This is a genomic window from Tenacibaculum sp. ZH5_bin.1, from assembly GCF_042865525.1.
Taxonomy (GTDB): Bacteria; Bacteroidota; Bacteroidia; order Flavobacteriales; family Flavobacteriaceae; genus Polaribacter; species Polaribacter mesophilus.
The window spans coordinates 924,319-1,647,342 of the sequence record NZ_JBEGIO010000001.1; the positions used below are offsets into that span (position 1 = coordinate 924,319).

At 31.6% G+C, this 723,024-nt stretch carries 657 protein-coding genes, 12 tRNA genes, 1 other RNA gene, 6 pseudogenes and 3 riboswitches (1 of these 679 only partly in view); of the genes and pseudogenes, 363 read left to right on the plus strand and 313 right to left on the minus strand.

The genetic code is table 11. The annotated features are described in order from the left end of the window. Both ABHQ57_RS04260 and ABHQ57_RS04265 read left to right on the plus strand, forming a co-directional pair. Positions 1-1,490, plus strand: partial view of an aromatic amino acid hydroxylase gene (locus ABHQ57_RS04260; protein WP_073182060.1) — the 3' portion only. Its footprint begins 268 nt before the window's first position; the window shows 1,490 of its 1,758 coding nt (coding positions 269-1,758); its start codon lies off the left edge, out of view; its stop codon occupies positions 1,488-1,490. 34 nt (positions 1,491-1,524) lie between these two features. After that, positions 1,525-1,806 carry a rhodanese-like domain-containing protein gene (locus ABHQ57_RS04265; RefSeq protein ID WP_073182694.1) on the plus strand — a complete coding sequence of 94 codons (282 nt, stop codon included), beginning with the start codon at positions 1,525-1,527 and terminating at the stop codon, positions 1,804-1,806. Between the two features lie 10 nt (positions 1,807-1,816). Here the strand turns inward: ABHQ57_RS04265 and ABHQ57_RS04270 are convergent, their stop codons facing one another. Continuing rightward, complete coding sequence (locus ABHQ57_RS04270; protein WP_167712998.1) at positions 1,817-2,767, minus strand: GSCFA domain-containing protein; 951 nt, start codon at positions 2,765-2,767, stop codon at positions 1,817-1,819. A gap of 111 nt (positions 2,768-2,878) precedes the next feature. Here ABHQ57_RS04270 and ABHQ57_RS04275 point away from each other — a divergent pair, with 111 nt between their 5' ends. The 27 genes from ABHQ57_RS04275 (at position 2,879) to ABHQ57_RS04405 (ending at position 23,731) form a co-directional block, all read left to right on the plus strand. Then, positions 2,879-3,772, plus strand: coding sequence for a MerR family transcriptional regulator (locus ABHQ57_RS04275; protein WP_083574770.1), 894 nt, complete (start codon positions 2,879-2,881; stop codon positions 3,770-3,772). A gap of 198 nt (positions 3,773-3,970) precedes the next feature. Beyond that, positions 3,971-4,927, plus strand: coding sequence for a fasciclin domain-containing protein (locus tag ABHQ57_RS04280; RefSeq protein WP_167713000.1), 957 nt, complete (start codon positions 3,971-3,973; stop codon positions 4,925-4,927). Positions 4,928-5,001: 74 nt separating this feature from the next. Then, positions 5,002-6,483 (plus strand): NAD(P)/FAD-dependent oxidoreductase, encoded by a 1,482-nt coding sequence (locus ABHQ57_RS04285; protein WP_167713002.1) that lies wholly within the window; start codon positions 5,002-5,004, stop codon positions 6,481-6,483. Next, positions 6,467-7,309 carry a phytoene/squalene synthase family protein gene (locus tag ABHQ57_RS04290; protein ID WP_167713004.1) on the plus strand — a complete coding sequence of 281 codons (843 nt, stop codon included), beginning with the start codon at positions 6,467-6,469 and terminating at the stop codon, positions 7,307-7,309. Before ABHQ57_RS04285 ends, ABHQ57_RS04290 begins: the two co-directional genes overlap by 17 nt. After that, on the plus strand, positions 7,306-7,752 hold the full coding sequence (locus ABHQ57_RS04295) for a hypothetical protein (protein WP_159508953.1): 447 nt from the start codon (positions 7,306-7,308) through the stop codon (positions 7,750-7,752). The genes ABHQ57_RS04290 and ABHQ57_RS04295 overlap by 4 nt, the downstream gene beginning before the upstream one ends. Continuing rightward, positions 7,749-8,204 carry a sterol desaturase family protein gene (locus ABHQ57_RS04300; protein WP_196781604.1) on the plus strand — a complete coding sequence of 152 codons (456 nt, stop codon included), beginning with the start codon at positions 7,749-7,751 and terminating at the stop codon, positions 8,202-8,204. The genes ABHQ57_RS04295 and ABHQ57_RS04300 overlap by 4 nt, the downstream gene beginning before the upstream one ends. Beyond that, positions 8,201-8,902 (plus strand): lycopene cyclase domain-containing protein, encoded by a 702-nt coding sequence (locus tag ABHQ57_RS04305; RefSeq protein WP_167713006.1) that lies wholly within the window; start codon positions 8,201-8,203, stop codon positions 8,900-8,902. Before ABHQ57_RS04300 ends, ABHQ57_RS04305 begins: the two co-directional genes overlap by 4 nt. Next, positions 8,889-9,362, plus strand: a complete 474-nt coding sequence (locus ABHQ57_RS04310) for a TspO/MBR family protein (RefSeq protein WP_115899996.1) — start codon at positions 8,889-8,891, stop codon at positions 9,360-9,362. Before ABHQ57_RS04305 ends, ABHQ57_RS04310 begins: the two co-directional genes overlap by 14 nt. 3 nt (positions 9,363-9,365) lie before the next feature. Then, entirely contained in the window at positions 9,366-10,019 is a 654-nt protein-coding gene (locus tag ABHQ57_RS04315) for a TetR family transcriptional regulator C-terminal domain-containing protein (RefSeq protein ID WP_047790020.1), read from the plus strand. Continuing rightward, the gene (locus ABHQ57_RS04320; protein ID WP_167713008.1) at positions 10,016-11,326 is read left to right on the plus strand and encodes an AarF/ABC1/UbiB kinase family protein; all 1,311 of its coding nucleotides are present in this window, start codon (positions 10,016-10,018) and stop codon (positions 11,324-11,326) included. Before ABHQ57_RS04315 ends, ABHQ57_RS04320 begins: the two co-directional genes overlap by 4 nt. Positions 11,327-11,382: 56 nt before the next feature. Continuing rightward, the gene (locus ABHQ57_RS04325) at positions 11,383-11,937 is read left to right on the plus strand and encodes a flavin reductase family protein (RefSeq protein ID WP_231128376.1); all 555 of its coding nucleotides are present in this window, start codon (positions 11,383-11,385) and stop codon (positions 11,935-11,937) included. 2 nt (positions 11,938-11,939) lie between these two features. Then, positions 11,940-13,352 carry an SDR family oxidoreductase gene (locus ABHQ57_RS04330; RefSeq protein WP_389862459.1) on the plus strand — a complete coding sequence of 471 codons (1,413 nt, stop codon included), beginning with the start codon at positions 11,940-11,942 and terminating at the stop codon, positions 13,350-13,352. Positions 13,353-13,363: 11 nt separating this feature from the next. Beyond that, a complete protein-coding gene (locus tag ABHQ57_RS04335; RefSeq protein ID WP_073182036.1) occupies positions 13,364-13,507 on the plus strand; it encodes a DUF2256 domain-containing protein in 144 nt (47 codons plus the stop codon). Next, on the plus strand, positions 13,474-14,763 hold the full coding sequence (locus tag ABHQ57_RS04340) for a DASH family cryptochrome (protein ID WP_167713011.1): 1,290 nt from the start codon (positions 13,474-13,476) through the stop codon (positions 14,761-14,763). Before ABHQ57_RS04335 ends, ABHQ57_RS04340 begins: the two co-directional genes overlap by 34 nt. Further along, positions 14,763-16,295, plus strand: a complete 1,533-nt coding sequence (locus ABHQ57_RS04345) for a cryptochrome/photolyase family protein (RefSeq protein ID WP_167713013.1) — start codon at positions 14,763-14,765, stop codon at positions 16,293-16,295. Before ABHQ57_RS04340 ends, ABHQ57_RS04345 begins: the two co-directional genes overlap by 1 nt. A gap of 69 nt (positions 16,296-16,364) precedes the next feature. Continuing rightward, positions 16,365-17,828 carry a cryptochrome/deoxyribodipyrimidine photo-lyase family protein gene (locus ABHQ57_RS04350; protein WP_167713015.1) on the plus strand — a complete coding sequence of 488 codons (1,464 nt, stop codon included), beginning with the start codon at positions 16,365-16,367 and terminating at the stop codon, positions 17,826-17,828. Between the two features lie 4 nt (positions 17,829-17,832). After that, positions 17,833-18,252, plus strand: a complete 420-nt coding sequence (locus ABHQ57_RS04355; RefSeq protein WP_167713017.1) for a hypothetical protein — start codon at positions 17,833-17,835, stop codon at positions 18,250-18,252. Next, positions 18,249-18,515 (plus strand): TIGR03643 family protein, encoded by a 267-nt coding sequence (locus ABHQ57_RS04360; protein ID WP_159614246.1) that lies wholly within the window; start codon positions 18,249-18,251, stop codon positions 18,513-18,515. Before ABHQ57_RS04355 ends, ABHQ57_RS04360 begins: the two co-directional genes overlap by 4 nt. Then, entirely contained in the window at positions 18,516-18,932 is a 417-nt protein-coding gene (locus ABHQ57_RS04365; RefSeq protein ID WP_047790029.1) for a 6-carboxytetrahydropterin synthase, read from the plus strand. After that, entirely contained in the window at positions 18,895-19,590 is a 696-nt protein-coding gene (gene folE, locus ABHQ57_RS04370; protein ID WP_159508937.1) for a GTP cyclohydrolase I FolE, read from the plus strand. Before ABHQ57_RS04365 ends, folE begins: the two co-directional genes overlap by 38 nt. A 5-nt stretch (positions 19,591-19,595) precedes the next feature. Continuing rightward, a complete protein-coding gene (locus ABHQ57_RS04375) occupies positions 19,596-19,811 on the plus strand; it encodes a hypothetical protein (RefSeq protein ID WP_047790054.1) in 216 nt (71 codons plus the stop codon). Further along, on the plus strand, positions 19,808-20,485 hold the full coding sequence (locus ABHQ57_RS04380) for an SDR family NAD(P)-dependent oxidoreductase (RefSeq protein ID WP_167713020.1): 678 nt from the start codon (positions 19,808-19,810) through the stop codon (positions 20,483-20,485). Before ABHQ57_RS04375 ends, ABHQ57_RS04380 begins: the two co-directional genes overlap by 4 nt. A gap of 10 nt (positions 20,486-20,495) precedes the next feature. Next, positions 20,496-21,020 carry a CIA30 family protein gene (locus ABHQ57_RS04385; protein WP_167713021.1) on the plus strand — a complete coding sequence of 175 codons (525 nt, stop codon included), beginning with the start codon at positions 20,496-20,498 and terminating at the stop codon, positions 21,018-21,020. A gap of 1 nt (position 21,021) precedes the next feature. Beyond that, positions 21,022-21,564, plus strand: a complete 543-nt coding sequence (locus ABHQ57_RS04390) for a glutathione peroxidase (protein ID WP_167713023.1) — start codon at positions 21,022-21,024, stop codon at positions 21,562-21,564. A gap of 3 nt (positions 21,565-21,567) precedes the next feature. Then, the gene (locus tag ABHQ57_RS04395; RefSeq protein ID WP_047790033.1) at positions 21,568-21,966 is read left to right on the plus strand and encodes a DUF2452 domain-containing protein; all 399 of its coding nucleotides are present in this window, start codon (positions 21,568-21,570) and stop codon (positions 21,964-21,966) included. Between the two features lie 3 nt (positions 21,967-21,969). Next, on the plus strand, positions 21,970-22,455 hold the full coding sequence (locus ABHQ57_RS04400; RefSeq protein WP_047790034.1) for an SRPBCC family protein: 486 nt from the start codon (positions 21,970-21,972) through the stop codon (positions 22,453-22,455). After that, positions 22,445-23,731: a deoxyribodipyrimidine photo-lyase gene (locus ABHQ57_RS04405; protein WP_167713025.1), complete on the plus strand. Its 1,287-nt coding sequence runs from the start codon at positions 22,445-22,447 to the stop codon at positions 23,729-23,731. The genes ABHQ57_RS04400 and ABHQ57_RS04405 overlap by 11 nt, the downstream gene beginning before the upstream one ends. Positions 23,732-23,770: 39 nt before the next feature. On the opposite strand, the gene alaS is transcribed toward ABHQ57_RS04405, so the two are convergent. Further along, positions 23,771-26,386, minus strand: a complete 2,616-nt coding sequence (gene alaS / locus ABHQ57_RS04410; RefSeq protein ID WP_167713027.1) for an alanine--tRNA ligase — start codon at positions 26,384-26,386, stop codon at positions 23,771-23,773. Positions 26,387-26,539: 153 nt separating this feature from the next. Here alaS and ABHQ57_RS04415 point away from each other — a divergent pair, with 153 nt between their 5' ends. The 6 genes from ABHQ57_RS04415 to ABHQ57_RS04440 all read left to right on the plus strand — a co-directional run bounded on the left by ABHQ57_RS04415 (position 26,540) and on the right by ABHQ57_RS04440 (position 31,578). Then, a complete protein-coding gene (locus ABHQ57_RS04415; RefSeq protein WP_167713029.1) occupies positions 26,540-27,508 on the plus strand; it encodes a M23 family metallopeptidase in 969 nt (322 codons plus the stop codon). 21 nt (positions 27,509-27,529) lie between these two features. Further along, the gene (locus tag ABHQ57_RS04420) at positions 27,530-27,859 is read left to right on the plus strand and encodes a MerR family transcriptional regulator (RefSeq protein ID WP_047790038.1); all 330 of its coding nucleotides are present in this window, start codon (positions 27,530-27,532) and stop codon (positions 27,857-27,859) included. Between the two features lie 19 nt (positions 27,860-27,878). Then, entirely contained in the window at positions 27,879-28,475 is a 597-nt protein-coding gene (locus ABHQ57_RS04425) for a LemA family protein (protein WP_073182016.1), read from the plus strand. Between the two features lie 4 nt (positions 28,476-28,479). Next, positions 28,480-28,917, plus strand: a complete 438-nt coding sequence (locus ABHQ57_RS04430) for a TPM domain-containing protein (protein ID WP_073182014.1) — start codon at positions 28,480-28,482, stop codon at positions 28,915-28,917. 22 nt (positions 28,918-28,939) lie between these two features. After that, positions 28,940-29,788 carry a YgcG family protein gene (locus ABHQ57_RS04435; RefSeq protein WP_167713031.1) on the plus strand — a complete coding sequence of 283 codons (849 nt, stop codon included), beginning with the start codon at positions 28,940-28,942 and terminating at the stop codon, positions 29,786-29,788. 86 nt (positions 29,789-29,874) lie between these two features. Beyond that, on the plus strand, positions 29,875-31,578 hold the full coding sequence (locus ABHQ57_RS04440; RefSeq protein ID WP_167713033.1) for an alkaline phosphatase: 1,704 nt from the start codon (positions 29,875-29,877) through the stop codon (positions 31,576-31,578). Positions 31,579-31,853: 275 nt separating this feature from the next. Here ABHQ57_RS04440 and ABHQ57_RS04445 read toward each other — a convergent pair whose 3' ends face one another. The 5 genes from ABHQ57_RS04445 to ABHQ57_RS04465 are packed head-to-tail and all read right to left on the minus strand — an operon-like array spanning position 31,854 to position 37,522. Beyond that, a complete protein-coding gene (locus ABHQ57_RS04445) occupies positions 31,854-32,039 on the minus strand; it encodes a hypothetical protein (protein ID WP_167713035.1) in 186 nt (61 codons plus the stop codon). After that, a complete protein-coding gene (locus tag ABHQ57_RS04450; RefSeq protein ID WP_389862474.1) occupies positions 32,033-32,743 on the minus strand; it encodes a hypothetical protein in 711 nt (236 codons plus the stop codon). Before ABHQ57_RS04450 ends, ABHQ57_RS04445 begins: the two co-directional genes overlap by 7 nt. Before the next feature lie 13 nt (positions 32,744-32,756). Further along, on the minus strand, positions 32,757-33,467 hold the full coding sequence (locus tag ABHQ57_RS04455) for a hypothetical protein (RefSeq protein WP_389862477.1): 711 nt from the start codon (positions 33,465-33,467) through the stop codon (positions 32,757-32,759). A gap of 13 nt (positions 33,468-33,480) precedes the next feature. Continuing rightward, positions 33,481-34,191, minus strand: a complete 711-nt coding sequence (locus tag ABHQ57_RS04460) for a hypothetical protein (protein WP_167712333.1) — start codon at positions 34,189-34,191, stop codon at positions 33,481-33,483. Continuing rightward, the gene (locus ABHQ57_RS04465) at positions 34,184-37,522 is read right to left on the minus strand and encodes a toxin VasX (RefSeq protein WP_167713037.1); all 3,339 of its coding nucleotides are present in this window, start codon (positions 37,520-37,522) and stop codon (positions 34,184-34,186) included. The genes ABHQ57_RS04460 and ABHQ57_RS04465 overlap by 8 nt, the downstream gene beginning before the upstream one ends. Before the next feature lie 328 nt (positions 37,523-37,850). Here ABHQ57_RS04465 and ABHQ57_RS04470 point away from each other — a divergent pair, with 328 nt between their 5' ends. Beyond that, positions 37,851-38,705 carry an SdiA-regulated domain-containing protein gene (locus ABHQ57_RS04470; protein WP_167713039.1) on the plus strand — a complete coding sequence of 285 codons (855 nt, stop codon included), beginning with the start codon at positions 37,851-37,853 and terminating at the stop codon, positions 38,703-38,705. A gap of 71 nt (positions 38,706-38,776) precedes the next feature. Here the strand turns inward: ABHQ57_RS04470 and ABHQ57_RS04475 are convergent, their stop codons facing one another. Next, a complete protein-coding gene (locus tag ABHQ57_RS04475) occupies positions 38,777-39,229 on the minus strand; it encodes a hypothetical protein (RefSeq protein WP_167713041.1) in 453 nt (150 codons plus the stop codon). 163 nt (positions 39,230-39,392) lie between these two features. Here ABHQ57_RS04475 and ABHQ57_RS04480 point away from each other — a divergent pair, with 163 nt between their 5' ends. The 6 genes from ABHQ57_RS04480 to ABHQ57_RS04505 all read left to right on the plus strand — a co-directional run bounded on the left by ABHQ57_RS04480 (position 39,393) and on the right by ABHQ57_RS04505 (position 45,842). Beyond that, on the plus strand, positions 39,393-41,228 hold the full coding sequence (locus ABHQ57_RS04480) for a tetratricopeptide repeat protein (protein WP_167713042.1): 1,836 nt from the start codon (positions 39,393-39,395) through the stop codon (positions 41,226-41,228). 1 nt (position 41,229) lies between these two features. Continuing rightward, positions 41,230-41,979: a LytTR family DNA-binding domain-containing protein gene (locus ABHQ57_RS04485; protein ID WP_047790718.1), complete on the plus strand. Its 750-nt coding sequence runs from the start codon at positions 41,230-41,232 to the stop codon at positions 41,977-41,979. A gap of 92 nt (positions 41,980-42,071) precedes the next feature. After that, entirely contained in the window at positions 42,072-42,482 is a 411-nt protein-coding gene (locus tag ABHQ57_RS04490; RefSeq protein WP_073181980.1) for a hypothetical protein, read from the plus strand. 33 nt (positions 42,483-42,515) lie between these two features. After that, positions 42,516-43,157, plus strand: coding sequence for a hypothetical protein (locus ABHQ57_RS04495; RefSeq protein WP_167713044.1), 642 nt, complete (start codon positions 42,516-42,518; stop codon positions 43,155-43,157). A gap of 20 nt (positions 43,158-43,177) precedes the next feature. After that, on the plus strand, positions 43,178-44,338 hold the full coding sequence (locus ABHQ57_RS04500) for a DUF6882 domain-containing protein (RefSeq protein ID WP_389862485.1): 1,161 nt from the start codon (positions 43,178-43,180) through the stop codon (positions 44,336-44,338). A gap of 13 nt (positions 44,339-44,351) precedes the next feature. Next, entirely contained in the window at positions 44,352-45,842 is a 1,491-nt protein-coding gene (locus tag ABHQ57_RS04505; RefSeq protein ID WP_167713047.1) for a M48 family metallopeptidase, read from the plus strand. A gap of 42 nt (positions 45,843-45,884) precedes the next feature. Here ABHQ57_RS04505 and ABHQ57_RS04510 read toward each other — a convergent pair whose 3' ends face one another. From ABHQ57_RS04510 to ABHQ57_RS04525, 4 genes are read right to left on the minus strand one after another with little or no spacing between them, the layout of a single operon-like run. Then, the gene (locus tag ABHQ57_RS04510) at positions 45,885-46,268 is read right to left on the minus strand and encodes a DUF423 domain-containing protein (protein WP_167713049.1); all 384 of its coding nucleotides are present in this window, start codon (positions 46,266-46,268) and stop codon (positions 45,885-45,887) included. A 12-nt stretch (positions 46,269-46,280) separates the two neighbouring features. Further along, the gene (locus ABHQ57_RS04515) at positions 46,281-49,940 is read right to left on the minus strand and encodes a ShlB/FhaC/HecB family hemolysin secretion/activation protein (RefSeq protein WP_167713051.1); all 3,660 of its coding nucleotides are present in this window, start codon (positions 49,938-49,940) and stop codon (positions 46,281-46,283) included. 45 nt (positions 49,941-49,985) lie between these two features. Next, positions 49,986-50,570 carry an NTP transferase domain-containing protein gene (locus ABHQ57_RS04520; RefSeq protein WP_167713052.1) on the minus strand — a complete coding sequence of 195 codons (585 nt, stop codon included), beginning with the start codon at positions 50,568-50,570 and terminating at the stop codon, positions 49,986-49,988. 4 nt (positions 50,571-50,574) lie between these two features. Then, positions 50,575-51,594: an XdhC family protein gene (locus ABHQ57_RS04525; protein ID WP_389862490.1), complete on the minus strand. Its 1,020-nt coding sequence runs from the start codon at positions 51,592-51,594 to the stop codon at positions 50,575-50,577. Between the two features lie 97 nt (positions 51,595-51,691). Here ABHQ57_RS04525 and ABHQ57_RS04530 point away from each other — a divergent pair, with 97 nt between their 5' ends. Then, on the plus strand, positions 51,692-52,927 hold the full coding sequence (locus ABHQ57_RS04530; protein ID WP_047790725.1) for a Pycsar system effector family protein: 1,236 nt from the start codon (positions 51,692-51,694) through the stop codon (positions 52,925-52,927). Here ABHQ57_RS04530 and ABHQ57_RS04535 read toward each other — a convergent pair. Continuing rightward, positions 52,920-55,304, minus strand: coding sequence for a hypothetical protein (locus tag ABHQ57_RS04535; RefSeq protein ID WP_047790726.1), 2,385 nt, complete (start codon positions 55,302-55,304; stop codon positions 52,920-52,922). The two genes, ABHQ57_RS04530 and ABHQ57_RS04535, sit on opposite strands and share 8 nt — an antisense overlap. A gap of 298 nt (positions 55,305-55,602) precedes the next feature. On the opposite strand from ABHQ57_RS04535, the gene ABHQ57_RS04540 reads away from it, so the two are divergent. The 4 genes from ABHQ57_RS04540 to ABHQ57_RS04555 all read left to right on the plus strand — a co-directional run bounded on the left by ABHQ57_RS04540 (position 55,603) and on the right by ABHQ57_RS04555 (position 61,251). Further along, entirely contained in the window at positions 55,603-56,130 is a 528-nt protein-coding gene (locus ABHQ57_RS04540) for an RNA polymerase sigma-70 factor (protein ID WP_389863169.1), read from the plus strand. A gap of 67 nt (positions 56,131-56,197) precedes the next feature. After that, positions 56,198-57,106, plus strand: a complete 909-nt coding sequence (locus ABHQ57_RS04545; RefSeq protein WP_389862494.1) for a FecR family protein — start codon at positions 56,198-56,200, stop codon at positions 57,104-57,106. 120 nt (positions 57,107-57,226) lie between these two features. Then, positions 57,227-59,962, plus strand: a complete 2,736-nt coding sequence (locus tag ABHQ57_RS04550; protein WP_389862497.1) for a TonB-dependent receptor domain-containing protein — start codon at positions 57,227-57,229, stop codon at positions 59,960-59,962. Then, a complete protein-coding gene (locus tag ABHQ57_RS04555; RefSeq protein WP_389862500.1) occupies positions 59,953-61,251 on the plus strand; it encodes a PepSY-associated TM helix domain-containing protein in 1,299 nt (432 codons plus the stop codon). Before ABHQ57_RS04550 ends, ABHQ57_RS04555 begins: the two co-directional genes overlap by 10 nt. A gap of 76 nt (positions 61,252-61,327) precedes the next feature. On the opposite strand, the gene ABHQ57_RS04560 is transcribed toward ABHQ57_RS04555, so the two are convergent. The 3 genes from ABHQ57_RS04560 to der all read right to left on the minus strand — a co-directional run bounded on the left by ABHQ57_RS04560 (position 61,328) and on the right by der (position 67,070). Continuing rightward, the gene (locus ABHQ57_RS04560) at positions 61,328-62,725 is read right to left on the minus strand and encodes a hypothetical protein (RefSeq protein WP_389862502.1); all 1,398 of its coding nucleotides are present in this window, start codon (positions 62,723-62,725) and stop codon (positions 61,328-61,330) included. Positions 62,726-62,909: 184 nt separating this feature from the next. Further along, positions 62,910-65,684 (minus strand): outer membrane beta-barrel protein, encoded by a 2,775-nt coding sequence (locus ABHQ57_RS04565; protein WP_389862505.1) that lies wholly within the window; start codon positions 65,682-65,684, stop codon positions 62,910-62,912. Positions 65,685-65,762: 78 nt separating this feature from the next. Then, a complete protein-coding gene (gene der, locus ABHQ57_RS04570; protein ID WP_167713064.1) occupies positions 65,763-67,070 on the minus strand; it encodes a ribosome biogenesis GTPase Der in 1,308 nt (435 codons plus the stop codon). Positions 67,071-67,174: 104 nt separating this feature from the next. Between der and ABHQ57_RS04575 the strand changes: the two genes are divergently transcribed. After that, positions 67,175-67,687 (plus strand): ABC transporter ATP-binding protein, encoded by a 513-nt coding sequence (locus ABHQ57_RS04575; protein WP_167713066.1) that lies wholly within the window; start codon positions 67,175-67,177, stop codon positions 67,685-67,687. Here the strand turns inward: ABHQ57_RS04575 and era are convergent. Further along, positions 67,684-68,652 carry a GTPase Era gene (gene era, locus ABHQ57_RS04580; protein WP_317166144.1) on the minus strand — a complete coding sequence of 323 codons (969 nt, stop codon included), beginning with the start codon at positions 68,650-68,652 and terminating at the stop codon, positions 67,684-67,686. The genes ABHQ57_RS04575 and era overlap by 4 nt on opposite strands. Positions 68,653-68,705: 53 nt before the next feature. On the opposite strand from era, the gene ABHQ57_RS04585 reads away from it, so the two are divergent. The 11 genes from ABHQ57_RS04585 (at position 68,706) to ABHQ57_RS04635 (ending at position 78,736) form a co-directional block, all read left to right on the plus strand. Next, positions 68,706-68,778, plus strand: a tRNA-Met gene (locus tag ABHQ57_RS04585). A gap of 368 nt (positions 68,779-69,146) precedes the next feature. Further along, positions 69,147-69,219, plus strand: a tRNA-Met gene (locus ABHQ57_RS04590). 143 nt (positions 69,220-69,362) lie between these two features. Further along, a complete protein-coding gene (locus ABHQ57_RS04595; RefSeq protein ID WP_047788654.1) occupies positions 69,363-69,809 on the plus strand; it encodes a protein-disulfide reductase DsbD domain-containing protein in 447 nt (148 codons plus the stop codon). Positions 69,810-69,827: 18 nt separating this feature from the next. Further along, entirely contained in the window at positions 69,828-71,825 is a 1,998-nt protein-coding gene (locus ABHQ57_RS04600; RefSeq protein WP_167713070.1) for a protein-disulfide reductase DsbD, read from the plus strand. Between the two features lie 541 nt (positions 71,826-72,366). Continuing rightward, on the plus strand, positions 72,367-72,804 hold the full coding sequence (locus ABHQ57_RS04605) for a GNAT family N-acetyltransferase (protein WP_083574767.1): 438 nt from the start codon (positions 72,367-72,369) through the stop codon (positions 72,802-72,804). A gap of 1 nt (position 72,805) precedes the next feature. Then, positions 72,806-73,669, plus strand: a complete 864-nt coding sequence (locus ABHQ57_RS04610; protein WP_047788651.1) for an RNA polymerase sigma factor RpoD/SigA — start codon at positions 72,806-72,808, stop codon at positions 73,667-73,669. A 57-nt stretch (positions 73,670-73,726) separates the two neighbouring features. Continuing rightward, positions 73,727-73,921 (plus strand): 30S ribosomal protein S21, encoded by a 195-nt coding sequence (gene rpsU, locus ABHQ57_RS04615; protein ID WP_073181894.1) that lies wholly within the window; start codon positions 73,727-73,729, stop codon positions 73,919-73,921. Between the two features lie 3 nt (positions 73,922-73,924). Further along, entirely contained in the window at positions 73,925-75,358 is a 1,434-nt protein-coding gene (locus ABHQ57_RS04620) for a sodium:solute symporter (protein ID WP_231128377.1), read from the plus strand. Continuing rightward, the gene (locus ABHQ57_RS04625) at positions 75,346-76,482 is read left to right on the plus strand and encodes an amidohydrolase (RefSeq protein ID WP_167713072.1); all 1,137 of its coding nucleotides are present in this window, start codon (positions 75,346-75,348) and stop codon (positions 76,480-76,482) included. The genes ABHQ57_RS04620 and ABHQ57_RS04625 overlap by 13 nt, the downstream gene beginning before the upstream one ends. Beyond that, positions 76,482-77,636 (plus strand): alanine racemase, encoded by a 1,155-nt coding sequence (alr, locus tag ABHQ57_RS04630; protein WP_159493279.1) that lies wholly within the window; start codon positions 76,482-76,484, stop codon positions 77,634-77,636. The genes ABHQ57_RS04625 and alr overlap by 1 nt, the downstream gene beginning before the upstream one ends. A gap of 2 nt (positions 77,637-77,638) precedes the next feature. Continuing rightward, positions 77,639-78,736, plus strand: a complete 1,098-nt coding sequence (locus ABHQ57_RS04635) for an alanine racemase (RefSeq protein WP_047788646.1) — start codon at positions 77,639-77,641, stop codon at positions 78,734-78,736. Between the two features lie 18 nt (positions 78,737-78,754). On the opposite strand, the gene ABHQ57_RS04640 is transcribed toward ABHQ57_RS04635, so the two are convergent. Next, positions 78,755-80,095: a S28 family serine protease gene (locus tag ABHQ57_RS04640; protein ID WP_156166994.1), complete on the minus strand. Its 1,341-nt coding sequence runs from the start codon at positions 80,093-80,095 to the stop codon at positions 78,755-78,757. 97 nt (positions 80,096-80,192) lie between these two features. Between ABHQ57_RS04640 and ABHQ57_RS04645 the strand changes: the two are divergent. Both ABHQ57_RS04645 and ABHQ57_RS04650 read left to right on the plus strand, forming a co-directional pair. Beyond that, a pseudogene (locus ABHQ57_RS04645) lies at positions 80,193-81,146 on the plus strand (ornithine cyclodeaminase family protein). After that, a complete protein-coding gene (locus tag ABHQ57_RS04650) occupies positions 81,146-82,219 on the plus strand; it encodes a proline racemase family protein (RefSeq protein ID WP_047788644.1) in 1,074 nt (357 codons plus the stop codon). The pseudogene ABHQ57_RS04645 and the gene ABHQ57_RS04650 overlap by 1 nt, the downstream one beginning before the upstream one ends. 11 nt (positions 82,220-82,230) lie before the next feature. Here ABHQ57_RS04650 and ABHQ57_RS04655 read toward each other — a convergent pair whose 3' ends face one another. The 5 genes from ABHQ57_RS04655 to ABHQ57_RS04675 all read right to left on the minus strand — a co-directional run bounded on the left by ABHQ57_RS04655 (position 82,231) and on the right by ABHQ57_RS04675 (position 89,029). Next, positions 82,231-84,018 carry an aminopeptidase P family protein gene (locus ABHQ57_RS04655; RefSeq protein ID WP_073182687.1) on the minus strand — a complete coding sequence of 596 codons (1,788 nt, stop codon included), beginning with the start codon at positions 84,016-84,018 and terminating at the stop codon, positions 82,231-82,233. A 10-nt stretch (positions 84,019-84,028) separates the two neighbouring features. Beyond that, the gene (locus ABHQ57_RS04660; protein ID WP_073181889.1) at positions 84,029-85,273 is read right to left on the minus strand and encodes an FAD-binding oxidoreductase; all 1,245 of its coding nucleotides are present in this window, start codon (positions 85,271-85,273) and stop codon (positions 84,029-84,031) included. A 59-nt stretch (positions 85,274-85,332) separates the two neighbouring features. Next, positions 85,333-86,340, minus strand: a complete 1,008-nt coding sequence (locus tag ABHQ57_RS04665) for a 4-hydroxyproline epimerase (protein ID WP_167713076.1) — start codon at positions 86,338-86,340, stop codon at positions 85,333-85,335. A gap of 156 nt (positions 86,341-86,496) precedes the next feature. Next, positions 86,497-88,083, minus strand: coding sequence for an aldehyde dehydrogenase (NADP(+)) (locus tag ABHQ57_RS04670; protein WP_167713078.1), 1,587 nt, complete (start codon positions 88,081-88,083; stop codon positions 86,497-86,499). Between the two features lie 22 nt (positions 88,084-88,105). Further along, a complete protein-coding gene (locus ABHQ57_RS04675; protein WP_073181885.1) occupies positions 88,106-89,029 on the minus strand; it encodes a dihydrodipicolinate synthase family protein in 924 nt (307 codons plus the stop codon). A gap of 155 nt (positions 89,030-89,184) precedes the next feature. On the opposite strand from ABHQ57_RS04675, the gene ABHQ57_RS04680 reads away from it, so the two are divergent. Further along, positions 89,185-90,030, plus strand: a complete 846-nt coding sequence (locus ABHQ57_RS04680; protein ID WP_073181883.1) for an AraC family transcriptional regulator — start codon at positions 89,185-89,187, stop codon at positions 90,028-90,030. Between the two features lie 93 nt (positions 90,031-90,123). Beyond that, on the plus strand, positions 90,124-91,104 hold the full coding sequence (locus ABHQ57_RS04685; protein WP_073181882.1) for a type IX secretion system membrane protein PorP/SprF: 981 nt from the start codon (positions 90,124-90,126) through the stop codon (positions 91,102-91,104). Here ABHQ57_RS04685 and murI read toward each other — a convergent pair. The 8 genes from murI to ABHQ57_RS04725 form a co-directional block, all read right to left on the minus strand. Further along, positions 91,101-91,889 carry a glutamate racemase gene (gene murI / locus ABHQ57_RS04690; RefSeq protein ID WP_073181880.1) on the minus strand — a complete coding sequence of 263 codons (789 nt, stop codon included), beginning with the start codon at positions 91,887-91,889 and terminating at the stop codon, positions 91,101-91,103. The two genes, ABHQ57_RS04685 and murI, sit on opposite strands and share 4 nt — an antisense overlap. A 74-nt stretch (positions 91,890-91,963) precedes the next feature. Further along, entirely contained in the window at positions 91,964-92,473 is a 510-nt protein-coding gene (locus ABHQ57_RS04695) for an OmpH family outer membrane protein (protein ID WP_047788636.1), read from the minus strand. 37 nt (positions 92,474-92,510) lie between these two features. Beyond that, entirely contained in the window at positions 92,511-93,314 is an 804-nt protein-coding gene (locus ABHQ57_RS04700; RefSeq protein ID WP_167713080.1) for an OmpH family outer membrane protein, read from the minus strand. A gap of 63 nt (positions 93,315-93,377) precedes the next feature. Then, positions 93,378-95,921 (minus strand): outer membrane protein assembly factor BamA, encoded by a 2,544-nt coding sequence (gene bamA, locus ABHQ57_RS04705; protein ID WP_047788634.1) that lies wholly within the window; start codon positions 95,919-95,921, stop codon positions 93,378-93,380. Continuing rightward, a complete protein-coding gene (locus ABHQ57_RS04710; protein WP_159493291.1) occupies positions 95,914-96,666 on the minus strand; it encodes an isoprenyl transferase in 753 nt (250 codons plus the stop codon). Before ABHQ57_RS04710 ends, bamA begins: the two co-directional genes overlap by 8 nt. A gap of 2 nt (positions 96,667-96,668) precedes the next feature. Beyond that, entirely contained in the window at positions 96,669-97,349 is a 681-nt protein-coding gene (locus tag ABHQ57_RS04715) for a DUF6089 family protein (RefSeq protein WP_073181876.1), read from the minus strand. 104 nt (positions 97,350-97,453) lie between these two features. Beyond that, on the minus strand, positions 97,454-98,350 hold the full coding sequence (locus tag ABHQ57_RS04720; RefSeq protein WP_082118619.1) for an NAD kinase: 897 nt from the start codon (positions 98,348-98,350) through the stop codon (positions 97,454-97,456). A gap of 31 nt (positions 98,351-98,381) precedes the next feature. Beyond that, positions 98,382-99,041, minus strand: a complete 660-nt coding sequence (locus tag ABHQ57_RS04725) for a CBS domain-containing protein (protein WP_047788630.1) — start codon at positions 99,039-99,041, stop codon at positions 98,382-98,384. A 59-nt stretch (positions 99,042-99,100) separates the two neighbouring features. On the opposite strand from ABHQ57_RS04725, the gene ABHQ57_RS04730 reads away from it, so the two are divergent. After that, positions 99,101-99,814, plus strand: coding sequence for a pyridoxine 5'-phosphate synthase (locus tag ABHQ57_RS04730; protein ID WP_073181874.1), 714 nt, complete (start codon positions 99,101-99,103; stop codon positions 99,812-99,814). Between the two features lie 2 nt (positions 99,815-99,816). Next, positions 99,817-100,584, plus strand: coding sequence for an alpha/beta fold hydrolase (locus tag ABHQ57_RS04735; RefSeq protein WP_389862524.1), 768 nt, complete (start codon positions 99,817-99,819; stop codon positions 100,582-100,584). A 75-nt stretch (positions 100,585-100,659) separates the two neighbouring features. On the opposite strand, the gene ABHQ57_RS04740 is transcribed toward ABHQ57_RS04735, so the two are convergent. Then, the gene (locus tag ABHQ57_RS04740) at positions 100,660-100,917 is read right to left on the minus strand and encodes a hypothetical protein (RefSeq protein WP_167713089.1); all 258 of its coding nucleotides are present in this window, start codon (positions 100,915-100,917) and stop codon (positions 100,660-100,662) included. Positions 100,918-101,062: 145 nt separating this feature from the next. Between ABHQ57_RS04740 and ABHQ57_RS04745 the strand changes: the two genes are divergently transcribed. Beyond that, positions 101,063-101,434: a hypothetical protein gene (locus tag ABHQ57_RS04745; protein WP_047788626.1), complete on the plus strand. Its 372-nt coding sequence runs from the start codon at positions 101,063-101,065 to the stop codon at positions 101,432-101,434. Between the two features lie 9 nt (positions 101,435-101,443). Here ABHQ57_RS04745 and ABHQ57_RS04750 read toward each other — a convergent pair whose 3' ends face one another. From ABHQ57_RS04750 to ABHQ57_RS04765, 4 genes are all read right to left on the minus strand, one after another. Further along, entirely contained in the window at positions 101,444-101,932 is a 489-nt protein-coding gene (locus tag ABHQ57_RS04750) for a TlpA family protein disulfide reductase (RefSeq protein WP_389863173.1), read from the minus strand. Then, complete coding sequence (locus tag ABHQ57_RS04755) at positions 101,920-102,414, minus strand: DUF2867 domain-containing protein (RefSeq protein ID WP_053056652.1); 495 nt, start codon at positions 102,412-102,414, stop codon at positions 101,920-101,922. Before ABHQ57_RS04755 ends, ABHQ57_RS04750 begins: the two co-directional genes overlap by 13 nt. A 121-nt stretch (positions 102,415-102,535) precedes the next feature. Beyond that, on the minus strand, positions 102,536-103,114 hold the full coding sequence (locus ABHQ57_RS04760; RefSeq protein WP_047788624.1) for an NAD(P)H-dependent oxidoreductase: 579 nt from the start codon (positions 103,112-103,114) through the stop codon (positions 102,536-102,538). Between the two features lie 62 nt (positions 103,115-103,176). Next, entirely contained in the window at positions 103,177-103,743 is a 567-nt protein-coding gene (locus tag ABHQ57_RS04765) for a Crp/Fnr family transcriptional regulator (protein WP_047788623.1), read from the minus strand. A gap of 196 nt (positions 103,744-103,939) precedes the next feature. Here ABHQ57_RS04765 and ABHQ57_RS04770 point away from each other — a divergent pair, with 196 nt between their 5' ends. The 4 genes from ABHQ57_RS04770 (at position 103,940) to clpX (ending at position 107,813) form a co-directional block, all read left to right on the plus strand. Next, positions 103,940-104,287, plus strand: a complete 348-nt coding sequence (locus ABHQ57_RS04770; RefSeq protein WP_047788622.1) for a phage holin family protein — start codon at positions 103,940-103,942, stop codon at positions 104,285-104,287. Positions 104,288-104,418: 131 nt separating this feature from the next. After that, the gene (gene tig, locus ABHQ57_RS04775; RefSeq protein WP_047788621.1) at positions 104,419-105,741 is read left to right on the plus strand and encodes a trigger factor; all 1,323 of its coding nucleotides are present in this window, start codon (positions 104,419-104,421) and stop codon (positions 105,739-105,741) included. A 129-nt stretch (positions 105,742-105,870) separates the two neighbouring features. Next, positions 105,871-106,530, plus strand: a complete 660-nt coding sequence (clpP, locus tag ABHQ57_RS04780; RefSeq protein WP_047788620.1) for an ATP-dependent Clp endopeptidase proteolytic subunit ClpP — start codon at positions 105,871-105,873, stop codon at positions 106,528-106,530. A gap of 44 nt (positions 106,531-106,574) precedes the next feature. After that, a complete protein-coding gene (clpX, locus tag ABHQ57_RS04785) occupies positions 106,575-107,813 on the plus strand; it encodes an ATP-dependent Clp protease ATP-binding subunit ClpX (protein WP_047788619.1) in 1,239 nt (412 codons plus the stop codon). A gap of 73 nt (positions 107,814-107,886) precedes the next feature. Here clpX and ABHQ57_RS04790 read toward each other — a convergent pair whose 3' ends face one another. Beyond that, positions 107,887-108,804 carry a leucine-rich repeat domain-containing protein gene (locus tag ABHQ57_RS04790; protein ID WP_389862534.1) on the minus strand — a complete coding sequence of 306 codons (918 nt, stop codon included), beginning with the start codon at positions 108,802-108,804 and terminating at the stop codon, positions 107,887-107,889. A gap of 137 nt (positions 108,805-108,941) precedes the next feature. Between ABHQ57_RS04790 and dnaG the strand changes: the two genes are divergently transcribed. Further along, on the plus strand, positions 108,942-110,951 hold the full coding sequence (gene dnaG, locus ABHQ57_RS04795) for a DNA primase (RefSeq protein ID WP_389862537.1): 2,010 nt from the start codon (positions 108,942-108,944) through the stop codon (positions 110,949-110,951). Between the two features lie 47 nt (positions 110,952-110,998). On the opposite strand, the gene nadE is transcribed toward dnaG, so the two are convergent. Further along, positions 110,999-111,787 (minus strand): NAD(+) synthase, encoded by a 789-nt coding sequence (gene nadE / locus ABHQ57_RS04800; protein WP_389862540.1) that lies wholly within the window; start codon positions 111,785-111,787, stop codon positions 110,999-111,001. Positions 111,788-111,880: 93 nt separating this feature from the next. On the opposite strand from nadE, the gene gldB reads away from it, so the two are divergent. Both gldB and gldC read left to right on the plus strand, forming a co-directional pair. Continuing rightward, the gene (gene gldB / locus ABHQ57_RS04805) at positions 111,881-112,843 is read left to right on the plus strand and encodes a gliding motility lipoprotein GldB (RefSeq protein ID WP_173360536.1); all 963 of its coding nucleotides are present in this window, start codon (positions 111,881-111,883) and stop codon (positions 112,841-112,843) included. Beyond that, on the plus strand, positions 112,843-113,181 hold the full coding sequence (gene gldC / locus ABHQ57_RS04810; protein WP_389862544.1) for a gliding motility protein GldC: 339 nt from the start codon (positions 112,843-112,845) through the stop codon (positions 113,179-113,181). Before gldB ends, gldC begins: the two co-directional genes overlap by 1 nt. A 28-nt stretch (positions 113,182-113,209) precedes the next feature. Here the strand turns inward: gldC and folK are convergent, their stop codons facing one another. The 6 genes from folK to ABHQ57_RS04840 form a co-directional block, all read right to left on the minus strand. Then, complete coding sequence (folK, locus tag ABHQ57_RS04815) at positions 113,210-114,340, minus strand: 2-amino-4-hydroxy-6-hydroxymethyldihydropteridine diphosphokinase (RefSeq protein WP_159614059.1); 1,131 nt, start codon at positions 114,338-114,340, stop codon at positions 113,210-113,212. A 280-nt stretch (positions 114,341-114,620) separates the two neighbouring features. After that, positions 114,621-116,849 (minus strand): polyribonucleotide nucleotidyltransferase, encoded by a 2,229-nt coding sequence (locus tag ABHQ57_RS04820; protein WP_159614057.1) that lies wholly within the window; start codon positions 116,847-116,849, stop codon positions 114,621-114,623. Positions 116,850-117,036: 187 nt separating this feature from the next. After that, complete coding sequence (gene rpsO, locus ABHQ57_RS04825) at positions 117,037-117,306, minus strand: 30S ribosomal protein S15 (protein ID WP_047788611.1); 270 nt, start codon at positions 117,304-117,306, stop codon at positions 117,037-117,039. 129 nt (positions 117,307-117,435) lie between these two features. Next, positions 117,436-118,293 (minus strand): acetyl-CoA carboxylase, carboxyltransferase subunit beta, encoded by an 858-nt coding sequence (accD, locus tag ABHQ57_RS04830; protein ID WP_047788610.1) that lies wholly within the window; start codon positions 118,291-118,293, stop codon positions 117,436-117,438. Positions 118,294-118,344: 51 nt separating this feature from the next. After that, entirely contained in the window at positions 118,345-119,403 is a 1,059-nt protein-coding gene (fbaA, locus tag ABHQ57_RS04835) for a class II fructose-bisphosphate aldolase (protein WP_047788609.1), read from the minus strand. Positions 119,404-119,498: 95 nt separating this feature from the next. Continuing rightward, positions 119,499-121,952: a BamA/TamA family outer membrane protein gene (locus ABHQ57_RS04840; protein WP_389862550.1), complete on the minus strand. Its 2,454-nt coding sequence runs from the start codon at positions 121,950-121,952 to the stop codon at positions 119,499-119,501. A 71-nt stretch (positions 121,953-122,023) separates the two neighbouring features. Here ABHQ57_RS04840 and ABHQ57_RS04845 point away from each other — a divergent pair, with 71 nt between their 5' ends. Next, positions 122,024-122,758 (plus strand): RNA methyltransferase, encoded by a 735-nt coding sequence (locus tag ABHQ57_RS04845; protein WP_073181858.1) that lies wholly within the window; start codon positions 122,024-122,026, stop codon positions 122,756-122,758. On the opposite strand, the gene ABHQ57_RS04850 is transcribed toward ABHQ57_RS04845, so the two are convergent. The 4 genes from ABHQ57_RS04850 to ABHQ57_RS04865 all read right to left on the minus strand — a co-directional run bounded on the left by ABHQ57_RS04850 (position 122,755) and on the right by ABHQ57_RS04865 (position 129,180). Then, positions 122,755-123,999 carry a radical SAM protein gene (locus tag ABHQ57_RS04850; protein WP_167713098.1) on the minus strand — a complete coding sequence of 415 codons (1,245 nt, stop codon included), beginning with the start codon at positions 123,997-123,999 and terminating at the stop codon, positions 122,755-122,757. The two genes, ABHQ57_RS04845 and ABHQ57_RS04850, sit on opposite strands and share 4 nt — an antisense overlap. Before the next feature lie 76 nt (positions 124,000-124,075). Beyond that, positions 124,076-124,303 carry a hypothetical protein gene (locus tag ABHQ57_RS04855; RefSeq protein WP_159614053.1) on the minus strand — a complete coding sequence of 76 codons (228 nt, stop codon included), beginning with the start codon at positions 124,301-124,303 and terminating at the stop codon, positions 124,076-124,078. Positions 124,304-124,713: 410 nt separating this feature from the next. Then, positions 124,714-125,328 (minus strand): deoxynucleoside kinase, encoded by a 615-nt coding sequence (locus ABHQ57_RS04860; RefSeq protein WP_047788603.1) that lies wholly within the window; start codon positions 125,326-125,328, stop codon positions 124,714-124,716. Between the two features lie 168 nt (positions 125,329-125,496). Continuing rightward, positions 125,497-129,180 carry a reprolysin-like metallopeptidase gene (locus tag ABHQ57_RS04865; protein WP_167713099.1) on the minus strand — a complete coding sequence of 1,228 codons (3,684 nt, stop codon included), beginning with the start codon at positions 129,178-129,180 and terminating at the stop codon, positions 125,497-125,499. 86 nt (positions 129,181-129,266) lie between these two features. On the opposite strand from ABHQ57_RS04865, the gene lipB reads away from it, so the two are divergent. After that, positions 129,267-129,971, plus strand: coding sequence for a lipoyl(octanoyl) transferase LipB (gene lipB / locus ABHQ57_RS04870; protein WP_047788602.1), 705 nt, complete (start codon positions 129,267-129,269; stop codon positions 129,969-129,971). A 47-nt stretch (positions 129,972-130,018) separates the two neighbouring features. Here the strand turns inward: lipB and ABHQ57_RS04875 are convergent, their stop codons facing one another. From ABHQ57_RS04875 to ABHQ57_RS04920, 10 genes are all read right to left on the minus strand, one after another. Next, positions 130,019-130,663: a YceI family protein gene (locus tag ABHQ57_RS04875; protein WP_047788601.1), complete on the minus strand. Its 645-nt coding sequence runs from the start codon at positions 130,661-130,663 to the stop codon at positions 130,019-130,021. Between the two features lie 65 nt (positions 130,664-130,728). After that, complete coding sequence (gene dtd, locus ABHQ57_RS04880) at positions 130,729-131,181, minus strand: D-aminoacyl-tRNA deacylase (RefSeq protein WP_047788600.1); 453 nt, start codon at positions 131,179-131,181, stop codon at positions 130,729-130,731. A gap of 73 nt (positions 131,182-131,254) precedes the next feature. Further along, complete coding sequence (rsgA, locus tag ABHQ57_RS04885) at positions 131,255-132,196, minus strand: ribosome small subunit-dependent GTPase A (protein WP_047788599.1); 942 nt, start codon at positions 132,194-132,196, stop codon at positions 131,255-131,257. Positions 132,197-132,261: 65 nt separating this feature from the next. Next, positions 132,262-133,344, minus strand: coding sequence for a bifunctional 3-deoxy-7-phosphoheptulonate synthase/chorismate mutase type II (locus ABHQ57_RS04890; RefSeq protein ID WP_047788598.1), 1,083 nt, complete (start codon positions 133,342-133,344; stop codon positions 132,262-132,264). A gap of 11 nt (positions 133,345-133,355) precedes the next feature. Continuing rightward, a complete protein-coding gene (locus tag ABHQ57_RS04895) occupies positions 133,356-134,222 on the minus strand; it encodes a prephenate dehydrogenase (protein ID WP_196781606.1) in 867 nt (288 codons plus the stop codon). Continuing rightward, positions 134,222-135,364 (minus strand): pyridoxal phosphate-dependent aminotransferase, encoded by a 1,143-nt coding sequence (locus ABHQ57_RS04900; protein WP_167713101.1) that lies wholly within the window; start codon positions 135,362-135,364, stop codon positions 134,222-134,224. The genes ABHQ57_RS04895 and ABHQ57_RS04900 overlap by 1 nt, the downstream gene beginning before the upstream one ends. Continuing rightward, on the minus strand, positions 135,361-136,185 hold the full coding sequence (locus ABHQ57_RS04905) for a prephenate dehydratase (RefSeq protein WP_167713103.1): 825 nt from the start codon (positions 136,183-136,185) through the stop codon (positions 135,361-135,363). Before ABHQ57_RS04905 ends, ABHQ57_RS04900 begins: the two co-directional genes overlap by 4 nt. Positions 136,186-136,547: 362 nt before the next feature. After that, positions 136,548-136,958, minus strand: a complete 411-nt coding sequence (locus ABHQ57_RS04910) for a lipocalin family protein (protein WP_389862562.1) — start codon at positions 136,956-136,958, stop codon at positions 136,548-136,550. Positions 136,959-136,996: 38 nt separating this feature from the next. Then, on the minus strand, positions 136,997-137,221 hold the full coding sequence (locus ABHQ57_RS04915) for a hypothetical protein (protein ID WP_389862564.1): 225 nt from the start codon (positions 137,219-137,221) through the stop codon (positions 136,997-136,999). Further along, entirely contained in the window at positions 137,221-137,640 is a 420-nt protein-coding gene (locus ABHQ57_RS04920) for a hypothetical protein (RefSeq protein ID WP_389862567.1), read from the minus strand. Before ABHQ57_RS04920 ends, ABHQ57_RS04915 begins: the two co-directional genes overlap by 1 nt. Before the next feature lie 320 nt (positions 137,641-137,960). Between ABHQ57_RS04920 and ABHQ57_RS04925 the strand changes: the two genes are divergently transcribed. Further along, a complete protein-coding gene (locus ABHQ57_RS04925; RefSeq protein WP_389862570.1) occupies positions 137,961-138,215 on the plus strand; it encodes a helix-turn-helix domain-containing protein in 255 nt (84 codons plus the stop codon). A gap of 228 nt (positions 138,216-138,443) precedes the next feature. On the opposite strand, the gene ABHQ57_RS04930 is transcribed toward ABHQ57_RS04925, so the two are convergent. Together ABHQ57_RS04930 and ABHQ57_RS04935 are read right to left on the minus strand one after the other, a co-directional pair. Further along, complete coding sequence (locus ABHQ57_RS04930) at positions 138,444-138,878, minus strand: RadC family protein (protein WP_389862572.1); 435 nt, start codon at positions 138,876-138,878, stop codon at positions 138,444-138,446. Between the two features lie 74 nt (positions 138,879-138,952). After that, positions 138,953-139,336, minus strand: a complete 384-nt coding sequence (locus tag ABHQ57_RS04935; RefSeq protein ID WP_389862574.1) for a hypothetical protein — start codon at positions 139,334-139,336, stop codon at positions 138,953-138,955. Positions 139,337-139,567: 231 nt separating this feature from the next. On the opposite strand from ABHQ57_RS04935, the gene ABHQ57_RS04940 reads away from it, so the two are divergent. Then, positions 139,568-141,271, plus strand: coding sequence for a DUF262 domain-containing protein (locus tag ABHQ57_RS04940; RefSeq protein WP_389862577.1), 1,704 nt, complete (start codon positions 139,568-139,570; stop codon positions 141,269-141,271). After that, complete coding sequence (locus tag ABHQ57_RS04945) at positions 141,264-143,234, plus strand: DUF262 domain-containing protein (RefSeq protein ID WP_389862579.1); 1,971 nt, start codon at positions 141,264-141,266, stop codon at positions 143,232-143,234. Before ABHQ57_RS04940 ends, ABHQ57_RS04945 begins: the two co-directional genes overlap by 8 nt. Before the next feature lie 104 nt (positions 143,235-143,338). Here the strand turns inward: ABHQ57_RS04945 and ABHQ57_RS04950 are convergent, their stop codons facing one another. From ABHQ57_RS04950 to trxA, 7 genes are all read right to left on the minus strand, one after another. Beyond that, positions 143,339-144,178, minus strand: coding sequence for an AAA family ATPase (locus ABHQ57_RS04950; protein ID WP_389862582.1), 840 nt, complete (start codon positions 144,176-144,178; stop codon positions 143,339-143,341). Positions 144,179-144,332: 154 nt separating this feature from the next. Further along, positions 144,333-146,837: a DEAD/DEAH box helicase family protein gene (locus ABHQ57_RS04955; RefSeq protein WP_389862584.1), complete on the minus strand. Its 2,505-nt coding sequence runs from the start codon at positions 146,835-146,837 to the stop codon at positions 144,333-144,335. A 46-nt stretch (positions 146,838-146,883) separates the two neighbouring features. Continuing rightward, on the minus strand, positions 146,884-148,083 hold the full coding sequence (locus tag ABHQ57_RS04960) for a site-specific integrase (RefSeq protein WP_389862587.1): 1,200 nt from the start codon (positions 148,081-148,083) through the stop codon (positions 146,884-146,886). 238 nt (positions 148,084-148,321) lie between these two features. Next, a tRNA-Asp gene (locus ABHQ57_RS04965) sits at positions 148,322-148,395 on the minus strand. A 43-nt stretch (positions 148,396-148,438) separates the two neighbouring features. Next, positions 148,439-148,512, minus strand: a tRNA-Asp gene (locus ABHQ57_RS04970). A gap of 54 nt (positions 148,513-148,566) precedes the next feature. Beyond that, on the minus strand, positions 148,567-149,487 hold the full coding sequence (locus ABHQ57_RS04975; protein WP_167713105.1) for a DUF58 domain-containing protein: 921 nt from the start codon (positions 149,485-149,487) through the stop codon (positions 148,567-148,569). Between the two features lie 70 nt (positions 149,488-149,557). Then, the gene (gene trxA, locus ABHQ57_RS04980; RefSeq protein ID WP_167713107.1) at positions 149,558-149,875 is read right to left on the minus strand and encodes a thioredoxin; all 318 of its coding nucleotides are present in this window, start codon (positions 149,873-149,875) and stop codon (positions 149,558-149,560) included. A gap of 320 nt (positions 149,876-150,195) precedes the next feature. Here trxA and metK point away from each other — a divergent pair, with 320 nt between their 5' ends. Both metK and ABHQ57_RS04990 read left to right on the plus strand, forming a co-directional pair. Beyond that, the gene (gene metK, locus ABHQ57_RS04985) at positions 150,196-151,449 is read left to right on the plus strand and encodes a methionine adenosyltransferase (RefSeq protein WP_167713109.1); all 1,254 of its coding nucleotides are present in this window, start codon (positions 150,196-150,198) and stop codon (positions 151,447-151,449) included. A 247-nt stretch (positions 151,450-151,696) separates the two neighbouring features. Then, positions 151,697-152,461: a hypothetical protein gene (locus tag ABHQ57_RS04990; RefSeq protein ID WP_389862591.1), complete on the plus strand. Its 765-nt coding sequence runs from the start codon at positions 151,697-151,699 to the stop codon at positions 152,459-152,461. Between the two features lie 48 nt (positions 152,462-152,509). Here the strand turns inward: ABHQ57_RS04990 and sppA are convergent, their stop codons facing one another. Both sppA and ABHQ57_RS05000 read right to left on the minus strand, forming a co-directional pair. Then, positions 152,510-154,255 carry a signal peptide peptidase SppA gene (gene sppA, locus ABHQ57_RS04995; protein WP_389862593.1) on the minus strand — a complete coding sequence of 582 codons (1,746 nt, stop codon included), beginning with the start codon at positions 154,253-154,255 and terminating at the stop codon, positions 152,510-152,512. Between the two features lie 66 nt (positions 154,256-154,321). Then, a complete protein-coding gene (locus ABHQ57_RS05000) occupies positions 154,322-154,753 on the minus strand; it encodes a DUF6146 family protein (RefSeq protein WP_389862595.1) in 432 nt (143 codons plus the stop codon). 99 nt (positions 154,754-154,852) lie between these two features. Here ABHQ57_RS05000 and ABHQ57_RS05005 point away from each other — a divergent pair, with 99 nt between their 5' ends. Together ABHQ57_RS05005 and ABHQ57_RS05010 are read left to right on the plus strand one after the other, a co-directional pair. Beyond that, positions 154,853-155,413, plus strand: coding sequence for a DNA-3-methyladenine glycosylase I (locus ABHQ57_RS05005; protein ID WP_389862598.1), 561 nt, complete (start codon positions 154,853-154,855; stop codon positions 155,411-155,413). A 45-nt stretch (positions 155,414-155,458) separates the two neighbouring features. Then, the gene (locus ABHQ57_RS05010) at positions 155,459-157,492 is read left to right on the plus strand and encodes a dihydrofolate reductase (protein ID WP_389862600.1); all 2,034 of its coding nucleotides are present in this window, start codon (positions 155,459-155,461) and stop codon (positions 157,490-157,492) included. Positions 157,493-157,574: 82 nt separating this feature from the next. On the opposite strand, the gene ABHQ57_RS05015 is transcribed toward ABHQ57_RS05010, so the two are convergent. Further along, complete coding sequence (locus tag ABHQ57_RS05015) at positions 157,575-157,787, minus strand: hypothetical protein (protein ID WP_231128378.1); 213 nt, start codon at positions 157,785-157,787, stop codon at positions 157,575-157,577. Positions 157,788-157,826: 39 nt separating this feature from the next. Here ABHQ57_RS05015 and ABHQ57_RS05020 point away from each other — a divergent pair, with 39 nt between their 5' ends. Further along, positions 157,827-158,558 (plus strand): SDR family NAD(P)-dependent oxidoreductase, encoded by a 732-nt coding sequence (locus ABHQ57_RS05020; protein WP_389862602.1) that lies wholly within the window; start codon positions 157,827-157,829, stop codon positions 158,556-158,558. A 60-nt stretch (positions 158,559-158,618) separates the two neighbouring features. On the opposite strand, the gene ABHQ57_RS05025 is transcribed toward ABHQ57_RS05020, so the two are convergent. Then, the gene (locus ABHQ57_RS05025) at positions 158,619-158,786 is read right to left on the minus strand and encodes a hypothetical protein (protein ID WP_159432108.1); all 168 of its coding nucleotides are present in this window, start codon (positions 158,784-158,786) and stop codon (positions 158,619-158,621) included. Positions 158,787-158,944: 158 nt separating this feature from the next. Here ABHQ57_RS05025 and ABHQ57_RS05030 point away from each other — a divergent pair, with 158 nt between their 5' ends. Continuing rightward, a complete protein-coding gene (locus ABHQ57_RS05030; RefSeq protein ID WP_047788588.1) occupies positions 158,945-159,331 on the plus strand; it encodes a nucleoside triphosphate pyrophosphohydrolase family protein in 387 nt (128 codons plus the stop codon). A 44-nt stretch (positions 159,332-159,375) separates the two neighbouring features. On the opposite strand, the gene ABHQ57_RS05035 is transcribed toward ABHQ57_RS05030, so the two are convergent. After that, positions 159,376-160,257 (minus strand): TlpA disulfide reductase family protein, encoded by an 882-nt coding sequence (locus tag ABHQ57_RS05035; RefSeq protein WP_159614025.1) that lies wholly within the window; start codon positions 160,255-160,257, stop codon positions 159,376-159,378. A 67-nt stretch (positions 160,258-160,324) separates the two neighbouring features. Beyond that, a complete protein-coding gene (locus ABHQ57_RS05040; RefSeq protein WP_389862606.1) occupies positions 160,325-161,374 on the minus strand; it encodes a branched-chain amino acid aminotransferase in 1,050 nt (349 codons plus the stop codon). 120 nt (positions 161,375-161,494) lie between these two features. On the opposite strand from ABHQ57_RS05040, the gene ABHQ57_RS05045 reads away from it, so the two are divergent. From ABHQ57_RS05045 to ABHQ57_RS05060, 4 genes are all read left to right on the plus strand, one after another. Beyond that, on the plus strand, positions 161,495-162,007 hold the full coding sequence (locus ABHQ57_RS05045) for a DUF4920 domain-containing protein (protein ID WP_073181824.1): 513 nt from the start codon (positions 161,495-161,497) through the stop codon (positions 162,005-162,007). Continuing rightward, positions 162,007-162,426, plus strand: a complete 420-nt coding sequence (locus ABHQ57_RS05050; RefSeq protein ID WP_389862609.1) for a hypothetical protein — start codon at positions 162,007-162,009, stop codon at positions 162,424-162,426. Before ABHQ57_RS05045 ends, ABHQ57_RS05050 begins: the two co-directional genes overlap by 1 nt. Before the next feature lie 7 nt (positions 162,427-162,433). Next, positions 162,434-163,093, plus strand: a complete 660-nt coding sequence (gene mnmD / locus ABHQ57_RS05055) for a tRNA (5-methylaminomethyl-2-thiouridine)(34)-methyltransferase MnmD (protein ID WP_239179356.1) — start codon at positions 162,434-162,436, stop codon at positions 163,091-163,093. Positions 163,094-163,264: 171 nt separating this feature from the next. After that, positions 163,265-163,984 carry a tRNA1(Val) (adenine(37)-N6)-methyltransferase gene (locus ABHQ57_RS05060; protein WP_173360522.1) on the plus strand — a complete coding sequence of 240 codons (720 nt, stop codon included), beginning with the start codon at positions 163,265-163,267 and terminating at the stop codon, positions 163,982-163,984. 39 nt (positions 163,985-164,023) lie between these two features. Here ABHQ57_RS05060 and ABHQ57_RS05065 read toward each other — a convergent pair whose 3' ends face one another. From ABHQ57_RS05065 to ABHQ57_RS05090, 6 genes are all read right to left on the minus strand, one after another. Next, positions 164,024-164,449 carry an acyl-CoA thioesterase gene (locus ABHQ57_RS05065; RefSeq protein WP_159493318.1) on the minus strand — a complete coding sequence of 142 codons (426 nt, stop codon included), beginning with the start codon at positions 164,447-164,449 and terminating at the stop codon, positions 164,024-164,026. A 55-nt stretch (positions 164,450-164,504) separates the two neighbouring features. Next, a complete protein-coding gene (gene metE / locus ABHQ57_RS05070) occupies positions 164,505-166,829 on the minus strand; it encodes a 5-methyltetrahydropteroyltriglutamate--homocysteine S-methyltransferase (RefSeq protein ID WP_389862613.1) in 2,325 nt (774 codons plus the stop codon). 185 nt (positions 166,830-167,014) lie between these two features. Next, a riboswitch (cobalamin riboswitch) is annotated at positions 167,015-167,202 on the minus strand. Positions 167,203-167,314: 112 nt separating this feature from the next. Then, positions 167,315-168,070: a DJ-1/PfpI family protein gene (locus tag ABHQ57_RS05075; protein WP_047788581.1), complete on the minus strand. Its 756-nt coding sequence runs from the start codon at positions 168,068-168,070 to the stop codon at positions 167,315-167,317. A gap of 7 nt (positions 168,071-168,077) precedes the next feature. Beyond that, positions 168,078-169,352: an NAD(P)/FAD-dependent oxidoreductase gene (locus ABHQ57_RS05080; RefSeq protein WP_047788580.1), complete on the minus strand. Its 1,275-nt coding sequence runs from the start codon at positions 169,350-169,352 to the stop codon at positions 168,078-168,080. 82 nt (positions 169,353-169,434) lie between these two features. After that, positions 169,435-170,004 carry a Crp/Fnr family transcriptional regulator gene (locus ABHQ57_RS05085; protein ID WP_047788579.1) on the minus strand — a complete coding sequence of 190 codons (570 nt, stop codon included), beginning with the start codon at positions 170,002-170,004 and terminating at the stop codon, positions 169,435-169,437. Positions 170,005-170,117: 113 nt separating this feature from the next. Beyond that, positions 170,118-171,488, minus strand: a complete 1,371-nt coding sequence (locus tag ABHQ57_RS05090) for a saccharopine dehydrogenase family protein (protein WP_167713128.1) — start codon at positions 171,486-171,488, stop codon at positions 170,118-170,120. Between the two features lie 80 nt (positions 171,489-171,568). Here ABHQ57_RS05090 and ABHQ57_RS05095 point away from each other — a divergent pair, with 80 nt between their 5' ends. The 15 genes from ABHQ57_RS05095 (at position 171,569) to ABHQ57_RS05165 (ending at position 185,748) form a co-directional block, all read left to right on the plus strand. Beyond that, on the plus strand, positions 171,569-171,949 hold the full coding sequence (locus ABHQ57_RS05095; protein ID WP_047788577.1) for a DUF423 domain-containing protein: 381 nt from the start codon (positions 171,569-171,571) through the stop codon (positions 171,947-171,949). 86 nt (positions 171,950-172,035) lie between these two features. Continuing rightward, a complete protein-coding gene (pckA, locus tag ABHQ57_RS05100; protein WP_167713130.1) occupies positions 172,036-173,628 on the plus strand; it encodes a phosphoenolpyruvate carboxykinase (ATP) in 1,593 nt (530 codons plus the stop codon). Between the two features lie 90 nt (positions 173,629-173,718). Continuing rightward, on the plus strand, positions 173,719-175,341 hold the full coding sequence (gene ade, locus ABHQ57_RS05105) for an adenine deaminase (RefSeq protein ID WP_167713132.1): 1,623 nt from the start codon (positions 173,719-173,721) through the stop codon (positions 175,339-175,341). 8 nt (positions 175,342-175,349) lie between these two features. Further along, a complete protein-coding gene (gene ruvC, locus ABHQ57_RS05110; protein ID WP_159493322.1) occupies positions 175,350-175,904 on the plus strand; it encodes a crossover junction endodeoxyribonuclease RuvC in 555 nt (184 codons plus the stop codon). 48 nt (positions 175,905-175,952) lie between these two features. Continuing rightward, on the plus strand, positions 175,953-176,312 hold the full coding sequence (locus ABHQ57_RS05115) for a four helix bundle protein (RefSeq protein ID WP_047788573.1): 360 nt from the start codon (positions 175,953-175,955) through the stop codon (positions 176,310-176,312). A gap of 63 nt (positions 176,313-176,375) precedes the next feature. Then, a complete protein-coding gene (gene hemW, locus ABHQ57_RS05120; RefSeq protein ID WP_167713134.1) occupies positions 176,376-177,500 on the plus strand; it encodes a radical SAM family heme chaperone HemW in 1,125 nt (374 codons plus the stop codon). A gap of 12 nt (positions 177,501-177,512) precedes the next feature. Beyond that, the gene (locus ABHQ57_RS05125; protein WP_167713137.1) at positions 177,513-178,262 is read left to right on the plus strand and encodes a cyclase family protein; all 750 of its coding nucleotides are present in this window, start codon (positions 177,513-177,515) and stop codon (positions 178,260-178,262) included. 507 nt (positions 178,263-178,769) lie between these two features. Further along, on the plus strand, positions 178,770-179,987 hold the full coding sequence (locus ABHQ57_RS05130) for an MFS transporter (RefSeq protein ID WP_073181794.1): 1,218 nt from the start codon (positions 178,770-178,772) through the stop codon (positions 179,985-179,987). After that, complete coding sequence (locus ABHQ57_RS05135; protein WP_073181792.1) at positions 179,978-180,355, plus strand: VOC family protein; 378 nt, start codon at positions 179,978-179,980, stop codon at positions 180,353-180,355. Before ABHQ57_RS05130 ends, ABHQ57_RS05135 begins: the two co-directional genes overlap by 10 nt. Positions 180,356-180,402: 47 nt before the next feature. After that, positions 180,403-180,729 (plus strand): nucleotide pyrophosphohydrolase, encoded by a 327-nt coding sequence (locus ABHQ57_RS05140; RefSeq protein ID WP_073182681.1) that lies wholly within the window; start codon positions 180,403-180,405, stop codon positions 180,727-180,729. Further along, complete coding sequence (locus tag ABHQ57_RS05145; RefSeq protein ID WP_073181790.1) at positions 180,730-180,978, plus strand: hypothetical protein; 249 nt, start codon at positions 180,730-180,732, stop codon at positions 180,976-180,978. 6 nt (positions 180,979-180,984) lie between these two features. Further along, positions 180,985-182,214, plus strand: coding sequence for a 3-phosphoshikimate 1-carboxyvinyltransferase (locus tag ABHQ57_RS05150; protein ID WP_167713139.1), 1,230 nt, complete (start codon positions 180,985-180,987; stop codon positions 182,212-182,214). A 67-nt stretch (positions 182,215-182,281) separates the two neighbouring features. Further along, positions 182,282-183,331, plus strand: a complete 1,050-nt coding sequence (gene queA, locus ABHQ57_RS05155; RefSeq protein WP_047788566.1) for a tRNA preQ1(34) S-adenosylmethionine ribosyltransferase-isomerase QueA — start codon at positions 182,282-182,284, stop codon at positions 183,329-183,331. Positions 183,332-183,401: 70 nt separating this feature from the next. Further along, entirely contained in the window at positions 183,402-184,442 is a 1,041-nt protein-coding gene (gene rlmN, locus ABHQ57_RS05160) for a 23S rRNA (adenine(2503)-C(2))-methyltransferase RlmN (protein ID WP_196781620.1), read from the plus strand. A 328-nt stretch (positions 184,443-184,770) separates the two neighbouring features. Beyond that, complete coding sequence (locus ABHQ57_RS05165; protein ID WP_047788564.1) at positions 184,771-185,748, plus strand: polyprenyl synthetase family protein; 978 nt, start codon at positions 184,771-184,773, stop codon at positions 185,746-185,748. A gap of 48 nt (positions 185,749-185,796) precedes the next feature. On the opposite strand, the gene ABHQ57_RS05170 is transcribed toward ABHQ57_RS05165, so the two are convergent. The 9 genes from ABHQ57_RS05170 to miaB form a co-directional block, all read right to left on the minus strand. After that, positions 185,797-188,214: a hypothetical protein gene (locus tag ABHQ57_RS05170; RefSeq protein WP_389862627.1), complete on the minus strand. Its 2,418-nt coding sequence runs from the start codon at positions 188,212-188,214 to the stop codon at positions 185,797-185,799. A gap of 77 nt (positions 188,215-188,291) precedes the next feature. Continuing rightward, entirely contained in the window at positions 188,292-188,720 is a 429-nt protein-coding gene (locus ABHQ57_RS05175; protein WP_047788562.1) for a hypothetical protein, read from the minus strand. Positions 188,721-188,821: 101 nt separating this feature from the next. Beyond that, on the minus strand, positions 188,822-190,459 hold the full coding sequence (gene groL / locus ABHQ57_RS05180; protein WP_389862630.1) for a chaperonin GroEL: 1,638 nt from the start codon (positions 190,457-190,459) through the stop codon (positions 188,822-188,824). A gap of 98 nt (positions 190,460-190,557) precedes the next feature. After that, positions 190,558-190,833, minus strand: a complete 276-nt coding sequence (gene groES / locus ABHQ57_RS05185) for a co-chaperone GroES (protein ID WP_047788560.1) — start codon at positions 190,831-190,833, stop codon at positions 190,558-190,560. A 163-nt stretch (positions 190,834-190,996) separates the two neighbouring features. Then, on the minus strand, positions 190,997-191,341 hold the full coding sequence (gene secG, locus ABHQ57_RS05190; protein WP_047788559.1) for a preprotein translocase subunit SecG: 345 nt from the start codon (positions 191,339-191,341) through the stop codon (positions 190,997-190,999). After that, positions 191,342-192,112 (minus strand): hypothetical protein, encoded by a 771-nt coding sequence (locus ABHQ57_RS05195; protein WP_389862632.1) that lies wholly within the window; start codon positions 192,110-192,112, stop codon positions 191,342-191,344. Next, the gene (locus tag ABHQ57_RS05200; RefSeq protein ID WP_047788558.1) at positions 192,090-192,596 is read right to left on the minus strand and encodes an LptE family protein; all 507 of its coding nucleotides are present in this window, start codon (positions 192,594-192,596) and stop codon (positions 192,090-192,092) included. Before ABHQ57_RS05200 ends, ABHQ57_RS05195 begins: the two co-directional genes overlap by 23 nt. A 39-nt stretch (positions 192,597-192,635) precedes the next feature. Further along, positions 192,636-193,868, minus strand: a complete 1,233-nt coding sequence (locus tag ABHQ57_RS05205) for a sigma-54-dependent Fis family transcriptional regulator (protein ID WP_281979784.1) — start codon at positions 193,866-193,868, stop codon at positions 192,636-192,638. 80 nt (positions 193,869-193,948) lie between these two features. After that, positions 193,949-195,403 carry a tRNA (N6-isopentenyl adenosine(37)-C2)-methylthiotransferase MiaB gene (gene miaB, locus ABHQ57_RS05210; RefSeq protein WP_389862634.1) on the minus strand — a complete coding sequence of 485 codons (1,455 nt, stop codon included), beginning with the start codon at positions 195,401-195,403 and terminating at the stop codon, positions 193,949-193,951. 199 nt (positions 195,404-195,602) lie between these two features. On the opposite strand from miaB, the gene topA reads away from it, so the two are divergent. From topA to ABHQ57_RS05245, 7 genes are all read left to right on the plus strand, one after another. Continuing rightward, complete coding sequence (gene topA / locus ABHQ57_RS05215) at positions 195,603-198,089, plus strand: type I DNA topoisomerase (RefSeq protein WP_159613985.1); 2,487 nt, start codon at positions 195,603-195,605, stop codon at positions 198,087-198,089. Between the two features lie 59 nt (positions 198,090-198,148). Beyond that, positions 198,149-199,309: a formimidoylglutamase gene (locus ABHQ57_RS05220; RefSeq protein WP_167713151.1), complete on the plus strand. Its 1,161-nt coding sequence runs from the start codon at positions 198,149-198,151 to the stop codon at positions 199,307-199,309. 96 nt (positions 199,310-199,405) lie between these two features. Then, positions 199,406-200,785 carry a gliding motility lipoprotein GldK gene (gldK, locus tag ABHQ57_RS05225; RefSeq protein WP_073181772.1) on the plus strand — a complete coding sequence of 460 codons (1,380 nt, stop codon included), beginning with the start codon at positions 199,406-199,408 and terminating at the stop codon, positions 200,783-200,785. 51 nt (positions 200,786-200,836) lie between these two features. Then, a complete protein-coding gene (gene gldL, locus ABHQ57_RS05230) occupies positions 200,837-201,484 on the plus strand; it encodes a gliding motility protein GldL (RefSeq protein WP_073181770.1) in 648 nt (215 codons plus the stop codon). Positions 201,485-201,527: 43 nt separating this feature from the next. After that, the gene (gene gldM, locus ABHQ57_RS05235) at positions 201,528-203,063 is read left to right on the plus strand and encodes a gliding motility protein GldM (protein WP_167713153.1); all 1,536 of its coding nucleotides are present in this window, start codon (positions 201,528-201,530) and stop codon (positions 203,061-203,063) included. A gap of 20 nt (positions 203,064-203,083) precedes the next feature. Beyond that, entirely contained in the window at positions 203,084-203,944 is an 861-nt protein-coding gene (gene gldN / locus ABHQ57_RS05240) for a gliding motility protein GldN (protein WP_082118617.1), read from the plus strand. Between the two features lie 76 nt (positions 203,945-204,020). Further along, a complete protein-coding gene (locus ABHQ57_RS05245; RefSeq protein WP_073181766.1) occupies positions 204,021-205,070 on the plus strand; it encodes an FAD-binding oxidoreductase in 1,050 nt (349 codons plus the stop codon). A 55-nt stretch (positions 205,071-205,125) separates the two neighbouring features. Here the strand turns inward: ABHQ57_RS05245 and ABHQ57_RS05250 are convergent, their stop codons facing one another. Continuing rightward, positions 205,126-205,521, minus strand: coding sequence for a DUF983 domain-containing protein (locus ABHQ57_RS05250; RefSeq protein ID WP_047788549.1), 396 nt, complete (start codon positions 205,519-205,521; stop codon positions 205,126-205,128). A gap of 119 nt (positions 205,522-205,640) precedes the next feature. On the opposite strand from ABHQ57_RS05250, the gene ABHQ57_RS05255 reads away from it, so the two are divergent. Further along, entirely contained in the window at positions 205,641-207,557 is a 1,917-nt protein-coding gene (locus ABHQ57_RS05255) for an ABC-F family ATP-binding cassette domain-containing protein (protein ID WP_389862641.1), read from the plus strand. Positions 207,558-207,575: 18 nt separating this feature from the next. Next, positions 207,576-207,680: pseudogene (locus ABHQ57_RS05260) on the plus strand (IS110 family transposase); the annotation flags it as partial. A 75-nt stretch (positions 207,681-207,755) separates the two neighbouring features. Here the strand turns inward: ABHQ57_RS05260 and ABHQ57_RS05265 are convergent. From ABHQ57_RS05265 to ABHQ57_RS05275, 3 genes are all read right to left on the minus strand, one after another. Beyond that, positions 207,756-208,913 (minus strand): Atu1372/SO_1960 family protein, encoded by a 1,158-nt coding sequence (locus ABHQ57_RS05265; protein ID WP_389862644.1) that lies wholly within the window; start codon positions 208,911-208,913, stop codon positions 207,756-207,758. 330 nt (positions 208,914-209,243) lie between these two features. Beyond that, positions 209,244-210,038 carry a hypothetical protein gene (locus ABHQ57_RS05270; protein WP_047788545.1) on the minus strand — a complete coding sequence of 265 codons (795 nt, stop codon included), beginning with the start codon at positions 210,036-210,038 and terminating at the stop codon, positions 209,244-209,246. 257 nt (positions 210,039-210,295) lie between these two features. Continuing rightward, positions 210,296-210,775 (minus strand): hypothetical protein, encoded by a 480-nt coding sequence (locus ABHQ57_RS05275; RefSeq protein ID WP_389862648.1) that lies wholly within the window; start codon positions 210,773-210,775, stop codon positions 210,296-210,298. A gap of 126 nt (positions 210,776-210,901) precedes the next feature. Here ABHQ57_RS05275 and ABHQ57_RS05280 point away from each other — a divergent pair, with 126 nt between their 5' ends. Then, on the plus strand, positions 210,902-211,843 hold the full coding sequence (locus tag ABHQ57_RS05280; RefSeq protein WP_389862650.1) for a 1-aminocyclopropane-1-carboxylate deaminase/D-cysteine desulfhydrase: 942 nt from the start codon (positions 210,902-210,904) through the stop codon (positions 211,841-211,843). Next, complete coding sequence (locus ABHQ57_RS05285; RefSeq protein WP_073181756.1) at positions 211,843-212,637, plus strand: glucosaminidase domain-containing protein; 795 nt, start codon at positions 211,843-211,845, stop codon at positions 212,635-212,637. The genes ABHQ57_RS05280 and ABHQ57_RS05285 overlap by 1 nt, the downstream gene beginning before the upstream one ends. Positions 212,638-212,685: 48 nt before the next feature. Here ABHQ57_RS05285 and ABHQ57_RS05290 read toward each other — a convergent pair whose 3' ends face one another. Then, on the minus strand, positions 212,686-213,816 hold the full coding sequence (locus ABHQ57_RS05290) for a VWA domain-containing protein (protein ID WP_389862652.1): 1,131 nt from the start codon (positions 213,814-213,816) through the stop codon (positions 212,686-212,688). Between the two features lie 243 nt (positions 213,817-214,059). Here ABHQ57_RS05290 and ABHQ57_RS05295 point away from each other — a divergent pair, with 243 nt between their 5' ends. The 4 genes from ABHQ57_RS05295 to ABHQ57_RS05310 are packed head-to-tail and all read left to right on the plus strand — an operon-like array spanning position 214,060 to position 218,214. Then, entirely contained in the window at positions 214,060-214,773 is a 714-nt protein-coding gene (locus ABHQ57_RS05295; RefSeq protein WP_389862655.1) for a hypothetical protein, read from the plus strand. Then, positions 214,766-216,955 carry a tetratricopeptide repeat protein gene (locus ABHQ57_RS05300; protein ID WP_389862657.1) on the plus strand — a complete coding sequence of 730 codons (2,190 nt, stop codon included), beginning with the start codon at positions 214,766-214,768 and terminating at the stop codon, positions 216,953-216,955. The genes ABHQ57_RS05295 and ABHQ57_RS05300 overlap by 8 nt, the downstream gene beginning before the upstream one ends. A gap of 2 nt (positions 216,956-216,957) precedes the next feature. Then, on the plus strand, positions 216,958-217,692 hold the full coding sequence (locus tag ABHQ57_RS05305; protein WP_047788537.1) for a LytTR family DNA-binding domain-containing protein: 735 nt from the start codon (positions 216,958-216,960) through the stop codon (positions 217,690-217,692). Positions 217,693-217,698: 6 nt separating this feature from the next. Next, positions 217,699-218,214: a gamma carbonic anhydrase family protein gene (locus tag ABHQ57_RS05310; RefSeq protein ID WP_167713176.1), complete on the plus strand. Its 516-nt coding sequence runs from the start codon at positions 217,699-217,701 to the stop codon at positions 218,212-218,214. A gap of 98 nt (positions 218,215-218,312) precedes the next feature. Here ABHQ57_RS05310 and ABHQ57_RS05315 read toward each other — a convergent pair whose 3' ends face one another. Next, positions 218,313-218,759 carry a hypothetical protein gene (locus ABHQ57_RS05315; RefSeq protein ID WP_389862661.1) on the minus strand — a complete coding sequence of 149 codons (447 nt, stop codon included), beginning with the start codon at positions 218,757-218,759 and terminating at the stop codon, positions 218,313-218,315. Positions 218,760-218,860: 101 nt separating this feature from the next. Between ABHQ57_RS05315 and ABHQ57_RS05320 the strand changes: the two genes are divergently transcribed. Further along, the gene (locus ABHQ57_RS05320) at positions 218,861-219,841 is read left to right on the plus strand and encodes an endonuclease/exonuclease/phosphatase family protein (protein ID WP_389862665.1); all 981 of its coding nucleotides are present in this window, start codon (positions 218,861-218,863) and stop codon (positions 219,839-219,841) included. 116 nt (positions 219,842-219,957) lie between these two features. On the opposite strand, the gene ABHQ57_RS05325 is transcribed toward ABHQ57_RS05320, so the two are convergent. The 6 genes from ABHQ57_RS05325 to ABHQ57_RS05350 all read right to left on the minus strand — a co-directional run bounded on the left by ABHQ57_RS05325 (position 219,958) and on the right by ABHQ57_RS05350 (position 230,737). Beyond that, positions 219,958-221,292: a hypothetical protein gene (locus ABHQ57_RS05325; RefSeq protein ID WP_389862667.1), complete on the minus strand. Its 1,335-nt coding sequence runs from the start codon at positions 221,290-221,292 to the stop codon at positions 219,958-219,960. Next, on the minus strand, positions 221,289-227,480 hold the full coding sequence (locus ABHQ57_RS05330; RefSeq protein WP_389862670.1) for an AAA domain-containing protein: 6,192 nt from the start codon (positions 227,478-227,480) through the stop codon (positions 221,289-221,291). Before ABHQ57_RS05330 ends, ABHQ57_RS05325 begins: the two co-directional genes overlap by 4 nt. Beyond that, entirely contained in the window at positions 227,477-228,112 is a 636-nt protein-coding gene (locus tag ABHQ57_RS05335; RefSeq protein WP_389862672.1) for a 4Fe-4S single cluster domain-containing protein, read from the minus strand. The genes ABHQ57_RS05330 and ABHQ57_RS05335 overlap by 4 nt, the downstream gene beginning before the upstream one ends. 4 nt (positions 228,113-228,116) lie before the next feature. Next, positions 228,117-229,937 carry an AAA family ATPase gene (locus ABHQ57_RS05340; RefSeq protein ID WP_173359920.1) on the minus strand — a complete coding sequence of 607 codons (1,821 nt, stop codon included), beginning with the start codon at positions 229,935-229,937 and terminating at the stop codon, positions 228,117-228,119. Between the two features lie 590 nt (positions 229,938-230,527). Continuing rightward, positions 230,528-230,600 (minus strand) — tRNA-Phe (locus ABHQ57_RS05345). A gap of 64 nt (positions 230,601-230,664) precedes the next feature. Further along, a tRNA-Phe gene (locus tag ABHQ57_RS05350) sits at positions 230,665-230,737 on the minus strand. A 109-nt stretch (positions 230,738-230,846) separates the two neighbouring features. Here ABHQ57_RS05350 and ABHQ57_RS05355 point away from each other — a divergent pair. The 7 genes from ABHQ57_RS05355 (at position 230,847) to ABHQ57_RS05385 (ending at position 238,459) form a co-directional block, all read left to right on the plus strand. After that, the gene (locus ABHQ57_RS05355; protein ID WP_047788529.1) at positions 230,847-231,578 is read left to right on the plus strand and encodes a type III pantothenate kinase; all 732 of its coding nucleotides are present in this window, start codon (positions 230,847-230,849) and stop codon (positions 231,576-231,578) included. Beyond that, positions 231,571-232,839 carry a hypothetical protein gene (locus ABHQ57_RS05360; protein ID WP_073181738.1) on the plus strand — a complete coding sequence of 423 codons (1,269 nt, stop codon included), beginning with the start codon at positions 231,571-231,573 and terminating at the stop codon, positions 232,837-232,839. Before ABHQ57_RS05355 ends, ABHQ57_RS05360 begins: the two co-directional genes overlap by 8 nt. Before the next feature lie 15 nt (positions 232,840-232,854). Further along, positions 232,855-234,165, plus strand: a complete 1,311-nt coding sequence (locus ABHQ57_RS05365) for a hypothetical protein (RefSeq protein WP_047788527.1) — start codon at positions 232,855-232,857, stop codon at positions 234,163-234,165. 9 nt (positions 234,166-234,174) lie between these two features. Continuing rightward, on the plus strand, positions 234,175-234,747 hold the full coding sequence (gene lptC / locus ABHQ57_RS05370; RefSeq protein WP_047788526.1) for an LPS export ABC transporter periplasmic protein LptC: 573 nt from the start codon (positions 234,175-234,177) through the stop codon (positions 234,745-234,747). Further along, positions 234,747-234,944, plus strand: coding sequence for a hypothetical protein (locus tag ABHQ57_RS05375; protein WP_159489762.1), 198 nt, complete (start codon positions 234,747-234,749; stop codon positions 234,942-234,944). The genes lptC and ABHQ57_RS05375 overlap by 1 nt, the downstream gene beginning before the upstream one ends. After that, the gene (locus ABHQ57_RS05380; RefSeq protein ID WP_173359916.1) at positions 234,944-236,236 is read left to right on the plus strand and encodes a hemolysin family protein; all 1,293 of its coding nucleotides are present in this window, start codon (positions 234,944-234,946) and stop codon (positions 236,234-236,236) included. Before ABHQ57_RS05375 ends, ABHQ57_RS05380 begins: the two co-directional genes overlap by 1 nt. Before the next feature lie 105 nt (positions 236,237-236,341). Beyond that, positions 236,342-238,459 carry a peptidylprolyl isomerase gene (locus tag ABHQ57_RS05385; protein ID WP_349264500.1) on the plus strand — a complete coding sequence of 706 codons (2,118 nt, stop codon included), beginning with the start codon at positions 236,342-236,344 and terminating at the stop codon, positions 238,457-238,459. 52 nt (positions 238,460-238,511) lie between these two features. On the opposite strand, the gene ABHQ57_RS05390 is transcribed toward ABHQ57_RS05385, so the two are convergent. The 3 genes from ABHQ57_RS05390 to lpdA form a co-directional block, all read right to left on the minus strand. Further along, positions 238,512-240,185, minus strand: coding sequence for an alpha/beta hydrolase-fold protein (locus tag ABHQ57_RS05390; protein ID WP_389862679.1), 1,674 nt, complete (start codon positions 240,183-240,185; stop codon positions 238,512-238,514). Between the two features lie 63 nt (positions 240,186-240,248). Beyond that, positions 240,249-241,058, minus strand: a complete 810-nt coding sequence (locus ABHQ57_RS05395; protein ID WP_239179213.1) for an AraC family transcriptional regulator — start codon at positions 241,056-241,058, stop codon at positions 240,249-240,251. A 143-nt stretch (positions 241,059-241,201) separates the two neighbouring features. After that, positions 241,202-242,602 (minus strand): dihydrolipoyl dehydrogenase, encoded by a 1,401-nt coding sequence (gene lpdA / locus ABHQ57_RS05400; protein WP_159489768.1) that lies wholly within the window; start codon positions 242,600-242,602, stop codon positions 241,202-241,204. A 187-nt stretch (positions 242,603-242,789) separates the two neighbouring features. Here lpdA and ABHQ57_RS05405 point away from each other — a divergent pair, with 187 nt between their 5' ends. After that, complete coding sequence (locus ABHQ57_RS05405; protein ID WP_389862682.1) at positions 242,790-243,260, plus strand: heme-binding domain-containing protein; 471 nt, start codon at positions 242,790-242,792, stop codon at positions 243,258-243,260. Between the two features lie 4 nt (positions 243,261-243,264). Next, entirely contained in the window at positions 243,265-244,494 is a 1,230-nt protein-coding gene (locus ABHQ57_RS05410; protein WP_389862684.1) for a glycosyltransferase, read from the plus strand. Between the two features lie 3 nt (positions 244,495-244,497). On the opposite strand, the gene ABHQ57_RS05415 is transcribed toward ABHQ57_RS05410, so the two are convergent. The 8 genes from ABHQ57_RS05415 to ABHQ57_RS05450 all read right to left on the minus strand — a co-directional run bounded on the left by ABHQ57_RS05415 (position 244,498) and on the right by ABHQ57_RS05450 (position 253,170). After that, positions 244,498-244,971, minus strand: coding sequence for a DUF4625 domain-containing protein (locus ABHQ57_RS05415; RefSeq protein WP_389862687.1), 474 nt, complete (start codon positions 244,969-244,971; stop codon positions 244,498-244,500). A 61-nt stretch (positions 244,972-245,032) separates the two neighbouring features. Further along, positions 245,033-245,857 (minus strand): hypothetical protein, encoded by an 825-nt coding sequence (locus ABHQ57_RS05420; RefSeq protein WP_047788518.1) that lies wholly within the window; start codon positions 245,855-245,857, stop codon positions 245,033-245,035. A gap of 19 nt (positions 245,858-245,876) precedes the next feature. Further along, positions 245,877-248,237: a TonB-dependent receptor domain-containing protein gene (locus tag ABHQ57_RS05425; protein ID WP_389862689.1), complete on the minus strand. Its 2,361-nt coding sequence runs from the start codon at positions 248,235-248,237 to the stop codon at positions 245,877-245,879. A 193-nt stretch (positions 248,238-248,430) separates the two neighbouring features. Further along, positions 248,431-248,769 (minus strand): hypothetical protein, encoded by a 339-nt coding sequence (locus ABHQ57_RS05430; protein ID WP_047788517.1) that lies wholly within the window; start codon positions 248,767-248,769, stop codon positions 248,431-248,433. Positions 248,770-248,907: 138 nt separating this feature from the next. Beyond that, positions 248,908-250,935: a M3 family metallopeptidase gene (locus ABHQ57_RS05435; protein WP_167713207.1), complete on the minus strand. Its 2,028-nt coding sequence runs from the start codon at positions 250,933-250,935 to the stop codon at positions 248,908-248,910. 82 nt (positions 250,936-251,017) lie between these two features. Next, positions 251,018-251,497: a 5-(carboxyamino)imidazole ribonucleotide mutase gene (purE, locus tag ABHQ57_RS05440; protein WP_047788515.1), complete on the minus strand. Its 480-nt coding sequence runs from the start codon at positions 251,495-251,497 to the stop codon at positions 251,018-251,020. A gap of 38 nt (positions 251,498-251,535) precedes the next feature. Further along, positions 251,536-252,693 carry a 5-(carboxyamino)imidazole ribonucleotide synthase gene (locus ABHQ57_RS05445; protein WP_167713209.1) on the minus strand — a complete coding sequence of 386 codons (1,158 nt, stop codon included), beginning with the start codon at positions 252,691-252,693 and terminating at the stop codon, positions 251,536-251,538. 66 nt (positions 252,694-252,759) lie between these two features. Further along, on the minus strand, positions 252,760-253,170 hold the full coding sequence (locus ABHQ57_RS05450; protein ID WP_053056646.1) for a Rieske 2Fe-2S domain-containing protein: 411 nt from the start codon (positions 253,168-253,170) through the stop codon (positions 252,760-252,762). 194 nt (positions 253,171-253,364) lie between these two features. Between ABHQ57_RS05450 and greA the strand changes: the two genes are divergently transcribed. The 3 genes from greA (at position 253,365) to ABHQ57_RS05465 (ending at position 254,532) form a co-directional block, all read left to right on the plus strand. Continuing rightward, the gene (gene greA / locus ABHQ57_RS05455) at positions 253,365-253,838 is read left to right on the plus strand and encodes a transcription elongation factor GreA (RefSeq protein WP_047788513.1); all 474 of its coding nucleotides are present in this window, start codon (positions 253,365-253,367) and stop codon (positions 253,836-253,838) included. A 102-nt stretch (positions 253,839-253,940) separates the two neighbouring features. Further along, positions 253,941-254,333 (plus strand): HIT family protein, encoded by a 393-nt coding sequence (locus ABHQ57_RS05460; RefSeq protein WP_047788512.1) that lies wholly within the window; start codon positions 253,941-253,943, stop codon positions 254,331-254,333. A 13-nt stretch (positions 254,334-254,346) separates the two neighbouring features. Beyond that, complete coding sequence (locus ABHQ57_RS05465; RefSeq protein WP_047788511.1) at positions 254,347-254,532, plus strand: hypothetical protein; 186 nt, start codon at positions 254,347-254,349, stop codon at positions 254,530-254,532. Here the strand turns inward: ABHQ57_RS05465 and ABHQ57_RS05470 are convergent. After that, complete coding sequence (locus ABHQ57_RS05470) at positions 254,529-255,677, minus strand: PAS domain-containing sensor histidine kinase (RefSeq protein WP_047788510.1); 1,149 nt, start codon at positions 255,675-255,677, stop codon at positions 254,529-254,531. The genes ABHQ57_RS05465 and ABHQ57_RS05470 overlap by 4 nt on opposite strands. Positions 255,678-255,752: 75 nt before the next feature. Here ABHQ57_RS05470 and ABHQ57_RS05475 point away from each other — a divergent pair, with 75 nt between their 5' ends. Next, positions 255,753-256,613 carry a flavin reductase family protein gene (locus tag ABHQ57_RS05475; RefSeq protein ID WP_167713211.1) on the plus strand — a complete coding sequence of 287 codons (861 nt, stop codon included), beginning with the start codon at positions 255,753-255,755 and terminating at the stop codon, positions 256,611-256,613. 7 nt (positions 256,614-256,620) lie between these two features. After that, the gene (locus ABHQ57_RS05480) at positions 256,621-256,986 is read left to right on the plus strand and encodes a DUF3127 domain-containing protein (RefSeq protein ID WP_047788508.1); all 366 of its coding nucleotides are present in this window, start codon (positions 256,621-256,623) and stop codon (positions 256,984-256,986) included. A gap of 241 nt (positions 256,987-257,227) precedes the next feature. On the opposite strand, the gene ABHQ57_RS05485 is transcribed toward ABHQ57_RS05480, so the two are convergent. The 3 genes from ABHQ57_RS05485 to ABHQ57_RS05495 all read right to left on the minus strand — a co-directional run bounded on the left by ABHQ57_RS05485 (position 257,228) and on the right by ABHQ57_RS05495 (position 259,760). Beyond that, the gene (locus ABHQ57_RS05485) at positions 257,228-257,476 is read right to left on the minus strand and encodes a DUF1456 family protein (protein WP_047788507.1); all 249 of its coding nucleotides are present in this window, start codon (positions 257,474-257,476) and stop codon (positions 257,228-257,230) included. 12 nt (positions 257,477-257,488) lie between these two features. Then, positions 257,489-258,124 carry a YqaA family protein gene (locus tag ABHQ57_RS05490; protein ID WP_125068813.1) on the minus strand — a complete coding sequence of 212 codons (636 nt, stop codon included), beginning with the start codon at positions 258,122-258,124 and terminating at the stop codon, positions 257,489-257,491. Between the two features lie 76 nt (positions 258,125-258,200). Then, a complete protein-coding gene (locus ABHQ57_RS05495) occupies positions 258,201-259,760 on the minus strand; it encodes an NAD(P)/FAD-dependent oxidoreductase (protein WP_167713213.1) in 1,560 nt (519 codons plus the stop codon). Positions 259,761-259,826: 66 nt separating this feature from the next. On the opposite strand from ABHQ57_RS05495, the gene ABHQ57_RS05500 reads away from it, so the two are divergent. Together ABHQ57_RS05500 and aat are read left to right on the plus strand one after the other, a co-directional pair. Then, entirely contained in the window at positions 259,827-261,206 is a 1,380-nt protein-coding gene (locus ABHQ57_RS05500; protein ID WP_167713215.1) for a short-chain fatty acid transporter, read from the plus strand. A 257-nt stretch (positions 261,207-261,463) separates the two neighbouring features. Beyond that, on the plus strand, positions 261,464-262,087 hold the full coding sequence (gene aat / locus ABHQ57_RS05505; RefSeq protein ID WP_167713217.1) for a leucyl/phenylalanyl-tRNA--protein transferase: 624 nt from the start codon (positions 261,464-261,466) through the stop codon (positions 262,085-262,087). 149 nt (positions 262,088-262,236) lie between these two features. Here the strand turns inward: aat and ABHQ57_RS05510 are convergent, their stop codons facing one another. The 12 genes from ABHQ57_RS05510 to ABHQ57_RS05565 form a co-directional block, all read right to left on the minus strand. After that, positions 262,237-263,256 (minus strand): S9 family peptidase, encoded by a 1,020-nt coding sequence (locus ABHQ57_RS05510; RefSeq protein WP_083574762.1) that lies wholly within the window; start codon positions 263,254-263,256, stop codon positions 262,237-262,239. Between the two features lie 89 nt (positions 263,257-263,345). After that, positions 263,346-264,206, minus strand: coding sequence for an AraC family transcriptional regulator (locus ABHQ57_RS05515; protein WP_073181698.1), 861 nt, complete (start codon positions 264,204-264,206; stop codon positions 263,346-263,348). 198 nt (positions 264,207-264,404) lie between these two features. Then, complete coding sequence (locus ABHQ57_RS05520) at positions 264,405-266,423, minus strand: hypothetical protein (protein WP_167713219.1); 2,019 nt, start codon at positions 266,421-266,423, stop codon at positions 264,405-264,407. Positions 266,424-266,672: 249 nt separating this feature from the next. Then, positions 266,673-267,332 carry a VOC family protein gene (locus ABHQ57_RS05525; RefSeq protein ID WP_389862701.1) on the minus strand — a complete coding sequence of 220 codons (660 nt, stop codon included), beginning with the start codon at positions 267,330-267,332 and terminating at the stop codon, positions 266,673-266,675. 59 nt (positions 267,333-267,391) lie between these two features. Further along, entirely contained in the window at positions 267,392-268,093 is a 702-nt protein-coding gene (locus tag ABHQ57_RS05530; RefSeq protein ID WP_167713223.1) for an aspartate/glutamate racemase family protein, read from the minus strand. 18 nt (positions 268,094-268,111) lie between these two features. Further along, positions 268,112-268,579, minus strand: a complete 468-nt coding sequence (locus ABHQ57_RS05535) for a hypothetical protein (RefSeq protein WP_167713225.1) — start codon at positions 268,577-268,579, stop codon at positions 268,112-268,114. An 18-nt stretch (positions 268,580-268,597) separates the two neighbouring features. Next, positions 268,598-269,401: an META domain-containing protein gene (locus ABHQ57_RS05540; protein ID WP_073181687.1), complete on the minus strand. Its 804-nt coding sequence runs from the start codon at positions 269,399-269,401 to the stop codon at positions 268,598-268,600. A 3-nt stretch (positions 269,402-269,404) separates the two neighbouring features. Then, positions 269,405-269,830, minus strand: a complete 426-nt coding sequence (locus tag ABHQ57_RS05545; protein ID WP_073181685.1) for an META domain-containing protein — start codon at positions 269,828-269,830, stop codon at positions 269,405-269,407. 10 nt (positions 269,831-269,840) lie between these two features. Beyond that, positions 269,841-270,425: a Pr6Pr family membrane protein gene (locus ABHQ57_RS05550; RefSeq protein WP_196781607.1), complete on the minus strand. Its 585-nt coding sequence runs from the start codon at positions 270,423-270,425 to the stop codon at positions 269,841-269,843. A gap of 87 nt (positions 270,426-270,512) precedes the next feature. Further along, the gene (locus ABHQ57_RS05555; protein WP_167713227.1) at positions 270,513-271,310 is read right to left on the minus strand and encodes a hypothetical protein; all 798 of its coding nucleotides are present in this window, start codon (positions 271,308-271,310) and stop codon (positions 270,513-270,515) included. A 152-nt stretch (positions 271,311-271,462) separates the two neighbouring features. Next, positions 271,463-273,385 carry a CocE/NonD family hydrolase gene (locus ABHQ57_RS05560; RefSeq protein WP_167713229.1) on the minus strand — a complete coding sequence of 641 codons (1,923 nt, stop codon included), beginning with the start codon at positions 273,383-273,385 and terminating at the stop codon, positions 271,463-271,465. A gap of 72 nt (positions 273,386-273,457) precedes the next feature. After that, on the minus strand, positions 273,458-275,956 hold the full coding sequence (locus tag ABHQ57_RS05565) for a zinc-dependent metalloprotease (RefSeq protein WP_167713231.1): 2,499 nt from the start codon (positions 275,954-275,956) through the stop codon (positions 273,458-273,460). Between the two features lie 172 nt (positions 275,957-276,128). On the opposite strand from ABHQ57_RS05565, the gene ABHQ57_RS05570 reads away from it, so the two are divergent. Then, complete coding sequence (locus ABHQ57_RS05570) at positions 276,129-278,081, plus strand: YgiQ family radical SAM protein (RefSeq protein ID WP_167713233.1); 1,953 nt, start codon at positions 276,129-276,131, stop codon at positions 278,079-278,081. A gap of 33 nt (positions 278,082-278,114) precedes the next feature. Here ABHQ57_RS05570 and ABHQ57_RS05575 read toward each other — a convergent pair whose 3' ends face one another. The 16 genes and pseudogenes from ABHQ57_RS05575 to ABHQ57_RS05650 form a co-directional block, all read right to left on the minus strand. Beyond that, positions 278,115-278,369, minus strand: a complete 255-nt coding sequence (locus ABHQ57_RS05575) for a hypothetical protein (RefSeq protein WP_047788492.1) — start codon at positions 278,367-278,369, stop codon at positions 278,115-278,117. Between the two features lie 140 nt (positions 278,370-278,509). Beyond that, complete coding sequence (locus ABHQ57_RS05580) at positions 278,510-279,982, minus strand: nicotinate phosphoribosyltransferase (protein ID WP_167713235.1); 1,473 nt, start codon at positions 279,980-279,982, stop codon at positions 278,510-278,512. Positions 279,983-280,059: 77 nt separating this feature from the next. Next, positions 280,060-281,100: a hypothetical protein gene (locus ABHQ57_RS05585; RefSeq protein ID WP_073181669.1), complete on the minus strand. Its 1,041-nt coding sequence runs from the start codon at positions 281,098-281,100 to the stop codon at positions 280,060-280,062. Beyond that, the gene (locus ABHQ57_RS05590) at positions 281,072-281,725 is read right to left on the minus strand and encodes a hypothetical protein (RefSeq protein ID WP_167713237.1); all 654 of its coding nucleotides are present in this window, start codon (positions 281,723-281,725) and stop codon (positions 281,072-281,074) included. Before ABHQ57_RS05590 ends, ABHQ57_RS05585 begins: the two co-directional genes overlap by 29 nt. 66 nt (positions 281,726-281,791) lie before the next feature. Next, complete coding sequence (locus ABHQ57_RS05595; RefSeq protein ID WP_167713239.1) at positions 281,792-282,517, minus strand: metallophosphoesterase; 726 nt, start codon at positions 282,515-282,517, stop codon at positions 281,792-281,794. 4 nt (positions 282,518-282,521) lie between these two features. Then, positions 282,522-283,075, minus strand: a pseudogene (locus tag ABHQ57_RS05600) (RNA 2'-phosphotransferase). Between the two features lie 52 nt (positions 283,076-283,127). Further along, the gene (locus ABHQ57_RS05605) at positions 283,128-284,096 is read right to left on the minus strand and encodes an ADP-ribosylglycohydrolase family protein (protein ID WP_167713241.1); all 969 of its coding nucleotides are present in this window, start codon (positions 284,094-284,096) and stop codon (positions 283,128-283,130) included. Between the two features lie 17 nt (positions 284,097-284,113). Further along, positions 284,114-284,950 (minus strand): ribose-phosphate diphosphokinase, encoded by an 837-nt coding sequence (gene prs, locus ABHQ57_RS05610; protein WP_167713243.1) that lies wholly within the window; start codon positions 284,948-284,950, stop codon positions 284,114-284,116. A 64-nt stretch (positions 284,951-285,014) separates the two neighbouring features. Next, positions 285,015-285,704 carry an NUDIX domain-containing protein gene (locus ABHQ57_RS05615; protein ID WP_159489825.1) on the minus strand — a complete coding sequence of 230 codons (690 nt, stop codon included), beginning with the start codon at positions 285,702-285,704 and terminating at the stop codon, positions 285,015-285,017. 116 nt (positions 285,705-285,820) lie between these two features. Continuing rightward, entirely contained in the window at positions 285,821-286,360 is a 540-nt protein-coding gene (locus tag ABHQ57_RS05620) for a sigma-70 family RNA polymerase sigma factor (protein WP_047788485.1), read from the minus strand. 260 nt (positions 286,361-286,620) lie between these two features. Next, positions 286,621-286,956: a DUF3703 domain-containing protein gene (locus ABHQ57_RS05625; protein ID WP_047788484.1), complete on the minus strand. Its 336-nt coding sequence runs from the start codon at positions 286,954-286,956 to the stop codon at positions 286,621-286,623. 51 nt (positions 286,957-287,007) lie between these two features. Further along, positions 287,008-288,621 carry an amidohydrolase gene (locus ABHQ57_RS05630; protein ID WP_167713245.1) on the minus strand — a complete coding sequence of 538 codons (1,614 nt, stop codon included), beginning with the start codon at positions 288,619-288,621 and terminating at the stop codon, positions 287,008-287,010. Next, positions 288,621-288,980 (minus strand): MauE/DoxX family redox-associated membrane protein, encoded by a 360-nt coding sequence (locus ABHQ57_RS05635; protein ID WP_167713248.1) that lies wholly within the window; start codon positions 288,978-288,980, stop codon positions 288,621-288,623. Before ABHQ57_RS05635 ends, ABHQ57_RS05630 begins: the two co-directional genes overlap by 1 nt. A 3-nt stretch (positions 288,981-288,983) precedes the next feature. Beyond that, positions 288,984-290,423, minus strand: a complete 1,440-nt coding sequence (locus ABHQ57_RS05640; RefSeq protein WP_167713250.1) for a M20/M25/M40 family metallo-hydrolase — start codon at positions 290,421-290,423, stop codon at positions 288,984-288,986. A gap of 49 nt (positions 290,424-290,472) precedes the next feature. Continuing rightward, the gene (locus tag ABHQ57_RS05645; RefSeq protein WP_167713252.1) at positions 290,473-292,254 is read right to left on the minus strand and encodes a hypothetical protein; all 1,782 of its coding nucleotides are present in this window, start codon (positions 292,252-292,254) and stop codon (positions 290,473-290,475) included. A 39-nt stretch (positions 292,255-292,293) separates the two neighbouring features. Further along, complete coding sequence (locus tag ABHQ57_RS05650; protein WP_083574761.1) at positions 292,294-295,314, minus strand: tetratricopeptide repeat protein; 3,021 nt, start codon at positions 295,312-295,314, stop codon at positions 292,294-292,296. A 124-nt stretch (positions 295,315-295,438) separates the two neighbouring features. On the opposite strand from ABHQ57_RS05650, the pseudogene ABHQ57_RS05655 reads away from it, so the two are divergent. After that, a pseudogene (locus ABHQ57_RS05655) lies at positions 295,439-295,961 on the plus strand (cell division ATP-binding protein FtsE); the annotation flags it as partial. 373 nt (positions 295,962-296,334) lie between these two features. Here ABHQ57_RS05655 and mdh read toward each other — a convergent pair. The 4 genes from mdh to gyrB form a co-directional block, all read right to left on the minus strand. Continuing rightward, positions 296,335-297,261 (minus strand): malate dehydrogenase, encoded by a 927-nt coding sequence (gene mdh, locus ABHQ57_RS05660; protein ID WP_073181642.1) that lies wholly within the window; start codon positions 297,259-297,261, stop codon positions 296,335-296,337. A gap of 126 nt (positions 297,262-297,387) precedes the next feature. After that, positions 297,388-299,307 carry a PQQ-binding-like beta-propeller repeat protein gene (locus tag ABHQ57_RS05665; protein ID WP_047788476.1) on the minus strand — a complete coding sequence of 640 codons (1,920 nt, stop codon included), beginning with the start codon at positions 299,305-299,307 and terminating at the stop codon, positions 297,388-297,390. 123 nt (positions 299,308-299,430) lie between these two features. Next, entirely contained in the window at positions 299,431-300,450 is a 1,020-nt protein-coding gene (locus ABHQ57_RS05670) for a DUF6588 family protein (protein WP_073181637.1), read from the minus strand. Between the two features lie 91 nt (positions 300,451-300,541). Continuing rightward, positions 300,542-302,479 (minus strand): DNA topoisomerase (ATP-hydrolyzing) subunit B, encoded by a 1,938-nt coding sequence (gyrB, locus tag ABHQ57_RS05675; RefSeq protein ID WP_047788474.1) that lies wholly within the window; start codon positions 302,477-302,479, stop codon positions 300,542-300,544. A gap of 429 nt (positions 302,480-302,908) precedes the next feature. Here gyrB and ABHQ57_RS05680 point away from each other — a divergent pair, with 429 nt between their 5' ends. Further along, the gene (locus ABHQ57_RS05680; protein WP_073181635.1) at positions 302,909-304,087 is read left to right on the plus strand and encodes a DUF3103 family protein; all 1,179 of its coding nucleotides are present in this window, start codon (positions 302,909-302,911) and stop codon (positions 304,085-304,087) included. A gap of 88 nt (positions 304,088-304,175) precedes the next feature. Here the strand turns inward: ABHQ57_RS05680 and asnB are convergent, their stop codons facing one another. Then, on the minus strand, positions 304,176-305,837 hold the full coding sequence (gene asnB / locus ABHQ57_RS05685) for an asparagine synthase B (protein WP_389862719.1): 1,662 nt from the start codon (positions 305,835-305,837) through the stop codon (positions 304,176-304,178). A 250-nt stretch (positions 305,838-306,087) separates the two neighbouring features. Further along, positions 306,088-306,286, plus strand: a riboswitch (cobalamin riboswitch). Positions 306,287-306,380: 94 nt separating this feature from the next. Between asnB and ABHQ57_RS05690 the strand changes: the two genes are divergently transcribed. From ABHQ57_RS05690 to ABHQ57_RS05735, 10 genes are all read left to right on the plus strand, one after another. Next, positions 306,381-307,445 (plus strand): hypothetical protein, encoded by a 1,065-nt coding sequence (locus tag ABHQ57_RS05690; protein ID WP_389862722.1) that lies wholly within the window; start codon positions 306,381-306,383, stop codon positions 307,443-307,445. A 206-nt stretch (positions 307,446-307,651) separates the two neighbouring features. After that, complete coding sequence (locus ABHQ57_RS05695) at positions 307,652-309,043, plus strand: anthranilate synthase component I family protein (protein WP_389862725.1); 1,392 nt, start codon at positions 307,652-307,654, stop codon at positions 309,041-309,043. An 83-nt stretch (positions 309,044-309,126) separates the two neighbouring features. Beyond that, on the plus strand, positions 309,127-309,720 hold the full coding sequence (locus tag ABHQ57_RS05700; RefSeq protein WP_389862727.1) for an anthranilate synthase component II: 594 nt from the start codon (positions 309,127-309,129) through the stop codon (positions 309,718-309,720). A 10-nt stretch (positions 309,721-309,730) separates the two neighbouring features. After that, positions 309,731-310,720 (plus strand): anthranilate phosphoribosyltransferase, encoded by a 990-nt coding sequence (gene trpD, locus ABHQ57_RS05705; protein ID WP_167713262.1) that lies wholly within the window; start codon positions 309,731-309,733, stop codon positions 310,718-310,720. A gap of 26 nt (positions 310,721-310,746) precedes the next feature. Continuing rightward, the gene (locus ABHQ57_RS05710; RefSeq protein WP_167713264.1) at positions 310,747-311,100 is read left to right on the plus strand and encodes a four helix bundle protein; all 354 of its coding nucleotides are present in this window, start codon (positions 310,747-310,749) and stop codon (positions 311,098-311,100) included. Positions 311,101-311,126: 26 nt separating this feature from the next. Then, a complete protein-coding gene (trpC, locus tag ABHQ57_RS05715; RefSeq protein WP_047788469.1) occupies positions 311,127-311,915 on the plus strand; it encodes an indole-3-glycerol phosphate synthase TrpC in 789 nt (262 codons plus the stop codon). Positions 311,916-312,051: 136 nt separating this feature from the next. Further along, entirely contained in the window at positions 312,052-312,660 is a 609-nt protein-coding gene (locus ABHQ57_RS05720; protein WP_231128379.1) for a phosphoribosylanthranilate isomerase, read from the plus strand. Positions 312,661-312,670: 10 nt separating this feature from the next. Next, complete coding sequence (trpB, locus tag ABHQ57_RS05725) at positions 312,671-313,846, plus strand: tryptophan synthase subunit beta (RefSeq protein ID WP_167713269.1); 1,176 nt, start codon at positions 312,671-312,673, stop codon at positions 313,844-313,846. Positions 313,847-313,974: 128 nt separating this feature from the next. Beyond that, entirely contained in the window at positions 313,975-314,745 is a 771-nt protein-coding gene (gene trpA, locus ABHQ57_RS05730; protein WP_167713271.1) for a tryptophan synthase subunit alpha, read from the plus strand. 66 nt (positions 314,746-314,811) lie between these two features. Beyond that, entirely contained in the window at positions 314,812-317,979 is a 3,168-nt protein-coding gene (locus ABHQ57_RS05735) for a S41 family peptidase (protein WP_167713273.1), read from the plus strand. A gap of 70 nt (positions 317,980-318,049) precedes the next feature. On the opposite strand, the gene ABHQ57_RS05740 is transcribed toward ABHQ57_RS05735, so the two are convergent. Next, positions 318,050-318,658 carry a TonB-dependent receptor plug domain-containing protein gene (locus ABHQ57_RS05740; RefSeq protein WP_073181619.1) on the minus strand — a complete coding sequence of 203 codons (609 nt, stop codon included), beginning with the start codon at positions 318,656-318,658 and terminating at the stop codon, positions 318,050-318,052. A gap of 129 nt (positions 318,659-318,787) precedes the next feature. Here ABHQ57_RS05740 and recQ point away from each other — a divergent pair, with 129 nt between their 5' ends. Continuing rightward, complete coding sequence (gene recQ / locus ABHQ57_RS05745; protein ID WP_231128380.1) at positions 318,788-320,893, plus strand: DNA helicase RecQ; 2,106 nt, start codon at positions 318,788-318,790, stop codon at positions 320,891-320,893. Between the two features lie 12 nt (positions 320,894-320,905). Next, the gene (locus ABHQ57_RS05750; protein ID WP_167713275.1) at positions 320,906-321,619 is read left to right on the plus strand and encodes a hypothetical protein; all 714 of its coding nucleotides are present in this window, start codon (positions 320,906-320,908) and stop codon (positions 321,617-321,619) included. A gap of 38 nt (positions 321,620-321,657) precedes the next feature. On the opposite strand, the gene ABHQ57_RS05755 is transcribed toward ABHQ57_RS05750, so the two are convergent. From ABHQ57_RS05755 to ABHQ57_RS05765, 3 genes are all read right to left on the minus strand, one after another. Then, positions 321,658-322,278, minus strand: a complete 621-nt coding sequence (locus ABHQ57_RS05755) for a hypothetical protein (RefSeq protein WP_167713277.1) — start codon at positions 322,276-322,278, stop codon at positions 321,658-321,660. After that, on the minus strand, positions 322,262-322,744 hold the full coding sequence (locus ABHQ57_RS05760; protein ID WP_159613551.1) for an RNA polymerase sigma factor: 483 nt from the start codon (positions 322,742-322,744) through the stop codon (positions 322,262-322,264). The genes ABHQ57_RS05755 and ABHQ57_RS05760 overlap by 17 nt, the downstream gene beginning before the upstream one ends. 130 nt (positions 322,745-322,874) lie before the next feature. Then, the gene (locus tag ABHQ57_RS05765) at positions 322,875-323,249 is read right to left on the minus strand and encodes a hypothetical protein (RefSeq protein WP_159489871.1); all 375 of its coding nucleotides are present in this window, start codon (positions 323,247-323,249) and stop codon (positions 322,875-322,877) included. Positions 323,250-323,397: 148 nt separating this feature from the next. Between ABHQ57_RS05765 and ABHQ57_RS05770 the strand changes: the two genes are divergently transcribed. From ABHQ57_RS05770 to ABHQ57_RS05795, 6 genes and pseudogenes are all read left to right on the plus strand, one after another. Then, positions 323,398-323,904, plus strand: a complete 507-nt coding sequence (locus tag ABHQ57_RS05770) for a GbsR/MarR family transcriptional regulator (RefSeq protein WP_159613555.1) — start codon at positions 323,398-323,400, stop codon at positions 323,902-323,904. A 42-nt stretch (positions 323,905-323,946) separates the two neighbouring features. Beyond that, positions 323,947-324,333: a DoxX-like family protein gene (locus tag ABHQ57_RS05775; protein WP_389862739.1), complete on the plus strand. Its 387-nt coding sequence runs from the start codon at positions 323,947-323,949 to the stop codon at positions 324,331-324,333. Further along, complete coding sequence (locus ABHQ57_RS05780) at positions 324,330-325,067, plus strand: DUF2071 domain-containing protein (RefSeq protein WP_047788459.1); 738 nt, start codon at positions 324,330-324,332, stop codon at positions 325,065-325,067. Before ABHQ57_RS05775 ends, ABHQ57_RS05780 begins: the two co-directional genes overlap by 4 nt. After that, positions 325,058-325,816 (plus strand): methyltransferase domain-containing protein, encoded by a 759-nt coding sequence (locus tag ABHQ57_RS05785; protein ID WP_047788458.1) that lies wholly within the window; start codon positions 325,058-325,060, stop codon positions 325,814-325,816. Before ABHQ57_RS05780 ends, ABHQ57_RS05785 begins: the two co-directional genes overlap by 10 nt. Positions 325,817-325,824: 8 nt before the next feature. Next, positions 325,825-326,220 (plus strand): hypothetical protein, encoded by a 396-nt coding sequence (locus ABHQ57_RS05790; protein ID WP_167713280.1) that lies wholly within the window; start codon positions 325,825-325,827, stop codon positions 326,218-326,220. Between the two features lie 48 nt (positions 326,221-326,268). Then, positions 326,269-326,942: pseudogene (locus tag ABHQ57_RS05795) on the plus strand (YqjF family protein). Positions 326,943-327,002: 60 nt separating this feature from the next. On the opposite strand, the gene ABHQ57_RS05800 reads toward ABHQ57_RS05795, so the two are convergent. From ABHQ57_RS05800 to ABHQ57_RS05810, 3 genes are all read right to left on the minus strand, one after another. Beyond that, positions 327,003-327,929: a M43 family zinc metalloprotease gene (locus ABHQ57_RS05800; protein WP_167713282.1), complete on the minus strand. Its 927-nt coding sequence runs from the start codon at positions 327,927-327,929 to the stop codon at positions 327,003-327,005. 207 nt (positions 327,930-328,136) lie between these two features. Continuing rightward, positions 328,137-331,577 (minus strand): methylmalonyl-CoA mutase family protein, encoded by a 3,441-nt coding sequence (locus ABHQ57_RS05805; protein ID WP_167713283.1) that lies wholly within the window; start codon positions 331,575-331,577, stop codon positions 328,137-328,139. Positions 331,578-331,647: 70 nt separating this feature from the next. Next, on the minus strand, positions 331,648-331,971 hold the full coding sequence (locus ABHQ57_RS05810; RefSeq protein WP_047788453.1) for a hypothetical protein: 324 nt from the start codon (positions 331,969-331,971) through the stop codon (positions 331,648-331,650). Positions 331,972-332,268: 297 nt separating this feature from the next. Here ABHQ57_RS05810 and ABHQ57_RS05815 point away from each other — a divergent pair, with 297 nt between their 5' ends. The 5 genes from ABHQ57_RS05815 (at position 332,269) to ABHQ57_RS05835 (ending at position 336,158) form a co-directional block, all read left to right on the plus strand. Then, the gene (locus ABHQ57_RS05815; RefSeq protein ID WP_167713284.1) at positions 332,269-334,263 is read left to right on the plus strand and encodes a urocanate hydratase; all 1,995 of its coding nucleotides are present in this window, start codon (positions 332,269-332,271) and stop codon (positions 334,261-334,263) included. Between the two features lie 11 nt (positions 334,264-334,274). Then, complete coding sequence (locus ABHQ57_RS05820; RefSeq protein WP_167713286.1) at positions 334,275-334,802, plus strand: DUF4136 domain-containing protein; 528 nt, start codon at positions 334,275-334,277, stop codon at positions 334,800-334,802. Positions 334,803-334,884: 82 nt separating this feature from the next. Next, complete coding sequence (locus ABHQ57_RS05825; protein ID WP_159432107.1) at positions 334,885-335,049, plus strand: DUF5522 domain-containing protein; 165 nt, start codon at positions 334,885-334,887, stop codon at positions 335,047-335,049. Between the two features lie 53 nt (positions 335,050-335,102). After that, positions 335,103-335,810, plus strand: coding sequence for a DUF4197 domain-containing protein (locus ABHQ57_RS05830; RefSeq protein ID WP_167713288.1), 708 nt, complete (start codon positions 335,103-335,105; stop codon positions 335,808-335,810). A 150-nt stretch (positions 335,811-335,960) separates the two neighbouring features. Further along, positions 335,961-336,158, plus strand: coding sequence for a hypothetical protein (locus ABHQ57_RS05835; RefSeq protein WP_047788449.1), 198 nt, complete (start codon positions 335,961-335,963; stop codon positions 336,156-336,158). On the opposite strand, the gene ABHQ57_RS05840 is transcribed toward ABHQ57_RS05835, so the two are convergent. Both ABHQ57_RS05840 and ABHQ57_RS05845 read right to left on the minus strand, forming a co-directional pair. Beyond that, the gene (locus tag ABHQ57_RS05840) at positions 336,141-336,899 is read right to left on the minus strand and encodes an ABC transporter substrate-binding protein (protein WP_167713290.1); all 759 of its coding nucleotides are present in this window, start codon (positions 336,897-336,899) and stop codon (positions 336,141-336,143) included. The genes ABHQ57_RS05835 and ABHQ57_RS05840 overlap by 18 nt on opposite strands. A gap of 33 nt (positions 336,900-336,932) precedes the next feature. Continuing rightward, positions 336,933-337,703: a LytTR family DNA-binding domain-containing protein gene (locus ABHQ57_RS05845; protein ID WP_073182666.1), complete on the minus strand. Its 771-nt coding sequence runs from the start codon at positions 337,701-337,703 to the stop codon at positions 336,933-336,935. Positions 337,704-338,122: 419 nt separating this feature from the next. On the opposite strand from ABHQ57_RS05845, the gene ABHQ57_RS05850 reads away from it, so the two are divergent. From ABHQ57_RS05850 to ABHQ57_RS05865, 4 genes are all read left to right on the plus strand, one after another. Then, positions 338,123-341,275: a SusC/RagA family TonB-linked outer membrane protein gene (locus ABHQ57_RS05850; RefSeq protein ID WP_231128381.1), complete on the plus strand. Its 3,153-nt coding sequence runs from the start codon at positions 338,123-338,125 to the stop codon at positions 341,273-341,275. A gap of 13 nt (positions 341,276-341,288) precedes the next feature. Beyond that, positions 341,289-342,776 (plus strand): RagB/SusD family nutrient uptake outer membrane protein, encoded by a 1,488-nt coding sequence (locus ABHQ57_RS05855; RefSeq protein WP_047788445.1) that lies wholly within the window; start codon positions 341,289-341,291, stop codon positions 342,774-342,776. A gap of 480 nt (positions 342,777-343,256) precedes the next feature. Further along, positions 343,257-346,325, plus strand: coding sequence for a SusC/RagA family TonB-linked outer membrane protein (locus ABHQ57_RS05860; protein ID WP_253679757.1), 3,069 nt, complete (start codon positions 343,257-343,259; stop codon positions 346,323-346,325). A 13-nt stretch (positions 346,326-346,338) separates the two neighbouring features. Then, a complete protein-coding gene (locus tag ABHQ57_RS05865) occupies positions 346,339-348,003 on the plus strand; it encodes a RagB/SusD family nutrient uptake outer membrane protein (protein ID WP_047788443.1) in 1,665 nt (554 codons plus the stop codon). A 108-nt stretch (positions 348,004-348,111) separates the two neighbouring features. Here the strand turns inward: ABHQ57_RS05865 and pyrF are convergent, their stop codons facing one another. Then, positions 348,112-348,924: an orotidine-5'-phosphate decarboxylase gene (gene pyrF / locus ABHQ57_RS05870; RefSeq protein ID WP_167713297.1), complete on the minus strand. Its 813-nt coding sequence runs from the start codon at positions 348,922-348,924 to the stop codon at positions 348,112-348,114. A 63-nt stretch (positions 348,925-348,987) separates the two neighbouring features. Between pyrF and ABHQ57_RS05875 the strand changes: the two genes are divergently transcribed. From ABHQ57_RS05875 to ABHQ57_RS05910, 8 genes are all read left to right on the plus strand, one after another. After that, positions 348,988-350,064 (plus strand): ABC transporter permease, encoded by a 1,077-nt coding sequence (locus ABHQ57_RS05875; RefSeq protein WP_167713299.1) that lies wholly within the window; start codon positions 348,988-348,990, stop codon positions 350,062-350,064. Further along, positions 350,065-350,538 (plus strand): thioredoxin family protein, encoded by a 474-nt coding sequence (locus tag ABHQ57_RS05880; protein ID WP_073181588.1) that lies wholly within the window; start codon positions 350,065-350,067, stop codon positions 350,536-350,538. It abuts the gene before it with no gap. 59 nt (positions 350,539-350,597) lie between these two features. Continuing rightward, complete coding sequence (tpiA, locus tag ABHQ57_RS05885; RefSeq protein ID WP_167713300.1) at positions 350,598-351,356, plus strand: triose-phosphate isomerase; 759 nt, start codon at positions 350,598-350,600, stop codon at positions 351,354-351,356. Next, complete coding sequence (gene prmA, locus ABHQ57_RS05890) at positions 351,356-352,189, plus strand: 50S ribosomal protein L11 methyltransferase (RefSeq protein WP_167713302.1); 834 nt, start codon at positions 351,356-351,358, stop codon at positions 352,187-352,189. Before tpiA ends, prmA begins: the two co-directional genes overlap by 1 nt. A 5-nt stretch (positions 352,190-352,194) precedes the next feature. Continuing rightward, positions 352,195-352,470 carry an ATP-dependent Clp protease adaptor ClpS gene (locus tag ABHQ57_RS05895; RefSeq protein ID WP_047788437.1) on the plus strand — a complete coding sequence of 92 codons (276 nt, stop codon included), beginning with the start codon at positions 352,195-352,197 and terminating at the stop codon, positions 352,468-352,470. Between the two features lie 2 nt (positions 352,471-352,472). Beyond that, positions 352,473-352,745: a hypothetical protein gene (locus ABHQ57_RS05900; protein ID WP_047788436.1), complete on the plus strand. Its 273-nt coding sequence runs from the start codon at positions 352,473-352,475 to the stop codon at positions 352,743-352,745. Positions 352,746-353,205: 460 nt separating this feature from the next. Continuing rightward, positions 353,206-353,535 carry a hypothetical protein gene (locus ABHQ57_RS05905; protein ID WP_156166988.1) on the plus strand — a complete coding sequence of 110 codons (330 nt, stop codon included), beginning with the start codon at positions 353,206-353,208 and terminating at the stop codon, positions 353,533-353,535. A 2-nt stretch (positions 353,536-353,537) separates the two neighbouring features. Further along, the gene (locus ABHQ57_RS05910) at positions 353,538-353,963 is read left to right on the plus strand and encodes a hypothetical protein (RefSeq protein ID WP_047788434.1); all 426 of its coding nucleotides are present in this window, start codon (positions 353,538-353,540) and stop codon (positions 353,961-353,963) included. Positions 353,964-354,002: 39 nt separating this feature from the next. Here ABHQ57_RS05910 and ABHQ57_RS05915 read toward each other — a convergent pair whose 3' ends face one another. From ABHQ57_RS05915 to ABHQ57_RS05945, 7 genes are all read right to left on the minus strand, one after another. Next, entirely contained in the window at positions 354,003-354,263 is a 261-nt protein-coding gene (locus ABHQ57_RS05915) for a hypothetical protein (RefSeq protein ID WP_047788433.1), read from the minus strand. A 21-nt stretch (positions 354,264-354,284) separates the two neighbouring features. Further along, positions 354,285-354,566, minus strand: a complete 282-nt coding sequence (locus tag ABHQ57_RS05920; RefSeq protein WP_047788432.1) for a hypothetical protein — start codon at positions 354,564-354,566, stop codon at positions 354,285-354,287. 4 nt (positions 354,567-354,570) lie between these two features. Continuing rightward, on the minus strand, positions 354,571-355,539 hold the full coding sequence (locus ABHQ57_RS05925) for a deoxyhypusine synthase family protein (protein WP_047788431.1): 969 nt from the start codon (positions 355,537-355,539) through the stop codon (positions 354,571-354,573). A gap of 72 nt (positions 355,540-355,611) precedes the next feature. Then, the gene (locus tag ABHQ57_RS05930; protein WP_167713304.1) at positions 355,612-356,391 is read right to left on the minus strand and encodes an RMD1 family protein; all 780 of its coding nucleotides are present in this window, start codon (positions 356,389-356,391) and stop codon (positions 355,612-355,614) included. A gap of 1 nt (position 356,392) precedes the next feature. Beyond that, entirely contained in the window at positions 356,393-357,331 is a 939-nt protein-coding gene (speB, locus tag ABHQ57_RS05935) for an agmatinase (protein ID WP_167713306.1), read from the minus strand. Between the two features lie 13 nt (positions 357,332-357,344). Beyond that, on the minus strand, positions 357,345-358,736 hold the full coding sequence (locus ABHQ57_RS05940; RefSeq protein ID WP_167713308.1) for an arginine decarboxylase: 1,392 nt from the start codon (positions 358,734-358,736) through the stop codon (positions 357,345-357,347). 411 nt (positions 358,737-359,147) lie between these two features. After that, positions 359,148-359,675 (minus strand): mechanosensitive ion channel domain-containing protein, encoded by a 528-nt coding sequence (locus ABHQ57_RS05945; RefSeq protein ID WP_047788428.1) that lies wholly within the window; start codon positions 359,673-359,675, stop codon positions 359,148-359,150. Between the two features lie 94 nt (positions 359,676-359,769). Here ABHQ57_RS05945 and ABHQ57_RS05950 point away from each other — a divergent pair, with 94 nt between their 5' ends. From ABHQ57_RS05950 to ABHQ57_RS05990, 9 genes are all read left to right on the plus strand, one after another. Beyond that, a complete protein-coding gene (locus ABHQ57_RS05950) occupies positions 359,770-360,603 on the plus strand; it encodes a universal stress protein (protein WP_073181576.1) in 834 nt (277 codons plus the stop codon). A gap of 2 nt (positions 360,604-360,605) precedes the next feature. Then, the gene (locus ABHQ57_RS05955; protein WP_047788426.1) at positions 360,606-360,983 is read left to right on the plus strand and encodes a hypothetical protein; all 378 of its coding nucleotides are present in this window, start codon (positions 360,606-360,608) and stop codon (positions 360,981-360,983) included. A gap of 9 nt (positions 360,984-360,992) precedes the next feature. Next, the gene (gene corA, locus ABHQ57_RS05960; protein WP_073181574.1) at positions 360,993-362,057 is read left to right on the plus strand and encodes a magnesium/cobalt transporter CorA; all 1,065 of its coding nucleotides are present in this window, start codon (positions 360,993-360,995) and stop codon (positions 362,055-362,057) included. Positions 362,058-362,107: 50 nt separating this feature from the next. Further along, positions 362,108-362,527, plus strand: a complete 420-nt coding sequence (locus ABHQ57_RS05965) for a hypothetical protein (RefSeq protein WP_167713310.1) — start codon at positions 362,108-362,110, stop codon at positions 362,525-362,527. Positions 362,528-362,631: 104 nt separating this feature from the next. After that, positions 362,632-366,378 (plus strand): efflux RND transporter permease subunit, encoded by a 3,747-nt coding sequence (locus ABHQ57_RS05970; RefSeq protein WP_389862764.1) that lies wholly within the window; start codon positions 362,632-362,634, stop codon positions 366,376-366,378. A 1-nt stretch (position 366,379) separates the two neighbouring features. Then, complete coding sequence (locus ABHQ57_RS05975; protein WP_389862767.1) at positions 366,380-367,603, plus strand: TolC family protein; 1,224 nt, start codon at positions 366,380-366,382, stop codon at positions 367,601-367,603. Between the two features lie 4 nt (positions 367,604-367,607). Further along, positions 367,608-369,305 (plus strand): efflux RND transporter periplasmic adaptor subunit, encoded by a 1,698-nt coding sequence (locus ABHQ57_RS05980; RefSeq protein WP_389862770.1) that lies wholly within the window; start codon positions 367,608-367,610, stop codon positions 369,303-369,305. Between the two features lie 13 nt (positions 369,306-369,318). After that, complete coding sequence (locus tag ABHQ57_RS05985) at positions 369,319-369,765, plus strand: heavy-metal-associated domain-containing protein (RefSeq protein ID WP_173359860.1); 447 nt, start codon at positions 369,319-369,321, stop codon at positions 369,763-369,765. A gap of 122 nt (positions 369,766-369,887) precedes the next feature. Next, complete coding sequence (locus tag ABHQ57_RS05990) at positions 369,888-370,466, plus strand: YdeI family protein (RefSeq protein ID WP_389862774.1); 579 nt, start codon at positions 369,888-369,890, stop codon at positions 370,464-370,466. A 73-nt stretch (positions 370,467-370,539) separates the two neighbouring features. Here ABHQ57_RS05990 and ABHQ57_RS05995 read toward each other — a convergent pair whose 3' ends face one another. The 4 genes from ABHQ57_RS05995 to ABHQ57_RS06010 form a co-directional block, all read right to left on the minus strand. Then, on the minus strand, positions 370,540-370,983 hold the full coding sequence (locus ABHQ57_RS05995; RefSeq protein ID WP_073181562.1) for a carboxymuconolactone decarboxylase family protein: 444 nt from the start codon (positions 370,981-370,983) through the stop codon (positions 370,540-370,542). 186 nt (positions 370,984-371,169) lie between these two features. Continuing rightward, positions 371,170-371,243 (minus strand) — tRNA-Arg (locus tag ABHQ57_RS06000). Positions 371,244-371,318: 75 nt separating this feature from the next. Then, on the minus strand, positions 371,319-371,552 hold the full coding sequence (locus ABHQ57_RS06005; protein WP_047788418.1) for a putative signal transducing protein: 234 nt from the start codon (positions 371,550-371,552) through the stop codon (positions 371,319-371,321). Between the two features lie 11 nt (positions 371,553-371,563). After that, positions 371,564-371,716: an SsrA-binding protein gene (locus ABHQ57_RS06010; protein WP_274639318.1), complete on the minus strand. Its 153-nt coding sequence runs from the start codon at positions 371,714-371,716 to the stop codon at positions 371,564-371,566. A 590-nt stretch (positions 371,717-372,306) separates the two neighbouring features. Between ABHQ57_RS06010 and ABHQ57_RS06015 the strand changes: the two genes are divergently transcribed. The 3 genes from ABHQ57_RS06015 (at position 372,307) to ABHQ57_RS06025 (ending at position 376,882) form a co-directional block, all read left to right on the plus strand. Then, positions 372,307-374,691, plus strand: coding sequence for a TonB-dependent receptor (locus tag ABHQ57_RS06015; protein WP_167713349.1), 2,385 nt, complete (start codon positions 372,307-372,309; stop codon positions 374,689-374,691). A gap of 88 nt (positions 374,692-374,779) precedes the next feature. Next, on the plus strand, positions 374,780-375,862 hold the full coding sequence (locus ABHQ57_RS06020) for a PepSY domain-containing protein (RefSeq protein ID WP_167713352.1): 1,083 nt from the start codon (positions 374,780-374,782) through the stop codon (positions 375,860-375,862). 78 nt (positions 375,863-375,940) lie between these two features. After that, positions 375,941-376,882 (plus strand): calcium/sodium antiporter, encoded by a 942-nt coding sequence (locus ABHQ57_RS06025; protein WP_047788414.1) that lies wholly within the window; start codon positions 375,941-375,943, stop codon positions 376,880-376,882. Positions 376,883-376,956: 74 nt separating this feature from the next. Here ABHQ57_RS06025 and ABHQ57_RS06030 read toward each other — a convergent pair whose 3' ends face one another. Continuing rightward, positions 376,957-377,967: a glutamine synthetase beta-grasp domain-containing protein gene (locus ABHQ57_RS06030; protein ID WP_073181556.1), complete on the minus strand. Its 1,011-nt coding sequence runs from the start codon at positions 377,965-377,967 to the stop codon at positions 376,957-376,959. 184 nt (positions 377,968-378,151) lie between these two features. Here ABHQ57_RS06030 and ABHQ57_RS06035 point away from each other — a divergent pair, with 184 nt between their 5' ends. The 8 genes from ABHQ57_RS06035 to ABHQ57_RS06070 all read left to right on the plus strand — a co-directional run bounded on the left by ABHQ57_RS06035 (position 378,152) and on the right by ABHQ57_RS06070 (position 387,530). Further along, on the plus strand, positions 378,152-380,335 hold the full coding sequence (locus tag ABHQ57_RS06035; RefSeq protein WP_389862780.1) for a glutamine synthetase III: 2,184 nt from the start codon (positions 378,152-378,154) through the stop codon (positions 380,333-380,335). 412 nt (positions 380,336-380,747) lie between these two features. Continuing rightward, positions 380,748-381,656 carry a hypothetical protein gene (locus tag ABHQ57_RS06040; RefSeq protein WP_073181552.1) on the plus strand — a complete coding sequence of 303 codons (909 nt, stop codon included), beginning with the start codon at positions 380,748-380,750 and terminating at the stop codon, positions 381,654-381,656. 130 nt (positions 381,657-381,786) lie between these two features. Continuing rightward, on the plus strand, positions 381,787-382,185 hold the full coding sequence (locus ABHQ57_RS06045) for a hypothetical protein (protein ID WP_047788411.1): 399 nt from the start codon (positions 381,787-381,789) through the stop codon (positions 382,183-382,185). Between the two features lies 1 nt (position 382,186). Further along, positions 382,187-382,927, plus strand: coding sequence for a CsgE family curli-type amyloid fiber assembly protein (locus tag ABHQ57_RS06050; protein ID WP_167713356.1), 741 nt, complete (start codon positions 382,187-382,189; stop codon positions 382,925-382,927). Positions 382,928-382,939: 12 nt separating this feature from the next. Then, entirely contained in the window at positions 382,940-383,356 is a 417-nt protein-coding gene (locus ABHQ57_RS06055) for a curli assembly protein CsgF (protein ID WP_047788409.1), read from the plus strand. Between the two features lie 31 nt (positions 383,357-383,387). Then, entirely contained in the window at positions 383,388-384,734 is a 1,347-nt protein-coding gene (locus ABHQ57_RS06060) for a CsgG/HfaB family protein (protein ID WP_047788408.1), read from the plus strand. An 11-nt stretch (positions 384,735-384,745) separates the two neighbouring features. Continuing rightward, on the plus strand, positions 384,746-386,245 hold the full coding sequence (locus ABHQ57_RS06065; RefSeq protein ID WP_167713358.1) for a carboxypeptidase regulatory-like domain-containing protein: 1,500 nt from the start codon (positions 384,746-384,748) through the stop codon (positions 386,243-386,245). 106 nt (positions 386,246-386,351) lie between these two features. Beyond that, the gene (locus ABHQ57_RS06070; protein ID WP_167713359.1) at positions 386,352-387,530 is read left to right on the plus strand and encodes an AIR synthase related protein; all 1,179 of its coding nucleotides are present in this window, start codon (positions 386,352-386,354) and stop codon (positions 387,528-387,530) included. A gap of 46 nt (positions 387,531-387,576) precedes the next feature. On the opposite strand, the gene ABHQ57_RS06075 is transcribed toward ABHQ57_RS06070, so the two are convergent. Beyond that, positions 387,577-387,777 (minus strand): hypothetical protein, encoded by a 201-nt coding sequence (locus tag ABHQ57_RS06075; protein WP_167713361.1) that lies wholly within the window; start codon positions 387,775-387,777, stop codon positions 387,577-387,579. A gap of 310 nt (positions 387,778-388,087) precedes the next feature. Here ABHQ57_RS06075 and prfA point away from each other — a divergent pair, with 310 nt between their 5' ends. The 7 genes from prfA (at position 388,088) to ABHQ57_RS06110 (ending at position 397,568) form a co-directional block, all read left to right on the plus strand. After that, a complete protein-coding gene (gene prfA / locus ABHQ57_RS06080) occupies positions 388,088-389,164 on the plus strand; it encodes a peptide chain release factor 1 (protein WP_047788405.1) in 1,077 nt (358 codons plus the stop codon). A gap of 316 nt (positions 389,165-389,480) precedes the next feature. Further along, a complete protein-coding gene (gene rpsU, locus ABHQ57_RS06085) occupies positions 389,481-389,669 on the plus strand; it encodes a 30S ribosomal protein S21 (protein WP_047788404.1) in 189 nt (62 codons plus the stop codon). Positions 389,670-389,870: 201 nt separating this feature from the next. Beyond that, positions 389,871-390,875, plus strand: a complete 1,005-nt coding sequence (locus ABHQ57_RS06090) for an efflux RND transporter periplasmic adaptor subunit (protein WP_389862788.1) — start codon at positions 389,871-389,873, stop codon at positions 390,873-390,875. A 303-nt stretch (positions 390,876-391,178) separates the two neighbouring features. Continuing rightward, positions 391,179-394,319 (plus strand): efflux RND transporter permease subunit, encoded by a 3,141-nt coding sequence (locus ABHQ57_RS06095; protein WP_167713365.1) that lies wholly within the window; start codon positions 391,179-391,181, stop codon positions 394,317-394,319. A gap of 2 nt (positions 394,320-394,321) precedes the next feature. Then, positions 394,322-395,800: an efflux transporter outer membrane subunit gene (locus tag ABHQ57_RS06100; RefSeq protein WP_073182654.1), complete on the plus strand. Its 1,479-nt coding sequence runs from the start codon at positions 394,322-394,324 to the stop codon at positions 395,798-395,800. Between the two features lie 75 nt (positions 395,801-395,875). Then, on the plus strand, positions 395,876-396,769 hold the full coding sequence (locus tag ABHQ57_RS06105; RefSeq protein WP_073181540.1) for an AraC family transcriptional regulator: 894 nt from the start codon (positions 395,876-395,878) through the stop codon (positions 396,767-396,769). Positions 396,770-396,893: 124 nt separating this feature from the next. Further along, positions 396,894-397,568 carry an SDR family oxidoreductase gene (locus ABHQ57_RS06110; protein WP_167713366.1) on the plus strand — a complete coding sequence of 225 codons (675 nt, stop codon included), beginning with the start codon at positions 396,894-396,896 and terminating at the stop codon, positions 397,566-397,568. 129 nt (positions 397,569-397,697) lie between these two features. On the opposite strand, the gene ABHQ57_RS06115 is transcribed toward ABHQ57_RS06110, so the two are convergent. The 5 genes from ABHQ57_RS06115 to ABHQ57_RS06135 form a co-directional block, all read right to left on the minus strand. After that, complete coding sequence (locus ABHQ57_RS06115; protein WP_167713368.1) at positions 397,698-399,596, minus strand: monovalent cation:proton antiporter-2 (CPA2) family protein; 1,899 nt, start codon at positions 399,594-399,596, stop codon at positions 397,698-397,700. A 3-nt stretch (positions 399,597-399,599) separates the two neighbouring features. Next, a complete protein-coding gene (locus ABHQ57_RS06120; RefSeq protein WP_167713370.1) occupies positions 399,600-400,193 on the minus strand; it encodes an NAD(P)H-dependent oxidoreductase in 594 nt (197 codons plus the stop codon). A 245-nt stretch (positions 400,194-400,438) separates the two neighbouring features. Then, a complete protein-coding gene (locus ABHQ57_RS06125) occupies positions 400,439-401,281 on the minus strand; it encodes a DUF4437 domain-containing protein (RefSeq protein WP_167713372.1) in 843 nt (280 codons plus the stop codon). A gap of 10 nt (positions 401,282-401,291) precedes the next feature. Continuing rightward, positions 401,292-401,951 (minus strand): oxygen-insensitive NAD(P)H nitroreductase, encoded by a 660-nt coding sequence (gene nfsB / locus ABHQ57_RS06130; protein ID WP_167713373.1) that lies wholly within the window; start codon positions 401,949-401,951, stop codon positions 401,292-401,294. Positions 401,952-402,563: 612 nt separating this feature from the next. Then, entirely contained in the window at positions 402,564-402,923 is a 360-nt protein-coding gene (locus ABHQ57_RS06135; protein WP_167713375.1) for a helix-turn-helix domain-containing protein, read from the minus strand. Between the two features lie 104 nt (positions 402,924-403,027). Between ABHQ57_RS06135 and ABHQ57_RS06140 the strand changes: the two genes are divergently transcribed. The 5 genes from ABHQ57_RS06140 to ABHQ57_RS06160 are packed head-to-tail and all read left to right on the plus strand — an operon-like array spanning position 403,028 to position 406,239. Beyond that, positions 403,028-403,621, plus strand: a complete 594-nt coding sequence (locus ABHQ57_RS06140; RefSeq protein ID WP_167713377.1) for an NAD(P)H-dependent oxidoreductase — start codon at positions 403,028-403,030, stop codon at positions 403,619-403,621. A gap of 48 nt (positions 403,622-403,669) precedes the next feature. Further along, the gene (locus ABHQ57_RS06145) at positions 403,670-404,188 is read left to right on the plus strand and encodes a peroxiredoxin-like family protein (RefSeq protein ID WP_167713379.1); all 519 of its coding nucleotides are present in this window, start codon (positions 403,670-403,672) and stop codon (positions 404,186-404,188) included. 9 nt (positions 404,189-404,197) lie between these two features. Continuing rightward, complete coding sequence (locus tag ABHQ57_RS06150; RefSeq protein WP_073181530.1) at positions 404,198-404,830, plus strand: transglutaminase family protein; 633 nt, start codon at positions 404,198-404,200, stop codon at positions 404,828-404,830. A gap of 7 nt (positions 404,831-404,837) precedes the next feature. Beyond that, positions 404,838-405,416, plus strand: coding sequence for a Crp/Fnr family transcriptional regulator (locus ABHQ57_RS06155; protein WP_073182651.1), 579 nt, complete (start codon positions 404,838-404,840; stop codon positions 405,414-405,416). Positions 405,417-405,474: 58 nt separating this feature from the next. Further along, entirely contained in the window at positions 405,475-406,239 is a 765-nt protein-coding gene (locus tag ABHQ57_RS06160; protein ID WP_167713381.1) for an MBL fold metallo-hydrolase, read from the plus strand. A 159-nt stretch (positions 406,240-406,398) separates the two neighbouring features. On the opposite strand, the gene ABHQ57_RS06165 is transcribed toward ABHQ57_RS06160, so the two are convergent. Beyond that, complete coding sequence (locus ABHQ57_RS06165) at positions 406,399-408,540, minus strand: S46 family peptidase (protein WP_167713383.1); 2,142 nt, start codon at positions 408,538-408,540, stop codon at positions 406,399-406,401. Positions 408,541-408,790: 250 nt separating this feature from the next. Then, positions 408,791-409,186, minus strand: a transfer-messenger RNA (tmRNA) gene (gene ssrA, locus ABHQ57_RS06170). 230 nt (positions 409,187-409,416) lie between these two features. On the opposite strand from ssrA, the gene ABHQ57_RS06175 reads away from it, so the two are divergent. Both ABHQ57_RS06175 and ABHQ57_RS06180 read left to right on the plus strand, forming a co-directional pair. Beyond that, positions 409,417-410,625 carry an NAD(P)-dependent oxidoreductase gene (locus tag ABHQ57_RS06175; RefSeq protein WP_073181484.1) on the plus strand — a complete coding sequence of 403 codons (1,209 nt, stop codon included), beginning with the start codon at positions 409,417-409,419 and terminating at the stop codon, positions 410,623-410,625. A gap of 39 nt (positions 410,626-410,664) precedes the next feature. After that, on the plus strand, positions 410,665-410,880 hold the full coding sequence (locus ABHQ57_RS06180) for a DUF3820 family protein (RefSeq protein WP_167713385.1): 216 nt from the start codon (positions 410,665-410,667) through the stop codon (positions 410,878-410,880). On the opposite strand, the gene ABHQ57_RS06185 is transcribed toward ABHQ57_RS06180, so the two are convergent. From ABHQ57_RS06185 to ABHQ57_RS06200, 4 genes are read right to left on the minus strand one after another with little or no spacing between them, the layout of a single operon-like run. Beyond that, on the minus strand, positions 410,860-411,240 hold the full coding sequence (locus ABHQ57_RS06185; RefSeq protein ID WP_167713387.1) for a DUF2809 domain-containing protein: 381 nt from the start codon (positions 411,238-411,240) through the stop codon (positions 410,860-410,862). The two genes, ABHQ57_RS06180 and ABHQ57_RS06185, sit on opposite strands and share 21 nt — an antisense overlap. 59 nt (positions 411,241-411,299) lie before the next feature. Then, positions 411,300-412,685: a cell envelope integrity protein CreD gene (gene creD / locus ABHQ57_RS06190; RefSeq protein ID WP_389862801.1), complete on the minus strand. Its 1,386-nt coding sequence runs from the start codon at positions 412,683-412,685 to the stop codon at positions 411,300-411,302. 58 nt (positions 412,686-412,743) lie between these two features. Continuing rightward, positions 412,744-413,040 (minus strand): transcriptional regulator, encoded by a 297-nt coding sequence (locus ABHQ57_RS06195; protein WP_047789877.1) that lies wholly within the window; start codon positions 413,038-413,040, stop codon positions 412,744-412,746. Between the two features lie 32 nt (positions 413,041-413,072). After that, on the minus strand, positions 413,073-413,681 hold the full coding sequence (locus ABHQ57_RS06200; RefSeq protein WP_047789876.1) for a hypothetical protein: 609 nt from the start codon (positions 413,679-413,681) through the stop codon (positions 413,073-413,075). 78 nt (positions 413,682-413,759) lie between these two features. Here ABHQ57_RS06200 and ABHQ57_RS06205 point away from each other — a divergent pair, with 78 nt between their 5' ends. After that, positions 413,760-414,131 carry a DUF1801 domain-containing protein gene (locus ABHQ57_RS06205; protein ID WP_047789875.1) on the plus strand — a complete coding sequence of 124 codons (372 nt, stop codon included), beginning with the start codon at positions 413,760-413,762 and terminating at the stop codon, positions 414,129-414,131. 93 nt (positions 414,132-414,224) lie between these two features. Here ABHQ57_RS06205 and ABHQ57_RS06210 read toward each other — a convergent pair whose 3' ends face one another. The 3 genes from ABHQ57_RS06210 to kdsA all read right to left on the minus strand — a co-directional run bounded on the left by ABHQ57_RS06210 (position 414,225) and on the right by kdsA (position 417,020). Then, positions 414,225-415,121: a hypothetical protein gene (locus ABHQ57_RS06210; protein WP_159490006.1), complete on the minus strand. Its 897-nt coding sequence runs from the start codon at positions 415,119-415,121 to the stop codon at positions 414,225-414,227. Positions 415,122-415,211: 90 nt separating this feature from the next. Next, entirely contained in the window at positions 415,212-416,162 is a 951-nt protein-coding gene (locus ABHQ57_RS06215) for a transglutaminase domain-containing protein (protein WP_389862805.1), read from the minus strand. A gap of 39 nt (positions 416,163-416,201) precedes the next feature. Further along, positions 416,202-417,020: a 3-deoxy-8-phosphooctulonate synthase gene (gene kdsA / locus ABHQ57_RS06220; protein WP_073181470.1), complete on the minus strand. Its 819-nt coding sequence runs from the start codon at positions 417,018-417,020 to the stop codon at positions 416,202-416,204. Between the two features lie 67 nt (positions 417,021-417,087). Between kdsA and ABHQ57_RS06225 the strand changes: the two genes are divergently transcribed. The 6 genes from ABHQ57_RS06225 (at position 417,088) to ABHQ57_RS06250 (ending at position 423,510) form a co-directional block, all read left to right on the plus strand. Beyond that, the gene (locus ABHQ57_RS06225; protein WP_047789871.1) at positions 417,088-418,086 is read left to right on the plus strand and encodes a M28 family peptidase; all 999 of its coding nucleotides are present in this window, start codon (positions 417,088-417,090) and stop codon (positions 418,084-418,086) included. A 171-nt stretch (positions 418,087-418,257) separates the two neighbouring features. Further along, on the plus strand, positions 418,258-419,742 hold the full coding sequence (locus tag ABHQ57_RS06230) for a S8 family serine peptidase (protein ID WP_389862809.1): 1,485 nt from the start codon (positions 418,258-418,260) through the stop codon (positions 419,740-419,742). A gap of 100 nt (positions 419,743-419,842) precedes the next feature. Next, positions 419,843-420,358, plus strand: a complete 516-nt coding sequence (locus ABHQ57_RS06235; protein ID WP_159490014.1) for a DUF4136 domain-containing protein — start codon at positions 419,843-419,845, stop codon at positions 420,356-420,358. Positions 420,359-420,644: 286 nt separating this feature from the next. After that, positions 420,645-422,375, plus strand: coding sequence for a hypothetical protein (locus ABHQ57_RS06240; protein ID WP_389862813.1), 1,731 nt, complete (start codon positions 420,645-420,647; stop codon positions 422,373-422,375). After that, entirely contained in the window at positions 422,362-422,859 is a 498-nt protein-coding gene (locus tag ABHQ57_RS06245) for a hypothetical protein (protein WP_167713398.1), read from the plus strand. Before ABHQ57_RS06240 ends, ABHQ57_RS06245 begins: the two co-directional genes overlap by 14 nt. Positions 422,860-422,919: 60 nt before the next feature. Further along, positions 422,920-423,510 carry a hypothetical protein gene (locus ABHQ57_RS06250; protein WP_167713400.1) on the plus strand — a complete coding sequence of 197 codons (591 nt, stop codon included), beginning with the start codon at positions 422,920-422,922 and terminating at the stop codon, positions 423,508-423,510. 59 nt (positions 423,511-423,569) lie between these two features. Here ABHQ57_RS06250 and ABHQ57_RS06255 read toward each other — a convergent pair whose 3' ends face one another. The 5 genes from ABHQ57_RS06255 to ABHQ57_RS06275 all read right to left on the minus strand — a co-directional run bounded on the left by ABHQ57_RS06255 (position 423,570) and on the right by ABHQ57_RS06275 (position 434,922). Further along, positions 423,570-423,953, minus strand: a complete 384-nt coding sequence (locus tag ABHQ57_RS06255; protein ID WP_124591174.1) for a DNA-binding protein — start codon at positions 423,951-423,953, stop codon at positions 423,570-423,572. A gap of 277 nt (positions 423,954-424,230) precedes the next feature. Then, on the minus strand, positions 424,231-425,295 hold the full coding sequence (locus tag ABHQ57_RS06260; protein ID WP_389862818.1) for a phytase: 1,065 nt from the start codon (positions 425,293-425,295) through the stop codon (positions 424,231-424,233). Between the two features lie 2 nt (positions 425,296-425,297). Then, positions 425,298-428,045 carry a TonB-dependent receptor gene (locus tag ABHQ57_RS06265; protein ID WP_389862820.1) on the minus strand — a complete coding sequence of 916 codons (2,748 nt, stop codon included), beginning with the start codon at positions 428,043-428,045 and terminating at the stop codon, positions 425,298-425,300. Positions 428,046-428,310: 265 nt separating this feature from the next. Next, positions 428,311-428,808, minus strand: a complete 498-nt coding sequence (locus ABHQ57_RS06270) for a hypothetical protein (protein ID WP_047789860.1) — start codon at positions 428,806-428,808, stop codon at positions 428,311-428,313. 42 nt (positions 428,809-428,850) lie between these two features. After that, positions 428,851-434,922 (minus strand): alpha-2-macroglobulin, encoded by a 6,072-nt coding sequence (locus tag ABHQ57_RS06275; RefSeq protein WP_389862824.1) that lies wholly within the window; start codon positions 434,920-434,922, stop codon positions 428,851-428,853. A gap of 197 nt (positions 434,923-435,119) precedes the next feature. On the opposite strand from ABHQ57_RS06275, the gene murC reads away from it, so the two are divergent. Continuing rightward, a complete protein-coding gene (gene murC / locus ABHQ57_RS06280; protein ID WP_389863178.1) occupies positions 435,120-436,475 on the plus strand; it encodes a UDP-N-acetylmuramate--L-alanine ligase in 1,356 nt (451 codons plus the stop codon). Here the strand turns inward: murC and ABHQ57_RS06285 are convergent. The 7 genes from ABHQ57_RS06285 to trkA form a co-directional block, all read right to left on the minus strand. Beyond that, positions 436,456-437,523 carry a nucleotidyltransferase family protein gene (locus tag ABHQ57_RS06285; protein ID WP_073181457.1) on the minus strand — a complete coding sequence of 356 codons (1,068 nt, stop codon included), beginning with the start codon at positions 437,521-437,523 and terminating at the stop codon, positions 436,456-436,458. The two genes, murC and ABHQ57_RS06285, sit on opposite strands and share 20 nt — an antisense overlap. After that, positions 437,513-438,634, minus strand: coding sequence for a hypothetical protein (locus ABHQ57_RS06290; RefSeq protein ID WP_167713411.1), 1,122 nt, complete (start codon positions 438,632-438,634; stop codon positions 437,513-437,515). The genes ABHQ57_RS06285 and ABHQ57_RS06290 overlap by 11 nt, the downstream gene beginning before the upstream one ends. Before the next feature lie 63 nt (positions 438,635-438,697). Further along, positions 438,698-438,880: a hypothetical protein gene (locus ABHQ57_RS06295; RefSeq protein WP_167713412.1), complete on the minus strand. Its 183-nt coding sequence runs from the start codon at positions 438,878-438,880 to the stop codon at positions 438,698-438,700. A gap of 23 nt (positions 438,881-438,903) precedes the next feature. Continuing rightward, the gene (locus ABHQ57_RS06300) at positions 438,904-442,647 is read right to left on the minus strand and encodes a T9SS type A sorting domain-containing protein (RefSeq protein ID WP_167713414.1); all 3,744 of its coding nucleotides are present in this window, start codon (positions 442,645-442,647) and stop codon (positions 438,904-438,906) included. Positions 442,648-442,840: 193 nt separating this feature from the next. Then, on the minus strand, positions 442,841-443,431 hold the full coding sequence (locus ABHQ57_RS06305) for a phage tail protein (RefSeq protein ID WP_047789854.1): 591 nt from the start codon (positions 443,429-443,431) through the stop codon (positions 442,841-442,843). A 281-nt stretch (positions 443,432-443,712) separates the two neighbouring features. Beyond that, a complete protein-coding gene (locus tag ABHQ57_RS06310) occupies positions 443,713-445,212 on the minus strand; it encodes a TrkH family potassium uptake protein (RefSeq protein ID WP_159613088.1) in 1,500 nt (499 codons plus the stop codon). Beyond that, entirely contained in the window at positions 445,212-446,558 is a 1,347-nt protein-coding gene (trkA, locus tag ABHQ57_RS06315; RefSeq protein WP_047789852.1) for a Trk system potassium transporter TrkA, read from the minus strand. Before trkA ends, ABHQ57_RS06310 begins: the two co-directional genes overlap by 1 nt. A gap of 165 nt (positions 446,559-446,723) precedes the next feature. Between trkA and radC the strand changes: the two genes are divergently transcribed. From radC to ABHQ57_RS06345, 6 genes are all read left to right on the plus strand, one after another. Next, positions 446,724-447,410, plus strand: a complete 687-nt coding sequence (gene radC, locus ABHQ57_RS06320) for a DNA repair protein RadC (protein ID WP_073181449.1) — start codon at positions 446,724-446,726, stop codon at positions 447,408-447,410. A gap of 26 nt (positions 447,411-447,436) precedes the next feature. Continuing rightward, a complete protein-coding gene (locus tag ABHQ57_RS06325; protein ID WP_047789850.1) occupies positions 447,437-448,744 on the plus strand; it encodes a polysaccharide deacetylase family protein in 1,308 nt (435 codons plus the stop codon). 5 nt (positions 448,745-448,749) lie between these two features. Next, positions 448,750-449,424 carry a YjjG family noncanonical pyrimidine nucleotidase gene (locus ABHQ57_RS06330; protein WP_073181445.1) on the plus strand — a complete coding sequence of 225 codons (675 nt, stop codon included), beginning with the start codon at positions 448,750-448,752 and terminating at the stop codon, positions 449,422-449,424. Positions 449,425-449,499: 75 nt separating this feature from the next. Beyond that, positions 449,500-449,997 (plus strand): hypothetical protein, encoded by a 498-nt coding sequence (locus tag ABHQ57_RS06335; protein WP_047789848.1) that lies wholly within the window; start codon positions 449,500-449,502, stop codon positions 449,995-449,997. Then, positions 449,997-451,379, plus strand: coding sequence for a DUF5723 family protein (locus ABHQ57_RS06340; protein ID WP_389862833.1), 1,383 nt, complete (start codon positions 449,997-449,999; stop codon positions 451,377-451,379). Before ABHQ57_RS06335 ends, ABHQ57_RS06340 begins: the two co-directional genes overlap by 1 nt. Continuing rightward, the gene (locus tag ABHQ57_RS06345) at positions 451,380-452,123 is read left to right on the plus strand and encodes a hypothetical protein (protein ID WP_047789846.1); all 744 of its coding nucleotides are present in this window, start codon (positions 451,380-451,382) and stop codon (positions 452,121-452,123) included. It abuts the gene before it with no gap. Between the two features lie 20 nt (positions 452,124-452,143). Here the strand turns inward: ABHQ57_RS06345 and ABHQ57_RS06350 are convergent, their stop codons facing one another. From ABHQ57_RS06350 to ABHQ57_RS06360, 3 genes are all read right to left on the minus strand, one after another. Then, positions 452,144-453,067, minus strand: a complete 924-nt coding sequence (locus tag ABHQ57_RS06350) for a YeiH family protein (protein ID WP_389862835.1) — start codon at positions 453,065-453,067, stop codon at positions 452,144-452,146. A gap of 77 nt (positions 453,068-453,144) precedes the next feature. After that, a complete protein-coding gene (locus ABHQ57_RS06355) occupies positions 453,145-454,026 on the minus strand; it encodes a LysR family transcriptional regulator (protein ID WP_159613077.1) in 882 nt (293 codons plus the stop codon). An 18-nt stretch (positions 454,027-454,044) separates the two neighbouring features. Next, positions 454,045-455,316: a replication-associated recombination protein A gene (locus ABHQ57_RS06360; RefSeq protein ID WP_047789843.1), complete on the minus strand. Its 1,272-nt coding sequence runs from the start codon at positions 455,314-455,316 to the stop codon at positions 454,045-454,047. Positions 455,317-455,338: 22 nt separating this feature from the next. On the opposite strand from ABHQ57_RS06360, the gene ABHQ57_RS06365 reads away from it, so the two are divergent. Further along, the gene (locus ABHQ57_RS06365; RefSeq protein ID WP_231128383.1) at positions 455,339-456,100 is read left to right on the plus strand and encodes a rhomboid family intramembrane serine protease; all 762 of its coding nucleotides are present in this window, start codon (positions 455,339-455,341) and stop codon (positions 456,098-456,100) included. Positions 456,101-456,130: 30 nt separating this feature from the next. Here the strand turns inward: ABHQ57_RS06365 and rlmB are convergent, their stop codons facing one another. From rlmB to ABHQ57_RS06390, 5 genes are all read right to left on the minus strand, one after another. Next, the gene (rlmB, locus tag ABHQ57_RS06370; protein WP_167713422.1) at positions 456,131-456,868 is read right to left on the minus strand and encodes a 23S rRNA (guanosine(2251)-2'-O)-methyltransferase RlmB; all 738 of its coding nucleotides are present in this window, start codon (positions 456,866-456,868) and stop codon (positions 456,131-456,133) included. Between the two features lie 85 nt (positions 456,869-456,953). After that, complete coding sequence (locus tag ABHQ57_RS06375) at positions 456,954-458,465, minus strand: RagB/SusD family nutrient uptake outer membrane protein (RefSeq protein WP_159490046.1); 1,512 nt, start codon at positions 458,463-458,465, stop codon at positions 456,954-456,956. A gap of 20 nt (positions 458,466-458,485) precedes the next feature. Beyond that, a complete protein-coding gene (locus tag ABHQ57_RS06380; RefSeq protein ID WP_167713424.1) occupies positions 458,486-461,767 on the minus strand; it encodes a SusC/RagA family TonB-linked outer membrane protein in 3,282 nt (1,093 codons plus the stop codon). 130 nt (positions 461,768-461,897) lie between these two features. Then, positions 461,898-463,400, minus strand: a complete 1,503-nt coding sequence (locus ABHQ57_RS06385; RefSeq protein ID WP_073181433.1) for a SusD/RagB family nutrient-binding outer membrane lipoprotein — start codon at positions 463,398-463,400, stop codon at positions 461,898-461,900. A 12-nt stretch (positions 463,401-463,412) separates the two neighbouring features. Continuing rightward, entirely contained in the window at positions 463,413-466,640 is a 3,228-nt protein-coding gene (locus ABHQ57_RS06390; RefSeq protein ID WP_167713425.1) for a SusC/RagA family TonB-linked outer membrane protein, read from the minus strand. A gap of 341 nt (positions 466,641-466,981) precedes the next feature. Here ABHQ57_RS06390 and rpsL point away from each other — a divergent pair, with 341 nt between their 5' ends. The 36 genes from rpsL (at position 466,982) to ABHQ57_RS06570 (ending at position 488,451) form a co-directional block, all read left to right on the plus strand. After that, on the plus strand, positions 466,982-467,362 hold the full coding sequence (gene rpsL, locus ABHQ57_RS06395) for a 30S ribosomal protein S12 (RefSeq protein WP_028890722.1): 381 nt from the start codon (positions 466,982-466,984) through the stop codon (positions 467,360-467,362). Between the two features lie 32 nt (positions 467,363-467,394). Further along, entirely contained in the window at positions 467,395-467,871 is a 477-nt protein-coding gene (rpsG, locus tag ABHQ57_RS06400; protein WP_028890723.1) for a 30S ribosomal protein S7, read from the plus strand. Between the two features lie 6 nt (positions 467,872-467,877). Beyond that, positions 467,878-469,995 carry an elongation factor G gene (fusA, locus tag ABHQ57_RS06405; protein ID WP_047789836.1) on the plus strand — a complete coding sequence of 706 codons (2,118 nt, stop codon included), beginning with the start codon at positions 467,878-467,880 and terminating at the stop codon, positions 469,993-469,995. A 5-nt stretch (positions 469,996-470,000) separates the two neighbouring features. Then, on the plus strand, positions 470,001-470,306 hold the full coding sequence (gene rpsJ, locus ABHQ57_RS06410; RefSeq protein WP_024740605.1) for a 30S ribosomal protein S10: 306 nt from the start codon (positions 470,001-470,003) through the stop codon (positions 470,304-470,306). A 290-nt stretch (positions 470,307-470,596) separates the two neighbouring features. Then, a complete protein-coding gene (rplC, locus tag ABHQ57_RS06415) occupies positions 470,597-471,214 on the plus strand; it encodes a 50S ribosomal protein L3 (protein WP_047789835.1) in 618 nt (205 codons plus the stop codon). Further along, the gene (gene rplD / locus ABHQ57_RS06420) at positions 471,214-471,843 is read left to right on the plus strand and encodes a 50S ribosomal protein L4 (RefSeq protein ID WP_047789834.1); all 630 of its coding nucleotides are present in this window, start codon (positions 471,214-471,216) and stop codon (positions 471,841-471,843) included. The genes rplC and rplD overlap by 1 nt, the downstream gene beginning before the upstream one ends. 8 nt (positions 471,844-471,851) lie before the next feature. Further along, positions 471,852-472,142, plus strand: coding sequence for a 50S ribosomal protein L23 (gene rplW, locus ABHQ57_RS06425; RefSeq protein WP_047789833.1), 291 nt, complete (start codon positions 471,852-471,854; stop codon positions 472,140-472,142). An 11-nt stretch (positions 472,143-472,153) separates the two neighbouring features. After that, entirely contained in the window at positions 472,154-472,978 is an 825-nt protein-coding gene (gene rplB, locus ABHQ57_RS06430) for a 50S ribosomal protein L2 (RefSeq protein ID WP_047789832.1), read from the plus strand. A 6-nt stretch (positions 472,979-472,984) separates the two neighbouring features. Then, positions 472,985-473,263 carry a 30S ribosomal protein S19 gene (gene rpsS / locus ABHQ57_RS06435; RefSeq protein WP_028890729.1) on the plus strand — a complete coding sequence of 93 codons (279 nt, stop codon included), beginning with the start codon at positions 472,985-472,987 and terminating at the stop codon, positions 473,261-473,263. 9 nt (positions 473,264-473,272) lie between these two features. Beyond that, entirely contained in the window at positions 473,273-473,677 is a 405-nt protein-coding gene (gene rplV, locus ABHQ57_RS06440) for a 50S ribosomal protein L22 (protein WP_028890730.1), read from the plus strand. Positions 473,678-473,688: 11 nt separating this feature from the next. After that, positions 473,689-474,405: a 30S ribosomal protein S3 gene (gene rpsC, locus ABHQ57_RS06445; protein WP_047789831.1), complete on the plus strand. Its 717-nt coding sequence runs from the start codon at positions 473,689-473,691 to the stop codon at positions 474,403-474,405. Between the two features lie 19 nt (positions 474,406-474,424). Continuing rightward, positions 474,425-474,856 (plus strand): 50S ribosomal protein L16, encoded by a 432-nt coding sequence (gene rplP, locus ABHQ57_RS06450; RefSeq protein WP_047789830.1) that lies wholly within the window; start codon positions 474,425-474,427, stop codon positions 474,854-474,856. Between the two features lie 12 nt (positions 474,857-474,868). Further along, positions 474,869-475,060 (plus strand): 50S ribosomal protein L29, encoded by a 192-nt coding sequence (rpmC, locus tag ABHQ57_RS06455; RefSeq protein ID WP_028890733.1) that lies wholly within the window; start codon positions 474,869-474,871, stop codon positions 475,058-475,060. An 18-nt stretch (positions 475,061-475,078) separates the two neighbouring features. Further along, the gene (gene rpsQ, locus ABHQ57_RS06460; RefSeq protein ID WP_028890734.1) at positions 475,079-475,336 is read left to right on the plus strand and encodes a 30S ribosomal protein S17; all 258 of its coding nucleotides are present in this window, start codon (positions 475,079-475,081) and stop codon (positions 475,334-475,336) included. Between the two features lies 1 nt (position 475,337). After that, the gene (gene rplN / locus ABHQ57_RS06465) at positions 475,338-475,706 is read left to right on the plus strand and encodes a 50S ribosomal protein L14 (protein ID WP_047789829.1); all 369 of its coding nucleotides are present in this window, start codon (positions 475,338-475,340) and stop codon (positions 475,704-475,706) included. A gap of 14 nt (positions 475,707-475,720) precedes the next feature. Beyond that, the gene (rplX, locus tag ABHQ57_RS06470) at positions 475,721-476,035 is read left to right on the plus strand and encodes a 50S ribosomal protein L24 (protein ID WP_047789828.1); all 315 of its coding nucleotides are present in this window, start codon (positions 475,721-475,723) and stop codon (positions 476,033-476,035) included. Positions 476,036-476,037: 2 nt separating this feature from the next. Continuing rightward, positions 476,038-476,589 carry a 50S ribosomal protein L5 gene (gene rplE, locus ABHQ57_RS06475; protein WP_047789827.1) on the plus strand — a complete coding sequence of 184 codons (552 nt, stop codon included), beginning with the start codon at positions 476,038-476,040 and terminating at the stop codon, positions 476,587-476,589. 4 nt (positions 476,590-476,593) lie between these two features. Further along, on the plus strand, positions 476,594-476,863 hold the full coding sequence (gene rpsN, locus ABHQ57_RS06480; RefSeq protein WP_028890738.1) for a 30S ribosomal protein S14: 270 nt from the start codon (positions 476,594-476,596) through the stop codon (positions 476,861-476,863). A 367-nt stretch (positions 476,864-477,230) separates the two neighbouring features. Continuing rightward, a complete protein-coding gene (rpsH, locus tag ABHQ57_RS06485) occupies positions 477,231-477,629 on the plus strand; it encodes a 30S ribosomal protein S8 (protein WP_047789826.1) in 399 nt (132 codons plus the stop codon). A gap of 15 nt (positions 477,630-477,644) precedes the next feature. Continuing rightward, complete coding sequence (gene rplF, locus ABHQ57_RS06490; RefSeq protein WP_167713427.1) at positions 477,645-478,190, plus strand: 50S ribosomal protein L6; 546 nt, start codon at positions 477,645-477,647, stop codon at positions 478,188-478,190. Positions 478,191-478,208: 18 nt separating this feature from the next. Beyond that, complete coding sequence (gene rplR / locus ABHQ57_RS06495) at positions 478,209-478,559, plus strand: 50S ribosomal protein L18 (RefSeq protein WP_047789824.1); 351 nt, start codon at positions 478,209-478,211, stop codon at positions 478,557-478,559. 8 nt (positions 478,560-478,567) lie between these two features. Next, positions 478,568-479,092 (plus strand): 30S ribosomal protein S5, encoded by a 525-nt coding sequence (gene rpsE / locus ABHQ57_RS06500; RefSeq protein WP_125064354.1) that lies wholly within the window; start codon positions 478,568-478,570, stop codon positions 479,090-479,092. An 11-nt stretch (positions 479,093-479,103) separates the two neighbouring features. Beyond that, positions 479,104-479,286, plus strand: a complete 183-nt coding sequence (gene rpmD / locus ABHQ57_RS06505; protein ID WP_047789822.1) for a 50S ribosomal protein L30 — start codon at positions 479,104-479,106, stop codon at positions 479,284-479,286. A 12-nt stretch (positions 479,287-479,298) separates the two neighbouring features. Further along, a complete protein-coding gene (gene rplO, locus ABHQ57_RS06510) occupies positions 479,299-479,748 on the plus strand; it encodes a 50S ribosomal protein L15 (RefSeq protein ID WP_047789821.1) in 450 nt (149 codons plus the stop codon). A 12-nt stretch (positions 479,749-479,760) separates the two neighbouring features. Next, entirely contained in the window at positions 479,761-481,080 is a 1,320-nt protein-coding gene (secY, locus tag ABHQ57_RS06515; RefSeq protein WP_047789820.1) for a preprotein translocase subunit SecY, read from the plus strand. Position 481,081: 1 nt separating this feature from the next. Beyond that, a complete protein-coding gene (gene infA, locus ABHQ57_RS06520) occupies positions 481,082-481,297 on the plus strand; it encodes a translation initiation factor IF-1 (RefSeq protein WP_024740627.1) in 216 nt (71 codons plus the stop codon). A 12-nt stretch (positions 481,298-481,309) separates the two neighbouring features. Further along, positions 481,310-481,426: a type B 50S ribosomal protein L36 gene (gene ykgO, locus ABHQ57_RS06525; protein ID WP_010181906.1), complete on the plus strand. Its 117-nt coding sequence runs from the start codon at positions 481,310-481,312 to the stop codon at positions 481,424-481,426. A gap of 2 nt (positions 481,427-481,428) precedes the next feature. Further along, on the plus strand, positions 481,429-481,794 hold the full coding sequence (gene rpsM, locus ABHQ57_RS06530; RefSeq protein WP_047789819.1) for a 30S ribosomal protein S13: 366 nt from the start codon (positions 481,429-481,431) through the stop codon (positions 481,792-481,794). Positions 481,795-481,827: 33 nt separating this feature from the next. Next, positions 481,828-482,214 (plus strand): 30S ribosomal protein S11, encoded by a 387-nt coding sequence (gene rpsK / locus ABHQ57_RS06535; protein ID WP_047789818.1) that lies wholly within the window; start codon positions 481,828-481,830, stop codon positions 482,212-482,214. 136 nt (positions 482,215-482,350) lie between these two features. Further along, a complete protein-coding gene (rpsD, locus tag ABHQ57_RS06540; RefSeq protein ID WP_047789817.1) occupies positions 482,351-482,956 on the plus strand; it encodes a 30S ribosomal protein S4 in 606 nt (201 codons plus the stop codon). Between the two features lie 99 nt (positions 482,957-483,055). Then, a complete protein-coding gene (locus tag ABHQ57_RS06545; RefSeq protein ID WP_047789816.1) occupies positions 483,056-484,048 on the plus strand; it encodes a DNA-directed RNA polymerase subunit alpha in 993 nt (330 codons plus the stop codon). 62 nt (positions 484,049-484,110) lie between these two features. Beyond that, positions 484,111-484,587: a 50S ribosomal protein L17 gene (gene rplQ / locus ABHQ57_RS06550; protein WP_047789815.1), complete on the plus strand. Its 477-nt coding sequence runs from the start codon at positions 484,111-484,113 to the stop codon at positions 484,585-484,587. A 97-nt stretch (positions 484,588-484,684) separates the two neighbouring features. Further along, complete coding sequence (gene carA / locus ABHQ57_RS06555; RefSeq protein WP_073181428.1) at positions 484,685-485,794, plus strand: glutamine-hydrolyzing carbamoyl-phosphate synthase small subunit; 1,110 nt, start codon at positions 484,685-484,687, stop codon at positions 485,792-485,794. A gap of 72 nt (positions 485,795-485,866) precedes the next feature. Then, on the plus strand, positions 485,867-487,156 hold the full coding sequence (gene eno / locus ABHQ57_RS06560) for a phosphopyruvate hydratase (RefSeq protein WP_073181426.1): 1,290 nt from the start codon (positions 485,867-485,869) through the stop codon (positions 487,154-487,156). A 271-nt stretch (positions 487,157-487,427) separates the two neighbouring features. Beyond that, on the plus strand, positions 487,428-487,853 hold the full coding sequence (locus ABHQ57_RS06565; RefSeq protein ID WP_389862870.1) for a hypothetical protein: 426 nt from the start codon (positions 487,428-487,430) through the stop codon (positions 487,851-487,853). A gap of 4 nt (positions 487,854-487,857) precedes the next feature. Beyond that, positions 487,858-488,451, plus strand: a complete 594-nt coding sequence (locus ABHQ57_RS06570) for a hypothetical protein (RefSeq protein ID WP_167713429.1) — start codon at positions 487,858-487,860, stop codon at positions 488,449-488,451. A gap of 80 nt (positions 488,452-488,531) precedes the next feature. Here the strand turns inward: ABHQ57_RS06570 and ABHQ57_RS06575 are convergent, their stop codons facing one another. Continuing rightward, complete coding sequence (locus tag ABHQ57_RS06575; RefSeq protein WP_167713430.1) at positions 488,532-489,386, minus strand: hypothetical protein; 855 nt, start codon at positions 489,384-489,386, stop codon at positions 488,532-488,534. Between the two features lie 384 nt (positions 489,387-489,770). On the opposite strand from ABHQ57_RS06575, the gene ABHQ57_RS06580 reads away from it, so the two are divergent. The 23 genes from ABHQ57_RS06580 to ABHQ57_RS06690 all read left to right on the plus strand — a co-directional run bounded on the left by ABHQ57_RS06580 (position 489,771) and on the right by ABHQ57_RS06690 (position 524,780). Beyond that, the gene (locus ABHQ57_RS06580) at positions 489,771-491,057 is read left to right on the plus strand and encodes a citrate synthase (protein ID WP_047789810.1); all 1,287 of its coding nucleotides are present in this window, start codon (positions 489,771-489,773) and stop codon (positions 491,055-491,057) included. A gap of 62 nt (positions 491,058-491,119) precedes the next feature. After that, positions 491,120-492,073, plus strand: a complete 954-nt coding sequence (locus tag ABHQ57_RS06585) for an arginase (RefSeq protein WP_231128385.1) — start codon at positions 491,120-491,122, stop codon at positions 492,071-492,073. A gap of 97 nt (positions 492,074-492,170) precedes the next feature. After that, positions 492,171-492,265: riboswitch (TPP riboswitch) on the plus strand. A 67-nt stretch (positions 492,266-492,332) separates the two neighbouring features. Then, a complete protein-coding gene (thiS, locus tag ABHQ57_RS06590) occupies positions 492,333-492,536 on the plus strand; it encodes a sulfur carrier protein ThiS (protein ID WP_047789808.1) in 204 nt (67 codons plus the stop codon). Positions 492,537-492,581: 45 nt separating this feature from the next. After that, the gene (thiC, locus tag ABHQ57_RS06595; protein WP_159490050.1) at positions 492,582-494,441 is read left to right on the plus strand and encodes a phosphomethylpyrimidine synthase ThiC; all 1,860 of its coding nucleotides are present in this window, start codon (positions 492,582-492,584) and stop codon (positions 494,439-494,441) included. A gap of 73 nt (positions 494,442-494,514) precedes the next feature. Continuing rightward, positions 494,515-495,117, plus strand: a complete 603-nt coding sequence (locus ABHQ57_RS06600) for a thiamine phosphate synthase (protein WP_073181415.1) — start codon at positions 494,515-494,517, stop codon at positions 495,115-495,117. A gap of 33 nt (positions 495,118-495,150) precedes the next feature. Next, the gene (locus tag ABHQ57_RS06605; RefSeq protein ID WP_167713432.1) at positions 495,151-495,906 is read left to right on the plus strand and encodes a hydroxymethylpyrimidine/phosphomethylpyrimidine kinase; all 756 of its coding nucleotides are present in this window, start codon (positions 495,151-495,153) and stop codon (positions 495,904-495,906) included. Further along, on the plus strand, positions 495,903-496,550 hold the full coding sequence (thiE, locus tag ABHQ57_RS06610; protein ID WP_167713434.1) for a thiamine phosphate synthase: 648 nt from the start codon (positions 495,903-495,905) through the stop codon (positions 496,548-496,550). The genes ABHQ57_RS06605 and thiE overlap by 4 nt, the downstream gene beginning before the upstream one ends. A 10-nt stretch (positions 496,551-496,560) precedes the next feature. Then, on the plus strand, positions 496,561-497,331 hold the full coding sequence (locus ABHQ57_RS06615) for a thiazole synthase (protein WP_047789803.1): 771 nt from the start codon (positions 496,561-496,563) through the stop codon (positions 497,329-497,331). A 106-nt stretch (positions 497,332-497,437) separates the two neighbouring features. Then, entirely contained in the window at positions 497,438-498,562 is a 1,125-nt protein-coding gene (thiH, locus tag ABHQ57_RS06620; RefSeq protein WP_047789802.1) for a 2-iminoacetate synthase ThiH, read from the plus strand. A 58-nt stretch (positions 498,563-498,620) separates the two neighbouring features. Next, positions 498,621-498,974, plus strand: a complete 354-nt coding sequence (locus ABHQ57_RS06625; RefSeq protein WP_167713438.1) for a four helix bundle protein — start codon at positions 498,621-498,623, stop codon at positions 498,972-498,974. Between the two features lie 48 nt (positions 498,975-499,022). Further along, positions 499,023-500,072, plus strand: coding sequence for a molybdopterin-synthase adenylyltransferase MoeB (gene moeB, locus ABHQ57_RS06630; RefSeq protein WP_167713440.1), 1,050 nt, complete (start codon positions 499,023-499,025; stop codon positions 500,070-500,072). A gap of 299 nt (positions 500,073-500,371) precedes the next feature. Then, a complete protein-coding gene (locus tag ABHQ57_RS06635; RefSeq protein ID WP_231128386.1) occupies positions 500,372-505,174 on the plus strand; it encodes a hypothetical protein in 4,803 nt (1,600 codons plus the stop codon). A 44-nt stretch (positions 505,175-505,218) separates the two neighbouring features. After that, a complete protein-coding gene (locus ABHQ57_RS06640) occupies positions 505,219-507,324 on the plus strand; it encodes a fibronectin type III domain-containing protein (RefSeq protein WP_167713441.1) in 2,106 nt (701 codons plus the stop codon). 3 nt (positions 507,325-507,327) lie between these two features. Further along, on the plus strand, positions 507,328-512,589 hold the full coding sequence (locus ABHQ57_RS06645; RefSeq protein WP_389862883.1) for a T9SS type A sorting domain-containing protein: 5,262 nt from the start codon (positions 507,328-507,330) through the stop codon (positions 512,587-512,589). Positions 512,590-512,592: 3 nt separating this feature from the next. Then, positions 512,593-513,957 carry a PKD domain-containing protein gene (locus ABHQ57_RS06650; protein ID WP_167713444.1) on the plus strand — a complete coding sequence of 455 codons (1,365 nt, stop codon included), beginning with the start codon at positions 512,593-512,595 and terminating at the stop codon, positions 513,955-513,957. Position 513,958: 1 nt separating this feature from the next. Then, a complete protein-coding gene (locus tag ABHQ57_RS06655) occupies positions 513,959-518,929 on the plus strand; it encodes a hypothetical protein (RefSeq protein WP_167713445.1) in 4,971 nt (1,656 codons plus the stop codon). Between the two features lie 11 nt (positions 518,930-518,940). Then, complete coding sequence (locus ABHQ57_RS06660) at positions 518,941-519,504, plus strand: SMI1/KNR4 family protein (protein ID WP_047789795.1); 564 nt, start codon at positions 518,941-518,943, stop codon at positions 519,502-519,504. A gap of 156 nt (positions 519,505-519,660) precedes the next feature. Continuing rightward, positions 519,661-520,200: a hypothetical protein gene (locus ABHQ57_RS06665; RefSeq protein WP_167713446.1), complete on the plus strand. Its 540-nt coding sequence runs from the start codon at positions 519,661-519,663 to the stop codon at positions 520,198-520,200. A 25-nt stretch (positions 520,201-520,225) separates the two neighbouring features. Beyond that, positions 520,226-520,720: an SMI1/KNR4 family protein gene (locus ABHQ57_RS06670; RefSeq protein ID WP_167713447.1), complete on the plus strand. Its 495-nt coding sequence runs from the start codon at positions 520,226-520,228 to the stop codon at positions 520,718-520,720. 213 nt (positions 520,721-520,933) lie between these two features. Next, a complete protein-coding gene (locus ABHQ57_RS06675; protein ID WP_082118664.1) occupies positions 520,934-521,122 on the plus strand; it encodes a hypothetical protein in 189 nt (62 codons plus the stop codon). Beyond that, entirely contained in the window at positions 521,071-521,436 is a 366-nt protein-coding gene (locus ABHQ57_RS06680) for a hypothetical protein (protein WP_047789793.1), read from the plus strand. The genes ABHQ57_RS06675 and ABHQ57_RS06680 overlap by 52 nt, the downstream gene beginning before the upstream one ends. A gap of 11 nt (positions 521,437-521,447) precedes the next feature. Then, on the plus strand, positions 521,448-522,224 hold the full coding sequence (locus tag ABHQ57_RS06685; RefSeq protein WP_167713448.1) for an imm11 family protein: 777 nt from the start codon (positions 521,448-521,450) through the stop codon (positions 522,222-522,224). Positions 522,225-522,371: 147 nt separating this feature from the next. Further along, on the plus strand, positions 522,372-524,780 hold the full coding sequence (locus tag ABHQ57_RS06690) for a hypothetical protein (RefSeq protein ID WP_167713449.1): 2,409 nt from the start codon (positions 522,372-522,374) through the stop codon (positions 524,778-524,780). A 262-nt stretch (positions 524,781-525,042) separates the two neighbouring features. On the opposite strand, the gene ABHQ57_RS06695 is transcribed toward ABHQ57_RS06690, so the two are convergent. Both ABHQ57_RS06695 and meaB read right to left on the minus strand, forming a co-directional pair. Next, a complete protein-coding gene (locus ABHQ57_RS06695; protein ID WP_167713450.1) occupies positions 525,043-525,384 on the minus strand; it encodes a tRNA-binding protein in 342 nt (113 codons plus the stop codon). Between the two features lie 82 nt (positions 525,385-525,466). Then, a complete protein-coding gene (gene meaB / locus ABHQ57_RS06700) occupies positions 525,467-526,540 on the minus strand; it encodes a methylmalonyl Co-A mutase-associated GTPase MeaB (RefSeq protein ID WP_167713451.1) in 1,074 nt (357 codons plus the stop codon). Positions 526,541-526,640: 100 nt separating this feature from the next. On the opposite strand from meaB, the gene ABHQ57_RS06705 reads away from it, so the two are divergent. The 6 genes from ABHQ57_RS06705 (at position 526,641) to lgt (ending at position 531,958) form a co-directional block, all read left to right on the plus strand. After that, positions 526,641-527,189: an RNA polymerase sigma factor gene (locus ABHQ57_RS06705; RefSeq protein ID WP_167713452.1), complete on the plus strand. Its 549-nt coding sequence runs from the start codon at positions 526,641-526,643 to the stop codon at positions 527,187-527,189. Beyond that, on the plus strand, positions 527,182-527,748 hold the full coding sequence (locus ABHQ57_RS06710; protein WP_159490063.1) for a hypothetical protein: 567 nt from the start codon (positions 527,182-527,184) through the stop codon (positions 527,746-527,748). Before ABHQ57_RS06705 ends, ABHQ57_RS06710 begins: the two co-directional genes overlap by 8 nt. Continuing rightward, positions 527,729-529,186: a hypothetical protein gene (locus ABHQ57_RS06715; RefSeq protein ID WP_167713453.1), complete on the plus strand. Its 1,458-nt coding sequence runs from the start codon at positions 527,729-527,731 to the stop codon at positions 529,184-529,186. Before ABHQ57_RS06710 ends, ABHQ57_RS06715 begins: the two co-directional genes overlap by 20 nt. A 108-nt stretch (positions 529,187-529,294) precedes the next feature. Further along, positions 529,295-530,776, plus strand: coding sequence for a cysteine--tRNA ligase (cysS, locus tag ABHQ57_RS06720; RefSeq protein ID WP_073181391.1), 1,482 nt, complete (start codon positions 529,295-529,297; stop codon positions 530,774-530,776). Beyond that, positions 530,777-531,013: a membrane protein insertion efficiency factor YidD gene (yidD, locus tag ABHQ57_RS06725; protein WP_073181389.1), complete on the plus strand. Its 237-nt coding sequence runs from the start codon at positions 530,777-530,779 to the stop codon at positions 531,011-531,013. A gap of 84 nt (positions 531,014-531,097) precedes the next feature. Next, positions 531,098-531,958: a prolipoprotein diacylglyceryl transferase gene (lgt, locus tag ABHQ57_RS06730; protein ID WP_167713454.1), complete on the plus strand. Its 861-nt coding sequence runs from the start codon at positions 531,098-531,100 to the stop codon at positions 531,956-531,958. A 58-nt stretch (positions 531,959-532,016) separates the two neighbouring features. On the opposite strand, the gene ABHQ57_RS06735 is transcribed toward lgt, so the two are convergent. Beyond that, a complete protein-coding gene (locus ABHQ57_RS06735; protein WP_167713455.1) occupies positions 532,017-532,883 on the minus strand; it encodes a hypothetical protein in 867 nt (288 codons plus the stop codon). A 169-nt stretch (positions 532,884-533,052) separates the two neighbouring features. Further along, the gene (gene rlmH, locus ABHQ57_RS06740) at positions 533,053-533,526 is read right to left on the minus strand and encodes a 23S rRNA (pseudouridine(1915)-N(3))-methyltransferase RlmH (RefSeq protein ID WP_167713456.1); all 474 of its coding nucleotides are present in this window, start codon (positions 533,524-533,526) and stop codon (positions 533,053-533,055) included. Positions 533,527-533,577: 51 nt separating this feature from the next. Between rlmH and ABHQ57_RS06745 the strand changes: the two are divergent. Continuing rightward, a pseudogene (locus ABHQ57_RS06745) lies at positions 533,578-533,685 on the plus strand (IS110 family transposase); the annotation flags it as partial. A gap of 44 nt (positions 533,686-533,729) precedes the next feature. Here ABHQ57_RS06745 and ABHQ57_RS06750 read toward each other — a convergent pair. The 11 genes from ABHQ57_RS06750 to ABHQ57_RS06800 form a co-directional block, all read right to left on the minus strand. Then, a complete protein-coding gene (locus tag ABHQ57_RS06750; protein ID WP_167713457.1) occupies positions 533,730-534,536 on the minus strand; it encodes a toxin-antitoxin system YwqK family antitoxin in 807 nt (268 codons plus the stop codon). 671 nt (positions 534,537-535,207) lie between these two features. Further along, entirely contained in the window at positions 535,208-535,735 is a 528-nt protein-coding gene (locus ABHQ57_RS06755) for a hypothetical protein (RefSeq protein ID WP_167713458.1), read from the minus strand. A gap of 180 nt (positions 535,736-535,915) precedes the next feature. Then, positions 535,916-536,428, minus strand: a complete 513-nt coding sequence (locus tag ABHQ57_RS06760; RefSeq protein WP_159613930.1) for a hypothetical protein — start codon at positions 536,426-536,428, stop codon at positions 535,916-535,918. A 191-nt stretch (positions 536,429-536,619) separates the two neighbouring features. Next, entirely contained in the window at positions 536,620-536,991 is a 372-nt protein-coding gene (locus ABHQ57_RS06765) for a hypothetical protein (protein WP_167713459.1), read from the minus strand. A 1-nt stretch (position 536,992) separates the two neighbouring features. Then, a complete protein-coding gene (locus tag ABHQ57_RS06770; RefSeq protein WP_167713460.1) occupies positions 536,993-537,334 on the minus strand; it encodes a hypothetical protein in 342 nt (113 codons plus the stop codon). Positions 537,335-537,484: 150 nt separating this feature from the next. Further along, positions 537,485-538,201 (minus strand): HNH endonuclease, encoded by a 717-nt coding sequence (locus ABHQ57_RS06775; RefSeq protein ID WP_167713461.1) that lies wholly within the window; start codon positions 538,199-538,201, stop codon positions 537,485-537,487. Between the two features lie 133 nt (positions 538,202-538,334). Continuing rightward, on the minus strand, positions 538,335-538,913 hold the full coding sequence (locus ABHQ57_RS06780; RefSeq protein WP_167713462.1) for a hypothetical protein: 579 nt from the start codon (positions 538,911-538,913) through the stop codon (positions 538,335-538,337). A gap of 490 nt (positions 538,914-539,403) precedes the next feature. After that, positions 539,404-539,625 (minus strand): heavy-metal-associated domain-containing protein, encoded by a 222-nt coding sequence (locus ABHQ57_RS06785; RefSeq protein ID WP_047789774.1) that lies wholly within the window; start codon positions 539,623-539,625, stop codon positions 539,404-539,406. 152 nt (positions 539,626-539,777) lie between these two features. Further along, the gene (locus ABHQ57_RS06790; RefSeq protein ID WP_167713463.1) at positions 539,778-542,195 is read right to left on the minus strand and encodes a heavy metal translocating P-type ATPase; all 2,418 of its coding nucleotides are present in this window, start codon (positions 542,193-542,195) and stop codon (positions 539,778-539,780) included. Between the two features lie 86 nt (positions 542,196-542,281). Next, the gene (locus tag ABHQ57_RS06795) at positions 542,282-542,842 is read right to left on the minus strand and encodes an AraC family transcriptional regulator (RefSeq protein WP_167713464.1); all 561 of its coding nucleotides are present in this window, start codon (positions 542,840-542,842) and stop codon (positions 542,282-542,284) included. Between the two features lie 160 nt (positions 542,843-543,002). Further along, positions 543,003-545,561 carry an ATP-dependent Clp protease ATP-binding subunit gene (locus ABHQ57_RS06800; protein ID WP_167713465.1) on the minus strand — a complete coding sequence of 853 codons (2,559 nt, stop codon included), beginning with the start codon at positions 545,559-545,561 and terminating at the stop codon, positions 543,003-543,005. Between the two features lie 308 nt (positions 545,562-545,869). On the opposite strand from ABHQ57_RS06800, the gene gyrA reads away from it, so the two are divergent. Both gyrA and ABHQ57_RS06810 read left to right on the plus strand, forming a co-directional pair. Then, complete coding sequence (gene gyrA / locus ABHQ57_RS06805; protein WP_047789770.1) at positions 545,870-548,371, plus strand: DNA gyrase subunit A; 2,502 nt, start codon at positions 545,870-545,872, stop codon at positions 548,369-548,371. Between the two features lie 16 nt (positions 548,372-548,387). After that, positions 548,388-549,626 (plus strand): tetratricopeptide repeat protein, encoded by a 1,239-nt coding sequence (locus ABHQ57_RS06810; protein ID WP_389862904.1) that lies wholly within the window; start codon positions 548,388-548,390, stop codon positions 549,624-549,626. A gap of 89 nt (positions 549,627-549,715) precedes the next feature. Here ABHQ57_RS06810 and ABHQ57_RS06815 read toward each other — a convergent pair whose 3' ends face one another. Then, the gene (locus tag ABHQ57_RS06815; protein WP_073181379.1) at positions 549,716-550,489 is read right to left on the minus strand and encodes a C40 family peptidase; all 774 of its coding nucleotides are present in this window, start codon (positions 550,487-550,489) and stop codon (positions 549,716-549,718) included. A gap of 25 nt (positions 550,490-550,514) precedes the next feature. Then, positions 550,515-551,690: an acetyl-CoA C-acyltransferase gene (locus ABHQ57_RS06820; protein WP_073181378.1), complete on the minus strand. Its 1,176-nt coding sequence runs from the start codon at positions 551,688-551,690 to the stop codon at positions 550,515-550,517. Between the two features lie 207 nt (positions 551,691-551,897). On the opposite strand from ABHQ57_RS06820, the gene ABHQ57_RS06825 reads away from it, so the two are divergent. The 16 genes from ABHQ57_RS06825 (at position 551,898) to ABHQ57_RS06900 (ending at position 563,177) form a co-directional block, all read left to right on the plus strand. After that, on the plus strand, positions 551,898-553,940 hold the full coding sequence (locus ABHQ57_RS06825) for an HD family phosphohydrolase (protein ID WP_073181377.1): 2,043 nt from the start codon (positions 551,898-551,900) through the stop codon (positions 553,938-553,940). A 91-nt stretch (positions 553,941-554,031) separates the two neighbouring features. Beyond that, positions 554,032-554,113 (plus strand) — tRNA-Ser (locus ABHQ57_RS06830). A 24-nt stretch (positions 554,114-554,137) separates the two neighbouring features. Beyond that, positions 554,138-554,212: transfer RNA gene (locus ABHQ57_RS06835), tRNA-Pro, on the plus strand. 8 nt (positions 554,213-554,220) lie between these two features. Beyond that, positions 554,221-554,294: transfer RNA gene (locus ABHQ57_RS06840), tRNA-Arg, on the plus strand. Positions 554,295-554,484: 190 nt separating this feature from the next. Beyond that, on the plus strand, positions 554,485-555,675 hold the full coding sequence (locus ABHQ57_RS06845) for a tyrosine-type recombinase/integrase (RefSeq protein WP_389862909.1): 1,191 nt from the start codon (positions 554,485-554,487) through the stop codon (positions 555,673-555,675). 329 nt (positions 555,676-556,004) lie between these two features. Continuing rightward, positions 556,005-556,397: a lipocalin family protein gene (locus tag ABHQ57_RS06850; protein WP_389862911.1), complete on the plus strand. Its 393-nt coding sequence runs from the start codon at positions 556,005-556,007 to the stop codon at positions 556,395-556,397. A 4-nt stretch (positions 556,398-556,401) separates the two neighbouring features. Further along, the gene (locus ABHQ57_RS06855; protein ID WP_159295519.1) at positions 556,402-556,860 is read left to right on the plus strand and encodes a hypothetical protein; all 459 of its coding nucleotides are present in this window, start codon (positions 556,402-556,404) and stop codon (positions 556,858-556,860) included. Continuing rightward, positions 556,860-557,378 (plus strand): hypothetical protein, encoded by a 519-nt coding sequence (locus ABHQ57_RS06860; RefSeq protein ID WP_389862914.1) that lies wholly within the window; start codon positions 556,860-556,862, stop codon positions 557,376-557,378. Before ABHQ57_RS06855 ends, ABHQ57_RS06860 begins: the two co-directional genes overlap by 1 nt. Before the next feature lie 2 nt (positions 557,379-557,380). Further along, complete coding sequence (locus ABHQ57_RS06865; RefSeq protein ID WP_389862917.1) at positions 557,381-557,773, plus strand: hypothetical protein; 393 nt, start codon at positions 557,381-557,383, stop codon at positions 557,771-557,773. A gap of 12 nt (positions 557,774-557,785) precedes the next feature. Next, a complete protein-coding gene (locus ABHQ57_RS06870; RefSeq protein WP_389862920.1) occupies positions 557,786-558,406 on the plus strand; it encodes a hypothetical protein in 621 nt (206 codons plus the stop codon). A 129-nt stretch (positions 558,407-558,535) separates the two neighbouring features. Further along, positions 558,536-558,877 carry a hypothetical protein gene (locus ABHQ57_RS06875; protein ID WP_389862922.1) on the plus strand — a complete coding sequence of 114 codons (342 nt, stop codon included), beginning with the start codon at positions 558,536-558,538 and terminating at the stop codon, positions 558,875-558,877. 96 nt (positions 558,878-558,973) lie between these two features. Beyond that, positions 558,974-559,858, plus strand: coding sequence for an AAA family ATPase (locus ABHQ57_RS06880; RefSeq protein WP_389862925.1), 885 nt, complete (start codon positions 558,974-558,976; stop codon positions 559,856-559,858). Further along, positions 559,839-560,837 (plus strand): DUF3871 family protein, encoded by a 999-nt coding sequence (locus ABHQ57_RS06885; RefSeq protein WP_389862928.1) that lies wholly within the window; start codon positions 559,839-559,841, stop codon positions 560,835-560,837. Before ABHQ57_RS06880 ends, ABHQ57_RS06885 begins: the two co-directional genes overlap by 20 nt. Before the next feature lie 39 nt (positions 560,838-560,876). Then, complete coding sequence (locus ABHQ57_RS06890; RefSeq protein WP_389862932.1) at positions 560,877-561,125, plus strand: hypothetical protein; 249 nt, start codon at positions 560,877-560,879, stop codon at positions 561,123-561,125. Between the two features lie 374 nt (positions 561,126-561,499). Further along, positions 561,500-562,567 carry an AAA family ATPase gene (locus ABHQ57_RS06895; RefSeq protein WP_389862936.1) on the plus strand — a complete coding sequence of 356 codons (1,068 nt, stop codon included), beginning with the start codon at positions 561,500-561,502 and terminating at the stop codon, positions 562,565-562,567. Further along, the gene (locus ABHQ57_RS06900; protein ID WP_389862939.1) at positions 562,536-563,177 is read left to right on the plus strand and encodes an NUMOD1 domain-containing DNA-binding protein; all 642 of its coding nucleotides are present in this window, start codon (positions 562,536-562,538) and stop codon (positions 563,175-563,177) included. The genes ABHQ57_RS06895 and ABHQ57_RS06900 overlap by 32 nt, the downstream gene beginning before the upstream one ends. A 15-nt stretch (positions 563,178-563,192) precedes the next feature. Here ABHQ57_RS06900 and ABHQ57_RS06905 read toward each other — a convergent pair whose 3' ends face one another. Then, positions 563,193-564,431, minus strand: a complete 1,239-nt coding sequence (locus tag ABHQ57_RS06905; protein ID WP_389862942.1) for an AAA family ATPase — start codon at positions 564,429-564,431, stop codon at positions 563,193-563,195. 87 nt (positions 564,432-564,518) lie between these two features. Between ABHQ57_RS06905 and ABHQ57_RS06910 the strand changes: the two genes are divergently transcribed. The 5 genes from ABHQ57_RS06910 to tssD all read left to right on the plus strand — a co-directional run bounded on the left by ABHQ57_RS06910 (position 564,519) and on the right by tssD (position 572,890). Further along, entirely contained in the window at positions 564,519-567,428 is a 2,910-nt protein-coding gene (locus ABHQ57_RS06910) for an ATP-dependent helicase (RefSeq protein WP_389862945.1), read from the plus strand. Between the two features lie 20 nt (positions 567,429-567,448). Beyond that, positions 567,449-569,320 carry a DNA methyltransferase gene (locus tag ABHQ57_RS06915; RefSeq protein ID WP_389862947.1) on the plus strand — a complete coding sequence of 624 codons (1,872 nt, stop codon included), beginning with the start codon at positions 567,449-567,451 and terminating at the stop codon, positions 569,318-569,320. Between the two features lie 3 nt (positions 569,321-569,323). Beyond that, entirely contained in the window at positions 569,324-571,981 is a 2,658-nt protein-coding gene (locus ABHQ57_RS06920; protein ID WP_389862950.1) for a TnsA endonuclease N-terminal domain-containing protein, read from the plus strand. After that, positions 571,981-572,304, plus strand: coding sequence for a hypothetical protein (locus tag ABHQ57_RS06925; RefSeq protein WP_389862953.1), 324 nt, complete (start codon positions 571,981-571,983; stop codon positions 572,302-572,304). Before ABHQ57_RS06920 ends, ABHQ57_RS06925 begins: the two co-directional genes overlap by 1 nt. A gap of 355 nt (positions 572,305-572,659) precedes the next feature. Next, positions 572,660-572,890, plus strand: coding sequence for a type VI secretion system tube protein TssD (gene tssD / locus ABHQ57_RS06930; RefSeq protein ID WP_167713468.1), 231 nt, complete (start codon positions 572,660-572,662; stop codon positions 572,888-572,890). A 110-nt stretch (positions 572,891-573,000) separates the two neighbouring features. On the opposite strand, the gene ABHQ57_RS06935 is transcribed toward tssD, so the two are convergent. The 7 genes from ABHQ57_RS06935 to ABHQ57_RS06965 all read right to left on the minus strand — a co-directional run bounded on the left by ABHQ57_RS06935 (position 573,001) and on the right by ABHQ57_RS06965 (position 578,897). Next, positions 573,001-573,513 carry a hypothetical protein gene (locus ABHQ57_RS06935; RefSeq protein WP_389862957.1) on the minus strand — a complete coding sequence of 171 codons (513 nt, stop codon included), beginning with the start codon at positions 573,511-573,513 and terminating at the stop codon, positions 573,001-573,003. Between the two features lie 101 nt (positions 573,514-573,614). After that, entirely contained in the window at positions 573,615-574,505 is an 891-nt protein-coding gene (locus ABHQ57_RS06940; RefSeq protein WP_389862960.1) for a DMT family transporter, read from the minus strand. An 80-nt stretch (positions 574,506-574,585) separates the two neighbouring features. After that, positions 574,586-575,446, minus strand: a complete 861-nt coding sequence (locus ABHQ57_RS06945) for a helix-turn-helix domain-containing protein (RefSeq protein WP_047789361.1) — start codon at positions 575,444-575,446, stop codon at positions 574,586-574,588. Between the two features lie 218 nt (positions 575,447-575,664). Beyond that, positions 575,665-576,456, minus strand: a complete 792-nt coding sequence (locus ABHQ57_RS06950; protein WP_389862963.1) for a YwqG family protein — start codon at positions 576,454-576,456, stop codon at positions 575,665-575,667. 179 nt (positions 576,457-576,635) lie between these two features. Beyond that, on the minus strand, positions 576,636-577,553 hold the full coding sequence (locus ABHQ57_RS06955; protein WP_389862966.1) for a helix-turn-helix domain-containing protein: 918 nt from the start codon (positions 577,551-577,553) through the stop codon (positions 576,636-576,638). A 234-nt stretch (positions 577,554-577,787) separates the two neighbouring features. Beyond that, positions 577,788-578,147 carry a hypothetical protein gene (locus ABHQ57_RS06960; RefSeq protein WP_173360700.1) on the minus strand — a complete coding sequence of 120 codons (360 nt, stop codon included), beginning with the start codon at positions 578,145-578,147 and terminating at the stop codon, positions 577,788-577,790. A 285-nt stretch (positions 578,148-578,432) separates the two neighbouring features. Beyond that, positions 578,433-578,897: a hypothetical protein gene (locus tag ABHQ57_RS06965; RefSeq protein WP_389862969.1), complete on the minus strand. Its 465-nt coding sequence runs from the start codon at positions 578,895-578,897 to the stop codon at positions 578,433-578,435. A gap of 346 nt (positions 578,898-579,243) precedes the next feature. Between ABHQ57_RS06965 and ABHQ57_RS06970 the strand changes: the two genes are divergently transcribed. After that, on the plus strand, positions 579,244-580,875 hold the full coding sequence (locus ABHQ57_RS06970) for an ABC-F family ATP-binding cassette domain-containing protein (protein ID WP_073181369.1): 1,632 nt from the start codon (positions 579,244-579,246) through the stop codon (positions 580,873-580,875). 194 nt (positions 580,876-581,069) lie between these two features. Here the strand turns inward: ABHQ57_RS06970 and ABHQ57_RS06975 are convergent, their stop codons facing one another. Further along, complete coding sequence (locus tag ABHQ57_RS06975; protein WP_047789358.1) at positions 581,070-581,939, minus strand: zinc-dependent peptidase; 870 nt, start codon at positions 581,937-581,939, stop codon at positions 581,070-581,072. Positions 581,940-582,585: 646 nt separating this feature from the next. On the opposite strand from ABHQ57_RS06975, the gene ABHQ57_RS06980 reads away from it, so the two are divergent. Next, on the plus strand, positions 582,586-582,873 hold the full coding sequence (locus ABHQ57_RS06980) for a hypothetical protein (protein ID WP_047789357.1): 288 nt from the start codon (positions 582,586-582,588) through the stop codon (positions 582,871-582,873). 50 nt (positions 582,874-582,923) lie between these two features. Here the strand turns inward: ABHQ57_RS06980 and gcvP are convergent, their stop codons facing one another. Further along, the gene (gene gcvP / locus ABHQ57_RS06985) at positions 582,924-585,779 is read right to left on the minus strand and encodes an aminomethyl-transferring glycine dehydrogenase (RefSeq protein ID WP_073181366.1); all 2,856 of its coding nucleotides are present in this window, start codon (positions 585,777-585,779) and stop codon (positions 582,924-582,926) included. A gap of 131 nt (positions 585,780-585,910) precedes the next feature. Here gcvP and ABHQ57_RS06990 point away from each other — a divergent pair, with 131 nt between their 5' ends. Further along, positions 585,911-586,720: a hypothetical protein gene (locus tag ABHQ57_RS06990; protein ID WP_167713472.1), complete on the plus strand. Its 810-nt coding sequence runs from the start codon at positions 585,911-585,913 to the stop codon at positions 586,718-586,720. Positions 586,721-586,889: 169 nt separating this feature from the next. After that, positions 586,890-588,782, plus strand: a complete 1,893-nt coding sequence (gene serA, locus ABHQ57_RS06995; RefSeq protein ID WP_167713473.1) for a phosphoglycerate dehydrogenase — start codon at positions 586,890-586,892, stop codon at positions 588,780-588,782. A gap of 69 nt (positions 588,783-588,851) precedes the next feature. Here serA and ABHQ57_RS07000 read toward each other — a convergent pair whose 3' ends face one another. Genes ABHQ57_RS07000 through ABHQ57_RS07010 form a run of 3 tightly spaced genes read right to left on the minus strand, consistent with a single transcriptional unit; the run spans position 588,852 to position 590,711 of the window. After that, on the minus strand, positions 588,852-589,304 hold the full coding sequence (locus ABHQ57_RS07000) for a hypothetical protein (RefSeq protein ID WP_073181363.1): 453 nt from the start codon (positions 589,302-589,304) through the stop codon (positions 588,852-588,854). Between the two features lie 59 nt (positions 589,305-589,363). After that, positions 589,364-589,930, minus strand: a complete 567-nt coding sequence (locus ABHQ57_RS07005; RefSeq protein ID WP_073181362.1) for a Crp/Fnr family transcriptional regulator — start codon at positions 589,928-589,930, stop codon at positions 589,364-589,366. Positions 589,931-589,934: 4 nt separating this feature from the next. Then, a complete protein-coding gene (locus ABHQ57_RS07010; RefSeq protein ID WP_167713474.1) occupies positions 589,935-590,711 on the minus strand; it encodes an IclR family transcriptional regulator in 777 nt (258 codons plus the stop codon). A 150-nt stretch (positions 590,712-590,861) separates the two neighbouring features. Between ABHQ57_RS07010 and kynU the strand changes: the two genes are divergently transcribed. The 3 genes from kynU to ABHQ57_RS07025 are packed head-to-tail and all read left to right on the plus strand — an operon-like array spanning position 590,862 to position 594,711. Continuing rightward, on the plus strand, positions 590,862-592,121 hold the full coding sequence (kynU, locus tag ABHQ57_RS07015) for a kynureninase (RefSeq protein ID WP_167713475.1): 1,260 nt from the start codon (positions 590,862-590,864) through the stop codon (positions 592,119-592,121). Beyond that, the gene (locus tag ABHQ57_RS07020; RefSeq protein WP_167713476.1) at positions 592,122-593,321 is read left to right on the plus strand and encodes a S41 family peptidase; all 1,200 of its coding nucleotides are present in this window, start codon (positions 592,122-592,124) and stop codon (positions 593,319-593,321) included. Continuing rightward, on the plus strand, positions 593,314-594,711 hold the full coding sequence (locus ABHQ57_RS07025) for an NAD(P)/FAD-dependent oxidoreductase (RefSeq protein WP_167713477.1): 1,398 nt from the start codon (positions 593,314-593,316) through the stop codon (positions 594,709-594,711). Before ABHQ57_RS07020 ends, ABHQ57_RS07025 begins: the two co-directional genes overlap by 8 nt. 4 nt (positions 594,712-594,715) lie before the next feature. Here ABHQ57_RS07025 and ABHQ57_RS07030 read toward each other — a convergent pair whose 3' ends face one another. After that, positions 594,716-595,474 (minus strand): helix-turn-helix domain-containing protein, encoded by a 759-nt coding sequence (locus ABHQ57_RS07030; protein WP_167713478.1) that lies wholly within the window; start codon positions 595,472-595,474, stop codon positions 594,716-594,718. Positions 595,475-595,716: 242 nt separating this feature from the next. Between ABHQ57_RS07030 and ABHQ57_RS07035 the strand changes: the two genes are divergently transcribed. The 13 genes from ABHQ57_RS07035 (at position 595,717) to ABHQ57_RS07095 (ending at position 610,891) form a co-directional block, all read left to right on the plus strand. Next, the gene (locus tag ABHQ57_RS07035) at positions 595,717-596,112 is read left to right on the plus strand and encodes a molecular chaperone Tir (protein ID WP_159615684.1); all 396 of its coding nucleotides are present in this window, start codon (positions 595,717-595,719) and stop codon (positions 596,110-596,112) included. Positions 596,113-596,123: 11 nt separating this feature from the next. After that, positions 596,124-596,837 (plus strand): PspA/IM30 family protein, encoded by a 714-nt coding sequence (locus tag ABHQ57_RS07040; protein WP_073181346.1) that lies wholly within the window; start codon positions 596,124-596,126, stop codon positions 596,835-596,837. Positions 596,838-596,839: 2 nt separating this feature from the next. Next, complete coding sequence (locus tag ABHQ57_RS07045; protein ID WP_047789344.1) at positions 596,840-597,550, plus strand: hypothetical protein; 711 nt, start codon at positions 596,840-596,842, stop codon at positions 597,548-597,550. Between the two features lie 27 nt (positions 597,551-597,577). Further along, on the plus strand, positions 597,578-599,647 hold the full coding sequence (locus ABHQ57_RS07050; RefSeq protein WP_389862983.1) for a flotillin family protein: 2,070 nt from the start codon (positions 597,578-597,580) through the stop codon (positions 599,645-599,647). A gap of 87 nt (positions 599,648-599,734) precedes the next feature. Beyond that, entirely contained in the window at positions 599,735-604,573 is a 4,839-nt protein-coding gene (locus ABHQ57_RS07055) for a DNA repair ATPase (protein ID WP_389862986.1), read from the plus strand. Between the two features lies 1 nt (position 604,574). After that, positions 604,575-605,093 (plus strand): DUF1697 domain-containing protein, encoded by a 519-nt coding sequence (locus ABHQ57_RS07060; RefSeq protein WP_389862989.1) that lies wholly within the window; start codon positions 604,575-604,577, stop codon positions 605,091-605,093. Between the two features lie 64 nt (positions 605,094-605,157). After that, complete coding sequence (locus ABHQ57_RS07065; protein WP_047789340.1) at positions 605,158-605,571, plus strand: RidA family protein; 414 nt, start codon at positions 605,158-605,160, stop codon at positions 605,569-605,571. A gap of 52 nt (positions 605,572-605,623) precedes the next feature. Next, positions 605,624-607,066 (plus strand): aldehyde dehydrogenase, encoded by a 1,443-nt coding sequence (locus ABHQ57_RS07070; protein WP_389862993.1) that lies wholly within the window; start codon positions 605,624-605,626, stop codon positions 607,064-607,066. After that, positions 607,059-607,277 (plus strand): DUF6500 family protein, encoded by a 219-nt coding sequence (locus tag ABHQ57_RS07075; RefSeq protein ID WP_167713483.1) that lies wholly within the window; start codon positions 607,059-607,061, stop codon positions 607,275-607,277. Before ABHQ57_RS07070 ends, ABHQ57_RS07075 begins: the two co-directional genes overlap by 8 nt. A 2-nt stretch (positions 607,278-607,279) precedes the next feature. After that, entirely contained in the window at positions 607,280-608,056 is a 777-nt protein-coding gene (locus ABHQ57_RS07080) for an SDR family oxidoreductase (protein ID WP_167713484.1), read from the plus strand. Between the two features lie 97 nt (positions 608,057-608,153). After that, positions 608,154-608,681 (plus strand): 3-hydroxyanthranilate 3,4-dioxygenase, encoded by a 528-nt coding sequence (locus ABHQ57_RS07085; RefSeq protein WP_047789336.1) that lies wholly within the window; start codon positions 608,154-608,156, stop codon positions 608,679-608,681. Between the two features lie 20 nt (positions 608,682-608,701). Next, positions 608,702-609,787 (plus strand): amidohydrolase family protein, encoded by a 1,086-nt coding sequence (locus ABHQ57_RS07090; protein WP_047789335.1) that lies wholly within the window; start codon positions 608,702-608,704, stop codon positions 609,785-609,787. Beyond that, positions 609,788-610,891, plus strand: coding sequence for a hypothetical protein (locus ABHQ57_RS07095; RefSeq protein ID WP_047789334.1), 1,104 nt, complete (start codon positions 609,788-609,790; stop codon positions 610,889-610,891). Here ABHQ57_RS07095 and ABHQ57_RS07100 read toward each other — a convergent pair. The 4 genes from ABHQ57_RS07100 to ABHQ57_RS07115 all read right to left on the minus strand — a co-directional run bounded on the left by ABHQ57_RS07100 (position 610,886) and on the right by ABHQ57_RS07115 (position 616,058). Next, positions 610,886-612,283, minus strand: a complete 1,398-nt coding sequence (locus ABHQ57_RS07100) for a TolC family protein (RefSeq protein WP_167713485.1) — start codon at positions 612,281-612,283, stop codon at positions 610,886-610,888. The genes ABHQ57_RS07095 and ABHQ57_RS07100 overlap by 6 nt on opposite strands. A 66-nt stretch (positions 612,284-612,349) precedes the next feature. Further along, on the minus strand, positions 612,350-613,711 hold the full coding sequence (locus ABHQ57_RS07105; RefSeq protein WP_047789332.1) for an HlyD family secretion protein: 1,362 nt from the start codon (positions 613,709-613,711) through the stop codon (positions 612,350-612,352). A gap of 6 nt (positions 613,712-613,717) precedes the next feature. Then, a complete protein-coding gene (locus ABHQ57_RS07110) occupies positions 613,718-615,388 on the minus strand; it encodes a peptidase domain-containing ABC transporter (protein ID WP_047789331.1) in 1,671 nt (556 codons plus the stop codon). Further along, complete coding sequence (locus tag ABHQ57_RS07115; RefSeq protein ID WP_159492508.1) at positions 615,372-616,058, minus strand: TetR/AcrR family transcriptional regulator; 687 nt, start codon at positions 616,056-616,058, stop codon at positions 615,372-615,374. Before ABHQ57_RS07115 ends, ABHQ57_RS07110 begins: the two co-directional genes overlap by 17 nt. 187 nt (positions 616,059-616,245) lie before the next feature. On the opposite strand from ABHQ57_RS07115, the gene ABHQ57_RS07120 reads away from it, so the two are divergent. Beyond that, positions 616,246-617,784 carry a peptide MFS transporter gene (locus ABHQ57_RS07120; RefSeq protein ID WP_167713486.1) on the plus strand — a complete coding sequence of 513 codons (1,539 nt, stop codon included), beginning with the start codon at positions 616,246-616,248 and terminating at the stop codon, positions 617,782-617,784. Between the two features lie 57 nt (positions 617,785-617,841). Here ABHQ57_RS07120 and ABHQ57_RS07125 read toward each other — a convergent pair whose 3' ends face one another. Genes ABHQ57_RS07125 through rsfS form a run of 6 tightly spaced genes read right to left on the minus strand, consistent with a single transcriptional unit; the run spans position 617,842 to position 622,483 of the window. Then, positions 617,842-618,474 (minus strand): YceI family protein, encoded by a 633-nt coding sequence (locus tag ABHQ57_RS07125; protein WP_389863003.1) that lies wholly within the window; start codon positions 618,472-618,474, stop codon positions 617,842-617,844. A 5-nt stretch (positions 618,475-618,479) separates the two neighbouring features. Next, positions 618,480-618,737 (minus strand): acyl-CoA-binding protein, encoded by a 258-nt coding sequence (locus tag ABHQ57_RS07130; RefSeq protein ID WP_047789327.1) that lies wholly within the window; start codon positions 618,735-618,737, stop codon positions 618,480-618,482. Between the two features lie 26 nt (positions 618,738-618,763). Beyond that, positions 618,764-619,558: a phosphatidate cytidylyltransferase gene (locus ABHQ57_RS07135; RefSeq protein WP_047789326.1), complete on the minus strand. Its 795-nt coding sequence runs from the start codon at positions 619,556-619,558 to the stop codon at positions 618,764-618,766. 3 nt (positions 619,559-619,561) lie between these two features. Then, positions 619,562-620,152: a hypothetical protein gene (locus ABHQ57_RS07140; protein WP_047789325.1), complete on the minus strand. Its 591-nt coding sequence runs from the start codon at positions 620,150-620,152 to the stop codon at positions 619,562-619,564. An 11-nt stretch (positions 620,153-620,163) separates the two neighbouring features. Further along, the gene (gene ftsH / locus ABHQ57_RS07145) at positions 620,164-622,089 is read right to left on the minus strand and encodes an ATP-dependent zinc metalloprotease FtsH (RefSeq protein ID WP_047789324.1); all 1,926 of its coding nucleotides are present in this window, start codon (positions 622,087-622,089) and stop codon (positions 620,164-620,166) included. A 25-nt stretch (positions 622,090-622,114) separates the two neighbouring features. Beyond that, positions 622,115-622,483 (minus strand): ribosome silencing factor, encoded by a 369-nt coding sequence (gene rsfS, locus ABHQ57_RS07150; protein WP_047789323.1) that lies wholly within the window; start codon positions 622,481-622,483, stop codon positions 622,115-622,117. 86 nt (positions 622,484-622,569) lie between these two features. Between rsfS and ABHQ57_RS07155 the strand changes: the two genes are divergently transcribed. Continuing rightward, the gene (locus tag ABHQ57_RS07155) at positions 622,570-623,307 is read left to right on the plus strand and encodes a biotin--[acetyl-CoA-carboxylase] ligase (RefSeq protein WP_167713488.1); all 738 of its coding nucleotides are present in this window, start codon (positions 622,570-622,572) and stop codon (positions 623,305-623,307) included. On the opposite strand, the gene ABHQ57_RS07160 is transcribed toward ABHQ57_RS07155, so the two are convergent. Both ABHQ57_RS07160 and pyrE read right to left on the minus strand, forming a co-directional pair. After that, positions 623,302-623,691 (minus strand): orotate phosphoribosyltransferase, encoded by a 390-nt coding sequence (locus ABHQ57_RS07160; protein ID WP_047789390.1) that lies wholly within the window; start codon positions 623,689-623,691, stop codon positions 623,302-623,304. The two genes, ABHQ57_RS07155 and ABHQ57_RS07160, sit on opposite strands and share 6 nt — an antisense overlap. Positions 623,692-623,701: 10 nt before the next feature. Further along, positions 623,702-624,352 carry an orotate phosphoribosyltransferase gene (gene pyrE / locus ABHQ57_RS07165; RefSeq protein ID WP_047789321.1) on the minus strand — a complete coding sequence of 217 codons (651 nt, stop codon included), beginning with the start codon at positions 624,350-624,352 and terminating at the stop codon, positions 623,702-623,704. Positions 624,353-624,359: 7 nt separating this feature from the next. On the opposite strand from pyrE, the gene ABHQ57_RS07170 reads away from it, so the two are divergent. The 8 genes from ABHQ57_RS07170 (at position 624,360) to ABHQ57_RS07205 (ending at position 635,570) form a co-directional block, all read left to right on the plus strand. Next, positions 624,360-624,965: an NUDIX hydrolase gene (locus tag ABHQ57_RS07170; RefSeq protein WP_159492505.1), complete on the plus strand. Its 606-nt coding sequence runs from the start codon at positions 624,360-624,362 to the stop codon at positions 624,963-624,965. 136 nt (positions 624,966-625,101) lie between these two features. After that, a complete protein-coding gene (gene dnaK, locus ABHQ57_RS07175; RefSeq protein WP_047789320.1) occupies positions 625,102-627,009 on the plus strand; it encodes a molecular chaperone DnaK in 1,908 nt (635 codons plus the stop codon). 266 nt (positions 627,010-627,275) lie between these two features. Further along, entirely contained in the window at positions 627,276-629,438 is a 2,163-nt protein-coding gene (locus ABHQ57_RS07180) for a choice-of-anchor D domain-containing protein (protein WP_167713489.1), read from the plus strand. Between the two features lie 89 nt (positions 629,439-629,527). Next, a complete protein-coding gene (locus tag ABHQ57_RS07185) occupies positions 629,528-630,853 on the plus strand; it encodes a hypothetical protein (protein WP_047789318.1) in 1,326 nt (441 codons plus the stop codon). An 89-nt stretch (positions 630,854-630,942) separates the two neighbouring features. Continuing rightward, the gene (locus ABHQ57_RS07190) at positions 630,943-633,858 is read left to right on the plus strand and encodes a histidine kinase (protein WP_167713490.1); all 2,916 of its coding nucleotides are present in this window, start codon (positions 630,943-630,945) and stop codon (positions 633,856-633,858) included. A gap of 2 nt (positions 633,859-633,860) precedes the next feature. Beyond that, positions 633,861-634,610, plus strand: a complete 750-nt coding sequence (locus ABHQ57_RS07195; protein ID WP_047789316.1) for a LytTR family DNA-binding domain-containing protein — start codon at positions 633,861-633,863, stop codon at positions 634,608-634,610. Between the two features lie 9 nt (positions 634,611-634,619). Beyond that, positions 634,620-635,042: a secondary thiamine-phosphate synthase enzyme YjbQ gene (locus tag ABHQ57_RS07200; protein WP_047789315.1), complete on the plus strand. Its 423-nt coding sequence runs from the start codon at positions 634,620-634,622 to the stop codon at positions 635,040-635,042. Next, on the plus strand, positions 635,043-635,570 hold the full coding sequence (locus ABHQ57_RS07205; protein ID WP_047789314.1) for a hypothetical protein: 528 nt from the start codon (positions 635,043-635,045) through the stop codon (positions 635,568-635,570). It abuts the gene before it with no gap. Here the strand turns inward: ABHQ57_RS07205 and ABHQ57_RS07210 are convergent. After that, positions 635,565-635,999: a hypothetical protein gene (locus ABHQ57_RS07210; RefSeq protein ID WP_047789313.1), complete on the minus strand. Its 435-nt coding sequence runs from the start codon at positions 635,997-635,999 to the stop codon at positions 635,565-635,567. The two genes, ABHQ57_RS07205 and ABHQ57_RS07210, sit on opposite strands and share 6 nt — an antisense overlap. Positions 636,000-636,112: 113 nt before the next feature. On the opposite strand from ABHQ57_RS07210, the gene ABHQ57_RS07215 reads away from it, so the two are divergent. The 3 genes from ABHQ57_RS07215 to ABHQ57_RS07225 all read left to right on the plus strand — a co-directional run bounded on the left by ABHQ57_RS07215 (position 636,113) and on the right by ABHQ57_RS07225 (position 639,044). Beyond that, a complete protein-coding gene (locus tag ABHQ57_RS07215) occupies positions 636,113-637,426 on the plus strand; it encodes an NAD(P)/FAD-dependent oxidoreductase (protein ID WP_047789312.1) in 1,314 nt (437 codons plus the stop codon). Beyond that, positions 637,413-637,721 carry a hypothetical protein gene (locus tag ABHQ57_RS07220; RefSeq protein ID WP_047789311.1) on the plus strand — a complete coding sequence of 103 codons (309 nt, stop codon included), beginning with the start codon at positions 637,413-637,415 and terminating at the stop codon, positions 637,719-637,721. Before ABHQ57_RS07215 ends, ABHQ57_RS07220 begins: the two co-directional genes overlap by 14 nt. Before the next feature lie 399 nt (positions 637,722-638,120). Continuing rightward, on the plus strand, positions 638,121-639,044 hold the full coding sequence (locus ABHQ57_RS07225; protein ID WP_389863020.1) for a GyrI-like domain-containing protein: 924 nt from the start codon (positions 638,121-638,123) through the stop codon (positions 639,042-639,044). A 66-nt stretch (positions 639,045-639,110) separates the two neighbouring features. Here the strand turns inward: ABHQ57_RS07225 and ABHQ57_RS07230 are convergent, their stop codons facing one another. The 17 genes from ABHQ57_RS07230 to ABHQ57_RS07310 form a co-directional block, all read right to left on the minus strand. Further along, positions 639,111-639,386: a hypothetical protein gene (locus ABHQ57_RS07230; protein ID WP_047789310.1), complete on the minus strand. Its 276-nt coding sequence runs from the start codon at positions 639,384-639,386 to the stop codon at positions 639,111-639,113. Between the two features lie 154 nt (positions 639,387-639,540). Continuing rightward, positions 639,541-640,188, minus strand: a complete 648-nt coding sequence (locus tag ABHQ57_RS07235; RefSeq protein WP_159492498.1) for a nitroreductase — start codon at positions 640,186-640,188, stop codon at positions 639,541-639,543. 5 nt (positions 640,189-640,193) lie between these two features. Next, positions 640,194-641,285, minus strand: a complete 1,092-nt coding sequence (locus tag ABHQ57_RS07240; RefSeq protein WP_159492497.1) for an RnfABCDGE type electron transport complex subunit D — start codon at positions 641,283-641,285, stop codon at positions 640,194-640,196. Then, a complete protein-coding gene (gene rsxC, locus ABHQ57_RS07245) occupies positions 641,282-642,538 on the minus strand; it encodes an electron transport complex subunit RsxC (protein WP_389863024.1) in 1,257 nt (418 codons plus the stop codon). Before rsxC ends, ABHQ57_RS07240 begins: the two co-directional genes overlap by 4 nt. Continuing rightward, positions 642,535-643,470 carry an FAD:protein FMN transferase gene (locus ABHQ57_RS07250; protein ID WP_389863027.1) on the minus strand — a complete coding sequence of 312 codons (936 nt, stop codon included), beginning with the start codon at positions 643,468-643,470 and terminating at the stop codon, positions 642,535-642,537. The genes rsxC and ABHQ57_RS07250 overlap by 4 nt, the downstream gene beginning before the upstream one ends. Further along, entirely contained in the window at positions 643,445-643,762 is a 318-nt protein-coding gene (locus ABHQ57_RS07255; RefSeq protein WP_073181312.1) for a hypothetical protein, read from the minus strand. The genes ABHQ57_RS07250 and ABHQ57_RS07255 overlap by 26 nt, the downstream gene beginning before the upstream one ends. A 114-nt stretch (positions 643,763-643,876) precedes the next feature. Then, positions 643,877-644,410, minus strand: coding sequence for an ankyrin repeat domain-containing protein (locus tag ABHQ57_RS07260; protein WP_389863029.1), 534 nt, complete (start codon positions 644,408-644,410; stop codon positions 643,877-643,879). Between the two features lie 75 nt (positions 644,411-644,485). After that, positions 644,486-644,947, minus strand: coding sequence for an ankyrin repeat domain-containing protein (locus ABHQ57_RS07265; protein ID WP_389863032.1), 462 nt, complete (start codon positions 644,945-644,947; stop codon positions 644,486-644,488). 10 nt (positions 644,948-644,957) lie between these two features. Then, positions 644,958-645,554 carry a short chain dehydrogenase gene (locus tag ABHQ57_RS07270; protein WP_389863035.1) on the minus strand — a complete coding sequence of 199 codons (597 nt, stop codon included), beginning with the start codon at positions 645,552-645,554 and terminating at the stop codon, positions 644,958-644,960. A 2-nt stretch (positions 645,555-645,556) separates the two neighbouring features. After that, on the minus strand, positions 645,557-646,495 hold the full coding sequence (locus tag ABHQ57_RS07275; protein WP_253055907.1) for an NAD(P)H-dependent oxidoreductase: 939 nt from the start codon (positions 646,493-646,495) through the stop codon (positions 645,557-645,559). Further along, a complete protein-coding gene (locus tag ABHQ57_RS07280) occupies positions 646,492-646,971 on the minus strand; it encodes a hypothetical protein (RefSeq protein ID WP_125064357.1) in 480 nt (159 codons plus the stop codon). Before ABHQ57_RS07280 ends, ABHQ57_RS07275 begins: the two co-directional genes overlap by 4 nt. Before the next feature lie 69 nt (positions 646,972-647,040). Then, positions 647,041-647,478 (minus strand): MarR family winged helix-turn-helix transcriptional regulator, encoded by a 438-nt coding sequence (locus tag ABHQ57_RS07285; protein ID WP_389863039.1) that lies wholly within the window; start codon positions 647,476-647,478, stop codon positions 647,041-647,043. Between the two features lie 120 nt (positions 647,479-647,598). Next, a complete protein-coding gene (locus ABHQ57_RS07290) occupies positions 647,599-648,621 on the minus strand; it encodes an alpha/beta hydrolase (RefSeq protein WP_167713495.1) in 1,023 nt (340 codons plus the stop codon). Between the two features lie 2 nt (positions 648,622-648,623). Continuing rightward, complete coding sequence (locus tag ABHQ57_RS07295) at positions 648,624-649,556, minus strand: nuclear transport factor 2 family protein (RefSeq protein WP_167713496.1); 933 nt, start codon at positions 649,554-649,556, stop codon at positions 648,624-648,626. 77 nt (positions 649,557-649,633) lie between these two features. Beyond that, a complete protein-coding gene (locus tag ABHQ57_RS07300; RefSeq protein WP_167713497.1) occupies positions 649,634-650,554 on the minus strand; it encodes a helix-turn-helix domain-containing protein in 921 nt (306 codons plus the stop codon). A 433-nt stretch (positions 650,555-650,987) separates the two neighbouring features. Further along, the gene (locus tag ABHQ57_RS07305) at positions 650,988-652,073 is read right to left on the minus strand and encodes an L-dopachrome tautomerase-related protein (protein WP_167713498.1); all 1,086 of its coding nucleotides are present in this window, start codon (positions 652,071-652,073) and stop codon (positions 650,988-650,990) included. Positions 652,074-652,084: 11 nt separating this feature from the next. After that, the gene (locus ABHQ57_RS07310; protein WP_047789299.1) at positions 652,085-652,597 is read right to left on the minus strand and encodes a VOC family protein; all 513 of its coding nucleotides are present in this window, start codon (positions 652,595-652,597) and stop codon (positions 652,085-652,087) included. Between the two features lie 163 nt (positions 652,598-652,760). On the opposite strand from ABHQ57_RS07310, the gene ABHQ57_RS07315 reads away from it, so the two are divergent. From ABHQ57_RS07315 to ABHQ57_RS07335, 5 genes are all read left to right on the plus strand, one after another. Beyond that, entirely contained in the window at positions 652,761-653,333 is a 573-nt protein-coding gene (locus ABHQ57_RS07315; RefSeq protein ID WP_073181299.1) for a Crp/Fnr family transcriptional regulator, read from the plus strand. Positions 653,334-653,455: 122 nt separating this feature from the next. Next, positions 653,456-654,208 (plus strand): type 1 glutamine amidotransferase domain-containing protein, encoded by a 753-nt coding sequence (locus tag ABHQ57_RS07320; protein ID WP_159616078.1) that lies wholly within the window; start codon positions 653,456-653,458, stop codon positions 654,206-654,208. A 2-nt stretch (positions 654,209-654,210) separates the two neighbouring features. After that, positions 654,211-655,416 (plus strand): MFS transporter, encoded by a 1,206-nt coding sequence (locus ABHQ57_RS07325; RefSeq protein WP_082118644.1) that lies wholly within the window; start codon positions 654,211-654,213, stop codon positions 655,414-655,416. Positions 655,417-655,420: 4 nt separating this feature from the next. Beyond that, entirely contained in the window at positions 655,421-656,359 is a 939-nt protein-coding gene (locus ABHQ57_RS07330; protein WP_167713499.1) for an aldo/keto reductase, read from the plus strand. A gap of 74 nt (positions 656,360-656,433) precedes the next feature. After that, positions 656,434-657,396: a TIGR03571 family LLM class oxidoreductase gene (locus tag ABHQ57_RS07335; protein ID WP_159616072.1), complete on the plus strand. Its 963-nt coding sequence runs from the start codon at positions 656,434-656,436 to the stop codon at positions 657,394-657,396. On the opposite strand, the gene ribB is transcribed toward ABHQ57_RS07335, so the two are convergent. The 6 genes from ribB to tpx all read right to left on the minus strand — a co-directional run bounded on the left by ribB (position 657,393) and on the right by tpx (position 664,151). Then, positions 657,393-658,535 carry a 3,4-dihydroxy-2-butanone-4-phosphate synthase gene (ribB, locus tag ABHQ57_RS07340; RefSeq protein ID WP_159492487.1) on the minus strand — a complete coding sequence of 381 codons (1,143 nt, stop codon included), beginning with the start codon at positions 658,533-658,535 and terminating at the stop codon, positions 657,393-657,395. The two genes, ABHQ57_RS07335 and ribB, sit on opposite strands and share 4 nt — an antisense overlap. Further along, the gene (locus ABHQ57_RS07345) at positions 658,513-659,985 is read right to left on the minus strand and encodes an LptF/LptG family permease (protein WP_073181290.1); all 1,473 of its coding nucleotides are present in this window, start codon (positions 659,983-659,985) and stop codon (positions 658,513-658,515) included. The genes ribB and ABHQ57_RS07345 overlap by 23 nt, the downstream gene beginning before the upstream one ends. Before the next feature lie 92 nt (positions 659,986-660,077). Further along, the gene (locus ABHQ57_RS07350; protein ID WP_047789293.1) at positions 660,078-660,731 is read right to left on the minus strand and encodes an outer membrane lipoprotein carrier protein LolA; all 654 of its coding nucleotides are present in this window, start codon (positions 660,729-660,731) and stop codon (positions 660,078-660,080) included. 39 nt (positions 660,732-660,770) lie between these two features. Further along, positions 660,771-663,239, minus strand: coding sequence for a DNA translocase FtsK (locus tag ABHQ57_RS07355; RefSeq protein ID WP_047789292.1), 2,469 nt, complete (start codon positions 663,237-663,239; stop codon positions 660,771-660,773). Positions 663,240-663,266: 27 nt separating this feature from the next. Continuing rightward, positions 663,267-663,647 carry a diacylglycerol kinase family protein gene (locus ABHQ57_RS07360; RefSeq protein WP_047789291.1) on the minus strand — a complete coding sequence of 127 codons (381 nt, stop codon included), beginning with the start codon at positions 663,645-663,647 and terminating at the stop codon, positions 663,267-663,269. A 6-nt stretch (positions 663,648-663,653) separates the two neighbouring features. After that, positions 663,654-664,151 (minus strand): thiol peroxidase, encoded by a 498-nt coding sequence (gene tpx, locus ABHQ57_RS07365; RefSeq protein WP_047789290.1) that lies wholly within the window; start codon positions 664,149-664,151, stop codon positions 663,654-663,656. Between the two features lie 114 nt (positions 664,152-664,265). On the opposite strand from tpx, the gene ABHQ57_RS07370 reads away from it, so the two are divergent. Together ABHQ57_RS07370 and ABHQ57_RS07375 are read left to right on the plus strand one after the other, a co-directional pair. Further along, entirely contained in the window at positions 664,266-665,654 is a 1,389-nt protein-coding gene (locus ABHQ57_RS07370) for an MATE family efflux transporter (RefSeq protein WP_073181288.1), read from the plus strand. Next, a complete protein-coding gene (locus tag ABHQ57_RS07375) occupies positions 665,641-665,865 on the plus strand; it encodes a hypothetical protein (RefSeq protein WP_073181286.1) in 225 nt (74 codons plus the stop codon). The genes ABHQ57_RS07370 and ABHQ57_RS07375 overlap by 14 nt, the downstream gene beginning before the upstream one ends. Before the next feature lie 3 nt (positions 665,866-665,868). Here the strand turns inward: ABHQ57_RS07375 and ABHQ57_RS07380 are convergent, their stop codons facing one another. From ABHQ57_RS07380 to ABHQ57_RS07405, 6 genes are all read right to left on the minus strand, one after another. Continuing rightward, on the minus strand, positions 665,869-666,417 hold the full coding sequence (locus ABHQ57_RS07380; RefSeq protein WP_231128387.1) for a M23 family metallopeptidase: 549 nt from the start codon (positions 666,415-666,417) through the stop codon (positions 665,869-665,871). After that, complete coding sequence (locus ABHQ57_RS07385; RefSeq protein ID WP_167713500.1) at positions 666,384-667,646, minus strand: hypothetical protein; 1,263 nt, start codon at positions 667,644-667,646, stop codon at positions 666,384-666,386. Before ABHQ57_RS07385 ends, ABHQ57_RS07380 begins: the two co-directional genes overlap by 34 nt. A 36-nt stretch (positions 667,647-667,682) precedes the next feature. Then, on the minus strand, positions 667,683-668,126 hold the full coding sequence (locus ABHQ57_RS07390; RefSeq protein ID WP_159492484.1) for a DUF6892 domain-containing protein: 444 nt from the start codon (positions 668,124-668,126) through the stop codon (positions 667,683-667,685). A 198-nt stretch (positions 668,127-668,324) separates the two neighbouring features. After that, positions 668,325-669,341 carry a TQO small subunit DoxD gene (locus ABHQ57_RS07395; protein WP_167713501.1) on the minus strand — a complete coding sequence of 339 codons (1,017 nt, stop codon included), beginning with the start codon at positions 669,339-669,341 and terminating at the stop codon, positions 668,325-668,327. A 593-nt stretch (positions 669,342-669,934) separates the two neighbouring features. Continuing rightward, positions 669,935-670,489, minus strand: a complete 555-nt coding sequence (locus ABHQ57_RS07400; RefSeq protein WP_167713502.1) for an N-acetyltransferase — start codon at positions 670,487-670,489, stop codon at positions 669,935-669,937. Positions 670,490-670,815: 326 nt separating this feature from the next. Beyond that, positions 670,816-671,535: a DUF4272 domain-containing protein gene (locus ABHQ57_RS07405; RefSeq protein ID WP_167713503.1), complete on the minus strand. Its 720-nt coding sequence runs from the start codon at positions 671,533-671,535 to the stop codon at positions 670,816-670,818. A gap of 331 nt (positions 671,536-671,866) precedes the next feature. On the opposite strand from ABHQ57_RS07405, the gene ctlX reads away from it, so the two are divergent. Next, entirely contained in the window at positions 671,867-672,802 is a 936-nt protein-coding gene (gene ctlX, locus ABHQ57_RS07410) for a citrulline utilization hydrolase CtlX (protein ID WP_167713504.1), read from the plus strand. On the opposite strand, the gene ABHQ57_RS07415 is transcribed toward ctlX, so the two are convergent. From ABHQ57_RS07415 to ABHQ57_RS07430, 4 genes are all read right to left on the minus strand, one after another. Beyond that, entirely contained in the window at positions 672,799-673,251 is a 453-nt protein-coding gene (locus ABHQ57_RS07415) for a hypothetical protein (protein WP_047789280.1), read from the minus strand. The two genes, ctlX and ABHQ57_RS07415, sit on opposite strands and share 4 nt — an antisense overlap. A gap of 63 nt (positions 673,252-673,314) precedes the next feature. After that, the gene (locus tag ABHQ57_RS07420; RefSeq protein ID WP_167713505.1) at positions 673,315-676,212 is read right to left on the minus strand and encodes an FAD-binding and (Fe-S)-binding domain-containing protein; all 2,898 of its coding nucleotides are present in this window, start codon (positions 676,210-676,212) and stop codon (positions 673,315-673,317) included. Positions 676,213-676,248: 36 nt separating this feature from the next. Beyond that, positions 676,249-676,707 carry an Lrp/AsnC family transcriptional regulator gene (locus tag ABHQ57_RS07425; RefSeq protein WP_231128388.1) on the minus strand — a complete coding sequence of 153 codons (459 nt, stop codon included), beginning with the start codon at positions 676,705-676,707 and terminating at the stop codon, positions 676,249-676,251. Between the two features lie 124 nt (positions 676,708-676,831). Then, positions 676,832-678,262 (minus strand): VOC family protein, encoded by a 1,431-nt coding sequence (locus ABHQ57_RS07430; RefSeq protein WP_167713506.1) that lies wholly within the window; start codon positions 678,260-678,262, stop codon positions 676,832-676,834. Positions 678,263-678,647: 385 nt separating this feature from the next. On the opposite strand from ABHQ57_RS07430, the gene ABHQ57_RS07435 reads away from it, so the two are divergent. After that, the gene (locus tag ABHQ57_RS07435) at positions 678,648-679,370 is read left to right on the plus strand and encodes a hypothetical protein (RefSeq protein WP_053056684.1); all 723 of its coding nucleotides are present in this window, start codon (positions 678,648-678,650) and stop codon (positions 679,368-679,370) included. A gap of 58 nt (positions 679,371-679,428) precedes the next feature. On the opposite strand, the gene uvrB is transcribed toward ABHQ57_RS07435, so the two are convergent. The 6 genes from uvrB to ABHQ57_RS07465 all read right to left on the minus strand — a co-directional run bounded on the left by uvrB (position 679,429) and on the right by ABHQ57_RS07465 (position 691,530). Continuing rightward, the gene (gene uvrB, locus ABHQ57_RS07440; RefSeq protein ID WP_167713507.1) at positions 679,429-681,417 is read right to left on the minus strand and encodes an excinuclease ABC subunit UvrB; all 1,989 of its coding nucleotides are present in this window, start codon (positions 681,415-681,417) and stop codon (positions 679,429-679,431) included. Positions 681,418-681,454: 37 nt separating this feature from the next. Beyond that, complete coding sequence (locus tag ABHQ57_RS07445) at positions 681,455-684,181, minus strand: T9SS type B sorting domain-containing protein (protein ID WP_167713508.1); 2,727 nt, start codon at positions 684,179-684,181, stop codon at positions 681,455-681,457. 70 nt (positions 684,182-684,251) lie between these two features. After that, complete coding sequence (locus ABHQ57_RS07450; RefSeq protein ID WP_167713509.1) at positions 684,252-686,864, minus strand: T9SS type B sorting domain-containing protein; 2,613 nt, start codon at positions 686,862-686,864, stop codon at positions 684,252-684,254. A gap of 11 nt (positions 686,865-686,875) precedes the next feature. Further along, entirely contained in the window at positions 686,876-689,725 is a 2,850-nt protein-coding gene (locus ABHQ57_RS07455) for a T9SS type B sorting domain-containing protein (RefSeq protein ID WP_167713510.1), read from the minus strand. A gap of 50 nt (positions 689,726-689,775) precedes the next feature. Beyond that, the gene (locus ABHQ57_RS07460; RefSeq protein WP_167713511.1) at positions 689,776-690,624 is read right to left on the minus strand and encodes an ABC transporter permease; all 849 of its coding nucleotides are present in this window, start codon (positions 690,622-690,624) and stop codon (positions 689,776-689,778) included. Positions 690,625-690,633: 9 nt separating this feature from the next. Next, on the minus strand, positions 690,634-691,530 hold the full coding sequence (locus tag ABHQ57_RS07465; RefSeq protein WP_073181260.1) for an ABC transporter ATP-binding protein: 897 nt from the start codon (positions 691,528-691,530) through the stop codon (positions 690,634-690,636). 192 nt (positions 691,531-691,722) lie between these two features. On the opposite strand from ABHQ57_RS07465, the gene ABHQ57_RS07470 reads away from it, so the two are divergent. Next, on the plus strand, positions 691,723-692,256 hold the full coding sequence (locus ABHQ57_RS07470; RefSeq protein WP_167713512.1) for a hypothetical protein: 534 nt from the start codon (positions 691,723-691,725) through the stop codon (positions 692,254-692,256). A 67-nt stretch (positions 692,257-692,323) separates the two neighbouring features. Here the strand turns inward: ABHQ57_RS07470 and ABHQ57_RS07475 are convergent, their stop codons facing one another. The 8 genes from ABHQ57_RS07475 to ABHQ57_RS07510 all read right to left on the minus strand — a co-directional run bounded on the left by ABHQ57_RS07475 (position 692,324) and on the right by ABHQ57_RS07510 (position 699,255). Beyond that, complete coding sequence (locus tag ABHQ57_RS07475; RefSeq protein WP_047789269.1) at positions 692,324-693,022, minus strand: response regulator transcription factor; 699 nt, start codon at positions 693,020-693,022, stop codon at positions 692,324-692,326. A gap of 11 nt (positions 693,023-693,033) precedes the next feature. Continuing rightward, the gene (locus ABHQ57_RS07480; RefSeq protein ID WP_047789268.1) at positions 693,034-694,599 is read right to left on the minus strand and encodes a sensor histidine kinase KdpD; all 1,566 of its coding nucleotides are present in this window, start codon (positions 694,597-694,599) and stop codon (positions 693,034-693,036) included. A 109-nt stretch (positions 694,600-694,708) separates the two neighbouring features. Continuing rightward, entirely contained in the window at positions 694,709-695,299 is a 591-nt protein-coding gene (gene coaE / locus ABHQ57_RS07485) for a dephospho-CoA kinase (protein WP_047789267.1), read from the minus strand. A gap of 1 nt (position 695,300) precedes the next feature. Then, positions 695,301-696,230, minus strand: a complete 930-nt coding sequence (locus ABHQ57_RS07490; protein WP_047789266.1) for a hypothetical protein — start codon at positions 696,228-696,230, stop codon at positions 695,301-695,303. Positions 696,231-696,311: 81 nt separating this feature from the next. Further along, a complete protein-coding gene (gene yajC / locus ABHQ57_RS07495; RefSeq protein WP_047789265.1) occupies positions 696,312-696,632 on the minus strand; it encodes a preprotein translocase subunit YajC in 321 nt (106 codons plus the stop codon). Then, complete coding sequence (locus ABHQ57_RS07500) at positions 696,632-697,099, minus strand: DUF1573 domain-containing protein (protein WP_047789264.1); 468 nt, start codon at positions 697,097-697,099, stop codon at positions 696,632-696,634. Before ABHQ57_RS07500 ends, yajC begins: the two co-directional genes overlap by 1 nt. Before the next feature lie 39 nt (positions 697,100-697,138). Continuing rightward, positions 697,139-698,077: a transcription antitermination factor NusB gene (gene nusB, locus ABHQ57_RS07505; RefSeq protein WP_047789263.1), complete on the minus strand. Its 939-nt coding sequence runs from the start codon at positions 698,075-698,077 to the stop codon at positions 697,139-697,141. A 77-nt stretch (positions 698,078-698,154) separates the two neighbouring features. After that, complete coding sequence (locus tag ABHQ57_RS07510; protein ID WP_389863069.1) at positions 698,155-699,255, minus strand: Glu/Leu/Phe/Val dehydrogenase; 1,101 nt, start codon at positions 699,253-699,255, stop codon at positions 698,155-698,157. A 155-nt stretch (positions 699,256-699,410) separates the two neighbouring features. Between ABHQ57_RS07510 and ABHQ57_RS07515 the strand changes: the two genes are divergently transcribed. Together ABHQ57_RS07515 and ABHQ57_RS07520 are read left to right on the plus strand one after the other, a co-directional pair. Next, complete coding sequence (locus ABHQ57_RS07515; protein WP_047789261.1) at positions 699,411-701,165, plus strand: ABC transporter ATP-binding protein; 1,755 nt, start codon at positions 699,411-699,413, stop codon at positions 701,163-701,165. Between the two features lie 82 nt (positions 701,166-701,247). Continuing rightward, positions 701,248-701,610 (plus strand): PUR family DNA/RNA-binding protein, encoded by a 363-nt coding sequence (locus ABHQ57_RS07520; protein WP_047789260.1) that lies wholly within the window; start codon positions 701,248-701,250, stop codon positions 701,608-701,610. Between the two features lie 379 nt (positions 701,611-701,989). Here ABHQ57_RS07520 and ABHQ57_RS07525 read toward each other — a convergent pair whose 3' ends face one another. The 3 genes from ABHQ57_RS07525 to ABHQ57_RS07535 are packed head-to-tail and all read right to left on the minus strand — an operon-like array spanning position 701,990 to position 704,293. Further along, positions 701,990-703,027: a chorismate-binding protein gene (locus ABHQ57_RS07525; RefSeq protein WP_167713513.1), complete on the minus strand. Its 1,038-nt coding sequence runs from the start codon at positions 703,025-703,027 to the stop codon at positions 701,990-701,992. Then, positions 703,024-703,875, minus strand: a complete 852-nt coding sequence (locus ABHQ57_RS07530; protein WP_167713514.1) for an alpha/beta fold hydrolase — start codon at positions 703,873-703,875, stop codon at positions 703,024-703,026. The genes ABHQ57_RS07525 and ABHQ57_RS07530 overlap by 4 nt, the downstream gene beginning before the upstream one ends. Before the next feature lies 1 nt (position 703,876). After that, positions 703,877-704,293: a PaaI family thioesterase gene (locus ABHQ57_RS07535; RefSeq protein ID WP_073181248.1), complete on the minus strand. Its 417-nt coding sequence runs from the start codon at positions 704,291-704,293 to the stop codon at positions 703,877-703,879. A 58-nt stretch (positions 704,294-704,351) separates the two neighbouring features. On the opposite strand from ABHQ57_RS07535, the gene ABHQ57_RS07540 reads away from it, so the two are divergent. The 3 genes from ABHQ57_RS07540 (at position 704,352) to ABHQ57_RS07550 (ending at position 706,229) form a co-directional block, all read left to right on the plus strand. Further along, positions 704,352-704,852 carry a hypothetical protein gene (locus ABHQ57_RS07540; RefSeq protein ID WP_047789379.1) on the plus strand — a complete coding sequence of 167 codons (501 nt, stop codon included), beginning with the start codon at positions 704,352-704,354 and terminating at the stop codon, positions 704,850-704,852. Between the two features lie 3 nt (positions 704,853-704,855). Further along, positions 704,856-705,476, plus strand: a complete 621-nt coding sequence (locus ABHQ57_RS07545) for an L-threonylcarbamoyladenylate synthase (RefSeq protein WP_159616482.1) — start codon at positions 704,856-704,858, stop codon at positions 705,474-705,476. Positions 705,477-705,560: 84 nt separating this feature from the next. After that, on the plus strand, positions 705,561-706,229 hold the full coding sequence (locus ABHQ57_RS07550) for a ceramidase domain-containing protein (RefSeq protein ID WP_167713515.1): 669 nt from the start codon (positions 705,561-705,563) through the stop codon (positions 706,227-706,229). Here ABHQ57_RS07550 and ABHQ57_RS07555 read toward each other — a convergent pair. From ABHQ57_RS07555 to ABHQ57_RS07605, 11 genes are all read right to left on the minus strand, one after another. After that, on the minus strand, positions 706,221-707,219 hold the full coding sequence (locus tag ABHQ57_RS07555; protein WP_196781609.1) for a glycosyltransferase family 2 protein: 999 nt from the start codon (positions 707,217-707,219) through the stop codon (positions 706,221-706,223). The genes ABHQ57_RS07550 and ABHQ57_RS07555 overlap by 9 nt on opposite strands. A gap of 160 nt (positions 707,220-707,379) precedes the next feature. Continuing rightward, positions 707,380-709,221, minus strand: coding sequence for a PLP-dependent transferase (locus ABHQ57_RS07560; RefSeq protein ID WP_167713517.1), 1,842 nt, complete (start codon positions 709,219-709,221; stop codon positions 707,380-707,382). Positions 709,222-709,446: 225 nt separating this feature from the next. Beyond that, on the minus strand, positions 709,447-709,815 hold the full coding sequence (locus ABHQ57_RS07565) for a VOC family protein (RefSeq protein WP_231128389.1): 369 nt from the start codon (positions 709,813-709,815) through the stop codon (positions 709,447-709,449). A gap of 200 nt (positions 709,816-710,015) precedes the next feature. Continuing rightward, positions 710,016-710,831 (minus strand): helix-turn-helix domain-containing protein, encoded by an 816-nt coding sequence (locus tag ABHQ57_RS07570; RefSeq protein ID WP_167713519.1) that lies wholly within the window; start codon positions 710,829-710,831, stop codon positions 710,016-710,018. Between the two features lie 111 nt (positions 710,832-710,942). Continuing rightward, complete coding sequence (locus ABHQ57_RS07575; protein WP_389863080.1) at positions 710,943-713,081, minus strand: amino acid permease; 2,139 nt, start codon at positions 713,079-713,081, stop codon at positions 710,943-710,945. A gap of 326 nt (positions 713,082-713,407) precedes the next feature. Continuing rightward, positions 713,408-715,627 carry a nitric-oxide reductase large subunit gene (locus ABHQ57_RS07580; RefSeq protein ID WP_167713521.1) on the minus strand — a complete coding sequence of 740 codons (2,220 nt, stop codon included), beginning with the start codon at positions 715,625-715,627 and terminating at the stop codon, positions 713,408-713,410. A 10-nt stretch (positions 715,628-715,637) separates the two neighbouring features. After that, a complete protein-coding gene (gene ric / locus ABHQ57_RS07585) occupies positions 715,638-716,357 on the minus strand; it encodes an iron-sulfur cluster repair di-iron protein (protein ID WP_167713522.1) in 720 nt (239 codons plus the stop codon). Positions 716,358-716,423: 66 nt separating this feature from the next. Then, the gene (locus ABHQ57_RS07590) at positions 716,424-716,864 is read right to left on the minus strand and encodes an Rrf2 family transcriptional regulator (protein ID WP_047789250.1); all 441 of its coding nucleotides are present in this window, start codon (positions 716,862-716,864) and stop codon (positions 716,424-716,426) included. A 114-nt stretch (positions 716,865-716,978) separates the two neighbouring features. Continuing rightward, entirely contained in the window at positions 716,979-717,404 is a 426-nt protein-coding gene (locus tag ABHQ57_RS07595; protein ID WP_073181225.1) for a DUF2147 domain-containing protein, read from the minus strand. A gap of 50 nt (positions 717,405-717,454) precedes the next feature. After that, entirely contained in the window at positions 717,455-717,982 is a 528-nt protein-coding gene (locus tag ABHQ57_RS07600) for an HAD family hydrolase (protein ID WP_167713523.1), read from the minus strand. Beyond that, the gene (locus ABHQ57_RS07605) at positions 717,966-718,724 is read right to left on the minus strand and encodes a Rossmann-like and DUF2520 domain-containing protein (RefSeq protein ID WP_167713524.1); all 759 of its coding nucleotides are present in this window, start codon (positions 718,722-718,724) and stop codon (positions 717,966-717,968) included. Before ABHQ57_RS07605 ends, ABHQ57_RS07600 begins: the two co-directional genes overlap by 17 nt. Before the next feature lie 152 nt (positions 718,725-718,876). Between ABHQ57_RS07605 and ABHQ57_RS07610 the strand changes: the two genes are divergently transcribed. From ABHQ57_RS07610 to ABHQ57_RS07620, 3 genes are all read left to right on the plus strand, one after another. Further along, entirely contained in the window at positions 718,877-720,286 is a 1,410-nt protein-coding gene (locus ABHQ57_RS07610; RefSeq protein ID WP_167713525.1) for an MATE family efflux transporter, read from the plus strand. Positions 720,287-720,349: 63 nt separating this feature from the next. Continuing rightward, positions 720,350-721,066, plus strand: coding sequence for a bacillithiol biosynthesis deacetylase BshB1 (gene bshB1 / locus ABHQ57_RS07615; protein ID WP_167713526.1), 717 nt, complete (start codon positions 720,350-720,352; stop codon positions 721,064-721,066). Positions 721,067-721,121: 55 nt separating this feature from the next. After that, positions 721,122-721,197 (plus strand) — tRNA-His (locus tag ABHQ57_RS07620). Positions 721,198-721,278: 81 nt separating this feature from the next. Here ABHQ57_RS07620 and ABHQ57_RS07625 read toward each other — a convergent pair. Next, the gene (locus ABHQ57_RS07625) at positions 721,279-722,187 is read right to left on the minus strand and encodes a lysophospholipid acyltransferase family protein (RefSeq protein WP_167713527.1); all 909 of its coding nucleotides are present in this window, start codon (positions 722,185-722,187) and stop codon (positions 721,279-721,281) included. 87 nt (positions 722,188-722,274) lie between these two features. Here ABHQ57_RS07625 and ABHQ57_RS07630 point away from each other — a divergent pair, with 87 nt between their 5' ends. After that, a complete protein-coding gene (locus ABHQ57_RS07630; RefSeq protein ID WP_047789243.1) occupies positions 722,275-722,916 on the plus strand; it encodes a rhomboid family intramembrane serine protease in 642 nt (213 codons plus the stop codon). Between the two features lie 34 nt (positions 722,917-722,950). Here the strand turns inward: ABHQ57_RS07630 and ABHQ57_RS07635 are convergent. Continuing rightward, positions 722,951-723,023 (minus strand) — tRNA-Gly (locus ABHQ57_RS07635). Position 723,024 lies beyond the last annotated feature (1 nt).

A 723,024-nucleotide genomic window follows, 5' to 3' on the forward strand; every position in this document is an offset into this window, starting at 1 on the left:
CTGTTGATGGATTTATACCACCGAATGCTTTTATGGAATTTCAAGCGTACAATGTGTTAGTGATTGCGTCTGACATGCGTACGATAGATCATATTGAATACACGCCAGCTCCTGATATTATTCATGAAGCTGCAGGACATGCACCAATTATAGCAAATCCAGAGTATGCTGAATATTTACGCCGTTTTGGTGAAATTGGCGCAAAAGCGATTTCTTCAGCAAAAGATTACGAAATGTATGAAGCTATTCGTTTGTTGTCTATTTTAAAAGAAGATCCTAATTCTACTCAAAAAGATATTGATGAAGCACAAGAACAAGTTGAGTGGTTGCAAAATAACATGGGAGAGCTTTCAGAAATGGCTCAAATTAGAAATTTACACTGGTGGACAGTGGAGTATGGATTGATAGGGACCCTAGAAAATCCAAAAATTTATGGAGCAGGGTTATTGTCTTCTATTGGAGAGAGTAAATGGTGTATGAAAGATGAGGTCGAAAAAGTTTCATATACATTAGATGCTGCGAATGTAAGTTTTGATATTACAAAACCTCAACCTCAGTTGTTTGTTACTCCAGATTTTGCTCATTTAAGTTTAGTGTTGGAGCAGTTTGCTAATAAAATGGCAATACGAACTGGTGGGTTAAAAGGAATAGAAAAATTGATAGATTCTAAAAATTTAGGAACTATCGAGTTGAGTACAGGTATTCAAGTGTCAGGGATTTTTACCAATGTAATAACTGATGAGAATAATAAAGCCATTTATGTACAAACAACTGGTCCTACTGCGTTAGCAAATAGAGATAAAGAATTAATAGGTCACGGAACAAATTATCATGCAGAAGGTTTTGGAAGTCCAATAGGAAAGTTAAAAGGGATTAATATTCCAATAGAGAATATGAGTCCGCGAGATTTGAAAGCTTATGGTATTTATGAAGGAGAGCAGGTTACCTTAGAGTTTGAAGGTGGAGTAAAAGTAGTAGGAGAAGTAATTACAGGAACAAGGGATTTAAGAGGTAGGATTTTACTAATTTCTTTTAAAAACTGTACAGTAACTCATGGAGACACGTTGTTATTTCACCCAGATTGGGGAGTATACGATATGGCTGTGGGTGTAGAGGTGGTATCTGCTTTTGCAGGTCCTGCAGATGTGGCTTCATTTGGGGATGTAGGAAAAGTATCGGAAACCAAAACGCACAAAATTCAATATTCTGATTCAGATAGAAAGTTATATAGTTTATATGACAGAGTAAGAGAACTAAGGGAAGGTGGCACGGTTTCTGAGGAAGACATTGAGGAAATTTTTACAGAAGTAAAATCAAATTATAAAAATGATTGGTTGTTGTCGTTAGAGCTGTTAGAATTGGCAACACTAAACAATTTTTCAATAAAAGGAGCGTTACGTGAATATCTTGAAGAAATGAAAAGTAACAAGAGTTACACTACGTTAATAGAAAACGGTTTACTTTTGTTGGAAAATTACCAAGAAGTATAAAATGGGATTATTTAATTTATTTAGAAAGAAGAATATGAGTAACGAAATACAGGAATATTTAGCTAAAGGAGCAGTTGTTTTAGATGTAAGGACTTTAGCGGAATGGAATGAAGGGCATAGTGAAGGAGCTAAGCATATTGTTTTAGCTACGATTCCTACAAATGTAGAGGAAATTAAATCGTGGGATAAGCCAGTAATTGCAGTATGTAGAAGTGGTGGTAGAAGCGGGCAAGCAGCAGAGTTTTTACAAAACCATGGGATTGATGTAATTAACGGAGGGCCTTGGCAAAATGTTGATCAATATTTAGTGAAATAAAATAAGAAGATTAAAAATTCATAAAAGGAAATGCTTGTAAAAGTGTTTCCTTTTTTTGTTGTAGTTTTTTCAAAAATAACTGATGAGCTTCAGATTCTGAGTTAAAAGGTTTGTGGTTTATTCCTCTTTGAATGGTTTCGACTTGCTGCATCGTTTTGCATGAATCTTCTGTAATCCAAACCTGTTTAAATTTTTCCCATATGTAATTCACAGCAGTTTTATTTGGGTGAATCATATCCTCATTATAAAAACGATAATCACGTAATTCATCCATCATAATTTCATATGAAGGAAAGTAGTAAATAGCATTTCTCGGTTCCGCTACTTCATGAATAGCTGAAAGTAAGTGTGCTTTACTACGTTGGTTTTCTTTAAAACCATCTTTTAAATGTCGTACAGGAGATAACGTATAAATAACTGAAATGTTTTTATTTACTGACTTAACAAGAGAGTTAATAGCTTCTAAGCTTTCAGAAATTTCATGAACGCTTAATAATTCCTTTAAAAATTTTTTCTGAGGAACTTTGTGGCAATTGGCTACAAAATTATCCGAGGCAATTTCTCTATATACCCATGCTGTACCTAGTGTAATGATAAGATGTGTGGTGTTTTGTAGTTGCTCAAAAGTTTGTTGTATGGATAAATTTAAGCTGTTTAATAATCCATTTTTATTTATAGCGCTTAAACTTGAATGTGCTTCAAAAGAGTGCCATCGTTCATTGTGAAAAAAAACATCTTTGTCGGTATATTCTTCTTTGTTTAATGCTTTTGTAATTAAGTTTTCAATAGCCTTAGGGTGGAATAAAATACCAAAAGGGTTTTGTTTTGATTGAAACTTGTAGTAGTTAAGTTTGTCGCCAATATTTTCAGAAAAACAAGAACCAAGTAAAAGTAGTTTTGACTGATAATTAATTTGATTATGTTTTTGCTTCGTAAGTCGTATTCGCGTTTGAAGATTCATAAATTTAAAGAAAAATAACAATCAAAAATAAGTATAAAATCTTCATAAGAAGTGGTGTAGGTATGTAATTCGTTAAAATTCGTATCTTTGTTCAAAAGAATTAAGAATACATTGAACAATATAAAATCAGTTTTTACAATTAAAGATCTTGAAAATATTTCAGGAATAAAAGCTCATACAATTAGAATTTGGGAAAAACGCTACAATCTGTTATCGCCAGAGAGAACCGATACCAATATTCGTTATTACTCTTCAGAAAATTTACAGAAACTACTAAATGTTGTCTTGTTGAATAAAAATAGTATAAAGATTTCCAAAATAGCAGAAATGTCTGATGATACTATTGTTTTAAAAGCAAGAGAGTTAGCTTTTAAAATGGCAGTAAACGATGAAGCTGTTAATTCTTTTAAGTTAGCAATGTTTCAATTCGATAAAATATTATTTAACAATGCTTACAATAGATTGTTGAAAACAAAGACTTTTAGAGAGGTTTTTAAAGATGTTTTTATTCCTTTTTTAAATCATGTAGGGTTATTATGGCAAACAGATACCTTATTGCCAGCACATGAACACTTCATATCTAATTTAATCATACAAAAAATTCAGATTAACATAGAGAAGTTAGAGTACGTTAGTAATAACTCAGATACAAGTTATGTGTTGTTTCTTCCAGAAAATGAAATTCATGAATTAGGGCTTATGTATTTAAATTATGAGCTCATATTAAGGGGGTATAATACTATTTATCTAGGGCAAAGTTTACCCTTGGATAACTTAAATTACTTTTTTAAAAATGAAACAAAAATTTGTTTTATTACTTCCATGACTGTTCAGCCATATGAAGATAAAGTAGAAGAATATTTTTTTGAAATAGACAAAATGTTAGAAAATACTAATCATGAGCTAATAGCAATAGGAAATAAAGCGATGACGGTTAGTCATATTGATTTTAAAGCGAAAATAACTATGTATCCTTCTTTGGTGGCGTTATTAGAGCGGTTTTAATATTGTGTTTAACTTTTTTTTGTTTTTGTTAAACAAAATAAGTAACTTTGAAGTGTGTTTTAAAATTAAAGCACATTTTTTTGGCAAAAACTATTTTTTGTTTAATGTTTTTTGTTTTAAGATAAACAAAGTCTGCGGTAGCTGAAAAACAGACTTAAAAAAATAAAAGAGTATGCAATTAATCTAAAGAGTGTAATTATGAAATCAAAAAAATTAACATTGGTATTTTTTTTAGGACTTTTTTTAAGTTTTAATCTTTTGACGTCATGTAGTGATGATGATCCTGTGGTAGAAAAGCAGAAAAATATAGTTGATACAGCAGTTGCAGATGCAAATTTAAGTATTCTTGTGTCTGCTTTACAAAAAGCAGATTTAGTATCGGCTTTGGAAGTTGATGGAGCTTTTACGGTTCTAGCACCTACAAATACAGCATTTCAAAACTTATTGGATAGCAATGATTCGTGGAGTACTTTAGATGATATTCCGGTAGAAACACTAAAGTCAGTATTGTTGTTTCATGTAATAAGTGGAGAGGTAAAGGCAGCTGATTTATCCAATACCTACGTAAATACATTGTCAACAGGTCCAAACGATGAAATGTTGTCATTGCAAGTGGAAGTTGATGGAGCAGTAGAGTTTAATGGAGATTCAAAGCCAATTGCTACAGATATTATGGCTTCAAATGGAGTTATACACACAATTGATAAGGTAATGTTGCCAGCTAATGTAGTAACCTTAGCGTTGAATAATAGTAGTTTTACCTCTTTGGTTGCAGCTTTAACAGATGGCCGTCATACTACTGATTTTGTTTCTTTGTTAAGTCAAGAAGGACCTTATACAATATTCGCTCCAACAAATGATGCATTTCAAGCGTTATTAGATAGTAACGATTCTTGGAACTCGTTAGCAGATATTCCAATCGCAACATTAGAGGCAGTGTTAAAATATCATGTATTTGCTGGAGGAAATGTGCAATCAGGTGAATTAAGTGATAATCAAGAAATCACAATGTTTGATGGAAGTATAGTGACTGTTGATTTATCAAATGGAGCAAAATTAGAAACAAGTTCAGGACAATCTGTTGTAATCTCATTGACAGATGTACAAGGAACAAATGGTGTAGTTCATGTAGTAGATAGTGTTCTTTTACCATAAACTTAATTTAATGTATTGATTGCGAGCGATTTTTTTGTTCGCAATTAATTTTAATTATCTTTATAAGAAATAATTTGAAAAAAAAGGTATATATAATAGGCTCAGGTTTCTCTTCTTTATCAGCTTCTTGCTATTTAGCAAAAGCTGGATATAAAGTGGTAATCTTGGAAAAAAATGCCACAATTGGTGGTAGAGCAAGGCAGTTATTAAGAGAAGGTTTTACTTTTGATATAGGGCCTACATGGTATTGGATGCCAGATGTTTTTGAAAAGTTTTTTGCAGACTTTGAAAAGAAACCTTCAGATTACTATGAGTTAGAAAGATTAAACCCTGCTTATGAAGTATACTTTGGAGAAAAAGATTCAATAGTAATTCCAGGAACATTAGAGGAGATTTATGAGGTTTTTGAAAAAGAAGAAAAAGGAAGTTCAAAACACCTGAAGTCTTTTTTAAAATCAGCAAAATATAATTATGATGTTTCTATAAATGATTTAGTTTATAAGCCAGGAGTTTCTCCCTTAGAGTTGGTAACTCCAGTTACTATGGGAAAGATATTTCAGTTTTTTTCTACTATCAGACATGAGGTAAGAAAGAAAATTAAAAGTAAAAAACTAATTCAAATTTTAGAATTTCCAGTGTTGTTTCTGGGGGCAAAACCAAGTAACACCCCAGCGTTTTATAATTTTATGAATTATGCCGATTTTGGCTTAGGTACATGGCACCCAAAAGGAGGAATGTATAAAGTAATTGAGGCTATGACTACACTAGCATCGAGCTTAGGTGTAAAATTTCAAACCAATGTAAATGTTGAAGAAATTGTAGTAAACGATAAAGGTGAAGCAGTTGGGGTTGCGGTAGATGGAAAATTAATGAAATCTGATGTAGTGTTAAGTGGAGCAGATTATCATCATACTGAAACTTTACTGCCTAAATATTTAAGGCAATATTCAGAAAGTTATTGGGATAAAAAAACATTTGCGCCTTCATCTTTGCTTTTTTATGTAGGGTTTGACAAGAAGTTAAAAAATGTATGTCATCATACCTTGTTTTTTGATACAGATTTTGATGCGCATGCGAAAACAATATATGATGTTCCTTGTTGGCCAAAAGAACCATTATTTTATGCTAGCTTTCCCTCAATTACAGATGGTTCTTTTGCGCCTAAAGGAAAAGAGGCTGCTACTTTTTTAATTCCATTGGCGCCTGGTATAGAAGATACTCCGGAGCTAAGAGAACGTTATTTTAATATTATAATAGAGAGGTTAGAAAGACTAACAAATCAATCAGTAAAAAAACATGTGTTGTTTAAAGAAAGCTTTTGTGTAAATGATTTTATTAAGGAATATAATTCGTATAAAGGAAATGCCTACGGTTTGGCAAATATTTTAACACAAACAGCATTTTTAAGACCAAAAATAAAAAGTAAAAAAGTAGAGAATTTATTTTTTACAGGACAATTAACGGTACCAGGACCAGGAGTTCCTCCGTCTTTAATTTCAGGAAAAATAGCTTCAGATTTAATTTTAAAAACGTATAAAGATGAAACAATTATTTGATGAGGTTTCTTATGCATGTAGTAAGTTAGTAACTCAAAAATACAGCACCTCATTTTCGTTAGCTACGAAGATGTTATCACCAAAAATACGTACAGATATTTATAATATTTATGGTTTTGTACGCTTTGCGGATGAAATAGTAGATTCTTTTCATCAGTACGATAAGAAACAATTATTATTAAAGTTCGAAAGAGATTATTACGAATCTAAAAATAGAGGAATTAGTTTAAACCCTATTTTAAACTCGTTTATACATACTGTAAATAAGTACAAAATTTCTGATAAGCAGGTTCAGGCTTTTTTAAAAAGTATGAAAGCAGATTTGTATAAAACAGCATATACAACTACAGAAGAGTATAATGAATATATATATGGTTCTGCTGATGTTGTAGGGTTAATGTGTTTAAAGGTTTTTGTAAATGGGAATCAGCAAAAATATGAGGAGCTAAAAGAGCCTGCAATGCGTTTAGGGTCAGCGTTTCAAAAAGTAAATTTTTTAAGAGATTTAAAAGAAGATTTTAACGAATTGAATAGGTCTTACTTTCCAAATATCAATTTTGGAGATTTAAGTACAGAAGGAAAAAATGCAATTATTAAAGAAATAGAAGATGATTTTGATGTTGCTTATAAAAACGGGATTTTAAAGTTGCCTGTTGAAGCAAAATTTGGAGTATATATGGCATACAGGTATTACAAAAAACTATTAAAAAAGCTAAAAAATACACCTTCAACAAAAATCATGGACACAAGGATTCGAATTTCAAACCCGATGAAAATTAATCTTCTAGCAAGAAGTTATGTAAGGTATAAATTAAACTTTTTATGATAAAAAGTGGTATCTTAGGAGTACTGTTATTTATGTCGATAATAAGCTTCAATAATGCACCTAATCATGTTAAAAAATACCATGAATTAGTTACAAAAGAAGCTGAGTTAGCCTATATAGCCAATTATAAAAATAGTAAAGAAGTGAGTATTCAAGGCTATATAATTTCTCTTGAAATGAAACAGGCAAAATATAAAATAATGCCTTGGAGTAAACTAAAAGTTTTTAACACAAATAAAAACAAATTAGAAGAGTTGATTTTAAAGAATCCTAATAATGTTCACCTAAGGTATCTAAGGTTAATAATACAAGAAAATACACCAAGTGTTTTAGGATATACATCTTCTATTAAAAAAGACAAGCAGTTTTTAAAAGAAGTGCTTCAAAAAAAAGACAGTGTAAGTTATTTACATACATATATAATTAACAATACATCATTATGAATATAGTAATTTACATAGCAGTAACTACACTAACGTTTATTGTTATGGAGGGGGTTACTTGGTGCACGCATAAATATGTGATGCATGGGTTTGGTTGGTACTTACATGAAGATCATCATCAACCAGGATATCCGCATGTTTTTGAAAAAAACGATGCTTTTTTTGTTGTCTTTGCAATACCTAGTATATTATTATTTTACTTCGGAATTCGACCAGAGTTAAACTTTTTGTTTTTCATAGGTCTGGGAATATTATTTTATGGTATTGCTTATTTCTTGGTGCATGATGTGTTAATTCACAGAAGGTTCAAGTGGTTCGACAAAACAAACAATCAATACTTAAAAGGATTGCGAAAAGCACATAAAATTCATCATAAACATTTGGGGAAACACGACGGAGAATGTTTCGGTATGTTGTTTGTGCCCTTTAAATATTTTAATAAAAGACAGTGAGTCAGTATTTATATCTAATATTAAATCTAGGCAGTTTAAGTATTCCGCTATTGTATAGTGTTTTTGAAAAAAAACTACACTTTATACAATATTTCAAACAAGCAGCGCTTAGTATTTTGTTAGTCGCCTTGTTTTTTTTAATCTGGGACAGTTGGTTTACGCAAATGGGAGTATGGGGATTTAATCCAGATTATCATTTATCGCTAAAACTGCTGAATATGCCAATAGAAGAATGGATGTTTTTTTTCTGTATACCCTATGCATGTTTGTTTACACATGAAGCGTTGAAGTTTTTGTTTCCAAAATTTAAAATGTCAAAACCTGGGACAGTAATTGTAAGCTTTTTCCTCATTGTTTTAGTGAGTTTATTGTTGATTTTTAACTTCGGAAAGTGGTATACCACAGTAAATTTTGTGCTGTTTTTACTATTGTTAGGTTATGCGTTAAAGAACCACTTGAGTACATTGCAAGAATACTACCCTAGTTTCTTAGTAATATTAATTCCTTTTCTACTAGTCAATGGAATTTTAACAGGAAGCTTTATAGAAGAACCGGTAGTTTGGTACAATAACGCAGAGAATTTAGATTTTAGAATTTTTACGATACCTATAGAAGATGCTTTTTATGCATTTACAATGTTATTTTCAGTACAGTTAATTTTTAATTTCTTAAAAAACAGAAAACTTGAAAGAAAATAAATACATACGTTTTTTAATATTCTTAATAGCTAACCTTTCAGCCTTAGGTATTGGTGTTTGGTTAATGAATGAAGGGCCAAGAACAGATTGGTACTTGTCTTTAAATAAAGCTCCATGGACACCAGCAGGCTGGGTTTTTGGAGTAGCTTGGACAATCATTATGGTATTGTTTTCTGTATACATGACAAAAGTGAGTTTTCAGCATGAATTTTTAAACAAAAAGGTACTCATTTTATATGTAGATCAGTGGATTTTAAACGTAAGCTGGAACTATATTTTCTTTAATCAACATTTAACAAAATTAGGCTTGGTTGTAATCGCTTTATTATGGCTACTTATTGGTTATTTCACTTTTGAGTATGTAAAAAAAGTAAGGTGGTATACTCTATTTATACTTCCATATTTAATATGGATGACGATTGCAACTAGTCTCAACGCATATATTGTATTAAATAATTAAACTATGGCCAAAAAAAAGAACATAACACAAGAAAAAATAATAGAATGGTATATGAATACGGTACTATTATCAGGTCAACCGAATTCAATATTTTCTTTTGCGAAAGAAAATAACTTTGAAGAAGCGGAATTTTATAAACACTTTTCAAGCTTTGAAAGCTTAGAAAAAGCTGTTTTCGGAATTTTCGCTAAAGAAACCATTCATTTACTACACAAAACAGAAGCTTATAAAGACTATTTGCCAAAAGATAAACTATTGAGTTTCTATTTTACCTTTTTTGAATTATTAACAATAAATAGATCGTATGTATTGGCGCAGTTAAAAAGGATAAAAACAGATTTTTCGAAATTAAAAGTATTGCAAGAACTGCGTACAGAGTTTATTCATTTTGTAAATGAAATAAGCCTTGAAAAAATTGATTTTAAAAATGATAAAATCAACAAAATTCAAGATAAAACTATTGCAGAGGGGTATTGGATGCAGCTATTGCTTATTTTAAAGTTTTGGATAGAAGATGAGTCATCAAACTTTGAGAAAACAGATTTATTTATAGAAAAATCAGTAAAGGCAAGTTTTGATATTCAACAAATAGCACCTGTAAAAAGTGTGATTGATTTAGCGAAATTTTTGTGGAAGGAAAAATCACCAATGACATGAAAACCTTAAACAGAATACCTACGTCAAAAATAGAACGAGCTACCAAGTTGGTTTCAACAGGAGTGAAAGTTGGTGTAAATTATGCCAAGTACTACGGCAATAAAATCACTAAATCAGAAGAGGAAGCTAAAAAGCAACTTAATGAAGATAATGCTGCTGATATTTACGATGGATTAAAAGAACTAAAAGGGTCAGCATTAAAAGTAGCACAAATGCTAAGCATGGAAAAAAATATTTTGCCCAATGCTTACGTAGAAAAATTTTCATTATCACAATTTTCAGTTCCACCATTATCAGGACCTTTAGTAATCAAAACGTTTAAAAAATACTTCAGTAAAACACCAAACGAAGTTTTTGATACGTTTACAGCAGAATCAGTAAATGCAGCAAGTATAGGACAAGTTCATAAAGCCACTAAAGATGGAAAAGAACTAGCTGTAAAAATTCAATATCCAGGGGTTGCTGATAGTATTTCAACCGATTTAGCATTGGTGAAACCTATTGCGATGAAAATGTTTAACATTAAAGGAGAAGGTTCAGATGAATATTTTAAAGAAGTTGAAGAAAAGCTCTTGGAAGAAACTAATTACGAATTAGAACTTGCGCAGAGTAATGAAATTGCAGATGCCTGTAAACATATTCCAAACTTAAAATTTCCAAAATACTATTCAGATTTGTCATCAGATAGAATTTTAACGATGGATTGGATGGATGGAGTTCACCTGTCAGAGTTTACTAAAAATGAGCAACCTGAAGATGTTGCAAATAAACTAGGGCAAGCTTTGTGGGACTTTTACATGTATCAAATGCACAAGCTAAAAAAGGTACATGCAGATCCGCATCCAGGGAATTTTTTAGTGTCTAAATCAAATGAATTGATTGTTATCGATTTTGGATGTATGAAAGAAGTTCCTGAAAGTTTTTATGTGCCTTATTTCGAACTAGCAAAAAGAGAAAATATAGATAATCCAGCTTTTTTTGAAAGTAAACTCTATGAGTTAGAAATCTTGAGAAAAGATGATACACCAGAAGAAATAACCTTTTTTAAAGCATTGTTTTATGAAATGTTATCACTCTTTACACAACCTTTTCAGCAAGAAGAATTTGATTTTTCAGATGAGGAGTTCTTCGGGAAAATAGCAGATTTAGGTCAGAAATATGCCAAGAGTACCGAGCTTAAAAAGATGAACGGAAATAGAGGATCAAAACACTTCATTTACATTAATCGAACATTTTTTGGTTTATATAACCTAATGCACGATTTAAAAGCAAACAAGGTAAAAATTAATAATTTTAATACGATATAATGCATATTACACGTCAGCAAATAGACGAGTTTCCTCATCTGTATAAAATAAACTTGATGAACAGTATTTCTGGTTATAAACCAGCAAACCTTATTGCAACAAAATCAACTGATAATATAACCAATGTTGCAGTTTTTAGTTCGGTGGTGCATTATGGTTCAAGTCCAGCAATTTTAGGGTTTGTATTACGTCCCACAACCGTTGTTAGGAATACGTATAACAATATAAAAGAAACAGGGTATTATACTATTAATGCTATTAATGAAGTAATGATTGAGGAGGCACATCATACTTCTGCTAAATACCCGTCAGAGATTTCAGAATTTGATAAAACAACATTGTCAGAAGAGTTTAAGAATGGTTTTTATGCTCCTTTTGTTGCGGAATCACCCTTACAAATAGGAATGAAGTTTTTAGAAGAGCATTATATAAAAGTTAATGGAACTATTTTAGTGTTAGGAGAAGTTACTGATTTGTATTTTAAGGACTCTATGCTTTCAGAAGATGGTTTTTTAAACTTATCAAAAGAAAAAGTAGCTGCAATTAATGGGTTGGATACCTATATGGTAGCAGAGAATTATAAAAGACTGTCTTATCAAAGACCAAAATAATAATGAGGATTCTAATCACAGGAACAACGGGTTATATAGGTAAAAGATTAATACCTATGCTGTTATCAGAACAGCATGAACTTGTATGCTGTGTTAGAGATGTACGTAGAATTCCATTAGAATTTAAAGATAATACACAAATATCTTTTCTAGAAATAGATTTCTTAAAGCCTAAAAAAGAGCTGCCTAAAAATATTGATGCAGCTTATTATTTGATACACTCTATGTCTACAAGTAGTAGTGACTTCTCTAAGTTAGAATCGGATTGTGCAAATAATTTTAAGAGTCTATTAGAAAAAACTATGTGTAAGCAGGTTGTGTATTTGAGTGGTATTGTAAACGATAATTCATTGTCAAAGCATTTAAAATCGAGATATGAGGTAGAAAAAATACTACAATCAAAAACGTATGCAGTAACAACTTTTAGAGCAGGAATAATAGTAGGAAGTGGTAGTGCGTCATTTGAAATTATAAGAGACCTTGTAGAAAAACTTCCTGTAATGGTAACTCCAAAATGGTTGTATACAAAAACACAGCCTATTGCAATAAGAGATGTTTTAACATACTTAACAAAATCGTTATTAGAAGAGAGAGTGTACGATAAATCATTTGATATCTATGGTCCAGAAATTCTCACATATAAAGAAATGTTATTACAGTTTGCTGAGGTAAGAAAGTTAAATAGAATTATATTCTCAGTGCCATTTTTATCACCAAAGCTATCATCTTATTGGTTGTACTTTGTTACCTCAACTTCGTTTAATTTGGCAAAATCACTCGTAGATAGTATGACCGTTGAGGTTATAGGGAGTAAAAGCAATATTAATGAAATAATTGAAGTAACACCTATTACTTATAAACAGGCGGTAAAAAAAGCTTTTGTTAAAATAGCGCAAAATTCCGTTATATCAAGTTGGAAAGATGCTAAGGTAAGTGGTGTTTTTAGAAAAGAATATTTTCAATACATAAACCTTCCCAAGTATGGGTGCTTTATTGATGAAAGAATCAGAAAAGTTTCAGATGAAAACATAACACTTAAGAAAATATGGGAAATAGGAGGTAAGCGAGGTTGGTATAAATTTACTTTTTTATGGAAAGTAAGAGGTTTTATAGATCAAGTTTTTGGAGGTGTTGGGCTGCGTAGAGGTAGAAGAGATCCGACTGAGTTAGAGCCAGGAGATGCGCTTGACTTTTGGCGTGTGTTATTAGCGGATAAAGATAATAAACGTTTATTGCTCTTTGCAGAAATGAAACTACCAGGAGAGGCATGGTTAGAGTATGTTATTAAAGACGGCTTACTTTATCAAAAAGCAGTATTCAGACCTAAAGGAATATGGGGTAGAGTTTATTGGTTTGCTGTTTTACCGTTTCATGGACTTATATTTAAGCAACTCATTAATTTTTTGTCAAAATAATTTGTTTAAAATTGAAAAAACAGCACTTACCAACCAAAATTTGTAAAGTTTGTGGGCTTTCTTTTTCATGGAGGAAGAAATGGGAAGCTAGTTGGAGTGAAGTAAAATACTGTAGTAAAAAATGCAGGAAAAACAAAAACAAGAATGCACCTTAATTTGGTTTAGAAATGATTTAAGAGTTTTTGATAACAAACTGTTAAAAGAAGCAATAGCGACTAAACGTTATTTGGTGGCTTTTTATGCGTTTGATCCTGTGTTTTTTAAACGTCAATATTCTTTTGAGAGAACAGGAAAATTCCGTCTTTGTTTTTTAATTGAAACATTAAAAGAATTAAAGGAGAGTTTAGCTAAATATAATATACCTTTTTATGTAGGGTTAAAAAAAACAGAAACCGTTGTTAGAGAGATTCAAAACGATTTCTTAATTACTACGCTAGTTTATCAAGAAGATGAAACTAGTGATGAAAAAGATATAGAAAAGAGAGTAAGAAAAGTAGTTGGTAGTAAGGTAAAAAAGATAAGGGTAACAAATCAATATTTGTATGAGCCACATCAAATAGATACGTTATTTAACAAAAAATACCCGTTGTCTTTTTCATCTTTTAGAAATAAAGTTGAAAAAAAATTAGATATAGACACAGAGTTAAATTATCATTTACCCTATCAGGATATATATTCTCAGGCATTTTTTGAAATACCAAACTGTTCTCGTGCAGAAAAATTTTTAGGAAATTCTTTTCCTTTTAAAGGAGGAGAAAAGCAAGCATTAGTAAGGTTGAAAAGTTATTTTTTTGAAACAAAAAAAGTGATTGACTACAAGAAAACACGAAATAATTTATTAGGAATAAATTGTAGTACAAAATTTTCACCTTGGTTATCTAATGGATCTATTAGTGTAAAAACAATTTATAAAGAACTAAAGAGATTTGAAGACGAATATGAGGCAAATTCATCAACATATTGGGTGTATTTTGAGTTGTTATGGAGAGAGTTCTTTAAACATGCAGTTCGTTATCACAAAAATGACTTCTTCAAATTAGGGGGGATTCAGAAAAAAACGATACTAAGTATTCATGATAATAAGGTGATAAAAAATTGGGTTTTAGGTAATACTACATCCGATTTTGTAAACGCTAATATGATAGAGTTAAGAAAAACAGGTTGGATGAGTAATAGAGGAAGGCAAAACGTAGCATCTTATTTTGTACATAACTTACAGCAAGATTGGAGGATTGGGGCAGCCTACTTTGAATCTTTGTTAGTAGATTATGATCCGCACAGTAATTATGGTAACTGGATGTATATAGCAGGAGTAGGAAATAGTTCTGAGAGTAAAAAGTTTGATATAGAATGGCAAGCTAATACATATGATAAATATGGGGAATTTAGAGCTAAATGGATTGATAAGTAATGGACGTAATACTTAGAGTGCTTTTAGGTGATCAGTTAAACGAATCTCATAGCTGGTTTAAGCAAAAAAACAAAAAAGTAGTGTATGCTATGTTTGAAATGAAGCAAGAAACGGAGTATGTAAAACATCATATACAAAAAGTTGTAGGGTTTTTCTTAGCAATGAGGAGTTTTGCTAAAAAACTAGAAGAGAAAGGTCACGCAGTAGAGTATTTTAAAATATCAGATTCGCATAACACGCACAATCTTATAAAAAATATTAAAGTATTACAAAAAAAATACTCAATTACAAAAATTGAATATCAGTTGCCTGACGAATTTCGTTTAGATGTGCAATTTAAAAATGAACTCAAGAGCTTACAGATACCAGTTAAATCGTATGATACAGAACATTTTTACACTACAAGGAATGAGTTAAAAGAGTTTTCTGAAGGTAGAAAGAAAACAGTTATGGAAGATTTTTATCGCTATATGAGGAAAAAGCATAAGATACTTGTAGAAAATAATGAACCAGTTGGCGGTAAATGGAATTATGATGCATCTAACAGAAAAAAATGGAATCAAGATGAATTAGTTCCTTTGCCTTATGAGACTAATATTGACTGTAAAGCATTATTAAAAGAGCTTAATGAAGCAGAAGTGGTTACATTTGGAGAAGAAACATTAACTTTTACTTATCCAATAAATAGAGAACAAGCAATAAAGCAACTAGATTTTTTTTGTGACAATTTGTTAGAGTTTTTTGGAGATTATCAAGATGCAATGCATTCATCACAAGATTTTCTGTTTCATTCTCGATTATCATTTGCTCTTAATTTAAAATTAGTAACCCCGAGAGAAGTTGTAGAGAAGGTTGTTGATGTGTTTTATAAGAAACCTTCAATAGCCGTTTCTCAGGCAGAGGGCTTTATTCGTCAAGTATTAGGATGGAGAGAGTATATGAGAGGTGTTTATTGGCAATTAGGAGAAGATTTTAAAAAAAAGAATTTTTTTAATAATAAAGTTTCATTGCCAGATTTTTTTTGGACAGGAAAAACAAAAATGAATTGTGTGAAGCAATCGTTAAAAAACTCGTTAAATAATGCATACGCGCATCATATACAGCGTCTTATGATTTTAGGTAACCTAGCGTTATTGTTAGAGGTTCATCCAGATGAGGTAGATGCTTGGTATTTAGGAGTATATATAGATGCTGTAGAGTGGGTGCAATTACCAAATACAAGAGGGATGAGTCAGTACGCGGATGGTGGGATAGTGGCCACAAAACCTTATGTATCTAGCGCAAGTTATATTAATAAAATGAGTAATTATTGTAAAGAATGCTTTTATAATTACAAAACAAAAACAGAAGAAGATTCGTGCCCGTATAATACTTTGTATTGGGAGTTTCTTTACAAAAATAAAGAGAAGTTGAAAAATAACCACCGAATGCGTATGATGTATACTTTATTGCAAAAAATGGAAATATCAAAAGACTTCTCAGAAATTCTAGAAAAAGCAAAAACAATTAAACAAAAAATTAATAGCTATTAACTTTTTGTTTAATTATTTCTTTTATTAATTAAACAAAAATTGTATTTTTGATTCAAAGCGCACATTGGATTGAAAATAACAGGAGAAATATCAGTAGTTTGGTTTAAAAGAGATCTTCGGTTGCAGGATAACGAGGCTGTTTTTAATGCAATAACTTCAGGTAAGAAAATATTATTTGTTTATATTTTTGAAGAAAGCATTATACAAGACGAACATTATTCTAAAAGACATTGGGATTTTGTTAAAGAATCTATACGAGATATAAACCAAGAGTTGTTGCTGTATAATACACAGGTTTTAACAGTAAACTCAGAGGTACTTTCTTTTTTTAGGTATTTAATGTCGGTGTCAAATGTTACTAATGTCTACTCTCATATAGAAACAGGTATTCTTGCAACTTATAATAGAGATAAAACCTTTAAAAGGTTTTGTAAGAATAATGTAATAGAATGGAAAGAAAATATTCATAATGGAGTATTTAGGGGGCGAGAAAACAGAGAAGGTTGGAAAGAGGATTGGGAAAACTACATGAAATCAAGTCAGATAATATTTGATTCAACAAATGTTTCTTTTGTAACAATAACAGAAATAAAAGAAATAGCAAAAAACTTGATAATTGTAAATTTAGATACAGAAGAAGAAAAGCTATTTCAAAAAGGAGGACGAGCTACGGCTCTTAAGTATTTACATAGTTTTTTTAACAAAAGGTATGAGGGGTATGCAAAAAATATTTCAAAGCCAACAGAAGCAAGAGAGAGCTGCAGCAGGCTGTCACCTTATATTGCTTGGGGGAATATCTCAGTAAGAGAGGTATATCAGTTAGCAATAAGTATTCGTTCTGGTTCAAGAAATAAAAGAGCAATAGATGCTTTCATTTCAAGACTTAAATGGCAGGCACATTTCATCCAGAAATTCGAAATGGAATGTATAATGGAGCAAGAAAGTATCAATAAAGGGTTTCATAAGTTAAAGAAAAATATTACTAAAAAATACATATATGCATGGAGAAACGGAAAAACAGGTATTCCATTTATTGATGCGTGTATGCGTTGTTTAATTCATACAGGATATTTGAATTTTAGAATGCGAGCTATGTTAGTGTCTTTTTTTACACATAATCTTTGGCAACCATGGCAAGAAGCATCAAAATATTTATCAAAATTGTTTTTAGATTTTGAACCAGGAATTCACTTTCCTCAGTTGCAAATGCAGGCAGGAGAAACTGGAATTAATACGATTAGAATTTATAACCCAGTAAAAAATGGTTTAGAGCACGATCCTGAAGCAGTTTTTATTTCAAAATGGATACCAGAACTTAAAGGATTACCATTAGCGTTTAAGCACGAACCATACAAAATGACAGCTTTAGAACAAAAAATGTATGGGTTTACTCTTGGTAATGATTACCCAAAACCAATAGTAGATATAGGTGTAACTAGAAAAAATGCCTCAGACACTATTTGGAAAATGCGTAAAGATCCAGAGGTGATAAAAGAAAGCTATAGAATTTTAAACAAACATGTAGTTAAATAAAAAAATGTTGTTTGATATAACATACAATAATAAAGAAAGTGTATTAAAAATCAATAAATTAGTAGGAGAACCTATGTCTTTTTTACAATCTTTAAAAATTAAAGGAGTTGGTTCAAGTAGAATGATTGTTGAAGGAGTAAGTAAAAGCTTTAAAAGTATTTTAACAACAATTAGCGATTTAAATTATGGAAGTATAGAAATACGTCCTAAAGGAATTATAGTTAACATAACTAATAAATTACAACGCTTTTTCTGGGTAATACCTTTTTATAAAATAGTGGTTTTTAATCATGAATTCTTTAGTATTCATTCCGATAACCACTTTATTAGGTTTAGAAAAGATAATAAATATAATCAGAATAAAAAATTTATAAAAAAAATGATGGATTTGAAAATGACATCAACACAAAGTTATTTTTTATGACATTAAGAGAGATAGATAGAGTTATTGAAATGGCTTGGGAAGATCGAACAACTTTTGACGCTATAAAACTTCAATTTGACTTAAAAGAACAAGAAGTAATTAATTTAATGCGAAGAGAATTAAAACCATCAAGTTTTAAATTATGGAGGAAAAGAGTACAGGGTAAAAGAACAAAACATCAAGCAAAAAGAATATTTAATAAAGGAAGGTTTAAATGTACGAGACAAAGAAGTATAAGTAATAATAAAATAGCAAAACGATAAATGAAGCAAGCAAAAGTGGCTATTACGAGAAAAGAACATTTTAATGCAGCCCACAGGTTGCATAATACGAAATGGTCTGAAGCAAAAAACAAAGAAGTTTTTGGCAAATGTAATAATCCAAATTTTCATGGCCATAATTATGAGTTAGAAGTAACTATTGTAGGAGAAGTAGATGAAAACACAGGATATGTAATTGATACAAAAGTTTTATCTAACCATATACAAAAAGAAATAATAGATTGTTTAGATCATAAAAACTTAAATAAAGAAGTAGAAGAATTTAAAACACTCAATCCAACAGTAGAAAATATAGCAATTGTAATTTATAACAAACTAAGGTTAGTGATAAATAATCATTTAGAAATTAAAATAAAACTTTATGAAACACCTAGAAACTTTGTTGAATACCCCTGTTAGCGATAATATAAAGAACTTATCGATTGAAGAAATTGGAGATGATCATATTTATACAGGAATTGAAACGCCTATGGTAGAAGATGCTTTTTTAATTTCTGATGAGGAAAAAAAAGAAAAAATAGCACAATTATTTTCAGAAATAATGCAAACTATTGGGCTTGATTTAAATAATGACTCTCTTAAAGGTACTCCACAAAGAGTAGCTAAAATGTATATAGATGAAATTTTTTCAGGTTTAAATCCAGCCAATAAGCCTAAAATAGCATTGTTTGAAAATAGGTACCAATATAACCAAATGTTGGTAGAAAAAGACATACAGTTTTATTCTAATTGCGAACATCATTTTGTACCAATAATAGGAAAAGCACATGTGGCTTATGTTTCATCAGGAAAAGTTATAGGCTTATCAAAATTAAACAGAATTGTTCAGTTTTATGCTAAAAGACCCCAAGTACAAGAACGCTTAACTAATCAAATAGCCAGAGATTTACAAGAGATATTACAAACAGAAGACGTAGCTGTAATTATAGATGCAAAGCATTTATGTGTTTCTTCTAGAGGAGTTAAAGATGATTCGTCATCAACAGTTACCTGTTTTTATGGAGGCATTTTTAATACCTCAGAAAAAATTGTTGAACTTCAAAATTATTTAAAATGAGTACAATAAACTTACTTCAAGAAGCTTTAGAATTTGAGAAAAATTACAAATCTTTTAAAACAAGAAATGAAAAAATTTTAGCATCAAGGAAAGCGAAAGAAATTATTTTATCAATTAATGAAGTGTATAAAAAGAGTAAAGATAAAAAGTTGATGGATGTTATGAAACGCATAACAACTGTTAAACAAAAAGTAGAAAAACGATTAAAAGGACGATTATGAAAACAATTGTTGTAGTTGGTGGTAGTAGTGGTATTGGTAAGGCGATAATAACCAAATTAAAACACACACATAAAATAATTAACATTAGTAGAACAGCACCGTCTAATATTGAAAATATAAAACATTATGCATGCGATGTTACCAAAGACGAACTTCCAGAATTAGAAAAAGTTCATGGATTAGTTTATTGTCCCGGAAGCATTAATCTAAAATCCTTTTCAAGATTAAAATTAGAAGACTTTCAATCTGATTTAGATATTAACGTTCTTGGAGCAATTAAAACGCTAAAATCTTATGAAAGTTTGCTAACTCAAAACAATGGAAGTGTAGTGTTATTTAGTACGGTAGCGTCATTTTTAGGAATGCCTTATCATGCAAGCATAGCAACTAGTAAATCAGCAGTAGAAGGGTTAACCAAATCGTTGGCAGCAGAATACGCTACGAAAGTTAGATTCAATGCAATTGCTCCTACGGTTACTGATACACCTTTAGCAGCTCGCTTATTACGAAATGAAAAACAACAAGAGAGTATGCAGAACAGACACCCATTAAAAAAATACCTAAAAGCAGAAGAAGTAGCTAGTTTAGCTACCTATTTATTGTCTGACGAAGCATCAGCAATTACTGGACAAGTAATTCCTGTAGATGCAGGAATTGTAAGTATTAAAATTTAAAAAGTAAATAATGAAATGGCTTTTAATTTTAAGTTTTCTTATGTGTTTAAATGATGAAATTATAATTTTTGATAAAGATAATAACACCCAAAATTGGTATGTTGTTAATGATACTGTGATGGGAGGAATTTCTACATCAGCTGTAAAAATTAATGATAAGGGAAACTTAATCTTTTCGGGGAAAGTATCTACTGAAAATAATGGTGGATTTTCGATGACAAGAATGCCAATAGCCATAGGTTTAAACAAACAACATTCAAAAATTGTATTAAAAGTAAAAGGAGATGGTAAACAATATCAACTACGATTAAAATCAAATGAGTCTCAACGTTACTCATACGTACAAGTATTTAGAACAAATACACAAGAACAAGAAATTACATTACCATTAACAGGATTTTATCTTACCTTTAGGGGTAGAAAGTTAAATTTTGGTAATTTCTCTGATAATCAAATAGAAGAGGTAGCAATTTTAATAGGAAATAAAAAAGACGAAGATTTTTCGTTAGAAATCATAAAAATAGCAATTCAATAAAATGAACACAGTAAAAATATTCTTAATCATGGCACTATTTAGTTTATCAGGTAAAGCGCAAACAGTAACTCCTAAAGAATCGTTATACGACATAAATATTGAAGGTATTAATGGAAAAAACTTAGACCTTAACAAGTTTAAAGGGAAAAAAATATTATTTGTAAATGTAGCATCAAAATGTGGTTTTACCAATCAGTATGAAGGTTTGCAAGAACTGTATTCAAAACACAAAGATAAATTAGTAATCATAGGATTACCTTGTAATCAATTTGGAGGCCAAGAACCAGGAACAATAAAAGAAATTCAATCGTTTTGTAGTGTAACCTATGGAGTAGATTTTCCTATGACAGAAAAAATTGAAGTTAAAGGAGAAAATCAACACCCGTTATATCAATGGTTAACACAAAAAGATAAAAATGGAAAAATGAGTTCTTCAGTAAAATGGAATTTTCAAAAATACTTGGTAGATGAAGAAGGAAAGTTAATTAATGTTTTTTACTCAATAACCAAACCAATGAGTAAGAAAATTACCAAATTAATATAAAAAATGAAGAAAAAACCAGATAATGTAGTTTTTAATGAGGAAACAAATGAATATGATGCGTATTTAAAACCATATGCAACTAATTTTACAGCACCAGTTATTAAAGAAAGTAATTCAATAAGCTGGAAAAAACAAAACATTTACCAGGCAAACGCTCAATTTTTAGCATCTTTTGAAGAAATAAAACAACAATACAACAATCTTGTAAAAGAGTATCAATATAATGAGCTTATTTATAGTGCTAAATTTAACTTTGAGCCAATTGTAGGTAAGGTCTATCATTTGTATAGAAAAGAAAAAAACACGTTATTCTTATCAATATTAAGCCCCAATGAATGTGGTTTCAATTTTGTTGGCAGTTTTCAACTTAACTCAGACAAAGTCTGGAAAAAAGTAAAATAAACAATGGTACTATTTAAAAAGCATTCGGGTATTTATACCTTATCTACTGAACAAATATTAAACGTTCGGTTAGAAAAAGCATGGGAATTTTTCAGTGCTCCAGGAAATTTGCAAAAAATAACCCCTTCACATATGGGGTTTCAAATTACTTCAGAGGTTGATAAAAAAGCCTATGCAGGACAAATAATTACCTACAAAGTAGGAATTTTACCAGGTATTAAGTCTAGTTGGGTTACCGAAATTACACAAGTAAAAGAACAACAATTTTTTATAGATGAACAGCGATTTGGTCCTTATAGCATGTGGCATCATGAACACTGGTTTGAAGAGTTGCCAAATGGAAAAACGTTAATGAAAGACAAAATTTCATACAAGATACCTTTTGGTTTTTTAGGACATATCGCCCAATCAATCTTTATAAAAAGGCAGTTAAAAGAAATTTTTGAACATCGCTATAGTACGTTAGAAAAATTATTTAATGGAAGATAAAGCATCTATTTTTTGGTTTCGTCGAGACTTACGTTTAGAAGATAATAAAGGTTTGTATGAAGCGCTACAATCAGGTAATAAAGTAGTTCCGTTATTTATTTTTGATGAAGATATTTTAGAAAGCCTTCCTAAAAATGATGCTCGAGTAACTTTTATTTACGAAACCTTGCAAAACTTAGATGAAGAGCTGAAAAAGCATCAATCTTCTCTGGTAGTTAAAAAAGGAAAACCGTTAGCAATTTGGAAAAAACTAACTGAAGAATATACAATTGGAGAAGTTTACACAAATAAAGATTACGAACCTTACGCGACTAAAAGAGATAAGGAAGTAGAAGACTTTTTAGTATCAAAAGGAATAATATTTAATGCTTTTAAAGATCAAGTAATTTTTGAAGAAAACGAAGTTTTAAAGAATGATGGAACTCCGTATACAGTTTTCACACCTTATAAGAATAAATGGTTACAAAACTTCTCAGAAAAGAAAGATACGCAAGACTTTACGATAGACTTTGCTAATTTTTATCAGTTTTTATCTGAATTTCCATCATTAGCTTTCATAGGTTTTGAAGAAAGTACGATTAAAGTAAAACCATACAACCTATCTAATTTGGATTCGTATGATGAGGTGAGAGACTTTCCCTCGCAAGATAAAACCTCGTATTTATCACCTTATTTACGTTTTGGATTGGTTAGTACACGAAAAATGATTCGTTTTGCTTTAAAAACCAATCAAACTTTTTTAAGTGAACTGATTTGGCGTGAGTTTTTTATGCAGATTTTATATCACTTTCCAAAAGTAATTACCCAGAATTTCAAACAAAAGTACGATGCAGTTCCTTGGAGAAACAATGAAGAAGAGTTTAAAAAATGGTGTGAAGGTAAAACAGGGTATCCCATGGTAGATGCAGGAATGAGAGAGTTAAATGAAACAGGATACATGCACAACAGAGTACGAATGATTACTGCTGGGTTTTTATGCAAACATTTATTAATAGATTGGCGTTGGGGAGAAGCATATTTTGCAGAAAAGCTGTTGGATTATGACCTGTCAGCAAATAACGGAAATTGGCAATGGGCAGCAGGTACGGGTTGCGATGCAGCTCCGTATTTTAGAGTGTTTAACCCAGAATCACAGTTAAAAAAGTTTGATAAAGATTTACAATATGTTAGAAAATGGGTAAAAGACTTTGATGAATTAACTTACCCACAACCTATGGTAGAGCACAAGTTTGCGAGAGAACGAGCGATAAGTACATATAAAAACGCACTGAAATAAAAAAAAGGTTCAGAATTTTCTGAACCTTTTTAGTATGTATTAAGCGATATAGTCTTTTGCTCTTTCTAATGCCTTTGGAATTCCACCAGGGTTTTTACCACCAGCAGTTGCAAAGAAATTTTGTCCACCTCCACCACCGTGGATTAGTTTTCCTAACTCTCTAACAACCTTTCCAGCATCATAGCCTTTTTCATTAGCCAAATCTTTAGAAATATAACACGTTAACATTGCTTTTTCAGCAGAAGGAGCGGTAGCAAATACCACAAATAAATTGTTAACTTCTCCTCCTAACTCAAATAATAAGTTTTTAATGCTGTTAGGATCTAAATCTACTTTAGTTGCTAAAAACTGAACTCCATTTACCTCTTGTAATTGGTTTTTAAGTTCGCCTTTCATGTTTTTAGCTTTATCCTTTAATAGTTGCTCAACTTGCTTTTTTAAAGAAGCATTTTCATCTTGTAAACTACTTACTGATTTAGCAACGTCTTTAGGGTTTTTCAATAATTGTTTTACTGCATCGTAGTTGCGCTCAACATCTTCAAAGTAATCGCCAACAGCTACATTAGTAATTGCTTCGATTCTTCTAATTCCAGCAGCAACAGCACCTTCCGATTTTATTTTGAAATACCAAATATCACCAGTTTGTTGTACGTGCGTACCTCCACATAATTCCATAGATTGTCCAAAACGGATGGTACGAACACTATCTCCATACTTTTCTCCAAATAAAGCTACAGCACCTTCGTCAATAGCTTGTTGCATTGGTATATTTCTTTGCTCTTGTAATGGAAGATTTTCACGAATACGAGCGTTTACAAACTCTTCAACAGCTTCTAGTTGATCATTGTCTACTTTAGAAAAGTGAGAAAAGTCAAAACGTAAATAATCAGGACTCACCAATGAACCTTTTTGTTCTACATGGTCTCCTAAAATAGTACGTAACGCTTGGTGTAATAAGTGAGTAGCTGAGTGATTACTAGCAGCTAAACTTCTATGTTCTTTATTTACAACAGCTTTAAAAGTTTCGTGTAAGTTTTTAGGTAAATTCTTAGCAAAATGAATGATAACATTGTTCTCTTTTTTGGTGTCAAGCACATAAATAATATCACCATTAGGAGATTCAATATATCCTTTGTCACCAACTTGTCCACCACCTTCTGGATAAAAAGGAGTCATGTTGAATACCAGTTGATATTGGTCACCGCCTTTTTTGGTACTAACTTTTCTGTAGCGAGTTAGTTTTACATTAGTAGTTAATATGTCGTACCCGATAAACTCTTCAACATCATCATCTAATAAAGTAACCCAATCACCCGTTTCACTAGCAGAAGCTGCACGAGAACGCTCTTTTTGAGCTTTCATACCAGCATTAAATTCCTCTTCATTAATTTCATACCCCTTTTCACGAGCAATTAACTGCGTTAAATCAAGAGGGAATCCGTAAGTATCATATAATTCAAAAGCACGTTTACCAGATACAGTTTTACCATTAGTAGTTGCAATAACTTGATCTAATAATAATAGTCCTTGATCCAATGTACGTAAGAAAGAAGTTTCTTCTTCTTTAATTACATTGTGTACCAAAGTATTTTGTTTTCTAATTTCAGGGAATGCACTTCCCATTTGATGTGCTAAGGTTTCTACTAACTTATAAATAAAAGGCTCTTTTTGGTTTAAGAAAGTAAATCCGTAACGAATAGCACGACGTAAAATTCTACGTATTACATAACCTGCACCGTTATTACTAGGTAACTGACCATCTGCAATCGCAAAAGCAACAGCACGAACGTGATCAGCAACTACACGAATAGCAATATCAATTTTTTCATCTTTTCCGTACTTAGTACCAGTAATTGTTTCTATCTCACGAATTAAAGGAGTAAATACATCAGTATCGTAGTTAGATTGAACACCTTGTAATACCATACATAAACGTTCAAATCCCATACCAGTATCGATATGTTTCGCTGGAAGTTCTACTAGAGAACCATCAGCTTTACGATTGTATTGCATGAATACCAAGTTCCAGATTTCAACAACCTGAGGATGATCTTCGTTTACTAACGATTTTCCATCAACCTTAGCTTTTTCTTCAGCGGAACGAATATCAACATGAATCTCAGAACACGGACCACAAGGACCTTGTTCACCCATTTCCCAGAAGTTATCTTTTTTGTTACCCATTAAGATGCGATCTTCAGCAATGTATTGTTTCCAAATATCGTAAGCCTCTTGATCCATTTTTGTACCGTCACTCTCGTCACCTTCAAATACAGTTACGTACAAAATGTCTTTATCTACTTTGTAAACCTCAGTTAGTAATTCCCAAGCCCAAGCAATAGCTTCTTTCTTAAAATAATCACCAAAACTCCAGTTACCTAGCATCTCAAACATGGTGTGGTGGTAGGTGTCATAACCAACCTCTTCCAAATCGTTGTGCTTACCAGAAACACGTAAACATTTTTGGCTATCAGAAACTCTACCATTTTTAGGAGTTGAGTTTCCTAAGAAAAACTCTTTAAATGGCACCATACCAGCGTTGGTAAACATTAAAGTAGGATCGTTCTTTAACACCATAGGTGCTGAAGGAACTATTTCGTGTTGTTTTGATTTAAAAAAATCTAAAAATTTAGCTCTAATATCTTGAGATTTCATACAACTCTGGGTATCTGTGTTTTGTTAAAATATATTTAAAAAACCTCTTGTAAAAAGAAGTTTTAAAAGATTTTGTAAATTTGTGAGTTTTCAAATTGTACATCCCCTTAGGATGCTTCATTTAAAAAGCACAAAAATAGTACATTTAGCATTATGGCAAAAGTAAAATATTATTATGACCCAGACACTTTATCATATAGAAAGATAGAGGTTAAAAGAAGTGAAAAATATAAGAAAACTATCTTGGGACTACTTAGTTTTTTATTAATTGCTTTTTTCGGTTTTATAGGTTTTAGCCAGTTTTTAATGTCTCCAAAAGAGCGTGCTCAAAAGAGAGAATTAGAAAACTTAAAATTACATTACGAGTTGCTTTCTAAAAAAATGGAAGAAAGTGCTCAAATCTTAACCGATTTACAAGAAAGAGATAACAATATTTATAGAACATACTTTGAGGCAAGTCCAATACCAGAAGAGCAACGAAAAGCAGGTTTTGGTGGTGTAAATAGGTATAAACACTTAGATGGTTTTGATAATAGCTCAATGGTAAAAAAGGTAACAAAAGAGTTAGATATTTTATCAAAGCAAATGGTAGTACAATCTAAATCGTTAGATGAAATTGTTGAGCTAGCTAGAGAAAAAGAAAAAATGTTGGCTTCAATACCTGCTATTCAGCCAGTAAAAAATCAAGATTTAAAAAGAATGGCATCAGGTTATGGTATGCGTTTGCACCCTATATTAAAGTCGTGGCGTATGCATAATGGAATGGATTTTACAGCACCTACGGGTACACCAATTTTTGCATCAGGAAACGGTATTGTAAAAAAAGCACATAGAAGCTCTACTTTTGGTAAAGTAGTTTACATAAACCATGGATATGGTTACGAAACTGTTTATGCTCACATGAGTAAAATACTTGCCAAGAAAGGACAAAAAGTAAAACGTGGTGATTTAATAGGGTATGTAGGAAATACAGGACGTTCTGCAGCACCACATTTACACTACGAAGTACATAAAAATGGTAGACCTGTAAATCCTATTTACTATTACTACGGAGATTTAACTCCAGAAGAATTTGTAGCCATGCAAAAAGCTTCGCAACAAAAAGGTCAGTCGTATGACTAAACACGTAACAAGCTGTGAAAAATGTATGTAGACTTACCCGATAAACGGTATTATAAAATAGGAGAAGTTGCTAAAGCTTTTGGGGTGAATAGTTCACTTATACGATTTTGGGATAAAGAGTTTGAAATTATCAATCCTAAAAAAAATGCCAAAGGCGATCGATTGTTTACACAAGAAGACGTAAAAAACTTTAAAATTATTTACAACCTTGTAAAAGAAAGAGGTTTTACCTTAGATGGCGCAAAACAAAAACTAAAGAAAAACCCAGAAGGAGTCTTAAATAATCAGGAAATTATTAGTAGATTAGAAACTGTAAAAGCAGAATTAATTAAAATTAAAAATCAATTATAATTACAAAAAATCAAGAATTATGAAAAAATGGTTAGTGCCTTTAATTATTATAGGAGTTCTAGTATTTGGAATTTATTCATGGGCAAAAGGATTTTATAATACAGCAGTAACATACCAAGAAGACGCCAAAACTACATGGTCTAATGTAGAGAGTTCTTACCAACGAAGAAACGACTTAATTGGCAACTTAGTAAAAACGGTACAAGGAGCTGCCGATTTTGAAAAAAGCACGTTAACAGACGTAATTAACGCAAGAGCAAAAGCAACCTCAGTAAATATAAATGCAGGAGATTTAACGCCAGAGAAAATGGCACAATTTCAACAAGCACAAACAGGGTTAAGCGGAGCTTTATCTAAGTTATTAGTATCTGTAGAGCGTTATCCAGATATCAAAGCAAATAAAAACTTTTTAGAATTACAAAGTCAGTTAGAAGGAACAGAAAACAGAATTAACGTAGCACGTGATCGTTATAACGAAAGCGTTAATAAATATAACAAGCATATTAAAATGTTTCCTGGTAACTTGCTAGCGGGGATGTTTAACTTAACTGAAATGGCACGTTACAAGGCTGATGCAGGTTCAGAGAATGCGCCTGATGTAGATTTTAAATTCTAACAATATGTCTAACGTAGAAGATTTTCTTACTGCCAAAGAAGAAGAGGAAATCGTTCAGGCTATTCGACAAGCAGAGCGAAATACTTCTGGTGAAATTCGTGTACATATAGAGAGAACTACGGAAGGTTCTCACTACGACCGAGCACTAGAAGTATTTCAAATGCTAAAAATGTTTAATACCCAACAACGAAATGGTGTGTTATTGTACATCGCTGTTGACGATCATAAATTTGTAATTTTTGGCGATGAAGGTATTAACAACGTAGTTCCCGATAACTTTTGGGAAACAACCAAAGAAGCCATCCAAAATCAGTTTAAACAAGGAAACTTTAAACAAGGAATTATAGATGGTGTGCTAAAAGCAGGAAAAGAATTACAAGCTCACTTTCCATGGACTACAGATGATGAAGATGAGCTGAGCAACGAAATTTCAAAAGGCTAAAACCTTCATAGAAGGAAGAAATATGATAAAAAATATAACGTCATTATATAAAAGAACAAACAAGTTACAGAAGGTAAAAGTTGTTCTTTTTTTTATTGCATTTTTATGTGGACACACTCTTTTCTCACAAGGATTTGAAATCCCTGAGACACCTAAAGAGCAAACAAGTGTTTACGATTATATCAATCTTTTATCACCCAGTCAAAAAGCAAGCTTAGAAAATAAGCTAATTAAATATGCCGACACTACTTCAACACAAGTAGTAGTAGCAATTATAAAATCTACTGAAGGAGAAGAAATAGGGTATTTAGCTACCAATTGGGCGCATGAATGGGGAATAGGAGGAAGCAAAGAGCAGGATAACGGAGTGTTCATGTTACTGGCAAAAGACGATCGCAAAATAACCATCCGGACAGGTTATGGAACCGAACATTTATTAACAGATTATGTTTCTCGACAAATTATAGAGTACGACATTATTCCTTACTTTAAACAAGGTGACTATTACGCTGGGTTAAACAGTGGTGTAGATGCTGTTTTTAAAGTAATGAGTGGTGAATACAAAGGTGCTAGAAAACAATCTAAAAAAACAGACTTTAGCTTTATTATCTTTATCATCATTCTGGTAGTATTCTTTATCATTATTTCAAGCGGAAGTAGAGGAAACCGTGGAGGAGGAAGAGGTTATAGAAAATCGGATGTAGCAAGAGGTATTTTAGAAACCATTATTTTAAGCAACGCAGGTAGAGGTGGTTTTGGCGGCGGAAGCTTCGGTGGAGGATCGTCAGGAGGCTTTGGTGGCGGAGGTGGCTTCGGCGGAGGTTTCGGAGGCGGAGGCTTTGGTGGTGGTGGAGCCACAGGAGGCTGGTAGTAACTTCATTTATTTGGTAAAGGTTAGTTAACGTTAAAGCAACGTTGAAATAGTACTTATGCAGGGAAATTAAAAGACCCCTATGTATGAAGACTAACATTAAAAGAAGAAGCTTTTTAAGAAACTCATTATTAGCAACTGGAGGACTACTTTTAGTCTCTAACTTTATTAGTTGTAAAGATGATGATATTGATGAGCTACCTATTCCAGATAACTTAGCAGAGAAAAACTTTGAGCAAGGAGTTGCTAGTTTTGACCCCACAAACTCGCAAGTTATTATCTGGACTCGTTACACCACGCAAAACGCTTCAGCAGCCTTAGTTTGGCAACTCGCAAAAGACAAAAATTTTAAAGAGGTTGTTCGTCAAGCAGAAGTAACTACCGACGCTTCAAGAGATTTTACCGTAGCTGTTGAAATTAAAGACTTAGATGCAGGACAAAAACTATACTACCGTTTTGTAAGTGTTGACGATAAAGCAACATCACCGGTAGGAGAAACCCTAACATTTAGCGAATCAATTAGTGAAGTAAAACTAGCAGTAGCATCTTGTGCAAACTTTGCCTACGGTTACTTTAACGTATATGAAGAAATAAAAAAATCGGATGCAGATGTTGTCATCCACCTAGGAGATTATATATACGAATACGGAGAGAACACTTACGGTTCGTTTAGAACACCAGAACCAAAAGGAGAAATTATTTCGTTAGACGATTATCGTATCCGCTACCGCCAATACCGTTCAGACGGGCAATTAAAAGAATTGCACAGAACCAAACCTTTTATTTGTGTTTGGGATGACCATGAGGTAACTAACGATGCGTATAAAGACGGAGCGGAAAACCATCAAGAAAATGAAGGAAGCTATACTTCAAGAAAACAAAGTGCCTTAAAAGCATATAGCGAATACTTACCTAACATGACGAATTTGGTAGATAATTCAATTATTTACAGAAACTTGAAAATTGGAAGTTTGATAGATTTAATTATGTTAGATACGCGTATTGTTGGTAGAGATAAGCAACTAGAGTATTCAGCGTATTATGATGAAAAAGGAGCGTTTGATGCAGCGGCTTTTCAGCAAGCATGGTTAAACCCACAACGCACCCTTTTAGGAACTACCCAATTAGGATGGTTAGAAAGTGAATTAGCAGCAAGCAATAGTACATGGCAACTAATAGGACAGCAAGTTTTAATGGGAAAAATGTTAGTTCCTGCTGAATTATTAACACTGTTAGCAACAGTGGTGGCAGAAGCATCAGCAACAGGTGGGGCAAGTGAAGCAACTTTTAATCAATTTAAAAAAACGATAACAGAATTAGTAACGATTAAAACAAGAGTTTTACAAAACGACCCTACGTTAACAGCAGAAGAAAAAGCAAGAGTACAAACCGTATTACCATATAACTTAGATGCTTGGGATGGTTATTTTATGGAGAGAGAACGCATTTTAGCGAGCTTTAAAAGTAAAAATGTAGTAGTGCTGGCAGGAGACACTCACAATGCGTGGTATAGTGATTTAAAAGATAATTCTGGAGAAAAAGTAGCCGTAGAGGTAGCTACAAGTTCAGTATCATCACCAGGATTAGAAACTTACTTAGGAGCATCTGCAACAGAATTAGAAGGCGCTTTAGGCTTGTTAATAGACGATTTACAATACAGTAATTTCTCTCAAAGAGGCTATATGAAACTTACAGTAACAGCAGCAGGTATACAAACAGACTGGAACTTTGTTGATACTGTTACCAACAAAACCTATTCAAATAGTATAGGAAAAACAGTAACCTTATAATTACATAACCTGTTGTGCATTTTTGAAGTTTTTAGCCGAAAGAATGTCTGTTCGAGTGATTTTCGATAGAAAATCGTATAGAGAACAACAATCTAAGATGTAAAATTTTATTCTCGATACTAATTTTACGGGTTTTTACCCGCAAAATTCACTCGAATTGACAAATTTTACTCAAAATGTACAAGGTTTACATAGCATTACCAATATATTAAAAGGCTCCTGAATTATTCAGGAGCCTTTTGTATGCTATAAAAGAAATACGAAATCATCTAATGTTATACTTCTTCGGTAGTTGGAGTACTAGATTTAGACCTGTTATCTACTACCAAATTATATTGCTTAGCCAACACATCAATCTCATTAAGTAAGGTTGGGTAGGCTTCATTTTCTGAAAGTGTTGTATGCGCTTCAATATGTAATACAAGTTTTCGAGAGTATATTCTTGTAAAAAAAACTACCATCCCGCCATGCGTCTGCGCTCCGCTTGTTGTTCTTTTGTAAATTCGGGTGTTGGTATAGTACTTTTATACAATGGTCTTGGAAAGCCTAATGCTTTTCTGCGCTCAAAATCTTGCTGTCTGTATGGGTCAAAAGCAGTACCCGGTGGCAAGGGGCGGTTTTTATCCATATACCAGACATACAAGCTCCATTCTTGGTAAGGGTCATCGTAACTAATAGTACGTAAAATATCTATTTTTCGAGGTTTAAAGGTATTTACAAACTTTAGTTTTTCATCACCTGGAGCACCATCAATATCTCCACTAATAGAGATTACAGCTTTTAGTTCTGAAAACTTACCTTGTAAAGGTTTGCTATAAAAAAAATCAGGATAACTAACCGTACCATTTAACCTGTCTAATACCAACTCTTTATGTTTGCTTTTAACTGTAAGACGATAAAGAAATAAAAAGGAACCGACTAATATCATCAAAACAGAGAAAGAACCGTAATAAATATCTATATCATTACTATTCAATAACCAAATCCCACAAAATATACCAAGTAACCCAAAAAAAACATATACTTTTGGTAGTCCCATTTGATTTACTTTATAAAACTTATCAGTAGCTTCTTTAACTAACACTCCTTTGTTTGGGAAAACATCTTCTTTATTAACCAAGGTAGGTTGAGTTAAGATTTTAAAAGGTTGGTGGTGTTTACTCATTTTTTACAACTATTTACCATCCTGCAATGCGTCTGCGCTCCGCTTGTTGCTCTTTCGTAAATTCAGGTGTTGGTATAGTACTTTTATACAATGGTTTTGGAAAGCCTAATGCTTTTCTGCGCTCAAAGTCTTGTTGTCTGTATGGGTCAAAAGCAGTACCCGGTGGCAAGGGGCGGTTTTTATCCATATACCAGACATACAAGCTCCATTCTTGGTAAGGGTCATCGTAACTAATAGTACGTAAAATATCTATTTTTCGAGTTTTAAAGGTATTTACAAACTTTAGTTTTTCATCACCTGGTGCACCATCAATATCTCCACTAATAGAGATTACCGCTTTTAGTTCTGAAAACTTACCTTGTAAAGGTTTGCTATAAAAAAAATCAGGATAACTAACCGTACCATTTAACCTGTCTAATACCAGCTCTTTATGTTTGCTTTTAACTGTAAGACGATAAATAAATAAAAAGGAACCTATTAAAATTAAGGAATATGTTTGAAAATATTCCCAAAATCCAATATGTTCATATCTTAAAAGAACTAACCCAAAACCTAGTATAAGTAACCCAAAAAAACCATATACTTTTGGTAGTCCCATTTGATTTATTTTATAAAACTTATCAGTAGCTTCTTTAACTAACACTCCTTTGTTTGGGTAAACATCTTCTACATTTACCAAAGTAGCTTGAGTTAAAATTTTAAAAGGTTGGTGGTGTTTACTCATTTTTTACAACTATTTACCATCCTGCAATGCGCCTACGCTCTGCTTGTTGTTCTTTCGTAAATTCGGGTGTTGGTATGGTACTTTTATACAAAGGTCTTGGAAAGCCTAATGCTTTTCTGCGCTCAAAGTCTTGTTGTCTGTATGGGTCAAAAGCAGTACCCGGTGGCAAGGGGCGGTTTTTATCCATATACCAGACATACAAGCTCCATTCTTGGTAAGGGTCATCGTAACTAATAGTACGTAAAATATCTATTTTTCGAGGTCTAAAGGTATTTACAAACTTTAGTTTTTCATCACCTGGAGCACCATCAATATCTCCACTAATAGAGATTACAGCTTTTAGTTCTGAAAACTTACCTTGTAAAGGTTTTCCATAAAACGAATCGGGGTAACTAACAGTACCATTTAACCTGTCTAATACCAATTCTTTATGTTTGCTTTTAACTGTAAGACGATAAATAAATAAAAAGGAACCTATTAAAATTAGAGAATAATATGCAATATAGCTTCCAAAGCTAATAGTTTTAAGAGTTAAACCAAAAGAACCTATAAATATACCAAGTAACCCAAAAAAACCATATACTTTTGGTAACGTCATTTCATCTGTTCTATAAAACTTATCGTTAGCTTCTTTAATAACATATTTTCTACTAGGATATACTCTTTCTACATTTACCAAAGTAGGTTGAGTTAAAATTTTAAAAGGTTGGTGATGTTTACTCATTTTTAGGGGTGTAAGTATGTATATGATGTAAATATTCTAATTCAAAAATAGTATTTTTATGTGCAACTTGTTCGTGAGTTAGTATATTCGGTTTAACGCTTGTATTATTATTTTTATGGGGTGCAAAGTGTGTTTTATAACTTAGCCATTTATAGGTATTGACCATAATAGCCATATCTTGTTGCGCAATAGTAAAATGTATAAATTTATAACGTGCTTTGTTTTTAAGTGGTGCAGGACTATAATCATTCGTTGCTACATCGTTTATTACACGAACTGCTAATAAAATTTCTGCATTGGCATATTCATGCCCACCAAAATAAAAATAACTATTATTATTTGGGTAATAACGATATGCCTGTGGTACTTGAAATTCGATAGTACATTTGGGTATGGGTTGGTTTTTTCTAAAGTTGTAAGGGTCAGGTTTAGGAAAATCGAAGAGAAATGTATCAATTTCAACACGCTTGCCATTAGCCTTAATACCATAAGGATAATACCAAGCTTTAACATCTAAATCATCAGGGCTTTGTACAACGCTTGTTGTAAAAATATTGGCTTTAAAAGTATTGCAAAAAATACTAAAGATATCTGCTTTTGAGTTATAATGTCTGTTTATAATACGTTCTACTTCTTCATGTGATACTAATGCTTCTCGCTGAATAACCATACCAAAAAATAAATCGCTTAACTCTACAAAAGCAACTTCAAGGTCTTTAAATTGTTGGTATTTATTAGGGTCACCCGTAATAGCATTTTCAATATTACCCAATAGGCGTTGCTTGTAATCATAAGAAAGTTCATTGTATTTTGGCAACAGCGTGTAATCGCTTAACGGAAAGTTTTTAAAATAGGCCTCTAATTGTGTATCGGTAAAATATTTTTGATTTAGATACACTAATAATAAAATTCCTCCACCAATTAAAAGTGCCGGCACAAAACCTAAAGCGAAAAAACCTGAAAAGCCAAGTTCTACAACAGCCGCAGAAATATCTGCCGCTAAAAACACTCCTGAAAGCCCTACAATACCCGAGTTAACAAGCATTGCATCATAATCACGATTTACAAACGAATTATAAGTTTTTGCAGAACCTTTAAAAACACTGATAAATGAACTTACTATGGTTAAGCCACTTACGGTTACTTTAAATATTTTAGCTTCTCTTCCAATTAATACCTTTTCATATACTTTAGTATCTTTAGCAAGGCGTCCTAAAGCAGCAGATAGTTTAACACTTGACAAAATTAGTTTATTGAAATTAGCATCACTTTTATCTTGTCTCCATTTATTAATGGCTTCCATTAAAAAGAAACTTTCTACCACTAAAATAACACCTGCTAGTGCCCCTGATTCATTAAATCGTATCGCTTCTGCTTCAAAGCGTTTAGGTAAGTTTTTAAGGTTTATGGTTACTTTACCGTCTTTTATAAATTGTTCGGTAGTTTTAAGGTTCATTCGCTGTTCATACTCTAAATGCCAACTATTTTTGTGCCTTTTAAGATTAACATCTACTCCATTGAGTTTGTTTGCAAGTTCTTTACCTTCTTTTACAAGAAATTCGTCAAACTGTGCAATAGGTTTAAATACAAATGTTGGTACACCTTTGTTTCTAAAATAAGAAATTCTACCACTTATTTTTTTTGAAACATAACCAGGCTCAAAATCTCCGTGTTTAGCATAAGCTTTAAACATTTTACGCATAACACTTGATGTTTTACCTACGAGGCTTAACCTTGCCATGTTATGAATATCAATTGTTTTTTCGAGTAACTCTACAGAGCTTTTAAAAACTTCGGGTTTATCTTCTAGCGTTTTATTAATATAGTTTAACCATTTGTCTTTGTTAGGTTTAAATACTGTATTCAAATCTAAATGATTGTCATAAATATTAGGGTATTCACCTAAAACAATAAAATGGTCTAATGTTAATTCTTTACCATCTTCAATTACATCAACAATACTATTAGAATAGTTTTTTTTAGCTTTTTGATAAGAATCAGCAAGCATTACATTACCTAAATCGTTTCGATAATTATTTATTATCTCTCGTTGTTCTTTACGTTCTTTAACGGCTAATATTTTTTCTACTTTCTCTCGCTTAACACCTTCTTTATCGGTTGATATTTTTTGCAAAATTCTACCTAATGAAGGAATACCATAAAGTGGAATATCAGTAGAATCGTATGTTTCTATATTTTTTTTATCATTATATACAAAATCATATGTTGCTTGTGCTAAACGATGTAAATACACATGTTGCTTTATGTGTTTTTCTGAATGTTTGGTTAAACTCTTCTTATAATATAAGTGATTAAAAACGTTTTCTGTTGTGTTTCCTGTTTCTAATGCAGCAACAATAGATTTGAGTCTAGTTACTTCTCTTTGTACCCCAAAACAAATATCATTGACACAACCAATGGGGTCAGTTAAGGTAATAAAGAGGTCTTCAAGTAACTCGTTATCTCCACTTTTTTCTTGTTGCTTTTCATCTGCTGCAATACTGTATAAAATATCTTTGTATTTGTGAGCCATAGGATGACTATTAGGCACAACAATACTGGTTTCTTTATAATGTGTTACAGCTGCATCTTTCGATTCTTTGTTTTTGGGCAGTCCTTTGCACACAAATTTAGTGGTACATTGTTCGGCTCTTTTTTCGGCACTGGTTAAAATTTCATTAACGTATTTAACACTCCATTGTACAGGTGAATAAGCTAAACAATATGTTTGCTCGTTAGATTGGAGTATTTTATACATTAACTTTTTTCCTGTAGCTTTACGAATATCTAGATATTTTCCATCTTCTTTATTTCTTTCCCATTCAATTTCTTCAAACATCCCAAACTCATCAACTTTAAATTCTTTAAAATCATCTTTTGGGTTCTTCTCATTAATCATATATACATACCCTGAACGTAATGGGGTTCTAGCTATATAAAAATTCTCAAGTTTGGGGAGTTTAATTGTGTTTTCAAGAACTACCTCACCTAAAGGAATTGTAACTTTTTGAGTATTGTGGTTTTTTGTAGTATTGTTAGTTTCTTTTTCTTTAACTACTTTACCAATTGCCGGTTTTTTATTTTGATCTAAAAAGATACTATTATAAAACTCTTGTGTGTCAGGTGAATGATAGGTAGATGTTTTATGGTCTACATTATAGTCAAACAAGCCAAAACGTAAAAAGTGTAATCTAACACCTTGTGGTTCCGTTATAATTGAGGGTTGTTCTTTACTGCTAATTTCATTGTAATGAGCAGTAAAACTGTAGGTAGTAATTTTTTGACAGGAGTCTTTTTGTTGCGTTTTTTCTAATGCAATGTTTTCTTTCATAATTTATTATTTTCTTTTTTTTTTCATGTTTTTTGCATAGCAAAAACATGACCATAGCAATAATAGCTACAGCATAGCACAGGGGGAGAATATTTTTTTTGGATTACAATTTTTCAAAAAAGCACGCTAGCAATTTTTTAAATAAGTACTCTTTTGATGTTTCAAATGTATAGATAGAAAGTTTATTAATCAAAAAAAGTTTGTTTTTTTATAAATAATGTTGTTTTTGTTAAAGGAATTCATGTGTTATAAAGAGATGAGGTGTTTCGGACGGAAGAAAGAATTTTAACATAAATCTTTTTATTTTTACAGCTACAAAACTTATGATATGAAAAAGCTAGTTCTTTTATTATTAACCATTTTATTAATTACCAGCTGTACCAATTATGGGCAACTGAAGCTAGTATCGTACTTATCGGAAGATTTAAAAGAAGTTTCTGGAGTAGAGAAAAGTAACGACTTAAATGTACTATGGATGCATAACGACAGTGGTAATGCAGCGGAATTATTTAAAGTTAGTACGCAAGGGAAAATTTTACAAAAAAGAGCATTAGCAGTAAAAAATCACGATTGGGAAGACATAACTTCTGATACCAATGGAAACATATACATCGCCGATTTTGGTAACAATAATAACAAAAGAAAGAACTTAGTAATTCTAAAAATTAAGGAAGAAGAATTGCTAAAAGGAGACAATGTTGAGGTAGAAAAAATACAATTTTCATATCCCAATCAAACTAAGTTTCCGCCCAAAAAGAAAGACCGTTTTTTTGATGCAGAATCGTTAATTTATAAAGATGGGTTTCTGTATATTTTTACCAAAAGTAGGGTTAAAAATAAGCAAGGTAAAACAATGTTGTATAAAGTTCCGGCAACAAAAGGAGAGTATACTGCTAAATATATTTCCGAGTATACAAACTGCGATGCTTTACATTGTGCAATTACAGCAGCAGCAATATCTCCTGATAAACAAAAAGTAGTTTTGTTAACACATCAATCCGTATTAGTATATGCCAATTTTAAAGAAGATGATTTTTTTAGCGGAGATGTAAAAGAGTATTCATTTAACCATGTTTCTCAAAAAGAAGGGGTTACTTTTAAAAATAATACAACGCTTTACATAACTGATGAAGCCGCTAAAGGAGGAAACAGCAAGCTATATGAATTTGTAATAAAAGATTAAAAAAAACAGTTACCAAAGCTATGTGCAATGATAACTGAAAAAGGGGAGGGGAATTGTATTTTTTTAAATACTTACACGTAATCTATTTGCCTAGAATAACCCGCATTTATAGCCAATAAAATGGAATCTTCTCGGCTAAAACTAAACGGAATAACAGAGCTTAAAGGTTCTTCAAGCTTCTCTTCTATTGTTTGTTTAGATAACATTAAAGCCTGCTCTACCAATTTATGATATTCGGTTATAAAGTATTTTTTAGGTAAGTTTTCAAACTTAGCAACATCAAAATCATAAAATTTAGTTCTTGTAATAGCTTTGTATTCTTGGTTGTTATGTATAAACAAATAAGTAAGATCAACGTGAATAGTAGTATTAGCACCACTAGGATCATCTGGCCAATTATAAATTAATAAGTAGGCTCCATCAATACTAACTTTAGGTTTAGAAATCTCTTCAATCTTTTCAAAACTTGTTAAATCACAAGATCCTGTTTTAATAACTTCTTCTATAGTTTCAACTGTACTCATTTTTATCATTTTATTTTAGTCAAATATCTTAGAAAATAGATTTTTGTTTTATAAATGTTTTGTATGCGTAGATGTTAATTTTATAAGTGCTTTGTTAAAGTGAATGAGATGAAGGCAGAATAAAAATATATAACTACTTTAGTTGCTTAATTTTTTACAGAAAATGTTTTTGGTAACCAGAACCAACTTTTTATACGCTATTAGTATTTGTGTTTTTTTTGCAGCTTGTACGAAAAATAAAGTAGATAAAAAACTACAAGAATATTTATATACTATTGATAGCATTTCTCAGCAAAAACCCAATGAAGGGTTAAGAAAAATTGATAGTTTATTAGAAAAGAAACAAAATTCTAAAAACGAAGCGCTATTATTATTTAGTAAAGGAGAATTATTTTACTTAAACGATAAATTAGTAGAGGCTAAAAATATTCATTTAGAAACGTATAGGTTATTTACAAAACTAAAAGACGATTATAATAAAGGTAGGAGCTTAATAACATTAAGTGCTACTTGTATGAAATTAAATGAGCTAGAGGAGGCTCAGAAGTACGCATTAGAAGCTTTAGAAATAGGAAAAAAAATAAAAAATACAAGGTTACAAGCCAAGGCAAATAATCAGCTATTCAATCTTCATTTTATATTAAAAGACTACGAACAGGCATTGTTTTACATAAAAAGGTCTGAAGAATTATTTACCGATCCAAATGATCCTAATTCAATTATAGCAATTAAAAGTAATATTGCAGGTGTCTATTTAATGTTAAAGCAATATAACAAAGCCCTAGAACAATTTTCAGAGGCATTGGCTTTGGGTGAGTCTGCAAAAGACCCTAAGACGATTGTAAGTGTTCTTAATAATATTGGATATACGTATTTGGAAGCAAAACGTTTTGAAGAATCGGAGAAGTTCTTACGAGGAGCAGTAAAACTTAACCAAAAAATTAAAACAATTAACGGAGCTCCGTATAAAGGATTAGGAACCCTTTTTTTGGTAACGAATAGGTTAGATTCGGCAGCAGTGAATTATAATAAGGCAATGTCAATCTACAAAAGTAAAAACAACCTTTCAGAAGAAGTAGAAATACGAGATAAATTAATATCAATAGCCATACTTAAAAAACAGTATGAAGTAGCACTTAACCATCAAATTATACGAGATAGTATTGAGGTGGTAAAAAATAAAAAACAAAATAAAAAACTACTTCATTTTGCCAATGTAAACTATAAAATAAAAGAAAAAGAAATAGCGTTAACACATCAAAAAGAAATAAATAAACAAAATTGGTGGTTAGGAATTAGTGTAATTGTTTCGTTGGTACTTATTTTAATTATAGCATTGTTTATTGGATATAATAATAAATTAAGAGCAGCCAATAAAGCATCTAAATTAGAACAGCGATTGCTTAGAGCCCAAATGAATCCACACTTTATATTCAACACCTTAGCGGCGATACAAAACATAACGTTAGAAGGAAACCCAGTAAAATCTTCAAACTATATAGCTAAGTTTTCAAAACTCATTCGACAAAATTTTGATTATGTTCGAAAAGAAGAAATTAGTTTAGAAGAAGAACTAGCTATGATTTCTAACTATATAGATACACAGCAATTACGCTTTAACAATAGTTTTAGTTATCACATACATATTTCTGAAAACTGTGATACAAAACAAGTAAAAGTACCTCCAATGCTATTACAACCTTTTGTAGAAAATGCTATTGAATATGGTTTGAAAGAAAAGAAATCAGGAGGAATATTGAGTCTCAATATTCGAAAAACAGCACAAGAGCTGTTTTTTGAAATAGAAGATAACGGAGTAGGAAGAGAACAAAAAAAGAGTCAAGAAAAAATAGCAAAAGATTTACACGCTACCGATATTTTTATTGAAAGACTACAGATAAGAAATAAAGGGGAAGAAAAATCTTTTACAATAGAAGATTTACACGATAATGATGGAAACCCATCAGGAACAAAAGTTGTATTTAAATTAAAGTTATAAAATGATAAAGGCTGCTATAATAGAAGATGAGTTTAATGCGCTAAACACTTTAACAAAGCTGTTGCAATACACGCAAAAAGATATAGAAATTGTCGCTAAAATTGATAATGTAGATGAAGCTATAGATTTTTTAAGTAACAACAATCTAGACTTGGTTTTTATAGATATTGAGTTGATTGGTGGAAATGCTTTTCAAATATTAGAAGCTTTAGAAACCATAAACTTTAAAATGATTTTTACCACAGCTTACGATGAGTTTGCGATAAAAGCAATTAAGTTTGATACGGTAGATTATTTATTAAAGCCTATAGATTCTGATGAGTTAAATGCTTGTATAGGTCGTTTTAGAACTGAATTTGAAAAAGATAAAAAATATACACAAGCACTACATAAAATAAGTGAATTAGATAAAAAAGAAGCTCAAAAAACATTGCTTATTAAAACTACTGAAGAGCAACATTTTTTGCATGTAGATGATATTGTACGTTGCCAATCTGATGGAAGTTATACCGTTTTTTATACTACAGATAAAAAAATAATGAGTGCTAGAAACTTAAAGTATTATGAAAATATTTTAAGCACGCACGCCTTTGCTAGGGTACACCAATCTCACTTAATCAATATAAAATATTTAGCTTCGGTAAGTGCCAATACAGTTAAATTATCAAGTGGTGAAAACGTTCCTTTATCATCAAGAAAGAAGACGTATTTAAAGCAGTTTTTAGAGAACTTTAATACGAATACAAAATAGAAAGTAACACATATAAAACTCATTAAAAGAGTACTAAAGTTCCCTGTAATTTTGAGGTAAATAATAGAAAGTAACCTTAAAAAAACAATCATATGGGACTTAAAGAAAAAAGATTTACAAAAGCTTTTCAAGAAGAAAAATATCCTGCATTAAAAGAACAAATAAACAATGCAGCAGGTTTTGATGTAACAATAGATGTAGAGTGGGACACTATGTTTGAAGATAAGTTTTTACACTTATATGATGATAGTTACCCTAAAATTTACTTCCAACCACTTATTGATGCTTTTTCAGCCATAGCAACTGATGATATGGGAAAAGAAGCATTAGCAGAATCGTTAAAGAAAGTGGTTATTACCAACAAAGACGATCACCACAACCCAACGCATGCTTATACTTTTGAAGAAGGAGTTTTACAAGTAAACCATAGCCCAATTTTAAACGCAGATAAAGTTCAAGACAGAACAGATGCACTTGTTGATTTATTAGAAAACAACTTATAGTCTAATAAGATATAACAAAAAATAAAAATTGCTATGGAAACAGATTATATCAATCAATTTAAAGCGCAATCGCCAGCGGCTATAATTCAAGATATGTTTAATGAAAAGAAACAACTAAAAGTTGCTTTGTCATTAAAAAATGGAGTTTATATAGAAGGTTTTGTGGTTGATGTTGCTAAGGAAGAATACCAAACATTTGTGTGTATGAAAACCGAAGAACAAGAAGTATTGTTTTTCGACCTCCAAGAAGTATCCGTTTTACGAATTAAACACCCTAAAAAAATAGCTGTTTCTTTATCTAAAGGAAGTATCAGTCGCCCGTTAGGAGAGGAGCCCATAAGTACTTTACAATTAAAAAGATGGATTGTAGAGCAAGAATCGTTGCTAGATGCAACAATCAACTTATCGTTAGAAAAATCAGTATTGCAAGAAGCAAACGCTCGATTAAATAGTAAAGATGTTATTGCAAGTTTGTTAAAAGCAAAACAATTAATAATAGAGGATGAAATGGGATTAGCTGCATGGAAAGAAATAAAAACTGTAGCTATTACTAATACAGAAAAATTGCAGGTAAGTAAAGAAGGAAATGTATTAAAAATTGATATTGAAATTACCAAAGCTCTACCAAAAGAGTTAGAGCATCTTTTTGTTGAAAAGATAGAAGAAATATTGTAGAATACTAAAATTATTAAAAAATGGGTCTTAAAGAAAAAAGAGCAGTTCAAACATTTAAAAACGAATCATTTCCAGCATTAGAAGCGGAAATAAACAATAAAGCAGGATTTAATGTATCATTAAACATAGCATGGGATACGTTGGTAGAGGATAAGTTTTCTCACCTTTACAATGATACGTTTCCAAAAATATATTTTCAACCGTTAATTGAAGCAATCAAAGCTGTAAACATTGATGAAATTGGGAGAGAATTGCTAAAAAATGGATTAAAAGAAGTAAAAATTGTTAATGAAAATAACGAGCACAATTTAGAAAGAGCAATCACTTTTGTAGATGGGGTGTTAACTATTAATCACAGCCCAATTATGAATGCAGATAAGGTGGAAGAAAAAACAGAAAGAATTGTACACCTTTTAGAAACTCATTTAGAAGAATTTGCAGGAAGTGAAGCTAGTGTTGAAAGTACAGAAAACCCAAATAATATTGTAGGAGGGAAGGTAGATAACACTATAAAGTTGAGCTTACCTCAGTTGCACAACCAATATGTAGCTTTAGCTTTTGAAAAGCAAGATAACTTAGCAGATATTGTTGAGGATTTACCTTGGACTTGTGATATGCTTCAAGGAACGGTAACCTACGGTGATTTAACTTTTAAAATGCAGGTATTAGGAACCTACTCTCACAATGAAAAATCATGGTTATGGGCTTGGGCAAATAAACAAAGCGGTATTCCAGAACAATTTTTAGAAGCTTCATTACAAATGAAAGCTCTAGGAGAACGCCATGGAATAGAAGACTTACTTTCCTCAAAAATAGAAACAGAACACGATCCAGGACATTATTTCTCATTCGTAGCAACAGGAGTAAATCAGGCAAGTTGTTATGCACCATTACCTTTTAAAGGGCTTACTGTGTATGTATTATTATATACGGATATAGTTGATGAAAAAGAGATAAACATTCCTGCTTTAATTTGTTCACACTTCTCAAAAACAACTACTCGTATGGATTTTGAACATAAGCATGCATTGTTTTGCTATTTAGTTCAAAAAGGATATGAAGTTGAGGTATCAGGAAATAATATCGTTGCTAAAAAAGGAGAAGATCAAATTTTAGGAATTTTTGACCTAAAAGGAAGATTATTAAAGTTGTCTAACTCAACAGTTCCTGTAGGAGCTTAAAAAAAGAAAAAGTATGTATCAATCTACCACACTATCAGAATTAGAAAAAGAGCATCAAGACGCATTAACTCAGGCGCAAAATAAGATGATGGAAGATTTGAATCTTGCACAACAGAACGGTGATAACGATTTAATTCACCAAGCAAGTGTTCATTTTCAAAACGTAGCTAAAGAATTAGCAGAACAATACACTAAACGTATTGAAGAAATTAACGAGTTAAACCTTAAAAATGTAACAGAAAACATTCAAGAGGTGTATGATAATTCTAGAGCAGATATTGACTTAAACGCATTGGTATATGACGGTGATCGTGATTACGTTTTAGAGTTTCAAGAAGATGAGTTAATTCAAAAAACCTTAGAAAGAATAAAAGAAAACAATCCAGTTTTTAAATCGAGAAGACATTTGTTGAAATCAAGTTTACGATTAACAAAAATGTTAGCTCCAGTGCTTCACGAAATTGGAGAACATTGTAAAGAGGTTTTAAAATTGAAAGCTGATATTGAGTTTTTTGTGTATCAGAACGATAAATTCAATGCGTCATGTTATCCGCCAGATGAAGATAAACTGTATATTATTTTAACTTCAGGAATTTTAGAACGTTTTACAAAAGACGAGTTAGCTTTTGTCATTGGTCATGAAATAGGGCATGTATTGTTTGAACACTTTAATTATCCAGTAAAACATATTTTAGACGAAGGTGCAAACGATTTAGCGCCAATTCATGCGATGAAGTTATATGCATGGAATCGTAACGCTGAAATTAGTGCAGATAGAGCTGGCTTATTATGCTGTAAGAGTTTTGAGGCAGCAGCGAGAACATTCTTTAAGCTATCGTCTGGAGTAACTTCTGATTCTTTAGATTTTAAACTAAACGAGTATATCAATCAGTTTTCAGATTTAGAAGAAGTTTTAAATGATGACACACACGATCCGTCAGATTGGTATAGCAGTCACCCGTTTAGTCCACTTCGTATTAAAGCTTTAGAGTTATTCAATAAGAGTAAAACGTATGAGTTATTCAACCCTGAAGTTAAAGGAGAAATAACAGAGGAAGCGATGGAGCTAGAAATACAACGAATTATGTCGTTAATGGAACCAGAAGACTTAGGAAATGAAACTGAGCATTCAGAAAAAATTCAACGTTTTATGTTCTTAGGTGGTTATATGATTTCAAAGGCAGATGGCGTTGTGGATGATTCTGAAATACAGGCGTTGAGTAGTGTGGTGTCTCCATCGGTTTTTGCTCAGTGTATGTTAACTATTAAAGGATTAACAGAGCAAGATATTATTGATGAAATTATAGCTTTGGCTAAAGAATTAGATATCGTAATTTCTGTGATGCAAAAATTAAATATTCTAAGAGATTTATCTATTATTTCTTATGCGGATGGAAGCATAGATGCTTCAGAAGTTGAGGTGCTATATAACTTAGCAAAGCAACTATATATAAAAACTGAATTTATTGATAGAATTATCAGTGACGCACAAGGCGTTGATTAATAACATAATTTTTGTTTACCATGCTAGCCAAACTATACATATTTAACTGTGTATGGTTTGGCTTATGTTATATATTAAAAGAACCCATCCAACAATAAGTAGTAGACCTCCTAAAGGAGTAATAGGACCTAAAAAGGTCATTTTTTTACCTTTAGCGCCAGATAATACTAAACCATAAATGCTAAAGGAAAACAGTATAATTCCAATTAGAAAAGCGTAATATACTGCTGAGCTAGGTGCGTCAAAATAACTTCCAACGAATAATAAAACGAGTGCATGATACATTTGATATTTTACACCCGTTTCAAATGATTTTAGTTGTTCCTCGGTTAAAATTTTCTTTAAGGCATGTGCTCCAAAAGCTCCAAATATTACAGCAAGCATACCAAATAAAGTTCCTGTAATTAATACAATTTGTTGTGTCATGTTTTTTAAGAATTAAAAAGAAAAACCAATACTAAAAGCGACCCTGTCTTCTTGAGAAGTTCCTCTAAAGTATGAAATATTAGCTGTGAATAAGTCGATTCCGCTTAGCCAAAAAGAACCACCATAACTAGTATGCCATTTCGTTGAATTAGGTGAATACGGAGACCATATTCGACCGTAATCAAAACCACCAGTAATACCAACTTTTATAGGAATAACTCCTGTATGAATACGTCCAAAACGTAAACGTAAATCGTTACTATGATAAAAACTTTCGGTTCCAGAAAAACGTTCTCTGTTAAAACCACGTAAATTACGGTCACCGCCTAAAGTAGCCGCTTGGTAAATTTCAAAACGATTCCCTACATTAATTTGAGTTCCAACTTCAGAAGCAAAAACTAATGAGCGGTTGAATACTAGGTTTTGATACATAGCCAAAGAACTTTTAATGTAACCAAAGCGTCTGTCGAAATCGTCTAAGTTGGCTTTAGCCCCAACAGCTAAATCGAAGTTCATACCTTTGGTAGGAAAACTACTATTGTCTACTCGGTTGTGATTAAAGTTTAATTCACCTCCCCAAAAATAATTAGTATCAAAAATAGCTGTAGGTTGATTGTCAAAATTATTAATAAATCTACCAGGTGTATCTTCAATCTCAATAGCCTCAAAAAGACCTGAAATTTTAAAGATACTTCCACCTCGTAAGCGCTTTAATAAAGAAGGAGAAAAACTAATTTCTTCTTTTTTAACACGATAATGATCCAAATTGAAACTTTGGTCGTAAATACTTTCATTTCCCCATCCAAAGAAATTAAAGGAATAGTTATCGCTAGTAGCTTTGGCACGTAAGTGTAAGCTCCAATTGCCAATTAACTCTGTAAATTCACCATTGTATTCTAAATCGTAGCCACTAGTTGAAGAATAGTAGTTTGCCGCTAGTGTGTGTTGGCTAGCGAAGGGTTGTTTTTTAAAGCCTTGTTGTGTATGTGTAACCGAAGCACCAAAAAAGAAACCGTCATCTGGATTGCTACCTAAGCTCGGATAAACAACAGTAGTGTTGTTGTTAATGTCATGCGCATCATAGGTGTTTTTGAAGTAACTATTTGAACGTAAATCCGCAGTTTCAGAACTAGGGTTTATTGTATTTTTCTTTGATTTAAAATCGTAGATTTTAGTCTTCTTTCCCCAACCTGCAACAGATGATTTATCAGTGTATACATCGTGATTCTGTCCCCCTATAATTCGTAGTAAAATACCATCATGTACATCACCAGAAATTAAAAACTCATCATCTCCATTTAAACCATAAAGTTGTATTTCTTTGGTTTCTTTTGTTTTGAAAACACGGTTATAAATTTCATTATCTTTTCTTAAAACAACAACGCTAGTTTCTTCATCATTTAAACGTTTAATAATGAATTTATCGTCTTTATCTGTACCAACTACATGTACAACTTTGTTTAGTTTGGTATAATAACGTTTAGCAATTTTTTTTAATTTATCTCTTCGAGCTTTAATTTTAGCAATGGTTTCTTTTCCATCAATATCATAAATAACCTTTGGTAATTGTTGGATTGATTTTTCAATTACTTCATCAGTTAAATGTTGTTGAATGTACTCAGCTTGTTTATTCCATTCATCGAGTGTTAATTCATTTAAAAAAGCAGTATCAAAAAAGCGAGCATAATTGTTGTACCATTTCATGTTTTTGATATCGTTGTCAAAAGTTTGCATATTTCTTACTAAGGGTGCAAACTGTTGAAAAAGCGGAATCATAACTCCATCAAACTTAGAAAAAGGTTGGTCTCTATCTCTTGGAATTGGGCGATAATATTTTTTACCATCTTTGGTTTTAAAAGAAGCCCATCGCCATTGATCTTCATGTCTATCCCAGTCACCAATAACCATATCAAATAAGCGAGAGCGAATTACCCATTCTTGGTCGATAGAGTGCTTACCGTTTTTTCTAATTTTTTCTAACACATCAAATGTGCTAATAATATCGTCTGAATTTCCAAAGTTGTCTAATTCACTACGGTCATCAGCAGGTCGTTCTTCTAACAAGTATAACTGTCCGCCAAAGATGTCGTTATGCTTACCTAAAGCGGGTTGCTTAGGCATGTAGTATAATTTGGGGTTGGTATGGTAAATATTTACGGATTCTGCCATATCAGGAAGAACAAAAGCAGCATATGGGTGCGACATGGTAAAAATATCTTGAACTACATCAACTAAAAATGTTCCTTTTAGAATACCACCCATAATACGACTTCCATCTTTAACCATTGAGCGTAACACGTATTGTTTACCATCAGGGTTTTCTAATCGTAACGAATTGGTTTGGTTACCACCACCTCTTCTGATAGGAGTTAAGCCTCCATAGACATTCTCTAACTCCAAAACAGGAACTCTTACTGTTTTTCCGTACTTATCTCTGTTTAAATCTCCCCACATAAATTTATGAAAACCACTAACCTCTGTGGATTCTGGAGGATAAATTGAGGTTTCTACAAATTTCTTATGCTCTTCGTATTCAGGAAAGCTAGTATATTTTTTTGTTTGTTTTGGTTTTACAATTTCTTTACTGAATAAAAGTTTGTGACCATCTGTGGTATTGGCAGCATAGTATTCAATAACAGCTGAACCATCTTTGTAGTAATTTAATTTAGCATATCCATGATTACCATAGGTAAATTGAGCTCCATAACCAACCAAAGCAGCTGATTGCTTTGAACCCGAGCCACTAATTACTTGTTTAAACCCGTCTTGTTCTATATATTGTAAGTTGTGATCGTGACCAGAAACAAATACAACATTGTCTGTGAAATCATTAGATACTGTTTGTATTTGAGTAACAAAGTCACTATAACTTTTATTAAAAATATCGGTTTGTATACCTACGTGTGAACGTAACGCATTTTTTAAAGTACCTAGAACAGGTAGTGGACTCATGTGATCTTTTACAGAAAAACTTCCTCCATGTGGACCATTACTATATAAAGGATGGTGTACAGCTACTACAACATTTTTATATCTATTTTTTTTAAATAAACTAGAAAGCTCTTGAATAAAGTGTTCACGAGTTTTAATGTCGCAGTTATCGTTCATTTTTGGCTCTTTGTCCCAGTTCATAATAAACCAACGACTATCAATAAGAATTAAAGTAAGGTCATCGTTAATTTTTACTTTGTCTAGTCCACAACCACCTTCAGGTAAAAAGGAGTTTTTACCTAAAGCTTTTTCAACCAATCGCTCCTGCTCTTTTAAGCCATCAACACCATTATACCAGTCGTGATTTCCAGGAATAAAAATTGTATTTCCTTTAAAGTCTTTCAGAGCGTCAATTTGTGTTTGTAAACGATGCTCTGCCAAGGCTCTATCTTTGTGTTCTTTACTTGGTATTCCGTAAGGGTAAATGTTATCTCCTAAAAATAACGTAGTTGATTTTTTAGGAGCTTTGGTTAATTCTTTTTGAAAATAAGTTAAGGTAGGAGTTGTTTGTCCCATTTCGGCATTACCAGCGTCTCCAATTAAATAAAAGGAGTGTAACAATTCTTTATTTATTTGAATTGTTTTTGGTGAAGTCTTATCTGCGTACTTAGCTTTATAGGATGCACAAGCACTAACTACAACAATTATAGTTAGATACATGCAAAACTTGGTAAAGTTCATGTCTTATTTTTTAGTTATGTAAAAATAAGGCTTTTTAGAGTAAAATTACTGTTTTAATAAATACTGATAATCTTCAGGAGTATCAATATCTAGTAAGTTTAAAGAGGAGTTCACTTTGAAAATATTATCGTCATGTTGTAATAGAAAATTTTTAGCTCCTTTATCACCTTTTAAGTTTAGTAACTTATTAAAATATTCTTTTGGAAATACGGCAGGAACTCCAACACTTCCTTGATAATTGGAAGTAATTATTTTAGAAGGATTTCTTTTTGAAACTTTAATTAAGGAGTTTAAATACTCTGAAGTAACATGAGGCTGATCGGCTAGCATTATTAGAGCATTATCAAAGTTATGTTCTTGTAAAAACTCAATACCCTTTATAATGCTAGTACTTAAACCATCTTGGTGTTTTGGATTATATATTGTTATAATAGCATTTGTTGTAAGTTTCTTTTCAATGGCGTCTTTATTAGCCCCCAATACGCAAAACACATTTTTTATGGTCGATTTTTGAGCTTGTTCAATAGTCCATTCCAGTAACGTAGTGTTTTTATAAGGAAGCAGTTGCTTTATTTTTCCCATTCGAGAAGCACTTCCAGCAGCTAATATGAGAATTGCTGTTTTTTGCATCTATTTATTCATGGATTCGTCCAGTAATCTTTTTTAGAGAAAAAACTTCTTTGTTACGAATTACGGATAGTATTTCTGCTAAGATTGATAAAGCAATTTCTTCTGGAGTTTCTGCTCCAATATTTAATCCAGCGGGAGTATGAATTTTATCTAAAAATTCATCAGTAATACCGGGTGAAAATTCAAACAGTTCGTTAAATAGTTTTTCTCGTCGTTTAGCAGCACCTAAAATACCTATATAAATAGGATTTTGTTCTTGTAATTTAATAAGCCAACGTAAATCGTAAGTGAAATTATGATTCATAATAACAATAGCAGTATTGTTATTTACTTGAGAAAGTTGAATTAATTCTGGAGTTTGTGCAACTACCGATTTAGCTCCGGGAAAATCGATTAATTCTTTTGGATCTTTTATAGAGGTAATTACATCGACTTCCCAGCCTAACTGAGTGGCTAGTGTACATAGTTTTACAGCATCGTGCTCTCCGCCAATAATAAGCAAACGAAATAGTGGTTGTAAAGTTTGTTTAAAATTAGCTAACTGACCTGTTTTTTCAGTATTAAACTCTTTGCTGAAAGTAAATATTTGTTGATTGTTAAACTGAATTATGGAACCGAAATCTCCGTGTGCTTCATCTTCTTTTTGAAAAAAAGATATAATATCATATGGTCTTCTTTCTTTACTATTTTTAGAAAAAGCATCAATAAATTCAGTTGAAAGATAAAAGGGTTCTAAAAGAACATACAATATTCCCTCACAACCTAAACGGTAACGACCATCATAGGTCACTATTTTTGGTTTGTTGTTTTCAAAAACAGATTGTGCTCTACGTTGTATTTCTTTTTCAACACAACCACCGCTAATAGCACCGATTATTTTTCCATTAGAAGATAGTAACATTCTAACTCCTGGTTTTCTGTAAGAAGAGCCATCTAAATCTACAACCGTTGCTAAAATATTTTGTATGCCTTGTTGTTGATTTATAGAGGCTTGTTGTATTATTTCTTTAAATTCGTGTGTCATTTCGTGTAAAAATACTCTTTTAAAAGTACGCTTTTTTATCACTTTATTAAAAATTAATACTGGTTAATAATTTATTATTTTAGCAAAAACCTTTTTCATGAACAGTTTGATACAAGAAACAGAGCAATTTGTAATTGATTTATTAAATGAAAATTTAGATAAAAACTTTGTATATCACAATATTGCCCATACTCAACGAGTGGTTGAGAAGTCACTCGAATTAATTGAAGGAGAAAATTTCTCAGAAGAGCAGCAACAAATTTTAACATTAGCAGCATGGTTTCATGATGTTGGATATACAGTTAATCCTGAAAATCATGAAGAGGAAGGTATAAAAATAGCAACAGAGTTTTTAAAGAGTAAAAAAGTATTAGGAAGTGTTATAGATGAAGTATCTAAATTAATAGCTTCAACTAAAATGGGAGCAAAACCTAAAAGACAATTAGAGAAGGTTTTAAGAGATGCGGATTGTTCTCATGTTGGAAGTAAAAATTATACAGACTTTAATGAATTATTACGAAAGGAAAGAGAACTAGTATGTAAGAGAAAAATTAAAACTGTTGAATGGGATGACGCTAATCTTGAGTTTTTAACAAAACATCGTTTTTATACAAGCAAAGCTTCTAAGCTTTGGGAAAAACAAAAAAGTAAAAATATAGCTCAACTTTTAAAGAGAAAACAAAAAGAGTTGCAAGAAGCCGCTAAACTTAAACAGAAAAAAGAAGAGTTAGCATATAAAAAAAATAAGATTGAATTACCAGAGAGGGGTATTGAAACTATGTTTCGTGTAGCACTCCGTAATCATATTACGTTAAGTGATATTGCAGATACAAAGGCAAATATTTTACTATCCGTAAATGCAATTATTATTTCGATGACATTGTCAACGTTAATCCCTAAACTAGATAATCCATCTAATTACTACCTAATAATACCTACGTTAATTTTTTCAATTTTTACGGTAATATCTATTGTGTTATCGGTTTTAGCAACAAGACCCAATGTTACTGAAGGGAAATTCACAAAAGAAGATGTAGCTAATAAAAAAGTAAATCTTTTGTTTTTTGGGAATTTTCATCAAATGCAATTGCCTGATTTTGATTGGGCAATGAGCGAAATGATGAAGGATCGTGATTATTTATATGGATCACTTACTAAAGACTTATACTTCTTAGGATTAGTGTTAAATAGAAAGTATAAGTTGTTGCGTATTACATACACAGTTTTTATGATTGGTATTTTGGTAAGTGTTGTTGCTTTTGTATTTGCTTTTTATCAACAAGAACAAGCAACAAAGTTAGGAGAAACTGTTTCTGTAATGTGTGCTATTTAAACTCCTGAATAAGTTCGTCAATAGTCATTGTTTTTTGAGTATCAAAGTCTTTGTTGTAAATAACCTCTACACGTAAGGCTTTTAATCCAGAAACACCTTGCAAATCTTCAATATCTAATTTTTCTATATTACCTAATAGTTTCTTAGATTGTAAGTACTTGATATATTTGTAATACTCATCTGCATCTTTGTCTTGAGAGTACACAATTGCTATCTTACCAGGGACTGTTAATCGTTCTTCAGTTCCTTTAATGTGAGCCTTATCAATACGTTTCTTAATAATTTCGTAACGAATATTATAAGCACCATCAACGTCAAACTGTTTTTCATCCATTCTAAATTTTATAGCTAAAGGATTGCTGTGAACTAAAATTAAAGAAGCTACTCTAAGTTTATGTTCCATTTTTTCAGCAGCTTTTAAAGCTATATTTTCCATTTCACACATCACCTGTAGTTGCCATAACCTAAGGTTGTATAAATATAAGTCGTCATATTTTTTTTCTTTTGTTAAAGATTGTCCTATGTACATATTATACTCAACACCATCTGTTTTATAGCGTTCAAAATAATGAGGAAACATCTTTTGCGCTTCTTCTTGCCTAATATCTATAAAAGAAGCTAGTTTATCGTTTAATAAAGTAACACTATCTTCATAAGATTTTCTTTTCTCATATACAACCTGCAAATCAGGATCTAAACGATTGATATAAGATTTTACTAATATGCTTAAATCATTGTTTACTTCCTTTATGTGGTTAAAAACAGGATAAATTTCACGTTTTAAAAAATCTAAAATAGCAATTTCATCACCAGCTTTTAAACCTTCTTTTACATCTGATAAATATTCTTGAACTCTAAATTGTAACTCTTTGTAAATAGGGAGGCTCTCAACTTTACAGGCTTCTAATAATACTGAAATAGCTAGAGAAAGTTGGGTTATTAAGTCTTCTTTAATAGCAGCGTTTCTAGCTACCGATGAACCTTTAATATCAGACTGTCCATATAAAGGGTGTACGTCAGGAAAAATAATATCCTCAATTTTAACTTTTTCCTTTGCTTCATATGATTCTCTATGAAACCTTTCAGCGGCTTCATAAAAACGCCATTTTACAGTAGGATGAATAGATGTATAATTTTCTTGAATTGTAGCCTCTAAGATATTTTTATGTTCTTCAGAGAAACGATCAACCGCAATTTTAAACAGTGGAATTAAGTCTTGTAATTTATTTTGATTAATAGAGTTTAGTTCAAAAGGTCTAGGAGAAGCAAACTCAATAATAGCTATACTGTTTTTTGTTGATGCTTGTATAGGAACCAAAATTATACTGCCAATATTTTTGTCTTTTAAACGTTGATAAAGGTTTTTATTTTCAGCTTGATTTCCATACTTTTCTACATCAGAAATAGCAAGAGTTTCATTGTTTATGAAAAGTTTTTCTAAAGTGTAATTACAAAAAATGCAATCACAAGAAACATCTTTATCGTAATTTAATACTAAACTTTCTTCTTTATTTATGTGTGAAGAGGAAAAGTTATTAGAATCTGTTTCAAAAATAGAAAACCCTAAAGAGAGGTCTGGAATTCCAAAAAACCTTTGAAAGATGCCTTCTAAGGTATGAACTAAATTATCGTCTTTTTTTATAAGGCTAGTTCTTATTTCTGAAATAATTTCATCTGTTGTAACGTCAAACAAGTTCATAATCCCAAAACCTTTAAAAATATAAGATTTAGGAGGGAATTTTTCTTTCCAAATATTTATATCTTCAAAATTATCAAGTAATATTTTTATATCCTCTTCAGTGATTTTAGGAGTGCCTTCTGCGGGAAAAATTTCCATAAAATCAGCATTAAAAGCTGCGCGATATTTTTTTATAGTATTAATTGTTTTATCAGGGATATCAAAGAAAAAAGGTCGTTTTAAATCGATAGGATAATCGTAAACACTAGCTAAAATTAAACTACATGCATAAATGTACATTAAATCACTTTCAAAGTTTCGAACTTTTAATTCATAATCATTTCCAGCATTTTGTAAAATTTTTTCAAATCGAGTTGTAAACTTGAAAGAAGTAAATGTAAATGGAATGCTTACTGCTTTAATTTCATTTTCTAATAATAATTCAGGAAACAAAGGTTCAAGCAATAAATCAATAGCTTCTTTATGTTTTTCTAATATTGATTCATCAGAAAACCCATTAATCAATTCAGGAGCTTTTTTTGCCTCTCGAACTATGTTTATTGATGATTGATGATAAGGATGTTTTTCATACTCTTTAGAAGCATATTTTTGAAATAAAGCGACTACCTTTTCAAAACTTATTTTTAGTTTAAAAGGAAGTTCTAGATTTTGAATGTCTTTTGTTCGTCTTATGTTCATAGAGTAGTAAAAAAATAATCAATACAAATTTACAAAATTGTAAGTAATCAGTCGTTTTTATTACTACTCCCTTTCAAAAAATAGTAGCTTTAAAAGCTTAAAAGCTCTTTTTTAGTTTTTCTATTACTTTCATACAATTATGTTTTAGAGTGGAAGAGATTTTTTTACAAAACATTAATCATAACTTTTGATAAATAGGATTACAAATTCAAATAAAATTTATTTTTAATAAATCTAAATAAGTAATGATTGTTATATTTGCTGAGTTAATTTAACAGAAGTTTTTCCCATTAAAAGAATAAAAACATATAGGCTTACAAAAGAGAAAAGTTTTGAAAAACTTTATAGAACTCATTGGAAGAGCTTATACCTCTTATGTTATTCTAAAACCAATAGTAAAGAGGCAGCAGAAGAGATTGTTCAAGATGTATTTATTTCTTTATGGAAAAGAGTTGATAAAATAGAGTTTACTAATCAAACTCAAAATTACTTATTAAAATCTGCTCGCAATAAAATTGTAGACTACTATCGCTCTAAAAATTCTTATAAGAATAAAAAAAAATTGGAGGAAATAACATCAGATTGTGTTTTAAAAGAAACAAAGTCAATAGAGCATAATCTGGCAGTTACCAATTTTTTAGAGAATGATTTACAATTAGTTGTTAATCGATTACCAAATAGATGCCAAGAAGTATATCGATTAAGTAGAGAGCAACAACTTTCTACAGCAGAAATAGCTATTCAGTTAGAGATATCACCAAAAACGGTAAAGAATCACCTTACTAAAGCTTTGGCTTTTATTCATGAAAACTTAAAAATTATTTAAAATTTGATTATCGTTTAGGACTCTGTCAAACTATATCCGTTCCTATATATAAACCAAAGTAGTTTATATGGAAATAACACCTGAACTTTTAACACGATATGCAGAAGGAAAGTGTACAGAAACTGAAAGAAAAAGAATAGAGGAATGGGTGAATACCACCGAAAACGAGATCAAATTTCCTGAAACCAATATTGAGACATCATCACATATTGAAGAGAAACTTTGGAATGCCATTGCAAAAGATACAATAAAGTCAACAAAAAGAGACTTCTTTTTTAGATGGAGTGTAGCAGCAACATTTACTGTTTTTTTATTAGTGTCAGCCTTTTTTGTTGTTAACAAACCAATAATATATACAACACAGGCAGGTGAAGTAAGAACAATAGTACTTAAAGACAGTACGAGAATTACCTTAAATGCATTATCATCTCTTGAAGTATCAAGAGAGTATGGAAAAACACATAGAAATGTAATATTGAAAGGAGAAGGTTACTTCAAAGTAGAAAAGAACGCTCAACTTCCATTTGTAATTAAAACAGAAAAAACAGTAACAAAAGTTTTAGGAACTAAATTTAATTTATCTGCTTATACAGGAGAGGATAACGTTATATTTTTAGATGAAGGAAAAGTGTTTTTTTTCTCAAAAAAAGAAGGAAAAGAAAAAGGAATGACACTAAATCCAAAAGAGAAAGCAATACTTGTTAAAGAAAGGTTGGTAAAGAAGGTTTTTAAAGAAAATGACCATACGGCATGGATGCAACAAAAATTAATTTTTAAAGATGAAACCTTAAGTAGTGTAATAAAAGTGTTAGAACGATTTTATAATTGTAGCATAGAGATTAAAAAAGAAGAGTTAAAAAGGAGAAAATATAACGGAATTCATACAAAAGAATCAATAGATACAGTAATGAAAGATATTGGTTTTGTATTGAATTTTAATTTCAAAAAGACAGGGGATAGGATAATAATTTTTTAAAAAAATAAATACAAATGACATAGAAAACAAAATAAAAAAACCAGTATTCTGTCGGCAAAACTTCATACTGGTTAAAAGTAATTCAACCAAAAACACGATTAAATCACAAACTATAAATATATGAATAAAATAAATTATACAGCTATTCATAGAACTGTAAAAAGTATACTAATAATAGTTTTTTGCATTACAGTTCAAAGTTCATTTGCACAAGAATCTATATTAGATAAAAAAATTTCAATAAACTTTATAAATAATACGATACCAACTGCTTTAAGAAAAATAGAAGAAAAAGCAAGTTGTAAATTCGCTTTTGAGTCCATCGATGAAAAGAAGAAAAACGTTATTACCAAAGAGTATAAAAAAGTAACATTACGAGAAATACTTAATGAAGTATTAGTTAAATATCATATTTATTATAAGGTAAGAGGAAACACTATTTTAATACAAAATCAAGCAGAAAAAGGTGTAATAACAGGAACTATTTTAGATGATAAAGGACTTCCTTTACCTTATGCATCAATAGTATTAAAAGGAACTAGTTTTGGGGCATCTTCTGATAAAGATGGGAGGTATAGTTTTTATGCACCAGAAGGAAATTACATTGCTATAGCGTCTTCAGTAGGATTTGGTAATGAACAAAAAACAGTAACAATTTTAGCAAATCAAAAGAATATATTAGATTTTTCTTTAACTGAAACTGCTGAAAGTTTAAATGAAATTGTGATAACAGGAACAAGAAATCAAGGGTATATTGTTCCGTTAACTAATGCATTAAAAACACCAATAAAAACACTAAAAGCTCCAGCTTCAATAGCTGTTTTAAGTGACAATTTTTTAGAGGATATTGGAGCTAGAAATTTAAGCACAATTATAACATTTGTGCCAGGTGTTAGTAATGCCGATAATGGTGGAGGACAAGTAGAAAATGTGATAATTAGAGGTTTTCCACAATCAGAATCTTATATAAATGGTATTCGACAACAAAGAGCTCCAGAAGGAGTTAGAGCTATAGAAACGATAGAAAGAGTTCAAATATTAAAAGGACCCTCTGGTGTTGAGGCGTCATTAACTTCTTCAGGAGGTTTTATGAATATTATCACAAAAAAACCAAAAGATACTTTTGCTGCTGAAGTAATTTTAGGAGGAGGAGATCATAATTTTATGCGTGTAGTTGGAGATGTTACAGGCCCTTTAGTTGAAGGAAAATTAAATGGTCGTTTAATTGCAGGTTATCAAAAAAGGCAATTTTGGAGAAATGGACAGGATGATAGGCCGTATGTAACTATTGCCCCATCGTTTGATTGGAAAATAACAGATAAAACAAACCTTATTGTAGAATATGAATATAATTGGGCTAATGATCCTTTAGATAGAGGAACTATTTATATTGAAGGAGCTGGATTGAAAAATAATTTTTTACCTAGAAATTTTACTTTTCATGGAGAAAAGGACGATTATAAAATAGGCTCTAATAGGTTTGATATAACGTTAAATCATAAATTCAACGATAAAATTTTAGCAACGGTACAATATCATAATTTTTCTCAAAAATCAGAAGAACATTCATTTAGAAATGCTGATGCAGAAGGTGGTTGGGGGCCTCTTTTTAAAGAAGATGGAGTCACTTTTTCAGGAAATTCAGTAGTACCAATATTTTTTGCTGAAGTTGGAGCTGACATTGGTACAGAAACGGTACAGGTAAATTTTAACGGAGACTTTACAAATGAAGAAGGTGTTGGACATGCTTTTAATTTTGGAGGAAGCACTGCAGTTAGTGATGCTACTTATACTGATGCTGATAGAGACTTTGTGTATAGAAGTTTTGAAAATACTTTAGATGTTTTTAATCCAGATAATAATCAAGAGCCTAATGTTGTAGGAGAAAGTATACGCCCAAACTTTAGAGTTGGAGATAAAATTAATGCAGTTTTTGGGCAATGGCTGGGTAAATGGACACCTAAGTTTAGAACAGTTGTAGGTATGAGATATGATGATGTAAAAAAGATAACAGAACAAAACTTAAATGGTATTAGCCCAGAAGTATTAGCAAAATTAGAAGCACAATCTGCACCTAATCCAATTAACTTAATTAACCGTAATTATAATGATGATTTATTTTCATTTAGGTTAGGATCATCATATGACGTAACATCAACATTAACAGGTTTTGTAGGTTATTCATCATCAGCACAACCACAAAATGGAGTAACTCGTAAAGGAAATGGAATTAAACCTATTAGAGCAAACTCTTTTGAAGGAGGTTTAAAATGGCAACTGTTTAACGGAAAAGCTTTAGCAACAGCATCTGCTTACTTTTTAGAAAGAAAAAACATAGCTATTTCAGATCCAAGCAATACGCCTGAAGAACGTTTTATGTTACCGTTAGGAAGCGCAGAAATAAAAGGAATAGAGTTTGAATTAACAGGAAAGCTAACTAGAGATTTATCTTTTATGGGAGGTATGAGTTTCCAAAATTCTGAAATAACAGAAAGTGATCAAGATATTATAGGAAACAAGTTTGCAAACATTCCAGAGTTTCAATTTAGTGGGTTTTCTAATTATAATGGAAAAAGTATAGGTTTATCAGGGTTAGATATTGGTTTGGGTGTAGTACATCAAGGAAAACGTGAAGCTAACAGTGGAAATCAATATCAACTACCAGGGTATACTCGTATGGATTTTGCTTTAGGTTACACATTTAAAAACAATTTACAAATACGTTATAATGTGTTTAATGTTTTTGATACAACTTATTATACCTCGGCACAAGACAATATTTTAAGAGGATCCGATCAAATTGGAGTAGGAGATAGGCGTCTTTTTCAAATTACATTAACTAAAAAATGGCTTTAAAAATTAAGCAAAAAACTTTTTTTACTATTCATTCTTGGATAGGTATTACTGCCGGACTTTTACTATTTGTTATATGTTGGTCTGGCAGTATTGCCGTTTTTTCTCATGAAATAGATTGGTTACTAAATTCTAAACTTCAAAGTGATTACATAAAAAACGATAAAAAAGAAGTTAATTGGCAAAAAGCATATAATTCTTTTCATATAAAATATCCAAAATCTGAATTAGGAGAATTAGCTGAAGCTGAAAGAAGTGGTTATACATTGCATGGGTGGGGAAGGAAGCAAAGTGGTGAACTTTTTCGTTTTTATATGAACCCTTCATCTTATAATATACAAGAAGAAACAACATATTTTAATGTACAACGCTTTTTTAGAAGTTTCCATATGTCTCTTTTTGATCCAGATGTATCACGTATTTTTGGAGTAAATTTTGGGTACTTCATAGTGGGATGTTTAGGGTTTGTTTTAGTTCTTTCAACTCTCACAGGTTTTTTATTTTATAAAAAATGGAGATCAGGTTTTTTTAAGTTAAATATTAAAAAAGGAGCTAGAAGGCTTTGGTCAGATACTCATAAGTTAATCGGATTATGGTCACTATGGTTTGGTTTATTAATAGGACTTACTGGAACTTGGTATTTGTTGGAATGGTGGCTTCCAGAGCCGCCACATATTGATACTTCACAAATTATACAAAAAAATAAGGAAAAGTATTTAAGTATTAATGAACTGGTAGAAAAAGCAGAAAAAGAGTTTCCTGAATTGGAAATTCAGCGTTTGTTTTTTTACAATTACAATAAAGGACTTTTATCATTTGAAGGTGATAATGGAGCATTACTTGTAAGAAAAAGAACAGCACATATTACTCTGAATACTTTAACAGGAGATGTAATTAAGATTCAAAAACCTGAGGAGTTAACCATGTATCATAGATGGTGGGAAACTGTAGATGTTTTACATTTTGGCAATTTTGCAGGATTGTGGTCTAAATGGTTGTATTTTATTTTCGGACTTTCATTGTCTGTGCTGTGTTTAACAGGAGCGTATTTACAAGCAAAGCGGCAAAAGCTGAAGTCAGGGGTGAAAAAATATAGAATATCAATAATTATAGCATACAGTATTACTGTGATAATTTTAGGGTTGTCTTTTTGGGGAGGAGTTGAAGAAATAACTCGCTATGGAGTTAACGGTAGTTTACCTAAAACACCCGCTCCCATAGTTTGTTTTATTGTTTTATGGGGAGTAACAACAATAGGTATACTTATTTTTTGGATGAAAAAAGTAAAATAATTTTTAAACAAAGCAATAAAAAACACGCTGTATTTTCTTATACAGCGTGTTTTTTTATGAGGTGCATTTTGTAAAATTATAATGATAAATTACATTTTTTACCTAAAATATCATTTATACTGGGGTTATACGCATTGTTATAAATAAAGTTGTTTTCATCAAAATCTTTATGCTTAATTTCGGTTAGTAGCTTTTTTAATCCACAAAAATTAACAAGTTTTTTATTATTTGAAATGTCTATAACACCTCTTTCAAAAGTATAGTTTGAAAGAGCATCTAAGGTTGTAATTTTAGGATTGTTTTGAATAAAAAGTTCCTTATTTGTGAGGCTGTTATCGTAAACTATATTTTGTATTCCATTAAGAGAAGTTAAATTAGAATTATCTTTTACTTCTATTAAATAACTAACAGACGTTAAAGATGATAAGTTAGAAATACTTGCTAAAGAAGCATTGTTAATAATTTTAATAGCGCCAACACTCTTTAAACTAGAAAGACCATTTAACTTAGTAAGTTTAGTATTGTTTTCAATAGTAAAGTAAAGTTCACAAGATGTTAAGTTCTGTAAACCTTCCATAGTTTTTAAAGAAGTATTATTTTTAATTACAACAGCGTTGACTTCTGTTATTTGTTCTAAACCGTTTAAGTTTTCTAAAGAATCATTTCCAATAATATTAACTTTATGAAGCTTACTAAGATTCTGTAAAGCAGTTAGATTATTTATAGAAGGATTCAAACTGATTGATAACTCTTGTCGAATAGTTTTTAGTTTATGAAATCCGCTTAAGTTTTGTAACGACTTATTGTTTAGAATACGAAGAGAACCCAAAGCCGTAATTGTTGATAAAGCTTCAACATTGGTAAGCTGATTGTTGTTAATAATAACGAGTCTAGCTTCATTAGAAGTTAATGTTACACCTTCAAAACCACTTAAGTTTTTAAGAGAGGTATTTATAATAAACAAGTCTCCATGTATTTGACTAAGGTCATTAAAATTAGAAAGATTTTTTACAGAGGAAGTTTTACCGTTTATAATTAGATTTCCTTTGATAGCATTGTACCCTTTAGAGGTAAAGTTATCAATATCTTCTTGACTTTTTAACTCTATATTACCTTCAAATTGTTTTTTATCAGTAAAAAATTTGTATTCAGTAGAAGTAATAGTTTTGTTATTTATGTCCTTGGCGATTACTTTACCTTGGTATTCAGTTAAGCCTTTAAGCTCTTCAAATTCGAAAGTGTTACCGTCAATATATTCAGCTATTAGTTCATCGCCTAAGTAAAGGTCGTAATAGGTGGTTTTGTTTTGTGAATTATCAGTATTAGTCCATTCTATTTTGCTGTTTAACGGATTAGTTGAACTAATTTTTACAGTTAGTAGAGTAGAAGCAGGTAGTTGGTTTTCTTCTGATTTAGAGCAAGATGTAAAGAGTAGGATTATAACTATTAATTTATATAAATTGTATTTGGGCATTGTATAGCTAATTTTTAATTTTATTTAAGTAAATATTGGGATAAATTAACAAAAAAAGGAAACGATATAAATGGCGTGAAAAGTTAAATTATATGTTAAATATAATGCTTAGGTATGGGAGTAAAAAATAAAAAATCCCTGACCAGTTTTTGATAAGGGATTTATAGTTCTTTTGAATGGAGATTTAAAAACGGAAATCGTAGTTTTGTATTTTACCTTTTTTACCTAAACTATTAAATTTCCAACTAAACCCAAGCATAAAATATTGTTGCAATACGGTGCTTTCGGAATCTTCTATGTAGTTTGAGGTTGCTCTACGTTGAGCGTTGGTGTTTTGATTTAATAAATCATATGCTTTTAAGCTAATAGTACCTTGATCTTTTAAAATAGAATAAGCTAATGTAGCATTCCAAAACCAAGCAGCTTTATTAAATCCAATTACGTTAGGGTTGTATGTGTAACGAATGTCATTTAACCATTCTAACTTTTTTGGGATGTTTGTTTTTGTTCTTATATTAACAGAATGTCTAGTGAAGTCTTGATTTTGATCAGTGTTAACGTCGTATTTAGTATTTGAAAAAGAAATACGATACTGTGTTTCTATAGAAGCCAGTTTGTCCCACTCTAATGTGATTCCAAAATTAGGGGTTAACGAAGTTGTTTTAGCTCCTTCTTTTATGTTATTTAAGATATTAAAGTTTTTATTGGAACCAATGTTTCCACCAGCTTTAAATTTAATACTAGAAATGGAGTCTAGTTTTATTTTTTTTGTATAGCTACCACCACCCCATAAATCATAACCCCCATCATTGTTTTCATAAGAGGTTTTTCTGACCAAATTATCGTCAATAGAGGTGTTTATTATTACTTGATTTTCATAAAGAGTACCACTTATATAAAACCAAAAACCAGTACGAGCTTGCCAGTTAAACTTGTTAAAATTAATATATGCTCTGTGATTTTGAGCTGGTTTTAAATTTGGATTACCGGTAACAATATTGGAAGGGTTGGTCACATCAGAAAAAGGTTGAACTTGATTAATGCTGGGAGCATTATTGTTTAAACGATAATCAAAGTAAATAGAGGCTTTGGAGTCAAATCTATATCTGAAACTAGCATCTAAATCTAAATTATTGTATTCTTTTTTTAAGCTTAATTCAGGGCGCAATTTATCATTGTTTTCTAAGGTTCTGTTAACAAAACCAGTACCAAAATTTAAACGCCACTTTTTAGATCTATACACTAAATCTACTGAAGGGGTTTTAGTAATATCATTATATGTAAAGTCAGAACTCAATTCAGTATTAAAGTCACTGTACTGTTGCGTTGTTGAGTTAAAATCAAAAGTGTTTTCTTGGTTTTTTCGTTCATCACGTTGATAACTATACTTAGTATCTAAAAATAATTTCTTAGCAATTAGAGGAAAACGATAGGTTAGACGTGAGGAAAGTCCTGTTAAGTTATTTTCAATAATGCTTTTTTGGTCTCTATTTTCTGTGCTAGCATTATTTCCGAAAGTTTCAATTATAGACTTGTTAAATTCTTCGGTATCTGTTTTATCAATACTGTTAGTTATAGAGGCTTTAATAAAGGAACCTTTAGCTCCAATTTTTTTAGTAATATCTAATCTGTTTTGAAAATTGTTTGCTGTTGCTTTAGAATAGGCTGAACTCACGTAGCTATTCGTAAGTGTATTATTTTCATTTAAAGATTCTTCTTGTCTACGGCTATTACTTTCACGTTTGTTAAAAATGAACGTAGGTCTAACATTAATTAAAAGAGTAGAATCTATTTCAATGTCAAACTCTGTATCAAAACTATGATTGTGATTTTCATCATCAGAAGTAGTAGTAGAGTTGGAGAAATACTTTCTATCAGGAAGTGTGTACTCTCTATTACTTTTCGATTCGTTGTTTGAATTACTTCCTGAGTAAAAATAGTTTGCGTTTACATCTAAACCTTTACCAAATTCATCAGCATAGGTTGCACCAGCAGTTTTTGATTTTATAATACCGCTACCGCCTCCAAAACTTCTTCCATTAACATTAAAACTACCATTTCCACCTATCCAAATATTACCACCTCCTCCAAACATTTTTTGAATTTCTCCAAAGCTAAAACCTGGAGAATTGATATTGTTTGTGCTGGCTAATATGCTAAATCGTTGATTGTTATCAAAACGGTTTACCATCGCAGCTCCTTCAAAGCGTTTGTTGGTTCCAGCGCCACCAGATACTCTACCAAACCAACCTTTATTATTTTCTTTTTTTATGGTAAGGTTTATAGTTTTGTTATTTGCATTTCCTTTTTCACCAGTAAAAGCTTCTGATTTAGATTTAGTATCTGTTATTTGAACTTTTTCAATAATATCTTTTGTTAAATTTTTAGTGGTAATACTAGGATCATTTCCAAAGAAAGGTTTACCATTAACCAAAATTTTATTGACTTCTTTCCCGTTTACAGTAATTTTTCCATTTTCATCGACTTCAACACCAGGAAGTTTCTTTAAAAGATCTTCAACATTAGCGTCTTTTTTAGTTTTAAAAGATTTTACATTAAACTCTAAAGTGTCTTTTTTCACAGTAATTGGAGCTCGTGATTGTATAACTACTTCACTAAGAACATTACTTTCTTCTTTTAAAAAAATTGTATCTAAATTGAGATTAGAGGTTTTGTCTAGCTCTATAAGTTTAGAGAAACTATCCATGCCAACATAAGAAATAAAGAGTTTTACGTCTTTACTAAAAGATTTTCCTTCTAAAGAAAACTTTCCTTTGTCGTTAGAAATAGTGTAAGTAACAATCGAGCTGTCTTTAGCTCTCTCAAGATGAATTGTTGCTGCCTCAATAGCAGTTTTATCTTTTTCAGAGTTAATAGTACCAGTAATTTTAAACGGATAAGATTGAGCAAAAATTGAACTGGTAAGTAATAAGGTAAAAATAAAAAGTAGTTTTTTCATTGTTTATAGCAAAATGATTTTCAAAGAGCTACAAATAAAAAGAAAAAACTACTTTCTAAGAGTTAAATATTGTTAAACTTATTTCTGTCTGAAATAAATACTAATAGGTACTCCATTAAAGTTATAATGTTCGCGTAACTGATTTTCAATATAACGCTTGTAAGGATCTCTAATATATTGAGGTAGATTAGCAAAGAAAGCAAACTGAGGAGTGTGTGTTGGCAACTGCATACAGTACTTTATTTTTATGAATTTACCTTTAGTTGCTGGAGGAGGATTATGCTCCATAATCTCTAACATCGTTTCGTTTAACTTACTTGTTTGAATGCGACGTTTTCTATTTTCAAAAACTTCAACAGCAGTTTCAATAGCTTTAAAAATACGTTGTTTGGTTAATGCAGAAATAAAGATAATAGGAACATCTGTAAAAGGAGCAATTGCCTGACGAACTTTAGCTTCAAAATCACGCATAGTATTGGTTTCTTTTTCAACTAAATCCCATTTATTTACTAAAATGACAATACCTTTTCTGTTTTTCTCAGCTAACCAAAAAATCTTTTCATCTTGTCCTTCAAATCCACGAGTTGCATCAATAACCAATACCGCAACATCACAATGCTCAACAGCACGTACAGCACGCATTACTGAATAGAACTCTAAGTCTTCTTTTACTTTCGATTTTTTTCTAATTCCAGCGGTATCGACTAAGTTGAATTCAAATCCAAAACGATTGTATTTTGTATCGATAGAATCTCGTGTGGTTCCTGCAATATTGGTTACAATATTTCTGTCTTCTCCAATTAAAGCATTAATAAACGATGATTTTCCTGCGTTTGGACGTCCAACTACAGCAAAACGAGGCAATTCGTCTTGTTTTTCTTCATCTTCTTCAGGTTCAGGAATTTCTTTCGCAATAGCGTCTAATAACTCTCCTGTTCCGCTTCCGTTAATGGAAGAAATAGTGTAATAGTCTCCTAATCCAAGGTTGTAAAACTCAACAGCATCAGCATCACGCATTGCATTGTCAACTTTGTTTACAGCCATAAATAATGGTTTTTCAACCTGACGTAAAATTTTGGCAACCTCAGCATCCATAGGGGTAATACCTTGTTCAACATCAACTACAAAAACAATAATATCAGCTTCATCAATAGCTAACTGAACTTGTTTACGTATTTCTCCTTCAAAAATATCATCAGATCCAACAATATAACCACCAGTATCAATTACAGAAAATTCTTTTCCGTTCCATTCAGATTTTCCGTAGTGACGATCTCTTGTAACTCCACTAACAGAATCAACAATAGCTTCACGACGTTTTACTAATCGGTTAAATAAAGTGGATTTACCTACATTTGGTCTTCCTACAATCGCAATAATACTCATTTTGCAAAAAATTTGTGCAAAGATACAATTTAGTATATGATTTGTAATGTTTTTTAAATAGTATATAGTTTTTGCTATATTGTTGGCACCTAATATTTTATTTAATGGATGATAAATTATACAACCAGATTTTTTTAAAACCTCGTTTTCAATTAGAGTATGAAATAAATTCTCAGGTTTTGTTAGAAGAAATAAAGAAGCATTTAAACGATGTTTCTAAGTACAAAATGAAGGTTGTAGATAATCATGTGGTTATTGATGTACCTGAGAAGGAATCGCATTTATGGTCACCGCAATTGCATATTGAAATAGAAGAGGTTTCAGAAACTTCATCAAATATAAAAGGTTTGTTTGGTCCCAAACCTCAAGTGTGGACTTTTTTCATGTTTTTACACTTTTTGGTAGGAACAGCTTTTGTGATTTTTGCCATTATAGCTTACAGCAATTGGACGTTAAAAAAAATAACGATGCTGCCTATAGTAATGCTGGTTGTTTTGCCTATTGTATGGGTTGCTTTATACTTGGTAGGAAGCCTAGGGAAATCAACAGGAAAAAAACAAATGGATGAATTGAAAGAGTATACGAAACAGTTATTACGAACAATAAAAAGAGGCTAGTCTTTGTATCCAAATCGTTTTAATTGACGTTCGTTAGAGCGCCAGTTTTTATTGATTTTTACATGTAAATCTAAAAACACCTTTTTATCAAAAAATTGCTGAAGGTCTTTGCGGGCTTCAGTTCCAACACGTTTGATTGCACTTCCTTTGTGTCCGATGATAATTCCTTTTTGTGTTTCACGTTCTACCATAATAACAGAACGGATTTTTATAATATTATCTTCTTCAATAAAGCTTTCAGTTTCAACTTCTACAGAATAAGGGATTTCCTTTTTATAATGTTGAAGAATTTTTTCACGAATTTTTTCATTCACAAAAAAGCGTTCAGGTTTATCGGTTAACTGATCTTTTGGGTAAAAAGGAGGAGAGTCTGGTAAAAGCTCAATAATTTTATAAAAAACGGTATCTACATTAAAGTTTTCAAGAGCAGAAATTACATACACAAAAGAATTTGGAACCTTCTTTTTCCAGTATTCAATCTTAGCTTCAACCTCTTCTTGAGTCGATTTATCAACTTTGTTTAACAGCAAAATTACTGGAATTTTGCTATTAATTATTTTGTTGAAAAAAGCTTCGTTCTTAAGAGCTGTTTCACCGACTTCTACCATGTAAATAAGAACATCGGCATCTTCAAAGGCAGATTTTACAAAATCCATCATAGATTCTTGCAACTCATAAGCTGGTTTTATGATTCCTGGAGTATCCGAAAAAACAATTTGATAATCGTCTCCATTGACAATCCCCAAAATACGATGTCTAGTAGTTTGCGCTTTTGAAGTGATGATAGATAGTTTTTCACCAACTAGTGCGTTCATCAAGGTAGATTTCCCAACATTTGGGTTTCCAATAATATTTACAAATCCTGCTTTATGTGTCATAGTGCAAAGATAGGTTGTTTTGTGTAAGAAGTATTTATTTTTTACATGCTTGTTATTTAAGGGGATATATTTATATGAAAAATAAATGCTTTTTTATTTGGGCAGAACAAGAAAAAGGATGTATATTTGCAACCGCAAATCGCGGGATAGAGCAGTAGGTAGCTCGTCGGGCTCATAACCCGAAGGTCACAGGTTCGAGTCCTGTTCCCGCTACTAAGCAAAGGTTTTCAATTTAATTGAAAACCTTTTTTTGTGATTAAAAATTCGTGTTGACATGTTTTAATATTTAAACACAATTCTTATGAAATTTTATTTCAAGTCTTAGAAAGCCTAAACCCATCTCAATTTGTTCCCATTTGATTATGTTTTACTGAATTGTATTGATAATAGTGTTGATTTTTTTGTTTTATGATTTGAGTGTAACCAAGTAATAACCATCTTTTATTATATTTTATTAAGAGAAATGTTGATTTTCTGTTTAGTTTGTTAAGATGTAGTTCCATCTTTAGAATGAAAGTAAGGATTATTTGCTTTTTATTTGGATAGTACAAAGAAAAAGATGTATATTTGCAACCGCAAATCGCGGGATAGAGCAGTAGGTAGCTCGTCGGGCTCATAACCCGAAGGTCACAGGTTCGAGTCCTGTTCCCGCTACTAAGCAAAGGTTTTCAATTTAATTGAAAACCTTTTTTGTTTTGTGCTTAGTTGTTAATGTTAAACTTTTTTTAATCTTTTGTTTTTTAGCAAATAAAGGCGTTACATTTACAGGTTTAAGATAATGCAACTAAAATAAAACAATGAAAAAATTATTTTTAATTCTATTATTGGCTGTTTGTACTACTACATTTGCCCAAGTGCACGATCCAGTAAAGTGGAGTACTTCAGTAAAAAAGATATCAGATAAAGAAGCAGAGTTAGTAGCTACCGCAACAATTCAAAAAGATTGGCATTTGTATTCACAAGAGATTCCAAAAGGAGGACCAATTCCAACCTTATTTACTTTTGAAGGAGATACTAAATACTTGAAAAAAGGAAATACTAAAGAAGAAGCAGGACATGTAGTGGACGATCCAATCTTTGAAATGAAAATTAAATATTTCGATACTAAAGCTACTTTTACTCAGAGAATCCGTTTAAAAACTACAGAAAAGTTTACAGTTAAAGGAGTGGTAGAGTATATGGTGTGTACAGGAATGAACTGTTTACCTCCAAAAGAAGTAGAATTAACTTTTAATGTAAATTAATCCCTTTCCCCAAATAAGATGAAAAAAATACTAGCATTTTTGCTTTGTTTTACTGTTGGGTTTTCGGCAATGAGCCAAATTCACAATCCAATAGCATGGAAAACGAGTGTAGAGAAAATTTCTGAAACAACATATGACTTAGTAAGTACTGCGACAATACAAGGAAGTTGGCATTTGTATGCACAACAAGTTCCTAGTGGAGGGCCTATTCCAACAACTTTTACGTATGATGATGATGGAGGAAAAATTAAAATTGTAGGAAATACTACAGAGCCAGAAGGAGAAATTAAGTTTACCACACTTTTTGGTGAAGAAGGAATGAATATTAAATCCTTTGCAGACAAAGCTGTTTTTAAGCAGAAAGTAGAGTTGATTGATGCTAGTTTAACTCAAATAAACGCATTTGTAGAGTTTATTGCCTGTACAGATGAGATGTGCTTGCCTCCAAAAGAGGTAGATTTAGTGTTTGATTTAACTAAAGCGACAGCAGTTAAAGTTTCTTCAGATAACGTTAAAGAAACAAAAACAACAGATAAAGAAGCTTCAAAAGAAAGTGAAAAGGAAGAAAAGAAAGGTTTATGGGGAATTTTCTTCATTGCTTTTTTATCTGGGTTTGCAGCATTGTTAACTCCGTGTGTATTTCCTATGATACCGATGACAGTAAGCTTTTTCACAAAACAAAGCAAAAGTAAATCAGCAGGAATTCGAAATGCAATTATCTACGGAATATCTATTATAGGGATTTATGTATTATTAGGGTCGGTAGTAACTGCTGTTTTTGGAGCTGATGCTTTGAACGCATTATCAACGAACGTATGGTTTAATATAGTTTTCTTCTTAATCTTAGTGATTTTTGCTGTGTCTTTCTTAGGAGCTTTTGAAATTACTTTACCAAGTTCATGGGCAACTAAGGTAGATTCTCAAGCTGATAGAGGAGGGTTAATTGGAATTTTTTTTATGGCGTTAGCCTTGGCAATTGTATCCTTTTCGTGTACAGGACCAATCGTAGGTACTTTGTTAGTAGAAGCAGCTTCTAAAGGAGGAATAGCTCCTATTGTTGGAATGTTAGGGTTCTCTTCAGCTATTGCACTACCATTTGCCTTATTTGCAGCTTTTCCAGGATGGTTAAATTCATTGCCAAAATCAGGAGGATGGTTAAATACGGTAAAAGTAGTTTTAGGGTTCTTGGAATTAGCCTTAGCATTTAAATTCTTATCAAATGCCGATTTAGTATTACAATTACATCTACTAGAAAGAGAGGTGTTTATTGCTATATGGATAGCTATTTTTGGAGCCTTAGCTTTTTATCTTTTCGGAAAAATACAATTACCACACGATAGCCCAATTAGTCATATATCTGTAGGAAGATTAAGTTTAGGGTTGATTGTATTATCTTTTACCATTTATATGGTTCCTGGGTTATGGGGAGCACCGTTGAATTTAATCAGTGCATTTCCACCGCCACAACATTATAGTGAGTCACCTTATGGAGTAGGATTTACAAAACAAGCAGTAGTAAGTTCAGGTAATCAAGAAAATGGACATGAGCGTTTGCCAGAAGGAGCACATTTAATGCCACCACATGATATTATGTCGTTTCATGATTATGATAAAGGATTAGCTTATGCTAAAAAAGTAGGAAAGCCAGTAATGTTAGATTTTACAGGACATGCTTGTGTAAATTGTAGAAAAATGGAACAAAACGTTTGGGTGAAACCAAAGGTTTTAGACGTGTTGAAAAACAAAGTAGTTTTAATTTCTTTGTATGTAGATGATAAAAGACCATTAGAAGAAGATGAAGTGGTAGAATCAAAGTTAAACCCAGGAAAAAAACTAAAATATATTGGTCAAAAATGGAGTGAAATGCAAACTATTAAGTATAAAGCAAACTCACAACCATTTTATGTATTAATGAATCATGATGAATCAAATATAATAGACCCTATAGCATACACACCAGATGTAGATGAATATTATAACTGGCTTGAAAATGGGATTACTAATTTCAAAAAGTAATTAGAAATTATATCATAATTAAAAGGCACTTCAGAAAAATCTGAAGTGTTTTTTTGTTTAATTATATTGTGCTATAAACCTAGAAAACATTGTAAAGGGTTCTTTTACAGTAGCTGTTTTGAAATTATCTATAAAATTCGTACCTTTGTAAGATATGGTAGATACTACACACGAGAAAAAAAATCAACGAGTTTTTACATTCAACTACCTTGTGTTCCGTAATCAATCGGACAAGTTTATCCCACCAGGGTTCTAATTTAAGTTTACAATAACTCCTCCTTTGTGAGAAGTTTCTCTAATATATTTAAAAACACTTTGTAGAGCTATTTGCCAGCTAAAAAATAGATTTATAAAATGTTTTTTTTGACCTTACGAGTATCTGTTTATAGATAATCGTACACTTTTCTAAAAAGTATTCCGCATTAAAAGACAAATACCAAAATAAATAGGTTTTGTATTTATTGCTATTTAAGTTTCAGTAGAAAAAACTAAAGAAACTTACAGTTATTACATACCTATTCTTTTTTATAAAAATCAAATTATGACAATAAAAACTTACGATGCATTTAATCGTATAACCCCTCTAGAAATAGAAAGAGTAACTAACTTTTTATATAAACATCTTGAAAAATATGGAGATGAAAAATCAGCAATTCGTAAAGCAATAGACTATGCAGCAAAAGAGCGAACAGGATTAGGAGGATATGTTTTTACGATAGAAGATAAGGGTGAAATTATAGGTGCAGTGGTAATAAATAAAACTGGAATGGATGAGTATATCCCAGAAAACATTTTAGTGTACATAGCCACTCATAATGAATATAGAGGGAAAGGAGTAGGAAGAAAAATAATGACACATGCTATAGAAAACTGTAAAGGAGATATTGCCTTACATGTAGAAAAAGATAATCCAGCAAAGTTTTTGTACGAAAAGCTAGGATTTACCACTCCGTATTTAGAAATGAGACTAAAGAGATAATATGAGACAGTTAAAAATAACAAAACAAGTTACCAATAGAGAATCAAAATCTATTGAGAAGTACTTACAAGAAATTGGTAAGATTGATTTGATTACTGCAGATGAAGAGGTTGAGTTAGCTCAAAAAATCAAAACAGGTGACCAAAGAGCATTAGAAACTTTAGTAAATGCTAACTTACGTTTTGTAGTGTCGGTGGCAAAACAATATCAAAATCAAGGATTACGCCTTTCTGACTTAATTAATGAAGGAAATATAGGTTTGGTTAAAGCAGCAAGACGTTTTGATGAAACGCGTGGATTTAAGTTTATATCGTATGCCGTTTGGTGGATACGCCAGTCTATTTTACAAGCTTTAGCAGAACAATCTCGTGTGGTTCGTTTACCGTTGAATAAAATAGGAAGCATTAGTAAAATTAATAAAGCAGTTTCTAAGCTTGAACAAAGTAATGAACGAATGCCAACTCCAGAAGAAATAGCTAAAGTTTTAGATATGACTGTTTCAGATGTAAAACAGTCAATGAAAAACTCTGGAAGACATATTTCTATGGATGCACCTTTAAAAGAAGGAGAAACATCAAATTTATACGATGTAATGAAAGCTTCAGAAGCTCCTAAACCAGATAAAGATTTAATGCAAGAATCTTTACAGTTGGAAATTAGTAGAAGTTTAGAAACATTATCTCCAAGAGAATCTGATATCATAAAGCTATTTTATGGTTTAGAAGATTACCGCCCTATGAGTTTAACTGAAATAGGAGAAACTTTTGACTTAACAAGGGAGCGCGTACGCCAAATTAAAGAAAAAGGACTTAGAAGACTCAAACAAAGATCGAGAACTAAAGTGTTACAAACTTATTTAGGCTAGTTTCGACTTTGTTTAATCCATAAAAAACAGAAATAATAATTTTAAAAAGATCTAAATATGTTAATAATACAAGTAAAAGAAGGTGAAAATATCGATAGAGCGATTAAACGCTACAGAAGAAAATATAGAAATACAAAAGTTTTACAAGAAATAAGAGATAGAAAAGAGTACACAAAACCATCTGTAAGCAGAAGGGAGCAATTAAAAAAGGCTCAGTATAAAGAGCAGTTTTTATTAGAGCAGGAAAAATAAGATATGGATATACATTTTATTGATCTATTAATATTTGTGTTATATCTAGTTTTTATGCTTGGAGTAGGAGTATACTTCATGAATAAAAACAAATCAAAAGACGATTACTATGTAGGGGGAAGAAACATGTCAGCAGGTCATATAGGGTTATCTGTTGTTGCAACTGATGTTGGAGGGGGGTTTTCTATTGGCTTAGGAGGTCTTGGTTTTTTAATGGGACTCTCCGGCAGCTGGATGCTTTTTACAGGGTTATTAGGTGCTTGGATAAGCGCCGTTTTTTTAATCCCTAAAGTATATCCAATAGCAAAAAAACATCATTTTCTAACGTTTCCAGAGTCATTAGCTTTTCACTACAATGCAAAAGTCGCTCTAATGGCAGGAATTATTTCGTTAATAGGGTACATAGGTTTTACAAGCTCACAAATTTTAGCAGGAGCAAAACTAGCATCCGCTACATTTCCTTCTATATCTATTACTAATGCAGTTTTAATTATGGGAGTCATTGCAGTGGTGTATACAGTTATTGGAGGAATAAAAGCTGTGATTTATACAGATACCATTCAGTGGATAATTCTAATGATAGGGCTAATAGGAATTGGAATCCCTATCGGTTATGCTGAAATAGGAGGATGGAGTGGAATTAAAGAAATATTACCAGCCAGTTTTTTATCACTAACCAATGTTTCGTTTATTGATATGTTTAACTGGATAATCACAATAGTACCCATTTGGTTTGTTGGAATGACTTTATACCAACGAATTTATGCATGTAAAGATGAAAAAACTGCAAAAAAAGCATGGAAAATAGCGGGACTTTTTGAATATCCAATAATGGCATTTATGGGGGTTGCCTTAGGGTTATTTTCAAGAGTAGCCTATGAGCAAGGAATGTTCGCTAGTATAGGATATGCCCCAGGAGTAGAATTGGATGCAGAATTGGGACTTCCATTGTTGCTAAGAAGTATTTTACCAGTGGGTTTAATGGGGTTAATGATGTCGGCTTATTTTTCGGCAATCATGTCTACAGCCGATAGTTGTTTAATGGCAGCTTCAGGAAACTTAACAACAGATATTTTTGGGTATTTCAAGAAAAGTATCAGTATAAAAAACTCACAATTAATAACTTTTTTAATAGGTGGCTTAGCTATTGTATTGGCAACAAAAATGCAAAATGTATTAGAGTTAATGCTGTATTCGTATGCCTTTATGGTATCAGGGTTGTTAGTTCCTGTTTTAGGAACGTTATTACTAAAAAAACCATCACCAATTGCTGCTTTTTATGCAATGATTTCAGGAGGATTGACCACTTTACTATTAATTATTTTAGAGGTAAAATTACCTTTTGGTTTGGATGCAAATTTCTTCGGAATTACATTATCAGCTATTGTATTTTCAATAATTCAGTTAATTAATAATCCAAAATCATGGAAAGCCTAAAGGATACTTTAGAGAAGGTAAGAAAAGAATTACATAAGTTTCCTGAAGTTTCTGAAGAAGAATATGAAACTAAAAAAAGAATACAAACTTTTTTAGAGGAACACACATTTTGTGAGATACAACCAGTGGCTAAAACAGGTTTGTTAGCAATCTTCAATGGAAAAAAAGAAGGGAAAACAGTTATGCTAAGGGCTGATATTGATGCGTTGCCTATTCAAGAAATAAATAGTTTCGAACATAAATCTGTAAATGAAGGAGTCTCTCACAAATGCGGACATGATGGGCATACAACTATTTTACTTGGAGTAGCAAAGCTTCTTACGGAAAAACCGTTGTCTAAAGTAAAAGTAGTATTACTTTTTCAACCTTCAGAAGAAAATGGAAGAGGAGCGCAGTCTATTTTAGAAGATACTTATTTTAAACAACTTAATATAGATTATGTTTTTGCACTACATAATTTACCAGGTTTTACCAAACAAGAAATAATTGTAAAAGAACATGAGTTTACTAGCAATGTAAAAAGTGTTATAATTACTTTGGAAGGAAAAACAGCACATGCAGCAGAGCCAGAAAAAGGCTACAACCCAGCTAATGCAATTGCTGAAATTCTTCATTTTGTAAGACAAGAAACAAAAAATATACCAGAAGATTCTGATTTCTTTTTAGCTACTCCCATATACGTAACAATGGGAGAAAAAGCCTATGGAGTATCAGCAGGATATGGAGAAGTACATCTTACATTAAGAAGTTGGAGTACGCGTTTAATGAAAGAAAAACAGAATAACCTCGAACAATTACTTCAAAAGCTTCAAGAAAAAGAAAAGTTAAGTATTAATACTTCTTGGTTTGAAGAGTTTTACGCAAATAAAAATAACAAAGAAGCTGTTGAGTATATAAAAAAGGTAGCGGAACAACTAAATTTATCAATTAACGAAATAAATAGCCCGTTTAAATGGGGCGAAGATTTCGGGTTGTTTACACAACAATATAAAGGAGCTATGTTTGGACTAGGATCTGGGAAAAACACTCCTGCACTACATAATCCAGATTATGATTTTCCTGATGATATAACAGTAACAGGAGCACAATTATTTTATAATATTTTAAAAGAAGTTCAACAATAATGACTCATACATCTTATTTAGAATTATCTGAATCAGCAATAAAAAATAACATCAATTTTATACGTGAAATAATAGGAGATACTACTATTTTTTCATCTGTAGTAAAAGGAAATGCTTACGGTCATGGAATTAAAACCTATTGTATGTTGGCATACAAATACGGAGTAAGACATTTTAGCGTTTCTGATGCGAATGAGGCTTTTGATATAAAAAAAACACTACCTTATGAAGATGTAACCATTATGATAATGGGAATGATTGAAAATAGCCAGTTACCATGGGCAATTGAAAATGAGATAGAGTTTTTTGTTTTTGAAGAAAATAGACTACAAAAAGCAATAGAAGCAGCAAAAAAAGTAAAAAGAAGAGCTAAAATTCATTTAGAAATCGAAACAGGAATGAACAGAACAGGCTTTGTTCCGAAAGAAACAACAAAAGTTCTTAAATATATTGAGACACATAAAGAGTTTGTTGATGTTAAAGGAATTTGTTCTCATTTAGCAGGAGCAGAAAGTATATCAAATTACAAGAGAATAACCGATCAAAAGAAAAAATTTAAAAATGTAAGAAAGAGAGTAAAAGAACTTGATTTATTCAATCCAAATTACCATTTAGCAAGTTCAGCAGCTACAATTAGATACCCAACAACAAGGTTAGATTTGGTAAGAGTTGGTATCTTACAGTTTGGATTTTTTCCAACAAAAGAGATATTGGTTCATTATTTAACCAAAGAAAAAATTGTAGAAAATCCGTTAAAAAGAATCATATCTTGGAAAACAGAAGTTATGGATGTTAAAACGATAAAGGCTGGTCAGTTTATTGGCTATGGTACATCATACTTTACAAACCAAGAAACCAAAATAGCAATTATACCAGTTGGATATTCTTCAGGATATAGCCGTTCTCTTAGTAATAAAGGAAAAGTTTTAATAAGAGGACAACGACATAAAATAGTAGGAACCATTAATATGAATATGATGGCAGTAGATATAACACATGCCGATACTATTGAAAAAGGAGATGAAGTTGTATTAATTGGAAGTCAAGGTGATGTTGAAATAACTGTTTCATCATTCAATGATTCAATACAAATAATTAATTATGAATTATTAACACGACTTCCTGAGAATTTACCAAGAATAATAACAAAATAATTATGGCAGAATTAATTATATATTCTGAAAGAATAAAAGATAACATAAAAAAACTAAGTAACTTCTTTGAAAAAAATCATATCGAATGGAGCTTGGTAACAAAAGTTTTCTCGGGAGATAAAACATTTTTAAAAGCAATTTTAACTCCGGATGTAACTGAAAAAATAAACTCGATTGGAGATTCTAGATTAACAAGTTTAAGAAACTTAAGAGAGGTGAATCCAGATTTACGTACTATTTACATAAAACCCCCAGCAAATATTTATGCAGATGATGTGGTAGAGTACGCAGATATTTCTTTAAACAGCTCTTTATCTACTATAGAGTCACTTAATGAAGCAGCGAAGAAGAAAAATAAAATTCATAAAATTATTATTATGATTGAAATGGGTGAGTTAAGAGAAGGAGTAAAAAGAGATGATATTTTAGGGTTTTATGAAAAAGTATTCAATCTACCGAATATTGAAGTAATAGGTATAGGTTCAAATTTAGGATGTATGTACGGAGTAGAGCCTACTTATGATAAGCTATTGCAATTATCATTATATAAAGAATTAATATCGGCTAAATTTAATAAGGATTTAAAATATGTGTCAGGCGGTACATCAATTACGTTACCATTGGTGGAAAATGGAGTCGCTCCTAAAGATATAAACCATTTTAGAATTGGAGAAGCTGCATTCTTTGGAGTAAGTCCGTTAGAGAATAAGCAGTTTAAAGATTTGCATACAGAAACATTTGAGTTTTATGCTAACGTAATAGAGTTGGAAAAGAAAAAAATAGTTCCCGATGGCATTATAAGTGAAGCAAGTATTGGACATACATCTACTTATGATGAAAACGATGTACAAGAAACATCGTACAAGGCAATTTTAGATTTTGGTTTATTAGATGTAGATAAAAATGATATTGAAGTTGAGGATAAAAGTATATCTTTTGTGGGAATTACTTCTGATATGTTAGTAATTGATGTTGGGTTGAATAAAAATGAAGCAGGAGATACAAAATATAAAGTAGGTGATAAAGTAAAGTTTACACTTAGCTATATGGGGGTAGCAAGATTGTTAAGTTCTAAATTTATAGATAAAGTTTATGTATAAAACAAAGATATCTACCCTCTACTTTTTTAGGGGGTAGATAGTAATGGTATTACCTAACCATGCTTGTAATTTATCATACATGATTTTTTGTTTTTCGTCAGAAAAATGTCTTATTCTAGTAGCATGATTTGCATTAGGTAATACCATTTTTAAGGCATCAACCTCTTTTTTAGGTATAGGAGCACAAGCGTACCAAGGATCATTTTCGCCGTAAATGTATAAAATTCGATTCCCTTTATTTTCTATATAATTGCGCACTTTTTTAATATAATTTGGGTTGTAGCTTATGTCAATATTTTTAGGAGCGAAACGCTTATTAGAACTACAGGTAACCACTTGAAGCAAATCTTTAACAGGTGTTAAGTCATATCCATAATACCCTAATTCTGTCATATGTTGATAAAAGGAAGGAAGGTAATAGTTATATCCCCAATCACTATAAACAGTAATATCAGAGTTCTTTATTAAAAAGTTAAATAATACGTTGATATCATCATTGTTCTCAGGTATTTTATCACACTTGCCATCTCCCCATTGCCAAAAAGAAAAAGGAAATTCTAATACAGCATATTCTAAAACTTCATTAAAAGGAACTTCATTAAAAGTAATCTCATTAGTCGTAGCATATTCTTTTAGTAATGGAATTATATCGCTTCTTTTATGTAAAATAGCACGTTGAAATGTTTTAATTCTATCTCTACAAGTTTCATTCTTAATAGTATTTATGAAATCGTTAGTTCTAATATCTTCTGTACCGTTTATTAAAGGAGCTACGTAAGGCACAGTTACATCAATATCATTAGGAAAATTATATTTATAAATTAATGCAGTTTCTCCTCCTTTACTAATACCCGTAGAAATCCATTTATTCTTGTACAAAGATTTTAACTTCTCAACAATAAAGTGATAATCGTTTGTGGCATTATCATTTGTTAGATATTTCCAAGGAATTTCATCAGGTCTAGATTTTCCGTACATTCTGTATTCTACAATAACTTGATTACCCTTAAAAATCTTGCTTAATTCGGTAGTTCTATTATGGGAAGCATACCCATCTGTAACCAAAATAGTAGGGTTATTATAGTCACTATGTGATATGTAAATATATTGCTTAAAAGTACCTTCTTCCGGATGTTTATGATCCAAAAATTGATTTAAAATAACTTGATAAGACTCTATAAAATGATCTTCAGTTTTTATAGTATTAATTTTAGCATTAGGAAAAACTTCTTGTAGTTTACTTTTAAAAGATTTATTATTATTTGTGTTACATGAAAGTAAAACAGTAATAATAAAAGTAAAAAGAAAAGTAGGAATTAACTTCATAAAATAATTTTGTATAAAATTATAGGCTTTCATTTTTTTAAACCGATACTATTTTATCTAACAGTGTGCAAATATTAAGTAGTTTAAGGGTAGATTTTATCGCAAGATTTTAAAAAACGTACATTTAGCTATGGAACAAATTGTACAAATTAATAATCAGTTTATAGAAAGTAATACATCTTTTCAAGAGTTAATAAATGAACTTAAAAAAGCATTTTCGGACAACAAGGTACAAGTACCTTTAAGGCACCATCATGATTTTACAAATCCTAAAGCAACTCAAGATTCAACCTTACTTTTAATGCCTGCTTGGAACCCAGGAAAAACAGCAGGAATAAAAATAGTTACCGTTAGTCCAGAGAATTATCAATTTAACTTACCAGCTATTCATGGAACATATATTTTGTTAAATTCTGTAAACGGAACTATTAAAGCAATTTTAGATGCTAAAAGCTTAACAGCAAAAAGAACCGCGGCTGCTTCTGCTTTAGCATCTTCTTTTTTATCAAGAAAGAACGCAGATTCATTATTAATGATAGGTACAGGAGCTTTAGCTACTAATTTAATAAAAGCGCATTGTACAGTTAGACCAATAAAAAAGGTATATGTTTGGGGAAGAAACTATGAAAAAGCGAAAAAAATAGCAAAGCAGTTTAATAGTAATATTGTAAAAGTAGTACCAGTAGAGACAATAGAAGAAAAAATAAAGGAAGTAGCGATTATATCTTCAGCAACATTATCTAAAATGCCATTAATTAATGGTGATTTATTACAAAAAGGGCAACATATAGATCTTGTAGGAGCTTACAAAAAAGACATGAGAGAAGCTGACAACTCAGCTATACTTAAATAAACAGTTTTTGTGGATACTTTTCAAGGAGGGCTTAAAGAGAGTGGAGATATTGTAATTCCATTAAACCAAGGGATAATAGAAGAAAAAGATATTAAAGCAGATTTATTTAGGCTGTGTGCTAATAACATTTTAGCTAGGACATCAGAAGAAGAAATTACACTTTTTAAATCAGTAGGTCATGCTTTAGAAGATTTAATAGCGGCAAATTATTATTATAAACAATACATATAATGAATAGGAGTAAAACATATAAAAATATTATACAAAAAACAACATTTACTATTCCCAAAGATTGGATACAGATAGAAACTATCGACATGCATACTGGGGGAGAACCGTTACGAGTAATAATAAAAGGATTTCCAGACTTAGAAGGGAAATCAGTTTTAGATTATAGACGATTTTGTAAAGAAAATTATGATTATTTACGAACAGCTTTAATGTTTGAACCAAGAGGACATGCAGATATGTATGGATGTATTTTATTGCCTCCAAATGATGATGAAGGAGATTTTGGTATTATTTTTTTGCATAATGAAGGGTACTCAACTATGTGTGGTCATGCTATTATTGCAATCTCTACTCTTGCAATACACATGAAATGGATAGAGGTTGTAGAAGGAGAGAATATATTGAAAATAGATGCCCCTTGTGGTAGAATTGTTTCTTATACAGAGGTGAAAAACAATGAAGTAATAGGTGTAAAATTTCATTGTGTACCTAGTTTTGTTGTTGGCTTAGACCGTACAGTAAATGTAAAAGGGCTAGGAGAAGTTACATATGATTTAGCTTATGGTGGAGCTTTTTATGCATATGTAGACATGTGTAAAAATAACTTTGATTTTGATTTATCTGCAAAAAACTATAGAAATTTAATAAACGCAGGAATGGCTATTAAAAATGAAGTAATGTTGCAAGACAAAGAAATTTTACACCCTTTTGAGGATGATTTAAGCTTTTTATACGGAACTATATTTATTGATAATACTAAACAAATGTCTGGTAATGATAGTAAAAATGTATGTGTTTTTGCAGAAGGAGAAGTAGATAGGTGCCCTACAGGATCAGGTGTTTCAGGGCGAATGGCAATTCACAAAGCAAGAAAAGAAATAGATTTTAATCAAGTAATGAGTATTGAAAGTATTACAGGTTCTACTTTCAAAGGTTCTGTAATCTCCGAAGAAAATTATGGAGCATTTAAAGCTGTAATTCCTCAAGTTGAGGGAACCGCATATATAACAGCCGTACAAACTTTTATAATAGACCCAAAAGATCCAATGAAAAAAGGGTTTATACTTCGATAAACCCCAAAATATTAATTAATTTTTGTGCATTTTTTAGCTAGCCAAATATTTTCTTCTTTAGTTAAGAAAGGAGAAAGTGTTTGGTAAACTTTACTATGGTAAGCATTTAACCAGTTTTTTTCATCAATAGTAAGTAAGTTTGCATTAATTAATGTGGTATCAATATAGCATAGTGTTAGTGGTTCAAACTCTAAAAAAATACCAAAACTAGAAGTTTTTTGTATTTTTGAAAGAACTATATTTTCTATCCTAATACCGAATTCTCCAGAAATATATAATCCTGGTTCAATAGTTGTTAGTTGGTTTTCAAAATGTGAACTTGTACCTCTTTCAGTTACTGTAGTGCTAGCAAATCCTTGGTCAGGTTCGTGTACCATACCAAAACTACCAATACCATGTCCTGTTCCATGTGGGTAATCTAATCCATTTTTCCATAATGGAGCTCTAGCAAAAGCATCTAATTGTACTCCTGTTGTTCCTCTAGGAAAAACAAGTTGTTCAAGTCCAATATAACCTTTTAGAACAGCTGTGTATGCTGTTGTTATTTTTTTACAAGGTGTGCCTCCAAGCCAAATAGTTCTGGTAATATCAGTAGTTCCATCTTCATATTGGGCACCACTATCTAACAATAAAATATTTTCATTTTTTACAAGCAAACAATTGTCTTTAGTAGCAGTGTAGTGAATGATGGCTCCATTTTTTTTATAGCCTACAATTGTAGCAAATGACTCACCTTTATATAAATCTTGTTGTTGCCTAAAATAATTAAGTTTTTGTCCTATTTCATATTCAGAAACAACATTTTTACAGAGTTTTTTTTCAAGCCAAATAAAAAACTTAGTTAAAGCAACTCCATCTTTGATCATACACTTTTTGGAACCTTCAATCTCAGTAATATTTTTAACTGATTTAAGAGTTTTAGCATAAGATTTTTCAGAAATAAGGGTTCCTTTTAAATTAACAAAAGACTCATAATTTAAAGTAGAAAAGTCAACAATGGTTTTTTTATTATAAGTTATTTCAGACAGATAAGTTATGACTTCATCATAGTTTTTTATAAAAACATTATTAGCGTCAAAATCATTAATAACTGGGGGTGTAAATCTCTTTTTATCACAAAAAAAATAAATATCTTGTTTACCTATAAGAGCATAAGCTGTAACCAAAGGGGTATAGTCGACATCACTAGAACGAATGTTAAATAACCAGGCAATCTCATCTAATGATGAGAAGAAATAAAAATCTACATTTTTATCTTTTAACCTTTCCTGAATTTTTCTAATTTTAGATAAAGTTGAAGCTCCACTGTATTTAATTGAATGATGGTAAATAGGTGTATTAGGTAAACTAGGCCTATTTATCCATATATTTTTTGCAAAATTAGGTTGATTTTTAAGTTGTATGTTTTTTAAAGTTGTATGTGATGTTAAATAATTTATTTGTGATATGGAAAACAACCTAAAGTCTAAGCCAATACAAGTTTCTGTATTCAGTAAATTACATAACCAAGCTACATGTTCTGGAGCATGAGGAATAGATTGTTTATGTAGTTGTACTTCAGAAGTTTTGCACTCTTCTTCAAACTGTAAAAAATATCGAGAATCAGTCCATAAAGCAGCTCTATCTTTTGTGACAATTAGAGTTCCAGCAGACCCTGTGAAACCAGAAAAGTATTCACGAAGTTTCCAATGATCAGCCACATATTCCGATTGATGAGGGTCAGTTGATGGAATTATAAAAGCATCAATCTTTTGAATAGACATGAAGTCACGTAAAGCTTTTAATCTTTCATTAACCATAATAGCTTTTTTAAGAAAAACGTTCAATGTTAAACGGTTTTATATCTAAACTTGTTTTTTTATTACTTATGATTTCAGAAACTAATTTACCCGTTGCTGGACCTAGACTCCATCCCATCATCGCATGACCAGTAGCTACTGTCACATTTTTAATTTTTGAGAGTTTACCAATATATGGTAACCCATCTGGAGAGCAAGGTCTGAGTCCGCTCTCTACATTATCAATGTCTTTTTTTGTAATTTGTAAATTGTCGTAATATTGTTTAGCGGCTTGAGTAATTGTATGTACTCTTTTTAGGTTTATTTTATTGTTAATACCAGCAATTTCCATGGTGCCACCAAAACGAGTAAAACCATTCATAGGTGTTACAGCTACTTTTGCCTCAGTTAATATAGCAGGAATTGTAATACCCGTATTCTCTTTTACATTAACCCGATAGCCTTTACCTGCTTGAATAGGAATATTAATACCAAGTTTTTTAGCTATTCTTTGTGTCCATGAGCCAGTTGCTAATATAAATTCATCTGCAGTAATTGTATCATTAAGAGTATTGATATATTGTATTTTATTGTTTTTGATATGAAAATCAGTAACCTGTTCGTTAGCTAAAAAAGTTACATTATTTTGTGTTAAATATAGCTTTAACTGGTTCATGTACTCATTAGGTGTCATGTGAGCATCTGAATGATAGTAGATAGAACCTTTAATATTTAGTTTAATATTAGGCTCTAATTTTTGAGTTTGTTCTTTAGTTAAATGTTCTACTTTTAACCCTTCTTTTATGCCTAATTTTCCTATATTCCACTCTTCTTCCCCCATTTTATCAGTTTTATAATGCATTAATAAACCTTTATGTTGATAATGAAAATCAAAATCATTAGAAGTTTTAATTTCCTCATAAAGCTCTTTACTAAATACATTAATATTTTTGATAATAGGAATAGAAGTTGAAACTTTTTTATGTGTAGCAGATTTTTTAAATAACCATGCCCATTGAAAAAAGTCATAATCTAGCTGAGGTTTAATAGAAAAAGGACTTGTAGAGCTAAACATCCATTTAATACCTTTATTAATAATGCCTGGTGCGGCTAGTGAAATAATATGACTAGGTGTTATAATACCTGCATTAACATAGGAAGCACCCGAAGAAAAGTTAGATTTATCTATAACAGTTACTTTATGACCTTCTTTTTGAAGGAAATACGCAGTAGATAAACCTATAATTCCTCCACCAATTATAATACAATCTTTCAATAATGTAACGTTTTAATTGTTTATTAATTGTTTTTTACCAATAACCTAAAATTAATGATTTAAATAACTTGAAAACCATAAGCATATGGGTCATCTTTATCATCTATTATAATGTTATTATACCCATATACTTTTGCCCATCCTTGTATACTGGGAATAATAGCTGGTTTACCGTTTAAAGTTGTTTCTTTTTCTACACGACCAATAAACTTACTACCTATAAAGCTCTCATGTATAAAGTCTTCTTCAATTTGTAATTTTCCCTTTGTAAATAATTGAGCTAATCTAGCAGATGTACCAGTACCACAAGGGCTTCTGTCAATTGCTTTATCACCATAAAATACAGCATTTCTTCCTGATGAGCTTGGGTTTATTGGATCACCTGTCCATAGCATATGTGTAACGTCTCTAATAGTTTTATTCTTTGGATGAATAAACATGTCAGGATATTTTTCATTTATTCGATTTCGAACAACTTGAGAGTATTGAATAATTTTAGATGCTGTAAAATTGTGTACACCCGAAAAGTTTTTTTGAGGATCTACAATTGCATAATAATTTCCACCATAAGCTACATCGAAAGTAATTTCTCCTAAATCTGGACAATCTACTGTGAGTTCTTCAGCTGCTAAATAACTTTTTACATTTGTCAAACGAACCCAATCTACTTTTTTTCCGGTTTGCTGATATTCAATTTCAACTAAGCCAGCAGGAGCTTCCATTCTAATCTTTCCTGGAACTTTAGGTGTAACTAAGCCTTCTTCAATTGCTATAGTGATTGTTCCAATTGTTCCGTGACCACACATGGGTAAACATCCAGAAGTTTCAATAAATAAAATAGCAAAATCATTTTTTGGGTTGTGAGGAGGGAACAAGATAGAGCCACTCATCATATCATGACCACGAGGTTCAAACATTAAACCTTTACGAATCCAATCATACTCTCTAAGGAAGTGTTGACGTTTTTCGCTCATGTTGGCTCCTATTAAGTTAGGACCACCTCCTGCAACAACTCTCACAGGATTACCACAAGTGTGTGCATCTACACAAAAAAAAGTTTTTTTCATCTTAAATTGAATTGCCAGCTTGTATTCTGTAGTAGAAAAAACCCTTCAAATTTTTCTATTTTGGAAAGACGAAGCTGGCTTTATTTCAATTTCTTTAGATGCTCCAAAAGTAAGGTTTTGAACTTACAGGTTTTCTAAAGAAATTATTAAATTTTATTATACTATTTTCTCTTTTGTTAGTGTACCGTTAACAGAACGTAAAATATATAAAGGGTTTTCGTTTTTTAGTTCTTGAGGAAGCAGATAATTAGGCCAGTCTTGATAGCTAAATGGACGTACCCAACGTTTAATAGAGTTGATTCCTACTGCTGTGAATCTGCTGTCTGTTGATGCTGGGTATGGACCTCCATGAACCATTGATGGACAAACTTCTACACCAGTAGGAACACCGTTAAAAATAATTCTTCCAACCCTGTTTTGTAAAGCTGAAACTATAGTAGGGTAGTTAGCTACTTCATTATCATCTGAAATAACTGTTCCTGTAAGTTGCCCTTCTAAGCTCGAAATTATTTCTTCTAACTGTTTTTCGTTTTTACATTGAACCACAATAGAATATGGGCCAAATACTTCTTGGTGTAAAGTAGGATTGTCTAAAAATGTTTTTCCTTTAACAGTTGTAACTATTTGAGAAGCATAGTTGGCTTGTGTTTCCTCTTTATAGTTAGTAACTACAGTTAATCCTTCTTGAGCAATAGCTTTAGATTTGTTACTCTCGTATGCTCTAACAATGTTTGGATGTAGCATACAAGTTGGATTGATTTCTACAATTTTTTTAGCTAAAGAATTAATAAAATGATCTAAACCATCGCTTTCTATTCCTAAGATCAATCCAGGATTCGTACAAAATTGTCCTGTACCTAACGTAATAGAATTAGCATAAGTACTTGCTATGCTTTTACTTCTATTTTGTAATGCTTTTGGAAGCATAATAACTGGGTTAATACTTCCCATTTCAGCAAATACAGGAATCGGCTCCTCTCGTTTTGCAGCTAAATCTAATAAAGCTCTTCCTCCGCGGATACTACCTGTAAAGCCAACAGCTTTTACTTTAGGGTGAGCTACTAATTGCTGACCTACTTCAATACCACTAGAGTTTAAGTTAGAAAAAACACCATTAGGCATTTCAGTTTTTTCAGCAGCTTTAATAATTGCTGAAGCTATAAGTTCACCCGTACCTGCATGCATTGGGTGCGACTTAACTATCACAGGACAACCAGCGGCTAAAGCAGCTGCAGTATCTCCACCTGCTGTAGAATAGGCAAGAGGAAAATTACTTGCGCCAAAAACAACTACAGGACCTAAAGGAATATTTATTTTACGTAAATCTGATTTAGGACTTGGTTCTCTATCAGGAATTGCAGTGTCGATGGTAGCCTCTACCCATGAGCCCTCTTCAACTAAATCAGCGAAAGAGCGTAATTGAAATACAGTTCTTCCTCGTTCTCCTTTTGCACGACCTTCTGGTAATCCAGATTCAGCACAATATGTTTGTATCAATTTAGTACCTAAGGCTAAAATTTCATCAGCAATAGCATTTAAAAATTCAGCTTTTCTTTTACCAGAAATAGTTTGGTATTCTTTAAACGCTGTTGTAGCTAAATCGACAGCATTATTAATCTCTTCTGGAGTCGCTTCGGTAAAAATATATTCATTTTCCTGGTTTAGTTCAGGGTTAAATGTTTTGTAAGTTGTACTTCCTAAATTCGATAACTGATTTCCTATATAGTTTTTTCCTGTAATCATATTTAAATTGACAAAGAGTTAATTAGTGAGTAGCTAAAGTTTTATAATTGGGTAAAGTTGGTCTGTTTTTTAAGCCTGTTTCTATTACGCTTAAAACGTGTTTACGCTCTTCACCAATTAATGGTAGCCTTGGTGCTCTTACGTTTTCAGTACCGATACCTGTAGCTACTTCTGCTAGTTTAATGTTTTGCACTAATTTAGGGTTTATATCTAATTCCAACAACGGTAAAAACCAACGATAAATTTCTAAAGCTTCTTGTATACGCCCCGCTTTTTGTAGTTCATAAATAGCTACTGTTTCTTTAGGAAAAGCACAAACAAGACCAGCAATCCAACCATCTGCACCCATTAATAAACTTTCCAAAGCTATTGTGTCTACACCAGTCATTATCTTTAATCGATTACCAAAACGGTTCTTAATTCTAGTTACATTAGAAATGTCTCTTGTAGACTCTTTTACAGCTTCAATATTATCATGTTTTAATAATTCTTCAAACATATCTAGTGTAACCTCAATCTTATAATCAACAGGATTGTTATAAACCATAATTGGAAGTGAAGTGTTTTTTGCTACAGCTTTAAAGTATTCTACTGTTTCTCTGTCCCCAGACTTGTATCTCATGGGAGGAAGCATCATTAAACCCTTTGCCCCATCTTCTTCAGCTTTTTGAGCTGCTTCTATGGCTGCTTTTGTAGTTTGTTCAGCTATGTTAATTAATACAGGTACTTTATTATTAACAAGCTTTACGGTAGTTTGGGTTAATATCCTTTTTTCATCATCAGATAAAGTACTAGCTTCTCCTAGCGTACCGCCTAATACTATGCCGTGTACACCAGCATCTAATTGTGCTTTTATGTTCACTTCAAACATATTTAAGTCTAGGGCATCATCATTTGTAAACTTTGTAGTTACTGCTGGCATTACACCGTTCCAATTTATACTCATTTTAGTATTGTTTTTTTGGCAAAGTTATAAGTGAAGAAGTGACTGTCTTAGCTTCAAATTACCTAATACTGGTATAATATTACCTTATTAATTATTTTGATTAGTATTTGTTAGTAGTATTTGCATATTTTTGAATACTAATAGTAGTTTTATTAATGAAAGTTTTACCCTTTAAAATACCAAAAACTCATAATATTGGTTTGATCTATCAGGAGGATAAAGAACAATTCTTTTATGATAAATTCCATCAGCATGAGGAAATACAATTATGTGTAATAGTGAAGGGAGAGGGAACTTTAATTGTTGGTGATACTGTTAATAAATATTCATCTGGAGATGTCTTAGTTATAGGAGGTAATTTACCACATGTTTTTAAAAGTGATGCTTCCGTTATTAAAGAGTCTTTTATGATTTCCCTTTTTTTTACAAAAGAATCTTTTGGGAAGAGTTTTTTCCAGTTAGATGACTTTAAAGAATTAATTCCTTTTTTTGAAAAATCTATATCAGGATTTAAACTCTTAAATAACAAAAAAAAAGTTATAAGAATTTTATTAAGTTTACAAAAATCAAGTAATCTTAATCGTTTCATAGGTTTACTAAGAGTTTTAAAAATTTTAGTTGATTCTGATACAATAGAGCTTGCTAGCTTTATCTACCCTAAAAGATATACAGATAATGAAGGAAAAAGAATGCGTGATGTAATGGATTTTACAATAAATAATTTTGAAAAAAATATAGATTTATATGAAATAGCAGAAAAAGCAAATATGACTCCCAATGCTTTCTGCAGATATTTCAAACAAAGAACAAATAAAACGTACTTTACTTTTTTAAATGAATTGCGTGTAGAGAATGCTTGTAAATTATTAGTGTCAGACAAAAGCCTTCCAATTAGCTCAATAGCATATAAATCAGGATTCAATAATTTATCTAATTTTAATAGAAAATTTAAAGAAGTTAAAGGAATAAGCCCTTCAATTTTTAGACATAAAAATATATAAATAGTTTTTTGAATAATAGTTATTTTCTTTCTTAAAATTTAACATAAAAAGCAATATTTCTTAGTTATATTTGTTTTTTATTTTCAAAAAATTATGAAGAGGGTAATTGTTTCTGTTTTTTTTTTATTATTAAGTTTAGTTTACAATGTTTCAGCACAGGAAACATTACCAATTTATGCTGATTATTTGTCAGATAATGTATATTTATTACATCCTGCAGCTGCAGGTATAGGAGATTGTGGGAAAATAAGATTAACAGCACGTCAACAATGGTTAGGGGTAGATGATGCTCCTGCTTTACAAACAGCAAGTTTTCATACAAAGTTAGGAGAATACTCTAACACAGGAGTTGGAGTAATTCTTTTTAATGATAAAAATGGATATCATTCACAAAAGGGAGTTCAAGGTACCTATGCTTATCATATAGATATGGGAAATGAAAACCTTTTTAATCAGTTATCTTTTGGATTGTCTTTTTCTGTGGTTCAGAATGAAAGAGATCAAAGGGCTTTTATAAACGATCCTACAGTAAGTCAGGTTATAGAAAGTGATTTTTATTTTAATGCTGATTTCGGAATGGCATATCATAAAAATGGGCTGTCATCTTATTTTACTATAAAAAATATTTTCTTATCAGCAAAAAACAATTTAAACCCAGATTTTGAATCATATAATCTTAGAAATTATATTCTTGGAGGAGGATACTTTTTTGGTGATAAAGAAAAGTTACAATTTGAGCCCTCATTAATGTTTCAATACAAAGAACAGACTAAAGAAAAAATAGCAGACATAAATTTTAAAGTATACAAAACACTAAATACAACTCAAATATGGGCTGCCTTATCTTATAGAAAGAGCTTTGGAGGAAATGTCTTTGGAGATTCACAATACGTAACTCCAATAGTTGGAGTTAATTATAAAAAATGGATGTTTGCTTATACTTATACACAGCAAACAGGTGATGTAGTATTTTCAAATGGAGGTTTTCATCAATTATCATTAGGTGTAAATCTATTCTGTACTAAAAGAAGAGCAGCTGCGTGTCCTAATATTAATGGAAGTTTTACGTATTAAAAATTTAAGAATTTTATTGTACTATTTTTATAGTCTTTCAACATTGATTTTAAAACATCAGCCTCTTTGTTAATATAAAATGTGTTTTCGGTAACTTCATTACTATTATTTAGTAAATTTTGTTGAAGTAAAACATTTTTAACTTGTCTGGCTACAGCTTCGCCAGAGTCAATAATCTTTACATTTTCACCCGTAATTTTTTGTATTTGAGGTAATAAATAAGGATAGTGAGTACAGCCTAAAACAATATAGTCACATTTTTTATCTAGCATTGGTGTTAGGTACTTTTTTAATAATAAAGTCATCTTATTAGAATAGATGTTTCCATTTTCTATAAGTTCAACTAATCCTTCTCCTACTTGTTCAATAATATTAATTTGATCATTTAAACTTGAGGTTGTTTTTTCAAACAAAGCACTATTTAAGGTTCCCTTAGTAGCCAATATACCAATAGTACCCGTTTGAGTTTGTAATGAAGCTGGTTTTATAGCAGGTTCTATACCAATAAAAGGTATTTTATAATTAGCTCTTAGATATTCAATGGCATTAGTAGTAGCTGTATTACAAGCAACAACTATAATTTTGGCTCCTTTATCAATTAAAAATTCAGTATTTTTTATTGATAAATTAACTATTTCTTGTGTTGATTTTTGACCATATGGAGCATTTTTACTATCTGATAAATAAATAGTGTTTTCTTTTGGCAGTAGCTGATGGATTTCTTTCCAAATAGATGTACCTCCAATACCAGAATCAAAAATACCAATAGGTTGTTGTGTAATCATTTTCATACGTATAACAAAAATAAAAATCCTGCTGTTTAAACAGCAGGATTTTTATATAAATATATGTATTCTTTTTAGAATCCTAATTTAGCTCTTACAGCATCATAAATATCTTCTCCTTTGTCGTAAACGATTAAACCTTTACCTGGTGCAGCATCGAAAACGTATATAATTCCTTTTTCAGAAGCAACAGCTTTAATAGCATCTTCAGCTTTCTTTAAAATAGGAATAGTTTTTTCTTGATATTTCTTTTGCATTTCTTTACCAGCAGCTTGTTCAGCTTGGCTAATTCTTAATCTTTCTTGTTGAACTTCAACAGCTCTTTTTTGGTTTACTTCTTGTGTTTGACTTTTACCTTCAGCTTCATATTTCTTCATTTTAGCCTCAAGTTTCTTATACATTGTTTCAATGTCATCACGGTATGTTTTGTTTAGCTTTTCTAGTTCTGCTTTCATAGCTTTTGTAGCAGGCATTTCAGCTAATAATTTATCAGTGTTAATATGTGCAGTTTTCTGTGCATTCGCCACACCACCTAATCCAACCGTAAAAATTGCAACTAATAATAACGTTTTTAAATGTTTCATCTTTGTTTAATTTAATTAATGTTATTTTATTCTTGATTTATTTGTTCTGTTTTGTTTCCTCTTCTTTTTTCTTTCTAGCTTCTTCTTGTGCTTTTAATAAGGCTTTCCTCTTTTCTTGTAAAAGTTTTCTTTTATTAGCTCTTTCTTCTAAACGTTGTTTTCTTTTTTCTTCTATTTGTTTAATTTTAGCAAGTCTATCAGCTTCTTTTTTCTTTTTTAATTCTTCTCTTTTAGCTATTTTTTCTTTTTGTTCGTTACTTAAATTATCATTTTTAAGTAATGACTTTTTAGCTTCAATTTTATCCTTTTTAGCTTGCCTTCTTTGATCGATATTAATCATTTGTACAACAAGGTCGCTAATATCGTGTTTTTTGTTGGAATATAGCATAACTAAATCGCTAGATTTATCAAAAACAAAATCGTATTTTTTTCTAGAAGCAATCGTTTGTACAGCATTGTATACTTGGTCTTGCACGGGTTTTACTAATTGCTTTCTTAAATTGTACATGTCACCGTTTGGACCAAAATATAAAGACTCTAACCTTCTTAAAGATTCTTGTTTAATGGTGATGTCTTCTTCACGCTCTTCAATTAAATCTTTAGTTAAAATGGCTTTTTCGTTAGTTAAATCAACTTTCAAAACTTCAATAGCACGAGCCTCTTTATCTAGTTTAGATTTCCATTTTTCTACTTTAGCATCTAAAGAGTTTTGTGCCTCTAAATATGCTGGGATACTTTGAAGAATATACTCCATATCAATGTAAGCTATACGTTGATTTTTTTGGGCAGCGGTTATACTTGCTATAAGTAAAAGAACGATTGATAAAATACTTTTTTTCATCTTTGATATAATGTGTTTAGAAAAAACCGTGCCAAAACCTAGACGCATTATGAATGCATGATTTTAGAACTGTCTTCCAATTATAAAATGGGTTTGCCAACCAGATTTTTCGGTTAAGCCAGGTAAAGGATCAAAACCATGAGCGAAATCAATACCTAATAATCCAAATGCAGGCATAAATATACGAACACCTACTCCAGCTGAACGCTTTAACTTAAACGGATTAAATTCGCTAAAATTGTCATAAGAATTACCTGCTTCTAAAAAGCCTACAGTGTAAATCGATGCAGTAGGCTTATCTGTAATAGAATAACGCAGTTCTAATTGAAATTTGTTATAAATAGCCCCACCATCAATAGAAGAGATACGGTTGTTCTCATATCCTCTTAATCCAATTGTTTCACGACCATCTAATTGACCTTGTGCAATACCGTCTCCTCCCACAAAGTATCTTTCAACTGGCGTTAAGCCTAATTCATCATTGTAAGAACCTAAATAACCTACTTCGAAATTAGACATTAATACTAACTTGTTAGCTAAGGCTGTATACCACTTACCCTTAGCAGAAATTTTATAGTATTCTAACCATCTGTATTTATCAGCTAAATAAGCTTGTCTTTCATCAGAAGTTGGGTTCGTAGGCTCAGTGTAGTCTTTTCCATTAACTAATGAATAAGGGAAAGTAGCTTTAGCTTTTAAAGTAAATTCAGAACCGTAAGTAGGGAAAATTAAACTAGGACCTGCAGAATTACGGCTAAGTGCTACTGTATATGCTAAGTTGTTTAAATCTCCTTGGCTAAGAATATTATTAGAAGAACCTACACGATAACCATAGTTTTGTAATTCTATTCTTTGATAACTAATGTTTTGAGAAAGAGTAAAATAATCATCAGGCCATTTTAAACGTTTACCTAAACCTATAGATGCACCAATTATACTAAGACTTTCATCTTTATTTACATCGTTCGTAGTAAAATCATAACGATATTGATTTGAAAAATATACAGAGAAAGATAAAGATTGAGGTGTTTTACCGCCTAACCATGGCTCTGTAAAAGAAAAACTATAGGTGTTGTAAGTTCTACTTGCTTGTAAACGAAGAGAAAGTTTTTGACCATCTCCCATAGGTAGTGGCTTATAAGCATCTTTATTAAAGATGTTTCTAACTGAGAAATTGTTAAAAGAAAGACCTAATGTACCTATAAAGGAACCACCACCATAACCTCCTTGTAACTCAATTTGACTTCCTCCTTTTTCAACAACAGAAAAATCAATATCAGCAGTTTTATTCTGATAATCAGGTTTAACATCTGGTGTTACATTAGTGTCGAAGAAACCTAATTGTCCAATTTCACGAATAGACCTAATAATATTTTCACGGCTAAATAAATCTCCCGGCTTAACACGTAATTCTCTATAAATTACATGGTCGTTTGTTTTATCGTTACCCGTTACTGTTACCTTTTTTATTGTTGCAGGTTCATCTTCTCTAATACGAACTTCAACAGTAATGGAGTCATTTTCTACTTTAGTTTCTACAGCGTTTACTTGAGAGAATAAGAAACCATTATTATGATAGAGAGTTTGTATGTCTTGAGAAGTAGGTGTACCATCTCCAGAGATACGCTCTTTTAAAACCTTTCCATTGTAAATATCTCCTTTGTCTATTCGGAGGATGTTACTTAACTGTTCATCTGTATATTGTTTATTACCAATAAAAACAATTTCATCAAAACGGTATTGACGGCCTTCTTCAACTTCAATTTCAAGATTAATGGTATTGTCATCATTCCAAACAACTTTGTCAGATAAAATCCTAGCATCACGATATCCGTTTTCGCTGTATTTTTCAAGAATACTTTTTAAATCTTCTTTATAATCATCTAAAATATATTTAGAAGCTTTCCAAAAACGACCAAAAACTTTACGTTTGGTGTTTTTCATGGCACCACGCAAAGTAGCGTTAGACATGGCTTTATTGCCAGTAAAATTAATTTCTTTAATCTTTATACGATTACCCCTATCGATAAAAATAGACATGCTAACAGTGTTAACATCAGAAGTGTCTTTTTTAGTATCTAATGAAACCTTTGTTTTTAAGAAACCTTTATCTGTATATTTCTTTTTAATAAAGTTGCGAGTGGTAACAATAAGGTTGTCTGTGACCATTACCCCTTTTTTTAATTCTGTTTCTTTTTTTATCTCTTTAATTTGTGATTTTTTTATCCCAGAAATGGTAACTCCAGTTAATTGAGGTAACTCAGTTACATCAAATTGAAGATATACTGTTTCACCATCGCGTTTAGATAAATAAACATCTACTTCACTAAATTGTTTACTTTCATATAGCTTTTTAATGGCACTTGTAAGTTTGTCTCCTGGTAATTTAATTGGTTGTCCTTCAACTAAACCAGTATATACTCTTACTGTTTGTTCGCTAAATTTTTGTAAGCCAGTTACAGTTATACCTCCTAAAATATACTCTTTTCCTTTTTCGTAGGAAATAATATTTGTGACAGTACTGTCTTTAGGAGTTGTGTCTTGCGCTTGAGTACTCACCACAAATAGGGTGATAAAAAATACTAGTAAATACGAATATTTATTCATTTGTTTCAATCTGTTCACTGGTTTTTCCAAATCTTCTTTCTCTATTTTGATAATCAATTATTGCGTTATAAAGATGTTGTTTTCTGTAATCAGGCCATAGTACATCAGTAAAATATAACTCAGCATAAGCCATTTGCCACAGTAAATAATTGCTTATTCTTTGTTCCCCACTTGTACGTATCATTAAATCAACATCGGGCAAATTAAACGTATATAAATGATTATTTATAATTTTCTCGTTAATTTTTTCAATTTCTATCTCGTTATTAACAACTTTTTTTGATATGTTTTTGATAGCATTAACAATTTCCTCTCTTGAACCGTAGCTTAAAGCAAAGGTTAAAGTAATTTTAGTATTGTTTTTAGTTGCATCAATAACCTTACTCAATACTTTTTGGGCATTGCTTGGTAAATTTGCTAAGTTACCAATAGCATTGACTTTTACATTTTTACGTTGAAATTCGGGGAGTTCTTTTTTTAGAGTAGTTACCAATAAACTCATTAAAGCATCTACTTCTAGTTTTGGGCGATTCCAGTTCTCTGTTGAAAAGGCATACAGGGTTAAAAATTTAACACCAAGCTCAGAAGCAGTATCAGCTGTTTCTCTAATAGCTGTTAAAGCATTTCTATGTCCAAAAACACGTTGCATACCTTTACCTTTTGCCCATCTACCGTTACCATCCATAATAATGGCTATATGGTTTGGTACTTTTTGTAAATTAATACGCTGTAGTTTTTTTTCCATAATTATTGTGCTATTCCACCAAAGCAAGGTGGTCTTCCAAAGGTATATACAATAGAAACTCCTGAGAATACATACCAGTCATTTCCATTACCCCCAAAATCTAGTGAGTTTATTTTATCTGTTGTAAAGTCTAAATCGTCTACGAATGTGAATCGTATACCTGTTTCAAAAGCAATGGCAAAATTATCGGTTAATCTTCCCTTTAATCCAATACCTACAGGAATAGTATATGAAAATTTGTTTTTTAAGAGAACTGTATTACTTGATGAAGTTGGTTCTGGACTTTTGTAATTAAAAGCAGCAATTTCAGCTAATATATAAGGAGTAAATGAAGTTCTGTAATCGCTGATGTTATAATCAAAGAAATTAAATTCTACTCCAGCTGCAAATTCATGAATGGTGTTTGAAAAGCTAATACCTCTATTTTGGCGAAAAGCATTATCAGCATTGTTATCATTACCAGAAATAGGAATGTAAGTATATGTTCCTCTTAAGGCAATTCTTGGGTTTAAGTTATACTTGTATATAAGACCACCGGCAAACTCATTAGGGTGTATGTAATTGGTACTACCAATATCACCAACATAGTTAGAACCACCGGCAAAGAAACCAATTTCGTGTGTTTGTGATTGTAGAGGTGTTACTACACAAGCCAATAATATTAATAAAATAAGTCCTCTCATTGTAAAATAGCGTGCAAATATAGGGAATTGAATTTGCTTTAAAAAGTTAATAATCTGTCTTTTTGATTAACTTTTTTTTTGTGGTTTTATTGTAATCATTATCGTTATAAGGATTCATTTCGTATGTCTTCTCCCCATAAAAGTTTTCCGCGCAAGGTATTTAAATAAGATTGATTCTTTGGTAAAATACTTTTTATGGTAAATGGTGCTTTTTGTATTTTTATTTCAGTTCCTAAGGAAACAGTGGTAATGCGTGAATCTAGAGAGATTAAAAAATCTTTTTCTCTAGCACTTACTTCTAAAAGAATATCAGTATCATCTGGAATAACCATTGGACGCGCATTTAAATTATGTGGTGCAATGGGAGTAATAACAAAGCTTTTTGAATTAGGTAAAATAACAGGACCATCACAACTAAGTGAATATCCTGTAGAACCTGTTGGTGTTGCTATAATTAATCCATCAGCCCAATAATTTGTTAAATATTCTTCGTTTAATGAGGTTTTAATTCCAATCATAGAAGTTGTGTTTCTTCTAGCAATAGTAACCTCATTAAGAGCAAAGTTAAGTTCAGAAAAATCTTCAGTTGTAGGAGAAGTTTCTATTTGTAATAAAGATCGTTCTTGAAGTGTATATTCTTTTTTAAGCATTAAGTTAATTGCTTCTTCAATTTGATCTTTTTGTATGGTGGCCAAAAAACCTAAACGCCCCGTATTAATACCCATGATAGGAATATCTAAATCTCTAATGTAGGTTACAGCTCTCAAAATAGTACCATCTCCACCTATTGTAAACATTACATCAAAAGTGTTTGATAAGTCATTAAAATGTGCGTAGGTAGGATACTTTTTATTTAGTGAATTCTTTTCAAGAAATAAATTATAGAATTGTTGTTCAAAAAAAACAACAATATTATGTTTTTCTAAGATAGTTAAAAGAATTTTAACCTCTTTATCTGCAAGTGTAGTATATGCTTGACCGTAAATAGCGACTTTTTTCACTGTTAAAATTTTGTGTTGGTTATTGAAAAAATTACATATCCAAGTACTTTCTTAAATAAGCAGCTCTATCTTTAAGTTCTTCTAAATAAAAATCATCTTCGTGTTGTGTAATAACGTTGTAACCGTACCTACGAAATGTTTGAATAATTTCATTTATTTCTTCTGAAACAACTTTAAGGGTTACTTCAATGCTATTTATGTTTTCTGAAGAAATATATGCACCTAATAATTTACCGTTATTGGCTTCAACTATTTGAGCTACTTGCCCCATAGAATAATCTGTTTTATTCTTGTCAATAATTAAAGTATCACTTTCATTATGTAAAAAAGGGCTGTTAGCAAAAGCATCTAAAATATCACTCAATTCATAATAGCCTACATAATGCAGGTTTTTATCTATAACAGGAATTAAATTCGAGTCGTTATCAGCAAATAAAGTAATTAAATCGAGTAGTGTAGCATTTTCATTTGTGTAAAAATGATCTAGTAAATAAGAGTATTCACTCAGTGTACGATTTTTATTTTCAATAGTTTGAATATCACTTTCAGGTAAACAACCTATTAATCTGTCGTTTTCAACAACAGGAATATGAGTTATAGGTAAATCATTACACAGCTTTTGAGCACTTTTCACTGTGTCGTTTAGCGTAAGTGCTTTAATTTCTTTTAATATAAAATCATTGATTTTCATTACTACGAATATAGTTTAAAATGTTTGAATGCGTTACCTTTGTCCTATAATTTTACAACATGACAAAGTTAAGTGTTAATATTAATAAAATAGCTACACTTCGTAATTCTAGAGGTGGTAACGTGCCTAATTTACTAAAAGTAGCAACTGACATACAAAGTTTTGGGGCCGAAGGGATCACAATTCATCCAAGGCCAGATGAACGTCATATTCGTTACCAAGATGCTTATGATTTAAAATCAATTGTAACAACTGAATATAATATTGAAGGAAATCCAATTGATAAATTTAAACAAATGGTGTTAGAAATTAAACCAACACAAGTAACGTTGGTGCCTGATAGCGTTGATCAACTTACATCTAACGCTGGTTGGGATACTATAACACATCAATCGTATTTAAAAGATGTGATTGCTGAGTTTAAAGAAGCAGGAATTAGAGCATCAATCTTTATTGATACAAATTTAAAGTTAATTGAAGCTGCTGCTAAAACAGGAGCCGATAGAGTTGAGTTGTATACAGAGGAGTTTGCCACGCAGTACGAAAAAGGAAACAAAGAAGCGGTAAAACCATACGCGGAAGCTGCAATTTTAGCAAATGAATTAGGTTTAGGAGTTAATGCAGGTCATGATTTAAGCTTAGATAATATTCAATTTTTTAAACAAAATATTCCTCATTTGGCTGAAGTGTCTATAGGGCATGCGTTAATATCTGAAAGTTTATATTTAGGCTTAGAAAATGTTGTGAATATGTATTTACATCGTTTGCAATAATTATGGAAGTATTACATTCAAAAATCATTGGAGAAGGATCCCCGTTACTTATTTTGCATGGATACTTTGGTATGGGAGACAATTGGAAGTCGCATGCCAATAAATTTGCAGAAGATGGTTTTGAGGTGCACTTAATAGATCAGCGTAATCATGGACGAAGTTTTCATTCGGACGCTTTTGATTATGAGTTAATGGTAGAAGATTTGTATAATTACATTCAATATCATAATCTTAAAAAAGTAGATTTGTTAGGGCATTCTATGGGAGGAAAAACAGTAATGTTATTTGCAACCGAATACCCTGAGTTAGTAAATAAACTAATTGTAGCCGATATTTCTCCAAGAATGTATCCGCCACATCATCACGAAATTTTAGCGGCGTTAAACTCCGTAGATTTTTCGGTGCAAACTTCACGTAAATTAGTAGATGAAAAATTAGCTGAGTTAATTCCAGAAAAAGGAATCCGTCAATTTTTAGCCAAGAATGTGTACAGAAAAACGAAAGACGAATTAGGGTTTCGTTTTAATTTAAAGTCGTTAACAGAAAATAATAGTGAAGTAGGTGTTGCGTTGCCGTCTTTTACAGTTTTTGAAGGAAAAACGTTGTTTTTGCGTGGATCGAATTCAGGATATATATCAAAAGAAGATGAGCCATTAATTCAGGCACATTTTCCAAAAGCAGTGATAAAAACAATACCCAATGCTGGACACTGGCTGCATGCTGAAAATCCAGAATATTTTTATAAAGAAGCTGTAACTTTTTTAAAATAAAAAGCGAGGAGGAATTTATTAATCCCTAGTCCCTCGCTTAAAATAATCGCCCCCCGGCGAAAAACAAAAAAATTATTAAGGGAAATCACTGTTTATCTCGTCAATTAAATAGTTGATATTGTCATCAATTATTTGTTGGTTTTTCATGTAGTTGTAAAAAACATTTACTATAGCTTTTTCAATAATTAAGTTTTTCCTTTTACCTGAGTATACTTTTTGTATGGTTTCTAAAGAGAAATCATGACCGTTTTTACTCAAGTAGTTTTTTACCTTGTCGCGGTATTTAGGTGGCTTAATTTTTTCTAATTCTTTTCGTTGTGTAGCAGTTATCATAAAAACTCAAGTTGTTTTTTAGAAGTTGATAGCACTTTTTAATTTATATTTGTACGTATTGTGTACTTATTACGAAGTAAAAATACAAACAAAAATCTAAATACGAAAACAAAATTAAATAAATTTTAGAAAAAAGTTATTTTTAATGAGCGACTTTGTAGATGAAACATATAAAAGGGTAGAGGAGGTGATTAACTATAAAAGGTTAAATATAAGGTCTTTTGAAGAAATTATTGATGTTTCTAACAACTCTATTGGAACGGCAATACGAAGAAAATCATCATTTAAAAGTAATGTTTTAAACAAAATTCTACATTCTTTTCCTGAAATAAACCCAACTTGGTTATTAACAGGTAAAGAAGAAATGCTTTTGTCAGTAACAAACGAACCTTCTTCAATATATAAAATCAAAGATATTAATAGTCGTTTAAAAGATAGTTTGTTGTATTTGTTACAAGAAGATAAAGAAGTTAAAGAGGCAATAGCCAGTCAAGTAGCGAAGGTGTTAAAAGAATAACTAGCTAATCTAATTACTTGTTTTGGTTAAACTTTCTAAAGCGTAATATAATCTATTTTGAGCATTATCTTGCGATCCAAAGATAGATCTATACACTTCACCATTAGGGGTTATTAGTACCCATTGAGGTGTTCCTTCCGAATTAAAAAAATCATACATTTTGTGGTTGTTATCTATATAAATAGGGAACGGGAGTTCGTTTATAGTAAAAATACTCAAGATATCATCCCTGGTAACATTGTTATTGCTAAAGTTACTATGAATACCAATAACTTCAATATCCTTGTATGTTTGTTTAAACTTATAGGCTAGTGGAATGGCTCTACCAGTGCAACCTAAACAAGCATTGTTGTAAAACAACAATAATAGAATTTTGTTAGCATACTTTTCAAGTAAGTTAACTTCGTTTTGATTAAAATCGGTTACTTTTATTGAGGTTATAGGTTTAATAGAGTTATTTTTTAATAGCTCAAAAGTACAAAAAGTTAATTGTTTAATTTATAAGCATTTTTAACCATTCTCTTAACAACTAACCTATGAAAAGGTTTTATAAGCTTCATGTATACTTCACCTTTTTTATTATTGTATTCAACTAACGTAATAACTTTGATGTTATAAAAAGGATCGTGATTGTTGTGTACGATTGCTCTAAAATTTAAATGAGTGTCATTAGCACCTAATACAACTTCATTACTTGATATAGAAAAAATTTTAAAGAAACTTACATATCCGCCAACATCAAACCGCTCGTTATAATCATCAGGGTAGTTGTTTTTTAAATTAAAAAAAGCAGCAATTTTATTACGTAATTTAAATAAAAAGTCTACCCAAACTGGAGGTTTATTAAAAATTAAATTTACAATTTCTTCTATTGTGTTTGTATGATTAGTGGTAGAGAATGTGTCATGAAAATTTATTGTAGGAAGTAGTTTTTTAATGTCTTTATTCAAAAGAGTTTTATCTTCTTTAACTTTTTTCATATTACTAATCTCATAAAAATATGAATGTAAATATATAAATAGTAATTGTAGAATTTTAGTATATAGCTATTTAAATTTTAACATAAACTAGTATTTTTTTAACCAAAAAAAGAAAGTTGAGTTATTGTTTGTTTTTACCTAAAGTATATGCTTTACGTAACCATAAGTTTCTTTGTTTAGGAGTTGAATCTTTTATTACTGAAAAGAAAGTAGTTTTTACAGGAGTTATACCGCAAAATTCTAAGGTTCCCTTTTTAAACTGTCTAATAGCGGGTCTTTTCATAAAAAGATAATCATACCAGCTTGGGGTGTCAGAAGTAATGATAAGTCGAGCAGTTTTACCTTTTAAAAGTTTTTTAGGAAAAGGTTTTCCTTCAATAGGTTGAAAAGTTATTCCTGGTAAAAAAGCTCTATCAATAAAACCTTTCATTATAGCAGGGTAACCAGCCCACCAAATAGGAAAAAACCATACAATATGATCTGCTTTTTTAATTTTAGTTAAAGCTTCTTGTAAATCAAGTTCAAGTTCTGTTCTTTTTCGGTAACCAAATTTAAGGTTGGGATTAAAGTTTAAGTCAGTGATGGTAATTTCTTCAATAATAGCATCGGTTTCCAAAACGCCTCTTTTGTAAGAAGCTGCCAGTGCATGGTTAAAACTTTCTTTATCAGGATGTCCGTTTATTAATAAAATATGCTTCATAATATAGTTAAGATTATAAAGCAAAGTACGGGTGGTTTTACAAGTCTAAAAAGGACAATTGTCTAATAAAAAACCGATTTTCTAATTCGGCTTAAATGTCGTTGTGTAATTCCTAAATAAGAAGCTAGGTACTGTAATGGGATGGTTTTTAGGTAGTTTGGGTGCGTTTCTAACAGTTTTTTGTAACGGTTTTCAGCGCTTTCATTTTGCAAAACAAATATTCTATTTTCAAGATTTATATATTCTTGTTCAGCAAATATTTTAAAAAGGCGTAGCCAATTGGTACTTGAGTTTTCTAGTGCTACAAATTGTTCTTTGGTAATGATGTATAGTTCAGCGTTGGTTAACGCTTGAATATTTTCATTAGTTTTTGTTTGAGAAATAAAAGATGAATATGCAGTAACAAATGAGTTTTCTGATAAAAAACAATAAGTAGCTTCTTTTTCGTCAGACGAATGATAAAACGACCTAAAAATACCAGAAGTTATAAAAGCTACTTCTTTGCAAGTGTTACCTTCTTGAATAAAAAAATCACCTTTGTTAAGTTTTTTATACCTAACTAAATTTACAAAGTTGTCTATTTCTTCTTCGGAAAGAATATTATAAGAGGCCAAGTGTTTTTTGAGCATTTTATTGTTTTAATTAAAAATAAGACGAAGTTAAAATAAAAATCCATCAAAAATTAAAACAAAGCTTTAAACCTGTCAAAACAGCAGGTTTCTGTTTTGGTATGGTTGTGGTAAAGTATATGAAGTGTTACGAATTAATAGTTTCAGTGAAAAAGAGTAAATTTATAATTCATAACCAATTAAATAAAAAAGAAATATGAAAACATTTTTAAAAGTATTGTTAACGGCATTAGCAGTAATTGTATTGGCAAATATTTTACCAGGAGTAACGGTAGCTAGTTATACAACTGCAGTAATTGTGGCAGTAGTAATTGCGTTGTTAAACCTGTTTGTACGTCCGTTGTTAGTATTTTTTACACTACCAGCAACCATCGTTACATTGGGGTTATTCTTATTTGTGATTAATGCAGTAATTATATTATTGGCAGATAAATTAGTGTCAGGATTTGCAGTTAGCGGATTTTTTACAGCACTCTTGTTCAGTGTGTTGCTGTCAATTTTCAGATCGTTAATGTTTTCACTATTAAAAGAAGGAGACGAATAAGTAACCTAAAACATTAAAAACTAGAAAATAAGGGAAGTAAAAAAGATAATATTCTTATAACTAAAAGTCTTGGTTATCAATAAATAAAGTAGTAATTTTGCACCCGATTTTTTAAGAAACAGATTTTTAAGATGAATATAACAAAAGAAAACGTAGATGCATTAAATGCAGTTGTAAAAGTTGATATTGTTGCAGAAGATTATCAAGATAAAGTAACAAAAGTATTAAACGATTACCGTAAAACAGCTAACATTCCTGGTTTTAGAAAAGGTCATGTACCAATGGGAATGGTAAAGAAGCAATACGGAAAATCAGTAATGATTGATGAGGTAAACAAGCTTTTACAAGAGTCGTTAAACAAATTCTTAGTTGAAGAGAAGTTAGATATCTTAGGTAACCCATTACCAAGAGTTCAAGAAGATTTCAATTGGGATGCTGATAAATTCTCTTTTGAATTCGAATTAGGATTAGCTCCTGAGTTCGACGTAAACTTACAACCAAAAAACAAAGTAACTCAATATAACATTGTTGCTACAGACGAGTTAATCGAGAAAGAAGTTGAAAACATCCAATCTCGTTACGGTAAAATGTCTGCTAAAGACGAAGTTGCTGAACAAACTAATGTAACTGGTACTTTTGTAAACGAAGAGAAAGAAATCAACAAAAAATCTACAATTTCTGTAAAAGATATTAAAGGAAAAACAAACTTAAAGAAGTTTGTAGGTGCTAAAGTTGGAGACGTTTTAGAATTAAAAACTAAAAACTTATTTGAAGACGAGCACAAGTTACAAGGGGCTTTAGGAGTATCTCACGAAGAGGTTCATGACTTAGATATTCCTGTAACATTTACTATTGAAGAAATTACTGAGATAGAACCAGCAGAATTAGATCAAGAGTTATTTGATAAGTTATTTGCTGATGGAAGTGTAAAAACTGTAACTGAATTAAAAGATAAAATTAAAGAAGACGCAGAAAAGCAATTCCAACAACAAGCAGATCAACAATTGTTAAACGCAATTACTGAGAACTTAGTTGATAATACTAAGTTTGATTTACCAGTTGAGTTCTTACAAAAGTGGTTACAAACTGCAGGAGAAAAAGAATTAACTGCTGAAGAAGCTGTTGAAGAATATAACAAGTCTGAAAAAGGATTACGTTACCAATTAATCGAAGGAAAGATTATGAAAGATAACGACATCAAATTAGACTATGCAGAGTTAGTAGACTATGCAAAAGGATTTATTAGAGCTCAAATGGCTCAATTTGGAAACATGAATCCAGAAGAAAAAGAGTTAGATGATATCGCAGGAAGAATCTTACAAAATCAAGACGAAGCTCAAAAATTACAATCTCAATTAATAAGCCAAAAATTATTAGCTTTTTATAAAGAAAACATGAGCTTTGATACAAAAGAAGTTTCTTACGAAGATTTCATTAAAGAAGTATACAAGTAATAGTTAATTACTAAAATTATAAATAAAAACCTGAATGTACATTCAGGTTTTTTTAGCCATTAACAGTAACAAAATACTAAAGAAATAGTTCTTATATTTACATCTTTATAACCCAAAAACATTTTAAAAATGGATTACGGAAAAGAGTTCGAAAAATACGCAACAAAACACCACGGAATAAATAGTAATTACTTAGGAAAAATAACAAGTAGCTTAACTCCATATATTATGGAAGAACGCCAAATGAACATTACTCAAATGGATGTTTTTTCTCGTTTAATGATGGATAGAATTATTTTTTTAGGTACTGGAATTAATGACCAAGTAGCCAATGTAATTCAAGCACAATTATTGTTTTTAGAAAGTGTAGATGCATCAAAAGATATTTCAATTTACATTAATTCACCAGGAGGTGGTGTATATGCTGGTTTGGGTATTTACGATACTATGCAATTTATTAAACCAGATGTAGCAACAATTTGTACAGGTATGGCTGCTTCAATGGGAGCTGTATTAATGTGTGCAGGAGAAAAAGGAAAGCGTTCAGCGTTACCACACTCTCGTATTATGATTCATCAGCCACTAGGTGGAGCACAAGGACAAGCATCGGATATTGAAATCACAGCTCGTGAAATTTTAAAATTAAAAGATGAGTTGTACGAAATCATAGCTAAGCACTCAGGTCAAACAGTAGAAAAAGTAAACAAAGATTCTGATAGAGATTATTGGATGAAGGCCGACGAAGCAAAAGCATACGGTATGGTAGACGAAATTTTAACTAGAAAATAATAAACAAGCTAATAGCACTGAGCTATTGGCAATAAGCTGATAAGATGTCGAAAGAAGAAAATTTACAATGTTCCTTTTGCGGGCGTAAAAAACCAGAAACCGATTTATTAATTGCTGGTTTAGATGCACATATATGTGATAAATGTATAGAGCAAGCTTATGGAATTGTAGAAGAGGAAATAGCTGAAGCTAAAACAAGCGATTTATCAAAAGATTTAACCTTGAAAAAGCCAAGAGAAATCAAAGCTTTTTTAGATGAATATATTATAGGGCAAGATCAAACTAAAAGAGCTATGTCTGTAGCTGTATACAATCATTATAAAAGATTGTTACAAACTAGAGATGATGAAGATGAGGTAGAGATAGAAAAATCGAACATTGTTTTAGTAGGAGAAACTGGAACAGGAAAAACCTTAGTGGCTCGTACAATTGCTAAAATGCTAAATGTACCATTTTCTATCGTAGATGCAACTGTATTAACACAAGCAGGTTATGTAGGAGAAGACGTAGAAAGTATTTTAAGTCGTTTGTTACAAGCAGCAGATTACGATGTTGAAAAAGCAGAAAGAGGTATAGTATTTATTGATGAGATAGATAAAATAGCTCGTAAAGGAGACAATCCATCAATTACACGAGATGTTTCTGGAGAAGGTGTGCAGCAAGCTTTATTAAAGTTATTAGAAGGAGCAGTTGTAAATGTGGCTCCTAAAGGAGGAAGAAAGCATCCAGAACAAAAGTTTATTGAAGTAAATACTAAAGATATTTTATTTATTGCAGGAGGAGCATTTTCTGGAATTGATAGATTTATTAGTAAGCGTTTAAATATGCAAGCAGTTGGTTATAGTGCTTCGGTAGAAGAAGATAAAATTGACCACGATAACTTATTGCAATACATTACACCTCTAGATTTAAAGTCTTTTGGTTTAATACCAGAAATCATTGGTCGTTTACCAGTATTGAGTTATATGAATCCGTTAGATGAAAAAACACTTAGAGCTATTTTAACAGAGCCTAAGAACTCAATAATCAAACAGTATACAAAACTGTTTGCAATGGATGATGTAACGTTTGAAATGACTGAAGATGCATTACAATTTATTGTTGATAAAGCAGTAGAGTATAAACTAGGAGCTCGAGGATTACGTTCGTTATGTGAAGCTATTTTAACCGATGCGATGTTCGATATGCCAAGTTCTGAAGAAAAAGAATTTAAGGTAACAAAAGAATATGCTGAATCTAAACTAACAAAATCGGCATTAAAAAAATTAAGAGCAGCATCTTAAAAATATTAACTGAAAGAAATAAAAAAAGCCATCAAATTTGATGGCTTTTTTAGTACGTTTGAAACTAAATATGTTATTCTGTTTTATGAAGCTTACTATATTGCTGTATCCATTTAGTAATCTCTTCGTCTTTAATATCATATTTGTACATAAGATCTTCTCTTATCTGCTTTAAATATGTTTCGTTTAATACACTTTTTTCATATTCAGAAACAACCAATTTTATAAAGCTTTCGGCATACTTTTGTACAGGTTTTTTTATTTCCTTAGGTTTGTTTTCAGTAGATTCTACTTTATTTTCTTCCTGTTCTACAACAATCTCTTCTTTTGCTACATTGTTATCAGAAACAGTACCATTACTGGTTGTATATGTAGTTTTTTCGTCTTTATACCATCCTTGAGGAATGTTAGCTAATTGCTTTTCACTAACAATTATAGTTTTAATTTTATTACCAGTAACATCCATACTTTCTAAGTTAGGGCAGTTTGAAACGTCTAACGTAGTAAGTTGATTGTAACTAGCGTATAAACTTTGAATGTTAGGGTTTTCACCAAGTATTAAAGATGTTAATTTGTTATAATCACAACTTATATAAGTTAAATTATGATTTTTGCTAACATCCAAACGTTCAATTTTATTTTCACTACAGTTTAAAAAACTAATAGAAGAGCTTTGTGATAAATCAATTTTAGTAATTTCATTGCCAAAACAATCTAAACGTCTTAAATTAGGAAAACTTTCTAAGCCTGTTAAGTCTTTAATTTTAGAATATACATTAGGTAAATCTTTATTAGTAACAGGATCATTAACATTTAAGTTGGTAACATACTCAGCGTCACTAATTGTAATACTACCGTTCAAACCATTCGAGTCAATTTTTAAGTTAATTAAACATTCTTCTAAGCCAATATCAGGAATACGAATTGTTTCTTGTGAATATATGTTAAATGCAAAAAAAGTTGCAAAACAAGCTGAAGTAATTATTTTCATTAATTTGTATTTGGGGAAATTTTTGTCAAAATTATGTAATTATATGTTTTTAGCAAATTAAATTTGCCTAGAGTTTTGTAACAATAAAATAACTTTTAAAACTAGTAGTATATTTGTTTGCTGTATTTCTGTAGTATATGATAACCCAACAAACCATTGATAAAGTTTTTGAGAACGCTCGAGTAGAAGAGGTGATAGGAGAATTCGTTCAGTTAAAAAAATCAGGAAGTAACTTTAAAGGGTTAAGTCCGTTTACAGACGAACGTACTCCTTCGTTTATGGTATCGCCTGTAAAACAAATATGGAAAGATTTTAGTACGGGAAAAGGAGGGAATGCAATTTCATTTTTAATGGAACACGAGCATTATACCTATCCAGAAGCAATAAGGTGGTTAGCTAAAAAATACAATATTGAAATTGAAGAAACCGAGCAGTCTGATGAACAAAAACAGCAGATGAATGAGCGAGAAAGTATGTTCCTGGTTTCAAAATTTGCCAAAGACTACTTTCATGATGTATTAATGAATACACAAAACGGAAGAGCAATTGGGCTGTCTTATTTCAAAGAGAGAGGGTTTAGAGAAGATACTATTGAAAAGTTTGATTTAGGGTATTGTAAAGACGAATGGGATAATTTTACCAAAGCAGCGCTGGACAAAGGGTATGATTTAAAATATCTAAAATCTACAGGTTTAACGATTGTAAAAGAAGGAGGAGCAGAAGATAGGAAGTTCGACCGATTCAAAGGGCGTGTGATGTTTCCTATTCACAGTATGTCTGGTCGTATTTTAGGTTTTGGAGGTAGAATACTTACTAACGATAAAAAGGCCGCAAAATACCTCAATTCTCCTGAGAGTGATATCTATCATAAAAGTAAAATTCTTTACGGTCTATACCAAGCTAAAAAAGAAATAGCGAAAGAAGATAACTGCTTTTTAGTAGAAGGATATACTGATGTAATTTCATTTCATCAATCAGGAATTGAAAATGTCGTAGCCTCTTCTGGTACAGCATTAACACCCGATCAAATTCGTTTGGTAAATCGATTAACACAGAATATAACTGTGCTTTTTGATGGTGATGCAGCTGGAATTAGAGCCTCAATTCGTGGAATAGATTTAATTCTTGAGCAAGGAATGAACGTTAGGGTAGTAGCTTTTCCAGAAGGTGAAGACCCTGATAGTTTTGCTAAAGCGCATTCGAATGCTGAATTAAAACAATATTTAGAAGAAAAATCACAAGACTTTATAGAGTTCAAAGTTTCTTTATTAATGAAAGAAGCAGCAAATGATCCTGTAAAAAAAGCAGGTTTAATTCGAGATATAGTTACAAGTATTTCTAAAATTCCTGATGGTATTCAACGGGAAGTGTATGTGCAAGAGTGTGCACGTATTATGGACATTTCCGAGAGAGTATTATTTAGTGAGTTAGCCCAGTTGTTAAAAAAAGGAGCAACAGCAACGAGAAAGAGTAGTGCAGGGCAAGACCCTAACCAACCACCTTCAGAATACTTTCAAGAGCAAGGACAAGCTTCAATGGAAGCAATAAAAGGAGGAAAAGGGAAGTTGCAACACAATATCAACCAATTAAATATTCTTGAAAAAGAGGTTATTAGAATATTGTTGTTATACGGAAATGAAGTTGTTGATTTTGTAAACTGGGTAGATACAGTTGATGAAAGAGGGCGTCCATTTTTAGAAAAAGAAGAATATCAAAATACGGTTTCAAACGAGTTGTACTTGAACTTACAAGAAGACGAAATAGAGTTTACCAACGAAATATTTCGATTAACCTACTATGAGTTAATTCATCAATTAAATCAAGATGAAAAAATTAAAGTAGATCATTTGGTAATGCACGAAAATCCACAAATATCTAGTTTAGTAACTAATATTTTGATGGATGAAGAAAAATATAATCTAAGTGATTGGGAACGCAAAGAGGTTTTTGTAACAGAAACCGTTAAAATTCTTCCAAAGTTGGTAACTGATGCTATTTTAAACTTGCGTAGAGTCTTAATTGAAGAAAAAATTAAAGAAATCCTACAAGAAAGCCAAGAGCAAAAAGCAGTGCCTAATCTAGAAGAAATAGGTAATTATACAGGGTTGAAAAAACGTCTTTTTGAAAAATTAAACCGTGTAATCTAAATATCACTTACTAAGAATAAAATTAATAGAAAAGTAAAATTATTTTATTATTTAAATTCTTTAGGAATTTCACAAATAGGAATAGGTATCATTTTATGCTGATTAATTCGGTTAAGACGCGTGTATATTTTATATACCTCTAGTTCTCTACCAGAAAAGTCATCCACAGTTTTACCAGCATCTTGCATTTCCATTGCCCATTCTAACTCGTCGTATGAAGCTCCTATTTGGTCTTCGTCTGTTCTACTATCACCAAATAAACCATCAGTAGGTTGTGCTTTTTGAATAGAAGAAGGAACATCTAAATATGCGGCCAATTCATATACTTCTGATTTTACTAAGTCAGCAATAGGACTTAAATCTACACCGCCATCACCGTATTTGGTATAAAACCCAACACCAAAATCCTCCACTTTGTTTCCAGTTCCTGCAACTAATAAACCGTGCAACCCAGCAAAATAGTATAAGGTTGTCATACGTAAACGAGCACGAGTGTTTGCTAAAACTAAATCAACTTTAGGAGAAGGCTCTATTGGAGGAACCATCGTTTTAAAATCTTCAAAAGTAGAGGTTAAGTTTACCTCTGCTTCACTCACATTGCTAAAACGTTCTTTTAATTGTTTTATGTGTTCATTAGCTCTGTTTACCTGACTTTTAGCTTGATGAATAGGTAACTCTACACACAACGTAGGTAAACCAGTTTTAGCACACAAAGTTGAAGTAACTGCACTATCAATACCGCCAGAAATTCCTACAACAAAACCATTCACTTTTGCATTAGTAGCGTAATCTTTTAACCAATTTATAATGTGTTCAGCAACCTTAGGAGTATTCATTTTTGTGATATTTTAAGAGTTTACAGTTAAGAGGTAAAAACTAATTTTAGTAATTTCGACGTTGTAATTTAGAATGTAAATATACTAAAGTTCATGAGAAAAATTTTAGCACTAGTTGCCTTAGTTTTTATAAGTTTTTCATGTAAAAACGAAGAAAGTAATAAGTTAGATGTTGATGTATCTAATATTAGTGTAAATGTCAATTTAGAACGTTTTGATGTTGACTTTTATACAACTAAAACAAACGAGCTTACTAAGACAAAAGAAAAGTACCCGATGCTTTTCCCTCCACAACCTGATAGTGTTTGGATAAATAAGATTAATAATAAAGATGAGCAAGAATTATTTGCTGAAACTCAAAAGGTTTTTTCTGATGTCGAAGAAGAAAAGGAGCAGTTAATATCATTATTTAAACATGTAAAATATTATAATCCAAGGTTTGTTAGTCCGAAAGTGATTACCATGCTAACAAATATTGATTATAATAACAGAATTGTATATACAGATAGTTTGTTGTTGGTTTCTTTAGATGCTTATTTAGGTGAAAAACATGAGTTTTATAATGATTATCCAGCTTATGTAAAACAAAATAATACTAAAAAGCACATCGTAGTTGACGTTGCCAAGGCTATAGTAGGTAAACAAATGCTACCTAGTATGGCAAGGAGTTTCATAGATAAAATGATTTATCGAGGAAAAAAAATGTATTTGCTAGATGCTTATTTACCTAACGTAGCCGATGCTGTAAAAATAGGGTATTCACAAAAAAAACTAGAGTGGGCAGAGAGTAATGAAGAACAAATATGGATGTATTTTATAGAAAAAGATTTGTTGTACAGTACTAGTAAAGATGTAGATAAACGCTTTTTAGATTTAGCTCCTTTTTCTAAGTTTTATATGGAAGAAGATAGTCAATCTCCAGGAAGAATAGGAGAGTGGATTGGTTGGCAAATCGTACGTTCGTACATGCAAAAGAATGATGTATCTTTGCATCAATTATTACAAACGAGTGAAGAGGAGATTTTCAAAAACTCAAGATATAAACCAAAAAGATAATGGCGATAGAACATACATCAAAAATAACATTTAAAGTAGGGTTAGACGAAAATAGAATTCCAGAAGAAATTATTTGGAATGCAGAAGACGGAGGTATAAAAGATGAAGCTTCAAAAGCAATTATGCTATCTGTTTGGGATCATAAACAAAAAGATACGTTACGTATGGATTTATGGACTAAAGATATGCCTGTAGATGAAATGAAGCAGTTTTTTCATCAAACCTTAGTGTCTATGGCAAACTCTTTTGAAAGAGCTACAAATGATGAAAAAATGAGTGCTACCATGCGCGATTTTTGCGACTACTTTGCTGAAAAGCTTGAGTTAATTCAGAAATAAAAAAAGCAGCTTTTAAAGCTGCTTTTTTTTATGCGTTGTAATTTTTTATCTTATTAATAATTGTTTCATAATCATTAGAATTGTTTACAAAATCTAAATCAGAAACATCAACAATTAGGATGTTTAAATCAGGTTGTGTTTTAATGAAATTACTGTAACCATCATGGATTTTTTGTAAATAACTTGCTTCTATATTTTGTTCGTAATCGCGCCCGCGTTTTTTAATGTTTTCTAACAAACGCTCTGTATTTTGATATAAATACACATATAAATCAGGCTTTGTGATTTCTTTGTACATTAAATCAAACATTTTTCTGTACAATTTATACTCATCACTATGTAAAGTAATTTGAGCAAAAATAAGTGATTTAAAAATGTAGTAATCTGAAACAATAAAATTTTTAAATAAATCGAACTGTGCTAAATCATCAGAAAGCTGTTGGTAACGATCTGCTAAAAAACTCATTTCTAAAGGAAAAGCATAGCGTTCATTGTCGTTATAAAACTTTGGTAAAAACGGATTGTCCGCAAAACGTTCTAAGACAATTTTAGCATTGAATTCATCAGACATCATATTGGCTAATGATGTTTTTCCGGCACCAATATTACCTTCAATAGCTATATAATTATACTTTTCGGTAATAGGAATTGGCCTTTCTAATTTTACATCTAACTTGATAATTTCAGAAGTGTCTGCGCAGTTTTCTAAACAAATGTATAAATGCTTTTTTTCAATTGGATGAATAACATTACGAGCAATTTGAACCAAAGGAACTAAAGCAAATTTACGATCTAACATTCTTGGATGTGGCACGATTAAGGTTTTAGAGAAGATAATCTCATCATCAAATAATAAAATATCTAAATCTATTAACCTATCAGAATATCCTTCGGTATTTTTTCGAGTTCTTCCAAGCTCTTTTTCTATAGAAAGTAATCTAAGTATTAACTGTTCTGGAGGTAAATACGTTGAAACTTTAATACAAGTATTGTAAAAATTATTACTGTCAAATCCCCATGAAGCCGTTTCGTATACAGATGCTACTTTTAATACAGCACCTACTTTATCTGCAATTAAGTTAATTGCTTTCTGAATGTTAGCCAGCTTATCTCCTTGGTTGGTTCCTATAGAAATGTATGTAATTCGTTGTATTTTCATGAATGGGATGCAAAGAAAACTAAAACTAAAAAAAGAAAGGCTAAAAAAAGATTTTTTATTTAAATAAATTTTTCAAAAAAAAGGTAGGGTATTTTATTAGTCACTTGTTATAGTAGTGGATTTCTTTATAGAGTAAGATTTTTATATGATTATTGGGGAATGATCTGAAACAACTCTAAAGTTAAAGGCTGCTAATTTTAGCAGCCTTTCTTTATTTAAAGAAGTATATAAAAACAAAAAAGCAACCTTATAAGGTTGCTTTTTTATATCTAAAGAATTTTTATGATTCTTTTTTATCTTGTCTAGGTTTTCTATCGTCACGACGATTATCGCGATTACGATTATCTCTTCCTTTGTTGTTATCTCTAGGAGGTCTTGCTACATAACCTTCTGGTTTAGGTAATAAGGCTTTACGAGATACTTTTTCTTTACGTGTTTTTGGGTCAATTCCGAAGTATTTTACATCTAAAATATCTCCTAAATTAACAACGTCAGTTACGTTGTTTGTGCGTTCCCAAGCTAATTCGCTAACGTGTAATAAAACTTCATTTCCTGGAGCTTCAGTATATTCTACAACAGCACCAAAATCTAATAACTTTACTACTTTTACTTCATATACAGAACCTTTTTCAGGTTTAAACATCATTGAATCGATGCGAGCGATAACCTTATCAATTCCTTCTTGATTTGTTCCTAAAATCTCAACGATACCTTCTTCAGTAACAGGGTCTTCGTTAATAACAATCGTAGTTTCTGTTTCTTTTTGTAACTCTTGGATATGTTTTCCACCCGGACCAATAAATGCTCCAATTAAGTCGTTAGGAATTACTCTATTTACCATTTTAGGTGCATGAGATTTAACATCATCATTTGGAGTAGCGATAGTATCCGTTAATTTTTCTAAGATATGTAAACGACCATCACGAGCTTGTTTTAAAGCTTTTACTAAGATTTCATATGACAATCCTTTAATCTTAATATCCATTTGACAAGCTGTAATACCATCAGCAGTACCAGTTACCTTAAAGTCCATGTCTCCTAAGTGATCTTCATCTCCTAAAATATCAGATAAAACTGCATAACGATCACCATCAGAAATTAACCCCATTGCAATACCAGAAACTGGTTTTTTCATTTGAACCCCTGCGTCCATCAGTGCCATTGTACCCGAACAAACAGTAGCCATTGAAGAAGAACCATTAGATTCTAATACTTCAGATACTATACGAACTGTATAAGGACAATCTTCAGGAATCATTCCTTTTAAAGCTCTTTGAGCTAGGTTACCATGACCAATTTCACGGCGAGAAGTTCCTCTTAAAGGGCGTGCTTCTCCAGTTGAAAAAGGAGGGAAGTTATAGTGTAAGTAGAATTTCTCTTCTCCTTGCATTGTTGGAGAATCTACCATGTTTGCATCTCTAGAAGTACCTAAAGTTACTGTAGCTAATGCTTGAGTTTCTCCACGTGTAAAGATTGATGAACCATGAGTTCTTGGTAAGTAATCTACCTCACACCAAATAGGTCTAATATCAGTAGTGGTACGTCCGTCTAAACGTAAACCTTCATTTAAAGTTAAATCTCTAACAGCTGCTTTGTGTGCTTTACTAAAATATTTTTCTACTAAATCACCGTATTCTTCTAATTCTTCTTCGGTGAACATTGCAATAACCTCTTCTTTAACTTCAGAAAAAGCTAATCCTCTTTCTTGTTTAGAAGTTCCTTTTTTAGCAATGTCATAACATTTTTGGTAAGCTGCATCATGAATTTTTTGTGCTAACTCTTCGTCTTCAGCTTCTCCTTCATACTCACGAGTTTCTTTTTTACCAAAAGCTTCTGCCAATGCTACCTGAGCATCACATTGTACTTTAATAGCCTCGTGTGCCACACGGATTGCTTCTGCCATTTCTTCTTCAGAAACTTCATCCATTTCTCCTTCAACCATTGCAACAAAGTCATTAGAAGCTCCAACCATTAAGTCGATATCCGCTTCAGCTAATTGAGTAGCACTAGGGTTGATAATGAATTCACCATTAATACGCGCAACACGTACTTCTGAAATCGGTGCTTCAAATGGGATGTCTGATAATTGAATTGCAGCAGAGGCGGCTAAACCAGCTAAGGCATCTGGCATTACCTCTTCGTCATGAGACATTAATTGAATCATTACCTGAGTTTCTGCGTGGTAATCTTTTGGGAATAGTGGACGCAATACACGGTCTACTAAACGCATTGTTAAAATTTCTTCGTTTGAAGGGCGTGCTTCACGCTTCATAAATCCACCAGGGTAACGACCTGCAGCTGCAAATTTTTCACGGTAATCTACCGTTAATGGTAAAAAGTCAATACCTGGATTTGCAGTTCTTGCTGATACAACTGTTGCTAATAACATTGTATCTCCCATTCTTACAACAACAGAACCATCTGCTTGTTTTGCTAATTTTCCTGTTTCTAATGTGATGGTTCTTCCATCTCCAAGTTCTATTACTTGGTTAAATACTTTTGGAATCATAAATTAATTCTTCTAAATTTTAATTCGTTTTTGTTTGTTGTTGTGTTGTTGTTGCTCCAATGGAAAATCAAAATTGTTGTTAGTAATTTTGAGCTTTTTATATATAAATTTCTGCTTGTTAGTCAGAAATAAACTTCATGTAAAAATAAAAAAGAGGCACGTTTATAGAGCCTCTTTTCTTGTAGAATTATTTTCTAATTCCTAATTCTTTAATAATCGCACGATATCTATTAATCTCTTTTTTCTTTAGATAATCTAATAAGCTTCTACGCTTACCTACCATACGTACTAACGAGCGTTCTGTGTTAAAATCTTTACGATTTTTCTTTAAATGCTCAGTTAAGTGGTTAATTCTGTGCGTAAATAACGCGATCTGACCTTCTGCAGTACCAGTATCATTTGCTCCTTTACCGTGTTTTGCGAAGATTTGTTCTTTAACTTCTTTTGTTAAATACATGCCAATATTATTTAAATGATTATTATGTACTCAATGCATTTACATTGAAGATGCAAATGTACGATTATTTTTTTGAATGGTAACGAAAAAGTTAGAAAGCAAAAAAGCTAGCAATCGCTAGCTTTTTTGTTATGCTCTTACAGGTTGATTTTGTATTAAATCTAAATACAAGTTTACCTGTTTTTTTAAGTCTTTTCGTTCGTAAATACCATCTAAGAAACCGTGTTCTAATAAAAATTCTGAACGTTGGAAGCCTTCTGGTAAATCTTTACCAGTAGTATCTTTTACTACACGAGGTCCTGCAAATCCAATTAAAGCATTTGGTTCAGCAATGTTTATATCTCCTAACATGGCAAATGAAGCTGTAGTTCCTCCAGTAGTTGGATCGGTACATAAAGATATATATGGAATTTTAGCCTCTGCTAATTGCGCTAGCTTTGCAGAAGTTTTAGCTAATTGCATTAAAGAAAGTAAAGCCTCTTGCATACGAGCTCCTCCTGATTTAGAAATCATTAAGAAAGGAATATTGTTTTTGATAGAATAATCAATAGCTCTTGCTATTTTTTCACCAACAACACTTCCCATAGATCCACCAATAAAAGCAAAATCCATTGAAGCAATTACTAAATCTTTTCCCATTGATTTACCAACAGCAGCACGAGCAGCATCTTTTAATCCTGTTTTCTTCTGAGCAGCTTTTAGTTTTTCAGGGTACTTTTTAGTATCCTCAAATTTTAATGGGTCTTTAGCAGATAATTTTGGATCAAGTTCTGTGAACTTATTATCGTCAAAAAATATTTCAAAATATTCTTTACTCCCTATACGCACATGATATCCATCTTCTGGACTTACGTATAAATTTTTTTTAAGTTCGTCTGTGTCAATTATCTTTCCGCTTGGGGTTTTATACCACAAGCCTTTTGGTGTGTCTTTTTTTTCTTCTGTTGGGGTTTGAATCCCTTTGTCTGTACGTTTAAACCAAGCCATAATTTAGTTTTTTAATCTTTAGTTGTTTGGTTTTTCTTTTTTCAAAGAATTTTATAATGTGTTTACATTATTTAGGTCTTCAAAAGCTTTCTTTAATCTAGCTTTAAAAGTTTGTTCTCCTTCACGTAACCATTTACGAGGGTCATAATGTTTTTTGTTAGGAATATCATCTCCTTCAGGGTTACCGATTTGAGATTGCAAATATGCAGATTTTTCTTTCATATAATCACGAACACCTTCGGTAAATGCATATTGCAAATCAGTATCGATATTCATTTTTATAACTCCGTAACTAATTGCTTCACGAATTTCTTCTAAAGTAGAACCAGATCCTCCGTGGAAAACAAAGTCGATTGTGTTATGAGGAACGTTATATTTTTCTGAAATGTGTTCTTGTGAGTTCTTTAAAATTTTTGGAGTTAATTTTACGTTTCCTGGTTTATATACTCCGTGAACATTTCCGAAGGCAGCAGCAATAGTAAATTGCGGACTAACTTTCATTAATTCTTCATAAGCATAGGCTACTTCTTCTGGTTGTGTGTATAATTTAGAGCTATCAACATCTGTATTATCAACACCGTCTTCTTCACCTCCAGTAATTCCTAATTCAATTTCTAAAGTCATTCCCATTTTACTCATACGAGCAAGGTATTCTTTACAAATTTCAATATTTTCTTCTATTGGTTCTTCACTTAAGTCAATCATGTGAGAACTGTATAGAGGTTTTCCTGTTTCTTTATAAAATTGCTCACTAGCATCTAATAAACCATCAATCCAAGGTAATAATTTTTTTGCAGCATGGTCGGTGTGTAAAATAACAGGAATACCATATGCTTCAGCTAATAAGTGTATATGCTTAGCGCCAGCTACTGCACCAGCAATAGCAGCTTTTTCATTATCGTTTGATAAGCCTTTACCTGCATTGAATTGAGCACCTCCATTAGAGAACTGGATTATTACAGGCGAGTTAAGTTCTTTAGCTGTTTCTAAAACCGTATTAATTGTGTTTGATCCTACAACATTAACAGCTGGTAAAGCAAAACCTTTTTGTTTTGCTAATTTAAAAATTGCTTGAACTTCTTTTCCGGTGGCAACTCCAGGTTTAATCATTTTTTATTTTGTTTAGTAGTGTGTTACTTAGTTTAAGGAACAAATCTACACTTTTTTATACAAGTTGCGATAAATTTTTATTAGAAAGTACTTTGTTAAAAGGGGTAATTAATACCTATATTTAGCACAGAGTTAGAGAAATTGAAGTTTTGGAACCACTTATTATTAGTTAAATATGGTTCATGAGCTTTGAATCCTAAATCCAATCTTGCAATTAAAAATTTAAAGTCGTAACGAAGCCCGAAACCAGCACCAACAGCCATATCTTTTAATGATTTAAAACCATTAAATTTAGCTGGATCATCAACAAATTCTGTGTTGGTTATATCCCAAATGTTTCCTGCATCAATAAATAAAGCAGACTTTAAAGAACCAAAAACGTTAAAACGGTATTCAAAGCTAGTTAAAAATTTTAAGCTACCAATGTTGTATTCAAGAAGAGGTGCTCTAGTACCAGGGCCCAAATCGTAGGTTCTCCATGCACGTATGTCGTTAGAACCTCCTGCAAAATAACTACGAGAAAAAGGAACGCCAGAATTATCATAAGTAAAAATAGCTCCAAGAAAAGTTCTGTGCGCTAAAACATTGTTATCACCTAAATCCCAATATTTTTTATACTCAATATCTGTTTTAAAATATTGAGCAATAGGAATTTTAAAAACAGTTTTTTGTCCAGAACTATTGGTCTTATTTGATAAAAGTCCCATAATATTTCCTGAGTTAGCAACTCTAAACTTAAAAAAAGAAAAGCTAGCATCTTTAATACTTTCTTGATTATTACAGGTATAACTATAGGCTATTTCTGGAATTAAAAAGTCGGATGTTACAATATTATATCTGTTAGCAAGGTTTAAGACGTTTTGAAACTCAATTGGGTTTGATGCTGCAAAATTAGCATCGGTAAGAACGCCTGAAATGAAATTAATTATTTCACCGGAGTTACTAGGGGTATTGTCTGGAAACGTATATGAAGGATCATAAATTTCAGCGACTTCAGATAATTTTCGATATTCAGAATTATATATAGAAAAATAATTATCAACATTTAGATTTCTAATATATTGAGTATTTAATAGTTCTAATTGAATGGATTTTCTTTTGTTATAGTCCCATTTGTAATCTATACCAATAGATATATTTTGTTTATCCAACCCTATGTTTTTTTGAATTCCTATTCCTGAGTAAAACTTAGTTCTAGGAAACATTCTTTTTGGAACCAATTTATGCAATCCGAAAGGAGCCATAAATCGAGGAACTTCTAGTGAAATATCCGAACCAATTTCCCAACCGGGTCCATTATTGGAGTTAAAATAAGAACCAAAAGTAGAGAGTTTAAAAAGCTCAGCACCTTTAAATGTATTTCTATTAGTTAATGAAAACTTTAAAGAAACATCAAAGTTACGAATGTTGGAACGTGATAATTCTGTTTCAAAACCTAAAGTGTATTTTTCTATAGGGGTTAAATATACATTGGCTTCCAGTTCGTTTTCGCTTAATTCATTATATCGAATAGAGGTTGCTTTGAAGTTTTTTAATCCTCTTAAATGTGTGCGTGTTAAATTTCTTAGTGAGTCACTATAAACGGTATTTGGTTTTATGAATAAAGATTGAGATAAGTACTTAGGATTGTATTTTAGTTTTCGAAGTGCGTAAAAATTAATTCCATTATAACTTACACTGTCTTTATGCTTAGAGTTTCTAGTGCTATAATTATAGTCGGTATAAACGTTTACTTTTCTTAATTTCTGAATTTGAAAAGGAATAGTTTTATCAGAAATATTGATATCTACATCGGTTTTTTCATAATTTTTTAAAGTGTCATTTTCAAAGGAGATATAATTTTCATTAAATTGATATATTCCTTTATTCCTAAAAAGTTTTACAAGTCGATTCGCTTCCTTTATAAAGTTGTCATTCTTATAATGATCTCCAGGTTTTAGGTAGCTTTTCTTTTTTGTAAGTTGATATAAAGAATCAAGAACTGGAGATGTAATAAAAGTTTTAATACTATCTAAATAAGAAGGATTCCCTTTGGTAATATGGTAGCTAATTTCTCCTTTTTTCTTACCAATAGTATCTTTTTTAGAGAAAACTTTAGCTCTAAAATATCCTTCAGTTTGAAAGTAAGCTTTCAAGTTATCTACAGTTTTATCTGTTTTTTTATCGTCAATAATAATTGGGGGTTCCCCACTAGTTAAAAACCAATTATTAAAACCAATAAGTGTTTTAGCTACAGCTATACTTTGCTTTTCTGAAAATACATCTTTGTAAAAATTATAGGTTTTTGGATTTTTTTTAGCCCATTCACTAGGTGTTTTTGGAGCTTCGGGATTTCCTAAATTATAAAAATGTAATGATAATGGTATACCCAAAGCCTTAGCGTTAGGGCGTTGTAATAATAATTCAGCAATATTATCACTAGAGTTTTTTACACTATCAATATATACTGTGTTTTTAGCTAGTAATAACTCATTTTTTTTAACATATTTAATTGTGCTACATGAGCTGAATAAGCCTACTAATAAAAAGAAGAAAGAAAGTTTTTTCATTAACTTTACGCCTCGTATTAAGAATCAAAAATACTATTTTTTAGTGGTTTTAGAGTGTTAAAAATAATTTAATGAATTTATCTAAAAACAACATAAAGTTAATAACTAGTTTACAGCAAAAAAAGTATAGACAAAAGCATCAATTATTTGTAGCAGAAGGTGTAAAGGTGGTTAATGAATTACTAGCGTCTTCTTTGGTAGTAGAACAATTATATACTACAGAAGAGTCTTTTATTTCTTCAAAAAATGTAGAGGTTATTTTGATTTCTGAAAATGAGTTAAAAAAGATTAGTACTTTAAAAACACCAAACAAAGTTTTAGGAATTTTTAAAATTCCAAACAAAAAAGAGGTTAATAAGGGCAATTTTATAGTTGCTTTAGATGGTATTAATGACCCAGGAAATCTAGGAACAATTATTCGTTTGTGTGATTGGTTTGGGATTTCTGAGTTGGTATGTTCTAAAAATACGGTTGATTGTTATAATCAAAAAGTGGTACAGTCTACCATGGGATCGTTAACTAGAGTTCAGGTTTCATATGTTGATTTGCCTAAGTTTTTAAAGAGTACTCCATTGCCTGTCTATACAGCAGATATGCATGGTGATAATGTTTATACTACTCCATTACCTCAAAAAGCAGTTTTAGTAATGGGAAATGAGGCAAATGGAATTTCTCTTGAAGTTGCTGATATTGTAAAAAACACTGTAACCATCCCAAGGTTTGGCGATTTACAAAAAACGGAGAGTTTAAATGTTGCCACTGCTACAGCTATATTATTAAGTGAGTTTAAAAGAAACTTGATTTAATATGATTGATTAGCTAATGCTTTATTTTTCTTAGAGAAAGCTTCCAATTCTTTTTTGTAAGGAGTGTAAGTGCTTTGAGCAAAAGTTGAAAGATAATTTGTAATTTCTATAGGTTTTATTGGTTGGATGTTCTCTTTTTTATGTAGCTCTGGATAACATGATATAAAGAACTTTTGTATGTGAGCAATAAGCTTAATTAAATCATTACAGTAAACAGAAGGGTTATTGAAACCATTTTTTTTGCTATAACGATGAACCAATCTACCTCCTTTACAAATTTCATTTAATGGACATTCTAAGCATTGTGTACAAAGCTTTGTGTTAAAATCATTAAAATATAATTTACCTAAAGAGGTATGTTGTATGTCTTGAAAATTGTTCTTTTTAATATTAAGACCTGTTTTAGTAAAACCGTGACCGCAAGCTTTAAGAGAATCAATAGCCTCGATTTCTCCATTCGTTTCGATAACCAAAACGGTTGATTCGTTTTTTGCTTTTTCATTAATTCTCATTAGAGAGTTTAACAAGCCTAAAAATAATGGGATTTTAAATTGATTCGTATCTTTAATCCAGATATCAAATAAATTAATTAACCAATCGGCCATTAAGGTTTTGTCTTTATCGAAGGGAAAATTGTCATGTGTGTAATCAGGAATTAAAAAGTTTACATAGCTAACATTCATTTTTTTAAAACTATCGTAAATTTCTTTTGGGCTTTCTTCAATATTAATAACACAAGCTATGTCAGCAAAATTCATTTCATTTTTTAATAACTTGACACTTTCAAAAACTGTGTCGTAGCTGCCATTTCCTTTATGGTCTACTCTATACATATCGTGTGCCTTTTTAGTTCCGTCAACGCTTACACTAGGGTAAATGTTCAAGCTTTTGAATAGCTGTATCCAACTTTTATCTAAAAGAACACCGTTTGTTTGCAAGTCAAAAGAAAAAGATACATCGGTTAGTTCTTGTTGTACTTTGTGCACTTTATTTATAAAATTAATATAAAAATCTTTAGAAGCGAGTAGAGGTTCGCCTCCATGGAAAATAAAGGAAAATTCTTTTTTATTATACTTTTTTATATAATTTTTAGTCTTTTCAATAATATTATCAACAACTTCTGAAGACATGAATTTAGGTTGGTTTTTATAGGTAGTGTCTCCAAGATTATACATAAAACAGTATGAACAATTAAGATTACATCTACTAGCAATTTTTATAGCTAAAGAATTAAAATTCATAATTAGAAAAGGTGTTGGTTAAAACAAGGAAACTATACAGTGTATAATTTCCTTGAGAAGATTTTAAAATTCTGTGTTATAATCTGAAGTGCTCTTTTTCAGCTTCAACTTCTATTAATTTCACACATTTTTGTAGCTTGTTACTCCAAACTAATCCGTCAGGACATACTCTTCCTCCTCCACTAGTAGGGTAATAAATTTCTTCTTCCACATAAATAGCTCCTCCTTTAACAAGATCTAGATTGTCAGCTTGTAAGTTTGTGAACTTTTCTAATCCCTTTGGTAAAAAAAATGTTTTCTTCATAATTATTAATTTTAAGTTAATTGCTTACTCTATTTCTTTTTAAGTTTAAAAGATTACATTTTCAGCTACCTGTAAATCATTAAACTAATAGAAGTTAATAGGCTTGTTTTTAAACAAGTTTCTTAAATGAATTGCAGCAAATATTAATGATTTGAGATGAAAAAGTAAGGTGACTAGGTGACTATTTATAAAAAATGGATGCATAATTTAAAAATTATAACACCCTTTTAGAGGGGTAATTAACTTGTTTTTGAAGAGAAGAGATTTGAGAGTAAGATTTCTGTTTGAAGGTGGATTTTATTTTTTAGGATAGCGAATACGCTATAAAGATATAGATTGATAAAAGAAAACCTCTTTGTTTTTACTAAAAAACAAAGAGGTTGTTATTGTAGGCTTAAATTCTTTAAAACTTAAAATAATCCATTTATTTGAGCATCTATTCTATCGATAATAAAACCTAAGTCTTCTTGGTTATCAACAAAATCTAAATTATCAACATCTATAATTAATAATTTACCTTTATTGTATTGACTAATCCAAGCTTCATAGCGTTCATTTAACCTACTTAAATAATCAATACTAATAGAGTTTTCATATTCTCTACCACGTTTATGAATTTGACCTACGAGTGTAGAAATATCTGCACGTAAATAAATTAATAAATCAGGAGGGGTTACTAAGTTTTCCATTAATTCAAATAATGAAGAATAGTTACTATAATCTCTATTGGTCATAAGCCCCATTGCATGTAGGTTTGGAGCAAAAATATGAGCATCTTCATAAATAGTTCTATCTTGAATTATTTTTTTACCAGATTTACGAAGTTCTAAAACTTGACGAAAACGGCTATTTAAAAAGTATACTTGCAAATTAAAAGACCAACGCTCCATTTCTCCATAAAAATCATCTAAGTATGGATTTTCATCAACCGATTCAAAATGAGCTTCCCAATCGTAGTGTTTTGCTAATAATTTAGTTAAAGTGGTTTTTCCCGCGCCTATGTTTCCGGCAATTGCTACGTGCATAATTGTTTGTGTAAAAATGTTTTTAATATTGCTGGCACAGCCAGATTAGGGGGTGGTAAAATTACATAAAAAAAGGAATTAAGAAACAAGTTTAATAAATGAATATTAGATAAAAATAAAAAGCAAGCCAATTAGCTTGCTTTTTACTTTTCTGACATAGTTTATAACCTACTTAACAACTATTTTTCTTGTCACTTGTTTACCCGCATTTTCAACTTGTAATAAATAAAGTCCGCTTGTAGCTTTGGTTAATTGTATTTCTTCATTAAACTGACTAGAAATAGTTGAAAATTTTTGTGTTTCAAGTAATCTTCCCCTAAAATCAAAAAGTCTAATAATTGTTGATTTTTTATCTTTTACCTTGAAGTTTATTGTTAGCTTTTTATTTAATAGCGTGGGTGTTGGGCCTATTTTTAAATCATTAAACAACGTATTGTCTGTAGCAAAGCTTTCTTCAACGGTAATAGTATAGTCTTCTACCTCACCATTAAAATTTAATCCACAAGAATTAGGATTACTATTTACTTTTGTAGAAATTCTCATAGTTGTAGAACCTAATAAAGCATCTTCAGGAACGATAATAGAAAGAGTATTAGAAGTTAAGTCATAAGTTTCATTAGCATCAAATGCACAGTTTTGGTTCCAGTCTATCCAAGCAAATGTGTTTGTATTACTGTTTCCTGCTGTATTGATAGTGGTTGTTAAATCATAAGTTTCTCCTCTAACTACTTGGGTTGTTACTGATTTAAAATCAGAGTACCCATTTGCTTTATCAGAATTATTGTTGATACCATTAAAAGTAACATTAGTAATACTTAATTGAGACTCAGTGTTACCTGAAGAATTACAAAGGCTGTTGTTTACGTTTAAAAGGATATTTACTGATTTAGCCATTGAACCTGATGCTGCAGTAACAGTAATTGTGTAATCTCCTGTATCTACTTCTTTGGCGGTTAAATTACTTATTGTTAAGGTAAATTTTCCACTAGCATTCATACTAGTAGGGTTTGATGTTACATTTAGGTTAGTTGGTGATACTGAATAAGAAAGATTAACAGTTTCATTAAACCCATACAAAGCTGTATAATCAAAATCAAAGGTTACTTCATTTGTAGCTTGTTTACATACAGATAGGTCTCCTGTACTATTAGAAATAGAAAAAGTAGGTTCTAAAACTGTAATAGTATAATCTTCAACTTCACCATTAAAGCCCAAGTTACAAGAATTTGGGTCAGCGTCTGACCTTGTAGAAACTCTCATAATAGTTTCTCCTGTTGGGATGCCTTCAGGAACCGTGATTAAAATAGCGCTAGTAGAGGTTAAGTCGTAAGTTTCATTAGTATCAAAAACACAATTTTGGTTCCAGTCAATCCAAGCAAATGTTTTTACATTATCATTTCCAGCTGTATTAATAGTAGTTGTTAAGTTATAGTTGTTACCCCTAACTACCTCAGTGTTTTGACTGGTGAAGTTAGAATAACCAGTTGTTTTAGTAGAGTTATTGTTAATACTATTAAAGGTAACATTCGTAATGCTCAATTGCGATGCAATATTTCCAGAAGAATTACAAAGATTGTCATTTACGTTTAAAAGTATATCAACAGATTTAGTTATTGAACCTGACGTAGCTGTAACAGTAATTGTATAATCTCCTTTTGAAATATTTGTAAGGTTAGTTACCGTTAAGGTAAACTTACCGCTACTACTTATTGAAGAATTACTTAACGTAACAGTAGAGTTAGCAGGAGCTCCTGAGTAAGACAAATTTACTGTTTCATTAAATCCGTATAAAGCATTGTAGTCAAAATCAAAAACAAGCTCATTTGTAGCTATATTACATACAGATAAATCTCCTGTATTATTAGCTATTGAATATGTTGGAGCTGTAGGGAAAATGGTTAAATTGCTATTGTTTATGTTATAAAAAATATTATCTGAAGCTTCTACTAATATTCGTGCATTTGTAGTAGGGGTATCAGGTATAATAATATCTTCTGAACCGTCATTTGGTGTATTGTTTTTTAGAGTGATAGGGTAAGTAAGGCCTCCATCTGTTGAAAGTTTTATGTTTACATTAGCACAGTTAATAGGTGATTGGTCTGTAGTTCCTTTATTCCATATAATGGTTTGGGTTGAACCAACTCCCCAAGATACCGCAGAATTAGGAGATGTTACAGTAAAAGCTTCAGCGTTTGTAACAGTTATTTTTATATCATCTCTAGCTGAGCTACCTCCTCCTATATGATTATCTCTAACTGTAAAGGCGAAATCTAATTCTCTTGCCACAGAAGGTAAAACTTCCCATGTGGTAGAAGTATTACCACTTAATACGGTAGATAGTGCAGGCATGTATCTATCAGCTGATGAAGAAGGAAGTAATGATCTGAACATAGGACCTCCTGTATTTGTAGATAATGGAGACATGGTTGCTACTTCATTATCAATTTGTTCCCAAGTATAAGATAAAGATTCTGTTCCATCAACATCTGTAGCGGTTCCTTTTAAAACAAATGGTGTCGATTTAGGAATACTAACATTATTTCCCGCATTAGCTGTAGGAGCAGTATTACCTGTGTTTGAAGTGCTGGCACAATTCCCTGAACCTTGAATATGATTCCACATTTGAGCAATGCTAACCGCATGAAAATAGTCATCACTTACATTTTGTACATTTGGACCGCAAATACCAGCATATCCCATAATTGTTGAACCACTACCTGGTTCAACAGCAGTACTAGAGCTTCTATTCCCCTCACATGAATTATTAAATGTATGAGTAGCTCCGAATTGGTGTCCAATTTCATGAGCAACATAATCTATATCGTAAGTATCTCCTATAGGTCGGCTTCTTCCTGTAACTCCTTGAGCCTTATAGTTTGTAGCACAAACAGAGTTTAGCTGAGCTAGTCCTCCTGCTCCAGTACTAAACGTATGTCCAATATCATAATTAGCATCACCAATAATTTCATCACATTTTTCTTGACTTTCATCAATCAAGGTTCTGGCACTATCATTTGTTAAGCCATCTGTATCAGCATCTAAAAAGATTAAAGCATCATTATTGTCTACGATAACCATTCTTACAGCTAAATCTCTTTCATAAACCTCATTAACACGAGTAATTGTAGTATTCATAGCAGATAGTACAGCTGCTTTTTTTTCTGCATCACTAGCTGTAGATGGTACTCTTTGGTTGTTTATGTGAAACTGAGCATATTCACCTGTACAAGCAATGGCCATTCTATAGGTTCTTAAATTGCCATCATCAGCATTTCTTCGTTGATGTGGTGATATGTTATTTTTTTGTACAGTGTCTTCTACCTTACACGAAAATTCATCTTTGCTTGGAGGTAGACTACTTTTCTTATAAACAATATATTCTTTATAGTCTTTGGTGTATGGATTTATGTAGGAAGTACCTTCATTTGCTGAAGAAATAATTACGTGAACTCCATCTTTTCCAATACTTATCTTAGCCGAAGAAGAAGGATTGTCAATTCCTTGAGCTGAAAAAGATTTAATCATAGGGTATTTTTTAGCTAGGGAAGGAGCTAAATAAGAAGTTTCTTTTATAGAAAATCTTTCTAGTTGTCCGTTAGCATTAGGAAGCTGGATAATTTTTGAATTAGGTGTATTTTTAGATAATGAGCTAGGCAATGTATTTTTAAAGCCTTCTAAGTTTAAACTCATTAAAATGTATTCTTTAGGTAAAGTGTTATTTGTATTAAAAATTTCTTTCTTTTGTTGAGTAATGGCGTCTTTATGACTCCTTGTCCATAGTTGTTGTGAAAACAAGTTAGCTATTGATAAATAGAAAGCAAATAAAAAAGGAAGGGTACTTTTTTTAAACATGATTTTTGTTATTGATATGCGTTTAGTTTATAACAGTAAAACTCTAAATTTCCCTACCTTTGTAGGGTAGTTTAGCGCCACAATTTATGAATAAAAAAATAAGAATTAGTGATCTAGGAAGAAAAGATTACAAGGAAACATGGGATTATCAAACGAATCTTTTAGATGAAATAGTATCATTAAAAAGAGAAAGAAGAAATGGAGATAGTGAAATAGAAACTCCTAATTACTTTTTGTTTGTAGAGCACCCGCATGTGTACACCTTAGGAAAATCAGGAGATATAAAAAATCTTTTGTTGAATGAAGAAAAATTAAAAGAGAAAGAAGCAACTTTTTATAAGATTAATAGAGGAGGGGATATAACTTATCATGGACCAGGACAAATTGTTGGTTATCCAATTTTAGATTTAGAAAATTTTTTTACAGACATCCATAAATATTTACGTTTGTTGGAGGAATCAATCATTTTAACAATAGCAGAGTATGGGTTGGAAGGAGAAAGAAGTGAAGGAGAAACAGGTGTATGGCTTGGAGTAGGTACGCCGTTTGCTAGAAAAATTTGTGCCATGGGAATTAGAGCCAGTAGATGGGTAACTATGCACGGATTTGCTTTAAATGTGAATGCTAACTTAGGTTATTTTGATAATATTATTCCTTGTGGAATACGTGGAAAAGCTGTTACTTCAATGGAAGTTGAATTAGGTAGAAAGGTCTCGGAAGAAGAGGTAAAAGAGAAAATTATAAAACATTTTAAAGAACTGTTTGAAGTGGAAGAGTTTATAAAAGCATAAAAAAGGTTGACAATTGTCAACCTTTTTTTATGCTTTAGAACTAAAAATTATTTTTTAGCTTTGATTTCAAAAGAAATTTCCATTAAATCATTGATGAATTTGTCTTTTAAAGCAGCGTCAATTTTTTTAGACTTGTAAGTAACACCAAAGTCAGTTCTGTCAATACTAAAAGTATCACTTTTAAAAGTTACCATATCATCAGCTTCTGTAATAGTAGCAGGTATAGTAATACTTTTAGTAACGTCTTTAAGAGTTAAGTTCCCTGTAACGTGTACTTTTCCACCTTTTACTTCAGAGCTAGCTACTTGAAATTTAGCAGTAGGGAATTTTTCAACATCAAAGAAATCAGCATTTTTTAAGTGTCCCTCTAAATCTTCTTTACCGTCTCCAGCTTTTAAATCTTCACAAGAAATAGTAGTCATGTCAATAATGAACTCACCAGATTTTACGTTTCCGTTTTCGATTTCTAACGTTCCTTTACTTAAACTTACGACACCATTATGAGAACCAGTAGGTTTGCTACCTTTCCAAGCAACAGAAGATTCAGCGATGTTAGCCTTATAAGTATTAATAACATTCTCTGTTTTTGCAACTTCTTTAATTTCGTCACTAACAGTAGCCTTGTTTTTATCTGTTTTACAAGAAACAGCTCCAATTGCAACAAATGCAATAGCTAAAATTGTTTTTTTCATTTTTGTGTTTTTAATAATGATACTTAATCAGATACAAATATAATTAAAAATAATTCCCATGGAAATTATTTTTTATCTTTGGAATCAATAATGATAGTTATAGGTCCATCATTTAGCAACTCTACCTTCATATCCGCACCAAATTGACCTGTTTGTACTTTTTTACCTAAATCAACCTCAATTTGTTGAACAAACTTTTCATATAAAGGAATAGCAACATCAGGTTTGGCAGCTTTAATATAACTAGGACGATTTCCTTTTTTGGTAGAAGCGTGTAAAGTAAATTGACTTACTATAATAGCATCTCCATTTATATCTTTAATCGATTTATTCATAACACCTTCTTCGTCATTAAAAATACGAAGGTTTGTTATTTTGTTTGAGAGCCATTTAATATCATCAGGTGTATCTTCAGTAACAATTCCAAGTAAAATTAAAAGCCCCTGTTGTATTTTAGCTACTCTTTCACCTTCAATAGTAACGCTAGCTTTTGAAACACGTTGAATGACAATTTTCATTTTATATAAATTGTTGAATTTTTAAATATTTGAATGTTTTGAACCTTAGTGGAGATTAGACTAAAAAATTATATTACTCCCAAATGTCGGTTCTGTAGTGTTCTTCTTCGCCTTCTAAAATTTGTAGATAACTTTTATAACGAGACCAAGCTATTTCTTCATTTTCTAAGGCTTCTTTAACTGCGCACTGTGGTTCGTTAATATGAATGCAATTGTTGAATTTGCAGTTTTGTTTTAAAGCAAAAAACTCAGGAAAATAATCGCCTAATTCATCTTTGTCCATATCAACTACACCAAAACCTTTAATACCTGGAGTGTCTATAATGCGAGCATTAAAACTTAAATCAAACATTTCGGCAAATGTAGTAGTATGTTGCCCTTGTTTGTGTTGTTCAGAAATTTCTTTCGTTTTTAAGTCTAAAGATGGTTCAATAGCGTTAACTAAGGTTGTTTTTCCAACTCCTGAATGACCTGCAAACATACTTACTTTGTCTGTCATCATCTCTTTTATTTTATCAATATTGATGTTTTTAGTCGCGGAAACTTCAATACATTCGTAACCGATGGCTTCATAAATATCTTTTAAATACAAAATTTCGGCACGCTGCTCAATTTCGTAAGAATCAATTTTATTGAAAACTAATATAGTTTTAATTGAATAGGCTTCGGAAGTAACTAAAAAGCGATCAATGAAAGTCGTAAATGTAGGAGGGTTGTCAATAGTAATCAATAAAAACACCTGATCAATATTAGAAGCAATAACATGAGTTTGTTTTGAAAGATTAACAGACTTGCGAACGATATAGTTTTCTCGTTCATGAATATTAGTAATCAATCCTGTTTCTTCATCATTTTTAGTTTCTAACGAAAAATCAACAATATCACCTACAGAGATGGGATTGGTACTTTTAATTCCTTTGATACGAAACTTTCCTTTAATACGACACTTATATAGCTCGCCTTCAGATTTTACCCAATACCAACTTCCTGTAGATTTGTAAACTGTTCCTATCATAAAACAAAGATGAGAATAAATTAGAAAACTCAATGTAAAAATCCCGCTTTTGCGGGATTTAATATTTAGTTGTTGATAATTTTTTCTTGATGATTAATACTTTCTTGATGTATTGCTTTGAACATTTTAAGTACAAACTCTTCACTTAAACCACGTTCATCACCTTCTAAAATCATTTTGCCTAGTATCTCATTCCACCGTTTAGTTTGTAAAATAGCGACGTTTTTCTCTTTTTTTAACTGACCAATTGAGTCTGCTATTTTCATACGCTTTCCTAACATTTCAATGAGTTGATGATCTACTACGTCAATTTGAGTACGTAGCGTATTTAAAGCATTTCTGTACTCAGTTTCTGTATCTGTGGCTTTTCTAACTTTTAAATCAATCATCATTTGAATTAATGATTTAGGAGTAATTTGCTGAGCTGCATCGCTCCATGCATTATCTGGATCGTAATGAGTTTCAACCATTAAACCATCAAAGTTTAAATCTAAGGCAGTTTGACAAACATCGAAAATAATATCACGACGACCAGCGATGTGTGACGGATCACAAATCAGTGGTAAATCAGGGAAACGGTTTTGCAATTCAATAGGAATTTGCCATTCAGGGTTGTTACGGTACCTTGTTTTTTCATAAGTAGAGAATCCTCTATGGATAACCCCTAGTTTTTTAATGTTTTTAGCGTACAAGCGTTCTATGGCACCTAACCACAATGGTAAATCGGGGTTTACAGGGTTTTTTACTAAAACAATTTTATCTGTACCCTCTAAAGCATCTGCTATTTCTTGAACAATAAAAGGACTTACGGTAGTGCGAGCACCAATCCATAAGATGTCTACGTCGTGCTCAATTGCAAGTTTTACGTGATCTTTGTTGGCTACTTCAGTAGCAATTAACATTCCTGTTTCTTGCTTTGCTTTTTGTAACCATTTTAGCCCTAAAGCACCCACACCTTCAAAATTACCTGGTCTTGTACGAGGTTTCCAAATTCCAGCTCTTAAAACAGTAGCATCTGTATCTTTTAATTCGTGTGCAATTTGTAGTACTTGTTCTTCTGTTTCGGCGCTACAAGGTCCTGCAATTACTAGTGGATGCCCTAACCCGAAAGCATCTAACCATTTTTTTAACTCTTTTGTATTCTCCATTTTTGATATTCTTATTGTTGAGGTATTCCCTCTAAAATTCCATTTAATATTTGTTTTATATGATTGGTGTTTTCCATTTCTATATAGATTTCTGGAAAATCGTTGTTTTCTAATAAAGTTTTGAATTGTTGTAAGTTATGAATATATTCATTCAGAGACTCAATAACATTTTCTTTATTTTGCTCAAAAATAGGTGTCCACATTGCTGGTGAGCTTTTTGCTAAACGCACAGTAGAAGCAAATCCACTACCAGCCATATCAAAAATATCACGCTCGTTTTTCTCTTTTTCAATAACTGTTTTACCTAACATGAAAGAGCTGATATGTGATAAATGTGATACATAGGCTATATGCTTATCGTGCGATTTTGGATCCATGTATCGAATACGCATTCCTAATTTTGAAAATATATCTAATGCTTTTTCCTGTAATTTGAAAGCTGTTTTTTCTACCTCACAAATAATATTAGTTTTATTTCTAAATAAATTTGTCAATGCTGCATTTGGTCCTGAAAACTCAGTTCCAGCAATAGGGTGTGTTGCTAAAAAATTTCTTCTTTTCGGATGGTTTTTAACGGCATCACAAATTAGTTCTTTAGTCGAACCTACATCGAAAACCAAACAAGTATCAGAGATATTATCCAATGTTTTCAAAATAATCTCTCGTGAAACATCAACAGGAATAGCAATAATGACTATATCTGCATTTTTCAACTCTGAAAAAGTTGCTTTTTGATGGATAATCCTTTTCTCTAAAGCAAGGTCTCCATGCTCTTCGTTGGAATCTATTCCGTAGATAGTAGCATTTTTAAATCTTAGCTGAATGTCTAAGGCGAAACTTCCGCCGATTAATCCTAGTCCTATGATAAATACGTTCATTATATTCTGTTGATTGCTTCGTTAATTTTTTCTTCTGGAACGCATAATGAGAAACGAATATAGCCTTCTCCTTGATTACCAAAAATGGTTCCTGGAGCAGCGAAGATGTGTTTATTATATAGTAAATCATCAATCATTTCTTCAGATGTTTTTCCATCAGGAAGTTTGCACCAAACAAACATTCCAGACACGTTTTTATCGTAGGTACATCCTAATTTTTCTGCTAACTCAAATACTAGTTTTTGCCTTTTTTTATAGGTGTTGTTTAGCTGAGTAAACCAATCTTTGTCTAACTCTAATGCTTTAGTGGCTCCTTTCTGAATTCCATAAAACATACCTGAATCCATTTGAGTTTTTACTTTTAAAATTTCAGTTAAAAATTCAGGTTTACCTAATAACATTCCAACACGCCATCCAGCCATGTTAAAAGATTTACTTACTGAGTTTAATTCTAAAGCAACATCTTTTGCGCCTTCAATTTGTAAAATACTTTGAGGGTGTTCATTCAATATAAAGCTATACGGATTGTCATTTACAATAACTATGTTATGTTTTTTTCCAAAGCCAATCAACTTTTGAAAAGTTTCTTTGGTAGCATCAGCACCTGTTGGCATGTGTGGATAATTTACCCACATCAACTTTATTTTTGAAGTATCGAGTTTTTCCAAAGCTTCAATATCAGGTTGCCAGTTGCTCGCTTCTTCCAAATTGTAAAAAATTGGTTTTCCTCCCAATAAATTGGTTACTGAACTGTAAGTTGGGTATCCTGGATTAGGAATTAATACCTGATCGCCTTCATTTAAAAAAGCTAATGAAATATGCATAATTCCTTCTTTACTTCCCATTAAAGGAAGTACTTCGTTAGCAGGATTAATACTAACTTGATAGTTTTTATGATAAAAACTTGAAACAGCTTGTCTAAATTCAGGTAAGCCTTGATAACTCTGATAACTATGTGCTCCAGTATCTTGTAAACTATCTTGAATAGCTTTCAATACTGATGTTGGAGGTTGTAAATCAGGGCTCCCAATTCCAATATTTATGATTGGTTTACCTTCTGAAATTAATTGACGTACTTCTTGTAGTTTTTTAGAGAAGTAGTATTCTTGTACGGTTTGTAATCTATTAGCAAACTGTATCATAATCTTCCGTTTTTGTATTCACCTAATATTTTAAATTCTTCTGCCATAATTTGTATGATGGCTTTTGCTTTTTCGTAATCTTTATATTTTTCAAAAGTTACATCTACGAAAAAAGAGTACTTCCAAGGTGTCTCGATTTTGGGTAGCGATTGTATTTTAGTAAGGTTTAATTTACAGTCGCTCATTACATTTAGTACTGTAGCTAAACTTCCTCTTTTGTGATCTAGTTCAAATTTTAATGAAGCTTTATTGATTTCACTTTTACCATTTTTTGGAAGACTTGTTTGAAGAAATACAAAGCGAGTTGCGTTATTTTTAATCGTTTGAATTTCATCTTCAATAACTGATAATTTAAAAATATCAGCAGCCATTTTTGGTGCAATCGCTGCAATTCCTTTTAATTGTTGATCCGCGATTCTTTTTGCAACAGCAGAAGTGTCAACATCTTCAACTAACTTAATGTGTTTATGTTGTTTGAAAAATTCTTTACATTGTAGTAATGCCATCGGATGCGAACAAACCTCAGTAATGTCTTCAATTCGTTGGTCAGGTAACGCCATTAAATGATGATGTATAGACAAGTAATACTCACCAGAAATATGCAAATTGTACTTGTCAATTAGGGCATAGTTGGGTATTATTGAGCCTGCTATGGTGTTTTCTAAAGCCATAATTCCTTGCTCACTTTTTGAATTGATAAGGCTATCAACCAGTACGTCAAAAGATAAACATTCGTTTAAGTCGATATTTTCTCCGTAGTAGTTGTTTGCAACAATATGGTGGTTGCTTCCTTGTATTCCTTGAATGGCTATTTTTTTCATTTTAAATCAAAAAAAAAGCCTCGATAAATTCGAGACTTTGATTGGCTATATTATTTTTTGTTAGTTTAACAATATGATACAAAGTCTCGTCTCTTACTAAAAAAGTAAAAGTAAAAATAGAAACCTTGCCATACGTTTTGTAACATCATTGTATTTGTGTTCTTTGTACGGGACAAATCTTAGAAATAAATTTTACTAAACCAAACTTTTTTTGAAAAAAGTGTAAAAAAGAAAAAAGCTTCTCAAAAAATGAGAAGCTTTTCGCGGTCTGGACGGGACTCTCCATTTTTTTACTTTTGTTAATGTTATTGGGAGTTACAAAGGATTATATTTTTGATGTATGCCTAAATGTGTGCCTTTTCTTAATTAACACGAACAAAATATACTGTCTTAATATAACTTTCAATACCAGTTACTGTGAATTTAAAATTCATTTTATTTTCACTTACCTCAACAATTTGTTTATTGTTTCCTGGTAGGGTTAATTCATTATTTGATTCATTGTAAGAATAAGTCCCCTCAGATGTTCTTGCATCTTCACAATTTGTTCCAGAGTACTTAGTAAGGATAACTTGTTTATTAGATTTTAATTCTAAAGTTTCTTTTAAATCACAAGTTGACAAGGTTACTTCTTCAATACTTCCAATGGAGTATTCTTTAGTTTCTTTTATCTTATTCCATTTTCCAATAATTCCTGATTGTAAATTATCATCACTTCCCCCGCATGAGGTTAGAATTAAGGTAGTCATTAAAAATAAAATTACTTTTTTCATATTACTAATTTTTGATTATTACTATTTAAAATTTACTATTATAATAGAGTAAATATATTCTGTTGGGTTTTGATTTTAATTTTGAGTAAGATGTCAAGTTCAAAGTATAAATGGATGTATTCAATTAATTCTTCATTAAATACTTTAATATCTCCTTTTGTGTAGTTGTATACTTCATAACTCTTTTTTGTATCTACCAATTCTAAATCAAACTCCCAATTTTCATATTGCATGCCAATTCTAAAAGGTAGTTTATTAGTCATTATACAAATACTTTATTTTTTCTTTGATTTATTGGGATAGCTATTTTGAAATCTATAGTACTGTCTGTTCTGTTGTTTAGATGAATAGCTATATCATTTTGAATGCAGAACAAATCTGAGTTACCTCCTAACACATCTTCTAATAAAAACTCATCTTCACTACTAGCAAATGAATTTATAAATTCAATTAAGTAATTAAGATTATTTTGACTTGTATTATATGTTATAGCTAATAATTCATTTTCATAAAAGCTTAAATAAGTTTTAACTGCTATTATGTTATTAGGTAAGTATAATTCATTACATCTATTGCTTTTATAGTATTCAACTTTGTTTGAATGAGTTGTTAAATGAATTAAATCAATATTGTTTTCTTCAAATGAGCTTCCTAATTCATAATGTATATACTTAGATATCATGTTAAAAGATTAAATTCCAGAAATACAAAAAGAGAGTAGTAGTAATAGAAGTAAAAAACCATATTATTAAAAACATAACTAAATTTCCTATAATATTACTCTCTTCTTTTTCTCCCAATAACTTTTTTATATGAGGTAAGTTTTCCCTTAACTCATTTCTTTCTTGTTTCTTTTTTTCAAGTTTACTATGAGTCACGAGAAAAATTATCCAAGAGATGAATAAATTAAAATATATCATTTTGTTAAAAATGTTGTCATAAACGGCATTAACTTAAACAAATATAACCCTTTTATTGACTTGTCAAATAAGACAAGTTATAATGAGTCAGGATTTAAAACAGCTACAAATTTCAATTCAGAAAAAAGTAGGTAATAACATTCAAAATATTAGAGAAGAAAAAGGTCTATCACAAGTAGATTTGGCTAGTAAGATGCTTGGTAGGTTTGATACTACTAACATTTCTAGAATAGAATCTGGCAGAACAAATCCTACACTTTTTACCTTGTATAGAATTAGTGAAGCTTTAGAAGTTTCATTAACTGAAATAGTAAATTTTTCTTTAGAAGAAAAATAAGAAAAAGCTATTATAGTAGAATTTGCTTAAAAGAATTATTATACCTTTTATTGCATTAATTTATATAGTTTCTGGTAGGAATAAAAAAGGATTTTATAATAAAAAAAGCTATTATTAATTATCTGCAAATTAATTCGTTTTTATAAAAACTTCTTCTTAGAGTTATTTCATTCATCCACTTATACATGTGAATACTGTAGAAATTGCAAATATTGCAAGTTTGGCAAACTACAATAATCCTTCATCTGCAAAACTCAAATGTTCATCCTTGGTAATTATTAAGTGATCTAAAAGCACCATGTCAAAATAACTACATGCCTTTTTTATTTTGTTAGTAATTTCAATATCAGCCTTACTTGCTTTTAAATTTCCACTAGGATGATTGTGACACATAATTATACTATGTGCATTACATTTTAAAGCTACACTTACAAGTAATTTTACATCTACAACTGTGCTATTTGTTCCTCCTTTAGATAATTCAAATATGCCCAATACCATATTGGCTCGATTAAGTAAAATTACTTTCATTTCTTCTTGTAATTCAATTAAATCTTTATTCCATTTCTCAGCAACTAGATTGTAAGCATCTGCGCTATTTTGTATTTTGAACTTATTACTATTCCTACTAGAATAGGAAATTTTTATTTCAGCTACTTTCATAAATTTAAAATTATAAATCTGTCCAGCATTCGTAATTACTTATTATAGTAAATGCAAAATTTGGACAGATTAAATTAAACTAATTCTTCCTCTAATTTGTTTACACCATTTTGTGAAAACACACTATGATCAGTTTTAAAAAGCTTTTCAACATTAGGAGCTTCATCTGGAGTATAAACCCACTTGTGGGTTAATATAATTTCTTCTCCTGTTTCTTTAATAACATACTCATAGGGAGCTACTTCTTGTTTAACAATGCTTCCTTTCATTTGAGTTCCTATTAAAGCTTTGCAAGTAACCTCATCAAAAGTAGAAGTAATCATTGCTTTTTTTGCAGTGGCATAGAATTGACCTGTAGTTTTACTTACTACCATTTCTATACCTCCTTGTAGTTCCAATAAATAGAATTTAGAACCATCTTCTTTGCTACACTCTCTGTAGCCTACAATCTGTACCATAATTTTATTTTTTTGAGTTGATAAATAAGTTGATTCTAGAAAATAGTACTCCCTTTAAAACAGCTATCACCTTGTTTCTAAATAATAGGGTCTAAAAATATTTTCTACTGAGAAACACCACGGGGTGTTTTAAAATCAAGAATAAGTGGGGGTGCTTTGTGAGAGGAAATTCACAGAAACAAAGATGATTTATTTTTTTAATTTTTATATTTGAAAAAAAACTAGATTAAGATGACTCATAATATACTTACCTTAAAAACTATTAACCAATTACATGATTTAGATTTTTTTATTCCAGCTTATCAAAGGGGGTATAGATGGGATTCAAATCAAGTTGAAGATTTATTAAATGATATAGATAATTTTAATCCAAAAGAAGTTCCTGATAGTGATGATAAAACATGGTATTGTTTACAGCCAATTGTAGTAAAAGAATGCCAAGATACAGACAAAGATAGTGTCGGTATGAAAACATTTGAAGTCATAGATGGTCAACAAAGGTTGACATCTATTTATTTGATTTCTTATTTTTTAAATCAATATTATGCTGAGGATTATCAAAAGCGCTTATTTAATTTAACATATGAAACTAGAAAAGATTCTACTCGTTTTTTAGAAGAACTAGATAAAGAAATTAGCCATAATAATATAGATTATTTTCACATTTCAAATGCTTATAAAACAATAAAAGACTGGTTTAAAGCTAAAGGTAGCTCATTTAATAGAACAGAGTTTGAGACTAATTTTGGTTTTCATACAAAAGTAATTTGGTATGAGAGCCTAGAAAGTAATTCAATACAAATATTCACCAGAATCAATATAGGTAAAATACCTTTAACAAATTCTGAACTAATCAAAGCTCTCTTTCTTAATAGTTCTAATTTTAAAGAAAATGATGAAAGATTGAAATTAAGACAACTTGAGATAGCAACTGAATGGGATTTTATAGAGCAATCACTTCAAAGAGATAAATTTTGGTATTTTCTTACTGGTAACAAAAAATCTGTTAATAGAATAGAGTTTATATTCGATTTAATGAATGATTTGCCAGATGAAAATGATAAGTATTCTACCTTTAGATTTTTTAATGAAAAGTTTATATCTAAAAAGACTGAAGTAATTAACCATAATTGGTTAGAAATAAAGAAGAGATTTCAAAGATTTAATGAGTGGTATCAGGAGAGAGATTTATATCATAAGATAGGGTATCTTATATCTGTCGATTATATTAATATAAAAGAACTCTATGATAAATCATCTGAGATGACAAAATCAGAGTTTAGAACTTTTCTTGATTCATTAATCAAAGAGAGTGTGAAAAATATTGATATTCAATCTATTCAATACCATGATGGTGAGAATGTTCGAAAGATATTACTATTGTATAACGTTTTGACAATTTTAAAAAGTGAAACGGATAATTCATATTTTCCTTTTGCTATTTATAAAAATGAGAAATGGGATATTGAGCATATTACTTCTATAAAAAATTATATGCCAGATAAAAATAGAGAAGAGTGGTTAAATGATGCTAAAGTATTTATTGACTCGACTATAGATAAAAAAGGTAGATTATTAAAACAAATAGAAAAATTTAAAGATTTCCAAGATGGGGATAAATTTAAAGTTTTGTATGAAGAAATTGTTTCTCATTTCAATCATAATGTTAAAGATGAAGATTTAAATGATTTATCTAATTTAACTTTACTGGATTCATCTACAAATAGGAGTTATAAAAATGCTGTTTTTCCGATTAAAAGAAAGACAATTATAGATAGGGATAAGCAAGGAGTTTTTATCCCCTTATGTACAAAAAATGTTTTTTTAAAATACTTTAGTGAATATCCTCCAAAAATCTCCTTTTGGACACAAGAAGATAGAGAGAATTATGAAAAAGATTTAGAAAAAGTTTTAAACCCATATTTAAATGTCTAGTATAAATACATCAAAAAGTAATGTTATAAGTTTTTATAAATTGCTTAATCAAGAAGAGAAAATTGAAATTCCTATTATTCAAAGAGATTATGCGCAAGGTAGATATGACAAACAAGAAATAAGAAGAAATTTTTTAAAAGCTTTACTCGATAGTATTTCTTTAGAGAAAGAAATACAACTTGACTTTATTTATGGAAGTAGAGTTAAAGATTCTTTTCAGCCTCTAGATGGTCAACAAAGGTTGACAACTTTGTTTTTACTTCATTGGTATGCAATGATTAAAGATAAAGCTAATAAAGAAGATACTAAAAAGTTAATGAGTAGGTTCAGTTATGAGACAAGAATAACTTCAAGAGAGTTTTGCTTTTCTTTAATATCTAACAATGTTGAATTTGATGGAACTACTATCCTTAGTGAAAAAATAAGAGATTCAAAATGGTTTTTTCTTTCATGGAAAAATGACCCAACTATTGATGCAATGTTGCGAACTATTGATGATATTCATGATATGTTTTATGGGATTGAAAATCTATGGAGAATTTTAACAGAAGAGAATCTAATCTCTTTTTATCATGTTGAACTAAAAGATATTGGTTTAACAGATGATTTATACATTAAAATGAATGCAAGAGGAAAACTACTATCTTCATTCGAAAATTTTAAAGCAAGTTTTGAAAATTATATAAATAATGAAGATTGGGAGTTTAGTTTAGAAAGCACTAAAAAATTCGCTTTTAAAATAGACACTGATTGGACCGATTTTTTCTGGAATAATTTTAGGAAAGATAATAATATAGATAAAGCTATTATGAGATTTATCTCTACAATAGTAATGATTAGGCTCTCAATAGAGAGGCATGGGACAAGAATTCATGATATATCAAATATAAGGTATAATCCAAATTATATTAAGCCTGAATTGATTACTAAAGAATCGTATGAATATATTTATAAATGTTTTGAAATATATCAAACTACCAGTTCATTAGATTTAAATGTGAGTTTTCCGTTTTGGAGGCATAAACCAAGTGAAAGTTTTTTGAAAGAAGTTGTTTTTGAAGAATTGAATGCTTCTTATACTCAAAGAGTTTTATTTTTTGCACAGACTGAATATTTATTAAAGAACAATGAGTTTAAGAAAGAAAAGTTTGATGATTGGATGCGCGTTGTAAGGAATATTGTTTCTAGAGGTAACGTTGAGAAAAGTGGAAAAAGACCAGATATAATTAGAAGCCCTGAGACATTTGATGGTGTTATTAATCTTATTTCTGAAATATCTGAGGGTTCGTCTGATATATATAATTATTTGTGTTCAGTTGATAAGTTAAACTCAACATTTGCAAAAGAACAAATAGAAGAAGAAAAAATTAAAGCTAAATTAATCATTTCAGATATTGATACAAGGAGGGCTATTTTTAAAATGGAAGATAAGTCATTGTTTAGAGGTAGAATTGATTTTGTGTTGAAGTGTGTTGATTATAAGGTTGATGGTGATTTTGATTTAGATAAATTCAATAAGATTTATAATGTTATTAACCTACATTTTGATAATGAAGATTTAGTGTCAAATGATTTAAGAAGAGCGTTGTTAACCATAGAGCATGAAGGTGAATATAGGTTCTATGATTACTGGAAATCTTATTGGTATTATGGAGATGCAACTAAAAGATGTTTGATTGATAATTTTAGGGAATTAGAATATTATATTTACGGAACTGAATATTACCCTTATATTAAAAAATTAATTTTAAAATTAACGGATAATAATATTGATGATGTTATTGTTAACTTTTCACCTCCTGAAAAAATGCCTAATTGGCAAGTTAGATTAATAAAAGAACCTGAACTACTTGATAAAAAAAATAAATCTAATTATATAGCAATACCTGAAGATAATGGTTTTTGTTATTTATTAAAAAGTATTAGACCTAGAGATTTAGATGGTTGTGAGAAAATAGAATAGTTATAGAGGTTTATTGGATAATGAGTCTAACCCAATCTATTAAATTAGATTGGGTTTTTTCAACTCAAAAAAGTAGCTAATAAGCTACTAATAATATAATACTCTTATTTACTCAGAGGAACTTTATCTAGCTTTTCTTTCTTTTCCTTAAAAGCAGGTAATAAAGTTTCTTGGTGTTTAGGGTTAGATTTATAAATTGTAGTTAACTCTGGAATAGATTTAGCCTCTGCAATCTGTTGTAGTATCTCTTCTATTTTAAGATGTCTTGGAACACACCATTGAGCTAATTTTTCTCCAACTACTTCTGTAATTACAAATTCATTTCTAGTAGAAAACAAACTTGTTCTATCTTTACTTATCACAGCCTTGTTTTCTTGATTGATGAGCTCAAAATTTACAGTTAACTCATATTCCCATCCCTCTCTTGTAATTTCTTTTGTACCTAGTTTGGTAACCTTAGCTTTACCATTAGGTTTGATGTCTAATGAGTAATGAGTTTTCCTCCTAGTAGTAGTAATGATATGACATGAAGATTGTAATATGGTGTCTATAAAGGCTTGGTGTAACTTTGTGACTTTATTCCAATCCATAAATTTACCTCCGAGCTTGCTATGTATATCTAAACAGCCTCCTGAGCCATTCCACTCGTGGCTAATAGAATCTAAAATAATAACTTCAATATTGTTATTGGATTCACATAACTTAATTCCTTCTATGTACCTAGAGGGACTGAAAGGAGCTTCTAAATTAATTACTTGAAAGTTTCCTAAATGTGAGTATAAACTAGCTGACTTATTTTCTGTGTCAATTACAGCTATTTTATTCCAGTTTTTAGTGAGTCCATAAGCTAGTAGTAGAGCTGAGTAGGTTTTTCCAAATCCACTTGCTCCTGATAAGCCAATTCTAAGCTTTACAGCATCTCTTTTACTTGGTTCTAATTGCATAATTTTTAAGTTTAAAAAGGTTAATATTTATGTGTAATAATTTTAAGTTTTTTCCATAAAAAATCCCTACAGATTTCTCTGTAAGGATTTGTGAAAATGTTTTTCCACTTTTTGTTTTGATACTATATAAGGCTAATACAAAATATGGAAAAAACTATGTTAGCTTACTTAAAATTTCTTCTATTTCTTTTTTCTCTTTTAAATAATTATCCATACTTCCAAAATGATAAATTATTTCTTCCTCTGTATGTGGGATATCTAAATCAGGCTCACTAAAAACATCAATAGAATGAGTTCTAGTAAAACTTTTAGTTCTTATCACTTTCTTTCCATTTTGTGAGTTACGAGGATTTTTATAAACTTTAGTTTCAAAAAAATCTTCAATAATAATTTTATATAAAGAATTCAATTTATCTTCTATGGAAGTGTCTTTTACAAGGTTTCTTTTGAAATTAAAAATTTCATTTTCTAAAAAATCATCTGTTTTTATTAAATCTATTAATTCATTAAACTTTTCTTTGTTTGCTGAGGAATAAAAAGAAGAATTAGGTTTATTTGGTAGAAATAATACGGGGCTATTTTTAACTGTTATTTCCTCTATGTTATTCTCAACTTGACTTCTAAAATCATCTAATAGTTTATAAAGTTTTATTTTATCAGTTTCATTAGTAGAAGTTCTTGCTATTTGGATTGCATCTAAAAAATAAATACCTCTAGAATAAACTGTATTTTCAAAATATACTCTCTTATGATATAGATTGTAACAGAATTTAAGAACTTCAATCTCAAAAGCTCTATTCTTGTATGGTTTTATTTCTTCACCATTAATCATAGGGATAAAATCTCTAAATAACTCTTTTCTTATTTCAGAATAAAACTGATTGAAATTAGCTTGTAACCTTGCTTCAAAATACAATGTTTCATCATCTGGTTTTAAGTAGTTTTTATAGTAGTAAAATAAGGTTTTTTGAATATGATTTTCTTTAAAATGTAGCTTAATTTTAGCAATCATCTTTTCTAATCTACAATTTAAAAATTGATTGGTCAATGCTAAGTATGTGATACAAGCACTTATATCTTTTCCAAAAATTTTGAATTCTGATGCTAAATATTCATCACTTTGTTCAAGTAAAAACCTAGAAAAACTTGGATATGATAATGATGATAAATTAGTTCTATCACTGTTCTCTAAAAATAAAATTTCATTTTTTAAATCTTCAGTCATAAAACTATAAAACCTCCTTAATAAGTTTTTCTGTGAGTTAATATTATAATACTCCACTTTCTCTTTTACCTGCCTATTATTACTAATATCATCATAATTAACTTTAAATTCTAACTTCTGCTCTTCATTCATATTTGAGTTATCAAGAGAACTATAATCAAACATATCAGGTTTGTATAATAGTATGTGTATCTCTCCTTTTTTTCTTTGCCTTGCTAAAGCTTGAATAATAGCGTTGATACCATCTGTAAATGTTCCAAAATGATTTTTATATGAGCCTTTAGAGCTAAATGAAGGTAAAATGATAATAAAAGCGTGATTATCTTTTTCTATACTAACTCCTGTGTTAAAGTTAGTACCTATGTTGCATTTTGAATTATCAAACCTTTTACCTGTTAAATTTCTATTAGGTCTTTGATTATTTACTAATTGCGAAACACACAAGTTTATTTCTCCAAACCTATCTTCTAATTTTTTACCTAAATCACTTTTAGCAATATCTTGAGATAACTTTTTTGAGTAGCACAAAATGTCAATACCTTTATTTTCGGCAAGTTTTTCTTCAACTATTTTAACTAGTTCAGGTGTGTCAGATTTAAAACTATTAGCTGGTGAAAAATGTAAGAAAAGTGAACTTTGCTTATCTCTAAATCTAGGTCTTTTAGATTCTATTATTTTTATCTTTCTATCTGTTAATTCTGCTAAATATTCTATGATGATTTTTGAAGCTTCATTGTGGGTAGCACTAATCACAAAATTTTTATGAATTACCTTTCTCCATTTCCAAAGATTAAAAATATATTCTTCTTTAAAATTCTGATAAGATGCGTGTATTTCATCATAGATAAAAACCACTTTTGTATCTGAACTTTCGCAATAGTTTGAAAGTGTGTTTAGGTAATTTCTCTTGTCGTTAGAATTTTTAAACCCATCTTCTCCAGGATTTCCTAATAATGTATTTACTGTAATTACATGTACTTTTTTATCTAGATATGTTTCATTAGAAGTGCCTATCTTTTCATAGTTATAAATCTGTTCAAGAGGTATACCTGCTTTATTATTTATATCAGTAATATACTGCTTTACCAAACTTACATAAGGTGAAGCTACCATTATTAAATATTTTTGTTCACTAGAGTCATAATATTTTTTAATGGTTTTAATGATTGCAGTTGTCTTACCTTGCCCTACACCAGCGTTAATGATAACTGTATTTTTGTTTTTTAAGTCTGTTTCTAAAATAGGAAGTAAGCTATCACTTAAATATCCATGTTCATTAGGTTCAATAATTATTTTATCTCCATTATCTTCAATGATAAAAGCATCTTTTGTAGATGTAGTTCCATCAAGATTATAGGTTAGGGTAAAGTCTTCGGGGTTTATTTCTTTAAATTCAATAGGGTAATTATTGAAAGAAGAATTTTCTGAACTCATAGGAATAAAATTTGCGTCTAATGTATGAACAAAAAAGGACTAGATTTTAATCTTGTCCTAATTTTTGATTAAGTTTTGAAACCTCATCACTAATTTTCTTCTTTACAACTTTAGCATAATGCTCTTGTGTAATTGTAATCTTAGAATGCCCTAGAAGCTCCGATACTACTTCCATAGGTACTCCATTATATAGTAATACTGTAGAAGCAAAAGTTTTTCTACCAACATGATGAGTAAGATTTTTATTTATACCTATTATATCTGCTATTTCTTTTAGATAAGAATTAAATTTTTGATTAGATATTTTAGGTAATTTATTGTTGTATTTCAATAAGATGTCTCTTGGTTTAGGTAATAAAGGAATTGAAATTTTTGATTTTGTTTTCTTTCTATTCATTTCAATCCACTCATTACCATCAAAACCAACTTGAATATGTTTAGTGCTTAGTTCTGACATATCTGCATATGCTAGTCCTGTATAACAACAAAAAATAAATAGATCTTTGACTATAACTAATTTCTTTTGTCTTAATTGATGTGTTTCGATTAATTTTAATTCCTCCGAGGTTAAGAAAATAAGCTCTTTAGTAGTTCTTTTAGGTCTGTAGAATACAAAAGGGTCTTTATCAATAAAACCTTCTAGAATAGCTAGTTTTATAATCTTACGGACTCTTTGAATGTGTTTATTAATTGTGCTTTGACTTTGTCTTCTTTCAGTTTTTAAATAATAATCTAAATCTTCTAAAAAAATAAATTTGATATTTTGAAGAACCAAATCGTTTTTCTTGTATTTGTGCCTTATGAATTTTTTCATTAACCTTTTACATTCTTCGAATTTTTTATAGGTTGATTCTACATAGTCTATGCCAATAGTTTTTTTAACTTTTGAATTATGATAATCAAATACTTCAAGAAATGTTTTTTCAGATTTAATACTTTTTCCTTTGTGTTGTAAGTAAATGTCTTCAACATCAAACTCCTTTTCATTTACCTGTAAAAATAAAAAAGCCTGATTAATTTGTTGTTTAATCAGACTTAATTGGGTATTGATAAAAGTATTTTCTTTACTAGGAGGTTTAGCTAATTGTTCTTTACTATTCCAATAATTTGGATTTATAAAGAAACCTGTAGAGAATATTTTTCTTTTTTTGTTATAAGTTATCCTACATCTAATAGGACACTTATTTTTACTGTTAATTCTATTCTTTTGTAATAGGAATAGAATGGTTACCCTATTGTTATTCATGTGTTTTGAGTTTTTTTGTATATGGTGTACCTAGTATGAAGTGATGGTGTACCCTAATGTGTACCTAATGGTGTACCAAAGAAATTTTTATGTAATCCTTTTTGTGTACCTAATTTTTTAAGATGGTGTACCAAAATGTGATTATTTTTAAGTAACCTTCAAATAAAGTAAAATAGAGTAGAGTCCTAGAAATTCCTATAAAAAGAAAAAAGCTCCTCAAGAATTGAGAAGCTTTTCGCGGTCTGGACGGGACTCGAACCCGCGACCCCATGCGTGACAGGCATGTATTCTAACCAGCTGAACTACCAGACCGTTGCTTTAAGCAATATGTTATATGTTTTTAGAGAAACTTTAGCGGTCTGGACGGGACTCGAACCCGCGACCCCATGCGTGACAGGCATGTATTCTAACCAGCTGAACTACCAGACCGTTGCTCTAAGCGGATGCAAATATATAACCTTTTTTTAAATAAAAAAGAGTTATTTATAAAAAATTCTGTCTAGTGATAAGATAAGCTATAAGCACTTTATCATAACCTTCACTAATATCTACAGGAATGTAATCTATTTTATATTGTAAGCATTTGTTTTTTAGGTTTTTGAAAAAAAAGGAGCTCAATTCTTGATATTTTTTCTGTACATTTTCTGCGTATAAATTTATTTCTTCTCCAGTTTCAACATCCACAAATTTTTTTGGTGAGTTATCAAAATCAAACAAAAATTCTGTTTTTTTATCATATGTATGAAACAATACTACTTCATGTTTATTAAATTTTAGATGTCTTAAAGCATTAAAAAGTTCTTCTTCATTCTTTGAAGTTTGAAACATATCGGTAAATAAGAAAATTAAAGACCTTCTATGAATCTTCTCTGCTATTTCATGTAAGTATTGATAGGTTTTTGTATTTGAAGTAGAATTAGATGATAATAAATGCTCTAATTGATGTAATAACATTTTACGATGACGTTCACTACCTTTTTCTGGAGCATAGTATTCATAAGTGTCAGAGTAAATACTTAAACCAACAGCATCACGTTGTCGCTTTAAGATATCCATTAAAGAGGCAGCTGCTACTGCAGAGAAACCAATCTTATTTAAATCATTTATTGATTCATTATTGCTTGGAGGATAATGCATCGACGCAGAATTATCAATGATTATATGACACCTAAGATTCGTTTCTTCTTCGTACTTTTTAGTGTACAATTTTTCAGTTTTGGCAAATAGCTTCCAATCTATATGTCGAGTACTTTCTCCTTTGTTGTAGAGTTTGTGTTCAGAAAATTCAACTGAAAATCCGTGAAATGGACTTTTATGCATTCCTGTAATAAAACCTTCTACCACTTGTTTAGCAAGTAGCTCAAGGTTGTTAATTTTTGAAGCAGTACTGTTTAAATCAATCATAGATTACCGAAAATAACAAAAGGTTTGGCGATAGCCAAACCTTTTTTATAATATCAAATAATATCTTTACTTATAAAGCAGCATCAATTTTATCTGTATATGCTTTTTTTGGAGCAGCACCAACTTGTTTGTCTACAACTTCTCCGTTTTTGAAGATTAATACAGTTGGTATGTTTCTTACACCATACTTAGCAGCAAATTCTTGGTTTGCATCTACATCTACTTTTCCAACTACAGCCTTACCATCGTATTCACTACTAATTTCATCAACGATAGGAGATACCATTCTACAAGGTCCACACCAAGCTGCCCAAAAATCTACTAATACTGGTTTGTCAGATTTTAATACTACTTCTTCGAAAGAAGCATCTGTAATTTCTAATGCCATTTTATTTATGTTTTATCTAAAGTTATTTTCTTATTTATTTACGTACAAATGTAAACAAATATTTTACCAATACAATTTTACAAAAATTACTTTTTATTATCATAATATCAATACTTTCTATTTATTTACGTGTAAGTTTGTTTTTGTGTATGTAAAATAATCTATAACTTTGTCAAATATATTTGAGGAAAAATTTGACTGATTGCAACCTCATTGAACAATGATTCAAAATAAAAATGCTAAAGCAGTAATTTCTACTCCTTTTAGCGACTTAGCAATTCAGATTTTTTCTTTTAGTTAAATTTAAAAAAAAAGTATTTATGTCATATTTTTTTACTTCAGAAAGTGTTTCTGAAGGACATCCAGATAAAGTAGCAGATCAAATATCTGATGCTCTAATAGATAATTTTTTAGCTTTTGATTCAAATTCAAAAGTAGCATGTGAAACATTAGTAACAACTGGTCAAGTAGTATTAGCAGGAGAAGTTAAGTCTTCTATCTACTTAGATGTTCAAAAAATTGCTCGTGAGGTAATTAATAAAATTGGATATACCAAAGGTGAGTATATGTTTGACGGTAATTCTTGTGGAGTGTTATCAGCAATTCATGAACAGTCAGATGATATTAACCGTGGAGTAGATAGAGCTTCAAAAGAAGAGCAAGGAGCAGGTGATCAAGGAATGATGTTTGGTTATGCGACAAACGAAACTGAGCATTATATGCCGTTAGCGTTAGATTTATCACATATAATTTTAAAGGAATTAGCAGCAATCCGTAGAGAGAATAAGGAAATTACTTATTTACGTCCAGATGCTAAAAGTCAGGTAACTATTGAGTATTCTGACGATAACGTACCGCAACGCATTGAGGCAATTGTAGTTTCTACTCAACATGATGATTTTGCTGATGATGAAACAATGTTAGCTAAAATTAGAAAAGATATTGTTGAGATTTTAATTCCTAGAGTAAAAGCACAATTAACCCCAGAAATTCAAGCGCTATTTAATGATGATATTAAATATCATATTAATCCAACAGGAAAGTTTGTAATTGGTGGACCTCATGGAGATACAGGGTTAACAGGCCGTAAGATTATTGTTGATACTTATGGAGGAAAAGGAGCGCATGGTGGTGGAGCATTTTCTGGAAAAGATCCAAGTAAAGTAGATCGTTCTGCAGCGTATGCAACACGTCATATAGCAAAGAACTTAGTTGCTGCTGGAGTTGCCGATGAGGTTTTAGTGCAAGTATCGTATGCAATTGGAGTAGTAGAACCGATGGGTATTTTTGTAGATACTTACGGAACTTCAAAAGTGGATTTAACTGATGGAGAAATTGCTCAAAAAGTTTCTGAAATTTTTGATATGCGTCCACACGCTATTGAAGATCGTTTAAAGTTACGTAATCCAATGTATAGTGAAACAGCAGCTTACGGGCATATGGGAAGAAAAAATGAAGTAGTTTCTAAAACATTTACACAACCTAATGGAGAAAGTAAAACAATGGAAGTTGAATTGTTTACTTGGGAAAAATTAGATTATGTGTCTAAAGTAAAAGAGAGTTTCAGTTTGTAATAAACGAAATAAAAACATAGTGAAAAATACCTGTAATTTTATTGCAGGTATTTTTTTATACAGCTATTTTTGTATGAAATTTAAAAACAATATAAACCGAACTTGTTTTTTATATTTTTCAAATTGCTAAAAATTGCTGTTCTCTTCTTTTACTCATTTCTATTAATTGTCTTAAAGATTTTATGTAGGGGGGGATACTTAGTTTTTGCTTGGACAATAAAAATGAGTTCATTAAAAATCACAAAAAATGAAAAAATTAAAGTATGTTTTTGCTATTGGATTAGGAGTAGCATTATTAACCTCATGTAGTAGCTCTGCTTCAGACGATTTTGATGAAGTTAACGGAGAAGCTAAAAAGAAAAGATTAAAAACTATTGCAGCGACAAATCAAGAAAATGAAACAATTACTACACAGTTTATGTATAATGCTGAAAAAGAATTGGTAAGTGTTTCTGGAACAAATGGAACAGACGCTACTTTAATAAACTATAGCAATGACGGGAGTACTATTAAGGTGACAGAAGACAGCGATCTTTCAGAAAGCCTTTCAATAGAAGAGTTGTATCAATCACCATATAATATTTATGAAACAGGAATGGCATTAGAATATGATTCTAACAAAAATCCTAGTAAAGTTTTATTTCAAGTTGAGGTTTATGATTGGGAAACTGAAATGAATGTTGTTGAAAATTATACAGCAGAAATATTTTATGACAATAAGCCAAATATGTATTTTTCTACTTTAGAATCTGCAGGAGTTATAGAAGTTTTAGATGGAGTTGATGTTAGTTTTGGGGTGAATCCTCAAGCTTCAGAAGTAATTAAAGCTAGAAGATTATTGCCATTAAATAACGTAACGAAGATTATCTATAAAGACGGAGGTGATAACGTTATAGGTACTTTAACTGTAGATTATACTTATGATTCGGATGGGTACCCTTTAATAGGAAAAGGAGTAGCTGTTGCTGGTGAAGAATCAATTGCTATAAATACTACTTATAGTTACGAATAAACTAGATTATAATAAAAAAAGCCTCGACATTGTCGAGGCTTTTCTTTTTTACTTCACTTGAAATACAAAGGGTATTCTAGCTTGAATTCCTTTTAGGTTTTTCATTTTGTGAATATTATGGTATAATTGGTAATTTTCATCACCTAAAGTTTCTTTAAGTATTTCTTCTTTTGAAGCTTTCATGAATGGAGAGAATTTTAGAGCCTCTTTTAAGTCAGTTTTGTAATTAGGGTAATTACGAACTCTAAAATTTTGAACTTCTGCTAATTCAGCGGCAACTTTAATGGCGTCATTTAATCCTCCTAATTGATCTATTAAGCCATTTTCAATAGCTTCTTTACCAGTCCAAACTCTACCTTGTGCAATTTCGTTTACTTGTTCAAAAGTCATGTTACGCCCTGCAGAAACACGGTTAACAAAAGTAGTGTAGATTTGTTCAACACCTTCTTTAGTTACATCGTAGAATTTCTGGTTCATTGGCTCAAAAACACTATAAGAAGCACTGTTGTTAGTAGAGACTTGTTCTGCATTGATACCAATATTATCGGTAAACTGACTAAAGTTAGGAATGGCTCCAAAAACTCCAATAGATCCTGTAATTGTAGTAGGTTCTGCAATAATTTTGTTAGCATTACAAGCAATATAGTAACCTCCAGAAGCTGCATAGTTACCCATAGAAACTACTAAAGGTTTTTCTTTTTTTGTTAATTCTAGTTCACGCCAAATTAATTCAGAGGCTAAAGCACTACCTCCAGGTGAATTTACGCGAAGTACGATAGCTTTTACATTATCATTTTTTCGGGCTTTTCTGATAGCTTTGTTTATAATTCCTTGTCCGATATAGTCTTCGCTTCCTTCTCCATACACAATATCACCTTGTGCATAAATCACGGCGATTTTATCTTTAGCAGTAGAAGAAATTCTTCCTTTTCCAGAGTTTATGTAGTCTTCAATAGAAATAGTATTTACTTTCTTATCAGAACCCATAGCTAACTTCTTTTCGTATTCATCTTCGTAAATAGAAGCATCTATTAAATTATTTTCTTTTGCTACAGTAATATTTCTTCCATTAGAATTATCAGCAATAAGGTTTAGTTTTTCAATAGAAATGTTTCTACTCTTACTAATGTCATCTGTGATTTCTGACCAAATTGATTTTAAAAATGAAGTGGTTTGTTCGCGGTTAGCTTCGCTCATTTCATTTTCCAAGAAAGGTTCAACTGCACTTTTATATTTTCCGTGACGAATAACCTCCATTTTAATACCATATTTGTCTTCAAAGTCTTTGAAATATAAAATTTCGGTAGATAAACCTCTAAAGTCAATAGCTCCTACTGGGTTTAAGAATAAACTGTCAGCAACAGAGCTTAGGTAGTAATTTTTTTGAGTATAAATGTCATTATATGCATATACAAACTTACCACTTTCTTTAAACTCTTCAATTTTGTTTCGTATGGCTTGTGTTTGGGCAATACCAGCATTAACAAAAGGTGTTTTAATACTTATTCCTTTTATTTTATCATCAGTTTTTGCATTTTCAATAGCGTTGATAATTTTGTTTAAAGCCAATTTTTCATCTGTTAGTTCTAGAGCTTCAGCAATAGGATTGTCTTCTTTTGGAGCATAATCTTTAATAGGGGTTGATAAGTCTAATTCTAAAACTGAGTTTGATTTTACAACAATTTTTTCTTCAGCTCCTACAATAGCAGCTATAGCAAAAAAGAATACAAACAGTAAAAATAGGGCAATGAAAAAGCCTAGAATAGAGGCGAGTAAATTTCTTAAAAACTTCATGTTGTATGGTTAATTTTTTTGAGCAAATATACAGTTTTTCGAAAGACGTCTTTTACTAAGGTTTTACTAGTTCCAGCGATTTATTCCTACCCCCAAGTTCATGCGGTATTTTCGTTGAGCGAACTCAAAATAATTAAAAAGTTTATAATTTACTTCATAGCCATAATCAACGTGTGGACTATAATCAATTACATTTTCATAAATGTTTGAATTAAATTGTAAAGGATTCCTAGCTCGATAATTCCATGTGTTTACATACAAACGGTTTTTATTTTCGAGGTATTGTTGTGAATAAAATCCTTCGGGTTTAGCAATGCTGTTTAAATAGGTAGTAAAACCAGGGTCTATAATTATAATTTCATATTCTAAACTATCATTAGCAATTACAACTGGTTCCTCTTTAGGAGTGTTAGAAGTATTTTTTATAGACGAGGAACTGCAAGCCCATATCATAATTCCAATAATACTAAGAAAAAGAATGCGTTGTAAGGTTTCCATAATCAGTATGATTTATAATTATAAAGTTGCAAAAATTATTCCATTTTTCATTGATTTTTAATTTGTTTAATAGTAATTTTCAGCATTAAATAATAGAAAATGAAGAAAAGATGTTTTTGGGTTAGTGATGACCCACTATATATTGAGTATCACGATAATGAATGGGGAGTGCCTGTATATAATGACGATAAGCTGTTTGAGTTTTTAATATTAGAAACTTTCCAAGCAGGTTTGAGTTGGATTACAGTTTTGAAGAAAAGAGAAAACTTTAGAAAGGCGTTTGATAATTTCGACTATAAAAAAATAGCAAAATACTCTGAAGACAAATATGAAGAATTGCTTCAAGATGCTGGAATTATAAGAAATAAATTAAAGATAAAAGCGACTATAACCAATGCTCAGGCTTTTATGAAAGTACAAGAAGAGTTTGGTACGTTTTCAAAATATATTTGGGCTTTTACTAATGGACAACCGATAGTGAATAAGTTTGAAAAGAGAGAAGAAGTACCGGCAACAACAGAGCTTTCTGACGCGATTTCAAAAGATTTAAAAAAACGAGGATTTAAGTTTGTAGGTTCAACAGTAATTTATGCACATATGCAGGCGACAGGAATGGTTAACGACCATACAACCGACTGTTTCCGATATCATGAAGTTTAAATTTCGTAATTTTAGCGTTCAAAAAATAAATTTAAAAATATATAAATGAAACTAAAACAAATGCTTTTTGTGTTTGCAGCAGCAGGAGTATTAACTTCTTGTGGTGTAGACGCAAAAAAAGAGCCTAAAGTAGTAGAAAAAAGGGCAAAAGAATTTGAATATGTTGTTGAGCAATTTGCTGATATAAAAGTGTTACGTTATCAAATTCCTGGGTTTGATGAGTTAACACTAAAAGAAAAAAAATTAGTGTACTATTTAACACAAGCTGGTTTATCTGGACGTGATATTATGTGGGATCAAAACTACCGTCATAATCTAGAAATTAGAGCTGCTTTAGAAAATATTAACAATAGCTTCAAAGGAGATAAAGAAAGTGAAGATTTTAAAGCATTCACTACCTATTTGAAAAGAGTGTGGTTTTCTAACGGAATCCATCATCATTACTCTAACGATAAGTTAAAACCTACATTTTCTAAAGAGTATTTAGAAACGTTGTTAAAAGAAACTAATACTGAGTTATCTACGGAAGCATTAGAAGTTATTTTTAATGATAAAGATGCTAAAAAAGTAAACAAGAAAGCTGGAGTGGATAATGTATTAGCATCAGCAGTAAATTTTTACGGAGCAGATATTACAAGTAAAGATGTAGAAGACTTTTATGCGAAAGCTGATAAAGGACCAGAAGGGCAACCAATTGAGGCAGGATTAAACTCGAAGCTAGTTCGTGAGAATGGAAAACTAGTGGAGAAAGTTTGGAAGTCTGGTGGAATGTACGGACAAGCAATCGATAAAATTATTTATTGGTTAGAAAAAGCTAAAGAAGTAGCAGAAAATGAAAAGCAAGCAAAAACCTTAGAGTTATTAATCGAATACTATAAAACAGGAGATTTACACACTTGGGATGAATATGCAATTGCTTGGGTTGAATCTACAGAAGGAAATATTGATTGGATTAATGGTTTTATTGAAGTTTATAATGATCCTAAAGGGTATAGAGGTTCGTACGAAACAATTGTACAAATCAAAGACTTTGATATGTCTAAAAAGATGAAAGTATTATCAGACAATGCACAATGGTTTGAAGATAATTCTCCGTTAGATCCAAGTCACAAAAAGAAAGATGTTGTAGGGGTTTCGTATAAAACAGTAAATGTTGCTGGTGAAGCAGGAGATGCATCTCCAAGTACTCCAATTGGAGTGAATTTGCCAAACAATAACTGGATTCGTCAACAACACGGTTCTAAATCGGTATCGTTAGGAAATATCATAGGATCTTATAATAATGCTGGAGGAACTGGACGTTTAACAGAGTTTGCTAACGATCAAGAAGAAATTGATTTAGAGATTAAATATGGGAAGTTAGCAGATAAATTACACACGGCATTACACGAGGTAATTGGGCATGCTTCAGGTGTAATTAACGACGGAGTTGGTCAACCAAAAGAAACTTTGAAAAACTACGCTTCTACAATGGAAGAGGGTAGAGCAGATTTAGTTGGACTTTATTACTTAATGGATCCTAAATTACAAGAATTAGGATTAGTTGATGATTGGCAAAAAGTAGGAAAAGCTGCTTATGACGGGTATATCAGAAATGGATTAATGACACAGTTAATTAGAATTAATTTAGGAGACGATATTGAAGAAGATCACATGGTAAACCGTCAATGGGTTTCAGCTTGGGCTTTTGAGCAAGGAGCGAAAGATAATGTAATTGAAAAAGTTACCAGAGATGGAAAAACTTTTTATAATATTAATGATTATAAAAAACTTCGTGAAATTTTCGGGCGTTTATTAAAAGAAACACAAAGAATTAAATCTGAAGGAGATTTTGAAGAGGCAAAAGCATTAGTGGAAGGTTATGGAGTAAAAGTAGATCAAGATATTCATAAAGAAGTTTTAGATCGTAATGCTCAATTTACATCAGCTCCTTATAGCGGATTTGTAAATCCAGTATTAGAGCCAGTAACTGATACTGAAGGAAATATTACTGATATTAAGATTAAGCAACCAGAAACGTTTGAAGAGCAAATGAAGTTCTACGCTAAAAACTATAACTTCTTACCAATAAAAAATTAAAAAGTTATAAACTTGAATAAAAAAAAACCGATTCTGAAAAGAATCGGTTTTTTGCTTTTATAAGAAACTCTTAAGAGTTTTATTATTTAGTTAATAATTTTGATAAAAACAATAACGCAATTACTACCGCTATTGCTATGGCAACGTATAAAGCTCCATTTTGATAATGCTTTTTATTGTTTTTAGCATCTTTTTTATAACTAAAATACATTAAAAGAATAAAAGCTATAACAAATAAACTCGCAAAAATAATTCTACCTGTAGTAAACATTTTTGCAGCAATAAGTATAAACATAAAATTGTATTTTTAGCAAAGTTAAAGAATGATTTTAGAATGAAAAAAACTAAAACAGCAATTATTTTTGGAGGCACTTCTGGTATTGGAAAAGGACTTGTAGAAAAACTAATACAAGAAAATTATATCGTAGCGGTAACCGGGAGAAGGCTTGAAAAATTGGAAGAGTTAAAGAAGAGGTATTCTAATCAAATACTTATTAAGCAAAATGATATCCAACAAGTAGATGAGGTAGAAAAAGTGTTTAATGAGTTAGTAAATGAATTAGGAGAAGTTCATTTAGTGATACAATCTTCAGGAGTTGGATTTGTAAACCCAAAGTTAGACTGGGATAAACAAGAGCAAACTATAAACACGAATGTTTTAGGTGTAACAAAACTATATGCATTAGCTTATAAATTGTTTAAAAAACAAGGTTTTGGTCATTTAGTTGGTATTTCTTCTATCGCTTCACTACGTGGAAATAGAGCAGCACCAGATTATTTCTCTTCTAAAGCATATCAAAAAGCGTATTTAGAGAGTTTGTATATCAAAACAAAATCTATTAAAACAAAAAAAGTTTTTATTACAGATATCCGTCCGGGGTTTGTTGATACAGCAATGGCTTTAGGTGATGGTATTTTTTGGATGGTTCCTCTAGAAAAAGCAGTTAATCAAATTTATGTAGCAATAAAACGAAAAAAACGAGTAGCTTATATCTCAAAAAGATGGAGGTTAATAGCTTGGGTACTAAAAATAGTACCAGCAAGAATTTTAAAAATGGCAACATAATACTTTAGATAAGTTAAAGTGTAAACAAAAAAGCGAAACAAGTCCGCTTTTCTATTAATTCTAACAGTAACTAGAGCCTATCTCGTATTGTTCACCACATAAGTAACAATATCCATTGTAATAAGTTGGGGCAGAGCTACAGGGTAAAGGTCGACCTGTACCACCGTTTATTAATTTTTGTTCAGTTTTATTTAGGGTTGAACCTAATTTAGAAATCTCTTTTAACATAATTTATTTTTTTTGAGTTTCTTAAAGTTAGATAACTTAAAATATATAAAGGAATAAAAAAACTAAAAAAAGTATGGTAAAACCATAAAATGTGTCAAATGATGATATAAATAAAAACATTATTGACTAATAACTATTGAATTAAAATCATAACTATAATGAAAAAAAGAATAGCAGCAGTACACGAATTTCATTCAGCTTTCGGGTTAGGAATAAAAAATGAACCAACAGCAAACATTGGAGAAGAACGAAACTTACTTCGCTATAATTTAATGAAAGAAGAAAATGAAGAGTATTTAGAAGCAGCACAAAATAACGATTTGGTTGAGGTAGCAGACGCTTTAGGCGATATGTTGTATATTTTATGTGGAACTATAATAGAACACGGTATGCAACATAAAATAGAAGAAGTATTCAATGAAATACAACGAAGTAACATGAGTAAGTTAGGAGAAGACGGTAAACCTATTTATCGTGAAGATGGTAAAGTACTGAAAGGACCAAATTACTTTAAACCAAACATTAAAGAAATTTTAGATAAATAAAAAAGCTCCTTAATAAGGAGCTTTTTTACATTTTGTTTTTCTATTTATTTACCCATAATTCTTTCTAATTCTGATGTTAATGTTTTTACATTATTAACCATTTTAATAATAATACCATTAGCATCTACAATTAAATGTGTAGGATATTGTTTAACCTTTAGTTTCTTAGCCATATAATCCTTTTGTTCAGGAATAGTAGGGTATTTAAATTCTTTAGTTTCTAAAAATTTAATCAATTCATCTTTTTTATCAAAAGCCAAACTAACAAATTCTATTTTATCATCCTTGTATTTATCAACCAGTTCATTTAATTCAGGAAACTCTTCTACACATACCTTACATGTAATAAACCAGCACTTTAGCACTAATAATTTTCCTTTTGTATCCGCTTTATTGTGAGCGTTACCATTTAAATCAACAAAATTGTAATCAGGAAGTTTTTTGCCTTCCATCTTAAAATATTGATGTGCTATTGAAGCCTTACTAACGATTGATTTTTTTATTTTTTCATCAGAAGAAGCATCAATACCAGTAAGCTGGTATTGTACTTTACCTTTTTTTTCCGATTTAATCGGAATATAAGCGCCTGTGCGTAGTAAGGTTAAAAAGATACCTTTTTCCATAGCTGCACCTTCATCATCTAAAGGAATAAAGGTAGACATTAAATCAATGTTTCCCTTTGCATAAGCTTCCCAGTTATCAAAGTTCTTTTGAATGTCTTCAATGTCAACGGAAAAAGAACCTGTAGAGGAATTATCAACAGATAAGGGCTCTTCAGGAGTGTCTTCTTTAGAAGAAGTAATTTTATTACTTTGGGCTATGATATTATTTTCATTTTCTAATGAATTAGAATAGAAATCCAATCCAAAAAATGAAATAACAAAACCAACTCCTATTGATAATAAAGCAGGTATAATATTTCTCATTTCTTTAGAATTTTTTATTAAAATAACTTAATTCCGTTTACTAATATAGCTTTTTTAAATGAAATGATTAAATTTTAACTCTCCAGTTGTGCTTGTCTTCTAATTTGTTATACTGAATGTTGAGTAGTTTTTCTTTAAAGAAAGAAGCATAAGAATCATTTGTTTCAGGTAATTCAAAAGTTTCGTTTTGGTGTTTAAATCCTTTTATAGGATTTATAACAGCAGCAGTACCAGAACCAAAAATTTCCAACAGTTCACCTTGTCTAGCAGCTTCTTTAATTTCAGCAACTGAAACTCTTTTAACTTCAATATCTATATTATAATCCTTTGCAAGTTGAATAATTGATTTACGAGTAACACCATCTAAAATTCTATCATTAGTAGGAGCAGTTATAAGTTTATTACCTATTCTAAAAAAGATATTCATTGTACCTGCTTCTTCAAGGTATTCGTGGGTGTTTGCATCAGTCCAAATAATTTGTTGATACCCTTCCTTATGTGCTAAACTAGTAGGGTAAAATTGCGCAGCATAGTTACCTGCGGCTTTGGCAAAACCAACACCACCGTCAGCAGAACGACTGTATTCTTCAGCAAATAGTACTCTAACTTCACCAGCATAATATGATTGAGCAGGTGAACAAATAATTATAAATTTATATTCTTCAGCAGGTGAAGCAGCAATAGCTCCTTCTGAAGCAATAATAAACGGACGAATATATAACGAGTTTCCTATTCCTTTCTTAATCCATGCATCATCTATCTCAAGAAGTTTTTTTAACCCTTCAAAAAATACATTTTCAGGAACTGGAGGCATTGCTAAACGAGCCCCAGATTTATTAATTCTATGAAAATTTTCATCTGGACGGAATAAAAAGATATCATTATTTTCATCTTTATAAGCCTTCATTCCTTCAAAAACAGCTTGCCCGTAATGAAAAACCCTAGCAGAAGGCTCAAAAGTTAAAGGTCCATAAGGTAAAATTTTAGGTGTTTTCCATTCTCCATTAGCAAAGTCACAAACTAGCATATGGTCAGTAAAAGTGCGACCGAACGCTAAGTTGTTAAAATCTACCGTATTTATTTTAGACTCTTGTATAAGCTCAATATCAATATTCATTATGTGATTGTTTTAGAAGTGCTACGAAGATACGAAATCTAGTGGTATGTTTTGAGGTTAGCTACCAGCTTGAAGAAATATGAGTATATTTGTTGATATGTTAATTTTAATTTTTTGAAAATGAAAAGACTACTAGTTTTTGCTACGCTTTTAAGCGTAATGTTTAGTGCTTGTAAAACTGAAAAGAAAGATGCAGCTCCTGCTGCGAATGGTATTAAAGAACAAAAGATTGCCTATGCGTCTTTTGGAGATGAGATTACAGATAGCAATGCTATTTCTGCTGAAGAAATGCGAATAAAATTCAAAAACTTAAAAAAAGGGGATACTCTAAACATAAAATTTACTTCAACGATAAATGAAGTGTGTAAGAAAAAAGGGTGTTGGATGAAGTTAGATTTAGGGGAAGAACAAGAGTCAATGGTACGTTTTAAAGATTATGGTTTTTTCATGCCTTTAAATGCAGATAATAAAGAAGTGGTAGTAAACGGTAAAGCTTTTGTTACTGAGATTTCTGTTGATGAATTACAACATTATGCTAAAGATGCAGGAAAATCAGAAGAAGAAATAGCAAAAATTATAGAACCAAAATACACCTATGCTTTTGAAGCAGATGGAGTGTTAATGAAAAAATAATGAAACAATTAATTATTGTTTTATTGATGTCTTTGGTGCTTTTTTCTTGCAAAGAGGAAAAGAAACAACCAAAAGAGGAACTTATAATGTATCAGTCTTCTGAAATGGCAGCTTTAATGAATGCTATGTACGAAGGGAATATGACTGTTAAAAATAAGATTTTAGAAGGAGAGCCAATAGGTGACTTTCCTGAGACTTACTTGAATATTCATAATGCTGTTTTAACAGACCCAGCAGATAGAAATGCAAGTTTTGAAGCTTTTTCAAAATTATATATTCAAAATATACAGCAAGTATATTTGGGTTCTAAAGATTCTTTAAAGCAAAATTTTAATCAAGCAGTAAACAGTTGTATTACCTGTCATAAGACTACTTGTACTGGGCCAATACCAAGAATTAAAAAATTACTGATTAAATAGTTTAGTTATAAAACGAGAAATTATCATAACGTCCGATGGTTCTACAACCATTCATTTACCAGAATGGAATGAACAATATCATTCTAAACACGGAGCAATACAAGAAGCATATCATGTATTCATTAGAAATGGATTAAAGTATGTAGATGCAAAAAATGTTTCTATTCTAGAAATAGGCTTTGGTACAGGACTTAATTCTTTTATCACGTTATTGGAAGCTAAAAAGGAGATTGATTATGTTGGAGTAGAGGCATATCCTGTAGCTAAAGAAGAAGTAGCAAAATTAAATTATGTTGCGGAGTTGGACGCCGATGATAAAAGAGAATTTTTTGAAAAAATTCACGAAGTTTCTTGGGAAGAAAAACACAACATTACTCCCAATTTTTCATTAACTAAACGCAAACAATTTTTTGCTGAAATTACCGATGAGAATAGTTTTGATTTGATTTATTTTGATGCTTTTGGAGCAAGAGTACAACCTGACTTATGGACTGAGGATATTTTTAGAATTATGTTTGCTGCACTAAAACCAGAAGGTGTCTTAGTAACATACTCAGCAAAGGGAAGTGTACGACGAGCAATGCAAGCAGTAGGTTTTGATGTTGAGCGTTTACCCGGGCCTCCAGGTAAAAGAGAAATGTTACGAGGAACAAAAATTATAACGTGATATTTTACGTGATTAATGTAGAAATTAGAAAATAAAGAAATGGAGTTTAAAAGACGTTTCGGTAATCGAAAAAGAGGGAATCCTAAAAGAGGGTTGTTTTTAGTAGTTTTATTAATTGTTGTGTTGTACTTATTTTTCAACGCAGAAAAAATTCTTGGAAAATTTTTATAAATGAAACCATTTCAGTTTAAAGAATTTACAGTGCATCAAGATAAAACAGCGATGAAAATAGGTACTGATGCTGTATTATTAGGAGCATGGTGTAATTTAGGAGAGTTTCCAGACACAATATTAGATGTTGGCTCTGGTACAGGAATCATTTCGTTAATGTTAGCACAACGAAGTGATGCGATGACTATTGATGCAGTTGAGATTGATACAAACGCTTATGAGCAAACGGTTGAGAATTTTGAGCAGTCTGATTGGGGAGATAGACTCTTTTGTTACAATGCTTCTTTTGTGGAATTTGCAGAAGAAATGTCTGAAGATGAAGAAGAGTATGATATAATTGTATCCAATCCTCCATTTTATACTGATAACTACGAAACAGAGGATGTAGCGCGAAACAAAGCACGGTTTACGAGTTCTTTGTCTTTTGAAGAGTTATTAAAAGGAGTTAGTGAAATATTGTCCGAAAACGGAAGGTTTTCAACCATTATACCATTCAAAGAAGAAGAAAATTTTATAGAACTAGCTAAAAATCATAATTTATACCTACACAGAGTTTGTCGAGTAAAAGGAGCTCCTACTACTGAAATCAAACGTAGTTTATTAGAAATGTCCTTTGTAGAGACTACAATCCAAGAAGAAGAGTTGATAATAGAAACAAAAAGGCACCAGTACACTGATGCCTATATTAACCTTACGAAAGATTTTTATTTGAAGATGTAATCTTTTATGAGGTTGTGTTTTCAAAATTTCTGTTTAGTTTTAGTTATGTTCTTGTGAGTAATGTAGTTCTTCAGTGCCAGTTTTTATGACAGCAATAGGGGTTTTATTTTCATCAATAGCAACAAAGGTGAATTCACCTTCAATGGCTTTTTCTCTATGTTGAGAGTACATCTGTTCAGTAAAAATTTTAACAGTAACTTTTAAACTTTTGTTACCTATATAACTTACTTTTCCTACTAATTCAATAATAGTTCCAGCAGGGATAGGCTTTTTAAAATCAATTTTATCACTACTTACGGTTACAACTTTTTGCCTACAGAATCGTGTTGCTGTAATAAAAGCAACTTCGTCCATTAGTTGCATAGCGGTTCCTCCAAAAAGGGTGTCATAGTGATTGGTTGTATTTGGAAATACGGCTTTGAAAATACGTGTTTCCGACTTTGTTATTTTTTCTTCTGTGGTCATTTTATATATGTTAGTATAATTAGTGCCTGAAATATTCTTTTCAGGCACTTTATTATTAATTTACAGTTTCTAAGGTGTTAGCATTATAGCTTAAAGAGGCTTCTTTTGAAGCTGAAACCATAGCTATTAAAGCTTTTTCAGTTTCATCCCAATGTCTAGTTTTAAGACCACAATCAGGATTTACCCAAAGACGAGAAGCTGGAATAACTTTTTGTGCTTTTTGTAGTAATTCAACCATTTCTTCTTTTGAAGGAACTCTTGGTGAGTGGATGTCATAAACCCCAGGTCCAATTTCATTCGGATATTTGAAATCTGCAAAAGCGTTTAACAACTCCATTTGAGAGCGAGAACATTCAATAGTAATTACATCGGCATCCATATTAGCAATGCTTTGAATAATGTCGTTAAACTCTGAATAACACATATGTGTATGTATTTGTGTAGCGTCATTTACACCACAAGAAGAAATTTTAAAAGCTTCAATAGCCCATTTTAGATAATCATTCCACCCTGATTTTCGTAATGGTAAACCTTCTCTTATAGCAGGCTCATCAATTTGAATAATTCTAATACCAGTATTTTCTAGGTCTCTAACTTCATCACGTATAGCCAGTGCAATTTGTTGGCAAGTAATACTACGAGGTTGATCGTCACGCACAAACGACCATTGTAAAATAGTAACAGGGCCTGTAAGCATTCCTTTAACCCATTTGTCAGTTAAAGATTGTGCGTATTGTGACCAATAAACAGTCATTGGATGAGGTCTGTAAACATCGCCGTAAATAATAGGAGGTTTTACACAACGACTACCATAACTTTGAACCCAACCTTTTTTTGTAAAGGTTACCCCAGCAAGTTGTTCACCAAAATATTCAACCATGTCATTTCGCTCATATTCACCATGAACCAATACATCAAGACCTATTTTTTCTTGCCATTGAATGGTTTTTTGGGTTTCTTTTTTTAGTAGGAATTTGTACTCCTCACTACTTAAGGTACCTTTTTTAAATTGAGCTCTCCAGCTTCTTACTTCTTCAGTTTGAGGAAAAGAACCAATAGTTGTGGTAGGGAATAGTGGTAAATTCAATACTTTTTCTTGTGCTTCTTTACGAATTGAAAAACTATTTTTTCTTCTAGAGTCTGTCTCGTTAATGGAATCAACACGCAGTTTTACATCGTTATGATGGATTAATGCTGAAGATCTTCTGTTTGTAATGGCTTTTTTGTTTTCTTCAAAAGCATTTAAAACACTTTCATCACTAGTGTTTTTAGATAACTCTTTTAATAAACTTACTTCGGTAAGTTTTTGTTTAGCAAAAGAAAGCCATTGTTTAATATCAGTGTCAAGAGATGTCTCTAAATCTAAATCACAAGGAGAATGCAATAAAGAACAAGAAGAAGCAATGAAGGTTTTTTCAGAACCTAATTTATCGGTGACTTTTTTTATTAGCTGTAATGACTTTTCAAAGTCATTTTTCCAAATGTTTCTTCCATCTACAACACCTAACGATAAAATTCTATTTTTAGGAAGAGTATTCAATACATCATCTAGCTGTTCTTCGCAGCGAACTAAGTCGATATGCAATGCGTCTAAAGGAAGTATGTTAGCTAATGAAAGATTGTCTTTTAAACCTTCAAAATAAGTAGTAACTATAAACTTTAGTTTAGGAAACTTTTTTCTAATCTCATTATAGATAAATTGATAGGTTTCTTTGGCTTTTTCACTCAAATCTAATGCTAAAAAAGGTTCGTCAAACTGAATCCATTCAGCACCTTGTGTTTGAAGTTCTTGTAGAATTTCAATATATACAGGGAGTAGTTTTGGGGCTAAATCTAATTTATCAAAACCTTCTTCTTTTTCTTTACCTAAAAGAAGGTAGCTAACCAAACCAATAATTACAGGCTTAGCATTAATCCCTGCTTGTTTAGCTCCGGCAAACTCATTAACAATTTTGTTAGAAAATAGTTTGAATTCCTGATCTTTATAAAATTCAGGAACGATATAATGGTAATTGGTGTCAAACCATTTAGTCATTTCCATAGCAGTGATATCAAGATCATCTTTTTGATATCCTCTTGCCATAGCAAAGTAAAGGTCAAGTTCAGAATTTGAAGTTTTTAACATTACTTCATTGTAACGTTTAGGAATAGCTCCAACAGTAAGCGTCATGTCTAACACCTGATCATAATAAGAAAAATCATTACAAGGAATAAGGTCTATGCCTGCTTCTTGTTGTGTTTTCCAATTTTGTTGACAGATATTTCTTCCTGTTTCAAGAAGTTCCTGTAAACTAGTTTTGCCTGACCAATATTGCTCGCAGGCTTTTTTGAGTTCTCTGTTGCTACCAATACGCGGATAGCCAAGAATGTGCGTTTGCATTTTCTTTTAAACTTTTATAATTAAACATTAATTTTAAAAGCTCTTTTAGATGCTTCGCAATGCTAAAAACGATAAGATGTTTGAGGAAAAATAATGACATACCAAAAAAGCACAGCATTTCATAAAGAAAGTGTGCGTTAAAAATATATCATCGGTATGACCCAAAAGCTTCAAATCGCGAAAGCATTGTCAATATCCGAATAGGCAGGTCTCCTGACTTATAACAGCTTTTATCATCCTTCCCGCTTTTGGCAGTGGATATACTAGGATAAAAACTTTTGGTGTGTTACTTACAGTTGCGCGACAGTTCGTGATTTGCACACGATTCCCTATTAATCTACAGTTAAGTAAAACCTTTTCGGTTGATGAAGTATGTAAAGAACTTATCGGGGTAAATGTATGTATTATTTTTTTAGAACTGGTAATAAAAAAAAGCACCAATAAATTGATGCTTATGTTTGAAAAAGAAAATTTATAATTAATGTTTATTTTTTCCAGTTTTTAAGTTGATCCAAGTATAAATAGCTTTCAACAAATTTTCTATGTTCAGTATTTGTCATAATTTCGAGAAGTTCTAACGCTGAAATATAACTTGCTAAATTTCCGTTTGAAGATAAAAACTTACCGTCTTTAACAAAAGTCACTAAGCTGTCGTTTTGCACTTTTAAATTTGGGTAGTCTTTTTGTAGTTGCTCACCGCCGCCAATCCATGTTACAATTTTATGACCATCTGCTATACCAGATTTACCAATTAAATTAGCTCCAGCACAATTACTAACAGTGTATTGGGTTTCTTGATTTTTTGTTTTTATAAAATCTACAACTTTATTATTATGTACTTGTGCATACATGTCGTAAGCACTTGGTACAAACAAAGCCGTTAGTTTAGGACAGTTTTCAAAAGTATAGTCGGGAACAAAATGCATTCCTTCTTCAGTAGTAATGGGTTTAGCTGTTTCAGCAATAGCTACTACATTAAAAAGTTGTTTGCCATCTTTATCTGCTTTTCCAAATACATCTGACGTTGCTATAACTTCTCCTTGTAAAACCCCATTAAACATTAAAAGTCCAATAGTTGGTAAATTAGGATTAAATGGTTTTAGGTGTTTAGTTAGTGTGTCAGATGGAGATACAACTTGTTCAACTTCTTCTGTTTTTTTATTGGTTTTCGATTTTTCTGAATTACAACCAACAGTAATAATTGTAAAAAGTAGTATTACTACAATGCTTAAATTTTTCATGCGTATTTTATTTAGTATCTCTTTGAGTAGGTTTAATAATCATTCTAAAATATTGGTCTTTGTATATGTAATAGCCTAACCAGTTGTATAGAGTTCTTACTTTGTTTTTGAAGTTTACAAGCCCCATAATATGTACAAAAATCCAAATTAACCATGCAACAAAACCTTTTAATGATTGTTTTTGTCCTGGGAAATCTAATACAGCCTTATTTCTTCCAATAATAGCTAATGAACCTTTATCATTATATTGAAAAGTTTTCCAGTTTGTATCTTTTCTAGAAAGGTTTTTAGCTAAGTTTCTAGCTTGTTGTAATGCAGGTTGTGCTAATTGAGGATGTCCTTTAGGATAGCTTTCATCTCCTAAAATCAAAGCACAGTCACCTAAAGCATAAATATTATCATATGAATGTACTAGATTGAACTGATTTGTTTTTAACCTTCTACCAGCACCAAAGCTTTCTTTTGAAAAACCATCAAATGTTTTAGCAGATACACCGGCAGCCCATATAAGGTTTTTAGTATGTATTTCTTCTCCGTTTGATAAATATACAGTTTCACCATCAAAATCATTAACCATGGTGTTCATCGTTAATGTTACTCCGAGTTCACTTAACTTTTTAGAGGTATATTCTTGTGCTCTTTTAGACATTGGAGCTAATACAGAGCTTTGACCATCAATAAGATGAATTTCTCCAAAATCATTTTTATCTAACTCTGGATAATCTTTTATGATAATTGAAGTTTTAATTTCAGATAAAATACCAGAAAGTTCAACCCCAGTAGGACCAGCACCAGCGATAACAAAAGTTAAACACTTCTTTCTTTCTTCAGGATTGTGAATTCTAGTAGCACGGTCAAATCGAGTTAAAATAACATTTCTAAGTGACAAGGCGTCACTAATAGTTTTCATTGGTAAACTGTACTTTTCAATGTTTTTGTTTCCGAAAAAATTACTTTCTGTACCAGTAGCCATTACTAAGATATCATATGCTATTTCTCCATTACTTACCACTATTTTATTTTCTTCTGGAACAACTTTTTCAAGAGTACCCAGACGGAAACGAGCATTTTTAAATTTTCTTAAAATTTTTCTGAATGGATAACTAATTGCAGAAGGTTCCATAAAACCTGTGGATACTTGGTAGATTAAAGGAGGAAAGAAATTATAGTTATTACTATCTACTAAAATAATTTGATAATTTTCAGAATTTCCTAACCCTTTTATAAGTTCTAACCCAGCAAAACCGCCGCCAACAACGACAATTTTTTTCATGTTTTTCATAATGCTATTATGCCCTTAAATTAATATAAATGCAAAGGTAGTTAAGTATGTTTTAGTAAAAAATAAACTAACTTAAGAATAACTATTTTCTTTTAATTTCACTTAAATATTCAGGAGTTAATCCTAAAAAACTAGCTAATAAATATTGGGGTACTCGTTGTACAAAATCAGGGAAGTCTTTTCTAAATCTAAAAAAGATATCTTCTTTAGAGTAACTGTTAATGTATTTTAAACGCATTAAAGCAGCTCCGTATGCGGTTTCATATATACTTCTAAAATATTTTTCTAATAAGGGAAACTTATTTAATAACTCGTTATATTTTGAAAAGGAGATTGACAAAATTTCAGAGTTTTCAACTGTTTCTATGGTAAAGTTAGCATGTTTTTGGTTCTGAAAAGCTAAAAAGTCAGTTAACCACCAATTTTCTAGAGCAAACTGTGTAGTTTTTTTGTAGCCCAAACTATCAATAAAATATAAATGTAAGCAACCTTTGGTAACAAAAAATAGTTTATTACAACGTTTATTTGTGAGTAATAAAATTTCTTTTTTTTTGTAGGATTGACAATCAAAAAAAGAAAGTATTTCCGTTAATTTTTCTTCAGAAAGATTTGTGTAATTTTTAATATGATTTTTTAAAATGCTTTTACCCATATCTTAGTTTAGTATTTAAAGGTAAAAATACCAACTTTATAGAGATTCCTTTTATTTTTAAAAGAAAAAGGCACCAAATAAATTGATGCCTTTTGTGTTCGTTTTGGAAGACTTTATCCTTTTATACTCTCAGGGTTATAGCCTAAATACGGAACTTCTTTTTCAACAAAAGTAATTCCGTAATCTTCTAATTCTTTTAAAATTGGTTCGTACACCTCTTTGTTAATCGGTAATTGAACTCCAGGAGTTGTGATGTCACCGTTTAAAATACGTACCGTAGCCATAGCTACAGGTAAGCCAACAGTTTTTGCCATAGCAGTATAGGTTTGATCATCACCTTTAATAACCATGCTACTTTCTATTTGATGATTTTCCTCCTTGTATTGATACCCAAAAATATGATGCATTACAATCATATCTTTATCCTCAGCTTCAAGAGTCCAAGAATCCATCAATATTTTTTGTAAAATTTCAGCAGGGGTAGCGTTTTTCAAGCCTACTTTTTTGTTCGGATTGAAGATGTCTAACTCTACAAATTTATCCCACATTAAATCATCCTGATCAATCTTTGCATACGAACGGAATTTTAATTCAACAGAATCTGAAGGAGAATAGGCTAGGAAAAGATTTGTAAAATCACGATAGCTCATGTTTTCAGAATCTTCAATAGTGTATGTATCATCAGTCATTCCTAACTGGACAAAAACATTCCAAGCACGAGAAAAACCAACTTTACGAATAGTTCCACGATACATGGTTTTAATATCTTCTAAACCATAAATACTTCTATACTTTAAAGAATCACGGTTTGCATACGCTTCAAATCTTCCACTGCCATTAATAGTTAAAAATTCAGTTCTTCTAAATAATTTTTGATATGGAATATACTTATAGGTTCCTTCTTGAATAAACATTGAAGCTCCACCTTGACCAGCTAATACTACATTTCTTGGGTTCCAAGTAAATTTATAATTCCATAAGTTGGTATCGCTTTCAGGAGCTACTAATCCACCACAAAAAGATTCAAATAATAGCATTTTTCCTCCTTGTTCTTTTATACGATCAATAACTTGCATAGCACTCATGTGGTCAATTCCTGGATCCAGACCAATTTCGTTCATAAACACTAAACCTTTAGCTTTAGCTTCTTCATCTAAAGCTTTCATTTCATCAGAAATATAAGACGCAGTAACCATGTGTTTTCCATAAGTAATACAATCTTTAGCTACTTCAATATGAAAACGAGCAGGTAACATTGAAATAACAATGTCAGCTTTTTGAATTGCATTTGAGCGCTCTTCAGCATTAAAAACATCTAGCTGTATTGCTGTAGCATTTGAATGATTGTGAATTTTAGATTGAGCGCTTTCTAACGAAACATCACCAATAGTTATATGTAGGTTTTCTTGTGAAGATTTATCCAATAAATATTTTATAAGTGAAGAGCTCGATCTACCAGCACCAATAATCAATATATTTCTCATTTATAATTATTTTTGTTGTGTATAAAATTAGAGGCGACAATATCGCTAAAAAAGTTTAAATTTAAACAAAAATTAAAATAATGTATAAAAATTTAACAATAGCTGCAGTCTTGGGAATGATTGCTGTGATTTTAGGTGCCTTCGGAGCTCATGCTTTAAAAACAAAATTAACACTAGAAGCCCTCGAGAGTTTTGAAACTGCTGTACGTTATCAGTTTTTTCATGTGTTTTTATTACTTTTTGTAAATATGTTTACTGAGCTTACTAACAAAGAAAAAAACAGAATTAGTTATTTTTTAATAGCTGGGATTTTATTGTTTTCTGGGTCTATATATTTAATTTACTTAGCGAATGTTCCTGCAAAAGCAATTTGGTTTGTAACGCCGTTAGGAGGAGTGTTATTAATCGTTGGTTGGAGCCTTTTAGCATATAGCTTTTTTAAAAAAGTTATTAAAGGTTAAAGTTGATAAAATCATTTAATGATATAGCTGTTTAATCAAAAAGAACTATTTTTGTCCAAAATTAAACACAACTAAAATCTTTTAAGATGACAAATCTTGATACGAAAACGATATCGTTAGATAACTTAGGCATAAAAGACGCTACGGTTCGTTATCAATTAACTTCAGACGAGTTACACGACATCACTATTGAAAAAGAACAAGGAGTAGAAACCAGTTTTGGAGCATTAGCTGTTAAAACAGGTGAGTTCACAGGACGTTCTCCAATGGATCGTTTTATTGTTAAAGACGATATAACTAAAGACCAAGTTTGGTGGGGAGATATTAATATTCCTTTCGATTCAGAAAAATTTGACAAGCTATACGATAAAGTAACTAATTATTTATCTAACAAAGAAGTATTTGTACGTGATAGTTATGCATGTGCAGACGAAGATTATAAATTAAATATTCGTGTTGTAAATGAATATCCTTGGAGTAACATGTTTGCGCACAATATGTTTTTACGTCCTACCGCAGAGGAGTTAAAAAACTTTTCTCCGGAATGGACAGTAGTAAACGCTCCAGGTTTTATGGCAGATCCAGCAATAGATGGAACACGCCAACACAACTTTGCTATCTTAAACTTTACTAGAAAAGTAGCATTAATTGGTGGTACAGGATACACAGGAGAAATTAAAAAAGGAATTTTCTCTGCGTTAAACTTTATTTTACCTGTATTCAAAAACACGTTACCAATGCATTGTTCTGCAAACGTTGGTAAAGATGGTGATACAGCTATTTTCTTTGGATTATCAGGAACAGGTAAAACGACCTTATCTACCGATCCAAATCGTAGTTTAATTGGTGATGATGAGCATGGTTGGACCTCTGAAAACACAATCTTCAATTTTGAAGGAGGATGTTATGCAAAAGTAATCGACTTATCTCAAGAGAAAGAACCAGAAATTTACGGAGCAATTAAAAGAGGAGCAATCCTTGAAAATGTTGTGATGGATGATAAAGGGAATGTAGATTTTCATGATACATCAATTACACAAAACACTCGTGTAAGTTATCCTATTTATCACATTGAAAATATTCAAAAACCATCTAAAGGTGCAAACCCAAAGAATATTTTCTTCTTAACAGCAGATGCTTTTGGAGTACTGCCTCCAATCTCTAAATTAACACCAGGGCAGGCAGCATATCACTTTATTTCTGGGTACACAGCAAAAGTAGCAGGTACAGAGGCTGGAATTAACGAACCATTACCAAGTTTTTCAGCTTGTTTTGGAGCTCCATTTATGCCATTACACCCAACGCGTTACGCTGAAATGTTAAGTAAGAAAATGCAAGAAGCAGGTGTAAACGTTTGGTTAATTAATACTGGATGGACAGGTGGTGCTTACGGTACTGGTAGCAGAATGAAATTAAAGTATACTCGTGCTATGATTACAGAAGCTTTAGAAGGTAATTTAGAAAATGTTGAATTTGTACAACACCCAATTTTTGGATTATCAATGCCAACTACTTGTGAAAATGTTCCTGATGAAGTGTTAAATCCAAAGCAAACATGGGCAGATAAAGATGCTTATGATGCAAAAGCTATGGAGCTAGCGAATTCATTTAGAAAGAACTTTGCTCAGTTTGAAGAAATGGCAAGTGAGGAAATTATTAAAGGAGGACCAATAGCGTAACCTTTATAACATAAATACTAAGAAAGCATCCACTATGGATGCTTTTTTTGTGAAAAATACTCAGTATTTTAGCAATAAATAAATTTTAGCATGATTGTACAGGGAAATATAGTCGATATACAAAACAAACGAATATTTAAAGGAGCGGTTGAGGTTAAAGAAGGAAAGATTATACAGGTTAGAGAAGTAGAACACACAGTAGAAAACTATATTTTACCTGGATTTGTAGACGCACATATCCATATTGAAAGTTCTATGTTAGTGCCTTCAGAATTTGCTAAAATAGCCGTAACACACGGTACGGTAGCAACGGTGTCTGATCCGCATGAAATAGCCAATGTGTTAGGGGTAAAAGGGGTTGATTTTATGATTGAAAACGGAAAGAAAGTCCCGTTGAAATTCAATTTTGGAGCACCATCATGCGTGCCAGCGACTTCTTTTGAAAGTGCAGGAGCAGTAATTGATTCAGAAGATATCAAAAAGATGATGGAGAATCCTGATATCAAGTATTTAGCTGAAATGATGAATTATCCGGGTGTTATTTATCAAGATGAAGAAGTGTTGAAAAAAATCGCTTGGGCGAAACACTACAACAAACCAGTGGATGGACATGCTCCTGGACTTCGAGGAGAAGATTTAGATAAATACATCGCAGCAGGAATTTACACCGATCACGAATGTTTTACCTATGAAGAAGGCTTAGAAAAACTAAAAAAAGGAGTGAAAGTTATTATTCGTGAAGGAAGTGCGGCGAAAAATTTTAAAGCATTAATCGATTTACTTCCTAAGTATTATGACAACATGATGTTCTGTTCAGACGATAAACATCCAGATGATTTGTTATTAGGACATATTAACCAATTATGTGAGCGCGCAGTAGCGAAAGAAATAGATGTTTTTAAAGTATTGCAAGCAGCCTGTATAAACCCGGTAGAGCATTACAATTTGGATGTTGGGACTTTAAAAGAAGGAGATGATGCTGATTTTATTGTGGTGAAAGACTTACAAAAGTTTGAAGTACTACAAACGTATATTAATGGTGAGTTAGTGGCTGAAAATGGAAAATCATTTGTAGAGCATGTAGATTTTGAAGTGTTGAATAATTTTGACACTGATGCAAAAAACGTTTCCGATTTTGAATTCCATTCAGCATCTGAAAAGATTCGAGTTATAGAAGCTCTAGATGGAGAATTAGTGACAAATGAAATAGAAGCAGATTCGTTGATAAAAGAAGGAAATTTAGTTTCTGATGTAGAGAACGATGTGCTAAAAATGACGGTAGTAAATCGTTATCAAAATGCAGAGCCTTCGATTGCGTTTATCAAAAACTTCGGGTTAAAAGAAGGGGCAATAGCGAGTTCTGTAGGACATGATTCTCATAATATTATCGCTGTCGGTGTATCGGATGAATTAATTTGTAAGGCGGTAAACTTATTGATTGAAAATAAAGGAGGCGTTTGCGCTGTAACATCTTCTGAAGAAAAAGTTGTTCCGCTCCCTGTGGCTGGAATCATGTCAGATAAACCAGCAGTTGAAATAGGAAAAGCCTATGCCGAATTGGATGCGATGGCAAAACAACTAGGTAGCAAATTACGAGCTCCGTACATGACCTTATCTTTTATGGCGTTGTTGGTAATTCCATCCTTAAAACTATCAGACAAAGGCTTGTTTGATGGGAACACATTTAAATTTACTTCTTTAGAAGTTAAATAAACGAGAGTTTGAAGACAGAAAAAATTATATTAGGGATTGACCCAGGAACTTCCATTATGGGATTTGGAATTATAAAGGTAGTAGGGAAAAAGATGGAATTTGTTCAAATGAATGAATTGCTCTTAAAAAAATATGACGATCATTATTTAAAACTCAAAATTATTTTTGAACGTACCATTGAATTGATTGATACTTATCATCCAGATGAAATAGCGTTGGAAGCTCCTTTTTATGGGAAGAATGTACAATCCATGTTGAAATTAGGGCGTGCACAAGGAGTAGCCATGGCAGCAGGATTGTCAAGACAAATACCAGTAACCGAGTATGCGCCCAAGAAAATAAAAATGGCCATTACAGGAAAAGGAACTTCAAGTAAAGAACAGGTAGCCTTAATGTTAAAATCGTTATTGAATTTAAAAGTGCTACCTAAAAACTTAGATGCAACGGATGGTTTAGCAGCTGCGGTATGTCATTTTTATAATTCAGGAACAAAAGTAGGAGGTAAAAACTATACAGGTTGGGCAGCGTTTGTAAAACAAAATCCGAAAAAAATTAAAAACTGATTTTTTCAATGATCAATGAACAGTAAACAATAGTCAAATATTATAGCTATGAAACTAGAAAAGAACCCACTTCAAAATAAATCATACGATTTTGCTCTTTTGATTATTAAACTAAGTAAAAAATTGATGAAGGAAAACAAGGAGTTTATTTTATCTAAGCAGATAGTAAGAAGTGGTACATCGGTAGGAGCAAATATAGTAGAGGCTAATGGAGCTATTTCTAAGGCAGATTTCTCAGCAAAAATTTCAATAGCTTATAAAGAATGTTTAGAAACTAAATATTGGCTGTCTTTATTAAAAGATAGTGAAGAAATAAGAATAGAGGAGTATGAGGAGTTGTTTGAAAAAGCCGATGAAATAGCAAAAATTCTTTTTTCAATATTAAAAACGACAAGGATTTATAAGTAATCTTGATAACTGATAACTGATAACTGATAACTGATAACTGATAACTGATAACTGATAACTGATTTGGCAGGAATTTATCTACATATCCCATTTTGTAAGCAAGCATGTTATTATTGCGATTTTCACTTTTCTATTTCATTAAAAAAGAAAGGGGAGTTAGTTTCTTGCTTGGTGAAAGAGCTAGAATTGCGAAAGGAAGAACTACAACACAAAGAAATAGAAACCATCTATTTTGGAGGAGGAACACCGAGTTTATTGTCGGTTGACGAGTTACAATTGTTGATAGATGCTATTTATAAAAACTATACAGTAGTAACAAATCCAGAAATTACTTTAGAGGCCAACCCAGATGATTTATCAGAAGAAAAAATAATAGAATTATCTAAGACTCCAATTAACCGACTAAGTATTGGAATTCAATCTTTTTTTGAAGAAGATTTGCAGTTAATGAACCGTGCTCATAATGCACAAGAAGCAAAAAACTGCTTGTCTGTAGCGACACGCTACTTTGATAATATTACTATTGATTTGATTTATGGCGTTCCAAATATGAGTAATGAACGTTGGAGAGAAAATTTGCAAATTGCTTTTGATTTCGGAATCAATCATATTTCATCATATGCGTTAACGGTAGAACCTAAAACAGCATTAGATTCATTTATCAAGCAAGGAAAATATCCTGATGTTGACGAAACAGTAGCCAAAGAACATTTTGATGTTTTGGTAGCAGAAACCACTAAAAACGGATTTGTACATTACGAAATTTCCAATTTTGGAAAACCTAATTATTTTTCAAAGCACAATACTAGTTATTGGTTAGGAAAAAAATATATAGGAATTGGTCCATCAGCACACTCGTTTAATAAAACACACCGTAGTTGGAATGTAGCTAACAATGCAAAATATATAAAAGCAATTCAAGAAGGAAAACTCCCTTTAGAAGAAGAAAAACTCACTAAGAAAGATCAGTTTAATGAATATTTGATGACAGGATTAAGAACCATTTGGGGAGTGTCGTTAGAGAAAATAGAGGAGGATTTCGGGGAAGAATTTAGAAAAAATCTCCTTAAAAATGCTGAGAAGTTTATCCAGCAAGAGCTGCTAGTCATTACAAATGAAGTTTTGAAGACTACAGAAAAGGGAAAGTTCTTAGCAGATGGATTGGCTTCCGAATTATTTATTATTTAAGTATATTTGAGTATGATTGCAACAATTGAATACAACTCAAGAAAATACAAAATAGATTTATCAAAACCACTGGACATTTCAATAGCAATTGATACCTCAAAAGAAAATATAAATGCATGGTATCTTGATGATCCTAAAATTTTTCCTGTTTCAGATGGGAATTGGATTGGAAGTGTACAACAAGGAGCTGATGTAAATTTTAATAACATACAGTTTAATCCGCACTCACATATTACACATACCGAATGTGTGGGGCATATTACCGAAGAAGTTTATTCAGTAAACAAAGAACTATCAAAATTTTTCTTCTTAGCAGAAGTAGTGACTATTGCTCCTGAGCAGTTAAAAAATAAGGACTTTGTAATTTCAAAAAAACAATTACAAAATGTTTTAGGGAACAAAAAGCGTGATGCAATTGTAATCAGAACCTTACCAAACCTTTCAGACAAAAAATCGATGCGGTATTCAAACACAAATCCAACCTATTTGTTAGAAGAAGGTGCTATATACTTAAAAGAAAAAGGAATAGAACATTTATTAATTGACTTACCATCTGTAGATAAAGAAAAAGACGAAGGAAAATTGTTAGCACATAATGCTTTTTGGGATACACAAGGAGAAATTAGAATGCAGGCAACAATAACAGAATTTATATATGTACCTAATAAAATAGAGGATGGAACTTACTTTTTGAACCTTATGATAGCACCATTTGAAAATGATGCTACTCCAAGTAAGCCAATTCTTTATAAATTGTGTTAATTGTTATGATAAAAACAAACTACTGAAAAGTTTTAGATAAGCATGCTTTTCTGAATATTTAAAATAGAATAGTTTATTGATGTTACTTAGTAAATGTTTCTTTTTAGGGATCTCTATCTGTTCGGCGAGATTTACTTTATGTTTCACTTACACTTCAAAGATAATGTAGATATTAAAGTGAAAATAAAAAATAAGATTAAAAGAGTGTTACTGTAGACGAATGGTTAAAAGTAAACTTTTAAGCGTGTAAAAACTATTAAAAAAAATAAAAAATAAAATTTTTGTAGAAACAATTTGTTTTTTTATAAATTTACAGCCGTAGAATTAAAGTAATGACAATTTTTAATACATATAAGCAATGTAAATCGACTGTGGTAAGACACAAAGACGATCGGGCAATGTATGTATTATAATTATGTTCACATAAAATATAACGATAATAAAAAGTCCGACTTCATAGTCGGACTTTTTATTTTTATATCAACATCAACACTAAAACCAAACCACATGAAAAAACTCTATTTTAATTATTTAGATACCTTTAAAGGTTTATCAATCGAAGTATGGTGGCTCGCTTTAATAACTCTAATAAACAGGGCAGGTACAATGGTAATTCCGTTTATGTCTTTGTATTTAAGAGAAAGTTTACAGTTTACTTTAAAAGATGTAGGTTGGATTATGACTTGCTTTGGATTAGGTTCTGTTGTAGGCTCTTGGTTGGGAGGAAAATTAGCAGATAAAATAGGTTTTTACAAGGTAATGAAAACCAGTTTGTTTTTAACAGGATTACTCTTTGTATCCTTACAATTTGTAGAAACTTTCTGGGGGTTTTGTATTGGTATCTTTTTGGTGATGCTAGTAGCAGATACTTTTAGACCCGCTATGTTTGTAGCCTTAAATACTTATAGTAAACCAGAAAATAAAACACGTTCAGTAACCTTAATCCGTCTAGCAATTAACTTGGGTTTTTCTGCAGGTCCAGCAGTTGGAGGATTAATAATTACCTCAATGGGGTATAGCGGGCTGTTTTGGGTAGATGGAGTTACTTGTGTTTTAGCAACTTTATTACTGATAAATGTATTACATCCTAAAAAAGCAAGAGTGTTAGATGAAGTAAAGGTAGAAAATCCAAAGTCGATTTTTTCAGATAAGGCTTTTTGGATATTTTTTGTAGGAATGTTTGTATTCGGGTTTATTTTTTTACAATATTTCTCTACCATGCCATTATATTATAAAGATATACATCATTTAACAGAGTTAGAAATAGGACTGTTAATGGGCATGAACGGTTTTTTCATTTTCCTATTAGAAATGCCGCTGATTACTTGGTTAGAAAAAAGTAAGTATACTAAAGAATTCTTAATGTTTTTTGGCTTATCACTTACAGGATTAAGTTTTGTAGTAATCAATTTAACAGGTTGGGCTGGAATTTTAATTGTAGGAATGTTGTTAATGACTATTGGAGAAATGATAGCTTTCCCTTTTTCAAACGCCTTTGTAATGGAACGAGCCAAAAGAGGAAATCAAGGAGAATATATGGCGTATTATAGTATTGCATTTTCTATGTCGCATATTTTCGGACACAATTCTGGAATGCAATTAATTGATAATATTGGATTTGATAATACATGGAATTTTATGATTGTATTATCGGGAATAGGAGTATTATTTTTATTAATGTTAATACGAATTGTAAAAAGAGAGAAAGTAATCGCATGGACTTAAATCAAGTAACAATTCCGTCTATAGATGTAAATGAATCTGTAATATTTTATAAAAAACTAGGCTTGCTTCTCATTGTAGATGCAAGCCCTAGATATGTCCGATTTGAAGTGCCAGATGGTAATACAACTTTCTCAATTCATCAAGTAGAGAAGCTGCCTAAAGGAGAGGGTGTTACATTGTATTTTGAAGATGAAAATTTAGATGAATTAGTAGAGAAACTACAAGAAAAGGGAGTTCAATTCACCCAATTACCCAAAGATCAAACATGGTTATGGAGAGAAGCCCACTTGTTAGATCCAGATGGTAATAAATTAATTCTGTTTAAAGCAGGAGAACACAGAAAAAATCCGCCTTGGCGAATCGATTAAGAAATAGAAGTTTTTATCTTTGAATGTTTAATAAGAAAGCAGAAAATATGAATATACAAGACGCACAAAAACAGGTAGATGATTGGATTAAAAATCACGGAGTACGTTACTTTAACGAGTTAACAAATATGGCGCAACTAACAGAAGAAGTTGGAGAGGTTGCTCGAATTATTGCGCGTCGTTATGGAGAGCAAAGTGAAAAAGAAAGTGATAAAAACAAAGATTTAGGAGAAGAATTGGCCGATGTAATGTTTGTAGTGTTGTGTTTAGCAAATCAAACAGGCGTAAATTTGCAAGAAGCCTTTGATAAGAAGTTGGATATTAAAACTAAAAGAGATCACGATCGTCATCACAATAACAAAAAACTACAATAAATGAGTCTCATTAATAATATACAAAAAGGAAGTTTTTGGATTAATGTTTTAAAAGTAGGAACTCCTTTTTTAATAATCGTAGCGGTATTTTCTTTATTATTTAAAACAGGAGGGGCTATTTTTTCAGGAGACTTTGAAACTGTGTACAATGTACATTTCGCAAATAAACAGTGGATTCGTTTTTGGTTGAGCAAAATAGTAATCGCACTTATTTATAGTGTATACATTGTAAATAAAAAAACGAAATAGTTTTTTATGGATTTAAGACTAAAAACTGAAGAATTTAATTCAGATACTCATATAACCATTTCAGGTTCAAAAAGTGAATCAAATCGATTGTTGATTTTACAACAATTATATCCAGATTTACAAATTGAAAATTTATCAGATTCTGACGATACACACCATTTACAAGGAGCGTTAACCTCTGATGATATAGTTGCAGATATTGGACATGCAGGAACTGCGATGCGCTTTTTAACTGCTTTTTTTGCAACACAAGAAGGCGTTACAAAAATATTGCAAGGATCAGACCGCATGCATAATCGACCGATTGAAATTTTGGTTAATGCGCTTCGCGATTTAGGAGCAGCAATAGATTATGTAGAAAAAGAAGGATATCCCCCGCTTAAAATATCAGGAAAAAAACTAACAAAGGATAAGGTTTCGATTAATGGAAATGTAAGTAGTCAATACATTTCAGCATTAATGCTAATTGCTCCAAGCCTAGAAAAAGGATTGGAAATTGAATTGGTTGGAAAAATTACATCGGTTCCCTACATCAACATGACCTTACAGTTATTACATCAATTGAAGGTTGAAGCTGAGTTTAAAGGACAGGTTATTAAAATAGAACCAAAAGCAACTGTAAAAAAGCAAATAATTGTAGTAGAGTCTGATTGGAGTTCAGCGTCTTATTTTTATTCGATTATAGCGTTGAGTAAAATAGGCTCCTCTGTCAAGTTATCAGCGTATAAAAAAGATAGTTTGCAAGGAGATAGTTGTTTGGAAAAAATCTATAAACACTTTGGAGTAACGACTACTTTTAAAGATAACTCAATTCTTTTAACCAAAGAAAGAGAATATAGTTCTGAAGTATTAAAAGAAGATTTAAAAAATGCACCAGATATAGCCCAGACTATAGCGGTTACATGTTTCGGATTAGGTATTGCTTGTGATTTAACAGGGCTACATACCTTGAAAATTAAAGAGACTGATCGTTTAGAAGCATTACGTGAAGAGTTAACAAAATTAGGAGCAGACATTTCAGTAACTAATGAAAGTTTACACTTAAAATCATCTATAAAAATTAAAGAGAATATTCAAATAGCCACTTATAATGATCACCGTATGGCAATGGCATTTGCTCCGTTAGCATTAAAAGTTTCCATAGAAATTTTAGAAGCAGAAGTAGTAACTAAATCGTATAGAAGTTTTTGGAAAGATATGCTGAGTGTAGGAATTCAGAATGTTACCATAAAATAATAGGGCAATAGCTTGACAACCCCTATGTTGAAATTGTATATTTGCCACCGTTAAGAAAATTTTACAAATGAAATTATCAAATTTTAATTTTGAATTGCCAAAAGAATTATTGGCAGAATATCCTTCAGAGCATAGAGATGAAGCACGATTAATGGTATTGCACCGTGACACACAAAAAATCGAGCATAAACTATTTAAAGATTTAATCGATTATTTTGATGAAGGAGATGTAATGATGTTGAACAATACGAAAGTTTTTCCAGCTCGTATGTACGGGAACAAGGAAAAAACAGGAGCCCGTATTGAAGTATTTTTATTACGTGAATTAAATGCTGAAAATCGTTTGTGGGATGTATTAGTAGATCCAGCAAGAAAAATAAGAATAGGTAATAAATTATTCTTTGGAGACGATGAAAGTTTAGTCGCTGAAGTTATTGACAATACTACTTCACGAGGTAGAACATTACGTTTCTTATTTGATGGACCTTACGATGAATTTAGAAAAAAATTAATTGAGTTAGGAGAAACTCCATTACCAAAATACATAAAACGTGAGGTAGAGCCAGAAGATGAAGATCGTTACCAAACTATTTTTGCTAAGCACGAAGGAGCAGTAGCAGCACCAACAGCAGGATTGCACTTCTCTAAGCACTTAATGAAACGATTAGAAATTAAGGGAGTAGATTTTGCTGAAACAACATTGCATGTAGGTTTAGGTACATTTAATCCAGTTGAGGTTGAAGATTTATCTAAGCACAAAATGGATTCTGAGCAAATTATTATCCCACAAGCTAGTGCAGATATTGTAAATAATGCTATAGCTAATAAAAAAAGAGTATGTGCAATTGGAACTACTGTAATGAGAACTATAGAATCATCTGTTTCTTCAAGCAATCAATTAAACGCTTTTGAAGGATGGACGAATAAGTTTATTTTTCCTCCTTATGATTTTAGTATAGCTAACTCTATGGTAACGAATTTTCATACGCCTAAATCTACATTGTTAATGATGGTTTCTGCATTTGCAGGGCACGATTTTATTATGGAAGCATACCATGAAGCAATTAAAGAAAAATATAAATTTTACTCGTACGGAGATGCGATGTTAATTTTATAAAACAGTTTTTAAACCATTTACAAAACCTCACAAGTTACTTGTGAGGTTTTGTGTATTTTTGTACCTGATGATGATAGTAAAGAAAAAAGACATACGTGCATTAACCAAAGAACAACTCCGTGACTTTTTTATTGAAAACGGAGATAAAGCCTTTCGAGGTAACCAAGTATATGAATGGTTATGGCATAAAGCAGCACATTCGTTTGATGATATGACAAGTTTATCTAAAGTAACAAGAAGAATGCTTGATGAAAACTTTGTAATCAATCATATTGAAGTTGATACAATGCAGCGTAGTAATGATGGTACTATAAAAAATGCAATTAAACTTCATGACGGATTAATTGTAGAGTCAGTTTTAATTCCTACTGAAAAACGTACTACAGCTTGTGTATCTAGTCAAGTAGGATGTAGTTTAGATTGTAAATTTTGTGCAACAGCTCGTTTAAAACGTATGCGTAATTTAAATGCGGATGAAATTTACGATCAAGTTGTAGCAATTGATAAACAAAGTAGGTTATACCATAATCATAAATTGTCAAATATTGTTTTTATGGGAATGGGAGAACCTTTAATGAATTACAACAACGTAATTAAAGCTATTGATAAAATAACTTCAGAAGAAGGCTTGGGAATGGCAGCTCGACGAATTACCGTATCAACTTCTGGTGTGCCTAAAATGATTAAAAAAATGGCAGATGATGAAGTACGTTTTAATTTAGCAGTTTCATTACACTCCGCTATTGATGAGGTTCGAACATCTATTATGCCATTTAATGCTACTTTTCCATTAAAAGATCTAAGGGAATCTTTGGAGTATTGGTATGAAAAGACTAAACGAAAAATAACGTATGAGTACGTTGTTTGGAATGGAATTAACGATCGAAAAGAAGATATTGATGCCTTGGTGCAATTCTGCAAATATGTTCCGTGTAAGGTTAATTTAATTGAGTACAACCCAATAGATGACGGAGAGTTTCAACAAGCATCAGATAGAGCTTTAAACAATTATATTTCTAATCTTGAAATGAACGATATTGTGGTAAATGTGCGTCGTTCTAGAGGAAAAGATATTGATGCTGCTTGTGGGCAATTAGCTAATAAATCTTAGTACTCTATAAATAGAAAAGCAATGAGAAAAGAAACTAGAATTAAACTTAAGTTAATAATAATTTTATAAAGTCTTAGTTTCTTTAAAAAAGTTAAAACGATAATATCCAGTATACCTAACAAAAATACAAAAGGGAGACCTAAAAAAATGTATGGTAAAATAACTGGATTACCTAAACAAGAGCGTTGATTACCGTCAGAAATGTAGCTTCCTAATAATATTAAACAGGTGCAGGTTATAAGAAAAACAATCGCTCTTATCTTTAAGTGTTTCATATTTTGTTTTTAATCAAAAGTAAACATTTTTTATTCTTATTTTTGTTCACTATATGAAGCCAGTTGAGCAAATAAAACTTCCGATTGCTAAAGAAATGGAACTCTTTGAAACAAAGTTCAAAGATTCGATGTTGTCTAAAGTTCCATTATTAAACAGAATTACCTATTATATCGTCCGCAGAAAAGGAAAGCAAATGCGACCAATGTTTGTGTTTTTGGTAGCAAAAATGGTTTCTAATGGTGGTTTTGATGAACGTACATATCGAGGAGCTTCAGTAGTAGAATTAATCCACACAGCAACATTAGTACATGATGATGTAGTTGACGATAGTAATAGACGTAGAGGTTTTTTCTCAATTAATGCACTTTGGAAGAATAAAATAGCTGTTTTAGTAGGTGATTATTTACTATCCAAAGGATTATTACTCTCTATAGATAATGAAGATTTTGATTTGTTAAAACTGATTTCTATTGCGGTTAGAGAAATGAGTGAAGGGGAGTTATTACAAATTGAAAAAGCTCGCAAACTAGATATTACTGAAGAAGTTTATTTTGAAATTATCCGTCAAAAGACAGCTACGCTAATAGCTGCTTGTTGTGGTATTGGTGCTGCCTCGGTAGGAGCAAATAATAAAACAGTGCAACAGATGCGTAAGTTTGGAGAGTATATTGGTATTGCTTTTCAAATTAAAGATGATTTATTTGATTACACTGAAGACAAAATAGGTAAACCAACAGGAATAGATATCAAAGAACAAAAGATGACACTTCCGTTAATTTATACCTTGAATACTTGTTCTCCAAAAGAAAAATCGTGGTTAATAAATTCCGTTAAGAAGCATAACAAAAACAAAAAACGGGTAAAAGAAGTTATTGCTTTTGTTAAAGAAAATGGGGGATTGGAGTATACTACTGCTAAAATGCACGACTATAAAAATAAGGCATTAGCCATTTTAGACAATTATCCAGACTCAGATTATAAAAATTCCCTACTGCAAATGATTGATTATGTAGTAGAGCGAAAGATTTAAAAAAAAGTACTAGAAATAAAAAACCTCGAGAATTTCTCGAGATTTTTGTTACGGATTAGTTTTTTTTGAAATAATATATTTTTTAGATATTAGTTTTCCAGACTCAGAAACCCCTTCAATATAAACAATGACTTTTTCTTGTAAATTCTGTGGGATTTTGAAATCAAATTTAGAGTTTGCTTTTATTTCTATATTTGGTTCCCAAAAGATATCACCATAATATTTATAAGTATTGTCTACGTAAGAGTTATATTCAGGAGTGTAATATTCTTTTTCGATAGAGAATCCTTTTTCTACTTTATACTCACTAAAGAAAGAAGTATTATTCTTGCTATATTCTCTTGGAGATAAAGTGTAAATATAAATATGTTCATTAGACCTAACATCATGAACTCTACCATAATAAATCTCTTTTACTGTATTAAGATAAATACTCTCAAGCATCCATAAGTCATAACTTATTTCGTTTTCATCCAAAAAAACTCGTACGTCTAATTTAAGACGATCTCTAGAATTTACTGGACTAATGGAAGTATCACCTCCTTCAGTGTTTTTTCTTAATTGTGATAGGTTAGAAGTAGATTTTCCTAACCCCCTAGATCTTATATATAGGTAGCCATCTTTTGTTGTTGTTTTGTAGTTTTTGCTTTTTAAATAATCTAAAATTGTTTCACCTGAAGCTATAGTTGTATTATCGATGACTTTTCTAGTTAGCATTGTAGCTGCACCATAGGGGTTATTTTCAGATTTAATATCTTTCTTTTTGTTGATTATAACTTCATCTAAAGTTTCAAATTTCTTTAATTGAAACATAGAGTTAGGTAATTCAGTGCTTGAATTTTCAAAGCTATTAGAAAGCAAATTATTTTTATTGATTGAATCAATTAAAATAGTATTGGAAAACTGTAGATAAGGAGATACTTTTTGAATATTATTTTTAGTCTTTATCCCAAAATTTATGTAAGTGTTTTTTTTAATAGATGTGTTTTTTAATATGAATTGATTTTTTTCTTTAATCTCCCTAATAATATTATTATTAGAAGAATATATTAAAAGTGACTGTTTCTGATTTAAAGAACTAGAAAGAGTTCCAACAATATTGATACCATTTTCAAATGAATAATTAGTTTTAGGAGGATTATTAAATATATCAAACCAATTATATTTACTCCAGCCTTGTGTTATCAACAATAGATCAAGTTCTCTAAGCTTTTTATTGTTAATGTTATTGAAGTAATAACTAGGGTTCTCTATGTTTCCCTTAATATAGGGTTTTAATAAAAAAGATGTATTTGTGTTGTTTTCAGGGGAATAGCTTTTTGTTTTTATAGGAAGAAAAGAAGAACTTAAGAAAACCTTTTCATTTGTGTTGTTTTTTAAGTGAATAGAGATGGAATCACTTAAGTTATCAGGAGTGTTTTTTATATTTATATCAGTAAAAAGGGAAGGAGAATTAATAAAAATAAGTCGCTCTAAGATAGGAGTATTTTTATAATCAAAAACTGTGATTATATTAACTCCTTTATCAATATCATTTTTGTTAATAAACAAAGAGTATTTAGTGTCTTTAGAGTTAAAATTAAAATTATAAGATATAAATTTCCTTGTGTTGTGAATTAGAACTTTAAAAGAGCGGTTTTTTAGTTGATTTAAAGAGTTTTTATTAGTAAGTATATTAATTAAGAAAAAATTTGGATTTGAATTAATAACTCTGAGAGTTACTCCTTTATTTTTAGGTAACGGGGTTGATGATTTTATAGTTTGTCCATTCTCTAATACAGCTTCAAATTCGTAAGTTTCACCTCCTCTAATTAATAAATTTGTATTACCCAACCCAAAAGAGTTAGTAGAGAAGTTTTTGACTATTTCGTTTAAGTTATTCTTTATTACTCCTTTGTTAATTTTAATTCCTTCTCCGTTTTTATTTTTTATTAGAATACCAAAGTTGTTAATTGTATTGGAAAGAATATGGCCTCCTTCTGGAAACAGTTTAAATTCATATGAAGCACTCTCTTTTATTATTTTACTATCATTATTATTATTATTACTGTTTATGATGGAAATTTTTTGAATAAAAGAATTGTCTTCTTTGAAGTTTTTCATCCAATTTGTAGAGGCTTTTATGTAATAAGAATTATCTACAAAAGTAGAGTCTAATAAAATATTACCTGTACCAAGCCCGTTTTTAATATGTATTAATTTTTGAGTTTTTAACTTTCCTTCTAAATCAAAAATAGATACGTATAGGTTCGATGTTGTTGGGTGTAGCTTTTGTGAATTTTGCTCAAGTATATAAGCTTTAAACCAAAGCTCTTGTCCTGTTAAAAATGTAGTTTTATTTATATGTAAGAAAGGTATTTCTCTGGTGTTTTCAAAATAAGAAGAATAGCTTTGAGTAATAAGAGGTCCTTGAGAGAAAGTAAATATGTTAGAGAAAAGAACTAGATAGAGTATTATTTTTTGCATAAATTTTTCTTAAAACTAAGAAAATTTATGTAAATAAAAAACTCGAGAAGCTCTCGAGTTTCTTATGGATTTATTTTTTATAACATATGAATATGAATTTCTTGATCAAAACTAGGATTAGATCTAGTTATTTTATTTATATTTTTCATCCTTACTTGATCTAAAAGATAAAGTCTGTTAATACCGTCTCCTAAAATAACTTCATTATCAACAATAATTGTAGTAACCGTTGGACTTGGCTTACCAAACTTTTTTAATTTCCTTGTATTTGCGTTTTCGAAGTTGCTTGTGTTGTTTTTTCTCTGGTAATCAATTAATTTGCTTATCTGCATGTCTTTAAGTCTAGAATCTCTTTGTAAAAAGTCTAAAAGCAGTTGGTTTGATTTGATTTCGTTGTTATTGATTATAATATCAAATGATTCTTTCTTTGTTTTTTTCTCTTCTTGAGCAGATAAGTTTAAAGAAATAAAAGCAACAATTAGTAGTAAATATTTTTTTATTTTCATACTATTAAGTTTTTAATTTAAAAAAGCAAAAATCACGCCAAACAAAAACCTCGAGAAAAATTCTCGAGGTTTTTTACTATCTAGGTGTCGAGCTTCTCGACTTACATCATTCCTGGCATTCCACCACCCATTGGAGGCATTCCACCACCTGCAGAAGTATCTTCTTTAATGTCAACCAAAGCACACTCAGTAGTTAAGATCATTCCAGCAACAGAAGCAGCGTTTTCTAAAGCTACACGAGTTACTTTCTTAGGATCGATAATACCAGCCTCTAACATATCTACATATTGTTCAGATTTAGCATCATATCCAAAGTCTTTTTTACCTTCTAATACCTTGTTAATTACAACAGAACCTTCACCACCAGCATTTTCAACAATCGTACGTAATGGAGATTCAATAGCTCTATTCACAATTTGAATACCTGTAGTTTCGTCTAAATTTTCTGTAGTAATAGTTTCTAATACCTTTTTAGCACGTACTAAAGCAACACCACCACCGGCAACAATTCCTTCTTCTACAGCGGCTCTTGTAGCATGTAAAGCATCATCAACACGGTCTTTCTTTTCTTTCATTTCTACTTCAGAAGCAGCACCAACATATAATACAGCAACACCACCAGCTAACTTCGCTAAACGTTCTTGTAATTTCTCACGATCGTAGTCAGAAGTAGTAGTTTCAATTTGTGTTTTAATTTGGTTTACGCGAGCCTTAATTTGTTCTTCATCACCAGATCCGTTTACGATAGTTGTATTGTCTTTATCAATAGTTACTGTCTCAGCAGTTCCTAATAAATCTAAAGTAGCATTCTCTAAAGAGAAACCTCTTTCTTCAGAAATTACAGTACCACCAGTTAAAATAGCGATGTCTTCTAACATTGCTTTTCTTCTGTCTCCGAATCCTGGAGCCTTAACAGCAGCAATTTTTAATCCACCACGTAACTTGTTTACTACTAAAGTAGCCAATGCTTGTCCATCAACATCTTCAGCAATGATTAATAAAGGTCTTCCTGATTGAGCAACTGGCTCTAAAATAGGTAAGATTTCTTGTAAGTTAGAAATCTTTTTATCAAATAATAAAATATATGGATTTTCTAAATCAGCAATCATTTTATCAGCATCTGTAACGAAGTATGGAGATAAGTATCCACGGTCAAACTGCATTCCTTCAACAACATCAACATAAGTGTCAGTCCCTTTAGCTTCTTCTACAGTAATTACTCCTTCTTTACCAACTTTTTCAAAAGCTTCAGCAATTAAGTTACCAATTATAGCATCGTTGTTAGAAGAGATTGCAGCTACTTGCTTGATTTTCTCTGATGAATCACCAACCTCTTTAGATTGTTTAGCTAAATCTTCAGTAATAGCAGCTACAGCTTTATCAATACCACGTTTTAAATCCATGGGATTAGCACCCGCAGCTACGTTTTTTAAACCTTCTTTTACGATAGCTTGTGCTAATACTGTAGCAGTAGTAGTACCATCACCTGCTAAATCGTTAGTTTTAGAAGCTACTTCTTTTACCATTTGGGCACCCATGTTTTCTAACTCATCTTCTAGTTCTACTTCTTTAGCTACAGAAACTCCATCTTTAGTTACATGAGGAGCTCCGAAAGATTTAGAAATAATAACGTTACGTCCTTTAGGTCCTAAAGTTACTTTTACTGCATTCGCTAATGCATCTACCCCGCGTTTTAATCCATTGCGAGCGTCTACATCAAATTTTATATCTTTTGCCATGTTTGTTTAAGTTTTTTGCCGTTAGCATATAGCTGTTGGCTTGGTTTTAAATTTTTTGTTTAATAGGCTAATAGCGAAAAGCTAATAGCAAAGAAATTTTAGATAATAGCGAAAATGTCGCTTTCTCTCATAATTAAATAATCTTTTCCTTCTAATTTAAGCTCTGTACCAGCGTACTTTCCGTATAAAACAGTATCACCAACTTTTACAGTTAAAGGCTCATCTTTTGTTCCGTTTCCTACGGCTACGACAGTACCTTTTTGTGGTTTTTCCTTTGCATTGTCAGGGATGATGATTCCTGATGCTGTAGTAGTTTCTGCTGCAGCTGGTTCAACAAGAACTCTGTCTGCTAAAGGTTTAATGTTTAATCCCATTTTATATATTTTGATTGATTAAATTAATTTTACTGGTAGTATTTTGTCAGAAATTATGCCATTAGATTTTTGCTGACAATTTTTCTAATACATTAGATTAATAAATAAAAAAAATGCCAACGTGTCATTTACGTTGGCATTTTATATTCTATTTTTTGAAAAACTACTGAGCGCTGTCTTTAGCTGTATCTGTTGCTGCTGGTGTAGCAGGAGTTGTTGTAGTTTCAATATTGTTTAAGGTTTCATTTAATTGAGGAGCGTCAGCTGCATTTCCTCTTGGAATAGCGAAGTTTGCTAATAAAATTAAAGCAAACATAGTAATAGCTAATGTCCAAGTAGTTCTGTCTAAAAAGCTATTTGTATTTTGTACACCTCCAATATTTTGAGCTCCACCGCCTCCAAATGATGAAGATAATCCTCCACCTTTAGGATTTTGAACCATTACAATTAAGATTAATGCTATTGCAACAATCAATATTAAAACTAAAAGTAAAGTATACGTTGTCATCTATTTATTGTTTTGTAAAATTTGTATTCTTTTAATTTGGTCTGCAAAGAAACCACTTTTTTCTGGATATTTCAAACTTAATATTTTATATGCTTGAATAGCACTGTCATATTTCTTTTGTTCTAAATATACTTTAGCTAAAGTTTCAGTAGCTAATTGATTATTTTGTTGATTTTCGGATATTTTTATATCCGAAGTATTTGTTTTATTAGGACGAGAAATTTTTGGAGCAGTTTCAATAAAACGATCAATAATAGCTTCATGTTCAGACTTAACAGGCATTTCTTTAGCTTGTTTTTCTGAAGGTTGATTATCTAAAGTCCTAACTATAGTTTTTTTAGATGATAGTTGTAACCATTGATTGAAAGAAAAAGTTTCGTTTTGTGTAAAAGAAAGTGGTTTACCAATAGCTAAATCTTTCTCTATAGTTGAAACTTTTGTTTGTTTTCTTTTAGAAAGAATTTTGTCTTTTAAACTAATTTTTTCTTCTTTTATTGAGGCTTCCTTAAAAGCTTTAGAAGTAACAAAATCAAATAAAACAGATCTATCACTGGTGTGAGCTGCCGTTATTTTTAACTCGTTGTTGTATTTATAACTTTCTTGGTTTTTTAAAATTTTTAAACGAAGCGCTCTAGCTGATTGAAAAAAAGGATATTCTTGAATAATATCAGTAATGTCTGAAAGATGTTCTTGCGAAATTAATTCAGGCTTTTCTAATAACTGTATGTATAAATCCTTATTCAAAAAATTACCATTTTGCCACTGAGGCATTAAAAATATCTTGCGTAATACGTTCTATGATTTCATTTAAAGCTGTTTCTAAAACTCCTCCAGTTAATTGTTGATTAGCTCCATAATCGTAGTAAAAAGAAAAACGTTTTTCAAAATTATCTTTCTCTTCTAAAGCATTAACAAAGTTTACATTTACAGTAATTGTTAATCGGTTTTGAGCAGCTGTTTGTTGAGCTGTGGCACTCATTGGTGTAATGCGATAATCAACAATTTCACCATAAAAATGTAAATCACCACTAGTGCTAACCAAGGTTAAATTAGTTTGACGTGTAAATAAGTCTTGTAAATCTTGTGTGAATTTTTGACTAAGTATTGGTTCAACTAAAGGTGCTTGGTTAGGAAAAAAATCAACCTGAATTGTTTTTGCATTTCCTGTGTTTCCACCAGTAAAAGAGTATGCTCCACAACCAATAATGGTTGTAAAAGTAATAAGTAACGATACTATATAAAGAGTTTTTTTCATTTAAAGTTGAATAATTTTTAAAAGTAAACAATATAACTATTATAAGTCGTATTGTTTTATTTTTCTGTATAAGGTTCTCTCAGATATTCCTAATTCTTTGGCAGCTAATTTACGCTTACCATTGTTTTTTTCGAGAGACTTTTTTATCATTTCTATTTCTTTTTCTTGTAACGATAAACTTTCATCTTCCTCAATGGTTTCCGCATAATCATAATCATTTTGATGAGAAGTTGATTTTGGAATTTGTACTACCTCAATGTTTGAAGCTTCTGATAAATCTTGATCTTGATAAATACGTTCAATTAAACGATGATTGTCTTCTTGTACCTGTTCAGAGTCTCCGTTTTGCATTAAATCTAGCGTTAGCTTTTTTAGATCATTAATGTCATTACGCATATCAAACAAGATTTTATACATGATGTCTCGTTCATTAGCAAAATCTGATTGACTTGTAGTTCTGTCACCTACAACAGCAGGTAGATTACTACGGTTTTCAGGCAAATATTGAATTAGTTTTTCAGGGGTAATTAGCCTATCTTCCTCAACTATTGATACTTGTTCGGCAATGTTTTTTAATTGACGAATATTACCAGGGAAATGATAGTTCAATAAAACCTTTACAGCATTCTCATTTAACCTGATGGTAGGCATTCGGTATTTTTGTGCAAAATCGGCAGCAAACTTTCTAAATAATAAATGAATGTCTTCACCACGTTCTCTCAAAGGAGGTAGTGAAATTTCTATAGTACTTAAACGGTAATATAAATCTTCACGAAATTTCTCTTTAGAAATGGCTTCGTGCATATTAACGTTGGTTGCAGCTACAATACGAACATTTGTTTTTTGTACTTGTGAAGATCCTACTTTTATAAATTCTCCATTTTCTAAAACACGTAATAAACGTACTTGCGTGGTTAACGGCAGTTCACCAACTTCATCTAAAAAAATAGTTCCGCCATCAGCCACTTCAAAATAGCCTTTTCGGGTTTGTGTAGCTCCTGTAAAAGCTCCTTTTTCATGTCCAAATAATTCGCTGTCAATTGTTCCTTCAGGAATCGCTCCACAGTTAACTGCAATGTATTTTGCATGTTTTCTGTGTGATAATTGATGAATTATTTTTGGTATACTTTCTTTTCCAACACCACTTTCACCAGTAACTAATACCGAAATATCAGTGGGAGCAACACGAATCGATTTTTCAATAGCACGATTTAGTTGCATATCGTTACCGATAATGCCAAAGCGTTGTTTTATAGCTTGTAAATTTTCCATTTCTTTTTTAGAATAAAGAAAAAAGAGCAGAGAGAAAAGCTTATACCTTTTTCTTTTCTCTTTACACTCTTTTCTATAAATTAATTATTGTCAGAATATCCAACAGCCGTACCTTTTAAGGTAGTAGAAGTACAATCTTCAATTTTTACATTTACAAAATCACCCATTTTGTAGTTTTCTTTAGGGAAAACAACAACAGTGTTTTGTGTATTACGACCTTTCCATTCGTTTTCATTTCTTTTAGAAGTTCCCTCGATTAAAACTTCCTGAATTTTACCCACATGCTCTTTAGCTCTGTATAAACTATGTTCTTGTTGTAGATTAATTATTTCTTGTAAACGACGTTTTTTAATAGTCAAAGGAACATTGTCTTCCATTTTCTTAGCAGCCAAGGTTCCTGGTCTTTCTGAATAAGCAAACATAAACCCGAAGCTATATTTTACATAGTTCATCATGTCTAAAGTATCAAGATGGTCTTCTTCGGTTTCTCCACAGAACCCCGCAATCATATCTTGACTTAAAGCCATTTCAGGAACAATTTTATAAATATTATCAACTAACTCCATGTACTCTTCACGAGTGTGTTGACGATTCATAGCTTTTAACATATTGTTACTCCCGCTTTGAACAGGTAAATGAATGTACTTACAAATATTTTGGTGTTTAGCCATAACATGAATTACATCCAGTGTCATATCCTGTGGGTTAGACGTAGAAAAACGGAAACGCATTTTTGGGAACTCAGTAGCACACATGTCTAATAATTGAGCAAAATCTACTGCAGAAGCTTGTGCCAATTCAGATGCTTTTTTGAAATCTTTTTTCAATCCACCGCCATACCATAAATAAGAATCAACATTTTGACCTAATAAAGTAATTTCTTTGAAGTTCTTTTCTTGCATACTGCGAATTTCTTCAATAATACTCTTAGGATCACGACTACGTTCACGACCACGAGTAAAAGGAACTACACAGAATGTACACATATTATCACAACCGCGAGTAATTGATACAAATGCAGAAACTCCGTTAGAGTTTAAACGAACAGGAGAAACATCAGCGTACGTTTCTTCCTTTGATAATATTACATTTACAGCATCACGACCTGCATCAACTTCTTCAATTAAATTAGGTAAGTCACGATAAGCATCAGGACCAACAACTAAATCAACGATTTTTTCTTCCTCTAAAAACTTTTCTTTCAATCGTTCTGCCATACAACCCAGTACACCAACTTTCATCGTTGGATTTACCTTTTTAACAGCATTGTATTTTTGGAGTCTGTTACGAACAGTGGTTTCTGCTTTTTCACGAATAGAGCATGTATTTACCAATACTAAATCAGCATCTTCTAAATTTTGAGTGGTATTAAAACCCTGCTTTGCTAAAATTGACGCCACAATTTCGCTATCGTTCATATTCATTTGGCAACCATAACTTTCTATAAAAAGTTTTTTGTTGTTTCCTTCTTTGTGTTCTGTAACAAGGGCTTTTCCTTGTTTTTTTTCATCAATTACTTTCTCTACGTGTTCCATAAATCCTTAAATCGTACTAAAATAGGCTGCAAAGATACAACCAAAAAGTGTAATTTGTGACAAATTGACATGGATTGTTTTTTTAAGAAAAAGTAAAATTTTGTTAAAAAAGACCCATTAAAAAAAAACTATATACTTTTGCAAACTGAATTACACTTATATTACAAAAGTGTAAAATGAGATAAGAGATATAAGACGTATGGCAAAAAATTTAGTAATAGTTGAGTCACCTGCTAAGGCGAAAACGATAGAAAAGTTTTTAGGAAAGGACTTTCAGGTTGAATCGAGTTTTGGACACATTGCAGACTTACCATCTAAGGAGTTGGGAGTAAATGTAGAAGGAGATTTCAAACCGAAGTATATAGTTTCTACCGATAAAAAAGCGGTAGTAAAAAAACTGAAAGACTTAGCAAAGAAAGCAGAAACTGTTTGGTTAGCATCCGATGAAGACCGCGAGGGAGAAGCTATAGCATGGCACTTAGCGGAACAATTGAAGTTGAAAAATGAAAACACTAAGCGTATTGTTTTTAACTCTATTACTAAAAATGCAATTTTAAAAGCAATTGAAAACCCACGCACAATTAATTACAATCTTGTTGATGCTCAACAAGCAAGACGTGTGTTAGATAGAATTGTAGGATATGAATTATCTCCTGTATTATGGAGAAAAGTAAAACCAGGATTGTCAGCAGGTAGGGTGCAATCGGTTGCAGTACGTTTAATTGTAGAACGTGAAAGAGAAATAGAAGGTTTTACACCAGTAGCTTCTTATCGTGTTGATGCAGAGTTTGTAAATGCAGAAGGAAAAAAGTTTAAAGCAAAATTAGCAAAGAACTTTTCAACAAAAAAAGAAGCTGAAAATTTCTTAAATTCTTGTTTAGGAGCAGAATTTTCTGTTGCTGATTTACAAAAAAAACCAGCAAAAAAATCTCCAGCACCGCCATTTACTACATCGACGTTGCAACAGGAAGCGTCAAGAAAATTAGGTTTTCCAGTTGCCAAAACTATGATGGTAGCACAACGTTTGTATGAAGCAGGGTTAATAACCTACATGAGAACAGACAGTGTAAACTTATCTGATGATGCAAAAAAAGCTGCTCAAGCAGAAATTATAGCTTCTTATGGTGAAGAATATAGCAAGCCACGTAATTATGCAACTAAGTCTAAAGGAGCACAAGAAGCGCATGAGGCAATTCGTCCGACTAACATGGAGAATCATGAAATTACAGGTGAGTATGATCAAACAAGGTTGTATAGCTTAATTTGGAAACGCACATTAGCTTCACAAATGAGTGAAGCTAAGCTAGAACGTACCGTCGTAAAAATAGATAACAATAAGAATAAAAAGCAGTTTACTGCAAATGGAGAGGTAATTACTTTTGAAGGATTTTTAAAAGTATATTTAGAAGGGACAGACAACGAAGAGGAAGAACAGGCAGGAATGTTACCTAAAATGGAAGTAAATGAAGAATTAATAAACGAGTTGATAACAGCAACTGAGCGTTACACACGTCCGCCAGCAAGGTTTTCTGAAGCATCTTTGGTAAAACAATTAGAAGAGTTAGGTATTGGTCGCCCTTCTACGTATGCACCAACCATTTCAACTATTCAAAGAAGGGAGTATATTGAAAAAGGAACTGTAGAAGGAAAAGAAAGAAATTACACTCAATTAAGTTTAGCCAATCAAGAAGTGTCAGAGCAAATTTTAACTGAAAGAGTAGGTTCAGATAAAGGAAAGCTCGTGCCAACAGATATAGGAAATATAGTAAATGATTTCTTAGTAGAAAATTTTGATGCAATTTTAGATTATGGTTTTACAGCTAAAGTAGAAAATGAATTTGATGAAATTGCAGAAGGAAAAGAAGATTGGATAGCAATGATTAAAGACTTTTATAAAAACTTTCATGTTGTTGTAGAAGATGTTGCTGCAAATGCAGAAAGAGCAAAAGGGGAACGTTTATTAGGTGTAGATCCTGAAAGTGGAAAGAATGTGTATGTGCGTTTAGGACGTTACGGAGCAATGGTGCAGATAGGAGAGGCAACTGATGAAGAGAAACCTCGTTTTGCAAGTTTACAAGGTGACCAAACAATGAATTCAATTACCTATGAAGAGGCAATGGATTTATTTAAGTTGCCAAAAACATTGGGAGACTATGAAGAGAAAGAAGTAGTTGTAGCTAATGGAAGATTTGGTCCTTATATTAAATTTGATGGTAAATATGTATCGTTAGATAAAGGAGAAAATCCAATGTCTGTAGATATGGATAGAGCTATTGAATTGATTGAAGCAAAAAGAAAAGCAGATGCTCCTATTGGAGAATATGAAGGAATGCCAATTCAAAAGGGAGTAGGGCGTTTTGGTCCTTTTATTAAATGGAATTCTATTTTTATCAACGTAAATAAAAAATACGACTTTGATAATTTAAGTCAAGCAGATTTAGAAGAATTAATAGAAGATAAAAAAAGAAAAGAGCGTGAAAAGCTAATCCACAATTTTGAAGAGGTTGGTATTCGTGTAGAAAAAGCACGCTGGGGACGTTTTAATGTAATAAAAGGAAAGATAAAGGTAGAACTTCCAAAGACAACAGAGATAGAAAAACTAACACAAGAAGAGGCTGTTAAAATGATTGAAGCAAAAACACCTAAGAAAAAAACAGCTAAAAAGAAAGCAGCCAAAAAAAAATAAAGAAGCTTTCAGAAAAAAAATAGTTTAGTATATTGCGACTCCAAAAATTCCCCTAATAAATGAATATAGACTTCTTTTCCCCTATTGAAGATTCTGTAGCTACTCGTGTAGTTTTACAGCCTTCTTCTGTATTAGGAAGAACTATTCAACTACATACTGTTCAAGATGGTTTTCCAGATTTAACAGAAGTAACTATCGCAATTTTAGGGGTTAAAGAAGATAGAGGAGCAGCAGGTAATTTAGGGAGTGGTAAAGAATTACACGAAATTCGTAAACATTTGTATCAATTATTTCCTGGTAACTGGCATACTCGTATAGCAGATCTCGGAAACATAGAGAAAGGAAATACATTAGAAGATACCTACTTTGCTGTTAAATCATCAGTAGCATTTTTACTAAAAAAAAATATACTTCCTGTAATAATTGGAGGAGGACAAGATTTAACTTACGCAAATTATAGAGCTTACGACGAACTAGAGCAAACAGTTAACTTAGTAGTTGTTGATAGTCGGTTTGATCTAGGCTCATTAGAAGAAGAATTAAGCTCTCAATCTTATTTAAGTAGAATTGTAATGGAGGAGCCTAATAATCTGTTTAACTTCAGTAATATAGGGTACCAAACCTACTTTAATTCTCAAGAAGAAATAAATCTATTAGATAAATTATATTTTGAAGCCTACAGATTAGGAGAAGTTAAAAACATAACATTGGTAGAACCAATAATGCGTGACGCAGATGTTGTAAGCGTAGATATAGGCAGTGTACGTCAAAGCGATGCTCCTGCAAATAAAAATGCTTCGCCAAATGGATTTTATGGAGAAGAGTTATGTGCTGTTGCACGTTATGCAGGGATAAGTGATAAGGTAACATCTTTTGGAATATACGAGTACAATAGCCTTTTAGATTTAAATCATCAAACAGCAAAATTAATAGCTCAAGTAATTTGGTATTTCATAGAAGGAGTAAATTCAAGAGCTAAAGATTACCCATTTGTAACCAAAGAAAGTTACCAAAAGTTTACGGTACTTTTAAATGATGATGATCCAATAAACTTTTATAAGAGTGATAAAAGCGGTCGTTGGTGGATGGAAATAAATTTAATATCAAATAATAAACACAAAAGACATGCGTTAATACCATGTAACTATCGAGATTATGAACAAGCATTACAACAAAAAATACCAGAAAGGTGGTATAAGGCTTTGCAAAAGCTTGTTTAAAAGAAAGTTGTATGTTCTGTAAAAAAAAATAATTCGTGATTGTTTTTTAATAAAAAAAATAATAGGTTTACGCCTCTTTTATAAGAAAGATTTAATATGAAAAAAATAACAGTACTTGCATTGTTAGCATCTATCATTTACTCTTGTGGTTCAAGTGGTGATAGGGGAGAGTTAGTAGGAGTGAAATCTAAAAGGAAATGGTTTGCTGAAAAACCATATGGTATGGCTAAAATCCCAGGAGGATCTTTCACTATGGGAAAACAAGATGAAGACCCTATGGGGGCCATGAATGCTCCAACTAAAACAGTTACGGTACAACCATTTTACATGGATGAGACTGAAATAACAAACAGTGAGTATAAAGCTTTTGTTCATTGGGTAAGAGATTCCATAACAAGAACCAAATTAGCTTATCAAGCAGAATTTGCTTCTTTAGGAGGAGAGGATGCAGCTAATACAGGTAAAAATGCACAAGGAATACAATTATATGCTTTTGCATCAAAAGATACTGTTAATGAAACTCCGTATGATAAGTACATGCGTGAAAATTATTACGAATTAGGAGAAGGGTTAGATTCACTAAAACCATTAAACTGGGAAGAAGAGTTAATTTGGGATTCACAAGAATATCCTGATGCTGATTATGTAGAGGTGATGGACTCTTTATATATTAGAAAAGATGAGGCTTTAAATGGAATTAGAACATTTAATACAAAATTATTAAACTATAGGTATTATTGGTTTGATAATGAAGCTGCAGCAAGAACAGGTAAGAATAGAAGAGATTTCTTAAAAGACGAAGTTATAAATGTGTATCCAGATACAACAGTATGGATAAAAGACTTTAATTATTCATACAATGATCCAATGCATCAAGAGTATTTCGGACACAAAGCGTATGAGAATTACCCAGTAGTAGGGGTAACATGGAATCAAGCAAAAGCATTCTGTCATTGGAGAACCCAAACAAAAAATAATTTTCAAAGATCTAGAAAGAAGTTAGGTTTAGTGCCTGCTTTCAGATTGCCTACAGAAGCAGAGTGGGAATATGCAGCACGTGGAGGATTAGATTATGGTAAATATCCTTGGGGAGGACCTAGTACAACGAGTGATAGAGGATGTTTTTTAGCAAACTTTAAACCAGTTCGTGGAGATTATGCAGCTGATGGAGCCCTTTACACAGTTGAAGCAATGTCTTATAATCCTAATGAGTATGGATTGTTTAATATGGCAGGTAATGTCTCAGAATGGACAAATACAGCTTACAATCAAATGTCTTATTATATGGGATCTACCATGAACCCTAATGTTGAAATAAAAGAAAATAGAAGAAAAATAATACGTGGAGGATCTTGGAAAGATGTAGCATATTTCCTAGAGGTAAGTTCTCGTGATTGGGAATACGCTGACACCGCAAGAAGTTATATCGGATTTAGAACCGTACAAGATTATTTAGGTACCAATAAAAGTAATTAAACAAGAAAACAAGAATAAATATTAATCCCCAAATTTTAAAAATCAAGAATTATGGCACAATCAAAATCAACTAAAAAAATGTTCAACATGGCTTACGGTTTAGGAGCCGCAGTAGTTATTATTGGAGCATTATTTAAAATTTTACACTGGCCTTTTGGAAATGAAGTATTAATGGTAGGTATGATTGTTGAAGCAGCAGTTTTCGCATTGTCAGCGTTTGAAGCAGTTGAAGACGATTTAGATTGGACAAAAGTATACCCAGAGTTAGCAGATGGACAATCATCAGGTAACAAAAGAGATAAAAAAGTTTCTGCTTCACCAGAAGAAGCACAAAGCATGTTATCTCAAAAATTAGACAATATACTAAGTGAAGCTAAATTAGATGCTCAATTAGTATCTCGTTTAGGAGACAGTATTAAAAGCTTCCAAGGAGCAGTAGAGCCATTAGCTTCAGCTTCTCAATCAATTTCAGCTACTAATAGTTACAATGAACAAATGTCTAGAGCAGCAGCTCAAATGGAATCATTAAATAGTTTATACCAAACTCAAGTAGAAAATGCTAGTAAACAAGCCGATTTAAACTCAGCTATGGTAGAAAACTCTCAACGTTTACAAGAGCAAATGCAATCGTTAGCAACAAACCTATCTTCATTAAATGGAGTATATGGAGGAATGTTAACTGCAATGTCTAACAAATAATTAATTAGTTTAATCTAATTATTAACTAAACAAACTAATTAATATGGCAGGAGGACAACTATCACCAAGGCAGAAGATGATTAACCTTATGTACTTAGTGTTTATTGCAATGTTAGCAATGAACATGAGTAAGGAAGTATTATCTGCCTTTGGATTAATGAATGAAAAGTTAACAGTAGCTAACCAAAAAGCAACAGAGAAAAATAAAACAGCTTACGAAACGTTAGCTCAAAAGGCAGCAGAACAAGCTAAGCAATACGGTGAAGCTAAGGAGAAAACAGATAAGTTAAAAGTAGCAGCTGATGAATTATATGCTTACGTAGGAGATTTAAAGAGCCAAATGACTGGTGATTTAGAAGATAAAAAAGCATATGAAACAATGGATAAGTCTAAATTTTTAGATGAATTGTTCTTTAAAGGAGGTAAAATATCAAAAAAAGGACAAGAGTTTGTTGCTAAGATAGATGCTTTCAGAAATGATGCTGTTGCTGCTTTAGAAGGTACAGAAGTAGCAGATGTAATAGCCGCTCGTTTTAATACAAGTAAAGTAGAAAATAAAGACGGTAAAAAAATTGACTGGTTAAAATATCATTTTGAAGGTTTCCCTTTAATTGCATCTTTAACTAAGTTAACTCAAATCCAAGCAGATATTAAAGCTACAGAATCTGATGCTTTAACAGCTTTATTACAAGGAGAATTACAAAGTGCTGTATCTATGACCAAATATGAAGCAATGGTTGTTTTTGATAAGAGTGCTTATTATCCTGGAGAAAACTTATCAGGTAGAATTGTATTAGGAAAAAAAGATCCTAATTTAACTGCAGAGAAAGTTATTATTAATGATAAAGAAGTTGAGCAAGAAAAAATTCAAGCAGGACAAGTTATTCTAGACGGTCCAGCAGGTAATGTAGGAGACAAGGAATTAAAAGGAGAGTTCCAATTTAAAGAAGGAGATTCTATTGTAAAAATAGATATTAAAGGAGCTTATGCTGTTATTCCTAGACCAAATGAAGCTCTAGTTTCTGCAGATAAAATGAATGTAGTATACCGTGGTTTAGCTAACCCGTTAACTATTTCTATTCCAGGAGTACCAGGAAATAAAGTTTCTGCAAAAGCTCCAGGATTGAAAAGAGTTAGAGGAGACAAGTATACTATGTATCCAGGAAAAGGCAGTGAGGTAAACATCGTAGTTACAGGAACTCCAACGGGTGCATCAAAAGGTGTACGTTCTGTTAAGAAATTTAGAATTAAAGACATACCACCAGCAGTAGGTATGGTTAGAGGTCAATATGGTACCGTAAAAATGCCAAAAGCTAGTTTAGGAAGAATAAGCGTAGCTGCAGGATTACCAGACTTCTTATTTGATTTAAAACTAAACGTATCTAGCTTTAAGGTTAAAGTACCAGGACAAGTAGCGATACCTGTAAGTGGTAGAGGTTTAAACCCTAGAGCTAAAGCAGCTATTAGTAAGGCTAGAAGAAATGATGTAATTACGATTTTTGATATCAAAGCATCAGTATCAGGTTCTAACTATAAAATTAAAAAAGTATTACCTGTTAGCGTAGAAATTACAAATTAATAAGTAAAAAATAAGAAAGTATGAATTGGAAGCGTTTTTATATGGTTTTATTCGCATTTGCTGCGACAAGCTATGCAAGTGCACAAGCTAACCTTTTAAATGCTAAAAAGGTAGATGAAATTGGATTTAAATCTGAAGCTCAAATAGCTTCAGAAGATGACAAACCACTTCCTTATGGCTACATTAGTGATAGAGATGTGTTATGGTCTAAGGTGGTGTGGGAATATGTAGATTTAAACCAGAAAATAAATCTACCTTATTATTACCCAATTGATACTATGAATGCAGGTCTTACAAGACGTTCTTTATTTGATACCTTATTAAAAGGTATTAAAAATGGTGAAATAACAGAGGTCTATAACGACTCTTATTTTACCACTAAAATAGGAATGGAAGAAGTTAATATGATGACGTTTAATGAACGTCAAAATGGAGACTATGTGGATCCTTATTATGTACAGTCTCAAGATATTAAGGGGTTTAAGTTAAAAGGTATTTGGTATTTTGACAAACGCCAAGGTGAGTTAAAATATCGTTTATTAGCCTTAGCACCTATGGGACCAGATGTACAGGTAATGGGAGTTGAAGAAATTGACGACAGTGAAAATGTGTATGAACTATTTTGGGTGTTTTTCCCAGATGCTCGTGAAACATTACACAATTCAAAAGTATTCAACCCAGAAAATTCAGCACAACCACTTTCTTATGACAACTTGTTAAATGCAAGACGTTTTAACTCAACCATTTTAAGAGAAGAAAACATTTATGGAGATAGATCTATAAAAGATTATGTTCGTGGTAATTCTTTATTTCAATTGTTAGAAGCAAATAGAATTAAAGAAGGTATTCGTAATAGAGAAATGGATATGTGGAATTATTAATATTCCTTTTCAGTATAAACAAAAAAGAGCTTGCATTGCAAGCTCTTTTTTATTACAATAGTAGTACTTTTGAATTATGAATAAAGAGGTAGATTATATCATCGTTGGCTTAGGGTTATCAGGAATAGCCTTTACAGAACAATTAATTAAAAACAATAAAAGTTTTATTGTTTTTGAAAATACTTCACAAGTATCTTCAGTAGTTGCTGGTGGAGTATACAATCCTGTAATCTTAAAACGATTTACGCCAGTTTGGAATGGACATGAACAACTAGAAAAGGCAATCCCTTTTTATGAAGAACTAGAAGAAAAGTTACAACTTAACTTAGATTATAAATTTACTACTAAAAAAGTATTTTCAAGTGTAGGAGATGAAAACAATTGGTTCATTGCATCAGATAAACCAATGTTGTCTTACTATATGAATCCAAAAATATCAAAAAAAAAAATAAAAGGAATTATAGGTAATTATGGATTTGGAGAATTAAAAGGAACAGGAAGAATTGATACCCCTTTATTAGTAAAGTCTTATAAAGAGTATATAAAATCATTAAAAAGTCTCCTAGAACAAGCCTTTGACTATTCAAAAGTTACTATTCAAGAAGATAAAGTAAGTTATGATAATATTACAGCAAAAAGAATTGTGTTTAGTGAAGGATTTGGTTTAAAGAAAAACCCATTTTTTAATTATTTGCCTTTAAATGGAACGAAAGGAGAAACGATAACAATTCATGCTCCCGAACTAAAAATAGATTTTTTATTAAAAGGCAGTGTATTTATAATGCCGTTAGGTGACGATACATATAAAGTAGGAGCTACTTTTAATTGGACAGATAAAACATCAGTTCCAACAGAAGAAGGAAGAAAAGAGTTGGAAGAAAAATTACAAAAGATAATATCAGTTCCATATACAGTAATTGAACAATCAGCAGGAATACGTCCTACAGTAAAAGATAGAAGACCTTTAGTAGGAAAACATCCAGAATATCAAAAATTAGCTATTTTAAACGGCTTAGGAACACGTGGTGTAATGATTGCCCCAACTGTTGCAGAAAACTTATATAATCATCTCGAAAAGGGTGAAGAGTTGGATAAAGAAATAAATATAAAAAGGTTCGTTGAATAACGAACCTTTTTATATTGTTATATTTTAAGAAATAATAAACTTATTCCTAGTAGAGTTATTTTTCTGATTGTAATTCTTTGGCGTTCTTTTTATAACCCACAAATAGGTTAATCCAAATAATTCTTGAAAGTCTTAATGTAATAGGTGTTAATATTAAAGAAACAACTATTATAGCTATGAAACTATGTAAAATAGATAAGCCAATAAAAACTTTAGCAATAATAAAAATAGCAACAAAAAGAGCTACTGCAAGCGCGTAATTTACATACATCGCACCAAAGAAAAAAGAAGGCTCCATCATGTACTTAAAATTACATTGAGGACAATTTTCATGTAAAGTAGTTACTTTTTTAGGGTTGAAGTTAAGTTTGTATTTAAAGAAGTCTCCTTCATGACATCGAGGACATTTACTATTAAAAATACTATACAATTTACTTCCTTTTCCAAACATTTCTTATGGGTATTAAGTTCGATTAACTATTTGCTTTTTGTAAGTTTGTACAAATTTCAACAAAAATAAAACTATCGTTTGTAACTCTAGTTACAAAACTAAAGTAATTTGCTAAAAATATGTTAAACGTACACGATGTATCAGTTTCATTTATGGGAACAGATTTGTTTTCTGGAATCACTTTTAAATTAATAAAAGGAGACAGAATTGGATTGATTGGAAAAAATGGAGCAGGAAAATCTACCTTATTAAAAGTTTTATCAAAAGATATTGAAAGTAGTGGCGGAACACTGGCATTTGATAAAGATGTACGTATAGGGTTTTTACGACAGGATATTGATTTTGTACATGGAAGAACTATTTTAGAAGAAGCATACCAAGCATTTACTGAAATTAAAGAAATTGAACTAGAGCTTGATGAAATTAATCGTCAACTAGCAGAAAGAACTGATTATGAAAGTGAAGCGTATAATCAATTAATTATTGATTTAAACGAGAAAACTGAACGTTACGAGTTACTTGGTGGATATAACTACCAAGGAGAAACCGAAAAGATTTTACAAGGGTTAGGTTTTCAACGAGAAGATTTTGATAAGTTAACTGATACTTTTTCTGGAGGTTGGCGTATGCGTATTGAACTTGCAAAACTCCTTCTTCAGAATAATGATATTTTATTACTCGATGAGCCCACAAACCACTTAGATATTGAGTCGATTATTTGGTTAGAAAACTTTTTAAAAAACTATGCAGGAGCTATCGTTTTAGTATCGCACGATAAGATGTTTTTAGATAATGTAACCAATCGTACTATAGAAATTTCGTTAGGTCAAATTTACGATTATAAAAAACCGTACTCTGAGTTCCTAAAACTGCGAGCAGAGATTAAAGAAAAGCAGCTGCAAACACAGAAAAATCAACAGAAGGAAATAGAACATACCGAAAAATTAATAGAGAAATTCCGTGCAAAAGCTAGCAAAGCTTCCATGGCACAATCGTTAATTAAAAAGTTAGAAAAAGTAGAACGTATTGAAGTAGACCAAGATGATAATGCGGTAATGAATGTGCGTTTTGCTATATCAAAAGAACCAGGCAAAATTATTGTAGAGGCTGAAAATTTAGCAAAAAGCTATGGAGAAAAAGAGGTGTTAAAAGATGTAAACTTATTAATTGAACGTAATAGTAGAATTGCCTTTGTAGGACAAAACGGACAGGGAAAATCTACCTTGGCCAAAATGATGGTAGGGGAAATTCCGTTTGAAGGAAACTTAAAACTAGGACACAATGTAGAAATAGGTTACTTTGCACAAAATCAGTCAGAAGAATTACCACCAGAGAAAACAGTGCTAGAAATTATGGAAGACGCTGCTACCGATAGTAATAGAATGCGTGTGCGAGATATGTTAGGTTCGTTTTTATTTGGAGGAGAGGCAGTAGATAAAAAAGCAAAAGTACTATCAGGAGGTGAGCGAAATCGTTTGGCATTATGTAAGTTGTTGCTATCGCCATTTAATGTCTTAATAATGGATGAGCCTACCAACCACTTAGATATTGCTTCTAAAAATGTATTAAAAAAAGCACTACAAAACTTTGATGGTACGCTAATTGTCGTATCTCACGACCGTGATTTTTTACAAGGATTAACCACAACGGTTTACGGATTTAAAGACCGTGAAATAAAAGAATATTTAGGAGATATTGATTATTTCTTACAGCAACACAAAATGGAAAGTTTGCGAGATGCTGAGAAAAGAACCGTAGTTACTAAAGAAAAAGATACTTCTAAAAAAGAAGCCTATCAATTATCAAGAGAGCAAGAAAAAGAATTAAAAAAGTTAAAAAATAAGCTTAATAAAATTGAAACACAAATAACAAATTTAGAGGCTGAAATAAAAAAAATAGATTTAGAATTAGCACAGAACTACGATGAAGTATCTTCACGTCCTAACTTCTTCGAAAACTACAAAGCAAAAAAGGCGAAAGTTGATGCACTAATGGAAGAATGGGGACAAGTTGAGGAGCAGTTAGTTGATTTTTAATATTAAGAATAAAAGTAAAAACTTGTTTTAATAACTTTATGTAATAAGCTACTAAAACAAGCTTTTGCTATTGTAAAAAGTGGTTTGCCTTATGACGCAAATTATAAAAGTACGTTGGTTTAAAAAAGTATAAAGTTAACTTGTTTTTTATCTCATTTTTTGTTAGCTACTGGATTATAGGAGTTTATGATTTAGTGTTTATTCTACTTCAAAAATAGCTTGAATTTCTACAGAAGAATTTACAGGAATAGATGATGCTCCATAAGTAGCTCTTGCATGCTTCCCTTTTTCTCCAAAAATTTCAAACATTAAATTTGAAGCTACATTCATTAAGTCTGCATGTTTAGTGTAATCGTCTGTAGTGTTAAATATACCTGTTAGTTGAACACATTTTTTTACTTTATTTAAATCGCCACCAACAGCATCTTTTAAAACAGCTAAAACATTAAGCATCGTGGCTCTTGTAGCTTCATTTACCTGGTTTTCATTTATATCTAATCCTAATTTACCAGGGTTTACAACTTTTCCATCTTTAAAGGCAACTTGATTAATAAATATCAAATTTCCTGACCTTACATAAGGTTCATAGCTCCCAGCAGGTTTAGGTACTTTAGGCAATTCAATTTTCTTATCTTTTAAAACTGTATTAACATCTAAAACTGTATTAACATCTATTTTCTTATTTCTCTCTTTTATAGCTGTAGTTGTAGGAAATGTACCCTTTAATGCATGCGTTACTTTAGCAAAATTTTGTCCTTGAAGATTCGCAAGAAAACGCTCACTTTTTGTTGGTCTTTCTACATTTTTTAATGAAGCTAAACTAGTTGTTCCTAAAACAGTATTACCTTGCGGGATGGTGTTATCAATGTTTTTTGTACCTCTAATTCCGTTGGGAACCAAAACCATTCCGTGTACTGCCAAACTATTCCAAAAAGATTGTATTGCAAGTTCTTTTCCAGCTCCACTACCTGCAGACATAAACACCGTTGCTGGCATTCCTTCTAAAGCATGATTGCTCCATAATTCTACTGTTTTTGATAAAAACTCACTCATTGCTGTACTAATATTTCCAAAATATATTGGCGAACCAAAAGCAATACCATCATATGTAGTTAATTCTTCAATGGATGCTACGGGTATCTTTTTTAAAGATGGGTTATTAGAAGCCTTTACTAGTTTTATATAAGACTTAATTTCTCCTTTGGCTTCAATTCCTTTTGCAACCTCTTGTGCTAATTTATAAGTTCCTCCATTATCTGAATGAATTAAAATAAGAATTTTGGTTTCTTGGGCTTGAGTGGTGTTCATAAACAGGAAGGTGAAAATTAACAATGTTGCGCTGTATAATTTTTTCATTTTGTTTTTTTAAGTGAATATCAAGTTTTCTAAGCTCAACTTTTAGAGATTTATAAGTGTAATTGTGTGTATAGCCATTACACTTTAAAACATTTTGTTGAAAAACAAGGATATATTTTTAGCAAAAATATCTTAAATAATAAGTTGGTTTGTGAGTTCTATTGTGAATGTTTTGTTAAATGATTAACAAAATTTTATAGCTGTCTAGTGTATGAGTAGTTGCGTGGGTTAGCACTTAACTTTGCAAGTAAACACCAAACTGAAAATCCATGAGGATTTTCAGAAGTAGTCGAGAACAAGCAATTACTTATAGCCATTGTTGTGCGTTCGTTATTTATAGTTAATTAAACATTGAGAATTTATGGGTTCTTTTACAATACTTGTCTCAACATAATCAGTTTCCATTATTGTATTAAAACACTTTTTCCCCTTATACTTTTTTGCTGGAATATGCTTGCATTCAACAAAGTCAGATTTACAAATTGAACATTCAGTTTTTGTTGCAATTCCAGTAACACTTAGTCCATTCAGTCGGTTTTGAGAAAGTCTCCTTTTAACGACTTTATCATTTATAATCATTTTTGATTTTAGTCCTTCATCATCACTCCAAAGCCAACACCAACCTACAATTTTCGGCTTATGTTCTAAAAACACTGGTGTAGGCAAGTCTTCGTAAGGTGACTTTATTTCAAAACATCTATCAAATCCATCTTTTAATTCTTTCCGTTTTTTGTCAATGAGTTTACGATTATTGATATCTTGAGGTTCTCCTAAATAGTTATATGTTCGAGTTGAGTTATCAATCTTAATATTGATATTTTCTTTATTTACTTTTTCTTTTTTGTCTAAAAGTTTTTGAATTTGATTCGAAATAATGTTGGTTAATATTGTTATTGGAATATTAATCAAGGTTATGTTAATTGGGTCGGCAAAAAATTCCGCAATTCCTTTTTTATATAAATATTGAACAGGCAGTCCATTATCAGGCTCAATTACAACATCGTAACCTTCAGAACGCAAATGTTTAACAAGAAGTAAAGTGTCCCTCGTAATCAGTTTTCTATTTGGAAATCTGTTTTCATAAGGGTTAAATGTGTCTATCTTTATTATTTTCTTCTTTCCCAATGTTTTTCTTTAATGACGCACAACTTGTTTATATAGATGTAAAATACATCGTTATACACCTGTTTTGGTAGGTTTATAGTTGTATTTTATGTTTGTTTATACTTTACGAACTTACTAATAATAACTTAATTTTCTTACGGAAACCCATAAGCTCAGCAATTTAGGTACTAAAAGTAGTTTTAGTCGTTATTAACGATCTCTGATGTCTTAATTTAGAAAACTAAAAGCAAGTTGACACACTTTATTGAATAGTTTCGCTATTGGGTCGCTGATATCACGGCGTGCTCCGAAGACACCACGGCACGGGTCGCTGATATCACGGCATGCTCCGAAGACACCACGGCACGGGTCGCTGATATCACGGCGTGCTCCGAAGACACTACGGCACGGGTCGCTGATATCACGGCGTGCTCCGAAGACACCGCGGCACGGGTCGCTGATATCACGGCATGCTCCGAAGACATCGCGGCATGGGTCGCTGATATTACGGCATGCTCCGTTAACACCGCGGCACGGGTCGCTGATATTACGGCGTGCTCCGAAGATACTACGGCATGGGTCGCTGATATCACGGCATGCTCCGAAGACACCACGGCGTGCTCCGAAGACACAGCGGTACGGGTCGCTGATATCACGGCGTGCTCCGAAGACACCACGGCACGGGTCGCTGATATTACGGCATGCTCCGAAGACACCGCGGCATGGGTCGCAGATATCACGGCGTGCTCCGAAGACATCGCGGCACGATTAGTTAATACTTTTCACTACTATGTTGTTATTTTTTTAAAAAATTACTATTGGTATAGTAGGGGATAAACTAAAAATAGATTAAAGGCTTATTTTTGCATTGATAACTTTTTAAAATGCTGTTTAAACTAGAAATTCCCATACCAGAAAACCAACAAATTCACTTACCTATTTTAACAACAAAAGAGGTTGAACTTTTTATAAAAAGAGAAGATACTATTCATCCATTCGTTTCAGGTAATAAATTCAGAAAACTGAAGTATAATATTGCAGAAGCAAAACAACAAAAAAAAGAAACCTTATTAACTTTTGGAGGCGCTTTTTCAAACCATATTGCAGCTACTGCTGCTGCAGGAAAAATGGCAGATTTTAAAACAATAGGAATTATTAGAGGTGATGAACTTGGAAAGGATGTAGCCAAAACACTTTTACAAAACGAAACCTTGAGAAAAGCTTACGAAAGTGGTATGCAATTTAAGTTTATTACTAGAGAAGCCTACCGAAGTAAAACATCTGAAGAATTTATTAATCAGTTAAAAAAAGAATTTGGTAATTTTTACCTAATTCCTGAAGGAGGAACAAATGCTTTAGCTGTAAAAGGTTGCGAGGAGATTTTAACAAATGAAGATGAAAAATTCAATTATATTTGCTGCGCAGTAGGTACTGGAGGAACGATTTCTGGATTGATAAATTCGGCCAAAAAGAATCAAAAGGTAATTGGGTTTCCTGCACTAAAAGGTGATTTCTTAGCAGAAGAAATAACACCTTATGCAAAAGAAAGTAAAAATTGGAACTTGCAAACCAACTATCATTTTGGAGGTTACGGAAAATATACTGAAGAGTTAATCCGTTTTATAAATGAATTTAAAGGGAAAACAGGTATTTTATTAGATCCAGTTTATACAGCGAAAATGTTATTTGGAATACTAGATTTAGTAGCAAAAGATATGTTTTCGAAAAACAGTAAAATACTAGTAATTCATACAGGAGGTTTACAAGGAATAGCAGGAGTAAACCAGAAATTAAAGAATAAAAATAAAGAGTTAATAAAGGTTTAATGAAAATAAAGGTAGTTTTTTTAGTAGTTTGTGCGGCAATATTTACAAGTTGCGGGTCGGGTAAAAATGTGGTAAAAAATACACCAAAAGAGGTGGTTTTAGAACCTAGAGAAGAAAAAATGCCTGAGTTACCACAGTTAGAGCAAATACAAAAGCCAATATCAACAACTACAAACCATACCGAGGCCTATATTCAAAAATTTGCACCAATTGCAGTGAAGAAAATGCACGAACATGGTATTCCTGCTAGTATTACCTTAGCGCAAGGAGTATTGGAATCGGGGAGTGGAAGAAGCCCTTTAGCTCGAAGATCAAACAATCACTTTGGCATTAAATGTCATAGAGGTTGGCAAGGTAATAGTGTAACTCATGATGATGATGAAAAAGGAGAATGTTTTAGAAAATATAAATACCCTGAAACTTCGTATGAAGATCACTCACAGTTTTTACTAACTCGTAAACGATATGCAAGTTTATTTAGATTAAGGCATACAGATTATAAAGGTTGGGCATACGGGTTAAAAAGAGCAGGGTATGCAACGGACAGAAAATATCCTCAAAAATTAATTTCTATTATTACAAAGTATAACTTAGATAAATACGATCGAGTTAGAAGAGATGGTTCTTTAGCAGTAAAAACGCCAACGTATAAAACAACTTCACATAAAGTTCAAAAAGGAGATACGCTATACTCTATATCAAGAAGATATAATGTTTCGGTACAACAATTGAAAAAGATGAACGGTTTAAGTGATAATAACATTAGTATTGGGCAAGATCTATTGGTAAAATAAAAAAAGCGGAGTTTTACTCCGCTTTAACTAACCAAACCCCAATTAAAACTACCAAGAGTAATTTTTCTTTTCTGCTTGTTTTTTAATAGCTTTAATCATAACACTTTCTAACTCATTTTTTTTAGAACTTTCCCTTTGTTTTTTAGCTACATACGTTTTTCTTTTTTTATTTAGTTCTTGAATTTTTTGTTGAATTTCAGTACGCTCTTTACGTTTTTTCTCCACATACATTTTAATTTCTTTGGCAGATTTGTTTTGTAACTGTTTAGGAAGCTGCTTCTTTTTTAAAGAACCATAATCAATTTCTTTTTCTTTTGAAGCATCCACCAAATCCCATTCAGCATTTTTATATAGTTTAGAGCTTTTAGTTACGGCACGTTTTACTACTACAGCTTCATCTAAACTCTCAGCATTCATATCTTGCTTTGCTTGGTTACTGTATTTAGAATATCCATACGAACCATAGTGAATGTAAGTGTTATTTAAACGTTTATTTAAAATAATAATATCGTTGTCATAAGGTGTTACAACATGTACAATGTGTTTGTTTTGATTAATAGTCATATAATCACCATCTCCATAAATAGCTCCGTCTTGCCATCTTCCAGTAATCCCTTGGTTATAATCACCGCAGAATATTGTGTTAACTATAATATCTTTTTCTTTAGCATTAGTAATAGCATCTTTATAGTTTACTTTTCCTTGAGTAAAAGGCTCGTTTCCGGCGATAAAAATCATTTTTAAATCACGTTTATTAGTTCCCCAATCCAATTCGTTTAAAGAAGTTTGTATTACTTGACCACAATATTCACTTCCGCCATTAGTGCTTAAAGAAAAAAGATGTTCAGAAATCTCATCTAAATCACTCGTAAATTGTAAAACCTGTTGGATATATCCTTCTTTAGAAGATAAACTTGAATTTCCGTATTCGTATAAAGCAATTTCTAAATTAGGAGTAATACCGTTGTATTTAGCATACGATAATTCATTAACAATTTCCCATAGTTGTGCTTTTGCTTGGTTAATGAGTCCGTCCATACTATTACTGGTATCCAGTAACAAAGCAACTTTAACAGTTTGTTTTTTTACCTTTCTTATAGGGGTGTTTTTGTTGGCAAACGTAGTTGTTGTTAGTAGTATTAAGCAAAAGAAAAATACTTTTAATGTGTGCGTTTTCATAATTTTTATTTTTAGTTATTAATTGGGTATAAGTTTGATTGGTGTTAATTTCTATTCAAAATTACTTCCAACTTTCTTCTTAAAAAATCCAGAATGAGTGAATAGGTTGTTTCATTTAGGGAAATAACGAGTTAAATGAGCAACATCTATTTTTTGACTGTTTTTTGTGGAGTTTTAATGGTTTAGGTGTTTTTTTGTATGGCTTTTTGTGAGTATGTTTACACAAATAAAAAATTAATAAACATGAGAAAAGAAGTAATTTTAATATTCCTTTTTTTAGGAATTATATGTTTGAGTTGTGAGCCGAAAACCAGAAATGAAACTAATGAAATAACTGTTTTAGATAAAACTAAAAAAGAAATTAAAGTTGATACTTCTTTAATTAAAATAGCTGATTTACCTATACATATTGATAGTACAAATTATCTTATACACCCTGTAGGATATGGAAATAATAAGGAAGTAAATAAAAGCTATTTTTCATTAAGTAAAGGAGGAAAAACATATCATTTGACAGATTTCTTTGATAATGAAATTAATGGAATGATGATTAACCTTAAATTTCAAAAATTAGGGTCAGATAAGTTTACATCATTAACGAAAGAAAATATCCATATATCTTCTGTAAGCTTTTTAAGAGAGATATTTAATGTTACAAAACAGCAAATATTAATGTATAAAGTTATTGATAGCGATACTAATGATGATAAAAAACTCGGTTATGAGGATGATATAAGTTTGTACTTAAGTAAAATTGATGGTACAAATTTTATTAAAATTTCACCTCAAAAACAAAAAGTAATAAATGTTAAGGAGTTAGTTGAAAATAAAAGACTGTATTTTAAAACAACAGAAAAAATAAAATCAGAAGAAGATAAATTACAAATACATTATTTTTATGTTGATTTAACTAATGAAAATTTTAATGTGGTTGAATATTTTCCAGTAAATGATTAAAAAAATATACATAGTATTTCTTTTCCTTTCATTCGCTGCTTTTTCTCAAACAAAGGAAAATACAGCTAAAGAGTTTTTAGTAAAAGTTCAAGTAGTTAGTAAAGAGACGCGTGAGCCTATAAAAGATGCGAGTGTAGATGTAAACGGAAGAACATATCGATTTTCTGAAATAACGGGAAGCTATACTGTAAAAGCCACAACGGGAAGTCAACTAGAAGTATCACATCCTAGTTTTAATCGTGTTTTTTATACAATTAGAGATGATGAAGATATAAAGGTGGAAGTAGAAGATTTTACGCCCCAAAAAAAATCAAAACTAAGCTCTTATAGTACAAGAAAACAAACAGGTTTATATTCACAATATTTAGATTCTGTTCAGTTTTACAAAAAGAAAAATATTGATAAGAGCTTGTCTTTTGTTGAAAAGACGTTGTTGATAGACCCAAATAAAAGCCAAAGAGCTACTGTGTTTAAAGAATTAGCTGAGGTGTACTTTTATTGGAAACAGTACGATTTAGCGGTTGAGAATTATCAAATTTCCTTACAAGAAGTAAACTCGCCTAGGGTTCGTTTGAAACTGGCAAAAGCAGCATTTTTATCGGAAGATTATAACAGTAGTGAACAAAACTATATACAAAGCCTACAAAGCGGGGTGCTTAATAATTACTTACGTTTAACTGCATACCAAGGATTGGGAGATGTGTACTTAGCTCAAAAAAACTATAACAAGGCTAAAGCAAACTACGAAAAAGGATTAGAAATTGCGAAAAAGAATTTAATCACACCTAAAATAACAGACTTAAACTCTAAGCTAGCAGAAGTTTTTGCAGCCCAAGGAAACACACAAAAAGCAGATGGTTATTTTAAAAACTCATTAAAATTAGCATCCGAAGAAAACAAAAAGCGCTCGTTAAAAGAACAGCAAAAAGTAGCCGATTTTTATAATAAATCTCAACGATACGATGAAGAAATTCAGTTACGAAAAGAAAGCCTAAAAGAAGCAGATAATATAGTTGTAGAAGCGGAAAGCAACGAATCTTTGGTAGATTCAATTACCTCACAAAAAATCAACTATAAAATAGGAAATGCCTACATGCAAAAATCTGAATATGAAGAAGCAATTCCATATTTAAAAAAGAGTATTGCAGATGCGGATAAAAACAAAGACTTAATTATTCAAAAAGACGCGACTAAGCGTTTATCGGAAGTATATGCTACGGTTGGAGATTACACAGAAGCTCTAAAAACGTATCAAGATTATGTAAAATTGGTAGATACTTTATATTCACGAAAAGAACAGGAAATTCAACAAGTAAAACGTTTTAGTAAACGAATTTCAGATAACCAAAACAGAATAGTAAGTTTAGAAAAAGACAAAGAATTAACAGATAGTAAAATAAGTTTAGCATACAAAGACCAGCAATTGGTAGAGGAGAGTAATAGACGTCAAAAATGGATTATTTATTCATTAATTGGAGGTTTTTTATTAATGGTTTTGTTGGTGTATTTTATGTTTAGAACGAATAAACAACAAAAGTTAGCCAATAATTTACTGGCTTTAAAATCGATGCGGTCACAGATGAATCCGCACTTTATTTTCAATGCATTGAATTCAGTTAACAGTTTTATTGCAGTAAGTGACGAGCGAAGCGCAAATAGATATTTGTCAGAGTTTTCGGTATTAATGCGTTCGGTATTAGAAAATTCAGATGAAGATTTCATACCGTTAACCAAAGAAATTGAGTTGTTAGAATTGTATGTGAAGTTAGAGCACAACCGATTTAAAGATAAGTTTGATTATACTATTAATATAGACAAAAGTATACCTTTAGATGAATATTCGATTCCACCAATGTTATTGCAACCGTATATAGAAAATGCAATTTGGCATGGACTTCGATACAAACAAGAAAAGGGAAAACTTCAAATTTCAATGCTTCCAAAAAATAATGATTCTATTACTATTTTAATTGAAGATGATGGGGTTGGAAGAGAGAAATCAATAGAAATGAAGACGAAGAACCAACTCAAACAAAAATCAAAAGGAATGAGTACAATAAAAAATAGAATTGCTATTTTAAATAATATGTATCAGGATAAAATATCTGTGGTGGTTTTAAATGCTTTTGAAGATGGAAGCGGAACTAAAGTAGCATTGACACTAAAAAAGGATAAAAATTAGCAATGAAAATAAAAGCAATTATAGTTGAAGATGAGCAAATAAGTAGAGATATTTTACGAAACTATATTACTAAATACTGTCCTAATGTAACCTTGTTAGGAGAAGCAAGTAATATTGAAGAAGCACTAAAACTAATTGAAAAACACGAATTGGACTTGGTGTTTTTAGATGTAGAAATGCCTTTTGGAAATGCTTTTGACTTGTTAGAAAAAGTAGAAAATCAAACTTTTGAAACAGTTTTTGTAACTGCTTACGATCATTACGCGATTGAGGCATTAAATAATCAAGCAACTTATTATTTGTTAAAACCAATTTCAATCGACGAGTTGATTAAAGCAGTAGGTATTGTAACTGAAATTAAAGAGAAAGAAAATGAGTTAGAAACTAATGTGTTAACTCCCAAAATGACTCATCAAGTAAATGGGAAAATTACGATTCCGCAACAAGATGGATTTGAAGTAGTAGCTGTTGAGGAAATTTTATTTTGCAAAGCAGATGATAACTACACGGAAATCTATTTTGATAATTCTAAAAAAGTGGTAAGTAAAACACTTAAATATTTTGAAGAAGCTTTAAAAGACAGTTCTTTTGTTAGGGTACACAAATCGTATTTAGTCAACGTTAATGAAATAGTAAAGTATAAAAAAGGAAAAGGAGGAAGTGTTGTGCTGTCAAACGAGAAAGAAATTATGGTTTCAGCATCCAAAAAAGCAAATTTATTATCATATTTTAAATAAAAATTTATGCCAATTATAAAACCAGTAAGAGGAAAACACCCACAAATTTCAAATGATTGTTACATTGCAGAAAACGCAACTATTGTAGGCGATGTGCAAATGGGGGAGTCGTGTAGTGTATGGTTTAATGCGGTGATTCGCGGAGATGTACACTATATAAAAATGGGAGATAAAGTAAATGTACAAGATGGTGCAGTAATACATGCAACATATCAAAAATCACCAACAACTATTGGAAATAATGTGTCTATTGGTCATAATGCCTTAGTACATGGGTGCACTATTCATGATAATGTGTTGGTAGGTATGGGAAGTATTATCATGGATGATTGTGTAGTAGAGTCAAATTCTATTATTGCAGCAGGTGCTGTAGTAACTAAAAATACACATATTGAAAGTGGAAGTGTGTACGCTGGGGTTCCAGCAAAAAAAGTAAAAGATATTTCCAAAGAACTTATTTCAGATGAAATTGATCGAATTGCCAATAATTATGTGAAATATTCAAGTTGGTTTAAAGAGTAATGAAAAAATAAAAAAGCCTGGTTCTGTTTCCAAAACCGAGCTTTTTTTTCAATCAAAAACTAATCTACTATAAATCGATATTACCTATCGCTTTTATTTTATTTATGATGCTTTCTTTTTTTGTGTATTTTGCGATCACCTTTCTTGCTATGTCTCTTTATTTTTCGAGCAGCCATTTTTTCATAACGTTTATATTGTTGCTCATTTAAAATACGTTTCATTTCAGTTTTGTAAGCAATTTGTTTGTCAAGCATTTTACTTTTCATAGCATATTTCTGATCAGCAGTAGGTTTAGTACCACTTTTTTTCATAGCTTTTCTTTTAGCCCACATTTCCTGTCTTTCAGAAATTTGCTCTGCTACTAAAGGCTTCACTTGTTTTTGTTGAGACTCTGTTAAATCAAGCTGTAAGGTCATTTTTTTTACAGCTAATTCTGTTTTTTGCTCTACAGTTAATTTTTCATGTTTAGTTTTATCTCTCTTTTGAGCTTGAGTAGTAACAGTAAAACCAACTGCTAAAATCAAGAGTGTTAGTGCTTTCTTCATGTTGTTAAATTTTAAGGTTTATTAATTATTTACGCTTCTAAGACCGTTGCAGATTAAAAAAGTTTAAATTTGAAACTATATTTAACATTTTTTTATTTTTTATGAAGTTAATTTTCAGAATTGCTGTAAGGTTTTTATTGGTGGTTATAGGAGTGTTTGCAATCTTTTTTTTCTGGGCATCATCCCCAACAATGGATGAAGCAGAGTATGCTAAAATTATTACGCATGAGTATGCGAGTACAACTGATAATGATTCAATCTATAGCATAGTAACCTACAATATTGGGTACTTAAGTGGGATGACAAATAACCGAGCAGTAGCAAAACCTAAGCAATTGTTTGAAGGAAATATGAAAAAGGTATTAACTGAAATAAAAAAAGTAAATCCAGATATTATAGCGCTTCAAGAAGTTGATTACAATGCAGCTAGATCTTATAAAGTAAACCAAGAAGAAAAATTAGCAGAACTAGGTTATAATTATGTAGCAAGAGGTGTAAACTGGGATGAGAATTATGTGCCTTTTCCATACTGGCCACCAAGTATGCACTTTGGTAAAATAGTTTCAGGTCAATCAATTTTAAGTAAATATGAGTTAAAAGATTATGAGCGTATCGTTTTAGAACGAGTAGCTGATAACCCTTTTTATAGAGACGCTTTGTATTTAGACAGGTTGGTACAAGTGGTAAAAGTTAAGGTAGAAGGAAAAGAAGTGGTAGTAATAAATTTACATTTAGAAGCATTTGATAAAGCAACGAGAGTAAGACAGTTTGAGTACGTATTGAATCTTTTTAATAAGTATAAGAGTCAATACCCTACAATTTTATTAGGAGATTTTAACTCAAAAGCTAGAGACAGTGAAGCCGTTATTCAAAAAATATTTGCAATGGATGGAGTAGGAAATGCTGCTTTCTCAACTGAAAATCCTGAGAATACTTTTGATACAAAAAATCCAGAAGAACGTATTGATTATATTTTTTATACCAAGGATTTTATAGAGTATGTAGAGGGAAGTGTATTAAAAAAGTTCGGACAGGCATCAGATCATTTGCCTATTGAAATGAAGTTTAAATTAAAAAAATAAAGAAGCTTGGTAAAGCTCCAAGCTTCTTTATTTAAATATAGAGTTGTTTTCAAAGCTATCTTACAATAAGATACTGTCTATAGTTGTATGTAGTTATACATATTTTTGTATTGAATTTAAACATTTTTTCTTTTCTTGGATTGATTTTCTCTTTTTACATAATCATTACCTAGAGCAATTTCTTTCATTTTTACTGCACCTGCTTCTTCTGCTTTATCCACAACAATAGATAAATTTTGGCTTTCTAAAATAGTTTTAATATCGTAAAATTCATCACACCAAATTTCTTCCTGATTTTTGTCTAGATTTGGACTGCGTTCATTATTTCTATTTTTATCGGCAACAACTCGTGCTTGAATGCGGCTTAGGTTTTTGGGACTCATAAACTCTACACCATATAACGAATTTTTAGCTTTTTTTACCACTAAGCTCCCATTTTCAACCCATGCAGTTTCCATTGTGTCATTAACTTCATAACCTGCATTTTGTAATGCCTTTTTAATAGCCTTTCGTCGAGTTTCAATAATGATTTTCTCCGAAACTTCAGTATACAAGTATTTGGCTTTTTCTAAGGCATCTTTTACATCATTTAGATTATCTGAATTAAGTAAGTCTGTCCATTTATCAATAAAACTCAGATTCAATTCTAAAGATTCTAATTGGTCAATGGCTGTTTTGAGCTTTTCTTTAGCTTCCCGTAATGCCAATTGATTTTTACTGAACTCGGCTACCTGAATAGTTAATGAATCCAATAACAAATCGTAATTAAGAGCTTCTTCATCTAATTCGGCACAACGATTCATAAATTCGTGTATTTTGTTCTGAGGAATTTCAGAAATATACATTTCCTTTAACGCGTTTTCTAACTTTTTTAGTCTGGAAATTACTTTAGGACGATTGGAACGCCATTTTTGTACAGACAGCAAACTGTCACCAGAAGATAATCGTTCTTGAATTGCTTTTTGTTCATTTGTCAGTGTTTGAGAATTAAAAGAAGCTTCTTTTAAAAGGCTGTACAAATAATCTACTTTTTCACGATATTCTTCTATTTCATTTATATTTGAAGGAGTGTCGAAATCTTGGAAATCAATGCTTTTGTTTTTAAGTAAAAAGCGTAATTCGTTATGTGTACTCTTTAGGTTCTTAAATGATTCCCATTTAGAAGTCCTAATTTTAACTACTTTTTTCACCAAATTCTTTTTTTCCTTATCTAGAAACTCGATTTGTCCCGAAACTTCTCGCTCTATTTTTCTATAATCATCTTCTGAAATATTTTGGTAATACTCCAATGTTTCATCCAAAGCACCTTGAAGTTCTTCTGTAAACATATTATGTTTGATGGCATAAGCCTTCACGTGTTCTATTTTGTTTTTTAATCGAGTTAACCACCTTTTCTTTATCAATTTTCGCTCAGCTGGGGTAACGATTCGTACAACTTTTGGTCCGCTCATGGTGTGTTGTTTAAAGCATTTTGTATGGCGTGTTTCAGCCTTAATTTTTCATTATCTGTATCTTGTAACCACTTATAAGAGGTGGTTCTATGTATATGAGGAATCGATTTTTTTAAAATCAATGGGCGCCATATTTCACGATGTCTTGCATCTTTAAGTAATGAGTTTTGAGGTACATCACATTCAATTCCAATAACAAATCGTCCTGTGTTTTTATCTTCAATGGCTAAATCTAAATAAAAAACATTGTTATCATTATTTTCCACGGTTTCATAACCCAAGCTGTGAATGTAATTTCTAACAGTATTTTTAAAACCATCGTTATTTAGTGTTTTACTTTCTTCTATTTTTCTTGATGAAAGCCTTTTTAACGATTGATTAGCAAACTCTATTTGATTACTAAAATGTGTTTCGGTATATTTCAAATAGCCCTGAATATAATCCCTTGGTTTTGATGGAGATCGTCCTGTAGAAAGCATATCAGAAATATCTTTGATGGGCATTGAGGTGGCAATAACTACTTTATGTCTTGCTCTTGTAATAGCTACATTGAGTCTTCTTTCTCCTCCACGATGCCCTAAAGCTCCAAAATTGCGGCGGAAAACTCCTTGTTTATTAAAACCAAATGTAGTGCTAAATAAAATCATATCACGTTCATCTCCTTGAACATTCTCTACATTCTTAACAAAAAAGCCCATGGCTTCTCCTTCTTGTTGTTTGTTACGTTCACGATTTAAAACTTCCATAAAAGCATCATCTGAAAGCGCTTTTTCTTCAATTTTATCTTCAATAAGATCTGCTTGTTTTTTATTGAAGGTTACAATACCTGTACTTAAAATTTCATTTTCAGGTAATTGCCAGTGGTTATATAAGTATTCAATTAGCACTTCAGCTTCAGTTTCGTTGGTTTGTTCATTATAAACACCATTTACTCGAATGACTTCTAGAGGTTTTATTTTCTTAATTTCGTTTTTAGGGTGATAAGCAGGAATGTGTAATTGACCAGCATAAAAGGCATGGTTAGAAAAGTTGATAAGTGCTTTGTATTGAGAACGGTAATGAATTTGAAGTGTAGTGGTGGGAAGAACCGTTTTGGCTAATGTTAATAAATCTGGACAATCTTTGACTTCTTTTTTATTCCAAGCCTCTTCATATAGAGTTAATTCTTCTTCGGAATTATCCTCACTGAGTTCGATATTTATGCCTTCACTTTCGTCATCATCCATTTTATGACCAAAGAAGTTTGCCGGAGGCATTTGCTTTTCATCACCACTTACAATTACACGTTTTGCACGATAAAGTGAAGGGATTGAATGATCAATTAACATTTGAGAAGCTTCATCAAAAATTACTACATCAAACAATCCCGCTTGTAAAGGTAAAGCTTGTGAAACTACCTCTGGGCTCATCAACCAAATTGGACGAATATTCATTAAGCCTAAATTGTTGCCTAAATGAATAAATTCTCGTAGTTTTTTATAGTTCTGCCCTCGTAGACGTGTAATACCATGCCATTGTGACTTTGAGCCAATTTTTTCAAAGTCATAGTTTAAGTTAAGTAGTTCTTTGTTTAATGTTTTTATTTCAGCTAAACTATTTTCTAACAATCGTACATTTTGGTCAATTTCACTATCAGCCATTAGTAAGGCTGGTGTTTCTTTTTCAATACGTTGTTTCCAACCCAATAAACCTTCTCGTCGTATTGTTTTTTGGATAATTTTAGGCCAACGTTCAGAGGTGTATTGAGTAATTTTATTTTCGTAATTCCTAAAAATTGCTAAAAGTTGTAATGTTTTGTCTTCTTGAAGTTTATCTCCTAGTCTTATCCTAAATTTTTGATATGGAATAAAGTGGTTTATGTCTTGGGACATTTTTTGAATGACAGATAAATCGGTATTGTTATTTTTTATGTTTGAATGGAAAAAATTAAAACTAGAATCTATTAACCATTGTTTTAAGTCAGTTAGTTTTTTGTAGGATTCTTGTCTTTTTTCAAAACGATTACTAGCACTGCTTAATTCTTTTATGAAATTTTGAAATTCAGATTCTTTTCCGGATTTTAAAACTTTTTTAGCTTCATCTTTTAAAGGGCATTTTTTTAATGCTTTTACTAAAACAATCGTGTCTAATAGTTCGCTGATTTTATCACTAATTTTCACAGCAAGAAACTTAGGGTTTGTAATGGTTTCTACTGTATTGTTTAACTTTATTAATATATCATTAAAGTGATTTCGGTAAGCTCTAAAAGTAATTTCGTACTCAGAATTTGTTTTTAATAGTTTTATATTTTCTTTATTGGAGTGAAGTTCAAGTTCTTTTAAAACTTTCTTCAATAGAAATTGATGTTTCCATGTTAAAGGATTAAGAAACTTAAAAATGGATGTATTTAGATAGCTGTCACAAGCTCGAATTACTTCTTCTAGGATTTCATTATCAGTTTGTATTAACCAACTCGAAAAATAGATTTTTTTGTATTTGAAAATCAGTATTTTGAGGTCTGATAGTAATTGTTTTAGTTCATCAAGAATATCGTCACCAATGGACTTTTCATTGAATTCATCCCAAATAAAATCAAGCCAAATTTTAGCATTTTTAGCTTCTGTATCAGTAATATTTAGGAGTTTTTGTTCGTTTTTATACAGCCATGCTTTATAAAATTGAGCGTGTTCATTATCATAGACTCCTGTGGTTTGTTTTATACAATCTACTCTTTTTTCTTCAATCTCATTAAAAAGCTCTATATCTTGCTTAATTGCTTTTTTTGTTGCGTTATCATATTGTGTTATTTTTAAATTGGAAAGCGCATTATTTTCATATTTTGAAGGCACCCATTCACGCATTAACGTACTGATTTCCGTTTCAAGAATGTTCAAATCATCTGCTGAAGTATTTTCTAGAAAATTTCGGGCTTCAGGAATATCAATATAATCACTATGTTGAATTTCAATAAGTTCAGATAAAATGTTTCGATAACTTGCACCTGCTTGCTCGTCCAGCATATGAATCTCTTTAGAAATTATATTCAATTTCGATTCGATTCTATCAATTTGTTTTGCCAAGTTATTTCGCTTGAATGTGATTTTTTCAAGAATATTTTGTTGCTCAGATTTGTTTAAATCGAAAGAAACCTGTTCACGAATACTTCGAATAATTTCTTGTCTATCTTTAGCAATATCAGTGATAGAAAGAGCTCTTTTTTCTAGACCTACAGCCTCTAGCCGTTTCATAATTACCTGAATTGCTGCTCTTTTTTGAGAGACTACTAATACTTTTTCCTTTCTACCAATACAATCGGAAATGATATTAACAATCGTCTGGCTTTTCCCTGTTCCAGGTGGACCTTCAATGACAATACCTGGTTTTAATCGACTATGCATTACTGCGTGTTCTTGTGAAGGATCTACATTAACGACAGTAAATCGATTATTTTCTGATTGTATGGGCTTATATTCGGGTGTTTGTGGCGTGCTTATTTTTAAAATTGGTTCCATAGCTGTTCCTGAATGTGGTAATTTTTGAAGTAAACGCAAATCTTCACTAATTGATTGACCTGTAAAATTGGCATTAAAAATTACTCCAGAGCTATGTAGTTCAAGACCTATATCTTCCATCATGTAAGTAACTTCAGGATGAGTAACAAGTTTTGAAGTTTTGTGTTTTACAAATGAACCGAAGGCATCGATAACCTCAGAAACACTTAGAGATTGCCTACTTAAAACCTCATTATAAATTTGTGTTATTCTTTTGTAATTTTCAGGTTCTAAGGAGCTTGAAAGAGCTGGGTTTAGTCGAATTTCTTCACGAACTTTGTCGAAACCAATTTTTAGTGTAGGGTTTGATCGGTATTTAAATTCCAGTGTAATTGGCCATAAAATAATAGGTAATATTCGGGGACGATTATTTTTTTTGAACTGACTAATTAGGAATGGAAACCCTAAATACAAAGAGTCTAAGCCGGTATCGCGTTTAAAGTTTGCTGTTCTTAAAACTAACCTCCTTGTTCGGTAACTAAGTAATGGGTTTTGGCTGAAACTTAATGGATCTATTTTTTCCGTACTAAATGAGCGATTAATAATACTATTGAGTATTTTTTCTGAAGGTTTTAATGAGGTTCCTAATGTCTTTAAATCTAAACGAGGAGAATGTTTAGAAATAACTAATCTAACTAAAGGACCTCTAGAGGAAGTATGAATAATCTTTTTTTCAAAAAAGTTTAATAAACTAGAAGCATATTCATGCTTTGGTGGTGTAATCCATTTGTCTTTGGGAATAGATAAACATAAAATTGATTGCAATATGGGTAATCGTCTTTCTATCCTGAAACGATCTGCCCAACGATTTAAGTTATTGTTATTACTTAGTGAAAACCCTTCTAAAAGCTCGTGTAGAGATTCGTAAATTTCTAGTCTGGATTTTATTAGAGTTTCTCTAAAAAAACTTTCATTAGATTCAATTTTTATTTCTCTTGCCAAATTAGTAGCTTCTTTTACTAATTGATTTAAGGAGATAAATTGATCTTGTTGAGCGCTTAAAATAAGTATCAAATCTTCTTCACTAAGTCGGATGTCTCCCATTAAATCAGATAAACTGATGTTTTTGGCATCAGGATAAATTTGACGTAAAAGATTCAATTCAGATTTTAATCGTACCCTAGAAGTACTTAGTGTATTAATCTTGAGCTTGTCATTATCCAATTCAATACCTAAACTCTTTGCTTTTTGCAAAACATTTTGTTTTCTACTCTTGAGGTTAACCAACCATTTTTCACGTGAAAGTGTGTTTAAATAATCAGGAATGTTTCCTTCTATAAGCTCTGAAGCGAGTGTTGGATTGCCAAGTAACCATGCAGGAATAATAATTTGTCCTCGCCAAGTAAGTGGTAAAGCTTCATTGAGGTGCATTAAAGCTAAGGAAAACCTCCACTCCAAATCGATATCTTCTTTAGAGCGTAAGTTTCTAATAGTAGCAGCTATTTTTCCTTCTCCAAGGATTTCTTTTACCCAATTTGAAATTTCACCAGAAGTAAATAAGGTCAAACCTTTTTCCCAATTATTTTCCTCTGCTGCCGCAAGTGCAAAATAGCTTACATTGGTGTAAGTTGTATCTCCAAGTTGGATGGTTTTTTCCTTTTTTTGATCAGTCCCCGAAGTAGCTTCTATAGGAGGAGCAACATATTCTTTATTCAGCCATTTTTCTACTTGTTCCCAGTGCCAACGTTTAAGAGGGTCTCTACATAACAAGCCTTTTAGCAATAAAAGTATACGTTCATCAATACTTTCTGGAATTTGAACGCCTCTGGTTACCAAATGGATCATGAAGGCCTTGTCATTAATGTTTTCAAAGAATGCTCCTTTGGTAATTTGCTCTAAAACTATCATTCCTAAACTCCACCAATCCGAGGCAGGACTTACTCCACCAATGATAGCTTCCGGAGCTGTATACCGAGTTAATTGTATAGGGGTATCGGTATCAAGATCATAATCTGATAACCTTGCAGAACTGTAATCGATAATTACCAAATCGAAGGTTTCATTATCACGGATTAGAATGTTTTTAGGACATAAATTACGATGTCTAAAACCAGCTTCTGAGAAATCTCGTAGTGCTCGACCGATTTCGTTTACTAAAGTTTCGAGTCTGTTTTCTTTTATATATCCTAAATCATTGAGTGATCCTCCTTGGATATGTTCAGAAACTTCAAAAAATCGATTGTTCCAATAACCTGTTTTTACTAATCTAGCAATATGATCAACATCCGCTCGGTGCAGTACATCATAAATTGTTTTATCAGGCTCAGAATTTTCATGATAATAAGTTAAAAAAAAGTGTTTTTCATTAGTGTCTTTAACTAAAAAACATTCTTTGGTAGCTCCTGAAATCTCGATAGGTTCAATAATGGTGTATGCATCAATTTTCTTGAGGGCTTCTTCTTTAATTGTTAATTCTTGAATGTCAGCACCACATTCCATGCACATAAAATCGTCTTCTCCAACTTCATGCCCGTTTTCACAAAGGCGTTTGATTGATTCTTCAGCTTCAGGATGAATTTCGATTCGACCGCCTACTGGAGTTTGGGGTACATTCATTAATAACCAACTACATGTTGAATTACTGATTATGTTTTGGCAATACATTTCGGTTACTGGTCGTTCAGTATTACATGCAGGACAAAGTCGTATGTGTTTCATTTCTTATGTTGCTTTATCACCGCTTGAGTATTGGTTATTTCAACGTTGTTTTGTCGAAAACTTTCAGTTATTTTATTCATTCCATTAATAGGTATGCCTGCCATCCAAAGAGTCTCATTATTAAACTGAATGTCTAATTTACTTTCGGGTTTTTTGTTTAAATATTTAGCAAAACTTAGCGCTCCTAAATTAGTAAGAAAATGAATTTGTTGATTGTCACTTCCTAATAAAGCTCGGGTTTGGGCTTTTGTATAGTCATAAGGTTCAGAAATTAACACATCGATTAATTTCTCCTGAACAACTTTTTTATATTTTAATTCTTGGAAAGAGTATCCACTGTAAACTAACAAGGAAAGTTTATAAGGCTTAAGAAATTTTAGCAAATTTTGTAAAGCAGGTTCTTGATCAAAGGGTTCTCCGCCGGAAATAGTAATTCCATCGCATGTTGGAAGCCACTTTTTTAATAGATTTTTTACTTCTTCTATATTTATTGAATTGGTTTTGAATTGCCAGGTATCTGCTGAGATGCATCCTTCACAATGTAGAGAGCAGCCTTGAAACCAAATGCCAACTCTTTGTCCTGGACCAAGTGTAGTTACTGGAAAGTGTAAACGAGAGATTCCTATTTTCATTCAATTATTTTTTAGTTAGATGAATGGTAGTACTTCGGTTTTCAAAAGAAATAGAAGTTGCTTCTACCGTTTCTCCCTTGTCTGGATTTAAAGAGAACAAAGCTCTAGAGAAAGGTGAGATAAAATGGTACTCAATTTTATTTCTAATGCCTCTACCACCATTGTTTAAATCAGCAACAGATAATTCTTTTAATGTTTGCATCACTGTGGGGTGAATATTTAGTGTAATATTTAATTGTTTTTGAATCCCTTTGATATTATTTTTCATCATCATATTAAAAATCATTTCACCAACATCTTTACGTATATAATCAAAAATAATAATGTTGTCTCCAATTCTATTGAGGAGTTCAGGTCGATTGAGTTCAAACTTAAAATAGCGCTCAATTTCATGTCGTACTTTCTTTTCAACAGTTTCAAAACTATCTTTATAAGTCACATTTGGTAATCGTTCACCAGTAGTTGAATTTTTATAAATTCCAAGGTTTGATGTGAAAATTATTAGTGTCTCAGAGAAATAAACGGTGTCTCCTCGTCCACTCGTAAGAACCCCATCATCTAGAATCTGAAGAAATTTATCTAATATTCTAGGGTGTGCCTTTTCAATTTCGTCAAATAAGACTACACTAAATGGTTTTTCTCTTATAGCATTGGTGAGTTCGCCACCAACATCGTAACCCACATATCCTGGAGGAGCACCGATTAAGCGTTGATCGGAATGTTCAGCGCTGAACTCAGACATATCAAACCGAATATAGGCACTTTCATCACCAAATAATAAACTGGTTAAGGTTTTAGCTAATTCAGTTTTTCCAACACCAGTAGGCCCTGCTAAGAAAACTACACCTCTTGGGCGATTATTTCTTTTAGAATTCCCCACTCCAGTGATGGCTCGCTTTACAATATCCATGATATGTTGTACAGAATGATCTTGTCCAATAACACGTTCTTTGATAAAAGCTTCTCCGTTTTCAATTTTGCTACGTTGAATTTTCATCCAAGGGTCTTCAGTTACACCTACTTTGTATCGCCGTACTGCATCTGCTATCATAGATATTGGTATGTTTTCTGACCTTGCTAGTTCTATAATCGCCACTAAGTCTAACAATAAAAGACCTTCAGTTTCTTCCACAAATTCAGTAACTATAGTATCTACATTAGTTTTATCTTTACTTAGGCTCTCCACAATCGGGTGAATCAATCTTCTACGAGCAATGTGATTAGGTTTTCCAATAGGTATGTGTCTTATTTTTGGGTTGTTAACCACCATCCAGTCAGGTAAGTCTCCTTCTTTATCAACTAACCATATTACAATGTTGTAATACGGATTAGGAGGGTTACCGTAAGGTTTAGTTTCTGTAGTTTGAGATAAGATATGAGCTATACTAAAAGAATCGTGTTCTGCTTTTACCAAATTTTCAGGGTTTATTAAAAACTGAGAAGCGAAATCGACAATTAACCCAATGGGTTCATCAGGATAGTGAATAATCTTTTGTAATACCGTATTAAAGGTTTGTAAATCGTTATAGACACCTTCTTGCTGAAGAGGAATTTGAAGTTTTTGAAAAAACACTTTTTTTTCATCTGAATTTCCTGTAAAAAAGGGAATGTCAAAACCACTTAACGGGTTATAGTAAACCACATGTGTATACCCTATGTTTTTTAATTCAGAATCTATTACATTTTCTAATCGATGCCAACTGTAGCTGCCAAAATCGTTCTCCAGTAACTGAAAATCCTTAATATTACCCGAAAGAAAAAATTGACTTTTTAAAGGAACAAACCTTCTAAAGTCTTGTAGCCATCGAGGTTTGGTGTTATTCATTCTTGTTTTTGTTTTAACTCATTTATTACAGTTTCTAAAGCGTTTAATACTTAATCTAAATTAACTGTTATATATCGCTTAATTTGTTAATTAAAGTATCATAGCGTTTACTGTATTTAGATTGGAAACTAAATGAGTTGATTAATATTTTTATGTCTTGCAATTTTTTCTTCTTTCTTAACCTTACTCATTAACACACTTTCAATACTCTACTACCTGAGAAGTATCTCAAGAGTATGACTCATTGTTCTTTTCATACGATAAGGTTCCTAAGTATTTATTGGTCTTGTTTTAACATGACCAATTTAAAAATAAACAAATATATAATTACAAAAACGATTAAAGAAAATTAAAGAATATATAAGTTTTTTAAAAAAGTAAGTATTTATAAATCATGTTTAGTGAGGTGTTCAGCGGTAGATGCATAGTCTTACTTATATATCCTGATTTTTTGAAACTGAAATAAACCTTAATGCCTCTTAGATGATAGAATTTTGCAAGAATTTGTATTAAAAATAAAAATGTATGAGAACATTTTGATTTATTGTTAAAACTAAAAAACCCGAACAATTTTGTTCGGGTTTTTATCGTGGTGCCTCCAGGAATCGAACCAGGGACACAAGGATTTTCAGTCCTTTGCTCTACCAACTGAGCTAAGGCACCAGTCATAACTTAAAAAGTAACATCTTTAAAATAAAACTCGCAACTAATTTTACTAGTTTTATTGTGGTGCCTCCAGGAATCGAACCAGGGACACAAGGATTTTCAGTCCTTTGCTCTACCAACTGAGCTAAGGCACCAGTTGCTACTTTCGTTAAGCGGATGCAAATATACAATCGTTTTTTAATTATACAAAGTAAAAACTTTAAAAAAATGTAACGTAAATTTACAAGCTCTAAGAAATGAAATATGTACCTAATTATAGATGTAGGAAATACAAGAGTTAAAGTAGCTGTTTTTGAAATAGATACTATTAAAGAAGTCTTTACTTTTGAAAAAACAAATATAATTTCAGAGCTAAAAAAAATAATTTCAAATTTTTCAATTTCGAATAGTATTATATCGTCTGTAGCTAATTTTACAGATGAGGAAACGAAAAAAATAGCTGAACTTTTGAATCCGGTTTTTTTAGACTCAAATACCAAAGTTCCATTTAAGAACTTATATAAAACGCCAAAAACATTAGGAGTAGACAGGGTAGCATTGGCATCAGCAGCGATAAAAAAATATCCAAATAAAAATGTATTGGTACTAGATGCTGGTACTTGTATAACATATGAGTTTATCACAGATGAAGGAAATTATCTTGGAGGGGCTATTTCACCGGGGATAACTATGAGGTATAAGGCACTACATACTTTTACTTCTAAATTACCGTTATTAAAAGCAAAAGAATTAGAAAACTTTATTGGTACAGATACAGAAAGTTCAATTCATTCAGGGATTATCAATGGAGTTTGTAATGAAATAGACGGGATTATAGTACAATATCAAAAAAAATATCCACATTTAACAGTAGTTTTAACAGGAGGAGATACATATTTTTTGTCAAAACAATTAAAAAGTGTCATATTTGCCCATCCAAATTTTGTTTTGGAGGGGTTACATACTATTTTGATACACAATTTAGCGAATGATTAAGAGATTTATATTAGGAGTTTTTGTACTTACTTCATCAGTAATAATAGCACAAAGAAATAGTGCATCACCTTATTCTTATTTTGGTATTGGTGAGAGTTTTGAGGCAGTAACAGTAGAACAAGCTTCTATGGGAGGTATAGGTGTTGCAATGAAAGATTATCATCACCTAAATTTTACAAACCCAGCTTCAAATGCTGATTTAAAAGCAGCAACCTACGCAATAGGTGGTAGTTTGACTTTTTTAACAGTTAAAGAACAAAATGCTTCTCAAACAGGTAACTCAACAAACTTAAGATATATATCGTTAGGTTTTCCTGTAGGAAAAAATGCAGGTTTATCTATTGGTTTGCAACCTTTTTCATCTGTAGGCTACTCTTTGCTAAATGATGAAAATGCTGATAATGTTACTTTATTCACAGGTGAAGGAGGAGCCAATAAGATATATGCTAGTTATGGTATGTATGTTTATAAAGGCTTGTCTATTGGTGCTGAAGCGGGATTTATTTTTGGAAGCATAGATAATAGCGTTTTAAATCAAAGAGCAGATGTAGCATTAGCAACTAAACATGAAGAGTCTTTCAATTTAAGAGGAGGACAGTTTAAGTTAGGTATACAATATAAAACAGAACTTAAAAATAAACTACAACTATCTACAGGAGCATCATTTATTTTGTCTACAGATTTATCTGCTAAAGGATCTGAGAAAATGTATTCATTGTCATTTAATGGATCAGGGCAAGAAGTTCCTAGAAATGAACTATTCAATAGAACTTTAAATGGTAATATCAACATGCCTTTAAAAAGTATTTATGGTTTTGGTTTAGGAAAAGAAAATAAATGGTATGTAGGAATTAATCAAGAATTTCAAACAGCTTTAGAAAGTAATAGTGTTTTTATAGCAGATGGATCATCTCATAAATATGAAGATTCAAATAAATTTGCAATAGGAGGATATTTTATACCGAAAATAAATTCTATTTCAAGTTATTGGGATAGAGTTACTTATAGGGCTGGTTTGCGTTTTGAAGATACAGGATTGCTAGTTAAAACTACCGATAATTTTACTTCTGTGAAAGACTTTGGCATAAATGTTGGATTAGGATTACCGTTGCCAAGACAACTATCAAACGTTAATATAGGGTTTGAGTATGGGCAAAGAGGTACTACTAACAATAACTTAATAAAAGAAGACTACTTTAATGTAAGATTAAGTTTATCTTTAAATAGTATTAAGTGGTTCCAAAAAACACGAATAGATTAACATAAACTGAGAACGATGAAAAAAATTACGTATTTACTAACAGGATTATTTTTGTTTGTAGCCGTAAGTGGAGCGAAAGCGCAAGCAAGTCAAGAGTGTCATATTAAATACAATCTTTTTAAAGGAGATGCTACAACTAAAAAATATGACCAAGCAAAACCTAATTTAGAATACTTATTAGATAACTGTGCTACATTGTCTATTAACATATACAAGTATGGAGCAAAAGTTGCAGAGAACTTAAAAGATCCTGTTTTAGCTAAAAAAGTATATGAAACAAGATTAGCTAATTATCCAAAGAAAGGGGCAGCAAAAGCGCATAGTGATTACGCTGAGTTTTTAATAGATAATAAATTAGCTTCTGATGATGAAGTTTTTGAAATCTTAAAAAAGGCTTATGATATTTCTCCTAAAGATATGGGGGTAAAAAATATCTTTAGATACTTCCAAATGATAGCTGATAAGTATCAAGATACAAATCCACAAAAAGTATTTGATACTTATGATGATGTAATGGAGTCAGTTGATGAAAAGCTGGAAGATTACAGTAAGAAGATAGCAAAGTTACAAGAGAAAGATTCTGTGGGTACTATTACATCAAGAGAAAAGAGTCTTTTAAGAGCATATACTATTAACTCTTCTTCATTAGGTCAAGTAGAAGGTGGTTTAGACGCTAAAATATCTAAGATAGCAACTTGCGAGAGATTAATACCTATTTATTCTAGAGATTTTGAAGAAAATAAAACTGATGGTGTTTGGTTAAAAAGAGCAGTATCAAGAATGTATAACAAAGAGTGTCAAACAGATCCTTTATTTGAAAAATTAGCAAACGAGTATGCTAAAGTAACACAGTCAGCAGATGCATATAATTTCTTAGCAGGAGTTTTAGCTAAAAATGGAGATAAAGGTGGAGCTGCTGAGATGAGAAAAAAAGCATTCGACTTAGAAACAGATCCATTTAAAAAAGCTAAGTATAAATTAAGAGAAGCCCAAAATGCTGGTGGAAGTAGAGGAAGAGCTTTAGCTTACGAAGCTTTGAAATACAATCCTAATATGGGTAAAGCATATTTGTTTATTGCAAGTTTATACCAAAGAAGCGCAAATTCATGTGGTAGCGACGAGTTTGAAAAAAGAATGGTATATGTAGCAGCCTTAAATAAAGCTTTAAAAGCACAAAAAGTTGATCCAGGATGTGGAGCAGGAAGATATATTTCTAGTTACAAAAAAAATGTACCATCTAAAAAGTTAATTTTCCAAAAAGGAATGTCTTCAGGTGCAAGTTATAGAGTAGGATGTTGGATTGGAGAAACTGTTCGTGTACCTTAATAGAAGTTAATGCTTAAAAGAGCAAAACATATATACAATAGCATTGCTACCATTTATTTGGTGGCAATGTTTTTTTCTTGTACTAATTCTAAAAAGGAGGTGCGAGATTTTCTTGCTGATAAAAATTTACCAGTAGGTTCAGCAGTAAATATTTATCATGTTCACAAAGATTCTGGAAGAATAAGTTCAAAAACAAAAGCACCTATTTTTTATGACTATTCAAATAGAAAAGAACACCCTTACAGTGAGTTTCCAAAAGGAATAGAAATAGTAACAATAGAAAAAAAAGGAGCAGATTCAACAACAATTTCAGGTAATTATGCATTAACCTATAATAAAACAAAAATATCTGAAATTAGAGGTAATGTTGTTATCACTAACCATAGCAATCAAACAAAATTAGAAACTAACCAGTTGTTTTGGGATCAAAAGGAACATTATTTTTTTACAGAAGACGGTTTTCGATTTACAACACCTGAATCTGTAATTAATGGTTTTGGATTTGAGTCGAGCGAAGACTTAACTAAATGGATAGCTAAAGATATTACTGGAGATGTAGAAACTACACAAAAAGATATATAATGAACGCACTTTGGAAATATTTACAATACGGATACTTGATTATAGGAGTAATCTTTTTTGTTGAAGGAATCTTTAAATGGAATTCAGACAGACAAGAAGCATTTATTATGTTTGGATTTGCTATCTTTATCATATTAATTTTCTTCTTCAAACGACACTTTAGAAGAAAAGTAGAAAAAAGAAACAAAGAACGTTAATGCAACCCGAACTCTTAATAATTCTTACTTCTATTTTATTTTCAGCCTTTTTTTCTGGGATGGAAATAGCCTTTATATCTGCAAATAAACTTCACATAGAGTTAGAAAAAAAGGGAGACGGTTTGCTCTCTAAAATTCTAACTAAGCTAACTGAAAAATCCTCAAAGTTTATTACGACTATGTTAGTTGGTAATAACGTAGCTTTAGTTATTTATAGTTACTTTATGGGAGAGCTGTTAATGAAATGGTTTCAATCTTTTTTACCATCAGATTATGCGGTTGTAAACTATGTGTTATCAGACGTAAGTTTATTAACTCAAACCCTTATTTCGACTATAATTATATTGGTAACAGCAGAGTTTTTGCCAAAAGCTATCTTTAGAATTTATGCAAACGAAATGCTAAAGTTCTTTGCACTACCAGCTTATATTTTTTATGTTATTTTTTATGGGGTTACATGGGTAATTACCAGAATATCAGATTTTTTTCTACATGTATTTTTTAGAACAAAAGAAGATGAAATTCAGACCGAATTTAGTAAAGAAGAATTAGGGAATTATATTTTAGAACAGTTAGATTCAGGAAACGATGAAGAAGAAGTTGATTCAGAAATTCAAATATTTCAAAATGCATTAGAGTTTCATAAGGTTAAATCTCGTGAAATTATGGTGCCTAGGACAGAAATTGTTGCGGTTGATTTACACGAAACGGTAAGTAATCTCAAAAAAATGTTCATTACAACTGGGTTATCGAAAATCTTGGTTTATAAAAATTCATTAGATGATATTTTAGGGTATGTAAATGCCTTTGAGCTTTTTAAAAAACCACGTACTATTAAGTCGATTTTGTTACCAGTAGAGTTTGTTCCTGAGTCAATGATTATTAATGATGTACTTAATAATTTAATAAAAAAGCGTAAAAGTATTGCAGTTGTAGTTGACGAGTATGGAGGAACTTCAGGTATTATTACAGTTGAAGATATTGTAGAGGAGTTATTTGGAGAAATAGAAGATGAACATGATACGCAACAATTATTAGAAGAACGAATTAGTGAGTATGAATTTAATTTTTCAGCTCGTTTAGAGGTAGATTATTTAAATGAAGAATATGGTTTAGGAATTCCTAAAGAAGAAGCTTATGAAACCTTAGGAGGTTTTATTTTAAACCATACAGAAACAATACCATTACAAGATGAGGTATTAGATATAGAAAACTTCCAAATCAAAATTTTAAAAGTAAGTGCAACTAAGATTGATGAAATTTATTTTAAAGTAATTTACAAAGAAGATTAAGCTAGCCTCATTTACTTAGAACTCCCTCAAAAACAGCGTAAAAAAACATTGCATTATTTAATGTGAAATTGTATTTTCGCACACTGTTAATAAAATAAATTACGTATGGCAATTTTATCGAAAATTAGAGAACGTTCAATGTTCTTAATTCTTGTAATTGGTTTAGCACTTTTTGCTTTTGTATTAGACCCTTCTACAATATCAGATTTTTTCAGCGCAAGTAAAGTAAACGAAATAGGTGAAGTAAATGGAGAAGCCATTTCTCGTCAAGAGTTTGCTGAAGCACTAGAAGCTTACAAAGCGCAAACAGGAAATAGTATGTCTGAGATGCAAGCAGCAAAGGCAGTATGGAATAATTTAATCCGTCAAAAAATATACAAAAAACAATTAGAAGAGGCTGGAATTACTGTAGGAGATGTAGATATTTTAAATGCCTTATATGAAACTCCTGTAGTTCAAAATGATGCTAGATTCCAAACTTCAGGTATTTTCGATAAAAACAAGTTAAAAGAACATTTAGCTACTATAAAAGAAGAAAATGGACAAGAATGGGCTGCATGGCAAAATTACATGGCTTCTATTAAAAGTAACATAGAAAAAACAACATACGACAACTTAGTCGCTGCTGGTTTAGGAGCTTCTTTAAAAGAAGGGGAGTCTAGATATTTAACTGAAAACACAAAAGTATCTGGTAGGTATGTATATGTACCTTATACAACAATTGCAGATAGCTTAGTAACTTTAAAGAAAAGCGATATTCAAAATTATATAAACCAACATCAAGATGCCTTTCAAGTAGAAGCTTCAAGAGACATTAACTTTGTAAAATTTAATATCGAACCTTCAACAAAAGATGAAGAAGCTATTAAAGCTAATGTGGCCAAATTAATTGATGATTCTGTAGTAAATAACACTCCAGTTAAAGGGTTAAAAAATACTACTAACTATAATGAATTTTTAGAAGAAAATGATTCTGATTTAAGATTAGATAATAGTTATAAATTTAAAATACAAGTTCCTCAAGTAATTGCAGAAGAGGTTTTCAATGGAAATGAAGGTGATGTATTCGGACCATACAAAGATGCAGGATTCTTTAAGTTATCTAAAATTACTGAGGTAAAACAATTACCAGACTCTGCGAAAGCAAGTCATATTTTAATTCCTTTTGTTGGTTCTGCTAGTGCTGATGCTACTGTTGTTCAAACGGAAGAGGAAGCTAAGAAAACAGCAGATAGCTTATTAGCTGTTGTTAAAGCAGATAAATCTAAGTTTGCAGATTTAGCTAAAAAAATGTCATCTGATCAAGGTTCTGCTGAAAAAGGAGGATTTTACGATTGGTTTGCTTACAATAGAATGGTACCATCATTCAGAGATTTCGTTTTTGAAGGCAAAGAAGGAGATATGGGAGTTGTAAAGACTCAATTTGGGTTCCATGTAATTAAAATTGATGGGCAAAAGAATTTCCAACCAGTAGTGAAGTTAGCTACTTTTGGACGTAAGATAGAAGCTTCAGAAGAAACGGAGAATGCAGTATTCCAAAATGCAGAAACATTTGCTTTAGAATTAGCTAATGGAAAAGCTTTTGAAGAAGCTGTAAAAGAAAAAAACTTAACTTCACTACCAGCAGTAGGATTAAAATCTTTAGATGAAAACGTACCAGGAGTTGGTAACGAAAGACAAATTATTACTTGGGCTTTTGAACCAGAGACTGAAAAAGGAAGTTACAAGCGTTTTGATGTTGAAGGAGGATATATTGTAGCGGTACTAACAGCAAAAACAGCTAAAGGTTTAATGCCTGTTGATAAGGCAATTACTTCAGTTCGTCCTATATTAACAAACGAAAGAAAAGCCAAAATGATTGAAGATAAGATGAGCGGAGCTACTTTAGAAGAAATCGCAAAATCTGTGAATCAGTCAGTGAGAGCAGCAACCGATGTAAACTTACAATCACCAACAATTTCTGGTGTAGGATTTGAGCCTAAAGTAGTAGGAGCAATGATGAACGCTAAAGAAAACAAGATGGTTAAAAATGTTGCAGGAGATAAAGGTGTATTTGCTTTTGTAGTAGAAAAGAGAGAAGAGCCAACAGCATTACCTAACTACGACACGTATAGAAAGCGTATTGTTGCTGAAAGACAGAATAAGACATTTCAAATGTATGAGGCGGTTAAAAAAGCGTCTGAAATTGAAGATAACATGAGTTCTTTTTACGGAATTCAATAAGAAATAACGTCATACCAATAAAAAAATCCCGAACTATTCAGTTCGGGATTTTTTATATGGTGATTTTGATAAAGTTTACCCAAATCCGTTTATAATCCATATTCTCTTTAAAATTTTCTATCATGAACTCTCTTTCGTATATAATTCTTTTTTTAAAGTAACACTTGTCATTAACATAAATTGTTATTTTCTTACTTAAGTCAACCATTTCTGGAGAAAGATTAATTCTAAAAGATTTGATTCGAGAAGTTTTAATGGTGAAGGTATTGTTTTGGTATGAAGCAATTATTTTTCCTGATTTTCTTGGAAAGTCAAAGGCTTTTTTATCTACAATTTTTTCTATTAAGCTATCTTTTTCATTATATGTAAGCCACTTTTTAATGTCAAAATTTAAATTATTATGCCAAGAGGTTTTCTTTTGTAAAGTGTCAAGTTGTATGTTAGTTAACCAATCAATACTTCCATAATTATTATCATCAAACTCCCAAGTTATTTTTCTTGGATGAGGATTTCTTTTCCTTTTCATTAAATCTGAAAAAAGAATTTTATAAGCAGACTCAGAAGCATCAAATTGAGGAAACCAATGAGGATAACCATTATATCGATAATCCTTATAATCTGCGGCTATACTTTTCATTAACTTAACTAAATTATCATTAGCGTTTGGAGGATAATAGTAATCTTGGTCGGTAGAAAAATTAATGAATGAACGATTTAATATGTTTTCAATATAAGTTCCACCCGTATACACTTTTGGTTCAGTATTAAAACCATAAAATCCAGCAAATATATTAGGCTGTTTCATTAAATATGAAAATGCCCCAGTAGCTCCATTCGAATGTCCAGAAATAAAAATTTTATCATCGTTTATATTGATAGCTTTTTTTAATTGTCTTACAATTGAAGGCACCATAAAAAAACCAGCATCAGAGGTCATCCAATTATACTTTTTGTTTCCTTTAGGAAAAATTAAAATAACATTATTTTTATCTGCATACTTTGTATAATATCTGTTCCAATACTTTAGGTTTTTCTTTGTTTCAAAGTCAGAAAGTTTAGTATGTCTTACAGCTCCATGTAAAAAAATAAGGACAGGATATTCTTTTTTAGGAGTATAGTTTTGGGGTAAATGAACGTAATAAGATGTTTTTAAAGAATCGTTTATTTTAAAGCTTATAGAATAACTTTGTTGTTGTTTTGTTATATAGGGATTAAATTCTTTTAAATACTTAAAAAGTGTTTCGCTCTTTAAGGTTTCAGGAATACTTATTTTTAAAGTATTGAAAAACTCTACTTCTGATTTTTTTAGATTACTAAAGAATTTAGTTTTTCTTTTTAAAGCCTTAGTTTTTAATTTTGTCCATCTTTTGTCGTTTTGAATATTTTTGTAATCTTCATCTGCATATTCACCAACAACATAGTCCCAACCAGGATAACCGTCTTCATCTTCTATTAATTCAGATAGAGGAGTTAAGTATTTGAAGGCTTTATTATTTTGTTTTAAATCAGCAGCAATAATAGAAGAATAGTAAAATTCAGTATCGGTAATACTATCAGGAAACTTTTCAAAAGCTTTTTCAAATAAGCTTAATGCTTTTTTGTAAGAGGTAGTGTCTTTTGAAGTATTCATTGTTTTCATAGCTTTTTTTACTAGTTCAGAATATGTGGTCTGAGCATTAGTTGATATAAAAGCTAAAAAGAAGAAGGTGTAAAATAGTAATTTCATTATTGTTTTTTTTACAAATGTAATTGCAAAAAAGAAATGAAACTTGTAAAAATGGGACGGTAGCTATTTTAAATGCCAAAAAGTATCTTCATTACCAAGTTGTGTTCCTTTTTTTATAAGGTTTTTAGGGGAACTTAAAGTAAGGCTCTTGAAAAGTTTAGTAAGGTGTGATTGATCAAAATAATTGAACTCATGTGCCAAAGAAGTAAAACTTTGTTCCGAATCGATTAAGAGTTTTTTTTCTAAAGTTTTTCTAAAAAGTACAATTTTGTTGAACTTTTTGACTGAAACACCAAAATGAGAATTAAAAAGTCTATTTAAGTGCCTTCTACTCACGTTTAATTTAGAAGCTAAACATTCAATAGTTATAGTATCAAAATTGTTAAAAATTACCTCGATAGCATTATTTAAAATAGTATTGTTATAGGCTACATATCTACGAAATAAAAATTGGTCTAATAATCCTGCAATAGTGTTAATATTTTGTGAGCTAAACAGAGCGTTAAGTTCAAGTTCAGAAAAGAAATTGAATTTTGTTATAAAATATGTAAAAGATAACCCCCTATAAAATTGATGAATACCCAAAGGGTTGAAAATTATTACAATTCTATGTACTTTACCAATTTGTGTGACATTAAAAATATTTTCTCTTAAAGGAGTGAAAATTTGAAGAGGATTAGTATCATTTTTAAAAACTATTTTTCCAATTTCAGGACTAAAATGTGAGTTGTAAAGAGAGATGGAATTATTGAAATGTGGATAGCAATCAAACTCTATTTTTTTATTTTGTGGTTTTACATCCAAATAATAATAATGGACATGTTGTGCTATTATAGGGTTTTTTGGTCTAAAAGTTTCAAAGACATTATTCATTAATTATAAGTTAGGTATTTTCTGTCTATATTTTTATAAAAAAGACGAATTTAGTAAAACTTAGAAAAGTTAGCCAATTGAAGTAAAGTAAAAAAGCAACCTCATACGAGATTGCTTTTTAAAGTATGTTTAAAGCTTTTTTATTAAGCGTTTAATGGTTTACCATCCCAAGCTGCTTTCGCTGCTTCTTTTACAGCTTCAGAGTAGGTTGGATGTCCATGACAAATACGAGCTAAATCTTCCGCAGAAGCTCTGTATTCCATTGCTACAGCTGCTTCCATAATCAAGTCAGCAACACGAGCACCTACCATGTGAACTCCTAATACTTCATCAGTGTTTTTATCAGCCAATACTTTTACAAATCCGTCTAAATCTCCACTTGCACGAGAACGTCCTAATGCACGCATTGAGAATTTTCCAGACTTATAATCAACACCAGCATCTTTTAATTCTTGTTCAGTTTTACCAACAGCCGCTACTTCTGGCCATGTGTAAACAATACCAGGAATTAAGTTATAGTCAATATGAGGTTTTTGTCCAGCTAAATATTCAGCAACCACAACACCTTCTTCTTCTGCTTTATGCGCTAACATAGCTCCACGAACTACATCTCCAATTGCATAAATGTTAGAAACATTAGTTTGTAAATGACCATTTACTTCAACCATTCCTCTTTCAGTAACTTTTACACCCGCTTTTTCTAAAGCTAATCCTTCAGTATACGGACGACGACCTACAGAAACTAAACAGTAATCTCCGGTGAAAGTAACCTCTTCACCTTTTTTATTAGTAGCTTTTACTACAACCTCGTCACCATTTCTTTCAACAGAAGTAACTCCATGGCTAGCATTAATTTTCATTCCTTGTTTCTTTAAAACTTTAGTCAGTTCTTTAGAAACATCTTTATCCATGGTTGGAGTAATCGTAGGAGCGTATTCGATAACAGTTACCTCAGCACCTAAACGCTTGTAAACAGAACCTAACTCTAAACCAATAACACCACCACCAATAACTAATAAGTGCTTAGGAACTTCAGGAAGTTTTAAAGCTTCTGTAGAAGTAATTACACGCTCTTTATCAATAGTAATAAATGGTAAAGAAGATGGTTTAGAACCAGTAGCTATAATAATGTTAGTACCTTCAATTACTTCTTCAGTACCATCATTTTTAGTGATTTTTACGTGCGTAGCATCTTCAAAAGATCCTAAACCTTCGTAAACTTCAATATTATTTTTGTCCATTAAATATTTGATACCTCCTGTAGTAGTTTCTACTACATTTGCTTTACGAGCTACCATTTTTCCGAAGTCAAAAGAAGGTTTCTCTACAGAGATACCGTGCTCTTCGAAATGATTTACTGCATCATAGTAATGGTGCGAAGAATCTAATAAAGCTTTTGAAGGAATACATCCAACATTTAAACAAGTTCCACCTAAAGTTGAGTATTTTTCAATGATAGCAACTTTAGAACCTAATTGAGCGGCTCTGATAGCAGCGATATATCCTCCTGGACCAGAACCAATAACGATTAAATCGTATTTCATGAGTTGTGTTTTATAATTTCATCTATTTATATTGCACAATGTCCATTACTAATAGTTCAACTATTTGTGTTTATGTTAACCATTGTTTGCAATTGCCCATTTTGGGCTTTCGTAAAAATGAAGTACAAAAGTACAATTATTTGTCGATAAAATTAGTTTTCATATCTTTAAAACTTAAACGCATTGTATGAAAATTTTTAAAAAAATAATCATAGTTTTATTACTATTGTTAGTAATAGTACAATTTTTTCAACCAGAAAAAAATGAAGGAGAAATTACTTCTGTTCAGTATTTTATAGAAGAAACCAAGCCAAATGATGCAGTGCATAAAATTTTAAAAACGGCTTGCTTTGATTGTCATAGTAACTCAACACGTTATCCTTGGTATAGCAGTATTACGCCTGTGAATTATTGGTTGGCAGATCATGTAAATCACGGAAAAGAAGAATTGAATTTTTCTGAATGGGCTACCTATTCTTTAAAAAGAAAGGAACACAAAATGAAAGAGGTTTGGGAAGAAGTTGAAAAAGGAAAAATGCCATTAGATTCATATACTTGGATGCATGCCGATGCTCGTTTGTCTAAAGAAGAAGTACAACAAATCACTGAGTGGGCAAAAAGCGTTCAAAATAACTACCAAACGCAATTAGCGGACTAAATTAATGCAACAACTTTTAATTATTGGGTATGTTTGGGTAGAAAAAACAACAGGAGCTGGTAACCGAATGCTACAGCTAATCAATGTTTTTAAAAACCATAATTATACCATTACTTTTGCCACACCAGCTCAAAAAACTGAAAACTCTTTAAACTTAGCTGAATTAGGAATTGAAGAAAAATCTATCGAATTGAATTCAAGTTCTTTTGATAATTTTATTACGGAACTTCAACCTGAAGTTGTGTTGTTCGATCGTTTTATGATGGAAGAGCAATTCGGTTGGCGTGTTGCAGAATATTGCCCGAAAGCTTTACGAATTTTAGATACAGAAGATTTACACTTTTTACGTAAAACACGTCATCAACAATTAAAAAAAGGAAAACAATTTTCAACAGAAGCTTTGTTGAAATCGAATGAAGCAAAACGAGAAATAGCTGCTATTTTACGTTGCGATATGAGCCTGATTATTTCAGCTTATGAAATCCAGCTTTTGAAGGAAGTTTTTATGATTGATAAAGCTTTGTTATATCATTTACCTTTTTTGTTGGATACAATAGATGCTGAAACTACTCAGAAATGGAAATCTTTTGAAGAACGAAAACATTTTGTGTTTATAGGTAACTTTTTTCATGCTCCAAATGTTGATGCTGTTTTGCAATTAAAAACAATATGGAAGCAGATCAGAAAACAACTACCCAAAGCAGAAGTACATATTTACGGAGCCTATGTTACGCAACAAATTCAACAATTGCATAAACCAAAAGAAGGATTTATAATTAAAGGTTTTGCAGAAGATGCGCTCGAAGTAGTTAAAAATGCTAGAGTCGTGTTAGCTCCCATTCGTTTTGGTGCGGGAATTAAAGGAAAGTTAACCGAAGCAATGGAATGTGGAACTCCAAGTGTTACTACTTCGATAGGAGCAGAAGGAATGTATGACAACTTACCTTGGAACGGATTTATAGAAGATAATTTTGAGAAGTTTGCTAATAAAGCTATAGAGCTATATACTTATGATATTCTTTGGAAAAAGTCTCAACAAAAAGGTATAGAAATAATTAATTCACTATATGATAAAGACAAGTTAGGTGTTTCTTTTATTAGGGGGATTAAAAAAATCCAAGAAAATTTTGAAATACATCGTACACAAAATTTTCTTGGAAGTTTGTTGCAACATCAAACTTTACAGACTACTAAGTTTATGAGCAAGTGGATTGAAGAGAAGAATAAAAAATAGAACTTATTCAATTTTAATATCTACAGAGGTTTTACTTTGCCATCCAGTAACATCAATTACAGAAATTTGACAATGGTAATCACCAGAATCAATATCAGTAGGAATTGTAATGTTTTGTGCTATTTCATATTCTTTAAGATTATTATCAATTGCGTAATTTTCCATAAAAATTAAAGGAGAAACAGGATCTTTTATAGGAGACAATTCACAATTAGAACCTTGGTCATCGTGCGTGTGATGATCAAAATTATGGTGGATATCAATAGCATAAGTGGCCAAAGCTATGTTGTCAGACACTTTTACACGTATTGTGTACTCTTTTCCTTTTTCTAATACAGCACACGATTTAGGAAACCCTTCGTTGTAATTTATGGTAATAGTTGGTTTTTCAGTATCTGGTTCTTCAGAATCACTACTACAACCAAAGTTTACCAAAGTTAAGAAGAGTAAAGCGCTTGTTATTTTTAATAATTTCATGGTAGTTTATTATTTATAAAAGACTACTTGAGAAAATCAAGTAGTCTTTAATTAGTTATAATTATTTTATTTCAAGAGGAATAGACAGCTTTACTGTTTCACTTTCACCACTTTCTTTAGCGTAAATGTTTAACCAGTAGTTTCCTACAGGAGCTCCAGGAATTAAATCGTAGTGATAATGTATGTGTGGGTTTTTAACTCCTTCATATAAATTTTTAGGTAAAACAGTAATTACTTTGTCCCACTTTCCAACTTCAACATTCTGTCCTTCTCTCCATTCTTCGAACCAAAACTCATATTTAATTTCAGTAACAGTATTATTACCAGAAACATATTCAAACTCTGTGTGTAACTCATCTTTTCCAAAAGCGATTGAGTTGTTCTCACCAATTTCTAAGTCTTTAAATTTTTGAATGATATGTAACTTTTTAGTAATAGCACTTTTAGTTCCGTCTTCATGTTCAACAGTAATTTTGAATTTATAAATCCCTTCAGCAGGTGTAAAAGAAGGAGTGTACTTGTTCTCTTCATCAAAATATACATGGTAATGTATGTGAGGGTTTAATTGGCCTTCATATCGGTCAACAGGTACTAAATGGTTTTTTAACTCCCAAATTAGTTCACCGTTTTTAACTTTTGGAACATCGTAAGCTTCTACGTCAAAATAAATTTTAGAAACTTTGCTAGTACCCTCATAGCCAAATTCAATATGAACATCTATGTTCGATTGTGGTAAAACAAAATCAGAATTACCTAACTCCAAGCCTTTGAAATTTTCTGTATTAATATTTTCATCAAAAGTATCTGGGATGTTATCTTCATCACTACAAGAAATGATTAAAAGACTTACGAAAAATAAGATTGCTGATTTAAATGTGTTTTTCATGATTAAAAAAATTAAATAATTAAAATGTTTGTATAATTGTTATTGAAAAGTTTCTTCCAGGTTCAGGAACCTCTATCAGTCTGTAGAAGCTTGTATGGTCGAATACTTTGTTGTTTAAAATATTATTTAGCCTACCTTGAATTTTAAGAGGCTGCTTTTTTGAGAAAAGATCTACACTAGTATGTAAACCGATGTTAAATAAAGAATACCCTCCTGTAGTTTTTTCAGGAGGAACAATATTGTTTTGATCCGAAACTAATCGTACACTAGAGAATATTTTAGTTTCTCCAAAAGTAGACCAAGGATTCAATGTGTATTCAAGCGAAACAACTCCTGTTAATGGAGGGGAAAAAGGAAGTGTGAAGTTTTTCTTTTTTCCACTTAACTGTCTTGCTTTTACATATTCTAAAGAACCTGTAATAGATAATTTATCAATAGGTTCATACTGCGCCATAATTTCGCCACCATATCTAAAAACACGACTTTGATTGTATTGATACTTCTGAAGTGTTTCGTAATACTCTGACGTTGGACTTAAATAAATATAATTATCAAAATAATTGACAAATGGCGTGATTTGAATAGATCCTCTACTAAAGTTAGCTTTAAACTCTCCATCTATTTGATAAGAACTTTCAGGTTCTAAGTCAAGACTTCCTTCTTCGTATCGATACATGTGATAGTTTACTCCGTCTGAAGCCAATTCGTTTGCCAGTGGAATTCTAAAACTCTTGCCTATATTTATTTTATATGATGTATTTTTAAGTCCATAACTTAATCCAACTGAAGCACTAAAACTTCCAAAAGTTAAGCTCTTTCTTTTTGAACGCTGTAGTTGTTGCTGAGTAGTGTTTCCGTTTTCGTCAGTAACAGGAGATAAAAACCACTCGTAATATGGCTGTGTTTTTATTATACCATAATCGTAACGTACACCACCATCTAAATATAATTTGTCGTTGAGTTTTATTTGATCGTACACAAAAGCCCCAGCTGTAAAACGAGTATATTCAGGAATAAGAAACCCCCAACCATCAATAGTATTATCTTGATACTCTAAATTAACACCTGTAGTAACTTTATGTTTATTAAAGTTATGTAATTGACTTTTTACATTAAGACTATAGGTATTCTTTTTAAATAAGCGTTCCATTGTAGATGACGGCTTGGGCATATAACCATGTGGAACAGGTTCTGAGTGTTCTTCGCGATGATTATTTTGAAACCCAAGCTCAACATCTAACGTATAATTGGGGAATAGAAAACTGGTATTATTTGTTATTTTAAAATGATTGACCTTATGATATGGTAAATCAATATCTCTATTGTCAACATCGTAGTCTATTTTAGAAGTTCTCACTTCCAGACCATGAGCATTAGCGAAAAAACCGTTTTTAGAATTAACATTACTAAAAGAAGTTATAGAGCTTATATTATCAGATACATAACCTATAGAAACTCCAACATTATGATTAAATCCTGCTGTATTACGTAAGTAATTTTTATGCAAATCAAAAATGTAATTATCGTACGTTATTTTTTTGGTAGGAACTTTATAATCGCCATAATCTTCATGAGTTATTCTAGCTTTGTAATACCAATGATTATAACGTTGTTTAACACCTAAAGAAACTCCATAAAAATCGTTGTTACTTCTATTGGTAAGGTTTAGTTCACCAGCAAAGGAATTAACATCAGGTAGTAAATTGTTTTTCAGGCTAATTACACCCGATATTGCATCTGAACCATAGAGTAGAGAAGCAGCTCCTTTAGTAACTTCTATATTGTCAATATTATATTGGTCTATTTCCAAACCATGATCGGCTCCCCATTGTTGTGCTTCGTGTTTTATACCGTTTTCAACAACAACAACTCTATTAAAACCTAAACCTCTAATGGTAGGTTTGGATTGACCAGAACCTATAGTTATTGTACTAACTCCTGGTATGTCTTTAAGAGTTTGCATTAAACTATTATCCCTGTTTTTCTCTAAAAAATCAACATCAATCCTTTGTGTGTTGCTAGAGAACTTTGTTAGTGTTTTTTTAGGGTTTTGTGCAATAACCACCTCATTTAATACTGAATTGTCTTGTATTAGAGGAATAACTATTACTGAATTAGTAGGAGAAATACTTTCTTTATAAGTAACATACCCAACATGAGTAACAGTTAAGAGGTATTCTTTGTTTAAAAGTTTAAAAAAAGTACTACTTCCTCTAGTGTTTGTGTATGCGTGCTTTGAACCGATACTCACGTGAGCATTGGGTAACTCACTTTGTGTTGTTGCATCAATAACCTTAATAGTAACAGAATTAGTGTTCTGACCAAAAAGAATAGTATGAAACAATACACAAAATAAAGCACCTAAGCTTTGTTTTGTCATTGTAAATAGAATTAAACGAATTGTAGTAGTTGAACTGTAAGCGCTCAACTATTGATTAAATAATATAGAACAGATAGTTAACTAATAGAAAAAGTAAGTGGTAAATACAGTACAGACTTAGTAGGTTTATATGCATATATATTTACAACAATTCTTAATACAAGAAAGTTAAGTATGTTCTAAATTTAGTATGTTATGAGTAAGTTGGAGGTCCTCTAAGCTTTCTATTCAGACATTGGTAAGAAGGTAAGATAATTGACTTGTAATTATCTACTATCGTCTTGCTAGGAAGAATAGCTAAAGCTGGTGAGAAATTTTGTGTAGGTACATCAAAAGAAGCAAAAGAAAAATAACAAATATCACAATGGTCGTTTACCGATTCGTGTAAGTGAGTAGATTTTTCTTTACAGTTATGGTGGTGTGCTTCATTATCATGATGATGAGTAGCTTTTATAAGAATAGGAAGCATAAGAAGAACCACCAATGATAAAGAGGTGATTTTACGAAATATGCTATTTTTATATAAGCTCATTTTTTATAACTGATAAATGGCAAAAATAAATGCTTGTTGTATTTTTTTATATTAAATTATGTTAATTTTTATTAAAAAAACAGCTTCTTCTTTCTAATAAGAGGAAGCTGTTTTTGTTAGATAAAGTAATAAAGAGATTTAGCTCATTAATCCAGCACGTCTTAATAAAGCATCAGGTTTTGGTTCTCTACCTCTAAAACGTTTGTATAACTCCATAGGCTCTTCTGTTCCGCCTTTAGATAATACATTGTTTTTAAATTTATCTGCAACTTCTTTATTAAAAATACCTTCCTCTTTAAAATATTCAAAAGCATCGGCATCTAAAACCTCTGCCCATTTGTATGAATAATATCCAGCTGAGTATCCGCCTTGAAAAATATGAGAAAAAGAAGTACTCATACAATTTTCTGCTACATCAGGATATAATTTAGTCTCAGCAAAAGCATTCGTTTCAAACTCTTTTACATCAGTAATGGTTTCAGGAGAATCTCCAGAGTGCCAAGACATATCTAATAATCCGAAGCTTAATTGACGTAAGGTTTGCATTCCTTCGTGGAAACTCGCAGATTCTTTAATTTTCTCAACGTATTCCATAGGAATAATTGCTCCAGTTTCGTAATGTTTTGCAAACAATTCCAAGGCTTCTTTTTCGTAACACCAGTTTTCTAAAACCTGACTAGGTAACTCCACGAAATCCCAAGAAACTGAAGTTCCAGATAAGCTCTTATAAGTAGTATTTGCCAACATTCCGTGTAAAGCATGGCCAAATTCGTGGAATAGGGTAGTAACTTCGTTAAAAGTTAATAAAGAAGGCTTAGTTTGCGTAGGTTTGGTAAAGTTACAAACGATAGAGACTTGAGGTCTTTCATTAACTCCATTACTAATATATTGTGATTTGTATGAAGTCATCCACGCACCATTACGTTTTCCTGGTCTCGGATGAAAATCAGCATATAAGTAAGAAACAAAATTTCCATCAGTGTCTTTTACAGCGTAGGTTTTGACATCTTCATGATACTTATCAATAGTGTCAATTTCTTCAAACTGTAAGTTGTACAATTTGTTAGCCACAGTAAACACACCGTCAATTACATTTTCTAACTTAAAGTAAGGCTTTAATAATTCTTGATCTAAGTTAAACAACTCCTTTTTTAGTTTTTCAGAATAGTAAGCACCATCCCATTTTTGTAACTGGTCTATTCCGTCTAGTTTTTTAGCATAAGCCTCTAAATTATCAAATTCACATTGTGCGGCAGGTTTCGCTTTTTCTAACAATTCATTTAAAAACTCCATAACCTTTTCAGGAGTTTCAGCCATACGCTCTTCTAATACAAAATGAGCGTGGGTTTTATATCCTAATAGGTTGGCACGTTTGTGGCGTAAGGTTACAATATCTTTTACAATTTTCTCATTGTTATATTCATTTTGTTGGAAACCTTTTTTACCAAAAGCTATTGCTAACTTTTTTCTCAATTCTCTATTATCAGCATAGGTCATAAAAGGAATATAGCTTGGGTAATCTAAGGTAATCATCCAACCCTCTTTATCTTTCGAGTTAGCGAGTTCTTTAGCAGCTTCTTTAGCGCTTTCTGGCAAGCCAGCTAAATCATCTTCATTGGTAATTAATAATTCAAAAGCATTGGTTTCAGCCAATACATGCTCCCCAAACTGTAACGATAATTTTGCTAACTCAGCATCAATTTTGCGAAGCTCAGCTTTGTCAGTTTCATTTAAATTCGCTCCATTACGTGCAAAACTTTTGTATTGTTTATCTAACAACATTTCTTGTTCAGGAGTCAAGTTTAAATCAGGTAATTGATCGTATACAGTTTTTACACGTTTAAACAACCCCTCATTTAAAATCATATCGTTTCTAAACTCACTTAACCAAGGAGAAATATCTTTCGCTATTTTTTGAATTTCTTCATTTGTTTCAGCAGAGTTTAAGTTGAAAAAGATAGAAGTAGCTCTATCTAACTTATTACCTGTATTGTCTAAAGCGACTGTAGTGTTTTCAAAAGTTGGAACTTCAGAGTTTTCTACAATAGCATCAATTTCGTCTTTAGCTATTTGTATAGCTTCTTTTATAGCGGGCTTATAATCTTCTTCTTTAATTTGAGAAAAAGGGGGCGTATTAAAATCTTGTAAAAGTGGATTTTTAGTCATGAAAATTTAGTTTAAAAAATTGAAGAAACCTCACAAATAAAAAAATCTGTGAGGCCTTCAAGTTAATATTGTACTAAGGTACTTATTTTTTTACGCTTTCAGAAGCTTTTTCAACTTTCAGTTTTAAACCTTCTTTATAAGCGATTATTTTATCTAACACACATTTGTCTGAAGCTCCAATAATTTGAGCAGCTAAGATTCCTGCATTTTTAGCTCCATCTAAAGCAACTGTAGCCACAGGGACCCCCCCTGGCATTTGAAGAATAGATAACACAGAATCCCAACCATCAATAGAGTTTCTACTTTTTACAGGAACTCCAATTACTGGTAGCGGACTCATACTGGCTACCATTCCAGGTAAATGAGCAGCACCTCCAGCACCAGCAACAATAACTTGTATACCACGCTTGTGTGCATTGTTAGCGTAATCGAATAATTTTTCAGGAGTTCTGTGTGCAGATACGATATCTACTTCTACTTGAATATCAAAACTCTCTAAAATATCAATTGCTTCTTGCATAATTGGAAGATCTGAATCGCTTCCCATGATAATTCCTACCATAATTTTATGTTTTTGTCATCTCGAGCATAGTCGAGAGGTTATTTTGCTATTACCTTAATGGTTTCTTTTACTTGTTGAGCGATTTTTCTCGCTTCATTTACATCTTCATTCACAATAGTTACGTGTCCCATTTTACGGAAAGGTTTGGTTGTCTTTTTTCCGTAGATGTGAGGAGTAACTCCGTCAATCTTTAAAATCTCTTCAATGTTTTCATATACGACATCACCAGTATAGCCTTCTGCACCTACTAAATTCACCATAATTCCAGCAACTTTACTTTCGGTATTTCCTAACGGAAGGTTTAAGATGCTACGTAAGTGTTGTTCAAATTGGCTAGTATAACTTGCTTCAATAGAATAATGCCCTGAATTATGAGTTCTTGGAGCCGCTTCATTAACTAAAATTTCGTTATTTTCAGTTTGGAACATTTCCACAGCTAACAATCCAACAAAATCAAATGCATCCGCAACTTTTAAAGCAACTTCGCGCGCTTTTTTAGCAACTGCATCTTCAATTCTAGCAGGACAAATTACATACTCTACCTGATTTGCTTCTGGGTGAAATTCCATTTCAACTACTGGGTAAGTTTTAGTTTCTCCGCTTGCATTTCTTGCAACAATAACAGCTAATTCATTTTTAAAAGGAACTAGTTTTTCAGAAATACACTCACCAGTAGGTAGGTTTTCTAAATCGCTGATGGCACGAACTATTTTTACTCCGTTACCATCGTATCCAAATCGAGCAGATTTCCATACAAAAGGAAAACTAACAGCTTCATTACTTATAGCATGTTTTAATTCTTCTAAAGAAGTAAACCTAGAAAAGTCAGCAGTAGGGATGTTATTATCGTGATAAAACACCTTTTGATGTGCTTTGTTTTGAATAGTTCTTAAGTTTTTAGGCTTTGGAAAAATGGTTAGTCCCTCAGCTTCTAAAGCATCTAAAGCATCAATATTTACGTTTTCAATTTCTATGGTTAACAAATCTACTTGCTTTCCAAAATTGTAAACAGTATCATAATCTAATAAATCTCCTTGATGGAATTCGTTACATATCTGAGCGCAAGGAGCGTCAGCGTTTCCGTCTAAAATAACAGTATAAATGTCGAATTTTTGCGTTTCGGTAAGTAACATTCTTCCTAATTGGCCGCCTCCGAGTACACCCAATTTAAAGTTTGAAGAAAAGTAATTTTTCACGATAAATGTGTTAATTGTGTTGTTGTTGCTGCAAAAATAAGAATCTAATTGTTAGTACAAATAGTATTAACGAGATATTCTTAACTGATTGTTACTAATAGGAGTAACAAAATACATTAATGCATTACAGCCCTCACCATCTAAAGGAGTACCACCTGAAAGGTAGTTATACTTTTTGTCATCACACGGACAGGTTATTTCAACTCCGTTGAAAGTCATTAAAGAGTTACAGTTTTGTTCAGGACATTGTTGATCAAAAGCTCTGTAACCAGAAGTTCCTGTTCTAAAAATAAAAACATTTCGCCCTTGTATCACGTTTTGCGATTCTCCTCCAGGAACTAATAAACCACTAAATTCTGGAAGTGATAAATCAATAATAGCATTCATTTTTATTCCAGAAAAACAGTTGTTAATAGGAGTGTTATCACTACAGTTAAAACAAATTATAACAAGAAATAAATAAAATATTTTTTTCATTTTTTAGTATAGAAGTTGTTATTGTAACGCAACGAAGTTACAAATATTTTGTACATTTGTAAGACAATCTCATTCCTAACGGCGTGAGATTTTTAAATTTAACCCACAGGGTTGTAGGAAGAAAAGTTATATGCTTCTTACAAAACGTTAAAGAAAGTGTATAAAAGTTTGTTGATTTTAAAAAGAGAGAAGAGATGAGTAATGTATCATATTATACGGAAGAAGGATTAAAGAAACTTAAAGAAGAATTAGCGCATTTAGAGCAAGTAGAAAGGCCACGTGTTTCTCAAGAAATTGCAGATGCTCGTGATAAAGGAGATTTGAGTGAGAATGCAGAATATCACGCTGCAAAAGAAGAGCAATCGTTGTTAGAAACAAAAATTGCAAAATTAAAAAACGTAGTAGCTAACGCTCGTATTATTGATGAAAGTCAGTTAGACACCTCTAAAATTTTAATCCACTCAATAGTGAAGATTAAAAATACAGTAAACGGAATGGAGTTTACGTATACGCTAGTAGCAGATAGCGAAAGTGATGTAAGAAACGGAAAGTTATCTGTTAATTCACCAATAGGTAAAGGATTGTTAGGTAAAAAAGTAGGTGATGTCGCCGAAATACAAGTGCCTAACGGAATTATGAAGTTTGAAGTAATGGAGATTTCTCGATAAGAGAAAAAAACAAATACAAAAGAGTAAAGATTTATTCGGGTTTTAGCTTCGCTAGAACCCGATTTCTTTTTTACTTTTACTGTAAAATTAAATTAAAAAAACATGGCAAGTATTTTTACAAAGATTATAAACGGAGAAATTCCATCGTATAAAATAGCAGAAGATGACAACTATTTTGCTTTTTTAGATATCAATCCAAATGCAAAAGGACATACGTTAGTAATTCCTAAACGTGAAGAAAATAAACTATTTGATTTATCGAAAGAAGAGTACGACGGATTAATGTCTTTCTCTTACAGAGTAGCCAAAGCGATTGAGAAAACAATTCCGTGTGAACGTGTGGGAATGAGTGTAATTGGCTTAGAAGTACCTCATGTACATGTACACTTAATTCCGTTACAAACTATGGAGGATATCCGTTTTGTAAAGAAAGAAAAATTAACAAACGAAGAGTTTGTAGCTGTTGCAGAAGAAATTGCTAAGAATTTTGAATAAATAAAAAAGAGCTATGAAAAAGTGGATAAAAGAGGGGATAGCCTGGGGAGTAATTATGTTTATAATGATGATGATTATTTTCCCATGGATTGAAGGAAAAGAAATAACTTTAAAAAGAATGCTTGTAGGGGCACTTATATGGGGAGCTGGCGGATTGTTTTACGGTTTTTTAATGAGTAAAGTAAAGGCAGACAGTTAAACCTTATTCAATAAGATTTCAAAAGTAGTTCCTTTTCCTATTTCAGATTTTAATACGTGTATTCTTCCGTTGTGGTAATCTTCAATAATACGTTTAGAGAGAGATAAACCTAGACCCCAACCACGTTTTTTTGTGGTGAATCCAGGGTTGAATATTTGTGAAAATTGTGTTTTAGGAATCCCTTTACCAGTATCTGAAATTAAGATTTTTACATTTTTAGAACTTTCACTAATGCTAACAGATAGACTTCCTTTGCCTTGCATAGCATCAATAGCGTTTTTAATTAAGTTCTCTATTACCCAACCATATAATTCGGTATTTATATTGATTCGGATTTCTTCAGTTTCGGTAGTAAAAGAAAAAGAAATTTGTTTAGAACTTCTATTTTCTAAGTAGTCATAAGCAGTTTTAGTAATCGATACAACGTTATTGGGTTTTAACTCAGGAAGAGATCCTATTTTAGAAAAACGATTTGCGATGGTATTTAAGCGTCGCACATCTTTTTCAATTTCATCAACATAATCGTTACTTACATTTTCAGCACGTAAAATAGCTATCCAGCCTAATAATGAAGAAAGTGGCGTTCCTATTTGGTGTGCCGTTTCTTTAGCCATTCCTGTCCACAACTTATTTTGTTCAGCTACTTTGTTAGACTTGTACACCATGTAAATGATGGTAAGAAACAACCCTAAAATTAGTACTAAGGCAAGTGGATAGTATTTGAGCTTGTATAAAAGGTCAGAATTTCTATAGTAGATATGTTCTTTAATTCCTAAGTATTCTATCGCAATTGGCTCATTTTGATTTTTCATGATGCTCAATTGCTTTTGAAGGTATTTAGGATCCGTAGACTTTATAGAGTCTAAGTTATGAAACTGTTTTATTTCGCCATCTTTACCAACCAAAATAGAAGGAATGTTCTCTATGGTTTCGTAAACTTTGTTTACTAAATTAAAGCTACCATTAGAGTCAGGGTTTGAAGCTACCTCCTTAATTGCAGTAGCATAAATCTCCATTTTAGCGCGTTCATCTTTTTTAAATTTTTGAAAAAACACATAGGTATTCCATAAAATAAATAAAACGATAAGTAAGGAAATACTAATCGCTATTCGCTTAATCCAATAAGTGTTTGTAAAAAAAGCCATCAATCAAATATAAACTATTCTCTAGAATAACTAAATTTATAAATAGGTAGTATATTTACACTAAAATTATATAGAATGTTATCAATAAATCCTAAAGATATACCAACTTCTAAACTGCATGGATATTTATTAGGAGCTGTAGCTCCAAGACCTATTGCTTTTGCAAGTACTGTAGATGCAGATGGAAATCCAAATTTATCACCATTTAGTTTTTTTAATGTATTTGGGGCAAACCCACCAATTATGATTTTTTCTCCAGCACGTAGTGTAAGAGGAAATAAAACCAAACATACGTTAGACAATGCTGAAGCAACCAGAGAAGTGGTTATTAATATTGTAAATTACGATATTGTTCAGCAAATGTCGTTGAGTAGTACGATGTATCCTAAAGGAGTTAATGAATTTATAAAAGCTGGTTTTACAATGTTACCTTCAGATGAGGTAAAGCCGTTTAGAGTAGCAGAATCTCCTGTACAATTTGAGTGTAAAGTAAAAGACATTATTTATACAGGTGAAGAAGGCGGAGCAGGAAACTTAATTGTGTGTGAAGTAGTAAAACTACACGTAAACGAAAATGTGTTAGCAGAAGATGGCAGTATAGATCAACATAAAATAGATTTAGTAGCCAGAGCAGGAGGAAATTATTACAGTAGAGCCAGAGATGGCTTTTTTGAAATACCAAAACCACTAACTACCTTAGGGATTGGAGTAGACCAAATACCTGCTGAAATAAGAAACAGTAGTATATTAACAGGAAATAATTTAGGGATGTTAGGTAATGTAGAACAGCTACCTACAGAAGAAGCTGTTAATAACTTTGCAAAAGAACATTCACAATTTGTGGGTATTTCAACTGAAAAAAAACATACTTTTGCACAAGAGTATTTACAAAACAATGATGTAGAAAGTGCTTGGAAGGTACTTTTAATTAAATAGATAAGAAATGGAAGTAATAGGGAAAATCAAATTAATTAACGAAACGCAAACATTTGGATCTAACGGATTTAGAAAGCGTGAAATGGTTGTAACTACTGATGAGCAGTACCCACAAATGATAATGATTGAGTTTATTCAAGATAAATGTGATTTATTAAATAATTATCAAGTAGGGCAAGATGTAAAGGTTTCTATTAATTTAAGAGGAAGAGAATGGATTAACCCACAAGGAGAAGCAAAATACTTTAATTCTGTTCAAGGATGGAGAATTGAAAACTTAGCACAAGCAGCTCCTCAAAACATTCCACCTGCTGATCAATTTGAACCAGCTCCAGATTTATCTGCAAACGAACCAGATGACCTACCTTTCTAAGAATACTTAGAAAAAATATGAATACAACAAAAAAGAGCGCAAAATTTGCGCTCTTTTTATGTTTTTGCGGAAAACTACATATTTACTTACGGTTATCCCTTTTAATAAGTTAAAAATCAGTTATATATTTGTAGTATAATCATTCAATAAATAATTATTGATTGAAAAATTTAAGGGGAAATAAAAACCTTCTGATATTAAATCAGAAGGTTTTTTAATTATATAAGTGTTAGTGGTGTGGTTACTTTTTTGTTGGTTTTTTCTCAGGCATCGGACCTCTTAAATGAATAATTAATCCGTTTAAAAAGTTACGTAAAAACTGATCACCGCATTCCATATACTTAGGGTGATCTTCTTTTCTAAAAATAGCGTTGATTTCCGATTTAGAAACTTTAAAATCTACCAAAGCGCAGATGTCAATAATATCAGTATCTCTTAATTTATGTGCTACTCGTAGCTTTTTAAAAATGTCGTTGTTAGTTAGTCCCATAATTGTTTTAAGTTAATTTACTACCGAAAAAATAGCCCATGCATAAATAGCAAAACGAGCAAAACGAAATAAGCCTACAAAAACTACATTTTTAAAAGGGTATTTAATCATACCAGCAGTTAAACAGCTAATGGCAAAAGGTAGTGGTAATAGTGCACCTACCAAAATTAAAAAACCTCCCCATTTACTAGTGTTTTTAAGGTTTTTAGCCATTTTAACCTCTAAATAATTTCTTACAGAGTCAATCTTTAAAGAAGCTCTACCTATAAAGTAAGCACACAAACCTCCTAAATAAGATAGTGTCGCTAATAAAGAAATATTTACAATAGGATCTTCAGTTTTCTTAGACCATGCGATGAAAATCTCTGGCGGAATTAATCCTAAAATTGTTTCAGAAATAAAAAAAGTAACTAAAACTCCAGTTCTAGAAAAAGTTTCAGTCATATGTTGTAAACCATCGTTAATATTATAAACATACTTGTTAAATAATAATATACCAACAACAGCTCCAACAATTGGCCAAAAAGCTTTCTTCAAGCTAATCCAAATGAACATGTAAAAACCAGTGCGATTATAGTAGTTGTGCAAACGTTTATAATGCGGCTTATCTATTTTCTTTTTGTTATTTTTTTTATTCTTTTTACTCATCGCTAAAAAGCCTCTAATTTTTAGGAATAGCAAAAGTACGAGGTAATTAGAAATTACACCAACAAATATTTGTTAATTATTGCAGGTTTGCAATGGCAGCTTCAGCACAACGTTCACCGTCCATAGCAGCCGAAATAATACCACCGGCATAACCACCACCTTCACCACAAGGAAAAAGCCCTTCAATTTGTGGATGTTCAAGGTTTTCTTTTCTTGGAATATTAACAGGTGATGAGGTTCTAGATTCCACTCCAACAATGTTTGCTTCCGCAGTATAGTACCCGTGCATTTTTTGTCCGAAAGCCGCAAAACCTTTACGTAATCTGCTTCCAATTAATTTAGGAAGTAACGAATGTAGCGGAGAAGAATTTAATCCGGGTTGATACGAACAATCATTTAAAGAAGAAGACAATCTACCTTCCACAAAATCAGTTAAACGTTGCGCTGGAGCAACTTGACTTTTTCCACCTGCGTTAAATGCTAACTTTTCTAAATCTTTTTGATATTGTAAGCCTTTTAAAACTCCGTATTTCTCATACTTCGGTAAATCTTTATCAACATTAATTTCAACTACAATACCAGAGTTGGCAAACTTGTTATTACGACGCGAAGGCGACATTCCGTTTACCACCACTTCACCATTGGCAGTTGCCGCAGGAACAATGAACCCACCAGGACACATACAGAATGAATACACACCACGGTTTCCAACTTGATGTACTAAACTATACGCAGCAGCAGGCAATAACTCATCACGTTGACCTGAACAACTATACTGAATTTGATCAATTATTTCTTGCGGATGCTCTACACGAACCCCCATAGCAAACGATTTCGCTTTTAGCAAAATGTCTTTTTTATGCAATAGTTCGTATATATCTCTTGCAGAATGCCCAGTAGCCAAAACAACAGCATTTACAGCCATTTCAGAACCATTTTGTAGTTGTATAGCTTGTAGTTTATTGTTTTTAACGATAAAATCGGTCACACGGGTTTCAAAATGAACTTCACCACCATGTTTTAAAATCGTTTCGCGAATATTTTGAATAATCTTCGGAAGTTTGTTAGTTCCTATGTGCGGATGTGCATCGACTAAAATTTGATCGGTAGCACCGTGATATACTAAGTTTTCAAATATTTTACGAACATCACCACGCTTTAAACTACGGGTGTATAACTTTCCGTCAGAATACGTTCCTGCACCACCTTCACCAAAACAATAGTTAGAGTCTGGGTTTACCTCATGAAATTGGTTAATAGCACGTAAATCTCTACGACGATCTTGTACATTTTTACCACGCTCTAACACAATAGGTTTATAGCCTAACTCAATACAGCGAAGTGCTGCATACATTCCCGCAGGACCAAAACCAACAATATGAATTTCTTTCGCATTTGATACATCTTGATATTCAAAAATATAATCAGGAGTATCAGGTTGCGGTTCGTTAATGTACACCGCTACTTTATAATTAAAAATAACTTCTTTTTTACGTGCATCAATCGATTTACGTAACACCTTTACGCTAGTAATATCAGCTATATTAATACCTAGCTTCTTAGCAGCTTTTAGCTGTAAAATATTGTCTTTGCGTTCTTCTACTAAATTAACACGTAATTGAAGTTCTTTTACCATATTGCAAAACTAGGTAAAAAACTATTTATTCTATTTGATTATTTTTAGCAAATCAAACTTTAAACAATGAAGATTACGCAGGTTATAGAAAATGTTTTTAAAAAATATTTACCCTCACCTTTTACCATCGCTATATTATTAACACTGTTAACTCTTTTATTAGCACTGTTTTTTACAAAACCAGAAGAAAGTTCTGTGGTTAATTATTCTTTAGAGGTGTTACAATTTTGGGAAAACGGAATTTGGTCTAACGGATTACTTGTTTTTGCCTATCAAATGATGTTGATTTTGGTATTAGGGCATGTATTGGTGTTGAGTAAGCCTGTGAGTAATTTAATTTTAAAAGTAACAAAATTCTGTACCAACACAGCAAATAGTGCAGCCATTGTAAGTTGTACTACTATGTTGGTAGCTTTTTTTAATTGGGGGCTAGGACTCATTTTTGGTGCTTTGTTGGCACGTAAAGTAGCAGAACATGCACAAGAACACAATATCAAACTAAATTATCCAATTATTGGAGCGGCGGGTTATATGGGATTAATGGTTTGGCATGGTGGAATTTCAGGTTCTGCACCGATAAAAATTAACGAAAGCGGACATATTAAAAGTATTATGCAATCGGTTTCTTCGGATGAGGTTTTAGCTCAAATACCTGATGTGATTGATTATTCTCAAACGATTTTTAGTTGGTGGAATTTGCTAATTTTTTTCGTGGTAGTAGCGGCGGTATCGACAACCTTTTATTTTTTAGGAAAGAAAGCAGCTCCAACGGCGATTAATTTACCGGAATATAAAATGCATACTGATGAAAAGGTTAGTACTCAAGCAGAAAAACTAGATAGTTCTCAATGGTTAGCCATTGCTTTTGGTGTGTTGATTTTAGTGGCGTTTGGTTATCGTTATTGGGCAGACATTCAGCAGTTAAAAATTACGCCTAACCTAATTAACTTTTTTATGTTAGGATTAGGAATTATACTACACGGAAGTTTTAAAAAGTTTACCAATGCTGTGGGAGAATCGATTAGTGATGTTTCCGGAATTTTAATTCAGTTTCCATTGTATTTTGGTATTATGGGGGTGATGAAAAGTACGGGAATGGTTACTTTAATTTCTGATTTTTTCGTGTCGATAGCAACTGCAACGACCTTACCCATATTTACGTTTTTTAGTGCAGGTTTGGTTAATGTTTTTGTGCCGAGTGGGGGAGGACAGTGGATTGTACAAGGACCTATTGTGGTAGAAAGTGCGTTAAAATTAGGGGTTCCGTTGCCTAAAGCAATTATGGCACTAGCATACGGAGACCAAATAACGAATATGCTACAGCCTTTTTGGGCATTACCCTTATTAGGAATTACAAAACTAAAAGCAAAAGAAATTTTACCCTATACTTTAATAGCAATGGTGGTAGGTAGCGCAATTTATTTGTTAGGACTTACCTTGTTTTAAGAGTTTATTGAGGAAACATCAGCGCGTCACGTTGATGGTTTCGTTGTGTTGAGGAAACGTCAGCGCGTCACGCTGATGGTTTCGTTGTGTTGAGGAAACGCCAGCGCGTCACGCTGATGGCTCCGTTATGTTGAGGAAACGTCAGCGAGCTTCGCTGATGGTGACTATACTTTGTTTTATTGAATAGTCTCTTTTATTGATAAAACGTTGATGTTGAATTGGCGGATATAGTATTTTTGTAAAAAAGAATATAACGAATGATTTGGCTTTCTGAAAAAATAGAGTTTCCTCCGTATGAGTTGGCTACTGATGATGGTTTACTGGCTTTGGGCGGTGATTTATCGACTGAACGATTGGTGTATGCCTACCAACATGGAATTTTTCCGTGGTTTAATGAAGGGGAGCCGATTGTTTGGTATTCTCCATGGGAGCGTATGGTGCTGTTTCCTGAGGAGGTGAAGATTTCCAAATCAATGAAACAGGTATTGCGAAAAGGTGGTTTTACGATAACGGAAAACAAAGCTTTTGATGAGGTGATTTTTAATTGCCGACACATCAATCGTTTTGATCAATTAGGTACTTGGATTACCGATGAAATGGAAGATGCTTATATTAATTTACACGATAAAGGCTATGCAAAATCTATTGAAGTATGGATAGATGACAAACTAGTTGCAGGTTTGTACGGAGTAGATTTAGGAAATGGGGTGTTTTGTGGCGAAAGCATGTTTAGCAAAGTAAGTAATATGAGTAAAGTAGCTTTTATCCATTTAGCACAAAAGGGAGGTTACAAACTCATCGATTGTCAAGTATATAATGACCATTTAGCAAGTTTAGGCGCGAGAGAAATTTCCAGAAAGGAGTTTTTGAGGTGGTTGTGAACGGTTTTGTGTATGAGTAGTAGCGGGTTTTACGCAACTACTTTTCGGAATGTAATATATCTTTTTAAAATGAAATAGCGATTCGAGTTGTCACCCGAACCGCTATTGCTTATACGTTTTGTTAGCGGTAGTTTTTTTCGCCTATTAATTTAGTTCATATACTTATCCAAGAACGAAAGAACTTTTTCGGGATTTCTACCAAAGTAATTGTAACCATCTTTAAATCTAAAAGGCGTATTTTCAATCCAATGGATTTCCTTTTCTTTACTACCAAGAAGGTCAAAAGTTTTTTGTCCATCTTCAGGATTTTTAGTCCAAGCATCGTCTTTTACTTGTATCATAAATACTGGCATTTTTACATTTGGTGCTGCTGTATGTGGTGTCATTTCGTCCATTAACCATCCTCCCATTTTTAATAGTTCGAAGTCAACCAAATCTAAATATTGACTTACACCTTGTAGTCCAGAAAAAGCTTCGTAGATAGCTCTCATAGATACCACCATTGGGCTTACCATACATTTTACATTTTCAAATAATTCAGGGTAGCGACTAATTGCCTCGTACTGTGAATTTCCTCCCATACATTGGCTATAAAGAGCAACTTTCATTTTGCTTAATCTTGGATGATTGTCTACATATTGTTTTACACCAACGCAATCTCTCCATTCTAATTGACCTATTCCACTTATTCCATTGTTAGATGAGCCACTCCTTCCGTGATTTCTTATGTCATAAGCCAATACGTTATAACCAGCATCTGTTAAATGTTTCATTTGTACTACAAAGTCAATCTCAACATTATCGTATCCACTAAAAGGTAAACCAAAATGTCCTTGAAATCCTGAACGACACATAGGTAATGCGTGGTTGAAGATTACTAATTTGTTACTTTCTCCGCCTTTTGCAGGAATGTACCAACCATCTAAAGGCACACCATCAACACCTTTAAGGAAAACATCTTCCCAATCTGTCATTCCATAGTCGTCTGGTGTTTTATGAATTACACTTCTAAAGGGTTTACAAACATTAGCCAATCCTATTACTTTCTCATAATCTGCTTCCGAAATTTCATTTAACTGTTTAATAGCATTTTCTATTCTTTCTTTAGACATTCTTGATTTATGAGTTGAAGCTCTTTCGCTTCCTGCAAAATTTACTTGATTTTCCATTGTATTTTAATTTTAAATTAATAATACAACAAAATTACAGTGAGATATCTGTTTAGTACTAAAACAGATTACTTGAAGACTGAAACAAATTACTGATTGCGAAAAATAGTAGGTGTTACACCGACTTCTTTTTTAAAAAATCGAGTGAAATAAGTTGGATAACCGAAACCTAAACTGTAAGCAATTTCACTTATTGAAAGTGTTGTTTGTTTTAATTTTGATTTGGCAATCTGTAAAATGTATTGCTGAATATAGTTTTGAGCTGATTTTCCTGTGAAATGTTTAATTAAATCCCCAAAATAATTTGAAGAGAGATTAGATTTGTTTGCAAAATAACTTACAGTTGGTAGTTTTTTGATTTCTGTAGCATCATTAAAATACGCATCTAAATTTTTGTGAAAATCGGCTACTACTTTGTTGTATAATGAACTTCTTGTATCAAACTGTCGTTTATAATACTTTTCAATATACGTTAAAATTAAATTAGCATACGATGTTATAATCTCTTTTGAAAACTGTGTTTTATTGTATTCAGAGTATGCTTTTTCAAATAAATCTAATAAAATTTTTTTCTCTTCATCTCTTACAAACAAAGCTTCGTGATTATTGTAGTGCATAAAACTATATCGCTTTGCATATTTGTCGAAAAAATTAGAGCTGATTAAGATGTTATAACCAGTCATAGGTTTTTCCAAATCCCATTCTATATTATTATTTGGTGCATCAAAATAAAGAAGTGAGTCTGTTTTGTCAAAGTTTGTTTGTCCGTAATTAATACTTTCGTCAAAATCCAATTTTATAGCCAAAAGGTAAAAGTCTATTTTTATTGGTTCAGACTTAAGAGGAACTTTACTTTTATAATCATAGAGAACCATTAAAATATCTTCGTCTTTTGGGCTATCTATATTTAGATATTTAGCAAAATCTGGTATGTTATATTTTTGGTTCAATAGTTTTTTGTTAATAAGGATTTGTCTTTTTTTGAAGAAAAATACTAAATTTTAGATGTTTTCCGAAATTACCGCAAGCTTGTTTATATATATACGTGCTATTTTATCCAAATATAAAGATAAAAGAGAAGAAGAATCTAAAAAAGTGTTGAAGAAATAAGCGTCTGTTTTAAAGACGCTTATTTAGTATTATAAATTTTATACTGCACTCACAGGACCAGCAAGCGGAGTTTGAGCAGGTTTAGCAATTCCGTAAACTACTACGACACCAGAGCCACCACCCCAAGTAGAATAAGCAGGGTCAGGTTTTGCTTCCATCACCGTTTGAGGTAGGTTCCAGTTGTTGGCACACCAAAGGTTCCCTGCTTGGTCAACTACTACATCGGTTAGCATTTGTATACTACCTGAATGAATGGTGTGAATCACCTCTCCTGTAGTAAAATCTTCAGTTCGTCCAGTTGGTGAAGCACCAGCCATAAACGATACACCTCTTCCCATAAAATTGGCAACCCAAACATCATCATTCCCATCAATAGATACTCCCCAAGGTGCGTTTAGCTCACCATCTCCGTAAGGTGTTAAATTAGATTTGTGGGGAATTTTATCAATGGTATCTATAGGTGTAGCATCCGCAGGAATCATAAAAACGGCACCTGTTTTATGCTTACGTCCCACTGTTTGTTGTAGGTGTGGATACCCTAGGGCAAATCCTTCAATAATAGAAACGCCGTCTGTGGTAGTGGTATGAGGAAAGTCAGGACTCGTATTGCAGGCTACCCAACAATTTCCTTTTGAATCTAAAGCAACACCGCGTCCGCCACCTGCAAGAATAAAACGCTCTACAGGTCTGTTTTTTTCATTTGGAGCATAACGCACCAGCGATACACCGTTGGTATTACTAATCCATACACGATTGTTAGTATCTATCGAAGCTGCAAACGGAGCAGAAAGCGCTTCATTAAGTTTTTCATTTATAACAACTCTACCTCTGGTAAGGTCTCCCTCAGGAAAATGAAGCATGATGTTAGATGAGGTTCCAACAATCCAAATATCACCATTCGGGGCTACTCCAATACCTTGCAAACCTCCAATTTCATTTAAAGCTTCCGCTATATGTTCTGGAACTTTTTCGACCACTGGTGAACCGTCTTCTAGCTTATACACTCCAATAGAACCGTTAAAACTCGTTACCCAGCAAGTACCGTCTTTGGTTACAGCTGTACCCCAACCAGCACCATCAACGCCCATTCCAGTATAACCTGTAACTGGTGGAGATACTAATTTACCAGTAGAGTCCAACTTTACAAGTCCGCCCCCGATACCTTGATACACGCCGTTTTGTGCTCCAGGCATCCAGTTTAAACCGGTCCATAAGTTTCCTTCTTTGTCAAGAGATAGTTTTCCTGGAGCACAAATTCCTCCTTGACCGAAAGCTAAAACCATAGCGAAATCTTCTGGAGCAAAACTTAGATAAGGTACAAAAGGGGCATTGCGTCGACTCGTAGGAACTTTGCTGTTAGGTTTGGCAGGGAAACCATCTTCTGGCGATGGATAGGCTTTATCAAAAAGATGAAATAAATCTGCTGGATACAGCCAAGGAGATTGGGCGACACCAATCATAGCTTCGGCAGTATTTTGTGGTTTTTTACCACCTAACGGTGTTGTGTACTTCATGAAGTTTTCCTTCCAGTTGTACCCTTCAATCTCTACCGTACCGTAGGCTGTGATTAATGCGGCTAATGTATTTAATCGCGCGAGTGTTTCGTTTTGTGTAATATTGAAAGGATCCATTAAAACTTCTCCATAACTTCCTGTTACAGGGTTGATAAGGTTGGGAGTGTTTTTAGCGGCAATTCTTATTCCGTGTAGATTCCCTGTTAACTGAAGTCCGTTAAAAAACTGAGCACAGGTAAAGGCAGAGGCTACTGTAGTTAATTCATTTACAACAGCACCTTTTTTTGTAATGTCTTCTTCAAAATTTGGTGACAGTACAGAGAATAGCATTACTTTAGAGTTTTGCAGTTCAGCAGTAATATAGAGAACGGTATCTTTTGCTTTAGGAGTTGCTTTTATGGTGAACCTTCCTTTTGCTTCAGGTGAAATGATGTGTTCACCAATTGCTTCTTTATTATTTGCCTCCCACAATTTTACAATTGCAGTGACATTATTAGATTGGTTAAACGATACATCTCCTTTAATAGTGGTTTGATTAGACATAGTTTTAGTTAGTTTTAAAGTTGAAAAAGAATTTGTTTTAGCAATTAAATAGTCAGTGAATTTATAATACGTGAATTTAATAGCGAAAACATTCTCCAAGTTACTAATAACTAGTTTACATATGTACTCTTGATGTTCTTACATCTTAATATAAAGGAATAAAAGTGCTTTTTTTAAGTATAAAATGAGAGGAGCAGTAGGTTTGCTAATAATGCTTTTAATAAGCTTTTAGAGTGAAGTCAAAGCTATTTATGTTGTTGTTTTTAGAATAACATCGGTACCCGAATTGTTAAGTTTAATAGTTGCCGTACTAGCTTTAGATGGGGTTTCTGTTGGGTACCAATTTCGGTTGGTTTTAACGATGATTAATAAGCCGTTGTCATCACCAAGGGCGGTGAATGTTTCACTGTTATGATTTTTTTCAAATAAACGGAGTCCGTAAGTGTCAATCAAATACTTTCCGTATATATCAGGACGGTTTTTAACAATTCCAAACTCGCTTATGTTTAAAATTTGATTGCTATTAAACTGTTCTGTAGTGGCATTGTCTAAATCGTGTCGAGCAATAAATTCTAATATGTTTCCGTCAACATCATAAAAATATACCGAATTGGCATTCCAGTTTTCGAAGTTAGTAATCAGTATCTTGTTTTCTTTTTTTACAAATTCGAACCTGCCAGCAGACCACTCGATTGCTTCTTGTAATTTATTTTCAGGAATGTTAAAAGCCAAGTGATAGGCAGGTGAAGAGTTTTTAGAATCTTCTATGAACTTTAAATAGGAAGTACCAATTTTGATACGTATCGATTTGATGTTAATCTGCGTAGTTGGGAGCTCCAAGACATTTGTATAAAAAGCCTTGACTGTTTGTATATTGGCAGTTTTTATTTCTATTTCGTTTAGTGTCATCTTGGTGGTTTTTAATGAATGTATCTATTTTCAGATACCTAAACCAATGTAAAAATACATTAATAATGACGATTAGCTAATGATGTTAAAGCAAAATCTATAATACTCTCAACATGAATTTTAGTAGTATCAAATACAGGGAAGTCAAAATCATTTTGTCCAATTAGCATGGGAATTTCAGTACATCCTAAAATAATTCCTTCGGCTCCTTGTTCTACTAATTCGTTTGCGTATTGCATAAATTTAAGCTTAGATTCTTTACTTACAATTCCTTTCCCAAGTTCATTTTTCACAATATGTTGTATTTCTTCAATGTCTTTTTTATCAGAGGGAATAATGGTTGCAATATTATTTTCTTTTAGCTTGTTTTTATAGAAGTCCATTTCCATTGTGAACTTTGTTCCTAATAAACCTACTGTATGTAGTTTTTCTTTTTTTATCTCTTTGGCGGTTGCTTCTGCAATATGGATAATTGGAATATTAATTTTTGATTGAATTTCATCAGTAAATAAATGAGCTGTGTTAGCGCCTAAAACTATAGCATCAACATTACTAGATGCTAAGTTTGAACAGGCATTATAAATTAGATCAAAAGAGTTTGTCCAACCTTTGTTTTGAACATCAGAAAAGTTTAGTGAGTAAATTAAACATTCAGCAGAATTTAAACCACCTAACCTTTGGTTGATTCCTTCATTAATGTATTTGTAATAATCTAAAGTAGAGGTCCAGCTAATGCCACCTACCAATCCTATTTTTTTCATTTTATATTAATTTTTAATTTATTTAGTACAATCAGTTTTGGTTAATGGCATTGTAGAAGTATAACTAATATTGTTCTTATTTTTAAAAGCATTTCCTGCTTCATTTAATTCGCCAAAGCCTTCTATTAATTGACCGTTTTTTACCATAAAAGCAACTTCTCTTGTGCTTTCTGTTCCTTCAGAAGAAAAGGTGTAGATACCAATTAATTTATTATCGGTTAGTGTTCCTGAAAAAGTACCTGTGTTTGCATCTTTTTCTGCTAAAGCATAGTTGATAGTCCCTTCTACGGTAGTATTAATTTCTGTAATTTCGAATAAAATTTGGTTCCCATCTTTATTGTATTCGTAACATCCTATCTGTATTAAAGTTGTTGGAGTTTCAACGACAACTTCTATAGATTCTTTGGTTGCATCATTTTTAGGTTCTTTCTTTTTACAGCTTATAGCTAGTGTAGTGACTAAGAATAGAATTAGAATTTTTTTCATCTTTTATAGTTTAATTGGTTAGTCTACTTTTTTAAAAACCAATAAGGTTTTATCAGGATTTAAAAGTGTTAATCGATTATTAGCAATTGTGTAAGATATAGTACTTTCTAGCGCTTTTGTAAACTCTTGCTCTTTTTCATTTCCTTTAGCACATAACATTTCTGTTGAAGCAATATTGGTAAATCGAGTTTTATTTCTTTCAGAAAATAGTTTACCCATAATTCTGTTGCAACCTGAAGTTCCCATAAAACTATTTTCAGCAGCATTTATTTCTATATACGGCAATTCTTTACCAAAATCATCTTTATTAACTTTTACACCGTTCAATTCTTCTAAAGCCCAAATATCATGTAGGCGATAATTGGTAATGTATTGTCCGCATCCTTCTAGGGTTGTAAACTCCGTTTCTTTTCCTTTTTTGTATTTTAAAGTTACCGAATATGGGAATGATTTACCCGACATCGCATTAATACATTCCATTTGAATGATTTCTATTTTAAGAGCTGCCAATTCGGTGTGTAAAGTATATAGTTTTACGTTACTGTCTTGCGCATAGATAGGCTCAATGTGTGGAGTAGAAATAGAATCGGTAGGTGTTTTGAAGGTAATCATTTTGTCAGAAATTGTCACACTCCAAAAAGGTTCAACACCATGCCCCTTAAAATAAGCATCTGTTATAGTATTTTTAGTAGCTGTAGGCGTTTTTGAAACAGAATCGGTAGTAGTAACGGTTTTTTCTTCAGAAGTTTTCTTTTCTTTTTTATTTGAGCATGCTGAAATTACTAGGCAAGCACTTAGTAGTATTGGTATAAGGTTTTTCATGTTTTATTTGGTTTTTTTAAATCGCATCATTGGCACGTCATCAATCATTAGGTTAAGCTTACCTTCAGCATCAATGTTATACTTATTAATTTTTTTTATTGTTTTTAAAAACACTTGTTCACCTTGCCCACAAAACATTAAAGTAGTAGGTCCTGGTTGACCAAAAGAAATTGAGTTAGCTTCTAAAGTGTATGGAGCTGAATATCCGTTACAGCTATTATTTCCTTCAACTTTTTGGGTTTCTTTGTTAAAAGAAATGGTAGGCTTTTTGTTAGGATACAAGCCTTGAAAAGCAATTCGAGGTCCTGAAATATATTCTAACTCCCAAGTAGATTCGTAAAGTTTATTATTGTTCGCATCTTTTAACGAAGCGCAAGAAAAAGAAATTAAAGAGAATACAAAAAGTGTTATGAAAATGTTTTTTTTCATTATTAGTGGTTTATAGTTTTATTGATTTTAGTTTTTTTCCGATTAAAATTAATAGACTCATAAGAATGAGTGAAACGATTAGTATTACTGAAATATTAATTATTGATTGTTGCAACCCTATTTTTGTAACATTTAGAAAAGGATAAGTATAAAATCCAGATAGGTTACCTCTAATCATTATATAAACGATATAGAAAATAGGGTAGGTTAACCAAGGTAAAATATATTTGAGTTTTAAATTATTTGATTTTGCATATAATAACCAATATATAAACATGTAAGTGGGAATAATAGTATGGAGTAATTCATCAACAACTAATTGTAACCCTGTGGGGTTCCATGTTGCTCTAAGCACAACTTGATATACTAGTCCAACTATTAAAATAAAGGAAGTAATAGCTGTTAAAGCGCCGTTTTTATTAAAAGTATTCATTTTTCTTGTAATCTTATTAGTAAAGAATAAAGCGACGAGTGTGTTGGTTAGAATAGTGAAAAAGCTGAAAAAACGAATAATTGCTTCTTGGACATCAGTTTGTCTGTTTATAATCATTAAAACAAACTGAGTAATAATGGCACCAGGTAATACAAAACCCAATGATTTCAGCTTTCCTTTTCATTTAAGACCTTTATTTATCAGTGTCTTAAATATACTGTTTTATTTTAAAGTGATGAATTTTACTGTTTAATAAGTGGAGAAATCCATTTGATAGTTTGTGTTATTGTCTTGTGGGTTTTTAAACACAAAAACCATTTTATGTTCGTTCAGTTCTAATAAGGTTGCTTCTCTTATGTAATTACCTTCAATTACCAGTTGCATGTCATCTAAGTTAAGATGCCAAGTTCCTTGTTCGTGTATAGTATTATTACCAGAAGTTATGATAAATGAACCATCGTCGTGAAAACTTACTTTTGCATTTTCATAAAAATCGTTAGAAACAGAACCGTTTCTAACATATTTATATCCATCCATACTAAATAAGCGAGCCCAAACGAAATCGTATTTCCAGTCTTTGGCTATTAAGTCGCTTCGGTGTATGGCTTCATTATGTTCTTTACTAAAATTATACACTACTTTATGACCCGAGAAAGGTTCTATAGAAAAGGATAAGCTATCTTTTGAAAGATATTCTATTAAATAACGTCGTTCATTAGATAAACCTTTAGCTATGGTGATAGAGTCGGCTGCTGGATTTAGCTCCCAAGTAAACAAATTAATATTACCGTCGCTATTAGATAAGCGAACTGTTTTATCTTCTTTATATAATCTGCGTTCGTAATGTGTGTCATTTTCTAATCCAGTATGGATATTTCTATCGTATGTCACCTGATTGTTTAGAAGTGTTTGTACTGGCATCCACCTGCCTACTATTTGTTCTTCTATGTTATTTGAGTCTGGTATATCATCAATAACTTTATGATTGTCTTTGGAGCAAGAGAAAAAAGCTCCGATGGTTATTGAAAGTAGTAGTTGCTTTATCATATTACTTATTAAGAGTTTATACATTTTAAAATAGATGCTTAAAGTGTAAAAAGGTTGCGTAGAAAATCTAGTAATAAATAAGCTGTTTTTTTGATTAAAAAAACTCACAATACTTAAGTGTTGTGAGTTTTTAAATAGAAAAAAGTTTGTTGTTATTTTAACACTGTAAATTCTATACTAGAATCGGTAAATACTGAGTGTGTTTGTGTTTTAAAATCTTTTTCGTCTGCTTTGTAAATATTATCTACATAGGTTTGCGGATTCAAATCGATTAAAGGAAACCAAGTACTTTGTACTTGTATTTGCACTTTATGTCCTTTTTTAAACGTATGGAAAACATCTTGTAGTTTAATGTTTACGGCTGTTTTCTTATTTGGTGTAAAAGGTTCTGGATTTGAAAAACTATTTCTAAAACGTCCACGCATTACTTCACTACGTACCATTAAGTGGTAGTTGCTTAGTTTTAAATGTGATTGCATTTCTTTGTTGTCGTTTTTTAAATCAGCAGGATGCACATCAACAACCTTCACAATCCAATCGGCTGCTGAACCTGTAGTAGCTACTTGTAGCTTTGCTAAAATATCACCAGCAAGGGTAAAATCTTCTGTTAATACCTCTGTTTCAAATACCAATACATCAGGTCTTCGAGCAGCAAAACGCTGATCGTCTGTCATATATTTACGCGGAGTAAATACCGTTTTAATATCTTCTGAATAAGGCACAGGTCGCTTAACATCACTAATAAAACTAACTTTATCTATTCCTTTTTGGTTTGCTGTTAGTTCTTGATTTTCTGAAAGGAAAAATGTTTGTTTTTGAGTATTTTTTGGTGGCCATACATCGTATGATTTCCACGTTTTTTTACCTGTATCAAAAACATAGGCTTCTGGTAATCCAGAGTTTTTAGTACCATCACCTTTTAAGAAGTGGTTAAAGAATTTTGTTTCTACTTCTTTTTGGAATTTTAAAGAGATTGAATCTCCAAAGTAGTAGTTACCAACTTTATTAGCTACTTTACTTCTAGACCATCCGCCATGATCCCAAGGTCCAAAAACAATTGTATTATAGTTGTTTGGTTGATTTTTTTCGATGTTTTTATAAGTTTCTAAAGGCCCGTACAAATCTTCTGCATCAAATTCACCTCCAACAATCATTGTTGCTACTGTAGAAGGAACTTTATCTAAATGTTGGATAATTCCTTTGCTTTGCCATACCGAGTCGTAATTAGGATGTTCTACAATTTCCTTCCAAAAGAAATCATCAATACGCTCCTTATTGTCGGTAACTTTGCTGTCTAGCTTATCGTATTGAAAATATTCGTTTAAGTTTTTTAATGGCCCTTTATCTAAGAAAAACTGATATTGGTCTTGAGTTTTCATATCAGGGAATGAGTACCAAGCAGAATCAGTTGGTTGATCTTTGTAAGTTCCGAATAAAGAAATAGCTTTGAAATAGCTTAATAAAAAAGCTCCGTTATGATGAAAATCGTCAAAAAAGAAATCACCAATACACGCTTGTGGTGAAGCAGCTTTTAAAGCAGGGTGTGCATCAATGGTTGAAACAGTAGCATAATGACCAGGGTATGAAATTCCCCATGTACCTACCTTACCATTATTGTTAGCTACATTGTTCACTAGCCAATCGATAGTGTCATAGGTATCGGTAGTTTCATCGGTTTGTTTTTCTGTTTTATTTGGAATGTAAGCACGCATATTGTCATACACTCCTTCACTCATCCAACGTCCGCGAACATCTTGATATACTATGATGTTTCCTTCTTTCATTAAAACTGGGTTTGGACCAATTTTTCTTCTAAATTTATCTTCTCCATAAGGTTGGCAACTATACGGAGTACGTTGTAGTAAAATAGGATAGGTTTTACTAGTGTCTTTTGGTGAATAGATAGTGGCGTGTAGTTTTACACCATCTCTCATTGTAATTTTCACCTCTTTTTTAGTGTAATGGTCTTTAACGTAAGTGTTTTCTTTCTTTTCAGCTTTCTTTACTGTTGTTTTTTTAGTACAACTAGCAAATGAAATTGCAACTATAAAGAATAGAATTAAGTTTTTTTTCATTTGGTTTTGTTGATGTATAATAAAAGTATAAAAATAACAGCAATCTACTAGATTGCTGTTATGTAAGAAAAATTAGTTGTTTGGGTTTAGAATAGTGTCTATTCTATCTGCTGCATCTTGTAAGTGGTAACGGGTTATTGTGTTACGAACTGAAGGAATACTACGTTTAATATCTTTTTGTAAACGTTTTAGCTCTCCTCTTACCACAGGTTTAATATCTGATTGATTGATAGTAACCGCTGTTTGTTTAAAATAGCCTCTATCACTTCTTGGTGCTTTTTGGTCTTTTGCTTTGTTTAGTAAAAAGTCCAATCTGTCTAAATGTGCACGTTGTAAGTTTCTACGATACGGATCTATAGTTTTGTTAGCGTATACTTCGCTCCAAATACCTTTACGTAAATCACCCATCATTTCAATAAGAGAATATGCTTTAGTTCCGTTTAAAGTTTCATTCTCAATCATACGAGTTAACCTTCCAGTTTTTAAAACCCTATTTAAGGTTTGTACTTGTAAACCTCTAATACGCTCAATAATTCCTGAGTGTTGTGTTTTACTGATGATGTTTTCATCAATTAACCAAGTAGGAGTTTTAAACAATTCGTTATTTACAAATTGTAACGCTCTTTTTTGATGCTCTTTAGGTACGTGTACATAAACAGCCCCATCTTGATCGGCAGTTTTAAAATACTCATATACACCACCAATATTAGAACTTACGTGTCCCATATATCTGTTAAACTGTCCAACTACTTGTCCGTACATAGTTTTTAACTCTTCGTAAGTTTCACCATCTTCAGTAGTCCACTCTTCTAAACGAGGTAAAATACGTTGTAAGTTTTTAATACCATAAGCACTTGCTTTCATGGCATCGTCACCTAAATCTTCTGTTTGTGAGCTAGGGTCAATAATATTACGAACTTGTTGGTGTCCGAATCTATACACAGGATTTCCTGCTTTTTCTTTAATCCACTGATTTAAGATTGTTTTTTCATCTTTAGCTGATTTATCTAAGATTGGTCTGTATCCCCAGTTGATAGCATATTTATCGTAAGGTCCAATATTAGGCATTAAAGCAACTCCTTTGTCTTCTGGTTGTGCTACATAGTTAAAACGAGCATAATCCATGATTGAAGGAGCTGTTCCGTTCTTTTTAGTAAATTCAGCAGAACGTAAAGAATCTACAGGATATGCAACAGAACTTCCCATGTTGTGAGGCAATCCTAAAGTATGTCCAACTTCGTGAGAAGAAACAAAACGGATTAGGCGTCCCATAACTTCATCTTTAAATTGATTTCCTCTTGCATCTGGATTGATTGCAGCTGTTTGTACAAAAAACCAGTTGTGTAATAAGGTCATTACATTATGATACCAGTTAATATCAGATTCTAAAATTTCTCCTGAACGAGGGTCACTAACGTGAGGTCCATTTGCATTAGGAATTGGAGATGCTAAGTAACGAACTACAGAATAACGTACATCTTCAGGACTCCAATCAGGATCTTCTTCTTTAGTAGGAGCATCTTTAGCGATGATGGCATTTTTAAATCCAGCTGCTTCAAAAGCAATTTGCCAATCTTCAATACCTTGTTTGATGTACTTACGCCATTTTTTTGGTGTAGCCCTGTCAATGTAGTATACGATTTGCTTCTTAGGCTCTATTAATTCACCTCTTTTAAACTTTTCTAAATCTTCGTCTTTTACTTCTAAACGCCATCTGTCTAAATAGGTAACTGATTTACTTTTTTGAACATCTAAACCATAATCTGTTTGAGAACTCGTAAACCATCCTACACGTTCGTCAAAATAACGTCTTTTCATAGGTGTTTTAGGAAGTAAAATCATAGAATTACTCAATTCCATAGTTACAGAACCTACACTTGAATTTGATGGAGGATTCCCAGCAATGTAAGTTTTTACATTTCTAACTTCTATGTTTTGAGGATAACTGCTAATTCTGTCAATATAAGATCTTGTTTTATCCATTTTAGAAATCTTATAACGTTTTCTGCTTCTTTGTGGAAAAGTAATTGCTTTTACATCACCTTCAAAAAGAGGGCTAGCATCAATTACAGTAGCTGTAGAGTCTTTGCTAAATGCTTTGATTGGAAAAGCATATAAGATAGGTTCAAAATTAGAGTTTACAACGGCTTCGTGTACCGGTAAAATGGTGTCTGCTACAACATTGTGAGAAACTACTTTTAGTAAAATTTGTTTCTTGTTTTTTACCCAACGTAACACTTGTGTATTTTGTTTTCCACCACCAAAGCCAATTCCGCTAGCTGTTTTGGCAATTCTAGTCACCATAAGCATTTCACGGTTCAGAAGAGAGTCTGGAATTTCAAATAAATAGTTAGCATCTTTTGAGTGCACTTTAAACAAACCTTCGTCTGTTTTGTGTTTTTTGGTAACTACCTTTTCATAAGGTTGTATACCGCCTTTTTTAGGTTTGTCTTTTTTAGCGGGAGTCTCTTTTTTTGTGTTTTTTTTCTTCTTTCGTTGTGCTTCTGCATTCAAAGAAACTCCTAAAGTAAGAAATACCACTAAAATAGTTGAAAGTATTTTTTTAGTCATTGTAAAAATTAATTGAATAAATAAGTGCGGAATTTAGCAAAACTACTACCAGAATTATCTTAATTAATTGTTAAAGAGATGTTTTAATGTATAGTTTTTTCTTTATTTATGGCTAGTTTTCAGTTTTTTACTGTATTGTAGTGTAAATAAAACCCCGTACCTTTGCAGCGGCATGAGAATTAGACGACTTTCAGATTGGTTACCGACTACGAAAAAGGAGGTGAAGTTAAGAGGATGGGATGAATTAGACGTAATCCTATTCAGTGGAGATGCATATGTAGATCATCCATCATTTGGTCCTGCAGTAATTGGACGTATTTTAGAGAGTTATGGCTTGCGTGTGGCAATTGTTCCGCAACCAAGTGTACACGATAATTTACAAGATTTTGAAAAGCTAGGAACTCCAAGATTATTTTTTGCAGTTACCGGTGGTTGTATGGATCCCATGGTTAGTAATTACACGGCTAGTAAACGTCGTCGTGATAAAGATGCTTACACTCCTAATGGAGATAAAGGGTTCAGACCTGATTATGCGACTTCAGTATATTCTAAAATTTTAAAAGAAAAGTTCCCAGATGTTCCTGTATTAATTGGAGGAATTGAGGCTTCGTTACGTCGTGTTACGCATTACGATTATTGGTCTGATAAATTATTACCAACGATTTTAGAAACTTCTAAAGCAGATATGTTGGTATACGGAATGGGAGAGCAGCCACTAAGAGAAATTGTTGAGTTGTTGCAAAAAGGTGTACCATTTTCGAGCTTAAAAACGATTAAGCAGACAGCTGTTTTATTAGAAGAAGGTGAGAAAACTCCGAAAAATAAGAACTGGGACGATGTAGAAATTAATTCGCATGAAACTTGTTTGAAGGATAAGAAAGCCTATGCTTCTAACTTTAAAGTGATAGAGCAGGAGTCAAACAAATTATATGCACGTCGTATTTTTCAAAAGGTTGGGAATAAAAAGTTGATGATTAATCCGCCGTTTCCAACAATGACAGAGGAAGAAATTGATGCTTCGTTTGATTTGCCTTTTACACGATTACCGCATCCAAAGTATAACAAACGTGGACCTATTCCTGCGTTTGAAATGATTAAGTTTTCCATAAATATTCACCGTGGATGTTTTGGAGGATGTAGTTTTTGTACTATTTCTGCACATCAAGGAAAATTTATTGCGAGTAGAAGTCAAGAATCTGTTTTAAAGGAAGTAGATCAAGTTGCCCAAATGGATGATTTTAAAGGCTACTTATCTGATATTGGAGGACCTTCTGCGAATATGTATAAAATGAAAGGTAAAGTACAGTCGATTTGTGACAAATGTGTTGCTCCGTCGTGTATTTCACCCGTAATTTGTAGTAATTTAGATACTTCGCATAAACCGTTAACAAAATTGTACCAAGCTGTTGATGCACATCCGAAGGTGAAAAAATCATTTATTGGTAGTGGTATTCGACATGATATGTTAGTGCCTGAATTCAATAAAAATGCAGATCCTAAAGAGTTAGATGCATATACAGAAGAGGTGATGACAAAACACGTTTCTGGGCGATTAAAAGTTGCACCGGAACACACTTCTGATCCTGTACTAAAGTTAATGCGTAAACCGTCGTTTAAATACTTCCATTTATTTAAAGAACGTTTTGATCGTATTAACATCAAAAAGAAATTAAAACTTCAATTAATTCCTTATTTTATATCAAGCCACCCAGCTTGTGAGGCAGAAGATATGGCAAACTTAGCTGCGGAGACTAAAGATATGGGGTTTCAGCTAGAACAGGTACAAGGCTTTACGCCAACACCTATGACGGTGGCTACGGTAATTTATTACAGTGGATATCATCCGTATACTTTAAAAGAGGTAAAAACTCCGAAAACTAAAAAGGAGAAGGAAGATCAGCACAAGTTTTTCTTTTGGTATAAAAAGGAAAATAAGCAATGGATTAAAGATACGTTAAACAAAGTTGGACGTACAGATTTATTGAAAAAGTTACTTCCAGAAGACACTTCTTGGCGAAAAAATAAAGCAGGAAAAGCTAAAAATACCTTTGATGATACTGTAACGTATAAACCATCAAAGCCTTCTAGAAGAAAGAATAAAGGTTTTAAAAAGAAGAGACGATAAAAATAAAAATCCGCTGTTAGGCGGATTTTTTATTTATGCTTCGTTTTCTAAACGGTTTCGTTTCATTTCAAAAGCTTCGGTAGCTTGTTTTATAATATTTAAGGTGTCAGAAGCTCTTACCATTACTTTTTCGAGTTCTTTGTCTAAGTCTTTTGACTGGATATCGAATAGTTGAACTTCAACCACACCAATTTTTTCAATTAAACTTTTTTGCGTGTTTTTAATGTCTTCCATTTTAACTAAAACAGAGTTCATTGTATCGAGTCTTTTCTGTTCTTGATCTGTCATAAGTTTCTTTTTTAGTTGCAATTAAGATATGAAAAAATCAAGAGTTAAGCAAATTAAGTAGTTTGTAAGGTGTTGGTATTTAGTGTTTTTAGTAGGTTTTTAAATAACAAAAAAGCAGGAGTAAAATTCCTGCTTTTTTGTTATTCTGAAAATTCTAATACGTTGTTTTTAGTACGGAGTCTTATTTCACTTAGTTTTTCATCAACCAACAATTTTCCGTCTTTAAAAACTTCTCGTAACTCGCCTTCTTGTTCTTCTTTCCAACTTACTTGATCGTGTAATGTATATTCTCCATCTTCTAGTGTTATTTTTAATAGCCCTTTAGCAGATTTTTTAGTTCCGTCATCAGTAATTGGATCTTTAAAGATTTCTCTTCCTTCTCCATCTACTTCTCCGTAAGTGGCTTTCATGGCAAATCCAAAGGTATCTCTGGTGTTGTATTGATAGGTAAAAGAACCAATTCCTAAGACTACGTTGGTAGATGCAAACCCTTTTTGTTTTAAACGTTCACAAATTTGTGTGGCTCTTTCAAGGGTAATGCTATCGCCATAAATAGCTCCAATATGACTATCTAGTTCTTTATATCCTTTTGTATTGGTTGTTCCTCCAAAAACTTCCCAAAGCAGCTGTATAACCCCTTTTTGTTCTTCTACTGTTTTACCATTTGGATTTCCGCAAATAATATCCACAGGATCACCACTGTCTGGTCTTATGACTACTTTTCCATCTCTGGCTAAGACTTCTTCTTTTAGATTAGGTAAGTATTCGGTAAGTACTTTCCATAAATCCCACGTATCAGAAACAATAGAAACGATACCGTTTGGATATACCTCAGTAATTAATCTTTTAAAAGTATCTTCTTCACCACTATTGGTTCCCATACACATTACAGAGTGTTCAGTTGCTGCAACAGAACCACCAATCAATTCATTATCAGAATTTGCATTGTAATATTTTTCTAAAAAGTCTACAGCAGGAATTGTATCTGTACCAGTAAAACTTAATAAGTGACCAGCAGCACTCATTTCAGCAGCTTCTAAACCAGCCATTCCTCTCATAGAAAAGTCGTGTCCTTGCCAATCTACCATTTCAGGAACAGATGAGGTTTCTTGTGCGTATTTGTCTAATATTTTTCTGTATTGTTTTGCAATAGTTGCAGAATTACATGGTAACCAAACCGTGGTAGATAATAAGGTTTCAAAGTAATTGGTTAACCAAAAGAATTCTGGCAATGTATTATACATGGTAAACATGGGTACTCTAATAGGAACCTCGACACCTTCAGGTAATGCTTTAAAAGTCATAGGAATGTACCCTAAATCGTGTAATGCAGCAATATGTTCTATACCTACTGAGTTTTCACCTAAATAATTATTGATTCTTCTACTGTATTGTTTGCAAATTTCTTCTTTTGGTTTGTTAAAGAAGTTGGTTTGAAATTCTTCAATAATATATTTTTTAATGAAGTATTGTAGTCCGAAAAAGACTACCTTTTCAACTCCTTGAATTCTACTTTTTCTTGGTGTCCAGTTTGAATATACTAAGGTAGTATTGTTAGGGTATTGTCTTCTGTGGTCTACTTTGTAACCGTCTGTATATAATAATGGATTCATAGTATGTTATTTTGTTTGTGTCAAATTTACGCAAATTAATTTTACTTCACAATAGAATCTTATTTTTTTATAAATAATTATAGTAATTTTTCGAAGTCTATAAGAATTAAGTCTTCTCCCTCTATGCGTTTATTGTTTCTCGTAAGCACCTCTATTTTAAGATACCACATAATTTCAAAATCGTTATTTTTAATAGAGATAGGGAGGGATTCTTCGGGGAATTTAGATTTAAAAGATGAAATATTTATAGGGGTTACTTTTGTTTTTTCTCCTTTATAAAAAGTTTTAATACTGGTTGATCTACTACTACCGTTATCATAGGTAACTCTTTCTTTTCCTATTAACTGACAGTTTATATGTTGTATTGTATTTGTTCTTTTTTTTAACCTGAAGTTAGTTTTGTAGTAGTGTTCATCTAACGCTTCTAGTTTGTAGTTAATTGCTCCAATAGCCAGTGAAGGTTGTATTTTATAAAAATAAACTATTCCGCACAGTATGGCATATATGCTTAAAAAGACATAAAAAACCTCTAATCTACCTAGTTGTGAATAAATTATAGCACTTATAATTCCTGTTATTATAAGACCAAAAAATAAAATTGTTTGCGCTTTTTTTATACCGGGTTTGATGCTACCTGAAGTTTTTTTAAATTTATAAGTGGAGTTTCCTTTTATTAGTAAGATGGGAATTTCATGATAAAAATCAGGACGAATGAGCCCTTTTAAATAACCTCCTATTTTAAAGTCAGATAATTTTTCTTTTCGTAACTGTTTTTCACTTTCTTTTTTTATGTCGACTTTAGCTGTTAGCAAAACCGTTTGTGTCATATTTTCCCCGATAAAAGAAACGTTATAAACAGGTTTAAAGGTAAATGTAGAAGCTATGGTTTGGCCTTTAGAAATTTTTTCACAATCGTTTATGGAATAATAGTCCAAGGTAATTTCATCAGTTTCCCCCTTGCCTTGGTGTTTTATAGATAATTTAATTTGAATGTTTTCAATATCTAAGTGAATAGGACTATGGTTTTTAATAAAAACTTCACCAGAAATTGTCTCATTTGCTTGAAACTCGTTTTTGTCAAGTGTAACCTTAATATCTACAAATTGTTGATAACTCATATAGTTCGTTATTGGGGTTTAAGAAAAAATCATACAAGGATAGTTGAATTTCTCGTAAATTATTACCGTGATCTTCTAATAATTTTTGAAGATGTGCATCTTTAATTTTTATAGATTCTTTTTGAGAATCTAAACAGGCGAGTTCAATTCTTTTATGTACAATTTTTCTAAAAAGGTTTATGTTTAATTCTAGTTTGCTAAAATTTATTTTTTTATATAATTTTCTTTTCGGGAAATACGGAATTTTATGAGAGTAGTGTGCACCAATAATTAGCTTGTCTTGATTTGTAAGTAGTTCCAGTTTGTTTTTTGTGGACAAGAGTTGAAAGGAGTCTATAATGAGAATTCCAGGGATTGTATTTATATATGAATGTTCTTTCTTCTTTAGTTTGAAGAAAGTTGAGTTAGCTAAGTGTTTTGAGTGTAATGATTGTAAAAGAGTTGATTTTCCCCTTCCTTTTTTACCATAAAACTCAATAAAACAAGAACTGGTTGACATTATTTTTAAAGCCAAATCGTTAAGGTTGATTCGTTCTTCTGTAACCTTTAGTAATTCTTGTTCATTTAGAAATGAAAAAGGATTATATTTTAAGTTGAGCTTTTGATAATGATTTTGTTCTAGCATGTTACTTCTAAGGATATTTCGTAAAATTATTGAATGTTTACTTTTTGGATAAGTTAAAAGATCTTTTTAATTTCTCCCTTTTTCATTTGGATACAAATTTTTTACTTGGTCACTTTGCCAAAACTCTTTGTTGTCGATATCCATGATTGTTAAACACCCTGTAAATGCAGCTCCAGTATCAATGTTCCATAAGTTTAAGGCGTTTATAGGTATTGATGAACTATAGCGTATAGTTGGGGTGTGACCAATGTATATTTCTGAGTAGTGTGTAAACCTTTCAGGATATAGTTCAGATTTTTCAGATAAGTTTTTATCAGTAGCCAACGCTGTTTCCCATAAGGTTCTATCAAAATGATAATTTAATTTGAATGTCTCTTTTTCAACTCCGTGCATAGAGGTAAATCCAGCATGAATAAACAAACGATTTTTAATATCGATATGGTAAGGTTTCATTTGTTGAAAAAATGCTAGATGTTCATTTTTTTGTTCTTCTGAATAAGATTCGTAACTCTTTTTGGTTTCTTCTCCACCATGTGCTAACCAAATGGTTTCACCTTCACCAGTTCTCAACCAATCTTCACACCACAAATCATGATTTCCTTTAATGAAAATACATTCATGCTTTTTGTTTAACTCTATTAAAAAATCAATGACTTGTGCAGATTCACTCCAACCGTCCACATAATCACCAAGAAAAATTAAGGCATCTTCTATAGTGATTTTGGCATTTTTTAAAACTTGGGGTAAGGCTTTTAAGCCTCCATGAATATCACCAATGACAAATGTTTTCATACTATTATAAATCTAAAAAATCAATAAATTCAGCCGGGACAAGGTTAGTTAACCAAACTCCATTTTCAGATAAAAAGAACTCATAATTTTTTTATGCATAGCACCTGACTGAACAGTCAAAATTATAGGTTTACCTCTTCTACTGCCTACATTTTTAGCAGTTTCTACATCGGAACTCAAATGAACATGTTGCCTACTCATTTTTTGTAATCCGTTTTCTTTTATGGAAGGAATAAATTTAGCTACTGTTCCATGATATAAAAAGGGAGGAGGAGTCTTTGTTTCAGTTACTATGGTTACATTTTTTAAAGAGTGTCCTTGATTGGCTCTTATTTTTGTTTTGTCTTCGTTAAATGAAAATCGTTGTTTATCGTTTGTTTTTACAACTAAATCCAATTCTTCTTTAGTAAATGAAACTCCGTTGTTACTTGATTTGTTCAAAAGTTCTTCTACTGAAGTCCATCCGTTAATGTCTAATTTTAGCCCAATTTTTTCAGGCTGATGCCTTAATATCAGGCTTAAAAACTTACTTATTCTTTTTGTGTTCTTCTCATTCATTTTTTTCAATTTTATTCAAAAACGTAAGCAATGTTTGTTACGTTTTTATTGGTTAATTTTCATAACGATATTTTTTTGCGAATTGTTGACTTAAGAGAATAATATCATCTTTTCTTACTAATGAATCTATCCATTTTTGAGGTATATTATCAATTCCATAATACATACCAGCAATAGCTCCAACTACAGTAGCTGTGGTATCAGTATCATCCCCTAAATTTACAGCTTTTAAAACTGCCTCACTATAATTAGTAGTGTTGAGCAAACACCAAAGTGAAGCTTCTAATGTATCTATAACATAGCCACTGGAATTGATATCTTTTTCTTTTAAGTTAGATATATCTTGCTTTAAAATTCTAGAGAAATGATTTTGCTCGTAAGAAGAAATACTTCTTTCTGAAAAATAGACAGTAATTTCCTTTTGCATCTTTTTATATGAATCTACAATTGAAAATCCATTTAAAATATGTTCAGCTAATTTTAAATATATTAAACAAGAAATTGCCGACCTTATGTGTGGATGTGTTAGTGATGAAACACGCCAAATAATATTAAATTGGTCATTTATTCTCTTACCCTTTATGTAAAAGAGTAAAGGAATAATTCTCATTAATGAACCGTTACCATTGGTATATTCATCATCAGAATATTTTAAAATTTCTAGTTCTTTATAGTCTTCTTTATTTATGATTTTTGAAAGTTGTTCAATCGCTTTTCTTGTTTGGATTCCAATATCAAAAACATTACCGTGTGGATTCCATATCTCAGCATTCATCCATTGGATAAATTTATATGAAATATCCACTAAATCGTACCCTTGACATAAACTTTCAGCTAAACAAAATGTAAGAGAACTATCATCAGACCAAGTTCCTTTTGGTTGGTGATGTGTTCCAAACTCTCTCATGTCTATTACAGGATTTTGTTTTAACTCTTGCCTGTTTTTAAACTCCACAGGTACCCCTAGAGCATCAGCTACAGCTAATCCAATAAATGTTGACTTTATAATGTTATTTTTCATAGTAGTTTTTATGATTTTTATAGCAATTTTCCCAATTCAATCTGTATGCAATTATCGTTTTCTATAGTTTTAAAACTATCTGTTGTAAAAATTTTGGTGAAGTGTTTTTCAAGTTCATCAAAACCTTTACTAAATATTCCGTGACTTATCGCTAAGTATAAGTTTCCTGCATTCTTAGCTTTTAGTTCTTTAGCTAGCCCTAGAAAAGTACCTCCACCATCACAAATATCATCTACTATCAAACAATCTTTTCCTTGTAAGTCATCAGTATATACTTTAAAACCTGTCAACTGACCTGTTTTTACGTTTCTGCTTTTTGAGCATTCAACTACTTCATAGTTTTGAAGGTAAGCAGCAACTTTGTATATCTTTTTTAAAGCACCACCATCAGGAGAGATTAATGTCAAATCTTCTGAAAGCTGTTGTGTAACTAGCTCTATAAATTTGTGATTATCGATAACCTTACAGTTATTCAATAGGGCAGGAGTTACCTCAGAATGTGGATCGAAAACAGTTACTGACTTAAAGTTTTGCGCATTTATAATATCTGCATATACTTTTATCGATAAAGGTTCACCTGATACCATTAATCTATCTTGACGAGCTGCTGGAAAATAAGGAAGGACAACATGTAACTTTGCAATCCCCATGTTTTTTAATGCATTAGTAGCCAATAAAAGCGTACCGATATCATTAAAAGACTGAATGCGATGTGTAATGGTAACTTCTGACACATTTTCAAGTTCAGAAATGATTTTAATATGTGGTTCCCCTCCTGAAAAAGTAAAGAAATTATAGTCTACATTGTTTTCTGTTCCGTAAGGAGTAAAGCTTTTATCTAAGTTTAAAATCATATTGCGTAATTTTTACACAAATATAATGCGGTTTTTTAAAATAAAAAATGTTTTAGTGTTTTTTTTACGCAAACTTAATTTCGAAGTGGAATCCTTTCTTTTCTAGTTCTTTATACTTCTTAGCATTAAACTTAAAAAGTTTTGCAGGTCTACCACTAGAAGGCTGGTGTATTTTATCGGTTTCGGTAAGTATTCCAAAGCTCATAATTTTTTTTCTGAAATTACGTCTATCAATTTTTTGATTAAGGATTGTTTGATATAAATTTTCTAAATCAGAAAAAGGAAATTCTTTTTTTAGTAATTCAAAACCAATAGGTTGGTAGTTTATTTTGTTTTGAAGTCTTTGTAAAGCTGTGGTTAAAATACGATTGTGATCAAATGCTAGTTTGGGGAGTTCATGAATAGGAAACCATTGTACTTCAGCGGCATCAGTATTAGCACTAATTTTAAAATGATAGGGACTTACCAAACCAAAATAGGTAACAGAAATAACTCTGTTTCTCGGGTCTCTTTTGGGAGTTCCGAATGTGTACAATTGTTCAAGATAATCAATAGTAACTCCTGTTTCTTCTAATAATTCTCTTTCAACTGCATGTTCTAGTGATTCGTTTTCTAAAACCAATCCACCAGGCAATGCCCAAGCTCCTTTAAAAGGTTCGATGCCTCTTTTTATTAATAAGACAGAAAGTTCTTTTTGTTGGTAGCCAAAAACAACAGCATCTACAGCAACTTTTATATTTTGTGATATCTTCATTTAGTGTTGAATTTACACAAAGTTACGAAAGTTTTAAAAATTATAGATTCATATTTTAAACAAGGTACTTTTTAATTGTTTTTTTAATGTAGCTTGTGCAATTTGAATAATAAAATCTACTTACAAACTTTACAATCTTCTTTGTCTTGAATTTCACCTACTAATTTTCCTTCTTCGTTAAGTGAAAATCCACAGCAATCCATAAAACCTTGAGCAATTAATTTACGAGCACGTTGAATTTGAGATTTAGTGGTTGGTAAATTTTGTTTTAAAATGTCAGCAACTTCTTGCTGTTTTAAGCCTTTTATATCTGATAAAAATAGTGGATCTCTATATTTTTTAGGCAAGCTTTGTAAGATTCCACGTAAGCAATCTTTCTCGGTATGCTCTTGTTCTTTTATGTCTGTTTGAACTTCAAAATTTTTAAATTCAATTGTTTGATTAGTATTCTTGAAGTAATCCATCATCGTATTCCGAGCAATCGTAAAAATCCAAGGTTTTAGTTTGGTGATATCGTTTAATGTATGAAGTTTAGTGTGAACTTTTATAAATGTTTCTTGTAAGAGGTCATCAGTCACAGTAGTGTCTTTCACCTTACTTAAAATAAAGTGTTTTATATCATCTGCGTATTTTTTCCAAACTTGTTGCGTTGTCATTCTATAAATTTACGAAAAATGCCACGGTGAATAAATAAACATTTGTTTTTCATTTTATTCAGCGTGACAAAACATTTAAAAATTGATTTAATTAACAGTTACAGTTGTTGCATGTGCAGTTTTCACATGTACAATTTGAGCAGTCATTTGTTTTACATCCTTCGCAAGTGCAGGTACATTGATTATTATTTTTCATGATATTATATGTTTTGTGTGTTCATATAATAGACTAGGAAAAGGGTAAAAAGATGCATTTATTTTTAAAAATATTTTTGAAGTTCTTTTCTAACAGGAATAGGTTTAATTGCAGATATGTTAGAGCCACCTGTGTTTCCTGTAGGTACCCAAATTAAAGTAAATAAAATAGAGGCTATAATTCTAAAAAGTTGGCCAATAATTTCTTTACTGCTGTTTGTTTTTATTCCGTAAACTAGCATGTAATAATGAGATATAGAGTGTCTATAAACATGTTTTTGTCCTAATACATGAGCGTTTTCTAAATGATAAAAAGACACCTGAAAGCTTTTGCTTTTAAGTGCCTTTTTAGCTAAAGTTAACTGCTTGTAAAACTCCTGTTTTCGTTGTAGTTGTGTCATGATTTATTGATTTTGTAAATCAGACTACAACGAATAGAAAAAGATGCATTTTTAATTTACTTTTTCACCATTAATATAGGTTGCTAAAACTTTTGTATTCGGAATTTCTTTTCCGTCGATTTTCACGATGTCTTTGTCTAAAATGATAAAATCAGCTACTTTACCAACTTCTATGCTTCCTTTTTCTTTTTCTTCAAAGTTTGCATAAGCATTCCAAATGGTCATTCCTTTTAAAGCATTTTCTCTAGATAAAGAGTTTTCCATTTGATAACCTTTTTCGGGATATCCTTTTAAATCTTTTCTGATGGTTGCTGCGTAAAATGTATATAATGGACTAACATGTTCAATAGGAAAGTCCGTTCCTAAGGCAACTTTTCCGTATTCTTTTAATAAATCATTATAAGCATAAGCGCCTTTAATTCTTTCAGCACCTACACGATTTTCAGCCCAATACATATCAGAAGTGGCATGTGTTGGTTGTATAGATGGGAGTACATTTTTGAATAGATTAAAATCTTTTATGTCTACTATTTGAGCGTGCTCAATACGCCAACGTCTGTCAGTTTTGTTTTTTAATACTTCGTTATAGGTTTTTAACATCACATAATTGGCAGAGTCACCAATTGCATGGGTATTCATTTGATAGTTGGAGGCAGCAATTCTCTTAGCTAATTTTTGTAAGTTCTCATAAGAGTTTACCAAAGCACCATAATGTCCTTTTTTATCAGAATACTCGTCTTTAAGAGCAGCTCCTCGAGAACCTAGAGCTCCGTCAGAATAAACTTTTACTGAACGAACGTTTAATCTATCCGTTTTAATGATGCCATTGTTGAGGTAGTAATCAAGGTTTTTTTGATTGTTAGAAATCATAGCGTATATGCGCATTTTTAAATCCCCTGATTTTTGTAAACTATCAATTAACTCAATAACTTCTTTATCTAAACCAGCATCGTCAACGGTAGTTAATCCTAAATCAAAACAGATTTTTTCAGCATCTTTTAAAGCTTGAATCTGTTCTTTTTTAGACGGTTTTGGATTGTTAATAAAGTTCATTGCATTGTCAATAAGCACCCCTGTTAGCTTACCGTCTTTTTTTATAAATTCTCCTCCGTCAATTTTTGAGTCAAGAGTTATTCCAGCTAAATCAATAGCAGCTTGATTGACTAACATTGCATGACCATCAATTCTACGAATAGCAACAGGTGTGTTTGGAAATATACTATCCAATTTTTCTTTGGTGGGAAATTCTTTTACTTCCCAATCATTTTGATCCCAACCACGGCCTGTGATGTAGGTTGTATTCTTTTCTTTTTGGAAATCAATTAATCTTTGTAGTACTTCATCATAACTCTCAGTTCCAACTAAGTCTACTTTCTGTTGTTGTAAACCTAATCCGTAAAAATGACAATGTGCATCGATAAACCCGGGGTAAACAGGTTTGTTTTTAGCATCGATAAGATTAGTTGCTGTGTATTTTTTTTGTATTTCTTTATTGTTTCCTATGGCTATAAATTTTCCATCTTTAATAGCAAAACTTTCAGCGGTGTCAAAATTAGAGTTTACCATGTATGTATAGGAATTAATAACAATAGTATCTACTTTTTCTTTTTGTTTGCAAGAAAGTAGGAAACTAAAAAAGAGCAGAGGGAGTAGTGTTTTTTTCATTAGTGTGTGTAAATTAAATAGGCAATATATAATAACAAAAACTGAAGAGGCACTCTTATAATGGCTATTTTCCTAGATCCAATTGCAGGTTTTTCTCTAAAAACATCCCAAATGTGAATAGGTAAGAAAATTAACATTAATAAAAACATTGCTAAGGCTGCTTGTTTGGTAGTTTGATTAATTAGTAATCCAATACCAATAAGCAGTTCTAATAAACCAGCTATGTAGTTTACAACTAATTTGGGAAGGAAATTAGGAATAAAGCGATTGAAAATCTTAGGTTTCACAATGTGCATAATACCCGCAAAGGCGAAAAATATTCCGAAAATAATTTTTAATACTACGATAAAAGTATCCATGAATTAAGGTTTTAAAGCTTCTTCATTATATAAATATTTATCCATTAAATATACAATACTAGCCATAGAAGCACTTCCTAACTCAAGTTCACGTTTATTTACTTTATCAAACGTATCTGTAGCTGCATGGTGATAATCAAAATAGCGTTGAGAATCTGGTCGGTAGCCTACTAAGGTAACATGGTCGTCTTTTAAAGGTCCGATGTCAGCACCGCCACCTCCAGCAGTAATATCATGTAATCCGTATGGCGCTAAAAGCTTTTTCCAGCTTTGAACTAGTTGTAAGTTTCTTTCATTAGCATCGATAGAAAAACCTCTAGGGGTATGCCCACCGGCATCAGATTCTAAAGCTCCAATATGTAGTTCGTTATTTTGTTTGGCCAAACGAGCATATTCGGTTGCTCCTCGTAAACCATTTTCTTCATTCATAAAAAAGACAATACGTATGGTATTTTTTGGTTGAATTTTGTTCTTTTTGAATAAATAAGCAACTTCTAACGATTGTACAATTCCGGTTCCGTCATCGTGTGCGCCTTCCCCTAAATCCCAAGAATCTAAATGTCCTCCAACAACCATAATTTTATCAGGATATTCACTTCCTTTAATTTCTCCTACGACATTGTGTGAAGGGCTATCAGGTAAGTTTTCGCAACTTTGTTTAAAATAAAACTGTAAGTTAGGGTTTTCTTTTAAATGCTTGCTTAAGTTTTCAGCAGCACGAGAACTAATAGCAGCTGCAGGAATGTATTCTTCTTTTGGAATATCACCGTACCCCATAGAACCTGTGTGTGGATAATCATCAATTCCATTAGTCATAGAGCGAACAATGACTGCTTTTGCTCCAAATTTTCCAACTATAGCAGCTCCTCCATAGCGTTGTCCTACACAACCCCCATAAGCTTGAAAGGTATTAATAAGAGTGTTGTCAAAAGCACCATTAAAAAATACAATTTTACCATTGGCTTTATCACTTAAGTTTTTAGCTTCTTCAATATTTTTTACTTCGATAACTTCTGCTGTAATTCCGTTAGAAGGTGTTGCAATTGAGCCTCCTAAAGCACAAATAGGGACATTTATTTTTTCTCCGTTAAATTCATAATTAGCAACTTCTTTTTCTCCACGAACCCAATGAGGAACCATAATAGGTTGTAGCCATACAGAGTCTAAACCAACTTCTTTCATGAGTTTTTCTCCCCAAACAACTGACTTAGCACCTCCTTCTGAACCAGATAAACGGCTTCCGATATTTTGTGTTAAATCACGTAACCATTCATACGATTTACCTTGGGTAAGAGCGGTGCTGAACAGTTTTTTAATTTGTGTAGAGTCTTGTTGGTAGTTTGCTTCAGTATAAGTGTTAGAAGAGATAGTAGGTTGTTTTTGTTCTGTTTTACAGGCAGATAAAGCAATGCTTGTAAGTAGTAAAAAGATTGTTTTTTTCATTTAGGGTATTAATTTTAATACCCTAAATGTAAGTTTTATATTTTAATTTTTAGAATAAGGTGTCAAACTTCCAAGTTAAACCTCCCATTGCTTGAAATCCTTGTACATTAAAGTTGTTAAATCGCTGATAACTGTTGTTTAAAACATTGTTTAAGTTTAAGAATACAGAGAACGAATCATCAAAATGATATCCACCATTAAAATTCACATCAAAATAACTTTTTAAGTCTACTGAAGTAAAGGTCTTAGCAGGTAAAGTGTCATAAACTCTTCCTTTACGATTTCCTACGAAGTATAAGTTAGCACCAGCAAACCATTTATTGGTTTTGTAGGTTCCAAAAACTTCTCCTTTTATTTTAGGCGTGTTCCAGGCTTCTTCTTCATTGGTTAAGGTAAATTTATTAAACTGAGCATTCGCTCCAATAGTAAGGTTTTTAATGCCGTCAAAGGCAACTTCACCAAAGAAGGTCATTAACTTAATATCATCATAAATTACTTTAAAAGAGTTCCCGTACTCATACCCGTAGAAAGTAAATCCGTTAGTTCCAGCAATGTTATCACCCTCCGATTTTGATTGATTGAGTACAAAAAATGGATTATTTTCAATATCAGCATAACTTACTTTTGCATTATAACTAAATTGATGGTTTAGTTTACCTCTAATTCCTCCAAAAGCATCAAACTTTTTATTAGTTTGTCTCATGTCAAGAGTGGGAGACAAATAAGGGTTGTCATCTGTAAAAGATTGATACATATTTGTAGTTAAATCACCAGATGCGCCAACAAATACATTTGCTAGTTCTTTTACTACAGGATAGGAAATCTCCACGTCAGGATAGATAAAAAAGTTATTTTCACTATTTTCTGTATCCATTGAGAAGTAACTTTTTGCTCCCAATTGAATAGCTAAATCTTGTAGATTGAATTTGTAAGTAGGATGTACTCCAAGTGTAATGAAGTTATAATCTATGGGAGTAGTTGCATCATATGCATAGGCATAAGAGCCTCCTAAGTAGTTAACTGTTGTATTTACATACAAATCGTTTAATTGGCGATGAAAATTATCTAAAGGAAAACGAAATTGTGCATTACCATCAACTAAAAATTCAGCACTTTCAAACGAGTCAGAGAAAAAAGCGATTGACCCATTAGCTTCATCTAAAAAAGAGTCATCTGGTTTTATTTGACCAAATATTTTTATGTGATTGTAACTTTGTGCTTCTTCAATAGCACTTAAAGTAGTTTCTGTAAACGTAATATTTGTAGGTAAACCGTACCAGTTGTATTTGTCTTTTTCAGTACTGATACCTGCTGACCATTGAAAATAACGTTCTTGTTGGGTGTAGTTTATGTTTAGGTCAATATTATAAAAAGTACTGCTTAATTCTGTGTTAGCTACAGGGTCAGATGATAATAAGAACTTTAGATGTGCTGTTAATTCACTATCATAATTTTCATTTCGTCTTACATATGCTTCTAAAAAAGGTGAAAGGACGTTTCCAAATCCAACTGATACGTAGTTAGGATATAATTTTTCTCTTTTTCCTAAATCTACTTTTTTCATTGTTCCACTTTTTGGTATAAAAGTAGAGGCAACAGGAACTGAAAATATTTGATACTCTAAAGCTTTTTTCTGAGTTTCTTTAGTGTGTTCAATTACAGGTTTTTGCTTTATTTTAAAAGCATCAGTAATTTTAGGAACATATGAAGTTACAACATTTACAACTTCGGTTTTTATAATAGTGTCTTTAGCTTTATTAGTGGCGTTTTTTTCTTGTGCATTTGTGTATGCTACTAAAAATAAAACAAGTAAACTTAAGTGCTTTTTCATCGATCTAGTCATTTAACTTTCGTTTGTTATTAACAAATTTTAGTTTTGGGTAGTTACTGATTCGTTTGTTTTTGCTTCTTTATTTTTAATGGTACGAAGCTCGTTTTTTGCTTCTTCAATTACATCTTTATACTGTGTAAAGTTTTTGATGATGTTCTCCAGGATGTATGTTGCTTGATATGCATCTTTCAAAGCATAATAGTTTTTAGCCATTATTATATAACTTTTAACTCCCCAGTACTTATATGATGAGTAGTTGGCAATTAAATCTTGTACAGCTTTGGTAGATGCTTCATATTCTTTATTCTCATGCAAAAAGAAAGCATTGTAGTATAAACATTCGGCTTTCAGTTCACCAGTAGCTTTTTTACTAGCTTCGTTAAAATATTCTTCAGCAGTTAAAAAGTCATTGTTTTTGAAAGAAGAGCGTGCTAAAATTATTTTAGCATCCTCAGCAATATTAGTATCTACCTTTCCTTTGAGTAACACTTTTTCAGCATAAGTAATAGCATTGGTGTAATCATCTTTTTTATAGTACCCTTTCATTAAATTACTTTGAGCAAAAATGATGTTTTGTGGGTAGTTAGCTTCCTTTTCTAGTTGTTGGAGTACTACAATACCGTTGCTCCAATCTTCTTTTTGTAAATAAATATTAGCTAACTTCGTTAAAGATTCTTCTGTAAACTCGCTTTTTGTTTGTTTGTTTACATAGGTGTAGTGAGGGATAGCTTTATCAAATAACTTTGTGTTGTTATACGCTTGAGCTAAGTAAAAATGAGCTTTTAAGACATTAATCCCGTTAGGAAATTGTTGTAAGTATTTATTGAATCCTTCAATAGCCTTAGTGTTGTCGTTCTCTAGGAATTTATTTTCAGCAGATTGATAGGTTGCGTTATCTAATTCTGCATTGCTAACATTAGCAAAAGGTATGTTTTTAACCCAAGCAGCATATTCATCTACTTTACCTATATCGATATATACATTTTTAACGTTGGTTACTGCTTGTTTTGCTTCGTTTGAATTAGGATGCTTCGCAACAACTTCTTTATATTTTTCGATAGCTTTTCTATTATTGTTGTTGCTATAATATAATAATCCTTGGCGTAATAATACATTTGGAACGTAGTTGCTTTTTGGATGATTCTTTAATAAACGTTCGTAAGTTTTTTGTGCTTTTGAGGCATTATTCATGGTTGTATAGGTTGTTGCTAACTGAAATAAAGCATCGTCTTTTAATTGAGAACCATCATAGTTACTAATTAAAGTTTCAAGGTTTTGAACTTTTACATCGTTTTTACCTAAGAAACCATTACTCATAGCTGTTTGATATTGTGCATAATCTGATCCTACACCACCTTCTTGTATTACCTTATTATATGCCTTAATAGCATTTGTGTAGCTTTTTGAAGCATAAAAAGAATCTCCTAAGCGATTGGAAGCATCATCATTTAAATCGTTATCATCCAAATTTTGTTCTAAAAATTGCTGAAAATATTTTGCAGCATTCGGATAACTTTTTAGTTTGAAGTTTGTGTATCCAATTTGGTAATTAAGCATCTTAGCCTCGTTAATATCCTTATCAGTAACAGATAAGAAGTGTTTAAGAGCGCTTTGATAATTTCCTAAAGAATATTCGGTTTCAGCCAACCAGTAAGCAGCTTTGTTACTCACAGTAGCGTTCTCTGACTGAGTTGCATTTACAAAGTATGGTTTGGCTTCTGTTATTTTAGTTTCGTTATATAATTGAATTCCCCTGTATAAAGAAACTTCATTAATAATACTTTTACTTTCTGGAGTCTCTGAGGTATTTAAAAAGTCCAAAGCACCTTGATAATCTTGTTGATGCAAGTATGAAGTCACTAACAAATTGCTAATTTCAGCAGCGTATGGAGATGTTGGGTATTTAGCTAAAAAGCCTTTTAAAACATCAGGAACACTTTCGTACGGATTTCCTTCTTCGTAACTTAACTTCGCATAATTTAAAGAAGAACTTTGAGTAATTTGAGCATCAAAATCCATTTCACTTGCATTTTTAAATGCGTTTAAAGCTTCCGTTTTTTTATCTAATTCTAAATAACACTCTCCTAAATGATAGTAAGCATTTTGCGCTACTTTGTTATTTCCACCAATAATTTTATTAAAATTACTAACAGCAGTTTCATAATCTTTTTGTTGATAATAAGCATAGCCTAAATAATAGTAATCGGTATTTGTCCAACGACCATTTTTTCCTTTGTAGGCTTTTAAAAATGGAATAGCTTTTTCGTATTTTTTAAGGTTAAAATAACTTTCACCAACAATTTTAGAAATTTCAGAAATCTCTTTTTGATCTTTCGTAGTTTTTAGTAATTGTTCTCCAATTTGAATTGATTTATCGAACCTTCCAGCTTTAAAACTAATATCTAATATATAGTAATTTGCTTTTGCTTGGTAAGTAGCATCATTAGCTAGTTGACTTAAATTGTCTTCTGCTTCTCCAAAGTTTTCTTCTTTATAGGCTATGTATCCGTAATAGTAACGAGCGTCGTTACCATAAATAGGGTTTCCTAACAGAGTTTGAAAACGAGATTTAGCATCTTTTAAATAGTTAGAAACTAATAATGCATAGCCCATTTTATAATTGAGTTCATTTTTTTCTTCTGGACTCAATAGTTTTTCATTTACTTTTTGATACCATTTTAGGGCGTGAGCAGCTTTTCTGTTGGCGAAATAATAATTACCAACATTTAAAAATGCTTTTTCTTTTTTATTGTTGTAAGGGTAGTTTTCAACAAACTGATTAACTCTATAATCAGCATCATCTTGTTGTAATTTTATTGCACACATAGCATCATAATAGTCAGCATCAGCTTTTAAGTTATGATGTTTTTCAGAGTTTATAGAAACTTCGCGAAAAACTTCTTGAGAAGCAGCGTAAGCTTTATTATTATACAGGCGCATTGCTTTATGAAAATTGGCATTTACATCAGTATTTATAGCTGATTCTTGCGCTATTACCGCTGTTGTAATGGTTAAAAAAAGAAATAAGTAGCAGCTTTTTTTGAAACAGTTAAATCTCATATTTTTTAGTTATCTAGAAACTATAACGTTAGTTTTTTATTTTTGTTGGGAGACTTTTTATCAAAAGTAAGAAATGTTAGAGAATTACGTTATAAAATTTTAGATTTGTAAAAAACTACACTCCATGGAAAATCCTGTTTTACACCTAGAAAACGCAGATATTTATCAACAAGACAATTTAGTGTTATCAAAAGTAAACTTTACCTTAAATAAAGGTGATTTTTATTATTTAATTGGTAAAACTGGAAGTGGGAAAAGTAGCTTGTTAAAAACCTTGTATGGTGATTTACGTTTGCAACGTGGTTTAGGAAGCATCGTTGATTTTGATTTAAAGAAAATGAAAGAAAAAGATATTCCTTTTTTAAGAAGAAAATTAGGTATCGTTTTTCAGGATTTTAAACTATTAAACGATAGAAACGTATTTGAAAATTTAGAGTTTGTATTAAAGGCAACTGGATGGAAAGATAAAACTGAAATGAAAGATAAAATTCATGAAGTTTTAGATAAGGTAGGGATGAAGGAAAAGTACTATAAAAAAACTTTTGAATTGTCTGGAGGAGAGCAACAACGTGTAGCAATTGCAAGAGCATTATTAAATAATCCTGAATTAATTTTAGCAGACGAACCTACGGGGAACTTAGATCCAAAAACTTCACTAGAGGTGATGGAGTTATTGAATGAAATTCACCAAAGTGGAAAAACGATTCTTATGGCTACGCACGATTATCAATTGATTGTAAAGTTTAAACAAAAAGTAATTAAATGCGAAGGTGGAGAATTGTTTGAAGTAGTACAGCAAGCAGTTTAATTTTTTATAAAAAAAAACAAACCCACTTCAAGAATGAAGTGGGAAAATTGCTATGAAAAACTATGAAAAGAAACACTACTAATGCTTCTCCATAATAAAGACGTTCAGATTAGCAGAATCTTACACCACTATTTGAATTTTAACAAAAAATTATAAAAAAGTCCTGAGTAAATTCATTACTCAGGACTTTTAGATTCTACGTTTTTAACTTCCTAGAAAGTTAAAGTAGTGTTGTTGTTTTTAACAGCTTCAGCAGAAGAAGTTAAAGCAGCTTTTTCTTCCTCGCTTAAGTTAATTTCAACGATTTTTTCAATTCCGTTTTTACCTAATACTACTGGTACACCAATACATAAATCAGATAAACCATATTCTCCCTCTAATAAAGCAGAACAAGGGAATATTTTCTTTTGGTCACAAGCAATTGCTTGTACTAAACCAGATACAGCAGCACCTGGAGCATACCAAGCAGAAGTACCTAATAAACCAGTTAGGGTAGCACCACCAACTTTAGTATCTTGTTTTACTTGCTCTAATCTTTCTTCTGATAAGAATTCAGATACAGGAACAGAGTTACGAGTAGCTAAACGAGTTAACGGTACCATTCCTTTGTCAGAGTGACCACCAATAACCATTCCGTCAACATCAGAAATAGGAGCTTCTAAAGCTTCAGCTAAACGATATTTAAAACGAGCAGAGTCTAATGCTCCACCCATACCAATGATTCTATTTTTAGGTAATCCAGTTGCTTTGTGTACTAAATATGTCATAGTATCCATTGGGTTAGATACTACGATAATGATTGTATTAGGAGATTGCTCAACTAAACTAGCAGCTACTGATTTTACGATACCAGCATTGATTCCTAATAACTCATCGCGAGACATTCCTGGTTTACGAGCAATACCTGAAGTAATTACACAGATGTCTGATCCAGCAGTTTTGCTATAATCTCCTGTTGTTCCTGTAATTTTAGTATCAAAACCATTTAAAGAAGCAGTTTGCATTAAATCCATTGCTTTACCTTCAGCAAAACCTTCTTTAATATCAACTAAAACAACTTCAGAAGCGAAATTTTTAATAGCAATGTACTCAGCACAACTAGCACCTACAGCACCTGCTCCTACAACCGTTACTTTCATTTTATATATGTTTTTTGTAATTAATTATGTTTATAAGTGCGGAATCCGCACAAGATGCACAAAAATAGCGATTTGGCTATGGATATAAAAGAAAAACCCGTTGATATTTCAACGGGTTTTATATTGTTAGTTGTAGCTAAATATTTTTAAGTCTTTTCCTTTAGAAAAATAAATCTTTTTAGCGGGCTTGTCAATTTTGTATTTTGGTTTATCTACACCAAACTCATATGTTTCAACAGTGTCACCAGAATCTTTGTTAACTTGCACTAAAACTTTTTTACCTCCTTTGTTTGCATAGAAGAAGGCATTATTTTTAGTGGCTTTAAAAGCATTGTGACGGTCTCCATCCCATAATAACTCTCCTATTTCAGAAATCGTTGTTCCGTCGTTAAATTGAGATACGCCTTTGTTAGCATGTTTTATACCGCGATTTATTGTGTTTTGTTTACCTACAAAAGCTCCTGATCCAACTAGTGCTGATCCATATGTGGCGTTAGCGTATCCAAGTCCTTGCATTCCAAAACCAGTAAAACCTAATGCATAAGAACCAAAATTCTTTAAATGTCTAAACCCTTCGCCAGGTTGTTTAAAGTATTCATTCTTTATTACATTACCTTTGAAGTCTGTAATTACATATTCCCAGTTGCTGTTGATGAAATAACCATTGTCTCTTATTTCAACAGAGGTTATTTTACTAGCATCATTAAAATCAATCTTTTTTACTTGGTCTTTTCCAAGTTCTTTGTCAGGGTTTAAAATGTATAGTTTTTTACCACTTAATAAAATTAAAGAGTTGTTTTTCTCATGATAGGTTAGTTTATCATTTTTTTCATCTAATTTAATTTTGTATACTCTTTTCTCTTCTCCGTTTTGGAAATATTCTATTCTGTATGGGGTTACAAAAATAGTACCTTTATCATAAGAGAAAGTAGTGAATTCTTCTTCGTCGTCTACTTCAAAATCTACATTTTTAATAACCTTTTGAGGTTTTTTCCAAACTTTTTTACCAGTATTATCTACCAAATGCTTTTTGTTTTTGTAATAAACAATATAACCTTCTGAAGTTTTTTCAACACCTTTAACTTTTTTTCTTTTGAATTCTTTTTTCCAAGCATCTTCACCAGTATGATAGTCAAATAATTTAGCTCCGTCTTCGTGGATTAAAAATAATTTTCCATCCTCAAATTGATAGTCTACAAACCCCTCATCTAGTTTAATAGGTTTTTTCCAAGTTTCTTTACCTGAATTTACATCAAAAGCAATAAGCTCTTTACCAATTACTTTTTTCCCTATTAGAGATAATCCCATGGTAAAACCAGCTTTAATAGCTCCCCCAACTAAAGAACTACTTTTGTTTTCAACAGCGATTAAAGACTTATTATCTTCTGTAAAAAACAATTTACCAGCGTCGTATTTTTCTGATAGTATAACTTTACCATCAGATTTGTTAATTAAAAAAACAGTTTTACCAGCTGTAAAAGCAATTTTATCTTCGTTTTGGATAAAGTTATAAGCACCTGCACCTCCTAATAATAAGCTTCCTAATTTCTTATTGGTTTTTATAGAGCTTTCCCAAATGATGTTATCATTTTCAATGCTAGTTAAAAATAGTTTAGCTTCAGTTTTATCAGTTTTTGCAAAAAATAAAATAGCATTTTTACCAAAAACAAACTTGTCATCAAAAATTCCTTTGTATCCATTGGTCTTTTCGTCTAAAATTTTATGACCCGTTTTGATGTTGAAAATTGTTTGATTAAATTTTCCGAATGGAGATAATGCTACTTCACTAAAAGAAGAACCTCCATCTTGACCAAGAGCATTAAGATTTTTAATAAATCCACTTTCTTTGAACTCCCATATTTTTTGACCTGTTTCACCATTAACTCCATATACGGCACCGTCTGTTGTAATCACGGGAATCCCTGTTAGGTTGTGTAGGTAAACGTCACTAATTTTACTATCGAGAGTAAGTGTGTGATCAGGGGCCTTTTGGGCAGATACTAATATAGAGATTAATAGAAGTAATAAGAATAATTTTGTTTTCATAACACTTAAAAATTAAGAGGTTAAAATTTTGTTAAAGTAAAAAATTAGTTGCGAATATAGAGAATAAAAAAAACCTATTTTTACAAAATAGGTTTTTTTTATTATTGGTTTATAAAGTGAGTTTTATCTAAAACTAAAAGCAATACCTGCATTAACAGAGTTATACTCTTGTAAGGTATAACTTCCGAAGATTTTAAAGAAACCTAAACTTAAACGAGCACCTAATGTGGTGTTAAAGCTGCCCGTATTAGTCTTTAAAGATAAAGGGTCAGTAACTCTTTCTTCATCTACTGGAATATTATTGAATTCGTATCTAAGAATGTAGGTTCCAAGCATATTTAGTCTGGTATTACCTCCATTATATCCTACACCTCCGTAAATATTAATAACAGGAAAGTTTAAAGATGCGATTGCTTGTACAGTATATGAATTTAGTTTAAATTCTGCAGAAGCATTTTCGGTTGATACATCACCAGAAACATCACCTATTGTATAATCAACATTCATATTGGTGTAGGCAGCTAGTAAAGAAACATGCAATGGTGTTTTATCCATAGGACCAAACCAATTGGTAATTTCTTTTTTTACTCCTATTCCAAACAATCCTCCTTTTACATCATCAGAGCCTACTTTTGGTACATATCTAACCATTGCTTCAAATTTATAAGGAAGTCCTAATCCAATTTGAACAGAAGGAGCTGGTACGGCATTAGCAGGTAGATCATCTTTAACGCCTTCAGGCATTGTAAAGTTAGCTTCAACTTCTTGTCCATTAACGGTTGTTCTATATGTTAATTCTGCAGGAGTTAGGGAATTGCTTCCAGTAACTGTTGGTGTAGTATTTTGGTTATAGGTAGTATTACTAGATAATCCTATTTTTGTTAGATTAAATATTTCATCTTCAGAAGGTACAAAAGAAGCATTAGCACCAATAGTGATATCAAAGCCAAATTTTTTGTGAACTTTAGCAGTATGATACCAGCCATTGTTCATACTATAAATAAAACCTTTCATAGCAGGATCTAAATAAGCATTTGTTAGTTTGCTAGCGTCTTCTTTTGCTAATAAAATAGTTTCTAATTCCTGAGCTTTAACACTAAAGCTTACCATTAGAGTTAAAAGTGGTAAAAGAATTTTTTTCATAATTATGAGGATGTTGTTTTAAGCGGTAAAAATATAAAATAAAAAAAAGCTCAATAATTTTATTGAGCTTTTTTGTCGTTAAGAAATTGTTTTATGCATCAATATTCGCATATTTTGCATTCTTTTCTATGAAATCTCTACGTGGAGGAACTTCATCACCCATTAGCATAGAGAATATTCTATCAGCTTCAGTTAAGTTGTCAATAGTAACTTGTCGTAATGTTCTAAACTCAGGATTCATGGTAGTGTCCCATAATTGTTCTGCGTTCATCTCTCCAAGACCTTTATAACGTTGAATTGTTACTGATCCACCCATTTTTTGAGCAATTAAATCACGTTGATTGTCATCCCATGCATACTCGCGTTTTTGCCCTTTTTTAACTAAATATAAAGGAGGAGTAGCAATGTAAATATATCCTTGTTCAACCATTTCACGCATGTAACGGAAGAAGAATGTTAAAATTAAAGTAGCAATGTGGGAACCATCCACATCGGCATCACACATAATAACTACTTTATGGTAACGTAATTTGGTTAAGTTTAATTCACGAGGGTCGTCTTCTGTTCCAATGGTAACTCCTAATGCGGTAAACATGTTTTTGATTTCTTCATTTTCAAAAACTTTATGTTGCATAGCTTTTTCTACATTTAAGATTTTACCTCTTAAAGGAAGAATAGCTTGGAAGTTACGGTCACGACCTTGTTTTGCAGTACCACCTGCCGAGTCTCCCTCAACAAGGAATATTTCACATTGAGCAGGGTCAGTTTCAGAACAGTCAGATAATTTACCAGGTAAACCACCAATACTCATTACTGTTTTACGCTGTACCATTTCACGAGCTTTACGTGCTGCGTGACGTGCTTGTGCAGCTAAAATAACCTTTTGAACAATGGTTTTAGCGTCGTTTGGATTTTCCTCTAAATAATCCGTTAACATTTCAGATACCGCTTGTGATACAGCAGCGCTTACTTCACGGTTACCTAATTTTGTTTTTGTTTGACCCTCAAATTGAGGTTCTGCTACTTTTACAGATACAATTGCTGTCAATCCTTCACGGAAGTCATCACCAGCAATTTCGAATTTTACATTTTTAAGTAAACCAGACTCATCAGCATACTTTTTTAATGTGTGCGTTAAACCACGACGGAAACCTGATAGGTGTGTACCTCCTTCGTGTGTATTAATGTTATTTACGTATGAGTGTAAATTCTCAGCATACGAATCATTGTACACCATAGCAACTTCTACAGGAATTCCATTCTTTTCACCTTCCATAGAAATTACATCTTGAATAATCTGTGTTCTTGTCCCGTCTAAGAATTTCACAAATTCAGATAAACCTTCCTCAGAATGAAATGTTTCAGAAATATTATTCCCTTCATCATCCTGATTACGTTTGTCAGTTAACGTAATGGTGATACCTTTATTTAAGTATGCTAATTCGCGCATACGTGTAGCTAAGGTATCGTAGTTGTATTCTGTTGTTTGTTGAAAGATTGATTTATCTGGCAAGAAGCTAACAATAGTTCCAGTAAAATCTGTATCTCCAATAGTTTTTACAGGGTATAAAGTTTTACCTCTTTCATATTCTTGTTGCCAAATTTTACCTTCTTTATGTACAGTTGCAGTTAAATGATCAGAAAGTGCATTCACACAAGAGACCCCAACACCATGTAGTCCACCAGATACCTTGTATGAATCTTTATCAAATTTACCACCAGCACCAATCTTGGTCATTACAACCTGTAGTGCAGAAACTCCTTCTTTTTTATGAATTCCAACAGGAATACCACGACCATTATCTTTTACTGTAATAGAGTTATCTTCATTAATATCTACTGATATTTCATCACAGTGACCAGCTAAGGCTTCGTCAATAGAGTTATCTACAACCTCATATACTAAATGGTGTAATCCTCGTACTCCAACATCTCCAATATACATGGAAGGACGCATGCGTACGTGCTCCATTCCTTCTAGCGCCTGGATACTATCGGCAGAATAATTATGTTTTTTTTCTTCGCTCATTATAAAGAGAATTAAATTAAAGTCTTTATCATAAAAAAATCGCTCGGGAGCGATTATTGTTACATTACAAATTTACGATTTTATAAACTTTAAATAAAGTTTTTAAGAGGTTTTTGTGATGTTTTATCAACAATTGCTTAAGAAATAAAAAAGCCCTTAAAACGGCTAAAAACACTTTTAAATTAGAATTTGAAGATAAATGGATAGTTTGGTCTAATCTTTTTTTATAAAAATAGCTTATTTGGCTTTAAAAATGTTTTATAAAAGTAAAGTTATAAAATTGTTTGTTTGGTGTTAAATAAATGAATTTAAATTAGTGTTTAATGGTTTTTTGTTTATGCTTTTGTAAAAAATTAACATTTTTTAAGGTTTTTGTTGTGTTTTTTGTTAATATTGAAGCTAGTATTAATAAATTAAATTTTTTTTAAAATGAAAACCCCCCGAATTTTATTAGGAGCTTTATTGGCTTCTATGTTGTTTATTGGCTGTAACAATTCTGAAGAATTAGTTACTGGTTCAGAAAGTTTGACAGAAGAGCAAATTTCTAGTTTAACAAATAAGAAAGAAGCTACTTTTCAATTTATTGATTTGATGAAGAATCAAAGCTTTAAAGAAAAGACTCTTGAGTTGTTGAATAATCAGCAACCAAGTGTAGCGATGTCTAAAATTTTAAACCAAACTTCTGAGTTTGTAAGTGATGAAGAGTCATATAAAATGTTAATGTCTAAAACCACTATGTTAGAAGGTAAGGCGTCTAAAGAAGCCGCTCCTGAAAAGATAGAGATTTTGGAAGTTTGGATGCACAATGGAGAGAGAATAGAAGATTTTTCTAATGTATTATTTTCTTTTGCTCCTGAAGGAGATGAGAAAACTTGGGAGAGAGTTGAAGCGTATACAATAGATAAAGAAGTTGTTTATCTTGATCCTAAAGAAGCACCAAGTCAAACAGTTATTGTTATTGAAACTGATGGTTTTGAAGCCTTGAAGAGAGAGGTAATTTATATGAATGAGTATCTTCAAGAAAATGGAGTTCAAAACAACAGGTTTTTAAAGTCTTCATTAGATTTAAGTACTAAATCTGCAAGAAACACTGGATTAGAAACTACGAAGTTAGATAAAATAAGATTAAATGATGATGAAGAACCTTGGATAAGTGGTGCTGCTGAGGTATATGCAATAACATCAGGTATTAAAGATGATAAAAACAATCCTGAAATTAAGGTAATACCTATGTATTATTTAGATCATGATGATACTGATTATTATCCGAATCAAATATTATTGTTTTGGGATGATTATCAATACCAAGCTGCAAATATTCAGTTATTTGAAAAAGATGACAATACAAATTATAAAGACTTAGTTTCTGCTATTGTAAATGGAGTTTTTCAAATTATAGGAACAGTTTCAACACAACCTTGGGTTAATGTTTTGGGTCAGATTGCTGGAGCAATAATTCAAGCGATGCCTGATAGCTGGTATGCCAATAATGATGATTATGTAGATTCGTTTTATACAATTGAAAAAAATAAGAGTTACTATAATTATTATGGAGCTAGAAGAAATGCAAAGGTGAACTTATCTCCTTTTTATGTAGCTCCAAATTAAAAAATAAATTTAAAGGAATAACAAAAACCTCGCCAATAAGCGAGGTTTTCTTTACAACTAAAATTTGAAAAAAAACTAAGAATTTTTCTTAGTAAGCGTCTTCATGTACAGCTTTGATAGCTCTACCAGAAGGTTCGTTTTGGTTTTGAAAACTTTTATCCCAAGCCAGTGCGGTAGGGGTGCTACAAGCAATTGAAGGCACAGACGGAACTGTTAAAGCAGCAGTTTCACTTGGAAAATGCTCTTCAAATATTGAACGATAATAGTATTCTTCTTTAGCTCTTGGTGTTTGTGTAGGAAAGCGATGTGGAGCATTTGCCATCATTTCGTCAGTAATAGCAGCTTCTACAACTTCCTTTAAGGTGTCAATCCAGTTGTAGCCAACTCCGTCAGAAAATTGTTCTTTTTGTCTCCAAGCTACTTCTTTTGGTAAATAGCTCTCAAAAGCTTTACGTAACACCCATTTTTCCATACGTTCACCATTAATCATTTTGTCTTCTGGGTTAATACGCATTGCTACATCCATAAATTCTTTATCTAAAAATGGTACACGACCTTCAATTCCCCAAGCCATTAAGCTTTTATTGGCGCGTAAACAATCGTATTGATACAATTTATCTAATTTTCGTACAGTTTCTTTATGGAATTCTTCTGCATTAGGGGCTTTATGGAAGTATAAATATCCTCCAAAAAGTTCATCAGCACCTTCGCCAGATAAGACCATTTTTATTCCCATAGATTTAATAACACGTGCCATTAAATACATTGGAGTAGAGGCACGAACTGTTGTAATATCGTAAGTTTCCAGGTTGTAAATAACATCTTTTATTGCGTCTAAGCCTTCTTGAATAGTAAAGGTTATTTCATGATGAATAGTATCAATATATTCCGATACTTTTTTAGCTGCAGCTAAATCAGGTGAACCTTCTAAACCAATAGAAAATGAATGTAATTGCGGATACCAAGCAGCATCTTTATCACCAGATTCTACGCGTTTAGCAGCATATTTTTTTGCAATAGCAGAGGTGATGGAAGAATCCAATCCACCAGAAAGTAATACTCCATAAGGTACATCACTCATTAGTTGCCTATGAACAGCGGCTTCTAAAGCATCGCGAACTTCATCTATGGAGGTCTTATTGTCTTTCACAGCTTCGTATTCCATCCAATCACGAGAATACCATTTTTGTAATCCGTCTTCACGCGTATAATAGTGTCCTGGAGGAAAAATTTCGATTTTGTTACAAACTCCTTCTAGCGCTTTTAACTCAGAAGCCACATAAAAAGTTCCGTGTTTATCCCATCCCATGTATAAAGGAATAATTCCCATATGGTCACGAGCTACTAAATATTCATCTGTAATTGAATCGTATACAGCAAAACCAAAAATCCCGTTTAAATCATCTAAAAACTCAACTCCCTTTTCTTTGTATAAAGCTAAGATAACCTCACAATCAGATTTAGTTAAAAACTCATGTTGTTCCTTAAGTTGTTTTCTTATTTCTTTATGATTATATATTTCTCCATTAGCAGCTAAGACAAATCTACGGTCATGGCTAAATAGAGGTTGTTGTCCAGAGGCAGGGTCAACAATTGCTAGTCGCTCATGTGCCATAATTGTTTTTTCATCGCTATAAATTCCACTCCAGTCTGGACCTCTATGACGAACTTTCTTAGCCATTTCTAATAATTGAGGTCTTAATTTATCTGAAGGTTGTTTTAAATCAAACGCACATACAATTCCACACATAATTTTAATTTTATTGTTTATTATAATGCAAATAACTGAATGATGTTTTTATTTTTAAATAATTATTTTTTTTTGGTTATACATTGTAACTTTAAAAGTTAAAAAACATATTTTAATTAACTTTAATTTGCGTTTTAAGCTATTATTATTCTACTTTTTAATTATTCCTATAACAATTATGAGAGTTTACTTTTATCGAAAAAGAAGGAAGTGTAATTTTAACAGTAAAATTAGTGTTTCTTTCCTACGACTAAAATATATTTGCCGCGGTTTTTCTTTATTGTAAAGAAAATTAAAAGGGAATTAGGTGAGAATCCTAAACTGTACCCGCAACTGTAAACTTAGTCTATTAAAACTATAGATACTTGTTATTTCTTACGCCACTGTTTTTACGGGAAGGTAGTAGCAAGATGTTAGTCAGGAGACCTGCCAAAATTTAATTCATTGCTTTTCTTTCGGGTTAAAAGAAGAAGCAGTAAAGAACATTTGAAATATAATGTTTGTATTTTTTTGTTTTCAGAAACTTTAAATTTAATTATAATAATGATACGTAATTATAGTATTGTATTGGTATGTTTAATATCAGTTTTTTTTTCATGTTCAAGTGATTCAACGAAACATGAACCAACTCCAATTTATGATAATTCTTTTATACTAAGTTATGAGGGGGACAAAACAGTGGTAGGGCATTTAGATGAAAGTCAAGTTTTTACCCCAAAAGTATATGAGTCTCTAAATAAAAATTCAATATCTTTTACAAACTTTGAAAATAGTTTATTCATAGTGTCTCAAGACGGACCTAATTTTGTTACAAAATTAAACTTAAAAGATCTTGCAGAAGAAGTAACAGTGACTACATCTAAGGTAAGTAGCCCTTCGTACTTGGCTATGTACTCAGAAACTGATGGAGTAATCATTTCTACTGGTGGAAGAGGAAGACGAAGAACATATGACTTATCGTTTTTTAATGTAAGTGAAGGAGTGAAAGATAAGATTGATGGAGTTTCTTCAAAAGTATTGTTTTCAAAATCAGGAGTATTGGTAGATGGAGAAAACATATTGATTGCTGACGATAAAGAGTTGAAAGTATTAAATATCAAAGATAAGTCAATAAAAACCACAGTAATATTTGATGATGTAATTTCAGGAATCTTAAAAGATAAAAACAATAAAATTTGGATAGGAACTGAGAAAAGAGTTGGAGATGCTAAGTTTGTAAGTTTGACAGCTGATTATGGTATTGATGAAACGGTTACATTAACAGGAGTGAATTTGTATAAGAATAGTATGCTTTATGTAAGTGAATCAAGTAGTTATGTTTATTGGTCAGAAGTGTCAACAGGAGTGATTCACCGTTTTAACACAGAAACAAAAAAAGCAGAAGAGTTTATTAATCCAACTACAGAAGGAATAATGCTTACAACTGTTATAAGAGAGCATCCTATTACAGGAAAAGTACATGTTTTAGGTGCAGAAGATTTTTTTGATACAGATAAAAGTATACTTACTATTTATAATGAAGATAAATCTGTTTTTAAAACTGTAAAAGGAATAGGTAACTCGCCAATAGATATTTGCTTCTCTAAAGAAGATTTTTCTGTAAATTAAGTATTGTTTATTTATTTTTAATACGAAAAAGTTTGTAAAATCAAAATCACTTTATACATTTGTAGCATAATGATAAAACAACAATTAAATAACTGGTGGTGGAAAACTCATAACTTACGTTAGTGAGACCATCTTGTTATATCTATAATACAACGAAAAGGCTTATCTCATGATAAGCCTTTTTTGTTTTTTACATATTAAATAAAATGAAAAAAATTACCTTTAAAACAATAGCAAAAAAACAATTGGCAGATATGATAACGCCAGTTAGCTTGTATTTAAGAACAAGAGACAAGTATGCGAATAGTTTGCTGTTAGAAAGTTCAGATTATCATAGTAAAGAAAATAGTTATTCGTTTTTGTGTATAGAACCTTTGATAACCATCAAGGCAGAAAATGATGAATTGTTATTGTCGTATCGAAAAGAAGAATTAGAAAGAGAGCCTATTCAAAGAAATTTTTATGAGAAGTTTGATGCGTTTAGCAATGTTATTTCGATAAATTGTTCAGAGGAAATAAAATCATTTAATGGATTGTATGGTTATACAACTTTTGATGCGGTTCAATACTTTGAAACAATTCAGTTAAAATCAGATAAAGCACCTTCTGAAATTCCAGTATTACAGTATAGCTTTTTCCGATTTATTGTAGCAATCAATCATTTTAAAAATGAAATGATTTTGATAGAAAATATACCAGAAGGAGAAGAATCTCGATTATCAGAAATTGAAAACTTGGTAAATTCTCAATCTTTTGCTAAATATGACTTCGTTTTTGAAGGAGAAGAAACTTCGAATATCACGGATGAGGAATTTAAGCAAAGTGTAACAAAAGCAAAGGAACACTGTAAAAGAGGAGATGTTTTTCAGTTGGTTTTATCACGTCAATTTCAACAAAAATTTAAAGGAGATGAATTTAATGTGTACAGAGCATTACGCTCTATAAACCCTTCTCCATATTTATTTTATTTTGACTACGGAAGCTTTAAATTGATGGGGTCTTCGCCAGAAGCACAAATTAAGATAAATGAAGGTCAGGCTATTATTAATCCAATTGCAGGAACCTTTAGAAGAACAGGTGATGATGAAAAAGATAGGGAGTTGGCGAAAGAGTTAGCAAATGACCCGAAAGAAAATGCAGAACATGTAATGTTGGTTGATTTAGCGAGAAATGATTTAAGTAAACATGCAACCAATGTAACAGTTGAAACCTACAAAGAGGTTCAATATTTTAGTCATGTAATTCACTTGGTATCAACAGTAAAAGGTAAAATTACAGGAAACCCAATAGAAATTGTTGGAGATACATTTCCAGCAGGAACATTAAGTGGAGCACCAAAATACAAAGCCATGGAATTGATAGATACATACGAAAATCAAACCCGTGGATTTTATGGAGGATGTGTTGGTTTTATTGGACTGAACGGAAATGTAAATCAAGCCATAGCAATTCGTTCTTTTGTAAGTAAAAATAATACTTTGTTTTACCAAGCAGGTGCAGGAATTGTAATTAATTCTAAAGAAGAAAACGAACTACAAGAAGTAAATAATAAGTTAGCAGCACTTAAAAAAGCATTGGTGTTAGCAGAAGAAATATAAAATTAGAATTGAGATGTTTGTATTTACATGTAGGATATACATGTTTTATTATTACTCAAACCTCAATACTCAATACTATAAATATGGAGATATTAATATTAGATAATTACGACTCATTTACCTATAATTTGGTACATTATGTAGAGGATATAACAGGAAAGTTGCCAGATGTGTATCGTAACGATGAAATTTCAGTAGATGAAATTAAAAAATACGATGCTATTATTCTGTCACCAGGACCAGGTATTCCTGATGAAGCAGGTATTTTAAAGGGAACTATAAAAACCTATGCAGGTAAAATTCCAATTTTTGGAGTGTGTTTGGGTTTGCAAGCAATAACGGAAGTTTTTGGAGGTAAGTTAGAAAACTTGAACGATGTATTTCATGGAGTAGCTACTGAAATGAAAGTGACTAAAAATAATGCAATTACCTTTAAAGATATTTCAGAAACTTTTGAAGCTGCACGTTATCACTCTTGGATTGCTTCACACAACAACTTTCCTGAGGAACTAGAAATAACAGCAGTTGATGAAGAAGGAAGCATTATGGCATTACGCCATAAAGAATTTGCTATTGAAGCAGTACAGTTTCACCCAGAAAGTATTTTAACTCCAGACGGAAAAAAAATGATTCAGAATTTTATTGCTTTTGCCGAAAGCCAAAAGCCAAAAGCTTAAAGCTATTGATATGAAAAAAATACTAAACACCCTATTTGAACAAAAACGATTGACCAAGGAACAATCGAAAGAAGTTTTGATAAATATTGCACAAGAAAAATACAATGCTTCACAAATAGCTGCATTCATTACCGTGTTTTTAATGCGACCAGTTTCGGTTGATGAATTATCAGGGTTTAGAGAAGCTTTATTAGAATTAGCGATAAAGGTAGATTTATCAGACTTTAATACGATTGATTTATGCGGAACAGGGGGAGATGGGAAAAATACGTTCAACATTTCAACATTAACCTCATTTATTGTGGCGGGAACAGGACATAAAGTTGCAAAACATGGAAATTATGGTGTGTCTTCTGCATCAGGTTCTTCTAATATGTTAGAGTTTTTAGGATACAATTTCACAAATGATGAGACTACGTTAAAGCGTCAGTTAGAAGAAGCAAATATTTGTTTTTTACACGCACCACTATTTCATCCGGCGATGAAAGTTGTAGCACCTATTCGAAGAGAATTAGGAGTAAAAACATTTTTTAACATGTTGGGGCCATTGGTAAATCCAAGTCGTCCACAAAACCAATTAGTGGGCGTATTTAATCTAGAAGTAGCTAGAGTGTACAATTATATGTTGCAACAATCTAATGTAAATTATGGCGTGGTACATGCATTAGATGGGTACGACGAAATATCGTTAACAGGAGATTTTAAGTTATTCACAAAAGAGGCCGAGAAACAAGTCTCTCCATCTGACTTAGGACAAAAACAAATTTCTCCATCAGCTATTTTTGGAGGGAATACCGTTAAAGAAGCTGCTGAAATATTCGTAAATATTATTAATGGAAAAGGAACAGAAGAGCAAAATAATGTGGTATTAACTAACGCAGCATTTGCCTTAAAAACGTTTAATAAAAATAAGAGTTTTGAAATCGCATTTGAAGAAGCTAAAGATTCGTTATTAGGGTTAAGAGCGAAAGAATGTTTAAATAAATTAATTACGAATTAGTAATTACGAATTATAAGTTGTTAATTATGAAGAAGGGTAATATTATTCAGGAAAAGAGCTATGATTTTGCTGTGAGAATTGTGAACTTGTACAAACATTTATCACAAGAGAAAAAGGAGTTTGTTTTAAGTAAACAATTATTACGTTCAGGTACATCAATTGGAGCGAATATAGAAGAAGCAATTGGTGGTCAGAGCAGAAAAGATTTTTATGCTAAACTAACCATAGCATATAAAGAAGCAAGAGAAACACATTATTGGATTCGTTTGTTAAAAGACACTAGTTTTCTTTCAAAAGATACAACACAATCATTTTTAAATGATACAGAGGAAATACTTAGAATCATAGGAAGTATCCAAAAGACAATTCGTAATTCATAATTAAAAAATCATAATTTATAATTGAAATGACTATACTAGATAAAATAATAGCCTTTAAAAAACAGGAAGTAGCAAAAATAAAAGCTGAAGTTGCTGTTAAAAAGCTGGTTGAAAGTCCGAATTTTAAAAGACAACCAATTTCTTTGAAAAAATCATTGTTGGAGCCTTATTCAACAGGAATTATAGCAGAGTTTAAACGTCAATCGCCTTCTAAAGGAATTATCAATGACAAAGCAACGATTACTGAAGTAACGAATGGATATTTAGATGCTAATGTAGCAGCACAATCAATCTTAACCGATACTTCTTTTTTTGGAGGTACCATGGCAGATTTGATGGAAGCACGAGTAATTAATCAACAAAAACCCATTTTAAGAAAAGATTTTATTGTTGATGGGTTTCAAATAGTAGAAGCTAAAGCAATTGGTGCTGATGTGGTGTTGTTAATAGCTACTTGTTTGACAGCTGAACAATTGAAGAATTACGGTCAGTTAGCAACAGATTTAGGATTAGAAGTCTTATATGAAATCCATACCCAAGAAGATTTAGATAAAATTGGAGATCTGGATAATAAAATTATAGGAATTAACAACAGAAACTTAAAGACGTTTGAAGTTGATTTAGAACATTCAATAAATTTAGCAAGTCAAATTCCAGATACAGTTGTAAAAGTTTCAGAAAGTGGAATTTCAGATCCAAGGATTATAACAGGATTAAAAGAACATGGTTTTCATGGTTTTTTAATAGGGGAAAACTTTATGAAAACAGAAAATCCAGGTCAAGCATGTCAAGAGTTTATCGATCAAATTAGATAATGTCAGTTCGAGTGAATTTATGAGGAACGAATAAATTAGTATCGAGAACAAGTACTTCTCGATACAATTTTCTCACAAAGTCGAAAATTACTCGAAGTGACGAAATATAAATAATATGAAACTAAAAGTTTGTGGAATGAAGTTTATAGAAAATATTCAGCAAGTAGCTGAATTACAACCTGATTATTTAGGGTTTATTTTCTATGAAAAATCATCAAGAAATTTTGAAGGCATCATTCCGAAACTACCTAAAGGAATCAAAAAAGTAGGTGTTTTTGTAAATGAGTATTTGGAGATTGTAGTTTCTTTAGTTGAAGAATATCAGCTGGATTCGGTTCAGTTGCATGGAGATGAACCTGTTGAATATATTCAAAAATTAAAGGAACATTTACCAAAACTAGAAATTATTAAGGTGTTTGGAATCAAAGACAAATTTAATTTTGAGATATTAAAACCTTATGAAGAGGTAATAGATTATTTTTTGTTTGATACCAAAGGTAAAGAGCGCGGAGGAAACGGAGTAACATTTAATTGGCAAATTTTACAAAACTATAACTCAACCAAACCTTACTTTTTAAGCGGAGGAATAGGCTTAGAAGAAGTAGGAGAATTACAATCCTTTCTTAAAAGAAAAGAATCACAATACTGCTTTGCCATTGATGTGAATAGCAAGTTTGAAATCAAGCCAGGAATAAAATCAGTAGAAAAAATAAAAAAGTTTAAAAAGCTAACGGCTAACAGCTAAAACAAATTATATGAAATTTCAACCAGACAATAACGGATATTACGGACAATTTGGAGGAGCATTTATACCAGAATTGTTATACCCAAACGTAAAAGAATTAGAAGATAATTATATAAAAATTATAGAATCTGAAGAATTTCAAGAGGAATATAAAGATTTATTAAAACACTATGTTGGTCGTCCAAGTCCTCTGTATTTAGCAAAAAGGTTATCAGAAAAGTATGGAGCAACTATTTATTTAAAAAGAGAAGATTTAAATCATACAGGCGCGCATAAAGTAAACAATACCATTGGTCAAATTCTAATCGCAAAACATTTAGGAAAAACTAAAATTTTAGCAGAAACAGGTGCAGGGCAACATGGAGTGGCTACAGCTACAGTATGTGCCTTAATGGGATTAGAATGCGTTGTTTTCATGGGAGAAACTGATATTCAACGTCAAGCGCCGAATGTAGCCCGTATGAAAATGTTGGGGGCTAAAGTAATACCAGCAACTAGTGGAAGCAAAACCTTGAAAGATGCTACGAATGAAGCCATCCGTTATTGGATTCAACACCCAGATACCTATTATTTAATAGGCTCTGTGGTAGGTCCGCATCCGTATCCAGATATGGTAGCGCGATTGCAAGCAGTGATTTCAGAAGAAATGAAAGTGCAATTGAAAGAACAAACAGGGAAAGAAAATCCTGATATTATTATAGCTTGTGTAGGTGGAGGAAGTAATGCAGCAGGTGCTTTTTATCATTATTTAGAAGATAAAGAAGTGGAACTAATCGCAGTTGAAGCAGCAGGATTAGGAGTGAGTTCTGGAGAAAGTGCAGCAACGTCACAATTAGGAGAAGTAGGAGTTATTCATGGGAGTAAAACCATTTTAATGCAAGATGAATACGGACAAATTGTAGAACCATATTCTATTTCGGCAGGGTTAGATTATCCAGGAGTGGGACCGTTACATGCTTATTTGCATGAAACAAAACGAGCAACATTTATGAATGCTACGGATAAAGAAGCATTAGAAGCTGCTTACGAACTAACAAAAATAGAAGGAATTATTCCGGCATTAGAAAGTGCACACGCATTAGCAGTATTACCAAAAATGGATTTACAAAAAGATCAGGTGATTGTGGTGAATTTATCAGGTAGAGGTGATAAAGATTTAGAAACGTATATAAAACATTTAAGCTAATAGTTAAAAAGAATGTCACATCGAGTGAATTTGAGAGGAACGAATAAATTTGTATCGAGATGTAATAAGTTCTCGATACGATTTTCTCCTAAAGTCGAAAATCACTCGAACTGACAAAACCATAGAAAATGAACTCAATTCAACATATATTCAATAAAAAGGAAAACAATTTATTATCAATTTTTTTTACCGCAGGTTTTCCAAAACTAGAAGATACTACAAAAGTTATTGCTAAGTTAAGTAATAGTGGAGTAGATTTTATAGAAGTAGGTTTACCATATTCTGACCCACTTGCAGATGGACCAACTATTCAGCATAGTAGTGATGTAGCGTTGAGAAACGGTATGAATCTCGATGTGGTTTTTGAACAGTTGTCTTCTATAAAAGAAACGAATAAAACGCCATTAGTAGTGATGGGATACTTGAATCAGATTATTAAATACGGGGAAGATAGGTTCTGTAAAGAAGTAAGAGATTGCGGAATAGATACTGTAATTATTCCCGACTTACCTATGGTTGAATACGAGAACCATTATCAACAGTTGTTTGAAAAATACGGAATTACAAATGTATTTTTAATTACACCACATACGTCTGAAGAACGCATTCGTAAAATAGATTCTTTAACCAATGCTTTTATTTATGTAGTTGCTTCGGCATCTATTACGGGAGCCAAAGGTGAAGTTTCATCAGCACAAATAAATTACTTTAAAAGAATTCAAGCGATGAATTTGCAAAGTAAGTTAATTGTTGGTTTTGGTATTTCAGATAACAAAACTTTTACTACAGCTTGCGAGTACATGAATGGAGCTATTATAGGTTCAGCTTTTATTAAAGAATTAGAAAAAAATGGGATTGAAGAGATAAGTAATTTTGTGAGAACTGTTAAGAACTGTTAATATATTCCTAATTTTAAGAGAATTTTAGTCATAATAAAGTAATTTGGTGATTTAAAATCAAATAACATGACTAAAAAGATATTCTTAGGGGTGGCCTTATTAGCAAGTAATCTTTTATTTGCACAGCATACGTTAATTCGTAAGCCTATGATAAGCCCTGATGCTTCTCAAATGGCATTTAGTTATTATGGCGATATTTGGCTATATAACTTTAACAATCAGCAAACAAAAAGATTGACCATTCATAAAGGTTACGAAAGTAACCCTGTTTGGAGCACAGATGGAACTGAAATTGCATTTTCATCCAATAGAAAAGGAAATGATAATGTATTTGTAACTTCTATAAAAGGAGGAGTTCCTAAACAGTTAACATACTACCCTACAGCCAATATTCCTACAGATTGGACAAAAGAAGGAGATATTGTTTTTACGACTGGTCGTGTGTTAAGAGGTCCAGAGTGGGATAAACAAATGTATGTAGTTAATGAAAAGGGAGAAACACCTCGTCGATTATTAACTGCTTATGGTGAAATGGCTTCGGTATCTCCTAACGGAAAATTAATTGCTTTTACCAAAGGAGCATGCCGTATTGCTCGTGAAGATTACTCAGGTTCTGCGCAACGTGATATTTGGGTTTATAATACTGAAACAGATGAATATCATCAAATAACAACAAGTAACAAGAATGATCACTCTCCTGTTTGGGATGCAGTGGGGAATTTATACTACATCGGAGCAAAAAGTGGACGTTATAATATTTATAAACAAGTAATTTCTGCAAATGGAACTGCCAATGGTACAGCTACTCAATTAACAAATCAAACAAAAGACGGTGTACAAACATTCTCAGTAAGTAATAATGGAACGATTGTTTATACTAGTGGGGCAGATACTTTCAAGTTAGAAAATGGAAAAACTCAAAAAATTAACTTAGATATTGTTTCAGATAATCGTTTTGAAGAAGAAGAAACTAAAACAGTTTCAGGAAACATTGGTAATTATGCAGTTTCACCTAATGGAAAAAACGTAGCATTAGAAATTAATGGAGAAATCTTTGTAAAGGAGAATAATAAAGAAAAGAAGCGCTCAAACAATGTGAGTAAGCATCCGTATAGAGATATTAATCCACAGTGGTTAGACGATAAAACAGTTGTTTTTTCTTCAGATAGAGACGGAGTTTATCAGTTGTACAGTGCAGTTTCTACAGATACTTTGGTGGGGTTGCACCGTAGTTTAAAAACAAAAGTTTCTAAACTAACAAATAGCAAAGAAGATATTGAATATTCCTTAGTTTCTCCTGATGGAAAGAAGATAGCTTATCAGGTGGGAAGAGGAATTTTAATGATTGCTGATATTAAAAAAGGAAAAATAGCAAATGTTAAAGAATACTCTAATTCTTGGGCAGCTGCTGAAGGAGTTTCATGGAGTCCAGACAGTAAGTATATAGCGTATTCTCAAGAGGACTTAAATTTTGATAGCGAAATTTTTATTCAATCTGTAGAGAATCCTTCTACTAAAATGAATGTATCGATGCATCCTAGAAGTGACCGCAATCCAGTTTGGAGTGCTGACGGAAAAAAGTTAGCATTTTTATCAAACAGAAGCGGAATCAATTACGATGTTTGGATGGTTTGGTTGGAAAAATCTGATTGGGAAAAGTCAAAACTAGATCACGAAGAAGGAGCTTATTATCCTGAGAAGAAAGAAGAGCCTTCTAAAGAGAAAGACGCAAAAAAAGGAAAGAAAAAGAAGAAAAAAGTAGTTGTAAAAATAGATGAAGATAAAATTTACGATCGTTTAGTACAGGTTACTTCTTTACAAGATGATGAGTATAGTCCTGTGTTTAGTGCAGATAGTGATTTCATTTATTTTTCAGCAACCAACCCTGCTACAGAAAAAAGAAGTACATATAAAGTTAAATGGGATGGTAGCAAGCCAAAATTAGTAAAAGGAGTTGCTAATGCACGAAACTTTACTGAAAACAAAGGGAAAATTTATTTTACTTCAAGAGGAAAATTAGCTGAATTAAATACAAAATCAGATAAAGTAACAAGATTGCCTCACAGTGCGACGTACACAACAAATAGAAAAGAAGTGTATCAACAGGTTTTTGAAGAAGGAATTCGTGCATTAACAGCTGGTTTTTACGATCCAGAATTTCACGGATACAATTGGAATGCTTTAGTAAAGAAGTACAAGCCTTGGGTACTGTCAACAACCACACACGAAGATTATACCTATATGTTTAATTTGTTGTTAGGACAGTTAAATGCGAGTCATATGGGCTACCGAGGAAGTGCTCCAAGAAATACAAGTGATAAAGTTGGAGTATTAGGTTTAGAAGTAGAGAACACTAAAAAAGGAGTAAAGGTTTCTTATGTGTTACCAAATTCAGTAGCAGATAAATCAACCAGTAAGTTAAAAGTGGGGGATATTATTACTGCTGTTAACGGACAAGAAATTAAAAAGAATACGAATTTTTATAGTTTACTAAAGAATACTCAAACTAAGGAGATTTTGTTGAGTTTAGGTAACGGTAAAGAGGTAGTATTACGCCCAGAAAGGTCGTTAAGAAGTTTACAATATGAGGAATGGGTAAACTCTAGAAAGAAATTGGTAGATGAATATTCTAACGGTCAGTTAGGGTATATTCATATTCAAGGAATGAACATGCCAAGTTTCGAGCGTTTTGAACGTGAACTAAAAGCAAGTGGTTATGGTAAAAAAGGAATCGTAATTGATGTTCGTTACAATGGTGGTGGATGGACTACTGATAGATTAATGGCAGTGTTAAATGTAGATCAACATGCATATACAATTCCAAGAGGAGCAGCAAAGAGTTTAAAAAATCATCAAAAATTTGCAGATAACTATCCGTTTAATGAGCGTGCTATTTTATCGGTAAACACAAAACCAGTGGTAGCATTATGTAATGAAAATAGTTATTCAAATGCTGAAATTTTCTCACATGCCTTCAAGAGCTTAGGGTTAGGGAAGTTAGTTGGTCAGCCAACTTTTGGAGCTGTTGTATCTACAGGAGGTAAACGATTAGCTAACGGAATGATTCGTATGCCTTTTAGAGCATGGTTTGTAAAGAAAACAGGAGAGAACATGGAGAACGAAGCACCGGCAGTACCAGATTACTTAGTGAAAAATGCACCAGGATGGAAAGATAGAGGAGAAGATGCTCAGTTAAAAAAAGCAGTGGAGGTGCTGTTACAAGATATTAAGTAACATGGATAAGTTAAAACAAAACCTGAGTTTTTATTCAGGTTTTGTTTAATAGTTTACAGTAGTAATGAGTTTAATGTCTAATAACTTCAATAACTCCATGGGCACCTCTAGAGCCGTATTTTGCTGCTTCAGGTCCTTTGAGGATTCTTATTGATATTATATTTGAAGGTACAATATCTGAAAAAACAGATTGGTCAACAGCATTATTATTTATTACAAATAAAGGAGTAGAGTTTCCGTTAACTGTATTGTAGCCTCTTATTAAAATCGTATTGTCAGCACCAACAAGAACACCAGGAACCTTTCCCCTTATATAATCGTAAATATTTCTATATTGAGAAGTACTTATGTTTTTTACATTTGTATTTCCTACTAAGGTTAAGTCATTTTTTTCATCTATAGTTATTGTAATTTCCTTTTCATTATTATACTTAATCTTTTTTATTCCTACTTTAGGAGAGAAAGCACTTATTTCTTTAGGAGCTTCAGAGATTTTTATTTTGAAAACTCCTTTAGAGTTTGTCCAGCTTTTTTGTCTCACATTATCAAAAAGAATAATGGCTCCAGGTATAGGCTGACTTTTGTTGTTTACAACATTGATTGTTAGTTTTTTTGTTTGTGAACTAATAGAAAAACAAAAAACGAGAGAAGTAATAAGTAAGAGTATTTTTGTATACATGTAATCTATTTTTATTATCACAATATAAAAAAATAAATTACTTGTTTCTAATGTTTTATTGTGTCTTTTTCAAGAGGTAGTCAGTGGTCGAGTATAATCTTGATGCTTTTTTATTCCTATTTTTGCCAAATGATGCAGATTACAGAACAAGAATTGTTAGAAAAATTAAAGGTAAATTTTGGATACGATAGTTTTCGTTTAGAGCAACAAGCTATTATCGAAAATATTTTAGCAAAAAAAGATACGTTGGTTATTATGCCAACAGGAGGAGGAAAGTCTATTTGTTACCAATTACCGGCATTATTTTTTGAAGATGTTACGTTGGTGATTTCTCCATTAATTGCTTTGATGAAAGATCAAGTAGATAGCTTGAGAGCAAACGGAATTTCTGCAACTTTTTTTAACAGTAGTCAATCAACTGAAGAGCAGCAACAAGTATTTGATGCGATAGCTTCAAAAAGTATAAAACTATTATATGTTGCTCCTGAAAGTTTATCATTGCTTCAAAATGTATTGAATCAATCTTATATAAGTTGCATAGCGGTTGATGAGGCGCACTGTATTTCTGCATGGGGGCACGATTTTCGTCCTTCTTATAAACAACTAGCATTTTTGAAAAAATCGTTACCAGATGTTCCTATTGTAGCGTTAACGGCTACGGCTGACAAAGCAACGCAACAAGATATTTTAGAACAACTAACAATACCTAATGCTACACAATTTATAAGTTCTTTTAACAGAGAAAATATTGCTTTAGAAGTGCGTCCTGCAAATGATAGAGTACAACAAATTATTAAGTTTATTCAAAGAAGACCTAATGAAGCAGGAATTATTTATTGTTTGAGTAGAAAAGCAACGGAGCAGTTAGCAAAAAAATTACAAGAAAATAACATTGATGCAAAGGCATATCACGCAGGATTATCTTTTGAAGAAAGAGCTAAAACTCAAGAGGCTTTTATTAAAGATGATTGTGAAGTAATTTGCGCGACTATTGCATTTGGAATGGGAATTGACAAATCGAACGTTCGTTGGGTAATACACTACAATATGCCTAAAAACATTGAAGGTTATTATCAAGAAATTGGACGTTCAGGTCGTGATGGATTACCTGCAAAGGCTTTATTATTTCATAGTTACGCAGATGTTATTCAACTACGTCAGTTTATAGAAAACACAGGGAATAAGGAGGTGCAAGAGGCAAAATTAGAACGTATGAAGCAATTTGCTGAAGCTACGGTTTGCCGAAGAAAAATATTACTCAGTTATTTTGGAGAACTGATTGAAGAAAACTGTGGGAATTGTGATGTGTGTAAGAATCCTCCACAATTTTTTGATGGAACAGTTATTGCACAAAAAGGATTGTCAGCTATTTATCGATTACAAGGAAAAGAAGCTATGGGAACTGTAATCGATGTACTTAGAGGAGCCAAAAATGCCACGGTTTTAGATAAAAGCTACGACAGATTGAAAACCTATGGAGTTGGTAACGATATTTCTTGGAGAGATTGGCAACATTATTTAATTCAGTTAACCAATCAAGGATATTGTCAAATAGCTTTTCATTTAAACAATAGTTTACAACTTACCGAGTTTTCAAATAAAGTGCTTTTTGAAGGAGAAAAAGTACAATTAACTACTCCTGTAGCGTTTACAAAAGAAGTAAAAACGGTAACAAAAGAGAAAAAGAAAAAAGCAGTTAAGGATACGTTATTTGAGCGTTTGCGAAAACTACGTTATCGTATTGCTCAAGAAGAAGATATAGCGGCTTATTTGGTGTTTAATGATGCTACGCTAAGAGAAATAGAAAATGAAAGACCACAATCTGACGAAGAATTTCTAGCCATTAGTGGAGTGGGACAGCGAAAGTTAGAAGTGTATGGAGCTGAGTTTATGGAAGAAATCAAAACTTTTTTAAACGAAAAGAAGAAAACTAAAAAAGATACCACTTTAGAAACGTTTAAGTTATATAAAGAAGGATTTACGGTTGAAGAAATAGCAGAGAATCGTGGATTAAAACCTACCACTATTTTTTCTCATTTATCTAAGTTATACCTAGACGGAAAAGATGTGAGTTTGGATGAGTTTATAGAGGCTGATACCTTAGCGTTAGTAGCAAATGCTAAAAAAGTATTGAAAAATGAAACAGCTTTAAAACCTTATTTTGAGTTTTTAGGAGAGAAAGTTCCATATGAAAAAATACGAGTAGGATTGACCATTTTACAAAGGAAACGATAAGTTTTATTACACATGAGTAAAGAAAACTTTCCTACAGAGTCTAAGTCAGATGAAGTTTCAAGACTGCAAGAGAGAATTAAAAACCTTGAGACTGAAATTACTTCCGTTGAAACTAAGTTGTTTCCTTTTGAACAATCATTACGTAATGAGATTTCTGATTTACTAGTAGAAGAAAGGGAGTTGGTTATGTTGTTTAAGCAACAAAAGAAAGCTAAGAAAGAAAAAAGGTTAGCACAAAAAAGAAAAGGTAAAAATTATAAGGAAGTTACTCAAGTCGTTCCTGTTTCAAAAGAACGAGTAACACAAGAAAGAGAGCATCAAAAAGAGAAGAAAAGGTTGTATAAAGAAGCGATGTTGTATGTACACCCTGATAAATTTTCGATGCAAGAAAACGAGCAACAAAAAGCGACAGAAACTACCACAAAACTTATTGAAATATACCAGAACGGAAACTTAGAAGAGTTAGAAGCTTTTCATGCGCATATTTTTGGAGGTAATATATGTTTTGATAAAGATATTTCGCTAATTCAAAAATCAACCAATAGTACTTCTTATTTAGTAAAAGAAGTCGGACGATTAGAAAAAGTATTGAATGACTTATTAGAGAGTTATACCTACAAAGTTTTAACAACCTATGAAAATCCTATGTCATTTGTAGAGGAATTAAAAGCTTATTATGATGATAGAATTTTTAAACTTCGTAAACGAACCAGAACAAAAAAATAAACCAGAATTATTCTTTTATAATTCTGGTTTATGATTAATTAAGAGGTCTTTAAATCTTCCATTTCTTTAATAATATCGTCTAGTTTTGATATAAGACTGTGATATAAAATTCGAGTAGAGATGTTATACACTACGAAACCAATAATTCCAGTTACAATTGCTACGATAAGTCCAACCCCTATAATATGTAAGAATGAAGAGTCACTGGATATATAGTTAGATAAAAAACTTTTTTCTTTCACACCGTAAGCCAGAGCAAAAATTGATACAATTGCTAGTGGAATTGCAAAAACAAATAACTTTTTTGTGGCTTTAGATACCGAGTTAATTACACTTCTATAATTTTTTAAATATGTTAAATTGTCAGATTTAACATCAATCGTCTTAAATCTTTTTAATAATCTTGTATTAAAGAAATACAAACTTAAGATTAAAAAAGCACCGTATGCACCAATAATAGTTTCAGATAAAAGAACCCCACCGATAACTACAATTCCTGCCATAGGAAGCAATCCTTTATTGTCAAACTCGTAGGTTCTTTTAATTTTATTAATAACCGATTTAGACTTCTGGTTGTATATATCGTTAATTTTTGGAGCTATTAATGATTGTTCATTTATAAAAGCTTCATTCCATCTTTTTTCAATTGATTTTTCCATCTAATACTATTTTTAATTGTTTTTTAATTCTGTTAATGCGTACTGCAATATTATTAGCGCTTGTTCCAATAATTGCAGCAATTTCTTTGTAAGGATTTTCTTCTAAATGCAGTAAAATTATAGCTCTGTCGACTTCAGATAATTTTTTAATGGCATCGTATAATAAGTTTAAATCTTCGTTTTGAAAAGCTTTATTATCCTCCGATAAATTGGGAGTTTTCTCTAAAGAATATTCTTTTTTAGCATTTCTCTTCGCTAAGGTTAAACAAACATTTAGCGTAATTCTGTATATCCAAGTAGACCATTTCGATTTGTTTTGGAAAGCATCTCTACTTTTCCATATTTGTAAACAAGCCTCTTGATAAAAGTCTTCAAAATCCTCTTGAGAGTCTGTATAAGCTCTACATATTTTAATAATAATACCAGCATGTGGTAAAATGGATGTTATATAAAAATCGTTACTCAAAATTTGGTTTTCTTGATAGGTATTCTGAAAAGTAAAATTATTACAAGAAAGTTTAATTTTTTTTGAAAATAAAAAACCTTACAAAATTAATTGTAAGGATAATAAAATGTTTTTTGTGTAATAATAGAGTTTAAAAATTGGTAATAGGAAATCTTTTTATACGAAGTGGATTGCCTATTGGACCTTTAACTCCCGATTGAAAATTATCGTTAAGTACAATTTGGTTGTTCATTTTTAATTGAATTTGGGCAGTACCGAACCATCCCCAATCATCACAATCAATAGATACAGTTAACTGTCCCATTGAAGGATGTAGGTCTATCAATTCTATAATCCCCCAATCAGTAAAGTTATTTGGGTTATTAGAAACTAATTCTAGACTATGTTGTTTCGTTCCGAAATGTTTTATGTTTTTTACAGGATCTTTTAAATGTTTACCAAAGGCCATCCCGTTTAATTGGATAGTCATTTTACCTGATGTAATAAAATACAATTGTGCACTCATATTTATGTTGTTTGATTAGAAAATAGTAAAGTATGCTATGTTTATTATTCGTTTTTAAGGAAAAAGACCGTTTTTAGTTAGGTTAAAATCTTTGTTTTTTATTTTCAATAATTATTGAAAGTTTAATAAAATGTTGTATGTTTGTAGTATGAAATTAGAAGATGCAAAATTAAAATATATTCATACTTGGGGTAGTTTAGCTACCAACTGGGGTATTAATAAGACCATGGCACAAGTACATGCGTTGTTGTTAGTGTCTACAAAGCCTCTTTCTGCTGATGAAATTATGGAAACCTTAAAAATTTCTAGGGGTAATGTAAACATGAATGTTCGTGCGTTAATTGATTGGGGAATTGTAAGTAAAGAGTTTGTAGTGGGAGAGCGTAAAGAGTTTTTTGTCGCAGACAAGGATATCTGGGAACTATTTAAACAGGTAACGAAAGAGCGTAAGAAAAGGGAAATTGAACCTGTTTTAAAAGTGTTAGATGAGTTACAAGAGGATGTTAAAGAGAACTCTGAAGAAGCAGAAGCCTTTAAAAAAGTAATGAATGATTTATCATCTGTTACCAAAACTGTAAATGGCATTTTAGAAAATGCAATCAAGGCTGATGAACATTGGTTGTTATCTAACTTTACCAAAATGATAAAAAAGTAAAAAATTTAAACATTAACTTTCAAAAATTTCTGAAAATACAAAATGAATAAAAATCACTTACACACAATATTGATATATCTAATTGCTTGCGTTTGGTTGATTAATGGACTCTTTTGTAAAATTTTTAATCTAGTTCCAAGACATCAGCAAATAGTAGGAGAAATTGTAAGTAATGACTATTCAAGAGAATTAACCTTTATAATAGGGATGTTAGAAATTGCAATGGTTGTGTGGATCCTATCAAATTATAAGTCAAAGTTAAATGCAATAACACAGATTGTAATTGTTTCAATAATGAATGTAATTGAATTTATGATTACTTCAGACATATTACTCTGGGGTAAGCTTAATATAGTTTTTGCTATTTTGTTTGTATTTATAGTTTATGTAAATGAATTTAAGTTAAGTCCTAAAAATATTGTAGCATGAAGGAGATACTAAAAAATCATCCATTTGCTGTTGAAGCATTTTTTGAAACTTCAATTGTTACAACTTTTGCAGTACCAAAGGAACATTTAGAAGACTTTATTCCTGAATGTTTGAATTTAGATACTTTTAATAATCAGTGGGCTTTTTTAGCAGTAGCTATGGTGCAAACTAAAAATTTGAGACCAAAAGGGTTTCCGAAAATTTTAGGGAATGACTTCTTTTTAATTGGCTATCGCATTTTTGTGAGATATACCAATTCAAAAGGAAGAAAATTAAGAGGGCTTTATATTTTAAAATCGGAAACGAGTAGTAAAAGAATGGAGATAGCTGGCAATTTATTTACTCATTATAACTACACAACTTCTGATATTAAGCAGACTAAACTAGATAGTAAAATAAGTATTAGCTCAAAAGAATCAGATTTTAAAATAGTGTTTAAGGATAAAGGGAGTGATGTGTCATTACCGAAACTTTCGCCTTTTTCTGATTGGAAAGAAGCAAGACGCTTTGCGGGGCCTTTACCATTTACTTTTACGTATAATAAACCTAAAAAAGAAGTATTAATTATTGAGGGTGTAAGAAATAATTGGAAACCCGAGCCTATTGAAATTGTCGATTATAAATTTTCATTTATAAAAGACCTTGGATTAAAAAATGTGAGAGTTGCTAACTCATTTATTATTAAAAATGTTCCATACTACTGGAAAAAAGGGAAAATTGAATTATGGAAATAAGAAGAAGAAAGTTTCAAGGAGTATTAAATATACTTAGCTTCAATAGGCATTTTTATTACATTGGCTTAATAGCTTTGTTAGTGGTTGTTTTGGGGCATTATTTATTTAGCTACAATAATTACTTAAAGTGGTTTTTAGTTGTAATTATTATATACGGATTGTTAACTCCTTTGCTAGTCTCTGCTTATGTATATGATTTTTCGAAATACTATGATTTTAAGTGGGTAGATAATATTAACTTAAAAGTTAGTAATAACCTCGTGAATATTAATGCAGGTTTTGATGAGACAAGTTTCATTCTAAAAAACAAGTTTCAATCATCAAATTTACAAGTTTTTGATTTTTACGATCAAACAAGGCATACTGAAGAGGCTATAAAAAGAGCAAGAAAAGTGAGTAGGGTGTATCCAGGTACTAAATCAATTAGTACGGGTAAAATACCGCTAAAAGATTCATCTATTGACATTTTATTTTTACTCTCGGCGGCTCATGAAGTGAGGTCTAGTGAGGAGAAAGAGCTTCTTTTTAATGAGTGTTCTAGAGTTTTAAAAAAACAAGGAAAGGTTTTGGTTGTAGAGCACTTGAGAGATTTACCTAATTTTTTAGCTTTTTCAATAGGATTTATGCATTTCTTTTCAAAAAAAACTTGGAAAAGTGTATTTGATAAAGCTAATTTGAAACTAGAAGAAGAGATAAAATTTACACCGTTTATGTCGGTTTTTGTTCTTGAAAAATTTAATAAAAATTAGAAATAGTTATGGAGGTTCACTTAAAGATTATAGGGTGTTTGTTAATGCTTTTGGCTTTAATACATGTTATTTTTCCAAAATATTTTAATTGGAAAGATGAGTTAAAAGGTCTTAGTTTAATGAATAGGCAAATGATGATGGTTCATACTTTTTTTATAGCACTAACAGTGTTTTTAATGGGAAGTATTTTAGTGTTAGAAAGTAAAGAATTGATAGAAACAAACCTTGGAAGAAAAATTATATTAGGCTTTGCTATTTTTTGGTCTATTAGATTGTTTATGCAGTTATTTGTGTATTCACCTAAATTGTGGAGAGGAAAAAAGGTCGAAACAGTTATTCACGTTTTTTTTACATGTTTTTGGATATATATCAGTATAGTAACTTGGAGTATATATATTAACTAAAAATAAAATTATATGAGTTTTTTAAAAGCAGAATGGCGAAAATTGGTCATGGTAAATTATGAGGTGAATCCAGAAGTGCTAAAAGAGTATATACCTAAAGGTACTAAGTTAGATTTTTTGAAAATAAATGCTATACAAGTGTTGTAGGATTTATGTTCTTAAATACAAACTTATTAGGTGTAAGAGTTCCTTTTCATGTAAATTTTGAAGAAGTAAATCTTCGATTTTATGTAAAAAGAAAAGATAAGAGAGGGGTAGTTTTTATAAAAGAAATAGTACCCAAGCCAGCTATAACCTTTGTAGCGAATACTATTTATAAAGAAAACTATCAAACATTACCCATGAAACATAGTTGGGTAGAGAAAGATAATAAGTTAAAAATATCGTATCAATGGAAAATAAATAAGAAATGGAATTCAATATCAGTTGAAAGCTTATCAAAATCAATAGCTATTGAACCGAATACAGAAATTGAATTTATAGCAGAGCATTATTGGGGATATGCTAAGAGTGAAAGTAAAACTACTGAATACGAAGTGAAGCACCCTACTTGGAGTTATTATCTAGTGACAGATTATAAAATAGATGTTGATTTTACTGCTACTTATGGAGCGCATTTTTCTTTTTTACAGAGTCAAAAACCTAGCTCTGTATTTTTGCTAGGAGGTTCTGAAATAAGTGTTGAAAACAAAACAGTTTTACGTACTGAAAGAGTTTTATAAAAATAAGTAGAGATAAAACTATTTCTACTTATTTGCTTAGTTAAAATTTTTAATAGTAAGTTATCTATTTATCACATCAGAAGTAATTAGTGTTTTTCTTCTTTCTGCATGTTCAAGTACATATCTCATTCGTTTAATTTGTCCTTTGGTAAATACATTCATACATCTATCATCAGTAAGATTCATATAGTTGTTTACAGGAGCAGGTTGTCCGTCACAGGCTTTAGGAATTGTCCCATCACAACCATCAATAGAACTACTTACAGGTGGTGTGTCTTCAATAAAATCGTCATGGTCAGAACAAGGTTTTCCTTCAAGAGCAGCTCCCCAAATATGTAATAAACCTAAGAAATGTCCCATTTCGTGGGTTAATGTTTTACCAAGATTGAGACCTCCAGAAACATCGGATTTTCCAAAGTGATGAACATTAATTAGAATACCATCACCTATGGTTTTTAACTCATCTTCTATTGCAGGTAAGTTAGTGGTAGGAAAAGAAGCTGCGCCAGCAAATGTATTAGGGGCATACCCGCCATATACCCAAATGTTGATATATTTATTAGGGTTCCAATATTCAAACTCAGGAAGCCAATCAAATCTGTCTTTATCACCTCTTACGGGAGTGTTGTCGTAATAATTAATACGGTTAATTCCGTTAGTTGGGTTTCCGTTAGGGTCTATTTCTGCAAGTTTAAATTGAATAAAAGAGTCACTACTAAGTGGGGAGTTGTTTTCTCCTAAAGTACCTGCTACTCTTCTAAAGTCGTGATTTAAAGATTGAATTTGTTCTTGAATACGTTCGGTAGCTAGGTTAAAGCCTCCGCCTATACTTTCTCCGCCATGTATTATGTGTACGACTACGGGTAAGGTGTAGACTTCTAAGTTATCTAAAGGAGGTTCTGGACTTTCTGGTAAATTAATTTTAGTTTCGTTACTACAAGCAAATAGTAAAGAGAAAAGAGTAGTTATTAAAAAGATTTTTTTCATAGAATTAATGGAGTTGTATCAAATTATTATTGACTAGACGCTACAGAAATAGAAAGGTTGCGTGTAATTTTTTTATTTAACATTTTATTATTTTAAAACAAAAGTTTAAGGAATAGAAACTCTTTAATAAAGAAGATATTTAAAAGTATAAAAAGCCTCACTTAAATTTAAGCGAGGCTTTAAATATTTATTTAAAGGCATTACCTTTTACATGTTTCGTCTGTATTGACCACCTACTTCAAATAAAGCTGAGGTAATTTGACCTAACGAACAAACTTTGGTGGCGTCCATTAACTTTTCAAATAGGTTTTGATTGTTAATAGCAGCAGATTGCATTTCAGATAAAAGTTGTTCTATTTTATCTTCATGTGCTTTGTTCAGGTTCTCTTTCGTTTTGATTTGGAATTGTTTTTCCTCTTCGGTAGCACGAATCACCTCTTGTGGAGTAACCGTTGGAGAACCTTTAGAACTTAAGAAGGTGTTTACTCCAATAATTGGGAATTCACCTGTGTGTTTCAAGGTTTCGTAGTATAAACTCTCTTCTTGAATTTTAGAACGTTGGTACATCGTTTCCATCGCTCCTAATACACCACCACGTTCCGTAATTCTATCGAACTCAGTTAACACAGCTTCCTCTACTAAATCGGTTAATTCTTCAATAATAAATGAACCTTGAATAGGGTTTTCGTTTTTAGCCAATCCTAATTCTTTATTGATGATTAATTGAATTGCCATCGCACGACGTACAGATTCTTCTGTAGGCGTTGTAATTGCCTCATCATAAGCATTTGTGTGTAACGAGTTACAGTTGTCGTAAATCGCATATAACGCTTGTAGTGTTGTACGAATATCATTAAAATCAATTTCTTGCGCGTGTAGTGAACGTCCAGACGTTTGAATATGATATTTTAACATCTGTGCTCTTGGGTTCGCACCGTATTTATGTTTTAAAGCTTTTGCCCATATTTTACGTGCCACACGACCAATCACGGCATATTCAGGATCAATACCGTTAGAGAAGAAGAATGATAAGTTTGGTCCAAACTTATTAATATCCATTCCTCTTGATAAGTAGTATTCTACGTAAGTGAATCCGTTTGCTAGTGTTAAGGCTAACTGTGTAATTGGATTTGCACCAGCTTCTGCAATATGATATCCTGAGATAGATACTGAGTAGAAATTACGGACATTTTTCTCAATAAAATATTCTTGTACATCACCCATTAAACGTAATGCAAATTCCGTAGAGAAAATACACGTGTTTTGTGCTTGGTCTTCTTTTAAAATATCTGCCTGAACCGTACCACGTACTTGTGCTAAGGTATTTGCTTTAATTTCAGCGTATACATCCGCAGGTAAAATTTGATCACCAGTAACACCTAAAAGTAGTAATCCTAATCCGTCATTACCTTCTGGTAAATCACCATTATATTTAGGACGTTCTATACCTTTATCGTCATATAATTCTTTAAGTTTTGCTTCAACCTTTTTCTCTAGTTTGTGCTCCTTGATGTATTTTTCACAATTCTGATCGATAGCAGCATTCATAAAGAATCCTAATAACATCGGAGCAGGACCATTAATAGTCATAGAAACAGAAGTCATAGCATGACTTAAATCGAAACCAGAGTATAATTTTTTAGCATCGTCTAAACAACAAATAGATACCCCAGCATTTCCAATTTTACCATAAATATCTGGTCTGTGTCCTGGATCGTTACCATATAATGTAACCGAGTCAAATGCAGTAGATAAACGCTTTGCAGGCATTCCTAAACTCACATAGTGAAAACGACGGTTGGTACGTTCAGGTCCACCTTCACCAGCAAACATACGTGTAGGATCTTCTCCAGTACGTTTAAATGGGTATAATCCTGAAGCATAAGGAAATTCTCCTGGAACATTTTCTTGTAAATTCCAACGTAATAAATCACCCCAAGCTTGGTATTTTGGTAACGCTACTTTCGGAATTTGGGTGTGTGAAAGTGATTCTGTGTGTGTTTCTATTTTAATTTCCTTATCACGTACTTTAAACGAGTAAATAGGATCTTTATATTTTTTTACTTTGTCTTGCCAGTTTAAAATAATTTCCCAGTTATGTGGGTCAAGATTTAGTTTTACTTTATCGAATTGAGCAAATAATAACTTTACAAATGGTTGCTCTTCCTCCTGAACTTGTTTCTGAATAGCATCTTGGTCAATTCCGTTTTTAGTAAGGAAAGATTCCGTCACTTCGTTTGGAATGACAGATAAGATGGTTTGATAGATTCCGTATAATTTCTGAGCTACTTTTTCTTGCTCATCAACTTTTTTGTCGTAAGCGCGGTTGTTTTCTGAAATCTCAGATAAATAACGCGTTCTACTTGGTGGAATTACAAATATCTTTTCAGACATTTCTTTCGTAATTTCAAAAGTAGATTGTAAATCGGCTCCAGTTTTTTCAACCAATTTATCCATAATCGCTTTATACAACGAATTCATTCCTGGATCGTTAAATTGAGAAGCAATCGTTCCAAATACAGGCATGTCATCCATGTGAACATCCCATAAATTGTTGTTACGCATGTATTGTTTTTTCACATCGCGTAAAGCATCTAAAGCGCCTCTTTTATCAAATTTATTGATGGCTACTAAATCAGCAAAATCAAGCATGTCGATTTTTTCTAGCTGAGTTGCAGCACCAAATTCAGGAGTCATTACATACAAAGAAGTATCAGAATGTTCGATAATCTCTGTATCTGATTGTCCAATACCTGAAGTTTCTAAAATGATTAAATCAAACTCAGCAGCTTTTAAAACTTCTACCGCTTCGTTTACATATTTAGATAAGGCTAAGTTGGATTGACGTGTTGCTAACGAACGCATGTATACTCGTTCGTTGTTAATAGCATTCATACGAATACGGTCACCTAATAAAGCACCGCCCGTTTTTCTTTTCGATGGATCTACAGAGATTAATCCGATAGTTTTTTCAGGAAAATCAATTAAGAAGCGACGGACTAATTCGTCAACTAAACTCGATTTACCAGCACCACCCGTACCCGTGATACCTAATACTGGAGTTTTGGAGTTTTTATTTTTTTTATGAATGGTTTCTAAAGCTTCTTTAGCAACTTCGGGGAAGTTCTCCGCAGCAGAAATTACACGAGCAATACTGCCAACTTCTTTATCGGCTAATTTGTCTACTTCTCCATTTAACGCATCTCCAATGGCAAAGTCTGATTGTTGAACTAAATCATTAATCATTCCTTGTAATCCCAATTCACGACCATCATCAGGAGAGTAAATACGAGTAATTCCATAGTCCATCAATTCTTTGATTTCCTCTGGTAGAATTACTCCGCCACCACCTCCGAATATTTTAATATGTCCAGCTCCTTTTTCTTGCAATAAATCGTACATGTACTTAAAGTACTCGTTATGTCCACCTTGGTACGAAGTCATAGCAATTGCATTTGCGTCTTCTTGAATAGCACAGTTTACTACTTCTTCAACGCTTCTATCATGTCCTAAGTGAATTACTTCAACCCCAGTAGATTGAATAATTCGGCGCATAATATTAATGGCAGCGTCGTGTCCATCAAATAAAGAAGCCGCAGTTACAATTCGTACTTTGTGTTTAGGTTTATAGGGAGTTATTTGTTCCATTCGTAAATTGTCTTAATTTTCGGGTACGCAATTTACGGAAATCTTAAAAAATAGACGGATGTTTTAACAATTATAAATAAGAAAGGAATGCCCATCTCTTTCGAGTAGAGATATATTCTAAATTATGTTCATTTTGATAGGCCTCTCGTTCAAAACTTAGGTTTTTATAAGCTAATGATGTTTTTCGATAAATTAACAGCTTAATAAGCCATTCTAAAAAATAGAAAAGATAAAAGAAGACAATTAGTAACTCTAATTGCTGTTTTAAGTGTATTTTTTCATGATTTATTAAAACAGGATCACCTTTTAAATCTTCTCTTTTTAAGAATATAAAAGGGTATAATGTCATTCCAGAAAATCCTTTTGGTATTATATGTTTTGAAATAAATATCATAAACTTGTTCATGCAATAAACTTACCAAAGGTACAATTTATTGTTAGGACAAGAGTAAAAATACAAGAAGAAGAAAAATTTATACTTTTTAAAGATGCTGTTTTTAACTGTATAGACTTATATTTGTGCAAACTTCAAAGAAATGGATTTTTTAACTCTAAAATATAAAAAGAGGATTGAAGCTCAGTATCACAGAGCCGATATCCGTTATCCATAGTTTCTTCATTTTTACGATTATAAACAGATTTAAAATTAATAAGTTTTCATTTTTTAATTGGAAACTATAAACCGTATAAAATGACTTTTAAAGAACAAATAAAACAAGGAATACCTACTACATTACCTCCAAAAAAGGAGTATGACACCACCATAAATCACGCACCAAAACGTAAAGAAATTTTAACTGATGAAGAGAAGAAATTGGCTTTACGTAATGCATTGCGTTATTTTGATAAAAAACATCATTCAGCTTTATTACCAGAATTTGCTGAAGAATTAGAGAGGTACGGACGAATTTATATGTATCGTTTCCGTCCTGATTATAAGATGTACGCGCGTCCTATTGAAGAGTATCCAGGGAAATCAGAGCAAGCAAAAGCGATTATGGTAATGATTCAAAATAATTTGGATTATGCAGTAGCACAGCATCCTCACGAATTAATTACTTATGGTGGTAATGGAGCAGTATTTTCTAATTGGGCACAGTATTTATTAACCATGAAGTACTTATCTGAAATGACCAATAAACAAACTTTGGTAATGTATTCAGGACACCCAATGGGATTATTCCCATCACATAAAGATGCACCAAGAGTAGTGGTTACCAATGGTATGATGATTCCGAATTATTCAAAACCAGATGATTGGGAAAAGTTTAATGCGTTAGGAGTAACTCAATATGGGCAAATGACAGCAGGAAGTTACATGTATATAGGTCCACAAGGAATTGTACATGGAACAACAATTACTGTGTTAAACGGATTCAGAAAAATAGGAAAGTCTCCAAAAGGTAATTTATTTGTTACTGCTGGTTTAGGAGGAATGAGTGGTGCGCAACCAAAAGCAGGAAATATAGCAGGTTGTATTACAGTGTGTGCTGAGGTGAATCCGAAAATAACGCAGGTTCGTTTAGATCAAGGTTGGATTGATGAAAAAATCACCGATTTAGATGAATTAGTAGCACGTGTTAGAAAAGCAAAGGAAAACGAAGAAGTTGTTTCGTTAGCATATTTAGGAAACATCGTGGATGTTTGGGAAAAGTTTGCTGAAGAAAATGTGTATATTGATTTAGGTTCAGATCAAACATCGTTGCACAATCCATGGGCAGGAGGTTATTATCCAGTAGATATGTCGTTTGAAGAATCAAACGAAATGATGGCGAATAATCCAGAGTTGTTTAAAGAAAAAGTACAAGAAACCTTACGTCGTCACGCAAAAGCGATTAATAAACATACAGAAAAAGGAACGTATTTCTTTGATTACGGGAATGCCTTTTTATTGGAAGCGAGTAGAGCAGGAGCTGATGTAATGAACCCAAATCCGACGTTGGGAAGAGAGTTCAAGTATCCTAGTTATGTACAAGATATTATGGGGCCTATGTGTTTTGATTATGGTTTTGGGCCTTTCCGTTGGGTATGTACCTCAGGAAAACCAGAAGATTTAGCCAAAACGGATGCGATTGCTTGTAAGGTATTGGAGAAAATTATGAAAAAATCTCCAGAAGAAATCCAACAACAAATGGCAGATAATATTCAGTGGATTAAAGGAGCGCAAGAAAATAAGTTAGTTGTAGGTTCACAAGCACGTATTTTATATGCAGACGCTGAAGGACGTATGAAAATAGCAGAAGCGTTTAACAAAGCAATTAAGAAAGGAAAAATTGGTCCAGTAGTCTTAGGTCGTGATCATCATGATGTATCTGGAACTGATTCACCTTACCGTGAAACTTCTAATATTTATGATGGTTCGCGCTTTACAGCAGATATGGCAATTCATAATGTAATAGGAGATAGTTTTAGAGGAGCTACTTGGGTTTCTATTCACAATGGAGGTGGAGTAGGTTGGGGAGAAGTAATTAATGGAGGGTTTGGCATGCTTCTTGATGGTTCTAAAAATGCATCAAGGCGCTTAAAATCAATGCTTTTCTGGGATGTGAATAACGGAATAGCAAGACGTAGTTGGGCACGAAATAATGAGGCTGTTTTTGCTATTAAACGTGCTATGGAAGTTGAAAAGAAACTAAAAGTTACACTTCCAAACTTAGTGGACGATGCGTTATTAGAAAACATGTAAACTCTTAGAAAATGAAAAATTTAAAATTACTTTTTTTGCCAATTGTAGCTTTACTAATTACTTCATGTAGTTCAGTAAGAGTAGTAACGGATTATGATACACAAACAGATTTTAATCAATACAAAACGTTTGCGTTTTACAAAACAGGCATAGACAAAGCTCCAATCTCTGATTTAGATAAAAAACGTATTATGCGTGCTATTGAAGCAGAGTTGACGGCGAAAGGGATGACAAAGTCAGCTACCCCAGATGTTTTAGTGAGTTTGTTTACAAAGTCTCGTGAGCGTATTAATGTGAATGATAATTTCTATGGAGGATTTTACTACCCATGGTATTATGGTCCAAGTCCAGTAACTGTTTCTCAATATACCGAAGGTACGTTGTTTATTGATTTGTTAGATGCTGACAAAAAAGAGTTAGTATGGCAAGGGATAGGAACGGGAGCTTTGAGTACAAGTAGTGTAGAAAGAAAGGAAGCTCGTATTAAAGAATTTGTGGCTGAGATTATGACGGAGTATCCACCTAACGCTAAAAAGTAAGATTTAAATTTTTTAAGATATACAAATACGTTAAGCAGAGCTATAAAGTCTGTTTAACGTATTTTTTTATGATATTTGTAGTATGAGAAATAAGATATTAAAACCCACTCCTGATGAGTATTATACTAATGAGCAAGGGTATAGGGTTTTTAAAGAAGCGTATCATTTACGACGAGGATATTGTTGTAAAAGTGGTTGTAAACACTGTCCGTATGGATATGATAAAAATACCGATAGTTTCAAATAAATGTGACAATAAATAGTTTATTGTTTCTAATAGATAAAATCAAACAAGTAGACATGAAAAAAATTACAGTATTCTTTATTGCACTTACTTTTATGGGATGTGCAGAATTACAAAAAGTAGTAAATCAATTACCACAAGGAGGGGTGTTAACACAAGAACAGATTGGTAATGGTTTGCGTCAAGCTTTAGATAACGGAATTCAGCATCAAGTAACTAAATTAACTTCAAAAGATGGTTTTTATAAAAATGACTTGGTAAAAATTTTATTACCAGAGGAATTACAAGCAGTAGACAAGGGGTTGAGAAAGATAGGTTTAGGTAATTTAGCTGATGAAGGATTAAAAGCAATTAATAGAACTGCTGAGGATGCTGTAAAAACAGCGACTCCAATTTTTGTAAATGCTGTTAAAGAAATTACATTTAATGACGCTAAAAATATTTTATTGGGAGCTGATAATGCTGCAACTTCTTATTTAGAAGGAAAAACAACTTCTGCATTATATGCTGAGTTTAATCCAGTTATTAAAAACTCATTTTCGAAAGTAGGAGCTGATAAAATTTGGTCAAACTTAATCACGAAATACAATAGTATTCCGTTTGTTAAAAAAGTGAATCCAGACTTAACAGACTATGTAACAACTGAAGCGTTAGATGGTGTGTTTACTATGATTGCGGTTGAAGAAAAAGGTATACGTAATAAAGTAGGATTACGTAATACAGCATTATTACGTCAGGTATTTGCGTTACAGGATAGTAAATAGAATTAAAAAGCTCTTGAGAAATCAAGAGCTTTTTTGTTATTAGTAATATTAAAAATAGGGGTTTTCCCCATTTTATATTTAATTGTTTTTTTATGTTTTTGTAAATCAAATAATTATGTATATTTATAATCCGTGTTAACCCAATTATAAATGTCAAGAATTAATCAATTACGTAGATACAGAAAACATCTTGAAGAGAGATATCTAAGGTTGGTTGAGACAGCTAATGATTATAAATATGAAGATGAGTGCAAAAGTGATCGCTCAGCATTCAAAGCGATGAAGATATTGGAAAAACTAAATAGAATAAAATATTTAGATGAAGATATGTCAAGCCCTGTTGTGTAACTCCTTAAAGTAATCAAAAGCTTTTAACAGTCTACTACCGTGCCAAGAAAAGTATTCACCGTCAACCAATATAGGAGTCAGGTTGTTAGTGTGTTCTATAATCTCAAGAATGTGTTTTTCTTTGAAAGGAAAAGGTTCAGAAGAAAGTAAAATTAATTCTGGTTTTTTCTTATTGATATTTTTTATGTTAACTTCTGGATACCTTTTTTCGTTAGCATAAACATTTTCAAATTTGTTTAATTCTAGCAGGTGATTTATAAACGTATTACTTGCTGCAACCATCCAAGGATTTCTCCAAATAAAATAAGCAACTTTTCTACTTTTTTTATTTTCAATAAACTTTTTAAAATCAATTATTTTTGACTCTAATTTATTAGTTATTTTTTTAGCTTCAATTTGCTTCTCAAAAAAACTTCCGTACAAAGAAATTAACTCTATGGAGTCTGTAAGTGTAAAAATATCAGAAACATGGGTAAACGCTACTTGCTGGCAGGCTTCTACTATTTCTTTGGTGTTTTCTTCTCTGTTACAAAGAATAATGTCTGGTTGAAGCTCTTTAATTTTATCTATTTTTATGTTTTTGGTGCCACCAACAATAGTTTTTGTTTTAGTTAAGTATGTTGGGTGAACGCAAAATTTTGTTATTCCTAATATATTGTCTTCGAGACCTAAATCAACTAAAAGTTCTGTTTGACTAGGAACTAAAGAAATAATTCTTTTATATTTTTTGTTAGTGTTCATTAAACAAAATTAATGATTCAAAAGAAAGGATTGTTATTTAACTCCCATAAGTTCTTGAAAATCTTTTTTATAGCTTTTACTTACTCTAAAGGTTTTGTTATCGTTAATTTTTACATCTGTCTCACCATAATTGGAAGTGATGATCTCATCAATAAAATTAGAGTTGATTATAGTAGATCTGTGAATTCTAACAAAAAAATTAGAGTTTAACCTTTTAATTATGCTTGATAAAGATTCACGTAGTAGATACTTTTTATTATCAGTAGTGAAAATTTCTACATAATAACCTGAAGCGGATATATACTTAATAGCGTTTCGTTCTAAGAAAATTATTTTGTTTCCCGATTTAATATTAATCTTGGTTCCTTTTACAGGCATTTCAATAGGAGTCTTCTCTTTTACTAGATCTATGATGTTATCTAAATCTGAAAGTTTTTCTATTTTCTTATAATCAATAACCTTTTTAATAGAAGCATAAAAACGATCTTCTTTTAATGGTTTTAAAAGATAATCAAAAGCAAAGTAGTCAAAAGCTTTCACAGCATGTTCGTTAGAAGAAGCTGTGAAAATAAAAATAGGCTTTTTAGGTAGAGTTATTTTTTCGATAATATCAAACCCAGTCATATCGTTTATTTTGGTGTCAAGATATACAACATCTGGGTTTAAAGTGTTGATTTTCTTTATAGCGTCTAAGCCATTAGAAGATTCATCAACAGTTTCTATAAAACTGTAATCGCTCACTAAGTTTTTAAACCGAAGTCTAGCAGAATTTTCTTCGTCAACGATTAGAATTGATATTTTCATTTTCATTTTATTTTCTAGGAACTGTAACAGTTGAAGTTATAGAATACCCTAATTTCATAGTTGTTTAACAATTGTTGAAATTTAATAATTATACTTCCAAATTAGTAATTTAAGGAACTTACTATTTGAATACAATTTGTGGCAAAAATAAAGAAGAACTCCTTTAAAAGCTAGTAAAAATAGTAGGCTTTTAATATTTTAACATTAATTAACAGGTGACTTTTTTTAATGAGCATGTTGTTAACTTCTTAAAATTGTTTTTTCACATCAAATTAAAAGGTGTTAACTTCAAAAAGGTGTTAACAAAAACTTATAGCCTTTAGATTTACAACTGTTAATTAATAAAAATTTAATAATTTATGAATCTACATTTGAAAAATGTAATCTGTGTATTTTTATTCTTCAGTTTTTTACTGAATATGAGCGCACAGGAGAAAAAAATCACTGGAGTGGTATCTGATAGTGCAGGACCTTTACCTGGTGTGAATGTAATTTTAAAAGGTACGACCATGGGTACTGAAACAGACTTTGATGGTAAGTATTCATTAAACGCAAAAACAGGAGATGTTTTAGTTTTTAGTTTCGTTGGAATGCAAGTAACTGAGAGAACAGTGGGAGCAGGATCAGAACTAAATGTTTTAATGAAAGAAGATGCTAACATATTAGATGAAATAGTAGTTGTTGGTTATGGAACAACAACTAAACAATCTTTTACAGGTACAGCAAAAGTTGTTAAAACAGAAAATTTAGAAGCAAAAAGTGTTTCTAATGTGTCTCAGGCTTTAGCAGGAGAAATAGCAGGGGTTAATGTAATTAATACATCAGGACAACCAGGAACAGCTGCTACTATTCGTATTCGTGGTTTTGGTTCTGTTAATGGAAACAGAGATCCTTTATATGTAGTAGATGGTGTGCCTTTTTCTGGTTCTATTAACTCAATAAACCCATCAGATATTGAATCTACAACTGTTTTAAAGGATGCGTCAGCAACAGCTATTTACGGTTCTAGAGGAGCAAATGGTGTGATTATGATTACTACTAAAACTGGAAAATCAGGAAAAACGTCAGTTGAAGTTGATTTAAAAACAGGGGTTAACTTTCAGTTATTACCAAGATATGATGTAATAAAATCACCAGATGAGTATATAGAGTTGTCATGGCACGCAATGGCTAACCAAGGTTTGTTTGATGGAAAAACAAATGATGGAGCAGCTTATGCAAACCAAAATTTGTTTTCAAGAGGAGGTATAAGAGATGTTTTTAATTATTTCTCAACAAATGATGTTTCTCAAATAATTGACCCAGTAACAGGAAAAGTAAGACCTGGGGTGTCTAGAAAGTACACTCCAGAAGAATGGTCAGATTATGCTTTTCAATCATCAATCAGAACTGAAGCAAATGTTAAGATGAGTGGAGGGAGTGAAAATACTAAATATTTTAGTTCTTTTGGATATCTAGACGATAAAGGATATTCGATTAACTCAGGTTATAAAAGGTATGCATCAAGATTAAATATTACACATAAACCAGCAGAATGGTTAACAGCTAAGGCTAATGTTGGATATACATTAGGAAGAACAACACAAAATGGGCAGTCGGAAGATTCAGGTAGTGTTTTCTGGTTTGTAGATAATATCCCTTCGATTTATCCTTTATTCGAACGTGACGCAGAAGGTAATCCTATAAAAGATACAAAATATGGAGGAAATAAATACGATTATAGAGACCGAGGTTTTGGTGGAGGTACAAATGCTTTAGGTAATGCTCAACATAATTTTATTGGTTCTGATCGTCACTCATTAAATGGTAATTTTTCATTTAAAGTATCTCTTTTAGAAGGGTTAGAATTTGAAACACAATATGGGGCTCAATATTATAGTAGAATCTATAATGAAGTTCAAAACCCATTTTATGGTTTTGCTGTTCAGCAAAGAGGAACTTTATTTAAAAGAAACTCTAGTGCTCTAACACAAAACTTTTTAAATATTTTTAGATTTAATAAAAAATTTGGAAACCATAGTTTTTCTGCTTTAGCAGCACACGAAACAAACCAAAGTGAGTATGAAACAAGTACTTTGAGTAAAAATAAGGTAGTTAATTTACAAAATGGATTAAAAGATCCTCATAACTATGTGGTAGTGTCAGCTCCTCCAACAGGGTATAGAACTAAGTCAGCTTTAGAAAGTTATTTCGGGCAAGTATCATATAACTACAAAAGAAAGTATTATTTCTCAGGAGCTATAAGACGTGATGGTTCTTCAAGGTTTGCAAAAGATAAATGGGGTACTTTTGGTTCAGTAGGTGCTTCATGGGTTTTATCTGAAGAAAATTTCATTTCAAATATAGATTTTATTGATTTTTTAAAGTTTAAAGCAAGTTATGGTATTTTAGGTGATCAAGCCGGAGTTGATATATACTCAGGGAGAAATACATATACTATTGGTAACTTAGGAGGTGAAATTTCATTAAGACCAAATGATTTACAAAACCCGTATTTAACTTGGGAAACTTCTAAGATGTTTCAAACTGGTTTAGAGTTTACTATTTTTAATAATAAGTTAGAAGGTGCTTTTGATTATTATGTTAAGAACACAGAGGACTTAATCTTTGAAAGAGGTGTAGCTCCATCTACAGGTAATGAAATTTTAGACGTAAATGATGGTACGCTAAGAAACTCTGGATTTGAATTTGATTTAACTGCACATTTATTAGATAAAGAAAATTATAAATTAGATTTTGGTATTAATGGAGAGATGTTTAACAGTAAGTTAACAGAAATGCCTATTGATCCATCTACAGGAGAAAGAAAGGTTTTAGATATTTCAGGAGGTTATGGTAGAGCTAAAGATAAAGGAATTTATGATTATTATTTAAGAGAATGGGCTGGGGTAGATACACAAACAGGGAACCCTCTTTGGAATCAATACTACCATGATGCTAATAATAATGGAACAGTAGATGCTGGTGAAGGTATTAAAAGTTTAACTGAATATAAAAGACAATTTCCAAATAACGCAATTAGCAAAACTACAACAAATGAGTACAGTGATGCTACTCAAAAGTTTATAGGAAAATCTATTATTCCTAAAGTTAGAGGAGCGTTCAGATTGAATGCTAAAATACATGACTTTACAATAAACACTTTATTTGGTTATAGTTTAGGAGGATACTCATATGATAATGTATATGCAGGTTTAATGGATAATAGTCAAGTAGGGTCAGATAACTGGCATACTGATATTCGAAATAGCTGGAAAAACCCAGGAGATGTTACTAACGTACCAAGATTAATAAGTGATAGAAATTTACAAGTAAACTCTGTATCGTCTCGCTTTATAACGTCAACAGACTATTTAGCTTTAAGTAATGTAAGATTAGGATATACAGTTCCTAGTAGTTTTATTGAAAACTCAGGAGTAAAATCTTTAAATCTATGGATAGCGGGTGATAACTTATTTTTATTAAGTGCAAGAGAAGGTTTTAATCCTATGACTTCTGAGACAGGTTCATCAAGTGTATATCGCTATCAGCCATTATCTACAATAACTTTTGGTGTAAGAGCTAAATTTTAAATTTTAAAAACATATGAAAAAATATATAAAACCAATATTATTAGGAGCAATTACAGCTTTTTCAGTAAGCTGTAGTGATGATTTTCTTGAAGAAAGCCCTACAGAAAATGTGACTGTTAACGATGTGGCTGAAACAGGAAAGATTTACCCAGATATTTTAGATGGAACTTTAAGAGGTATATATGAAACTATGTTTCAGGTAGAAACAGGAGGGACTGAAGACCATGAAGATTATGGACAAAAAGGCTACGACCTTATAAGTGATATTTTGTCTGGTGACATTGCATTAGCTCAAAATATCTATAATAGATATAGTAATGTAGCCCAATTAACTTCTACTAATGATTTCACGTTTACGACTCCAAATTTTATAGCTTGGAGATATTATTATAGAATAATTAATTCTAGTAATTTAGTAATAAAATCATTAGGAGGTAATGATGCTGCAATTACTGATGCTAATAGAGAGCAAATGGGACAAGCTAAAGCTTTAAGAGCCTATGGTTATTTTTACCTAACTCAGTTATATATTCCAGAATATACACCTACATCTAAGGTTTTACCTATATATACTGAAGCTAATTCTGAAGCTCAACCACAAAGTACAACAGAAGAAGTGTATAAGTTAATGATAAAAGATTTAGAGGAGTCAATTTCTCTTCTAGATTCATACAGTAGAAGTAATTTATACCAAATAAATAAACATGTAGCAAAAGGTCTCTTAGCTTATGTTTATGCGTCAAGAGGTTTAAATGATGACAATATCAAAGCTAAAGAATTAGCAGAAGAGGTTATAACTGAAGGAGGTTTTCCTTTGACTTCTAAAAAGAAAGTTACAGGAGGTTTTAATAATGTAGCTGAAAATCCAAGTTGGATGTGGGGAGTTGATCTTACTATTGACAACGGACTAGATTTAGTGTCTTGGTGGGGACAAATGGATTACTATACATTCAGTTACCAGTCGTTTGGAGATTTAAAACAAATAGATTTAGGTTTATATAACTCTATAAAAGATAAGGATGTTAGAAAAACTCAGTTTGATGGTGATACAGACTCAGGAAGTTATTTAATGCCAATTAATAAGTTTTATCACCCAGCAAAAAAGTTTAGAGGTCAACGAAATGTAGATACTGATTATATTTATATGAGAGTTGATGAAATGTATTTATTATCTGCTGAAATGTCTGCCAAAGAAGGTTTAGAGGGAGATGCTAAAAATCGTTTAAAAGATTTATTAGCAGAAAGATACGATGACGTAGCTGATTATGCATACGTTGATGGTTTATCAGGACAAGCTTTGCAAGATGAAATTTATTTACAAACAAGAATTGAGTTTTGGGGTGAAGGAAAAAGTTACTTAGCACTAAAAAGAAATAAAGCAACTTTAACTAGAGGTTCAAATCATTTATATTTAGCAGGTGATTCTATGAATTATAATGATGATAGATTAGTTCTTGAAATTCCACAAGCAGAAGTTCAGAATAATCCATTTATAAATTAATTTTTTTAGTAAATTGGTTTACTAAAAAATAAGCATTCCCCTAAAAAAAATGGGCAGAGAATTAATTCTCTGCCCATTTTATAGTATAGTAATAGTTTTTCAATTCAAATAAAAGGTAATTCAAATCAAAGTTATAATAATGAAAAGTTAAGCTTAATACATTTGCTGTAACTTATACCAACTTTGTTTTCATTGGTGTAATTATTTGAATTAATTATTATAAAGTCAAGGAGTCATTAACCTTGGCTTTTTTTTGTTTTATAAATGATTATTTTGTTGTTTTTTATCTTCTTTTATCTTTTTTTGTTATTTTTTTAACTTTTTTTATGTTAAAATTATTGTTTTTTTAGTTTTATTTTATTGTTTTTTTAATTTTATAAGATATCAATTTTAAGGCTCTTGTAGTGAGAGTTTTAAGTTTAAAAATTTTAATTTATGAAATTAAAAAATTACCTATTGCTAATATTAATACTTGTAAATATGTCAATATTAGCACAAGAAAAAACGGTTACAGGAACAGTAACTGATAAAACTGGAGCACTACCAGGAGTTAGTGTTATTATAAAAGGTACTAATAAAGGTACTGAAACAGATTTTGATGGGAAGTATGCCATAAAAGTAAACCAAGGAGATATACTTGTTTTTAGTTTTGTAGGGCTTAAAACTATCGAAAGAACAGTTGGAGTAATTTCTATTTTAAATATTAAAATGGAAGAGGACGCTAACTTGTTAGACGAAGTGGTAGTTGTAGCTTATGGGACTACTACTAAAGAAGCATTTACAGGTTCAGCGAGTGTTTTAGGTGTAAAAGATTTAGCCACACGTAACGTAACTTCTCCAATTGCAGCTATTGAAGGTCGTGCAACAGGTATACAATTTACATCATCTGCAGGTCCAGGAGCATCACCAGATATTGTAATTCGTGGTGTAGGTACATTAAATGGAGATACTGACCCTTTATTTATAGTGGATGGTATTCAATATGAAGGAGAGTTAAATACAATAAATCAAGAAGATATAGAGTCTTTTACAGTACTAAAAGATGCCTCTTCTACATCATTATATGGTTCAAGAGCTGCTAATGGAGTTGTAATTATTACCACCAAAAAAGGAAAGAAAGGCGGAGTAAGAGTTAACCTTACTGCTCAATCTGGAGTTGTGGCAAACGGTGTTCAAACATATGACCAAGTGTCGCCAGGTCAGTATTATGAAGTTATGTGGGAGGCTCTGAAGAATTCTAGTGCTGGTGGAGGTGATCCTGCATTTGCTAGTGCAAATATTTATAATCAATTAGGTTATAATCCGTTTAATGTGCCAAATGATCAAATAGTTGGAGTGGATGGAAAGTTAAACCCTAATGCAAGCGTTATATATAAGAGTCTTGATTGGTTTGATGAACTACAACAAACCGGAATTAGAAATAACTACAATGTAGGTATATCAGCAGGAGGTGATGATCATACAGTATATTTTTCAGCGTCATACTTGGATGAAGAGAGTTATGTTGTAACATCTGGTTTTGAGCGTATAACAGCAAGGTTAAATGCTGATTTTGATGTAAGCGAAAGTATCAAAATAGGAGGTAGTGCCAATATTGCACTTACTGAAGCAAGAGGTCCAAGTTCAGCAGGAACCGGAAGCATTGTAAATCCGTTTAGTTTTGCACTAGGCATGGGATCAGTCTACCCAGTATATGTAAATGATTTACAAGGGAATATTGTAAGGGATGAATTTGGAAATCCAGTTTTTGACTCAGGTGAAGGTTTCCCAGAGTATAATATAGGTTCCAGACCCACGAACCAAGGTCGTCACGCACTTCAAGAATTGTTACTTAATAATGAAAGTGATAAGAATAATACTTATGGGTTTAGGTTTTATGGAGACATTAAACTTTTAGAAGGGCTTAATTTAAAAGTAACTTATGGTAGAGATATTAATGAGTTATTTGAAAGAGAGTATGAAAACGCAATTATTGGAGATGCTCAGCCAGATGGAAGATTGAGTGAAGACAGAGGAAGAGGAGAAGTACAAAACTTTAATCAAATTTTAACTTATGTTAATAGTTTTGGTAACCATAATTTAGAATTGCTTGCAGGTCATGAGAGTTTTGAAAGATCTATCTCTAATATTGAGGGACTAGCAACAATACAAGCGGCAAATGGGATTTTTGAATTTGCCAATTTTTCAAATATTGTAGATTTAGATGGAGCAACTTTTGATAAAGCAATTGAAGGATATCTTTTTAGAGCTAATTATAATTATGCTAATAAATATTATTTTAGTGGTTCTGTTCGACGTGATGGATCTTCTGTGTTTGATATGGATAAAAGATGGGGTACTTTTTACTCTGTAGGGGCTTCTTGGCGTATTGACCAAGAAAAGTTCATGAAAAATGTATCTTTTATAAATAAGTTAAAATTAAGAGCATCTTACGGAGAAGTAGGGAATGATGATCTTCTAGATTCATATCTGTCGCAGGCTCGTTTTTCAATTACATCTAATGCAGCTAATCCAGCCATCATTTTTACAGATATAGGTAACGCTAATTTGCAGTGGGAAACCATTGAGAATTTTGATGTAGCATTGGAGTTTGCACTATTCGATAACTTTTTAGATGGTTCTGTAGAATATTATAAGAAAAATTCAACAGATTTACTTTACCTATTACCTATTGCACCAAGTAATGGATTGAATGAAGTTCCGGTAAACGCAGGAGATATGTTTAATTCAGGTTGGGAAGTAGGATTGACAGCTCATCTTTTTAATAAAGAAAATTTTAAATGGGACTTAACATTACAAGCTTCTACATTCAAAAATGAAATCACAAAATTACCAGATCCATTTATAAATGGATCAAAACGTTGGGCTGAAGGTAGATCGAGATTTGATTATTTTTTATTAAGAACTGCAGGGGTAGATCCTGATAATGGAGATCAGTTGTTCTATATGTATGAACAGGATGAAAACGGTGAAAGTGTTCCTGTTTTAGATGCAAATGGTAATCATGAAACAACAAATGATTGGCAAGATACAGAAAGAGCATATACTGGAGATTCTTCTGTGCCAGATCTTTTAGGTTCAGTTTTAAATAAAATTACATATAAAGATTTCACTTTTGATTTTTTAGTTACCTATGGTATAGGTGGAAAAGTGCTAGACAACGCATATTCATCTATGATGCATAGTGGAAGTTACGGAAGGTCTCTACATCCAGATATATTGAATGCATGGAAACAACCTGGAGATATAACAAATGTTCCAAGGTTAGAAAATGGAAACCCTGATCTGGTAAGAACTCAGTCAGATAGGTTTTTAACTGATGCTTCTTTCTGGGCATTAAAAAACGTGAACATAGGTTACACGTTAGATAAAAAAGTTGTAGAATCACTTAATATGGATAACATAAGATTCAATTTATCAGGAGAGAATTTATTCTTAAGAAGTGAGAGAAAAGGTTTAGATCCTCAGTATAATTTAGCAGGTACACCATCTGGTGATGATTTTTCTCCCCCAAGAATTATATCTTTTGGTATTAATGTTTCATTCTAAAAAAAAAATCATTATGTTAAATAAATTAAAATACTTATTAATAGCTGTTATCCTTATTTCGATAACATCTTGTAAAGAAGACTTTCTTGAAAGAACCCCAACGGATGCTATTTCTGCATCTGATGCGTTAGCTAACGAAACCAACATGCAATTAGTACTAGATGGAGTGCACAGAGGTTTATACTCTCAGTCACAAACAATATTTCCAGGAGGTGACTCTCAAAGAGCAGGCAATCATTATTGGGTTCCATTAGGAGATAATTTGTCTGGAGGACTAATTCATAGTGCTAATGCTAATAATTTAGGTTGGAGAACTGAGATGCAATGGAATTCTCATACTCAACCAACATCACTTACGAATGAATTATTATGGTATCATCGATATAACATTATTTTACATGCAAACCTTTTGATTAATGGAATTTTAGAAGGGAACTTAACAGAAACCCCAACATTAAATTCAATTTTAGGGCAAGCTTATACATATAGAGCCTATGCATATTTATCTTTAGTACAACATTATGGTAGAGGGTATTTAATTGGTAACCCTAGTACTGATCCAGGTGTACCTTTACTTTTTTCTTCAGAATCACCATTTACTAGCGAACCAAGATCAACAGTTGAAGAAATTTATAATCAAATAGGACAAGATTTAGATGCTGCTATTAGTGCTTTTGAAAAAGGATCTACAAGACCATCAGGAGGACCAGAGGTAAAATCTCAGTTGAATATAGATGTAGCTTATGGATTAAAAGCCAGATGGGCTCTTTCTAAAGGAGACTGGCAAACAGCTGCTGATGCTGCTGTGGCTGCACGTCAAAATTATCCGTTAATGAATGAATCAGAATGGAAAGCAGGATTTAATTCAAATGATCTTTCGGAAGTTATTTGGGGAAGTAATGTTATTCAAACAGAAACAACATTTTTCCGCTCATATTTTTATCTAGCTAGTAATACTTTTAATGGAAGTCAAATTAGAAATAATCCAAAAATAGCTGATAGAAGATTGGTTGATGCAATTCCTGATACAGATTATAGAAAAGATGTATTCATAATTGACGCACCTAATACGAATTTTTCTGCGGCAAACAATGAAGGAGGACTTGATTCAGATACAGGATTACCAAGAGATCCTAATTATGCAAGTGATCTAGATGCATATAATGCCAGAAGAGCTGAAATAAATTCAGAGTATGGTATTACGAATAGTTTTAACCAACATCCTTATATGCATTTTAAATTGAAGAATAAGAATCCTGGATCTATTGATCCTGATGATATAATTTATATGCGTGCCTCAGAAATGTATTTAATTGAAGCTGAAGCAAAAGCAATGATGAACGATATAACAGGAGCACAAAATGCTTTAAAGCCATTAGGTGAAGAGCGTGATAGTGCTTATGATGTAACAGTTTATAATACACAAGAATCTTTAATGGATCATATTAAGTTTCAAAGAGGAGTAGAATTATGGGGAGAAGGTTTTGGATATACAGATAAAATTCGTTGGGATGAAGGGATAGACCATGGAGCCAATGGAGGTTCGGGAGCTTCAGCAGTACTTTACCAAGGAGCTTATCAAATAGAAAAACCTTCTTTAAATGATGACTGGATTTTTAAAATTCCTCAAGCAGAGATAAATGCCAATCCAAACATATCACCAAGTGATCAAAACTAAAAGAGTTGTGAATAGAATAAGAAGCTAATTACATTAAATTTTTGTTTTCATTTAATGTAGTTATTTGAATTAATTTTAAGCCAAGGAGTCATTAACCTTGGCTTTCTTTTATTTTAAAATATTTTCCATTTGTTGTTGTAACTCTTTAGCTTTAGCAGCAGCAGCCTCAGCAAAATCACTCTCGTTAGAAGCATAAATAATTCCGCGAGAAGAGTTAATTAGTAACCCTACAGTATCAGTCATTCCGTATTTACAAACTTCTTCTAAACTACCTCCTTGGGCACCAACCCCAGGAACTAATAAAAAGCTTTCAGGAATAATTTTTCTGATATCAGCTAAATATTCAGCCTTCGTAGCGCCAACTACGTACATTAAATTCTGTGAGTTTTTCCAAGATTTAGAAGTTTCAATTACTTGTTTGTATAACTCTTTACCATCAACAGTTTTTGTTTGGAAGTCAAAAGCGCCTTGGTTAGAAGTTAAAGCCAACATAATGGTATGTTTATCTTCAAAAGCTAAAAAAGGTTCAACAGAATCTTTTCCCATGTATGGAGCAACCGTTACCGAGTCAAAAGCTAAGTCTTCAAAAAAAGCTTTTGCATACATGGTACTAGTATTACCAATATCACCACGCTTAGCATCAGCAATGGTAAAAATTTCAGGATGTTTTTCGTTTAAGTAATTAATCGTTCTTTCAAGAGATTTCCAGCCTTTAATTCCATAAGCTTCATAAAAAGCAGTATTAGGCTTGTAAGCTACACAAAGATGATGCGTAGCATCAATAATAGCTTTATTAAAGGCAAAAATAGGATCTTCCTCTTGAAGTAAATGTGCTGGAATTTTGTTTAAATCAACATCTAATCCAATACATAAAAATGATTTCTTTTTTTGAATTTCAGATACAAGTTGTTGTGTTGTCATGTGTTGTTGTAAAAGTTAGGCAAAAGTACATAAATTTAGCAGTTTCTGTTATCTTTGTTATATATGTTTCAATATATCGTTAACAAAATTTTTTACGGATTCTTAACACTGTTTGGTGTAGTTACTGTGATTTTTTTACTGTTTAACATTTTACCTGGAGATCCAGCTCGTATGATGTTAGATCAGAGAGAAGACACCGAACAACTACAAAATATTCGAAAAAAATACGGATTTGATAAACCTGTATTCACACAATATTTGTATTATTTGAATGATGTTTCTCCGTTGTCGTTTCATAGTAAAAACACAGATGATTATACCTTTTTATTAGAAGAAAAATACAATGCGCAACACTTATTTTCTATAGGAAATACAGAGGTGGTTGTAAAAACGCCGTATTTACGTCAATCATTTCAAAAAAACGGAAAAAATGTTTCCGAAGTAATTAAAGAAACGTTACCCAATACAGCAATTCTAGCGGTGGTAGCCATAACCATTGCTTTAATTTTAGGAATTATTTTAGGAGTCTTTTCGGCCTTATTTAAAGATACATTTTTTGATAGAATCATAGCAGTCATTAGTACTTTAGGAATGAGTGTTCCTTCTTTCTTTTCGGCAATTTTATTTGCTTGGTTATTCGGTTTTGTATTACACAAGTACACAAGTTTAGAAATGACTGGAAGTTTGTACGAAGTAGATGATTTTGGAGAAGGAATGCATATTCAATGGAAAAATTTAATGCTACCAGCAATAGTGTTAGGTATTCGCCCGTTAGCAGTGGTAATTCAGTTAATGCGAAACTCGTTGTTAGAAACGCTGAGTCAAGATTACATACGAACTGCAAAATCAAAAGGGTTAACGATGTATCAAGTAATAAAAAAGCACGCCTTAAAAAACTCATTAAACCCAGTAATAACAGCAATTTCTGGATGGTTTGCATCTATGTTAGCAGGTGCGGTTTTTGTAGAGTATATTTTTAACTGGAACGGATTAGGAAAAGAAATAGTAAACTCGCTAAATACTCTTGATTTACCCGTAATTATGGGAGCTGTTTTAGTAGTGGCTACGTTATTTATAATCATAAATATTATAGTAGATATTTTATATAGCTGGTTAGACCCTCGAATAAGATTACAATAAATGAGAACATTTTTTTTATTAACAATCATAGTTTTTTTATCAAGTTGCGCTGTTTTTCAGCCAAAACATTTTACTGAAACATCTTTGAATGAAGAATTACTAACTTTAGAAAGAGAGTCAATTTCATTTAAGGAAATCTTAAAGCGAAATAAAGGCAAAAAGATATTTGTACAAATATTTGCAACCTATTGTCCCTATAGTCAAAAGAGCTTTAAAGATGTGCTTTCATTTCAAAAGAAAAACTCACAATTTGAATATGTGTTTTTATCGGTAGACCATTCTTACCATGATTGGAAAAGAGGTTTAGAAAGTATTCCTGTTAAAGGACAGCACTATTACATTCAGAAGAAAGGTAAAGGTGAACTTGGAAAGTTTTTAAAACTAAAAACAATTCCACGATTTTTAATTGTTGATGAAGAAGGAAGTATTGAGATATTTAAATCGTCAAAGGTGTCGGATAAATTAATTCGTTAAAGCCTAGAAAAAATGTAATTTTGCAAACATAAAATCAATAACCAGAAAAAATAACACACGTGAGACAAAAAATAGTTGCAGGTAACTGGAAGATGAATAAAAACCTTGATGAAGCAAAAGAATTAATTGAGGGAATAAAGGAAGAAGTAAAAACTGGTTTAGAAGAAGGTACTAGAGTGATAGTTGCTCCTAGTTTTGTAAACCTAGAGTCAGTAGTAAAAAACACTGAAGAATCACTTGTAGAAGTTGCCGCACAAAACATGCATCAATCTAAAAGTGGAGCGTTCACAGGAGAGGTTTCAGCAGATATGCTAACAAATTTAGGTGTTAGCATAGTAATTTTGGGACATTCTGAACGTAGAGAATACTTTGGTGAAACGGATGAGTTATTAGCTCAAAAGGTAGATGCTGCTTTGGTGAACGGATTAGAAGTAATTTTTTGTTTTGGAGAATTATTAGAAGATAGAAAGTCAGGAAATCATTTTGGGGTGGTTGAAAGTCAGGTTAAAAAAGCATTGTTCCACTTAAAAGAAGAAGCTTTTAAGAATATTATTTTAGCCTATGAGCCAGTTTGGGCTATTGGAACAGGAGAAACAGCTTCACCAGAGCAAGCACAAGAAATGCATGCTTTTGTAAGAGAAATTTTTGCTAAAGAGTATGGAAAAGAAATAGCAGATACCATTTCAATTTTGTATGGAGGAAGTGTAAAACCAGCCAATGCTAAAGAAATTTTTTCTAAGCCAGATGTTGATGGAGGTTTAATAGGTGGAGCGGCATTAAAAGTTGAAGATTTTGCAGCAATAATTAAATCAATTTAATGGACAATATTTATATAGAATATACTTTTGAAGTAACACCAAAAGAACCAACTACAGAAATTCTAATCGCTGAGTTAGGTGCCTTAGGGTTTGAAAGTTTTGTTGAAAATGAAAATGGAGTTATAGCATATATCCAAAAAGAAGATTGGAATAAAGATATTTTAAATGATGTTTTTGTTTTAAACTCAGAAGAGTTTTCAATTGACTATAAACACAAAGAGATAGAACAAACGAATTGGAATGAAGAATGGGAAAAGAATTTTAATCCTATTCAAGTAGACGATTTGGTTAGTATCCGAGCTCCATTTCATGAAAACCCTAACTTGAAGTACGATATCGTTATTGAGCCAAAAATGAGTTTTGGTACGGGACATCATGAAACTACACACATGATGGTACAACATTTGATTAATTTAGATGTAGCGAGTAAAAAAGTACTAGATATGGGGTGTGGTACAGGGATTTTAGCAATTTTTGCAGAAATGAAAGGAGCACAACCTATTGATGCTATAGATATTGACGTTTGGTGTTATGAGAATTCATTAGAGAATGTAGAAAGAAATAACTGTAAACATATTTCGGTTTATGAAGGAGATGCATCTTTATTAAAAGAAAAAAAATATGATGTTATTATAGCGAATATCAACCGAAATATTTTGTTAAATGATATGGAAACCTACACGAGTTGCTTAACTGAAAAAGGAGTTTTATTATTAAGTGGATTTTATAGTGAAGATATTCCAGTGATTGATAATGAGGTTTCTAAGTACAGTTTAACATTAAAAGATACCATAAAAAGAAATAATTGGGTAGCTTTGCAGTATCAAAAATAAAACAAATGAGTACGATAGAAAAAATTCAAGAAGAGCTTGATGTTTTATTAAATGAAACAAGAAAGCATGAAATTGTTTTGCATAACGATGATGTAAATACTTTTGATTTTGTAATTGATAGCCTTGTAACTGTATGTGATCATACATTAGAGCAGGCAGAACAATGTACTATCTTAGTACATTATAAAGGTAAGTGTTCGGTTAAAACAGGAGAGTATAAAGATTTAGAACCAAGATGCTCTAAATTATTAGAATTAGGTTTATCAGCAGAGATAATATAAGAATGGAGAACATTTTTAGGTATTACGAATTTTCAGGTTTTTTAAAAGATAACTCAGGAACGTTTCAAGAAAACGAAATAAGTTTTTCGGAACTGAACAAAGAACATTTTTTAATTTTTGAAAAAAAAGATTCACAATATAACTTGTACGTATCAAAATACAGCTCAAAAAAGAGTATAGGGAAGGAGCCACCAGAAATACTGGAGCTATTGATAGAAAATTACGATAAGTCTATACCAGAGCACAGAATAGTACTTAGAAAATATTTATATTAAAAACTCAAAATTTATTTTGAGTTTTTTTTATGTTTTAGGTGACCAAATTAAAAATATAGTGTCATAATAATGTAAGCAAAATAAAAGAATATAATTTTTTAAAAGATATTACCTCTTAAATGTATAACTTCTCTTTTTTGCCTAAAGCTTGTAAAGGGAAGTTATTTAATTTTTAAAAATAGTAGTAGTTAGTTTTTATACTAAGTTTGGTTAGACGAAGAGGCCTTAAACTATAAGTTTAAGGTCTTTTTATTATTGTTTTTTTAACTAAAAAAAAATAAAGATAAAGTAAAAAAGAATGAAAAATAATGTATCTTTATATAGATAAATAAACGCTTATGTAATATCATTTTCTTTAACACCACGAGCAAAGCTAAAGAGTAGTTTTTGCTAAAAGAAGCTTGGACTTGTTGTGGTTAATATCCAAGGAAAAAGTTTAATAACTATAATTTTAAAGAAAATGAGAAACATTATAATAAAAACAGTTTTTATTTTATTTGTGGGAGCAAGTTTATCTTTTACTACAAAACAATATAAATTTACAAACCCTATTAAAACTTTAGCAACTTTTCAAGGCTATGATGAATATGGTTTTACTTTTTCGTTTATAAACGAAGAAGGAGATGAAGATGTAGTAACTTTTGAAACTATATCAGATAAAATATTAAAAATGTATAATTTAAAAGATAATAAGTTTTTAGAGGAAGAATTTGAAATCATATATGAGTATAAAAAATCAGATGATGATATTGAAGAACCTATATTACAATCAATAAAAAAAGTAAAATAATTATGAGTATTGTAGATTTATATGAATCAAGCAAACATAGAAATAATGTAGCGCATTTTAATGCTATTTTTAATTTAGCCATTGTTGATGGAGATTTAAATGAAGATGAAGAAAAATTAATAAATCGTTTTGCTAGGAAACTAGATATAACAGAAGATGAGTATAATGAAATAATAAAAAACTCACAAAAACACCCTGTAATGCCCCAAGCAAAAACTGATGATAGGTTAGAACGTTTGTTAGATTTATTTAAAATAATTTACTCAGACCATCAAATTGATGAAGCAGAATTAAAATTAATTTTACGATATGCTATTCAACTCGGTTTTTCACAAGAAAAAGCAGAAGAAATTATTTCTAAAACTATAAAAATTTTTAGTGGTAAAATTGATTTAGATCAGTATAAATTGATATTAAACATTCTATAAAAAGTAAAATCCCATTCTAAACAGAATGGGATTTGTTTTTTAAAGTAACTGTAATTTTTCTAACTTAAAAATTACAAGATCTTCATCGTCTACATCATCAAAAATTTCTTTGTACGTAATTTCAAAACTTTTGTTTTTATAATTAGATGATTTCAAGTCTAAATGTTCAAGATTCTTTTTATTGATTTGTTCAAAGTCAATAATATCTCCATTTTCTAATTCAAAAACATAATAGCCGTTTGTATATCCTTGATAAACGCCGACTAATGTAACTGTTTGTTGTGAGTTATAATAAGCCATGGTTTAAATACAGTTTACTATTTATTCATTATCAAAGTCATCAGCTATTTCAATTTCATCAAAGGTATCGTCATTTTCTTCATCGTCGGTTTCATGGTCTTCCATTGACTGTTGTAACTGAGAACTTATTTTTACTAAAAAAAGAGTATCTTCGGTATTTACTTCTACCGCTTTTATTGTTTCTCCTTTACTATTTTTAAAGGAAATAATATCTGAATGATCATATCCATCAGGATATCTTTCTACCAATAAATCTAGAATATCAGTAGTTAACTTGGCATAGTCTACAATAACTCTCTTCATAAGGTTACATTTTTAATAAATAGGCAAATATTAATGGAGCAACAATAGTTGCATCACTTTCTATAATAAACTTAGGTGTATCGATGTCTAATTTCCCCCAAGTAATCTTTTCGTTAGGAACAGCTCCTGAGTAAGAACCATAGCTAGTCGTTGAATCTGAAATTTGACAGAAATAACTCCAGAAAGGAGTGTCTTCTCTTTCTAAATCTTGATATAGCATTGGTACTACACAAATAGGAAAATCTCCAGCGATTCCACCACCAATTTGGAAAAACCCGATACCGTTTTCTGAGTTTTCAGTATACCAATCAGCTAAGAAGGTCATATATTCAATACCAGACTTCATAGTTGATGCTTTTAGCTCTCCTTTTACTACATAAGAGGCAAAAATATTTCCCATAGTACTGTCTTCCCATCCAGGAACAACAATTGGTAAGTTCTTTTCTGCTGCTGCATACATCCACGAATCTTTTAAATCGATTTCATAATATTCCTCTAAAACTCCAGATAATAATAGTTTATACATATATTCATGAGGAAGATAACGTTCGCCAGCTTCTTCTGCATCTTTCCAGATTTTAAAAATATGCTTTTGTAAGCGTCTAAAAGCTTCTTCTTCAGGAATACAAGTGTCTGTAACACGATTTAATCCTTTTAATAATAAATCCCACTCATCTTGTGGAGTTAAATCACGGTAGTTAGGAACTCTTTTATAATGAGAGTGCGCTACTAAATTCATGATGTCTTCTTCAAGGTTGGCTCCTGTACAAGAAATGATGTGTACTTTGTCTTGACGAATCATTTCTGCAAAAATTTTTCCTAATTCTGCAGTACTCATGGCTCCTGCTAGAGATACTAACATTTTAGAGCCTTGTTCTAATTGTGCTTCGTACCCTTTGGCAGCATCTACCAGTGCAGCTGCATTAAAGTGTAAAAAGTATTTTTCTATAAAATTTGTTATAGGTTTGTTCATCTTATTATTTTTAAGCTTATAAAACTGCTTCTTTAATGCTAGAAGTAATAACTTTATAAGCCCTTGTGTTTTTTAAATTAGCTTTTCAATAATTACCTGTACTACTTCAAAAAGAATTAGAAGAATGATGATCCATTCTAGCATGCTACTGTACTTATGTTGTAGTATATCGTTAAATAAATCTAAATTTTCTTTAATTACGTTTAAACTATTTTCTATTCCTTGATGACGTTTTAAAATATCTAATTCATCTTTTAGTTTATAATCTAAATCAGACAAGTCTTTGTTATTCCAAGCAACATCTGGTGAGTCAAAAACAAATAAATTTTCAGCAATATTATTTTTTAAATTTAAGGTTTTACCAATAAATTTTCGCATTTGAATTTTAGAAAGTTTAAAACTTCCTGTCTTTTCTAATTGCTTTGAATACACTAATGTTTTATCGTGCAAATCAGATGTTTTGTTTACATAGTTCATCAATGCTACCGATTGTGCTAGGTTAAGCATAATGATATGTGCTACATCATCATTTAATTCTTTAATTTGAATAGTTCCGAAATCAACTTCTATAGTATCAGAAAAAGTGATATTATATTTTTCTGAGGGCAAGTTGTTGATATTTGAATTTTCTTTATTAATTAAAAAACTAACAATTTGATTAATTAAATCATTTGTACAGTTCATAAAAACAACACTTCCATAATCTTTTATATAGATGTATGAATTGTTTGTGATTTTATATAGTAAAAAAGAATGTTCTCTTTTTACTAACTCATACAATTCAAACTGAGAGCGAATAGCACTAAGTGCTATTCGTCTTTCAAGATGATATGCAATTGTTTGTAAGTGCATTTTAGTAATCGTCGTCGTCGTTTTTAAACTTCGCTAATTTGTTAAATGGAGAGCTTTCGTCATCATCGTAATCTTCTTCATCTTCCATAGTAGAAGAAAACTTATAGCTCAACATTTTATAATATAACTTAGCTGCTAAAAAGTCTGATGATTTTTCATTTTTGTTAGGGCATAACTCCACAATATCAAAGCCAACAACGTTTCTTTCAGTAAACACTCTTTTTAAAAACTCTAAGGTTTCATAGTAAAATAATCCTCCTGGTTCTGGTGTTCCTGTACTTGGTAATAGCGACGGATCAATAGCATCTAAATCAAAAGTGATAAAAACATTACCTGTTAATTGATCAATAACTTCATCCATCCAGTATTCATTTACAGCCATATCGTGTGCAAAAAAGACTTTATCCATATTCATAGATGACTTTTCTGATATGTCCATACTGCGAATACCTACTTGTACTAAGTTAGTTGTTTGACTCGCTTCGTATACAGCGCAAGCGTGATTACAAGAACTACCTTCATATTCCTTACGTAAATCGGCATGTGCATCAATATGTAAAACAGTAAGGTTGTTAAAACATTCGTTAAAAGCACGGATTGTTCCTATAGAAATTGAATGTTCTCCACCAAAAAGTGTTACAAACTTATTTTTATTAATAAATTTTTTAGTCGTTGCATGCACAGCTTCTACCATAGCTTCTGGAGAAGAATCTTCTGTAACAGCATCCGCTAAATAAACACCTTCTTTATATACTTCACTATCAGTTTCTATATCGTATAATTCCATGTTTTCTGAAGCATCTAAAAAAGCTTCAGGACCTTTGTCAGCTCCTTTTTGCCAAGTACTAGTTCCGTCATAAGGAACAGGGATAAGTACAACCTTAGCGTTCTCTAATTTTGCGTATTGATCAGGTATTCCTGCGTAATTTCTTTTTTTCATCTTAATATTTTTACTAGTATCCTAAAATTGATAATAGTTCTTCACTCTTTTGTTGTTCTTTAAATAGTTTGGTGGTTAAATCACCGTTTTCGTTTCTATTAATTAATATATGTTTTGGAGTTGGGATTAAACAGTGTTGTAATCCTCCAAAACCACCAATAGTTTCTTGGTATGCTCCCGTATTGAAAAAGCCTACGTACAGAGGACTTTCTTTTTCATATACAGGTAGGTATATTCCGTTTACGTGTTGTTCAGAGTTGTAATAATCATCGCTGTCACAAGTTAAACCACCTAATAAAACACGTTCGTATCTATGATTCCATTTATTTAAGGGAAGCATGATAAAACGTTTATTAATGGCCCAAGAATCTGGTAAAGTAGTAATGAAAGATGAGTTAATCATATTCCATTTTTCACGATCGTTTTGTTTCTTTTGGTATAACACTTCGTAAATAGCACCTCCAGCTTCTCCAACAGTAAAACTTCCAAATTCTGTAAAAATATTAGGAACATTTACACCTGCCTCTTTACAAGCGACATTAATTTGGTTTATAATTTCGTCTACCATATACTCATAGTCGTAATCAAAAGCCAATGAGTTTTTTATAGGGAAACCTCCACCTATATTTAAACTGTCTAAGGTTGGGCAAACTTTTTTAAGCTTGATGTACACATTTAAACATTTCATTAATTCGTTCCAATAGTATGCGTTGTCTCTAATACCTGTGTTGATAAAGAAGTGTAACATCTTTAATTCAACTTGAGGGTTATTAGCGATTTCACGCTCGTAAAAAGATACGATATTTTTGTATCCAATACCTAAACGGCTAGTATAAAATTCAAACTTGGGTTCTTCTTCAGAAGCTATACGAATTCCTACTTTAAATTTACTTTTAGTTTCTTCTAAAAGTAAATTTAGCTCTTCATAGTTATCTATGATTGGAATACAGTTTGTATGCCCTCCATCAATTAGACTAACAATATTAGCGATGTATTGATCGCGTTTAAAACCATTACACAACACAAAAGCATCATCACTTAGCTTTCCTTCTTTTTTTAATGACTTTACAATGTCAATATCAAAAGCAGATGATGTTTCGATGTGAATATCATTTTTTAAAGCTTCATCTAATACGTATTTAAAGTGAGAACTCTTAGTACAGTAGCTGTAATTGTAGTTTCCTTTGTAATTGTGTTTTTCAATAGCATTATGAAACCAAGCTTTAGCTTTATTTATATTTTCTGATATTTTTGGTAAATAAGTGAACTTTAAGGGCGCACCATATTGCTTGACTAATTGCATTAAGTCAATGTCATGAAAAAATAAGTTGTTGTTTTCTGTGTGAAACTCCTCTTGAGGAAAATCAAACGTTTGTTCTATTAAGTCTTTATATTTAGTATTCATTATTATTTTTAGTTGTATCTGTTTTTTGAGTACAGATAGATAATTCAAAAAGCAGTTAAGGCATGCGCCAAAACTTTTTTAAATAAATTGTATAACAAGTATCATTGTTGTTGTTATAACAAACAAGATTGTTAAACCAAAATAATATGAATAGTTAGACTCTTAAAGCTAAGCAATCACCGCACTGTTTATAAAAATTCAGTGGTAGAGAGTATTCAGGAATGGAAGAATCCTTAATTTTTTCGTTGTGTTTCCAAAACACTAAATAACCCTTAATCTTCCCGTAAAAGTTATTACCGAAATAAGTAAAACGTAACATTCGACTTATATAATAAGATGCCGTAAATGTAAACTATTTTTTAATACAACAAACTTTTTTTTATTTTTTTTAAATATTTGTTGTGTAGTGTGTTAAGTGTTGTTTTGCCTTTTTATTAACTCAATTCCTTTGTAAAGAATAATAGTATTAGGGATAGTTATTTCTCTCTTTTCTTCTGGCATGTATAAAAGAACGTAAAAACCTGTAATGTTTTTTACCACACCTTGTAAATCGAAGTCTTTATCAATAATTTTTATAGTATCACCTATACGCATTGGATGATAAAAAAATAAGATGATACTAGCTGTTAGGTTTGATAAGATAGACCATTGGGCAAAGAAACCAACTCCAAGCACAGCAAGTATTGAAGATGCAAAAACAATTACTTCTTTAAAATTAATACCAAAAATAATTAAAGAAATAAAGAGAGCTAATGTGTAATATAAAAAGTAACTTAGGTTTAGTATCAGTTTTCTCCTATGAGGTTCAATAGCATTTTTTACAATGTAAGATCTAGTTAACTTTTTTGTTACATGAATTAAAAAAAATAATGAAGCTGTCAAAAGCAAGAATTGTAAAAAAGGATTGTATATAGATAACTCTAGAAAGCGATTTTTCATTATTATATTTTTATACAAATATACTTCTGGTTTTTTAAATATAATCTCAAAATAAAAAATTATATTTGATTGAAAACCATAATTATATATCGTTATGAAGAATGTTTTAATACCCTATAATTTTTCAGAAGCAGCTATTAATGCTTTAAATTACACAAAACAACTGTTTAAAGGTGTTGAAGTAACTATTTATTTATTAGATGTGTATGTAAGTCAACCATCAGAATTATTGAGCGACGAAGAAAATGAAAAATGGTTTAATGAAATGGATAATGAAATTGAAGATGAATTAAAATACCTAATTGAAGTCTTAAGAAGAGAGAATACCAGTTTTAATTATGAGTATGTTGTAGCATCAAACTCATTAACAAAAGCGGTTACTAAAACAATTGAAGAGAGGAATATTGATGTAGTAATTACGGGTACAAAAGGAGCAAAAAGTTTAGCAGAAACATTTATTGGTACAAATACCATGAAAATGATTAATGTAGTTAACAAATGTCCAATACTTGTGGTTCCTATGAATTATAAGTATAAACCATTACATCAAATTGTATTTTCAACAAACTACAAAAGGTTGTTTACAGTGAAAGAATTACAATTTTTAATTAATTTAATCACAATTAAAAAATGTATGTTAGAAGTAGTGAATCTTTCAGAGGAAAGTTTTTTATCAGAAAATCAGCAAAGGAATAAAGTGAAATTGAGAGAATTATTCCATGAATTAAATGTTGAATATAAAAAAATAGATTGGAAAGACTCTGAGACACTAACTTTAGAAAATCATATAGAAGAAACAGAAAGCGAGTTATTGGTTTTAATAAACCATAAGTATAATTTTTTTAACCGATTGTTAGAAGAAAATGTAATAAAAAAATCAGCATTCAACAGTAAAATTCCTATATTAATACTACCAGAAATAACTTAATTATGAAATTTACGGAAGAGTTTTATAAATGTATAGCTAACCTGTTCTATGCAGTTTCTATGGCCGATAAGAATATGACTGTAGAAGAAAAAAGAAGCATTGTTAAAAGAGTAGAAATAAATTGGTCTACTTCAGAAAATAAATCTGATAGCGAACTAATTTATGAGACTATAAGAGGATTAATTAAAGAAAAAATAACTTCTGAAGAAGCCTATGAAAACTTTAAGGCTTACTATTTGGCACATAAAAAAGAATTTTCAAAAAAAGTAATTCATGATCTTTTAGCGGCGTCACACGAAATTTCTGATGCCTATGCTGGAAAAAATAAGTCAGAACTCATAATTTTGGCAAAGTTGCATAAACTATTAAAACTTGCTTAAAAATAAATTATGACTCGATTTATAATAAAACAAAAAAATACAAAACATGTAATTCCTGGAAGTCCAGTTTTTGTAGGCAGTCAAAAAGAAGAAAATACAAGAATACGATTAATAGGGTATGATGAAACTGAGTTTATAGAAGTTGAGTTAAAAACAATAAATGAATTAGAAAATTATATAAATAAATACAAGAGACTTTGGATTAATATAGATGGCTTACATGACGTGGATTTAATAGGAGAGGTTGGGGAGTTGTTTGACATCCATACACTTGTTTTGGAAGATGTAGTAAATACCGATCAAAGACCAAGAGTAGATATAGAGGATTATTATATTTTTACGAGCATCAAAATGATGTTTTTGAATAAAGAGAAGCATCAGTTAGAGGCAGAACAGGTTTCTATGTATTTATTGAAAAATATACTTATTACTTTTCAAGAGCGAAAGGGAGATGTTTTTGAGCCGGTAAGAGAAAGGTTGCGTAATAAAAAAGGAAGAGTTAGAAGTTATAACGTAACATATTTAAAGTATTGTTTATTAGATGTAATTGTAGATAATTATAATTTCTTAATGGAAACCTTTGGAGAAAAAGTAGAAGATTTAGAGGATAAAATCTTACTTCAACCTAATAAAAATATATTACAAGAAATTAATAAATATAAAATAGAACTTAATTACTTTAGAAAAGCAATAAGACCAGCCCGAGAAGCAATAAATAACTTTAAAGCTTTAAAAACAGAATTAATTACTAAAAAGGAACAACCTTTTTTTAATGACTTACATGATTTAGTACAACGAAGTTATGACTCAGTTGAAAATTATAAAAACATGTTAAGTGAGCAATTAACGGTATATTCAACGAATGTAAATAATCGTTTGAATGATATTATGAAAATACTAACCATATTTTCAGTAATATTTATTCCTATTACTTTTATAGCGGGTATATATGGGACAAACTTTGAGTATATACCAGAACTTAGGTACCGTAGTGGGTATTTTGTAATGTGGGGAGTTATCTTGCTTACAGTGTTGATTATGTTAGGGTATTTTAAATACAAAAAGTGGTTTTAAGGATTGTTTAAGTTTTTGAAATTTAATTTTTTGTACTTTTGTGTTGTAAAATGAAAAAAGTATTTCATAAAATAGCATCTATTGTAATAGCTTTTGTAGTGTTGTTATCTACAATGTCATTTACCGTTAATAGTCACTTTTGTGGAGACATGTTAGTGGGTACAAGCTATTTTGTAAAGGCTGAATCTTGTGGAATGGATATGAAGCAAGAAACAAAATCTGAAGACTGTTCAGTGATGAAAAAGAATTGTTGTCAAGATGTGGCTTCAGTAGTTGAAGGTCAAGATACTTTAAAGATTACATCTTTGGATCAACTATCTTTTGATCAACAAGTCTTTATAGCTTCATTTTACTATAGCTATATTAATTTATTTGAAGGAATTCACAATAAAGTAATTCCTTTTAAAGATTATACACCTCCACTGGTCATCAAGGACATTCATGTACTTGATGAAGTATATTTAATATGATTTTTAAACAATAACTAGTTATCCTTTTGAGAAACTCATTAGGATGATTTGTCGTATTCGATGTTTTTCTAACATCAATGTTTAATTGTTTAAAATCATTTTTTATGCTAAACAAAAGCATCAAATTTTTAATAGAAAATAAACTGGTAGCAGTTATATTACTCGTTTTATTTGTAGGATGGGGAACTGTAAATGCACCATTTAATTTAGATACAGGCTTTTTACCGAGCGATCCTGTAGCAGTTGATGCCATACCAGATATTGGGGAAAATCAACAAATTGTTTTCACAAAGTGGGATGGACAATCACCACAAGATATAGAAGATCAAATAACCTATCCATTAACAACATCTTTGTTAGGGATTTCAGGAGTAAAAACCATTCGAAGTTCTTCTATGTTTGGATTATCTAGTATTTATGTCATTTTCGACGAAGGTGTTGATTTTTACTGGAGTCGCTCAAGAATTCTAGAAAAACTAAATTCATTACCAAGTAATTTATTGCCAGAAGGAGTAAGTCCGTCTTTAGGACCAGATGCAACAGGTTTAGGTCAAATTTTTTGGTATACATTAGAAGGACAAGATGAAGAGGGAAATGTAACTGGAGGTTGGGATTTGCATGAATTACGTAGTGTACAAGATTACTATGTGAAATATGCGCTTTCATCGGCTAATGGAGTTTCTGAGGTAGCTTCAATAGGAGGTTATGTGCAAGAATATCAAATTGATGTAAAACCAGAGTTGATGCGTCAATACAACATTAGTTTACAGCAAATTGTAGCGGCAGTAAAACAAAGTAACCAAGATATTGGAGCGCAAACGATAGAAATAAATCAAGCAGAATATTTAGTTCGTGGTTTAGGATATGTAAAGTCTATAGCAGATATTGAAAATGCTGTAGTAACTGCTAAAGATTATACTTCAATACGAATAAAAGACATCGCAAAAGTATCGTTAGGAGCTGAACCCCGTAGAGGGATTTTAGATAAAGAAGGTGCTGAAGTAGTAGGGGGTGTAGTGGTATCTCGTTACGGAGCAAATCCTTTAGAAGTAATAACCAATGTAAAGGCAAAGATTAAAGAGTTAAGTGCAGGTTTACCAAGTAAAGAGTTAAAAGATGGTAAAACTTCTCAATTAACCATTGTTCCGTTTTATGACCGTACGGAGTTGATTCATGAAACGTTAGATACGTTGAATGAAGCATTAACATTGGAAATACTAATTACCATTTTGGTAATTGTTGTAATGGTCTTCAATTTAAGAGCCTCTGTACTAATATCAGGTCTATTACCTGTGGCGGTATTGATGGTTTTTATTGCAATGAAAGCCTTTGGAGTAGATGCAAACATTGTAGCCTTATCAGGTATTGCTATTGCTATTGGAACCATGGTTGATGTTGGAGTCATACTCTCTGAAAACATCATAAGTCATTTAGAAAAGGACAAGAATAAATTACCGATAAATACATTAGTTTACAATGCAACAGCAGAAGTTTCAGGAGCAATTGTAACTGCAGTAATGACAACTATTATTAGTTTTATTCCAGTATTTACCATGATTGGTGCTGAGGGAAAACTATTCCGTCCACTAGCATTTACCAAAACTTTCGCTTTAATAGCAGCTATTATAGTGGCATTGTTTTTAATACCACCATTTGCAGCTGTCTTATTCAAGAAAAAAGAGTTGACAAAAAACTTTAAGTATTTTATAAATGGAGTTTTAATAGCATTAGGTATTACAGCTGTTTTTTACGGAAGTTGGCTAGGAATTGTATTAGTAGCTTTTGGAGTTGTACAATTTTGGAGTAATTATTCAGGAAAAACAAAGGTTAGTTTTTCACTTTTCACTTTTCACTTTTCATTTTCAGTGAATACCATCAATATCATTATATCTGCATTAGCAATTGTAGGTTTGTTAGCAGAATATTGGAGACCTTTAGGAGTTGATAAAAGTATTGTAACCAATCTTTTATTTGTAGCGCTTATTTGTTTCGGATTGTTAGGTTTTTTCAGTTTACTTCAAAAATATTACAATCAGATATTACGATGGGCATTGAATAATAAATTACTGTTTTTAACCATTCCGTTAACAGTGTTAACTTGTGGGTTCCTTATTTTTAAAAATACAGGAAAAGAGTTTATGCCTTCGTTAAATGAAGGGTCATTTTTATTGATGCCAACTTCTATGCCTCATTCAGGTGTAGAGGAAAACAAACGAGTATTACAACAGTTAGATATGGCAGTTGCTAACATACCAGAGATAGCGATGGTAGTTGGTAAAGCAGGGAGAACGGATTCAGCACTAGATCCAGCACCTTTATCGATGTATGAAAATGTGATTAACTATAAGCCTGAGTATGCATTAAATTCTGATGGAGAACGCCAGCGATTTAAGGTTGATGAAAATGGTGATTTTATACTGAAAGAAGGAATGTCATTGCGAGCGAAATATGGTGAAGCGTGGCAATCTATTGATGCAAATACGGAACTTATTCCCGATGAAGATGGAGAGTTTTATCGTAACTGGCGTCCGCATATCAAATCACCTAATGATATTTGGAATGAGATCGTAAAAGTAACCAAGTTGCCAGGAGTAACATCAGCACCTAAATTACAACCTATTGAAACTCGATTGGTAATGTTACAAACAGGAATGCGAGCTCCAATGGGGATCAAAGTAAAAGGACAAGATTTAAAACAAATTGAAGCTTTTGGAGTAGAACTTGAAGGAGTTTTAAAAGAGGTTGAGGGTGTTAAAAAAGAAGCTGTTTTTGCGGATAGAATTGTAGGAAAACCTTATTTGTTAATTGATATTGATAGAGAAAAATTAGCTCGCTACGGAGTTGCTATTCAAACGGTACAAGATGTGTTGAAAGTAGCGGTAGGAGGTATGCAATTATCACAAACGGTAGAAGGAAGAGAGCGTTACGGAATTCGAGTTCGTTATCCAAGAGAATTACGTTCCGATCCAGCGGATTTAGAAAATATTTATGTGCCAGTAGCCAAAGGAGCTCCAATTCCGTTAAGTGAATTAGCAACGATTCGTTATGAACAAGGTCCTCAGATGATTAAGAGTGAAGATACTTTTTTAATTGGATATGTACTGTTTGATAAGTTAGATGGTTTTGCTGAGGTAAATGTGGTAGAAGCTGCTCAAAATGCAATTCAACAAAAAATAGATTCAGGAGAGCTAGTTGTACCTAAAGGAATCTCTTATCAGTTTACAGGAACTTATGAAAATCAATTAAGAGCAGAAAAAACATTATCCGTAGTAGTACCATTAGCATTGATGATTATCTTTTTAATACTGTATTTTCAGTTCCGTTCAGTAGCTACTTCATTAATGGTATTTACAGGGATCACAGTAGCTTTTGCAGGAGGATTTATCATGATGTGGTTATACGGACAAGACTGGTTCTTGAATTTTAGTGTATTTGGAGAAAACCTACGAGAACTATTTCAAATGCATCCAATAAACTTAAGTGTTGCTGTATGGGTAGGGTTTATTGCATTGTTCGGAATTGCAACCGATGACGGAGTAGTAATGGCAACCTACTTAAAACAAACATTTACTATAGACAAGCCCCAAACTATTGAAGCTATACGAGCATCTGCTTTGCATGGTGGTAGTAAGCGTGTTAGAGCTTGTTTAATGACAACAGCAACGACCATTTTAGCATTATTACCTGTATTAACTTCAACAGGAAGAGGTAGTGATATTATGATTCCGATGGCTATTCCAGCTTTTGGAGGAATGATTATAGATGTAACGTCATACTTTATAGTACCAGTACTGTACAGTTGGAGAGAAGAATTTTTATTAAAACGAAAAACGAAAAGAGATGAGTTTTAAAATGAAAAATAAAAAAGCAGTCTTGTTTCTTGTTTCGATAATCTTTGCATTTAAAATACAAGGACAAGATCTACAGGAATATATAAACATTGCCTTAGAAAATAATCCAGAAGTACAGCAGTTCGATACAAAGTACAAGCGTATTTCAGAAAAGAAGGAGGAGGTAAATACACTACCCAATACTGAATTTGGAGCGGGTTATTTCGTAAGTACACCAGAAACACGTACAGGTCCGCAGCAATTTAAACTTTCTGTAAAGCAAATGATTCCTTTTTTCGGAACCATAACTGCACGAGAAAACTATGTGTCTTCATTAGCTGATGCAGCTTATCAGGATATCGTAGTTGTAAAACGTAAACTAGTAACATCAGTAGCGCAGTCGTATTACAAGCTTTATGAAGTTAAAGCAAAACAAAAAGTATTAGACGAAAATATAGCGTTACTTGAAACGTATGAAAAGTTAGCGTTAACTTCTGTTGAAGTAGGAAAAGCTTCCGCAGTAGATGTGTTAAGGTTACAAATAAGACAAAACGAGTTAGCACAACAAAAAGAAGTGTTGCAAGAAACTTTTTTAGGAATGCAAAAAGCCTTTAATAAATTATTGAATCAAGATGTTAATACATCAATTTCAGTGGTTGATAGTTTGCATATTTCTAAAGAAACGGATAAAATACAACCAAGTACTTTAAAGTTGCATCCAGAGTTGGTGAAGTTTGACAAGTTGTATACTTCTGTAGAAAAGTCTGAATTCTTAAACCAAAAAGATAAACAACCAATGATTGGTTTTGGACTTGATTATGTGAATGTTGGTAAACGTACAGATATGAACGTGGTAGATAATGGAAAAGATATTGTAATGCCTATGGTGTCGTTATCAATTCCCATTTTTAATAAGAAAAATAAATCTATAAGCAAGCAAAATAAGTTACAGCAAGAGGAAATTTTATCGCAAAAGGAACAGCGATATAATATGCTAGAGTCTGTATTATACAGAGCAGTTTCAGATAGAAAAGCATCTGTAATAAGTTATCAAACACAACTTAAAAATTTAGAGCAAGCTAAAAATGCAGAGCAAATTTTGATAAAAAGTTACGAGACAGGAACCATAGATTTTAACGATGTGTTAGATATTCAAGAATTACAATTGAAGTTTCAAACGAATATGATAATGTCAGAAGTAGCTTATTATACACAAAGTGCCGCTATTAATTATTTAATAAAGTAAACAGATGAAAAAATATATAATATACATAGCAATTTTAATAGCTGGGGTATTTTTAGGATCGCTACTTTTTGGAGGTTCTTCAAATAGTGAGGCAGCTCATGACCATACTACAGCAGAAAAAGGTAAAATGTGGACCTGTTCTATGCACCCACAAATTATGCAACCAGAACCGGGAGATTGTCCTATTTGTGGAATGGATTTAATCCCTGCGGAAGCAGGAGCTGAGGGATTGGAAGCAAATCAGTTTAAATTGACAAAAAATGCATTGGCATTAGCAAATGTACAGACAACTGTAATTGGTAATGCTATAAGTACAGATAATACAATTACATTATCCGGAAAAATAGCAGAAAATGAAAAATCGAATGCGGTACAGGTAAGTTATTTTGCAGGAAGAATAGAGCGTTTAAATGTGAACTTTACAGGAGAAAAAATAAGAAAAGGACAGTTGTTGGCAACAGTATACTCTCCTGAATTGGTAAAAGCACAGCAAGAATTATTAACAGCAGCGTCAGTAAAAGAAAATCAGCCAGCATTGTATAAAGCAGTTAGAAATAAGCTGAAATTGTGGAAGCTGTCTGAAAACCAAATTAATCAAATTGAAAAAACAGGGAAAGTCAAAGAAAACTTTCCTGTATATGCTACAGTTTCTGGTACAGTATCAGAAAAATTAGTAGAACAAGGAGATTATGTAAGCCAAGGACAAGCATTATTAAAAATAGCAAATCTGAGTTCAGTATGGGCGAACTTTGATGTATATGAGAATCAAATCAGTAATTTTAAAGTAGGTCAAAATATATCAATTACTACAAATGCATATCTTAACGAAACTTTTAAAGCAAAAGTTTCGTTTATCGACCCTGTGTTAAATCAAGAAACTCGTACGGTAACTATACGTGCTGTTCTTAACAATAGCAAAGGAAGGTTTAAGCCAGCTATGTTTGTTATAGGAAAGGTGGAAGCTACAGAAAAGCAAACAGAACAACAATTGAGTATTCCAGCTACAGCAGTTTTATGGACAGGAAAACGTTCAGTTGTATATATAAAGCCTGACGCAAGTAAATCAGTTTTTGAAATGCGAGAAGTGGTATTAGGAAGAAGAGCAGGAGAGAGCTATTTAGTAGAGAAAGGGTTGAAGTCAGGAGAAGAGATTGTTACGAATGGTGTGTTCACAATTGATGCATCAGCGCAGTTACAAGGGAAGAAGTCAATGATGAATCATACAAAAGAGATTATGGAATCTTTTAGTACATCAAAAAAGTTTAAAGAGCAATTGCAAAAAGCTTATGAAGCCTACATTGTCTTAAAAGATGCTTTGGTAAAAACTGATGCAAATGCAGCAAAAATAAGTGCAGGCAACCTACAAAAAGCCTTAACATCGGTTGATATGAAGTTGTTAACGAATGAAGAAGCTCATAAACAGTGGATGCAATTAGTTCCTGCGCTAAAGTCAAGCAATGCAGAAATTGGAAAAACTACTGATGTAAGTGCTCAGCGAAAGTATTTTAAAGTATTATCAGAGCATTTTATTATAGCAGTTCAATCTTTTGGAATAAATGAGGTTACCTATAAACAATACTGTCCTATGGCAGATAGTGATAAAGGAGCTTATTGGTTAAGTAAAGAAAAACAAGTGTTAAATCCGTATTTTGGTGAGGGTATGCTAAAATGTGGTGAAGTAAAAGAAATAATTAATAATTAAATATCAATTCAAAATGAAAAAAGTAATCTTAGGAGTAGCTATGTTGGCTACAATTGGTTTAGTAAGTTGTAAAAATGAAGCTAAAAACGAAGCCGAAACAAAAGAAGTGCAAACAGAGCAAACAACTACTCAGGAAGTAGCAATGACTACTACAACTTTTGGAGTAAGAGGTAACTGCGGAATGTGTAAAAGTACTATCGAAAAAGCTGTAAATGGTATAGATGGAGTAGCGTCAGCAGATTGGGATAAAGTAAGAAAGCAAATCAACGTATCTTTTGATGACTCTAAAACAAATGTAGATGCTATTCATAACGCAATTGCAGGGTCTGGTTACGATACCGATAAAGTAGCAAGTAATGAAGATGCTTATGGTAACTTACCAGGTTGTTGTCAATACGATCACAATATGGAAATGAGTTTAAAAGGTGATGTAAAAGCAGACGAAACGTCTAATCACTAATTATAAAAAAGTGTAACGAAGTTTATATCGTTACACTTTTTTAAGTTATACTTAAAAAATCAATAACTTTAAGCAAAGTTTCTGTTGAAGCTGGATATTAAAAAAGAACACAAAAAGTTGTAATGGAGAAAGTAGATAAATACATAGAAAAAATAAAAAACTGGAAAGAAGAAACAAAGCTGTTACGACAAATTTGCTTGGACTGTGGTCTTGAAGAAGATTTTAAATGGATGCATCCTTGTTACACCTTTCAAGGAAAAAATATTGTATTGATTCATAGTTTTAAAGATTATTGTGCACTACTTTTTCATAAAGGCGCATTGTTAAAAGATACAAACGAGGTTTTAATTCAACAAACAGAAAATGTACAATCTGCTCGTCAAATTAGGTTTACAAAGCCAGAAGAAATAGTTGTTATAGCAAAAACGATTAAAGAATATATTTTTGAAGCGATAGCAGTTGAAAAAGCAGGTTTAAAGGTGGAAACTAAGAAAACTTCAGAATTTGAAATGGTAAGTGAGTTTAAAGAAACCCTAAAAGAAAACTCAGATTTACAAAAAGCTTTCGAAGGCTTAACACCAGGAAGACAAAGAAGTTACTTACTGTATTTTTCTAAAGCTAAACAATCAAAAACACGTTTGTCAAGAATAGAAAAGTCCATACCTAAAATGTTCCAAGGTAAAGGACATAATGAAAGGTAATAAAGCTACTCAAAAAGAATAGCTTTATTGAAAATTTAGATAAGACTTTATTTATTAATCTTATAACAAACCATTATGATGATTGATGAAACATTAGTGTAGATACTGCAATACGATTCCAAATATTAATTTCTCCTATTTGTATAATAATTTGTGCTATTTCATTATCGGTAAAGTGTTCCTTAAGTTCCTGAAAGGTGTTTTCTGATAATCCATTATTACTTACTTGTGTTATTTCATCAGTAGCAGCTAACAAGGCTTTTTCTTTTTTAGAAAATAAAGGAGATTCTTTCCAAGCGCTTAAAGCAAAAATTCTGTTTTGTTTTTCTCCATTTTTTAAAGCCTCCGAAGTATGCATTTCTATACAATAAGCACAAGAATTAATTTGAGAACTTCTTATTTTTATAAGATTTTTAATGTCTTTTGAGAGGGATGTTGTTTCAAGATATTTAAAAATTTCTAAAATAGCTTTGTAAGAATTTGGCTCTAATTCTTGAATGTTTAGTCTTTGTTTCATGATTTTTATTTTATAAAATCAAAGGTATTATTATGACTATTGTTACAACTTAAGCTGGTTTAAGAAAGAATAATACTTTTCTATTAGAAGTAATTTAAAAAAATCAATTTGATTTTTATGTAGTATGTTTTGAGTAGGAAATATTATAAAAAATAAAACCCTGTTAGAAATCTAACAGGGTTTTTGTGACCTCGGCAGGATTCAAACCTGCAACCTCTTGAGCCGTAATCAAGTGCACTATTCAGTTATGCTACGAGGCCGTTTTGCGGGTGCAAATATAAGAATGTTTTTTAAATTGTAAAGCAAAAAAATAATATTTTTTCACCTTTTTTAATTTATTTTTCTTCTGCTATTTCTTCTTTAAAACTATCAATAGTGTCTTGAGCTTTTTCAAGGTCTGATTCATAGATAAATACGTCAATAGAATTGCCTAAAGTTCCAAAACCAGCAACTCTTCCAGCTTCTTTATTATCTTTTACTAAATATGGAACTTCAATTTCGTTAAGTAGCTGACTTAATCTGTTCACAAAGATTTGAGAGCCTGAGAAAACTTTAATATGCTTGTTCATAATGGTAAATTTTAATCCAACGAATTTATTGTAATATAAGCACGCCATCCAATAATAGCCAATTGAAATTTTGATGCTTTCGAAATATCCAATTCCTTTTTAGTAAAGGAAGGTAGTAGCGCCTTGTTTAGTTTGGCTAAAAACTTAAAAAAACTTTTTTTCATTAGTAGTTGATTCTACTATCAAAAATAACGAAAAATAATTTGTTCTGATAAGAAAAACTAAACTTAACTTAGTTTAAAACGAAAAGTATAGGTTTAGGTTAATCAATCTCTTAAAAGATCAATTCCAGTAATAAATAAGCAATTTTAATAGTTATTAGAATTAGTTTTAAAGCAAGTATAATCATGTTAGGTTCATGTGTTTTTAGTTAGTAAATAATGATGAATTCCGGAATTGTTTTTTCAATATAGGAGAAAGGAAATATTACAACCAAACTTTGGAATCTAATTTAATTAGATTGAGTTTAGATTTAAATCTATAAAAACACTATTAGTTTTAATTTATAACCTTATAATCTATGTTTAAATTATTAAATGAAACTTAAAAGTGTTCTATTAGTCATGTTTAATAAGCTTTTAAAGAGGCTTTTTTTACGGAATTTGAAAAGTAAAGGAAAAAGTATCTTTAAAATAAGCAGTTTTTAGGTGTTTCATTTCTTCAGAAAGAAAAAAATAAGTTTTTTGTAATAAATGTTTGCTACTATTTTGAGAGGAGATATATTCGCGATTTAAAATAAATCTAAATAAATATAATGAAATTTTACATAGCAGCAGTGGCTTTATTTTTAACCTTAGGAGTATCAGCTCAGTCTAGTTTAAAGGGAAAAATAAAGGATGAACAAGGTCAACCAATTTATGGGGTTAATATTCATATTTCAGAACTTCAAAAAGGTACTACCTCTGATGAAAATGGAGGCTTTATATTAAAAAATATAAAAGAAGGAGTTTTTAAGGTAACTTTTAGTATGGTAGGTTTCAAAACAGAAATAAGAAAAATAGCATTTACTCAAAACAACACTGTGGAGATTTTACAAATATTAAAAGAAGATTCGGAGAGTTTAAGCGAGGTTGTTGTCTCTGCTAGTAGACGTTCAGAATACCTTTCCGAGATACCAGCATCAATTACTGTTGTCAACCAAAAACAATTAACAGACTTATCAAACTCAACAACTAATATTAATGAAATTTTAGAATTTACTGTTCCAGGTTTAGCTGTGTCTACAGGAACCTTTTCTAACTGGGGACAAACATTACGTGGTCGTTCTTTATTAGTTATGATTGATGGTGTTCCTCAATCTACTCCTTTACGTAACGGTCAATTAGGAATAAAATCTGTTAGCCCTAACGATATTAGTCGCGTAGAAGTAATAAAAGGGGCAACCTCTATTTTTGGAAATGGAGGAAATGGAGGTTTTATTAATTATATAACAAAAAAGCCTAATAGTAATGAAAAAATTGAAGGAACTACTAATATTTGGGGAACTTCTAACTTAACAAAGACTAAGGATGCTTTTGGATTCGGGGCTTATCAGTCATTACGAGGAAAAATAGATAAGTTTAATTACTACATAAGTGGTAGTTATGAAGAAACAGGAAATAAATACGATGCAGATGGTAAAGTTATACTTCCTACTTATGGATTAGATAATACAAGAATTTATACAGCTTTAGCTAAGTTAGAGTATGAAATATCTGATAGACAAAAAATAAGTATTGGAGGAAACTTGTATAATTCTTTACAAGACACTCCATTTGTACCTGTTCTTGGATCTTTTGAAGTGTATAATGAGAATGGAGATTATACTTTAACACCTGGTTATGGTGTTGAAGGCTCTATTGAAGGACAAGAACCTACAGGATCTAAACTGTATAATGGTAACTTGAAATATGATTTAAATAATATTTTTGATGGAACAACAGATTTTACAGCTGATGTGTATTATCAAAAAACAAAAAACATATTCTTTTATTCAGATAAATTTGAAAACGGAGGTCAATCAGTAATTAATGCAGAAAAGTATGGTTTAAGACCAAATTTTAACACTACACTTACTCCAAATGAATCAACAGAGATTTCATTAACCTATGGTTTAGATTTGTTAAAAGATAAAACCAATCAAGGATTGTTAGATGGTAGATTATGGGTGCCAAATATTGATATGTTTAGTTGGGCACAATACATACAATCTACAGTAAAATTTAATGACGAATGGGTTTTAAAAGCAGGGTTAAGATATGATGATATGAATCTTACAATAGATGATTATAATACGTTACCATACTCACCTTTAGGAGATGGTAATTTTAATCCATCAGTAGCGGTAACAGGAGGTGAAATAGGGTTTGATAATTTAGCGTTTAATGCGGGTGTAAGGTATATTAAGCATCAAGAGTTTATCCCTTATGTAAGTTATTCACAAGGTTTTTCAATTGCCGATTTAGGTTCTGTTTTACGTTCTGCAACTGCCGATAATATTGAAGATATTCAATTAGAACCAGCAGTAACCAAAAATTATGAGTTCGGATTTTTATCAAAGTTTAAAAACTTTAGGTTAGAAGCTGTAGGGTATTATAGTGTTTCTAATTTAGGTACAGGCGTTGCATTTGATGAAAATATAAATTCTTTTGTGCCATCTAAAAAGCCGCAGAACATTTATGGAGGAGAAATAGCAATAGATTATACTACTTTTGATAGTAAACTAAAAGTAGGAACATCATATTCTTATGTTGAAGGTTTAACTCACAATGTGGGAGATGAAAATAATTTAACTTATTTAGGAGGTGATGTAATTTCAGCTCCAAAATTAACAGCTTACGTAACTTGGGTTCCAACAAAGAAAATAAGTACTTCTTTACGTATGACTAATTTAGGAGATAGAAATCGTTTTAATCCGTATTTAGATGCAAGTGATAATTATACGTTTAGACATACACAATTTCCTGTAGAAGGATACACTTTACTTAATTGGTCTATGAACTATAAATTGCAAGAAAATATATCGGTTTCATTAGCTGTAAATAATTTGTTAAACGAATATTATTTACCAGCAAGATCACAATGGGCAGCACCTTTAAGAACTTTTACAGGAACTGGAGAAGGGACAAATGCTAAATTAAGTGTGTTGTATAACTTCTAAAATAATAAACAACATCTTACATTTGCAAAATTAAGAACCCAGTGCCTATTAAATTGTAGGTTCTGGGTTTTAAAATAGAAGATACCAATTGCAGCAGATACATAAAATAATTTGGAAAATACACCTATGGCTAGGACTTAGTTGTGGGGTTATTGCTTCTTTTTCTGGTTTAACGGGAGCATTGTATGTTTGGCAACCTGAAATAACTTCATTACTAAACCCGAAATTATTAAAGGTTGAAGATTTTTCTAAAATAAACGAAAAAACAATTTTAAGTTCTGCTTATTTTTTAGCTACACAGAATAAGGGAAAAGTAAATAAAGTTTTTTTGCCTTATAGAGAGCAGCAAACGATTTCAATAAATTATAAAAACGGTAAAACATTGTATTATCACCCGAAAACCAGAATTTTGTTAGGTGAAAAATCGGTGTCAATACAGTTTTTTGAAACCCTCCTGAAGTTACACCGTACGTTAGGAATGCCTACAATTGGTAAGTATGTTATAGGTACAAGTGCTTTATTGTTTTGCTTCTTCTTATTAACAACAGGGTTTTATATGTGGTGGAAAATATATAAAAACAACCTGTCAAAAGGATTTACGATGAAGTGGAAACCCAAAAAGAAACGATTTTACTTCAATCTACATAAAGTATTCGGAATTTATTTTTTGTTGCCTTTGCTAGTAATAGCCTTTACAGGGGGGTACTTCACTTATTATAAAACCTATAAATCTGTTTTATCTATATTCAATAGTTCAGATAAAGTAATCATGAATGAAGAAATAAAACAAGAAAAGGTTTTTTCATTAGAAGAAGCAGTTTTACAAACTGATGGAAAATATGCTTTAAGAGCTATTTATTACCCGAAAAATAGCTTAGGAGTATATAAACTTCGGTATATAAAAGATCGATTTATTAAAGCAGGATTTAGAAGAACAAAAGAAATGGAGTTAAATCAGCAAGGTAAATTACGAATACTGTCAAGTTTTGATTTTGATGCAAATAATAATCGAATAGCGGCTCAGTTTTACCCAGTACATATAGGAGAAATAGGAGGGATATTGGGTAGAGTTTTAGTATTTGTATCTGGTTTAGTGCCTTTGGTGTTATTGATAACAGGCTTTAAAGTTTATAGTTTAAAACGTAAGAAATTAAAGAGGCAACTTAATTAAGGTTTTATTGGTTCAGGAGCTTGAATTTGTTTTCATTTTTGCTGGGTAAAAACCTTATCTTCGCCCAAAAAATATCTTATGAGCATTCTATATATTATTATTGGTTTAACATTGTTGGTTTTAGGAGGAAATTGGCTGTTAAAAGCAGCGGTAGGCTTATCACTTAAACTACATATACCAAAAATAGTAATAGGTATGACAGTAGTGTCGTTTGCAACTTCAGCACCAGAATTAATTGTAAGCATAAAGTCTGCTTTAAATGGAGCTACTGGGTTAGCGGTAGGAAATGTTATTGGATCTAATATTGCAAACCTAGGTCTGGTTTTAGGAATAACAGTTATATTATCGTCAATTGATGTAGAAAAAAGTTTTTATAAAACAGATTGGCCAGTAATGATGATTGCTTCAGTACTACTGTATTTTTTTATAGCGAATGACAAGACCATTCAATTTTATGAAGGAGCTATATTATTTGGAATGTTGGTAGTATTTTTAATTTATTTATTACGTTTTCAAAAACAAGCAGTTGTTGATGAGATGCCTGAAGACGATGAAGAGTTACCCTTATATAAAATAGCCTTGTTTCTAGCTGTTGGAGGAGTTGGTTTATGGGGCGGTTCAGAACTATTGATTAATGGTTCGGTAGCTATGGCTCAACATTTTGGAGTAAGTGACGCGATTATTGGAGTAACTGTAGTGTCAGTAGGGACAAGTGTTCCAGAATTGGCTGCCTCAATTATTGCAGTGTTAAAGAAAGAAAAAGCCATCTCATTAGGAAACCTTGTAGGATCTAATGTGTTTAATATTTTAGCCGTTTTAGGTATTACAGCAATGATTACGCCTGTTCAGGTAAAACCAGATGCCTATAGTTTGATTAATAATGATATTTATTGGATGTTAGGAATTTCGTTTGCCATATTACCTTTAGTATTTATTCCAAAAGGATTACGTTTAGGTTGGAGAGACGGAGTGCTGTTGTTGGTTTCTTACATTACTTTTGTGTATTTAACGATCTCTTAAAAGTGAGGGAGAAAGAAAGTATAAAAAAAGCCGCAATTTTGCGGCTTTTTTAGTTGTGTTGTTGTGTTTGTTAATTATATGTTGGCACCTTTTACGGTTTCTATAATTCTTCCAGCTACTTTGTAAGGATCAGCGTTTGAAGCAGGTCTTCTGTCTTCTAGCCAACCTTTCCATCCTTTTTCTACAGTAATGATAGGAATTCGGATTGAAGCACCTCTATCTGAAACTCCATAACTGAAATCAGATACGTGAGCAGTTTCATGTAAACCAGTTAAACGCTCGTCATTATTTGCTCCATATACATCAATATGTTCTTCTGTAACAGGTCTAAAAGCTTCACAAATTTTCTCGTAAGTTTCTTGAGAACCACAAGTTCTTAATGTAGTATTAGAAAAGTTTGCATGCATACCAGAACCATTCCAATCTCCTTTTACTGGTTTTGGATGGTATTCAATGTAGTAACCATATTTTTCAGTTAAACGGTCTAATAAGTAACGGGCAACCCAAATTTCATCACCAGCTTTTTTTGCTCCTTTAGCAAATAATTGGAATTCCCATTGTCCTGGAGCAACTTCTTGGTTAATCCCTTCAAAGTTTAAACCTGCTTCAATACATAAATCGGCATGTTCTTCAACAAAATCTCTTCCCCAAGTGTATCTTCCTCCTACAGAACAGTAGTATTTCCCCTGAGGTCCAGGGAATCCGCCACGAGGGAATCCTAAAGGTAAATCAGTTTTAGTATCCATTAAAAAATACTCTTGCTCAAAACCAAACCAAAAGTCATTATTATCATCATCAATCTTAGCACGTGCATTTGAGGCATGTGGAGTTCCATCAGCATTTAAAACTTCAGACATTACTAAGAATCCATTTTTTCTAGTCGGGTCAGGATAAATAGCAACAGGCTTTAATAAACAATCAGAAGCACCACCAGATGCTTGCTCAGTAGAACTTCCGTCAAAAGACCACATAGAACAGTCTTCTAATTTACCGCTAAAGTTTTCTTCAACTTTAGTTTTACTACGCATGTTTTGAGTTGGCTCATGACCATCTAACCAAATGTATTCTAATTTTGATTTACTCATGATTTTTGTTTTTGTGTTGTTTTGAGTTAATTACGAAGCAAAATTGAGTATTTTTTGTTTAAAGGCAAAATTTTTAAGGGTATTTTTGTTTAAAATTAACTTTAAATTAATTTAACCCCTGTTTTTTTAGGGGTATTTTGCTTAAAGTTTGTATTTTTGAGTGTCTAATTTAATATTTTATTATATGTCAACTTTAAGATTCAGTGCATTACAAGAGGTTTTACATAGAAAAACTGTTGTAGTAGAAGAAAACGAACGTCGTTCAGAATTGTTTGGTAAAAACGTATTTAATGAGCAAGCAATGCGTCAATATATGACCAAAGAGGCATATCAAAGTGTAATGGATGCTATTGAATTTGGGACTAAGATTGATAGGAAAACCGCTGATCAGATTGCGGTAAGCATGAAAGATTGGGCATTATCTAAAGGAGCAACGCATTATACACACTGGTTTCAGCCTTTAACGGGATCTACAGCAGAAAAGCACGATGCGTTTTTTGAAACTGTTGACGGAGGAGGAGCAATGGAGAAGTTTGATGGAGGTCAGTTAGTACAACAAGAGCCAGATGCATCAAGTTTTCCTAATGGAGGAATTAGAAATACTTTTGAAGCACGTGGTTATACGGCATGGGATCCAACATCACCAGCGTTTATTTATGGTACGACCTTATGTATTCCAACTGTTTTTGTGGCATATACAGGTGAAGCGTTAGATAATAAAGCACCCTTATTAAGAGCATTACAAGCGGTTGATACTGCGGCCACAGCAGTTTGTAAATTTTTTGACAAAAATGTAACAAAAGTAAACGCAACCTTAGGTTGGGAACAAGAATACTTTTTAATTGATACAGCATTAGCAGCAGCACGTCCTGATATAATGATGACAGGAAGAGCATTGTTAGGACATGCACCAGCAAAAGGACAACAGTTAGACGATCATTATTTTGGATCAATACCTACTAGAGTATTGAACTTTATGCGTGATTTGGAAAATGAATGTATGCTCTTAGGAGTGCCTGTTAAAACACGACATAATGAAGTAGCACCAAATCAGTTTGAGTTAGCGCCAATTTTTGAAGAAGCAAACTTAGCAGTAGATCACAATTCATTATTAATGGATGTGATGGAGAAAGTGTCGCAACGTCATAAATTCAAAGTGTTATTCCATGAAAAGCCATTTGCAGGGATTAATGGTTCAGGAAAACATAATAACTGGAGTTTATCTAGCAATACAGGAGTTAATTTACTGAGTCCAGGGAAAACCCCGATGAAAAACTTACAATTCTTAACCTTTTTTGTAAATACCATCAAAGCAGTTCACGATTACGAAGAATTAATTAGAGCGTCGATAGCAAGTGCTAGTAACGATCATCGTTTAGGAGCTAATGAAGCACCACCAGCAATTATATCAGTTTTTATAGGTTCACAATTATCATCGGTATTAGATGAGCTAGAAAATGTAACGAAAGGAAAACTATCACCTGAAGAAAAAACAGATTTAAAATTAAACATTGTAGGGAAAATTCCAGAAATTTTATTAGATAACACAGATAGAAACAGAACTTCACCTTTTGCTTTTACAGGAAATAAATTTGAGCTACGTGCAGTAGGTTCATGGTCTAACTGCGCAGGGCCTATGACTGTATTGAATACAATTATAGCAAGACAACTGAATGAATTTAAAGAAGAAGTTGATAAGTTAATTGATACCAAAAAACTTAAAAAAGATGAAGCCATATTTAATGTATTGAGAGAATATATTAAAGCATCAAAGAATATTCGATTTGAAGGAGATGGTTATGGAGAAGCATGGGAAAAGGAGGCTAAGAAAAGAGGGTTGTCGAATAACAAAACAACTCCAGAAGCATTAAAAGCAAAAGTTTCTGAAAAAGCAATTTCTCTTTTTGAAGAAATGAAAGTGATGAATAAGGTTGAGGTAGAAGCTCGTCATGAAATCGAGTTAGAAGAATATTCAAAGAAAATACAAATAGAAAGTAGAGTGCTAGGTGATATTGCAAGAAACCATATTATACCTATTGCTATTCAATACCAAAATACGTTGATAGAAAATGTAAGAGGACTGAAAGAGATTTTTGGAAATAATTTTGAGAAATACGCTAACGAACAAATCGATTTAATTCAGAAAATATCTAATCATATCGCTGAAATTAACTCTAAAGTAGAAGATATGATTGAAGAACGTAAAAAGGCAAATAAACTAGAAGGACAAAAAAATGCAGATGCTTACTGTAACAAAGTGAAACCTTATTTTGACGAAATTCGTTATCACTGTGATAAATTAGAATTAATGGTAGATGATAATTTATGGCCTTTAACTAAGTACAGGGAGCTTTTATTTACTAGATAAAGTAACCTGTTTTGAATGAGAAAAAACATTTGTTAAAAAAGGGGGAAAACCCCTTTTTTTAATAAAAATTAAAATAAAAAAAACAAAGCCAAAGACTACGTTTATAGCGTGTTTTTGGCTTTTTCTTATTTTATTTTTTTAAGTAAAGAAATCTTGATTGGTTTTTGAAGCTAAAAAAAATTGTATATTAGCTATGTTTAAACAAACAGTCTATATATAGATTCTTACAGTTTTATTTTAAACTGATGGATGTAATTACAGTTACCAAACTAATCTTACATTTTACCCCATAATTTTATCTTACCCTTATTTACTTAGCATTCTCCCATAATAAGCATTATTAGTATTTGTATGCTTATATCATACATAGGGTATGCTAAAAATCAATTAACGTATTTTAAAATTATCTATTATGAAAAATTTTTTATTAGCAGCTATTTTTTTAGCTTCAGGAACCGTTTTCGCACAGTTCGCAAACCCATTACCAACACCAAAAGCTAACTGTTTAGGATGTTCAGTAGCACAAGTAGGTCCTTCTTATGGAGATAGAGGAGCAGCAATAAACACGAGTTACGTAGATCAAACAGGACACATGAATGATGCAAGTGTAGTTCAAACTGGAGTAGGTAACTTATCAAATATCGATCAAGATGGTCAAAACCAAGGATTTTCTGGAGGTTTAGGAAACGAAGCGACTGTATACCAAAGAGGAAGAAAGAACGAAACCGACATTAAACAACATGGAGATTACAATTCTGGTTTTGTAAATCAAGTAGGATATAAAAACTACGCACAACAAGATGTAGGTGTAGGTTGGGCAGAAAATAACAGAGCATATGCTTACCAAACAGGACGTCAAAATACTTCTATTCAAAAACAACGTTATGATAATAATGTAGCTATTGTAGCACAATCTGGTAGAAGAAATTTAGCTCACCAAGATCAAAGTACAGGAACTAATGGTGCACCAGGTAGTGTAGCAGGTATTTTACAAGTCGGTAACTATAATAAGGCTAAACAAGTACAAAGAGGTAGTTTTAATATAGATGGAATAGCTCAATTTGGAAACGGAAATATGGCTTCTACTACGCAAACATCAACAGGGGGGATAAATATTTCTGGTATTGGACAGACAGGTTCGGGGAATGAAGCTTGTGTTGATCAAAACGCTGATGCTGGTATTAACTTAAGTTTAATTAGTCAGTTTGGTGTAGAAAATCATGCGTCTGTTATTCAAGACGCACAAGGTTCAGGAAATGCTAGCTTTATCGGTCAAGCAGGTTATATGAATAAGGCTTGTGTTGAACAAACAGGACTATAATTTATTTATTAATAAAACTTTAAGAGAAGGGAGGAACTCTTCTCTCTTCTCTTAACTTATTAAAATGAAGGTAATGAAAGATATGAAAACAATATTATTTATAATGCTGGTTACTTTTAATCTGACTATTATGTCACAGCAAAAAACATCTACATATTTTGTATCTGTACCTCAAATAGGAAATGATGTTTCTTTTGTAATACTAGAGAAAAATATTAATTCATTAAATAATTCACAAGATTTTACCTATTCAGCAGCTAATCAAAATTACCTAACAATAAATCAAGTAGGAATAAATAATGTAGCAGAATTAAAAAGTGGAGTTAGAGATGTACAGTTAGTGGGGCAAAAGGGAAAAAACAACTATTATAGCTTTATAGATTATTACAATGCTTCTCCTACAAAAATGAATATTCTTCAACAGGGGAATGCAAATTCATTACAGGTGTACGGAACAAACTCTTTAATGGAAAATGTAAAAATCATTCAAAAATCTAATTATAAAACAATTATAGTTAGGAACTATTAAAATGATGCTAAGGTTTAATTTCTTTAAAAGAAAAATAAAATATATTACTCTGTTTTTACTTTGTATAACAACAAGTTATGCTCAAGAAATAAACGAGGTAAAAGCCAAAATTCTTATTCTTAAAAAAGACAATTTTATAGCAGTAAAAGCACAAGCTGAAAATGAAGGAGTATTGTTTAAAGATGAGTTTAATTACAACTTATTGGTGTTAAAAAAGAGTAAAGATGGAAGCTACTCTAACAATAAACAATCAGGAGAATTTTCTTTAAAACCTAATGAAAAAAAAGAGCTATCATTAATAAGGTTAAGCTTAAATCCTGATGAAGAGCTAAGAGCTTATTTATTTATAAAGCACAAGGAAACTTTAATAGATAAAGATACTTTAATAATAGTACCTAAAAAGGTAGGTATAATAAAAAAAGAAAAAATAGACGAATCTAATTTTGTGTTAAAAGGATTGGTTATTGAAGAAGCAATAACAAAAATAGGGAAAGACTTTTATGATTTTTTTTACCAAGAATACCTGCTCTCAGGCTTAAAGTATCCTTTCATTATAAAAATAAAAGAGAAACCAGGATTAAGAAGAACTACAGTTTTAATTATTGAAGCTGATGATAAAAAGATTTTTGAGTTCATGACAATGCCAGGAGAAGATTTTCTTAAACGAGCTGTTAAAGCATCTTTGGTAAGATTAAGTAGTTACTCAAAAAAGAGAAATACATTATTAAGTTATAAAATTTAAACAAAGTAAGTTATGAAAATAGCAACCAAACTTATAACAATTGTTTTATTTTTAATAAGTTCATTTACTTTTTCACAAGAACTAGTTTATAAACCAGTTAATCCATTTTTTGGAGGAAATAATCCATTCGGGTATCAGCAAATTTTGGCATCAGCAAATGCACAAAACGATTTTCAAGAAGAAACACAAGATCCTTTTCAACAACCATCAGACTTAGAAAACTTTACTAATAGTTTAAACAGGCAACTACTAAACTCATTATCTCAAGATTTATTTCAAGAACAATTTGGAGATCAGGGGTTAACTGTTGGAACTTATGTGTTTGGATCTTTAGTAGTAGAAGTAACACCTACCAGTGGAGGTTTATCTGTAAATATTTTAAATACCCAAACAGGTGAACAAACACAAATTATAATACCAAACAATTAACAACAAAACGACTAACCATAACTTAAATTTTATGAGAAAATTATTATTCAAATTACTATTCTCTTTAAGTTTTATCTTGTTTTCTAGTTGTGGAGCATACCTAAATCAGCCATTCCAAACAACGAATGCTAGAATAGGGGAAAACACCTCTTTACAAAACGATTTAATTAAGAATATTCTACCTGTCGAAAAAGTAATCGTAGGAGTTTATAAATTTAGAGATCAAACAGGACAATACAAGCCGACTGAAAACGGTTCTACATTTAGTACCGCGGTAACGCAAGGAGGTACATCAATTCTATTAAAATCACTAGAAGAGTCAAAATGGTTTACTCCAATAGAAAGAGAAAATATCGCTAATTTATTAAATGAACGACAAATAATAAGGTCAACAAGGCAAGAATATCAAGGAGTTAATTCCACAAAAATGCCACCATTACTTTTTGCTGGAATTATTTTAGAAGGAGGCGTGGTTTCTTATGATTCTAATATTATTACAGGAGGTTCAGGAGTTCGATATTTTGGAGCTGGAGCATCTAATCAATATAGACAAGATAGAATAACCGTTTATTTAAGAGCCGTATCTACATCAAATGGACAAATTTTAAAAAATATTTACGTATCAAAAACAGTACTCTCTCAAGGAATTTCAGCAAACTTGTATAGATATGTTTCTTTAAGAAGATTGTTGGAAGTTGAAACAGGAGTAACCAAAAATGAGCCTATGCAATTAGCTGTAAAAGAAGCGATAGATAAAGCAGTCGAACAGTTGATTATAGAAGGTGTTGTAGATGGTTTATGGACTCCTCAAGGAGGTGATAAGGTTGTTAACCTCTTTAAAGAAGAGTATTTAAAAGAAAAAAATGAAGCAGACAATACATTACTTTTTAATAGAAAGCAGGAAACAAGAAGAGCAAAAAATTCAATGAGTGTAATGGGAGGAGCTTCAATAATTTCAGGAGATTATTCAAAACCCGTAGCAAGATTTGGTTTTGACCTAAAATACAGATATTTTTTTAAGAACCCTCGATTTAGTTTTGGAGGAAGCATAGGAAGGTTTGAGTTAGAAAACGAACAATCTTTTAAAAATACTTTTTTAACATCTAGTGTTTTTCTAGAATACAATATGATGCCTTACGATAGGTTAACACCGTATGCATACATAGGTGTAGGTTCAGTTTTAGAGAAAAATCTAGACAATCCTATGTTTAAATTTCAATATGGTTTAGGGTTGGAGTATTTAGTAACAAATAAAATAGGATTAACTCTTTATGGAGAAAATTATCTTTTAGGTTCAGACAACTTAGATAAGCTAGTTAGAGGAAAGAGAAATGATTTTATTTGGAGAGTAGGAGCAGGTATAAATGTTTATTTTTAAGAAAAGAAATAATGAAAAAAATAATAAAAATAACAATACTCTTAATTTGTGTAACCTTATTTAATTGTAGTGAAGATACTGTAGATTATGTAGAGTTCGGAACAATTAAAGGTCGTGTAGTTAAAAAGAAAAGTTTCGAACCTATTACAAATGCAAAAATAGCATTATCACCTACCAATAACACAAGTTTTACCGATGAAGATGGTTACTTCTTAATGGAAGATGTACCAGCACAAGAATATTCGGTAAGTGCCACTAAAGAGGGGTATTTAACAGGTTTTCAACCTGTAGGTTTAGATGCAGGGACAGAAATTAATATAGTATTTGAATTAGATATAGAAACAGCATTAAATGACCCACCAACAGCACCAGAGCTTAGAGCTCCAGCTAATGGCATAGAAGATTTAAATAATACAGTAGAATTAAGTTTTAAATCAAATGATCCTGATGAAGATGAAATAACATACAGGATAGAAATTAAAAACGACTTAAATAATGATGTTATATCTTTTGAAAATGTAAAAGACACTTTATACACAGTTTCCGATTTAAAATTCGGAGTAAAATATTTTTGGCAAATAGGAGCATCAGATGGTATTAATGCCGAAGTATTAAGTACAGTGAGTACATTTAAAATTACATCAACACCCAATAACAGATATTTTTATACACGACAAGAGGGAGGAAATAATGTAATATACTCTGGAGATTTTATCAATGAAGCCTCTGTAAATGAATTACTGTTAACATTACCAACAACAAACTCTTGGAGACCAAGAAAAAACTCAGCGGCAAATTTGGTAGCCTTCTTACGAACAGATAATAACGAAACTCATATTTATACAATGAAAACAGATGGTTCAGATGTTAAAAAAGTTACATCTAATGTTCCTGTAGTTGCATTTGACTTAAACGAAGTTGATTTCTCCTGGTCTTCAAACGGAGATCGAATTATATATCCGCATTACGATAAATTATACTTGATAAATAAAGATGGAAGTGGTTTACAGCAAATTTATCAAACAACAGACGGTAGTTACATTACTGAATGTGACTGGAATAATGATGAATCTAAAATAGCACTGAAAACCAATAACATAAGTGGCTATAATGCACAAATCTATACGATTGATATGGCAGGAAATATAATTGATACTGTTTTAACAGGAATGCAAGGAGCTGCAGGTGGAATTAATTTTACAATAGATGGAAGCTCGCTGTTGTATACTAGAGATATTTCTGGATATGAATCAAGTAATTATAGGCAATTAAACAGTCATCTATTTTTATATGAATTTGCTACGGCAGAAGTTACTGATTTATCAGAAGGAAAAGCAGATGGAACAAATGATTTAGACCCACGTTTATCACCTAATGAGGCTGAAGTTATCTTTGTGAATACATCCAATGATGGTATTTCTACAAAAACAATTTATAAAGTACCTTTTAGTGAAGGATCTACAACTAGAACAGCATTGTTTGAAAATGCGACAATGCCAGATTGGGAATAAAAGAAAACAAACTATTACTTAGAGAGCGAACGTATAAAAAACGTTCGCTTTTTTCTTGATAAAAGCGTAATAAAACCTAAATTTGCAGGTAACAACAACACAACAAATGAGTAACGAAGTATCTAAACGCTACGCACAACGCGGAGTATCGGCATCTAAAGAAGATGTACACAATGCTATAAAAAATATTGATAAAGGATTATTTCCAAAAGCTTTCTGTAAAATAGTTCCAGATTATTTAACAAATGATGATGATTACTGTTTAATAATGCATGCAGATGGAGCAGGAACAAAATCGTCTTTAGCATACATGTACTGGAAAGAAACAGGAGATATTTCGGTATGGAAAGGCATTGCTCAAGATGCTTTAATCATGAATATTGATGATTTATTGTGTGTGGGTGCTACCGATAACATTATGTTATCTTCTACTATTGGACGTAACAAAAATAATATTCCAGGAGAAGTTTTATCGGCAATTATTAATGGAACAGAAGAGTTAATTAATGAGTTGAAAGAATTCGGAGTTACGATTCATTCAACAGGAGGTGAAACTGCTGACGTTGGTGATTTAGTACGTACTATTATTGTAGATTCTACGGTAACCGCTCGTATGAAGCGTACCGATGTAATTGATAATGCAAATATTAAAGCAGGAGATGTAATTGTTGGTTTAGAGTCATTCGGACAAGCAACGTATGAAAAAGAATACAACGGAGGTATGGGAAGTAACGGATTAACTTCTGCACGTCACGATGTGTTCCATAATTATTTAGCAGAAAAATATCCAGAAAGTTTTGATGCTTCAGTACCGTCAGATTTAGTGTATTCAGGAAATACAAAATTAACAGATGAAGTAGAAAATTCTCCGATTGACGCTGGTAAACTAGTGTTATCGCCAACAAGAACCTATGCGCCAATTATCAAGGAAATTTTATCGAAATTTTCTTCGGAAGAAGTGCATGGAATGATTCACTGTTCAGGAGGAGCTCAAACAAAAATTTTACATTTTGTAGATAATTTACACATCGTAAAAGATAATATGTTTCCAATTCCACCATTGTTTAAATTGATACAAGAGCAATCAAAAACAGATTGGAAAGAAATGTATCAAGTGTTTAACTGTGGACACAGAATGGAGTTATATGTATCTCCAGAAATAGCAGAAGAGATTATTACTATTTCAAAAACGTTTAACGTAAATGCACAGATTGTTGGTAGAGTTGAAACTTCTGATAAAAAGCAATTAACAATCAAAAGTGAATATGGGACTTTTGAATATTAATACTGCAAGATAAAAAGTAAAATCCTTAGAGAAATCTGAGGATTTTTTATTTCATTTTTTTAAACACAAAATCAATCGAAAACTTATCGTTACTAACTTTAGCTTTCAGCAGATTGTTTCCTTTCCAGTATTGTATCGTTTTAGGGAATTCGTTTAGTTTGTTTTCCGCAGTAAAAGAAGTATCGGTTTGTTGTGTAAAAGCAAATAGTGTCGGGGTCTCATTTACACCTGTAACTTGTAAAAACAAAGAATCGTTTTTAGTAATGATGTGTAAGACCTCTTTAAATACAGTATCGTTTTTTTGTAAGGAAAAACCAATTCCAGAAAAATCATTTTTCCAAAACTCGTAAGTTCTTTTATCAGCTTCGTTATGAATACGTTCCCATTTACCAAACAGCCAAGTAGGTTTTTTAATTTTTCTTTTCTTGTAGACAAGAAAAAAGTAGTGTACAAGTAAAAAATAAGATTAAAATTCGCATAACAAAAGCCTTAATGAATTAAAGATATGAATAAAATTCGATAAAAAATCGTAAATTCGCACCCCAAGAAAAGATACTATGCTAGATAAATTACAGATAGTTAAGCAACGTTATGATGAGGTATCAGATTTAATCATCCAACCAGATGTTATCTCTGATCAAAAACGTTATGTGCAATTAAATAAAGAGTATAAAGACTTAGGAAAGGTTGTAAAAAAGGCAAACGAGTACGAAACTTTATTAAATAATATAGAAGAAGCTAAGGAGATTATTGCTGACGGATCGGATGCAGAAATGGTAGAAATGGCTAAAATGGAAATGGATGAAGCAAAAACTCGTATTCCAGAATTGGAAGAGGAGATTAAGTTTTTACTAATTCCTAAAGACCCAGAAGATGCTAAAAACGCGGTAGTAGAATTGCGTGCAGGTACGGGTGGAGATGAAGCAAGTATTTTTGCTGGTGATTTATTTAGAATGTATACCAAGTACTGTGAAAGCAAGGGATGGAAAGTATCTACGGTAGATTTTTCTGAAGGAACCAATGGTGGATTTAAAGAAATTCAGTTTGAAGTTTCTGGTGAAGATGTATACGGAACTTTAAAGTTTGAAGCTGGTGTACATCGTGTACAACGTGTACCGCAAACCGAAACCCAAGGACGTGTACATACATCGGCAGCAACATGTATGGTGTTTCCAGAGGCAGAAGAGTTTGATGTAGAAATCAACCCAAAAGATGTGCGTATTGATTATTTCTGTTCGTCAGGACCAGGAGGTCAATCGGTAAACACTACCTATTCAGCAGTACGTTTAACGCATATTCCTACAGGGTTAGTGGCGCAATGTCAGGATCAAAAATCACAGCATAAAAACAAAGAAAAAGCATTTAAGGTATTACGTTCTCGTTTATACGATTTAGAGTTAGCTAAAAAGCAAGAGGAAGACGCTGCAAAACGTGGATCGATGGTAACCTCAGGAGATCGTTCCGCGAAAATTAGAACGTATAACTATCCGCAAGGACGTGTAACTGATCACAGAATAGGGTTAACCTTATACGATTTATCAAATATTGTAAATGGAGATATTCAAAAAATTATAGACGAGTTAATGCTTGCGGAAAATACTTCTAAACTAAAAGAATTAGGAGAAACTATTTAGTAAAAAGCGTTACCATATTGGTAACGCTTTTTTTATAGAAAAGAATTAGAACTATGAATACTTGTAGAGCCAATAAAGAAACCCTACCTTTGTCATAATATTAATGTTCTATCCTTTTTTTAGGAGAAAATCTACAAGTCTCTACACTATTTTTCTGTTATACATCAGTTTTTTAGTCTTCAGTTTCTTTATAAATTTATTTTCAATAGAATTTTTAATCAAAAAAATAATATCATATAAAAATCATAGAACTTATTATGAAGTGCTGTGAAGTTACTTTCATGTTGTAAGATTTAATAATTAAAAACCATATCATATGTTAAGAATAGTAGTAAAAGAAGGCGAAAATATTGATAGAGCTTTGAAACGTTATAAACGAAAATTTAGAGACGTAAAAGTTTTACAAGAATTAAGAGAAAGAAAGCAATATGTAAAACCATCAGTAACAAGAAGAGCTCAAATTCAAAAAGCAGCTTATAAAGAGCAATTATTTAACGAAGAATAATTTTGATACAACACAAAATATAAAACGCAATCCGAAGGGGTTGCGTTTTTTTGTAGAATAGCTTTTAACATTTAATAGTTTTTTTTATTAGCTAAATAAGCAAAAGATTAAATTTTGGTCATTCCTGCAAAAATTTTGGTTAAAAAAGACATTAACATCTAAATTAATTTTGCCCTTCAAATAATAAATGATTAATTTAAGATGAAAAAAAAGAATACTTCACAAAAAAATAAAGTATTAACTTACACAATTATAGGCTTATTTATAGTTATAGTTTCTAGTTATGCATTTAGTTCTTCAGAAGTAAAAAAAACAGAATTAGTTTCTCAAAAGTTACCTGTAAAAGTTACAACACCTATATACAAAACTATTACGGAATGGGATGAGTATACAGGACGTTTCGAAGCAAGTAATAAAGTAGAAGTTCGTGCACGTGTAAGTGGTTTTTTAGAGCGTGTAAATTTTAAAGCTGGACAAATTGTAAAAAAGGGACAGACGCTCTTTATTATTGATGACAGACCTTTTAAAATAGCCTTAAATAAAGCTAATGCCAATTTAGCTCAAGCCAAAGCAAATTTAGAAATTGCACAAGACAATTTTAAGCGTGTCGAAGATTTAAAGGAAACAGGTGCAGTATCTATTGAAGAATTCAATCGTAGAAAACAAGCTCTAGAGTATGCTAAAGCTAGTATTCAGGTGTCGGAAACACACGTGGCTGATGCTAAATTAAATTTAGAGTTTACACGTGTTAAAGCTCCAATTTCAGGTTTAGTGAGTAGAGATCGTGTGAACGAAGGAAACCTTATAGATGGAGGTTCTTCAAACTCTACATTATTAACCACTATTGTAGCTACAAACCCTATTCACTTTTATTTTACAAGCAGCGAGTCTGATTACTTGCGTTATGTACGATTGGCAAATAATGGAGAAAGAAAAGCGGTTCGCACAGACGGACTTCCGGTACATATTAAACTTCAAGATGAAGATGAGTTTTTACATGAAGCAAAAATAGACTTCGTAGATAATCAAATTGATAATAGTACAGGTACAATAGAAAACAGAGCCATTTTACCAAATAAAGACTTACTGTTAGAGCCAGGAATGTTTGGTAAAGCTAGAATAAGTGAAAGCACAGCACATAAAGCGATTATGATACCAGAGGATATATTGGTACCAACCAGTCACTACGATATGTTTATGTTTTAGGAGAAAACAATATTGTAACCAGTAAAAACATCATTTTAGGACCATTACATTCTAACGGATTTCGTATTGTTAGAGAAGGATTATTAGAAACAGATAAGTTGATAATTAATAATATTCAAAAAATTAGGCCAGGTACAGTAGTTACCCCCGTTGAAACTAATTTAGAAATCCCAAAAAGCTAACTGTAAATCAATAACAAGTTAGTAGTAAAACCATATTAAAAAATAAACTCATTTATAGTTTTATGTCTTTAAATAAGGATATGAAAATCTTAGAGTTATGTTCAAATTTTAACAAAATACAATGAAATTTAGTCACATATTTATCAAAAGACCAATATTTGCTGCAGTACTAAGTGTACTCATACTTATTGTTGGTGGTTTATCCTATTTTTCATTACCCGTTTCACAGTTTCCAGATGTAGCCCCACCAACGGTAGAAGTAGTTGCTATGTACCCTGGTGCGAGTGCCAAGACACTGTCAGAAACTGTAGCAGCGCCTTTAGAAAAAGAAATTAATGGTGTTGAAGGTATGATTTATATGACCTCCCAATCATCAGCTGATGGTAGAGTAACAGTACAAATTGCCTTTGAACTGGGTACAGATTTAGATCGCGCCCAAGTACAAGTACAAAACCGAGTTGCTATCGCAGAACCACGTTTACCAGAATCGGTAAGACGTTTAGGAATCACTACAAAGAAAATATCACCAGATATTTTACTGTTGGTTAACTTAATTTCACCTAATGAGACCTATGACCAGATTTATATGGGTAATTACGCTACGTTACAGCTTAAAGATGAGTTGGCACGATTAAAAGGTATTGGTGATATCCAAATTTTTGGAGCGGCAGAATACGCCATGCGTATTTGGTTAGACCCAGATAAAATTGCTAATTTAGATATGACAGCTGGTGAAGTAGTTGCAGCCTTACGTGCTCAAAACGTACAAATAGCTAGTGGTACATTAAACACCTTACCATCAGGCACGCAATCAGCATTCGAGGTAAATATTCAGACGCAAGGAAAACTAATTACACCTGAAGAATTTGAAAATGTGATCGTTAAATCAGCAGAAGATAACAGAATAGTAAAACTTAAAGATGTTGGTCGTGTTGAATTAGGTGCACAAAATTACGCTACAAAAGGCTATTTAGGCAAGAAGCCAGCAATTGCTATGCCTATTTTTCAACAACCAGGAGGTAATGCGTTAGAAACCGCTAGAAGTATTAAAGAAACTATGGAAAGGTTATCCAAAAGCTTTCCAGAAGATTTGGAGTACAAGATAGAATATAACCCCACCGAATTTATTCAAAAATCGGTAGATCAAGTATACAGTACAATTTTAGAAGCCGTAATCCTTGTGATTTTAGTAATTTTATTATTCTTACAATCATGGCGTGCAGCTATTATTCCAATTTTAGCAATTCCGGTATCATTGGTAGGTACATTTGCTATTATGCAAGGTATTGGTTTTTCTCTTAACAACTTAACCTTATTTGGGTTGGTGTTAGCCATTGGTATTGTGGTAGATGATGCAATTGTAGTAGTAGAAAATATGGAGCGTTATCTCGAAGAAGGCTATTCACCAAAAGAAGCAGCTTTTAAAACTATGGACGAAGTTGGAGGTGCTTTAATAGCAATTGGATTGGTGTTAATAGCTGTTTTTATTCCTACTGCTTTTTTAGACGGATTTTCAGGTCAGTTTTATAAACAATTTGGAGTAACCATTGCTGTGGCAACAGCTATTTCGGTATTTGTATCGTTAACTTTAAGTCCAGCTATGGCAGCTTTATTAATGCGACACGAAGATAAAATTAAAAAGAAAAATACACCATTGGTATTAAAGCCGTTTGTGTTTTTGGGAAATACCTTCAATCGTCTTATGGATACGATTTCTGAAAAGTATGGTAGTAGTGTTCAAAAATTAATACGTACAAGTACTATGGTTATGCTAATTTATGGTGGATTAATAGCTTTAACAGGATTTGAGTTCAGTCGTGTTTCGCAAGGGTTTGTACCAGCAATGGATCAGCAGTACTTTGTAACGGTAGTACAGTTACCCCCTGGTTCTTCAATAAGTAGAACTGATGAGGTGGTAAAAAACATTTTAGATTTAACCTTAGATACTGATGGTGTAAAAACAGCTGTATCTTTTACAGGATTTGATGCACCTTCATTTACCAATTCATCAAATGCAGCAGCTATTTTTATAACATTAGAAGATTTTGATGAAAGAATAAAAAAAGGAATTGATTACTACAATTTATTAAATACATTGCGTGGTAAAGTAGCTGTTGTAGACGATGCGGTTGTATTTATTATTCCACCTCCATCGGTTGCAGGAATAGGTAATGCTGGTGGATTTAGAATGATGCTGCAAGATCGTGCTAACTTGGGTACAGCAGCGTTAATAGAAGCTACAAATAATTTAGCATTGGCTGCCAATCAAGACTCTGTTTTAAGTAATGTGTTTACTTTTTTTAACGATAAAACACCTCAGTTGTATTTAGATATCGATAGAAACAAAGCGCAACAATTAGGAGTTAATATTAATGAAATATTTCAATCATTGGAAATCTATATGGGGTCTGCATTTGTAAACGATTTTAATTATTTAGGTAGAACCTTTCAAGTAACAGCACAGGCAGATTCACCAAACCGTTTAACACCAGACGATATTACTCGTATTAAAGTACGTAACAATAAAGGAGAAATGGTGCCATTAGGAACCATAGCTACACAGAAAGATATTTCTGGTCCAGCTAGAATACCACGTTTTAACTTGTATCCTTCAGCATCTTTAAATGGAGATGTCGCTGCAGGATTCAGTTCAGGTCAGGCATTAGAGCGTATGGAACAATTAGCAAAAGAAATTTTGCCACAGGGAATTTCATATCAATGGACAGAAATGGCCTACCAAGAAAAACAAACGGGTAACACAGCAGGTATCGCTTTTTTATTAGCTGTGGTGTTTGTATTCTTATTATTAGCTGCTCAATTTGAAAGTTTAGTTTTACCATTAGTGGTTATTTTTATTGTGCCTATGGTATTACTGTCGGCAATTGTTGGTATTGATTTAGCAGGATTAGACAACAATATTATGGTGCAAATTGGTTTAATTGTATTAGTTGGTTTAGCAAGTAAAAACGCGATTCTTATTGTTGAGTTTGCAAAACAATTAGAAGACCAGGGAACAGATTTAAAAACAGCCGTTATACAAGCATCAAAATTGCGCTTACGTCCTATTTTAATGACAGCAATGGCTTTTATTCTTGGAGTAGTACCATTAGCAATTTCAACCGGTGCTGGTGCAGAATTACGTGTATCTTTAGGTATCGCAGTATTTAGTGGAATGCTAGGAGTTACCATCTTCGGTATTTTTTTAACACCTGTATTTTATTATTTAGGTAGAAAATGGACAACTCCAAAAAAAACAGTATAATAATGAAAAAAATAAACTATATAAATCTTGTCGTACTAACTATAATACTAACATCTTGTGGTATTACAAAGCGCGATTTTAATGTGCAGTCTGGTGTGAATGTATCTAACTATTTTTTAAAAGATAATGTAAAGGAGGGTATTTTTGTAAGTAAAGAAACTGCTCAAAAATGGTGGACAGAATTTAATGACCCTATTTTAGATACATTAATTAATAAAGTTATGCAGCATAATTTAGATATTAATGTTGCTGTAGCTAATTTTGAAGCATCTCGTGCCTTTTTAAAAAACACAAAATTAGACCGTTTTCCAACGGTAACGTTAAACGGTAATTATACCAGAACACGATTAGGAGAAAATGTTTTTGTACCCGGTGCAAACCCAACGTACAATAACTTTAATGGTAGTTTTGATGCATTTTGGGAAGCCGATGTTTTTGGTCGTGTGTCTAACCGTATTAAAGGCGCTTATGCTAACAGTCAATTAGCTTTAGCAGATATGCAAAGCGTATACATTAGCATGTTTGCAGAAACTGCTAGAAACTATATGGAGTTACGAGGTACACAACACATGTTAGGTATTGCTGAACGTAATTTAAAAGGTCAACAAAATACTTACGATTTAACAGTAAAATTATTAGAAGCTGGTACAAGTAGTAATTTAGATGTTTCAAGAGCATTGGCACAATTAGAAAATACCAGAGCTACAATTCATCCTTTAAAAGCACGTATTGAAGCCTTAAAAAATAGTTTAAATGTGTTAATTGGCGAAATACCAGGAGAGATAGATGATACCTTATTAACAGAACAGCCATTACCAAGCTTACCTGAATCGGTTGCATTAGATGATAATATTAACGAGTTGTTACGTCGCAGACCAGATGTTAGAAGTGCCGAAGCAACCTTGCAAATCCAGATTGCAAAATACAATATCTCGGTAGCTGATTTATATCCTAAAGTACAATTTGGTGGTTCTATTGGGTTTTCGGCAGTAGATTTTTCTAACTTTGCACAAAAAGAGTCTTTTACATGGAGTATTTTACCTAGTATATCTTGGGAAGCCTTTAATTTAGGTCGTGTAAAACAACGAATTAAAGAAAATGATGCATTAACGCTTGCAGCTTTAAATAAGTACGAAAAAACAGTTTTAAAAGCTCTAGAAGAAACCAAAACTGCATTAACAAATTATGTTAACGAGTTACAGCGACGAGAAAATTTACGCGCGTCATCAGCAGCCAGTGCTAAAGCAGCTACCATAGCTAAACAACGTTACGAGGCAGGTTTAGATAATTTTATAGATTATTTAAGTGCTGAAAATACCATGTTGGTTTCAGAAAATTCATTAGCAACAAGCGAAATTGCAGCAACTACATATCTAATTGCTATATATAAAACCTTAGGTGGTGGATGGGATATTATAACAGAAGAAGATATAGATGTGAAAATGATGCAATTAAAGCAAAAAGAAACTACAATAAATTAAGTAATGAAATGCAAAACGGAACGACCGATATAGGGTCGTTTCGTTACCAAAAAAGTATTTAATCAACAGAACAATATGTCTAAAACACAAGTTCCTGTTTTTAAAAATAGTAATGATTTATATAAAGCTATTGGTTTTCCTCATAGAAGTCATATACCTAATTTTGATGTTCACGCAATTGATGAGTTAGAGCCTGCTTCTAGTCGATGCATGCCTCCGTATAGACAAGATTTTTTTCAAATAGCTTTGTTAACCTATGTTGGTAATAGCCGATTAAATATTAATACAGATTGGTTAGACTTAGGAAATCACCCTTTGTGGTTCACAGTTCCAGGGCAAGTGGTGTCTTGGATTAGAGATGAAGATATTGCAGGGTATAACATAATGTTTAAAAAGGAGTTTTTAATAAATGGAATACCTAAGTTAACAGATGATTTTCCGTTTTTAAAAATGACTGAAAATCAAGTGTTGATGATGACAGAAGATGAAATGAATTCTTTGCTGTTTGATGTAAAACGTATGGTTTCAGTATTTGAAAACCCACACCCTTATCAAGAAAAAATGTTGGAAGGTATGTTGGTGTCGATACTCTACTATTGTAAGGCTATTTATGAACGACATAAATCTACTCAAAACAACTTATCTAGAGAGCAAATTATTACACAGAAGTTTGAAAATTTGGTAGAAAAAATGTATGTTGATACTAAAAATGTAAGCGATTATGCTAGAGCATTAAATATTACACCAAGTTATCTAACCACTATGATAAAAAAACAAACAGGCAAAAGCGCTAAAGATATTATACAAAACCGTTTATTGTTAGAAAGCAAGAGTTTACTGAAGTTTTCAGATTTAGATATTGCAGAGATTGGCTATCGTTTAAACTTTCAAGAGCCAACGCATTTTACCAGATTTTTTAAAAAATTAAGCGGTACTACACCAAACCGTTTTAGACAAGAGGGCATGTAAATTATTATTTAACCACTTACCAAAAGTTTAAAAATAGAGCTTTTAATTTTAAATGCCTTAGTAAAGAAAGTGGTTATTTTTTAAGTTAATTTATATTTAAATTTGATTATTAAAATTAGAATGTATGAATGTAAAAAGAACAGCAGTAGTTACAGATTCTGGCAATGGGTTAGGAAGAACTTTTGCCAATACTTTACTTAAAAATGAGTACAACGTTATTCTAGCTGCAACCCAAGATAGTTTTGATAACCTGTCTATAGAGACAGATGATTTGCATAAATACAAATTAGTTAAAACAGATTTTACATCTGACGAAAGTGTTTTTGAGTTAAAAAACACAATTATTAATACATTTGGTCATTTAGATTTATTGTTTAACAATGTTGAAAAGGCTAATGGTTTTGGTCAGAAAATAGAACAAATAAATATTGAAGAGGTAAAATCTCTTTATGAGATGAATGTTTTTGCTGTAATGCGTACTGTAAAAATATTAAAGTCTTTGTTTGAGAAAAGTGAAGACCCTAGAATTATTAATGTTACAAGCGCTATGGGAGACCTTAATAAAATGTCGGATGAGTCATTTTGTTATTCTAATTATTGTATGACTGCTTATGCTAGTTCCAAAGCAGCTTTAAATATGTATACACATTTACAGAGTAAAGAATTTAGTCCTTCAAGAATAAGTGTAAAAGGTTTTGACCCAATTGCTCTAAAAAATTGTACTCATAATTCAGTGGTAATATGTAATGATGTTATGGATGAATTACTAGAGCTTATTAGTTATAAAAAAAAGAGTTAAATAAAATTTATACTTTTTAAGTAAGTATAGAATATAAAAGCCTTCGTTTCTTGAAACGAAGGCTTTTATATTCTAAGTTAAATATGATAAATTTAACTTTATATGCACACAAAATAAAGCACTCAGAAATTAAGAGTTTTTACTTTTTTTATTTTTACTTAATATATTTCGAATATGTTCTCCATCCCAATGTTTATCAAAGGCAACAATTCCTCTTTTAAAATCATCTTCCAATAATTGTTCTTGTTGTTCTAGTTCTTTTCTAGCTTTAAAAATATAATTTTCATTTCTATTAGGGTCTGCTGCTAATCTTTTTAAACTAGCTTCATCATATTTAATAAAGTTCTGTACCTGACGATTTAAGGTGTATTTTCTGAAACCTAATTTATTAAGAGCATCACTTGCTAATGCTAAAGAGGTATCTAATGATTCTCTGTAAATATTATTAACATTTAAATTAAGTAATTCATAAGCATCAAATCTACTTTTAGTTCTAACCATTAACTCTATATGTGGATACTTTCTTTTTACAATTTTTGAAATTGCTTTAGAAACAGAAACTTCATTAGTAGCGCAAATTAAAATTTTAGCCTCAGCTATTCCAGCAGACTCTAATAAATCTTCTCTTGTTGCATCTCCATAATATACTTCAAACCCCATTTTTCGTAGAAAATCAACACGATTAGAATCAAAATCTAAAATAGTTGTTTCAACACCATGTGAACGTAAAAAACGTCCAACAGTACTACCAAACTGACCAAAGCCTACTAATATGACTTTTTGAGATTTAGCTATATGATCCATAGGTCGTTTAATAAATTCTTTGGTGCCAATTCTTGGAAGAATTAAACGTTCGTTTACTACTGTTAAAATAGGTGTTAAGGACATTGAAACTGCGGTAACCACTAACATTATGTCCATTTGTTCTTGTTCTAAAATATTAAGCTGAAAGGCGAAAGACAATAAAACAAAAGCGAATTCACCAACCTGAGCTAAACTAAAAGTAAGCAGTATATTTTGGTCTATTTTTAAATTAAAAATACGACCTGTAATAAATAAAACCGATGCTTTTATAATAATAATAACGAGCAAAATACCACTAATAGTTAACGGGCTATTCGCAATAACTACAAAGTTAATAGACGCACCAACCGCCATAAAAAAGAGTCCTAGTAAAAGGTTTTTAAATGGTTCTAGTGTGCTTTCTAGCTCGTGTTTAAACTCACTAGTAGATAAAACAACACCACCTAAAAAAGCACCTAATGCAGGGCTTAAACCAACAAATTCCATTAAGTATGAAATTCCAAAAACGATTAAAAAAGCAGAAGCTATTAATAACTCTCTAACGCCAGTTTTAGCTACTTTGCGTAACATTGGTACCACTATAAAACGACCAGCTAAAATAATAATCACAACAGAAAGTATAATTGCCAATGTTTGTAAACCAATAGGTAAACTTTGAATTAAAGTTGATGCTGAATGAGAAGCTTCATTACTTGTGTGTTCCGACGAATTACTTAATAGTGGTAAAGCACCAATCATAAATATTACAATGATATCTTGAAATAATAGTATGGAAAAGGAGCTAGAGCCAAAAGTAGTATTCATTAGGCCTTTTTCTTTAATGGTCTGCAAAGCTATTGCGGTGGATGATAAAGCAACAGCCATACTAATGGCCAATGCTACTTGCCATTCGTAACCTATAAATGTAAACAATATATAAGTTAAGCCAATTGTTAAAGCGACTTGTATTCCCCCCATACCGAGAATAGTTTTTCGCATATTCCAAAAATTTTTAGGTTCAATTTCTAATCCTATTAAAAATAGCATTACAACTACTCCAAACTCAGCAAAATGTAGAATATCTTCACCTTCTTCACCAATAAAGCCAAGTACATATGGACCAATAAGTACACCAGCTAGTAGATAACCTATAACAGAACTTAACCCTAATCGTTTTGCTATAGAAACGCAAATAATAGCACCAGCAAGAAATACAATAGCTTCAAATAATAAATTTCCAGACATACCTTAGGTTGTTAAAATTTCTAAATCGTTAAGAAAAGAACAATTTGATAATTGCGTTGTATTAAAATCACCTTGTAGTAAATCTATTAATTGTTCGTACTGGTTGGTATAATCCAGTAAACCTTCATCAGATAAATTATGTGTACCCATTACTGCAAATGGAGATAAATAATTCATTCCACATAATTTAGCAGTTTGTTCATATGGTCTTAAAAACTCGTTAATTGTATAGGTATTATAACCCTCGGTACAATATACCTCTCGAGAACCACCCGTGGTTATAACATTAAAAATAGTTTTGTTATGAAGTACTTTTCCTTCAGGACCATAAGCCCAATTAAACTCTAACACCAAATCTTTCCATTGTTTTAAAATAGCAGGGCTACTGTACCAATATAAAGGGTGATGCCAAATAATAATATCATGTTGGAGTAATAATTCTTGTTCACGCTGTATATTAATATGAAAATTAGGATAGTTTTCGTATAAATCATGAAAAGTTACATGCACTTTATTTTTTAAACGATTAACTAGAGTTGAATTAACTCTTGATTGTTCAAACTTTGGGTGGGCAAAAAGAATAAGTACTTTTTTCATGAGTTTATTTAGTTTTATGTTGGAAAATATGTTTTTTATGATTGTATTTTGATAAAGTTAATAATTTAAAATCATTGTTGTTTATGCTAAAAGCGCAAGAGTAATTTTTTTTTAGTAATTATTAAGCTAGTTTATAAATTATAAAAATAAAAGCCACACAGAATGTTTTACATTTGGTGGCTCTTATATTTTTTTATTATGAAAATAAATTTATAACACTGTTATTTAGTGTTTTAGGTTTTTTGTTAGTGAATTTTAAAGTCTCCGTTGCTTCTTATGTAGAGAATAGACTCTTTGTTGTTTTTTACAGCTATTGTATGTTTAGTTCCTTTTTTAGAACTAAAGTAGTTCCCTGCTTCAAGCACATTTATAACCTTATTATTTTCTATTTGATGCACTATTTTACCCTTTATTATTATAGCTCTAAAATTCTCGCTTAGGTTTTTAATATTACCTTTAAAACCAGCAGGTAATTTAACTAAAATAGCCTGAAGTTTATTGTTTTTATGTGTTTCCCATAAAAATGCAGTTTTAATATCACTTTTATTTGTAACCCAAGTAATATCGTTTGCATTTAACCATACGAGGTTGTGTTGGTCTACATTTATTGGTCGTTCACCATTATCAAAAGCTTCATCTGTAGGTTTTACTAAATATGGACCTTCTTGAATTTCAATATATGCTAAATTGTCTTCAGCATTGGCAGCAGTAATATGCGTTTGGCCTGCAGGCTGCATCCAAAAAGATCCTGTAGGTAACCATTGTTTTTTTGCGTTTTCATCATCGTTATGCAATAACCCTTTAATAACTACACCTCGATAAGTGACATTATGAATGTGTGGTGGAGATGAAAAACCTTTTTTAAATTTTACTAAAAAACCTGAAGGTTCGTTTTTGGTACGATCACCCCAAAGTTTTCCCGCAGCTGGACTTTTGTCTCCACGTAACGGATTAAGCCAGCTCCATTCTATTTGTTCAGTGGTTACTACTTCGTTTTTAGTCTTTGTGTGATCTATAGTTGAAGTCTGAGCATTGATTTTAACTGTAAACATTAAAAAAAATGAAGCTAACAGGACAGTTTTAATCATTTTAATATTTTTAGATTTCTGTAAAAACTTCAGATTGTGACAATCTTGATTTAGGAGTTTTATCAGTAGAATTAAAGTCGGATTTTGCCCTGTATCCAATAGAAACAGCAACTAATGAGGTATAACCTTTTTCTCTTAAACCAAATTCTTCATCTAATGCTTTTACATCTATACCTTCCATTGGTGTGGCATCTATACCTAAACTTGCAACACCTAGCAAAAAACTTCCTACGTTAAGGTATACTTGCTTTTCCATCCAATGTTGAAGATCTTTTAAGTCATATTTATGAATATCTGCAAAGGTTTTAACGGCGCCTATAAATCCATTTTTAACATCTTGATTAGGAAATCGTCCATTTTTATCATCTACCTCCGCTATATATTTATAATAATCTTCATCAGCATTAGTCTTTACACAAAATAAAATAACAGCTGAAGCATTAGTTACTTTAGGTTCATTAAAGTGGAAAAAACCTTGAGTGCCTTTTGCAATACGTGCTTTACCCTCTCTAGTTTCAGCGATAATAAAGTGCCAAGGTTGAAGATTAACACTTGAAGGACTCATTTGTAGTAAATGTTTTACTTGCTCCATATTTTCTTTAGAAATTGATTTAGATGGATCAAATTCTTTTGTGGTATATCTCCAATTTAATATGTCTTTTAAATTCATTTTAATTGTTTTTTATTTGTTTAATTCAAGCTATCAAAAGTATAGTATCAAAAGTATTAATAGTTTAAGGTTTTTGCAATAACGGTCAAAAATGATAGTATGTTTTTTATGTTAAAAAACACTGTTAGCTACTATTTTTAATAGCTTTATAGGTAATGTTAAATTTACTATAAAAAGTAAAGTTTTATAATTAATGATAGTATAATGTTTTTGGAACATTAAATTATAGTAGCATTTGGAGCAGGCAAAATAAAAGATTAATTAAGTATAATTATAGAGAGCTTTAGAGTTCTACAAGTATTACTATTTAATTGATAGGAGGTAAAAGGAAAAGTATAATTTTTTATTTATTTTTTGAACGAAAAAAGTGCTGAAACAAATTATATGAGTTAACTTCCATCATTATATAACATACATTAAGTCTTCAATTAAAATAGTTAGAGAAAGACGGCTTAATAACTAGAAAAGGGTATATAAAAAACATGTCTTTAAAAGTAAAGTACGAATAAACTCCGTTTGAAGAAGTCGTAAGAATTTTGTTGGCTACTATAGTTAAGTAGAGAGAAGTTGTTGTTAAAAAGGGAATAGTATTAGAGTAATTTTACTGGTATTTTATAAAGTTATTATTCTACAGGCTTCAAACTCAATGTCCTTAAAACTATCTTGGGTCCATTCACTCAAACTTTTAAGAATTGGCAGTAAAGCTTCACCTTTTTTAGATAGTGAATATTCAACTCGTGGTGGTATTTCAGCATATTTTTTTCTAATTATGATACCATCTTCCTCAAGCTCTCTTAATTGCTCTGTTAACACTTTTTTTGATATAGTAGGAGTAAATATTAAGAGTTTTCCAAAGCGTAAACTTCCGTTTGCTAATAAGTAAATTAAAATAGGCTTCCACTTATTTCCAATTACGTTCATCGCGTGAACTAACGAACACACATTTGGATTATCAATTACTTTTCTTCCCATTAGTTACCATTTTGTAACCACTATTTAATGTGATTATATTATTTTGGTTTCAAAAATAAACTATTATTAGTTTCTTTGCAATACTAATTTAAAGTTTTATAAAAATGAAAAACATTTTAATCATTAATGGTCATCAATATTATCCATTTGCAGAAGGAAAATTAAATCAATCTTTTATTGAAAAACTATCAGCTCAATTAAAAGAAGCTAACTTAAATATAAAGATTACCGTAACTCAAAATGACTATAATGTAGATGAGGAAGTAGAAAAATTTCTTTGGGCAGATGTTGTATTTTTACAAACGCCTTTAAACTGGATGGGAATTACTTGGTCGTTTAAAAAATATATGGATGATGTATTCACTGCAGGTATGATGGGGAAACTATCGCAAGGTGATGGTCGTACTTCTGAAGCACCAAAAAAGAATTATGGTTTAGGTGGTTTGTTAAACGGAAAATACATGATGTCAGTAACTGCAAATGCGCCTAAAGAGGCTTTTAACAATCCTGATGAGCCTTTTTTTGCTGGTAAAAGTGAAGACGACTTGTTATTACCAATGCATCTCAACTTTAAATGGTTTGGTTTAGAACCTTTAAAAACATTTTTTGCTTACGACGTGATGAAAAATCCGGAGATTGAAAGCGACTTTGTAAGATTTGAAAAACATATTAATGAAGAATTACTTCAAAAAATATAATCCATTGAAAGTTTTCACGTTTAATAGAATACAACTAATACACATAAAATGAACAGACCAACACCAAAGCATACAGCACCAAATTTAACTTTCCCAGTATTAGATGGTAACGAATGGCAGATTAACAATCAACAACCAGAAAAATTTACTTTAGTGGTTTTTTACAGAGGTTTGCATTGCCCGTTGTGTAAAAAATATTTACAACAATTAGAAGAGTTATTACCAGAATTTAAAGAAAGAGGTGTTAACGTTGTTGCTGTAAGTATGGACTCTGAGTCTAGAGCACGCTTATCACGTCAAAAATGGGAGCTATCAGAATTAAAATTAGGGTATAACTTAGATTTAGAAACTGCTAAAAAATGGGGGTTATATTTAAGCAAAGGTATAAAAGATGGTGAACCAAACACATTTAGTGAACCAGGACTTTTTTTAATAGACAATAACAATCAAATCTATTATTCTGCTATGAATAGTAATCCTTGGGGAAGACCTTATTTACCTTCATTTGTAAAAGCTGTAGATTATATTGTGTCTTCAGATTATCCTGCAAGAGGCGAAATGTTATAAATTTGTAATATGAAATACACCGAAAAAACCTATTATTTCGATTATAATAGTTCAGTTATTGAAGATGTTATAAAAGACGTTAAGCATTTTACCTCTCAACAAGATATTATAGAGCAATTATATCTAAAGGTTAGAGATGGTTGGCGTTATTTACCTTTTAATATTGGTTTAACTAAAGAGCACTTTAAAGCTAGTAATATAGCAAAAAAGCCAGATGGACATTGCATTGATAAAGCTATTTTATACATTGCTTGTTTACGTGCCTTCAATATTCCAGCAAGATTACATTTAGCCAAAGTATCCAACCATATTGCTACAGAGCGCTTAGAAAAAGTGATTGGAACTAATGAATTAGCTCCTCATGGTTTGGTAGATGTATTTTATAATGATAAATGGGTTAAATGTTCGCCTGCGTTTAATAAAGAACTGTGTGCCATTTACAATGTTGATGTTTTAGATTTTAATGGTGTCGAAGATGCAGTGCTGCAAGAATACAATAAAGACGACCATAAATTTATGACCTATATAGAAGATTATGGTCATTTTGATGATGTACCTTTGGAATTTATAAAGGAAACATTTAAATCAAATTATCCTAGTCTTTATGAAAAATTTAAAGATCAGGATCATATCAAAATATAAGAATGATTTGCAATCAGAACTAAGTCAAATACAAGCATTTTTTAACACCGAATACCCTCTGAATCAAGAAGGTTTAAAAGAATTATTCGGTTTATTTAAAGTTGAAAAAGTAGCTAAAGGCGAAATGCTTCTTGCTGCAAATACTACTGAAAATTATTTAAGGTTTCTTAATTCTGGTGTGGTGCGAGAGTATTATGCTACACCAGACAAAGAGACCAACATTAATTTTTACGCCGAACCACAATTTATCACAGACTTAAGTTCGTTTATTAATAATATCTCTACTAACAAAAACCAAGAATGCATAACAGAAGTAGAACTATTATCTGTTGAAAAAAGTGCCTTTAGAAAGCTGTTGGATAATTACGAATGCGGAAAATCGTTTATAGAAATTTCGTTTCAACGATTATTGAAACAAAAAGAACTTTTTGAATATAATCGTATTACTAAAACAGCAGATGAACTATACAAAGAGCTAATTATTTATAGACCTAACTGGCTAGACAATATTCCACAATACCACATTGCATCCTACCTAAATGTTACACCAGAAACTTTAAGTCGTATTCGAAAACGCATTTCTTGATTTGAATCAATGCTTAAGTGTAATACGTTTGTAACCTTTGCAAAAACATTTAAGCATTATGAAAATTCATCACTTTAGAAATGCCACAATGGTTATTGAAGCTAATAGTCATTTTATTTTAATAGATCCTATGTTAGGCTCAAAAGGATCTTTGCCTCCATTTACATTTTTTAGGTTCAAACCTGTTAAAAATCCTATTGTAGAATTACCAGAAATTAGTAAAACCTTTTTAGATAAAATTACGCATTGTGTTATAACGCACAACCATCCAGATCATATTGACAAACCTGCAGAAGATTTCTTAAAAGAGAAGAATATCCCTGTGTTTTGTAGTGTAAAAGATGAAAAAACATTTTCAAAGAAAGGTTTAAACATTGTAAAAGCTATTGAATATTGGACTAAATCTGAATTTTTAGATGGTAGTATAGAAGGAATTCCGGCAAAACATGGTTATGGTTTTGTAGCCAAACCAGCAGGTAATGTTATGGGTTTTTTTATACAATTACCTAATCAACCATCAATTTATTTAAGTAGCGATACTATTTATACAGATACAGTAGATAAAGTTTTTAGAAACTATAAACCAGATATTAGCGTAGTTGCAGCAGGATCGGCTCAGTTTGATATTTTTAAACCTTTATTAATGACTATGGATGATATTTTAAAATTTGCTAAAAATGCACCAGGTAAAGTCATCGCCAATCATATGGAGGCAGTAAATCATTGCCCTACAAGGCGTGAAGAATTGAGAGCAGAAGTTTTAAATTTAGATTTGTCTAAAAAAGTATATGTACCTGATGATGGAGAAACTATAAGTTTTTAAGGTTAGTTATATTAATTAGTAAATGTTTTAAATATGATTTTTTTATAAAACGTTTATTAAAAGAAATATCTTATGTGTAAAAAAATCATGAATTATCTAAAAAAGAAAAACGTAGCTAAAGAAATAGCTACGTTTTTTAGTTCGTGTCAGTGTTATACTTTATTTCACAATAGTAAGCTCATCTACAATACGTTTAGCACCAGCATACTTATCAATTAACCAAAGTACATATCTAATGTCTACATTAATAGTTCGTTGTAGGTTTTTGTCAAAAATAACATCACCAGCCATCGCTTCAATATTACCATCAAATGCTAGCCCGATTAATTCACCTTTTCCGTTTAATACTGGAGAACCAGAGTTTCCACCGGTAATATCATTATCAGATAAGAAGTTTACAGGTAATTCACCTTTACTGTTAGCATATCTTCCGTAATCTTTTTTCTCATAGATATCTAACATATCTTTAGATAAGTCAAACTCGCTATCGTTTGGCTTATATTTTTTAACCATTCCTTTTAACGTTGTGTAGTTGTTAATGCTAGCGTCGTTTCTAGAATCTTTAGGTAAAGCTCTTACTTTTCCGTAAGTTAAACGTAAAGTAGAGTTAGCATCTGGATATTTAATGTTGCTTAGACCAGACTTACGTAAACCATCTACTAATAGTCTAAATGATTTTTGATAATCGTTTAATGGTTGTACTAAGTTTTCAGGTTGCTCTCTATACTTATCTAGTAATTGAGAAGATAAGATATATAAAGGATCGTTAGCTAACAATTCTTTATTAGGATATTTTAAGAAAGCTGTAGTACGCTCTTTAGATGTAAAAATACTTAATTCAAAAATAGAATTTACGTAGTCGTTAAAATTATCATCCTTAGCAATTTTAGCTACAATCTCTGGTAATTCGTAATTTGCTTTAGCTGAATATAACTTTAGTTGCTCAGTTAAAATTTCTTTTTCTAAAGGTAAATGATAATTTGTGTAGTTACTTTCTATAAAAGCATTCAATCGAGGCATTAAATTCTTACGAGCAGCTTCATTAGCATTAATATAAGACTCAAATCCTTTACCTATTTGATATGGTAAAACTGCAAATTTACTAGAACGTAATAATAACATTAAGTAATTATCATGCTTTGCTTTGTTGTTGGTTAAGTTGTAGTAATTATTGATGTTAGTAACAACATCTCCGTAAATTGCTTTGTTAGACTTTTTGTTAGCCCATTTGTCAAATTTTTTTTCTACGTTACGTTTAGCCTCGGCAGTTTTATGAGCTGTTAAAGCATCAATCATACCTTGTCTGTTTTTCCAATAGTTGGCAATTCTAGCATATTGAGATGCATACATTAAATTGATAGATGCATCTTTATCCATGTATTTTTTCATTACATCCATGCTAAGTTTAGATCCTTCTACCCAAGCAGGATATGCGTAATTTACGTTTTGTTCGATTCCTTCTGCAGGCATCCAACGGTTTGTTCTACCAGGGTATCCTAAAATCATAGCAAAATCATTTTCTTTTACCCCTTTAATGTTAACAGGTAAGTGATATTTTGCTTTCAATGGCACGTTGTTTTCAGAATACTCTGCAGGGTTTCCTTCTGCATCTGCATATACTCTAAATAAAGAAAAGTCTCCTGTGTGACGTGGCCATTCCCAGTTATCAGTGTCTCCACCGTATTTACCAACTTTATCAGAAGGTGTACCTACTAATCGTACATCTTTATAATCTTCATATACAAAATAGTAATATTCATTTCCTTGGAAAAAAGAACGTACAGAAACAGTATATTTACCACCTTCATTATTTTCTTGTTCTATTTTTGCAATTTCTTTGTTAATAGCAGCTTCACGTTCTTTTTCTGTCATAGAATCGTTTACTTTAGATAAAATACGTTTAGAAACGTCATCCATTCTCACAAAGAATCTTACAAAAAGACTTTCTGGTTTAAGCTCGTCTTTTAATGTTTTAGCCCAGTACCCATTTTTAAGGTGATTTTGCTCTTCAGAAGATAATTCTGCAATGGCGTCATAACCACAGTGGTGATTTGTAAGTACTAATCCATTATCAGAAATAATACTAGCTGTACACCCACCGTTAAATTGAACGATAGCGTCTTTGAGACTTTGATTGTTGATACTGTAAATTTCTTCAGCGGTTAGTTGAAGTCCCATTTTTTGCATATCACGTTCGTTTAAACGCTTAATATGCATTAAAAACCACATTCCTTCATTAGCGAACAATGAAGCAGGTAGTAAGATTAAAAAAGCAATTAAAAAAAGACTTGTTTTTTTCATAATATAATTTGAATAATAAAAATTAGGTTGATTTTGTTTTTTAGTTTAGAATATCTCCTTTTAAAAAACATTAAGTTCTTTAATCAATTAAAGAATCAGCTTGTAAAAATACTCAATAATTTATTTTGTATAAGGAAGTAAACGTTAAAAAAATATAAGGATACGCATGTTAATTTTAGCATAATAGATAGCGTAGAAATGAGCTTTATAATAAAAAAATCCCTTACAAAACCAGACTTGTAAGGGATTGTTGTGGAGACGCCGAGAATCGAACTCGGGTCCAAACAAGTAGCTCAAAGGCTTTCTACATACTTAGTTTTTGCTTAATTTTCGATTAAGACCTGACCAAAAACCGTCCAATCTTAACTTATCTTCTTTAGTTTCGAAAACCTATCGAAGCCCTAAGTTTTCTATGTTTACTTTTACGATGCCCAAAAGTGAAACGCCGTAAACCAAGGCTTTTCGTGGACATTTAGCTTGCGCACCTTGTGCGCCGAGGCTCTATCTTACTATTAATTCAGATTAAGCAGCTAAAGCGTAGTTATCTTCGCCGTTTAAATGTTTGAAATAAGTTTAACGAGTTGTCATTTCACTCCTCGGTATGCTTACATTTTTACTAATCTTGCTGTCAAAACCAGTCGTCCCCAATATGTCAAAGATGCTATATGTACCCGTGCAAAAAATATACCAGATAATCTTTTTGATTCTATGCAATTTCGTTTAACAGCAATATAAAACAATACTGTTGAAACAAGAGGATGCAAATATAAAAAAATACTACTTGTACAATCATTTTAAAACAAGTATTTTCGCTGCAATTGTTATAAACTATAACATTATATGTAAAATTGTTTAATTTTAATACAAAGGTCAATTATGAAATTCGGAATTATTAAAGAACGTAAAAATCCACCAGATAGAAGAGTTGTGTTTTCTCCAGAAAAATTGCAAGAGTTTAAAGAACAGTTTCCTCAAGCAGAAATAGTCGTGGAAAGTTCTGATATCCGAGTTTTTTCTGATGAGGCTTACACAAAAGCAGGTTTTGAAGTAACCAATGATGTTTCTGATTGTGATGTGTTATTAGGAGTAAAAGAAGTTCCTGTAGACAATTTAATTCCAAATAAAAAATATTTTTTCTTTAGTCATACGATTAAAAAGCAACCATATAATCGTAAGTTGTTAAAAGCAATGCTTGATAGAAATATAGAAATGTTTGATCATGAAACCATTATTGAAGAAAATGGAGCTCGTTTAATTGGTTTTGGTCGTTATGCAGGTTTGGTAGGTGCTTATAATGGTTTTAGAGCCTTAGGCATACGTGAAGGATTGTTCAACTTACCCAAAGTAGAAACGTTACCCGATTTAGATGCTGTAAAAGTTGAATTAGATAAAATAACTTTACCAAACATCAAAATTTTACTAACAGGAACAGGAAAAGTAGCAAAAGGAGCCCAAGAAATTTTAGATCATTTACAAATTAAACAAGTAAGTGATGCTTTGTATTTAACAAGTGAGTTTACTGAGCCAGTATATTGTATAGCCGATGTTATGGAGTATGCCAAACGAAAAGATGGTAAAGTAGGAGATAAGTTTGAGTTTTATAAAGATCCAACAGGATACGAAAGTAATTTTATGGCGTATGCGAAACAAACTGATTTCTTTATAGCAGGGCATTTTTATGGAGACGGAGCTCCGTATTTATTTACACGTGAAGATGTAAAACATCCTGAGTTTAGAATAAAGTATGTAGCAGATATTTCATGTGATATTGATGGACCAGTAGCAACAACACTTCGTGCGTCAACAATTGCAGACCCTATTTACGGTTACAACCCAGAAACAGAATCAGAAATTGACTTTAAAGACGAAAAAGCCATTACAGTAATGGCGGTTGATAATTTACCTTGTGAGTTACCAAAAGATGCAAGTGAAGGTTTTGGAGAAATGTTTTTGGAGCATGTAATTCCAGCATTTTATAATGATGATAAAGACGGAATTTTAGCTCGATCAAAAATGACAACAAATACTGGTAAATTAACCGAACGTTATGCATATTTGCAGGATTACGTAGACGGAAAAGAATAACACTTAATAACTCCCGCTTCAGCGGGATTTTTATTTAATATGATACCAGACAAACAGTTCTTAATTGATACAGCAAACATGAGAATGCCTTTTGGTAAATACAAAGGAACGTATTTAATTGACATTCCTGAGTATTATGTTGTTTGGTATAAGAATAAAGGATTTCCACAAGGGAAACTAGGCACAATGCTAGAGCTAGTTTACGAATTGAAGTTAAACGGACTAGAAGACATTTTACGAAAGATTAGAAGATAATTTGCGAGTTAAAAATTTTTCTAAAAGTAAAACAGTGACAATTCCTAAGGTATAAGCTACTAAATCACCAATACTAAAAGTAGCACCAAATACGATTACTGCTAATCGGTTGTTTTCTAAACCAAGAAATTCTAGAAGAGGAGTTAACTGTAAAAATTCTACGATATAAGCAAAAATTAACACAGAAACGGCCACGGTTTTATTAGAGAGGTTAAAGAACGCTTTCACCAAATAAAAAAGTAAGATAACGACTAAAAAGTCACCAAAAGTATGTCTTATAAATCCTGAAGTTTGAGCTATTATAATTTCTAACAAAAGAAGAAATATAAAGGCAAGGAAGTATTTTAGATTGAATTTCATAATCATATATTAAGCAAACTATTACATAATATAATAGTTTGCTTATTTATTGTTGTTAATTAACCGTTTTGCCAATCTATTTTTCTTGAAGCATACATCACTGAAGCAAGAATTATAAACAATCCTACACTACCTACCAAAAGAGCATAATTTTCTAGTTGAATAATTACAAAAATAAAGGCATATAATGTGGTAAGAGAAGCTCCAACAAATAAAGGAAATTTATTACTTTTTAAAATGGATTTAGAATACAAAGAAATTAGCAATACAACAGCTATCGAAGCTATTAAGTAAGCTTTTAAAAAGCTACTATGTTCAGAAATAGAAATGAGTAAGGTATAAAACATAGTTAAGGCAACGCCAATCATTAAATATTGAAAGGGATGAATGGATATTTTACTCATTGTTTGAATTAGAAAGAAAATTAAGAATGTAAGTCCAATAACCATAAAGCCATATTTAGCAGATCGTTCACTTTTTTGGTATTCGTCTACAGGAATCATGAAGTTTACACCAAAAGCATATTCTTTTAAGTTAGGAATTCCGTTAAAAGATTGTTGAGAGAAAGGTCTATTTATATCCAGTATTTTCCATTTAGCATTAAAGCCATTTTCAGAGATTTTGTCGGAGTTAAAAGGAAGGTATTCTCCAATAAAATTAGCGGTTTTCCAGTCAGAATTTATATGAACAGTTGTTTCTTTTCCGATAGGAATAAAACGAATTTGTTTGCTACCATTGATGCTTAGTGATAGATTAAAGTTCGTGTCTGATTTTTTAGGAAGGTCTTCTTCATTTAAAAATTTACTTTCTAATTTATGAAGGTTTAAATAGTTGTAGTAGGCTTTTTCATTACTAGCATCATCTTCATATTTAGAAGTAAAAGCGTAGTTGTTTTTATTCAGTTTTATTTCAACTAAATTGTTTAATCCCTTTAAATTAGAAGTTTTAATAATTAAGCGAGCTTTGTTCCAAAGTATGTCTTTTTCATTAATATCTTTTTCACTAAAATCAGGTGTTGTAAAACTGCCATCAATATCTATTTTACTATTATATACTGCTGTTTTATAAATACCACGCTTTTTCTCTTCAGGGTTTATAGAAGATTTGACATTTAGTTTCTTCGGAAAAAAGTAAGCATATTTAATCTTTTCTTCAATCTCAGTTTGAGTTTCTTTTGTCTTTTGATTTCGAACAAATTTCTCTTTATAAGTTTTGTAGGGAATTTTTAAAATAGGTCCATATAGCAAGACCTCTTTACCCCATTTTTGATTGATTTCTTGTACAACTTCTTGCTGTCGATTCATTCGCTCAACAATTAAACTTTTAATAAAAGATAAAGGAATTAAAAGTATGAGAATTAAAAATCCAATCATTAACATTCTAGCTGTGATTGATGTTTTTACCCACTTTCCGAATTTTCCGTTTTGTTTGTTTGATATTTCCATAGTTTATTGTCTTAAAAGAACTTTGAATTTCAAAGTTTAATAATAAAAAAATTAGTTTTTATTTATTTTTAATTAGTTTTTCTAAAGCGTCAATATGTTTTTTAAATTCTTGCTTACCAAGCTCTGTAGCATAGTATCTTGTATTGGGTTTTCTACCAATAAATTGTTTTTCTATCCTAATAAATTCAACTTTTTCTAATGCTTTGGTATGGCTTGCCAAATTACCATCTGTAGCACCTAATAATTCTTTTAATGTAGTAAATTCAGCATATTCATTAACCATAAGAACAGACATAATTCCGAGTCTGATTCTATGATCAAAAGCTTTATTTATATTTAGAATAATGTTTTTCAAAAAAGATAAATTTTAAAGTACGAAAATAGTGCTTATTTTCTATCGTGTTTAAAATACATGACAGTACCATAAACAATATGCATAACTCCAAACCCTAGAACCCAAAACCAAAAACCATAACCAGGAAGCATAGCAGCAATAAGTCCTAAAACAACTTCAGTATACCCTAAATACTTAATATCACCTACAGTATATTTTGAAGCATTAATCAATGCTAAGCCATAAAAAAGTAACATCAAAGCTCCAGTTTGTCCATATTTCTGATGTCCTAAAATAATAATGATATAGATGGCTCCAGAAACCAGAGGAATAAGGAAATTCAATAATAACCTTCTTGTGGTGGCATCCCAAATTCTTTCACCGTTTTTTTTAGCTTTTCTCGTAGTTAAAAAAATGGCGGTAGTAATGCTCAAAAAGCCAACTAACAATAAATCAAGGATGACCATTTGGAAAGTTTTTCCATCTAGTATCAAATAACCACTAGAATTAATATTGACTAACCAATATGCATAAGCTGCACCAATTAGAGCATAAATTCCTGCTAAAATACCAGACAAGCCGCTTAATGATATAAATCTTGATGATTTATTCATTAAGTTTTTAATTTCTGATATGTCTTTTAAATAATCTTCTGAACTCATTTTTAAAGAACTTTGAAAAACAAAGTAAGCTTAATTTTATGAAACATACAAATAAAAATTTGATGTATTTTTGAAAGAATGAAACCAGCCGAAGAATACATACTTAAACAGCCAGAACCATTCAAGTCTATTTTACTGCATTTACAAGTACTGATAGAAGGGAATTTTCAAAATTTAGAATTAAAATACAAATGGAAAATTCCAGTATATTATATTAATGGTAAGCAATTATGTTATATAAATGCATCCCATAAAAAAGGATTTGTTGACGTTGGATTTTGGGCAAAAGGTATTTTACAGGACTTTGATACTTTTTTAGTTTCAGAAGGTAGAGCAGTTGTAAAATCACTTCGTTATTCATCAATAGAAGAAATTAATGAAGAAATACTACTACAAGTTATAGGAGAAGTAGCAAAACACAATCATAAAGGTTTTTGGAGGAAAGATTAACTAATTGAATTTATAACGTCACTAATCTTGTTAAAGCATATCTATAAAAAAGAGCTTTTTTTAAAAGCTCTTTTTTTATCTAATTGTGTTTGATTATAGGACATTATATGTTAGGCTTACAGAGTAAGTAGAAGATTCACCAATATTTCTACCATCTATTACTTTACCGTAACCAACTCCAATTCCTAGTTTAGGAAGAATATTTTTATAAACAGTTATACCCACACTCTTATAATCTACATCAGTTTCAGGGAAATTACCTTTAAATGAAGGGCTTCCGATATCTACTCCTTCTTCTGAGTTATAATAATCTGCCCAAGCTTCTACATAAATAAAGCTACTAGCATAACCAATTTTACCAGTAGTGGTAAAGGCATTAGGAACACCAAAGTCACCACCAGGAGTTAAATTATTATCAGCATTTCCTCTTAAGTTGTAACCTGCAAAAATGGTAGAGAAAAAGCCAACGTTTGTGTTTAAGTGTAAACCAGCTTTTAAATCAAATCCGAAGCCTCCGTTACCAATAGATAATATTCCGTTTGGCTCATACCCTGTAGGAATAACGGTAGTAATACCTGTTATAATATTTAAATCTCCACTTTTAAACTGAAACTTATGCGCATTAAACTTTAAAGCTATTGAAATGTCTTGAACTTCAGAGATAGAGGTTAACCCGTTTACAGGGTCTGGTTGATTACTAGTATTTGTAGCATCAATAAAAGGAATGCTTACAATAGCTGAAAGTCGATCAGTGATACCATATTTTGCATAAAGAGAATAAATATTCTGATTAATCTTTTCATGAACAGGAGTAGCGTTTTGTTTAGTTTTACCTAGATAAAATTTTTCATACTCGCTTTTGGTAAAAGAAGTAGTAATAGATAAACTATTTTTCTTTGGAGTAAAGCCATCATATAGACCTTGACCGTAAGAGGTTATTGAAATTCCTAATAAAATAGAAAAGAATAGGAGGGTGTAAAATTTTTTCATGTAATGTTAATTTGTTTTCACCCTTTGTCGATTTTCTTTTAAATCATTACAGAGAAATTTACTTTAATAAATCAAAAGAAGAAAATATTGTTATTCAATTAAAAATTCAAGCATTACCTCTTTATCTACGATTAAAAATAGCTGTTTGCTATTATCAAGTGGAGTTGTTGTAACTGTAGTAATATTATTTTTAGTAGATATTTTATCTGGTTTTACAGCATATCTATATCCACTATAGCCTAAGAAAATTGATTGATTAGGATGTATGTTTTTAATTTTTAGTTCAATAGTAGCATTTTTGTTTAGTCTCCCTTTTAAAGGTGAAATTAGCTCTAGGTCAGATTGTAAAAAAGAAGCATCGTAAATAGGCTGATTGTAAAAGTCTTTTTTCCCCATTCTACCAACTCTTAATTGCCAGAGTGTTTTTTCAGGAAAATGTGTTCTAAAGTACTTTTCTTTAGGAATGTTATAATAATAAGAATTAAATAAAGGTTGCCATCTGTTATTATTTACAACTCCAGCTGCCCAGGTGGCATCAATATAAATCCATTTACCATTCAATTTAACAGCGTTCCAAGCATGATTGGAATTGATTTTAGGATTAGCTATATCATTTGATGAATTTCTGATGTACCCTTTTATAACTTCGTTTTCAATTTGAAGTATAGAGCATATTTTAGCAAAAGTTTGTGCATAACCTTCACAAACTGCTTTACGAGTTAATAGAGTTTGGTTAACAATATCGTCTTTTATAGCCTGTAGCTTTGCTAATTTCTCTTGCTCATTCCTGTATCTAAAAGAAATTCGTTTGTTTTTTGGACGATAATATGCATCCAAATCATATCGTATATTATGGCTAAGCCAATAAAAAGCAGCTTGTACTTGTTGTTCTTCAGTTTTAAAATCGCTTGCTATCTGTTGAGCCAGACGTTCTACTTCATTAATTTTAGAATACCCATTTACTTTCTCTTCAATTAAAGAAAAGTCTTGTGCACTTACGATAGTAGTAGCTAGAAAGAATAAAAAAAGAAGTTGTTTCATATATAAACTAAAAACAATTGTATGAAACAAAAACTGTGCCTATAAATTATTAATAGTTTTTCTAATGCTAACCAAGTTGGTTAACAAACTTTCTAAATAATCAAGGTGTAACATGTTAGCTCCATCACTTTTTGCATTTGCAGGATCAAAATGTGTTTCTATAAATAAACCATCTACATTATTTACTACACCAGCACGAGCAATGGTTTCAATCATATCAGGACGCCCACCAGTAACACCGCTTGATTGGTTTGGTTGTTGCAAGGAGTGGGTAACATCTAACACAGTAGGAGCGTATTGACGCATCGTAGGAATTCCGCGGAAATCAACAATCATATCTTGGTACCCAAACATCGTACCTCTATCAGTTATCCACGCTTTTTTATTTCCTGCATCATGAACTTTTTTTACAGCATGTTGCATAGCTTCAGGACTCATAAATTGTCCTTTTTTCAAATTCACAACTTTACCAGTTTTAGCAGCAGCAACTACTAAATCGGTTTGACGAACTAAGAAAGCAGGAATTTGTAATACATCTACATATTGAGCAGCTTTTTCAGCATCAGAAACTTCATGAATGTCGGTTACGGTAGGAACATTAAAAGTTTCAGAAACTTTACGTAAAATTTTTAATGCTTTTTCATCACCAATTCCTGTAAAACTATCTATTCTACTACGATTCGCTTTTTTAAAACTTCCTTTAAATACATAAGGAATTTCTAATTTGTCAGTAATGGTAATTGCCTTTTCAGCAATACGCATTGCCATATCTTCTCCTTCGATGGCACAAGGACCAGCAAGTAAGAAAAAGTTGTTTGAATCAGTATGTTTTATGTTTGGAATATCAGTTAAAGCCATCCTTAAAAATTTTCAACAAAATTAAGAAATTAAATTGGCTATATTTAGGCTTTTAAATAAATAAAGAATGAAAAAAGTTTTATATCCATTAGCACTTGTAAGTGTATCAATTTTACTGTCGTGTAAGCAAACTAAAAATACTAGTAGCGAGGTTGCTATGAATACTGTTGAGGTAACTCAGAAAAAAGAAAATAAAGAAGAGTTAATTGATTCTGTTTTAGTAAGAAAACACTTATATACACTTGCTTCAGATGAAATGGAAGGTAGAAAACCAGGTACTGAGGGAATGGAAAAAGCAACTCAGTATATAGAAAATGAATACAAAAGAATTGGTTTAAAAACTTTTGATACATTAACTACGTATCGCCAAAATTTTGAGTATAAAGGAATCAAGATGAGTAATATTATAGGCTTGTTAGAGGGGAAGTCTAAAAAAGATGAGTTTGTTATTGTATCTGCACATCACGATCATTTAGGGGTAAAGAAAGACGGGGAAGGAGATCGAATTTTTAATGGTGCGAATGATGATGCTTCTGGTGTTACTGGTGTATTATCATTGGCTGAATATTATGCTAAAAAAGGAAACAATGAGCGTAGTATTTTGTTTGTATGTTTTACTGCTGAAGAAATGGGGTTGGTAGGCTCTGAGTACTTTGGAAAAGGAATTGATGCGAATAAGTTTGTAGCGGGAATTAATTTAGAGTTAATAGGGAAACAACCTAAAACAGGACCAAAAACAGCATGGTTAACTGGTTTTGATAAATCGGATTTTGGTAAAATAATTCAAAAGAACTTGGAAGGGTCAGGATATAAGTTATTTCCAGATCCATACCCTAAATTTCAATTATTCTTACGATCAGACAATGCTTCTCTAGCACGTTTAGGGGTGCCGTCTCATACATTTTCAACCACTCCGATTGATATCGATGCGGATTATCATAAAGTAACAGATGAAGCTGAAACGTTAAATATGACTGTATTAACAGAAACTGTTAAAGCAGTTGCTAGAGGAACTCAAAGTATTATTGAAGGAAAAGACACACCTACTAGAGTAAAGATGGAGTAAACATATTGAAAACTTAAAGTAAAGAAGGAGCCATGAGCTCCTTTTTTATTGGGATTGGGTGTTGTGTTTTTAATAAAACGTTAATTATGTGTGTGTTAAATTATTTAAAGTGTTAAAATTGTATTAAAATTTTACTATATTCGAAAAGTTTTAATTTAAACCCCTTCGAAAATGAAAAAAATACTTTTAAGCCTAACGGTTGTTTTAACTATGATCTCATGTTCTAATAATGATGAAGCATTAGACATAAAACAAGATCAAGATTTACTTACCAAAAAAGAAATTAATTCAAAAATCAAGGAGTCTTTACAAAAAACTGGAGATTTCAAATGGATGTCACAAGATGCTCATACTATATGGAGTGCAGTAAATCATGGAGAAAATATCTTGACTATAGGGTACGGTACTTCAAAAAATAACTATGCAAAAAGTGAAGAAAGTACTAATATAAAAGATGAGTTAATAGCATTAGTAAAAAGCTTTGAATCAACTTCTGCTAAGGGAGAAACGGAGCTGTATGTAAATGAAAATATTAATGTATTAGATATTAGAGTTACTAACAAGGAAACAATAAATGTCTTATTAAAAGATAGTAGAGTTCGTTATATAGAACCGGGAGGTTATAGTTTTTTAGAGTCTACTGCACAAGCTAAGTCAAGTTCATCAGGTTCTTCAGGATGTGGCTATGGTACGGCTACTTTAAGCACCAATGACTATAGAACAGTAGCACCAGGGGCTAAATTACCATGGTCTTTTGATGCGCACAATATTTCACAAGCTTGGAATTACAGTACTGGGTCAGGAATTACTGTAGCGGTGGTTGATTCTGGTTTGTCACCAGAACAAAAATGGATGAATCAATATTTTAATGACGGATATTCATCAGGAAGAACAGTTCAGAAATATGGAACGTTTGTAGATTCTTGGTGGGCGTGGTCTAATAATTATGATGGAGTAAATGATAAGTGTGGTCATGGAACCAAAATGGCTGCAGTAGCGACTGCTCCAAGAAATAATGATAATCTACCTGTAGGGGTTGCTTACAATGCAAACTTAGTAACGTATAGGGCTGTTGAAAATGTAGTAATTGACGATTACCATGAAAAAAGAGGTGTTGTTGAAGCCTTAACAGCATTGGCAAATAGAAGTGATGTAAAAGTTATTTCTATGTCATTAGGTTCTCCTTTTAGTATTGGTAATGTATCGGATGCAGTAAAGTATGCACATAGCAAAGGAAAAATGATTTTAGCAGCAGGAGGAACGTCTACTTCGTTTACTACTTGGTATGGAGTAATTTTTCCAGCAAGTATGTCTGAAACTGTTGCGGTAACAGGTGTTAAAGAAGGACAATATAGTAAGTGTGATGTATGTCATACCGGATCACAAATAGATTTTACGGTACAAATGCAACGTACTAACGGAACGGATAATAAAATTCCTGTATTGAGTTATTATGATGGACAAGCAAATTATGTAGGAGGTTCATCTGTAGCAACAGCAACAACTGCTGGTATTGCAGCGTTAGTATGGGCAAAACATCCAAGTTGGTCAAGAGAACAAGTTTTACAAAAAATGAAAGAATCCGCTGATTTTTATCCAAACAAACATTCAGAGTTTGGGTATGGAAATATTGATGCGTTAAAAGCAGTTCAATAAAAATCAACTAACTAACCTTAAAAAAGTCTCGTGTAAACGAGGCTTTTTGTATTTTTATAAGGTATAGTTTTTGATGAAACACATTGTAAAGAATTTATATATGAAGTATTACAAATATTTTTTTCTGTTAGTTATTATTGGTTGTGCCTCTTCTAAAGTAGTATATGATTACGATAGCCAAACAGATTTTAGTCAGTATAAGACCTTCAATTTTTTTGAAGATGCAGGTAAAGGTTTAAATGAATTAGATGTAAAAAGAGTCACTTATGAAATAACGACAGCTATGGAAGCCAAAGGGATGCGATTAACTGAAACCCCTGATATGTATATTAATATTTTAGCTGAAGAAAGAGAGTCTCTTAATAGAAATACGATAGGTGTTGGCTTAGGAAGTGGAGGAAGAAATGTTGGATTTGGAATTTCAGGAGGTATTCCTATTGAAAGTAGAAAAATAAACCAGCAATTAACCATTGATTTTGTTGAGAGTAAAGACAACCAGTTAATATGGCAAGGAATTGCTACTAGTGAAATAAGAGAAAAAGCTACTCCAGAACAAAAGAAATTATATTTTCAAAAAGTGATTGGTAAAGTAATCAATAATTATCCGCCGAAATAGCCTCCTTTTTGTTTTAAAATACTGATAACCGTACAATTGACGTACTAAAAGTAAGTCAGTGACTTACTTTTAGTACGTCACTGACTTACCTGTTTCTAATTTTTTATGCTTTACTTTGGAGTCAAGTAGCAGTATATTAGGTTTTTATGCTAAAAATGTTAAAGAAAACTCAGGGATATCCCTGAGGAGGAGTTAAAACAATTAGGGAAACTCCTTATTGTGTAAAAGACCATGAGCAACTACTTTTAAATAAAAAATTGTAACTAATTTTAAAACTATAAATAGTATGAAAAAAAGAAACAAACAAATTGCTAACCTTTTAAAACTAGGCGTTTTCCTTTTTGGAATTTCACTATTGCTATCGAGCTGTGAGAAAGATGAAATTATACCCAATACCCACACAGATAATACAACAAAACCATATACACTAGCAACATTAAATTATAAAGAACTTACTCACGATTCCGAATTTTCAAAATCCTTAAAGAAAATTGAAAAAAACCTGAGTACTAAAAATGTAAGTAGTAAAGGAAGTACAGGTAAAAAAAGACTCTCTATTTTAACCAATCAAATTGCTAAAATAAAAACCAAAACAACAATTTCTTGGACGTTTAAACTTGAAAACACATTAAAAGAAGCTTCTGTTTTTGAGAACTTACTAGTAAGAAAGTATAATAATGAGTTTAGCTATTTTTTGGTTTCGTACCAAGGAGAAAATAATACTAATAACGGAAAGAATACAGAAAAGTCGTTATTGTATAGCCTATCAAAAGAAGATTTTGATTTTAGTGAACTAGATATACAAGCAAGGAGCGACTCTTTTGATACACCAGGAGAGGACGATGGTGATTATGGAGGTGGTGGAGGAAGTACACCATGTGATGGAGTATGGATACCTGAATATAAAAGCTGTGATGCAGGAGGAAATGCAGATGGTCATTCTCCACAAAAACAATGGGATGGATCATATTGTAGCAGAAGTCAATTAACAGGTTATGTTATAGACTTTTCACACTGTACAAACTACACCCCACCAGGTGGTCCTTCAAACGATATACCAACAGATGATACTTCATCAGGAGGTGGAGGCTCAGGTACAGGAAGTTCTACAGGAGGAGATCCTATAATAACAACCCCTGTAGAAGATGCTGATGGAAATACTTATACAGAAGCACAAATTAGAACCAATAATATTAATAGAACTTTAGATAACAGCTTATCATTGTCGGAGCTCAACTTTTTATCAGACAGTAATAATTTAGTCACGACTAAAGAGGTAGAGGCTTTCTTATTTAAAAACACGACCTCAGAAGCCAAAACATTTGCCGAACAAGCCATTAAAGCGTTAGCAAATGGTGGTGAAGTAGATTTTGAAGAGCAAATTATTAACAAACTTACAGGCAAAGCTAAATGTGTTTATGAGAAACTAAAAAGCAATAGCTTGATTAAAAAAACATTGCAAGAATTTGATGGAACGGATGCTCTTATTAATTTATTGATAGAAGAAAAAGATATCGAAGAAGAAGGCGTTTCAGGGGAAACATCTTATGGTATTCCTATAAAAATAACTTTAGACACTCCTGATATGAATAATACTCCTTCTTTATGGGGTGCATATACAATTATTCATGAAGCCATTCATGCAGATATTTATAGAAAGGTTTTTATAACAGGTGGTTTATTATATACCCCACCAAATACTTATACATTAAACGGAACTAGAGCTGATTTCCCTACTTTGTTTGATTATTATGATAATTATCCCAACAATGCACATCATAATTATATGGCAGATTATTATAGAACAGCTATGGAAAAAGGGTTAAAAGAATATGCTACTTTAATAGGTAAAACATATCCTAATCAGTTATATAAAGATTTAGCTTGGGCTGGTTTGCACAATACTAAAGCATGGGATAATATGTATGCTGACCCAATATATACTCGAAATGAACAAAGAAGAATATTAAATTCTATAAATAACTTTAAAAACTCTGGAACCAATGAATGTAATTAAATTAACTTTTTACTTATTTCTAATATCTATTGTCAGTTTTTCGCAAACCAATAAAATTGATGCGTATTATATATTAAATGATAACCATAAAGATTATATTTTAAAAACTAATAAAATTTCAAAGATAAAAGGGGTGAAAAATTATACTAATATTAGTACGTTTAAGTTTTATGATAGAAAACTGTATGAAGAAAGACAAGAAAAGATTAAAAAAGATAAAAAAGAAGGGGAATTTAAGGGCTATATTTATTATGACCAACTTATAGAAACAATGGTTTTTAGTAAAGCTTATAATAATAAAATAAGTTATATAAATCATTGTGATACACATTTTTTAAATTTAGTAGATTACGATTGGTTAATTCAAAATAGTTGGAAAGAAAACAATCCAAATATATTATTTAAAGATTTATATTTTTTATTAAGAATTGAAAAGGATAAATATTTAAAGTTTAAAGTAGAAAGAACTCTAATTGCACGTTAAATGAAAGTAAACTATTTTTTAATCATAATTTTTCTTCTGACTTTTTCATCTTGTAAAAAGATGAAAACAAGAAATTACGAAGAGGAAAATACCTACCAAATTATTACTTTTTTAACTGAGGATGCTAAAGATTTTCTAGTTATGCCTCCTGTTCTTTATATACCTCCATTGCCAAATGCTAAAGACTATAATGTTAGAACAATGACATGTCAAGATAGTGTAAGAGGTTATGAATATCATTACAAACAATTAACTAAAAAGAAAACTATTGCTATAATTGATAGTTTATTTAGCTTAAAAAAAACGCATAGTTTTAGAGATGAATGTGATTTGGTTGATAATCAATTGCTAAAGGAGTTTAATAATTTAAGAGTAAGTAAAAAACTAGATATTTCAAAAGTTACTGTTTACGATAAAGATACATTAATACAATACAAAGAGGAATTTAGAAAGTTACCTTGGAAAGGTTTTGATAAAATGGACTTACTATTAAGTTTTTCAAGAATAGCTTTTAATGATAGTTTCGATAAAGCAATTGTAACTGTAGGGATGAGTAAAGGTAGTTTAGACGGTGTTTCAATTTTAGTATATTTAGAAAAAGAAAATTACCACTGGAGAATAAAATGTAAAAAAGTACTATCCATCTCCTAAACAAATTTAAAAACACAAAAAATCCCTATCATTTCTTTATGATAGGGATTTTTTACGTCTTACGCCTTCTTTTCAAAAGTAGCCAACTTTAAAGCATTTTTAATGAGTTTACCAGGTCTAAAAATAGTACGGACACTCTTTATGTTACTAGCAGTTACCTTATCGGCAGTTTCACTACCTTCACTACTACCACCTGCTTGTAAGGTAAAATAATCACCTGCATATACAATTTTACCATCAGCTACATCATTAGCAATTTTAGTAAATACTGTTTCTAATACAGCAAGAATATCACCCTTGCTAACCGTAGAGGTTTCAGAAGCATATTTAGCTAAGTCATTTAACGAGGTTTTACCATTCCCTACAATATTTGCATAAAACTTTTCAGGTACTTGAGGGTCTCTTGGATTTCTTCTTTTTACTACAGTGAATTTCACAGCCATAATTTTTAATTTTTTAAGTTATTATTGTTTTGAAAATAACAAAAGTCATACCAAAATAACAGCTACTTTTCTAACACTTAACAACCTATAAAAACAAAACACTAAGAAGACTTACAAAAAAGACCTTGACGTTTTTACAAAAACATCAAGGTGTTTTCATCAAAACATCAAGGTGTTTTTTCAAGACTATATTTTAAGCTAATTTTATTAGCATTAAAAAAGCCTCTTGGTTTTACCAAAAGGCTTTTAAAACTAAACAACAAATACACTATGTATACTAATCTAAATGTAGATTTTTAGAAATTTTTTGCCAATCCACCAGTTTAAAATTTTGATATAAGCTGTCCTTACCTTGGGTATTAGCACCATCTTGCGCAATAAAGAATCCTTTAGGGTATTTCGTACCAAAATTAACAGAGGTTACATCAATTCCGTCCGTATCGTAGGTACCGTCAATAGCACCGTCTTTTAATGAAAAGCTTCCTAGGTATTGATTGCTAACTCTATCGAAAACAGCATAACTGTTATTTCCTTGTGAGGATAAAATAATGTATCCTTTTCCGTTTCCAGCGTCGTATAAGGTAACACCTTCAAAATCATCCTTCATATTCAAATCGTTGGTGCTGATAACCTTTACACGGTTGTTTTCAGCATTAGGTTCTGCATCGTACTTCCAAAGCGCTTTGTTCTCTTCTCCAATATATACCTTGGCGTATACATCATCAGCAACAATACCTTCTCCTTGACTTCCTAATGAAAATTCACGAACTAACTTGGCATCAATTTGAGTGTTGTTTTCAAACAATTCCCATTGCTCAACACCGCCTTTTTTACCAACCATAAAAACATAAAATTTGTTAGTTTTTGGGCTCTTGTACATTCCTAAACCATAAACCTCTTTTAAGTTAGAAGTTATTTTTCGTGCAGCAGCATCTTCTAATTCACCTGTAGGTTTTACAATCAATATAGAAATAGTATTGTAGGTTCTATTACTAGCGGTAACTACCGAAACTTCTTTTCCGTTTAATAAAAATCCATCACGAATATCAACATTGTTTACACGTCCTATTTTATAGGAATACAAACGTTTTCCTTCTAAATTATAAACTTCTAAACCTTCTTTTTTGTTTGTGCCAATTATGGTTGATTTTGTTACATCAGCGGGATTTATCCACACACACGGGTCATCAGCAGCGTCGTCAAAAGAAGTAACAGGTGCTGTTTCAGCGTCAGCAACTAAAGCTACTACTGGTTTCGCTTGCGGGTTTTGATGGACTATTTTTTCAACTTTACAAGCGCTTAAAATAAGGCAAGTAAGTGTTATTTTATATAAATTATTCATTCTTAAAAATTGTATTTTAAACCAGTATTCCAATTGTAGTTATAAAACTCAGCTTGCATTGTTTGGTGTTTTGTTCCTTGGTAAAAACGTAATTCTTGATTGGTTAAGTTTTTCGCTTCAGCGAAGATTTGTAAGTTTTTAGTAATACGGTAAGAAGCATTTAGGTCTACAAACAATTGTTCGTCATAAAATACATCCGTAAAAGCATCATCTCCGTATTCAAAAATATAATCATCAGCAAAGTTTAAAGAGGCTCTAATTGATAGTTTAGAACTTTCATAGGCTAACGATCCGTTAAACATGTTTTTAACAGCACCAGCCAAAGGTAAGCCATCTTCTCTGTCGGCAATACCATCTGTTTTAGAGTCTGTATAGGTATAGTTACCATACACAGTTAAGTTTCTTAAGAAGCCAGGTAAAAAGTTTAATTTACGTTGTAAAGCCACTTCAAAACCATAAATTTCGGCAGTACCTCCGTTAAAAGGTCGTGTAACATCATAAGTTTCTGTAATACCCCCAACGGTAATTGGTTCTTCAGTAACTGAATTGTAAATAAATTTATCTAAATCTTTATAAAATGCTCCGGCAGATATAATTCCGACATTACTAAAGTAGTGTTCAAACATTAAATCAAAGTTCATTGCTTCAGTAGGATCTAAATTAGGGTTTCCATACTCAGCTTCAATATCATCACTATTAATGTTTCTATAAGGTACTAAATCGTAATAGTTAGGTCTCGCAATAGTATTTGTCCAAGCAGCTCTAACAATAGTATTTTTATCAATATTGTATTTAGCTTGTAGGTTAGGTAACCAATTGGTATAGTTTCGAGTTCCTGATGTTTTAGTTACATCACTTAAATCATTAGCTGTTTCAACATCAATAGCAAAACCGTTATAATCTATTGTTGTTTTTTCAACTCTTATACCAGCTATAAAAGAAAAGTTGTTACCTAAGTTTTGTTGTAACATTCCGTATGCAGCATAAATATTTTCATTAGCATTGTAGTTTTCAGGAACAAACTCATCAAGTACAAGTTCACCACCTGTTAGGTTTAAATTTCCTAAAAATTCTTTTGAAACGAAAAGACCTGATTTATAATCGTCACCTGCTAAATAACCATTAATAGTATAATCTTTAGTAGTGGTAGTATTCATGGTCGGAAATTGATCTTCTAAATCATACTCATAAAAGCTATTGTCTCTTACTTTTTCTTTGTACTTGTACTTAAAACCAAATTTTAAAGAGTTTTTGTAAGCTCCTGTAGCATTGATAGGAGCCAAGACATCAAAATTAGAACTGATTTTACGTTCTTGTGTAAATCCTTGTTGTTGGGTTACTTCTTTGTAATCAAAAGTTGAAGGATCGTTAAAGTCATTGTTTGTTGGTCGTAATACAGGGAAGTTTGTTCGCGAGAAGTCTTGCATAACTTCAATGTCATCATTCTCAAAACTAATATAACGTTCGTCTGGACGTTCTTCCTTGGCTTTGGCAGTTCCTGTTTTCCAGTTTAACTTAATGTTTCCGAAAATAATATGTTCTCCACCTACAGATATATTGTAAGTGCTTTGGCGCTCTAAACGTGTGTTGTCATTCGTATCATTGTTGATACCTCCTTTAGTTTGACGACGTACTTCAGCTTTTGATACTCCTGTAGCATCTGGTTCGTCTATTTTTCTAAAACGCACTCTATAACGGTTTTCATAGTCGTTTCTCTGATTGTACATTGATTTAAAGAAAAGTGTATTGTTGTTGTCAGGTGTCCAGTCTAAGTTGGCGGAAACACTCATTCTATTTCTTTTTACATCGTAACGTCTAATATCGTGTTCACCAATGTATGTTTTGTTGTTTTCTTTTTCCCACTCAAACTCAACATTATCTGAACCATAATCGTTAGAGTTGTATGAAGCATTGATTACATAGCCTAGTTCGTTTTTAAAAGCCCTGTTGGCAACTAATGCAGAAACATTATAGTTAGGCGTATTTCTTACAGGATTTTGTCCGTAAGAACCAGCAACGAAAGCTCTAAAAGTAGTAGGAGCAGAACGTGTAACTAAATTAACAGAGCCACCAATAGCGTCTCCTTCCATATCAGGAGTTACCGCTTTGTTAACTTCAATAGTTTGAATCATGTCAGAAGGAATTAAGTCCATTTGAACTCTACGGTTATCTCCTTCAGCAGATGGAATTCTGTCACCGTTTAAGGTTACCGAGTTTAATTGAGGAGCTAATCCGCGAATAACTATATCTCTAGCTTCTCCTTGGTCGTTTTGCATAGAAATACCAGGAACACGTTTTAAGGCATCACCAATATTGGCATCAGGGAACTTTCCTACTTGATCGGCAGAAATAATGTTGGTTATATTCTCTTTGTTTTTTTGTTGATTTAAGGCTTTAGCTTGCCCTTTCCCAATACTTCCTTTAATAACAACTTCATCCAACCTATCTATTTTAGGTGTTAGCGAAAAGTTTTTAGATTGAATATTGTTTGTAAGCGTAATGTTTTCTGTTAGGGTTTGATAACCTAAAAATGATATTTGAACCTCGTAATTTCCTACAGGAATATTTAAAAGTTCATAATTTCCATTAAAGTCGGTAGAAAACCCAACTTGTAAAGAAGGAATGCTAATAGTAGCTCCAGGTAAAGGTTGATTGGTTTCGTCTAAAACTCTTCCTTTTAAACCGGATTTGCTTTGTGAGTATCCTAAAATACTTACCAAGCAAAGTGTAATTAGTATTATTTTTTTCATTTTGAAATCTTTAGTGAATTGTCCACGGCGAAATTATTTACGATAACTAGCAACAAGATTTCAAATTTGTTAGTAAAAAATTATTAAAACTTATACATAAGGTTGATTATATGTTAATTAGTTGAGGTTTTTATAATGTTTAAGTGTTCTTTATTTAATATAAAATTTACCTTTTAAAAACATTTGATATTTAACTTTTGAAGTTTTAAAATAAAAAAGCCTCCAAATTAATTTGGAGGCTTTTGTTATATGTATTTAACGTTTTTTAGAATTGGTAACGGATACCTAAACCGAAGTCAGAGTTGAACCCGTCATAGCTATCATTAAATCCAATCTCAGGTCTAAAATCTAAAGATAAGATAAGAGGAATATCAAAGTTATATTCAATACCAACAACTCCAGATACGAAAACAAACGTTTCTGAACTTCCTTCTATAGTTGTTCCACCAGAAGAAACATCATCAAAACTCCAGAATCCTAAACCTCCACCAGCACCAGCATACCAGTTAAAGCGGTTTTCTATTTGCCAAACCCATTGGTATAAACCTGTAGCTTTAAAGCCGTCATAATTTTTACCATTCCTTAAACCTAAGTCAATTTCTAGACGATTGTTACTGCTTAATTTACGCTGGTAAGAAATTTCAGCTCCAAAACCATCGTTATCTCCTAAACGAAGACCTATTGCGTTATTTGAAATTTCTTGTGCATTTGCAGTGAAAAATGAAATGGTTAAAAAACCGATGAATAAAAAGATTTTCTTCATAATTTTTAATTTAGTGTTTTGTGAATGCTAAGATAAATTATTTTACTTAATTAGTAACCTTTCTCCTTTTGAATGACTACTAAACTCGGGAGCATACATACTTTGAATAGTTGTGATTCCGTTACTAAAGTTTCCTGCATTATTTACACGAACATCATACTCAAATACATATACTCCTTTAGGTAAACGATTGAAAAAGAAATTTGTTGCAGCATCTTTTGTACTTTCATAATACCCTAAACCATCTTGCCATTTGTATTGTGATAATACGTTAATAGGTTCAAATCCGCTTGCTCTCATATCTTTCATGTGTACAAATTCCATATCTCTATCAGAACGGAGTTCAATTCTAACAGTCATTAAATCTCCTACATTTAATTGTGTATTTTCTGTAATTTCTTGAAGTTGTTTACCCACATTAGTATTTACTTTTTTAAATAGTTTTTTCTTTAACTGTAAAGGTGTTTTAGCAGAGGTAATTTTATCTAAATCTTCAAAATATTGCCAATACAATCCACCCCAAGCAGTACCTTTTCCTTTTTTAGTAATGCTAACTGTACTCATATTAGGAGTGATTTCAGAACCATTCCAAGAGGTTTTAAAATAACCAGTACCCGCTTCAACTTTTGTGTCTTCTAATTTAGAAGGATTGATTGTTTTCTCTCCAATTGTTACATCCACTATATCAGTTACCGAAATCCAATCACTACCTTGTAATAATAATGCATATACAGCTTCAGTAGTTGCTTTGGTAGTTTTCCAACGATTGGTTTGTTTATTTTTTAGTAACCATATTTTTAGATTATCAACAGTTTGAATATCATTTTCAATTTCTGAAAAAGCTTCAATTAACAACGATTGGGTTTCAATAGGGGCTTGGTGCCAGTACCAACTCGGTTGATTTTCTTTCCAATACATTCCTAATTCATCAGAAGTAATACTGTTTTCTCTTAAAGATTTTAAAACTTTATTAGCAACTAATATATTATCGTTTCTAAACTGTATTAGGGCAATTTGTCCTTTTCCGTATAAACTAAACTCTTTCCAGTAAGTTGCTGTTTGATTTTTGTAGTATTCAGTAGCGGTTTTAGTTGTACTATTAACATTGATATCTTTATAAAAAGAACGCATGTATAAATATTGAATAATAAAGTAGTTTAGGTGGTTTTTTTCCAAATACTTAGTGTATTCTTTTTGTCCTTTTTCAGCTTTAATACGTTCAGCACTTTCTAATAACTTCTTGTAGGTATGTTCAACTTCAGTATCTAAAAAGTGGATAGCATCCACAAGCATTTTCTGTAAAGAATTATCTTTATTATCAATACCTAATTTTTGTAAATGTCCAAAACCAGTAGCAATATGATTCGTGATATAAACATTAGGATTATCATTCCCTTTAAACCAAGGGAACCCTCCATTGTTTAATTGCATTTGCAATAGTTTATTAATAGCGTTTTGTTGCTCGTTTTTCATTTTGTTTAAATCAAATAACAAAGCAATACGCTTTTTTTGTTCAGTCTCTGATTGAGCATCACGTAACCAAGGAGTCTCTTGGATAATCAATGATTTTAACTCTTGATTCTTTTCTAAGTTACTCAATAAAGCATCTGAAGATTTCCAAGCATTGAACACCTCTTGTATTCTTGGATTTGAATTTGCAATATGACTAGCGAGTGTGTTTGCATAATAACGAGCAAATGTTTGTTCACTACACTCGTACGGGTATTCCATTAAATAGGGTAAAGCCTGTACAGCGTACCAAGCAGGATTAGAAGTTACTTCTAACGTTAATTTATGGTGGCTGAGCGTAGTCGAAGTTTGATTTTTAAGCTTATCTAATGTGAATGTTTTGGTTTGATTTGAACGAACCCACATAGGTAGTGTTTCTGTAACTAACATTCTGTTTGATAAAACAGGCAATACATTTTGTTCTCCATCAGAAAAATCCCCTGCCTTGGCAATTACTTTATATTGAATTGCTTGATAAGTATCAGGAATTGATAAGTTCCAAGATACATTCGTGTTTCCGTTAGAATTAACACTGAAAGACTGGTTTTTAGAAGAATTACTTAACAGGTTGATTTCTTTTCCGGTAATAGCATCAGTTAATATAAGTTGTGCTGTACCTTCTAAGTTTTTATCAGAAATATTAGCAATTTTAGTACTGAATGTAATTTGATCACCTTCTCTTAAGAATCTAGGAGCATTAGGCATTACCATTAACTCTTTTTGAGTAACAGTAGTTAATGTTTTGGTAGCAGATTGCAATTCTTTTGTGTGTGCTAATAGCTGCAATTTCCATCGTGTTAAAGCCTCTGGAGTGGTGAAGCTAAAGGTGATATTTCCTTCTTTATCGGTTTGTAAATGAGGATAGAAAAAAGCAGTTTCTTGAAGATTTTTACGAATTTGAACTCCATCTAAAGAAACGTTTTCTTGTTTAGATTCTTTTTTAGCGTATCCCGTCATAACTGAATCATTTGCCAAATCAGCTTCTTGAGCATCTAAAAGTTCTTTCTCTTCAACAATTATTTCTCTTTCTGGAGAAGGTTGCATTTTAGCACTCATAGCTAAGCCTCTTAAACGAATATTTCTATTTATTCCGAAGTAAAACCCAAACCAATTCAATTGGTCATATCGTTGAGTTTTAAAAGATGATGGATAAGTATTGTTAAAAACTCTGAAACGTTCATTACCAAAACTTTGATATGCATTAGCGTTACCGCTATAAGAGTAATATGTAGAAGTAGAGATAGGTGAAAACTCCCAGTTATGAGGTTTAAATTCATCTAAAGAAGCATCGTACATACTTGCAAGCATCTCTGCTGCTACTTTGTTGTTTTTATCGTTTTTAATGGTAAAACTCCACGTTTCTTGAGTTCCAGGTTGTAATTTATCTCTAAACGTATTGGTTTCTATAGTAATGTTATCTTGTTCATTTGGAACAGAAATAGGAATGATTCCACTTACAAAACTATTGTAATTCACAAAGTAATATTTGATAACAAACCCACCAACATCTTGTTTCGTAACAGGAACTTCAATTGTTTTGATTTTGTTATTTAAATGAATAAGCTCTGTGTTTACGATGGTATGATTCTTTTCTATTTGAACTATAACCGTAACATCTTTTGAAGCAGAACCAATTTGTAACTTAGCAATGTCATTTGGCTTATAAGTTGTTTTATTTGTGTTATACGTGAACAACTGATTGTCGGTTACACTTTTTTCTTTGTTATCAATTATTGTAAAAAGAGCTTTGTCTGTAACATCTTGTCCAAACTTATCTTTAGAACTTAATACGGTTATGTATTTACCAGAAGCCCATTTTTTATAGTTATTAAGTATAATTTGTTTAGATTCTTCTGTATTGAAATTTTGCTCAAATACTAATTTTTCTTTTTTCCAATTATGAGGATTTTGTTCTTCCGAAGTGTAAGCTTCATGAGGAAATAAGTTTCTAAAATCACTTTCTGAAATGTCTTGATAATCTGGAGTATTCCAAGATCTTTTACGTAACGGATTTTTAGGAGCTTGTAATTTGTATATTTTAATGCTTCCTTTAGCAGGTGCAAATTCCCCGTTTAAATTTTTACTTGATATTTCAATTGTTGTTTCCTTGTCCGATTTATGTATTGTAGAAGGAATTTGTAAAGTAGCAAGTAATGCATGATACCCAACTTTTACAATAGAGGTTGCTGAGCGAGTTTCTCCATTAACATCGGTAACATCAGCTGTGATTTCATATTCAAAAACAGGTAAGTTTTCTTTGTTCACACTTTCATCGGGTAAAGCTTTGAAAGTAATTGAAAAGTTACCTTGTGCATCAGTTGTTAATTCACCGTGTGTAATTTCTTGTGCCTCTGAAGTAAACTGAGGTTTACGCCAGTACCACCAAATAGGGTATTGTACTTTACGATGCACGCGATATACTACTTTAGCATCTGTGATAGTTGAACCAGCAAAAGCTTTTGCAAATCCGTTTACTGTAATGCTGTCATGTAACTTATAGGTTTTTGTTACAGGTTTAAATTCTGTTTTAAACTTAGGACGCTTATATTCTTCTACTTGAAAAGGGAAAAAGTTTAGTTGATTTTCTACACTAGTTCTAATAGAAAATTCGCCAGTTACCCCATTGTTGGGAATAACAAATGTTCCAGAAAAAGAACCAAAATCATTAGTTTTTAATTTTAGGTCTGTAACATTATTTCTAGAGGCATCGACAACTTTTATATTTACATCTTTATTAGATAAAGCATTAGAGTTGTTTTTAGAAAATTTTATAGAAATTCCTTTAAAGTATACAGTTTGTCCTGGTCGATAAATGCTTCTATCAGTAAAAATAAAAGATTTAATATTTATACGATTATCATTTGTAGTTGGAGAGGCTTGTTTTTGATATTTATTCAGGTAATAGTTACCAAAAACTGCTGAATCGTTTTTGTGAGTTACAGTAACGTACACATTACCATAACTAGCATCACTTTTAAAAGAAGCAAATCCGTTTTTATCAGTTGTTAGTTTTTTATGAATCGATTTTCCATACCTATGTTGCTTGTTTTGTAATAATAATTCAGCGTCTTTAACAGGCTTTCCAGTATTTCTATCAACAACTTGGTAGGTTTTTACACCATCATTATTGTTTTCAACCAAAACTAAATTGGTTGCTTGTAAATGAGCAGTAGCATATAAGTCTTCAGAGTTAAAAGTAGCATTTTGGTGAGCTACAATTAAATAATTTCCTTGAGTTAATTCGGGAACTATTACTTCAGTCGTGTGTAATAAATAATCTTTTTCGTTACGTAAGTTACTATTCCATGAAGTAGCTTTTGCAAGCTTTTTTATAAAGTTAAAACGTTCTTCTTCTTTGTAAATTTTTTGAAGCTCTTCTAATTGTTTATGATCAATTTTATAAGCAGAAAAGTACAGTTTATCGATATTGTTATAAGTAACTAGTAACCTAGAGTGAGATTGGATGGGTACAAATTTTTCAGAAAGAATACTGAGTGATGTAGCTGTGATTTGTTGTTGTAAAGCTTCACATTTTTCAGCAGCTAAACTTTTAGGAAACTGCTTAATGACCTTTTTACAGATAGCAAGTGCTTCTTTGTTTTTAAAACGAAAGTCTTCGTTTTTTTTAGTTTTATAAGATCCAGATTGCTGATTATAAATTCTAGCTATTTCATAACTATATAATCCAGAAACTTCATTGTTCTTGTAATTATTAACTGATGTTTTTAGTGTTTGTAATAATAACTCTTGTTTGTTATTTAAGGTTATATGCTGCTTAACAAACTGTAATCGTTGAATGTCAGCATCCACAACCGCATTAAGATTCTTGTTTTTTAAATGAAAGTTAATGAGTTTTTGATAGATTTTTAAGGCACTAAACTGCAATGATAAATCATCTTTTGTAGTAAGGTTTAAAGCAGAAAACTTATCAGCTTCACTTAAGTATAAAGCGTTATCAATTTTAAATTGATAAGTAGGCTTTGTGATGTTAGTTTCTGTGGTTTTATAAAACTCTAAGGCATTGTGCGCTAAAAAATCAAATAGGGTAGGGCGGTATTTTTTAGAGTCTTTTTCAGATTGAATAATATCTTTAAAGGTATAAATATCTGTTTTTTGTAGTGCAGATTCATTTTCTAAAGAATTTTGATAGTGACAATGAATTTCAGCAAACAACGTATTTAAGTCCCATGTTCTAAAATCATTTCCATCTACTTTTTCTTGTGTTTGGGTACGATTGTAAAATTTCCATCTATTTTGATTAAAATACTGCCAGTATAAGTTAGCTAATACATTTTCTAATACATTTTTCGTCGGAAAATTATGTTGATTAATTTGTTGTTTAAACTCATCAATAATTTTTAATTGTGCATTTTCTTCTAAAGTTAGAGCGTATTTACTTTTATAAAACAATGATTTTATAACTTGAGGAGCATTGTTACTTTTTTCAGCCTTATCGTAAATAGTGTTTACTATTTTTAAAGCAGATTTAGGTAGGTTTTCAGCTTCAAACTCGTGCACCTTTTCCCATAGGTTGGCATAGTTTTCTTGGGCGTGTGCTAAGGTTGAAAATAAAATCATTAGTAAAATAGGGGTTATTCTTTTCATTTATCTATATTTTTTGATGCTAATCGTAAATTTATATGAACAAAACACTTAAAAACAGTAGTTTTTTACAAGTTAAAGTTTGTAAAGATACTATTTGAGTGAGTTAACATAGCTATTTAATGAGTTTCGATTTAAAGATACTTAAAATTCTCGCTTGGTTTTGTATTTTTGACGCTTACATTACAGATAACAACACTATGAAAATTCACTTTATAGCTATCGGAGGTAGCGCAATGCATAACCTAGCAATCGCATTACAACAAAAAGGATACCAAATAACAGGAAGTGATGATACAATTCATGACCCGTCAAAAACTCGTTTAGCAAATAAAGGTTTATTACCGAATGAGTTTGGTTGGTTTCCAGAAAAAATAACCGCTGATTTAGATGCTGTAATTTTAGGAATGCACGCAAAAAAAGACAACCCAGAGTTATTAAAAGCGCAAGAACTTGGAGTGAAAATTTATTCATATCCAGAATTCTTATATGAGCAGTCTAAAGATAAAACTCGTGTGGTTATAGGTGGTTCTCATGGAAAAACAACGATTACTTCTATGATTTTACATGTGTTGAATTATCATGATAGGGAAGTAGATTACATGGTAGGGGCTCAGTTAGATGGTTTTGATACAATGGTACATTTAACCAAAGAAAATGAGTTTATTGTTCTGGAAGGTGATGAGTATTTAAGTTCTCCTATAGATATGCGCCCGAAGTTTCATTTGTACAAACCGAATATTGCATTGTTAAGTGGAATTGCTTGGGATCATATCAATGTGTTCCCAACGTTTGAAAACTATGTTGAACAGTTTTCAATTTTTACAGATTCTTTAACGAATGGTGGAATTATGGTGTATAATGAGGAAGATGCGATTTTAAAAGAAGTTGTAGAAAGTTCTAATCACCCGATAAAAAAATATCCTTATAAAACCCCAGATTATTTTATTGATAATGGAATTACTTATTTGGAAACTGAAGAAGGAGATTTACCGTTAGAAATTTTTGGAGAACATAACTTACAAAATTTGGCAGGAGCAAAGTGGATTTGTCAACACATGGGAATTGATGAAGATGAGTTTTATGAAGCGATAGCAAGCTTTAAAGGTGCAAGTAAACGTTTGGAAAAGATTGCTGAAAATTCTTCAACAGTTGTGTTTAAAGATTTTGCACATTCACCATCTAAAGTAGCGGCTACGACAGCAGCGGTTAAAGATCAATACTCAAATAGAACTTTGTTAGCATGTTTAGAGTTGCATACTTATTCGAGCTTAAATGCTGAGTTTTTATCGGAGTATAAAGGAGCTTTAGATAAAGCAGACAAAGCAGTAGTATTTTATTCTCCCCATGCTGTAAAAATTAAACAGTTAGATGAAGTTTCTGAAGAACAAATAGCTAAAGCGTTTGAACGAGATGATTTGATTATATATACGAATCCACAAGAGTTTAAAGACTTCTTATTTAGTAAAAATCTTGAAAATACTGCTTTGTTACTAATGAGTTCTGGTAATTATGGCGGTTTAGACTTTGATGAGGTTAGGGATTTGGTTGATTAAAAAATTTATCAAACAGATATTTCCTATATTCTTTTACATAAAAAGACTTTAAAATAATAGAAAAACGGTGTTTGTATAAAAAGTATAATTCCCATTTTCTTTTATTATGAGTGCTTTTTTTAGGGGTATTCATAAAGAAAATCACTTTTTTGATGTATTTCTCAGATTTATGAGTTTTGTTATATTCTAATGATTGAGGAGAGTTAAATATGTAGTTAGTAGCTGCGAGAAAGTTTTTTAAATAACTGGACTCTGAATGATCAAAATTGTTTAAAACGGTTTTTACAGAGGTTTTTTTAGATAACCTATAAAGGTCATAAGAGTTTCTTAAAGAGATAGTTTTAGTCCATTGTCCCTTGTCGTTGACTTGCTTGTTAAAACTAGTTAAGAGAACTTGGTTCCCATAAGAAAGAACGGTGGTCTTATTAGCTAGTTTATTTACACTTTTTTCAATAAAATTAAAGTCAAACCCTTTCTCATTAGAAATCATTTTGTAATGAACTTCAATTGCAGCAATTTTACCTTTCTTAGTTATTTTTGGATAGTGTCTATTTAAGACTGTATTATCTATATAGTGGGGAGTTTTTTCTATATATCCGTTTTTTTTAAGAAGGTTGACAGTGGAGTGAAAGCTTTTAGGGTTTACCAAAAAATCAATATCTCCCACCATACGTTCAGCAATATCTTCATATAACCCTTCAAGTAAATTACCAGTTCCTTTTAAAAAAATAGGAGTGATATTATTTGAGAGCAAAAGCTCGTTGATTTCTTTAGCTTCAGCTATAATATGTTCATTTCGTTTTCTGTTTAGACCAGTAATGTGTTGCATGTACTCTACTAAATCAGTTGGTAAATAGTGTAAGAAGTCAGCTCGTTTTAAATTACAATATAAAGCAGGAAACACATATTGAGCTGTACTTACTTTAACTATAGTGTTCCAATCAACCGTATTGTTTTTTATTTTTTCTTCAACCAGTTTACAATTGTCTCTTTCATGAGTGATTGTTAAACATTTTGCAACAAATAAAAGGGTTTCTTTATAATTCATCAGCAAAGATATTTTTGACAGTAGTAATCATTTTTTGATTATCAGAATAGGTTAATTGATAGCATGGTAGCTTTTCAAACCAATCCAAGAAAAGCTCTGCATTTTGAGATATTGGAGACAACCAAGAATCAGGAACTAACTGTTCAAAGGCTGTAATATTTGAAATTTTATCAATGATTAAACCACTGTTTTTTTGATACTTAATAAAAATTAAAGCTTTGCAAGGTAACTTTAAAGAGTAATCATGATTATTTGTAGGCAGATAACGAACAATTTTATTTAGTCTTTTAAAATGATATTCGGCGGATGTTTTTAGCTCAGGATATATTGGAAGTAAGGTTTCTAGACTATTCTTCTTGATAGATATAGCAGAAGGAAAACTGTGTACATTTAAAGAGTTGTCAACAGGTACAAAATCATCGGCTAAACAAGCAAAACCATTGGCTTGTAATAATGCTAAAGATGTACTTTTTCCATTTCCAGAGTCTCCTAAAAATAAAATAGAATTATTGTTATTGCTAACTGCTGAAGCATGAAAAACACCTATCCATTCATCTTCATTTTTTTTATAGATTTTTTGTACTAATTCCATAGAAAATTTGCCCTGAAAATAATGCACTTCTCTCAAGCTCCAAGTATCAATAACAATATCATCTACGGAGAGAGAAATGCTATTGTCATTACTAAAGATTTCAAATTTATGATTGATATTTTTAGTTTCTTCAGTTTCTAAATGAGCAAACTTTGGATGAATTAGAGAAGTTTCTATGTCAGAAGCATACTTCACTTCTAAAATTATATCCTTTATTTTATAATATTTTATTGAAGCAAAAGATGTTGGTTTAACTACAGGATGAGCTTTGCTTTTATTGTTAGTTTCTTTTGAAGAGATAAGTAAAGTCTCAATATCTATAACTAAACTGAACGCTTCTTTATAAGTAATATCAACTTGCTTAGTAATCTGAGTAGTTATCTCTTGCTTATCAACGTTTTGATCTAAAAGAGAGAGTATTTCAGCCACAAGAGGATCTACAACAAGATATTCATTGTTATCTTGAAACCAAACAATACTTTTATTATCTATATTTCGTTTAATTATTTTATTTATCATGATTGACTAAAGATAAAAAACCTCGATAATTTTATCGAGGTTTTTTGGATGAAGTTTTTAAGATTAAAATCCACTACCAGGATTTTCTGGGGCGCTTTGTGCTTGTGCTTTTTGAGGATTTAAAATCATGTAAGTTCCTAAAGCCGTTAAAGCAGCATATTTACTATAACCGCCAATTTTTTTTAGAGCTTCTTTGCGAGTGATATTTTTAGAATTTGTATCAGTCTTTTTTATGTTTTTCTTCATAATTACTTGATTTTATAGCTAGCTTATTTTAAGATTATTTTTTTAGTGATTTCTCCTAATTCAGAATTTAACTTTACAATATATACACCACTAGATACCTCAGGAAGGCTTACTTTACTTACTCCGTTAGAGTTTATGTTTTGATTTAAAATTTCTTTCCCTAAGATTGAGTAAACAACTATATTGGCTTTAGTTTGCAATCCTACAATGGTAACTTCATTATTAGAAGAACTATATATACTAATATTATCTAATGAAGGGGTAACAGAAGGTGTTTCAAGTTTTTTAGAGCTAGTATGCAAATAGAATTGACCAATACCGTTTGTATCATTCGTAAGAGTTATAGTATAATTATCTTCAGATAAATTGGTAAAAACTCTATTTGTTCTATCTTCTAAGTATACTTTAAGATTAGCTGGTAGATTTTTAGAAATAGTTGAAAAAGTTATTTTTTCACCTGCTTTTCCTTTAATACCTACAGGAACAATCATATTTTCATGATTAGAGTTTGGTAATGTTTGAATAGCTAATTGTTTTCCTTGGTTATTAGTTATTAGCTCAGTAAAAACAGCTAAGTTAGAAGTATCTTCCCCAAACATTTTTGAGTCATAACTTCTATCATATCCTGTAGTCTTTCCTGAAACATAAAAGATATCTGTAGATCTTTTAACATCGTTATTGTCAATAGATAATTCAATTGAAGGAATAGGTTCCTGTCTCATGAATGTATCTGAATTTTGATGACTTTGGTTGGCTGAACTAAAGATAACATTATTGTTTACCGCAGCTTCTACAAAGAAAGCTTGCCCCGGAGCAATTTCAATTGGATTGATAGCGTTTTTGGTTATGTATTGAGTTCCATTCCACAACCAAATAGTTTCGCTGGTAAGTACAGCAGAATTAGCAGCTGTAAAACTAGCAGAATTAATGTATGATGTATACGGATTTCCTACAAGGTTGTAATTAGTTCTACTACCTGTAGAAATAGCTTTAGTAATATTAGAAGTATTAGCTGTTCCACTGATTGAAACTTCTCCAGGAGTAGCTAATTTAATAGAAACACCTATTCCATTAGTAATGGTTCCTGTATTACCACTTTGAACATATAACCATGCAGGGCCAGTAATATTGCTATAAGGAGCAAGTCCTAAATTACCACCAGTACCAGAAGCCAAGGTATGATTAGCAATAATATCTTCTAAAGTTTCACCAGCAACAGGGGGTGATACTAAATACCAGTTTGTAGTTGGTAAATTTCTTTTATAAGTAACGGTACCAGTAACAGTACTTTGAGGTATAAAAGAAGCCCCATTACTAATTGTTAGAGAATTAAAAGTAATAGCAGATGAAGCTGTTGGATAATTTGTTAATCCTGATGGAATAATAATATCAGAATTTGTTGATGGAACACTATTAGAATCCCAGTTTGAAGCTGTATTCCAATCATTATCACTAGCTCCTGTCCAAGTAATAGTTTGTACTCCTACAAGAACACCATCTGTATTTCCAACACTATTTAAAGTTAAGTTAGCGTCATTAGTGGCGGCGTCTTTTAAAGTACCTCCGTTAGCAGTTAAAGTAGAAATCGTTATACCATCAGTGTCTAAATCACCTGATTGTACTGTGTATCTAAAGACTATAGCACTTGTTCCACTACCACTGATGTAAGTTGCTTGACGTATAGTAGCCCCAATAGTAATAGCGACTTGAGGAATTCCTCCAGTAGTACTGATTGTAATATTTTCATTAAAATTAACAGTAAAATCCAGATTATTACCTGCTATATAAGTAGCATTTGAAGGCACATTAACACTTGTTACAATAGGAGCAATTGTATCTACTAATATAGCGGTTGTACTTCCAACACTATTTAAAGTTAAGTTAGCGTCATTAGTAGCGGTGTCTTTTAGAGTACCACCGTTAGCAGTTAAAGAAGAAACCATTATACCGTCAGTATCTAAATCACCTGACTGTACAGTATATCTAAACAGTAAAGCACTTGTTCCGCTTCCACTGATGTAAGTTGCTTGACGAGTAGTTGCTCCTACTGTAATACTTAATTGAGGAGTTCCTCCAGTAGTACTGATTATAATATTTTCATTAAAGTTAACGGTAAAATCTAGATTATTACCTGTAACATAAGTAGCGTTTGAAGGCACATTAACACTTGTTATAATGGGAGCAACTGTGTCCACTAATACAGCGGTTGTGTTTCCAACACTATTTAAAATTAGATTAGCATCATTAGTAGCGACGTCTTTTAAAGTACCACCATTTATAGCTAATGTACCAATAGCAATACCATCAGAATCTAAATCACCTGATTGTATAGTATATCTAAACAGTAAAGCACTTGTTCCGCTTCCACTTATGTAGGTTGCTTGACGAGTAGTTGCTCCTACTGTAATACTTAATTGAGGAGTTCCTCCAGTAGTGTTTACGATTACGTTTTCATTGAAGTTAATAGTAAAATCTAAGTTTTGACCTGATATGTAAGTGGCGTTTGCAGGTACATTAACATTTGTTACAGTAGGGGCGACTGCATCTACTAATACACCAGTAGTTGCCCCCACATTATTTAATGTTAGATTAGCATCTTTTCCTCCAGAATCTTTCAAAGTACTGCCATTAGCAGCTAAAGAGCCAACAGCAATACCATCAGTATCAAGATCCCCTGAAAGAACCGTATGTCTAAAAACCAAAGCACTTGTTCCACTACCGCTAATGTAGGTTGCTTGGCGTATGGTAGCTCCAATGGTAATAGCTATTTGCGGTATTCCTCCTGTAGTATTTACAGTTACATCCTCGTCAAAGTTTACGGTAAAATCTAAATTTTGTCCTGTTACGTAAGTTGCATTGGTAGGTACACTCACACTAGAAACAGCAGGTGCAACTGCACTTGAAATCACAGTTGTTGTGTTATCCGTATCATCAACAGTACCATCATTAATAACTACTGTAAAAGTGGTCGTTTCTGTTGTTGATGTTCTATTGTCTGTTGGATTAAACGATAAAGCTCTTAGTTTTGATTGTAGGTCTGCGGGAGTAGTACTTGAAATTGTATAAGGACCAGAACCAATAAGGCCGGTACCTGTTAATGTTCCTTTTGCATTATTATCTAATGTAATGGTAGCAGATAAGTTATCTCCATCTGCATCTGTAGTTGTGATACTTGAAAAAGGAGAAAGAGTACTATTATCATTTACACTTTGACCAGCGGTTGTTCCTCCAATTACAGGTGCTGTATTGGAAAAAGCAGATGTAACTACCATACCATCTATTGAAAATCCCCCAAAAATAGGAGTAGCAGGTGTTATAACTATTTCGTCAATATCTGAAAAAGAACCTGTAGTAGGTGAAGCTAAGTTTATATTTATAGCAGAGTTATGAGCAGGGTCTACTAAGACAAGTGTACCAACTGTTGCACCATCTTTTTTACCAATGAATGTGAAATCAAGTGTGCTACCACCTATAGCTTGTTGGTAAGCAAATTGCATTGATGTAATACCTATTTCCCCACCACTATCTGTTGATAGTGTTCCAGAACTAACAGAAAAAGTACCGTTTCCTGCCCAAGCTAATACAGCATCCGAGGCTCCACCAATTGCATCAGTACCTACTCCGTTCCCATTTGTGGCAAAGGCAAGAACAATGTTGCCACTAGATGTACTAGAGATATCAAAGCTATTTAATAGAGAATTAACTGATTGATCAGCACTAGGATTTGTACCAGTTGCTAAAACCACAGTTGATGAACCAAATTCCATAGTACTAGGGGTCTGAGCGTTCAATTGCTTATTAGAAAAAATAAGCACAAAATAAACAAGTATATTCAATAAGAATTTAAAGTAATGATGTTTCATTTTTATTTAGTATATGATTGGTTAAATAATTTTACAGATAAAACTCTAATGATTTTCACTAGAGTTTTATTTTATCAAATGAATTATAGCAAATAAGTTAATTTCTAGAAGGAAAAACACCTACCAAAGCAATAATATAATTAACAGCTAAGTAAGGTTGTACATTAGTATGTGGTAGGTTTCCACCTGTATTAAGTATATTCAAACCAGCATTAGCACTAATAGTTTGTCCATTAACAGTATTGTTAGCTGGTCCATAAGCATTTACAGGTGTGGCACTAATACCAGATCCAAAACTTGCTCCAGCAGGAACATCTCCTGCCTGAGGAGTACTACGAATACCAGCATCAGCACTTAATTGAATATGTTGGTCAGCAGCTGTATTGTTTTGAGTTGCATGATTATGACTTGGCATTTGAGTAATGTTTAAGGTAACCGTTTCTACCCCTCCTCTTTGACCCAATCTATAATCACTTAAGCCAGGGCCATTTCTAGGGCCTATTGGAGCTCTACCTCTTAAATCGGGTAAAGCAAAAGTTGTTCTTCCGTCTCCTCCGTACGTGGTTCCTAAAATTGAAAATAAAGCAGAGTTTTGTGAAATTGCCAGTAATTGTCCATCGCAAAATGCCCAACCTCTTGGAGCAAAGTTTCCTCCGAACATCGTAATTTGACCTAAAAATGGTTCCATAAATAAAAAGTTTAGTAGTTAATGTTAAGAACAACAATTTAGTAAAAAAAACAATATGCTTTGTGTAACTGTTTAATTATTTGTTGGTTATAGTTTTTTGTTACAAGTGTGTAAAATTGCTAAATGTTGAATATTTGTTTTCTATAAACCAAATATAAAAACAAACCGCACTAAACTTTAATTCTATTGTTTAAGCGTATTCGATTAATATGCAAACGTGTACTTTTAAGGTATATACGTATAAGTAGAGATGTTTTTTATAGGTAAGTTTATTACTTAAGTTAGTTTTTTCTCCAGAAAAAAGGAGTTAATAAAATTAACACAGTAAATAGCTCTAGACGACCAATTAACATTAGAAAAGAGCAAAACCATTTAGCACCTGCTGATAAATGGTTAAAATTGTCTACAGGACTAACACTTCCAATAGCAGGTCCGATATTACCCAATGAAGAAGCGCATGCTCCTAAAGCAGACTTTATATCTAAACCTAAAAGGGCTAGAACAACAGTACCAATTATAAAAATTAGCATGTAGAGTACAAAAAATGAAAGTATGTTGAATATAATTGTTTGATTAACTGCTTTTCCGTCATAACGAACAGGTATTATGGCATTTGGGTGTAATGATTTTTTAAATTCAAGAAAGCTATTCTTCAACAAGATAATGTGACGAACAATTTTCACTCCTCCAGATGTAGACCCTGCAGAACCTCCTAAAAAAAATAAAGAGAAAAATATTGCGGTAACAAAAAAGCTCCACATTGTAAAATCGGCAGTAACAAAACCAGTTGTGGTCACTACAGATATAACAGAGAATAAAGAATGTCTTATTGCACTTTCTACTTCACCCCATACTTTAGGATGTTCTATAGTAGTTTGTAGATTGGGATCTTGAAAAAAGATAATCATTAAAGCTACAATGGTAGCTATTCCAAGAATACCAAAAAGGTAGTATTTGAATTCTTCACTTTGTATAACTTTTCTAACTTTTCCTTTTAATGCAAAATAGGTGAGTACAAAATTAGTACCAGCAATAAACATGAAAAAGATGATAATGTACTGAATTAATGGAGCATTATTCCAATGAGCTACACTAGCATTTTTAGTAGAGAATCCACCCGTGCTTACGGTCGCCATAGCATGATTAATAGCATCAAACCAAGTCATTCCAGCTACTTTTAGTAGTAAAAATTCAATAGCAGTTAACAATACATAAATTAACCATAAGCGTTTTGCTGTATCAGTAATTCTTGGGTGTAGTTTATCAGCAGAAGGACCTGGGGCTTCAGCCATAAAAAGTTGCATACCTCCGATACCTAATAAAGGTAAAATAGCAATGGTAAGTACAATAATTCCCATGCCTCCAATCCAGTGTGTACAACTTCGCCAAAATAAAATACCCTTAGGCATAGATTCTATATCGGTTAAAATAGAGGAACCTGTGGTTGAGTAACCAGAAATTGTTTCAAAAAAAGCATTAGTTACGTTCGGTATACTTTCTGTGAGTAGATAGGGAAGCATTCCTGTGAACGATAAGGTAAGCCATCCTAAAGTAACAATAAGGTATCCCTCTTTTTTATGAATGTTTTTATTATCGGGTTTATTGAAAAAAAACAATAAAGAACCAATTGCTATCGTAATAATTCCGGCATTTAGAATTCCTAATTTAGCGGATTCGTTGTAATAAAAACTTATGGGTAAGGCAAGCCACATAAATAACCCATTCAGGATAGCTGTAACTCCTAAAAAACGATAGACTAATTTAAGATTAAGGTTTTCCATTACTTAAATAGGTCTTCTACGATATTTATAGCTTCAGGTAAGCAGAAAACAATGGCTCTATCACCGCTTTGCATTTGAAAATCACCAAAAGACATTAATGCTTCTCCATTTCTAATTACACCTCCAATAATGGCTTCTCTAGGAAAGCGTAATTCTCTAATGATTTTTTGAGTTACTTTAGCACCTGGATGTACTTCAAATTCAAAAACTTCAGCATCAACATTATGCAGATTAGCTAAGGCTACAATTTCCCCTTTTCTAATATGACGGAAAATATTACTTGCAGCAATTAATTTTTTATTAATTAACGTATCAATACCAATAGTTTGAGAAATGTTAATATAATCCATATTCTCTACTAAAGCTACTGTCTTTTTTACACCTTTGGATTTAGCTACTAAACAGGACATGATGTTGGTCTCAGAGTCTCCAGTAACAGCCACAAAAGCATCCATTTCTCTAATACTTTCTTCTTCCAGCAATTCTAAATCTCTACCATCACCGTAAATAACTAATGTATTACGTAAATCTTCTGCAAGTTGTAAGGCTTTGTCTTTATCTTTTTCAATTAGCTTTACTTTAAAATTATCTTTGCAGAGTTTTCTCGCTGTTTTTCTTCCAACACGGCTTCCTCCCAAGATCATTACATTTTTAATATCTATATATTCTTTTCCTATGATAGGGTATAGTTTATCAATACTATATTTTGGCACAGAAAAATATACTTGGTCGTTTATTTTATACTCAGTATCTCCACGAGGAATAATTGTTTGAGAGGTCCCTTCACGTTTTATAGCTATAGTAATGAAGTCTACTAAACAAAACTTCTCTTTAGTTTCTTTAACAGTAAGGTCTAAAATAGGAGATTTATAGCCAAGTGTAGTTCCCATGATATTAAAAACTCCATTTTCAAAGGCTACAGTATCGTTAAACGAAGATTGATTTAGTAGAGACTTAATTTCCTCCGCAGCTAATTCTTCTGGAGAGATCATAAAATCTACACCATAATCTTTAAAATTAATACAAGGGTTGTTTAAAAATTCAGGATTACTAATTCTAGCAATTGTTTTTTTAACACCTAATGCTTTACCTATTACAGAAATCGTAAAGTTTGTATTAGGACTTTCAGTAACTGCTAATAATAAATCGGCAGAGCTTACACCTATTTCTTTCAATAACTTTATAGAGGTAGCGTCTCCTTTTTTGGTGATAACATCTAAATGATTATTTAGATATTCTAATTTTTCACCATCAAAATCGACTACATATGTGTCTTGTGCTTCGTAAGAAAGGAGTTTAGCCAAATGAAAACCAACGTCTCCAGCCCCGGCTATAATAATCTTCATATTAAAAATTAAAAAAGATAGAATGCAAAGATACTGTGCTTCTTTTGGTTGTGCAAAAAATGAATTATATTTATAAATTTAAAAGAAAAAACAATTAAAGTTTTGTAATTAAACGACTACGTTTATTTACGTATTTATAAGACTGTGAAAAGGAAAAAAAATAATATGAATAAGATTTCTATTAAATCGTGGGCATTAGATGATAGACCAAGAGAAAAGTTAATGTCTAAAGGAAAAACAGTATTGTCAGATGCCGAATTAGTAGCTATTTTGATTGGCTCTGGAAATAGAGATGAAAGTGCAGTTGCTTTAGCAAAAAGAATATTATTATCAGTAAACAACGACTTAAATGCTTTAGCAAAATTATCTATAGAGGAGTTAATGAAATTTAAAGGAATAGGGGAGGCAAAAGCAATATCTGTGGTAACTGCTTTAGAGTTTGGTAAAAGAAGACAGTTTGTAGGAAGAGCAAGTGTGCCTAAAATAAAAAGTTCTATTGATGTAGCAAAAATTATGCAACCACTTATAGGTGATTTACAATACGAAGAATTTTGGGTATTATATCTTAATAACTCAAATAAAGTATTAGCAAAACACCAATTAAGTAAAGGAGGATTTACCGCTACTTTGGTAGATGTAAGATTGTTGTATAAGAGAGCCTTAGAGCTTTCTGCAATTGGAGTAATTGTTTGTCATAACCACCCTTCAGAAAAATTATCACCAAGTAAATCAGATATTGATATCACTAAAAAAATAAAGCAAGCAGGTGTTACCTTAGATATTAAATTACTAGATCACTTAATAGTTACTGAAAAAGCTTATTTTAGCTTTGCAGATGAAGGAATTTTATAGTCGTTTTACGATTCTAGTTACTATTTATGATACTTATTTATACCCATAAAGTTACTCCTAGAGTACGTTATATTTTTAAACATATATTTACTCGTATTTTACAAGTTCAGATTGATTTTACAGGGAAAGTAGAGGAATTTGTAGCTTATAATGGACCTAAGTTTTCATATACAAATGTTCCTTTAGGAAAAGAGTTTTTTGTTGAAAGTAATGAGTTGTTGTTTCAACAAGGTGTAAAGGATGTAGAAATAATTATTCAAAAATGGGATGAAGCTCCTTGTTTTTTTTCAACGGCTGAAACTTCTGAGATCCCATTTGATATTTTTGCTGCTAGTTTTTATTTAATATCAAGATATGAAGAATATTTACCGCATATTAAAGACGAGCATGGCCGTTTTTCGGTAAAAGAAAGTATAGCATATCAAAATGGGTTTTTAGAAAAGCCACTTGTTGATATATGGGCATATAAGTTTCTCGATACTTTAAAGCAAAAATTTCCTGATTTTAAACATACTACAAGAAAATATAAGTATATATCTACAATAGATGTGGATAATGCTTATGCATATAAGTATAAAAGTTTTATTAGGATATTGGGAGGTTTTTTAAAAGACATTTCTCAGTTTAAGATTTTTACAGTTTGGGATAGATTTGCTGTCTTTTTTAATATTAAAAAAGACCCATTTGATACCTTTAAAGAAATAATAGATATAAAGAAAACATATAACATAAGAACTATATTTTTCTTTTTAATAGGTGATTATACTACATTCGATACTAATGTTTCTGCTTCTAAAAGAAAATTTAAATTGTTAATAAAAGATATGGTTGATTACGCTCGTGTAGGCTTACATCCTTCTTATTACACCGTTAATAATGCGGCTATGTTAAAAAAGGAAAAAGAGCGTTTAGAAAACATAACTAATATGCCTATTAAGCGTTCAAGACAGCACTATTTAAGAGTGTCTTTACCAGAAACATATCAACAGTTAATAGATTTAGAGATAGATGAAGACTATTCAATGGGATATACAACACATGTTGGTTTTCGAGCAACTACATGTACACCTTTTCACTTTTACGATTTAGATTTTGAAATTCAAACACCATTAAAAATATTCCCATTTGCTTTGATGGATACAACGTTAAACGATTACATGAAGTTAACACCAAAACAGTCATTAGGAAAAATTAGAGATTTAAAAAATGAAGTAAAGGCGGTAAATGGTACTTTTATAACAGTATTTCATAATGAAAGTTTAAGTAATTATTTAAGATGGAGAGGCTGGAATAGATTATACAATTCAATGATAAAAATAGTAAGAAATACATAGATAATATGGATATAAAACATTTGTTTTTTGATTTAGATCATACATTATGGGACTTTGATAAAAACTCTAAACTAACCTTTAATCAAATTTTTAAAGAACAAAATATAACTATTCCAGTAGGTGATTTTTTAAAAGTTTATATGCCTTTGAACTTTAAGTTTTGGAAACTATACAGAGAAGATAAAATAGAAAAATCAGCTTTAAGGTATTATCGATTAAAAGAAACATTTGATAATTTAAATTATGAAGTTTCTGATGATTTAATAAACCAAATATCTAAAGATTACATAGAATATTTACCAAACTTTAACCACCTATTTGATAATACTAAAGAGGTACTAGAGTACTTAGAAAAGAAGTATGATTTACATATCATTACTAATGGTTTTGAAGAGGTGCAGAAATTAAAACTAAAAAAGTCAGGAATTAGTAATTTTTTTAAACAAGTAATCACATCTGAATGTGTTGGAGCTAAAAAACCTAATTCAAAGGTTTTTAAGTTTGCATTGGAAAAAGCCGGAGCTAAAGCAAAAGAGTCTGTTATGATAGGTGACAATTATGAGGCTGATATTATTGGTGCTCTAAATTCAGAAATGAAAGTAATTCACTTTTCAGAAGAAATAAAAAGTAAAGATGTCCAACAAATAACTTCATTAATTGAATTAAAAAAATATTTATAAATGAATAATATTCTGAAAATAAATAAAAATAAGAAAGTAAAACACTTCTTTATATTATTTGTTTTAATAACACATATGTCATGTATAAAAGATATTGATTTTAGTCAAGCAGAAGATATAGAAATAACACCAGTTATTGTTGCATCATTAGTGTATGCCAATCTTGATCAAACTTCATTAGTTACACCAACAGGAATTGAAATAGCAAGAATAAGAGAGGTTTCAAGGTTAGAAGTTTTTAATAATGAAGGAGCTGAAGATTTAAATAAAATTGAACTTAATTTTGAAATAAATAATCCTTTTGATAGAAACTTTAAACTTAATTTTAATTTTCTCGACGAGAATAATGCAGTAACGTATAGAGTTACATCAATTAATATTCCCAAAAACACTCAGGCTTTTAACTTTCAAGAGGTTATTGATGTTTTGAGTAATTCAAGTATTTTAAATTCAACTAAAATTGAATTAATTCTTGAGCTATTACCAAGTTCAGACGGTACCGTGATTGATATCAACGAACCCAAAAAGTTTACTTTTAAATCAGCAGGAACCCTTTATTTTAAAATAAATTAATGAAACATTTATACATTTTATTGCTGTTGTTTATAATCGTAATACACGAAATAAACAGTCAAAATAAACAAGTTTTATATGGGTTCGATGAAATACCACAAACATTATTATTAAACCCAGGAGCAACCGTTAATTATAAATATCATGTAGGAATTCCCTTTTTATCAGGAGTGTCTTTTCAAGCCGGAGTAACAGGTGATGTTACAGTAGCTGATGTTTTTAGAAATGATATGATTAATTTTAATGTTAAGTATAGGAATGCATTAAATAAATTATCAGTTAACGATTATGTACAGTTAAACACACAAATAGAAATACTAAATGCAGGCTATAAACTTAATGATAAGTATTATATATCTGGAGGTTTTTATACAGAAGTAGACGCATTTATGGCGGTGCCAAAAAATATATTACAACTAATTAATGATGGCAATGCTTCCAACTTAAATAAAGATTTTTTGGCATCAGAAGTTTCGGTAAAATCTGAAGTATTAAGTGTTCTCCATGTTGGTGTTTCAAAAAAAGTAAATGATAAGTTAACAGTAGGGGGGAGGTTAAAAATTTATTCGGGAATAGCTAATGTTACTTCTACTGAAAATAAAGGAAGTTTTGCAACAAAATTAGGTCAAGATAATATTTACACACACCATTTAAATAATATTGATGCCGCGGTTTATAGCTCTGGTATTTATAATGAAAATAATAATGTTGAAATTTCTACAAAAGATATCATTAGTAGATCACTTTTGGGAGGAAACTTGGGCTTAGGTATAGATTTTGGAATTACCTATAAGATTAATAAACAAACTGAATTAACAGCTAGTTTGTTAGATGTAGGTTTTGTGAATTATTCAAAAGGAAATAGAAATGCATCTGTAAAAGGAAGTTATGATTTTTCTGGTATTGAGTTTAAATACGATGGAACAAATCGTAATTATTGGGAAGACTTAAAGAACGACATAGAAAGCCAAATACCTAATGAAGAAGATAAAAATTCATACACAGTAATGCGTCCTATAAAGTTTAATAGTTCAGTTAAACATAGTTGGGGAAAATCAAGAAGAGAAGAAACTTGCTACGATATGACGTATAATAAATTTTATAACAATGCTATTGGTGGTCAGTTGTTTGCTGTTTTTAGACCTACAGGACCTAAATTCGCATTTACAAGTTTTTATGAAAGAATTTTAATAAAAGGAGTGAGGAGTAAAATAACCTATACAGTTGATGATTTTTCATACACTAATTTTGGATTAGGATTATCAGTAAAAACAGGAAAGTTAAACATATACGGTGTAGTGGACAATTTGTTTAAAATTGCCGATATTGCTGATGCCAATATAACCTCTTTTCAACTAGGAGTTAATTTAATATTTAAATAAATGAAAAAAATAGTTTACGTTTTATTATTAATCACAGCAACAAGTTTTGCGCAAAAATCTATTAATACTTACAAGTATGTTATTGTACCAACAAAGTTTGACTTTTTAAAAGGTAAAGATAAATACCAAACAAGTTCATTAACAAAATTCTTATTCAATAAGTATGGCTTTACAGCACTATTAGAAGATGAGAAGTTACCAGAAGAAGTTGTAAATAATAGGTGTTTAGCTTTAACAGGTACAGTAAGAGATGAATCAGGATTATTTACAACAAAGAGTATTGTAGAGTTAAAAGATTGTAATAACAAAGTGGTGTTTGCATCTAAAGAAGGAAGAAGTAAAGAGAAAGATTACAAAAAGGCCTATCATGAAGCTATTCGTAATGCTTTTAAATCAGTACAGGCATTAAAGTACAAGTATACACCATCAAAAGAAGTAACTACTGTAAAAGAAGAAGAAGTAGCTCCAGTGGTTTCAACTGTTGAGGTAGTAAAAAATAAAACAGTGCAGGCTAATGAAGAAAACACAACAAAGAATGTATTGTATGCACAATTAACAACTAACGGATTCCAGTTAGTAAACACAAAACCTGAAGTTGTTTTTCAAGTATTAAAAACGAATGTAAAAGACGTTTTTGTAATTAAAGATAAGAATGGAATTTTATATAAAAATGGAGATTTTTGGTTTGCTGAGTATTATATGGATGGAACTAAAACAACAAAACAATATCAAATAAAGTTCTAATGCATATTTTTCACTACTCTTTAAGAAACAATAATAAAGAGTAGTGAAAAAACACTTATAAATATCCATAAAAGAGAAGCAACAATAACAGGCTTAATACCACTTTCTTTTAAATCCTTACCAGTTAAATTCATTCCTACTAAAAATAAGGTTACTACGAGAAGTCTTTTAGATAATTCTACGATGTTTATTGAAAAACTTTCAGGAACAACTTGATAACTGTTGAGTAGCATTGCTACAATGAATCCAATAATAAAATAAGGGGTTTTAATTTTTCTATCACTAGACTTAAAAAGAAGCATAGCAAAAAAAGATAAAGGTATAATCCATAAAGTACGAGCAAGTTTCACAGTAGTTGCTATTTGCAAAGCTTCATCACCATACTCTAAAGCAGCCCCTACAACAGAACTGGTGTCGTGGATAGCTATGGCGCACCAAATTCCAAATTGTTGTTGAGTTAAACCAAAAAGATGTCCTAAAGGAGGAAATATAAATAAGGCAATAGCATTTAAAAAGAAAACAACTCCAATAGCGATACTTATAGTTTTATGATTAGCTTTAATTACAGGTGAAATAGCAGCGATAGCACTTCCGCCGCAAATAGAAGTCCCCGAAGTAATTAAAAAGCCTAACTTTTTCTCAATTGAGAAAAAATTAATAAAAAAGAGACCTAGAGTTACGGTTAAAATAATTGATAAAGTAGCTAAAATAAACCCTTCTTTGCTTGTTTGTATAGTTTCAGTTAAAGACATTCCAAAACCTAAACCAATAACAGACGTTTTTAAAAGAATTTGAGTTGCTTTTTTAGTTTTTTCTGGAAAAGGATTACCAAAAATAGATGTCAAAATAAAGCCAAATACTAAAGTAAAAGGGCTAGAAATGTAGCCAGCGAAGGCTAGTGTTAAAGAGAATATAAAAAAGATAATTAGATAGAATTGTTTCATTTTTTCTAAGAATTTGATGAAACAAAACTACGACTGAAATATAGCTAAAAAGGAAATTAAATAGTTATATAAGATAACTAAAAGTTATAGTTGGTTTTAATTAATTTATAAAGTAGGTCCATTTTTTTTGATTGATAGTTTGTCCTACAAACAAAATCAAACTCACGTTCAAAAGAAAGCCCTTTAATATCAACTATTTTTAATTTGTTTTGAATGAGTTTTTCCGTTACAGCGTGGATAGATAAGAGAGCATAAGAGTTAGAGTAATGCAAATACTGTTCAATAGCCTCTGTGTTATTTAATGTTATTACTCTGTTTAGTGTAGTAATGTTGTTTTTCTTTAAAGTTTCTTCAATTACCTCACGTGTACCCGAACCAACTTCACGACTTACATAAGGTATTTCACTTAGTTCTTTTTTTGATATAGAGCTTTTACTATTGCTATTGTTAGTGCTTGTAACCAGCACAATCTCATCTTTTATAAATTTTGAGTATCGTAATAATTGATTAGAAGATTTTCCTTCTACAATACCAAACTCTAATTCTTGATTTAAAATCTTATGTTCAATATCTTTTGTATTACCACTAATTATATTGAACTTTATATTATTAGAGTTTTGTTTTATTTTAGCGAGTACTTTTGGTATCACATACGTAGCAATTGTGGTGCTCAATCCTATATTAAATTCAAGAGAAATGCTCTTTTCATTTAAAAGAAAAGAATTCTTTAATTCTTCAAATAACTCAGTAATTTTATAAGCATAATCAAGAAAAATTTTTCCTTCATTTGTTAATGAAATAGAGTTTCGTGATCTATTAAAAAAAGTTGTATTGTATTCTTCTTCTAATTTTGAAATAGTTTTAGAAACGGCAGGTTGTGAAATATTCAACTCTTTAGAAGCAAGTGTAAAACTTGAATACTGAGCAACTTTGATAAAAGTTTTTAGTTTATAATTCATAACCTATTTGTATTGTAACTAATAATTGTATTTATCTTTCCAACGTTGCTTCAGTAGTTCTCTAAATTGATTTTCACGAGCATTGTTACCTGGTTCATACAATTTTGTGTTTTTTATCTCATCGGGTAAAAATTCTTGATTTACGAAATTACCAGCGTAGTTGTGAGAGTATTGATATTCCTTTCCGTAGTCTAGGTCTTTCATTAATTTAGTAGGAGCATTACGTAAATGCAACGGAACAGACAAATCACCAGTTGTTTTAACTAAATTTTGTGCTTCACCTATAGCCATATAAGAAGCATTACTTTTGGCAGAGTTTGCTAAATATACAGCGCACTGGCTTAAAATAATCCTAGACTCTGGATAGCCAATTACAGAAACAGCTTGAAAGGTATTGTTGGCTAAAATTAACGCAGTAGGGTTTGCGTTACCAATATCTTCAGAAGCAGCAATAAGCATTCTACGAGCAATAAACTTCACATCTTCTCCGCCTTCTATCATACGAGCTAACCAATACACTGCTGCGTTGGGATCACTTCCTCTGATAGATTTTATAAAAGCAGAAACAATATCGTAATGTTGTTCACCTGTTTTATCATAACGAACCGTATTTTTTTGAATTTTAGATAACACCAATTCATTAGTAACCTCAATTTCATCATCAGCAGAAACTAATAATTCAAAAATATTCAGAAGTTTTCTCGCATCCCCACCAGAAACTTGAAGCAGTGCATCGGTTTCTTTTAAGTTGATTTTTTTTTGAGAAATGATTTCATCTTTTTCCATTGCGCGATGTAACAAAGCAACCAAATCATTTTTATCAAAAGAATTTAATATATACACTTGGCAGCGAGAGAGTAGGGCAGGTATAACCTCAAAGCTTGGGTTTTCAGTGGTAGCGCCAACTAGAGTTACCCAACCTTTTTCAACAGCGCCTAATAAAGAATCTTGTTGAGATTTACTAAAACGATGAATCTCATCAATAAATAAAATAGGGTTTTTTTGCGTGAACAATCCGCCACTTTTCTTTGCTTTTTCAATTACTTCGCGAACATCTTTTACTCCAGAGCTAATAGCACTTAAGGTATAAAATGGACGTCCAGATTCATTTGCAATAATATTGGCTAAGGTAGTTTTTCCAATTCCTGGAGGCCCCCATAAAATTAGTGAAGGAATAATTCCTTGTTTTATATGATTGGTTAAAATTCCATTTTCGCCCACTAAATGTTGTTGACTAATATAGTCACTTAAACTTTGTGGACGGATTCTTTCTGCCAAAGGTTGATTCATAATGTAAAAATAGCAAAGATTTATGACAGAACTTCAGAAATACTGCTTTGGATTTATTTTTGTTATTTTAATGGCTATGAACACAGAACAGCAACTAAAATTTTCTCCAACAGTTTTTACTATTCCTTTCCTGTTTGTTTTTACAATTTGGCTTGTATACTGGATAGAAATTAAATTTGGATGGAATTTCAATAAATTTGGAGTTTTTCCGAGAAATTTTAGTGGTTTAAAAGGGGTTTTGTGCTCTCCTTTTATTCACAGTGACACCAAGCATCTTTTTAATAATTCAGTTCCTTTATTTGTGCTCTCAGCTTGTCTTTTTTATTTTTATAAGGAAGTAGCAATTAAAGTTTTGTTATTTGGAGGGATTATTACTGGATTACTAACTTGGTTAATTGCAAGAGAATCCTACCATATTGGAGCGAGTGGAATTGTGTATTTGCTTTTTAGTTTTGTTCTTTTTAGTGGGATTATAAAGAAAAACTACAGGTTAGTAGCTGTTTCTTTTATCACCATATTTTTATACGGAAGTATGGTTTGGTATGTATTACCGATTAAAGAAGGAATGTCTTGGGAAGGTCATTTATCAGGGTTAATTACAGGAATAGTATTAGCTTTGTTATACAAAAATAAAGGTATAATTAAGGAAAGGTTTGAGTTCTCTAAAACAGAATTTGATGATATGTTTGATGAAAATGGAAACTATATTCCACCAATTGTAGAAGAAGCCGAGTTAGAATTGAAGGAAATAAAATACCGTTATATCTACAAGGAAGAGGAATAAAAAATCCTGCACTAAGCAGGATTTAAAATATTATAAACGTTGTCTTACAGCTTCATATAAGAACGCACCACAAGCAACTGAAACATTTAAAGATTCAATTTCACCTAGAAGTGGCAATTTAGCCTTATAGTCCACCATTTTTAAAACAGAGTTACTTACTCCTTTGTGTTCAGAACCCATGATGATTGCCATAGGTTGATTTAAATTAACATCAAAAACTGAATTTTCAGTTTTTTCAGTAGCAGCAGCTAATTTAATATCTGCAGCTTTTAGTTGAAAAATGGCATCTTTAATATGATCTACTTTACAAATAGGTACTTTAAAAGCAGCTCCAGCTGAAGTTTTAATGGTTTCAGCATTTACAGGAGCACTACCACTTTTTTGAATGATGATTCCGTTTACACCAGTACATTCTGCTGTTCTAATAATGGCCCCAAAATTCCTTACATCAGAAACTTGATCTAATAATAAAAATAGGGGAGTTTTATCAGATTCTAATGCTTCTTCAATTAAGTTCTCTAAATCATAAAAGTCAATAGGTGAAATTTTAGCTACAGCACCTTGATGATTGTTATGTTTAGATAAACGATCTAACTTCTCAGTAGGAACTACACTAGTTGATACTTTATTCTTCTTTAGGAGCTTATCTAATTGAAAAAATAATTCTCCTCGTAAACCTTTTTGAAGATATACCTTGTTAATTGAAGCTCCACTTTCTATAGCTTCAATAATGGCTCTAATACCGAAAATATTTGTGTTTTGTTCCATGTTGCAAATGTAGTTGATTTTATGGTATAAAAAAACCACCTCGTTAGAGGTGGTTAAGACTATGAATAATTATGTCTTATTATAATTATTGATTTTGATCATTCAAGAAAGGATTGTTTTGAATTTCATCTTGAGGAATTTCAAAAGTCATTTTTTCTTCATTATAATCCATTGATTCATTAGCTAAGAAAATATGATTTGAACCTCTATTTACTGTAGCTTTAAAACGCTTCATTGCTAAATAACTCTTACCTTCTCCCCATAATTCAATACGAGTTTGCAAGTATATCTCATCTAATAATGATTGACCACTTAAAGCATCAATATAAGTAACATCTGGAACTCTATTTTGCATAACAGCTTTCAAACTATTTCTAGCAGCCCCTTCATTACCAGAGCGAGCATTTGCTTCAGCGTTTAATAAATAAACTTCTTCAATACGCATATAAACATAATCAGCACCAAGACCAGTTTGAGGTCCAGAACCTACATCTACATTAGGAGCCCAATAGAATTTAAATAAAGGTTGTAAATATCTAGTACTTGATGAGTTCGCAAAAAATTGAGCTTTTCTTGCATCATTAGCAGGGATTTGGTTATAAAGCCCTATATCAATGGCTTTATAATCACCAGCCCATCCGTAACTATAGGAAAAGGCATCGACTTGACCCCACCAAGAAACTAAACCTAATCCATTTTCAGGAACTATGTCAATACCCCACATCCAACTAGGGTCATTAACACTGTTGAAGCCATCGGTAACAGTATTAGCAGACTTAATAATAAACTTATTAGCATCAATAACATTTTGCGTTAGAGTTGCCATTTTAGGGAAGTCAGTACCCCTAGCACCTAAAACATATGCATATAAAGTTTGAGCAATATCTTTATTTACTTGGTTTTTAGAAGTTCTTTCAAAACCGTCTAATAAAGCTATAGCCTCTGTTAAATCTTTCTCCATCAAGTCATAAACTTCTTGAGCAGAAGATTTAGGAAGATTTGTACTAGTAGCCTCAATAGGCATAGGTAAAATTAACTCACTAGGATTATATTCTCTTTGATAATATTGAGTTAAATAAAAGTAAGCATAAGCCCTCATTGCTTTAGCTTGTCCCATTGCAAACTTGTTTTCATCAATAGTAGGAGTAAAGTCGTTACCACCTAAACTCTTAATAACTGTATTAGCTGATCTAACGATTCTATAATAATATCTCCAAATGATTCTATTTTCACCTCTTATGAAGTTTTGAGTAACATCAAGTTGAGATATTCTATTATACCAGCGGAAAGCAGAAGCAGTTAGAGCCATATCTCCAGATACAATATCAGCATAAATATCTTGCCCTTTTTGTCCAAAGTCAGTTTGAGAGTCAGAACCACCACTACCAACTTGAATCATTTGTGCGTAAATACCATTAGCAAAAGCAGCAGGTATATCTGGATTTGTGTTTGTGCCAAATTCAGCTTGAGCACTAGTAAGGTACTGGGTAGGTTGACTATCACCAGAAACTCCACTATTATCTAATAGTTCATCAGCACAGCTATATGAAAAACCTATAGTCATAATTGCTAATGATATTTTTATTATTTTTTTCATAATTATTATGTTAATAAAATTTAAAATTTAACTCTTACACCTAAAGTTAACGTTGTAGCAGGAGCGTATATTCTACGTGCAGAGCTTCCAGTTTCTGTAACAGCAGGGTTAAAACCTCTTCTAGTAGTTTCGTTAAAAAGATTATCTCCAGATATCCAAATATTTAATAAATCAATACCAGACTCTCCTAAGAACTTATTAGGTAAGGTATACCCAATTCTAGCATTGTTTAATGCTATAAAATCAGTACTAGTTATAAAGCGAGAAGACGCAGAAGAAATATTAGCAACAACATCAGAATCGTTAGCTAAAAGAGGCACATTAGTTTGGTCACCAGGATTTTGCCATCTATTTCTAATATCTACGTGAAAGTTGTTATTTCCAGACATAAGTTCTGCGTAAGTGTTGTCATATGCATATCCTCCTAAACTATAAGTAAACTGAGTAGAAAAATCAAAGTCACTTAATTTACCAGATAATCTAAAAGCACCTCTTACATCAGGAATTAGTGACTTATTAAGAAATACTTGAGTTGCATTAGAGTAGTTTTTGGTTGTAGTTTTTTTAATATTAGCATTTGATGCGTTTAATCTATATTCATAAAGAGAACCAGTAGTACTGTCATCTCCATTTTCTAAAGTGCTAAAATCATCTTCACCAGCATCTAATACATCATTGTTATTTGCATCATTATAGTATTGATTCCATAATGGCGCACCATCATTAGGGTCTACACCAGCCCACTCTTGCATATAAAAGTCAAAAATAGAACGTCCTTGAGCATAAGCGTAACCTCCATCCTCACTTGAATTTGAATCAAGAATTTTAGGTAAACCAGTTGAAGGATCCAAAGGCATAGTCTTCATTTCATTACTTAAGACTTCTCCGTTCAAAGACAGGTCAAGTTTAAAGTTTTCTTTATTTATTATATGTGTAGTAACATCAAACTCGAATCCGTTATATTGAACTTCTCCATCATTTACCAAAATAGAAGAAAGTCCTGAAGAAGGTCCAAGTCTTCTGTTGAAAAATAAATTATCAGTATTTCTTATATAATAGTCAAAGTTAGCATCAACATAATTACCTAAACTCAATTCAACACCAGTTTGGAACATTCTAGTTGTTTCCCAAGTTAAATCAGGGTTACCAGCTAAACGTAAATCAATAGCAGCACCACCTCCAATAAAATTAACATTGAATATATCAAAACCAGAAGTATTTAAGGCACCGTCTTGATCTCCTGTTACACCCCAAGAAGCTTTTGCTTTTAAGTAAGAAATAAAACTGTCTTGCATAAAGTCTTCTTCACTAACAACCCATGAAGCACCAACTGAGCCAAATACACCCCACTTATCGTTTACAAATCTAGAAGAACCATCCGTTCTCAACGATCCTGTGAAATAATACTTTCCAGCATAGTTATAGTTTACTTGTCCAAAATAAGACTCAATTCCCGAGCCAACTTCATAGCCTGAGGCTGCAGCACTAGCTTCTAAATAATTATTTAAGTTATATAAGCCAGGAACAACTATATTTTGTTTAAAAGCTTGATCTTGTACAAATCTTCTCTCAAAAGTTTCATGAGCAGCCAAAGCCTCTAAATTATGATCTCCAAAAGAGGTTTTATAACGCAAAAGTTGTAAAAATGTTTGAGACCATCTAACTCTGTTTCTAACAGTAATGTTTCCATTAACTCCAGCAGCAGTACCGTAAGCGTGGTTACTAACATTATTTCTTTGTTCTATAGAGTATTGACCTCCAAATTTAGTTTCAAAAGATAATTTATCAGTTAATTTAAAATTAGCACTAAAACTACCATTTAATGCATGAGTATCAAATGCATCTAAATCTAAAATAGCAGAACCAATAGGATTTAATAAGTTTGATATAGGTCTATCTCTATCAAAACCATTTGTAGTTCCTGTTGGAGCACCATAGTCAAATTGGTTGCCACCATAAATAGGATCAGGAATTAATTGGCCTGAGTTAGGGTATCTCGCATATACTGGATAAATAGGAGCCATCTTATCAGCAAATTCGAATACATTTTCAGCTCCTTCAATCTGACCATTATTTGTGCTTTCAGAATAAGCATAACCTATATTTACTCCTATATTTAACCAATCTTTAACATCAGAGTTTAAATTAAGTCTTGTAGTATATCTTCTATAATCTGAGTTTAAAGAATAACCACTGTCATCAAGATAACCAAATGAAGCAAAATATTTAGATTTTTCTGAACCACCTGAAAAACGTACGTTAGCTTCTTGTCTTATCCCAGTACCAAAAGCTAAATCTGCATATTTTTCTGGAGTAAAAAGACGTTGAACACCAGGTCGAACAGTTTTTGTAGCAGGATCTATTAAAGCAGAAGCATCAGCAACATTCCACATATTATAACCGTTACCAGCTCCAACTGAAGTAAATAATCTTGCATTGGCATAAGCTACAGGGTCAGTACTACTATCGATAACGCCCTCATTATAAATACCTTCCCATGTATAACCGATATATTCTTCAGGAGATGTTAGAACATCATATCTAGGTATAAGCTGTGTGTTGATACCTGTTTTAACATCAACCTCTATAGAGCTTCTTTCAGAGTTGTTGCTACCACTTTTTGTAGTTATAAGAATAACTCCATTTGCACCTCTAGAACCATAAATAGCTGTTGCTGTAGCGTCTTTTAGTACCGTAGTGTTTTTGATATCAGAAGGGTTGATTGAGTTCAAATCAAAATTTCCAGCAAAAGGGATTCCATCGACCACATATAATGGACTACGATTACCTAAAGGAGAACCATAACCACGAATACGTACAGTACCAATAGAACCTGGTTGCCCTGAAGTGTTAATTACTGTTACACCCGAAACCTCACCAGCTAATGCTTGAGATACGTTAGAAAAAGATTTAGCCTCAATGTTTTCAGCTTTAACCACAGATGCTGTACCAGCATAAGATTTTTTTGTAGTAGTACCATAACCTACAACAACTACTTCTTCTAATAAATTATCTGTTTCTAACACAACGCTAATTTGGTTAGAAGCTCCAACAGTTTTTTCAGTAGTTTTCATACCAACAAAACTGAAAACTAAAACATCTCCTGTTTTAGCTTGAATAGAGTAATTTCCATCAAAATCAGTTTCAGTACCTTGTGCAGTACCTTTTTTTAAGATCGTAACTCCCGGTAATGGACCAGATTCATCTGAAACAGTACCTGAAATCGTTCTTTCTTGTGCAAAGGATATTTGCACAATCAACGCTAGGAATAGCGTTAAAATTCCATTAAACTTTGTTCTCATTATGTAATTATTTGAATTAATTAATCGCTAAAATCATAAATATATCTTAAATAAACAATTTTTTAACATAAAAAAACGCCCTGATATCAGGGCGTTTTAATAAAAAGTGTTTGTTTTAGGTCGTAGTATATTAATTTACATCCCAAAACAATTTAGATATCATGGTGTCTCCATCAGAAAGACCTTGCCTAGCAGCATCCCAATTAGAATTATTCAATAATTGTTCTTTTTGTGGGTAGTTAACTCTGTTAGGTATCGTGTTTAATCCAGGTACTAAGGTAGTAAAGGTAGCAGAACCAAAAGTATCTCCAGGCACAGATAAAGTATTAGGGTATCCAGTTCTTCTATACTCAGTCCAAGCTTCCAGCCCGTCCATATATAAAGCAATATATTTTTGAGTCAAGACATTTTCTTCATTAGCAACAGGTAGCATTGCTACATAGTTATCAGCATCTGATGAAGGAACTCCCCATGACTGCATTGAAGCCTTAACGCCATTTTCATAATTTGTTTGGTTCCATCCGTTGAATTCAGATCTAATAAATTCCATTTCCGCGTAAGACAATAAAATCTGATTATAGTCTGGTTTGATTATTTCAGAGCTAGGTATGCTTTCATTTTCCACAGCTCGTGCAACAGCGTTACCAAACCCATAAGGAATACCAATAATTTCAGTTGTACCTAAAGGATCAAAATATTTAGTAACCCTAGGGTCTTCTTCTGTGATTGAAGAGAATGGTCCAACACGATTATATAGTAAGTCTGTAAAAGATAGGGCAGGACCAAAGTCTTTACGAGCTCCAACAGTAAAAGCGTTATGCCAAGGGCCTCCAGTTATATCATCAGTACCATATTCAAAAGTAGCATTATCCGCATTAGAAGTAAAAGCTTTGGTATTAGATTCATTATAAACTGTCATAGCCAATGCGTTATCATATTTATTAATATGAGTTGCTAGTCTAAGTCTTATAGAGTGAGCAAATTTAACCCATAAAGCAGGCTCTCCATTGTAAATATTATCTCCTGATGTGAATACAGTTTTAGAGGTATTCATTTTGTTAGCGGCATCAAGTAATTCAGCTAATAAGTCTTCATAAATAGTTTCAGCACTAGTATAAGCAGGACTATTAATACCTTCTTCTAGACGTAAAGCTTCAAAAGCAGTATTATCTCTTTGTCCATAACTCCAATAAGGAACATCTCCAAAAACATCAACTAATTTAGAAAAAGTGAATGCCATCATTATTCTTGAAGCTTGTATTTGATTGTTATTGTCGCCATAAGCAGACATTAAATTAGCAGTTTCAGGATTTTCATTTAATTCGATGACTTTTTTTAAGTCAGTTAAAATTAAATAAGGTTCCTGCCATAAATCATCTACTTGCGAAACTCTTAAGGCGTATCTATTTTCATCAGTATAAAATTCATCAGCCCAGAATTGAGCAAATGCTAATGTTGCTCTCGCGCCAGTCCACTGATCATTTAATTCGTAAGCTAAATTAAATTGAGCACTAGTTACTAACTGAGTAGAAGGTGCTGTTTCAGGGTTGTCAGGGTCATTAATGTAATCTGTATCACATGCTAAAAAAGAACTTAGCAAAAGTGAAGCGAATATATATTTTATTTTTTTCATCTTATATTAGTTTTAGAAAGATAAGTTTAAGTTCATACCAAAAGATCTAACAGAAGGTTGTAGTCCTCCTTCTAAACCTTGAATATTACCTGAACCTGTTGATACTGTTTCTGGGTCAATTCCATCGTAATCAAGCCCCCAAGTATATAGATTTCTACCGAATAAACTAACTCTAGCTTTATCAAAAACTTTCAAAAATTCTCCTTTAAAAGTATAGCCTAGAGATACTTCTCTTATTTTGTAAAAGTCAGCATCAAATACATTTTGGGCATCAGGTGTTCCAAAACCACCGTAGTGTGAAGTACCATAAGTTTGACCAGATATTCTAGTTGTGTTAGGAGCAGTATTAGTAACAGTATAGCTTCCATCGTCATTATAAGTTACAGTACCAGTTACTCCAGGTAATACGATACCATCTTCTCTTATGTTATTATCAACTGTTTCTTGTAGCATACCAGAGTACATACCCCACATGTGTGAAGTAGAAAAGTATTTACCTCCTTTACTCATTTCTAGCAATATACCTAAATCAAAGTTTTTATATTTAAAGCTATTTCTTAAACCAGCACTGAAGTCAGGGTTAGCAGAACCTAAAGCAACTAAATCATTAGTCGCTGCATATGTACCATCACTAGTAATTACTTTATTTCCTTGATCATCATAAATAAAGTCAGTACCCATAATTGAACCATAAGCTTTACCAACTGTTGCAGCTAGTTGAGCTTGGAAAGGAGCATTTGTTAAAAGAATAGAGTTTAGCCCTTCTTTTAATTCAACCAATTCATTTTCGTTTTTAGCGAAATTCACATCAATGTTCCATGTGAAGTTTTCATTAACTATTGGTTTCAAGCCTAGTTGTATTTCTACCCCTTTATTAGTCATTTTACCCGCATTGATCCATTGAGAACCATAACCTGTTCCATAAGAAAGGTCAACAGGTATGATTTGATCTGTTGTTTCGTTGCTGTAATATGTAACATCTAAATTTACTCTTCTATTTAAAAAGTTTAACTCTGTTCCAACTTCCCATGTAGTAGTTGTTTCGTTAACTAAGTTAGAGTTTAATAGGCTTGAAGGAGATGTAACTCTACCATCACCTTTAAAAGGAGTGTCTAAAGTTAAAGTGCTTATAACTCTGTATGGATCTGTATCATTTCCTACTTGTGCCCACCCAAATCTTAATTTACCATAGTTAAACCAGTTTGATTCAGGAAATAAAACATCGTTGAATACCCATGCAACAGAAGCAGAAGGATAGAAGTATGAGTTATTATCTTCTGGTAAAGTAGAAGACCAGTCATTTCTACCTGTTAAGTCAATGAATAATTGATTAGCAAAAGATAAGCTAACGCTTCCAAATAAACTATTCACTACTTTATCTATATTATCAACATTTTTCTCTAAAGGTCCCTTACCATTGTTAATATTATAAATATTAGGTACTGATAAGCCACCAGTAGTTTGGTTGAAGCGATAATTTAAGGTGTGATTTCTTTTGTTAGCCCCAAACAAAGCGGATAGTTTAAAGTTTTCTGAAAAATCTTTTTTATAATTAGCAGTAAACTCATAGTTATATTCCTTAAAATTGTAGGCTCTTTCTAAGAATTCAGATTGAGCTTGAGAACCTATAGCTTTTTGTTCTGTGTTTCTAAAGTTATATGTGTCAGCATATACACTACCTTTAATACTTAAGTCATCTGTTATTTGGTAATTTAAACTAGCATTTCCGTATACACGAGTTCTTCTGTCGGTAGGTAAATTTTCGTTAATTGTCCAGTAAGGGTTGTCAGAGTATTTAGGTTTAGGATTGTTCCATGAATTTCTATTCCAGGTTCTTTGGGTTCCGTCATCATTTTTATACTTCTGTAACCTTTTATAGTCTAGTTGTCTTTGTCCCCATTGAAAAAACTTTTGGGTAACACTATTGTCGTCATAGCCAATAACAGGTCTAGAACCAGATGTTTGAACATAATTTATACTACTAACAGCAGTTAAATCATCAGATAGTTTTTGATTGATGCTAAACTTTGCAAAATGACGATTAACCTCTGTGTTTGGTACTATACCACTATTTTCTTGAATACCAGCAGAAAATAATACGCTACCTTTATCACTAGCTGAAGTTAGAGTTAAGGTGTTGTTTGTAGAAATACCTGTTTTGAAAAATGAGTCTACGTCGTTTTCAGGTGCTACCCAAGCTCTTGGTTTTAAATAATCATTAGGAAAACTAGCTTGATCAAAAGCATCCCAGTGTAATACTTTTAAATTAGGGTTGTATTTAGGTCCCCAACTTTCATCAGTGTTATATTGAACTAACATGTATTCAGCTCCACCAATGTTTTGTATAGCAAAACCATTACGACCTATTCTGTTACCTTTGTCATCAAAATCAGGAATTATAGAACCTCCACCATATTCTCTTTGAAGGTCTGGTAAGATAGCAACTTCAGAAAAAGTAATAGAAGAGTTAATACTTACACCTAGTTTTTTTGAATTTTTACCTGTCTTGGTAGTGATTAACACAACACCATTAGAGGCTCTAGACCCATACAAAGCTGCTGCTGCTCCTTTTAAAACAGTAACAGTTTCAATATTACTAGGGTCAATATCATTAATAGTACTACCAAAATCAACACCACCAGCACCTCTTTGGGCGTTAGAGCTGTTAAAATTTGAGTTATCCATAGGTATTCCATCGATAACGAATAAAGGTTGATTTTCACCAGTAACAGAATTAGATCCTCTAATTAGGATTCTTTGAGATCCCCCTATATTACCAGAAGGAGAATTGATTTTTAAACCAGCTACTTTTCCTGATAAAGCACTTATGGCATTGTCGTTCTGAGCAGCATTTAATTCAGCAGCTTTTACTTTAGGAGCTGCAAAGGCTAAAGCTCTTTCACTTCTTGATTGTCCAAGTGCGGTAACAACAACTTCATCAAGTACATTGTCAGTAGTCATTGTTAAATTAATTGTGTTAGAGCTTGTAACTGTTCTTTCGATAGTTTTCATACCAACAAAACTAAAAACAAGAACATCTCCAGTTTTAGCATTAATAGTGTATTTTCCGTCAAAATCAGTTTCTACACCTATCGTCGTACCTTTTTTTAATACATTAACTCCAGGCAGAGGTCCGGTTTCGTCAGAAACTGTTCCTGAAATTACTTTTTCTTGTGCAAAGGATATTTGCACAATTAACGCTAAGATTAGCGTTAAAATTCCATTAAACTTTGTTTTCATTATGTAATTATTTGAATTAATTGAGTCAAAAATCATAAATAAAACTTAAAAAAACAAGGTATTTGTTAAATAATTCTAAAATAAAGTGTTTGTTTTGGTGTGGAATGTAAGATTGTTGTTTGTTTTTTGAAATTGTTTGTTTTTTTTAACATATTGTTTGTTTTTTTTGTGTATTAGAGAAGGTGTAAGAGGTGCTGTGAGTTTGAGTTTTTGAAGTTTTTTTTTGAGGTTTGTTAAAAATAACTCCTTGATATTTGAATAAATAGAAAATTGTCGTACATTTGCACACTCTTAAAATTAGAGTAATTTAAGTACAAATTAAAAACAAGTAATAATTTAGTATGCCAACTATTCAACAATTAGTTCGTAAAGGAAGAGCCAAAATAACTAAGAAGAGTAAATCGGCTGCTTTACAAGCATGTCCACAAAGACGTGGAGTTTGTACGCGTGTGTATACCACTACACCTAAGAAGCCTAACTCAGCGATGCGTAAGGTTGCAAGGGTGCGTTTAACAAATGGTAATGAAATCAACGCGTATATTCCAGGTGAGGGACATAACTTGCAAGAGCACTCGATAGTATTAGTTAGAGGTGGAAGGGTAAAAGATTTACCAGGTGTTAAATATCACGTGGTACGTGGAGCATTAGATACTGCTGGAGTTGAGGGTAGAACCCAACGTAGATCTAAGTACGGTGCAAAACGCCCAAAAGACAAAAAGTAAAAATTAATTAGTAACTTTTTTAATGTAAAGACATGAGGAAAAGAAGAGCTAAAAAAAGAGTTTTGTTACCGGATCCAAGATTCAACGATCAATTAGTTACACGTTTTGTGAATAACTTAATGTGGGACGGTAAAAAATCTGTAGCGTTCAAAGTGTTTTACGATGCAATGGATATCGTAAACGAAAAGAAAACTGACGAAGAAAAGTCGGCTTTAGAAGTGTGGAAAGATGGTTTGTCTAACGTGATGCCTCACGTAGAAGTTCGTTCTCGCCGTGTTGGTGGTGCAACTTTCCAAATTCCAATGCAAATTCGTCCAGACCGTAAGGTTTCTATGGCGATTAAATGGATGATTTCTTATGCGCGTAAGCGTAATGAAAAAACAATGGCACAACGTTTAGCTGCTGAGATTTTAGCTGCTGCTAAAGAAGAAGGTGCTGCTGTTAAGAAAAGAGTTGATACTCATAAGATGGCTGAAGCAAACAAAGCATTCTCACACTTTAGATTTTAATAAGAAATGGCAAGAGATTTAAAATATACAAGAAATATCGGTATTGCTGCTCATATTGATGCTGGTAAAACAACAACAACTGAGCGTATCCTTTTCTATACAGGGGTGTCTCACAAAATTGGAGAGGTTCACGATGGTGCTTCTACAATGGACTGGATGGAGCAAGAAGCTGAAAGAGGTATTACAATTACTTCTGCAGCTACTACTTGTACTTGGCAATTTCCAACCGAAAATGGACAGCCTACCGCTGATGCTAAGGGATACCATTTTAATATTATTGATACTCCAGGTCACGTTGATTTTACCGTAGAGGTAAACCGTTCGTTACGTGTATTAGACGGGTTAGTGTTCTTATTCTCTGCAGTAGACGGAGTTGAGCCACAATCTGAAACTAACTGGCGTTTAGCTGATAACTATAAAGTGCCACGTATCGGTTTCGTTAACAAAATGGACCGTCAAGGAGCAAACTTCTTAGCTGTATGTCAGCAAGTAAAAGACATGTTAAAGTCTAATGCAGTGCCAATCGTATTAAACATTGGTGATGAAGCAGATTTTAAAGGAATTGTTGATTTAGTTAAAAACCGTGCTATTGTATGGCATGATGATAACTACGGGTCGACTTTCGATGTTGTAGAAATTCCAGAAGAATTAAAAGAAGAAGCTCGTGAGTTACGTGGTAAGTTAATCGAAGAGGTTGCTGCTTATGACGAAAACTTATTAGAGAAGTACATGGAAGATGAAGATTCAATTACAGAAGAAGAAGTGCACGCTGCATTAAGAGCTGCTGTAATGGATATGTCTATTATTCCAATGGTATGTGGTTCATCATTCAAAAATAAAGGTGTTCAGTTTTTATTAGATGCTGTATGTCGTTATTTACCTTCGCCAGTAGATAGAGATAATATCGTAGGAACTAATCCTGATACTGGTGAGGAGGAAACACGTAAGCCAGATGCAAAAGCACCATTTTCAGCTTTAGCATTTAAAATTGCTACCGATCCTTTCGTAGGACGTTTAGCATTCTTCCGCGCTTATTCTGGTCGTTTAGATGCAGGTTCTTATGTGTTGAACAACCGTTCAGGTAAAAAAGAACGTATTTCACGTATTTACCAAATGCACTCTAACAAGCAAAATGCTATCGATTTTATTGAAGCTGGTGATATTGGAGCTGCTGTAGGATTTAAAGATATTAAAACAGGAGATACCTTATCTGATGAAAAGAATCCAATTGTTTTAGAATCAATGGATTTTCCAGATCCAGTAATCGGTATTGCTGTTGAGCCAAAAACTAAGGCTGACGTTGATAAGTTAGGTATGGCTTTAGGTAAATTAGCAGAGGAAGATCCAACATTTACTGTAAAAACAGATGATGCTTCAGGTCAAACTGTAATTTCAGGAATGGGTGAGTTACACTTAGATATTATTGTTGACCGTTTAAAGCGTGAGTTTAAGGTTGAAGTAAATCAAGGACAACCACAAGTAGAGTACAAAGAAGCTTTAACAGCTACTGCAGATCACAGAGAGGTTTATAAGAAACAATCTGGTGGACGTGGTAAGTTTGCGGATATTGTATTTACTATGGAGCCTGCTGATGAAGGTGTTACAGGATTACAATTTGAGTCTATTATTAAAGGTGGTAACGTTCCTAAGGAATTTGTACCTTCTGTAGAGAAAGGATTCAAAGAGGCAATGAAGAATGGTCCTTTAGCTGGTTACGAAATGGATTCGATGAAGATTACTTTAAAGGATGGGTCTTTCCACCCTGTAGATTCTGATCAATTATCATTCGAATTAGCTGCTAAGTTAGGTTATAAAGCTGCTGCAAAAGCTGCAAGAGCTGTAATCATGGAGCCAATGATGAAATTAGAAGTGTTAACTCCAGAGGAGAACATGGGAGATATCGTTGGAGACTTAAACAGAAGAAGAGGACAAGTAAACGATATGAGCGATCGTGCTGGATCTAAAGTAGTAAAAGCAATCGTTCCTTTATCAGAAATGTTTGGATATGTTACTTCTTTAAGAACATTATCTTCAGGTAGAGCAACTTCTACTATGGAATTCTCTCACTATGCAGAAACTCCAAGTAACATTTCAGAAGAAGTAATCGCAAACGCTAAAGGTTAATTAAGATGAGTCAAAAAATTAGAATAAAGTTAAAATCTTACGATTATAATTTAGTAGACAAGTCTGCTGAGAAAATCGTAAAAACAGTAAAGAGTACTGGTGCTGTAGTAAACGGACCAATTCCTTTACCAACAAATAAAAAGATTTTTACAGTGTTACGTTCACCACACGTAAACAAAAAATCAAGAGAACAATTTCAATTATCTGCTTACAAAAGATTATTAGACATTTATAGTTCTTCTTCAAAAACTATTGATGCACTAATGAAACTTGAGTTGCCAAGTGGAGTTGAAGTTGAGATCAAAGTATAAGTAAATCAACAACTTTCGGTTTAATTTTGTTAAGCCGAAAGTTTTTTATACTTTTGCACACCGAAATTTTAGTTTTCGGAGTGTGGAAATTTCTGAAAAGTATTCAGAAATGACATGTCCTGAGGGTTTCGCGAAGGAAAAACGGTAAAACAAATTCAAAGAGTGAAGGTGTTTTTCGCTCTTTTTTTTTGAGAAATTTGAAGGAAAACAAGAAACATTTGTTTCAAAAAATTATTTTATTAATAGACGCGCTGGATAAATTAAAATCTATCGTCTGAAAATTAACAAATATGTCTGGGTTAATAGGAAGAAAAGTAGGAATGACCAGCTTATTCGATGAAAATGGGAAAAATATTCCTTGTACTGTAATCGAAGCAGGTCCTTGCGTTGTTACCCAAGTCAGAACCGAAGAGGTTGACGGCTATAACGCGTTACAACTTGGTTTCGATGACAAAAAAGCAAAAAGCTCTAACAAGGCTTTAGATGGTCACTTTAAAAAAGCTGGTACATCTGCTAAAAGAAAGGTCGTTGAGTTCCAAGGATTCGAAGGTGAGTACAAATTAGGTGACTCAATTACTGTTGAACACTTTGCTGAAGGAGAATTCGTTGATGTATCAGGAGTTTCTAAAGGTAAAGGTTTTCAAGGTGTTGTTAAACGTCATGGTTTTGGCGGGGTTGGACAAGCAACTCACGGTCAACATAACCGTTTAAGAGCTCCAGGTTCAATTGGTGCAGCATCATACCCTGCAAGAGTATTCAAAGGAATGCGTATGGCAGGTCGTATGGGTGGAGACAAAGTAAAAGTTCAAAATTTAAGAGTTTTAAAAGTGGTTGCAGATAAGAACCTTATCGTTGTAAAAGGAGCAATTCCTGGTCACAAAAACTCTTATGTAACTATCGAGAAATAATGAAAGTAGCAGTATTAGATATTACAGGAAAAGATACTGGTAGAAAAGTTGAACTTTCTAACGAGGTATTCGGAATTGAGCCAAATGATCATGCAATTTATTTAGATGTAAAGCAGTATTTGGCTAATCAAAGACAAGGTACTCATAAATCGAAAGAAAGAGCTGAGATTGCTGGTAGTACAAGAAAGATAAAAAAACAAAAAGGAACTGGTACAGCTCGTGCGGGTAGTATCAAGTCTGGTGTTTTTAGAGGTGGTGGACGTATGTTTGGTCCAAGACCTAGAAACTATTCTTTTAAGTTAAATAAAAACTTAAAGCGTTTAGCACGTAAGTCAGCTTTAAGTATTCAAGCAAAAGAAAACAATTTAGTGGTTGTTGAAGACTTCAATTTTGAAGCTCCAAAAACTAAAGAGTTTATCAATGTATTAAAAGCTTTAGAATTAGACGCTAAAAAGTCTTTATTCGTATTAGGTGAAGAAAGTAAGAATGTTTACTTATCATCTCGTAACTTAAAAGGTTCTAAAGTAGTAGATGCTTCAGGTATTAACACGTATAGCGTTTTAAATGCTAATAAAGTGGTTATTTCAGAAAGCTCTCTAGAAGGAATTGAGTCTAATTTAAGTAAATAGGGAACAAGATGAGTATTTTAATTAAACCTATTATTACAGAAAAAGCTACAAATGATAGCGAGTTAAACAACCGTTATACATTTGTTGTAAATAAAAAAGCTAACAAATTAGAAATCAAAGGAGCTGTAGAGGCTGCTTATGGTGTAGCGATTGAATCTGTAAAAACAATGAATTATCCAGCACAAAGAAAAACTAAATACACTAAAAAAGGTTTAGTTACTGGATTAACAGGTGGATACAAAAAGGCAATCGTTCAGTTAGCTGAAGGAGAAACTATTGATTTTTATAACAATCTTTAAGAAAAGACAGAATGTCAGTTAGAAAATTAAAACCAATAACACCAGGTCAGCGTTTTAGAGTTGTAAATGGGTTCGACACCATTACTACTGATAAGCCGGAGAAATCTTTATTAGCTCCGAAAAAACGATCTGGAGGTCGAAACAACCAGGGTAGAATGACTACACGTAATATCGGTGGAGGTCATAAACAAAAATACCGTATTATCGATTTTAAAAGAGATAAGCAAGGTATTCCTGCAACAGTAAAAACTATTGAGTACGATCCAAACCGTACTGCATTTATTGCATTAGTTAGTTATGCTGATGGTGAAAAACGTTATGTGATTGCACAAAACGGATTAAAAGTAGGTCAAACAATCATTTCAGGAAAGGAAGTAGCTCCAGAAGTAGGTAACGCTATGTATTTAAGTGAAATTCCTTTAGGAACTACAATTTCTTGTATTGAGTTACACCCAGGTCAAGGAGCTGTTATGGCTCGTTCTGCTGGAGCTTTTGCTCAGTTAGTTGCAAAAGAAGGTAAATATGCAACAGTTAAATTACCTTCTGGAGAAACAAGATTTATCTTATTAACTTGTATGGCTACAATTGGAGTAGTGTCTAACTCAGACCACCAATTATTAGTTTCAGGTAAAGCAGGTAGAAGTAGATGGTTAGGAAGAAGACCAAGAACAAATGCAGTAAGAATGAACCCAGTTGATCACCCAATGGGAGGTGGTGAAGGACGTTCTTCTGGAGGGCATCCAAGATCTAGAAACGGTATTCCTGCTAAAGGATTTAAGACTAGATCAAAGACCAAAGCTAGTAATAAGTATATCGTAGAACGTAGAAAGAAATAATAAACCATGGCAAGATCATTAAAAAAAGGACCTTACGTTCACTATAAGTTAGAGAAAAAAGTGTTAGCTAACGTAGAAGCAGGTAGTAAGTCAGTTATCAAAACTTGGTCTAGAGCAAGTATGATTACTCCTGATTTCGTAGGGCAAACAATTGCAGTTCACAACGGACGTCAGTTTGTACCAGTTTACGTTACTGAAAACATGGTAGGTCATAAATTAGGCGAATTTTCACCAACACGCTCATTTAGAGGACATGCTGGTGCAAAAAATAAAGGTAAAAAATAGTAGGAAATTATGGGAAGTCGTAAACATAACATGGCAACACAGTTAAAAGAAGCTAGAAAGTCTAGAGCTTTCGCTAAATTAACTAATTGTCCTACATCACCAAGAAAAATGCGCTTGGTAGCAGATTTAGTAAGAGGAGTAGAAGTTGAAAAAGCTTTACAAATCTTAAAGTTCAGTCCAAAAGAAGCATCACGTAACTTAGAAAAGTTATTATTATCAGCTATTGCTAACTGGCAAGCTAAAAATGAAGATGCAAGCATTGAAGATGCTGGATTATACGTAAAATCAATTTGTGTTGATAGCGCAGGTATGTTAAAAAGGTTAAGACCAGCTCCGCAAGGTCGTGCACATAGAATTCGTAAGCGTTCTAATCACGTAACTTTAGAGTTAGGAACTAAAAATAATAGTAATTAATCAAAGTAGAAATGGGACAAAAGACAAATCCAATAGGAAATCGTTTAGGAATTATCAGAGGATGGGAATCTAACTGGTATGGTGGAAATGACTACGGAGATAAGATTGCTGAAGATGATAAGATAAGAAAGTATTTATATGCTAGATTATCTAAAGCAAGTGTATCAAGAATTATTATTGAGCGTACCTTAAAACTTGTAACCGTTACTATCACTACTGCACGTCCAGGTATCATTATTGGTAAAGGAGGTCAAGAGGTAGACAAGTTAAAAGAAGAGCTTAAGAAAATTACTGGTAAAGAAGTTCAAATTAATATTTTCGAAATTAAGCGTCCAGAATTAGATGCAAAATTAGTTGCTGCTAGTATCGCACGTCAAATTGAAAATAGAATTTCTTACAAGCGAGCTACTAAAATGGCAATCGCTGCTGCAATGAGAATGAATGCAGAAGGAATTAAAGTTCAATTATCAGGTCGTTTAAACGGAGCTGAAATGGCACGTTCTGAGCATTACAAAGAAGGAAGAATTCCTCTTTCTACCTTCAGAGCAGACATCGATTATGCACTTGTTGAATCACATACTACATACGGAAGAATCGGTGTGAAAGTATGGATTATGAAAGGTGAGGTTTATGGAAAACGTGAATTATCTCCATTAGTTGGACTATCTAAGCAAAAAGGTAGTGGAAACAAAGGTGGTGGTAAACGTCAACCTCGCAGAAGAAAATAATTTTTAAAAGAAATTAACAATGTTACAGCCAAAAAGAGTAAAATACCGTAAGGTACAGAAGGCGAAAGGAAATATGAAAGGTAACTCTGGTAGAGGTACTCAACTTTCTAACGGAATGTTTGGTATCAAATCATTAGACCAGAACTTACTTACCTCTCGTCAAATTGAGGCAGCTCGTATTGCGGCAACTCGTTATATGAAAAGAGAGGGGCAACTTTGGATTAAGATTTTCCCAGATAAACCAATAACAAAGAAACCGTTAGAGGTACGTATGGGTAAAGGTAAAGGTGCACCAGATCACTTTGTAGCAGTTGTAAAACCAGGTAGAATTTTGTTCGAAATTGGTGGAGTACCAATGGAAGTAGCAAAAGAAGCTTTACGTTTAGCAGCGCAAAAACTTCCTGTAAAAACGAAGTTTGTAATAGCAAGAGATTTTGATTATAACGCTTAATTCTATTAGATCATGAAACAATCAGAAATTAAAGAATTATCAACAGCTGACTTACAAGAAAAGCTAGGGGCGTTGAAGAAAAATTATACTGATCTTAAGATGGCTCACGCCATAACTCCATTGGAAAACCCATTAGAGTTACGTAGCTTAAGAAAAACTGTAGCAAGAATTGCTACAGAGTTAACTAAAAGAGAATTACAATAATTCTAGTCAGTTTTAAAGATGGAAAAAAGAAATCTTAGAAAAGAGAGAATCGGTGTAGTATCTAGCAACAAAATGGAGAAATCTATCGTAGTTAGCGAGGTAAAAAGAGTAAAGCACCCAATGTACGGAAAGTTCGTATTGAAGACTAAGAAGTACGTTGCACATGACGAGAATAACGATTGCAACGAAGGTGATACTGTAAGGATCATGGAAACACGTCCTATGAGTAAATCTAAGCGTTGGAGATTAGTAGAAATCCTAGAAAGAGCTAAATAATATGTTACAGACAGAATCAAGATTAAAAGTCGCAGATAACACTGGAGCAAAAGAAGTTTTAGTGATTAGAGTTTTAGGAGGAACAAAAAAGCGTTACGCTAGCGTTGGAGATAAAATTGTAGTTTCAGTAAAATCTGCAACTCCAAACGGAACTGTAAAGAAAGGTCAAGTATCTCGTGCAGTTGTTGTTCGTACTAAGAAAGAAGTTAGACGTAAAGACGGATCATATATCAGATTTGATGATAATGCTTGTGTACTTTTAAATCCTTCAGAGGAAATGAGAGGTACTCGTGTATTCGGACCTGTGGCTCGTGAATTACGTGAGAAACAATTTATGAAAATAGTATCATTAGCACCTGAGGTGTTATAAAATCAGATTTTAAAATGAAAAAATTTAAAATTAAATCAGGAGATACTGTTAAAGTTATAGCAGGGGATCATAAAGGATCTGAAGGAAAAGTTTTACAAATCCTTAAAGATAAGGATAGAGTAGTAGTAGAAGGTGTAAATATGGTGTCTAAACACACTAAACCTAGTGCTGCTAACCCTCAAGGAGGAATTGTAAAAAAGGAAGCTCCATTACATATATCGAATGTAGCCTTAATCGAAAACGGTGAAGCTGTTAGAGTAGGGTATGATTTTGATAAGGAAAGTGGAAAAAAGTTCAGAGTTTCAAAAAAATCAGATAAAGCAATATAACAATGAGTTACGTACCAAGATTAAGAGAAGAGTACAAGAGCAGAGTTATCAAAGCTCTTACTGATGAATTTGGTTATAGCAATGTAATGCAAGTGCCTAAATTACAAAAGATAGTTGTAAGTAAAGGTGTTGGTGCAGCTATAGCAGATAAGAAATTAATAGAATACGCTATTGATGAGTTAACTACTATTACTGGTCAAAAAGCAGTACCTACAATTTCTAAGAAAGACGTTGCAAACTTCAAATTACGTAAAGGAATGCCTATTGGAGCAAAAGTTACGTTAAGAGGAGACAAAATGTACGAATTTTTAGATAGATTAGTTACAGCTTCTTTACCACGTGTAAGAGACTTTAACGGTATCAAAGCAAATGGTTTTGATGGTAGAGGTAATTACAATTTAGGAATTACTGAGCAAATCATCTACCCAGAGATTAATATTGATCAAGTGAAAAAAATTAGTGGTATGGATATTACTTTTGTAACATCAGCAAGCACTGATAAGGAAGCTAAATCATTATTAGGAGAATTAGGATTACCATTTAAAAAGAATTAATAAGATGGCTAAAGAATCAATGAAAGCGCGTGAGCGCAAAAGAGCTAAAATGGTTGCTAAATATGCAGAAAAGAGAAAAGCTTTAAAAGAAGCTGGAGACTATGAAGCATTACAAAAGTTGCCAAAAAACGCATCACCAATTAGAATGCACAATCGTTGTAAACTAACTGGACGTCCAAAAGGATATATGCGTCAGTTCGGAATTTCACGTGTTACTTTCCGTGAAATGGCTAACCAAGGATTAATTCCAGGAGTAAAGAAAGCAAGCTGGTAAGAAGCTCTTCCATACAAAATAAAGGTGTATAACTAAACAAAGTTGTACACCTTTTTGCTTAATAAAAAGGTGTAATTAATACATACTTTAATTTCATTTTAAAATTAAAATACTCTTACAGAAACGTAATATTTTGATACTAAAAATGATAATCATCAAAAAGGTTTGATTTTCAAAAAGTTTATGTATATTTGCACTCTGTTTTTATAGGGTAAATTACGCCTTGTAAGTAAATACCACTTAAATGGTATAATGCTTATGAGATTTTACTCAAAAAACAAATAAATAAGTATTAACTGGTTTCAGGTTTAGTATTTGCGTTGATAAGATAATAATGCTAAAAACCAAAACCGAAAATTAATTAACTATGTATACAGATCCAATCGCGGATTTTCTTACTCGAGTGAGAAATGCTATTGCAGCAAATCACAGAGTAGTTGAAGTTCCTGCTTCAAAGTTGAAGAAGGAAATGACGAAGATTTTGTTCGATCAAGGTTACATTTTAAGTTATCAGTTCAATGACGATAAGGTTCAAGGAACGATTAAGATAGCTTTAAAATACGATCGTGACACGAAAGAATCAGTAATCAGAAAGATTCAAAGAATTTCAACACCAGGTTTACGTAGATACGTTGGCGCTAAAGAAATGCCAAGAGTATTGAACGGATTAGGTATTGCTATTGTTTCTACATCAAAAGGTGTAATGACAAACAAAAAAGCAAGACAAGAGAACGTTGGTGGTGAAGTATTATGTTACGTTTACTAAAAAACATTTTGTAAGATGAGTAGAATAGGAAAGAATCCAATCGCATTGCCACAAGGTGTTGAAGTAAAAGTAGACGGAAATGTGGTTACAGTAAAAGGGAAATTAGGAGAGTTAACTCAAGAAATTAAGTCTGATATTACTGTAAAAGTTGAAGATGGTGCCATTACTTTAGAAAGACCATCAGAAAGTAAAGATCATAGAGCAGCACATGGTTTATACCGTGCTTTAATCAATAACATGGTTGAAGGTGTTAGCAAAGGATTTACTAAAGAGTTAGAGTTAGTAGGTGTTGGTTATAGAGCATCTAACCAAGGACAAAAATTAGATTTAGCCTTAGGTTTCTCTCACAATATTGTAATAGATTTAGCTCCAGAAGTTAAGGTTGAAACAGTATCTGAAAAAGGTAAGAACCCAATCGTAAAATTAACTTCACATGACAAGCAATTAGTTGGTCAAGTTGCAGCAAAAATTCGTTCATTCCGTAAGCCAGAACCTTACAAAGGAAAAGGAATTAAGTTTGTAGGAGAAGTATTAAGAAGAAAAGCAGGTAAATCTGCATAATAAATAAGAGAAATTATTATGGCATTATCAAAGCTTGAAAGAAGACAACGAATTAAGCATAGAATTAGAAAGATTGTTACAGGTACAGCTGAAAAACCAAGGTTATCAGTTTTTAGAAGTAACAAAGAAATCTATGCTCAGTTAATTGATGACGTTGCTGGTGTTACATTAGCATCTGCATCATCAAGAGATAAAGAAATTACATCTAGTTCTAAAGCAGAAGCGGCTACAGCTGTAGGTAAAGCTATTGCTGAAAAAGCTGTAAAGGCTGGTGTTGATACTGTTGCTTTTGACCGTAACGGATATTTATACCACGGAAGAGTTAAAGTATTAGCAGACGCTGCAAGAGAAGCTGGTTTAAAATTTTAAGAAATTATATTATGTTAGGATATAAAAACGTAGAAAGAGTAAAACCAAGCGGATTAGAGCTTGTAGATAAATTAGTTGGTGTACAACGTGTTACCAAAGTAACTAAAGGAGGTAGAGCATTTGGTTTCTCTGCAATCGTAGTAGTTGGAGATGGTAATGGAGTTGTAGGTCACGGATTAGGGAAATCTAAAGATGTTTCTTCTGCAATTGCAAAAGCAGTTGAAGATGCAAAGAAAAATTTAGTACGTATTCCTATTTTAGATGGAACATTACCACACGAACAAAAAGGTAAATTTGGTGGTGCAAAAGTATTCATCAAGCCTGCTTCACACGGTACCGGGGTTATTGCCGGAGGTGCTGTACGTTTAGTATTAGAAGCTGTAGGTATTAAAGACGTATTATCAAAATCTCAAGGATCATCAAACCCTCACAACGTAGTAAAAGCAACTTTTGATGCTTTATTACAATTACGTAGTGCTGCTACAATTGCTAAGCAAAGAGGTATATCTTTAGAGAAAGTTTTTAACGGTTAAAATTTAAGACGATGAGTAAAATTAGAGTTACACAAGTAAAAAGTCAAATCGGTCGCCTTAAAAATCAAAAAAGAACGTTAGAGGCGTTAGGTTTACGTAAAATGAACCAAACTGTAGAGCATGAAGCATCAGCTACAATTTTGGGTATGGTAAGTAAAGTTTCACACTTAGTTTCTGTAGAAGAAATTAAATAAGACAATATAAAGATGAGTTTACACAACTTAAAACCAGCAGCAGGATCTACAAAAAGCGGTAAAAGAATCGCTCGTGGAGAAGGTTCTGGTCACGGAGGTACCTCTACAAGAGGACATAAAGGAGCTAAATCTCGTTCTGGTTATTCTCGTAAAATAGGATTTGAAGGAGGGCAAATGCCACTTCAAAGACGTGTACCTAAATTTGGTTTCACTAACATTAATCGTAAAGAATATGTTGGTGTAAATTTAGACAAGTTACAATCATTAGTAGATAACGGAAAGATAACAGATACAGTTAATTTAGACGTTTTAGTAGAAAACAGATTAGCTCGTAAAAACGACTTAGTTAAAATATTAGGTGGTGGAGAGTTAAAAGCTAAATTAAATATAACTGTACATAAATTTACAGCATCAGCTAAAGCAGCTATTGAAGCAGCAGGAGGTGAAGCAGTAACATTATAAGAATTGTAAATGATGAATTTTATAAATACTTTAAAAGACATTTGGAAGATTGAAGAGTTAAAAGAAAAATTACTTTTAACCTTAGGTTTAATCGCTGTTTACCGTTTTATGGCAGCAGTTCCATTACCAGGAATTGACCCTACTCAGTTATCAGCATTAAAAGACAGTACTGACGGTGGACTTTTAGGTTTATTAAACGCATTTACAGGTGGGGCATTTGCTAGAGCGTCAGTTATGGCACTTGGTATAATGCCTTATATTTCTGCATCAATCGTGGTTCAGTTAATGGGTATTGCAGTACCGTATTTACAGAAATTACAAAAAGATGGAGAAAGTGGACGTAAGAAGATTACGCAAATAACAAGATGGCTTACGATTGCTATTACGTTGTTTCAAGCACCAACCTACATTGGAGTAATCCAAAACCAAATGGGTTTACCGCAAGAAGCATTCTTAGTAACTGGAGCAACATTTTGGGTATCATCTATCATTCTTTTAAGTGCAGGAACAATTTTTGCAATGTGGCTAGGAGAGCGTATTACTGATAAAGGAGTTGGTAATGGAATTTCATTATTAATTACCGTTGGTATTATCGCAAATTTCCCAGCAGCATTTATTCAAGAATTAGTTTCTAAGCAAACTGCAGGTGCTGGAGGAATTATGATGATTTTAATCGAATTAATAGTTTGGTTTGTAGTAATCTTGTTAACCGTATTATTAGTTACAGCAGTACGTAAAGTAGCCGTTCAATACGCACGTCGTACAGCAGTTACAAACATTAAAGATGTTGATGGCGCAAGACAGTACATTCCTTTAAAATTGAATGCAGCTGGAGTAATGCCAATTATTTTTGCACAGGCTATTATGTTTTTACCAATAGCATTAGGTCAAAAATATCCAGCATTAAACAGTTTAACTGATATTAACGGTTTATGGTATAACGTTATATTTGCTTTATTAATTATTGTCTTTAGTTACTTTTATACTGCTATTACTATTCCAACGAATAAAATGGCAGAAGACTTAAAGAGAAGTAATGGTTTTGTTCCAGGTTATAAACCAGGTGAAGAAACAGCTAACTTTTTAGATTCAGTATTGTCGAAAATTACATTACCAGGATCTATCTTCTTAGCAGCTTTATCTATTTTACCAGCAATCATTGTAAAGTTTGGAGTTACTCAAAACTGGGCAATGTTTTATGGAGGAACATCATTAATCATTATGGTAGGAGTTGCAATAGACACTATTCAGCAAATAAACTCGTATTTATTAAACAGTCGTTATGATGGTTTAATGAAAACAGGTAACAGTAACAGAAAATCATTAAAATAATATGGCTAAACAACCAGCAATTCAACAAGACGGAACTATTACAGAAGCATTATCGAATGCAATGTTTCGAGTAGAATTAGAGAACGGACATATTGTTACGGCTCACATTTCAGGAAAAATGCGTATGCATTATATAAAACTATTACCAGGAGATAAGGTAAAGTTAGAAATGAGTCCGTATGATTTATCAAAGGCAAGAATTACTTACAGATATTAAAAACACACACTGATGAAAGTAAGAGCATCATTAAAGAAAAGAAGTGCCGACTGCAAAATTGTACGCAGAAAAGGCAGATTATATGTAATTAACAAAAAGAATCCTAGATTTAAACAAAGACAAGGGTAGTTATGGCAAGAATCGCAGGTATAGATATTCCAAAGAATAAAAGAGGTGTTATCGCTTTAACTTACATCTTTGGTATAGGAAGAAGCAGAGCTAAAGAAGTTTTAGCTGCTGCCAATATAGATGAAAGTATCAAAGTTCAAGATTGGACTGATGATCAAATTGCAGCAATTCGTGAGCAAGTTGGAACTTACACTATTGAAGGTGAGTTACGTTCTGAGGTTCAATTAAGCATTAAACGTTTAATGGATATCGGATGTCAAAGAGGTATTCGTCACAGACTTGGTTTACCATTACGTGGACAAAGAACAAAGAATAACTCTCGTACAAGAAAAGGTAAGAGAAAAACTGTAGCTAACAAGAAAAAATAATCATTGATTATTTTTTACTAATAGTAAAGAATTATGGCAAAGTCTAAAGTAACAAAAAAACGTAAAGTTGTAATAGAGTCAGTTGGTGAAGCTCACGTAACTGCATCTTTCAACAATATTATTATTTCTTTAACAAACAAAAAAGGTGACGTTATTTCTTGGTCATCTGCAGGAAAAATGGGCTTCAGAGGTTCTAAAAAGAACACTCCTTACGCAGCTCAGTTAGCAGCAGAAGATTGTGCAAACGTTGCTAAAGAAGCAGGTTTACGTAAAGTAAAAGTGTATGTTAAAGGACCAGGTAACGGTAGAGAATCTGCAATCAGATCTATTCACAATTCAGGTATTGAGGTAACAGAAATTATTGATGTTACTCCGATTCCTCACAACGGATGTCGTCCACCTAAAAGAAGAAGAGTATAAGTTGAATTAATTTTCAACTTATACTTTATTTAGCGTACTTTTGTGCGTGAAAAATTAAGTATTTTAACACAGTAGGATTAAAAAGATTATCGAAGGAGTACGCCTTAATTCATAATCCCTACTAAACTAATTAGAAATGGCAAGATATACAGGACCAAAAACTAAAATTGCTCGTAAGTTTGGCGAAGCAATTTTCGGAGACGATAAAAACTTCGAAAAAAGAAATTACCCTCCAGGACAACATGGAGTAGGTAAAAGAAGAGGTAAAAAATCTGAATATGCAATCCAGTTAATGGAAAAGCAAAAGGCTAAATATACCTATGGTATTTTAGAACGTCAGTTCCGTAACCTTTTCAAAAAAGCATCAGCTTCTCAAGGAGTAACAGGTGAAATCTTATTACAATTATGTGAATCTCGTTTAGATAACGTAGTATACCGTTTAGGTGTTGCAAATTCACGTAGAGCTGCACGTCAGTTAGTATCTCACCGTCACATTACAGTTAACGGAGATATCGTTAACATTCCATCTTATAGATTAAAAGAGGGAGATGTAGTAGCAGTAAGAGAAAAATCTAAGTCGTTAGAAGCTATTGAAAATGCTTTAGCAGCTAATAGCAATGTTTACGAGTGGTTAACTTGGAATGCAGATCAAAAATCAGGAACATTTGTAAAAGCTCCAGAAAGATTACAAATACCTGAAAACATTAAAGAGCAATTAATCGTAGAATTATACTCTAAGTAATAAATTAATCATATTGGTATTTAGCCAAAGGGTTTATTCGTATTTCTTCACACTTATAAACCGCGCAACTAAATAACAATTAAAACGAAGAAAAATAATATGGCAATTTTAAATTTTCAAAAGCCTGATAAAGTAATAATGATTGAATCTACTGATTTTTCAGGAAGATTCGAATTTAGACCTCTTGAACCAGGTTTTGGATTAACAGTTGGTAATGCATTACGAAGAGTATTATTATCATCTCTTGAAGGATTCGCTATTACATCATTACGTATCGACGGAGTTGATCATGAGTTTTCAACTATTCAAGGTGTTGTAGAAGATGTAACAGAAATTATCTTAAATTTAAAGCAAGTACGTTTTAAGAAGCAGATTGAGGAATCAGATAGAGAAACAGTTTCTATTGCAATATCAGGTCAAGAGCAATTAACAGCTGGTGACTTACAAAAGTTCATTTCAGGTTTTCAAGTACTAAATCCAGATTTAGTAATTTGTAACATGGATAAATCAGTAACGTTAAATGCTGAAATTACCATTGAAAAAGGTAGAGGTTTTGTACCAGCAGAAGAAAATAAAAGGGCTGGTGCGCCTTTAGGAACAATTTTTACAGATTCTATTTACACTCCAATAAAGAATGTAAAATATGCTGTTGAAAATTTCCGTGTAGAGCAAAAGACCGATTACGAAAAATTAGTTTTCGATATCGATACTGATGGATCTATCAATCCTAAAGATGCCTTAACAGAAGCAGCTAAGATTTTAATCCACCACTTTATGTTATTCTCTGATGAGCGTATCACTTTAGAGGCAGATGAAATTGCACAAACTGAAACTTATGATGAAGAATCATTACATATGCGTCAGTTATTAAAGACGAAACTAGTTGATATGGATTTATCAGTTCGTGCTTTAAATTGTTTAAAAGCTGCAGAAGTAGATACTTTAGGAGACTTAGTATCATTTAACAAAAGCGATTTAATGAAGTTCAGAAACTTTGGTAAAAAATCATTAACAGAATTGGATGAGTTAGTGGCTAACAAAGGTTTAAATTTCGGAATGGATTTAAGCAAATACAAATTAGATAAAGATTAACCTTTCATATTTTGCTCCTCTAAATTAGAGTAGTAGCAAGATGAGAGCTAAAACCAAATGTCATGAGACACGGAAAGAAATTTAATCACTTAGGTAGAAAAACAGCGCACAGAAAAGCGATGTTATCTAACATGGCTTGTTCTTTAATAGAGCACAAGCGAATCAATACTACTGAAGCTAAAGCGAAAGCTTTACGTAAGTTTGTTGAGCCTTTAATTACAAAATCTAAAGACGATACAACTCACAACCGTCGTGTAGTATTTAGTTACTTACGTAGCAAGGAAGCTGTTACAGAATTATTCAAAGAAATTTCTGTAAAAGTAGCAGACAGACCAGGAGGATATGTTCGTATCATCAAGTTAGGAAACCGTCAAGGAGATAATGCTCCTATGGCAATGGTTGAATTAGTTGACTACAACGAGTTATACAATCCAAAAGGAAATAAAGCTAAAAAGAGTACTCGTCGTAGCCGTCGTGGTGGAGCGAAGAAAACTGAAGCTGCAGCTGTTGAAACTCAAACTTCACAAGAAGAAGAATAAAAATGAGAATTTTTATAAATTATATCAAAGGGATAAACATTTAATGTTTGTCCCTTTTTTTATATATTTTTGCAAACAAATTACACAACACCACTAAATGAAATATCAAACACGTAAAAAAGCATTAGTTCTATTAGCAGACGGAACTATTTTCTACGGAAAATCTATTGGAATAGAAGGAACCGCAACAGGAGAAATTTGTTTTAATACTGGAATGACAGGGTACCAAGAAATTTTTACAGACCCTTCATACTTTGGACAATTAATGGTAGCTACCAATGCTCATATTGGTAATTATGGAGTTAATAATGAAGAAGTAGAATCAGAAGGAATTAAAATTTCAGGATTAATTTGTCGTAACTTTAGTTTTACACACTCTCGTGTAGATTCAGATGGAAATTTATTAGACTGGTTCGTGAAACACAATTTAGTAGCTATATCAGACGTAGATACACGTGCGTTAGTATCTTACATTAGAGAAAATGGAGCTATGAATGCTATTATTTCAACTGAAGTAGATAAAATAGACGAATTAAAGAAGCAATTAGCTGAAATTCCTAATATGGAAGGATTAGAATTAGCTTCTAAGGTATCAACTAAAGAACCTTATTTTGTAGGTGATGAAAATGCTCAAATAAAAATATCAGCTTTAGATATAGGTATCAAGAAAAATATTTTAAGAAACTTAGCAAAAAGAGGGGCTTATATTAAAGTGTACCCTTACAATGCGAGTTTTGAACAAATGAGTGATTTTAACCCTGATGGATATTTTATTTCTAACGGTCCTGGAGATCCTGAGCCTCTAGTAGAAGCTCAAAAGACAGCAAAAGAAATTATCGAAAAAGATTTACCATTGTTTGGAATATGTTTGGGGCACCAAGTAATTGCGTTAGCTAACGGGATTTCTACTTATAAAATGCACAATGGTCACAGAGGAATTAATCACCCGGTAAAGAACTTATTGACAGGAAAAGGAGAAATTACTTCTCAAAACCATGGTTTTGCTATCAATAGAGAAGAAACAGAAGCGCATCCTGATGTGGAAATAACACATGTACACTTAAATGATAATACTGTAGCAGGTATTAGAATGAAGTCTAAAAATGTATTTTCTGTACAATACCATCCAGAAGCTAGTCCTGGACCACATGACGCTGAATACTTATTTGACCAGTTTATTGAGAACATCAAAAAAGTAAAAGCATAAATTTTTAAAAGTATAATAAATAAATTCCCGTGAATTAACAATCACGGGAATCTATATTAAAAGCAAATAACTATGAGTATCATAATAAACATTCATGCACGTCAAATTTTTGATTCAAGAGGAAATCCAACAGTGGAAGTAGATGTAACTACAGAAAATGGAATTGTAGGTAGAGCAGCAGTACCATCTGGTGCTTCTACAGGAGAACACGAAGCTGTTGAATTACGTGATGGAGGTGACAATTATATGGGTAAAGGTGTTTTAAAAGCGGTTGAAAATGTTAACACAGTTATTGCCCAAGAGTTATTAGGAGTATCTGTATTTGAGCAAAACATGATCGATCAATTGATGATTGATTTAGATGGAACTCCGAACAAATCAGTTTTAGGAGCGAATGCTATTTTAGGTGTTTCTTTAGCAGCAGCAAAAGCAGCAGCAAATGAATTAGGATTACCATTATATCGTTATGTAGGCGGAGTTTCAGCAAATACTTTACCTGTTCCTATGATGAATATCATTAATGGAGGTTCACATTCAGATGCACCAATTGCATTCCAAGAATTTATGGTTATGCCAGTAAAAGCTCAAAACTTTACAGAAGCAATGCAAGTAGGGTCTGAAATCTTCCATAACTTAAAGAAAGTATTGCATGACCGTAATTTATCTACAGCAGTAGGAGATGAAGGAGGGTTTGCTCCAACTTTAAAAGGAACAGAAGATGCTATTGAAACAATTGCCTTAGCAACCAAGAATGCTGGATACAAATTTGGAGAAGAAGTGATGATTGCATTAGATTGTGCTTCAGCTGAGTTTTATATAGATGGACAGTATGATTATACTAAGTTTGAAGGAGATAAAGGTGCTGTAAGAACTTCAGAAGAACAAGCTACTTATTTAGCTGAATTATGTGAAAAATACCCTATTATATCTATTGAAGATGGAATGGATGAGAACGATTGGGATGGATGGAAGATGTTAACAGAAAAAGTAGGAGATAGAGTTCAGTTAGTTGGAGATGATTTATTTGTAACAAACGTTGAGCGTTTATCAAAAGGAATTGAGAATGGAATTGCAAATTCAATCTTAATTAAAGTAAATCAAATAGGTACATTAACAGAAACAATTGCAGCGGTAAACATGGCGCATAATGCAGGATATACTTCTGTAATGAGTCATCGTTCTGGAGAAACTGAAGATAATACGATTGCAGATTTAGCTGTAGCTTTAAACTGTGGACAAATCAAAACAGGTTCTGCTTCACGTTCTGATCGTATGGCAAAATACAATCAATTATTACGTATTGAAGAACAATTGGCAGATGTAGCTTATTATCCGAAAGAAAAAGCGTTTAAAATAAAATAATTTTTTAATAAACTTTAAAGCCCGTACTTAAGTACGGGCTTTTTTAGTTAAGTATAGTATTGTTTTTTGATAAATAGTTTAAATATAAGAAGTAAAAGTAGGGTAAAACACTTCTAACTTTTTATATAGTTGTTTATGAACTAAAAAAATAATTATGAAAAAATCATTCCTGCTTATTTGTAGCTTATTTGTTGCTACAGTATTTTCTCAAGAACAACTAACGTAGCGTGTTTGGAGAGTAAATTTTTTAAACCCAGGGATTGAATATGAAATGCCTATTGGAAATAACTCAACTCTTTCTATAGGGGTAGGAATAGGATATAGTGGAAGTTATCCACACTCTTCAGCTTCTGGTGTAGATACAGGGTTAGTATATGCCATAAACCCTTTTTTAGACGTGCAACAGAGATGGTTTTATAATTTTGATAAACGTAAAACTAAAGGTTTGAATATAACCAACAATTCAGCAAATTTTATATCAGTTCGTATTTTAACAAGAGGTAAAACTCTTTTTGGAGATGATGTAGTAACTGATAATTTAGATTTTGCTGTCGGACCTACTTGGGGTATCCAACGTAAATATGGTAAAAACTTTCACTTTTTATTTGATATGGGACCTATTTATTATTTTGATGTAAATGGAGGTCATGGTTTTTTCCCCTTAATGTTACAACTAAATTTAGGGTTTGATTTATAGAAATATGAAAAACTTATACATATTACTTGCTGTTATTGTAATTACGTCTTGTAATTTGGTAAAATACACTCATTCTGGAGATGTAAATTCACGATTAGATTTCAGAAAAGGAAAGTGGTTGTTAAATGATGTTACTTCTTTTAAAAACATTAGAAAAGATGGTTTAACTGAAATGGCAAATGAACGATTTTCTGAACTTATAGGTAATAGACTTTTGGTAGTTAGCAACATGAAAGGACTATTAATTCCTAGTAATATTTCACCTAGTCTTGATAAATCTATTTTAAAAGATATAAAATACGGCACAGGTTATGATTACTTTATTGATATTAGAACTAAAAATATATCCAATGAAGTGGGTGTTTTAGGGGCAAGTAATTCTCTAACTGATTCTTCAAAAAACATAGGTGAGGTGACACTTAGTATCTACGATTTAAACATATTTAAAATAATATACAGTCAAACAGTAGTTGGTAAATTAGTTGTTTCTGAAAAAGATAATGATTATGCGCTTTCAAAAAACTCAAACCTTATTATTCATAGTGCTTTGAAAAGAATTATGAAGAAGATAAAGAAAAACCAAATCAAGGCTAAATAGTATAAAAAACAAAGGCTGTTTTAAATTATAAAACAGCCTTTGAAATTCAATTCAATTCGTTTATTTTAGTCGATTATATTTTAATTTAAGTTTAAGAATTCTTCTTCAGAAATTTCTCCTGAAGCAATTTTTTGTAACTCTTCTAAGTGTGCTACAATATGCTCGTGCTGACTTTGTTCGATAGTAGCAGGCTTAACTAATTCTAACTTTAATCTACCATCTTTTACATAATAGTCATAGTAGTAAAAAAAGTTTGCATCAAAGTTTCTGTTAGAATAGGTACCGTTATCTCCTAATAAGTAACCTAACCTAAAAGCAGATCTTCTTTGTGCAGCTGTACCATGAGAACTTCCATTAGGACCAGCTAATGTTTGTGAGAAGTTGTAAGCACCCGCTGCAGTATTCCAATCACTAGTATAAGTTCTACGGATAAAATATCCTCCAAAACCATCAGCTTCTAATTCAGTAGCACTAACATGATTGCCGCTAGGAATAGTATTGTCTCTAAACTGTACTTGATGTGCCATTTCATGAGCAGCAACATAAGCAATAGCAACATTACCATAATTTAAAGCACTAGCTAGCAATTCTTCTCCCCATACTACATAACCATTAGAATAAGAAAGAGCATTGAAAGTTCCGTCTCCACCTGCTAAGTATAAAGGTACATTACCCATTCCAAAAAAACTCGCAGCTTCGTTGTGTTCAGTTTTTAAAAAATTGGTGGTAGATTGGTTAACTATATAATCAGCCCAATAAGAGTTTGGACCAAAACCGTCAACAGTGTAACACTCAGCATTGTTAATTTCTAGCATGCTTGGAGAGTTAATTCCCATAGGGGCGTTGTCGTTTGTTAAATTATTGTCTTCTTTGGTACATTGTACGGCAAGAATTGATATGCATAATAATGCAATAATAAATTTAATTTTTTTCATTGTGAAAGGGTTTTATGAATTGAATTAATTTTTTCTAAAAATATATGTTGTTTTGTTAACGGAGTTAAATAAAAGATATTGTGTATTTAATTTGTTATCAAGAAAAAAATACACACTCTAAAAGAATACGGAATTTGGTATGCTTAAATAAGTTTGTAAGGTCTGAAAAAATAAGAGAATTAAGATTAAATCAATTTTATAAGAGAAATTAATTGTGTCTTTCTTCTAGGTAAGGCGTTGTATTATAAGTAAGATTAGATTTGTTTTTTTTAATAAAATAAACTGATTTTTACATATTAAAAATCTATCAATTCTAACTTTTAAAATAATTCAAAAAATGGTATCTTCGCAACTCACTTCAATCATAAAAAATTATAGTAAAAAATGTCAGATATAGCAAAATTACAAATTGGCGAAAATACGTATGAGTTTCCTTTAATAAAAGGAACAGAAAATGAAACTGCAATTGATATTAAAGCCTTAAGAGGAGCCACGGGTGGAGTTATAACTATTGACCCAGGATACAAGAATACAGGTTCATGCCAAAGTGCTATAACATTTTTAAACGGTGAAGAAGGTGTCTTAAGATACCGTGGATATTCAATTGAAGAATTGGCAGAAAAAGCAGATTTCTTAGAAGTGGCTTATGCGTTAATTTTTGGAGAATTACCAACTAAAGAACAATTAGATAAATTTTATGGAGACATCTTAGATGAAGCTATTGTTGATGATGACATCAAAAAAATTATTGATGCCTTTCCAAAGAATGCACATCCAATGGGGGTATTATCGTCGTTAACGTCTGCATTAACAGCTTTTAATCCATCTTCTGTTAATGTTGACTCAGAAGAAGATATGTATAAAGCTATTGTTAAAATAATGGGGAAATTCCCAGTATTGGTAGCTTGGACTTTACGTAAGAAACAAGGATTGCCATTAAATTACGGTTCACGTAAGTTAGGTTATGTTGAGAATATTTTAACAATGATGTTTCAAAAACCTAATGACGAGTATGAATTAAATCCAATAGTTAAAGATGCCCTAGATAAGTTATTAATCTTACATGCAGACCATGAACAAAACTGCTCTACATCTACAGTACGTATTGTAGGTTCTTCTCATGCAGGGTTATTTGCATCGCTATCAGCAGGAATTTCAGCTTTATGGGGACCTTTACATGGTGGAGCAAATCAAGCAGTACTTGAAATGTTAGAAGCAATTAAAGAAGATGGGGGAGATACTAAAAAGTACATGGCAAAAGCTAAAGATAAAAATGATCCTTTCCGTTTAATGGGATTCGGACATCGTGTATATAAAAACTTCGACCCGAGAGCAAGAATCATCAAAAAAGCTGCCGATGAAGTGTTAAATGACTTAGGAGTTGAAGACCCAATTTTAGATATCGCAAAAGGATTAGAGCAAGAAGCATTAAATGATCCATATTTTGTAGATAGAAAACTATATCCAAATGTAGATTTCTACTCAGGAATAATATATAGAGCTATGGGGATTCCTGTAGAAATGTTTACAGTAATGTTTGCTCTAGGGCGCTTGCCAGGATGGATTGCTCAATGGAGAGAAATGCGTTTAAACAAAGAACCAATTGGTCGTCCACGTCAAGTTTACGTTGGAGAGAACTTAAGGGAATTCGTAGAATTAGACAAGAGATAAACTATTTAAAAAGTGTCATTTAAAATAATTAAATGGCATTTTTTTATGTAAAATAACTCATGATGAAAGAAATTAAAATTATCAAAAACAGATCAGACATTGGAGCAGGAACTCGTGGGTCTGACATGGGAGTAGATGCGATTGAAATTGCAGCGATAAATAAAAAAAGTAATTATTTCGATTCTTTTGATTTTGAAGATGTAATCACTGAAAACGAATCTATTTATAATAAGGTAAATAATTCGTTTGCAAAACGAATTGATAGCGTTTTTAATCAATGTAAACGATTAAGTAACCACGTGAAAGTAAATTTACAAGAAGGGAAGTTTCCTATAGTTTTGTCTGGAGACCATTCTTCAGCGTTAGGAACTATCAGTGGAATAAAAGCAGCTAACCCTAATAAAAGAGTAGGGGTAGTTTGGATTGATGCTCATGGAGATTTACATTCTCCTTATACATCACCATCAGGAAATATTCACGGAATGCCTTTATCTGCCGCTATTTCAGATGATAATTTAGACTGCCAAATTAATGATGTAGACAGAGAAACATCAGAGTTGTGGGAACGTATGAAAAACATAGGTACTCCAGGGCAAAAAGTTTTACCTGAAGACATCATTTTCTTTGGTGTTCGTGATACAGAAGAACCAGAAGACAAACAAATGGAAAAATATGGTATTAAAAACTATATGGTTGCTGAAGTTCGTTACCGTGGATTAGATGTTTGTGTAAACGAAGCTTTAGATAAATTATCTGTTTGTGATGTAATATATGTGTCGTTTGATGTAGATTCAATGGATTGTGATATGATATCTTATGGTACAGGAACACCAGTACCTAAAGGATTTGATCAACATGAAATCATTGATATAATTAACGGATTGTTAGCAAGTAATAAAGTAGCTTGTTTGGAGTTTGTTGAAGTAAACCCATTACTAGACTTTAAAGGAAATAAAATGGCTGAAACGGCGTTTGAAGTTCTTGAAGAAGTAACTAAAAAGGTAAAGAGTTTATAGTATTATAATAATTTTTGTAAAAAGCGAACTTTTAAAAGTTCGCTTTTTTATTTTTATAGAGGTCGTTTTAGAAAAAATAAACGTTTATATTTGTTGCAGTAAACTTTAGGAGTAGCTAGTTCGCTAGTTTGAGAAAGATCCTTTGAACCTGATATGGTTAACACCAGCGTAGGGAAAAGTTATAAAATCTTATTTAGGTATTGTTCATAATAAAACAATTCTGAATTTCTTCTACAGTTTACTTTAAATATATGTTAGTATGATAACGATAAAAGTAAACAATAATCAACAAGAGTTTTTAAGCCCATTAGTATTGCAAGAATTAGTAGATAAACTACAAATTAAAACCAATGGAATTGCTATTGCTGTTAACAGTAGTGTGGTAAAAAAAACAGATTGGTCTTCAAAACTACTCCAAAACAATGATGAAGTTTTAATCATTAAATCTACACAAGGAGGATAATATTTTCAGCAAACAAAATTCAAATTATAAACAAACAACCTTAAAATGAAGAAAAAAGATACAGCTCCAAAACAAGATGGTGTAACAAGACAACCATTTCCGAACTCCAAAAAAATATATGTTCAAGGAAAAATTCATCCACAGATAAAAGTAGCAATGCGCGAAATTGAATTGAGTGATACTGTGGATTCGATGACTAAAAAAAGAACACCTAATGAGCCAGTTACAGTATACGATACTTCAGGTCCTTATACAGACCCCAATAAAGAGATTAATATTCATAATGGATTAGAACGTATTCGAGAAGAATGGATTATAGAGAGAGGAGATGTAGAAGAATTAAATGAATTTACTTCGAATTATTGTAACGAACGTTTAAATGATAAAAGTTTAGACCATTTACGATTTAACTTAAAGCATAAACCTAAGAGAGCTAAAAAAGGACAAAATGTAACACAGTTACATTATGCAAAAAAAGGAATTATTACTCCTGAAATGGAATATATTGCCATTCGTGAAAACCAGCGAATAGACGAAATAACACGTTTATCTAAACAACATCCAGGGCAAGATTTCGGAGCAAGTATTCCTGCAAAAATTACTCCTGAATTTGTGAGAGAAGAGGTAGCAAGAGGACGAGCAGTTATTCCATCAAATATCAATCACCCAGAAGCAGAACCAATGATTTTAGGTCGTAATTTCTTGGTGAAAATCAATGCGAATATTGGAAATTCAGCTACCACCTCATCAATAGAAGAAGAAGTAGAAAAAGCAGTTTGGGCATGTCGTTGGGGTGCTGATAATATTATGGATTTATCTACAGGTAAAAATATTCATGAAACTAGAGAGTGGATTATCCGTAATTCACCTGTACCTGTAGGAACCGTACCTATTTATCAAGCTTTAGAGAAAGTAAATGGGATTGCTGAAGACTTAACTTGGGAAATTTTTAGAGATACTTTAATTGAACAAGCTGAGCAAGGAGTAGATTACTTTACGATTCACGCAGGAGTTCGTTTACGTTATGTGCCTATGACGGCAAAACGTATTACAGGGATTGTATCAAGAGGAGGTTCTATCATGGCAAAATGGTGTTTAGCACACCATAAAGAGAGCTTTTTATATACTCATTTCGAAGAAATTTGTGAAATTATGAAGGCTTATGATGTTGCTTTTTCGTTAGGAGATGGTTTACGACCAGGTTGTATTGCCGATGCGAATGATGAAGCGCAATTTGCTGAATTAGAAACGTTAGGGGAGCTAACAAAAATAGCACGTAAACATGAAGTACAATGCTTTATAGAAGGTCCAGGTCACGTGCCAATGCATATGATTAAAGCAAATATGGATAAGCAATTGGAAGCTTGTGATGAAGCTCCGTTTTATACTTTAGGGCCTTTAACTACGGATATTGCTCCAGGATACGACCATATAACTTCAGGAATTGGAGCGGCAATGATTGGTTGGTTTGGTTGTGCCATGTTGTGTTATGTAACACCAAAAGAACATTTAGGGTTACCTAATAAAGAAGATGTACGTACAGGAGTAGTTACTTATAAATTAGCAGCCCATGCAGCGGATTTAGCAAAAGGACATCCGGGAGCGCAACACAGAGATGATGCTTTAAGTAAAGCACGTTTTGAGTTCCGTTGGGAAGATCAATTCAATTTAGGATTGGACCCAGAATTAGCTAGAGAATATCACGATGAGACCTTACCAGCAGAAGGAGCTAAAATTGCACATTTTTGCTCTATGTGTGGGCCAAAATTCTGTTCTATGAAAATATCGCAGGAAGTACGTGACTTTGCAGCAGAAAATAAAGTGGAAGGAGACGAAGTATTTGCAAAAGGAATGGAGGAAAAATCTAAAGAGTTTAAAGACAAAGGTTCAGAAGTTTATCTATAAAACCTAAACTTAGAATTATGAATTACGAGTTGACAATTTCTAAATTCGTAATTCATAATTTAAAATTCACTATATGATTGTTTTAATAGCTCCAGAAAAAGATATTCCAAATGAGATTGAAATCCTTCAACAATTATTTAAAGAAGGATTGGAATATTATCATTTCAGAAAACCTGATAAGAATTACGAGGAGCATGTAGCTTATTTGAATAAGATAGATGAAAAGTATCATGATAGAATAGTTACTCATTATTTTCATAAACTCATTAATGAATTCAACCTAAAAGGAATTCATTTTCAAGAGCAAAAAAGAATTGATGCTTTAGAGAATGGAAGCGAATATTTTATAGGATTAAACATGATAGGAAAAACGATGAGTAGCTCTTTTCATGAACCTTCAGTTCTAGCGAATTGCGACATCGAATTTGATTACCATTTATTAAGTCCTGTTTTCTCTTCTATTTCAAAGAAAGGATACGAAGGAAGAGGTTTTGATGTAAATCATATTGATAAAACCATTATAGGTATGGGCGGAATTAATACTGATACCATTCAAAAAACCTTAGAGTTAGGTTTTCAAGGAATAGGTGTGTTAGGAGGAGTTTGGAATACAGAAACCCCAGTTGAAAGCTTTAAAAATATCAAGCGTCATTACGAGAAGTATATGAAGAAGTAATCTTTTTATCAAAAGAAAGCATATTAATAAAAAATGAAACAACAAGCTTACATACTAACGATTGCAGGATTTGATCCGTCAAGTGGAGCAGGATTGACTTCGGATATTAAAACTTTTGAAGCACATGGGTTATATGGATTATCGGTATGTACAGCAGTTACAGTTCAAAATGACATCGATTTTAAAGACTGTGTTTGGGTTGATAAAGAAACCATCATCAATCAAGTAGAAACTTTATTTGAACGCTTTGAAATATCAGTAGCAAAAATAGGAATCATCCAATCTTGGAATGTATTATTGGAGGTTGTTCAAACACTAAAAAAATACAATTCATCCATAAAAATAGTATTGGATCCTATTTTAAAAGCCAGTGCTGGATTTGATTTTCATTCCGAAGAGAATATAAAGGTGTTTGAAGAAGTATTGCAACATTGTGATTTTATCACTCCAAATTATGATGAAATCAAAGTTTTGTTTTCTAATAAATCGATTGAAGAAACCATTGAATTCATTTCAGAAAAGACCAATATCTATTTAAAAGGAGGACATAGAGAAGATAAAAAAGGATGGGATGAAGTATATCACAGTAAGATAGTACAATTGAATATTCCACCGAAAGCTACATCCGTTTTTGAAAAGCATGGAAGCGGTTGTGTGTTGTCTTCAGCTTTAGCTTCAAACATAGCCAAACAACTTTCTTTAGAAGATGCATGTACAAATGCCAAATGGTATACAGAACAATTTTTAAACTCTAATAAAACGCTCTTAGGAGAGCACAACTATACATGATAAGTAAATTACACTATATAACTCAAGGGAAAACTCCAGAAGAACACTTAGAAAATGTTCAAAGAGCTTGTGCTTCTGGAGCAGAGTGGGTACAACTCCGATTAAAGAATCTGGATCCGAAAACTATTTTAAAAACAGCTCAAAAAGCGAGAGAAATTACGAGTCATTTTCAAACTCGTTTAATCATAAACGATTATTACAAAGTAGCTAAAGAAATCAAAGCAGATGGAGTTCATTTAGGAAAAACAGATACGTGTCCGTTAAAAGCAAAAGAGTATTTAGGTGATTTATATATCGTAGGAGGAACAGCAAATACTTTAGAAGATTGTAAAATGCTACTAGAGAAAAAAGTAGATTATATTGGTTTAGGTCCTTATCAGTTTACTGAAACTAAAAAGAATTTGAGTCCAGTTTTAGGGACTACTGGCTACCAGATGCTTTTAGAAGAGTTGAAAACAACCACTCCAATAATAGCCATTGGAGGAATTACTATAGAAGACGTATCTGAAGTTATAAACACAGGAGTATATGGAGTCGCTGTTTCAGGAGCAATTACACAAAATTTCAACTCGATTCCTACATTTCATAAAATTTTAAAAGCTCCAAGTACCAATGAACAAGTGTACAAAATAGGAGCGCAATAAATTAGCAATAATGAATACCAACTTAACAATAGCCGATAAAACATTTACCTCACGATTATTTACAGGAACAGGAAAATTCAGTTCCTCACAATTAATGAAAGAGGCTTTGCTAGCATCAGAAAGTGAATTGATAACAGTTGCTTTAAAAAGAGTAGATGTTCAAAATGAAGATGATGATATCTTATCACATTTAAGCCACTCAAGAATCAATTTATTACCAAACACTTCGGGAGTTCGTACAGCAAAAGAAGCAGTGTTTGCAGCTGAATTGTCTAGAGAAGCTTTGGAAACGAATTGGGTAAAATTAGAAATACATCCAGACCCAAGATATTTATTACCTGATCCTATCGAAACCTTAAAAGCTGCGGAAGAATTGGTGAAAAAAGGTTTTGTAGTGATGCCTTACATTCATGCAGATCCGGTTTTATGTAAGCGATTAGAAGAAGTAGGAACACAATGTGTAATGCCTTTAGGAGCGCCCATTGGAAGTAATAAAGGATTGAAGACGTTGGAGTTTTTAGAAATCATTATAGAACAATCTAATGTTCCAGTAGTTGTAGATGCTGGTATTGGAGCACCCTCGCATGCGGCATATGCTATGGAATTAGGAGCTGATGCTGTTTTAGTAAACACAGCTATTGCGGTATCACAAAATCCGGTAGCGATGGCACAAGCTTTTAAGATGGCAGTTGAAGCAGGAAGAATGGCATATGAAGCAAAATTAGCTCCCGTAAGAAAACAAGCAGAAGCAAGTAGCCCATTAACGAGTTTTTTAAGTTAGTATAACGTCATTACGAGGAGAAAAGGACGAAGTAATCTGTTTGCTGAGAACCTAAAAAAATAAAGATTTCTTCGCTTCGCTTACGATGACGAATAAAAATTAAAAGATGTGTAAAACATTTACAACCATATTTAATCAATACAATTGGGATGAAACTTTACAAAGCATTTTCAATAAAACATCCGTTGATGTTGAAAGTGCTTTATCTAAGGATAAACTCGATTTGGAAGATTTTAAAGCGCTCATTTCTCCTGCAGCAAAACCATTTTTAGAGCAAATGGCGCAAAGGAGTCGCATGCTTACTAAAAAGCGATTTGGAAATACCATTCAAATGTATGCTCCAATGTATTTGAGTAACGAGTGTCAGAATATATGTACGTATTGCGGATTCAGTTTTACAAACAAAATTCCGAGAAGAACATTAACCGACGATGAAATATTAAAAGAAGTTGCTTTTTTAAAGAAAAAAGGCTACGATCATATTTTGTTAGTTACTGGGGAAGCTAACAGAACAGTGGGAGTTGATTATATCAAAAACGCGATTCAGCTCATTCGTTCACAATTTTCAAATATTACTATTGAAGTTCAACCTTTAGATCAAGATGAATATGAATTGTTAATTGAGAATGGGTTGTATGCCGTATTGGTATATCAAGAAACCTATCATAAACAAGAGTATAAAAAACATCATCCGAAAGGGAAAAAATCAAACTTTGAGTATCGTTTAGAAACCCCTGATAGATTGGGGAAAGCAGGTGTTCATAAAATAGGATTAGGAGCTTTATTTGGACTGGAAGATTGGCGAGCTGATAGCTTTTTTACAGCATTACACTTAAAATATTTACAAAAAACCTACTGGAAAACGAAGTATTCTATTTCATTTCCACGCTTGAGACCACATTCAGGAGGATTAGAACCCAAAGTAGAAATGACGGATGCAGATTTGGTACAATTAATCTGTGCGTTTAGATTATTAGATGAAGATGTAGAACTGTCAATGTCTACCCGAGAAAGTGAAGTTTTTAGGAATAATATTGTTAATTTAGGGGCAACCTCAATAAGTGCAGAGTCAAAGACAAATCCTGGAGGATATAGTGTTGAACCACAATCGTTAGAGCAATTTGAAATTTCAGACGAACGAAGTACAGAAGAAATTGTACAGATGCTAAAAGGTCAAGGGTTAGAAGTGGTTTGGAAAGATTGGGAGCAGTTTGGAAAGATTGGCTTTTAGCTGTTAGCACTTGGTTTTTTGAGGTAATGATTAAGATTGAAAAACAAATAAAAAAGCTATGAGAAATTATCGAAAGTTTGAAGTGTGGAAAAAATCACATGAGCTAGCATTAAAAGTGTACGAGTTAACTAAAGGCTTTCCTAAAGAAGAAATATATGGAATAACCTCACAATTAAGAAGAGCTTCATTATCAGTTCCAACGAATATTGTTGAAGGAGTTAGTAGAAATACAGAAAAAGAATTTGCTTATTTTGTTAATATAGCATCAGGTTCATCAGCTGAGGTTGAGTACCTTCTAGAATTTGCAAGTGAATTGAATTATTTGTCGTACGAAGACAATGAAAATTTAAATAGAGAAATAATTTCAATAAGAAAAATGTTAAATGTATTATACTCAAGGTTAAGAAAATAAAGTTGTAAAATAAATACTAATAGCCAAAAGCGAATAGCTAATAACCAAATGCTAACAAAAGAAGAACAAAAACAATACAACCGTCATTTAATTCTCGATAAAATAGGGGAAGAAGGACAATTAAAACTAAAACAAGCCAAGATATTAGTTATAGGGGCTGGTGGATTAGGATGTCCTGTATTACAATATTTAACGGCAGCAGGTATTGGGACGATTGGAATTATTGATGATGATATAGTAGATCAAAGTAATTTACAGCGTCAAGTTTTATATACGATAGATGATATAGGAAAGTCTAAAGCGGAAACAGCAGCAAATCGTTTATCTAAATTGAACCCTTTTGTTCAATTTCATGTGTATAAAGAAAAATTAACAAATCAGAATGCTATTTCATTATTTGAGAAATATGATGTAATTGTAGATGGTAGCGATAATTTTGAAACACGCTATTTAACCAACGATGCAGCGGTATTAACACAAAAGCCATTGGTGTATGGGGCTATTTTTAAGTTTGAAGGACAAGTAAGTGTGTTTAATTATCAAGGAAGTGCTACTTACCGATGTTTATATCCAACACCACCCAAACCAGAAGAATCACCCAATTGTTCAGAAATTGGTGTAATAGGTGTGTTACCTGGAGTTATAGGAAGTTTACAAGCAAATGAAGTTATTAAGATTATTTGTGGAATAGGGGAGGTGTTAGCTAATAAATTATTGATGTATGATACATTAAGCATGCGTCAAATGATATTAAAGTTTGAAAGAACTGATAAAGCTGAGGTAACAGAGTTAGATAACGATTATGAATTCTTTTGTGGAATTAAAACAGCGACCCACGAAATAACTTTAGAGGAGTTACAAAATAATCTAACATTCTATAATTTATTAGATGTTCGTGAAGATTGGGAACGAGAGCACCACCATATTGGAGGACAACATATCCCTTTAGGAGAGCTTGCTCAACGATATGATGAAATAAATACCGAAAAACCTGTAATAGTGTACTGTAAATCAGGAGTACGTAGCCAACGTGCAATTGATTTTTTAGAACAGCAATTTGACACCGTTACTTTTATAAACTTAAAGGGAGGAGTATAAATTTTAGTGTGCATAGTTTATCACAATTAGCGGGCTTTTTTTAGAAGGATTTGTATTGCTATTGTATAAATGTTTTTGCTTGTCAAGCAAAGTTTATTATAGTATAGAGAATTCTTTTTTTAAGACTTAAAATTCTTTATACATAAATTTAATTTGTTAATAAAAATTAACAGTATTTTAAGTGGTTTTTATATAAAAAAGTATTATAAGGTAAAAAAGCTTTGTTGTGATTACATTTTTCACTTAATTTGCAGACTATTAAAGGGGAATAAAAGATTAAGTCTACTATATAAAAAACTATGTTAAAGAAAATTGCTATTTTCTTTCTTTTGTGGTTGTTTACTGTTCAGATAACGATTGCATCAGAAGGCTATAATGCTGTTAAAGAAACAATAAAAGATAGCTTAAAAGTTAAGCCAATAAACTCTTTTTCTAATTCTTTATTAAAAGAAACTTATGAAATAGAGACTTCACCAAAGGCAAAAGAATTTTCTTGGCCCAATATTAAAAAATGGTATCCAGCTTCTTCGCTTGTAGTTAATGATAGAGATAAAGCGCTAGCTTCATTTGAACAAATTGAAAAGCATGAGTCTTGGGTAGACAATTTTTCAAATGAAGATATAAAAGAACTTCCAGTTGGTGTTAAGCATACTAGAGAGAATATTCAATATGCCATAGGGATAACACAAGCTAACATTTACAAAGACTATACAGAGTTAACTGTTTTTGCAAGGGTACGTTTGCCGCAAACTAATGAAAACGGTTATCCTGTAGAGCTGTTTTTTGGAGCTAATAATGTTAAGTTATCGCATGATGGAGGTATTATCGGAGATGCTAACTTAGTATTGTTAGGAGATATGCATATACCTTTTAATGGAGGCAAATGGATGTTAACTTTAAAAGGAGGGTTTGATTATAGAACAGGTGTAACGCAAAATAAAACATATGTAACCATTAATTGTGATGGTGTTAAAGAGTTAGGGATAGAAGGAGAAGTTGAGTTTTCAAGAGAATTGATTGTACCTTTAGAAGAAAATGGAGAAGTAAATGAAGGAAAAACAAAAGTTCCTTATAAAGTAGAAACAGAAAACGGAACGCAAACGCTCCAAGTACCTTATCGTGTAAAAGGAGCTTTTAAAGCTATTGCTTCAGATTGGAACGATTTATTGGTCGGAATAAGTCTACAACCTTTTGTTTTAGCTAAAAAGAGAAATAAAAAAGATTATGATGGTAATTTTCAATTCTATTTAAATGAAGCTGTTCTAGATTTTAGTGACCTACGAAACTCTCCTAGTGTTAAATTCCCCGAACATTATCATAAAAACGGATTATTACTACCAAATCAAAATATTTGGAGAGGAGTTTATGTAAACACGTTAGATGTAAAACTACCTAAAGAGTTTAAAACTTCAAAAACTATTTCTAAAGGAGGTAAGAGAATAGCTTTCGGAGCTCATAACTTATTAATTGACGGTCATGGAGTTTCAGGTTCTTTTTATGCAGAAAACATTTTTCCATTAAATGAAGGGAGAACCAATAAAGAAAAAGCTTGGGCATATTCTTTAGATAAAATAGAAGTGTCATTAGCAGCAAATAAATTAATTGGGGCATCTTTTGATGGACGTATTCAGTTACCTATTTCAAAATCTGAAAAGAAAAATGAAAAACTAGGTTTAAGATATACAGGTATTATCTCAGAAGAAGAATATTTGTTGAATGTACGTAATGATTCTATTATTGATTTTAATATATGGAAAGCTAAAGGAGAACTATTGCCTAATAGTGCTATTGAATTAAAAGTTAAGGAAGGTAAATTCAAACCTAAAGCAACGTTACATGGTCGTTTGGCAATTAGTGCAAATCAAGTAAAAAGTTTAGAAAACGAAGGAGATTCGCTAGTAGATAATTCAGGTAAAAAGAAATTAGTTGAATTTAAAGGAATTGTTTTTCAAAACTTAGTTTTACAGACTGAAAGTCCAGTTTTTTCGGTTGATTATATGGGGTATCGTGATAAGGTAGCTCTAGCTGGATTTCCAGTTTCTATAGAAAATATAGGGATTACAGCAAATAAAACGAATGCAAATTTATATTTTGACTTAGGGATTAACCTAATGGGAGAAAATAATGGTTTTGCGGCAAAAACTAGTTTAGGTATTATAGGAGCTTATGAGGAAGAAAACTACAGGCAAAAGTGGAAGTTTCAGGAAATAGAGCTTAATGCTATAGCCTTAAAAGCTGACTTAGGAGGTTTTTCTATGGAGGGAAACTTAACATTAATGAATGACGATCCAGAGTATGGTAACGGTTTTGCAGCTAATTTGAAGGCTGAGTTTAAGTCAGGAAATGGAATTAAGGTAGAAGCTAAAGGGGTTTTCGGGAAAACTACTTTTAGGTATTGGCAATTTGAAGCTATGGTGGATAATTTACCTCCAGGAACAGGGTCAGGAATATTGAATTTAGAAGGTTTTTCGGGGGGGGCTTCTTATCGAATGAAGCGTACAGATTTTTCATCTTCTTTTTCACCTTCAGGTATAGGCTATGTTCCAGATAGTAAGGTTGGGTTAGGAGTTAAAGCTATGGTAATGTTTAATGCTGTTAAGAAAGAATTAGTAAAAGGAGGAGCGGGATTCGAAATAGTTTTTAACAGTAAAGGAGGTGTTGACTTTTTAGGCTTTTATGGGCAAGCAACACTTATGGGGGTGGAAATTCCAGGAATGGGAAAAGTAAGTGAGTTAATGTCAAAACTGAAGGAAAATACTGTAGCCAAAGAAAAATTTTTAGGGGTAACTAAAGAGAATATAGATGATTCTTGGACAGGAAGAAACCTCTTAAATAAAGCTTCTGGAGATTTTCCACAAACACCAACAGGTAAGATGGCTATTAGTGCCAAAGTTGGAATTACCTATGACTTTCAAAATGATGTGCTTCACGGTGAGTTAGATGCTTATGTAAATGTAGCTGGTGGTTTTGTTGAAGGTAGAGGAACAGGAGGTAGAGCAGGTTGGGCGGTGTTGCACTTTTCACCAGAAGATTGGTATATATATATAGGTACACCAGAAGATCGTTTAGGGTTGCGTATAGGTGTTGGTCCTGTAAGTGTAGAATCAGGAGGGTATTTTATGGTAGGATCTAAACTACCGGGGTCACCACCACCTCCACCTATAGTTGCTGAAATTTTAGGAGTTGATGTCAATGAACTTGATTATATGCGAGATGAAAATAGTTTAAGTAATGGGGGAGGATTTGCTTTTGGAGCAGATATCTCTATCGATACAGGAGACTTACGTTTTTTAATTTTTTATGCTCGTTTTCAAGCAGGGGCTGGTTTTGATATTATGTTGAAAGATTATGGGGAGGCAAAATGTTCAAATACAGGAGATCAAGTAGGAATTAATGGATGGTATGCTAACGGACAGGCGTATGTGTACTTACAAGGGGAGTTAGGGATTCATGTTAAATTATTTTTTATAAGTAAAAAAATACCGATTATAAAAGCTGGCGCAGCAGTATTGTTGCAAGCAAAAGCTCCAAACCCTGTATGGATGAGAGGTTATGTTGGAGGGCATTTTAACGTTTTAGGAGGATTGATTAAAGGGAGATTTAGGTTTAAATTAACATTAGGAGAAGAATGTGTATTTGAAGATGCATCACCACTTGGAGGACTGAAAATAATAACAGACGTTACTCCAGATGATGGAGGTAAAGATGTAGATGTATTTGCTATACCTCAGGCTACTTTTAGTATGAAAGTAGGAGAACCTATTATAATACCGGAAGATGAAGGAGATAAAACATACAAGATTATTCTTGAAAAATATAGAATACTACATAAAGGGAAAGAAATAGAAGGAAATATTGAGTGGTCTAATTATAAAGATAGAGCCAACTTTATTTCTACTGATATTTTACCGCCGAATGAAGAATTAACCGTTGAGGTAGAAGTAAGTTTTAAAGAAAAAGTAAAAGGAGTCTTTAAAACAATAATGATAGATGGAAAAAAAGCTATTGAAAAAGAAGAAAGAACTTTTGTAACAGGAGGAGCACCAACAGTAATTCCATTACATAATATAACCTATGCATACCCTGTTTTAGATCAAAAATATTTTTTAGAGAAAGAATATGATAAGGGATATATTCAACTAAAAAGAGGGCAAGATTACCTATTCGATGATGCACAATGGAATAGTTATTTAATTTATGAAAAAGAAGGCGAGCTACCTTCTAAATATGAGTTTAATTACAATACATCAGATAATGTACTTGTGTATGATTTACCTAATGTAGTGCAATCATCTAATTATCATTTAAGTATTGTAAGTAAACCAAAAACAAAGAATAATGTAAGTAATGATAACAGTACTTATCAAAATGTGGATTTAGGAAATGATAGTGAAGATAACTCTGTGAAGGTACAGCAAAATAAAGCGGAGAATATTTCTAAAGATGGAGAAATAGAAAGGTTAGCTTACGATTTTAGTACTTCAAAATATAAAACCTTTAGAAATAAAATAAACTCAATAAAAACAACCAATTATAATTGGGGTAAAATTTATTCAGATGTTATTTATTTAAGCAATAGAATAGAGAATCATGAGCCGTTTGATATAGTAGAACTGTTAGGAACAAGCTACACAGATAATGTTCCTTTAGTAAATATAGAAGCAACTTTACAAGACGATTATTTTGAAAAAGATATAAATCCACCATTGTATGCAAAATATCCATTAGGAGGTTACCGAGTAAAAAGACGTGACGAAAATGAGTTGGGAGCACCTCCAAAATATGCACTTCCATTGTTAAATACTTATATAAGTAACGCAGAGTACGAAGTAAATAAAAATATGTTAGAAACGACATTCCCTTTCAGGTATAATTTAGGGTATGTATACAAACAAGATTGGATAGATATACAATCACAAATAGTAAATGATTATAGTGATGGAATTATCGATGATGGGAATCCAGTATTGGAGTTTTTAGATAAGAATTACTTATTTATGAGGTATGGGGATTATAAAACTGAATTGTTTTACACGTTACCAAGTGGAATAAAAGGAACCAGCGTTATATATAAATTTAAAAACCCTAATAAGTTTAGGTAGTAATTTAAAATATTAATTAGAGGTTTAAAAAAAGATAAAAGAACATGAAAAAACAGTTTATTGTCTGTAAGATATTGTTTTTCGTAGCTATGAGTTTTTTGCTTCCTATGAGTTCTTTAGCTCAAAGAAATGAAATTATAAATGACCCAAATATACAAATACTTGCTAGGGTACAAGAAGATAAAATTTTATTACGTTGGGCTGCAACTACAGCAAATGCTTGGAAAAAGACAAACAAAAGTGGTTTTACATTAGAAAAATACGTGCTTTCTCGTGATGGAAAACGATTACCAAGTTTAGAAAAAGTATGGGCAAAAAAGATACAAGCAGACCCTATTGAAACTTGGCAAGAAATTGTAGAGAAAGATAACAATGCAGCTATTATTGCACAAGCATTATTTGGTGAAAGTTTTTTTATAGAAGGAGGAAGCGAAGGGCAACTAGCAGATATTTATAATCTAGTGAATGAGAATGAACAACGTTTTTCATTCTCTTTATTAGCGGCTGATATGAGTTTTGAAGCAGCAAAAAAAGCAGGATGGGGTTTTGAAGATACAGATGTAAAACTCCATGAAAAGTATGTGTATAAAATTAAACCTACAATTATAGAGAATACTTCAGAAACTGTTAAAATAAAAGGAACTGCTACCATAGCTAGTATTAAAGAATACGAGCCATTACCGGCTCCGATAGATTTTCAAGGGATTTTTGGAGATAAAAATGTAATTCTAACATGGGAGTATCAATTGTTTAAAACAATATATACTTCTTATAATTTAGAACGTTCAGAGGATGGTATAAACTTTACATCGTTAAGCAAAGAGCCTTTGGTCAATTTGAACGATAAACCTGAAGCCCCAGCTAAACGTATGTTTTATATTGATTCCTTAGCGAACAATACGAAGACGTATTATTATAGAGTTAACGGAATCTCTCCATTTGGAGAAAAAGGGTTGTATTCTACAATAATTTCAGGAGTAGGAAAACCTATTTTACCTTATACACCAAGAGTTTACGATGTAGAACTTACCAAAAACACCAATGAAGCAATAATTACTTGGGAGTTTCCTAAAAAGGGAGAAACACTGTTAGAAAAATTTCAACTACTCATAGCTCCAGTTGATAAAGGCCCATATGTTGTGGCTGTAGATAACATTTCTCCGCAACAACGTAAGCTTACGTATTCCAAATTACAAGCATCAAATTATGTTAAAATTAAGGCTATAGGAAAAGACCCAAAACAAGAAAAAACATCGTTTTCAAAATTGATACAACCTTTAGATAGGATTCCTCCGGCTATACCTACAGAATTAAAGGGGGAAATAGATAGTTTAGGTGTAGTTCATATCACTTGGAAACAAAATATAGAACCTGATTTTTTAGGATATCGAGTTTTTAGAGGTTTTTTAAAAGATGAAGAACCTTCACAAATAACAGTATCACCTATAAGCCAAAATAGTTTTATAGATACCGTAACAGTAAAAAATTTAAATGCTGAGGTATTTTATAGTATAGTAGCTGTTGATAAGCGTCACAATCATTCCGAAAAATCAGAAGTGTTGGTATTAGAAAAACCAGATGTAATTCCTCCAACTGCTCCTGTTTTTTCAGGATATAAAATAAAAGAAGGAAAAATCATAATAGAATGGATACCTTCTTCAGAAGAAAATGCAACACATATTTTGTTACGAGAGAATCTTACCGAAAAGAAGGAGTTAGAAACTGTATTTAGTACTTATGATACAATACATCAATATATAGATACTCAATTAGAAACAAATAATAGGTATCGATATCATATCAAAGCGATTGATAAAAGTGGATTGACTTCGCTTCCTTCAACTCCCTTAACTATTGAGATGGTCAACTTAGCTCCAAAAGAATATATAAAGGGATTGGATTATGTGGTGAATAGAGAAACAAATCATATAGAACTTTTTTGGAGAGCGAATAAAGATGAAATAGCTGAGTATACTATTTACAAGCAACTGAAAGAAAAACAACCAAGTACTTGGCGTATTTTACCAGCTAACATAAGAACAGTTATAGATAAAGAAGTAAGCCCTAACGAAATATATATATATCATATACGTGCTACACTAAAAAAAGGAGGCTATGCTAAAGTAAAAACTATTGAAATAAAATTTTAGAAAATGAAAAAGATTATAGTTCTTTTTTTATTGATACTAACTACCAGTAGAATATTTTCTCAAATAAATCTTGGAGGAGAAGCTAAATACGAGTTAACAATTAGTGGATATGCACTGATAGATCGTAAAGCATGTGGAGATATTTTTGGATTACGAAGTATTAAAGTAAAGTATAAGGATGGAAGAATACAGACTGTATGGAGTGGAAGAAGATATAGAGATTCTTTTACCCATGTAGTAGAATACAGTAAAAGTAATGTTATAACAGAAGTGCTTTTTCATGAAATAAATAGATGGAAAACAACTTTTGGTTGTAATGGTGGCCCAAGAGATATAAACACATCCATCTCTATAAATAATACTTGTTTTAATGGTTTTGCAAATGATTTAGGGCATCAACTTAAAAGAGTTTCAATAAATTCAAGACCAATAACGGTTATTGAAGAAAAAGGAACTCCATTGTATTTAGATGAAACAAGTTTTTTAACAATTGACTTGCCAAACACATTGAATAATGAGCATTACAATTGGAAGTATAAAGTAGGGAATGGAGCTACTAAGTCGATTCCTAGCTCATTTAATAATACAAATATTTTAAACTTAAAAGGAGAAGACTTTTTAACAAATTCAGATTTTGGAAAAACGATATCAGTTTGGGCAGAAACAAAGTGTGATATAGGAGCACAGCTAGCAAGTCATATAGCAGCTAGAGATGCTTACTCTGAAGCTGCTAATATCTTCTATAGATGTTCTAGAAATTTTATTCTATGGAAAAAATGTTATAATCAATTAAATAAAAATGCAACTAAATTCTATGACAAATATTATACACAAGAATTGATTGATACATATGATAATAACACCTCAAATGTTATCCAATTTACATATTTAAAGGGGGCACCTCATATAATGTCAGTAGAACCTATGGATATCAGTTGTTATGAAGAGGAAGATGGTAGTGTAAAAATAAATTTTGACAGAGCTATATTACCTAATGAGCTTCTAAGTATTAATATTGTAGATTTAAATAACCAAATAGATGTAGATAAAGATGGTAACCCTATTTATGAAAATGTTGATTCATATTCCAACATAGGCGAAGGGGATTTAGAGACTGATAATTCGTTTACGTTTAGTTCTAAAATAGGGAAAGGGCTACCCAGTGGTAATTTTCGTGTAGAGTTGACAGGATATATTAATGGAGCTTCCACTTATACAGGAGGAAATACACATGAAAAAGATTTTGCCATAGATGAACCCAATCCCATAGAGTTCTCAGTCACTGCAACTGAAGCATGGTGTCATGGAGGTAGTGACGGTGCCATTACTATTAAAGTTAGTGGCGGGCAAGACAGAAAAAAGTATAAATATTTATTACGAGAGGAAGGAGATACAAGTCCTGTTTTAGATAGTGATTGGATTGAATTTAAAAACTTAGCAACTTATACAGGAACCTTTCCAAACGTAAAACGAGAAGCTACAGAAGTTATCACAGGAAAATCAGCTGGAGATTATATTGTTCAAATAAAAGATGCTAATAATTGTATCGCTAAAGTGCCCGTAAGAGATGGAGCAGGAAACATTATAGGCTTAGGAGAAGAAAAAAAAGCCCCTGTAATAGTTAATGAACCCAATTCACCTGTAAAAATAAATTTTGTACATGAAGAACAACCAACAGCTTTTGGGTTTTCAGATGGAAGAATCCGTGCCGAAATCACAGGAGGAACTCCATTACCTAATGGGAAGTACAATTATACGTGGAAACATGAAAATGGTACCACATGGAATACTTTTAGCGATATAGTAAATGCAGATGGTTGGTACCTAACGTTGGAAAATGCAATTGCAGGAAAATATAGACTAACTATAACAGATGCAAATTACAATAATGCTACAAATAAAGAAGGATGTACGATAGTTAATGCTGAATATATCTTACAGCAACCACCGAAATTAAAATTAAAAATAGAAGAAACGAATTCCATTTCTTGTAATAGTAGTAATACTTATGGAGATCCATCTAGTGATGGAGAACTTACAGCTATAGCTTCAGGAGGAGTTCCTTTTAGCCCACTTATACAAGGTGAGTATAAGTATAAATACACATGGAAAAAGAAAGATGCGTCTGGTGTTTATCAAATCATACCTGGAGAAACAGGAAATGTACTTGAAAATAGAGGAGCAGGAGAATATGCAGTTAATATTGAAGATGCTAATGGAATAATTATAGGAAGTTATAACAATAATACATTAGTGACTCCAACAGATAAAGAATACGAGCTACAACAGCCAGAATTATTAAAAATAACATACACTAAACAAGATGTATTTTGTCATCAAGGGACAGATGGAGCTATAAACACTACAATAACAGGAGGAACGGGGAACTACACCATCTCTTGGAGTACAGGAGAAACTACAGAAGATATATCAAACTTAGTAGCTGGTAATTATACTATTGAGGTAACCGACGAAAAAGGATGTCAAGCTCAAGAAACAATAACAATTGAAGAACCTCAGAATCCTATTAATATAAATTATAACTTTTTTGAACCAACATTCGCTGGTGCTACAAATGGGTGGATTAAAGCTACAATAACAGGAGGGACTCCTTTAAACGATGGTTCTTATACATATAAATGGCAAGATGCGAATGGAAATAATTTAAATACTCAGGTAACTTCAAGTTCTAATACGGGGAGTTATGAATTAACCTTAAATAGTATAGGAGAGGGAACATATAAGCTAACAATTCAAGATAAAAACTACCCTTTGGCAATTGATAAAAAGGGGTGTACTGTAATTGAAAGTGAATATTATATTGATGACCCCGAACCGTTAAAAGCAAGTATTGAATTAAGAAAACCAATTTCATGTAATAGTAGTAATAGTTACGGAGATCCTTTTTCTGATGGTGTTTTAGAAATAATAGCTGAAGGAGGGATAAAACTACAACCCAATGAAAATAATGGTTTACCTTATTACTATACTTGGAAAAAAGAAACAAGTCCAGGGGTTTGGACAATATTGACTACACAAACCTCAAATATAGCAAGTGGATTAGACGCAGGAAATTATGCAGTAAATATAGAAGATGCTAATGGTATTATTTTAGGTGTATATAAAAACAATGTATTAGAAACCCCAACAGATGTAATTTATAATTTTGAAGAACCACCATTGCTGGAATTAACTTTTGAAAAGCAAGATGTGTATTGTTACGAAGGTAGTGATGGTTGGGCAAAAGCAATTATTAAAGGAGGAATACCTCCATATAACATCGAGTGGGAAAGAGGAAACAAAGTAGCACAAATAAATTCCCTAACAAAAGGAGAGTATAGCGTTACGGTTACAGATGCAAGAGGCTGTCAAGTAACGGGAAGTATTTTAATAAACCAACCAAAAAAACCTATAAGTATAAATTATACTTCTTTTGCTACACCTTCTACTGGAGGAGCATCTGATGGTTGGATACAAGCCGAAATAGAAGGAGGAACTTCTTTTGCTGACGATAGTTATACTTATTATTGGCAGGATGAAAAGGGAACAATATTGAATGGACAAACTGAAACAAGTATTGTAAACGGTAAATTTCAAATAAAAATGAATAACATACCGAAGGGGATTTATCATTTAACGATTGAAGATGCAAATTATGTTTCAGCTACTACAAAACAAGGGTGTACCCATATAGAAGAAGAGTTTATTTTATACGATCCTATAGAAGCTACTATTAGCATTGAAAAGCCAATTTCATGTAATCAGAATAATACATTTAATAATCCTTATGCGGATGGTGCTTTAAAGGCGAGCGTAACTGGAGGGTTACCTTTTAGTACAGGGCAATCGTATATATATTATTGGAAAAAGAAAAACAGTAATGGAATATATGAGGATTTGAATCAAAACAACCCAATAGCCACTGATTTATCGACAGGGGAATATGCTTTAAATGTAGAAGATAGTAGGGGTGTTGTAATAGGTATTTATGAAAGTTTACAATTAATCAACCCAACTGATGTATTGTTTAACTTTGAGGAGCCAGAATTACTTACATTATCGTTATCTGCCACTGAAATTTCTTGTGATACAGGAAATGATGGAACTGCAACTGTAGCTATTTCAGGAGGAATACCTCCTTATAATATCCAGTGGTCTAATGGAGCAACCACTAACATGGCAGAAAACTTAATAGCAGGGAACCATTTGGTGTTTGTTACAGATGCTAGAGGGTGCGAAGCAACAGGGAATATTACAATCGGACAACCAGGAGGGTTAAAGATTGAAGTAAATAAAAAGAATCCTACTTGTTATGGTGCAAATGATGGAGCCATTTCTTTAGATATTTCAGGAGGAGAAGCACCTTATACTTATAAATGGGAAACAGGAGAAAAAGCTACAAGCTTACTGAATTTAGTAGAAGGAACTTATAAGTTTTCATTAATAGATGCTAATGGATGTAAAGCTTTTACAGAAGTAAAATTAGAAAACCCTGAAAAATTAATTATAGACTTGGGAAGTGACAAAACCTTGTGTATAGATCAAACCTATGTTTTATATGCTAGTATTGATGATGAAAATGCAACATACAATTGGATATCAAGTAGTGGGTTTAGCTCAAAAGAAGCATCAATAACTATAACAGAAGGAGGGATATATACTGTAACAGCAACATCTTCATTAGGTTGTGTAGCTACTGACACTATAACAATTAATTACAGGAACCAAGAAATAAACGCTGAGTTTTTACTATCGTCCCAAGCATATATTAATGAAGAAGTAGTTGTATTCCACACAAGTAACCCTGCCCCTGAATCTTTTGAATGGGTGTTGCCCAAGGAAGCTGAATTAGTAGAAGAGAAAGAAAATACAGTAGTTCTTAGCTTTTCTAAAGCAGGAACCTACGAAGTTGGATTATTAACAAAAGTTGGTGACTGTGTACAAGAAGTATACAAAAAAGTAGTAGTTGAAGAAGAAAGTGGATTAGTCGACCCAGGAGATACAGAAACCCCATTTATTGAGGCGTTTAGTATTTCTCCAAATCCAAATAAAGGAAGCTTTGAGGTTAGTATAGATTTAGTAGAAGTAACCCCTGTTTCTCTTCGTATTTTTAACGCACAAGGGCAATTTATAACAAAACATATACCCAATGAGACATTAGAAGAATATAGTATTCCGTTTACAGTGAATTTAGCTTCAGGAATGTATGTAGTAGTGCTAGAAACAGCAAAGCAAACACAGGTAAAAAGAATGATTGTAGATTAAAAAATGAAGAAAACTTATAACTATACATATATTTTACTAGCAGTAATTTTTGTGATGACTGCATGTTATAAAGAGACCCCAATGTTTATAAAAGCGGATTTTGAAACTTCTTTTGTTAATGATGATGAATCTGTACCTGTACAAATAAGTATTCGAAACAAAACAGAAGGGGCAGATACTTACGAATGGACTTTTGAAGGAGCCACAGTTACTTCATCAACAGATAAAAATCCAGGAGGTATTGAATATACGAAAGCAGGAACATATACAATAACATTAAAAGTCTCCAATGTTGATGGTTTGGAAGAGACCTTAACAAAAGAGATTACAGTTGTAGAAGGAATAGACATACAGTTCTCAACAGAAACAATTAAAAGTAATTACCCACCGGTAGAAGTTAAATTAACAAATAATACAGTTGGAGAAAACTTAACCTATCAATGGACTTTTGAAGGAGGAAAACCAGCAAAGTCAACAGATAAAAACCCTACAAATATAGTATTTGAAGAACCAGGAAAACACCGTATACAAGTTGCGGTGTCAAACGGTTTTGAAACAATAACCAAAGAAGAAATCATAACAGTTTTACCTGATATAGATATAGACTTTGATTGGGAAGTCGATTTTTTTGATGATGATTATCAAGCTCCAGTAACTATTACCTTACAAAATAAAACAACCGATGCTATAAGTTATCAATGGACTTTTGAAGGAGGAGCACCTAGTAAAAGTATAGAAGAGAATCCAGAGGTTACTTTTCAAAATATAGGGACATATACAATCAAGTTGATTGCTTCTAATGGGAAGACAGAAAAGATAACAACAAAAACTATACAGGTAAAACCAAATACTAATTTAAGAACATTTACAGATGTTAAGTTAGGAATCAACTCTGCTCATAGTAACAATAATGTGGGAGCCTTTTTTTCAACAGAATTAAGGAAAACATTTACTGCAAATGAAGTTACTACAGAAAATGGATATAAAATAGATCTCGTTTTTCTGGGACTTAGTAATGGTTTTACTTATAATAAATTTCTGTCACCAACTGAAGCAGGTTCCAATGGTTTTGTATCAATACCTAATGCACAACAAACTAAATTAATTAACTCTCAAGAAAGTTGTAGCTGTGGGGTAAGTTTTAGTGTTGCTCAATTTGATGCAATGAACAATGACACTCCTTTACAAACTATAACAATTACGGAAACTCCAAACGGATTATTACATTTTGATAATACTATGAAACCAAGAATTGTACTGTTTCAAACTGTTGATGGAAGAAAAGGAGCTATAAAAATAAAGGAGTTTGTAGATAACGGAAGTAATTCATACATCCTTTGTGATATTAAAGTTCAAAAATTGCCTTAGAATGAATGTATCGAAATTAAAATATAGATTAAAACAATCATTGTTTTTTTATTGCTTATTGCTAGTTGTAGGAGTATATGCGCAACGTTATCCAGTACAAGTAACACAAACTATTATTCCACCATATTCAACAAAATTAAGTGATTATGCAACGGCAAGCGATGTTAAGTTTCGTTTAAACTTACTATTAACCGATGTGGTAGCTAATAACAAGCAAGTACGATTAAAGCTACATATCAAAGGGAATGGTTTTGATATTCAGTCAACAGATTTTGTTGCGGGAGCTTCACAAGTGATTTTGAATGGGGGAGTACTACAGCAGTTTACAAATATCGATTTAGCGGCTTATTTTCAACCTAATAATTTAATAGGCATTTCGCCTCAACAGTATAACAAACCTTTACCAGAAGGAATGTATTCTTTTTGTTGGGAAGTGTATGATGCGTATACAAATCAACAATTAAATCATCCTACAGCGGGTTGTTCTAATGTGTATTTAGTACTAAACGATCCACCGTTTTTAAATTTACCTTATAAAGGAGATCAAATTGTGGCGCAAGATCCTATGAATATTATTTTTCAATGGACGCCAAGACACACCAATGCTACCAATGTATCCTATGAGTTTGAATTACGAGAATTATGGGATACGCAAGTAGATCCGCAAGCAGCTTTTTTAGCGTCACCTAATTATTATTCAGAAACTACCTATACAACAACGCTGTTATATAATATAGGAAAACCTACCTTATTGCCTAATAGAAGATATGGTTGGCGGATTAAAGCGAAATCTACTACAGGAGTTAGTGAAAATTCCATTTTTAAAAATGATGGTTATAGTGAAATTTATTACTTTACCTACACTAATGCCTGTTACCCACCAACTTTTGTATTGTCAGAAGTAGTAGCCAAAGATCGTATTAAACTTACTTGGCAAGGGCACCCAGACCATAAAAAATACCATGTACAATATAAAAGAGCAGATATACCCGATGCTGAATGGTTTGAAGTATATACTTATAACACACAAGCACAAATAAGTAATTTACGAGAAGGAAAAACGTATATGTTTCGAGTAGGAGGTACTTGTAATGAACTGACAGATTTTGACCAAAACTATTCGTACAGTCATATGAGTCAGTTTACCATGCCTGCTAAAGATGAAATGGGGAGTAGCTATAACTGCGGAATTATTCCAGAAATACAAATTGATAATAACGATCCTCTAAAAAATATAGGAATCAATGAAACCTTTACAGCAGGTGATTTCCCTGTAACTGTGAAACAGATACAAGGAGGAAACGGAACCTTTACAGGAGTAGGATACATTGTAGTTCCTTATTTGGGAGACACTAAAATAGCGGTAACCTTTGATGCTATAAGTATTAATACCGACTATCAATTGATAGAAGGTGTGGTAAAAACGACTTACGACCCAACTTGGGGAGATGTAGAAGATACCAATGACTGGACGCAAGGTGGAACTGGAAATTCAGAATCAACTGAGGTAGATTTTCCAGTTTCAGATGTCCAGATAGATCCGAATGGAGATATATTAGTTATAGGAGAAAACGGAGAAGTAGTAGAGCTACCGGGAGGTGAAGATATTGTAATAACTGATAGTAACGGACAAGTTTGGGCGGTTGATGAAGAAGGTAATGTAACTCCACAAGGAACACAAGCGGAAGGAGGAGCTAGCAATCCAGAAAACACCAATGGTGTTAATAACAATGGTCAAGCTACTGCGATATCAGCCAAAGGAGTAATAGTAACCTTTAAAAAGGCATCCAATAGTAAATATGGGTTTGATAGCTACGAAAGTAACTATAGTGCTACGAAAGATTTATATAAAAAATTAGATAACAATTATTATGTACCCTACAAAGCTGTTGCAAAAAATGATACAGAAACTATTGTAGCGAATTTAGCTATTACAGACAGTAAGATTAAACCTCAAGATATTGTTTTTAAAACAAAAGACGGAGTAGCTATTACAAAAATAGATAGCACAGCTACTTCTTATACCTTACAATTAAAAGGTGTTTTTGACGATGCTGAAATAGAAACACAGGCCTTAGTAAAACAAGGAACTAAATATGAGGTTGCAGGTGCTTTTATACAATACCAAGCAACTCCTAAAAACGTAAAAGTAGTAGTAGTAAATACCTCTAATACTACTATACGTACAATAAAAGAATTGTTACAAAACATATATCAACAAGCAATGGTAAACCTTACCATTACTGAAATTAACGATTTTAAAAACGATTTAGAAACCTTAGCTCCTGATGGAATCATACAAAGTGGAGAGAGTGGTTTTGCAGCACAATATACCGAACAACAACGTCAAATAAATAATAAACTAAAACAACACTCACAATACCAACAGGATGCTTACTATTTGATTGTAACAGACAAAATACCTTCTTCTACTAGCGAAAAAGGTTTAATGCCTTTAGGTAGGCAGTTTGGGTATGTGTATACTACCAACTGTTCAACTGCTGAATGTGTTGCATTAACTGCTGCTCACGAGTTAGGACATGGAGCCTTCCAATTAAAGCACCCGTTCTCTTCACAGAGTTATCAATATGCACAAAAAGCTACCAATTGGTTACTTGACTATAAAGACGGAACAAAACTTCCTTTTGTACACTGGCAAGCCATACACAATCCTAAATTACGTATAGGAATTTTTGATAAGGATGGAGAAGGAGAGCAATCATTTGAAGAAGACCCTATTACTCAAATGCTACAAAACTTGAGTAAAAATTCAGGATATAAGCATTTTGCTATAAAGCATTGTAAAGAATGTAAAGAGAGTCCTATTAAAGAAAAGTTTGATAGTCCATACCTAAGAATTGACCAAACAAAATTATCTTCTAGTCTACAAGAATATGTTAAAATAGGCTTAAAAGAAAATGAAGAAGGTAACTTAACAGGTTATCAACTTATTGCGGATGGAAAAGATAAACAGTGTGTTATTTTATATTATCAAAGTGGTGCAAAATTAGGAGGTGAAGATAGTTATATAAAAACACCTCATAATAAAGATATTTCAGAAGGACTTTGGCTGATAGATATAGAGTATCAAGAAGAAATTAATTGTTCTTCACAAGGTAGAGATTTAGATTTTTGTACTTCTGTACAAAGTACTACTGATTTTAATTTTTCAGAAAGTTACTTAAAGAATTTATACCAAGCTGTTAGTTTGTGTATTGAAGATGATAGCCAGCAAAGTATAGCCGAAATAACCGATTTACTAAAAAACTTGCAAAAGCAAGTAAGAACAAAACAAGGAGTACAATTTGCACAAAACGGAAAAGTATATCAATTAAATACAGATGGAGAAGCAATTGTAGTACAAAATGAATTAACTGATGAACAGATAACCAAAGGAGAATGGGAAGGGAACGATGAAGTAAAAATGCGTTTTACTATTAATAGTAAAAACCTTCTAGAATTAAAGGCTTTTGGGTTTAAGAAAGACTTACCACTAGCTTCTGGTAAAGAGGCAAGTTTAATAGACTTAGCAAATCATATAAAAGAAAAAAGTAATACTTTTTTTACTGAATATACAGTAAGGAATGCTAAGGTTACACCTCAACAATTAGGAAAGAATTTAAATGACGGTAGCACCTTTGCTGACGGAGATCAATTGAATATAGATAATGAATCGTCATTTGTAAAGATTACTTCAGAAGGAATAGGAATTGTAACAACCTTGTTAAAAAAGGCTGAAGTAGAAAAAAATGTTTACTTAGAAAAGGAAAAAGAAAAAACTACAATACACGCTCCAGGTTTGGTAACTGGTACAGTAGAAGCGGGAGTAACAGCTGTTACAGATATTACCAGTATGTGTGTAATGGTTTATGACTTAGCTACTGACAAAAAAACAAGAAAAGAAGCGTATGATGGCTTTGTACAACTAAAAACTAAAGTACAAGAAAATAAGAAAACGATAATACCAATTTTTATAGATGTATTGTCGGCGGCTGTTTCAGGTAATAGTACAGCAGAATGGAAAAAAATTAAGGATCCTGATACTGATAAAGGAGAAAAAAGTCATTTAGGTTCACGAGGAGTAGTTACCACAGTAAAAACAGTAATTGCTGGAGCATATTTTGTTAAAGAACTTCCTAAAATTACAGATGATTTAATTGCTGCAATAAATAAACTAGATTTAGACAATCTTTTAGGAAGTGTTAGTAAAGAAGTTAGAGAAGCTTTCTTGAAAAAAATAGAAGGTTTAGGAGATTTAAAAAATAAATTTATAGATGACTTAACTCAGTTTCCTGAAAATTTAAAAGACTTTGTCGAAAATATAGATTTAATTGATAGTTGGAAATCATTTTCAGATTTACCTGACACAAAAATGTGGGTAAGACAGAATCCGGAAATCCTTAAAAAGATTCAAGGTTTGTCGGATATCGAAACTAGAAGATTAAAAGAGATTTATAAAAATTTAAAACTTCCTCCAAAAGCACCAGGTCCTCCTCCTTTTAAAATAGATGTAACCCTTAACGGAAAAGTAATTAGTGTAAAATATAATAAATATGGTTTCCCTGAGTTCGACAAGGTAACAACTAGAATTACTACACCTGATGGTAAAGATTTTATGCAGAGTTACCCAAATCAGTGGAATCATAAAAATGTTCCAAAAGATCTACGTGAAGCTTCTAACTGGGCACTGCAACATTTTCCTGAAGGTAGAGTGAGGCGTTCTAAAACAAGAGGGGGTAAAACGTCATACGAAAAGATAGATTTATTAGACAATGATGGAAATTGGGTTACACAAACTTGGCACCATCATGAAAATGGGAGAGACTTGTTTCCTGTTCCTTCAGAAGTTCATAATTTTCGTGAAGGAGGTCTTGATCACAGTGGAGGAAATACAATAACTAATGGAAGTATTGATGATATAGATGTTAGTTTAAAAGATTTTTTTGATTATATACCTATTTTTAATAAGTAAAATAAATATTTATGTTAGTTGATAAGAATAAAAATAAGTTTTTACAGTTTAGAGAGCGACCAGTTAATCTTGATAAGATTGAATCTGAGTACAATTGTAAATTTCCGCCTGTATATAGAGCCTTTATAACTTCATTTCTGCCTTATTTTGGGAACATTACTTTTATGAGTCCCGAATCTAATCAAGAAGAAGATTTTACAAGCTTTATATATTCTAGTATTTCTAAAAATGATTACAGTATTGATGATGATGAATTATCGTTTGAATGTTTTATTGAGCCTGATGAATTATTTGAAAATTCATCTACTATAGAATATGTAAGAAGAACTGGGCTTTTGCCAATTAGTTATCACGGTTTTAATGGAGGGCTGTTAGTCGGTTTAAAAGATGATAATCTAGACAAAATTTATTTCACACATGATTCTGAGGAAATTAAATTTATAGCTAATAATGTTTTTGAGTTAATTGAAAAAATACATATAGTAACAGTTTTATATGATCATCCAAACCTTGATGTAAATAAACTTTATAAAAATTGGGGGGAAGATTTTTGGCGTATAAGAAATAGAGAATAACATGCATTAATTTTTATAATTGAGAAATAAACTAAAATGTCTTTATAAATCCTAAAAAAAACAAAGTAGTTCTGGTTTCCCACATTCAGGAGGAGATGCTTTAATTGAAGAAGAGTTAAAAGGTATTTTTGATTCACCAATATTTAAATAACAATTATGAAAACAGGTTTAGATTTATTGAAAAGCCGTCCTTTAAAAGAAAAAATTGATTTTTCAAGAATTGAAAAGCAATATGAGGTAATTGTTCCACCAGTGTATAAAATTTTTATAGAGTCTTTTAAATGGGATGAAACATTAATCAGAGAACATTTTTTTTATTACTATCCAGAATTAGTAGGTGGTGAGGTTACTTTTCCATACGAAAATTTAGAAGATGCCTTAATATCCACTTTAAGTTCATCTGATGAGGAAATATTGAATAGGAAATTAATATTATTAGCATCAAATGGGTATGGGTTTTATGTAGGCACACAAGGAGAAGAAAAAGACAAAATCCTAACAAAAATAAAGTCTTTAGAAGATAGCTTTATAGTGGTTGCAGATAATATTTTTGATTTTCTTAGGGGAATTACTGATAATTTATCAGATTCAGCTGATTCGGTCGAGGAGTATAGAAATTTTATGATCTCACTTGGTTATGAAGATGAAGATTTAGAAGATGAAATAGAAGATTGGAAAAACTATAGAGGTTTTTGAGTTGCTCATTATTAAATGAATTGATATGATAAGCTATCTAAATAAAGATTACGCTACATTTTTAAAATTTAGAAAAGAGTCTTTAAGCTTAGACTTGTTAGAACAAGAGTTTAATTTAAGACTTCCTCCAATATTTAGAGCGTTTGTTCAAAATTTTGAAGGTATAATAGGTGATGTTTACTTAGATGAGAATAATGAGTTACAAACTTTAACTTATTATAAATATGAAGCTCATGAAATAAAAAACATGGACTTAATGTTTACCGATTTTTTAGACATTGAACAAGTTTTTGAAAGTTATAATAATAATGATATTTGGTTTGATAACGGGGTTGTTCCAATAACTGAGCATGACCATGGAGGAACTATATTATTAGGAATACGTGAAGAAAATCAAGACAAGTTATATTTTGAATATAGTAATGGGTTGGAGTATATAGAAAATAATATATTTTCTTTTTTAAAGAATTTAAAATTTGTTTTTGATTATGATGAGGTAAAAGAAAATATATATATATGAACTGGGGAGAGAATTTTTGGAGAATAAAAAAATAAGAATTTAATGAATTGTTAGAGTACTCGCTAATAACCAATGAAGAATTAAAAGAAGAGGGGCAACCATGGAATACCCTAGTAATAAAATCCCCGCTAGCGCGAGCATCTTGCTCGTGACGGAAAGGAAATAAGGAGAAATAAGGAGAAATAAGGAAAGAGTAAAAAATAGAATATAAAAATGAGTAGAAAGTATAAATTTCATAACGAATCAGCAGTATACTTTATAAGTTTTGCTACAGTATATTGGTTAGATATTTTTACTCGACAAGTGTATTTTAATGTTTTAGAAGAAAGTATAGAATATGGTATGACAAAATGGGACATAAAGTTATGGATATTAACGGAAAGCATCATGATGGACTGTTAAATCTTATCATGTTAGAAGGATATACTAAGCCTAATGGAATTAAACCTGCTATGGGGGTGCATGCCAACCATGATAAGTATAACACAGCATTGATAAATTTCTTTAACGACCGTTGGAATACACATATTGATAATTTTAAAAATGAAGAAAGAGCAATGAAACAATTTGGCAGAGAGGTGATAAAAGTTCAGAGTGAACTTCAAAAATTATTGTTAGAAAAATGCGTAATAGGCCATATTGATACCAATGGAAAATGGATACGTACGAAAGTAGATGACCTAATTACAGAAGATATTTTGGAATCAATGTTATAATAATCTAAAAGATGAAATTTTTTAAATTTAAGAGCAGTACCTTTCAATGGAGTATTAACATATACCAAGAAGATTATGGAGATATTATTGCTCCAATGAATGATAATATTTGGATAAAAGATGAAGTTTTACCTTTAAAAATGAGGTTAATAGATTCATTTGAAAATTTTGAGGCATGGCAAGGAGAAACTCCCTTTGTAGATGTATTAAGATGGTATACGAATTTAATGACAGCAGATGTAGAACCTACTGAAGGAACTAATTTACTAATGAGTAGAAAGGTAAAAGAGGTTATAGAAAAATATAATTTACCTGAACATCGTTTTTATCCTGTAATACTTCACTGTAAAGAGCTTCAACAAACAAATGAAGAATATTTTTTATTTCATGCGGTAGTTGAAAATGCTATAGTGGGAGATGATATTATAGACTACCCAAAATGTACTTTTGTAGAAATAACTCAAGATTCAGAAGGGAATAATGTGCCTGTCAAAATTTACCCAGAGGGGTTTATAAAGTCGTCTAACGAAAAGATAGATATACAGGTTGGAGATATAGAGCTTTTAGGAACATATGAGGTTACTTATGGTAGTCAAACATTTACTGAATTAAATGAACTAAAATTTAAAAATAAGGTGTATAAATACGATTATGATGTACTATGGGGATTATCAGGACTTTTATATATCAGTGAAGAAATAAAAAACGAGTTAGAAGCTGTTGGTATTACCAATGGACATTTTTACGAAATGCCCGAGAATATAATACGTTCTTTTGAATATAAGTAAATGAATAATAGTTAGAATGTAAGCTTAATTTTGTTTAAGGGGTTAATATGCCTTATAAATTAATACAAATATTAGGTTAATAAGCATGTCAATTGGGAAGGGAAACAATTAGGGGTAAAAAAAAATATTAGAGAAGAAAAAGAAGTATTGAAAAGGGGGAAACAGTACATATTAGTAAGCTTACTATGTTTAGTAAGTAGCATAAGTTTAGCACAAAATTTAGATATAGAGTCCATTACAAAATCTACTAAGGTTAAAGTAAGCGGTAATGTCAATGCCAATATGGTGTATTACAATGCAAATACCCGTAATGCACGTATTCCGTTTACGTATTTTTTACAAGGAACAGTGAATGTAAGTTGGTTGAGTTTTAATATCCCTTTTACCTATAGCTTTTCTAATCAAGGAGATAATTTTGACTATCAATTGCCTTTTAAGTTTAATAGGTTGAGCTTACACCCAAAATACAAATGGATACAAGCGCATATAGGAGATGTTACTATGAATTTTTCACCCTATACCTTAAACGGACATCAATTTACAGGGGGAGGTGTAGAGTTAACTCCTAACAAGCCAATAAAGTTCAGTGCCATGTATGGTCGTCTATTAAAAGCAACAGAAGATGATGGTAATCCACAAACCTTACCAGCTTTTAAGCGTACAGGATATGGAGCAAGAGTAGCTTGGGAAAAGCCGAATTATAAGTTAGGACTAATAGGTTTTTATGCAAAAGATGCTGAAAACTCTATTGCAGCAATACCAGAAGAAAGAAATATAAAACCTAAAGAAAACCTAGTAATAAGTCTTACGGGAGAAACTACCATTGCTAAAAAGTATACAATAAGGGCAGAATATGCCTCAACAGCCATTACACAAGATTTAAGAGCAGATAAAAGTAGTAACGCCGCTAACAATTTAGCAGGGTTTTTGTTTAATAACCGTACATCAACAGAATATTATAATGCGATTAAAGCAGATTTAGATGTAAAATTAGGACAAATGAAAGTTGGTTTGGGCTATGAACGTATTGATCCTAATTATGAAACCTTAGGAGCCTATTATTTTAATAATGACTTTGAGAACATCACACTAAATATGGCTCGATCATTATTTAAAAACAAGTTGAACTTATCGTTTAATATAGGATACCAAAGAGATAATTTAAATAATCAAAAAGCACAATCTACAGGGAGAAATATAGGGAGCGTTAATGCAACGTATCAGATGACAGATGCGATTACCTTATCAGGAATGTATTCTAACTTCACCACGTTTACGAACAAAAGTTTAAATCAGTTTGATGACATTAACGACAACGATTTAACTGATGAAGAACAAGAAGCATTAAATTTTAAGCAACTGTCACAAAATGCCAATATAAACTTGAATTGGATGTTGGTTAAAAAGAAAAATGTTACACAGAATGTTAATCTAAACTATTCATTAGCATCTTCAGCAAATAAAGAGAATGGTATTATTAGAATTGGTCAAGCAAATAATTTTCACAACGGAAATGTAGTTTATACATTAGGATTTCCTGAAAAAGCGCTAACAATTTCGCCTTCACTTAACTACAATTATAGCGATATCGGTAGAGATGATAGCAAAGCATACGGAGCGTCTTTAAATATGAATAAACTATTTTTTAAAAACATATTAAATACCACTCTAGGAGCTTCGTATAATAGTAATGTAAACAAAGAAATTACAAGTAATGTTTTAAATTTTAGGGCAAGTGCTTCTACAACTATTGCACAAAACCATAATTTAAATTTAAATGCAATACAGTTGTTTAGAGAAGCTACACAGCAAGAAAAACTAAGTGAATTAACTATAACTTTTGGTTATAGTTATAGCTTTGGCTTGAAAAAACCGAAATTCAAATTTGGAAAAAGAGAAAGAAATAAAAAAGTAAAAGAATTTTCATTCTCGTATAAAGAGCATACTTTTAGTGGAGAACACTCTAAAATTACCTTAGAGATTAAACAGTTATTAAATGATCCTGTTTTTGCAAGTATAAAAAGTATAGAAAAAGTAAGAAATGATTTAAATTTATTAGAAACAGATGTCGTAAATAATGAAAATGTAAGTAATAAACATTATAAGAAAGCAGCAGTAAATTATTTAGACTATTTATATAAACACAAAGACTTTATAAATACGTATCATAAGTTAGCGTTTAAAAGTTTAAAGAAGCTTTACGAACAAGCAGTCTTACTAGATGAAGAAGTAAAAGCAAGTTATAATCGTTTACTGCACTTGATGAAACAGGAAGCGAAAAGAGGAAACTTCATATCTAAAAGTGATAAAAAAGACTTACAGACTAGAAAAATAAAAATGGAGGCGCATCAATGGATGCAGTCAGAATTACAAAAGTTAACATATCAGGACGTTGTGGCTAATAATGGAATCCTCAATGAGTTTAAAAATAATCATATATCAACTATTTTTAAAATGATAGAAGAAAAGAAAACAGAAGAGCAAATTGAAGACTTTTTAGCTTTAGAATTTGCTAAATTCTATCATAAAAAAAGTATTAAGAAACCGCAAAGGTAATTTTTTATTTGGTGAGCTTAGTTAAGCTAGATATATGGTGATGCATTCTTTTAAGAAAAAGAAGCTAATCAAAGAAAGAACTATCCCTATTATACCAATGAATAATTTTGAGCTAGTATTTTTGGATTTTCCAATTATAAGTTCCTTAGTATTTTTTTTGTACGCAAAATTTATTTTATGTCTAGTTAATTTAAGTTCTAATGTCCTTAAATCAGCTTCAGTTAAAATCATTTATAAGAATAATAAGTGAAATTTAGATATGCTACGCAATCTTTGTCCCGTTTTTAACAGTACGTTCAGTAGTTAACAAAGTAACCTCTTTATCATCACCTAAACCACCTAATACAAGGCATTCACTCATCATATTAGCAATTTGTTTTTTAGGAAAGTTTACCACAGCAACTACTTGTTTTCCTATCAAATCTTCAGGCTTATACAGTTTAGTGATTTGTGCTGAGGTTTTTTTAATTCCGTAATCACCAAAATCAACCTGCATTTTATAGGCAGGATTTTTAACCTCTTTAAAAACCTCGGCAGAAATGATCGTACCAATACGCATTTCTACCTTTGTAAAGTCATTCCAAGTGAGGGTGTTATCTTCCATATGTCTGTAAATTATACCAGTTAGGTATTTATAGTTGTTTAAAAATAAAATTTTATTAAGTGCCCATTATGAGCTCCATAATTTAGTTGTTTTCTAGCAATCGTTTTGCTGCAGTAAACGGTGTCGTTTTCCCATTTTCTAGTTTTGCAATTTCCTGCTGCAATAATTCTTTAATTTTTGGATTGTTATAAAAATTACTTTTTAATTGCTGATTAATGGTTTCTAACAACCAATAATTATTTTGATCATCTCTTTTCTGTTGAAAGTAGCCTGATTTTTTCACTAAACCCATGTACTCTTCAATCATAGCATAGATAGCATCAATTCCTTGATGATGCAATGCACTAGCTAATAAAACTTTAGGTTGCCAATCACTTTCCTTAGCAGGATATAAGTGTAAAGCTCTGTTAAATTCTACTTTCGCTAGTTTAGCATTTTTTTCATTACCGCTATCTGCTTTGTTAATCACAATCGCATCCGCCATTTCAATAATTCCACGTTTAATACCTTGTAATTCGTCACCAGCACCTGCCAATTTCAACAATAAAAAGAAATCAGCCATAGAATGTACAGCCGTTTCTGATTGTCCAACACCTACTGTTTCAATAATAATAGTATCAAAACCAGCTGCTTCACATAAAATAATACTTTCACGTGTTTTTTGAGCAACACCACCTAACGAAGTTCCAGAAGGAGAAGGGCGTATAAAAGCATTTTCATCAGTTACTAATTCCTCCATACGTGTTTTATCACCTAAAATACTCCCTTTATTAATAGAACTACTTGGATCCACTGCCAAAACAGCTACTTTTTTACCTAAAGAAGTTAAATGCTTACCAAAAGCCTCAATAAACGTACTTTTTCCTACACCTGGAACACCTGTAATTCCAATTCTAACCGATTTATTGGCATGCGGTAAACAAGCTTCTAAAATTTCATTGGCTTGTTGTTGGTGTTTTGGATTCGTACTTTCCACTAACGTAATAGCTCTACTTAAAAAAGGAATATTACCAGCAACTATTTGAGTAACAAATTCTTTGGTTGAGGTAGTTTTTCTTCTGTTACGTTTTATTTTTTCTGCAGATGATTTACTGGTGGTTTCAGGCTGAGAAACCCCGTCTTTTTCAGAGAGTGCAGATGTGTCTTTGTCGGTCATTATGTAGATAAAACAAAATAATAACGTAAATTTAGAAATAAAAATGCAGGAAAATGCAACGCGGCAGAAAAAGTCTCGTATTTAGGGTAAGAAATCAAGAATGAAATCAACCAAACAGTTACATCAATCGGTAATAGATGCCTGTAAAAACAATGATGCAAAAGCACAAATGCAATTGTATGATTTGTATTGTGATGCCATGTATACAGTGGCGTTACGGTATGTAAAAGATTCTTTTATAGCGGAAGATGTAATGCAAGAAGCATTTGTAAAAGCATTTAAAAATATTGATTCATATAAAAAAGGAGTAGCGTTTGGTGCTTGGTTAAAAAGAATCGTTATCAATCAAAGTATTGATTATTTAAAGAAGAGAAAATTAGAACTGGTTTCTATTAACGAAGAAATTACCACAGTAGCAGATGATGATAATTGGAATGTAGCCGCTACGATATCGTATCAAGAAATTGTAAACTGCATTCATCAATTAAAAGAAAAGTATAGAGTTGTGTTGACTCTGTTTTTATTAGAAGGGTATGATCATGGAGAGATTTCGCAAATATTAGGAATTTCGGAAGTGAGTTCGAGAACACATTTATTAAGAGGAAAAAGACAAGTGCAAGAACAATTAAAAGCAGTACACCATGTCTAAAGATATTAGAGAAATACTAAAAAACAATGTTGAAAACACCGAGAGGTTATCAACAAATCACAGACAGCGTTTTCAACAAAAGTTGATGGATGAATTGCATTCAACACCATCAACAAAAAAATCATATCAGTGGTTGTATATAGCAGCATCCATTGTGTTGTTGGTGAGTTTGGGAATTCAGTTTTACCCAACTAATACTGTAAATCCAATAATAACTGAGCTTCCAAAAGAAACTCAAAATCAAATTAGTTTAGGAACCATATCTCCTGAGTTAAAAACGGTGGAAGATTACTATGTAAATACCATTAATTACGAACTAAGTCAGTTAGAATTAACTGAAGATAATAAAGAACTTTTTGATGGTTATTTAATTAAAATAGGAGAATTAACCAAAGAATATAAATCGTTAACCGAAGAGCTCAATACAAAAGGAATTAACGATGATACTATCAATGCATTGATTGGAAACCTGCAATTACGTTTACAGTTGTTAAAACGTATGCAAAAACAATTACAAGAATTTAAAAATCCAACTCAAAATGACATTCAAACAATTTAAAATCAGTGTTTTTTTACTGTTAGTAACTGGCGTTGTATCTGCACAGAAATACGATAAAAAGTTTAGTGAAAATTTTAAAACAAGTAAAGACGTAGTAGTTAATATCAATGCATCTAATGCAGATGTAGATGTAACTACATGGAATAAAAATGAAGTTTCAGTAGAAGCAGTTGTAGAAGTTGAAGGGCTAGATAAAAAAGAAGCTCAAAAATATTTAGACAACTGGAAATTTGAAGCCTTAGGGAATAAAAGTAAGGTACAAATTAATGCCAATAGAAATAGTTTTAGAATAGGAAGAGACAATATTGTATTCTTCAATTCATCAGACAATAATTACCCAAGAGTATTTGAGTATGATACAGAAAGTGAGGTTGTAGTAATACCAGAAATACCAGAGGTAAGTATCCCAGAAATGCCTGAGATGCCAGAAATGCCTGAAATTGAAATTCCAGAAATTAATTTTGAAAAGTTATTTCAAGATGTGGATTTTGATGTAGAGGAAATGTTTGAAAATGAAGAGCTTGTCAGGTTTAAGTGGAAAGATGGCAAGCATAATGTAAATATAACCTCAAAAGAAGAATGGGAGGAATTTAAGAAAACGGAAGCATATAAAGAATATCTTAAGAATAATAAAAATTCTAAAACAAAGATGTTTTTCTCAAAAAACCATCAAGTTCTCAATGAAAAAAAATTAAGAGACGAACTAAAAAGAGTTAAAAGTGAGCTTAAAAAAATTGACAGAGAAAAAATTAAAAAACAATTAGCAAAAGTGAAAGTGGAAATGCATAAGGTAAGAGAAGAAATGAAAAAAAATCACAGGAATTATTCTTTTTCTTCTGGCAGTAATAATCTTATGATTAATGGAAAAAAAGTAAAAATCACAAAGAAGATTACAATAAAAGTTCCAAAATCGGCAAAGTTTGACTTGAATACACGACACTGTAAAGTAAAACTACCAAAAACTAAAGCTTCAGGAAAGGTTAGTTATGGAACTTTTAAAGCTGACGCACTTGACGGTGGAAAATTAAATATTTCATTTTCACCAGTAAACATAAATTCATTAAACGCTTGTACGTTGTTCTTAAATAATGTAACCGATGCTCAATTAGCATCGGTTACCAATACAACCGTAAACTCTAATTCATCTGGATTGGTAGTAAACAATGTTTATAGCAATGTTGAAGTAAATAATAAGTTTGGAAACTTAACCATAACCAAAGTACACCCTAGTCATGATAATTTAAAAGTACTTTTAAGCTATTCAGATGCGGGAGTTGATTTAGCAGGGATAAACAAAAAATTCGATATTCAGAGTAATAAGGTCAAGAAACTAAAAGATGGAAGTGTAGAATATAATGGAGAGTTTATTTTAATTTCAAACGATAAGAAAATTGAAATAGACGGTAAATACAGTCAGTTAAAAGTTAAAAATCAATAAGAAATACAAACAAAATTACTTTTTATTTCTACAAAATTGCTGTCAAATTCTTTTTCTATATTCTTTATAAAGTGCCTATATTAGCGATTGCAAATAGTCATTTTTACTATGGAATTATACAAAGAAAATCAACTTAAAATATATAACTCTTTAACCAAATCAAAAGAGCTTTTTAAACCAGTAACAGAAGGACGCGTAGGAATGTATGTATGTGGTCCTACAGTATATAGCAACGCCCATTTAGGAAACGTACGAACTTTTATGTTTTTTGATGTGGTGTATCGTTATTTATTACACCTTGGATACAAGGTGCGTTATGTACGTAACATTACGGATGCTGGTCACTTAGAAAACGATGCAGATGAAGGAGAAGACAGAATTGCAAAGAAAGCACGACTAGAGGAAATTGAACCGATGGAAGTAGTGCAACGTTATACAGTTGATTTCCATAATGTATTAAACAACTATAATTTTTTACCGCCAAGTATAGAGCCTACTGCTACAGGTCATATTGTAGAGCAGATTGAAATGATTAAAGAAATCATGGAAAAAGGTTTTGCTTATGAAGTAAACGGTTCGGTATATTTTGATGTGTTAAAATATAACGAAACAGGCAACTATGGAATTCTTTCTGGTAGAAAATTTGAAGATGCTATTCATAACACAAGAGCGTTAGACGGACAGTCAGATAAGAGAAATCCGCAAGACTTTGCTCTTTGGAAAAAAGCCGATGATCGTCATATCATGCGTTGGCCTTCACCTTGGAGTGATGGTTTCCCAGGTTGGCATTTAGAATGTTCAGTAATGAGTACAAAGTACTTAGGTGAACAGTTTGATATTCATGGTGGAGGAATGGATTTAAAATTCCCGCATCATGAGTGTGAAATTGCACAATCGCAAACGTGTAGCGGTGTAAAACCAGTAAATTACTGGATGCACACCAATATGTTATTGTTGAACAGTCAAAAAATGGCAAAATCAACAGGGAACTTTATTTTACCAAATGAAATTTTAACGGGAGAAAATAACATTTTAGGAAAACCTTTTTCAGCAAGTGTGGTTCGTTTTTTCAATATGCAAGCTAACTATAGAAGCATTTTAGACTTTTCTGGAGAAGCGTTAGAAGCTGCTGAAAAAGGACATGCGAAATTAATGGAAGCTGTAGATTTCTTAAGTAAAATTGAAGCAGGTACTACTTCTACATTTGATGTGCAAAAATGGAAACAAGATTGCTACGATGCCATGAATGATGATTTTAATACACCAATATTAATATCACATTTATTTGAAGCAGTAAAAGTTATCAATCAAATAAAAGAAGGAAAGGCAAGTTTAACTACCGATGACTTAGAAGTGTTTAAAAATACAATCAATGCGTTTGTTTTTGATGTATTAGGATTAATGAATGAAACTTCAGAAGGAAATAATTCAGACAAACTAAGTGGTGTAGTTGAAATGTTAATTAGCATGCGTAAAGAAGCACGTGAAAATAAAGATTGGGCATTATCTGATGAAATTCGTGATAGATTACTGGAATTAGGTATTCAATTAAAAGACGGTAGAGAAGGAACAACGTTTACAGTTAACTAATTGAAAAAAATACTAACATATCCGTTTATATTACTAGTTCGATTTTATCAAACAGCCATATCTCCGTTTACACCAGCAACATGTAGATATTCACCAACGTGTTCAAGCTACACAATTGAAGCGTTGCAAAAACATGGGTTGTTTTATGGCGGTTGGTTGGCATTGAAAAGAATTTTCAGTTGCCACCCTTGGGGAGGAAGCGGTTACGATCCTGTTCCAGAGAAAAAAGAAAAATAACAGTCATTTTATACTGTTGAGCAACCTTAGAAACAAAGAAACTCAATAGTGTTTTGGATTGACACAAAAACTAAATTAAAGTAGATGAATTTTTTATCCATAGTGTGGGATTGGAACCCAGAAATAATAAATTTAGGAGGTTTTGGTATTCGTTGGTACAGTTTAATGTTTGTAGCGGCGTTTATTTTAGGACTTCGATTAATGAAAAAGATTTACATCAACGATAACATTGCTGTTGAAAAACTAGATCCGTTATTTATGTACGTATTCGTTTCTATGTTGATAGGAATGCGTTTAGGAGATGTATTCTTTTACAGTTGGGATTATTACCAAAATCATTTACTAGAAATCATATTACCATTTAAAAAACAAGAAGGAGCTTCGGCTTTATTCGGATTGTTAGATGGATGGAAATTTACTGGGTTTACAGGATTTGCAAGTCACGGAGCAGCAATAGCAATTCCAATAGCCATGTACTTTTACGCTAAGAAACACTTACAAAAACCATGGTTGTTTATTTTAGATAGATTAGGAATTATGGTAGCCTTAGCAGGGGTTTTCATCCGTTTTGGAAACTTCTTTAATTCTGAAATTTATGGAAAACCAACAGGAAGTAGTTTTGGAGTGATTTTTAAAAGAGCAGGAGAGACGGTACCACGTCACCCAACCCAATTATACGAAGCACTAAGTTATTTAGTTTTGTTTTTTGCATTATGGCATTTCTATTGGAAAACAGACAAGAAAAACCAAACAGGATTTTTATTCGGACTGTTTATGGTTGTGTTATGGACGTTACGTTTTGTAATAGAGTTCTTAAAAGAGGCACAAGTAGAAGGAAGAGAAGATTGGGTATTCAATACATTAAACACAGGTCAGGTGTTAAGTATTCCACTAGTGTTAATCGGTTTTTGGTTAATGTTTAGAAAAACTAAAGCAACAACATAAAAACAATAAAAAAACTCCAAGGTTATTCTTGGAGTTTTTTGTTTATGAGAAAAAAGTTTTAAGCTTTTATTTTTGCTAACTCTTGCTTTTTAGCATTAATTTCATTTTCAATTTTTAACAAGCGATTTTCAATCTTACTGATAATAGCTTGTTTTCTTTCAATACTTTCTTTAGAAGTAGAAGCATCTTGCTTAGCCTCTTCTAATTTAGATTTCATTTTAGCTAAACCTTCCTTACCACTAATTAAAATTTCTTCGTTAATGCTAATATCATCTTCAAGGTCACTTATTAACGTGTTTTTCTCTTTACTAATGTTTTGCTCCTTAGCTTTAATTTGGTTACTTAATTGCTTCAATTTTTCTTCCTCTAAACGTAAAGCCTCTTGTTCTTTTAAATAAGCAAGTTCTCTGGCTTTTCTTTCTTCGTCTAACTTCTTACGGGCCTCTTCAAGTTTTTGTTTTTGTAAAAGAACTTCTTTCTGTTCGTCACTTATATTATCTTCATATACCACAAGACCAGTACTTACAGTAGTAGTTTTAGCTTCCTCTTTTTCCTCAGCCCTCTTAGCTTCTTCTTTTTTAAGTTTTCTAGCTAACTTTCTTTCAAGAGATGCTAAGTCTTTTTTATGTAAATCAATTTGATTATTTAACTTGCTTAACCTTTGTTGCATATTAGCAACAATTTTTTCTTTTCTTTCTACCTCTTGTTTTGTAGCCTTTTTACTTGTTTTAAAACGCTCTAAATTTCCTTTTACACGTTTTAAAGCACCAACGCCACTAACTAAAATTTCTTCATTAGCGCTAATTTGATTTTTCTTGTTTTTTACTTGAGCTTTTAAAGTTTTAATGTCATCTTGAGCATTTACTTGTTGGCAAGTAAACGTTAAGAATAAAGTTAAAGTGACTAGGAATCTTAGTGTTTTCATTTTAATTTTATGGTATTAAGTTTTTGTTTTTTTTCGGGGCGCAAAAGTATGGCTAAATGCGAAAAAAAAATAACTTTTCACCATGTTTTTTATCATGTTTTTCAGGATACTAAAAACATAATGTTTTGACTCACATAAAATTTGATGTGAATAAATAGCTTAACAACACTTATTCGTGATGATAAGGCTCGTTACGAAGAATGGTAAACCCACGATAAATTTGTTCGACAATAAATAAACGAATCATTTGATGAGAAAACGTCATTTTAGAGAGCGATAACTTTCCTTGTGCTTTATTGTATACAGCCTCAGAAAATCCATACGGACCTCCAATAACCAACACTAGTTGCTTAATACCAGAGTTCATTTTCTTTTGTAAGTATTGTGAAAACTCTACAGAAGTATACTGTTTCCCTTTATCGTCTAATAAAACTAATTGATCAGTAGGTTGCAGTTTAGACAGAATTAACTCTCCTTCTTTTTCTTTTTGTTGCGCCTCGCTTAGGTTTTTAACGTTTTTAATATCTGGAATAATCTCCAACTCAAACTTTACGTAATGTTTTAAGCGGTTTTGGTATTCGTCAATTAATTGCTGCAACTGTTTATTGTCAGTTTTGCCTATGGCGAGTAGTTTTATTTTCATATGGCAAAATTACGAATGTTTGACAAATTTTATAGAGATAGCTTTTAGGTTAAAAAACTAGCTTTAATAGCGGTATGTAATAAGCTACTAAAACAAGTTTTTGCCATCGTAAAAAGTGGTTTACCTTATGACGCAAATTATAAAAGTACGTTGGTTTAAAAAAGTATAAAATTTACTTGTTTTTTATCGTAGTTAGTTTTGTTTTACTTTTTATTAATATTTATACTATCACCTTCTTTATCATAAAGTGTTTTTTTTATGATTCTCCCTTCTTGATTGTATTCAATTTTTGATTTCAATTTTTCATTCTTATAATAAGTTCGCCAAACTCCAGCTTTTGTAAAATAATCAGTACCTAAATAGCTACCAGTTTCCATAATATTTCCATTAGGGTAAAAACTAGTATGTGTACCTATCTTATTTCCTCTTTCATCAAATTCCTTTTCTTGATATATAGTTCCGTTATCATAGTATATAATTAATTTGCCAACAAAATCACCTACATCATTATATTTAGCATCAAGTCGTAACTGACTATTTTTATAGTATTCAATATTCTTTTGAATTATGCCTTTTTCAGTATATTCTTCTTTTGATTTAATTTGACCATTGCTCCAATAATTTATCCAATTTCCAACGGGCTTATTTTCTTTGTAAACCCCAGTAGATTGTAACTGCCCGTTTTTATAGTAACTCTCGTAGTTTCCATCCATTTCGTAAAACCCTTTACCAGAGTAACTACATGTAGTTTGAATTTGTCCGTTTTTATAATAAAGAACAAAAGTACCTTTAGGGTTTCCATTTTTATCAAAATTAATTATAGAATTTATAGAGCCGTCTTTTCTGTAATATGTCCACTTACCATACGCTACTCCTTCACTATTTTTAAAACCTTCAGATTTTTTACTTCCATTGTCATAATAATCAATGTAATTTTGAGCACTTATAGAATTTATTGATACTAAAAAAAGTACTAAAAAAAAGGGTATATATTTTTTCTTGAGTTTCATTATTTAATTGATTATAATGGTTTTGTTTGTTTTGATGCTATTAAATTTAGCAAATGCACACAAAATTAAAAAACTGAAAGGATTTTAAGAAATAAGATAAAACAAGCAATTATTTATATTTGTTACACAGGTAGATATTCTATTTAAAATTCAAATACAAGAATAATATTATTGATACAGACTGAAATGATTCTTTGCTAACAGGAGATATATTTATTACGGTTTTTTCATTTTTAAAAGTTTCCTTACTCTTTAGAATTTTCAGTTACTCTTCATTTCCAGTAGTTTGCTGATCTCTATTTGTTTGTAACATGTTTTAAGCAAGTAAAAACCGAATAGAAAATCCGCGAGTTTTTTTGTTAATAGCTGATAAGTAGTAATTACTTATGGGAGTCGTTGTTGTACGTTTATAGTTTTTAAAAAAACGGTTCTTCTAATACCATCTTATTACTTCCTTCTCGAAAGGTATTATCTTTGCTGTTTATCAGTTCAAAAGTAGGATATTGTACTCTTATTCTTTTTCTTTATGTGTAATAGTAGTTATTACTTTAGCTTCATGTTTTGGAGAAATACTAATAAAATACAAAGCAAAAAAATTGTTAGACATAATGAAAGTACATTAAACTTTAAGACTAAACCTTTATTAATTATAATAAATGCTGTAGATAGTTTTACTTCCAGAGTTCCCACCATTTTTTATTCTTTTCTTTAATGTTTTTGTCTGACGTTTTTTCCTTCAATTCAATTTCATCTTTAACCTTTTCTTCTTCTATCTTAACAAACTCCTCTTTTATATACTTTACTGTAGAACTAGATGTATTTGGGTTGTTTATAATGTAATCTAAAAGATCTTCCATTTTTTCATTTCCTACATAAGTAACATTAGAGTTAAAAAGTGCATTTAGGTTCATAATCGTTATATCAGAAGCTTTTCTTTTTAAAGAATTTACATATTCTTGTTCAAAACCATCCATGTCTTCTAGTGAATACATGATATTCCAAAATACATTAGGCTCACTTACCTCACTGAATCTTTCTAATACCTTAAATAAGGTAACCATAGCTTTGTTTGATGTATGTTTTTTTAAAAAATTACCGTAAAGTTCATTAAAAAGATTTTCCAAAGGTGTAAAATCATCATTTTCTGGTCTAAAATTTTCTATTTTATATAAAAGTTCTTTTTCAGTATAATTTTTCATCTTTTTTATTTTTCTGATTATTTAATTTAATAGTGGTGTGTGATAAGCTACTAAAACAAGCTTTTGCTATTGTGAAAAGTGATTTATAGTGTGGTAGGTACAAACTATAAAAGTACTTTGGTTTAAAAAAGTATAAAATGCACTTGTTTTTTGCCTCAGTTCTTTGTTGGCGGTAGTTTTTTAATCACTACCAATTATTTGTAAAAATATAATTTTCGTATTATCAATTTCAAAAATTAAATCTATTCCAACTATTCTGTAAAAGCTAGCTTTGGTTAAACTTAGTTCATAAATATTATATGAATTTTCAGCAAATTCATTTTTCAATAAATTAATAAAATAATCGATAGAAGAGTTTATACTATGCTTCAAGTCCTTTACTAATTCACTTTCAGGTAAACTATTGTAGTTTCTTCTGTTAAAGTTTGATTTTAATTCGGATTCTAATTTTTCTTTCCAGTTTTTACATTCATTTATTTTAAATTCCCAGTCATTAGGATATACGCCGAAAAGCTCATATGAATTATCTTGAATTGCCTTATGAATATTTCCTGCTGAAAAATTAAAAGCAAAAAGTTTATAACTCATTCCAATTACAGAGTATGAATTTATTAATTCAAGAGCATCCAAATAGGCATTAAGATAAGTCAGTTTTGTTTGTAAAATTTGATCTTTCAGTTCTTCGTTTAACATTAATTTTAAATTTTATCAAAAATTTCCTATTTTACTTAAATTCAATCAAGTGATCATCCTCTTTTTTTATTACCGCCAACGGTTTCGTATAACCGTCAGTTACGGGTTAAATTAGTTGTTATTTTCGGTTTAGCACTGACGTTAGCAATTCCGAGTGGATTCGGACGTAGTCGAATCCGCCGTAATTGCGGTTATATATTGTTGTAAAACGTTTTTAATTCAGTTATTTTATTTTCAATTTCAGATTCCGATTCATAAGGTGATTCAGCCATAAAGTATGAGTAAGCCAAATCATTTATTAATTCATTGGCTTTTTCATAATATTCTTTAGCGAATTCTTTTGGGAAATTTTGATGTTCAGTCCAATTTTTGATGAAATCAGATATATACCAAATTCCACAAGCAGTATCTCGTGATAAATTCAGATTTTCTTTTGTTCGTTTACATTCAGCATTTAATTCAGTCAGTAGGTTAATAAATGAATCGTGATTCCAATTCAAGTCAGTTCTTAATTCAAGTAAAAATGAACCATTTTCTGCGTTTAATTCGTCTATCAATTTCATCCTAATTGTTTTCAGAGCCCTTGTCCAATTTATAAGTTACAGAAATGACCTTTCCATCTTTTCGTTCAACTTTGTCAGCGTCTTCAGCAGCTATATCCAAAAATTCCTGCGTAAAGGGATTCGGTTGAGAATATAAGAAACTCCAACTTGAAGAATTAAAGACCACATCTTTCGCTTTTCCGAAATCGATATTTAACTTTTCCACAATTATTTTCATTGTCATAATCGGATTAGAGCCTGCTTTTTTCAAATCAGATATAAACTCGTCTATTTCCAATTCAGACGAAGATTCGTTTATGTTCCGTTCAATTATTTTTTCAATTTCTTTATTGTGTTCGAGCATTTTTTCAAATGTTTTACAACGGTCTCGTATAACCGTCAGTTACGGGTTTATATGCGTTAATTTTCGGTTTGGCACTGACCTTAGCAATTCCGAGTGGATTCGGACGTAGTCGAATCCGCCGTAATTGCGGTTATACATTGTTGTGCACAGTTATTTACATATTTCATTATAGTGATATTCTAAAAATGATATGTTTGGTTCATTAACTTTTGGTTTTTTAAATTCTAAATCAGTCAAAAGTTTCTTTATTTGTTTGTCTGATTTTGGTCCAAATACTATTCTATATTCAGAGTCTAATGAGAAATAACCTTTGTCAAACATCTTATCGTGCAAAACACAAAAGCAAATCGCATTTTGAGGGTTTAATCTTTCCTCTTTGTCAGCCATCCAAGGTTTTATATGACTACAAACAAGTAAATCGGATTTGTTTATTTCGCAAATAGCACAAGTTGAATTGTAATTGTCCAAAACAATTTCCCTTAGTTTATTTTGATAAGCTCTAATTTTTATTTCACTCTTAGATTCAGTCGGATTATTACTTTTATTTATTTCCTGATTTTTTATAAAATATTCCTCTGCTTCTTCCTCTACGAAATTCAGTTCCTCAATGATTTGTAATGCTTTTTTAAACTCTAAATCGTTAGTGGCATTTAATTTGGAAATCGATTTTTTAGTCAAAAGACCTTTCTTGTCACCACGAATATTATAATGATGTAATAATTCCATCGCTACAAAACCGCCTCCTCTGGCTGGTGCAGGTAAATTTAGAATCTCTCTTTGGATATTTCTATGACTTTGTCCATCTATTAAGTAAGCTTTTATTACTTCGGCAATTGTATAATTATCAAATTTGTCGGTGATTGCCATAGTTTGGTTTTAATTGTGCACAACGGCTCGTATAACCGTCAGTTACGGGTTAGTATTCGTTAATTTTCGGTTTAGCACTGGCATTAGCAATTCCGAGTGGATTCGGATGTAGTCGAATCCATCGTAATTGCGGTTATACATTGTTGTAAGGCGTTTTTTCAATCAGTTGGTATATTATGTCAATGTCATTTTTCTTGTTTGCGACATTTTTTTTCGCAATTCTGTATGGTAGGTATGTCAAAAATCCGACAAAAATCGTCACAAAAATTGGTGGTAAAACATATGCCATATTTATTTCAGTTTGTATTGGTGGGATTAATATTTCAACAACAAGAATTAACATTACTAACAAGTAAATCCCGAAAATTATAACTCTCAAAATAAATGGTAATACTTCCATTCCTTGAATTGTTGTTTTGATTTTCAGTTTATTGTCTTTTGTATGAAATTCAGATTTTACAGTTGCAAAATTATTCGCAAAAGAATTGTCTAAAGTAAATCTTTCTCGGATTTTGAAACTCTTTGAATTTATATCTCCAATATATTTTTTGTTTTCAGATTTAATGACATCAAGCATTATTAAAAAAGGTGTGTAATATCCCTTTTGAGTCATTTGTCTGAATTCATTTATAAAGACTTCTTTTTCAACATTTAATTCTCTTTCAAATGTTTTAATCAATTTATACTTTTCTAAAACTCTATTAATTCCCATTCAGTTTTTCAAATGCCTTACAACTAGTTTATATACGTAATAAAATTACTTATATATTCCTTTTACGGTAGGGTATACGGAACTTTTAGCAATTTTATTAACACTCTCAAATATAAAAAAAGTAAGATAAAAAAGTGTAACTTTTTTATCGGGTCGACACCCCAAGCCTAATCGGGTCACCACTCACTGCCTAAGGGGAGTGACACTCCCTCGGTAAGGGGAACGATGCTCCCCGCCTAAGGGGAGTGTTATTCACTGCCTAAGGAGAGCAACTTCAAACAACAAAAAAGGTAAAATATTCGTATTGTGTAGAAAAATGTTTGTTAGGTGCTGTGGTGTATAAAGAAGTCATTTAAAAAAACAAATACACTCCAAAGAGGAGTGTATTTAAGTGTAAGATTTTATAAACAGTTAACTTAACAGTTTACAAAAGCACAGGTGTTCTCGTTTGTTTCAATTTGTACCGTAAGTGAGAGTTGGGTAATTGTTTTTATACTAAAGGTTCAGCTTTAAAACCTTTACTTTTTACAATAGCAATTACTTCATCTGCAGTAATTCCTTTAGAACTTACGGTAAGAACTTTATCATCAAAATTAGTATCTACATTCCAATGGCAAATACCTTCAGCATTGTCTAAATCAGTTTGTACTTTTGATACACATCCTCCGCAGTTAAGGTTTGTTTTGAATTTTAACTCTTTATTGTTTTCCATTATATTAAAAATTTATTTGTTATTGAATACTGCAAATTTCAGCACAACGGGACTGTTTGTTGTTATACAATTTTAAGATTGATTTGTGAGATTTACAGATTTATTAAGTGAGGTTTAAAATGTTCCGACACTTGCTAGTGCCGAAACACTTGTTATTTTTTCCACTTTAATCGTAAGCTATTGCTAACCACACTAACACTACTCATAGCCATAGCAGCACCAGCAATCATAGGGTTTAATAAGAAACCATTAAATGGATATAAAATACCAGCTGCAATAGGAATACCAATAAGGTTGTAAATAAATGCCCAAAATAGGTTTTGTTTAATAGTAGCTACTGTTTGTTTTGATAGTTTTATGGCTTGCGGTATTTTACTTAGGTCAGATGATATAATGGTCATTTTAGCAACATCCATTGCAATATCACTACCTTTTCCCATGGCAATACTTACATCGGCAGTAGCTAGGGCAGTACTGTCGTTAATACCATCACCTACCATAGCAACGGTTTTTCCTTGTTGTTGTAATTCTTTTACAAAATCGGCTTTATGTTGTGGTAATACTTCAGCTTTGTAATATTGAATACCTGTTTCTTCAGCAATAGATTTTGCGGTAGCTTCGTTGTCACCCGTAAGCATATATAACTCAATATCCATAGCCTGTAACTCTTTAATAGCTTGTACCGAGGTTTCTTTTATTTTGTCTGAAATAGCAAGTACAGAAAGTGCTTCTTTATTATTAGCAAACCAAATAACTGTTTTAGCCTGTTTGCTCCATTCGTCTGCCTGTTTTAAAAGTTCGTCCGCTATGGTAACCTTATTTTCAGTCAACAACTTTTTATTACCAACAAAAAAGGTTTCTCCGTTATAATCAGCCTTAGCACCCTTACCTGTAATACTGTCGAAATTTGTTAGTGGGGTAGTGGCGGTATCTCCTAAAAACTTTACAACAGCTTCTGCTAATGGATGTTCAGATTTTTTCTCAATACTTAAAAGAATGTTCTTAGCAGTATCATTATTCTGTAACCAAGATATACCAGTTACCTCTGGTTTTCCCTCGGTAATAGTTCCTGTTTTATCTAAAATAATAGCATTTACTTTTTTAGCAGATTCAAGGCTTTCAGCATCTTTAATTAGAATACCTTTTTCTGCACCTTTACCAACGCCCACCATAATAGCGGTAGGAGTAGCAAGACCTAAAGCACAAGGACATGCAATAACCAATACGGTGATAGCAGCTAATAATCCTTGAACCACTCCGTTATCACCCCCTAAAATAAACCATATAAAAAATGTAATAACAGCAATACTCATAACTACAGGTACGAAAATACCTGCAATTTTATCAACTAATTTCTGTACAGGAGCTTTACTACCTTGTGCATCTTGTACCATTTTAATAATTTGAGCTAGCATGGTTTCTTTTCCAACCTTAACGGCTTTGAATTGGAAACTTCCTTTTTGATTGATGGTTCCTGCGAATACTTTTTCATTTTCTTCTTTTAGTACCGGAACAGGTTCACCACTTAACATACTTTCATCTACATACGAGCTTCCTGTGGTAACAATACCGTCTACCGCAATTTTTTCTCCTGGTTTAACAAGAATAGTATCATTTACGTTCACATTTTCAATAGGGGTTTGTTTTTCCGTTCCGTCAGGTTGTATCACAACCACAGTTTTAGGTTGTAAGCCCATCAATTTCTTAATGGCAGATGAGGTGTTTCCTTTGGCTTTTTCTTCTAATAGTTTTCCTAACAGAATAAATGCGATGATAACTGAAGCTGCCTCAAAATATACATGTGCTTCTAATCCTCTAGATTCCCAAAACTTAGGAAATAACATGTTAAATACACTAAATATATACGCTATACCTGTACTTAAAGCGACCAAAGTGTCCATGTTTGCAGAACGATGTTTGGCTTGTTTCCATGCATTGATAAAAAAGTCTTTACCAAACCATAATAACACAGGGGTAGAGAAGGCCCACATAATAGGGTTGGCGTAAGGCATGTTCATAAAAAACATACCAATAACAACTACAGGCAACGAAAGTAGTACCGACCACATGGTTTTGGTTTTTAGTTGCTTGAACTTCTTTTCATGAATAGCTTCGAGGGTTTCTTGTTGTTTGGTTTCGTCTTCAATTAGCAAATCATAACCCGCACCTTGTACTGCTTTTTGCAGTTTTGTAGCATTGGTCATGTTTGGAAGATATTCTACCGTTAAATTTCCACTAGCAAAATTTACTGAGCCATTTACTACACCTGGTTCGTAGCTAACAATACTTTCGGCACTTCCTGCACATGAGGCACAAGTCATACCCAATACTGGAAATACTTTTTTAACAGTGGTTACACCGTAGCCCAAATCTTTTATAGCGGTAACGGCGTTTGCAAGAACTTCTTCGTTAGCAACCGTAATAGCAGCTCTTTGGTTGTTTAGTTCTACTTTGTGGGTTTCAATTCCCTCAACATGTGCTAATCCTTTTTCAACGATTAAAGCACAGTGTTCACTTTCCACACCTTCTAGAGGTAGGTAAATGATATCTTTATTGTTATTTGTTGCCATTTTTTTACTGTATTAATTGTACAATACAAAGTTGGCATTAAGTTAGAGAAAATTTATTGTGGAATTTTGGAATTGATTTATAAGATTTACACCTCGTCTAACGGTTTTCTTCTGTCTTTACGGATTTTTTTAAAGTGACTTGGCGTTAATCCTGTAACTTTTTTAAACTGATTACTTAAATATGCTACGCTTGAATAGTGCAAACGAAAGGCAATTTCACTTAATGATAATTCATCGTAAACGAGTAATTCTTTTACCTTTTCTATTTTTTGAGCAATAAAATACTTTTCAATAGTAGTACCTTCTACTTCAGAAAAAAGATTGGATAAGTAATTGTAATCGTGATGTAGTTCGTTGCTTAATAGTTCAGATAGATTGATTTTTGCTTCACTGTCTTGATGGTGTACCAAATTGATGATTAAGTTTTTTATCTTTTCAATAATGCGCCTTTTTTTATCATCAATAATCTCGAAGCCTAAATCAAGTAAAACCTTGTCCAGACTTTCTTTTTCATCTGAAGTAAGTTCTTTTTCTAGTATAACCTCACCTAATTTAATGCTTTTTACACCCAGACCTAATTTGTCTAATTCATTTTGAATGACAAGGATACAGCGATTGCAAACCATGTTTTTAATAGTGAGGGTCATAGTATTTTTATTATAGTTTGTTAGGTTTACAAAGATAAGGATAAGTGATTGCTATGAATCAAAAATTATTTCAATCTTATAACTATAAACACTACGATAGTATTGCTAAGGTAGGAGATAAAAAAATCCCGAGTATTTTTTACTCGGGATTTTTGTTTTATTAATCCTCGTCTATTTCAGTACGAGTTTCAGTAGGTTTTTCACCTTTTTCTATTTTAATAATGAGTTTTTGCTCAGGTTCATTTAAATCCATAAAGATAGCGTCACCTTCATCTAGTTTAGAGTTAACAATTTCTTCAGCTAGTGCATCTTCAATATACTTCTGAATGGCTCTTTTTAATGGACGAGCTCCGTATTGTTTATCAAAACCTTTATCAGCAATATAATCTTTAGCCTTATCGCTTAACGTAAGCTTATAACCTAAATCATCAATACGTTTTAGTAATTTATCTAATTCAATATCAATAATTTTATGAATGTTTTCACGTTGAAGAGAGTTAAAAATTACAATATCATCAATACGATTTAAAAATTCTGGAGCAAAAGATTTCTTTAAAGCACCTTCAATAATACTTTTGGCATGGGCGTCTTCTTGTTCTTTTTTAGAAGAAGTTCCGAAACCAACACCACCACCAAAATCTTTTAGTTTACGAACTCCAATATTTGAAGTCATGATAATAATGGTGTTTCTAAAATCTATTTTTCGACCTAAACTATCAGTTATATGCCCGTCATCTAGGACTTGTAGCAGCATATTAAATACATCAGGGTGTGCTTTCTCAATCTCATCTAATAAGATTACAGAATAAGGTTTACGACGTACTTTTTCAGTTAATTGTCCACCTTCTTCGTAACCAACATATCCTGGGGGCGCACCTATTAAACGAGAAATAGCAAACTTCTCCATGTACTCACTCATATCAATTCTAATTAAAGAATCGTCAGAGTCAAATAACTCACGAGCTAATACTTTTGCTAACTGTGTTTTACCTACACCCGTTGAACCTAGAAAGATAAAAGAACCAATTGGTTTGTTAGGGTCTTTTAACCCAACACGGTTACGCTGTATAGCTTTTACTACTTTGGTAACAGCTTCATCTTGACCAATTACTTTACCTTTTATTAATTGAGGTAATTCTGCTAAACGACTACTTTCTGCTTCGGCAACACGATTTACAGGAATTCCTGTCATCATCGATACTACTTCAGCTACATTATCTTCGGTAACAGTTTCTCTATGTAGTTTAGAATCTTCTTCCCATTGCTGTTGTGCAGACTCTAAAGCTGTTTCTATATTTTTTTCGTCATCACGAAGCTTTGCAGCTTCTTCGTACTTTTGTCCGCTTACCGCTTTAGTTTTGCGTCCTCTAATTTCTTCTAGTTTCGCTTCTAATTCTAAAATTTGTTGCGGAACTACAATGTTTGTAATATGAATTCTCGATCCAGCTTCATCTAAAGCATCAATAGCTTTATCTGGTAAAAAGCGATCAGTCATATAACGGTTGGTTAATTTTACACAGGCTTCAATAGCTTCATCAGTAAAAGAAACATGATGATGCGATTCGTATTTGCCTTTGATATTGTGTAAAATTTGTATGGTTTCTTCTACGGTAGTAGGATCTACAATTACTTTTTGAAAACGACGCTCTAAAGCACCGTCTTTTTCAATATTTGTTCTGTATTCATCTAAAGTAGTTGCACCAATACATTGAATTTCTCCTCTGGCTAAAGCAGGTTTTAACATATTAGAAGCATCTAACGAACCAGTAGCTCCACCAGCACCTACGATGGTGTGAATTTCATCAATAAAAAGAATAATATCATCGTTCTTTTCAAGCTCATTCATTAAAGCTTTCATGCGTTCTTCAAACTGACCTCTGTATTTTGTACCAGCAACTAAGCTAGCTAAGTCAAGAGAAACGATGCGTTTGTCGAATAGAATTCGTGATACTTTTCTATCTACAATACGTAAAGCTAATCCTTCTGCAATAGCAGATTTACCAACACCTGGCTCTCCAATAAGCATTGGGTTATTCTTTTTTCGTCTACTTAAAATCTGAGAAACACGCTCAATTTCTTTTAAACGACCTACAACAGGATCTAACTTTCCTGAAACAGCTAAGGCTGTTAAATCACGCCCAAAGTTATCTAAAACAGGAGTTTTAGATTTTTTAACTTGCTTTCCTTTTTGAGGTTGTTGCCCGTAAGGGTTTGATTTTTCGTCAGCAAATTCATCATCAGAAGGTGTTTCCCCTATAGGAGAAATAAACGAGTCATCATCTACGTGTAGTTCTTTGTACAAGTTTTTAGCCTGCTCATAGTCTACATCATACTTTTGAAGTAATTTAGTAGTAGGATCATTTTCGTTACGCAAAATACATAGTAACAAATGTGCAGTATCTATTGCATTGCTTTGGTATAGTTTAGCTTCTAAAAAGGTTGTTTTTATAGCTTTTTCTGCTTGTCTGGTAAGGTGTAAACTCTTTCTTTGAGGGTTTGAAAAAGATGGGGTTGTCGGATTTAGTTTTTCTAGTTTATTACGCACTAAATCTAAATCAACATCAAAAGTTGTTAATATTTCAATGGCTTTTCCATCACCTTTTCTAATCAAACCCAACAAAAGATGTTCTGTTCCAATAAAGTCATGACCTAGTCTTAAGGCTTCTTCTTTACTGAAAGTAATTACATCTCTAACCTGTGGTGAAAAATTATCGTCCATATATTTATTTTCTATCTCTGTAAAGTTAGTAAGTTTTTTTCTTAAAAATTACAAAAAAGATGCCAATAGTTTTTAACTGACATTCTGACGAGTAAATTAAGAAATTATTGTTTAATATAACATATAAAATTGTTAATAAATAAACGTAAAACAGTTAGTATATTTTTTGTGTAAAACTGAGGGTTGTAGTATCTTGCAATGTTTTAGAAAATGCGGAGAACTAGAAAGCATTTTAAAAAGTGGGTTTTATCAAGTGTAAAATTCACTTTTTTGACGAAAATAAATACTAATATTTTAAAAGAAAATATATGACAGATGGCGAAAAGTTGATTCCTATCAACATTGAAGAGCAAATGAAGTCAGCATACATCGATTATTCAATGTCGGTGATAGTATCGAGAGCGTTACCAGATGTAAGAGATGGTTTAAAACCAGTGCATAGAAGAGTTTTGTTTGGTATGCATGAATTAGGAATTAAATCCACAGGAGCATATAAAAAATCTGCAAGAGTTGTAGGAGAGGTATTAGGTAAATATCACCCACACGGAGACACCTCGGTTTACGATTCTATGGTACGTATGGCTCAAGATTGGAGTGTACGTTATATGATGGTTGATGGGCAAGGAAACTTCGGTTCTGTTGATGGAGATAGCCCTGCAGCGATGCGTTATACAGAGGTGCGCATGCAGAAAATATCAGAAGAGATGTTATCTGATATAGAAAAAGATACTGTAGATCATAAATTAAACTTTGATGATACGTTACAAGAACCAACAGTACTTCCTACACGTATTCCTAACTTATTAGTAAATGGAGCTTCTGGTATTGCAGTAGGAATGGCAACAAACATGGCACCGCATAACTTAACAGAAGTTATTAACGGTACTGTAGCATATATTGATAATCGCGACATTGAAATTGATGAGTTAATGCAACACATCAAAGCGCCAGATTTTCCAACAGGAGGGATTATTTATGGTTATGATGGAGTAAGAGACGCTTTCCATACAGGTCGTGGACGTATTGTAATGCGTGCTAAAGCAACTATTGAAGAAGTTAAGGGACGTGAATGTATAGTTGTTACTGAAATTCCTTACCAAGTTAACAAAGCAGAAATGATTAAGAAAACTGCTGACTTGGTTAATGAAAAGAAACTGGAAGGTATTGCAAGCATTCGTGATGAATCTGACCGTAAAGGAATGCGTATTGTTTATATATTAAAACGAGATGCAATTCCTAATATCGTTTTAAATAAACTATTTAAATACACACAATTACAAACATCATTTAGTGTAAATAATATAGCTTTAGTTAAAGGGCGTCCTGAACAGTTAAACTTAAAAGAGTTAATCCATTATTTTGTAGAGCATAGACATGAAGTAATTGTTCGTAGAACTGAGTTTGAATTAAAGAAAGCAGAAGCACGTGCACATATTTTAGAAGGGTTAATTATTGCTTCTGATAATATTGATGAGGTAATTTCTATTATTAGAGGTTCTTCTAACGCAGATGAAGCACGTGAAAAATTGATAGAGCGTTTTGAATTAACAGAAATTCAAGCACGTGCTATTGTTGAAATGCGTTTACGTCAGTTAACAGGACTAGAACAAGATAAGTTACGAGCAGAGTATGATGAAATTATTAAGACTATTGCCGATTTAAAAGATATTCTTGCAAATGAGCCGAGACGTTATCAAATAATCAAAGACGAACTATTATATATCAAAGAGAAATATGGTGATGATCGTCGTTCTGTAATTGAGTATGCAGGAGGAGATATGCGTATCGAAGATATGATTCCTAACTCTAAAGTTGTTGTTACTATTTCTCATGCAGGTTACGTAAAGCGTACAAATTTAGATGAATACAAGGTTCAGAATAGAGGAGGGCGTGGACAAAAAGGTGCAACTACTCGTAATGAAGATTTCTTAGAACATTTATTCGTAGGTACTAACCATCAATATATGTTATTCTTTACTCAAAAAGGAAAAGTATTCTGGATGCGTGTATATGAAGTTCCAGAAGGAGGAAAGAATACCAAAGGTAGAGCAATTCAAAACTTAATAAATATCGAGCAAGACGATAAGGTAAAAGCGTTCTTAGTAACAGGTGATTTAAAAGATGAAGATTATATCAATAATCATTATGTTATTATGGCAACAAAACGAGGTCAGGTTAAGAAGACGCCTTTAGAACAATATTCTCGTCCAAGAGCTAATGGTATTAACGCAATAACTATTAAAGAAGGTGATGAGTTACTAGAGGCGAAGTTAACTACTGGAGATAGCCAAGTAATGCTAGCACTTAAATCGGGGAAAGCAATTCGTTTTGAAGAAGCTAAAACACGTCCAATGGGAAGAACAGCTTCGGGAGTTCGTGGTATTACATTATCGCATGAAAATGATGAGGTAATTGGTATGGTTGCTGTTAATGATATGGAAAGTAATATCTTAGTTGTTTCAGAAAAAGGATATGGAAAGCGTTCTAAATTAGAAGATTACCGTATAACGAATCGTGGAGGTAAAGGAGTTAAAACGTTGAATATATCAGAAAAAACTGGTAATTTAGTCGCTATCAAGAATGTAGATGATTCAAACGACTTAATGATTATCAATAAATCAGGACTAACAATTAGAATGGCAGTGGAAGATTTACGTGTTATGGGTAGAGCAACTCAAGGAGTTAAACTGATTAACATTAAAGATAATGATGATATTGCTGCTGTAGCAAAAGTAATGCATGAAAAAGACGAAGAAGAAGATGGCATGGAAATTGAAAATGAAACAAATGATAGTCAAGAACAACAATAAATAAATCATAACAAAAATGAAAAAACAAATCTTAGCCCTTTCTTTAGGATTAATGTCGTTAGGGGCATTTGCTCAAAAATCAGAACTTAAAGCTGCTGAGAAAGCTATAAAAAAACAAGATTTTACAACAGCATTAAATACTTTAAATGCTATTGAAGGATCTTTAATGATGAACGGAGAAGATAAATATAAATCTAAATTTTATTTCTTAAAAGGTAAAGCATTAGCTGCAAAAAAAGATTACAAGAATGCTGGTGAAGCTTTCAATGCTTTAATAGCAATGAAAGAAAACAAGTATACAGATGAAGCTAAGCCTATCTTAAATCAGATGATTCAAGAAGTTTCTAAAAAAGCGGTTGATTTATATAATAATAAAAAGGATTATAAAAATGCAGCTGAAGACTTCTATTTGACATATGTGTTAAGTCCTACAGATACATCTTTTGCTTATAATGCTGCAGTTGCTGCTACCCAAGCTAAAGATTATGATAAAGCGATTGAGTACTATAGAGAATTACAAAAAATAGGTTACACAGGTATTGAAAAGCAATATGTAGCTACAGATAAAACTACAGGAAAAGTTGAAAGTTTTGGAAATGACAAGGCAAGAAGAGACTTAATTGTAAAAACAGGAAACTATGTAAAACCAGACGTAAAATCTTCAGAGTCAAAATCAGCAACAATTGTTAAAAATGTAGCTTTAATTTTAAAAGAGCAAGGAAAAACAGATGAGGCTATTGCAGCTTTTAAAGATGCTCGTGCTTCTAATCCAAAAGATTTAAATTTAATTTTAAACGAAGCTCAACTATATGTTGACATGGGTAAAATGGATAAGTTTGGAGAATTGATGAATGAAGCTGTAGCTTTAGACCCTGAAAACCCAACATTATATTATAATTTAGGTGTTGTAAATTTCAATGAAGGTAGAATGGATGATGCGAAGAAGTATTACACGAAGGCAGTTGAGTTAAAACCTGATTATGCAGATGCTTATATGAATTTAGCAGTAGTAGTTTTAGATAAAGAAAAAGCTATTGTAGAAGAAATGAATAAAAACTTATCAAATTTTAAAAAATATGATGAGTTAGCAGCTAAACAAAAAGAAGTTTATAAGGAAGCAATCCCATTTTTAGAAAAAGCAGATAGTTTAAATAGAAATGTAGATACTGTAAAAACTTTAATGAATTTATATGAGGTGTTAGAAATGAGTAATAAAGCAGCTGAATATAGAGACTTATATAAATCAATGCAATAGTAATAGAAAAAAATAGTTATAAAAAAAACCGAAATTTTAAAATTTCGGTTTTTTTTATAACTATTTTATAAAGTAATCTGTAAAACTATTTATTCAACTAAACGCTTAATTACTCTAAGTTTGTGTGTGTGTTGATGTGTATCAATATTATAAATACCGCTATGATCCAACTTGTCAATACGAACTTTTCCATGAGCGTGTATAATGTTGTAATCATTCATAATAATCCCAACATGGGTAATAATACCTTCTTCATTATCAAAAAAAGCTAAATCACCAGGCTCACTTTCCTCAATAAAACTCAAAACTTCACCTTGAGTTGCTTGTTCCTTTGCATCACGTAGAAGGTTGTATCCACATAATTTATATACTGTTTGAGTAAACCCAGAACAATCAATACCAAAAGGCGATTTACCTCCCCATAAATAAGGAACATTTAAGAATAAGAAAGCGGTTTCTACAATTGCAGATTTTGCTAGTTTACTATTGCATACTTTGCCCTCATATAAAAATGAGGAATTATTAATGTTAATTTTATTGTCTTTAAATAAAGGAAGTCGAGCTCCCATAGGAATAGTAGTTAAATTACTATTGTTATCAGTAATAAAATCAATTAATTCACCGGCATAGTGTTTTTTTTCTTTTAATAAAAGACTGTGTACCTCTACTGAAATTTCTTCATATTGTTTATTGTCAACATATCCTTGATAACCATCAAAAGCTAACCGTATTTTACTCCATTTTTTAGTTTTTTCTAAAACTTCAAAGTGCTCACCAAAAACAACTTGATTTACCATTTCTGAAGCATCAGAAGGCTCTGATCGAAGAGGTACAATACTTAAATTACAAATTCCGAAAGACATCTACTGGTTGGGGCTTTTAAAAAAATTATACTCTTTCAATAACCATTGCACTAGCACCACCACCACCGTTACAAATACCGGCAGCACCAATTTTAGCGTTATTTTGTTTTAAAATTGAAGTTAAAGCAATAATAATTCTAGCTCCAGAAACTCCTAATGGATGTCCTAATGAAACGGCACCACCATTAACATTTACTTTATCAGCAGATAACCCTAAGATTTTCATATTTGCTAATCCAACTACAGAGAATGCTTCGTTTAATTCAAAATAATCAACATCATCAATAGATACTCCAGCTTTAGCTAAAGCTTTAGGTAATGCTTTTGCAGGAGCTGTTGTAAACCATTTTGGTTCATGAGCAGCATCAGCATATCCTTTAATTTTTGCTAATGGAGTTAAGCCTAATTCAGCAGCTTTATCAGCAGACATTAATACTAAAGCAGCTCCTCCATCATTAATTGTGGAAGCATTAGCAGCAGTTACTGTACCTTCTTTCGTAAATGCAGGACGTAAAGCAGGTATTTTTTCCATTTTTACATTCTTGTATTCTTCATCTTCAGAAAAGATAATAGGCTCACCACGACGTTGAGGTATTTCAACAGGAACAACCTCATCTGCAAATTTTCCTTCGCTCCACGCTTTAGCAGAACGGTTATATGATTCAACTGCAAAAGCATCTTGATCCTCTCTTGAAAATTTATATTCAACAGCACATTCATCAGCACAAACTCCCATAGCTACTTGTTCGTAAGCATCCACTAATCCATCTTTCTGCATTCCATCTTCCATTTTAATAGGTCCAAATTTTGAACCTGTTCTGGCGTGTTGGTAATGAGGAATCATACTCATGTTTTCCATACCTCCAGCTACAACTATTTCGGCATCACCTAAAGCGATAGTTTGTGCAGCTAACATTATAGACTTCATTCCTGATGAACAAACTTTATTTACAGTAGTACAAGGCACAGTATCTGGTATTCCTGCAAAGATTGCCGCTTGACGAGCTGGAGCTTGTCCTAAACCTGCAGAAACAACATTACCCATAAAAACTTCTTCAACCATTTCTGGTTTTAGGTTAATTTTATCTAAAGCTCCTTTAATGGCTATAGCACCTAATTTAGGTGCAGGGGTAGTTGATAATGTTCCTAAAAAACTACCAATTGGAGTTCTTGCAACCGATACTATTACTACTTCTTTCATGTGCTACTATTTGTTAATTTTTTATTTATCCCAATAACCAAAAGTGACTAAAATAACAAAGCTGTTAAGTGCTTAATAATTATTTTCTGCTATTAATTTCATGTATTGGGTGAATTGTATTAAGATTTGTTTTGCGAAAATAACCATTTTATGCCAAGTACTCAAATAATAGAGAAAGGTTATATTTACATTTTATAAAGATCAAAAATGAACGACTTAATTAACAAACTGTACAAAAATAATACTGTAATTTACAAAGCATTATTGTTTTTGATTACGGTAATTGCTATAGTATATTTATTTCCTAAAGGTGGGCAGTTTAAGTACGATTTTAGACAAGGAAAACCTTGGCAATATGACAATTTATATGCTCCTTTTGATTTTGCTATTCAAAAAACTACAGAAGAAATAGAAGAGGAAAAAAACGAACTTAAAAATAGTTCAAAAAAATATTTTGTAGTTGATACATCGATTAAAGAAGAGGTAACTCATTCATTTACGAACCAAGTTAAGAGTATTGACTCATTATCAACAAACGTAATTAGAGACTTAATTAGAGAAGGAGAGAAGCTTATAAATAAAATTTACGTATATGGTTTTTTAGATGACGCAAGCATTGATAAAGCAGATAGAGAAGACGTGATTGTTTTACGTAAAGGAAACTCCATTGATGATGTTCTGTTTTCAAGGTTAGTACAGTCAAAAGATATTTTAAGCTTTTTAAGAACAAATACAGAGGGACTTCAGTACTATAAACAACGCCTGTTAATAAACTATTTGTCAAATAATTTGCGCCCTAACGTAACCTATGATTATAAATACAGTGAAAAGGAGTTAAATGAACGTTTTCAAGGTATTTCTTATGCTAAAGGAAAGGTTTCAAAAGGAGAATTAATTATTTTAAAAGGAGACATTGTTGAAGGAAGGAAATATAATGTCTTAAAGTCGTATGAAGTAGCGTCAAGCTCTAGAATTTGGACAAAATCTAATTATTATTGGATTGTATTCGGATACACAATTTTAGTAGCCTTGGCATTGTTAATGTTATTATTATTTTTAGAAAGATATAGGTTTGAGACTTTTAATGATAACAATAAAGTAACCTTTATTTTCTTCAATATCTTTTTAATGATTTTTGTACAAACTATGGTGGTAAAATACAATTCTGGTTATTTGTACGTAGTTCCGTTAAGTATTTTACCAATTGTACTAAAAGCTTTTTTTGATGCCAGATTAGGTTTATTTACTCATGTACTTACCGTATTGTTGTTAGGATTTATTGTACCCAATAGTTTTGAGTTTATTTACTTACACATTATTGCAGGGATTGTAACCATATTAACGGTTTCTGAATTGTATAAAAGAGCAAGTTTGTTTATGTCTATTGGACAAATAACGCTAATTTATATGGTTACTTATTTTGCCTTTTCTATTTTAAAAGAAGGGAATGCAGATAAGATAAATTGGATGTATTTTGGTCTATTTGCAGCTAACGGATTGTTATCGTTCTTAGCAGTGTTTTTTATCTATTTTTATGAAAAGCTTTTCGGATTGGTTTCTGATGTAACATTATTAGAGCTTTCTAATACAAATTCAAAACTATTAAGAGATTTAAATGAAAAAGCTCCAGGAACGTTCCAACATTCAATGCAGGTGGCTAATTTAGCTGAAGCAGCAGCGAATGAAATAGGAGCGAACTCTATGTTAGTAAGAACAGGAGCTTTGTATCATGATATTGGTAAAATGGTAAAACCAATGTATTTTACCGAAAATCAATCCACGGGAGTTAATCCACATAATGATTTATTACCAGTAGATAGTGCACGTATTATTTTAGATCATGTAATTAACGGAATAGAAATAGCAAAAAAATATAAACTACCAGATAGAATTATAGATTTTATTCGTACACACCATGGAACAAGCGTTACCTATTACTTTTATAAACAAGAACAAGAAAATAATCCAGATGTTAATATTCAGAAGTTTCAATACCAAGGTCCAATTCCGTTTTCAAAAGAAACAGCTATTTTAATGATGTGTGATGCAGCAGAAGCTGCTTCTAAAAGTTTAAAAAATCCGACAGCACAATCGATAGATGTATTAATTGATAGGATTATAGACAAGCAAAAAAACGATAATCAGTTCATAAATTCAGATATTACTTTTAGAGAGATAGAAAAAATTAAAAAAATTATAAAGAATAAGTTAATGAATATCTATCACTTACGTGTTGAGTATCCAGAATAGGTAATTTTTTTAGTGAAAAAATTTGTAGAAACGTATATATAGTTATACATTTGCACTCGCAATTTTTAATTCACGTTTCGACAAGAATTAAGGAGAGGTGGCAGAGTGGTAATGCAGCAGCCTGCTAAGCTGTCATCCTTCGGGATGCCCGGGTTCGAATCCCGGTCTCTCCGCAAAAAGTTGTAGATGACACTAATCGGGGTGTAGCGTAGCCCGGTCATCGCGCCTGCTTTGGGAGCAGGAGGTCGCAGGTTCGAATCCTGCCACCCCGACAAACAATGGTCGCGTAGCTCAGCTGGATAGAGCATCTGCCTTCTAAGCAGACGGTCACAGGTTCGAATCCTGTCGCGATCACAATAAGCCTTACTAGTTTTAGTAAGGCTTTTTTGTTTTTGTAGGTTTTATGGTGCTTACAAAGCTGTTTCTGTATTTTTACTAACTTCTTTATTTCTATCGATAATATCCTTTTATAGACCTTTTAAGGTGCACATTTAGGTGTACATGCTTTTTTGTTAAGGTGCACATTTTTTAAAATATTAAAATAATGAATAACAGTAAAATACATATACTATTTTTTATTCAAAAAAACAGAATAAATAAAAGAGGTAATAGTCCTATGAGATGTAGGATAACTTATAATAAACAGAGAAAAGATTTCTCTACAGGATTATTTATAAACCCAAATTATTGGGATAGCAAAAAACAAAAGCTTTTAGATAAAGCAGAAAAATCAAAAATTGTAAATACACAATTAAGCCTTATTAGTCAAAAGATTAATGAGGCTTTTTTATTACTGCAACTTCAACAAAAGGATTTTAATGTTGATGATATATACAGTCAATATAAAGGAGAAAATACCAGGGTAGAAAAGACCTTGTTAGAGTTATATGACATTCATAATGAACAAACCAAAAAACTTATAGGAATTGATTTTAAAGAAGTTTCATGGAATAGGTATGTAGAGAATAAGAGAAAGGTTGAAAAATTTATAAAATTCAAATACAAAAGAAATGATATAAAACTTAATAAACTTGATTTAAAATTTATTAAGGATTTGGAATATTATTTTAAAACAGAACTTAAATTAAGTCAAGCTACCATAAACAGAAGTTTACAAAGAGTGAAAAAGATAGTGCAATTTGGAATAGACGAGAATTATTTAGAGAAGAACCCTTTTTCCTTATATAAATCTACTAAACATAAGATTGAGTTAATCTATTTAACAACAGAAGAATTAAAAGATTTAGAAGAGTTTAAATTTAATCAAGTAAGATTAGCTCAAATAAGAGATTTATTTGTGTTTTGTTGTTATACAGGGCTGGCATATCAAGAAATGTCATCATTGAGAGCCAAGAATGTAGTTAAAGGTTTTGATAATGATTATTGGATTGAAATGTATAGACAAAAAACTAGCTCTAAAATAGCAATACCATTACTACCTAAAGCTAAGTTATTACTCGAAAAATATGGATATAATCTACCTAAAATATCTAATCAAAAGTTTAATTCTTATTTAAAGGAAATAGCAGATATTGTTGGGATTGATAAAAAAATGACTCATCATGTAGCTAGAAAAACTTTTGCCACTACAGTGTTGTTGTATAATGGTGTTTCTATGGAAGTAGTGTCAGAATTATTAGGACATTCAAGGTTACAAGTGACACAAGAGCATTATGCTAAAGTAGTTAGGAATAAAATTAGTAATGAAATTAAAACGCTACAGAATAAATTGTGATTGAGGAATTCCGTAATATAGAATTATCAAATATCAATAAATTTATAATTTAAAACTCAAATAGTTTATTATTTTTACGATTGAAAATAAAATATAGGTGTTTACTTATAACAAGCTCCTTAATCAGGAATCCGCCAAATTTCTTTAGAAATCACAGGGGCAGTACAATAAGTAGATACACACTCAATTCGGGTGTGTTATCTCTGTGCTGTTTGGTGTGGTTTAGGTTCTTGGCGGAGCCTCTGATTAGCTAAATAAGTAGGAGAGCACACCTTTCTTTTTTACTAACAACTCTGTTAGCTTCTCCACAGAAACAAATATTATTAATTATGAAAAATATTTTAATCTTATCATTAACTCTATTTACTTTATTATCATGTTCATCAGATGATGAAATGACAGATACAACCACAATTCTAGGAACTTGGAAATTAACCAGTCATTCAGATTTAACAACTCTTCCAGATTGCATGAAACAAACAACAATAACATTTGCAGAACATGGAATATTATCAGGAGAAATCTATGAACCCAATGGAGGAAATTGTGATAAAAACACCTTAAATGCAACCTATGAAAAAGAAACAGAAACCTTATATACAGTAATACTAGATAATGGTAATTCTAACACACAAGTAGATGCTGAATTAAGTACAAATAAGCTAATTTGGATAGAGAAAAGCCCAATCAAAACAAGAACTTTAGAATTCAAAAAACAATAAACAAATGAAAATAAACTATTTACCAACTATCATACTTTTATTCATTCTTTTAAGTTCATGTGTACCCAAAGAGAAATATGAAAAATTAAAAGAAGAAAAAATCGCTTTAGAAAAAACTAGAGATTCTTTATCATTTTGGTTAAGAATATCTGAAAAACAAAATAGGCGATACATCAAAGAATTGTCTAACATTAAGAAGAAAAAGAAAAAAACAATTAAAAAAGCCACAAAATATAGTAATGATGATGCTTTAAAGCATCTAAATGATTATTATAAATTTTACAGAAGAGACTACACTTTTAAAGAACCTAAAGTGAGAAGAAAAAGCAATAATGAATTTGTAATTTCCTTAAAAGAAGTAGACAATGAATTTAAAAATGTTGAACAATTTTATTCATCAAGAGTTTGTCTTTTAACAATTAACAATGATGGAACTTACATTTTAGATCTACATTATCAATAATGAAAATCAACATAAAAACAAAAGAATTATTCACTTATACAGGTGTATACATCAAAAAATTAGAATGTAAATATTACGTAGAAAAAAGTTATTTAACTAAGACGAACAATCCATTAACAATTGGAAATTGTGATATATGTCAAAAAGAGATTTATAACACACAGAACTTAACAGACCATGAGGTGCTACAATTAGTCAAAGAAAACCCTGATACTTTCCTATATATTGACTTAACACAAGAAAATGTTAGTATAACAATGCATAGGTTAAGTTATTTTCATGAACTAATGGGAGTTAGTCAAATAAAATGTAAGGATTGTAATTATAAAACTGATGAATTTCTTGTGCTTTTAAAATTTAATGTAAAAGACCCTCATCAATGTCAAAAATGTGGAATTATTTCAGAAACTAGTAAAGAGGTTTGTATGCATACTGATTCATTATCTAAAAAAGCACCTTTGTTTTGTATGGAGTGTAAGTCTACCAATGTAGAACCAATAATAAATTACATAGGTTAAACATGAAGCATAAACTAATCTTAATTTTTCTTTTAACATCAATCAATTTAGCTTCTCAAAATTTCAATGGAAAATATAAAAGTTACTTGACTAGTTTTAAAGACGAATTAGATAGTACTAAGAATTATAAAGAGAAAGCAGAGTTTAATCTTTTAATTACTGATAAGTATATAGCTATTCAAGATATAAGATTACCAGAAAAACTTCTTATATATAAATGTAAGAAACCTCTAAGAAAATTGTTTAATCTGTATGTAAAAGAAAAGTGTATCAATGAACACCTAGAAAATAATTCAACTTCTACAATTACATTTCATAAAAAAAGAAATAGACTTAATATTATGGTTTCAGATAATAATTCTAGCCAAATTTTCTTTAATATTGAAAAGTATTAGTAGATAAAATCAATGATTAAAGTAAACCCATTTACTGGGCAAAGAGAGTTCATAACACCAGTTGTTATTAAATCAATTAGCTCTACAGTCAATAAACTAAACAATGAAAAGGAGACTCCTTGGCAAAAGGCTACTGCTGAAATTACATATCCTAGTGGGGAAAAGCAAATAATTGATGTTACCTTATTTACAGCTACGTTAAAATCTAATCCTGAGTTATTTGCTGTAGGACAAACAGTTGATGCAGCTATTCAAATAGAAGGAGAGCATGCTGGTAAAGGTAAGTTACAGTTACCAGCATTAGAAGTAGCTGATGTTGAAGCTTTATTGACTGGAACAAGAAAACCAAATACTGTTAAGGAAATAAAAAAAATTGAATTACCAGATATAAAACAATCTATTAGCTCTGATAGTAGGCGTGATATAAATCAGCCTAAGAAGGTATATATAGATACTCCCATAGAAAAAGGTTGCATCACTACCTTGCTAATAGTATTCTGTTTATTCATTACAAGCTATGCATTAAGTGGAACAGTAAAACTTATTGGTTTTTTAGCATATCCACTTATAGGTATAATTGGATTAGCACTAGCTATGTTTATATGGCTTTTATTGTTTGGAGATAAAAAATAATTTTTTTTCAAAATTTTCAAAACACCTTATCTATCGTGAAAGCTAAGTAATCTAATATCACCCCCCACCCTTTTTTACCATTGCGGGATACCCCCGTGTTTAATGTTTAATCTTAAAATTTAAAATACTATGGTAAAAATTGTAGATTTTAAGACCTATGAAAGAAATGATGGGTCAGAATTTAATGTACTTATTGTACAAGGAGGAATTGAAGCTGTTAAAAGTCAAGAAACAGGAAAAACTTATTTTACAGCAAGAAAAACAAGTGTTCCAAGCACTTTTGACACAGCTACTTGTGAAAGTTTAGTTGGTACAGATTTTCCTGGAGCAATTAAAAAAGTAGATGTTGAACCGTATGAATATACAGTGCCTACAACAGGAGAAATTATTACACTTACACATAGCTATCAGTATGTAAGTGAAGAAGAAAACATTGTAAATAACAATGTTGTACATCAAGAGGTATTATAAAAATAAAGTTAGAGAGCTTCAGAAATGAGGCTCTTTTTTTATGTCTATAATTATGTCTTATAACCTATATAATTAAAAAACATAACTATAAAAATTATGCAATTACAAAAAGCGCAAAGACATCAAGTAAAATTAAGACTAGGATTATCAGGAGCTTCAGGATTTGGAAAAACTTATTCAGCTTTATTACTAGCCTATGGAATTACAGAAGATTGGAGTAAAATAGCTGTTGTAGATACAGAAAACAATAGTGCAAGTTTATACTCTCATTTAGGCAATTTCAATGTCTTAAACTTAAATGAACCTTATAGTCCAGAAAGATATATTCAAGCCATTAAAGTATGTGAAAATGCTAATATTGAGGTAATCATCATTGATAGTATTACTCATGAATGGAATGGTAAAGGAGGGTGTTTACAACTACATGAACAATTAGGAGGTAGATTTCAAGATTGGGCTAAAATAACCCCACGTCATAACGCATTTATAGATGCTATTCTTCAATCTAAATGTCATATAATCACAACAACAAGACGTAAGATAGATTATTCTTTAGACCAAGGAAATAACGGCAGAACAAAGGTTATTAAGCATGGTACAAAAGAAATTACAAGAGAAGGCTTTGAATATGAACTCACAGTAAATTTTGAGCTTATTAATGATCAGCATTTAGCCAAAGCTTCAAAAGATAGAACAGGTTTATTTATGAATAAACCAGAGTTTGTTATTGGAAAAGGAACAGGTAAGAAATTAATTCAATGGTGTAATCAAGGAATATCTATTGAACAAGCCAAACAAGAAATTGAAGAATGTACTACAGTAGAGGGCTTAAGACATTTGTATCAAAAATATAGTGGATTGCAAAAAGAACTTCATCAAGCAATAGTACAACGTAAAGAAACTATTGAAAATGTAAGTAGCCAAGTAGTAAAAGATAACCAAATTGTAAAATCATCAGAAAATGGAATTAATAGCCAATAATAATCCAAGTCAAATGATACAAAACGCATCAGAAATCATCCAAAAACCATCAAGTAAATTTATTGAAGCAAATACTACAGAAGTTACATTAGAACACATCAAAAAAGATTGTATAATTCCTGTTTTTGCAAAAGACAATGAAACTACTATTTCTCATTTTGAGTTTATTGATGCTACTAAAGAGATAGCACAATCAATATTATCAAATACAATTTCAGAACCAGTTATTAGAGTTTCTCATCAAATTAAAGGTAGAATTCCAAGTGCTATTGGTAAACCTGTTAAAGAACTAAAAGACCACGAAAAAACTATTTATTACGAGAGAATGGCTTTTATGATGGAAGTTCCTAATAGACAAGTGGTAGTTAATAATCAAATTCTAAATCTCACCATTGGTGGAGTTAGAGCTTATAATCAAGAAAATTTATTCTCTAAAAAATCTATTGAAAAGTTTAAAGTCTTTATTGGTTTTAAAAATACTGTATGCACAAACCTTTGCATTAGTACAGATGGATTGAAATCAGAAATTAGAATAAGTAGTATTGTTGAATTGCAAGAAGCTATAAAGACCCTCATATTAAATTATAATGAAGAAGCTCATTTAGGTAACATGGAAATAATGAGTAAGTATTCTTTGAAAGAAGAACAGTTTGCTCACCTAATTGGAAAAATGAAAATGTATCATTTTCTAAATAAAAAAGACAAGCAAGGTAAATTTCCTTTACAGTTGACAGATTCACAAATCTCAACGGTAGTTAAAGATTACTTTACTGATAATAATTTCTGTAGAAATGAAAATGAAATGATTGACTTGTGGAGTATTTATAATTTATTTACTGAAGCTAATAAATCATCTTACATAGATAATTGTTTAGAACGAAACGTTAATGCATACGAGTTCATGCAAAACATAGGTAATTCTTTGCAAAATGGAACTTATAATTGGTTTCTTCATAATTATAATATAGCTATTTCATAAAATAAAATAGCACAGAACCTTATATATAATAATATCAAAATGAATGATAAAGAATTGGCTGAATTACTGAAATATAGCAACCCTAAAGAACTTTATATTGTTACTTGGAACAACTTATTAAAGATACTGTTTTGTCCTTTTAAAGTAAGTGTATTGAATGATATTGGAGATTTAAAAAAGAATCAAATTGTATGGGTGGAAGAAGTGAAAGTAACATCGGAACTGAAGACTGTTTATATAATAAAAGGTAAGGCTTACTATTATCATCATTTTGATATTCTCATTTAGTAACATAGCTGTTGTGCTGTATTTTTATCCACAGGGAGTTTTTGAGACGGTTCAGCTTTAACAAAATACCACTGAAAAATAATTTTTTAAATTTAATTCAATAAATTAACGTTTTTAATGAAAATAATTTAATAAAAATTTGCTTATGTTGATTATTTTTTGTATATTTGCAATAGGTTTTAAGATGAATGGAGAAGAAGTATTGAGAAGTGATGAAAATCTTAAAAAGCCTAAAAATATACTTGCATTTAGACACCTATCTAAACTTACTCTTTTCCTTTCTCATTTTACTTAAATTTAGTTTGACTGTATTGACTAGCTTGACTAAAATCTTGTCTTTATAGTCTGTAATATTAATTTTTAAAATGTTAATAATGAAAAAGATAATACCAACAAGAGGAATTGATTTAATCAATAAATATAAAGATATACCAGAACCTAAAGTCTTATGGAATGGAATTATTGAAGGAGCATCGGGACTAATAACAGGTGTAGGAAAAACAGGAAAAACCACATTTGCAGAAAATTTAGCTATTGCTTTCGCGTCTGGAAAAAAAGAGTTTTTTGGATTTGAATTAGATGGAAAACCAAGAAAAGTTTTATTTGTAAACCTGGAAGAAAAAGCATTTAGAATTGTTAGACGCAATAAAAAAATGATAAATTCTTTATCAAAGGAACAATTTAAAAACTATGCAAATAACTATTATATAGGTAGGGAAGATTTTCCAGAATATCTTTTAGAAGAAAAAGACTGGTCGGCAATTAGAAACTATATTTTACAAATAAAACCAGAAATAGTTTTCTTAGATAGTTTAACACATATGTGCATTGGTGAAGTTGAAAAAAGCGCAGTAGCTCAAAAATTCACACAAATGTTTAAAAAGTACTTTTTATCTATTGATGGCATAACATTTTTTACAATTCATCACAACACTAAGGGAAATGATAAGCCTATGAGTCAGGATAGTATATCTGGTAGTAGAATAATTACACAAGAGTTTGATTTTGCTTTGAGCCTAGGTAATATTCCAACAGCAAGAGGAGGAAATTATTGCACAATGATATATAATAAAGATGCTATAAAGGATAATACTAAAGCGTATTTATATCGTTTTAACCAAGATAGTTGGGTTGAAAATGTAGGAACTGAAAATGTATTCAATTTATATAAAGATGCCAAGTTAGATGGTAGAACAGATAATAAAAATAAAGATAGAGTTTATGACTTCATCCAAAGTCAAGATAGTCAAGGTAGTCTAACTATTTCAACTTCCATTCTACAAAATAAATTTGTTAAAACCAGTACAATGTCTAAGCAAACTTTATATACTTGTTTAAATAAGTTAGAGTCAGAAGATTTGATTGAAAAAGAAGAAAAAGGGATTTATAAATTAAAAATGAAGAAGAGCAATGAAAGGGATAATTTACAAAGTAACCAATAAAGAGAATGATATGGTTTATATTGGGGCAACGACAAAAACAATAGAAGAAAGAAAAAAAGACCATGTTCAAAAATCTAGCACAGGTAAAAAAGCCAAATTTTACAATGCAATATTTACTTATGGAGCTAAAGCTTTTACATGGGAACAGATTGATACCGCTAAAAATTCTAATGAATTAGCACAAAAAGAGAAAAATTATATTTTAGAATATAACTCAAAAGAACAAGGTTTTAATTCAGACAGAGGAGGAGGCTTTGAAAAGAAAGTATTTCAGTATGATTTGAAAGGTAATTTAGTAACAAGTTATATTTCACTAACAAAAGCTTCACAAGAGAATAAAGCCTCTAAACAATGTATAAGTAGAGCTTGTTTAAGTACAAATAAACTGTATAATAACTTCTATTGGAGTTACACTTACAAAGAACCTTTTAAACCAGATACAGACAATAGAAAAAAGGTAGTTTATCAATATACTTTAGATGGGGAGTATATTGCAGAATATGTTTCTGTAGCTGAAGCATCAAGGCAAACAGGTTTTAATAAAACTAGCATTGCAAAAGTGTGTAGAGGAGAACGAAATAAATGTGGTAATTATTTTTGGGTGTATTAAAAGTAAAGGAGGTATTTATTTACCTCCTTTTTTACTTAATTCGTATTCTTTATAAATCTTTTGCGCTACAGATTTGCTGACTTGAAATTCCGTGTCTTTAAGTTCATCTTCTATTTTTCTGAAAGAAAAACCCTTTTCACGCAATTGTATTATTTTATTCTTTATTTTATCATTATTGGATTTGTTTTCTGAAATATAGCTTCTTTGTCCTGAGTTTGAAAAAACTAAATTATAATCAAAGTTTAATATATGAGATTTTGCTTTTTCTTTATTTTCAAGAAAGTTTGCTTTTAACACCCATAACTCTTTTTGATTTTTTACTTTTAGGTTGTTTCTTATTTCAATAACAGCTCTCATTTTTGCTTCAAAAGCTTGTGAACCTATTACACTATCCTTTGAAGGCTTGTTGTATTGTGTTTTCTTACCTGTATGATGTAAAAAGACTATTAAACAATCATTTTTTTTAGCTAATGTATCATACTTATTAAGGAATTTTCTAACTTGAGTATTAGCGTTAATTTCTCCTGTAAATACATCGGTAAAAGCGTCTATAATAATTAAATCTACAGGTGCTTCAGATAAAGATTCTTCTAAATCCCTATACAGGTTTTCTGAATCAAAAATAAACTTCAAGTTTTGTATAAGGTCTATATCATCTTCACTATTGCAGATATTTTTAACTTGTTTCCTTATTGAGTAACTAACACTAAAAGGTCCATCTTCAGTACTAACATAGATAACTTTATTATGCTTAGCTTTGATTTTAAAACCTAAAAAATCATCTTTTTTTAGTGCAATAGATAATGCTAATTGTCTTAAAAATGTGGACTTACCTGTATCAGATGTTCCAACTAAAGATGCCAACCCAGTTTTTTGAAAAAAGGGTTCAACTAACTTAGGTACTTTTTCAATATTTAAATTGAATAAATCAAGAGCAGAAAAAACAGCTTTATCATTTATATCTAATATTTGCTTTTTAATATTCTCTCTATCTTTAGATGACTCTTTAATGGCTTCTAAATCAATTCCAAACATTGATAAGTCAGCTTTAGGAACTTTCATAGCTTCCATTTCTTTAAAAATAGAATCTTCCATCATTTTTTGAGAAGGATCACTTGAGGCTATTTCATTAAGCAACATATTATGTTCACTTAAGTTATGTATATCATCAGTTATTTTTTGTAATTCTTTGTTAGGAGCTTGAGATGAAACAGTTATTTCTGATTTATTTTCTTCCATAAAAAATGTGTCCATTTTTATTATATATATAAGGACAGGACAATATAAACTTTTTATTTTTTTTTAAATAAAAATTAATTATAGTTGTATTTTGGCTGTGATATGAAAAAAAGAAATAATATACACCAACAACTTGCAATAGATACTACTGAAGGTCCTGTTTTAATTATAGCAGGTCCAGGTGCAGGTAAAACTAGAACATTAGTAGAAAGAACAGTTAATCTTATACAAAAAGGGACTAAACCAGAAGAAATTTTAGTGGCAACATTTACTGAAAAAGCTGCTAAAGAATTAGTTACTCGTATTTCTAATAGACTACTAGAATTAGAGATTAAGGTAAATCTCAATGAAATGTATATTGGAACATTGCATTCAATCTTCTTAAGATTTCTAGAAGAATATAGAGAATTTACTAGATTAAAAAGAAGTTATAGATTACTGGACCAATTTGACCAGAAATTTTTCTTGTATCAAAATATGAGAGATTTTGTAGCAATTGAAAATTCAGAAGAAATTTTAGGAGGACATAATTTATCTAGTTGGCATAAAGCAGATAAATTAATCAATTATATAAATAAAGTTGGTGAGGAAAATTTAGACTATGAAGAACTAATCAGTGCTGAAGATGCTAATATTTCTGTTATTGGTGAGTTTTATAAACTATACATAGAAAAACTAAATGAAGAAAATGCGTTGGACTTTTCTTCAATCCAAAGTGAAACCTATAACCTTTTAAAAAACAATCAAAAAGTATTAGATGAGATACTCTCAAAAATAAAGTACTTTATGATTGATGAGTATCAAGACACTAATACTATTCAAGAGAAAATTGTTTTACTTCTGGCTTCAAAAAATAATAATATTTGTGTTGTAGGTGATGATGACCAAGGGTTATACAGATTTAGAGGTGCTACTATTAGAAATATCTTAGAATTTCCTGATAACTTTCAGAAAGGTGATTGTAAGGAAATTAAAATAACTACAAACTATAGGTCACATCCAGAGATAATAAATTTTTATAATAATTGGATGGATGAGTTGGATTGGACTAAAGAGGATAGGACATTTAGGTTTGACAAAACAATTGTACCTCGTGAAGATAATTTTATTAAAGCACCTACAGTAATTAAAGTATCTAGTGAAGCATCGTTACACCATTATTTTGAGGAAGTATATCAATTTATAATAGAACTTGAAAATAAAGGAGTCTTAAAGGATAGAAATCAAATTGCATTTTTATTTAAGTCTGTAAAAGGTGAAAGAGTTAATGCTCTAGCAGAATATTTAGAAGAAAGAGGAATTAAGGTGTTTAGTCCACGTTCTGCACTATTTTTTGAAAGAGAAGAAATTAGATTATTAATTGGTGCTATAGTTTTCATTTTCCCAGATTTATTTGATGTTTTAGCGTGGAGTGATACTGCTAAACTAGATATCTGGAAATATTATGATTCTTGTAAAAGGCAGTTTGGTAATGCAATAAGAGAGGATTTAGAGAAACATAAGGCTTTATTACAATGGTGTCAAGATAAAGCTAAAAGACACCTTACTTTAACTGAAGGTACAAATTACAGTCTAGCTGCTTTGGTGTATCAGCTACTAGAATTTTCAATGTTTTCAGATTATCTAAATGTAGATATGAAGGCTAATAAAACAGACTTAAGAGCTTCTTACAATATAGCTTTATTTACAAAGTTACTTTGGAAGTTTGAGTACCTGTACAATGTAACTGTAATAACTCCTGAAAATAAGGAGAAAGTTCTTCAAAATCTATTCAATAGATTTTTTAGATTTTTAAATGATGGTGGTTTAGAGGAGTTTGAAGATTTTGATGAATATGCTCCTTCAGGTTGTGTATCTTTTATGACTATTCACCAATCTAAAGGGTTAGAGTTTCCTATTGTATTTGTAGGAATGCCTACTAATAGGCAAGGTCCAAGAAAACAATATGATGATGTAGATGAATTATTACAAGAAGAATACTACCACAAACCACCTTTTGAGCCTTTAGAAGAAGTAAAATATTATGATTTTTGGAGGTTGTATTATACTGCATTTTCAAGACCTCAGAATGTATTAGTTCTAGGTAATTATGAAACAAGAAATTCTAAAGGAAAAGTTAATTCACCTCATAAATTATTACAGGATAGTTATAATAAAGCTCCTCATTGGAGAAATGAAAGTGTAGATATTACAAAGTATGATTTGGCTGAAATTAAGCCTACCAATATAAAACACGAATATTCTTTTACTTCTCATATTTTACTTTATGAAAACTGCCCTTTACAATATAAATTCTATAAAGAACTAGAGTTTACAGAAGTAAGAACTGGGGGTGTTTTAGGGGGACAATTATTACATCAAACAATAGAAGATATTCATAAAGCTGTACTAAAAGACGAAGTACATACATTAACTAATGATAATATTGAAGCTTGGTTCAACACTAATTATCATTTGCTTACTAAACAACAAAAATCTTATTTACATTTGCCACAGAGAAAGGCATTACTTAAACAAATCTTAAATTACAGAGATAAGAATAGTAATGATTGGGATAAAATTGTAGAAGCAGAAGTTGATGTATCACTTGTTAAAGAGGATTACATTCTAAAAGGTACAATAGACCTTATTAGAGGGGAGAATAATACAGTTGAGCTTATAGATTTTAAATCTGGTAGCAAACCAGATGTTAATGCTACAGATGAGCTTACAAGGGGGTTATTAGATAGGTATAGAAGACAATTAGAAGTATATGCACATTTAGTTGAAGAAAGAACAGGACACAAAGTAAGTAAGATGCATTTACACTATCCTAAAGAAGAAAATAGTAGTCCTTACATCACTTTTAATAAAAATGAACATACTATTAGTAAGACTGTAGAATCTTTTGATGAAATAGTTGAAAAAATAGAGAGCAAAAATTTTGACAACTCTCACATTATTAAAAATGACAAGCAATGTGGTGAATGTGACATGAGATTTTACTGCAACCCAAAACATAATAGAAATTAAGATAATAAACCATTTGTAATATGGCACAAGATAAATTAGACCTAGATATTCAAAAGAAACTAGATACTATAGAAGAATACAAATTTGAGCCTATTAAAGGTTACCCAATGCTACATTGGAAAGGAAAAAGACCTTTTACATCCACACAATACTACCCAGCACAGCAAAAAGAGAATTATGGGGAGGAAGTAAATGGTTGGATGAATAAGATTTTTTGGGGAGATAATCTTCAAGTAATGAGTCATCTTTTAAAAGATTACAGAGGAAAAATAGACCTTATTTACATTGACCCTCCATATGATTCTAAAGCAGATTATAAAAAGAAAATAAAACTTCGAGGAAAGGAAGTAAAAAATGACCAAAATTCTTTTGAAGAGAAGCAATACACTGATATTTGGAGCAATGATGACTACCTTCAATTTATGTATGAAAGATTAATAATTTTAAGAGAGTTATTGTCAGATACAGGTAGTATTTATTTACATGTAGATTACAGGAAAAGTCATCAATTAAGATGCATAATGGATGAAATATTTGGTAATGGAGGAGGAGATTTAAAAGGTGCTGGATTTAAAAATGAAATTGCTTATGGTTATAGGATTCAAGGTGTTGGTAAAGCTTCTTGGGCTAGAAAACATGACACTATTTTATTCTATTCAAAAACATCAATTCATAAATTTAAACCTTTGAAACAAAGGATCTATTATCGTAAAAAATTTATGGATGTTCTGGTTGATGAAAATGGTAGGTTTTATAGTGATGTCTTTGTAAGAGATATTTGGCTAAATGATGAAACAAGTGAAAAAGTTGAAATTCTTATTGATGAGGAAGGAAATTATTATTCTGAATTTAATTCACCTGATATTTGGGACCATGACGAAACTAAACCTTTTATCAGTGGTTCCAAGGAATACCTTCAATACCCTACCCAAAAATCTAAAGGTCTATTAAAAAGAATTATAAATCAAATGACATCTCCTGGTGACATTGTTTTTGATTGCTTTATGGGTTCTGGAACTACTCAAGCAGTTGCTTTGGAGTTAGGAAGAAAATATATTGGAGCTGATATTAATTTAGGTGCAATTGAAACTACTATAAAAAGATTGAATACTGTTACTGATGAAATAAAAAATGGCAAGTATAGAATAAATCATATTGACACAACAGGAAATAAAGAAGAGATTGAAACATTTTATACAGGATTTTCATTATATAATGTAAATAATTATGATGTCTTTAGAAATCCTGTACAAGCTAAAGAAATATTAAAACAAGCACTAGAAATACAACCACTACCTAACAATACTATTTATGATGGTGAAAAAGATGGTAGAATGGTTAAAATTATGCCTGTTAATAGAATTGCTACTCGTGCAGATTTAAATGAACTAATTTCAGGGTTTAATTATAAATCTTTCCAAAAGAAATTTGAGAAACAACCTAATAAACCAGTTGAGAATTTACTATTGGTATGCATGGGGCATGAACCAGATTTAGCTGCAACACTCCAAAAAGAAATACATCCATACAAAATTGATGTAGAGGTTGTAGATATACTAAGAGACAAGTCTAACCTTGAGTTTAAAAGAGATTCTGAAGCTGAAATAGTAGTAGAAGATAATAAGCTAGTAATTAAACAATTCTATCCAATGAACTTATTGCAGAAACTTTCAATTATGAAAGAAAATGTAGAAGATTGGAAAGAACTTGTGGAATCGGTTAAAGTAGATTTTAACTATGATGGGGCTGTTTTTGAACCTAGTGTTGTTGATATACCTGAAAAAGATGAAATGGTAATTGGAGAATATGATATACCTGAAAATGCTGGTACAATCAGAGTTAAAATAACTGACCTTTTAAGTGAATCATTAGAAATTTCAATAGACAATTAAGCTATGGCTAAAAAAAGAAAACAATCAGAAATTGAGTTTCCTTTTTATACTTATCTAAAGTTATTTCATGATGAGAATAAAAAGAAAATTTATAAGGCTTATAGTCCATTAACAAGAAAGTTTTTAAACTTCAATAATTCTGAAAATGTAAATTCTTGGTTAAGAAAACCACAATTTGAAGCCTTAGAAATTTATGTGTTCTTAAAAGAATTTTTAGGGAACAAATATTTATATGAGGTTTTTGAAGATTGGTATAATAAATCTAACTTATTTGAGGGTAGACAAGATATTGGTGTATCTCAATCAAAAGGTACTCTAGGTACTTTTGAACTTTTTGGACCATCAGAATTTCAAAACGATGATAAAATAGCTTTTGAAGAAATTTTTAAGCAAATAGAAGCATTTAAACAATCTTACCCAAACTATATTTTTGCTTTAGCAATGGGTATAGGTAAAACAGTCTTAATGGCTACTACCATTTTTTATGAGTTCTTACTAGCAAATAAATACCCCAAAAACACTAACTATTGTCATAATGCCTTAGTGTTTGCTCCAGATAAAACTGTTTTAATGTCTTTAAAAGAAATTGAAACTTTTGACAAAGCTAAAGTTGTACCTCCAGAGTATATTAATTGGTTAGATTCTCATCTAAAATTTCACTTTTTAGATGATACAGGTATTTCATTAAATGCAATAGATAATTCAAAATATAACATCATTATTTCTAATACTCAAAAGATTATTCTCAAGAAAAAAAGAAAAGAGGATTCTGCTTCTGAAAAGTTATTTAATGAGAGTGATGTTCTTTACAAAGCAAAATCATTAAATAAAGATTTTGAGGACTTATATGGTTTTGAGATAAATACAGACCAAGAGTTAATTTCTAACCAAAGGTTTGCTAAACTCATTAGATTAAAACAATTAGGAATTTATTTAGATGAAGCACACCATGCTTTTGGAAGTACTTTAGAAAAAGATTTTGGTATTAGAAAAACAGCAACAAGCTTAAGAGTAACTATTAATGAATTAGCTGAAGCACTATCACAAGCTGGTTCTAAAGTTGTTGGTTGTTATAACTATACAGGTACTCCATATGTTGGTAAAAGGCTATTGCCAGAAGTAGTCTATGCTTATGGCTTAAAAGATGCTATAGATAATAAATACCTTAAAAAGGTGAAAATACATGGCTTTGAGAATGTTAGAAGTAATGCTAAAGTATTTGTTAGAACTGCAATCACAGAATTTTGGAATGAACATAAAGATAAGAGGTACGAAGAAATGCTTCCTAAAATGGCATTTTTTGCAGCTTCAATAGATGAACTACAAAATGAATTAAAGCCTCTAGTAGAAGAAGTGCTGTCTGAATTAGAAATACCATTAAATAAAATATTGGTTAATGTAGGTGACCCTAAAATAACCACAAATGATGATTTAAGAGAGTTTAAAAATCTAGATACTCCTAATTCTGAAAAACAGTTTATTTTATTAGTTAATAAAGGAAAAGAGGGATGGAATTGTAGGTCTTTATTTGGAGTAAGTTTATTAAGGTCTCCAAAATCTAAAGTTTTTGTTTTACAAGCAACAATGCGTTGTCTAAGAGCTATATCAGATGTACAACAAAAAGGTATGGTGTATTTATCTAAAGAAAATGTAGATATACTAGAAAAAGAACTTGAACAAAACTTTAGGCTTACTATAGAAGATTTAACATCTGCTGGAGATGAAAAAGAGTTGGTAGAAGTTAGATTGGTTCCACCACCTGTAAAAATAAAACTCAAAAAGATAAAGACACTTCATCAGTTAAAAGAAAAAAAGTTAACAAATGGGGTTGATTTGGAATTTGACAATTTCAATTTTGAGAAATACAGAATTAAAAGAACTGAACGTGATATAACAGATATAACTTCTTCTAGAAAATTACAGGATATTGAACTTACAAAACAAAGAGTGTTTTCTCAGTTAACATTAGTATCTGAAATAGCAAGATACTTGTATCATCCTGAGGGAGTTGATAATTTAAGAAAAATTAGCTGTCTGGAGATTAAGAAAGTACTAGAAAATTCAAAACAGGGCTTACCTGCTGTTTTAGAAAAAGTCAACCTTTACAATGATTTTCTTTATGATTGGGTGATTCCTAAACTCTTTGAATCTTTTTATGACATTGATACTTTTACAAAAGAGGAAGAAGAAGAAATAGAGCTTGTAAAAGAACCAAAAGATGGGTATTACACGTTAAGAGCTAAACCTGAATTAATTGCTAACATAGAAGATGATTTATACTCTAGTTACAAAAACAAATCTTTTCATTTAGACAACTATTGTTTTGATTCTATACCTGAATCTCAAATGTTTTATAACTTAATTAAAACAGGTGAAATTGAAAAAGTTTGGTTCACAGGAATGTTAACTCATGGACAATCAGATTTTTTAATTAGATATATAGACCCAGAATCTCATACAGTAAGGAGTTACTATCCAGACTTCCTTGTAAAATTAAATTCTGAAAAAGAAGAATACTTAATTATAGAAGTAAAAGGAGATAATAAAATTGATGATTCTATTGTTAAGGCTAAAGCTGAATATGCTTCACAAATTGCTGGTGCTAGTGGTATGAAGTATTTAATGATAAAAGGAACTGAAGTAAATAAAACTATTTTATAATGAATTATATACCAGGAGAGGATGAGTTTAGAGCAGACATGAAATATGAAATGTTAGCTAGATATGCATTTGATTGTGACAGGTGGGGAGGGCCTAATAATATAGCAGATGCTAATTATTATGATTTTCATTTTGTACCTAAAATAGATGAGGAAGGCACTCAGGCTTTAAGTTCTATTCTTGAGGCTTTAATTAGTAAACATGATAATGAAATAGCAAAAAAGGAAGAATTAATTTTATTAAGAGGTTCTTTATCTAAAGAAATGAAACAAAAGACAGGTATTGAATTAATAAATTATATTTATAAAATATTAAAAGAATAAAAAATGGCTTGTCCATTTTATTAGTATTATATAAGGACAGGACAAAATAAAGGGTGTTGTTTTAGGTAGTAAAAAGTTAGAATTGAGCTGTAAGTACTATAAATACTAATACTATTTGCACAGGTTCGAATCCTGTCGCGATCACAATAAGCCTTACTAGTTTTAGTAAGGCTTTTTTGTTTTTGTAGGTTTTATAGTAGATACAGACTGTTTTCTTAAAATAGTAAAGGCTTACTCCTTTTAATAATTATACTTATATCTTGTGAATTTGGTGTGTAATTAGGTGTACCACTTTTTATTTTTGGTGTACCATTTTTTCAGCAAAAAAATTGTATTACCCCCAAAAAAAATATCAATGTATATAAAAGCCAAACTTTTTGTTTGTGGTGAAGAAAGAGAATTACTTTCTACAAGTTTAAATTACAATAGACTTACTGATTGGAACGGTAAACCTACATCAGCCTTGATGGGAGGAGCTTTTACAGTTACCTATGAATCACAAATGTATGATGATACCTTTATTGAGTGGATTATAGCCGATAGAAAAGATAATAAAAGACCAGAAAAAAGGGACAAATACTGTTAAAGTTAATGAAGAAGGAACTTCATTAATGTAAGTAAAACATGAGTTTGTTATGTGTTTAAATAGTTTATTAAGTGGTTGTTATGCGTTAATTTATCGTGCCTGGTTGTATTTTACTTTTTAAATTTAATACTTTGGAGTATAGCCATAGCTTCTTTAAGATTAATGTCATAAATATTTTTAAGAGAAGAATAATTGTAATTATAATATTCCTTATTATGTTCAAAATATACACTATATCTTTTATAGTTTTGTCCATTCCAATTTGATTCGGTAATAACAGTATAGATATCACCAAGTTGACTGTTTTTAACTAGTCTTACTTCAAGAGGTGTATTTGTTTCTTTTTTTTGAATTAAAGAAAATAATTCACTTAGTGTTGACGGCTTTTCTTTTAGTTGATATTGAAAAATAGAGACTAAATTATTAAAATGATTTTCTTCTTTTTTAAGAGGGGTATAACCTACATAACCATGATGTTTAATAGGTCTCCAATTGTTAGGTTTAACAATTGTAAAGTTCTGATTATTTATCCAATTCTGTGTTTCAATGTCAGTTTTAATTGTCTTGACTGAAGAGCAATTAAATAACGTTAAAATCAATAATAAAGAGATAATTTGTTTCATATAGTTTTGTCATATTAAGTGGCGTTTTTCTTTTCTTTGATGCTATTAAATTAAGCAAGTATACGTCAAACTAAAAACAAAAAGTATAAAATTTATTGTTTTTATCTCGGCTCTTTGTTGTGAACAGTATTTTTATTTTTTAAGTTCAGTAAACCACCAAGTATAACACAAGACATACCAATTAAGTATGCTATGTAAAATGGCTCGTTAAAAAAGATTATTAAAAAAATTGATGATAAAACAGGTGTTAAAAAAACAAATGGCGCTATAAGAGAAGCTTCTCCAATTTTAAGAGCTTTAATCCAAAATATATACGAAAGACCATTTACTAAAAATCCATTAATTAGAATTGGTATACCAGTATTTAAATTAGGAATCTTAAATTCAGAATAAAAGTTCATTGATAGAAAAGAAGCGAAACTAGCTGTTAAAAAGTAAATGGTTAATAATAGTATATCATCCATTTTTATTTTTTTACTTAACACAGAAAACAATGCAAAAACAAATGCTCCTGTAAATACTATTAAGTCGATATTTATATTTTCAAATTTTAATTGTTCAAAATCCCCTTTTGTGAGAACTAAGAAAACACCTATAAACCCCAAGAGAATAGATATTGTTTTAAACATTGTTAGTTTTTCTTTCAAAAGAATGAGGGATAGTAAAACAATTAAAATAGGCCAAGAATATTGAACAATTAACACCTCCATTCCTGGTGCATTAGCATAACCAAAATATAATAATACATAATACAGATAGGTGCCTAAAAAACCTAAACAAATAGCTTGCAACCATTTGATTTTTGCAATATAATATAGTTTTTGAAGGCTTTTTTTATAAAGGGTAATACCAAAAAAAAATAGTAAAGAAGATAGACTTGACCAAAAAAGAAATTGATGGTTATCTAATTCATTTTGTCCTAATTTAGATACAACAGGTATCAATGCCCATAAAAATACACAGACTATAATATAGATGAAAGATTTATTCATAGAAGTTTACTTTTATTAGAGTGCACAAACTTCTATTTTCTAATTATAATCTAATAGGACTATTTAGGATTAGTATGGTACTATTTGGAATTCAAATTTAATTTAGAAAATTTTCTATAAGTTATAGGTGTTTTTTCAAAGTGTTTTTTAAACGCTTTTATAAAATAAGAGCTTTCAGAGTAACCAAGTTCTCCTACAATTTCTTTAACACTTAAGTTACTGTAACGTAACATTCTTGCTGCTTCATTTAATATATAGGTTTCTAGAAATTTAGCTGATGTTAGCCCAGTATTCTTTTTAAGTATTTGATTCAGTTTTTTTTGAGAAGTAGCCAATTGCCTAATATAGAAAGCCAATTTTTTTTGTTCTTTATATTGTGTTCTAACCAATTGTACAAATTGTTCTAATATTTTCACATCATTATCCAAGTCTTCTATTTCTGTAAAGCTTTTAAATCCCTTTATTTTAGTGAGTAGTATATGTAAATAATCCTGTAAAATTGTGATAGTACTGTTTTGGTTCTTATTAAAATAATGATTTAAAAGATTGAATTCATTATTAAATATTTTAATTTCTTCACTCGGTATTTTGACATAAGCTTGATTAATGTTGTGAAACAGTAGAGTAGATTTATTCTGAAAACGGTCTAATAAACTATCGCAAAAACTAACAACATAACCTTGAACATCTTTGTTATATGTTATTTTGTGTAAATAATAAGGTGCTAAAAGAAAAATAGTTCCACCTGTAAAAATATACTTTTTATCCTCTATTACATGAACTCCAGAACCACTTTCAATCCAGACAATTTGATAAAAAATATGTCGATGTAATGATGTTCCATCATTATTTAAGGTTTGGTATCTACCATCAATAATTTTGTCTATTATAATTTTTTTATCATACTTTTTAAGTAATTTTTCAAACTCTTTTTTTATCATTAAATAATCTTTTATAATTGTGCACAACGATCTCAGCTATGGTTAGTGCGGGATTGAAAAACGATTAATTTTTGATTAAGCACTTAGCCAAAACTTTTTACTTTTTTTTATTTTAAAAGCCAAACTTAAAAATTTTGGAGTCTTAGTAAATAAGCACAACCTTTTCGGTTTAGTACTTGTTAGGTATGTTTTATACACCCTGTTGTATACAGTAATTTTTAACAGCAATCCCAGTAAAAATAGGCTTTTGAAAAATTCTTTTTAATTAGATTCTCTTCGCTTATAAAAACATGTCCAAGTCCACTGTCTCCAAACATTATATGGTCATCGACATCTATTTGTAAAACTTGTATATCATTTTTTTGGTCAACATTGTAATCTCTTGGGTCAGACTGAGTAAATTCCGCATACCCTCCAATTTTATGTCCCATTGCATTAAAATATTCTCCAAATAATTTCTCTTGTTCCTCATTCAAACTTTCATTAAAATCCCAATAGTCACCTCCATCAAAAAGATAATCGAATTGAGAATCCTCTGAACCTCCTTTATCAATTCCTTTTTCAAATGACAGTTGATGAAGTTTATAAACAGGCATTTCATCATAATCCTTTTCATTAATGAACGAAAAATCGCTTATCGGTTCTTTACTTAGCTCTTCAAGTGAATGATAAATGATAGCATAATCTTCTTCATACCAATCCGTTGCTGATAAGAATAGTTGAAGAATTCCGTTTGCAGGGAAAGGTGTAATTTGTGGAATTTGTTCAAAATTCAGTTGAGCAACCATTACCATAGGTTTTCCATTTCCATCTTTTGGATATTCTTTATCTCTTGGAAAGAATGGACTTCCTAGAAATTTGCTGTCTTTCAAATCTAAATTATCTTCAAGAAGCTTTTCTTCTCTTGGCTTTGCATTTATGCGCACGAATTCTCGTTCGTACTTTTTTAAATCGAACTCAAATTTCTTTATAAAGTCAGGAATCATTGATGTTTCTTTTATTTTACACAACGGTTTCGTGTAGCCTGTAAGTTATCAGACTAAATTAGTGAAAAGTTTTTAGTTATTTACAAGCTTTAGTAATAGTAAAAAGTTGTTCGCCTTATGACGCAAATTATAAAAGTACGTTGGTTTAAAAAAGTATAAAATGTACTTGTTTTTTACCTCATTTCTTTGTTGTATGCAGTATTTTATTCAAAATTTTTAAGTGTTTTTCCTAAATTAGATTCCATTAAATCATCTCCATTTGGATAATAAAGCAGAATTTCCAATTTAATATTTTCCACAATCTCAATAAACTCATTTTTCTTAATTGCAAAATTAAATCGTACTGCATTAAGTGATTCATTTGGGTAGATTGGTGTAACTCCTTTTACGCTTACTTTAAATCTATTATCTTCTAAATGTGTGAAGTTTATATTTTTATTGGATTCACCATTATTTTGATAAATTCTCATACTTTTTGCGAAATCTATAAAGTAGATATTTACTTTATAATTTTCTTCCATTTTTTCTCCGTCATTATAAACATCAACTTCTAAAGTGTATTCAAATTCTTCGTCTTCGTCTGTGCTTTTAGTTTTTTTAATTATTGATTTGTCTAAAATCAATTTTGATTTAACTTTTCTGCCATAAAGTTGTCTTACTTCATACTCTTCCATTGGTACAGATTCGAAATTATATCGCTTGTAGTATTTTTTATCTCGAGCCATATGAGGTGCTTCAAGACTTGATGGTATTTGAACTACGTAAATTGTACTTGAGATAATTCCATTTTTCCTGACTGGAAATATTTTTAAATCAGGTATGTTTCTGTTTACTGTGGAACTTATAATTTGCTCTAACCATTCTTTTGTGAACTCATTACCATCTATAAACGAAAAGCTATGAGCTTTGTGGTTTTTCTCTTCGATACCATAAATTATTATTCCACCATCTGAATTGGCAAATGCTGACACATCTTTGGATACTTCTTTTTTTTGACCATCTTTTTTTGAAAGTGCTCCAGCCGATTTGAATTCAATATGTATAGATTCCTCAATCTCATTTTCAATAAAAGAATTGATTGTTTCAAAATCGTATAATTCTAATTTATGTAGTTCTTTCATATTTTTAGGACAGTGTCAATATTGCATACAACGGCTTCGGCTATGATTGGTGCGGGAATAGGGAAGTAGAGGCTTTCCGATTTAGCACTAAGACGAAGCATTTTGTTTGCTTTTATTTTTTCTTATTCAAAAGTCAAATCAAAATGATTTGACGACATTATAAAAATACACTAAACTTTTGATTAAACACCAAAACCCGTATTAATTATAGCCAATGTTATGTATAGTTTGTTTTTATTCAATACTAAACATTCTAATTCTATTAGGTCTAAACTTGCTATATTTTCCTAAGTTTATTTCATTGTTACTTGGGTCGATATATGAATATATTACGGGGAATTTCTTTCCAACACAATAGTCGGTTCCATCGTCACATTTAAAAGGATAAACTTTTGCTTCACCTTCTTGAAATTTTCCATTTACCTTAAATATATATTTGATATAATGTTTTTCACCTGTTTTAAAATGCTTAACTATTTTTCCTTCAGAATAAGCTTTATGGTCTGACAATTCTTTTTCTTTTATAAAAATATAAGTTATTACAGAAATAATAACCGTAAAAAATAACATTAAAAGTAAGTGGTCTTTTTTCATTATTTTAATAATTCAAGCTTTTTATGTTTGTTATTAGTTTTATTCAGTTATAATTATACATAACTCGTTATATTCTAAGTTTTACTTTTGTTATCCCGATAATAGCAAGGGATATTATAAATAAAGCAGAGCAATTTTCACATATTATCAAATGTATCAAAATCAATACCTTATCTAAAATAAAGTTATTAACGAATTACTGTTTTTTGTTAATTAATAATCCAATTCCTGCGAACCTAAAAAAAGACAAGCACATATTCTTACGGAATCCCGTAATAAATTGTTCTAGCTATCATAAAAGCTTGAGTGGGTCGCTGATATCACGGCATGCTCCGCAGACACCGCGGCATGGGTCGCTAATACCACGGCACGGGTCGCTAATACCGCGGCATGGGTCGCTGATATCACGGCATGCTCCGCAGACACCGCGGCATGGGTCGCTAATACCACGGCACGGGTCGCTAATACCACGGCATGGGTCGCTGATGCTACGGCATGGGTCGCTGACACCACGGCACGGGTCGCTAGTACCACGGCATGGGTCGCTGATATCACGGCGTGCTCCGAAGACACCGCGGCACGGGTCGCTAATATCACGGCGTGCTCCGAAGACACCACGGCACGGGTCGCTAATATCACGGCGTGCTCCGAAGACACCACGGCACAAGTAGCTAACACTAAGGCAATAGATAAATTAATAACACATGTAAAAAAGCTGACAGCGTTGTTAGCCGTAGCCTCAAATCCCAACAGATTTCATAAAAGCTTTCGGAGAAAACATTAAAAGAGCTTAAGAAAAAGCTATCAATCAATACTTAAAAGTAGAATTTTGTTAGTTGTAGTATGAGTAAGCAGGTGTATATATTATAGTATTGGTTTTTACCATTAAAGATCACTAGAAAGCGTCATCCCGATTGAAAAGAGGGAGCTCATTAAAGTGAGTAACTCTTATTGTTGAGATGTCTCATCATCCATACTTCATGCTATCGACATGACACCCTATTGATTTTAGTTAATTTATAAAACTCAGGTTATACCAAAATTTTATCAAAGGTATACACCATTTTTGCTAATTTCGCCGCTTAAAATTATTTGTATGATTACGGTAGATCAATTAACGGTTGAGTTTAGTGGTAACACCTTGTTTAGCGATGTTTCGTTTGTAATAAACGAAAACGATAAAATTGCCTTAATGGGTAAAAATGGGGCAGGAAAATCCACTATGATGAAAATTATAGCAGGAGTTTCTAAACCAACTAAAGGAGGCGTTCGCAGCCCGAAAGATACCGTAATCGCTTACTTACCTCAGCATTTGTTAATGGAAGACAACTGCACGGTAAAAGAAGAAGCATCCAAAGCGTTTGCATCTATTTTTGCTATGAAAGCCGAAATGGACGACCTCAACAAACAATTAGAAACCCGTACCGATTACGAATCGGATGATTATATGAAAATCATCGAGCGTGTATCAGATTTAGGAGAGAAGTACTACGCGTTAGAAGAAATAAACTACGAAGCAGAAGTAGAAAAAGCTTTAAAAGGATTAGGATTTAAACAAGAAGATTTTGAAAGAGCAACCTCAGAGTTTAGTGGAGGTTGGCGTATGCGTATTGAGTTGGCGAAAATCTTACTGCAAAAACCCGATTTAATTTTGTTAGATGAGCCTACCAACCACGTAGATATCGAATCGGTAATTTGGTTAGAAAACTTCTTATTAAACAAAGCCAAGGCGGTAGTAGTAATTTCGCACGATAAAGCGTTTATTGATAACATTACCAACCGAACCATTGAGGTAACGATGGGAACCATTCACGATTACAAAGCGAACTACTCACACTATTTAGAGTTGCGTAAAGAGCGTCGTGCACATCAGTTAAAAGCCTACCAAGAACAACAAAAGTTTATTGCCGATACCAAAGCGTTTATCGAGCGTTTTAAAGGAACCTATTCAAAAACGAATCAAGTAGCTTCACGTGAACGAATGTTAGAAAAATTAGTTCCTGTAGAAATAGATGAGGTAGATACTTCAGCATTAAAACTGCGTTTTCCACCATCACCACGTTCGGGAGATTATCCTGTAAAAGTGGAAGGATTGACGAAGCAATACGGAGACTTAACCGTATTTAAAGATGCAAGTTTCTCTATAGCTCGTGGAGAAAAGGTGTCGTTTGTAGGAAGAAACGGAGAAGGAAAATCGACCATGATTAAAGCAATTATGGGAGAAATTGATTTTGAAGGAGAATGTGGTTTAGGGCACAACGCTAAAGTAGGATACTTTGCACAGAATCAAGCATCATTGTTAGACCCTGAATTAACAATTTTCCAAACCGTAGATGAGGTTGCCGAAGGAGACATCCGAACGCAAATCAAAAATATATTAGGACGTTTTATGTTCTCGGGAGATGATTTAGAAAAGAAAGTAAAAGTACTTTCTGGAGGAGAGAAAACCCGTTTAGCAATGGTAAAGTTGTTGTTAGAGCCGGTAAACGTATTGATATTAGATGAACCTACAAACCACTTAGATTTAAAATCAAAAGAGGTAATCAAAGAAGCCTTATTACACTTCGACGGAACCTTAATTTTAGTATCGCACGACCGTGATTTCTTACAAGGATTATCTCAAAAAGTATTTGAATTTAAAGACCAACGCGTTATAGAACACTTTGAAACGATTGATGCTTTCTTAGAACGTAACAACATCAAAGCGTTAAAGGAGATAGATTTGTAGTCATCCCGACTGAAAGGAGGGATCTCATTATAGTGAGTAACTCCCATTGTTGAGATTTCTCGTCGCTCATAAAATCACTCTGTCGAAATGACGTCTAAGTTATCGTCATTGCGAGTGTAACGAAGTAATCTGTTAGTCGATGGAGGGATTACTTCAGTCGTAACCTCCTTCGTAATGACGAGTAGAGGGAGCGGTTAGTTCACCCCACAGCACTTCTTGTACTTTACTCCACTATCACAAGGACAAGGGTCGTTTCTGGAAATATCAAGACGTTTTAAATGCAGGTTCATGTCGTCCATATCTTGTTTAAAGATTTGCTCTAGCAATGCATAAAGCTCAGGATGTTTTCTAGCTAATAACTTCGGACGCTCAAAAAAGTATTCACTAGCTACCGAGAAAAACTCCGCTTTGTTAGTCCCACCATACGGATTGATATCAGAAGCGTCGTTATATATTTCTTCAATCTTTTTGTTGATTAAGTCTACCCACGGAATACTGTATTGCTTTTCTAATAATACATGTGGTACTCCGTCAATATTACCATCTAGTTTATCAATTAAATGTACAAACTCATGGATGGCAGTATTCTTTTTATCAGTTTCATTTTCAAAACCTAGATGTAAAGCAGGTTTCGATAAAACCATTTTTCCTTCTAAATACCCGTTACCTACCATTCCTAAAATTCTTCGGTTGTCTCCTTCGGTTTCAAAATGCTCGTTAAACATAGCAGGATATAAAATGATTTCTTTGATGTTAGGATAGCGCCATTCAGGAAAATTAAAAATAGGAATTACAGCACTAGAAGCTATCAGAAGTTTGTCCGTAATCGTAACTGTAACATCAACACCAATAACTTCATGATTTAACAGGAATTCAAAAACTTTGAATTCAAACAATTCTTTTTCATCAGGAGTGAGTGCGTTGTAAAAAGCGACTTTTTTAGTTAAAATAACTTTCCATTTGTTTGGAAAAGGAGTTGTAGGTTGTTTCCACTTTGGTGTTGAGGTGCTTTTTTTGAATACAAGAAAAATACCTACGAGTATAATTATAGATAAATAAGTCATTTAAAATAGCGTTGAGACTACTAGTAATTTTTTTTCAAATATATAAAAATAGGGTAGAGTACAAGCGTCATTGCGAATGGAATGAAGCAATCTGTATATCGTGTACCGAGTAAAAGATAGCCACGTTGTTCATTTCGACTTCGCTCAATGAGCCTCCTCGCTATGACGTTTAGGTATGGTCATTCTAATTAACTTAACGTCATTCCAAACGGATGTGAGGAATCTCATGAAGAGAGTAACTTCTATTCTCAAGATCTCTCACATTCCGCGTTGCTTCAGTTCGAGATGACGGTATGTTTCGTCATTGCGAGTAGAACGAAGCAATCTGCTAGTTGATGGAGAGATTACTTCAGTCGTAACCTCCTTCGTAATGACGTTTTATTTATAATTATTGTGAGGGAAACGAAACAATCTTCTTTAGTAATAATATTTAAGTTTCTGTTTTTGAGTGTTTTGTAGTTTAATATTGATTTTATTGAGTGTTTGTTAAAAATCAACTCTTTATTTTGTGTAAATGTTAAATTTTATATTGTTTTGTTGTATTGTTTGTAAATGAATTTCGAAATGTATACATTGGCAATGAGATTTTAGTTCTATAACTTAAATCTTAATTTTATAAAGTAGTAACCTTAAATTCCCCAATAATATGACTACAAAAACAGGTTTTATAACTGTAGCAAAAGAACAGATCAAGTTCTTAAAATTTCCAAAAGAAGAGGTGTTAAACAAAAAGAAAGCAATAGTAAATCGTATTTTAGATTTACAGCGGGCTTTGTCTTTAGGAAATTTAGAAAGAGAAAAGGTAAAAATATTTTTTATGGATGTGGATGGTTTAAAGAGAGTAGAAACAACCGTTTGGGGTATTACTGATGCCTCGGTAATTTTAAAAGAATCTACTATTATTCCATTAGAAAGAATTGTAAGAGTTGCATAAATAAAAAAGACCTCGAAATTTCGAGGTCTTTTTTATAGGTGTTATATTTATTAAGCTTCTGCTTCCATATAATCTTCAATAGGATTACAAGAACAAATTAAATTACGGTCACCAAAAGCATCGTCTACACGGCGTACTGAAGGCCAAAACTTATTGTCTGCAATATAATCTAAAGGAAATGCTGCTTGTTTACGAGAGTATGGTAAATCCCACTCATCAGCAGTTAACATTTCTTGCGTATGTGGTGCATTTTTAAGCGGGTTGTTAGGATTTTCTTTACTCGCTTCGGCAATCTCTTTTCTAATAGAGATTAACGCATCACAAAAACGGTCTAATTCAGCGACACCTTCCGATTCGGTTGGCTCTACCATAATTGTACCCGCTACAGGGAAAGATACCGTAGGCGCGTGGAATCCGTAGTCCATTAAACGTTTCGCAATATCAGTAACTTCAATTCCGTTTTGTTTAAACTCACGACAGTCTAAAATCATTTCGTGAGCAGCACGGTTCATTTCACCAGTATATAAAGTGCTATAATGTCCGCTTAAACGCTCTTTAATATAGTTTGCGTTTAAAATAGCGTTCTTAGTAGAGTTTGTTAACCCGTCAGCACCTAACATGGTAATGTATCCGTAAGAGATTAAACATACCAATGCAGAACCCCAAGGAGCTGCTGAAATAGCCGTAATGGCATTGTTACCACCAGTTGCTATTACAGGGTTGGTAGGCAAAAATGGAACTAATTGAGGAGCCACACAAATTGGTCCAACACCTGGTCCACCACCACCGTGAGGAATCGCAAATGTTTTATGTAGGTTTAAGTGACAAACATCGGCACCAATAGTTGCAGGATTTGTTAATCCTACCTGTGCGTTCATGTTTGCACCATCCATATATACTTGTCCACCATTATCGTGAATAATTTGCGTAATTTCTTTAATAGCCTTTTCAAATACTCCGTGAGTAGATGGGTAGGTTACCATTAAAGCAGCTAAATTATCAGCGTGTTTTTCAGCTTTAGCACGTAAATCTTCTACATCGATGTTTCCTCTTTCGTCAGTTTTGGTAACCACCACTTTCATACCCGCCATAACAGCAGATGCAGGGTTCGTTCCGTGAGCAGATGCAGGAATTAAACAGATGTTTCTGTGGGTATCTCCATTTGCTTCGTGATAGGCTCTAATAGTCATTAATCCGGCAAATTCACCTTGCGCACCAGAGTTAGGTTGTAAAGAAGTACCTGCAAAACCAGTAATCACATTTAATTGGTTTTCAAGGTTGCTTAACATGATTTGGTATCCTTCCGCTTGGTTTAATGGAGCAAATGGGTGAATATTTCCCCATTGAGGATTACTCAATGGTAACATTTCAGAAGCAGCATTTAACTTCATGGTACAAGACCCTAAAGAAATCATTGAGTGATTTAATGCTAAATCTTTACGTTCTAATTTTTTGATATAACGCATCATATCAGTTTCTGATTGATACGTGTTAAATATTTCGTTATCTAAGAAAGAAGTAGCTCTTTTTACGTCTGCAGGAATTACATCTGTTGAAGTAAATTCAGTAACTAAAATATCTTTGATATTGAATGCTTGTTCAAAACAATCAACAATTTCATTGATTTCCTTTAAACCTACTGTTTCGTTTACAGAGATTGAAACATGCTCTGCATCGATGTAGTTAAAGTTGATTCCGTTTGCTTCTGCTACTGGACGTAACTTGTCAGCTTCAACTTCCACTAAAATAGTATCGAAATAAGCACTGTTTTTTTGTTTGAAACCTAAATCGTTTAAGGCTTTTGCTAGGGTTGTAGTGCTTGTGTGTACACGATCTGCAATGTATTGCAAACCATCTTTACCGTGGTATACAGCATACATACCAGCCATAACCGCTAATAATACCTGTGCAGTACAAATGTTTGAAGTTGCTTTTTCACGTTTAATGTGTTGCTCACGCGTTTGTAATGCCATACGTAACGCACGACCACCATCAACATCTTTGGTAACTCCAATAATACGACCAGGTATACTACGCTTGTAAGCTTCTTTAGTAGCAAAATATCCAGCGTGAGGCCCTCCATATCCTAAAGGAATACCAAAACGTTGTGTAGTACCTACGACAACGTCAGCACCAAATTCAGCAGGAGCTTTTAACTTTACTAATGATAAAATATCAGCAGCAACCGCTACTTTGATATTATTTGCGTTACAGTTAGCAACGAAATCGGTATAATCATATACTTGTCCGTGCTTACCAGGATATTGTACGATAGCGCCAAAGAACTCTTCTGAAAAATCAAATTCTTCGTGGTTACCAACAACTAATTCAATTCCGATAGGAATAGCACGTGTTTGTAATACTGATAAGGTTTGTGGTAAAATTTCTTCTGAAACAAAGAACTTGTTTACGCTTGCTTTCTTTTGTGCTCTTTCACGAACATCAAATAATAAAGCCATGGCTTCTGCAGCTGCAGTACTTTCATCTAATAATGAAGCGTTAGCTAATTCCATTCCTGTTAAATCACAAATCATAGTTTGGTAATTTAACAAGGCCTCTAAACGTCCTTGTGCTATTTCAGCTTGGTAAGGGGTATACGCAGTATACCATCCTGGGTTTTCTAAAATATTACGTTGGATAACACTAGGTAAAATAGCTTCGTGGTATCCTAAACCTATATAGCTTTTAAAAACTTTGTTTTTTGCACCTAATTCGTTAATGTGATTTAGGTATTCATATTCGCTCATTGCAGGGGCTAAATCAAGCTCTTTTTGTAAACGAATATCGTCGGGAATAGTTTCATAAATCAATTGGTCTAAATTCTCAATGCCAATTGTTTGAAGCATTTGATCCTGATCTTTAACACGAGGACCTATATGCCTAAGTTGAAATGAATTTGTGTTCATTATTGTGTTGTTGTTTTTCGTGCCTCAAAAATAGTGAAATTGGTTGATTTGATACTACATATTTTTTTGTTAAAAACAATATTTTATTAACCAAAACAGCTGGTTATAAACAGAAAAGTTATTTTTGTTAGATGAACCTTTTTAAAAAAGTACTTGATTTTTATATAAATTCTAGTATCCATGTAGCCTTATCGGTGATTTCTTTGTTTATAATTACGGAATTATACTTTGGTTTTTCGTATGATGAATCACTCGGTTTTTTTGTGTTTTTTGCCACAATTACTGGGTATAATTTTGTTAAATATGCAGGAGTAGCGAAACTCCATCATCGAAGTTTGACTAAAAACTTACAAATCATTCAAATATTTTCGTTGATTTGTTTCTTGCTAATGTGTTATCATGCATGGTTACTACCTTTAAAAACTTTATTGTTTTTCGTGCCTTTAGGGGTTTTAACTTTTTTATATGCAGTACCTTTTTTAAGTGGATTCCAAAAAAACTTACGAAGTATTGGCTATTTAAAAATAATAGTAGTGGCCTTGGTATGGGCAGTAACTACGGTGTTATTGCCAATATATGCTAGTGAAATTTCTTTCACAACTGAGGTGTACTTGTGTGTAATACAGCGTTTTTTGTTGGTAATAATATTAATCCTTCCTTTTGATATTAGAGATGTGCAATACGATGCTATTTCTTTACAAACAATTCCTAAAAAAATAGGTTTAGAAAACACTAAAAAGTTTGGGGTTGTTTTGCTTGGGGTGTGTTTGGTGTTGGAGTTTATGATTAGTCCGAATACTCAATACCGTACAGCTTTTTTATTGGTGTTTTCCGTATTGTTAATTTTATTGATGAGAGCAAGAGTAAATCAGTCTAAATACTACAGTTCTTTTTGGATTGAGGCAATTCCCATTTTTTGGTTGTTATTTTTGTTAGTTTAAGATTGAAGCTTTTAGCAGGTATTGAAACTTGAAAAGTAATAGCTTGTAAGCAGCGTGTTTTTTATAGTTAAAAACTGAAACTTAAGGGTTTTGTAATATGTGTTTTTAAGAAAACCTTTGTACATTCGTTGGCTTAACAACACAACAACAAAAACACAAATTAAGTAACATGAATTTAGTAAAACGAAATTTCGTTTTCGATTTCGATAGTACACTTACCAGTGTGGAAGCATTAGATGTTTTAGCCGAAATCACCTTAAATGGGAGTCCGAAAAAAGATGAGATTATTCAAGAGGTAATCCATATCACTAATCAAGGAGTTGATGGAGATATTTCTTTTACTGAGTCCTTGGAAAAACGTATTCAGTTATTAAGTGCTAAAAAATCTGATTTACCTTTATTAATAGAGGAGTTAAAACAGAAAGTATCTCCTTCTATAGAAAGAAATAAAGAGTTTTTTGAAAGCTTTTCTGATGACATTTATGTGATTTCAGCAGGTTTTAAAGAATTTATCGACCCAATCGTTGCCGAGTATAACATTCCGTCGGAAAGAGTATTCGCAAATACTTTTGAGTTTGACAAAGATGGAGTTATTGTTGGATTTGATACCCAAAATCCATTATCTAAGCACAACGGAAAGATAGATTGTTTAAAATCCTTAAATTTAGAAGGTGAAGTACAAGTAATTGGAGATGGCTATAGTGATGCTGTAACTAAAGAAGCTGGTGTTGCTGATACTTTTTTTGCTTATACAGAAAATGTGTCGAGAGATAAGACAATCGCAAATGCCGACCATATTACCCCAAATTTAGATGAATTTTTATACGTTAACAAATTGCCTAGAAACCTATCATACCCAAAGAACAGAATTAAAATATTATTATTAGAAAACGTGCACCCTGATGCTTTTACAAAGTTGACAGGTGATGGATTTTCTGTAGAAACTGTTTCAAGAAGTTTATCGGAAGATGAATTGATTGAAAAATTAAAAGATGTTCATGTGTTAGGAATCCGTTCTAAAACACAAGTAACTCGTAAAGTAATTGAAGCTGCTGAAAAGTTAATGGTGGTTTCTGCTTTTTGTATTGGAACGAAGCAAATCGATTTAGAAGCATGTAAAGAAAATGGAGTAGTAGTTTTTAATGCACCATATAGTAACACTCGTTCGGTAGTAGAATTAGCAATTGGAGAAATCATTATGTTGATGCGTAGTGTGTTTCAAAGAAGTACAGAAATTCACAACGGTCAATGGAATAAAACAGCACAAGGTTCAAGAGAGGTGCGTGGTAAAAAGTTAGGAATTGTTGGATACGGAAACATAGGAAAACAATTATCTGTATTGGCAGAAGCTTTAGGAATGGACGTGTACTATTATGATGTTGAAGATAAATTAGCTTTAGGGAACGCAACAAGATTAGATACATTAAAAGAGTTGTTGAATATTTCTGATGTGGTAACCTTGCATGTAGATGATAATTCAGCAAACAAAAACTATATAGGAAAGGAAGAGTTAGCTGAAATGAAAGATGGAGCGCATTTGGTAAACCTTTCTCGCGGATTTGTAGTAGATATTGAAGCATTGGTGGATGCGTTGAAATCAGGTAAACTTGCAGGTGCTGCTGTAGATGTGTATCCTGAAGAGCCAAGAAAAAATGGTGAGTTTTATACTGAGTTAAAAGGATTAGATAATGTGATTTTAACTCCACATGTGGGAGGTAGTACAGAAGAAGCTCAAAGAGATATTGCTGATTTTGTTCCGAACAAAATTATGGCGTATATCAATTCAGGGAATACGGTTGATGCGGTTAATTTCCCAAATATTCGTTTACCTAAGCATAAAAATGCACATCGTTTTTTACATATTCATAAAAATGTACCTGGAATAATGGCAAAGATTAATAAGGTGTTAGCAAAATATGAATTGAATATTACAGGACAATATCTTTCTACAGATGAAAAAGTAGGGTATGTAATTACTGATGTTGATAAAGAATATAATCAAGAAGTAATAAAAAAGCTTAAAAAAGTTGAAGGAACAATTAAATTTAGAGTACTGTATTAAAAACGTATTCTATGTAATTTTTACTATTCGAGGTTTGCAGTAAAATGTAGACCTTGTTTTTGTTTATAGTTATTTCTTTAAGGTGGAAAAGTAAACCCAAGCAATAAAAAAGAGTTGTAATGGGATTCTAAACCACAAATAAGAAAGTCCTTTTCCGTTATAAGTTCCCGTTTGATAATTCAAGTTTTCTAAACTAGCTTTTATGTTTGCAGGGACCATAAGTAGTAAGAAAAAGATAAGAATCCAAGCAGTTGTTTTCTGGTAAACAGGTAATAATAAGCCTATAGCTAATATAATTTCTAAAATTCCTGTTGCTAATACTAAAGTTGGCTTTAAAGGAATAAAGTTTGGAATCATTTTACTCATGCCATCAGTAAATAGAAAATGCCCTAATGCAGTAAACAATAGCATAGTGCACATGGCTATTCTGGCAGAAATCAGGTAGTTAATGTTTTTTGAAATAAGTCTTTGTATTCCTATAGAAACTATAAAAGTTAGAAGTAAAATAAATAATGGTTTCATTGCCTAAAAAGTTTTATCCAAAATTGAAGAAACTTTAAGAAGGAGTCAATGAACTTGGGTTAATAAATTCGTTTTCTAATTCTACTCAGTGCTTGTGGAGTTATTCCAATATAAGATGCTATGTATTTTAATGGAATGTGTTGGATTAATTCAGGCCTTTCTTGAAAAAGGTTGAGGTATCTTTCTTCAGGTGTATTGTTTAAAAGAGAAAGTTCTCGTTTCGATTTTAGTAAAAATAAATTCTCCGCGTTTTTCCTTCCTACTTCATTGCCAATGGAGGTGTTTTGATAAATGTCTTCTAAATCATTAAAAGATAATCTCCATAAAATAGTAGGGGTTAACGTTTCAATACTATATTCAGAAGGAGTTTGTGCTAAAAAAGAGTCATAAGCACTGATAAAGCTGTTTTTAAAAACAAAACCAAATGTTACATCATTTTCAATTTTAGGAATGAATAACCTTAAAATTCCTGTTTCAACAAAAGAAAGATAGTTTTCAGTGGTTCCTTTGGTTAATACAATTTCTTTCTTCTGAAGTGTCACTTTTTGGAGTTTAGAGCAAAAATAGTTTGAATCCTTTTCAGAGATGTCAGCAAAAGATTGCAAGAGTGTTTTTATTTGTTCCATAATTTTATAAACTATCAAAGTCACTTAAATTCTGTTCTATGATATTGGCTCCTTTCTGTAAAATTTGAATATAACTTGTTACGTTCTCCATTTTAAACCTACTTAAAGGTCCAGAAGCACTGATTCCAGCAATCACTTTTCCTTTGTTATTATAAATTGGAATAGCAATACATACCAAGCCTAATTCTGATTCTTCTATGTCTAATGCAAATTTTTGTTGTTGAATTAGTAGTAATTCTTCTTTGAATTTTGAAATAGAGGTGATGGTGTTTTTGGTAAAAGGTCTTAGAGTAACCGAATCTAGAAAGTATTCTTGTGCTTCTGGTGAAGCAAAAGCTAGTAATAATTTTCCAATAGCACTTCCATTAATGGGAGTATAAGAACCTATAGAAGTACTTATTTTTAGTCCTTGTAAACTATCAGCTTTATTAATGTGTAGCACTTGCTGCTCTTTTAAAATACCCAATAAAACCGTTTCTTGAATTTCTAAAGCTACCTTTTGTATAGGTTCATTAGTTAAATTTCTTAGTGATTTGTATATTGAAACTCGATTGCCTAATTCAAACAACTTACTGCCCAGTTGGTATTTCTCATTATCATTCTGTTGTACAACATTCAACGAAACTAATGTGCTTAGTAATCGGTATACCGTACTCTTGTTATAGCCAGTTTTAGCAGCTAGTTCTCTAACACCCCATTCTTTTTTATTACTGGTAAAAGCATCTAAAACCGTAAATGCTTTGATGATGGATTGATTTAAATTTTTGGAATCTAGCTTCATTTTTTTGGAAAATTATTGACTAATATAATAAAGTTATGTAGATTTATGAAACAACGTTTTATTATATGAAACACTTTAGTTTTTTATTTAGAATCAAAAATGAAGTATCTTTAGTGTTTTGAAATGGTTTTTAGAAATAAAGATAAAAGTATGTACAAACCAACACTTGATTACGCACAGCAACAAGATAAAGAAGATAAATTAGCACACTTAAGAGCACAGTTTCATATTCCTAAAGATGCAAAAGGGAATGATTGGTTGTATTTTACAGGAAACTCTCTTGGGTTGCAACCAAAACAAACACAACAATACATTCAACAAGAATTAGACGATTGGGCAAAATATGGAGTAGAAGGTCATTTTGAAGCTCGAAACCCATGGATGCCATATCATGAGTTTTTAACCAATTCAATGGCAAAAATAGTGGGAGCTAAACCAATTGAAGTAGTGGTGATGAACACGCTTACGACCAACTTACATTTGTTAATGGTGTCGTTCTATCAACCGAGTAAAACAAAGTATAAAATCGTTATAGAAAGTGATGCTTTTCCTTCGGATAGATATGCAGTACAATCGCAATTAAAATTCCATGGATTTGATACAGAAGAAGGACTGATAGAATGGAAACCTCGTGAAGGAGAAGAATTATTGCGTATTGAAGATTTAGAGAAAATAGTAGATGAGCAAGGTGATGAAATAGCCTTGTTGTTGATTGGAGGAGTAAATTATTATACAGGACAGTATTTAGATATCAAACGTATTGCAGAAATAGGACATGCTAAAAACTGTATGGTAGGGATTGACTTAGCACACGGTGCGGGAAACATTTCGCCAGAATTACATGATAGCGGAGTTGATTTTGCAGCTTGGTGTACCTATAAGTATTTAAATTCGGGTCCTGGAAGTTTAGCAGGATTGTTTGTACATGAAAAACATGCACATAATAAAGAGTTACCTCGTTTTGCAGGTTGGTGGAACCATAACAAAGAAACTCGTTTTAACATGCGTCAACCCTTTGATGTAATATCAGGAGCAGAAGGTTGGCAGTTATCAAATCCTCCTATTTTATCGATGGCAGCAATTAGAGCTTCATTAGATATGTTTGAAGAGGTAGGAATGGAAGCGTTAAGAGCTAAATCGGAAAAATTAACAGGCTATTTTGAATATCTAATCAATCAGATTGATACCGATAGAATTAAAATAATTACGCCATCTAATCCGAAAGAAAGAGGGTGTCAATTATCTATCCAAGTGCAGCATGCAGATAAAAGTTTACACAAAAAACTAACCGAAAACAATATCATAACCGACTGGAGAGAACCAGATGTAATTCGCTGTGCTCCGGTGCCAATGTATAACAGTTTTAAAGATGTATACAGAATGGTTGAAATTTTAAAAACATTGCTATAAATGAAAAAAGTATTTATTGTTTTTTTAGTTCTATGTAGCTTTAGTAGTATAGCTCAAACTAAGTATCAAAAAGATTTTGATTATTTGTGGAGTATGTTTGATGGATTCTACGCTTACTTTGATCAAAAACAAACAAATTGGGATGAGGTAAAAAAGATTTATCAAAAAGAGGTAGAAAATGTTTCGGATGATTCTCAGTTTATTAGGTTAATAGAGAATATAACGTACGAACTATATGACCCTCATACGGGGATTAATCGAAATTTAAAATCTTCATTTCGACTAATTCCAACATCAACTGATGCGTGGATAAAAATAAAAGATGGAAAATATTACATAGCTGACATTAGATCGGGTTTTGAAATTGAAGAAACAGGATTAAAAGTTGGAGATGAATTACTTGGTATTAACAATCGTAAAATTGAAGATTTAGTAGAAGAAGTACTGCCAAAATCTTTTAAAAACCCAAAAGACGACGTAAAAGAGTTTTTTGCCAATTTATGGTTTGCTGGAAAGCATAATGAAGAAAGAGTGATTCTAGTACTAGAAAATGGAAAAGAAAAACAATATAAACTAAACAAACCTACAGCTTCAAAAAAAGAAAACGGAACTTTAAGTTCAAGAATTATAAAAGGAAATATAGGGTATATAAAGCTAAATAATTCTTTAGGAAACAATGAGGTAATTAAAGCTTTTCCTAAAAAGGTAGATGAGTTTAGAGATACCAAAGCGATAATTGTAGATTTAAGAGATACACCAAGTGGAGGTAATGCCGAAGTAGCAAAAAGTATTATGGGAAAGTTTATATCGGAAACAATTCCATATCAAAAACATGAAAAAGTAAGTTTAGAAAGAGAGTTTGGTATAAAAAGAAGTTGGATTGAGTTATTAACACCTTTAAAAAATCCATATAAAAAACCAGTTATTGTATTAGCAGGAAGGTGGACAGGAAGTGTAGGAGAAGCAATAGCACAAGGTTTTGATAACATAAAATCGGCAACAGTAGTAGGGACTGAGATGGCAAAATTGTTAGGAGCTATTGAATGTGATAGGTTACCAAATACTAAGATCAATTTATGTTTTCCTGTTGAAAAATTGTTTCATGCAAACGGTACGCCAAGAGAAAAATTTATTCCTGAAATTCACACTAAAACAAGTGAAGAAACATATAAAAAAGCGATTCAAATACTAAATGAGTAAAAAAGATAACATAGTAATTATAGGTGCTGGTTTATGCGGAAGTTTATTAGCACTTCGTTTAGCACAAAGAGGCTATAAGGTAGCAATGTATGAAAGTCGTCCAGATTTACGAGTTACCGATATTTCAGCAGGACGTTCTATCAACTTAGCATTATCTGATCGTGGTTTTAAAGCACTTCGTTTATGTGGTGTAGAAGAAAAAGCGCGTGAAATTTGTATTCCGATGTACGGACGTTTAATGCACGATAGAGAAGGGAATACGTTTGCTTCTAATTATTCAGGTAGAGAAGGAGAATATATCAACTCTATTTCGAGAGGAGACTTAAACGGAATCTTATTAAACGAAGCGGAAGCACACGAAAATATAAGCATTCATTTTAATACAGAATGTACTTTGGTTGATATTGAAAATACGGTAGCGCATTTTAAAAACTACAATACGAAGGAAGAGTTTTCAGTAGATGGAGATGTGATTTTTGGAACAGATGGTGCAGGATCTGCATTGAGGAAAAGCTACTATTTAGAAAGAAAATTCTTGTTTAGCTATTCGCAGAATTTCTTAACACACGGATACAAGGAATTAGAAATTCCTGCAGACAAGTTAGGAAACCATCAAATAAGTAAAGATCATTTGCATATTTGGCCTCGTGGAGAGTACATGTTAATCGCATTGCCGAACTTAGATGGAAGTTTTACGGTAACCTTGTTTTTGAGTTACGACGAAGGAGAATACAATTTCAACAACTTAACTTCAGAAGAAAAGATAACTGAGTTTTTTGAAAAAGAATTTTCAGATGCCTTAGCGTTGATACCAAGTATTAAAGATGAGTTTTTAAACAATCCAACAGGAGCTTTAGGAACGGTAAAATGCTCGCCTTGGCATTATCAAAACAAAACTTTGTTAATGGGAGATGCAGCACATGCGATTGTTCCGTTTTATGGACAAGGAATGAATGCATCGTTTGAAGATGTAACGGTATTTGATACGATTCTAGATACGCACGAAGGAGATTGGCAAGCTACTTTTAAAGCGTATGAAAAAGCACGTAAAGAAGATACTGATGCGATTGCTGATTTAGCTATCGATAATTTTTACGAAATGCGTGATCATGTAGCAAATCCATTATTTAAGCAAAAGAGGAAGTTAGAAATGGACTTAGAGAAGACGTTTCCAACAGAATATTTTTCAAAGTATTCTATGGTAACTTTTAATGAAGAGATTCCGTATGCAGAAGCGATGAAAAAAGGACGTGCGCAAGATAAAGCTCTGTTAAATATGGTGGCTCATCATGATTTAGATACCATCACCGATTTGAATGAGGTATTAAAAAAGGTGCAAGAAGAAACCAACGAAATTTTAGAAGAAGATAAAGTTGCTGGGTTTAGATAGTTGTTTATTGTAGTTCTCTTTTTAGTTTCAAAAGTTCTTGTTCTAAAAAAGAAAGTTTGTTTTCTATAGAGGTGTTAAGGTCAGGAATTCTATTGAAAAATACATATTGTATTTTCCACAATTCTTTAATATCTGTAATAGAAAATGTTTTATCGGGGATGTTTTTATGGTTTGCACGTAGAGTTACAGAATCGTTTTCAATGTATAGTTTGCGTAGAATCATTTCATTTTTAACAAGAGTTAGTGTGAGTTCTCCATTTTTTAAGTTCTTAATAGTATTGTTTGGTGTAAACTGGCCTATTACTATGTCGTTAGGGTATAATCCATTATTGTGATTAGCCATTTCTAAATTAGAAACAGTATAAGCTCTGAGTTTTTTTTGAGAGTTAATAGGGAGTTGAATTTTGGATAAATCATCAATAAAAGAAGTTTTGTTGTGGTGTTTTATGTATTCTGTAATTGTCTTTTCGGTTATGCAAGGTATAATGGTGAAGGTTTCTTTTGATAGTTTTTCAGTTTCTAGGGTTAAATCCTCTTTAAACTGAAGTAAATTATTAACTGTGAGCTCTGAAGTTAATAAATTGTCTATAGGAATGCTAAAATAATTAGCAATTTTTATAATGGTATCAATTTTTGGTTCGCTTCTGCCTTCTTCATAAGCGCCCAGTGTAGCTCTCTTAAGGTTGAAGAGTTCTGCAAAAGCTTGCTGGCTTAAACGTTTAACACTTCTGATTTTTTTTATGTTTTTACCAAAGAATGACATATTTTTGCTAATTTTATTTGCTAAGTATTTTTATTTTTGTATATTTGAGCAAACAATATTAGCTAATTATTTTTGTTTTTGCTAATTTTTTTAGTTTTAAAATTAGTAGGGGGATGTTTAAAATTAATTTTTTTGAATCTATATTGCTAATAATATTATGTTAAGTGTCTTTGATTTTAGAAACTTTTTGTAATATTATCGCTTAAAAAGAATGCTATATTAACTAATCAAACTGCTTAAAAATGAATACACATTTTAGTAAGGTAAAGGAGTTTTTACTTGGGTTAAATTTCAATATAATAAAAGAAAATCAAGAAGAAGGTATTTTTGTTGTTGAGAAAGAAAACGAAGGAATTAAAAACTTAATTATAGGAGTTGCAAATCCAATTATAATTTTTGAACAATATATCTTTAAAATTAGAGAGCCTAATCAAGAAGTTTTTAGGAGTTTACTGCAAAAGAATAGAGATATAATCCACGGAGCTTTTGTCTTAGATGAAAGTGGAGAGCGTGTTATTTTTAGAGATACACTTCAATTAGAGAATTTAGACGCTAATGAGTTTGAAGCGAGTTTAAACTCACTTAGCTTACTCTTGAGTGAATACTCAGATCACATTATTAATTTTTCAAAATATTAAAAAAAATAGATATGAATTTTTTTAAAAGACTTTTTAAAATAGGGCAATCAGAAGCAAATTCTGCGATAGATAAAATGGAGGATCCTATTAAAATGACAGAACAAGGAATTAGAGACTTAAAACTGAATTTAGAGAAGAGTTTAGAATCCTTAGCGCAAGTAAAGGCGTTGGCTATTAGAGCTAAAAATGATGTAGAAGAATTAACATATAAGAGTCAAGATTATGAGCAAAAAGCTGTGTTGATTTTAAAGAAAGGACAAAATGGTGATATAGAAGTATCTGAAGCAGATCGATTAGCAAAAGAAGCTCTAATGAAAAAAGAAGAGACAAACCATAAAATAGGAATGGTAAAAAAAGAAGAAGCTCAGTTTAATGACTCAGTAAGTAAATTAGAGCACAATATTCAAGAGATTAAACAGAATATTAGTAAATGGGAAAATGAATTAAAAACATTAAAAGCAAGAGTTAAAGTTTCTAAGGCAACTAAGAATTTGAATAAACAAATGGCTGATATTGATAGTGCTAGTACTGTTGCTATGTTAGAGCGTATGAAGGAGAAAGTGAAACAAGAAGAAGCTTTGGCTGAAGCTTATGGAGAAATAGCGAAATCATCTAAATCAATAGATCAGGAACTGTCAGAGGCAGCAGATGTAACTGAAACTTCGGCAGAAGAAAGTCTGTCAAAATTAAAAGAAAAATTAGGGTTAAATAGTAAAGAAGAATAAAATTGAACACTTTTACTGATATTATATTTTCATCTGTTAACTTACCACTTACAATACTGGTAATTATACTTTTGTTGTATTGGATAGTGACAATGATTTCAGGAGTTGATTTCGATTTAGATATAGATGTAGATATCGATGCAGATTTTGATATTGATACAGATTCAGGAATAGAAGGAGGGAATGCAGATTTTCATGATGTTTCAAATGCAGAAGTAAATAAAGAAGATGTACTAGGCAAGAGAAGAAAACCATTAAAATGGTGGCAAATTTTTCTGATTTACTTCAATTTTGTAGGGTTACCTTTTATGTTTACGTTTACCTGTTGGATTTTTATTTGGTGGATTTGTACGGCATTTTCTACTGTTTTAACAGGAAGTATAAACAATAGCTTTGGTTTTGCATTAATGTTAATAGGTTTTTTACCTTCGTTGTTTATCAATAAAATTTTTACAACACCTTTTAAAAGTTTTTTTAAGAACTTAAATCAACACGGAGATTTACCGATAGATATAGTAGGTAGAGTAGGAGTTTCTTTATCGAACATCAAAGAAAAAAAATTAGGTTCAGCTGAAGTAAAAGCTGAAGGGACTCACTTATCAATAAATATTAAATCGTTAGATGGGAGTCCTATACAATTTAGAGAGCAAATCTTGATTATAAAACAAAGCCAAGATAAGTCTTTTTATTACGCACAATCATATATAAATTAAAAACAAATTATTTTAAAAAAAAGAACTATGACAAACAGTTTATTACAGGTTATTGGAGTAGGTGTAGGTTTAATTCTATTCCTTATTATTTTATACTTTGCTATAATAGCAATGTTTTACAAAAAAGTACCGCAAGGGCAAGCATTGATACGTACAGGTTTCGGAGGAACTAAAGTAGCAACAGATAAAGGAATGTATGTAATACCTGTATTTCACAGAGTAGAAATTATGGATATTTCTGTAAAGAAAATTCAAATAGAACGTTTAGGTAATGATGGATTGCTTTGTAAGGATAACATGCGAGCAGATATTAAAGTTGCCTTTTTTGTAAGAGTAAACAATGAAGTAGAATTTATTAAAAAAGTAGCACAAACTATAGGTTGCGATAGAGCATCAGACATTTCAACTCTAGAAGATTTATTTGAAGCTAAGTTTTCTGAAGCTTTAAAAACGGTAGGGAAAAAATTTGACTTCACAGAGTTGTATGAAGCTCGTAGAGAGTTTAGGGATGAAATTGTTGATATAATAGGAACTGACTTAAATGGATACACGCTGGAAGACTGTGCAATTGACTACTTGGAGCAAACATCAGTATCTTATTTAAAAGCAGATAATATTTTAGATGCAGAAGGAATTAAAAAAATTACTGAATTAACAGCTGCACAAAATATTAAAGCAAACTTGATAAAAAGAGATGAAGAGAAAACTATTCGAAAGCAAGATGTAGAAGCTCGTGAAGCTATCTTAGAATTAGATAAACAATTAGCAGAAAAAGAAGAACAACAAAAAAGAGAAATAGCCAACGTTAAAGCAAGAGAAGAAGCTGAAATCTTAAAAGTTAATCAAGAAGAGCTATTAAAATCAGAATCAGCAAGAATAGCAACAGAGGAAAAAGTACAAGTAGCAGAAGAAAATAAACAACGACAAGTTATTGTAGCGGCTAAGAATAAATTACGTACAGATGTTGTTGAAACTGAAAGAGTAGAAAAAGATAGAATGTTAGAAGCTACTGAGCGTGAGCGAATAGTTACATTGGCTCAGATTGAAAAAGAAAAGGTAGTTGAAGTAGAAAAGAAAAACATACAAGATGTTATTCGTGATCGTGTTACTTTAGAAAAAGGAGTTGTTGAAGAACAAGAGAATATGAAAGATATTCAGGCGTTTAAAACAGCAGAAAGAGAAAAGCAAGTTGCCATTACGTTAGCTGAAGCAAAAGCTCAAGAAGATTTAATTAAAACAATTAAAGAAGCTGAGGCTCAAAAAGAAGCTGCAAAACAAAAAGCAGAAGAAATAAACATTGAAGCGCAGGCACATAAAGAAGCAAGTGAAAAAGAAGCTGATGCTCGTAAGACATTAGCAGATGCAAAAGCAAAAGAAGAAGCTACTTTAGGAATGTCAGAAGCTCAAGTAATGCATGCCAAAGCAGATGCTAGTGAACGATTTGGTACAATGGAGGCACTTATTATTGAGAAGAAAGCAAAAGCAGAGGCTGTAGGTATTGAAGCAAAAGCTGAAGCACAAAGAAAAGAAGGAATGGCTGAAGCGGAAATTATAAGAGAAAAAGCCTTAGCAGATGCAGCTGGAATTGAAGAAAAAGCAGCAGCAATGAAAAAACTAGATGGTGTAGGTAAAGAACACGAAGAGTTTAAACTGCGTCTAGAAAAAGATTTAAAAGTAGATTTAGCGCACATCAACATACAAAAAGATATTGCAGATGCACAAGCTGATGTTATTGGACAAGCATTAAAATCTGCTAAAATTGATATAGTAGGAGGAGAGACTATGTTCTTTGAGCAAATAATGGGACAAATTACTAAGGCTAAAGGACTAGATAAGATGATTGAAAATAGTAGTAATTTACAAGAGGTAAAGGATGCTATTTTAAGTAGTGATGATGTGAAAGGAAACTTAATGGAACGCGTTAGAGATTTTGCTGTAAAATACGGAATTTCTTCTGATGATATTAAAAACCTAACAATTGCTAACTTATTAATGACTCTTAAAGAAAGAGCAACATCTGATGACGATCAAACGCTTTTAGGAAACCTTTTTAGCTTAGCAAAAGGTTTAGATATATCTAATAAAAAAATGAGTTAGAATAACACTTGCCCGGGTATTGATTTTTCAACACTCGGGATTTCTTTTAATAAGTGTTTTAAAATTAATTTTAACTCGTAATTTTATATGGATAATCAACAACTTGATGGCGGAACTTATGAGATTATTCAGAGCCGTCTTCAAAAACAAAAAAAAGAGCTACTAAATAGGTTACAAAGATTAAATGATGCTAGAAAGCATGTGTTTGGTACAATTGAAACAAAGCTTATAGCAAATGATAGAATTAACACAGAAAACAACTGTATAGCTAGAGATATTGTATCTCTAGGAAACACTTCAATCTTTGGATATAATGTTCATTTTGGACTAAGAACAGATATTAAGTTATCGGATGTTTTCAGCGCTTATGAGTTTAAAGACAATCGTTTTCAGCCAAAATCATTAGATTTTCTTCATAATGAAACTTTCATAACTGACTTTACTAACCTATACAAGTATTATCGAAATACTATTTTTGCAAAATTTGCAATTATAGATAATTACCTTCACATGGTTTTCCAGTTAAGTGAGAGTAAAACCGATGTGAAAACTTTTAAGTGGTTAATAAAGGAAAATGAATTAGTATATGTTGATAATAGAAGTGAGCATGAATACAGGTTTCCAAAGCAACATGAATTTAATTGGCAAGAAGTAACCCGAGATATGCATCGTTATGGTACTTACTCTCATATTTCTATTTTAGATAAAGTTTTTGTCGAAACTATCGGAGGTGATTTAACTATTAAGATAGAAGATAACACTGATGAAGGAAAAGGAATTCTTGAAGAGCCAGTAGAACATGTTGATCAAACATTAGATGATGGTCAGTTTCGTTATGCCGATTTAGGAAACCTTATTTTATTAGAGATAAAACCATTTCAGGAAGAAGCTCGTTATTTTATTTATAATCATAAGTTACAAGAAGTTCAAAAAGTAAATAGTGTTAAAGACTGTGCTGTATTATTACCAGACGATCAAGGTCTTATTTTTCCTGATGGATATTATTTACAAACAGGGCAGTATAAACTTTTTGAAAATAACGCTAAAGACGTTAAGTTCCAAGAGAAAATAGTTTCTCCCAACGGAGAAGACTTTTTATATGTGTTTTATGCTACAATAAGAGGGCTATATATATTAATGTCTTATAACATTATTGAGCAAGAGGTAAAAACACCTATTGTTTGCAATGGTTTTACAATTTTAGAGAATGGAGAATTGTGTTACTTCAAAACTGAAAATGAGCAAACAAAACACCATGTTGTTCAAATTTGGCAAACACCTTATGTAAAAACAGACAGTATTCCATCATTACATGAAGATACCTTACTTTATAAGATTGGTAATAAAGATATTGTAAAAGCAATGGCAGAGTGCCATGAATTAATAACACTTTTAAATAAAGAAGATAGTTATGCTGGTTTATATAGTGATATAGCTAAGAAATCTAATGATATTAATAGTAGTTATTACTGGATAAATGAGCCCGAAACAGAACAGTTAAGTGTACCTGTTGCAGAAATTAACGATGCAGCAAATGCTGCTATTGATGAATTTGAAAAGGTAACTCAATTAAAGCAACAAGCAGCTAAAGAAGGCAAGATTATTCAAGAAAAATCTAATGAACTTTTAAGTAAGATCAAAAGTACTTCTTTTAAGACCATAGAAGATTTTGTTGACTTATTAAATCAACTACGAGTATTAAGAGGGCAGGTCATAAGCTTGAAAGATGTTCGTTATATAGCAATTGACATATTAGAAGAAATTGAAAACTCAATTGAAGAACAAAACACAATAATATCAAAAAGATGTGTAGAATTTTTGTTGAATGATCAAGCTCTAAAACCCTACCATAAACGCGTTCAAGAAAGGCAAGATGATTTAACATCTATAAAAAAGGTAGTAGAAGCTAAAAAACTTGAAAAAGAAGTAGATCAAATAACAACAGATTTAGAACTTTTAATTGAAATTGTAACAAATTTAGAAATAGAAGATACTTCTCAATCGACTAGAATTATTGATAATATCTCTTTAATCTTTGCTACATTAAATCAATTAAAAGCAGGAATTAAAAATACAATTAAAACTTTAGGAAGTAAAGAAGCTAAGGCAGATTTTTCTGCTCAATTAAAACTTATAGATCAAAGTATTATTAATTACATTGATATGGCTACTACGCCAGAAAAATGTGATGAGTTCCTCACAAAAATAGCAATTCAGTTAGAGGAAATTGAAGGTAAGTTTGCCGATTTTGAAGAATTTATTTCCTTAATTATAGAGAAGAGAGAAGAAGTTCATAATGCTTTTGATGCCCGAAAGAGTACAATACTCGAAAAAAGAAATAAGAAAATAGAAGCATTAAGCGCTGCTTCTGAAAGAATTTTAAAAAGTATAGCAAAAAAGGCACAAAGTTACCCCTCAGTTGAAGATATTAACGGATATTTTGCTGCTGATTTAATGATTAACAAAGTTAGAGATATTGTTAATCAATTAAAAGATTTAGAGTCAGTTGGTAAAGCTGAAGCTATAGAAACACAACTTAAAGTAGCTAAAGAAGATGCATTAAGAAAATTAAAAGATAAACAAGAGTTATATGAAGATGGTGAGAATATAATTCGCTTAGGAAAACACAAGTTTGGAGTTAATAAACAACCGTTGGACCTATCAATAGTTTACAAAGATCAAACGTTACATTATCATTTAACAGGAACCAATTTCTATCAAGAAGTTGAAAATGAAATTTTACTTAAATCTGAAAAATATTGGAATCAAGAACTAGTTTCTGAGAACGATTTAGTGTATAGATCTTCTTATTTGGCGTATAAATTATTTACTTCGTATTCAACAGATGAATTATTAAAGCTAAACGAACAAGGTTTATTAGCGTTAGTTCAAAATGAAAGTGGAAGCTTGTTTGCAGAAGGATATGTAAAAGGTGTACACGATGTTGATGCTTTTAAAATATTGTATACACTAGTCCATAAACATCACGAATTAGGTTTATTAACATACGCTTCAAACACTAGAGCATACGCTCAATATTTTTGGAACTCTTTGCCTAAAGAGCATCAAGATTATTATAATTTTTCAATAAAAGCATCAGGAGATGTCCTACGATTCTTTCCTGAAAGTAAAGAATACGATTTTTTAATAAATAAGTTACAAAAAGAAATAACTACTTTTTCAGAAGAAACTTTATTGTTTTCTAAAGAGGTAGGAAAAACAATAGCTAGTTACCTATTTAACCAATTAAAAAGCACTAATTCATTTATAATAAGCGCTATTGCGTTGGGAATAAAAGAAGACTTTATAAAGTATCTAACAAAACAAGATGCATTACATGTGTTTAAAAGTAATCTTGAAAAGACTACAAATTATAGTGCAAAAATCCAGCTGATTAAACAATGGGTAAGCTCATTTATAACATCTATTGATGGAAATGAAAATTACACAGATGAAGTAATTTCGTTATTATTATTTCACCATGAGCCTAATGCTGTTTTACATGCAAACCCTGAAGAAACCATTAAAGAGTTAAGAGGAGAACACGATACTATTATTGAAGGAAGTTTTGAATTTAATTATCATAGTTTCATTGAAAGATTAGAGTTTTTTTCAAAAGAAGACGTACCTAATTTTTTAGCATACAAAGAGGCGAAACACCTATTGGTAGAAAATTTAAAAGAGACATTAAAGTTAAATGAATTTAAGCCAAGAGTATTATCTTCCTTTGTTCGAAATAAGCTAATAGATGAAGTTTACTTTCCCTTGATAGGAGATAACTTATCTAAGCAGTTAGGAACGGTTGGAGATAATAAACGTACAGACAGAATGGGGATGTTACTTTTAATATCACCCCCAGGTTATGGAAAAACTACTTTGATGGAGTACCTAGCCAATAGGTTAGGATTAATCTTTATGAAAATTAATGGACCTGCCATTGGTCATGAGGTAACCTCAGTCGACCCGGAAGCAGCAACAAATTCAGCTTCTAGAGAAGAACTCAAAAAGTTAAATTTAGCTTTTGAAATGGGAGATAACGTAATGTTGTATTTAGATGATATTCAGCATTGTAATCCTGAGTTTTTACAAAAATTCATTTCTCTTTCAGATGGAACAAGAAAAATAGAAGGAGTATATAACGGAAAGCCAAAAACATATGATTTAAGAGGAAAGAAGTTTTGTGTAATTATGGCTGGAAATCCATATACTGAAAGTGGAGATAAGTTTCAAATACCTGATATGTTGGCTAACCGAGCTGATATATATAACTTAGGAGATATTATAGGAGATACAGATCATTTATTTAAACTTAGTTTAATAGAAAACTCATTAACATCAAATCCTATACTACACCAGTTAAGTAGTAAATATTTTGAAGATGTTTATGCTTTGATAAATAGAGTTGAAAATAATACTGAAGAAGGGGAGTTGAAAGGAAATCATACAAAGCAAGAGATTCAAGATTATATTTCGGTATTAGAAAAAGTAATAACTATAAGGAATACCATCTTAAAAGTAAATAAAGCATATATTGAGTCGGCTGCAAAGGAAGATGAATATAGAACAGAACCCTCTTTTAAGTTACAAGGTTCATATCGAGACATGAATAAGTTAGTAGCTAAAGTAGTACCAATAATGAATGATAATGAGTTAAAAAGACTGGTATTGTCTCATTATGAAAGTGAATCTCAAACATTAACATCTTCTGCTGAAGCAAATTTATTGAAGTATAAAGAATTAATAGGAGATATATCAGAAAACGAAGCAAACCGATGGAATGATATAAAAGAAATTTTTGTTAAGAATAATAAGCTAAAAGGTTTGGGGAATAAAAATGAAATGGCTCAAATATTAAACCAAATGATGTCATTTTCAGATAATTTAGAAGGTATTAAAGAGGTTTTAAGAAAAGGATTGCAAGGATAAAATGAACACAATAATTATTTTGTTAAGAGGGATTAATGTTTCAGGGAAAAATAAAATTCCGATGCAAGAATTAAAAACACTGTTAGAAGAACTGGGATATAATACTATAAAGACCTATATCCAAAGTGGCAATATTGTGTTAAAAACTAGAGAAGACTCAAAAGAGGTAGAAAAGAATATTCATACAAAAATTAAAGAAAAATATGATTATGATGTTCTTGTTCTAGCAAAAGAAGTAAAAGAAATAAAAGAGATTCTTCAAAACAACCCTTATAGTAATTTAAACGAAAAACAAATATATTTTACTTTCTTATTCGATGAAACTACAATAAAAGAGGTAGAAGTAGATGCGAAAGAAGATGAATACACAATCTTAAAAGATGTGGTTTATGTAAATGCAGCTGGAGGGTATGGGAAAACAAAATTGACGAATAATTTTTTAGAAAGAAAGTTAAAAGTTTCAGCAACTACTCGTAACTTTAAAACCACGAATAAATTAATAGAGTTAGCCAGTTCGTAAATGTCATTTCTATCAAAGGGAGAAATCTCATGAAAAATGCATTTGAAATTAAAAAATATAAAACATGGATAGTAAAGTAATCAAAGGAAAAGCAATACCAAGAGGAAAGTTTCCGCATGTAAAACAAGTAGGAGATTTTATTTATGTATCTGGAACCAGTTCACGTAGACCTGATAATTCTTTTGAAGGTGTTGCCGTAGATAAATTTGGAACGACCAACTTAGATATTAAAAAGCAAACCCGAGCGGTAATTGAAAACATTCGAGATATTTTACAAGAAGTAGGAGCAGACTTATCAGATATTGTAGATGTAACTTCATTTTTGGTGAATATGAATGATTTTGGAGGCTATAATGAAGTATATGCTGAATATTTTGATTATAACGGACCAACTAGAACAACGGTAGCTGTACATCAATTACCACATCCTCATTTATTGATTGAAATTAAAGTGGTGGCGTATAAGAAACAAGAATAAAGAACCGAGAACCAAGACGAAAGAAGTCTTTTTTCTTTAATCTGTGAATGAAATGAACATTAAAAACTACATAAATGGAGAACTGGTAGCGCCAGTAGCTAATAATTATATCGATAATTATAATCCATCAATTGGAGAGGTTTACGGGCAAATTCCTAATTCAACGAAGGAAGATGTAGCATTAGCATATAAAGCAGCTAAGGAAGCTTTTCCGTCTTGGTCGAATACGACGTTGAATGAACGTAGAAGAATTCTTTCTAAAATAGCGAGTTTGATTCAAGAAAAACTTCCTGAACTAGCAAAAGCTGAGGCAAAGGATAATGGAAAACCATTAAGTTTAGCTACAGTGATTGATATTCCGAGAGCTTCATCTAATTTTCAATATTTTGCAGATGCAATTACGCAATTTTCATCCGAAGCTCACGAAAGTGTAGGTTTAGGAGCGATGAACTTTACGTTACGTCAACCGATTGGTGTAGTTGCATGTATTTCTCCATGGAATTTGCCACTTTACCTATTTACGTGGAAAATAGCTCCAGCAATAGCTGCAGGAAATTGTGTTGTAGCAAAACCGAGTGAAGTTACACCTATGACAGCCTATTTGTTAGGGGAGATTTGTAATGAAGCAGGTTTACCTAAAGGAGTATTAAACATAGTTCACGGATTAGGAACCACCACAGGACAAGCCATTATTGAACATCCAGATATTAAAGCGATTTCATTTACAGGAGGAACAGCTACAGGAGCACACATAGCTCGTACAGCAGCGCCAATGTTTAAGAAATTATCATTAGAGTTAGGAGGTAAAAATCCAAACATCATTTTCGCAGATTGCGATTATGAGAATATGTTAGTGACTACAGTTCGCTCTTCATTTGCAAATCAAGGTCAGGTTTGTTTGTGCGGAAGTAGAATTTTTGTAGAGGAAAGTATTTACGAGCAATTCAAAAAAGATTTTGTTCAAAAAGTATCGCAATTAAAAATAGGAAATCCTTTTGATGAAGATACAAATATTGGAGCCTTGGTATCGAAACCACATCTAGAAAAGGTAAAATCATACATAGATATTGCGGAACAAGAAGGAGGGAAGATTTTATACGGAGGTGACAGAGTCACTGTTAAGAATTGTGAGAAAGGTTACTATTTACAACCGACGATTATTGAAGTTTCAAGTAACAAGTGTAGGTTAAATCAAGAAGAGATTTTTGGGCCTGTAGTTACTTTAATGTCTTTTAAAACAGAAGAAGAAGCTTTACAGTTAGCTAATGACGTGGTGTATGGATTGTCATCAACACTATGGACAAACAATTTGACAAGAACCATGCGTATGTCTAAAGAATTACACACAGGAATTGTTTGGGTGAATACTTGGTTATTACGTGATTTAAGAACACCTTTTGGAGGTCAAAAAGCGAGTGGAGTAGGGCGTGAAGGAGGTTTTGAAGCATTACGCTTTTTTACAGAACCCAAAAATGTATGTATAAAATATGAATAAAGAAATAAAGGAAAAAATAATTGCTGTTTGTGAAGAGAAGATTGTTAAAAAAGGAGAAAATGTAGGGCTTTCGTTCTATGCATTTTTCAAAAATAAAAATGATGATCCGAAAGTACTGATGGAAGTGGCTACTTGGTGGATTCAAACGCATCAATTAGATCATTTTGAGAAAGCAGTTAAGATTAAACAAATGATTCAGAATAACGAATAGAGATGAATTTAGAGATACAACATAAAAATGCCTTGGTATGTGGTAGTACACAAGGAATAGGAAAAGCAGCAGCAATACAATTAGCCCAAGAAGGAGTAAATGTGACCTTAGTGGCTCGTAGTGAAGAAAAGCTGAAAGCTGTGTTGACAGAATTACCAAACAATAACCAAAATCATGGGTATTTAGTTGCTGATTTTACCAATCCTGCAGACTTAAAAGAGAAGTTAGAGGCAACAAATTTACAGTTTCATATTTTGGTGAATAATACAGGAGGTCCAGCAGGAGGTCCAGTGTTTGATGCTACCCTAGAAGAGTTTGAGCGTGCTTTTACCATGCACTTAAAATGTAACCATGTATTGGTACAAGCTTTAGTACCGTTTATGAAAGAACAAAATTATGGTAGAATTATAAATGTAATTTCTACTTCAGTAAAACAACCTCTAGATGGTTTAGGAGTTTCGAATACTATTCGTGGTGCGGTTGCTAATTGGAGTAAAACCTTAGCGAATGAATTAGGTCAATTCGGAATTACAGTGAATAATGTATTACCAGGAGCTACAGCGACGGAACGTTTGACAGAAATTATCAATAATAAAGCCGCTAAAACAGGTAAATCGATAGAAGAGGTAGCAGAAATGATGAAAAATGCATCACCAGCAAAACGTTTTGCAAAACCTGAAGAAGTAGCTAATGCTATTGTGTTTTTAGCAAGTGAAAGAGCAAGCTTTATTAACGGAATTAATGTCCCTGTTGATGGAGGAAGAACAAAATCTTTATAAAAGAGATCAAAAATAAAGACTTTTTGAAATAAGACTATTTAAGTATCTTTAAAACAATCTTAACTCTTGTGTTTAAAAGTCTAAAAATCTAAATAAAATGAGCAAGTTAGTACAACCTTTAAATTTTAAAAAGTGGATTGATGAAAATCGTCATTTATTAAAACCACCAGTTGGAAATAAACAAGTTTGGGATAATGGGGAGTATATCGTAATGGTTGTTGGAGGACCTAACAATCGTAAAGATTATCACTACAATGAAACACCAGAGTTTTTCTATCAATTAGAAGGAGATATGGTGCTAAAAATCATTGACGACAAAGGGGAAATGATTGATGTTGAAATTAATGAAGGAGATATTTATTTGTTACCAGGGAAGGTGCCACACTCACCACAACGTAAAGCGAATACAGTAGGTTTAGTTATTGAATACCCACGTGATGAAGGAATGATGGATGCCTTGGAATGGTATTGTGAAAATTGTGGACATCAATTATACCGAGAAGAATTTGCTTTAGATAATATTGAAACTGATATGCCAATAATTTTTGATAAGTACTATTCTGACAAAGAGAAATGTACTTGTGATAAATGTGGTACTGTGATGGAAGCACCAAACAAAGCATAAATTTTGCAATAGAAACTAAAATGAAAAAACGCAAATTAAGAATAAACGGACATTCGCATTTATTGCCTTATCCAGAGCAAATTCCGCAGTTTATGAAAGACAAAGGGATTTTTTGGGTAGATAAGGATAGAAAATTCATGTTACAAAAAGACTGGAGTCGTCCCGTGACGGATTCTAGTTTCTTTTTAGATGAAAAACTAGCATGGATGGAACATTTTAAAATTGATCATGCAGTCGTTTTGAACCTATCTCAATTATATGGTAATGGACTTCGTTTAGAAGAAATGAAGCAAGCGTTACGTTTTCAAAACGATTTTAATGCACGTGTTCAACATGATAATCCGGGGAAGTTTACTTGTGGTTTTGTGGTGCATCCGGGGTTTGTTCGTGGAGCTTTATGGGAAATAGAGCGGTGTGTTGAGGTGTTAGGGATGCGTTTGTTGTGTTTGCCAACACACTATATGGACACTATTGGTACATGGCGTTGTATTTTTGACGAGGAAAATGAACCTATTTTTGAATTAGCAGATAAGTATAATTTAGCAGTTGAAATTCATCCGTATGACGGGGAGAAATTCATCAAACTACAAAATACAAGTTGGCGCTTTCACTTAATTTGGATGTTGGCACAATGCGCAGATGCCTATCACTTTTTAACGTTAAATGGATATTATGAAAAATATCCTAATATGAGAGTTTGTTTTGCGCATGGAGGTCAGTTAGCACAAATGAATTTAGGGCGTCGTATTCAAGGATTTGATGGAAGACCTGATTTGTTTGAAGGAAAACAACACCCTCGTAAAGCTGTAGGACATAAAAACATCTTCTTTGATACATTGGTTCATGATACTGGTTCTTTGGATTTGTTGATTAAAAATCAAGGATCTAAACAAGTATTAATAGGGCTAGATGATCCGTATCCACTAGGAGAGATGGAGAGTGAAATTCAATCATCATATCCAGGGAAAATTTTAGATTTAGCTATTGATAGAAAGATTATTAATGAGCAAGAGAAAGACGAAATGTGGGAAGATAATGTATTACAGTGGTTGTTTGGAGATGATAAAAAAGCGAAAAAAGATTTAGTATCTAAAATTTTACAATAAATGGCTGAAGTAACACAGTTTCATAACCTATTACATACGTGTATTTCTTTTATTGGAGCTGTGTTATTATTAGCAATCTACTATAATATTACAAAGCGATTTAAAGAAGTTTTAGAAGAAGGAAATTCAATTAAAAGAGTTGATAAAGGCTTGTTGTATTTTAGCTTTGGAATGTTGGTTTGGGTGGTTTCTGGTATTTGGGCACTTTCTGCAAGTTATTTTACTTTTGAAAAAACAACAATTCATCAAGTAGGAATAAACATTCTGTCTACAATAAATAACTTATTTTGGTTAATGGCATTATATTATGTGCACGATGCCCCCCAATTTATTTATAGAAATGAAAAGAATGTAAAAATTATAGCGATTATAATTGTTATTGTGGCTTCCATAACTTTATCATTTTCTTTTTTATATGGTAATGATTTTTATTACGGAATAAAAATAGCAGCACTTCCAGATGTTTTACTAACAACTTTTTTATGTTTTTTAATGGGAGTTTCTTTTTACAAGACTTTTATGCATCGAGACTTAAAGTTGGTAGCTTTTATATCAGTTATAGTAATCTTTTTGTTGTTCGTTTCCCAATTGTCGGACATTTTTATTGGTTTTGATAATGAATTTGCAAATCAATTAATTAGGGTTGTAGCAAAAACATCGTTAGTATCGGTTTTTTTAGTATTGGCAACAAGTTGGGTAATACAACTGGCTCATACACCAAAACCTAATGAAATGAAAATTCAGTTTTTAGACTGGTCACTGATAAAGCTTACCATTCCATCTAAAGGAATAGTCAATGCTAAAGTAGATTTTGGCTCAAAAACAACACAGTATAAAAACCTACTAACATTTGCTTATAGAAGAAAGTTTTTAGAGGCGGAAAAACAATCAATTATAGTTAATTCAGGAGGTGATATAAAAAGTCAAACCTACGTTACACGAATTATAGATAATATAAATTCAATTTTAAACCTAGAAGAAGAAAAATTAGATCGTAAAGATCTAATTACGTTTGTAGGTGAAAGTAAATATCGTTTGCGAATTCTTCCTGAGCATATAATTATTGATGAAGCATTGTTAGAAGAGTACAAACAACAATTATAAATTATTTAGCTCTCCTAATAGCTTTATGAGTTTTCCTTTAGTTTTAGCGTATTCGTACTGGTTTTTAATTTCTTTCAATTTACTTTCTATTAATTTTACTTCTCTATAGTTAATTAAAAAAATAGAGCTTTCTCCTAAAGAAAATTTACGTTCTTCACTCTTTACAATTGTATGATAGTCTTTCACAAGGTTTTTTAAAATATCATTTTGCTTTTTGTATGATGTAATTTCTTGCTTGGTAGCCGTTATTTTGTTTTGTAAAGAAACTTTAGTTGATGCAATTTCAAAGTCGATATCTTGTAGTTTTAGCTTAGCAAGTTTTAAATCTCCTCTAGATTTACGTAAGAATAGAGGAATGCTAACTTGAAGAGAATTTTTATAATTAGCGGTGCTAAAAGCATCAAAATTATCCACTTTTGAAGCAAGGAAGTTATACTGAAAATCTATTTTAGGTAATAAGTTGTTTATTTTTAATTGTTTATCTATTTCTAGGTTTCTTTTCTTTAACTCTAGTAACTTTAACTTAGGATGGTTTTCAAACTCATTATCAAATAAGGTGGTTACAGAAGTATTTAGAATAATATCAATATTAGAAAAAGTGCTACTATCAGGAATTATTTCCTCTTTTATTTCCATAGGAATATTATTGCCTATCCATAAATAATTAGAAAGCTCTAACTTAGATTTAATGTATTTAATATTTGCTTTTTCTAGGTCTAACTTTCTGTTTTTTAAATTGATGTTAGCTTCTAAAGTATCAATAGCTGGTTTATCGCCTGCTGTAAAACTTTTTTTTATGTTCTTTAGTCTGATATCAGCATTGGCATAATAATCTTTATAAATATTATAACTTTGGTAGTACTGTAACCAGTTTAAATAGGTGTTGATGGCTTCAAATAAAATATCGTTAACGAGTAACTGTTGTTCTAGTTTACCTTGCTGTGTGTAGAGTTTAGCTTGTTTTAAAGTAGCTATTCTTTTATTAATGAATAAGTTTTTTGCTAAAGAAACCGATACACCAACATTATATAGTCCTTTTTCTGGAGTATTGTGTTCAGGGTTTAAATATTGACCAGAATTATTCTCATAACTACCTTTTAGCTCTATTCCATACCAAGTCGGAATTTTAAAGGTTGAGTTTAACTTTTTGTAATAGTCTTTACCTTTAAACTCTTTTCTGTCGTAATCTACTTCTATTTTAGGGTCAAAACCACCTCTAGCTTTTAATAATTTAGCCTCATTAGTACTTGTAATAAGTTCCGCTTGTTTAATAACGGGATGGTGTTTCTTTACATAACCTAAATACTCTTCTAAACTAAGTTGAGTACTTAAATTATCCTGTGCTGTAGCTATAAAGCTTAGTAACAAAAAAAGGATGTATAGCCTTTTCATTTAGTTGTCTTTTTAATTATTAGTTAGAGTGATGTTTTAACTTGCTTTAATCTACTAAGAAGTTTATTATTCCTCTTTTTTAGCTTTTTTATCACCTCCTTTGTTATCTGGTTGATAAAAGTTGGGAGGAAAGCTATTAATTTGTCTCCATAACTCAAACCAAATAGGTACATTTTCTAATAAAGCAATAGTTTTTGCACCTGAACCTACTCTAATGGCTTTCGGCCAAGGTTCTTCTTTTTCATTAGGAACAATTAGAACACGGTATTTTCCATTGCTACTAATAAAGTTTTCAATAGCTACAATTTTAGCACCATAAGTTCCGTATGATACATTAGGCCAGCCACTAAAAACCATTGCGGGCCAACCATCAAACTCAACACGTACCTCTTCACCAATATGAATTAGAGGTAAATCTATAGGTTGTATATACATTTCAACAGCTAAATCGTAATTTGCAGGCATAATGTTTACTAATTTTTCACCTTCTTTAAACGTTTCACCAATACCAGATTTTATAGCTTTATTAATGTAACCGTCTTGTGGAGCAGTAATAAATAATAAAGAGCTTCGCTTGTTGTAATTAGCTAAGCTAGTTTCAAGTTTTGAAACTTGAACATCAGCTTCATAAGCACCAGATTGTGCACTATACAAGCTGCTTTCTGTTTTAGATAATTTATCAGCATAAGAAGCTTGTGTACTACTAATAGCTAATTGTGCATTAATAATATTGTTTTTAGAAGTAAAGAATTTGTTTTCTTGAGAAATTAATTTAGCGGATAACTCTTGAAGTTTTGCTCTTTTTTCTTCAACATCCTTTACAGCTTTTAAACCTTCTTTTTCTAAGGTAACAGTTCTATCAAATTGAGTTTGAGCTATTTTTTGCTTAATTTTAATAGCTTCAAAATCAATACTATCACTTTTAGCTTTTAAGTAGGCTTGTTTTAATTTGTTTTTTGCTTGCTCTAGTTTTAATTTACGTTCTCTTTTAATAGCTATAATCTGATTTTGCAAGGCACTAATCTTATTGTTATATGCTTTAGCAGAAAGTGTTTTAGAGTTTAACTGTTTACCAGTTCTTTCGGCAAGCTTAGTATCAAAATAACCACTTTTTATCTCAGAAATTCTTAAAATAGTATCTCCTTTTTTAACAAAATCACCTTCTTGTACAAACCATTCTTCTATACGCCCAGGTATTTGAGATTGTAATGTTTGTGGTCTTTGGTTAGGTTTTAACGTAGTAACAAGCCCTTCGCTAGATACATTTTGTGTCCAGGGTAGAAATAAAATAATTATTAAAATTACAGAAAAAACTAATAAAAAGCTTTTAAATAACTTATGATACTCTTTGTTAAAAATTTCTTTTCCAGATTTGAATTTCGTAATATCTATTTGGTCCGAAACTGTATTTTTTGATATGTTTAACATGATTACTTACGATTTAAAGTTAGTAATACTGCCTTTTTCAAGGGTAATTTGTTTGTTACATTTTTCTTTCCAATGTTCATTACGGCTTACAATAATTAAGCTCCATGGTTGAGAAATATTGGTAATAAAATCGATAATTTTCTTAGCTTCATTTTTTTCAAATTGGTCTAGAGGGTCTTCTAAAATAAGTAGTTTTGGTCTTTTAATAATAGCCCTTGAAAGGATGATTTTTTTTGCTACAGTATAGGCAATAAGTTTTCCTTCAGGTTTTAAATAAGTATCTAAACCTTTAGGTTGCTGCTTTAAAAATTCTGTTAATCCTACAACTTTAAAGATGCTATATATTTCTTCATCAGTTATTGAAGAGTCACCAAAAGTTATATTTTCTCTAATAGTTCCTTTAAAAGGAGTTTCTTCAGAAAGAGACAAGCCTAAGTTAGATCTGTAATTATTAATAAAAATGCCCTTTAAAGATAAATCATTTACAAATATATTACCAGAAGTAGGCTCTATTAAACCAGAGATAAGTTGAATTAAACTAGATTTTCCTGAGTTGCTACTTCCTTGAATTAAAATTCTATCTTGTGTATTAATTTCAAATGAAATTTTATTTATGACAGGTTTTTGTCTATTATTTACAATGTAGGAAACATCTTGAAGTTCAATTTTAAAAGGCTTATCTTTATTAATGTTACTGCCTTTTTGTGGCTCTATAGGTTTGTCAATAACTTCCCCAAGCTTTTCTATAGATGTAAGTACATCATAAAAAGATTCGAGTCCAAGTATTAGTTTCTCTACAGAGTTCATAATTAAAATTATAATAATTTCTGCAGCAACAAATTGACCAATATTCATTTGTTGAGTAAGAACCAAAAAACCACCTATAAGAAGTAACCCAGCAGTAATAATAACTTTAAAACTAATCATTTGAATATATTGCATAACAAGCACTTTAAAATGACTTTCTCTAGATTTTAAATAATTATCTACTAAAATATCGCTTTTTTCAAGGGCTAACCTTGTCTTTCCTGATAATTTGAAACTTATTATAGTTCTAGCTATTTCTTGTAACCAATGAGCAACTTTATACTTGTTTTTAGATTCTTTTAAACTAGTATCTAAACCTTTTTGTGCTGTGTATTTAAATACAACATAAATTAGCAACATAACTAAAAATCCAAAAACAATAAAAAATGGATGATAAAAAGATAATAGTAATAAAGCAAAAACAATTTGTAATATGGCTGATGGAGCATCAATCAATATTTTAGAAATACCTTTTTGAATGGTTAGCGTATCAAAAAAACGATTGGCGAGTTCAGGTGGATAGTAGTTTCTTAATTCTATCATTTTAATTTTAGGAAAACGATAACTAAGTTCTATGGATGCTCTTGTAAAAATTCTTTGTTGTATGGTTTCAATAATTCTAAATTGCATTAGTTTTAATATTCCACTAAAAACAACGCCAGAAGTAACTAAGATGACTAAAACAATCCAGGAAGCTGATACTTGTGCCGCTTGTAACAAGTTTATAATGGCTTGTACTCCCAAGGGTAATGATAGTGCAACAATTCCTTCAAAAATGGCATAATATGCTATTTGTAAGGTGTCTTTTTTTTCTAGATTTATTAATCCTAGAAATCGCTGCCATGGAGTTAGTTTATTTTTCTCTTTCATTAGAAAGTACGTTTAAAGTTAGTTCAATAAAAAAGGAAGTGGTAGTTGTACTTTTATCACAATTAGTTAGTGATTTAAAATGAGATTTTACAAATTGCTGATGTAATATACCTTCAATTATAGTACTTGCAAGTGTTAATGGATGTTTATAATTATTGTTATAATTACTAATTATTTTAGCAAAACGTTTTACTACTTCTTTGTACAATTTAAAAAAACCTTCTTTATTTTCTGTATCTACTTCTTTAGTAGAGTATGATTTTGAGTTCTCGTTAATTACAATTAAGTTAAGTAATGCCTCATTAATATGTGAAAAATTATTGTCTTTCTCAGCTTTTCTAGCTAGAACTTCTATGGCTTTAATTAATTTCTCTTTTGGGTTACTAATACTGTAAGTTTCGATTACCAATAAATATTGAATCCACCCCCAATACCAAGAAGTTAAGTAAACTAAGAGTTTATGTTTACTTTCAAAGTAACGATAAATAGAACTTTCGTTAGAGCCTATTAGCTTTCCTAGTTTTTTAAAATTAAAATTCTCAAAACCAATTTCTTCAATAAGTATAATACTGTTTTCTATTATTCTTTTACCCAAATCAGAGGTTTCAGGGTCTTTGATGTATATTCCTGAAGGGATCTCTATTTTTAAATTTGATAGTAAATTTTTCATAAATAAAAATTAATAGCGCAAATATAATAGTAAAACTATCAAATAAGCGTTTATAGATATTAATAAGATGTTAATTTTTTGGTTACAAAAACTTACAAAAGCTTATTTTTTACTACAATTAACTACATACCTTTAGGTTTTAGATGTCGAAAAATATATTCGTATAAACTTAAAATTTATGGAATATATGAATTCAAGAACTGATGTTTTAGGGCATCCAAGGGGACTTTTATACTTATTTTTTGCTGAATTATGGGAACGCTTTTCTTTTTATGGAATGCGAGCTTTATTGGTGTTGTATATGACAAAACATTTGCTTTTTTCTGATGAAATGTCTTTTGGTGTGTATGCAGCATATATGTCGTTAGTGTATGTGACTCCTATGATAGGAGGTATGCTTGCTGATAAAATATTAGGATTTAGAAAAGCAATTGTTTTAGGAGGTGTGTTAATGGCGTTAGGACATTTCTTTTTGACATTTGAACATCCGATATTTTTTTATGGTTCGTTATCTTTAATTATCGTTGGAAACGGTTTTTTTAAACCCAATATATCTTCGTTTGTTGGAAAGTTATATGCTGATGGAGATAATAGGAGAGATGCAGGATTTACCATATTTTATATGGGAATTAATATTGGTGGAGCAGTAGCTCCATTATTATGTGCTTGGTTAGCTGAATTATATGGTTGGCATTATGGGTTTGTTTTGGCTGGAATAGGAATGTTGTTAGGCTTGTTAGTTTTTAAAGGTGGACTTAAGAAAAATGTTTTTGAAGATAAAGGCTTAGTACCAAATCAAGAATTATTTGATGAGAAACAATTTGGAGTAAAAATAGGAAACTTAATAACAATTGCAGCACTTTTGTCTGTTCCTGTATTTGCATTGATAGTTTATTACCATGAGTTTGAGCATTACTTGGTTTGGGTAGTTTCGTTATTTCTGATATTGTTTTTAATTAAGATTTTACGAACTGTGACTTCAAAAGAGCGTAAAAAACTTTCTGTAGCTATATTTTTTACCGTTTTGTATACGTTGTTTGCAGCAATTTTTGAACAAGCAGGTAGTTCACTGACTTTATTTGCAGATAGAAATGTCAACTTAGTAGGAATAAATGCAGCTCAAACAAATAGTATTAATTCTACTTTTATAATTCTAATGGCAATCCCATTTTCAATGCTTTGGGGGTATTTGCATAAAATACATAAGAATCCAAACTCTGTTGTGAAATTTGGATTAGGATTATTGTTTTTAGGAGTAGGTTTTATAACTTTTAGCTTGTCAGGTTATCAAGTTGATGAATTAGCTAAAACTCCAATGATGTATTTGATTTTAGGGTACTTTATACTAACAACAGGAGAACTGTTTTTATCTCCTATTGGATTATCTAAAATGACAGAGTTATCTCCAGTAAAGTATATTGCTTTTATAATGGGCGTATGGTTTTCAGCAAACTTTTATGGTCATTTTTTTGCAGGTAAAATAGCCAATTTAACAACAGTTGTTAACGGTAGTTTAGGAGTATTTTCTAAGGGCTTTTTTGGAAAAGTAACTGAATTATTAACCGGTTTATCATCCACAACCGTTATGGGGCAACCTGAGGTTTTTCACCAATTGTACTCATATGTTTCTGTGTATGCCAACCTAGGAGTAATATCAGTAATAATAGGTTTATTAGTCATTGCTTTTTATAAGCCTGTAAAAAAATGGATGTTTGAAGTACATTAAAACTAAAAAAGCCTCAGAAATTACTCTGAGGCTTTCAAATATATGTTTAATCGGTTTTTATTTAAAAACAGATGTAATATTTAAAGCAACTTCATCCCAAGTTTTAGAAACACCATCAGCACCTTTATGTAAGTCTTTACATGCAGTATTTAAAGACTCTAATGCTTTATTAGCTTGCCAGTCTGTAATTTTCATAGTTGCATTTAAACTAAACTTTTTTCCGTTTAATGTGTAGTTAAAAGGAAGTTTTTTACTAACACCATTCATGGTAATATTAGCATAACCAATAGAGTCATTTTCTAGAACTAATTTTCCAGAAAGTAATTCAGTTTTATCCATTACTCCAAAGAAAAACTTTTTAATTTTAAAGTCTCTACTAGTGTCTTTTGTGAAAATACTAATTACAGGAATAGAAAATTCAGCATTATTTATAGCGTCTTTAGCTGTGTTAGCTTCACCACCAGCGGTAATGTTTACTTTTTTAAATTCTCCATTCACTGGTATTTTCTCAGTAGTTTTGTAAGCTGTCCAGTTTATAACATTGTCAGCATCTTGTAATACGAATGCAGCCTTGTTTTCTACTTTAATTTCCTTATTTGTAGTTTTTGTTTCTTTTTTTGCTTCAGATTTACAAGATGTCATTTGAAAAGCTGTAAAACAAATAACTAAAGAATAAATGATTTTTTTCATGAGGTTTATTTTATAATTGAGTTTACTAGTTTAATGTATTCTTTTTTTGCTTCTGACTCACTCATACCTCTAAGCTGCATCCAAGCATTAAATTTAAAGGCATTTCGTAAGTCACTATTATCATTAAATGTAAACCTGTCTCCTTTTACAGCTTGTTTATAGTAAGCATATAAACGTAGCATAACATCAGGAGGAAGCTTTTCCTCTAGTTTAGATGCTTTTTGATAAGCTTCTTTAAACTTTAAATCTAAATCATCTTTCATAATTGAGGTTTGTGCCTATAGATAGTTTACATTATGTAATGAATGTACAAATATACGAAGGGAGCAAGGAAAAACAAGCTGTCTAGCCTATCTAATAAGCCTCCATGACCTGGCATAATTGTACCACTATCTTTCACGTTAGCTTGTCTTTTAAACTTAGATTCTACTAAATCCCCTAAAGAACCAAAAATAGCAACTATGATAGCAATGACTATCCAGTTTAAGATAGAAAAAATTCCAGAGTATTGACCAATAGCAAAACCTGCAATTATTGAAAATAATAAACCGCCTATAAACCCTTCAATTGTTTTTTTAGGAGATACTTTTTCAAATAATTTTCGTTTTCCAAAATTTTTCCCCACTAAAAAGGCAAAACTATCATTAGTCCAAATAATAAATATTATATAAATAACTATGTTTGGATGATAAGAACCATTAATGAAAGGAAGGTTCATTAAGAAGTAAAATGGTAATACTAAATATATAACTTGTAAAAAAAGTTTTTTAGCTAAAGTATCTGTTTTAATTAGTTTGGAGCTAATAAGTAAATAAATCAAAGCAGTAGATCCAACTATAGTAATGCCAAATAAAAAATCAGTGTACTTAAAAGTTGTATTCTTAAAAGTTAAATAAACAACACTAGCTAAAAGTATATATGGAATTATATTTTTTGTTTGTATAATTTTAGAAAGTTCCCAAATACAAACAGTAGCAAACAAAGCAAGTAATCCTATGTATGTTTCTGCAGAAAAAAGAATAGCAGAAATAAATAGAATAGCATAAACAAGTGCGGAAAGACTTCTTACAAAAAGGTTAGACATATTTTAAAGGTCTTCAAAGAGCAGCAAATATAAATCTTTTGTGTTATTATTACCATAACTCAAAAAATTATCATCCTCAACTTCAAATTTATAATTCTTAACAGAACTAATATTTGTTGGAATATTACCGCTAAAATGTGTTTTAATACCTGTTAATCCTTCTCCAGTGTTTTTTACAAGCTGGCTCGTAGTTGCATAAACTATAAAATGTTTAGAAAGAGAAGCTATTTTATGACTGCCTAATTGATTGGATGAAAATAAAATTTCTCCTTTATCGGCAATTAAATGTTCACAAGAAGTAAAAAAAGGTACAGATTCTGAGGAATGGTTTTGTACAGAAATATCAATTTTTTCAGTAATCTTTAATAAATCAAAATCGGTACAAGTAATTTTGCGCCAATTATTTTCTTGTAAGATGTTCTTTAAATTATTACTTACTTCGTTTATTGATGTACAGTATAAAAATTTTCCTCCTTTATTAATAAAATGATGAACAAAAGAATCATCTAAAGACAAATAAACTTCTTGTTCGTTGGCTTTTTTTTCTTTAGATGATTCTTGATATATTTTAAATATTTTTTTGAAAAAATTCATTAAAATAAAAACTATTCTTCTGTTGTAATTTGAGGTTTTTCTTCTTTTCCAAAAGGTCTGTCTCCAAATATTTTTACTAAATCGTCTTTAAATATAACTTCTTTTTCAAGTAATAAATCAGCTAATTCAGTTAATTTATCTCTGTTTTGATCTAGTATGTCAACAGCTCTTTTGTATTGATTCTCTATTATTTCAGAGATTTCTTCATCAATTTTTTGTGCAGTTGCTTCACTGTATGGTTTTACAAATGAATCATTACCTGAAGAATCATAGTAAGTAACGTTTCCTACTTTATCATTTAAGCCATAAACAGTAACCATAGCTCGAGCTTGTTTAGTAACCTTTTCTAAATCACTTAACGCTCCAGTTGAGATTTTATTAAAAATTAGTTTTTCAGCTGCTCTACCTCCCATAGTAGCACACATCTCATCAAGCATTTGTTCTGTTTGAACAATTTTTCTCTCTTCAGGAAGGTACCAAGCAGCTCCTAACGATTGACCACGAGGAACAATAGTTACTTTTACTAAAGGGGCAGCATGTTCTAACATCCAACTAACAGTTGCGTGACCAGCTTCATGAAAAGCAATTACTTTCTTTTCTTTAGGAGTAATAACCTTATTTTTCTTTTCTAATCCACCTACGATTCTATCAACAGCATCTAAAAAGTCTTGATGTTCAATAGCTTCTTTACCTTTTCTAGCAGCAATTAAAGCGGCTTCATTACACAAGTTAGCGATATCTGCACCTGAGAATCCAGGTGTTTGTTGTGCTAAAAATTCTAAATCGGCATTAGCAGCTAATTTCAAAGGTTTAATGTGAACCTCAAAAATTTCTCTACGTTCGTGTAAGTCTGGTAAGTCAACATAAATTTGACGATCAAAACGACCAGCACGCATCAAAGCTTTGTCTAATACATCAGCGCGGTTGGTAGCAGCTAATACAATTACATTAGTATCAGTACCAAAACCATCCATTTCAGTTAATAATTGGTTTAAGGTATTCTCACGTTCGTCATTACCACCAGTCATACTGTTCTTTCCTCTAGCACGTCCAATAGCATCAATTTCATCAATAAAAATGATAGAAGGAGATTTTTGTTGTGCTTGTTTAAATAAGTCACGTACACGTGAGGCACCAACACCAACAAACATTTCAACAAAATCTGAACCAGATAAAGAGAAAAAAGGAACTCCAGCTTCACCAGCTACAGCTTTTGCTAATAAGGTTTTACCTGTACCAGGAGGTCCTACTAATAAAGCTCCTTTAGGAATTTTACCTCCTAATTTGGTGTATTTTTCAGGGCTCTTTAAGAAGTCTACAATTTCTTGAACTTCTTCTTTAGCACCTTCTAAGCCAGCTACATTTTTAAAAGTAGTTTTAACTTTAGTGTTTTCATCAAAAAGTTTAGCTTTAGATTTACCAATGTTAAAAATTTGTCCTCCAGCACCACCGCCTCCAGCAGCTCCAGACATTCTTCTCATAAAGAATAGCCAAATAACAATCAATAAAATAAAAGGAAGGAAGCTAATAATGGTATCCATCATGCTAGTCCTTTCAACATTAACTTTATCGAAGTCAAGATTTTTATCCTCTTTTTCTTTGTTAATTTCATTTTCAAAATTTTGTAAATCACCAAAGTTGTAAGTGTAAAGAGGAGATCCTTTTCTGTAAAATGGAGAATCTGCTAGTTTTTTATGCTCTTCTTTTTTCTCAGCTTCAGGCTTTAAAAATATTTGAGCAACATTATTGTTTTCTACAACGATTTCTTTAATATCGTTTGCTTGAAGAATTTTAGTAAACTCGTTTTTTGTAATATTACGAGAACCTAAATTACCAGAATTAAAAAAGCTTAATCCTAGTAGGATAACTATTATTGGTATGTATAGCCAAAATGAATTAAAACTAAATTTTGGCGCATTTTTTTTATTATCACTCATAAAAAGGTGTATAAAATGTTAGCAATTATGCTGGGTTGATTTCTGTAATTTTTGCATCTCCCCAAAGGCTTTCAATATCGTAAAATTCACGAACTTGTTTTTGAAAGATGTGTACAACAACATTTACGTAATCCATAAGAACCCATTCAGAGTTTCCTTGCCCTTCAATGTGCCAAGGTTTATCTTTTAGTTCTTTACTTACTATTTTTTGTACAGAGCCGGAAATGGCATTAACTTGTGTGTTCGAATTAGCAGAACAAACTACAAAATAATCACAAACAGTGTTTTCTATCTCTCTTAGATCTAGTAATTGGATATCTTCTCCTTTTACATCATCAATCCCTTTAATAATCACAGCTAAAAGATCGTCTGTGTTTGTTTGTTTTATTGTCATTAAAAAAAATTAAGTTTTAGCAAAGTTATTATTTTTTTGCGAGTAATTTATGTAATATTGATACTTGTTTTACACGCTAAATTCATATGAAAATAATCAAACTTAATGCCATCGACTCTACCAACAGTTTTTTAAAGAATATGGTGTCAAAAGTGGTAGTTGATGATTTTACGGTGGTAGTCGCAAAAACACAAACTAAAGGTAGAGGTCAAATGAACTCTGAATGGGTTGTTGAAGAGGGAAAAAACCTTACTTTTAGTGTGTTTTCAAGGTTTGTAGGGTTAAATATTCGAGAGCACAAGTACTTAAATTTTAGTGTTTCATTAAGTGTTTTTCAAGCTTTAAAAGCATTAGGAATACCAAACTTGTCGGTAAAATGGCCAAACGACATTCTGTCAGGAAATAAAAAAATAGTGGGTATATTAATTGAAAATACTCTTAAAGGGAATGATTTAGTGTCTTCTGTAATTGGTATAGGGGTCAATGTAAATCAAGCATTATTTCCCGAAAATTTACCAAATGCGTCTTCTATAAAAATGATTCTAGGAAAAGAGTTTGATTTAGAAATGTTGCTAGAAAGCATTTTAATGAAGCTAAAAGATTATTTTAATCTCTTAGAAAAAAAAGAATATGACTTACTAGAAAAGGCTTACTTAAAAGTATTGTATAAAAAAAATGTTCCAACAATGTTTAAAAATAGTCAGAACACTTTATTTATGGGGAAAATTATTGGAGTTTCAAAAAGTGGAAACCTCCAAATAGAATTAGAAAATGAAACGATTCAAGAATTTGGTTTGAAAGAAGTTTCGTTTGCCATTTTATAGCTTTTCTAAATTTTCAGTTAGCGTACCAATAAACTTTGTTAATGGTGCTTTAACCATCATAGCCATCATAGCATTAAATTCGCCATTAAACTTTAAAGTAACTTTACTTTCACTATCGTTAATTTCATTAATATCAGCAGCTAATGTAAAAGGTAGTTTACTGCTTGCAGCACCTAAAGTAACATTAGAATATTCTGTTTTTTCTTTCATGATTAAGCGAATTTCTGGCATACCTTTTAAACCAAAAATAAAGCTGTCACCATCAACCTCGAATTTTTGAGTGTTTTCAGGCATTAGTTGTTCAAAGTTTTCTAATTTAGTTAGAAACTCAAATAAATCTTTAGATGATTTTTTTACAGTAACTGTATTTCCTTCTATATTCATTGTTGTGCTGTTATTTATTGTTTTGATTCCATTCACTAGGAGCAATTCTCCAATCTTCTAATGTTCGAAGTTCTTCACTAGTAATATATTTACTATCTAAGGCTTGTTCTAATAAATGTTCATAATTACTCAAAGTAGTAAGTTCTACTTTATCATTTTTAAAATTCTCAGTGGCAATATTAAATCCGTAAGAAAAAATAGCTATCATTCCTTTTACATTGGTATGTGCTTCTTTAAGTGCTTTTACAGCATTTAAACTACTTTTTCCTGTACTAATTAAATCCTCAATCACTACAACGTTTTGACCACTTTCTATATGTCCTTCAATTTGATTTTGTCTACCATGTTTTTTGGGTTCTGGTCTAACGTACACAAAAGGTACTCCAAGTTCTTGAGCAACTAATATACCAATAGCAATAGCACCAGTAGCAACACCTGCAATAACATCAGGTTTACCGTGTTTTTCTTCTACCAGTTTAGCAATTTCTTGTTTTAAAAAGTTTCTAACAGGAGGGTATGATAGCGTGATTCTATTATCACAGTAAATAGGTGATTTCCAGCCAGAAGCCCATGTGAAAGGTTCTTGGGGACTTAATTTTATAGCCTTAATTTGCAAAAGAAGCTCGGCAGTTTTTTTTGCTGTATCTTTGTTAAAATCCATAGCGCAAATGTATAAAGTTTTTGTTAATGATAAACCAATAATCTTTACAACTTCATTTAAAAATGAAGAAGATTTTCCAGTTTATATTTACAAAAATACAATTATTCAAGAACTTATTTATAAGTTAAAAGTAGGTAAGTTAAACGGTTTTTATATCTATTCTAATAATTTAATTGAAGATTGGAAAGATTTTAAGGTTAAATTTAAAGTAATAATTGCTGCTGGAGGTTTGGTTTTAAACGGAAGTAAAAAAGTATTGTTTATTTACAGAGGAAATAAATGGGATTTACCCAAAGGACGTGTTGAGGAAGGAGAGAACTTAATGGAAGCAGCAATAAGAGAAGTGGAAGAAGAATGTGGTATTGAAAAACTAATTATTAATAAAGAACTCCTTATTACATACCATTTGTTTATACAACAAAATGAATATCGATTAAAAGAAACACACTGGTATTTAATGTTTTCTAATTATGAAGGAAGTTTAACCCCTCAATTAGAAGAAGGTATTACAAAAGCAGAGTTTAAAAATAAAAAAGAAACAATTGAAGCATTACAGAATACATTTGCTAATATAGTAATGGTCTATGAATCTTATTTAGATAACATCGATTAATGACACTCTGTCATAAAAAATGATTGGTTTTGTGTCTTTTTCTGTCAAAATACAAATAAAAAACCAATGGCATACACTTTGACTAATACTATTCGTAAAATTGAATTTAAAACTTAAAAAAAGATAAATAAAGATTATGAGTAAAATTATAGGTATAGATTTAGGTACTACGAACTCATGTGTGTCTGTGATGGAAGGTAATGAGCCTGTAGTAATTCCAAATGCAGAAGGAAAAAGAACAACCCCTTCTATAGTTGCATTTGTAGAAGGAGGTGAACGTAAAGTAGGAGATCCTGCAAAGCGTCAAGCAGTAACAAACCCAACTAAAACAGTTTATTCTATTAAACGTTTTATGGGGAATAAATATTCTGAGTCTCAAAGAGAAGCAGAAAGAGTTCCTTATGAGGTAGCAAAAGGTGATAACGATACACCAAGAGTTAAAATTGATGATCGTATGTATACACCTCAGGAAATTTCTGCAATGATATTACAGAAAATGAAGAAAACTGCTGAAGACTACTTAGGTCAAGGAGTTTCTGAAGCTGTAATTACTGTACCAGCATATTTTAACGATGCTCAACGTCAGGCAACTAAAGAAGCAGGAGAGATTGCAGGACTAAAGGTTCGTCGTATTATTAACGAGCCTACAGCTGCAGCTTTAGCTTATGGATTAGATAAAGCAAATGATGATAAGAAAATTGTAGTATTTGACTTTGGTGGAGGTACACATGATGTTTCTATCTTAGAATTAGGAGATGGAGTATTTGAAGTATTAGCTACTGATGGAGATACGCACCTAGGAGGTGATGATGTAGATGAAAAAATCATTAACTGGTTAGCAGATGAGTTTAATGCTGAAGAAAATATGGATTTACGTAAAGATCCTATGGCATTACAACGTTTAAAAGAAGCTGCTGAAAAAGCGAAGATAGAATTATCAAGCACAACTTCTACAGAAATTAACTTACCATATATCACTGCTACAGCTAGTGGACCAAAGCACTTGGTAAGAACGTTAAGTAGAGCTAAGTTTGAGCAATTAATTGACGATTTAGTAAAAAGAACTATCGAGCCTTGTCAAACAGCGTTAAAAAATGCTGATTTATCAACTTCTGATATCGATGAGATTATCTTAGTAGGAGGTTCAACTCGTATTCCTGCAATTCAAGAAGCAGTTGAGAAGTTCTTCGGAAAAGCGCCAAGTAAAGGAGTAAATCCAGACGAAGTTGTATCGTTAGGAGCAGCAATTCAAGGAGGAGTGTTAACTGGTGATGTAAAAGACGTATTATTATTAGATGTAACACCATTATCATTAGGAATTGAAACAATGGGTAATGTATTTACAAAGTTAATCGATGCAAATACAACCATTCCAACTAAAAAGTCGCAAGTATTCTCTACAGCAGTAGATAACCAACCATCGGTAGATATTCACGTATTACAAGGTGAAAGAGCGATGGCAGCAGACAATAAAACAATTGGTCGTTTCCAATTAACAGATATTCCACCAGCACCAAGAGGAGTTCCTCAAATTGAAGTAACTTTTGATATTGATGCAAACGGAATCATCAACGTATCTGCAGCGGATAAAGCAACAGGTAAATCTCAAAACATCCGTATCGAAGCTTCTTCTGGATTAACAGATGAAGAAATTCAAAAGATGAAAGCAGATGCAGAAGCAAATGCAGATGCAGATGCAAAGGCTAAAGAAACTGCAGATAAAATTAACGGAGCAGATTCTATGATTTTCCAAACTGAAAAGCAATTAAAAGAGTTTGGTGATAAATTATCAGCAGATAAGAAAGAACCAATCGAGGCTGCTTTAGAAGAGTTAAAGAAAGCACACGAATCTAAAGACCTTGCTGCTATCGATGCTGCAATGGAAAAGATTAACGAAGCTTGGAAAGTTGCTTCTGAAGAGATGTATAAAGCACAACAAGATGCACAAGCAAATGGAGCTGGTGCGCAAGGAAGTGCAGATGCAGGAGCTTCAGCTGAAGGAGGAGATAATGTAGAAGATGTAGATTTTGAAGAAGTAAAATAAATTTGATTGTATTATCCTAAAAAGCATTACAAGTTTTATTAGGACTGTAGATGTAAAAAAGCTCGTCATTTGACGGGCTTTTTTGTTTTTAAATAGGTATTAGGTGTTTTAGAAAAAAAAAAAAGTGTTTTAGAAAAAGATAAAATCACTTCAGCAGTTTTTTCACTGTAAGAGGTGTCCTGTGTGTAATTTTACTTCCAATATAAGGGAGAAGTGCTTTATAACTATAAGGAAGCACAAAAAATAAATCAGAAAAATAAACACACATGAGAAAAAAAATTAACATGTATGCAAGTGCTATTCTTTTTGTACTTGTAAGTATCACAAGTTGTGATAAGGATGAAGAAATTATTCCAGCAGAGTTTTCTATTACTGATATAGAAAAGGATTTTGGAGCAGTAGAAGTAGAACAAACTATTAACTATTCGTTTAAAGTAACAAATGAGGGAGGTTCAGATTTAGAAATAGATGAATTTGTATTAAAAGGAACAAATGCTGCTGATTTTTCAACTAGTGCAGTACCAAAAGTAATTAAAAAGGAAGAATCGTATACTTTTGAAATTACCTTTGCTCCTTTAACAGAAGGAGAAAAAAAGGCTATCTTAGAAATTACGACTAATATTGGGAAAAAAGAAGTAAAAGTAACAGGAATTGCAAAACCAAAACCATTACCAGGTGTTGATTTAAGTGAAACGGCTTTGGTTTTTGGAAACGTAGAGATTAATCAAACAAAAGACGCTACGTTTACTATAACTAATAGTGGAGATGCAGACTTAGAAATTACAGGCTTTGAAATAAAAGGGACCAATGCTGCTAACTTTTCAACTTCAGCAACAACAGAAACTTTAGCTGCAGGAGAAACTAAAACCATTACGGTAGTATTTGAGCCAACCAATGTAGGAGAAAAAACAGCAAGTTTAGAGGTGACAACTAATGCAGGTGTTAAAGCCATTGCCTTAAGCGGTAAAGCTACAGCAACACCTATGTCAGTTATAGAGTTTAGTGAATCACCTATAAGTTTTGGGAATGTTGAAGTAGGTGAAGACTTATCTAAAAATATTATAGTTTCTAATACAGGAAATACAGATTTAGAGATTACTAATGTGAATATTATAGGAGGTAGTTCATCATCATCTTTTACAGTAATAGGAGGAACAAGTTCATTAATAAGAACTATTGCTCCAGGTGATACATATACTTTTGAAGTTAAGTTCACGCCAAGTTCACAAGGATTTGCTTCAGCATCTATTAGATTTTTTAATAACTCTAGTGAAAATGAAGTGTTTTTACCAATGAATGGAACAGGAACAGCGCCAGCACAACCTGCAATTGCTTTTAGTGAAACAGGATTGAACTTTGGTGATGTTACTGTAGGGAACTCTGGAAATGATTTAACTTTTGCTATTCAGAATAATGGTCAAGGAAATTTAGAGGTAAGTAATATTAGAATGAGCGGAGCCAATGCTAATAACTTTACTTTGGTAAATGTATCTGCACCACAAACGATTGCTCCTAATAGCTTTTATGAGGTAACAGCACGTTTTACACCACAATCTGAAGGACAAAAGCAGGCAATGATAGTTGTAGAAAGTAATGATCCTACAAAACCGAGTTATGCTATTATTATTAGTGGAAAGGGGTTGCAAGCTGCTACAGGTAATATTGTAAACATACCAGATGCCAACTTTAAGTCAGCATTGGTAGGGGATTCATCGATAAATACAAATGGAGATGGTGAAATTCAGGTTTCAGAAGCACAAGCTTACACAGGTGTCATTCGTGTAGATGGTCTTAGTATTTCAGATGTTACTGGTTTAGAGGTTTTTGAAAATATTTCACAATTTCATGCAATGAACAACTCTTTAACAAGTATAGATTTAAGCCAAAACACAGCAATAACACATTTGTCGTTAAAAAACAATAACTTAACTTCATTAGATCTTTCAGCTAATACAGCTTTACAAACAATATTAATTCAGCAAAATAGTATTAGTACAATAGATTTAACAAATCATTCTAGCTTAGTGAATTTTCAATGTGGAGGTAACAATATTTCTACGTTAGTGTTACCTACTATTGCAAACGGTTTAAGAACTTTATATTTAGAACAGAATCAAATTAGTACGTTAGATGTTTCTATGTATCCAGATTTAAGAACACTTGTTGCTTATAATAACAACTTATCAAGCATGGATATTTCTAATAATTCAAGAGTAATTTCATTGCATTTAAGAAATAATAATTTAACAAGTTTAAACGTAGCAAATGGTAATAATGTAAATTTCATTTATATGATTGCAGATGGAAATGATAGCTTAACATGTATTCAACATGATGCTGGTTTTGATCCTTTGAATCCACCAAATACACAAGCAAACCAATGGGTTAAGCCATCTGGAGCTTCTTGGAATACAGTCGCATGTCAATAAAAAACATTCCCTTTAAATAGTAATTCAAGAAAGAAAGTTACCTGTGTAAAAAGCAGGTAGCTTCTAATAGCATAAAAACAATAATAGAAATGAAAAAATATACAATATTAGTTTGTTTATTCTTAGCTAGTTTTTTGTTTCATCAAACAGCCAATGCTCAGTTTGGTAACATGTTAAAAAAAGCTAAGCAAAAAGTAACAAAAAAAATAGAAGAGAAAGCTTCTTCATCAATAGAAAAATCAACTACAAGTTCAGATACTAATTCAACGTCTAATACAAATGAGTATTCAGATGAAGAGTTTAAGAAAGAGTTAGCTAAAAAGTATCCCAACGATAAAGAAAAGCAAGATTTTTATTTTAAAAAGTATAAAGAATATCAACAAAAACAAGTAGCGGAAAAAGAAGCCTTATTAGCTAAAGAAAATAGTAAAGGAACAGTTGTGAGCGAAATTCCTTCACCTATAGAAAGTAGTGAAAATGATAAATTTAAAGACAATCAAATTTATGTATTAAACAGAACGAAATTTAAAAAAATGCCTGCTTATGATGGTGGTTTTTCTGATAAGATGGAACTGTCTGGTTACTACCATTTATCACAATACTTTGTTAGAAATCCTTCAAGTCATTTTGATAGCAATCCAGGTGATATTTACGAAGGCTTTTCTATTGAATATGATCCAACATCATATCAATTAAATGCATATTTTTCACCAAACCAAAAACGTTATGGTGTGGTTCCTGAAAAATATAGAAAATCTGCCGATAAAGGTAATATTCAGTTCCAATTTGGAATGGGAGGCGGACCAGAATGGACTAATGCTAATGTTCTTTTATTGGAACCAGGAGTATTATTAATTGGAGCAGAGGTATATCATAAAAACGATAACGTTGGTCATAAGTGGATGAATAATGCTCAACCAAAGCAGTTTGTAATTGCTGCAAAAAATCCAGAAAAAATTAAGAAGTATTATAAAAATCCTGAATTAACATCTCAAACAACTTTTGCTAAGTTTGATAACTTACGTAAAGATTGGTTAGGAGCAAAGTTAAATAGTGTAACAATGCCAGCAAAAGGGAGTTTTGATAAAAACTCAGCAATTAAAAATGCAGCTGTAAGTGGATTGAATAAATATTATGGTAAAATGAGTATGAAAAATATATATCAATACATGACATCTGATAAATGGTCAACTGTAAAACATAAGGTAACAGGGGTACCTTTATATCAATGGGCTGTAGGAGCTGTTGTACAGAAAAATTCAGATGGGCAATGTATGTTGCAACAGTTTATAGTAAGAAAAGATTATATAGGAGGAGGAAAATATGGGAGTCCTTTTTTTAATGGAATTAACAGAGGAAGTATTAGAGCTCCTTATGGAGGGTATGTAAAATGTGATGCTAAACCTAAAAACTAAAATATAGACTTTAAGTTAAGAATAGTTCTAAAAGGTGGTGTTTTGCGTATTATTGCATAACCACCTTTTTTTGTAATAAAATTAAATTTGTGAAAAAAACTTTTTATATACTAATCTTTATTTCTTTTCTCTTTGAAAATGTATTTTCACAGGAGCCTTTTTATACACAATTTACATCTGATGATGGATTAGTATCTTTAGCAAATTATAATATTATACAAGATAAAAATAACCTAGTTTGGGTTGGAGGGGAGCAAGGTTTGTTTTATTACAACGGTAAAAGATTTAGGCAAGTTAAAAATACTATTTCTACCACAAAAAGTATTTTTAACTTACAAATAGATAAGGAAGGACAAATTTGGTGTTCGACCATTTCAGGACATATTTATAAAGTAGTAAATAAAGAACTACAATTATTTAAAGATTTTTCAAATGAATTGAAAGGAGCATTTGCAAGCTTAATTGTTTTTAATGATGATGTGTTCTTTATATCACAAAGAAAAAGTTACCAAATAGATAAAAAAACTGCGTCGATAAAAAAAGACCTAAATGCCAATATTTCTAAAATAGCAAAAACAAAAAATGGTTTTTTTTACTACAATTTAAAAGAAACTAATACTATAACTCAAGTTTATGAAGAAAGTGGGCAAGCAGTTTTTAAAAAAATAAATTTTGATATAGAAAAAAACTTTTTAAATGAAGGAAAGCTTCAAATGTTTGAATGGTTTGATGATGTTGTTGTTAAAGTAGAAAAGGAGAACTCAAAGATATTTTCAGTTAATATACATACGAGAAAAATAACTACCACAAAACTTCCTGAAGCTCTTAAAAAAGCACAAGTTTATAATACCAAAAAGTTTAAAGAAAACTGGTTGTTAACATCAAAAGGTATTTATATAACTTTAAACAAAAACAAAGTAAATAATACTAAACAAATTTTTAAAGATTATCATATAACTGATGTTCTAAAAGATAATGAGAATAATTATTGGCTTGCAACACTGCAAAATGGAATTTTCGTTGTGCCAAGTTTAGAAATAACGAAGAAAAGTTTTGTGGAAATAAAAGAAGATATTATCTCAATAGAAACCATTGGTAATAATAGATTATTATTAGGAACTCAAAATGGTAACTTAATAGATTACAATACAGAAGATAATTATTATAAAATTATCAGTTTATCTAATCAACGACCTGTTAATAGAATAAAATATAATAAAAACCTACAAAAAGCATATATAAGCACAAACGGAACCAGTAGCTATACATATGATATAAAAAAGTTGAAAATTACTAATGTAGGAAATCAGTTTACCACAGCTAAAGGTTTTACGAAAATAAATAAAGATTCATTGGTGTATCTATCATATAGACGTGCTATTATTTATACTCAACTTTCTAGAAATAAAGACTATATAGTTTTAGAAAACAAAAGACCTATTAGTACTCATTACGATTCAAAAAACAAACTTATTTACGTTACTTATATTGATGGAACAGTAGCCTATAACAATAAATTACAAACTACTCCAGTACATCATCAAAATAAACCTATTATTTTTTCTGAATACACTCAAACTACTAACGGTAAAATATGGGCAACTACAAGAGATAAAATTTTAGCTTTAGAGGGAGGAAAAGTAACTGATAGCATAACCTGTTTAAACGGATTGTTAAAATCTCAAATAAAAGGAATTTTAGGGAAGGACAATTTTCTATGGATTGTTACTGAAAAAGGAATACAGCGATACGATACAGATAAAAAAGTAATAAATACAATAAACTTAACTGATAAAAGTGCTATAAAATTTAAAACTCCAGTAATACAAAATAATTATTTATGGATACCTGGTAACAATTTTTTATGTAGAATAAACACATCTGTTCCAGAGTTAATAGAACCAAAATTAGCTCCGTTAGCCTACATAAGTAATGTTAAAATTGGAGGAATAGAACAAGAAATAAAAACAAAATACAAACTGCCTTACAAAACTAACGACATTACATTTAACTTTAATGCTAATGGATTTAAATCTAGTAGTAAAAATGTTTTTCAATATAAACTTTTAGGTTTTAATACAGAATGGCAAACATCTGAGTTAAACGATGATGTAGTAAGATATATTGGAATTCCATCAGGAAGATATAAGTTTTTACTTAGAACTAAAAGTTTAGATGGAAGTATAGGAAAAGAAAGTAAAGGAGTTAAAATAATTGTACAAAAGCCTTTTTGGGAAAGTTGGTGGTTTATTGTGACAATATTTATAATATCTGTTTTAGGAATAATAATATATTACCGAATTAAATTAAAATGGAAAGAAGAGGAAGGAGAACGAGAACTAGAAAGGGTAATTTTAGATAGTAGAATAAGTAAGTTAAGGCTAGAAAACTTACGCTCACAAATGAACCCTCATTTTATTTTTAATTCCTTAGGAGCTATTCAAGATTATGTAATGAAGAATGAGAAATATTTAGCAAGTGATTACTTAGTTAAATTTTCTCGTTTAATAAGAATGTATTTAAATCATAGTAGAGTAAATGTAATACTACTCAAAGAAGAACTTAGTTCACTCGAGATTTATATATCATTAGAGCAATTACGATTTGAAAATAAATTTAAGGTTCACTTCTTAGTAGATAAAAACATAAATAAAGATCAAATTGAAGTTCCGCCGTTGTTTATACAACCTTTTGTAGAAAATGCTATAAAACACGGACTTGTTCATAAGAAAGACCAAGGGAATTTATGGATAACAATAGAAGAAAATATTAACAAGGTTTTAATTATAACGATAAAAGATGATGGTGTTGGACGAAAAAAATCTTCAGAAATTAATAAGAAAAGAAAAGGGCATAAGTCTTTTGCTGTAAACGCTACCCAAGAGCGAGTTTCGTTGTATAAGAAAGAAAAGTTATTTGATATTTCAGTAGATTTTACGGATAAAGTAGATGAAAACAATAATGCTACAGGAACGATAGTAACACTAAAAATAAAAAGAATTTAATAATGAAAGCTTTAATAATTGATGATGAGGCAAAAGCACGTAGTGTAATGAAAACGATGCTTACAGAGTTTTTTCCTGAAATAAAAAATGTTATTACAGCAGATAACTTAGTAGATGGAGTAAAGTCAATTAAAGAAAACAATCCAGACATTGTTTTTTTAGATATTGAAATGCCTGAGTACTCAGGTTTAGAAATATTAGATTTTATTTCAGAGCCTATAGAGTTTCAATTAATTTTTACAACAGCATATCAACAATACGCATTAGAAGCACTAAAATTATCTGCAATAGATTATTTGGTTAAACCAATTGACAGAGAAGAGTTACGAGTAGCTATAAATAAAGCAAAAGTTAATATTAACCAAAAAAAGGTAACAGCACAATTTTCAGAGTTAAAAAAAGCCATTCAATCATTATCATCACATAAAATAGCTTTAGAAGTACCAGGAGAAATTATTTTTGTTTCGCATGAAGATATTTTATACTTAGAAGCAGATGGAATGTATACAAAAGTACATTTAGCAAATAGAGAAAGAGAATTAATTTGTAAACCACTAGCATACTTTGAAAATCAACTTCAGGGAAACAACTTATTTTTTAGATGTCATAGATCTTACTTAATAAACCTTCATTATTTAGAAAAATTTGTTAAAAAAGACGGAGATTTTTTATTAATGCAAAATCAAACAACAATTCCTATTTCAAAAACAAAAAAGCAAGAATTTCTAAAAATTATAAAAGAAGTATTTTAGATTTGTAAAATGCAATTTTACCAAAAAGAAATTCAATTACCAGCATTTAATAGAGGCTATCACTTAATTACAGATGTTTTGTTAGAAGCACTTCCAGAGCTTGAAAATATTCAAATAGGACAGTTACAGGTATTTATAAAGCATACTTCTGCTAGTTTAACCATTAATGAAAATGCAGATCCTACCGTTCGAATAGATTTCGAATCGCATATCAATAAAATGGTTCCTGAAAATATGCCATACTATAAACACGATTATGAAGGTGCCGATGATATGCCAGCACATATTAAAAGTTCTATGTTAGGATGTCAGGTACAAATTCCAATTACCAATGGAAATCTCAACTTAGGAACTTGGCAAGGAATATACTTAGGTGAGCACAGAAATTATGGAGGTAAAAGAAAAATAGTACTAACCGCTTTTGGAAATTAAATGAAGTATCATAAATTCAATTTTTACAGAAGTACGTACTGTGAGTTTGAAATGCAAAATGTCAATTTCTTTGATGATATGAAGGCACATTTTCAAAGTAAATCAGGTAGTTATTACTATTACACAGCGGAGGGTGTTTTTCGTTATTCAAATCACTGGGGTAGAGTTGCTAATTGTCGTTGGAAGATTCAGGGAATAGAAAACTATAAAAATCAAAATTATTATGTAGGGTACGCAAATTGGTCTGATTTTTATCCATTAAATAGTACTGATAAAGTATTCTATTTAGAAGTAGATTATACAGTGCATAAAGTGAATATTAAAAGAGTTCAAAATAATTCAGAAGAAGCTCATTTTTTAATGACTTCAGAGTTTGCATATCAGCGTTTAAAACAAATTCAAACTCTGTTTAAAGAATACAAGTGGGCACGTTATTATGAAGAGGATATTGAAACTTTAAGAAGAAAAATAATTGACAAACTCATTACAACAAACAAAACCTTACAGCAAGTTAAATTAGAGTTATAAATCTTTATAATCTCTATTAACGCCAAGACTAAATCCAAAACGGGTGTCACTCTCTCTACCAAGTCTGTGAATAGCTACTTTACCTAATGGAATTTTACCAAACTCATTATTAGTAATTTCTTCATTATTTAAAAAAAGCTTTCCTTTAAACTGCTTTTGGGTGTTATACTCACTTCTATCTTTTTTATTTTGATAAACATTTATGGATAAAATATTATCTCTATCAGTATAACCGCAAAAAATACCATGTGTATCCCAAATAATATAATTATTACTTTTTTTTAATTCTCTACTAGGTTTGCCTAAAACATCAATTAAAGTATTATAATTAGTAGGAAATGTAAGAGGTTTATTATTAACATGTATAATGTTAGTATCACATATAATAGTTAAACTCGTTACTTTTTTCTTTTTAAAAAAATTAAACATGACAGTTATTGATTTGATTAACGGGGGCGAGCGTAAAACTAAAAAATAAATTTTAACTAACTCCTTTCTCTTTTAGTTAAATTTGCTAATTAGATTTAAAATCCTAATAAACAATGAACATACCTCAAACAAGTTTTCCTCGAATAATAATTATAGGAGGTGGGTTTGCAGGATTGGCAGTAGCAAGAGCTCTAGAAAACCAAGATTTACAAGTAGTATTAATAGATAAACACAATTACCATACTTTTCAACCTTTACTATATCAAGTAGCCACAGGAGGATTGGAGCCTGACAGTATAGCGTTCCCTTTGAGAAAAAGATTTAATGATGTAGAAAACTTTTTCTTCAGATTAGCAAAAGTAACCCAAATACATGCCGAGAAAAACTATATAGAAACTACGATAGGAAATTTAGAGTATGATGAGTTGATTATAGCCACAGGTTCAACAACAAACTTTTTTGGAAATACTAATATTCAAAAGTATGCTATGGAAATGAAATCGGTTCCACAAGCATTAAATATTCGTAGTTTGGTTTTAGAGAATTTTGAAGAAGCATTATTGGTAACCGATTTAGAAAAGCGAAGAGCATTAATGAATTTTGTTATTGTAGGTGGTGGACCAACAGGAGTAGAGTTGGCAGGAGCTTTGGCAGAAATGAAAAAAGGAATTTTACCTAAAGATTACCCAGACTTAGATATTCGGCAGATGAAAATTAATCTCATTCAAAGCTCAGGAGAGCTATTAAAAGGAATGAGTAATGGAGCTTCTAAAAAAGCGGAAGATTTTTTAATAAAATTAGGAGTAGATGTGTGGAAAAATCTTCGTGTACTTGATTATGATGGAGAAACTGTTACTACAAACGGAGAAGATCATTTTAAAGCACAAACGGTTATTTGGGCAGCAGGAGTAAAAGGAGCTGCTGTTAATGGTTTAAATGAAGAATGTGTAGTTGAAAGAGCTAATCGATTTAAAGTAGATGAATACAACAAAGTAATAGGCTACAATAATATTTATGCTATTGGAGATGTAGCATGTATGGAAACTAAAACTTATAAAAGGGGGCATCCAATGATGGCGCAACCAGCGATTCAACAAGGACGATTATTGGGTAAAAATATCTTAGCCAAAATAAAAAGCAAAAAACAAAAACCATTTGTGTACAACAGCAAAGGATCTATGGCAACCATTGGAAGAAATAAAGCGGTAGTAGATTTATCTCGTTGGAAATTTCAAGGAGTTTTTGCATGGTTTATATGGATGTTTGTACATCTATTTTCACTCATCGGATTTAGAAATAAAGCGGTAGTGTTTATGAATTGGGTATATAACTACATACGTTTTGATAGAGAAACAAGGTTAATTATTCGCCCTTATAAAAAGAAAAATAAGTATAGCTTTAAAGAACAAGAAAATGGCAATCACTAGAAATATTAAGTGCCCTAACTGTGGAGTTTTCAATAAAAATAGAGATTACTGTAAAAACTGTAATACATTAATTTCTTTTGAAAAAAAACAAGAAGAAAAAGTTACAGCTTATAAGCAAGAAGAACTCAAAAAAGCGAAGCATGAAATAGAAAATCCTAATTTAGCAGAACGGTTAAAAAAACATTCGTTTTGGCTGTACCGTATTGTTGGTTGGGTTTTATATTCAGCATATTTATTGGTGAGTGCTATTGGAGCTTTAATAGCATGGTTTATAGCAATGGTAGCAGCAGGGTAGGGTAGCGTGAAACAAAAGATACTTACATATTATTTTGCTATTTCAATACTAATAGGGAGTCTAATTTATATAGCACAAAAGTTAATTATAAAACTACCTACATTAGTTAATAATTATGTAAACGACTTTTTAATAATTCCTATAATATTAACTATATGCCTTTATATTTTAAGATGGAGTAAGAATAATAAACATTATCAAATACCATTAGGGGTAATGGTTTATATATGTGCATTATATTCATTTTTTTTTGAGTTTATAATACCGAAATATATGGAAAGATATACAGCGGACATATTTGATGTTATTTTATATTTTATTGGAGGTTTTGTATTTTTAATTTTGCAAGAAAAGGAAATTAATTCTTGATAAGTAGGTGTTTCTAAATAAGAAGTAGTTATGAGCTCAACTAAAAAAATACCCAATAAAACAGTAATCCGTATAAGTAATGCTATTGATTTTATTGAAAGAAATTTGGATAAAAAACTTGTTTTAGAAGAAATAGCAGAAAAGGCATACTTCTCTCCATACCATTTTCATAGGCTTTTTAAAGCCGTAACCAAAGAAACGGTTAATGATTTTATAACGAGAAAGAGAGTAGAAAAGTCAGCTTCTTTTTTACTAAATAAAAAAAATAAAACAGTTACAGAAGTATCCGAAATAGTAGGTTTTGTAACCTTGTCATCATTTTCAAGAGCTTTTAAAAAGTTTTACGGAATGAGTCCTGCTGAATTTAAAAAAGAAAGTCCATCTAAATATAGCAAGATTTGTAAAACAGAAAGCAAGAATGGAAAAATAGAAACACAGTTTGAGCAATACATTTGTAATATAAATACAAACTTAAAATGGATGCAAATGAAAGCTAAAACCGAAGTAAAAAAAATGCCAACCTTAAAAGTAGTCTATTTAACACATCAAGGAAAAATGGATGCAGTAGAAAATGCTTACCATAAGCTAATGGAGTGGGCTTATCCTAAAGGGTTAATGCAGCAGGAAAATTTAAGAATGTTAACGGTATATCACGACAGTCCTAAAATTACTGATGAAGACAAAATAAGAATGAGTGTTTGTTTAACTTTAAATTCAGAGGTAAAAACTGAAGGAGAAGTAAGTGTAAAAGAAATACCTGAATTAAAATGTATAGTATCTCGTTTAGAAATTACTCCGTCAGAATTTCAACAAGCATGGGAAAGTAGTTTTGTGTGGATGAGTGAACATGGTTTCAAGAAAGCTGACCAAGATCCATATGAAATTTTTTATAACAACCCTAATGAACACCCCGAAGGAAAATGTATTGTAGATATTTGTATACCTGTTGACTAAAATATTGTAAAACATAAAAGGCATGACATTCTTTAGAATGTTATGCCTTTTTATTATACTTTATTGTTAAGATAACTCCTTTACAGCATCAGGTTTAGAAGTCAATATGCTTCTTACAACAAAATAACTAGTTAAGCCACAAACTAGCCCTACCATTGCAGCAGGAAAAATAGTATCATCACCTATTCCAATTGTAGAGGCAAATATTACAATTCCCAAAATTTCTGCTCCAAACCAAGAGCCAATCATTATACCTCTCCATTTATTAGGGCTTTCTCCTTTTTCTCCTGCTAATTCAGCTATTTTCTTACCTAAAAAAACTAATGCTAATATTTCTATCATATTTTAATTTTTGATTAAATTTTTCTTTTCATTTTTATTCATAAAATACTTATGAGTTTAATAAAATTGCTAACAAATCTTACTGACAACTAAAAAATATAATGAAGAAATATATAGCAATTTTGAGAACACCAAATATAAAAAATATTTTAATCTATTCTATAATTTTAATTCGATCTGGGTAACGTTTTGGTGCTACAGGTTGTTCGTCAGGATACCCCAAAGCAACATTAATAGCGACTTCAAAACCTTCAGGAATGTTTAGTAGTTCTAAAATGTCTTTATTTTCTTCTAGATTTAAAATTGGTACTAAAGTCCCTAATGGGCACGTGCCTAAATCTATAGCATGCGCACTTAATAAAATGTTTTGTAAAATAATACCACTATCTAAATAGCTAATATTACTACTTTTATTTCTAGCTATAACAATAAGCGTTGGGGCGCTATGAAAAATGCTAAAACCAGGTTCTCTATAACGTGCGGCACTACCTTGAAACTCTTTGCCTTGTGCGTAATTTAAAAAACGATTATTAATTTCGGTTAATAATTCTTGATTCTGAATAACGCGTACTTCCCAAGGTTGTTTATTCAATGCACTTGGCGCAAATAAAGCGCTTTTCATAACTGTATCTAATTGGGCTTTACTAACCTGTTGATCTGTATATTTTCTAATAGATCGGCGTGTTAAAATATTGTCTATAATGGCTTCGCGTTGTGACCCAGAATAGGTTGTTTTTTCTACGGGCTTTTCTTCACAAGAAAATAAAGCTATACTAAGAGCTAAAAACAAAAACTTCTTCATAATTACTACTGTATTGGATTGAATATTTTTTTACTAAATGAAAAATTAAATTTTAAAATAATATATATAATGTATAGATATACAACGTAAGCGGTTAAATGATAATAGTTAAGGGTAATAACAGATAAAGTAACACCTATAATAGCTAGCGTAAGAAAAAACAGCTGTTCTATTTGTGTTTTTCTATTTATGCTTTTACCCCAAACTTTAGGTTTAAATGCTTGTGAAATTAAGTATGAAAACCCATTAAGGATTAAAATCGAAAAAGACATATACTCGTAACTAACGTTGCCTAAAAGCAATAAAAAAGCTACAAGTCCAATCATAGCGCCGTAATACAGTTTACCATTGGTATTGGTAGGGCTAGAAGGCATATCGGTAGCCATAAAAATAGTACCTAATAATACGCCTGCTAAAGAAAAATGATAATTTTCACCACCATCTATTAACCAAAAACCAAGAAAAAATACAGATAATAACGCTAGCGGAATATGCCAAGATATTCTATTTTTAAATAATAAATATAGTCCACCTAAGCTAATAGCCAATATTGAATATTCTCCCATAGCTCCACTAGTATTATAAACTAGTTGGTTTAAATATTGAGACAAAAATGGATGTTCTAAACCCGAGAATAAGTTAATACTTGGTGTGTTAACAAAGCTTTTGGTTGCCCAAATACTTGCCGAGGTCATAATTACAGGATAGAAAGTAGTCATAAATTCTCGTCCTACTAATGCAGGATTAAATCTATTTTTTCCTAATCCGCCCCAAACTACTTTACCAAAAATAATCGCAGCAGCAGCACCAAAAGCAACGATATACCAAGGTGTTATTGGCGAAATTGTAAAACACATTAACAAAGCAGTTACAATAGCAGAGCCATCTAAAATACTTTTATAATTTTTTGTGTATAAGAATGCGCAAACAAGTTCTGTTAATAAAGCAGTTCCTATGGCCACTAACAGTAAGCTTAAAGCATGCATACCAAACGCAATGATACTAATAATGGATAAAGGTAACAATGCAATAATAACATCTAACATCACAGCGGAAGTACTACCAAATTTTGGTTTTATATATGGGTTTAAACTCATGCTTGTTGTATTAAAGTTTTACCAGAAAAAATACTTTGCATTAAAGGCACATCACTAGGACATATATATGCACAAGCACCACATTCTATACAGTCCATTAAGTTAAAATCGTTTAACTTTTGAGTATCTTTATTTGCAGCATGACGCGTAAACTCCATTGGCATTAAACGCTGCGGACAAACATCGGTACAATATCCGCATTGGATACAGTTATAACGTTTGTTCTTAGGGTTTGGCATAGTCAATAAGCCTCCACTACCTTTGTTTATAGGTGTTTCTGGATGGTGTACAGCCTTTCCCATCATGGGACCTCCCAAAATAACCGTTTGCATATCGTTATCCCATGGTTGACCTAATGTTTCTAAAATATGATTTAAAGGTGTACCAATAGCTACTCTATAATTACCATGGTTTACAGCCTTCTCGCCAGAAATTGTAACAATACGTTCGGTATAAGGTTGTTGTTTATAAAATGCTTGATACAATGCCCATAAAGTACCAACATTATTAACCATAATACCATGATTTGCAGGAATACTACCTTTTGGTATTTCTTTTTTAGTTAATGATTTTATAAGCTGTAATTCACCACCTTGAGGATAAGTGTTAGGTAATAATTTTACTTGAATTGTAATGCCTAATCTAGAGGCTACATTTTGCAAATGAGATTTTAATTCTTTGTGTTGTTTTTCAATACCAAAAATAATGTGTTTAGCTTTAATTACTTTTTGTACAACTTTAATGGCTTTAATTAATGCTTCTGCGTCTTGTTGCATAACCGCATAATCTGCACTCAAATAAGGTTCGCACTCGGCACCATTAATTAAAAAATACGATATAGATTGCGTATTGGTTTGATATTTTGTTGCAGAAGGAAAACGCGCGCCACCACTACCTTCAATACCATATTCTTTTATAAACGTAAGAATTTGTTCCTTTGTTAAAGCTTCAATATTAATTGGTTTTTTAGAAACTTCTTCTTCCCTAAAATTATTTTCAATTTTAATATAAGATGAACCACCATTGCTTATTATGTCTATCACAGTGCCTGATACTGGTGCATGTATTGATGACGCAAAAATACCTTCGGAACTAGCGATTTTTTGATGTTTCAAAATATTGTCACCTATACCTACCAACGGCTTCAAATTACCTCGGTAAGCTTGTAAAGGCATATATAAGTATTTTGAAGCTGCAAGTGTTTTTATTGTTTTTGATTTTGTTTTCGATTTTAATGATGGAATATGCATCATAAGCTTAAAAAGGGTTTAAAATATTGCGAATGTAGTTGCATTTGGTGGTCTATAATATAGACTTCAAAATCAAATACTTTTTGAAGTTGAGACACTATAGTTTTAAATTGAGATATGTCTGCCCCAAATAAGGCTGTAGAAATCATATCGCCTAAACATGCCGATTTTGAACATAAACCAACTTGTAAGTTTTGCGAGGGAAATCCGGTTTGTGCATTTATAATATGACTATATTTTTTACCATTAATTTCTAAAAACTGAGTTTGAGTAGATGATAATGAAAAGCAAGTATTTTGTATCGACAAGCGTTTAAAGTTATTATCTAAATTAGGATGTGGTATTTTAATATACCATTGTGGGTGCGTGTTATCTGATAAGCCATAAATAGTACTACCACCAGCATTTATAATAGCATCTGTAACACCTTTGTTTTTTAAAAAGGCTACAAGTTGATCTACAGCATAGGCTTTTATAAACGATCCTGTAATTAACTCTTGTTGTGGTGCTATTTTTACATGATTACCATGTATTTGAATGTTTTTATAATTTACTTGTTTTAAACATCTTACTATGGCTGTTTCTGTAGGGGGTTGAGTAGGTTTTTCCTTATAAAATCCCCATAAACGTATTAAGGGCATAGCAGAAATATCATAACTTCCATTTGTTATTTCTGCTATTTTTATGGTTTGCTTTAGTAAATTAATTGTAACATTATCAACCGTAACCCAATAACCTGCATTGGTATTAATTTGATTAAAATAAGAACCTTTTTGATACGAATTGTAGGTGCTATCTACTGTTTCTAATAAAGAGAAACAATCCTCTAACAAAGTTTCTGGATAATTTGCAGGAATTTTAATTTTAATATGACAATAAAATAGAAACCGGGTTTGTGTAATATAGGCTTTACTGGCTACTTGAGGCATTTTCATCTCCATCCAATTCTATAGTTGTTCGTCCTTTTTTTCGTAAAGCTTTGAAGTTTACATTTCCTAAATTTATTGTTTGAAAATAAAAATTAGAATTTTTCCATGTTTTTGTAATGGTGTCGTAGGTGATTTTTTGAGTTTCAAAACGTTTTTCAACATTGTCATTAACAGTAGCAAGTGCTTTTTCTCGTTTATATTTTTCTCGAGATTCTTGCCACTTATCCCATAAATTACGATTACCAAAAAGTAATAAACTAATGCCAAGAAGGTAAAGTATTATATGCTTAAAATTCATAGATTATATGTAAACTCCAAAGGTAACATCAATCGTGTTACAAATAAATAATATAGTAGTTAATGGTTCGTTAAAGAGTAAATAAACTTAATGACTTTTGTCTTAAGTTTATTTCTATTTTGCTTCAATAGCCTTAATTATTTCAGTATAGTTATAACGTTTCGCTAAATCTAAAGGCGTATCACCTTCATAGGTTTTTAGATCTAACCGCGCTCCTGCATCTATTAGCACTTGTGCCGCTTTTGGATTGTTGTGCCAAATAGCATCATGCAAAGGTGTGTAGCCATTATTCAATCCTTGATCGTCTATATATTTTTGGGCGTCTTTGTGCGCTACCAATAACTCTAAAACTTCTGGATTGCCTTTATAACCACCTTTATGAAACGCAATTGCATTCATTGGGTAACCACGCTGACCAATGTTTGCACCAGCGTTCAGTAATATATTAACAAGTTTAGGATAATTATTCCTAGAAGCTACTAATAGCGGAGAATGTTTATCGTTACCTGTTCCTGTTATATACGATTCAGTATTTACAGGCTCTCCTGCTGCTATTAAAGCAGTTACTTTTTCAAGCTTTTGGTCTTCGGTTAGCTGTTTGTTTATTACTACCTGATATATTTTTTGCTCAGCTATTTTTTCTTTCAAATCCACCTCATAATCATCAATTATTTTGCGAAGAGAATCATACCTCTTCTGGTCATTATCGTTTGGAGAAGAATCTCAACCACCAATCATATCTCTAGCCATAATGCCACCGTTAGGGCTTTTTACATAAATATTAATATCTTTTGCTTTTAAAAGAGCTTTTATATTTTCACCTTTACTGTACCAAGCAGCAACCATTAAAGGTGAGTGCCCAGCACGTGGTGTAATTTGGTTTACAAAAGCACCGTTTTTAATTAAAATATCAATCATTTTTGGATTATCGGTCTGCGAAGCAATATGTAATGGAGCATTACCCATACGACTATCTAATTGATTAACATCGGCACCATTGGCAATTAGTTCGTGTACTTTAATTTCATCATTATCTATAATAGCTTGATGGAGCTGTGGTAAACCTGTAGCTGTTTGTTCCATGGTTTTAATTTCTTTTTTTTCTAAAGATTTTGTTTGATTTTGGGTGCAATTTAACAGCATTAAGGCTGTAAAAATTACCATTAAAAACTGTTTTTTTTTCATACTAATATGTTTATTGGTTTATGTGATAGATCATACCTGTTTTATCATCTTCTATGGCTTGTTTATACAATTTGGCAAACTCAATTGCTGGTACACCATAGGTAGAATCCATTCCCATTTGTTCCATAGTTTCTTTTGCAAAAGATGGACTTACCGCATTAATTTTAAATTCTTTGCTTTCTACAGTAGCTGCTTTTACAAACGCTTCTACACCTGCATTGATAACGCTTAAAGATAAACCACCAACCATTGGTTGTTGTGCTAAGATACCAGAAGATAATACAAAAGTCGCACCTGGATTGGCATACTTTCTACCCAGCATAACTAAGTTTATTTGCCCCATTAACTTACTTTGCAAACCATCGTGAAAATCTTGAATACTATGTTCGTCTATGTTTCCCCATTTACCATAACCGCTTGTTACTATTAGTGCATCAAAACCACCAATGCTTTTAAGCGTAGTATCTACTGCTTCTGCATTTGCCATGTCTAATTTATAATTGCCACTTGTACGATTAATAGTAATAATTTCATAATCTTTACATAAAATATCTTGTACTTTTGAACCAATGATGCCTGTTGCACCGACTATAATTACTTTTTTCATTTTTATAATTCGTTTACTATATATTCTTTAATTTGTATTTGACCATTAGTTGTTAGGACTAGCTTCCAATGTTCTTTAACATTGAGCTGTAATAATTCACCAGATACTTTTTCTGCTTTTAGCTTAATAGTTAAATACACATCAAAAGCATTGTTTTCTTCTTGAATGATTATGGACTCAATACGATGTTCATTATTGGGTTTTAAGGTATTTTTAATGTTGGTGTACCAAGTTTCAAACCCTTTAATACCAGTAAATTCTCCCTCAACAAATTGAAATTGCGTATCGTTATTTATATAAGGCGTAAATGAAGATGCATCTGCCAAAACATCAAATTTGGCAAACCAATCTTTTACAAAGCGCTCAATACGTACTTCTGCACTAGTATTGGTTATTTCCTCTAAAACAGCAGCTAATTTTTTAATATGATTATCGGCACGTTGCAAAACAACCTCTTTGGTATTATACACACCCGGAACATAAGTTAAACCATGTGTATAAACCGGTTTTAGATAATTCATTTGACTTAAATATGCCGTTTGTTGTAAGGGTCTGATTAGTTCTTCTATGGCAAAATGATTGTAACCTATTGGCGTGTATGCCTCTTCTGGTCCGCCAACGGTAATGCTTAACAAAAAGTTTTTACCTCTTAATTTATCACCTTTAGAACCATATGCAAAGTTGAAACTAAACACTTCATCAAACCATTGTTTTAAAATGGCTGGCATATTGTACCAAAAAAATGGAAATTGAAAAATAATCGTATCTGCAGCAAGTAGTTTGGCTTGTTCGGCTTCTACATCTATTTTAAAATCGGGATATTGGTTGAAGATATCACTGATCTCAAAATGATTAAATTGTGCTGCAATTTCTGTTGATATATGTTTATTGGCTACCGAATCTTTAAGATTTGGATGCGCTAAAATCATTAATGTTTTCATTTTTGTTTAAAATTTGTGGCGTCCGTTACCAAATAGCGTTCTATAATAGGTAATGGTTCATTGGTATCTTCTCGCATTATCCATTGTTGATCTACACGGAGATCAGAGTAAGTGTTGTCTTTAAAAAGAGCCCGCCAGTGTACAATAAATTGAGCCATATACTTACCGTTACTAAGGTAACTTACATCTATTTTTTCGATGTCATGATCATCAGAAATGAGTAAATCATGTATCCATCTATGCCATTCCAAAAATTCAGATTTTGAATGTATATTTTTGTAAGCTGGAAAGTCTACGAAAATATCATCTGCAATTAATTTATTGAAAGCTTCTGCAGGTACATGTTCGTTATTACAAGTAGCCCGTTCATACATAGAAAATATTTTGTAAACAAAGCTTTTAATATCATTTTTAGTAAATTTTCTATTTCGAAAAGTATGCATTAGTTGTTCATACTCTATAGTTTTTGTATTCATTAGTATTTAAATTAGTTGTACATACAATTTAATTTAGAGTCTTTCATTTATCAAAGTATTGATAGACTTTTATTCTACTTCGTTAAGTTTTGTATTAGCTAAATGCATGTCAGCAGTTAGTTTTACAGCAAATTCTTCTCCTAATAAATTACAGTAAGCTTTATATAAGTTACCCAGTGCTTCGTCTAATGAAGGTTTTAGGTTCTTACCTTTTTCAGTAGGAATAATAAGTGTGTTTCTACCTTCGTGAGTTCGTTCTACTAATTGCATCAGAACCAATTTATCTATAAAACGAGTCATTGTAGATGCTTTTACATTTATACGCTTACTTAATTCGTTTTGACTTAAATTAGGTTCATCAATTATTAATAACATTAAATGAGCATAAGATGGTGCTAGACTAGTAACTCTGAAGGCATCTTCTGCCAGTTTACTTATATACCTTGATAGAGTGTTTGTAGTAAAATACAAACAGCATTCCTGAAAAGACTTTAAAGGTGTACTCATTTTTTTATTAAAATTATGAGACAAAGTTATATGTAATTAGTTGTACATACAATTTTTTAACTTAAAATTATAATAGTGATTTAAATAGTATTTAAATCACTATTATAACCTATTTCTTTTTTACATTTTATTAACAAACCAGTTACTTGCTTTTTTTACAGCTTCAATAACTTCGGCATCTTGGTCGTAGTATGCGAATTGATGAAATGGTGATTCTAACTCTGTATCCATCCAATACAATTCTTTGTCGGTTGCTGCAATGTTATTAAAATATTTTTTGGTATATGCTGGTAGCACAGCACCGTCTGAATGTATCATTAATACAGGTTTATTTAATTTTTTTGCAGTTGGCATTGGATCTACTGTTAACCAATCTTCCCAACTTGCTACAGCAAATTTATCGTTACTCCATTGTTTTACAGCACCACGATCTTTATTTAAATAATAATCGTATGGTCCGTACATTGCGGCAGTTGAGTCTGTTTTTGAAATGGTTGGAATATAAGCTACTTCCCCTGTTTCTCCATACATTTTTTTTGCCTGTTGTGCTGCCTTAATTTTTGCCTGCACACCTTCTTTACCTCCATAAAATAATTTTACAGCTTCTGCATCGTGTAACCAAGATGCTGTAGTGACTACAGATTTAATGCGGTTGTCTTCTGAAGAAGCTATTAAGGTATACATTGCACCTGCGCAAACACCAAATGCACCAATTTTTGAATTATCTACTTCTTTTAAACTTTCTAAAAAAGAGACTGCATTTTTTATATCTTCTTTCTTAAGATTTGGGCTTTCGTAAAAACGTGGTTCACCTTCACTTTCACCATAATTTCTAAAATCAAAAGCTAATGTAATTAACCCTTTTTCCGCTAGTTTTTCAGCATATAAACCAGCCATTTGTTCTTTAACGGTTGTCCAACTTCCTGAAACGATTACTGCAGGATACGTGTTTCCTTCTCTATAATTTGCTGGGTAATATAAATGGCCTACTAAGTTTAATCCATCGCTTTTAAATGTTACTTTTTTCATCTTTTTATGTGTTATTTCTTTTGTCTTTGTTAGTTTTTGTGGGCTGTTTTTTGTGATGGCTTTATAGCCAGTAATTGCTATAAATGCTGTAAGTGCTATTGTTAATATTTTCATGTTTATTTGATTTTATCGATTAAGCCAAAACCTCTTGCGGCTACTATTGGGTTGAAAATTTCGACATATTCGGTAATTTTACCTTCAGTATTGAATTTAAAAGTTGAATAATAGTTGTTACTGTATATGCCTGCATTATGTTTTAGTTTTATGTGTCCTGTGTATTTTGCATATACCATTGCAGTATTTTCCATTGCAAAAATGTCTTCAATGTTAAATGTCATTCCATCAAAATTTGGGAAAACAGGTTCCCAATAGGCTTTTATTCCAGCTTGTCCTTGCGCTCCTTTAGGAAAAAGGTCTGAATGGTATGGATTAATTTGCTTACCATCTTCTGCAAAAAGATTGGCTACAGTTCCTGCATTTTCATCTTCAAGTGCTTTAAAGAATGCTTTAACTGTACGGATGTTTTTTTCTGAAGTTGATAATTCTTTTATATGTCCTGTAACATTATTGATAGCTTTTTGCGGTAAGGAAAGGTTACCATCTTGATATTTAAAATTAAATATCATTTTAGTGATTTTCCATTGTTTATTTATTAGTTTTAAGTCTAAATTATAAGTGCCAACTACCGTCCAAACATGTCCTTTGTCGTCTTCTAAATAATGGGTTGCCGTGCCATAAGCAAACACTTTGGCAGTTTCCCCATTTATGGTTTCCGTAAGGTTGCTTATTTGATGATGAGTGTAGGTAAAACCTGGTAAAATGGTTTTCCAAGTGCTAGTAATTTCTGATGGTTTTAAGGTCGTTGCTGGACTTCCCATAGAGGAATAATCTAATACAACTTCGATATTAAAACAGTCTTCTACTTGAGACCAATCCCTTTCATCAGATGCTTTAAATAACTTTAAAACGATGTCTTTTGGTGATGTCATTGTTTTGCCTTGTATTGTAATTGCTGTTAAAAGCGTAGCAATTGTTAATAAATATTTCATAGTGCTTGTATTACAGTACAAAGATGCTACAGAACAGCGAAGAAAAATTTACAGAATCAAAGCAAGAGGTATAAAAATCAAAGATTAGCTATTTTACGATAACTAGCAGGTGTTTTTTGCGTGTGTTTTTTAAAGAAGCTGCTAAAACTGTTTGGCGAATCGAAATACAGATCATAAGCAATTTCTTTAATATTGGCTTCTGAATGTATTAAACGTGATTTTGCCAAATGCAAGACGTGTTTTTGTATAGTTTGTTTTGCAGTTTGACCAGTAATTAGTTTTACAACAGCATTTAGATGATTAGGATGAATATTTAATAATTCGGCATAAAAACGTGTGGTATGCGGATTGGTTGAGCTAGGAATAGTTGCATTAGGATAAAAGCTGGTTTCAATTTGTGATTGAAAACGAGATAGAATTTTTAAATCGGTTTTACGTATTTCGGCAGCAGCATTTGTATTGCTAATGTTTTTGTGAAAGTACCGTTTTACCACATTTAGTAATAGTAATAAATACGATTCGATAAGTTGAAACTTGTCAACGTTATCGCTGTGGTATTCATTGTAAATAGCATTATATACAGACAGTATTTTAGTCACATCATCTTTACTAACCTCAAAAGGCATGCTTTTTTCAATTTTTAAAAACGAGAAGTGACTTAAAATATCTTGAAGAAAATTAGATTTAGCGATAAAATCTTTAGAAAACATCAAATAATAACCATTCCAATCTGGAATAATATCCCAGGAAATAAGTTGAAAAGGCGAGTTAAAAAAAATAACAGAACCGTCTGGAAAATCTTTAAAATGACCTGTAATAGCAATGCCACTACCTTCAACCTTTATAGCAATAGCATAAAACTCATGCCTAAAAGCGGGCATTTGACTAACTATTGTAGGCATATTGTCTTTAAAGCTTCTGATGTCAAAATCGGGATGCTTTGGTGGTGAAATATTAATTGCCTTACAATAAGCGGCTATATTTTTAAAGTGTTGCATACTATTTAAAGACGAAACTAAACAATAGACTTTACAAAACTATATAATTAAGACGTTGATTATTTTTATATTTTACAGTCATTTTATCTTGAAGATTATCAACTAAATAACTATTATTTTCCATTTTTTTTCAATGTATTAATAAATATTAGAAGCGTTTGCTATCTAAAAGTCATTTATTTCAACTTTATTTTTTACTTATAAATATAGTTTACAATACTTTTTTATTTATTAAAAAAGTGTTTAGTGTATAGATGTCTCAAATGGACTTTGTAGTAATGTCTCAGTATAAAAAATCGGCTTAAAATTTCAAAAAACTTAAGCCGATTTTTTGTTTTAACGATTACAATGTTTGTCTATTTTCATAGGTGAATTATTTTTCATATTCACTTAGTAGACGATAATACTTTAATAAAGATGTATTGATATTACATTATTTTGGTAATGCAATTTTATTAATGGTAAAATTTAGGTTACTGATATCGCCTGAGGCTTCATTAATTCTAGAATTGGTATAATACAAATCTCCATCGTATATACTAAAAGTATCTGCCCATTTTACTTTTTCACCTTCTATTAAAGTTTTAATAGTACCATTTGGAGTAATATAATTAATTTTGTTGTGCTCTAAATCGCCATAATAAAGATTACCTTTTTGGTCAAAAATCATTCCATCTGGCGCAGACGTTTTAGCTTCAAATTTTACAGAAGCTTCTATTTTAGATTTGTCTTTTAAATTGAAACTATTTACTGGAATAGAGTACAAGCTATAACCTGAAAGTGCATGGTAAAATAAACGTTGATTTTTTTGGTCAAACGCAATTCCATCGGAATGCACAACGTTTTTCCAAACTGTGTTGTCAAACGTAAGTTCAGATACTTCAGCCATGGTACTTTTATGATTATCTAAAATACGGGTACTTTTTCCTATGTTTAAATCTAAAGCGACTAATCCTGCGTGGTTAGAATCTGTAAGATATAGTTTGTTATTGGTCTTATCTACACGTAAATCGTTAATGTAAGAATCGGTATGATAGCTGTCCTTTTCTAATTTATACGTTTGCTCTAAAATATTAGTATTCAAGTTGAAAATAAACACTCTAGGAGCATCTACAACACCATTAAACTTTGGGTTTCTCGTATCTAAAATGTATAGTTTATCTTCAAAAGCAACAACAGATTGTACAGCAAGAAATTGATCTTCTTTTGGGTGTTCCTCTAGTTGCCAAAGATTCCAAACCTCGTTTGGGTAAGGTTTATACGAACCATTTTTAAACACTTCGACTACTGAATACTTTACTGAATCTCGCCATCTAGGAAAATTAGCAAATACACGACCGTCTTGAGTTACAGTAACTCCTGTAACTTGCTGCCCTTTAAAGCTAGCAATCTCTGTAATGTTTGATTTGTTTTCTGAAATAGATTGCTTGTTTTCAGGTTTTTTAGTTTCTCTTTTAGTTTCGTTTTTACAAGTAATAAGAGAGAAAATAGATAGCGATAGTATGAGTATTTTTTTCATTTTAAAATATTTTACTTTTCTTCATTAGCATAAGCACCAGAAGAATATGTTAACTCGTAGCTGTGTGTGTAAATTTCGAAAACAATTCCAAAAGGGTCTTCTACATAACACATTTTATAGGGTTTGTCGTTCGGATAATATTCTCTAATAGGCATACGTTGTTTTCCTCCAGCTGCAACTATTTTTTCAATTAAGCCTTCAATATTAGGATCTTGGATGCAAAAATGAAACAACCCTGTATTGAATGGGTTAAATTTTGGAGCTTCTTTTTTGCCGTGAGGAAAACTAAAAAGCTCAACACCTATTCCGTCAGAGGTTGCTAAATGGGCAATTTCAAAGGTTTCCCAATCGTCACCAAATACATCAATACACATTTGCCCTATGGCTGTATCGGTTTCTTTTTTTACTAGAGATGGAGGCATAATAGTATACCAGCCCATTACTTCTGAATAAAACTTAGCAGCTTTATTAATATCAGGTACTGTAATTCCAATATGAGAAAATCGTTTAGGATATGTTTTCATTGTTTTATAATTTATAAAGTTAATTGCAAAGGACAAAATTATTTTCTTTTTAGTATAAATTATATTAAAGTTCTGTGAAAAGTTATTAAACACTTTGTTTATATAATTAATGTGTTGTTTTTTGTATATAAACTCTATTGAAATTATTATTTAAATTTGTCGAATGCAAGATAAATATGAATTACTGAGGAGGCATTTTGAAGAAATTGTTAAGGTTACAGATGAGGAATGGAATATTATAAAACCTCATTTTCAATTTAAAAAACTTAAAAAGCACCAGTTTTTAATACAAACAGGACAACCAGTAGATTGTGAGTTTTGGATTATTAAAGGGCTCATAAAATCATATATTATAGATGAAAAAGGGCACGAGCATATTCTTCAATTTGCTATGGAAGAGTATTGGGTTAGTGATTATTATGCATTTCAGCATAAAGAGTTAGCGACAACTATAGTAGATTGTATTGAAGATTCAGAATTTTTCTGTTTATCATTTGAATCAAGAGAAATTATCTGCGAAAAAATTCCTGCAATAGCAAACTTTTTTAGGGTTAAATCTAATTACGGTTTTATTAACCTACAGCAACGAATTTTATCTTTATTAACTCAAACAGCTGAAGAACGTTATGATGCTCTATTATTTAAATTACCTAAGCTAGTACAACGCGTACCCAAAAAATTAATAGCAGCTTACTTAGGAGTTTCTAGAGAAACTTTAAGTCGTTTTAAAGGTTAAAAAATGATATACATCACATTTTTATATTGCGATACATCACTTTAAAATTGTGACATACATCCTCGTATATGCTAAGGTTTTCATTGAATTTTGTCTAAGAAATTTAAACAAAAAACAAAACAATGAAAACAAGATTTTATACATTCATACTTGCTTTATTTTTTAGCACTGCATTAATAGCACAAAAAAAACAAAACAAACCAAGCGTGTTAATGGTACTATCTAGTCACCAAGAATTAGGTAAAACCGGAAAAGAAACTGGCTACTATTTAAGTGAAGTTACGCATGCTTATGAGGTTTTTGAAGCTAATAATTATGAGATAACACTAGTTAGTCCAAAAGGAGGAAACCCGCCAGTAGATGGTTTTGATCTTAAGGATGAAGTGAATAATAAATATTGGAATGATGCAACATTTCAGAACAAACTTCAAAACACATTAAAAGCTTCAAAAGTAAAAGCTAAAGATTACGACGCTATTTATTATGCTGGTGGACATGGAACAATGTGGGATTTCCCAAGCAATAAAAAACTAGCAAAAATTGCTGCAAAAATTTACGAAAATGATGGTATTGTAGCAGCTGTTTGTCATGGTCCTTCGGCTTTGGTAAATATTAAATTATCTAATGGTAATTATTTAGTCGATGGTAAAACGGTAAGTGTATTTACAAATGAAGAAGAAGCCAATGTAAAATTGGAAAACGTTGTGCCATTTTTATTAGAAAACAAACTTATTGAACGTGGTGCGACTGTAGATAAAGCAGCTATGTGGCAGGAAAAAGTAAGCGTTGATGAACGTTTAGTAACAGGTCAAAATCCTGCTTCTGCAAAATTAGCAGCAGAAAAAATTGTAGAACTTTTAAAGGCTAAACACTAAAAATGGAAACGCAAATAGGAACTTTAAAAGCAAAATCAAAACGTAAAAGCCTACCAGCTGCATTATGGGCATTAACCATAAGTGCATTTGGTATCGGTACTACAGAATTTGTTATTGTTGGCTTACTGCCAACAGTAGCAAACGATTTAAACACCTCAATATCCTCTGCAGGTTTATTAGTAAGTCTGTACGCCGTTGGCGTTGCAATTGGTGCGCCAGTATTAACCGCATTAACAAGTCAAATTGCAAGAAAACGACTGCTAATAGCCATAATGCTATTATTTATAATTGGTAACGGATTGGCAGCTATTGCACCTAGTTTTATCTTACTAATTTTAGCTAGAATCTTAACAGGTTTTGCACATGGTGTGTTTTTTTCAATAGGCTCAACAATTGCAGCTAGTTTAGTGCCGGAAGATAAACGTGCTTCTGCCATTTCTATAATGTTTGCAGGTTTAACTGTAGCAATCGTTACTGGTGTACCATTAGGAACCTATATAGGACAAAACTTTGGATGGCGTGCCACCTTTATAGGTGTTGCTATCTTAGGAATTATTGGTGCGGTAGCAAGTTACTTTTTGGTACCAGCGTCGATTAAAACATCAAAACCACTTCGTATCGTAGATCAGTTAAAAGTACTTAAAAACCGTTCTATTTTGCTGGTACTTTCTATCACAGCTTTAGGTTATGGTGGTACTTTTGTAACCTTTACCTATTTAGCTCCTTTATTAGAAGAAGTTACTGGTTTTTCAGCAAATATGACGAGTATTTTATTACTAGTTTACGGTATTGCAATTGCATTAGGTAATGTAATAGGCGGTAAAGTATCTAATAAAAAACCAGGGAAAGCCTTAATGGTTATGTTTGCCTTACAAGCTATAGTATTGTTAATACTTTATTTTACAGCATCTAGCCAAATATGGTCAGTGGTTACACTATTTTTTATGGGCATATTAGCCTTTTCTAATGTGCCAGCATTACAATTGTATGTGGTAAAAATGTCTGAAAAGTACTTGCCAGGTACCGAAGATGTTTCATCAGCTTTAAATATAGCAGCCTTTAATGTAGGTATTGCAATTGGCGCCTATGTTGGAGGACTCATTATTGAATCTTCACTTGGTGTTGGCGCAACACCTTGGGTAGGTAGTATATTAGTAATAGTCGGCTTTTTAATCACTTTGATTTTATACAAAAAAGAAAAACTTTAAAACAATGAAAACTTTACAATTTAGAAATAACGACGAAATGCCAATTTTAGGTCTTGGTACCTTTAGATCAGAACCTAACGAAGTGTACACGTCGGTATACGAAGCTATTAAAATAGGTTACCAACATATTGATTGTGCATCAGTATATGGTAACGAAAAAGAAGTAGGAAACGCTATCGCAGATGCCATTAAAGAAGGTATTGTTACACGTGAAGACCTATGGATTACTTCAAAATTATGGAGCGATTCTCATGGAAGAGAAAACGTTATTCCTGCGTTACAAAACACCTTAAACGATTTACAGTTAGAGTATTTAGATTTATACCTAATCCATTGGCCAATTGCCTTTAAAAAAGGTGTCGAGTTTCCTAAAACAGCAGAAGAATTTATTCCGCTTGAAGACCAACCACTTACAGACACTTGGAAAGGTATGGAAGATGCTTTAGAACAAGGCTTAGCTAAGCATATTGGGATGAGTAATTTCAACCAAAATGATTTAACAGATATTATTGATCATGCTAAACATTTACCAGAAATGCTTCAGGTAGAAGTGCATCCGTTTTTACAACAAAACGAACTGTTAGAATTCGCTAAAGCACATCGCATTCACATGACGGCTTATGCACCAATTGGTTCCGGTGCAAATGATGATGATGATTTAAATTTGTTGAAAAACAAGACTGTTAACGATATTTCAACTGCTAATAACATGACTGCAGCACAGGTACTTTTAGCTTGGGATATACAACGTGGTGTTTCGGTAATACCAAAATCGGTTAACCCAAAACGCCTTCAAGAAAACTTTAATACTATTGCTTTTGAATTGAATGAAGACGATATGAAACGTATTGAAGCTTTAGATAAAAATCATCGTTTTATAGATGGTACTTTTTGGGAAGTTGAAAAAGGTCCGTATACAGCAGAGGGTATCTGGAATGACTAAGAACAAAACTACATCAGACATGTTTACTTATTTAAGTTTTAAACTGTTTGATGTAGTTCAATTTTTTTAATTTTATGAAAAATTTTGATAAACTATACAAACCAGGTAAAATGACGCTTGGTATTGAATTTCCTTTAGATAACGATTGGTCTTTAGAAGGCGATAAAAAACGAAAGGAAGATGGCAGACCATTTGGTGTGCCAGATATTAGTAAGCATTTACAGTACGTTAAACAAATTGATAAGGCTGGTTTTGCTGCAGTTTGGATTAGAGAAGTACCTGTTTACGATCCTAATTTTGGTGATGGCGCACAGTTATTTGACACCTTAAGTTATTTAGGGTATTTATCTGCCGCAACTAAAAATGTGTTGTTAGGTACAGCCGCAATAGTTTCTCCATTACATCAACCTATAAAACTAGCAAAAGCAACCGCTACGATAGAACATCTAAGTGACAGCCGACTTATTTTAGGCTTAGGTTTGGGTGATAGACCTGTTGAGTTTCCAATGTATGGTATCGATTATCAAGAGCGACCAAAATTGTTTAGAGATCATCTAAATATTATGCAAGAAGCTTGGAAAACCAACAGTGATTTATCGGCCATATATCCGTTTTTAAATAAAGGTGTTGCGGTATACCCGAAGCCAAAACATCAAATTCCGCTAGTCGTTGCTGGACATTCCGGACAAAGTCTTGAGTGGATTGCCAAAAATGCTAATGGTTGGTTTAATTATCCAAGAACACCTGAAGAAACATATTTAAACCGTAAACGATGGTGCGAAGCATTATACGATACAGATCAAGCCTGCAAACCTTATATTTCGGCATTTCATTTAAATCTGTTACAAGATGATAATACTATATTTAAACCACATCGTTTTGGTGGTTCAGTTGGTATTAATCACTTAACTGAATTACTAAAAGCTTACGAAGACGCCGGTGTAAACCACATGGCCTTACATTTACGAAAGTCAGACACATCTTTAGATGAGGCGATTTCAAAAATTGAAACAGTAGTTCTTCCTAATTTTTATTAATAATTTACATAATCAACAATTTCTAGCCCGTAACCAATCATACCTACACGTTTAGTTTGTTTAGTATTAGAAACCAAACGTAGTTTATGAATGTGTAAATCGTGTAAAATTTGTGCACCAATACCAAAGTCTTTGTTGTCCATGACTACATTAGGAGCTTTCATTTCACCTTTTGTTTGGTTCTCTTTTAAAATGCGAAGTCTATTTAAAAGGTTTAATGCTTGCATTTGTTGGTTAATAAATAATATAGCGCCTCTACCTTCATCATTAATAACTTTGAACATTTGATCTAATTTTTTGTCAGCATTATTGGTTAAGGTTCCTAAGATATCATTGTTAACTAAAGTAGAATTAACACGAGTTAAAATAGGCTCATTTTTACTCCAAGTACCTTTGGTTAGGGCAATGTGTACTTGGTTATTAGTAGTTTGTTTATATGCACGAAGGCGGAAATCACCAAAACGAGTTTGAATGTTAAAATCTTCTTTCTTTTCAATTAACGAGTCGTGCTCCATTCTATAAGCAACTAAATCTTCAATAGAAACAATTTTTAAATCAAATTTCTTAGCAACTTTCATTAGTTGAGGCAAGCGTGCCATGGTACCGTCTTCATTCATAATTTCAACGATAACGCCAGCAGGCTCTAAACCAGCTAAACGAGCAAAATCTATAGCAGCTTCTGTATGACCGGTTCTACGTAATACACCTCCGTTTTTAGCTTTTAAAGGAAAAATATGCCCTGGTCTAGCTAAATCAAAAGGTTTTGTATTAGGATTAATTAAAGCTTGTACAGTTTTAGCTCTATCAGAAGCAGAAATTCCTGTAGTAACACCATTTCCACGTAAGTCAACCGATACAGTAAAAGCAGTTTCCATAGGGTCGGTATTGTTACTAACCATCATTCCTAACTCTAATTCTTTACAACGAGTTTCAGTAAGAGGGGTACAAATTAACCCACGACCATGAGTTGCCATAAAGTTGATCATTTCTGGGGTGATTTTTTCTGCAGCTGCTAAAAAGTCACCTTCATTTTCACGATCTTCATCATCAACTACGATAATAACTTTACCGTTTTTTATATCTTCAATAGCTTCTTCAATTGTGTTTAATTGAATATTAGTTGGTGTTTGTGTTGTCATTATGTTGCGGTTTTCTCTTTTTAGAGAATAAGTTTTTTACAAAGTTTCGTATTGGAGCAAAAAAGCTATTAATATCAAAAAGACCTTTATCTTTGGTAGCTCTAACTGTTAAAATAATAGCCAAAGGTAGCATTAAAAATACACTTAGCCAAGAGCCAGTAATAGCTGTAAGTGAGCTTTCTTCTGCTAGGTTTCTTCCGAAGGTATTGGAGAAAAAATATAGTACATAAATGGCAATTGCCAAAATCATAGGTAAGCCCATTCCTCCTTTTCTAATAATAGAACCTAAGGGAGCACCAATAAAGAAAAGTAATAAACAAGAAAGAGAAAAGGCCATACGATTAAAAAACTCTATATCATATAAATTTAAATATTTTCGTTTGTTTTTTAAGATGTCTTTGTTGGATTTATTATTGTTGATTGTACGTTCTAATTTAGAGGTAGCTACCGAAAGAATATTTTGCTTTTCTTTTAATTCAAAGTTTTCAAGAATGTCTAGAGAAAGGTTTTTGTTTATTAATGAGTCAGGGTGTTGGTATAAATCTTCTACATCAATACTTAAAAACAAGTTTTTAGCTCTACTACTAACAAAAGCATCATAATTTTGTTTCATTGTTGGCAAAGTGTCCTTTAACTGAGCCAAACTTAACATATTGTAATTTGTTTTATACTTTTCATCTTCCAAACCATCATCATTAAATGAAGAGATATCAATGTTAATAGTATATTCTTTAAAAGTTGCGTAGGAAGCTGGCATTTTTTCTCGCTCTTTATAAGAAGCTCCGTTTTTCAAATGATGTTCAAAATAATGTCCATTTTTTAAAACCAATGTCATATAACGACTACCTTCTTCTGAAAGAATTTCACCACGTTCTGCAGTAATTATTTTATTGTTTCCTTTTTTAGAAGATAAGTCGTAAATCATCACTTCTTTTAAAAGGTTATCATCTTTACCGTACTTTTCTTTAAATTTTATTTGAAAATTAGGGATTTCAGTGTTAAAACTTCCTGCAACTAACGCTATTGCAGGTTGTTTCTTTTTAATGTTTACCTTCATGTTTAATTGCTTAAGCATTGCGTATGGGTATACATAGTTAAGAAACAAAAAGTTAATACTACTTAAAAAAATAGCTAAGAAAACAATAGGGCGTACCATACGCTGTAAAGACACACCTGCAGATTTTGCTGCAGCAAATTCATAATTTTCAGATAAACTACCCAGTGTCATAATAGAAGATAATAAAACACCAATAGGTAAAGCTTGAGGGGTGACAATAAGAGTTGTGTACCACAAGAATTTTAAAATAATTCCTGCGCTAATACCTTTACCAGCAAAATTATCAAAAGCTAACCATAATACTTGCATTACTAATACAAACAAAATGATAAAGAAGGTTGCTAAAAAAGGAACTAAGAAGCTTTTTAATATATATCTGTCTAATGTTTTCACAGATGCAAAGGTAGTAGGTTAGTGGCATATAAACACAAAAGTTTTGTTAATGATTTTTGAGCAAATCAGTAACAAAACTTTTATGTAATTTTTTAGTCGATATAATATCCTTGCTTAGCATACTTAGTTCTATCAAAAGAAAAAAGTTGAGCAGATATAGGTTGGTTGCTTTTAAATTTAGTAATTGTAAAAGTAGTTTCAGCTCCGTTAGAGCCTATTTGGGTAAGTTTATAAATATGTTTTGTTTTAGCATCGATACCTAATTGAACTTTTACAATATCAGAGTTACTATCAATAGGAGTAAGGTCTATGTACTGAACTTTACGTCCATTACTGTTTTTTAATGCCCCCATTTGGTAATTATAACCTTCTTTGTAAAAAGTTAATAATTTAGAAGGGTAAATAAAGCCATCTTCTTCATCTAAATTACCATTGTTAATACTAACCTCCTTTTCATCTTGGTTAATAACAACTAATTTTTTTCCATCAAAAATAAAGGTGTTTCCAAGATAGTCTAGGTTATATTTTTCACCAGAGAGTGTAATTTCTCCTCTTATTGGAGGGTCATTTGTGATACCCGCTTCTTTGTTAATTAAAGAAGAATTAAAACCTATAACCATGTTTCTGTAGGTACCCATTTTATTTGAAACTTCATCTAACAGTTTTTTTGCTTCAGAAGAATCTGTTTGTCCCATAGCACTAATGCTAATACATAATCCAATAAATAATAATCCTATTTTTTTCATCGTCTTTCTTATTTCCACTTTCGGAATAGTTTATAATTATTAATTCTTTTCACTTTCTAATAATTGCTCTAAAGCAATTAAGTCTGGTACAAGTACTTGTCGTGCTTTGCTACCTTCGAAAGGACCTACAATACCAGCGGCTTCTAATTGATCTATTAACCTACCTGCTCGGTTGTAACCTAACTTCAATTTACGTTGCAATAACGATGCCGAACCTTGTTGTGCAGTAACAATAACTTCAGCTGCTTCTTTGAACAGTTTATCTCTGTCTGCAATATCAACATCAAGATTTGTGCCACCTTCTTCGCCAACATATTCTGGAAGTAAATAAGCTTCTGGGTACGCACGTTGGGAACCAATAAAATCGGTGATTTTTTCTACTTCAGGTGTATCTACGAAAGCACACTGAATTCGAGTAATATCATTTCCTCCAGAATACAATAAGTCACCTCTACCAATTAATTGGTCTGCTCCTGGGGCATCTAAAATAGTTCTCGAGTCAATTTTTGAAGTTACTCTAAAAGCAATTCTAGAAGGGAAGTTTGCTTTTATAATACCTGTAATTACATTAACCGATGGACGCTGAGTTGCCACAATTAAATGAATACCGATGGCACGTGCTAATTGAGCTAAACGAGCAATAGGGGTTTCTACTTCTTTTCCAGCGGTCATAATCAAATCAGCAAATTCGTCAATTACTAATACAATATAAGGTAAAAAGCGATGTCCGTTTTCAGGATTTAGTTTACGAGCCTTAAACTTAGCGTTGTATTCTTTAATGTTACGAACCATGGCATTTTTAAGCAAGTCGTAACGATTATCCATTTCAATACATAAAGAGTTTAAAGTGTTAACTACTTTGGTAGTATCTGTAATAATAGCATCAGAGTCATCTGGTAATTTCGCTAAGTAATGACGCTCTATTTTATTGAATAGTGTTAATTCTACTTTTTTAGGATCAACTAATACAAACTTTACTTCAGCTGGATGTTTTTTGTATAGAAGTGATGTTAAAATAGCATTCAATCCTACTGATTTACCTTGTCCTGTAGCACCTGCCATAAGTAAGTGAGGCATTTTAGCTAAATCGATAACAAAGGTTTCGTTTGAAATAGTTTTACCTAAAGCAATAGGAAGTTGCATAGGTGATTCTTGAAACTTTTTTGAAGCAATTACCGAATGCATAGACACGATAGTTGCTTTTTTATTAGGTACTTCAATACCAATGGTTCCTTTACCTGGAATAGGAGCAATAATACGTATTCCTAAAGCTGAAAGTGATAAAGCAATATCGTCTTCTAGGTTTTTAATTTTTGAAATACGAACTCCAGCTTCAGGTACAATTTCATATAAGGTAATTGTTGGGCCAACAGTTGCTTTTATTTGTGCAATACCAATTTTGTAGTTTTTTAAAGTTTCTACGATTTGATTTTTCTTAGCTTCAAGTTCGGTAGGGTCAACAGAAATACTTTCATTATATTCTTTTAGTAAGTTAAAAGAAGGGAATTTAAAATTTCCTAGCTCTAAGGTAGGGTCAAACTCACCAAAATCTTTGAGTAATTGATCTGATAAGTTTTCAGAGACACTTTTTTCTTCTGCAATTTTTTCAATAGCAACTTCTACTTCTTTTTTACTGTCTTCTAATATATCTATCGTAGGCTCGTTAGTTTGAGTAATATCTAAAGAAATTTCTTCTTTCTTTTCGTTATTTGAAGTTTCATCAACACCAGAATAGTTAGAAATGGTTGGTTGTAAATTTTCTAGAGATAGTTCAAAGTCTGATTTATCTTTCTTTGCTTCTTCAGTTTTAGCTTCTTCAGAATTGATGTTAACATCAGTATCATTTACAATTGTAGAGTCATCTCTGTTAACTTTAGGAGTATCTTTTATAGCGTTAGCTTTTTTCTCTTTATTAACTTTTACCTTTTCACTAATTGTCTCAGGAGTAATACTAAAGCGTATAATTAAATAAGCAACTAAAAAGAAAATAAGCAAAATAGCCAGCCCTGTTTTACCTATGAAAGTTTGTAAATATTCATTTAATTCAAAACCAATAACTCCTGATAAAAGGGCATGTTTTTTTTCAAAAAAACCCAGAGTTATTGCAAACCATAACATAATAAGAATAGCCCAGTTCCAAGAGGTTATAATTCTTTTTAGATTGGTTTGAAGTAAAATTCTAGATCCTGTTAAAAACAATGTTATAGGTATAATAAAAGCTCCTAAACCAAAACCGTCGTATACAAGAAAATTACTGAGTTTAGCACCTATTTTTCCTAATAAATTTTTAGTAGGAATTGTTCTGTCTGCAAATTGACTAAGTGTGCTTTGATCTTCTTGCCAAGAGAAGAAAAAAGAAATAAAAGCAACGGTTAAAAATATAGAAAACAGTAATAGAAAAAAACCTAGAATAGTTTGGTTTTGTCTATTTGAAAAAAAGGTTTTAGCCTTTTTAATGATAGAAGTTTTTGGCTGTTTTTTTTGAACAGTTGTCTTTTTTTTTGCCATGTATTTTTGTTAGGAATAAATTGAACGCTACAATATAGCTATTATTTTAGGAAGGTAAATTACTCCAGCAATAATTAACGATACAAGAGCTGCAAATGCAGGAGCACCAGCAGCAATATCTTTAATGAAACCTATTTTTTTATGGTAATTTGGATGTATAAAATCAGCTACTTTTTCTATGGCAGTATTTAGAGCTTCAGCAACTAAAACAACTCCTATAGCTAACACTTGAACTATCCATTCGGTTGCAGATATGTTAAAGTAAAAACCTAGGAAAACAGCAATTAAAGCAAATGTAAGTTGAGCCTTTATGCTATCTTCTGTAGTTATTAATAACCACATTCCCTTTACTGCAAATTTAATACTACGTATGCGTCCCTTTAAAAAGCCGTCATTCGGGTTCTTCATATATTCTTAAAGAGCTTTTAACGCAGCTTCATAATTAGGTTCGTCTACAGTTTCGTTTACTTGTTCTGTATAGGTTACAGTACCATTTTCATCAATAATAACAATAGAGCGAGAATGTAAGCCTGCTAAAGGTCCTGTAACAATTTCCAATCCATAGTCTTTGCCAAATCTACCAGCAGCAAAATCAGATAACATTACTACATTTTCAATACCTTCAGCACCACAAAAACGATCTTGAGCAAAAGGTAAGTCTCTAGAAATACATAAAACTTTAGTGTTTTCTAAATTGGCTGCTTTTTTGTTGAATTCTCTAACAGAGGTAGCACAAGTACCTGTATCAACACTTGGGAAAATATTTAAAATTAATCTAGTACCATTAAAGTTATCTAATTTTTTAATAGATAAATCAGTTGCAACTAATGAAAAATCAATTGCTTTAGTTCCTATTTTAGGTAGGTTGCCTATTGTTTCAATAGGGCTCCCTTTTAGTGTTATTGATGCCATTTTATTCCAGTTTTAATAAAAATCAAAGGTAGTTAAATAAATTAAAAAATAAATAAGATAAAGTTGGAGCACCTTTAAAAAACTTATCTTCGCAGCTTGAAAAATGGATAGAAATTGAATTTACAACAATATACATCTGAGTTTAAATATAATTTAAAACTTGCTACTCCAGTGATGTTGGGTATGTTGGGGCATACTTTTGTGAGTTTTATAGATAATATTATGGTGGGGCAACTTGGAACTGCTGAGTTAGCAGCAGTTTCATTAGGTAATAGTTTTATGTTTATTGCTATGTCGTTAGGTATTGGTTTTTCTACTGCAATAACACCTTTAATTGCTGAAGCAGATTCTTCAAATAATTTTACACAAGCAAAATCTACTTTTAAGCATGGACTTTTTTTATGCACTATGATGGGTCTTGTACTGTTTTTAGCTGTTTTCTTTTCGAAGCCGTTAATGTATTTAATGAAACAACCTATAGAAGTAGTTGAGTTAGCGATTCCATATTTAGATTTGGTAGCCTTTTCATTAATTCCGATGATTATTTTTCAGGCATTTAAACAGTTTAGCGATGGAATGTCGATGACACGTTACCCTATGTATGCAACATTAATAGCTAATGTGTTAAACGTGCTACTTAATTACTTACTTATTTATGGAAAGTTTGGTTTTCCAGAGTTAGGAATAGTAGGAGCTGCTTATGGAACATTACTTTCAAGGTTTGTAATGGTAGTATATCTGTGGTGGTTGTTAAGTAAAAAGGAACGATCAAAACGCTTGGTAACCAATATTAAGTTTTTTGTTTTAGATACTTTGATGATTCGAAAAATATTAAATTTAGGTACACCAAGTGCTATGCAAATGTTTTTTGAAGTAGCTATTTTTACGGCAGCAATTTGGTTAAGTGGATTGTTAGGTAAAAATCCTCAAGCAGCAAATCAAATAGCATTGAATTTATCTTCTATGACATTTATGGTAGCAACCGGATTAAGTGTTGCATCTATGATTAGAGTGGGGAATCAAAAAGGATTAAAAAATTATAAAGAATTACGAAGAATAGCGTTTTCAATCTTTTTCTTAGGAACAATATTAGCGGTTGTATTTGCTACTTTCTTCTTTGTTTTTCATAAATCATTACCAAATTTATATGTTGATTTAAGCGATGCTGAAAATTATGCAGATAATATGGAGGTAATGAGTATAGCAGCAAACTTATTAATTGCTGCCGCAATTTTTCAGATTAGTGATAGTATACAAGTTGTAATGTTAGGTGCTTTACGTGGTTTACAAGATGTTAAAATACCTACATTAATAACTTTTATATCGTATTGGATAGTTGGTTTTCCGATTAGCTTTTTCTTTGGAGCAAAAGATATGTATGGTAGCTTTGGTATTTGGTTAGGATTACTAGCAGGATTAACTACAGCGTCAATCTTATTATTTATACGATTTAACAAATTAACTATCAAACTTATTAAAACAAAACACTATGAACTTACCTAAATTTTTATTAGCAGATAATAGTAAACACCCAGAAGATATTTTCGTTTTGCATACTGAATATCCTCGTTTTTTAATTAATTTAAAAGACGATGAAGTTGAATGGTTTGAAGATTTATCAAATGAAAATGAACAAGATTTAGCTAATGAGTTAGAAAGCTTAATTGAAGCTGCAGGATTGTTTTATGATGCAGAAATGGAAGGGTTAGATTAAAAATTAGCCTTCTAAAAATTCAATAGGGTTTAGATAAAACATTTTTTTCCACCCTTGTCTTTCTAAATCAATCTTCCATACATAAGGTATTATAGTAAGTATAGAGTAGTGTAAATGTGGAGCTTTTCCAGCGGCATTCCCACTAGTTCCGACAGTACCAATTACTGAGTTATTATTTACAAAAGTTAAAGAAGATGTTTTTACGTTTTCTAAATGTGCATAATAATGTAGCCTCCATTTTGGACCTAAAACTAGTACTGTATTTCCGCCCATACTTTTTTTTCCAGAAAATAAAACTATTCCTAGAGTAGAAGAAGTGATTTTAGTATTTTTCTTAGCAAAAATATCAACCCCTTTGTGAGTAATTGATTTTCCCCATGGGTAATACCAAAATGATTTTGGGTTGTAATCTGATTTGGTAGCTCCCTTAACAGGCATTTTTAAGTTTTGAGGAATTAAAAAACCTGTTAATAGAAGCACTAAAATAATAAGAACTCTTCTTTTTATTTTAATAGCCATTACCACCAAAGCTCTTTTTTTTCTTCTTTCCAAAGAATTAATCTGAAATCTTCATAATGACTTCCATTACCAATGGTATGTGTATCTCTGTGCCCTTTACCTAACTTTAATTTATGAAGAATTCCAGCATAGGTACTTACCCATAAAGTTTGATTGTTGTCAGAAATTGTAATACCGCTAATGGTAGAGCCAAGATAATGTCGCCAAATACAGTTCCCATTTTTATCAAAAGCTTTAATGTATCCGTAAGCATCACCTAAAATGTAATAGTCTTTAGTAGCTGTACCAATATACACTCTCATTTCATCATCAATAACCTTAAAATTATCTGCTTCATCTACATAAGATTCAACTTCTAATCCGTTTAAGTTCTTAGCATCAACCCCTATGGTAATTCCGTTATAAAAATGACAAGAGTTTGTAATAAGTTGTTTGTCGTCTTTAGAAAATAGGCAAAAATGAGGATAAGAAGATTGTGGACCAATTTCTCCAATTTGATTTCCTTCATTATCTAATACTCGATGATCAAAAGATTGATCACCAACTACAATATATTTATTGTCATTAGATAAAGCAGCGTTTTCCATGTCTATGTATGGTTCCCATTCTTCATCTTCTAAATGGGGCAAAGGATGTATCATGTGTGTCTTGTTTTTAGATATTAAAAATATTCCTTCTGAAGTAGTAATAAGTACTTTTTTTCCATCGTTGAAGGGTGTTATATTTGAAATACCTAATTCATTTATATCGCCTAACTCAAAAGTTTCAATAATTTCTCCATCCCATTCTTTACGTGTAATTAATGTTTTTGGAGTTTTAATTGCAAAAATGTTGTTTTGATGAGATTTTCCTATGGCATCAATGGTATTATCTAATTTAATAAGTGTTCTGTTGTTTAGAAGATAGGCTTGCCTATTTTGATAGGCGCTACCTGTTACAAAAACGATTTTTTCATTTTCAATAAAGCATAGCTGTTCAATACTTTGTCCTTTTTCTTTAAAATATTTTATTAATGGAGTATGAGCAGGTGGGTATTGTTTTCTGAACTCTTCAATATGTCCAGTTTTATTGGCTTCTCTTAACTTTTGTACCACGACATCAGCTAAATGATCACGATTGTCTTCTGGTTCTTTACCTTTCCAATTTTCCCAACCATGTTCTTCACCAAAAGAAACCATCTTGTTAACCTCAGTAGCATAAGTTTCGCCAATTTTACACCATTCTTGTTGTATTTCTTTGTCGTTTGCTTTACTAGTCTCCATTATATACTTTTACTTTTTAAATATGTTTTTACTTTTTTATAGCCAATCAGCTTCAATTCCTTTTTCTTGAAATTCTTCTAAAAGTGAATCATTTTCGCTGTAAAGAAGAGAAATGTTTTTTAAGTTAGGAAGTAGTTCAGCATCAACAGCAGAGTTTACACTAAATACATCATCTTCACCATCCCAAAAGGGAATAATTTGACCATAGATTTCGTCACCACCATCCATGTCTAGTTCTTCAATGTTTTCAACCATTTCTGAAGTAATTTTTAAGTTTTTAAAATGTTCTAATACTTCAGGAATAATTTCATAACCTTCTTCTTCAATAACATCATAAGCTTCTGAGCTAGATAAGTTTCGCTGTTTTTCTATAAACTCATAAACGTCTAATTTAGGCTCTAATACTTCTTGAACATACATTAATTCATTAATCACTGCTAGTTTAAAGTTTAATTCTTTAAAATTTAATTGATTACTCATAGTCTACTTTGTGTTTTAATTAGCAAGAGGTTAAGTGTAGAAAACACTTAATAGCTTTTTTGGGTGAAATTATTTATAAAAACAAAGGCAATCGACACGAAATTTGTTAAAAAAAATATAAGATTAGCTTGTGAATGATGATTAAAGTTTATGAAAGAAACGCAATAGCGTATTTCTATCACTATTGCGTTTTTAGGTCTATTTAGTTATTTGATGTGTCCAAAAAGCACCACTAATATCAGTTATTTTTAATGTATATGTTCCGTTAGAAAGATTAGAAAAAACTTGATTTTTGAAAATCATTTTAGCTTTAGCCCCTAAAGGCACAACCAAGCTGTGTTTACCTGGTTTTATTTTAGCAACATAATAATTTAAGATGTTTTCATTAGTTAAAGAAGCTAAGTCTTTTTGAGAATACTGAATAACAGTATTATTTTGTTGGTTTGATAATTCAACAGAGATAACCCAAGAACCGTAAACATCAACACCCTCTGTTCTAAAAAGGTCAAAAGAAAGTATATCGTTGCTAATTTTAGCTTCTGTTATTTCTAATTTAGGTTTTACTGATTTGTTATGAAGTGTACCCCAAACTCCGCCATGAAATACTTGGTTTGTGAATAAAGTCATTCCTAAAATAGCCAAGGATCCTATTAAAACAAATTTTGGAAAAATATGGTTCTTAATTGGTATAACTCCTGACCCTAACCATGCAAACCATTTCTTTTTAGTAAAGGAAAAATTGTTTTTTATGAAGTAGTTGTCTATTGAATATTTACCGCTGCCTGTTAAAAAAAGTACATAACCTGTTGCAATTCCAAGTACACCAATTTGCCATTCGTCAAGACATGTTGTACCTATCCAACCAGAGCCAAGGAGAATTCCCATTGCTAACCCAAATACACCTATACTCATTATTCTGGTAAATAAACCAAATATGATGAATAGACCTACAATTCCTTCAATAATGGTAAATATTACCATGTTTAACCATAGGATGTCAGGATTTTCTACTAAATATTGAATAAGAGGTTTAATGCCTAAAGCGTTAGGGAGAAAATGATTGAATTTTTCTCCAATGTATCCAGCTACTTCAGGATCAAGTTTATTAGCTAAAATTGTTCTTCTCCAAAAGGCAGAAAAATATGTCCAGCCAATAACTAAACGTATAGCAAGAACTAAAAGTCCAGAATCATTTTTTATATTGTTGTTAATCATTTTTTTTATTTAAGTTAAGTGAGGCTAGCTATTTAAACTTAAGGCATAGCCACGAGTTACATAAACATTGTTTATGTAGGTTGTTATTGTTTTACTTGATGTTGTTAAATTCTACTTTTTATTAAAGTAAACTATTAAGTGGAAAGTGGTATTAAAGATAAACCTTAAAGTTTTTAAATAAAATATAAAGAGGAACTGAAGTTGTTACATTTCTCTTTTTTTGATAATCAATCCTTGTTTTGTAATGAAAAATTTCACCAAAGCTAAAAGAAAGGTTAAAAGCTCTATTTATAAAAAAAGGATAAACCTTAATAGAAGAAGGTATTGTTTGTAGTAGAGAAATGTCTGTAACCTCACGACTATAGCAACTAAGATTGCTAGTGGTGGTCTGACTTTTACTCGAAACCTCTGTAAGGGGAACATTAAGTTCTGCTTGTATAAAGTTTCTAACCTTACAGGGAGAAAATAGCAATAAAAATACTAGTCCTACTATTGGAAATAGGGATGATGTATTAGGTATTTTACTGTGTTTTCTCACATTGTAAACTTATAAAATAAAAGGAGTGTTGTTTGTTATAGTTTTCTTAATAAAGTTACTGTATCTGTAAATGCTCCATTTCTTTATTGGCTAAAGTCTTTCTACCAACAATTTTAAAACCTAGCTTTAGATATAGTTTTTTAGCATTAGGGTTGTCTTTATCAACCAAAAGACCTAATGTTTTGTTCTTTTTATGAATATATTCATCAATTAAAAAGGTTAGTATTTTAGAACCAACACCTTTACCTTGGTAGCTAGGGTTTACACCAATACAATCAATATAATACTCACCAGGCTGGGTTTCGTATTCGTATGTTAGTTCTTTATTAAACATGGTTTTTATTAATGCAGCTACTGGTTTTCTAAGTTTTTTTAAATCTGCACCATCATATATGTTAGCTGCAGCAATAGTTTTATTGTCACTTTCTATAACCCAACAGTTTTTATAAGAGTATTGGTTGTTTTTTTGAATAATTAATGCCTCTAAAAAGGCAAGTGCTTTTTTTGTAGAACTTTCTCCAATAAATTTATAAACAATGTCTTCCATTGCTAATAACATATAAGAAGCAATTTCTTTAGTGTCTTTAGTAGTGGCTTTTCTTATAATCATAGTGAGTTTTTTAATTAATTTTATTTCTAACTATTTTAACATTCATACCGAAAGACTTTTTATATGTTATAATTTTTACTTTGTTTCTAGATATAGAACTCCCTTTTTTAAAACTACTATAACTAGTAATATTTTTATTAAGTATTGTAACGTTTCAAAAAGTATAAGCTTCACTTCCCCAGAAAGAAGTAGAGTCATTGTTTGTTTTTTTACATGAACACAAGCTAAGTAGTAAAAATACTAGTATAAAGATTCTCAAATTCTTAAAAATTCAATTTTTACAAATTTATGTAGTCTATGATTAACTTTTCCTTTATTTCTCAAGTTTATGTGCTGAGGTCGGTATCTTCCCATTCAGTACCGTTAGAAAGCATCCATGTTAACGAATGTCTACGTTCATGTATAACTCCTCCATTTCCAATAGGCTCGAAGCCATCAGGAGTAGTGTTTCCTCCTAGTTGAGCACTTCTTACAGCATTATGCAAACAGTAAAATAAATCTTCTTTTTCTACTAATTTTTCTTCTTCTAGAGTGTGTTGTTGAGGAAGCCAATCACTAATTAAAGTATCAAGTGAACAAGTGTAATTTATAAAGATTTCCTGCATTTGCTCACCAGTCATCATTTGACCAGAAATTTCAGGCTCGTCATAACCAAAGTACCAAGCAAGTGGCCATGCGTTTTCAAACTTCCAACCAATAGAATTTCTTAACTCAATATCATTTCTAGAAGCATCAAGTATTTCTTTTTCCTCTAGGGTCATGTAACCAAAAAGTTTATTTTGATTAATGAAGTTAATTATTTTTTCGTCGGGTAAATTTTCTGAAGGCACCATAAGCCATAAAACAAGAGCTTTTATAGCGTGGAGTCTTCCTGCAATTTCATCAGCAGGTCTTAACTTTGTTTCTCTAATTGTAGGGAGAGAACTTGCAGGATGAAATCCGGCGTTTAGACAAGTAGTAATTGATTGAGATCTAACTATTGAAGAATCTTTTTGAGTTGTTTGAGTATTATTTGTTGAAGTTTTTTTTCTGTTAAACCATCCCATAGTTTGTTTTTTATGTTTGTAAGTTTATAGCTTATTTTTGGTGAAAATATTCATAATAGTAATAGGTGTTGTTATAGAATTTGTTAAAATATAGTAAAGATTGATAAGAAATTTATGTTACTACTTTTTTCATAGGTTTAAACTGTTTGGTAACATTATTATTATCTTAATAAATAAAGTTTAAGTAATTTTTATTTAATGTGTTATAAATAAGTGTTCAACGTTTTTTAGTAGTAGACCTAGAATAGGTAAGATAAATTAACATAGCGTAACTAAAACTTAGTTGTTTTTGTGCTATAATAAAAACTTAAAAATCTATTACCTTCGCAGTATGCAACAAACAACAAATACAATTTTAATGGTCCGTCCTGCAAACTTTAGGATGAATGAGCAAACAGCAGTAAATAATTATTACCAGCAAGAGTTGTCAGGAATGTTACCTGCATCAATCAATGTTAAGGCACAAGAAGAGTTTGATGCTTTTGTAGAAAAATTGCGAGCTGTAGGAGTTAGTGTAGTAGTTACTGAAGATATCAAAGAGCCTAATACACCAGATGCATTATTTCCAAATAACTGGATTTCTTTTCATGAAAACGGAGACGTAGCTATCTACCCGATGTTTGCAGAGAATAGACGTTTAGAACGTAGAGAAGACGTGTTGGAAAAACTAGAAGAGAAAGGTTTTGTAATTGAAAATGTTGTAGACTATTCAGAAGCAGAAGAGGAAGGGATTTTTTTAGAAGGAACAGGAAGTATGATTTTAGATAGATACAATAGAAAAGCCTATTGTGCCTTATCACCACGTGCAGATGAAGAATTGTTTATTGAGTTTTGTGAAGATTTTGAATACACACCTGTAATTTTTACAGCAAATCAAACAGTTAAAGGAAGGAGAGAAGCTATTTATCATACAAACGTAATGATGTGTGTTGCGGAAAGTTTTTCAGTGGTATGTTTAGATTCGATAGATGATAAAAAAGAAAAGAAAAACGTATTAAAACACTTAAAGTCGGATGGAAAAGAAGTTATTGCCATCTCAGAGCAACAAGTAACACAATTTGCAGGAAATATGTTACAAGTTAAAGGAGTAAATGACGAGCGTTACTTAGTAATGAGTTCTTCCGCCTTTAAATCATTAAACCCAAATCAAATTAAAGCTATAGAAAAACACTGTAAAATACTGCACAGCTCTCTAGAAACTATAGAAACCTGTGGTGGAGGAAGTGCTCGTTGTATGATGGCTGAGGTTTTTTTGCCAAAAGCCTAAGCAACCATTGTATTTGAAATTTTATAGTTTTTATAATACTGCATTAAAATAAAAGAACAGATAACTGAAGAAGCAATTCCTTCAATAGCTAATGCAAATACAACTAGTGGTAAACTTAAATTTTGCCCCCAGAAAGAAGATTGTTCAAGTATTGTCATAAAACTAGCATCAATAAAATCTACATATATAATTAGCCCAAAAACAGTTAAGGCTACAGCAATTATTGAGGTTCCAATTCCTAATAAAAAATTACTGAAATATAACGACTCATGGTTTTTAACAATGTTGGTTTTTATAGCCCTGTTAATACCATAAAGAACGAAAGCAAAGTTTAAAAAACGTAGTTCGGATATATCTTCTAATCCAAAAATTTTCATAACTAAAAAAAAGCAAACAATACCCGTAAAAATTAGCATTGCATTGTTAAAGATGATTTTATTGCTCGACATAATAATGCATTTTAAGAGTTAAACGTCTTAAAAATACAAAATAAAGAAATGAAAATCAATTATTTATAACAAAGCTTCTTTTAAAATAGTTACAGGATGTTTTGCTAAACGCTTTGTTCCGTCATAAATTTGATGACGACAACTGGTACCAGCAGCAACTATTTCTGTATCAACCGAACAGTTTCTAACCTTAGGAAACAACGTATCTTCCCCCACTTGCATACTTACTTTATAGTGTTCTTTTTCATACCCAAAAGATCCTGCCATACCACAACAACCAGTATTCATAATGGTCACCTTGTAGTTTTTAGGAATGTTTAAAATAGAAAAAGAAGCGTGTGTACTAGACAAAGCTTTTTGGTGACAATGTCCATGTATTTTAAGCTCTTTAGTTTCATTGCTAAATTTAGTGGTGTCTATAGAACCTTTAGTATGTTCTTTAGCTAAAAATTCTTCAATAGTGTAACAGTTTTCAGAAAGCTTTTTGGCTGTTGTTTTATCATCTGCTAAACGTAAGTACTCATCTCTAAAGGTTAAAATAGCCGAAGGTTCTAATCCAATTAATGGAGTTTCTTCAGAAATTAGTTCTTTAAAAGTGTTTACATTTTTATTAGCAATTTCTTTAGCTTCTTTTAAAAAACCTTTTGAGATATAGCTACGCCCACTTTCTTCGTGGTTCACGGTTTTTACTTCATATCCTAGTTTTTCCAATACAACAACTGCGTCTTTTCCAATTTCTGCATCATAATAGTTGGTAAACTCATCATTAAATAAATACACTGTTTTTTTAGAAGCTATTGGTTTATGGTTTTCTAACCAAGTACTTAAAGGTTGTTTTGCTAACTTAGGAACAGAACGTTCTGTGGCAACTCCCATAACCTTTTTAGCTAGAGTAGTATTGGTAAAGAAATTTGTTAGTACAGAGAACTTACTTCCTAATTTATTGTATTTAGCATTGTTAGCAAATAATTTACTGCGGAAAGAATATCCGTTTGTTTCTTGATATTGGTACAAGAATTCTGCTTTCATCGAAGCAATATCTACATTACTCGGACATTCGCTAGCACAAGCCTTACAGCTTAAACATAGGTCTAGGATATCTTTTAATTCTTTAGAATTGAACTTGTTTTTAGCGGTATTATTCGTTAAAACTTCACGAAGTGTATTGGCTCTAGCACGGGTAGTTTCTTTTTCGTTTCGAGTTGCTCGATAACTAGGGCATAAAGTCCCGCCAGCTTCGGGAGATTTACGGCAATCACCTGAACCGTTACACTTTTCAGCTAGTTTTAAAATACCTTCGCTATCTGAAAAATCTTGAATGGTTTCTATTTCAGGTTCATTTCTGTCAATTTCATAGCGCAAACTTTGATCCATTGGAAAAGCATCCGTAATTTTTCCTTTGTTGAACACATTGTTCGGATCAAATGCTTTTTTTATTCTTCGTAATAATTGGTAGTTTTTGTCACCTATCATCAACGGAATAAATTCCGCACGCACAATACCATCACCGTGCTCACCACTAAACGATCCTTGATATTTTTTAACTAACTCAGCAGTTTCAGTAGTTATTTTTCTAAATAATACTACGTCTTCCTTTTTCTTTAAATTCAAAATAGGACGTAAGTGTAGCTCACCAGCTCCTGCATGTGCATAATACACTGCTCTTTGCTGATATTTATCCATAATTTTGGTGAATTCCTCAATATAAGTAGGTAAATCCTCCAAGGCTACGGCAGTATCTTCAATACAAGCTACCGCTTTATCGTCTCCAACAATATTTCCTAATAATCCTAAACCTGCTTTTCGTAGTTGATGTACTTTAGCAATGTCTTCGCCATATACTTTAGGATAGTGGTACCCAAAATTGTTTGCTTTTAAATCTCCAATAAGTTTATCGGCTAATATTTCAGCTTCTTCTATAGTGTCTGCCGAAACTTCTAACATTAATACAGCTTCCGGATCTCCTTGTAAAAAGAAACGGTTTTTGGCTTGTTCACGGTTATTTTTAGTGCAATCTAAAATTACTTTATCCATTAATTCACAAGCATAGAGTGTGTGTTTCATGGTAGTAACAGTAGCTTTTAAGCTTTCGTTTACACTAGTAAAATGCGGACATACCATAATACTTTGCGTAGGAGGTAGGTCGTCTAGTTTAATTGTAATAGCCGTTGAAAATACTAAGGTTCCTTCACTTCCTGATAAAAATTTAGCAGGGTTGATAGTTGGTTCTGTCCCACCAAATAAATCGGAAGTTAAAAATTCATCAACAGCATATCCTGTATTTCTTCGGTGAATGCTTTCTTTTGGGAATTCTTTTTTTATTTCTTGCTGAACAGCTTCTTGAAAAAGCTCTGTATAAATAGCACGATAGATATTTCCTTCTAACGAATTTTCTATTTTCTTTTGATTGAATTCTGTCGAAGTAATTTCAGAAAAAGTAACTTCACTACCGTCACTTAACAAGCCTTGAATAGCAATTACTTTATCACGAGTTACTCCATAACGAATAGAAGTACTTCCTGAAGAGTTATTACCTACCATTCCGCCAATCATACAACGGTTAGAGGTTGAGGTATTCGGACCAAAAAACAACCCGAATGGTTTTAGGAAGCGGTTTAAATCGTCACGAATAATTCCTGGCTCTACCGTAATGGTTTTGTTAATCTCATCAAAAGCCAGTATGTTGGTAAAGTGTTTAGAAACGTCTACAACAATTCCATCTCCCACACACTGTCCTGCTAATGAAGTTCCTGCTGTACGCGGAATTAAGGTGATGTTATTTTTAGTAGCAAAATCAATTAATAGTTGAATATCCTCTATGTTCTTAGGATATGCAACTGCTAGTGGGATTTTACGATATACCGAAGCATCGGTTGCGTAAATGTTTTTATGTAGGTCGTCAAAAAATAGTTCGCCAGTTAATGATTTTTTGAACGTTTCTAGTTGTGTTGTTTGTACCATTATCTTAAATACCTAAAATGTGGGTAGTGTTGTTAATTATTCTATTGGAATGTGACGCTTAAAACAGGTATCGAAACATATAAAAGTATCGGTTCCTGCTACTCCTTTGATTAAATGTACGTTATCGTATAGTATTTTTTGTAAATGTTCGTTGTCTCTAGCAAATATTAAAATAAAAATAGCGTAGTAACCAGAAACAAAGTTACATTCGGTTATTTCGGGTATTTTTTCCAACTCGTGCATTACTTCTTTAGCAAAGCGAGCTTCACGCAATCGAATACCTGTGTATGATTTAGTTTTATAACCTAAGCTTTTTTCTTCTAAAACAAATTCCGCATTTTTAATTACACCTTCTGCAGTTAGTTTTTTAATGCGCTGATGAATTAAGGAGTTGGAAACCTTTAATTCATCGGCAATTTGCGAATAGGCTTTACGAGCATCTAAACGTAATTTTGATAGTATTTGTTTGTCTATATAATCAAATTGATTTTCCAAAAGAATAATTTTGTTAGAATAAACTTAATATAAGCTACAAGATAAACAATCGTTTTTAACGAAAAAAAAGTGTAGCTGATAATGCAAATATACGGCTACACTTTTTCAATATTCTATTTTACGCTTAAGCATTTATTACTGCTAAGCAGTTTTGTATGCTTTCATCTTGCATGTCTTCATACCATTTTGTTAACTTATAAACAGGTTCACCTAAATCTTTTTCAAATAATGATTGATTTGAAGTGCCTTCATATTCGCGTTTAGCATCATCTGTTCCTAAGTTTGAAGCAAAAATTCCTGCTGCACTTACAGGTAAGAAATCTTCGTAAACCATAGGTTCTATGCTTAAATAGCCATCCTCTAATAATTGGTTTACATCTGCTTTTGTATACACTTTTTCTTTAGATAAAGTTTTTGCTTTATCGGTAGTGAAATAATGGAAATATGCCAACTCTTTTGAGTGTAGCTCTTCATAGTTATCAGGAAAAACTTTAAAATTTTCTGCTAATAATTTATTGTATTCTGAGGCATTTTTGGCAGTTGGTGATCCACCAATAGCTTTACGTGTTTTACCTAATAACTCGTGATACAAGTCAAGTCCTTTTTGAGTTAACGCTACACCACGTTGTTCAATCTCACCAAAGCGAGCTTTGTGTTCGCCTATTTCTTCTTTTTCAGCATTGTTTTTAAAAGTTACTTTTTCGGTCAATGCTTTAAAACTTGTTTGACGTAATAGAATAGGGCATTTTCTTGCAGGAGGTCCTTCTATATTATCTTTTGGTGGAATATTACGAGTTTCCATACTTGTTTGCACCTTGTCTATATCTAAAGTTCTAGGAGTTAAATGGTTGATGTGAGGCCCTTTGAAAGCAACTACATCAGCAATTAATCTGTGTTGATTTAGTAAAGCTTCGTACATTTTATAATCTACGGTAGCAGTATCGTGCCAACGAAAAGTTTCTAATGCTTCTTGAACAAAGGTTTCGGCATCTTCTTTATTTAACCCACCTTCTTTTTCAGACTTATCAATGAGTTGTAAAACTTTTTCTGTAAAAATTTGACGTTTTTCTAAAATAGTTTCAACATTGTTACGAAGCTGAGTATCATCAATTAAATCTAAACGTAATAAAGAGGTAAAAACTCTGAATGGAGCTTGGTTAAGAGCGGTGCTTTCAATAGCTCTAAATGCTGTAGAATGAACAGGAACACCAGCTGGGGCTAAATCGTAGTAGCCAACAGAATACATTCCCATTACTTTAAACAGACGTCTCATCGTAAATAACTCATAGGGTTTGCCTAAACGAATTGCTCCGTGGCGTTCCATATTTAGTCGAGTTAATTCGCCAGTATGTGCTAACTGCTCTTCAATTTCTTTAGACTCAGAAAGAACATTATCATTGATATCATGAACCAAATCAAGTAACTCACCATAAAGTGGTACCTCATTTTTGTACATATCAGACATAATTTTAGAGAAGCGGTTACGAATGTACTCTGGAGAGACAAATTCTTCAGTTGTATTAGTAAAACTTTCTAGTTTATTTTTTGATGACATAGTTTATTGAGATTTACTACAAATTAAATGAATTTAATTTTTTTTAGCATATGTAAAAATGAATTTTGTTTTATTGATGTTTATTTTGAGTTTATTTGATTTTATAGGTGCGTTTTTTTAAACCAAAAAGACGATTTTTTACTAAAAAAGTGTTTCTTAAAAGTCAATTTGACTTTGTTTCAATAAGCCTTAATAAAATATTTCAGAGTTTTAATTCTATTAGATGTTGGTAACGATAAGTTTTGTTTTAATTTTTTTGTAAAAACTCTGACTACAAATGACTCATTATTAGTGGTTAATGTTTTTATCTTGAAAAAAATAAATTTTATGGTAGGGAGAGGAGATATATGGTTGTCTTAAGGTTATAAATGAAAAAAGTAAAATTATGAAAACATTACAAAAAACAGTATTATTATTAAGTGCAACTTCATTAATGTTATTAGGAACTTCTTGTACTAGTGAAGATGGAAACAATGAAAATTTAAGAATTAAGGCATCTTCAAATAATACATTTAATCAAAGCAAACGAGCTTCAAAAAATGTAAATAATGCAGAAGTAACCATTTCTGAATTTAAACTAAACATCACAGAAATAGAGTTAGAGTTTGATGATAAATACCAAGATGCTATGAATGACAGTATCATAAGTTCTGATGATGAAATTGAGTTAAGAGGACCATTTCAGTTAGATTTGTTAACTGGAACATCAAATATTACTACTTTAGAACTTCCAAAAGCTGATTATGAGGAGATTGAGTTTGAATTTGATAAAAATACAGACGAGTCTAGCGATATGTTTAATAAAACGGTTGTTGTTAAAGGTACTATAAATACTGTACCATTTATCTTTTGGCATGATTTTGAAGAAGAAATTGAAGTAGACTTTGAAAATGAAGCAACTGATATTATTGTTTCTGAAGGCTTAACTGAGGTTACTATAAACTTTGATCTAGATGCAATGCTAAGTCAAGTAGATTTATCTTCTGCTATTGATGGTAATGGAGATGGTACTATAGAAATTAGTCCAGAAGATGTAGATGGAAACAAAGATTTAGCTGATCAATTAAAAGAAAAGCTTAAACAAACAGCAGAGTTATTAGATGATTAATCTTCAGAATTAATTCTATGTAAAAACCCTGTGAAAATAATTTTTACAGGGTTTTTAGTTATAAATTCTCTTTTAAGGTCTCAATTTCATCTCGGAGTTGTGCTGCTACTAAAAAGTCTAAAGCTTTAGCAGCTTCTTCCATTTGTTTACGTTTGTTACGTATGCGTTTTTCTATTTCTTGTTTTGGTAGGTATTCTAAATCCTGCTCAGCAGCTTTTTGTGTGGCATTATCGTAATGATACGAAGTAATCGCGTTTTTAGATAAAGTATTGTCTATCCTTTTGTTGATTTGCTTTGGTGTAATTCCATGTGCTGTGTTGTAATTAATTTGTTTTTCGCGTCTACGAGTGGTCTCATCAATAGTGAGTTGCATGCTATTGGTAATTTTGTCCGCATACATAATGGCTTTACCATTTACGTTACGTGCTGCACGACCTACGGTTTGTGTTAACGAACGGTGTGAACGTAAAAAACCTTCTTTATCGGCATCTAAAATAGCAACCAACGATACTTCAGGAAGATCTAATCCTTCACGAAGTAAGTTTACTCCGATGAGTACATCAAACAAGCCTTTACGTAAATCTTGCATGATTTCTACACGTTCTAGGGTGTCGACATCGGAATGAATATAACGACAACGTACTTGAATACGTGTTAAATATTTCGCTAATTCTTCTGCCATTCGTTTGGTTAAGGTAGTAACCAAGGTACGTTCATCTTTTTCTACTCGAATTTGAATTTCTTCAATTAAATCATCTATTTGATTTAAACTAGGACGAACTTCAATTTCTGGATCTAATAGTCCTGTTGGTCGAATCACTTGTTCTACAAACAAACCTTCGGTTTTTTGTAATTCATAATCGGCTGGAGTTGCCGAAACATAAATCACTTGATTTTGTAGAGCTTCAAATTCTTCAAACTTTAACGGGCGGTTATCCATCGCAGCAGGTAAGCGGAAGCCATATTCTACCAAGTTTTCTTTTCGGCTTCTATCTCCTCCGTACATTGCGTGAACTTGTGGAACGGTTACGTGACTTTCATCAATCACCATCAAATAATCATCAGGAAAATAATCTAACAAACAGAAAGGTCGTGTACCTGCTTCTCGACCGTCTAAATAACGAGAATAATTTTCAATTCCTGAACAATATCCCAGCTCGCGAATCATTTCTAAGTCGAATTCGGTACGTTCTTGTAAACGTTTCGCTTCTAAATGTTTCCCAATTTCCTTAAAATAATCTACTTGCTTTACCATATCTTCTTGAATTTGATGAATGGCATTTTGTAGTATATCTGGAGAAGTTACAAATAAATTGGCAGGGTAAATATTGAGTTTTTCTAAACGTGTAATAATTTCATTAGTTTCTATGTCGAAGGTCTCAATTTCTTCAATTTCATCACCAAAAAAATGAATTTTATAACCATTTTCACCGTAGGATGGATAAATGGTTACTACATCTCCTTTTACTTTAAATGTTCCGCTTTTTATCTCAACTTCTGTACGGGCATATAAACTGGTTACTAAGCGATGTAAAAATTTGGTGCGAGATATTTGCTGATCAACTTCAATAGTAATAACGTTTTTTTTGAATTCAGTTGGATTACCAATACCGTATAAACAAGAAACTGAGGCTACAACTAATACATCTCGACGTCCTGAAAGAAGGGAAGAGGAAGTACTAATTCGCAAGCGTTCTATTTCATCATTGATAGACAGATCTTTCTCAATGTACGTTCCCGTAACAGGAATATAAGCTTCGGGTTGGTAGTAATCATAGTATGAAACAAAGTACTCCACAGCATTGTTAGGAAAGAACTGCTTGAACTCAGAGTATAATTGAGCAGCTAAGGTTTTGTTATGGGCTAAAACAAGTGTTGGTCGATTTACTTCTGCAACTACGTTGGCAACAGAAAATGTTTTTCCTGAACCAGTAACACCTAAAAGTGTTTGGTACTTTTCATCAGCTAAAATACCATTTGAAAGTTGTTCAATAGCTAGAGGTTGATCTCCTGTAGGTTTAAATTCTGAGTTTAATTCAAAGTTCATTCAACAAAAATACGGATAGTTATTTATGTGATGAATTTTAATTTCTTTTGAGAGTAAAATGCCCTTTTTTGTCTATTTTATTGTCATTAATATCAGTTAATTTAGCATGAAACCAGTAGTCATTAGAAGGTAATTTTATATTATTGTAAGTTCCGTCCCAACCAAGCTCTATGTTTTTATCATTTATAACATATAAGATTTTACCAAAACGATTAAATATTTTGATATTAATTTCTTTAAAGAAATTAGTATTTGCTCCGTAAACTTTCCAGTAGTCATTAAATCCATCATCGTTTGGGGTTAAAAATTTAGGGTAACCAATTATACTTGCTGAGGTTTTAGTAGGGCTTTCACATTTATTAATATCTCTTATATAAATAGTGGCAATACCAGGTTGTACATTGTTAAAAGAGTGTGAGGTTCCATTTCCAACATAATTAGCATCATCTAGGGAAAACTCATAGCTACTATCTCCATCAATACTTATGTAAACACTGTTGTCGGTTTCGCTTTGAATATTTACTTCAATATTTAAAACATTAGGAGGAGGAGGGTACTTAACTGTAAAGTTTTTAGAGTTTGAACATTCTATACCATTTATTGTTTTGTAAACGGTTAAAGAAAACTCACCTTCTCTAGTTAAAGGAAAACTGTTACTGGTGCTAATGGTATTGTTATTTTCATCTTTCCATTCGAAACGATTATTAGAAGAGTCAGCTGTTAATGTAATAGGGGGATGATCAGAAGGGCTAACGCAAATAGTGTAGCTGTCTTTTAAGTTAATTTGAGGAGAATTTACGATTAAGTCAATTGGAGATATACCAAAGCAACCTTTTTCATTTTCTATTTTTACCCAAATGGTTGAGGATGGAGAAAGGAATTCAGGAGGTAGGGGGGTAATTGTTCTTTGAGCATCTTCTAATGAAGAGAAGAAAGAAATTTTATCAAGAGTGTTTAAACCAAAAGTATTTATGATTTCTGCTTTTTTGCTTTCTAGGTTAAAGATACCTTTATTGTTAGAATTTTCACAAACTGTTATAGAAGGAATAGTAAGGGTTGGTTTAAATAAAGTTCTAATAGAAAAATTTTCAATATCAGAACATCCATATATACTAGTTGCTTTCGTATAAATGGTTTGTGGATTACTTTCATTATAAAAGTTTTCAGGATCTAAAATTTCATTTACGTTATTTTCAGCATCAGATAAGTTTTTATAAAACTTATAGGTAAGGGTATTATCGGTTGAGATTTTATTAGCAATATTGTTCAAGTTAAATAAACTGATACCATCATTGTTGTCATCACACTGAATAATTTCTTGATTAGGAGATAAATTTGGTAGTGGATAAATAGTGATTTTTTTATAGAGAGGAATATCTTGGTTATTAATATTGATTACGGCAGTAACATTATATTCGCCTGCGGATGTATATGTGTGTTTAGGAGTTATATCATTACTTTTATTTCCATCTCCAAAATCCCAAACAACACTCTTTATAGGGGCATAAGAATCAAGAGAAAAAGTGAATGTATCAAAAACACATTGGTTTTCTGTCGTTATTCTGTTTCTAAAGTAAGATTGAATGAAATTAGGTAAGCCAAAATAAGACAAACCATCCTCTAAGTTAACTGCATCGTGTTCATAATTACATGCAACACCTAGTTTATTTGGATCGTTGATAACGCCTAAGGTATTGAAAGGGGTTAAATCAAAGCCGATAGGTTGTCCACCATAATCAAAAAGTCTTTCAGAGTTTATTTGAGCAATATAGATTTTTCCATCAGAGGCTAATTGGGCAGAGGCACTTGCTCTGTCTGGTGTAGTTGTAAAAATAGATTCACCAAAAAAGAATTGATCTGTATTGTCAAGATCTAATTGCATAATATTATAACTGTCGTTATTTCCTCTTTCATAGTAAAAAGAAGAATAATAAAGAATCTTAGAGTTTGAAGAGAAAGTTAGTCCATTACATGTATACCCATCAGTAAAGTTTAGTCGTAGATTTAATAATTTAAAACGTGAAAACACCCCTGTTTCATTATCAAAGTTATAAATGTATAAATTAGAGCCAGTTGAAAGAGCAACTTTACTTCCATCTGGAGAGGCTTTTATTTCTCCTTTGGATAAGGAGCTTTTTATTTCGTTTAGTTTAGTTTTTACAGGACGAAAATTAACACCTTTATCAGTTACTCTAAATGCAAAGAAAATTTCATCTGGACCATTGTAAGAATTACTTCCATATGTTATAACCCAAATATCTTTTCCGTTTTTATGATGTACTGCGGTAATTCTTTGAGCAGTAGAATTTTCAAGTCTTATATTCTTCTGAGTTACTTTACCTAAAGGGTATTTATTTGATATTTCAACTTCAGAAAAGTAAATACCAGGAAACAAAGAAGGGTTTTCTGTTTTAGTCTTTCTAGTGGTAAACACATAATAAATACTATTACTATTAGGTTTAGGTATGATTATTGAAGGTTGAGACGCTTCAGATTCCCCTATTAAACCTTCTCCGTTTTCCATTATTTTGTGGTTTCTATTCCAAATAGTTGCTCCGTTAGTATAGAATAATAAATTCCCTTGATTACTTGAAATAGAAGATGAACCAGTTTCGGTAACTATTTGCCCTTTATTAGAAATACTAAGATTACCATTGTTAAAAACTATTCCTGCTTTATCTCCAAAGAACCAATTATCAGTTTCTCTTTGAGAAAAGCATGAAATAGAAAAAATAAATAAACAAACAAATATTAGCTTGGTCATAGCTAGTTAATTTTAGTAAGAAGCTAATTTACAAAAAAATAACTTTCCGTATTTATAATCATTTTATTGCTTATTTCCTCAGTAAAGAGAAATGCCCAGTTTTTTTTCTAACTTTTCCATTAGAATCTATTAACTCAGCATTGTACCAATAGTCGTTTGAAGGAAGAATGGCGCCATTGTATAAGCCATTCCAACCTTGACTGTTTTTATCCGTAATTTCATTAATTAATTTTCCAAAGCGATTAAAAATTTGAACTTTAACAAGATCATAATAATCATTATCGACACCCAAAACTTTCCATGTGTCAAAGTGTCCGTCATTATTTGGGGTGAAATGACGTTGAAAATAGATAGTTGAAATTTTGTTAGATGTAGTAATTCCACATCCGTTACGATCTCTAATTGAAATAGAATTTAGCCCAGGAGGAATATTGGTAAATGTGTATGAGAGATTTTCATCTCCTTTAACAAAGTCACTAAGATTTGTACTATTTAAAGCAAATTCATAATCACCAATTCCGTCCACAGTAATTTCTATTTTATTATTATCTGGATTATCTTGATCGTCAATTGATTTAATATTTATGACTAAGGCTTGATTGGATTCTTTTACAAAGAATGTATTATATCCCATACAATTTTCCGAAATGTTAGGATGACTTCTATAAGCTTCAACTTTATATTCCCCTTCAGTGTTAGCGTTATGGATAGTAGATGTTTCTCCAGAGAGCAAACTACCATTTAAATACCACTTGTAAGTATCTGTTGGATTTCCAGTACCAGCATTTAAGGGAACTGTATAAGGTTGAGAGGGGAGCCTAGGGTTATCAACGCAAAGAATAATATTATCAGGGTTTCCTTGAGGAACAGGCAAATCTATAACATGTAGGGTAAACTTACCGACACTTTCGCAAGCGTTGTTATTTTTTGATATAATTCTTACAAATACTTCTGTGTTATTAGTAAATAAATCATCATCATATGGAGGTAGAATTTTGTTTGTTTGTAATGAGGCATCGTTTGCTGTTCTATAAAACTCAAAAGAATAGGTGTTACTTGTTAACGCGCCATTTGATTTTGTAATAATATCATTCTTTTTTATATCAAAATTAAAAAATGTGTTTTGACTTCCTATACTTTGAGTAGCATTAGGGTTAGAAGCATTAATATCTAGTTCACAAGAATACATGTCGTCAAAAGTATCTAGACCAGATGAGTTAACAACTAAATCTAAGCTTCCTGTATTGAAGCATTGTGTTGTATTATTTATAATTTTTACAAGTAGTGTTTGGTTGAAAGGTGAAGTGTTAGTGTAATTTTGTGGTGATGTTATTGATATGTTATTGTCAAAATCAGTTTGATCGTTAAAAAAGAGAATAGTCACATTTGTATCGTTATTTGATAACTCTGCTTCTTTACTCTGTAAGTTAAATGTAGTAAAACCATCAGCAGGATTGTTGTCAAAATCACATTGCTGATAAGGAGGTAACATAATAAATGAGGGAACAGGATTTATAATTAGATTAAAACTAGTTGAAGTATTTAAGCATCCAACATTATTCTCAACTCTAACAAAAACAGTTTGAGTATTTTTTGAAACATTAGTATAAAGAGAGTTTTTATTAATAGGGTTTAAGTTGTTTTGTGCATCTGAAAGACTATGATAGTAGTTTATGGTATGTGTATTTGGGTCTAACATACCTAAAATTTCATTATCTTTTGAAGATAGTAAAAAAGAACTATATAAACCATCGGTATTGCTTCCACTATCAGTATCATCACATACAATATAATCTGATGGAGGAGTAACATTAATATTGTTGTTTACAATAATATCATAATCGGTTACAGAGAAACATTCAGAGTTAATGTTTGTTAATCTTACAAATATTTTTTGAGGGTTACTCGTGTTTTTAAAAGTGTTTGGAGTTGCTATAGGGTTTTTGTTGGTTTGAGCATCATTATTACTTAGATGGTAACTAATTTTTACATCTGTTTGTCCATTTAGTATTGAATTGCTGTTATTGGTTAGATCAAAGTGTGTACTATTATCAAAAACACCATCACTATCACATTCTTCTATATCGTACGACTGACCATAAGTTGGCGGATTAATTGCAGGAGGATTATTAAAAGTAGCAGTACCAGTCCAATCAATTTTAAAGCTACTATTACCTATAGGTCTATCAATAACAAGAAAATAAGAATCATTATCATTAACGTTTAAAGAACTTACAAAACTATTACCTAGTTCACCTGGACCTTCAGAGATATCTGTTTCAGATGCTCTAATACCTGTTAGGTTATTTCCTTCGTTACTTGCTGCTGGGTTTGTAGTAGAACAGCGTATGGCTTGACCGATGTTTCCACAATTTACATTTGGTCCAAAGATAAAAAAATCAAAATCGATATTGATGTCTGTATTATGACTACCATTTGAGTTGGTAGGAGTAAGTGTAAAACCTAATGTTCCTCCTTTATTAATTTTAATTTTAATCCATAAACTATTATTTTCTTGGCTTGAACATGTATTTGAACCTGAAAGCTCTTGAATACCTACACCGGTAGCATTTAAGTTTTGAAAACCACTGTTACCGCAAACTACGATTGCATCTGAGCAATCATTTTGAGCAAATACGTGTAAGCAAATAAAAAATAAACTAAAAAAAAATGTCTTTTTCATAAATGTGTAAATTATTTCCTCAGTAAAGAAAAATGCCCTGTCTTTTTTCGGGTTCTTCCACTTTTATCAATTAACTCAGCATTGTACCAATAATCATTTGAAGGAAGAATAGTACCGTTGTATATACCATCCCAACCCTGACTATTTTTATCAGTAATTTCATTAATTAATTTTCCAAAGCGATTAAAAATTTGAACTTTAACAACATCATAGTAATCATTATCGACACCTAAAACTTTCCATGTATCAAAATGTCCGTCATTATTTGGGGTGAAATGACGTTGAAAATAGATAGTTGAAACCTGATTAGATGTAGTAATTCCACATCCGTTACGATCTCTAATAAAAATAGAGTTAAGTCCGGGAGGAATATTAGTAAATGTATAAGTAAGGTTTTCGTCTCCTTTAGCAAAATCACTAAGATCTGTGCTATTTAAAGCAAACTCATAATTACCAATTCCATCTACAGTAATTTCTATTTTATTACTATCAGGATTGTCTTGATCGTCTACTGATTTAATATTTACTATTAATGCTAGGTTAGACTCTTTTACAAAAAATGTATTATATCCCATAAAAGGGGAAGTGATGTTTGGGTGAGTTCTATAGGCTTCAACTTTATATTCTCCTGAAGAATTAGCATTGTATATAGCTGATGTTTCTCCAGAGAGTAATTTACCATCTAGATACCATTTGTATGTGTCTGTAGCATTACCTGTATCGGCATTTAATTCAACTGTATGAGGTTGAGGGGTTAACCTTGGGTTGTCAACACATAGGATAATGTTATTTAAATTACCTTTAGGGATAGGGATTTTTTCTACAAAAATTTTAAAATTACCAACTGCTTCACAAGATGTAGCTCCTTTATTTGAAATTCTAATATATATATCAGAATTGTTGGTAAATAAGTCATCTTCGTATGGGGGGATAATTTGATTTATTTGTAAGGAAGCATCTTCTGCTGTTCTATAGTATTGAAAATCGTGAGTATTTTCTGATAGGGACCCTCCTGAATTATTAATTATTTGTTGCGTCTTCAAAGAGAAGTCAAGAAAACCGTTATTAGTACCAATGCTAAATTTAGCATCAGAATTAGATGCATTTTGATCTAATTCATGGATGTACTCATTGCTATAAGAAGTTAATCCCGTTGGGTTTACTTGTAAATTAATAATATCCGTTTGATAACATTGAGTAGTGTTATTTGTAACTTTTACAGTTATGGAGTGGTTTATTGCTATTAAATTAGTGTAATTATTTTTGTTAATTGGTGATGAAAAACTAGTATCAGATGTTTCAAAAAAATCAATTGTAACTTCAGTAAGGTTATTTACTAAAGCATTTTCTAATATTTCTAGGTTAAAAGTTGTAAAACCATCAATAGGATTACTGTCGAAATCACATTGTATATAAGGTTGAATTGGGTTAATTGTAGGTTTTGGTTCAAATGTTATTTGGACTTTACCAGTGAATGTTTTTTTACAGTAAGAATTAGATTCTATTTTTATTTCGTATAAACCACTTCCAAAATTAGTGTTATCAACAGTTAATATTCTTGTTTTGGCTATTTCTTTTCCATCTTTAAACCATGTATATGTATCGCTAGGGTTGTTTTTTTCTGGTTGAATTTGATAACTTTCTCCAATACAAAAAACTTGGTTGCTATTGTTTAAAACCTCATTATTAGCTAGATTGATTAATTTTACAGGTGCAAAAAACGACTGAATAAAAGGAGGTAATCCTTGTGAAGACATGGCGCCACCTAAGTTTACAGCGTTTGAAGTATATTGAATATCAGTAGCATTATCTTCTGGATTCTCTATAGCTCCCAAATAGGCTCTATCTGGTATGGAAGCATATATCTTTCCGTTTGGAGCTAATTGTAAAGCACCTCTATAACCTTGCTCTTGATGGATTTGAGTTTTAGTTTGTGCGATGTTAGCATCTAATAAATTATATTGAAAAACTCTGAAAGAGTTACTGTTTTCATGATATAAAGAAGAGTATAGTTTTGTAGATTCTTGAGAAAACTCAACACCATAAGGAGAACCATCAGTTGGACCACTTGTAAGAATTAGCCCGTTAGAAGCTACTTTACCTGTTGCGTTATCAAAATCGTATAAAACTAATTTTCCACTTCCATCATTTGTAAAGTCAGCAAGTGCTACTTTACTTCCATCTGGAGATGTTTTTAAATATCCTCTTTTATCTCTTAAATAGTAAGATGAAGATGAGGTAATAGGGTTTGTAGAGTCCACTCCGTTTTTATCAATTTTATAGGCGTAAAAAGTATCTTGTACGATAGATAAAATCCATATTTCTCTACAGTCTTTTCCTTGAACGGCTGTAACTTTTTCAGACCATTCTCTATCTCGACCATTAGAAAGGTTAACAGGGCCAGAAATAATTTCTCCTCCATTTCCTTTAGAAATATCTATGGTGTAAAACCTAAACCCTGGATTGTCAGGGTAAGGAAGATTTCCAATAAAATCTGTCCCCACTGTAAAAATATAGTAAAGGTTTTTATCTTCTGGGTTTGGAATAATTAAACCAGACTGTGAACTTGAAGGGTTACCTTGCAGGTCATCAGCTAAATTACCGTTAGAGTAACGCATTAGTTCATGGTTTTTCGTCCAAATATTAATACCATCTGAATAAAATAAAAGGTTCCCGTTTTCGTCAGAAATAGATGAACAACCTTCATCAGTTTTCAATAATCCATCATTTAAAGCTATTGGACTTCCTGAGTTAAAATCGAGCCCTGCATTATTTCCAAAGTACCAAACATTTGCTTCTTTTTGGCTATAAAGGGATATAGAGACAATAATAAAAAATGCTAGAAGTAGTTGTTTTTTCATCAAAATGAATTTGATTATATAAATAAAACAACTAAACTACATAAAACCCTCTATAAATCTCGTTTTTTTAACAAAGCATATGATGAGTAAATAAAAATAGCAGTCCAAATTAATACAATAGCTATATTGAAAAGGCTAACAGAATAGTCTTTAGTGAAATTTTCTCCTATTTGATTAGCTACTGATTTTACTGCACCTAATCTTGTAAATGGTTCTTTAATTAAATTAGCCATAGACTCTAGCGGGAAAAATTGCATGATTGAATTTACGGCTTCATCAACCCCCGTTTTTACGTTTCTAAAAGTCCAGTATAAATATCCTTTAATTAAACTTTCTATAATTAACCAAACAATCATGGCAGCAACAGCAAATGCAGAGCGTTTAATCAAGACACCTAAAAACAACCCAAAGGAGAAAAAGCCTAATAATTTTACGAAGAAAGCGAATAAATAATCTAAGTCTGAAAATATGATGGCTATTTCATTAAAATCAGAATAGATAGCTCCAAGAATTAAAGAGACAATAAAAACAAAGATGGTTGAAATAAAAGCAAAAGCTATAACGGTATAAAATTTTGATAGAATAAATTCCTTTTTACTTAAACCGTCTATTAAGTTTTGTTTTAACGTTTTATAACTGTACTCGTTCGCCATCATGGAAACAATAACTAGTAGTAAAAAGAATTTAAATATGGCAGCCATATATGTGTTAAAGTGCCAGATATATGGAAAATTAAAAATTCCTTGTTCAGCTAAATGAAATTTAATGGGGCCAATATCAAACTTTATTGCTGCAATTAAAGCAATAGAGGTTAATAATGCGAAATAGATAATTGAAAGAACTTTACTAGCTCTGTTATATTTTAATTTATGAATTTCTATATTTAAAAGTCGTAACATGGTGTAAGTTTATTGGTTGTTGGTAAGGTCTAAGAATTGTTGCTCTAAACTAGGTTTACGTTTCACTAAGTGAGAAAGAGAAATTCCTTTGTCAAATAAAAATGTATTAATTTCTGAAGCAGATAATTCTGAAGCTAGACTAGCTATTAAAATTCCATTTTCTTCTTTGATGTTTCCTATTGCTGGATGATTTTCTAAAAGCTGAGTAAGTATTTCTTGATTATCTGCTTGAAGTTCAAAAAAACCATTGGAAGCAGTCATCTCATCAACTCTACCGCTATATAATTTTATACCATTTCTTATTACGACTACATGAGAACATACTTTTTCTACTTCATCGAGTAAGTGAGAGGCTAGTAAAATTGTAGTGCCATTTTTAGCAATTTCTTTAATTATTTGACGAATCTCGTGTATTCCTTGTGGGTCAAGTCCGTTTGTAGGTTCGTCCAAAATCAAAATTTCTGGATCATTTAATAGGGCAGAAGCGATAGCTAAGCGCTGTTTCATTCCTAAAGAGTAAGTTTTAAACTTACTATTTCTACGTTCAAAAAGATTAACAATCTTGAGTTTTTCTTCAATTTTATCGTACGAAACTCCTTTAATTTTACAAATTAACTGCAAGTTTTGAACGGCGCTCATGTAAGGGTAAAAATTAGGGCGTTCAATGATAGCTCCTACTTTTTTTAATGCTTCATGTGTAGATAAGTTTCCATTGAACCAGCTAAAACTCCCTGAGGTTTTGTTTACTACATTTAAAATAATACCTAAAGTAGTAGATTTACCACTTCCGTTAGGTCCTAAAATTCCGTACACTGTGCCTTTTTGTATATCGAAGGAAAGATTGTTTACGGCATGAACTTTTCCGTATTTTTTATCGAGGTTTCGAATAGATAAAATTGTTTCCAAGCTATTTTGGTTTTTGTTGATTATATGTATTTGACGATTGATGTAAATTATTGTTACAATGTATAAAAAAAGTAGTAGAAAATAGTTTAAAAGGAAAGTTTAGCTTTTTAGAAAAATGCATGATATATTCAGAAGTAAATTTAACTAGATGCTTTAAAACTAAGGTAGTTTTGCATGTCAAATTATACAATTATGAAAAAAATAAACTACTTATTAGCAATTATTTTAACAACTGTTTTTTATGTAAGCTGTTCATCTGATGATGTTCAAGAAACACCAAATCAATTTATAATTGAAGGTGAAAATTATTCGATAGAATCAATTTTGGTAGAGAAATTCATGAAAGGAGATACGCCTTCTGTATTCTTACACTTATTGAATGTTACTGAAGAAGATATAGAAGCTGCTCGAAACTCTGGTACAGCTTTAACTGAGGTGGATTTATTTACAATTACTGTTCGTGATAAAGGCTTAACTTCAAAAACTTATACAACAGACAGTTTATGGTATGAATTTATGACGGATGGAGAGTTTTTAGGAGAGTATTATAATGAGCAATTGTTAATGGAGTATGAAACAGGAGATGAAGTTACTTTAACTATAAATTCAATTAATGAAACTAATATTTCATTAGAATTCAAAGTTAAAAAGGCTAATGGAAGTGTAGTAACAGGAAGTTATAACGGAAAGTACAGTACTGTTGATAAATCATTAGAGCGTAGTTAGAAAACAAATAGGATAGATAATAAAAAAAGCTTAGGGTTTACCTAAGCTTTTCTTATTTAAAATGACATTATTTGTTATCAATTAACCTAAACCCTTCACCATGTATATTTAAAATTTCTACATTTTCATCATTCTTCAGGTATTTACGAAGTTTAGCAATGTATACATCCATACTACGAGAAGTAAAATAGTTGTCATCTCGCCAAATCTTTGTCAACGCCAATTCACGTGGCATTAAGTCATTTTTATGCACAGCTAACATTCGTAAAAGTTTACTTTCTTTAGGTGATAACTTTTGAGGTTCTCCACCTTTATATATTAAATGACGTAGTTTAGAGTTAAAATCAAAAGACCCAATTTTAAACTCAAATTCATCACTGTCGTTTGTCTTTTCTGTTTCTTTACGTTGTAAAATTGCTTTAATTTTATGTAATAAAACTTCAGAATCAAAAGGTTTATTTAAGTAATCGTCTGCACCAACTTGATACCCTTTTAAAACATCTTCTTTTAATGTTTTTGCAGTTAAGAAGATAATAGGAATTTCTTTGTTAGTTGAACGAATGTCTTCAGCTAAAGAAAAACCATCTTTACGTGGCATCATTACATCTAAAATACATAAGTCATATTCTGCATTTTTAAACATAATTAAACCATCTATTCCGTCTTTAGCATGTGTAACATTGTAATCATTTAATGCTAAATAATCTTTAAGAACTGTTCCAAAATTAGGATCGTCTTCTACTAATAATATTTTTTTACTCCCCATTTCTTAATATTTTATATTAATGGTAATTTAACTGTAAATGTGCTTCCTTTCCCTTTTTCACTTTCAACGTAAACGGTACCTTGGTGACTGTCTATGATTTCTTTTACATAAGCTAAACCTAATCCATGACCTTTTACATTGTGTATATTCCCTTTATGTTCTCTGTAAAATTTATCGAACACATACTTTTGAGCATTTCTGCTCATTCCTATACCTTCGTCTTTAATCTTAAAGATAAAGTATTTATTTGTGTTTTCAGAAAATACATCTATTTTAGGTGCACTTTCAGAATATTTTAAAGCATTTTCCAACATGTTAACAACTACATTTGTTAGATGAAACTGATTACCAAGTACTTCAGAAGAAATAGCTTTGAGGTGCGTTGTAACACTTCCTTTTTTATCATCAGTTAATAGTTGTATATGTTCAACAGCTTCTTCAATTATATCGTGCATGTCTACTGCATCCTTACTAATTTCTATTTGATTTTTTTCTAACCTTGAAATTCGTAATACATTTTCTACCTGCCCGTGCATTCGTTTGTTTTCATCACGAATCATTTGAACATACCGTTTCACCTTTTCTTCATCTGATATAATTCTTGGGTTTTTAATAGCATCTAAAGCCAAGTTTATGGTAGCAATAGGTGTTTTAAACTCATGTGTCATATTGTTAATGAAATCTGTTTTTATTTCAGAAATCTTTTTTTGACGAATTAACTGATACAATGAGGTGGAAAAAGCAGCAATAATAATTCCTATAAAAAATAAAGATAGTATCAATATTTTCATCATACCTGATAACAGGTTCTTTTTTTCATTAGGAAACTTAACATATAGCTTATAATTGCTATTTCCGTCTTCATCTTCTAGTAAAGGGTAATTAATATCCTCTGGTTGTATATTAAAATACCCAGATTTTAATTGAGTAGCTAAACCATCTTCATAAACAACATATTTAAAATCTTGTGTAATATTCATTTTAGCAAACTCTTCCTCTAAAGTATTACTTAGCTCCTTATTACTTATTCTTTGATTAATAGGAAACACAGCTTTACTTCTTCTAAAAGCATGTTCCATAACTTCATCATTCCATGTGTTATATGTTCTGAAAGAAGAATAACGATTTTCGTCTAAAAAAGGTTTAAAATCTTTGTTTTCAGATTTTATTATTTGTGAAAAATAAATATCTTCTTTTCCTGAGTAACGTTTTATAATGATAGAATCATTATCAACAAACTCGTTAGGCATTTTAATACTTTCTTCTAAAATAGTACTACCAAATGAAAACTTTTTTTTACTTACAGTATCAACTTGTTGAAAAAGAAAAGTTGTTATTTCTGCGTCTGTTCTGAGTTTATTGTTTTCAAAGTAATCTTTATAATTTTGCTTAAATTCTAAATACTCTCTTTCCTTAATATTTTCGGAGGTACGAGCTAAAGCAATTTTTACATTATTTTTAAATTGTTCCTTTTTATTTTTAATAGCATCATTTATCCAATATACTTGAATGGAGATGATACCTATTAGAGAAATACTCATTAAAACAACAATGAGAATAAAAATTTTCTTGCCCATTACTCAAAAATAAATTAATAAATTTTAGGCGTATAATCTTTTAACTTAGATTAACAAACTTACTATAAAATTAAGACAATTTTAACACAAAAGGTTATTGAAACGTAAATTATTTTCTACTTTTTGTTAAATAATTATGGATTTTTAATACTTCATCTTTTGTTTTTAATAGTGAAATATTGTTAATTAAATAATTAGATTGTAGTATTTTTTTTGTTTCACTCCATTGGTTTTTAATTCTATTTTTTACCTCTTGTATTGTAGTCCTATCTCTTTTGATAACGCGTTCAATTCTTATATGCTCTGGAGCGGTTACTGTAATTATTTTATCACAAAAAGAGTCACTTCCGTTTTCGAAAAGAATTGCATTTTCGTATAATATATAATCTTTAATACTATTTTTTTTTAAGAACTGTTGCAAATGTTTGTTAACAGCAGGGTGTACAATGGCATTAAGAATAGCTAACTTTTTCTTGTTATTAAAAACTATTGAGGCTAAATAAGACCTATTTAGTTTGTGGTTTATATATACTTCCTCCCCAAATTCAGTGATTAATTGTTCTTTTATCCTCTTTGATGTGTTCATTAACTTTTTGGCTTCATCATCAGCAATATAAATAGCAATATTTTCAAATTCTGAAAAGATATTAATTACAGTAGATTTTCCACTACCAATTCCTCCTGTTAAACCTATTACCATGCTATTTGTATATTAAAAAATCAACTTTTTCTGGAACTATTCTCACTAAATCTACCGTTTTAGGGATGTCTTTTATTTTAGGAATAAGATAGTTTATTTCTTTTTTTTTAGATTGTAAATAATCACATTCAACTATAAATAAATCGGAGGTAATGTCATTAAAGTTTTGCAAGCCCACTTTGTATATAACCTTAACCTTTTTGGGGAATATATTAATTCCTTTGGGTGCATTTTTAACAAAAATAGGAACTTCAATTTCACCTTCTGTAAATTTATCAACAGCAATGTTAATTTGTGCAGTAGAATGACTCAATTTAAGCTTTAAGTCTTTCGGTAAAATAATAGAAGAGTTGATACTAGTATTTTTAGATAAGTTTTCTAATGTAATGTTTTTTAAATTTAAAAAATTAGTCTCAGTAACATAGGCTTCATCACCAGAGATTAAAACACTGTCAGGTACAATTGTTATGGGTTTAGAAAAGTCATATCCTAGCTGAAAAGAAATGTTTAAATTTGGTTTTAAGGGAACTTTTTTTGAGCTGAGAAAACCAATTTTTAAAGGAATGGTGTCTTTTTCTATTTTAATTAATTCAATATTTGATTTTAGTTGTTCTTGAATTTCATTAAAAAGGTTTTTCGATAAAAAATAGTAATTTGTACCCCTTTTTTTTGAAGCTTTTTTTAGGTCTAGTTTAATGGGGGTATGGTTAATACTAGTAATTAAAAGATTGTATCCACTACTTTTTAATTTTAAAGGAATTTTTTTTATTGGTGTTTCTATTAATGTTTTTTGTTGCGGAAGTTGTGTGTATTCAATATCATATACTATAGTTGTATTATACTCCTTTGATAAATTAATAAGCAACCAGAAAAATATAGATACGGTTAAAAAGCCAAAAAATGTTTTAGGTATGTTAAATTTTGTTTTCAAGAAATTGTTTATTAGTGCAATCTACTAAAAAAAGAAAAAAGTGGGCTCTTAAGCCCACTTTTTTTATAAAATAAATCTCTTTTATTTTTTAGCTTCTGAAGTATGTTTTTTACTCATTTCCATAGAAATGGCTGAACGTTCAAACTTTATTTTACCAGCTCCTGTTTCAATAGTAACGGTGTTATCGGTATCATTAATTTCTACAATTTTACCATGAATTCCACTGGTGGTAACTATTTTAGCTCCTTTTTTAATTTCTGCTTGAAATAGTTTTTCTTTTTTTTGACGTCTCATTTGTGGACGAATAATTAAAAAGTAAAAAACAGCAATCATTGCTACAAAAGGAAGCATATTCATTAAGCTTTCTTGAGAGCTAGCTTGTAAGAAGATAGTTTCGAACATTATGAGTTATTGTTTTTTGGGGTTACCATTCCAGAAATTTTAATAATTTCTCTTCCTTTTTCTGTGTTGGTAGTTAAAGTAATAGATTTAGATTGTTTGTTAACTCTACCATTGGTATTGAAGCTAACTTTAATATTTCCTGTTTTACCAGGAGCAATAGCTTCTTTTGGCCATTCAGGAACAGTACAACCACAAGATGCCTGCGCATTTGTAATAATTAAATCACTCTTACCAGTATTTGTTACTACGAAAGTGGTTTTAACAACTTCACCTTCGTTAACAGTACCAAAGTCAAATTCTTCTTTATCGAAAGAAATCACAGGAGCTCCTAAACCTATAGAGCTATCTCTTTTTTCTGCTTTTTCAAGATTTTCTTTTTTAACTTTTGATGAAGCATTCCCCTGTCCGCACGAAACTAACATTCCTGCAGAAACAACAAATGCTACCATTACTGCTATTTTCTTCATTTTAAAATATTTTTAGTTTGTTGTAAAAATACTAATTTATTATAATAAACCTCTACCTATTTTAACCATCTTATTTGAACTTAGATAGTCTTTGGCTAATTTATCTAAAACTCCATTAATAAAGTAACCACTTTTGTTTGTTGAATAATCTTTTGCTAACTCAATATATTCATTTATGGTAACTCTACTTGGAATTGAAGGGAAGTGTAAAAATTCTGTAATAGCCATTTTAATAATAATCATATCAATATCAGCAATCCTATCAGCTTCCCAGTTAGGAGTTTTCTCTTTAATGTCCTCTTCGTATTTGTGTTGATGTAACATTGTTTTTGTAAACAAATCAGAAACAAAAACTTTATCATCATTGTCTTTATACAAACTACCTAATATGAAAGGCTTATTTACTTTTTGTTTGTTTAAAGATTTAAGAATCCAAGTATTTACAAAAGGAATATCATCAACCCAAGAAATCATTTTATCTTCAAAATAATCAGCTAACTTTTCATTAGGGGCTACTATATCTCTAAAAAAGTCAATGACAAAGGCTTTATCTATGTTGTAAGAGTTTTCAACAGTGTCCATGTACTTTTTATAAAGGTCACTTCTTTGTAATTCATCTAATAAGATTTTTACATACTCATCATCAAGATCCCAATAATTAAGCTTGTTAAGCTCAACATACCCCTCTAAACTTACACTTTCATTAAGTGAGTTTAAAAGTTTATTGTCTATAAATTTTGTATTTGGGTTGAGTTCCTCTTTTGTAGCTAGTATTTTCTTTTTAGAAAGCTCTATTCTCTTACGAGCTAATTTTTGTACTTCAACTAATAATTGAAGGTTTAAAACGTACAAATCGTACATTTTTTGAATGCTGTGTTTTAAGAATTTTTCTTCCTTAACTAAATCATCGCTATGCGATTGCTGCATCGCATAAACCGACTGCATTACTTTAACACGAATATGTCTTCTGTTAATCATTCTAAAGAACTTTAAAAAAAAGAGCGATAGAAACTATTTCTAACGCTCTGCAAAAGTAAAACTTTTTTATTTTTTATCTAGCTATTTTGCTCTTTTTTGCGAGCATCAATTCTTGCTTGTGCAATATTGAAAGCAGCTTGATGTGTAGTGATATTCTCTTTTTCTGATAAATTAAAAATTTCTAATGTAGTATTGTAAATGTTTTCAGTTCTTTTTAAGCTCTCAGCTTTATCGTAACCAACAACTTCAGCATATACATTAATAATTCCACCAGCGTTAATTAAGAAATCAGGAGCATAAGCAATTCCCTTTTCTTTTAACATTGTACCGTGTTTTAATTCATTTGCTAATTGGTTGTTAGCAGCACCTGCAATTACCTTAGCTTTTAATTGAGCGATACTTTCATCATTAATAGTAGCACCTAAAGCACATGGAGCGTAAATATCAACATCTAATCCAAAAATGTCATTTCCTAACACTACGTTTGCACCATATTTTTTACTTAATTCTTCTAAACGAGCCTCGTTAATATCGTTTAAAACAACTTGAGCTCCTTCGTCGGTAATGTGCTTCACTAAAGTTTCTCCAACATGACCAACACCTTGAACTAATACTTTTTTACCGTCTAAGTTATCAGTTCCAAACTTGTATTTAGCAGCAGCTTTCATTCCCATGTAAACACCATAAGCTGTTACAGGAGAAGGGTTTCCAGAGCCTCCAATACTTTCAGAAACACCTGTTACATGTGGAGTAACTTCACGGATTATATCCATGTCACGGGTTTCCATTCCTACATCTTCAGCAGTAATATATTTTCCACTTAAAGAATTAACAAACTCACCAAATTTACGCATTAAAGCGTCATTTTTTTGAGTTTTAGCATCACCAATAATAACTGCTTTACCACCTCCAAGGTTTAATCCAGTAACAGCAGATTTGTAAGTCATACCACGAGACAAACGTAACACATCGTTTAAAGCTTCCCATTCACTTCTATATTGCCACATTCTAGTACCTCCTAAAGCAGGCCCTAAAGTTGTATTGTGGATACCGATAATTGCTTTTAAACCTGTATCTTCGTCGTTGCAAAAAACGATTTGCTCGTGATTGTCAAAAGATAACTGACCGAACACTGGGTCGTTCTTAAGATCTTTAGTATCAATGATTTCTGATGTCATTTGTTTTGTTTTTTTATTTGAGATGATTTGGGTAATCTCAAAAATTAGATGACAAAAGTAAGAAATCGTTAAAACATAAGCAAAAAAAGAGGTCTCAATTAAGGTATCTTTAACAAGACCCTTTTATAAAGTTTAATTTTTATAATAAAATAGAATTGAAAGCATTACAATACTTAAACAAGTACTTTGTTAAATACAAATGGAGGTTATTATTAGGAGTTTTTATAACTGTATTAGCTAAAATATTTACATTAAAAGTTCCTAATTATGTGTTAACTTCTTTAAATGTTGTGGAAGATTATCAATTAGGTAAAATAACTGAAATATCAGAAGTTAAAAGTATCCTTTTTACAAATATTTTGCTTATAGTAGGGGTAACACTGTTAGGTGGTTTCTTTACATTCTTAATGCGTCAAACTATAATTGTAATGTCTCGATTAATAGAGTTTGATTTAAAAAATGAAATTTATCAGCAATATCAACGACTGTCACTTAATTTTTACAAACAAAATAGAACTGGTGATTTAATGAACCGTATTAGTGAAGATGTTTCTAAAGTTCGTATGTATTTTGGACCAGCCATCATGTATTCATTAAATATGTTAGTGTCTTTTGCAGTCGGTTTTACTCAAATGTATGCAATATCACCAAAGCTCACCTTGTATACAATGATACCTTTTCCTGTTTTATCAGTATCAGTATTTATTTTAAGCAAGCAGATTAATAAACGAAGTACAGTAGTTCAGCAATACCTTTCAAAATTAACAACGTTTAATCAAGAGTTTTTCTCTGGTATTAATGTAGTAAAATCATATGCAATAGAAAGCGCTGTGATTAATAACTTTGATACGTTGGCAGATGCTAGTAAAGATAAAAATATAAACCTATATAAAGTACAAGCGTTATTTTTTCCATTAATGATTTTATTAATAGGAATTAGTAATATCATTGTTTTGTATGTTGGTGGTACTTTATATATTAATGAAGAAATTAAAGTAGGAGCCATTGGTGCTTTTGTTATGTATGTAAATATTTTAACATGGCCAGTAGCTGTAGTTGGTTGGGTAACTTCAATGGTGCAGCAGGCTGAAGCTTCTCAAGAAAGAATTAATGAATTTTTAGAACAAGTTCCTGAAATTGAAAATGCAAATGAAGGAGAAACTATCATTGAAGGAGATATTGAGTTTAATCATGTTTCTTTAGCCTATGAAGACACAAATATCACAGCGTTAAAAGATGTAAGTTTTAAGGTAGAAAAAGGAGAAACACTAGCAATATTAGGAAAAACAGGAAGTGGTAAGTCATCTATAATAAACTTAGTTTCACGTTTGTATGATACTACAGGAGGGACTGTATTAATGGACGGAAAAGATATTAAAACCTGCAATTTATATGATATAAGAAATCAAATTGGTTTTGTGCCGCAAGAACCGTTCTTGTTTTCAGATACCATTGAAAACAATATAAAATTTGGAAAAGAAGACGCTACAGAAGAAGAAATTATAGAAGCAGCCAAAAACGCGGTTATACACGATAATATTATCGATTTTAAACAAGGCTATAAAACTATTTTAGGAGAGCGTGGTGTTACGCTTTCTGGAGGGCAAAAGCAACGAACTTCTATAGCAAGAGCCATTATAAAAGATCCTAAAATTTTAATTTTTGACGATTGTCTATCAGCTGTAGATACTGAGACTGAAGAGAAAATTTTATCAAATTTAGAAAGAGTTTCTAGTGATAAAACAACGATAATAATAAGCCATAGGGTATCATCTGCAAAAAATGCAGATAAAATAATAATATTAGATGAAGGAAAGATTATTCAGCAAGGTGTTCACAATCAATTAGTAAAAGAAAAAGGGTATTATAAAGATTTATACGAACAACAGCTTTTAGAAAAAGAAATATAGCATTTCGTATTGTCAAGTCAAATATTTTGTTAGATTTGTTGAGAAAATTTAAATAACCAACTATTATTTTAAGTAACGAATTATGAGCGAGAGAGTAGAACAAGAGGAAATCTTTTCACAGGTTTTAAGAGCAGGAAGAAGAACATATTTTTTTGATGTTAGATCTACAAAGGCAGATGATTATTATTTAACAGTGACTGAGAGTAAGAAGTTTACTCATGATGATGGTTCTTTTCATTATCAAAAACATAAAATTTACTTATATAAAGAGGATTTTAGTGATTTTAAAGAGATGTTGAACAAGGCAACAGACTTTATTGTAAACGAAAAAGGATCTGAAGTTATAAGTGAACGTCATCAAAAAGACTATAAAAAAGAAGAAAACGTAACTACAGAAGTAGCTTCTACAGAAAGCTTTACAGACGTTTCTTTCGACGATATTTAACAGAAGAAACTGTTATGCATAACTCTAAACACAAGTGATATTACTTGTGTTTAGAGATGATAATGTGCAGAAAAAAATCAATTCAAATTCAATTTACACTTAGAAAACTGCCAATTGTTGCACAGCAATTGGTGGTTTTATTTTTTACATAAGCGATTTTATTTTGTTTGGTAGTTTTGATGCGAATTCAACCAGCTGCTTATAAGTTAAAGTTCTACCCACTCTACTATTAAGTTTGTCTTCACGCTGGTTAATCCTAAGTAATTTTTGTTTCATAGGAAAGCGAGTTTTGAGTTCACCTAAATATAATAAAAAAAACTGAATTTCAGCAGGTTATGTTTGTTTTGGGGTAAAGTATTTTGTAGGGTAGGTGTTTTTCCTATAAAACTTTTTTCATAGTAGTAGTTTTTGCTACTGTTTCTTGCCATTCTTTTATAGCATTACTGTCGTTTGTAATTCCACCTCCAACATAAATATATACAGTGTTGTTAGAAACTTCCATACAACGAAGATTAACAAATAAATGACTTTCCTTATTGTCTGTATTCAATTCTCCTAAAAAACCTGTATAAAAGCTTCTATGATAGTTCTCATTATTTAAAATAAATTGTTTTGAAGCCTCTAAAGGTATTCCACAAACGGCAGGGGTAGGATGTAAGCTTTTGATTAAAGAAGCAGTATTCGTTTTTAACTTTCCATTAAGAATGGTTCTTAAATGGAGTAATTTACCCGCTTTTATAGTTTCAATACCAGATGTTGTAATGTTTAAGGAAATATCAGATAACCTATCAGTGATGTAGTCAGTTACAAATTGTTGTTCTTCTAATTCTTTTGGCTGCCAAGTAACATTAGTTGTGCCATTGTAAACTTGTGTTCCCGCTAAAGCCATAGTAGTAAAATTTTTATCTTTAATACTAACTAAAGTTTCTGGGGTAGCTCCTAACCATAACCCAATTTTAGGATGATACCAAACATATACAAAAGCTGTTGGGTAGTTATTCAGAAGTTTTTGAAAAGTATTAATAAGGCTGAAATCTGATAACTCAATTTTTTCTTTTCTGGAAAGAACTACTTTTTTAAACTGCTGATTTTTAATAGCGGCTATTCCTTTTTCAACTAGTTGAATGTGGTTCTCTTCGGAAGCTGCATCAGGAGCGTGATTAGTGTTGTTAGTTTGAGTATCGTCAATAGTAACTTTTTCTTCAACATAAGTAGATTGATTTCTAGGAATTAAAATAGCTTTTTCTCTGCTGTCAAACGGAGCAAAAATAAATCCACTCTCATTATAATTTTCAGAAGTAATTACATCGTTGTTTTGTTGAAACCACCCTTTAATTATAGAACTGTTAGGCTTTCTGTAAGTAACAAAAGGTAATTCTTTGTTGAAGGCTTCTTTTATGTTTAAAAAAATACTCAATCTAATTGTTGTATTAAATGTTCTTTAATCGTGTCAAATTTACTCCAAATAAATCCATGACCAGCATCAGGAATGCTAATTAACTCAAACTGATTTTCAGGAAACTGTTCTTTTAAAAATAAAGAGTTTTCAAAAGGTACAATCCAATCATTAGTTCCATGAATACTTACTATGTTGTTAGGGGTAGATTTCCAGTTGTTTTCAAATAGTTGTAAATCTTGTTTATGAGATAACTTTTCTTTGCTCGCTTCTTGCCATATTGGAGGAACCAACCATCGAGTAATTTTCCATTTATATAAATTTAAAGACCATGGCATGGGTTCTACTTCACTATATATAGCAGGAGCCAGCAAAATTACTTTTCTAACTTTTTCTTGTATAGCTAAGGCAATAGGTCCTCCATAAGAATAACCTACAAGAATCGTTTTATCGGGGTTAATATTATGTAAAATATTCTTTAACACGTCACGCTCAAAAGCAATACTTTCTTGAACCGGATTTTTGTCTTGATAATTGTAACCAATTCTGTCATATGAAATCATATTAGCTTTATTAAGCAATGCGCTATCCTTCATATATTTTACAAAATCAGTAGAAGAACCTATCGTTCCGTGAACAAAAACCAGTGTAGGTAAAGTAGTATCTTTTATGATTGAAAGTTTTCTGTACTCAAACCCTTTAAAGTTTTCATAAGTAAGGACAGGAGTAGCAGAGCTTCCTGAAAATTTTTCAAGTACTTTTACATCAGATTTAGGAGCAGAAAAATTCCAGAATAAATAATATAAAACAAGGAAAAGCACAAAGAGAGCAATTCCAACGGTTTTTAAGATTTTTTTTAGCAACTTCATGCTATTGTTTATCTAAAACAATATTGGTAATCTTACAAAGTGAAATCAAGTTATCATCCTCATCAACAATTCTCACTTCCCATAAATGTGTAGTTCTACCTTTATGAATCGCTTTAGCAGTAGCAAAAACATGTCCTTCTCGCTTACTTTTTACATGATTAATACTCAGTTCAATTCCTTTAATAATTTTATTAGAGTCTCTTAAAAAAAATGCAGAAGCACAACTACCAACAGATTCTGCCAAAGCAGCTGTAGCACCACCATGTAATATTCCATAGGGTTGATGTACTTTAGATGTCACAGGCATTTTTGCTGTAATAAAATCATCTCCTACATCAACAAACTCTATTTCTAAAGTTTCCATCAAGGTGTTTTTGTTGTAACTGTTTAAGACTGTAAGAGATGCTTGCTTATTCATGGTAACTAAAAATTATCACCCAAAAATACGTATTTTTGTACTGACAAAAAATGATAGAATGTATAAAGTACGCGTAATTTTAGATACGAAAGAAGATGTAATACGAACCCTGTTAGTAAACGAAAAAGCTTCATTAGAAAACCTACACTTTGATATTGCAAAAGCGTTTGGTTTTAACGGACAAGAAATGGCATCTTTTTACCGTACTGATGAAGATTGGAATCAAGGTGAAGAAATTCCTTTATTCAATATGTCAGAAGCAGGAGAAGGAATTTCAATGGCAACATGTATTTTGCATGAAGCCTTACCAAACCAACACGATAAGTTGATTTATGTGTACGATTTCTTACAAATGTGGACGTTTTATGTAGAGGTAATAGAACAGTCAAATGAAGAAGTTACTGAAACAAAAATGATCTTATCTGTAGGAGAAATCCCAGATCAAGCTCCAGAAAAAGAATTTAAGGCAGAAGATCTTTCAAAAAATATAGATGATGAAATTGATGATGAATTTAATAACTTTGAAAGCCTAGACGATTTTGACTTTGATAATTACTAAGCTATGGCACAATTTATAAAACTGTATAATGAGAACCCCAATCCAAAAGAGATTGAAAAAATTGTAAAAGTTTTACAAAATGGAGGGTTAATTATATATCCAACCGATACTGTTTATGGTTTAGGCTGTGATATTACCAATACTAAAGCACTAGAAAAAGTAGCAAGAATAAAAAAAGTAAAGCCAGAAAAAGCCAACTTCTCATTTGTTTGTAACGACTTAAGCCATTTATCTGATTACGTAAAGCAAATAGATACTGCAACTTATAAAATTTTAAAAAGAGCTTTACCAGGTCCATATACTTTTGTGTTACCTGGTAGTAATTCACTACCAAAAGCTTATAAAAAACGAAAAACAGTAGGTATTCGTGTACCCGATAATAATATAGCAAGAGCCATTGTAGCAGCTTTAGGAAATCCGATTGTATCTACATCTATTCATGATGAAGATGAAGTATTAGAATATACAACCGATCCTGAATTAATTTTCGAGAAATGGCAGAATATTGTTGATATCGTGGTTGATGGAGGATACGGAGACAACCATGCATCTACTGTAATCGATTTAACAACCGATGAACCAGAAGTAATTCGTGAAGGAAAAGGAAGCTTAGATATTTTGTAATAATAAGTTTAGTTGAAATCTTACAAAACCACTTTTTAATTAAAAACACAATCCCTATCTTAGTACAGAATAGAAAAAGGATATATGTTTTTACTGGATAGATTCCCCAACGACAGCGGACCAATATATCAAGAAACCATAGGAGGCAGATTGCCTGTTGAGCCTTTCAATACTTTTAGCAACTTAATTTTTATTGTTCTACTGATTTACTTCGGAAGAAGAATTTATCAAAACCCTAAACAATACCCATTTTTTTTGTTTGCCATTCCAGTAATATTCATCAGTTGGATAGGTGGTACCATGTTTCACGGTACAAGAAGTCATGAATTTTGGTTGTTGTTAGATTGGGTTCCTATCATGATTGTATGTTTAGGAGCTATTATTTATTTCATAGGAAAAATTAAAAAGAAATGGTGGGAACGATTAGCGATAATTGTAGCTATACTTTTAGTGTCTATTTTTCCACGATTTTTACCAATACCTTCAGGGTATAGAACATCGTTTGGATATGCAGTAACAGCATTTGCTGTAATAACCCCGTTAATATGGTATGCTTATAAGACCCGTTGGAGAAATGTAAAATACATTGTATATGGAGGAGCAGTTTTTGGAATAGCTTTACTATTTAGGACATTAGATAATAAAGTAGTTGTATTACCCATGGGAACGCACTGGTTATGGCATACTTTTGGAGGAATTGCAGTTTTCTTTTTACTCTATTATATCTATAAAGATGAGCAAGAATTAACGTAACTCGGTAAACTTTTTCCTTCCTTTAGCGTAATACTGCCAAACCACAGATGTATGCTCGTAGTAATTTGATTTTTTGGGAGATTCTTTTCTCTTTTTTATGAATTTAGGAAGATGCATATAAAAACTAAAATGAGCTTTTAAAATAGCAAACAAGTGGTTAGGTTTCCCTTCCAATAAAAATTTAACGCTAGCTAATCCGTCTAAGATCAAACGAGAAAAAATAATTGGAAATAATTTAGCAGAGGGTAAGTTTTTAACTAGGTTGAGTAAACTATTCCTGAAGTTTAAAAAGGTTTTCTTCGGGTTTAACGTGTCTAATGTAGCTCCACCAACATGATATACAGTGGATGCTCCTACATATTTTATAGTATGCCCACTATTTTTAGCGCGCCAACACAAATCAATCTCTTCTTGATGAGCAAAAAAATCTTCATCAAAACCATTGAGTTGATGAAAAACTTCAGAGCGGATAAAAAAACAAGCTCCAGATGCCCAAAATATTTCAGTAGTATCGTTAAATTGTCCGTTATCAGTTTCTAAGTCACTAAACAAACGACCACGACAATACGGATATCCAAAAGCATCAATAAAACCACCACCAGCACCTGCATATTCAAACTTCGATTTATCTTTAAAATCTAAAATTTTAGGTTGAATAATAGCAGTATTAGGTTCCTTTTTAAAAGTATTAATAATGGGAGTTAACCAGTTCTTGGTAACTTCAATGTCAGAATTTACCAAACAATATACGTCGGCATCAATATGCTGTAAGGCATCGTTATAACCTTTTGCATAACCACCATTTTCTGAGTTCTGTACAATTTTTACAGTAGGAAAATGTTGCTTTACAAATGCAATAGAATCATCTGTAGAAGCATTGTCTGCAACATACACTTCAGCTTCTTCTGAACTAAAAGTTATGACAGAAGGTAAAAATTGCTCAAGCAACTTTTTTCCGTTCCAGTTTAATATGACGATAGCTATTTTCAAGACGGTAAATTTACAGTTTATAAATGAATTTTGTAGACCAAAAAGAATCATCTCGACCGAAGGGAGAAATTTACTAATAGAGAAATTCCAATCGTTAAGATTTAGTTATGCTGAATCTTTTTTGATTTCTTCCTACGGTTGAAATGACGTTTTGTAGTTCTTAGATACTTTTTACAAAATCAAGGAAAACTTTTTTATGAAGCGCTAAATCCATATTAGGAGAAAGTGCTACACGAGCAATATAATCTTTATCACCTTCTTTGGTAGTTCCTTGTGTTGAGGTTGCAGGAATTGTCCAGTAACAACCTTTTAACTGTCCGTAGCTTACACAATACTTACTTTCATTCGGAATTTCAGTAATCATTAAATTGATAAGCTTTAAGTTTAAGGCTCTTTTATAGGCTTCTTTTTCTTCCGCAGTATTCCCTTTGGTAGGAAGGTCTAACGAAAATACTGATGGTGTAAATCCTTGCGCAGCTAGTTCTTCTGAAACAAAATTGATTTTAGCACCAGGTAATACTTCATGAATAAAGTTTACAAATTCACGTGTATTTTTATAAGCATCACTAATTCGTTGCGTCATCGAAGGCATTTGTGCAGCTAATATTTTGTATTGAAGCGGTGTAGCCTCGTTATCGCAAATGTGTAAGTGCTTTTCTATTTTTTTGATTAACGCGTTGGTTGTTTTATTTCCAACACAGTATCCAGCAGTACATTTTCCACCACTAGGGAATTTAGATCCACTAGCAAACGAAATAGTTCTAATATTGGCTAACATGTCTGTATCTCCTAAAAAGTGAACATTCGGACAGAAAGTTTGGTCTAAAATAAACACAGGATCAACGGCTGTTTCACCCGTTGGAGTCGTACGTTTTTTACTTAAAACATCTCTTAAATCGGTAAGGTTAGGTACTTCTACTCTTGGGTTGGTCGGAATTTCAGCAATGATATACGGAACCGCATCTTGTGCTGCAATGTTGGCTAATACGGTATCAATGCTCTCTACCATGTCGTTGTCTCCATCAACAGGTAAATCAACAATGTCTACGTTGTTTAAACAAGCAGCAACACGTCTCGCTTGGTCGTTTGTACCACCATAACAGTTTGGAGGCACTACAATTTTAATCGTTTTTCCCTTATGGTTTTCAAGAGCATCGTCAATCAATCCCATTAAAATGGCGTATTGTATTGAAAGTCCACTTGAAGCTACTAACGCTTTTGTGCTGGTATTGGTAATCTCATTGATGAGTCTCTCAACCTTTGCTTTGTTTTGTGCTACGTCAGTTACTGTAACCTCATACGGCTCATCGATAAGGCTTTTCAACGCTTTTAATGAATTAGCAGGAGTCATGGCAATAGTTTCTCTTCTTCTTACATGTTGAATGTCTGAAATATAAGAATCGTTTTGCTCTCCGTTTACCAATAAAAAGCTTCCTAATTCTGTGTGTGTGTTGATGTAAAAATCAACGTTTGGTACAATCGTAAAGTTGCAAATAGCTTCTTGTTCAACAATCAATACGGTACTACCATCAAATTCAGGAATAGCTTCAACACTATCCACTTTTTTTAGTTCAAATTGATATCCGTATACATTTTTAATTACTTCAGCATCAAAAAAGCTAGGAATTTCATTGGTAAACACTATTTGCGTGTTTTTATTAGCAAATAAATTCGCTCTTAACACAGCCAAAACAGGAACCGTTTGTGATGAAAAACTAATTACTTGTGCTGCTTTAGTGTTGTATAGTTTGGCAATCGTCCACTCTAATACAGACGATAACGGATGCCCTAAACGAATATAATCGTATGCAGTTGGCAACTCGCTTAACGCTGAAGCAGTAGCATTGTTGTTTTTATACAAATCTTCAAACTGCTCTAAAAACTGGGTTTTGGCTAGTTTTTCTATATAAATATCCAGACGGTGCGTGGTTAGGTTTAACCAATCTGCTGGCATATTTTCTACAACATTTTTTATATAAGTATGTACGTTTTTGTCTTGCATTATAGGTGTCTTTTAATAAGATTGCAAGATACGTTAATTAGATTTTTTTAGAAAGGGGAGAGAATGGTTTTATAAAGGGAGTTTTACTTTTGTTTGATGTATGAGCTGTAGCTGACTTTATAAATTTATGGGTTGGTTTTCAAGACACTTTAATAAAAAGAAATAACGGTTTGAGTTAGTACCCAAGCCATTATTATTTCCCTTTATTGTTAGAAGTTTGTTTTTTTAATTTGGCGAATGAAGTCCAATTTTATTTCCTTCTGAGTCGAGAAAAATGGCAAAGTACCCGTTTTCGTCAGCGTGAGGTGTTTTAGGTATCATAACTTTACCACCATGTTCTTCTACTTTATCAATAATAGTTTGCAGATTGTCTCCACCATTAAGGTAAATAGTAACCCCACTTGCAGAAGGTTCATAACCTTCGCTTTGTATAATTACTCCTGTAACCATTTGACCTTCGTAAGGAAATACCCCCATTTCCATTTCTGGAAAATAGAATCTTTCAATTTCTATACCTAAAATTTCTTTGTAAAAATTAACGGCTCGTGTAATGTTGGTTGCAGGAATTTCAAAAATTGAGACATAACTTTTCATCTGTTGTATACTTTTAGTGATTGATTCTTTAGATTGTGTTGTTTTAGAGATTGAAGTGCCTTTGTTTTTGCAAGACACAAGGCAAAAAAATAGGGTAATAATGGTAATAAGTGTGTTATTTTTCATTTTCGGCTTAGTATTATTGATGCAAAACTAAGAGCAGAAAATTAGTTGAAATTGTAAAAATGCGACACCTTAGTTTATTTGTAAAAAAGGGTAGAAAGCTTCAAGCTTTCGTCAGTAAGAAACTCTTTTGGGTTTATTCCTGTAAATTCTCTAAAGTCTTTGATGAAGTGAGCTTGATCGAAATAGTCGCTTTTATAGGCAACATCAGTTAGGTTTTTAGACTTTTGGTTAAGCATCAATTTTAAAGCTGTTTGCAATCGAATTACTTTTCCTAACTGTTTGGGGCTTACTCCAATTTGTTTTTTAAAGTTTCTTTCAAGCTGTCTTCGTTTAGATAGGTTGTTTTCGAGGATTGAGTTTATAGAAACACTTCCGTTTGTAGAAAGGAGAGTATCCACAGTACTTTTTACTATTTTATGAATTGTTTTTTGGTTGTTGAACGTATCCAAAAGAAACTTTTCGATGATTTCTATACGTTGTATCGTATTTTCAGCGTTGGTTATTTTTTGTTGCAAATCATCTGCGGTTTCCTTGTCAAAAAGGAGATTCAAGGGTGTTTCTGTGCTTGCTAAGTTGTTGATTGGTCCAGAGATAAAATTAGCAAATCCATAAGGATAAAACCTAATGGCAAAAGTATTGACATAACCTGTTGGTTCAATGTAGAAAGGTTCAATTATTTGCCCTAATACCATTGCCCGTGGTTGAAGTATAAAGTTATTTTCGGAAGTGTATCGTTTTATATCGTCTCCAAGAATAAATGCCATTTCTATACAACCATCTGGTACAATTCGTTGTTTTTGTGGTTCGGAATGTATAGGTACTTCCAACGTCCAATAACAACTAATAATTGACTTTAAATTTGTATGTGGTTCGTATGTTTGGTAGTCCATTTTGTCGTTTAATCTTTTTCAGCATGAGATATGGTTTACCAAAGATATAACTTCTATCAGAAATATAAATTGATAACTAAGTTCAATAAAAATAAATAACCAAACCAAAAATTAAGAAGTCTCTTCAGTATCCAGTTTATCTATTTCATAACTCATATATTCCTTATACAGTTTCGCGATAGATTTGGTTTCTCCAAGTATGGTAAGTACATCATCTGTTAGTAAAACAGTTGAACCGTTAGGGGTAAACGTTTTATCATTTCTTTCAACTAAAGCCACTAAAACGTCTTTTGGTAACTGAATATCCTTTAGCTGTTTTCCAATCATGGTGTCTTGCGGAGTTCCTTCGAGTAGTTTGATGCTTACAAATCGTTCGTTTTGTAGTAAAAACTCCTTAATTTCTCTGTGACTATTCATTTTAAGCAAGGTTTTTACGATTTGCTCTCGTTCTAAAATATCAAGAAGTCTCGATAGCATACGGAGTTGCTGTTTTGGGTTTTCATCAGAATTAATTAGAAAAGCACAGATTTGTAAGGGCTTTTTAAACTCATAGTCTTCAGAGGGAAGTGTTCCTTCAATTGGTTTTTTAGAAATCACAATTTTCATGGAAGGATGTGAAACACTCTTAAACTTGGCATGAAAAACTAAAATACCTGGTAAAGTGATGACAGATTCATCGGGTACCGACTGAAAGAACTTGTGTAGTACCCCTTCTTTGTTGAGGTCTAACTCTCTACAAAAGTAATCGGAAGCGATATTTAAGACTTTATCAAAGTTAGTGGTATCCTTAAGTATTTTTATTTTCGATGTAATTACGGTTTCATCAAACGGATCCCCTTCACGAAGTCCTTTTTCTTTTAAAATGGTCATTAATTCATTCTCCAATTCATCGTATTGGTGTCTTCCTAAAAGCGCAAACCAATGAAAAATAGCGCCTTCTCGTTTTACTTTTCCTTTAGAATAAAAGTGATACCAAAGTACCCCAATAACAATAATACCAGAGGTAAAAAGTACGGGCATCCATCCTAAATAAATAATAAGGATGAATGAAATAATAATTCCGACAACTTGCATAAACGGATATAATGGAGATAAATAGCCTGGGTCGTACGATTCTATTTTACTTTTTCTAAAAACAATAACAGAGAAGTTAATAAAGATAAAAATCAATAATTGGAAGGTACTCGCAAGCTTTACAATACCTTCTTCTGATAATAGTAGAATGAATACAATAATTAATGCTGTAGTTAAAAATATAGCGACTATAGGACTTCCTTTTTTACCAATTCTAGCTAGAATAGCAGGAAACAGTTTATCGCGTCCCATAGCAAACGGGTATCGCGATGCAGATAATAGTCCTGCGTTCCCTGTAGAAGCAAAAGCAGCAAGTGCTGCTACCGACATTAATAAGACTCCCACATTATCGGGTAGCCATTTAAAAAGTTGTTCTGCAGCTGTAGCAGCTGGTGCTAATTCGTTGGCAAAGGCAGTAGGCTCAATAAGAGTTACCATAATAAAAACACCCAAACCATAAATTAATCCTGTAACGACTAATGAAAGTATCATTCCTAAAGGAATATTTCTTTCAGGGTTTTTAATTTCTTCTGCAACGCTTACTATTTGAGTGAGTCCTAGGTAGGACACAAAAACAAAACCTATGGTAGTAAACATCCCTCCAAATCCGTTTGAAAAGAAGGGGGTAAATTGTTTCTTAATAGATTCATTGGTGATAGTATTTGAGGTGAATATAGAAAAAAGACCATCTGCAATAAAACCAATTAAAATGACTAATAGGAATATGACAAACACCTTTTGAAAGGCGGAGGTTTTTTTAGCGCCTACTAAGTTTAGTGCCATAAAAAAAAGGGTGGATACAATAGCTACTACCTTGGTAGGAACTTCCCAAAATATAGCGGCGTAAGCACCAATACCAATAATAGCAAAGGCTGTTTTTAGCATTAAAGCAAAATATGTACCTAGTCCGCCAATAGTTCCCATAAGTGGACCTAAGCTTCTGTCTAAAAAAAAGTAAGCACCTCCTGATCGTGGTAAGGCTGTTGATATTTCAGCAATACTAAACATGGTAGGTAGTATTAATACACCTGCAAGTAAGTAGGCTAAAAATACAGAAGGGCCTGTATAATGTGAGGCGATTCCTGGTAGTAAAAAGAAACCAGAGCTAAACATGGCTCCAGTACTTATGGCAAAAACATCAAATAATCCTAAGTCTTTTTTTAGTTTATTCCTCATGGCTTTTGTGTTTAAGGCTTATTATTAAGTGGTTAGACCATGAGAAGATATGAAAAAAATTACACTTTTTAGGTTTGGAGGTTCTTTACTTGTTTTATATCTACTAACTAAAAATCAATATTTAGGAAAATAGAATTGAATTAGATTCAAAAGACCTATATTTAATATATAGAGGTTTTGTAAACAAATTAATTAGTTTTTTTAGAGTTGGTAGCTAGTTATTAATCTAACAGACTTTTTTTAAGATGTTTTAAACAGTATCTTTTTGGAGGTAAAAAAACCTGTGTAATTATTTTACACAGGTTTTTTATAAAAATAAAGAGGGGTTACGATTTTTGTTTTATTGCATTAATCGTTGTTCTTACCACAAACCAGCAGAAACATACAATACCTAAAGAGAATACAGTATCTCCTATCATTCGCATCCATTTTAAAGTTTGTACTGTTGGATTGTATAATAATTCAGGATCTCTGGCAAAAGAATACCCTTTGGTAATAGAAGTGTAAGCTTGAATTATACCAACAGGTAGTAAGCTTAACACAACCATTAAAACTAACCCACCATTTAAAAACCAAAAAGCATTTTTTACGAGTTTTTCGTTCCAAGCAATGTTTGAATACAAGCGTAGGCAGATTAAAATAAAGCCCATACCTAACATTCCATATACTCCAAATAGAGCAGTATGTGCGTGTACAGCAGTTGTGTTTAATCCTTGGATGTAGTACAATGCAATAGGAGGGTTGATTAAGAACCCGAAAACACCAGCACCGACCATGTTCCAAAAGGCAACAGCAATAAAGAAAAAGATAGGCCACTTGTAACGTTGAATCCAAGCATTCTTTTTCAATAAATTCCAGTTTTCTCTAATTTCAAAGCCCATTAAGGTTAATGGAACCACTTCTAAAGCACTAAACGTAGCTCCTAAGGCAATGGCTTGTACTGGAGTTCCTGAATAATATAAGTGATGTAAGGTACCAATGATACCACCTGCTAAGAAAATGGTAGCTGAGGCTATCGCTGTTTTTCCTGCTGTTTTGGTTGAAATAATTTTCATTCGAGAGAAAATATAGGCAATAATCACCGTAGCAAATACCTCAAAGAATCCTTCTACCCATAGATGTACGAGCCACCATCTCCAATAATTAATTACAGGGAGTGAGCTGTTTTCTCCATACATTAATCCTGAGAAAAAGAACATACCAATAGCAACTACAGCTATTAATAGAATAGAAAGTAAATGTTTTGAGTCGTCTTTTTTACGGATACCATACAATACATGTCTACCAACCATAACTACCCATAATATTAACCCAATACCTAAGAATATTTGCCAGAATCTACCTAAATCCATGTACTCGTATCCTTGGTGACCAAAGAAGAAATTAGTGGTTAAGTCTAAAAATTGATGCACACCTAACCATTCTCCCAACATAGAACCCAAAACAATAATTAACAAGGCAATAAACAAGAAATTGATTCCGAAAACTTGGTACTTCATTTCTTTACCACTAATAATTGGAGCTAAGAATAATCCTGTTGCTAACCATGTAGCGGCAATCCAAAATACAGCAAGTTGTGTATGCCAGGTTCTAGAGATTGAATACGGAAGATATTCTGATAAATTAAAGCCAAAGAAAGCTTGACCCTCTACCGTATAATGTACAGTAACAATACCCAAAACAACTTGTAATACAATAAGAATTGAGATGACTAAAAAGTACTTTAATACTGCTTTTTGAGATCTAACTAATTTTAAGTCTAATAAGGGATCATTGCTTGGGTTTGTTACCGCTTCTCCTTTTTCATGATTTCGAATATAGTAATAGGTTAATACTCCTATAAATAATAACAATAAAATTATTGAGAATCCTGACCATAGTTGAGAATCGGGAGTAATTGTGTTATTAATCAACGGTTCGTGAGGCCAGTTAGAAGTATAGGTATAGTCTTGATTGGGTCTTTCTGTACTGGCAGCCCAAGAAGTCCAGAATAAGAAAGCATTTAGTTTTCTTAGTTTTTCAACATGGGTTAAGGCTCCTTCTGGAATAGCGTATTTTTTATGACCTTTTGAAAAAATGTTTGCATAATACGCTGAGTTTGCTTCAATGGCTTCTTTTCGCTCTTTAGAAATTGTTATTGATTGGTCTTTTTCATTAAAAGTGTTGGCTCTAATATCTTTTACCAAACGAGCTTTTAAGGCAGCTTTGTTTTCTTCATCTAGAGCATCATAGTTGGTGTTAAAGTCTTTTTTAGCCCAGTAGTTTAATAAGTAAACTGCTTCTTTATGAATCCAATCAGCTGTCCAGTCTGGAGCTACATAACTTCCATGCCCCCAAATAGAACCGACTTCCATTCCTCCGATAGATTCCCATACGTTTTGTCCATCTTGTATGTCTTTTTTAGTGTATATAGTTTCATTACTTCCGTTAACTTTTACTGTTTCAGGTATAGGGGGTTGGGTTTGATAAATTTCTGTACCTACCCATATTAATGCGATAAATGATAATACCACTACTGCAATAAATCCAGTCCAAATTTTTCTCATTATTAGTTATTTAATTTAATTGATTTTCTAATTTGATTGTTTTTTTAAATAGAATGTTGTTTTCTAAATGAATGTGTTTGTGTAAGTCTTCTTCAAACTCTTGTAGCATTGCTAAAGCAACTTTGTAAGTGTTACAAGCGTCTTCAGGGGGAGTGTAATTATTGGTAAGTTTTGCAATTGTTCTAAATCTACTACCTTCATTATCATGCTCTGTGTGCATCATGTTTATAGGATTTTCTACCGTACCAAATGGAGGGGGAGAAAGGGGAGTGTTTGAGTTACTTGCTTCAACTAACTTTTTAATAAAAGGAAATAAAATAAGTTCCTCTTTTTTCATATGTGTAGTAAGTTCCCCAGCACTTTCTTTAAAGAGTTGTAAAACCTCGTGTAGCTCAGGATGGTTGTTACCATGTACTTTAGCTAGTTTGGTTAAATATTCTAAAATTTCAGGAATTTGTTTTTCCACATAGGTATGGTGATTTTGGTAGATATAATCACACAAAAAATCTAAGGACCAGCTTTGATAATCGTTAGTAGATTTAGAACCTTTATCAATGCGAGTTAGTTTATTGATTAATATATCAGGAGCAATGTTCTTTTTTTTAGCAACCTCTTGAATAGTTCTGTTACCGTTGCAGCAAAAATCAATTCTGTAAAGCTTAAAAATTGTAGCTGTTTTATAGTTATTCGCAACTATGTCTGCTACTATTGAGTTGTTATTTATCTTCATTTTGTTTTTATTTAATGTTTATAAATCATAAAAAGACCTTTTTATCTTTTATTGTTCTAAATTTTTTTATTCTCGTTTTAGCCAAAAAGTATTTTTCTTGTCGTTGGTGTATAATACATCATGTAGGGTGTTTCCTTCTAACATTTTTCTCAAGTTATCTCTAATCTCTACAAATTTAAAGTGAAGAGGGCAAGGAGAGCTATCGTCGCATTGTTTTAAACCCAATCCGCAACCCGTATAAATACTATCACCATCTAATACACGAACCACATCGCTTAAGCGAATTTTTTTAAGGTCAGCTTTATTAATTACAAATCCGCCATAAGGACCTTTAATAGAATCAATGATATTATTTTTTGTTAAAATTTGTAATATTTTCCCTGTGAAAGCTTCAGGAGAATCAATAGCGGCAGCAATAGTTTTTACACCAACTTTATTATCTAAGCTAGATTGTTCTGCAACAAAAATAGTTGCTCTTAAACCGTATTCACAAGATTTTGAAAACATATAAAATAATATGTTACAAAGATATTAGTTTTCTTTATAAAAGACACTAAAGTCTTTTATTTTTTTATAAAAAAAGCATCATAAAAAAATGATGCTTTTGAATGTTTTTAAGACTTAGTTTTTTCGGTACCAGTAAGCGGTTCTACCAAAGGCAGCAAAACCTATGTAGCCTCTAATCTTTAACTTGTTGTCGTTTTCAAGTTTAATATAACATTTATATTCTTTTCCGTTTTTAGGATCTAAAATTTTTCCACCACTCCATTCATCACCATCTTTTTTTAGACCTGTTAAAATATTCATTCCTAAAATAGGATTGTTTTTACGCTTTCCACTACACTTATCACAAACAGCTTCTTGACGATTTTTGTCTGTAATCTCAATAATTTTGGCGTAAGCCTTTCCATCTTTTTTATATACTTCTATTACAGAGTCAACTTTATTGGTTTCTTCGTCACGATTTTCCCATTTTCCGAAAATAGTTTGTGCGCTCATGGATAAGCTAACGGTTGTAAATAATAAAGCAAAAAGTATTTTTTTCATAATTTAAAAGTTTTAATAGTATTTTAATTCTCAAAAAGTATTCCAATTAATTAATCGTATTGTGCATCAAAGTTACTATCCCATTTTCCTTGTACACGTAATACTTGTTCTATAATATCTCTAGCACAACCATTACCTCCAGTTTTATCAGAAATGTATCTTGAAATTTGTTGTATTTCACGAGCAGCATCGTTAGGGCAAGAGGGCATACCAACGAGTTTCATTACAGGGTAATCAGGGATGTCATCTCCCATGTACACTATATTTTCTGGGTTTAGTTTGTATTTTTCAACCAATTCATTAAACTGTTGAATCTTATCATGAGCTCCTAAATAAATATCGGTAATACCTAAGCCTTCTAAACGTGTACGCACTCCTTCGTTTTTTCCACCAGAAATAATACAAACCTTATAGCCAGCTTTTACAGCTGCTTTTAAGGCGTATCCATCTTTAATATTCATTTGACGTACAAGCTGTCCGTCAGGAAAAACGGTTACGATTCCGTTAGTTAATACTCCGTCTACATCAAAAATAAAGGTATCTATTTGAGGTAAGTATTCTTTATAACTCTTTTCCATTTTGTTGGATTGATTTTGTAATAAGTTTATAAATTTCTTGTTGTTCAGCATTTAATAATGCTAAATGGTTTTGAATAGTTTTTTGGTCATTTCTTTTGGCAGGACCTGTTTGTGCTGCCTTAGGACTCAATTCGGTTATTTTTTGAGCTGTTTCCTGAATTAGAGGTAGTAATACTTCAAAAGGAACTTGATATTCGTTGCAAATATCAGCGCCAATTTTATACATGTGATTAGTGAAATTGTTTACAAAAACGGCAGCAACATGTAATCGTTTACGTTGCTCCGAGTTGATTCGATATACCTTTTTTCCAATAGATTTAGCAAGGGTCTCTAATAACTGCAAATCTTCTTCGTTTTCAGCTTCTAAACAAAAAGGAATTTCATCAAAGTTTACATCTTTGTCTTTAGAAAAACTTTGTAATAGATAAAAAATACCCTTGCGTCCACTGTTTTGTAACGATTGCATAGCTACACTACCAGAAGTGTGTACAACTAAGCCGTTTTTTTGTTCAATTTTACGAGAAACATCACCAATAGCATCATCAGAAACCGCAATGATATACACATCGGCTTCTGTTAAAAGTTCTATACTATTTGTAATAGGAGTAACTTCTTTTAAATGCTCTATTTGCTCTATATTTCGAGCATACATTTGTACTAACGATACTTCGTTTGTTTTACTAAAAGCATTGGCTAAATGTGTAGCTACATTACCGCCTCCTATAATGGCAACCTTAATCATAGCACGAAGATATTGAAATTAATTAAAATTATTTTCGCATATTTGTACCATTATGATTGTATAAGTCACCTCAAATAGTTGTGTTGCTTGAGCAACAAATAGTTATGTCTTATTTCTTTTAAGACAATTTTATGTATTTATAAAACTTTATAATGACTGAAAACAATCAAACATCAAAACAAACTATATTCTCACTTTTTAAAGATGCTGTTTTAGGAAGACAGCAAGATTTTACGACAGGAAGTATTGGTAAAGCAATTTTTGTATTAGCAATTCCGATGATTTTGGAAATGCTGATGGAATCTATTTTTGCCTTGGTAGATATTATTTATGTATCTAGAGTAAGCGTAAATGCTGTAGCTACTGTAGGGTTAACAGAGTCTGTACTTACGTTAGTGTATGCTGTAGCCATAGGGTTAAGTATGGCAGCAACAGCTTTAGTCGCTAGAAGAACAGGGGAGAAGGATTTAGAAGGAGTAAATCAAACAGCAGTGCAAGTTATATTTTTAGGAGTTTTTATTTCTATCCTTATTAGTATTGTTGGAATTGTATATCCGAAGGAAATATTAGCACTTATGGGAGGCGAGCCTGATTTAATTGCTGAAGGTTACGGATATACTCGTGTATTATTGGGTGGAAACATAACAGTAATGTTATTGTTTTTAATCAATGCTGTTTTTAGAGGAGCGGGAAATGCATCCATTGCAATGTGGACGCTGATTTTATCAAACGGATTAAATATTATACTTGATCCTATTTTTATTTTTGGGTTAGGTCCAATACCTGCATATGGAGTAGAGGGAGCGGCTATTGCAACAACGATTGGAAGAGGGACGGCAGTTATAGCGCAATTAGGAGTATTGTTTTTTGGAGCAGGTAAAATAAAAATAGCGTTTAAAGATTTAGTGGTTAGAGTTTCTGTAATGATAAACTTAATAAAAGTGTCATTAGGAGGAATAGGGCAGTTTATTATCGGAACTTCAAGTTGGGTGTTTTTAATGCGAATTATGTCAGAATTTGGTAGTGAAGTGCTAGCAGGGTATACAATTGCCATTCGAATAATGATGTTTACCTTGATGCCTGCTTGGGGAATGAGTAATGCAGCAGCAACATTGGTAGGTCAAAACTTAGGAGCAGAACAACCTGAGAGAGCAGAGAAGTCTGTTTGGATAACGAGTAAATATTGTGCAATTTTTATGGGAGCAGTCTCATTGATTTATATATTCTTTGCTCCAACTTTTTTAGGATGGTTTTCTGAAAAGACTGAAGTTGTTGAAAATGGAGCTTTGTGTTTGCAAATTATGGCAGCTGGATACATAGCATATGCTTATGGAATGGTTGTAATTCAATCTTTTAATGGTTCAGGAGATACCAAAACACCAACCTATATCAACTTTGTGTGCTTCTGGTTATTTCAATTACCGTTTGCATACATAATGGCTATTACGTTAGATTTTGGTCCTATAGGAGTCTTTTTAGCAATAACTTTTGCAGAAATTTTAATAGCTGTTGTTGGTATTTGGATGTTTAAAAAAGGAAAATGGAAAACAGTTAAAGTGTAAACTTCATTTAGTAAATTAGCTATAATTATTTTAAAGGAAGTACTATATAAAACAATACAATAAATGAAACTAGATATATTAGCTTTTGGAGCGCACCCTGACGATGTTGAATTAGGATGTGCAGCGACCTTATCTAAAGAAATTTCAGAAGGGAAAAAAGTTGGGATAGTTGATTTAACTCGTGGAGAGTTAGGAACAAGAGGTTCTGCCGAATTGCGTGATAAAGAAGCATCAATAGCCGCTGATATTTTAGGAGTATCAATACGAGAAAACCTAGGTTTTGCAGATGGTTTTTTTAAAAATGATAAAGAACATCAACTAGAGGTTATAAAAATGATACGTAAGTATCAACCAGAAATAGTGTTGTGTAATGCTATTGATGATCGCCATATTGATCATTCTAAAGGAAGTCAGTTAGTGTCTGATGCTTGTTTTTTAAGTGGTTTGCTTAAAATAGTAACTGAGTTAGATGGAGCTCAACAAGAAAAATGGAGACCGAAACAAGTTTATCACTATATACAATGGAAAAATATTGAACCTGACTTTGTGGTAAATGTTACTGGTTTTATGGACAAAAAAATAAGTTCAGTTATGGCGTATTCATCACAGTTTTTTGATCCGAAAAGTAATGAGCCAGAAACGCCTATAACTAGTAAAAACTTTACCGATAGTATAGAGTATAGGGCAAGAGATTTGGGTAGATTAATAGGAGTTGATTTTGCAGAAGGCTTTACATCAGAACGTTACGTGGCAGTAGAAAATTTAAGTAAATTAATTTAAAAAAAAGTTTTGCCACAATGTAAAAAGAATGTATATTTGCACCCGCAAGTTACATGGTGATTGTAGCTCAGCTGGTTAGAGCGCCGGATTGTGGTTCCGGAGGTCGCCGGTTCGAACCCGGTCTTTCACCCAAAACCTTCTCAATTTGAGAAGGTTTTTTTGTGTTTTAAATTTACTTTTAAAATTAGTGTTGAATAAAAAAGCCTCTCAGTTTATTGAGAAGCTTTTCTGTTTTCTAGCCATTGCGCGTATTTGTCTTTATGTTTAAAGCGTTTGTGTGTCCATAAATAAAACTCTGGTTGTGCTTTGATATTTTTTTCGGTAATTTCTAAATACTTGTCTGTTATTTGATAGTTTTCGAAATCTTTTGGATTTTCTGTTATCAGTTCAAATTCAACTTCAAAATAACCTCTCTTAACTTTTTTTGCAACATAGTTGACTACAGCAAAGTTATATTTTTTTGAAAGTATTTCAGCTCCAGTATGTACTGGAACCTTAATACCTAAGAATTTAGCCCAATAATGAGTTTTGTGTATTTGAGGAGATTGATCGCTTAATAATATGTATATTCCTTGTGTTTTATTTTTGTAATTTTTGTGAATTCCTTTGACAGTTTCAGAAGTTTTTAAACCAATAATTCCGAATTTAGTTCTTGAAGTTTTTACAGCTTTTTCAAAGTATTTGTTGGCAAGCCTTGTATAGGCACCAAAAACATCTCCGTTCAAAACTAAAGGAAGTCCAAAAGACCATTCCCAGTTAGCTTGATGTGCTCCTACTAAAGCAATGCTTTTACCTTCTTTAGTTAGTTTGTTTACTAGTTCAGGGTTTTTGTATTTGTAGCGTTTATGTATTTCTTTTTTACTAATGGTAAAAGACTTAATGCTTTCAAAAATTAAATCGACAAAGTGTTTGTAAAACTTTCTTGCAATGTTTTTTATTTCCTTGTCGCTTTTATCTGGAAAAGCTTTTTTTAGATTTTCTACAACCACTTTTTTACGGTATCCTATAAGGTTGAATATAATAAGACGGAAAAAGTCAGAAATTATATATAATAATCTCATGGGTAAAATTGATAGCATCCATATTAGTGGATAAACAATAATAAATAAGAATAGTTTCATTAAATGATATTTTTGACAAATATCGTATTAATTACTGAATGATTTGTTTTGTTAACTTTTGTTTATGTTTGTGGATAAACATAAATTATGAGTCAAATTATTATTATACTAATTGTAGCTAATGTGTTGGTATCTTTAAAAGGATTTAGTGATGCAGCTTTTTTTGATCGTTATAAATTTCAAGTTCAAAGAATATTAGGGGGAGAAAAAATACGAATGTTAACTTCAGGTTTTTTGCATGTAGATTGGTTGCATTTAGGATTTAATATGTATGCTTTGTATTTATTTGGAAAAGTAGTTGACTCAAGTTTTGGTACATTCAATTTTATTTTAATCTATTTTGTAAGTTTAATATCGGGAAGTATGTATTCGTTGTATCAACATAAAAAAATGCCTTATTATAGTGCAGTTGGTGCATCAGGAGCTGTGTCTGGAGTAATATTTTCTTCTATAATGTTATATCCAAGTATGGAGTTGGTTATGTTGCCAATACCAATACCAATTCCAGGATATGTTTTTGGTGTAGGATATTTATTGTATTCTATTTACGGAATGAAAAACCAAGTAGGTAATATCGGTCATTCCGCTCATTTAGGAGGTGCTATTGGTGGATATTTGATAACATTAGTGTTGCGACCAGGTGTGATAACAAATCATACAATAATGGTTGGTATTATGGGAGTAATTATTCTAGGATTGTTTTTATTTGGAGATAAGCTAAATAAATAAAAAAAACCGAAACATTAGTTTCGGTTTTTTTTTGAGCGGGAGACCAGGTTCGAACTGGCGACATTCAGCTTGGAAGGCTGACGCTCTACCAACTGAGCTACTCCCGCA

What these genes read in the sequence shown, in the direction of transcription:
- ABHQ57_RS04905 (WP_167713103.1), bottom strand. Translation starts at nt 136,185, where the DNA reads ATGAAAAAAATAGCCATTCAAGGAATACAAGGAAGCAACCACCATATT.
- ABHQ57_RS05525 (WP_389862701.1), bottom strand. Translation starts at nt 267,332, where the DNA reads ATGACACTAAACGAAATAGAAATAAAAACTGCCAATATACAAACAGTC.
- ABHQ57_RS04765 (WP_047788623.1), bottom strand. Translation starts at nt 103,743, where the DNA reads ATGCTCAAAAAACACTTGGCCTCTTATAATATTCTTTCCGAAGAAGAA.
- ABHQ57_RS07480 (WP_047789268.1), bottom strand. Translation starts at nt 694,599, where the DNA reads ATGGGCAAGAAAATTTTTATTCTCATTGTTGTTTTAATGAGTATTTCT.
- ABHQ57_RS05030 (WP_047788588.1), top strand. Translation starts at nt 158,945, where the DNA reads ATGAAAAAAAGAATAGCAGCAGTACACGAATTTCATTCAGCTTTCGGG.
- ABHQ57_RS05220 (WP_167713151.1), top strand. Translation starts at nt 198,149, where the DNA reads ATGAATATAGACTTCTTTTCCCCTATTGAAGATTCTGTAGCTACTCGT.
- ABHQ57_RS06775 (WP_167713461.1), bottom strand. Translation starts at nt 538,201, where the DNA reads ATGGCAATCACCGACAAATTTGATAATTATACAATTGCCGAAGTAATA.
- ABHQ57_RS06810 (WP_389862904.1), top strand. Translation starts at nt 548,388, where the DNA reads ATGAAAAAACAAATCTTAGCCCTTTCTTTAGGATTAATGTCGTTAGGG.
- ABHQ57_RS07630 (WP_047789243.1), top strand. Translation starts at nt 722,275, where the DNA reads ATGAGTCAAATTATTATTATACTAATTGTAGCTAATGTGTTGGTATCT.
- ABHQ57_RS06050 (WP_167713356.1), top strand. Translation starts at nt 382,187, where the DNA reads ATGATGCTAAGGTTTAATTTCTTTAAAAGAAAAATAAAATATATTACT.
- ABHQ57_RS06940 (WP_389862960.1), bottom strand. Translation starts at nt 574,505, where the DNA reads ATGAATAAATCTTTCATCTATATTATAGTCTGTGTATTTTTATGGGCA.
- dnaG (WP_389862537.1), top strand. Translation starts at nt 108,942, where the DNA reads ATGATAACCCAACAAACCATTGATAAAGTTTTTGAGAACGCTCGAGTA.
- ABHQ57_RS06140 (WP_167713377.1), top strand. Translation starts at nt 403,028, where the DNA reads ATGAAAAACATTTTAATCATTAATGGTCATCAATATTATCCATTTGCA.
- ABHQ57_RS04925 (WP_389862570.1), top strand. Translation starts at nt 137,961, where the DNA reads ATGAGTCAGGATTTAAAACAGCTACAAATTTCAATTCAGAAAAAAGTA.
- ABHQ57_RS05970 (WP_389862764.1), top strand. Translation starts at nt 362,632, where the DNA reads ATGCTAAACAAAAGCATCAAATTTTTAATAGAAAATAAACTGGTAGCA.
- ABHQ57_RS05500 (WP_167713215.1), top strand. Translation starts at nt 259,827, where the DNA reads ATGAAGATTACGCAGGTTATAGAAAATGTTTTTAAAAAATATTTACCC.
- ABHQ57_RS05465 (WP_047788511.1), top strand. Translation starts at nt 254,347, where the DNA reads ATGAAAAAGTGGATAAAAGAGGGGATAGCCTGGGGAGTAATTATGTTT.
- ABHQ57_RS06385 (WP_073181433.1), bottom strand. Translation starts at nt 463,400, where the DNA reads ATGAAAAAAATAAAATATATATTCGCTTCACTTTTGCTAAGTTCTTTT.
- ABHQ57_RS05880 (WP_073181588.1), top strand. Translation starts at nt 350,065, where the DNA reads ATGAGAACATTTTTTTTATTAACAATCATAGTTTTTTTATCAAGTTGC.
- ABHQ57_RS05365 (WP_047788527.1), top strand. Translation starts at nt 232,855, where the DNA reads ATGAAAAAAATTACGTATTTACTAACAGGATTATTTTTGTTTGTAGCC.
- ABHQ57_RS05385 (WP_349264500.1), top strand. Translation starts at nt 236,342, where the DNA reads ATGGCAATTTTATCGAAAATTAGAGAACGTTCAATGTTCTTAATTCTT.
- ABHQ57_RS06640 (WP_167713441.1), top strand. Translation starts at nt 505,219, where the DNA reads ATGAAAAAACAGTTTATTGTCTGTAAGATATTGTTTTTCGTAGCTATG.
- ABHQ57_RS05825 (WP_159432107.1), top strand. Translation starts at nt 334,885, where the DNA reads ATGAGAAATAAGATATTAAAACCCACTCCTGATGAGTATTATACTAAT.
- secG (WP_047788559.1), bottom strand. Translation starts at nt 191,341, where the DNA reads ATGACAACGTATACTTTACTTTTAGTTTTAATATTGATTGTTGCAATA.
- aat (WP_167713217.1), top strand. Translation starts at nt 261,464, where the DNA reads ATGATTTGGCTTTCTGAAAAAATAGAGTTTCCTCCGTATGAGTTGGCT.
- ABHQ57_RS05485 (WP_047788507.1), bottom strand. Translation starts at nt 257,476, where the DNA reads ATGGGACTAACTAACAACGACATTTTTAAAAAGCTACGAGTAGCACAT.
- folK (WP_159614059.1), bottom strand. Translation starts at nt 114,340, where the DNA reads ATGAAAATACAACGAATTACATACATTTCTATAGGAACCAACCAAGGA.
- ABHQ57_RS05900 (WP_047788436.1), top strand. Translation starts at nt 352,473, where the DNA reads ATGGAGAACATTTTTAGGTATTACGAATTTTCAGGTTTTTTAAAAGAT.
- ykgO (WP_010181906.1), top strand. Translation starts at nt 481,310, where the DNA reads ATGAAAGTAAGAGCATCATTAAAGAAAAGAAGTGCCGACTGCAAAATT.
- ABHQ57_RS04910 (WP_389862562.1), bottom strand. Translation starts at nt 136,958, where the DNA reads ATGAAAAAAGTAATTTTATTTTTAATGACTACCTTAATTCTAACCTCA.
- ABHQ57_RS07475 (WP_047789269.1), bottom strand. Translation starts at nt 693,022, where the DNA reads ATGGGGAGTAAAAAAATATTATTAGTAGAAGACGATCCTAATTTTGGA.
- ABHQ57_RS05295 (WP_389862655.1), top strand. Translation starts at nt 214,060, where the DNA reads ATGAGAAAAGAAGTAATTTTAATATTCCTTTTTTTAGGAATTATATGT.
- ABHQ57_RS04390 (WP_167713023.1), top strand. Translation starts at nt 21,022, where the DNA reads ATGAACACAGTAAAAATATTCTTAATCATGGCACTATTTAGTTTATCA.
- ABHQ57_RS06330 (WP_073181445.1), top strand. Translation starts at nt 448,750, where the DNA reads ATGGATATAAAACATTTGTTTTTTGATTTAGATCATACATTATGGGAC.
- ABHQ57_RS06705 (WP_167713452.1), top strand. Translation starts at nt 526,641, where the DNA reads ATGAAATCAACCAAACAGTTACATCAATCGGTAATAGATGCCTGTAAA.
- ABHQ57_RS07000 (WP_073181363.1), bottom strand. Translation starts at nt 589,304, where the DNA reads ATGAAACCATTATTTATTTTACTTCTAACTTTTATAGTTTCTATAGGA.
- ABHQ57_RS07075 (WP_167713483.1), top strand. Translation starts at nt 607,059, where the DNA reads ATGAATAAAGAAATAAAGGAAAAAATAATTGCTGTTTGTGAAGAGAAG.
- ABHQ57_RS06760 (WP_159613930.1), bottom strand. Translation starts at nt 536,428, where the DNA reads ATGTTAAACGAAGAACTGAAAGATCAAATTTTACAAACAAAACTGACT.
- ABHQ57_RS05910 (WP_047788434.1), top strand. Translation starts at nt 353,538, where the DNA reads ATGAGTATTGTAGATTTATATGAATCAAGCAAACATAGAAATAATGTA.
- gldM (WP_167713153.1), top strand. Translation starts at nt 201,528, where the DNA reads ATGGCAGGAGGACAACTATCACCAAGGCAGAAGATGATTAACCTTATG.
- ABHQ57_RS05430 (WP_047788517.1), bottom strand. Translation starts at nt 248,769, where the DNA reads ATGAGCTTATATAAAAATAGCATATTTCGTAAAATCACCTCTTTATCA.
- ABHQ57_RS04270 (WP_167712998.1), bottom strand. Translation starts at nt 2,767, where the DNA reads ATGAATCTTCAAACGCGAATACGACTTACGAAGCAAAAACATAATCAA.
- ABHQ57_RS05995 (WP_073181562.1), bottom strand. Translation starts at nt 370,983, where the DNA reads ATGAAACAAAGACTAAACATTCAAGAATTAGAGCCAAATTCTTACAAA.
- ABHQ57_RS06915 (WP_389862947.1), top strand. Translation starts at nt 567,449, where the DNA reads ATGGCACAAGATAAATTAGACCTAGATATTCAAAAGAAACTAGATACT.
- ABHQ57_RS06165 (WP_167713383.1), bottom strand. Translation starts at nt 408,540, where the DNA reads ATGAAAAAAACAAGTCTTTTTTTAATTGCTTTTTTAATCTTACTACCT.
- ABHQ57_RS04380 (WP_167713020.1), top strand. Translation starts at nt 19,808, where the DNA reads ATGAAAACAATTGTTGTAGTTGGTGGTAGTAGTGGTATTGGTAAGGCG.
- ABHQ57_RS04950 (WP_389862582.1), bottom strand. Translation starts at nt 144,178, where the DNA reads ATGCAATTAGAACCAAGTAAAAGAGATGCTGTAAAGCTTAGAATTGGC.
- rpsN (WP_028890738.1), top strand. Translation starts at nt 476,594, where the DNA reads ATGGCTAAAGAATCAATGAAAGCGCGTGAGCGCAAAAGAGCTAAAATG.
- ABHQ57_RS06150 (WP_073181530.1), top strand. Translation starts at nt 404,198, where the DNA reads ATGAAATACACCGAAAAAACCTATTATTTCGATTATAATAGTTCAGTT.
- ABHQ57_RS04340 (WP_167713011.1), top strand. Translation starts at nt 13,474, where the DNA reads ATGCAGGAAAAACAAAAACAAGAATGCACCTTAATTTGGTTTAGAAAT.
- ABHQ57_RS05820 (WP_167713286.1), top strand. Translation starts at nt 334,275, where the DNA reads ATGAAAAATTTAAAATTACTTTTTTTGCCAATTGTAGCTTTACTAATT.
- gldK (WP_073181772.1), top strand. Translation starts at nt 199,406, where the DNA reads ATGAAAAAAATAACAGTACTTGCATTGTTAGCATCTATCATTTACTCT.
- ABHQ57_RS04855 (WP_159614053.1), bottom strand. Translation starts at nt 124,303, where the DNA reads ATGAAGAAAACATTTTTTTTACCAAAGGGATTAGAAAAGTTCACAAAC.
- ABHQ57_RS05785 (WP_047788458.1), top strand. Translation starts at nt 325,058, where the DNA reads ATGGAAATAAGAAGAAGAAAGTTTCAAGGAGTATTAAATATACTTAGC.
- ABHQ57_RS04730 (WP_073181874.1), top strand. Translation starts at nt 99,101, where the DNA reads ATGACAAAGTTAAGTGTTAATATTAATAAAATAGCTACACTTCGTAAT.
- metE (WP_389862613.1), bottom strand. Translation starts at nt 166,829, where the DNA reads ATGCAAACGCACATTCTTGGCTATCCGCGTATTGGTAGCAACAGAGAA.
- ABHQ57_RS04930 (WP_389862572.1), bottom strand. Translation starts at nt 138,878, where the DNA reads ATGAAAGTAGCTGAAATAAAAATTTCCTATTCTAGTAGGAATAGTAAT.
- ABHQ57_RS07100 (WP_167713485.1), bottom strand. Translation starts at nt 612,283, where the DNA reads ATGAAAAGGCTATACATCCTTTTTTTGTTACTAAGCTTTATAGCTACA.
- lpdA (WP_159489768.1), bottom strand. Translation starts at nt 242,602, where the DNA reads ATGAAATACGATTTAATCGTTATTGGTTCTGGTCCAGGAGGATATATC.
- rplO (WP_047789821.1), top strand. Translation starts at nt 479,299, where the DNA reads ATGAGTTTACACAACTTAAAACCAGCAGCAGGATCTACAAAAAGCGGT.
- ABHQ57_RS07325 (WP_082118644.1), top strand. Translation starts at nt 654,211, where the DNA reads ATGGAAACGCAAATAGGAACTTTAAAAGCAAAATCAAAACGTAAAAGC.
- ABHQ57_RS04900 (WP_167713101.1), bottom strand. Translation starts at nt 135,364, where the DNA reads ATGATACAGTTTGCTAATAGATTACAAACCGTACAAGAATACTACTTC.
- ABHQ57_RS06680 (WP_047789793.1), top strand. Translation starts at nt 521,071, where the DNA reads ATGGGACATAAAGTTATGGATATTAACGGAAAGCATCATGATGGACTG.
- kdsA (WP_073181470.1), bottom strand. Translation starts at nt 417,020, where the DNA reads ATGGCTTTAACTGATATTCCAAACATAAAACATACTGATTCAAACAAC.
- ABHQ57_RS07040 (WP_073181346.1), top strand. Translation starts at nt 596,124, where the DNA reads ATGAATTTTTTTAAAAGACTTTTTAAAATAGGGCAATCAGAAGCAAAT.
- ABHQ57_RS05065 (WP_159493318.1), bottom strand. Translation starts at nt 164,449, where the DNA reads ATGACCACAGAAGAAAAAATAACAAAGTCGGAAACACGTATTTTCAAA.
- ABHQ57_RS05490 (WP_125068813.1), bottom strand. Translation starts at nt 258,124, where the DNA reads ATGAGTAAAAAGAATAAAAAAAATAACAAAAAGAAAATAGATAAGCCG.
- ABHQ57_RS07230 (WP_047789310.1), bottom strand. Translation starts at nt 639,386, where the DNA reads ATGATAGAAATATTAGCATTAGTTTTTTTAGGTAAGAAAATAGCTGAA.
- ABHQ57_RS04640 (WP_156166994.1), bottom strand. Translation starts at nt 80,095, where the DNA reads ATGAAAGCCTATAATTTTATACAAAATTATTTTATGAAGTTAATTCCT.
- ABHQ57_RS06850 (WP_389862911.1), top strand. Translation starts at nt 556,005, where the DNA reads ATGAAAAATATTTTAATCTTATCATTAACTCTATTTACTTTATTATCA.
- ABHQ57_RS07400 (WP_167713502.1), bottom strand. Translation starts at nt 670,489, where the DNA reads ATGATTATAAGAAAAGCCACTACTAAAGACACTAAAGAAATTGCTTCT.
- eno (WP_073181426.1), top strand. Translation starts at nt 485,867, where the DNA reads ATGAGTATCATAATAAACATTCATGCACGTCAAATTTTTGATTCAAGA.
- ABHQ57_RS05735 (WP_167713273.1), top strand. Translation starts at nt 314,812, where the DNA reads ATGACTAAAAAGATATTCTTAGGGGTGGCCTTATTAGCAAGTAATCTT.
- ABHQ57_RS06375 (WP_159490046.1), bottom strand. Translation starts at nt 458,465, where the DNA reads ATGAAAAAAATAATAAAAATATCATTAGCAATTATGACTATAGGTTTT.
- rplQ (WP_047789815.1), top strand. Translation starts at nt 484,111, where the DNA reads ATGAGACACGGAAAGAAATTTAATCACTTAGGTAGAAAAACAGCGCAC.
- ABHQ57_RS04300 (WP_196781604.1), top strand. Translation starts at nt 7,749, where the DNA reads ATGAATATAGTAATTTACATAGCAGTAACTACACTAACGTTTATTGTT.
- rpsK (WP_047789818.1), top strand. Translation starts at nt 481,828, where the DNA reads ATGGCAAAGTCTAAAGTAACAAAAAAACGTAAAGTTGTAATAGAGTCA.
- ABHQ57_RS04700 (WP_167713080.1), bottom strand. Translation starts at nt 93,314, where the DNA reads ATGAAAAAAAGTATTTTATCAATCGTTCTTTTACTTATAGCAAGTATA.
- ABHQ57_RS07605 (WP_167713524.1), bottom strand. Translation starts at nt 718,724, where the DNA reads ATGATTAAGGTTGCCATTATAGGAGGCGGTAATGTAGCTACACATTTA.
- pckA (WP_167713130.1), top strand. Translation starts at nt 172,036, where the DNA reads ATGACAAATCTTGATACGAAAACGATATCGTTAGATAACTTAGGCATA.
- ABHQ57_RS06005 (WP_047788418.1), bottom strand. Translation starts at nt 371,552, where the DNA reads ATGAACAAGCATATTAAAGTTTTCTCAGGCTCTCAAATCTTTGTGAAC.
- gldB (WP_173360536.1), top strand. Translation starts at nt 111,881, where the DNA reads ATGAGAAAAATTTTAGCACTAGTTGCCTTAGTTTTTATAAGTTTTTCA.
- nusB (WP_047789263.1), bottom strand. Translation starts at nt 698,077, where the DNA reads ATGATTAACAGAAGACATATTCGTGTTAAAGTAATGCAGTCGGTTTAT.
- ABHQ57_RS06360 (WP_047789843.1), bottom strand. Translation starts at nt 455,316, where the DNA reads ATGAATCAACCTTTGGCAGAAAGAATCCGTCCACAAAGTTTAAGTGAC.
- ABHQ57_RS06035 (WP_389862780.1), top strand. Translation starts at nt 378,152, where the DNA reads ATGTCAACTTTAAGATTCAGTGCATTACAAGAGGTTTTACATAGAAAA.
- ABHQ57_RS05335 (WP_389862672.1), bottom strand. Translation starts at nt 228,112, where the DNA reads ATGAAAATAGGAATCTCTCGTTTACACTTTCCAGTAACTACACTTGGT.
- rpsL (WP_028890722.1), top strand. Translation starts at nt 466,982, where the DNA reads ATGCCAACTATTCAACAATTAGTTCGTAAAGGAAGAGCCAAAATAACT.
- ABHQ57_RS05810 (WP_047788453.1), bottom strand. Translation starts at nt 331,971, where the DNA reads ATGATATTTATTTCAAAACATATAATACCAAAAGGATTTTCTGGAATG.
- trxA (WP_167713107.1), bottom strand. Translation starts at nt 149,875, where the DNA reads ATGGCATTAGAAATTACAGATGCTTCTTTCGAAGAAGTAGTATTAAAA.
- ABHQ57_RS06735 (WP_167713455.1), bottom strand. Translation starts at nt 532,883, where the DNA reads ATGAAAACACTAAGATTCCTAGTCACTTTAACTTTATTCTTAACGTTT.
- ABHQ57_RS07280 (WP_125064357.1), bottom strand. Translation starts at nt 646,971, where the DNA reads ATGAATACAAAAACTATAGAGTATGAACAACTAATGCATACTTTTCGA.
- ABHQ57_RS07560 (WP_167713517.1), bottom strand. Translation starts at nt 709,221, where the DNA reads ATGCAAGACAAAAACGTACATACTTATATAAAAAATGTTGTAGAAAAT.
- murI (WP_073181880.1), bottom strand. Translation starts at nt 91,889, where the DNA reads ATGATTACACAACAACCTATTGGTATTTTTGATTCTGGTATTGGAGGT.
- ABHQ57_RS05015 (WP_231128378.1), bottom strand. Translation starts at nt 157,787, where the DNA reads ATGTTTATACTTATTGCTGCAAAAATGTTTACTACAGGTAGAATTATT.
- ABHQ57_RS07235 (WP_159492498.1), bottom strand. Translation starts at nt 640,188, where the DNA reads ATGAAGAAGTTTTTGTTTTTAGCTCTTAGTATAGCTTTATTTTCTTGT.
- sppA (WP_389862593.1), bottom strand. Translation starts at nt 154,255, where the DNA reads ATGAAGTTTTTAAGAAATTTACTCGCCTCTATTCTAGGCTTTTTCATT.
- ABHQ57_RS05250 (WP_047788549.1), bottom strand. Translation starts at nt 205,521, where the DNA reads ATGTTTGGAAAAGGAAGTAAATTGTATAGTATTTTTAATAGTAAATGT.
- ABHQ57_RS07025 (WP_167713477.1), top strand. Translation starts at nt 593,314, where the DNA reads ATGAGTAAAAAAGATAACATAGTAATTATAGGTGCTGGTTTATGCGGA.
- rpsD (WP_047789817.1), top strand. Translation starts at nt 482,351, where the DNA reads ATGGCAAGATATACAGGACCAAAAACTAAAATTGCTCGTAAGTTTGGC.
- ftsH (WP_047789324.1), bottom strand. Translation starts at nt 622,089, where the DNA reads ATGAGTGATAATAAAAAAAATGCGCCAAAATTTAGTTTTAATTCATTT.
- ABHQ57_RS05320 (WP_389862665.1), top strand. Translation starts at nt 218,861, where the DNA reads ATGAAGTTAATTTTCAGAATTGCTGTAAGGTTTTTATTGGTGGTTATA.
- ABHQ57_RS05895 (WP_047788437.1), top strand. Translation starts at nt 352,195, where the DNA reads ATGAGTACGATAGAAAAAATTCAAGAAGAGCTTGATGTTTTATTAAAT.
- ABHQ57_RS06870 (WP_389862920.1), top strand. Translation starts at nt 557,786, where the DNA reads ATGATTAAAGTAAACCCATTTACTGGGCAAAGAGAGTTCATAACACCA.
- ABHQ57_RS06255 (WP_124591174.1), bottom strand. Translation starts at nt 423,953, where the DNA reads ATGGCTGTGAAATTCACTGTAGTAAAAAGAAGAAATCCAAGAGACCCT.
- ABHQ57_RS07140 (WP_047789325.1), bottom strand. Translation starts at nt 620,152, where the DNA reads ATGAATTTTTTCAAAAAAATATTTAAAATATATCAAGAATCATCTAAA.
- ABHQ57_RS06580 (WP_047789810.1), top strand. Translation starts at nt 489,771, where the DNA reads ATGTCAGATATAGCAAAATTACAAATTGGCGAAAATACGTATGAGTTT.
- ABHQ57_RS04760 (WP_047788624.1), bottom strand. Translation starts at nt 103,114, where the DNA reads ATGAAGCATATTTTATTAATAAACGGACATCCTGATAAAGAAAGTTTT.
- recQ (WP_231128380.1), top strand. Translation starts at nt 318,788, where the DNA reads ATGATGCAGATTACAGAACAAGAATTGTTAGAAAAATTAAAGGTAAAT.
- ABHQ57_RS05200 (WP_047788558.1), bottom strand. Translation starts at nt 192,596, where the DNA reads ATGAAAAAAACTCTTTATATAGTATCGTTACTTATTACTTTTACAACC.
- ABHQ57_RS05330 (WP_389862670.1), bottom strand. Translation starts at nt 227,480, where the DNA reads ATGAAACACATACGACTTTGTCCTGCATGTAATACTGAACGACCAGTA.
- ABHQ57_RS04990 (WP_389862591.1), top strand. Translation starts at nt 151,697, where the DNA reads ATGAAAAAATTAAAGTATGTTTTTGCTATTGGATTAGGAGTAGCATTA.
- rpsS (WP_028890729.1), top strand. Translation starts at nt 472,985, where the DNA reads ATGGCAAGATCATTAAAAAAAGGACCTTACGTTCACTATAAGTTAGAG.
- ABHQ57_RS07035 (WP_159615684.1), top strand. Translation starts at nt 595,717, where the DNA reads ATGAATACACATTTTAGTAAGGTAAAGGAGTTTTTACTTGGGTTAAAT.
- ABHQ57_RS07470 (WP_167713512.1), top strand. Translation starts at nt 691,723, where the DNA reads ATGAAAAAAATAAACTACTTATTAGCAATTATTTTAACAACTGTTTTT.
- rplD (WP_047789834.1), top strand. Translation starts at nt 471,214, where the DNA reads ATGAAAGTAGCAGTATTAGATATTACAGGAAAAGATACTGGTAGAAAA.
- ABHQ57_RS07355 (WP_047789292.1), bottom strand. Translation starts at nt 663,239, where the DNA reads ATGGCAAAAAAAAAGACAACTGTTCAAAAAAAACAGCCAAAAACTTCT.
- ABHQ57_RS05775 (WP_389862739.1), top strand. Translation starts at nt 323,947, where the DNA reads ATGAATAAAAATCACTTACACACAATATTGATATATCTAATTGCTTGC.
- secY (WP_047789820.1), top strand. Translation starts at nt 479,761, where the DNA reads ATGAATTTTATAAATACTTTAAAAGACATTTGGAAGATTGAAGAGTTA.
- ABHQ57_RS06120 (WP_167713370.1), bottom strand. Translation starts at nt 400,193, where the DNA reads ATGAAAAAAGTACTTATTCTTTTTGCCCACCCAAAGTTTGAACAATCA.
- ABHQ57_RS06780 (WP_167713462.1), bottom strand. Translation starts at nt 538,913, where the DNA reads ATGGGAATTAATAGAGTTTTAGAAAAGTATAAATTGATTAAAACATTT.
- asnB (WP_389862719.1), bottom strand. Translation starts at nt 305,837, where the DNA reads ATGTGTGGAATTGTATGTGCGTTTGATTTAAAACAACCTTCAGATAAA.
- ABHQ57_RS07420 (WP_167713505.1), bottom strand. Translation starts at nt 676,212, where the DNA reads ATGGTACAAACAACACAACTAGAAACGTTCAAAAAATCATTAACTGGC.
- ABHQ57_RS06710 (WP_159490063.1), top strand. Translation starts at nt 527,182, where the DNA reads ATGTCTAAAGATATTAGAGAAATACTAAAAAACAATGTTGAAAACACC.
- ABHQ57_RS07185 (WP_047789318.1), top strand. Translation starts at nt 629,528, where the DNA reads ATGAAAAAATATACAATATTAGTTTGTTTATTCTTAGCTAGTTTTTTG.
- rplC (WP_047789835.1), top strand. Translation starts at nt 470,597, where the DNA reads ATGTCTGGGTTAATAGGAAGAAAAGTAGGAATGACCAGCTTATTCGAT.
- ABHQ57_RS06180 (WP_167713385.1), top strand. Translation starts at nt 410,665, where the DNA reads ATGATACCAGACAAACAGTTCTTAATTGATACAGCAAACATGAGAATG.
- ABHQ57_RS04345 (WP_167713013.1), top strand. Translation starts at nt 14,763, where the DNA reads ATGGACGTAATACTTAGAGTGCTTTTAGGTGATCAGTTAAACGAATCT.
- rpmD (WP_047789822.1), top strand. Translation starts at nt 479,104, where the DNA reads ATGAGTAAAATTAGAGTTACACAAGTAAAAAGTCAAATCGGTCGCCTT.
- ABHQ57_RS05480 (WP_047788508.1), top strand. Translation starts at nt 256,621, where the DNA reads ATGGAAGTAATAGGGAAAATCAAATTAATTAACGAAACGCAAACATTT.
- rplB (WP_047789832.1), top strand. Translation starts at nt 472,154, where the DNA reads ATGTCAGTTAGAAAATTAAAACCAATAACACCAGGTCAGCGTTTTAGA.
- ABHQ57_RS05460 (WP_047788512.1), top strand. Translation starts at nt 253,941, where the DNA reads ATGGCAAGTATTTTTACAAAGATTATAAACGGAGAAATTCCATCGTAT.
- ABHQ57_RS06210 (WP_159490006.1), bottom strand. Translation starts at nt 415,121, where the DNA reads ATGAAAAAATTTTACACCCTCCTATTCTTTTCTATTTTATTAGGAATT.
- ABHQ57_RS05205 (WP_281979784.1), bottom strand. Translation starts at nt 193,868, where the DNA reads ATGGAAAATTTACAAGCTATAAAACAACGCTTTGGCATTATCGGTAAC.
- ABHQ57_RS05265 (WP_389862644.1), bottom strand. Translation starts at nt 208,913, where the DNA reads ATGAAAAAATTATACAGCGCAACATTGTTAATTTTCACCTTCCTGTTT.
- ABHQ57_RS06200 (WP_047789876.1), bottom strand. Translation starts at nt 413,681, where the DNA reads ATGAGTTCAGAAGATTATTTAAAAGACATATCAGAAATTAAAAACTTA.
- ABHQ57_RS06935 (WP_389862957.1), bottom strand. Translation starts at nt 573,513, where the DNA reads ATGAAACAAATTATCTCTTTATTATTGATTTTAACGTTATTTAATTGC.
- ABHQ57_RS07450 (WP_167713509.1), bottom strand. Translation starts at nt 686,864, where the DNA reads ATGAAAAAGACATTTTTTTTTAGTTTATTTTTTATTTGCTTACACGTA.
- ABHQ57_RS07285 (WP_389863039.1), bottom strand. Translation starts at nt 647,478, where the DNA reads ATGAGTACACCTTTAAAGTCTTTTCAGGAATGCTGTTTGTATTTTACT.
- ABHQ57_RS06145 (WP_167713379.1), top strand. Translation starts at nt 403,670, where the DNA reads ATGAACAGACCAACACCAAAGCATACAGCACCAAATTTAACTTTCCCA.
- ABHQ57_RS05420 (WP_047788518.1), bottom strand. Translation starts at nt 245,857, where the DNA reads ATGAAAAACACATTTAAATCAGCAATCTTATTTTTCGTAAGTCTTTTA.
- ABHQ57_RS07135 (WP_047789326.1), bottom strand. Translation starts at nt 619,558, where the DNA reads ATGTCTAACCTTTTTGTAAGAAGTCTTTCCGCACTTGTTTATGCTATT.
- ABHQ57_RS07335 (WP_159616072.1), top strand. Translation starts at nt 656,434, where the DNA reads ATGAAAAATTTTGATAAACTATACAAACCAGGTAAAATGACGCTTGGT.
- ABHQ57_RS07540 (WP_047789379.1), top strand. Translation starts at nt 704,352, where the DNA reads ATGTATAAAGTACGCGTAATTTTAGATACGAAAGAAGATGTAATACGA.
- ABHQ57_RS05805 (WP_167713283.1), bottom strand. Translation starts at nt 331,577, where the DNA reads ATGGAACAAATAACTCCCTATAAACCTAAACACAAAGTACGAATTGTA.
- gcvP (WP_073181366.1), bottom strand. Translation starts at nt 585,779, where the DNA reads ATGAACACAAATTCATTTCAACTTAGGCATATAGGTCCTCGTGTTAAA.
- serA (WP_167713473.1), top strand. Translation starts at nt 586,890, where the DNA reads ATGAATTTAGTAAAACGAAATTTCGTTTTCGATTTCGATAGTACACTT.
- ABHQ57_RS06090 (WP_389862788.1), top strand. Translation starts at nt 389,871, where the DNA reads ATGAAAAAAAAGAATACTTCACAAAAAAATAAAGTATTAACTTACACA.
- ABHQ57_RS05020 (WP_389862602.1), top strand. Translation starts at nt 157,827, where the DNA reads ATGAAAAAAACTAAAACAGCAATTATTTTTGGAGGCACTTCTGGTATT.
- ABHQ57_RS06955 (WP_389862966.1), bottom strand. Translation starts at nt 577,553, where the DNA reads ATGAAAGAACTACATAAATTAGAATTATACGATTTTGAAACAATCAAT.
- gyrB (WP_047788474.1), bottom strand. Translation starts at nt 302,479, where the DNA reads ATGAGCGAAGAAAAAAAACATAATTATTCTGCCGATAGTATCCAGGCG.
- ABHQ57_RS05945 (WP_047788428.1), bottom strand. Translation starts at nt 359,675, where the DNA reads ATGAAAAATCGCTTTCTAGAGTTATCTATATACAATCCTTTTTTACAA.
- ABHQ57_RS06645 (WP_389862883.1), top strand. Translation starts at nt 507,328, where the DNA reads ATGAAAAAGATTATAGTTCTTTTTTTATTGATACTAACTACCAGTAGA.
- ABHQ57_RS04565 (WP_389862505.1), bottom strand. Translation starts at nt 65,684, where the DNA reads ATGAAAAAACTACTTTTTATTTTTACCTTATTACTTACCAGTTCAATT.
- ABHQ57_RS05985 (WP_173359860.1), top strand. Translation starts at nt 369,319, where the DNA reads ATGAAAAAAGTAATCTTAGGAGTAGCTATGTTGGCTACAATTGGTTTA.
- rplV (WP_028890730.1), top strand. Translation starts at nt 473,273, where the DNA reads ATGGGAAGTCGTAAACATAACATGGCAACACAGTTAAAAGAAGCTAGA.
- ABHQ57_RS05955 (WP_047788426.1), top strand. Translation starts at nt 360,606, where the DNA reads ATGAAATTTACGGAAGAGTTTTATAAATGTATAGCTAACCTGTTCTAT.
- ABHQ57_RS06100 (WP_073182654.1), top strand. Translation starts at nt 394,322, where the DNA reads ATGAAAAAAATAAACTATATAAATCTTGTCGTACTAACTATAATACTA.
- ABHQ57_RS05710 (WP_167713264.1), top strand. Translation starts at nt 310,747, where the DNA reads ATGAAGAAGGGTAATATTATTCAGGAAAAGAGCTATGATTTTGCTGTG.
- ABHQ57_RS05920 (WP_047788432.1), bottom strand. Translation starts at nt 354,566, where the DNA reads ATGAAGAGAGTTATTGTAGACTATGCCAAGTTAACTACTGATATTCTA.
- dtd (WP_047788600.1), bottom strand. Translation starts at nt 131,181, where the DNA reads ATGAAAATTGTCATTCAACGTGTTTCAAAAGCTAGCGTTACTATTGAA.
- tig (WP_047788621.1), top strand. Translation starts at nt 104,419, where the DNA reads ATGAATATAACAAAAGAAAACGTAGATGCATTAAATGCAGTTGTAAAA.
- ABHQ57_RS07570 (WP_167713519.1), bottom strand. Translation starts at nt 710,831, where the DNA reads ATGGACTACCAAACATACGAACCACATACAAATTTAAAGTCAATTATT.
- ABHQ57_RS05280 (WP_389862650.1), top strand. Translation starts at nt 210,902, where the DNA reads ATGCTGTTTAAACTAGAAATTCCCATACCAGAAAACCAACAAATTCAC.
- speB (WP_167713306.1), bottom strand. Translation starts at nt 357,331, where the DNA reads ATGAAAAAAAGAAATTACGCAGGAATACCTGATCAATACGCAAAATTA.
- ABHQ57_RS06365 (WP_231128383.1), top strand. Translation starts at nt 455,339, where the DNA reads ATGACAGAACTTCAGAAATACTGCTTTGGATTTATTTTTGTTATTTTA.
- ABHQ57_RS05095 (WP_047788577.1), top strand. Translation starts at nt 171,569, where the DNA reads ATGTATAAAAATTTAACAATAGCTGCAGTCTTGGGAATGATTGCTGTG.
- ABHQ57_RS05625 (WP_047788484.1), bottom strand. Translation starts at nt 286,956, where the DNA reads ATGACACAACTACAACGAAAACAGGAGTTTTACAAGCAGTTAACTTTA.
- ABHQ57_RS05800 (WP_167713282.1), bottom strand. Translation starts at nt 327,929, where the DNA reads ATGAAAAAAATCTTTTTAATAACTACTCTTTTCTCTTTACTATTTGCT.
- ABHQ57_RS07220 (WP_047789311.1), top strand. Translation starts at nt 637,413, where the DNA reads ATGGCAATCACTAGAAATATTAAGTGCCCTAACTGTGGAGTTTTCAAT.
- radC (WP_073181449.1), top strand. Translation starts at nt 446,724, where the DNA reads ATGAATAAGATTTCTATTAAATCGTGGGCATTAGATGATAGACCAAGA.
- ABHQ57_RS06665 (WP_167713446.1), top strand. Translation starts at nt 519,661, where the DNA reads ATGAAAACAGGTTTAGATTTATTGAAAAGCCGTCCTTTAAAAGAAAAA.
- ABHQ57_RS04265 (WP_073182694.1), top strand. Translation starts at nt 1,525, where the DNA reads ATGAGTAACGAAATACAGGAATATTTAGCTAAAGGAGCAGTTGTTTTA.
- ABHQ57_RS04525 (WP_389862490.1), bottom strand. Translation starts at nt 51,594, where the DNA reads ATGACACACGAATTTAAAGAAATAATACAACAAGCCTCTATAAATCAA.
- ABHQ57_RS05865 (WP_047788443.1), top strand. Translation starts at nt 346,339, where the DNA reads ATGTTAAATAAATTAAAATACTTATTAATAGCTGTTATCCTTATTTCG.
- accD (WP_047788610.1), bottom strand. Translation starts at nt 118,293, where the DNA reads ATGGCTTGGTTTAAACGTACAGACAAAGGGATTCAAACCCCAACAGAA.
- ABHQ57_RS04445 (WP_167713035.1), bottom strand. Translation starts at nt 32,039, where the DNA reads ATGGTAGTTTTTTTTACAAGAATATACTCTCGAAAACTTGTATTACAT.
- ABHQ57_RS06115 (WP_167713368.1), bottom strand. Translation starts at nt 399,596, where the DNA reads ATGTCTGGAAATTTATTATTTGAAGCTATTGTATTTCTTGCTGGTGCT.
- ABHQ57_RS07200 (WP_047789315.1), top strand. Translation starts at nt 634,620, where the DNA reads ATGCAATTTTACCAAAAAGAAATTCAATTACCAGCATTTAATAGAGGC.
- ABHQ57_RS04420 (WP_047790038.1), top strand. Translation starts at nt 27,530, where the DNA reads ATGTATGTAGACTTACCCGATAAACGGTATTATAAAATAGGAGAAGTT.
- ABHQ57_RS04865 (WP_167713099.1), bottom strand. Translation starts at nt 129,180, where the DNA reads ATGTTTAAAAAAAGTACCCTTCCTTTTTTATTTGCTTTCTATTTATCA.
- ABHQ57_RS05580 (WP_167713235.1), bottom strand. Translation starts at nt 279,982, where the DNA reads ATGAATCCATTATTATATACAGACGGTTACAAAGTAGACCACAGAAGA.
- ABHQ57_RS06325 (WP_047789850.1), top strand. Translation starts at nt 447,437, where the DNA reads ATGATACTTATTTATACCCATAAAGTTACTCCTAGAGTACGTTATATT.
- ABHQ57_RS05640 (WP_167713250.1), bottom strand. Translation starts at nt 290,423, where the DNA reads ATGAAAAAAACAATCTTTTTACTACTTACAAGCATTGCTTTATCTGCC.
- ABHQ57_RS05195 (WP_389862632.1), bottom strand. Translation starts at nt 192,112, where the DNA reads ATGCCTCAGTGGCAAAATGGTAATTTTTTGAATAAGGATTTATACATA.
- ABHQ57_RS06070 (WP_167713359.1), top strand. Translation starts at nt 386,352, where the DNA reads ATGAGTAACGAAGTATCTAAACGCTACGCACAACGCGGAGTATCGGCA.
- ric (WP_167713522.1), bottom strand. Translation starts at nt 716,357, where the DNA reads ATGAAGATAAATAACAACTCAATAGTAGCAGACATAGTTGCGAATAAC.
- ABHQ57_RS04845 (WP_073181858.1), top strand. Translation starts at nt 122,024, where the DNA reads ATGAATTTATCTAAAAACAACATAAAGTTAATAACTAGTTTACAGCAA.
- lipB (WP_047788602.1), top strand. Translation starts at nt 129,267, where the DNA reads ATGAATAAAAAAATAAGAATTAGTGATCTAGGAAGAAAAGATTACAAG.
- ABHQ57_RS05290 (WP_389862652.1), bottom strand. Translation starts at nt 213,816, where the DNA reads ATGAAAACGCACACATTAAAAGTATTTTTCTTTTGCTTAATACTACTA.
- ABHQ57_RS06890 (WP_389862932.1), top strand. Translation starts at nt 560,877, where the DNA reads ATGAATGATAAAGAATTGGCTGAATTACTGAAATATAGCAACCCTAAA.
- ABHQ57_RS05840 (WP_167713290.1), bottom strand. Translation starts at nt 336,899, where the DNA reads ATGAACACTAACAAAAAATATAAAAGAATTATTTCTTTAGTTCCTAGT.
- trpA (WP_167713271.1), top strand. Translation starts at nt 313,975, where the DNA reads ATGAACTCAATTCAACATATATTCAATAAAAAGGAAAACAATTTATTA.
- bshB1 (WP_167713526.1), top strand. Translation starts at nt 720,350, where the DNA reads ATGAAACTAGATATATTAGCTTTTGGAGCGCACCCTGACGATGTTGAA.
- ABHQ57_RS04555 (WP_389862500.1), top strand. Translation starts at nt 59,953, where the DNA reads ATGGCTTTAAAAATTAAGCAAAAAACTTTTTTTACTATTCATTCTTGG.
- ABHQ57_RS07155 (WP_167713488.1), top strand. Translation starts at nt 622,570, where the DNA reads ATGAAAATAATCAAACTTAATGCCATCGACTCTACCAACAGTTTTTTA.
- rlmB (WP_167713422.1), bottom strand. Translation starts at nt 456,868, where the DNA reads ATGGAACAAAACACAAATATTTTCGGTATTAGAGCCATTATTGAAGCT.
- ABHQ57_RS07510 (WP_389863069.1), bottom strand. Translation starts at nt 699,255, where the DNA reads ATGACATCAGAAATCATTGATACTAAAGATCTTAAGAACGACCCAGTG.
- ABHQ57_RS05520 (WP_167713219.1), bottom strand. Translation starts at nt 266,423, where the DNA reads ATGTCTAATCAAACCACTATTAAAGGAGATGTATCGTTTAACCAATCT.
- ABHQ57_RS07565 (WP_231128389.1), bottom strand. Translation starts at nt 709,815, where the DNA reads ATGAAAAGTTATGTCTCAATTTTTGAAATTCCTGCAACCAACATTACA.
- ABHQ57_RS04435 (WP_167713031.1), top strand. Translation starts at nt 28,940, where the DNA reads ATGATAAAAAATATAACGTCATTATATAAAAGAACAAACAAGTTACAG.
- thiH (WP_047789802.1), top strand. Translation starts at nt 497,438, where the DNA reads ATGTGTAAAACATTTACAACCATATTTAATCAATACAATTGGGATGAA.
- ABHQ57_RS05630 (WP_167713245.1), bottom strand. Translation starts at nt 288,621, where the DNA reads ATGAAAAAAACACTACTCCCTCTGCTCTTTTTTAGTTTCCTACTTTCT.
- ABHQ57_RS05720 (WP_231128379.1), top strand. Translation starts at nt 312,052, where the DNA reads ATGAAGTTTATAGAAAATATTCAGCAAGTAGCTGAATTACAACCTGAT.
- ABHQ57_RS04510 (WP_167713049.1), bottom strand. Translation starts at nt 46,268, where the DNA reads ATGACACAACAAATTGTATTAATTACAGGAACTTTATTTGGTATGCTT.
- ribB (WP_159492487.1), bottom strand. Translation starts at nt 658,535, where the DNA reads ATGACAACACAAACACCAACTAATATTCAATTAAACACAATTGAAGAA.
- ABHQ57_RS06160 (WP_167713381.1), top strand. Translation starts at nt 405,475, where the DNA reads ATGAAAATTCATCACTTTAGAAATGCCACAATGGTTATTGAAGCTAAT.
- ABHQ57_RS04955 (WP_389862584.1), bottom strand. Translation starts at nt 146,837, where the DNA reads ATGAGTTCAGAAAATTCTTCTTTCAATAATTACCCTATTGAATTTAAA.
- fbaA (WP_047788609.1), bottom strand. Translation starts at nt 119,403, where the DNA reads ATGATTAAACCTGGAGTTGCCACCGGAAAAGAAGTTCAAGCAATTTTT.
- ABHQ57_RS05635 (WP_167713248.1), bottom strand. Translation starts at nt 288,980, where the DNA reads ATGGATACTTTTATCGTAGTATTAAAAATTATTTTCGGAATATTTTTC.
- ABHQ57_RS05605 (WP_167713241.1), bottom strand. Translation starts at nt 284,096, where the DNA reads ATGAAAAATAACATTATAAAGTCAACATTTATTGGATTAGCTGTAGCT.
- tpx (WP_047789290.1), bottom strand. Translation starts at nt 664,151, where the DNA reads ATGGCATCAATAACACTAAAAGGGAGCCCTATTGAAACAATAGGCAAC.
- ABHQ57_RS05680 (WP_073181635.1), top strand. Translation starts at nt 302,909, where the DNA reads ATGAAAACCCCCCGAATTTTATTAGGAGCTTTATTGGCTTCTATGTTG.
- ABHQ57_RS04725 (WP_047788630.1), bottom strand. Translation starts at nt 99,041, where the DNA reads ATGAAAATCAATGATTTTATATTAAAAGAAATTAAAGCACTTACGCTA.
- ABHQ57_RS05835 (WP_047788449.1), top strand. Translation starts at nt 335,961, where the DNA reads ATGTCAAGAATTAATCAATTACGTAGATACAGAAAACATCTTGAAGAG.
- ABHQ57_RS07330 (WP_167713499.1), top strand. Translation starts at nt 655,421, where the DNA reads ATGAAAACTTTACAATTTAGAAATAACGACGAAATGCCAATTTTAGGT.
- ABHQ57_RS05390 (WP_389862679.1), bottom strand. Translation starts at nt 240,185, where the DNA reads ATGAAATTACTATTTTACACCTTCTTCTTTTTAGCTTTTATATCAACT.
- miaB (WP_389862634.1), bottom strand. Translation starts at nt 195,403, where the DNA reads ATGGAACACGTAGAGAAAGTAATTGATGAAAAAAAACAAGGAAAAGCC.
- infA (WP_024740627.1), top strand. Translation starts at nt 481,082, where the DNA reads ATGGCTAAACAACCAGCAATTCAACAAGACGGAACTATTACAGAAGCA.
- ABHQ57_RS06970 (WP_073181369.1), top strand. Translation starts at nt 579,244, where the DNA reads ATGATTACGGTAGATCAATTAACGGTTGAGTTTAGTGGTAACACCTTG.
- ABHQ57_RS06295 (WP_167713412.1), bottom strand. Translation starts at nt 438,880, where the DNA reads ATGAAGAAAAACATAAAAAAGACTGATACAAATTCTAAAAATATCACT.
- trkA (WP_047789852.1), bottom strand. Translation starts at nt 446,558, where the DNA reads ATGAAGATTATTATAGCCGGGGCTGGAGACGTTGGTTTTCATTTGGCT.
- purE (WP_047788515.1), bottom strand. Translation starts at nt 251,497, where the DNA reads ATGGTAGGAATTATCATGGGAAGCGATTCAGATCTTCCAATTATGCAA.
- rplX (WP_047789828.1), top strand. Translation starts at nt 475,721, where the DNA reads ATGAAAAAATTTAAAATTAAATCAGGAGATACTGTTAAAGTTATAGCA.
- ABHQ57_RS05150 (WP_167713139.1), top strand. Translation starts at nt 180,985, where the DNA reads ATGGATTTAAGACTAAAAACTGAAGAATTTAATTCAGATACTCATATA.
- ABHQ57_RS07545 (WP_159616482.1), top strand. Translation starts at nt 704,856, where the DNA reads ATGGCACAATTTATAAAACTGTATAATGAGAACCCCAATCCAAAAGAG.
- ABHQ57_RS05620 (WP_047788485.1), bottom strand. Translation starts at nt 286,360, where the DNA reads ATGACAACGCAACAAGTTTGGAAAAAATACGCAGATGATATAAAACAC.
- ABHQ57_RS07375 (WP_073181286.1), top strand. Translation starts at nt 665,641, where the DNA reads ATGAACTTACCTAAATTTTTATTAGCAGATAATAGTAAACACCCAGAA.
- ABHQ57_RS06715 (WP_167713453.1), top strand. Translation starts at nt 527,729, where the DNA reads ATGACATTCAAACAATTTAAAATCAGTGTTTTTTTACTGTTAGTAACT.
- ABHQ57_RS04315 (WP_047790020.1), top strand. Translation starts at nt 9,366, where the DNA reads ATGGCCAAAAAAAAGAACATAACACAAGAAAAAATAATAGAATGGTAT.
- ABHQ57_RS04395 (WP_047790033.1), top strand. Translation starts at nt 21,568, where the DNA reads ATGAAGAAAAAACCAGATAATGTAGTTTTTAATGAGGAAACAAATGAA.
- ABHQ57_RS07180 (WP_167713489.1), top strand. Translation starts at nt 627,276, where the DNA reads ATGAGAAAAAAAATTAACATGTATGCAAGTGCTATTCTTTTTGTACTT.
- ABHQ57_RS05765 (WP_159489871.1), bottom strand. Translation starts at nt 323,249, where the DNA reads ATGAGTGCACAATTGTATTTTATTACATCAGGTAAAATGACTATCCAA.
- ABHQ57_RS05750 (WP_167713275.1), top strand. Translation starts at nt 320,906, where the DNA reads ATGAGTAAAGAAAACTTTCCTACAGAGTCTAAGTCAGATGAAGTTTCA.
- trpC (WP_047788469.1), top strand. Translation starts at nt 311,127, where the DNA reads ATGACTATACTAGATAAAATAATAGCCTTTAAAAAACAGGAAGTAGCA.
- lptC (WP_047788526.1), top strand. Translation starts at nt 234,175, where the DNA reads ATGCTTAAAAGAGCAAAACATATATACAATAGCATTGCTACCATTTAT.
- ABHQ57_RS04330 (WP_389862459.1), top strand. Translation starts at nt 11,940, where the DNA reads ATGAGGATTCTAATCACAGGAACAACGGGTTATATAGGTAAAAGATTA.
- ABHQ57_RS05125 (WP_167713137.1), top strand. Translation starts at nt 177,513, where the DNA reads ATGATTGCAACAATTGAATACAACTCAAGAAAATACAAAATAGATTTA.
- ABHQ57_RS07320 (WP_159616078.1), top strand. Translation starts at nt 653,456, where the DNA reads ATGAAAACAAGATTTTATACATTCATACTTGCTTTATTTTTTAGCACT.
- ABHQ57_RS07385 (WP_167713500.1), bottom strand. Translation starts at nt 667,646, where the DNA reads ATGGAGACTAGTAAAGCAAACGACAAAGAAATACAACAAGAATGGTGT.
- ABHQ57_RS06025 (WP_047788414.1), top strand. Translation starts at nt 375,941, where the DNA reads ATGAGCATTCTATATATTATTATTGGTTTAACATTGTTGGTTTTAGGA.
- ABHQ57_RS06990 (WP_167713472.1), top strand. Translation starts at nt 585,911, where the DNA reads ATGAACCTTTTTAAAAAAGTACTTGATTTTTATATAAATTCTAGTATC.
- ABHQ57_RS04655 (WP_073182687.1), bottom strand. Translation starts at nt 84,018, where the DNA reads ATGGTTAATGAAAGATTAAAAGCTTTACGTGACTTCATGTCTATTCAA.
- ABHQ57_RS05555 (WP_167713227.1), bottom strand. Translation starts at nt 271,310, where the DNA reads ATGATAAAGCAACTACTACTTTCAATAACCATCGGAGCTTTTTTCTCT.
- ABHQ57_RS06655 (WP_167713445.1), top strand. Translation starts at nt 513,959, where the DNA reads ATGAATGTATCGAAATTAAAATATAGATTAAAACAATCATTGTTTTTT.
- topA (WP_159613985.1), top strand. Translation starts at nt 195,603, where the DNA reads ATGGCAAAAAATTTAGTAATAGTTGAGTCACCTGCTAAGGCGAAAACG.
- ABHQ57_RS06800 (WP_167713465.1), bottom strand. Translation starts at nt 545,561, where the DNA reads ATGGACGATAATTTTTCACCACAGGTTAGAGATGTAATTACTTTCAGT.
- meaB (WP_167713451.1), bottom strand. Translation starts at nt 526,540, where the DNA reads ATGACCGACAAAGACACATCTGCACTCTCTGAAAAAGACGGGGTTTCT.
- rsgA (WP_047788599.1), bottom strand. Translation starts at nt 132,196, where the DNA reads ATGATAGGAACAGTTTACAAATCTACAGGAAGTTGGTATTGGGTAAAA.
- ABHQ57_RS05875 (WP_167713299.1), top strand. Translation starts at nt 348,988, where the DNA reads ATGTTTCAATATATCGTTAACAAAATTTTTTACGGATTCTTAACACTG.
- ABHQ57_RS07120 (WP_167713486.1), top strand. Translation starts at nt 616,246, where the DNA reads ATGAATTCAAGAACTGATGTTTTAGGGCATCCAAGGGGACTTTTATAC.
- ABHQ57_RS05060 (WP_173360522.1), top strand. Translation starts at nt 163,265, where the DNA reads ATGAAACCATTTCAGTTTAAAGAATTTACAGTGCATCAAGATAAAACA.
- ABHQ57_RS04595 (WP_047788654.1), top strand. Translation starts at nt 69,363, where the DNA reads ATGAAAAAATTATTTTTAATTCTATTATTGGCTGTTTGTACTACTACA.
- ABHQ57_RS04455 (WP_389862477.1), bottom strand. Translation starts at nt 33,467, where the DNA reads ATGAGTAAACACCACCAACCTTTTAAAATTTTAACTCAAGCTACTTTG.
- ABHQ57_RS06975 (WP_047789358.1), bottom strand. Translation starts at nt 581,939, where the DNA reads ATGACTTATTTATCTATAATTATACTCGTAGGTATTTTTCTTGTATTC.
- ABHQ57_RS04400 (WP_047790034.1), top strand. Translation starts at nt 21,970, where the DNA reads ATGGTACTATTTAAAAAGCATTCGGGTATTTATACCTTATCTACTGAA.
- rsfS (WP_047789323.1), bottom strand. Translation starts at nt 622,483, where the DNA reads ATGACAATAAAACAAACAAACACAGACGATCTTTTAGCTGTGATTATT.
- ABHQ57_RS04325 (WP_231128376.1), top strand. Translation starts at nt 11,383, where the DNA reads ATGAACAGTATTTCTGGTTATAAACCAGCAAACCTTATTGCAACAAAA.
- ABHQ57_RS06390 (WP_167713425.1), bottom strand. Translation starts at nt 466,640, where the DNA reads ATGAAAACAAAGTTTAATGGAATTTTAACGCTAATCTTAGCGTTAATT.
- ABHQ57_RS05470 (WP_047788510.1), bottom strand. Translation starts at nt 255,677, where the DNA reads ATGGCTTTTTTTACAAACACTTATTGGATTAAGCGAATAGCGATTAGT.
- ABHQ57_RS06270 (WP_047789860.1), bottom strand. Translation starts at nt 428,808, where the DNA reads ATGAAGAAAATCTTTTTATTCATCGGTTTTTTAACCATTTCATTTTTC.
- ABHQ57_RS04280 (WP_167713000.1), top strand. Translation starts at nt 3,971, where the DNA reads ATGAAATCAAAAAAATTAACATTGGTATTTTTTTTAGGACTTTTTTTA.
- ABHQ57_RS05850 (WP_231128381.1), top strand. Translation starts at nt 338,123, where the DNA reads ATGAGCGCACAGGAGAAAAAAATCACTGGAGTGGTATCTGATAGTGCA.
- ABHQ57_RS07095 (WP_047789334.1), top strand. Translation starts at nt 609,788, where the DNA reads ATGGCTGAAGTAACACAGTTTCATAACCTATTACATACGTGTATTTCT.
- ctlX (WP_167713504.1), top strand. Translation starts at nt 671,867, where the DNA reads ATGCAACAAACAACAAATACAATTTTAATGGTCCGTCCTGCAAACTTT.
- ABHQ57_RS05570 (WP_167713233.1), top strand. Translation starts at nt 276,129, where the DNA reads ATGAGAATTAGACGACTTTCAGATTGGTTACCGACTACGAAAAAGGAG.
- ABHQ57_RS07055 (WP_389862986.1), top strand. Translation starts at nt 599,735, where the DNA reads ATGGATAATCAACAACTTGATGGCGGAACTTATGAGATTATTCAGAGC.
- ABHQ57_RS04495 (WP_167713044.1), top strand. Translation starts at nt 42,516, where the DNA reads ATGGAAACAGATTATATCAATCAATTTAAAGCGCAATCGCCAGCGGCT.
- alr (WP_159493279.1), top strand. Translation starts at nt 76,482, where the DNA reads ATGACTCATACATCTTATTTAGAATTATCTGAATCAGCAATAAAAAAT.
- ABHQ57_RS04680 (WP_073181883.1), top strand. Translation starts at nt 89,185, where the DNA reads ATGAAAGTTTTACCCTTTAAAATACCAAAAACTCATAATATTGGTTTG.
- ABHQ57_RS05665 (WP_047788476.1), bottom strand. Translation starts at nt 299,307, where the DNA reads ATGAAAACAAAATTATTCTTATTACTTCTATTAATCTCTATATTAGTA.
- ABHQ57_RS06650 (WP_167713444.1), top strand. Translation starts at nt 512,593, where the DNA reads ATGAAGAAAACTTATAACTATACATATATTTTACTAGCAGTAATTTTT.
- ABHQ57_RS07350 (WP_047789293.1), bottom strand. Translation starts at nt 660,731, where the DNA reads ATGAAAAAAATAGGATTATTATTTATTGGATTATGTATTAGCATTAGT.
- ABHQ57_RS07295 (WP_167713496.1), bottom strand. Translation starts at nt 649,556, where the DNA reads ATGAAATATTTATTAACAATTGCTACGCTTTTAACAGCAATTACAATA.
- ABHQ57_RS04535 (WP_047790726.1), bottom strand. Translation starts at nt 55,304, where the DNA reads ATGAACATAAGACGAACAAAAGACATTCAAAATCTAGAACTTCCTTTT.
- ABHQ57_RS07275 (WP_253055907.1), bottom strand. Translation starts at nt 646,495, where the DNA reads ATGAAAACATTAATGATTTTAGCGCATCCAAATCTTAAAGATTCGGTA.
- ABHQ57_RS06910 (WP_389862945.1), top strand. Translation starts at nt 564,519, where the DNA reads ATGAAAAAAAGAAATAATATACACCAACAACTTGCAATAGATACTACT.
- ABHQ57_RS05530 (WP_167713223.1), bottom strand. Translation starts at nt 268,093, where the DNA reads ATGAAAAAAATAGGATTGGTAGGTGGCATTAGCTGGACCTCTACTTTA.
- ABHQ57_RS05780 (WP_047788459.1), top strand. Translation starts at nt 324,330, where the DNA reads ATGAAGGAGATACTAAAAAATCATCCATTTGCTGTTGAAGCATTTTTT.
- clpX (WP_047788619.1), top strand. Translation starts at nt 106,575, where the DNA reads ATGTCGAAAGAAGAAAATTTACAATGTTCCTTTTGCGGGCGTAAAAAA.
- ABHQ57_RS04755 (WP_053056652.1), bottom strand. Translation starts at nt 102,414, where the DNA reads ATGAAAAAAGTTAAAGAAGATAAAACTCTTTTGAATAAAGACATTAAA.
- ABHQ57_RS06105 (WP_073181540.1), top strand. Translation starts at nt 395,876, where the DNA reads ATGTCTAAAACACAAGTTCCTGTTTTTAAAAATAGTAATGATTTATAT.
- groES (WP_047788560.1), bottom strand. Translation starts at nt 190,833, where the DNA reads ATGGGATTAAACATTAAACCTTTAGCAGACAGAGTTCTTGTTGAACCA.
- ABHQ57_RS04635 (WP_047788646.1), top strand. Translation starts at nt 77,639, where the DNA reads ATGGCAGAATTAATTATATATTCTGAAAGAATAAAAGATAACATAAAA.
- ABHQ57_RS05860 (WP_253679757.1), top strand. Translation starts at nt 343,257, where the DNA reads ATGTCAATATTAGCACAAGAAAAAACGGTTACAGGAACAGTAACTGAT.
- ABHQ57_RS07435 (WP_053056684.1), top strand. Translation starts at nt 678,648, where the DNA reads ATGAAAACATTACAAAAAACAGTATTATTATTAAGTGCAACTTCATTA.
- ABHQ57_RS05315 (WP_389862661.1), bottom strand. Translation starts at nt 218,759, where the DNA reads ATGAAGAAAGCACTAACACTCTTGATTTTAGCAGTTGGTTTTACTGTT.
- ABHQ57_RS05585 (WP_073181669.1), bottom strand. Translation starts at nt 281,100, where the DNA reads ATGAGTTATCAACAATTTGTAGATATTAAGGTTACACTTGACAAAAAC.
- ABHQ57_RS05790 (WP_167713280.1), top strand. Translation starts at nt 325,825, where the DNA reads ATGGAGGTTCACTTAAAGATTATAGGGTGTTTGTTAATGCTTTTGGCT.
- ABHQ57_RS04745 (WP_047788626.1), top strand. Translation starts at nt 101,063, where the DNA reads ATGAGCGACTTTGTAGATGAAACATATAAAAGGGTAGAGGAGGTGATT.
- carA (WP_073181428.1), top strand. Translation starts at nt 484,685, where the DNA reads ATGAAATATCAAACACGTAAAAAAGCATTAGTTCTATTAGCAGACGGA.
- rplN (WP_047789829.1), top strand. Translation starts at nt 475,338, where the DNA reads ATGTTACAGACAGAATCAAGATTAAAAGTCGCAGATAACACTGGAGCA.
- ABHQ57_RS04355 (WP_167713017.1), top strand. Translation starts at nt 17,833, where the DNA reads ATGTTGTTTGATATAACATACAATAATAAAGAAAGTGTATTAAAAATC.
- ABHQ57_RS07305 (WP_167713498.1), bottom strand. Translation starts at nt 652,073, where the DNA reads ATGAAAAAAATACTCATACTATCGCTATCTATTTTCTCTCTTATTACT.
- ABHQ57_RS07625 (WP_167713527.1), bottom strand. Translation starts at nt 722,187, where the DNA reads ATGAAACTATTCTTATTTATTATTGTTTATCCACTAATATGGATGCTA.
- ABHQ57_RS05395 (WP_239179213.1), bottom strand. Translation starts at nt 241,058, where the DNA reads ATGAATAATGTCTTTGAAACTTTTAGACCAAAAAACCCTATAATAGCA.
- ABHQ57_RS06240 (WP_389862813.1), top strand. Translation starts at nt 420,645, where the DNA reads ATGAAAAAAAGAAACAAACAAATTGCTAACCTTTTAAAACTAGGCGTT.
- ABHQ57_RS06750 (WP_167713457.1), bottom strand. Translation starts at nt 534,536, where the DNA reads ATGAAACTCAAGAAAAAATATATACCCTTTTTTTTAGTACTTTTTTTA.
- ABHQ57_RS05510 (WP_083574762.1), bottom strand. Translation starts at nt 263,256, where the DNA reads ATGGAAAATCAAGTAAATTTTGCAGGAAGCGAAAGAGCTTCAACTCAT.
- nadE (WP_389862540.1), bottom strand. Translation starts at nt 111,787, where the DNA reads ATGAATACTCCTAAGGTTGCTGAACACATTATAAATTGGTTAAAAGAT.
- ABHQ57_RS04975 (WP_167713105.1), bottom strand. Translation starts at nt 149,487, where the DNA reads ATGATTGATTTAAACAGTACTGCTTCAAAAATTAACAACCTTGAGCTA.
- thiE (WP_167713434.1), top strand. Translation starts at nt 495,903, where the DNA reads ATGATAAGTAAATTACACTATATAACTCAAGGGAAAACTCCAGAAGAA.
- ABHQ57_RS04850 (WP_167713098.1), bottom strand. Translation starts at nt 123,999, where the DNA reads ATGAATTTTAATTCTTTAGCTATAAAAATTGCTAGTAGATGTAATCTT.
- ABHQ57_RS06770 (WP_167713460.1), bottom strand. Translation starts at nt 537,334, where the DNA reads ATGCTCGAACACAATAAAGAAATTGAAAAAATAATTGAACGGAACATA.
- ABHQ57_RS07360 (WP_047789291.1), bottom strand. Translation starts at nt 663,647, where the DNA reads ATGAAGAACCCGAATGACGGCTTTTTAAAGGGACGCATACGTAGTATT.
- ABHQ57_RS04545 (WP_389862494.1), top strand. Translation starts at nt 56,198, where the DNA reads ATGGAAATAACACCTGAACTTTTAACACGATATGCAGAAGGAAAGTGT.
- ABHQ57_RS06565 (WP_389862870.1), top strand. Translation starts at nt 487,428, where the DNA reads ATGCCTATTGGAAATAACTCAACTCTTTCTATAGGGGTAGGAATAGGA.
- ABHQ57_RS06380 (WP_167713424.1), bottom strand. Translation starts at nt 461,767, where the DNA reads ATGAGAACAAAGTTTAATGGAATTTTAACGCTATTCCTAGCGTTGATT.
- ABHQ57_RS04790 (WP_389862534.1), bottom strand. Translation starts at nt 108,804, where the DNA reads ATGAAAATAATTACTTCAGCTTGTTTTGCAACTTTTTTTGCATTTAAC.
- ABHQ57_RS04405 (WP_167713025.1), top strand. Translation starts at nt 22,445, where the DNA reads ATGGAAGATAAAGCATCTATTTTTTGGTTTCGTCGAGACTTACGTTTA.
- ABHQ57_RS04550 (WP_389862497.1), top strand. Translation starts at nt 57,227, where the DNA reads ATGAATAAAATAAATTATACAGCTATTCATAGAACTGTAAAAAGTATA.
- ABHQ57_RS06855 (WP_159295519.1), top strand. Translation starts at nt 556,402, where the DNA reads ATGAAAATAAACTATTTACCAACTATCATACTTTTATTCATTCTTTTA.
- ABHQ57_RS07270 (WP_389863035.1), bottom strand. Translation starts at nt 645,554, where the DNA reads ATGAAAAAAGTAATTATAGTCGGTGCAACAGGCATCATTGGTTCAAAA.
- ABHQ57_RS05450 (WP_053056646.1), bottom strand. Translation starts at nt 253,170, where the DNA reads ATGAAAAAAATATTTTATTTATTTCTTGTTATAATTTGTTTTAACTGT.
- gyrA (WP_047789770.1), top strand. Translation starts at nt 545,870, where the DNA reads ATGACAGATGGCGAAAAGTTGATTCCTATCAACATTGAAGAGCAAATG.
- ABHQ57_RS04875 (WP_047788601.1), bottom strand. Translation starts at nt 130,663, where the DNA reads ATGAAAAAAACAATTTTAGCTATTGCATTTGTTGCAATTGGAGCTGTT.
- ABHQ57_RS07130 (WP_047789327.1), bottom strand. Translation starts at nt 618,737, where the DNA reads ATGAAAGATGATTTAGATTTAAAGTTTAAAGAAGCTTATCAAAAAGCA.
- ABHQ57_RS06355 (WP_159613077.1), bottom strand. Translation starts at nt 454,026, where the DNA reads ATGAATTATAAACTAAAAACTTTTATCAAAGTTGCTCAGTATTCAAGT.
- ABHQ57_RS05905 (WP_156166988.1), top strand. Translation starts at nt 353,206, where the DNA reads ATGAGAAACATTATAATAAAAACAGTTTTTATTTTATTTGTGGGAGCA.
- ABHQ57_RS04605 (WP_083574767.1), top strand. Translation starts at nt 72,367, where the DNA reads ATGACAATAAAAACTTACGATGCATTTAATCGTATAACCCCTCTAGAA.
- ABHQ57_RS05740 (WP_073181619.1), bottom strand. Translation starts at nt 318,658, where the DNA reads ATGTATACAAAAATACTCTTACTTATTACTTCTCTCGTTTTTTGTTTT.
- ABHQ57_RS06660 (WP_047789795.1), top strand. Translation starts at nt 518,941, where the DNA reads ATGTTAGTTGATAAGAATAAAAATAAGTTTTTACAGTTTAGAGAGCGA.
- ABHQ57_RS07210 (WP_047789313.1), bottom strand. Translation starts at nt 635,999, where the DNA reads ATGTTTAATTTTTTTAAAAAGAAAAAAGTAACGAGTTTAACTATTATA.
- ABHQ57_RS04915 (WP_389862564.1), bottom strand. Translation starts at nt 137,221, where the DNA reads ATGACTAATAAACTACCTTTTAGAATTGGCATGCAATATGAAAATTGG.
- gldN (WP_082118617.1), top strand. Translation starts at nt 203,084, where the DNA reads ATGAATTGGAAGCGTTTTTATATGGTTTTATTCGCATTTGCTGCGACA.
- ABHQ57_RS05050 (WP_389862609.1), top strand. Translation starts at nt 162,007, where the DNA reads ATGAAACAATTAATTATTGTTTTATTGATGTCTTTGGTGCTTTTTTCT.
- ABHQ57_RS05025 (WP_159432108.1), bottom strand. Translation starts at nt 158,786, where the DNA reads ATGTTAAAAGAGATTTCTAAATTAGGTTCAACCCTAAATAAAACTGAA.
- ABHQ57_RS05615 (WP_159489825.1), bottom strand. Translation starts at nt 285,704, where the DNA reads ATGAAGATATCACAAAATATAAAAGTTGCTGTAGATGCTGTTGTTTTT.
- pyrF (WP_167713297.1), bottom strand. Translation starts at nt 348,924, where the DNA reads ATGACAACACAACAACTTGTATCTGAAATTCAAAAAAAGAAATCATTT.
- ABHQ57_RS04485 (WP_047790718.1), top strand. Translation starts at nt 41,230, where the DNA reads ATGATAAAGGCTGCTATAATAGAAGATGAGTTTAATGCGCTAAACACT.
- ABHQ57_RS07430 (WP_167713506.1), bottom strand. Translation starts at nt 678,262, where the DNA reads ATGTCATCAAAAAATAAACTAGAAAGTTTTACTAATACAACTGAAGAA.
- ABHQ57_RS06635 (WP_231128386.1), top strand. Translation starts at nt 500,372, where the DNA reads ATGTTAAAGAAAATTGCTATTTTCTTTCTTTTGTGGTTGTTTACTGTT.
- ABHQ57_RS05695 (WP_389862725.1), top strand. Translation starts at nt 307,652, where the DNA reads ATGAAAAAAATTACCTTTAAAACAATAGCAAAAAAACAATTGGCAGAT.
- ABHQ57_RS06335 (WP_047789848.1), top strand. Translation starts at nt 449,500, where the DNA reads ATGTCATGTATAAAAGATATTGATTTTAGTCAAGCAGAAGATATAGAA.
- ABHQ57_RS05130 (WP_073181794.1), top strand. Translation starts at nt 178,770, where the DNA reads ATGAAAAAACTCTATTTTAATTATTTAGATACCTTTAAAGGTTTATCA.
- uvrB (WP_167713507.1), bottom strand. Translation starts at nt 681,417, where the DNA reads ATGAACTTTGAATTAAACTCAGAATTTAAACCTACAGGAGATCAACCT.
- ABHQ57_RS05005 (WP_389862598.1), top strand. Translation starts at nt 154,853, where the DNA reads ATGAAGAAAAGATGTTTTTGGGTTAGTGATGACCCACTATATATTGAG.
- ABHQ57_RS05080 (WP_047788580.1), bottom strand. Translation starts at nt 169,352, where the DNA reads ATGAAAAACATGAAAAAAATTGTCGTTGTTGGCGGCGGTTTTGCTGGG.
- corA (WP_073181574.1), top strand. Translation starts at nt 360,993, where the DNA reads ATGACTCGATTTATAATAAAACAAAAAAATACAAAACATGTAATTCCT.
- ABHQ57_RS05375 (WP_159489762.1), top strand. Translation starts at nt 234,747, where the DNA reads ATGAACGCACTTTGGAAATATTTACAATACGGATACTTGATTATAGGA.
- ABHQ57_RS06545 (WP_047789816.1), top strand. Translation starts at nt 483,056, where the DNA reads ATGGCAATTTTAAATTTTCAAAAGCCTGATAAAGTAATAATGATTGAA.
- folE (WP_159508937.1), top strand. Translation starts at nt 18,895, where the DNA reads ATGAAACACCTAGAAACTTTGTTGAATACCCCTGTTAGCGATAATATA.
- ABHQ57_RS07065 (WP_047789340.1), top strand. Translation starts at nt 605,158, where the DNA reads ATGGATAGTAAAGTAATCAAAGGAAAAGCAATACCAAGAGGAAAGTTT.
- ABHQ57_RS06900 (WP_389862939.1), top strand. Translation starts at nt 562,536, where the DNA reads ATGAAAGGGATAATTTACAAAGTAACCAATAAAGAGAATGATATGGTT.
- ABHQ57_RS06865 (WP_389862917.1), top strand. Translation starts at nt 557,381, where the DNA reads ATGAAGCATAAACTAATCTTAATTTTTCTTTTAACATCAATCAATTTA.
- ABHQ57_RS04490 (WP_073181980.1), top strand. Translation starts at nt 42,072, where the DNA reads ATGGGACTTAAAGAAAAAAGATTTACAAAAGCTTTTCAAGAAGAAAAA.
- ABHQ57_RS07460 (WP_167713511.1), bottom strand. Translation starts at nt 690,624, where the DNA reads ATGTTACGACTTTTAAATATAGAAATTCATAAATTAAAATATAACAGA.
- ABHQ57_RS07160 (WP_047789390.1), bottom strand. Translation starts at nt 623,691, where the DNA reads ATGAATATAGAAGGAAATACAGTTACTGTAAAAAAATCATCTAAAGAT.
- ABHQ57_RS05075 (WP_047788581.1), bottom strand. Translation starts at nt 168,070, where the DNA reads ATGAAAAATTTAAGCATTGTAGTAATACTACTTTTTACAATTATTACT.
- ABHQ57_RS04470 (WP_167713039.1), top strand. Translation starts at nt 37,851, where the DNA reads ATGAAAAAGCTAGTTCTTTTATTATTAACCATTTTATTAATTACCAGC.
- ABHQ57_RS06030 (WP_073181556.1), bottom strand. Translation starts at nt 377,967, where the DNA reads ATGAGTAAATCAAAATTAGAATACATTTGGTTAGATGGTCATGAGCCA.
- ABHQ57_RS05285 (WP_073181756.1), top strand. Translation starts at nt 211,843, where the DNA reads ATGAAAATAAAGGTAGTTTTTTTAGTAGTTTGTGCGGCAATATTTACA.
- ABHQ57_RS06570 (WP_167713429.1), top strand. Translation starts at nt 487,858, where the DNA reads ATGAAAAACTTATACATATTACTTGCTGTTATTGTAATTACGTCTTGT.
- ABHQ57_RS07195 (WP_047789316.1), top strand. Translation starts at nt 633,861, where the DNA reads ATGAAAGCTTTAATAATTGATGATGAGGCAAAAGCACGTAGTGTAATG.
- ABHQ57_RS05595 (WP_167713239.1), bottom strand. Translation starts at nt 282,517, where the DNA reads ATGAAAACATTTGTCATTGGTGATATTCATGGAGGCTTAAAAGCCTTA.
- ABHQ57_RS05565 (WP_167713231.1), bottom strand. Translation starts at nt 275,956, where the DNA reads ATGACTAAAAAAATACTTTCAACTATTTTAGTGGTATTTCTTACTTTA.
- ABHQ57_RS06040 (WP_073181552.1), top strand. Translation starts at nt 380,748, where the DNA reads ATGAAAAATTTTTTATTAGCAGCTATTTTTTTAGCTTCAGGAACCGTT.
- ABHQ57_RS05140 (WP_073182681.1), top strand. Translation starts at nt 180,403, where the DNA reads ATGAATATACAAGACGCACAAAAACAGGTAGATGATTGGATTAAAAAT.
- ABHQ57_RS05045 (WP_073181824.1), top strand. Translation starts at nt 161,495, where the DNA reads ATGAAAAGACTACTAGTTTTTGCTACGCTTTTAAGCGTAATGTTTAGT.
- ABHQ57_RS07030 (WP_167713478.1), bottom strand. Translation starts at nt 595,474, where the DNA reads ATGTCATTCTTTGGTAAAAACATAAAAAAAATCAGAAGTGTTAAACGT.
- rplE (WP_047789827.1), top strand. Translation starts at nt 476,038, where the DNA reads ATGAGTTACGTACCAAGATTAAGAGAAGAGTACAAGAGCAGAGTTATC.
- ABHQ57_RS07250 (WP_389863027.1), bottom strand. Translation starts at nt 643,470, where the DNA reads ATGAAAATGCCTCAAGTAGCCAGTAAAGCCTATATTACACAAACCCGG.
- ABHQ57_RS06960 (WP_173360700.1), bottom strand. Translation starts at nt 578,147, where the DNA reads ATGAAAAAAGACCACTTACTTTTAATGTTATTTTTTACGGTTATTATT.
- ABHQ57_RS07575 (WP_389863080.1), bottom strand. Translation starts at nt 713,081, where the DNA reads ATGAGGAATAAACTAAAAAAAGACTTAGGATTATTTGATGTTTTTGCC.
- ABHQ57_RS05830 (WP_167713288.1), top strand. Translation starts at nt 335,103, where the DNA reads ATGAAAAAAATTACAGTATTCTTTATTGCACTTACTTTTATGGGATGT.
- ABHQ57_RS05010 (WP_389862600.1), top strand. Translation starts at nt 155,459, where the DNA reads ATGAAACTAAAACAAATGCTTTTTGTGTTTGCAGCAGCAGGAGTATTA.
- ABHQ57_RS07290 (WP_167713495.1), bottom strand. Translation starts at nt 648,621, where the DNA reads ATGAAAATATTAACAATAGCACTTACAGCATTTATAGCAATTACTGGC.
- ABHQ57_RS04290 (WP_167713004.1), top strand. Translation starts at nt 6,467, where the DNA reads ATGAAACAATTATTTGATGAGGTTTCTTATGCATGTAGTAAGTTAGTA.
- trpD (WP_167713262.1), top strand. Translation starts at nt 309,731, where the DNA reads ATGAAAAAAATACTAAACACCCTATTTGAACAAAAACGATTGACCAAG.
- ABHQ57_RS06945 (WP_047789361.1), bottom strand. Translation starts at nt 575,446, where the DNA reads ATGATAAAAAAAGAGTTTGAAAAATTACTTAAAAAGTATGATAAAAAA.
- kynU (WP_167713475.1), top strand. Translation starts at nt 590,862, where the DNA reads ATGTACAAACCAACACTTGATTACGCACAGCAACAAGATAAAGAAGAT.
- ABHQ57_RS06920 (WP_389862950.1), top strand. Translation starts at nt 569,324, where the DNA reads ATGGCTAAAAAAAGAAAACAATCAGAAATTGAGTTTCCTTTTTATACT.
- ABHQ57_RS06125 (WP_167713372.1), bottom strand. Translation starts at nt 401,281, where the DNA reads ATGATTAAAACTGTCCTGTTAGCTTCATTTTTTTTAATGTTTACAGTT.
- ABHQ57_RS07445 (WP_167713508.1), bottom strand. Translation starts at nt 684,181, where the DNA reads ATGACCAAGCTAATATTTGTTTGTTTATTTATTTTTTCTATTTCATGC.
- ABHQ57_RS05035 (WP_159614025.1), bottom strand. Translation starts at nt 160,257, where the DNA reads ATGAGAAATATTATACCTGCTTTATTATCAATAGGAGTTGGTTTTGTT.
- rplF (WP_167713427.1), top strand. Translation starts at nt 477,645, where the DNA reads ATGAGTAGAATAGGAAAGAATCCAATCGCATTGCCACAAGGTGTTGAA.
- mdh (WP_073181642.1), bottom strand. Translation starts at nt 297,261, where the DNA reads ATGAAAGTAACGGTTGTAGGAGCAGGTGCTGTAGGTGCTAGTTGTGCT.
- ABHQ57_RS07300 (WP_167713497.1), bottom strand. Translation starts at nt 650,554, where the DNA reads ATGCAACACTTTAAAAATATAGCCGCTTATTGTAAGGCAATTAATATT.
- rpsM (WP_047789819.1), top strand. Translation starts at nt 481,429, where the DNA reads ATGGCAAGAATCGCAGGTATAGATATTCCAAAGAATAAAAGAGGTGTT.
- ABHQ57_RS05545 (WP_073181685.1), bottom strand. Translation starts at nt 269,830, where the DNA reads ATGAAAAAAAACATTTTCATAACACTTTTTGTATTCTCTTTAATTTCT.
- ABHQ57_RS04450 (WP_389862474.1), bottom strand. Translation starts at nt 32,743, where the DNA reads ATGAGTAAACACCACCAACCTTTTAAAATCTTAACTCAACCTACCTTG.
- ABHQ57_RS06765 (WP_167713459.1), bottom strand. Translation starts at nt 536,991, where the DNA reads ATGAAATTGATAGACGAATTAAACGCAGAAAATGGTTCATTTTTACTT.
- ABHQ57_RS06060 (WP_047788408.1), top strand. Translation starts at nt 383,388, where the DNA reads ATGAGAAAATTATTATTCAAATTACTATTCTCTTTAAGTTTTATCTTG.
- ABHQ57_RS07610 (WP_167713525.1), top strand. Translation starts at nt 718,877, where the DNA reads ATGACTGAAAACAATCAAACATCAAAACAAACTATATTCTCACTTTTT.
- ABHQ57_RS05915 (WP_047788433.1), bottom strand. Translation starts at nt 354,263, where the DNA reads ATGGCTTATTATAACTCACAACAAACAGTTACATTAGTCGGCGTTTAT.
- ABHQ57_RS04740 (WP_167713089.1), bottom strand. Translation starts at nt 100,917, where the DNA reads ATGATAACTGCTACACAACGAAAAGAATTAGAAAAAATTAAGCCACCT.
- ABHQ57_RS04425 (WP_073182016.1), top strand. Translation starts at nt 27,879, where the DNA reads ATGAAAAAATGGTTAGTGCCTTTAATTATTATAGGAGTTCTAGTATTT.
- ABHQ57_RS07265 (WP_389863032.1), bottom strand. Translation starts at nt 644,947, where the DNA reads ATGAAAAAAAAACAGTTTTTAATGGTAATTTTTACAGCCTTAATGCTG.
- ABHQ57_RS04295 (WP_159508953.1), top strand. Translation starts at nt 7,306, where the DNA reads ATGATAAAAAGTGGTATCTTAGGAGTACTGTTATTTATGTCGATAATA.
- ABHQ57_RS05145 (WP_073181790.1), top strand. Translation starts at nt 180,730, where the DNA reads ATGAGTCTCATTAATAATATACAAAAAGGAAGTTTTTGGATTAATGTT.
- rlmH (WP_167713456.1), bottom strand. Translation starts at nt 533,526, where the DNA reads ATGAAAATAAAACTACTCGCCATAGGCAAAACTGACAATAAACAGTTG.
- ABHQ57_RS07415 (WP_047789280.1), bottom strand. Translation starts at nt 673,251, where the DNA reads ATGTCGAGCAATAAAATCATCTTTAACAATGCAATGCTAATTTTTACG.
- ABHQ57_RS05255 (WP_389862641.1), top strand. Translation starts at nt 205,641, where the DNA reads ATGTTAAACGTACACGATGTATCAGTTTCATTTATGGGAACAGATTTG.
- ABHQ57_RS05305 (WP_047788537.1), top strand. Translation starts at nt 216,958, where the DNA reads ATGAAAATAAAAGCAATTATAGTTGAAGATGAGCAAATAAGTAGAGAT.
- ABHQ57_RS04665 (WP_167713076.1), bottom strand. Translation starts at nt 86,340, where the DNA reads ATGAAAAAAACTTTTTTTTGTGTAGATGCACACACTTGTGGTAATCCT.
- ABHQ57_RS07535 (WP_073181248.1), bottom strand. Translation starts at nt 704,293, where the DNA reads ATGAATAAGCAAGCATCTCTTACAGTCTTAAACAGTTACAACAAAAAC.
- prfA (WP_047788405.1), top strand. Translation starts at nt 388,088, where the DNA reads ATGCTAGATAAATTACAGATAGTTAAGCAACGTTATGATGAGGTATCA.
- ABHQ57_RS04560 (WP_389862502.1), bottom strand. Translation starts at nt 62,725, where the DNA reads ATGCCCAAATACAATTTATATAAATTAATAGTTATAATCCTACTCTTT.
- ABHQ57_RS05435 (WP_167713207.1), bottom strand. Translation starts at nt 250,935, where the DNA reads ATGACTAAAAATCCACTTTTACAAGATTTTAATACGCCCCCTTTTTCT.
- ABHQ57_RS04650 (WP_047788644.1), top strand. Translation starts at nt 81,146, where the DNA reads ATGAATAGGAGTAAAACATATAAAAATATTATACAAAAAACAACATTT.
- rpsQ (WP_028890734.1), top strand. Translation starts at nt 475,079, where the DNA reads ATGGAAAAAAGAAATCTTAGAAAAGAGAGAATCGGTGTAGTATCTAGC.
- ABHQ57_RS05475 (WP_167713211.1), top strand. Translation starts at nt 255,753, where the DNA reads ATGTTATCAATAAATCCTAAAGATATACCAACTTCTAAACTGCATGGA.
- ABHQ57_RS04520 (WP_167713052.1), bottom strand. Translation starts at nt 50,570, where the DNA reads ATGCAAAAAACAGCAATTCTCATATTAGCTGCTGGAAGTGCTTCTCGA.
- ABHQ57_RS06245 (WP_167713398.1), top strand. Translation starts at nt 422,362, where the DNA reads ATGAATGTAATTAAATTAACTTTTTACTTATTTCTAATATCTATTGTC.
- ABHQ57_RS06175 (WP_073181484.1), top strand. Translation starts at nt 409,417, where the DNA reads ATGAAATTCGGAATTATTAAAGAACGTAAAAATCCACCAGATAGAAGA.
- ABHQ57_RS06825 (WP_073181377.1), top strand. Translation starts at nt 551,898, where the DNA reads ATGAACGACTTAATTAACAAACTGTACAAAAATAATACTGTAATTTAC.
- fusA (WP_047789836.1), top strand. Translation starts at nt 467,878, where the DNA reads ATGGCAAGAGATTTAAAATATACAAGAAATATCGGTATTGCTGCTCAT.
- ABHQ57_RS04480 (WP_167713042.1), top strand. Translation starts at nt 39,393, where the DNA reads ATGTTTTTGGTAACCAGAACCAACTTTTTATACGCTATTAGTATTTGT.
- ABHQ57_RS04505 (WP_167713047.1), top strand. Translation starts at nt 44,352, where the DNA reads ATGTATCAATCTACCACACTATCAGAATTAGAAAAAGAGCATCAAGAC.
- ABHQ57_RS07395 (WP_167713501.1), bottom strand. Translation starts at nt 669,341, where the DNA reads ATGATTAACAACAATATAAAAAATGATTCTGGACTTTTAGTTCTTGCT.
- rpsU (WP_073181894.1), top strand. Translation starts at nt 73,727, where the DNA reads ATGTTAATAATACAAGTAAAAGAAGGTGAAAATATCGATAGAGCGATT.
- ABHQ57_RS07315 (WP_073181299.1), top strand. Translation starts at nt 652,761, where the DNA reads ATGCAAGATAAATATGAATTACTGAGGAGGCATTTTGAAGAAATTGTT.
- ABHQ57_RS06095 (WP_167713365.1), top strand. Translation starts at nt 391,179, where the DNA reads ATGAAATTTAGTCACATATTTATCAAAAGACCAATATTTGCTGCAGTA.
- rpsG (WP_028890723.1), top strand. Translation starts at nt 467,395, where the DNA reads ATGAGGAAAAGAAGAGCTAAAAAAAGAGTTTTGTTACCGGATCCAAGA.
- ABHQ57_RS07090 (WP_047789335.1), top strand. Translation starts at nt 608,702, where the DNA reads ATGAAAAAACGCAAATTAAGAATAAACGGACATTCGCATTTATTGCCT.
- ABHQ57_RS07170 (WP_159492505.1), top strand. Translation starts at nt 624,360, where the DNA reads ATGTATAAAGTTTTTGTTAATGATAAACCAATAATCTTTACAACTTCA.
- ABHQ57_RS07070 (WP_389862993.1), top strand. Translation starts at nt 605,624, where the DNA reads ATGAACATTAAAAACTACATAAATGGAGAACTGGTAGCGCCAGTAGCT.
- ABHQ57_RS05930 (WP_167713304.1), bottom strand. Translation starts at nt 356,391, where the DNA reads ATGCACTTACAAACAATTGCATATCATCTTGAAAGACGAATAGCACTT.
- ABHQ57_RS05415 (WP_389862687.1), bottom strand. Translation starts at nt 244,971, where the DNA reads ATGAAATTATTAAAAATAACAAGCGCTTTACTCTTCTTAACTTTGGTA.
- murC (WP_389863178.1), top strand. Translation starts at nt 435,120, where the DNA reads ATGAAAATTCACTTTATAGCTATCGGAGGTAGCGCAATGCATAACCTA.
- rpsH (WP_047789826.1), top strand. Translation starts at nt 477,231, where the DNA reads ATGTATACAGATCCAATCGCGGATTTTCTTACTCGAGTGAGAAATGCT.
- trpB (WP_167713269.1), top strand. Translation starts at nt 312,671, where the DNA reads ATGAAATTTCAACCAGACAATAACGGATATTACGGACAATTTGGAGGA.
- ABHQ57_RS06600 (WP_073181415.1), top strand. Translation starts at nt 494,515, where the DNA reads ATGATTGTTTTAATAGCTCCAGAAAAAGATATTCCAAATGAGATTGAA.
- ade (WP_167713132.1), top strand. Translation starts at nt 173,719, where the DNA reads ATGATTGTACAGGGAAATATAGTCGATATACAAAACAAACGAATATTT.
- ABHQ57_RS06625 (WP_167713438.1), top strand. Translation starts at nt 498,621, where the DNA reads ATGAGAAATTATCGAAAGTTTGAAGTGTGGAAAAAATCACATGAGCTA.
- ABHQ57_RS05980 (WP_389862770.1), top strand. Translation starts at nt 367,608, where the DNA reads ATGAAAAAATATATAATATACATAGCAATTTTAATAGCTGGGGTATTT.
- ABHQ57_RS05975 (WP_389862767.1), top strand. Translation starts at nt 366,380, where the DNA reads ATGAAAAATAAAAAAGCAGTCTTGTTTCTTGTTTCGATAATCTTTGCA.
- queA (WP_047788566.1), top strand. Translation starts at nt 182,282, where the DNA reads ATGAAATTATCAAATTTTAATTTTGAATTGCCAAAAGAATTATTGGCA.
- ABHQ57_RS05590 (WP_167713237.1), bottom strand. Translation starts at nt 281,725, where the DNA reads ATGCTAGAACAAAATCATTATCAAAAGCTCAACTTAAAATATAATCCT.
- ABHQ57_RS05540 (WP_073181687.1), bottom strand. Translation starts at nt 269,401, where the DNA reads ATGAAAAACCTTATACCAATACTACTAAGTGCTTGCCTAGTAATTTCA.
- rpmC (WP_028890733.1), top strand. Translation starts at nt 474,869, where the DNA reads ATGAAACAATCAGAAATTAAAGAATTATCAACAGCTGACTTACAAGAA.
- ABHQ57_RS07405 (WP_167713503.1), bottom strand. Translation starts at nt 671,535, where the DNA reads ATGGGATGGTTTAACAGAAAAAAAACTTCAACAAATAATACTCAAACA.
- ABHQ57_RS07080 (WP_167713484.1), top strand. Translation starts at nt 607,280, where the DNA reads ATGAATTTAGAGATACAACATAAAAATGCCTTGGTATGTGGTAGTACA.
- ABHQ57_RS04385 (WP_167713021.1), top strand. Translation starts at nt 20,496, where the DNA reads ATGAAATGGCTTTTAATTTTAAGTTTTCTTATGTGTTTAAATGATGAA.
- rpsJ (WP_024740605.1), top strand. Translation starts at nt 470,001, where the DNA reads ATGAGTCAAAAAATTAGAATAAAGTTAAAATCTTACGATTATAATTTA.
- ABHQ57_RS05380 (WP_173359916.1), top strand. Translation starts at nt 234,944, where the DNA reads ATGCAACCCGAACTCTTAATAATTCTTACTTCTATTTTATTTTCAGCC.
- ABHQ57_RS04530 (WP_047790725.1), top strand. Translation starts at nt 51,692, where the DNA reads ATGAACAGTTTGATACAAGAAACAGAGCAATTTGTAATTGATTTATTA.
- ABHQ57_RS04575 (WP_167713066.1), top strand. Translation starts at nt 67,175, where the DNA reads ATGGATGATAAATTATACAACCAGATTTTTTTAAAACCTCGTTTTCAA.
- greA (WP_047788513.1), top strand. Translation starts at nt 253,365, where the DNA reads ATGAGTAATGTATCATATTATACGGAAGAAGGATTAAAGAAACTTAAA.
- alaS (WP_167713027.1), bottom strand. Translation starts at nt 26,386, where the DNA reads ATGAAATCTCAAGATATTAGAGCTAAATTTTTAGATTTTTTTAAATCA.
- rpsC (WP_047789831.1), top strand. Translation starts at nt 473,689, where the DNA reads ATGGGACAAAAGACAAATCCAATAGGAAATCGTTTAGGAATTATCAGA.
- ABHQ57_RS05275 (WP_389862648.1), bottom strand. Translation starts at nt 210,775, where the DNA reads ATGTCTTCGGAGCACGCCGTGATATCTGCGACCCATGCCGCGGTGTCT.
- ABHQ57_RS05845 (WP_073182666.1), bottom strand. Translation starts at nt 337,703, where the DNA reads ATGAAAATATCAATTCTAATCGTTGACGAAGAAAATTCTGCTAGACTT.
- ABHQ57_RS06215 (WP_389862805.1), bottom strand. Translation starts at nt 416,162, where the DNA reads ATGAAACAACTTCTTTTTTTATTCTTTCTAGCTACTACTATCGTAAGT.
- ABHQ57_RS04365 (WP_047790029.1), top strand. Translation starts at nt 18,516, where the DNA reads ATGAAGCAAGCAAAAGTGGCTATTACGAGAAAAGAACATTTTAATGCA.
- ABHQ57_RS06905 (WP_389862942.1), bottom strand. Translation starts at nt 564,431, where the DNA reads ATGGACACATTTTTTATGGAAGAAAATAAATCAGAAATAACTGTTTCA.
- ABHQ57_RS05090 (WP_167713128.1), bottom strand. Translation starts at nt 171,488, where the DNA reads ATGAGAAATATATTGATTATTGGTGCTGGTAGATCGAGCTCTTCACTT.
- ABHQ57_RS06300 (WP_167713414.1), bottom strand. Translation starts at nt 442,647, where the DNA reads ATGGAATTTGGTTCATCAACTGTGGTTTTAGCAACTGGTACAAATCCT.
- ABHQ57_RS05040 (WP_389862606.1), bottom strand. Translation starts at nt 161,374, where the DNA reads ATGAATATTGATATTGAGCTTATACAAGAGTCTAAAATAAATACGGTA.
- ABHQ57_RS06585 (WP_231128385.1), top strand. Translation starts at nt 491,120, where the DNA reads ATGAAAGAAATTAAAATTATCAAAAACAGATCAGACATTGGAGCAGGA.
- ABHQ57_RS07600 (WP_167713523.1), bottom strand. Translation starts at nt 717,982, where the DNA reads ATGGAAAAGAGTTATAAAGAATACTTACCTCAAATAGATACCTTTATT.
- ABHQ57_RS06055 (WP_047788409.1), top strand. Translation starts at nt 382,940, where the DNA reads ATGAAAATAGCAACCAAACTTATAACAATTGTTTTATTTTTAATAAGT.
- ABHQ57_RS06820 (WP_073181378.1), bottom strand. Translation starts at nt 551,690, where the DNA reads ATGAAAGAAGTAGTAATAGTATCGGTTGCAAGAACTCCAATTGGTAGT.
- rlmN (WP_196781620.1), top strand. Translation starts at nt 183,402, where the DNA reads ATGATAGTAAAGAAAAAAGACATACGTGCATTAACCAAAGAACAACTC.
- ABHQ57_RS04770 (WP_047788622.1), top strand. Translation starts at nt 103,940, where the DNA reads ATGAAAACATTTTTAAAAGTATTGTTAACGGCATTAGCAGTAATTGTA.
- ABHQ57_RS06340 (WP_389862833.1), top strand. Translation starts at nt 449,997, where the DNA reads ATGAAACATTTATACATTTTATTGCTGTTGTTTATAATCGTAATACAC.
- ABHQ57_RS07110 (WP_047789331.1), bottom strand. Translation starts at nt 615,388, where the DNA reads ATGAAAGAGAAAAATAAACTAACTCCATGGCAGCGATTTCTAGGATTA.
- ABHQ57_RS04735 (WP_389862524.1), top strand. Translation starts at nt 99,817, where the DNA reads ATGGAAGTATTACATTCAAAAATCATTGGAGAAGGATCCCCGTTACTT.
- yajC (WP_047789265.1), bottom strand. Translation starts at nt 696,632, where the DNA reads ATGTTCGAAACTATCTTCTTACAAGCTAGCTCTCAAGAAAGCTTAATG.
- ABHQ57_RS06615 (WP_047789803.1), top strand. Translation starts at nt 496,561, where the DNA reads ATGAATACCAACTTAACAATAGCCGATAAAACATTTACCTCACGATTA.
- ABHQ57_RS06790 (WP_167713463.1), bottom strand. Translation starts at nt 542,195, where the DNA reads ATGGCAACAAATAACAATAAAGATATCATTTACCTACCTCTAGAAGGT.
- ABHQ57_RS07550 (WP_167713515.1), top strand. Translation starts at nt 705,561, where the DNA reads ATGTTTTTACTGGATAGATTCCCCAACGACAGCGGACCAATATATCAA.
- ABHQ57_RS05925 (WP_047788431.1), bottom strand. Translation starts at nt 355,539, where the DNA reads ATGAACAAACCTATAACAAATTTTATAGAAAAATACTTTTTACACTTT.
- ABHQ57_RS04500 (WP_389862485.1), top strand. Translation starts at nt 43,178, where the DNA reads ATGGGTCTTAAAGAAAAAAGAGCAGTTCAAACATTTAAAAACGAATCA.
- ABHQ57_RS06010 (WP_274639318.1), bottom strand. Translation starts at nt 371,716, where the DNA reads ATGAAAAAAAGTTTTTTTAAGTTTTTAGCCAAACTAAACAAGGCGCTA.
- ABHQ57_RS04710 (WP_159493291.1), bottom strand. Translation starts at nt 96,666, where the DNA reads ATGGAAAAAAAACTACAGCGTATTAATTTACAAAAAGTACCAAACCAT.
- ABHQ57_RS05310 (WP_167713176.1), top strand. Translation starts at nt 217,699, where the DNA reads ATGCCAATTATAAAACCAGTAAGAGGAAAACACCCACAAATTTCAAAT.
- ABHQ57_RS07240 (WP_159492497.1), bottom strand. Translation starts at nt 641,285, where the DNA reads ATGAGTTTAAACCCATATATAAAACCAAAATTTGGTAGTACTTCCGCT.
- ABHQ57_RS04430 (WP_073182014.1), top strand. Translation starts at nt 28,480, where the DNA reads ATGTCTAACGTAGAAGATTTTCTTACTGCCAAAGAAGAAGAGGAAATC.
- ABHQ57_RS05115 (WP_047788573.1), top strand. Translation starts at nt 175,953, where the DNA reads ATGAAACTAGAAAAGAACCCACTTCAAAATAAATCATACGATTTTGCT.
- gldL (WP_073181770.1), top strand. Translation starts at nt 200,837, where the DNA reads ATGGCACAATCAAAATCAACTAAAAAAATGTTCAACATGGCTTACGGT.
- ABHQ57_RS05645 (WP_167713252.1), bottom strand. Translation starts at nt 292,254, where the DNA reads ATGAAAAAGCACTTAAGTTTACTTGTTTTATTTTTAGTAGCATACACA.
- ABHQ57_RS05410 (WP_389862684.1), top strand. Translation starts at nt 243,265, where the DNA reads ATGCAACAACTTTTAATTATTGGGTATGTTTGGGTAGAAAAAACAACA.
- ABHQ57_RS06285 (WP_073181457.1), bottom strand. Translation starts at nt 437,523, where the DNA reads ATGAATTATAAAGAAACCCTTTTATTTGTTGCAAAATGTTTAACAATC.
- bamA (WP_047788634.1), bottom strand. Translation starts at nt 95,921, where the DNA reads ATGAATAAATATTCGTATTTACTAGTATTTTTTATCACCCTATTTGTG.
- coaE (WP_047789267.1), bottom strand. Translation starts at nt 695,299, where the DNA reads ATGGTAATAGGTTTAACAGGAGGAATTGGTAGTGGAAAATCTACTGTA.
- ABHQ57_RS07060 (WP_389862989.1), top strand. Translation starts at nt 604,575, where the DNA reads ATGAACACAATAATTATTTTGTTAAGAGGGATTAATGTTTCAGGGAAA.
- ABHQ57_RS07455 (WP_167713510.1), bottom strand. Translation starts at nt 689,725, where the DNA reads ATGAAAAAACAACTACTTCTAGCATTTTTTATTATTGTCTCTATATCC.
- ABHQ57_RS06045 (WP_047788411.1), top strand. Translation starts at nt 381,787, where the DNA reads ATGTCACAGCAAAAAACATCTACATATTTTGTATCTGTACCTCAAATA.
- gldC (WP_389862544.1), top strand. Translation starts at nt 112,843, where the DNA reads ATGGCGATAGAACATACATCAAAAATAACATTTAAAGTAGGGTTAGAC.
- ABHQ57_RS06695 (WP_167713450.1), bottom strand. Translation starts at nt 525,384, where the DNA reads ATGGAAGATAACACCCTCACTTGGAATGACTTTACAAAGGTAGAAATG.
- ABHQ57_RS06815 (WP_073181379.1), bottom strand. Translation starts at nt 550,489, where the DNA reads ATGTCTTTCGGAATTTGTAATTTAAGTATTGTACCTCTTCGATCAGAG.
- rplR (WP_047789824.1), top strand. Translation starts at nt 478,209, where the DNA reads ATGGCATTATCAAAGCTTGAAAGAAGACAACGAATTAAGCATAGAATT.
- ABHQ57_RS06225 (WP_047789871.1), top strand. Translation starts at nt 417,088, where the DNA reads ATGAAAAAAGTTTTATATCCATTAGCACTTGTAAGTGTATCAATTTTA.
- ABHQ57_RS05425 (WP_389862689.1), bottom strand. Translation starts at nt 248,237, where the DNA reads ATGACAAAACAAAGCTTAGGTGCTTTATTTTGTGTATTGTTTCATACT.
- ABHQ57_RS06250 (WP_167713400.1), top strand. Translation starts at nt 422,920, where the DNA reads ATGAAAACAAGAAATTACGAAGAGGAAAATACCTACCAAATTATTACT.
- ABHQ57_RS04890 (WP_047788598.1), bottom strand. Translation starts at nt 133,344, where the DNA reads ATGGAGAATACAAAAGAGTTAAAAAAATGGTTAGATGCTTTCGGGTTA.
- ABHQ57_RS06350 (WP_389862835.1), bottom strand. Translation starts at nt 453,067, where the DNA reads ATGAAACAATTCTATCTAATTATCTTTTTTATATTCTCTTTAACACTA.
- ABHQ57_RS05690 (WP_389862722.1), top strand. Translation starts at nt 306,381, where the DNA reads ATGATACGTAATTATAGTATTGTATTGGTATGTTTAATATCAGTTTTT.
- ABHQ57_RS07590 (WP_047789250.1), bottom strand. Translation starts at nt 716,864, where the DNA reads ATGTTTTCAAAATCTTGTGAATACGGTTTAAGAGCAACTATTTTTGTT.
- dnaK (WP_047789320.1), top strand. Translation starts at nt 625,102, where the DNA reads ATGAGTAAAATTATAGGTATAGATTTAGGTACTACGAACTCATGTGTG.
- ABHQ57_RS05355 (WP_047788529.1), top strand. Translation starts at nt 230,847, where the DNA reads ATGTACCTAATTATAGATGTAGGAAATACAAGAGTTAAAGTAGCTGTT.
- ABHQ57_RS06205 (WP_047789875.1), top strand. Translation starts at nt 413,760, where the DNA reads ATGAAACCAGCCGAAGAATACATACTTAAACAGCCAGAACCATTCAAG.
- ABHQ57_RS04460 (WP_167712333.1), bottom strand. Translation starts at nt 34,191, where the DNA reads ATGAGTAAACATCACCAACCTTTTAAAATTTTAACTCAACCTACTTTG.
- ABHQ57_RS06980 (WP_047789357.1), top strand. Translation starts at nt 582,586, where the DNA reads ATGACTACAAAAACAGGTTTTATAACTGTAGCAAAAGAACAGATCAAG.
- ABHQ57_RS04935 (WP_389862574.1), bottom strand. Translation starts at nt 139,336, where the DNA reads ATGGTACAGATTGTAGGCTACAGAGAGTGTAGCAAAGAAGATGGTTCT.
- ABHQ57_RS05670 (WP_073181637.1), bottom strand. Translation starts at nt 300,450, where the DNA reads ATGAAAAAAATTCTTTTACCACTTTTAACTCTAATGGTAAGCTTTAGT.
- ABHQ57_RS06345 (WP_047789846.1), top strand. Translation starts at nt 451,380, where the DNA reads ATGAAAAAAATAGTTTACGTTTTATTATTAATCACAGCAACAAGTTTT.
- ABHQ57_RS05575 (WP_047788492.1), bottom strand. Translation starts at nt 278,369, where the DNA reads ATGACAGATCAAGAACAGAAAAGACTCGATACAATGAACTCTGTTTTA.
- ABHQ57_RS04415 (WP_167713029.1), top strand. Translation starts at nt 26,540, where the DNA reads ATGGCAAAAGTAAAATATTATTATGACCCAGACACTTTATCATATAGA.
- ABHQ57_RS04610 (WP_047788651.1), top strand. Translation starts at nt 72,806, where the DNA reads ATGAGACAGTTAAAAATAACAAAACAAGTTACCAATAGAGAATCAAAA.
- ABHQ57_RS07010 (WP_167713474.1), bottom strand. Translation starts at nt 590,711, where the DNA reads ATGAAGCTAGATTCCAAAAATTTAAATCAATCCATCATCAAAGCATTT.
- ABHQ57_RS04695 (WP_047788636.1), bottom strand. Translation starts at nt 92,473, where the DNA reads ATGAAACATTTAAAAACGTTATTATTAGTTGCAATTTTTACGGTTGGA.
- prs (WP_167713243.1), bottom strand. Translation starts at nt 284,950, where the DNA reads ATGATTTTAAACTTAGATAAAAGCTTTACTCCTTACGGAACAGAAAAC.
- ABHQ57_RS06605 (WP_167713432.1), top strand. Translation starts at nt 495,151, where the DNA reads ATGAAACAACAAGCTTACATACTAACGATTGCAGGATTTGATCCGTCA.
- ABHQ57_RS04465 (WP_167713037.1), bottom strand. Translation starts at nt 37,522, where the DNA reads ATGAAAGAAAACATTGCATTAGAAAAAACGCAACAAAAAGACTCCTGT.
- ABHQ57_RS05300 (WP_389862657.1), top strand. Translation starts at nt 214,766, where the DNA reads ATGATTAAAAAAATATACATAGTATTTCTTTTCCTTTCATTCGCTGCT.
- ABHQ57_RS07520 (WP_047789260.1), top strand. Translation starts at nt 701,248, where the DNA reads ATGAGCGAGAGAGTAGAACAAGAGGAAATCTTTTCACAGGTTTTAAGA.
- ABHQ57_RS06685 (WP_167713448.1), top strand. Translation starts at nt 521,448, where the DNA reads ATGAAATTTTTTAAATTTAAGAGCAGTACCTTTCAATGGAGTATTAAC.
- ABHQ57_RS05135 (WP_073181792.1), top strand. Translation starts at nt 179,978, where the DNA reads ATGGACTTAAATCAAGTAACAATTCCGTCTATAGATGTAAATGAATCT.
- ABHQ57_RS07005 (WP_073181362.1), bottom strand. Translation starts at nt 589,930, where the DNA reads ATGGAACAAATAAAAACACTCTTGCAATCTTTTGCTGACATCTCTGAA.
- ABHQ57_RS04685 (WP_073181882.1), top strand. Translation starts at nt 90,124, where the DNA reads ATGAAGAGGGTAATTGTTTCTGTTTTTTTTTTATTATTAAGTTTAGTT.
- rplW (WP_047789833.1), top strand. Translation starts at nt 471,852, where the DNA reads ATGAGTATTTTAATTAAACCTATTATTACAGAAAAAGCTACAAATGAT.
- ABHQ57_RS06670 (WP_167713447.1), top strand. Translation starts at nt 520,226, where the DNA reads ATGATAAGCTATCTAAATAAAGATTACGCTACATTTTTAAAATTTAGA.
- ABHQ57_RS05495 (WP_167713213.1), bottom strand. Translation starts at nt 259,760, where the DNA reads ATGGTAAAAGAACTTCAATTACGTGTTAATTTAGTAGAAGAACGCAAA.
- ABHQ57_RS04895 (WP_196781606.1), bottom strand. Translation starts at nt 134,222, where the DNA reads ATGAACGTATTTATCATAGGACTAGGATTAATCGGCGGAAGTTTCGCC.
- ABHQ57_RS06785 (WP_047789774.1), bottom strand. Translation starts at nt 539,625, where the DNA reads ATGGAAAACAATAAAGAGTTAAAATTCAAAACAAACCTTAACTGCGGA.
- ABHQ57_RS05560 (WP_167713229.1), bottom strand. Translation starts at nt 273,385, where the DNA reads ATGAAAAAAAACTTAATTCTATTCTTTATAGTTGCAATTTCATTTGCT.
- ABHQ57_RS04625 (WP_167713072.1), top strand. Translation starts at nt 75,346, where the DNA reads ATGGAAAGCCTAAAGGATACTTTAGAGAAGGTAAGAAAAGAATTACAT.
- ABHQ57_RS05815 (WP_167713284.1), top strand. Translation starts at nt 332,269, where the DNA reads ATGACTTTTAAAGAACAAATAAAACAAGGAATACCTACTACATTACCT.
- ABHQ57_RS04820 (WP_159614057.1), bottom strand. Translation starts at nt 116,849, where the DNA reads ATGATTCCAAAAGTATTTAACCAAGTAATAGAACTTGGAGATGGAAGA.
- ABHQ57_RS06065 (WP_167713358.1), top strand. Translation starts at nt 384,746, where the DNA reads ATGAAAAAAATAATAAAAATAACAATACTCTTAATTTGTGTAACCTTA.
- ABHQ57_RS06265 (WP_389862820.1), bottom strand. Translation starts at nt 428,045, where the DNA reads ATGAAAAAAATAATACTAATTACACTTTGCTTGGTAAGTATTTTAGGA.
- ABHQ57_RS04945 (WP_389862579.1), top strand. Translation starts at nt 141,264, where the DNA reads ATGTCTAGTATAAATACATCAAAAAGTAATGTTATAAGTTTTTATAAA.
- ABHQ57_RS07580 (WP_167713521.1), bottom strand. Translation starts at nt 715,627, where the DNA reads ATGAGAAAAATTTGGACTGGATTTATTGCAGTAGTGGTATTATCATTT.
- ABHQ57_RS07310 (WP_047789299.1), bottom strand. Translation starts at nt 652,597, where the DNA reads ATGAAAACATATCCTAAACGATTTTCTCATATTGGAATTACAGTACCT.
- ABHQ57_RS07125 (WP_389863003.1), bottom strand. Translation starts at nt 618,474, where the DNA reads ATGAAAAAAATCATTTATTCTTTAGTTATTTGTTTTACAGCTTTTCAA.
- ABHQ57_RS04440 (WP_167713033.1), top strand. Translation starts at nt 29,875, where the DNA reads ATGAAGACTAACATTAAAAGAAGAAGCTTTTTAAGAAACTCATTATTA.
- creD (WP_389862801.1), bottom strand. Translation starts at nt 412,685, where the DNA reads ATGGAAATATCAAACAAACAAAACGGAAAATTCGGAAAGTGGGTAAAA.
- ABHQ57_RS06235 (WP_159490014.1), top strand. Translation starts at nt 419,843, where the DNA reads ATGAAGTATTACAAATATTTTTTTCTGTTAGTTATTATTGGTTGTGCC.
- ABHQ57_RS06845 (WP_389862909.1), top strand. Translation starts at nt 554,485, where the DNA reads ATGAATAACAGTAAAATACATATACTATTTTTTATTCAAAAAAACAGA.
- ABHQ57_RS04960 (WP_389862587.1), bottom strand. Translation starts at nt 148,083, where the DNA reads ATGAATAACAATAGGGTAACCATTCTATTCCTATTACAAAAGAATAGA.
- ABHQ57_RS06575 (WP_167713430.1), bottom strand. Translation starts at nt 489,386, where the DNA reads ATGAAAAAAATTAAATTTATTATTGCATTATTATGCATATCAATTCTT.
- ABHQ57_RS05360 (WP_073181738.1), top strand. Translation starts at nt 231,571, where the DNA reads ATGATTAAGAGATTTATATTAGGAGTTTTTGTACTTACTTCATCAGTA.
- groL (WP_389862630.1), bottom strand. Translation starts at nt 190,459, where the DNA reads ATGGCAAAAGATATAAAATTTGATGTAGACGCTCGCAATGGATTAAAA.
- nfsB (WP_167713373.1), bottom strand. Translation starts at nt 401,951, where the DNA reads ATGAATTTAAAAGACATATTAAATTGGAGATATACCACAAAAGAATTT.
- ABHQ57_RS06290 (WP_167713411.1), bottom strand. Translation starts at nt 438,634, where the DNA reads ATGATAAATAAAATAATTAAACGAAATATAGATAATAAAAGTATTGTT.
- ABHQ57_RS05950 (WP_073181576.1), top strand. Translation starts at nt 359,770, where the DNA reads ATGAAGAATGTTTTAATACCCTATAATTTTTCAGAAGCAGCTATTAAT.
- ABHQ57_RS04475 (WP_167713041.1), bottom strand. Translation starts at nt 39,229, where the DNA reads ATGAGTACAGTTGAAACTATAGAAGAAGTTATTAAAACAGGATCTTGT.
- lgt (WP_167713454.1), top strand. Translation starts at nt 531,098, where the DNA reads ATGAATTTTTTATCCATAGTGTGGGATTGGAACCCAGAAATAATAAAT.
- ABHQ57_RS07595 (WP_073181225.1), bottom strand. Translation starts at nt 717,404, where the DNA reads ATGAAAAAAATACTTTTTGCTTTATTATTTACAACCGTTAGCTTATCC.
- ABHQ57_RS07215 (WP_047789312.1), top strand. Translation starts at nt 636,113, where the DNA reads ATGAACATACCTCAAACAAGTTTTCCTCGAATAATAATTATAGGAGGT.
- ABHQ57_RS07205 (WP_047789314.1), top strand. Translation starts at nt 635,043, where the DNA reads ATGAAGTATCATAAATTCAATTTTTACAGAAGTACGTACTGTGAGTTT.
- prmA (WP_167713302.1), top strand. Translation starts at nt 351,356, where the DNA reads ATGGACAATATTTATATAGAATATACTTTTGAAGTAACACCAAAAGAA.
- thiS (WP_047789808.1), top strand. Translation starts at nt 492,333, where the DNA reads ATGATAACGATAAAAGTAAACAATAATCAACAAGAGTTTTTAAGCCCA.
- ABHQ57_RS06875 (WP_389862922.1), top strand. Translation starts at nt 558,536, where the DNA reads ATGGTAAAAATTGTAGATTTTAAGACCTATGAAAGAAATGATGGGTCA.
- ABHQ57_RS04320 (WP_167713008.1), top strand. Translation starts at nt 10,016, where the DNA reads ATGAAAACCTTAAACAGAATACCTACGTCAAAAATAGAACGAGCTACC.
- ABHQ57_RS06110 (WP_167713366.1), top strand. Translation starts at nt 396,894, where the DNA reads ATGAATGTAAAAAGAACAGCAGTAGTTACAGATTCTGGCAATGGGTTA.
- ABHQ57_RS04715 (WP_073181876.1), bottom strand. Translation starts at nt 97,349, where the DNA reads ATGAGAGGACTTATTTTATTAATATTATTGGCTTGTGTAGTAACACCT.
- ABHQ57_RS05175 (WP_047788562.1), bottom strand. Translation starts at nt 188,720, where the DNA reads ATGAAAATAAAAAAATATTTACTACTAATTGTTGCTTTTATTTCTTTA.
- der (WP_167713064.1), bottom strand. Translation starts at nt 67,070, where the DNA reads ATGAGTATTATTGCGATTGTAGGAAGACCAAATGTAGGTAAATCCACT.
- ABHQ57_RS07050 (WP_389862983.1), top strand. Translation starts at nt 597,578, where the DNA reads ATGACAAACAGTTTATTACAGGTTATTGGAGTAGGTGTAGGTTTAATT.
- ABHQ57_RS04600 (WP_167713070.1), top strand. Translation starts at nt 69,828, where the DNA reads ATGAAAAAAATACTAGCATTTTTGCTTTGTTTTACTGTTGGGTTTTCG.
- ABHQ57_RS07105 (WP_047789332.1), bottom strand. Translation starts at nt 613,711, where the DNA reads ATGTTAAACATATCAAAAAATACAGTTTCGGACCAAATAGATATTACG.
- rsxC (WP_389863024.1), bottom strand. Translation starts at nt 642,538, where the DNA reads ATGATGCATATTCCATCATTAAAATCGAAAACAAAATCAAAAACAATA.
- ABHQ57_RS04675 (WP_073181885.1), bottom strand. Translation starts at nt 89,029, where the DNA reads ATGAGTATAAATTGGAACGGTGTAATGCCAGCAGTAACTACAAAGTTT.
- ABHQ57_RS06185 (WP_167713387.1), bottom strand. Translation starts at nt 411,240, where the DNA reads ATGAAATTCAATCTAAAATACTTCCTTGCCTTTATATTTCTTCTTTTG.
- ABHQ57_RS05000 (WP_389862595.1), bottom strand. Translation starts at nt 154,753, where the DNA reads ATGGAAACCTTACAACGCATTCTTTTTCTTAGTATTATTGGAATTATG.
- ABHQ57_RS05085 (WP_047788579.1), bottom strand. Translation starts at nt 170,004, where the DNA reads ATGGGTAAAAGCATTTTAAAAAATCATATTAAAAATTACACAAATCTT.
- ABHQ57_RS07390 (WP_159492484.1), bottom strand. Translation starts at nt 668,126, where the DNA reads ATGAGTAATCAATTAAATTTTAAAGAATTAAACTTTAAACTAGCAGTG.
- ABHQ57_RS05535 (WP_167713225.1), bottom strand. Translation starts at nt 268,579, where the DNA reads ATGAAAAAAATTCTAATTCTATTCTTAGTCACTACACTAGCTATAAGC.
- metK (WP_167713109.1), top strand. Translation starts at nt 150,196, where the DNA reads ATGTCATATTTTTTTACTTCAGAAAGTGTTTCTGAAGGACATCCAGAT.
- ABHQ57_RS07115 (WP_159492508.1), bottom strand. Translation starts at nt 616,058, where the DNA reads ATGAAAAATTTACTATCAAATTTAAAAATAGAGATCCCTTCAGGAATA.
- ABHQ57_RS07530 (WP_167713514.1), bottom strand. Translation starts at nt 703,875, where the DNA reads ATGAAGTTGCTAAAAAAAATCTTAAAAACCGTTGGAATTGCTCTCTTT.
- ABHQ57_RS06015 (WP_167713349.1), top strand. Translation starts at nt 372,307, where the DNA reads ATGAAATTTTACATAGCAGCAGTGGCTTTATTTTTAACCTTAGGAGTA.
- clpP (WP_047788620.1), top strand. Translation starts at nt 105,871, where the DNA reads ATGGATTACGGAAAAGAGTTCGAAAAATACGCAACAAAACACCACGGA.
- ABHQ57_RS06795 (WP_167713464.1), bottom strand. Translation starts at nt 542,842, where the DNA reads ATGACCCTCACTATTAAAAACATGGTTTGCAATCGCTGTATCCTTGTC.
- tssD (WP_167713468.1), top strand. Translation starts at nt 572,660, where the DNA reads ATGTATATAAAAGCCAAACTTTTTGTTTGTGGTGAAGAAAGAGAATTA.
- ABHQ57_RS04860 (WP_047788603.1), bottom strand. Translation starts at nt 125,328, where the DNA reads ATGCACGTAGCAATTGCCGGAAACATAGGCGCGGGAAAAACCACTTTA.
- ABHQ57_RS05650 (WP_083574761.1), bottom strand. Translation starts at nt 295,314, where the DNA reads ATGAGATTTAACTGTTTCAAAAAAAGCTGCTACTTATTTCTTTTTTTA.
- ABHQ57_RS07500 (WP_047789264.1), bottom strand. Translation starts at nt 697,099, where the DNA reads ATGAAGAAAATAGCAGTAATGGTAGCATTTGTTGTTTCTGCAGGAATG.
- ABHQ57_RS05940 (WP_167713308.1), bottom strand. Translation starts at nt 358,736, where the DNA reads ATGAATACTAAATATAAAGACTTAATAGAACAAACGTTTGATTTTCCT.
- rpsU (WP_047788404.1), top strand. Translation starts at nt 389,481, where the DNA reads ATGTTAAGAATAGTAGTAAAAGAAGGCGAAAATATTGATAGAGCTTTG.
- ABHQ57_RS06895 (WP_389862936.1), top strand. Translation starts at nt 561,500, where the DNA reads ATGAAAAAGATAATACCAACAAGAGGAATTGATTTAATCAATAAATAT.
- ABHQ57_RS06230 (WP_389862809.1), top strand. Translation starts at nt 418,258, where the DNA reads ATGAAAAAAATACTTTTAAGCCTAACGGTTGTTTTAACTATGATCTCA.
- ABHQ57_RS07085 (WP_047789336.1), top strand. Translation starts at nt 608,154, where the DNA reads ATGAGCAAGTTAGTACAACCTTTAAATTTTAAAAAGTGGATTGATGAA.
- ABHQ57_RS05965 (WP_167713310.1), top strand. Translation starts at nt 362,108, where the DNA reads ATGAAAAAAGTATTTCATAAAATAGCATCTATTGTAATAGCTTTTGTA.
- ABHQ57_RS06135 (WP_167713375.1), bottom strand. Translation starts at nt 402,923, where the DNA reads ATGGGAAGAAAAGTAATTGATAATCCAAATGTGTGTTCGTTAGTTCAC.
- ABHQ57_RS04840 (WP_389862550.1), bottom strand. Translation starts at nt 121,952, where the DNA reads ATGAAAAAACTTTCTTTCTTCTTTTTATTAGTAGGCTTATTCAGCTCA.
- ABHQ57_RS06310 (WP_159613088.1), bottom strand. Translation starts at nt 445,212, where the DNA reads ATGGAAAACCTTAATCTTAAATTAGTCTATCGTTTTTTAGGAGTTACA.
- ABHQ57_RS05170 (WP_389862627.1), bottom strand. Translation starts at nt 188,214, where the DNA reads ATGCAAAAAATAATACTCTATCTAGTTCTTTTCTCTAACATATTTACT.
- ABHQ57_RS06305 (WP_047789854.1), bottom strand. Translation starts at nt 443,431, where the DNA reads ATGGAACCATTTTTAGGTCAAATTACGATGTTCGGAGGAAACTTTGCT.
- ABHQ57_RS05245 (WP_073181766.1), top strand. Translation starts at nt 204,021, where the DNA reads ATGAATAAAGAGGTAGATTATATCATCGTTGGCTTAGGGTTATCAGGA.
- ABHQ57_RS05990 (WP_389862774.1), top strand. Translation starts at nt 369,888, where the DNA reads ATGGAGAAAGTAGATAAATACATAGAAAAAATAAAAAACTGGAAAGAA.
- ABHQ57_RS07255 (WP_073181312.1), bottom strand. Translation starts at nt 643,762, where the DNA reads ATGAATTTTAAGCATATAATACTTTACCTTCTTGGCATTAGTTTATTA.
- pyrE (WP_047789321.1), bottom strand. Translation starts at nt 624,352, where the DNA reads ATGGATTTTAACAAAGATACAGCAAAAAAAACTGCCGAGCTTCTTTTG.
- ABHQ57_RS05700 (WP_389862727.1), top strand. Translation starts at nt 309,127, where the DNA reads ATGGAGATATTAATATTAGATAATTACGACTCATTTACCTATAATTTG.
- ABHQ57_RS04920 (WP_389862567.1), bottom strand. Translation starts at nt 137,640, where the DNA reads ATGATATCTAAGTATATACATTATGAATTAGGAAGCTCATTTGAAGAA.
- ABHQ57_RS06925 (WP_389862953.1), top strand. Translation starts at nt 571,981, where the DNA reads ATGAATTATATACCAGGAGAGGATGAGTTTAGAGCAGACATGAAATAT.
- cysS (WP_073181391.1), top strand. Translation starts at nt 529,295, where the DNA reads ATGGAATTATACAAAGAAAATCAACTTAAAATATATAACTCTTTAACC.
- ABHQ57_RS07225 (WP_389863020.1), top strand. Translation starts at nt 638,121, where the DNA reads ATGAGCTCAACTAAAAAAATACCCAATAAAACAGTAATCCGTATAAGT.
- ABHQ57_RS05755 (WP_167713277.1), bottom strand. Translation starts at nt 322,278, where the DNA reads ATGGAAAAATCAATTGAAAAAAGATGGAATGAAGCTTTTATAAATGAA.
- ABHQ57_RS06260 (WP_389862818.1), bottom strand. Translation starts at nt 425,295, where the DNA reads ATGAATAATTTATATAAAATAACACTTACTTGCCTTATTTTAAGCGCT.
- ABHQ57_RS05340 (WP_173359920.1), bottom strand. Translation starts at nt 229,937, where the DNA reads ATGAATAACACCAAACCTCGATGGCTACAAGACTTTAGAAGGTTTGTT.
- thiC (WP_159490050.1), top strand. Translation starts at nt 492,582, where the DNA reads ATGAAGAAAAAAGATACAGCTCCAAAACAAGATGGTGTAACAAGACAA.
- ABHQ57_RS05165 (WP_047788564.1), top strand. Translation starts at nt 184,771, where the DNA reads ATGAAGCCAGTTGAGCAAATAAAACTTCCGATTGCTAAAGAAATGGAA.
- rplP (WP_047789830.1), top strand. Translation starts at nt 474,425, where the DNA reads ATGTTACAGCCAAAAAGAGTAAAATACCGTAAGGTACAGAAGGCGAAA.
- ABHQ57_RS06885 (WP_389862928.1), top strand. Translation starts at nt 559,839, where the DNA reads ATGGAATTAATAGCCAATAATAATCCAAGTCAAATGATACAAAACGCA.
- ABHQ57_RS04515 (WP_167713051.1), bottom strand. Translation starts at nt 49,940, where the DNA reads ATGAACTTTACCAAGTTTTGCATGTATCTAACTATAATTGTTGTAGTT.
- ABHQ57_RS05325 (WP_389862667.1), bottom strand. Translation starts at nt 221,292, where the DNA reads ATGAGCGGACCAAAAGTTGTACGAATCGTTACCCCAGCTGAGCGAAAA.
- ABHQ57_RS04360 (WP_159614246.1), top strand. Translation starts at nt 18,249, where the DNA reads ATGACATTAAGAGAGATAGATAGAGTTATTGAAATGGCTTGGGAAGAT.
- ABHQ57_RS07020 (WP_167713476.1), top strand. Translation starts at nt 592,122, where the DNA reads ATGAAAAAAGTATTTATTGTTTTTTTAGTTCTATGTAGCTTTAGTAGT.
- ABHQ57_RS06880 (WP_389862925.1), top strand. Translation starts at nt 558,974, where the DNA reads ATGCAATTACAAAAAGCGCAAAGACATCAAGTAAAATTAAGACTAGGA.
- ABHQ57_RS06755 (WP_167713458.1), bottom strand. Translation starts at nt 535,735, where the DNA reads ATGAAAAATTATACTGAAAAAGAACTTTTATATAAAATAGAAAATTTT.
- rpsO (WP_047788611.1), bottom strand. Translation starts at nt 117,306, where the DNA reads ATGTATTTAACAAAAGAAGTTAAAGAACAAATCTTCGCAAAACACGGT.
- ABHQ57_RS06275 (WP_389862824.1), bottom strand. Translation starts at nt 434,922, where the DNA reads ATGAAAAGAATAACCCCTATTTTACTAATGATTTTATTTTCAACCTTA.
- ABHQ57_RS04670 (WP_167713078.1), bottom strand. Translation starts at nt 88,083, where the DNA reads ATGATTACAGGAAAAAACTATATAGGAAATCAGTTATCGAATTTAGGA.
- ABHQ57_RS05405 (WP_389862682.1), top strand. Translation starts at nt 242,790, where the DNA reads ATGAAAATTTTTAAAAAAATAATCATAGTTTTATTACTATTGTTAGTA.
- ABHQ57_RS04940 (WP_389862577.1), top strand. Translation starts at nt 139,568, where the DNA reads ATGACTCATAATATACTTACCTTAAAAACTATTAACCAATTACATGAT.
- moeB (WP_167713440.1), top strand. Translation starts at nt 499,023, where the DNA reads ATGCTAACAAAAGAAGAACAAAAACAATACAACCGTCATTTAATTCTC.
- ABHQ57_RS04620 (WP_231128377.1), top strand. Translation starts at nt 73,925, where the DNA reads ATGGATATACATTTTATTGATCTATTAATATTTGTGTTATATCTAGTT.
- ABHQ57_RS05770 (WP_159613555.1), top strand. Translation starts at nt 323,398, where the DNA reads ATGAAATTAGAAGATGCAAAATTAAAATATATTCATACTTGGGGTAGT.
- ABHQ57_RS05855 (WP_047788445.1), top strand. Translation starts at nt 341,289, where the DNA reads ATGAAAAAATATATAAAACCAATATTATTAGGAGCAATTACAGCTTTT.
- ABHQ57_RS06860 (WP_389862914.1), top strand. Translation starts at nt 556,860, where the DNA reads ATGAAAATCAACATAAAAACAAAAGAATTATTCACTTATACAGGTGTA.
- ABHQ57_RS06675 (WP_082118664.1), top strand. Translation starts at nt 520,934, where the DNA reads ATGAGTAGAAAGTATAAATTTCATAACGAATCAGCAGTATACTTTATA.